The 906048-nt window shown below is 66.0% G+C and carries 880 protein-coding genes, 7 tRNA genes, 3 other RNA genes and 2 pseudogenes (2 of these 892 cut by a window edge); 507 read left to right on the plus strand and 385 right to left on the minus strand.

What is annotated here, in order from left to right; all coding sequences use genetic code 11:
- Nucleotides 1-132: 132 nt before the first annotated feature.
- The 3 genes from KQ910_RS18330 to KQ910_RS18340 all read right to left on the minus strand — a co-directional run bounded on the left by KQ910_RS18330 (nt 133) and on the right by KQ910_RS18340 (nt 1980).
- Nucleotides 133-447, minus strand: a complete 315-nt coding sequence (locus KQ910_RS18330) for a hypothetical protein (protein ID WP_216964021.1) — start codon at nt 445-447, stop codon at nt 133-135.
- A gap of 148 nt (nt 448-595) precedes the next feature.
- Complete coding sequence (locus tag KQ910_RS18335) at nt 596-1171, minus strand: hypothetical protein (protein WP_216964023.1); 576 nt, start codon at nt 1169-1171, stop codon at nt 596-598.
- A gap of 17 nt (nt 1172-1188) precedes the next feature.
- Nucleotides 1189-1980: a hypothetical protein gene (locus tag KQ910_RS18340; protein WP_216964025.1), complete on the minus strand. Its 792-nt coding sequence runs from the start codon at nt 1978-1980 to the stop codon at nt 1189-1191.
- 168 nt (nt 1981-2148) lie between these two features.
- Here KQ910_RS18340 and infA point away from each other — a divergent pair, with 168 nt between their 5' ends.
- From infA to KQ910_RS18365, 5 genes are all read left to right on the plus strand, one after another.
- On the plus strand, nt 2149-2367 hold the full coding sequence (gene infA, locus KQ910_RS18345; protein ID WP_216964027.1) for a translation initiation factor IF-1: 219 nt from the start codon (nt 2149-2151) through the stop codon (nt 2365-2367).
- Between the two features lie 3 nt (nt 2368-2370).
- Nucleotides 2371-2952 carry a Maf family protein gene (locus KQ910_RS18350; RefSeq protein ID WP_216964029.1) on the plus strand — a complete coding sequence of 194 codons (582 nt, stop codon included), beginning with the start codon at nt 2371-2373 and terminating at the stop codon, nt 2950-2952.
- On the plus strand, nt 2949-4133 hold the full coding sequence (locus tag KQ910_RS18355; protein WP_216964032.1) for a ribonuclease E/G: 1185 nt from the start codon (nt 2949-2951) through the stop codon (nt 4131-4133). The genes KQ910_RS18350 and KQ910_RS18355 overlap by 4 nt, the downstream gene beginning before the upstream one ends.
- Complete coding sequence (locus KQ910_RS18360) at nt 4126-4350, plus strand: DNA gyrase inhibitor YacG (protein ID WP_216964034.1); 225 nt, start codon at nt 4126-4128, stop codon at nt 4348-4350. The genes KQ910_RS18355 and KQ910_RS18360 overlap by 8 nt, the downstream gene beginning before the upstream one ends.
- A gap of 35 nt (nt 4351-4385) precedes the next feature.
- Nucleotides 4386-4461: transfer RNA gene (locus tag KQ910_RS18365), tRNA-Phe, on the plus strand.
- Between the two features lie 161 nt (nt 4462-4622).
- Here the strand turns inward: KQ910_RS18365 and KQ910_RS18370 are convergent.
- From KQ910_RS18370 to KQ910_RS18395, 6 genes are all read right to left on the minus strand, one after another.
- On the minus strand, nt 4623-5045 hold the full coding sequence (locus KQ910_RS18370; RefSeq protein ID WP_216964037.1) for a hypothetical protein: 423 nt from the start codon (nt 5043-5045) through the stop codon (nt 4623-4625).
- 193 nt (nt 5046-5238) lie between these two features.
- Nucleotides 5239-6420, minus strand: a complete 1182-nt coding sequence (locus KQ910_RS18375; protein ID WP_216964039.1) for a hypothetical protein — start codon at nt 6418-6420, stop codon at nt 5239-5241.
- Complete coding sequence (locus tag KQ910_RS18380) at nt 6417-6833, minus strand: tyrosine-type recombinase/integrase (RefSeq protein WP_216964041.1); 417 nt, start codon at nt 6831-6833, stop codon at nt 6417-6419. Before KQ910_RS18380 ends, KQ910_RS18375 begins: the two co-directional genes overlap by 4 nt.
- Before the next feature lie 860 nt (nt 6834-7693).
- Nucleotides 7694-9925 (minus strand): TRAP transporter permease, encoded by a 2232-nt coding sequence (locus KQ910_RS18385; protein ID WP_216964043.1) that lies wholly within the window; start codon nt 9923-9925, stop codon nt 7694-7696.
- Nucleotides 9926-9939: 14 nt separating this feature from the next.
- On the minus strand, nt 9940-11085 hold the full coding sequence (locus tag KQ910_RS18390; RefSeq protein ID WP_216964045.1) for a TAXI family TRAP transporter solute-binding subunit: 1146 nt from the start codon (nt 11083-11085) through the stop codon (nt 9940-9942).
- Nucleotides 11086-11807: 722 nt separating this feature from the next.
- A complete protein-coding gene (locus tag KQ910_RS18395) occupies nt 11808-13445 on the minus strand; it encodes a dihydroxyacetone kinase subunit DhaK (RefSeq protein WP_216964047.1) in 1638 nt (545 codons plus the stop codon).
- Nucleotides 13446-13588: 143 nt separating this feature from the next.
- On the opposite strand from KQ910_RS18395, the gene KQ910_RS18400 reads away from it, so the two are divergent.
- The gene (locus KQ910_RS18400) at nt 13589-14284 is read left to right on the plus strand and encodes a dienelactone hydrolase family protein (RefSeq protein WP_216964049.1); all 696 of its coding nucleotides are present in this window, start codon (nt 13589-13591) and stop codon (nt 14282-14284) included.
- A 12-nt stretch (nt 14285-14296) separates the two neighbouring features.
- On the opposite strand, the gene KQ910_RS18405 is transcribed toward KQ910_RS18400, so the two are convergent.
- From KQ910_RS18405 to KQ910_RS18415, 3 genes are all read right to left on the minus strand, one after another.
- On the minus strand, nt 14297-15484 hold the full coding sequence (locus tag KQ910_RS18405; RefSeq protein WP_216964051.1) for a multidrug effflux MFS transporter: 1188 nt from the start codon (nt 15482-15484) through the stop codon (nt 14297-14299).
- A 118-nt stretch (nt 15485-15602) separates the two neighbouring features.
- Nucleotides 15603-16208, minus strand: coding sequence for a histidine phosphatase family protein (locus KQ910_RS18410; RefSeq protein WP_216964053.1), 606 nt, complete (start codon nt 16206-16208; stop codon nt 15603-15605).
- Complete coding sequence (locus KQ910_RS18415; protein WP_216964055.1) at nt 16205-17185, minus strand: Gfo/Idh/MocA family protein; 981 nt, start codon at nt 17183-17185, stop codon at nt 16205-16207. The genes KQ910_RS18410 and KQ910_RS18415 overlap by 4 nt, the downstream gene beginning before the upstream one ends.
- Before the next feature lie 180 nt (nt 17186-17365).
- On the opposite strand from KQ910_RS18415, the gene KQ910_RS18420 reads away from it, so the two are divergent.
- From KQ910_RS18420 to KQ910_RS18450, 7 genes are all read left to right on the plus strand, one after another.
- Entirely contained in the window at nt 17366-18268 is a 903-nt protein-coding gene (locus KQ910_RS18420; protein WP_216964057.1) for a phytanoyl-CoA dioxygenase family protein, read from the plus strand.
- A gap of 79 nt (nt 18269-18347) precedes the next feature.
- Entirely contained in the window at nt 18348-19238 is an 891-nt protein-coding gene (locus tag KQ910_RS18425) for a LysR family transcriptional regulator (protein WP_216964059.1), read from the plus strand.
- Nucleotides 19239-19383: 145 nt separating this feature from the next.
- The gene (locus KQ910_RS18430; RefSeq protein ID WP_216964061.1) at nt 19384-19851 is read left to right on the plus strand and encodes a formate dehydrogenase subunit gamma; all 468 of its coding nucleotides are present in this window, start codon (nt 19384-19386) and stop codon (nt 19849-19851) included.
- Entirely contained in the window at nt 19848-21377 is a 1530-nt protein-coding gene (locus KQ910_RS18435) for a formate dehydrogenase beta subunit (protein WP_216964063.1), read from the plus strand. The genes KQ910_RS18430 and KQ910_RS18435 overlap by 4 nt, the downstream gene beginning before the upstream one ends.
- A gap of 9 nt (nt 21378-21386) precedes the next feature.
- The gene (fdhF, locus tag KQ910_RS18440; RefSeq protein WP_216964065.1) at nt 21387-24221 is read left to right on the plus strand and encodes a formate dehydrogenase subunit alpha; all 2835 of its coding nucleotides are present in this window, start codon (nt 21387-21389) and stop codon (nt 24219-24221) included.
- A gap of 5 nt (nt 24222-24226) precedes the next feature.
- The gene (locus KQ910_RS18445; protein WP_216964068.1) at nt 24227-24445 is read left to right on the plus strand and encodes a formate dehydrogenase subunit delta; all 219 of its coding nucleotides are present in this window, start codon (nt 24227-24229) and stop codon (nt 24443-24445) included.
- Nucleotides 24446-24607: 162 nt separating this feature from the next.
- Nucleotides 24608-24871 carry a hypothetical protein gene (locus tag KQ910_RS18450; protein WP_216964070.1) on the plus strand — a complete coding sequence of 88 codons (264 nt, stop codon included), beginning with the start codon at nt 24608-24610 and terminating at the stop codon, nt 24869-24871.
- 169 nt (nt 24872-25040) lie between these two features.
- On the opposite strand, the gene KQ910_RS18455 is transcribed toward KQ910_RS18450, so the two are convergent.
- Nucleotides 25041-26516: an aldehyde dehydrogenase gene (locus tag KQ910_RS18455; RefSeq protein ID WP_216964073.1), complete on the minus strand. Its 1476-nt coding sequence runs from the start codon at nt 26514-26516 to the stop codon at nt 25041-25043.
- 108 nt (nt 26517-26624) lie between these two features.
- Between KQ910_RS18455 and KQ910_RS18460 the strand changes: the two genes are divergently transcribed.
- The 3 genes from KQ910_RS18460 (at nt 26625) to KQ910_RS18470 (ending at nt 28978) form a co-directional block, all read left to right on the plus strand.
- Nucleotides 26625-26888, plus strand: coding sequence for a hypothetical protein (locus KQ910_RS18460; protein ID WP_216964075.1), 264 nt, complete (start codon nt 26625-26627; stop codon nt 26886-26888).
- A gap of 251 nt (nt 26889-27139) precedes the next feature.
- Entirely contained in the window at nt 27140-27340 is a 201-nt protein-coding gene (locus KQ910_RS18465) for a cold-shock protein (RefSeq protein ID WP_068192421.1), read from the plus strand.
- 333 nt (nt 27341-27673) lie between these two features.
- Nucleotides 27674-28978 carry a hypothetical protein gene (locus KQ910_RS18470; RefSeq protein WP_216964077.1) on the plus strand — a complete coding sequence of 435 codons (1305 nt, stop codon included), beginning with the start codon at nt 27674-27676 and terminating at the stop codon, nt 28976-28978.
- A gap of 27 nt (nt 28979-29005) precedes the next feature.
- On the opposite strand, the gene KQ910_RS18475 is transcribed toward KQ910_RS18470, so the two are convergent.
- A complete protein-coding gene (locus tag KQ910_RS18475; protein ID WP_216964078.1) occupies nt 29006-29980 on the minus strand; it encodes an SDR family oxidoreductase in 975 nt (324 codons plus the stop codon).
- 16 nt (nt 29981-29996) lie between these two features.
- Nucleotides 29997-30482 (minus strand): hypothetical protein, encoded by a 486-nt coding sequence (locus KQ910_RS18480; protein WP_216964079.1) that lies wholly within the window; start codon nt 30480-30482, stop codon nt 29997-29999.
- Nucleotides 30483-30633: 151 nt separating this feature from the next.
- On the opposite strand from KQ910_RS18480, the gene bla reads away from it, so the two are divergent.
- The gene (gene bla, locus KQ910_RS18485) at nt 30634-31491 is read left to right on the plus strand and encodes a class A beta-lactamase (RefSeq protein WP_216964080.1); all 858 of its coding nucleotides are present in this window, start codon (nt 30634-30636) and stop codon (nt 31489-31491) included.
- Between the two features lie 11 nt (nt 31492-31502).
- Here bla and KQ910_RS18490 read toward each other — a convergent pair whose 3' ends face one another.
- The gene (locus tag KQ910_RS18490) at nt 31503-32765 is read right to left on the minus strand and encodes an MFS transporter (protein ID WP_216964081.1); all 1263 of its coding nucleotides are present in this window, start codon (nt 32763-32765) and stop codon (nt 31503-31505) included.
- 118 nt (nt 32766-32883) lie between these two features.
- Here KQ910_RS18490 and KQ910_RS18495 point away from each other — a divergent pair, with 118 nt between their 5' ends.
- Nucleotides 32884-34305: an MFS transporter gene (locus KQ910_RS18495; RefSeq protein WP_216964082.1), complete on the plus strand. Its 1422-nt coding sequence runs from the start codon at nt 32884-32886 to the stop codon at nt 34303-34305.
- Here the strand turns inward: KQ910_RS18495 and KQ910_RS18500 are convergent, their stop codons facing one another.
- Complete coding sequence (locus KQ910_RS18500; RefSeq protein WP_216964083.1) at nt 34306-35034, minus strand: glutathione S-transferase N-terminal domain-containing protein; 729 nt, start codon at nt 35032-35034, stop codon at nt 34306-34308. It abuts the gene before it with no gap.
- A 112-nt stretch (nt 35035-35146) separates the two neighbouring features.
- Between KQ910_RS18500 and KQ910_RS18505 the strand changes: the two genes are divergently transcribed.
- Nucleotides 35147-37453, plus strand: coding sequence for a xanthine dehydrogenase family protein molybdopterin-binding subunit (locus tag KQ910_RS18505; protein WP_216964085.1), 2307 nt, complete (start codon nt 35147-35149; stop codon nt 37451-37453).
- 9 nt (nt 37454-37462) lie between these two features.
- Here KQ910_RS18505 and KQ910_RS18510 read toward each other — a convergent pair whose 3' ends face one another.
- Nucleotides 37463-39067 carry an ABC transporter substrate-binding protein gene (locus KQ910_RS18510; RefSeq protein ID WP_216964087.1) on the minus strand — a complete coding sequence of 535 codons (1605 nt, stop codon included), beginning with the start codon at nt 39065-39067 and terminating at the stop codon, nt 37463-37465.
- Nucleotides 39068-39156: 89 nt separating this feature from the next.
- Here KQ910_RS18510 and KQ910_RS18515 point away from each other — a divergent pair, with 89 nt between their 5' ends.
- The 4 genes from KQ910_RS18515 to ybaK are packed head-to-tail and all read left to right on the plus strand — an operon-like array spanning nt 39157 to nt 43490.
- Complete coding sequence (locus tag KQ910_RS18515) at nt 39157-40464, plus strand: amidase (protein ID WP_229600815.1); 1308 nt, start codon at nt 39157-39159, stop codon at nt 40462-40464.
- Nucleotides 40461-41729, plus strand: a complete 1269-nt coding sequence (locus KQ910_RS18520) for an amidase (protein WP_216964089.1) — start codon at nt 40461-40463, stop codon at nt 41727-41729. The genes KQ910_RS18515 and KQ910_RS18520 overlap by 4 nt, the downstream gene beginning before the upstream one ends.
- A gap of 9 nt (nt 41730-41738) precedes the next feature.
- Nucleotides 41739-42965 carry a hydantoinase/carbamoylase family amidase gene (locus tag KQ910_RS18525; protein WP_216964091.1) on the plus strand — a complete coding sequence of 409 codons (1227 nt, stop codon included), beginning with the start codon at nt 41739-41741 and terminating at the stop codon, nt 42963-42965.
- A gap of 51 nt (nt 42966-43016) precedes the next feature.
- Entirely contained in the window at nt 43017-43490 is a 474-nt protein-coding gene (gene ybaK / locus KQ910_RS18530; RefSeq protein WP_216964093.1) for a Cys-tRNA(Pro) deacylase, read from the plus strand.
- 11 nt (nt 43491-43501) lie between these two features.
- Here ybaK and KQ910_RS18535 read toward each other — a convergent pair whose 3' ends face one another.
- Nucleotides 43502-44308, minus strand: a complete 807-nt coding sequence (locus tag KQ910_RS18535) for a hypothetical protein (protein ID WP_216964094.1) — start codon at nt 44306-44308, stop codon at nt 43502-43504.
- Between the two features lie 97 nt (nt 44309-44405).
- On the opposite strand from KQ910_RS18535, the gene KQ910_RS18540 reads away from it, so the two are divergent.
- Both KQ910_RS18540 and KQ910_RS18545 read left to right on the plus strand, forming a co-directional pair.
- Nucleotides 44406-44780 carry an STAS/SEC14 domain-containing protein gene (locus KQ910_RS18540; protein WP_216964095.1) on the plus strand — a complete coding sequence of 125 codons (375 nt, stop codon included), beginning with the start codon at nt 44406-44408 and terminating at the stop codon, nt 44778-44780.
- Nucleotides 44781-44896: 116 nt separating this feature from the next.
- Entirely contained in the window at nt 44897-45274 is a 378-nt protein-coding gene (locus KQ910_RS18545; protein ID WP_216964096.1) for a hypothetical protein, read from the plus strand.
- Between the two features lie 16 nt (nt 45275-45290).
- Here KQ910_RS18545 and KQ910_RS18550 read toward each other — a convergent pair whose 3' ends face one another.
- From KQ910_RS18550 to KQ910_RS18565, 4 genes are read right to left on the minus strand one after another with little or no spacing between them, the layout of a single operon-like run.
- Nucleotides 45291-45665, minus strand: coding sequence for a DUF4189 domain-containing protein (locus KQ910_RS18550; RefSeq protein WP_216964097.1), 375 nt, complete (start codon nt 45663-45665; stop codon nt 45291-45293).
- Nucleotides 45662-46402: an alpha/beta fold hydrolase gene (locus KQ910_RS18555; protein WP_216964098.1), complete on the minus strand. Its 741-nt coding sequence runs from the start codon at nt 46400-46402 to the stop codon at nt 45662-45664. The genes KQ910_RS18550 and KQ910_RS18555 overlap by 4 nt, the downstream gene beginning before the upstream one ends.
- A 17-nt stretch (nt 46403-46419) precedes the next feature.
- Nucleotides 46420-47415, minus strand: coding sequence for a Bug family tripartite tricarboxylate transporter substrate binding protein (locus KQ910_RS18560; RefSeq protein ID WP_216964099.1), 996 nt, complete (start codon nt 47413-47415; stop codon nt 46420-46422).
- 26 nt (nt 47416-47441) lie between these two features.
- Nucleotides 47442-48494 carry a phosphotransferase gene (locus tag KQ910_RS18565; protein ID WP_216964101.1) on the minus strand — a complete coding sequence of 351 codons (1053 nt, stop codon included), beginning with the start codon at nt 48492-48494 and terminating at the stop codon, nt 47442-47444.
- A 138-nt stretch (nt 48495-48632) separates the two neighbouring features.
- Between KQ910_RS18565 and KQ910_RS18570 the strand changes: the two genes are divergently transcribed.
- Complete coding sequence (locus KQ910_RS18570) at nt 48633-49802, plus strand: AI-2E family transporter (RefSeq protein WP_369408429.1); 1170 nt, start codon at nt 48633-48635, stop codon at nt 49800-49802.
- Here the strand turns inward: KQ910_RS18570 and KQ910_RS18575 are convergent.
- The 7 genes from KQ910_RS18575 to KQ910_RS18610 form a co-directional block, all read right to left on the minus strand.
- Nucleotides 49769-50032 (minus strand): hypothetical protein, encoded by a 264-nt coding sequence (locus KQ910_RS18575; protein ID WP_216964105.1) that lies wholly within the window; start codon nt 50030-50032, stop codon nt 49769-49771. The genes KQ910_RS18570 and KQ910_RS18575 overlap by 34 nt on opposite strands.
- 49 nt (nt 50033-50081) lie before the next feature.
- Nucleotides 50082-50411 carry a hypothetical protein gene (locus KQ910_RS18580; protein WP_216964108.1) on the minus strand — a complete coding sequence of 110 codons (330 nt, stop codon included), beginning with the start codon at nt 50409-50411 and terminating at the stop codon, nt 50082-50084.
- Between the two features lie 69 nt (nt 50412-50480).
- Complete coding sequence (locus tag KQ910_RS27015; protein ID WP_255560303.1) at nt 50481-51185, minus strand: glutaredoxin domain-containing protein; 705 nt, start codon at nt 51183-51185, stop codon at nt 50481-50483.
- Nucleotides 51186-51252: 67 nt separating this feature from the next.
- Nucleotides 51253-52095 (minus strand): tripartite tricarboxylate transporter substrate-binding protein, encoded by an 843-nt coding sequence (locus KQ910_RS18595; protein WP_216964112.1) that lies wholly within the window; start codon nt 52093-52095, stop codon nt 51253-51255.
- 178 nt (nt 52096-52273) lie between these two features.
- Nucleotides 52274-52657, minus strand: coding sequence for a VOC family protein (locus tag KQ910_RS18600; RefSeq protein ID WP_216964114.1), 384 nt, complete (start codon nt 52655-52657; stop codon nt 52274-52276).
- Nucleotides 52658-52688: 31 nt separating this feature from the next.
- A complete protein-coding gene (locus KQ910_RS18605) occupies nt 52689-54011 on the minus strand; it encodes an LLM class flavin-dependent oxidoreductase (RefSeq protein WP_216964116.1) in 1323 nt (440 codons plus the stop codon).
- Nucleotides 54012-54015: 4 nt separating this feature from the next.
- Complete coding sequence (locus KQ910_RS18610; protein ID WP_216964118.1) at nt 54016-57597, minus strand: ABC transporter ATP-binding protein; 3582 nt, start codon at nt 57595-57597, stop codon at nt 54016-54018.
- 71 nt (nt 57598-57668) lie between these two features.
- Here KQ910_RS18610 and KQ910_RS18615 point away from each other — a divergent pair, with 71 nt between their 5' ends.
- The 7 genes from KQ910_RS18615 (at nt 57669) to KQ910_RS18645 (ending at nt 64707) form a co-directional block, all read left to right on the plus strand.
- On the plus strand, nt 57669-58586 hold the full coding sequence (locus tag KQ910_RS18615; RefSeq protein WP_216964119.1) for a LysR family transcriptional regulator: 918 nt from the start codon (nt 57669-57671) through the stop codon (nt 58584-58586).
- Nucleotides 58587-58678: 92 nt separating this feature from the next.
- Complete coding sequence (locus tag KQ910_RS18620) at nt 58679-59932, plus strand: serine hydrolase domain-containing protein (RefSeq protein WP_216964121.1); 1254 nt, start codon at nt 58679-58681, stop codon at nt 59930-59932.
- A 26-nt stretch (nt 59933-59958) separates the two neighbouring features.
- Entirely contained in the window at nt 59959-61149 is a 1191-nt protein-coding gene (locus KQ910_RS18625) for a substrate-binding domain-containing protein (RefSeq protein ID WP_216964123.1), read from the plus strand.
- A gap of 47 nt (nt 61150-61196) precedes the next feature.
- Nucleotides 61197-61940 (plus strand): ABC transporter ATP-binding protein, encoded by a 744-nt coding sequence (locus KQ910_RS18630; RefSeq protein ID WP_216964125.1) that lies wholly within the window; start codon nt 61197-61199, stop codon nt 61938-61940.
- Entirely contained in the window at nt 61937-62662 is a 726-nt protein-coding gene (locus KQ910_RS18635; RefSeq protein ID WP_216964127.1) for an ABC transporter ATP-binding protein, read from the plus strand. The genes KQ910_RS18630 and KQ910_RS18635 overlap by 4 nt, the downstream gene beginning before the upstream one ends.
- A 10-nt stretch (nt 62663-62672) precedes the next feature.
- Complete coding sequence (locus KQ910_RS18640) at nt 62673-63647, plus strand: branched-chain amino acid ABC transporter permease (protein ID WP_216964129.1); 975 nt, start codon at nt 62673-62675, stop codon at nt 63645-63647.
- Nucleotides 63648-63651: 4 nt separating this feature from the next.
- Nucleotides 63652-64707, plus strand: coding sequence for a branched-chain amino acid ABC transporter permease (locus KQ910_RS18645; RefSeq protein WP_216964131.1), 1056 nt, complete (start codon nt 63652-63654; stop codon nt 64705-64707).
- Here KQ910_RS18645 and KQ910_RS18650 read toward each other — a convergent pair whose 3' ends face one another.
- From KQ910_RS18650 to KQ910_RS18660, 3 genes are all read right to left on the minus strand, one after another.
- Nucleotides 64708-65100, minus strand: coding sequence for a DUF1398 domain-containing protein (locus tag KQ910_RS18650; protein WP_216964133.1), 393 nt, complete (start codon nt 65098-65100; stop codon nt 64708-64710).
- A 9-nt stretch (nt 65101-65109) separates the two neighbouring features.
- A complete protein-coding gene (locus tag KQ910_RS18655) occupies nt 65110-65556 on the minus strand; it encodes a MarR family winged helix-turn-helix transcriptional regulator (protein WP_216964135.1) in 447 nt (148 codons plus the stop codon).
- A 90-nt stretch (nt 65557-65646) separates the two neighbouring features.
- Nucleotides 65647-66720 (minus strand): TauD/TfdA family dioxygenase, encoded by a 1074-nt coding sequence (locus tag KQ910_RS18660; protein WP_216964137.1) that lies wholly within the window; start codon nt 66718-66720, stop codon nt 65647-65649.
- A gap of 83 nt (nt 66721-66803) precedes the next feature.
- On the opposite strand from KQ910_RS18660, the gene KQ910_RS18665 reads away from it, so the two are divergent.
- Nucleotides 66804-67928: a hypothetical protein gene (locus tag KQ910_RS18665; protein WP_216964139.1), complete on the plus strand. Its 1125-nt coding sequence runs from the start codon at nt 66804-66806 to the stop codon at nt 67926-67928.
- A gap of 4 nt (nt 67929-67932) precedes the next feature.
- On the opposite strand, the gene KQ910_RS18670 is transcribed toward KQ910_RS18665, so the two are convergent.
- Nucleotides 67933-68412 (minus strand): GNAT family N-acetyltransferase, encoded by a 480-nt coding sequence (locus tag KQ910_RS18670; protein ID WP_216964141.1) that lies wholly within the window; start codon nt 68410-68412, stop codon nt 67933-67935.
- Between the two features lie 48 nt (nt 68413-68460).
- On the opposite strand from KQ910_RS18670, the gene gbd reads away from it, so the two are divergent.
- The 9 genes from gbd to KQ910_RS18715 all read left to right on the plus strand — a co-directional run bounded on the left by gbd (nt 68461) and on the right by KQ910_RS18715 (nt 77198).
- A complete protein-coding gene (gene gbd, locus KQ910_RS18675) occupies nt 68461-69609 on the plus strand; it encodes a 4-hydroxybutyrate dehydrogenase (RefSeq protein WP_216964143.1) in 1149 nt (382 codons plus the stop codon).
- Between the two features lie 141 nt (nt 69610-69750).
- The gene (locus tag KQ910_RS18680; RefSeq protein ID WP_216964145.1) at nt 69751-70527 is read left to right on the plus strand and encodes an SDR family oxidoreductase; all 777 of its coding nucleotides are present in this window, start codon (nt 69751-69753) and stop codon (nt 70525-70527) included.
- A gap of 138 nt (nt 70528-70665) precedes the next feature.
- Nucleotides 70666-71430 carry a sulfite exporter TauE/SafE family protein gene (locus tag KQ910_RS18685; protein ID WP_216964146.1) on the plus strand — a complete coding sequence of 255 codons (765 nt, stop codon included), beginning with the start codon at nt 70666-70668 and terminating at the stop codon, nt 71428-71430.
- A gap of 36 nt (nt 71431-71466) precedes the next feature.
- Complete coding sequence (locus KQ910_RS18690; RefSeq protein ID WP_216964148.1) at nt 71467-71757, plus strand: hypothetical protein; 291 nt, start codon at nt 71467-71469, stop codon at nt 71755-71757.
- Nucleotides 71758-71866: 109 nt separating this feature from the next.
- Nucleotides 71867-73402 carry an ABC transporter substrate-binding protein gene (locus KQ910_RS18695; RefSeq protein ID WP_216964150.1) on the plus strand — a complete coding sequence of 512 codons (1536 nt, stop codon included), beginning with the start codon at nt 71867-71869 and terminating at the stop codon, nt 73400-73402.
- A gap of 38 nt (nt 73403-73440) precedes the next feature.
- Nucleotides 73441-74394: an ABC transporter permease gene (locus KQ910_RS18700; RefSeq protein WP_369408383.1), complete on the plus strand. Its 954-nt coding sequence runs from the start codon at nt 73441-73443 to the stop codon at nt 74392-74394.
- Nucleotides 74375-75238 carry an ABC transporter permease gene (locus KQ910_RS18705; RefSeq protein WP_216964151.1) on the plus strand — a complete coding sequence of 288 codons (864 nt, stop codon included), beginning with the start codon at nt 74375-74377 and terminating at the stop codon, nt 75236-75238. The genes KQ910_RS18700 and KQ910_RS18705 overlap by 20 nt, the downstream gene beginning before the upstream one ends.
- Complete coding sequence (locus KQ910_RS18710) at nt 75235-76242, plus strand: ABC transporter ATP-binding protein (RefSeq protein WP_369408384.1); 1008 nt, start codon at nt 75235-75237, stop codon at nt 76240-76242. Before KQ910_RS18705 ends, KQ910_RS18710 begins: the two co-directional genes overlap by 4 nt.
- Nucleotides 76239-77198, plus strand: a complete 960-nt coding sequence (locus KQ910_RS18715) for an ABC transporter ATP-binding protein (protein ID WP_216964153.1) — start codon at nt 76239-76241, stop codon at nt 77196-77198. Before KQ910_RS18710 ends, KQ910_RS18715 begins: the two co-directional genes overlap by 4 nt.
- Before the next feature lie 6 nt (nt 77199-77204).
- Here the strand turns inward: KQ910_RS18715 and KQ910_RS18720 are convergent, their stop codons facing one another.
- Together KQ910_RS18720 and KQ910_RS18725 are read right to left on the minus strand one after the other, a co-directional pair.
- A complete protein-coding gene (locus tag KQ910_RS18720; protein ID WP_216964155.1) occupies nt 77205-77930 on the minus strand; it encodes an anti-sigma factor in 726 nt (241 codons plus the stop codon).
- The gene (locus tag KQ910_RS18725; protein WP_369408385.1) at nt 77927-78481 is read right to left on the minus strand and encodes a sigma-70 family RNA polymerase sigma factor; all 555 of its coding nucleotides are present in this window, start codon (nt 78479-78481) and stop codon (nt 77927-77929) included. Before KQ910_RS18725 ends, KQ910_RS18720 begins: the two co-directional genes overlap by 4 nt.
- Before the next feature lie 183 nt (nt 78482-78664).
- Between KQ910_RS18725 and KQ910_RS18730 the strand changes: the two genes are divergently transcribed.
- Nucleotides 78665-79441 (plus strand): DUF4394 domain-containing protein, encoded by a 777-nt coding sequence (locus tag KQ910_RS18730; protein WP_216964157.1) that lies wholly within the window; start codon nt 78665-78667, stop codon nt 79439-79441.
- Nucleotides 79442-79485: 44 nt separating this feature from the next.
- Here the strand turns inward: KQ910_RS18730 and KQ910_RS18735 are convergent, their stop codons facing one another.
- Both KQ910_RS18735 and KQ910_RS18740 read right to left on the minus strand, forming a co-directional pair.
- Nucleotides 79486-80298, minus strand: a complete 813-nt coding sequence (locus KQ910_RS18735) for a sulfotransferase family 2 domain-containing protein (RefSeq protein ID WP_216964159.1) — start codon at nt 80296-80298, stop codon at nt 79486-79488.
- A gap of 91 nt (nt 80299-80389) precedes the next feature.
- Nucleotides 80390-80466 (minus strand) — tRNA-Pro (locus tag KQ910_RS18740).
- A gap of 117 nt (nt 80467-80583) precedes the next feature.
- Here KQ910_RS18740 and KQ910_RS18745 point away from each other — a divergent pair.
- The gene (locus KQ910_RS18745) at nt 80584-81408 is read left to right on the plus strand and encodes an aspartate dehydrogenase (protein ID WP_216964161.1); all 825 of its coding nucleotides are present in this window, start codon (nt 80584-80586) and stop codon (nt 81406-81408) included.
- Between the two features lie 7 nt (nt 81409-81415).
- Here KQ910_RS18745 and KQ910_RS18750 read toward each other — a convergent pair whose 3' ends face one another.
- Nucleotides 81416-82003 (minus strand): Spy/CpxP family protein refolding chaperone, encoded by a 588-nt coding sequence (locus KQ910_RS18750; RefSeq protein ID WP_216964163.1) that lies wholly within the window; start codon nt 82001-82003, stop codon nt 81416-81418.
- A gap of 77 nt (nt 82004-82080) precedes the next feature.
- Nucleotides 82081-83619: a glycerol-3-phosphate dehydrogenase gene (glpD, locus tag KQ910_RS18755; protein WP_216964165.1), complete on the minus strand. Its 1539-nt coding sequence runs from the start codon at nt 83617-83619 to the stop codon at nt 82081-82083.
- Between the two features lie 53 nt (nt 83620-83672).
- Here glpD and KQ910_RS18760 point away from each other — a divergent pair, with 53 nt between their 5' ends.
- The 6 genes from KQ910_RS18760 (at nt 83673) to KQ910_RS18785 (ending at nt 91051) form a co-directional block, all read left to right on the plus strand.
- Entirely contained in the window at nt 83673-83948 is a 276-nt protein-coding gene (locus tag KQ910_RS18760; RefSeq protein ID WP_216964167.1) for a hypothetical protein, read from the plus strand.
- A gap of 109 nt (nt 83949-84057) precedes the next feature.
- Entirely contained in the window at nt 84058-84963 is a 906-nt protein-coding gene (locus KQ910_RS18765) for a glycine--tRNA ligase subunit alpha (protein ID WP_439653335.1), read from the plus strand.
- 1 nt (nt 84964) lies between these two features.
- On the plus strand, nt 84965-87016 hold the full coding sequence (glyS, locus tag KQ910_RS18770; protein WP_216964170.1) for a glycine--tRNA ligase subunit beta: 2052 nt from the start codon (nt 84965-84967) through the stop codon (nt 87014-87016).
- Between the two features lie 2 nt (nt 87017-87018).
- Nucleotides 87019-89694: a pyruvate, phosphate dikinase gene (ppdK, locus tag KQ910_RS18775; RefSeq protein ID WP_216964171.1), complete on the plus strand. Its 2676-nt coding sequence runs from the start codon at nt 87019-87021 to the stop codon at nt 89692-89694.
- On the plus strand, nt 89691-90623 hold the full coding sequence (locus tag KQ910_RS18780; protein WP_216964172.1) for an ArgK/MeaB family GTPase: 933 nt from the start codon (nt 89691-89693) through the stop codon (nt 90621-90623). Before ppdK ends, KQ910_RS18780 begins: the two co-directional genes overlap by 4 nt.
- Nucleotides 90623-91051, plus strand: coding sequence for an HIT family protein (locus tag KQ910_RS18785; protein ID WP_216964173.1), 429 nt, complete (start codon nt 90623-90625; stop codon nt 91049-91051). Before KQ910_RS18780 ends, KQ910_RS18785 begins: the two co-directional genes overlap by 1 nt.
- 197 nt (nt 91052-91248) lie before the next feature.
- Here the strand turns inward: KQ910_RS18785 and KQ910_RS18790 are convergent, their stop codons facing one another.
- Nucleotides 91249-92223, minus strand: a complete 975-nt coding sequence (locus KQ910_RS18790; RefSeq protein WP_216964174.1) for a LysR family transcriptional regulator — start codon at nt 92221-92223, stop codon at nt 91249-91251.
- A 230-nt stretch (nt 92224-92453) separates the two neighbouring features.
- On the opposite strand from KQ910_RS18790, the gene KQ910_RS18795 reads away from it, so the two are divergent.
- The 4 genes from KQ910_RS18795 to KQ910_RS18810 all read left to right on the plus strand — a co-directional run bounded on the left by KQ910_RS18795 (nt 92454) and on the right by KQ910_RS18810 (nt 95334).
- Entirely contained in the window at nt 92454-93749 is a 1296-nt protein-coding gene (locus tag KQ910_RS18795) for a hypothetical protein (RefSeq protein WP_216964175.1), read from the plus strand.
- A gap of 1 nt (nt 93750) precedes the next feature.
- Nucleotides 93751-94368: a GNAT family N-acetyltransferase gene (locus KQ910_RS18800; RefSeq protein ID WP_216964176.1), complete on the plus strand. Its 618-nt coding sequence runs from the start codon at nt 93751-93753 to the stop codon at nt 94366-94368.
- Nucleotides 94369-94381: 13 nt separating this feature from the next.
- Complete coding sequence (locus KQ910_RS18805; protein WP_216964178.1) at nt 94382-94945, plus strand: GNAT family N-acetyltransferase; 564 nt, start codon at nt 94382-94384, stop codon at nt 94943-94945.
- Between the two features lie 125 nt (nt 94946-95070).
- Nucleotides 95071-95334, plus strand: a complete 264-nt coding sequence (locus KQ910_RS18810; protein WP_216964180.1) for a hypothetical protein — start codon at nt 95071-95073, stop codon at nt 95332-95334.
- A gap of 13 nt (nt 95335-95347) precedes the next feature.
- Here KQ910_RS18810 and KQ910_RS18815 read toward each other — a convergent pair whose 3' ends face one another.
- The 10 genes from KQ910_RS18815 to KQ910_RS18860 all read right to left on the minus strand — a co-directional run bounded on the left by KQ910_RS18815 (nt 95348) and on the right by KQ910_RS18860 (nt 107508).
- On the minus strand, nt 95348-96235 hold the full coding sequence (locus KQ910_RS18815; RefSeq protein ID WP_216964183.1) for an ABC transporter permease: 888 nt from the start codon (nt 96233-96235) through the stop codon (nt 95348-95350).
- Between the two features lie 5 nt (nt 96236-96240).
- Nucleotides 96241-97182 (minus strand): ABC transporter permease, encoded by a 942-nt coding sequence (locus tag KQ910_RS18820; protein WP_216964185.1) that lies wholly within the window; start codon nt 97180-97182, stop codon nt 96241-96243.
- Between the two features lie 9 nt (nt 97183-97191).
- Nucleotides 97192-98667 (minus strand): ABC transporter substrate-binding protein, encoded by a 1476-nt coding sequence (locus tag KQ910_RS18825; RefSeq protein ID WP_229600864.1) that lies wholly within the window; start codon nt 98665-98667, stop codon nt 97192-97194.
- A 38-nt stretch (nt 98668-98705) separates the two neighbouring features.
- The gene (locus tag KQ910_RS18830; RefSeq protein WP_216964189.1) at nt 98706-99785 is read right to left on the minus strand and encodes an ABC transporter ATP-binding protein; all 1080 of its coding nucleotides are present in this window, start codon (nt 99783-99785) and stop codon (nt 98706-98708) included.
- Nucleotides 99782-100765: an ABC transporter ATP-binding protein gene (locus KQ910_RS18835; protein WP_216964190.1), complete on the minus strand. Its 984-nt coding sequence runs from the start codon at nt 100763-100765 to the stop codon at nt 99782-99784. Before KQ910_RS18835 ends, KQ910_RS18830 begins: the two co-directional genes overlap by 4 nt.
- A gap of 159 nt (nt 100766-100924) precedes the next feature.
- On the minus strand, nt 100925-102730 hold the full coding sequence (locus tag KQ910_RS18840; RefSeq protein ID WP_216964191.1) for a gamma-glutamyltransferase family protein: 1806 nt from the start codon (nt 102728-102730) through the stop codon (nt 100925-100927).
- 51 nt (nt 102731-102781) lie between these two features.
- Entirely contained in the window at nt 102782-103663 is an 882-nt protein-coding gene (gene ygfZ, locus KQ910_RS18845) for a CAF17-like 4Fe-4S cluster assembly/insertion protein YgfZ (protein ID WP_216964192.1), read from the minus strand.
- 83 nt (nt 103664-103746) lie between these two features.
- Complete coding sequence (gene cysC, locus KQ910_RS18850; protein ID WP_369408386.1) at nt 103747-105591, minus strand: adenylyl-sulfate kinase; 1845 nt, start codon at nt 105589-105591, stop codon at nt 103747-103749.
- 11 nt (nt 105592-105602) lie between these two features.
- Entirely contained in the window at nt 105603-106508 is a 906-nt protein-coding gene (cysD, locus tag KQ910_RS18855; RefSeq protein ID WP_216964194.1) for a sulfate adenylyltransferase subunit CysD, read from the minus strand.
- 31 nt (nt 106509-106539) lie between these two features.
- Nucleotides 106540-107508 carry a hypothetical protein gene (locus KQ910_RS18860; protein WP_216964196.1) on the minus strand — a complete coding sequence of 323 codons (969 nt, stop codon included), beginning with the start codon at nt 107506-107508 and terminating at the stop codon, nt 106540-106542.
- A gap of 459 nt (nt 107509-107967) precedes the next feature.
- Here KQ910_RS18860 and acuI point away from each other — a divergent pair, with 459 nt between their 5' ends.
- The 3 genes from acuI to KQ910_RS18875 all read left to right on the plus strand — a co-directional run bounded on the left by acuI (nt 107968) and on the right by KQ910_RS18875 (nt 111811).
- The gene (gene acuI, locus KQ910_RS18865) at nt 107968-108960 is read left to right on the plus strand and encodes an acrylyl-CoA reductase (NADPH) (RefSeq protein WP_216964197.1); all 993 of its coding nucleotides are present in this window, start codon (nt 107968-107970) and stop codon (nt 108958-108960) included.
- A gap of 39 nt (nt 108961-108999) precedes the next feature.
- Nucleotides 109000-110325 carry an omega-aminotransferase AptA gene (aptA, locus tag KQ910_RS18870; protein ID WP_216964199.1) on the plus strand — a complete coding sequence of 442 codons (1326 nt, stop codon included), beginning with the start codon at nt 109000-109002 and terminating at the stop codon, nt 110323-110325.
- A gap of 70 nt (nt 110326-110395) precedes the next feature.
- Entirely contained in the window at nt 110396-111811 is a 1416-nt protein-coding gene (locus KQ910_RS18875) for a phospholipase D-like domain-containing protein (protein WP_369408387.1), read from the plus strand.
- Here the strand turns inward: KQ910_RS18875 and KQ910_RS18880 are convergent.
- A complete protein-coding gene (locus tag KQ910_RS18880; RefSeq protein WP_216964201.1) occupies nt 111802-112470 on the minus strand; it encodes an endonuclease/exonuclease/phosphatase family protein in 669 nt (222 codons plus the stop codon). The genes KQ910_RS18875 and KQ910_RS18880 overlap by 10 nt on opposite strands.
- Nucleotides 112467-114269, minus strand: coding sequence for a cation:proton antiporter domain-containing protein (locus tag KQ910_RS18885; RefSeq protein WP_216964203.1), 1803 nt, complete (start codon nt 114267-114269; stop codon nt 112467-112469). Before KQ910_RS18885 ends, KQ910_RS18880 begins: the two co-directional genes overlap by 4 nt.
- A gap of 77 nt (nt 114270-114346) precedes the next feature.
- Between KQ910_RS18885 and denD the strand changes: the two genes are divergently transcribed.
- Nucleotides 114347-115351, plus strand: a complete 1005-nt coding sequence (denD, locus tag KQ910_RS18890) for a D-erythronate dehydrogenase (RefSeq protein ID WP_216964205.1) — start codon at nt 114347-114349, stop codon at nt 115349-115351.
- Nucleotides 115352-115371: 20 nt separating this feature from the next.
- On the opposite strand, the gene KQ910_RS18895 is transcribed toward denD, so the two are convergent.
- A complete protein-coding gene (locus KQ910_RS18895) occupies nt 115372-116181 on the minus strand; it encodes a class I SAM-dependent methyltransferase (protein ID WP_216964207.1) in 810 nt (269 codons plus the stop codon).
- Between the two features lie 159 nt (nt 116182-116340).
- On the opposite strand from KQ910_RS18895, the gene KQ910_RS18900 reads away from it, so the two are divergent.
- Nucleotides 116341-117636: a hypothetical protein gene (locus tag KQ910_RS18900; RefSeq protein ID WP_216964209.1), complete on the plus strand. Its 1296-nt coding sequence runs from the start codon at nt 116341-116343 to the stop codon at nt 117634-117636.
- A gap of 2 nt (nt 117637-117638) precedes the next feature.
- Nucleotides 117639-118991, plus strand: a complete 1353-nt coding sequence (locus KQ910_RS18905) for a hypothetical protein (protein ID WP_216964210.1) — start codon at nt 117639-117641, stop codon at nt 118989-118991.
- Nucleotide 118992: 1 nt separating this feature from the next.
- Here KQ910_RS18905 and KQ910_RS18910 read toward each other — a convergent pair whose 3' ends face one another.
- A complete protein-coding gene (locus KQ910_RS18910; RefSeq protein WP_216964211.1) occupies nt 118993-120543 on the minus strand; it encodes an acyl-CoA carboxylase subunit beta in 1551 nt (516 codons plus the stop codon).
- A 109-nt stretch (nt 120544-120652) separates the two neighbouring features.
- Between KQ910_RS18910 and KQ910_RS18915 the strand changes: the two genes are divergently transcribed.
- Nucleotides 120653-121189, plus strand: coding sequence for a P-loop nucleotide/nucleoside kinase family protein (locus tag KQ910_RS18915; protein WP_216964212.1), 537 nt, complete (start codon nt 120653-120655; stop codon nt 121187-121189).
- On the opposite strand, the gene KQ910_RS18920 is transcribed toward KQ910_RS18915, so the two are convergent.
- Nucleotides 121099-122196, minus strand: a complete 1098-nt coding sequence (locus KQ910_RS18920) for a 5-oxoprolinase subunit C family protein (RefSeq protein WP_216964213.1) — start codon at nt 122194-122196, stop codon at nt 121099-121101. The genes KQ910_RS18915 and KQ910_RS18920 overlap by 91 nt on opposite strands.
- Nucleotides 122193-122930, minus strand: coding sequence for a 5-oxoprolinase subunit PxpB (gene pxpB / locus KQ910_RS18925; RefSeq protein ID WP_216964214.1), 738 nt, complete (start codon nt 122928-122930; stop codon nt 122193-122195). The genes KQ910_RS18920 and pxpB overlap by 4 nt, the downstream gene beginning before the upstream one ends.
- A gap of 37 nt (nt 122931-122967) precedes the next feature.
- On the opposite strand from pxpB, the gene KQ910_RS18930 reads away from it, so the two are divergent.
- The 10 genes from KQ910_RS18930 (at nt 122968) to selB (ending at nt 137299) form a co-directional block, all read left to right on the plus strand.
- A complete protein-coding gene (locus tag KQ910_RS18930; RefSeq protein ID WP_216964215.1) occupies nt 122968-123765 on the plus strand; it encodes a LamB/YcsF family protein in 798 nt (265 codons plus the stop codon).
- A gap of 93 nt (nt 123766-123858) precedes the next feature.
- The gene (locus tag KQ910_RS18935; RefSeq protein WP_216964216.1) at nt 123859-126156 is read left to right on the plus strand and encodes a xanthine dehydrogenase family protein molybdopterin-binding subunit; all 2298 of its coding nucleotides are present in this window, start codon (nt 123859-123861) and stop codon (nt 126154-126156) included.
- Between the two features lie 10 nt (nt 126157-126166).
- Nucleotides 126167-127408 (plus strand): hypothetical protein, encoded by a 1242-nt coding sequence (locus KQ910_RS18940; protein WP_216964217.1) that lies wholly within the window; start codon nt 126167-126169, stop codon nt 127406-127408.
- A 156-nt stretch (nt 127409-127564) separates the two neighbouring features.
- Nucleotides 127565-130663, plus strand: a complete 3099-nt coding sequence (gene fdnG, locus KQ910_RS18945) for a formate dehydrogenase-N subunit alpha (RefSeq protein ID WP_216964218.1) — start codon at nt 127565-127567, stop codon at nt 130661-130663.
- 15 nt (nt 130664-130678) lie between these two features.
- Entirely contained in the window at nt 130679-131599 is a 921-nt protein-coding gene (fdxH, locus tag KQ910_RS18950) for a formate dehydrogenase subunit beta (protein WP_216964219.1), read from the plus strand.
- Nucleotides 131596-132225: a formate dehydrogenase subunit gamma gene (locus KQ910_RS18955; RefSeq protein WP_216964220.1), complete on the plus strand. Its 630-nt coding sequence runs from the start codon at nt 131596-131598 to the stop codon at nt 132223-132225. Before fdxH ends, KQ910_RS18955 begins: the two co-directional genes overlap by 4 nt.
- Nucleotides 132195-133163, plus strand: a complete 969-nt coding sequence (gene fdhE / locus KQ910_RS18960; protein WP_216964221.1) for a formate dehydrogenase accessory protein FdhE — start codon at nt 132195-132197, stop codon at nt 133161-133163. Before KQ910_RS18955 ends, fdhE begins: the two co-directional genes overlap by 31 nt.
- 155 nt (nt 133164-133318) lie before the next feature.
- Nucleotides 133319-134647, plus strand: a complete 1329-nt coding sequence (gene selA / locus KQ910_RS18965) for an L-seryl-tRNA(Sec) selenium transferase (protein ID WP_216965773.1) — start codon at nt 133319-133321, stop codon at nt 134645-134647.
- A complete protein-coding gene (locus tag KQ910_RS18970) occupies nt 134631-135404 on the plus strand; it encodes a tetratricopeptide repeat protein (protein WP_229600820.1) in 774 nt (257 codons plus the stop codon). Before selA ends, KQ910_RS18970 begins: the two co-directional genes overlap by 17 nt.
- Nucleotides 135401-137299, plus strand: a complete 1899-nt coding sequence (selB, locus tag KQ910_RS18975) for a selenocysteine-specific translation elongation factor (protein WP_216964222.1) — start codon at nt 135401-135403, stop codon at nt 137297-137299. The genes KQ910_RS18970 and selB overlap by 4 nt, the downstream gene beginning before the upstream one ends.
- On the opposite strand, the gene KQ910_RS18980 is transcribed toward selB, so the two are convergent.
- The gene (locus tag KQ910_RS18980) at nt 137289-137639 is read right to left on the minus strand and encodes a VOC family protein (protein ID WP_216964223.1); all 351 of its coding nucleotides are present in this window, start codon (nt 137637-137639) and stop codon (nt 137289-137291) included. The genes selB and KQ910_RS18980 overlap by 11 nt on opposite strands.
- A gap of 76 nt (nt 137640-137715) precedes the next feature.
- Between KQ910_RS18980 and KQ910_RS18985 the strand changes: the two genes are divergently transcribed.
- From KQ910_RS18985 to mobB, 18 genes are all read left to right on the plus strand, one after another.
- Nucleotides 137716-137811, plus strand: a tRNA-Sec gene (locus KQ910_RS18985).
- A gap of 162 nt (nt 137812-137973) precedes the next feature.
- Complete coding sequence (locus KQ910_RS18990; protein ID WP_216964224.1) at nt 137974-139230, plus strand: tyrosine-type recombinase/integrase; 1257 nt, start codon at nt 137974-137976, stop codon at nt 139228-139230.
- A 92-nt stretch (nt 139231-139322) separates the two neighbouring features.
- On the plus strand, nt 139323-139829 hold the full coding sequence (locus KQ910_RS18995; RefSeq protein ID WP_216964226.1) for a hypothetical protein: 507 nt from the start codon (nt 139323-139325) through the stop codon (nt 139827-139829).
- 182 nt (nt 139830-140011) lie between these two features.
- Nucleotides 140012-140626 carry a hypothetical protein gene (locus tag KQ910_RS19000; protein ID WP_216964228.1) on the plus strand — a complete coding sequence of 205 codons (615 nt, stop codon included), beginning with the start codon at nt 140012-140014 and terminating at the stop codon, nt 140624-140626.
- A 211-nt stretch (nt 140627-140837) separates the two neighbouring features.
- Nucleotides 140838-141029 (plus strand): helix-turn-helix transcriptional regulator, encoded by a 192-nt coding sequence (locus KQ910_RS19005; RefSeq protein WP_229600821.1) that lies wholly within the window; start codon nt 140838-140840, stop codon nt 141027-141029.
- A 5-nt stretch (nt 141030-141034) separates the two neighbouring features.
- On the plus strand, nt 141035-141532 hold the full coding sequence (locus tag KQ910_RS19010) for a helix-turn-helix domain-containing protein (protein ID WP_216964232.1): 498 nt from the start codon (nt 141035-141037) through the stop codon (nt 141530-141532).
- Nucleotides 141519-142610, plus strand: a complete 1092-nt coding sequence (locus KQ910_RS19015; protein WP_216964234.1) for a tyrosine-type recombinase/integrase — start codon at nt 141519-141521, stop codon at nt 142608-142610. Before KQ910_RS19010 ends, KQ910_RS19015 begins: the two co-directional genes overlap by 14 nt.
- 110 nt (nt 142611-142720) lie before the next feature.
- Nucleotides 142721-143383, plus strand: a complete 663-nt coding sequence (locus tag KQ910_RS19020) for a recombinase family protein (RefSeq protein ID WP_216964236.1) — start codon at nt 142721-142723, stop codon at nt 143381-143383.
- A 375-nt stretch (nt 143384-143758) separates the two neighbouring features.
- Nucleotides 143759-147268, plus strand: a complete 3510-nt coding sequence (locus KQ910_RS19025) for a helicase-related protein (RefSeq protein WP_216964238.1) — start codon at nt 143759-143761, stop codon at nt 147266-147268.
- A complete protein-coding gene (locus KQ910_RS19030; protein ID WP_216964240.1) occupies nt 147265-150180 on the plus strand; it encodes a DUF1156 domain-containing protein in 2916 nt (971 codons plus the stop codon). The genes KQ910_RS19025 and KQ910_RS19030 overlap by 4 nt, the downstream gene beginning before the upstream one ends.
- 12 nt (nt 150181-150192) lie before the next feature.
- Nucleotides 150193-153021 carry an ATP-binding protein gene (locus KQ910_RS19035; RefSeq protein WP_216964241.1) on the plus strand — a complete coding sequence of 943 codons (2829 nt, stop codon included), beginning with the start codon at nt 150193-150195 and terminating at the stop codon, nt 153019-153021.
- Between the two features lie 271 nt (nt 153022-153292).
- Nucleotides 153293-153643 carry a hypothetical protein gene (locus tag KQ910_RS19040; RefSeq protein ID WP_216964242.1) on the plus strand — a complete coding sequence of 117 codons (351 nt, stop codon included), beginning with the start codon at nt 153293-153295 and terminating at the stop codon, nt 153641-153643.
- Nucleotides 153644-153659: 16 nt separating this feature from the next.
- Nucleotides 153660-153830, plus strand: a complete 171-nt coding sequence (locus tag KQ910_RS19045) for a hypothetical protein (RefSeq protein ID WP_216964243.1) — start codon at nt 153660-153662, stop codon at nt 153828-153830.
- 24 nt (nt 153831-153854) lie between these two features.
- The gene (locus KQ910_RS19050) at nt 153855-154367 is read left to right on the plus strand and encodes a DUF992 domain-containing protein (RefSeq protein ID WP_216964244.1); all 513 of its coding nucleotides are present in this window, start codon (nt 153855-153857) and stop codon (nt 154365-154367) included.
- 40 nt (nt 154368-154407) lie between these two features.
- A complete protein-coding gene (locus tag KQ910_RS19055) occupies nt 154408-154905 on the plus strand; it encodes a hypothetical protein (RefSeq protein WP_216964245.1) in 498 nt (165 codons plus the stop codon).
- 8 nt (nt 154906-154913) lie between these two features.
- Nucleotides 154914-155285, plus strand: a complete 372-nt coding sequence (locus KQ910_RS19060; protein WP_216964246.1) for a hypothetical protein — start codon at nt 154914-154916, stop codon at nt 155283-155285.
- Nucleotides 155282-156082 carry a formate dehydrogenase accessory sulfurtransferase FdhD gene (fdhD, locus tag KQ910_RS19065; protein ID WP_216964248.1) on the plus strand — a complete coding sequence of 267 codons (801 nt, stop codon included), beginning with the start codon at nt 155282-155284 and terminating at the stop codon, nt 156080-156082. The genes KQ910_RS19060 and fdhD overlap by 4 nt, the downstream gene beginning before the upstream one ends.
- A complete protein-coding gene (gene mobB / locus KQ910_RS19070) occupies nt 156079-156582 on the plus strand; it encodes a molybdopterin-guanine dinucleotide biosynthesis protein B (RefSeq protein ID WP_369408391.1) in 504 nt (167 codons plus the stop codon). Before fdhD ends, mobB begins: the two co-directional genes overlap by 4 nt.
- On the opposite strand, the gene KQ910_RS19075 is transcribed toward mobB, so the two are convergent.
- From KQ910_RS19075 to KQ910_RS19095, 5 genes are all read right to left on the minus strand, one after another.
- Nucleotides 156579-157811 carry a FecR family protein gene (locus tag KQ910_RS19075; protein ID WP_216964250.1) on the minus strand — a complete coding sequence of 411 codons (1233 nt, stop codon included), beginning with the start codon at nt 157809-157811 and terminating at the stop codon, nt 156579-156581. The two genes, mobB and KQ910_RS19075, sit on opposite strands and share 4 nt — an antisense overlap.
- Nucleotides 157812-157830: 19 nt before the next feature.
- Nucleotides 157831-159198, minus strand: a complete 1368-nt coding sequence (locus KQ910_RS19080) for a tetratricopeptide repeat protein (RefSeq protein WP_216964252.1) — start codon at nt 159196-159198, stop codon at nt 157831-157833.
- Nucleotides 159199-159265: 67 nt separating this feature from the next.
- A complete protein-coding gene (locus tag KQ910_RS19085) occupies nt 159266-160261 on the minus strand; it encodes a glycosyltransferase family 2 protein (protein WP_216964254.1) in 996 nt (331 codons plus the stop codon).
- Nucleotides 160258-162003, minus strand: coding sequence for an IlvD/Edd family dehydratase (locus tag KQ910_RS19090; RefSeq protein ID WP_216964256.1), 1746 nt, complete (start codon nt 162001-162003; stop codon nt 160258-160260). The genes KQ910_RS19085 and KQ910_RS19090 overlap by 4 nt, the downstream gene beginning before the upstream one ends.
- 33 nt (nt 162004-162036) lie before the next feature.
- Complete coding sequence (locus KQ910_RS19095; RefSeq protein WP_216964258.1) at nt 162037-163158, minus strand: NAD(P)/FAD-dependent oxidoreductase; 1122 nt, start codon at nt 163156-163158, stop codon at nt 162037-162039.
- A gap of 141 nt (nt 163159-163299) precedes the next feature.
- Here KQ910_RS19095 and KQ910_RS19100 point away from each other — a divergent pair, with 141 nt between their 5' ends.
- Nucleotides 163300-163890, plus strand: a complete 591-nt coding sequence (locus KQ910_RS19100; RefSeq protein ID WP_369408392.1) for a cysteine hydrolase family protein — start codon at nt 163300-163302, stop codon at nt 163888-163890.
- Nucleotides 163891-163925: 35 nt separating this feature from the next.
- Here the strand turns inward: KQ910_RS19100 and KQ910_RS19105 are convergent, their stop codons facing one another.
- Nucleotides 163926-164057, minus strand: coding sequence for a Flp family type IVb pilin (locus KQ910_RS19105; RefSeq protein WP_216964262.1), 132 nt, complete (start codon nt 164055-164057; stop codon nt 163926-163928).
- Nucleotides 164058-164240: 183 nt separating this feature from the next.
- Here KQ910_RS19105 and KQ910_RS19110 point away from each other — a divergent pair, with 183 nt between their 5' ends.
- On the plus strand, nt 164241-165047 hold the full coding sequence (locus KQ910_RS19110) for a universal stress protein (protein ID WP_216964264.1): 807 nt from the start codon (nt 164241-164243) through the stop codon (nt 165045-165047).
- Nucleotides 165048-165152: 105 nt separating this feature from the next.
- Nucleotides 165153-166616, plus strand: coding sequence for a hypothetical protein (locus tag KQ910_RS19115; RefSeq protein WP_216964265.1), 1464 nt, complete (start codon nt 165153-165155; stop codon nt 166614-166616).
- On the opposite strand, the gene KQ910_RS19120 is transcribed toward KQ910_RS19115, so the two are convergent.
- From KQ910_RS19120 to KQ910_RS19160, 9 genes are all read right to left on the minus strand, one after another.
- Complete coding sequence (locus tag KQ910_RS19120) at nt 166613-167830, minus strand: META domain-containing protein (protein WP_216964267.1); 1218 nt, start codon at nt 167828-167830, stop codon at nt 166613-166615. The genes KQ910_RS19115 and KQ910_RS19120 overlap by 4 nt on opposite strands.
- Nucleotides 167827-168870 carry an AI-2E family transporter gene (locus KQ910_RS19125; protein ID WP_216964269.1) on the minus strand — a complete coding sequence of 348 codons (1044 nt, stop codon included), beginning with the start codon at nt 168868-168870 and terminating at the stop codon, nt 167827-167829. The genes KQ910_RS19120 and KQ910_RS19125 overlap by 4 nt, the downstream gene beginning before the upstream one ends.
- A 63-nt stretch (nt 168871-168933) precedes the next feature.
- Nucleotides 168934-169158: a hypothetical protein gene (locus tag KQ910_RS19130; protein ID WP_216964271.1), complete on the minus strand. Its 225-nt coding sequence runs from the start codon at nt 169156-169158 to the stop codon at nt 168934-168936.
- A gap of 16 nt (nt 169159-169174) precedes the next feature.
- Complete coding sequence (locus KQ910_RS19135; RefSeq protein WP_216964273.1) at nt 169175-169987, minus strand: MORN repeat-containing protein; 813 nt, start codon at nt 169985-169987, stop codon at nt 169175-169177.
- A 12-nt stretch (nt 169988-169999) separates the two neighbouring features.
- Nucleotides 170000-170548 carry an MgtC/SapB family protein gene (locus tag KQ910_RS19140; RefSeq protein WP_216964275.1) on the minus strand — a complete coding sequence of 183 codons (549 nt, stop codon included), beginning with the start codon at nt 170546-170548 and terminating at the stop codon, nt 170000-170002.
- A gap of 2 nt (nt 170549-170550) precedes the next feature.
- The gene (locus KQ910_RS19145) at nt 170551-170940 is read right to left on the minus strand and encodes a PRC-barrel domain-containing protein (protein WP_216964276.1); all 390 of its coding nucleotides are present in this window, start codon (nt 170938-170940) and stop codon (nt 170551-170553) included.
- A 73-nt stretch (nt 170941-171013) separates the two neighbouring features.
- Nucleotides 171014-171508, minus strand: a complete 495-nt coding sequence (locus tag KQ910_RS19150) for a hypothetical protein (RefSeq protein WP_216964278.1) — start codon at nt 171506-171508, stop codon at nt 171014-171016.
- Between the two features lie 73 nt (nt 171509-171581).
- Nucleotides 171582-172868: an SGNH/GDSL hydrolase family protein gene (locus KQ910_RS19155; RefSeq protein ID WP_216964279.1), complete on the minus strand. Its 1287-nt coding sequence runs from the start codon at nt 172866-172868 to the stop codon at nt 171582-171584.
- Nucleotides 172865-173290, minus strand: coding sequence for a DUF1036 domain-containing protein (locus tag KQ910_RS19160; protein WP_229600822.1), 426 nt, complete (start codon nt 173288-173290; stop codon nt 172865-172867). The genes KQ910_RS19155 and KQ910_RS19160 overlap by 4 nt, the downstream gene beginning before the upstream one ends.
- Nucleotides 173291-173616: 326 nt before the next feature.
- Here KQ910_RS19160 and KQ910_RS19165 point away from each other — a divergent pair, with 326 nt between their 5' ends.
- Both KQ910_RS19165 and KQ910_RS19170 read left to right on the plus strand, forming a co-directional pair.
- Nucleotides 173617-174576 (plus strand): OmpA family protein, encoded by a 960-nt coding sequence (locus tag KQ910_RS19165; protein ID WP_216964281.1) that lies wholly within the window; start codon nt 173617-173619, stop codon nt 174574-174576.
- A 236-nt stretch (nt 174577-174812) separates the two neighbouring features.
- Nucleotides 174813-176321 carry a hypothetical protein gene (locus KQ910_RS19170; protein ID WP_216964282.1) on the plus strand — a complete coding sequence of 503 codons (1509 nt, stop codon included), beginning with the start codon at nt 174813-174815 and terminating at the stop codon, nt 176319-176321.
- A 6-nt stretch (nt 176322-176327) separates the two neighbouring features.
- On the opposite strand, the gene KQ910_RS19175 is transcribed toward KQ910_RS19170, so the two are convergent.
- The 4 genes from KQ910_RS19175 to KQ910_RS19190 all read right to left on the minus strand — a co-directional run bounded on the left by KQ910_RS19175 (nt 176328) and on the right by KQ910_RS19190 (nt 180483).
- Nucleotides 176328-177317, minus strand: coding sequence for a DNA topoisomerase IB (locus tag KQ910_RS19175; RefSeq protein ID WP_216964283.1), 990 nt, complete (start codon nt 177315-177317; stop codon nt 176328-176330).
- A gap of 102 nt (nt 177318-177419) precedes the next feature.
- Nucleotides 177420-178283, minus strand: a complete 864-nt coding sequence (locus KQ910_RS19180) for a Crp/Fnr family transcriptional regulator (protein ID WP_216964284.1) — start codon at nt 178281-178283, stop codon at nt 177420-177422.
- 11 nt (nt 178284-178294) lie between these two features.
- On the minus strand, nt 178295-178585 hold the full coding sequence (locus KQ910_RS19185) for a hypothetical protein (RefSeq protein ID WP_216964286.1): 291 nt from the start codon (nt 178583-178585) through the stop codon (nt 178295-178297).
- Nucleotides 178586-178710: 125 nt separating this feature from the next.
- A complete protein-coding gene (locus KQ910_RS19190) occupies nt 178711-180483 on the minus strand; it encodes a flavin-containing monooxygenase (RefSeq protein ID WP_216964288.1) in 1773 nt (590 codons plus the stop codon).
- A 52-nt stretch (nt 180484-180535) separates the two neighbouring features.
- Here KQ910_RS19190 and KQ910_RS19195 point away from each other — a divergent pair, with 52 nt between their 5' ends.
- Nucleotides 180536-180862, plus strand: a complete 327-nt coding sequence (locus tag KQ910_RS19195) for an NIPSNAP family protein (RefSeq protein ID WP_216964290.1) — start codon at nt 180536-180538, stop codon at nt 180860-180862.
- A gap of 103 nt (nt 180863-180965) precedes the next feature.
- Here KQ910_RS19195 and KQ910_RS19200 read toward each other — a convergent pair whose 3' ends face one another.
- A complete protein-coding gene (locus tag KQ910_RS19200; protein ID WP_216964292.1) occupies nt 180966-181328 on the minus strand; it encodes a hypothetical protein in 363 nt (120 codons plus the stop codon).
- Nucleotides 181329-181672: 344 nt separating this feature from the next.
- Between KQ910_RS19200 and KQ910_RS19205 the strand changes: the two genes are divergently transcribed.
- Nucleotides 181673-182644, plus strand: coding sequence for a TAXI family TRAP transporter solute-binding subunit (locus tag KQ910_RS19205; RefSeq protein WP_216964294.1), 972 nt, complete (start codon nt 181673-181675; stop codon nt 182642-182644).
- A 62-nt stretch (nt 182645-182706) separates the two neighbouring features.
- A complete protein-coding gene (locus KQ910_RS19210) occupies nt 182707-184710 on the plus strand; it encodes a TRAP transporter permease (RefSeq protein WP_216964296.1) in 2004 nt (667 codons plus the stop codon).
- 10 nt (nt 184711-184720) lie between these two features.
- On the opposite strand, the gene KQ910_RS19215 is transcribed toward KQ910_RS19210, so the two are convergent.
- Nucleotides 184721-185719, minus strand: a complete 999-nt coding sequence (locus KQ910_RS19215; RefSeq protein WP_216964298.1) for an HlyD family secretion protein — start codon at nt 185717-185719, stop codon at nt 184721-184723.
- 63 nt (nt 185720-185782) lie between these two features.
- Nucleotides 185783-185857, minus strand: a tRNA-Thr gene (locus KQ910_RS19220).
- A gap of 134 nt (nt 185858-185991) precedes the next feature.
- On the opposite strand from KQ910_RS19220, the gene KQ910_RS19225 reads away from it, so the two are divergent.
- Nucleotides 185992-187095 carry an amidohydrolase family protein gene (locus KQ910_RS19225; RefSeq protein ID WP_216964300.1) on the plus strand — a complete coding sequence of 368 codons (1104 nt, stop codon included), beginning with the start codon at nt 185992-185994 and terminating at the stop codon, nt 187093-187095.
- A gap of 108 nt (nt 187096-187203) precedes the next feature.
- Here KQ910_RS19225 and KQ910_RS19230 read toward each other — a convergent pair whose 3' ends face one another.
- Nucleotides 187204-187377, minus strand: a complete 174-nt coding sequence (locus KQ910_RS19230; protein WP_216964302.1) for a hypothetical protein — start codon at nt 187375-187377, stop codon at nt 187204-187206.
- Nucleotides 187378-187554: 177 nt separating this feature from the next.
- Here KQ910_RS19230 and KQ910_RS19235 point away from each other — a divergent pair, with 177 nt between their 5' ends.
- Nucleotides 187555-188184, plus strand: coding sequence for an OmpA family protein (locus KQ910_RS19235; protein WP_216964304.1), 630 nt, complete (start codon nt 187555-187557; stop codon nt 188182-188184).
- A gap of 51 nt (nt 188185-188235) precedes the next feature.
- On the opposite strand, the gene KQ910_RS19240 is transcribed toward KQ910_RS19235, so the two are convergent.
- Complete coding sequence (locus tag KQ910_RS19240) at nt 188236-188550, minus strand: hypothetical protein (RefSeq protein WP_216964307.1); 315 nt, start codon at nt 188548-188550, stop codon at nt 188236-188238.
- 180 nt (nt 188551-188730) lie between these two features.
- Here KQ910_RS19240 and KQ910_RS19245 point away from each other — a divergent pair, with 180 nt between their 5' ends.
- The 3 genes from KQ910_RS19245 to KQ910_RS19255 all read left to right on the plus strand — a co-directional run bounded on the left by KQ910_RS19245 (nt 188731) and on the right by KQ910_RS19255 (nt 190529).
- Nucleotides 188731-189303 carry a helix-turn-helix domain-containing protein gene (locus KQ910_RS19245; protein ID WP_216964309.1) on the plus strand — a complete coding sequence of 191 codons (573 nt, stop codon included), beginning with the start codon at nt 188731-188733 and terminating at the stop codon, nt 189301-189303.
- A gap of 3 nt (nt 189304-189306) precedes the next feature.
- Nucleotides 189307-190143, plus strand: a complete 837-nt coding sequence (locus tag KQ910_RS19250) for an EamA family transporter (protein WP_216964311.1) — start codon at nt 189307-189309, stop codon at nt 190141-190143.
- Between the two features lie 83 nt (nt 190144-190226).
- Nucleotides 190227-190529, plus strand: coding sequence for a hypothetical protein (locus tag KQ910_RS19255; protein ID WP_216964313.1), 303 nt, complete (start codon nt 190227-190229; stop codon nt 190527-190529).
- Nucleotides 190530-190590: 61 nt separating this feature from the next.
- On the opposite strand, the gene rpoD is transcribed toward KQ910_RS19255, so the two are convergent.
- From rpoD to KQ910_RS19270, 3 genes are all read right to left on the minus strand, one after another.
- On the minus strand, nt 190591-192606 hold the full coding sequence (gene rpoD / locus KQ910_RS19260; RefSeq protein ID WP_216964315.1) for an RNA polymerase sigma factor RpoD: 2016 nt from the start codon (nt 192604-192606) through the stop codon (nt 190591-190593).
- A 168-nt stretch (nt 192607-192774) separates the two neighbouring features.
- Nucleotides 192775-194649 (minus strand): DNA primase, encoded by a 1875-nt coding sequence (gene dnaG / locus KQ910_RS19265; RefSeq protein WP_216964317.1) that lies wholly within the window; start codon nt 194647-194649, stop codon nt 192775-192777.
- A gap of 53 nt (nt 194650-194702) precedes the next feature.
- On the minus strand, nt 194703-195161 hold the full coding sequence (locus tag KQ910_RS19270) for a GatB/YqeY domain-containing protein (protein WP_216964319.1): 459 nt from the start codon (nt 195159-195161) through the stop codon (nt 194703-194705).
- A gap of 225 nt (nt 195162-195386) precedes the next feature.
- On the opposite strand from KQ910_RS19270, the gene carA reads away from it, so the two are divergent.
- From carA to greA, 3 genes are all read left to right on the plus strand, one after another.
- The gene (carA, locus tag KQ910_RS19275; RefSeq protein ID WP_216964321.1) at nt 195387-196571 is read left to right on the plus strand and encodes a glutamine-hydrolyzing carbamoyl-phosphate synthase small subunit; all 1185 of its coding nucleotides are present in this window, start codon (nt 195387-195389) and stop codon (nt 196569-196571) included.
- Nucleotides 196572-196580: 9 nt separating this feature from the next.
- Nucleotides 196581-199826: a carbamoyl-phosphate synthase large subunit gene (carB, locus tag KQ910_RS19280; protein ID WP_216964323.1), complete on the plus strand. Its 3246-nt coding sequence runs from the start codon at nt 196581-196583 to the stop codon at nt 199824-199826.
- A gap of 92 nt (nt 199827-199918) precedes the next feature.
- Nucleotides 199919-200392: a transcription elongation factor GreA gene (greA, locus tag KQ910_RS19285; protein WP_216964325.1), complete on the plus strand. Its 474-nt coding sequence runs from the start codon at nt 199919-199921 to the stop codon at nt 200390-200392.
- On the opposite strand, the gene KQ910_RS19290 is transcribed toward greA, so the two are convergent.
- The 3 genes from KQ910_RS19290 to KQ910_RS19300 all read right to left on the minus strand — a co-directional run bounded on the left by KQ910_RS19290 (nt 200385) and on the right by KQ910_RS19300 (nt 201956).
- A complete protein-coding gene (locus KQ910_RS19290; RefSeq protein ID WP_216964327.1) occupies nt 200385-200951 on the minus strand; it encodes an inner membrane-spanning protein YciB in 567 nt (188 codons plus the stop codon). The genes greA and KQ910_RS19290 overlap by 8 nt on opposite strands.
- Before the next feature lie 93 nt (nt 200952-201044).
- Nucleotides 201045-201422: a nuclear transport factor 2 family protein gene (locus KQ910_RS19295; protein ID WP_216964329.1), complete on the minus strand. Its 378-nt coding sequence runs from the start codon at nt 201420-201422 to the stop codon at nt 201045-201047.
- 54 nt (nt 201423-201476) lie between these two features.
- Nucleotides 201477-201956, minus strand: coding sequence for an Lrp/AsnC family transcriptional regulator (locus KQ910_RS19300; RefSeq protein WP_216964332.1), 480 nt, complete (start codon nt 201954-201956; stop codon nt 201477-201479).
- Between the two features lie 176 nt (nt 201957-202132).
- Between KQ910_RS19300 and trxB the strand changes: the two genes are divergently transcribed.
- The 3 genes from trxB (at nt 202133) to KQ910_RS19315 (ending at nt 205242) form a co-directional block, all read left to right on the plus strand.
- On the plus strand, nt 202133-203104 hold the full coding sequence (gene trxB, locus KQ910_RS19305) for a thioredoxin-disulfide reductase (protein WP_216964334.1): 972 nt from the start codon (nt 202133-202135) through the stop codon (nt 203102-203104).
- Nucleotides 203105-203135: 31 nt separating this feature from the next.
- A complete protein-coding gene (locus tag KQ910_RS19310) occupies nt 203136-204026 on the plus strand; it encodes a LysR family transcriptional regulator (protein ID WP_216964336.1) in 891 nt (296 codons plus the stop codon).
- A gap of 337 nt (nt 204027-204363) precedes the next feature.
- Nucleotides 204364-205242, plus strand: coding sequence for a DUF6492 family protein (locus KQ910_RS19315; RefSeq protein ID WP_216964338.1), 879 nt, complete (start codon nt 204364-204366; stop codon nt 205240-205242).
- A gap of 9 nt (nt 205243-205251) precedes the next feature.
- On the opposite strand, the gene KQ910_RS19320 is transcribed toward KQ910_RS19315, so the two are convergent.
- From KQ910_RS19320 to KQ910_RS19365, 11 genes are all read right to left on the minus strand, one after another.
- Nucleotides 205252-206379 carry a CaiB/BaiF CoA transferase family protein gene (locus KQ910_RS19320; RefSeq protein ID WP_216964340.1) on the minus strand — a complete coding sequence of 376 codons (1128 nt, stop codon included), beginning with the start codon at nt 206377-206379 and terminating at the stop codon, nt 205252-205254.
- A complete protein-coding gene (locus KQ910_RS19325; RefSeq protein ID WP_216964342.1) occupies nt 206376-207542 on the minus strand; it encodes an acyl-CoA dehydrogenase family protein in 1167 nt (388 codons plus the stop codon). The genes KQ910_RS19320 and KQ910_RS19325 overlap by 4 nt, the downstream gene beginning before the upstream one ends.
- Before the next feature lie 127 nt (nt 207543-207669).
- Nucleotides 207670-208008, minus strand: coding sequence for a DUF7508 domain-containing protein (locus KQ910_RS19330; RefSeq protein ID WP_216964344.1), 339 nt, complete (start codon nt 208006-208008; stop codon nt 207670-207672).
- A gap of 3 nt (nt 208009-208011) precedes the next feature.
- Nucleotides 208012-208773, minus strand: coding sequence for an enoyl-CoA hydratase/isomerase family protein (locus KQ910_RS19335; protein WP_216964345.1), 762 nt, complete (start codon nt 208771-208773; stop codon nt 208012-208014).
- 8 nt (nt 208774-208781) lie between these two features.
- Nucleotides 208782-209753: a Bug family tripartite tricarboxylate transporter substrate binding protein gene (locus tag KQ910_RS19340; protein ID WP_216964346.1), complete on the minus strand. Its 972-nt coding sequence runs from the start codon at nt 209751-209753 to the stop codon at nt 208782-208784.
- A 72-nt stretch (nt 209754-209825) separates the two neighbouring features.
- Entirely contained in the window at nt 209826-210788 is a 963-nt protein-coding gene (gene msrP, locus KQ910_RS19345) for a protein-methionine-sulfoxide reductase catalytic subunit MsrP (protein ID WP_216964347.1), read from the minus strand.
- A 106-nt stretch (nt 210789-210894) separates the two neighbouring features.
- Nucleotides 210895-211332 carry a hypothetical protein gene (locus KQ910_RS19350; RefSeq protein ID WP_216964348.1) on the minus strand — a complete coding sequence of 146 codons (438 nt, stop codon included), beginning with the start codon at nt 211330-211332 and terminating at the stop codon, nt 210895-210897.
- Between the two features lie 68 nt (nt 211333-211400).
- Nucleotides 211401-211646, minus strand: coding sequence for a hypothetical protein (locus tag KQ910_RS19355; RefSeq protein ID WP_216964349.1), 246 nt, complete (start codon nt 211644-211646; stop codon nt 211401-211403).
- A gap of 66 nt (nt 211647-211712) precedes the next feature.
- Complete coding sequence (locus KQ910_RS27025) at nt 211713-211835, minus strand: hypothetical protein (protein ID WP_255560294.1); 123 nt, start codon at nt 211833-211835, stop codon at nt 211713-211715.
- 94 nt (nt 211836-211929) lie between these two features.
- A complete protein-coding gene (locus KQ910_RS19360; protein ID WP_216964351.1) occupies nt 211930-214005 on the minus strand; it encodes an elongation factor G in 2076 nt (691 codons plus the stop codon).
- Between the two features lie 168 nt (nt 214006-214173).
- The gene (locus KQ910_RS19365) at nt 214174-215376 is read right to left on the minus strand and encodes a pyridoxal phosphate-dependent aminotransferase (RefSeq protein ID WP_216964353.1); all 1203 of its coding nucleotides are present in this window, start codon (nt 215374-215376) and stop codon (nt 214174-214176) included.
- Between the two features lie 129 nt (nt 215377-215505).
- Here KQ910_RS19365 and KQ910_RS19370 point away from each other — a divergent pair, with 129 nt between their 5' ends.
- Nucleotides 215506-216012: a hypothetical protein gene (locus KQ910_RS19370; protein ID WP_216964355.1), complete on the plus strand. Its 507-nt coding sequence runs from the start codon at nt 215506-215508 to the stop codon at nt 216010-216012.
- On the opposite strand, the gene KQ910_RS19375 is transcribed toward KQ910_RS19370, so the two are convergent.
- Genes KQ910_RS19375 through KQ910_RS19385 form a run of 3 tightly spaced genes read right to left on the minus strand, consistent with a single transcriptional unit; the run spans nt 216009 to nt 219217 of the window.
- Nucleotides 216009-216830, minus strand: a complete 822-nt coding sequence (locus KQ910_RS19375) for a transglutaminase family protein (RefSeq protein WP_216964357.1) — start codon at nt 216828-216830, stop codon at nt 216009-216011. The genes KQ910_RS19370 and KQ910_RS19375 overlap by 4 nt on opposite strands.
- Nucleotides 216831-216835: 5 nt before the next feature.
- A complete protein-coding gene (locus KQ910_RS19380) occupies nt 216836-217768 on the minus strand; it encodes an alpha-E domain-containing protein (protein WP_216964359.1) in 933 nt (310 codons plus the stop codon).
- A 9-nt stretch (nt 217769-217777) separates the two neighbouring features.
- Complete coding sequence (locus KQ910_RS19385; RefSeq protein ID WP_216964361.1) at nt 217778-219217, minus strand: circularly permuted type 2 ATP-grasp protein; 1440 nt, start codon at nt 219215-219217, stop codon at nt 217778-217780.
- A gap of 84 nt (nt 219218-219301) precedes the next feature.
- On the opposite strand from KQ910_RS19385, the gene KQ910_RS19390 reads away from it, so the two are divergent.
- Complete coding sequence (locus KQ910_RS19390) at nt 219302-220291, plus strand: zinc-dependent alcohol dehydrogenase family protein (protein WP_216964363.1); 990 nt, start codon at nt 219302-219304, stop codon at nt 220289-220291.
- A gap of 16 nt (nt 220292-220307) precedes the next feature.
- Nucleotides 220308-220682: a nuclear transport factor 2 family protein gene (locus KQ910_RS19395; RefSeq protein ID WP_216964365.1), complete on the plus strand. Its 375-nt coding sequence runs from the start codon at nt 220308-220310 to the stop codon at nt 220680-220682.
- A gap of 27 nt (nt 220683-220709) precedes the next feature.
- Here KQ910_RS19395 and KQ910_RS19400 read toward each other — a convergent pair whose 3' ends face one another.
- Nucleotides 220710-221255 (minus strand): peptidylprolyl isomerase, encoded by a 546-nt coding sequence (locus tag KQ910_RS19400; protein ID WP_216964367.1) that lies wholly within the window; start codon nt 221253-221255, stop codon nt 220710-220712.
- Nucleotides 221256-221532: 277 nt separating this feature from the next.
- Between KQ910_RS19400 and coxB the strand changes: the two genes are divergently transcribed.
- The 12 genes from coxB to KQ910_RS19460 all read left to right on the plus strand — a co-directional run bounded on the left by coxB (nt 221533) and on the right by KQ910_RS19460 (nt 232399).
- Nucleotides 221533-222399, plus strand: a complete 867-nt coding sequence (gene coxB, locus KQ910_RS19405) for a cytochrome c oxidase subunit II (RefSeq protein ID WP_216964369.1) — start codon at nt 221533-221535, stop codon at nt 222397-222399.
- Nucleotides 222400-222423: 24 nt separating this feature from the next.
- Nucleotides 222424-224061 carry a cytochrome c oxidase subunit I gene (gene ctaD, locus KQ910_RS19410; protein WP_216964371.1) on the plus strand — a complete coding sequence of 546 codons (1638 nt, stop codon included), beginning with the start codon at nt 222424-222426 and terminating at the stop codon, nt 224059-224061.
- Nucleotides 224062-224109: 48 nt separating this feature from the next.
- A complete protein-coding gene (gene cyoE, locus KQ910_RS19415) occupies nt 224110-225042 on the plus strand; it encodes a heme o synthase (protein ID WP_216964372.1) in 933 nt (310 codons plus the stop codon).
- Nucleotides 225043-225050: 8 nt separating this feature from the next.
- Nucleotides 225051-225191 carry a cytochrome c oxidase system small membrane protein gene (locus KQ910_RS19420; protein ID WP_216964374.1) on the plus strand — a complete coding sequence of 47 codons (141 nt, stop codon included), beginning with the start codon at nt 225051-225053 and terminating at the stop codon, nt 225189-225191.
- A complete protein-coding gene (locus tag KQ910_RS19425; protein ID WP_216964376.1) occupies nt 225188-225790 on the plus strand; it encodes a cytochrome c oxidase assembly protein in 603 nt (200 codons plus the stop codon). The genes KQ910_RS19420 and KQ910_RS19425 overlap by 4 nt, the downstream gene beginning before the upstream one ends.
- 2 nt (nt 225791-225792) lie before the next feature.
- On the plus strand, nt 225793-226665 hold the full coding sequence (locus KQ910_RS19430) for a cytochrome c oxidase subunit 3 (RefSeq protein ID WP_216964378.1): 873 nt from the start codon (nt 225793-225795) through the stop codon (nt 226663-226665).
- Between the two features lie 66 nt (nt 226666-226731).
- Nucleotides 226732-227094: a DUF983 domain-containing protein gene (locus KQ910_RS19435; protein ID WP_216964381.1), complete on the plus strand. Its 363-nt coding sequence runs from the start codon at nt 226732-226734 to the stop codon at nt 227092-227094.
- A 27-nt stretch (nt 227095-227121) separates the two neighbouring features.
- Entirely contained in the window at nt 227122-227859 is a 738-nt protein-coding gene (locus KQ910_RS19440; protein WP_216964382.1) for an SURF1 family protein, read from the plus strand.
- Nucleotides 227856-229358, plus strand: a complete 1503-nt coding sequence (locus tag KQ910_RS19445; RefSeq protein WP_216964384.1) for a carboxypeptidase M32 — start codon at nt 227856-227858, stop codon at nt 229356-229358. Before KQ910_RS19440 ends, KQ910_RS19445 begins: the two co-directional genes overlap by 4 nt.
- A gap of 9 nt (nt 229359-229367) precedes the next feature.
- Nucleotides 229368-229619 (plus strand): DUF1272 domain-containing protein, encoded by a 252-nt coding sequence (locus tag KQ910_RS19450; protein WP_216964385.1) that lies wholly within the window; start codon nt 229368-229370, stop codon nt 229617-229619.
- 69 nt (nt 229620-229688) lie between these two features.
- Entirely contained in the window at nt 229689-231134 is a 1446-nt protein-coding gene (thrC, locus tag KQ910_RS19455) for a threonine synthase (protein WP_216964386.1), read from the plus strand.
- Nucleotides 231131-232399 (plus strand): M16 family metallopeptidase, encoded by a 1269-nt coding sequence (locus KQ910_RS19460; RefSeq protein ID WP_369408393.1) that lies wholly within the window; start codon nt 231131-231133, stop codon nt 232397-232399. Before thrC ends, KQ910_RS19460 begins: the two co-directional genes overlap by 4 nt.
- A 35-nt stretch (nt 232400-232434) precedes the next feature.
- On the opposite strand, the gene KQ910_RS19465 is transcribed toward KQ910_RS19460, so the two are convergent.
- Entirely contained in the window at nt 232435-233232 is a 798-nt protein-coding gene (locus KQ910_RS19465; RefSeq protein WP_216964387.1) for an aspartyl/asparaginyl beta-hydroxylase domain-containing protein, read from the minus strand.
- 166 nt (nt 233233-233398) lie between these two features.
- Between KQ910_RS19465 and KQ910_RS19470 the strand changes: the two genes are divergently transcribed.
- From KQ910_RS19470 to KQ910_RS19485, 4 genes are all read left to right on the plus strand, one after another.
- The gene (locus KQ910_RS19470; RefSeq protein WP_216964388.1) at nt 233399-234007 is read left to right on the plus strand and encodes a GNAT family N-acetyltransferase; all 609 of its coding nucleotides are present in this window, start codon (nt 233399-233401) and stop codon (nt 234005-234007) included.
- Nucleotides 234008-234051: 44 nt separating this feature from the next.
- Complete coding sequence (locus KQ910_RS19475; RefSeq protein ID WP_216964389.1) at nt 234052-234921, plus strand: dioxygenase family protein; 870 nt, start codon at nt 234052-234054, stop codon at nt 234919-234921.
- Complete coding sequence (locus KQ910_RS19480) at nt 234921-235661, plus strand: ABC transporter ATP-binding protein (RefSeq protein ID WP_216964390.1); 741 nt, start codon at nt 234921-234923, stop codon at nt 235659-235661. Before KQ910_RS19475 ends, KQ910_RS19480 begins: the two co-directional genes overlap by 1 nt.
- Before the next feature lie 148 nt (nt 235662-235809).
- Nucleotides 235810-236583 (plus strand): ABC transporter permease, encoded by a 774-nt coding sequence (locus KQ910_RS19485; protein ID WP_229600823.1) that lies wholly within the window; start codon nt 235810-235812, stop codon nt 236581-236583.
- A gap of 7 nt (nt 236584-236590) precedes the next feature.
- Here the strand turns inward: KQ910_RS19485 and KQ910_RS19490 are convergent, their stop codons facing one another.
- The 3 genes and pseudogenes from KQ910_RS19490 to uvrB form a co-directional block, all read right to left on the minus strand.
- A complete protein-coding gene (locus KQ910_RS19490) occupies nt 236591-237796 on the minus strand; it encodes an MFS transporter (RefSeq protein WP_216964393.1) in 1206 nt (401 codons plus the stop codon).
- Nucleotides 237797-237816: 20 nt separating this feature from the next.
- Entirely contained in the window at nt 237817-238653 is an 837-nt protein-coding gene (locus KQ910_RS19495; RefSeq protein WP_216964396.1) for an alpha/beta hydrolase family protein, read from the minus strand.
- A 9-nt stretch (nt 238654-238662) separates the two neighbouring features.
- A pseudogene (gene uvrB, locus KQ910_RS19500) lies at nt 238663-241086 on the minus strand (excinuclease ABC subunit UvrB); the annotation flags it as partial.
- Between uvrB and KQ910_RS19505 the strand changes: the two are divergent.
- The 23 genes from KQ910_RS19505 to ligA all read left to right on the plus strand — a co-directional run bounded on the left by KQ910_RS19505 (nt 241009) and on the right by ligA (nt 267275).
- Nucleotides 241009-241647: a sulfite exporter TauE/SafE family protein gene (locus tag KQ910_RS19505; protein ID WP_229600877.1), complete on the plus strand. Its 639-nt coding sequence runs from the start codon at nt 241009-241011 to the stop codon at nt 241645-241647. The pseudogene uvrB and the gene KQ910_RS19505 sit on opposite strands and share 78 nt — an antisense overlap.
- A 37-nt stretch (nt 241648-241684) precedes the next feature.
- A complete protein-coding gene (locus KQ910_RS19510) occupies nt 241685-242356 on the plus strand; it encodes a molecular chaperone DjiA (protein ID WP_229600878.1) in 672 nt (223 codons plus the stop codon).
- A gap of 53 nt (nt 242357-242409) precedes the next feature.
- Nucleotides 242410-243048, plus strand: a complete 639-nt coding sequence (locus KQ910_RS19515) for an N-acetylmuramoyl-L-alanine amidase (RefSeq protein WP_369408394.1) — start codon at nt 242410-242412, stop codon at nt 243046-243048.
- A gap of 12 nt (nt 243049-243060) precedes the next feature.
- Nucleotides 243061-243448: RNase P RNA component class A (rnpB, locus tag KQ910_RS19520), an RNA gene on the plus strand.
- A gap of 214 nt (nt 243449-243662) precedes the next feature.
- Nucleotides 243663-244142, plus strand: coding sequence for a division/cell wall cluster transcriptional repressor MraZ (locus KQ910_RS27285; protein ID WP_068191866.1), 480 nt, complete (start codon nt 243663-243665; stop codon nt 244140-244142).
- Nucleotides 244139-245086 carry a 16S rRNA (cytosine(1402)-N(4))-methyltransferase RsmH gene (rsmH, locus tag KQ910_RS19530; RefSeq protein WP_216964404.1) on the plus strand — a complete coding sequence of 316 codons (948 nt, stop codon included), beginning with the start codon at nt 244139-244141 and terminating at the stop codon, nt 245084-245086. Before KQ910_RS27285 ends, rsmH begins: the two co-directional genes overlap by 4 nt.
- The gene (gene ftsL / locus KQ910_RS19535; RefSeq protein WP_216964406.1) at nt 245083-245634 is read left to right on the plus strand and encodes a cell division protein FtsL; all 552 of its coding nucleotides are present in this window, start codon (nt 245083-245085) and stop codon (nt 245632-245634) included. Before rsmH ends, ftsL begins: the two co-directional genes overlap by 4 nt.
- Nucleotides 245631-247496 (plus strand): peptidoglycan D,D-transpeptidase FtsI family protein, encoded by a 1866-nt coding sequence (locus KQ910_RS19540; RefSeq protein WP_216964408.1) that lies wholly within the window; start codon nt 245631-245633, stop codon nt 247494-247496. The genes ftsL and KQ910_RS19540 overlap by 4 nt, the downstream gene beginning before the upstream one ends.
- Nucleotides 247497-247500: 4 nt before the next feature.
- The gene (locus KQ910_RS19545; protein WP_216964410.1) at nt 247501-248970 is read left to right on the plus strand and encodes a UDP-N-acetylmuramoyl-L-alanyl-D-glutamate--2,6-diaminopimelate ligase; all 1470 of its coding nucleotides are present in this window, start codon (nt 247501-247503) and stop codon (nt 248968-248970) included.
- Entirely contained in the window at nt 248967-250373 is a 1407-nt protein-coding gene (locus KQ910_RS19550) for a UDP-N-acetylmuramoyl-tripeptide--D-alanyl-D-alanine ligase (protein WP_216964411.1), read from the plus strand. The genes KQ910_RS19545 and KQ910_RS19550 overlap by 4 nt, the downstream gene beginning before the upstream one ends.
- A gap of 1 nt (nt 250374) precedes the next feature.
- Nucleotides 250375-251466, plus strand: coding sequence for a phospho-N-acetylmuramoyl-pentapeptide-transferase (mraY, locus tag KQ910_RS19555; protein WP_216964413.1), 1092 nt, complete (start codon nt 250375-250377; stop codon nt 251464-251466).
- A gap of 4 nt (nt 251467-251470) precedes the next feature.
- A complete protein-coding gene (murD, locus tag KQ910_RS19560) occupies nt 251471-252871 on the plus strand; it encodes a UDP-N-acetylmuramoyl-L-alanine--D-glutamate ligase (protein ID WP_216964414.1) in 1401 nt (466 codons plus the stop codon).
- Nucleotides 252868-253995, plus strand: coding sequence for an FtsW/RodA/SpoVE family cell cycle protein (locus tag KQ910_RS19565; protein ID WP_369408395.1), 1128 nt, complete (start codon nt 252868-252870; stop codon nt 253993-253995). Before murD ends, KQ910_RS19565 begins: the two co-directional genes overlap by 4 nt.
- Nucleotides 253995-255113, plus strand: coding sequence for an undecaprenyldiphospho-muramoylpentapeptide beta-N-acetylglucosaminyltransferase (gene murG, locus KQ910_RS19570; RefSeq protein ID WP_216964417.1), 1119 nt, complete (start codon nt 253995-253997; stop codon nt 255111-255113). The genes KQ910_RS19565 and murG overlap by 1 nt, the downstream gene beginning before the upstream one ends.
- The gene (gene murC / locus KQ910_RS19575) at nt 255110-256585 is read left to right on the plus strand and encodes a UDP-N-acetylmuramate--L-alanine ligase (RefSeq protein ID WP_216964419.1); all 1476 of its coding nucleotides are present in this window, start codon (nt 255110-255112) and stop codon (nt 256583-256585) included. The genes murG and murC overlap by 4 nt, the downstream gene beginning before the upstream one ends.
- Nucleotides 256585-257508, plus strand: a complete 924-nt coding sequence (gene murB / locus KQ910_RS19580) for a UDP-N-acetylmuramate dehydrogenase (RefSeq protein WP_216965785.1) — start codon at nt 256585-256587, stop codon at nt 257506-257508. The genes murC and murB overlap by 1 nt, the downstream gene beginning before the upstream one ends.
- Nucleotides 257505-258437, plus strand: a complete 933-nt coding sequence (locus tag KQ910_RS19585; RefSeq protein WP_216964421.1) for a D-alanine--D-alanine ligase — start codon at nt 257505-257507, stop codon at nt 258435-258437. The genes murB and KQ910_RS19585 overlap by 4 nt, the downstream gene beginning before the upstream one ends.
- Nucleotides 258434-259315 carry a cell division protein FtsQ/DivIB gene (locus KQ910_RS19590; RefSeq protein WP_216964423.1) on the plus strand — a complete coding sequence of 294 codons (882 nt, stop codon included), beginning with the start codon at nt 258434-258436 and terminating at the stop codon, nt 259313-259315. The genes KQ910_RS19585 and KQ910_RS19590 overlap by 4 nt, the downstream gene beginning before the upstream one ends.
- 42 nt (nt 259316-259357) lie before the next feature.
- Nucleotides 259358-260593 (plus strand): cell division protein FtsA, encoded by a 1236-nt coding sequence (gene ftsA, locus KQ910_RS19595; protein WP_216964424.1) that lies wholly within the window; start codon nt 259358-259360, stop codon nt 260591-260593.
- Nucleotides 260594-260742: 149 nt separating this feature from the next.
- Complete coding sequence (ftsZ, locus tag KQ910_RS19600; RefSeq protein WP_216964427.1) at nt 260743-262488, plus strand: cell division protein FtsZ; 1746 nt, start codon at nt 260743-260745, stop codon at nt 262486-262488.
- A 106-nt stretch (nt 262489-262594) separates the two neighbouring features.
- Nucleotides 262595-263413: an outer membrane protein assembly factor BamD gene (locus KQ910_RS19605; RefSeq protein ID WP_216964428.1), complete on the plus strand. Its 819-nt coding sequence runs from the start codon at nt 262595-262597 to the stop codon at nt 263411-263413.
- 9 nt (nt 263414-263422) lie between these two features.
- The gene (recN, locus tag KQ910_RS19610) at nt 263423-265096 is read left to right on the plus strand and encodes a DNA repair protein RecN (RefSeq protein WP_216964430.1); all 1674 of its coding nucleotides are present in this window, start codon (nt 263423-263425) and stop codon (nt 265094-265096) included.
- 10 nt (nt 265097-265106) lie between these two features.
- Nucleotides 265107-267275 carry an NAD-dependent DNA ligase LigA gene (gene ligA, locus KQ910_RS19615; protein WP_216964432.1) on the plus strand — a complete coding sequence of 723 codons (2169 nt, stop codon included), beginning with the start codon at nt 265107-265109 and terminating at the stop codon, nt 267273-267275.
- A gap of 212 nt (nt 267276-267487) precedes the next feature.
- Here the strand turns inward: ligA and KQ910_RS19620 are convergent, their stop codons facing one another.
- Nucleotides 267488-269497, minus strand: coding sequence for an aminopeptidase P family protein (locus KQ910_RS19620; RefSeq protein WP_229600824.1), 2010 nt, complete (start codon nt 269495-269497; stop codon nt 267488-267490).
- 209 nt (nt 269498-269706) lie between these two features.
- Here KQ910_RS19620 and KQ910_RS19625 point away from each other — a divergent pair, with 209 nt between their 5' ends.
- The gene (locus tag KQ910_RS19625; protein ID WP_229600825.1) at nt 269707-270111 is read left to right on the plus strand and encodes a DUF1127 domain-containing protein; all 405 of its coding nucleotides are present in this window, start codon (nt 269707-269709) and stop codon (nt 270109-270111) included.
- Between the two features lie 66 nt (nt 270112-270177).
- Here the strand turns inward: KQ910_RS19625 and KQ910_RS19630 are convergent, their stop codons facing one another.
- The 5 genes from KQ910_RS19630 to KQ910_RS19650 all read right to left on the minus strand — a co-directional run bounded on the left by KQ910_RS19630 (nt 270178) and on the right by KQ910_RS19650 (nt 277555).
- Nucleotides 270178-271065: a 50S ribosomal protein L11 methyltransferase gene (locus KQ910_RS19630; RefSeq protein ID WP_216964434.1), complete on the minus strand. Its 888-nt coding sequence runs from the start codon at nt 271063-271065 to the stop codon at nt 270178-270180.
- Nucleotides 271066-271067: 2 nt separating this feature from the next.
- A complete protein-coding gene (locus KQ910_RS19635) occupies nt 271068-272075 on the minus strand; it encodes an ABC transporter ATP-binding protein (protein WP_229600826.1) in 1008 nt (335 codons plus the stop codon).
- An 11-nt stretch (nt 272076-272086) separates the two neighbouring features.
- The gene (locus KQ910_RS19640) at nt 272087-273763 is read right to left on the minus strand and encodes an ABC transporter permease (RefSeq protein ID WP_229600827.1); all 1677 of its coding nucleotides are present in this window, start codon (nt 273761-273763) and stop codon (nt 272087-272089) included.
- 148 nt (nt 273764-273911) lie between these two features.
- Nucleotides 273912-275237, minus strand: coding sequence for an ABC transporter substrate-binding protein (locus KQ910_RS19645; RefSeq protein WP_216964440.1), 1326 nt, complete (start codon nt 275235-275237; stop codon nt 273912-273914).
- 26 nt (nt 275238-275263) lie between these two features.
- Nucleotides 275264-277555, minus strand: a complete 2292-nt coding sequence (locus KQ910_RS19650) for an ATP-dependent helicase (protein ID WP_216964442.1) — start codon at nt 277553-277555, stop codon at nt 275264-275266.
- 80 nt (nt 277556-277635) lie between these two features.
- On the opposite strand from KQ910_RS19650, the gene KQ910_RS19655 reads away from it, so the two are divergent.
- The 6 genes from KQ910_RS19655 to KQ910_RS19680 all read left to right on the plus strand — a co-directional run bounded on the left by KQ910_RS19655 (nt 277636) and on the right by KQ910_RS19680 (nt 282763).
- Nucleotides 277636-278655, plus strand: a complete 1020-nt coding sequence (locus KQ910_RS19655; protein ID WP_216964445.1) for a S1C family serine protease — start codon at nt 277636-277638, stop codon at nt 278653-278655.
- 79 nt (nt 278656-278734) lie between these two features.
- Nucleotides 278735-279691, plus strand: a complete 957-nt coding sequence (locus tag KQ910_RS19660; protein ID WP_216964447.1) for an MBL fold metallo-hydrolase — start codon at nt 278735-278737, stop codon at nt 279689-279691.
- Nucleotides 279692-279702: 11 nt separating this feature from the next.
- Nucleotides 279703-281289, plus strand: a complete 1587-nt coding sequence (locus tag KQ910_RS19665) for an FAD-dependent oxidoreductase (protein ID WP_216964449.1) — start codon at nt 279703-279705, stop codon at nt 281287-281289.
- A gap of 10 nt (nt 281290-281299) precedes the next feature.
- On the plus strand, nt 281300-281515 hold the full coding sequence (locus tag KQ910_RS19670; RefSeq protein ID WP_216964451.1) for a DUF2783 domain-containing protein: 216 nt from the start codon (nt 281300-281302) through the stop codon (nt 281513-281515).
- Nucleotides 281512-282267 (plus strand): SDR family NAD(P)-dependent oxidoreductase, encoded by a 756-nt coding sequence (locus KQ910_RS19675; RefSeq protein WP_216964453.1) that lies wholly within the window; start codon nt 281512-281514, stop codon nt 282265-282267. The genes KQ910_RS19670 and KQ910_RS19675 overlap by 4 nt, the downstream gene beginning before the upstream one ends.
- The gene (locus tag KQ910_RS19680) at nt 282257-282763 is read left to right on the plus strand and encodes a GNAT family N-acetyltransferase (protein ID WP_216964455.1); all 507 of its coding nucleotides are present in this window, start codon (nt 282257-282259) and stop codon (nt 282761-282763) included. The genes KQ910_RS19675 and KQ910_RS19680 overlap by 11 nt, the downstream gene beginning before the upstream one ends.
- Here KQ910_RS19680 and KQ910_RS19685 read toward each other — a convergent pair.
- A complete protein-coding gene (locus KQ910_RS19685) occupies nt 282738-283256 on the minus strand; it encodes a thioesterase family protein (RefSeq protein ID WP_216964457.1) in 519 nt (172 codons plus the stop codon). The genes KQ910_RS19680 and KQ910_RS19685 overlap by 26 nt on opposite strands.
- Before the next feature lie 8 nt (nt 283257-283264).
- Entirely contained in the window at nt 283265-283777 is a 513-nt protein-coding gene (locus tag KQ910_RS19690) for a thioesterase family protein (protein ID WP_216964459.1), read from the minus strand.
- A gap of 68 nt (nt 283778-283845) precedes the next feature.
- Here KQ910_RS19690 and KQ910_RS19695 point away from each other — a divergent pair, with 68 nt between their 5' ends.
- Complete coding sequence (locus KQ910_RS19695) at nt 283846-284589, plus strand: SDR family NAD(P)-dependent oxidoreductase (protein ID WP_216964462.1); 744 nt, start codon at nt 283846-283848, stop codon at nt 284587-284589.
- A gap of 153 nt (nt 284590-284742) precedes the next feature.
- On the opposite strand, the gene KQ910_RS19700 is transcribed toward KQ910_RS19695, so the two are convergent.
- Nucleotides 284743-285465 (minus strand): alpha/beta fold hydrolase, encoded by a 723-nt coding sequence (locus tag KQ910_RS19700; RefSeq protein ID WP_216964464.1) that lies wholly within the window; start codon nt 285463-285465, stop codon nt 284743-284745.
- Complete coding sequence (locus tag KQ910_RS19705) at nt 285466-285981, minus strand: ankyrin repeat domain-containing protein (RefSeq protein WP_439653331.1); 516 nt, start codon at nt 285979-285981, stop codon at nt 285466-285468. It lies immediately after the preceding gene.
- Nucleotides 285982-286081: 100 nt separating this feature from the next.
- On the opposite strand from KQ910_RS19705, the gene curA reads away from it, so the two are divergent.
- Nucleotides 286082-287104 carry an NADPH-dependent curcumin/dihydrocurcumin reductase gene (gene curA / locus KQ910_RS19710; RefSeq protein WP_216964468.1) on the plus strand — a complete coding sequence of 341 codons (1023 nt, stop codon included), beginning with the start codon at nt 286082-286084 and terminating at the stop codon, nt 287102-287104.
- Between the two features lie 184 nt (nt 287105-287288).
- On the opposite strand, the gene KQ910_RS19715 is transcribed toward curA, so the two are convergent.
- Nucleotides 287289-287873: an HdeD family acid-resistance protein gene (locus KQ910_RS19715; protein ID WP_216964470.1), complete on the minus strand. Its 585-nt coding sequence runs from the start codon at nt 287871-287873 to the stop codon at nt 287289-287291.
- A gap of 105 nt (nt 287874-287978) precedes the next feature.
- Between KQ910_RS19715 and KQ910_RS19720 the strand changes: the two genes are divergently transcribed.
- The 7 genes from KQ910_RS19720 to KQ910_RS19750 all read left to right on the plus strand — a co-directional run bounded on the left by KQ910_RS19720 (nt 287979) and on the right by KQ910_RS19750 (nt 294769).
- Complete coding sequence (locus KQ910_RS19720; RefSeq protein WP_216964472.1) at nt 287979-288818, plus strand: NUDIX hydrolase; 840 nt, start codon at nt 287979-287981, stop codon at nt 288816-288818.
- A gap of 124 nt (nt 288819-288942) precedes the next feature.
- Nucleotides 288943-290385 carry a hydroxymethylglutaryl-CoA synthase family protein gene (locus KQ910_RS19725; RefSeq protein WP_216964474.1) on the plus strand — a complete coding sequence of 481 codons (1443 nt, stop codon included), beginning with the start codon at nt 288943-288945 and terminating at the stop codon, nt 290383-290385.
- A 58-nt stretch (nt 290386-290443) separates the two neighbouring features.
- A complete protein-coding gene (locus tag KQ910_RS19730; protein ID WP_216964476.1) occupies nt 290444-291643 on the plus strand; it encodes an acetyl-CoA acetyltransferase in 1200 nt (399 codons plus the stop codon).
- An 83-nt stretch (nt 291644-291726) separates the two neighbouring features.
- The gene (locus KQ910_RS19735; RefSeq protein ID WP_216964478.1) at nt 291727-292188 is read left to right on the plus strand and encodes a MaoC family dehydratase N-terminal domain-containing protein; all 462 of its coding nucleotides are present in this window, start codon (nt 291727-291729) and stop codon (nt 292186-292188) included.
- Between the two features lie 11 nt (nt 292189-292199).
- A complete protein-coding gene (locus KQ910_RS19740; protein ID WP_216964480.1) occupies nt 292200-292622 on the plus strand; it encodes a MaoC family dehydratase in 423 nt (140 codons plus the stop codon).
- Nucleotides 292623-292644: 22 nt separating this feature from the next.
- Nucleotides 292645-293469, plus strand: a complete 825-nt coding sequence (locus KQ910_RS19745) for an SDR family NAD(P)-dependent oxidoreductase (protein ID WP_216964482.1) — start codon at nt 292645-292647, stop codon at nt 293467-293469.
- A gap of 85 nt (nt 293470-293554) precedes the next feature.
- Nucleotides 293555-294769 (plus strand): FAD-dependent oxidoreductase, encoded by a 1215-nt coding sequence (locus KQ910_RS19750; RefSeq protein ID WP_216964484.1) that lies wholly within the window; start codon nt 293555-293557, stop codon nt 294767-294769.
- On the opposite strand, the gene KQ910_RS19755 is transcribed toward KQ910_RS19750, so the two are convergent.
- Nucleotides 294766-295584, minus strand: a complete 819-nt coding sequence (locus tag KQ910_RS19755; RefSeq protein WP_229600828.1) for an AraC family transcriptional regulator — start codon at nt 295582-295584, stop codon at nt 294766-294768. The two genes, KQ910_RS19750 and KQ910_RS19755, sit on opposite strands and share 4 nt — an antisense overlap.
- Nucleotides 295585-295618: 34 nt before the next feature.
- On the opposite strand from KQ910_RS19755, the gene KQ910_RS19760 reads away from it, so the two are divergent.
- Nucleotides 295619-296029 (plus strand): DUF2000 family protein, encoded by a 411-nt coding sequence (locus KQ910_RS19760; protein WP_216965790.1) that lies wholly within the window; start codon nt 295619-295621, stop codon nt 296027-296029.
- Here KQ910_RS19760 and KQ910_RS19765 read toward each other — a convergent pair.
- The 8 genes from KQ910_RS19765 to KQ910_RS19800 form a co-directional block, all read right to left on the minus strand.
- Nucleotides 296004-297224, minus strand: a complete 1221-nt coding sequence (locus KQ910_RS19765) for an MFS transporter (protein ID WP_216964486.1) — start codon at nt 297222-297224, stop codon at nt 296004-296006. The two genes, KQ910_RS19760 and KQ910_RS19765, sit on opposite strands and share 26 nt — an antisense overlap.
- 13 nt (nt 297225-297237) lie before the next feature.
- Nucleotides 297238-297609: a nuclear transport factor 2 family protein gene (locus tag KQ910_RS19770; RefSeq protein WP_369408397.1), complete on the minus strand. Its 372-nt coding sequence runs from the start codon at nt 297607-297609 to the stop codon at nt 297238-297240.
- A complete protein-coding gene (locus KQ910_RS19775) occupies nt 297606-297911 on the minus strand; it encodes an SRPBCC domain-containing protein (RefSeq protein ID WP_216964488.1) in 306 nt (101 codons plus the stop codon). Before KQ910_RS19775 ends, KQ910_RS19770 begins: the two co-directional genes overlap by 4 nt.
- A complete protein-coding gene (locus KQ910_RS19780) occupies nt 297892-298275 on the minus strand; it encodes an ArsR/SmtB family transcription factor (protein ID WP_216964490.1) in 384 nt (127 codons plus the stop codon). The genes KQ910_RS19775 and KQ910_RS19780 overlap by 20 nt, the downstream gene beginning before the upstream one ends.
- A 70-nt stretch (nt 298276-298345) precedes the next feature.
- Complete coding sequence (locus KQ910_RS19785) at nt 298346-300160, minus strand: patatin-like phospholipase family protein (RefSeq protein WP_216964492.1); 1815 nt, start codon at nt 300158-300160, stop codon at nt 298346-298348.
- Complete coding sequence (locus KQ910_RS19790; RefSeq protein ID WP_216964494.1) at nt 300157-301248, minus strand: M14 family metallopeptidase; 1092 nt, start codon at nt 301246-301248, stop codon at nt 300157-300159. The genes KQ910_RS19785 and KQ910_RS19790 overlap by 4 nt, the downstream gene beginning before the upstream one ends.
- Nucleotides 301249-301310: 62 nt before the next feature.
- A complete protein-coding gene (locus tag KQ910_RS19795; RefSeq protein ID WP_216964496.1) occupies nt 301311-301838 on the minus strand; it encodes an adenine phosphoribosyltransferase in 528 nt (175 codons plus the stop codon).
- 14 nt (nt 301839-301852) lie between these two features.
- On the minus strand, nt 301853-303310 hold the full coding sequence (locus KQ910_RS19800) for an amidase (protein ID WP_216964498.1): 1458 nt from the start codon (nt 303308-303310) through the stop codon (nt 301853-301855).
- 62 nt (nt 303311-303372) lie between these two features.
- Here KQ910_RS19800 and KQ910_RS19805 point away from each other — a divergent pair, with 62 nt between their 5' ends.
- The gene (locus KQ910_RS19805; protein WP_216964500.1) at nt 303373-303606 is read left to right on the plus strand and encodes a DUF2798 domain-containing protein; all 234 of its coding nucleotides are present in this window, start codon (nt 303373-303375) and stop codon (nt 303604-303606) included.
- A gap of 15 nt (nt 303607-303621) precedes the next feature.
- On the opposite strand, the gene KQ910_RS19810 is transcribed toward KQ910_RS19805, so the two are convergent.
- From KQ910_RS19810 to KQ910_RS19830, 5 genes are all read right to left on the minus strand, one after another.
- Entirely contained in the window at nt 303622-306930 is a 3309-nt protein-coding gene (locus KQ910_RS19810) for an error-prone DNA polymerase (protein ID WP_216964502.1), read from the minus strand.
- A 3-nt stretch (nt 306931-306933) separates the two neighbouring features.
- Entirely contained in the window at nt 306934-307374 is a 441-nt protein-coding gene (locus KQ910_RS19815; RefSeq protein WP_216964504.1) for a type II toxin-antitoxin system VapC family toxin, read from the minus strand.
- Complete coding sequence (locus tag KQ910_RS19820) at nt 307371-307598, minus strand: FitA-like ribbon-helix-helix domain-containing protein (RefSeq protein ID WP_216964507.1); 228 nt, start codon at nt 307596-307598, stop codon at nt 307371-307373. Before KQ910_RS19820 ends, KQ910_RS19815 begins: the two co-directional genes overlap by 4 nt.
- Before the next feature lie 137 nt (nt 307599-307735).
- Nucleotides 307736-309385 carry a Y-family DNA polymerase gene (locus tag KQ910_RS19825; RefSeq protein ID WP_216964508.1) on the minus strand — a complete coding sequence of 550 codons (1650 nt, stop codon included), beginning with the start codon at nt 309383-309385 and terminating at the stop codon, nt 307736-307738.
- Complete coding sequence (locus tag KQ910_RS19830; protein ID WP_216964509.1) at nt 309303-310148, minus strand: ImuA family protein; 846 nt, start codon at nt 310146-310148, stop codon at nt 309303-309305. The genes KQ910_RS19825 and KQ910_RS19830 overlap by 83 nt, the downstream gene beginning before the upstream one ends.
- Nucleotides 310149-310282: 134 nt before the next feature.
- Between KQ910_RS19830 and KQ910_RS19835 the strand changes: the two genes are divergently transcribed.
- Complete coding sequence (locus KQ910_RS19835) at nt 310283-311125, plus strand: MBL fold metallo-hydrolase (protein WP_216964510.1); 843 nt, start codon at nt 310283-310285, stop codon at nt 311123-311125.
- Between the two features lie 51 nt (nt 311126-311176).
- Here KQ910_RS19835 and KQ910_RS19840 read toward each other — a convergent pair whose 3' ends face one another.
- Together KQ910_RS19840 and KQ910_RS19845 are read right to left on the minus strand one after the other, a co-directional pair.
- Nucleotides 311177-312208 carry a histone deacetylase family protein gene (locus KQ910_RS19840; RefSeq protein WP_216964511.1) on the minus strand — a complete coding sequence of 344 codons (1032 nt, stop codon included), beginning with the start codon at nt 312206-312208 and terminating at the stop codon, nt 311177-311179.
- Between the two features lie 9 nt (nt 312209-312217).
- Nucleotides 312218-313390, minus strand: a complete 1173-nt coding sequence (locus KQ910_RS19845; RefSeq protein ID WP_216964512.1) for a CaiB/BaiF CoA transferase family protein — start codon at nt 313388-313390, stop codon at nt 312218-312220.
- A gap of 120 nt (nt 313391-313510) precedes the next feature.
- Here KQ910_RS19845 and KQ910_RS19850 point away from each other — a divergent pair, with 120 nt between their 5' ends.
- Together KQ910_RS19850 and KQ910_RS19855 are read left to right on the plus strand one after the other, a co-directional pair.
- A complete protein-coding gene (locus KQ910_RS19850; RefSeq protein ID WP_216964513.1) occupies nt 313511-314752 on the plus strand; it encodes a Zn-dependent hydrolase in 1242 nt (413 codons plus the stop codon).
- A 132-nt stretch (nt 314753-314884) separates the two neighbouring features.
- Nucleotides 314885-316042 (plus strand): benzoate/H(+) symporter BenE family transporter, encoded by a 1158-nt coding sequence (locus KQ910_RS19855; protein ID WP_229600829.1) that lies wholly within the window; start codon nt 314885-314887, stop codon nt 316040-316042.
- Here the strand turns inward: KQ910_RS19855 and KQ910_RS19860 are convergent, their stop codons facing one another.
- Nucleotides 316043-316861 carry an alpha/beta fold hydrolase gene (locus KQ910_RS19860; RefSeq protein WP_216964514.1) on the minus strand — a complete coding sequence of 273 codons (819 nt, stop codon included), beginning with the start codon at nt 316859-316861 and terminating at the stop codon, nt 316043-316045. It abuts the gene before it with no gap.
- 46 nt (nt 316862-316907) lie between these two features.
- Nucleotides 316908-317465, minus strand: a complete 558-nt coding sequence (locus tag KQ910_RS19865; protein ID WP_216964516.1) for a carboxymuconolactone decarboxylase family protein — start codon at nt 317463-317465, stop codon at nt 316908-316910.
- Between the two features lie 86 nt (nt 317466-317551).
- Here KQ910_RS19865 and KQ910_RS19870 point away from each other — a divergent pair, with 86 nt between their 5' ends.
- On the plus strand, nt 317552-317863 hold the full coding sequence (locus KQ910_RS19870; RefSeq protein ID WP_216964518.1) for a winged helix-turn-helix transcriptional regulator: 312 nt from the start codon (nt 317552-317554) through the stop codon (nt 317861-317863).
- Here the strand turns inward: KQ910_RS19870 and KQ910_RS19875 are convergent, their stop codons facing one another.
- From KQ910_RS19875 to KQ910_RS19930, 12 genes are all read right to left on the minus strand, one after another.
- Nucleotides 317864-318298 carry a hypothetical protein gene (locus KQ910_RS19875; RefSeq protein WP_216964520.1) on the minus strand — a complete coding sequence of 145 codons (435 nt, stop codon included), beginning with the start codon at nt 318296-318298 and terminating at the stop codon, nt 317864-317866.
- Nucleotides 318295-319479 carry a sulfite oxidase gene (locus tag KQ910_RS19880; RefSeq protein ID WP_229600830.1) on the minus strand — a complete coding sequence of 395 codons (1185 nt, stop codon included), beginning with the start codon at nt 319477-319479 and terminating at the stop codon, nt 318295-318297. The genes KQ910_RS19875 and KQ910_RS19880 overlap by 4 nt, the downstream gene beginning before the upstream one ends.
- A gap of 86 nt (nt 319480-319565) precedes the next feature.
- The gene (locus KQ910_RS19885) at nt 319566-320327 is read right to left on the minus strand and encodes an ABC transporter permease (RefSeq protein WP_216965794.1); all 762 of its coding nucleotides are present in this window, start codon (nt 320325-320327) and stop codon (nt 319566-319568) included.
- Nucleotides 320328-320367: 40 nt separating this feature from the next.
- Complete coding sequence (locus KQ910_RS19890) at nt 320368-321207, minus strand: ABC transporter permease (protein ID WP_216964522.1); 840 nt, start codon at nt 321205-321207, stop codon at nt 320368-320370.
- Between the two features lie 3 nt (nt 321208-321210).
- Nucleotides 321211-322209 carry an ABC transporter ATP-binding protein gene (locus KQ910_RS19895; RefSeq protein WP_216964523.1) on the minus strand — a complete coding sequence of 333 codons (999 nt, stop codon included), beginning with the start codon at nt 322207-322209 and terminating at the stop codon, nt 321211-321213.
- 1 nt (nt 322210) lies between these two features.
- Nucleotides 322211-323296, minus strand: coding sequence for a polyamine ABC transporter substrate-binding protein (locus KQ910_RS19900; protein ID WP_216964524.1), 1086 nt, complete (start codon nt 323294-323296; stop codon nt 322211-322213).
- Between the two features lie 16 nt (nt 323297-323312).
- On the minus strand, nt 323313-324014 hold the full coding sequence (locus KQ910_RS19905; RefSeq protein WP_216964525.1) for an ABC transporter ATP-binding protein: 702 nt from the start codon (nt 324012-324014) through the stop codon (nt 323313-323315).
- Nucleotides 324014-324766 (minus strand): ABC transporter ATP-binding protein, encoded by a 753-nt coding sequence (locus KQ910_RS19910; RefSeq protein WP_216965796.1) that lies wholly within the window; start codon nt 324764-324766, stop codon nt 324014-324016. The genes KQ910_RS19905 and KQ910_RS19910 overlap by 1 nt, the downstream gene beginning before the upstream one ends.
- A gap of 7 nt (nt 324767-324773) precedes the next feature.
- Nucleotides 324774-325742: a branched-chain amino acid ABC transporter permease gene (locus tag KQ910_RS19915; protein WP_216964526.1), complete on the minus strand. Its 969-nt coding sequence runs from the start codon at nt 325740-325742 to the stop codon at nt 324774-324776.
- On the minus strand, nt 325739-326653 hold the full coding sequence (locus tag KQ910_RS19920) for a branched-chain amino acid ABC transporter permease (RefSeq protein ID WP_216964528.1): 915 nt from the start codon (nt 326651-326653) through the stop codon (nt 325739-325741). The genes KQ910_RS19915 and KQ910_RS19920 overlap by 4 nt, the downstream gene beginning before the upstream one ends.
- A gap of 169 nt (nt 326654-326822) precedes the next feature.
- Nucleotides 326823-328001: an ABC transporter substrate-binding protein gene (locus tag KQ910_RS19925; protein WP_439653332.1), complete on the minus strand. Its 1179-nt coding sequence runs from the start codon at nt 327999-328001 to the stop codon at nt 326823-326825.
- Between the two features lie 96 nt (nt 328002-328097).
- A complete protein-coding gene (locus KQ910_RS19930; protein WP_216964530.1) occupies nt 328098-329657 on the minus strand; it encodes a benzoate-CoA ligase family protein in 1560 nt (519 codons plus the stop codon).
- A 111-nt stretch (nt 329658-329768) separates the two neighbouring features.
- On the opposite strand from KQ910_RS19930, the gene KQ910_RS19935 reads away from it, so the two are divergent.
- A complete protein-coding gene (locus KQ910_RS19935) occupies nt 329769-330227 on the plus strand; it encodes a hypothetical protein (RefSeq protein WP_216964531.1) in 459 nt (152 codons plus the stop codon).
- Between the two features lie 223 nt (nt 330228-330450).
- Here the strand turns inward: KQ910_RS19935 and KQ910_RS19940 are convergent, their stop codons facing one another.
- Nucleotides 330451-330762, minus strand: coding sequence for an OmpA family protein (locus tag KQ910_RS19940; RefSeq protein ID WP_216964533.1), 312 nt, complete (start codon nt 330760-330762; stop codon nt 330451-330453).
- A 272-nt stretch (nt 330763-331034) separates the two neighbouring features.
- On the opposite strand from KQ910_RS19940, the gene KQ910_RS19945 reads away from it, so the two are divergent.
- The 3 genes from KQ910_RS19945 (at nt 331035) to KQ910_RS19955 (ending at nt 332636) form a co-directional block, all read left to right on the plus strand.
- Nucleotides 331035-331286 (plus strand): hypothetical protein, encoded by a 252-nt coding sequence (locus tag KQ910_RS19945; RefSeq protein WP_216964535.1) that lies wholly within the window; start codon nt 331035-331037, stop codon nt 331284-331286.
- Nucleotides 331287-331371: 85 nt separating this feature from the next.
- Nucleotides 331372-331647 carry a hypothetical protein gene (locus KQ910_RS19950; RefSeq protein ID WP_216964537.1) on the plus strand — a complete coding sequence of 92 codons (276 nt, stop codon included), beginning with the start codon at nt 331372-331374 and terminating at the stop codon, nt 331645-331647.
- Between the two features lie 191 nt (nt 331648-331838).
- Nucleotides 331839-332636, plus strand: coding sequence for an HAD-IIB family hydrolase (locus KQ910_RS19955; RefSeq protein ID WP_216964539.1), 798 nt, complete (start codon nt 331839-331841; stop codon nt 332634-332636).
- On the opposite strand, the gene KQ910_RS19960 is transcribed toward KQ910_RS19955, so the two are convergent.
- Entirely contained in the window at nt 332637-333275 is a 639-nt protein-coding gene (locus tag KQ910_RS19960) for a 3-keto-alpha-glucoside-1,2-lyase-like domain-containing protein (RefSeq protein ID WP_216964540.1), read from the minus strand. It abuts the gene before it with no gap.
- Between the two features lie 102 nt (nt 333276-333377).
- On the opposite strand from KQ910_RS19960, the gene KQ910_RS19965 reads away from it, so the two are divergent.
- Nucleotides 333378-334250, plus strand: coding sequence for a fumarylacetoacetate hydrolase family protein (locus tag KQ910_RS19965; RefSeq protein ID WP_216964543.1), 873 nt, complete (start codon nt 333378-333380; stop codon nt 334248-334250).
- A 67-nt stretch (nt 334251-334317) separates the two neighbouring features.
- Here the strand turns inward: KQ910_RS19965 and KQ910_RS19970 are convergent, their stop codons facing one another.
- Together KQ910_RS19970 and lipP1 are read right to left on the minus strand one after the other, a co-directional pair.
- Nucleotides 334318-334953, minus strand: coding sequence for a TetR/AcrR family transcriptional regulator (locus KQ910_RS19970; RefSeq protein WP_216964545.1), 636 nt, complete (start codon nt 334951-334953; stop codon nt 334318-334320).
- Nucleotides 334954-334979: 26 nt separating this feature from the next.
- Nucleotides 334980-336044, minus strand: a complete 1065-nt coding sequence (lipP1, locus tag KQ910_RS19975; RefSeq protein ID WP_216964547.1) for a LipP1 family hormone-sensitive lipase — start codon at nt 336042-336044, stop codon at nt 334980-334982.
- Nucleotides 336045-336108: 64 nt separating this feature from the next.
- Here lipP1 and KQ910_RS19980 point away from each other — a divergent pair, with 64 nt between their 5' ends.
- A complete protein-coding gene (locus KQ910_RS19980; RefSeq protein WP_216964549.1) occupies nt 336109-337392 on the plus strand; it encodes an adenylate/guanylate cyclase domain-containing protein in 1284 nt (427 codons plus the stop codon).
- Nucleotides 337377-337853, plus strand: a complete 477-nt coding sequence (locus KQ910_RS19985) for a gamma-glutamylcyclotransferase family protein (protein ID WP_216964551.1) — start codon at nt 337377-337379, stop codon at nt 337851-337853. The genes KQ910_RS19980 and KQ910_RS19985 overlap by 16 nt, the downstream gene beginning before the upstream one ends.
- 31 nt (nt 337854-337884) lie before the next feature.
- Here KQ910_RS19985 and KQ910_RS19990 read toward each other — a convergent pair whose 3' ends face one another.
- The 4 genes from KQ910_RS19990 to KQ910_RS20005 form a co-directional block, all read right to left on the minus strand.
- Nucleotides 337885-338328: a VOC family protein gene (locus tag KQ910_RS19990; RefSeq protein ID WP_216964553.1), complete on the minus strand. Its 444-nt coding sequence runs from the start codon at nt 338326-338328 to the stop codon at nt 337885-337887.
- Nucleotides 338329-338435: 107 nt separating this feature from the next.
- Nucleotides 338436-338867: an SRPBCC family protein gene (locus tag KQ910_RS19995; protein ID WP_216964555.1), complete on the minus strand. Its 432-nt coding sequence runs from the start codon at nt 338865-338867 to the stop codon at nt 338436-338438.
- Nucleotides 338777-339199 carry an ArsR/SmtB family transcription factor gene (locus KQ910_RS20000; protein WP_216964556.1) on the minus strand — a complete coding sequence of 141 codons (423 nt, stop codon included), beginning with the start codon at nt 339197-339199 and terminating at the stop codon, nt 338777-338779. Before KQ910_RS20000 ends, KQ910_RS19995 begins: the two co-directional genes overlap by 91 nt.
- Nucleotides 339200-339244: 45 nt before the next feature.
- Complete coding sequence (locus KQ910_RS20005) at nt 339245-339985, minus strand: DUF72 domain-containing protein (RefSeq protein WP_216964558.1); 741 nt, start codon at nt 339983-339985, stop codon at nt 339245-339247.
- A 220-nt stretch (nt 339986-340205) separates the two neighbouring features.
- Here KQ910_RS20005 and KQ910_RS20010 point away from each other — a divergent pair, with 220 nt between their 5' ends.
- Nucleotides 340206-340352, plus strand: coding sequence for a hypothetical protein (locus KQ910_RS20010; protein WP_216964560.1), 147 nt, complete (start codon nt 340206-340208; stop codon nt 340350-340352).
- An 18-nt stretch (nt 340353-340370) separates the two neighbouring features.
- Here the strand turns inward: KQ910_RS20010 and KQ910_RS20015 are convergent, their stop codons facing one another.
- Nucleotides 340371-341240, minus strand: a complete 870-nt coding sequence (locus tag KQ910_RS20015; RefSeq protein WP_216964562.1) for a TauD/TfdA dioxygenase family protein — start codon at nt 341238-341240, stop codon at nt 340371-340373.
- A gap of 101 nt (nt 341241-341341) precedes the next feature.
- Complete coding sequence (radC, locus tag KQ910_RS27360) at nt 341342-341965, minus strand: RadC family protein (protein WP_439612122.1); 624 nt, start codon at nt 341963-341965, stop codon at nt 341342-341344.
- A gap of 480 nt (nt 341966-342445) precedes the next feature.
- On the opposite strand from radC, the gene KQ910_RS20025 reads away from it, so the two are divergent.
- Nucleotides 342446-343852 (plus strand): hypothetical protein, encoded by a 1407-nt coding sequence (locus tag KQ910_RS20025; protein ID WP_216964566.1) that lies wholly within the window; start codon nt 342446-342448, stop codon nt 343850-343852.
- A 43-nt stretch (nt 343853-343895) separates the two neighbouring features.
- Nucleotides 343896-345311 (plus strand): serine hydrolase domain-containing protein, encoded by a 1416-nt coding sequence (locus KQ910_RS20030; protein WP_216964568.1) that lies wholly within the window; start codon nt 343896-343898, stop codon nt 345309-345311.
- On the opposite strand, the gene KQ910_RS20035 is transcribed toward KQ910_RS20030, so the two are convergent.
- Together KQ910_RS20035 and KQ910_RS20040 are read right to left on the minus strand one after the other, a co-directional pair.
- On the minus strand, nt 345308-348796 hold the full coding sequence (locus tag KQ910_RS20035) for an MFS transporter (protein WP_216964569.1): 3489 nt from the start codon (nt 348794-348796) through the stop codon (nt 345308-345310). The two genes, KQ910_RS20030 and KQ910_RS20035, sit on opposite strands and share 4 nt — an antisense overlap.
- 41 nt (nt 348797-348837) lie before the next feature.
- Nucleotides 348838-350169, minus strand: coding sequence for a glycoside hydrolase family 108 protein (locus KQ910_RS20040; RefSeq protein ID WP_216964570.1), 1332 nt, complete (start codon nt 350167-350169; stop codon nt 348838-348840).
- 118 nt (nt 350170-350287) lie between these two features.
- Here KQ910_RS20040 and KQ910_RS20045 point away from each other — a divergent pair, with 118 nt between their 5' ends.
- Nucleotides 350288-351979 (plus strand): patatin-like phospholipase family protein, encoded by a 1692-nt coding sequence (locus KQ910_RS20045; protein WP_216964571.1) that lies wholly within the window; start codon nt 350288-350290, stop codon nt 351977-351979.
- A gap of 5 nt (nt 351980-351984) precedes the next feature.
- Here the strand turns inward: KQ910_RS20045 and KQ910_RS20050 are convergent, their stop codons facing one another.
- Both KQ910_RS20050 and map (KQ910_RS20055) read right to left on the minus strand, forming a co-directional pair.
- Nucleotides 351985-355131: a multicopper oxidase domain-containing protein gene (locus KQ910_RS20050; RefSeq protein WP_216964572.1), complete on the minus strand. Its 3147-nt coding sequence runs from the start codon at nt 355129-355131 to the stop codon at nt 351985-351987.
- 61 nt (nt 355132-355192) lie between these two features.
- The gene (map, locus tag KQ910_RS20055) at nt 355193-356065 is read right to left on the minus strand and encodes a type I methionyl aminopeptidase (RefSeq protein ID WP_216964573.1); all 873 of its coding nucleotides are present in this window, start codon (nt 356063-356065) and stop codon (nt 355193-355195) included.
- 113 nt (nt 356066-356178) lie between these two features.
- Between map (KQ910_RS20055) and KQ910_RS20060 the strand changes: the two genes are divergently transcribed.
- Together KQ910_RS20060 and KQ910_RS20065 are read left to right on the plus strand one after the other, a co-directional pair.
- The gene (locus tag KQ910_RS20060; RefSeq protein WP_216964575.1) at nt 356179-356940 is read left to right on the plus strand and encodes a competence/damage-inducible protein A; all 762 of its coding nucleotides are present in this window, start codon (nt 356179-356181) and stop codon (nt 356938-356940) included.
- A 136-nt stretch (nt 356941-357076) separates the two neighbouring features.
- Nucleotides 357077-358141 carry an AbrB family transcriptional regulator gene (locus tag KQ910_RS20065; RefSeq protein WP_369408398.1) on the plus strand — a complete coding sequence of 355 codons (1065 nt, stop codon included), beginning with the start codon at nt 357077-357079 and terminating at the stop codon, nt 358139-358141.
- 32 nt (nt 358142-358173) lie between these two features.
- Here the strand turns inward: KQ910_RS20065 and KQ910_RS20070 are convergent, their stop codons facing one another.
- Nucleotides 358174-359481, minus strand: coding sequence for a hemolysin family protein (locus KQ910_RS20070; protein WP_216964578.1), 1308 nt, complete (start codon nt 359479-359481; stop codon nt 358174-358176).
- A gap of 121 nt (nt 359482-359602) precedes the next feature.
- On the opposite strand from KQ910_RS20070, the gene KQ910_RS20075 reads away from it, so the two are divergent.
- The 3 genes from KQ910_RS20075 to KQ910_RS20085 are packed head-to-tail and all read left to right on the plus strand — an operon-like array spanning nt 359603 to nt 363305.
- Entirely contained in the window at nt 359603-360994 is a 1392-nt protein-coding gene (locus KQ910_RS20075) for an amidase (RefSeq protein WP_216964580.1), read from the plus strand.
- Between the two features lie 12 nt (nt 360995-361006).
- A complete protein-coding gene (locus tag KQ910_RS20080) occupies nt 361007-362593 on the plus strand; it encodes an FAD-dependent oxidoreductase (RefSeq protein WP_216964581.1) in 1587 nt (528 codons plus the stop codon).
- A complete protein-coding gene (locus KQ910_RS20085) occupies nt 362586-363305 on the plus strand; it encodes an aspartate/glutamate racemase family protein (RefSeq protein WP_216964584.1) in 720 nt (239 codons plus the stop codon). The genes KQ910_RS20080 and KQ910_RS20085 overlap by 8 nt, the downstream gene beginning before the upstream one ends.
- Here KQ910_RS20085 and KQ910_RS20090 read toward each other — a convergent pair.
- On the minus strand, nt 363256-364188 hold the full coding sequence (locus KQ910_RS20090) for a hypothetical protein (RefSeq protein WP_216964586.1): 933 nt from the start codon (nt 364186-364188) through the stop codon (nt 363256-363258). The genes KQ910_RS20085 and KQ910_RS20090 overlap by 50 nt on opposite strands.
- A 34-nt stretch (nt 364189-364222) precedes the next feature.
- Between KQ910_RS20090 and KQ910_RS20095 the strand changes: the two genes are divergently transcribed.
- Genes KQ910_RS20095 through KQ910_RS20105 form a run of 3 tightly spaced genes read left to right on the plus strand, consistent with a single transcriptional unit; the run spans nt 364223 to nt 365730 of the window.
- Nucleotides 364223-364783 (plus strand): hypothetical protein, encoded by a 561-nt coding sequence (locus KQ910_RS20095; protein ID WP_216964588.1) that lies wholly within the window; start codon nt 364223-364225, stop codon nt 364781-364783.
- Between the two features lie 55 nt (nt 364784-364838).
- Nucleotides 364839-365210, plus strand: coding sequence for a hypothetical protein (locus KQ910_RS20100; protein WP_216964589.1), 372 nt, complete (start codon nt 364839-364841; stop codon nt 365208-365210).
- A gap of 58 nt (nt 365211-365268) precedes the next feature.
- Nucleotides 365269-365730, plus strand: coding sequence for a DUF3617 domain-containing protein (locus KQ910_RS20105; RefSeq protein WP_216964591.1), 462 nt, complete (start codon nt 365269-365271; stop codon nt 365728-365730).
- 14 nt (nt 365731-365744) lie between these two features.
- Here KQ910_RS20105 and KQ910_RS20110 read toward each other — a convergent pair whose 3' ends face one another.
- On the minus strand, nt 365745-366809 hold the full coding sequence (locus tag KQ910_RS20110; protein WP_216964593.1) for an LLM class flavin-dependent oxidoreductase: 1065 nt from the start codon (nt 366807-366809) through the stop codon (nt 365745-365747).
- Nucleotides 366810-366911: 102 nt separating this feature from the next.
- Between KQ910_RS20110 and KQ910_RS20115 the strand changes: the two genes are divergently transcribed.
- From KQ910_RS20115 to KQ910_RS20125, 3 genes are all read left to right on the plus strand, one after another.
- Nucleotides 366912-368450, plus strand: a complete 1539-nt coding sequence (locus KQ910_RS20115; RefSeq protein WP_216964595.1) for an SGNH/GDSL hydrolase family protein — start codon at nt 366912-366914, stop codon at nt 368448-368450.
- Nucleotides 368451-368534: 84 nt separating this feature from the next.
- Nucleotides 368535-368945 carry a hypothetical protein gene (locus KQ910_RS20120; RefSeq protein WP_216964597.1) on the plus strand — a complete coding sequence of 137 codons (411 nt, stop codon included), beginning with the start codon at nt 368535-368537 and terminating at the stop codon, nt 368943-368945.
- Between the two features lie 76 nt (nt 368946-369021).
- Entirely contained in the window at nt 369022-370719 is a 1698-nt protein-coding gene (locus KQ910_RS20125) for an N-acyl-D-amino-acid deacylase family protein (RefSeq protein ID WP_216964599.1), read from the plus strand.
- On the opposite strand, the gene KQ910_RS20130 is transcribed toward KQ910_RS20125, so the two are convergent.
- From KQ910_RS20130 to KQ910_RS20145, 4 genes are all read right to left on the minus strand, one after another.
- Nucleotides 370720-371016, minus strand: coding sequence for a hypothetical protein (locus tag KQ910_RS20130; protein WP_216964601.1), 297 nt, complete (start codon nt 371014-371016; stop codon nt 370720-370722).
- A 111-nt stretch (nt 371017-371127) separates the two neighbouring features.
- Nucleotides 371128-371568, minus strand: coding sequence for a cupin domain-containing protein (locus KQ910_RS20135; RefSeq protein ID WP_216964603.1), 441 nt, complete (start codon nt 371566-371568; stop codon nt 371128-371130).
- Nucleotides 371569-371619: 51 nt separating this feature from the next.
- Complete coding sequence (locus KQ910_RS20140; RefSeq protein ID WP_216964605.1) at nt 371620-371967, minus strand: hypothetical protein; 348 nt, start codon at nt 371965-371967, stop codon at nt 371620-371622.
- Between the two features lie 127 nt (nt 371968-372094).
- Nucleotides 372095-372529, minus strand: coding sequence for a hypothetical protein (locus KQ910_RS20145; RefSeq protein WP_216964607.1), 435 nt, complete (start codon nt 372527-372529; stop codon nt 372095-372097).
- 66 nt (nt 372530-372595) lie between these two features.
- Between KQ910_RS20145 and KQ910_RS20150 the strand changes: the two genes are divergently transcribed.
- From KQ910_RS20150 to KQ910_RS20170, 5 genes are all read left to right on the plus strand, one after another.
- Nucleotides 372596-373492 (plus strand): 2-hydroxyacid dehydrogenase, encoded by an 897-nt coding sequence (locus KQ910_RS20150; RefSeq protein WP_216964609.1) that lies wholly within the window; start codon nt 372596-372598, stop codon nt 373490-373492.
- A 100-nt stretch (nt 373493-373592) separates the two neighbouring features.
- Complete coding sequence (locus KQ910_RS20155) at nt 373593-374828, plus strand: GTP cyclohydrolase II (protein ID WP_216964611.1); 1236 nt, start codon at nt 373593-373595, stop codon at nt 374826-374828.
- Between the two features lie 108 nt (nt 374829-374936).
- Entirely contained in the window at nt 374937-376085 is a 1149-nt protein-coding gene (locus KQ910_RS20160; protein WP_229600831.1) for a URC4/urg3 family protein, read from the plus strand.
- Nucleotides 376086-376236: 151 nt separating this feature from the next.
- Nucleotides 376237-376875: a uracil phosphoribosyltransferase gene (gene upp / locus KQ910_RS20165; protein ID WP_216964612.1), complete on the plus strand. Its 639-nt coding sequence runs from the start codon at nt 376237-376239 to the stop codon at nt 376873-376875.
- Between the two features lie 20 nt (nt 376876-376895).
- A complete protein-coding gene (locus tag KQ910_RS20170; protein WP_216964614.1) occupies nt 376896-377291 on the plus strand; it encodes an MAPEG family protein in 396 nt (131 codons plus the stop codon).
- Nucleotides 377292-377436: 145 nt separating this feature from the next.
- Here the strand turns inward: KQ910_RS20170 and KQ910_RS20175 are convergent, their stop codons facing one another.
- On the minus strand, nt 377437-377910 hold the full coding sequence (locus KQ910_RS20175; RefSeq protein ID WP_216964617.1) for a copper chaperone PCu(A)C: 474 nt from the start codon (nt 377908-377910) through the stop codon (nt 377437-377439).
- 32 nt (nt 377911-377942) lie between these two features.
- Nucleotides 377943-378080, minus strand: a complete 138-nt coding sequence (locus KQ910_RS20180) for a hypothetical protein (RefSeq protein ID WP_216964619.1) — start codon at nt 378078-378080, stop codon at nt 377943-377945.
- A gap of 165 nt (nt 378081-378245) precedes the next feature.
- Between KQ910_RS20180 and KQ910_RS20185 the strand changes: the two genes are divergently transcribed.
- Entirely contained in the window at nt 378246-378671 is a 426-nt protein-coding gene (locus tag KQ910_RS20185) for a DoxX family protein (protein WP_216964622.1), read from the plus strand.
- Between the two features lie 54 nt (nt 378672-378725).
- Here the strand turns inward: KQ910_RS20185 and KQ910_RS20190 are convergent, their stop codons facing one another.
- The 3 genes from KQ910_RS20190 to KQ910_RS20200 are packed head-to-tail and all read right to left on the minus strand — an operon-like array spanning nt 378726 to nt 380410.
- Complete coding sequence (locus KQ910_RS20190) at nt 378726-379322, minus strand: NUDIX hydrolase (protein WP_216964624.1); 597 nt, start codon at nt 379320-379322, stop codon at nt 378726-378728.
- A 1-nt stretch (nt 379323) separates the two neighbouring features.
- On the minus strand, nt 379324-380076 hold the full coding sequence (locus KQ910_RS20195) for a glucose 1-dehydrogenase (RefSeq protein WP_369408399.1): 753 nt from the start codon (nt 380074-380076) through the stop codon (nt 379324-379326).
- A gap of 16 nt (nt 380077-380092) precedes the next feature.
- Complete coding sequence (locus KQ910_RS20200) at nt 380093-380410, minus strand: DMT family transporter (RefSeq protein ID WP_216964628.1); 318 nt, start codon at nt 380408-380410, stop codon at nt 380093-380095.
- Between the two features lie 129 nt (nt 380411-380539).
- Between KQ910_RS20200 and KQ910_RS20205 the strand changes: the two genes are divergently transcribed.
- From KQ910_RS20205 to KQ910_RS20230, 6 genes are all read left to right on the plus strand, one after another.
- Nucleotides 380540-382330: a peptide ABC transporter substrate-binding protein gene (locus KQ910_RS20205; protein WP_216964630.1), complete on the plus strand. Its 1791-nt coding sequence runs from the start codon at nt 380540-380542 to the stop codon at nt 382328-382330.
- A gap of 57 nt (nt 382331-382387) precedes the next feature.
- Nucleotides 382388-383350, plus strand: a complete 963-nt coding sequence (locus tag KQ910_RS20210) for an ABC transporter permease (RefSeq protein WP_369408400.1) — start codon at nt 382388-382390, stop codon at nt 383348-383350.
- Entirely contained in the window at nt 383316-384263 is a 948-nt protein-coding gene (locus KQ910_RS20215) for an ABC transporter permease (RefSeq protein ID WP_216964634.1), read from the plus strand. The genes KQ910_RS20210 and KQ910_RS20215 overlap by 35 nt, the downstream gene beginning before the upstream one ends.
- A gap of 72 nt (nt 384264-384335) precedes the next feature.
- Entirely contained in the window at nt 384336-385247 is a 912-nt protein-coding gene (locus tag KQ910_RS20220) for an ABC transporter ATP-binding protein (RefSeq protein WP_216965804.1), read from the plus strand.
- Nucleotides 385244-386260, plus strand: coding sequence for an ABC transporter ATP-binding protein (locus tag KQ910_RS20225; RefSeq protein WP_216964636.1), 1017 nt, complete (start codon nt 385244-385246; stop codon nt 386258-386260). Before KQ910_RS20220 ends, KQ910_RS20225 begins: the two co-directional genes overlap by 4 nt.
- 148 nt (nt 386261-386408) lie before the next feature.
- The gene (locus KQ910_RS20230) at nt 386409-386690 is read left to right on the plus strand and encodes a hypothetical protein (RefSeq protein WP_216964638.1); all 282 of its coding nucleotides are present in this window, start codon (nt 386409-386411) and stop codon (nt 386688-386690) included.
- A 10-nt stretch (nt 386691-386700) separates the two neighbouring features.
- On the opposite strand, the gene KQ910_RS20235 is transcribed toward KQ910_RS20230, so the two are convergent.
- Both KQ910_RS20235 and KQ910_RS20240 read right to left on the minus strand, forming a co-directional pair.
- Nucleotides 386701-386789, minus strand: a tRNA-Leu gene (locus tag KQ910_RS20235).
- A gap of 46 nt (nt 386790-386835) precedes the next feature.
- Nucleotides 386836-387984, minus strand: coding sequence for an NAD(P)/FAD-dependent oxidoreductase (locus KQ910_RS20240; protein ID WP_216964640.1), 1149 nt, complete (start codon nt 387982-387984; stop codon nt 386836-386838).
- A 63-nt stretch (nt 387985-388047) separates the two neighbouring features.
- On the opposite strand from KQ910_RS20240, the gene KQ910_RS20245 reads away from it, so the two are divergent.
- The 5 genes from KQ910_RS20245 to KQ910_RS20265 all read left to right on the plus strand — a co-directional run bounded on the left by KQ910_RS20245 (nt 388048) and on the right by KQ910_RS20265 (nt 393086).
- On the plus strand, nt 388048-389568 hold the full coding sequence (locus KQ910_RS20245; RefSeq protein WP_216964642.1) for an AMP-binding protein: 1521 nt from the start codon (nt 388048-388050) through the stop codon (nt 389566-389568).
- A gap of 52 nt (nt 389569-389620) precedes the next feature.
- The gene (locus KQ910_RS20250) at nt 389621-390001 is read left to right on the plus strand and encodes an endonuclease domain-containing protein (protein ID WP_216964645.1); all 381 of its coding nucleotides are present in this window, start codon (nt 389621-389623) and stop codon (nt 389999-390001) included.
- Nucleotides 390002-390084: 83 nt separating this feature from the next.
- A complete protein-coding gene (locus tag KQ910_RS20255; RefSeq protein WP_216964647.1) occupies nt 390085-390744 on the plus strand; it encodes a dienelactone hydrolase family protein in 660 nt (219 codons plus the stop codon).
- A gap of 69 nt (nt 390745-390813) precedes the next feature.
- Nucleotides 390814-392175: an MFS transporter gene (locus tag KQ910_RS20260; protein WP_216964649.1), complete on the plus strand. Its 1362-nt coding sequence runs from the start codon at nt 390814-390816 to the stop codon at nt 392173-392175.
- 74 nt (nt 392176-392249) lie between these two features.
- Entirely contained in the window at nt 392250-393086 is an 837-nt protein-coding gene (locus tag KQ910_RS20265; RefSeq protein ID WP_216964651.1) for a DUF3800 domain-containing protein, read from the plus strand.
- A 25-nt stretch (nt 393087-393111) separates the two neighbouring features.
- Here the strand turns inward: KQ910_RS20265 and KQ910_RS20270 are convergent, their stop codons facing one another.
- Nucleotides 393112-394071 (minus strand): Bug family tripartite tricarboxylate transporter substrate binding protein, encoded by a 960-nt coding sequence (locus KQ910_RS20270; RefSeq protein WP_216964653.1) that lies wholly within the window; start codon nt 394069-394071, stop codon nt 393112-393114.
- An 82-nt stretch (nt 394072-394153) separates the two neighbouring features.
- Here KQ910_RS20270 and KQ910_RS20275 point away from each other — a divergent pair, with 82 nt between their 5' ends.
- The gene (locus KQ910_RS20275; protein ID WP_216964655.1) at nt 394154-394564 is read left to right on the plus strand and encodes a DUF1801 domain-containing protein; all 411 of its coding nucleotides are present in this window, start codon (nt 394154-394156) and stop codon (nt 394562-394564) included.
- On the opposite strand, the gene KQ910_RS20280 is transcribed toward KQ910_RS20275, so the two are convergent.
- Nucleotides 394546-394998 carry a nucleoside deaminase gene (locus KQ910_RS20280; RefSeq protein WP_216964657.1) on the minus strand — a complete coding sequence of 151 codons (453 nt, stop codon included), beginning with the start codon at nt 394996-394998 and terminating at the stop codon, nt 394546-394548. The two genes, KQ910_RS20275 and KQ910_RS20280, sit on opposite strands and share 19 nt — an antisense overlap.
- A gap of 129 nt (nt 394999-395127) precedes the next feature.
- Here KQ910_RS20280 and KQ910_RS20285 point away from each other — a divergent pair, with 129 nt between their 5' ends.
- Complete coding sequence (locus tag KQ910_RS20285) at nt 395128-395949, plus strand: SDR family NAD(P)-dependent oxidoreductase (protein WP_216964659.1); 822 nt, start codon at nt 395128-395130, stop codon at nt 395947-395949.
- A 15-nt stretch (nt 395950-395964) separates the two neighbouring features.
- On the opposite strand, the gene KQ910_RS20290 is transcribed toward KQ910_RS20285, so the two are convergent.
- Nucleotides 395965-397053, minus strand: coding sequence for an AbrB family transcriptional regulator (locus KQ910_RS20290; protein WP_216964661.1), 1089 nt, complete (start codon nt 397051-397053; stop codon nt 395965-395967).
- Nucleotides 397050-397832 carry an NAD kinase gene (locus tag KQ910_RS20295; protein ID WP_216964663.1) on the minus strand — a complete coding sequence of 261 codons (783 nt, stop codon included), beginning with the start codon at nt 397830-397832 and terminating at the stop codon, nt 397050-397052. The genes KQ910_RS20290 and KQ910_RS20295 overlap by 4 nt, the downstream gene beginning before the upstream one ends.
- A gap of 100 nt (nt 397833-397932) precedes the next feature.
- Here KQ910_RS20295 and KQ910_RS20300 point away from each other — a divergent pair, with 100 nt between their 5' ends.
- On the plus strand, nt 397933-398811 hold the full coding sequence (locus KQ910_RS20300) for a TauD/TfdA dioxygenase family protein (protein WP_216964665.1): 879 nt from the start codon (nt 397933-397935) through the stop codon (nt 398809-398811).
- Nucleotides 398812-398931: 120 nt separating this feature from the next.
- On the opposite strand, the gene KQ910_RS20305 is transcribed toward KQ910_RS20300, so the two are convergent.
- Nucleotides 398932-400743, minus strand: a complete 1812-nt coding sequence (locus KQ910_RS20305; RefSeq protein ID WP_216964668.1) for a B12-binding domain-containing radical SAM protein — start codon at nt 400741-400743, stop codon at nt 398932-398934.
- 298 nt (nt 400744-401041) lie between these two features.
- On the opposite strand from KQ910_RS20305, the gene KQ910_RS20310 reads away from it, so the two are divergent.
- On the plus strand, nt 401042-402292 hold the full coding sequence (locus KQ910_RS20310; protein ID WP_216964670.1) for an MFS transporter: 1251 nt from the start codon (nt 401042-401044) through the stop codon (nt 402290-402292).
- A gap of 36 nt (nt 402293-402328) precedes the next feature.
- A complete protein-coding gene (locus tag KQ910_RS20315; protein ID WP_216964672.1) occupies nt 402329-403438 on the plus strand; it encodes a lipid A deacylase LpxR family protein in 1110 nt (369 codons plus the stop codon).
- A gap of 77 nt (nt 403439-403515) precedes the next feature.
- On the opposite strand, the gene KQ910_RS20320 is transcribed toward KQ910_RS20315, so the two are convergent.
- Together KQ910_RS20320 and KQ910_RS20325 are read right to left on the minus strand one after the other, a co-directional pair.
- Nucleotides 403516-403671, minus strand: coding sequence for a DUF3309 family protein (locus KQ910_RS20320; RefSeq protein WP_216964674.1), 156 nt, complete (start codon nt 403669-403671; stop codon nt 403516-403518).
- 10 nt (nt 403672-403681) lie between these two features.
- Nucleotides 403682-404278 (minus strand): superoxide dismutase, encoded by a 597-nt coding sequence (locus KQ910_RS20325; RefSeq protein WP_216964676.1) that lies wholly within the window; start codon nt 404276-404278, stop codon nt 403682-403684.
- 343 nt (nt 404279-404621) lie between these two features.
- Between KQ910_RS20325 and bfr the strand changes: the two genes are divergently transcribed.
- Nucleotides 404622-405107: a bacterioferritin gene (bfr, locus tag KQ910_RS20330; RefSeq protein WP_216964678.1), complete on the plus strand. Its 486-nt coding sequence runs from the start codon at nt 404622-404624 to the stop codon at nt 405105-405107.
- Between the two features lie 22 nt (nt 405108-405129).
- Here bfr and KQ910_RS20335 read toward each other — a convergent pair whose 3' ends face one another.
- On the minus strand, nt 405130-405333 hold the full coding sequence (locus tag KQ910_RS20335; protein WP_216964680.1) for a (2Fe-2S)-binding protein: 204 nt from the start codon (nt 405331-405333) through the stop codon (nt 405130-405132).
- 115 nt (nt 405334-405448) lie between these two features.
- Nucleotides 405449-407101, minus strand: coding sequence for an adenylate/guanylate cyclase domain-containing protein (locus KQ910_RS20340; protein ID WP_216964682.1), 1653 nt, complete (start codon nt 407099-407101; stop codon nt 405449-405451).
- Nucleotides 407102-407188: 87 nt separating this feature from the next.
- Here KQ910_RS20340 and KQ910_RS20345 point away from each other — a divergent pair, with 87 nt between their 5' ends.
- Genes KQ910_RS20345 through KQ910_RS20360 form a run of 4 tightly spaced genes read left to right on the plus strand, consistent with a single transcriptional unit; the run spans nt 407189 to nt 409405 of the window.
- Entirely contained in the window at nt 407189-407647 is a 459-nt protein-coding gene (locus KQ910_RS20345; RefSeq protein WP_216964685.1) for a MaoC family dehydratase, read from the plus strand.
- The gene (locus KQ910_RS20350) at nt 407644-408489 is read left to right on the plus strand and encodes a VOC family protein (protein ID WP_216964687.1); all 846 of its coding nucleotides are present in this window, start codon (nt 407644-407646) and stop codon (nt 408487-408489) included. Before KQ910_RS20345 ends, KQ910_RS20350 begins: the two co-directional genes overlap by 4 nt.
- Nucleotides 408490-408494: 5 nt before the next feature.
- Entirely contained in the window at nt 408495-408938 is a 444-nt protein-coding gene (locus KQ910_RS20355; RefSeq protein WP_216964688.1) for an acyl-CoA thioesterase, read from the plus strand.
- On the plus strand, nt 408935-409405 hold the full coding sequence (locus tag KQ910_RS20360) for a PaaI family thioesterase (RefSeq protein WP_216964690.1): 471 nt from the start codon (nt 408935-408937) through the stop codon (nt 409403-409405). Before KQ910_RS20355 ends, KQ910_RS20360 begins: the two co-directional genes overlap by 4 nt.
- Nucleotides 409406-409429: 24 nt before the next feature.
- Here KQ910_RS20360 and KQ910_RS20365 read toward each other — a convergent pair whose 3' ends face one another.
- Nucleotides 409430-410953, minus strand: a complete 1524-nt coding sequence (locus tag KQ910_RS20365) for a hypothetical protein (protein WP_216964692.1) — start codon at nt 410951-410953, stop codon at nt 409430-409432.
- A 122-nt stretch (nt 410954-411075) separates the two neighbouring features.
- On the opposite strand from KQ910_RS20365, the gene KQ910_RS20370 reads away from it, so the two are divergent.
- The 7 genes from KQ910_RS20370 (at nt 411076) to KQ910_RS20400 (ending at nt 416854) form a co-directional block, all read left to right on the plus strand.
- A complete protein-coding gene (locus tag KQ910_RS20370; protein WP_216964694.1) occupies nt 411076-411816 on the plus strand; it encodes a class I SAM-dependent methyltransferase in 741 nt (246 codons plus the stop codon).
- Nucleotides 411809-412861, plus strand: a complete 1053-nt coding sequence (locus tag KQ910_RS20375; protein ID WP_216964695.1) for a glycosyltransferase family 2 protein — start codon at nt 411809-411811, stop codon at nt 412859-412861. The genes KQ910_RS20370 and KQ910_RS20375 overlap by 8 nt, the downstream gene beginning before the upstream one ends.
- A 30-nt stretch (nt 412862-412891) precedes the next feature.
- A complete protein-coding gene (locus KQ910_RS20380) occupies nt 412892-413224 on the plus strand; it encodes a DMT family transporter (RefSeq protein ID WP_216964697.1) in 333 nt (110 codons plus the stop codon).
- An 11-nt stretch (nt 413225-413235) separates the two neighbouring features.
- Nucleotides 413236-414099, plus strand: coding sequence for a crotonase/enoyl-CoA hydratase family protein (locus KQ910_RS20385; RefSeq protein WP_216964698.1), 864 nt, complete (start codon nt 413236-413238; stop codon nt 414097-414099).
- A gap of 87 nt (nt 414100-414186) precedes the next feature.
- Nucleotides 414187-415221 (plus strand): ABC transporter substrate-binding protein, encoded by a 1035-nt coding sequence (locus KQ910_RS20390; protein WP_229600833.1) that lies wholly within the window; start codon nt 414187-414189, stop codon nt 415219-415221.
- A gap of 6 nt (nt 415222-415227) precedes the next feature.
- Nucleotides 415228-416055 carry an ABC transporter ATP-binding protein gene (locus tag KQ910_RS20395; RefSeq protein ID WP_216964699.1) on the plus strand — a complete coding sequence of 276 codons (828 nt, stop codon included), beginning with the start codon at nt 415228-415230 and terminating at the stop codon, nt 416053-416055.
- Nucleotide 416056: 1 nt separating this feature from the next.
- Nucleotides 416057-416854: an ABC transporter permease gene (locus KQ910_RS20400; protein ID WP_216964700.1), complete on the plus strand. Its 798-nt coding sequence runs from the start codon at nt 416057-416059 to the stop codon at nt 416852-416854.
- A 12-nt stretch (nt 416855-416866) separates the two neighbouring features.
- Here the strand turns inward: KQ910_RS20400 and KQ910_RS20405 are convergent, their stop codons facing one another.
- Complete coding sequence (locus tag KQ910_RS20405) at nt 416867-417688, minus strand: enoyl-CoA hydratase (RefSeq protein WP_216964701.1); 822 nt, start codon at nt 417686-417688, stop codon at nt 416867-416869.
- Between the two features lie 149 nt (nt 417689-417837).
- On the opposite strand from KQ910_RS20405, the gene KQ910_RS20410 reads away from it, so the two are divergent.
- The 3 genes from KQ910_RS20410 to KQ910_RS20420 all read left to right on the plus strand — a co-directional run bounded on the left by KQ910_RS20410 (nt 417838) and on the right by KQ910_RS20420 (nt 420047).
- The gene (locus tag KQ910_RS20410) at nt 417838-418305 is read left to right on the plus strand and encodes a MaoC family dehydratase (protein WP_216964702.1); all 468 of its coding nucleotides are present in this window, start codon (nt 417838-417840) and stop codon (nt 418303-418305) included.
- Nucleotides 418306-418315: 10 nt separating this feature from the next.
- Nucleotides 418316-419035: a gamma-glutamylcyclotransferase gene (locus KQ910_RS20415; protein ID WP_216964704.1), complete on the plus strand. Its 720-nt coding sequence runs from the start codon at nt 418316-418318 to the stop codon at nt 419033-419035.
- A gap of 85 nt (nt 419036-419120) precedes the next feature.
- Nucleotides 419121-420047, plus strand: coding sequence for a DMT family transporter (locus KQ910_RS20420; RefSeq protein WP_216964706.1), 927 nt, complete (start codon nt 419121-419123; stop codon nt 420045-420047).
- Between the two features lie 189 nt (nt 420048-420236).
- Here the strand turns inward: KQ910_RS20420 and moaA are convergent, their stop codons facing one another.
- The 3 genes from moaA to KQ910_RS20435 form a co-directional block, all read right to left on the minus strand.
- Nucleotides 420237-421229, minus strand: coding sequence for a GTP 3',8-cyclase MoaA (gene moaA, locus KQ910_RS20425; RefSeq protein ID WP_216964708.1), 993 nt, complete (start codon nt 421227-421229; stop codon nt 420237-420239).
- Nucleotides 421230-421307: 78 nt separating this feature from the next.
- Nucleotides 421308-422885: a cisplatin damage response ATP-dependent DNA ligase gene (locus KQ910_RS20430; protein WP_216964710.1), complete on the minus strand. Its 1578-nt coding sequence runs from the start codon at nt 422883-422885 to the stop codon at nt 421308-421310.
- Nucleotides 422886-422888: 3 nt separating this feature from the next.
- Nucleotides 422889-423920, minus strand: a complete 1032-nt coding sequence (locus KQ910_RS20435; protein ID WP_216964712.1) for a ligase-associated DNA damage response exonuclease — start codon at nt 423918-423920, stop codon at nt 422889-422891.
- Nucleotides 423921-423942: 22 nt separating this feature from the next.
- On the opposite strand from KQ910_RS20435, the gene KQ910_RS20440 reads away from it, so the two are divergent.
- Nucleotides 423943-426390, plus strand: coding sequence for a ligase-associated DNA damage response DEXH box helicase (locus KQ910_RS20440; RefSeq protein WP_369408402.1), 2448 nt, complete (start codon nt 423943-423945; stop codon nt 426388-426390).
- A 6-nt stretch (nt 426391-426396) separates the two neighbouring features.
- Here KQ910_RS20440 and KQ910_RS20445 read toward each other — a convergent pair whose 3' ends face one another.
- The gene (locus KQ910_RS20445; protein ID WP_216964715.1) at nt 426397-426780 is read right to left on the minus strand and encodes a hypothetical protein; all 384 of its coding nucleotides are present in this window, start codon (nt 426778-426780) and stop codon (nt 426397-426399) included.
- On the minus strand, nt 426777-429245 hold the full coding sequence (gene hrpB / locus KQ910_RS20450) for an ATP-dependent helicase HrpB (RefSeq protein WP_216964718.1): 2469 nt from the start codon (nt 429243-429245) through the stop codon (nt 426777-426779). Before hrpB ends, KQ910_RS20445 begins: the two co-directional genes overlap by 4 nt.
- A gap of 81 nt (nt 429246-429326) precedes the next feature.
- Here hrpB and KQ910_RS20455 point away from each other — a divergent pair, with 81 nt between their 5' ends.
- The gene (locus KQ910_RS20455) at nt 429327-429731 is read left to right on the plus strand and encodes a VOC family protein (protein ID WP_216964720.1); all 405 of its coding nucleotides are present in this window, start codon (nt 429327-429329) and stop codon (nt 429729-429731) included.
- Nucleotides 429732-429917: 186 nt separating this feature from the next.
- Here the strand turns inward: KQ910_RS20455 and KQ910_RS20460 are convergent, their stop codons facing one another.
- The 6 genes from KQ910_RS20460 to KQ910_RS20485 form a co-directional block, all read right to left on the minus strand.
- Nucleotides 429918-430706, minus strand: a complete 789-nt coding sequence (locus tag KQ910_RS20460) for a phosphodiesterase (RefSeq protein WP_216964722.1) — start codon at nt 430704-430706, stop codon at nt 429918-429920.
- A 64-nt stretch (nt 430707-430770) separates the two neighbouring features.
- Nucleotides 430771-432030, minus strand: a complete 1260-nt coding sequence (locus KQ910_RS20465; protein ID WP_216964724.1) for an ABC transporter substrate-binding protein — start codon at nt 432028-432030, stop codon at nt 430771-430773.
- 57 nt (nt 432031-432087) lie between these two features.
- Nucleotides 432088-432924 carry a carbohydrate ABC transporter permease gene (locus tag KQ910_RS20470; RefSeq protein WP_216964727.1) on the minus strand — a complete coding sequence of 279 codons (837 nt, stop codon included), beginning with the start codon at nt 432922-432924 and terminating at the stop codon, nt 432088-432090.
- A 10-nt stretch (nt 432925-432934) separates the two neighbouring features.
- Complete coding sequence (locus KQ910_RS20475) at nt 432935-433834, minus strand: carbohydrate ABC transporter permease (protein ID WP_369408403.1); 900 nt, start codon at nt 433832-433834, stop codon at nt 432935-432937.
- Entirely contained in the window at nt 433831-434883 is a 1053-nt protein-coding gene (locus KQ910_RS20480; protein ID WP_216964729.1) for an ABC transporter ATP-binding protein, read from the minus strand. Before KQ910_RS20480 ends, KQ910_RS20475 begins: the two co-directional genes overlap by 4 nt.
- 85 nt (nt 434884-434968) lie before the next feature.
- Complete coding sequence (locus KQ910_RS20485; protein WP_216964730.1) at nt 434969-435259, minus strand: hypothetical protein; 291 nt, start codon at nt 435257-435259, stop codon at nt 434969-434971.
- A 109-nt stretch (nt 435260-435368) separates the two neighbouring features.
- Here KQ910_RS20485 and KQ910_RS20490 point away from each other — a divergent pair, with 109 nt between their 5' ends.
- The 4 genes from KQ910_RS20490 (at nt 435369) to KQ910_RS20505 (ending at nt 442734) form a co-directional block, all read left to right on the plus strand.
- Nucleotides 435369-436016: a hypothetical protein gene (locus KQ910_RS20490; protein WP_216964732.1), complete on the plus strand. Its 648-nt coding sequence runs from the start codon at nt 435369-435371 to the stop codon at nt 436014-436016.
- A gap of 130 nt (nt 436017-436146) precedes the next feature.
- Complete coding sequence (gene gltB / locus KQ910_RS20495) at nt 436147-440787, plus strand: glutamate synthase large subunit (protein WP_229600835.1); 4641 nt, start codon at nt 436147-436149, stop codon at nt 440785-440787.
- Between the two features lie 5 nt (nt 440788-440792).
- Complete coding sequence (locus KQ910_RS20500) at nt 440793-442244, plus strand: glutamate synthase subunit beta (RefSeq protein WP_216964736.1); 1452 nt, start codon at nt 440793-440795, stop codon at nt 442242-442244.
- 52 nt (nt 442245-442296) lie between these two features.
- Nucleotides 442297-442734, plus strand: coding sequence for a type II 3-dehydroquinate dehydratase (locus KQ910_RS20505; RefSeq protein WP_216964739.1), 438 nt, complete (start codon nt 442297-442299; stop codon nt 442732-442734).
- Here KQ910_RS20505 and KQ910_RS20510 read toward each other — a convergent pair.
- The 3 genes from KQ910_RS20510 to KQ910_RS20520 are packed head-to-tail and all read right to left on the minus strand — an operon-like array spanning nt 442680 to nt 445204.
- Complete coding sequence (locus KQ910_RS20510) at nt 442680-443816, minus strand: glycosyltransferase family 2 protein (protein ID WP_216964741.1); 1137 nt, start codon at nt 443814-443816, stop codon at nt 442680-442682. The two genes, KQ910_RS20505 and KQ910_RS20510, sit on opposite strands and share 55 nt — an antisense overlap.
- Nucleotides 443817-443876: 60 nt before the next feature.
- Nucleotides 443877-444812 (minus strand): pyridoxamine 5'-phosphate oxidase family protein, encoded by a 936-nt coding sequence (locus tag KQ910_RS20515; protein WP_216964744.1) that lies wholly within the window; start codon nt 444810-444812, stop codon nt 443877-443879.
- Nucleotides 444812-445204, minus strand: a complete 393-nt coding sequence (locus KQ910_RS20520) for a GFA family protein (protein WP_216964746.1) — start codon at nt 445202-445204, stop codon at nt 444812-444814. The genes KQ910_RS20515 and KQ910_RS20520 overlap by 1 nt, the downstream gene beginning before the upstream one ends.
- 95 nt (nt 445205-445299) lie before the next feature.
- Here KQ910_RS20520 and KQ910_RS20525 point away from each other — a divergent pair, with 95 nt between their 5' ends.
- From KQ910_RS20525 to KQ910_RS20535, 3 genes are all read left to right on the plus strand, one after another.
- Nucleotides 445300-446196, plus strand: coding sequence for a LysR family transcriptional regulator (locus KQ910_RS20525; protein WP_216964748.1), 897 nt, complete (start codon nt 445300-445302; stop codon nt 446194-446196).
- A gap of 59 nt (nt 446197-446255) precedes the next feature.
- Entirely contained in the window at nt 446256-446606 is a 351-nt protein-coding gene (locus KQ910_RS20530; RefSeq protein WP_216964750.1) for a DUF1428 domain-containing protein, read from the plus strand.
- A 127-nt stretch (nt 446607-446733) separates the two neighbouring features.
- On the plus strand, nt 446734-447540 hold the full coding sequence (locus KQ910_RS20535; protein WP_216964752.1) for a FecR family protein: 807 nt from the start codon (nt 446734-446736) through the stop codon (nt 447538-447540).
- A 3-nt stretch (nt 447541-447543) separates the two neighbouring features.
- On the opposite strand, the gene KQ910_RS20540 is transcribed toward KQ910_RS20535, so the two are convergent.
- Complete coding sequence (locus tag KQ910_RS20540; RefSeq protein WP_216964753.1) at nt 447544-448377, minus strand: class I SAM-dependent methyltransferase; 834 nt, start codon at nt 448375-448377, stop codon at nt 447544-447546.
- Nucleotides 448378-448456: 79 nt separating this feature from the next.
- Nucleotides 448457-449359 (minus strand): DUF1194 domain-containing protein, encoded by a 903-nt coding sequence (locus tag KQ910_RS20545; protein WP_216964755.1) that lies wholly within the window; start codon nt 449357-449359, stop codon nt 448457-448459.
- Nucleotides 449360-449492: 133 nt separating this feature from the next.
- On the opposite strand from KQ910_RS20545, the gene KQ910_RS20550 reads away from it, so the two are divergent.
- Genes KQ910_RS20550 through KQ910_RS20560 form a run of 3 tightly spaced genes read left to right on the plus strand, consistent with a single transcriptional unit; the run spans nt 449493 to nt 451995 of the window.
- Nucleotides 449493-450701 carry an acyl-CoA dehydrogenase family protein gene (locus tag KQ910_RS20550; RefSeq protein ID WP_216964757.1) on the plus strand — a complete coding sequence of 403 codons (1209 nt, stop codon included), beginning with the start codon at nt 449493-449495 and terminating at the stop codon, nt 450699-450701.
- Nucleotides 450702-450754: 53 nt separating this feature from the next.
- The gene (locus KQ910_RS20555; RefSeq protein ID WP_216964759.1) at nt 450755-451669 is read left to right on the plus strand and encodes a DnaJ C-terminal domain-containing protein; all 915 of its coding nucleotides are present in this window, start codon (nt 450755-450757) and stop codon (nt 451667-451669) included.
- Entirely contained in the window at nt 451666-451995 is a 330-nt protein-coding gene (locus KQ910_RS20560) for a chaperone modulator CbpM (RefSeq protein ID WP_216964760.1), read from the plus strand. Before KQ910_RS20555 ends, KQ910_RS20560 begins: the two co-directional genes overlap by 4 nt.
- Nucleotides 451996-451997: 2 nt before the next feature.
- On the opposite strand, the gene KQ910_RS20565 is transcribed toward KQ910_RS20560, so the two are convergent.
- The 3 genes from KQ910_RS20565 to KQ910_RS20575 all read right to left on the minus strand — a co-directional run bounded on the left by KQ910_RS20565 (nt 451998) and on the right by KQ910_RS20575 (nt 454566).
- Nucleotides 451998-452582: an NAD(P)H-dependent oxidoreductase gene (locus tag KQ910_RS20565; RefSeq protein WP_216964762.1), complete on the minus strand. Its 585-nt coding sequence runs from the start codon at nt 452580-452582 to the stop codon at nt 451998-452000.
- Between the two features lie 87 nt (nt 452583-452669).
- Nucleotides 452670-453638, minus strand: a complete 969-nt coding sequence (locus KQ910_RS20570) for a Bug family tripartite tricarboxylate transporter substrate binding protein (RefSeq protein ID WP_216964764.1) — start codon at nt 453636-453638, stop codon at nt 452670-452672.
- 55 nt (nt 453639-453693) lie between these two features.
- Complete coding sequence (locus tag KQ910_RS20575; RefSeq protein ID WP_216964766.1) at nt 453694-454566, minus strand: MBL fold metallo-hydrolase; 873 nt, start codon at nt 454564-454566, stop codon at nt 453694-453696.
- 62 nt (nt 454567-454628) lie between these two features.
- Here KQ910_RS20575 and KQ910_RS20580 point away from each other — a divergent pair, with 62 nt between their 5' ends.
- Genes KQ910_RS20580 through KQ910_RS20590 form a run of 3 tightly spaced genes read left to right on the plus strand, consistent with a single transcriptional unit; the run spans nt 454629 to nt 456289 of the window.
- The gene (locus tag KQ910_RS20580; protein WP_216964768.1) at nt 454629-454946 is read left to right on the plus strand and encodes an ArsR/SmtB family transcription factor; all 318 of its coding nucleotides are present in this window, start codon (nt 454629-454631) and stop codon (nt 454944-454946) included.
- A 24-nt stretch (nt 454947-454970) separates the two neighbouring features.
- Nucleotides 454971-455498, plus strand: a complete 528-nt coding sequence (locus tag KQ910_RS20585) for a rhodanese family protein (protein WP_216964770.1) — start codon at nt 454971-454973, stop codon at nt 455496-455498.
- Nucleotides 455498-456289, plus strand: coding sequence for a sulfite exporter TauE/SafE family protein (locus KQ910_RS20590; RefSeq protein ID WP_216965810.1), 792 nt, complete (start codon nt 455498-455500; stop codon nt 456287-456289). The genes KQ910_RS20585 and KQ910_RS20590 overlap by 1 nt, the downstream gene beginning before the upstream one ends.
- Here the strand turns inward: KQ910_RS20590 and KQ910_RS20595 are convergent, their stop codons facing one another.
- Nucleotides 456290-458578: a xanthine dehydrogenase family protein molybdopterin-binding subunit gene (locus KQ910_RS20595; RefSeq protein ID WP_216964772.1), complete on the minus strand. Its 2289-nt coding sequence runs from the start codon at nt 458576-458578 to the stop codon at nt 456290-456292.
- Between the two features lie 127 nt (nt 458579-458705).
- Between KQ910_RS20595 and KQ910_RS20600 the strand changes: the two genes are divergently transcribed.
- On the plus strand, nt 458706-460799 hold the full coding sequence (locus KQ910_RS20600; protein ID WP_216964774.1) for a hypothetical protein: 2094 nt from the start codon (nt 458706-458708) through the stop codon (nt 460797-460799).
- A gap of 13 nt (nt 460800-460812) precedes the next feature.
- Here KQ910_RS20600 and KQ910_RS20605 read toward each other — a convergent pair whose 3' ends face one another.
- Nucleotides 460813-461856, minus strand: coding sequence for a threonine aldolase family protein (locus tag KQ910_RS20605; protein WP_216964777.1), 1044 nt, complete (start codon nt 461854-461856; stop codon nt 460813-460815).
- Between the two features lie 54 nt (nt 461857-461910).
- Between KQ910_RS20605 and KQ910_RS20610 the strand changes: the two genes are divergently transcribed.
- On the plus strand, nt 461911-462741 hold the full coding sequence (locus KQ910_RS20610) for an enoyl-CoA hydratase/isomerase family protein (protein ID WP_216964779.1): 831 nt from the start codon (nt 461911-461913) through the stop codon (nt 462739-462741).
- Between the two features lie 128 nt (nt 462742-462869).
- Here KQ910_RS20610 and KQ910_RS20615 read toward each other — a convergent pair whose 3' ends face one another.
- Genes KQ910_RS20615 through KQ910_RS20625 form a run of 3 tightly spaced genes read right to left on the minus strand, consistent with a single transcriptional unit; the run spans nt 462870 to nt 466329 of the window.
- Nucleotides 462870-463877 carry an NADPH:quinone oxidoreductase family protein gene (locus KQ910_RS20615; RefSeq protein WP_216964781.1) on the minus strand — a complete coding sequence of 336 codons (1008 nt, stop codon included), beginning with the start codon at nt 463875-463877 and terminating at the stop codon, nt 462870-462872.
- A gap of 13 nt (nt 463878-463890) precedes the next feature.
- Entirely contained in the window at nt 463891-465093 is a 1203-nt protein-coding gene (locus KQ910_RS20620; RefSeq protein ID WP_216964783.1) for an acetyl-CoA acetyltransferase, read from the minus strand.
- Between the two features lie 12 nt (nt 465094-465105).
- On the minus strand, nt 465106-466329 hold the full coding sequence (locus KQ910_RS20625; RefSeq protein ID WP_369408404.1) for a cytochrome P450: 1224 nt from the start codon (nt 466327-466329) through the stop codon (nt 465106-465108).
- A 58-nt stretch (nt 466330-466387) separates the two neighbouring features.
- Between KQ910_RS20625 and KQ910_RS20630 the strand changes: the two genes are divergently transcribed.
- Both KQ910_RS20630 and KQ910_RS20635 read left to right on the plus strand, forming a co-directional pair.
- On the plus strand, nt 466388-466942 hold the full coding sequence (locus KQ910_RS20630) for a TetR/AcrR family transcriptional regulator (protein WP_216964785.1): 555 nt from the start codon (nt 466388-466390) through the stop codon (nt 466940-466942).
- Nucleotides 466939-467361: a GNAT family N-acetyltransferase gene (locus KQ910_RS20635; protein ID WP_216964787.1), complete on the plus strand. Its 423-nt coding sequence runs from the start codon at nt 466939-466941 to the stop codon at nt 467359-467361. The genes KQ910_RS20630 and KQ910_RS20635 overlap by 4 nt, the downstream gene beginning before the upstream one ends.
- A 57-nt stretch (nt 467362-467418) precedes the next feature.
- Here KQ910_RS20635 and KQ910_RS20640 read toward each other — a convergent pair whose 3' ends face one another.
- A complete protein-coding gene (locus KQ910_RS20640) occupies nt 467419-468258 on the minus strand; it encodes an enoyl-CoA hydratase-related protein (protein WP_216964790.1) in 840 nt (279 codons plus the stop codon).
- Between the two features lie 116 nt (nt 468259-468374).
- Here KQ910_RS20640 and KQ910_RS20645 point away from each other — a divergent pair, with 116 nt between their 5' ends.
- Nucleotides 468375-469166, plus strand: a complete 792-nt coding sequence (locus tag KQ910_RS20645; RefSeq protein ID WP_216964792.1) for an enoyl-CoA hydratase — start codon at nt 468375-468377, stop codon at nt 469164-469166.
- A 6-nt stretch (nt 469167-469172) separates the two neighbouring features.
- On the opposite strand, the gene KQ910_RS20650 is transcribed toward KQ910_RS20645, so the two are convergent.
- The gene (locus KQ910_RS20650; protein ID WP_216964794.1) at nt 469173-470111 is read right to left on the minus strand and encodes a branched-chain amino acid ABC transporter permease; all 939 of its coding nucleotides are present in this window, start codon (nt 470109-470111) and stop codon (nt 469173-469175) included.
- A gap of 43 nt (nt 470112-470154) precedes the next feature.
- On the opposite strand from KQ910_RS20650, the gene KQ910_RS20655 reads away from it, so the two are divergent.
- Together KQ910_RS20655 and KQ910_RS20660 are read left to right on the plus strand one after the other, a co-directional pair.
- A complete protein-coding gene (locus tag KQ910_RS20655; RefSeq protein WP_216964796.1) occupies nt 470155-470904 on the plus strand; it encodes a VOC family protein in 750 nt (249 codons plus the stop codon).
- A gap of 31 nt (nt 470905-470935) precedes the next feature.
- Nucleotides 470936-471328 carry a hypothetical protein gene (locus KQ910_RS20660; protein WP_216964798.1) on the plus strand — a complete coding sequence of 131 codons (393 nt, stop codon included), beginning with the start codon at nt 470936-470938 and terminating at the stop codon, nt 471326-471328.
- On the opposite strand, the gene KQ910_RS20665 is transcribed toward KQ910_RS20660, so the two are convergent.
- The 3 genes from KQ910_RS20665 to KQ910_RS20675 all read right to left on the minus strand — a co-directional run bounded on the left by KQ910_RS20665 (nt 471325) and on the right by KQ910_RS20675 (nt 474346).
- Nucleotides 471325-472299 carry an NAD(P)H-dependent flavin oxidoreductase gene (locus KQ910_RS20665; protein WP_216964800.1) on the minus strand — a complete coding sequence of 325 codons (975 nt, stop codon included), beginning with the start codon at nt 472297-472299 and terminating at the stop codon, nt 471325-471327. The genes KQ910_RS20660 and KQ910_RS20665 overlap by 4 nt on opposite strands.
- 101 nt (nt 472300-472400) lie before the next feature.
- Nucleotides 472401-473228, minus strand: a complete 828-nt coding sequence (locus KQ910_RS20670) for an alpha/beta hydrolase (RefSeq protein ID WP_216964802.1) — start codon at nt 473226-473228, stop codon at nt 472401-472403.
- Complete coding sequence (locus KQ910_RS20675) at nt 473225-474346, minus strand: NAD(P)/FAD-dependent oxidoreductase (protein ID WP_216964804.1); 1122 nt, start codon at nt 474344-474346, stop codon at nt 473225-473227. The genes KQ910_RS20670 and KQ910_RS20675 overlap by 4 nt, the downstream gene beginning before the upstream one ends.
- 54 nt (nt 474347-474400) lie before the next feature.
- Between KQ910_RS20675 and KQ910_RS20680 the strand changes: the two genes are divergently transcribed.
- From KQ910_RS20680 to KQ910_RS20705, 6 genes are read left to right on the plus strand one after another with little or no spacing between them, the layout of a single operon-like run.
- Nucleotides 474401-475162, plus strand: a complete 762-nt coding sequence (locus KQ910_RS20680; RefSeq protein WP_216964806.1) for an SDR family oxidoreductase — start codon at nt 474401-474403, stop codon at nt 475160-475162.
- A 2-nt stretch (nt 475163-475164) separates the two neighbouring features.
- Complete coding sequence (locus KQ910_RS20685; protein WP_216964808.1) at nt 475165-475536, plus strand: dihydroneopterin aldolase; 372 nt, start codon at nt 475165-475167, stop codon at nt 475534-475536.
- A gap of 11 nt (nt 475537-475547) precedes the next feature.
- Nucleotides 475548-476468 carry a DMT family transporter gene (locus tag KQ910_RS20690; RefSeq protein WP_216964810.1) on the plus strand — a complete coding sequence of 307 codons (921 nt, stop codon included), beginning with the start codon at nt 475548-475550 and terminating at the stop codon, nt 476466-476468.
- Entirely contained in the window at nt 476465-477394 is a 930-nt protein-coding gene (locus KQ910_RS20695; RefSeq protein ID WP_216964812.1) for a DMT family transporter, read from the plus strand. The genes KQ910_RS20690 and KQ910_RS20695 overlap by 4 nt, the downstream gene beginning before the upstream one ends.
- A 19-nt stretch (nt 477395-477413) precedes the next feature.
- Entirely contained in the window at nt 477414-477842 is a 429-nt protein-coding gene (locus KQ910_RS20700; RefSeq protein ID WP_216964814.1) for a sugar 3,4-ketoisomerase, read from the plus strand.
- Nucleotides 477839-478939 (plus strand): DegT/DnrJ/EryC1/StrS family aminotransferase, encoded by a 1101-nt coding sequence (locus KQ910_RS20705; RefSeq protein ID WP_216964817.1) that lies wholly within the window; start codon nt 477839-477841, stop codon nt 478937-478939. The genes KQ910_RS20700 and KQ910_RS20705 overlap by 4 nt, the downstream gene beginning before the upstream one ends.
- A 35-nt stretch (nt 478940-478974) precedes the next feature.
- Here KQ910_RS20705 and rfbB read toward each other — a convergent pair whose 3' ends face one another.
- The 8 genes from rfbB to KQ910_RS20745 form a co-directional block, all read right to left on the minus strand.
- Nucleotides 478975-480027 (minus strand): dTDP-glucose 4,6-dehydratase, encoded by a 1053-nt coding sequence (gene rfbB, locus KQ910_RS20710; RefSeq protein WP_216964818.1) that lies wholly within the window; start codon nt 480025-480027, stop codon nt 478975-478977.
- A 54-nt stretch (nt 480028-480081) separates the two neighbouring features.
- Nucleotides 480082-480852: an amino acid ABC transporter ATP-binding protein gene (locus KQ910_RS20715; RefSeq protein WP_229600838.1), complete on the minus strand. Its 771-nt coding sequence runs from the start codon at nt 480850-480852 to the stop codon at nt 480082-480084.
- A gap of 20 nt (nt 480853-480872) precedes the next feature.
- Nucleotides 480873-482153, minus strand: a complete 1281-nt coding sequence (locus tag KQ910_RS20720) for an amino acid ABC transporter permease (protein WP_229600839.1) — start codon at nt 482151-482153, stop codon at nt 480873-480875.
- 2 nt (nt 482154-482155) lie between these two features.
- Nucleotides 482156-483346 carry an amino acid ABC transporter permease gene (locus KQ910_RS20725; protein WP_216964821.1) on the minus strand — a complete coding sequence of 397 codons (1191 nt, stop codon included), beginning with the start codon at nt 483344-483346 and terminating at the stop codon, nt 482156-482158.
- A 130-nt stretch (nt 483347-483476) separates the two neighbouring features.
- Nucleotides 483477-484514, minus strand: a complete 1038-nt coding sequence (locus KQ910_RS20730; RefSeq protein ID WP_216964823.1) for an amino acid ABC transporter substrate-binding protein — start codon at nt 484512-484514, stop codon at nt 483477-483479.
- Nucleotides 484515-484593: 79 nt separating this feature from the next.
- A complete protein-coding gene (locus KQ910_RS20735) occupies nt 484594-485607 on the minus strand; it encodes an amino acid ABC transporter substrate-binding protein (protein WP_216964825.1) in 1014 nt (337 codons plus the stop codon).
- Nucleotides 485608-485723: 116 nt separating this feature from the next.
- On the minus strand, nt 485724-486746 hold the full coding sequence (locus tag KQ910_RS20740; protein WP_216964828.1) for an amino acid ABC transporter substrate-binding protein: 1023 nt from the start codon (nt 486744-486746) through the stop codon (nt 485724-485726).
- Between the two features lie 128 nt (nt 486747-486874).
- The gene (locus tag KQ910_RS20745) at nt 486875-488278 is read right to left on the minus strand and encodes a M23 family metallopeptidase (RefSeq protein WP_216964830.1); all 1404 of its coding nucleotides are present in this window, start codon (nt 488276-488278) and stop codon (nt 486875-486877) included.
- Between the two features lie 352 nt (nt 488279-488630).
- Between KQ910_RS20745 and KQ910_RS20750 the strand changes: the two genes are divergently transcribed.
- Nucleotides 488631-489509: a pirin family protein gene (locus tag KQ910_RS20750; RefSeq protein ID WP_216964831.1), complete on the plus strand. Its 879-nt coding sequence runs from the start codon at nt 488631-488633 to the stop codon at nt 489507-489509.
- Between the two features lie 6 nt (nt 489510-489515).
- Here KQ910_RS20750 and KQ910_RS20755 read toward each other — a convergent pair whose 3' ends face one another.
- Genes KQ910_RS20755 through KQ910_RS20775 form a run of 5 tightly spaced genes read right to left on the minus strand, consistent with a single transcriptional unit; the run spans nt 489516 to nt 495340 of the window.
- The gene (locus tag KQ910_RS20755; RefSeq protein WP_216964833.1) at nt 489516-491081 is read right to left on the minus strand and encodes an ABC transporter substrate-binding protein; all 1566 of its coding nucleotides are present in this window, start codon (nt 491079-491081) and stop codon (nt 489516-489518) included.
- 10 nt (nt 491082-491091) lie between these two features.
- Complete coding sequence (locus KQ910_RS20760) at nt 491092-492627, minus strand: M81 family metallopeptidase (RefSeq protein ID WP_216964835.1); 1536 nt, start codon at nt 492625-492627, stop codon at nt 491092-491094.
- Complete coding sequence (locus KQ910_RS20765) at nt 492628-493473, minus strand: alpha/beta fold hydrolase (RefSeq protein WP_216964837.1); 846 nt, start codon at nt 493471-493473, stop codon at nt 492628-492630.
- Nucleotides 493474-493487: 14 nt separating this feature from the next.
- The gene (locus KQ910_RS20770; protein ID WP_216964839.1) at nt 493488-494306 is read right to left on the minus strand and encodes an SDR family NAD(P)-dependent oxidoreductase; all 819 of its coding nucleotides are present in this window, start codon (nt 494304-494306) and stop codon (nt 493488-493490) included.
- On the minus strand, nt 494303-495340 hold the full coding sequence (locus KQ910_RS20775; protein ID WP_216964841.1) for a 2Fe-2S iron-sulfur cluster-binding protein: 1038 nt from the start codon (nt 495338-495340) through the stop codon (nt 494303-494305). Before KQ910_RS20775 ends, KQ910_RS20770 begins: the two co-directional genes overlap by 4 nt.
- 156 nt (nt 495341-495496) lie before the next feature.
- Between KQ910_RS20775 and KQ910_RS20780 the strand changes: the two genes are divergently transcribed.
- Nucleotides 495497-495970: a PaaI family thioesterase gene (locus KQ910_RS20780; RefSeq protein ID WP_216964843.1), complete on the plus strand. Its 474-nt coding sequence runs from the start codon at nt 495497-495499 to the stop codon at nt 495968-495970.
- Between the two features lie 159 nt (nt 495971-496129).
- On the opposite strand, the gene KQ910_RS20785 is transcribed toward KQ910_RS20780, so the two are convergent.
- The 8 genes from KQ910_RS20785 to KQ910_RS20820 all read right to left on the minus strand — a co-directional run bounded on the left by KQ910_RS20785 (nt 496130) and on the right by KQ910_RS20820 (nt 503124).
- A complete protein-coding gene (locus tag KQ910_RS20785) occupies nt 496130-497017 on the minus strand; it encodes a polysaccharide deacetylase family protein (protein ID WP_216964845.1) in 888 nt (295 codons plus the stop codon).
- A 5-nt stretch (nt 497018-497022) separates the two neighbouring features.
- The gene (locus KQ910_RS20790; protein ID WP_216964848.1) at nt 497023-497772 is read right to left on the minus strand and encodes an aspartate/glutamate racemase family protein; all 750 of its coding nucleotides are present in this window, start codon (nt 497770-497772) and stop codon (nt 497023-497025) included.
- Nucleotides 497773-497782: 10 nt separating this feature from the next.
- A complete protein-coding gene (locus tag KQ910_RS20795) occupies nt 497783-498583 on the minus strand; it encodes an ABC transporter permease (RefSeq protein ID WP_216964850.1) in 801 nt (266 codons plus the stop codon).
- Entirely contained in the window at nt 498580-499431 is an 852-nt protein-coding gene (locus KQ910_RS20800; protein WP_216964851.1) for an ABC transporter permease, read from the minus strand. The genes KQ910_RS20795 and KQ910_RS20800 overlap by 4 nt, the downstream gene beginning before the upstream one ends.
- Entirely contained in the window at nt 499428-500492 is a 1065-nt protein-coding gene (locus KQ910_RS20805; RefSeq protein WP_369408409.1) for an ABC transporter ATP-binding protein, read from the minus strand. The genes KQ910_RS20800 and KQ910_RS20805 overlap by 4 nt, the downstream gene beginning before the upstream one ends.
- Before the next feature lie 15 nt (nt 500493-500507).
- Nucleotides 500508-501560 carry an ABC transporter substrate-binding protein gene (locus KQ910_RS20810; RefSeq protein WP_216964853.1) on the minus strand — a complete coding sequence of 351 codons (1053 nt, stop codon included), beginning with the start codon at nt 501558-501560 and terminating at the stop codon, nt 500508-500510.
- 113 nt (nt 501561-501673) lie between these two features.
- On the minus strand, nt 501674-502264 hold the full coding sequence (locus KQ910_RS20815) for a pyridoxamine 5'-phosphate oxidase family protein (protein ID WP_216964855.1): 591 nt from the start codon (nt 502262-502264) through the stop codon (nt 501674-501676).
- Complete coding sequence (locus KQ910_RS20820) at nt 502261-503124, minus strand: ATP-binding protein (protein WP_216964857.1); 864 nt, start codon at nt 503122-503124, stop codon at nt 502261-502263. Before KQ910_RS20820 ends, KQ910_RS20815 begins: the two co-directional genes overlap by 4 nt.
- Nucleotides 503125-503242: 118 nt before the next feature.
- Between KQ910_RS20820 and yajC the strand changes: the two genes are divergently transcribed.
- Genes yajC through KQ910_RS20840 form a run of 4 tightly spaced genes read left to right on the plus strand, consistent with a single transcriptional unit; the run spans nt 503243 to nt 506972 of the window.
- The gene (yajC, locus tag KQ910_RS20825; protein ID WP_216964859.1) at nt 503243-503674 is read left to right on the plus strand and encodes a preprotein translocase subunit YajC; all 432 of its coding nucleotides are present in this window, start codon (nt 503243-503245) and stop codon (nt 503672-503674) included.
- Between the two features lie 23 nt (nt 503675-503697).
- A complete protein-coding gene (gene secD / locus KQ910_RS20830; RefSeq protein ID WP_216964861.1) occupies nt 503698-505368 on the plus strand; it encodes a protein translocase subunit SecD in 1671 nt (556 codons plus the stop codon).
- 9 nt (nt 505369-505377) lie between these two features.
- A complete protein-coding gene (secF, locus tag KQ910_RS20835; RefSeq protein ID WP_216964863.1) occupies nt 505378-506571 on the plus strand; it encodes a protein translocase subunit SecF in 1194 nt (397 codons plus the stop codon).
- The gene (locus KQ910_RS20840) at nt 506568-506972 is read left to right on the plus strand and encodes an Mth938-like domain-containing protein (protein WP_216964865.1); all 405 of its coding nucleotides are present in this window, start codon (nt 506568-506570) and stop codon (nt 506970-506972) included. Before secF ends, KQ910_RS20840 begins: the two co-directional genes overlap by 4 nt.
- A gap of 70 nt (nt 506973-507042) precedes the next feature.
- Here KQ910_RS20840 and KQ910_RS20845 read toward each other — a convergent pair whose 3' ends face one another.
- Nucleotides 507043-507639, minus strand: a complete 597-nt coding sequence (locus KQ910_RS20845) for a urate hydroxylase PuuD (protein ID WP_216964867.1) — start codon at nt 507637-507639, stop codon at nt 507043-507045.
- 108 nt (nt 507640-507747) lie between these two features.
- Between KQ910_RS20845 and KQ910_RS20850 the strand changes: the two genes are divergently transcribed.
- From KQ910_RS20850 to KQ910_RS20860, 3 genes are read left to right on the plus strand one after another with little or no spacing between them, the layout of a single operon-like run.
- Entirely contained in the window at nt 507748-508407 is a 660-nt protein-coding gene (locus KQ910_RS20850) for a squalene/phytoene synthase family protein (protein WP_216964869.1), read from the plus strand.
- Between the two features lie 20 nt (nt 508408-508427).
- Nucleotides 508428-509312, plus strand: coding sequence for an alpha/beta fold hydrolase (locus tag KQ910_RS20855; RefSeq protein WP_216964871.1), 885 nt, complete (start codon nt 508428-508430; stop codon nt 509310-509312).
- 12 nt (nt 509313-509324) lie between these two features.
- The gene (locus KQ910_RS20860) at nt 509325-510563 is read left to right on the plus strand and encodes an LLM class flavin-dependent oxidoreductase (RefSeq protein ID WP_216964873.1); all 1239 of its coding nucleotides are present in this window, start codon (nt 509325-509327) and stop codon (nt 510561-510563) included.
- An 8-nt stretch (nt 510564-510571) separates the two neighbouring features.
- On the opposite strand, the gene KQ910_RS20865 is transcribed toward KQ910_RS20860, so the two are convergent.
- The 8 genes from KQ910_RS20865 to trmFO form a co-directional block, all read right to left on the minus strand.
- Complete coding sequence (locus KQ910_RS20865; protein WP_216964875.1) at nt 510572-511468, minus strand: polysaccharide deacetylase family protein; 897 nt, start codon at nt 511466-511468, stop codon at nt 510572-510574.
- Between the two features lie 6 nt (nt 511469-511474).
- Nucleotides 511475-512617, minus strand: a complete 1143-nt coding sequence (locus KQ910_RS20870) for a zinc-binding dehydrogenase (RefSeq protein WP_216964877.1) — start codon at nt 512615-512617, stop codon at nt 511475-511477.
- Nucleotides 512618-512736: 119 nt separating this feature from the next.
- On the minus strand, nt 512737-513861 hold the full coding sequence (ppk2, locus tag KQ910_RS20875; RefSeq protein ID WP_216964879.1) for a polyphosphate kinase 2: 1125 nt from the start codon (nt 513859-513861) through the stop codon (nt 512737-512739).
- Nucleotides 513862-513982: 121 nt separating this feature from the next.
- Entirely contained in the window at nt 513983-514738 is a 756-nt protein-coding gene (gene cobF / locus KQ910_RS20880; protein ID WP_216964880.1) for a precorrin-6A synthase (deacetylating), read from the minus strand.
- Nucleotides 514739-514772: 34 nt separating this feature from the next.
- Nucleotides 514773-516122 (minus strand): MATE family efflux transporter, encoded by a 1350-nt coding sequence (locus KQ910_RS20885; RefSeq protein ID WP_216964881.1) that lies wholly within the window; start codon nt 516120-516122, stop codon nt 514773-514775.
- 66 nt (nt 516123-516188) lie between these two features.
- On the minus strand, nt 516189-516485 hold the full coding sequence (locus KQ910_RS20890) for an acyl carrier protein (protein WP_216964882.1): 297 nt from the start codon (nt 516483-516485) through the stop codon (nt 516189-516191).
- A 111-nt stretch (nt 516486-516596) separates the two neighbouring features.
- Complete coding sequence (locus tag KQ910_RS20895) at nt 516597-517562, minus strand: hypothetical protein (RefSeq protein WP_216964883.1); 966 nt, start codon at nt 517560-517562, stop codon at nt 516597-516599.
- Nucleotides 517563-517575: 13 nt separating this feature from the next.
- Entirely contained in the window at nt 517576-518946 is a 1371-nt protein-coding gene (gene trmFO / locus KQ910_RS20900) for a methylenetetrahydrofolate--tRNA-(uracil(54)-C(5))-methyltransferase (FADH(2)-oxidizing) TrmFO (protein ID WP_216964884.1), read from the minus strand.
- Between the two features lie 48 nt (nt 518947-518994).
- Between trmFO and KQ910_RS20905 the strand changes: the two genes are divergently transcribed.
- Nucleotides 518995-519381: a RidA family protein gene (locus KQ910_RS20905; protein ID WP_216964885.1), complete on the plus strand. Its 387-nt coding sequence runs from the start codon at nt 518995-518997 to the stop codon at nt 519379-519381.
- 309 nt (nt 519382-519690) lie between these two features.
- Entirely contained in the window at nt 519691-520470 is a 780-nt protein-coding gene (locus KQ910_RS20910) for a gamma-glutamyl-gamma-aminobutyrate hydrolase family protein (protein WP_369408431.1), read from the plus strand.
- A 157-nt stretch (nt 520471-520627) separates the two neighbouring features.
- On the opposite strand, the gene KQ910_RS20915 is transcribed toward KQ910_RS20910, so the two are convergent.
- The gene (locus KQ910_RS20915) at nt 520628-521611 is read right to left on the minus strand and encodes a D-2-hydroxyacid dehydrogenase family protein (RefSeq protein WP_216964887.1); all 984 of its coding nucleotides are present in this window, start codon (nt 521609-521611) and stop codon (nt 520628-520630) included.
- 133 nt (nt 521612-521744) lie between these two features.
- Between KQ910_RS20915 and KQ910_RS20920 the strand changes: the two genes are divergently transcribed.
- From KQ910_RS20920 to KQ910_RS20940, 5 genes are read left to right on the plus strand one after another with little or no spacing between them, the layout of a single operon-like run.
- Nucleotides 521745-523400, plus strand: a complete 1656-nt coding sequence (locus KQ910_RS20920) for an NAD+ synthase (RefSeq protein WP_216964889.1) — start codon at nt 521745-521747, stop codon at nt 523398-523400.
- Between the two features lie 16 nt (nt 523401-523416).
- Nucleotides 523417-523791, plus strand: a complete 375-nt coding sequence (locus KQ910_RS20925; protein ID WP_216964891.1) for a hypothetical protein — start codon at nt 523417-523419, stop codon at nt 523789-523791.
- A gap of 17 nt (nt 523792-523808) precedes the next feature.
- The gene (locus tag KQ910_RS20930) at nt 523809-524603 is read left to right on the plus strand and encodes a phosphodiesterase (RefSeq protein ID WP_216964893.1); all 795 of its coding nucleotides are present in this window, start codon (nt 523809-523811) and stop codon (nt 524601-524603) included.
- 39 nt (nt 524604-524642) lie between these two features.
- Nucleotides 524643-525290, plus strand: coding sequence for a glutathione S-transferase family protein (locus KQ910_RS20935; protein WP_216964895.1), 648 nt, complete (start codon nt 524643-524645; stop codon nt 525288-525290).
- A gap of 2 nt (nt 525291-525292) precedes the next feature.
- The gene (locus KQ910_RS20940; protein ID WP_216964896.1) at nt 525293-525895 is read left to right on the plus strand and encodes an alpha/beta fold hydrolase; all 603 of its coding nucleotides are present in this window, start codon (nt 525293-525295) and stop codon (nt 525893-525895) included.
- A 123-nt stretch (nt 525896-526018) separates the two neighbouring features.
- Here KQ910_RS20940 and KQ910_RS20945 read toward each other — a convergent pair whose 3' ends face one another.
- Nucleotides 526019-526909 carry an NAD(P)-dependent oxidoreductase gene (locus tag KQ910_RS20945; RefSeq protein ID WP_216964898.1) on the minus strand — a complete coding sequence of 297 codons (891 nt, stop codon included), beginning with the start codon at nt 526907-526909 and terminating at the stop codon, nt 526019-526021.
- A gap of 94 nt (nt 526910-527003) precedes the next feature.
- Between KQ910_RS20945 and KQ910_RS20950 the strand changes: the two genes are divergently transcribed.
- The 3 genes from KQ910_RS20950 to KQ910_RS20960 are packed head-to-tail and all read left to right on the plus strand — an operon-like array spanning nt 527004 to nt 531899.
- On the plus strand, nt 527004-530201 hold the full coding sequence (locus tag KQ910_RS20950) for a bifunctional cytochrome P450/NADPH--P450 reductase (protein WP_216964900.1): 3198 nt from the start codon (nt 527004-527006) through the stop codon (nt 530199-530201).
- A complete protein-coding gene (locus KQ910_RS20955) occupies nt 530186-531457 on the plus strand; it encodes a DUF445 domain-containing protein (RefSeq protein WP_216964902.1) in 1272 nt (423 codons plus the stop codon). Before KQ910_RS20950 ends, KQ910_RS20955 begins: the two co-directional genes overlap by 16 nt.
- A 16-nt stretch (nt 531458-531473) precedes the next feature.
- Nucleotides 531474-531899, plus strand: a complete 426-nt coding sequence (locus KQ910_RS20960) for a phasin family protein (protein ID WP_216964904.1) — start codon at nt 531474-531476, stop codon at nt 531897-531899.
- Nucleotides 531900-532038: 139 nt separating this feature from the next.
- Here the strand turns inward: KQ910_RS20960 and KQ910_RS20965 are convergent, their stop codons facing one another.
- Both KQ910_RS20965 and KQ910_RS20970 read right to left on the minus strand, forming a co-directional pair.
- Complete coding sequence (locus KQ910_RS20965) at nt 532039-532815, minus strand: esterase/lipase family protein (protein WP_216964906.1); 777 nt, start codon at nt 532813-532815, stop codon at nt 532039-532041.
- A 58-nt stretch (nt 532816-532873) separates the two neighbouring features.
- On the minus strand, nt 532874-534328 hold the full coding sequence (locus tag KQ910_RS20970; protein WP_216964908.1) for a WS/DGAT/MGAT family O-acyltransferase: 1455 nt from the start codon (nt 534326-534328) through the stop codon (nt 532874-532876).
- Nucleotides 534329-534559: 231 nt separating this feature from the next.
- On the opposite strand from KQ910_RS20970, the gene KQ910_RS20975 reads away from it, so the two are divergent.
- The 3 genes from KQ910_RS20975 to KQ910_RS20985 all read left to right on the plus strand — a co-directional run bounded on the left by KQ910_RS20975 (nt 534560) and on the right by KQ910_RS20985 (nt 536520).
- Nucleotides 534560-535009 (plus strand): phasin family protein, encoded by a 450-nt coding sequence (locus tag KQ910_RS20975; protein WP_216964911.1) that lies wholly within the window; start codon nt 534560-534562, stop codon nt 535007-535009.
- A 464-nt stretch (nt 535010-535473) separates the two neighbouring features.
- On the plus strand, nt 535474-536088 hold the full coding sequence (locus KQ910_RS20980; RefSeq protein ID WP_216964912.1) for a hypothetical protein: 615 nt from the start codon (nt 535474-535476) through the stop codon (nt 536086-536088).
- 9 nt (nt 536089-536097) lie between these two features.
- Nucleotides 536098-536520, plus strand: coding sequence for a hypothetical protein (locus tag KQ910_RS20985; RefSeq protein ID WP_216964914.1), 423 nt, complete (start codon nt 536098-536100; stop codon nt 536518-536520).
- Between the two features lie 9 nt (nt 536521-536529).
- Here KQ910_RS20985 and KQ910_RS20990 read toward each other — a convergent pair whose 3' ends face one another.
- Both KQ910_RS20990 and KQ910_RS20995 read right to left on the minus strand, forming a co-directional pair.
- Nucleotides 536530-537504 carry a Bug family tripartite tricarboxylate transporter substrate binding protein gene (locus KQ910_RS20990; RefSeq protein WP_216964917.1) on the minus strand — a complete coding sequence of 325 codons (975 nt, stop codon included), beginning with the start codon at nt 537502-537504 and terminating at the stop codon, nt 536530-536532.
- A gap of 22 nt (nt 537505-537526) precedes the next feature.
- Nucleotides 537527-538243 carry a dienelactone hydrolase family protein gene (locus tag KQ910_RS20995; RefSeq protein ID WP_216964919.1) on the minus strand — a complete coding sequence of 239 codons (717 nt, stop codon included), beginning with the start codon at nt 538241-538243 and terminating at the stop codon, nt 537527-537529.
- Nucleotides 538244-538521: 278 nt separating this feature from the next.
- Between KQ910_RS20995 and cysS the strand changes: the two genes are divergently transcribed.
- Complete coding sequence (cysS, locus tag KQ910_RS21000; RefSeq protein ID WP_216964921.1) at nt 538522-539853, plus strand: cysteine--tRNA ligase; 1332 nt, start codon at nt 538522-538524, stop codon at nt 539851-539853.
- 38 nt (nt 539854-539891) lie between these two features.
- On the opposite strand, the gene KQ910_RS21005 is transcribed toward cysS, so the two are convergent.
- Both KQ910_RS21005 and KQ910_RS21010 read right to left on the minus strand, forming a co-directional pair.
- Nucleotides 539892-540209 (minus strand): putative quinol monooxygenase, encoded by a 318-nt coding sequence (locus tag KQ910_RS21005; RefSeq protein ID WP_216964924.1) that lies wholly within the window; start codon nt 540207-540209, stop codon nt 539892-539894.
- Nucleotides 540210-540220: 11 nt separating this feature from the next.
- Complete coding sequence (locus tag KQ910_RS21010; RefSeq protein WP_216964926.1) at nt 540221-540994, minus strand: thioesterase family protein; 774 nt, start codon at nt 540992-540994, stop codon at nt 540221-540223.
- A 97-nt stretch (nt 540995-541091) separates the two neighbouring features.
- Here KQ910_RS21010 and KQ910_RS21015 point away from each other — a divergent pair, with 97 nt between their 5' ends.
- From KQ910_RS21015 to KQ910_RS21030, 4 genes are read left to right on the plus strand one after another with little or no spacing between them, the layout of a single operon-like run.
- Nucleotides 541092-541451 (plus strand): ArsR/SmtB family transcription factor, encoded by a 360-nt coding sequence (locus KQ910_RS21015; protein WP_216964928.1) that lies wholly within the window; start codon nt 541092-541094, stop codon nt 541449-541451.
- Nucleotides 541429-541893: an SRPBCC family protein gene (locus tag KQ910_RS21020; RefSeq protein WP_216964931.1), complete on the plus strand. Its 465-nt coding sequence runs from the start codon at nt 541429-541431 to the stop codon at nt 541891-541893. The genes KQ910_RS21015 and KQ910_RS21020 overlap by 23 nt, the downstream gene beginning before the upstream one ends.
- Entirely contained in the window at nt 541890-542582 is a 693-nt protein-coding gene (locus KQ910_RS21025; RefSeq protein WP_216964933.1) for a DUF899 domain-containing protein, read from the plus strand. Before KQ910_RS21020 ends, KQ910_RS21025 begins: the two co-directional genes overlap by 4 nt.
- Nucleotides 542583-542598: 16 nt before the next feature.
- Nucleotides 542599-542829 (plus strand): DUF427 domain-containing protein, encoded by a 231-nt coding sequence (locus tag KQ910_RS21030; RefSeq protein ID WP_216964935.1) that lies wholly within the window; start codon nt 542599-542601, stop codon nt 542827-542829.
- Between the two features lie 108 nt (nt 542830-542937).
- On the opposite strand, the gene KQ910_RS21035 is transcribed toward KQ910_RS21030, so the two are convergent.
- From KQ910_RS21035 to KQ910_RS21045, 3 genes are all read right to left on the minus strand, one after another.
- Nucleotides 542938-543534 (minus strand): hypothetical protein, encoded by a 597-nt coding sequence (locus KQ910_RS21035; protein ID WP_216964937.1) that lies wholly within the window; start codon nt 543532-543534, stop codon nt 542938-542940.
- 82 nt (nt 543535-543616) lie between these two features.
- Complete coding sequence (locus tag KQ910_RS21040; protein WP_216964939.1) at nt 543617-544396, minus strand: alpha/beta fold hydrolase; 780 nt, start codon at nt 544394-544396, stop codon at nt 543617-543619.
- Between the two features lie 4 nt (nt 544397-544400).
- Nucleotides 544401-545675, minus strand: coding sequence for an LLM class flavin-dependent oxidoreductase (locus tag KQ910_RS21045; protein WP_216964940.1), 1275 nt, complete (start codon nt 545673-545675; stop codon nt 544401-544403).
- 210 nt (nt 545676-545885) lie between these two features.
- Between KQ910_RS21045 and ccrA the strand changes: the two genes are divergently transcribed.
- Nucleotides 545886-547175 (plus strand): crotonyl-CoA carboxylase/reductase, encoded by a 1290-nt coding sequence (ccrA, locus tag KQ910_RS21050; protein ID WP_216964943.1) that lies wholly within the window; start codon nt 545886-545888, stop codon nt 547173-547175.
- A gap of 219 nt (nt 547176-547394) precedes the next feature.
- Nucleotides 547395-549029: an acyl-CoA dehydrogenase family protein gene (locus tag KQ910_RS21055; protein WP_216964945.1), complete on the plus strand. Its 1635-nt coding sequence runs from the start codon at nt 547395-547397 to the stop codon at nt 549027-549029.
- Nucleotides 549030-549120: 91 nt separating this feature from the next.
- On the opposite strand, the gene KQ910_RS21060 is transcribed toward KQ910_RS21055, so the two are convergent.
- Entirely contained in the window at nt 549121-549333 is a 213-nt protein-coding gene (locus KQ910_RS21060) for a twin transmembrane helix small protein (RefSeq protein ID WP_216964947.1), read from the minus strand.
- A 156-nt stretch (nt 549334-549489) separates the two neighbouring features.
- Between KQ910_RS21060 and KQ910_RS21065 the strand changes: the two genes are divergently transcribed.
- From KQ910_RS21065 to KQ910_RS21075, 3 genes are all read left to right on the plus strand, one after another.
- Nucleotides 549490-549792, plus strand: coding sequence for a hypothetical protein (locus KQ910_RS21065; RefSeq protein ID WP_216964949.1), 303 nt, complete (start codon nt 549490-549492; stop codon nt 549790-549792).
- Between the two features lie 89 nt (nt 549793-549881).
- Nucleotides 549882-550250 carry a GNAT family N-acetyltransferase gene (locus KQ910_RS21070; RefSeq protein ID WP_216964951.1) on the plus strand — a complete coding sequence of 123 codons (369 nt, stop codon included), beginning with the start codon at nt 549882-549884 and terminating at the stop codon, nt 550248-550250.
- Between the two features lie 11 nt (nt 550251-550261).
- Nucleotides 550262-550978: an SDR family oxidoreductase gene (locus KQ910_RS21075; RefSeq protein WP_216964953.1), complete on the plus strand. Its 717-nt coding sequence runs from the start codon at nt 550262-550264 to the stop codon at nt 550976-550978.
- A gap of 36 nt (nt 550979-551014) precedes the next feature.
- Here KQ910_RS21075 and KQ910_RS21080 read toward each other — a convergent pair whose 3' ends face one another.
- Both KQ910_RS21080 and KQ910_RS21085 read right to left on the minus strand, forming a co-directional pair.
- Nucleotides 551015-552544: an arylsulfatase gene (locus tag KQ910_RS21080; RefSeq protein WP_216964955.1), complete on the minus strand. Its 1530-nt coding sequence runs from the start codon at nt 552542-552544 to the stop codon at nt 551015-551017.
- Between the two features lie 29 nt (nt 552545-552573).
- Complete coding sequence (locus tag KQ910_RS21085) at nt 552574-553299, minus strand: helix-turn-helix domain-containing protein (protein ID WP_216964957.1); 726 nt, start codon at nt 553297-553299, stop codon at nt 552574-552576.
- Between the two features lie 102 nt (nt 553300-553401).
- Between KQ910_RS21085 and KQ910_RS21090 the strand changes: the two genes are divergently transcribed.
- The 12 genes from KQ910_RS21090 (at nt 553402) to KQ910_RS21145 (ending at nt 564001) form a co-directional block, all read left to right on the plus strand.
- Entirely contained in the window at nt 553402-554370 is a 969-nt protein-coding gene (locus KQ910_RS21090) for a Bug family tripartite tricarboxylate transporter substrate binding protein (RefSeq protein WP_216964959.1), read from the plus strand.
- Between the two features lie 9 nt (nt 554371-554379).
- Entirely contained in the window at nt 554380-555264 is an 885-nt protein-coding gene (locus KQ910_RS21095) for a TauD/TfdA dioxygenase family protein (protein WP_216964960.1), read from the plus strand.
- Between the two features lie 12 nt (nt 555265-555276).
- Nucleotides 555277-555933, plus strand: a complete 657-nt coding sequence (locus KQ910_RS21100; protein WP_216964961.1) for an HAD family hydrolase — start codon at nt 555277-555279, stop codon at nt 555931-555933.
- Nucleotides 555930-557357: a flavin monoamine oxidase family protein gene (locus tag KQ910_RS21105; protein WP_216964962.1), complete on the plus strand. Its 1428-nt coding sequence runs from the start codon at nt 555930-555932 to the stop codon at nt 557355-557357. The genes KQ910_RS21100 and KQ910_RS21105 overlap by 4 nt, the downstream gene beginning before the upstream one ends.
- 6 nt (nt 557358-557363) lie before the next feature.
- Nucleotides 557364-557576 (plus strand): twin transmembrane helix small protein, encoded by a 213-nt coding sequence (locus tag KQ910_RS21110; RefSeq protein WP_216964963.1) that lies wholly within the window; start codon nt 557364-557366, stop codon nt 557574-557576.
- A 3-nt stretch (nt 557577-557579) separates the two neighbouring features.
- Nucleotides 557580-558176, plus strand: a complete 597-nt coding sequence (locus tag KQ910_RS21115; protein ID WP_216964964.1) for a cob(I)yrinic acid a,c-diamide adenosyltransferase — start codon at nt 557580-557582, stop codon at nt 558174-558176.
- 156 nt (nt 558177-558332) lie between these two features.
- Nucleotides 558333-559082 (plus strand): electron transfer flavoprotein subunit beta/FixA family protein, encoded by a 750-nt coding sequence (locus KQ910_RS21120; RefSeq protein ID WP_216964965.1) that lies wholly within the window; start codon nt 558333-558335, stop codon nt 559080-559082.
- A gap of 1 nt (nt 559083) precedes the next feature.
- Nucleotides 559084-560019 carry an electron transfer flavoprotein subunit alpha/FixB family protein gene (locus KQ910_RS21125; protein WP_216964966.1) on the plus strand — a complete coding sequence of 312 codons (936 nt, stop codon included), beginning with the start codon at nt 559084-559086 and terminating at the stop codon, nt 560017-560019.
- A gap of 21 nt (nt 560020-560040) precedes the next feature.
- On the plus strand, nt 560041-560913 hold the full coding sequence (locus KQ910_RS21130) for a 3-hydroxybutyryl-CoA dehydrogenase (RefSeq protein WP_216964968.1): 873 nt from the start codon (nt 560041-560043) through the stop codon (nt 560911-560913).
- Between the two features lie 16 nt (nt 560914-560929).
- The gene (locus KQ910_RS21135) at nt 560930-562399 is read left to right on the plus strand and encodes a M81 family metallopeptidase (RefSeq protein ID WP_216964970.1); all 1470 of its coding nucleotides are present in this window, start codon (nt 560930-560932) and stop codon (nt 562397-562399) included.
- 11 nt (nt 562400-562410) lie between these two features.
- On the plus strand, nt 562411-563511 hold the full coding sequence (locus tag KQ910_RS21140) for an NADH:flavin oxidoreductase (RefSeq protein ID WP_439653333.1): 1101 nt from the start codon (nt 562411-562413) through the stop codon (nt 563509-563511).
- Between the two features lie 28 nt (nt 563512-563539).
- Nucleotides 563540-564001, plus strand: a complete 462-nt coding sequence (locus KQ910_RS21145; RefSeq protein ID WP_216964974.1) for a hypothetical protein — start codon at nt 563540-563542, stop codon at nt 563999-564001.
- Between the two features lie 137 nt (nt 564002-564138).
- Here KQ910_RS21145 and nadC read toward each other — a convergent pair whose 3' ends face one another.
- The 4 genes from nadC to KQ910_RS21165 form a co-directional block, all read right to left on the minus strand.
- Nucleotides 564139-564990, minus strand: coding sequence for a carboxylating nicotinate-nucleotide diphosphorylase (nadC, locus tag KQ910_RS21150; protein WP_216964977.1), 852 nt, complete (start codon nt 564988-564990; stop codon nt 564139-564141).
- An 8-nt stretch (nt 564991-564998) separates the two neighbouring features.
- Entirely contained in the window at nt 564999-565988 is a 990-nt protein-coding gene (gene nadA, locus KQ910_RS21155) for a quinolinate synthase NadA (RefSeq protein ID WP_216964979.1), read from the minus strand.
- Nucleotides 565989-566060: 72 nt separating this feature from the next.
- Nucleotides 566061-566993: an NUDIX hydrolase gene (locus tag KQ910_RS21160; RefSeq protein ID WP_216964981.1), complete on the minus strand. Its 933-nt coding sequence runs from the start codon at nt 566991-566993 to the stop codon at nt 566061-566063.
- Between the two features lie 42 nt (nt 566994-567035).
- The gene (locus tag KQ910_RS21165) at nt 567036-567629 is read right to left on the minus strand and encodes a TlpA disulfide reductase family protein (RefSeq protein ID WP_216964983.1); all 594 of its coding nucleotides are present in this window, start codon (nt 567627-567629) and stop codon (nt 567036-567038) included.
- A 35-nt stretch (nt 567630-567664) separates the two neighbouring features.
- On the opposite strand from KQ910_RS21165, the gene argH reads away from it, so the two are divergent.
- From argH to KQ910_RS21180, 3 genes are read left to right on the plus strand one after another with little or no spacing between them, the layout of a single operon-like run.
- Complete coding sequence (gene argH / locus KQ910_RS21170) at nt 567665-569101, plus strand: argininosuccinate lyase (protein ID WP_216964985.1); 1437 nt, start codon at nt 567665-567667, stop codon at nt 569099-569101.
- Nucleotides 569102-569103: 2 nt separating this feature from the next.
- A complete protein-coding gene (gene lysA, locus KQ910_RS21175) occupies nt 569104-570378 on the plus strand; it encodes a diaminopimelate decarboxylase (protein WP_216964987.1) in 1275 nt (424 codons plus the stop codon).
- A gap of 13 nt (nt 570379-570391) precedes the next feature.
- Nucleotides 570392-572998 carry a TIGR02302 family protein gene (locus tag KQ910_RS21180; RefSeq protein WP_216964988.1) on the plus strand — a complete coding sequence of 869 codons (2607 nt, stop codon included), beginning with the start codon at nt 570392-570394 and terminating at the stop codon, nt 572996-572998.
- 85 nt (nt 572999-573083) lie between these two features.
- Here the strand turns inward: KQ910_RS21180 and hpt are convergent, their stop codons facing one another.
- The 3 genes and pseudogenes from hpt to KQ910_RS27290 all read right to left on the minus strand — a co-directional run.
- Nucleotides 573084-573641 (minus strand): hypoxanthine phosphoribosyltransferase, encoded by a 558-nt coding sequence (hpt, locus tag KQ910_RS21185; protein ID WP_216964990.1) that lies wholly within the window; start codon nt 573639-573641, stop codon nt 573084-573086.
- On the minus strand, nt 573641-574180 hold the full coding sequence (locus KQ910_RS21190; RefSeq protein WP_229600841.1) for a DUF3426 domain-containing protein: 540 nt from the start codon (nt 574178-574180) through the stop codon (nt 573641-573643). Before KQ910_RS21190 ends, hpt begins: the two co-directional genes overlap by 1 nt.
- Nucleotides 574181-574210: 30 nt before the next feature.
- Nucleotides 574211-574396, minus strand: a pseudogene (locus tag KQ910_RS27290) (zinc-ribbon domain-containing protein); the annotation flags it as partial.
- Nucleotides 574397-574405: 9 nt separating this feature from the next.
- Between KQ910_RS27290 and KQ910_RS21195 the strand changes: the two are divergent.
- From KQ910_RS21195 to KQ910_RS21205, 3 genes are read left to right on the plus strand one after another with little or no spacing between them, the layout of a single operon-like run.
- A complete protein-coding gene (locus KQ910_RS21195; RefSeq protein WP_216964995.1) occupies nt 574406-575140 on the plus strand; it encodes a lysophospholipid acyltransferase family protein in 735 nt (244 codons plus the stop codon).
- A gap of 44 nt (nt 575141-575184) precedes the next feature.
- Nucleotides 575185-577497 carry an adenosylcobalamin-dependent ribonucleoside-diphosphate reductase gene (locus tag KQ910_RS21200; RefSeq protein ID WP_216964996.1) on the plus strand — a complete coding sequence of 771 codons (2313 nt, stop codon included), beginning with the start codon at nt 575185-575187 and terminating at the stop codon, nt 577495-577497.
- A gap of 4 nt (nt 577498-577501) precedes the next feature.
- Nucleotides 577502-578482 carry a 2-dehydropantoate 2-reductase gene (locus KQ910_RS21205; RefSeq protein WP_216964998.1) on the plus strand — a complete coding sequence of 327 codons (981 nt, stop codon included), beginning with the start codon at nt 577502-577504 and terminating at the stop codon, nt 578480-578482.
- On the opposite strand, the gene KQ910_RS21210 is transcribed toward KQ910_RS21205, so the two are convergent.
- Nucleotides 578483-579484: a Bug family tripartite tricarboxylate transporter substrate binding protein gene (locus KQ910_RS21210; protein WP_216965000.1), complete on the minus strand. Its 1002-nt coding sequence runs from the start codon at nt 579482-579484 to the stop codon at nt 578483-578485.
- A 136-nt stretch (nt 579485-579620) separates the two neighbouring features.
- Between KQ910_RS21210 and KQ910_RS21215 the strand changes: the two genes are divergently transcribed.
- Together KQ910_RS21215 and KQ910_RS21220 are read left to right on the plus strand one after the other, a co-directional pair.
- Nucleotides 579621-580994 carry a Do family serine endopeptidase gene (locus KQ910_RS21215; protein WP_229600842.1) on the plus strand — a complete coding sequence of 458 codons (1374 nt, stop codon included), beginning with the start codon at nt 579621-579623 and terminating at the stop codon, nt 580992-580994.
- 24 nt (nt 580995-581018) lie between these two features.
- A complete protein-coding gene (locus KQ910_RS21220; RefSeq protein ID WP_369408413.1) occupies nt 581019-582308 on the plus strand; it encodes a replication-associated recombination protein A in 1290 nt (429 codons plus the stop codon).
- A gap of 217 nt (nt 582309-582525) precedes the next feature.
- Here the strand turns inward: KQ910_RS21220 and KQ910_RS21225 are convergent, their stop codons facing one another.
- Both KQ910_RS21225 and KQ910_RS21230 read right to left on the minus strand, forming a co-directional pair.
- Nucleotides 582526-584049 carry a L,D-transpeptidase family protein gene (locus KQ910_RS21225; protein ID WP_216965002.1) on the minus strand — a complete coding sequence of 508 codons (1524 nt, stop codon included), beginning with the start codon at nt 584047-584049 and terminating at the stop codon, nt 582526-582528.
- Entirely contained in the window at nt 584049-584939 is an 891-nt protein-coding gene (locus KQ910_RS21230) for a dienelactone hydrolase family protein (protein ID WP_216965003.1), read from the minus strand. The genes KQ910_RS21225 and KQ910_RS21230 overlap by 1 nt, the downstream gene beginning before the upstream one ends.
- Nucleotides 584940-584974: 35 nt before the next feature.
- Between KQ910_RS21230 and KQ910_RS21235 the strand changes: the two genes are divergently transcribed.
- The 10 genes from KQ910_RS21235 to KQ910_RS21280 all read left to right on the plus strand — a co-directional run bounded on the left by KQ910_RS21235 (nt 584975) and on the right by KQ910_RS21280 (nt 594526).
- Nucleotides 584975-585982, plus strand: coding sequence for an RluA family pseudouridine synthase (locus KQ910_RS21235; protein WP_216965005.1), 1008 nt, complete (start codon nt 584975-584977; stop codon nt 585980-585982).
- Between the two features lie 37 nt (nt 585983-586019).
- Nucleotides 586020-588026 (plus strand): AsmA family protein, encoded by a 2007-nt coding sequence (locus tag KQ910_RS21240; RefSeq protein ID WP_216965007.1) that lies wholly within the window; start codon nt 586020-586022, stop codon nt 588024-588026.
- Between the two features lie 98 nt (nt 588027-588124).
- Entirely contained in the window at nt 588125-588841 is a 717-nt protein-coding gene (locus KQ910_RS21245) for an ATP12 family chaperone protein (protein WP_216965009.1), read from the plus strand.
- An 8-nt stretch (nt 588842-588849) separates the two neighbouring features.
- Complete coding sequence (locus tag KQ910_RS21250; RefSeq protein WP_216965011.1) at nt 588850-589722, plus strand: phosphonopyruvate hydrolase; 873 nt, start codon at nt 588850-588852, stop codon at nt 589720-589722.
- Nucleotides 589723-589770: 48 nt separating this feature from the next.
- Entirely contained in the window at nt 589771-591303 is a 1533-nt protein-coding gene (locus tag KQ910_RS21255) for an acyl-CoA carboxylase subunit beta (RefSeq protein WP_216965013.1), read from the plus strand.
- A gap of 10 nt (nt 591304-591313) precedes the next feature.
- A complete protein-coding gene (locus tag KQ910_RS21260) occupies nt 591314-591532 on the plus strand; it encodes a 2TM domain-containing protein (protein WP_216965015.1) in 219 nt (72 codons plus the stop codon).
- A 125-nt stretch (nt 591533-591657) separates the two neighbouring features.
- Entirely contained in the window at nt 591658-593610 is a 1953-nt protein-coding gene (locus tag KQ910_RS21265; RefSeq protein ID WP_216965823.1) for an acetyl-CoA carboxylase biotin carboxylase subunit, read from the plus strand.
- Nucleotides 593611-593614: 4 nt separating this feature from the next.
- Entirely contained in the window at nt 593615-593896 is a 282-nt protein-coding gene (locus KQ910_RS21270) for an acylphosphatase (protein WP_216965017.1), read from the plus strand.
- Between the two features lie 61 nt (nt 593897-593957).
- Nucleotides 593958-594203, plus strand: coding sequence for a type II toxin-antitoxin system ParD family antitoxin (locus KQ910_RS21275; RefSeq protein ID WP_216965019.1), 246 nt, complete (start codon nt 593958-593960; stop codon nt 594201-594203).
- Nucleotides 594200-594526 (plus strand): type II toxin-antitoxin system RelE/ParE family toxin, encoded by a 327-nt coding sequence (locus KQ910_RS21280; RefSeq protein WP_216965021.1) that lies wholly within the window; start codon nt 594200-594202, stop codon nt 594524-594526. Before KQ910_RS21275 ends, KQ910_RS21280 begins: the two co-directional genes overlap by 4 nt.
- Here the strand turns inward: KQ910_RS21280 and lipB are convergent.
- On the minus strand, nt 594492-595178 hold the full coding sequence (gene lipB / locus KQ910_RS21285; protein ID WP_216965023.1) for a lipoyl(octanoyl) transferase LipB: 687 nt from the start codon (nt 595176-595178) through the stop codon (nt 594492-594494). The genes KQ910_RS21280 and lipB overlap by 35 nt on opposite strands.
- An 89-nt stretch (nt 595179-595267) precedes the next feature.
- On the opposite strand from lipB, the gene KQ910_RS21290 reads away from it, so the two are divergent.
- The 9 genes from KQ910_RS21290 to KQ910_RS21330 all read left to right on the plus strand — a co-directional run bounded on the left by KQ910_RS21290 (nt 595268) and on the right by KQ910_RS21330 (nt 604147).
- Nucleotides 595268-595352 (plus strand) — tRNA-Leu (locus tag KQ910_RS21290).
- Between the two features lie 92 nt (nt 595353-595444).
- Nucleotides 595445-597727, plus strand: coding sequence for an NADP-dependent malic enzyme (locus KQ910_RS21295; RefSeq protein WP_216965025.1), 2283 nt, complete (start codon nt 595445-595447; stop codon nt 597725-597727).
- Complete coding sequence (gene mgtE, locus KQ910_RS21300) at nt 597724-599085, plus strand: magnesium transporter (RefSeq protein WP_216965027.1); 1362 nt, start codon at nt 597724-597726, stop codon at nt 599083-599085. The genes KQ910_RS21295 and mgtE overlap by 4 nt, the downstream gene beginning before the upstream one ends.
- Nucleotides 599086-599113: 28 nt before the next feature.
- Nucleotides 599114-599557: a hypothetical protein gene (locus KQ910_RS21305; protein WP_216965029.1), complete on the plus strand. Its 444-nt coding sequence runs from the start codon at nt 599114-599116 to the stop codon at nt 599555-599557.
- A 37-nt stretch (nt 599558-599594) separates the two neighbouring features.
- On the plus strand, nt 599595-600767 hold the full coding sequence (locus KQ910_RS21310) for an isovaleryl-CoA dehydrogenase (protein WP_216965031.1): 1173 nt from the start codon (nt 599595-599597) through the stop codon (nt 600765-600767).
- A 50-nt stretch (nt 600768-600817) separates the two neighbouring features.
- A complete protein-coding gene (locus KQ910_RS21315) occupies nt 600818-601441 on the plus strand; it encodes a TetR/AcrR family transcriptional regulator (protein ID WP_216965033.1) in 624 nt (207 codons plus the stop codon).
- The gene (locus KQ910_RS21320) at nt 601438-602973 is read left to right on the plus strand and encodes an acyl-CoA synthetase (RefSeq protein WP_216965035.1); all 1536 of its coding nucleotides are present in this window, start codon (nt 601438-601440) and stop codon (nt 602971-602973) included. Before KQ910_RS21315 ends, KQ910_RS21320 begins: the two co-directional genes overlap by 4 nt.
- 9 nt (nt 602974-602982) lie before the next feature.
- The gene (locus KQ910_RS21325; RefSeq protein ID WP_216965037.1) at nt 602983-603657 is read left to right on the plus strand and encodes a sulfite oxidase-like oxidoreductase; all 675 of its coding nucleotides are present in this window, start codon (nt 602983-602985) and stop codon (nt 603655-603657) included.
- Nucleotides 603658-603673: 16 nt separating this feature from the next.
- Nucleotides 603674-604147, plus strand: a complete 474-nt coding sequence (locus KQ910_RS21330) for a glutathione peroxidase (protein WP_068188860.1) — start codon at nt 603674-603676, stop codon at nt 604145-604147.
- Here KQ910_RS21330 and KQ910_RS21335 read toward each other — a convergent pair.
- Both KQ910_RS21335 and KQ910_RS21340 read right to left on the minus strand, forming a co-directional pair.
- The gene (locus tag KQ910_RS21335) at nt 604144-604794 is read right to left on the minus strand and encodes a uracil-DNA glycosylase (protein WP_216965039.1); all 651 of its coding nucleotides are present in this window, start codon (nt 604792-604794) and stop codon (nt 604144-604146) included. The genes KQ910_RS21330 and KQ910_RS21335 overlap by 4 nt on opposite strands.
- A 13-nt stretch (nt 604795-604807) precedes the next feature.
- Nucleotides 604808-605428 carry a LabA-like NYN domain-containing protein gene (locus KQ910_RS21340; RefSeq protein WP_068192871.1) on the minus strand — a complete coding sequence of 207 codons (621 nt, stop codon included), beginning with the start codon at nt 605426-605428 and terminating at the stop codon, nt 604808-604810.
- A 142-nt stretch (nt 605429-605570) separates the two neighbouring features.
- Here KQ910_RS21340 and folK point away from each other — a divergent pair, with 142 nt between their 5' ends.
- The 8 genes from folK to era all read left to right on the plus strand — a co-directional run bounded on the left by folK (nt 605571) and on the right by era (nt 612541).
- A complete protein-coding gene (gene folK / locus KQ910_RS21345; protein WP_216965040.1) occupies nt 605571-606086 on the plus strand; it encodes a 2-amino-4-hydroxy-6-hydroxymethyldihydropteridine diphosphokinase in 516 nt (171 codons plus the stop codon).
- Nucleotides 606087-606156: 70 nt separating this feature from the next.
- Nucleotides 606157-606519 carry a DNA-directed RNA polymerase subunit omega gene (rpoZ, locus tag KQ910_RS21350; protein ID WP_216965042.1) on the plus strand — a complete coding sequence of 121 codons (363 nt, stop codon included), beginning with the start codon at nt 606157-606159 and terminating at the stop codon, nt 606517-606519.
- Nucleotides 606520-606605: 86 nt separating this feature from the next.
- Nucleotides 606606-608786 (plus strand): RelA/SpoT family protein, encoded by a 2181-nt coding sequence (locus tag KQ910_RS21355; protein WP_216965044.1) that lies wholly within the window; start codon nt 606606-606608, stop codon nt 608784-608786.
- Between the two features lie 35 nt (nt 608787-608821).
- A complete protein-coding gene (locus KQ910_RS21360; protein ID WP_216965046.1) occupies nt 608822-609574 on the plus strand; it encodes a pyridoxine 5'-phosphate synthase in 753 nt (250 codons plus the stop codon).
- The gene (acpS, locus tag KQ910_RS21365) at nt 609571-609972 is read left to right on the plus strand and encodes a holo-ACP synthase (protein ID WP_216965048.1); all 402 of its coding nucleotides are present in this window, start codon (nt 609571-609573) and stop codon (nt 609970-609972) included. The genes KQ910_RS21360 and acpS overlap by 4 nt, the downstream gene beginning before the upstream one ends.
- Nucleotides 609973-610083: 111 nt before the next feature.
- On the plus strand, nt 610084-610908 hold the full coding sequence (lepB, locus tag KQ910_RS21370) for a signal peptidase I (RefSeq protein WP_068192860.1): 825 nt from the start codon (nt 610084-610086) through the stop codon (nt 610906-610908).
- A complete protein-coding gene (gene rnc / locus KQ910_RS21375) occupies nt 610878-611612 on the plus strand; it encodes a ribonuclease III (protein WP_229600844.1) in 735 nt (244 codons plus the stop codon). Before lepB ends, rnc begins: the two co-directional genes overlap by 31 nt.
- A complete protein-coding gene (gene era, locus KQ910_RS21380; RefSeq protein WP_216965053.1) occupies nt 611609-612541 on the plus strand; it encodes a GTPase Era in 933 nt (310 codons plus the stop codon). The genes rnc and era overlap by 4 nt, the downstream gene beginning before the upstream one ends.
- On the opposite strand, the gene KQ910_RS21385 is transcribed toward era, so the two are convergent.
- A complete protein-coding gene (locus KQ910_RS21385; protein ID WP_216965056.1) occupies nt 612532-614061 on the minus strand; it encodes an alkaline phosphatase D family protein in 1530 nt (509 codons plus the stop codon). The genes era and KQ910_RS21385 overlap by 10 nt on opposite strands.
- Nucleotides 614062-614134: 73 nt before the next feature.
- On the opposite strand from KQ910_RS21385, the gene recO reads away from it, so the two are divergent.
- From recO to KQ910_RS21415, 6 genes are all read left to right on the plus strand, one after another.
- Nucleotides 614135-614851, plus strand: coding sequence for a DNA repair protein RecO (gene recO, locus KQ910_RS21390; RefSeq protein WP_216965058.1), 717 nt, complete (start codon nt 614135-614137; stop codon nt 614849-614851).
- Nucleotides 614852-614905: 54 nt separating this feature from the next.
- Nucleotides 614906-617146 carry a DNA topoisomerase IV subunit A gene (parC, locus tag KQ910_RS21395; protein ID WP_216965060.1) on the plus strand — a complete coding sequence of 747 codons (2241 nt, stop codon included), beginning with the start codon at nt 614906-614908 and terminating at the stop codon, nt 617144-617146.
- A gap of 3 nt (nt 617147-617149) precedes the next feature.
- The gene (locus KQ910_RS21400) at nt 617150-617956 is read left to right on the plus strand and encodes an undecaprenyl-diphosphate phosphatase (RefSeq protein WP_216965062.1); all 807 of its coding nucleotides are present in this window, start codon (nt 617150-617152) and stop codon (nt 617954-617956) included.
- Nucleotides 617957-618047: 91 nt separating this feature from the next.
- A complete protein-coding gene (locus KQ910_RS21405; RefSeq protein ID WP_216965064.1) occupies nt 618048-619154 on the plus strand; it encodes a TRAP transporter substrate-binding protein in 1107 nt (368 codons plus the stop codon).
- Nucleotides 619155-619323: 169 nt separating this feature from the next.
- A complete protein-coding gene (locus KQ910_RS21410) occupies nt 619324-620430 on the plus strand; it encodes a TRAP transporter substrate-binding protein (protein ID WP_216965066.1) in 1107 nt (368 codons plus the stop codon).
- 194 nt (nt 620431-620624) lie between these two features.
- Complete coding sequence (locus KQ910_RS21415; RefSeq protein ID WP_216965068.1) at nt 620625-621728, plus strand: TRAP transporter substrate-binding protein; 1104 nt, start codon at nt 620625-620627, stop codon at nt 621726-621728.
- A gap of 59 nt (nt 621729-621787) precedes the next feature.
- Here the strand turns inward: KQ910_RS21415 and KQ910_RS21420 are convergent, their stop codons facing one another.
- From KQ910_RS21420 to KQ910_RS21470, 11 genes are all read right to left on the minus strand, one after another.
- Nucleotides 621788-623377 (minus strand): TRAP transporter large permease, encoded by a 1590-nt coding sequence (locus KQ910_RS21420; protein ID WP_216965070.1) that lies wholly within the window; start codon nt 623375-623377, stop codon nt 621788-621790.
- The gene (locus KQ910_RS21425) at nt 623374-623919 is read right to left on the minus strand and encodes a TRAP transporter small permease subunit (RefSeq protein WP_216965072.1); all 546 of its coding nucleotides are present in this window, start codon (nt 623917-623919) and stop codon (nt 623374-623376) included. The genes KQ910_RS21420 and KQ910_RS21425 overlap by 4 nt, the downstream gene beginning before the upstream one ends.
- 155 nt (nt 623920-624074) lie before the next feature.
- Nucleotides 624075-624809 (minus strand): arginyltransferase, encoded by a 735-nt coding sequence (locus KQ910_RS21430; RefSeq protein WP_216965074.1) that lies wholly within the window; start codon nt 624807-624809, stop codon nt 624075-624077.
- Between the two features lie 53 nt (nt 624810-624862).
- The gene (locus tag KQ910_RS21435; RefSeq protein ID WP_216965076.1) at nt 624863-625471 is read right to left on the minus strand and encodes a DUF4126 domain-containing protein; all 609 of its coding nucleotides are present in this window, start codon (nt 625469-625471) and stop codon (nt 624863-624865) included.
- Between the two features lie 9 nt (nt 625472-625480).
- Nucleotides 625481-626074, minus strand: a complete 594-nt coding sequence (recR, locus tag KQ910_RS21440; protein ID WP_068199960.1) for a recombination mediator RecR — start codon at nt 626072-626074, stop codon at nt 625481-625483.
- Between the two features lie 10 nt (nt 626075-626084).
- Nucleotides 626085-626414 (minus strand): YbaB/EbfC family nucleoid-associated protein, encoded by a 330-nt coding sequence (locus KQ910_RS21445; RefSeq protein ID WP_216965078.1) that lies wholly within the window; start codon nt 626412-626414, stop codon nt 626085-626087.
- Nucleotides 626414-628174, minus strand: coding sequence for a DNA polymerase III subunit gamma/tau (locus KQ910_RS21450; RefSeq protein ID WP_216965080.1), 1761 nt, complete (start codon nt 628172-628174; stop codon nt 626414-626416). Before KQ910_RS21450 ends, KQ910_RS21445 begins: the two co-directional genes overlap by 1 nt.
- Before the next feature lie 97 nt (nt 628175-628271).
- Nucleotides 628272-628366, minus strand: an RNA gene (gene ffs, locus KQ910_RS21455) — signal recognition particle sRNA small type.
- Between the two features lie 96 nt (nt 628367-628462).
- Nucleotides 628463-629770, minus strand: a complete 1308-nt coding sequence (locus KQ910_RS21460) for an LLM class flavin-dependent oxidoreductase (RefSeq protein WP_216965082.1) — start codon at nt 629768-629770, stop codon at nt 628463-628465.
- Nucleotides 629771-629775: 5 nt separating this feature from the next.
- A complete protein-coding gene (locus KQ910_RS21465; protein WP_216965084.1) occupies nt 629776-630153 on the minus strand; it encodes a copper chaperone PCu(A)C in 378 nt (125 codons plus the stop codon).
- Nucleotides 630154-630239: 86 nt separating this feature from the next.
- Complete coding sequence (locus KQ910_RS21470) at nt 630240-630971, minus strand: SDR family NAD(P)-dependent oxidoreductase (protein WP_216965086.1); 732 nt, start codon at nt 630969-630971, stop codon at nt 630240-630242.
- A 74-nt stretch (nt 630972-631045) separates the two neighbouring features.
- Between KQ910_RS21470 and KQ910_RS21475 the strand changes: the two genes are divergently transcribed.
- Nucleotides 631046-631798: an SDR family oxidoreductase gene (locus KQ910_RS21475; RefSeq protein WP_216965088.1), complete on the plus strand. Its 753-nt coding sequence runs from the start codon at nt 631046-631048 to the stop codon at nt 631796-631798.
- Nucleotides 631799-631807: 9 nt separating this feature from the next.
- Here KQ910_RS21475 and KQ910_RS21480 read toward each other — a convergent pair whose 3' ends face one another.
- Nucleotides 631808-633601 carry a hydantoinase B/oxoprolinase family protein gene (locus KQ910_RS21480; protein WP_216965090.1) on the minus strand — a complete coding sequence of 598 codons (1794 nt, stop codon included), beginning with the start codon at nt 633599-633601 and terminating at the stop codon, nt 631808-631810.
- The gene (locus KQ910_RS21485; protein ID WP_216965092.1) at nt 633598-635676 is read right to left on the minus strand and encodes a hydantoinase/oxoprolinase family protein; all 2079 of its coding nucleotides are present in this window, start codon (nt 635674-635676) and stop codon (nt 633598-633600) included. Before KQ910_RS21485 ends, KQ910_RS21480 begins: the two co-directional genes overlap by 4 nt.
- 122 nt (nt 635677-635798) lie before the next feature.
- Between KQ910_RS21485 and KQ910_RS21490 the strand changes: the two genes are divergently transcribed.
- The 6 genes from KQ910_RS21490 (at nt 635799) to KQ910_RS21515 (ending at nt 642264) form a co-directional block, all read left to right on the plus strand.
- Nucleotides 635799-636821, plus strand: coding sequence for an ABC transporter ATP-binding protein (locus KQ910_RS21490; protein WP_216965094.1), 1023 nt, complete (start codon nt 635799-635801; stop codon nt 636819-636821).
- 52 nt (nt 636822-636873) lie between these two features.
- On the plus strand, nt 636874-638163 hold the full coding sequence (locus KQ910_RS21495; RefSeq protein ID WP_216965096.1) for an ABC transporter substrate-binding protein: 1290 nt from the start codon (nt 636874-636876) through the stop codon (nt 638161-638163).
- A gap of 122 nt (nt 638164-638285) precedes the next feature.
- Nucleotides 638286-639140 carry an ABC transporter permease gene (locus tag KQ910_RS21500; RefSeq protein WP_216965098.1) on the plus strand — a complete coding sequence of 285 codons (855 nt, stop codon included), beginning with the start codon at nt 638286-638288 and terminating at the stop codon, nt 639138-639140.
- Between the two features lies 1 nt (nt 639141).
- Entirely contained in the window at nt 639142-639984 is an 843-nt protein-coding gene (locus KQ910_RS21505) for an ABC transporter permease (protein ID WP_216965100.1), read from the plus strand.
- A gap of 2 nt (nt 639985-639986) precedes the next feature.
- The gene (gene atzD, locus KQ910_RS21510) at nt 639987-641051 is read left to right on the plus strand and encodes a cyanuric acid amidohydrolase (protein WP_216965102.1); all 1065 of its coding nucleotides are present in this window, start codon (nt 639987-639989) and stop codon (nt 641049-641051) included.
- A gap of 22 nt (nt 641052-641073) precedes the next feature.
- Nucleotides 641074-642264: an aminotransferase class V-fold PLP-dependent enzyme gene (locus tag KQ910_RS21515; protein WP_216965104.1), complete on the plus strand. Its 1191-nt coding sequence runs from the start codon at nt 641074-641076 to the stop codon at nt 642262-642264.
- Here the strand turns inward: KQ910_RS21515 and KQ910_RS21520 are convergent.
- Genes KQ910_RS21520 through KQ910_RS21530 form a run of 3 tightly spaced genes read right to left on the minus strand, consistent with a single transcriptional unit; the run spans nt 642246 to nt 646149 of the window.
- Nucleotides 642246-643355 carry an ABC transporter ATP-binding protein gene (locus KQ910_RS21520; RefSeq protein ID WP_216965106.1) on the minus strand — a complete coding sequence of 370 codons (1110 nt, stop codon included), beginning with the start codon at nt 643353-643355 and terminating at the stop codon, nt 642246-642248. The two genes, KQ910_RS21515 and KQ910_RS21520, sit on opposite strands and share 19 nt — an antisense overlap.
- Nucleotides 643352-644380 (minus strand): extracellular solute-binding protein, encoded by a 1029-nt coding sequence (locus KQ910_RS21525; RefSeq protein ID WP_229600846.1) that lies wholly within the window; start codon nt 644378-644380, stop codon nt 643352-643354. Before KQ910_RS21525 ends, KQ910_RS21520 begins: the two co-directional genes overlap by 4 nt.
- 29 nt (nt 644381-644409) lie before the next feature.
- On the minus strand, nt 644410-646149 hold the full coding sequence (locus tag KQ910_RS21530) for an ABC transporter permease (protein ID WP_229600847.1): 1740 nt from the start codon (nt 646147-646149) through the stop codon (nt 644410-644412).
- 284 nt (nt 646150-646433) lie between these two features.
- Between KQ910_RS21530 and KQ910_RS21535 the strand changes: the two genes are divergently transcribed.
- From KQ910_RS21535 to KQ910_RS21565, 7 genes are all read left to right on the plus strand, one after another.
- The gene (locus KQ910_RS21535; protein ID WP_216965108.1) at nt 646434-647324 is read left to right on the plus strand and encodes a polysaccharide deacetylase family protein; all 891 of its coding nucleotides are present in this window, start codon (nt 646434-646436) and stop codon (nt 647322-647324) included.
- 7 nt (nt 647325-647331) lie between these two features.
- Nucleotides 647332-648804 carry a M81 family metallopeptidase gene (locus KQ910_RS21540; RefSeq protein WP_216965111.1) on the plus strand — a complete coding sequence of 491 codons (1473 nt, stop codon included), beginning with the start codon at nt 647332-647334 and terminating at the stop codon, nt 648802-648804.
- Between the two features lie 157 nt (nt 648805-648961).
- Nucleotides 648962-650542, plus strand: a complete 1581-nt coding sequence (locus KQ910_RS21545; protein ID WP_216965113.1) for an ABC transporter substrate-binding protein — start codon at nt 648962-648964, stop codon at nt 650540-650542.
- A gap of 67 nt (nt 650543-650609) precedes the next feature.
- Entirely contained in the window at nt 650610-651551 is a 942-nt protein-coding gene (locus tag KQ910_RS21550) for an ABC transporter permease (RefSeq protein WP_216965115.1), read from the plus strand.
- 1 nt (nt 651552) lies between these two features.
- Entirely contained in the window at nt 651553-652428 is an 876-nt protein-coding gene (locus KQ910_RS21555) for an ABC transporter permease (RefSeq protein WP_216965117.1), read from the plus strand.
- Nucleotides 652425-653438 (plus strand): ABC transporter ATP-binding protein, encoded by a 1014-nt coding sequence (locus KQ910_RS21560; protein WP_216965119.1) that lies wholly within the window; start codon nt 652425-652427, stop codon nt 653436-653438. The genes KQ910_RS21555 and KQ910_RS21560 overlap by 4 nt, the downstream gene beginning before the upstream one ends.
- Entirely contained in the window at nt 653435-654445 is a 1011-nt protein-coding gene (locus KQ910_RS21565) for an ABC transporter ATP-binding protein (protein ID WP_216965121.1), read from the plus strand. Before KQ910_RS21560 ends, KQ910_RS21565 begins: the two co-directional genes overlap by 4 nt.
- On the opposite strand, the gene KQ910_RS21570 is transcribed toward KQ910_RS21565, so the two are convergent.
- Both KQ910_RS21570 and KQ910_RS21575 read right to left on the minus strand, forming a co-directional pair.
- Nucleotides 654442-655086, minus strand: coding sequence for a glutathione S-transferase family protein (locus tag KQ910_RS21570; RefSeq protein WP_216965122.1), 645 nt, complete (start codon nt 655084-655086; stop codon nt 654442-654444). The genes KQ910_RS21565 and KQ910_RS21570 overlap by 4 nt on opposite strands.
- Nucleotides 655079-656275 carry a pyridoxal-phosphate-dependent aminotransferase family protein gene (locus KQ910_RS21575; protein WP_216965124.1) on the minus strand — a complete coding sequence of 399 codons (1197 nt, stop codon included), beginning with the start codon at nt 656273-656275 and terminating at the stop codon, nt 655079-655081. Before KQ910_RS21575 ends, KQ910_RS21570 begins: the two co-directional genes overlap by 8 nt.
- 67 nt (nt 656276-656342) lie before the next feature.
- Here KQ910_RS21575 and KQ910_RS21580 point away from each other — a divergent pair, with 67 nt between their 5' ends.
- From KQ910_RS21580 to KQ910_RS21645, 14 genes are all read left to right on the plus strand, one after another.
- Complete coding sequence (locus tag KQ910_RS21580; protein ID WP_216965126.1) at nt 656343-657041, plus strand: GntR family transcriptional regulator; 699 nt, start codon at nt 656343-656345, stop codon at nt 657039-657041.
- On the plus strand, nt 657038-658030 hold the full coding sequence (locus KQ910_RS21585; RefSeq protein WP_216965128.1) for a Bug family tripartite tricarboxylate transporter substrate binding protein: 993 nt from the start codon (nt 657038-657040) through the stop codon (nt 658028-658030). Before KQ910_RS21580 ends, KQ910_RS21585 begins: the two co-directional genes overlap by 4 nt.
- A 95-nt stretch (nt 658031-658125) precedes the next feature.
- The gene (locus tag KQ910_RS21590) at nt 658126-661050 is read left to right on the plus strand and encodes an FAD-binding and (Fe-S)-binding domain-containing protein (RefSeq protein ID WP_216965130.1); all 2925 of its coding nucleotides are present in this window, start codon (nt 658126-658128) and stop codon (nt 661048-661050) included.
- A 118-nt stretch (nt 661051-661168) separates the two neighbouring features.
- A complete protein-coding gene (gene nudC / locus KQ910_RS21595; protein ID WP_216965132.1) occupies nt 661169-662023 on the plus strand; it encodes an NAD(+) diphosphatase in 855 nt (284 codons plus the stop codon).
- 17 nt (nt 662024-662040) lie between these two features.
- Nucleotides 662041-663177 (plus strand): NADH:flavin oxidoreductase/NADH oxidase, encoded by a 1137-nt coding sequence (locus KQ910_RS21600; RefSeq protein ID WP_216965134.1) that lies wholly within the window; start codon nt 662041-662043, stop codon nt 663175-663177.
- Nucleotides 663178-663186: 9 nt separating this feature from the next.
- Nucleotides 663187-663543: a response regulator gene (locus tag KQ910_RS21605; RefSeq protein ID WP_216965136.1), complete on the plus strand. Its 357-nt coding sequence runs from the start codon at nt 663187-663189 to the stop codon at nt 663541-663543.
- Between the two features lie 9 nt (nt 663544-663552).
- Entirely contained in the window at nt 663553-665730 is a 2178-nt protein-coding gene (locus KQ910_RS21610; protein ID WP_369408415.1) for a hybrid sensor histidine kinase/response regulator family protein, read from the plus strand.
- A 156-nt stretch (nt 665731-665886) separates the two neighbouring features.
- Nucleotides 665887-666900, plus strand: coding sequence for an HlyD family secretion protein (locus tag KQ910_RS21615; protein ID WP_369408416.1), 1014 nt, complete (start codon nt 665887-665889; stop codon nt 666898-666900).
- Nucleotides 666897-668048, plus strand: coding sequence for an FUSC family protein (locus KQ910_RS21620; RefSeq protein ID WP_216965141.1), 1152 nt, complete (start codon nt 666897-666899; stop codon nt 668046-668048). Before KQ910_RS21615 ends, KQ910_RS21620 begins: the two co-directional genes overlap by 4 nt.
- Nucleotides 668049-668158: 110 nt before the next feature.
- On the plus strand, nt 668159-669058 hold the full coding sequence (locus KQ910_RS21625; RefSeq protein WP_216965143.1) for a DMT family transporter: 900 nt from the start codon (nt 668159-668161) through the stop codon (nt 669056-669058).
- Nucleotides 669059-669319: 261 nt separating this feature from the next.
- On the plus strand, nt 669320-670402 hold the full coding sequence (locus tag KQ910_RS21630) for an ABC transporter substrate-binding protein (RefSeq protein WP_216965145.1): 1083 nt from the start codon (nt 669320-669322) through the stop codon (nt 670400-670402).
- A complete protein-coding gene (locus KQ910_RS21635) occupies nt 670402-671334 on the plus strand; it encodes an ABC transporter permease (protein WP_229600848.1) in 933 nt (310 codons plus the stop codon). Before KQ910_RS21630 ends, KQ910_RS21635 begins: the two co-directional genes overlap by 1 nt.
- Complete coding sequence (locus KQ910_RS21640) at nt 671324-672151, plus strand: ABC transporter ATP-binding protein (protein ID WP_216965147.1); 828 nt, start codon at nt 671324-671326, stop codon at nt 672149-672151. Before KQ910_RS21635 ends, KQ910_RS21640 begins: the two co-directional genes overlap by 11 nt.
- A 31-nt stretch (nt 672152-672182) precedes the next feature.
- Nucleotides 672183-673724, plus strand: coding sequence for an amidohydrolase family protein (locus KQ910_RS21645; protein ID WP_216965149.1), 1542 nt, complete (start codon nt 672183-672185; stop codon nt 673722-673724).
- Nucleotides 673725-673730: 6 nt separating this feature from the next.
- On the opposite strand, the gene KQ910_RS21650 is transcribed toward KQ910_RS21645, so the two are convergent.
- Nucleotides 673731-675020, minus strand: a complete 1290-nt coding sequence (locus tag KQ910_RS21650; RefSeq protein ID WP_216965151.1) for an RsmB/NOP family class I SAM-dependent RNA methyltransferase — start codon at nt 675018-675020, stop codon at nt 673731-673733.
- Nucleotides 675021-675101: 81 nt separating this feature from the next.
- On the opposite strand from KQ910_RS21650, the gene KQ910_RS21655 reads away from it, so the two are divergent.
- On the plus strand, nt 675102-676817 hold the full coding sequence (locus KQ910_RS21655) for an ABC transporter ATP-binding protein/permease (RefSeq protein WP_216965153.1): 1716 nt from the start codon (nt 675102-675104) through the stop codon (nt 676815-676817).
- On the opposite strand, the gene KQ910_RS21660 is transcribed toward KQ910_RS21655, so the two are convergent.
- Entirely contained in the window at nt 676800-677729 is a 930-nt protein-coding gene (locus tag KQ910_RS21660) for a hypothetical protein (RefSeq protein WP_216965155.1), read from the minus strand. The two genes, KQ910_RS21655 and KQ910_RS21660, sit on opposite strands and share 18 nt — an antisense overlap.
- Nucleotides 677730-677812: 83 nt before the next feature.
- Here KQ910_RS21660 and KQ910_RS21665 point away from each other — a divergent pair, with 83 nt between their 5' ends.
- The 3 genes from KQ910_RS21665 (at nt 677813) to KQ910_RS21675 (ending at nt 680799) form a co-directional block, all read left to right on the plus strand.
- A complete protein-coding gene (locus KQ910_RS21665; protein ID WP_216965157.1) occupies nt 677813-678460 on the plus strand; it encodes an XRE family transcriptional regulator in 648 nt (215 codons plus the stop codon).
- On the plus strand, nt 678457-678942 hold the full coding sequence (locus KQ910_RS21670) for a cupin domain-containing protein (RefSeq protein ID WP_216965159.1): 486 nt from the start codon (nt 678457-678459) through the stop codon (nt 678940-678942). Before KQ910_RS21665 ends, KQ910_RS21670 begins: the two co-directional genes overlap by 4 nt.
- Nucleotides 678943-679038: 96 nt before the next feature.
- Nucleotides 679039-680799 (plus strand): phospholipase D-like domain-containing protein, encoded by a 1761-nt coding sequence (locus KQ910_RS21675; RefSeq protein ID WP_216965161.1) that lies wholly within the window; start codon nt 679039-679041, stop codon nt 680797-680799.
- Nucleotides 680800-680850: 51 nt separating this feature from the next.
- On the opposite strand, the gene KQ910_RS21680 is transcribed toward KQ910_RS21675, so the two are convergent.
- The 5 genes from KQ910_RS21680 to KQ910_RS21700 form a co-directional block, all read right to left on the minus strand.
- The gene (locus KQ910_RS21680; RefSeq protein WP_216965163.1) at nt 680851-681135 is read right to left on the minus strand and encodes a hypothetical protein; all 285 of its coding nucleotides are present in this window, start codon (nt 681133-681135) and stop codon (nt 680851-680853) included.
- Nucleotides 681087-682142, minus strand: coding sequence for a 2-oxoacid:ferredoxin oxidoreductase subunit beta (locus KQ910_RS21685; protein ID WP_216965165.1), 1056 nt, complete (start codon nt 682140-682142; stop codon nt 681087-681089). The genes KQ910_RS21680 and KQ910_RS21685 overlap by 49 nt, the downstream gene beginning before the upstream one ends.
- Nucleotides 682139-683983 carry a 2-oxoacid:acceptor oxidoreductase subunit alpha gene (locus tag KQ910_RS21690; RefSeq protein WP_216965167.1) on the minus strand — a complete coding sequence of 615 codons (1845 nt, stop codon included), beginning with the start codon at nt 683981-683983 and terminating at the stop codon, nt 682139-682141. Before KQ910_RS21690 ends, KQ910_RS21685 begins: the two co-directional genes overlap by 4 nt.
- Nucleotides 683968-685782 (minus strand): FAD-dependent oxidoreductase, encoded by a 1815-nt coding sequence (locus KQ910_RS21695; protein ID WP_216965169.1) that lies wholly within the window; start codon nt 685780-685782, stop codon nt 683968-683970. The genes KQ910_RS21690 and KQ910_RS21695 overlap by 16 nt, the downstream gene beginning before the upstream one ends.
- Nucleotides 685783-685949: 167 nt before the next feature.
- Nucleotides 685950-686744 carry an AraC family transcriptional regulator gene (locus tag KQ910_RS21700; RefSeq protein WP_216965171.1) on the minus strand — a complete coding sequence of 265 codons (795 nt, stop codon included), beginning with the start codon at nt 686742-686744 and terminating at the stop codon, nt 685950-685952.
- A gap of 71 nt (nt 686745-686815) precedes the next feature.
- Here KQ910_RS21700 and KQ910_RS21705 point away from each other — a divergent pair, with 71 nt between their 5' ends.
- From KQ910_RS21705 to KQ910_RS21745, 9 genes are all read left to right on the plus strand, one after another.
- Nucleotides 686816-688009, plus strand: a complete 1194-nt coding sequence (locus KQ910_RS21705) for an MFS transporter (RefSeq protein WP_216965173.1) — start codon at nt 686816-686818, stop codon at nt 688007-688009.
- Nucleotides 688010-688104: 95 nt separating this feature from the next.
- On the plus strand, nt 688105-689082 hold the full coding sequence (locus KQ910_RS21710) for a Bug family tripartite tricarboxylate transporter substrate binding protein (RefSeq protein WP_216965175.1): 978 nt from the start codon (nt 688105-688107) through the stop codon (nt 689080-689082).
- Nucleotides 689083-689087: 5 nt separating this feature from the next.
- Nucleotides 689088-691040, plus strand: coding sequence for an alkyl/aryl-sulfatase (locus KQ910_RS21715; RefSeq protein ID WP_216965177.1), 1953 nt, complete (start codon nt 689088-689090; stop codon nt 691038-691040).
- A 92-nt stretch (nt 691041-691132) separates the two neighbouring features.
- The gene (locus tag KQ910_RS21720; protein WP_439653336.1) at nt 691133-692437 is read left to right on the plus strand and encodes an ABC transporter substrate-binding protein; all 1305 of its coding nucleotides are present in this window, start codon (nt 691133-691135) and stop codon (nt 692435-692437) included.
- 31 nt (nt 692438-692468) lie between these two features.
- Complete coding sequence (locus KQ910_RS21725; protein WP_216965181.1) at nt 692469-693236, plus strand: ABC transporter ATP-binding protein; 768 nt, start codon at nt 692469-692471, stop codon at nt 693234-693236.
- A gap of 14 nt (nt 693237-693250) precedes the next feature.
- The gene (locus KQ910_RS21730; protein WP_216965831.1) at nt 693251-693955 is read left to right on the plus strand and encodes an ABC transporter ATP-binding protein; all 705 of its coding nucleotides are present in this window, start codon (nt 693251-693253) and stop codon (nt 693953-693955) included.
- 32 nt (nt 693956-693987) lie between these two features.
- The gene (locus KQ910_RS21735; protein WP_216965186.1) at nt 693988-694869 is read left to right on the plus strand and encodes a branched-chain amino acid ABC transporter permease; all 882 of its coding nucleotides are present in this window, start codon (nt 693988-693990) and stop codon (nt 694867-694869) included.
- Nucleotides 694869-695852 carry a branched-chain amino acid ABC transporter permease gene (locus KQ910_RS21740; RefSeq protein WP_216965188.1) on the plus strand — a complete coding sequence of 328 codons (984 nt, stop codon included), beginning with the start codon at nt 694869-694871 and terminating at the stop codon, nt 695850-695852. The genes KQ910_RS21735 and KQ910_RS21740 overlap by 1 nt, the downstream gene beginning before the upstream one ends.
- Entirely contained in the window at nt 695845-697443 is a 1599-nt protein-coding gene (locus KQ910_RS21745) for a GMC family oxidoreductase (RefSeq protein ID WP_216965190.1), read from the plus strand. The genes KQ910_RS21740 and KQ910_RS21745 overlap by 8 nt, the downstream gene beginning before the upstream one ends.
- On the opposite strand, the gene KQ910_RS21750 is transcribed toward KQ910_RS21745, so the two are convergent.
- The 3 genes from KQ910_RS21750 to KQ910_RS21760 are packed head-to-tail and all read right to left on the minus strand — an operon-like array spanning nt 697411 to nt 700141.
- Complete coding sequence (locus KQ910_RS21750) at nt 697411-698421, minus strand: adenylate/guanylate cyclase domain-containing protein (protein WP_216965191.1); 1011 nt, start codon at nt 698419-698421, stop codon at nt 697411-697413. The genes KQ910_RS21745 and KQ910_RS21750 overlap by 33 nt on opposite strands.
- 41 nt (nt 698422-698462) lie before the next feature.
- Nucleotides 698463-699455, minus strand: coding sequence for a threonine ammonia-lyase (locus tag KQ910_RS21755; protein WP_216965193.1), 993 nt, complete (start codon nt 699453-699455; stop codon nt 698463-698465).
- Nucleotides 699452-700141, minus strand: a complete 690-nt coding sequence (locus KQ910_RS21760; RefSeq protein ID WP_216965196.1) for a haloacid dehalogenase type II — start codon at nt 700139-700141, stop codon at nt 699452-699454. The genes KQ910_RS21755 and KQ910_RS21760 overlap by 4 nt, the downstream gene beginning before the upstream one ends.
- 67 nt (nt 700142-700208) lie before the next feature.
- Here KQ910_RS21760 and KQ910_RS21765 point away from each other — a divergent pair, with 67 nt between their 5' ends.
- A complete protein-coding gene (locus KQ910_RS21765; protein WP_216965200.1) occupies nt 700209-700493 on the plus strand; it encodes a monooxygenase in 285 nt (94 codons plus the stop codon).
- Nucleotides 700494-700528: 35 nt separating this feature from the next.
- Complete coding sequence (locus KQ910_RS21770; RefSeq protein WP_216965202.1) at nt 700529-701494, plus strand: aldo/keto reductase; 966 nt, start codon at nt 700529-700531, stop codon at nt 701492-701494.
- Between the two features lie 33 nt (nt 701495-701527).
- On the opposite strand, the gene trxC is transcribed toward KQ910_RS21770, so the two are convergent.
- Both trxC and KQ910_RS27295 read right to left on the minus strand, forming a co-directional pair.
- Entirely contained in the window at nt 701528-701974 is a 447-nt protein-coding gene (gene trxC, locus KQ910_RS21775; protein ID WP_216965203.1) for a thioredoxin TrxC, read from the minus strand.
- A 105-nt stretch (nt 701975-702079) separates the two neighbouring features.
- Nucleotides 702080-704170 (minus strand): lytic transglycosylase domain-containing protein, encoded by a 2091-nt coding sequence (locus KQ910_RS27295; protein WP_216965204.1) that lies wholly within the window; start codon nt 704168-704170, stop codon nt 702080-702082.
- A gap of 111 nt (nt 704171-704281) precedes the next feature.
- Between KQ910_RS27295 and dapA the strand changes: the two genes are divergently transcribed.
- The 9 genes from dapA to KQ910_RS21825 all read left to right on the plus strand — a co-directional run bounded on the left by dapA (nt 704282) and on the right by KQ910_RS21825 (nt 713493).
- Nucleotides 704282-705160, plus strand: a complete 879-nt coding sequence (dapA, locus tag KQ910_RS21785; protein ID WP_216965206.1) for a 4-hydroxy-tetrahydrodipicolinate synthase — start codon at nt 704282-704284, stop codon at nt 705158-705160.
- Nucleotides 705161-705191: 31 nt separating this feature from the next.
- Entirely contained in the window at nt 705192-705665 is a 474-nt protein-coding gene (smpB, locus tag KQ910_RS21790; protein ID WP_068198121.1) for an SsrA-binding protein SmpB, read from the plus strand.
- Between the two features lie 18 nt (nt 705666-705683).
- Entirely contained in the window at nt 705684-706355 is a 672-nt protein-coding gene (locus tag KQ910_RS21795) for an SDR family oxidoreductase (protein WP_216965208.1), read from the plus strand.
- Between the two features lie 2 nt (nt 706356-706357).
- The gene (locus KQ910_RS21800; RefSeq protein ID WP_216965209.1) at nt 706358-707494 is read left to right on the plus strand and encodes an acyl-CoA dehydrogenase family protein; all 1137 of its coding nucleotides are present in this window, start codon (nt 706358-706360) and stop codon (nt 707492-707494) included.
- A 111-nt stretch (nt 707495-707605) separates the two neighbouring features.
- Nucleotides 707606-708688: a TRAP transporter substrate-binding protein gene (locus KQ910_RS21805; protein ID WP_216965212.1), complete on the plus strand. Its 1083-nt coding sequence runs from the start codon at nt 707606-707608 to the stop codon at nt 708686-708688.
- Between the two features lie 45 nt (nt 708689-708733).
- Nucleotides 708734-710341, plus strand: coding sequence for a carboxyl transferase domain-containing protein (locus KQ910_RS21810; RefSeq protein WP_216965214.1), 1608 nt, complete (start codon nt 708734-708736; stop codon nt 710339-710341).
- Between the two features lie 7 nt (nt 710342-710348).
- Entirely contained in the window at nt 710349-711131 is a 783-nt protein-coding gene (locus KQ910_RS21815; RefSeq protein WP_216965216.1) for an enoyl-CoA hydratase/isomerase family protein, read from the plus strand.
- Nucleotides 711131-713137 (plus strand): acetyl/propionyl/methylcrotonyl-CoA carboxylase subunit alpha, encoded by a 2007-nt coding sequence (locus tag KQ910_RS21820; protein ID WP_216965218.1) that lies wholly within the window; start codon nt 711131-711133, stop codon nt 713135-713137. Before KQ910_RS21815 ends, KQ910_RS21820 begins: the two co-directional genes overlap by 1 nt.
- A complete protein-coding gene (locus KQ910_RS21825) occupies nt 713134-713493 on the plus strand; it encodes a lipocalin-like domain-containing protein (RefSeq protein WP_216965219.1) in 360 nt (119 codons plus the stop codon). Before KQ910_RS21820 ends, KQ910_RS21825 begins: the two co-directional genes overlap by 4 nt.
- Here the strand turns inward: KQ910_RS21825 and KQ910_RS21830 are convergent.
- The 4 genes from KQ910_RS21830 to KQ910_RS21845 form a co-directional block, all read right to left on the minus strand.
- Nucleotides 713490-714764: a solute carrier family 23 protein gene (locus KQ910_RS21830; protein WP_216965222.1), complete on the minus strand. Its 1275-nt coding sequence runs from the start codon at nt 714762-714764 to the stop codon at nt 713490-713492. The genes KQ910_RS21825 and KQ910_RS21830 overlap by 4 nt on opposite strands.
- A gap of 22 nt (nt 714765-714786) precedes the next feature.
- Nucleotides 714787-715659 carry a DUF2189 domain-containing protein gene (locus KQ910_RS21835; protein WP_229600849.1) on the minus strand — a complete coding sequence of 291 codons (873 nt, stop codon included), beginning with the start codon at nt 715657-715659 and terminating at the stop codon, nt 714787-714789.
- A 140-nt stretch (nt 715660-715799) separates the two neighbouring features.
- A complete protein-coding gene (locus KQ910_RS21840) occupies nt 715800-716729 on the minus strand; it encodes an aminotransferase class IV (RefSeq protein ID WP_216965224.1) in 930 nt (309 codons plus the stop codon).
- A gap of 13 nt (nt 716730-716742) precedes the next feature.
- The gene (locus KQ910_RS21845) at nt 716743-717501 is read right to left on the minus strand and encodes a GntR family transcriptional regulator (RefSeq protein WP_216965226.1); all 759 of its coding nucleotides are present in this window, start codon (nt 717499-717501) and stop codon (nt 716743-716745) included.
- 152 nt (nt 717502-717653) lie between these two features.
- Here KQ910_RS21845 and KQ910_RS21850 point away from each other — a divergent pair, with 152 nt between their 5' ends.
- From KQ910_RS21850 to KQ910_RS21880, 7 genes are all read left to right on the plus strand, one after another.
- Complete coding sequence (locus KQ910_RS21850) at nt 717654-718964, plus strand: aspartate aminotransferase family protein (RefSeq protein WP_229600916.1); 1311 nt, start codon at nt 717654-717656, stop codon at nt 718962-718964.
- A complete protein-coding gene (locus tag KQ910_RS21855; RefSeq protein ID WP_216965231.1) occupies nt 718965-719927 on the plus strand; it encodes an ABC transporter ATP-binding protein in 963 nt (320 codons plus the stop codon). It abuts the gene before it with no gap.
- 11 nt (nt 719928-719938) lie between these two features.
- On the plus strand, nt 719939-720961 hold the full coding sequence (locus KQ910_RS21860) for an extracellular solute-binding protein (protein ID WP_216965233.1): 1023 nt from the start codon (nt 719939-719941) through the stop codon (nt 720959-720961).
- 93 nt (nt 720962-721054) lie between these two features.
- Nucleotides 721055-721885 carry an ABC transporter permease gene (locus tag KQ910_RS21865; RefSeq protein WP_216965235.1) on the plus strand — a complete coding sequence of 277 codons (831 nt, stop codon included), beginning with the start codon at nt 721055-721057 and terminating at the stop codon, nt 721883-721885.
- The gene (locus tag KQ910_RS21870; protein ID WP_216965237.1) at nt 721882-722700 is read left to right on the plus strand and encodes an ABC transporter permease; all 819 of its coding nucleotides are present in this window, start codon (nt 721882-721884) and stop codon (nt 722698-722700) included. Before KQ910_RS21865 ends, KQ910_RS21870 begins: the two co-directional genes overlap by 4 nt.
- 106 nt (nt 722701-722806) lie before the next feature.
- Nucleotides 722807-723778 (plus strand): cupin domain-containing protein, encoded by a 972-nt coding sequence (locus KQ910_RS27300; protein WP_216965239.1) that lies wholly within the window; start codon nt 722807-722809, stop codon nt 723776-723778.
- Nucleotides 723779-723845: 67 nt separating this feature from the next.
- Nucleotides 723846-724754, plus strand: coding sequence for a hydroxymethylglutaryl-CoA lyase (locus KQ910_RS21880; RefSeq protein WP_216965241.1), 909 nt, complete (start codon nt 723846-723848; stop codon nt 724752-724754).
- Between the two features lie 2 nt (nt 724755-724756).
- Here the strand turns inward: KQ910_RS21880 and pbpC are convergent, their stop codons facing one another.
- Together pbpC and KQ910_RS21890 are read right to left on the minus strand one after the other, a co-directional pair.
- Nucleotides 724757-726793 (minus strand): penicillin-binding protein 1C, encoded by a 2037-nt coding sequence (gene pbpC / locus KQ910_RS21885; protein WP_369408417.1) that lies wholly within the window; start codon nt 726791-726793, stop codon nt 724757-724759.
- 12 nt (nt 726794-726805) lie between these two features.
- On the minus strand, nt 726806-731569 hold the full coding sequence (locus KQ910_RS21890) for an alpha-2-macroglobulin family protein (protein ID WP_216965243.1): 4764 nt from the start codon (nt 731567-731569) through the stop codon (nt 726806-726808).
- A 372-nt stretch (nt 731570-731941) separates the two neighbouring features.
- Here KQ910_RS21890 and KQ910_RS21895 point away from each other — a divergent pair, with 372 nt between their 5' ends.
- On the plus strand, nt 731942-732370 hold the full coding sequence (locus KQ910_RS21895) for a DUF1489 family protein (protein ID WP_216965245.1): 429 nt from the start codon (nt 731942-731944) through the stop codon (nt 732368-732370).
- A gap of 33 nt (nt 732371-732403) precedes the next feature.
- On the opposite strand, the gene KQ910_RS21900 is transcribed toward KQ910_RS21895, so the two are convergent.
- The 6 genes from KQ910_RS21900 to KQ910_RS21925 form a co-directional block, all read right to left on the minus strand.
- A complete protein-coding gene (locus KQ910_RS21900) occupies nt 732404-733675 on the minus strand; it encodes a peptidoglycan -binding protein (RefSeq protein ID WP_216965247.1) in 1272 nt (423 codons plus the stop codon).
- A gap of 5 nt (nt 733676-733680) precedes the next feature.
- Nucleotides 733681-734832, minus strand: coding sequence for a flagellar motor protein MotA (locus KQ910_RS21905; RefSeq protein WP_216965249.1), 1152 nt, complete (start codon nt 734830-734832; stop codon nt 733681-733683).
- A 39-nt stretch (nt 734833-734871) separates the two neighbouring features.
- The gene (locus tag KQ910_RS21910; protein WP_216965251.1) at nt 734872-735789 is read right to left on the minus strand and encodes an OmpA family protein; all 918 of its coding nucleotides are present in this window, start codon (nt 735787-735789) and stop codon (nt 734872-734874) included.
- A gap of 108 nt (nt 735790-735897) precedes the next feature.
- Entirely contained in the window at nt 735898-736746 is an 849-nt protein-coding gene (locus KQ910_RS21915) for an inositol monophosphatase family protein (protein ID WP_216965837.1), read from the minus strand.
- Nucleotides 736747-736819: 73 nt separating this feature from the next.
- Nucleotides 736820-737389, minus strand: a complete 570-nt coding sequence (gene efp / locus KQ910_RS21920; protein ID WP_216965253.1) for an elongation factor P — start codon at nt 737387-737389, stop codon at nt 736820-736822.
- A 133-nt stretch (nt 737390-737522) separates the two neighbouring features.
- On the minus strand, nt 737523-737876 hold the full coding sequence (locus KQ910_RS21925) for an MmcQ/YjbR family DNA-binding protein (protein WP_216965254.1): 354 nt from the start codon (nt 737874-737876) through the stop codon (nt 737523-737525).
- Between the two features lie 44 nt (nt 737877-737920).
- On the opposite strand from KQ910_RS21925, the gene epmA reads away from it, so the two are divergent.
- Nucleotides 737921-738916 carry an EF-P lysine aminoacylase EpmA gene (gene epmA / locus KQ910_RS21930; RefSeq protein ID WP_216965255.1) on the plus strand — a complete coding sequence of 332 codons (996 nt, stop codon included), beginning with the start codon at nt 737921-737923 and terminating at the stop codon, nt 738914-738916.
- On the opposite strand, the gene thiE is transcribed toward epmA, so the two are convergent.
- Nucleotides 738896-739531, minus strand: coding sequence for a thiamine phosphate synthase (thiE, locus tag KQ910_RS21935; protein ID WP_369408418.1), 636 nt, complete (start codon nt 739529-739531; stop codon nt 738896-738898). The genes epmA and thiE overlap by 21 nt on opposite strands.
- 127 nt (nt 739532-739658) lie before the next feature.
- On the opposite strand from thiE, the gene KQ910_RS21940 reads away from it, so the two are divergent.
- Nucleotides 739659-740693 carry an SGNH/GDSL hydrolase family protein gene (locus tag KQ910_RS21940; RefSeq protein WP_216965257.1) on the plus strand — a complete coding sequence of 345 codons (1035 nt, stop codon included), beginning with the start codon at nt 739659-739661 and terminating at the stop codon, nt 740691-740693.
- Here the strand turns inward: KQ910_RS21940 and KQ910_RS21945 are convergent.
- The 3 genes from KQ910_RS21945 to KQ910_RS21955 all read right to left on the minus strand — a co-directional run bounded on the left by KQ910_RS21945 (nt 740690) and on the right by KQ910_RS21955 (nt 745157).
- Nucleotides 740690-741229 (minus strand): ester cyclase, encoded by a 540-nt coding sequence (locus KQ910_RS21945; RefSeq protein WP_229600850.1) that lies wholly within the window; start codon nt 741227-741229, stop codon nt 740690-740692. The genes KQ910_RS21940 and KQ910_RS21945 overlap by 4 nt on opposite strands.
- Nucleotides 741226-744102 (minus strand): DUF4114 domain-containing protein, encoded by a 2877-nt coding sequence (locus KQ910_RS21950; protein WP_216965258.1) that lies wholly within the window; start codon nt 744100-744102, stop codon nt 741226-741228. Before KQ910_RS21950 ends, KQ910_RS21945 begins: the two co-directional genes overlap by 4 nt.
- 134 nt (nt 744103-744236) lie before the next feature.
- Nucleotides 744237-745157, minus strand: a complete 921-nt coding sequence (locus KQ910_RS21955; protein WP_369408420.1) for a class I fructose-bisphosphate aldolase — start codon at nt 745155-745157, stop codon at nt 744237-744239.
- 196 nt (nt 745158-745353) lie between these two features.
- On the opposite strand from KQ910_RS21955, the gene KQ910_RS21960 reads away from it, so the two are divergent.
- A complete protein-coding gene (locus tag KQ910_RS21960; RefSeq protein WP_369408421.1) occupies nt 745354-746673 on the plus strand; it encodes an MFS transporter in 1320 nt (439 codons plus the stop codon).
- A gap of 5 nt (nt 746674-746678) precedes the next feature.
- On the opposite strand, the gene KQ910_RS21965 is transcribed toward KQ910_RS21960, so the two are convergent.
- From KQ910_RS21965 to KQ910_RS22005, 9 genes are all read right to left on the minus strand, one after another.
- Complete coding sequence (locus KQ910_RS21965) at nt 746679-747602, minus strand: allantoinase PuuE (RefSeq protein WP_216965262.1); 924 nt, start codon at nt 747600-747602, stop codon at nt 746679-746681.
- Entirely contained in the window at nt 747599-747931 is a 333-nt protein-coding gene (locus tag KQ910_RS21970; RefSeq protein ID WP_216965264.1) for a hypothetical protein, read from the minus strand. Before KQ910_RS21970 ends, KQ910_RS21965 begins: the two co-directional genes overlap by 4 nt.
- A gap of 20 nt (nt 747932-747951) precedes the next feature.
- Nucleotides 747952-748875: a polysaccharide deacetylase family protein gene (locus KQ910_RS21975; RefSeq protein WP_216965266.1), complete on the minus strand. Its 924-nt coding sequence runs from the start codon at nt 748873-748875 to the stop codon at nt 747952-747954.
- A 14-nt stretch (nt 748876-748889) separates the two neighbouring features.
- Nucleotides 748890-749363: an ureidoglycolate lyase gene (locus KQ910_RS21980; protein ID WP_216965268.1), complete on the minus strand. Its 474-nt coding sequence runs from the start codon at nt 749361-749363 to the stop codon at nt 748890-748892.
- 13 nt (nt 749364-749376) lie between these two features.
- The gene (locus tag KQ910_RS21985; RefSeq protein ID WP_216965270.1) at nt 749377-750204 is read right to left on the minus strand and encodes an ABC transporter permease; all 828 of its coding nucleotides are present in this window, start codon (nt 750202-750204) and stop codon (nt 749377-749379) included.
- On the minus strand, nt 750191-751093 hold the full coding sequence (locus KQ910_RS21990) for an ABC transporter permease (protein WP_216965273.1): 903 nt from the start codon (nt 751091-751093) through the stop codon (nt 750191-750193). Before KQ910_RS21990 ends, KQ910_RS21985 begins: the two co-directional genes overlap by 14 nt.
- A gap of 67 nt (nt 751094-751160) precedes the next feature.
- Entirely contained in the window at nt 751161-752180 is a 1020-nt protein-coding gene (locus KQ910_RS21995; protein ID WP_216965275.1) for an extracellular solute-binding protein, read from the minus strand.
- A 19-nt stretch (nt 752181-752199) separates the two neighbouring features.
- Entirely contained in the window at nt 752200-753294 is a 1095-nt protein-coding gene (locus KQ910_RS22000) for an ABC transporter ATP-binding protein (RefSeq protein WP_216965277.1), read from the minus strand.
- A 58-nt stretch (nt 753295-753352) separates the two neighbouring features.
- Nucleotides 753353-754267 (minus strand): polysaccharide deacetylase family protein, encoded by a 915-nt coding sequence (locus tag KQ910_RS22005; RefSeq protein ID WP_229600852.1) that lies wholly within the window; start codon nt 754265-754267, stop codon nt 753353-753355.
- Between the two features lie 72 nt (nt 754268-754339).
- On the opposite strand from KQ910_RS22005, the gene KQ910_RS22010 reads away from it, so the two are divergent.
- Entirely contained in the window at nt 754340-755620 is a 1281-nt protein-coding gene (locus KQ910_RS22010) for a Zn-dependent hydrolase (RefSeq protein WP_216965279.1), read from the plus strand.
- Nucleotides 755610-756356, plus strand: coding sequence for a GntR family transcriptional regulator (locus KQ910_RS22015; RefSeq protein WP_216965280.1), 747 nt, complete (start codon nt 755610-755612; stop codon nt 756354-756356). The genes KQ910_RS22010 and KQ910_RS22015 overlap by 11 nt, the downstream gene beginning before the upstream one ends.
- Before the next feature lie 17 nt (nt 756357-756373).
- Here the strand turns inward: KQ910_RS22015 and gap are convergent, their stop codons facing one another.
- Nucleotides 756374-757378, minus strand: coding sequence for a type I glyceraldehyde-3-phosphate dehydrogenase (gap, locus tag KQ910_RS22020; RefSeq protein ID WP_216965283.1), 1005 nt, complete (start codon nt 757376-757378; stop codon nt 756374-756376).
- 13 nt (nt 757379-757391) lie between these two features.
- On the minus strand, nt 757392-759380 hold the full coding sequence (gene tkt / locus KQ910_RS22025) for a transketolase (protein WP_216965285.1): 1989 nt from the start codon (nt 759378-759380) through the stop codon (nt 757392-757394).
- Between the two features lie 215 nt (nt 759381-759595).
- On the opposite strand from tkt, the gene KQ910_RS22030 reads away from it, so the two are divergent.
- The 21 genes from KQ910_RS22030 (at nt 759596) to thiD (ending at nt 776638) form a co-directional block, all read left to right on the plus strand.
- Nucleotides 759596-759829: a hypothetical protein gene (locus KQ910_RS22030; RefSeq protein ID WP_216965288.1), complete on the plus strand. Its 234-nt coding sequence runs from the start codon at nt 759596-759598 to the stop codon at nt 759827-759829.
- A 110-nt stretch (nt 759830-759939) separates the two neighbouring features.
- The gene (locus KQ910_RS22035; RefSeq protein WP_216965290.1) at nt 759940-760272 is read left to right on the plus strand and encodes a cell division protein ZapA; all 333 of its coding nucleotides are present in this window, start codon (nt 759940-759942) and stop codon (nt 760270-760272) included.
- 60 nt (nt 760273-760332) lie between these two features.
- A non-coding RNA gene (gene ssrS, locus KQ910_RS22040) (6S RNA) lies at nt 760333-760489 on the plus strand.
- Between the two features lie 24 nt (nt 760490-760513).
- Complete coding sequence (locus tag KQ910_RS22045; RefSeq protein WP_216965292.1) at nt 760514-761089, plus strand: 5-formyltetrahydrofolate cyclo-ligase; 576 nt, start codon at nt 760514-760516, stop codon at nt 761087-761089.
- Between the two features lie 3 nt (nt 761090-761092).
- Nucleotides 761093-761899, plus strand: coding sequence for a TIGR00282 family metallophosphoesterase (locus tag KQ910_RS22050; protein WP_216965294.1), 807 nt, complete (start codon nt 761093-761095; stop codon nt 761897-761899).
- 303 nt (nt 761900-762202) lie between these two features.
- Nucleotides 762203-762961, plus strand: coding sequence for a YebC/PmpR family DNA-binding transcriptional regulator (locus tag KQ910_RS22055; RefSeq protein ID WP_216965296.1), 759 nt, complete (start codon nt 762203-762205; stop codon nt 762959-762961).
- 10 nt (nt 762962-762971) lie between these two features.
- Nucleotides 762972-763463, plus strand: coding sequence for a crossover junction endodeoxyribonuclease RuvC (gene ruvC, locus KQ910_RS22060; RefSeq protein WP_216965298.1), 492 nt, complete (start codon nt 762972-762974; stop codon nt 763461-763463).
- Nucleotides 763460-764074 (plus strand): Holliday junction branch migration protein RuvA, encoded by a 615-nt coding sequence (gene ruvA, locus KQ910_RS22065; protein WP_216965300.1) that lies wholly within the window; start codon nt 763460-763462, stop codon nt 764072-764074. Before ruvC ends, ruvA begins: the two co-directional genes overlap by 4 nt.
- A complete protein-coding gene (gene ruvB / locus KQ910_RS22070; protein WP_216965302.1) occupies nt 764071-765129 on the plus strand; it encodes a Holliday junction branch migration DNA helicase RuvB in 1059 nt (352 codons plus the stop codon). Before ruvA ends, ruvB begins: the two co-directional genes overlap by 4 nt.
- Nucleotides 765126-765605 carry a tol-pal system-associated acyl-CoA thioesterase gene (ybgC, locus tag KQ910_RS22075; protein WP_369408422.1) on the plus strand — a complete coding sequence of 160 codons (480 nt, stop codon included), beginning with the start codon at nt 765126-765128 and terminating at the stop codon, nt 765603-765605. Before ruvB ends, ybgC begins: the two co-directional genes overlap by 4 nt.
- Before the next feature lie 17 nt (nt 765606-765622).
- Nucleotides 765623-766357 (plus strand): protein TolQ, encoded by a 735-nt coding sequence (gene tolQ / locus KQ910_RS22080; RefSeq protein WP_216965304.1) that lies wholly within the window; start codon nt 765623-765625, stop codon nt 766355-766357.
- On the plus strand, nt 766357-766902 hold the full coding sequence (gene tolR, locus KQ910_RS22085) for a protein TolR (RefSeq protein ID WP_216965306.1): 546 nt from the start codon (nt 766357-766359) through the stop codon (nt 766900-766902). Before tolQ ends, tolR begins: the two co-directional genes overlap by 1 nt.
- 52 nt (nt 766903-766954) lie before the next feature.
- Nucleotides 766955-767881: a cell envelope integrity protein TolA gene (gene tolA / locus KQ910_RS22090; protein WP_216965308.1), complete on the plus strand. Its 927-nt coding sequence runs from the start codon at nt 766955-766957 to the stop codon at nt 767879-767881.
- 42 nt (nt 767882-767923) lie between these two features.
- Nucleotides 767924-769246, plus strand: coding sequence for a Tol-Pal system beta propeller repeat protein TolB (tolB, locus tag KQ910_RS22095; protein WP_216965310.1), 1323 nt, complete (start codon nt 767924-767926; stop codon nt 769244-769246).
- A gap of 76 nt (nt 769247-769322) precedes the next feature.
- Nucleotides 769323-769784, plus strand: coding sequence for a peptidoglycan-associated lipoprotein Pal (gene pal, locus KQ910_RS22100; protein ID WP_216965312.1), 462 nt, complete (start codon nt 769323-769325; stop codon nt 769782-769784).
- A gap of 120 nt (nt 769785-769904) precedes the next feature.
- A complete protein-coding gene (ybgF, locus tag KQ910_RS22105; RefSeq protein WP_216965314.1) occupies nt 769905-770639 on the plus strand; it encodes a tol-pal system protein YbgF in 735 nt (244 codons plus the stop codon).
- Nucleotides 770636-771709, plus strand: coding sequence for a tRNA lysidine(34) synthetase TilS (gene tilS / locus KQ910_RS22110; protein ID WP_216965316.1), 1074 nt, complete (start codon nt 770636-770638; stop codon nt 771707-771709). Before ybgF ends, tilS begins: the two co-directional genes overlap by 4 nt.
- 28 nt (nt 771710-771737) lie before the next feature.
- Entirely contained in the window at nt 771738-773675 is a 1938-nt protein-coding gene (gene ftsH, locus KQ910_RS22115) for an ATP-dependent zinc metalloprotease FtsH (protein WP_216965318.1), read from the plus strand.
- Between the two features lie 41 nt (nt 773676-773716).
- Nucleotides 773717-774490 carry a dihydropteroate synthase gene (gene folP / locus KQ910_RS22120; protein WP_216965320.1) on the plus strand — a complete coding sequence of 258 codons (774 nt, stop codon included), beginning with the start codon at nt 773717-773719 and terminating at the stop codon, nt 774488-774490.
- Between the two features lie 10 nt (nt 774491-774500).
- Nucleotides 774501-775850, plus strand: coding sequence for a phosphoglucosamine mutase (gene glmM / locus KQ910_RS22125; RefSeq protein WP_216965322.1), 1350 nt, complete (start codon nt 774501-774503; stop codon nt 775848-775850).
- Entirely contained in the window at nt 775847-776638 is a 792-nt protein-coding gene (gene thiD, locus KQ910_RS22130) for a bifunctional hydroxymethylpyrimidine kinase/phosphomethylpyrimidine kinase (protein ID WP_216965323.1), read from the plus strand. Before glmM ends, thiD begins: the two co-directional genes overlap by 4 nt.
- Here thiD and KQ910_RS22135 read toward each other — a convergent pair.
- Entirely contained in the window at nt 776631-777503 is an 873-nt protein-coding gene (locus KQ910_RS22135) for an alpha/beta fold hydrolase (RefSeq protein WP_216965325.1), read from the minus strand. The two genes, thiD and KQ910_RS22135, sit on opposite strands and share 8 nt — an antisense overlap.
- Before the next feature lie 325 nt (nt 777504-777828).
- Here KQ910_RS22135 and KQ910_RS22140 point away from each other — a divergent pair, with 325 nt between their 5' ends.
- Nucleotides 777829-778680, plus strand: a complete 852-nt coding sequence (locus KQ910_RS22140; protein WP_216965327.1) for an FG-GAP repeat domain-containing protein — start codon at nt 777829-777831, stop codon at nt 778678-778680.
- Nucleotides 778681-778682: 2 nt separating this feature from the next.
- Here the strand turns inward: KQ910_RS22140 and KQ910_RS27035 are convergent, their stop codons facing one another.
- Together KQ910_RS27035 and KQ910_RS22145 are read right to left on the minus strand one after the other, a co-directional pair.
- Nucleotides 778683-778817 (minus strand): hypothetical protein, encoded by a 135-nt coding sequence (locus KQ910_RS27035; protein ID WP_255560300.1) that lies wholly within the window; start codon nt 778815-778817, stop codon nt 778683-778685.
- A gap of 91 nt (nt 778818-778908) precedes the next feature.
- The gene (locus tag KQ910_RS22145) at nt 778909-780087 is read right to left on the minus strand and encodes an aminotransferase (RefSeq protein ID WP_216965329.1); all 1179 of its coding nucleotides are present in this window, start codon (nt 780085-780087) and stop codon (nt 778909-778911) included.
- Nucleotides 780088-780365: 278 nt separating this feature from the next.
- Between KQ910_RS22145 and KQ910_RS22150 the strand changes: the two genes are divergently transcribed.
- The 6 genes from KQ910_RS22150 (at nt 780366) to KQ910_RS22175 (ending at nt 786760) form a co-directional block, all read left to right on the plus strand.
- Nucleotides 780366-781706, plus strand: coding sequence for an ABC transporter substrate-binding protein (locus KQ910_RS22150; protein ID WP_216965331.1), 1341 nt, complete (start codon nt 780366-780368; stop codon nt 781704-781706).
- Between the two features lie 217 nt (nt 781707-781923).
- Nucleotides 781924-782853, plus strand: coding sequence for a carbohydrate ABC transporter permease (locus tag KQ910_RS22155; RefSeq protein WP_216965333.1), 930 nt, complete (start codon nt 781924-781926; stop codon nt 782851-782853).
- On the plus strand, nt 782853-783761 hold the full coding sequence (locus KQ910_RS22160) for a carbohydrate ABC transporter permease (RefSeq protein ID WP_216965335.1): 909 nt from the start codon (nt 782853-782855) through the stop codon (nt 783759-783761). The genes KQ910_RS22155 and KQ910_RS22160 overlap by 1 nt, the downstream gene beginning before the upstream one ends.
- 7 nt (nt 783762-783768) lie before the next feature.
- Nucleotides 783769-784869, plus strand: coding sequence for an ABC transporter ATP-binding protein (locus tag KQ910_RS22165; protein ID WP_216965337.1), 1101 nt, complete (start codon nt 783769-783771; stop codon nt 784867-784869).
- A gap of 30 nt (nt 784870-784899) precedes the next feature.
- Nucleotides 784900-785664, plus strand: coding sequence for an SDR family oxidoreductase (locus KQ910_RS22170; RefSeq protein WP_216965339.1), 765 nt, complete (start codon nt 784900-784902; stop codon nt 785662-785664).
- 1 nt (nt 785665) lies between these two features.
- The gene (locus tag KQ910_RS22175) at nt 785666-786760 is read left to right on the plus strand and encodes a malate/lactate/ureidoglycolate dehydrogenase (RefSeq protein ID WP_216965341.1); all 1095 of its coding nucleotides are present in this window, start codon (nt 785666-785668) and stop codon (nt 786758-786760) included.
- 4 nt (nt 786761-786764) lie between these two features.
- On the opposite strand, the gene KQ910_RS22180 is transcribed toward KQ910_RS22175, so the two are convergent.
- Complete coding sequence (locus KQ910_RS22180) at nt 786765-788405, minus strand: glycosyltransferase family protein (RefSeq protein WP_216965343.1); 1641 nt, start codon at nt 788403-788405, stop codon at nt 786765-786767.
- A gap of 66 nt (nt 788406-788471) precedes the next feature.
- On the opposite strand from KQ910_RS22180, the gene KQ910_RS22185 reads away from it, so the two are divergent.
- Both KQ910_RS22185 and KQ910_RS22190 read left to right on the plus strand, forming a co-directional pair.
- The gene (locus KQ910_RS22185) at nt 788472-788735 is read left to right on the plus strand and encodes a hypothetical protein (RefSeq protein WP_216965345.1); all 264 of its coding nucleotides are present in this window, start codon (nt 788472-788474) and stop codon (nt 788733-788735) included.
- Nucleotides 788732-789718 (plus strand): hypothetical protein, encoded by a 987-nt coding sequence (locus tag KQ910_RS22190; RefSeq protein WP_216965347.1) that lies wholly within the window; start codon nt 788732-788734, stop codon nt 789716-789718. The genes KQ910_RS22185 and KQ910_RS22190 overlap by 4 nt, the downstream gene beginning before the upstream one ends.
- Nucleotides 789719-789895: 177 nt before the next feature.
- Here the strand turns inward: KQ910_RS22190 and KQ910_RS22195 are convergent.
- A tRNA-Glu gene (locus KQ910_RS22195) sits at nt 789896-789971 on the minus strand.
- A 187-nt stretch (nt 789972-790158) separates the two neighbouring features.
- Between KQ910_RS22195 and KQ910_RS22200 the strand changes: the two genes are divergently transcribed.
- Together KQ910_RS22200 and KQ910_RS22205 are read left to right on the plus strand one after the other, a co-directional pair.
- Nucleotides 790159-791388 (plus strand): S1C family serine protease, encoded by a 1230-nt coding sequence (locus KQ910_RS22200; RefSeq protein WP_216965350.1) that lies wholly within the window; start codon nt 790159-790161, stop codon nt 791386-791388.
- A 32-nt stretch (nt 791389-791420) separates the two neighbouring features.
- Nucleotides 791421-792224, plus strand: a complete 804-nt coding sequence (locus tag KQ910_RS22205; protein ID WP_229600853.1) for a class II aldolase/adducin family protein — start codon at nt 791421-791423, stop codon at nt 792222-792224.
- A 3-nt stretch (nt 792225-792227) separates the two neighbouring features.
- On the opposite strand, the gene KQ910_RS22210 is transcribed toward KQ910_RS22205, so the two are convergent.
- The 10 genes from KQ910_RS22210 to KQ910_RS22255 all read right to left on the minus strand — a co-directional run bounded on the left by KQ910_RS22210 (nt 792228) and on the right by KQ910_RS22255 (nt 803385).
- On the minus strand, nt 792228-792698 hold the full coding sequence (locus tag KQ910_RS22210) for a DUF3828 domain-containing protein (protein ID WP_216965352.1): 471 nt from the start codon (nt 792696-792698) through the stop codon (nt 792228-792230).
- 17 nt (nt 792699-792715) lie between these two features.
- The gene (locus KQ910_RS22215; protein ID WP_216965353.1) at nt 792716-793549 is read right to left on the minus strand and encodes a phytanoyl-CoA dioxygenase family protein; all 834 of its coding nucleotides are present in this window, start codon (nt 793547-793549) and stop codon (nt 792716-792718) included.
- Nucleotides 793550-793618: 69 nt separating this feature from the next.
- Nucleotides 793619-794623 (minus strand): methyltransferase, encoded by a 1005-nt coding sequence (locus tag KQ910_RS22220; RefSeq protein WP_216965354.1) that lies wholly within the window; start codon nt 794621-794623, stop codon nt 793619-793621.
- Nucleotides 794624-794690: 67 nt separating this feature from the next.
- Nucleotides 794691-795656 (minus strand): antibiotic biosynthesis monooxygenase, encoded by a 966-nt coding sequence (locus KQ910_RS22225; RefSeq protein ID WP_216965355.1) that lies wholly within the window; start codon nt 795654-795656, stop codon nt 794691-794693.
- On the minus strand, nt 795653-798355 hold the full coding sequence (locus tag KQ910_RS22230) for a molybdopterin-dependent oxidoreductase (RefSeq protein ID WP_216965356.1): 2703 nt from the start codon (nt 798353-798355) through the stop codon (nt 795653-795655). Before KQ910_RS22230 ends, KQ910_RS22225 begins: the two co-directional genes overlap by 4 nt.
- Complete coding sequence (locus KQ910_RS22235; protein WP_216965357.1) at nt 798352-799167, minus strand: FAD binding domain-containing protein; 816 nt, start codon at nt 799165-799167, stop codon at nt 798352-798354. The genes KQ910_RS22230 and KQ910_RS22235 overlap by 4 nt, the downstream gene beginning before the upstream one ends.
- Before the next feature lie 205 nt (nt 799168-799372).
- A complete protein-coding gene (hemP, locus tag KQ910_RS22240) occupies nt 799373-799555 on the minus strand; it encodes a hemin uptake protein HemP (RefSeq protein WP_229600854.1) in 183 nt (60 codons plus the stop codon).
- A gap of 92 nt (nt 799556-799647) precedes the next feature.
- Nucleotides 799648-801945, minus strand: a complete 2298-nt coding sequence (locus tag KQ910_RS22245) for a molybdopterin-dependent oxidoreductase (protein WP_216965359.1) — start codon at nt 801943-801945, stop codon at nt 799648-799650.
- Nucleotides 801946-801952: 7 nt separating this feature from the next.
- Nucleotides 801953-802999 carry a threonine aldolase family protein gene (locus tag KQ910_RS22250; protein ID WP_216965361.1) on the minus strand — a complete coding sequence of 349 codons (1047 nt, stop codon included), beginning with the start codon at nt 802997-802999 and terminating at the stop codon, nt 801953-801955.
- Between the two features lie 44 nt (nt 803000-803043).
- Nucleotides 803044-803385, minus strand: coding sequence for a DUF6476 family protein (locus KQ910_RS22255; RefSeq protein WP_216965363.1), 342 nt, complete (start codon nt 803383-803385; stop codon nt 803044-803046).
- Between the two features lie 9 nt (nt 803386-803394).
- On the opposite strand from KQ910_RS22255, the gene KQ910_RS22260 reads away from it, so the two are divergent.
- From KQ910_RS22260 to KQ910_RS22270, 3 genes are all read left to right on the plus strand, one after another.
- Nucleotides 803395-804366, plus strand: coding sequence for an RluA family pseudouridine synthase (locus tag KQ910_RS22260; protein ID WP_216965365.1), 972 nt, complete (start codon nt 803395-803397; stop codon nt 804364-804366).
- 141 nt (nt 804367-804507) lie between these two features.
- Entirely contained in the window at nt 804508-805428 is a 921-nt protein-coding gene (gene rpoH, locus KQ910_RS22265; RefSeq protein WP_216965367.1) for an RNA polymerase sigma factor RpoH, read from the plus strand.
- Between the two features lie 54 nt (nt 805429-805482).
- Complete coding sequence (locus tag KQ910_RS22270) at nt 805483-806331, plus strand: enoyl-CoA hydratase (protein WP_216965368.1); 849 nt, start codon at nt 805483-805485, stop codon at nt 806329-806331.
- Nucleotides 806332-806394: 63 nt separating this feature from the next.
- Here the strand turns inward: KQ910_RS22270 and KQ910_RS22275 are convergent, their stop codons facing one another.
- Genes KQ910_RS22275 through KQ910_RS22285 form a run of 3 tightly spaced genes read right to left on the minus strand, consistent with a single transcriptional unit; the run spans nt 806395 to nt 809975 of the window.
- Nucleotides 806395-807381 carry an NADPH:quinone oxidoreductase family protein gene (locus KQ910_RS22275; RefSeq protein ID WP_216965369.1) on the minus strand — a complete coding sequence of 329 codons (987 nt, stop codon included), beginning with the start codon at nt 807379-807381 and terminating at the stop codon, nt 806395-806397.
- Between the two features lie 19 nt (nt 807382-807400).
- Nucleotides 807401-808288 (minus strand): alpha/beta fold hydrolase, encoded by an 888-nt coding sequence (locus KQ910_RS22280; RefSeq protein ID WP_216965370.1) that lies wholly within the window; start codon nt 808286-808288, stop codon nt 807401-807403.
- A 13-nt stretch (nt 808289-808301) separates the two neighbouring features.
- Nucleotides 808302-809975 (minus strand): thiamine pyrophosphate-binding protein, encoded by a 1674-nt coding sequence (locus KQ910_RS22285; RefSeq protein WP_216965371.1) that lies wholly within the window; start codon nt 809973-809975, stop codon nt 808302-808304.
- A 100-nt stretch (nt 809976-810075) separates the two neighbouring features.
- Here KQ910_RS22285 and KQ910_RS22290 point away from each other — a divergent pair, with 100 nt between their 5' ends.
- The gene (locus KQ910_RS22290) at nt 810076-810936 is read left to right on the plus strand and encodes a phosphotransferase (protein ID WP_369408423.1); all 861 of its coding nucleotides are present in this window, start codon (nt 810076-810078) and stop codon (nt 810934-810936) included.
- A gap of 41 nt (nt 810937-810977) precedes the next feature.
- Nucleotides 810978-812588, plus strand: a complete 1611-nt coding sequence (locus KQ910_RS22295) for an ABC transporter substrate-binding protein (RefSeq protein WP_216965372.1) — start codon at nt 810978-810980, stop codon at nt 812586-812588.
- A gap of 56 nt (nt 812589-812644) precedes the next feature.
- On the opposite strand, the gene KQ910_RS22300 is transcribed toward KQ910_RS22295, so the two are convergent.
- From KQ910_RS22300 to KQ910_RS22320, 5 genes are all read right to left on the minus strand, one after another.
- A complete protein-coding gene (locus KQ910_RS22300; RefSeq protein ID WP_216965373.1) occupies nt 812645-813055 on the minus strand; it encodes a hypothetical protein in 411 nt (136 codons plus the stop codon).
- Between the two features lie 12 nt (nt 813056-813067).
- Nucleotides 813068-813922: a hypothetical protein gene (locus KQ910_RS22305; protein ID WP_216965374.1), complete on the minus strand. Its 855-nt coding sequence runs from the start codon at nt 813920-813922 to the stop codon at nt 813068-813070.
- 223 nt (nt 813923-814145) lie between these two features.
- Nucleotides 814146-814406, minus strand: a complete 261-nt coding sequence (locus KQ910_RS22310; RefSeq protein ID WP_216965375.1) for a hypothetical protein — start codon at nt 814404-814406, stop codon at nt 814146-814148.
- Nucleotides 814407-814408: 2 nt separating this feature from the next.
- A complete protein-coding gene (locus KQ910_RS22315; RefSeq protein WP_216965376.1) occupies nt 814409-815701 on the minus strand; it encodes an adenylosuccinate synthase in 1293 nt (430 codons plus the stop codon).
- A gap of 119 nt (nt 815702-815820) precedes the next feature.
- Entirely contained in the window at nt 815821-816984 is a 1164-nt protein-coding gene (locus tag KQ910_RS22320) for an ATP phosphoribosyltransferase regulatory subunit (RefSeq protein ID WP_216965377.1), read from the minus strand.
- A 100-nt stretch (nt 816985-817084) separates the two neighbouring features.
- On the opposite strand from KQ910_RS22320, the gene KQ910_RS22325 reads away from it, so the two are divergent.
- The 11 genes from KQ910_RS22325 (at nt 817085) to KQ910_RS22375 (ending at nt 825833) form a co-directional block, all read left to right on the plus strand.
- The gene (locus KQ910_RS22325) at nt 817085-818029 is read left to right on the plus strand and encodes a glycosyltransferase family 2 protein (protein WP_216965378.1); all 945 of its coding nucleotides are present in this window, start codon (nt 817085-817087) and stop codon (nt 818027-818029) included.
- The gene (locus KQ910_RS22330) at nt 818026-818769 is read left to right on the plus strand and encodes a class I SAM-dependent methyltransferase (protein ID WP_216965379.1); all 744 of its coding nucleotides are present in this window, start codon (nt 818026-818028) and stop codon (nt 818767-818769) included. Before KQ910_RS22325 ends, KQ910_RS22330 begins: the two co-directional genes overlap by 4 nt.
- A 10-nt stretch (nt 818770-818779) precedes the next feature.
- Nucleotides 818780-819046, plus strand: coding sequence for a cupin domain-containing protein (locus KQ910_RS22335; protein ID WP_216965380.1), 267 nt, complete (start codon nt 818780-818782; stop codon nt 819044-819046).
- 189 nt (nt 819047-819235) lie between these two features.
- Complete coding sequence (locus KQ910_RS22340; protein ID WP_216965382.1) at nt 819236-820888, plus strand: hypothetical protein; 1653 nt, start codon at nt 819236-819238, stop codon at nt 820886-820888.
- A 104-nt stretch (nt 820889-820992) separates the two neighbouring features.
- Entirely contained in the window at nt 820993-822168 is a 1176-nt protein-coding gene (locus KQ910_RS22345) for a phosphoserine transaminase (RefSeq protein ID WP_216965384.1), read from the plus strand.
- A gap of 92 nt (nt 822169-822260) precedes the next feature.
- Nucleotides 822261-823844, plus strand: a complete 1584-nt coding sequence (gene serA, locus KQ910_RS22350; RefSeq protein WP_216965387.1) for a phosphoglycerate dehydrogenase — start codon at nt 822261-822263, stop codon at nt 823842-823844.
- A 7-nt stretch (nt 823845-823851) separates the two neighbouring features.
- Complete coding sequence (locus tag KQ910_RS22355) at nt 823852-824280, plus strand: hypothetical protein (RefSeq protein ID WP_216965389.1); 429 nt, start codon at nt 823852-823854, stop codon at nt 824278-824280.
- Nucleotides 824281-824382: 102 nt separating this feature from the next.
- Nucleotides 824383-824625: a carboxymuconolactone decarboxylase family protein gene (locus tag KQ910_RS22360; protein ID WP_216965391.1), complete on the plus strand. Its 243-nt coding sequence runs from the start codon at nt 824383-824385 to the stop codon at nt 824623-824625.
- A gap of 45 nt (nt 824626-824670) precedes the next feature.
- Nucleotides 824671-824937 carry a carboxymuconolactone decarboxylase family protein gene (locus KQ910_RS22365; RefSeq protein WP_216965393.1) on the plus strand — a complete coding sequence of 89 codons (267 nt, stop codon included), beginning with the start codon at nt 824671-824673 and terminating at the stop codon, nt 824935-824937.
- 38 nt (nt 824938-824975) lie between these two features.
- The gene (locus tag KQ910_RS22370) at nt 824976-825455 is read left to right on the plus strand and encodes a hypothetical protein (RefSeq protein ID WP_216965395.1); all 480 of its coding nucleotides are present in this window, start codon (nt 824976-824978) and stop codon (nt 825453-825455) included.
- Between the two features lie 18 nt (nt 825456-825473).
- Complete coding sequence (locus KQ910_RS22375; protein ID WP_216965397.1) at nt 825474-825833, plus strand: hypothetical protein; 360 nt, start codon at nt 825474-825476, stop codon at nt 825831-825833.
- Nucleotides 825834-825854: 21 nt separating this feature from the next.
- Here KQ910_RS22375 and KQ910_RS22380 read toward each other — a convergent pair whose 3' ends face one another.
- Nucleotides 825855-826832, minus strand: a complete 978-nt coding sequence (locus KQ910_RS22380) for a Bug family tripartite tricarboxylate transporter substrate binding protein (RefSeq protein ID WP_216965398.1) — start codon at nt 826830-826832, stop codon at nt 825855-825857.
- 93 nt (nt 826833-826925) lie between these two features.
- A complete protein-coding gene (tcuA, locus tag KQ910_RS22385; RefSeq protein ID WP_369408424.1) occupies nt 826926-828416 on the minus strand; it encodes an FAD-dependent tricarballylate dehydrogenase TcuA in 1491 nt (496 codons plus the stop codon).
- Between the two features lie 193 nt (nt 828417-828609).
- Here tcuA and KQ910_RS22390 point away from each other — a divergent pair, with 193 nt between their 5' ends.
- From KQ910_RS22390 to KQ910_RS22400, 3 genes are all read left to right on the plus strand, one after another.
- Complete coding sequence (locus tag KQ910_RS22390; RefSeq protein WP_216965402.1) at nt 828610-829257, plus strand: hypothetical protein; 648 nt, start codon at nt 828610-828612, stop codon at nt 829255-829257.
- Between the two features lie 15 nt (nt 829258-829272).
- Nucleotides 829273-830463, plus strand: a complete 1191-nt coding sequence (locus KQ910_RS22395) for a CaiB/BaiF CoA transferase family protein (protein ID WP_216965404.1) — start codon at nt 829273-829275, stop codon at nt 830461-830463.
- 123 nt (nt 830464-830586) lie between these two features.
- A complete protein-coding gene (locus KQ910_RS22400) occupies nt 830587-830778 on the plus strand; it encodes a hypothetical protein (RefSeq protein ID WP_216965406.1) in 192 nt (63 codons plus the stop codon).
- 20 nt (nt 830779-830798) lie between these two features.
- Here KQ910_RS22400 and KQ910_RS22405 read toward each other — a convergent pair whose 3' ends face one another.
- Nucleotides 830799-834602 (minus strand): PAS-domain containing protein, encoded by a 3804-nt coding sequence (locus tag KQ910_RS22405; protein WP_216965408.1) that lies wholly within the window; start codon nt 834600-834602, stop codon nt 830799-830801.
- Between the two features lie 231 nt (nt 834603-834833).
- On the opposite strand from KQ910_RS22405, the gene KQ910_RS22410 reads away from it, so the two are divergent.
- The 4 genes from KQ910_RS22410 (at nt 834834) to recA (ending at nt 838335) form a co-directional block, all read left to right on the plus strand.
- Complete coding sequence (locus KQ910_RS22410; RefSeq protein ID WP_216965410.1) at nt 834834-835196, plus strand: hypothetical protein; 363 nt, start codon at nt 834834-834836, stop codon at nt 835194-835196.
- Nucleotides 835197-835258: 62 nt separating this feature from the next.
- Nucleotides 835259-836023, plus strand: coding sequence for an ADYC domain-containing protein (locus KQ910_RS22415; RefSeq protein WP_216965412.1), 765 nt, complete (start codon nt 835259-835261; stop codon nt 836021-836023).
- 49 nt (nt 836024-836072) lie between these two features.
- Nucleotides 836073-836780, plus strand: coding sequence for a response regulator (locus KQ910_RS22420; protein WP_216965414.1), 708 nt, complete (start codon nt 836073-836075; stop codon nt 836778-836780).
- A 484-nt stretch (nt 836781-837264) separates the two neighbouring features.
- Complete coding sequence (gene recA / locus KQ910_RS22425) at nt 837265-838335, plus strand: recombinase RecA (RefSeq protein ID WP_216965417.1); 1071 nt, start codon at nt 837265-837267, stop codon at nt 838333-838335.
- 189 nt (nt 838336-838524) lie between these two features.
- Here recA and KQ910_RS22430 read toward each other — a convergent pair whose 3' ends face one another.
- Nucleotides 838525-839220: a YkgJ family cysteine cluster protein gene (locus KQ910_RS22430; protein ID WP_216965418.1), complete on the minus strand. Its 696-nt coding sequence runs from the start codon at nt 839218-839220 to the stop codon at nt 838525-838527.
- A 56-nt stretch (nt 839221-839276) separates the two neighbouring features.
- Between KQ910_RS22430 and alaS the strand changes: the two genes are divergently transcribed.
- From alaS to KQ910_RS22450, 4 genes are read left to right on the plus strand one after another with little or no spacing between them, the layout of a single operon-like run.
- Nucleotides 839277-841946: an alanine--tRNA ligase gene (alaS, locus tag KQ910_RS22435; protein ID WP_216965419.1), complete on the plus strand. Its 2670-nt coding sequence runs from the start codon at nt 839277-839279 to the stop codon at nt 841944-841946.
- The gene (locus KQ910_RS22440) at nt 841943-842287 is read left to right on the plus strand and encodes a hypothetical protein (protein ID WP_216965420.1); all 345 of its coding nucleotides are present in this window, start codon (nt 841943-841945) and stop codon (nt 842285-842287) included. Before alaS ends, KQ910_RS22440 begins: the two co-directional genes overlap by 4 nt.
- 7 nt (nt 842288-842294) lie before the next feature.
- Nucleotides 842295-842579, plus strand: coding sequence for a hypothetical protein (locus tag KQ910_RS22445; protein ID WP_216965422.1), 285 nt, complete (start codon nt 842295-842297; stop codon nt 842577-842579).
- Nucleotides 842580-842592: 13 nt separating this feature from the next.
- Nucleotides 842593-843009, plus strand: a complete 417-nt coding sequence (locus tag KQ910_RS22450; protein WP_216965424.1) for a hypothetical protein — start codon at nt 842593-842595, stop codon at nt 843007-843009.
- A gap of 67 nt (nt 843010-843076) precedes the next feature.
- Here the strand turns inward: KQ910_RS22450 and KQ910_RS22455 are convergent, their stop codons facing one another.
- Both KQ910_RS22455 and KQ910_RS22460 read right to left on the minus strand, forming a co-directional pair.
- Nucleotides 843077-843439 (minus strand): PRC-barrel domain-containing protein, encoded by a 363-nt coding sequence (locus KQ910_RS22455; protein WP_216965426.1) that lies wholly within the window; start codon nt 843437-843439, stop codon nt 843077-843079.
- Nucleotides 843440-843531: 92 nt separating this feature from the next.
- Nucleotides 843532-843825 carry a hypothetical protein gene (locus tag KQ910_RS22460; RefSeq protein WP_216965428.1) on the minus strand — a complete coding sequence of 98 codons (294 nt, stop codon included), beginning with the start codon at nt 843823-843825 and terminating at the stop codon, nt 843532-843534.
- 250 nt (nt 843826-844075) lie between these two features.
- Here KQ910_RS22460 and KQ910_RS22465 point away from each other — a divergent pair, with 250 nt between their 5' ends.
- Nucleotides 844076-844363 carry a hypothetical protein gene (locus KQ910_RS22465; RefSeq protein WP_216965430.1) on the plus strand — a complete coding sequence of 96 codons (288 nt, stop codon included), beginning with the start codon at nt 844076-844078 and terminating at the stop codon, nt 844361-844363.
- A 28-nt stretch (nt 844364-844391) separates the two neighbouring features.
- On the opposite strand, the gene KQ910_RS22470 is transcribed toward KQ910_RS22465, so the two are convergent.
- Nucleotides 844392-844778, minus strand: a complete 387-nt coding sequence (locus KQ910_RS22470; RefSeq protein WP_216965432.1) for a nuclear transport factor 2 family protein — start codon at nt 844776-844778, stop codon at nt 844392-844394.
- A 124-nt stretch (nt 844779-844902) separates the two neighbouring features.
- Here KQ910_RS22470 and KQ910_RS22475 point away from each other — a divergent pair, with 124 nt between their 5' ends.
- Nucleotides 844903-845385: an Lrp/AsnC family transcriptional regulator gene (locus tag KQ910_RS22475; RefSeq protein ID WP_216965433.1), complete on the plus strand. Its 483-nt coding sequence runs from the start codon at nt 844903-844905 to the stop codon at nt 845383-845385.
- Nucleotides 845386-845391: 6 nt separating this feature from the next.
- On the opposite strand, the gene KQ910_RS22480 is transcribed toward KQ910_RS22475, so the two are convergent.
- Complete coding sequence (locus KQ910_RS22480) at nt 845392-846621, minus strand: LLM class flavin-dependent oxidoreductase (RefSeq protein WP_216965435.1); 1230 nt, start codon at nt 846619-846621, stop codon at nt 845392-845394.
- Between the two features lie 168 nt (nt 846622-846789).
- Between KQ910_RS22480 and KQ910_RS22485 the strand changes: the two genes are divergently transcribed.
- Nucleotides 846790-847425, plus strand: a complete 636-nt coding sequence (locus KQ910_RS22485) for a hypothetical protein (RefSeq protein ID WP_216965438.1) — start codon at nt 846790-846792, stop codon at nt 847423-847425.
- A gap of 66 nt (nt 847426-847491) precedes the next feature.
- Here the strand turns inward: KQ910_RS22485 and KQ910_RS22490 are convergent, their stop codons facing one another.
- Nucleotides 847492-847656: a hypothetical protein gene (locus tag KQ910_RS22490; RefSeq protein ID WP_216965439.1), complete on the minus strand. Its 165-nt coding sequence runs from the start codon at nt 847654-847656 to the stop codon at nt 847492-847494.
- A gap of 408 nt (nt 847657-848064) precedes the next feature.
- Between KQ910_RS22490 and KQ910_RS22495 the strand changes: the two genes are divergently transcribed.
- Nucleotides 848065-848451: a TIGR02391 family protein gene (locus KQ910_RS22495; protein ID WP_216965441.1), complete on the plus strand. Its 387-nt coding sequence runs from the start codon at nt 848065-848067 to the stop codon at nt 848449-848451.
- A gap of 133 nt (nt 848452-848584) precedes the next feature.
- Here KQ910_RS22495 and KQ910_RS22500 read toward each other — a convergent pair whose 3' ends face one another.
- On the minus strand, nt 848585-852085 hold the full coding sequence (locus tag KQ910_RS22500; RefSeq protein ID WP_216965443.1) for an indolepyruvate ferredoxin oxidoreductase family protein: 3501 nt from the start codon (nt 852083-852085) through the stop codon (nt 848585-848587).
- 174 nt (nt 852086-852259) lie between these two features.
- On the opposite strand from KQ910_RS22500, the gene KQ910_RS22505 reads away from it, so the two are divergent.
- The 7 genes from KQ910_RS22505 to KQ910_RS22535 all read left to right on the plus strand — a co-directional run bounded on the left by KQ910_RS22505 (nt 852260) and on the right by KQ910_RS22535 (nt 859305).
- A complete protein-coding gene (locus tag KQ910_RS22505; protein WP_216965446.1) occupies nt 852260-853234 on the plus strand; it encodes an NAD-dependent epimerase/dehydratase family protein in 975 nt (324 codons plus the stop codon).
- Nucleotides 853235-853562: 328 nt separating this feature from the next.
- Nucleotides 853563-854108: an AAA family ATPase gene (locus tag KQ910_RS22510; protein ID WP_216965449.1), complete on the plus strand. Its 546-nt coding sequence runs from the start codon at nt 853563-853565 to the stop codon at nt 854106-854108.
- A 49-nt stretch (nt 854109-854157) separates the two neighbouring features.
- A complete protein-coding gene (locus KQ910_RS22515) occupies nt 854158-855927 on the plus strand; it encodes a M3 family oligoendopeptidase (RefSeq protein ID WP_216965451.1) in 1770 nt (589 codons plus the stop codon).
- 147 nt (nt 855928-856074) lie between these two features.
- A complete protein-coding gene (locus KQ910_RS22520) occupies nt 856075-857412 on the plus strand; it encodes an ABC1 kinase family protein (protein ID WP_216965453.1) in 1338 nt (445 codons plus the stop codon).
- Nucleotides 857409-858323, plus strand: coding sequence for an NAD-dependent epimerase/dehydratase family protein (locus tag KQ910_RS22525; protein ID WP_216965455.1), 915 nt, complete (start codon nt 857409-857411; stop codon nt 858321-858323). Before KQ910_RS22520 ends, KQ910_RS22525 begins: the two co-directional genes overlap by 4 nt.
- Before the next feature lie 36 nt (nt 858324-858359).
- Complete coding sequence (locus tag KQ910_RS22530; RefSeq protein WP_216965457.1) at nt 858360-858551, plus strand: DUF6726 family protein; 192 nt, start codon at nt 858360-858362, stop codon at nt 858549-858551.
- Nucleotides 858552-858648: 97 nt separating this feature from the next.
- Nucleotides 858649-859305 carry a SanA/YdcF family protein gene (locus tag KQ910_RS22535; RefSeq protein ID WP_216965459.1) on the plus strand — a complete coding sequence of 219 codons (657 nt, stop codon included), beginning with the start codon at nt 858649-858651 and terminating at the stop codon, nt 859303-859305.
- Nucleotides 859306-859334: 29 nt separating this feature from the next.
- Here the strand turns inward: KQ910_RS22535 and KQ910_RS22540 are convergent, their stop codons facing one another.
- Together KQ910_RS22540 and KQ910_RS22545 are read right to left on the minus strand one after the other, a co-directional pair.
- Complete coding sequence (locus KQ910_RS22540; protein WP_216965461.1) at nt 859335-860483, minus strand: hypothetical protein; 1149 nt, start codon at nt 860481-860483, stop codon at nt 859335-859337.
- A 7-nt stretch (nt 860484-860490) separates the two neighbouring features.
- Nucleotides 860491-861495, minus strand: a complete 1005-nt coding sequence (locus KQ910_RS22545; RefSeq protein WP_216965463.1) for a 2-hydroxyacid dehydrogenase — start codon at nt 861493-861495, stop codon at nt 860491-860493.
- 143 nt (nt 861496-861638) lie between these two features.
- Between KQ910_RS22545 and KQ910_RS22550 the strand changes: the two genes are divergently transcribed.
- From KQ910_RS22550 to KQ910_RS22570, 5 genes are all read left to right on the plus strand, one after another.
- Nucleotides 861639-862787 carry a Re/Si-specific NAD(P)(+) transhydrogenase subunit alpha gene (locus KQ910_RS22550; protein WP_216965464.1) on the plus strand — a complete coding sequence of 383 codons (1149 nt, stop codon included), beginning with the start codon at nt 861639-861641 and terminating at the stop codon, nt 862785-862787.
- 10 nt (nt 862788-862797) lie between these two features.
- Nucleotides 862798-863220, plus strand: coding sequence for an NAD(P) transhydrogenase subunit alpha part 2 (locus KQ910_RS22555; RefSeq protein WP_216965466.1), 423 nt, complete (start codon nt 862798-862800; stop codon nt 863218-863220).
- 15 nt (nt 863221-863235) lie between these two features.
- Nucleotides 863236-864645, plus strand: coding sequence for an NAD(P)(+) transhydrogenase (Re/Si-specific) subunit beta (locus KQ910_RS22560; RefSeq protein ID WP_216965468.1), 1410 nt, complete (start codon nt 863236-863238; stop codon nt 864643-864645).
- Between the two features lie 79 nt (nt 864646-864724).
- Nucleotides 864725-866008 carry an MORN repeat-containing protein gene (locus KQ910_RS22565; protein ID WP_216965470.1) on the plus strand — a complete coding sequence of 428 codons (1284 nt, stop codon included), beginning with the start codon at nt 864725-864727 and terminating at the stop codon, nt 866006-866008.
- Nucleotides 866008-866628 carry an HAD family hydrolase gene (locus tag KQ910_RS22570; RefSeq protein ID WP_216965472.1) on the plus strand — a complete coding sequence of 207 codons (621 nt, stop codon included), beginning with the start codon at nt 866008-866010 and terminating at the stop codon, nt 866626-866628. The genes KQ910_RS22565 and KQ910_RS22570 overlap by 1 nt, the downstream gene beginning before the upstream one ends.
- A gap of 411 nt (nt 866629-867039) precedes the next feature.
- On the opposite strand, the gene rpsU is transcribed toward KQ910_RS22570, so the two are convergent.
- Nucleotides 867040-867243: a 30S ribosomal protein S21 gene (gene rpsU / locus KQ910_RS22575; RefSeq protein WP_020696578.1), complete on the minus strand. Its 204-nt coding sequence runs from the start codon at nt 867241-867243 to the stop codon at nt 867040-867042.
- Between the two features lie 124 nt (nt 867244-867367).
- Between rpsU and KQ910_RS22580 the strand changes: the two genes are divergently transcribed.
- On the plus strand, nt 867368-868030 hold the full coding sequence (locus tag KQ910_RS22580; RefSeq protein ID WP_216965473.1) for a COQ9 family protein: 663 nt from the start codon (nt 867368-867370) through the stop codon (nt 868028-868030).
- Here the strand turns inward: KQ910_RS22580 and KQ910_RS22585 are convergent.
- Genes KQ910_RS22585 through KQ910_RS22595 form a run of 3 tightly spaced genes read right to left on the minus strand, consistent with a single transcriptional unit; the run spans nt 867975 to nt 869843 of the window.
- Complete coding sequence (locus KQ910_RS22585; RefSeq protein ID WP_216965476.1) at nt 867975-869078, minus strand: 5-(carboxyamino)imidazole ribonucleotide synthase; 1104 nt, start codon at nt 869076-869078, stop codon at nt 867975-867977. The two genes, KQ910_RS22580 and KQ910_RS22585, sit on opposite strands and share 56 nt — an antisense overlap.
- Nucleotides 869078-869611: a 5-(carboxyamino)imidazole ribonucleotide mutase gene (gene purE / locus KQ910_RS22590; protein ID WP_216965478.1), complete on the minus strand. Its 534-nt coding sequence runs from the start codon at nt 869609-869611 to the stop codon at nt 869078-869080. Before purE ends, KQ910_RS22585 begins: the two co-directional genes overlap by 1 nt.
- A gap of 7 nt (nt 869612-869618) precedes the next feature.
- Nucleotides 869619-869843 carry a YdcH family protein gene (locus KQ910_RS22595; protein WP_216965481.1) on the minus strand — a complete coding sequence of 75 codons (225 nt, stop codon included), beginning with the start codon at nt 869841-869843 and terminating at the stop codon, nt 869619-869621.
- 94 nt (nt 869844-869937) lie between these two features.
- Here KQ910_RS22595 and KQ910_RS22600 point away from each other — a divergent pair, with 94 nt between their 5' ends.
- The gene (locus KQ910_RS22600; RefSeq protein WP_216965483.1) at nt 869938-870501 is read left to right on the plus strand and encodes a TIGR02444 family protein; all 564 of its coding nucleotides are present in this window, start codon (nt 869938-869940) and stop codon (nt 870499-870501) included.
- Between the two features lie 151 nt (nt 870502-870652).
- Nucleotides 870653-870832 carry a YdcH family protein gene (locus KQ910_RS22605; protein WP_216965485.1) on the plus strand — a complete coding sequence of 60 codons (180 nt, stop codon included), beginning with the start codon at nt 870653-870655 and terminating at the stop codon, nt 870830-870832.
- Between the two features lie 20 nt (nt 870833-870852).
- Here KQ910_RS22605 and KQ910_RS22610 read toward each other — a convergent pair whose 3' ends face one another.
- The 6 genes from KQ910_RS22610 to KQ910_RS22635 form a co-directional block, all read right to left on the minus strand.
- On the minus strand, nt 870853-871161 hold the full coding sequence (locus tag KQ910_RS22610; protein WP_068191735.1) for a hypothetical protein: 309 nt from the start codon (nt 871159-871161) through the stop codon (nt 870853-870855).
- Nucleotides 871145-871870, minus strand: coding sequence for an AzlC family ABC transporter permease (locus tag KQ910_RS22615; protein WP_216965487.1), 726 nt, complete (start codon nt 871868-871870; stop codon nt 871145-871147). Before KQ910_RS22615 ends, KQ910_RS22610 begins: the two co-directional genes overlap by 17 nt.
- 93 nt (nt 871871-871963) lie before the next feature.
- Nucleotides 871964-873331 carry an SrfA family protein gene (locus tag KQ910_RS22620; protein WP_216965489.1) on the minus strand — a complete coding sequence of 456 codons (1368 nt, stop codon included), beginning with the start codon at nt 873329-873331 and terminating at the stop codon, nt 871964-871966.
- A gap of 68 nt (nt 873332-873399) precedes the next feature.
- Nucleotides 873400-875307: an acyl-CoA synthetase gene (locus tag KQ910_RS22625; RefSeq protein ID WP_216965491.1), complete on the minus strand. Its 1908-nt coding sequence runs from the start codon at nt 875305-875307 to the stop codon at nt 873400-873402.
- 52 nt (nt 875308-875359) lie between these two features.
- Nucleotides 875360-876328 (minus strand): Bug family tripartite tricarboxylate transporter substrate binding protein, encoded by a 969-nt coding sequence (locus tag KQ910_RS22630; protein WP_216965493.1) that lies wholly within the window; start codon nt 876326-876328, stop codon nt 875360-875362.
- Nucleotides 876329-876397: 69 nt separating this feature from the next.
- The gene (locus tag KQ910_RS22635; protein ID WP_216965495.1) at nt 876398-876919 is read right to left on the minus strand and encodes a hypothetical protein; all 522 of its coding nucleotides are present in this window, start codon (nt 876917-876919) and stop codon (nt 876398-876400) included.
- Between the two features lie 94 nt (nt 876920-877013).
- On the opposite strand from KQ910_RS22635, the gene KQ910_RS22640 reads away from it, so the two are divergent.
- From KQ910_RS22640 to KQ910_RS22650, 3 genes are all read left to right on the plus strand, one after another.
- Nucleotides 877014-878915 (plus strand): propionyl-CoA synthetase, encoded by a 1902-nt coding sequence (locus KQ910_RS22640; protein WP_216965498.1) that lies wholly within the window; start codon nt 877014-877016, stop codon nt 878913-878915.
- A gap of 112 nt (nt 878916-879027) precedes the next feature.
- On the plus strand, nt 879028-880542 hold the full coding sequence (locus KQ910_RS22645) for a 3-hydroxyacyl-CoA dehydrogenase (protein ID WP_216965499.1): 1515 nt from the start codon (nt 879028-879030) through the stop codon (nt 880540-880542).
- Between the two features lie 79 nt (nt 880543-880621).
- Nucleotides 880622-881188: a hypothetical protein gene (locus KQ910_RS22650; RefSeq protein ID WP_216965500.1), complete on the plus strand. Its 567-nt coding sequence runs from the start codon at nt 880622-880624 to the stop codon at nt 881186-881188.
- 3 nt (nt 881189-881191) lie between these two features.
- Here KQ910_RS22650 and map (KQ910_RS22655) read toward each other — a convergent pair whose 3' ends face one another.
- Entirely contained in the window at nt 881192-881938 is a 747-nt protein-coding gene (map, locus tag KQ910_RS22655) for a type I methionyl aminopeptidase (protein ID WP_216965501.1), read from the minus strand.
- 133 nt (nt 881939-882071) lie between these two features.
- Here map (KQ910_RS22655) and KQ910_RS22660 point away from each other — a divergent pair, with 133 nt between their 5' ends.
- From KQ910_RS22660 to KQ910_RS22680, 5 genes are all read left to right on the plus strand, one after another.
- A complete protein-coding gene (locus tag KQ910_RS22660; protein ID WP_369408425.1) occupies nt 882072-883211 on the plus strand; it encodes an acyl-CoA dehydrogenase family protein in 1140 nt (379 codons plus the stop codon).
- 126 nt (nt 883212-883337) lie between these two features.
- Entirely contained in the window at nt 883338-884549 is a 1212-nt protein-coding gene (locus tag KQ910_RS22665) for an acetyl-CoA C-acetyltransferase (RefSeq protein WP_216965502.1), read from the plus strand.
- Nucleotides 884550-884697: 148 nt separating this feature from the next.
- Nucleotides 884698-886947, plus strand: coding sequence for a 3-hydroxyacyl-CoA dehydrogenase NAD-binding domain-containing protein (locus KQ910_RS22670; RefSeq protein WP_216965504.1), 2250 nt, complete (start codon nt 884698-884700; stop codon nt 886945-886947).
- 240 nt (nt 886948-887187) lie between these two features.
- A complete protein-coding gene (locus KQ910_RS22675; protein ID WP_216965506.1) occupies nt 887188-887976 on the plus strand; it encodes a 2-keto-4-pentenoate hydratase in 789 nt (262 codons plus the stop codon).
- Between the two features lie 13 nt (nt 887977-887989).
- A complete protein-coding gene (locus tag KQ910_RS22680; protein WP_216965508.1) occupies nt 887990-888778 on the plus strand; it encodes a 2-keto-4-pentenoate hydratase in 789 nt (262 codons plus the stop codon).
- Between the two features lie 45 nt (nt 888779-888823).
- Here the strand turns inward: KQ910_RS22680 and KQ910_RS22685 are convergent, their stop codons facing one another.
- Nucleotides 888824-889192 carry a hypothetical protein gene (locus tag KQ910_RS22685; RefSeq protein ID WP_216965510.1) on the minus strand — a complete coding sequence of 123 codons (369 nt, stop codon included), beginning with the start codon at nt 889190-889192 and terminating at the stop codon, nt 888824-888826.
- 94 nt (nt 889193-889286) lie between these two features.
- Between KQ910_RS22685 and KQ910_RS22690 the strand changes: the two genes are divergently transcribed.
- From KQ910_RS22690 to KQ910_RS22700, 3 genes are read left to right on the plus strand one after another with little or no spacing between them, the layout of a single operon-like run.
- A complete protein-coding gene (locus KQ910_RS22690; protein ID WP_216965513.1) occupies nt 889287-889946 on the plus strand; it encodes a 2'-5' RNA ligase family protein in 660 nt (219 codons plus the stop codon).
- Between the two features lie 20 nt (nt 889947-889966).
- Nucleotides 889967-890539, plus strand: coding sequence for a 2'-5' RNA ligase family protein (locus KQ910_RS22695; RefSeq protein ID WP_216965515.1), 573 nt, complete (start codon nt 889967-889969; stop codon nt 890537-890539).
- 27 nt (nt 890540-890566) lie between these two features.
- The gene (locus KQ910_RS22700) at nt 890567-891271 is read left to right on the plus strand and encodes a dihydrofolate reductase family protein (protein WP_216965517.1); all 705 of its coding nucleotides are present in this window, start codon (nt 890567-890569) and stop codon (nt 891269-891271) included.
- Here the strand turns inward: KQ910_RS22700 and KQ910_RS22705 are convergent, their stop codons facing one another.
- Nucleotides 891272-891748: a PaaI family thioesterase gene (locus KQ910_RS22705; protein WP_216965519.1), complete on the minus strand. Its 477-nt coding sequence runs from the start codon at nt 891746-891748 to the stop codon at nt 891272-891274.
- A 29-nt stretch (nt 891749-891777) separates the two neighbouring features.
- Complete coding sequence (locus KQ910_RS22710; protein WP_216965521.1) at nt 891778-892716, minus strand: IclR family transcriptional regulator; 939 nt, start codon at nt 892714-892716, stop codon at nt 891778-891780.
- 275 nt (nt 892717-892991) lie between these two features.
- On the opposite strand from KQ910_RS22710, the gene KQ910_RS22715 reads away from it, so the two are divergent.
- From KQ910_RS22715 to dxs, 3 genes are read left to right on the plus strand one after another with little or no spacing between them, the layout of a single operon-like run.
- Nucleotides 892992-893246: an exodeoxyribonuclease VII small subunit gene (locus KQ910_RS22715; RefSeq protein ID WP_216965523.1), complete on the plus strand. Its 255-nt coding sequence runs from the start codon at nt 892992-892994 to the stop codon at nt 893244-893246.
- Between the two features lie 10 nt (nt 893247-893256).
- Nucleotides 893257-894165, plus strand: coding sequence for a polyprenyl synthetase family protein (locus KQ910_RS22720; protein WP_216965526.1), 909 nt, complete (start codon nt 893257-893259; stop codon nt 894163-894165).
- Between the two features lie 40 nt (nt 894166-894205).
- Nucleotides 894206-896122, plus strand: coding sequence for a 1-deoxy-D-xylulose-5-phosphate synthase (gene dxs, locus KQ910_RS22725; protein ID WP_216965527.1), 1917 nt, complete (start codon nt 894206-894208; stop codon nt 896120-896122).
- On the opposite strand, the gene KQ910_RS22730 is transcribed toward dxs, so the two are convergent.
- The 3 genes from KQ910_RS22730 to KQ910_RS22740 form a co-directional block, all read right to left on the minus strand.
- Complete coding sequence (locus KQ910_RS22730) at nt 896119-897525, minus strand: amidase family protein (RefSeq protein WP_216965529.1); 1407 nt, start codon at nt 897523-897525, stop codon at nt 896119-896121. The two genes, dxs and KQ910_RS22730, sit on opposite strands and share 4 nt — an antisense overlap.
- Nucleotides 897526-897720: 195 nt before the next feature.
- Nucleotides 897721-898383 (minus strand): peroxiredoxin, encoded by a 663-nt coding sequence (locus tag KQ910_RS22735; RefSeq protein ID WP_216965531.1) that lies wholly within the window; start codon nt 898381-898383, stop codon nt 897721-897723.
- A 52-nt stretch (nt 898384-898435) separates the two neighbouring features.
- Nucleotides 898436-899179 (minus strand): SDR family NAD(P)-dependent oxidoreductase, encoded by a 744-nt coding sequence (locus tag KQ910_RS22740; RefSeq protein WP_216965533.1) that lies wholly within the window; start codon nt 899177-899179, stop codon nt 898436-898438.
- Between the two features lie 38 nt (nt 899180-899217).
- On the opposite strand from KQ910_RS22740, the gene KQ910_RS22745 reads away from it, so the two are divergent.
- On the plus strand, nt 899218-899955 hold the full coding sequence (locus KQ910_RS22745) for a TlyA family RNA methyltransferase (RefSeq protein ID WP_216965535.1): 738 nt from the start codon (nt 899218-899220) through the stop codon (nt 899953-899955).
- 59 nt (nt 899956-900014) lie between these two features.
- On the opposite strand, the gene KQ910_RS22750 is transcribed toward KQ910_RS22745, so the two are convergent.
- Nucleotides 900015-900977, minus strand: coding sequence for a class I SAM-dependent methyltransferase (locus KQ910_RS22750; RefSeq protein WP_216965537.1), 963 nt, complete (start codon nt 900975-900977; stop codon nt 900015-900017).
- Nucleotides 900974-902026, minus strand: a complete 1053-nt coding sequence (locus KQ910_RS22755) for an alcohol dehydrogenase (protein WP_216965539.1) — start codon at nt 902024-902026, stop codon at nt 900974-900976. The genes KQ910_RS22750 and KQ910_RS22755 overlap by 4 nt, the downstream gene beginning before the upstream one ends.
- Nucleotides 902027-902229: 203 nt before the next feature.
- Here KQ910_RS22755 and KQ910_RS22760 point away from each other — a divergent pair, with 203 nt between their 5' ends.
- Nucleotides 902230-903450, plus strand: coding sequence for an amino acid ABC transporter substrate-binding protein (locus KQ910_RS22760; protein ID WP_229600855.1), 1221 nt, complete (start codon nt 902230-902232; stop codon nt 903448-903450).
- Between the two features lie 7 nt (nt 903451-903457).
- Nucleotides 903458-904309: a branched-chain amino acid ABC transporter permease gene (locus tag KQ910_RS22765; protein ID WP_216965542.1), complete on the plus strand. Its 852-nt coding sequence runs from the start codon at nt 903458-903460 to the stop codon at nt 904307-904309.
- Nucleotides 904306-906048, plus strand: partial view of a branched-chain amino acid ABC transporter ATP-binding protein/permease gene (locus KQ910_RS22770; protein WP_216965544.1) — the 5' portion only. Its footprint extends 6 nt past the window's final position; 1743 of the gene's 1749 nt are visible here — the first part of the coding sequence; its start codon is at nt 904306-904308; the stop codon falls past the right edge of the window. The genes KQ910_RS22765 and KQ910_RS22770 overlap by 4 nt, the downstream gene beginning before the upstream one ends.
- A protein-coding gene (locus KQ910_RS22775; RefSeq protein WP_216965546.1) for an ABC transporter ATP-binding protein crosses the window boundary here: on the plus strand, nt 906044-906048 show its beginning. 703 nt of this gene lie beyond the right edge of the window; the window shows 5 of its 708 coding nt (coding positions 1-5); it begins with the start codon at nt 906044-906046; its stop codon lies off the right edge, out of view. The genes KQ910_RS22770 and KQ910_RS22775 overlap by 11 nt, the downstream gene beginning before the upstream one ends.

Raw genomic sequence — 906048 nt, forward strand, 5'->3', positions numbered from 1 at the left:
CTCACGCAGGTCATTCGAGAGAGGACGCATCGATACTGGCCTCCTACCCAGCCAGCATCTTGAATCACATTCCGCACAGATCGGGAATCCCCTCCGATTCCCTCAAGAAATGAAACGCTCTAGCCGTCGCGTCTAGCGCTGGGTGACGTGTCCCTGCGGGTCGAGCGTGATCATGTAGTAGGTGTCGCCCTTGAGGGCCTGGCCCTGCGAGCTTCCGTCGCCGTTGCGCATCAGCATGCTGACGCCGTTGTAGCCGGCGTCGTGGATCTGCTGGCGCGCGATCGCGCCCTCGGCAGTCGGCGTCCAGTTCGGGGCTGCCGTCGGCGTGCGGGTGCTGCCCGGCTCGGCGCCGGGCTCGCGGCCGCTCGGCATGCCTTGCGCCTGGACTGCAGTCGTCGCAAGGACAGCAGCGCCAACCAGGGAAATTGCGAGCAATGTGCGGTTCATGATGACTCTCCTCGGTGCGAAGCGCTGCCACACTGGAGCGCCTTCACCGGAGTCATTTCCGTCCCGAATCATGAGTGGATTGTGGCTGACTCCCGCTCGCACGCGCAGGTGAGACACCCGCGTCGTGCAAGCGTTTGTAAGGACAGAGTCAGCGAGTCGGGGCGGCGCCGGCGTACCACGCCGCGCGGTTCGAGCTGCGGCGCGTCACCGGCAGGTTGACGAGGTCCATGAACACCGAGGCGCCGCCGTCGGCGCCAGCGAGATCGCCTTCAAGCACCTCGACGTCGAAGGTGAGCTTGTCGCCTTCGAGCTTCGGCGACTTCAGGGTGACGACCGCATCGACGACGCTGGCCTTTGCCTTGTTCAGCACCGAGACGGTGGCGTTGGGCGGATCCTTGGCGAAGGAGTTGGGCGCGTTCAGCGTCCACTCCTCGAGCACATGCGGCAGCATCGCGTGACCGGCCGAGCGCACCGGGCGGTCGGCGAACACGATGACGCTGGGCGCCACGCCCTCGAGGATCAGCTTCTTGTCTTGCAGCTTGGCGCTGCGGGCGTTGAGCACGAACATCGAGGGGATGAGGCGCGGGTGCTGCGAGGCGCCGACGACCTTGGGCAGGCCCTGCACGGCGGGAGCGGCCGGCGGGGTCTGCGCGGCGGCGCCGAAGGCGAGGCCGAGCGTTGCGGCGGCCGTGGCGAGAGCGACGGAGAGACGGAAGCTGTTCATGTTCTTCACCGTACGGCTCAGTAGCAGGGCAGGAGAGGCGGCTTGCCGCAGGTCGGCGCGTTGTAGCGCTGCTGGTAACGCGGATCGATGTCGGGCGGCGGCGGCGCACCGGCGCCGCTGTTGTAGCCGCCACCACCACCGCCGCGGCCATACGGATTGACGGGCTGCGTCGGCGAGGGGTTGGACCAGCCGCTGAAGGTGCTGGTGCCGTCCGGATCGCCGATCGCCGGCGTCTCGCCGCCGGTGGTCTGGCTCTGGCCGTAATACTGCGCACCGTGCGAGCCGATGCCGAACCAGATCGTGTCGATGAACACAGAGGCCGGGCCGTCGGCGGCGCCGAGGCTGCCTTCCAGCACGTCGACGTCGAAGGTCAGCTTGTCACCCTCGAGCTTGGCGGTCTTCAGCGTGACGACGAGGTCGGAGACGTTGCCGCCGTCCTTGTGGAACACCGAGACCGTGGCGTTGGGGGCATCCTTGGCGAAGCTGCCGGTGCGCCAGATGTCGGCCATGTCCGGCGTCACCATGTGGCCGACCGAGCGGGTCGGGCGGCTGGTGAACAGCGTGGCGGTCGGCAGGACGCCGTCGAGCACCAGCTTCTGGCCGTCGAGCTTGGCGCCGCGGGCATTGATGACGATCAGGGCCGTCGAGTACTGCCGCGTTGTCGGCTTACCGATGGTCTTCTGGGCGGGATGGCTGATGGCGTTGGGAGCCTTCGGCGCCGTGGGGGCCGGCGCCTGGGCGAAGGCGAGCGCCGGCGTCAGGACCAGGGCGGCCACAAGGCCGGACATGCACGTTGCGTTCATCTTCATGGGGTCCTTTTTTCCCGGGCGTCCGCAGCCGCGCTCTGTATAGGGGAGGCGGACGCGCATGAGAAGACCGGGCATACCCGCTGTTCCCCGGCCGCCACCATTGACTTACCCCCGCCTGCGGCCCATTTTCCGGCCGCTTTCCAGAAATTCACCCCAGCCGGAGGCCGGATGGCCAAGGAAGACCTGATCGAATTTACCGGTGTGGTGTCGGAGTTGCTGCCCAACGCGATGTTCCGGGTGAAACTCGACAACGACCACATCATTCTCGCCCATACGTCGGGCAAGATGCGCAAGAACCGCATCCGCGTACTGGCAGGCGACCGCGTGACCGTCGAGATGACGCCGTACGACCTGACCAAGGGCCGAATCACCTTCCGCTTCAAGTAGGCGTTGAGCGCCCCGCCGATCCCCCCGCTCGTACTGGCCTCCGCGTCGCCGCGACGGCTCGACCTGCTGCGGCAGGTCGGATACGAGCCCGCGACGATCGACCCCGCCGACATCGACGAAACACCGCACGCGCGGGAGCTGCCGCGCGCCTATGCGCTGCGCATGGCGCGCGCCAAGCTCGACGTCGTGGCGCAGCGTCATCCCGGCGCCCTCGTGCTGGCGGCCGACAGCGTCGTGGTGTGCAGTCGCCGTATCCTGCCCAAGACGGAAGACGAGGCGGAGGCGCGCGATTGCCTGATGCGGCTGTCGGGCCGCCGCCATCGCGTGCTGGGCGGCGTCGCCGTCGCCGGCCCCGGCGGACGGGTGCAGACGCGGCTCGTCGAGACCGTCGTGCGCTTCAAGCGGCTGGAGAAGCCCGAGATCGACGCCTATCTCGCCAGCGGCGAATGGCAGGGCAAGGCCGGCGGCTATGCCATCCAGGGCCGCGCCGCGTCCTTCGTGGCGTTCCTGTCCGGCTCATACAGCAACGTCGTGGGGCTGCCCCTGTTCGAGACGGTGGCATTGCTGAAAGCGGTGGCCCGATGAGCCGGATCGACCGGCTCGTCTGCCATGTGTTGCCCAAGGCGTTCCTGATGGCCCTGGTGTCGGACGGGCGCCTGGCCGAACTGCAGGTCGTGCGTCGCGACAAGCCCTCGCGGGTCGACGGCATCTTTCTCGGCCGGCTCGAACGGGTAATGACCGACCTCGACGCGGCCTTCGTCGACATCGGCATCGGCCGCGCGGGCTTCCTGCGCGCCGAGGACCGCTCGGGCAGCGACGGCTGGCCGCCGCCCGGCGCTCCGCTGCTGGTACAGGTGCGCAACGACGGCGAGGGCGACAAGGGTCCACGACTGTCGATGAACGTCGCCGTCAGCGGACGCTATCTCGTCTATCGCCCCAACGGCTCGGGCGTGACCTTCTCGCGGCGCATCGAGGGCGAGTCCGAGCGCGACCGGCTCAGAGCGCATGTCGAGGGTCTGCTCGAAGGAGGCATCGTGCTGCGCACCGCCGCGGCGGGCGCGACGGCCGAGGTGCTGCGGGCCGATGCCACCAGCGTGCTGGAGCGGTGGGAGAAGATCAGGCGCCTGGCGCTCGACATCCAGCCGCCGGCCGACCTGTCCTCGCGCGTGCCCGGCGAGCGCGATCCGATCGCGCACGCGCTTCGCGACCACGGCGCCACCCTCGAAGAGGTGATCATCGACGATCGCACCATGGCCCGCACGCTACAGGACCAGATGGACCGTCTGGGCGAGAAGATCCGCGTCCGCTGGCACAACGGCTCGATGCCGGCCTTCGACATCGACGATGTCGCCGGCCAGATCGACACCGCGCTGGCGCAGCGCATCGCGCTGGAGAGCGGCGTCGAAGTGCTGTTCGAGCCGGGCGAGACGCTGTGCGCCGTCGATGTCGACAGTGCCGGCGCCGGCGGCCGCCAGGGGCGGGCGCCGCGCCGGCCGGTCGAGGTCAATCTCGAGGCGGCACCGGCGATCGCCCAGCAACTGCGCCTGCGCAACATCGCGGGCGCGGTGGTGATCGATTTCGTCACCATGCGCAGCGCCTACGACCGCGACAAGGTCCAGGCGGCGCTGGCGGAGGCGCTGGCGGCCGACCCGGTGCCCACCCAGATCTACGGCTTCACCCGCCTGGGCCTCTTCGAGTTGACCCGCGCCCGGCGCGGCCCGACCCTGGCGGCCCAGCTGGAGGCGCTGGAGAAGAGCGATGACTGACCGGAACGTGCCGCTGCGCGCCGTGCGCATCGAGCCGAAATGTCCGACCTGCGGAAAGCCTGCGGACCCGAAATACAAGCCGTTCTGCCGCAAGCGCTGCGCCGACATCGATCTCGGCCGCTGGCTGAAGGAAGGCTATCGCATCGAAACCGACGAGGTTCCGGGCGAGGACGATGCTGAAAACAGAGGGGACGGACCGTCTGGACAGCGAGGCTGACGCGTCCTATAAGCGCCGCCTCCAACGGACGGCATGCCCAGGTAGCTCAGTTGGTAGAGCATGCGACTGAAAATCGCAGTGTCGGTGGTTCGACTCCGCCCCTGGGCACCATTCGCCTTTAGTTCAAGTGGCGAACGTTTTAGGCCTATCATCGCCTCCCAAATCGAGTGCCGAGTTGAGCGGTTTTCCACGCTTCTTCGCACCGTTTTTCCAAAGTCTCGTTCTATTCACGTTCTCTCCAAGTTGTTGGAATCAGCGTTCACTCGCGACCTTCAAATACGACCAGCGTTGATCGACGGTCTCGTAGCGAGCGGTAAGTTCTCCGGCTCTTGAGGTATCCGAGCCACCAGCTCCTGAATTTCGGCCACTGACCGAATTGAGAGGGGGAATATCGCAGCCCTGTCTAATGGCACGCCATGCCATTTCTGGATGTCCCTTGCGACAGGGTACCGCCCTGACCATGTCGTGATGACAGTCAGCCGGTCAAGGTTATCCTCGTCCGTCGATGTGATTGAAAAATCTGCCTCTTTAGAAAGGGCTACGAGAGCATGAGTAGTCGGTACTGCGAGCTTCAAATCGTGGATCATGCTCGGATCCTTTGCGACGACTATGCCCTTGAAAAGGCTTTCAAGGGCATAGTCGTATAGCAGACATGCTGGCTGGAAGTCGGGTGGCACCGCATCGATGATAGCCATACCGTCGACCGTGAAATTTTCTAGACCTATCCACTCGCATTCAGCCAGGGCAGTCTTTTCCGCCTATGCATGGGCTTCAACCTTTGCCATGACGTGAGCTAGAACTACCTGTGCCGCAGCCGCTAGACCCTCTGCAGTCGCGAGCCACATGCGTGGCTCCTGAGCAAATCTCAACTGATTAGTGAGCCATTTCTTACGCTCTACGTCGTGCATCATTCCGCACTCGCCATCCTGATCTGGCTACTGTCAATGCGTCTTCTATCTGACGTTGCGGAACCATGTAGTCAGATAGGTCACTGCAATGCTTAGCGAATGCATGTGCATCGGCTACTGGTGGAAACGGCCTCTGCCAGCTCAGATTCAGGAACGCAGAGAGAGCTAATCGATAGAGCGGAGCCGCATAATACTCGATCGGGCCAGCATTTTTCGGAAGCCGTAGCATGTCGGCTTTCACGGCGTTCCCGTGCAGGAATTGATTCCGCAGCCAATTTAGACGGGCATAGAGCCAGGATGCATAGATCCGCTTCGAAGGCTTTTGACTATTCTTCTTCCTAACGTCGAATCGGCGATGGGAGTGAGAGGTGATTTCCCATTTGACCTGCTCGAGTAGCTCAAAAACCAGGTACTGGTCGGCTCGTTGATTAGGACCCGGATGTACGAGGATTTCAAATGCACTAACCCACAACGCGATCGCTCTACCCGAGTCGTAGAGCGACACTTGGGCCGACGTCGGGATTTGTGCGGCTTGGCTTGCCATATTCAGAGATCGAAATAAGGCCTGTTGCTTCCAGTCGCGGCCCCTTGAGCGAGTGAATGTTTTCTCCCAGTGGTCAACCAGAGAGGATAGCAGCGGAGCATCGAGGTCGTCGGCGGATAGCTGATGAGACGATAGCTCGGGCGATGCCTGTCCTTGGAAGTTTTTGACATCGTCAATCGCAAGCATTGCAGATGTGTTCAGTACAAGATGCTTTTCATCCTTGCTTGGAGACCAAGGATAGAGACTGAAGGTGTTTGAATAGGCGACCTTCGGCAAAGTCCGGTATTGGAGCCATAGTGCGCGATTGAGCGGTATCGTCGACATCGCCACAATGTCTCGAAAACCCGCTAGCGCAGTGATTGTATAAAATGCGCGGGGCGCAGAAGCCTTCAGGAGCAAAACGCTCGGCGTTACTTGCCGTCCAAATGCATCGGTAAAGCGCGACACGAATTCCGCAAACGTCGCCGATTGATTCAGCGCCTGTTGCAGTCGCTTATCGCTCAATCCGCAGAGTAGCGCGAACTTGCTTTCAACTGCAGTGGTGAAATTAACGTTTGGCAGAGCAAATATTGGCACCCAATCTCTTTCCGAGGTGCGAGAGGAGGCGGGTCTGTTCATTTCCTTTTGCTCAATGTCTTGAACACTCGCCATGCGCCCTGACTGCGGGCGGCCTCCTGCGTGTAGATACGGACGCTTGCCGGATTGGCTTGGCCGAGCGCGCAGGCGATATCGTTCTCTCTGAAGCCTGCGTCGGCCGCGGCCTTGCCAAGGCTCTTTCGTAGGCTGTGGAAAGTCAGGCCCGGCCGAGTCTTGCCGTCCTTCACGAGCTGCCGCCTGATCCGGTCTAACGACGAGTCGAGGCCGTCCTTCGTGTAGGGCTGGCCGAGCCGATTCAGCACCAGCCTGTCGCCGACCTTGCGGCCATCGCGCTGGGCGGCGCGGCCCATCTGCATTTCGTCCGGCTCGTTCAGGATCGCGGTCAGGCGCTTGGCTTCAAGGATGCTCAGCTCCCTGCCGTTCTTGTTGATCATGTCACGATCAATTGAACCACTGGAGCGCGCGGAAATCTATGGCGTTTCAGCGAGCGGCCTCCCGGCGGAAGCGCGCCTTGTATGGACTGGGCCTGCCCGCGTGGTTGCGCCTTCCATTGAGTGAGGCGCACACTCGACTCATGCTTTCATATTGGAAGCGGGGCGTCCTGGAGCTTCTTCCAACTCAGTACCAAATACTTGCTTTGTACTGAGTGACCTCTTTCCCCATTCCGCGAAGTCGCGACGACCGGTGATCATTGCGCCGTAGTGCTATTTTACGCACCAGGTGCAGTACACCGAGTGAGTGCGGGAGCTGGTGGGTGACTTGTGCCCGCCATAACTCTTGCGAGAGGGGCCGTCGCGCTTTTCCGGATGATACTTGCGGTACTCAATAGAGCGTTTGTTGCGGGTCACCGCCTTGAAGAGGCAGTCTTCTAGCTCAATAGCCTCGGACTGAGTTAGGCGATCAGCAAGTACTACGTGAAATGGAAACTTAATGCGTGCCGAATCTGTCGCATGTGCGGTCGCGGGCTTTCTCGTGTAGCCGATATATAGGTAGTCAAGTCGAGCAATGGTGCAGAGTGAGGAAATTGTGCTGAGGATGCGCTCGCGGGCGCTTTGAGTAACCGGCATGACAAACCTCCAGCGTTTCCTATGGTCGATATGCTCTCGAAGCCACAACTACTAGCCAGCATACTGAGTCAGCCATTGATGTGCGTCATCGAGAAACCGCGCCACGTGGGACTCCCAATGGTTACTCTCGCAAACAGGCAGAGATTGTGTTGACCGAACGAGCCCAAGCTCGTGGCCAACCCATCGCCTGCGCGAATACGGTCCGGAACGCCCGCTTCCTTTCTGTCCTAGGCCGCCCGGGTGCGGCGGACGAGCAAGAGCGCGATGAGGACGGTGGGAACGAGGATGGCGGCGGCCATGAGTTCCATCGTCGTATTGCTGAGCGGCATGATGCCGCCGCCGGGCGTCGCGAGGACCAGACCGCCTAGCACAAGCGCGATGCGCAGGGGCCATTCGAGCATGCCTGTGCGCCGGAGATCTCCGACGCCGACCTGATAGCCCTGGATGCCTCCGCAGATAAAGGAGATCCCGACGAGGGCTGTGACGGCCAAGTAGATCGCCTCGAAGTAGGGGATGCCGCCGCCGGCCGCCGGCTGAAGCACCAGAGCCGGATTGGCGACGAAGAAGAACGGTATGAAATAGATGATGCTTCCCACCCACATCGATTCCCATCCCGTCTTCATCGCCGGCGCCCCGGCGATGCCGGCCGCCGCAAACGAGGCGATGGCAACCGGCGGCGTGATCGACGACAGCATGCCCCAGTAGAAGATGAACATGTGGACGGCCATCTTGTTGAGGCCGAGCTTCTCGAGGGCCGGCCCGATCAGGATGGCGAGGAAGATGTAGCAGGCGGTCGTGGTCAGCCCGAGGCCGAGGATCAGGCTGGTGAAGGCGCACATGACCAGGAGCAGAAGGACGTTGCTGCCGGCGATGTTGAGCAGGTCGTTGGCCAGCGAGGCGATGACGCCGGTCAGCGAGAAGGCGCCGATCAGCAGGCCGCAGCCTGCGAGGATTCCGACCAGCTCGACGAAGGTCCGGCCGTTCGCCTCGAGGAAGGAAATGTACTTGCGCAGCCCCCAGCGCTTGTCTCCCCAGATCTCGTTCAGCACAAGCAACACCACCATCCCGCCCAGCGCCGGCAGCAGCATCGCATTCATCCAGGCGTCGAAGGTGCCGGGCCCGGAGGCCGCCAGCGCCTTGGGATAGCTTTCGCTCCGGACGGTCATCACGGCAGCGGCAAGCAGGGCGATGGCGATGTTGATCGTGTTGGCGATCTTCCATCGGCCGGGTTGCGACCACTGGTTCAGGACCAGCAGCAGCGCCGTCGCATAGAAGGGCGCATGGCTCTCGCGCTTGAAGTACAGCAGCATGACGATCAGCAGGGCAATGACGAAGGCGTAGTACCAGCCTTCCTTGAAGGCCTGCCAGGCGCTGGGAAGTTCGTGCCGCTCCAGACCCTTCAGGCCGCGGCGCGCGGCGTACGAATCGACCTGCATGAACAGGCCGGCATAGAAAAGGAAGGCCGGGATGATGGCGGCAAGGGCGACCTCGGAGTAGGTCGTGCCCAGGAACTGGGCCATCACGAAGGCCGTGGCGCCCATCACCGGCGGCGCCAAGACCGCGCCCGTCGAGGCGCAGGCCTCGATGGCACCGGAGTAGGAGGGGCTGAAGCCGGTCCGCTTCATGGTGGGAATCGTCATGGTGCCCGCGGTGAGGACATTGCTGACGATGCTGCCGGACATCATGCCGAGCAGGCCCGACGCGAAGATGCAGACCTTGGCGGCGCCGCCGCGGAACGTACCGCACAGCGCGAACGAGAGGTTGATGAAGAACTTGCCGGCGCCGGTCATCATGAGCGCCGTGCCGAACACCAGGAACCCGATGACGACATCGGCGAAGGCCTGGATCGGTATGCCGAGCAGGCTCTCCGTGGAGAGCATGTGGTAGGCGGTGGTCTGATCGAGCGTCGACTGGTTGCCCTTGAGCGGCCCGAGCCACGAGGCGCCAGCGAAAAGCGGATAGACCGTGAAGGGGAAGATGCTCAGGAGCAGGCTCCAGCCGCCCGTCCGTCGCAGCGCCTCCATGAGCACGATCCACATCAGGTAGCCCGCCCAGATCACGGGTTCGGGCGGATCGCCGAACTCCCATCCGAGTTCGGCGGCCTTGCGGATGTTGATCATCAGGTAGAACGAGGCGACGGCCGTTCCCACGAACAACACGACATCGTACCAGGCGACCCGGTCGACGGAGGCCCTGGCGCTGCCCGGAAAGATCACGAAGGTGAAGGGCAGCATGCAGAGAATCAGGAGGTAGAAGTACTCCGTGTTGAGGGGCGTGAATCCGACGAAGAAGCGCAGGGTGAACTGCTGGTTGATGCAGAGAAAGATGGTGACCGCCGTCAATGCCACGAGCAGCCACCGCCACACGCCGGAGAGCGTGCGGGTGCGCAGGGTCTCGGCCTCGGCCGGACCGGTCTTGTGCGGGTCGTCCAGGACGACCCGCACGGCTTGATCGGTCATGACGGACGTCCCCTTTATTCGAAGACGACGTCCATCCCGGCTTTCTGGAGAGCGGCGCCGCGTGCCTTCAGCCAGCCCTCCGCGAAGGCCTTGTCATCCGACGGTGCGCCGGTCGCGTAGGCCTTCCAGGCATCGATCATGACCTGCTGGCGCTTCACCAGGTTGTCGTTGTGCTTCTGCGCCGAGTCCGTCCACACGCCCTTCTCCTTGAAGGCGCGGATGGTGCCGTCGTGATAGGGCACGACCCAGGTCAGGTTCTGCAACGACAGCGCCATGCCCTCGGCCCCCGGCGCGCCGCCCTTGTAGGCATCGAACGTGTCGATCATCGCCTTGGTGATGGCGTAGATCGTGTCGGCGGAGCGGTCGGCGTAGGTCATGAAGATCGGATAGGCATAGCCGGCCATCTCGACTGGCGTTTGTGGCGAGAGGCCGCCGGCGCCGCATGTCGCCTTCACGGGCACGAAGTAGGGTGCCTTCTTGTGGACGCGGGCCCAGCCTTCCTTGTCGGTGGCCGGCATCGGCGGAAACATGATGCCGCGTGGAGAACTGTCGGCCTCCTTCGACTGGCCCGAGATCGTCGAGGTCAGGAGGGCGTCGACCTCGTTGTTGATGAGGCCCTTCCACATGGCGTTGTTGGAGGAGAACTGCACCGGCGTCATGTCCTTCTCGGTCAGGCCGCCGAAAGCGATCAGGGCGATGACACCCTGGCTCAGGGCCGGTGAACCGACCACGATACCGAGGCGCTTGCCCTTGAGATCCTTGACCTCCTTGACGCCGGTGTCCTTGGCCACGGCCAGGCCGAGCCCGTTGCATGCCGTCGCCGCCATGATCAAGCGGGTTGCCTGCGGCCCCCAGCTCCTGGTGCCGAACTCAAAGACGCCCTCCTGCGCAAAGTAGGTACCGATGCCCATCTGCGAGATGACGGCACGGTTCGCCTTCACCGGCGCCAGGCGTCCGGTGTCGTTGCCCGATGGCAGGACGCGGACGTCTGTTCCGAGCACGTTCTTGAACTGCTGGCCGATCGCGACGGCGATATTGAAGCCGGAAGAGCCGGTATCGTAGGCGGTCCAGGACATCTCTTTCGGAATGGCCTGGCCGAAGGCGGGGACAGCGACGAGCAACGCCAATGCAGCGCCCGTTGCTACGGTGCGTCGGAACATGAAATCCTCCCTGGATACGGCGCCTTGTTTTTATGGCGTCCGAATTGCCGCGCATGTTGCAGGGTCGGCACTCCCTATTCAACCGACATTCCCGGGATGAACCCTCTAAACGGGGCAAAACCCATTGCTTCTGAAAAGTCGGGATGGTCCGCCGCCGAGCGGGGAGATGGTGTCGGCTTGCTGCAGGCGCACGATCGTCGTGCCGGTTGGCGACGGATCGTCGATGGGGGCAACGACCGTCTCGGCGACCGCAACCGGCCGGGCCCAGACGGACTGAGTTGCCGTCGGCGGTCTGGATATCGTTGAATCCAAAGTCGCTTGTGAGCAGCCCCGCCGCTCCGGAGGCGAGGCTGCCATTGATCGCCACCGAAAGCGCATCGCCGGCGTCGACCGTCAACTGGCCGAGCGTGCCCTGGGATTGCTGGTCGAAGAGCGTCACCAGAGCGTCGTCGAACGGCTCCTGCGCGACCTGGCCCGCAAAGCGGGACGTTCAGGCATAGAAGTCACTGGCCTGGCTGGTGAAGTCGAGACTGTCTCCGCCGGCATTGACGGATACCGCGCCGGCGGCGTTGGGAAAGGTCGTCTGCACCAGCGGGGCCTGCTGTACGCCGCTCTCCCATGTGCCGTTGTGCCAGTCCGCGATATCAGGTGAATCGGAATAGTTCAGTTGCGCCTGGGCGATGGCGGTGAGCGCGCGCGCCTCGCCCGGACCTCGTTGCGCCTTAAGTGATGCCGCGGACTCCGGCGATGCCCTCCAGCATCGTCGCGACGGCCTCTGCCCCCGGATCGGCAATGCCCGCGAGATGCGAAGAAGAGACATAGCTCGATCGGCCGGCACGGGCCGACTTCATCCGCGCGGTTGCATCGGCGCCTGCACGTGCGGCCTTCGCTGCGGCATCGAGACCCCCCGGCAGGGCCTCGAGAGCGGGCGCGAGGGCATCGATCATGGTGCGGTCGCCGGGTTTCGCGCCGCCATAGGCCATCATCTTCGCAAGCCCTGCCGACAGGGCATCCTGCCAGGTGGCGCCCGCCGAGGCGGACTGGCTGGCGGCCGAAAAGAAGATGGCGAGCAACACACCCGACGACCCGCCCATGGAGCGGGAGAGCGCCTCGCTCGTTGCCGCGAAGAAGAGGTCGAGCTTGGCGAGCGGCATCAGCGGCAGCGCCGTCTGCAGGTGACGCGCCGCCGTCGCGACGGTCGAGCCGGTATCTCCGTCGCCCACCTTGGCATCGAGCGCGTTCAGTTTGCTCTCTGCGGCGATGAGGATGTCGCAGGACCGGCTGACCAGCGCGCTCAGCGCCGGATTCCGGCTCGCCCGGACGGGCTTGCCTTTCATCTCCCGCGGCAGCTTCACGAGCCTGGGCTTCACGTGCGTGCGGATCGGCGGCCAGACCAGCGGGCTCGCCGGCGAGAGCAGGGCCTTCTCGAAATCGGGCGTCAGGGGCAGCAGGCTCAGGGAAAAGCCGTGCATGTCGAGAGACGACACCAGCGTTGCGGGGCCCAGCACCAGCTTCACTTTCGCCCCCCGGCGGCTCGCCAGCACCTCGTTGGTGAGCAGGTTCATTTCGAGCGGCGTGGTGGAGCCGAGGTTGTTGACCAGCAGCGCGTAGGACCGCGCCGGCTTCGCTGCGGCGAAGAGGCGATCGACGAGCAGCAACGCCGCCTGGCGCGCGCTCTCGAAACTCACGAGGTCGACGCCCGGCTCGCCGTGGAGACCGAGGCCGAGTTCGGCCTTGCCGGCGGGAACGCGGTCCTCGCGGCCGATTCCGGGAAGAGTGCAGGAAGACAGGGAAATCCCGAGCGAGACCAGGTCGTCGGCAGCCTTCCGGGCCATGGCCGTGACCGTCTTCAGGTCCGCCCCCTTCTCGGCATAGTGGCCGGCGATCTTTTCCACGAACATCACGCCGGCGATGCCGCGCGGCTGGGGACTATCCGGCAGGGCGATGTCGTCCTTCACGATCACGACCTCGACCTTCCGGCCGAGCGCGCGGGCGCGTTCCACCGCGAGGCCGAAGTTCAGCCGGTCGCCGGTATAGTTCTTGAAGATGACGAGGCAGCCGCCCTTGCCGGTCACCGCCATGATCGCGGCGAACACGGCGTCGATCGATGGCGAGGCGAAGACCTCGCCGCAGACTGCGGCAGTCAACATGCCCTTGCCGACGAAGGAGGCGTGCGCCGGTTCGTGACCCGAACCGCCGCCTGCGACGATGGCCACGCGGCCGGGCCTGTGGTCGGTGCGGAGTACGACCTTGATTCCGGGATAGCCGTCGAGGCGCGCCAGGTTGGCGCCGCCGCTGCTGCGCAGGAGCCCGTCGATCGCGTCCACGACGAGGCTGTCCTTTGCGTTGATGAATTGCATGGTTCCTCTTCCCTTGGCGGCTTAGCGGCAATGATGAGTGCGCGATCGCTTCCGAGCAACCGGGCGGGCGCGTGCAAGACATTGCTTCCGGGCGCCAAGTCGGCTGTCTATCGTGGTGCCCGGATCTGAAAGAGGGAAAAGACATGGGCGAGGAGATCAGGCTGACGGCAGCCGACGGCGAACAGTTTGCGGCATACCTGGCGTTGCCCGCGCGACTGCCGGCGCCGGCGCTGGTCGTGCTGCCGGAAGTATTCAACACCAACCCGCACATCCGCTCGGTGGCCGACGGCTACGCCGCCGACGGATTCATCGCGCTGGCACCGGACGTTTTCTGGAGGCAGGAAGCGGGTTGCTATCTTCCCTATACCGACGAGGGGCGCGCCAAGGCCCGCGCGCTGTGGGCCGAACTGGATACCGATCAGTTCACCCGCGACCTCGGCGACATCGTGGCGTTTTTGCGCGCGCGTCCGGACTGCACCGGCAAGGTCGGCGTGATGGGCTTCTGTCTCGGCGGCAAGTTCGCCTACCTCGCGAGCACCCGCCTGCCGGTCGACGCCGCCGTGAGCTACTACGGCGTCCATATCGACCAGCATCTCGACGAGGCCGGCAAGCGGGGGTGCCCGATCCTGATGCAGTTCGCCAGTGACGATCCGCACGTCCCCGAGGCCACGGTGGCGGCGATTCGAGCACGCATGGGCGGCGAGGCGGGAGTCGACATCCACGTCTATCCAGGCACGGAGCACGGCTTCAACCGCCAGGGTTACCCGCCCTTCAACGAAGACGCCGCCCGCGAGGCCCGTCGCCGGACCGTGGCTCTCCTGCGCGATTGCCTTGCCTGACGGTCGATCCCTTCAGGCTGCCGGCCGGCGCACCAACGTCCACCAGCCGAGCAGACCGACGATGCCGGTCACGGCGACGCCGATGCCGATGTTCATCTGCGTGTCGTGCGGCACGTAGCCGACCAGCAGGGTCAGCACCGCGGCGGTGATCATCTGCACGAAGCCCATGAGCGCCGAGGCCGCGCCGACGCGGGTGGCGGGCACGGCGGACAGCGCGTTCGCCATCGCGTTGGGCATGTTGAGGCCGTTGCCCCAGCCCATCAGCACCAACGGGATGATCAGCGCCAGCGGCGTGACGTAGCCCAGGGCGGCCGTCGCGATCATCGCCACGGCGCCGAGGGTGAGGATGCCCTGGCCCACCGGGATCAGGAGCAGGCTTTTTACCCGACCCTGCAGGCGGCTCGAGACCAGGCTGCCGAGGACGAAGTTGCCCGCCCAGGCCAGCGTGAACCAGCCGAACAGTTCGGCGCCCACGCCCATCACCTGGATCAGCAGGATGGGGCCGCCGGAGAAGAAAACATTGAAGCCGGCCGAAGCGCAGGTCGTCGCGATCATGAGACCGAGGAACCGGCGCTCCCGCAGCACCGCGCTGAAGCCATCGATATAGTCGCGCACCACGCCCGTCGTGCGCGGTGCCGCCTTCGGTGCGGTCTCGCCGAGGATGCGCCAGACGAAGACCAGCACGGCGAACCCGCAGGCGGCCGTGAACCAGAAATTGCTGCGCCAGCCGAAGAAGCCGAGCAGTTGCCCGCCCAGCAGCGGCGAGAGCGCCGGCGCAAGCGCCATGGAAGAGGCCATGTAGCCCATCGCCCGCGGGGCATCGGGACCGGTCCGGCTGTCGCGGACGATGGCGCGGCCCAGCACCACGCCGCCGCAGGCGCCGCAGGCCTGAACCAGGCGCGAGGCGATCAGCGTCTCGATCGTCGGGCTCAGTGCGCAGCAGACGCTGCCGACGGTGAACACGACGAGGCTGGCCAGCAGGAGCGGGCGGCGGCCCAGATTGTCCGAGAGCGGGCCCACGGCCAGCTGGGCGAAGGCGAAGGCGAACAGGTAGATCGACAGCGTCAGCTGGGCGGTGCCGTAGGAGACGTCGAGGTCGCCCGCGATGGTCGGCAGCGACGGCAGGAAGATGGTCAGTGCCATCTGCGAGCACACAGTGGCGCTCATCAGTAGCCAGATCGGCGGTTTGGTCGTGCGCATGCGCGGCTGTTTCACATATCCGCGGAAGGCGGGGCGGCGCGCTCATAGCAGCCTTCGGCGGCGCGGGGCAGTGCAGACATCGGCGATCGATGAAGGAGTCGGCGCTGTTTTTGAACGGTCAGGCGGTCGGCAGCCGGCCCTGGACCGACAGGCGGCGATCCGTCGCGCGCTGCATCACGACGATTTCCCCGCTGCCGGGAAAGATCTGGCTGAGTGCGGTGACCACGACCTGATGAGTGACGAACACCGTCGGTCTCGCGAGATCGAGCTGCCCGATCCACTGCCGCAGCGCCTCGATCTGTTGGGTTTCGCGCGTGCGGTCCTGGAAGAAGGAATTGAGCAGGGGTTGCTGTCGTGTCTCGCCCAGCTTCATCAGCGTCGCGGTCTCGAGGCAGCGGCACCATTGGCTGGAATGGACGTCGGCGGCGGCAATGCCGTTGGCGCGGAAGAGTTCGCCGATGCGGACGGCTTGCGCGCGGCCCTCGGCCGAAAGATTGCGTTGCGTCGCGCAATCGTCGAGGCGAAAGCCCGAGGGGTCGTTGGTTCCGGGCGCCAGCGCATGTCGGATCAGCGCGAAGGACCCGGGCCGGCGCAGAGCCGCCCAGGAATCGCTCTGGGCGATCGCGGACCTTGCCCCGGCTCCCGCCGGCAGGGCCAGCAGCGCCGCCAGGACGGCACGCCGCGAAGAGCCCGGGGCGTTGGCATGTATAACCGGCGTCTTCATGCCGGACCGGATCGAAGAAGGGCCTCCACGACTTCCTGCACGTCGAGCGCTTCGCGAAGCGTGGCGAGATGATGAGGTTTGCCGCGCGCGAGATTCACCACGCCTTCGAGCTGGCGCCTGAGCGCCAGGGGGCGGGCCTGCTCGTTGGGAAGGGCATCGGGCGCCGGCTGCCATGTGCCGTCGGGCTGGCGGCGCTCCGCGATCGACCAGTCACGCAGCCGCACGGCACCCCGGTCGCCCTCCAGCATCCAGACATTGTGGTCGTCCTTGGAGGTCGCGCCGATGGCACCCGCGAGCGTCACCGGCAGGTCGCCGGCCTGCAGCGTCGCCTCGATCCGCCGTTCCGACCTGCCATCCTCTGGAAAGACAGTATGGCCCTTCAGGCCGTGCAGCGGCCCGACGAGGCGTCGCGCAAGGAAAAGAAAATGCGAGACGACCTCGCGCGTGAAGCCGCCCTGCATTGGCCGGTCGAGCCAGCCTGCTGCGTCGGCCTGCCACGGTCGGGGCCAGGCGGCGAAGCCCACGTCGATGGCGACGCGCTGGGGCGTGCCGACGTCGCCCGCGTCCATCCAGTTCCGGATCGCCGCGACGGCAAGGGAGGAGGCGAAGGGGAAGTTAACCGCGCCCAGGTCGCCGGCCTGGGCCACGAAGGCCCGTGCGTCCGCGACGTCGATGGAAAGCGGCTTCTCGCAGAAGACTGTCCTGCCCGCAGTCAGCGCAGCGCGGGCATGCGCGAGATGCGCGGCGGGCGGCGAGGCGATGTAGACGCAGTCGCTGGCCGAGATCAGCCCGGCCGCATCGCTCATCTGCCGCACCTGCGGAAAGTTCTTCTGCATGCGCTGCAGAACGGCAGGCGCCGGGTCCCAGAGACCGCAGGCGTGCACCCTTGCCGGATCCTGCTGCAGGATCGCGTTGAGCATCCGCTCGCCCATGATGCCGGCACCGATGATGCCGATCGCCACACTGCCTGTCGTCATTCGCGTCCTGTCTTCGCTCGTTCGGAACACTAACATGGGTATTTCCGAACAGAGCGGCGTAACGGGCGCGAGGTCTTGTTCTGCGGCACGGCGTCACGGTTTCCCTTGCCGGCGGCCATCGGCGCCCGGCAACGTCTCCGACATGTGTCGCAAGAACACGCCCGGAGAAGGAAACGTTCGATGAAACCCCAGGACGTCCTGAAGCACAAACCCCTGGTCCTTACCGAGGACCAGCGCGCTGCGTATTTCCGCGATGGCTACCTCGTCCTTGAGAATTATGTGTCGGCCGAATGGCTGGGGCGCCTTCGGGGCGCGATGACGGAGGTCGTCGACCGCAGCCGTGCCGAAACCCGGTCGGGCGACGTATTCGTGCTGGAGCAGGGCCATTCGGCCTCCGATCCCCGCCTGCATCGCGTGACGTCGCCGCAGGACCAGCATCCGGCGTTCTGGGATTTCATGTCCGACCCGATCATGACCGACCTGGTGGCCGACGTCGTCGGTCCGGACGTGAAGTTCCACCATGCCAAGCTCAACGTGAAGGCGGGCAAGGGCAGCCGCGAATTCAAGTGGCACCAGGACATCCAGGCGTGGCCGCACACCGATTACAGCCCGGTCACCGTCGGCGTCTATATCGACGGCTGTGCCGACGAACAGGGGCCGCTGGCCTTCGTGCCGGGCAGCCATGAGGGGCCGCTCTTCACGATGTACGATGAGAAGGGCGGCTTCGCGGTCGCGCTGCGCGAGGCCGATGCCCGGCAGATCCGCGAGAGCGAGGTGAAGCGCGCCACCGGCGGGCCGGGTACGACCCTGCTGCTCAACTGCCGCACCATCCACGGCTCGACGCAGAACATGTCGAGCGCGGCGCGCCCGCTGCTCCTGCCGGTCTATTCGTCGGCCGATTCGTTCTGCTATGTGCCCTCGCCGATCACCAGCCCGCACATGGGCGACATCGTTCGCGGCAAGCCGGCGACCTATGCGAGCTTCGACCTGCGTCCCTGCGAACTCCCGCCCGACTGGCGTGCCGGCTACCGCGCGCCGTGGAGCCTACAGCAGGAGGCTGAAAAGGCCAGGATGGCCATGTAGATCGACTGGGCGCCCGCCGACCGACCCTGCCTTCCCGGGCGGGGCAGCGGGAACGATGGTTTTGGGCTAATCTCCTTCAATGATCGACAAACTGGAATTCCTGCTTGCGCTCTCCCAGGAGCGGAATTTCAGCAAGGCGGCCGAACTGTGCGGCGTCACCCAGCCGACTTTCTCCGCCGGCATCAAGAGCCTCGAGGACATGCTCGGCGTGATGCTGGTGCAGCGGACCTCGCGCTTCATCGGCTTCACGCCGGAAGGCGATCGCGTGCTCGACTGGGCGCGCGGTATCGTGGCCGACACGCGTGCGATGCGGCAGGAAGTGACGTCGTTGCGCAAGGGGCTGAGCGGCCGGCTGCGCATTGCGGCGATACCGACGGCGCTTGCCATGGTGTCGGCGCTCACCACGCCGTTCCGGGCGAGGCATCCCAACGTTAAGTTCACCATCCTCTCGCGCACCTCGATCGAGATCCTGGCGATGCTGGAGAATCTCGAGGTCGATGCCGGCCTGACCTATATCGACAACGAGCCGCTCGGGCGGCTGCGGGCGGTGCCGCTCTATACCGAGCAGTATCGTCTGCTCACGTCCGAGAGCAGCCCGCTCGGCGATCGCGACAGCGTCACCTGGGCCGAGGTCGGCCGCATCCCGCTCTGTCTGCTGACTCCCGACATGCAGAACCGGCGCATCATCGACCAGCTCCTGCACGAGGCCGGGGGCCAGGCCGATCCCACGCTCGAATCCAACTCGATGATCGTGCTGTTCTCGCATGTCCGGACCGGCCGCTGGGCCAGCGTGATGCCGCAGAAGCTGGCCGACACGCTTGGCCTCACCGAGCATCTGCGCTCGATTCCGATCGTCGAACCTGATGCGACGCATTCGATCGGCCTCGTCGTGCCCCGACGCGAGCCGATGACTCCCCTCGCAAACGCTCTGGTCGCCGAGGCCACCCGGCTCGCCGCCTCGCCGGTCTGAAGGGCGCTCTCCAGCCCGGCAGCCGCGGTCGATAGGTTTGTTCTATCGCACCACCGAACACCTTTATTGAGACCGCCGTCCCGAGCGCCGAGCATTCTGCCTGTGGAGCCGGCAACCCGCCGGCGGCTCTCGCGGTGGAGTTCGGGTGTCGGTGCAGTGGGATGAAGCAGCGGCGAGCGAGATCGTCCGCCGGCACGAGGGGCGGGAGGGACGCCTGCTGCCGATCCTGCATGATATCCAGGCGTCGTTCGGCTGTGTGCCGGAGCCGGCAATCCCCTTCCTGGCGCAGGCGATGAACGTCACGCGCGCCGAGGTGCACGGTGTCGTCTCCTTCTATCACGACTTCCGTGACCGGCCGGCGGGCCGCCATGTGCTGAAGATCTGCCGCGCCGAGGCATGCCAGTCGATGGACGGAGAGGGCCTGGCGCGCCGCCTGCTGGATCGCCTTGGCCTCGAATGGGGCGGCACGACGCCCGACGGTACGGTCACGGTCGAGGCGATCTATTGCCTGGGCCTGTGCGCCTCCGCACCCGCGGCGATGCTCGACGGAGAGCCGATGGCGCGGTTGAACGAAGGGTCAATCGGCGAGATCGTGCGCGAGGTTTCGCGATGACAAGGCGCTTCTTCGTGCCACGCGACGCCGCCGCCCGGGCCGTCGGTGCCGACAAGGTCGCGGCCGCGTTGTGCGACGAGGCCAGGCGGCGCGGCATCGAAATCCAGATCGTGCGCACCGGTTCGCGCGGCTTGTTCTGGCTGGAGCCGATGGTCGAAGTCGAAACGCCGGATGGGCGCATCGCCTTCGGCCCCGTAAGGCCCGGCGATGCGTCGGGCCTGCTGACAGCTGGCGCCGGCCATCCCCTGTATCTCGGTCGGCCCGAGGACATTCCCTTTCTGAAGCGCCAGACGCGGCTCACCTTCGCGCGCAGCGGCATCGTCGATCCACTGTCGCTCGCCGATTGGCGCACCCATGGCGGTGGCCGCGGCCTCGAACGCGCCCGCAGCCTCGGCCCGGCGAAGACCCTGGAGGAAGTCACGAAGTCCGGCCTGCGCGGCCGCGGCGGCGCAGGCTTCCCGACGGGCATCAAGTGGAAGACGGTGGCCGATGCATCGGCCGACCGGAAGTATGTCGTCTGCAACGCCGACGAAGGCGATTCCGGCACCTTCGCCGATCGCATGCTTCTGGAGGGCGACCCCTTCGCGTTGATCGAGGGCATGGCGATCGCCGGCCTCGCCGTCGGCGCGTCCAAGGGTTTCGTCTACATCCGCTCCGAATATCCCGATGCCGTGCGCACGTTCGAGCGCGCCGTGTTGCTCGCCGAAGCCGACGGGCTGCTGGGCGGGGAGGCCGGTTTCGACATCGAGGTCCGCGTCGGCGCCGGCGCTTATGTCTGCGGCGAGGAGACCGCGCTGCTGGAGAGCATCGAGGGCAAACGCGGACAGGTTCGCGCCAAGCCGCCGCTGCCGGCACACACGGGCCTGTTCGGCCGGCCGACGGTCGTCAACAACCTGGTCTCGCTGGCCACCGTGCCGTGGATCCTGGCCGAGGGCGCCGAGGCCTATTCGGCCTTCGGGATGGGACGATCGCGCGGCACCATGCCCATCCAGCTGGCCGGCAACATCAGGCATGGCGGCCTCTTCGAGACGGCGTTCGGCGTGACGCTGGGCGAGCTGGTGGACGGGATCGGCGGCGGCACACGAAGCGGCCGGCCGGTACGGGCAGTGCAGGTCGGCGGGCCTCTGGGCGCCTACTTCCCGCGCGCGTTGTTCGACACGGCGTTCGACTACGAGGCTTTCGCCGCGCGCGACGGCCTGATCGGCCATGGCGGCATCGTCGTTTTCGACGAGACCGTCGACATGATGCGGCAGGCGCGCTTCGCCATGGAATTCTGCGCCATCGAATCCTGCGGCAAGTGCACGCCCTGCCGCATCGGCTCGACGCGCGGCGTCGAGACCATCGACAAGATCAAGCGGGGCGAACGCGTCGCGGCAAACCTCGAGCTGATCGAGGATCTCTGCCAGACCATGAAGTTCGGATCGCTGTGCGCCCTGGGCGGCTTCACGCCCTATCCGGTGATGAGCGCCCTGCGGCACTTTCCGGAGGATTTTGTCCGCCGAGCCACGGCCGTGGCCGCGGGATAGGAGCACGCGATGCCGCTCGTTTCCGAAACCGACTACGGCACGCCCGCCAGCCGCGACGAGGTGCAGGTCTCGCTCGTCATCGACGGCCGGACCGTCGCGGTTCCCGAAGGCACCTCCATCATGCGCGCGGCGGTGGAGGCGGGCATCCAGGTGCCCAAGCTCTGCGCCACCGATTCGGTGGAGGCCTTCGGCTCCTGCCGCCTGTGCCTCGTCGAGATTGCAGGCCGGGCCGGCACGCCCGCCTCGTGCACGACGCCGGTGGCGGCCGGCATGGTCGTGTCGACGCAAACCGAGCGGCTGAAGAAGATTCGCCGCGGCGTGATGGAACTTTACATCTCCGACCATCCGCTCGACTGCCTGACATGCGCCGCCAATGGCGATTGCGAGTTGCAGGACATGGCTGGCGCCGTCGGGCTGCGCGACGTGCGCTATGGTTATGAGGGCGAGAACCATACGAAGCAGGAGAAGGACGAGAGCAATCCGTATTTCACCTTCGACCCTTCCAAGTGCATCGTCTGCTCGCGCTGCGTGCGTGCGTGCGAGGAAGTGCAGGGTACCTTCGCGCTCACCATCCAGGGGCGCGGCTTCGAATCGAAGGTGTCGCCCGGCGCCTCGCTCGACGATTTCCTGAGTTCCGAATGCGTGTCGTGCGGGGCCTGCGTCCAGGCCTGTCCGACGGCGACGCTCTCGGAGAAGAGCCTGATCGAGATCGGGCAGCCCGAACATTCGGTGGTGACGACCTGCGCCTATTGCGGCGTCGGCTGCAGCTTCAAGGCCGAGATGCGCGGCGAGGAGCTGGTGCGCATGGTGCCGTGGAAGGACGGCAAGGCCAATCGAGGGCATTCCTGCGTCAAGGGCCGCTTCGCCTGGGGCTATACCCATCACAGGGATCGCATCGTGAAGCCGATGATCCGCGAGAGCATCGACCAACCGTGGCGCGAAGTGAGCTGGGACGACGCGATCGGCCGGGTCGCGTCGGAGTTCCGTCGGCTGCAGGAAAAACACGGGCGCCTGGCCATCGGCGGCATCACCTCCTCGCGCTGCACCAACGAGGAAACCTACGTGATGCAGAAGCTGATCCGCGGCGGCTTCGGCAACAACAATGTCGACACCTGCGCGCGCGTCTGCCACTCGCCGACGGGCTTCGGCCTCGCGCAGGCATTCGGCACATCGGCCGGCACCCAGGACTTCGATTCGGTCGAGCATTGCGACGTGATGGTGGTGATTGGCGCCAACCCGACGGATGCGCATCCGGTCTTCGCCTCGCGCATGAAGAAGCGCCTCCGCCAGGGCGCGAAGCTGATCGTGATCGATCCGCGCCGCATCGACCTCGTGCGGATGCCGCACGTCGAAGCCGACCATCACCTGCCGCTGCGGCCCGGCACCAATACGGCGGTGATGAACGCGCTCGCCCATACGATCGTCACCGAAGGCCTGGTGAACGAACGGTTCGTGCGGGAGTTCTGCGACCGCGATGCCTTCGAATACTGGGCTGCCTTCGTCTCGGAGCCGCAGAACAGCCCCGAGACGGTCGGCACGGTGGCGGGTGTCGATCCCGAGGCGATCCGCGGTGCCGCGCGGCTTTACGCGGGCGGCGGCAATGCCGCGATCTACTACGGGCTCGGGGTAACCGAGCATAGCCAGGGCACCACGACGGTCATGGCCATTGCCAACCTTGCCATGGCGACGGGCAATCTCGGCCGGCCGGGCGTTGGCGTGAATCCGCTGCGCGGCCAGAACAACGTCCAGGGCGCCTGCGACATGGGATCGTTCCCCCATGAACTCACCGGCTATCGCCACGTCTCCGACGATCAGGTGCGCGAGACGTTCGAGACGATGTGGGGGCGCCCCCTCGATTCGGAACCGGGCCTGCGCATCCCCAACATGTTCGACGCCGCGATCGAGGGCAGCTTCAAGGGCCTTTACGTCCAGGGCGAGGATATCCTGCAGTCGGATCCCGATACCGCGCATGTCGCTCGGGCGCTTTCGTCCATGGAATGCGTCGTGGTCCAGGATCTGTTCCTGAACGAAACGGCGAACTACGCCCACGTCTTCCTGCCGGGTTCCACGTTTCTCGAGAAGGACGGTACGTTCACCAACGCCGAACGCCGCATCAACCGCGTGCGCCGCGTGATGGCACCGAAGAGCGGCATGGCCGACTGGGAGGTCACGCTGGCGGTCGCCGCGGCGATGGGGTTCGCGATGCCGTACCGGCATCCCTCGGAGATCATGGATGAGATCGCGGCTCTGACGCCCGGCTTCGCGGGCGTTTCCTACGACCTTCTCGACCGGGTCGGATCCGTCCAGTGGCCCTGTAACGAGAAGGCTCCACTCGGCACGCCGGTGATGCATGTCGGCGGCTTCGTCCGCGGCAAAGGCAACTTCCTGATCACCGAGTATGTGCCGACGGACGAGCGCACGGGACCGCGCTTTCCGCTGCTACTCACCACGGGCCGCATCCTCAGCCAATACAATGTCGGCGCCCAGACGCGACGCACCGACAATGTCCTGTGGCATGACCACGACCTGCTGGAGATCCATCCGCACGATGCCGAGCAGCGCGGCGTGCGCGACGGCGATTGGGTCAGGCTCGACAGCCGCGTCGGCAGCACCAGCCTGCGCGCCCACATCACCGATCGGGTGGCGCCGGGCGTCGTCTACACGACGTTCCATCATCCCGACACGCAGGCCAATGTCGTCACGACGGACATCTCGGATTGGGCGACGAACTGCCCCGAATACAAGGTCACGGCGGTGCAGGTGGCGCCCTCGAACGGTCCGGGCGACTGGCAGAAGGAGTATGCCGATCGGGCCCGGCGCAGCCGGCGCATCGCGGCGGAGTAGCCATCATGTCGGCGGAAAAACTGGTGACGATGGCCAACCAGATCGGCAGGTTCTTCACCCCTCAGCGGCGCCTGGACGCTCCATCGGCCATCGCCACGCACCTCCTGAAGTTCTGGCCGCCTTCCATGCGAGACGCCATCGTCGCCCATCTCGACGCGGGTGGGGAGGGGCTCGACCCTGCGGTGCGCGAAGCCCTCCTCCACCTCAAGGACTGCCGGTCGTAGTCAGCGCATCACGAACGGCGGCCGATCCACGGGAAAGGATGAACGGTTTTTCGCGTGACGGGATCGAATAGGTCAGCCTATTGTTTGCCTGAGCAAACCAAGCATATCGCGCGTCGAACACGGCTTTCCGATTCGCTGGCTATTCAGTGAGCAGCCCGATCAATGACACGTTTTACCGTTCTGATTTCCCTGTCCGCCTTTCTGGCCAGCCAGACCATGGCGCAAAGCGACGATGCGGCCTATTGCAAGAAGCTCGCTAACTACGCGACCCAATACGCGGGCGACAGCAGCTTCAATGGCGGTAACCGTCCAAGCTTCGACATCATGGATGGCGTCGACAAGTGCGACAAGGGCAACACCGCTGCCGGCATTGCCGCCCTCGAGAAGAAGATCCGCAGCAAGGGGTTCACGCCCCCATCCCGCTGAAGGCGAGACTGCCAAGCTCTGGTACGATCTGGAATCGGCGTGCACGCAGGATTTCGACTCGGTCGAGCAGATCGTGATGCATTTGGCGAAGGGCGGGGAGGGTCTCGATGAGCTCGCCCGCCAGGCTGTCCTCCGTCTGAAAAACGGCCTGGCGTAGTTCCTTGGCGGCCTAGCGCATCACGAACGGGTTGGCGGGTGAACCCTCCGCCGTCGAGATCCAGACACTCTTGGTCTCGAGATACTCGTGGATCGCGTCCATGCCGCTTTCCCGGCCGATTCCGGAATGCTTCATGCCACCGAAGGGCATCATGTAGCTGATGGCCCGGTAGGTGTTGACCCAGACGGTGCCGGCCTTGAGTGCGGCGGTCATGCGCAGCGCCCGGTTCATGTCCTTGGTCCAGACGCCGGCCGCCAACCCGTAGATCGTGTCGTTGGCCAGTCGCACCGCTTCCTCCTCGGTGTCGAAGCCGATGATGGAAAGGACAGGACCGAACACTTCTTCCCGCGCGATTCGCATGTCGGGCCGCACGTCGACGAAGATGGTCGGCTCGACGAACTGTCCGCCCGGCATGTCGCTGGCCGCGCCGCCGCCCAGAATGCAGCGCGCGCCCTCGGCCTTGGCGATCTCCATATAGTCGAGGATCTTGCGGTACTGCGGCGCGGTCGTGACCGGGCCGATGTTGGTGTCCGGCAGCATCGGGTCGCCCTTGCGCGCCGAGCGGCCCAGCTCGGCGACGCGCTGGCTGAATTCCTCGCGGATCGAGTTCTGCACCAGCAGGCGCGAGCCCGCGATACAGGTCTGGCCGGTGGCGGCGAAGATGCCGGAGATCGCGCCCGACGCGGCAGCGCCGAGGTCGCAATCCTCGAACACGATGTTGGGGGACTTGCCGCCCAGTTCGAGCGACACGCGCTTCAGCGTCTTGGCGGCCTGCGCATAGATTTTCGCGCCGGTGCTGTCGGAGCCGGTGAAGGTGATCTTCGAGACACCCGGATGGTCGACGAGGGCCGCGCCAGCCTCCTGGCCGTAGCCGGTGACGACGTTGAACACGCCGTCGGGGAAGCCGGCTTCCTTGGTCAGGGCCGCGAATTCGAGCGTGGATGCAGACGCGAACTCCGACGGCTTCACCACCACGGTGCAGCCGGCGGCGAGGGCTGCGGCGCATTTCCAGGCGATGAACAGCAGTGGCGAATTCCAGGCGGTGAGCGCCGCCACGACGCCGACCGGCTCGTGCCGGGTGAAGGCAAAGTGGTTGGGCTTGTCGATCGGCACGACGGCACCCTGGATCTTGTCGGCGAGGCCGCCGAAGTAGCGCCACCATTCGGGATTGTAGTTGACCTGTCCCAGCATCTCCGAGAGCAGCTTGCCGTTGTCGCGCACCTCGATCTCCGCGAGCCGCTGAGCGTTGGCCGCGATCAGGTCGGCGAGCCTGAGCATCAGCTTTCCGCGACTGGACGCCGACAGGGTCGCCCACGGCCCTTCGCGGAGGGCGAGCGACGCGACCGCGACGGCACGGTCGACGTCGCGGGCGCAGCCCTGGGGAATCCGGGCCCAGACCTCGCCGCGATAGGGGTCCATGCTGTCGATCCACTTGCCGCCGATCGGGTCCACGTATTCACCGGCGATGAAATGCTGGTAGGTCTTCAAGCGATCCTCCGTCGCCGCGATGCGGCCTTGTGTGGCTCTGGGCCGAGAGTTTACACCGGGTGCGTCGGCCGGTGTGGCGGCAATCAACAAGGGGGCGAAAACGATCCGATGACGAGACTGACTCTTCCGCTCGTTCTGTTGGCGTGTGTCGCGAGCGAGGCGGCCGCCCAGAGCGACGACGCGGCCTACTGCAAGAAGCTCGGCGACTACGCCACTCGCTATCTTGGGGACGCGGGCGGTAACGGAGGCACTCGACCCGACTTCGACATCATGGAGGGCATCAACAAGTGCAACAAGGGCGATACCGCGGCCGGAATCGCCATCCTGGAGAAGAAGATCCGCAGCAAAGGCTTCACGCCCCCGGCGCGATGATCCGGGGAACGAGATTCAGACCTTTCCCTGCGCAATTGTACCGGCTGGAACGTGCCGGCATGGTCCGGCGCCCGGAACGCCCTACCCCCGAATAGTGGGGGCCTGAAGGCAGCACAGGCCTGTTGTTCGCCCCTTCGTGACTATTTTATGGTCCGTTTTCGGGCCGTCGACGGGCGATGGTCAGAAGGGGCGAAATCTTGCTATCGTGTCGGTGGCTCGGTTCTCTCGCGCCGGAAATGAAGGACACGAAAATGGCTTCAGGTACCGTCAAGTGGTTCAATGCCACCAAAGGATACGGCTTCATCCAGCCCGACTCGGGCGGCAAGGATGTGTTCGTACATATCAGCGCAGTCGAGCGCGCTGGCCTCAATGGTCTGAATGAAGGCCAGAAGGTCACGTACGACGTTCAGGTCGAGCGCGGCAAGGAAGCGGCGGTCAACCTGAAGGCTTGATCTCGCATTCGGCCGCACTGCACGGCCGACGGGAAACGATCGAAACGATTGTGCTCTCGCCGCTTGACGGGTGGGATGCTATCGCCGAAGGCCTCGATCGCCGTTCATCGCGGTGATCGGGGCCTTTCTCGTAAATGTGGCTTTTTGGTGCAACCGTGGACCTGGTTTCTGCCTTCAGGAGGGGCGCTTTGGGACGCAGTTGCTGCCCGATTTAACGATTTGAATCGATTTTCTGACACGAAGTTTACGCGTCATGCTCACTAACGTTCACAGTGGCGCGAACAGTGCATTAGATGCTCGACGATGAGTCGGCATCGCGATAGCGAGACGAGTATGCGGAAGCTTGCGGCCTTTCTGGTGCTGGGGATCCTCGGGATCGTATCGATCGCGATTCCCTCGGAAGCGTTCGCCGCCACCATCAAGCCCGTCGCGTCGACCGCATCGCCGGCTGGCTTCCACGCCCGGACCAAGACCCCCGAGACGCCGACATTGCGGCTGACCGGCACGATCGAGACGGGGGACGCCGAGAGGTTGCGCGATATCCTTGTAAGGCTGCAGGCCGTGGCGCCCGCGAGCGCGAACGTCCCGCTGGCGACGATCGAGCTGAGCAGCTTGGGCGGAAGCCTCTCGGAAGGGATCAAGATCGGCCAGCTCCTGAAGAGCTACAAGGTCGTCGCGGTCGTCCGCAAGCAGGACCTCTGCCTGTCGGCCTGTGCCCTCGCGCTGCTCGGAGGCACCGCGGTTCGCGCCGCCGCTGCTTACCCGCACGATTGCAACGTCGAAGTGGGCGGCAAGGTCGCCTTCCACAACTTCTTCCTCGACCGCAGCGAATTGCGGGAACAGACCCACGACGATCCGGTGGCGAGCCGGCTGCAAGGCTTTGCCGATGCGCGCGGCGGTGCGGCGATGCTGATCCGGTATGCCGCCGATCTGGGACTGCCGCCGACCTTTGTGGCCAACCTGATGGCGCGCCCGGTCGAGGAATACCAGTACCTCGAGACGATCGGGGAATTCCTGGAGCTCAACCTCTGCCCGATCGGACTCGAGCGGCCGTCGCTTCCGATGTCCCACCAGGCGGCGAACGTCTGCAACAACTCGCTGCCTGCGCCGGCACCGGTGTCGTCAATGATCGTCGGGCCGATCGCCAGCCCGCAGGTTCGCCAGTACATGCTGGAGCGCGTCCAGGACGGACTGAATGCCGCCAAGGCCAGGGGACGGCTCGCCGATCAACTCGCCACCTGGTCGGTCATGCGGACCCGCGAAGAGGTCGACAAGCTCTATGACGATCTGCGCGCGGCCGGCGTTGCGCTGCCCGAGATCCTCGGGCCGACCTTCGAAGTGGCGGTCAATCAGGGTGGGCGCTATCGCGCCGTTTGCTACGTCAGCCTGTCGCCGACGGATCCCGACCGGTACGACATCGTCCTGCAGGGCCCCCGCAGCCTCGCCGACGCGACGCGCCTGCCGCCTGCCAATGCGCGCCGCATGTTCCTGTACGATCGCCGCGATGTCGCCAACCAGCGCCCGACGTCAATCGATCGCGACCTCTTCAGCCTGGAGCCGCGCGATGCCGAGCAGCAGCAGGTGCCGCCGCTCAGTTCCGGACGCGTGCCCGGCCGTCAGGACGTTGCCAGGCCGTGACATGACCGGCCGGCGTGCGGCGGCGCGTCAGCGTCCGCCGACCACCCATCCGGTCTCCTTCGCGAAGGCTTCGAAGAACTCAGTCTCGTAAGCCTGCTCGGGTGTCTCGCGCACGAGGCTGTCGATACGCTCGGCATCGCGGCCGACCAGGATGCGCCAGCGCTCGTTGCGCACGCCGTCGAGGATGATCGTCGCAGCCTCGGCGGCAGTGGTCGGCGCGTCCTCGAGAAAGCGCCGCGCCCGTTCGGCGATCATCTTGCGGACATCATCGTCCGAGAGCCTGGTCGCATCGATGCCCATCGAGGAAATGCGGGCGCGCGCCAGCCCGACCTCGTGCGGCGTGATCTCGTCGGTCTGGTTGCCGCTCTGCAGCTTGCGCGAGTTGGCGATGATCGACGTGCCGATATGGCCGGGCATCACCACCGAGCATTTGATATGGGGGGCGTTGAGGCGCAGGTCGGTGATGAGCGCCTCCGTGAAGCCCTTCACGGCGAACTTGGCGGCGGCATAGGCGGTCTGCGGGATGTTGGGGGCGATGTAGGCCCAGAAGCCGTTCACGCTCGACGTATTGACGATATGGCCGGCATCGGCGCGCAGCAGCATGGGCATGAGGGTTCGCGTGCAAAGATAGACGCCACCCCAGCAGATGTTGAACGTGCGCTCCCATTCGTCGCGCGCATTGACGAGGAAGCTGCCACCGCCACCGATGCCGGCATTGTTGAACAGGAGATGGATGCGATCGGTCTCGTGCTGCTCGGCGAGCTCGTCACGGAAGCGCACCACTTGCGGTTCGTCGGCCACGTCGGCGACATGCGTGGTGATGCGCTGGCCCTGATTGAGCCCGGCTGCCTCGCAGAGCCGCTTGGTCTCGGCCATTGCGCCACTCGACACGTCACCCAGCGCGATGCTGCAGCCCTCGGCCGCGAGTTGCCGCGCCAGCTCGCGACCCATGCCCGTGCCGCCGCCGGTGATGACGGCAATCCTGCCCGCAAAATCCTTCATGCGATTCCTCGATTGTTCAGTTTGGACGGAAGCGTCTCAGCGCCAGGAAGCCCAGCAGGATGAAGCCCAGCAGTACGATGCCCTGCGCCACGGCGAAAGGCGGCTCAGAGCCGGTCGGCGCGAACCTGTTCAGGATTCCGATCTTCTGGAAGGACTGCACGACCAGGACGAAGACGTTGAGATAGAAGGCGAACAGGGCGCTCGCGACATAGATCCATCGCCACGCACCGGCGAGCCGGCCGACATGGAGCGCCACCAGCGCGATCGCGAGGGCGACCGACGACACGATCCCGACACCGATCGCGGGAGTGAACACGTTGATGGGAAAGAGGAAGCCGGTCACCGTGGTCAGCACCGTGAAGAGGAGGAACACCGAATTCCATGAATCGAGCCGCCGTCCTTTGAGCATCCGGGCGCAGGCGACGACACCCGCACCGATGGCGATCAGGCTGATGACGACGTGGACGACCGTAAAGGTCGCGATGGACATTCCGAGGGTCATGCCGTCTCCTGGGCTTTGCTGCGGCATAGCGCGGAACTCGACCGCGGGGCGAATCCGGTCACCACTTTAGCGCAACGGCACGCAAGCGACACGCCAGCATGCCGCCACATTCACTCCATAGCCACGCGACGGAGCCACCGAGGAGGAGCCCGTGCCCGTTTCGATCGCCCGCCGCACACTGCTGGCTGCGCCTCTACTGTCCCTTCCGGCTTTCGCCGATGACGCTCAGTCGGCGCTTCGCGACCTCGAGCGGCGCAACGGCGGCCGTCTCGGCGTGGCCCTGCTCGACACGGCAACCGGCCGGCGGTCCGTCCATCGCGGCGACGAGCGTTTCCCGATGTGCAGCACCTTCAAGTTCCTGGCCGCTGCCTTGATGCTGGCTCGCGTGGATCGCGGCGAAGAAAAGCTCGATCGCCGCGTCTTCTTCGCCGACAGCGATCTCGTGCCTTACTCGCCCGCGACCAAGGACCATGTGGGACCGGGTGGCATGACGGTGGATGCGATCTGCGCGGCTGCCGTAACTCTCAGCGACAACACGGCGGGCAACCTGATGCTCGCGAGCTTCGGCGGCCCGGTGGGGCTGACCGCCTTCGTGCGCGGACTGGGTGATCCGGTGACGCGGCTCGACCGGATCGAGACCGAATTGAACGAGGGCACGCCGGGCGATCCGCGCGACACGACCTCGCCGCTGGCCATGCTGGGCACGATGCAGAAGCTCGTTGCGGGCGATGTCCTGTCGGCTGCGTCGCGCGATCGGTTGATCGGCTGGTTGGTCGCGAACAAGACGGGGGACAGGCGGCTGAGGGCCGGCGTGCCGGCCGGTTGGCGGGTTGGCGACAAGACCGGTACCGGCGGTCACGGCAGCGCCAACGATATCGCCGTCGCCTGGCCACCGGGCCGTGCGCCGGTCTTCATCACGGCCTACTACACGGGCTCGACGATTTCCGATGAGGCGCGCAGTGCGGTGATCGCCGAAGCCGGCCGCATCGCTACGGCCGGCATTGGCTGATCGGGGTCCGATCAGGCCGGCAGCTTCGGCGCGCTCGGGTGCTTGGGCAGGAAGGCCGTGAGCAGGCCGAGCAGCAGCAGGAACGGTGTTACCTTGTAGACGGCCTCGATGCCGGCATGGTCGGCGATCTCGCCCAGCGCGGCGGCGCCCAGGCCACCCAGGCCGAACGACACGCCGAAGAACATGCCGGCCACCAGGCCGACCCGGCCGGGCAGGAGTTCCTGCGCATAGACCAGGATCGCGGAGAAGGCCGAGGCCATGATGATCGCCACCGCGACCGCCAGGATCCCAGTCCAGAACAGGTTGGCGTAGGGCAGCATCAACGCGAAGGGCAGGGCCCCCAGGATCGAGAACCACATCACGGGGATGCGGCCGAGCCTGTCGCCGACGACGCCGCCCAGGATCGTGCCGACCACGATGCCAACCAGGAAAGCGAACAGAAAGAGCTGCGCGGTCTGCACCTCCACGCCGAACTTCTGGATCAGGTAGAAGGTGAAGTAGGAGCCGAGGCTGGCGCTGTAGACGTTCTTGGAAAAGAGCAGCGCCACCAGGATCGCCACGGCAATGCCGACGCGGCCCTTCGACAAGGTCACGTGCCCTGCCGCGGCGGCGGCCTTGCGTGATCCCGGCTTCTGGCTGGTACGGTTGGCTTTGTACCAGTGACCGACCTGGAACAGCACGATCATCGCGACGAGCGCGGCCGCCGAGAACCAGACGATGCTTTGCTGACCGGCCGGCACGACGATGAAGGCCGCGAGCAGCGGACCGGCTGCGGAGCCCATATTGCCGCCGACCTGGAACAGCGACTGGGCGAGGCCGTAGCGGCCGCCGGCCGCCATGCGCGCGACCCGCGAGGCTTCGGGATGGAACACCGACGAGCCCATTCCGATCAGTGCCGCGGCGAGCAGGATCAGCGGGTATGAATTCGCCTGCGACATCAACAGGAGGCCGACCAGGGTGAAACCCATGCCGACCATCAGGGAATAGGGCTGGGGCTTCTTGTCGGTGTACATGCCGACCACCGGCTGCAGCATCGACGCCGTGCACTGGAAGGCCAGCGTGATGAAGCCGATCTGACCGAATGACAGCTCGTATGAGTCCTTGAGGATCGGATACAGCGCCGGCACCAGCGACTGCATCATGTCGTTGAGCAGATGGCAGAAGCTCAGGGAGAGAATGACGGCGAAGGTCGTGTTGTTGGCGGAGGCCGAAGGAGCCGGAGCCGCGGGGGCAGAGACGGGCGCGGCACCGGCTGCCATAGTATTGTCGGTCATGCCGCTACTTTAAGCGGCGACCATCACGGTCGCCAGCTCCGGCGCGGCAACCCAGCCTTGCGGTGGTGACGGTCGCAAGGGATTTGAACCTTCGACGGGGCGTTGCGTTGCACCGCCTGTGCAGACCGACGTTCCCGCTCGCCTCGACCGCCTGCCGTGGAGCCGTTTCCACCGGCTGGTCGTCGTTGCGCTGGGCATCACCTGGATTCTCGACGGGCTGGAGGTGACGCTGGCGGGCTCGGTGGCAGCGGCACTGCAGACCAGCCCGCGCCTGCAGCTTACGGCCGAACAGGTCGGCCTGACCGGCAGCGCCTATCTTGCGGGCGCGGTGCTGGGCTCGCTGTTCTTCGGGCATCTCACGGATCGGCTGGGCCGCAAGAAGCTCTTCAACGTGACGCTGGGCGTCTATCTGGTCGCGACGGCGGCGACGGCCTTCTCATGGGATTTCTACAGCTTCCTGTTCTTTCGCTTCCTGACGGGCGCCGGCATCGGCGGCGAATACTCCGCCATCAACTCGGCGATCCAGGAATTGATCCCGGCGCGGCTGCGCGGCCGCATCGATCTCGCGATCAACGGCAGCTTCTGGATCGGCGCGGCCGGCGGCGCGCTGCTGTCGGTCTGGTTGCTCGATCCCAACGTGCTCGATCCCGACATGGGCTGGCGGGTGGCCTTCGGCTCCGGCGCGGTGCTTGGCTTGATGATCCTCTTCCTGCGTCGCTATCTGCCGGAAAGCCCGCGCTGGTTGATGATCCACGGCAAGCCGCGCGAGGCGGAGGGTGTCGTCGAGGAAATCGAGGCGCGGGTGGAGGCCGACACGGGCAAGAAGCTGGCGCCGGTGACGCAGTGGCTGACGCTCGGCGATCCGCACAAGACGACGATGGTCTCCGTCGCGCGGACCCTGCTCAAGCACTATCGCAGCCGCACGACCCTCGGCCTGGTGCTGATGGCCTCGCAGGCCTTCGTCTACAACGCGATCTTTTTCACCTACGCGCTGATCCTCACCAGGTTCTACAACGTGCCGGGCGACAAGGTCGGGCTCTACATCCTGCCTTTCGCGATCGGCAATTTTCTGGGCCCGCTGCTACTCGGGCCGCTGTTCGACACGCTGGGGCGCCGGCACATGATCACGGCCACCTACGCGATCTCGGGCGTACTGCTGGCGGTGACGGGCTGGATGTTCCATGCCGGCCATCTCGATGCCACGACGCAGACGGCGATGTGGAGCGTCGTCTTCTTCTTCGCCTCGGCGGCGGCCAGTGCCGCCTATCTCACGGTGGGCGAGTGCTTCCCGCTGGAGATCCGCGCACTCACCATTGCGCTCTTCTACGCCTTCGGCACCCTGTTCGGCGGCGTCGGCGGGCCGTGGCTGTTCGGCGTGCTGATCGCCGGCGGCAGCTCCGGCGAGATCATGTGGGGCTATATGCTCGGCGCCGTGCTGATGCTGACGGCATCGCTGGTCACCCTGAAGCTCGGCGTCGCGGCGGAGTGCAAGTCGCTGGAGGAGGTGGCGCCACCCCTCTCCAGCGAACAGCGTCTTTAGCTAGGCGACACGAACCGGCCGGGCGCGTTGATTATAGAGCATCTTGCGAATGCGCTCCTGCTCCTCGGGCGGCAGCTTCTCGCGATCGACAGAGAAGTCGGCGCCGACCGCCATGCCCTTCTGGACGGCGGGACGCGCACCCAGTTCCTCGAACCAGCGCTTGAAGTAGGGGAACTCCTCGATGTCCTGCCCCTGGAATTTCCAGTTCACCGTCCACGGATAACAGATCATGTCCGCGATCGTGTACTGGTCGCCCGCCAGGTACTTGTGCTTGTAGAGGCGGTTGTTCAGCACGCCGTAGAGGCGGTTCACCTCGTCGGTGAAGCGCGTGATGGCGTACTTCTGATCGCCTTCCTTGGCTTGGTCGACCCGGCGGAAGTGCCCGCATTCGCCGCTCTTCGGGCCCTGGTTGGCCATCTGCCAGATCAGCCACTGGTTTACTTCGTGCCTGGTCCGCAGGTCTTGCGGATAGAACTTCCCGGCCTTCTCGGCGACGTACATCATGATCGCGCCGGACTCGAACACGACCAGTGGCTTGCCGCCATCGGCCGGAGCGTTGTCGACCATCACCGGCATGCGATGGTTGGGATTCATCTCCAGGAAGGCGTCCGTGAACTGGTCGCCCTGTCCGATGTTTACCGGCACGACCTTGTAGGGCAGGCCGCATTCCTCCAGCAGGATGGTGACCTTCTTGCCGTTGGGTGTCGGCCAATAGTGCAGATCGATCATTGATATCCTCCGAAGTGCTGTTGGGTCTGACGGGTGGCGGGAGCCTCCGCCCGTCGTAGAGGCCCGTCAATGGTGTATGCTCGCCGCCAACGAACGGTTCGGGAGAAACGACGTGGCGGATGGAAGCCGGGACGCAAGATCGATACGCCGCCTCGAGGATGCGCGTTTCCTCACCGGTCACGGCCGCTATGTCGAGGATATCGGCGAGCCCGCCGCGCTCCACGGTCATGTCCTGCGCTCGCCGCATGCCCATGCCCTGATCCGTTCGATCGACGTATCGTCCGCGGCCTCGATGCCGGGCGTGCATCTCGTCGCGACGGCGGACGATCTGGCGGCGGACGGTTTGGGCCACATGCCTTGCCTGGCCGCGGTCAAGCCGATGATCGTGCCGCCGCGACCGGCGCTGGCGACGGGCCGCGTGCGTCATGTCGGCGATCCGGTGTGCTTCGTCGTGGCCGACAGTGCGGAGATCGCGCGCGAGGCGGCGGAGCGGATCGAGATCGACTACGAGCCAATGCCGTCGGTAAGCCACGGCCGCACGGCACTGGCCGAGGGGGCGCCGGTGCTGTGGGACGAGGCGCCGGGCAATCTCGCCTACCATGTGCAGCGCGGCGACCACGCTGCCGTCGCCCAGGCAATGAAGAGCGCCGCGCACATCGTCGACGTCGACGTGACCAACAACCGTGTCATCGTGGTTCCGCTGGAGCCGCGTGCCGGCATCGCACGTTACGACCCGGCGACGGATACCATGGACCTTGAACTGACGGGGCAGGGGCTGCACGGCATCCGCCGCCAGCTCGCCGAATTCATCTTCAAGGTGGCGCCCGAGCGCATCCAGCTTCATGCGCCGGATGTCGGCGGCGGGTTCGGGATGAAGAACTTCCTTTATCCCGAATGGATCCTGCTTCTGTGGGCGGCGCGGCGCCTCAAGCGCCCGGTGCGCTGGCTGGCCGATCGCGCCGAGGATTTCGTGATGGGCGCGCAGGGCCGCGACATCGAGGCGACGGCACGGATCGCGCTCGATGAGGCGGGACGCATCCTGGCGCTCGACGTGGCGATGGTCGCAAATCTCGGCGCCTACCTGTCGGGCAACGGGCCCGGCGCCTCGGTGGTCGCCGCCTCGACGGCGCAGGGCGGGGTCTATGACATTCCCGCGATCGCGGTCGACGTGCGCGGGGCGCTTACCAACACGACGCCGGTCGATGCCTATCGCGGCGCCGGCAAGCCCGAGGCGAACTACATCGTCGAGCGTGCCATCGAGGCGGCGGCACGCGCACTGGGCCGCGATCCGGCCGATCTGCGGCGGCAGAACCTGATCGCCTCGTTCCCGTACAGGACCGCGATGGGCATGGCGATCGACTCCGGTGACTTCGTGGCCAATCTCGATGCCGCCGTGGCGCGGGCACCGGGCTTCGAAGCCCGGCGCGCCAATGCTCGCGCACGAGGACGTCTGCGTGGCCTCGGCGTCGCCTGCTTCCTCGAAACCTCGCGGGGCGCGCCCAACGAAGGCGCGGAGGTGCGGTTCGAGCCGGACGGCAGCGTAATGATCGCGGTCGGTACCGAGTCGAACGGGCAGGGGCACGAGACGTCCTTCGCGCAGATTGCCTCGAAGCATCTCGGCCTGCCGATCGAGACCTTCCGTTACGTCCAGGCCGATACGCGCGCGGTGAAAACCGGTGCCGGCCATGGCGGCGCGCGCTCGATGCACATGGGCGGCGCGGCATTGGTCAAGGCGATGGACGCAGCGCTGGCAAAAGCACGACGGCTCGCCGCGCATCTCCTGCAGGCGAACGAGCAGGAGATCGACTATGAGCGGGGGCGTTTCACGGTGCGTGGCAGCGATCGCGTCATCGACCTCGCGACGCTTGCCACCAGTGCGGGTGATGCCGCCAATCTTCCGGACGGCATGTCGCCCGGCCTGGGCGAGCATGTGCTGAACGTCACCGACGTCTTCACTTTCCCCAACGGCTGTCATGTTGCCGAGGTCGAGATCGATCCGGAGACCGGTGCAACGGAGCTGCTGAGCTACATCGCGGTCGACGACTATGGCCGCCTGATCAACCCCATGCTGACCGAGGGCCAGGTACAGGGCGGGCTTGCACAAGGCATTGGCCAGGCGATGCTGGAGCACACGGTCTACGATCCGGACTCAGGCCAGCTGCTCACCGGCTCGCTGATGGATTACGCGCTGCCGCGCGCGACCGATCTGCCGTTCTTCGACATCGAATTGGTCGAGCGACCGACCGCCGCCAATCCGCTGGGTGTCAAGGGCTCCGGCCAGGCCGGCTGCATCGGCGCACCTCAGACCGTGATGGCCGCAATTCTCGACGCGCTACGGCACGCGGGCGTCGAGCGGCTGGAAATGCCTGCCACGCCCGCGCGTGTCTGGGAGGCTCTACAAGCTGGCAAGCCGCGCTGACGGAGCCGGTCAGCCCACGGTTACCGGCGAGAAGTCGACGTACCAGCTCTTGGGGTGGACGTAGCCCTTCACCTTGGACGAGATCGCGTTCGGCCAGACGTCGTGGACGAACCAGACGAACACCGCCTGGTCGACCATGCGCGTGTTGATCTTCGCCAGCACCTTGTCGAGTTCCGCCGGGTCCGCCGTGCTGCGCGCCTCGGCGGCGAGCTTGTCGAACTCCGGATCGTTGATGTAGCCCCAGTTCGAGCCCCTGGGCGGAACCTGCTGGCTGTCGACGAAGCGCATGAAGGCATTGTGCGGGTCCATCGTGTTCCAGCTCACGTTGATGGCGCTGAACGCGGCGGCCTCGGGGGCCTTGGCGCCCTGGCGCATGAAGTTCAGCAGCGCGTTCCAGTCCATCACCTGGAACTCGAGATCGACGCCCACCTCGGCGAACTGCTGCTGGATGAACTCGTTCATGATCAGCGGATACATCTGGCCTGAGCCGGACGTCGAGATCGCGACCTTCAGCTTGAGCTTTTTCTGCGGCCCGTAGCCGGCCTCGGCCAGCAGCTTCTTCGCCTCCGCCGGATCGTAGCGGATCTTGAAGGTCGGGTTGCCGAACCACGGATGGTCGGCCGGCACGCAGCCGACGGCCGGCGCGGCGAGCCCGTTCAGGAGCTTCACCATGGCGTCGCGATCGACCGCGAGGTTCAGCGCCTTGCGCACGCGGATGTCGGCGGTCGGCGCACCCGGCAGCATGCTGAGCGTATAGGGCCACATGTGCGGGATGGCGTTCGTCTCGATCTTGCAGCCGGCGGCGCGCAGCTTGTCGAGCGAGTCGGGCGCGGGTGCCTCGATCCAGTCGACCCGGCCCGACAGGAGGGCGGCGGTGCGAGTGGAGACGTCGGGGATCGGCAGCAGCACCATGCGCTCGCTCTTTGGAAGGCGCGCCTTGTCCCAGTAGTCGTTGTTGCGCTCCAGCTCGGCGCGCTCGCGCGGTGTCCACGACTTCATCTTCCACGGGCCCGTGCCCGAGGGCGACTTGCGATAGGCCTGCCAGTCGCGGCCCACCTTCTCGAAATTGGCCGGACTCGAGATCGGGAACCGGTTGAGCAGCGACGGCATGATCGTGTCGACGCCCTTGGTCTGCAGCTCGACCTTGTAGTCGTCGATCTTGCGGTAGCCGACCAGCGGCCAGAGCGCCGCCAGCAGCACGCTGCGTCCGACGCGATCGAAGACCGCCGACTTGTCGTTGAGAGCGCGGTCGATGCTGAAGATCACCGCGTCGGCGTTGAAGTCCGATCCGTCGTGGAACTTCACGCCCTGACGCAGCTCGAAGATCCACTTCGTGGGGTCGGCCGGGTCCTGGTACCACTTGGTCGCCAGACCGGGCACCAGCTTCGCCGGTGCCGTCGCGGACGACAGGTCCCAGGCGACCAGCGGGTCGTACATCGTGTAGCCCATGAAGCGGATGCCTTCGGTGCCCTGGTCGGGCGCGCCGTCGGTCGCCGGGATGTCGGCAAGTGTCATGGCGATGCGTAGGGTCGAGGGTTGTTGCGCTTTGGCCGAGCTTGCGCCGATGAAGGGAAGGGCGGTGCCGGCGAGTAGAGCGGCGCGACGGGTGAGCATACGAAACCTCCGTGGTTCCGTTCTACGAAGCACGAAGCGAGCCATGGAAGATCCTCGGGCGAGCCACCCCGAAGCGTACTGGACGCGGCATGCTTCTTGCTGTTTTGCTGGCGATCATGGCCGCGCTCAACACGCTTACCGCTACCGAACTCGCGCAACGACTGGACTCCGGAGGGGCAACCGCCGAGGCGATCGTGCGCGCGCATCTCGACCGCATCGACCAACGCGACGCCGACGTGCTCGCCTGGTCGCATCTCGCGCGCGAGGCTGCCCTGGAAACCGCCAGGATGCTCGATCGCGGACCACGAAAGGGTCTGCTGCACGGCATTCCGATGGGTGTGAAGGACATCATCGACTCCTTCGACCAGCCGACGACCTACGGTTCGCCGATCTACCGCACGCACCAGCCGCTGGCCGACGCCGCCACCGTGGCGCTGGCGCGCGAGGCCGGCGCTATCCTGCTCGGCAAGACCGTGACGACGGAGTTCGCCAACCGTCACCCCGGTCCTACGAAGAATCCGCACAATCCCGGGCATACACCGGGCGGCTCCTCGTCGGGCTCGGCCGCGGCGGTCGCGGACTTCCAGAGCGTGCTGGGTACCGGCACGCAGACCGGTGGCTCGGTCATCCGGCCCGCCGCCTTCTGCGGCGTCGTGGGCTACAAGCCGAGCTATGGCCATTTCGCGCCGGCGGGCATGAAGGCCAATACCGAGTGGCTGGACACGATCGGCGCCTATGCCCGCAGCGTCGAGGACATCGCGCTGTTTCGCGCGGCCCTGATGGCGTTGCCCTTCACGCCGATCGCAAAGATCGACCGGCCGCCGAGGATTGCCGTCGCTTTCACACATCATCGCCACGAGCTGTCGCCCGAAGGCACCCAGGCCGTGAACGATGCCGCGGCGGCTTTCGCGAAGGCTGGCGCGCAGGTGAGCGAGATCGAGTTGCCCGCGCCGGTGCGCGACATGACTGAAGGCCAGAAGACACTGTCAGCCTTCGACGGGCCGCGCGCCCATGCCGACGAGGCGCGACGCTTCCCCGGGCTGCTGAGCGAGAGCCTGAAGAAGGACAAGCTCGAAGCCGGTTCGAAGATCGACTACGAAACCTGGGTGGCCGCGCGAAAGCTCGGCGAGACCGGCCGCGCGGCGGTCGATTCTCTGTTCTCCGACATCGACGTCATCCTGACGGCGCCGGCCAAGGGCGAGGCGCCTCCGGGACTCGAACGAACGGGCGATGCCACTTTCAACCTTCTCTGGACCTATCTCTGGATGCCCTGCGTGACCCTGCCGTTGACCATGGGCCCGACCGGCCTGCCGGTCGGCATCCAGCTTGTCGGGCGCCAGCATGAGGATGCAGGCTTGCTCGACATCGCGGCCTGGGCACGGAGCGTGCTGTCATGAAGCCGATCACCGCCGTCGAAGCCGTCGCCGCCATCGAGGCCGGCACGCTTACCTCCGAGAAGTTGGTGCGCGACTGCCTCGACCGTATCGCCGAGCGCGACGATGTCGTGAAGGCCTGGGTCCATCTCGATCCCGACCAGGCGATCGCGCAGGCCAGGGCCGCCGATGCAGCCAGCGGTGGCCTGCTGTGCGGCATCCCGGTCGGCGTTAAGGATATCATCGACACCTACGACATGCCGACCGGCCACAACTCGCCGATTTTCGAAGGCAAGGTGCCGTTCGGCGATGCCGCCTGCGTGGCGCTCTGCCGGACCGAAAATGCCGTCATCATGGGCAAGACGGTGACGACCGAATTCGCCAACCGCCACCCCGGCGCGACGACCAATCCGCACAATCCCGCGCACACGCCGGGCGGCTCGTCGTCGGGTTCGGCCGCGGCGGTGGCCGATGGGCATGTGCCGCTGGCCTTTGGTACGCAGACCGGTGGCTCGGTGATCCGGCCCGCCGCCTATTGCGGCGTCGTGGGCTACAAGCCGACCTTCGGTGACTTCAACCGCGTCGGCATCAAGATGCAGTGCCATTCGGTCGATACGCTGGGCCTGATGGCGCGCACGCTCGAGGACATCGCGCTGTTCCGCGCCGCCGTGCTGAAAATGCCGCCGGTACGCATCGACCGCGACATCGGCCGGCCGCGCATCGGTGTCTGCCGCTCGCCGGTCTGGGACCAGGCCGAGCCCGAGACAAAGGCACTGATCGAGGCGACGGCGACCCTGCTGTCCGACAAGGGCGCTTCGGTGGTCGACGTGTACTTTGCGCCGCAGTTCACCGACATCATCGACGACCATGCCGCGATCACCGGCTTCGAGAGCGTGCGCAACTATGCCGACGAGCGGCTGCGCAATCCCGACAAGGTGAGCGACGAGCTGATGAGCGGGCCGATGAAGCGCGGCCTCGCCGTCTCCTTCGAACGCTACGTCGCGGCCCAACGCAAGGCCACCGCCTTCAAGGCCCATGTCGATTCCCTGTTCGACAAGGTCGACCTGCTGTTGACGCCCAGCGCACCGGGCGAGGCGCCCAAGGGTCTCGCCGCGACCGGTGATCCGGTCTTCAACTCGATCTGGACGCTGGCCGGCACGCCCTGCGTAACGCTGCCCGCGGGTACCGGCCCGAACGGCCTGCCGCTTGGCGTCCAGCTCGTCGGCCTGCGCCACCACGACGACCGCATGCTTTCCCTTGCCGCCTGGGTGGCGGCGCATTTGAACTGAGGCGACGACATGCCCACGATCAACGGTGAACGACTGCTCGGCGACCTGCGGCGTATCGCCGATTTCGGCCGCTACCAGACCGGCGTGCATCGCCCGCATCTGTCGCCCCAGGATGTCGAGAGCCGGCATTGGCTCGTGGCTCGGATGAAGGAAGCGGGGCTGGAGCCCGTGATCGACGGGATTGGCACGGTGATCGGCAAGAGCCCCAAGACCGGCCCACGCATCCTGATCGGCTCGCACTCCGACACGCAGCCACGCGGCGGCTGGCTCGACGGCGTCATGGGCGTGATCTACGGACTCGAAGTGGCGCGGGCGCTGGCCGAGGACCCCGAGACGGCGCATCTCGCCGTCGACGTCGCCTCCTGGGCCGACGAGGAAGGCCATTGGGGCCAGATGACCGGCAGCCGGTCCTTCATCGGTATCTTCTCCGAGGCCGACATCGACAAGGCGAAGCATCGCGACGAGGGCACGCCGATGCGCGAGGCACTGAAGGCGGCCGGTCTCGAGGGCGTGCCGCGCGAGCATCTGGAGGAGGGCCGGTACCGCGGCTATCTCGAAGCCCATATCGAGCAGGGTGGTTTGCTGGAGGTCGACGAGAAGCGTATCGGCATCGTGACGGCGATCGTCGGCATCATGCAGTTTCGCCTGACCTTCAGCGGCATCCAGAACCATGCCGGCACGACGCCGATGCCGATCCGCAAGGATGCGGGGGTCGCCATGATGCGGCTCTACAACGACGTGATGGACAAGTTCCCCGCCGTCTCGGGTCCGCGCAGCGTCTGGACCGTCGGCAAGATGGTGCTGGAGCCCGGCGCGCCGGCCATCGTGCCGGGCCGGGCCGAAATGGTCCTGCAGTTCCGTGACGCCGACTACAAGGTATTGCAGGCCTTCGAGGCCAAGCTGATGGAGATCGTCGCCGATCACCAGAAGAACAGCCCGTGCAAGGTCGAGTGCGTGAACCTCTCGCGCACCCAGCCGCTGGTGATGGACGAGCGTTTCCTCGAGGCGATCGAGGAATCGGCCGCCGTGCATGCCTCAGAGAAGCATATGCGCATGCCGTCGGGCGCGGGCCACGATGCCCAGGTGATCGGCCTGAAGATGCCGGCGGCCATGATGTTCGTGCCGTCGATTGGCGGCATCTCGCACCACTTCACCGAGAATACCCACGATGCCGACATCGTGCTGGGCTGCCAGGTCTTCGCCGACGCCACGGCCAAAATCCTGAAGGGGAACTGACCCGGCAACTTGCGCTATCCTGCCCGGCCGGATGAAGCGGTCGGAGCAGGGATGTCGAAGGTTACGCGCGCCACGAAGGCACTCGAACAGGCGAAGGTCGCCTTCACGGTCCACACCTACGACTACGATCCCGACGCCGACAAGGTCGGGCTGCAGGCGGCCGAGGCGCTGGGCGAGCAGCCGCAGCGCGTGCTCAAGACCCTGATGACCCTGGTCGACGGCAAGCCGGCTTGCGTGATCGTGCCGTCCGACCGCGAAGTCTCGATGAAGAGGCTGGCGGCGGCATTCGGGGCCAAGTCGGCCGAGATGATGAAGCCGGCCGATGCCGAGCGGATGACCGGCTACAAGGTGGGCGGCATCAGCCCGTTCGGCCAGATGAAGTTGGTACGCACCGCCATCGAGGCCGAGACGATGGCGCACGAGCGGGTCTTCCTCAACGGCGGCCAGCGTGGCCTGCAGGTGCGAATGTCACCTCGGGATGTCGCGTCGGTGCTGAAAGCCGTGGTCTCGCCGCTGGTCGCCTGAGAAACTTCACTCTACTGAGCCGCGGCGAGGTAGCGGGCCAGGCCGCCCGCCCTGTCCGGCGGCAGCTTCGAGGGCGCGCCGTTCAGGCGAATGCCCAGCTCGCACGCCTCCTCGTTCGACAGTTTCGCCAGGTTCTGCAACTTCTCGAAATCGGACGAGGTCAGGCCGGCCTCGACGAGAAGGGTGCGTGCCTCGGTGTCGTTCGGCACCGGCGGTTGGGCGGTGCCCGACTTCAGGGCGTCGCGGCCCGCGCGATAGGCCTTCTCCATGGCGATCAGCATGTCGCGCATCAGCTTCTGGCCCTGGGCGTCGAGCCGGTCGGCCCGCTGGATGCCGATCAGCGCCAATTCACGGCAGGCCGTGACGTTCGTGCCGGCGAGATGCCGCATCAGCGCGATGCGCGCCGCCAGCACGCTCTCGGCGTCGGCAGCGTCGGTGGCCCGCAGCGCCGGCACGATGTGCCTGGCGCGCAACTCGCTCATCAGCACGAGGGGGCGAGGCGCGCCCTGCGTCGTCGGATTGCGCAGTTCTTCCTTGAGCGACGCGCGCAGCCGCGCTTCGGCATCGGGCACGTCGACCAGCACGAGCCCGACCAGCGGCAGCGTGCGCGCTTCGATCATCGCATTGTCGACCATCTGTGTATCGTCACCCGTCAGGAACTGGAGACCGTAGACCGCGCCGGCGGCGGCCAGGGCGCCGGCGGCCGCTGCCGCCATGGAACGCATGAGGCGCTGCCGGGAGGACACGTTGCGGCCGAACAGATAGAGGGCGGCGCCGGCCGCGAGGGCCACAACGACGATGACGGCGGTCTGCTCCAAGAGACTACTCCTGTTTGCGGCTGCGGGCGGGCGTGGTATCGCCACCCAACCTGCCGCGCGCCTGCGGTGGAATGTGGGCAACCTGAACCGCAATTAGATGCCGATCCATGTCGATTTCTTCCACCCGAGCCGCCTCGTCATCGCGGTCGTGAGGGGAACGATCACCGCCGACGACGTCCGCGATGCCGTCCAGCAATTCCTGGCCAGCGACGTGTTGCATTACCGCAAGATCATCGACATCGCCTCGCCCACTTCGCCTTTGGACGATGCCGCCGTCCAGTTGATGGCCAATCTGGTCCTGTCCAAATCCGTTTCGCGACCGCGTGGTGCGCTCGCTTTCGTCGTCAGTCCCGGCCAGGCTGCCGACAACGCCGAGACATTCGCCCGGTTGACCGGCGCCGAGCGTCCGGTGAAGGTTTTTCATAGCTTGCACGCGGCGCGAAAATGGCTCGAAGAGCAGCCGATGCCATGACGGCCACTTGAGCACAGATCGGCGATATTTCTGCCGTGACGATGCAAAGGGACGTCGTCGCGCCTCAGTCGCGGCTGACGTAGGATCGCGAATGGCGCCGTTCGCGATCAGGTAACATGCCGTTCAAGCTCGATATTTTTCCGCCGGACCGCATGGTCGTTGCCGTGGCCCGAGGCGAGATCACGCTTGCGGACCTGATGATGCTCGTCAAGGAACTGATCGACAGCGGGACGCTGCCCTATCGCAAGATCATCGACATCACGTCGGCGACGTCGGCGCTCGGCAAGGAAGAACTGGAGAGCATCGCGGAGCGTCTGCGTACCGCACCCCTCCAGCGGCCGCGCGGGCCGCTCGCGATCGTGGCCGACGGCAATCGGGGCGAACTCGGCAGGCTTTTCATGTCGCTCACCTCCGACGAGCGGCCCGTCCAGGTGTTTCGCTCGATCCACGAGGCTCGCCGGTGGCTGTTGGCGAACTCGAAGATCGTGCTGTAGGAGCGATCGGGTCGGATTACTCGAAACAGCGAGCGGCGCGGATCGTGCAGGAGTTGCTGGGGACGCGCGCGTTGCACTCGTTCCAGGCCGATTGCTCGGCGTGTTGCTTCGTCGGAGCCGCGCCGTAGCCCGAGGCCTGGCCGTTGTCGCTGTGCGCGTAGGCGATGCAGCGTTGCGGCGCGGACATCCGGATGGCGCATTCCAGCGGCCCGCACTGGGCCAGGGCGGACGTTTCGGCGGCCTCGCGTGTCGCCATACCTGCCGAAACACCGAACAGACGCTCGTTGTCGGTCGCGACGGCGCCCCACACTTCCTGGGCCCGGACGGTCGGGGCGAGTGCGGAGGCCGCGGTCAGCAGGATCGCAATGAGGATCGTGAGCCTGGTCGTCATGCCGTGTGCTTCTCGAGAAATGCGCGGACGCGATTGATCGATTCCGGCAGGAAATGCGGAGCGCGCCAATCCTTCTGGACCTCGATGTCGGGGGCGAGCGCGGCGATCTCGTCGCTCGTATGGGCGGGATGAGGTTTGTCCGTGCCAGGCTGCAGCAGGAGGGGGGTCCTGCAGTTCTTCACGAAGTCGCGCGTGACGGAGAAGACGAAGTCTGGCTCGAACATGTTCTGTCCGAAGCTCTTGATCGTGGCCTCGGAGATCGAGGGATCGCGCGCCCGCACCGTCTCGCCGTAGCCCTTCACGGCCTCGTCCCAGGTGTCGCGATTCTCCCAGAGGCCGATCGGATTCTGCAGGACCGCGGCGGCGACGCGGTCGGGCGCCTGCTCGATCGCCTCGAAGCAGTAGCTGCCGCCGATGCAGCCGCCCATCACGGCGAACCGCCCGAAGCCCAGATGGTCGATGAGGGCCAGGTGATCGGCGGCGAAGGTGTGCCAGCCATGGTCGGGCTTAACGTCGGCCACCGACTTGCCGGCATTGCGCTGGTCCATGGAGATGACGGTGAACCGATCGCTGAGCGCCACGCGCGGGTCCATCCAGGCGCGCGGCGTGCCGTCGGCGGCCGGCCCCCAGAACTCGATCGACGAACGCAAGCCACCCGGCGCATAGAGCAACAGGGGAAAGCCCTGGCCATGGACCTCGTAGTGGATCTCGGCATCGGGCCGTTTCAGGATCGGCATGCACTCGTCTCCGTGGATCAGCCCTGCGGCTTATAGCCGATCGAGTCGATGATCGTCTTCCAGCGGGCGAGATCGGTCGTCATGCGTTCGGTGACTTGAGCGGGCGTGGAGGTTTCGACGTCGAGACCCAGTTCGACCAGCTTCTTCTGGATCTCGGGAATCGCCAGCACAGCCTTCAGTTCCTTGCCCCAGGCGTCGATCAGCGGCGCGGGTGTCTTGGGTGGGGCGAAGAAGACGTACCAGCCCAGGATCGAGAGCTGCGGGTAGCCAAGCTGGGTGATGGTCGGGATTTCAGGCGCAGAGGTGGTCGGCTTCACGCCCGAGGTGAAGATCACCTTCACCTTGCCGGCGCGATGGTGCTCCAGGAAGTCGGTGATGCCGCCGCAGCCGGCCGCGATGTGACCGCCTTGCAGGTCGGCGACCAGCGGCGCGGCGCCGCGATAGGGAATGGGCTCGAGCGGGATTCCCACCGCCTTGCCGGCCATGACGCCGAAGAAATGGGTGAAGGAGCCCAGCGCCGTCGTGCCGAAGGAGGCCCGCGTCGGGTTCTTCTTCAGCCACTCGACATATTCCTTGAGATTGTTGACGCCGATGGTCGGCGAGACGCAGAAGGCGGTCTGCACCGTGCCGGCGAGCGTGATCGGTGCGATGTCGGTCATGGGATCGAAGGGCACGGCCGGCATCGTCAGCTTCTGGACGATGGTGGCGGAGGGCACGTAGGCGATGGTCGTGCCATCGGTGCCGGCACTCTTCAGGTCGCCGATGGCGATGGTGCCCGAGGCGCCGGCCTTGTTGTCGATGATGACGTTGCGGCCGGTGCGCTGCTTCAGCGGCTCGGCGAGCATGCGCGCCATCACGTCGGTGCCGCCGCCGGCCGGGAAGCCGACCAGGATTTTCAGCGGCTTGTCGGGCAGGCCGGTCTGCTGGGCGCGGACGCTGGGTGCGAGCGGCGTGGCAAGGGCCGCGCCGGTCATCAGGATCGATGTGCGGCGGCCGATCTTCTTCGTTGTCATTCTCGTTTCCTCCTGGACGTTTCTTCTTAAGACACCAGACTCCATGCGAGTTCGGCCCGTTCTCGTGCGGACTTGCTCATCTTGATCGATTCGGGGTTGGACGAGTTGCCCTGCAGGCCGCGGCGGTAGACGCCCTGCGCGATGGCGGCGAGTCGGAACAGCGAGAAGGCAAGGTAGTAGTTCCAGTCGGGGATCGAATCGCGCCCGGTGCGCCGGCAGTAGGCGGCGATGTAATCCTTTTCGGTTGGCAGGCCGAGGTTGGCGAAGTCGACCGTGGCGAAGCCGTGCGGTGGCTCCTTCAGGTGATAGCCGAGACAATTGTAGGCGACGTCGCACAGGGGATGGCCGAGCGTCGACAGTTCCCAGTCGAGCACGGCCACGACCCGCGGCTCGGTCGGATGGACGATCAGGTTGCCGAGGCGATAGTCACCGTGGACGATGGTGGTGGGATCGCCGTCGTCGGGAATGTTCTCCGGTAGCCAGGTGGAGAGCCTGTCCATGGCCGGAATGTCCTCGGTCTTGAGCTCGGCATATTGGCGGCTCCAGCGCGAGATCTGGCGCGCGATGTACTGGCCGCTGCGGCCATAGTCCCCGAGCCCGACCTTCACCGGATCGACCTTGTGCAGACGGGCCAGCACGTCGTTCATCGAATCGAAGATCGCCTCGCGCTCGGCCGGCGTCTGGTCCGGCATCGCCGGGTTCACGAGGATGCGGCCGGGCACGGCCTCCATGACGTAGAACATCTGGCCGATGACGGAATCGTCGTCGCAGAGGAGCCGCGCCGGCGCGACCGGCACGTCGGTCGAGGCGAGGGCGGAGATCACGCGGAACTCGCGGTCGACCTGGTGTGCCGAGGCGACCAGCTTGCCCGGCGGCTTCTTGCGCAACACGAAGTCGCGACGGCCCCCGTCCATGTCGGCGGCGACGAAAAAGGTCGGGTTGGAATGGCCAGAATCGAACTGCCTTACTTCCAGTCCGCCACGATAGCCCTTCAGCCTCTCGCGAAAGTAGCGGTCGAGGGAGTCCACGTCGAAACGGTGGCGCTCCATCACGGGGACGGTGTCGGCGTAAGTGGGCATGCGGCGTTCAGCGTAGGGCCCGCTCGCCCCGGCGCGCAAACGGTCCATCCCGCAGGGAGGAACGGATTGGAACCTCCCTGGCATGCCGCCGTTATCGCCGGTCAGCGAGGTTCCGTGGCCGAAGATCCAGTCTTGCGCGTGCCGACCGTCCACGTTCAAGGCGGCTCGGCCATCCGCCGTCCTTTGATGGTCCTCGCGATCTGCGCCGTCGGTGTCATCGCCTATCTGGCGCGGGACTTCCTCATCCCGACCGCCGCGGCCATCGTGCTCGCGCTCATCATGACGCCCGTCGCCAAAAAGCTGGAACGCCTCCGCCTGCCGCCCACTGCTGCAGCCGGCGCTTCCGTAACCTTGCTGGCGGTCGTCGTGGCCGGCCTGCTGGTGGTCGCGACGCCGGCGCTCACGAGCTGGGCGGAGCAGGCGCCTTATCTGACCTACACGCTGGAACGGAAGCTCGAAGGCCTGCGCAAGTCTCTGGCCTTCGTGAAGCAGGTCACGGATCGCGTGGAACAGGCGACGCAGGCCCAGCCGTCGCAGGCGGCGACCGAGAAGGCCCCGCCGGAGCGGGTCGTCGTGCGAGACAAGAGCCTGCTTTCCGAACTCATGAGCACGACTCCGGCGCTGCTTCTGCAGATCGGCTACGCGGCCGTCCTCGCATTCATGCTTCTGGCGCACAGAAACGATCACAAGCGCCAGATCCTGCGGGTGCCCCTCGACTTCCATGTCCGCGTCCGGCTGGCCCGCGTGATGCGCGACATCAACGATCGGGTCGGCAGCTACCTGTTCGCCCTGGTGGTGATCTATTCGCTGGTGGCACTGGCCTCGACGATCGTGCTCGCTCTACTCGGCTTTCCCAATCCGCTGCTGTGGGGCGTACTCATGGGGCTGGCCTCGTTCGTGCCGTTCGTGGGGCCGCCCGTCGCCATCGGTCTGGTCGCCCTGGTCGCGTTGATCACCTACGAAGACCTGATGCACATGCTGGCGGCGCCGCTGATCCTGGCCGCCATTCACTTCATCGAATCGCAGCTCATCACGCCTGTGTTCGTCAGCCGCCGATGCGCCCTGAACACCGTGGCGGTCTTTGCGGGCGTCGCATTTCTCGGCTGGATGTGGGGGGCTGTGGGCGCGATCGTTGCGGTGCCGCTGCTCATCTTGGTGAGCACGGTCGCGGCGCACCTGCCCTCGCTGCGCTGGCTCTCGGTGTTGTTGTCGGAAGATCGCCCGGTAAGCGAGCGGTTGGCTGTGAAGCCGCCCGTCGCCTCGGTGCCGCCCATTCAGTTGCGGCGCCGACGGGCGGCGACGAAGTAACCCAGGCCCAGCAAGCCCCAGAATGCGCCGACGATGGCCGAGGCACTGGCGGGATCGAGCTGGCGCTCGATGAGCGCGTAGGCGGAGAAGGAAAGGCAGATCGCGCTGATACCGATCGCGAGTGCCGCCCCGACCGTCAGGAGGGCGCGGTTCAGCGCCTCCTGGGCCGCGGAGCGCAGCGAACGGGCCGCGGCAGCGCTTGCCGCGACCCGGAGCAGGGGGCCGATCATGGACGGTTTGGCTTCCTGAGGAGGCCGTACGGTTCTGGTCTTCGGCCGGCTACTGCCGACGACAAAGCCAGCCTGCGAGAAAGCCGATTCCGACGACCGCGGCCAGGGTCGTGATCGGACGGGCTTCGGCGTGCTCGACGATCTTGTCGGCCGCCTTGTTCTTGAGATCGATCGTATCCTTGGCGATGGCCTTGGCGGTGTCGCCATACTTGGCGATCAGTTCGCGGGCCGACTTCAGTGTCTCCTCCACGGCTTCCTCGCCGCGGGCGACCACCGACTGGCCTGCGCCGCCCATCGATTCCGTCAGCTCCTCGAGCTGGGCCTTGAGAAACGTAATCTCCTTGGCGAGATCCTTGCCGTTGGCGTGGCTGGCGCGCATGTCTGTCCTCCGGACTGGCTGGTTGGTCGTCTGGCAAACCAAACGCCGTTGGCCTCCGAAAGTTGCGAATCAGCCGTCCCAGACGTTCGCAGGCATCGGCAACCGGGCAAAATCGGCCTCGCCGAGGGGACGGTCGTGAGCCACGCCTTCGCGCTCCAGCAGCATCATCCACTGGCGGACATGCTGCCCGGAATGCCAGGTGGTCCGCTCCAGCAGTTCGTGGAGGCTCTGGTCGCCGTAATAGGTCGGGAGCAGGCGGGCCGCCTCCGTGTCGCCGTGGGCCCACCAGTCGCGGAAACGCGTCTGAACGCCGGCGCCATAGGCTGCCACGTCGGCCATGCCGGCATCGGCTGCGGGCTCCTCGCGGAACGCCGCCTGGACGAGCGTCGTACCCTGCTGGGCATCGAGGAAGGCCGCGACCACCCGGAAGAGATGGAAGGCGAGGGCCCGGTAGCTGCGCGGGCGGCCGGGCACGTGGACGTGGAGTTTCTCCTCCGGCATCAGCGGCAGCAGTCCAATGGCCGCCGTCATGAATTTGTCGAGGCGTGCATAGAGCTCTGGCGGTGACAGTTCGGGGCCGGATTTTTCCTGCAGGCCGAGGAAGGCGACGATCTCCCGCGTGCTCTGTCCGAAGATGAAATCCTTGCCACGCGACAGGACCGGTACGGAGCGCACACCGAGAGACTCCAGCTCGGCGAAGCCGGCGGGGTCGGCAAGGACATTGACGGAAACGAAGTCGATCCCACGGACCGATAGAAACTCTTTGAGTCTCAGGCAGCTGGTTCAACCGGGCTGCCAGAACACCTTCAGCGGTTCTGTCATGTCGCTCTCCTGAACACGCTCATTTGGTGGTTCGTATGCCGAGGCTGTCAAGCAGGATGCGCCAACGCTCGAAATCCGCGATGAGACGCTTTCTGCATTCGTCCGCCTTGGTCACACCGACGACGACACCGTACTGTGTGAGCTGTTCCCTCGTTTCCGGCACGTCGACGGCATTGTGCAACGCGCGGTTCCAGGCCTCGACGAGCTGCGGCGGCAAGCCGCCCGGCGCGAAGAAGGCATACCAGTCGATCAGCTGAAGCCACGGGAAGCCCAGTTCGACCACCGTCGGCACGTCCGGCAGCACGGGATTGCGCGCCAACCCCGACGTGGTCAGGACCCTGAGTGTGCTGCCGCGATGGTGGTGGACGAACGAAGCGAGCCCGCCGCAACCCGCCGGGATACGACCCTGGCCGAGATCCGAAGACATCGGTCCGGTGCCGCGGAAGGGCACGGGGTCCAGCATGAGGCCGTATTGCTGCGCGAGCAGTTGTGCGAAGTATTGAGAGAAGGTTTCGGGCGCCGCCGTTCCGAAGCGGCGACGTTCGGGCGGACCGTTTTTCACCCATTGCGCATACTCGGCCATCGTCCGCACGCCGATCGACCGCGATACGACGAATGCCGTCTCGAAAGTCCCGACGATGCCGAGAGGTGCGAGATCGCGCAGCGGGTCGAACGGGAAGGTTGCAGGCGATATCAGGCGGCCGATCAGTGTGGTGCTCGGCAGCAGTCCGATCGTGGCTCCGTCGGGCGCAGCCTTCTTCAACGCATCGCCCATCGTGGCGCCGGCGGCGCCGGGACGGTTCTCGATGCTGACGGGTCGTGTCAGGCGCTGCTGGATCGCGGGGGCGATGGCGCGGGCCACGACGTCGGAGCCGCCGCCTGCCGCAAATCCGACCCAGATTCGGATGGCGCGCTCCGGCAGTCCGGATTGTGCGACGGCCGTGTGTGGCACAAGAGCCGCGCCGGCCGATGCCAACAGGGCGCGGCGGGAGAACGGAAGCATTCTTTTGTTCTATGCAGGCGGATGAACTTCGGGTCGGCTAGGGCTTGCGATGGCAGACCACACAGATCTTGTTGCCGTCCAGGTCGCGCAGATACCCACCGTAATAGTTCGGGTGATAGTGCGCGCGGAGGCCAGGAGCACCTTCGTCCGTGCCACCAGCCGTGAGCGCCGCCTTGTGAGCCGCGTCGACGGCGCCGCGATCGGGCGCCTCAAGGCCGATTGTGATGCCATTCCCGACGGACGCGGCGTTCTTGTCGAGCGGGCTGAGCACCCAGAGCTGCGGCCGGCCACCGGCCGGGCCGTAGCCGACTGCATTCGGATAGTCCATGTGACGCACCAGACCGAGCGGTTGCAGCAGCGCATCGTAGAAGGCCTTGGCTCGACCTACGTCATTGCTGCCGATCGTCACGTGGCTGAACATCGGTCTTCTTCCCCTCGAAAGCCGGTTTCCGTCAGGATGACTGAGCCGCAGGGCGGGGCAAGCCGAAATGATCGCGCAGCGTGGTGCCATCATAAGCGGTGCGGAAAAGCCCGCGCTTCTGCAGGATCGGCACGACCTCCGCCACGAACACATCGAGCATCGAGGGCAGCAGCGGTGGCATCAGGTTGAAGCCGTCGGCGGCGCCGTCGTCGAACCAGTCCTCGATCAGGTCGGCGATCTGTTCCGGCGTACCGGCGGTGGTGTAGTGGCCGCGGGCGCCCGCGAGATAGGCGAGGAGTTGGCGGAGGGTGAATTTCTCGCGACGGACCAGCCCGACGATCACTTCGGTGCGGCTGCGCGCGGCCTGGACCGTGCCCGGATCGGGGAAATCGTCGGCAGTGAGTGGCCGGTCGAGCGGCAGGTGCGAGAAGTCGTGGCCGCCGAACCGGCCGCTCAGGCGCTTGCGCCCGACCTCGGGGTCGGTGAGTTCGTTGAGATCCTGCGCGAGACGCTTCGCTTCGGCTTCGGTCGAGGCGATCACCGGGCTCAGGCCAGGCAGGATCAGCACGTGCTCGGAAGGCCGCCCCTCGGCTGCCGCCAGCTTCTTCAGGTCGGCATAGAATTCCTGCGCCGTGCTCTTTTCCATCTGCGCGGTGAACACCGCCTCGGCATGGCGGGCGGCAAAGCGGCGACCGGTCTCCGACGAGCCCGCCTGCACGAACACCGGCCGTCCCTGCGGTCCGCGCGGCATGTTGAGCGGGCCGGCGACGCGATAGAACTTGCCCTCGTGGTTGACCGGCTTGATCCGATCGGCCCGCGCATACTGGCCGCTCGCGCGATCGTCGAGCACGGCGTCGTCGGCCCAGCTGTCCCACAACGCCTTCGCGACCTGCACGAACTCCTCACCGCGTTCGTAGCGTTCGTCGTGGCTCACCAGGCAGGTGCCGCCGAAGTTGCGCGCGGCCGGCGCGAGCCAGGAGGTCACGATGTTCCAGCCGACCCGGCCCCCGCTGATATGGTCGAGCGAGGCGAACTGGCGGGCAAGGTTGAAGGGCTCGGAGTAGGTGGTCGAGGCCGTGGCGATAAGGCCGATGCGCTGCGTCGAGCCCGCGAGCGCACCAAGCGTGGTGATCGGCTCCAGCCACGTGCTGGCGGCGTGCGCCACGGTGTCGGCCAGCGCGAGCTGGTCTGCGAGGAAGATCGAATCGAAGAGACCGGCTTCGGCCCGCCGGGCGACGTCGCGGTAATACTCGATGTCGCTGAGTGCCAGCGGCGACGAGTCGGGATGCCGCCACGACGCTTCGTGATGGCCGCGGCTCTGGATGAACAGATTGAGGTGGAGCTGTCGCTTCATCCCCTCACTGTGCGGCCGGTGCGTAGACGGATGCAAGCTGGCGCGAGACCAACCGGGCATAAAGGCCGCCACGCGAGACGAGCGACGCGTGTGTGCCGCTTTCCGCTACGCGGCCCTCGTCGAGCACCACGATCAGGTCGGCGTCACGCACCGTCGAGAGACGATGGGCGATCACGATGGTCGTGCGGTCGGCCTTCAGCACGTCGAGAGCGCGGCGCACCGCCTGCTCGTTCACCGCGTCGAGATGCGAGGTCGCCTCGTCGAGGATCAGGATGGGCGCGTCCTTCAGGAAGGCGCGTGCGATCGCGACGCGCTGGCGCTGACCGCCGCTCAGGCTGGTGCCACGCTCCCCGACGGCTGAGTCGAGGCCCTGTGGCAAGGTCGCGACCAGCTCGGCCAGCGACGCATGTTCGATGGCGGCCAGCAGCTCGGCCTCCGTGGCTTCGGGACGGGCGATCAGGATGTTGGCGCGCAGCGTGTCGTTGAACAGGTAGGTGTCCTGGGCGACGAGAGCCACGAGGCCGCGCAGCTCGTCGAGCTTGTAGTCGCGCAAGTCCGCGCCGTTCAGCGTGATGCGGCCGGTATCGGGGTCCCAGAAACGCATCAGGAGCTGCGCCGTCGTGGTCTTGCCTGCGCCCGACGTGCCGACCAGTGCGATCGTCTTGCCGGCGGGGATATCGAAACTCACATCGGACAAGGCACGCCGTGTCTGGCCGGGATAGGTGAAGTTCACCTGTTCCAGCGCCAGTGCGGCGGCGCCGCGCGCCACCGGCACGCCCGGACCGTCGCGCACCGGGATCGGTTCGTTGGCCAGCGCATAGACGCGGCGCGTGGCACCCAGCGTATCGGCGAGCTGACGCCCGATCTGCGCGATCTCCGAGACCGGCAGGAAGGCCGACATGGCGAGGATGGTCATGAGCGGCAGCAGGCCGGGGTCGAGCGTGCCGCGGGAAGCGAGGATCGCGCCGACCACGACGATGGCGAGGCCGCCAAGCCCGGTCAGCACTTCGAGGATGGCGTGCTGCATCGTGAGTTCGCTGAAGAAGGGCAGGCGCAGCGCGATGTGGCGCTGCGACAGCTCGTCGAGCCGTTCGCCGCGCGCGCGCTCCTGCTGGTTCGCGACGATCTCGCCCAGACCCTGCACCGAGTCGACGGCGAAGGCGCCGAGTTCGCCGGCGGCCTCGCGCGCCTGGCTGCCCAGCCGATCGACGCGCTTGCGCATCAGGAACGGACTGAGGCCGACGGCCAGCAGGAACGGCACCAGCGTGATCGCGAGCCAGCCGCTGGTCGTGGCCAGCGCGATTACCACGGCGGCAGGGATCAGGATGGCGACGAAGGCCGGCGCCACGGTGTGGGCGAAGAAATACTCGACCAGCTCGATGTCGTGCGTGGCCAGCGCCATGAGATCGCCGGTGCGGCGGCGCGTCAGATAGGCGGGCGCCAGCGCGTCGAGCTTGCGGAAGGCGTCGATGCGCATCTCGGCCAGCAGGCGGAAGGCCATGTCGTGCGCCAGCCACGATTCGAACCAGTGCAGGATGCCCGAGATCGGCGCCAGGATGGCGAGCGCGATGGCCAGCCCGCCATAGGGCTGGTGGTTCTTGAGCGCCAGCACGATCAGCGCGGAGAGGACGCCAATGCCGATGAAGGAGACCACACGCGCCACGCCGAGGATGAAGGTGGCGGCGAGCTTGCCCTTCCACGGCATGATGACACCCATCAGCGTGGCGACCACCTGGTACCAGGTGAGGCCCTCGGCCTTGATGATGCCTTCGGTGATGGGTTTCACCGCGCCGCCCGAGGTGCTGGCGATCGTCTCGGCGCGCTGCGGCGCGGCGAGTGAGTCTATCGTTGTGCCGGCCTGCTGCTCGCGCGCCTGTTCGGCCATGAGCTGCGAATAGACGCCGCCCCGGCTCATCAGCGCGCCGTGTTTGCCTTCCTCGGCGACATGGCCGCGGTCGAGGACGAGGATGCGATCGCAATCGATGACGCTCGACAGGCGGTGGGCCAGGATCAGCGTCGTGCGGCCCTGCATCAGCCGGTCGAGCGCTTCCTGGATCACCGCCTCGTTCTCGGCGTCGACGGCAGACAGGGCTTCGTCGAGCACGAGGATCGGCGTGTCGCGCAGCAGCGCGCGGGCGATGGCCACACGCTGGCGCTGGCCGCCGGAGAGCTTGATGCCTTTCTCGCCGATGATCGTCGCGTAGCCCTGCGGCAGGCCCACGATGAAGTCGTGGATGTTGGCGGCGCGCGCGGCATCCTCGAGGTCTTCGCGCGAGGCGCCCGGCCGGCCGAGGCGGATGTTCTCCTCGACGGTGTCGTGGAACAGGAACGTGTCCTGGTTCACCACCGAGATAAGCGAGCGGATCTGCGCAAAGGAGAGCGTGCGCAGGTCATGGCCGCCCAGCAGGATGCGGCCCTTGTCGGGATCGTAGAAGCGCAGCAGCAGGCGCACGATCGACGACTTGCCGCCGCCCGAGGAGCCGACGAGGCCGAGCCGCTCGCCCGCTGCGGCCGTGAAGTCCAGCCCTTCGTGCACGGTGCGGCGTGTACCGGGATAGGAGAAGCGCACGTTCTCGAAGGTTATGGTCGGCGCCAGGAGCCCGTCGAGCCGCGCCGGCGCCGGATCGGCGACCGACGGCGTGTCGTCGAGGATGCGGTAGATGCCCTGTGCCGCCGAGAGGCCGACCATGCCCTGGTGCAGCACCGAGCGCAGCTCGCGCATCGGCCGGAAGATCTCGATGCCCAGCATAAGGATGATCAGCAGCGCCGTCAGCGTCATCGAGCCGGCCTCGACTCGCGACGCGCCATAGATCAGCGCCGCGGCCGCGCCACCCGCGATCGAGGTGTCGGTGATGCCGCGTGCCAGCGAGTTGGTGCCCAGCACCCACATGGTGCGGCGAAAGAGATCGCGCGCTTCCACTTCGAGCTTGTCGGCGCGTGTCTTGCCCTGGCCGAAGGCCTTCAGCGTCGCCAGCCCCTGGATCGAATCGAGGAACTCTGCGGCGAACGACTTGTAGGCGGTCATGCGCGCGATCGAGGCGCGGACGTCCCACTTGTGCCAGAGCGCGGGGGCGAACAGCGCCACCAGCGCGAAGCCCAGCATAACCAGCGCCACCGGCAGGTCGATGAAGGAGATCACGGCGAAGATCAGGATCGGCGTCAGCAGCGCGATCAGGAACTGCGGCAGGAACTGGCCGAAATAGGTTTCGAGCTGCTCGACGCCGTCGATCATCGACAGCGTCAGGCCGCCGGAACGCTGGCGGCCGACCGTCGCGGGTCCGAGCGACGCCACCTTGTCGTAGAGCGTGCGGCGCAGCACCTTCTGCACACGCGCCGCCGTCTCGTGCGCCATTACCGCGCGCCAGTGCTCGGCAACGCCGCGCAGCACCATGACCCCCGCGATCAGCAGGATCGGCCACACCAACTCCTGCAGCGGGCGCCCGACGAAGATCTGGCCGATCAGCCATCCCAGCAGGCCGAGCCGCGCGATGCCACAGGCGACGCCCAGCAGGCCGATGGCGACGGTGGCGGCGATGCGGGCGCGCACGCCCTTGGTGAAGACGAGCAGGCGGGGTTCGATGTGCATGAGGCGATGCTAGGGCGAACATCCGTATTCGTCAGTCCACATTTCGGAAAAGCCTCTGTACATTTATGAACATGGACGCCAACTGGGACGACCTGCGCATTTTCCTGGCCCTCGCACGCGCCGGCACGCTGACGACGGCCGCCAAGGCGCTGGGGGTCAGTCATCCGACCGTGTCGCGGCGGATTCAGGCGCTCGAAGCGCAGATCGGCGCGCGGCTGTTCGACCGCCTGCCCGACCGGTTCGTGCCGACCAGTGCAGGCGAGGAGCTTCTGGCCGACACCGAAGCGATGGAGAAGGCGGCGCAATCCATCCACCGCCGCAGCGCCGGTCTCAGCGACACGGTGAGCGGCACGGTGCGCCTGTCGGCGGAGGAGGCGACAGCCGCCCTGATCGCCCGCTATTCGGCCCAACTCCGGAGCAAGCTGCAGCAGATCGAGTTCGAAGTGATCTCGAGCCACACGCTGGCCAACCTGTCACGCCGCGAGGCCGATCTCCTGATCCGCGAGCAGGTGCCCGAACTGCACGGCATCGTCGCCCGCAAGCTCGGCCGTCTCGCCTACGCCATCTATGCCGCGCGCGATTTTCCGGTGAAGCGAACCACCCCGGCAGCGCTGGCGGCGCTGCCCTGGGTGGGTTTCGACGACGATCATCTACGCATGCAGGGGCAGAGCTGGCTGCTGGAGTTTCGGGGCGGACGCCGGCCGGAGATCCGCGGCAACAACTGGCTGGTCCTGCACGAGGCGGCGCGCACCGGCGCCGGGCTCGCGGTGCTGCCCTGCCATCTCGCGGATCCCGACCCGTTGCTGCGCCGGATCGGTGGCATCCTGCCCGACGTCTTCGCCGACCAGTGGCTGCTGGTCCACCGCGACCTGCGCGCGTTGCCGAGGGTGCGCGCAGTGATGGACGAGGTCATCGCACTCTTCCAGCGCGAGCGTGCTTTGCTCGAAGGTCGCTCACGCCCATCCGCGAAAGGCGAGGCAACGGCTTAGCGGGAATGCCAGCCCTTGTGCAGCATGTCGTTTAGGCTGACGATGCTGAAAACGACGCGCAGCTGGAGTGGCGCGCGCCCAGCGAGGAAACCATGAAGACGATCATTCTTGCCTTGGCTTTGAGTGCGTTTGCCGCCGAGGTCCATGCCGAAGGCTGGGTGCTGCCGATGGCGGCGAAACCCGAGGACGTCGGACTGTCGTCGATGCAGTTGAAGCGCATCGAGACGGCGACGCAGAAGCATATCGACGACGGCCTTGTGCCGGGCGCCGTCATGCTCGTGGCGCGGCGCGGCAAGGTCGCGTGGGTATCGACGCTGGGCAAGCGCGATCCGGCGGCGTCGCCCGATCCGATGAAGGCCGATTCGATCTTCCGCATCTATTCCATGACCAAGCCGATCGTGAGCCTGGCGGTCATGCAGATGGTGGAGGAGGGGCGCCTGCAGGTCAGCGATCCGGTGTCGAAGTTTCTGCCCGAGATGGGCAAGATGAAGGTGGCGCAGGAGAAGACCGCCGCCGACGGCACGCATTCGCTGCTGCTGTCCGATCCCGAGCGCCCAATGACGGTGCAGGACCTGCTGCGTCATACGTCCGGCCTGATTTATGGCGGCCGGGGCTCGTCGCTGGTGAACCAGGCCTATGTCGCGGCCAAGATCGGCGATCGCTCGATGAGCAACCAGGAATTCGTGACCAAGCTCTCGACCCTGCCGCTGCGTTTCTCGCCGGGCGCGCGCTGGGAGTACGGCGTCTCGACCGACGTGCTGGGGCGTCTCATCGAGGTGGTCGACGGCAAGACCCTGGGCGAATCGCTCTCGGAACGCATCTTCAAGCCGCTCGGCATGGTCGACACGCAGTTCCAGGTGCCGGCCGCCAAGGTCGCCCGTGCCGCCCAGCCGGGACCGCGTCCCGGCGGTCAGCCGATGACGCCGCGCTTCAAGGTCGATGACGGCGCGAAGTACGAATCCGGTGGCGGCGGCCTCACCTCCACGATGAGCGATTACCTGCGCTTTGCGTCGATGCTGGCGAACGGCGGGGAGCTGAACGGCAAGCGACTGCTCGGCAAGCAGACCCTGGCCTTCATGGCGGCCGACCATACCGGGACGACGCGGCCCGGCCGACCGCCGGGTCTGGGCTTCGGCCTGGGCTTCGAAGTCCGCACCATGACGGGCGAGGCGGCCTTGCCGGGCTCGATCGGGGAATATGGCTGGGCCGGCAATGCCGGAACGCTGTTCTGGGTCGACCCGAAGAACGAACTGACTGCAATTTACATGGTGCAGGTGAGCGATCCCGACCGGGTGGCGTTGCGGAATCAGTTCCGCAGTATGGTACAGGCCGCGATCATCGACTAGAAGGGCCTCCTCTAGGGAGGTTCTTCATGATCCGTCGTTCATTCCTGGCGCTGACCGGCCTGCTCCTGGCCGGTCCGGCCGCCGCCCAGCAGCCGCCGCTCAAGGTGGCGCTGATCTACAGCAAGACCGGTCCGCTCGAAGCCTATGCGCGCCAGACCGAGGCCGGCTTCATGCTGGGCCTGGAATACGCGACCAAGGGCACGATGGAGATCGACGGGCGCAAGATCCAGGTCATCCTGAAGGACGACCAGTTCAAGCCGGATCTCGCCAAGGCGGCCCTCGAACAGGCCTATGGCGACGACAAGGTCGACATCGCCGTCGGGACCACGGGCTCGGCGGGCGCGCTCGCCATGCTCCCGGTCGCCGAGGAATACAAGAAGTTGCTGATCGTCGAGCCGGCCGTGGCCGACCAGATCACCGGCGAGAAGTGGAACCGCTACATCTTCCGCACCGGGCGCAACTCCACGCAGGACGCGCTGGCTTCTGCCGCGACCTTGAAGGACGAGAACATCAGCATCGCCACGCTCGCCCAGGATTATGCCTTCGGCAAGGACGGCGTCGCCGCGGTGAAGGCCGCCTTGGCTGCCGTCGGGTCCAAGGCCAAGGTCGTCCACGAGGAATACGCCCCGCAGGCCACGACCGACTTCACGGCGTCGGCACAGCGCATCTTCGACGCGCTGAAGGACAAGCCCGGCCGCAAGGTCGTGGTCGTGGTGTGGGCCGGCGCCCATCCGCTGCCGAAGCTGATGGACCTGAAGCCCGAGCGCTTCGGCATCGAGATGGCGCCAGGCGGCAACCTGCTGCCGGTGATGGCCGGCTGGAAGCAGTTCCCCGGCCTCGAAGGCGCGATCTACTACTATTGGGGCTTCCCCAAGAACCCGGTGAACGACTGGCTGGTCACCGAATACAAAAAGAAGAACAACGGCGTGCCGCCGGACTTCTTCGTGGCGGGCGGCATGAGCGCCGCCATCGCGCTGGTCGAGGGAGTGAAGAAGGCCAAGTCGACGGACAGCGAGAAGCTGATCGCGGCGATGGAAGGCATGAGCTTCGATACGCCCAAGGGCACGATGACTTTCCGCAAGGAAGACCACCAGGCCCTGCAGGAGATGTATCACTGGCGCATGAAGAAGAATGCGCCGGACAATGTCGACCTGCTCGAACTGGTGCGCGTGATCCCGGCGAACGAGATGACGCTGCCGATCAAGAACAAGCGCTAAGGAGTCAGCGGAGCGCGCCGCTGAAGTGACGCGCTCCGCTGAGCCCGATGCTCGAGACCAAAGATCTCACCATCCGGTTCGGCGGACATGCGGCCGTCGACGGGGTGTCGTGCGCCTTTGAGAAGGGCACGCTTACCTCGATTGTCGGGCCGAACGGTGCGGGCAAGACGACCTATTTCAACCTGATCTCCGGGCAACTCGCGGCCACGTCCGGCCGCGTGACCCTGAACGGCGAGGACATCACGAACCTCGCCGCGCCGCGCCGCACGCGGCTTGGTCTCGGCCGCGCCTTCCAGCTCACCAATCTCTTTCCCAATCTCAGCACGCTCGAGAACGTGCGGCTGGCGGTGCAGGTGAAGAGCGGCAAGGGCTACGACCTGTTCAGCCGCACGCTGACGCATCGCGAGCTGATCGACCGGGCGATGGCGCATCTCGCGGCCGTGTCGCTGGCCGATCGGGCCCAGGCGATCGCCGCAACCCTGCCGCACGGCGACCAGCGAAAGCTCGAGGTCGCGATCCTGCTGGCGCTCGAGCCCGACGTCTTCATGTTCGACGAACCGACGGCCGGCATGAGCATCGACGAAGTCCCGACCATCCTCGACATCATCGCCGCCATCAAGAAGCGCGGCGACAAAACCATCCTGCTGGTCGAGCACAAGATGGACGTTGTGCGCTCCCTGTCGGATCGTATCGTCGTGCTGCACCAGGGCAGGCTGGTCGCTGACGGTGAGCCCGCCGAGGTTATCAGCTCCGCCATCGTGCGTGAGGCCTATCTCGGGGGCGCCGCATGAGTGAGTCGCTCCTCAGCCTGCGCGGCGTTCAGACGAACATCGGGCGCTATCACATCCTGCATGGCGTCGAGTTCGACGTGGCCGAGGGCGGGCTCACCATGTTGCTGGGGCGCAACGGGGCGGGGAAGACCACGACCCTGCGCACCATCATGGGCATGTGGCGCGCGGCGGCCGGCGAGATTCGGTTCGACGGCCGCGACATCACCCACCTGGCCACGCCCGATATCGCGCGGCTGGGCATCGCCTATGTGCCGGAAAGCATGGCGATCTTCGCGGACCTGACGGTGCAGGAGAATTTGGTGCTGGCCGCGCGCTCGGGACCCATCGACCCGCAGCGGCTCGACTGGATCTTCGGGCGCTTCGAGGCGCTGAAGCGGTTCTGGACGCTGCCCGCGGGCCTCCTGTCGGGCGGCCAGAAGCAGATGCTGGCGGTGGCGAGGGCCATCATCGAGCCGCGACGCCTGCTGCTGATCGACGAGCCGACCAAGGGACTCGCGCCGGCCATCATCGCCAACATGATCGACGCCTTCCGCGAACTGAAGGACGGTCAGTCGACCTTGCTGGTGGTCGAGCAGAACTTCGCCTTCGCTCGCCAGCTCGGCGATTCCGTCGCGGTGATGGACGACGGGAAGGTCGCGCACGAGGGCAGCATGGCCGCCTTCGCCGCCGACTCCGCCCTGCAGCAGCATCTGCTCGGCCTCGGCATGGATACGCATCAATGAAACGCGCCCCATGAAACGTGATTGGCTCCCGCTGCTGTTGATCCCGGTCCTGATGATCGGCGCCCTGCCGCTGATCGGCTCGCCGGCCAGCTGGGTGACGCTCACCGTCGCGGGCCTGGCGATGGGCCTGATGATCTTCATCATGGCGTCGGGCCTCACGCTCACCTTCGGCCTGATGGACGTGCTCAACTTCGGCCATGGCGCCTTCATCGCCGTGGGCGCCTTCGTGGCCGCGAGCGTCATGCTGGCGCTGGCGCCGTGGATGACCTCCGATTCGATCTGGCTGAACCTCGCGGCCATCGGACCCGCGGTGCTGGCGGCCATGGTGGTGAGCGGCGTGCTGGGGCTCGGCTTCGAACGGGTCATCGTGCGGCCGGTCTACGGCCAGCATCTGAAGCAGATCCTGGTGACCACCGGCGGGCTGATCGTGGCCGAGCAACTCCTCAAGGTGATCTGGGGACCGGACCAGATCACGCTCAGCCGGCCGACCGCACTGCGTGGCGCATTCCTGTTCGGCGATGTGGCGATAGAGAAGTATCGCGTCCTGGCCGTCTTGGTCGGACTCGTCGTATTCGCCGCGCTGGCGTTGACGCTCAATCGCACGCGGCTCGGCCTGCTGATTCGCGCCGGCGTCGAGAACGGCGAGATGGTCGAGGCGCTGGGCTACCGCATCCGGCGCCTGTTCGTCGGCGTGTTCGTGGTCGGCTCGGCATTGGCAGGTCTCGGCGGCGCCATGTGGGGTCTCTACCAGGAGACGGTGACGGCGGCGATCGGCGCCCAGGTCGCCGTGCTGGTGTTCATCGTCATCATCATCGGCGGGCTGGGCTCGGTCGGCGGCTGCTTCGTCGGCGCGCTGCTGGTCGGCCTGACGGCCAACTATATCGGCTTCCTGGCGCCCAAGGTGGCGCTGGGCTCCAACATCCTGCTGATGGCGTTGGTCCTGCTGTGGCGGCCGCAGGGCCTCTATCCCGTGGCGAAGAGGTAGAGCCATGCTTCGCTCGATCCTGTCCGACGACCTGCCGCGCAGCCGCTGGCTGGCAATCGCGCTCGTCGCCATCCTGGTGGGACTGGCGGTCGCGCCGTTCCTCTTCCCGGGCGCCAAGTCGTTGAACGTGGCGGCGAAGATCTGCGTCTTCATCGTGCTGGCCGCGTCGTTCGACCTGCTGCTGGGCTATACCGGCATCGTCTCCTTCGCCCACACCATGTTCTTCGGCATCGGTGCCTATGGCGTCGCCATTTCGCTGACGCGGATGGGGGCGGGATGGGATGCCGTCGCCGTCGGCGTCGTCGCAGGTCTCGTGGTCGCCATCGCGCTGGCCACGGTGATCGGCCTGTTCAGCCTGAGGGTGCGCACGATCTTCTTCGCGATGATCACGCTCGCCGTCGCCAGCGCCTTCGCGATCCTGGCCTCGCAGCTTTCCGACCTGACGGGCGGCGAGGACGGGCTGAACTACAGGCTGCCGGCGGCTTTGCGCGCGTCCTTCTCCTTCGGCGATACGCTGTTCGGCGTACGCCTCAACGGCCGGCTGGTAGACTACTATCTCGTCTACGCCGCGTCGCTGGTGCTGATCCTGGTCCTGCTACGCATCGTCAACTCGCCGTTCGGTAGCGTGCTGATGGCGATCCGCGAGAACCCGTTCCGCGCCGAGGCGATCGGCTACCGCACCGTGGTCTACCGCACCATCGCGAGCTGCATCGCCGCAGCCACGGCGGCGCTGGCCGGTGCGCTGCTTGCTTTGTGGTCCAGCCAGACCAATCCCGACACGACGCTCAGCTTCGACATCATGGTCGACATCCTGCTGATGGTGGTGATCGGCGGCATGGGCACGATGTACGGCGCCGTGATCGGCGCAGTGCTGCTGGTTTTCGCACAGAACTACCTGCAGGACCTGCTGGCGATCGCCAACAAGGCGCTGACCGGCGTGCCGCTGCTCGCCAACCTGTTCCATCCCGACCGGTGGCTGCTGTGGCTTGGGGTGGCTTTCATCCTCTGCGTCTACTTCTTCCCGGCGGGCATCGTCGGCCGGCTGCGCCAGAAGCGTTAATCAGCGACTTCCGGGAAAGGGCTCGACATAGGTCTCGCCGCTGCGGCCGTAGTAGACGGCGCGCTGGCCCTGCATCGAAACGAGGTAGCCCACGCAGCCGGCTTCCATGATCTGCTGGCAGAAGGCCAGGTACTTCGTCCTGCCGGCCTGGATCAATCGCACTGCCGCCAGCACGCCGTCGGGGGAGAAGGAACTGGCTGGCCGTGAGTCGACCGTCTTGCCGGTGACGCGATGGGACTGACCGTCGGGCATGAAGTAGGTCGATTCCCCGCGCACCAGGTCGACGTGATAGCGCTCGACACCGGCCGCGATCAGGCGTCCCACGACCTCGCCGAAGGTGATGCGTTCCTCGTGGGAGGCCCGGGTGCATTCCTCGATGACGGCGATGTCCATGGTTCTGTCCTACCTGGTGGGAATGGTCTTGAGACCGTGCCGGCGCACGATGTCCTTGAGCGTCTTCTCCAGGGCCGCGCGCTCGGCGGGCTTCAGGTGGCCGAAGAACTCCGCGTCGTTACGGTCGGCCAGCGCCGACAGAGCCGGCACCAGCTTCCGTCCGGCTGCCGTCAGCGCCAGCGTCTGCTGGCGCCGGTCCTCGGTGGAAGCGGTGCGCTCGACGAGCTCCTTGGCGACCAGGCGATCGGCAAGCTTGGAGATCGCGCCGCGTGTCATGCCCAGGTGGTCGGCCAGCAGGCTGGGCGGTACGCTGTCGCCGTCGAACAGGTCGCGCAACACGACCCATTCGGCGACGGTCACGTCGCGTGCCTGCAGCTTGAGGCTGAAAGCATGCGAGACGTGGTTGGACACGAAGCGCAGCCAGTAGCCGAGATGGGTTTCGAGATCAGATATCATTGGTTGACTAGGAAACTATTGTGCAATGATTTCCTAGTCAACTAAATTGATCGACAGCACGCCACTCGAGTGGCGCGCTCCTGACAATGACTACAGTTCGATCTGGCGGATGCCGCCGCGGGGGCGGCCGGCCTCGATTTCCTGCCAGAGGATCTCGTGGCCCTTGGGAAGCGGACGGTTGTTCCGCATGGTCAGCCAGAGGCGCAGCAGCATGCGGTCGTGGCCGGACGTCGCGTCGTCCTCGAACGGCGTGCGGCCGTGATAGGTGACGTGGCTGTTGATGAGCTGCAGGTCGCCGGGCTCGAGCGTCATCTCGAAGCACAGCTCCTCGGCGGTCTGCATCAGCACCTCGATCGCCTCGCGCTGGGCGTCGGTGAGCTTCGGCACGCCGGGTGCCATCTGGGCCGCCTCGATGAAGGTCAGCGAATAGTGCGAGGTGAACTTGCCGTCGCGCAGGCCGAAGATCGGCAGCGGGTAGGCTGTCTCGCGGGTCGTCGCCTCGCCGTCCTTCTGGGTGCCTTCCTCGCCGAAGCGGCTGCGCCAGTAGTCCTGGAACAGCAGCTCGAGCAGGTCGGGCCGCCGTTCGAGAATGGCATTGTGGATCGCCGGCGTGGACGCGAGCTTGCTGACGCCGCCGGCGCGCGCCTGGCGCACGCAGAGCAGGGTCACCACGTCGGTGCGGTCGGTATGGAAGCGCAGCCCGCCGTTGGTCAGCGTGCGGGCGTAGGAGGAGAGGAAGGTCGACCCCTTCTCGTCCTTGGTCTCGCCGTAGGTGCGGCCGACATGGGCGCCCTCGTCGCGGATCGCGCGCATCAGCTCGCCATTGCGATTCTGGAACACCGGCGTCCCGACATGCGTGCCGATCGCGAAGTAGAGGCGACGCAGATCCTCCTCGTCGTAGCGATCGACGGGAACACCGCGCAGCTTGACGATGCCGCTGCCGTTCTCGAGCTCGTCGGCGATGTCGTCGAACAGTTCGTCGAGCGAGGGCAGGTAGAAATCTTCCCGGGTGATCTCCTGCCACGGCATGCCACGCAGGCCCTTGAGGGCCGCGTCGAGTTCGTCGATGCCATCGGGCGTCAGTTCGCGAATCCAGCGCGAGGAGTTCTTGATGTCCTTGCCGTGCCAGACGGACGGACCGGTCAGGGGGGTGCGATTGCTCATAAACGATACAATAGCAGAGGGCGCCCCCTGTTGCTCAACGGTCAATCCGCCGCGCATAGTGCACGCAGGGGAGAGACAAATTCATGATGGCCGCGTTCGCCGAATGGAAGGGCTGGCGCCTCGTCTCCGCCGTCCTGGCCGTTCTCGTCGGTTTCTATTTCGTCTTCTTTGCCGTGACGCGACCGGCGCTCGACTGGGATGTCGTGGGCTACACGATGGCGGTCCTGAAGCCCGCAGCGATGACAGCCGACGGCTCGATCGACGTGGTGACGCTGCACGAACGAAGCTGGAGCGCGGTGAAGCCGCATCTATCGCCCGCGGCGCTGGCCTACCTGACGACCGGTTCCAGCTATTCCGAAGCCCAGCATCTCGACCCGAGAGCCCTGATCAGCCAGCTTCCGCTCTACGAGATCAAGTACGGCTACATCCTCGTCCTCAAGTCGGTCACGCTGGCGCTCGAGCCGGTGCGGGCCATCGTCATGGTCAGCCTGGTCGGCGCGCTCGGCATCCTGGCGCTCCTCGTCCAGGGTGCCTGGCGCCTCGACGGCATCGCGACCCTGGGCTGGCTGCCGATCGTGCTGCTGTTCGGTCTGGGAAGCTTCGCCAGCATGGTGTCGCCAGACACGATCTTCACCTTCGCCTGCGTGGCCGGCATTGCGGCTCTGCTGGCGGAGCGGGTCCGGCTGGCCGTCCTCTGCTTTCTCCTGGCGGTGCTGCTGCGGCCCGACGGCATCATCCTGAACGTGGTGCTGAGCGGTGTGCTGGCCGCGCGCCGGCAAAACCGTGCCGCCCTGGTGCTGCTGCTGGGGTCGGCCGTGGCCGCGACCTTCGCGTTCTATGCCGGCAAGCATATCGGCTGGTGGTCGCAGTTCCATTTCAACTTCGTCGGGCCGCAGAACGTCCTGACGGACTTCCAGCCGGCCTTCGATCCCGGTCTCTACTTCAGGATTCTCCTGACGCAGATCGGCACGGTCTCACACCTGGCGTGGGTGCACGCGGCCGTCGCCGCGGTGCTGACGGCGATCCTGCTGCTGGGACGCCCCGCCAGCGGCCGTTGGGCGAGCCTTCTCTTGGGGGCGTTGCTGGTCGCGGCGGGCGTGCGATTCCTGCTCTACCCGTCATCCGAAATCCGGTTCTACATACCGCACCTCTTCGGAATCGGCCTGATCATCCTCTACGCCGCGCGGCCACGGCCGGCGGTCGCGTAAGGGGTCAGCCGAGCGGCTTGCGCATGTTGATCGACGTCGGCCGATCGAATCCGGGATGGGCCTCGCGCGACGTCTCGCGATAGCCCAGCGACGCGAACAGGCGCTGGTTCTCGGTGAGGACGATCCGCACGCCCAGCCGGACGCCGGCCAGGCCGCGTCGCCGGGCCTCGCCTTCGACCGCCTCGATCAGACGGCGCGCCAGCCCCTGGCCGCGCGCCAGCGGCCGGACCGAGAGCCGGCCGAAATAGAGATCGCCCTCCATTTCCTCGACCAGGACGCAGCCCAGCATCTCGCCGCCGCGTTCGGCGACGATGGCGCTCGCGCCCCTGGCGAGTTCGGCCGCGATTCCCTCGGCGGTTTCGCGAAACGCGCCGGACTCCGGTACGAGCTTGCCGCGATATTGCGCGAAGGAGGCGGCGATGGTGGCCGCGATCGATGCCGCATCGCCGATGGTGGCCGTGCGCAGGACTGAAGTGTCGCTCATGCGCTTTTTCTCGCGTAGGCTCCGCGCAAAATCGAGAGGAAAGAGCGGATGGCCCTGATCACCTACCTGACCCGTATCCAGTTCGACTTCGGCGCGCTGAAGCTGCTGGAGTCCGAACTGCAGCTCATGGGCATGCGCCGGCCCCTGATCGTCACCGACAAGGGCGTCATCTCGGCGGGCCTGTGGGCCAAGGTGAAGGAGCAGCTTCCCGGCAACATGCCGATCACGCTCTATGACGGCACGCCGGAGAATCCGACCGAAGCCGCCATGCGCGATGCGCTCAAGATCTACAAGGACGAGGGCTGCGACGGCATCATCGCGATCGGCGGCGGCTCGCCGATGGACCTCGCCAAGGCGGTCGCGCTGATGGCGACGCATCCCGGCCCGTCGCTGCAGCCTTACTCGTTCGTCGAGGGCGGCGCGGGCAAGATAACCGCCGCCGTGGCGCCCATGGTCGCGATCCCGACCACGTCGGGTACCGGCAGCGAAGTGAGCCGCGGCGGCGTCATCATCATGGATTCCGGCCGCAAGCTCGCGATCGGCAGCCCGTACCTGATCCCGCGGCTGGCGCTGATCGATCCCGAACTCACGATGAGCCTGCCGCCGCATCTTACGGCCGGCACCGGCATGGATGCGCTGACGCACAACATCGAGTGCTACCTCGCCAACGTCTTCAATCCGCCGGCCGATTCGATCGCGCTCGACGGTCTGGAGAAAGCCTGGAAGTACGTCGAGCGTGCCACGAAGGACGGGCAGGATCGCGAGGCACGCTACAACATGGCGGTCGCCGCGATGGAAGGCGCCATGGTCTTCCAGAAGGGACTGGGCGCGGTGCACGCGCTTTCCCATCCGACGGGCGGCCTCAAGGGCTACCGCCTTCACCACGGCACCCTGAATGCGATCTACCTGCCGGCAGTGCTGCGCTTCAACGAGCCGGCGGTGGGCGACAAGTTCAAGCGGGTGGCGCAGGTCATGGGCCTGCCCGAAAGCGAGGCCAATGCCCCGGGCGTCGCCAATGCCGTGGCGGCGCTCAACGAGCGGCTGGGCATCCCGAAGGGCCTCGGTGCGGCGGGACTGGCACAGGACACGATCGAGAAGATCGCCGAGGGCGCGATGGGCGACCACTGCCATCTCTCGACGCCGCGCCAGCCCACCAAGGCGCAGTACATCGACCTGATCGAACAATCGTGGGGCTGACAGGAATAGCAACATCCTCATCCTGAGGAGGCGCAGAGCGCCGTCTCGAAGGATGGGCAACAACGTGACTGGTCCGACCTTTCGAGACGGCCGCTTGCGCGGCCTCCTCAGGGTGAGGTCATTGGTTGATGGGGAGAAGACATGAAGGTCAAGGGCAAGGTCTGCGTCGTCACCGGCGCGGCGGGCGGCATCGGCGAGGCGATCGCGCGGCGCTTTGCGAAAGAGGGAGCCAAGGGGCTGGTCGTGGCCGACATGGATGCCGGCCGGCTCGACAAGGTCGCCAAGGACATCGGTGCGCTCGCCGTGGCGGGCGACATCGGGCAGGAGTCCGAGGTCAAGAGGCTGATCGCCGAGGCCGAAAAGAAGTACGGCGAGGTCGACATCTTCTTCTCCAACGCAGGCATCGGCCGCGGCGGTCACGAGGATGCGACCGACAAGGACTGGGCGGATTCGTGGGCAATCCACGTCATGGCGCATGTCTATGCCGCCCGCGTGCTGGTGCCGCAGATGCTGAAGCGCGGCGAGGGGTACCTGCTGAACACCGCGAGCGCGGCCGGCCTTCTGGCCTCGATGGGCTCGGCGCCCTATGGCGTCACCAAGCAGGCGGGTGTTGCGCTCGCCGAGCATCTTTCGATCCAGTATGGCGATCGCGGCATCCGAGTCTCGGTGCTGTGCCCGCAGGCCGTCGACACCAACATGCTGCGCATGGCCGGCGCGACTGCGGCGTCGGTCGACGGCGTGATCAATACCGATGCGGTTGCGCAAACCGTCATCGAGGCGATGGATGAGGAACGCTTCCTGATCCTGCCGCATCCCGAGGTGAAGGAATACATGACCCGCAAGCTCGATCGCGATCGCTGGCTGCGCGGCATGCGCCGCCTGCGCGACAAGACGGGCGAGGGACAGGCCAAACGCTGACGAAGGATCCCTCACTTCGTTCGGGATGACACAATTGATGGGATTTGCGCAGGGCGCCACTTCCAGACAAGCGTGTCATCCTGAGCGCAGCGAAGGATCCTTGATTCATCTCGATCGCTTCGCGCTTCGTTGCCCCGCATGATTACCTACGTCCAATCCCTGTTCGCCGAGACCGGCCTGTGGACGGCGCTCGGCGTCACGCTGGTTGCCGGTTTGATGCGCGGATTCGCGGGCTTCGGCTCGGCGATGCTGATGGCGCCGATCTTCGCCATCCTGTTCGGCTCGGCCGAGATGGTCGTGACGGTCGTCGCCATCGAGCTCGTCGTGTCGCTGCAGCTCTTCCCACAGGTCCGCCGGCATGCCGACTGGAAGGTGCTGACGCCCATGAGCATCGCGGCGTGCCTCGCCATGCCGGCGGGCGTGTGGCTGCTCGCGAGCGTCGACAAGAACACGATCGTGACGTCGGTCTCGGCCGTGATCGTGGCCTTCGTGCTGCTGATGTGGACCGGCTGGAAATATACCGGCCGCCGCTCGACCGCCGCGACGGTAATCGTCGGCGCCGTCTCGGGGGCGATGATGGCAACGACCAGCGTCGGCGGCCCGCCGGTGCTGCTCTATCTCCTGTCGGGCAACGATCCGCCGCAGGTCAATCGCGCCAACATTGTCACCTACTACTTCCTGACGCAGTTCCTGCTGATCGTGATCGTACTGGCGACCGGGGTGGCGGGCGTCGACGCGCTGGTCCGGGCCGTCGTGCTGTTCCCGGTGATGGTGCTGGGTGCCTGGGCCGGCGGACGGTTGTTCCATGGGCTCGCGAGCGAGCGGCTCTACCGCAACGTGGCCCTCACGATCCTTTTCCTGACCGGCCTGTTCGGCCTTCTGAGGAACTGGCTGGTGGCCTGAGAGACGGTGTAGGATGCGCTATCCATGGAGACTTGCATGCGTATCATCGCCACCGGATTTGCCGCCCTCGTCCTGACCCTGGGCGTTTCGTCCGCCTCCCGCGCCGACGACCTTCTAAAGGAGTGCATGGTCACGGCCTCCGAAAAGATGTGCCAGTGCATCATCGCGCGGATCCCTGCCGATCAGCGCGCCAATGCGATCCTCGGCCTGCGCAAGTCGAACCAGTCGGTGAGTGTGAGCGGCAACCTGCTCAATCCGTCGAACCTCTCGCCGCAGGAAATGCAAGGTCTCAACGCCGTCGTCGCCGCGCAGGCTTACTGCATGTAACTGAGGGCTTCAGCCCCCGCGCAATCCTCTAGGCTGGCGGCCAAGGCCGCGTTATCTTCCCGCCCATAGATGTGATGCCGGTCAACGGCGCGATCCATGGGAGGGCCTGATGGCACTGTTTTCTCGCAGATTCGGTTTGGTGGCGGCGCTCACGGCCGTCCTCGCGGCTCCGGCCTTCGCGCAGGCGCCCGCCGCGGCCCCCGTGCGCGGCGGCGCACTGACGATCGGAGTTGAAAGCGACTTCGAAGGGTTCGATCCAGTCCGGGCTGGCGTCTACTCCAATTCGACGGTGACGGCGGCCTCGCTGTTCTACGAGACGCTGATGCGGCTCGACGACAAGGGCAACCTGCTGCCGGCGCTCGCGCTGTCGATGACGCCCAACGAAGATGGCAGCGTCTGGACGGCCAAGATCCGGCCGAACGTGAAGTGGCACGACGGTACGCCGTTCACCGCCCAGGCCGTGGCCGACCATTTCAACCGCCTGCTCGACCCGGCCAACCGCTTTGCCGGCCGTGCCTATCTCGCCATCGAGAAAGTCGAGGCGCCGGACGATTTGACCGCTGTGTTCAAGATGCGCGGCCCCAATGCGGCACTGCCCAGGACGCTGGCACAGCCGACCGTCACCACGCTCATCATCTCGGTGAAGGCCGCCCAGGAGAAGGGCGCCGACTACAACCGTAATCCCGTCGGTACCGGCCCGTTCGTGTTCAAGGAATGGCGCGCAGCCGACCGGCTGGTCGCCGAGCGCAATCCCAACTACTGGGACAAGGACAAGCCCTATCTCGATCGTGTGACCGTGCGGCCGCTGCCGGATTCGGACGCCCGCTACGCCAGTCTGGTGAAGGGCGACGTCCAGGTGATCTGGGAAGATCGCGCCGAGAATATCGTCAAGGCGAAGAAGGACAAGAACCTTCACGTGCTGACCTGGGTGGGCAGCGGCGCGCTGGTCATCCCGCTCAACACTCAACGCGAGCCGCTGAACGACAAGCGCGTGCGCCAGGCCGTCTCGATGGCCCTGAACCGCAAGGCCAATGCCGCGGTGCTGACGCAGGGCCTGCGTCCCGTGCATGACGATCCGTACGGCCCGAGCTCGGGCATCGAGTGCAAGGACAACGGGGCGCTGAAGTACGATCCGGAGGCGGCGCGCAAGCTGGTCGCCGACTATGGCAAGCCGGTGAAGCTCACCATGACGGTCACCGCCACGCCGCGCGGCCGCGAGGGTGCGCAGGTCTTCCAGGCCGACATGAAGAAGGCCGGCATCGACGTCGAGATCAAGCCGGTCGACCAGACCCAGCTCGTGAAGGAAGCGCTGACGCGCGACTTCCAGGTCACCGGCTGGCGCATCATCGATCTCGCCGACGTCGATCCGCAGATGTTCGCCAACTTCCACTCCAAGAGCCCGATCAACTTCTCCGGCTACAACAACGCGGAAGTCGACCGTCTGCTGCTGGTCGGCCGCACCAGCCTCGACGAGAACAAGCGCAAGGCCGCCTACTGCGACCTGATCAAGATACTGAACGACGACGCGGTGTGGCTGTGGAGCGGCAGCAACATCGATTTCGCCATCACCCGCGCCAACGTGCGCGGCATTCCCGCGCTGCGCGGCGGCGCCGTGCAGGTCGAAAGCGCGTGGTTCGCGAAGTAGGACCAGGCGTCTCGTAGGCCAAGCGCAGGGCGTCTTCGGTGCCGTGGATCTTCCGCCAGCTGGCGAGGCTGGTCGTCGTGCTGTTCTGCGTGACGCTGCTCACCTACATGATCGTCAACATCCTGCCGGGGGATGTGGCGATCGTGATCCTGGGCAACCTCGCAACGCCGGAGGACATTGCCGGCCTGCGCGCCGACCTTGGCCTCGATCGGCCGATGCTGGTTCGGTACTTCGACTGGCTGGGCTCGGCGCTGTCGGGCGATCTCGGGCGCTCCTACCGCAACGGCGAGCCGGTCGTGCAGGCGATCCTCGATCGGCTGCCGGTGTCGCTGCAGCTCATGGTGATGGCGCAGGTCATCGCGCTGGGCATCGCGATCCCGGTGGCGCTGCTGTCGGTGCGCAGGCCCGGCGGCATCTTCGACCGAATCTCCGCTTCGGCCGCCTTCGGTTTCCTGGCGATGCCCAACTTCATGCTGGGCATCGTGCTGATCTACCTGTTCTCGGTGACCTTCGATCTCCTGCCTGCGACCGGCTTCACGCCGATGTCGGAGGGCCTGTGGGACAATTTCGTATCGATGATCCTGCCGTCGATGACGCTCGGCCTGATCGAGTGGACGGTGCTGATGCGGGTGCTGCGCTCGGACCTTCTGACCACGCTCAAGGAGGATTTCATCCTGCTGGCGCGCGCCAAGGGCCTGCCGCCGTGGCGGGTGCTGCTGCAGCATGCGCTGCGGCCCTCGTCGTTCACGCTGATCACCATCCTGGGCCTCAACATCGGCGGGCTGATCGGCGGCGCGGTGATCGTCGAGCAGATCTTCGCCCTGCCGGGCGTCGGGCGGCTGCTGCTGGGCGGCATCTTCAACCGCGACCTCATCCTCGTGCAGGGCACCGTGGCCTTCATCGCCGTGGGCTTCGTGGTCATCAACTTCCTGGTCGACATGCTCTACGCCGTGCTCGACCCCAGGGTGCGTCATGTCCGCTTCCGCAGCTAAGAGCACGGTCGTCGCCGCGACGCGGCCGCGGCGCCGCTGGCACTGGGCGCTCGCCCTGCCGCTGGGCTGGCTGCTGCTCGTGGTTTTCCTGGCCATCACCGCCGACTGGATCGGCCTGCCCGATCCCTCGGCCCAGGAGCTCATCCTGCGCCGCAAGCCGCCATCGGCCGAATATCTGCTGGGCACCGACAATCTCGGCCGCGACATGCTCTCGCGCATCATCTACGGCGCGCGCACCTCACTGATCGTCGGCATCTGCGCGCCGTTCCTCGGGTTCCTGGTGGGCGGCGCCATCGGCATGAGCGCCGGGTATTTCCGCGGCAAGATCGACATGCTTGCGGTGGGCTTCATCGACATCCTGCTGGCCTTCCCGTCGCTGGTGCTGGCGCTCACCTTCACCGCCTATCTGGGCCAGAGCCTGTTCAACGTGACGCTGGCGCTCGGCATCCTGTCGATCCCGGCCGCGGCGCGCGTGTCGCGCGCCAATACGCTCGCCTGGGCCAACCGCGACTTCGTGCTGGCGGCCCGCACCATCGGCGCCAGCAACTGGCGCATCATCACGCGCGAGATCCTGCCCAACCTGCTGCCGCCGATGTTCGCCTTTTGGCTGGTCGCGATCAGCGTGATCATCGTGGCCGAGGGGGCGCTCTCGTTCCTGGGCCTCGGCATCCCGGCGCCGCAGCCGAGCTGGGGAGGCATGATCGCCGACGGGCGGGAGGCACTCGACGTGGCGCCCCATACGGCGCTGATCCCGGCGGCGGTGATGTTCGCCACCGTCCTGTCCCTCAACTTCGTGGGCGACATGGTGCGCAACATGGTCGATCCGCGCAGGTCGGCACTGTGAGCGGCGCGCCCCTTCTGTCGGTGCGCGAGGCGCGGGTCGGCTTCTTCACGGCGCGTGGGCCCCTGCGCGCCGTCGACGGCGTGTCGTTCGATCTCGAAAAGGGCCAGACCCTCGGTATCGTGGGCGAGTCCGGATCGGGCAAGTCGGTGCTGGTGCGCTCGCTGATCGGGCTGGTGGGCGAAAGCTCGGGTGCCGAAGTGGGCGGCCAGGTCCAGTTCGAGGGCCGCGACCTGCGGGCGCTGCCGGCCCGGGAATTCCGCGGCGTGCTCGGCCGCGACATCGGCGTCGTCTTCCAGGACCCGATGACCTCGCTCAACCCGGTGATGAAGATCGGCCGGCAGATCGGCGAGGGCTTGCGACTGAATCGCGGGCTCGATGCGAAGGCCGCCGCCGTCCGCGCCGTCGAACTGCTGACGGAGGTCGGTATCCCGGAGGCGGAACGGCGGGCGGGGCAATATCCGCACGAACTGTCGGGCGGCATGCGCCAGCGCGTGGCCATCGCCATCGCAATCGCCTGCGCGCCGAAGCTGCTGATCGCCGACGAGCCGACGACCGCGCTCGACGTCACGGTGCAGCGCCAGATCCTCGACCTGCTGCAGCGCGAGCAGCGCGAGCGCGGCATGGCGATGATCCTGATCACCCACGATCTCGGTGTCGCGGCGGGGCGGGCCGATGACATCATGGTGATGTATGCCGGGCGCGCGGTCGAGATGGCGAAGACGCGGGAACTCTTCCGCTCGCCGCGCATGCCCTATACCGAGGCGCTGCTGCGTTCGCTGCCGCGGCTGACCGATCCGACGCATACGCGGCTCAGCGCGATTCCCGGCCGGCCGCCCGATCTGGCGCGCCGCAGCGGCGGCTGCGCCTTCGCGCCACGCTGCCGCTATCGCACGGATCATTGCGACGAGGAGCAGCCGATGCAGACCTGGGAAGGCGCGCGCGGCTATGCCTGCTTCCATCCGCGTGGCGTGGATGTGGGCGAGGGTGGGGGAGCGGCCGAGTGAGCGATCTTCTCGCCATCCAGAACCTCACGGTCGAGTATCCGGTGGGCGGCGGGCGTCACGTCCATGCGGTGAGCGACGTGACCCTGTCGGTGAAGCAGGGCGAGACCCTGGGCCTCGTCGGCGAATCGGGCTCGGGCAAATCCTCGCTGGCGCGCGCTCTGCTGCAACTGCCGCCTCCCAAGGGCGGCGCCGTCCTGTTCGACGGCCAGGATCTCACGAAGATGGGTGGCAAGGCCCTGCGCGCGGTGCGACCGCGGTTGCAGATGATCTTCCAGGACCCGATCGCGTCGCTCAATCCGCGCCGCAAGGTGGCCGAAATCATCGCCGAGCCGCTGATCGTGTCGGGCGTGTCGGATGCCGCCGAGCGTACCCGCCGCGTGCGCAGCGTGATGGAGGCGGTGGGCCTCGATCCCGATCTCGTCTGGAACCGCCGGCCGCACGAATTCTCCGGCGGCCAGTGCCAGCGCATCGCCATCGCGCGTGCCCTCGTGCTCGAGCCCAGCCTGATCGTGTGCGACGAGCCGGTTTCGGCACTCGACGTCTCGATCCGGGCGCAGATCATCAATCTGCTGGAGGACATGAAGGCCCGCTTCGGCCTCACGCTCCTGTTCATCGCCCACGATCTCGCGGTGGTGAAGTCGGTGTCCGACCGGGTCGCGGTGATGTATCTCGGCCGGCTCTGCGAGGTGGCCGACTCGGAGTCGCTGTTCGCCACGCCCGCGCATCCCTATACGGCGGCGCTGATGGCAGCGATCCCGGAGCCGGACCCCGACATCCCCCTGGGCGATTCCAAGCTGAAGCCGGGTGATCCGCCGTCGCCGCTCGATCCGCCCTCGGGCTGCCGGTTCCGCACCCGCTGCCCGCACGCCCAGCCGCGCTGCGCGGACGAGGTGCCCGCCTTGCGCGAGATCGCGGCTGGTCGCGAGGTCGCCTGCCATTTCCCGCTGATCGGCTGAGACCCACTACAGGGTGCGGGCGGTCGTGCCCTTGTAGAGGATCGGACCGGTCGGGCGTCCCGTGGGCGATCCGCCGGCCGGTTCCAGCGTGATTTCGAAAAGCTGGTCGTTCGTCGTGGTCGGCAGACGCTGCAGATCGAGGGGCGTCGCGCGAGCCCGTTCGAGCAGACCGACCGATCGCGGCCCGACCTCGCGGTTCCACAGCGTCCACACCTGCAGCGCCCGCCCGGCGGGCACCGTCATGTCCACGAGCGGGATCATCTCGACGCGCCCGTCGGCGAATGCGTTGACCACTGCGCCGGCCTGCCGCGTCGCATCGTCGACCAGGATGGCGACATAGACCGGCTTGCGGGCTGCGACCTCCTGCGCATGACGAACGCTCACCACGGCGACGGTTGCAAAGGCCAAGGCGGCCACCGTGCCCGACAGGGCGGCGATTCGCAGCGCTCCCAGGCTGTTCCAGAGCCGGCGCAGCAGGCCGGGTGGCGCGACCTGTGCGGCGGGAGCCGCGGCAGCCATGTCCGCCTCGATCCTGCGCCACAGATCGTCGGCCGGAACGACCGGGTCGGCGGTATCGTCGAAGGCGGCAAAATGCTTCTGCCAGACGGCGACCTCGCGCGCGAAGACCGGGTCGGTGGTGAGCCGGCGTTCGGCGGTCGCGTGCGTCTCGGCGTCCAGCAGGCCCAGGACGAATTCGGCGGCGTGGAGGCGATCGTCGCGGTCGGGCGTCATCCCATGCACTCCTGCAGGGAAGCGAGGCCGCGGCGGATCCAGCTCTTGATGGTGCCGAGCGGCATCCCCAGCCGGCCTGCCAATTCGCCGTGGCTGAAGCCATGGACATAGGCGAGGACGATGGCATTGCGCCGGCCGGTCTCGAGTTGCTGCAGGCACTGACGCAACGCGCTCGACTCCGGCAGGCGCTGCAGCGCCTGATCGGGCTGCGGCAACTCATTGTCCGCCGGGTCCTCGGAGCCGAAGCGCCGCTCGTCGCGGAGAATCGTCAGCGCCTGGTTCCGTACGATCGTGTACAGCCACGCGCGCGCTGAACCGCGCGAGGGATCGTAGCTGCGCGCGCTGCGCCAGATGCGCATGAAGGCGTCGTGCGTCGCTTCCTCGGCGAGGTCCCGGCGGCGCAGGATGCGGATCGCAACGCCGACCATGCGGGCCGCTTCGAGATCGTAGATCAGGCGCAATGCCGACTTGTCGCCCGCTGCGCAGCGCACGATCGCGGCCGAAACCTCCGCCTCGAGCGCGGGGGGGCTGGAAGAGGACTCTGCCGTCACTGTCGCTCGCCTTCCCCCGACCGGATTGCACACTCTCCGTAACAGTACCCCGGAACCCCGCCAAATGGATGCATCGGACCCTCATCGTCGAATTCTTTTTCGTCCCTGCATCCAATCGGCCCTCCCCGCCGGTAACCACTTCAGGACCCGCTCATGGGTCTGCAACGAGCTGGAGCGACGCAAATGACAGTGAAGGCATTTCTGGCCGCCTCGACGGCCCTGGTGACGCTGGCGGGTACGGCGCAGGCCGCCGAGGTCGCGGCCCTGATCGGCAACGACACCATCGCCGTCGTGGACACGACCGCCAAGAAGGCGACGAAGAGCATGAAGGTTACCGGCGTCGACGGCGCCCTGGTGGGCATCGACGTGCGGCCGGCCGACGGCATGCTCTACGCCCTGGCGGCCGACGGCACGCTCTACACCATCGCCATGGACGGCAAGGCCACCCGGAAGTCGAAGCTGGAAACCATGCTGCCGGCCGGCGCGTCCGCCACGGTGGACTTCAATCCGGTGGCCGACCGCCTCCGAGTCATCGGCAGCGACGGCACCAGCCTGCGCGTCAATGTCGACGACGGCAAGGTCATCAAGGACGGCAGCCTGAAGTACGCGGACGGCGATGCCAACAAGGGCAAGGCACCGAAGGTCATGGCGGGTGCCTACACCAACTCGGTCAAGGGCACGAAGGAAACCACGCTCCTGAACATCGACGGAACGACGGGCGCCCTGGTCAGGCAGGCGCCGCCGAACGATGGCATCCTGAACACCGTGGGTGCGCTCGGCCCCAAGGTCGACGTGGTCGCCTTCGACATCTGGTCGGACGGCACCAGGAACGAAGGCTGGGCCATGGCCGGCGACCAGCTCTGGTCGATCGACCTCGCGACCGGCAAGGCGACGCCGGTGGCGAAGATCGAGGGCCTCGGCGGCGTCGTGAAGGACATCGCGATCCTGCCGAAGATGTAACTGCCAGCGAAACGGGCGCGCGGCTTCGCCTCGGCTGGCATCCGTCAGTCGAGGCGAAGCACCGGTATGTGCCCAAACCGTGCCGCCCAGGTCACCGAGTCCAGGCGCGCCATGTCGTTGATTCGTTCGAAGGTCCGATAGGTGGCTCCGAGCGCCTTGAGGTCCGCCACTCGCGAGGTGAAGTACCCTTCGCGAGTGTTCAGGTTGATGCGCGGGAGAGGGATGAGACGAGAGCGCAGCGTTCCCCCTAGACCGATCCCGCTGCGGCCGACCCAATCGATGATGTCCTGCTGGAGGGAAACCAGATCGTCGGTCGAATAGAGGCCGTCGAGCAGATCGAGGTTGCGTTGCGCGGTGGCTACGATCTTGGATTCGGGAATGTTTCTCTTCTGAATCCGGCGCCTCGCGTTGAAGGCGCGGCCAGCGAAGTAGAATGTGTAGAAATTGTCGAACAGGTCGTCGATGTGCGATCGCACTTCGGGAGAACCGCCGTCACAAAAGAAGGCGTCCGGGGGCAGGTTGAGTGCCGCGTGGATTCCCTGCATGTGTGGCCCTGATAGTTTGGCCGGATCCGATCTGGCCGCGACGGCACGCAGGAAAAAGTAGAACGAGACGATCCGGGCGACAGGCTGCCGGAGGATGCTGAAGGTGAAGCCGGGACCTTCGATCTGGTCCAGGGCGCGCCAGTGGAAATGCCCCGAGAAGATGCGGAAGGATTGCAGGCGTTCCGCCGATATGTCCCGGAACTGACTTTGATCGACTGGCGGGCAGATGTGCCGCGCCGCGAAGAACCGGGAGAGGAAGGAACGGACACTCGTTCCCGCGGTCTTCGGAATGTGGAGGAACTTGACGTTCATCGCTTGGGGGCTCGGCAACGGCGCAGCCAGCGAACCATTTACTTCCAAACGAAAACGGCGGACCCGAAGGTCCGCCGTTCGTCTCGTCGATTGGTCGGAGCGAGAGGATTCGAACCTCCGGCCCCTAGCTCCCGAAGCTAGTGCTCTACCAGGCTGAGCTACGCTCCGTCAGGTGTACGGACTCCGGCCCGCGACGAGGCCGGGGTTATAGCCGCGAGCCCCTGCGGTCGCAAGGGGCGCGGGCGCCCGCTATAGTCGTCGGCCAAACTGGTGGGCGGGGGACAAATGGCGAAGCAAAAGCGGCTGAAAATCGCACTGATCGGCTACGGGGCCATCAGCCAGATGCTGTTCGACGTCTTCCGCGAAAAAAAGCCGCCCATCGACATCGTGGGCGTGCTGGTGCGGAAGGGCCGCGTCGCGGATACCCAGAAGAAGGTCGGCAAGAAAGTTGCAGTGGTCGACACGCTCAAGGCGCTGCTGAAGCTCAACCCCGATGTCGTGGTCGAGGCGGCCAGCCAGCAGGCGGTGCGCGAATGGGGCGAGACGATCCTGAAGAAGGGCTTCGACTTCATGGTGATCGCGACCGGCGCCTATGGCGATCCGGTGTTGTGGAAGAAGCACCTCAAGGCGGCGGAAAAGGGCGGGTCGCGCCTGCGCCTGCCCTCCGGCGCCATCGCCGGCCTGGACGGGTTGCTCGCCATGCGGCTCGGCAAGCTGGAGAAGGTAAAATACATCTCGATCAAGCCGCCGCATGCCTGGACCGGAACGCCGGCCGAGACCGAGTTCGACCTGCCGTCGATCAAGGAGCCGACGGTGATCTTCCGCGGCAAACCGGCCGATGCGGGCCGTCTCTATCCGAAGAATGCCAATCTGGCGGTGACGGTCGCGCTTTGTGGCGCGGGGCTCGACAACACCGAGATCGAGCTGGTCGCCGATCCAACGCTGCCGCCGGGCACCAATGCCAGCAAGCTCGAGGTTGTGGCCGATTCAGGCGAGCTGAAGCTCGAACGGCTGGGCCGCGCCATGCCGGACAATCCCAAGACTGGCGTGCTCACCGCGCTCACCATGGCGGACGACCTGTTGAAGATCGTCCGCCACAGCGACTGGTAGGGTTTCGTCAGCGCGGGCCGGGCCGGCCCATGGCGTGGGCCATGTGGCCGGGACCCAGGCGCGGCCGGTCGAGGATGGCCTTCTGGTCGGCCGTCAGGACGCCGACCAGGGCGGTCAGCGACGGCTTCACGGCTTCGATCGTGGCGATGCGGGCCTTCATCATGTCCTCTTCCATCGTCAGGCGTTCGACGTAGCCGGGGCGCTCCTTCATCTCGGCCGGCAGCGTCTGGCAGCGCGCCATCGACTTGGCGCTGGCCTCGTCGGCCGCCTTCTCGAAGGCGTTCCAGGCCGTCATCTGCTCGGGCTTGAGCTCGAGCCTGGCCTTGACGTAGGCGCGGTCTCCGATGCGGCGCGCGACCATGTCGATGCAGGTCGCCTTGGGGGAGAAGCTGCGCTCGACGCGATCGGCACGTTCGGCCCCCTTGGCGCGTTCGCCGCGCGGTCCGGCAGGCGGGGGCGGGGCGGGCGGCGTCGCCTGCGCGAGTTCGATCCCGTCTTCTTCGGCGAAGAGATCCAAGGCTGATGCGGGCGTAGCGAAGGCAAAGCCGGCCGCCAGGACGAGGGCGGAGGGCAGGAGCAGGGAGCGGAGCGACATCAGGAACCTCACCGTTGATCGGAATGTTCCTGAGATACGGACGGGAGCGCTCGGGCGTGCCCGGCCGGAAGGTTAAGTTATGTAAAGTTGGGCCGCTGTTCTTCCAGCCAGACGGCAAACGCCTCGCGTTCGCCCGGGCTCATGTGGAGACCCTCCTTGGTCCGCCGCCAAAGGATGTCCTCGGCGTCGACCGCCCATTCGTCGCGGATCAGATGGCGCACCTCGACCTCGTAGAGCGACCCGCCGAAATGCCGGCCGAGATCGGCCACGGTCTTCACGTCCTCCAGCATGTCCTCCAGCCCCGATCCGTGCCGGCGGGCCAGGATGCGCACGAGGTCGCGGGGCAGGGCCGGCCTGCTGGCGGCGGCGCCGTCGACGAAGTTGTCGAAAGCCTGCTCGAAGGTCGGGGCGTCGGCCATTTCGCCGTCGTAGACGGCGCGGCTGTCGGTCCAGGGGCCGCCCATCCGCGGGAAATAGGGCTCCAGGTCGCGCAGCGCGTGCTCGGCCAGGCGCCGGTAGGTCGTGATCTTGCCGCCGAACACGGACAGGATCGGCGCCTTCGACTGCGGGGCGCCGTCGACTTCAAGATGGTAGTCGCGCGTGACCTTGGATGGGTTGTCGTCGCCGTCGTCGAATAGCGGACGCACGCCGGAATACGTCCAGACCACGTCCTCGGGCCGCACCGGCCTGGCCATGTAGTGGCCTGCGATCTCGCAGAGATAGGCGATTTCCTCCGGCGAGCACACCGGATGCTCGCCCTCCCGGACGGTTATGTCGGTGGTGCCGATCAGCGAGAACTCACGCTCGTAGGGGATGACGAAGACGATGCGCTTGTCGCTGTTCTGCAGGATGAAGGCGTGATCGCCCTCGTAGAGGCGCGGCACGACGATGTGGCTGCCCTTGACCAGACGCACGCGTTTGGGGGTCTTGATCTGGGTTTCCTCATCGAGGAAGCGCTTCACCCAGGGGCCTGCGGCATTGACCAGGCCGCGCGCCTTGAGGTGGATGGGAAGGCCGCCGGGTCCGGCGAGTTCGATGTTCCACAGCCTGCCGTCCTCGCTGCGGCGGGCGGAGACGCAGCGATGGCGGGCATAGATCTTCGCGCCCATCTCCCGCGCAGACTTCAGGTTGGAGATCACCAGCCGGGCGTCGTCCACCCAGGCGTCGGAATAGACGAAACCCTTCTGGAAGCCGCTCTTCAGGCCGGCCCCGAACTTGGAGCCCGGCAGGTCGACGGCGATCGACTTGGGCAGGGTCATGTGCCAGTCGAGATGATCGTAGAGCCAGAGGCCGAGCCGCAGCATCCATCGCGGCCGCAGGTGCGGTTCGTGCGGCAGCACGAAGCGCAGCGGCCACGACAGGTGGGGCGCCTTGGCGAGCAGCACTTCGCGCTCCTGCAACGCCTCGCGGACCAGGCGAAATTCATAGGTTTCCAGGTAGCGCAGGCCGCCATGGATCAGTTTGGTCGAGCTGGACGAGGTCGCGCTGGCGAAATCGTTCATCTCGCAGAGGCCGACCCTGAGGGCCCGTCCAGCCGCGTCGCAGGCGATGCCCGCACCGTTGATACCGCCGCCGACCACGAACAGGTCGAGCGGCTCGCTCTCCATTCCACTCATGGGTTCACATATAGCCCGCTTGACCCGGTTTCGCAGGAACCTCAAATGGCCGCATGGGTTTCCTGCTCAAAATCTTGCTTTTCGGCGTCGCGGTTTACGGGGCGTATCGGACCTTCCGGCACTGGAAGGGGCTGTTCGATCGATTCACGGGCAATGCGAACCCGCCGCAGCGCCCCCCGGCAGCAACTCCGCCGCAGACCGCCCAGCAGGCGCCGCCGCCGCCCCGCAAGCCCGCCGTGATCGAGGATACGGTCCAGTGTGCCGGCTGCGGTGCCTACATTTCGACCTCTGCCGAGAAATGCGGCCAGTGCGGCCGTCCCCGGCCATAAGGCCGCAGCGCACCGCCAGCCTTGACCGGCTTGGGGGGCGAACCTATTTTGCCGCACCGCAAAAACGGCCATAAGTTGCGGAAATAAAAGGCCTTTAGAGCTTCGGGGAATACCGTTGTCGAACCCCTCAGCAGCGCGCGGCAAGCCCACGTGCTTCCAGGAACTCATCCTCACCCTGCAGGACTATTGGGCGGCCCAGGGCTGCCTGATCCTCCAGCCCTTCGACATGGAGATGGGCGCGGGCACCTTCCACACCGCAACGACCCTGCGCGCGCTCGGTCCGAAGCCCTGGTACGCGGCCTATGTGCAGCCCTCGCGTCGTCCCGGTGACGGCCGCTACGGCGAGAACCCGATGCGGCTGCAGCACTACTATCAATTCCAGGCGATCCTGAAGCCGTCGCCTCCCGACATCCTCGAGCGCTATCTCGGTTCGCTGCAGGCGATCGGCATCGACACGACCCTGCACGACATCCGCTTCGTCGAGGACGACTGGGAAAGCCCGACGCTCGGCGCCTGGGGGCTGGGCTGGGAAGTCTGGTGCGACGGCATGGAGATCACTCAGTTCACCTATTTCCAGCAGGTGGGCGGCATCGAGGTCGATCTCGTGGCCGGGGAGATCACCTACGGTCTCGAGCGGCTGGCCATGTACCTGTTCGACAAGAAGTCGGTCTACGACCTGCCGTACAACCGCGCCGATTCCGACGTGCCGCTGACCTATGGCGACGTGTTCCTGCAGAACGAGCGGGAGCAGTCGGCCTACAATTTCGAGCATGCCGATACCGGAATGCTGTTCCGGCACTTCGCCGACGCCGAGAAGGAATGCGGCCAGCTCGTCGAGAAAAAGCTGCCGCTGCCGGCCTATGAGCAGTGCATCAAGGCGAGTCACGCCTTCAACCTGCTCGACGCGCGCGGCGTGATCAGCGTCGCCGAACGCCAGAGCTACATCCTGCGCGTCCGCGAACTCGCCAAGGCCTGCTGCGAGACCTGGTTGGCCACACAGAAAGAGGCCGCCTGAGATGGCCGAGCTCCTTCTCGAACTTCTCTCCGAGGAGATTCCCGCGCGCATGCAGACGCGGGCAGCCGACGATCTGAAGCGGCTGATCTGCGACGGGCTGAAGGGCGCGGGCATCGGCTTCGAAACGGCTCGGGCCTTCGTGACGCCTCGCCGCCTCGCGCTCGTGGTCGATGGCATTCCGGCCGTGCGCGACGATGTCAGCGAGGAGAAGCGTGGTCCCCGTGTCGGCGCGCCCGACCAGGCGATCCAGGGCTTCCTGAAGGGTGCCGGTCTTGCCTCGCTCGATCAGGCGGAGAAGCGTGACACCGGCAAGGGTGAGTTCTGGTTTGCCGTCATCACGAAGAAGGGCGGGCCGACCGCCGACGCGCTGGGCGCGGTGATCGACGGCGCGCTGAAGGCGCTGCCCTGGCCGAAGTCGATGAAGTGGGGCAGCGGCACCCTGCAGTGGGTGCGCCCGCTGCAGTCCATCGTCGCGCTGTTCGACGGCCAGGTGCTGAAAGGCGAGATCTCGCCGGGTGGCGCGATGGCGTCGATTGTCTTCGGCGCCACGACGCGCGGTCATCGCTTCCTCTCGACGGGGACGTTCGAGGTCTCGAATTTCGCCGACTACAAGGAGAAGCTGCGCGCCGCGCACGTCATCCTCGACGCGGCCGAACGCAAGGCGATCATCCTAGACGGCGCGCGCAAGCTCTGCTCGAACGTGCAGGTCACGCTGAACGAGGACGAGGGGCTGCTCGAGGAAGTGGCCGGGCTCACCGAATGGCCTGTGCCGATGCTGGGCGCCATCGACGCGCAGTTCATGGACGTGCCGCCGGAAGTGCTGATCGTCTCGATGAAGGTGCACCTGCGCTTCTTCACGACGTCCGGCGCCGACGGGAAGCTCGCCAACCGTTTCGTCGTGGTGGCGAACAACGTCGCGCGCGACGGCGGCAAGACGATCGTCGCGGGTAACGAGCGCGTGCTGCGCGGACGCCTGGCCGACGCCAAATTCTTCTGGGATCAGGACCGCAAGAGCACGCTGGAAAGCCGCGTGCCCGGCCTGAAGCAGATCGTGTTTCACGCCAAGCTCGGTACCCAGGCCGAGCGGGTCGAGCGCATCGTCAGGCTGGCCGGCGAGATCGCCAGGTCCATTCCGGGCGCCGATGCCGCCGCCGTCGAGCAGGCGGCGCGCCTTTGCAAGGCCGACCTCGTCACCGGCATGGTGGGCGAATTCCCCGAACTGCAGGGCGTGATGGGCCGCTACTACGCGCTCGGTGAAAAGCTGCCGGCGTCGGTGGCCGATGCGCTCGGCGATCATTATGCGCCGGCCGGTCCCAACGACCGCTGCCCGACTGCGCCGGTATCGATCGCGGTCGCGTTGGCCGACAAGCTGGATGCGCTGACCTCGTTCTGGTCGATCGGCGAGAAGCCGACCGGTTCGCGCGATCCCTTCGCGCTGCGTCGCGCCGCGCTCGGCGTGATCCGCATCGTGGTCGAGAACAAGCTGCGGCTCCCGCTGCGGCCGTTCCTCAAGGCCGATGACCTGCTGTCCTTCTTCGCCGAGCGCCTCAAGGTGCAGATGCGCGAGAAGGGCGTGCGCCACGACGTGGTCGATGCCGTCGTCTCGCTGGGCGGCGAGGACGATCTCGTCCGCCTGCTGGCCAGGGTCGAGGCGCTGCAGACCTTCCTCGGGACCGAGGCCGGCAAGAACCTGCTGACGGCCTACGGGCGCGCGGCGAACATCGTCCGCGCCGAGGAGAAGAAGGACAAGGGGCTGGCGGCCAAGATCGCGGGCGCGCCCGATGCCGCGCTTCTGGAACAAGCCGAGGAGAAATCCGTTGCCTCCGCCTTGGACGAAGTCGGGCGCAAAGTGAAGCCGGCGCTGGCCGCCGAGGATTTCGCGGGTGCAATGGCTGCGTTTGCAGGCCTGCGCGGGCCGATCGATGCCCTGTTCGACAAGGTTACGGTCAACGTGACGGACAGGCCCGAGATTCGCCTGAACAGGCTGAAACTGCTCAACCAGATTCGCGCTACCATGGATTCGGTGGCCGACTTTTCAAAGATCGAGGGCTAAGCATGGCCAAGTGGGTCTACAGTTTCGGGGATGGCAAGGCCGAGGGCCGCGCCGACAAGCGCAACCTGCTGGGCGGCAAGGGCGCCAACCTGGCCGAGATGTCGAGCCTCGGCCTGCCGGTGCCGCCGGGCTTCACCATCACCACCGAACTCTGCACCTATTTCTACGACAACAAGAAGACCTATCCGCCGGAACTGAACGACGAGGTCGAGAAGGCGCTGGCCTCGGTGGAGAAGATCGTCGGCACGACCTTCGGCGATCCCGCCAACCCCCTGCTGGTCTCGGTCCGTTCGGGGGCGCGCGCTTCCATGCCGGGCATGATGGACACGGTGCTGAACCTCGGCCTGAACGACAGGACGGTGCTGGGTCTCGCCAAGTCGTCGGGCGACGAGCGTTTCGCCTGGGATAGCTATCGCCGCTTCATCCAGATGTATTCCAACGTCGTGCTCGATGTCGGGCATCACTATTTCGAGGAAGCGCTCGAGATCAAGAAAGAGGATCTCGGCGTCCAGATGGATACCGACCTCAAGGCCGACGACTGGAAGTCCGTCGTCAGCGAATACAAGAAGCTGGTGGAGAAGCGCACCGGCAAGCCCTTCCCGCAGGAGCCGCGTGAGCAGCTCTGGGGCGCCGTCGGCGCCGTGTTCGAATCGTGGATGAACCAGCGTGCCATCACCTATCGCCGCCTGCACTCGATCCCCGAGAGCTGGGGCACGGCCGTCAACGTGCAGGCCATGGTGTTCGGCAACATGGGCGAGGACTGCGCCACCGGCGTCGCCTTCACGCGCGACCCGTCGACCGGCGCCAACCTGTTCTACGGCGAGTATCTCGTGAACGCGCAGGGCGAGGACGTGGTCGCCGGCATCCGCACGCCGCAACATCTCACGATCCAGGGCAAGCTCGCGCAGAAGTCCGACGCGCCGGCCATGGAAGAAGTGATGCCGGAAGTGTTCAGGCAGCTGGCCGACGTGCGCGAGCGTCTCGAGAAGCACTACAGCGACATGCAGGACATCGAGTTCACCGTCCAGCGCGGCAAGCTCTACATGCTGCAGACTCGCAACGGCAAACGCACCGCCAAGGCCGCGCTCAAGATCGCGGTCGACATGGTGAACGAAGGCCTGATCGACAAGAAGGAGGCCGTGGCGCGCATCGTGCCGGCCTCGCTCGACCAGCTCCTGCATCCGACGCTCGATCCCAAGGCCCCCCGCAAGGTGATCGCCAAGGGCTTGCCGGCCTCGCCGGGCGCCGCCTCGGGCAAGGTCGTGTTCTCCGCCGATGCCGCCGAGAAGCAGGCCCGCGCGGGCGAGAAGGTGATCCTCGTTCGCCGAGAGACGAGTCCCGAGGATATTCATGGCATGCACGCTGCCGAGGGCATCCTGACTTCGACCGGCGGCATGACCAGCCACGCCGCCGTGGTCGCGCGCGGCATGGGCAAGCCCTGCGTCGCGGGTGCGGGCGACGTGCGCATCGACGGCAAGGCCGGGACGCTCTCCGTGCGCGGCACTGTCGTGAAGACGGGCGAGACCATCACGCTCGATGGCAGCACCGGCGAGATCATTCTCGGCATCGTTCCGACCGTGCAGCCTGAACTCAGCGGCGACTTCTCCCAACTGATGGAATGGGCCGACGAGTTCCGCAAACTCGGGATCCGCACCAATGCCGAGACGCCGGCCGACGCCGCCCAGGCGCGCAAGTTCGGCGCCGAGGGCATCGGCCTCTGCCGCACCGAGCACATGTTCTTCGAGGGCGACCGTATCGTGGCGGTTCGCGAGATGATCCTCGCCGACGACGAGAAGAGCCGCCGCACGGCACTGGCCAAGATCCAGCCGATGCAGCGCCAGGACTTCGTCGAGCTGTTCGAGATCATGGCCGGGCTGCCCGTCACGATCCGCCTGCTCGATCCGCCGCTTCACGAGTTCCTGCCCAAGACGCCGGCCGAGATGGAAGTCGTCGCCCGGGACCTCGGCGTCGACCTGAAGGAGATCGAGGAGCGCGCCAACAAGCTCCACGAGTTCAATCCCATGCTCGGCCATCGCGGCGTGCGCCTCGGCATCTCCTACCCGGAGATCTACGAGATGCAGGCCCGTGCCATCTTCGAGGCCGTGGCCGAAGTGCAGAAGAAGGCCGGCAAGACGGTGATCCCCGAGATCATGATCCCGCTGGTGGCGACGAAGAAGGAATTCGACCTGATGAAGGTCGTAATCGACCGGGTCGCCGAGGAAGTCAGCAGCTCGTCGGGCCAGAAGCTCGAATATCTGGTCGGCACCATGATCGAGCTGCCGCGCGCGGCCCTGCGGGCCGGAGACATCGCGGAAAGCGCGGAATTCTTCTCGTTCGGCACCAACGACCTGACGCAGACCACCTTCGGCCTCAGCCGCGACGACTCCGCGTCGTTCCTGGAGAAGTACCAGCAGCGCGGCATCTTCGAGCACGATCCCTTCGCCTCGCTCGACATCGAGGGCGTGGGCGAGCTGATCGAGATCGCGACGGAGCGCGGCCGCAAGGTGCGCAACAGCCTGAAACTCGGCATCTGCGGCGAGCACGGCGGCGATCCGGCCTCGGTGTTCTTCTGCCACAAGGCCGGCCTGGATTACGTCTCCTGCTCACCCTATCGCGTGCCGATCGCGCGGCTGGCGGCGGCGCAGGCGGCTCTGGGCGGACCGCTCAAGACCGAATGACGCTGGCGGCGCTTCGCACGGACGGCAAGCGGGCGCTGGCTGCGGCGCTGGCCGGCCTGGAGCGCGATCCCGAAAGCGACGCGTCGCAGGCGCTGCTCGACGCGGCGTGGCGCGAACCGCGCGCCCACGTCGTGGGGGTCACCGGTCCCCCTGGCGTGGGAAAATCCTCCCTGTGCGCCGCGCTCGTTTCGGCCTGGCGACGTTCCGGCAGCACCGTCGGCGTGATCGCCGTCGATCCTTCGTCGCGGACCAGCGGCGGCGCCCTGCTGGGCGACCGGGTGCGCATCGCCCATGACGGCTCCGACCCCGGCAGCTTCGTGCGCTCGATGGCGGCGCGAGACCGGCTGGGCGGGCTCGCCGACCAGACCCTGGCGGCCATGGTCCTGATGAGGGCGCTGTTCGACCGCGTGCTGATCGAGACGGTAGGCGTCGGCCAGTCCGAGACCGACGTGGCGGGAGTGGCCGATACGGTCGTTTTCTGCGTCCAGCCCGGTTCGGGCGATTCGCTTCAATTCATGAAGGCGGGAATCGTCGAGATCCCGCACCTGGTCGTCGTCACGAAGGCGGACATGGGCGCCGCGGCCGAACGCGCGCGGGCCGACGTGGCCGGCGCCTTGTCGCTCTCCACGGCGGGCGATGCGGGCGACTGGCCGGTCCGGACACTGGCGGCATCGTCACGCAGCGGAGCGGGAATGGACGGGCTGGTGGCCGCGCTGGAGGCGCACCGGGAGCATCTGGCGAACGATGGCCGGCTGGCGGTGGCGCGTCATCGCCAGAGCCAGGGCTGGGTCGGGGAATCGCTGCGCGATCGCTTCGGTCGCGACGGGCTTGCCCGGTTGGGACGCATGGGTCTGGACCTCGCCCTCGCGCCGGGCGCACAACCCTTTCAGAGATTGCGAGAGCTGGGCCGAGCGCTGGAGAGACCGTGATGAGCCATCCGACCGATGGAAGCTGCATCTTCTGCAAGATCGTGGCGGGGCAGTTCCCGTGCTTCAAGCTGTTCGAGGACGAGACCACCATCGCCTTCATGGACATCAACCCGGTCAATCCCGGCCATGCGCTCGCCGTCGCCAAGGGACACTGGCCGACGGTCGACGTCATCCCGACCGACGTGCTCGGCGATGTCGCGAGGACCGCGCAGCGCGTGGCGAAGGCAGCGCTCGCCGCGTTGGAACCCACCGGCGTGAATCTCCTGCAGTCCAATGGCCCCGGAGCGGGGCAGAGCGTGCCCCATCTCCACGTCCATATCCTGCCGCGCTATCCGGACGACAAGGTCCGGCTGAACTGGGTCTATGAGCCGGGCGACAAGGCCGAGATCGCAGCGATCTGCGAGAGGCTGAAGGCCGTCCTCGCCTAGAGTCTTTCCGTCTTAGATTGACCCACCGACCTCATCCTGAGGAGGCGCGAAGCGCCGTCTCGAAGGATGGGCAACAAACTCGGTGCGCGTGCCTACCCTTCGAGACGCGCTCCTGCGGAGCGCTCCTCAGGGTGAGGTGGTCTTTGCAGTGGTGATTCTTCCTCGACCGGAAAGGCCCTGGCAAGGGAGCCGGGGCTTCAGGCCGCGACGATCGAACTGTTGCTGCCGCTTCTGCTGCGCGGGGTGGTCGAGAACCACTCCCGCTCGTCCTTGCGGAACTGTTCGCGCACATAGTCGATCACGGTGCGGATGCGGGCGCCCTTGTTGGTCTCCTCGTGGCTGACCAGCCAGATGTCGCGGACGATCTTCAGATCGATTGGCGCGGCCACCAGGTTCGACGATTTGGCGATGTAGTCGGGGAACACCGAGATCCCATAACCGGTCTGCACGGCCTCCATGGCCGCATAGGAGGAGTTCGTGCGCAACACCACGGACGTGCTGCGCTCGACCACCTCGCTCCACGGCTTCATGGCCGGGAGGCTGTGGAGGGTCGTGTGATCGACGACGTGATGCTCGCGCATGTCCTCGAGCTTCTGCGGCAGCCCGTAGTGCTCGATGTAGGACGGGGCAGCGAAGATCGACATGTTCACCTGACCGACGCGCGCCGCCACCAGCTGGTTCGACGTGGGCCGGAAAAAGCGGATGGCCAGGTCGGCCTGGCGGGTGGCCAGGTCGAGGACCTGATCGCCCGCGATCACCTGGACGATGATGTCGGGATGGGTGCGGCGCAGCACCCCCAGCCGCGGCACCAGCCAGTGGGCGGCAATGCCCTCGGTTGCGGCGATGCGGACGATGCCTGCCATCTCGCGGTCGAGACCAGCCAGATGCCGCTCGATCGCCGTGGCGTTGGACATCATCGATTCGGCCTGCACCAGCACGCCGCGGGCGGCCGGAGTGACTTCCATCCCGTGGCGGTGGCGGTCGAACAGCTTGGCCCCCAGGCGCCGCTCGAGCGCCTGAATCCGGCGACCGACCGTCGTCTGCTTGGTGTTCAACTGGGTGGCGGCGGCGCTGAAGCTTCCGGTTTTTGCAACCGCGAGGAAAAAACGCACGTCATCCCAATCGCCCAGGATGTTGGGAATTTTGGTCTTGCGCGTAGGGATCGTGACCATGGCAACAATCGATACAATATGGGGTCGCCCCCGTCCTTACCGGACGGAGAACTCGTAGTTTATCCTACATGATTATCCGCGGAATGTCGTTTTGTGTCTCAAAATTGGCAGATCGGGCGGTTTCGGGGGCCATTCCGGGCTCGGCGACAACCCCGGCCCCTCTATTCGCTGGTTGTTCCGCCGGTTGTATGTATCCGGATCGACGCTCGCATTGAGACCAGGAGACGCCTGTGGCCACCATCAGGTCAGACGGAAAAGCCATGCCGGCAGCAACGCGCGCCAGCAAAATCATCCGCTATTTGCGCAGTCCTTCGACGCGCATGGCCGCCTTTGGCGGACTTTTAACATACTTGAGCTATGCGTACGCGCACGGCGGTTGGGCTAACCCGACGCTGATCGGCGTGTCAATCTTCGTTGGGGTATTCCTTCCGAGCTACGCCAAGCTCAGTAACAAGGCCGAACTGTGGGCTAACAACCAGTTCGGCTTCGTCACGGGCGGCCGGCTCGGCCGGTTCGTCCCGCAATTGGCGTTCAACCTGGTGATGTTCTGGCTGATGTTATGGGGGGGTGCGCTCAACCAAGCAGGGATTGCGTCCGTGGGCGGCATTGCCGGTGCCGCGCTTGTTACGACGTTGGCGTCGCAGGGCACCCAGTATCTCGGCGGCTATCTCGTGGCGCGCGGGGTGGGCGATGCGAACCGCAACACCCTGGTCGGCATCCTGGTCAACGTCACCCTCGCGGCGCTCGGCACGGCGGGCGTGCCCGGCGCCCGCGAAGCCTTTTTGTTCCTGGGATTCGGGCTCGGCGGGTCTCTCTTCATGGTCGGCCTGCTGTCGGACCTGCGGTCGGTCATGGCCCCAAAGGGTGGGATCGGCCTGTTCTTCGGCACCTACAACCCTTTTCACAACAGCCATATCGCGCTGCTTCAGTCGGCGATCGACCAGCGGGGCCTCGACAAGGTCATCATTCATCCGGTGCTGATCCCCAAGCTGCACGTCGACGCCTTCCGCAAGGGGGAGATCCGCGTCGGGCAACTGAAGGACGGCTTCCAGATCTACGAGAAGACCGACAAGGCCGATTCCAACGTCGACTACTTCCCGACGGGAAATGTCTTCCTGCCCCCGGAAACGCGCGTGGCGCTGATCGAACTGTCTCTGGCGGAGGCCGGCCTCGCCGACAAGGTCGAGGTCGCGGTCTATTCGGACATCTATTACGCCCAGGGCTTCCAGGGCGTGATCGCCGAGATCAAGCGGGGTCATCCCGGCGTCCGCCTGCACATCATCCACGGCACGGATTTCGGGGGCATGCTGGTTCGCCAGATCGCCGACGAATGCGGCTGGATCTACCCCTGGTGCATCCTGCGCCGCGACCAAGTCTCCGCCACTGCGATCAGGCGCGGCGCGAAGGGCATGACGCCGCCCATCGTCACCGATGTGCTTGCGCAGATTTCACAGAATCTTCCGACAGTTGCGGCCGGTGGCCGACGCTTCCGGAATGACAATGGCGTATTGACCGAGGGGAATTGAGATGAGCGACCAACCGACCGCCGAGCACAGCAACCGGCCCGAGATCACGATCAAGCTCGCATCGACGTCCGACGAGATGATGCAGTGCTTCATGCTGCGCGCTGCCGTCTTCATGGGCGAGCAGCAGTGCCCCTACTGGGAGGAGTATGACGGCAACGACTACACGGCCAGCCATCTGATCCTGTATGTCGACGGCGAGCCCGCCGCGTCCATTCGCGTGCGCTGGTTCGCGGGCTTCGCCAAGCTCGAGCGCGCCATCATCCTGAAGCGTTACCGCTCCTACGGCCTGTTCCTGCCGTTCGTGCACTGGGCCAAGGAGTTCTGCCGCAAGAAGGGCTATCCCAAGGCCTACCTGCACGGCCAGAAGCGCCTGTGGCCGATCTTCGAGAAGGACGGCTTCCGCAAGGTCGACGACAAGGTCTTCCATTTCTCCGACCACGAATACGGCGCTTTCGCCTGCGATCTGGATGTCGGCGAGAATGCTCCGACGGTGACGACCGACCCGATGGTGCTGAACCGCCCCGAGGACAAGCTCGACATGCCGGGAATCCTGGAGGAGTCGATGGACCGGGGAGCGTCCAATCCGCATGCGCACTGGACCGAGCGGCGCGCGACCTGAGGGAGGGAGACACATGAACACCACCAACTCGATCGGCGGCCAGCCCGTCACCATCAAGCTCGCCATGAAGATGGAAGATTCCCTGCAGGCCTTCGCGGTCCGCGCCGCCTGCTTCATCGGCGAGCAGGATATTCCCTACTCGGAAGAGTTCGACGGCCACGACTTCGGCGCGACCCACATCATCGCCTATCTCGGTGAAGAGCCGGTGGGCGCGGTGAGGCTGCGCTGGTTCCAGTCCTTCGCGATGCCGGAGCGGCTGGCGGTCATGCAGCGTTTCCGCGGCAACAATATCGGCGAGCTCCTGATCGAGCGCTGTCGCCAGCTCGCCGAAAGCCGGGGCGCCCGGATGCTCTACACGCAGGCCCTGCCGCGGGACATCAAGTACCTGGAGAAGCATGGCTGGCGGCGTGTCGAGGCCGGTGACGCCGGCAAGGGGCCGAATCGAGTCGTCGCGATGACGAGGCCGGTCGATCCGAATCAGCCGCTCGCGGACGCCGATGCCCCCGACGCCGTGACGGTGCGCAACGAGTCCCAGGTCGACGCAACCGGCCTGCCGCTCGGCAGCACCCGCGGCTGACGCCGACCTGAGAAGCCTTGCGCCGGATTGCCCTCGCCTGGCATCGCTTTTGCGATAGGCTGGGGTAACCGGCGCCAGCCGGACCAGGGGAAGCGTTGCAAGCGTAAAGCGGCGGGCGGGAAAAGATGGCGGACGTCTTCGAGATCATCGTCGAACCGAACATCCGGCGGCGCCGCGGGCGCGCGCCGCTTTCGGAGAAGAAGCGGGCGGCGGCCTTGTTCAGGGTGTGGCATGCCGTGCGCGAGATGATCGACGAGGCCCAGAGCCTCGGCGATGGGGAGCTCGTGCACTTTCTGGCCGTGTCGCAGCTGCTGGTCGAGGAGCGGGTCACGATGTTGACCAGCGGCGTGCCGGCCTTCGCGACGACGGATACGTCCCTGCCGAACTGAGGCGCTCCGTCGCCTACTTGTGGCGGGGATCCAGCGCGTCGCGCAGGCCATCGCCCAGGAGGTTGAACGACAGCACCGCGAAGAAGATCGCGAAGCCCGGCCAGAAGGCCATCCAGGGGGCTTGGGCGATGAAGCGCTGTGCGGAGTTCAGCATGCTGCCCCACGAGGGGGACGGCGGCTGCTGGCCGAGGCCGAGGAACGACAGCGCCGCCTCGGCGATGATGGCGCCGGCGATCGCCAGCGAGGCCTGGACCAGCAGTGGCGGCACGATGTTGGGTAGGACGTGGCGCAGCGCGATGCGCCAGTGCGGATTGCCGACGGCGCGCGCGGCCTCGACATAATCCTCGACCTTGGCGGCGATGGTCTGGCCGCGCGTCAGCCGGATGAAGACCGGCGTGGCGGTGACACCGATGGCGATCATGGCATTGGTCAGGCTCGGCCCCAGGAACGCGGCCAGGGCGATCGCCAGGATCAGGAACGGGACGGCAAGCATGGCGTCGACGATGCGCGACAGCACCGCATCGATCCAGCCGCCGGCATAGCCCGCCAGCAGGCCGAGCGGCACGCCGATGCCGAGCGCGATGCCGACCGAGACGAGTCCGGCGCTGAGCGAGGCGCGGGCGCCCCAGATGATGCGGGCCAGCACGTCGCGGCCGACCTCGTCGGTGCCCAGCCAATGCGCCCAGGAGGGCGGCTTGCGCACCTCGGTGAAGCTCGTGGCGATGGGGTCGTAGGGCGCGATCAGCGGGGCCAGGATCGCGACCAGGATGAACAGCACCACGACCACGAGGCCGAACATGGCGCCCTTGCGCCGCTTCAGCCGGCGCCAGGCGCGCGCCCACGGGTTCTCCTCGCGGGCGTCGGCGGCGGCAACGGTCGGGGTGACGGCGGTGGCGGTCATGTCGGTCAGCCCCGCAGCCGCGGATTGACGAGCACATAGGCCACGTCGGCCAGCAGGTTCAGCACGATGTAGGTCGTGGCCGTGACCAGCACGACTCCCTGCACCACCGCATAGTCGCGGTTGAACACCGAATCGACGATCAGCTTGCCGAAGCCCGGAATGGTGAAGATCTGTTCGGTCAGCACCGCGCCCGAGAGCAGCGTGCCGAATTCGAGAGCACCCAGGGTGATGACCGGCGTCATCGCGTTGCGCAACGCATGCTTCAGCACGACGCGCTTTTCGTAGAGGCCCTTGGCGCGGGCGGTTCGCACATAGTCCGCGCTCATCGCCTGCAGCATGGCGCTGCGCGTGTGGCGCATCAGGACGGCGGCGATGGCGTTTCCCAGCACGAAGGCGGGCATCACCGTGGTCGCGAGGCTGGCGCGCCAGTCCTCGCCCAGGCGGACGTAGCCCGAGGCGGGCAGCCAGCCCAGGGTCACCGAGAACAGGAAGATCATCAGGATGCCCAGCCAGAAATTGGGCGTGCTGAGGCCCCACAGGGCGAAGACGTTGGCGCCGTAATCCCAGGCGGTGTCCTTCTTCACCGCCGAGATGATGCCGGCCGGGATGCCGATTCCCAGCGCCACGACCAGCGCCATGGCCGCGAGCTGGAGGGTCACCGGCAGCTTCTCGGCGACCAGCGACGACACCGAGGCCTTGAGGCGCATCGACTCGCCCAGGTTCCCCGCGAGCACGCCCTTGATCCAGTAGAAATACTGGATCGGGATCGGCTCGTTCAGCCGGTACTGCTCGCGGATCTCCTCGAGCACCTTCGGGTCGCGTTCCTCTCCCGCCATGATCAGCGCCGGATCGCCCGGCAGGAGCTGCTGCAGGCCGAAGATCAGCATCGACACCAGGATCAGTGTCGGGATGATCTGCAGCAGCCGCTGGGAGAGGAAGGTGAGCAAGGTCCGGTCTTACTTCAGCTTGACGCCGACGACGCGGATCAATCCGTCGGGCATCTGCTTGTAACCGTCGACCTTGTCGGACAGAGCGACCAGGACGCGGCGATGGTAGAGGTACTTGATCGAGCCCTCGGGCAGATACTTGGCGGCGACCTTCTCGTAGATCTTCTTGCGCTCCGCCGGATCGCTCTTGATGCGCGCCTCGTTGTGCCAGGCGTCGACGTCCTTGTCGCAGTAGCCGGAGTTGTTCTGCGGCTGGCCGCAGACCTGGAAGATGTAGGAGTTGCCGTCGGGATCGCTACGGCCCGACCAGCCGATGAGGTAGAGCTGGTACTCGCCGCTCTCCGACTGCTTCAGCGACGTGGCGAACTCCGTGACGCGGATCTTGAGGTCGAAGCCGGTCTCCGCGACCATCGACTGCAGCACCTCGGCGACCTGCCGGGTTTCGGGATTGTTCGGCACCATGAAGTCGAGCGACATGCGGCCTGTGACGCCCGCCTCCTTGAGCAATGCCTTCGCCTTTGCAATGTCCCTCTTCGGTACCGGGAAGGCCTGCTGGTAGTAGGGATTGGTCGGGTTGATCCACTGGTTGCCGACGACGAACTCGCCGTTGAAGACGACCTGGTTCAGCGCGTCGCGGTCGATCGACAGCTCGAAGGCCTGGCGGACGCGGGCGTCCTTGGCCAGCGGCGTATCGGCCTTCGGTCCGTTGGACAGGTTGATGGTGAGGCCCTGGTAGCCGAGCTCGACGGCCGTCACCAGCTTGAGCTTCGGGTTGTCACGCACCGTCTTGATGTCGGTCGCCAGCACGCGCTCGATCATGTCGAGGCTGCCCGAGCGCAGGTTGGCTAGGCGCACGGTCGAGTCGGTGATGGGCAGGTAGGTGATCTTGTCGATGAACACCTGGTCCTTGTTCCAGTAGTCGGCGAACTTCTCGACGATGATGCGGTCCTGCTGCACGCGCTCGACGAACTTGTACGGGCCGGCGCAAACCGGCTTCAGGCCGAACTTGTCGCCCGCTGCTTCGGCGGCCTTGGGTGAGACCATCATGCCGGCGCGGTCGGTGAGCTGCGCCAGCAGGGGCGAGAAGGGTTCCTTCAGGTTCAGCTTGATGGTTGCCGGGTCGACGACGTCGATGGAAGTGACCGAGGCGAGCTCGGGCCTGCGGAACGAGCCCTTCATGTTGAGGTGACGGTCCAGGCTGTACTTCGCTGCGGCGGCGTCGAACGTTTCGCCATCATGGAACTTCACGCCCGGTCGCAGCTTGATGGTGACCGTCTTGCCGTCGGCCGAGGTCTCGTGCGCGGTGGCGAGCTGTGGCACCACGTTGAGCTTCTCGTCGATGTCGAACAGCTTGTCGCAGATCGAGGCGAAGACGATGCGGCCGACATAGGTGCGGGCGAGCGTCGGGTCGAGCACGTCGGGATCCTCGGCAAGGCCGATCCGCAGGTTGCTCTGGGCGGCCGCGCCCGACAGGGCGAGGCCCATGAACGCGGCGGCGAGCGTCAGGCGATGGAACGTGTTCTTCATGTTGCCTCCGTATGTGAAGTGACGAATGCCGCTTGCAGGCGGGCCAGTCGTATTCGGTCCTGGTCCTGGCCCGTTCCCTCGGCAAGCGCGGGTGCTGGCGGAAGTTCGGGCCACCAGGGACAGGCCGTGGCATGGCCGGTGCCGTCGTCGGACAGTTCGGGGATGTCGATCTTGCAGGACGCGCGGGCATGGACGCAGCGCGTATGGAAGCGGCAACCGGGTGGCGGGTTCATGGCACTCGGGATGTCGCCTTCCAGCAACGCGCGTTCGCGCACGACAGTCGGATCCGGCAGCGGCACCGCCGAAAGGAGCGCGCGCGTATAGGGATGGCGCGGATTGCGGAAGAGCTCGTCGGTCGTCGCCGTCTCGACGATCTTGCCGAGGTACATTACGGCGATGCGGTCGGCGATGTGCTTTACGACCGCGAGGTCGTGGCTGATGAAGACATAGGCCAGCCCGAAGCGCGCCTGCAGCGAGCGCATCAGGTTGATGACCTGCGCCTGGATCGAGACGTCGAGTGCCGAGACCGGCTCGTCGGCGACGATGAGCTGCGGCTCGACCGCGAGGGCGCGCGCGATGGCGAGGCGCTGGCGCTGGCCGCCGGAGAATTCGTGCGGATATCGGCGCGCATGCTCGGGCCGCAGCCCGACCAGTTCGAGCAGTTCGCCGACGCGCGCGCGTCGCGCCGCGTCGGACGAAGCCAGGCCATGGAGCATCAGCGGCTCGCTCAGCATGGCGCCCACGGTCATCCGCGGATTGAGCGAGGCGTAGGGGTCCTGGAAGATCACCTGCATGCGGCGCCGCTGGGCGCGCATCCGGGAGTCGGAGAGGGCGAGCAGATCCTGGCCCTCGAAGCGCACGCTGCCGCCGGTCGGTTCGAGCAGGCGCAGTACCAGCCGTCCGACCGTCGACTTGCCGCAGCCCGACTCGCCCACAATGGCGAGCGTCTCGCCGGCATCGAGATGGAAGTCGACACCGTCGACGGCGCGGACATGGCCCGACAGGCGGCCGAAGACGCCCTGCTTGACCGGAAAGTGCTTGGCGAGGCCCTGCACTTCGAGCAATGGCGCGCTCATGCAGCGACCTGCGACAGCGGCGCGCGGCGGCAGCGCGATAGATGGCCGGGCGCCACCTCGACCAGCGGCGGCGGCACGGCGAGGCATTCGGGCTCGACGAAGGGACAGCGCGCGGCGAAGCGACATCCGGCGGGCGGCCGCGTCATGTCGGGCACGCGGCCCTCGATCGAGGGCAGGCGCTCGCGCTTCTCGTCGAGGCGCGGGATCGAGCCCAGCAGGCCCACCGTGTAGGGATGCTCCGGCCGGGCGAAGAGATCGCGCACGGCCGCGCGCTCGACGATCTGGCCGGCGTACATCACGGCCACGTCGTCGGCCATTTCCGCGACTACGCCGAGATCGTGCGTGATCAGGATGATGGCCGTGCCGGTGTCGCGTCTCAGGCCGCGCATCAGGTCGAGGATCTGCGCCTGGATGGTGACGTCGAGTGCAGTCGTCGGCTCGTCGGCGATCAGGAGCTGCGGCCCGCAGGCCAGCGCCATCGCGATCATGGCGCGCTGGCGCATGCCACCGGAAAGCTTGTGCGGATAGTCGTCGACACGCTTCTCCGGCGAGGAGATGCGTACCAGTTTCAGCACCTCGATGGCGCGCGCCCGCGCCGCCGTCTTGTCGAGGCCCTGATGCCGCTGGATGGCTTCGATGATCTGGTCGCCGATCGTGTAGGCCGGGTTGAGCGACGTCATCGGCTCCTGGAAGATCATCGCCAGCCGGGCGCCGCGCAGGTCGCGGATCAGGTGCGCATCCAGGGTGAGCAGGTCGCGCCCTTCGAACACCACCTGCCCGCCGACCCGGGAATTCTCCGGCGGCAGCAGACCCATGATGGCCAGCGACGTCACGCTCTTGCCGCAACCCGACTCGCCCACGAGGCCCAGCGTCCGGCCGCGCCCCAGCGCAAGGTCGAGACCGTCGACCGCATGGACGACACCGTCGTCCGTTGCAAAATCAACGGTCAGCCCGCGCAGTTCCAGCAGCGCTTCGCTCATTGAGGCACTGTCATGCTTTTCCTACCCATTCAGATGGGGAGGTGGCCCGTAGGGCCGGAGGGGTCATCTTTTTTGGCGCGACGAATCGGACCCCTCCGTCGGCGTGTGACGCCGACACCTCCCCATTTGAATGGGGAGGAGAAAGAGGGGCACCCTTCATCAGCGGCCTGCCGCGTAGCCTTGCATGCCGCGCGGATTGGCGGCCGCCTTGCGCCACGGATCGTCGCGCGTCGCGGCGGTGAGGCGGCCTTCCGACCATTCGTCGTTCACCTCGACCTCGTGGCCGCGCTTCTTCAGCTCGGCGACGGTGTCCTTGGGGATGCGGCCTTCCAGCACCAGCACGCCCGGACGCGCGGTGCGCGGCCAGAAGGAGGAGGGGAAGTGCTCGCTGTGCCATGCCGGCGCGTCGATCGCTTCCTGCAGGTTCATGTCGCAATGGACGTGGCGCAGGAAATGCTGGGTGATCCATTGATCCTGCTGGTCGCCGCCGGGCGAGCCCCAGACCATGTACGGCTTGCCGTCGCGATGGGCCAAGGTCGGCGTGAGCGTGCTGCGCGGCCGCTTGCCCGGCGCCAGCGAACCCGGCAAGCCCTCTTCCAGCCAGAACATCTGGCCGCGCGTGCCGAGCGGAAAGCCCAGATCGGGAATCACCGGCGAGCTCTGCAGCCAGCCGCCCGAGGGCGTGGCCGAGATCATGTTGCCGTCCTTGTCGATGATGTCGAAATGCACGGTGTCGCCGTTGGTCTGGCCGACGCGGCCGACCGTGGGCTCGCCCGCGCCGCTCGACGCGACGCCCAGCCGCACGCCATCGGCGCGGCGCAGCTTCACGACGCCGCCGAAGCCGTCGACCTTGCCGGGACGCTGCTCCATCGAGGCGTGGGCCGGGTCGACGAGCTCGCGGCGGTCGGCGTTGTAGGCGTCCGACAGCAGGGTCTCCATGGGCACGTCGACGAACGCCGGATCGCCGTAGAAGGACTCGCGATCGGCATAGGCCAGTTTCAGGCATTCGACCTGCAGGTGGATGAAGTCGGGGCTGGTCGGATCCATGCCGTCGAGGTCGAAGCCCTTGAGCAGGGCGAGTTGCTGCAGGGCCACCGGGCCCTGCGTCCAGGTGTGCGGCTTGCAAACAGTGTACCGGCCGTAGTCGTAGGTGAGCGGCGCCTCGACCGTCGCCTGCCACTTCGCCATGTCCTGTCCGGTCAGCACGCCCCGGTTGGGCTTGCCGGAGACGTCCATGACGTCCTGGGTGCGGCAGAAACTGTCGATCGCCTCGGCGACGAAGCCCTGGCTCCAGGCCTTGCGCGCGCGCTCGATCTCCGCCTCGCGACCTCCGCCGCCGGCCTCGGCTTCCTTCAGGATGCGGGCATAGGTGTTGCCGAGCGTGACGTTGCGGAACAGCGACATGGGCTTCGGCACGTCGCCACCCGGCAGGAATACGGCGGCCGAGGTCTTCCAGTGGTTGCGGAATTGCTCGGCGACGGTGGCGATGGTGGCGGTCGCGCGCTCGACGATGGCGTGGCCGTTCAGCCAGTAGCCGATGGCCGGCGACAGTACGTCAGCGAGGCGCATCGTGCCGTAATCGCGCAGGACCAGCATGTAGGCGTCGAAGGTGCCCGGGATGCAGGCCGGCAGGAGGCCGGTGCCGGGAATGAGGTCGAGACCCAGCCCCTTGTAGTGCGCGATGGTCGCGCCGGCCGGCATCGGGCCCTGGCCGCAGACGACCTCCGTCTTGCCGCGGCGCACGTCGTGCAGGATCAGCGGCGCGTCGCCGCCGGGGCCGCAGAGATGGGGTTCGACGACCTGCAGGGTGAAGGCCGTGGCCACTGCGGCGTCGAACGCATTGCCGCCGCGCTCGAGGATGCCCATGCCGACCGCGGTTGCGATCCAGTGCGTGGAGGTCACGACGCCGAAGGTGCCGACGATCTCGGGCCGCGTGGTGAAGGGGTTGGGATTGATCAGTTTCACGGGCCTCTCCTCGCGCGAACCGCGCGGGAGAGACCTTAGAGCCCGTGGCTCCTAGCCGCCAGAGGCCGCGGAATCGGGCAGCCGCATCCAGCCGGGTACCTCTGGCACGATGCGCGCCTCGCCGGCCGTCAGCGCGCCGTCACCGCGGGCGGCATCGAGGCGCAACATCGCCAGCGCGCGGTCGCCCGCACCCGAACGCACCTCGCCAACCTCCTCGCCGCCGCGATGCACCAACGTCCCCGACTCCGGCAGCGTGCCTTCGACCCTGACCGGAAACAGCCGCTTCTTGATCAGGGCGCGGTACTTGGTGCGGGCCGTCAGTTCCTGGCCCATGTAGCAACCCTTCTTCCAGTCGACGCCGTTCAACTCGTCGAAGCCGTTCTCGAGCAGCAGCGCCTTTTCGACCTGCAGGTCGCGGCTGCCGTCAGGTACGCCCAGCGGAAGGCGCAGGGCGTCGTAAGCGGCGAGCGGTGCTTCGCTGAAGCTGCGAGCGGAAAGCAGGCGCGCTGCCTGTCCGGCAGGAGCGATGATCCGGACACCCAGAGCCGCAAGGCGGGGATCGGTGAACGACACCGCGCCGTCGATGCCGAGCGCCGTCGACGCTTCGTCGCCAAAAGCGGCGGCGACTTCGAGCGTGGTGCCAAGGTCCTCGACGGTGACCTTGGAGCGCAGCGTGTACATCTTGAGCTTCCTGGCGAGCGCCGGCGCCCGCTCGCGCTCGGTCTCCAGATAGAAAGTCTCGTTGCCGGCATCGGCCACGAACATGTCGTTCAGGAAACGCCCCTGCGGCGTCAGCAGGGCCGCCCAGACGGCCTGATCCGGCGCGACTTTCCGCGTGTCGTTGGAAATCAGGCCTTGCAGGAACTCGACGCGGTCGGCGCCCGCCACGGAAATGACGCTGCGATGGGGCAGCAGGCTGAACTGGGAGGACATGCCGGAGAGTTGGGGGTGCTCACAGCCCTTGGCAAGCGCTTCAAGTCCACTGAAAAGATGTGGCTAATCCCGGGCGGCGCGCCTCAGTCGAGAATGCCGCGCTGCCGCAGGGACTGCAGCACAAGCTCGACTTCCTGCTCCACGGACATTTCGGCCGTCCGGAGATGGATGTCGGGCGTCTCGGGCGGTTCGTACGCCGAGTCCAGTCCGGTGAAGTTCGCAATCTTGCCTTCGCGCGCCTTGCGGTAGAGGCCCTTGGGATCGCGGCGTTCGCATTCGGCGAGGGATGTATCGACGAAGATTTCGAGAAATTCGTCGGCCCCCAAACGTTCACGCGCGAGCCGCCGCTCGGCCCGGAAGGGCGAGATGAACGACACCAGCACGATGAGGCCGGCGTCTGCCAGGAGCCGGGCGACCTCGATGACGCGCCGAATGTTTTCCACCCGGTCCGTGTCCGTGAAGCCGAGGTCGCGATTGAGGCCGTGGCGGATATTGTCGCCATCGAGAATGTAGGTATGGCTTCCCAGGGCCAGCAGCCGTCTGTCGATCGCATCGGCGACCGTGGACTTGCCCGAGCCGGAGAAGCCTGTGAACCAGAGCACGGCCGGCCGATGGCCCTTGATCGCCGAGCGTGCGGAGCGGTCGGTGCTGAAGTTCTGCCACGTCAGGTTGGCCGCACGCCGGAGAGGGAAGCGGATCATGCCCGCTCCAACCGTGCCGTTGGTGACCCGGTCGATCAGGATGAAGTTGCCGGTGTTGCGGTTGTCCGCATAGGCATCGAAGGCGGCCGGCCTGTCGAGGCCGAGGTTCGCGAAGCCGATCTGGTTTACGTCGAGCTGCTTGGCCGCACGACCGGCACCGGTGTTCATGTCGAGCCGGTGCTTCAGTTCCGTCACCGTTGCCGTGTAGGTCGCGGTGCCCAGTCGCATGACATAGGGCCGGCCCGGCAGCATAGGCGCCTCGTCCAGCCATACGAGGTCGGCGGCGAACTGGTCGGCAAGATGGGGCAGCTGCTCGCATCCGGCGAGTAGATCGCCGCGGGAGACGTCGACGGCATCCGTCAGGGTGAGCGACACCGCCTGTCCGGCCCGTGCCTCCTCGAGATCGCCGTCGAAGGTGATGATGCGGGAGACCCTGGATCGGACGCCCGAGGGCTGGACGGCGACCTCGTCACCGACGCGAAGGTGGCCGCCGAGGATCGTGCCCGCGTAGCTGCGAAAACCCGACGCGCCGCGATTGACCCATTGCACACTGAAACGGAAGGGCTTGCTCGAAGCATCGGGAATCTCGACCGTTTCGAGATAGCGCAACAGCGTCGGCCCCTGATACCAGGGCGTCGCGTCGCTCTGCCGGATGACGTTGTCGCCTTGCAGTGCTGAAACCGGGATGCTGGTCACGTCCGACAGGCCGAGCTGCCCGGCCATGGATGCATAAGCCGCCACGATGTCGGCAAAGTCGCGCTGCCGGTAGTCGATCAGGTCCATCTTGTTGACGGCCAGCACGACGCGACGGATGCCCATCGTCGAGACGATCGCACTGTGGCGCCACGTCTGACTGAGAAGACCTTTCGATGCGTCCACGAGGACGATGGCGACGTCCGCGGCCGACGCGCCGGTCGCCATGTTGCGTGTGTACTGTTCGTGGCCGGGCGTATCGGCCAGGATGAAGCGGCGCCGCGGCGTCGTGAAGAACCGGTAGCCGACGTCGATGGTGATGCCTTGCTCGCGTTCGGCTTGCAGGCCGTCGAGCAGCATTGCGTAATCGGGAAGGTTGTTGTTGCCCGAACTCGGAACCGCGCCCCGCAACTGATCCTCGGGAACGGCGCCGGCGTCGGCCAGCAGCCGTCCGATCAGCGTGCTCTTGCCGTCGTCGACGCTGCCGCAGGTGATGAGGCGAAGCAGGTCCCGATGTGCCGTCGTGCCGCTCACGGTTGCATCCATCAGAAATAGCCCTCGGCCTTGCGGCGCTCCATTGAGCCTCCTGCACCGTGATCGATCGCCCGGCCCTGGCGCTCGGATGTCCGGGCGTCCGCGAGTTCGGCAATGATGGCCTCGAGCGTGGTCGCACGGGATTCGACGGCGCCGGTGAGCGGATAGCATCCGAGCGTGCGGAACCTGATCCAGCGTTCCTGCGGTACTTCGCCGGGCCGGAGGGGCAGGCGGGAATCATCGACCATGATGAGCATCCCGTCGCGCTCGACGACCGGCCGCTGCGCCGCGAAGTAGAGCGGAACGACCGGAATGTCTTCCTGTGCGATGTATGTCCAGACGTCCAATTCGGTCCAGTTGGACAAAGGGAAGACGCGAGTGCTTTCGCCCGGGCCGAGGCGGTTATTGTAGAGGTGCCAGAGTTCGGGCTGCTGGCGGCGCGGATCCCAGCGATGGGAGGCGTTGCGCCGGGAGAAGATCCTCTCCTTGGCACGGGACGGCTCCTCGTCACGGCGCGCTCCCCCGATCGCGGCATCGAAGCCGTGATGATCCAGCGCCTGCTTCAGGGCTTCCGTTTTCATCACGTCGGTATGGACCGCGGCACCGTGGGTGATGGGGCTGATGCCGGCCTTCAATCCATCCTGATTGGTATGCACGAGAAGCTCGAGACCGAGTTCGCGGGCGCGACGGTCGCGGAAGGCGATCATGTCCCGGAACTTCCAGGTCGTGTCGACGTGAAGAAGCTTGAAGGGCGGCTTGGCGGGATGGAACGCCTTGAGCGCGAGATGGAGAAGGACCGAAGAGTCCTTGCCGATCGAGTAGAGCAGCACCGGATTGGAAAACACGGCAGCGGTCTCCCGCAGCACATGAATGCTCTCGGCTTCCAATTGTTCGAGGTAGTTTAGCGAGACTGGCACACCGGCTTGTCCTTGCTCTGGCGGGGCGGCTTCAGCGCGAAGCGTGCTTCCTGGGCCGTTGGTCGTCTTCGTATGCCAACCGAATCGACGGAGCCCGCTGCGCCGGCCAGGCGAAGAGTCGGCAGTCGACGCCCATGTCGCTCAGCACGGAAATCGCCTCGTCCCGCAATCCGGAGTCCATAGGCTGTTCGCGCTCGGCGTCGTCCGAGGGACGCATGTGGCTTTGGCTGTTGCGGCCGTTGCGCGTGCCATCGAGCGAGCGGCCAAGCCTGCCTTCGATCGCTCGCATGTGTTCCTTGCGGGCGAGCCGCACGGCTGCAGGAAGCATCGGCCAGGAACGGCGGGTGGTCGAGAAGTGATCGAGCAGGGTCGTCAGCGTTTCGATGGGCCGATCGATCAGGCATTCATAGGGAACGAGCTTGACGAGACCGGGGTAACGGGCAGCCTGGTCCTGATAGGAAACGAACTGGCGCGCGTAGGACGTCAGTGCGGCCTCGAAGAGATATTCGCGAAACGACATGTCCGCCACCGGTCGACCGCGAAAAGTATGGTAGGCGGGGCTCACATGCGCCTGACAGTAGCGAAAGTACGAAGCGGCCTGATCCACGGGGTTTCGATAGACGAGCGCGATCGGGGCTCCACGTCCCCTGTGTGCCGCGCGGTCCATTGCCGGGACCTTGATGGGCGTAAAATCGTAGGTCGCCAGATCGACGGGCGTGTGGCGATAACTCTCCTCTTCATGAAGACAGTCGTAGCCCGGGACATGGAAGCTGGTCTGTCTCCACCAGCTCGGCTTGCTGGCGAGATTTTCGAAGCCGGGGCAGACCGTGTGCCCGATGAAAAGGTGATCGTCGGGAAGCGTCCCCGCGACGCGAAACAGCGGCCCGCCCCTGAAGCGCTCGAAATTGAAGGCCGGGCCCTGCGGATTACCGACGATTTCGCCCGTCAGCAGATCGTCCAGTCGGCCACCCTGGTCGAGATGACAGACGAAGGAGAACACGTACCTCAGGAACCAGGTGCCCGAACGCGGGACTGTCGACAGGACGGGGAGCCGATAATTTCCGAACATGTGCACGATACGAAGGAAGTACCCTCAGTTTCCCCACTCATAACTTACATTTATCCTAACAGGCCATGGCCAAAGCGGCTTCCCGTTTTTGAGCAAGGTCGTCCACACAATCCAATCGGGTTGTGGAAGCGATCATTCACTGCCTTGGCCCATTTCTTGCCGTGCGGTTGTCAGGTACCGCTTGGCAATCTTTGACGGAGCAGCGATCGTTCACGTGACTGTGAGCGGGGGCGGCGCCGTGATCGAAGCGTGGTTCGCAAGGGCGCGCTCTTCGTCTTCGTGATCTGCTTCACGGCGCTCGATGCGATCGGCGGAAACAGGCCCCTCGCAAGGCTGTTTGAGCGGCTGCGGCCTTGCTAGAGAGGGACCGCCATTCGTTGAGGAGATTCCATGACTTTCCGTGCGCTCGTCTTGACCCAGGGTGCCGACCGCAAGGTCAGCGGCACCATCGAAACCCTGCCCGAGGACCGGCTGCCGGCAGGCGACGTCACGGTTGCCGTCGACTACTCGACCCTGAACTACAAGGACGGGCTCGTGCTCACGTCCGGCGGCGGCCTGGTGAAGACTTGGCCGCATGTCGGCGGCATCGACTTCGCCGGCACCGTCGAGACCTCCGAGAACCCCGCTTTCAAGGCCGGCGACAAGGTGGTGCTGAACGGCTATCGCGTCGGCGAACTCCATTGGGGCGGCTACGCCACCAAGGCGCGCGTGAAGGGCGACTGGCTCGTCAGGCTGCCAGCCTCGATCTCGTCCAGGCGCGCGATGGCGATCGGCACGGCCGGCTACACCTCCATGCTCTGCGTCATGGCGCTGGAGAAGCACGGGATCACCCCGGCCTCGGGCGAGATCCTGGTGACCGGTGCGGCGGGCGGCGTCGGCTCGGTGGCCGTCGCGATCCTGGCGAAGCTTGGCTACACCGTCGTCGCCGCCACCGGCCGTGCGCAGGAGGGCGATTACCTGAAGGCGCTCGGCGCCACGACGATCATGGACCGCAAGGAGCTGACCGAGGCGCCGGACCGGCCATTGCTCGGAGAGCGCTTCGCGGGCGTCGTCGACACCGTTTCCGGCGTGATGTTTGCAAGGGCGCTGGCGCAGGTGAAGTACGGCGGTGCGGCGGCGGTTTGCGGCCTCGCCGCCGGACCTGCGTTCCCGGGCTCGATCCTGCCCTTCATCCTGCGCGGCGTGTCCGTCTACGGCATCGACTCGGTGATGCTGCCGAAGGCGCCGCGCGAAGAAGCCTGGCGTCGTCTCGGGAGCGACCTGCCGCTCGACAAGCTCGACAGCACCGTCAGCGAGGCGGGACTGGGAGATTTGATGACGCTGGCCCCAAAAATCCTCAAAGGAGAGATACGGGGCCGCGTGGTTGTCGACGTGAACAAGTGATAGCGTAACCCCAAGTTCATCTTACCCGAAGGTCTGCCCATGACGCCGCCGAACACCGCGCCCGCCGCCAACAATCTCGAAGCGTTCTTCATGCCGTTCACCGCGAACCGGCAGTTCAAGAAGAACCCGCGCATGCTGGCCCGGGCGAAGGGTGTTCATTACTGGACGCCGGAAGGCCGCAAGATCATCGACGGCACCGCCGGCCTGTGGTGCGTCAATGCCGGCCACGGGCGCGAGGAGATCAAGGCGGCGATCGCCAAGCAGCTCGACGAGATGGACTACGCGCCCTCGTTCCAGATGGGCCATCCCAAGGCGTTCGAGCTGGCGGCACGGCATGCCGCCCTGCTGCCGGGCGACCTGAACCACGCCTTCTACTGCAACTCGGGCTCCGAGGCGGTCGACAGCGCCCTCAAGATCGCGCTGGCCTATCACCGCGCCAACGGCCAGGGCACGCGCACCCGCTTCGTGGGCCGCGAGCGCGGCTATCACGGCGTCGGCTTCGGCGGCATTTCCGTCGGCGGCATGGTGAACAATCGCAAGTGGTTCGGCGCGATGCTGCCGGGCGTCGATCATCTGCCGCACACCCACCTGCCGGAGAACGCCTTCTCCAAGGGTGAACCGGAGAAGGGCGCCCATCTGGCCGATGCGCTGGAAGGCATCGTCGGCCTGCACGACGCCTCGAACATCGCCGCCGTCATCGTCGAGCCCTGCGCTGGTTCCACCGGCTTCCTGCCCCCGCCCAAGGGCTATCTGAAGCGCCTGCGCGAGATCTGCGACAAGCACGGCATCCTGCTGATCTTCGACGAGGTCATCACCGGCTTCGGCCGCCTCGGCACCAGCTTTGCCGCCGAGAAATTCGGCGTGATCCCCGATCTGATGACGGTGGCCAAGGGCATTTCCAACGCGACCGTGCCGATGGGCGGCGTGTTCGTGCGCAAGAACGTGTTCGACGGGCTGATGAACGGTCCGGAGAACGCGATCGACCTGTTCCACGGCTACACATACTCGGCCCATCCCCTGGCCTGCGCCGCGGCCTCGGCCGTGCTCGACATCTATCGCGACGAGGAGCTGTTCGCCCGCGCCGCCGAGCTGTCGCCGTACTGGGAAGAGGGCATCCACTCGCTGAAGGGCCTGCCGAACGTCACCGACATCCGTAACCTCGGCATGGCCTGCGGCATCGACCTCGCCCCCGAGGGTCCGGTCGGCACGCGCGGATACAAGGCTTTCGCCAAGGCCTTCGAACTCGGCCTGATGGTGCGCCAGTCCGGCGACGCCATCGCGATGTCCCCGCCGCTGGTGATCGAGAAGGCCCAGATCGACGAGATCGTCGACATAACCGCCAAGACGATCAAGGAAGTCGCCTAGCGTCCCACGCGGAGCGTCGCTAGAACGGTTCCTCGACCGGCTGCATTGCAAGGGTCGGGGAACGGGCGAAGTGATTCTCGATGACAATGTGACGGCGCTGGTGGGCGCCGTTGCCGCGGTGGCCCACGTCGCCATTGCCGGCGCGGTGACGGTTCATGTGCTGCTCTACAAGCGCAGCGTCGGCGCCGCTGTGTCCTGGATCGGGATTGCTTGGCTGTCGCCCTTCATGGGCGGACTGCTCTACGCCATCATGGGCATCAACCGCGTGAAGCGGCGCGCCCAGAGGCTGAGACGCCAGCGCCAGCCTCTTCTACTCGCTACGTCCGACGGCGCCCGGGGATCGACGGACTCGCTCACGCCGCTGGAATATGCGGTCGGCCGGCTGACCGGCCTGCCCTCGAAGCCCGGAAACCTGGTGGAGATGCTGCGCAGCGGCGACCAGGCCTACCCGCGCATGCTCGAGGAGATCGGCCGGGCGCAGAAGAGTGTCGGCCTGTGCAGCTACATCTTTCGGGCCGACGCGGCGGGCGAGAAGTTCCACGAGGCGCTGATCGACGCCCGCAAGCGTGGCGTCGAGGTGCGGGTTCTGATCGACGGGATCGGCGGCGGCTATTTCTGGTCGGGCACGTACGACCGCCTGCGTAAAGCCGGCGTGCCTGTGGCGCGTTTCCTCCATTCGTATTTCCCGTGGCGCACACCGTTCCTGAACCTGCGCAATCATCGCAAGCTGCTGGTGATCGACGGCAAGGTGGCGTTCACCGGCGGCCTCAACATCGGCGCGGAGAACGTGATCGCGACCAACCCGGCGCATCCGGTGCGCGACACGCATTTCCGCCTCGAAGGACCGGTGGTCGAGCAGCTCACCGACGCCTTCGCCGACGACTGGCTGTTCACGACCGGCGAGCATCTGCCCGACACGGACTGGTTCCCGCCGCTGGAGCCGGTCGGCACGGTGTCGGCGCGGGTCGTGCCGTCGGGGCCCGACGAGGACATGGAGCAGATCGAATTCGTGGCGCTGCACGCCATCTCGTGTGCGCGCGAATCGATTCGCGTCGTGACTCCTTACTTCCTGCCGGGCGAGCCGCTCACCATGGCGCTGGGCCTCGCGGCCATGCGCGGCATCAGGGTCGATATCCTGTTGCCGGAGAATTCCAACCACGCGATCCTCGACTGGGCGCGGCGCGTGCCGCTCAGGCCTCTGATAGAGGTGGGTTGCCGTATCTGGCTGATGCCGGCGCCGTTCGACCATTCGAAGCTGATGACGATCGACGACTCCTGGTCGTTCATCGGCAGCGCGAACTGGGATACCCGAAGCTTCCGGCTGAACTTCGAGCTGAACGTGGAGCTGCATGACGCGGCCTTCGCGCGACAGATCGTGGAGTCGGCCACGCCGCAGCAGCGCCTGACCCTGGCCGATATCGATGGCGACCCGCTGCCGATCCGTCTGCGCAACAGCGCGGCGCGCCTGTTGCAGCCCTACCTGTAGAAACGGCGCAGCCGGTCCTTGCGGGCCGACGAAGGCGCGGGTTCGGCGTGCGGGCCTTCGAGCTGTAACTCGAGCCTGATCGGCCGGTGGTCGGAGGGGCCGAAGTCGAGCGCGGCGGAGGCGCGGCAGACCAGCCCGTGGGCCAGGCAGCGGTCGAGCCGGACCGGCATCACATTGGCTGAGAGGTGCGTGGGTTCGCGAGGGCCGACATCGGCGAAGCCCGGCAGGACCACCGGCCCCACCGCGTTGTAGTCGCCGATGATCGCCGACGGCTTTCCCTGCAGTGCCGCGGCCACGCGGGCGAGCTGGCGGCGGTTGAGGAGCTGTCCGTGCGACAGATGGACGTTGGCGAGCGTGATCTCGCCCATCTGGATGATCTGGGCGCGACGGCGCGGCAGCCGCCCGGGCAGGCGCGAGGCCGGCAGCGACAAGGCCACCGGACGTGGAAAATGGGTCGGGCTCCAGACCGCGAGTCCATGGATCCGGCCGAGCCAGGACAGCCGGTAGAAGTGACCGCCCACCAGTTCCGGCAGCTTCTCGATGTGTTGCGTCGCCTCCTGCATCAGCAGCACGTCGGGCTTCTGGATGCCAATCAGCGCCGCCACGTCCTCGACGGCGGCGCCCGTCAGCCGCAGAAGGTTCCAGCTGATGACCTTCATGGTTTCGCGGCCTTCTCGCGACGGGCGTCGCGGATCCGTGCGGTCATCGATCCCATGCCACCGGCCGCGGCCTGCAGCTCGTTGCGCACCTGCTCGCGTCGCTCGTGGATCGAGGCGATCACCAGGCCCATCGGCACGCCAAGCCCGACCAGTGCCGATTCGGCCAGCTGCAGGCTGGCCTCGATCGTTTCCGGCACCGTGTCGGTGACGGCCAGCGTGTAGAGATGGCGGGCATGCTGGGCATCGTGGGCGCGCGCCACGATCATCACGTCCGGCCGGCGTGCCCGCACGGCCCGTACCACGTCGTCGACCGCTGCCGTGTCGATGGTGACGATCACGCCCGTCGCCTCGTCGATGCCGCAGCGCTGCAGGAACAGCGAATTGGAGGCATCGCCGAAATAGACCGAACGTCCGAGCTTGCGCCAGCGCTCGACGCGGACCGCGTCGTGGTCGGCGGCGATGTAGGAGATCTCGTGCTTGTCGAGCAGGTCGCAGACGAGCTGGCCGACGCGGCCGTGACCGACGACGATCACGCGTTTGGCGTGGTCGGCTGGAGGCAGCGGGGTTGCCGGTGCATCGCCCGTCACCTTCTTGGCGACACGCTGGGCGGCACGGCGCGCGAACAGGGACACGAACGGGAGCGTCCCCATGGTCAGCGACACCACCGCGAGAACACCCGCGGCAATGCCGGGCTGCACGAGGCTGAACTGGGTGGCGAGCCCGATGCCGATGAAGGCGAACTCGCCGCCGGGGGCCAGCAGCAGGCTGGTCTCGACGCTGGCGGCCCAGGGCACACCGAAGAAGCGGCAGAGCGGCACCAGCAGCAGAGTCTTGGCGACCATCATGGCAAGGAAACCGCCAATCACGAGCACCGGTTCCCGCCAGATGAAGCTCAGGTCGATGTGCATGCCGACCGAGAAGAAGAAGACCCCGAGCAACAGGCCGCGGAAGGGATCGATCATCGCCTCGACCGCCCGGCGATATTCGGTTTCCGCCAGCAGCAGGCCCGCAATGAAGGCGCCCAGCGCCATCGAGAGGCCGGCGAATGCCGCGATAACACCGGATCCAACGGCGATCAGCAGCGTCGCGGCCATGAAGAATTCGGGGTTGTCGGTGCTGGCGGCCAGGCGGAACAGGGGCTTCAGCACCAGCCGGCCAACCACCGCGATCACCGCCACGGCCAGCACGGCCTCGACGACGGCCACGATGACGCCCTGGATCACCGAACCTTCCGAATGGCCGCCCAGCGCACTGATCAGGAACAGCAGCGGGACCACGGCGAGATCCTGCGCCAGCAGGATGGCGAAGCTGGTGCGGCCGGTGGTCGACATCATGCGGCGCTGTCCGGACAGCAATTCCATCACGATGGCGGTGGAGGAGAGCGCCAGGCAGGTGCCGATGATGAGGGCGGCGGCGGCGGGCTGGCCCAGCCAGTAAATGGCGAGGCTGATGACGAACGCGGAGAGGACCACCTGCAGGCCGCCCAGCCCGAAGACCAGCCGGCGCATGGTGATCATGCGGCGCATCGAGAGTTCGAGGCCTATGAAGAACAGCAGGAAGACGATGCCCAGGTCGGCGATGAAGGCGATCTGCCGCTCGCCCGTGACCGTCAACCAGTCGATGGCGCGGGAATAGTCGGCAAGACGGCCGAGGCCGAACGGGCCCAGCGCGGCGCCGACGACCAGGAAGCCGAGCACGGGGCTGATCTTGAGGCGGTGCACCACGGGCGCCACGACGGCCGCCGTTCCGAGGACGATGAGAGCGTCCTTGAAGACGTAGATGTCGCTGGGCCCTGCCATGTCCGGCAAACATAGACTGCGAACGGCGATCTGTGCACACTTTCGTGGACAATCAACGAATTCGGGACGGAAACGACATGAAGGTGGTCATCACCGGCGGCGCAGGCTTCCTCGGCAAGAAACTCGCACGGCGCATCCTGCAGCAGGGCGAGATCGCGGGGCCTTCCGGCCAGCCGAAGAGAGTTGGTGAGTTGTTGCTTTTCGACGTCGCGAAGGCGAGCGGTCCGGGTCTCGACGATCCCCGGGTCAAGACTGTGGCAGGCGACATCTCGAATTTCGCGACGGTGCAGTCGATCGTCCAGGGGGCATCGACGGTGTTTCATTTTGCGGCCGTGGTCAGCGCCGGGGCAGAAGCCGATTTCGACCTGGGCTATCGGGTCAATCTGGACGGCACGCGCAACGTGCTCGAAGCCTGCCGGGCGCTCGGCACCAATCCGCGCGTCGTCTTCACCAGCTCGCTGGCTGCCTTCGGCGGCGACCTGCCTCCGGCTGTTACCGACGACACGCCGCTCACGCCACAGACGTCGTATGGCGCCCAGAAGTCGATCGGCGAATTCCTCGTCCGCGACTACACCCGCAAGGGCTTTTTGCGCGGTACCGCGGTCAGGTTGCCGACGATCTGCGTGCGCACCGGCCTGCCCAACAAGGCGGCCTCGACCTGGGCCAGTTCGGTGTTGCGCGAGCCGCTGACCGGCGTGGACGTGGTCTGCCCGGTGACGCCGGAGACGGTCATGGTGGTGCTGAGCCCGCGCAAGACGGTCGACGCCTTCATGCGCCTGCACGACCTGCCGGCCGACGCCTTCGGTCCCGGGCGCACGCTGCTGCTGAACGGCATCAACGTGACGGCGAAGGAACTCGAACAGGCGATCGGCCGCCATGCCGGCAACCGCAAGGTCGGCAAGGTCGTGTGGCAGCACGATCCGGCGATCCAGAGTATCTGCAACGGCTGGCCCCAGGGCATCGATTCCGCCCGCTCGCGCCGCCTCGGTTTCGAGACGGACAAGGACCTCGACGAGGTCGTCCGTGCCTTCATCGCCGACGATCTCGACGAGCAGATGAAGATCGTGAAGCCCGCGGGCTGACGGCTGCAGCGGCCTCCGGCCTAGCGGCCGCGCAGCATTCGCCAGCCGTTCTGCAGGTGGCGCATCGGCCCCCAGACGTGGCGGGTCCGCATCATGTGCCAGCGCTGCGGCTCGTTGTCGGGGCCAGCGATGGCCCCGGCATCGTCGACATAGTCGGTGATGCCGACGGCGTCGGTGTCCCACGGGCCGGTCGTCTTGAAGATCGTCGTCTTGGCGCCGTACTGCAGCAGCGTCTTCGACATGCCGGTCGCCATGAAATCCATGTAGCGCGGCAGACTCTCGGGGCGGCAGAGGTAGCCCTTGTTGAAGCCGACGGCGAGCAAGCGGAAGCTGAACGGATTCTTCTCGAGGAAGCGGATGACCTCGGTCGTGTTGGCCGGGTAGCGTGGCGAGAAGAAATCGTCGATCACGACGATGCCCTCGGTATTCACGATCCGGTTGGCGAACTCCAGCTCGCGATAGACGGCGGTGCCGGTGTGCTCGCCGTCGATGTGGAACCACCGGACCGACTGGTGCATCGCCTGCAGGTCGAGCTTGGCGGGAAGGTCCGCGGACGGGCCGGAGAGGGGCACGATGTTCGTGGGCTGGGTACCGACCGACTCGATCGAGCGGCGGACGGCAGGCTCATCCAGCCGCAGATCGCACAAGTAGAGCTTCTCGTTGCCCTTGCGATAAGAGGCGAGGACGGAGGCCGAACGGCCCCGCCAGACGCCGATCTCGAACAGATCGCCCGAAATATTGGCCTGCTGGTCGAGCAGGGCGCGCCAGACGCAATAGGACTGGAACATGAACCAGCCCGGAATCGCGTCGATTTTCTCCCAACTGAGCATCCGCCATCCTCGTTTGCCGCGCCTTGCTAACAGCGCCCCATCGACGCTGCAAGCCGTCAGCGCTTGCACCCCCGGCAAGCCTCCTGTAGGCCCGCACGCGGGGAAATGCCAACAACTACAGTCGCATACAGGGCCACGGTCGGCCTCCTTTGGACACTGGTGCTCTGGCATAGCTGGGAGTGCCGGGGGCTGTTCGTCGACGGTTCTGCATTCCTCGTGCAGGTCGCCCGGCGCGAATTCTTCTTCGATTTCTACGATCCGCGCCTGTTTGCGATGGTCCTGGGGCAGGCGCCGATCCTGACGGCCGTGTTCCTGGGCGTCACCGACCTGCATCTTCTGGCGCAGCTCCTGTCGCTTGGCCTGTTCGCCCTTCCGACGGCTCTCTACCACCTCGCCCTGCAGCGGGTACGGGACGACGCCATCCTGCTGTCGGCGGTCCTGGCGGCCATCGGCGTCGTCTTCATGACGACCTCCTTCTTCATCGTCGGCGAATACAATACCGCCTATGCGATCGGGATGGTCGTGGCGGTGCGCCTGGCGACGGCGCAGAAGCTGACCGTCGAGGACGGCGCCTTCCTGTTGGCCGTCGGCCTGCTGGCGATCCGGGCCTACGAGGTGATGCTCTATCTGGGGCCGGTGCTGGCCGCGATGATCGCCTGGACGATCTACCGGATCCGACCGCGACCCGCCCTCGCCACGACGCTCTACCTGCTGGCCATCCTGCCCTTCCTGGGCGCCATGCTGGTCGCCGCCAACTCGCTGATCAATCCGTTCTCGCAGGACCATCTCAGCCGGACCGCTGCGACGGTGCTCGATGCCTGGCAGAACATCCAGTTCGACCTGGCCCTGCTGGCGGCGCTGGTCATCTTTGGCTGGGCTGTCGTGCGGCCGCAGGATCTCGCCCGTCGCAAGCCCTATCTTGTCGCCGGCATCTTCCTGGTGTTGCTCGCTCTGTCTCCCCTGCTGGTGCTCACCGATACGCTGGTGCGTCCGCATGCCAAGTCGCAGTACACGGCGCGCAGCATCGCGGGCCTCGTCATGACGATCATCGTCATCCTGATCTGGCTCTACACGTCGCCGCTCGGGAGCCGCATCAAGGCGTTCGTGGCACTGCGCCGACCGGAAGTGTCGCGCCGGATGCTGACCTTCGGTTGCCTGATGGTACTCGCGATCCTGCCCTCGAACGCCTATCTGACGTTCGAATGGCGGAGCTACCTGAACACGGTTCGAACGATCGTCCGCAGCCAGAGCGGCGTCATCGAGTTCGAATCGACGCCGCTCGCCAAGCGTCCGCTCGAGACGCTGGTCGAATCGTGGATCCTGCCGAGCCAGAGCCTGATCCTGCGCGCCAAGCGGGGTGATGGCATCATCGCCCCGCCGCGCGGCTTCAACGCCTGGCAGCCTTTCCCGCCCGCCGAGCCCTATCCGCTGGGCTCCTATGTGTGGCGCGACTGAGCGTGTCGACCTTGTCGCCGGTTGCCGTCGCCCGGGGGGTCGTCCTGCTCCTGTGGCTACTCGCGCTGCACAACACACTCGCCGGTCGAGCTCTGTTCTGGGACGGCTCGTCCTTTCTGGTGAACCTGCTCGATCACGGTCACTTCCACGACTTCTACGCCGCTCGCGCCCATGTCGACTGGGTCACGCAGGCGCCGGTTCTCCTGCTCGCCAAGCTGGGCGTTCGCGACACCCGTTTGCTGACGATGGTGTACTCGGCGGCCCTGTTCGCGCTGCCGACCGCCTTCTATCACCTGGCCCTGATGCGGGCGCGGCGCGATCCGGTGCTGCTGACGGCCGTGCTGGCGATCGTGGCAGTGGTCTATCTGCCGACTTCGTTCTTCATCGTCGGCGAATACAACGTGGCCTTCGCCTGCATCACGGCGGTGATGTCGATCGTGCTCACGACCGATGGCCGCAGCCGCGGCGATGCCGCCCTGCTGCTGGCGTTCGGCCTGCTGTGCCTCAGGTCCTACGAGGCGATGATCTATCTGGGGCCTCTGGTGGCCTCGGCGATCGTGTGGTCGATGAGGCAGTGCGACGATCCGGCGACTCGCACGCTGCGTGGACTGGCGGCGCTGGCGTTCGTGGGGGGCGCTCTCATCTCGGCCATCACGATCGTCGACTACTGGGATCATCCGCACTTCACGAAAGTGCGCTCCACCAGCGTCGATTTTTGGCAGAACATGCAGTTCTCGATCCCGCTGGCGGGCTTCCTGATCTGCGCGATCGCGGGATTGCGGCGTCCGGCCTGGTTGCAGGGCAGCGGCCCGATGGTGGTGATGGGCGTCATCGCCCTCCTGCTCGCGCTGTCACCCTGGTGGCGCGTCGTGCACGGTCCGTCGATCCTCTACCCGCCGTCGCACTACGTGGCCCGCCAGGCCGCCGGCATGCTGCTGGCGGCCCTTCTCGTGGGCATGTGGGTGCAGGTCGCACGCCCCAATCCGCCGGCGATCTTCGCCGTCGTGCGCCGGCCCGAGGTGGCGCGGCGCATGATGCTTGCGCTGGCGGCGCTGACGGTCGCCGCTGCGGTGCCGGACATCGCGCTGACCCGCCTTTGGGCCGGCTATATCGAGCGTCTGCGCATCGTCGTCGACGGCGCCAGCGGGCTGGTCCGCGCGGAAACGCTGCCGCTGCACGACTGGCCGAACAAGCTGTTCTTCCAGGACTGGTCCTACCCGGCCCTGAGTGCCGTCGTGAGCCGTTCGCCGGGCCGCTCCTATGTCGTGTCCGACCAGGACTATCTCAGCAATCCACCCTTCGAGCCGGCCTGCGGGCTCCTGCCCCGGTTGACGGGGTACGGTTGGGGTCGCTGAATCAAGGCCTCATCCACATGTGTGCAGGGCCGCTGCCGCGGACGGGGGCGGCGAGGTCGACGAACTCGCAGAGGATCTTGCGCGTGTCGCGCGGATCGATGATCTCCTCGATCCAGAAGCTTTCGGCGCTGCGGAAAGGCGAGCGCAGCTTGTTCAGCCGGTCCTCGATCTCCGCCATCTTTTCCTTCGGATCGTCGGCAGCCTCGATGTCGGCGCGATAGGCGGCCTCGATGCCGCCTTCCAGTGGCAGCGATCCCCAGCGGCCGGAGGGCCAGGCATAGCGCCAGTTCATGCGCGAGCCGTTCTGGTGCGCCGCGCCTGCCACGCCGAAGGCGTTGCGGATGATGAAGGTGCACCACGGAACGGTCGTTTGGAACATCGACGACATGGCGCGTACGCCCTGGCGGATGACGCCGCTTTTCTCGGCTTCGAGGCCGATGAGGAAGCCGGGGCAGTCGCAGAAATAGACGACGGGCAGATGGAAGGTCTCCGCCATGTCGAGGAAGCGCGTCACCTTCTGGCAGGTATCGGAGGTCCAGCCGCCGCCATAGAACATCGGGTCGCTCGCCATCACCGCGACCGGCCAGCCATCGACGCGCGCGAAGCCCGTCACGACGGAGCGGCCGTAGAGTCGACCCATCTCGAAGAAGCTGCCCTGGTCGACTACCTTCTCGACGATGGGGCGGATGCGATAGACCTTGCGCACGTCGCGCGGGATGACGTCGAAAAGCGATTCCTCGCGCCGCGCCGGATCGTCGGTGACGGGGCCGCGCGGCGGTGCGTCATGGACCGACGAGGGCAGGTAGGAGAGGAAGCGGCGGGCGGCGGCAAAGGCCTCGTCCTCGCTGTCGACGGCTTCGTCGATGGCGCCCGCGCGAAGCTGGATCTCCCAGCCGCCCAGCTCCTGCTTGTCGTATTGCTTGGGGCTGAGACGGTTCACGACGGGCGGACCGGCGACGAACATCGCCGAGACTTCCTTGACCATGACCGAGTAGTGCGTGGCCGCCAGGCGCGCGGCCCCGAGGCCCGCGACGGAGCCGAGGCCCAGGCCCACGGTCGGCACCGCGCCCATGTTGCGCACCGCCCATTCCCAGCCGGCGACGCCGGGCACGTTGGCGCGCCCCGTCGTCTCGATCGTCTTCACCGATCCGCCGCCGCCCGAACCCTCGATCAGGCGCACGACGGGCACGCGATACTGGTTGGCGTAGCGTTCGACGAAGTTCGACTTCTCCTTGATCGTGGCGTCGGCCGAGCCGCCGCGCACGGTGAAGTCGTCGCCGGTAACGGCGACATGCCGCCCGTCGATTTTTCCACGGCCCATCACCACGTTCGCTGGCGTGAGATCCACCAGGTCGTTCTTGCCGTCATACTCGGCCTTGCCGGCGACGCTGCCGAGCTCACGGAACGAATCCTTGTCGAGCAGCCGTTCGATGCGCTCGCGTACCGTCAGTCGGCCGCCATCGTGCTGGCGCTTGACCTTGTCGGCGCCGCCCATGCGCTTCGTCATTTCCTGACGGCGGCGCAGCTCGTCCATTTCCGGTTGCCAGCTCATCTCGACGCATCCCCCGATCGTTTGTCGGAACGTTTCCTGCCCGGGCGGTTCGTACCAACCAGGACCCGGACCGGCTACAGTAAACCGGTCTTCGCGGGAGAGGCGACCGATGGACGAAACGGCAAGTCGAGCAAAGGCGACGCTCCACATGATCTGCGGCAAGATCGCGGCCGGAAAGTCGACTCTCGCCGCCCGGTTGACGGCGCAACCGGCCACCATCCGGATCAGCGAAGATGCGTGGCTCGCCTGCCTCTACAAGGACGAGCAGAAGACGATCGAGGACTACGTGCGCAATTCCCGCCGCCTGCGTGAGGTGATGGGCGACCATATCGTTGCGCTGCTGGAGGCGGGACCTTCGGTGGTGCTCGACTTTCCTGCGAACACGCCGGCCAGCCGTCAGTGGATGCGGAGCCTGTTCGAGCGCGCCGGTGCGAGTCACCAACTCCATTTCCTCGACGTACCCGACGATGTCTGCAAGGCGCGGCTGCGAGCCCGCAATGCCGCCGGTTCTCACGCCTACAACGTCAGCGACGCTGAGTTCGAACTCTTCACCAGTTACTTCGTGCCGCCCTCGGCCGATGAAGGCTTCGAGGTGACGTTCCACGGCGAATCGAAAACGACGCCGTCGATCAGGTTCTCTTCGTAGAGCCGGACGAGATCGATACCGCCGGGCGGTCGCGCCACGGCGAAGCCGGCGATGGCGCGCTGGAGCCTCGCTTCCTGGTCGCGGCGCAGCGCCTCGGCTTCCTCGACGGTGATCGCGGCGAAGCGCACGGTCTGGCCAGGCAACAGGCGTCCCAGCCGGGGCAGGTCGACCGAGGCGACGGTGGCGATCTTGGGATAGCCGCCAACAGTCTGCCGGTCGGCCATCAGCACGATGGGCAGGCCGGCGCCGGGCACCTGGATGGCGCCGGGCGCGATGCCGTCGGAGATGATGTCGGCACCGCCTTTGTCGACGGGCTTCGCGTGGGCGATCACCGGCCCCTCGAAGCGGATGCCCATGCGGTCGGCCTCCTTGGAGACGCGATACTCGGACTCGACGAAAGTTTTGCGGCCAGCCTCGCTGAAGTAGTCCTCCTGCGGTCCCCAGATCACCCGTATCGGGCCGCTGCCATAATCGAAGGGTTGCGCGAGTTTTCGTTCGTTGACCGCCGGCACGCTGGCCTTCGCGAGCGGCAGCAGATCGCCGGCGGCGAGCTTGCGACCGTCGAATCCGCCGATGCCGGCGCGCGAATAAGTCGAGAGGCTGCCCATGAAGGAAGGCAGCGCGAAGCCGCCGGCCACCGCGACGTATGCCGTGCTCGCTCCCTCGATCATGCCGACGCGCAGGGTCTGGCCGCGCTTCAGCAGGTGGCTGCGGTCGGAGTCGAGCGGCTTGGGCGGTGCGTCGGGCCCGTCGATCAGCTGGGGCGAGAGCGGGCCCACGAGAGCGACGCGCACGCTGTCGGCCTCGACCAGCAGGTCGGGACCCATGACGCCGATCTCGATGCCGGCGGTGTGCTGGGGATTGCCGACAAGTGCATTGGCGAGGCCGAGCCCGATCCGGTCCATCGCGCCGGCGGTCGGCATGCCCAGCGCCATGAAGCCGGTGCGGCCGAGATCCTGCAGCGTATCGAACAGTCCCGCGCGGACGACTTTCAACGCGGCGCTCATTTGCCCTTCACCAGGCTCGACCAGTCGAAGCTGCCGGCCTCGACCTCACGGGCGATGCGGTCGAAGCTCTTGCGGTCGATGCGCTCGAAGGCGAGCGAATCGCCGGGCGACAGGAACACCGGTTGCTCGCGGCGCTTGTCGAACATCCACAGCGGCGTGCGGCCGATCAGGTGCCAGCCGCCGGGACTCTCGAACGGGTAGATCGTCGTCATGTCCATGGCGATGGCGACCGAGGAGCGCGGCACGCGCACGCGCGGCTGGCTGCGGCGCGGCAGGAACAGCGCCTGATCGAGCCCCGCGACATAGGCGAGACCGGGCATGAAGCCCAGCACGTAGACCTTGAAGGGCGAGGCGAGGTGGGCGGCGATCACCTGCTCGGGCTTCTTCTTCGTGCGCTCGGCAACCTCGGCGAGGTCGGGCGCGAATTCGGGGTCGTCGTAGCAGCAGGGGAGGGTCACCTGGCGGCTGCCAGCGTCGACCGGCAGGCCGCGGGCGATCATGGCGTCGATCCGGGGCTGGAGATCGGCCCGCGAGGTCGCGAGCGGATCGTAGGTCACCATCAGGGACCGCATGGTGGGGACAGTCTCGACGACGCCCGAAATCTCCCCGGCCTCGCGGGCGAGGCCGATGGCGGCATGAAGCGCCATCACCCGGCCGTTGATCTCGGGGGAAATCTCGTTGCCGAACTCGACAGTGAAGGCGGTGTCGCCGCAGGATAGGTACCGAACGCTCACTCTGCTACGATAGCGCCTCGAATTGAGGGAGTCTCCCATGGCCGCCGCGACGAATGCCGGACACGTGAACATCAACTCCGACCTGGGCGAGAGCTTCGGTCCGTGGGTGATGGGCAACGATACCGAGGTCCTGAAGATCGTGACCTCCGCCAACGTGGCCTGCGGCTTCCATGCCAGCGACCCGGTCGTGATGATGGATACGGTGAAGCTCTGCGCGCAGAACGGCGTGTCGATCGGCGCCCATCCGGGCTTTGCTGACCTGCAGGGCTTTGGCCGCCGCGTCATCAACCTCACGATCAAGGAACTGGAGGCCAACATCGCCTACCAGATCGGCGCCCTGCAGGCGATCGCCGCCCTCCACGGCATGAAGGTCACCCACATGAAGCCGCACGGCATGATGGCCAACATGTCGGCTGAGAGCCCCGAGATGTCCGAAGCCATCGCGCGGGCGACCAGGGCGGTCGACCGCGACCTGATTTTCCTCGCCCAGGCCAACACTGAGCAGGGCAAGGCCGCCCGCAAGCACGGGCTGCGCGTCGCCGAGGAAGTCTTCGCCGACCGGACCTATACCGACGCCGGCTTTCTGACGCCGCGCAAGGAAGCCAATTCGATGATCAAGGATCCGGCCAAGGCGGTCGAGCATGTCCGCCGCATGATCGACGAGCAGGCGATCTACTCCACCTCGGGCAAGCGCATTCCCTGCCAGGTTGATTCGATCTGCGTTCATGGCGACGGACCGACGGCCGTGACCGTCTCGAAAGCGGTCCGCGAGGGGCTGGAGGCGGCTGGAATCCGCATCGTGCCGCTGCCGGAGATGCCCAGCCTCCGCCATTGAGGCCCGGGGCCATGCGTCGCGCTGGCTTGTAGGGCGCGGCATCGCCGCTATAGTCCGGCCGACCCGATAGGGGTTTTGCGGCGGGAGTGGCGTATGGCGGTGTTTGGCAAGGCTCAGTACATCAAGCGTGTCGAGGATGACCGGCTTCTGACCGGCACGGGTGGCTTCACCGACAACCTGTCGCGGCCCAACCAGGCCCACGTGGTCCTCGTTCGTTCTCCCCATGCCCATGCAAAAATCCTGAAGATCGACGCTTCCGCCGCCAAAAAGGCGTCGGGCGTGGTCGCGGTCTACACCTGGGCCGACATGGAAAAGGAAGGCGTCGGCAATTTCGCCTTCCCGGCGATGTTTCCCGCGGCCGACGGCAGCAAGCCAGAGATGACGCCGCGGCGCTCGCTGGCGCACGAGGTCGTGCGCTATGTCGGCGAGGCCGTCGTGGCCATCGTGGCCGACACGCGCGAGCAGGCGCAGGATGCCGTCGAACTGGTCGACATCGAGTACGAGCAGCTGGCGTCCGTCACCGAGATCGAGGATGCGCTGAAGCCCGGCGCGCCGCAGGTCTGGCAGGGCGCCCCCGGCAATATCGCGGGCTACAACAAGTTCGGCGATCACGCCAAGGCCGAGGAGGCGTTCAAGAGCGCCGCCCATGTCGTTTCCCTCGACATCGTCCATCAGCGCCTGATCGTGAACGCCATGGAGCCGCGCGCGGTGATGGCGGAGTGGGAGAACGACCGGCTGATCGTCCATATCGGCAGCCAGAATCCCTCCGTGACGCGCGACACGCTGTGCGACGTCATCCTGAAGATGCCCAAGGACAAGGTTCGCGTGGTCGTGCGCGACATCGGCGGCGGCTTCGGCATGAAGGTCGGCATCCAGCCCGACGAGGCGGTGGCCGTGTGGGCCGCCAAGGTGCTGAAGCGGCCGGTGCGCTGGCGCGCCGAACGCGGCGAGGAATTCGCCGCCACGACCGCCGGCCGCGACCAGTTCCACAAGGCTTCGATGGCGTTCGACAAGGACGGCCGCATCCTGGGGCTGCGCATGGAAGCCTTCGCCAACATCGGCGCCTATCCGTCGCGCGGCGGCGTGGTCATCCCGCTGTTCGTCGGCCCGAAGGTGACGACCGGCACCTACGACATCCCGCTGATCGATCTCAAGATCACCTGCGTCATCACCAACACCGCCACGATCGGCGCCTATCGCGGCGCCGGCCGGCCGGAGTGCATCCTCAACCTCGAGCGGTTGATGGACACGGCGGCGCGCCAGATGGGCATGGATCCGGCCGAACTGCGCCGGCGCAACTTCGTGAAGCCCTCGCAGATGCCCTACACCACGGCGATGGGCGAGAAGTACGATTCCGGCGACTTCGACCTGTTCCTGACCAAGACGCTCGAGGCGGCCGACTGGAACGGCTTCGCGGCGCGCAAGGCGGAGGCCGAGAAGCGCGGCAAGCTCTATGGCCGCGGCCTCGCCTCCTACGTCGAATGGACCTCGGCCAACGTGATGAACGAGATGGCGCACTACGAAGTCAAGGCGGACGGCAAGGTCGTCATCTGGATGGGCACCCAGGGCATGGGGCAGGGGCTGCAGACCAGCTTCACCCAGCTCGCGTCCGAACTGCTCGGCATCGACCCTTCGCAGATCGAGATCGCCATGGGCGATTCCGACCGCGTCGGCGGCGTCGGCTCGATGGGCTCGCGCTCGGCCTATATCGGCGGCTCGGCCGTGCTGAGCGGCAGCGAGAAGCTGGTCGACAAGGGCAAGGAACTGGCGGCGGACGCGCTGGAGGCGGCCACCGCCGACATCGTCTATTCGGCCGGCCGTTTCACCATCACCGGCACCGACCGCGGCATCGGCCTCGGCGAACTGGCGGCGAAGCAGCCCGACAAGCGCATCTACATCGAGAACGTGAACACGGTCGACGGCATCGCCTGGCCGAACGGCGCGCATGTCGGCGAAGTCGAGATCGATCCGGACACCGGCATGGTCGAATTGAAGCGCTATACGACGGTCGACGATGTCGGCAAGCCGCTGCACCGGCCGATCGTGTTCGGCCAGATCCATGGCGGCTGTGCCCAGGGCATCGGCCAGGCGCTGCTGGAAGAGAACGTCTACGACCGGGAGAGCGGCCAGCTCGTGACCGGCTCGTTCATGGACTACGCCATGCCGCGCGCCGAGACCTTCCCGAACTTCAACAACCAGCTCGACGACACGGTGCCGGCCAAGAGCAACCCGATTGGCGCCAAGGGCGTCGGCGAGTCCGGCACGGTGGGCTCGACCCCCACGGTGATGAACGCGATCATGGACGCGCTGTGGCCGCTGGGCGTTCGCAACATTCAGATGCCGGCGACGCCGCAGCGTGTCTGGCAGGCGATCCAGTCCACGCGGAAGTAGTGGAGAGGAGATGAAGCAGCGCATCTTCGGCTGGATCTCCGTCCTTTTCGGCATCGTCCTTTCGCTCGCCGCGCTCGAAGTCACGGCGATCGTCTGGCTCTACCTGGAAGACGGCCGCTATACCTCGGCCGAGGAGCTGTTCGAGCGCACGCAGAACACCTACGTGCGCGACGCCACCAAGGGGACGGCGTGCCGTTACGTCGACACGCTGTTCCCGCATCCCTACGTGGCGTTCGTCCATCATGCCAACCCGCCCTGTGGCATCCCGTGGGTCAACAATGTCGGCCTGTTCGGCCCGGATTACCCGGTCCTGAAGCCGACCGACCGCTATGTCGTGATGCTGACCGGCGGCTCGGTGGCCTCGCAGCTCGGCCAGAACGCCGCGCCGCCCGCGCCGCGCTATCTCGAGGAAGAGCTTAATAAGAAATACATCAGCCCGAACGGCAAGCCGTTCATGGTGCTGAACGGCGGCGACGGCGCCTGGAAGGAGCCGCAGCCCTTCATCCTGTTCTCGCTCTACGCCTCGTCGGTCGACGCCGTGGCGGTCCTCGGCGGGTTCAACGAGCATTACTTCTTCTGGCCCGGCGCCGAGGAACGGCTCGAGCGTCCGCTCAGCAACTTCCTCGACGTGAATCCCTTCGTCGCCGACGAGAATTTCGGCGACGCCGCGATCGGCTGGGTGATGGGCCGGATCGCCGGCACCCTGGCGCTGAATCCGATTCTCGGCCGTTCGCATGCCGCCTACATGGTGGTGCGCGGCATTGAGCAGGCCGCCAAGGGCAAGGACATCTTCAAGTCGGCCAAGAAGACGACCCTGAACAGCATATTCCACATGCCCGAGAGCATCCGGTCGAACCACAAGCTGGCCTTCGACACCCAGCTCGGTCTCTATCAGAAGTACATCAAGGCCACGGTGGCGGTCGCGAAGGACAACAACGTCAAGGCCGCCTACTTCATCCAGCCCGCCCCCGCGATCGGCAAGGAACTGACCGAGGAGGAAAAGCGCGTCGTCGGCGATCTCTCCTACAAGAACATGTACGCCAACATCGTCACGGGCCTCATGACCCTGCGGGACGGTGGCACGCCGATCTACGACCTGACGCAGATCTTTGCCGGGGAAAAGGCGACGATCTACGCCGACCACATCCACTACGCCCGGGACGCGGTGAACGAGAGCCCCGGCAACCGCATCATCGCCGCCCGGATGGGGGAGATTCTTGCGGAAAACTGGGGTTTCCAGCGCAAACCCTGAGGCACGTTCGGGCCCTTGGGTCCCGGGGAAATCCACTCAATTTTCGGTTATCGTCCAGTTACCTGTTGATTCGCGCACCCTGAAGCGTTTCACTATCCCGCGACGCGAAACAAAAAAGAGGTGGTTCACTACCTCATAAGCGTTGTTGGGATGGAGATGAACATGGCCGTTACACGTCGGCATTTCATGAAGGTGAGCGCTGCGGGCCTCGCCGCGTCTTCCGTTGGTGCGCTGGGCTTCATCGGCGCGAGCGAAGGACTGGCCGCGGGGGTCAGGCCCTACCGGCTCGAGAAGGCGACCGAGACGCGCAACACCTGCCCCTATTGCGCGGTGGGTTGCGGCGTCCTTGTCTACTCGTCGTCCGACGGCGCCAAGGACGGCAAGGCGCGGGCCATCCACATCGAGGGCGATTCCGACAACCCCATCAATCGCGGTACGCTCTGCGCGCGCGGCGCGGCCTCGCTGGGCTTCGCCAACAGCGTCAACCGCCTCCAGTACCCGATGCACCGCAAGCCCGGCTCCGACAAGTTCGAGCGCGTGAGTTGGGACTTCGCGATGGAACGCATCGCCAGGCTCGCCAAGGAAGACCGCGACAAGAACTTCATCGCGAAGAATCGCGACGGCGTCACGGTAAACCGCTGGGTGAGCACCGGCTTCCTCGCCGGCTCCGCCTGCAGCAACGAGGCGGGTTACCTCACCTACAAGGCCATCCGGTCGACGGGCATACTCGCCCTCGAGAACCAAGCCCGAATATGACACGGACCGACGGTGGCCAGTCTTGGCCCCACATTCGGACGTGGCGCGATGACGAACTCGTGGAACGACATCAAGAATGCTGACATCGTTCTGATCATGGGCGGCAATGCCGCCGAGGCCCATCCTTGCGGCTTCAAGTGGGTAACCGAAGCCAAGGCGAACAACGGCGCCAAGCTGATCGTGGTCGACCCGCGCTTCACGCGCTCGGCTGCGGTGTCGGACCTCTACGCGCCGATCCGGCCGGGCACCGACATCGCGTTCCTGTCGGGCGTGATGCGTTACCTGCTGGGTACCGGCAAGATCCACCAGAAGTACGTCAACGCCTACACCAATGCCTCCTACCTCGTGAAGGAAGGCTTCAAGTTCGAGGACGGGCTGTTCACGGGCTACGACGAGGCCCGCAAGAACTACGTCGATCGCACGACGTGGGAGTACGAGTTCGACGAGCAGGGCATGGCCAAGGTCGACGAGACCCTGCAGAACCCGCGCTGTGCGATCAATCTGCTCAAAGCCCATGTCGAGCGCTACACGCCCGAGATGGTCGAGCGGATCTGCGGCACGCCGAAGGACAAGTTCCTGAAGGTGTGCGAACTGATCGCCTCGACGGCTAACGGCGAGCGTTCGATGACCTCGCTCTACGCGCTCGGCTGGACGCAGCACACGACCGGTGCTCAGAACATCCGCAGCATGGCCATGATCCAGCTCCTGCTGGGCAACATGGGCATCCCGGGCGGCGGTGTGAACGCGCTGCGCGGTCACTCCAACGTGCAGGGCATCACCGACTTCGGCCTGCTCACCACGTCGACGCCGGGTTACCTCGTCCTGCCGAACGAGCGGGAGGCGACCTACGCCGACTACATGAAGTCGCGTGCCTTCAAGCCGATCCGCCCCGGCCAGACCAGCTTCTGGCAGAACTACGGGAAGTTTTTCGTCAGCCAGCAGAAGAGCCTGTTCGGCAAGGCGGCGACCAAGGAGAACGACTGGGCCTACGACTACCTGCCCAAGTTCGACACAGCCTACGACGTTCTCAAGATCGTCGACATGATGGCGGGCGGCCAGATGAACGGCCTGTTCTGCCAGGGCCTCAACGTCATGATGGCCGCGCCCAACAAGGCCAAGGTCCAGGCGGGACTGTCGAAGCTCAAGTGGCTCGTCATCATGGATCCGCTCGAGACCGAGACGGGACGCTTCTGGGAAAACCACGGCGAGTTCAATAACGTCGATCCCAAGTCGATCCAGACCGAAGTCTTCCAGCTTCCGACCACGGCCTATGCCGAGGACGAAGGAACCTTCACCAATTCGAGCCGGGTGATCCAGTGGCACTGGAAGTCGGTGGAGGGGCCGGGCGAATCGCGCAGCGACATCCAGATCATTGCCGATCTGCACAACCGCCTGCGTGCGGCGTACACGAAGGATGGCGGCGCTTTCCCCGACCCCATCCTCAACACGTCCTGGAACTACGCCAAGCCCGCGCATCCCGAGCCGGTCGAACTCCTCAAGGAGATCAACGGCTACGCGCTGGAGGATCTGCCCGATCCGGCCGATCCCACAAAGGTGTTGCTGAAGGCGGGCCAGCTCTTGCCGGGCTTCGCCGTGATGCGCGACGACGGCAAGACCTCGGGTGGCTGCTGGATCTACACCGGCGTCTATACAGAGGCCGGCAATATGTCGATGCGTCGCGACGCCAGCGATCCCAGCGGTCTCGGCGTGCATCCGAACTGGGGCTACGCCTGGCCGGCCAATCGCCGCGTCCTCTACAACCGCGCCTCGGCCGACCCCGATGGCAAGGCGTGGAGCGAGCGCAAGAAGTACATCACCTGGAACGGCTCGCGCTGGGTCGGCGCCGACGTGCCGGACTATGCGCCCACGGTGGCCCCCGACAAGTCGGTCGGCCCATTCATCATGAACCCGGAAGGCACGGCGCGGCTCTTCTCGCGCACCGCCATGCCGGACGGGCCATTCCCCGAGCACTACGAGCCGATGGACGCCTATATCGCCAACCCGCTGCATCCCAAGGTCAACACCAATCCGGTGGTCCGGGTGTTCGCGGCTGACGCCAAGTCGTTCGGTACGCCCGACAAGTTCCCGATCGTGGCGACCTCGTATCGCCTCGCCGAGCACTTCCACTACTGGACCAAGAACGTCCACGACAATGCCGTGGTCCAGCCGGAGATGTTCGTCGAGATGGGCGAGCGGCTGGCCAAGGCAAAGGGCATCCGGAACGGCGACTGGGTCGAGGTGTCGAGCCAGCGCGGCATGATCAAGGCCAAGGCCTCGGTATCGAAGCGTTTCCGGCCGATCATGGTCGACGGCAAGCCGTGCGACGTGATCGGCCTGCCGATCCACTACGGCTTCGTCGGGATGACCCGGAAGTCCTATCCGCTGAACACGCTGACGCCGGCGGTCGGCGACGCCAGCACCAATACGCCAGAGTACAAGGCGTTCCTGGTGGACGTGAAGAAAACCACCCCGCCGGCGACGTCGCCGGCCGTGGCCTGATCGGGGGAGGGAACGATGTCAGCTCTGCAAGCTCTCGACCTCCGCCGCCGCTCCGCATCGAGCGTACCGCCGCCCGCCGCCGGCAAGCCGGCCGCGGTTGCCGTCGCCAAGCTGATCGACGTCAGCAAGTGCATCGGCTGCAAGGCCTGCCAGACCGCATGCCTGGAGTGGAACCAGCTCGACCAGTCGATCGGCTACACCGACGGCACCTACAACAACCCGACCGACCTCACGCCGGCCTCTTGGACCGTGATGCGCTACACGGAGTACGAGCACGGCGACGACCTGGAATGGCTGATCCGCAAGGATGGTTGCATGCATTGCGACGATCCGGGTTGCCTCAAGGCCTGTCCGGCGCCGGGCGCGATCGTGCAGTACACCAACGGCATCGTCGACTTCATCTCGGACAACTGCATCGGCTGCGGCTATTGCGTGAAGGGATGCCCCTTCAACATCCCGCGAATCTCGCAGGTCACCAGCAAGGCCTACAAGTGCACGCTCTGCTCCGACCGCGTCGTGGTCGGACAGGCGCCGGCTTGTGCCAAGGCCTGCCCGACACAGGCGATCTACTTCGGCACCAAGGAAGACATGATCGCCCATGCCGGCAAGCGCATCACCGACCTCAAGTCGCGCGGCTACCAGAATGCCGGTCTGTACAATCCGCCGGGCGTGAACGGCACGCACGTCATGTATGTGCTGCAACATGCCGACAAGCCGTCGCTCTACGCCGGCCTGCCGGACAATCCGCACATCAGCCCGCTGGTCGGCCTTTGGAAGGGCGTGATGAAGCCCCTGTCGCTGGCGGCCATCGCCTTCGCCGGCGCCTTCGGCCTCATGCACTACGTCACCAAGGGGCCCAACCGGGTGACGGAGCACGATGAGGAGAAGGCGGCCGAGCTGGCGGGGACCGACGCGGCCGGGAGCAAGAAGGCATGAGCGAGCACACCAAGCCGGTCAGTCGCTACACCACGGCCGCCCGCATCAACCACTGGATCACGGCGGTGTCGCTGGTCCTGCTGGCCCTGAGCGGCTTGGCCCTGTTCCATCCCTCGCTCTACTTCCTTACCTACCTGTTCGGCGGCGGCCAGATCACGCGCGCGATCCATCCGTGGATCGGCGTCGTACTGGGCATCAGCTTCCTCGGACTCTTTCTCAGGTTCTTCACGCTCAATTTCTGGAACCGCGACGACACGGTCTGGATGAAGAACCTGGGATCGGTGATCAACAACAAGGAAGAAGGCCTGCCCGAACTCGGCAAGTACAATGCCGGCCAGAAGCTCGTCTTCTGGGGCCAGTCGATCCTGATCCTGCTGTTGCTCGGCAGCGGGCTCGTGCTTTGGGACACCTATTTCGCGTCCTACACCACGATCGACCAGAAGCGACTGTCGGCGGTCGTCCATGCGCTGTGCGCCATCGGGGCCATCCTGATCTGGATCGTGCACGTCTATGCAGCGATCTGGGTCAAGGGTACGATGAGCGCCATGACGCGCGGTTCAGTCAGCGGCGGCTGGGCATGGAAGCACCACCGCAAGTGGTTCCGTCAGGAAGTCGGGAAGCCCTGAGTTCCGGCCCCGACAATCCGACTGCTGCTTTCGGCGAGAACATCCTCGGCGCTGCCGCCGAGGGTGAGCGCGTCCGACTGCCCGATCTCGCGACACTCTTTCAGATTCGCGCCGCTCGCCTTCGCGAGCTGGCACCGGGCCACGATCTCGAAGGCTTCCTCCGTCTGATCGCCGCACTTGTGACCGCGCAGCACGAGGCCTTGTCCAACCTGCCGCCCGGCTCGCTGCCGGGAGCGGCCGAGATCGCCAAGGCGAAGCTGGTGAAGCGCGCGCCGCTCGATCCCGCGATCTGGTCGCGCGACGGGAGCTGGCGCGTGGCGCTGTCGCGCATCCTCGAAACGATCGACCGCGAGGTCCTGCCCGAGTCCGCCCGCGCGGCGCGCGACGCCCTTCTCGCGGCCAGCCCGGTCGATCTCGAAGCGCTGGCCGATCGCTTCCTCGGTGGTGACGTCACGGGCGCAGAAGCGGCGCAGGCGGTTTTCGTGGCAGCCGCCCTGCAGGTCGCATGGACGCGCATGGCGGCGCTGCTCGACGCTGCCGACCTCGCGAGCGAGACCGAAAGCGGCGACTGTCCTGCCTGCGGATCGCCACCGGTCTCCGGACTGATTTCGCCGGGCGGCACCAAGTTCGGCCACCGCCATCTCCACTGCTCGCTGTGCGCGACCTCGTGGCGCTATGTGCGGGTGCGCTGCGTGCATTGCGGCAGCACCGACAAGGTTTCGTTCCGCAATCTCGCGGGCACCGCCTATCTCCGCGCTGAATGCTGCGAGGTCTGCCAGGGTTATTCGAAAGTCTTCTATCTGGAGAAAGCGCGCGCCATCGAACCGCTGGCCGACGATCTGGCATCGCTCGGCCTGGATGTGCTGGTGGGCGAAGAGGGCTTCGCGCGCGTGCCCAATCCCTTCGTGCTGGGCATCATGGAGCATCCCGAAAGCTGACGGAAATCCGTCGGCTCCATTGATCGGCTGCGAGCCGTGGGCCATCCTCCGCACCGGTGGACGCCCGTCCGCCCAACTCCTGCAGGAAACGAACCGTGTCGCGTGCCGACCGCGCCGATGGCGCCTCCGAAATCCGTCCTCCGTCGATCGACCGCATGGCCGGCTGGCCGTCCCTGGCGCCGCTGATCGAGGGCGCCGGCCGGCCGCTGGTCATCGATGCCCTTCGTGCCTGGGTGGCCGAGAAACGCGGTTCGGCCGAGGTCGCCGACGAAACGGCCTGCGCGGCCTGGTGCTCCGCTCGCCTCGAAGCCTTCCTGCGGCCCTCGCAACGCCGCGTGTTCAATCTGACCGGTACGGTGCTGCACACCAATCTCGGCCGGGCTGTGCTGGCGGAGGAAGCCATCGCCGCTGCGGTCGAGGCGATGCGCTCGCCGACGACCCTCGAATACGATCTGGGCGGCGGTGCGCGCGGCGAACGCGACGATCACATCGCACCCTGGCTCTGCCGGCTGACCGGCGCGGAAGCCGCCACCGCGGTGAACAACAACGCCGCCGCCGTGCTGCTGGTGCTGAGCGAACTGGCCGCCGGCCGCGAGGTCATCGTCTCGCGCGGCGAGCTGATCGAGATCGGCGGCGCCTTCCGCATCCCCGACATCATGGCGCGCGCGGGTTGCCGACTCGTCGAGGTCGGCACGACCAATCGCACGCATCTCAAGGACTATGCGGCGGCGATCGGTCCGGACACAGCCGCCATCATGAAGGTCCATCCCTCCAACTACGCGATCCAGGGCTTTACGAAATCCGTCGGCGCCGCGGAGCTGGTGCCGCTGGCGCGTGAGAAAGGCGTGACGCTGATCGAGGATCTAGGCAGCGGCACGCTTGCCGATCTGGAGACCTGGGGCCTGCCGCACGAGCCAACGGCGCGCGAGGCCATCGAGTCCGGTGTCGATGTCGTCACTTTCTCCGGCGACAAGCTGCTGGGCGGCCCGCAGGCGGGTCTGATCGTCGGCCGCAAGGCAATGATCCAGCGCATCGCCCGCAACCAGATGAAGCGGGCGCTGCGCCTCGACAAGGTGCGGCTCGCGGCGCTCGAAGCGACGCTGCGGCTCTATGCCGACCCGACGCGGCTCGCAACGCGCCTGCCCACCATCCGCAACCTCGCGCGCCCGGCCGCCGAGATTCGCACGGTGGCGGAGCGGCTGCTGCCGGCTGTGCAGGCGGCCTTGGGCGCGCATGCAATGGTCACCGTTGCCGACGTGCGCGGACAGATCGGCTCGGGCGCGCTGCCGGTCGACCTGTTGCCGTCCTTCGCGCTCGCGATCAGGGCGAAGGGGCTCGACCGGATTGCCGACCTCTTCCGGGCGCTGCCGATCCCGGTGATCGGCCGCATCGCCGACGACACGCTCTTCTTTGACCTTCGCACGCTCGACGACGAAGCGGCCTTCGTCTCGCAACTGGACAGGCTTCATGTCGTGGCTGGCTAGGCTGCTCGATCGGACGCCGCCGCCCGAACAGCGGATGGCCGAGGCGCTGGCGGCCTGGAAAGCCGGCGACTATGGCATCGCGCTCGACCTGTGGGCGCCGCTCGCCCACGACGGACACGCGCGGGCGCAGAGCAATATGGGCGCTGCTTTCCTAGAGGGGCGCGGTGTCGAACGGGACCATGCCAAGGCCGTCGACTGGCTGCGTCGTGCCGCCGAGCAGGGCGATGCCGGCGGCCAGCGCAATCTGGCGCTTTGCTACTACGAGGGCTGGGGCGTGGCGCAGGACCAGGCCGAGGCCGCGCGCCTCTATGAACGCGCCGCGCAGCAGGGCGACGCCGATGCCCAGGACATGGTGTCGTGGATGAAGCTGCTGGGTGGCGGGTGTCCGCAGGATTACGTCGGCGCCCGCCTGTGGGCCGAAAAGGCGGCGGCCCAGGGCCGTGCCGCCGCGATGGCCCGTCTGGGCGACATGCATCACAACGCGCTGGGCGTCGAGCGGGACGTGGAAGCGGCTGCCGGATGGTGGCAGCGGGCGGCGCGGCTTGACCATCCCGAGGCGCAGGCGATGCTGGGTGCGGCCTACCTCGCGGGCAAGGGCGTGCCGCGCGACGTCGTGGAAGCGCTGCACTGGCTGCGGCGGGCGGAATTGACCGGCGCGGGTGAACTGGCGGCAGGTTTCCTGAAGGAGGCGCGGGCGCACGCCAAGCCGTCGCAACGTGCGGAAGCCGAGCGCCGCGCTGAGGAGCCCTTGTCATGATCGTCGGAACGGCGGGCCATATCGATCATGGCAAGACCGCGCTGGTGAAGGCGCTGACCGGCGTCGATGCCGACCGCCTCAAGGAGGAGAAGGCGCGCGGCATCACCATCGACCTGGGCTACGCCTACAGCGACCTCGGCGACGGCCGCCAGCTCGGCTTCGTCGATGTGCCCGGTCATGAGCGCTTCGTTCACAACATGCTGGCCGGGGCCACCGGCATCGACGCGGCGCTGCTCGTCGTGTCGGCGGCCGAAGGCATCAAGCCGCAGACCGTCGAACATCTGCAGATCCTCGACCTGCTGGGCCTCGATCGCGGCATCGTGGCGCTGACCAAGTCCGACCTCGTCAACGACGACCAGCTTCTCGAGCGCATGGCGGAGGTGGAGACGCTGCTGTCCACGACCTCGCTGCGCGGCGCGGAGATCGTGCCGGTGTCGGCGGTGACGGGGCAGGGCGTGGAGGAACTCAAGGAAAAGCTCCTCATCCTCGGCGAAAGCGGCAAGGGCGCAGCCGGCTTTGCCCGGCTCGCGGTGGATCGCTGCTTCGTGCTGTCCGGTGCGGGCGTCGTCGTCACCGGCACCGTTCATGCCGGCGAGATCAAAGTCGACGACCGGTTGCTGTTGACGCCCTCCGGCATCGAGGCGCGCGTGCGGTCTTTGCACGCGCAGAACCGGCCGGCGGAGATCGGACGGGCGGGGGAGCGCTGCGCGCTCAATCTCTCGGGGCCCCGGCTTTCCAAGGACGCGATCCGGCGCGGCGACTGGGTCGTCAGTCCGGAGCTCCATGCGCCGGCCGATAGGATCGATGTGCGGTTGAGCCTGCTCGCTTCCGAGGCGCAGCCACTGAAACACTGGTCGCCAGTGCATGTGCATCTGGGATCGGCCCATGTCATGGGCCGCGTGGCGTTGCTGGAAGGCGAGCGGCTGCAGCCTGGTGACAGCGGGCTCGCGCAGATCGTGCTGGAAGAGAAGGTCGGTGTGCTGGCCGGCGACCGGGTCATCCTTCGCGATCCCTCGGCCACCCGCACGATGGCCGGCGCGACGACGATCGATCCGTTCGGTCCGCCGCGCAACCGGCGCGCCGAGCGGCGCCTGGCGGAACTCGCGGCGCTCGTCGAACCCGACGCCGACGTGATGCCGCAGCTGTTGCGCCTGGAGAGCGGCTTCGTCGATCTCGCGCGGTTCGGCTTGTCGCGCAACCTGAGGCCGGCCGAGGTGGAGAAACTGCTCGAGGCGGCCGGTGGGCAGAGATTGGAAGGGTTCGGTTTCCTGGCCGAAACCCTGGAAGCGTCGAAGAAGGACATCGTCGAGACGCTCAAGACATTCCATGAGACCAAGGCCGATGCGCCGGGCCTTCAGGCCGAGCGGCTCAGGGTGACCCTGAAGCGTCGCTGGCCGGCCCCCGTGTTCAAGGCCCTGCTGGACCAGGCGATCCGCGCCAAGACGGTGGTGGTCGACGGTGCCTTCCTGCGCCTGCCGAGCCATTCCCTGAAGCTTGGATCGCGCGATGAGGCCCTCTGGCAGAAGATCCTGGCGGACATGACGCGCGACCGTTTCAAGCCGCCGCGCGTGCGTGACTTCGCCGAGACCTACGACGCGCCGGAGGCCGATACGCGCCGGCTCCTGCAGCGGCTGGCCAAGCTGGGGCGCGTCGTCGAGGTGGCACCGGATCATTACTTCCTGCGCCCCGTGGTGGCCGAAATGATCGGCATCGCCAACGGTTTCGGGAAGGAGTTCACCGCGGCAGAGTTCCGCGACAAGCTCGACAACGGCCGCAAGGTCGCGATCCAGATCCTGGAGTTCTTCGACCGCCACGGCATCACCATCCGCCGCGGCGACCTGCGCCGCGCCGTGCCGCTGAAGAGCGGCCAGTACGGCCCGCCGCCTACGGCTTAGGGACGGGTCCGCTCAGGCTCGCCGGCGCACCGTCCGGACCGATGAAGAGCGACAGCAGGAAACCATGCTCCTCGTGCGGCGATGCCCCAATGTTCACGCCGCGTGCTTGCAGTTCGGCGCGCTTTTCCGCGAGATCCGGCACCCGCAGTCCCGGTTGCCATGTGCCTGCCGGATTTGAAGGTGACGCTGGCTGGAGGGCCAGACGGGTGGTGCCGGTGTCGAACTCGGCCCATTCGGGCGTCTGGAATTTGAGTTTCAAGCCGACCGTGTCGCGCCAGAAGGCGACGGCTCCCGGAAGATCCGAGACGTTTCCGATGATGTATTTCAGCTCGATTGACATGATCTTGATTCCCTTGGGGAAATTCAGCCTACCACGGCAGGTGACAGGGGATTCATTCTGGTGAATCATCGGTCTTGGAGGGGAAGCGCTCCCGGTGGGGCGGCTGGCCTTCAAAGCCAGAGAGGGCCGTTAGGCGGTTCTTAGTGGGTTCGACTCCCACTCTCTTCCGCCAACTTCCATCTAAAGCCGTCCCAGAACGACCAAATAGAGCAATAAAAACGGGAGTATTGGCCGTTTTCCGCTCCCAGATGGTCCCAAGCGGTCCACTGGAAGTTACCCTCACGAAGGGGTAAGTTTGGGGGTAACAGGATTTCGCCCAAATCGAGTTACCCCCATGCTTTCAGATGTATCGATTCGAAAGGCGAAAGCCTCAAGCAAGCCCCAGAAGCTCACGGATGGGCGTGGTCTCTATGTGCTGCTGACGCCCGCCGGCCAGCGCTGGTGGCGCTTCAAGTACCGGTTTGCGGGTAAGGAAAAGCTTCTGTCGCTTGGGGTCTATCCCGACGTGTCGCTGAAGCAGGCGCGCGAAAAATGCGAAGAGGTCCGCAAGCTGGTGGCGGCAGGGAACGACCCGTCGGCGGTGCGACAAGCCGAGAAACGGGCCGTACGGGAGGCTGCCGCCAACGATTTCGAGGCCGTGGCCCGCGAGTGGCTGGAGAACATCAAGGGGGATTGGTCGCCGCAGCATCACAGCGACTCCCTCAAGCGCTTCGAGATCTTCATTTTCCCGAAAATCGGCCATCGCCCCATCCGTGAGATCACCGCACCCGAATTGTTGGCCGCCCTGCGGAGTATCGAGGCGCGGGGAACCATCGAGTCGGCCCACAAGGTGGCCCGCGCCTGCGGACAGGTCTTTCGCTTCGCCATCGCGGCCGGTCGCTGCGACCGCAACCCGGCTGCCGACCTCCGGGGCGCCCTGAAAGCCAAGCCGAAGGCCAAACCCATGGCGGCGCTGGGCGCCGACGACCTGCCCGGCCTGTTGGCCGGGATCGATGCCTATGATGGCGACGTGCAGACCCGGCTGGCGCTCAAACTGCTGGCATTGACGTTCGTCCGAACCAACGAACTCCGCAGCGCCGCCTGGGCGGAAATCGACCTCGACAAGGCCGAATGGACCATCCCGGCGGAGCGCATGAAGACCAAGGCTCCCCATCACGTCCCGCTGGCGCGGCAGGCCGTCGAGGCGCTCCGGCAGTTGCAGGCCCTCAATGGAGACCGGGCATTTGTCTTTCCGGGACGGCGACCCACACAGCCGATCAGCAAGAACACGATTCTCTTCGCGCTCTACCGGATGGGCTACCACAGCCGCATGACGGCGCACGGCTTCCGGGCCATCGCCTCGACGACCCTGAACGAGTTGGGCTACCGACCGGACGTGATCGAGCGGCAGCTTGCCCACACCGAGAAAAACGCCGTGCGAGCCGCCTATCATCGGTCACAGTACCTAGAAGAGCGCAAGACGATGATGCAGCAATGGGCCGACTACTTGGATGCGCTGCAAGCCGGCGGTGGGAAAGTCGTAGCCATCGGCCGGAGTCGTGGGAGCGGCCCCCGTGCGGGCAACTTGCTGCTTACGGCGGGAAGTGAATGACCATGCCTGCCACGGCTCCGACGTTCTACCAAGCGCCTCCCCCTACGAAATCGAGCGACGCGACGACGCGGCGATGTCAACGGATGCTTCGCATGGTGGCGGAACTCCACAAGCGGGGATTCCAGAAACTGCGAATCATGCCTCACATCTACGAGCTAGGGACCTGGCGGTTGGCGTTCGGGCCTCGGGAAGCGTTCTCTGACCGTATGGGGTTGGCGATGACAGTGCCTGCCTTGGCGCGAGCACTCCAGTACACGTCGGCTTCCCAAAATCATCCCTTCGATTGGCGAGATACCGGAAAAGACGACGCACGTGCGCTAGCGGACAAGATGATCGAGCGGTTTCCGGAGTTGCTGGCTGATGGTCTTGGTCGGGATTGGGAGTACGCGGGTTGGTTCGTTGAGCTGATGGGATGGGTCGAGGCGGGGTTTCTTCCGTTTATCAACCCACAACATCCGAAAACCGGCGTCGGCGTCGATCCGCTGACCCTTACCGCGACTCCACTTTACAGGATTGGCGCTGGCGGCAACGTTGGTAACAGTCGGTGCCCGCTGCCGCCGCCAGGGGGCGCAACCGCTCCGCCTATCGGGATGGGGTAGGGGCAATTGGCCCCTCCTGATGAACGGTCAGTGGCATCGACCTGTTTCATATCTCCCGTTATTCACAGCGTCCCCCGCATGGTCGTGGAGACCGTTTCGGTGGCATCTTCGTATGTCCCCAATCGTCCATCGCGGGTCGGTCCAGCGAATCGGTGCATTGTCGACGTATGTGAGGCGGCGAAATGGAAGCCTTGGACTATTGGCGCTTGTGCGATGAGCTGACGATTCATCAAGCCGCTCTGCTCGTCGCCGGGGTCGATCCTACGGGCTACAGAGATATTGAGCAGAAAATTCCCAGTGATCGCCCCATCGGCTTCGATGCGGCAAAGCACGCCATCACCAACGCCCTGCGACGCGGCGATATAAAGGGCGAAATTGTCGAGGAGGCCGAGTATGATTCCTTCGGACACCCTCAAGGAATCGTTCCAGGATCTATCGATCCGGCGACTTCCCGTGTCCAGGTCGATGCGCTGCGGGCATGGCTGCGCGGGCGCGGCCTGAGGTCGGGTTTTTTCTTCCCTGACGGGGAGGACGCACCCGACTACCTCAACAAGAATCACCCCAGATTTGCCCCGAAACTGGCCGCTGCGGTTCACGCGTGGCTGGCCGCAACAGGTGTTTCCGACGCGAACGGCAGATCACCGAAGCAAACTCTCCTGAAATGGCTGCGCGAGAACGCGGCAAACTTGAAAATGACCGACGAGGAGGGCGTTGTTAACGAGACGGGGATTGAGGAGATTGCCAAGGTTGCCAATTGGCAACCGGGCGGCGGGGCACCGAAGACGCCGGGGGGCTAACCTACCCACCCCTCGAACGTAGTTAAATCAACGTCTTGCGGCAGTCGAACCGGAGTACCCACCCACCCATTCCCTTCCAGAGCTTGGCAGCGCGAGGGCGGGTTTTCGTAACCCACCCAAATATTCATTACCTATCGGACGGGCCTAGATCGATGCGTTCAACACCGGACGAGGTCGATCCACTATGCACACGTTGCCGGAGACAGGCTATTTGCGACTGCCCCAGATTCTGGGCAATCCCACTGCACGCCCCCCGATTCCTGCCGTCATCCCGGTCGGTCGCTCGACCTGGTGGGCCGGCGTCAAGGCGGGCCGCTTCCCCAAGCCGGTCAAGCTGGGACCGCGTACCACGGCCTGGAAGGTCGAAGACATCCGCGCCCTGATCGAGCGCTGGAACGCCTGAGAACCGTGGCACCGCGCCGGATCAATCCCAGACTAGCGAAGCTTCATCGCAACTACACCGCTGAGGAAGTTGCGAGCCTGCTCGACGTGAACAGGCAGACCGTCTGGAAATGGCTCAAGATCGGCTTGAAGGCCATCGATGGTCGCCGTCCTATCCTGATCATGGGGGAGGAGCTGCGCCGCTTCCTCTACGAGCGCAGGGCCAAGCGCAAGCGGCCCACGCCGCCCGGCATGATCTACTGCCTGGGATGTCGGGAGCCTCGCTCGCCTGCCGGCAACATGGTGGACTTCATCCCGCTGAGCCCGACCACGGGCAACCTTCAGGGCATCTGCCCGACCTGCGAGTCGATGCTCTACCGCCGCATCAACCTTGGTCGGATCGAAGATGTTCGCGGCAATCTCGACGTGACGTTCACGCAACCGGGTCCGCGCATAACTGATTGCGCCAACCCCTCCGTGAACCACTACTCCGACAACCCCGGAACCGCCCATGCCGACGCATAACCCTGAAAACGAGCGTATCAAGCGCCGCTACTTCGCCTATCTGAAGGAAGCCAAACGCCGTGGCGAGCCGTCCGTGGATGGCGCGGCCAAGGCCTTCAGCCGCTTCGAGACCCATACGAAGTTCCGCGACTTCAAGGCTTTCCACAGGGAGCAGGCGATAGCCTTCAAGCGCCATCTTGCCGAGCAATCTGCCGTCGCAACCGGCAAGCCTCTCAGCAAGGCGACACTCTATTCGACCATGGGCGCGCTGAAAGCATTCTTTCAGTGGCTCGCCGGCCAGCCGGGCTTCCGCTCGCGATTTGCTTATTCGGACGCGGACTACTTCAACCTGTCGGAACGCGACGCTCGGATTGCAAAGGGACGCGTCGAGAAACCTGCACCTTCCCTGGAGCAGGTCCGCCACGTCATCCTGTCCATGCCATTCGGTGATCCGATCCAGCGCCGCGACCGCGCTTTGGTGGCCTTCATCCTCCTGACCGGTGCACGCGATGGGGCGGTTTCTTCTTTGAAGCTGAAGCACCTCGATTTGACAGAAGGTCGTGTCATTCAGGATGCCCGTGAGGTCGCAACCAAGTTCGGCAAGAGCTTCGATACGTGGTTCTTTCCTGTTGGCGACGACGTTCGCCGGATCGTCGAGGAGTGGGCAGTCTACCTTTCGCAGGAGTTGCTTTGGGGGCCGGACGATCCGCTGTTTCCGGCGACCCGTATCGAAGTTGGCAAAGAACACCATTTCCGGCCGGTGGGTCTGGAGCGCCGCCACTGGACCAGCGCTGGCCCCATCCGCGAAGTGTTCCGCCGCGCCTTCCCGGCGGCGGGCTTGCCCTATTTTTCCCCTCATCGGCTGCGTGACACACTCGTCGCTTTCGCCGAACAGCGCTGCCGCACGCCGGAGGAGTTCAAGGCGTGGAGCCAGAACCTCGGCCACAATCAGGTTCTGACCACGTTCACAAGCTACGGCACCGTGCCACCGACCCGACAGGCTACGATCATCCGGAATTTGGTAGGCGACGGCCGCCCGCCGGATGGGGCGCTGGAAGAAATAGAAGCCTTGCTTGCGAAGTACCGTCGGAGACTGTGACGCGTCTCCACCAAGAATCCGGCTGTTCTGGAGGCGCCTGACATCGGCTTGACCCGACAGCAATAAATTTACATTGTGAAATGTCCATTTCATACTGTAAAGACCAAGACATGTCGAATAAGCCGACCGCCTTTGTGGCCTATCTCCGGGTTAGTACCGCCCGGCAAGGGGAGAGCGGGCTTGGGCTGGAAGCCCAGCGGGCAGCCGTGGAGTTGTTCGCCCGGCAGCATGGCGGGGCTATTGTGGCTTCTTGTGTGGAGGTTGAGACGGGCAAGCGATCTGATCGGCCCGAGTTGGCTAAGGCGCTCTGCGCGGCTCGGAAGGCCAAGGGGACGCTGCTCATTGCCAAGCTAGACCGGCTGGCCCGCAACGTGGCGTTCATTGCCAACCTGATGGACGCGGGCGTCGAGTTCGTGGCCTGTGATCAACCCTTTGCTTCGCGCCTAACGCTCCACATTCTCGCGGCTGTCGCGGAGGACGAGGCGCGTCGGATCAGCGAGCGTACCAGGGCGGCCCTACAGGCGGCCAAGGCGCGTGGCCGAAAGCTCGGAAGCCCGATTGCGGCCCAAACTGTAGCGAGGGCGCGGGCAGCCCGGTCCGCCTACGCGGCCAAGGCCAACGCGACGACGCTGGCTGTTATCCGTGAGGTCCAGAAGAGCGGCGTTTCTTCATTGGCTGGGATTGCGCGGACGCTGGAAGCGAGAGGCGTAAGGACTCCCGCCGGGCGCACCCAGTGGCAACCTGTGCAGGTTTCTCGTTTGCTAGCTGCCTAACCGTCTACGTCTCCCTGAACGGCTTTGGATGGGGTGTCGGACTTCCTAGGTGCGGAACCGCAAATCTGTACCCGAATTTGGAATGTGGACTGAACGGGTAGGACACAGGAGCGGTATTCATCCACGTTTGCTAGCCACCCGCGCTGTGAACTGGATAAATGCATGATGTTGGGCGAGACGGAGGTTTCGGTTGCAGATGCGCCACGCGTCAGCGTCAAACGGGTTGTGCTGGAAGAAGCACGAAAGGACGGTCATTGTGATCTGTCTCGGAGTGATTTTCGCGCCGCAGGAGGCAGCTGCCATAATCAATATGAGCATTTGTGATCCAAGGGCTCCTGGCCGGGGCCTCACCGCAGACCATGAAGACTTAAAGCAATGAACCTGAACCAAATCGCGACGGGGCAGACCCTCGCTGGCGTCGAGGTTAACGAAATTGTTACAGTGGTAGCCGTAGTCCCCCAAGGGGATGCTGCCGTGCAGCTGATCTACCGCACTCCGAATGGCGCGATCAAGGAACGGCTCCTAGGCGCGGCGGACGAGCCACAGATTCAAGCTGCCACAGCGGAGCGGCCCTTCTCATTCGAAGGTAGCGGAGCCGACTTCCAACTGACGTGTGAAGCGAAGCGGATCGACCTTGCTTTTCTGTTCGATCCAATGATGGCGGTTCACACCTCGAACGTCGATCCGCTGCCGCATCAGATCACTGCGGTTTATGAATCACTGCTCCCGCGTCAGCCGTTGCGCTTCGTCCTGGCCGATGACCCCGGCGCGGGAAAGACGATCATGGCCGGGCTCTACATTCGTGAACTCATCATGCGCGCCGACTCGCACCGCATCCTAGTCGTGGCGCCGGGCAGCCTGGTCGAGCAGTGGCGTGACGAGCTATTCGAGAAGTTCGGGCTGGAGTTTCACATCTACACGAGCCTGCTAGAGCAAGCGTCGCCCAGCGGCAATCCATTCGACGATTATCCGAAGCTGATCGTCCGACTGGACCAGCTTTCCCGCAACGAGGAACTTCAGGAGAAGCTCTGCGCTCCCGGTTGGGACCTCGCGATCTTCGACGAGGCGCACAAACTTTCGGCCCACTATTTCGGGTCGAAGGTCGAAAAAACCGGCCGCTTCCGCTTCGCCGAAAAACTCGGGGCGCACACTCGCCACCTCCTGCTGATGACGGCCACGCCGCACAACGGCAAAGAGGAGGACTACCAGCTTTTTCTCTCGCTTCTGGACTCCGACCGCTTCTACGGGAAATTCCGGGATGGGGTCCACAAGGTCGATGCTTCCGATCTCATGCGGCGGATGGTCAAGGAAGAGTTGGTGAAGTTCGATGGCACGCCGCTGTTCCCCGAGCGCCGCGCCTATACGGTCAACTACAAGCTCTCCGATATCGAGTCGGCCCTCTATGAGACCGTTACCGATTACGTCAAGACCGAGATGGGAAAGGCCGATCAGCTGGAAGGCGCGCGCAAAGGATCGGTCGGCTTCGCCTTGACCGCACTCCAGCGCCGTCTCGCCTCCAGCCCAGAAGCTATCTATCAATCCCTCAAGCGACGCAGGGAGAGGCTGGAAAATCGTCTTCGCGACGAAAAGCTCGGAATACGGGGCCGGCAGGTGTTGGCTGAAACGGTTGCCCCGCCGGAAGACGATGACGACCTCGATGCCGCAGAGCAGGAGGGACTTGAAGAAGCGCTGATCGACGAGGCGAGCGCCGCCAAGACGGCGGCGGAACTGGAAGGCGAGATTGTCATCCTTCGCGGATTGGAATCGCAAGCCAAGGCTGTCGTCGCCTCCGGTCAGGATCGCAAGTGGGATGAGCTTTCCAAGATTCTTCAGAACAACCCCGAGATGCGCGATGCCTCCGGACGGCAGCGCAAGATCATCATCTTCTCGGAGCATCGCGATACACTGAATTACCTGAACGCCAAGATCGCAGGTGTTCTCGGCAACCCGGATGCCATCGTGACCATCCATGGCGGCACACACCGGGATGAACGCCGCAAGCGGCAGGCTCTCTTTCGCTCCGACCCGGATGTTCGTGTTCTGGTGGCGACCGATGCTGCGGGCGAGGGTGTCAACCTCCAGAACGCCAACCTCATGGTCAACTACGACCTGCCCTGGAACCCCAACCGCCTGGAGCAGCGCTTCGGACGTATTCACCGGATCGGGCAAACCGAAGTTTGCCATCTCTGGAACCTGGTGGCGAAGGAAACGCGCGAAGGCGATGTCTACCACCGGCTGCTGAGCAAGCTCGAAGTTGAAAGCGCGGCCTTGAAGGGCCGCGTTTTCGATATTCTCGGCGAGGTCTTCGAGGAGACGAGCCTCAAAGACCTTCTAATGCAGGCGGTCCGCTATGGCGATAGCCCCGAGGTTCGCGCCCGCCTGACCACGAAGATCGATCAGGTTCTGGATCACGATCACCTCAAGTCGCTTCTGGATCGCAACGCGCTGGCGCAGGAGACGATGAGCGCGGAGCGGCTGTTCGCCGTCAAGGAAGAGATGGAAAGGGCCGAAGCGCGACGGCTCCAACCCTATTTCGTGAGAGCGTTCTTCCTGAAAGCCCTGGATGCGATTGGCGGAACAGCCCATCCCCGCGAAGGGGGGCGCTACGAAGTTACACACGTACCCGCCGCCATCCGCGAACGCGACAGGCGGCTGACCGGCCGAAACCGCCGCGAACACGAACCGGTCTTGCGGCGTTACGAACGCATCTGCTTCGAGCGCGAGGCCATTCAGCCGCTCGACAAGCCCGGCCTCTCTCGCGCAGTTCTCATGCACCCCGGGCACCCGCTGATGCTCTCCGTCTCCGACATGCTCCTTGAGCAGCACGCCAACCTGATGCGACAGGGAGCCATTTTGGTCGATCCGGCGGATGAAGGGCTGGAGCCCGCGCTTCTCTTCCTCCTCACCCACGAAATCAAGTCCGGTGACGGCGCCATCCTTTCCAAGCGCCTGCAATTCGTGCGCGTTGGCGCTGACGGTAATGCTGCATTTGCGGGCTGGGCTCCCCACCTCGATCTTGAGCCGTTGGACGAGAGCGAGCGCGTGCTCTTGAACGACACCCTCGCTTCGCCCTGGATAGCAGGCGGCCAGGAAGCGCGCGCCGTCGCGCTTGCGGCCGGAACGCTGGTACCCGAACACTACAACGAGGTTGCGCACAGGCGCATTGCCCATGTCGAGAAGACGCTTGCCGCCGTGCATGAGCGACTCAGCAAAGAGATTGCCTTCTGGCAGGATCGCTGGCTGAAGCTCAAGGAGGATGGCGAAGCAGGCAAGGATGTGCGGCTCAATCTCGAAAATGCCCGCCGCACGGTCGCAGACCTGGAAAGCCGGCTCGAATCCCGAAAAAAAGAACTGCAATCGATGCGACACGTCGTGAACGGGACGCCGGTCGTTCTGGGCGCGGCCTTGATCGTTCCGGCTGGACTGATGGCCAAGCTGCGCGGGGATGAGCCGGTCGATCCGGTTGCCGCCACCTTCGCCGCCGACGCGGCGGCACGGAAAAGGATCGAACTTCTCGCCATGGACGCCGTGCGCCGCGCCGAGGAAGCAAAAGGATGCCGCGTTGTCGATGTCTCGGCTGCCAAGTGCGGTTGGGATTTGACGTCCTATCCCCCGGCGATCAACGGAAAGCAGCCAAACCCGTACCACATCGAGGTCAAGGGGCGGATCAAGGGCGCAAGCACGATCACAGTGACGCGCAATGAGATGATCTATGCTTTCAATCAGGGCGACAAGTTTGTGCTAGCAATCGCGCTTATCGATGAACGTGGTGCTGTGGACGGCCCGCATTACATCCGCAATCCGTTTGACCGCGAGCCAGGCTGGGGCATCGCTTCCATTAACTATAATCTGGGCGATCTTTTGGCCCGAGTAGAGGCCCGATGAGCATACGTCACCTCGTCAAGACGCCCAAGAAATTGATTGAAGTTGCGTTACCACTCGACGCCATAAATGTTGCCTCAGCGCGTGAGAAATCCATTCGTCATGGGCATCCCAGCACTCTGCATCTCTGGTGGGCGCGACGGCCACTGGCTACAGCCCGCGCCGTAATTTTCGGTCAAATGGTCAACGACCCATCGTGGAAGTGGGAACTCGAACACCCGGAGGAAATTCCACCGAATAATCTCAAGGCAAGCTGGGCGAAGAGCCGAAAGCGGCTCTTCACCATCATCGAAGAATTGGTGAGGTGGGAGAACACTACCAACGAAGAGGTTTTAGAGAAGGCTCGCGCAGAGATCAGAAGATCATGGCAAGAGACGTGTGAGTTGAACGCGGATCATCCCCAAGCGGCTGAACTCTTCAATCCGGGCAAGCTACCCGCATTCCATGATCCTTTTGCCGGAGGTGGTGCGTTACCCCTGGAAGCGCAGCGCCTCGGATTGGATGCTCATGCGAGCGATCTAAACCCTGTCGCTGTACTTATAAATAAGGCGATGATTGAAATCCCAACCACATTCGCGGGGCGCGGGCCGGTTAATCCGAAGGCGAGATTGAGTCGCGACCTGGTGGGGCAGGAATGGAAGGCCGCCCGCGGGCTGGCCAAAGACGTTGGCTACTACGGTCAGTGGATGCGAGATGAGGCGCAGAAGCGCATCGGCCATCTTTATCCGCCAGTTGAGATCACAGCTAAGATGGCCGAAGAGCGCCCGGACCTCAAGGCGCTGGTAGGGCAAAAACTGACGGTAATCGCTTGGCTCTGGGCACGTACGGTCAAGAGTCCAAACCCTGCTTTTCGGCACGTGGATGTCCCACTCGCGTCCACATTTATCCTTTCTTCGAAGGCAGGAAAGGAGGCCTTTATTGAACCAGTCATTGGACAAGATCGATATCACTTCACGGTGAAGCTGGGCGTGCCGAAGGATGCTGAGTCCGTAAAGCGTGGCACTAAATCGGGCGGAAGCCATTCTCCTTTTCTTTGCCTGCTGTCTGGGGCGCCAATGCCGTTTGAGTACCTCAGAAAGGAGAGTCGTGCCGGGCGCATGGGCGCAAGGTTGATGGCAATCGTTGCCGAGGGCAAACGCGGTCGCGTCTACTTCTCTCCGACGAAGGAAATCGAGGCCGTTGCCCTTTCCCCTATCCCTGAGTGGCGCCCGGAGGTTGAAATTTGTCACTGGCCGGGCCGTACTAACGTTGTTGAGTACGGCCTGACGCGGTTTGGTGACCTTTTCACCGCCCGACAACTTGTCGCTCTCACTACCTTTTCCGACTTGGTCCAAGAGGCACGCGAGCAGATAAAGAAAGACGCTTTGGCCGCCGGCCTTGATGACGATGGCCGCGCCCTATGCGTTGGAGGAAGCGGGGCTACTTCTTATGCGGATGCGGTGGCGGTGTACCTCGCGTTCTTGGTCAGTCAGGTCGCAAACCACTCTTCGTCGGTGTGCGGTTGGAACTCCGCCAATACGCAGATGCGAAGTGTCTTTGCGCGCCAGGCGATTCCTATGGTCTGGGACTATGCAGAAAGTAACCCGCTCTGTGACTCATCTGGCAGCTTTAGCAATCTGTTTGAGCGTCAAGTAAAAGGATTCGAAGCTCTGGGTTACGGGACAATCGGTATTGCGGCCCAAGCTGACGCAAATACTCAAACAGCTTCTGTTGCCAAACTTGTTTCCACTGATCCGCCATATTACGACAACATTGAGTACGCCGATCTATCGGATTTCTTTTACGTTTGGTTGCGCCGCTCACTGAAAAATTCCTTCCCTGAGCTTTTCGTTACGATGGCGGTACCCAAGGCTGCCGAGCTAGTTGCCAATCCATATCGACATGGAGGCAAGGAGAAGGCGGAAAAGTTTTTCCTTGAAGGTATGACGCAGTCGATGCACCGCCTTGCTGAGCAGGCGCATCCTGTACTTCCCGTCACCATCTACTACGCTTTCAAACAGTCGGAGGTAGATAGCGATGAAGGCACTTCCAGCGCGGGCTGGGATACATTCCTAGATGCACTCATTCGCGCGGGGTTTGCAGTTAGCGGCACATGGCCGGTTCGAACTGAGAAGGAAGGGCGAGTAATTGGGAACGACTCCAATGCTCTCGCATCGAGCATTGTCGTCGTCTGTCGTCCGCGGTTGGCCGACGCCGGCACGATTTCTCGTCGCGCGTTTCTACGAGAGCTGAATCAATTACTGCCGGAGGCACTCGACGAGATGACCAAGGGGGCCGGGGATGATCGGTCTCCCGTGGCTCCTGTGGACCTGTCGCAGGCAATCATAGGCCCCGGCATGGCCGTTTTCTCGAAGTATGCCGCGGTGCTTGAGGCGGACGGCACGCCGATGAGCGTGCGAACGGCGCTTCAGCTTATCAATCGCTTTCTTGCCGAAGACGACTTCGATCACGATACGCAGTTCTGCCTCCATTGGTTCGAGCAACACGGCTGGAGCGACGGCAAGTTCGGCGATGCGGACACGCTTGCCCGTGCCAAGGGCACTAGCGTCGAGGGTGTGAAACAGGCGGGCGTCCTATTCGCATCGGGCGGTGTTGTTCGCTTGTTGAAATGGGCTGATTACCCCGACGAATGGAAGCCCGAAACAGAAACGCGCCTTCCTGTGTGGGAAGCCCTGCATCAGCTCATCCGCACTTTCAAGGCGGATGGAGAGAGCGGCGCGGGCAAGGTACTCGGCGCGATCCAGGACAAGGGCGAGGCGGTGCGGCAGCTTGCCTATCGGCTGCACACACTGTGTGAGCGTGCAGGCCGGGCAGAGGATGCACGTGCCTACAATGAAATTATTACAAGCTGGAGCGCCATCGAATCCGCTGCTGCTGCCGCGCCGAAACTCAAACAGGGAAGCCTGTTCGCCTAGGGATATATAGTCATGAAGCCTTGGAGAGAAATCGCGATACCACACAAGGACGTGTTGGAGGGCACATTCCAACAGTCTGAGTTTGCGGCTGACATCACGGCTGTTAGCACGGGAAAGGCGGGGCGCGAATATCAGGACGCGGTCGCATTCTTTGAGCGCACATACATTACCGAAGGTATGGGCCTGTTGCTGACGCAAGTCGCACAGCGCCTGGCGGGTAGAGGCGGCGAGCCGGTAGTACAGCTTCAGACGGCATTTGGCGGTGGCAAGACGCACACCATGCTAGCTGTGTACCACCTCGCCACGCGCAAATGCGCCCTCTCGGATTTGGCAGGAGTTCCCATACTCGTTGACCGGGCGGGTCTGATGGATGTGCCACAGGCGCGTGTCGCCGTGATTGACGGCACCGCCCATGCGCCAGGGCAGGCCTGGAAGCGGGGCAAGCAGGTCATCAAGACGCTGTGGGGTGAATTGGCTTGGCAGCTTGGCGGTGCCGAGGCCTTTGCAATGGTCAAGGACGCCGATGCCACGGGCACCTCCCCCGGTAAGGACGTCCTGCGGGAACTACTAACCGCTTACGCGCCATGCGCTGTCCTAATAGACGAACTGGTCGCCTATGTCCGGCAGTTCTCTGAAGGGCAGGCGCTCAGTGGTGGCACTTACGACAGCAATCTGTCTTTTGTGCAGGCGCTGACCGAGGGGGTCAAGCTCGTACCGAACGCCATCGTCCTGGCATCGTTGCCCGAATCGGAGGTCGAGGCGGGTAGCCAGCGCGGCGTGGCCGCATTGCGGGCACTCGAAAAGACTTTTGGGCGGATACAGGCGCTCTGGAAGCCCGTTGCAACCGAAGAAGCTTTTGAGATTGTGCGCAGACGGCTCTTTGAGCCAATGCGGGACGCCAAGGCACGGGAGAGTGTGTGTCGCGCCTTCGCCGATGCTTATGTTTCCGAGGGAGCGAAGCTTCCCGCCGAGACGCAGGAGGGGCGTTACTACGACCGCCTCCTGCAGGCCTATCCCATCCACCCGGAAGTGTTCGACCGCCTCTACGAGGACTGGACCACCATCGACGGGTTTCAGAGGACGCGTGGCGTGCTGAAGCTGATGGCAAAAGTTATCTACCGCCTTTGGAAGGACGACAACAAAGATTTGATGATCCTGCCCGGAAGCCTGCCACTGCACGACGGCAGCAGCCGCAACGAGCTTACCTACTACTTGCCGGCTGGATGGGACGCCGTGATCGAGCGGGACATCGATGGGGATCGCGCCGAAACCACGGAACTCGAGAACAAGGAGCCGCGCTTTGGTCAGGTCGGCGCAGCCCGCCGCGTTGCACGCACCATTTTTCTGGGAAGCGCGCCATCCTCAGTTGCGACCAAGGTGACGACGCGCGGCATCGACCGTGCACGCATCGTGCTCGGCTGCCTGCAGCCAGGTCAGGCCTCTTCTGTCTACGCCGACGCGCTCAACCGCCTCTCCGACCGGTTGCACTATCTCAATGCCTCCGGCGACAAGGTTCAGGACGCAACCCGATTCTGGTTCGATACCCGTGCGAACCTGCGGCGGGAGATGGAGGATCGCAAACGCCGATTCGATGACAAGACAGAAGTGCGCGGCAGGATCGCTGAAGCGCTGAAGAAGGCTGTCGGCAACGCTGCTTTCTTCGATGGCGTGCATATCTTTACGCCTCACGCAGACATCCCCGATGACACGGCGTTGCGCCTTGTCGTCCTACCGCCTGAGAACTGGTACTCGCGCGAGGAATCACGGGCCGCATTCGATTCTGTCCTGGACCGCGTTCGCAACAACGGGTCGAAGCCGCGCTATCGCGGCAATCGCCTGATCTTCCTTGCGGCCGATCACGGAGCGCTTTCGCGCGTGAACGACGCTGCCCGTGTCGCGCTTGCTTGGGCTTCCATCGTCGATGACGTGAAGGAAGGGCGGCTCAATATCGATCTCTTGCAGAAGAACCAGGCCGAGAAGGAACTTAAGACGGCTGACGAGGTTCTGCCCCGTGCGACGCGCGAGTGTTACAAGTGGCTGCTTTGCCCTGTGCAGGAGACGCCGACCGACCCGAAGCCGAATGTTGAGGCATTTGCACTCAACACTACCGCTGGTTCGGTGGGCGGCGAGATCGAGCGCGTGTGCACCGACAACGAGCTTGTGATCGCGACGTGGTCGCCGATTCATCTGCGCACGAAGCTGAAGGAGCTCTATTGGAAGGAAGGGCAGAACGCGGCTGGTGCAGCAGCGTTCTTCGAGGACACGCTGCGCTATCTCTACATGCCACGTTTTAAGAGCCGCGATGTTCTCGCGCAGGCAATAAAGGCGGGTGCAGCCAGCCGGGACTTCTTCGGGACGGCCTACGGCCAGAGCGGTGAAGGCTTCGAGGGATTTGCGCTGGGAGGCGGAAGTGTCGTTTTCGACGATACGCTGCTTCTGATAGAGCCCGACGCTGCAAAGGTTTACGACGCGCATCAGAAGACGCTGACGACCGCGCCGACGGATATGGGCGGAGCGGCTCCGGATACAGGCGCTGGAAGGTCTGGAGGATTCAGCGATTCTGCGACTGGACAATATGGCGGATTGACGACGACCGCTAACTTTCTCGCGCGCTCCAAATCGTTCCATGGTTCCGCGGACATAGCGCCCGCGACCGCAAAGATGCGGCTTGTCCAGATCGCCGAGGAGATAATCGCCGTTCTGGGCTCGGACCCAAACGCCACGGTTAAGCTAGTTCTGGAGGTGTCGGCAGAATTTCCGGAGGGAGCGACTGATACAGTCAAGCGCGCAGTCTCGGAGAACGCGCGCAGCCTGGGCCTGAAAACCGCGGAGTGGGAGTAGAAGCCCAGAAATACGGTGGCCAAGGAGGATGGCGAGAGCGAAGAAGCAGGGATGCAAAGATCGCCTACGGTGTGGCACCCTGGGACCATGGTCTTTTGCGAAGAGAACGTCGGGTGATATCGTATTGGGTGTGGGGTAACTTTGAGGGTAACTTCTGAGGGCCTTGCAAAAATATCCAATATTAACAGGGAGTTAGGCGGGACATGTTACTCCCACTCTCTCCGCCATCTTTCTCGTATTTTCTTCCGTCGCCCTGGAGTTCGGCCCCCTGATGCGTACCCTGATTGTCGTCGCCTTGTTGTCGCTGGCGGCCTGTTCGGCGAATTCCCAGTATTCCGAACCCTGGACCGTGAAAGCCGTCGGCAAGACCTACGAAGCGCGGGACGCCTGCCTGCAGCGGGAAGCGGCCTCCCATGCGACTGGAACCGACGACCCATCGAGCATCGGGCGCACTGTCAGCGCGAACTGTCAGGCCGAGACGAATGCGTTGATCGCCAGCAGCAACCCGCACAATGACCCGGCCGTTACAGCTGCGATCCGGCAGGACTCGGACTTCAGGGCTGCGGGCTACGTGCTGAAAGCACGCGGCCAGTACGGCGGCCAGCTTCGGCCGGCAGATTGACGAGGACGTCGTGACGATGGACACCAAGACCCGGGCAGATGCCAAGATCGCGCTCGCAGATCTCATGATCCGCAAGGCCGGCCTGATCCGAACGATCCGTCATGAGATGCACAAGCAGGGCGTGGTTTACTTCAACGGCCTGACCGAGATTCTCGACGCGATCGACCGAGCGAAGAAAGAAGACTGACCTCCAACCAAAAAGGATTTCGACATGCTTCGATCCCTGCTGACGACCGCCGCGGCTGCAACGCTTCTAGTGAGCGCCGGGTTCACGGCCCAGGCTCAGACTCCCGCGGCCCCGGGCACGCCGCAGGCAGCCGGCCGGTCCGGTGCCAATGTCGGCTCGCTGACCTGCAAGGTGGCGGGCGGCATGGGCTTCATCTTCGGCTCCTCGAAGGATCTCGACTGCATCTTCGCGCGCACCGACGGTGTCGGCGAGAAGTACACCGGCTCGATCAAGCGCTATGGCGTCGATATCGGCTTCACCAAGGAATCCCAGATCGTCTGGCTGGTCTTCGCCCCCGGCAGCATTGCGCCGGGCGCCCTGACCGGCGGCTATGTCGGGGCGACCGCCCAGGCCACGGTGGGCGGCGGCGTCGGCGCCAATGTCCTGCTGGGCGGCGGCAGCGGCCAGATCACCCTGCAGCCGGTCAGCGTCGAGGGCAGCGTCGGCCTGAACGTCGCGGCCGGCGTTGCCGAGGTCGAACTCAAGTACGCCAAGTAACAGGCTTGCGGCAGCCCGGCCCGTCGGGTCAACTGGCGGAATGCCGGCTGCCGCAGACTCCCTCATCGCCCGCCTCCAGGCGGATTGCACCGCGGCCGAAACGGCCGAGCGACAGGTGCGGGCTTCCCTCGAAGTCCAGATCCGGGAGGCGGAGCGTGCGCGTACCTTCGCGTGGCGCCGGCTCAGCGCTCTCTCCGACATGGCACGGGTAGCGGCCCTCGAACCTGATCGCGAGCTCGCCGTCGAGCGGCAGCTGGAAGCATTGTTCCGCGACATCGGCTGGATCGAGACCGGGCTTTCCGAACTCGGGGATGGCGCGCGACCGCTGCTCGACTGGCTTCGCCCGATCGCCGAGGCGCTGCATGCGGGCGCGCATCCGGCCGAGCCCGTGGAGGGTGAGGCGGCAGAGCCACCGGTCATCGCCGATCCGATCGCCGCCTTCCGCGCCTTCGAGGCCTGGTACGAGGCCGAACGGGGCGAGCCCTTCCTGCAGGTCTTCGACCGCTACGTGCCGCCCACGCCCGTGGTCGAGTTCTAGGGCGCTCGATGAAGACCGACTTCGAGCACTGGCTCGCGGCCCAGTTCGCCGAAACCGGCCCCTTCACGATCTTCATCCTGCTGGTCCAGATCACGCCCACCCGCGCCGTGCCGTCGAGATCGAGCTACGCCCATCTCATCGGTGACGAAATGACGTGGCCGGAGATGCGGGGGCTGCTCGACAGTGCACGTACGCCCTGGGACGGTGTGGCGTTCTTCGTGGGGCTGGGGCACGAAGGCGGCCCGCTGCCCGATCCGGTGGCGGCGCGCAGGCTCAAGGACGTCGAAGCCGACGTGAAGGCCGATCCGCTGACGCTCAATCGCGGCCTCTTCTTCGATCGCGAGGGCCGTCATCTGCGGATCGACGAGACCGCGGCATGAGCCCGGAAGGCACGGTGCGCCGGCCGGCCCGCCGCCTGACGGCTGGCGGCAGCGAGTCGCTGGAGGAAGCGGTGGCCGAGGAGGTCGCCGTGGCGCTGGTCTACAACGGCATCAGTCACGCAGTGATGATGGCGACGCCGTGCGACCTCGAGGATTTCGGACGCGGCTTTTCTCTTACCGAGCGCATCGTCGGGAAGGCTTCCGAGATCTATGACATCGATGCCGAGCCGGTGGGACGGGGCATCGAAGTGCGGCTCGAGATCGCCGCGCAGCGGATGGCCGGTCTCCAGGAGCGCCGTCGCAGCCTTGCCGGCCGCACCGGCTGCGGCCTCTGCGGCGTCGACAGCCTCGATGCGGCCCTGCGGGCGGTGCCAGCCGTCGGGCAACCCTGGCCCGTGTCGCGGCTCTCCATCGAGCGGGCGATGGCGGCGCTGCCTGCGCAGCAGCGGCTCAACAGGCCCAACGGCGCGATGCATGCCGCCGCCTGGGCCTCGCTGGAGGGCGCGTTGGTGGCCGTGCGCGAGGATGTCGGACGACACAACGCGCTCGACAAGCTGGCGGGTGCCCTGGCGCAGAGCGATGTCGCCGCCGCCGGCGGCTTCGTGGTCGTGACGAGCCGCTGTTCCTACGAGATGGTGCAGAAGGCGGCGGCCATCGGCGCCTCGGCCATTGCCGCCGTGTCGGCGCCGACCTCGCTCGCCATCGAGACGGCCGAGCAGGCGGGCATCGCGCTGGTGGCGTTCGTGCGCGAGGGGCGTTTGACCGCCTATGCCTGTGCCGATCGGATCACGGCGTGAGCGATCATGGCGTGCCTGGGCAACGGGTCTTCGGCATCACCGGCTGGAAGAATGCCGGCAAGACGACCCTGACGGAACGGCTGGTGGCCGAGTTCGTGCGCCGCGGCTGGCGCGTGGCGACCGTCAAGCATGCCCACCACGACATCGACATCGACCGGCCGGGCACGGATTCCTGGCGCCATCGCGCGGCCGGCGCGGGGGAGGTGGCTCTGGTCGGGGGCCGTCGCTACGCCATCTTGTGCGAGACTCCCGAGCCGTCGATCGGCGACGTGCTGGCACGCCTGTCGCCGGCGGACCTCGTGCTCATCGAAGGCTACAAGAGCGAGTCCCACCTCAAGATCGAGGTTCGTGCCGCGGAGGAGTCGAAGCCCCTGGCGCCGGGCGATCCCGCCATCGTGGCGATCGCGTCGGACATTCAACCGCGCGACGCCGGGCTGCCCTGGTTCCGCCGCGACGACGTCGCCGCCATCGCGGACTTCATCGCCGCGAAGGTCGGTTAGGGAGCCTTCTGTCCGGCAAACGCGCCGCCAGCCTGATAGTTGGGACCGGTGACCGCAAAGGTACCGGCCTGATTGGTCGGGAAAGTTCCCTGGCCCACGAAGGCGCCGTTCATGGTCATCGTGCGACCGGGCGTGCTGGCGCTGGTCGTCGGCATCGTGGCCTGGAACCCGGAGTTGCCGACGCGATTCGTAGTGCCGCTGTAGGTGCTGTTGTTGAAGTTCGCCGTGGTGTTGCCGCTGTTGCTGCCCATGGACCAGACCTGCTGGTAGGTGCCAGTACCGAAAGAGGTATTGCCGTTGTTTCTGACCAGACCGCCCATCGCCCCGTTGTAGGTGATCGTCTGCTGCATCGGCGTCGCCTGGGAGGTGATCTTGTCCGGGAGCGTCGGCTGACTGGAGGGCGCCGTTTCGAAAGCATTGGTCACGGCGTTGGTGACGACGTTGCTGGGATTGACGTTGCGCGGGCCGGGCCCGCTGCCGAAGCGGTTGCCCAGCGTGTTCCCCGAGCCCTGGCCCGAATTGGCATTCGAGAAGCCGGAATTCTGCGCCGACTGATCGGCACCGCCGCCCTGCTGGCCGCCGCCTCTGCTGCCTTCGAGCTGGCCCAAGGCAGCGCTCAAGCTGCCCGGCGGCACGGCGCCCGGCCGGCCGGGCAAGCCGCCGAACAGCGTCGTCACCTGGAAGCCGGGACGGGTCACGACCTCGAGCCGGCCCCCGGCGCCGACGGTCATGCTGATGCCGAAGACGAAGACCGACTGGGTCGAGCGCTGCTCGACGTTGAAGAGGCTGATGCCGCCGCGGATGCCGATGGTGCTCGACGGTGTGGTGACCGTGATGGCGTTGGTCTTGCTGATCTTGCCGCCGACCAGACGGAAGACGCCCTTGCTGGCGTTGATGGCGAGGTCGCCCGTCTTGGTCGTGGGATCGTAGACGAACTTGTCGATGGTGAGCTGCGCGTTCGGACCGACCGACAGCGACGTTCCGTCGAGGAACATTAGATGAGCGCGGTCGTTTGCGGCCGTGGTGATCAGTTCGTTGGCCTGCACGTCGACGCCGACCCGCAGCACACGTTCGGCCTCGGCCGGCGGCTTGCCGCGCGGGTCTCCGTCGGTCGCCGAGGTCACGCCGACCTTGGCATGGGCGAGCGGCGCGAGCAGGGCTGATGAGCCTGCGGCGAGCAGGGCGGCGGTCAACAGGGAGAGGTTCGTGCCGGGAAGTCTGAAGGCCACTGTGATCTCCTGAGCGGCGCTAGAAGCGCCAAGTTACTCCGATGAGCGCACTGTTGTTCGTGAACGCGTAGTTGGGGATGTCCGACGACCGGACGAACCTTCCACCCGAAACCGTGAACATCGTCCGCTGGTCGAAGGGGATCGACAGAGTAAGGTTTAGAATCGTGTCGGTTTGTTGTCGGACAAGGGTCGGATCTACGACCGCGTCGGGCTGGTCATAATACCACCACTGCACGTTGCCGAACAGGCTGATGCTCCACGGCAGCTGGCTCTTGAACAGAGGGTCGGTGAAGGAGAAGGACATGCCGCCCCCGACGCCGTAGAGCATGTAGTTCTGCCACGGCGTGCTGTCCGTCTGGTAACGCTGGAGATTGCCGTTCGCATACAGCATCACGGCTTCGTTCACCGCGTACTGGAAGGTCGAGTTGGCCGAGTATTCGACGCCGGTGAACTGGCTGTTGGTCGGGATGTACCAGGTGTTCTGGTACATCTGCCGCCGCCACACGAAGTTCGTGGTGTTGCGGAGCTTATCCGACAAAAGGGTGCCGACCTCGAGGCCCGAACCGAAGCTGCCGTAATAGGGTACGTCGTTGACCCAGATGTAACCCACCGTCCCGAACGGCTTCAGGGTCACGTCCTCGAAGATGCCGTTGAAGGCCTTGAAGCGCGGACCCGACGTCAGGTCGAGGATCGACACGTTGGCCGCCTGGATCTGAAACTGCCGGTTGAGGTAGCCCGAGAGCTGGGTCTCGAGCTGGGCCGGGTTGTTCTGTCCCAGATCGTAGATGTGGCGCAGGAAACCGGACGTCACCGCCCCCCAGTCGGCCGTACCGAGCGCCGTCTGGTTGAGGTTGGCCGTCTGTCCGAACAGGCGGACGCTCGACGTCGGCGGGCCGAGATTTGCGTTCGACTGGTAACGCATGCCCGCAAAGATCTCGCCGGTGAACCGGGACCTGGTGAGGCGCTTCTCCGACTCCGCGAGGAACTGTTCCGCGCGGGCCTTCACGTCCGGCGTAAGCGATGCCGACTTGAGCGTGACCTCGAAATAGCTGCGGGCCACCTCGAACGAACCCAGCCTGTAATACAGCACGCCCAGTTCGAGACGGACGCGCGGCAGGTCCGGGTCGACCAGCAACATGCGCTCGAGCGCGGAGATGGCGCCTTCGAGATCGCCGGTCTTCGAGGCGATGGTTGCGAACTTGAAAAGAACGTCGAGATCGGAGGGCTTCTGCAGCATGTCCTGGAATGCGGCGTCGTATTCCGCCTCCAGTTCCGGCGAAACGGCCTGCGTCTGCTGCGCGATCGCCGGGCGCACGCCGACTATCGTCGCCGATAGGGCGGCGGCCAGCAGAGCGATGACGCTCACGCAAAGTCCGAGCCTGCTCACCAGATTCTCCCCCGAGCCCCGCAGCTTTCGGGAAACCCTTGCGAGAGAGAATGAGGCAGGAACCCTGCTAGATCAACCAACTCCGAACTGTATGCATCCATCCGACGATGGGACCCGCGCGCGCGGCCCGCATGCGCAACACCATCCGACGGTACTGCCGATCGCCGAGAGCCGTTGTAAAACGCTCCTTATCCTTCAACATTGCATCGAGCATGCGATCAAGCATCGTCGAATAGGTGCTACCCCAGTTCCGACTGGAAAGATGGAGACGTCCGCCCAGCACCGGATTGTCGGCGGCGCCGTTGCGTCCATGGAGACGATAGGAATAGAGCGCTTCGTCGATCAGCAGCGAGCCCGCCACCATCTGCGCCATGACCACGACGTAGAAGTCCATGTGAAGCCGGAACACCTCGTCGTCCGTGGGGAAGACGAGATTGATCAGCGAGCGGCGGAACATCATCGACGAGGTGCTGACCCAGACCCAGTGCACCACGCGCTTTGTGTAAAGCCGATAAGGCGTGTTGCCCTGCCATCTGGCCGTGCCTTGCGCGGCGTCGAGCGTCGGCACGCGGGCCGCCTCGATCGGGACGAAGGCCTGGTCACGATCGGCCCGGGCGCGGTCCTTGCCGAACCAGTAGAAGCCGCCGGCGATCAGCTTGCCCTGTCCGTCGATCACCCGCGCGTTGCACGCCGTGAAGCCCACCGCGTAGCTTTCGTTCAGGTGCGCCGCGAGATGGCGTTCGAGGAAATCGGGATTCCACAGATCGTCCGAATCGAGGAAGCAGACGAAGGTCGCCTGCGTCTCCGCGAGTCCGCGTCGCGTCGCGCCGGTCTGTCCGACGTTCCTGTCGAGGCGGATCAGCCGGAAGCGCGAGTCCGCCAGTTCGTCCAGCGTCTGCTGGACGACTGCGGCGGAATCGTCGGTCGAAGCGTCGTCGACCACCACGCACTCGAAGTCACGCAACGTCTGATGCGCAACGGATCGGATGGCGTCGGCGATGTAGTCACGGCAGTTGAAGCACGTGACGACGACCGAGATGGACGGAAGCTTGGCGTCGGTCACTTTTCCGGTCCGAGGAAGTCGAAGTCGACGCCTTCGTCGGCCTGCAGGACGGTCTTGAAGAAGAGACCCGTGTAGCCGCGGCCGCTGCCGGGATGCGGCGGCGGGGCCTTCCACGCCTTCTTGCGGGTCGCCAACGTCTTGGCATCGACGTGCAGTTCCAGCTTGCGCTTGGGCACGTCGAGCGTGATCCGGTCGCCGGTTTTCACCAGCGCGAGCGGTCCGCCGACGGCGGCCTCGGGCGCGACATGCAGCACGATGGTGCCGAAGGCCGTGCCGCTCATGCGTGCATCGGAGATGCGGATCATGTCCTTCACGCCGGTGCGCGCGAGCTTCATCGGAATGGGGAAGGAGCCCGCCTCCGGCATGCCGGGCGCGCCCTTCGGGCCGGCGTTGCGCAGCACGAGGATGTCGTCGGCCTTCACGTCCAGGTTGGGATCGTCGCCGCGCGCGGCGAGATCCTCCAGCGACTCGAATACGACAGCGCGGCCGGTATGGGTCATCAGCGCGGGCGAGGCGGCCGCATGCTTGATGACGGCGCCGCGCGGCGCGAGGTTGCCGCGCAGCACGGCCATGCCGCCGGTCGGCTTGATCGGATCCTTGTGCGTTCGGATCACGGTCTGGCCCGGCACCATCTCGGCGGCATCGATGACCTGCTTCAAGGTCTTGCCGGCGACCGTCCTGCACTTCTCGTCGAGATTCTTGCGGATCTCCTTCATCAGGCGCGAATTGCCGCCGGCCCAATGGAAGTGCTCCATGTAGTGATCGCCCGAGGGCTTCAGGTCGACCAGCACCGGCACGTTGCGGCCGATCTCGTCGAACTCCTCGAGCTCGATGTCGATGCCGAGCCGGCGCGCGACGGCGGTGAGATGCACCAGCGCATTGGTCGAGCCGCCGATCGCCTGCAGCACGGTGAGCGCGTTGCGGAAGGCGGACTTGGTCATGATCTCGCTGGGCTTGGGGCCCTGCTTCACCGCCATCTCGGCCGCGAGCCGGCCGGTCTGCTCGGCGATGCGCAGCCGGTCCGAATGCGTCGCGGGAATCGAGCCGCTGGTTGGCAGGCCCATGCCCAGCGTCTCGACGATGCAGCCCATGGTGCTGGCGGTGCCCATCACCATGCAGGTGCCCTTGGTCGGCGCGAGACGCTCGCTCACCTGCTCGATGTCGAACTCCGAGAAGGTCCCGGCGCGGTACTGGCCCCAGAGGCGGCGGCAGTCAGTGCAGGCGCCCAGCACCTCGCCCTTGAAATGGCCGACCAGCATCGGGCCGACTGGCAGGACGACGGCCGGCCGGTCCGCGCTCGCCGCCGCCATGAGCTGGGCCGGGAGCGTCTTGTCGCAGCCGCCGATCAGCACGACCGAGTCCATCGGCTGCGCGCGGATCATCTCCTCGGTGTCCATCGACATGAGGTTGCGCAGGAACATGCTGGTCGGGTGGGAGAAGCTCTCGTGGATCGAGATGGTCGGGAAGACCATCGGCAGCGCGCCAGCCAGCATGACGCCGCGCTTCACCGCTTCGATCAGGTCGGGCACGTTGCCGTGGCAGGGATTGTAGTCGGAGAAAGTGTTGGTAATGCCCACGATCGGCCGGTCGAGCGCGTCGTCGGAATAGCCGCCGGCCTTGATGAAGGCCTTGCGCAGGAACAGCGAGAAGCCGGCGTCGCCGTAGGTGGCGAGGCCCTGGCGCAGGCCGGTCTCCTTCTTCGGTGTGGCTTTCGACGTGCGGCGGCGTTTGGCAGATGCCATGTCGGTTTCTCTCCCGGATTTCACTGCATTTTGTCAGGTCGGCTCATCGCCGGCCAGACCGGCGGCCCAGCGCGCATGCGCTGCGGCGTCGCGACCCTCGGCGATGGTCCGCGCCAGTTCTAGGCCCATCACGGCGCCGAACTTGAAGCCGTGGCCGGAGCAGGGCGACATTGCCCACCCCTTCGCCCCCTGCTTCTCGACGATGAAGCGCTCATCCCCAGTCACGCTGTAGAAGCAGACCTTGAGGTTGCGGATTCTCCAGCGATCGAAGCCCTTGAGCAGGCTGCTGCACCGGTCGAGCAAGGCGGCCATCTCGCTCGGCTGCGCGTCACGCGCTGCCGTGGGATCTCCGGTCCGGCTGAACTCGTGGTCGCCGACTTTCATGCCGCGTCCCCGCACCGGCGGAACGAGGTAAAGGCCGACATCGCCGGTCTTCTCGATGATCATCGGTCCCTTTGCCCAGGACGCGCGCTGGTCCTCCGGCAGGTCGAAATAGACCACGACCTGGCGCGAGGGCACGATGCGTCGGCCGAGATCGGGTACCAGGCGCGGTGCCCAGGCGCCGGCGGCCACGACGACGATGTCGCCGGCGTACGTTGCGCCGGCATCGGTGACGGCGCGGCCGTGCTCCAGGTCCACCGAGCGGATGGGCGTACCGGTGTGCAGCCGTACGTGCGGCTGGGCACTCAGGTGAGACACGAGTGCCGACACGATGTCCTGTGCCAGCAATACGCCGCCGGTGTCGATCCAGAAGGCGCGCTCCAGCCCTCTGGTATCGAGCAGGGGGAATCGGCGCGGCAGTTCTTCCATCGACAGTTCGCTCATCGGCCTGCCGATCGAGGCCAGGGTGGCTGCGGACTTCTCCGCCCAATCCGCGCCGTTGCCCGACAGCGCCAGCGTCCCGGTCGGCTCATGGAGCGTCTGGCCGAGATCGGCCCACAGCAGATCCCAGGCGTCGTAGGCCTCGTCGATCATGCGAGCATAGCCCGCCTGCGTGCCGTAGGGATGGCGGATCAGCCGGTGCTCGTCCATCGACGAGGCCAGCGGATTGGGAAGAGGCCCCTGCTCGAACAGCTCGACCTCATGTCCCTGGCGCGACAGTCCCCAGGCCGTCGCGAGGCCCATGATTCCACCGCCGATGATGATCGCTTTCATGGTGACATCCCTAGCGCAGTCGCGGCGCCTTGGCACTTCAGGGGAATCCAGACTCCCTCCGGAGGGGCTTGCAAATCGGGCCGCCTTCGGCGTTGATGTCGGCGAGACTTATACAACCGTAAAATTGTCGAAGGAATGAACATGGCAATGACCATGCTGCAGATGGCGGGCGCCCCACCGACGCCGGCTACCATGGCCGACGGAATCCTGCTGATCATCGATGCGCAACGCGAATATACTGATGGAATGCTGCCGCTGACGGGGGTGCAGCCGGCGGTGGATGCGCTGGCCGTCCTGCTCGAGAAGGCTCGGAAGGCAGGGGCGCCGGTCGTCCACGTTCGACACCAGTCCAAGGGCAAGGCATTCAATCCCAGTTCGACGGGCTACGAGATCGTCAAGGAACTGACGCCGCGCGACGGCGAGACCATCGTCGACAAGGGTATGCCCAATTCCTTCGCGGGCACGGATCTCGCCACCAGGCTTGCCGCCATCGGCCGGAAAAACCTGATCGTCGGCGGCTTCATGACCCATATGTGCGTGTCGGCGACGGTGCGCGCGGCGACCGACCAGGGCTACATGAGCACCATTGCGGCCGATACGGTGGCGACGCGTGACCTGCCCGACGCGACGGGAGACGGCACGATCGGTGCGGATGCCATCAACAGGATAACGCTGGCCGCGCTCTCGGACCGCTTCGCGTGGATCGTGCCCTCGGCCGGCCAGATCGTCTGATCGCCTGCAGCCGATCGGCCTGTCGGCGGAAGACCTTAGAGAGTCCTGCCGCCGACGGTGCTGATGGCCGTGACCGCCGCGACGGCGATCAACGATGCGATCAGCGTATACTCGATCGCGGTGGCGGCCTTGTCGTCCGTCAACAGGCGGCGAAAAAACGACAGCATGCGTAACTCCGAAGCAGGAAATGCTGAGGGCCGTTCGCCGGCCCGCCTTCAATCTCGGCATCAAGCAACCCGTTCAACGTATTGGACTGAAACCCCCATTCAATGTGAGAATTGTATCAAGTTCATCGCGGCGCGCGCGGGGTCGACCCGCGTGGTATCGTCGGCCGAAGAGGAGGGCGCGTCATGAAGTCCATTCTGACCATGGCCTGGACGGCGGAAGATCCGTCGGCATTTGATCTGGCGGCCAAGATCGCGCGCACGTTCGGGGCGCGGCTGATCGGCCTCGAACCACCTTCCTACGGGGTCATGAGCATGGCCTGGGCCGATGCCGGCATGGGCGCTCCGATCGGGGGAGGTCTGGCCGAGGACGCGGAAGAGCGTCAGCGGATCGCCGCGGTCAAGCAGGCCTTTGAACAGCGAGCCGCCGGCCTCGTCTTCGAATGGCGCTCGGCCGACGATAGCGGCCCGACCGCGATCGGAACCATCGGACGCGCCTACGACCTGATCGTGCTGCCGCAGCCGGGCGCTCTGCCCAAGATGCCGGAAAGCGTCTTCGAGACCGCCTTGTTCGATTCGGGCCGGCCGGTCCTCGTCGTGCCGCCCGGCTTCACGGGCATGGTCGGCAAGCGCATCCTCTTCGCCTGGAACGGCTCGACGGAAAGCGCACGCGCCATCTCGCTCGCCATGCCTGTTCTCAGTGGGGCCGAGGCCATCGAGGTCCTGAGCGTCGAGGGAGCGATGGTGCCGGGCCCGACCTCGGCGGAAATCGCGGAGTCGCTCAAGAGCCACGGCCTGAACGTGACGGGCCAGCATGTGAAGCCGGGCACGAAGACGGCGGGCCAGACGATCATCGATCGCGCACAGTCGCTGGGCGCCGACCTGATCGTGAAGGGTGCCTACACCCAGAGCCGGCTGCGTCAGATGATCTTCGGCGGTGTCACGCGCGATCTCATCCTGTCGTCGCCCCTGCCGGTACTTTTCTCGTACTGATCCAGACAATCCGCCGCCGGTTCTCCAACCGGCGGCCGTGCTAGAACGCGCCGCATGACGGCTGGTTCGACCGCCCCCGGGGAATCGCTCTGGGGCCGCACACTGGTGCTCGTCGCGGTCTTCCTGGCTGCGGGCGGGATGCTTGCGTTCGGCTTGTTGCATGAGAATCGTGGCGTTCCCGGCGTGCCGACAATCGCCGAGAAACTGGTGAACCTGCGTGCCGACCGCGCCGAACTACAGGCGCGCGCCGACGGCATGGCGCGGATCGAGTTGCTGGCGTCCTTCCGCGCCGCCAGCCTTCTGTTCGATGCGCTGGCCGCGCGGTACGAGCCGGAGCGGGAACAGCCTTACGAGCGGCTGCCGCCGCAACGTCGTGAAATGTTCGACAGGCTCGAAGCGGTCAATACGGCGTTGCGGGCCGCGCTCGATCGCCCGGGCGCTCCCGGCCGCGCGCTCGCGGTAAACCAGGCCGCGAGCGGCATCTCCGGTGATCTCGAACGGCTTGCCTCGCACGATCTGGCGCCGGTGATCCTGTCCTACACGCCGGGCATCCTCGCCCCCCGCCGCATGGCAAGCGAACTCACACTGCCATCGGACTCCGCGGTGGCCACTCCTGCGGAGGGAGCCGCGCGCGATGACCCGGCGGGCAAGCCTGCCGGCGGCGGATCCTCCAATGGAATGGTGCCGCGGTTTGCGCCGAGTTTTGCCACGCCTGCTGCTGAAGACCCCGTGGTCGAGGTCGATATCGTGGGACTGCGCCTGACGGCCGGTCAGACGCCGCCGGTTCTGACGATGGGCGCGTGGCGAGGCGAGGCGAACGTCCTGCCCGAGCGTTTGCGCTTCAGGGTGCCACGGAGTGCTTTCCCGACGGACATCACGCGCACGAGGCTGGCGGCGGGGTCGCTCTTCGTGCATCACGCCTCTCGAACGCAGGTGTTCCAGCTTCTCTTTCTTTCGTTGCCGGAGAAACCGGGATCCTTCGCCTTCGATCAGAAGGTGCGGACCATGACAGCCGAATCCAACACGCTGGTATCGCCGGAGATCCTCGCGCGGGCGCCGGCCGGCGAGACGCGCACGGTCAGGCGTTGCTTCGATCCGCCGCCGGGCTGGCGCTTCGACAAGGACAAGCGGCGCGTGGTCATCGTCGAGCGGTTGGGCTGGCTCGACGACATTCCGGACGAGACGATGAACGGCGGCGGCGTCGACTTCGTGCGCGAGGATGCGCCGGGACAGATCTGCATTTCCGTTGTGGCCAAGCCCGTTACCAAGGCTGCGCGCAGCGCCACGATCGGCCGCTTCGAGGCCACACTGGTGCGCGACAAGCCGGTCGACGGCGTCGTGCAGAGCGGCATCAGGGCGCTCGACTGGAATGAGCCGGTCAGCGTGCCGATCGATCCGACGATGATCGAGTGGAAGCTCTACATCCGCCTGTTCGGGGATGTGGACCGGGAATTCGACGGCCAGGCCCAGGGGAGCGCCGCGCTTCCCGAGATTCCGTTCCTGCGCATCACCCTCGACGACAAGAGCCTGACACTGCGGGCCGACCCCGAGGCCGCGCCGGCACCCTAACGGCCGCGCGCCTCGAGGCGCATGCGCCGCTTACCGGTCCCGTCGATAAGATCCAGCGTCGTGCCGGAGATCTGCGCCGTCCTGACGGCCGCCAGTGCCGCGACGAAGCTCTTCTCGATCGCCGCTTCGGTCGGCGGGCACGCCATCAGGGTCATCGGTCCGGCCACGAAGCGAAGCCCGTCGGGATCGAGAACGAAGTCGCCTCCCATGGTGTTGCAGCCCGTCGAGGCGGTGAACTTGTCGGCATTGTCGAGGCGCATCAGCGGTCGGCGACGCCATTCGTCGAAAGAGGGACGAGCGCCGTCGAGTTCGATCAGGCGCCATTCGGTATCGCGCAGGGCCGATCCGCGCGACACCCGAGCCGAGCAGGTGCCGTCCCGCTTCAGGCTGAGGAAGCGGTCGACCGTGATCGAGTTGTTGTTGTCGAAACCGCCGATGATCTCCGCGTAAAGGCTCGCTTCGCGCGAGGGCGTGGCTTCCACCCACGCCTTCTCCAACTCGGGCTCGGCACCACCGGGCGCCACGCCGTAGGTGCGGCCGACCAGGCAGGCGGTGAACAGGCCACCATCCTGGGCATCGCGATACATGCCGGCGAGCCGGAACTTGCCGTCGATTGGATCGGGCTTGTCGGTGCGCAGTAGTTCGCCGCCATTGTCGTCGACCAGCTTGTCGCCGATCTCGCGAAACGCCCGGCGGCTGTTGTTGGCGCCGCGCAGCACCAAGCGTATGCCGCCTTCGACTTCCTGTGCCCATTGGCCGATGTCGAGAAGAGGCTCGGCCGCACCGTCACGCTTCTCTCGAAGACGAAAAGAGCCATCGGGGAACAGTGTGACGGTGACGCTGCCGCCGGCGAAGGTCCGCGGCGGCTCGCCCGGCCGGCCAGCCGCGTGACAGCGCATCGAGCGGCCGGCAGCGGTGAGCGTCGCCTCGCGGCCGCGCCCGCGCAGTTCGTAGTACGAATCCGAAAATGCGAATCCGGAACCCGAAACCTGGCGCGACAGCTCGATGGCCGGCTGTCCGGGCATGCGCAGCGTCACCAGCTCGCCGTCGTTTGCGAACGTCGCCGAGAAGTCCATCCCACCGGGACACGCATAGAGGACGTCACCCTGCGGAGTCGGCATCGGCGGAGGGGTCGGCGGTCTGTCCGATGAAGAGACCTGCGCGGTGGCGGGCATCGCGGTCAGCAGGAGAAGGAGCGGGATCAATCGCCTCATGGCGTCGACTCCGGAATGCGGCCGTCGGCGGACAGCAGCACGGCGACCGGCCGGGTCGTCTCGAACTGCGCAAGCACGATCAGCGCCACCACCATGATGGGCACGCAGAGGAACATGCCGACCACGCCCCAGATCGTGCCCCACACGATCAGGGAGACGATCACCACCAATGGCGACAGGTTGAGAGAGCGACCCATGATCGCCGGCTCGATGACATTGGCGGTCACGACCTGGATCGAGCCGAACACCAGCAGGACGATCAGGAAAGGCGTGAGATTGTCGAACTGGATCAGGGTGATGAGGGCCGGCGCGACGATCGCCATGATCGAGCCGACCGTCGGGATGTAGTAGAAAAAGAACACCATGACGGCCCAGAAGCCGGCGAAGTCGACTCCGACCGATGACATGACGACATAGGCCAGGGCCGACGTGACTGTCGCGAGGGTGGTCTTGATGCGGATATAGATGCGGATCTCGCGATCGATCCGGTCCAGAACGGCGAGGACCCGCGCCTCCTGACCGTCACCGTGGAAGATGGCGCCGAGCTTGCGCTTGAAGTGAGCCTGCTCGACGAACAGGAACAGCGTGTAGATCAGGATGAGGCCGGCGACGCTGACCACCGACGCGGCAGCCGCCGCGACACTGCCCAGAGTATCGGCCAGGCTGACGCGGGCCACCAGCTCGGAAAGGGTTGGCGCCTGCTCGATGCCGGCCATCCGCGTGGCCTGCTCGATCAGGTGGGTGAGCCGCGCTTCGTAGGTGGGGACGGCCGCGACGACCGCCTGCACGTTGAGTCCGATCGTGCGTCCGACGATCCAGAACAGGCCGCCAACCAGCATCACCGCCAGGGTCAGTGCGAGCGGCTGCGGCAGGCGAAACCTGCCCAGGCGCGGCTGGGCAAACGTGTCGGCGAGCGAATCGATCATGTACCAGAGCACGATTCCCAGGACGAAAGGCAGCAGGAGGCCACGCCCGGCGACGAGCAGGAAGATCGTCGCGGCGATTACGACAGTCCACAGGGCGGCGCGTTGCAGCGTCATGACGGTATTATAGGCGCTGTCGCCCGAAGTGGGGAGACGTCGCGGAGGTCGATGACGATGATGTCAGGGGCGATCGAGCATCGCCCGGCCGCGCTCGGTCAGTTCGACACGATGCTCGCCGGCCTCGCCGCCGTACTGGCGGATCAATCCGTCGGCACGGGCATCCTCCCTGACCGGAAAACGCGGGCAGGAACTCTGCCAGGCTTCGAGCACGTCTTCGCGACGGCGCGGTCGGGCGGCCACCCATTCGAGGAACTGGACCATCATCAGTCGGGGGCTGGCCGACATGGCTGCCTCTCTGGCTCTACTGGAAACCGCACGACGCCGCGGTGGCGCCGACGGTGGCCCAGCGCTGGTTGTCACGGAAGCAGCCATTGGTCCACATGCCGGTGAAGACTTGTCCATCGGGGCCGCCGGACTTGGTGCCCCAGCCGCTCGCCTTGTCGTCCGCCCATTCGCCTTCGTAGCGCGACCCGTTGGCCCAGACGCGAACGCCGCGCCCTTGCATCTTGCCGTTGACGAATTCGCCTTCGTAGCGGCCGCCGTCGGTGAACATGATCGTGCCCCGGCCTGTCCTCTGGTTATCGCGGAAATCGCCGATGTAGCGATTGCCGTTGGGCCAGACATACATGCCGTGCCCCTGCGGTCGGCCCTCGCGGAACTCCGCCGTCAACCTTGCGCCGCTCGGAAATATGTAAGTCCCCTTGCCGTCGCGCTCGCCGGCCTTGAACTCGCCTTCGTAGCGGGCCTTGTTGGGGTAGGTCAGCTTGCCCTGGCCCTCATAAAGACCGTCCTTCATCTCGCCTTCATAGCGATCGGTGGGGACGCCGCCCTTGAACCATTGCAGCACGCCCTTGCCCTGCGCCAGATCGAAGTCGCAGGCGCCGGACCAGCTGATGCTGAGATTGGGTTCGGCGTTCATCATGACGACGCCACAGCCGGTCTTGGGATCCTTTACTTCATCGCTGGCCGCCGGCGGCTGGCCCGGCGTGGGCAGGGTCGGAAGCTGGCGCGGGATCGGTGCCGTGCCGAGCTCGGGGACGGGCCGCGACGTCTGGGCCGCCGCAGGGAAACACGCTGCGACGGCAAATAGCAGGGACGGTAAGACGATCCGCATGATCGGCTCAGGTTAGCACCTGTCGTCGTGATCGTCCTTCCCCGCCTTGGCGGTTTTGGAAGGCTCCCGATGCTCCTGCTTGTCTGCGGCGATACCCAGCTTCACCTCGAATGAATGTAGCAGGCCCATCACGACCAGGATCAGGAACGTACCGAGCCCGGCGATCTGCCAGAGACCGAAGCCGCAGGACAGACCCACCGCGCCCGCCAGCCACATGCCGGCACCTGTCGTCAGTCCATGCACCTTGCCGCGCGTGAACAGGATCGACCCGGCCGCGAGGAACGCCACGCCCGCCGTCACGGCCTCCACGGCGCGGAGCGGGTCGCTGACCATCTCGCGTCCGGCGAAGGCGCTGGAATGGGCAATTTCGACCGTAAGGATGCCGAACGTCGCTGCCGCGACGCAGATCAGGATGTGCGTCCTCAAGCCTGCCGGCCGTGCGCGCCATTCGCGTTCGAACCCGATCAGCGCTCCCAGCAGCGCGGCGAAAAAGAGCCGCGCTGCAATCACCGGGAAGGCCAGATAGGTCGAATGGGCGAATTCTTCCGTCAGTGCGCCCATCGTCAGGAAGCGTATTTGAACTCGGGCAGCGACTTCAGGGAGTCCTTGGTGGCGCCGGGCAGCACGATCTTCTTGCCGTCGGTCTTCATCTGCTCGTAGGGCAGCACGACGAGCTTGTCGCCCACGCCGAGAAAGCCGCCGACCGACAGGACGACGAACGGCGCCTTGCCGTCCGGACCGACGATGATCTCGTCCACCTTGCCGACGCTGTCGCCCGCCTCGTTCACGACGGTCGAGCCGATCACCTTGCTCGCGCGATAGCCCGTCGAGATCTTCATGACGTCGACCTTCACGAGCTGGACTGTCTGCGGCGTGCCCTGGGCCAGTACGATGACAGGCGTGGCGAGTGCGGCCGTGGTGGCGAGGGCCGCCGTCAGGAGAAGTGTGCGCATGGGAACTCCGTGAGGAAAAGGGACCTCTTAACGGTCGACCCGCGTTCGCGTTCCCCGGGCGCTTCGTGGGCGACTACTGGTGCAGGGTGGAGTGAGGAGCGGTGAGAGAGCGTCGCCACAAGGTTCCCGCACGGCCGACGAGATAGCCGGCGCTGGCGGCGACTGCGCTCGTGGCGGCCGCCTCGGGTATCGGGTTCCCCAGCCCGGCGAGGGAAGCGCCGAATGCCACGAGAAGGGAGACTGTCAGTACGCAGGCGGCCCACAAACCGTCGCGACCGTTGGGCAGACGGAGGCGGGAATACATTCGATCCAGTTGAAGCGTCAGGAGGAGGCCTCGGGTTACCCCGGCCACGATTCCCACGACCAGTCCTGACAGCCAGAGCATCGGCTGCCGGCTGTCGGGCGACTGCATCGCGAGGAGCAGGATCGCGGTCACAAGCGCGAAGGGAAGAGCGGCGAAGAGCTGACCGGGGGGCAGCGAACGGCCGCGCGCTTCCCGCAGCAACATGGAGATGGTGACGCCAGCGGCGAGGGCCGCGATCAGGTGAAGGATATTGAGCTTAGGCACGGTATCGAAGCTACGCTGAGGTTCATTACGTTTCGCTGACGATGAAGGCGTTTTATCCCGGCCGCCGTCGGGTTCAGCGCGGGGCGGGGCCGCTTGCGCACGCGCGCCCGACGGTGGGAGCGATCTGCTCCGCGAACTTGCGGGAACCGCTCGGCCTGAAATGCCCGACATCGCCAAAGTCTTCCGGCGCCAGCGCGTCGGCGGGGACGTCGATGTACGTGTCACCCAGCCGTTCGGCCTCTCGCTTGAGGATACCGTTCAGCCAGGCGATCATTGTCGGAATTTCGGAGTCACGGACGAACGGGAGCCATCCCTCCATCTGGTCGTCCTTCAGACTGGCCTTGTTCATGACCTGGCCGATCCAGATCGTGCGAATGCCCCGTCCGCGATTGATCGCGGATATCGTTGCGATGTTGCGGGCGTAGATTTTCTCGAGGGCCAGATCGGGGCCTTTCCCGCCGTCGCTGTGGATGGGAGCAGGCGGTCGAACCGTATCGAAGGCCAGGATGGCCAGCTTGGCCAGAAACGACAGGGTCGGAGAAACCGACAAAGCGGGGCCGTTGATGCGCCTTGCGTCCAGGGCGTCGATCTGGCCGACCAGATGGTTCGTGGCATAGGCGGGGTCGAGGTCGCGGACGTGGGCGTTCCGGAGGTCGTTCCAGCCGATGTAGTAGACGGCGCAGTTGGCCGGCACGCCGAAACTGTCCTGGTAGAAGGCGGTCTGGATGACATGCTCCGATGTCGTGTAGCCGCTCACGCCATGATTGATGACCGCAAAGCGGTCGGCGCCGAGCAGACGCTCCAGATGCTCCGCCCAGGTCTCGCCTTCGCGCGAGAGGATATCGAGCGTCGTGGAGCCGCCGATCAGGGCGACGACGGACTTGCTCTTGAGCTCCTGGGGATCGCGCTCGCGGCCCCGTCGTCTTTCAGAGTTCACATAGGCCACTTCGCGGGTGCTGCGGGCCACGGCCGTCGGGACCTGTCGGACCTGCAGAAGCGGGTGCCAGTCGTAGTGGGGCCGCACATAGTCTCGAGCGAACAACGTTTCGGACGAGGAAAGGCGCAGCTTGTAGAGCAGGGCCGTGCCGAACCCGAGGCCGATTTCCAGGGCCGCCAGCGACAGCAGGACCATGGTCAGCCTGGGCAGTCGTGCGCAGGCGACGGCGAGGAGAAGCAGCCCTGCGAGGTAGCTGAAGTACCAGAAGCGCGGCGAGTTGAAATGGAACTCGTCCTTCGCGATCAGCCGCAATGCCACGGCGCCGACCACCAGCGCGAGAGTGCAGGCGACGAGGAAGGCGATGGTTCGTTCGAAGCGGCGAGGGTGCGAAAGGCCGATCTGGTCGAGAAAAAAGGATTTCATGGCGTGAAATTGTGGGTCCAGCCGTTCTGGCGGCCGACGGCGACCTGCCTGAACAGGCGCCGCTGGTGATTGGGGCCACAGGTGCTGGCGCGGATCGTGAAGGCCTGAGGCGCCACGCAGACCGGCACGGTCCCTGTCCACTCGCGCCCCGAGACCTTGTCCTGCGCGTAAACGAGGTATTGGCCATACTGCAGCGGGCCGGTCCACAGGAAGGTGCAGGCGTTGGGCGGCAGCTTGTACCAGCCCTCCGAAATGACGATGCGGCTGGTACCGTCGCTCACTCCGGTGTCCAGGGCCTTGGCAACCTCGATCTCCCGAGCGGTCAAGTTGCAGGCGCGAAAACCATCCGGTGAGCGCTGCTGGGCCGCTGCCCCGGCCGTCCCTGCGGCGAGGACGCATACAACAACCGAAAACAGCTTCATCGCGTGTGGTCACCCTCCCCAGGTTGGCGATTCTGCGGTTTCTGCGAGTGTGTTGCAACGAGCAGTCTTAGGGCGGGCATGAAGAAACTGTCCGAACTCGTCACTCCTGTATATTTTTCGTGAAGGTTTCATGAAGAAACGGTGAGTTGGAGGCCTCCACCGTCACGAAGTGTGGCTGGGGCGCCACAGTGGGGGCAACAATGAGCGGGATGTGCCTTAGTTTCTGGTGTGGGCAGGGGCGGCTCAGGTACATTCCCCTCGTTATCACAACGAATTTCTTGTCCTGCCGTCTTGCCGGTGGGGATGTGTAAGTAAGGAGATATCTGATGAAGAAGGCTCTTCTGGCGGCCGCCGCCATCGTCGCGCTGCCGCTGGCCGCGCAGGCGCAGTCGCCGCAGCCGGGTCTGTACATTGGTGCCGAGGGCGGCATCAACTGGCTGACGAACTTCACGGCGAACACGAACATCCCGGCGTTCCCGACGGTTAGCGTGACCCCGCAGCTGGGCTGGATGGCCGGTGGCGTGATCGGCTACGACTTCGTTGGTCCGCGCGTCGAGCTGGAAGGCATCTATCGCTGGAACCCGACGAACGTCGGCGTCCCGGGCACGGCCGTGAACAACCAGGTCGGCCAGCTCGGCATCATGGCGAACCTGCTGTACGACTTCATGCCGGGTTCGGTGATCACCCCGTACATCGGCGCTGGCGCCGGTCTGGGTCTGGTCGACGGCAACTCGTCGCTGGGCAGCACGGTGTTCGCCTATCAGGGCATCATCGGTCTCGGCTGGAACGCCGACACGAACTTCCGCGTGAACCTGGACGGCCGCTACTACGGCACGTCGAACCCGACCGTGAACGGCGTGGGTTGGACGAACAACAACTTCAGCATCATGCTGGGCCTGCAGCTCAAGTTCGGTTCGACGCCGGCCGCCCCGCCGCCGCCGCCGCCGATGGTCGCTCCGCCGTCGTTCATGGTGTTCTTCGACTGGGATCGCTCGAACCTGTCGGCCCAGGCCCTGAACACGATCAAGCAGGCTGCTGGCGCGTACAAGACCAAGGGTAACGCCCGCATCACGGCGACCGGTCACACCGACACGTCGGGTGCGCCGGCCTACAACATGGCGCTGTCGCTGCGCCGTGCGAACGCCGTCAAGGACGCCCTGGTTCGCGAAGGCGTGCCGGCGACCGCGATCGCGGTGGTTGGCCGTGGCGAGCAGGGTCTGCTGGTTCAGACCGGCCCGAACGTCCGCGAGCCGCAGAACCGTCGCGTCGAGATCGTTATCCAGTAAGCTGGATAATCCGAGACAAGGAAGAGGCGGCCTTCACGGGCCGCCTTTTTCTTTGCCGGCGAGCCCAACGAAGGCCCGACGCAGCGCGGCTGCGGCAAACCGTGCAGCATCGCCACTGGCGGCGTGTGGCAGACCGCTGTAAGGGCATGCTGCCGGCGGAATCGCATTTCTGCTGTCACGATGCGATCAATCGTCTAGTTTGATATCCTGCACCCGAAGACGCAGCACCCGCACGCATGGCCTCGACCCTCGTTTCCCCGATCCGGATCGCCCCGCGGCTCGACTATTCGATGCTGCGCAAGGTGTCGTTCGGCTTCGGGCTGTTCTTCGTCTTCATCTCGCCGGCCTGCCCCGACCCGCTGGCGCTGGGAGTGGGGGCCTTCACGCCCTGGCTGATCCTCCGCCTGGTCGGAACGCCCACCATGCCCGCGGCCATCGCTTACTATCTCCTGTCCCAGTGGTTGCAGGTGTTCGCCCGCGCCTTCCTCGCCCTGGTCGACGGTGAGCCCATGGCGAGCAGCATTTACGGGCCCTGGGTCGCCGACGCCTACTGGTACATGCTGGCCTCGACGGTGACCCTGGCGTTCGCCTGCAAGCTGGTTCTCGGGGGTATCAAGCCCCCGACCGAACAGAACTGGTCGGCCCACCTCTACTGGCGTCCGGTCGACGTCTTTCTGGTCTATCTGGGTTCGAACCTCATCACGCAGTTCGCGGGCCTGACGTTCGGCGGCGCGCTGTTCCAGTTCTTCGATGCCATCGCCCGCTTCAAGATCATGGCGGCGTTCCTTCTGTTCACGTCGGTCATGTCGGTGTCGCGCGGGTGGCCGTTCCTGTTTGCGGTGCTCGGCATCGAGATCCTGTCGGGCATGACCGGCCTGCTGGGCGACTTCCGCGGCGTGTTCGTGTTCCTCGGCACCGCCGCGCTGGCCGCGCAGATCAGATGGACGGCACGCACCACGGGCTACGCGGCGCTGGCGACCTTCGTCCTCGTGTTCCTCGCGCTGTTCTGGACATCGGTCAAAGTCGAGTATCGCGACATCGCCACCGGCGGTTCGGAATCGCAGGCCTTCCAGTCGTCGCTGGGAGACCGCGCGGGCTACATGGTCGGGCGAATCCTCGGAGTGGGAGACATCGACTGGGGAGCGGCCTCGAAGGCTTTGCTCGAGCGCCTCGCGTACGTGGAGATCACCGGCCTCGTGATCAATGTCGACCTGGCGAGTTCGGAGCAGGGCAAGGTGCGGCAATGGGGCGATGCCGTCTCACACGTCTTCCAGCCGCGCTTCCTGTTCCCCGACAAGGCGGCCCTGTCCGACACCGAAGTCTTCATCCGCCTGACCAAGGCCGACGTGCTGGAGAACATGCGCGGCGGCACTTCGATCAGTGTGGGCTACATGGCCGAAAACTACGTCGATTTTGGCTTTCCCGGGATGCTCGGCGGTGTCTTCGCCATCGGATTGCTGGTCGCGCTCGTCATCCGCTTCTTCTTTTCGTTCGACGTTCCCTGGATGGTGCGCCAGGGAACGGCCCTGGCGTTCGTGTATTCGATCTGTGCGAGCGGTCTTGAAGTGTCGATGCCGAAAATCCTCGGCAGTTCATTCACTTTCGCCGTCGCCTACGGTCTCGCACTCAAGTTCGCCTTCCCGATGGGCCAGCGATGGCTCGAAACGAGGGCCAGACAGGCGGCGGACCGCGAAGCCACCATCCGTCGCGTCAAGAACCTCTTCCGGGGCGGCGGTCCTCTCTAGGCATGCTCAGCGATGGCGACCGACCACCCGGGCGAGTGCCTGGGCCGCGCCCTCGAGGCTTCCGCCGGTTTGCATTGGCAACGTGCCCCGCTCGAACGCTGCGATCACCGAACCGTGCACGTAGCTCTTCCGGCAAACGGTCGGTGTGTTGGTGAGTGTTTCGGCTGCGGCGGCGATCGCGTCGCGCAGCAACGCCTTGCGCGCGCGAGTCGTCTCGGCCGGGGGCGCGGAGGATAGAGCCTTCATCACTCCGGCGGAGGCCACGAGCGTCCGGAAATCCTTCAACGAAACGCGCGCGCCCGACACCTGGCGCAGGAATGCGTTCACGTCGGCGGCACGCACCGGATGTACGGCACCGTCGGCGCCGCGATACTGGAACAGGCGCCGCCCCGGCAATGCGAGCAGGCCTTGGCAGGTGCGGGCCAGTAGCCTGTCACGGACTGCACGCGTCACCTTCTTGGCACCCTTGCCGCGAAACTGGAGGCGCACCTCGATCCCGTCGATGCCTATGTTCGATTTCAGAAGGGTCGTCGCGCCGCGGGTGCCCCTCTCTCGCGCATAGGAATCGCTGCCGGCCCGAAGCGCTGTCCTGGACACCAGGTAAACCACCGCAGCGGTCGCAGCCTGGCGATCCGCGGGATCGGCCGTGCGGAGAAACCGGCGAACCGCGCGCGAGATCACCGGAAGGGTCCTGGCGATGTTCCGGAGCTTGTGCGCCTTGACCGCCTCGCGGACCTGCTGCCAGGCCGGATGATAGCGATACTGGAGCCGGCCAGCGGCATCCTCGCCCACCGCCTGCAAATGAAGGCCGGGATCCGCGGCGTAGCGGACGTTCGCGTAGGCGGGCGGCACGGCCAGCGATCTTAGGCGGGCAAGGGTGGCGCCATCGGTGACGGCTTTCCCAGCCGCATCCACGAAACGAAACCCTTTCCCCCGACGCTGGCGTTGAAACACCAGGTGGTCGGGCGTCCCACGCCTCAGGCCGTGGTCACGCATCAGTCGATCGATCGTGGAAAGTCGAGGCATGCGCTTCGAACGGAAGCACTCTTGAATCGTTGCGGGCGGCCCGCGTCGTCGCGATGGTACTTTGCTCCGGCCCTATCCGACCTCTGCGATTGTGAGCCTGGTCTTCTCGCGCAGAGCGCCGACACATTCGCAGGCGCGCTGCTCGAGACCTTCGCGGTCGAGGATGCTGATCTTCCCGCGCTGATAGCGGATGAGACCCGCCTGCTGGAGACCGTACGCGATCAGGCTCACGGTCGGCCGGCGCACGGCCAGCATCTGTGCCAGGAAATCGTGTGTAAGACGGATCACATCGTCGTCGAGACGATCCCGGACCTGCACGATCCATCGGCACAGCCGCCGGTCCGCCGTATGAAGAGCGTTGCAGGCAGCGGTCTGCTGCATCTGAGCGAGTGTCAACTCGCTGCTCAGCAGCGCGACCTTGCGCAGCATCGCATTCTGGGCGGCGGCCGTCCGGAATTCGGTGACCGGCATCCGCCAGGCCGTCGCATCGATCTGGACGATGGCGCGGGTACCGGCACGGTGGTGCCCCAGAGAAGACAGCGACCCGAGGATCGCTTCGCGGCCGAGTGTTGCTGTCTCGATGGCCGAGCCGTCCTGCATCATGGCCACCAGCGAGATCATGCCGCTGTCGATGAAATGGACATGCTCGATTCTCTGTCCGGGCTCGTGGAGCACGAGACCCTGGGGCAGCCGATGGAATGTAAGATACGGCCTCAGCCGCGCCAGTTCGGCGGGCGACAGCGCGGACAGAAAGAAGTTCCTCGGCTCGAAGACAGACGTCACGGCATTCACTTCCTTCTTTGCCGGGACACTGCAGTGACTTCCACGCGCAGCCTGTTTGTCGGCCTTGAGAACATCCTGACTGTAGCCGCGCGATTCATTATCAGTCGGTTCCGTAACGAACGCAGACGGACGGGCGGTGGATCTGATCGGCATGGGATCCTCCTTCAGAAGGGCAATGCCCGCCCGTGCGGCATTCGCCGCCCCAGCCGATCTCGCTTGACCGGGCTTTCCGTTTCGACCGTTCGGGTGGCCTTGCGCTCCTCGTCGGTCACGGCAGCTTCTGCGTGACGGCGCCCGAGCGGCGTGAGGCGAGGACCGTGCGGGCCATCATGCAGAAGACCCAGCAACTCGAGGCGCAGCCGGTGGGTAGACGGAAGCTTTACTGTTTGGCCGACGGAAAGCGCCCTGAGAAGTCGTTGCTCCTCTGCACTGATCCGCACTTGTGCGGTCGGCATGATTGGCGGCTCCTTGAATCCGGGGTGAGGGGGGAAGCCGGCCCCTTCAGGCACCGGCTCACCCGATGCAACGGCACCTCCCGGACCGGGTTCCGGACCCGAAGCCTTTTGGCAGTCCTGCCGCTTCAGGGCAGGCCGACCTCCGCCGCCTTGATCTGGAGAGCGAGGTACTTCGAGTACATGCGGCACTGGGCGAACGAGCCGCCCTGGAACCAAAGCCCGCCCTGCGCAGTCGGCACCCACATGTTTCGCAACTCCTGGGTACGCTCGTCGAATCCCCAGACGGGACCGACCTTGCGCGCAACATCCGGGCCGAAAAGCTGTTCGACCAGGTGATCCTGGCCCTTGTAGCCGGTGGCCAGCACGATCAGGTCGGCCGGGCGCTCGGTGCCGTCCTTCATCGTGAATCCGGCCGATCCGAAGGCAGCGATGTCGGCGTACTGGATCAGTCCTATCTCCCGTTTTGCCACCAGGTCCGACGCACCGACGTTGAAATAATAGCCGCCGCCGCGCCCTCGATACTTGAGCGGCCAGCCCGTTCCGTCCTCGCCGAATTCCAGTCGAAAGCCGACACGCTCCAACGCCTCGAGCAGGGGGGCGTCATGCGCACGGGCCTGGTCGGTCAGAAGCTTGTGCGCCTTCTTCATGACGCGCAGCGGCACCGAGACGTTGATGAGGTCGCGGTCCTCGAGTGTCGGTCCCTTCCCGTAGTAGATGCCGTCGTAGAGTTGCGCTCCCGGCTCGACGTTGACGATGAGCGTCGGGCTCCGCTGCACGATGGTGACCTGAGCGCCGTTGCCGTGAAGGTCCTGGGCGATGTCGTGGGCGCTGGTGCCGGTGCCGAAGACATAGACATTCCGGCCCTTCCACTCCGCGCCGTTGCCGAATCTGCTCGAGTGCACGACCGTGCCCTTGAAGTTCTCCAGCGTGGGGATCTCGGGAATGTTCGGCGTGCCGCTCACGCTGGTGGCCATGATGATGTGTCGTGGATGCAGCGTGCGATGGACCCCGTCAGCCACATCCATGTCGAGCTCGGCTGTCCAGCGCCTCTCGGCCGCGTTCCAGGTGGCCCCCTTGAAGCTGGTGCCGGTCCAGAAGTCGATCTCCATGGTCTCGACATAGGATTCGAGCCAGTTCGCGATCTTGTCCTTGGGGATGTATTTCGGCCAGGTCTTCGGGAAGGGCAGGTAGGGGAAGTGGTTTGAGTGCTTCTGATTGTGAAGCTTCAGTCCGTGGTAGCGCTTGCGCCAGTTGTCGCCGATGCGTGCCATCCGGTCGACGACGAGCGCCTCGACGCCCAGCGCCTTCAGACGCGCCGCAGCCGTGATGCCCGCATGGCCGCCGCCCACGATCAGGACCGCGGGATCGCGATCGGCATAGCGGGAGGATTCGCGTCGGCGGTCCAGCCAGTTGGGGCCGTGGAAGTCGCGCTCGAACGCCGGCTCCTCCGAGCTCTCTGCAACGGTCTCTTCCTCGTGCCCGTGCAGCGACTCGAGGGACGTGAGCAGCGTCCAGGCCTTGGCCTCTCCGGCGCGGCAGTCGCTGCGCTTCAGCCGAACGATGCCGGCGCCTGTACCGATCCTGGTCCCGAAGGTCAGTATCGCCTCGACGCAGGCCTCGCCCGCACGTTCCACGTCGCGCGGCGGATGGCGTTCGGGGTCGATGGCGAAGCCATGTACGCCGCTGTCGGCCACGGCGTCGACGAGGCGTCGAACGATCGGTTCGCGATCGCTGATCGTCTCGATCGTGCGAGTGAGCGCGACGATGTCGCGCCAATCGGCATCGGGACGGAAGAGCGCGCCGATCGCATTCGCGTCGTGCCGCTGGAGGGCCTCGTTGAGACTGGCCAGCCAGTCGCCAACAACTTGTTTCGCATCACGGTTCAGTTCGACATCCATCCTTCAAGCCTGTCGAATAGGATGGGCGAACACAACAGGGAAGGATCGGCTCATGGCGCTATACGAACTTCGCACCTACACGCTGTATGTCGGCAAGATGGCCGAGGCGGTGAAGCTCTACCAGGAGTTCGGCTTTCCCGCCCTCGAGAAGGGCGGTCACGCGCGCAACCTCGTCGGCTATTTCCAGGGAGACACCGGGACCATCAACCAGATCGTCCATTTGTGGAAATTCCCCGATGACGCTGCCCGCCGCGCGCATTGGGCCGCGGTCTTCGCCGATCCGGCGTTCATGGACGGCTTTGCCGCGAAGTTCCGGCCGCTGGTCATAAGCCAGGAGGTGAAGCTCCTGAATGCCGCCCCCTGGGGTCCGCACCCCTGAGAGGGGCGCGGAACGGCGCCGCTGGGGCGCGCCGCCGCCCCGCCGCTTGTTCGCTTCCTTCAGGCTGATCCAGCGCTGATCCCGCCGATGGCAGGGGGATTTTTCAGGCGCTGCCCCTGTCGGCACGGTGGAGCCGGATCGTCAGTAGAAATGCCCGACCGAGCATCGCGCCCGCACAGAGCATGGCGGCCAGAGCTGCCAGGAAGCGGAAGAGATCGAACTCCGGAAAACCGAAGAAGGCGCCCAGACATTCGACGACCACCGTCGCGCCGACGGCGATGGCAACCCAGAGCAGCAGAAGTTTGGCCGCATGACTGAGGTTCACGCGGGGGCGATACATGTCGTGCTCGATGCCGATCAACATGCCTCTGATCGCGCCGATCACAAATCCGATCCCCAGGGCTGTTCCGAACATCCATGCAGGCTGGTGATCGGCCAGTTGGAGAAGGGAAAGGATGCCACCCACGAAGAGCGCCAGGAAGGCGGGCGCGAAAAGCCGCCAGGTCGAAAGGTATCGTCGGCGCACCTCCCGCAGGGAGAGGTAAATGCAGCCTCCGGCCGCGAGCGCCAGGAGCAGGTGAACGAGGGTGAGATTATGAATCACGGGTCAAGCTTACACTGAGACGGGCACAGGTGAAGGGGGCTCGCCGGCACTGCGGCGCCCCGGCTGCTGCCTGGATTGTGGGCGGTTCCGGCACGCGGAGTCGAGGCGCCGAAACTGCCATTTTGTGCGTGTTGCCTCGCTGCATCAGGCGTGGTTTCTTCCGCGCCAGATCGGGGAATAAACGAACTAGAATGGGAGCTTCAATCATGAATCGACGTCAATTTCTCGCCGCAGGCTCGGCCGCCGGCGCATTCGGTATTGTGGGCGGCGCGCTGCCCGCGGCTGCGCAGGCGCAGTTCTCAATCGCCACGGGAACCACCGGCGCCGTGTACTATCCGCTGGGTGGCGCTATGGCGAACATCCTGAGCAAGAAGGTGCCGGGCTGGGCCGTCACGGCCGAAGCCACGGCCGGTTCCGTGGCCAACATGCACATGATTCGCGACGGCAAGGCCCAGATGGCGCTGACCCAGTGCGATACCGCTTATGACGCCATCAAGGGCCTCGACAAGTTTGTGGGCAAGCCGGTCGATTCGCGCACCCTGGCCGTGGTCTATCCGAACCTGGTGCATTTCGTGACCATGGAAGGCACGGGCATCAACAAGCTGTCCGACATCAAGGGCAAGCGCATTTCGACCAGCGCGCCGGTGAGCGGCTCCGAGGTCATGGCGCTGCGCATCATCGACGAACTGGGCCTCAAGCTCAGCGACATCAAGCGTGAGCGCCTGTCGCCGGCCGAGAGCACGAACGCCATGAAGGACGGCAAGCTCGACGGCTACTTCTTCAACGGTGGCCCGCCGGTCGCGGCGATCACCGATCTGGCGGCCACCCAGGGCGTCAAGATCAAGCTGATCTCGACGGCCGATCTGGTGCCGGCCCTGAACAAGAAGTACGGCCCGGTCTTCGCGGCCAGCCAGATTCCGGCCAAGGCGTATCCCAACCAGGATGCGGCGGTGCCGGTGATCGCCATCTGGAACATCCTGATCGTGCCGGCTTCCATGAGCGACGACCAGGCCTACACGATCACCAAGACCCTGTGGGAGAACCATGCCGATCTGATCGCCACGCACAAGGCGTCGACCGACATGACGGCGGCAAACCAGAAAGCCGCAAATTCGTCGGTCCCGTTCCATCCCGGCGCGATGAAGTACTTCGCCGAGAAGGGCATCAAGCTGTCGTAAAGACAGGAAGACTGGCGGGGCCCTCCCATAGGAGGGCCCCGTTCCATTTGGGGGGCGGAAAGATGACGGTCCAGGCCGAGCTGCTGAGCGACGAGGAAAAGCGCAAGATCGAGGAGCTCGTCGAGCAGGAAGAAGGCGGCATCCACAAGTTCGTGGGCTGGTGGGGCAAGGTCCTCACCTTCATCGCCTTCACCATGACCATCTTCCACCTCTACGCCGCGGCATCGACGGTCGACACGCAGTCGCTGCGCGAGATCCACGTCGCCTATGCGCTGTCGCTGGTCTTCCTGCTGTTCCCGGCGGTGAAGAGCTGGCGCAACCGGGTGGCACCCTGGGACATCGCAGCGGCCGGCCTCGTCGTCGTCGTCATCTGGTACATGATGACGGGCGGCAGCTGGACGTCCTTTGCCGCGTCCGACGATTTCCTCGATCGCTACGTCTCGCCGACGCAGACCGATCTCGTCATCGGCGGCATCCTGATTCTGCTGGTGCTGGAATCCACGCGGCGCGCGACGGGCTGGATCATGCCGATCCTCTCCGCGACGTTCCTGGCCTACGCAATGTGGGGCAACTACCTGCCGTCGCCGTGGAAGCACAAGGGCTATCCGCTGTCCGACCTGATCGCCGAAGAATACATGACGCTGAACGGCATCTTCGGATCCGCCATCGACGTTTCGGCGACGCTGATTATCCTGTTCACGATCTTCGGCGCCATCCTGCAGGCCTCGGGCGCAGGCCGGTTCTTCATCGATTTCTCGCTGCGCGCCATGAAGGGCCAGCCCAATGCGGCCGGCCGCGCGGTGGTGCTGTCGTCTTTCCTGCTGGGCGGTCCGTCGGGTTCCGGCGTGGCGACCACGGTCACCATCGGTACCGTCGCCTGGCCGATCATGAAGCAGGCGGGTTACGGCAAGTCGGCGGCCGGCGGCCTTCTGGCGGCCGGCGGCCTCGGCGCCATCCTGTCGCCGCCGGTGCTCGGCGCCGCGGCCTTCCTGATCGCCGAGTATCTCAAGATGTCGTACCTCGACATCGTGCGGATGGCGCTCATCCCCACCTGCCTCTACTACTTCGGCCTGCTGATGATGACCGAGATCGATTCGCGTAAGTATGGGCTGCGCGCCGTCGATCCCACGGTCGATCTCACGATGCACCAGCTGCTGACGCGCTACGGCTTCCACTTCACCTCGCTGATCTCGGTCGTGGTGCTGATGGTGTGGGGCTTCTCGGCGACCTATGCCGTGTTCTGGTCGATTCTGCTCGCGATCCTTGTCAGCTACCTGCGCGCAGACACGGCCCTCTGGCCGGACCGGCTCTTCCGCGCGCTGGCCGACGGCTCGATCCAGGCGCTCGGAGTCGCCGCGACCTGCGCCTGCGCCGGCCTCATTGTCGGCGTCATCACCAAGACGGGGCTCGCGCTGAAGTTCTCGTCGATCGTCATCGACCTGGCGGGCGGTTCGGTCTTCTGGACCGCCCTGTACACGGCGCTGATCGTCTGGGTGGTCGGTCTGGCCGTGCCCGTGACCGCGTCCTACATCATGTGCGCCGTCATCGCGGCCCCGGCGCTGATCAAGCTCGGCATCCCGGACTACGCCGCGCACATGTTCATCTTCTACTACGCCGTGCTGTCGGAGGTTTCGCCGCCGACCGCGCTCGCCCCGTTCGCGGCCGCGACCATCACGCGCGCCGATCCCTATGTGACCACGCTGCAGAGCTGGAAGTATGCGCTGCCGGCCTTCCTCGTGCCGTTCATCTTCGTTCTCGATCCGATCGGCATCGGCCTGTTGCTCGAGACGCCCAAGGGCATGGGCTGGGGCTGGATCCTTTGGGTGACGCTGGGTGCGGCGGGCGGCATCGTGGCTCTCGCCGTGGCGGCGCAGGGCCATCTGTGGCGGCCCCTCGGCGTCGGCACGCGAATCGTCTGCGGTCTGGCCGGCATCGCGCTCACCTTCCCGGGAGTCATCGACGACTGGGTCGGCGGGCTCGTCGCCGCGCGCATGATCGGACTCGCCGTCCTCGTGGCTGTCCTGTTCTACGAATATCGCCAACCCCGGAGCCCGGCTCCCGCCTGACCCGCGGGCGCTACTGGAAGATCACGCGGGCTTCGCGGCCCAGCATCTGGGGAATGCTCTGCGGGTCGTCGGGCTTGATCTCGACCTCGACGAGGCGGGCGTTGGATTCGCCGAAATCGGCCTCGGACCGCTTGGTGCGCTTCACCGTGAGCGGCGTCCGCGTGATCGTGCCGACATGGACGGTCCGGCTGCCCTGGAAGGTGAACTCGACCTTGCCGCCAGGCTTGATGGTCCGCAGATGAAGTTCATCGACGTCGGCGAAGATCCGGATCTGGTTGAGGTCGACGATTTTCACGATGCCTCGGCCCGAGATCCGCTCGCCCTGCCGCGTGTAGATATCGACCACCACGCCGTCGAGCGGGGAGCGCACGAGTGCCAGCTCGCGCTCGACCTTGGCTTCGTCGAGCTTGGTTTCGAGGATCGCGATGCTCGACTCTGTCTGCGCAAGATCGGCCGCGAGGACTTCCTTCTGGAACTTCAGTTTGGCCTGCTCGCGCTCGAGCGTCTGCTGGGAAAGAGTCGACTGGATCTGCTTCTGGTCGGGCGGCACGCTCGACCTCGACAGTTCGAGATCCTTCAGCCGGCTCTCCTCGGCCGCGGTCTTCACCGACACTTCCTGCAGGGCAATCTCGGCCGTCCGGTATCCGGAGACCATCGTCTCGCGCTGCCGGCGGGCCTTGGCGATCTCCGATTCGATCCGGCGCACCTCGACGTCGGCGATCGCATAGTTGTTGAGGACGGCAATGATTTCGTCGCGCTTGACCGCCTGACCGTTCTTGATGCGCAATTCGCTGAGGACGGCGCCGCCAACCGGATCGCCGGCGATGATCGCAGTCCCGGCGGGCGCATCGGTGTATCCGCGAGAAATCAGCGGTCCATGCGCTTCCGAGGATTTGTTCTGAGCACTGCCCACCGGCAGATCCGGCAGCCCGAAGGTCATGGCCAGCGCGATCACCGCGACCGCGGCCGCGCCGGCACCAACCCATGCAAATTTATTGCTTTGCGCCATCTCGGACCGTTTTTGACAACCCAACGAGAAAGGCCCGGTTTTCCCTGGACGTCAAGGAAGCGCTGGTGCTGCCGCACAGGATTGAACTGTGGACCTCCCCCTTACCAAGGGGGTGCTCTACCACTGAGCTACGGCAGCGCGCGGCCGGGGGTATGCCATAGGGCAGGGAGCGGTTCAACCGCCGGCCGCCGGCCGGAATTGATTCGGTGCGACGACTTGCCGTGCCTTCTGCCCTCTGCCTACCATTTCGCAACAAAAAGCAGGAGGAATGGATGGACTGGCGCCCGATTTCGGCCGATTCGCACATCACCGAACCGCCCGGCTGCTATCGCGATCACATAGAGCCGGCGTTCCGCGAGCGGGCCCCGCATGTCGTGCGTCATGACAGCATGGGCGACATTTACATCGTCGACGGGATGAAAACGCCCGTGCCGATGGGGCTGATCGCCGCCGCCGGCGTGGCACCCCAGGACATCCGGATCGGCGGGGCGAAGTTCGAGGATCTGCACCGCAGCGGCTGGGATCCGTCGAGTCGGTTGCAGGATCAGGACAGGGACGGCGTCGCGGCCGAGATCATCTATCCCACGGTCGGCATGCTGATCTGCAATCATCCGGACTTCGACTACAAGAAGGCCTGCTTCGACGCCTACAACAGGTGGCTCCAGGCATATTGCTCACACGCACCCGATCGTCTCGTCGGCATGGGGCAAACGGCCATGCGCACCGTGGCGGAAGGCATTGCCGATCTGGAGCGCATCAAGGCGATGGGATTCCGGGGCGTGATGATGCCCGGCAATCCCGGCGAGAAGGACTATGACGATCCTGCCTACGATCCGTTCTGGGAGGCAGCCATCGCACTCGAAATGCCTCTTTCCTGGCATATCCTCACGACCTCGGGCGACAATTCGCTCTCCAAGCCGCGCGGGCCGAAGATAAACGGCTTCCTGTCGATCATCCGCGGCTGCCAGGACATCATGGGCATGCTGGTCTTCAGCGGCGTCTTCGAGCGCCACCCCGCTCTGAGAGTTGTCTGCGTCGAAGCCGATGCAGGATGGGCGCCGCATTTCATGTACCGCATGGACCACGCCTACAAGCGCCATCGCTATTGGATGAAGGGCAAGGAACTTGCGCGGATGCCGTCGGACTATTTCAGGGACAACATCGCGTTGACGTTCCAGGACGACTGGACGGCGTTCCAGTTCGCCGAGCATCTGGCGCCGCAACAGCTCATGTGGGCCAACGATTTCCCGCACAGCGATTCCACCTGGCCCTGGAGTCAGGACGTCCTCGCCGAGCAGACGGCCCAACTCGCACCCGATCTCCGCAAGCGCATACTTCGCGACAACGTAGCGGAGCTTTACAAGCTCGCGGCGTAGCCCCGCACGAGAGAGCCCGTCCCCTTCCGGTGACGGGCTTTTACGCTCCAACAAACTGAACGCCCGACCGGCTAACGCTGCCGCCCTCGATGAATCCGGCCAGCGGGATCAGCGCGTCGTGTAGACGGTCGTCGTCTGGGCGGGGACCGGCGCGGTTTCGTAGACGACCGTACGCTCGGCCGTCCGGGCTGGAACGGGTTTTTCCACGACACGCTCGGTGTAGGACGCGCAGCCCGCGACGAAAGAACACGCGACGATGGTAATGATAGCGAGTTGCTTCACAGGACCCCTCCTTTGTTGAGATTGCGCACGACAACGGCACCTACCGATGGGGGTTGCGGCATCGATTTCCAACCCATTGCGCCGCAAGTCAGTCCATCTGCAATTTTTTGGCATTGCTCACGCAAGAGCAGTTTTGCATATTAGACGTGGCTATATGGCCATAGGGGAGAGGGGCTTATGCTCAAGAAGTTGTTTGTTCTCGCTGCTGCTGCATTCATGATCGCCGCTTGTGACGAGCCTGCGCCGGCCACCGCGCCGCCGCCGCCGCCGCCGCCGGCTCCGCAGAGCTTCATGGTGTTCTTCGATTGGGACAGCGCCAAGCTCAACACCCAGGCTGCCAACGTGGTCGGCCAGGCTGCTGGTGCGTTCAAGACCAAGGGTGGTGCGCGCATCACCGCGACCGGCCATACCGACACGTCGGGAACGCCGGCCTACAACATGGCGCTCTCGCTGCGTCGTGCCAACGCCGTCAAGGACGCGCTGGTCAAGGAAGGCGTTCCCGCGACCGCTATTGCCGTCGTCGGCCGTGGCGATCAGGGCCTGCTCGTCCAGACCGGCCCGAACGTCCGTGAGCCGCAGAACCGCCGCGTCGAGATCGTGATGGCGCAGGTCGCTGCCATGCCGATGAACGACGCCGCCTACTGCGCCGCCCTGGCCCAGAAGTGGCGTGAATACACCCGTGTGGACGCGTCCGGCCCGGCTCCGCAGGCGATTGCCAAGTGCAACGCCGGCGACTACGCCGCGGGCATCCCGGTGCTCGTGAAGCTGCTGAACGACGCGAAGGTTCCGCTGCCGCCGCGCACCTGAGACCTTTGAATCGACAAGGAAAGGCGGCCCTCGTGGCCGCCTTTTTTTGTTCTAGCTGCGCTCCGCGGGTGGGACCGGGAGCGGTGCCCACCGTGTGGGATGAAGCTCGGGATACTCGATCCACGGGCCGGTTTCCGCGAAGCCGGGGTCGAGGACCCCGACGTCGCTGACCCAGTATCCCAGCGAGCGGCGGTTGGCGTCGAAGCGCCAGGTACCGACGACGATTTCACGGGCGGCATTGCCGGCAAGGCCGGGGCAGAACAGAAGCAGGGGGCCCTCGTCCTTGGGAGCCGTCGCGATCGGCTGCCACGTCCCGACCGGTCCCTGGCGCAGTGCTTCGATTTCCGCGGCCGCCCGCCACCTCACGTCACCTTCGAGAGTTCCAGAAGAGCCGCTCCCCGCGCCATGTTCGGCACGGCAAATGGCACGCAGTTCATCGACCAAATCCGCCATCTCAGCTCCAGAGCGCTCGCTTCCCGGCAGTCTTTCTAGCCCAGGAGAGGCGCTCTTGATGCGTAATCCAGTATAGTGGATAATAATTCCATTATGAAGGATGACATCAATCACCGGATCGCTGCCCGCGTGCGCGGGCTCAGGAGCCAGTCGGGCTTGTCGCTCGAGGCGCTGGCGGATGCGTGCGGAGTCAGCCGTTCCATGATCTCCCTCGTCGAGCGGGGAGAGAGCAGTCCGACGGCCGTCATTCTGGAAAAGCTGGCGACCGGTCTCGGCGTCTCGCTGGCAACACTCTTCGAGCCACCGGCCGCGCCTGCCCATCCGGTGTCGCGCCGTGCCGACCAGGTCGAATGGCGTGACCCCGCGTCGGGTTATCTACGTCGCAACGTATCGCCGGGCGGCTACCCTTCGCCGATCCAGATCGTGGAGGTCCAGTTTCCCGCTGGGGCCCGGGTCGCCTACGAGACGGCGGCGCGACCGGGGACAACACACCAGCAGGTATGGGTGCTTCAGGGAAGGATCGAGATCACGCTGGGCGAAGACCGCCACGAGCTGGACGCCGGCGATTGTCTGGCCATGGTCCTCGATCAGCCGATCGCCTATCACAATCCGACGTCCAGGCCGGCACGCTATTGCGTGGTCATCGTGGCACCGCGGCCGGGCTGAGCGATGGATCTCACCGATGTCGCTGCCGCCCTGCTGAGCGCGGTCCTTCACGCCGGCTGGAATGCCGCCGTGAAGGCCAGTCGCAATCCGACACAGGTTATGACCGCCCAGATGCTCCTGGGTGCCGTGCTGGTCGTGCCTGCGCTGTTCTGGTCGGGCCTCCCGAGCCTGGCATCCTTCGGATGGATCGCGGCATCGACGCTCATGAACACGCTCACCGTGGTTGCCCTCCTGCGGGCCTATGAGCTGGGCGGGTTCGGGCTGGTCTATCCCGTCGTCCGATCCCTGGCGGTGCTTCTGGTGGTGCCCATGGCGGCCGTCCTGACGGGCGAGCAGCTGGGAACGGCAGGAATGGCCGGCATCCTGATCATATCCCTGTCCCTGATCGTCCTCGCCTGGGATGCCGCGCGGGGGCAAGGGGTTACGACCCAGGCCCTGAGGTGGATCCTGGCCGCCGGGGTTGGCACCGCTGCCTACATCATGTGCGACGCGCAGGGGGTGCGGCTATCGGGATCGCCCTGGGCCTACGGCTTCGTCGTGTCGATCACCAATGCGGTGGCCATGGGGTGGCGGCAGCGGCGTGCGGGGCCGCCCTGGGCTCCCGTGGCGGCACACTGGAAACTCGCCCTGCCGCTGGCGTTGGCCTCGATGGCCTCCTACCTGCTCATTCTCTGGGTCTGGAGCCACGCGCCGATCGCGCCGGCCGCGGCGCTGCGGGACACGAGCGCGATCTTTGCCGTGCTCATCGCCGTCTTCTGGCTGAACGAACCCTTTACGCGCACGCGCATCGCCGCCGTGCTGATGGCCGCCGCTGCCGTGCCGCTGCTGCGCTTCGGCTGAGCGGGACGGGCTTGTGCGCCGCGCAGCCGGGTGACAGCATCGGCGTTGACGACAGCGTCCCGTACCCGGCCGAGGAGACTCCCATGGAAGTCGATGGTCTTGTCACGGCGTTGGAGCGTATCGAGCTCGCCACTCGTGATTTCATGCATCCGCCCGACCGCGCCGACCGGTCGGGGGCACTTCTCGACGTGCTGGCGGAATGTGGAAGGGCCCTCGGCCATCCCTATGCGATCGATCCGGGGCTGGACGATGCGCGAAGCGAGGCGTCCCGCCACTGCGCCACGGTCCAGGAGAACCTCTCGGCGGTGCTGGAAGAGGTGCGCCAGCTTCACATGACCGTAAGCGGCCTGCTGCCCTCGCTCGTCCGGATCGCCGACCGCGAATGAGCTGACACGAAAAAGCCGGGGACGAGCCCCGGCTTTTGTCGTGTCCGATTTCGGCTCGATCTCAGCCCTCGTCGAGGAAGCTGCGCAGCATGCGCGAGCGGCTCGGGTGCTTGAGCTTGCGCAGCGCCTTCGCCTCGATCTGGCGGATACGTTCGCGGGTGACCGAGAACTGCTGGCCGACTTCTTCCAGCGTGTGGTCGGTGTTCATGCCGATGCCGAAGCGCATGCGCAGCACGCGCTCCTCGCGCGGCGTCAGGGTCGCCAGCACCCGCGTCGTGCTTTCGCGCAGATTGCCCTGGATCGCCGCCTCGAGCGGGATCACGGCGTTCTTGTCCTCGATGAAGTCGCCGAGGTGGCTGTCCTCCTCGTCGCCGATCGGCGTTTCGAGCGAGATCGGCTCCTTGGCGATCTTCAGGACCTTGCGCACCTTCTCCAGCGGCATGCCGAGCTTCTCGGCCAACTCCTCGGGCTGCGGCTCGCGGCCGATCTCGTGCAGCATCTGGCGGCTGGTGCGAACCAGCTTGTTGATGGTCTCGATCATGTGGACCGGGATGCGGATGGTGCGCGCCTGGTCGGCGATCGAGCGCGTGATGGCCTGACGGATCCACCACGTGGCGTAGGTCGAGAACTTGTAACCGCGGCGGTACTCGAACTTGTCGACCGCCTTCATCAGGCCGATGTTGCCTTCCTGGATGAGGTCCAGGAACTGCAGGCCGCGGTTGGTGTACTTCTTGGCGATCGAGATCACGAGGCGAAGGTTGGCCTCGATCATCTCCTTCTTCGCCCGCATCATCTCGCGCTCGCCGTCCTGGACGGTCTTGCACATGCGGCGGAACTCGAAGATAGGCGCGCCGGCGTGATCGGAAATCTCGCGAATCTCGGTCCGGATCTTCTCGATCTCCGGGCCGCGCTTCTTGGCGAAGTCCTTCCAGCCCCGGCCCGACAGCTTGCCGACCTTCTCGAGCCAGTTGGGATCGATTTCGTGCGTCAGGTAGTTGTCGAGGAAGTCCTGGCGCGAGATGCGGAAGCTTTCCGCCGTCCGCATCAGCTTGCCTTCCTGCGTCATCAGCTTGCGGTTCAGGTCGTACAGCGAGAGCTTGAGCTGCTCGATGCGAGCGGCGTTGATGTGCACGGTGCGCACCAGCTCGACGATCTTCTTGCGGTGCTTCTCGTAGCTCTTCTCGAAGTCGGCGCTGGGCTTCTGTCCGCGCGCGAGCGTCGACAGGCGCCGGTTCTGCACCTTCGACATCTCGATATAGACTTTGTAGATCTTGGTGAGGACGCGCAGGACCTCGGGCTTGAGCTTCTCCTCGAGCGCCGACAGCGACAGGGCGTTCTCTTCGTCGTCCTCGCCCCCCTCCGTGGCGGCCGCTTCACCGCCTTCGCCGTTCACCGCCGGAGCGGCCGGGCGCACCAGCTTCGGCATCATGGCGGGGCGCGGCACCGGCGGCGCAGCGGGGGCAGGCGCGGCGTTGGCGCCCTTGCCTTCCCCGGGGGCACCACCGCCCTGGGTCGCCTCCAGGTCGATCACGTCGCGCAGCAGGATGCGACCCTCGTTGATCGCGTCGCGCCAATGCAGCAGCGCCGTGATCGTCATCGGGCTTTCGCAGATGCCGCCGATCATCTTGTCCTGGCCGGCCTCGATGCGCTTGGCGATCTCGATTTCGCCCTCACGGCTCAGCAGCTCGACGCTGCCCATCTCGCGCAGGTACATGCGGACGGGGTCGTCGGTGCGACCGAGTTCCTCGTCCTCGCCCGTCGCCTCGGCCGCGACCACGGCGGTCTTGGCCGGCTCGGCCGGGTTGGCCGTCGCGCTGTCTTCCTGCTCCTCGGCCTCGACGACGTTCACGCCGGCCTCGGACAGCATCGCCATCGTGTCCTCGATCTGCTCGGAGGACACCTCGTCCGGCGGCAGGGCGGCGTTCAGCTCGTCGTAGGTGACGTAGCCGCGCTCCTTGCCTTTCTGGACGAGCTTCTTGAGCTCGGCGCCGAGGGTATCGAGCAGAGGAGCGTCGGGACCCTCCTCGCGGGCATCGGTGGCTTCGGGTTGCGCTACGGTCGCGGTTTTGGTCGCCATTACTCAAATCCTTGGGTGCGACAAACAGGTACGACGGCCAACGGGCCGTTCATTTGGCTGCAAGAAGGGGAGGCGGGGAAGGGCGGCCCCGCGGAAACTACCCTTCTACTATATGGGGCTTCAGTGCAAGCAGCGATAGGGCTCGGCCCCGGATTCATCGCGCTCCGGCTATCCGGCATTGGATTCCACGCTTTCGCGCCGCATCCGGTCCAAAATGGCCTGAAGTCGCCGCAGATTCTCCTCCGACATGTCATCGGCGAGGGCTTCTTCCGCCCGTTTCAGCTCCTCGGGATCGGCCTGGAGCTGGCTCATGTGGCGCGCCGCGCGGCGCCACTGGCCGACCCAGCCGTCGGCGTCCGCGGGATCGTCTCGAAACGCCTCGCGCGCCTTCTGCCGGGCCGATGCCGCCAGGCGGCCGAGCCCGGTTCGTTCGAGATGCTGCTCGATCAACTGCGCCTCCAGGGAGGTATCTCCGGCGGCTTCGTCGGCCGCCGGATCGACGCCGGACGGCACCAGCGACAGCGCGTCCAGCAGGCCGCTGCGCAGCCGAATCAGCTCGGGATTGGCGATCGGCAGGTTGGCCAGGTCCTCGGCCAGGATGTGGAGCAGGGCGGGCCGTTCGATCAGCGCGCCCAGCAGCACCCGTTCCTGACGCGAACCGTCGAGATCGCTTCCGGACCGGCGGGCGGCCGCGCCGGCGGCGAAGGGGGCCGGCTCGGGATCGCCCGGCCGGCGAAACGGCCGGCGGCTGCCGGGCTGCCAGGCCGGCGCCTCGGGCCGCCGCATGCGGTTCAGCCGGCTGCGCATCTCGGTCCGGTAGTAGTCGCGGACGACGGGGTCGGCGATCTCCGCCACCCGCTGCTCGACGGACCGCTGCAGGCTGGCCCGGCGCTCCGGCGTGTCGGTCGATTTTCCCGCCGTTTCCATTTCCCAGACAACGTCCGACAGCGGACGGGCGAGGTCGAGGGTGCGTCGCAGCGCGTCTGGCCCGCGCGTCCGTATCAGGCTGTCGGGATCCTCCCCGGCGGGCAGGGCGAGAAAGCGCAGGCTCTTGCCGGCGCGGAGGAGTGGCAGGGCGCGTTCGGCGGCGCGCGACATCGCGCGGCGTCCGGCATTGTCGCCGTCGAAACAGAGATAGGGCTCGTCGGCGAGCTTCCAGAGTTCGGCGAGTTGGCCTTCGGTGAGGGCGGTGCCGAGCGGCGCCACGGCCCCGCCGAAGCCCGCCCCGTGCAGCGCGATGACGTCCATATAGCCCTCGGCCACGATGACCGGCTGGTCCTTGGTCACGGCCTGGCGGGCGAGGTCGAGGCAGTAGAGGTTGGCACCCTTGTGGAAGAGCGGCGTCTCGGGTGAGTTGAGATACTTCGGCTCGCCGGCGCCCATGACGCGACCGCCAAAGGCGATGGCCCGGCCGCGGCGGTCGTTGATGACGAACATCACGCGACCGCGGAAGCGGTCGTACGGTTCGCGCCGGTCTTCCGGCTGGATGGCAAGCCCGGCCTCGACGATCTTCTCGATGGGCACGCTCTCGCGCTTCAGGGCCGCGATCACGCCGTCCCGGGAATCCGGGGCGAACCCCAGCCGGAACTGGTCGATAACGGCGTCGGACAGGCCGCGGCCGCGCAGGTAGTCCAGGCCCTGACGCCCGACCGGCAGGCGAAGCTGCTTCTGGTACCATTGGGCCGCCATTTCGACGACCTGCTGCAGGGTCGAAGCGCGGTCGGCGCGCTCGCGTTCCGCCGGGGTGGCCCGCGGCACCGGGAGATTGACCTCGCGGGCCAGTTTCTCGACCGCCTCGGGGAACGAAAGACCCTCGGTCTTTATGACGAAATCAATGGCGCTGCCTTTTTCATGGCAGCCGAAGCAGTAGAAGAAACCCTTCTTGTCGTTGACGGTGAAGGAGGGCGTCTTCTCGTTGTGGAAGGGGCAGAGGCCCGCATACTCGGCACCGGAGCGACGCTTCAGCGACACTTTCCGCCCGACGATGTCGGACAGGCTGAGGCGCGCGCGCAGTTCGTCGAGAAACCCCGGAGGGAAGGCCATCCCCTAAGATGGTCCTGCGATCGGAGCCACGCCATAGGGGATAGCGGGGAAGATCAGGGGCTCAGAGCCTTTTTGACGGCTGCCGACGCCTTGGCGAAGTCCATCTGGCCGGCATACTTGCCCTTCAGCGCGGCCATCACGCCGCCCATGTCCTTGACCGAGGTGGCGCCGGCGGCGGCGATGGCCTCGCGGACGGCGGCCTCGACCGCGGCGTCGTCCATCTGCTGCGGCAGGAAGCGCTCGATCACGGCAATCTCGGCCTTTTCCTTGTCAGCCAGATCGGTGCGGCCGCCTTTTTCGTATAGCGAAATGGATTCGTTCCGCTGTTTGATCATGCCCTGCATCATCGACAGGATCTTGTCGTCGGCCACGCCTTCGCGGCTGGCCTCGGTGCGGGCGGCGATGTCGACGTCCTTGAGCTTGGCCAGGATGAGCCGAATCGTGCCCAGCGCCGCCTGATCCTTGGCGCGCATGGCGTCTTTCATCGCTTCGGTCAGTTTCTCGCGCAGCATCGCTTGGGTCCCCTTGGTTCGCCCGAGGGCTAAGGGGCGGAAACTAATCATCCAGGCCGCTGTTGGCAAAGCAAATAAGTTATTGAAATAGCTTAGAAATTGGCTGCCTTGCGCGCCTTGACCCTCTGCGGCGGCTTGGTTACAAACCGCGCGGCTCGCCGATCGCCTCGCCCATGCCGGGTCCGGGGCGAGGCCGCGCGAGCGCCACGAACAGGCATATTCATCATGACTACACCTAAGACCGCCGGCGCAACTGACGCCGCGCCGCGTTGGGCCACGGCCGCGCTGGTGCTGGCCGACGGCACGGTCTTCTGGGGCAAGGGAGTGGGCGCCGCCGGCCATGCCGTGGGCGAAGTCTGCTTCAACACCTCGATGACCGGATATCAGGAAATCATCACCGATCCGTCCTATGCCGGCCAGATCATCACCTTCACCTTCCCGCACATCGGCAACGTGGGCACCAATCTCGAGGATATCGAGACGATCACCCCGGCGGCTCGCGGCGTCGTGCTGCGCGGCGACATCACCGAGCCGGCCAACTGGCGGTCGGTGAAGCCGCTGAACGACTGGCTGAAGAGTCACAATCTGCCCGGTATCTGCGACGTCGACACCCGCGCCATCACGCGCCGCATCCGCGACGGCGGCCCGCCCAACGGGGTGGTCGTCCATGCGCCGGACGGCAAGTTCGACATTCCGAAGATGTGCCAGATCGCTCAGGACTGGCCCGGCCTCGACGGCATGGACCTCGCGCTCGAAGTCACGACCAAGCAGACCTACGATTGGGACGAGACGACGTGGGCGCTGGGCAAGGGCTACGGCAAGCTCACCAATCCGAAGTACCATGTCGTCGCGGTAGACTACGGCGCCAAGCGCAACATCCTGCGCTGCCTCGCCAATACCGGCTGCAGGGTCACGGTCGTGCCGGCCACCGCCACGGCCGACGACATACTGCGGCACAAACCCGACGGCGTGTTCCTCTCGAACGGCCCGGGCGATCCCGCGGCGACGGCGGTCTATGCCTCGCCCGCCATCCAGGCCGTGCTCGACAGGAAGGTGCCGCTGTTCGGCATCTGCCTCGGCCACCAGATCCTGGCGCTGACGCTCGGCGGCAAGACCCGCAAGATGGAGCGCGGCCATCGCGGCGCCAACCAGCCGGTCAAGGACCTGACGACCGGCAAGGTCGAGATCACGTCGCAGAACCACGGCTTCTGCGTCATCCCCGAATCACTGCCGAAGAACACCGAGGTTACGCACGTCTCGCTGTTCGACGGCATCAACGAAGGCCTGCGCTGCACCGACAGGCCGGCCTTCTCCGTCCAGTATCATCCCGAAGCCTCGCCCGGCCCGACTGACAGCCATTATCTCTTCGACCGGTTCGTCGAGATGATCGACGCGAGCAAGGGCAAGTGACAGGTAATCATGCCCAAGCGCACTGACATCAAGTCCATCCTCGTCATCGGCGCCGGCCCGATCGTCATCGGTCAGGCCTGCGAGTTCGACTATTCCGGCGTCCAGGCCTGCAAGGCCCTGAAGGACGAGGGGTATCGGGTCATCCTGATCAACTCGAACCCGGCCACGATCATGACCGATCCGGGCCTGGTCGATGCGACCTATGTCGAGCCGATCACGCCCGACTTCGTGGCGCGAATCATCGAGAAGGAAAAGCCCGACGCCATCCTGCCGACGATGGGCGGCCAGACCGCGCTCAACACGGCGATGTCGCTGCACCGCGACGGGCGTCTCGAGAAGTACGGCGTCGAGTTGATCGGCGCCAACGCCGAGGCGATCGACAAGGCCGAGGACCGCCTGCTGTTCCGCGACGCCATGACCAAGATCGGGCTCGAATGTCCGAAGAGCGAGGTCGTGCACAATCGCGAGGAGGCGGCGAACGCGCTCGACCGCGTCGGCCTGCCGGCCATCATCCGCCCGTCCTTCACGCTCGGCGGCACCGGCGGCGGCATCGCCTACAACCGCGACGAATATTTCGAGATCGTGGCCGGCGGCGTCGATGCCTCGCCGGTCGGCGAGGTGCTGGTCGAGGAATCCGTGCTCGGCTGGAAAGAGTACGAGATGGAGGTCGTGCGTGACCGCAACGACAACTGCATCATCATCTGCTCGATCGAGAACATCGATCCGATGGGCGTGCATACCGGCGACTCGGTGACGGTCGCGCCGGCGCTGACGCTCACCGACAAGGAATACCAGATCATGCGCGACGCCTCGATCGCGTGCCTGCGCGAGATCGGCGTCGATACCGGCGGCTCGAACGTGCAGTTCGCCGTCGATCCGGCGACCGGCCGCATGGTCGTGATCGAGATGAACCCGCGCGTCTCGCGCTCCTCGGCGCTGGCGTCGAAGGCCACGGGCTTTCCGATCGCCAAGGTCGCGGCGCGGCTGGCCGTCGGCTACACGCTCGACGAGCTGCTGAACGACATCACCGGCGAGACGCCGGCCTCGTTCGAGCCGACGATCGACTACGTCGTCACCAAGATGCCGCGCTTCGCCTTCGAGAAGTTCCCCGGCGCGGAGCCGCTGCTGAACACGTCGATGAAGAGCGTCGGCGAGGCGATGTCGATCGGCCGCACCTTCCAGGAATCGCTGCAGAAGGCGCTGCGCTCGATGGAGACGGGCCTCACCGGCCTGAACGAGATCGAGATCAAGGGCGCTCCTGACAAATCCGCCATCGTGGGCGCGCTGGCGCGGCCGACGCCCGATCGCATCCTGGTGATCGCCCAGGCCTTCCGCCACGGCCTCACGGTCGAGGAGATCGCCCAGGCGTCGAAGTACGAGCCTTGGTTCCTGCGCCAGATCGAGCAGCTCGTGGCCCTCGAGGCGGACCTGCGCAAGAACGGCCTGCCGAAGGACGCCAAGGCGTTCTTCGACCTGAAGAAGAAGGGCTTCTCGGACGAGCGGCTGGGCGAGCTCACGAAGCAGGGCACCGCCGATGTGGCGAAGAAGCGCCGCGCGCTGGGCGTGCGGCCGGTCTTCAAGCGCATCGACACCTGCGCCGCCGAATTCGAATCGCGCACGCCCTATCTCTATTCCTGCTACGAGGGTGACGGTGTGCGGCCGGCCGAGTGCGAGTCGCAGCCCACGGACCGGCGCAAGGTCATCATCCTGGGCGGCGGTCCCAATCGTATCGGCCAGGGCATCGAGTTCGACTATTGCTGTGTCCATGCCGTCTACGCGCTGCGCGACGCCGGCTACGAGACCATCATGGTCAACTGCAACCCCGAGACGGTGTCGACCGACTACGACACGGCCGACCGGCTCTACTTCGAGCCGCTGACCGCCGAGGACGTGATCGAGCTGGTCGAGGTCGAGCGCCGCAACGGCGAGTTGCTGGGCCTGATCGTGCAGTTCGGCGGCCAGACGCCGCTGAAGCTCGCCAAGCCGCTGGAAGCCGCCGGCATCCCGATCCTCGGCACCTCGCCCGATGCGATCGACCTCGCCGAGGACCGCGACCGCTTCCAGAAGCTGATCCAGGAACTCAAGCTGCGCCAGCCGGCCAACGGTACGGCGACGTCGGAAAAGCAGGCCATCGAGATCGCCGAGAAGATCGGTTACCCGGTCGTCATCCGCCCGTCCTACGTGCTGGGCGGCCGCGCCATGCAGATCGTCTACGACCGCTCGGCAATCGAGCGCTACATGCGCGACGCCGTGAAGGTGTCGGGCAGCAATCCGGTGCTGGTGGACTCCTACCTGCGCGATGCCATCGAGGTCGACGTCGATGCGCTGGCCGACAAGGACCAGAACGTCTTCGTCGCGGGTATCATGGAGCATATCGAGGAAGCGGGAATCCATTCCGGTGACTCGGCCTGCTCGCTGCCGCCATACTCGCTGCCGGCGAAGATCATCGCCGAGATCGAGCGCCAGACCGAGGCGATGGCCAAGGCCCTGCACGTGGTGGGCCTCATGAACGTGCAGTTCGCCGTCAAGGACGGCGAGGTCTACGTCCTCGAGGTCAATCCGCGCGCCAGCCGAACGGTGCCCTTCGTCGCCAAGGCGACCGGCCAGCCGATCGCCAAGTTCGCCGCCCGCTTGATGGTCGGCGAGCCGCTGAAGTCGTTGGGCGTAAAGAAGTCCAAGGGCAAGCACATCGCGGTCAAGGAAGCGGTGTTCCCCTTCGCACGCTTCCCGGGCGTCGACATCATTCTCGGGCCCGAGATGCGTTCGACCGGCGAGGTGATGGGCCTGGACATGGATTTCGGCCGCGCTTTCGCCAAGTCGCAGCTCGGCGCCGGCAGCAAGGTGCCGGTCGAGGGCACCGTCTTCGTGTCGGTCAAGGACCAGGACAAGCAGGCGATGGTGAAGCCGCTGAAGCGGCTGGTCGAACTCGGCTTCAAGGTCGTGGCGACACGCGGCACCGCGGATTTCCTCGCCAGGCATTCGATCGAGGCGCAGCAGGTGAACAAGGTGCTGGAAGGCCGGCCGCATATCGTCGACCTGATGAAGGACGGCAAGGTGCAGCTCGTCTTCAATACCGTCGACGGCGCCGGTGCGCTGACCGACAGCTTCACGCTCCGCCGCACGGCGCTGATGCACAAGATCGCCTACTACACGACGGTCGCCGGTGCGAAGGCGTCGGTCGAGGGCATCGCCGCGATGAAGGAAGGCGCGCTCGAGGTTGCGCCGCTCCAATCCTACTTCAAGACGGCGTTCTAGCGCAGGCCAACGGCCGGAACGCAGCGGATTTCGACCCGTTGCCGGGTGCGTTCGGCGTTGACGGCGTACGATTGATCAAGGACGATTTGGCAATGGAACGTATTCCGATGACGGCCGAGGGGCTGCAGCGCCTCGAAGGTGAACTGAAAGTGCTGAAGAGCGTGGAGCGCCCGGCGATCATCAAGGCGATCGCGACGGCGCGCGAGCACGGTGATCTCTCGGAGAACGCCGAGTACACGTCTGCGCGCGAAAAGCAGAGTTTCATCGAGGGACGCATCGGCGAACTCGAGGACATCATCTCGCGGACCGAGGTGATCGACTTTTCCAAGCTGACGGGAAAGGTCATCAAGTTCGGCGCCACCGTGCGTCTGGCCGACGAGGACACCGACGAGAAGGTCAAGTACCAGATCGTCGGACCCTACGAGGCGGATCTCGCCAAGGGCCGCATTTCCATCACCTCGCCGATCGGGCGCGCACTGATCGGCAAGACCGTGGGCGACAAGGTCGAGGTCCAGACGCCGCGTGGCGGCAAGTCCTACGAAGTCGTGGGCGTCCAGTTCAACTAGCCGCCATCATGGCGCGCGCCCGGCGGATGCCGGTGGACTTCATGATCGCGTACTGGATGCCGAACAGGCCGACCTTGCTGCCGATGGCCCACGCCGACTTCACGGCCGCCCAGGTCGTGACGTCGAGCGCGAGCGCCAGAACGATGTTGAGGATGGCCGAGAAGAACATCATCCCGGCCCAGACATAGCCGAAGGTGATGGCGAGGTCGGGCACGGTCGCCTGCGCGATCGGTGGCAGGTAGCGGGTCATCCAGCCGCGTTTCAGCATCACCAGCCCGACGACGACGTAGATGACGCTGGGCTTCAGCATGATGAAGAGCGGATCGTCGGTGATGAACGTGGCCGCGCCCGAGGACAGGATGATGACCAGGCTGAGCCACTGCAGCGCTTCCACCGGCTGTTTCTGGAAGAGCTGCCAGCCGATCTGGGCAAGGCCCAGTGCCATGCCGAGGCCGACCGCGAGGAAGAGGTTGCCGGTCGCGACATAGACGGCGAGGAAGAGGAGCGTCGAGGCGAGGTCGAGCAACAGGACCTTCGACGCCTGGAAGAGGTTCTTCATGGGCTGGGCTTGCGTGAGAGTTTCATGACAACGCTGTGTATTTAACGCACGCTATCAATACACGGCGTTCCCCGCAAGGGTATCCGCTATTGCTTAGGCGACGACGACCTTGATGTAGGTGTCCTTCATCACGATCAGGCCGCGGCGGAAGGTGTAGAGGTCGCAGCCCAGCCATTCCTGCCGCTCTCCGGTCCGCAGGGTGGCGATGCGATGCCACTCCGTCACGGCCCGGTCGCCGTGGATGAACTCGCTGGTGTGGTTCCACTTCACGTCGCTGGCGGCCGCGAACAGGGGCTCGAAGTAGCTGCGGATCGCGGCCTTGCCCTTGAAGCTCTGGCCCCAATAGTCGGGACCCTTGGCGTTCCGGAATTCACCGTCCTCGGCAAAGGAATCAACAATTCCGTCGACATCGCGTCGCGCGAAAGCGTCAGCGACGCGGTGCAGGATCTCGAAGGTGACGTCGTCGGTCATTTCTTGCCTCACAATTACCGCGCGGGCTATTTCCGCCCGCTATCTCGACGGAGGCTAGGCCTCCGTCGAGATGGGAACGCCCGGCACCTGCTTGGCGGTGCGGAACACCATCATCGACTTCACGTGGCTGACGTTGGGCGCCGAGGTCAGCCGGGTGGTCAGGAATTTCTGATACTCGTCCCAGGTTTCCGCGACGATCTTCAGCAGAAAATCGGCCTCGCCGGCCAGCATGTGGCACTCGCGAACCTCGTCCCACTTCTCGATCAAATCCTCGAAGGACTTGAGGTCGGCCTCGGCCTGGCTGTTCAGGCCAACCAGGGCGAACACGGATACGCTGTAGCCCAGCGCCTCGGGGCTGAGTTCGGCATGGTAGCCCTTGATGATGCCCGCCCGTTCCAAGGCCCTGACGCGCCTCAGGCAGGGCGGCGCGGAGATGCCGGCCCGCTCGGCCAGCTCCACGTTGGTCATGCGTCCGTTCGACTGCAGGTCGCTTAGAATTCGCCGGTCAATTCGATCGAGCTTGGCCCGAGCCATCGTTTTCCTCCGTTGGCCGGGGTCTATGCCAGAACCATGCCACGCACGCAATAAAGTTGCGAGAATTCGCCGCTTGGCTGTGAACAATTGCGTGTGAAATTCACATCTGACCGTGCAACGCGGACGAGGTTTGCATATATGTGGGCGATATGCAGTTGGCGGGATGCGGAGTGGTCATGGCAGCAACTCATCGAAGCAAGGTGATGATCCTGGGCTCGGGGCCGGCGGGATACACGGCGGCGATCTACGCAGCGCGCGCCAGCCTGAAGCCGATGCTGGTGCAGGGCATCCAGCCCGGTGGACAGCTTACGATCACGACCGACGTCGAGAATTACCCGGGCTTCGCAGACGTCATCCAGGGCCCGTGGCTCATGGAGCAGATGCAGAAGCAGGCCGAACATGTCGGCACGCAGCTTTTCTTCGACACGATCGTCGACGTTGACCTGACCCGGCGGCCGTTCGTCTGCCTGGGCGATTCCGGGGACCGCTACGAGGCCGATTCGCTCATCATCGCGACCGGCGCCACGGCGCGTTGGCTGGGCATCCCGAGCGAGGAGACGTTCCGCGGCGGCGGCGTTTCGGCCTGCGCGACCTGCGACGGCTTCTTCTTCCGTGGCAAGGATGTCGTGGTGGTCGGCGGCGGCAACACCGCGGTCGAGGAGGCGCTCTACCTCACGCATCACGCCTCCAAGGTGACGCTGGTTCATCGCCGCGACAGCTTCCGCGCCGAGAAGATTCTGCAGGATCGCCTGTTCAAGAACCCGAAGGTCAGCGTCATCTGGGATCACGTGGTGGACGAGGTGCTGGGCGAGAAGACGCCGGCCCCCATCGTCACCGGCGCGCGCCTGCGCAACGTCAAGACCGGCGCGGTGCAGGACATCAAGACCGACGGTTTCTTCGTGGCGATCGGCCACTCGCCCAATACCGAGCTGTTCAAGGGCAAGCTCGACATGGACGGCGAGGGCTACCTGATCACCAAGCCCGATTCGACCGCGACGAACATCGAAGGCGTCTATGCGGCCGGCGACGTGCAGGACAAGGTCTTTCGCCAGGCCGTTACGGCAGCGGGTACCGGCTGCATGGCTGCCCTCGAGGCCGAGAAGTGGCTGGCGGCGCAGGAGGCGCGTCCCGCACAGGCCGCCGAGTAGAACCGGGAGCGAGGACAGGGGAGGCATGGGAATGGACTGGGACAAGCTGCGCATATTCCAGGCCGTGGCGGACGCCGGCAGCTTCACCCATGCCGGTGAATCGCTGAAGCTCAGCCAGTCGGCGATCTCGCGCCAGATCGGCGCGCTCGAGGAACAGCTTGGCGTCATGCTGTTCCATCGGCATGCGCGCGGCCTGATCCTCACCGAACAGGGCGAACTGCTCTATCGGACCGCGCGCGACATGGCCGCCAAGGTCAATACTGCGGAGGCGCTGCTGCGCGCCAACCAGGACAAGCCCGCCGGGCGGCTCAAGATCCACGCCACCGTGGGCTTCGGCTCGACCTGGCTGACCACGCAGATGCACGAGTTCATCGCGCTCTATCCCGAGATCGACGTAAGCCTCGTCCTGTCGGACAACGAACTGGACCTTGGCATGCGCGAAGCCGACGTGGCCATCCGCATGGTCATGCCGCGCCAGCCCGGCCTGGTTCAGCGCCACCTGCTGACGGTCCGCAGTCACGTCTATGCCTCGCACGGCTATGTGCAGAAGTACGGCAAGCCGGCCACCATCGAGGAACTGGACCAGCACCGTCTCATCATCTTCGGTGAGGACGCGCGGGCGCCGGTTCAGGACGTGAACTGGCTGCTGCGCGAGGGTAATGCCGACCAGAATCCGCGGCTGGTGGTGCTGCGGGTCAACAATACCTACGGCATCTTCCGGGCAGTCGAGTCCGGTCTGGGGATCGCCTCGCTCCCGGATTATCTGGCGCGCGAATCCACCAAGCTCGAAATGCTCCTGCCGGACCTGAATGTCCGGACGACGGATGTCTATTTCACCTATCCGGAGGAGTTGAGGCACTCCAAGCGCATCGCGGTCTTCCGTGATTTCCTGCTGCGGAAGGTGGCGGAGACCCGTTTTTAACAGCGAGATCTGCAGGATTGCATACTAAGTGCGAGGCATGCGCGCGTCGCATGCCAGTGTCCAAAACTTCACCACTACCAATCTCGGCGATGAGGCATAGGTTGATGGCAGGTTATCGACACGAAAAGTTTCGGCTGATCGCGTTCGAAACTCGGGATCCTCATGATCCCACGTCTCCCAGACGTGAAGCCTCCCTGTTTGACTCGCCGGGCCCCTGGGCCCGGCGTTTTTTTGTTGTCGTGGGGCGATGTGCCGCTCACGTCGGCGCGCCGGCTGTGCCGCACTCAATTGATGTCGGGCGACGGATTGCCCATATGTGTTTCAGAGATGCGCCGTCATGTTCTCTGAAGTCAGGCAAGGAATCCTTCCGATCGCTCTGCGCAATATCAAGCGCCGGGGCGACCTCGAACGGGCAGGGCTACTGATCGAATCGCTGGCCAAGCACTGGCGGGACAGCAAGCCGTTCGAACTTCTGGTCATCGCGCCCAACGGCGATGCCGGCCTGCTGCGCAACGAACTGCCGCGCTTTCCGAACATCAACGTGAGTGTCCGCCGCGAGGGCGATTTCTTCCGGCCGTTAAGCCCGTTCTACTGGATGACCGGCTGGTACCGGCAACAGATCGTAAAGTTGCACGTGCCGGCAGTATTGGGCTTCGGCGGCTTCCTGACCCTCGATTCCGACGTCTGTTGCGTCGGCGACTTCGATTCGCAGACCTTCCTCCAGCACGACCGTGCCTTGTCGCGCTGGGAACCCAAGCAGCATCACGAATGGTGGCGGAGTGCCGCCGAGGTGATCGGTATCCCTTACGATCCGAGGGCGCATGGGCTTTCCGTCACGCCGAACATCCTGCATGGCGATCTCGCCCGGCAGGCTTTGACCCGACTGCAAGGCCGTTATCTCGGCGCGACGACGTCTCTGCTGCTGAAGCTGGTGAGCCGGCCCGGCCATGTGCCGTGGACCGAGTACTCGCTCTACACCAGCGCGGCCGAGATCAACGGCACGCTCTACGACTATCACGCCGAGTGGGACACCTGTTACACGGCCGACGTCCACCTCTTCTCCGAGAAGTCTTGTATCTGGGGCGCCGATGACTTCGAGCGGCTGGTGAATCTGCCGAACGGAACCGATCCCGGCGGCAAGTTCATCATCGTGCAGAGCCATGCGCGCATCCCGCTCCAGCAGGTGCGCGACTACTGCCTGAGTTTTGCCGGTTAGGCTTTTCGCTCAAGTCTTGCCGTTATGCTCGCCGACCTTCGGCGCCTTTTCCATGCCGCCGGCGCGCTCGCCGTCGATGCTGAGCGGCAGCCCATGGAACAGGGCATTCGAGCCGGCATAGGGCTGGACGAACATTGCCAGCGCCGCTACCTGCGCCAGTTCCATCACCTGCGGCACCGAGTTCAGCGGCCCGTTGGGCACGCCCAGCGCATCGAGCTTTGCCGCCCAATGGGCGCGCGGGTGTTCCTTCATGATGTCGGCGATCATGCCCAGCAGCAGTTCGCGCCGCTCCGCGCGTTGGACATTGGTTCTGAACCGCTCCTCGTCCGGCCATTCGGGATGGCCGAGCGCTTCGGCGAACTTGCGCCACAGGCGGTCGTTGCCGGGGCAGATCATCAGCGGTCCGTCGCTGCACTCGAACGCCTGGTAGGGCGTCAGAGACGGATGGCCGGTCCCCTGGCGCGGGGGCATCTTGCCGGTCACCGACCAGCCTGCGACATGGTTCGACGCCCACATCAGCCCGCTCTCGAACAGCGAGGTGTTCACCCGGCTGCCCTCGCCGGTGGCCGTGCGCCTGGCCAGCGCCGCCAGCACGCCGATCGCCGTCCACATGCCGGTCGACAGGTCGATGATCGACACGCCGATGCGCGCCTCGGGCCCCGTGGGATCGCCGTTCAACGAGATGAGGCCGGCCACCGCCTGGATGATCGGCTCGTAGCCCGGCCGGTCCTTCCACGGGCCGGCATGACCGAAGGCGCCGAGATCGGCATAGATCAGGCGCGGAAAGCGCTTCGTGAGAGTGGCCCCGTCGAAGCCGAACTTGGCCGGTACGTCGGCGCGCAGATTGTGGACGAAGATGTCGGCGGCTCCGATGCGCTCGATCAGCGCCTCGCGTTGCGCCGGATCGGCGAGGTCGCAGGTGATCGACTTCTTGCCGCGGTTCAGCGCGATGAAGCCGGTGGCGTCGCCCTCGACGAAGGGAGGACCCCATTTGCGGGCGTCGTCGCCCTCGGGCCGCTCGACCTTGATCACCTCGGCGCCGAGGAAGGCCAGGATCTGGCCGCAGTAAGGGCCGGCCAGGTTCTGGCCGAACTCGACGACCTTGATGCCGGCAAGGGGCCCCGACGCGGTGTTCATCGCAGGTTACTCCCCAGGATCTCGCGCGCGATCACCATGCGCTGCACTTCGCTTGGCCCTTCGCCGACCCGGCGGATTCGCATCTCGCGATACCAGCGCTCCAGCGGCAGGTCCTTGGTCATGCCCATGCCGCCGTGGATCTGCATGGCACGATCGACCACGCGGCCGCCGCCTTCCGAGGCCGTGAGCTTGGCGATGGAGGCCTCGATCTTGAAGGGCAGGCCGCGCCGCGCCTTCTCGGCGGCTTCGAGCGTGAAGTGGCGGGCGGTGCGAATGTCGATCTCGTTGTCGACCAGCATCCATTGCACGGCCTGGCGATGCGACAGCTTTTCGCCGAAGGTCGAACGCATCTTGGCCCATTCGATTGCCATTTCGTGCGCGGCGATGGCGACGCCGATACAGCCTGCAGCGTAGGGAATGCGCTGGCGGGTCAGGCGATCGTTGGCGACCGCGAAACCCTTGTTCACCTCGCCCAGCACCTGGTGGTCCGAGACCCAGCAATCCTTGAACTCGAGCTCGGTCGCATAGTGCGAGGAGCGCAAGGTGTGAACGACGCGACGCACATGGAAGCCCGGCGTGTCGCTGTCGATTATGAAGCAGGTGATGCCGGCGCGACCCTTCGACGAATCGGTGCGGGCGAAGACGATGCCGTACTGCGCGCGGTCGGCATTGGAGATGAAGATCTTGGCGCCGTTCAGCACCCAGCCATTGTCCTTGCGCTCGGCCTTGGTCTGGATCGCGCGCGCCGGATCGCTGCCGCCCGACGGCTCGGTGAGGCCGAAGAACGCCTTCTTCTCACCGCGCAGCGTCGGATAGAGGTAGCGCTCCTTCTGGTCGTCGTTGGCCTCGAATATCTGGGCGAGGCCGGCGCCGCCGAAGGTGCCGTAGCAGGGGACATAGAGGCCGGCGCGATGCTGGGCCATCTCGATGGCGAGCAGCACGCGCGTCACAATGTCGATGTCGGGTCCGCCATACTCCTTCGGGATGTCGATTCCGAACAGGCCCATCGCCTTGGTCTTCTCGACCAACCGCGCGTGATCCGCCGGATCGAGCTCGGAAGCGTCAGGATCGAGCCCGGCCTCGAGCGGGATGATCTCTTCCCGCACGAACCGGCGAACCTGTTCGATCAGCATCTGCTGTTCTTCGTTGGGCTCGAAATCCATTTTCTCTGTCCTCTTGTTCCTCTCCCCCGCTAGGGGGAGAGGCTAGGTGAGGGGGTTACAGGTGGTGCGTCGCCCCCTCACCCAACCTCTCCCCCTAGCGGGGGAGAGGAGGAAGAAGGGCAACGCTTCAATTCGGGCTCAACCGACCCAAGGCAGGCGGGTTCTTTGCATTGTCGGGCGGAAGGCTGCCGTGATCGGCCTTGTGCACCATCAGCAGCTCGAACCAGCGCGTGCGGTACTGCTGGTTCACCTCGACGCGGAACTGGTGGCCGGCTCCACGCTCGGCGAGTTCGCGCTGCAATTCGCTGCGCAGGCCGAACGGCGCGCGGGCGCCGGCCTGGCCGATACAAAGGATGGCGCCCGAGGCGTCGGCGAGCTGGTAGACGCCGAGCTGGCCCGGCAGGCGGGCAATCTCCTCGGCCGTCAGGGGCCGCCACGGCTTGTCGAGGCGGAGCCTGATCGACATGGCCTACTTGCCCTGGAACTTGGCAGTACGCTTCTCCAGCCGCGCTTTCATGCCTTCCTGCGCGTCCTGGCTCTTCATCGCCGCCTGCACCAGCGTATCGACGTCGTCGTGCTTGATGCCGTCGCGGAATTCGAGCTGCTTCACCGTCAGCGCCTTCATGGCCTTGAGCGACAGCGGCGCATTGGCAGCCAGCCGGTCGACGACCTTCGAGGCCTCGGCCTCGAGCTGGTCGGCCGGCACGCAGCGGGCGATCAGGCCCAGCGCATGCAGCTTGGTCGAGGGCAGGGGATCGCCCAGCAGCAGCATCTCGCGTGTCGTCACCGGCCCCAGCACTTCCATCAGCTTCTTGGCCAGGAACCAGTTGGGCGCGAGGCCGACCTGGGCCAGTGACATGCCGAAGCGGGCCTTCTCGCTCGCCACCACGAGATCGCAATGAAGCGCCAGCTCGTTACCGCCGGCGATGGCGTCGCCATGGACGACAGCCACGACGGGGAGCGGACAGAGTTCAACCGCGCGCAGCATCACCTCGATGCCGCTGGCATTGCCGCCGCCGATCGTCTCGCGCCGCTCCGCCATGTCGAGGCCGGCGCAGAACACGTCGCCCTTGCCGCGGATGACGACCACGCGATCGTCGGGGGCGACCGGCGCCTGCAGCGCCTCGATCATCTCGCGCATCAGCTCGCTGTCGAGTGCGTTGCGCTTCTCCGGCCGGTTCATCCAGATGGTTTTGACCGGGCCGCTCTTCTCGATGATGACCTTGCTCATGGCGTCCCTCACTCCGGCTCGATGCCGGCGGCCTGGATTTCCTTGGTCCACCAGGCGGTCTCGGACTTCACGTAGGCCGCGAACTCGTCGAGCGCGAGCGGGGCGATCTCCATGCGGCCCTGCGTCATGGCCTTGGCGGTGGCGGGGTCCTTCAGTGCCTCGGCGATGGCGTCGGCCAGCGCCTTCTGGACGTCCTTGGGCGTCGCGGCCGGCGCGAACACGGCCAGCCAGTAGACCAGCGAATAGCCCGGCACGGCCTCGGCGATCGCTGGCAGGTTCGGCGTGACCGTGGTGCGCTTGGGGCCGGTCGTCGCGAGACCGCGCACGCGCCCGGCCTCGATCTGGGTCAGCGCCTGCGGCAGATCGGGGAACATCACCTGGACCTGGCCCGAGGCCACGTCGCCCAGCGCCTGCGGGCTGGCCTTGTACGGAACCCGCTCGATCTTCGTGCCCGCGAGCTTGTTGAACATCTCGCCCGACAGGCGCTGCGAGGCGCTGGCCTCGGCATAGTTCAGCTTGCCCGGGTTCTTCTTCGCGTACTCCACGAGCTCGGCGGTGGTCTTGACCGGCAGGTCGTTGTTCACCACCAGCGCGTTGACGCCCATCACGCAGCGCATGATCGGCGCGAAATCCTTGTCGATGTCGTAGCTCAGCTTCTTGAACAGGGCGCCGTTGGCGGCATTGGTCGTGTTGGTGCCCATCATCAGCGTGTAGCCGTCGGCCGGTGCCGTCGCGACCGCAGAGGCGCCGAGCTGGCCGCTGGCGCCCGGCTTGTTCTCGATGACGACGGGCTGCTTCAGGATGTCCTGCAGCTTGGCGCCGAGGCCACGCGCCGTCAGGTCGGTGGCGCTGCCGGCGGCGAAGGGGACGACGATCTTGATCGGCTTGTTGGGAAACGCCTGCGCGAAGGCGGCCTTGGACAGCGACCCTGCCGCCAGCGCGGCGGCGCCAGCCATGGTCGTACGACGGTTGAGTTTCACGTTTCCTCCTGCGGCCTCGACCGGCCGGCTTCCGTTTTAGCGGCCCGGCGCGGCGAGGCAAAGGAGGGCGCGCTACATGAACAGCTTTTCCGCCTTGCGGTCGGCGTAGAGCCCGGCGACGAACTCGGCGTAACCGTTGTAGATCAGGGTCGGGATGCGCTGGTCGCTGCCCAGCGGCTTCTCGGTGGCCTGGCTCCAGCGGGGGTGGGCGACCGCAGGGTTCACATTGGCCCAGAAGCCGTATTCGCTGGATTGCAGCCCTTCCCAGAAGGTCTTGGGCTTCTTGTCGGTGAACTCGACGCTGACGATCGACTTCACGTTCTTGAAACCGTACTTCCAGGGTGCCACGAGGCGCAGCGGCGCGCCGTTCTGCTTGGGGATCGGCTTGCCGTAGAGACCGGTGGCGATGAAGGCGAGATCGTTCATCGCCTCGTCCATCGCCAGGCCCTCGGTGTAGGGCCAGGGGTAGAGGAGGTCACGCTGCTCGCGCATCACCGTGGGCTTCGACAGCGTCTTCATGACCATGAACTTGGCGCTGCTGAGCGGCTTGCAGAGCTCGACCAGCGAGCGCACCGGAAAGCCGCTCCACGGCACGATCATCGACCAGGTCTCGACGCAGCGGAAGCGATAGACACGTTCCTCGAGCTGCACCTTGGCCAGGAGATCGTCGATGCCGATCTCGAAGGGCTTCTCGACCATGCCGCCGACCTTGATGGTCCAGGGCCGCACCTCGAGCTTCTGGGCGTCGCGCCAGATGCTCTTGTCGGTGCCGAACTCGTAGAAGTTATTGTAGGTCGTGGACAGCTTCTCGGCTGTCATCGGCGTCGGCACGCCATACTTGTCGTTGCGCTTGGCGGGATACAGTCCGGCCGACGGATCGGCCGACTTGTCCTGCGCCATCAACGGCCCAGGCAGGGCGAGCGAGGCCGCACCGAGCCCCATCGCCCGCACCATCGCGCGTCGATTGAGAAAGTGGCTCTCCGTCGTCGTCTTCGACTCCGGAAGCTCCCAGCCTTTCGTGCGCTTGATCAGCATCTGCCAAACTCCTGTTACGCCGCGCTCCCTAGATGGGCGCGGCGACGGATGGTCGCAAATCAACCCTGCTCACTGCACTGTGACGCAACGTGACGTAACGAAAGACTTAAGGCTGCGAATTGGTCACGTCGAGCAGGGTCGGCCACATGACGTCGCGCCAGGCATTGTTGCCGACGGCGGTGAAGGTGATCTGTCCACCCTGAATGAGGAAGAAGCGGGGCGTCTCGGCTCCCTGCTCGATACCGACCTCGCTCATCAGGAAGGCGTCGAGCACCCAGCGAAGGTCGGCGGGCCAGCTCGCGGGCTTCAGCAGCAACTGCGGGGTCTTGGTGAACACGACGCGATAGTCGACCTTCTGGAACACCGGTGCCTGCTTGAACAGCGGCTCCCATTGCGTGCGCCAGACCTTGCAGGCCTCTGACGTCTCGTCGCCGGCGAAAATCAGGATGGGCTTCTTCGCGCCTTGTGCCGCGACGGCGCGCGCAACCATCGGCGCGGCGGCCAGCACGAGACCGCCCGCGATCACACTACGTCTCTTCAGCATCGAAATACGTCTCCCCTCGTGAGCAGATCCCACGAGGACAATATGGAGCAATGCCGGTCCGCCGGAAACTAGGCCTTGGTGGCCGTCACTTCCTGGATCCTGGGCCACATCCTGTCCTTCCAGCCGCCGTTGCCGGTGACGGTGAGGACGATCTTGCCATCCTGAAACAGGATGAAGCGTGGCGTCGCATTGGGGCTCTTCTTGCCGTCTTCGCTTTCGAGGAAAGCAGCCCTGATGGGCCTGGCCGGAGTGGGCCAGCTTCCTTCGACCATCAGAAGGTCTGCATTGGCCGGATGGACGACCTGATAGTCCATCTTCTTGAAAGCATCGGACTTGAGGAAATCAGGCTCAGACTGGGCACGCCAGATCTTGCAGCCGCCTCAAAGTTCGTGACCGACGAACACCAGCGTCGGGCGCCCAGCCTGGGCATTCGCGACGCGGGTCAGTGACGATGCGGAGGCCATCACCAGGCCACCCACCATCAGAGACCGTCTCTTCAACATGAACCGTTCTCCCGTGGAACCATTCCACAGGACGAATATGAGATGCCGAACGAGGCTGGAGAAGGACGTTCGACCGGCCTCACCGCCTTGTGACCTACGCCGCCTGATGCTTCTTCGTTTCCTCGACGATGCGGTCGGCGGTGCGTCCGGCCAACTCCTGCAGGTGATCGAACTCGGTCCGGAAGCTGCCGATGCCCTGCGTGACCGACCGGATCTCGACGATCATGTCGGCGATCTCGGCTTCGGGCATCAGCGCGGAGACCTCGTCCCAGCCCGGCCAGGCGGGGCGGGCGTCGTAGCCCAGGAGCTGGCCGCGCCGACCCGAGATCAGCCGCTGCAGCCGGGGCGTGGAATCGCTCGGCCCGGTGACGGTGACCTTCAGGATGGGTTCCAGAAGCACCGGCTTGCACTTGGGCATGGCCTCGCTCATGGCGATGCGCGCGGCCATCTTGAACGACATCTCGGAACTGTCGACGGCGTGGTACTGGCCGTCGACCAGCGTCACTTCGAGATCGACCACCGGCTGCCCGAGCGGCCCTTCCTTCAGATACTCGATCAGCCCCTGCTCGACGGCGGGGATGAAATTGCGCGGCACCACGCCGCCCACGATCCGGTCGACGAAGCGGAAGCCCGAGCCGCGCGGCAGCGGCTTGATCTCGACCTTGATGTCGGCGAACTGGCCGTGGCCGCCGGTCTGCCGCTTGTAGCGTGCATGCTGCTGCGCGCCGGCCTGGATCGACTCGCGATAGGCGACCCTCGGCACCGTCGTGTCGACGGCGACATTGTAGCGTCCGGCGAGCTTGTCGACCGCGACCTTGAGATGCATCTCGCCCTGGCCCTTGAGCAATAGCTCATGCGTCTCGCCCCGCACCTCGAAGGACAGCGAGGGGTCCTCGTCGACGATCTTGTGCAGGGCGCCGGAGAGCTTGACCTCGTCGTTCCTGTTTTTCGCCGAGACGGCGAGTGCAAAGACCGGCGCTTCGGCGGGGGGAAAGTCGGGCGAGGCGGCGATGCCCGCGGCACCGAGCGTCTGCCCCGACGACAGCGCCTCGACCTTGGCGAGCGCCACGATCTCGCCGGCGCGTGCTTCGGCGGTCTTGTCGAGCCGCTGTCCGAAGGGCCGCAGGATCGTGCCGATCCGTTGGCCGCCGACCGACTGGCCCTCGTGCAGCGAGCCAGACCAGACGCGGCAGAGCGAAAGCTTCCCGGCGTGACTCTGGTGCAGGACCTTGAAGCACTCGGCCGTAGGGGTGGTGTTGGAGGCAAGGGCACGCCGCTGGACCGTCTGCTCGACGACAGGCGTGTCGTGGCGCAGCGCCTTCAGCAGGCGCCGCACGCCGTTTTCGCGGTCGCCGGCGCCCAGCAGGACCGGCGCGATCTGGTCGGAACCGAACTCGTCGTGCAGGTCGCGGTAGATCAGCGACTTCTCCGGCGCGATGTCCTCGATGAGCTGCTCGAGCAGCGTGTCGTCGAACTCCGAGAGGGCTTCCAGCATGTCGCGCCGCGCCTCGGTCTCGCGCGGCAGGATCTCGGCCGGCATCTCGATCAGGTCGGAGGCGCCGCTGCTCCTGTAGCGATAGGCGCGCTCGCTCACGAGATCGACATAACCCACCGTCTCCTCGCTGCCGTCGGCGGCGGGACGGCGGATCGGCACCTGGCGCAGCACCAGCTTGCGCTGCGACACGGCCTGCAGGGCCGACAGCATGTCGCGCACGCGGACTTCGGCGGAATCGATCTTGTTGACGAAGATGATGTGCGGGATATGGCGGTCCTCAATGAATTTCAGCAGCGGCGTCAGCGCCATCACGCGCTCGGGCGACGGTTCGCAGACCAGGACCGCGGTGTCGCAGACGGCCAGCGCCGCGAAGGCGTCGTTCTGGAACTCGATCGAGCCCGGGACGTCGAGGAAGGTCCATTGGTCGCCGAGATAGTCGACGGATGCGACGTTGATCTCGGTGCCCATGCCGCGCTTGCGCGCTTCGGCGGCCGCGTCGCCTATGGAGGTGCCTGCGCGGGTCGAGCCGCGCCGGCCGATGGCTCCCGTGGCGTAGAGAATGCTTTCGAGCAGGCTGGTCTTGCCCGACAGATACGGCCCGCACAGCGCCACCACGCGATGCGCGCCGCTGCCTGGTCTGCCGCCAGTGATAGTCTCCGTCTTGAACTCGGCCATGACAACGTCCTCCTTCTTCGCAAATGCGTAGAAGCTCCGGACGGAAGTCTCGGATGAGGTAGCGCGTCCGAACGTTCAGCCGGAGCGAAGCTCACTTGTCATGGAAATGCTTTCACCCCCGCCCAGACGAGTCAAACGACCGGGCGGGGTGAATTAGGTCAGTAGTACTTACGACAGCGCGGCGCAGGCGCGCTGGATGCGGCGGCCGGCTTCCTCGAGCAACTCCGTCGCCGTGGCGTAGGAGATGCGGAAGGCCGGGCCCTGGCCGAACGCCGAACCCTGGACCACCGAGAGGCCTTCGGCCTCGAGCAGGTAGTTCACGAAGTCGGTGTCGTCCTTGATGACCTTGCCGTCCGGCGTCTTCTTGCCGATCAGGCCGGCGACCGACGGGTAGACGTAGAAGGCGCCCTCGGGACGCGGGCACTTGATGCCCTTCGACTGGTTCAGCATCGACACGACGAGGTCGCGGCGCTGCTTGAAGACGGCGACGTTCTTCGGAATGAAGTCGGTCGGGCCGTTCAGCGCGGCCACCGCGGCGGCCTGGCTGATCGAGCTGGCGTTCGAGGTGCTCTGCGACTGGACCGTGATCATCGCGTTGATCAGTTCCTGCGGACCGGCCGCGTAGCCGATGCGCCAGCCCGTCATGTTGTAGGCCTTCGACACGCCGTTCATCGTCAGCGTGCGGTCGTAGAGGCGCGGCTCGACCTCGGCCGGCGTGGCGAACACGAAGTCGTCGTAGACGAGCTTCTCGTACATGTCGTCGGTCAGGATGTAGACGTGCGGATGCTTCAGCAGCACGTCGCACAGGCCGCGGAGATCGGCCTTGGAGTAGGCGGCGCCCGTCGGGTTGCTGGGCGAGTTCAGGATGATCCACTTGGTCTTCGGCGTGATGGCGCGGTCGAGATCTTCCGGCGTCAGCTTGAAGCCGTTCTCTTCCTTGCACTGCACGATGACCGGGGTGCCTTCGCCGAACAGCACCATTTCGGGATACGAGACCCAGTACGGTGCCGGAACGATGACCTCGTCGCCGGGGTTCAGCGTCGCCAGCATGGCGTTGAAGATGATCTGCTTGCCGCCCGAGGTGACGACGGTCTGCGACGGCTTGTAGTCGAGGCCGTGGTCGCGCTTCATCTTGGCGACGATCGCCTGGCGCAGCGCCGGCGTGCCGGCAACCGCCGTGTACTTGGTGTCGTTCTCGCGGATGGCCTTGTAGGCGGCTTCCTTGATGTGGTCGGGGGTCGGGAAGTCGGGCTCGCCGGCGGCCAGGCCGATCACGTCTTTGCCCGCCGCTTTCATCTCCAGGAACTTGCCCTGCGCGGCATTGGTCGGAGACGGCTTGATGCGGCTGAGACGATCGGCGATGAGAGCCATGACGAATATGCCTCCTTCAGGCATTTTTTAGAGCGGCGCGAAGCTAGTCGCGACGCGGGGTTTCCGCAAGGCGAGGGGCCGGTATTTATCGTCAGGCGGGCCGTACCACCGCTAGGGCAAAGAGGTCACATGAGGTTCCTGTTCGTACCGCTGCGGCCGCTGATCTCGCCGGCCTTCATCGCCCTGGTGAATGCAGCCATCCTGATCCCGATGGTGCTGACGATCATCGACGTCATGAAGAGCGTGAACCGGCATGTCGACACCCATGAGCCCGTGACGATCACCTCGACGATCGCGCTCATCATGATCGGCTGGGGGGTGGCGCTGGAAGAGAGGGCGGTGATCCGCAGGCGGTTCGGCGTAACCGGCCGGTCGGACGAGGCATGGCAGGTCCATATCGACGAGATGTGCCACGAATACGGGGTCGCCCAGCTCGTGCTGGGACTGTTCGCCGAAATCGCGGTGGCGATGATCAGCCTGCCAGACCGCATCGTGAACACGGTCGGCTACGAATATTCGCTCCTGACGCTCGCCGTCGTCCTGATCGCGATCGGTGCGCTCATCCAGGCGAGGCACGTGTTCGCGCTGATATCGGCCCTGTGGCGCCACAGGCGGGGCGGGGAGACGGCCTCCTAGTCGATCAGCCGGACCGCGGCCTCGACCGTCATCCTGGCATCGCCGAAACCGACGCGGCGACCGCTGACCGGAGCCGCATCGCGATAGTCGAGGCCGACGGCCACGCGCAAACTGTCACCGCGCGGGCTGATGCTGTTGGCGGGATCGAAGCCCACCCATTCAAGGCCCGGGACCCAGGCCTCCGCCCAGGAATGGCTGGTGCGCCCGACACGCAGCTCGGGATCGTCGTTGCGAAGATAGCCGCTGACGTAGCGCGCCGGCACGCCCAGGCGACGGCAGCAGGCGATGAAGATGTGCGCCTCGTCCTGCGCTACGCCGGCCCCGCGCGTCAGCGCCTCGATGGCGGTGGTGTCCACGGTCGAGACCCCGGTCTTGTAGGCCACCCGCTCGGAGATGCGCTCCATCAACTCGTGCAGCACCGCGACCCGCTGCGCCGGCTCGGCGGCACGCGCGGCCAGTCCCGCAATCAGCGGATCGAAGCTCTCGTCATGGCGCGCGAGCCCCGAATTGCGCAGCCAGAACGGCGCGGGCAGGGTCGGTTCCTCGGCGTAGCGCAGCCACTGGTCGGTGCCGCTGTATTCGTAGATTCCCTGCACGACGATCTCGACGCTGTCGTGCCGCTGGGCGACCGAGAAGGTCGTGACCTGATTGCCATGGCCGTCCTTCCATTCGGACCGCTTGCCGGGGCCGTCGATGCGCCACGACACGATGCGTTGCGCCGCCGCCGGCATGGGCGTGAGGCGCACGTCGTGGATCGAATGGCCCGACGGCTGGTCGAACTGGAAGCGCGTGGCGTGATGGACGGAGAAGCGCATCATTCTGCTCAATCCAGGAGGAACTGGCGGCCGATTTCGTTCGACAGCGTGCCCATGTCGCTGCGCAGCTCGCCCAGGAACTTCGCCAGCCCGATGTCGAACACCTGATCGATGCGGGCGTAGCGCAGCCGCGCGTGCAGTTCGCCCGCCAGCCGGTCCGCCTCGCCGCGCGTGCCGTAGGCTTCGGCCAGCTCGCGCATGTTGAGGTCGACCATCCAGAGGCAGTGATGGACGGAGCGCGGCACGTCGCGCCGCAGCATCATCAGCTCGGCGACCTTCTTGGGATGGAGCGAGCTGCGATAGATGCGCCGATAGGTTCGCACGGCGCCGATGCAGGCCAGAAGCTCCGACCAGGCGAAGTAGTCGAGGCCCTCGGCGCCGGGATTGCCGTCGGGCCGCAGCAGGTGGAACTTCACGTCGAGGATGCGGCCGGTATTGTCGGCCCGCTCGAGGAAGGCGCCGAGCTGCAGGAAGTTGTTGGCCTCGTCGCGCAGCAAGGTCACCTGCGCGGCGCCAAAGATCATCACCGCCTGCTTCTTCACCGACTCGATCAAGGCGCCGCGATCGAGGTTGGCGCGGTTACCGCGCAGCCGGGCGCTGAGCTCCAGCCAGAGCGCGTTCAGGCTCTCCCACACGTCGACGGTGATGTTGTTGCGTTCTTCGCGGGCATTGCGCCGCGCGGCGCCAATCGAATTGACGATGGAGGAGGGGTTGTTCTCGTCGAGCACCAGGAAGTCGATCAGGCTGGCGAGCCGCTTGCCCTGTGCCTGGCTCTGGCGGAATTCGTCCTCCATGCCGAAGATCGCCGCGACGCCGGCGGCTTCCTCGCCGCGCGACTGCAGGGCCATGCGCTGGGTCGCCTCGATCAGCCGCGCCGTCGACTTGGCGCGCTGCAGGTAGCGGCCCATCCAGTAGAGATTCTTGGCGGTACTGCTCAGCATCGGTGCGGCCTACTCGCCATCTGCGGGCGCGTCGGGCGCCAGCACCCAGGTGTCCTTGGTGCCGCCGCCCTGGCTCGAATTCACCACCAGCGATCCCTCCTTGAGGGCGACGCGCGTGAGGCCGCCCGGCACGATGGTGATCTTCTTGCCCGAGAGCACGAACGGTCGCAGGTCGACGTGCCTCGGCGCCACGCCCTGGTTCACGAAGGTCGGGCAGGTGGAGAGCGAGAGCGTCGGCTGGGCGATGTAGTTGTCCGGTCGTGCCTTCAGCAGCGTGCGGAATTCCTCGATCTCGGCCTTGCTGGACGTTGGGCCGACCAGCATGCCCTTGCCGCCCGATCCGTGGATTTCCTTGACCACGATCTCGGACAGGTGCTCCAGCACGTACTTGTAGTCGTCGGCCCGGTCGCAGCGCCAGGTCGGCACGTTCTGCAGGATCGGCTCCTCGCCGAGATAGAAACGCACCATCTCCGGCACGTAGGTGTAGGTCGACTTGTCGTCGGCCACGCCGTTGCCCAGAGCGTTCACGATGTTGACGCGGCCGGCGCGGAGCGCGCCCAGCAGGCCGGCGACGCCCAGGAATGAGTCGGGGCGCATCGCCAGCGGATCGAGGAAAGCGTCGTCGACGCGGCGGTAGATCACGTCGACCCGCTGCGGTCCGCGCGGCGTGCGCATGAAGACGCGGCTCTCGTCGACGAACAGGTCGGAGCCCTTCACCAACTCGATGCCCATCTCGTCGGCCAGGAAGGCGTGTTCGAAATAGGCGCTGTTGTAATGGCCGGGCGTCAGCAGCACGACATTGGGCTCATGGCCGTCGCTGAATGACACGGAGCGCAGCGTTGCAAGCAATTCCTCGCTGTAGTCGGCCACGGGGAGGACGCTCTTGGCGGCGAACAGCTCCGGCGCCAGCCGCATCATGACTTCGCGATTCTCGAGGACGTAGGACACGCCCGACGGCGTGCGGACATTGTCCTCGAGGACGTAGAAATCCTTTTCGCCGACGCGAACGAGATCGATGCCGGCGATGTGGGCGTGCACGCCACCCGGCAGTTGCAGCCCCTGCGCCATGGCGACGAACTCGCCGTTCATCAGGATCTGCTCTTCGGGGATGATGCCGGCGCGGCAGATCTCGCGCTGGCCGTAGGCGTCGCTCAGGAAGGCGTTCAGCGCCCGCACGCGCTGCGACAGGCCCTTGTGGAGGAACTGCCACTCGTCCCACGCGATGACGCGCGGGATGATGTCGAAGGGGATCGTCGTTTCGGACCCTTCGGCCGCGCCATAGGCGCCGAAGGTGATGCCGTGCCGCCGATAGAAGAGATCGACTTCGGCGCGCGTGGCCGCCACCCGTTCGGGCGAGGTGCGCGCCAGCCAGTCGGCGACGCCACGATAGGGTACCCGGACAGAGCCGTCCGTACCCGAATTCATTTCATCGAATGCCTTGATCGCCATCCGGCATTTCACCCCCTGTCAAATCACCATATAAGCAATCGACGGGCCAACAAAGTGCCCGTAACCATCGGGCGGAGGCGCGGCATGAAGCAGGTGCTGATCGATCGGTACGGGACGCCGTGGGACGTGGCGCGCTGCGCCGACGTCCCCGATGTGGGGGAGCCGGCGGCCGACGAGGTCGTCTTCGACGTGCTGGCCTTCCCCATCAACCCCGCCGACATGTGGTTCTGCAAGGGCAGTTACCGGCTGAAGCCGCCGCTGCCGGCTACGCCCGGGGCCGAATGCGTGGGGCGCGTCACTGCGGTCGGCTCGGCCGTGAAGCACCTCGCCAGGGGCGACCTGGTCATCAACCTGCAGCGCGAGAACTGGACGCAGAAGCGTCGCGTAAAGGGCGACGATGCCATCCCGCTGCCCGCGGGGATCGACCTGCGCCAGGCGGCGATGGTGCGCATCAACCCGCCGACGGCGCGGCTCATGTTGTCGGACTTCGTCGATCTCGCGCCCGGCGAATGGGTCATCCAGAACGTCGCCAACTCGGCGGTCGGCCGCCTGCTGATCGTGCAGGCCCACCAGCGCGGCCTGCGCACCGTCAACATCGTGCGCCGCGCCGAATTGGCTGGCGAGTTGAAGGCGCTCGGCGCCGATGTCGTGCTGGTCGATGGCGACGATCTCGCCGAGCGCGTCGCCGGGGCGACCGGCAAGGCCGCGATCCGGCTCGGCGTCGAGGCGATCGGCGGCGCCGCGACCGGCCGCCTCGTCGACTGCGTCGCGACCGAGGGCACGGTGGTGCATTACGGCTCGATGAGCGGCGAGGATCCCAAGGTGGGGCGCAGCAACCTCATTTACCGCGGCATCAAGCTGACGGGATTCATGCTGGGCCGCGGTCTCGCCAGGCGGGACGCGGCGAAGATCCGCGAAATCTATGCCGAGCTTGCGGCGCAGGTGATGGCGGGTACCTTGTACGCCCCGGTGGACACGGTCTATCCGATCGAGAAGATCAAGGATGCGCTGGCGCATGCCGACAAGGGCGGGCGCAACGGCAAGATTCTGGTGGCGCCCAACGGCGCGATTTGAACAAGGGAGAAAACAGATGAATTCCGACGTCGCGGCCATCGAGAAGGTGCTTCAGGTCTATTTCGACGGCCTCTACGAGGGCGACACGAAAAAGCTCGGCGAGGCGTTCCATCCGGCCTCGCACCTCTACAGCGCCGGCCCCGACGGCAAGGCCGCGGACATGCCGCGCGCCGACTGGTTCAAGATGGTGGAGAGCCGCAAGTCGGCCAGGGACAGCGGCAGCGAGCGGCGTGACCGCATCGTCTCGATCGACTTTTCCGGCCCGGCGACGGCCTTCGCCAAGGTCGAGTGCCAGATCCCGCCGCGCTACTTCACGGACTATCTGACACTGCTCAAGGTGGATGGCCGTTGGCAGGTGATTGCCAAGGCCTTCCACACCGTTACCAAGTAGAGACGACTGCGCGGGGGCGCGAGGAGGCTAGCTCTTCGCGTCCGCCGCGACCTGGACCTTGATCATCTTGTCCGGCGGAGCGGACACGGCGCCCGAACCCGGCGCGCCCTTCTTGATCTTGTCGACGAACTCCATGCCGGACGTGACCTTGCCCCAGACGGTGTACTGACCGTCGAGGAAGTTCGAGTCCTTGAAGACGATGAAGAACTGGCTGCGGGCGCTGTTCGGGTCGTTGGTGCGGGCCATCGAAACCGAGCCGCGGACGTGCGGCTCCTTCGAGAACTCGGACTTGAGCAACTCGCCCATGCCGCCGCTGCCGGTGCCCGTCGGATCGCCGGTCTGCGCCATGAAGCCGTCGATCACGCGGTGGAAGACCACGCCGTCATACTTGCCCTCGCGCGCCAGCTTCTTGATCTGGGCGACGTGCTTGGGGGCGAGGTCCGGGCGCATCTCGATGACGACACGGCCGTCCTTGAGGTCGATGTAGAGGGTGTTTTCCTTATCCATGGCGGAGGCTGCTCCTGCGAACATGAGAATGACGGCAAGGACGGGCGTCAGAATGGCGAGCCGCATGACGGTTTCCTTCGGCGAATCCACGGTCTTGCCGCGGCGGGCGGGACCTTAAAGGCCGACCGTCGAAAGACAAGCGGCAACTTCGGGGCGGCCTGGGCCTGGCAACCCGGAGAGAATTCCACCGCGCGCGGGGCGGCTGCGACCGGCCGCCACATACCGACGAGGGCTGAAAACCCGTTACCACCCACGGCTATATCTGGTACTAACCCGTTTGAAATGCGGGGGATTTTGCGGGTCGGAAAACCTGCCGGGTCTTAACCGCCGAGGGGACGGATGCATGGTCGTTAAGCGCGTATTGGGCGTTCTTGGACTGTTGGCGGCAATGGCCGGTTTCGGCATCGCGGCGCCTGCCCAGGCGCAGAAGGTCATCGGTGTGCCGCATGATTGGCAGCTGAACTTCCCGCCGCCATACACGCCGATCATGGAGCGGGTGGAAACGCTCCACGACATTCTGCTGGTCATCATCACGCTGATCTGCGTCTTCGTGCTGGCGCTGCTGCTCTACGCAATGTGGCGCTTCCATTCCTCGCGCAATCCGACGCCGTCGGCCACGACCCACCATACGGGGCTCGAGATCGCCTGGACGATCATCCCGATTCTGATCCTGGTCGTGATCGCCATTCCGTCCTTCCGCCTGCTCTACTACAGCGACAAGGCGACCGACGCGGCGCTGACCATCAAGATCACCGGGCACCAGTGGTACTGGTCCTACAACTACCCCGACCAGGGTGATTTCACGGTCGAAAGCCGCATGCTGAGCGAAGCCGACCGCGCCAAGACAAAGCCGCAGGTGCCGCGTCTGCTGGCCGTCGACGAGGAAATGGTGATCCCGGCCAACACCGTGGTCCGCATCGTCGGCACCGCCGAGGGCGGCAGCATGCACGGCTGGACCGTTCCGGGCTTCGGTATCAAGAAGACGGTGATCCCCGGCCGCCTCAACGAAGGCTGGATCAGCGTCAAGGAAGAAGGCCTCTATTTCGGTCAGTGCTCGCAGATCTGCGGCCAGAACCACACCTACATGCCGATCGGCGTAAAGGTGGTCTCCAAGGCCGACTTCGACAAATGGGTGGCAGACAAGAAGAAGGCCGCCGGGCTTGCGCCCGCGACCGATGTCGCCGCCGTCTCCACTCCCGCCACCCGCTAAGCGCTTCTCCGCAGGAGACTGATTATGGCCACCGCGCACGGCGCAGCCCACGACCACAACGCCCACGGGCACGACGACCACCACACGCCGACCGGCATCCGGCGTTGGCTGTACAGCACGAACCATAAGGACATCGGCACGATGTACCTTATCTTCTCGATCATGGCGGCGCTGATCGGGGCAGGCTTCTCGGTCTACATGCGCCTCGAGCTGATGCAGCCGGGCGTGCAGTATTTCAATGGTGCCGACGGTACGCCGGACGGCCATTTCTGGAACACGATCGTGACGGCGCACGGCCTGATCATGGTGTTCTTCGTGGTCATGCCGGGCCTGATCGGCGGCTTCGGCAACTGGTTCGTGCCGTTGATGATCGGAGCGCCCGACATGGCGTTCCCGCGCATGAACAACATCAGCTTCTGGCTGCTGCCGCCGGCCTTCATCCTGCTGCTGATGTCCGCCCTGATCGGCGGCGGCGTGGGCACCGGCTGGACGATCTATCCGCCGCTCACGCTCAACCAGGGCGCCGGCATGGATCTCGCGATCTTCTCGCTGCACATCGCGGGCGCCTCGTCGATCCTGGGTGCGATCAACTTCATCACGACCATCCTGAATATGCGCGCGCCGGGCATGACCTTGCACCGCATGCCGCTGTTCGCCTGGTCGATCCTGGTCACCGCGTTCCTACTGCTGCTGGCGCTGCCGGTCCTCGCCGGCGCCATCACGATGCTGCTGACCGACCGCAACTTCGGCACCTCGTTCTTCAAGGCCGAGGGTGGCGGCGATCCGACGCTGTTCCTGAACCTGTTCTGGTTCTTCGGTCACCCCGAAGTCTACATCATGATCCTGCCGGCCTTCGGCATCATCAGCCACATCATCTCGACCTTCGCCAAGAAGCCGATCTTCGGCTACCTCGGCATGGCCTATGCGATGGTGGCGATCGGCGTCGTCGGCTTCGTCGTGTGGGCGCACCACATGTACACGGTCGGCATGGACGTCGACACGCGCGCCTACTTCGTGGCTGCGACGATGGTCATCGCCGTCCCGACGGGCGTGAAGATCTTCTCCTGGATCGCCACGATGTGGGGCGGCTCGATCCGTCTCACCATCCCGATGCTGTGGGCGATCGGCTTCATCTTCCTGTTCACCGTCGGCGGCGTCACCGGCGTGGTGCTGGCCAATGCCGGCGTCGACTACTCACTGCACAACACCTACTACGTGATCGCGCACTTCCACTACGTGCTGTCGCTGGGTGCGGTGTTCGGCATGTTCGCCGGCTTCTACTACTGGATCGGCAAGATGTCGGGCCGGCAGTATCCGGAGTGGGCCGCCCAGATCCACTTCTGGGTGACCTTCGTCGCCGTGAACCTGACGTTCTTCCCGATGCACTTCACGGGGCTGGCCGGCATGCCGCGTCACTACGTCGACTATCCCGACGCGATGGCGCACTGGAACTACCTGTCGTCGATCGGTGCGTTCCTGTCGTTCGGCGCGACCATCTTCTGGTTGATCTTCGTGGTGTTCGGCACCCTGCTGTACGGCCGCAAGGTCGGGGCGAACTACTGGGGCGAAGGTGCCACGACGCTGGAATGGACGGTCGACTCGCCGCCGCCGTTCCACACCTTCGAGGAACTGCCGCACATCTCGCCGACGGCGCATCACTAGGAACGGAGCGGAGGCGCCCCAAGAAGGCGCCTTCGCCTTGAAAGGCACATGAGCGACACCGCGCATACTCTGACTGGCAGGATCGATGGCGACGTCGCGCCGGCGCGTGTCCGCGACTACATCGACCTGCTGAAGCCGCGCGTGATGTCGCTGGTGGTCTTCACCGGCTGGATCGGCGTGGTGATCGCGCCGGTGCACGTCCATCCGTTCAAGACGTTGCTGGCGGTGATCGCGATCGCGCTGGGCTCCGGCGCGGCCGGCTGCATCAACATGTGGTACGAGCGCGACCTCGACGCCCTGATGGCGCGCACGCGCAACCGCCCGCTGCCGGCCGGCCGCGTGGCGCCCGACGATGCGCTGGGCCTCGGCGTGCTGCTGTCGGTCTTCTCGGTGCTGCTGATGGCGGTGTCGACGAACCTCGTCGCTGCCGCCCTGCTGGCCGTGGCGATCCTGTTCTATGTCTTCATCTACACGATCTGGCTGAAGCGCCGCACGCCACAGAACATCGTGATCGGCGGCGCCGCCGGCGCCTTCCCGCCGATGATCGGCTGGGCCGCGGCGACCGGTGACGTCTCGTCCGTCGGCATTGCGCTCTTCCTGCTCGTCTTCCTCTGGACACCGCCGCATTTCTGGGCACTCGCGCTCTACCGCAGCGAGGATTATCGCCGCGCTGGCGTGCCGATGTTGCCGGTGGTGGCGGGTCCGCGCGAGACCAAGTGCCAGATGGTGATCTACACGCTGCTCCTGCTGCCCGTCGCAATCGCGCCGACGCTTCTGGGCGCGGTCGGCTGGGTCTACGGCACGGTCGCCCTCGCGCTCAGCCTCGGCTTCATCGGTCACGCGATCGCCGTGTGGCGCACTGCCGACGACGAGACTGCCTTCGGTGCTGCGCGGAAAATGTTCCGCTATTCGCTGATCTATCTCGCGGCGCTGTTCGCGGCACTGCCGGTCGATCTGGTCGTGAGCCGGATCGCGGGATGAGCGCGGCCATGGCACAGGACCGTCGACCGGGCGATACCGACATGCACCGCCGCCAGCGGGGCAAGAACCTGTTCATCGCGGGTTTCCTGATCATCCTTGCGATCATGTTCTTCGCGCTCACGATCGTGCGCATGGGCGGCTACGGATGAGCGACCGGAAGGCCGACATCGCCGCCAAGAACAAGAAGGTCGCGCGCCGCCTTTTCCTCACGACGGCCGGGATGGGCGCCTTCGCCTATGCCTCTGCGCCGCTCTACGACCTGTTCTGCCGCACCACGGGCTTTGGCGGCACCCCGGTGGTGGCCCAGGCCGGCGACCGGCCGATCCTCGATCGCACGGTCAACGTGCGCTTCGATTCCAACGTCGACACGGCGCTGCCCTGGAAGTTCCAGCCGCTGCAGCGCGAGGTGAAGGTCCGGCTGGGCGAGGAGTATCTCGCCTATTACCGCGTGACCAATCTCTCGCAGCGCGCGGCCGTCGGCACCTCGACCTACAACGTCACGCCCGAAACGGCCGGCGGTTGGTTCAACAAGCTCCAGTGCTTCTGCTTCACCGAGCAGTTGCTACTGCCCGGGCAGTCCGTCGACATGCCCGTGATCTTCTTCGTCGATCCCGAGTTGGACAAGGATCGGCGCTACGACAACATCCGGACCATCACGCTCTCGTACACTTTCTTCGAGGCGAAGACGGAACGGGCCAGGACCTTGCTCGGCGGCGTGCCGGGCAACGATATCGGAAAGGGTGGATGAACATGGCCGGCGGTACTCCGAAGCATCCCTATCATCTGGTCGACCCCAGCCCGTGGCCGGCCTTGGGTTCGTTCGCCGCGCTCCTGCTGGCGCTGGGCTTCGGGCTTGCGCTGCATCCAGACATGTTGGGCGCGGGCATTGCGACCGTCATGAAGTCGATCCACTGGTGGGCGCTCGCCCCCGGCCTGCTGCTGGTGCTGGGCGTCATGTACTGGTGGTGGAGCGACGTGATCGCCGAGTCGCGAGTCTATCACACGTCGGTCGTCCAGCTCGGCCTGCGCTACGGCATGATCCTGTTCATCGCCTCGGAAGTGCTGTTCTTCGCGGCCTTCTTCTGGGCGTTCTTCGACGCCGCGCTGTATCCCGGCGCGCCCAACATGCCGGTCCGCGCGGAAGCGACCGGGGGCATCTGGCCGCCGAAGGGCATCAGCATCATCGCGCCGTTCGACCTGCCGCTGATGAATACGCTGATCCTGCTGCTGTCGGGCACCACCGCGACCTGGGCGCATCACGCGATCATCGAGGGCAACCAGAAGGATGCCGTCCGCGGCCTGCTCTGCACCGTCCTCCTCGGCCTGATCTTCACGAGCGTCCAGGCCTACGAATACATTCACGCGCCGTTCACGTTCAGCCAGGACATCTATACGTCGACCTTCTTCATGGCGACGGGCTTCCACGGCTTCCACGTCCTGGTCGGCACGATCTTCCTGATCGTCTGCCTGATCCGCGCCTCGAAGGGCCAGTTCAAGCCCAAGCAGCATTTTGGCTTCGAAGCCGCTGCCTGGTACTGGCATTTCGTCGACGTGGTCTGGCTGTTCCTGTTCTTCTGCATCTACTGGTGGGGCGCCGGAAAGGCACCGATCGCCCTGCACTGACGCGGGACTACGGACTATCTTGGAACCGCCGGGTGCTCCCCGGCGGTTCGCATTTGGGAGAGGCACTTGTCAGACTGGCCACGCCAATCGCCGTTCGACGTCGCCCTGCGAGGCGCCTGCCCGCGCTGCGGCAAGGGCAGGCTGTTCGGCGGCCTGCTGAACGTCGTGGATCGCTGTGCCGTATGCGACCTCGACCTGCGCGGCAACGATGCCGGCGACGGCCCCGCGGTCTTCGTCATCCTGGGACTGGGCGCCATCATCATGATGCTCGTTTTCTGGGTGGAGTTCCGCTACGAGCCGCCCTGGTGGATGCATGTCCTGATCTGGCTGCCGCTCACCTTCTCGCTGGCGGTGTGGATGCTGCGTTTCCTGAAGGCGCTGCTGGTCGCCCAGCAGTTCGTCCACCGCACGACCGAACTCGATGATTAGGCGAACTCGACGGTTGGAGGAGATACGATGATCCGGTTGAGGCCCGCGTTCTGGCCCACGCTCGTCTCGCTGCCGATCCTGGTGCTCTCGCTGGGCCTCGGCCTGTGGCAGATGGAGCGTCGAGAATGGAAGCGCGACATCATCGATCGCATCGCCACCAACCAGGCCGCACCTGCGATGACGCTCGATCAGCTTCTGGGCGGCACGCCGCTGCGCCATGAGTACGGACGCGTGAAGGTCGCGGGCACGTTCGAGCACGGCCACGAATTCTTTCTCGCCGCGCGGAGCCTGAAGAACAAGGTCGGGCTGCAGGTGATCGTGCCCCTCAAGACCGACGACGGGCGCGTGATTCTGTTCGATCGCGGTTGGGTGCCGGACCGTGCTGCCGCGACGCAGGCCATCACCAGGACGACGGGGCGCGTCGAGGTGACCGGTCTCGTCCGCCGCTCGCAGATCCGGGCGCGCTTCGCGCCCGAGAACGTCCCCGACAAGAATGTCTGGTTCCAGGCGGACGTGCCGCTGATGCGCAAGCTGGCGGGTGCATCGCCCGACCCGAAGCTCGACACGTTCTTCCTCGAAGCCGACTCCACGCCCAATCCGGGCGGCGTGCCGGTCGGCGGCCAGACGCGGCTCGAGATCCCCAACGACCATCTCCAGTACGCCATCACCTGGTTCCTGCTCGCGCTGGCACTGGCGGGCGTCTATCTCGCCTATCATTGGGAGAACGGCCGGCTCGAAATCAACGGGCGGCGCAAGACCCCATGATCGCGAACGATCCCTATGCCGAGCTCGAGCGCCGCTTCGCCCGGTTGAGCGATGTCGGCCGCGCGGCGGCGATCCTGAACTGGGATCGCTCGACCATGATGCCCGACGGAGCCAGCGGCGATCGCGCCGACCAGCTCGCGACGCTGGGCGTGATCGCCCACGAGATGATCGCCGCGCCGGAGATGTCCGATCTCCTGTCGCGCGCGGAGGAGGGCAGGGCCTCGCTCGACGCGTGGCAGGCCGCCAACCTCCGCGAGATGCGCCGCGCCTGGGTGCATGAGAGTGCCCTGCCGGCCGACCTCGTCGAGGCCCGCACGCGGGCCTGCTCGGCCTGCGAGCTGGCCTGGCGTTCGGCGAAGAAGAATGCCGACTTCAAGTCGCTGCTGCCGACGCTCACCGAAGTCCTAAACATCATGTGTCGCGTCGGCGAGGCCAAGGCCGCGGCACTCGGCACCTCGCTGTACGACGCGCTGCTCGACGAATTCGAGCCGGGCGGGCGCTCGGTGAGCATCGACGCCCTGTTCGACGAGCTGCGCGGCTTCCTGCCCGATCTGCTGGGGCGCGTAATCGAGCGCCAGAAGAGCCGGCCCGATCCGCTGCCGCTGGAAGGCCCGTTCCCGGCCGAGGCCCAACGCCGGCTGGGCGAAGAACTGATCCGCCGGATCGGCTTCGACTTCCACCACGGTCGCCTCGACGTGTCGGCGCATCCCTTCACCGGCGGCACCGCGGACGACGTGCGCATCACGACGCGCTACGACGAGCAGGATTTCGCCCGCTCCCTGATGGGCGTGCTGCACGAAACCGGGCATGGGCTCTACGAGGCGGGGCTTCCCAAAGCGTGGCGGCGTCAGCCGGTTGGCAATGCCCGCGGCATGACCCTGCACGAGAGCCAGTCGCTGCTGATGGAGATGCAGGCCTGCCGCAGCGACGCCTTCGTGGCCTTCGCCGCGCCGCGCATGCGGGTCGCTTTCGGCAAGGACGGGCCGGCCTGGACCGAGGACAACATCCACCGGCTCTACACGCGTGTGGCGCCGGGCTTCATCCGCGTCGATGCCGACGAGGTCACCTATCCGCTGCACATCATGCTGCGCTACCGGCTGGAGCGCGCGATGCTGGCGGGCGATCTTGCGCTGGCGGACCTGCCCGGAGCCTGGAACGACGGCATGCGCGAGCTTCTGGGCATCGTGCCTCCGGACGATTCGCTGGGCTGCCTGCAGGACATCCATTGGCCCGACGGCGGTTGGGGTTATTTCCCGACCTATACATTGGGCGCGCTGGCCGCCGCCCAGCTCTTTGCCGCCGCCCGTCAGGCCAATCCGGACCTGATGGCTGCCATCGGGCGGGGTGATTTCGCGCCGTTGCTGGGCTGGCTACGGTCAAACGTGCACGGCAAGGGATCGATCGCCACGACCGACGAGATCCTGACCGGGGCCACCGGGGCGCCGCTGGGGGCGGCCGCCTTCAAAGCGCATCTGGAAAGCCGCTACCTCCCGGCGTAATAGGGAAGCATGCTCGACCTCCGCCCCAACTGCGAATGCTGCGACAAGGACCTGCCCAACGGCGCGTCCGACGCCCTGATCTGCACTTTCGAGTGCACGTTCTGCGCCGACTGCGCGCGAACCCGGTTGGGCGGACATTGCCCGAACTGCGGCGGCGATCTGGTAAAGCGCCCGACCCGCCCCGAGAAGGCGTTGGCCAAGTTCCCGGCCTCCACCAAACGGGTCCGCAAGGACCATGAGGCCTGTCGGCAGGTCGCCTGACTTGTCATCCCGACCGGAGCGAAGCGGAGCGGAGAGATCTTTCTTGCGCCTCGCTCGGAGCAATCGTTAATGCGTTACATCAGCACCCGCCACGGCTCGCAGGGCACGCCTGCGCCGCTTGGCTTCGAAGACATAATGCTCGCCGGCCTGGCGCGCGACGGCGGCCTCTATCTGCCCGCCGAGTGGCCGCGGTTCAGCAAGTCCGAGATCGCGGCCCTGAAGGGGCTGGGCTACACCGAGCTTGCCTTCCGCGTGATGTGGCCTTTCGTCGGCGATACGTTCGACGAGGCGACCTTCCGCCGCCTGATCGGCGAGGCCTATGCCTCGTTCGAGACGCCCGAGGTTGCACCGCTGAAGCCGCTGGGCGATTCGGGCCTGCACCTGCTGGAGCTCTTCCACGGCCCGACGCTCGCCTTCAAGGACGTGGCGCTGCAGCTGCTCGGCCGCATGCTCGACCAGACGCTGACGGCGCGCGGCCGGCACGCGACCATCGTCGGCGCCACTTCCGGTGATACCGGCTCGGCTGCCATTGAGGCAGTGCGTGACCGCAAGACCATCGACATCTTCATGCTGTTCCCCAAGGGCCGCGTGAGCGAGGTCCAGCGGCGGCAGATGACGACGGTGCTGGCGGCCAACGTCCACAACATCGCGGTCCAGGGCACGTTCGACGACTGCCAGGATCTCGCCAAGGCCTGCTTCAACGATCTCGAATTCCGCGATCGCTACGCGTTGACGGCCGTGAACTCGATCAACTTCGCCCGCGTGATGGCGCAGATCGTCTATTACTTCTGGGCCGCCCTGAAGCTCGGCGCACCGGAACGTGCCGTGGCGTTCAGCGTGCCCAGCGGCAATTTCGGCAACGTCTACGCGGGCTACGCCGCGAAGCAGATGGGCCTGCCGATCTCCCACTTCGTGGTTGGCGCCAACAGCAACGACATCCTCGCGCGCTTCTTCGAAAGCGGCACGATGACGACGTCCGAGGTCGTGCCGACGCTGAGCCCCAGCATGGACATCCAGATCTCCAGCAACTTCGAGCGGCTGCTGTTCGACCTCTACGACCGCAACGGCGTGGCGCTCGCGGAGGCAATGACCTCGTTCCGTAGCACCGGCACGCTCAAGGTCGGCGGCAACGTCCTTGCGGGCGTGCGCGAGCTGTTCGACGCCGGCCGTCTCGACGATGCCGGCACGCTGGCCGCCATGGAAGACTGCCTGAAGCGCTACGGCGAGACGATCGATCCGCATACTGCGGTTGGCTACGCGCTAGCCCAGCAGCATCGCCGCGACGCTTCGATTCCGATGGTCGTGCTGGCGACGGCGCATCCCGCCAAGTTTCCCGACGCCGTCGAGAAGGCGACCGGCCAGCGGCCGCGACTGCCGGCCCGCCTCGCCGACCTGCTCGAGCGCACCGAGCGCTCGGACGGCCTGCGCAACGACGTCGAGGCCCTGAAAACCATGATCGATGAACGCCGGGAAATGGCCAAAGCGCCGGCAGGCCGGGAAAAGGTGCGCCCGTGAGCAACGTCAAGGTCACCACCCTCGGCAACGGCCTGCGCGTGGCGGTGGATCCGATGCCCGAGGTCGAATCGGCTTCGCTCGGCATTTGGGTCGCCTGCGGCACGCGTCACGAATCGGCCGAACTGAACGGCATGGCTCACATGCTGGAGCACATGGCGTTCAAGGGCACGCGGACCCGCAGCGCCCGCGCCATCGCCGAGGAGATCGAGAATGTCGGCGGCAGCCTGAACGCCTATACCGGCCGCGAGATCACCGCCTACCACGCCTCGGTCCTGAAAGAGGACGTGGCGCTGGGCGTCGAGATGGTTTCGGACATTCTTCGCAATTCGGTGTTCGACCCGGACGAGCTGCAGCGCGAGCGCGGCGTGATCCTGCAGGAGATCGGCCAGGCGCTCGACACGCCTGACGACATCATCTTCGACCAGTTCCAGGAAACCGCGCTGCCGGGCCAGCCGCTCGGCCGGCCGGTGCTGGGGACCGCGACCTCGGTCGAGGCGATCGGCCGCGACGATCTCTTCGCCTATCTGGCGCGTCACTATACGGCCTCCAACATGGTCCTGTCGGCCGCCGGCCGCGTCGAGCACGACCAGATCGTCGACCTCGCCGAGAAGCATTTCGGCTCCGTGCCGCGCACGCCGGCCGGTGCCGAGCGGCCGGTGCCGCTCGCTTATGTCGGCGGCGACGGCCGCGAGCAGCGTGTGCTCGAGCAGGCGCATCTCGTGTTGGGCTGCGAGGGTATCGGCTACCGCGACCCCGACTATTTCGCGCTGGCGATCTACTCGACCCTGTTCGGCGGCGGCATGTCCTCGCGCCTCTTCCAGCGCATACGCGAGGATCGCGGCCTGGTTTACGGCATCCACTGCTTCAACACCGCCTACGCCGACGGCGGCCTGTTCGGCATCTATGCCGGCACGGGCGAGGACGATCTGGCGGAGCTGATTCCGGCGGTCTGCGAGGAATTCGTGGGCGTCGCCGACACGCTGAACGAGCAGGAACTCGTGCGTGCCCGCAACCAGATCAAGGCCGGCACGCTCATGGCGCTGGAATCGAGCGGCTCGCGCTGCGAGCAGGCGGCGCGCCACCTGATCGTACACGGTCGCACGATTCCCTACGAAGAGATCGTGTCGCGCATCGAGGCGGTCGACCAGGACGCCGTGCGTCGTGTCGCGAAGCGCCTGCTCCGGAGCGATCTCACGCTGGCCGCACTGGGCCCGATCAACGGCCTCGAATCCCTCGACAAGATCGCCGCGCGCCTTGCGGCCTAATCATTGGAGCGCGCCACTCCAGTGGCGCGCTCCAACTAGGCAGCCTTGGCGAGCGCGGGCTGCGCCGTGCGCGGGGGGACGCCGATGGAGGCGCGTTTGATGACGGTCTTCACTTCGGTGCTGCGGCGGACGATGTTGTAGCGCAGGCCGGTATAGAGGTTTACCGGGAAGGGCATCGGGGCGTTGAAGTCGATGATCAGCACGACGCGCGTCTCGTCGGTCTGGTTCTTCACCCAGTGCTCGCGCGTGTCGTCGAACACCAGCGGCTCGCCTTCCTTCCAGAAGAAATGGTGGCCACCGATCTCGATCCAGCACTTCTCCGGTTCCTTCGGCACGATCAACGGATAGTGGAAGCGGATGACGCCGGCGGCGGAGCCGCGATGGGGCTCGATCTCGGCGCGACCGGCCAGGATGCTGAACAGAGCCGAATGGACGCCCGGGATCCTGGCGATCGCGGCCATCGTGTCCGGTACCGCCGCGGCATTCTCCGTCACCTCGTGGCCCCACAGCTTCAGGATGAAGGTGCGCCAGGCCCGGCCGGGCACGTAGAGGTCGCGCGGATGCACCTCGTGCAGGGCGGGAATCTCCTCGTGATGGCTGAGGAGGTAGTTGAGGTCGGCCTTGATCTTGTCGTGGCTCTTCTTGAGTTCGGCCAGGACTGGAAAGACCTTGAGGGCGTCCTCGCCGCCCAGCGGCAGCTTCGGCATGTTCCGCAGGATCACGTCGGAGAGCTTCAGGTTGAAATCCTCCAGCGGCTGCTGGGGAAGCCAGATGTGCTTGGTCAGATAGAATCTGCCCTTTTCGCCGACATTTGGTTTGTTCGCGGATTCCATGACCGATGTGCCTCGAGGACTTTCAACCGATGGAGTGTAGTACGCCGATTTGGCCAAACAGCGGCGGCTCTTTTGACGCTGCCACGCGCGGCGGACCGTCTCAATTTCCTACGCCAGAGCCCGGAAAACATGCAACAATTCTGAATAACCGCTAGTATAGACCAATATGTTCCGTTTTGCCGACGTCCCGTTGTCGCTGTCAGGGATGACCCGGATCGCCGGGAAGCGCGTATTTCTGCGTGCGCCCAGCATGGACGACTGGCCGGAATGGGCCGAATTGCGCGCCCGCAGCCGGGCCTTCCTCACCCCCTGGGAGCCGACCTGGCCCGAAGACTCGCTGGCCCGGGACCATTTCCGTCGCCGCCTGCGCCAGCAGGCCAAGGAATGGCGGGCGGGCGAGGCCTATGGCCTGTTCGTCTTCACCAACGAAGGGCGCCGTCTGGTGGGCGGCATCAACCTCAGCAACGTGCGCCGTGGCGTCGCCCAGACGGCATCGGTCGGCTACTGGATGGGCCAGCCCTATGCCGGCCAGGGGCTGATGACCGACGGGCTGCGCGCCACGCTGCCGTTCGTGTTCGATGACCTCCGCCTGCACCGGCTCGAGGCGGCCTGCCTGCCGCACAACGAGCCCTCGAAGGGCGTGTTGACGAAAGTCGGTTTCCACGAGGAGGGGCTGGCGCGGCAGTATCTCCGGATCAACGGCCAATGGGCCGACCATCTTCTGTTCGCGCTGCTGCGCGCCGACTACGACGCTCTCTTGCGGGCGCCCCGGTAACGGGCCGAGGCCCCGATCACCAGCCCTGATCCCCAGGAGCGTTCATGCGCAATCTCACACCGACCTCGATCACCCAGGCCTTCGCCGACTATGCCCGCAACGCGCCGTCGGAGCGGGCCCGGACGCTGCTGGTTTCGTTGGCCGGCCACCTCCACAGTTTCGTCCGCGACAACAGGGTGACGCAGGCCGAGTGGGGCGCCGCCATCGATGCGCTGACCCGTGCCACGAAGTTCACGGACGACAAGCGCAACGAATACATCCTGTTCTCCGACCTGCTGGGCGTCTCGTCGCTGGTCGACATGGTGAATGCCGCGCCGGCCGGCACGCCTTCGTCGGTGCTCGGCCCGTTTCATATCGAGGGCGCGCCGGAACTGCCCGACGGCGGCGACCTGTGGCGCGGCCAGTTCGGCGAGCCGCTGGTCGTGAGCGGCCGAGTCGTCGACCAGAAGGGTGCGCCGGCTAGGGGCACGGTGCTGGCGCTCTGGCAGAATGCCGGCAATGGTCTCTACGCCCAGCAGGATTCGGCTCAGGCGCCGACCAACTATCATGCGCGCCTCGCCGTCGCCGAGGATGGCAGCTTCTCCTTCACGACGGTGCGGCCGGTTTCCTACAAGGTGCCGGACGACGGCCCGGCCGGCGACATGCTGCGGGTGCTGGGTCGCGACGCCTGGCGGCCGGCCCATCTGCACATGATCGTGCAGGCGCCGGGCCATGCGCCGCTGATCACCGAGTTTTTTCCCGAGGACGACGAGCATCTCGACGGCGATGCCGTATTCGGTGTCCGGGCGGGACTCGTCCTGCCGTTCTCGAAGGTGACGGACCGCACGGCGCTGCCGGCCAACCTCGCCGCGCGCGATACGTTGCCGATGCCGGTCTGGGCCGCCCGCCTCGACCTGACACTGCCTCCGGGCTGATGCTGCTCGTCCGCGTCCGCGACGTCTCCCGGGTTTTCGCAAACGGCGTCGAGGCTCTGGGCGGCGCTTCGCTCGACATCGCGGCGGGTGAATTCCTGAGTGTGCTCGGTCCCTCGGGCTGCGGAAAATCTACTCTGTTGCGCCTGATCGCGGGCCTCGCTGAGCCCAATGCCGGCACGATCGATTGGCCGCAGGGCCGGCCCGATATCGGCTTCGTGTTCCAGGAGCCGACACTGATGCCGTGGACGACGGCGCTGGGCAACGTGGCGCTGCCGTTGAAGCTGCGCGGCGTCGCGCGTTCCGAGCGCGAGGCCCGGGCCGCGGAAGCGCTGGCGGGGGTCGGATTGAAGGGCTTCGAGAAGAGTTTTTCGCGCGAACTGTCGGGCGGCATGAAGATGCGCGTCTCGATCGCCCGCGCGCTGGTTACGGCGCCCAGGCTGCTGCTGATGGACGAGCCCTTCGCCGCCCTCGACGAGATCACGCGGCGCAAGCTCAACACCGACCTGCTGGACCTGTGGGAGCGCACGCGTTTCACGGCGGTGTTCGTGACGCACTCGGTTTTCGAATCGGTGTTCCTGTCGCAGCGCATCGCCGTGATGAGTGCCCGCCCGGGCCGCGTGCGCTCCGAGCTCGCCATTCCGGCGCCTTACCCCCGCACCGAAACCTTCGGGACCTCGGCCGAGTATGCCGCGCTCTGCCGGCTCGCTTCGGCGCAGCTCTCGGAAGCGATGGCGGCATGAGCACTCATCCTTCAGAGCATGGCCTCATGCTGAGGAGCCGGGCGCAGCCCGGCGTCTCGAAGCATGGGCTACGAATGCTTCGCCTGAACCCATCCTTCGAGACGCGACGCTGCGCGTCGCTCCTCAGGATGAGGGTGGGAGTGGTTCCATGAGTGCGCGCATCGTGGCGCCCGTCCTGATGGGGTTTTTCATGCTGGTCCTGTGGGAAGGGCTGGTACGCGCGATGGCGATCCCATCCTATATCCTGCCGGGGCCGATCCTCGTGGCGAAGACGCTGGTGTCGGACTGGGGCACGCTCTGGCCGGCGCTCCTCGTGACGCTGCGCATCACGCTCGAAGCCCTTGTGGCGGCCGTGGTGGTCGGTGTGTCGCTGGCGCTGTTGTTCTCGCTGTCGCGCTGGATCGAGCTGTCGCTCTTTCCCTACGCCATCATCCTGCAGGTGACGCCGATCGTGGCCATCGCGCCGCTGATCATCGCCTGGGTCGACGACGTTAACGTCTCGCTGCTGATCTGCGCCTGGCTGGTGGCCTTCTTCCCGATCCTGTCGAACACGGTGCTGGGACTGCGCTCTGTCGATCGCAACCTGCTCGATCTGTTCGAACTCTACGGCGCGAGCCGCTGGCGCACGCTGATGGACCTGCGGCTGCCCGCGGCGCTGCCGTACTTCCTGGGTGGCTTGCGCATTTCGGGTGGGCTGGCACTGATCGGCGCCGTGGTCGCCGAGTTCGTGGCGGGTTCGGGTGGCCGGGAGTCTGGACTGGCCTACCGCATCCTTGAATCGGGCTACCAGCTCAAGATCCCGCGCATGTTCGCGGCCCTGGTCCTGATCTCGCTCGCGGGCATCGCGATCTACCTGTTGCTCGCGCTGTTTTCGCACCTGTTGTTGCGCCGCTGGCACGAAAGCGCGCTCTCCGAGGAGTGAGCGGATCTCAGCGCAGCGCCGCGCGACCGAGGAAGAACGAGGCTGTTGCCACGCCCGCGGCCAGCAGGAGATAGCCCGCCTCATAGACGCCGGTAATGGCCAGCACGGTTCGGAACAGGAGCGGCGAGAGCAGGGCGCCGCAGAAAACGAAAAGCTGCGTCGCCCCCGTGAATTCGGCGGCGCGCCCCGGTGGCGCCCTCGAGGCGCTTTCGGCGATGAACACGCCGTTCCAGCCGACGGCGGTGCCACCCAGAATCGTGCAGACGATATACACCGCGGTCGTGGGCCAGGCCGGCGTGGAGAAGGACATCACCGTGGCGGCGATTGCGATGATAGCGCCGATGCCAGCCAGCACGGCGGATGGCCGGCGCAACAGGTCGGCCAGCGCGCCCCAGAAGATGCGACCGAAAGCGCCGGCGACGGTCGCGGCCGACAGCAGCGCACCCGCCAGAACGTAGGACATTTTCAGGCCGTCGACGGCGTAGACGACGGTGAAGTTCACGACGATCGCCTGCGTTGCCGAGAACAGCATGCCGATGAAGCACATCGGCCGCAGGATCGGATCGCGCCAGGCGAGCTGCAGCGGCTCGAAGATTTCGGCCAGCGTCGGCAGGCGAGCGGCGCCACCGACGCGCTCGTCGTCGTAGAGCGCGCGCAACGGCTGAATGGCAATCGCCGCGGCAATCGTCAGGAAACCGACGGCGGCGGCCGCCCAGCGCCAGCCGAAATCGAGAGCGAGGGTCGGCAGTACCGCGCCGCAGATCGCAAAGCCCACCGGCACGCCGCTCTGCTTCAGCGAGAAGGTGACGTTGGCCAGGCGGGGCGGCGAGACGCGGGCCAGGATGTGCGAACTCGCAATGGTGAGCGGGCCGGAGCCCAGGCCCACGATGAAGGCGGAGAGGGCAGCCATTGCCAGACCGCCTGTCGCGAAGACGAAGGAGCCCAGTGCCGCGACGGCAAGGCCGGTCTGGATGAAGCGGATCGGTCCCAGCCGGCGGGTGATCGTGCCGCCGCCTACAGTCGAGATCATCGCCGCGAGATAGACGATCGACACATAGTAGGCGATGTCCGCCGCGGCGACGCCGAACTCGGCCGCAGCAGCCGGCGCCAGCACCGACGCCTGGTTGAACACCATCGTCGAGACGACCTGAACGAGAGTCAGGGAGGCGAGGGCGACGAGATAGCGGCGAAGATCGGTCGGGGCGGCTGGCATGGCGCCGCGACTATAGCGACCTACCTGAGGCCGGCGAGGAAACTCTCGACGAGAGGCGACCAGACGGAATTGCCGTTGCTTGCGCCCGCGAGCATGTGGCCATCGCGGCCGAAGGCGCCGACCGGCCGGTACACGGCCTTGCCGCCGGCGCCGTCATAGGCCTCGACCATTCGCCTGGCGAGAGCGGGTTCGAAGAAGCTGTCGTTCTCGGCATAGATCCAGAGCATGGGCACGCGGGCGGTCGCGCCGTACTTGGCGGCTGCGTCGACCAGCGATCGCGGCGTGCAGTTGCCGATGCCGCCGCCCGACAGTTTCTGATGTCCGCCACGCCCGCCGGCGAAGTTGATCATGCCCGCCACCCCAACCGGGTTGCGGCTGGACAGCGCAACCGTCGCCCAGCCTCCGGCCGACTGGCCGACCACGACGGTGCGATCGGCGGCGACGTAGGGCTGCGTGCGCATGAAGTCGATGGTGGCCTGGATGTCGGCGGCGCCTTGCAGGCCAGCCCTGTAATAGTCGGGCGCATCGCACAGGCCATAGCCCTCGGCCCAGTCACCGCCGGTCTCGCCGTAGCCGCGCCGCAGCGGCAATGCCACGACGTAGCCGCGCGACAGGAACCACGACGACAGGGCCGTGTAGCGCGGCCGTTCCATCTTGAAGCGCTTCGAGCCATCGGCCGGCGAACCGTGGTTGATGACGACCAGCGGGCTCTTCGCCTCGCCCGGCGGTCGCATCACCGTGGCCACGAGCGTCGATCCGTTGGGACCGGGCAGGCGCACCACCTGCTCGCGGTCCTGCGCCGCCAGCGGCCCGACGAAGAGAAAGAAGAGAAGAACCGCGACCGGGCTGAAGCGCATCGTGATCTCCTAGCGACCGCTGCGTCGCGCGGGCTTGCCGCGACCACCGGAGCCTGTCCGCACGCCGCGGAAGACCCTGGAATGCTGCATCTTGCCGAGATGGACGCCGACATTGGCGCTGGCGGCCTGGCCCGGCAGTTCGAGTTCGTGGGCTTCGAGGCGACGGATCTCGTCGCGCAGGCGGCCGGCTTCCTCGAACTCGAGGTCGGCCGCGGCGGCGCGCATGCGCTTCTCAAGTTCGGCGATGTGCGTGCGCAGATTGTGTCCGACCAGATGCACGTCACCCGACACGCCGGTATCGACCGTGTAATGGTCGCGCTCGGCCGTCGACTGCAGGATCTCGGCGATATTCTTCTTCACCGAAGCCGGTGTGATGCCGTGCTTCTCGTTGTAGGCCTTCTGCTTCTCGCGGCGGCGATCGGTCTCGGCCATGGCGTACTTGATCGAGTCCGTAATCCTGTCGGCATACAGGATGACGCGGCCCTCGACGTTGCGCGCGGCTCGGCCGATCGTCTGCACCAAGGAGGTCGGCGAGCGCAGGAAGCCCTCCTTGTCGGCGTCGAGGATGGCGACCAGCGCGCATTCGGGGATATCGAGGCCCTCGCGCAGCAGGTTGATGCCGACCAGCACGTCGAAGGCGCCAAGCCGCAGGTCGCGAATGATCTCGATGCGCTCGAGCGTGTCGATGTCGGAATGCAGGTAGCGGCATCGGATGCCGGCCTCATGCATGTACTCGACGAGATCCTCGGCCATGCGCTTGGTCAGCACGGTGACCAGCACGCGCTGGCTCTTCTTCGCGCAGTCCTTGCACTCGGCAATCAGGTCGTCGACCTGCTTCTCGACTGGGCGGATGAGGACGGTCGGGTCGATCAGGCCCGTCGGGCGGATGACCTGCTCGATGAAGGCGCCCTGGGTGCGCTCCATTTCCCAGTCGCCCGGCGTTGCGCTGACATAGGTCGTGCGCGGGCGCAGCGCGTCCCATTCCTCGAACTTGAGCGGCCGGTTGTCGATCGCCGAGGGCAGGCGGAAGCCGAACTCGGCCAGCACGCTCTTGCGGTTGAAGTCTCCGCGGAACATGCCGCCGATCTGCGGCACGGTGACGTGACTCTCGTCGCAGATCAGCAGCGAGTCCTGCGGGAAGTATTCGAACAAAGTGGGCGGCGGCTCGCCCGGCTTGCGGCCGGTGAGATAGCGCGAATAGTTCTCGATGCCGGCGCAGGCGCCCGTCGTCTCCATCATCTCGATATCGAAATTGGTGCGCTGTTCGAGCCGCTGCGCTTCGAGCAGGCGGCCGGCGCGGTTGAATTCCTCGAGCCGCTGCTTCAGGTCGGTCTTTATCTGCTCGATCGCCTTCTGCAACGTCGGCTTGGGCGTCACGTAATGGCTGTTGGCATAGACGATGATGTCGTTGAGCGACAATGTCTTGTCCCCGGTCAGCGGATCGAATTCGGTGATCGATTCGATCTCGTCGCCGAACATCTCGAAGCGCCAGGCACGGTCCTCGTAATGGGCCGGGAAGAGATCAATCGTGTCGCCGCGCACGCGAAAAGTACCGCGCTGGAAAGCATTGTCGTTGCGCTTGTACTGCTGCTCGACGAAGCGGCGGAGCAGGGTGGAGCGGTCGAGCTTCTGACCCTTGTGCAGGCGAAAAGTCATCGCCTGGTAGTTCTCCAGCGGGCCGATGCCGTAGATGCAGGAGACCGAAGCGACGATGATGACGTCGTCGCGTTCCATCAGCGCGCGCGTTGCGGAGTGGCGCATCCGGTCGATCTGCTCGTTGATCGACGAATCCTTCTCGATGAAGGTGTCGGTGCGCGGCATGTAGGCTTCGGGCTGGTAGTAGTCGTAATACGACACGAAGTATTCGACGGCGTTCTCCGGGAAGAACCCTTTCATCTCGGAATAGAGCTGCGCAGCCAGCGTCTTGTTCGGCGCCATCACCAGCGCCGGGCGGCCCTGGCTCGCGATGACGTTGGCCATGGTGAAGGTCTTGCCCGAGCCGGTGACGCCCAGCAGCACCTGGTCGCGCTCGCCCGCCTCGACGCCGGCGATGAGCTGCTTGATCGCTGTGGGCTGGTCGCCGGCGGGCGTGTAATCCGACACGAGCTTGAAGGGCTTGGGCGTGACGCCTTCGAGCTCCGGTCGCCGCTGGATGTACGGCATCAGGAGCGGGATGGCTGGAACCGCAAGATTCTTTGAGGGCATGGCCTCCATTATATGATGCGCGCCTGCCGCTCCGGCAATGCTAGCGTCCCGCCCCCGATGCCCGACCTGCTGAGCGCTCCCTTTCTGATTTGTGCCGCCGTTGCCTGCATTGCAGGCATGGTGCGAGGCTTTGCCGGTTTCGGCGCGGCGATGTTGATGACGCCGATCTTTTCGGCCCTTTACGGGCCGGCGGTGGGCATAGCGCTTTGCCTGCTGCTGGAGATCGCGGTGGCGTTGCCGCTGGTGCCGCGCGTCCTGCCGCTCGTCGACTGGCGGCGGATCGGCCTGCTGCTGCTGGCGGCAGCCGCCGGTGTTCCCCTGGGCACTCTCGTGCTGACGGCGGTCGAGCCCGAGCCGATGCGCTGGGCGATCTCGGCCATCATCCTGAGTGCCGTCGCCATGCTGGCCAGCGGCTGGCGTTTTTCCGGCCGGCCGAACGCCGGCACGACGCTCGCCGCCGGCGCTGCCAGCGGATTCCTGAATGGACTATCGGGCATGGCGGGGCCGCCGATCGCGTTCTATTACCTCGCGGGTACGGATTCGGCGGCGTCGGTGCGTGCCAATCTCACGACCTATTTCGTGTTCGTCGACCTGTTGGCGCTGGCGGCCTTCGTGTCGCGCGACCTGATCGGCTGGAGCACCGGCGTGCAGGCCCTGTTCCTGGCGCCTGCGATCGTCCTGGGCGGACTCATCGGCGAGCGCCTCTTTCCGCTCGCCAGCGAGGCCTTCTATCGTCGGCTCGCCCTGCTGCTTCTCGTCGGCGTCGCGATCGGTTCATTGGTGATATAAGGCGAGCATGAAAGTCTGGGATAGAATCGTGGAAGGCATGAACGGGCTCGGCATCGCCGAGCTGCTCGGCCTGTCCTCGCCGCCGGCCGACGATGGCGGCCATCCCGGTTTGCGCCAGATCGGCTTCACCATCGGCGTGATCGCGCTCGGCGCCAAGATGGCGAGGGTCGACGGCGACGTGTCCGAAACCGAGGTCGCGGCGTTTCGTGCCTTCTTCCAGGTGCCTCCGGGCGAGGAAGCGAACGTCCAGCGGTTTTTCGATCTCGCCAAGCGCGACGCCGGCGGCTTCGAGACCTATGCGCGCCAGGTCGCGGCACTCTTTCCGGATGCCCCCGAAATCCTCGAGAACGTGATCGAGGGCCTGTTCAGCATCGCGCAGGCCGACGGCCGGATCGGCGCGCCGGAAGCCGACTATCTCGCCAAGGTCGCGAGTATCTTCGGTTTGCCCAGTTCGCGCTTCGAGCGTGCGAAGGCCGCCGCGCTCGGCGTCGCTGAATGCGAGCCGTGCGTCGTGCTGGGCATCGATCCGCTGGCGACCGACGAGCAGATCCGCGAGGCGTGGCTGCGGCAGGTGCGTGCCAACCATCCCGACAAGCTGATGGCGCAGGGCCTGCCGGAAGAGGCGATCGCGATGGCGAATCGCAAGCTCGCGTTGATCAACGATGCCTATGACCGGCTGCGCAGGCAGCGCGGTCTCGTGCCGGCCTGAGCGTGAACTTCGTCGACTTGCCGTCGCCCAATCATGCGCCGAGGCCCGATGGCGTGGCCGTCGATATCCTGGTGCTGCATTACACGGAGCTGCCACTCAAGGAATCGCTCGACATATTGCGCGACGGTGCGCGCGAGCTTCGTGTCAGCTCGCACTATGTGTTGGACCTCGACGGTACGGCCTATCGCCTGGTGCCGGAGGATCGCACCGCCTGGCATGCCGGCAAATCATGGTGGCGCGGCCGCGAGAGCTTGAACGCCACCTCGATCGGCATCGAGATCGTGAATCTGCATGGCGATCGTCACGACTATCCGAGCGAGCAGATCGAGGCGTTGATCGAACTCTGCCGCGAGATCGTCGCGCGCCATCCCGCGATCGTGCCGCGCAACGTCGTCGGCCATTCCGACATCGCGCCCCAGCGCAAGGTCGACCCCGGCCGCCGCTTTCCGTGGAAGATGCTCGCCGATCGGGGAATCGGCCTCTGGCCACGCGCCGGCGCGAGACCGCTCGACGGCGACTTTCACAAGGCGCTGCAGCGGTACGGCTACGCACCGCCCCTTGCCGTGCCGCCGCGGGAGATCGTGAAGGCCTTCCAGCGCCATTACCGGCCATCCAAGGTGGACGGCATGGTCGATCCCGAAACCAGTTCCCAGCTCGCCGGTCTGCTTGACCCGCTGGGACGAGCGGCTTAGTCAGGCGCCGGGTCAGACGGCTGGATGACTGCACTCGCGCGGGTAACCGTGCGGGTGAGGAAAGTCCGGGCTCCACGGAGACACGGTGCCGGATAACGTCCGGCGGGGGCGACCCCAGGGAAAGTGCCACAGAAAACAGACCGCCTGCCTGGTTCGCCAGGACGGTAAGGGTGAAACGGTGGAGTAAGAGCCCACCGCGCGACCGGTAACGGAAGCGGCATGGCAAACCCCACCGGGAGCAAGACCAAATAGGGGCGGCACGCCGGGCAACCGGCAGCGGTGTTTCCGCGTCGTCGCCCGGGTCGGTCGCGCGAGGCGCCCGGTAACGGGCGTCCCAGAGGAATGGTCATCCATCGCTTTCGGGCGAGGACAGAACCCGGCTTACAGGCCGTCTGATCCCTTTGCTTCCCCTATACGGACCACAAACACAATCCCTTGCGTTTGCATGCCGCGAGCGCACAATAGATGTAGTGGCTAAGCCGTTCAGATTCCTTGTGGATTCTTCCCTGAAGTAATTGCATCCCGGACTTTCCCATGATATCCCATTGTATCCCGTGTAACAGGCGGCGCAGGGGCGTGGGGCACCTGCAACGGGTCTAGAGGGGAGATGGGCCGTGGCATTCCGGTCCGAGATCCTGATCAAGCTGGACAAGAAAGGCCGGGTTCTGTTGCCCGCGGCTTTTCGCGACGAACTGCCTGCCGACGATCGCGGCGCGTTCGTGCTCTATCATTCCCCCACGGTTACCGGCCTCGTGAACGGCAATTCCCGCGCGGGCTTCGATGCCATGCTGGACCGTGTGCGTGCCGAAGCGCTGGGGCCGAAAGGTTCGCTGAAGGTCGCCCTCGACGACGAGGCGTTCGATCCGGCGGGCTATCTGTCGGCCGGCGCGCGCACCATTTCGCTGGAGCCGGACGGCCGCTTCACGATGCCGGCCGAGTTCGTCCAGACGCTCGACGCGACCGACGGTGTCATGCTGGTCGGCAAGGTCGAGAAGTTCCAGCTGTGGAATCCCGCCAGCTGGCAGGCGCGTCGCGATGCCGAGCGCGAGAAGATGGCGGCGTTCGTGCGTGGCATGAGCGGAGGCGACGCGTGATCGGCGTTCGCCACATTCCGGTGATGGCCCGCGAGGTCGTCGATGCCTTGCAGCCGCGCGACGGCGGCCGATATCTCGACGGCACGTTCGGCGCCGGCGGTTACACCACCGCGATGCTCGATCGTGCCGATTGCCAGGTGATTGCCATCGATCGCGATCCCGACGCGATTGCCGCCGGCAAGGCGCTGGCCGAACGCTACGCGCCGCGCCTGCGTCTGATCGAGGGCCGCTTCGGCGACATGGCCGACCTCCTGTCGGCAGAAGGTGTCGAGGATGTCGACGGCGTCGCGCTCGACCTCGGCGTTTCGTCGATGCAGTTCGACCAGGCCGATCGCGGCTTCTCTTTCCGTGCGTCGGGTCCGCTCGACATGCGCATGGAAAAGAACGGGCAGTCGGCCGCGGATCTGGTGAACGACGCCGACGAAGTCGAGCTCGCCGACATCATCTGGCGCTACGGCGAGGAGCGTCGCAGCCGTCGCGTGGCGCGCAACATCGTCGAGGCGCGTCGCGCCAAGCGCATCGAAACCACCGGCGAGCTGGCCGAGATCGTGCGCCGCGCGGTCGGTCCGCAGGGCAGGGACGAGAGCGATCCCGCCACGCGCACCTTCCAGGCGCTGCGCATCGCCGTGAACGACGAACTGGGCGAACTCGAGCGCGGCCTCGCCGCCGCCGAGCAGGTCCTGGCGCCGGGGGGGCGGTTTGCAATCGTGTCCTTCCATTCGCTGGAAGACCGTGCCGTGAAGGAATTCGTCCGCGCCCGTGCCGGCCGCACGCCGGGTCCGTCGCGCCACGCGCCGCCCAGTGCCGGTGGCCGCGTCGCGACGCTGCGCGATCTCTCGCGCAAGCCGGTGCTGCCGTCCGACGAGGAAGTCGCGGGCAATCCGCGCGCCCGTTCGGCCCGCCTGCGCGTGGCGGAGAAACTCGGCGCGGGAGACCGCGCATGATCCATCGTGGTCTCCTGTTCTGGTCGGTCGCCGCCGTCGCCACGGCCGTGGGCCTGTTCACCGTCAAGTACAAGGTGCAGGACCTCGAGGAGCGGATCGATCGCACCAACCAGAAGATCATCGAGAGCCAGCAGGCGACGCACATCCTGCGCGTCGAGTGGGCTCACCTGAACGAATCCGAGCGCATCGAGCTGCTCGCCCAGAAGCATCTCAAGCTCGAGTCGGCCTCCATCAAGCAGGTGGTCCGACTCGATCAACTCAAACCCGAATCTGTCCCCCCGCGGCGCGAAGCACCACTCCCTTCCCCCCCACGAACGGGCAACGACGTCCCCTCGTCGACTTTGCCCGGTGGTGCCCGCGTCGCAGCGGAGGCCGGCAGCCCCTCGCCGGCCTCCGCACCTCTTTCCAAGCGTACCCCCGGACCCACGACGCCCCCTCGACCGGCCCAGATACAAGAGCCGGCAACATCGGGTCCGGTTGGCGACGGCCAGAGCGCCGCAGTCTCCATCGATGAAATCCTCTCGCGTAAACAAGAGGGTCCACGATGAGGCTGTGGCGCAAGTCTGCCTCGCCTGAACCGGCCGCCGCGGAAAACGCGGCGGCCGGCGCGCGTTACACCTCGGCCAAGGAGCGGCTGAAGGGCGATGCGCAGGAGACCGCCCGGCAGCGCCTGATGATCGCCTCGGTGATCTTCGGCATTGCCTTCACGGCGGTCGGCCTGCGCATGGGTTACGTGTCGCTGCTGCGTGACGGCGCCGAGCCGACACAGCGCGTCGCGGCCCGCGGCGGTTCGATCCAGTCCGAGCGCGCCGACATCGTGGACCGCAATGGCGCCGTGCTGGCGACGTCGGTCCCGGTCATGTCGGCGTTCGTCAATCCGCACCTTCTGCTCGACCCGCAGGAAGCCGCGCGCAAGATCGTGACGGCGCTTCCGGACCTGAAGTACGACGACGTCCGCGAGAAGCTCGAAGGCGACCGGACCTTCGTCTGGATCAAGCGCGGCCTCAGCCCGCGCGAGCACGACCGCGTCAACCGCCTCGGCATTCCCGGCCTCGAGTTCCAGGCCGAGGAACGTCGCATCTATCCGCAGGGTACCGCCGCCGCTCATATTCTGGGCTATGCCAGCGTCGACAATACCGGCCTTGCGGGCACGGAGCGCTACTTCGACCAGCAGCTCCAGAGTGGCGAGACGGTGCAGCTTTCCATCGACCTGCGCCTGCAGCGCATCGTCGAGCGCGAACTCGCGCGCGCCGTCCAGAAATTCTCGGCGATCGGCGCCACCGCGATCGTGATGGACGTCACCAACGGCGAGGTCCTCGCCATGGCGTCGCTGCCCACCTACAATCCCAACAGCACCCGGACGCTGACCAACGAGGCGCTTTTCAATCGCGCCACGCTCGGCGTCTACGAGCAGGGTTCGACCTTCAAGATATTCAATACGGCCATGGCGCTCGATTCGGGCAAGGTGTCGATGACGAGCGTCTTCGATGCCACGTCGCCGATCAAGATCGACCGCTTCACCATCAACGACGACCACGCCCAGCGCCGTCCGCTGTCGGTGCCCGATATCTTCAAGTATTCGTCGAACATCGCCTCGGCCAAGATGGCGGTCGAGGTGATGGGGCCGGAGGGCCAGAGGGCCTTCTTCGACAAGATCGGCTTCCTGAAGCCGGTCACCACCCAGCTTCCCGAAGTCGCCGGCCCGCTCTGGCCGCGTCACTGGATGAAGATCAACACCATGACCATCGCCTTCGGTCACGGCATCTCGGTGACGCCGCTGCATCTGGCGATGGGTTCCGCGGCCATGATCAACGGCGGCATCCTCTACCAGCCCTCGCTGGTCAAGCGCACGGCCGCCAGCGACAAGGGCCGCCGGGTCATCCAGCAGAAGACGTCGGTCAACATGCGCCAGCTGCTGCGCCTCAACGCGGTCGAGGGAACCGGCAAGAACGCCAACGTTCCGGGCTACGAGGTCGGCGGCAAGACAGGCACCGCCGAGAAGCCGGGGCGCGGCGGCTACCGCCAGAAGGCGCTGATCAGCTCCTTCGTCGGCGCGTTCCCGATGAACGACCCGAAGTTCGTCGTCATCGTCTCGCTCGACGAGCCGAAGGGCCTGCCCGAGACGGGCGGCTACGCCACGGCCGGCTGGGTCGCGGCGCCGTCGGTCAAGGTCATCATCGAACAGATCGTGTCGCTCTACGGCATCCTGCCGGGCGATCTCAAGGAAGGCCTGCCCCCGATCGAGATCGCCTCGACCCCGGTGCCGGCTCCCGTCGTACCGGCGCAGGTCGTACCGGCGAGCGTGCGTCGCTCGCCCGGCGATCATCGCAAGGCCCTGCCGGTCCGCCCGGCCCCCGGTCAGACGGCGGCGGCACCCGGTCCGGGAGTGCGCCGCGTTGCGTCTGAGTGAGCTGATGCGCCGGGGCGCAGACGCAACCGCGATTTATCCCGCGTTGCCGCGCGATCCCATTCTCGCCGGACTGACGCTCGACTCCCGCAAGGTAAAGCCGGGTTATCTTTTCGCCGCCCTGTCGGGGAGCCACCAGGACGGGGCTGCCTTCGTGGCCGACGCCGTGAAGCGCGGTGCCGTCGCGATTCTCGCCGCCCCCGATGCCGTGCTGCCGCCGCTCGATCCTGGCATCGTGGTCGTGCGCGACGCCAATACGCGCCGTCGCGTGGCGTTGATGGCCTCGGCCTTCGCCGGCGCCCAGCCCGCCACCATCGCCGCCGTCACCGGCACCAACGGCAAATCGTCGACAGTGCATTTCGTACGCCAGATCTGGGAGCGGATCGGTCTGAAGGCGGCCAGCATCGGAACGCTCGGGATCGTGTCGCCCGGCCTCGTGCGCGACGGCGGCCTCACCACGCCCGATCCGGTGCAGCTTCACGAGGACCTGGCGACCCTGGCGCGCGAGGGCGTGTCGCATCTCGCCATCGAGGCGTCGAGCCACGGCATCGACCAGTCACGGCTCGACGGGCTGCGCCTCGCCGCGGCGGCCTTCACCAACCTCACGCACGAGCATCTGGACTATCACCGCTCGATGGACGCCTACTTCGCGGCCAAGGCGCGCCTGTTCGACGTGCTGCTGCCGCCGAACAGCACCGCCGTCGTCAACGCCGACAGCGATCGCGCCGACGCACTGGCCGCGATCTGCCGCTCGCGCGGCATCCGCTTCTGGACCTATGGTGCGAAGGGCAGCGAGTTCCGTCTGCTGGCCGACGATCCCACGCCGACCGGCCAGAATCTGTCGCTCGAAGTCATGGGCACACGCCACGAAGTCGACCTGCCGCTGGTCGGCGGCTTCCAGGCCTCGAACGCGCTGGCGGCGCTCGGCCTCGTCGTTGCCACCGGCGGCGATCCGGCCCGCGCCGTCGCCGCGCTCGCCCATCTGACCGGCGCGCCCGGCCGGCTGCAGCTCGTCGCCCGCCATCGCACCGGCGCCGCCGTCTATGTCGACTATGCCCACAAGCCCGAGGCGCTGGAGACGGTGTTGCGCACGCTGCGGCCCTTCGCGCGCGGCAAGCTCGTCGTCGTGTTCGGCTGCGGCGGCGACCGCGACCGCGCCAAGCGGCCGGTGATGGGCGAGATCGCCACGCGCCTTGCCGACCTCACCATCGTCACCGACGACAATCCTCGCAGCGAGGAGCCGGCCGCGATCCGCGCCGAGATCGTGCGCGGTATCGCTGACGATCGCCGCAACTGGATCGAGATTGCCAACGGCCGCCACGCCGCCCTTGCCGCTGGCATGGAAGCGCTGTCGAGCGCCGACGACCTGCTGCTGATCGCCGGCAAGGGCCATGAGACCGGACAGACGATCAAGGGCGTGACGCACCATTTCGACGACGCGGAGGAAGCGCGCGCCCTGGCCGGAGGCACGGCATGAGCGCGCTCTGGACCTCCGACGAGGTGAAGGCGGCGCTGACGGCGGCTTCCATCACCATACCCTTCGAGGCCGAGGGCGTGACCTTCGATAGCCGCGCCGTCGGCAAGGGCGATCTCTTCTTTGCCCTGAGCGGAGAGACGACCGACGGTCACGGTTTTGTGGCCGATGCTTTGTCGCGCGGCGCCGCGGCCGCCGTCGTGTCGCGCGACGTCGAGGGCGCCCGTGGCACGCTGGTTCGCGTGCCGGACACGATGAAGGCGCTGGTCGAACTCGGTCGTGCCGCGCGTCGCCGCAGCAAGGCGCGAATCGCCAGCGTCACCGGCTCGGTCGGCAAGACCAGCACCAAGGACGCGTTGCGCGCGATGCTCTCGGCCCAGGCGCCGACCTCGGCCAGCGTCGCGAGCTACAACAATCATGTCGGCGTGCCGGTCAGCCTCGCGCGCCTGCCGCGCGGTGCGCAGTACGGCGTGTTCGAGATCGGCATGAACCATCCCGGCGAGATCGAGCCGCTCGCCCGTCAGGTCGAGGCGCATGTCGGCGTCGTGACCAATGTGGGGCCGGTGCACATCGGCCACATGGGCAGTGAGGAAGCGGTCGCCGACGAGAAGGGGTGTCTGTTCGCCGGCATGGCGGAAGGCGCAGTGGCCGTGCTCAATCGCGACAGCCATCACTACGAGCGGCTGGTCGGAAAAGCGCGTCATTTCGGCGTTTCACGCATCGTCGGCTTCGGGCGCAGCGAGGCTGCGGACGCCCGTCTTGTCTCCTGCAATCTGCAGGATTCGGGCAGTGAAGTTGCAGCCTTGCTCCACGGTCGCCGGATCGAGTATCGGCTGGGCGCGGCCGGTGAGCATTGGGTGCTGAACAGCGTCGCGGCGCTGGCGGTGGTCGAGGCGCTCGGCGCGGATGTGTCGAGCGCGGCGGCCACGCTGGCCGGCGTGAAGGCCTCACCCGGTCGTGGTGCGCGCCGGATGCTGAAGTTCGGCAACGGCACGATCGAGCTGCTGGACGAGAGCTACAACGCCAATCCGGTCTCGGTGAAGGCGATGCTCGCGGTCCTGGCGCGGACCGAGCCGCAGCCGGGAGGGCGCCGGATACTCGCGCTGGGCGACATGCGCGAACTGGGCGAGGGCGCGGACGGCTACCACGCCGGTCTCGCCGATGCGGTGGCCGCGAGCGGCGCTGCGCAGGTGTTCCTGTGCGGCCCGCACATGCAGGCCCTGTGGCAGAAGCTGGCGCGCGCGCAGCGCGGTGTGCACCGGCCGGATTCGGCGGCGCTGGCGGGCGATCTTCCGGCGGTGCTCAGGGCAGGGGATGTGGTCGCAGTGAAGGGTTCGCTGGGATCGAAAATGAAGATCGTCGTGGACGCCATCGTGGCGGCCAGCGGCGGCGAGGCGGGACGCTAGGATGTTCTACAATTTTCTCTATCCGCTGGCGGACCTGTTCACGCCGTTCAACCTGTTCCGCTATCTGACGTTCCGCTCCATCGCGGCCTTCCTCACGGCGCTGGTGCTGAGCTTCCTGATCGGCGGCGCGCTCATCCGCTGGCTGCGCAGCAAGCAGAAGCAGGGACAGCCGATCCGCGACGATGGTCCGGCCAGCCACCTGATGACCAAGAAGGGCACGCCGACGATGGGTGGGCTGCTGATCCTGATCACGCTGTCGGTCGCGACGCTGCTGTGGGCCGACCTCACCAACCGCTATGTCTGGATCGTCCTGGGCGTCACGCTGGCCTTTGGCGCGGTGGGCTTCTGGGACGACTTCCTGAAGGTCACAAAGCGCAACACCAAGGGCGTGCCGGGCAAGATCAAGCTCGCGCTCACGGTCGGCGCCTCCGCCATCGCGGTCTACCTGATCGCCCAGGCCTCGCCCGCGCCGCTGCGCTACCAGCTCGCCGTTCCGTTCCTCAAGGACGTGCTGATCCCGCTGGGCATCGTCGGCTTCATCGGCTTCGGCGTCCTGGTGATCGCCGGCACCTCGAACGCGGTGAACCTGACCGACGGTCTCGACGGGCTCGCCATCGGCCCGGTCATCATGGCCTCTGCCGTGTTCGGTCTGATCGCCTACGTCGTCGGCAATACGATCCTCACCAACTACCTCTACCTCCATCACGTGCCGCGTTCGGGCGAACTTGCCGTGCTGCTGGCGGCGCTGGTGGGCGCGGGCCTCGGCTTCCTCTGGTTCAACGCACCGCCTGCGATGGTGTTCATGGGCGATACCGGCTCGCTCGCCATCGGCGGGGCGCTGGGAGCGGTCGCGGTCGTCACCAAGCACGAGATCGTGCTGTCGATCGTGGGTGGCCTGTTCGTGCTCGAAACGGTCTCGGTGATCGTGCAGGTGCTCTCCTACAAATGGACCGGCAAGCGGGTCTTCCGAATGGCGCCGCTGCATCATCATTTCGAGCAGAAGGGATGGGCCGAGCCCACCATCGTCTTCCGCTTCTGGATCATCGCGGCCATCCTGGCGATGGCCGGCCTCGCCACCCTGAAGCTCCGGTGAGCGCATGATCGATCTCGCCGTCCTCAAGGGATCGTCGTTCGTCGTGCTGGGGCTCGCGCGCTCCGGCCTGGCGACCGTGCGCGCCCTGCGGGCGGCCGGGATCGCTTGCGTCGCCTGGGACGACAACGCGGCGTCGCGCGACGCGGCGGTGCAGGCCGGCGCCCGCGTGGCCGATCCGGCCACCATCGACTGGTCGGGCATCACGGCTCTGGTGATCAGCCCCGGCATCCCGAGCACCCTGCCGGTGCCGCATCCGGTCGCGGTCGCGGCGCGGGCGGCGGGCAAGCCGATCATCTGCGACGTCGAGCTGCTGGCCCGGGCCCAGCCCGAGGCGACGTTCGTCGCCATCACCGGCACCAACGGCAAGTCGACGACGACGGCGCTGATCGGCCACATCCTCCAGCAGGCGGGCCTGCGCTGCCAGGTCGGCGGCAATATCGGCCGCGGCGCGCTCGATCTCGATCCGCTCGGCAAGGGCGGGCTCTACGTGCTTGAACTGTCGTCCTACCAGCTCGAACTGCTGCAGACCTTCCGCGCCGACATCGCGGTCTGGCTCAACATCACTCCCGACCATATCGACCGGCACGGCGACATCCCGGGCTACGTGGCCGCCAAGAGGAACATCTTCCAGCGCCAGCGTGCCGGCGACTGCGCCGTGATCGGTATCGAGGACGAGCCCTCGCGCGAAATCGAGCGCGAGATCGCAGCGCGTCCCGGCATCGCCTGCATTCCGGTGGCACTCGACCGGCCGGTGGCCAACGGGATCTCCTACCGCGCCGGCGTGCTGGTCGATGCCGACGGCTACACGGTCGACTTCGCCGACGTCCTGACCCTGCCCGGCGATCACAACGGCCAGAACGCAGCCTGTGCCTGGGCCGTCTGCCGCTGGCTCGACCTGCCGCGCGAAGCGATCGTGGCCGGAATGAAGACCTATGCCGGCCTGCCGCACCGCCAGGAGCGCGTCGCTGCGGTCGGCAACATCGTCTACATCAACGACAGCAAGGCCACGAACGCCGATGCCACGGCGCGTGCCCTTTCGAGCTACGACGACATCTACTGGATCCTGGGCGGTCAGGCGAAGGAGGGCGGCGTCGCGCCGCTCGCTTCGTACTTCGACCGCATCCGTCATGCCTTCCTGATCGGCGAGGCGACGGAGCTGTTCGCCGGCCAGTTCGAGGGCAAGCTGCCTTACAGCCGCTGCGGCGACCTGCAGTCGGCGCTCGACGCCGCGCATGCGCTGGCGCAGCGCGAGGCGCAGGGTGAGGGCAAAGGGCCGGCCGTCGTGCTGCTCTCGCCCGCCTGCGCGTCGTGGGACCAGTGGAAGAGCTACGAGCATCGGGGGGATGCGTTCCGGGCCATGGCGCGGGCGTTGCCGGGGGCTGAAATTTTGGGGAGGGCCGCGTGATTCAGGTTCCGCGCGACGATCGAAGCGTGATCGGGCAATGGTGGTGGACCGTCGACCGCTGGTCGCTGGGCGCGATCCTGGCGATCATGGCGTTCGGCGTGATGCTGACGCTGGCTGCATCGCCGCCGGCCGCCGAGCGCATCGGCGCCGACTCGTTCATCTTCGCCAAGCGGCAGTTCATGTTCCTGCCGCTGGCGCTGCTCGTCATGCTGGGGATCTCGCTGGCTTCGCCGCGGCATGTGCGACGGCTGGCGCTGCTGGTCTTCTGCGGCAGCATCGTGCTCCTGGCGGCCACGTTCGTCATAGGCGTCGAAATCAAAGGTGCGCGGCGCTGGATCTCCGTGCCCGGCCTGTCGAGCCTGCAGCCATCGGAATTCGTGAAGCCGAGCCTCGCCGTGATCTCGGCCTGGCTGCTGGCGCAGAGCCGCACCGAGCGGCGCGCACCGGGCTACCTGATGTCGACGGTACTGGTCGGCGGCGTGCTGGCCTTGCTGGTGATGCAGCCCGACCTCGGCATGAGCGTCGTCGTTGCCGCGGTATGGGGCATCCAGCTCTTCGTCGTCGGCCTGCCGATGTGGGTCGCCGGTTTCGGCGCGGTGGCCGGCGCCGCCGGCCTGGTCGGCGCGTACTTCCTGTTCAGCCACGTGCGAAGCCGCTTCGACCGTTTCCTCGATCCGACATCGGGCGACAACTATCAGGTCAACACCTCGCTCGAAGCCTTCATGAACGGCTCGCTGTTCGGCCGCGGTCCCGGCGAGGGCACGGTGAAGGCACAGCTTCCCGACGCCCATACCGACTTCGTCATGGCTGTCGCCGGCGAGGAATTCGGCCTCGTCGTCTGCCTGATGATCCTCGCGCTCTTTGCCTTCGTGACCTTGCGCTCGATGTCGCGCGCCTCGAAGGAGACCAGCCTGTTCATCACCCTGGCGGCCACGGGCCTTGCGGTGCAGTTCGGGCTGCAGGCCGCCATCAACATGGCCTCGACGATCCAGCTCATCCCCGCGAAGGGCATGACGCTCCCGTTCATCTCCTACGGCGGCTCCTCGGCGCTGGCGATGGCGATCTGCGTCGGGATGTTGCTGTCGCTCACGCGTGAGCATGCAGGCTTGAGAGAGGCCGTCTGATGGCGGCAGTGCGCCCCGTGGTTCTGGCGACCGGCGGCACTGGCGGGCATGTATTCCCCGCCGAGGCACTGGCGGGCGAACTCGAGGCGCGCGGCGTGCCGTTCACGCTGGTCACCGATTCGCGGGGCCGCCAGTGGCAGGGCGCGCTGTCGCGCCGGCCGATCCACTATATTCATTCGGCCAGTCCGACCGGCTCCATGGCGAAAAAGGTGCTGGCGATGTTCTCGCTGGCGCTGGGACTGTTCGACGCCTGGCGAGCCCTGGGTCGCATCGGCCCGTCCGCGGTGGTCGGCTTCGGCGGCTATGCCTCGGTCCCGACCATGCTCGCGGCCCGCCTGCGCCGCCTGCCGTCCGCACTTCACGAGCAGAACGCGGTTCTGGGACGCGCCAATCGCCTCGTGCTGGGCGGCGCGGCGCGCGTCGCCACATCGTTTGCCCGGACACGTTACCTCGACGGCGACGCGCGAGCCCGACTGGTCGGCAATCCGGTGCGCGAGACGGTGCGCGCGCTCAGGGACCAGCCCTACCGCGCGCCCGGCGAGGGCAGGGTGATCGATCTGCTCGTCTTCGGCGGCAGCCAGGGCGCGGCCTCCTTTGGCGAGGTCATTCCGGAAGCGGTATTGGCCCTGCCGCAGGCGGTGCGGGCGCGGCTGCGCATCGTGCAGCAATGCCGCCCCGAGAGCATCGACCGCGTGCGGACCAGCTACGTGAAGGCAGGCGTCGTGGCCGAACTGGCGCCGTTCTTCCAGGACCTGCCGCGCCGCATCGCATCGGCGCATCTCGTGATCGGCCGCTCCGGTGCCTCGACCGTGGCCGAACTGGCGGCGATCGGCCGGCCGTCGATCCTCGTGCCGTATCCTTACGCCGCCGACGATCATCAGACCGCCAACGCCCGCGCCTTCGAGGCGACGGGGGCCTGCATCGTGATGACACATGCGTCTTTCACCGCCGACGCGCTGCTCGGCCATCTCATGGCGTTGATCGAAGCGCCGGAGCGTCTTACAGCGATGGCGTCGGCGGCGCATGGCGCCGGCCGTCCCGATGCCGCCGCGAAGCTTGCCGATGTCGTGGGCGAAATGATCTCCCTTCCTCTCTCGCCGTCAGGAGTCGCCGCATGAGGGCGCTGCCGCTCGACCTCGGACTCATCCACTTCGTCGGCATCGGCGGTATCGGCATGTCCGGCATCGCCGAGGTCCTCCACAACCTCGGCTACAAGGTGCAGGGCAGCGACGTCGCCGAGAGCGCCAACACGCGCCGCATCGCCGAGCTCGGCATGAAGGTGATGATCGGCCACCGCGCCGAGAACGTCGGCAGCGCCCAGGTCCTGGTCGTGTCGAGCGCCGTCAAGAAGGACAATCCCGAGGTTCTGGCCGCCCGCACGCGCCACGTGCCGGTCGTGCGCCGCGCCGAGATGCTGGGCGAATTGATGCGCCTCAAATGGTCGATTGCCGTTGGCGGCACGCACGGCAAGACGACGACGACGTCGCTGGTGGCCTCGATGCTCGACGCCGGCGGTCTCGATCCGACCGTCATCAATGGCGGAATCATCAACGCCTATGGCACCAACGCGCGCCTGGGCGACGGCGACTGGATGGTTGTGGAATCCGACGAATCGGATGGCTCGTTCCTGCGCCTGCCGGCCACCATCGCGGTGGTGACCAACGTCGATCCCGAGCATCTCGACCACTACGGCACCTTCGACGCGCTGCGCGACGCCTTCGTCCGCTTCGTCGAGAACATTCCCTTCTACGGTTTCGCCGTGCTTTGCTCGGATCATCCCGAGGTCCAGGCGCTGATCCCGCGTGTCGCCGACCGGCGCATCGTCACTTACGGAATCGGCGCCAATGCCGATGTGCGCGCCATCAACCTCAAGCTCGACCGCGGCGGCGCCGACTTCGATGTCATGGTCGAGCATCGCGCCACGAACGAATCGCGCACCATCACCGGAATCCGGCTGCCGATGTTCGGCCAGCACAATGTCCAGAACGCCCTGGCGGCGATCGCCGTCGCGCAGGAGATGGGCCTGCCGGACGACACGATCCGCCGCGCGCTGGCCTCGTTCGCGGGCGTGAAGCGCCGCTTCACCAAAACCGGCGAGGCGCATGGCATCACCGTGATCGACGATTACGGCCATCACCCGGTCGAGATCGCGGCGGTGCTGCGCGCCGCCCGCCAGGCCTATGGTGGCTCTGGACGCGTCATCGCCGTCATGCAGCCGCATCGTTACTCACGTCTCGGCGCGCTGCGCGCCGAGTTCGCCACCTGCTTCTCCGACGCCGATGCCGTGATCATCGCCGATGTCTATGCCGCGGGCGAAGCGCCGATCGAAGGCGTCAATCGCGACATGCTGGTCGGCCTCGTGCAGCGCGCCGGCCATCGCGACGTGGCGCCGCTTGGCGGACCGGGCGATCTGCCTGAGTTGGTCTGGCAAACGGCGCGTCCGGGCGACGTCGTGGTCTGCCTCGGCGCCGGCAACATCACGGCCTGGGCGCATGCCCTGCCGGGCCAGATCCAGCAACTCGCGGCCGAAAAGGCCGGCCCGCGCGCCATCGCCAACGATTCCGGCCCTCACGGCGGAACGGCTGCATGATGGCTCTCGCGACCTCGACCTCCCACCTGATCGACCGGCTGCCCAGGCCGCGCGGACGGCTGACCGCCGACGCAGCCCTCGGTCCGCAGACCTGGTTTCGCGCAGGTGGTCCGGCCGAGGTCCTGTTCCGGCCCGCCGACGTCGAGGATCTCGCGAGCTTCATGGCCGGCCTGCCGCCGGACGTGCCGGTCACGGTGCTGGGAGTCAGCTCAAACATTCTCGTGCGCGACGGCGGCGTGAAGGGCGTGGTCGTCCGCCTGATGCGCGGTTTCACCGGCATCTCGGTCGAAGGCAACGAGGTCGTGGCCGGCGCGGGCGCGCTCGACCTCAACGTGGCGCTGTCGGCCCGCGATCATGCGCTGGCCGGACTCGAGTTCCTGAGCGGCATTCCCGGCACGATCGGTGGTGCGCTGCGCATGAATGCCGGCGCCTACGAGGGCGACCTGGCGCAGGTTCTTCTTGCGGCCGAGGCGGTCGATCGTGCGGGCAAGGTCCACACGGTGCCGACCGCCGCCATGGGCTACCGCTATCGCCACAGCGACGCGCCGTCGGACTGGATTTTCACCTCGGCACGTTTGCGCGGGACGCCCGGCGACCAGCTTGCCATCGCCCGCCGCATTGCCGAGATCGACACGGCCCGCACGGATTCCCAGCCGCGCAGCCGCACGGGCGGTTCGACCTTCGTCAATCCGCCGGGCCGGCGCGCCTGGGAGCTGATCGATGAGGCCGGGTGCCGCGGTCTGCGCATCGGCGAGGCGCAGGTGTCCGAGAAGCATTGCAACTTCCTGATCAATCTCGGCGAGGCCACGGCAACCGACATCGAGGCGCTGGGCGAGCAAGTGCGCCGCCGCGTGCTGGAGAAGACCGGCGTGCAGCTCGAATGGGAAATCCGGCGCATCGGCGAACCGGCGGGGAGAGAATGATGAAGCGCGTCGCGGTCCTGATGGGCGGCTGGTCGCCCGAGCGTGAGGTCTCGCTGGTCAGCGGCAAGGCCTGCGCCGAGGGGCTGCGCGAGGGCGGGCACGAGGTCATCGAATACGACGTGAAGCGCGACTTGCGCGCCCTGGTCGAGTTCCTGCGGCCGGCGGCCGGCGGCGGCCCCGACGTGGTCTTCAATGCCCTGCACGGTCGCTATGGCGAGGACGGCTGCATCCAGGGCGTCCTCGAGATCATGCGGGTGCCCTACACGCATTCCGGTGTGCTGGCTTCGGCCATCGCGATGGACAAGCCGCTGGCCCGGCACATCTTTGCGTCGCTCGGCCTGCGCGTGGCGGAAGGCCGCGTGATCGAGCGCCGCTCGCTCGCCGCCGGCGATCCCATGCCGCGGCCTTATGTGGTAAAGCCCATCGATCAGGGTTCGAGCATCGGTGTCCATATCGTGCGCGACGGCGACAACCTGGCGGCGGTCGAGGCTGCGGAAGCGGCGTTCGGCGAACGCGTGCTGATCGAGAAGTTTGTGCCGGGACGCGAGCTGACCGTCGCCGTGATGGGCGACAAGCCGATCGCCGTCACCGAACTCCGCCCGCGCACCCGCTTCTACGACTACGAAGCCAAGTACACCGACGGCATCACCGAGCATCTCGTGCCCGCGCCGGTGCCGGAGGATGTCTACGAAGCCGCCAAGCAATGGGCACTGGCGGCGTACCAGGAACTCGGGTGCAGCGGCTTGAGTCGCGCCGACTTCCGCTGGGACGATTCGAAGCCCGGCACCTCCGGTCTCGTCATCCTCGAACTCAACACCCAGCCCGGCATGACGCCGCTGTCGCTGGCGCCGGAACAGGCCAAGTGGGCCGGCATCTCGTGGTCACAGCTCATGACATGGATGGTCGAGCACGCGAGGCATCCGACATGAGCGTCGCGAAGAAGACGGCCACGCCCAAGGCCGGCGCCGCGCCGAAGCGCGACTATGACCGGCGCAAGAAGCGCGGACCGATCCGCAAGGCCGCCCGTCCGTTCTGGAAGCAGCCCGTCCTGCTCGGCGCCATCGTGCTGTTGCTGGGCTGCGGCGGCGGGGGCGGCTGGTGGGCCTGGCGCGAAGGCTGGCTGGTCGAGGCGCAAAGCCGCCTGGAGGCCATCTCGCACACCGTCGTCGGCGCCATCACGCCGTTCAAGCTCGCGGACGTCACCGTCGAGGGGCGCGACTATGTCGAACGGGCCGATCTGCTCGCCGCACTGAACGTCAGCCGGGGCGATTCGCTGCTCGGCATCGACCTGCAGGCCTCCCGCAAGCGGCTCGAGGCGATCGACTGGGTCGAGTGGGCAACGGTCGAGCGCCGCCTGCCAGACACGCTCTATGTCACGATGAAGGAGCGCCGCGCCGTCGCGATCTGGCAGAACGGCACGGAGTATACGCTGATCGATGCCAATGGCCGCACCGTGCGGGCAAGCCGCATGCCGCCCGGCGCCGAGAAGCTCCTGCTGCTGGGCGGTCCCGGTGCGCCCGACCATGTCGGCGACCTGTTGCTGTTGCTCACTTACGAGCCGACCGTGGCGCAGCAGCTTCGCTCCGCCGTGTGGGTTGGACAGCGCCGCTGGAATCTCATCCTGAACAACGGTGTCGAGATTTGGCTGCCGGAGGAGGACGCCGTCGCGGCCCTTCAGCATCTCGCCAAGCTCGACGGTCAGCACAAGTTGCTGTCGCGTGAATTCGGCGTCGTCGATCTGCGACTGCCCGACAAACTTTATCTGAGAAAGCGCAATCCTGGCGACGGAACGCCTGGGCCAGCGTAGAATCGAAAAAACTCGGAAGTGTACGCGTAGACGGGGGACATCGTGGCGAAGACGAGAAATGGCGTCATTGCGGCGCTCGACATCGGCACCAACAAGGTCGTGTGCTTCGTGGCGCGGGTCGACGGCCAGGGACTTCGGGTGGTCGGTATCGGCCACCAGCCCGCTCTCGGCATGCGCTCGGGCAACATCATCGACATGGAAGCGGCCACCCGGGCGATCTCCTCGGCGGTGTCGACCGCGGAGGAAATGTGTGGCGAGCAGGTCCGCGACGTCATCGTCGGCGTCAGCGGCGGTTCTGCAGCCTCGCACAATCAGAGCCTCGAAGTGGCGATCGGCCATCACGAGATCGGCGAGCGCGACGTCCGTCGTGTCCAGCAGCACATCCAGCTTCCGGCCGAGACCGCCGACCGCGACATCATCCATTCCGCCGCCATCGGCTATACGGTCGACGGAACCCCGGTCCGCGACGCGCGCGGCATGTTCGGCGAGCGCCTGGGAGTCGACGTCCATCTGGTGACCGCGGCGAGCGGTGCGATGCGCAACCTGCAGGTCTGCGTGCGCCGCGCCCATCTCGAGATCGCCGACCGCGTCGTCGCCGCCCACGCCGCGGGCCTCAGCTCGCTGGTCTCCGACGAGCGTGACCTCGGTGTGACCCTGATCGACATGGGTGCCGGCACCACTTCGATCGCCGTCTTCTATGAAGGCCACCTGGTCCACGTCGATTCGATCCCGGTCGGCGGCGAACACGTCACGCGCGACATCGCCCGTGGCCTGTCGACGCCGGTCGCGCATGCAGAGCGGATGAAAACGCAGATCGGCCGCGCCGTCATCAAGCCCAACGACGAGTACGACATCATCGACGTGCCGCTGATCGGCGAGGAAGATCGCACGCGGCCCAACCACATTCCGCGTTCGATCCTGGTCGGCATCATTCGTCCGCGAGTCGAGGAGACGTTCGAACTCGTGCGCAGCCGACTCGAAGCGTCCGGTGTGGATAAGTTGGCCGGTGGACGCGCCGTTCTGGTCGGTGGCGGCTGCCAACTCGATGGCGTCCCCGAAGTCGCCGCTGCGATTCTCAACAAGAAGGTCCGCACCGGCGCGCCGCTGCGTCTGGCGGGACTCGCGGATTCGACTGGCGGGCCTGCGTTTTCCGCAGCGGCCGGACTTCTTTCCTTCGCGCTCCAGAATCACGCCGTCGCGCAGGCTCAACCGGCGTCGAGCGAAGCACCGGCGAGTCGAATCGGCCGGATTGGCAGTTGGATTAGAGAAAACTTTTAGGCAATATGTTGTGCGGGATGAGGCAAATCCCACAGGCTATAGACATAAAGACAAGAAAAAGCCGGTGGCGGTGAAGGGTTTCTACTCAAACAGGATGCCCACGCCGTTGCTCCGAGCAGATAACCCCTCGTTTGCGTGGAGAAAACCGAATGACCATCAACCTCAGTCTCCCTCAGACGGAGTCCGAGATTAAGCCGCGCATTACCGTCGTCGGTGTCGGTGGCGCGGGCGGAAACGCCGTCAACAACATGATCAGCGCCGCGCTCGAAGGCGTGGAGTTCATCGTTGCGAACACCGATTCGCAGGCGCTCAGCCAATCGCTCGCCGACCGGCGCGTCCAGCTTGGCATCACCATCACCCAGGGTCTCGGCGCGGGCGCCCGTCCGGAAGTCGGCCGTCAGGCCGCCGAAGAGGCGCTGCCGGAGATCCTTCAGCTTCTCGACGGCGCCAACATGGTGTTCGTCACCGCCGGCATGGGCGGCGGTACCGGTACCGGTGCGGCGCCCGTCATCGCCGCCGCGGCGCGCGAGCAGGGCATCCTCACCATTGGCGTCGTCACCAAGCCTTTCCACTTCGAAGGCCGCCGCCGCATGCAGTCGGCCGAGCAGGGCATCACGGAGCTGGAGAAGGTCGTCGATACGCTGATCGTCATCCCCAACCAGAACCTGTTCAAGATCGCGAACGAGAAGACGACGTTCGCGGACGCCTTCAAGATGGCCGATGACGTGCTGCACATGGGCGTGCGCGGCGTCACCGATCTCATGGTCATGCCGGGCCTGATCAACCTCGACTTCGCCGACATCCGCACCGTCATGGGCGAGATGGGCAAGGCGATGATGGGCACGGGCGAGGCAGAAGGTCCGGATCGCAGCCGCGTCGCGGCCGAGTCGGCGATCTCCAACCCGCTGCTGGAAGATCATTCGATGAAGGGCGCCAAGGGCGTGCTCATCAACATCACCGGCGGCCTCGACATGACGCTGCACGAAGTCGACGAAGCCGCGAACCGCATCCGCGAGGAAGTCGACGGCGACGCCAACATCATCTTCGGCTCGACCTTCGATGCCGGCATGCAGGGCCGCATGCGCGTGTCAGTGGTCGCCACCGGTATCGCCGCGATGGCCGCGCAGCAGCCTGCGCCGAACTACCTGTCGCTCGACATGAACCGTCCGATGCAGACAGGCCAGCCGGCGCTCAGCCGTCCGGTCGCGCCACCGGTCGGTCGCGTTGCCATGCCGGCCGCTGCGATGGCGCCTGCGATGCCGGCGGCTCCCGTCGCGCCGCCGATGGCCGTTGCGCCGCCGGCCTTCGCGCCGGCGCCGGTCGAGGCAGCCGCTCCGGCCGCGCCGATCATGGCCTCGATGCCGACACCCGCACCGGTGTACGAAGCGCCGGTGGTCGAGGAACCCGTGATGGCCGCGCCGGTCATGGAAGCGCCGGTCGCCCCGGCGCCCGCGCCGATCCCGGCCCCCGTCGCGGCCGCACCGGCTCCGGCGCCCGTCCAGGCCGCCCCGCAGCGCCCGCTGGTCGATGAGAACGACTGGCGTGTCAGCCGTCCGTCGGCTCCCAAGCCGGCGCCGGTCCGTGCAGAGGCTGTCACGCGTCCGATGGCCGCGCGCCCGGCAACCGACAGCCGCGCGCCGAACCTTTTCCAGCGCATCACCGGGGCCTTCTCGGCGCCGAAGCCCGCGGCAACCGCACCGGCCGCCGCGCCGGCCGAGCCGACAGTTGCACGGACCGCGCCGGAAAACGTCGTGCCCGTGGCTCCCAAGGCGGCCGCGTCGCGACCGGCACCGGTCCAGACCTCGATCAGCCTCGATGTCACGGAGCGTGCGAAGCCCGCCCGCGACGACGACGATCTGCAGATTCCGGCTTTCCTGCGGCGGCAAGCCAACTGACGCAGGAATTTCGGTTATCCACGCATCTTCTCGAGGGGCCGTTGGCCCCTCTTTTTTTCGCAGGCGCGTGATATAACGCGCCGGGCCGAAGTATCACGGATGGGACATGTCGAAGTTGGTTGTGAGTAAGGGACGACGCATCATTGCCGGGCTGACGCTCTCGCTGGCGATGCTCGGCCTGTCCGCCTGCGGCTCGGACGACGACAAGTATGTCGAGCGCCCCGTCGAACAGCTCTACAATCGCGGTCTCGATGCGCTCGGGCAGCAGGAATACAAGACGGCCGCCAAGAACTTCGAGGAAGTCGACCGTCAGCACCCCTATTCGGTCTGGGCCACCAAGGCGCAGATCATGGCGGCCTTCGCCTACTACCAGTCGAACAAGTACGACGAAGCCATCATCGCGCTGGATCGCTTCATCCAGCTCCATCCCGGCCATCGCGACCTGCCCTATGCCTATTACCTGAAGGCTCTTTGCTTCTACGAGCAGATCTCCGACGTCGGCCGCGACCAGCGCACAACCCAGCAGGCGCTCGACGCACTGGCGGAAGTCGTGAAGCGCTTTCCGGAGTCGCCCTATGCGCGCGACGCCCGCCTCAAGGTCGAGCTCTGCATCGACCATCTCGCCGGCAAGGAGATGGACGTCGGCCGCTACTACCAGAAGAACCAGCAGTATGTCGGCGCCATCAACCGCTACCGCGTGGTGATCGAACGCTACCAGACGACGACGCACGTTCCGGAGGCGCTGCACCGGCTGGTCGAGAGCTACCTCTCGCTCGGCGTGAAGAGCGAGGCGCAGGAAGCCGCCGCCGTGCTCGGTTACAATTTCCCCGGCAGCGAATGGTATCAGGACAGCTACTTCCTGATGACCGGCGAGGGCACACGGCCGCCTGACGAGAAGCGCGGCTGGTTCTCCAGCATCTTCTGACCGTCCGGCATGCTCGCCACGCTCTCGATCCGCGACTTCGTGCTGATCGAGAAACTCGACCTCGATTTCGCCCATGGCGGCGGCCTCGGTGCACTGACCGGTGAGACAGGCGCCGGCAAGTCGATCCTGATCGATGCGCTGGGCCTGGCGCTCGGCGCCCGTGCCGAATCGGGCGTGGTTCGGCGCGGCGCCACCCAGGCCTCGATCGCTGCCTCCTTCGACCTGCCGCGCGATCATCCGGCACGATCGATCCTGGCGGAGCAGGGCCTCGATGGCGAAGATGTCCTGACCCTGCGCCGCATGATCGGTGCAGACGGTCGCGGCCGTGCTTTCGTCAACGACCAGCCGGCCTCGGTCGCGCTGCTGCGCCGGCTGGGCGACACGCTGGTCGAGATCCAGGGACAGATGGAGCAGCACGGGCTGCTCGACACGGCAACGCATCGTGGTTCGCTCGATGCCTTCGCCGGCCTCGAGAAGCAGGCCGCCGCCGTTGCCTCTGCATGGACGGCATGGCGCACCGCCGAGCAGGCCCATGCCGACGCGCAGGCCGCCGCCGAGGCGGCGCGGCGCGACGAGGAGTTTCTACGCCACGCGGTGAAGGAACTCGATGCCCTGGCGCCGAAGGCCGACGACGAGGAGACGCTGGCCGGCGAACGCCAGCTGATGCGGGCCGGCAGCGCGCTGGGGGAAGCGGTCAGCCAGGCGCTGGGCGAGCTGGAGCAGGGTCGGGGGGCGGTTGCGAGCCTCAGGACGGCGCATCGCTTGGTCGAACGCAACGCCGACAAGGCGGCCGGTCGTCTCGACGCACCGCTGGCCGCACTCGATCGCGCCTTGAGCGAAGCCACCGAGGCGCAGGCCCAGCTCGAGATGGCGCGCGATGCGCTGGAATTCGATCCGGCAAAGCTCGAGAAGATCGAGGAGCGGCTGTTCGCGCTGCGGGCCATGGCGCGCAAGCACAATGTCGCCGTGGCCGGGCTCGCCGCGCTCGCCGAGAATTTCTCGGCGCAACTTGCGGCCCTCGACGACGGCGAGGCCGGGCTGAAGAAGCTGGCCACCGCGGCAAAGGCGGCTCGCGCGATCTATCTTGCGGCCGCGGAAACGCAGGCGGCCGCGCGCCGCAGGGGCGCGGCCCGGCTCGACAAGGCGGTGGCCGCCGAGCTGGCGCCGCTGAAGCTGGAGCGTGCGAAGTTCGTCACGGAAGTGGCCGCGTTGCCGGAGCCGGATTGGTCGGCCGCCGGCACCGACCGCGTGCAGTTCACCGTCTCGACCAATCCCGGCGCGCCGCCGTCACCCATTGCAAAAATCGCCTCGGGCGGCGAGCTCTCGCGCTTCCTGCTGGCACTCAAGGTCTGCCTCGCCAAGGTCGGTGATGCGCCGACCATCGTGTTCGACGAGGTCGATTCGGGAATCGGCGGTGCCACAGCGGCTGCCGTCGGCGAGCGGCTGAAGCGGCTGGCCCGGGACGTTCAGGTCCTGGTCGTCACCCATTCGCCGCAGGTCGCCGCCGTCGCCGACCGTCACTGGCTGATCCGCAAGACCACGACCCGCACGACGGCCAGCACCGATGTGCTGTCGCTCGATGCCAAGGGCCGCCGCGAGGAGATCGCGCGCATGCTCTCGGGTGCCGAGGTGACGGTCGAGGCGCGGGCCGCGGCCGACCGGCTGCTGGCGGCGGCGGGCTAGGGAGGCGGCAATGTCCCGTGCGGCGAAGGTCGTGGCGGCGCTCGACGTCGACAAGCTGACCGAGCGGCAGGCCCGCTCCGAACACAAGCGCCTGACGGACGAGATCGTCCATCACGACAAGCTCTATCACGAGAAGGACGAGCCGGAGATCTCGGACGCCGAGTACGACAAGCTCCGGCAGAGATTGAAGGCGATCGAGGCGCGTTTCCCGCAGATCGTCGACATGTTCAGCCCGACGCAGCGCGTCGCGCCCACGCCGACGACGGCCTTCGCCAAGGTCACGCATCGCCGGCCGATGCTGTCGCTCGACAACTGCTTTACCGACGAGGAGCTGCAGGATTTCCTGGATCGCGTGCGCCGTGGCCTGGAACGCGAGACCAACATCGGACCCGAGGACGAGATCGCGTTCAGCTGCGAGGCGAAGATCGACGGCCTCTCGATCAGCCTACGCTACGAGGATGGCGAGTTCGTCCAGGGCGCGACGCGCGGCGACGGCACGACCGGCGAGGATGTCACCGCGAATCTCAAGACCGTGAAGGATATTCCACAAACTTTGAAGGCGCACGGGAAGGATGGCTTCCCGAAGTCGATCGACGTGCGCGGCGAGGTCTACATGGAGCGCTCGGCGTTCCAGGAGATGAACAAGCGGCAGGAGGAGGCGGGAGAAAAGACCTTCGCCAATCCGCGCAACGCCGCCGCGGGTTCGTTGCGCCAGCTCGATGCCGGCATCACCGCGAAGCGTCCCTTGCGCTTCTTCGCCTACGCCTGGGGCGAGGCCGAGCCCCGTTCGTGGAAGACGCACAGTGAATACCTGAAGCTTCTCAAGGCGTGGGGCTTCAAGACCAATCCATTGACCGAGCTGTGCCGGACGCCGGACGAGGTGCGCGCCTTCTACAGGCAGATCGGCGAGGCGCGCCCGTCGCTGGCCTACGACATCGACGGGGTCGTCTACAAGGTCGACCGCATCGACTGGCAGGAGCGGCTGGGGTTCGTCAGTCGCGCGCCGCGCTGGGCGACCGCGCACAAGTTCCCGGCCGAGCAGGCGCGGACGCGGCTGAACGGCATCAACGTCCAGGTCGGACGCACCGGCGCGCTGACGCCGGTCGCCGATCTCGAACCGGTGAACGTCGGCGGCGTGATGGTGGCGCGCGCGACGCTGCACAATGCCGACGAGATCGAGCGGCTCGACGTGCGGGTCGGTGACATGGTCACGATCCAGCGCGCCGGCGACGTGATCCCGCAGGTGCTGGGCTTCGTGGCCGACGAGCGCCCGAAGAACGCGAAGAAGTATCACTTCCCGACGCGCTGCCCCTGTCCGCTCGAGACCGAGGTGAAGGCCGAGGAGGGGGGCGTGGTGCGGCGCTGCTCCGGCGGGCTGGAATGCCCGTTCCAGCAGGTCGAGCGGCTGCGCTACTTCGTGTCGCGCAACTGCTTCGACATCGAGGGACTGGGCGGCACCCATATCGAGAACTTCTTCAACGACGGGCTGCTCAAGGTTCCAGGCGACATCTTCCGCCTGCACGAGCACGAAGCCGATATCAAGAAACGCGAGGGCTGGGGCGACCTTTCCGTGCGCAACCTGCTGGCCGCCATCGAGGCCCGCCGGACCATCTCGCTCGACCGTTTCATCAACGCGATCGGCATTCCCCTGATCGGCGAGGCCACGGCCAAGATCCTCGCCCAGGAATATGGCGATGCCGACACCTGGCTGGCCGAGATGCTGGCCGCCGCGAAGGAGCGCACGGCGCATCCCGATCCGGCGAAGAAGGAGAAGGCCGCGGAGACCGTGGGCCCGAGATATGGCCGGCTGTGCAACGTCGAGCAGATCGGCGTCACCACGGCCGACGCGATGTGCGAGTTCTTCACCGAAGGCCATACGGTCGAGATCATCGAGGACCTGCTGAAGCAGCTCAGCGTCCAGCCGGTGCAGCGGCGAGTGATCGCGGCGGACGCCAGGCTCAAGGACAAGATCGTGGTTTTCACCGGGGAACTCTCGACCATGACCCGCGATGCCGCCAAGGCGCGTGCCGAGGAACTGGGCGCCAAGGTCACGGATTCGGTGTCGAAGAAGACCAGCCTCGTCGTCGTCGGCGAGAACGCCGGCTCGAAAGCCCGTAAGGCCGCCGAACTCGGCGTTCAGACCATGACCGAGGAAGAGTGGGTGAAGCTCAGCGGGTAGTCCATGGTTTGGGTGCTCAAAGAGGCGGGCGTCTTTCCAGAAGAAGATGAACCGCGTCGAATTTCCAAACCACGGCCTCACCCTGAGGAGCGAACGCAGTGAGCGTCTCGAAGGGTGGGCACGAGCACATCGTCTGTAGCCCATCCTTTGAGACGCGGCCTGTGGCCGCTCCTCAGGATGAGGTGGTGTGGTTCAGCTCGGCACGAAAAAGGTCAGATCGCGCGCGTTGCCTGTTCGAGCCAGGTGCGTGTCGCTTCGTCGACGTTCGGCCCGACCGTCTCGCGCACACGGCGGTGATAGTCGTTGAGCCACTGCTTCTCGGCCTCGGTCAGCAGCGACCGCTCGATGCAGGCAAGGTCGATCGGGGCAAGGGTCAGGGTCTCGAACTCGAGATACTTGCGATCGGCGCCTTTGATCTCGACCTCCTTCACCGCCACGAGGTTCTCGATGCGAATGCCGTAGGCTCCGGTCTTGTAGTAGCCGGGCTCGTTGCTGACGATCATGCCGGGCTGCAGCGCGACCGAGTTGGGCATCTTGGAGATGCGGTGCGGGCCTTCGTGCACCGACAGATAGGCGCCGACGCCGTGGCCGGTGCCGTGGTCATAGTCGAGCCCGACCTGCCACAGTGCATAGCGTGCGAGCACGTCGAGCTGCGATCCCGTCGTGCCGACCGGGAAGCGGGCGCTGGCCAGCGCGATATGGCCCTTGAGGACGCGCGTGAAGCGGTCGCGCATCTCGGGCGAGGGCGTGCCGACGCCGACAGTGCGGGTGATATCGGTGGTGCCGTCGCGATACTGGCCGCCGGAGTCCACGAGGTAGAGGCTGCCCGGCTCGAGCGTGCGTTCCGTCGCCTCGGAGGCGCGATAGTGGACGATCGCGCCGTTGGCGCCGGCGCCCGAGATCGTGTCGAAGCTGAGATCGCGCAGCTTGCCGGTTTCTTCGCGCAGTGCCTGCAGCCGGTCCGACACCTCGATCTCGCGCAAAGCGCCCGCACTCGACTTGAGGTGGAGCCAGTTCAGGAAGCGGCTGACGGCGACTCCGTCGCGGCGATGCGCGGCACGGATGCCTTCCAACTCGACCTCGTTCTTGCAGGCCTTGGGGAGCGAGATGGGATCGGAGTCCCGCACCATCGTCGCGCCCGCCGCCTGCAGCCGTGTCGAGGCCCAGTAGGGCGCGGTCGAGGTCTCGACCAGCACGCGCTTGCCCAGCTTGCCCAGCAGGTCGAGGGCGCTCCCCAACTCCTCGGGCGGCGCCAGGGTCACGGCATTGCCGAGCCACGACACGGTGCGGTCGGGAATCTTGCGGCGATCCATGTAGAGATCGACATGGCCGTCGGCGTGGATCAGCGCGAAACCCAGCGCGAACGGCGTGCGCGGAACGTCGCCGCCGCGCACATTCAGAAGCCAGGCGATCGAATCGGGCGCGGTGATGAGTGCGACGTCGGCGTTCCTCGCGGCCAGCGTCGAGGCGATGCGGTCGCGCTTGCTCTCACTGGTCTCGCCGGCGAACTCGACGGGATGCGGCAGCACCGGCGCCAGCGGCGCGGGCGGACGGCCCGTCCAGACGGTGTCGACGGGATTGGATTCGACCGGCACGAAGCTGCCGCTCGCACGCTGGCAGGCGCGAGCGAAGCGGTCGTAGCCGTCGACGGTCTGAAGCCAGGGATCGAAGCCCAGCTTGCCGCCCTTGGGCAGGTTCTCGGCGATCCAGGTTTCTGCCGACTGTTCGGGAATCTGGTGCGGCTCGAAGGCCCCGACATCGACCTGGTCGCGGACCGCGAGCGTGTAGCGGCCGTCGATGAAGATCGCCGCCTTTTCGGCCAGGACGATGGCGAGGCCCGCCGAGCCGCTGAACCCGGTCAGCCAGCCCAGCCGTTGCGAGCGCCTCGGCACGTACTCGCCCTGATGCTCGTCCGCACGTGGCACGACGAAACCGTCGAGACCCCGCCGCTTCAGCTCGGCACGGAGGTCGGCCAGCCGGGAGGCCGGGGCGGGGCTCGCTTCCAGCCCGTCGTCGCCGGCGGCCAACGCTGCCCGCCAGGCAGTCAGCGCGCTGGTCATTTCGGCATCAGGAGCCGGATCGATCAGTTCGATCCACTCCGGGCCGGACAGGCTTTCAGGGGCGGCGGCCACCCCGCGCATCAGCGCATCGAGAGCAGCCGGGTCGGCGCTGCGCCCATGCTTGCGGAGCAGGGCTAGAACGTCATCTGGAGCGGAACTCATGATGTCGCGACCCTACGCGCGGAGGTCGGGACAGGCAAACTGAGCAATTTTCGTTCTTTCGCATCTGCGAAATGCTAAAATATGGTGCGCCATGCGTTGTGTGCATATCGAACCTTCAACCTCTGCACTTATTGTTGCGGCTCAAGGCTCTATATTTGCTGAGTGCGATGCAGCATCGACTTTCGCATTGCACAATAAAGGAGAGACTCATGATGACCCAGCCGATTCGGACCTTTAAGGATCTGACCAGCGAAACTGCGCCGGCGGGGGGAAACGCGAATTCCAAGTTCGGCTTCACCGCCGATCGCCACCTGATCGAGCTGCGTGCCCGCTATGCCCGCGCCGAAATGCTGGCGAACGGCTTCGGTGATGCAATCCTGTGGATTGGCCGTCAGTACGACCGCCTCACCGCGGGGATCAAGGCCAACCTGAAGCTGCGCGCCGCCGAGGCCCAGCTGCATCGCATGACCGACCGCGAACTGTCCGACCTCGGCCTGTGCCGGGCCGACATCGACTTCGCGGTTCGCGAGGCCGCCGAAGGGGTGACGCCCGCGTTCGACTATGTCGCCGGACCGGTCACCCTGGCCAACCAGAATCTGCGCCGCGCGGCGTAGCCGATTGTTGAGTAGCGTAGCGTAAGCGTACGAGGGCCGGCGAAAGCCGGCCCTTTCGTTTTGCGCCTATTCCCGGCGCAAGATCAGGCTGCGCCACCAGGCGCCGCCCGTCTCCAGGTCGATTCGGCGCTCGAAGACGAAACCTCGTTGTCCGTAAGCGGCGACGATGCAGGCTGCCTGCTCCACCAGCAGGCCGCTCAGCAGCACGCGTCCGCCCGGCCGTACCGCGCCGGCGAAGGTGTCTGCCAGGTCGAGCAACGGTCCCGCCAGGATGTTTGCGACAACGAGATCATAGGGGGCGCGGCCGGACAGGGAATCGGCCTGCAGGCCCGAGGACACGAAGAAAGAGCAAAGATCGGGCACGCCGTTCAGTCCCGCGTTCTCCTGCGCGACCTCCACCGCTTCGGCGTCATTGTCCCCGCCGATCACCGGCCGCTTCCAGAGCTTGGCCATGGCGATGGCCAGGATGCCGCTGCCGCATCCCACATCGACGGCGTTTACCGTGTCCGCCGGATCGAGCGTCGCCAGCATCTCCAGGCAGCCGCGCGTGGTGGCATGGGTGCCGGTGCCGAAGGCCAGGCCCGCATCGATGCGCAGCGGCAGCAGGCCGGCGGGGCGGCCCTCGCTGACATGCGAGGGGTGTACCCAGAAAGGCCCGACCGCAAAGGGCCTGAAGGAGCGCTGGTTCTCGGCCACCCAGTCGATGTCGGGCAGCGCTTCCCAGCGCCAGTCCGGCACGGCCAGGCCCAGCGCCTGCGCCGCTGCCTCGATCGCCGCCGTCACCAGCGCCTCGTCGCCCTCGCCGAACACGTCGATGCGCCAGGGGCCGTCGCGCGAGACCTCGCAGCTCGCGACGATGAAGCCTTCCTCGCCCAGCCGTTCTTCCAGCAGGATTTCCCAATCGGCGCGCTGCGCCGCCGGCGCGACGAAGCCAGCCTTGCGTACTTTGCTCATGCTCATGCCGGAAGGAAGAGCATGCGCCGGGGCGGCAAGTCCACGCCGACATTGTCGCCGACGGCCCGCAGCTCGCTGCCGGACTGGAACGGCGTCTCGATCAGAACCTCGCTGTCGCCGATGCGTACGGCATAGCGCACGGTGGCGCCCAGGAATTCGCGATGCGTGACCGGTCCGCGCAGGGCAGCCCCTTCGGGCGACGACAGGGCAGCATGCTGCGGCCGGAACACCAGGCGCTTGCCCGCCGGCATTGGCATGCCGGAGCGCTCGTCGAGAATGTTTGCCGAGCCCAGGAAGTTCGCCACGAAGAGGTTGGCCGGGTTCTCGTAGAGCTCCATCGGCGTGCCGACCTGCTGGACCTTGCCGCCGTCCATCACGGCGATGCGGTCGCAGATCGTGTTGGCCTCTTCCTGGTCGTGGGTGACGAAGATCGTCGTCAGGCCCAGCCGCTGCTGCAGCGACCGCAGTTCGCGGCGGACGCTGACGCGCATCTTGGCGTCGAGGTTGGAGAGCGGCTCGTCGAGCAGCAGCACCTTGGGCTCGATGGCGATGGTGCGGGCCACCGCCACGCGCTGCTGCTGGCCGCCGGAAAGTTGCGCCGGTCGTCGCTCGGCGTAGGCGGACAGGCCGACCAGTTCGAGCGCCTGCGCGACCCGACGGTCGATCTCGGCGCGGGGCAGGCGGCGCTCCTCGAGGCCGAAGGCCACGTTCTTCGCGACGGTCATGTGCGGCCACAGCGCGTAGCTCTGGAACACCATGCCGACGTCGCGCTTCCACGGCGGCAGCGGCGCCACGTCCTGGCCGTCGAGCAGCACCTTGCCGGTCTGCGCCTGGGCGAAGCCCGCGATCAGCCTGAGCAGGGTGGTCTTGCCGCAACCGGACGGGCCGAGGAAAGCAAAGAACTCGCCGGGGTGGATCGAGAGCGCGACATCCTTCAGCACATGGGTCGATCCGTAGGAGAGGTTGACCCCCGTGATCTCGATGCCGACCGCGCGTGCTGCCTTCGCCATGGTCATGTCCGTCATATATCGAGCCCCCGCGCCCGTTGCGAGCGGTCGACCGCCAGCTGCGACAGCCACATGCAGATCGCCACGATCAGCACGGCGATCACGCCCAGCGCCGCGCCGGCGCCGCGTCCCGCCGGTGTCTGCATCAGGACGTAGAGGCCGTAGGCCAGCGGCGCGTCGGAATTGGATTGGACGAGGATCAGCACGGCCGACAATTCGACGGCGGCCGTGGCGAAGCTGGTGACGAAGCCGGCGAGCAGCCCGCCGGTCATCAGCGGGATCACGACCCGGCGCACCGTGCGCGCCTTGGTGGCGCCGAGATTCTCCGCGGCTTCCTCGAGCGAGATCGAGATCTGCTGCAGGGCCGCGTAGGCAGCGCGCAGCGCGTAGGGCAGGCGGCGGATGGCGATGGCCAGCACGATCACGATCCAGAGAGTCGCCAGTGGCGTGCCGTCGGGCAGGTTGACGCCATAGAAGGCGCGCAGATAGCCGATGCCCAGCACCACGCCGGGCACGGCCAGCGCGGTGCTGGCGGCCCAGTCGAGCCACTGCCGGCCGGCCAGGCGCGTGCGCAGGACCAGATAGGCGATGGCGCCGCCGATCACCACGTCGATGGTGGCCGCCAGCCCGGCATAGAGCAGCGTGTTCTTGATGTAGATCGAGCTGTCGCCCAGCACGCGCGTGTAGTGCGCCAGCGTGTAGCCGTCGGGCAGCGGGCTGTAGGACCAGACCGTGGCGAACGACAGCAGCACCAGTCCGACATGCGGCGCCAGCACGAGGGCCAGGATGAGGATCACGACGCCATAGGCCAGCGCCTGCTCGCGCGGTCGCAGCTTCCGCCGGGCGAGGCCGCCGCCGCCGCGCTGGGTCGTGGCGTAATCCTTGCCCTTCATGACCAAAGCGGTCGCCCACATGGTCGCCACCGCGACGAGGATCAGCACGACGGAGATCACGTAGCCCATCGGATCGTCGATGCCGATCGAGGTGATGCGCAGATAGGCCTGGGGCGCCAGCATCTCCTTCACGTTGAGGAGCAGCGGCGTCGCCACGTCGTCGAACACCTTCACGAACACCAGGCTGGCGCCCGCGATATAGCCCGGCAGCGCCAGCGGCAGGGCGATGCGCCGGAACAGGCGCAGCCCGTGCGAGCCCAGGTTCTGCGCAGCCTCTTCCATGCTGCGGTCGATGTTGCGCAGCGCCGCCGACAGGTTGACGAGGATGAACGGGAAATAGTGGATGGCTTGCAGGAAGATGACGCCGTTGAGGCCTTCCATGAAGCCGATCTTGAAGTCGAACCATTCGTCGAGCAGCAGGTTCACCGAACCGTTGCGGCCGAACAGGAGCTGCATCGCCACCGCGCCGACGAAGGGCGGCATGATCAGCGGCAGGAAGCCCAGCGTCTGCACCAGCATGGCGCCCCGGAATTCGAAGCGCGTCGTGAGATAGGCCAACGGCAGCGCCAGCGCCGAGGCCCAGACGACCGTCATCCCGGAAACGTAGACCGAGTTCCAGAACGAGCGGACGAACAGCTCGGTGCGGGCGAAGTCGAGGAAGTTGACGAGCGTCAGCCCGCCGCCGCCCTTTTCGGTGAAGGCGACATAGACGACGGTCGCCACCGGCACGAGCAGGAAGACGGCGAGGAAGAGGGCGATGCCGAGCGCGAGGGCGATCTGTCCGGGGGAGCGGCTCATACTCCTCCCCATTCAAATGGGGAGGTGCCCCTGTAGTCAGGGGGGGAGGGGTCAGAAACCTTGACCCCGAACGCGATGAACCCTCCGCCCGCGTGAGACGCGGGCACCTCCCCATTTGAATGGGGAGGCAAGTGACGAGGCTCCCGCACTAGCGCGCCAGCTTCAGTGCCTCATCGGCCTTGGCTTTCGCCGCCGCATACTTCTCCTTGGCGAAGGCGGCCCACTGCTGCTCCAGCTCGGCCTGGCGGGAGGATTTTTCCTTCGCCCCGGTGAATGCAGCCTTGATCTCGGGCGATGCGGCTTGCGCCTCGGTGATCGGCATGGCGGCGATCAGGTCGCGTGCTTCCTTGGCCAGCGCGCGGGCCTGGGCGTTGTCCTTCTTCTTCAGCGCCGCATCCACTTCGTGCAGTGTCTTCGTCACGGCTTTCAGCGGCTCGAGCTGGAAGGTGATGAGCTGGTCGAACAGCGTGTCGACGGCGGCGGTGCGACCTTCGGAGAGCCCGGCGTTGAAGGTCAGGAGACCCTGGAGGTTCTTGTCCTTGAACGGGTTGGGATAGTCGGCCGGCGCCTTGGCGTAGGTCTCCGGGCGTACCGGGAGACGGCGGATGGTCGGTTCCAGCAGCACTTCCTGGCCGGTGGGCGAGAGCAGGAACTCGATGAAGGCCTCGGCGCCGGCCTTGTTCGGCGCATTGGCGACGATGCCGACATTGGCCGGCACCAGGGTCGTCACCGACGGATAGACGAACTTCACCGGGAAGCCCGCGCCCTGCGAGGAGAAGGCGAAGAAGTCGATCACGATGCCGTAGCCGACCTGACCCGAGTTCACCGCTTCCGGCACACCGAACGAGCGGTCGGTCACGGTGCGCAGGTTGCCGGCGATCTCCTTGGTTGTGCGCCAGCCCTTGTCCCAGCCTTCGCCCTGCAGGATCGTCTCGATCGTGAGATGGGTCGTGCCGGAGCGCGACGGCGCAGAGATCGACACATGGTCGAAGTAGGGTGCCTGCGCGAGGTCCTGCCACTCCTTCGGCGTCGGCAGCTTGTTGGCCTTCACGTAGCGCTCGTTCCACATGATGCCGTAGCCCGAGGCGGCGAAGCCGGAATAGAAGCCGTCCTTGTCGTTCACCGGGTAGGAGCCGACCTTCTCGGCGATGCCGGTGGCCTTGGGCTTGTAGGCGCTGAGCAGCTTCTTGCCCTTCAGCACCTCGAAGGCGTCGGGCGCCGATGCCCAGAACAGGTCGACCTGGTTGTTGCCCTTGGTCTCCTCGATGAACTTCACACCGGCATTGGTGTTGCGGTTCTGCACTTCGAGCGTGGCGCCGGGCACGGCCTTCTCGAAGGCCTTCTTGATCGGGTCGGTGACGTCCTTGGAGAAGGAGGTGACCACCGTCACCTTGCCGGTCTGCGCGAAGCCGGCGCCGGAAGCGAGCACGAGACCCAGGGCCGAGCCGAGGGCAAGGGCAGAGCGGCGGAACATGGCGTTTTCTCTCCTGTAGCTTCTGATCAGGCTGCTTCGATGAAGCTGTCGAGTACCTTCTTGGAGCCGGCTTTCTCGAACTCGATGTCCAGTTTGTTGCCGTCCACGGCGACGATGCGACCGTAACCGAATTTCTGGTGAAATACGCGCTGGCCGACGCTGAGGTCGACCCTGTCACCGTCGGTCGCACGGCGATCGTCGGCGGTCTCGTCGCGATAGCGGCCGCGCCTGCCCGTGACGCCGAGGCTTTCGTATTCGAAGCCACTGGCATGGTCACGCATACCGCCATGATGGCCTGCGGAATAGGTCGCATAGAGGCCGGCATCGCTGCTCTCGGCGAGCTGGCCCGGCGGCAGTTCGCGCAGGAAACGCGACGGGATGGCGGCCTGCCACTGGTTGAAGACGCGGCGATTGGCGGCGAAGGATACGTAGGCTCGCTTGCGCGCGCGCGTCAGGCCGACATAGGCCAGCCGCCGCTCCTCCTCGAGGCCGGCCGCGCCCTTGTCGTCGAGCGCGCGCTGATTGGGAAACAGGCCCTCCTCCCAGCCCGGCAGGAACACCGTGTCGAACTCCAGCCCCTTGGCGGCGTGCAGGGTCATCACGCTCACCATGTCGGTGTCGTCACGCGATGCCATGTCGGTGAGCAGCGCGACGTGCTCCATGAACGCCGGCAGCGAATCGAATTCCTGCAGCGCGTTGACGAGTTCCTTCAAGTTTTCGAGTCGACCCTCCGCTTCCGGGGAGCGGTCGATGCGCAGCATGTCGGTATAGCCCGACTCGTCGAGCATGGTTTCGACCACCTCGACGTGGCTCATGCCGTCGAGCATCGCGCGCCAGCGTTCGAAGTTGCGGATCAGGTCGCCCAGCGACTTGCGCGGGCGGGCCTTCAGCTCGTCGGTCTCGAGCGCCCGCCGCGTCGCCTCGAACAGCGAGATCTTCTGCGTGCGCTGGATCAGCCGCAGGGTGCGCAGCGCCGATTCACCCAGGCCCCGGCGCGGCGTGTTGTAGATGCGCTCGAAGGCGAGGTCGTCGTCGTGCTGGATGGTGACGCGGCAATAGGCCAGCGCGTCGCGGATCTCCTGGCGCTCGTAGAAGCGCGGGCCGCCGATCACGCGATAGGGCAGACCCATCGTGATGAAGCGTTCCTCGAACTCGCGGGTCTGGAAGCCGGCGCGGACGAGAATGGCGATCTGCGCGAGCTTGTGCTTGTCGCGCTGCAGCGCCTCGATCTCCTCGCCGATGGTGCGGGCTTCCTCGTCGCCGTCCCAGACGCCGCGCAGCGAGATGCGCTCGCCTTCCTTGGCGTCGGTCCACAGGGTCTTTCCGAGCCGGCCCTCATTGTGCGAGATGAGGTGCGAGGCGGCGGCCAGAATGTGCGGCGTCGAACGGTAATTGCGCTCGAGCCGGACGATCGTGGCGCCGGGGAAGTCCTTCTCGAAGCGCAAGATGTTGCCGACCTCGGCGCCGCGCCATCCGTAGATCGACTGGTCGTCATCGCCGACGCAGCAGACGTTCTGAGTCCCTTGGGCCAGCAGGCGCAGCCAGAGATACTGCGCCACGTTGGTATCCTGATACTCGTCGACCAGGATGTGGCGGAAGCGCCGATGATAGATCTCCAGGATATCCGGATGCTTCTGCCACAGGGTGACGCAATGCATCACCAGGTCGCCGAAATCGACGGCGTTCACCTCGGCGAGACGCTCCTGGTACTGGCGGTAAATGTCGGCCGCGCGGCCGTTGGCGAACTCGCCGGCATCGTCGCCCGAGACTTTTTCCGGCGGCAGGGCGCGGTCCTTCCAGCGCTGGATGATCCCGGACAGGATGCGCGCCGGCCATTTCTTGTCGTCGATCCCCTCTGCCTGCAGGAGCTGCTTGATCAGCCGCGTCTGGTCATCGGTGTCGAGGATCGTGAAGTTGCTCTTGAGGCCGATCAATTCTGCGTGGCGGCGCAGGACCCGCACGCCGATGGCGTGGAAGGTGCCCAGCCACATGCCGTCGGCCGCGCCGCCGATCAGGCTCGCAACGCGATCCAGCATCTCGCGCGCGGCCTTGTTGGTGAAGGTCACGGCCAGGATTTGCGATGTGCGCGTCTGGCCGGTCAGCAGCAGATGGGCGATCCGGGTCGTCAGAACGCGGGTCTTGCCGGTACCGGCGCCGGCCAGAACCAGCAACGGTCCCCCAGCATGGGTGACGGCCTGGCGCTGCTCGTCGTTTAGGCCTTCGAGATGGGCGGTGGGCGCGACGGCGCGCCTCGCCGGAACCGGGTCGGCCGGAGCGGGGTCGTCGGTGATTTCGAACGGATCGGCGGGGGGCGCCATGTACCGTCATATAGCAATCGAGACGGCGGACGCCTATCTTTGAGACTGTGGACGCGCGTGGTGCGCGGGGAGGAGCGCGGATGGCCCGAGGGTTGAACGGTTCCGCAAACGGCGCGGGCCATTGGCCGCCGCCCGGCGAAGAGGGCGTGGTCGCCCGCACCCCCGGTGGTGGCTCCAACCTGCCACCCCTGGTTTCTGCCGCGTTGCCCGCGGTGGTCGGCGTAAAGACCACCATTCCCGAAAGCCGTCGCTCCGCCAAGACTTTGGGCACGGAGCGTGAAGGTCATGGGATTCTCGTCGACGACGAGGGCCTGATCCTCACGATCGGCTATCTGATCATGGAAGCCGACACCGTCACGGTCACCGACATAGAGGGCAACGAGCTGAGTGCCCGCATCGTGGGCTACGACTACGAGAGCGGCTTCGGCCTTGTGCGCACCGAGGAGCCGATGCGCCTGAAACCGATGCGCTTCGGCGATTCCGACTCCCTGACTTTGCGCGCGGAAGCCTTCGTCGCGGGCCTCGGCGGAGAGAAGGCGGCGCTCAAGGTCAAGGTGGCCGGACGGCGCGAGTTTGCCGGATACTGGGAGTACCTGCTCGACAGCGCCATCTTCACCGTGCCGGCCTATCCGCTGTGGGGCGGTTCGGCGCTGATCAGCCAGCAGGGCGAACTGCTGGGCGTCGGCTCGCTGCTGGTCCAGGAGGCTCTTGGTCCGGGATCGCCCGCCTTTCCCGGCAACATGTACGTGCCGATCAACCGGCTGAAGCCGATCTTCGGCGAACTCGTCGCCCAAGGACGCCTTTCGACGCCGCCACGCCCCTGGCTCGGGATCTACACCGTGGAACACATGGGCCAACTCGTGGTCGGCGGCATCTCCGAAGGCGGGCCCGCCGACCGGGCGGGGCTCCAGCGCGGCGACATCCTGCACGCGCTGGACGGCGAGGTGCTCGATGACGTGGCCGACTTCTATCGCAAGCTCTGGGCGATCGGGCCGGCCGGCTCGGTGGTGAAGCTCAAGATGGAACGCGACAGCGACACTTTCGATGTGACGGTCCGGACGGGCGACCGTGGCGGCTATCACAAGTACGGCACCGACTGACCGCCCTGTGCATAGCCTCGCTTTGACTTCGCGGCCGGCCGCTGCATAGGGTCACGTCAAACAGAACGGGGGAGTATCGATGGCCAAGGCGTTCGCCTCACAGGCGGATATGGCGGACAAGAAGATCACCTTCAGCCGTCTTTCCGAACATGCATACGCCTTCACGGCGGAGGGCGATCCCAACACGGGCATCGTGGTCGGCGACGACGCGGTGATGGTGATCGACGCCCAGGCGACGCCGAAGATGGCGGAGCAGGTTATCGAGCGCATCCGCACCGTTACCGACAAGCCCATCAAGTACGTGGTGCTCACGCACTATCACGCCGTGCGCGTGCTGGGTGCCAGCGGCTACAGTCCCGAGCACATCATTTGCAGCGAGGCCACGCGCGACATGATCGTCGAGCGTGGCGCACAGGACTACAAGTCAGAGCTGCAGCGCTTTCCGCGCCTGTTCCAGGCGGCCGAGACGATCCCGGGCCTGACCTGGCCCACCATCACCTTCAGCGACCGCATGACCCTGTGGCTGGGCAAGCTGCAGGTCGACATCATCCATGCCGGCCGCGGCCATACAAAGGGCGATACGATCGTCTGGCTGCCCGAGGAGCGCACGCTGTTCAGCGGCGATCTCGTCGAGTACGGCGCCACCCCCTATTGCGGCGACGCCCACTACAAGGACTGGCCGGAGACCTTGCAGAAGCTTCGCGACCTCAAGGCCGAGGCGCTGGTGCCCGGGCGAGGCGACGCGCTGATCGGCGAGGGTCCGGTCGAGGAAGGCATTGCCGGGACGCAGGCTTTTCTGAGCGACCTCTACAAGGTGGTGGAGAAGAGCGCCGAGGCCGGCGACTCTCTGAAGCTGGCCTACGACAAGGCGATGGCGGCCCTGCAGCCGCGCTACGGCAACTGGGTCATCTTCGAACACTGCATGCCGTTCGATGTGTCGCGCGCCTACGACGAGGCCAAGGGCCTCGACCATCCGCGCATCTGGACCGCCGAACGCGACATCGAAATGTGGGCGGCGCTCGAAAAGGGCGCCTGATCCGCTTCCCGATGGGGTCGTACGAATACCGCCACTACCCGTACAGCCGGCCCGCCGAACTCGACGGCGGGTGCGGGCGCCGGCCCGTCGTGATCGTGGGCGCCGGCATGGCCGGCCCGACGCTGGCGCTGGCGCTGGCCAAGCGCGGCGTTCCCTCGGTCGTATTGGACGAGGACGACACGGTGAGCCTCGGCAGCCGTTCGATCTGCCAGGCCAAGCACAGTCTCGAGATCTGGGACCGCTTCGGTGTCGCGTCCCGCATGGTCGAGAAGGGAATCACCTGGGAGCAGGGCGAACTCTATCTTCGCGACAAGCCGGTCTTCCGCTTCAACCTGCAGCCCGAGCCGGGCCACAAGTTCCCGGCTTTCGTGAACCTGCAGCAGTATTACGTGGAGGAGTATCTCTACGATCGCTGCCTCTCCGAGCCACTGGCCGAGCTGCGCTTGCGCAACAAGGTGGTTGCCGTCACGCCGGGCGACGAGGGCGTCGCGGTCGAGGTGGAGACACCGGATGGACGTTACACGCTCCAGGCCGAGTGGCTGGTCGCCTGCGATGGCGTACGCAGCACCGTGCGCCATCTCCTGGACCTGCCCTATCCCGGCGAGGTCTTCCACGACCGGTTCCTGATCGCCGACATCAGGCTCCTGAGCGAACTGCCCAAGGAGCGGCGTTTCTGGTTCTACCCGCCGTTCCATCCCACGAATTCGGTCCTGCTGCATCGCCAGGCCGACAACGTGCTGCGCGTCGACTTCCAGCTTGGTCCGGACGCCGATCCGGAAGAGGAGAAGAAGCCGGAAAACATCGACCGGCGCCTGCGCCAGATGTTCGGCCCCGAGGCGCGCTGGGAGCACGAGTGGACCAGCGTCTACACGTTCACCTGCCGCATGATGGAGCGCTTCGTCCACGACAGGGTGATCTTCGCGGGAGATGCCGCCCACGTCGTGTCTCCCTTCGGCGCGCGCGGCGGCAATGGCGCGATCGCCGATGTCGACAACCTCGCCTGGAAACTGGCGATGGTGCTCGGCAAGGCCGCGCCGGCGTCGCTGCTCGACAGCTATTGCAGCGAGCGGCGTGCGGCGGCCCGCGAGAACATTCTGAACTCGACCCGCAGCACGGATTTCATCACACCGAAGTTTCCGGCCTCGAGGGCTTTCCGCGACGCAACCCTGGCCCTCGCCCGCGACTTTCCCTTCGCCCGCGCACTGATCAACAGCGGCCGCTTGTCCGTACCCACGAGCCAGGCCGGTTCGCCGCTCGACACGCCGGATGGCGACACGGACTGGGCTCGGGGTCCCGCTCCGGGACAGGCGATGCTCGATGCACCAATGGGGCGTGACGGCGGACCCTGGCTGATCGACCGGCTGGGACGGGACTTCACCGTGCTCGCCTTCGCCGACCAGGACACGCCCCTTGCCAACCTGCCGCCCGGTGCGACCGGCGTCTGCATCGTGGGGGACGGGCTCGCCCGACAGCGCTACGATGCCCGGCCCGGCACGACCTACCTGATCCGGCCCGACCGCTATGTCGCCGCGCGCTGGCGCCGCTTCGACGCGGCCGCCATCGGGGCGGCGATCCGGCGGGCCACCGGGAACGGCTGAGGAGACGGCGATGGCCGACACGACGACCGGCGCGTTGCGCCGTACGCTGAATCTTGCGCGACCCGACGACATCTATAATGCGATTGTCGAGGCCCATCGGGACCTGGACGATGCGCAGTGCCGTGCCTTCGACGCACGGCTGATCCTTCTGCTGGCGAACCATGTCGGTGACGAGGTGCTTCTCGAAGCGCTCGCCGCGGCTCACGAGACGATGGAGGATACATGAAGGATACACTCACCGGCCGGCTTGCGCTGGTCACGGGTGCGGGCCGCGGCAACGGCGCGGCCATCGCCCGCGGCCTCGCCGCCGCTGGCGCCCGCGTCATTGTCACGGATGTCGATCTCGATGCGGCGCGCACCATTGCCGACAGCATCGTCAGGGAGGGCGGCGACGCGCGCGGCCATGCGCTCGACGTCACCGATGCGGAAAGCTGCACCAAGCTTGCGCAGGACATCTCCCTGCTGGTCGGTCCGATCAGCATCCTGGTGAACAATGCCGGCATCTTCCTGCGCGGGGGCCTGATGGACCCGGACGGCCGGGCGCGTTGGGAACGCACGATGGAGGTGAACGTCCAGGGGCCTTTCAACGTCACCATGGCCTTTGTGGAGCAGCTCAAGCACACCAAGGGCAGCATCGTGAACATCGCCTCGATCAACTCCTTCATCGCGCCGGCCGGCAGCGGGGTCTATCCGGTCTCGAAGGGCGCGCTGGCCCAGTTCACGCGCGCGCTCGCGACGGAGCTGGCGCCCGACGGTGTGCGGGTGAACGCGCTGGCGCCGGGCATCATCGCCACCGCGATGACGGAGGTGACGCGCGCCGATCCGAAGAAGCTGGAGGGCTTCCTCGCCCATGTGCCGATGAAGCGCGTGGGCCAGCCGGAGGAGCTGGCCGGGCCGGTGGTGTTCCTGTGTTCGGAGGCGGCGAGCTACATCACCGGCGCCATCCTGCCGGTCGACGGAGGCTACCTTGCCGTCTGATCCAGCATCACTCGTGGTCCGGCCGGCCACGATCGACGACGTCGACACGCTGCACCGCTTTTCGGTCGATCTCGCGACCTACGAGGACGAGCCCGATGCCGTCGGTTCGACCCCGCAGACCCTCGCTCGCGACGGATTTGGCGAGAATCCTCAATTCGGGGCGCTGATCGCCGAGCGCGAGGGCAAAGCGGTGGGTTTCGCGCTCTACACGTTCAACTATTCCGTCTGGACCGCCGCACGCGGCCTCTTCATCGAGGACATCTGGGTGGTGCCCGAGGAACGTCGCGGCGGTGTCGCCCGCGCGCTGATGCAGGGTCTCGCCCGCGAATGCGAAGCCAAGGGCTACAAGCGCATCGACCTCAATGTGCTCGACTGGAACCCAGCACGCGGCTTCTACGAGCGGCTGGGCTATCGCTGGATCCGCAACTGGCTGCCCTACCGTCTGAGCGGCGAGGCGCTGGCCGCACTCGCTAGACCTTCTTCGAAAGACTCATGACCCGACCAGCCTTGGCCGGCTTGGGCAGACCCTCGTGGGTCTTCCAGATTGCGTCGAGACGCTCGGCCGCCGGCACCGGCCAGGGCCCGGAACGCCGCGTGGCATAGTCGATGTTCATGACGATCGTTTCGTTGGTCGCGGCCAGGTAGTCCTGCTCGGCATGGTACATCTCATGGAAGAGATGCACCTTCTTGGCATCGCGGGCCAGCAGCTGTGTGGTGAAGCGCAGCGGCGCGCCTTCGCGGACCTCGCGGTCGTAGGTGACGTGGGTTTCCAGCACGAAGGTCATGCCCAGCTTGCCGTCGACGTAGCGACGGCCCAGCCCCATGTTACGCATGAACGCGCCGGAAGCCTGGTCGAAGGCCGCGACGTAGAAGGCCACGTTCATGTGGCCGTTCCAGTCGACCCATTCGGGAATCACGGTAGAGCGGTGGGTGTCGAGCGGGGCGCGGGTGATCAGTTCGGGAAGTTCGTACGGCAGGGACTGAAGCATGGACGCTGTTACTTCTTCTTGATTCCGATGAGGCGGCCGGCCTGGACGGGCCGGGGGAGGGCGGCGTGGGCGGCCGCAAGCTTTTCGATTCGCTCCATGGCGAAGTCCGGCCAGGGAGCCGAGCGGCGGCTGTTATAGTCGATGTTCATCAACATCAATTCGTTGGTCGCGGCGAGATAGCCTTCCTTCGCATGATACATCATGTGGATGAAATGGAGGCGCTTGGCATCGTGGTCGAGGATCTGCGTCGTGATGCGCAAGTCGTCGCCTTCCTTGACTTCCCGATCGTAGGTCACGTGCGCCTCGAGCACGAAGGTCATGCCGATCTTGTCGCGCGTGTATTCCCAGCCGCAGCCGAACTGCTGGCAGAGCGTGTCGGTCGCCTTGTCGAAGGCCACGACGTAGTAACCCACGTTCATGTGGCCGTTCCAGTCGATCCAGTCGGGCAGCACGGTGGCGGGGTGGCGATCGAGCGGCGCCGCGAGGTCGAGATCGATCATGGGGTACGGAGCTAATTTCATGCGATCGACCGTAGCGAAGAGTCACCGCGCACCACAAGTTCCGAGCAACGGCGTTGCGAGGAGCGAACATGGCGAAGAAGACGAAGGCGGTCGTGCTGGGCGTTGGTGCCGAGCGGGGGCTGGGTGCGGCGGCGAGTCGCCGCTTCGCGAAAGAGGGCTACCACGTGCTCGTAGCGGGCCGTACCGGGCCCAAGATCGACAAGGTTGCGCTGGGCATCCGCAACGCCGGCGGAGCGGCGACGGCGATCGTGGTCGACGGCACGAAGGAGGACGAGGTCGCCGCGCTGTTCGACAAGGCGATGGCCGACGATGCGGAGGGCGCGCCGACCGACCTGCTGGTCTTCAACATGGGCAACAACGCCGCCGTCGATTTCCGCGAGATGACGGCGCAGCATTTCGAGGACTCCTGGCGGGTCGGCTGCTTCGCCGGCTTCCTGTTTGGCCGGGAAGCCATGCGCCGTCTGGCGCCGTTGGGCCGCGGCACGGTGATTTTCACCGGCGCCTCGGGTTCGCTGCGCGGCCGTCCGCGCTTTGCCGCCTTCAACGCGACCAAGGGCGGTCTGCGCCTGCTGGTGCAGTCGATGGCGCGCGAGTTCGGGCCTCAGGGCATCCATGTCGCGCATGCCATCATCGACGGCGGCATCGAGGGCGAACGTCTCCTCTCGCGCATGCCCGACCGCGCGGACAAGGCGGGCCCCGATGGGCTGCTGAACATCGACGCCATCGCCGACAGCTACTGGCACCTGCACCGCCAGCACCGCAGCGCCTGGACCCATGAAATCGACCTGCGGCCCTACAAGGAGCCGTTTTAGCCACCCGTCGTCCCGAGCGAAGCGCCCCCTCGGAAGCCCTCGGGGCAGGCTCCGGCGTGCAGTCGAGGGACCTTTTTTCGCTTCGACACACTGTGCCTCGGAAAAGCGGTCCCTCGGCTTCGCTGCGCTCCGCTCGGGACGACGGGATATTGCTCAACGCGGAATGGCCAGCAGTTCCGCCGTGACGAGATCGGGCGCCGAGATGATGCAGTTGTGGCCGGCTTCGATCGAGCGGTAGCGGACATGCGGCATGGTCTGCACCTTCTCGTGCATGCCGGCCGACACCGGATAGCGCGGCTTGGTGCAGGCGACGTAGGTCATGGGACGGCCGTTGCCCGCCGGATTGTGCAGCTTGATCGGCTTGGTGTAGCAGGCGACCGGATGCGGCGTGAGGTGCCGGTGCGTCCAGGCGGCCAGCACTGGGTCGTCGATGATCAGGCTGCCGACCGGCGCGAAGGGCAGCACCTCGGTGTCGTTCACGACCTTCATCAGCTTCTTCCGCTTGGCCACGATCTCGGGCGGGATGCGGCCGAAGATCGACTGGCCGTCGGTCGCTATGCCGCCGTCGATGATGACGAGATGGCCGATCCGCTCGGGGATGCGATCGGTGACGAGCGTGGCGATCAGGCTGCCGAAGCTGTGACCGACGAGCACGATGTCGCGCAGGTCTTCCTTCTCCAGGGTGGCGATCGTCTCGGCCAGGAAGACGTCGTTGTCGAGATCGGGCGAGAGTTCCGCCGCGCGCTCGCCGACGCCGCGAAAGGGCAGGGCGCGGGCATCGTGGCCGGCGGCGCGCAGCCTTTCGACGACGAACTGGAACGACCACGCGCCCATCCAGGCGCCGGGAAGACATACATAGGTACGGGACTTGCTCATTCAGCGCGCGCCGGCGGCCTCCAGGATCGAGGCGATCTCGCGCTGGCCGCGCTGGCGCGCATGACCGAGCGGCGTGACGCCCTGGTTGTCGGGTAGATTGACGTCGGCGCGGCGTGCAAGCAGCAGGCGCGTGATCTCGACGTAGGGCGGGCCGCCGTCGCCCAGGATCACGACCTCCAGCAGGGCGGTCCAGCCGAGCCGGTTCACGTGATTGACGTCGATCGCGGTCTTCAGCAGTTCCCGCACCGTCTCGACATGGCCGTGATGGCAGGCCGGAATCAGCGCTGTGCCGCCGTAGCGGTTGGTACTCCCGAGGTCGGCGCCGGCCTGCAGGGTGAGCTTCAGGATCTCCAGCCGGCCCCGGGCGCCGGCCAGCAGGAAGGCGCTGTCGCGCATCTCGTCCTGGGCGTTGACGTTGGTGCCGGCGGCGATCAGGCGTCGCGCGGTCTCGACGTCGTTGCGCTGCGTGGCCTCGATCAGGGCGCGCTCGTCGGCGGTGAGGGTCTGGGCTGTCACGGCCCCGCTCCATAGCAGAACCAGCAGGGAGAGGACGAGGCGCAGCATTTCTCGGGTTTTCATCGCCGTGGTAACGTGCCGCAAACAAACGGAGGATGCCATGGCCACCAATCGTCGCGTGCTGCTGAAGTCGCGCCCGCAGGGCGAACCGACACTCGCCAATTTCGATATCGTCGACCAGCCGATCCCCGAACCCAAGGACGGCGAATATCTCTCGCGCACGATCTGGATGTCGCTCGATCCCTACATGCGTGGCCGCATGGCGGAGGCGAAGGGCTACGCCTCCAACGTCAATCTCGGCGATGCGATGGTGGGCGGCACGGTGGGCCAGGTCGTGAAGTCGAAGAACCCGCGTTTCAAGGAAGGCGACTACGTCGTCGAGTATGCCGGCTGGCAGAGCTACGCCGTCTCGACCGGCGACATGTCGATGAAGCTCGATCCGGACGCCGCGCCGCTTTCGACCGCGCTTTCGGTACTGGGGATGCCGGGCATGACGGCCTGGTGGGGTCTGATGGAGATCGGCAAGCCCAAGGCGGGTGAGACGGTCGTCGTGTCCGCGGCCTCAGGCGCCGTCGGTTCGGTTGTCGGACAGCTCGCGAAGCTGAAGGGCTGCCGCGCCGTCGGCATCGCCGGCGGCAAGGACAAGTGCGACTATGTCGTGAACGAGCTGGGCTTCGACGCCTGCGTCGACTATCGCGCGGCCGGCGGCAACCTGTTCAAGGAACTGCGGGCCGCGGCGCCCAAGGGCATCGACATCTACTTCGAGAATGTCGGCGGCGCGGTGCAGGCGGCGGTCGTCCCGCAGCTCAACGACTTCGCGCGGGTGCCGCTGTGCGGGCTTATCGCGCACTACAACGAGATGCAGATGAGCCCCGGTCCCGACTGGCGCCTGCTGCTGATCAAGCGCGCCACCGTGACGGGCTTCATCGTGTCGGATCACTTCGGCCAGATGGCCGACTTCTGGAAGGAAGTGCCGGCCGCGGTGAAGGCCGGCAAGATCAAGTACCGCGAGGATATCGTGAAAGGCATCGAGAATGCGCCCGAGGCCTTCATCGGCCTGCTCAAGGGCCGGAACTTCGGCAAGCTGCTGGTGCAGGTCGCCGAGGATCCGACCCGGAAGTAGTTGCTAAACTCACCTCAGGTTGACCCACTTACCTCATCCTGAGGAGGCCGCGCCGCGGCCGTCTCGAAGGATGGGCAACTGACTAAGTGCTGGTGCCCACCCTTCGAGACGCGCTCCTCCGGAGCGCTCCTCAGGGTGAGGTCGTTGTTGGGAAAAGCTGTGAGATTTTCTTGAGCAGAAGACTCTAAGCGGCGGGACGGTTCTTCAGCGCGAGGCCCATCGTCACCCAGCCCGACCCGATGAAGATCAGGTCGATGCCGAGGAAGATGCCCAGGACGAAGAAGCTGGAGGCCGGCCACTGGGCGATGATCATCACGCCCAGCAGCAGCGTGACGAGACCCGAGACGACGACCCAGCCCCAGGGCTTGCCGGCCGACTTCATGCTGAAGGCGAGGAAGATGCGCAGCACGCCGCCGGCCACGAGCGCCGCGCCCAGCATCAGGGTGAGGATGGTGGCGGCTGCGAAGGGGTTCATGATGGCGATGAAACCGGCGCCGACATAGAGCAGGCCGAGCAGCATCCAGACCGCGAACTTGCCCCAGCCCTTGACGCTGAAGGCCGCGACGATTTCGGCTGCTCCGCCCATGATCATCATGATGCCGATAATCATTACGGCCGATGCCGTGGCCGCGACCGCGCTGCCCACCGCGATGAAGCCGGCGATCAGGAACACGACGCCCAGCGCCACGATCCATCCCCACTTGGCGCGCAGGACCTTCAGTCCTTCCGCGAGGTTCGGAGGAAGAGGATTATTGGCCGACATCGTCATGGCTTGCTCCTTCAGAGCGGAATGGACGTTGTTAGGATACACCCGCCCATTGGCACTGTCGCCGCTTGTATGGGACACTTCGCCGTCACAGAAATGCAGGAAGACATGAACGAACCGAAGAAAGAGGCGCCGCCGCCGCGTCCCGCCACCACCGTGTTGCTGCTGCGCCCGTCCCAACCGGGCGATGCCGCCTCGCCGCTCGAAGTGTTCATGGTCGTGCGCCATCACCAGATCGATTCCTTCTCCGGCGCGCTGGTTTTTCCCGGCGGCAAGCTCGAGGACGCCGATGGAAGCGCGTCGTTGCGCGCCCGCTGTGGCGGCGCCGACGCGATAGGCGATGCGGAACTCAAGTTCCGCGTCGCCGGCGTGCGCGAAGCCTTCGAGGAATGCGGCGTGCTGCTGGCGCGCAAGCGCGGCCAGCGGGCGCTGATCGCCGCGGCCGACCTCAAGGGGATCGAGGAGCGCTGGCGCGCCAAGCTGGCCAAGGACGAGGCGAGCATCGTCGACATGGTCGAGGCCGAGGATCTCGAGATCGCGACCGACCTGATGACGCCTTACGCGCACTGGATCACGCCGACCTTCGTGCCCAAGCGGTTCGACACATGGTTCTTCCTGGCCGAGGCGCCCGAGGACCAGGTGGCGCTGCACGATGGCTCCGAATCGACGGACTCGGTCTGGATCGGGCCGCAGGAGGCGATCGACGAGGCGACGGCGGGCAAGCGCACTCTCGTTCATGCCACGACCAAGAACCTGGAACTGCTGGCGGAGGGAAAGACGGTTGGCGGCGCGATCGCCGCTGCGAAGGTGCGCAAGATCGTCACCGTCCAGCCCTGGGTCGAAGCGAGGGACGGCAAGAAGTTCCTGCATATCCCCGAAGGGGCGGGCTATCGCAATCTCATCCGCGAAATGCCGCCGTCCGGTGGTGTTCCGCAGACCGGAAGATAATTTCGCGGTTGCGACTGGCGTGTGCAAAAGCGTCTCGCCCGGCCCGGGCGAGCGCGCTAAGAGCGAAGTCATAAACGCTCGTTCATGAACCGACTGCGGTCGGACCAGGTGGAGGAAGACAACGATGGTCGGAATCGTGGCCTATGGCGCCTATGTGCCGCGCCTTCGTCTCAACCGTCAGGCCGTCTACGACGCCAACAAGTGGTTCGCCGCAGGCCTGCGCGGCCTCGCCAAGGGCGAGCGCTCGATGGCCAACTGGGACGAGGACTCGATCACGATGGCCGTCGAGGCGTCGCGCGACTGCCTGACCAGCCACAAGGCCGAGGACGTCCGCAACATCTACTTCGCCTCGACGACGCACCCGTTCAAGGATCGCCAGAACGCCGGCGTGATCGGCACGGCACTGAACGTCGAGCAGAACCTCTCGGCCACCGACATCGGTGGATCGCTCAAGGCGGGCACCTCGGCGCTGATCGCCGGCCTCAATGCCTCGAAGGAGGGCGCACCGACCCTGGTCACCGCCGCCGACAAGCGCATGGCCCGCGTCGCATCGGCCAACGAATTGAACTATGGCGACGGCGCCGCGGCGCTCCTGTGCGGCACCGAGAACGTGATCGCCAAGCTGGTCGGCCATCACTCCGTGTCGATGGATTTCGTCGATCACTTCCGCGGCGACGAGTCGGACTTCGACTATGGCTGGGAAGAGCGCTGGATCCGTGACGAGGGCTACTCGAAGATCGTGCCGCCTGCGATCAAGGCCGGATTGGCCGCGGCCAAGCTGAAGAACACCGACATCACGCACTTCATCATGCCGAGTCCGATGCCGGCGGTGCCGAAGCAGATGGCCAAGATGGTCGGCATCGGCGAAGGCGCCGTGCGCGACCTGCTGGGCGCTTCGCTCGGCGACACGGGGGCGGCCCACGCGCTGGTCATGCTGGTCGATGCGCTCGAGGGCGCCAAGGCCGGCGACAAGATCATGGTGGTGGCGTTCGGCCAGGGCGTCGACATCCTGGTGTTCGAGGTCACGGCCGAGAAGGACAAGCTTCCCCCGCGCAAGGGCCTGTCGGGCTGGATGGCGCGCCGGAAGGAAGAGAAGAACTACATGAAGTTCCTCGCCTTCAACGAGATGCTGCCGATCGACAAGGGCATGCGCGCGGAGTTCGACAAGAAGACCGCGCTGTCGGTCCTGTGGCGCAAGCGCGACATGCTCTACGGGCTGGTCGGCGGCAAGTGCAATGTCTGCGGCACCGTCCAGTTCCCGCGCAGCCAGGTCTGCGTCAATCCCAACTGCCACGCGATGGACAGCCAGGATCCCTACGCGATGGCCGGCCTCGAATGCTCGGTGATGTCGTTCACCGCCGATTCGCTGGTCTATTCGCCGGATCCGCCGGGTTATTACGGCATGATCACTTTCGCGGAGGGCGGCCGCTTCATGGCCGACTTCACCGACAGCGACAAGGATCAGGTCAAGGTCGGCGCCAAGATGCGCATGACCTTCCGGATGCGAGACAACGACACCATGCGCGGCGGCTTCAAGCGCTACTTCTGGAAGGCCGCTCCGGCCTAGATCGCGTTCAGTCTTTCAAGCGTTCAACGTTCAACTTCCATCACCAAGGAGACCTGCAATGGCTCGTGGTATCAAAGACAAGGTCGCTATTCTCGGCATGGGCTGCTCGAAGTTCGGCGAACGCTGGGACAGCGGCGCCGAGGAGCTGATGCTCGAAGCCTACAGGGAGTGCCTGAAGGATGCGGGCATCGACCAGAACCAGCTCCAGGCAGCCTGGTTCTCGACCGCCATCGACGAGGTCCATGTCGGCAAGTCCGGCATCCCGCTGTCGACGACGCTGCGCCTGCCGAATATCCCGGTGACGCATGTCGAGAACATGTGCGCTTCGGGTACCGAGGCCTTCCGCGGCGCCTGCTACGCCGTCGCCTCGGGCGCGGCCGATTTCGCGCTAGCCGTCGGCGTCGAGAAGCTCAAGGACACCGGCTACGGCGGCCTGCCGGGCGGCCGTGGCGGCCCGCTGCAGGTCTTGTGGAACGCGAGCGGCACGGCGCCGGGCAACTTCGCCCAGCTCGCCACCGCCTACATGACCGCGCACGGCGTCTCGGGCGAGGATCTCAAGAAGGCGATCGGCCACGTCTCCTGGAAGAGCCACCAGAACGGCGCCAAGAATCCGAAGGCCCATCTGCAGAAGGCCGTCGAGATGGAAACCATCCTCAACGCGCCGATGATCGCCTCGCCGCTCGGCCTGTTCGACTGCTGCGGCGTGTCGGACGGTGCGGCCGCGGCCATCGTCACGACGCCCGAGATCGCCAAGGCGCTCGGCAAGAAGGACATCGTCAGCGTCAAGGCGCTGCAGCTCTCCGTCTCGAACGGCTCGGAGTCGGGCCACAATTCGTGGGACGGCAGCTACTTCCACACCACGCGCATCGCGGCGAAGAAGGCCTACGAAGAGGCCGGGATCAAGAGTCCGCGCGACGAAGTGTCGATGTTCGAGGTCCATGACTGTTTCTCCGTCACCGAACTCGTGACCATGGAGGACCTGCACATCTCCGAGACCGGCAAGGGCTGGAAGGACGTGCTCGACGGCTTCTACGACGCCGATGGCACGATCCCCTGTCAGATCGACGGCGGCCTCAAGTGCTTCGGCCATCCGATCGGCGCCTCGGGCCTGCGCATGCTCTACGAGATGTACCTGCAGCTCCAGGGCAAGGCCGGCCCCCGCCAGCTCAAGGACCCGCGCATCGGCATGACGCATAATCTCGGCGGCGCGCCGCGCGAGAATATTTCGAGCGTCGCCATCGTCGGCCGCTACGAGTAGTCACGAAACGCGAGGCCCTCTCTCTGGCTCATGGGCAGTCGGGGAGAGGGCTTTTCTTTGCACACGTTCCGGAGGAGACATTCATGGAGCTCGACAAGAAGCTCATCGGCCATGAGTTCGCGCCGTTCACCGCTGCCGTAGAGGCAGGCAAGATCAAGCTGTTCTGCAAGGCCATCGGCGAGGAAGATCCGATCTATTCGGATGAAGTCGCAGCCAAGGCGGCGGGCTACCGCGGCATCACCGCGCCGCTCACCTTTCTGCGCGCGCTGCAGGCCGACGATCCCAACAAAGGCGGGCTCCTGCGCCTGCTCAACGTCGATATCGGCCTGATCCTGCATGGCGAGCAGCACTTCGAGTATTTCGCGCCGGTGGTGGTCGGCGACGTCGTCACCTGCCAGGAAAAGGTCGTCGACATCTACGACAAGAAGGGCGGCGCGCTCTGGTTCGTCGTCCAGGAGATGGAGATGAAGGACCAGGCGGGCAAGCTGCTGGCCAAGGGCCGCGGCGTCACCGTCGTGCGCAACCCCGACGCAGGCAAGAAGTGAGGGAGGCAATCATGACGACCGCTCCGAAATTTGCCGACGTGAAGGTCGGCGACGAACTGAAGCCGCTGGTACTGCCGCCGGTCAGCCGCCACCAGCTCGCCCTCTATTGCGGCGGCTCGGGCGACCATAACCCGATCCATGTCGACATCGACTTCGCGAAGAAGTTCGGCTTCAAGGACGTGTTCGCCCACGGCATGCTGTCGATGGCTTTCCTGGGCCGCCTGGTGACGAGCTGGGTGCCGCAAAAGCAGGTTCGCGGCCTCGGCACGCGCTTCACCTCGATCACCTGGGTCGGCGACGTCATCACCGTCAGCGGCAAGGTCACGGGCAAGCGCGAGAAGGACGGCGAGACGCTGGTCGATCTCGAGGTCAAGTGCACCAACCAGAACGGCCAGGACACGCTCCAGGGCTCTGCCACGGTCGCGCTGAATTAAGTCAGGGTTCCAGGAGAACGACATGGGTCAGATGGATGGCAAGGTGGCGATCGTCACCGGTTCGGGACGCGGCATCGGCAAGGAAATCGCGTTGCGTCTGGTGCGCGACGGCGCCAGCGTCGTGATCAACGATATCGACGATGCGCCGGCGCAGGAGACGGTCGCCGAGATCATCAGGATGGGCGGCAAGGCGGTGGCCTGCAACGGCGACGTCGCCAAGCCCGACTTCGGCGATCGCATCGTCAAGACGGCGGTCGACGCGTTCGGCGACTGCCATGTCGTCGTGAACAATGCCGGCTACACCTGGGACTCGGTCATCCAGAAGATGAGCGACGAGCAGTGGTACGCGATCCTCGACGTCCACCTGACGGCGCCGTTCCGTGTTCTGCGTGCCTTCCAGCAGCACTTCCGCACCGCCGTCGAGAAGGAGCGGGCCGAAGGCAAGCGCGTCGTCCGCAAGGTCGTGAACATTTCCTCGACCTCGGGCGTCAACGGCAACGCCGGCCAGTCGAACTACGCGGCGGGCAAGGCCGGCATCATCGGACTCACCAAGACGCTGGCCAAGGAGTTCGGCCGCTACGACGTCACCGTCAACGCCGTGGCCTTCGGCTACATCCAGACGCGCCTCACCAAGCCGCTTGCCCAGGGCGAGGCCGGCGAGATCGAGGTCCAGGGCCGCACGGTGAAGATCGGCGTCCAGGGCGGCCGTATCGCCGCCATGAACCAGATGATCCCGCTCGGCCGTGGCGGCCTGCCCGAGGAAGCGGCGGGCTCGGTCTACCTGTTCTGCAGCCCCGACAGCGACTATGTCAGCGGCCAATGCCTGGTCGTAAACGGTGGTCTCTGACCGCGGCCCTGCGGCGCGAAAGATCGAAGGGTGGCCCGCGGGCCACCCTTTTTCGTTGGACCGGTTTCCCGGCTAGGATGACCGCATGGCGCTGAGGTCCCTTGAGGTCGGTATCGTGGGTTGCGGCGTCGCCGGTCAGGCGGCCGCGAGCTTTCTGGCCGATGCGGGGCACCGCGTCACCGTGCTGGAGCGCTTCCGGGAGCCGCGACCGGTGGGCGCCGGCTTGCTGCTGCAGCCTACCGGCCTCGCCGTACTGCGCGCTCTCGGGCTGGAACAGGCCGCCCGGACGGCGGGCGCGCGCATCGACGGGCTCTTCGGCGAGAATCAGAAGGGACGCCCCGTTCTCGACCTCGCCTATGGCGACCTGCACCCGGCGGCGTTCGGACTGGGCATCCACCGGTCGGTCCTGTTCGACCTTCTGCACCATCGTCTGCTCGCGTCGGGTGCCCGCCTGGTCACCGACACCGAGATCGTCGACGTCGTTCGCGACGGTGCGCGGGCGGTCGCCGCCGATACGAAGGGAGGACGCCATGGCCCGTTCGACCTGCTGATCGTTGCCGATGGTGCGCACTCGCTCCTGCGCGAGCGCGTGATGCCGGGGTCGCGCGCACCGCTCTACCCGTGGGGCTGCATCTGGACGACGGTCCAGGATAGCCAGGCATTCGGCGCCGCCGGGCTCCTGCGCCAGCGGGTTGCCGGCTCGACGATCATGATGGGCCTCCTGCCGGTGGCGCCGGACAAGCTCACGATGTTCTGGAGCCTGCCTGCCGCCGATCTCGCCGCGCATCTTCCCCTCGATCTCGAATCCGTGCGGGACGAGGCGCTGTGGTTGTGGCCGGAAGCCGGGCCGACGATCGAGTACGCGGTCGCGGCCGATGACTTTTTCCGCGCGACCTACCGGCACGTCGCCCTGCCGCGCTGGAACGAGGGTCCGGTCCTGTTCATGGGCGACGCCGCGCACGGCACCAGTCCGCAGCTCGGGCAGGGCGCCAATCTCGGCCTGCTCGATGCCCATGCGCTCGGGCGCAGCCTCGCCGAAGCGGGCGACCTTGCGGAGGCGATGAACCTCTTTGCCCGGCGGCGAGGACCGCCCAGCCATTTCTATCGGCGCGCCAGCCACCTCGTGACGCCGCTGTTCCAGTCCGAGGGGCAGGTGCTCGGCTGGCTCCGCGATCTCACGATGCGCCATGCCTGTCAGGCGCCGGTCTTGCGGCCGATGATGACGAGCATTCTGGCGGGCCTGCGGCGCGGCTGGCTGTCGAGCGAGTCGCTCGACGCCGACGGCCGGTATCGACTTTAGGTTCGTCGCGACAGGTTCGCCCAGCGGCCGGGAGTCACGCCGAAACGGGCAGAGAAATGCCGCGTGAGATGGCTCTGGTCGGCAAAGCCCGCCGCGGCGGCGGCTTCCGAGAGGGCAGTGCCCTCCGCGATCATCGCCTGTACGTGCATCAGGCGCTGCCCGACCTGGAAGCGATGCGGCGAGGTGCCGAAGGCCGCGCGGAAATGGCGGGCCAGGCTGAAGCGGTCGAGCCCGCTTACCTGCTCGAGTTCGTCCGACCCCACGACGCGGTGAGCCTCCGCCACCAGAAAGTCGCGCGCCCGGGTCGCCGCTCGCAGCGCCACACTGCCCCGGCGCCTGCGCGGAGGGCCGTCGCTTCGCCGCGCCAGCAGATCGGCGAAGCGGCCGACCAGTGCGTCGACGGCCAGCGGTTCGAGAGCCTGCGGGAAATCGACGAAAGCCTCGGCGACGGCGCTGGCCATGGCTTCGTCGCGGGCGACGGCGTCGGCGACATAGGGCGGGCCGGCGCCGTCGAGCGCTTCCGAGACGGCCGCCGGGTCTAGATAGAGCATACGGTAGGCGAAGGCGCCGCCCTCGCCGGCATGGCCGTCATGCGGTTCGTCCGGATGCAGAACCAGCACCTGCCCGCCATGGCTGGCCCGCAGGCTGCCGCGATAGTGGAACTGCTGTACGCCATAGAGGGTGAGACCGATGCCGTAGGTCTCGTGCCGATGCAGATCGTAGGCATGCCCGCCGAAGCGCGCCGCCAGGCGCTGCAGGCCGGCGGTCGGTCGGTCGAGGCGGATCTGGTCGGCGTTCATTGCACGAATGTTCAAGACGGCGGTTCGCAGCATGCCCCATATGGGTGTCATGATCTACGAAACCAAGACAGCGCTCGTGCTTCGCAAGGACCTGGCGGCCTGGCAGACGGCCAATGTCGCGGCCTTCCTGGCCGGCGGTCTCGCCGGAACCCATGCCCACCTGATGGGTGAGCCGTATCTCGATGCGAACGGACGGGCCTACACGGCGCTCATCCGCGAACCGGTCTTCGTCTATGGCGCGACGCTGGAGGAGTTGCAGCGCACCCACCAACGCGCGCTCTCCCGCGAGCTGGTGCCGGCGATCTACATCGAGCCGATGTTCGCCACGACCAACGACGCAGACAACCGCGCCGCCGTGGCCGCGGCCCCGGTCGAGGCGATGAATTTCGTCGGCATCGGCGTCCATGGGCCGCGCAAGGCCGTCGACAAGGTCGTCAACGGTCTGAAGTTCCTGTCATAGCGGGGAGCCGCCGCGCGCCCGTCAGGATCAGCACCGCCGCCGCGAGGTTGAGGCCCATGCAGACAACCAGCGGCAGGCCGTAGCCGCCGGAGGCGTCGCGCAGGATGCCGAGCAGGCCCGGCCCGAAGGCATAGAGGGTCTGCACGACGGCGGTGGAAAGCGCGACGATCGCCGGGAACTGGTCGAGTGTGTATTCGCGCTGCACGATCATCGGCGACAGGGTGATGTTGTTGCCGACCGAGAGTCCGTAGACGGCGCAGGCGCTGTAGACCAGCAGCGGCGCGTGCGCCGTGGCCAGCACCGCGATGGCCCCGACCTGGACAAGGAAGCAGATCGCCGAGGCGCGCCGGGGTTGGAGCCGGTCGATGACGAGGCCGAGGACGAGACGGCCGACCAGTGCCATGACGGCGTTGATGCCGACGGCCAGCGCGGGATCGACCGCCGGGCCGCCGCTTTCGGCGCGGGCGCTCACCAGCGGTACGAGATGGGTGAGGAAGCCTACCTGGGAGAGAAGCACGAAGGCGAAGGGCGCGGAAATGCTCCAGAAATGCCACTGCCGCAGCGGTGCCAGACGTTTAGGCCGTACAGCCGACGTCTTGGGCGACAGCGGGCCCCTGCGCACGAACAGGGCGACGGTGCCGGCGGCGATGACGATGCCGATCAGCACGAGAAGCCGCTCCGCCCTGGCGAACCCGAGCGCCGGAATCGCCGCGAGCAGGACCGGAGTGACCGCGAGACCGGCAACCGTCGCGCCGCTCAGGGCGAGGTTGAGGGCGAGCCCGCGCTTGCGGTCGAACCACTGTCCGACGGTGGCGGCGATCGGCGCGACGCTGGTCGCGTTCCAGCCCGGCGCCATGACGACGTAGAGCGCGACCAGTTGCCAGGGCTCCGTGACCGATGGCAGCAACAGCAGCGCCGAAGTGGTGATCGAGAGGCCCGCCAGGAACACGGTCCTCGGACCGAAGCGGCCGATCGCCTCGGCGATGCGCGGCAGCAGGAAGGCGCCTAGAACATAGTGCGCGGTGACGACCGACGAGATGAAGCCCGTCGACCAGCCATGGGCCCGCTGCAGCTCAACGAGATAGATGCCGTGCGCATAGAAGCCGAAGCCCCAGGCGAACACGGCGGAGACGAAGCACGCGAAGACGACGCGCCACGCGGCCGGCGAGGTATCGGCGGCCGCGGTCACGGACATGCGGGGCGCGCGTTCAGGAGCGGCTGACGTGGGCGGATACGCAACGCCAGCCCTCCGGCGTCAACTGCCAGTCGTCGGTGTACCAGCCCCGGCCCGGGTTGCCGTCCGGCCTGGTGTAGCTGGTTCGGGCATGGATGATCGCGAAGTCGCCCAGCAGGCGGATCTTGACGTCGTGCTCGTGCAGCCCCGTGACCGGCGAGCCGCGACCGATCTGTGCCAGGAACGCCGCGCGGTCGATCAGCGTGCCATCGGGGTTGGTGTTGTGGAAATCCCGCGACAGGTGCCGGTCGAACCATTGGACGTCGGCCTCGGCGACGGACCGCACGAAATGATGGTTGAGATCGTGCAGCACGGAGAGATGCCGGGCGGATGTGTCGTCGGTCACGATCGTTCCTCCGTCGTCCCGTCTCGAAGATGCGGGACATAGTGGGATATCTCGCGACAGGTGCCGACCTCTGTCTGGATCGCCCCGGTCTCGTCGGACCGGATGCGCATGCGCCAGGCGCCGCCCTCGCGCAGGTCGAGGGCGCAGGAGAGGACGTGGAAGCCGCGCGGCGCCCACCATTGCTTCATGCATTCCGGTTCGACGAAGGCGCGGAAAACCACGGGGCGCGACGCCGGCAGCAGGCGGTTCAGGGTGAATTCGCGGCGCGCCGGGAGGCGCGAGTCACCGGCGCTTGCGGGCATCGGTCCTTTTCCTTTGCCGGGGCGACGGCGGCACGGCGGATTGCGCTTCCTGCAGATAGGCTTCCAGCCGGTCGAGCCGCAGCTCCCAGAAGCGGCGGTAGGTCGAGACCCAGTCGGAGACCTCCTGCAACGGTTCGGCGGCGAGGCGGCAGGGACGGCGCTGGGCGTCGCGGCCGCGGGCGATCAGGCCGGCGCGTTCCAGCACCTTGAGATGCTTGGAGATGGCCGGAAGGGACATGTCGAAAGGCTGGGCCAGGTCTCCGACCGAGGTCTCGCCGAGGGCGAGGCGCGCCAGGATCGCCCGCCGGGTCGGATCGGCGAGAGCCGAGAAGGTCGCATCGAGCCGGTCGCTTGCCTGGGTCATCGGCGCTCTGTCTTGTTAACCATAGGGTAAAATAGAGAAGCCCGTCGGCGCGCTGTCAAGCGATGTCGCCCTACGACAGGAACAGCCGTGCGCCCACCGGAAGGGTACGGGCCTTCTCCAGACCTTCCATGGTCGTCCGGTAGCCGAGCTCGATCGCCGCGTCGAAGCTCGTCCAGTCGAGCAGGTCGATGTGGGTCATCGGCGGCACGATCAGGAGTTCGGCCGCGCCGCGATCCTCGGCGGCCCGCGACGTGCTCGCGACCAGAGCCGAACGCAGCAGGATGCGGACGATCGAGGGGATGGGCAGGGTCTCGTTGCGCTTCCAGATGAGGCGGCTGAAGAACTCCCACGCCGACCAGGGTTCCATCACGCCATCGCCGGCGGCCAGGGCCCCGCCGGTGTCGATGTCGACGCCGACGGTGACGCCGCGGCCGAGGCGCTGCATGGCGCGCACCGGGAAATTGTCGATCACGCCGCCGTCGACATGCACTTCGCCTGCCTCGTTGAAGGGTGGCATCACGCCCGGGATGGAGACCGACGCCCGCAGCCACCGCCACAGCCGCCCGACGGTGTGGATGTCGGCCTTGGACGTGGTGAGGTTGGCGGTCATGCAATAGTAGGGAAGGATCAGGTCCTCGATGTCCTTCTCGCCGAACGCCATGCGCAGGAGGCGCGTGACGCGGCGGCCGGCGAACAGGGAGATCAGCGGCACCGTGTAGTCGCTGAGCGGATTGTTGTCGACGAAGGCCCGGCGGAACCGCACATCGAGCTCTTCGTCGTTCCAGCGCGAGGCCACGCCTGCCGCGACGATGGCACCCATGCTGGTTCCGCCCACGAGGTCGATCGGCACGCCACACTGGCGCAGCGCCTTGACCACGCCGATATGCGTGAAGGCGCGCGCCCCGCCACCGGCCATGACCACGCCCACCGCATGGCCGGTCAGCAGGCGTGCCAGCCGGTCGACGTCGGCATGGATGTCGAGCCGGACATGATGGTGGTTGCCGTAGAGGCCGCCCGCTAGCAGGGGAGCGGTCGAGCCGGCGCGGGGATCCTGGCCTTCGTGCAGCAACACCAGTTCGCGGCGGCGGTGGAACACCGCGCCGCTCTGTGCCGTCTCGATCTCGAACGGAACCCTGGTCGGATGGTCGTTGTCGGCATTGCGGATCACGACGAGGCAATCGGCCTGGCGAAGGCACAGTTCGGTCCAGGGCGTCAGCGTCGGATCGGCACGATACAGAACGAACGAGGATTCCATCTCGCAGCGCGCGAACCATTCCGGCTCCTGGTCGAGGGACTCCGATCCCAGCATCTGCACCTGGGTGCCGATGCGTCCCAGCGCGTTGGCCAGCAGGACCGCGAAGCGGGCCGCCGGGATGTCGGGTCCGCTCGGCAGGATGGCGAAGGTACGCGGCTGGCGGCGGCGCTTGCCGGCGTCGACCGCGTTGCGGGAGACCACGCTTCGCATCAGCGCCGGCAACACTTCGGGGTGATTCGAGGTGAGGGCGGTGAAGCTGGTCTGGGGCAGGCGCCAGACTTCGCTGTCGCGCAGCGCCGCCACGCTGCGCGTGCGCTTGCCCTGCGACAGGAGCGACATCTCGCCGACCAGGTTGCCCGGAGGGACCTCGGCGATCAGCAACGGCTCGCGCGCCTCGCTTTCCTCTTCGTGGCGGAAGACGCCGAGGCAGCCGCTGGTGACGACGTAGACGGCATCGGCGGGTTCTCCCGCGCGGAACAGCGATGCGCCGCCCGGAAGCACCAGCAGCGTCAGCTCGTGCTCGACGCGTTTCAGGGCTTCGGCATCGAGGTCGGCGAACAGCGGTGTCTGCTGCAGGACCTTCTGCAGTCGCAGCCTCGCCGTGTCCCCGCTCGGCTCGGCGAGGCTCATCCCCCGGCCATCCCCTTCAGCGCCCAGCCGATCGTCTGCTCGGCACGCGTCCACACCATCTCCCGCCACTTGTCGCCGGCGGGAAAGAAGCGCTCCTTCATGTCGGCCTTGAGCGCACGGCCCTGCTCCGAGCCGAGATCGCCGCGATGATGCACCCAGTTGTCGCCACGCACGGCGGTCAACACCTCGGGCACCGTGTAGGTGCCGTATTCCAGCGCGACGGGCGTGACTTCGGCATCCGGCAATTCCTGCGGGAAGGCATCTGTCATGACGCCGACCACGACCGCCGAGGTCGAGGTGCCGCCTTCGGGCGAGGTCATCTCGTCGCCGTACCAGGCCTTGGCGCGCGCAAAAGACTTGGCGGCGGGCGAGACCGCGCAGATCAGTTCGCCGTGGCCGAACGGGCCGAGCCCGGTATGGAAATCGATGATGCTGACGCGCCTGGCCCGCGACAGCTCCTCGCGCGCGACGGCGCGCACGGTGCGGTTGCTCCAGGTCGGCGCGTTGCCGCCGAAGAAGATGCCGTCGGGATGGGTGTACTGGCCGCCGCTGATCGCGCCCTGCAGGCCGAACGCGCCGTGCTTCTGGGCATAGGCCGCGAACACGCGCTCGGTCTCGGCCTTGCTGGCGTCATCCCAGGTTCTGGGCAGCACGGCGTCGGCGATGGCCAGATAGCCGTCGTTGTTGGGATAGCCTTTGTCATGGTCGACGAAGTTGCGGTTGAGGTCGACATTGTCCTCGGTGACGCGCCGCGTCCACGCGAAGCCATAGGGGTTGAGGGCATGGATCAGAAGCGCGCCGGTTTTCGCTGGCAGCTTCGCCGGACCGCCCGACTTCAGCCACGCAATCTCGGCGCCGGAGCCGCAATGGCCTTCGACGCCGTGCGTTCCCGCGATCAGCACGAGCATGTTCTCGGCATCGGCCGCGCCGAAGCGCGCCGTATCCAGGAAGAGCCTCTCCCCGTTGGGGCCGAGCGCCTTCGGGTTGAGCCATGAGCGAAGGGCGCCGCCAGCCTCGGCCGCGGCTGCACAGAACTTGGGGCGTGCCTCCGCATAGGTTTCGGAGAAGCACGCGGATACTGAGAACATCTGGTTCCTCCCGCCGCCATGCTAGCCGGTTTGGCGGCGGGGCGGGAGGCCGTGCGTGCGGTCTAGCTGTCGTACTGCAGCAGCGTTTCGACCGGCGGCTTCAGCTTCTTGCGGCCTTCGAGGAAGGTGAGTTCGATGATGCAGGCGGCCGTCGGGACCACGGCGCCGACGCTTTCCAGCAGTTCCACGGCGGCCGCCATCGTGCCGCCCGTCGCGAGAAGATCGTCGACAAGGACGACTCGCGCGCCCTTGTGTACGGCATCCTGCTGGATCTCGATCGTGTCGGTGCCGTACTCCAGCGCATAGGTGTGGCGTACGGTCGTGCCCGGCAGTTTGCCCTTCTTGCGCAGCATCACGAAGCCCGTGCCCAGCGCCAGCGCGAGCGGCGCGGCCAGCAGGAAGCCGCGCGATTCGATCCCCGCCAGCACATCGGGCTTGTGCGGCCGGATCAGGTCGGCCAGCCGCTCGATGGTGGTGTGCCAGGCCTTGGGGTGCGCGAGCAGGGTCGAGATGTCGTAGAAGAGGATGCCCGGCTTGGGGAAGTCGGGAATCGAGCGGATGTGCTTCTTGAGATCCATATCCTTGGACATTCTGCTTCCTGCGTTCAGCTGTAGGCCGGCGGCGGCTCGAAGCCGCGATATTCCTTCTCCAGCAGCTTGGCAAACTGGATGCATTCGTAGTCGCCGTACTGCCGGCCGATGATCTGCACGCCGATCGGCAGCCCGTCCTTGCTCTGGCCGATCGGCGCGGCGGTCGAGGGCAGCCAGGTGACGCCCGAGTAGCCCGCCCAGAAGATCTGGTCGACCACCGGCACGTGCTTGTTGTTCACGATGATCGTGCGCTTGTGGCGCAGGCCCGCCTGGTCGTGCGGGAAGGCCGCTGTCACCGCGACGGGGCAGAGCATCAGGTCGTAGTCCTGGAAGAAGGCGTCCCAGGCCCAGCGCATCTTGTGGCGCTTCTCGTTCAGCTGCAGCCAGGTGCGGTGCGGCAGCGAATTGCCGCGCTGCATCCGGGCGAAGTAGCTCATGTCGTCGGCCGGCAGGCTGGCCGCGTCCTTTACGGCCTGCGCGTAGACCGCGTCGCTCATGCGGGCCGACGTCGCCGCGCGCAGCAGGCGGATATAGACGTCGTTCAGCTCGACCGTGTCGATGGCCGGCCGCGCCTTGTCGCTCACCTTGACCTTGTTCTTGGCCAGGAACGAGGCGAGCTTCGATATCTGCTCCTGTACCGAATCGTCGACCTCGGCATTGGGGTCGGTCAGCAGCACCGCGACCTTGAAGTCGCGCAGCTTCGTCTTCTTCGAGCGCGGCAGGCTGAGCGTCCAGCCACGGCCGTCGATCGAGTCGGGTCCGGCCATCGCGGTCAGCGCGATCTCGAGGTCCTCGGCGCCGCGCGCCAGCGGACCGACCACGCCGATGTCGCCGTAAGCCACGGCGCCGGCCAGCGCATGGCCCTTGGGCGAGACCACGCCCCAGCTCGGCTTGTGGCCCCAGACGCCGCAATAGTGGGCGGGATTGCGGATCGAGGCGCCGATGTCGCTGCCGGCCTCGATGCCGGTGAGGCCGGCGGCCAGCGCCGCGCCCGAGCCGCCCGAGGAGCCGCCCGGCGTGCGGCCGAGATCCCACGGATTGTTGGTCGAGCCGTAGACCTCGTTGTAGCTCTGCCAGTCGGCGAGGTTCAGCGGCACGTTGGTCTTGCCGAACAGGGTGACGCCGGCGTCCAGCATGCGCTGCGTGACCAGTGAATTTTGCGTCACGGCCTCGTCCTTGAAGGCCGGATCGCCCCAGGTCGTGGGGAAGCCCGAGACGTCGAAGGATTCCTTGATGGTCATCGGCACGCCATGCAGGGGTCCCAGCTTCTTGCCGGCCCTGACCGCGCGGTCGGCCGCCTTGGCGCGCTTGCGGGCGCCTTCGATGTCGGTCGCGATGATGGCGTTGAGTTCGGGATTATAGGCCTCGACCCGCTTCAGATAGAGGTCGAGCAGTTCCAGGCAGCCGATCTTCTTCTTCCGGACCGCAGCGGCGAGCTGCTTGGCGGTCTGGAACGGGAGGGCGAGGGACATGGGAGGGCTTCCGCAACGGGGATGGACGAGGTCTAAGCCCGTACCATATTGTCCGGCACGCCGTGAAGAAACTCCCCGCCCGTACGATGCACATCGCCATGCCTCTGGCGCTGACCTTCGTGATGACCTTCCTCGTGTCCGGGATCGCCACGATCCGCGCCATCGGCCTCGAGCCGGGCATGGTCGCCCGCTGGATGGAATCGTGGATGGCGTCGTGGATAGTCGCGTTCCCGATCATGCTGTTCCTGATGCCGACGATGCGGCGTCTGCTCTCGTTCCTGATCGAGACGAAGTAGGACGGGGCGGCGGCTTCAGTGGAAGTCGCGTGAGGCGATCCTGATCTTCGGCCGGTCGAGGGCGATGCGGTTCCGGTCGTAACCGGGTTTGGCGGCAACGCCCTGGCTCGACCGGTGACGGGTGGCGTTGGCTTCCGGAGTCTTCACCCGCCGGTCGTCGGAATCCGTACGGACGGCGTCGCCCCGGCCATGGGTCAGATGGAACAGGTCCAGCTCGGAGATCGAATCGAGATCGGCCGAGAGATCCCACACCTCGTCGGCGACGAGATGGATCACCTTGTATTCTTTTTCGCCCTCGCACTGGATGCGGCCCCGCACGCCCATCAGTCGCGCCCCCATCACGATGCGACGATAGGCTTCGAACACCTTGGGCCAGACCACGAGGTTGGCGACGCCGAACTCGTCTTCCAGCGTGACGAACACCACGCCCGAGGCGGTGCCCGGCCTTTGTCTCACCAGCACGAGGCCGGCCAGGGTGAGAAGCGCGCCATTCTTCGCCGTCTTCAAGGCTTCGGTGCTGGAAAACCCATGCTCCGCGAAGGTCGCGCGCAGCAGTTCCATCGGATGCGAACGCAGGGAGAGGGAGAAGCTGCTGTAATCGTCCACCACCTGCTCGCCGAGGGTGAGCCTCGGCAGGGTGACGGGAGGTTCGAGGTCGCGCGATTCCGGCTGCGTGTCGAGCAGCGGCAATTGTCCCTCCGGGAAGCCGCGCACCGCCCACAACACGTCACGGCGCGTCAGTCCCATGGACGCAAAGGCGTCGGCCCGGGCCAACGCCACGATCTGCCGCTTGGTGAGGCCGCTGCGCCGCCACAGGTCGGCGGGATCTCGGTAGGGCATGGCGCCGCGGCGCACGACCAGTTGATTGGCCGCCTCCCTGGAAAGCCCCGTCACCTGGCACAAGCCAAGGCGCAGGGCGCAGCGATTGTTCTTTCCCGGCTCCAGGGTGCAGTCTCGGTCGCTGGCATTGATGTCGGGCGGGCGCACGTCGACGTCATGTTCCCGCGCATCGCGCACCAGCTGGGCAGGCGCATAGAACCCCATCGGCTGCGAGTTTAGCAGCGCCGCGGCGAAGACCTCCGGGTAGTAGTGCTTCACGTAGGACGAGGCGTAGACCAGGATGGCGAAGCTGGCGGCATGGCTTTCGGGGAAGCCGTATTCGCCGAAGCCTTCGATCTGCTTGAAGCAGCGTTCGGCGAAGTCCTCTCCGTAGCCATTCTTCTTCATGCCCTCGATGAAGGGCGTCTTGAATTTGTAGATGGTGCCGTTGTGCCGGAACGTCGCCATGGCGCGACGCAGCCTGTCGGCTTCTTCCGGCGAGAAGCCGGCGCCCACGATGGCGATCTGCATCGCCTGTTCCTGGAACAGCGGAACGCCCAGCGTGCGTTCGAGGACCGCCTTCATTTCAGGCTTGGGATAGACGACGGCGTCGCGATTCGCCCGGTTCTTCAGGTAGGGATGAACCATGCCGCCCTGGATGGGCCCCGGCCGCACGATCGCCACCTCGACGACGAGATCGTAATATTCCCGTGGCTTCAGGCGCGGCAGCATCGACATCTGCGCCCGGCTCTCGACCTGGAAGACGCCGACCGAATCCGCCCGGCACAGCATCTCGTAGACGTGCTTGTCGTCCGGCCGCATGTCGAGGCTCAGCTTTTCTCCGTAATGCTTCTCGACGAGGTCGAAGCTCTTGCGCAGCGCCGTCAGCATGCCGAGCGCCAGCACGTCGACCTTGTAGATCTCCAGTACATCGAGATCGTCCTTGTCCCATTCGACGACGGTGCGATCCTTCATCGCTGCATTCTGGATCGGCACCAGCTCGTCGAGCCGGTCCTGGGTCAGCACGAAGCCACCAACATGCTGGGAAAGGTGACGAGGAAAGCCGCACAGCGCCGAAGAGAGTTCGAGGGCCAGCATGATGCGAGGATCCATCGGATCGAGGCCAGCCTCGCGCACATGCTCGACCTTTATACCGCTCGATCCCATGCCCCAGACCGTGTCAGCCATCACGCCTACCGTGTCGGGTGAAAGACCAAGCGCTTTGCCTACTTCACGAATGGCGCTGCGGCTCCTGAAGGAGATCACTGTGGCCGCCAGGGCAGCCTTCGAGCGATGCTTCTCCTCATAAATCCACTGGATGATCTCCTCGCGTCGTTCGTGCTCGAAATCGACGTCGATGTCGGGTGGCTCGTCGCGGGCATTGGACAGGAAGCGCTCGAACAGGACGTCCGTCTCATCGGGATTCACCGAGGTGATGCCAAGGCAGTAGCAGACGGCGGAATTGGCGGCCGAACCACGGCCCTGGCAGAGAATGCCGAGCTTCCGAGCCTGCATGACGATCTCATGCACCGTCAGGAAGTAGGGCGCGATCTTCTTGTGATCGATGAGCGCGAATTCCTTTCGGATCGTGCTTTTCACTTTCTCCGGAACGCCGGCTGGATAGCGCCAGTCCGCGCCTTCCCAGGTCAGGCGGATGAGCTTGTCCATGGGCGTCTCGCCGCCTTCGTAGACGACAGGGTACTGGTAGGTGAGCTGCCGCAGGGAGAAGGAGCAGCGCTTTACGATCTCCTGCGTGGCGGCGATGGCGTGCGGATGACGGCGGAACAGGCGCGCCATCTCGGCGGGAGACTTGAGGTGCCGCTCCGCGCTGGCGAAACGGCGGAAACCCAGTGTTTCGACGGTGCAGCCGAGGCGAATGGCCGTCACGACGTCCTGCAGCGCCCGCCGTTCGGGTGCGTGATAGTGCACGTCGTTGGTGGCGACGAGCTTCATCCCATGGCGGTTCGCAAGATCGTCGAGGAGGGCGAGGCGGCGCGCATCGTCCCCTCGATAAAGCATGGAGGCCGCGAGGTAGCAGCGGCCGGCGAACAGCGCCGCGAGCCTTTGCATTCGGTCGAGAAAGACGGGCTCCTCCGGCCGGCGAGGCGACAGCACGATCGCCAGCAGACCGTCGGCATGCTCGGCGAGGTCATCGAAGCCGATGTCGCACTGGCCTTTCCCGGTGCGCCTGTTGCCCAGGGTCAGCAGGCGGGACAGTCGCTTGTAGGCCTCGAGATCGGTCGGATAGACGAGCAGAGAGTAACCGTCGCGCGTTTCGAGGCGGCTGCCGACGAGTAGCCTGATCCTGTCATGCTCGGGATCCTTCGGCCTCTCTTCGTGGCGCGAGGCCGCGAATGCCCGCACCACGCCGGCCAGCGTGTTGCGGTCGGTGATGCCGATGGCGCCATGACCAAGCTCGATCGCCCGTTCGACCAGCTCCTGCGGGTGCGAGCCACCGCGCAGGAAGCTGTAGTTGGTCGTGACCTGCAGCTCGGCGTAGTCCATGGCTCACGACGCGGTGAGTTCGTGGATGCGGGCGAGCGGCAGGGTGCGCACGCCGATCCCCTCGCTCTCCAGCGCGTGCAGGAATTCCTCGTCGGAGCTGACCAGCGGTGCCTTCGCCGATTCGGCGCAGGCGGCGTAGAAGCACTCGTGGACCGGCCGGCCGCACTGAAGCGCGATGGCGAGCGCTCGTGTGCGCAGCTTCGGGGATTCGACGAAGGCCGAGATGAACGACGGCAGCGCGATGTTGCGCACGATCGGCTCGGCCTGATCAGTCGTGATCTCGCCCCGCGTCGCTTTCTGCCATGCCAGCTCGGCGACGCCCGCGATCAGGATATCGGGCGCGATCACCTCGTGCCGGTTGGCCAGCAGCGAACGCGCCTGCGGCCGCAGCGGCTCCTCGACGAACCATTTGATGGCGACGCCGGGATCGATGACGACGATCACTTGCCACCTCCCATGTGTGCCACGGCGGCGAGCGGCGTCATGGCGGCGATGCGGTCGGCCTCTTCCAGCGGATCGAGCACCAACGGCTGGCCCGACGCATAGGTCAGCAGGTCGCGCAGGTCGGCTTCGAGCGACCGGCCCTTGGCGCGCGCATGGACCTTCAGGCGCTCGATGATCGCAACGTCGAGGCCGCGGATGGTGAGCGTGGTGCCGCGCTTGTTCATGTCTCTTTCCCTTTTACTCAGCTCTTTCATGTTCCTCTCCCCCGCTAGGGGGAGAGGCTAGGTGAGGGGGCGTCGGTGACCGCGTGTAACCCCCTCACCCAACCTCTCCCCCTAGCGGGGGAGAGGAGTCTGAAACCTCAGGCGCAGAAACCGTGGAGGAACCAGCGCGCCGTCGGCTGGCCGTTGGCGGCGAGCTGATAGGGCCCGTCGCGGAACAGCCAGAAGCGGCCGCCGTCGTCGTCCTCCACGCGGTAATAGTCGCGCACCGGTGGCTGGGTGCCGGCGGGCGGGCGGCTGCCGTCGGGCCGCGGTCGCCACCATTCGTCAGCGATCCGCTCCGGCCCGTCGGCGCGCACGATACGATGGGCATGCCGGCGCCAGCGGAACACCGAAGGCGGATCGTCGGGAACGAAGGCGGTGACCTCGACGAGTTCGGGCCGCTGCAGCAGGCGCGTCGGCCGGGCATTCTTGAGGTTCGCGATCCGGCGCCACGCCCCCTCGACGGCAGGCTTCGAAGAGACAGGCGCCGAGACCTGGACGCGCTCGGGGAGGTGGCTGTCGCGGGTTAGCAGCCGCACGACATTCTCCGAACCGAGGCGCAGCGCCAGCCGGTCGGCCAGATCGATCGTACCGTCCCGGCCCGAGGCGATGCCGGGCGAGTCCTGGTCGGGCAGGGCATCCTGCGTGCCGCTCCAGGTCTCGACCTCGGGCGCGGAGAGGATCATCAACTCGACGCCGAATCCGGGATCGAGTTCGCCCAGCCTCTCCTCGAACAGCTTCATCAGCTTCGGGTTGTCGCGGTTGGGCCGGCTGGTGCCGATCGAGGTGCGGTCCACCGAACCGTCGACGCGGTAGAGCGCGATCTCGAGCTGGCGCGCGCCGACGCCAGCCTGCTCGAATTGTCGGCACAGCGCTGCCAGAAGTCGACTGGTCGCGGCGGCGATATCCTCGGCCCGGCCGATCGGCTCGGCGAAGGCGAGGCGCGTGCGGAAAGCGGGCGGCAGGCGACGCGGCTCGATCGGCTCGTCGAGCCTGCCCAGTGCCTGGTCTATACGGCGCACCGGATGGTCGCCAAAGCGGCGGACGAGCGGCCCGCGCGGCATGGGGTAGAGATCGCCGATGCGGCGCAGGCCGAGCTTCAGGAGGGTTTCCAGGATCGGCGGATCGAGGCGCAATCCCTCGACCGGCAAGGGGGCGAGTGCATCACGCTGGCCGCGCGAGGGGCAGAAGAGATCGGCCTGGCGTTCTGCAAAGCGCGCCAGCGCCCAGGCGGCGCCGGCCGTATCGGCCATCGCGGCCCGGCAGGAAAGATCGCGGCGGGCCAGACGCGTGACCAGGTCGGCCAGCAACGCGCGTTCGCCAGCCTCGCCCTCACCGAAGAGATGCGTGCAGCCGGTCACGTCGAGCAGCAGGCCGGCATCGCCGCCGAATCCGCCGACGCTGCAGGCGGTTTCGATGTCCGGGACGAGCGCGCCGCCCAGAGGATCGATCGCTACCCACGGCGTGTAGCGATCGCACCAGCCTGCGATCGCCTCGATCAGGCGAAGGTCGGCCTGCGGCTCGCCCGCCTGCGTGACGAGATCGGGCAGGAGCGCACGCGCATCGGCCAGCCGCATGCGCGGCCGGAGTCCGGCGGCCCGGGCATGAGCATTGAGGGCGGCGAGGCGCGGGCAGCCGTCGTGCCAAACGACGGTGGCGGCGGCCCTATCCGACCAGTCTTTCTTCGAAGCGCGCGCCAGCCGGTCCGTGGAGAGCTTGGGGAACCACAGCGAGACAATGCGTTTCATCGTTCCACTCCACGAGCCAGGACGGGATTTCGTCGGCGGACGGCGTGCCGAAACGGTTGCGCCGCAACTCCACGCGCCAGCGGGCGGCGCCGACGTCGGTGAGGCCCGGCGTCGAGGCCGAGGGAGCGGAGATGATCCGCCAGCGCGTCGCGCACACGCTTTGCGGCGGTCCGGGCTGCGCGCGCAGCAGCAGGGCGGGGACGCCGCTCTTTTCGGCGGCGAGAGACAGGCGGCGGCCGGCCGTGGGATCGGCCGCGCGCGTCTCGCCCAGCACGGCGGCGATGCCGGGGCAGCGCAGCCCTTCTTCCATCGCCCAGAAGAGATCCTCGTCGCGTCGCGACATGACCATCAGCAGGCGTGCCGGATCGAACCAGGACGACAAGGCCGGCGCGTAGGGTGTGGCATCGGAGGGCCCCGAGGCATGGCGACACCACAGGATCGTGCCCGGTCCGAAGCGGCCGAGAAGATGGGCGGCGAAACCCATGGCAGCACCGTCGTGCGGCGCCACGCGACCGGAAGGGCCGGGGCCGGCCTCGATCTCGTGCAGGGCGCCGGTCAGCAGGCCGCCTTCGGGCAGCAGGGCGTCGATGGCGGGAATTCCCAGCTTCACCGAGGCGGCCCGGCCTCTTCTCTGGGCGCTGTTGGCCCTCTCGAGCCGGCGCACTTTCTCGCGCAGGACCGCCGGCACCGACGCGGCCGCATCGTTGGCCGCAACGGCCCTGGAAACAGGGGAAGAAAGGGCACTCGGGGAAATGACCGGCATCGCCCCCTCGCAGGCTGATGGAATTAAATGTTCTTCTTTTGTTCTAATTGCCTCAAAACCGGGAGTCAACGGGAGTCAGTGCTGGCATATCGAGTGCATCTGGGGGGAAGCTGCACGCCTGCCTCGGAGGCTCCATGACCCTGCGCCTGTCCCTCGTCGCCCTGTGTGCCACCGCATTCGCCCTGATGGCGGGACCGGCCCTGGCGCGCTGCTCCAAGAACCTGGTCGAGCTCGGCCCCACCCTGCAGGGACGCGGCGTGCAGATGGCCTCGCTCGACGGGGCGCAGATGGCGGCGGACGCAGCGAGCCGCGCGATCATCACGTTCCTCGGTCATTCCAGCTTCGAGATCGATACGCCGCAGGGCGTGCGTGCCATCACCGACTACAACGGGCTGAACGGTTTCGGCCGCAAGCCCGACATCGTGACGATGAACAACGCGCATTCGACGCACTACACCGACACGCCCGAGGAGGGGATCACCTACGTGTTGCGTGGCTGGCCGAGCGAGAACGGCGAGACCGAGGCGCGTCACGACGTTGCGCTCAAGGATCTCAAGGTGGCGAACCTGCCGACCAATGCCCGCGACTGGGGCGGCGGCTCGGCGCGCATCAACGGCAACTCGATCTTCACCTTCACCATCGGCGATCTCTGCATCGCCCATCTCGGCCACCTGCATCACCGGCTCACCAAGGATCATCTCGACGAACTCGGCCGCATCGACGTGCTGATGGTGCCGATCGACGGTGCCTACACGGTCGGCCTGCCGGTGATGGTCGAGGTCGTCCGCCAGATCCAGCCGCGCATCGTGCTGCCGATGCACTATTGGGGACGCGGCCAGGTCGCACGTTTCGAAGAGCTGATGCAGGACCAGGACGCCGTCTTCATTTGGCCCGACCGTCGCACCATCGAGGTGGCGCACGACACGCTGCCCGAGAAGCTCACCGTCTACGTCGTCGGCGGGAATGGCGGGGACTGAACAGGCCGATCCGTTCTATGGCTTGCCCGCTGCGATTCGCGGGCCTCTTAACTAGAGTTCGCGTCCCTTCTCGAAGCCTGCCAGGAATTGCACGAGGTTGCGGCCGAGATCGTCGCCGAGATAGCCGCCTTCCTGGACCAGCACCGTCGGCAGGCCCATGCGCGCGATCTTCTCCGCCATGGCGTGGAAGCCTGCGCCCGTGACCTTCAGGCCCTGTAGCGGATCGCTCTCGCTGGCGTCGAGGCCCAGGGCCACGACCAGTGCCGTGGGTTGGAACTCCTTGATGCGCGTCAGCGCCTTGTCGCCGGCCTCGAGCCATGGCGCGTCCGGTGAACCGAGCGGCAGGGGCAGGTTGAGATTGAAGCCTTCTCCCTTGCCCGTGCCGCGCTCGTGCGCATGGCCCCAGAAGAAGGGATAGTAATAGTCGGGATCGGCGTGGATCGAGACGGTGAGAACGTCGTCGCGCTCGTAGAAGATGCCCTGCGTGCCGTTGCCGTGATGCACGTCGACATCGAGGATCGCCACGCGCTCGTGCCGGCTGCGCAGGCGTTGCGCCGCGACCGCCGTGTTGTTCAGGAAGCAGAAGCCGCCCGCCATGTCGGCATAGGCATGGTGCCCCGGCGGCCGGCAAAGCGCATAGGCGTGCTTCTCGCCCGCCAGCACCATGTCGGCGACGGTCGCGGCGACCTCGGTACCGGCGAGGGCCGCTTCCCAAGTATGCGGCCCGATCGGGCAGCCTGTGTCGACCTGATGCCAGCCGGCGCGGCCCGCGAGCGCTTTCGGGTAGGAGGCATGGGCGCGTGCCGGATGGACGTTGGGCACCACTTCCGGACCCGCACCCGGCAGCTTCGCCCATTCGCGGGCGGCGATCTGCAGGAAGTCGAGATAGTCCGGCGTATGCACGGTTGCCGCCGGCGCCGGACCGTATGAGCCGGGAGGCAGGATCGTGTGTCCCGCTTCCATGGCGGCCGTCAGCAGGCGGGTGGCGCGCTCGGGCTGCTCCGCGCTGCGCTGCTTAGTGCCCCGCACCACGAAGTGCTGCGGATCGTGCTGGGCGTGCTTCTCGGAATAGACGATCTTCAAGGCGGGACCTCAGGTCGTGGCGATGGCCTTCGCCGTCTTCAGAGCGGCGATCTCGTCATCGCTATAGCCCACCTCGCGCATGATCTCGACCGTGTGCTCGCCGATTCCGGGCGACTTCTGCCGCGTCTCCACCGGCGCGGCGGAGAGCTTGATCGGGTTGGCGGCCGACTTCACCGGCCCGATGCCCGGATAGTCGATCTCCAGCACCGAGCCGCGCGCCCTGGCGTGATCGCTCGCCATCACGTCGCTCACCTTGTAGGCGGCAGAGCAGGGCATGCCGGCGGGGATCAAACGCTCGAGCAGCTCGTCGGCGGTGTATTGCAGGAAATACTCCTCGATCATCGTTTCGAGGATGCCGCGATGGGCGACTCGGCCGGCGTTGGTCGCGAAGCGTTCGTCGGCCAGCCAGTCCTGCTTGCCCAGCCCCGTGCAGAGCAGGCGCCAGAAGGCGTCGTTGGTGCCGGCCACGAACACCGGCTGTGTCTTCGTCGGGAAAACGCGCAGCGGGCAGAGGATCGTGTTCGACGTCCCCATGCGCTCCGGGTTCTCGCCGGTCAGCCCGTGGTTGGTGATCCAGTGGCTCATCATGTGCATGCCGACGTCGAACAGCGAGAGGTCGAGACGCTGGCCCTTGCCGGTCTTGATCCGGTGCAGCAGCGCGAAGGCGATGCCGCCGGCGCAGGCGAGGCCGGTCGAATAGTCGATCGGCGCCGTGCCGACACGGCACATCTCGCCCTGGTAGGGGCCGGTCGCGTCCATCAGGCCGATCTCGGCCTGGATGCAGGGATCGTAGCCGGCGCGCGGCGAGTAGGGGCCGGTCTGGCCGTAGCCGGAGATCGACGCGTAGATGGCCTGCGGATTGACCTTGGACACCGTGTCCCAGCCGAAGCCCAATTTGTCGATCACGCCCGGTGTGAAGGCTTCCATGAAGACGTCGGCCTTCTTGACGAGGCGCATCAGCACGTCCTTGCCGCCCTCGCTGCGCAGGTCGATCGCCAGGCCGCGCTTGTTGCGGTTCATCGACGGCACCCAGGCGCCGCCGAAATGCGGCCGGAAATGCTCGCCGTTCAGCGGCTCGACCTTGATCACGTCGGCGCCCATGTCGCCCAGGATCTGGCCGGCGGTGGGACCGGCGATGACCTGCGTGAGGTCGAGAACGAGCGTGTCGGACAGCGGAAGCATGTGATGAAATTCCTCCTGGACCCAACCCATGCAAGACGACGCAGGCACGCTCAAGCGCTTCGTTTCGCTGGCTGGCATTTGCTATGGTCGCGGCTTGTCCCGATCCGGAGTCCGTAGCCAATGACCGCCAGCGACCGCCCCAATCTCCGCGTAGATCACGACCGGCTCTGGTCGAGCCTGATGGAGCTGGGCCAGATTGGCGGCACGGAGAAAGGTGGCGTCTGCCGCATCGCGCTGACCGATCTCGACCGGCAGGGGCGCGACCTGTTCGTGCGCTGGGCGAAGGATGCGGGCTGCACCATCAAGGTCGACCAACTCGGCAACGTCTTCGCCCGCCGCGAGGGCCGTGATCCGGCCAAGCCGCCGGTGATGACCGGCTCCCATCTCGACACCCAGCCGACCGGCGGCAAGTTCGACGGCGCCTATGGCGTGATGGCGGGGCTGGAGGTGCTGCGCGTGCTGCACGATTCCAACTACGTCACCGAGGCTCCCATCGAAGTTGCCGTGTGGACCAACGAGGAAGGCTGCCGCTTCGCGCCGGCGATGGTAGCGTCAGGCGTGTTCGGCGGCGCCTTCACGCTGGAACATGCGCTCTCGATCAAGGACCGCGACGGCGTCACCTTCGGCGAGGCGCTGAAGCAGATCGGCTATGACGGCAAGGAGCCGGTGGGCGGCCGGCCGATCGGCGCCTTCTTCGAGGCGCATATCGAGCAGGGGCCGATCCTCGAGCGCGAGAAGAAGACGATCGGCGTGGTCACGGGCGCGCAGGGCCAGCGCTGGTACGAGATCAACTGGACGGGCATGGAGAGCCATGCCGGCACGACGCCGATGGAAGGCCGCCGCGATGCGCTGGTCGGCGCCGCCGAGCTGATCGTGGCGGCGCGCACCATCGGCAACCGGCCGAACGGGCGCTCGACCGTCGGCGTGATCGACAGCCTGCCGCAGGCACGCAACACCATCCCGGGCCGCGTCTTCATGACGGTCGACTTCCGTCATCCCGACGATGCCGAGTTGACGAAGATGGACGCCGAGATGCGCGCCGCCGCGGCCGACATCGCCAGGCGCCATGGGCTCGAGGTGAAGATCGAGCAGATCTGGTATTTTCCGCCTTCGCCCTTCGCGAAGGAGCTGGTCGACGCGGTGCGCCGCGGCGCCGAGCAGGCGGGCTATCCGCACATGGACATCGTGAGCGGCGCCGGCCACGACGCCTGCTACGTCAACCGCGTCGCGCCGACGGCGATGGTCTTCGTGCCCTGCAAGGACGGCGTCAGCCACAACGAGATCGAGGACGCGAGCAAGGGCGACGTCGGTGCGGGCGCGCAGATCCTGCTGCAGGCAATGGTCGAGCGCGCGAATGCATGAGCAGGCGCACGGCGGGCGGTTGACGAAGTTTGTCATCCCGGGCCGCAGGCGTGGGACACTTGATCGCTACCGCGAAGGGTCCCTCGCTTCGCTCGGGATGACAACCAGGCTGGTCTCAGCAGGCGTGCGCTCTTGAAGGCCGGCGGCCTCATCTCGGTCGCGGCCGCCGCGCTGGTCGCGACGATTGCCGGCGTGGGCGGCACCTTGCCCGTCGTGCTGGCAGCGGCGCAGGCGGTGGGGGCCACGCCCGACCAGGCAAGCTCGTGGGTGTCGGGGCTCGGCCTCGCGACGGCGGCGAGTGCGCTGCTGCTCAGCGTCCGCTATCGCATGCCGATCATCACCGCCTGGTCGACGCCGGGCGCGGCGCTCATCGCCTCGACTTCCGGCGTGCCGAGTTTTGCCGCCGCCGTCGGCGCCTTCGTGCTTGCGGCGCTGCTGATCCTGCTCACGGCGGCGGTGAAGCCGCTCGGCCGGCTGATCGGGAAAATTCCCGGCAGTATCGCGGCGGCCATGCTGGCCGGCATCCTGCTGCGTCTCGTGATGGCGATGGTCGAGCATGTGCCGTCGGCGCCGCTGCTGGTCCTGCCGCTCGTCGCGCTGTTCCTGGTGGCACGCGTTTTCTTCCCCGCGCTCGCGTCGCTGATCGTGCTGGTGGCGGGAGCGCTGCTGGCCTGGTCGCTGGGCCTCGTGAAGCCGCTGCCGTCGCTCGGGATCTCGACCCTGGTGCTCACCGCGCCTGCCTGGGATGTGGCGACGCTGATCGGCCTCGGCGTGCCGCTCTATCTCGTGACGATGGCGTCGCAGAACCTGCCGGGGTTCGCGGTGCTGCGCGGCTCGGGCTACCAACCGCCGACGCAGCCCATCCTCGCGGTGACGGGCGCGGCGTCGCTGGGCACGGCGTTCCTCGGCGCCCACACTTCGAACCTCGCCGCGATCTCGGCGGCGCTGTGTACCGGACCCGACGCCCATCCCGATCCGGCGCAGCGCTGGAAGGCAGGGCCGTTCTACGCCCTGTTCTGGGGACTGATCGCGTTGTTCGGTGCCTCGCTGGTCGGCCTGTTCGGCGCCCTGCCGCCGGCGCTGCTGGCCACCGTAGCGGGCACGGCGCTGCTCGGTTCGATGGCGGGCGCCCTGGGCATCGCCCTGGCGGGCGACCAGGACCGTCTCGCGGCGGCGGGGACGCTGGCCGTCACCGTCTCGGGCGTCACCCTGATGGGTGTCGGCTCGGCCTTCTGGGGCCTCGTCTTCGGCCTGCTGATCCTGACGATCGACCGTCTCATGAAGAGATAATCAGACGGCATCGACCCGCTGGAGATGCTCGCGGACGATCGACGTGACATCGGCGGAATGGGTGAGCGGCGACATGTGGCCGGCGCCCGCGATCACGACATAGGTCGCGCCGACGACGCAGTCCTTCAGCAGCTCGGTCGTGCGCCGGTCGGGCGCGGAAGTCTTTGCGCCGCAGACGATCGTCATGGGAACATCGAGAGAGCGGCAGTCCGCGAAACTCGTGACGTTCGCCAGGTTCGACAGGAAAGCGTCCCGTGCCGAGTCCGCCCGCGCCACGAACTGACCGCGCTGCTCATCGGAGATGCGCGCCCATGTGCCGGGCCCGTTGCGGCTGTCGAGGAATATTTCCCAACCCAGTGCAGGCTTTCCCTGCTCGACGTTCGCGATGAACTCCTTCGCGACGGCAATGCTCTCGGGAAAGAGGACGTCGTCCGCTTCGCGCAGCAGGTTGGCCAGGATCGGCTCGATCAGCACGAGCGAGCGGACCCTGTCGCGATGGTTCATCGCCAGCCGCACTGCCGTCGCGCCGCCATAGGAATGGCCAACGACATCGACGGGCCGGTCCGTGTTGACCGCGATGACCTGTGCCACCAGATCGGCCTGCAGGTCGTGCGTCAGGGCGCCCGCTTCGGGCCACGATCCGGTCGCGCCGAAACCCAGCAGGTCGGGCGCGATCGACAGGCGTTCCGGGGCCAGTGTCTTGGCGATCCGGCTCCACTGCGCCCCCGAGCCGCCTCCGGAATGAAGCAGGAGCAAGGGTGGGCCTTCCCCCCAGCTCTGATAAGTGGCGCGGACGTTCCGGAAGTCGATCTCGGGCATGTTCCGGCAATCCGATCACGGAATGGCGGAAAAGGAAACCCGGGATCTAGGCGTGGCGAGGCGCGGCAGGGAAACGCACGCCATAGGACTCCAGGGGCAGGTCGAGCGCGCGGCAGAGGAAGCTGATCGTGTGGTAGTAGCCCGCGAGCGCGATCACTTCGAGGATCTGCGTCTCGTCGAAATGCGCGGCGAGCCTCGCCCACGTCGCGTCGCCGATCGTGTGTTGCTCGACCATATCGTCGACCGCCGCCAGTAGCGCCTGCTCGTCGGCCGACCAGCAGGGCGCATCGGCCGGACCGTGGACGGTCGCCGCGATCATGTCCGCGTCGAAGCCGACTTTTTCCGCGAAGAAGGCGATGTGGACGCCCCATTCGTATTCGGCGCCGAGCTTCGCCGTCGTGCGGTCGATCACGACTTCACGCTGGCGCTGCGAGAGCACGCCCCTGTCGAGCAGGCCGCCGGCAAACATCCTCTCGAAGACGCGCGGGTTGCGCGCCATCGTCCGGAACAGGACCAGCGGCGCCACGCCCGCGGGCATGATGCGTTCGAGCGCAGCGGCAATCTGTGGCGGATAGGGAGCCTCGGCGGGGGCAATGCGGGGCATGGCTGGTCTCCGATGGTGGTGCTACATATTCAGTAGCAATGGCAATTCGGGCTCGCTACAGAAAATGTAGTAATGGAGTGAAATAGATGGTGAAGCGCGTGCGCGGCTCGACCTCCGGCCGCCCCATCATGGCGCTGCTCGACCTGCTGGGCCGGCGCTGGACCCTGCGTATCGTATGGGAGCTGCGTGAGGATCCGCGTCGCTTCCGCGAACTGCAGGACCTGATCGGCGCCAGCCCTACCATCGTAAACACGCGCCTCGCGGAACTACGCGAGGCGAAGCTGGTCGAACTCGACGAGGCGGTTGGCTACCGCCTCACGGATCTTGGAAACGAACTGCTGAAGCTGTTCCTGCCGCTGCACGTCTGGTCGGAGAAGTGGGCCAGAGCCGTGCGCTGACTATTTCAGGAAAGGATTATCCGCTCCGCGGCCCTTGCGGCGGGGCGGGAACTGCTCGGCGAGATAGTCGAGAATCTCGACCCGTTCCTCGGCCTTGATCGGCGGCATGCGGTGCTTCTCGACCATCAGGTCGAGTGTCGAGTCCCACAGTTCGCGCGTCAGGCCCTGCGCCTTGATCAGCGCCACGCCGTGACAGGCCGTGCACGTGTAGAACGTCAGCTCGCGGTTCTTGCCCTCGGGCAGGTCCTCGACCTTGTCGTTGTGCGGTGGCGGCTTGCCCTTGTCGGGATCGACGGCCGCCGCCGCGACCTTGGGCGCCGGCGGCACATAGACGTACTGGTCCTTGCGCAGTTCGCCGGCGCGGTCGAAGGCGAGCAACAGGAACGTCGCCGTCAGGCCGATGACGGCGGCGTGGATGATGTTGATCTGGCTCAAGATTCGACGAGCACCCGGATGCGGTTGATCGGGTTGGCGCCGTAGCCCTGCGGATTCCAGTTGGCGGCCTGGAAGGGCTGGGTCACGCCCTTGCTGTCGGTCGCCTTGGCCCACACTTCGTAATAGCCCGTCGTCGGCAGCTCGATCGACGCGCTGAAGTTCTGCCAGGCATACTTGTTGGCCGGCGCATCGACCTTGGCCGGCTTCCAGGTGACGCCGTAGTCGGTCGAGATGTCGACGGTCTTGATGTCGAAGTCGCCGGCCCAGGCATGGCCACGCAGGTCGAGCTTGCGCGAGGTAAGCTTCGAGCCGTCGGCCGGGAAGGTGATGACCGAGCGGACCGGCATCGATTCCAGGATCGCCATGTCCTTCTCGTTGCCCTTGCTGCCGGGCACGATCGGCGTCTTCGGCACGCGGTAGGAGAAGCCGCCCATGCCGGGACCGTCATGCTCCTTGTCGCGCACCCAGATCCGGTTGAGCCACTTGGTCGAAACCGAAGCGGGCCAGCCCGGGATGACGAGGCGGACCGGCGCGCCATGGATCAGCGGCATGTCCTGGCCGTTGAGCTTGAAGGCGATCAGCGAGTGCTCCTCCATCGCCTTGGCGATCGGCACGCCGCGCGAGATGCTGGGCTTGTCGGTGTCGCCGGCCAGCGTCGGATCGGCGCCGTAGCTGCCGATATAGACCGCCGAGGATTTCAGGCCAGCCGACTTCAGCACGTCGGCGAGGCGCACGCCGGTCCACATCGGGCAGCCCGCGCCGCCATTGGTCCACTGGTTGCCGCGGGCATCGGGCGAGAAGAAGGAGCGGCCGTTGCCGCCGCATTCCAGCATGAGCTGATAGGTGACGGCGGGGAACTTGCTCATGAGGTCGCCGACGGTGATCTCGAGCGGCGTGTTGACCTCGCCGTCGATCTTGACCTTCCACGCCTTGGGATCGCCCGTGACGTCCGGAACCTGTCCGTTGTTGCGGATGAAGAGCTTGTTGGTCGGGGTGACGTTGTCGTCGAGCAGCTCGGCCTGCGTCTCGGCGACGAGCGGCTTGTCGCCGAGCACCGCGAGCTTGGCCTTGCCCTCCATCTCGAGCAGCTTCGGCCCCTTGGCGGCTGCCGGCGCGCCCTGTGCCAGAGCGGAACCGACGGGCGGCAGCGAGGCCCCCAGAGACGCACCGACAGTGGCCATACCGACCCCTTTCAGTACATTACGACGCGATGCCTTGGACGTTCCGGAGCGCAGCATTTTTTCCTCCCTGACCGGGGATTCTTAGCTCAAACTTTCCGCCGCGTCAGCCAGCCGGACAGGATCAGTGCACAGGCCGCGACCGTCACGACGATTGTCGCGAGCACGTTGATCTGGGGGTCGACGCCGAGGCGGACGCTGGAATAGACGCGCATCGGCAGCGTTTGCGACTGCGCCCCGGCGACGAACTGGGTCAGGATCAGGTCGTCCAGCGACAAGGTGAAGGCCAGCAGCCAGCCCGAGCCGATGGCCGGGGCGATCAACGGAAGGGTGATGGTGCGGAAGGTCACCCAGGGCGTGGCGCCGAGGTCCATCGCCGCTTCTTCCAGCGCGCGGTCGAAATCGGCGAGGCGGGCCTGCACGACGATGGCCACGAAGGCGATCGAGAACGTCGTGTGGGCGATGGCGATGGTGAGGAAGCCGCGGTCCGGTCCGCCGAAGAGTCTCTCCGAGCCCACGAACAGCAGCAGCATCGAGATGCCCATCACCACTTCGGGCATCACCATGGGCGCCACCACGAGACTGCCGAACAGCGTGCGGCCGGGGAAGCGCGGTGCGCGCACAAGCGCATAGCCGGCGGCAAGCCCCAGCAACGCGGCACCGGTCGCGCTCACCAGCGCGATGCGCAGCGACAGCCAGGCGGCGTCGAGCATCGCCTCGTTGGCGAATAGCGCCTGCCACCATTTCAGGGAGAAGCCCGACCAGACGGTGACGAGACGCGACTCGTTGAACGAATAGACGATCACCAGCGCGATCGGCAGGTAGAGGAAGGCATAGCCGAAAGCCAGCATGCCGAAGGCGAAGCGGGCGCGCCCGATCACGCGACGCTCGTCACGTGCGCCGCTCCAGGCTGCGCGCCTGGTTGCGCTGGAAGAGGGCGATCGGCCCGACCAGCAGTACCAGCAGGCAGACGGCGACGGCGGAAGCGAGCGGCCAGTCGCCGTTGGTGAAGAACTCGTCCCATAGGACCTTGCCGATCATCAGCGTCTCGGTGCCGCCCAGCAAATCGGGGATCACGAACTCGCCGACGGCCGGGATGAATACGAGGAGGCAGCCGGCGACGATGCCGGGCAGCGACAGCGGCAGGGTGACGGTGAGGAAAGCCGCGAAGGGCTTTGCGCCGAGATCGGCCGCGGCTTCGAGCAGGCTGTCGTCGAGTTTTTCCAGCGTCGCGTAGAGCGGCAGGACCATGAACGGCAGGTAGGCGTAGACGATGCCCAGATGCACCGCCCATTCGGTGCCGAGGATCGTGCCGGGATTGGCGGCGAGGCCGGTCCAGCGCAGGAACTGCTCGATCAGCCCGTTGTCGGCCAGCAGACCCATCCAGGCATAGATGCGGATCAGGAACGAGGTCCAGAAGGGCAGCACGACCAGCATCAGCAGCAAGGGCCGCCGTTGCGGCGCGGCTCGGGCGATGGCGTAGGCCATGGGATAGCCGAGCAGCAGCGCGACCAGGGTCGAGGTTGCTGCGATCCTGATCGAGGAGAGCCAGGCCGCGAGATACAGATCGTCGGAGAAGAGGAGCGCGAAACTCTTGAAATTCAGGCCCAACTCGACCGGCGGCACCGAGTCGGGCGCGTTGATGCCGAGCGCGATCGCCAGCACCAGAAGGCAAGGCAGCAGGAAGAAGAGGCCGAGCCACAGGAAGGGCAGCCCGATGACGAACCGCATCGTCTAAGCCTCCAGCCTCTGGCCAGCCTCGTCGGCCCAGCCCAGCCACACTTGTTGGCCACGGACGAAGGTTTCGCCGGTGGTGCGGCTGCCGTTGGTGGTCGAGACGATCATCGTGCCGTGGGCTTCGGTGGCGACGTGATAGAGCGAACGGTCGCCCTCGTAGGCCACGTCGACGATTCTCCCGGCCACCGCCTGCGGCAGGTCCGGCCGCGCGGCCGCGAGCGCGATCTTCTCCGGCCGAAGCGCCATCCAGCCGCCGCCCGGCAGAGCCAGGATGTTGGCGATGCCGATGAAGTCGGCCACGAAGCGCGAGGCCGGGTGCTCGTAGACTTCGTGCGGCGTGCCGATCTGGACGATGCGGCCGGCATTCATGACGGCGAGCCGCGTTGCCATCGACATCGCCTCTTCCTGGTCGTGCGTCACCATCACGAAGGTGAGGCCGAGTTGTTCCTGCAAGCGCACCATCTCGAACCGCGTGGCCTCGCGCAGCTTGCGGTCGAGCGCGGCCAGCGGTTCGTCGAGCAGCAGGAGCTTCGGCCGCTTCACCAGCGCCCGTGCGAGCGCCACCCGCTGGCGCTGGCCGCCGGAGAGCTGCGACGGCTTTCGCTTCGCGTGGTCGTCGAGATGCACCAGCTTCAGGATCTCCGCGACGCGCGTGGCGATCTCGGGCGCCTTCACCCCGTCGCGACGCAGCCCGTAGCCCACGTTCGTTGCTACATCCATGTGCGGGAACAGGGCGTAGGACTGGAACATCATGTTCACCGGCCGCCGGTAGGGCGGTACATCGGTCATGTCCTGTCCGTCGATGAACAGCCGGCCTTCGTCGGGCGTCTCGAAGCCCGCCAGCATGCGAAGCAAGGTGGTCTTGCCGCAGCCCGAGCCGCCCAGCAGCGCGAACAGCTCGCCGCGCGCGATCTCCAGGTCGACGCGATCGACGGCGACGATCGGCCCGAAGCGCCTGGTCAGCCCCTCGATGCGGACGATCGGTCCTGAATTCAATTCAGCGACCCGTCTTCACCGAGGTCCACAGCCGCGTACGTTCGCGCGTCTGCTCGGCCGTTCCGGCGGTGATGGTGTAGAAACGGGCCCGCACGGCCTGCGGCGGATAGATCAGCGGATTCTCCGAGATGTCCTTGGGCAGCAGCGCGAAGGCCGCCTTGTTGCCGTTCGCGTAGCCGGTGAGCTCGCTCGACGCGGCGGCGACCTTGGCTTCCAGCATGAAGTCCATGAAGCGATAGGCGTTGGCCTGGTTGGGCGCATCCTTGGGAATGGCGACAACGTCGATCCACAGCATCGCGCCTTCCCTGGGGATCGCGTATTCGATGTCGACCTTATTGGCCGCCTTGGCGCCACGATCGCGCGCCTGGAAGACGTCGCCGGAGAAACCGAAGGCGAGGCAGATGTTCCCGCCGGCCAGCGCGTTGATGTACTCCGAGGAATGGAACTTGCGGACATACGGCCGCACGGCCTTCACCACGTCGGCGGCCTTGGCGAGATCCTCGGGCTTCTTCGAATCGGGATCGAGGCCGAGATACTTGAGCGCGGCCGGCAGCATGTCGGTGGCGCTGTCGAGCAGCATCACGCCGCAATCCTGAAACTTCGAGACGACCGCCGGATCGAAGATCATGCGCAGCGAATCGACCGGCGCATCTGGCATGCGCTTCCTGATCTCCGCCACGTTGTAGCCGATGCCGATCGTGCCCCACATCCAGGGTACGGCATGGGCGTTGCCGGGATCGTAGGCGGCCAGTGCCGTCATGATCTCGGGGTCGAGGTTCTTCCAGTTCTTCAGCTTCGACTTGTCGAGGGGCAGGAAGATGTTGGCCTGGAGTTGCCGCACGAAGAACGGCGAGGCGGTCGGCACGACAATGTCATAGCCCGACTTGCCGGTGCGCAGCTTGGCGTCGAGGATCTCGTTGCTGTCATAGGTCGTGTAGTTGACCTTGATGCCGGTATCCCTGGCGAAGTCCTTGATCTGGTCCTCGGCGATATAGTCCGACCAATTGTAGACGTTCACCTGGCCCTGGGCGAAAGCCGGCAGCGCAAAGGCAGAGGCAAGCAAGGAGGCAACGGCAAGCAGACGCATCGGCAACTCCGCAGGATCAGACGCCAAGATACCTGTGCTGCAGGTCCTTGTCCCCGGCCAGGGCCTGGGACGAGCCGGCCCAGACGACGCGGCCTTTCTCGACGATATGGTGGCGGTCGGCGAGGGGAATGAGCGCCGACACGTTCTTGTCGATGACGAGGATCGCCTGGCCCTCGGCCTTGAGCCGGCCGAGACAGGACCAGATTTCCTGCCGGATCAACGGCGCCAGCCCCTCCGTCGCCTCGTCGAGGATCAGCAGCTTGGGATTGGTCATCAGCGCGCGGCCGATCGCCAGCATCTGCTGCTCGCCGCCGGAGAGCTGGTTGCCCATGTTGCGCTGGCGCTCGGCCAAGCGCGGGAAGAACTCGAAGACGCGCGCGATGGTCCAGGGACTGGGACGGCCGGTACGGTTGGCGCTGGCGGCCACGAGATTCTCGCGCACCGAGAGATTGGGGAATATCTGGCGGCCTTCCGGTACGAGACCGATGCCCAGCCGCGCGATGCGGAAGGCGGGCAGTCCTTCGACCCTGTTGCCTTCGAACTCGACCGTGCCGCGCCGGGCCGGCAGCAGGCCCATGATCGTATGCACGGTCGTGGTCTTGCCCATGCCGTTACGGCCCATCAGGGTCACGACCTGGCCGGCCTCGATCGCCAGTTCCATGCCGAATAGCGCCTGGCTCGGCCCATAGAAGGCGTCGAGGTCGCGGACCCTCAGCATCAGGGCGACTCCTCGCCGAGATAGGCCTGCCGCACCTCGGCATTGGCGCGGATCTGGTCGGGCGTGCCGCTGGCGATGGCACGGCCGTAGACCAGCACGGTGATGCGGTCGGCGAGCTGGAACACCGCGTCCATGTCGTGCTCGATCAGCAGCATGGCGTGCTTCTGCTTCAGCGCCCGCAGGAAACCGATCAGACGCTGGCTCTCTTCGACGCCCATGCCGGCCATCGGCTCGTCGAGCAGCAACAGGGTGGGCTCGCCGGCCAGCGCCATGGCGATCTCGAGCTGGCGCTGCTCGCCGTGGCTGAGCGACGCGGCGAGGATGCCGGAGCGGCCGCCGAGCCCGACCCCGTCGAGCAGGTGACGCGCGGGCGCACGCAAGGTCTCGTCCCGGCGAGCGTCGGCGAGGAAGCGGAAGGAATGGCCGGCATGGCCCTGCACGGCCAGCGCCACGTTCTCCAGCGCCGTGAACTCGCGCAGTACCGAGGTGATCTGGAAGGAGCGGCCGAGGCCCAGCCGCACGCGCGCATGGGTGGGCAGCCGGGTGATGTCCTGGCCGGCGAAGTGGATGGTGCCCGAATCCGGCGCGACGACACCGGTGAGCTGGTGGACCAGCGTGGTCTTGCCCGCGCCGTTCGGCCCGATCAGCGCATGGATCTCGCCCGGCCGGACGTCGATCGAGACATTGTCGGTGGCGAGCAGCCCGCCGTAGCGTTTCACCAGGAGTTCGGTGCGCAGCAGCGGCCCCGTCATGGCTGGTTCAGTCATGGCGGCGCCCCAGCAGCGAATCGATGCCGCCGCGCGCGTAGAGCGCGATCAGGACCAGCAGCGGGCCGAACACGATCATCCAGTACTCGCCCCAGCCCTTGTGGGCGAGGTTGAGGATCGGCGGCAACGCTTCCTCCAGTACAAAGAAGGCGATGGTGCCGTAGAGCGGGCCGAACAGCGTACCCATGCCGCCCAGCACGATGATGACGATGAGATCGCCCGACTTCATCCACGACATCATGGCGGGTGAAATGTAGGCGCCTTCGTTGGCGAGCAGGATGCCCGAAAGCCCGCCGAACGCGCCGGAGATGGTGAAAGCGGCCAGCCGGTAGCGGAACACCGGAAAGCCCAGCGCCATCATGCGCAGTTCGTTTGATTTGGCGCCGCGGATCACCAGGCCGAACCGGGAGTTGGCGTAGCGGCTGCAGAACCACAGGCTGCCGCAGAGTAGCGCAAAGCAGACCCAGTAGAAATTCGCCTTGTCGCGCAGGTCGATCAGGCCGGGGAAGCGGCTGCGGCTGATGTTGAGCCCGTCGTCGCCGCCATAGGCTTCGAGGCCGCTGCCCACGTAGTAGACGAGTTGGGCGAAGGCGAGCGTGATCATGATGAAGTAGAGGCCGCGTGTCCTGAGCGACAGCGCGCCGATCAGGACAGCCCACACCGTCGCGGCCAAGATCGCGACCGGCCACTGGATCCAGCCGCTGGAGACACCGTGCGCCGACAGGATACCGACCGCATAGCCGCCGATGCCGAAGAACATCGCGTGGCCGAAACTCACCAGCCCGCCATAGCCCAGGATCATGTTGAGGCTGACGGCGGCGATCGACCAGATGACGATACGCGTGCCGATCGAGAGGAGATAGCGCTGGTCGAAGGCCTGGGTGAGTAGCGGCAGGGCCGCCATCACCAGCAGGATCAGCGCCGTTGCAAGGCCACGCGGCGTGCGAAGGGCCGCGATCATGTGCGCTGGCCGAACAGGCCGGTCGGCCGCCACACCAGCACGGCGGCCATCAGCACATAGACCAGCACCTGCGAGATGGCCGGCGCGGCGCTCGAGGCAGCGCTGGAACTCATGAAGGTCTTCAGCATGTCCGGCAGGAAGGCGCGACCCACGATGTCGATCTGGCCGACCACCATCGCGGCGATGAAGGCGCCCTTGATGGAGCCGATGCCGCCGATGACGATGATCACCAGCGCGAGGATCAGGATGTCGTCGCCCATGCCGATCCGCACCGAGGCGATGGGCGCCGCCATCAGGCCGGCCAGCCCCGCGAATACGGCACCCAGGCCGAACACGAGGCTGAACAGCAGCTCGATGTTGACGCCCAGGGCGCCGATCATGCGGCGGTTGGAGGCGCCGGCGCGGATCAGCATGCCGAGCCGCGTGCGTGCCACCAGCCAGGCCAGCAGGATCGCGACCGCGGCGCCGACCACGATGATGGCGAAGCGGTAGGCGGGGTAGGGAACGCCCGGCAGTATCTCGATGGTGCGGTTCAGGAAGGTCGGCACCGCGATGCTCTTGCCGCCGGCCCCCCAGAGCGCGCGCACCAGCTCGTTGAAAAACAGGATCAAGCCGAAGGTCGCCAGCACCTGGGTGAGATGATCGCGCGCATAGAGCCGCCGGATCACGATGATCTCGACGGCGACGCCCACCAGGAAGGTCGCGGGCAGCGCCAGCAGCGCGCCCAGCACGAACGAGTCCGTGACGCCGATCAGGGTCCAGGCGATGTAGGCGCCGATCATGTAGAGCGAGCCGTGCGCCAGATTGACCAGGTCCATGATGCCCAGGGTCAGCGTCAGCCCGGCGGCGAGCAGGAACATCAGCAGGCCGAGCTGCACGCCGTTCAGCACCTGTAGCAGCAGATATTCCATCTGTTCCTCAAACAAAACGGGAGCGCGTCGCCGCGCTCCCGAATTCCTTTCCTCCCCAGTCATCTGGGGAGGTGTCAGCGTCTTCGCTGACGGAGGGGTCAGAAGACTTGACCCCTCCGTCGCCGTGAGACGGCGACACCTCCCCATCTGAATGGGGAGGAAAACGATCTCACTTCATCGGGCACTTTTCGGCGAAGGGATCGACCGCGTTCTTCACGGCGGTGGCGATGGTCTTCACCGTCATCATGCCTTGCGGATCCTTGACGGCTTCCTGGATGTAGAAGTTCTGGATCGGGAAGTTGTTGTTGCCGAACTTGAAGTCGCCGCGGACCGACTTGAAGTTGGCCTTCTTCATCTCGGCGCGGACCTTGTCCTTGTTCGACAGGTCGCCCTTCAGCGCGTCGGCGGCCGAGGCCATCAGCATGATCGCGTCGTAGCTCTGCGCGCCGTAATAGGACGGGTAGACGCCGTGCTTCTTCTTGAAGTCCTCGACGTACTTCTTGTTGGCCTCGCCCGGCAGGTCGTTGACCCACTCCTGCGCGCCCAGCGTGCCGAGCGCCAGATCGCCCTGCTGCGGCAGCGTGATCGCGTCGATCGAGAACACCTGGTAGAGCGGCACGGTCTTGTTGAGGCCCGACTGCGCCCACTGCTTCACGAACTGAACGCCGTGCGCGCCGGGATAGAAGATGAAGATGCCATCCGGCTTGGCGGCGGCGATCTTGGTCAGCTCGGCCGAGAAGTCGAGCTGGTCGGGCCACTTGGTGAAGTCCTCGCTGACGATCTTGCCCTTGTAGGTGCGCTTGACGCCCGCGAGCATGTCCTTGCCCGCGGCATAATTCGGACCGACCAGGTAAAGGCTCTTCACGCCCTTGGTGTTGAGATAGTCGCCCATCGCCATCGGCGTCTGGTCGTTCTGCCACGAGGTCGAGAAGAAGTTCTTGTTGCAGAGTTCGCCCGCGATCGCCGAGGGGCCGGCATTGGCCGAGATCAGGATCGTGTCACCCTCGTCGACGACGGTCTTGAGCGAGGCCAGCAGCACGTTCGACCAGATGTAGCCGGAGATGAAGTTCACCTTGTCCTGCTGGACGAGCTTCTCTGAGCGCGCCTTGCCGACGTCCGGCTTGAACTGGTCGTCCTCGTAGATGATCTCGAAGGGCTTGCCGCCCATCTTGCCGCCGAGATGCTCCTTGGCCAACTCGACCGAGCGGCGCATGTCCTCGCCGATGGCGGCCTGCGGCCCCGAAAACGTGCTGACGAAGCCGACCTTGATCGGGCTCTGGGCCACGGCCGGCAGGCCGAATGCCATTGCCGCCGCAATTGTTGCGGTGCCAAACAATTTGTTCTTCATGAGCCGACGCTCCCTGTTTCCCTTGTTTGTATAAAAGCTGAAAAAACAGGCCCCAACAACGGCATATTGGATGCCGCGCCGGCCGCCGGCTTTCCTTCAGCCGCGCAGTTTGAAGCGCTGGATCTTGCCCGTGGCGGTCTTGGGCAGTTCCGGGACGTACTCGATCCACCTTGGATACTTGTAGGGGGCGAGCGTCCGCTTGCAGTGCGCCATCAGGGCGTCCGTCAGGGCGGCGCCTGCGTCGCCCGGCTGCTTCAGGACGACGATCGCCTTGGGCTTGATCAGTGACTGTTCGTCGGTCTGGCCGACCACCGCGGCTTCGAGGACGGCCGGATGCCCGATCAGGCAGTTCTCGATTTCGACGGGTGAGCACCAGATGCCGCCGACCTTGAGCATGTCGTCGCTGCGACCCTCGTAGATGAAGTAGCCGTCCTCGTCCTCGCGATAGGTGTCGCCGGTGTTCAGCCAGCCGTTCACCATCGTCTCGGCCGTCTTCTCGGGCTTGTTCCAGTAATACCTGGCGGCCGACTCCGCCTTGATCCACAACCGGCCGCTCTCGCCCTTGGCAACGGGATCGCCGTTCTCATCCAGGATGCGGGCCTCGTAGCCCGGCACCGGCTTACCGCTGGTGCCGGGCCGGTAGTCGTCGAGCCGGTTGCCGATGAAGATGTGCAGCGCTTCGGTCGAGCCGATGCCGTCGAGAATGATCGTGCCGGTCTGTTCCTTCCAGCGGCGGAACATGTCGCCGGGCAGCGCCTCGCCCGCCGAGACGCAGGCGCGCAGGGAGGAGAGATCGCGTTTCTGCGTTTCCAGCGCCGCGAGCTGGGCGGCGTAGAGGGTCGGCACGCCGTAATAGATCGTCGGCTTGAAGGTCTCGATGTTCGAGAAGGTCGTGTCGGGCGTCGGCCGCCGGTCGTCGAGAATGGCGGTGCCGCCAACCCAGAGCGGGAACGTCATGCCGTTTCCCAGCCCATAGGCAAAGAAGAGCTTGGCGGCGGAGTAGCTGATGTCGTTCTCGCCGATCCCCAGCACGCGCACGCCGTAGAGTTCGCTGGTCACGACCATGTCGCGTTGCGCATGGACGGCGCCCTTGGGGCGGCCGGTCGAACCGGACGAGTAGAGCCAGAAACAGTCGTCCTCGGGCGCGGCGAGGCGGGGTTCGAGGACAGAAGAGGCCTTCGCCATCCCTGCAAGGAAGGTGTCGACCGTCATCGATTGGGGCGCCTTGGCGCCGAGCTGCTTGAGGGCCGGCACGATCTCGACCGTGAATTCCGAGGAATAGACGACGAGACCACAGCCGGAATCCTCGACCATGTAGGCGTAGTCCGGCGCGCGCAGCAGTGTGTTCGGGGGTACCGGTACGATGCCCGCCTTGATGGCCCCCCAGAACAGATAGAAGAAGGCCGGGCAGTCCTTCACCACCATGAGCAGCCGGTCGCCGGGCGCCAGCCCGCTTGCGAGGAGCGCATTGCCCGCCCGGTTCACCTGCTCGGCCAGCTCCGAATAGCTCACCGTTTCCTGCGCCGTGCGGATCGCCGCCTTTGCGCCGCGACCTTCGCCGACATGCCGGTCGATGAAGGGGACGACCACGTTGAAGCGGGTCGGCAGTTCGACCGAATGGGCCGGGGAGAAGGAAATGCCTGACGGAAGCGCCATTGGGGGCCCTGAAGGGGTTGATCGAACTCCATCGATACTGATCAGCCGGCCGACTCGCAACGCATGGGCGGGTTCGGCGTTAAGGCAGCCAGATCCCAGGAACCTAGACCGATGAACCAAGGTATTGTCTTCGCACTCGCTACCACCGTCCTGGCAGTGGCCGTGGCAGGTGCTCATGTAGTGGCGCCGCTGCCCGATGGCATGCAGCGCGGTACCGCCACGGCCGCAACCGGGGCGCAAACCCTCCAGGCTTCCTCCGGCCAGACTCCTTCGGCGAAACCGGTCCTTGGCGAGACGCGACAGGCGCCGGTGCCGCTTCTCATGCGTGAGAGGCTCCCCGTTGCGGCGCCCGTCGTCGAAACGGCCTCGGCGGGTATGCCTGCCCCGCAGGCTCCCGCAGTCAATGCCGAAAAGAACGGCTTTGCCAGGGGCGCCATTGAAGCGGACGGATATAAGTTCGTGGGGACGATTGCGCCCGGTCCCGACGGAACCTGGCGCGCGCGGGCCTTGCGCGGGAAAACCGAAGTCCTCCTGACCGTCGATCGCGAGGGGCGCGTCTCAACGGATTGAGACAGCGATCTCTCAACGTCGCGTTCGGCGCATTTCGGTGCAACCGATTGGCAGTGTCCACGTTCTTTCGATGCGGCCTTTGGCGGTTCAAGTAACCGTCCCTCTCCCCCGAGGGGCTGCAGGAGCCCGTCCTGGTCGCCCAGGGCGGGCTTTCCATTTTCGCTGGTCGACAAAGCAAACGCCCGCCGATGCATCGGCGGGCGTTTCGCGGCAGTAGAGCGGCTTACTGGAAGCGGATGTTTACCCGGCGCCCGGTCGGGTCGGCGACCCCGTCGCCGGCCTGGACGAGCGGTCTGGTTGGCGTGGGCCGGACCGTGATCGCTTCTGCAGGGGCGCCCTGGCGGATGAGTTCCTGTTTCACGGCGTTAGCACGATCGGCGGGTCCTTCGATCTGAACCGATGCCGAGTTCGCGGCGTCGGCGGCGCTTCGGATGGTCTCCATCGCTGACGCGGGAACGTACGTGTCGCTGATTCCCATGAACACTATCTGATCGGAGACCAGCGCATTGGGTGCCGACGCGAGGTCCTGACTCATGGCCGTGACGGCGTCAGGGCGAGACCCGCGAGGACGACGACAGAGCTGAGTGTTCGCATGATTTTTCTCCTTCCGTGGGCTGGTTGAGCGCAGATGACACGGTGAATGTTTCGTCTGAATTTCGTGCAACGATCGGCCATCGAAAGCGTTCAGTTTGGTTGCTGACACGCATTGCATCGAAAATGAAATTGCCCGGCTGATTTTTGCCTGAGGATTGCTTGCGTGTGCGCGAAGCCTGCGGCGTCGTTCGGCAGGATTTGCTAAGATGAGGCATGGAGATTCTCATCATCGTGGCCGTGTGTACCTTGGGCGGCGCTGCCTGGGGATGGTGGCGGGGCACGCAAAACATCGAGAACCCGCCGGACAAGTACGACTTTCCGGGAGGGATGACGCGCCGGGAGCATCTTGGCCAGCTCACCAAGAAGCATCGGAGGCGAAGACTTCCTCTCACGATCGGCGCCGGTCTGGCGGCGGGTACTGCTGCCTTTGTCGCGCTTCTGGCATTCGCCGTCTTCAAGCGCTGAGGCGGCGGAACGGTCTTCGCCGGCTTGCTGTTTCTGGCCGTGTCGCGCACCATGTGCGGGAACAACAAATGTAAGAGGGCGGGCGATGTCGGAAGAACGAAAGAAAGTTTTCCAGCGCTTTCAGGAGCGTCTGGCGCATCTCGAATCGGGCGCCCTTGCGGGGCCGGCACACTGGCACATTTTTCACCTGCACAACGCGCTGAAGGTGCTCCCCGACGATCACACCGCCGCCGACCTCCATCTCGACGAGTTCGACCGCGCAGAAATGGCGAGAGAAATGCCCGAACTCGCCGTCGACCAGGCGCCGAGCGTCGCGGAAATCCGCAACCGGTTCGACATGCTGGCGGGCGGCACCCTCTAGCCGCTGGCCCGCAAGATCGAGGCCGGGTCCAACGGCCGCAGCAAGATCACGATCTTCCCCGCAATGCAGTTGGGCGACGCGCCGCCGCAGCTTTACGTCCCGGCGCGCAACGGTTTCGCCGACATCGTTCGCCTCGGCCTGGCAACGGTGCGCCTGCTGACGTGAGATGCTGCCATGTTAGAACTCGTCGCATGGAGCCTCTGAAGAACTGCCCCCGCGAGACGCTGGCCGCCGTGCGCGGCGTACTGACGGACATCGACGACACCGTCTCCACCGAAGGCACGTTGTCCGCCGCTGCCTATGGCGCCCTTGAAACCCTGAAGAAGGCCGGCTTGCTGGTCGTGCCGGTGACCGGCCGTCCGGCCGGCTGGTGCGACCACATCGCGCGCTTCTGGCACGTCGATGCCGTGGTCGGCGAAAATGGCGCTTTCTGGATGTGGCACGACCACGGGCAGAAGCGGCTGCGCACGCGCTTCATCCAGTCCGACTCCGAGCGCGCCGAAGGCAGGGCCAGGCTGGAGCGGGTGCGGGAGGACGTCCTGCGGGAGGTGCCGGGTGCCGGTATCGCGTCCGACCAGCCTTATCGCGTGGCCGACCTCGCCGTGGATTTCCGCGAAGACGTGCCGCCGCTGTCGCCTGCCGACATCCAGCGCATCGTGGAGATTTTCGAGCGCCACGGTGCCCATGCCAAGGTGAGTTCGATTCACGTCAACGGCTGGTTCGGCGACTACGACAAACTGACGACCAGCCGCGCGATGATGCAGGAACTGTTCGGTATCGACCTGGCGGCCGAACGCGGGAACTACGTCTTTGCGGGCGATTCGCCCAACGACGCACCGATGTTCGGCTGGTTCACCAACGCCGTCGGCGTGGCCAACGTCGCCGACTTCGCGGACCGCCTGCAACATCGGCCGCGCTGGATCACCGTGGGCCGATCGGGCGCGGGTTTCGTCGAACTCGCCGAGGCGCTGCTCGCGGCGCGACGGTAGTCAACGCGCTGGCGGTGGTGGCGGACCGATCAGCAGGGACCCGTAGTGGGCGACGCTGTCGCCCTGGCTCCACACGCCGATGGCGCCGGCCTGGACCAGCGTTCGATCGCTGATGCCGAAGAGCGGTTTGCCGTCGAGCGCGACCTCGATGCGGTCGTTGGCGGCGATGACGCGCAGCGAATGCCATTTGCCGAGTTCGACCGGGGCTTCCTTGGTGCTGAGCTGGCTGCGCTTGCCCTTGTCCATTCGGTAGAGGCGCACCGAGTTGTCCCGGGCGTTCACCCGCACGACGTAGTAGTCGCTGGCGCTCTGCGCCCGGAACATGAAGCCGGCCACCTGGTCGCGGGAACCCGAGATGATCTTGAAGCGCAGTGTCGCGTCGAAGTCGCGTCCCTGCGCCTGCTCGGAGATGCACAGGGGGAAGCGCTGGTCGGTGGCATCCGGCTCGCTCTCGACCAAAGCCCAGCCGTCCGGTCCGCCCGGGTCGGCGATCGCACGCCAGTCGGCGGGACGACCGATGCCCGTCTTCCCCTGGGTACAGGCGACGCGACCGTCGGGGGTCGTCAGCGGCACGACGAGTTGTGCCGAGGCGGGCAGGGTGGCGAACAGGAGGGGCAGCGCGAGAAGCAGGGATCGCATGGGCGCAGACTAGCAAAAAACCGCGCGCGCTTGACCGAAGATGCGGGAGGGAGGAGTTTACGCGCGGCCATATTTCGGACGAATTTTTCACGGGGGAAACACATGCGTCTTTGCACCATCCTGAGCGGCGGCAAGCCGGCCGTCGGCGTCAAGCTGGGCGACGGCAAGATCGTCGATCTCAGCAAGCAGATGCCGCGCGGGCCGAAGTCCGTCGTCGAGATCCTCGCGGGCGGCAAGAAGCTGCAGCAGGCGGTGCTCAAGGCCTGCGCCAAGGTCAAGCCGGGCGCCACCGTGTCGGAGAAGTCGGCCAAGTACCTGACGCCGATCCCCGCCCCCGGCAAGATCCTCTGCATCGGCCTCAACTACCGCAAGCACGCCGAGGAGACCGGCAGCCCGATCCCGACCTATCCGGTCGTGTTCACCCGCTTCAACAACACGCTGGTCCCGCACAACGGCAAGATGCTGTCGACCACCCACTCGAAGGAATTCGACTGGGAAGCCGAACTGACCATCGTGATCGGCAAGAAGTGCCGCAACGTGCCGAAGGAGAAGGCGCTCTCGGTGATTGCCGGCTATGCCTGCTTCAACGACGGTTCGATCCGCGACTGGCAGCGCAAGTCGGGCGGCCAGTTCACGCTGGGCAAGAACTTCGACGGCACCGGCGGCTTCGGCCCCGACATCGTGACGGCGGACGAACTGCCCAAGGGCGCCGCGCCGCTGCGCATCTCGACCCGCGTCAACGGCGTCACCATGCAGGACAGCAACACCGACGACCTGATCTTCGACGTGCCGACGCTGGTGCATGAGCTCAGCAAGTGCATGACGCTCGATCCGGGCGACATCATCATCACCGGCACGCCGTCGGGCGTGGCGATGGCCCGCAAGCCGCAGCCCTGGCTGAAGCCGGGCGATGTCTGCGAAGTCGAGATCGAAGGCATTGGCACACTGCGCAACACGATCGCCCAGGGCGGCTGAGCGCTCCCGTAATACCGGTTCGAAACCAACGGCGGCTCCTGCAGGGGCCGCCGTTTTGCTTTCGCGGTTAGCGTCGCGGCAGTTTGTCGAGGCCGCCGAGCATGAGGGCGGTTGCGAATTCCGCCGCGCCGTCCGGGTCGACCGGATCCCGGGCGACCATGACCATGGAGATCTCGAAGGCGATGCCGGCCATGGACGCGCTGAGGTAGGAGACGTCGACATTGGGCAGGATGCCCCGGGAGATGGCCGACCGGATGTCGTCGTTCAGCGCCTTGGCGAGTGCCCGCACGTCGGGTTTGTCGAGCAGGGTGCGCACGGCGGTGAAGCTCGACCGGGCCAGCGCCAGAAGCTCCGGATCCTCGGCCAGGAAGTTGAAGTAGGCGGCATAGTGCAGGCGCACGAATTCCTCGGTTGAGGTCGCTTTGCCGCGGCCGTCGCGATGGCGCTGCAGCAACACACCGGTCAGCTCGCCGACGACGGCCTCGAAGATCTCGTCCTTGTCCTTGAAGTAGTTATAGAAGGTGCCCGAGGCGAGATCGGTGCGGCGCACGATGTCGCGGACGCTGGCCGCGCCATAGCCCATCTCGGCAAAAACGCCGCGAGCGGCCTTCAACAGTGCCGTGCGATTCTCCGCCTTGTTCTGTTCGCGGCGCCCGGCGCGTTCGCCGCGCACTTCGGTTGGTGTCGTGCCGTCGCCACCCATGATCCTCCGCTCCTCCCCAGGCCCCGTCATCGTCCAAGCTGCGCCAATTCGTGACGCACGCCGGCCACCATGTCGTCCATCGCCCGGGCCGCCGCGTGGACGGCCCCCCTCATGCCGATGAAGCCGTGTATGAGCGTCTCGAATTCGCGATGGATCGCCTTCACCCCGGCGGCTTGCAGGCGTCCGGCATAGGCCTGTCCCTCGTCGCGCAGCGGATCGAAGCCCGCGGTGAAGATCAGGGCCGGCGCCACGCCCGAGAGATCGGGCGAGCGCAACGGCGAGGCCCGAGGATCGTCGACTTCGGCAGCGCCCGGGCTGAGATAGTGCATGCGGAACCAGGCCATGTCGGCCTGGGTCAGCAGGAAGCCCTCGCCGCAGCTCTTGTGGGACGCGGTATCGCCGGCCATGTCGGTGGCGGGGTAGATCAGCCACTGCAGGCAGGGCGGATGGGGTTCGTGGCGCACGGTCTGGGCAACCACGGCGGCAAGGGCGCCACCCGCGGAATCTCCCGCCACGACGATGCGATCGTGATCGAGCCCGAGCGAGACCGCCTCGCCCGCCAGCCAGCGATAGGAGGCGACGGCATCGTCGACCGCGGCGGGGAACTTGTGTTCAGGCGCCAGCCGATAGTCGACCGAGACGACGGCGCAGCCCGAGCGCGCGCAAAAATAGCGGCAGGCGAGATCGTAGCCCTCGAGGCTGCCGATGACCCAGCCGCCGCCGTGGAAATACAGGATGGTCGGCAGCAGGCGCGCCACACTGTCGGCCGGCCGGTAGATGCGGATGCGCATCGGGCCGGCGGGGCCGGGCAGGGTGCGGTCGAGGATGGAGCTGACTGGCGCGGGCTTGCCGCCCAGTAACTGCATGAAGGCGTCGAAGTCCTCGCGCGCGTCCGCGACGCTCATCGTGTGCACGGCGGGCTGGCCGCCATAGGCGAGCAGCTTCAGGAACCATTGGATGCGGCCGTCCAGGGTGCGGCCGTCCACGCCGACCGGAGGGCCGGCCAGGATGTTGACCCAGGAAATCGGCATGCGCAGCGCCAGGTTGGCGACTTTGCCCTGCAGTTCCCGCGCGATCTCCTTCATGGACATGATCTGTACCTAGCACTGCCTCAGGCCGTTGTGGAGCCCGCCGGCGCTGGCTAGTTTGTTCGCGATGCCCGACGCGGCGCCCGACTTCTTCTCAGACGCGCTCCGCCGCGAGATCATCCGCAGCGAGCGGGAGCGCATGCGCGCGCTGGCGATCATTCTCGCAGCGCTGCTGGCCCTGTCGTTGGGCGTCGTCAACTTCTTTCCGTCCTATACGTCCCGCATCTTCGCGCGGGACGTGCCCGGCTGGCTTCCGTTCGTCGGCATCGGTCCCTTCCTTCTGTACGAGCTGGGTTCGCTCACGTTCCTGGGATACCGCGCATCAAGAGGCTTGGATTTTCCGCAGGTCGCCCGTTTCGGCAACGCCTTCATCGAGACGTCCCTGCCGGCCGCCATCATCGTCACGCTGAGCCACTACATGGACCCGTTGCTGGTCTTCAGCTTCTGGCCGCCGCTGCTCTATTTCATCTTCATCCTGTTATCGACCCTGCGGCTCGATTTCTGGCTGTCGGTCTGGACGGGCAGCGTCGCGGGCGTGCAGCAGATGGTGCTTGTGCTCTGGCTGCTGCCGATCGAACCCTGGGGCAGCATCCCGCAGGAAACACTGCTGTTCCATTTCAGCCGCACCCTCGTCCTGTTCACCAGCGGCCTGGTCGCAGGGTTCGTCGCCAACAGCCTGCGCACCCAGTTCGAGCATTCCGTGCGGGCCGTGGCTGCCCGTGACCGGGTCACCAATCTGTTCGGCCAGCACGTCTCGCCGGCGGTGGTCGACCGGCTGCTGGCCACGCAGAGCGAGCCCCCGAGCGAGATCCGGACGGTTTGCGTGCTGTTCCTGGACATCCGGGGATTCACGGCGATGACCCGACGGCGCTCCGCCGAGGAGACGGTGGCCCTGCTCAACGCATTCTTCGCGCGAATGATCGACGTCGTGGACCGCAACAACGGCATCATCAACAAGTTCCTCGGCGACGGCTTTCTGGCGTTGTTCGGGGCACCGCTCGCCGATCCCGCGGCGGCCCGCAACGCGCTGGCGGCGGCGCACGCGATGATCGACACGGTCGGGGAATGGAATGCCACGCATCCGGGTTGGGCGCTGCGCGTCGGCATCGGCATCCATCTCGGCGAGGCGGTGACTGGCACGGTGGGCTCGCCGCAGCGCAAGGAATACACCGTGATCGGCGACACGGTGAACCTGGCGGCCAGGCTCGAGCAGCTCACCAAGGAAATGGGGGCTCAGCTCCTGGTCTCGCAGTCGGTACTCGATGCAACCTCGTCTGACGGGGCCGTCGATCTCGGGCCGGTCGAGATCCGTGGTTACGAGGAGAGGGTGCGGGTATGGCGGATGGCCTGATCTGGTACTTCGCCTATGGCTCCAACATGGATGCGGCGCGCCTGTTCGACCAGCGCCTGGCACCGAAGGGCGTGCCGCGCGGCGAACGCATCGCCGGCCGCCTCGATGGCTGGAAGCTCGTCTTCGACAAGCCTTCGCGGCTGCTGAAAGGCGGTGCCGCCGCCAACATCGTGCCGGATACGGCCGGCGTGGTGCACGGCACGCTGAACGCGCTGCCGGACGCTGGCTTCGAGGTGCTGGACATCCATGAGGGTGTCGCCGCCGGTCACTACGAACGCCGAGCGATCCGCGTCGTGCGCTCCGACACCGGCGAGGAAGTCGACGCGATCGTCTATGTCGGGCTGATCCGAGGCGAGGGTCTCAGGCCGCCACGGGCCTATCTCGACTGCCTGCTGGCCGGCCGCGATCTTCTGCCGCCGGACTATTGGGAGCGGCTGGCGACCACACCGACCTGCGATTGAAGATCGACGCGGCGCATGCCGCCCCTTGTCGTCAGGCCGGAACCTTTTGCTTCTCGGCCGTGACCTTGTTCGCCATCGGGTCGTAGCCGGCCAGTTCCGCCACGTCTTCCTCGTGCCAGAAATTCAGCTCGATCATCACGCCGTCGGGATCGTGGACGAAGACCTGCTGCAGCGGACGCGCCGGCACCTTCTTCACTTCGAAGGCCACGCCGTCCTTCTTGATCTGGTCGAGCGTGCCGCGGATATCGGCGCAGTTGATGGCGATATGGTCGATGGCGCCGCTGCCCTGGTCGCCGCGGCCGGTCTCCGACACGAGATGGAGGATCGCCTTCTCGCCGGCGTACATCCAGGCGCCGGGGAAGGGGAACGGCGGACGCTCGCCGTTGGTCAGGCCGACATAGCGTTCGTAGAAACGCACGGTGGCATCGAGGTCGGTGCAGTAGATGTTGTAATGGTCGAGCGAGAGTGCGGGCATGGGGCTTCTCCCAATCTGTCAATTCGGATGGTGCCCAGCTTACAACGATCCGGCCGGGCCGGGGCAGCGGGAATCGACGGCTTCAGCCGCTGTGCGCGACGGACCCGTCACCTGAGGTATGCCTCGAGCCTGTCGAGTCCCATGTTCCAGCCACCGCGGTGATCGTCGCGCGCCTTTTCGCTGAAGAACTGTTCGTGGGTCAGGGTGAGGATCGTACCGTCACTGTCGGGCTTGAGGTCGATCGTGACCTGCGACTCGCGCTCCGGCGTGCTCTGCCAGGCCCATGAGAAGACGAGCTTCCGGGGCGGCACGATCTCGCGATAGACGCCGCTCACGCTGTGATGCTCGTCGTCAGGCGTCCAGAACTGGACGCGGAAACGGCCGCCAACGCGCAGGTCAGTCTCGGCGATGGGCGTTCGGTGATGGCCGGTGACGCCCCACCACCGGATCATGTTTTCGGGCTGCGTCCAGGCTTCGTAGACTTTCTCGGGCGGCGCGTTGAGGCGGCGCTTGAGGGCGAGGCTGGGTTTGCTGGCCATGTGGCGTCTTCCTCCAGAAAGGCGGCGAGGCGGTCGAGTTGTTGCGTCCAGTACCGCTCGTAATGGGCGAGCCAGCTCATCGCCTGCTCCATCGGCTGGGCCTTGAGCGTGCAGGTCACGGTACGCCCGGACTTCGAGCGCTCGATCAGGCCCGCCGCCGACAGTACGTCGAGATGCTTCATGATCGCCGGCAGCGAGACCGGGAACGGCCGCGCCAGCTCGCTGACGGTCACGCCTTCTTCCGCGTCGAGCCGGGCCAGCAGTGCCCGCCGCGTCGGGTCGGCGAGGGCGGCAAAGGTGCGGTCGAGGGTGACGCTTTGAGAGTTAACCATATGGTTAACAGTTAAGTGCCGGCCTGCCGGGAGTCAAGTTGCGGGCTAGCCCAGCTTCTTGATCAGCGCCTGAGCCGCCGCCGGATTGCGGACCTTGGCGCCGGAGATGAAGTAGACGAAGGCGTCGCCCTTCTTCGCCCAGCCCTTGGCGCGCTTGACCCACTTGTCGAGGTCGGCGGGCCTGTAGCCGGTCTTCACCTTCTCCTCGGCCTGCATCAGGCGAGCGTAGGTAAAGTCCGCGGTCGGTTCGTCGATCTCGGGGAAATCCTTGTGGTGGGCATAGACGACCGCGGCATTGTACTTCCGGGCCAAGGCGTAAAAGCGTTCGTCCTTGAAACTGTCATGCCGCACTTCCAGCGCATGACGCAGCGGCAGTTTGCCGACTTCGCGCGGCAGCAGCTTGAGGAATGCCTCGAAATCCTCGGGATCGAACTTCTTGGTGCCCATGAACTGCCAGTTGATCGGGCCGAGGCGATCCTTGAGCTCGACAAGCCCCTGCGTCACGAAGCGCTGCACCGATTCGCCGGCATCCGCCAGCACCTTCCGGTTGGTGCAGAAGCGCGAGGCCTTGACGGCGAAGACGAAACCGTCGGGCGTCTCGTCGCGCCATTTTGCCCAGCTCGCCGGCTTGAAGCTGGAATAGTAGGTGCCGTTGATCTCGATCGAGGTGAGCTGGCGGCTGGCATATTCCAGCTCGCGCTTTTGCGTGAGGTCGTCGGGATAAAAGACACCGCGCCAAGGCTCGAATGTCCAGCCACCGATGCCGACAAGGATTTTTCCACTCATGCAATCGAGTATAGCGCGACTTCGCCAGGAACAGGCTGTGGGTGGCGACGCTCCCCGTCTGTTGACGGTCGGCCGGGCAGCGGAGGCAAAGGCTTGGCAAAAATGCGGATAGTTTCGGTCTGCGATCCGATCCCGATGATCCGGCAGGCGCGATTGGAACGGCGTCAGCGATGGGGCTGCGCTCGCCCTATGGGCGCGGACCAACCGCCCCGAGACGCGGGTGATTCTCTCTTCGAAGACCTTGTCTCATTGGTTTCTGTCCGACAGCGCAATGGCCGGACTGCCGATCATCAAAAAGCCTTTTGTGCAGGGCGACCTCGATCGGCTGCTGGCGCCCGTCGCGGTAACCGCGATCCCCGGATCCTGATTGTCGTCCTGCCGATTGCTAGGCCGGCAGGGGCAGATCCAGCGTCGTGGTGCGGCGCATCTCGCGGCGGTGCTTCTGGTCGTCGAACGGCCGGGCGCGGTGCATCGTGCAGCGATTGTCCCAGATCACGAAGTCATGCGGCTGCCAGATGTGGCGGTAGGTGAACTCCCGCTGCGTGGCATGGTCGCTGAGGTCGCGCAGGAGCAGCCGCCCCTCCGGCACCGGCATCTCGACGATGTGCTCGGCGTGCGAGGCGAGATAGAGCGCGCGGCGGCCAGATGTCGGGATGGTGCGTACCAGCGGATGAACGGCGCCCTTCAGCTTTTCCTTCTCGTCGTCGTTGAAGTCGAAGCCCAGCACGTGCCGCGAATAGACGATCGTGTGATAGACGCGCAGCCCTTCGAGCGAGGCGCGCGTCTCCTCGTCGAGCGCGTCGTAGGCCGCCCGCATGTCGGCGAATTCGGTGTCGGCCCGAACCGGCGGCACCACCCGCGCCGACAGCATCGAGTAGCGGCCCGGCGGATCGACGAACGACGCATCGGTGTGCCACAGCCGGTTGCCGACCGAGGACGCGCGCATGCGGTTGTTGGCGTCGCGGATCTTGCCGTCCTTGTCGACGTTCGAAACGTCGGCCAGCGCCTCGTTGCCGAACCGGTTGTTGCCTATGGCCGAGGAGGAGGTGCGGGCGTGCAGCGTGCCGTCGAAGCGCTGGGCGAAGTCGAGTTGTTCCTCGTTGGTGAACCGCTGGTCGCGGAACACCAGGACGGCATACCTGTCCATGCCGGCGCGGATCGCCTCGAGCGACTCGCGGTCATGGACCTGGCGCAGGTCGATGGGGCCCACTTCGCCGGCGAACACAGGCGTGAGGGGCGTGATGGTCACGGTCATTCTGGGTTGCCTCCCGGAGAACGTCTGGCGACATCCTGATTGAACTCCGGCCACCCACCAACCCGCATTTTCCGTCAGGCGAGGAGGGGCAGGGCCTTCCCTCAGAGCAGGCCCAGGCTCCTGAAGCTCGCGTGCCCTTTGCGACCGATGACGAGATGGTCGTGGATCGTGATGCCGAGCGCCTCGGACGCCGTCTTGATCTCCCGCGTCATCTCGATGTCGTCGCGGCTTGGTTTGGGGTCGCCCGACGGGTGGTTGTGGACGAGGATCAGCGCGGCGGCGTTCAGGGCCAGCGCCCGCTTCACGACCTCGCGGGGATAGACCGGCGTGTGGTCGATGGTCCCGCGCTGCTGCACCTCATCGGCGATCAGCACGTTCTTGCGGTCGAGGAAGAGGATGCGGAATTGCTCGGTCTTTTCGTGCGCCAGTGCGGCATGGCAATAGTCGATGAGCTGCTGCCAGTTGGTCAGGACTGGCATGTCCTTCACCTTGCGCTCGGCCAGCCGCCGTCCGACTTCGCGCATCGCCTTGAAGTGAACCAGCGTGCGCTGGTCGATTTCGAACTCGCGAAGCTGTGCCGGCTCGGCGGCGAACACGTCGCCCAGGGTACCGAACCGCTCCAGCAGGGCCTTGGCCATCGGCTTGGTGTCGATCCGCTCGATCGAATAGAAGAGCAGCAGTTCCAGCAGCTCGTAGTCGGCCAGCGGTTCGACGCCGGCCTTCATCACCCGCTCGCGGACCCGGCCGCGGTGGCCGTGATAGTGCGGCTTCGGCGCTTCGGTCTCGCCGCTGTTGTGCCCCGTCGCCGGTGACGGGGCCGCTTCGAGCGCCGCGGCGAGCCTTGCCGTCGGATCCTCGCCGGTAAAATCCCAGCACTGGTCGAGGCGGTTCCAGGTTCCGCCCGCCTCGCGCAGCAGGACGCGATGGGGGAGCGTGTTGCCGCTCACGCGCCACAGACCCTCGGTGGATTGCAGGCGCAGACCTTGGGCCAGCAGTGCAAGGAGTGCGGCGTCGTCGGGACCCGGCGCAGCAGCGGGCGCCTCGACGGGCTTCAGGTGAGGGCGAGTCTTGGCCATGCCTTGAAACCTTGCCGGGCGAGCAAGGCAAAATGGCGGCAATTCACGGTTCGTCCCGCCCACGGGCCTTGACCCGATGCCGGGATACGACCCAAAGTTGAGGCAGCTTGAACCACGGGGAGAGGGTCAATGCTGTTCCACCTTTTTTCGCAGCATGCCAACGGCTATGTGACGTTCCCGGCGACGGGCGGGGCCTACAGCATCAGCAGCAGGCCCGGCGTGGGCACCGTCATCGATCTCTGCGGCAGCAGCGGCCAGACGATCGAGCGGGGGCTCTATTACAACGATGCGCCGAACGGCCCCGGCTTTTCCGACACCAGGGGCGACGAACTCGGCTACGATACATTGGAACACAACGACATCGTGACGATGGCGCATCCGTCGGGCCGCTTCATCACGCCGCGCGGTTCGGCTCTCACGCTCGAGGCCGTGCAGCCGTCCAGCGCGCAATTCCAGATCAAAAAAGTGGGCGGCTCGTCGGGCCGGCGGATCCGGCATGGCGACAAGGTCGCGCTGGGCGCCTTGCAACCCTATAACGCGAAGCGGCGACCGGACGCGCAACAGCGTCGATGGCTGCAGGCCGATCCGCCCGACAACGATCCGACGACCAATCCGGTCATCCTGGGCGGTCTCAGCGTGAACGCCGGCGGCGACAGTCAGAACTTCATCTTCCTGGAGGGAAACCTTCTGCTCGGCGAGGCGAACCTGACCGTCTCGGACAGGACGCCACCCGGCGAGGCGCGTCCCAACGGCGCGTTGAAGCTGCGCCTCTCGCACGAAGGTCTGCCCAACGGCTCGGCAGCGCGCATTCGCATCTCAGCCATCAATGCGCAGGGCTTTTCGTTGGGCGCGTCCGGTGTCACCACCTTCAACCCCGCCGCTCCGCCGCTGACGGTGAACGTACCGGCAGGAGCGCGAGAGCTGTCCCTGCCCATGGCGCTGGTGTCGCCCACGGCGTCGGATGCCTGCGCGCGATTCGCGGCCCTTCTGCAGGGCGTACCCAGTTCGGGAGGCGGCCTGGACGTGATCGACGTCGGCATGTCCGCCTGGGCCGGCACTCAACATGACGGGGCGACCCCCCGCGGCGTGGGCATCAAGGTGTCGCGCGCCAAGGACTGGATGGACATCGCCTTCAGCGGAAGCATCGGCTTCAGCGACGATGATGGCGCCCTGTTCAGTCGCGGCGGCAAAAGCAACGCGTTTACCGTAACGGTCAGGTCGACGGGGCAACGCCTGCCGCCGGTGCCGGGGCCGATCCCGCGCCTCGCGGGCAGTGGCTATGTCTGCTCGGTCACCGTCACGCCCTTCGTGAGTCCGGGGTTCGCCACCACGGCCGACACGCCGCCCCCGACCCGCTCGGCCGGGGCGTCGCCGGTCCTGCCGATCGCCCGGGACGGCTCTTTCTCCTATTCGGCGACCTTCACGGCCACGCCGCGGCCGGTCGTCGACTTCTTTTGCATTCAGGTCGATATCCATCCCTATCGTAGCGTTCCCAATGGAGTGTGGCTGACACGCCGCATGGGATTGCGCATCTGACACGTCTCCTGCAGGAGCGGCGCTCGGCTGCTATGGTGTCGCCATGTCAGCCAGTGCCTCCAGCGACCTCGACGCGGCCTGCGCCGCCTTTGCCGAACAGGAACGGATTCCGGGTCTCGCCGCCGGCATCGTCCAGGAGGGCCGCCTCGTCCACGTGACGGCGCTTGGCGTCGCCGACCGCGAAGCCGGCCGGCGTGTGGAGGCAGGGACGGCCTTCCGGATCGCCTCGATGACCAAGAACATGACCGCTCTGGCGATCCTGTCGCTGCGCGACCGGGGCAAGCTGCAGCTCGACGCGCCGCTGGAGCAGTACGTGCCGCAGTTCGCCGCGGTGAAGCCCGCGACACGGGATAGCGCGCCGGTCACGCTCCGCCACCTGCTCACCCATACGGCGGGCTTCGTGACGGACGATCCTTGGGGCGATCGCGTGCTGGGCATGAGCTCGGCCGAGCTCGACCGGGTGATCGCGACCGGCCATCTGTTCGCCCGGCCGCCCGGCCTCGCCTTCGAGTACAGCAACCTGGGCTATGCGCTGCTGGGCCGGGTTCTGACGAACGTGAGCGGCGAGCCCTACCAGGCCTATATGCGCCGCACCTTCCTCGAGCCGCTCGGCATGGTCGGCACGACTTTCGACGCGCCCGCGGCGGCCAAGGGTGACTATGCATGGGGCTATCGGCTGGATGGCGACGTGTGGTCACGCGAGCGCATCGAGCCGGACGGGGAGGTCGGAGCGATGGGCGGCCTCGCGACCACCGTGCCCGACTATGCGCGCTACGTGTCGTTCCTGCTCGACGCCTGGCCGGCGCGCGACGATCCGGAGACCGGGCCGGCCCGCCGGTCGAGTATCCGCGAGATGGTGCTGTGGCACGCGCCGCCCTTCGTGGCCGACCCGCTGCCCGGCGCGCGCACCCCGCAGCCGAGCGCCTACGGCTACGGTCTCACCCATTCCAGCGACGCGCTGCTCGGCATGCGGATTCATCATGCCGGGGGCCTGCCCGGCTATGGCTCGCATGTGCTGATGCTGCCGGAACGCGGCTGGGGCGTCTTCGCCTTCGGCAATCGCACCTACGCGCCGATGTCGAGGCTCACCCTGCAGATCGCCGAAATGCTGCACGAAGCGTCGCCACCGCTCCCTGTCGCACCACCATCGCCGGCGCTGGTGCGTGCCATCGATGCGGTCGTCGCGGCCTACGCGTCGGGTCGCATCGAAGGAGGCGACCGGCCGTTCGCGGTGAACTTCCTGCTCGACACCCCGGCCCGCCTGCGCGACGCCGAGCTTGCGTCCCTGAGGGCGCGCCTGGGCGAGGGACGTCTCGAGCGGATCGAGCCTGTCCATGCGCTGGCCGGCCGCTTCGTCCTTGCCTGCGCGAAGGGCCGCCTGAACGGCACGATCGCGCTGTCGCCGGAAGCCGATTCCGGGATCCAGAAGCTGATCCTGTCTCCTGCGGGCGCCGATTAAGAGCGGATGAGCGGCAGGAATTCGAGGAGCTGCAGGCCGCCGACGCCGCCGAGCGGCACCAGCACGGCGCGGACGAGAGGCTGCTCGAAGAACGGCGCGAAGGCCCCGCGGCGCAGCTCCTCGACCTGCTTGATGAGCGACGGGAACTGTTCGGCCAGGGCCACGTCATCGGGATTTGAGGACCCCTTCAGCCACAGCAGGTCGAGGCGCAGGATCTCCAGCGCCCGGCGGCGGGCAATTTCCGCGCCGATGTTCAGCGCGGTCGCCACGCCGACCATCCAGAACAGGAAGACCACGAGCACGATTATGACGACATTGTTGGCCGACCAGTTGTCGAAGATCTGCAGCCGGGCAACGAACAGCAGCCCGAGCAGGATCAGTGGAAAGAAAATCAGCCTCGAGATTCCCTCCGTGTGATCGGCCAGGAGATTGGCGTCTATCCAGGGATCGAGGATGGAGTTCCGGCCGGGCCGGCTCACGTCCTTGCGGTCGCGAGGCCGGGCGGAAATGATCTGGTCGGCGCGTATGGAAAGCTTCGAACCTAGGTCTGCCGCGAAGCGCTGCACGGTGTCGATCGGATAGACCGTGCGCTTGTCGCGAAGCACCTGGATGAACCGCCATGTCAGGATCGTCGCATCGCTCACGAGGATCATGAGGACGATCGTGGCTGTCACCGACAGCCATATCGTCAGCAGGAAAAGCGCACGGTCGCCCTCCCCGCGGGCGGGAACATCCGGCGGCTCCCCACCAGCCAGCTTCATGATGGTATTGATGACGATGAAGGTGATGGCGAGCCACAGAACCAAACGGAGGAAGCGGGGACCGTCGGCCAGCAGGCCGAGGTAGTTCCGCCACACTTGGCTGCCGTCGATCCCACCGTCTTCGCGCTGGTCATTGGGCGGGGTCAGGACGTCCTTTCCTGCAATCAACGCCTTCGATCCGATCCAGATCTTCGCGTCGCGCTGCAGACGTTTCCAGAACGACTCGCGGCCGAGGTCCTGGGATTGCGTGCCTGGAAAGTAGCGTTTGCCGATCTTCGCAGTGGCCACCGACGTGCCTCTCCACGTGCGGTCGAGGAACCAGCCGAACAGGAGCACGGCCAGGGCGCGCAGCAGTTCGGACGGCCAGCTGCTCACTCCGGCGAAGATGGAGAAGGGTTCGAACGTGCCAGCAGCCAACCGGTGCGGGACGAAGCCAAGCAGGCATGCCACGCCGGCAGGGACTAGCAGGACCAAGGCAAGCCGCAGCTTGTAGCGCCGTGACCTGGAGGTTTGCGACGCCTCGCCTTCCGATGAAGCCGGACGGGGCCAGAACGCAAGCCAGAAGACCGCCGTCGCGAGAGCGGCAATTCCCAGCACGCCCCAGACCCCGATTCGACCCGGTCTGGCGAGTTCCGTAACGACGCCCACTGCGAAGCCCCAGGAGGCGACGACCACACCGGCGATGAGCATCGTCGGGAAACTGCACGGTCCCTTGCGGCGAACGACTTTGCGAAGCGCCGGGCTCGGCATGAAGACAAGCGCCACCACGCCGAAGATCGCCAGCATGACGGACAGGACAATGGCGAATCGAAGTCGGGCAACGACCTGATCGCTCCAGATGCCGGCCAGTGTACCGGCTGGCATTGCGAGAGCGACGACGCCCTGATCCTGACGGCCGACTTCGTGGAGATAGGACACTTCCAGTTGTTTTGCCAACTCCGTGCGGAAGGCGGCTCGTTCCTTGCGAGCCTGCTCGGAGTCCGACCCATCCATGGCTGCGTAGCGGACGGCGAGGTAGGTCGCGGTCTGGTAACTGTCCCGGAAGGGCGCGACCTTCGGCGCTGGCGCGAAGAACGGGCGGAGTTCGCGCGGCGACAGCGGAAGGGCCGAGGAGACCACGACGTTCCGCATGTATCGTGTCACGTCGGGATGGAACAGGCGGGCATCCATGTCGGTCGTGAAGATGGTCTGCTCGGTGAAGGCAGGCCGCAGGGCCTGGATCAGCAGCAGCTTGTCATGGACGTCCTGGCCGATCACGCCGATCGCCCGGACGGGGGACTTCGCGCCGTGGTCCCCGCCGGCCTGGAGGTTCCTGACGAGGCGCCGGATATAGTCCCGCTGGTCCCTGTTCTCGGGCCATTCGATCTCCGGCTCCTTGTTGGAATCCTTGTCGGTGCGATTGGCGCGCGGCACCGCTCTCTGTTGCTTTGACGCGCCTTCCAGCGTTACGCCATCAAGACCGCCGAAAAAGGCATAGGTATCGACGTCCACGTCACCGCCACCGTGACAGGGCAGACCTTGGCGAATCTTCTCGACGAGGCTGCGGGCGAACAGGGAATCCCATTCGTGGAGGAGCACAACACGTCCGCCCTTGTGCAAGCCGCGCGCGCAGAGTTCGGTCCGCAGGAGCTCGACCTGGCGGGTATCAGAACCGACGGTTCTGAGAAAGAATGGATCGGATCGATGATCGACGTGTAGTCCGAGGGCCTGGAAGATTTCTGCGAGAGTCCCGTAAGTCAGTTTGTTCTGACCGGGGCGTCCACTTTCCGTGCAGTCGATGGGCGTGATGTCTGCGAGTTCAGCGGACTTTATATCGGCGAGCACCGCTGACTTGATGAGGGCGCCCTCGTCGGCCGTCGAGAAGGGGCTTACGAGATTGAACGTCTTCAGCCGCTTCCAGTTCGCACAGAAGCGGTCACCCTTCTGCGCGATCGTAGCGAGATTGCGGATGGCTTCGGCGAGTTTCTCCGACGTGTAGGGGCCGACGATGGTGACTTGAGGTGTGGAGCCGGGCGTGGATGACGAGGAAGACGGATGTGTCTCACCTACCAGCATCGCAACGGCCGTAAGCCAGTTCTTTCCGAGCTTGGTATCGTCCATCCAAAGCACCGTCGCGCGTCTTCCTGGCGCTTTCTCCTCGGTTCTCAGCGATTCGTAGACGATATCCAGTGTGGGCCGCGAAGCCATGGGTTCCGTGCGTGCAGGCGCCTCCGGGCCACCACCGGGAGACGCGCGCCTGGCTTCGGTCTCGTCGCATCCAGAAAGCGATTCGCACGCCTTGAGGGTCATGAGGCCGAGCCGCGAACTGTGCTCGTGCACGAAGCCTTTCGACGCAAGCCCGGCCAGCACGGCGTAGCGTATGCGGCGGCGTTGTTCCTCGCCGCCGACAAAGCTCGACCCGGGAAGCGGCACCACTACGAGCACATCGGCAGGCGGGAGGGGGCTGCGGGCTTTGAGGTTGCCGTCCTGCTCGCACAGGGCAGAGGGCCGTTTGCCCGAACACTGCTTTTCGACAACGTCCCTGTGCCGGACGATCGCCGCCAGCGGATCTTCCCAGAGCCGTGCTTCCACCGGCGGCGGGAGCAGTGAGCGCTCTTGCGCCGATTCGCCTTCGCTAAGCCGCAGCAGGTCGAACGCGTACTGGCTAAGCAGGGCCGTGGAGAAGAAGACCGCCAGCACGCCGAGAACGGCCACGGGCAAGGAGGCACCGCGATCTCCGATCATCGCCGACTACCGGCACACCGGATTGCGCCGGGACCTGGGAGTCACCGCGCGGCCGCCATCGCCATCGCCAGTGCAGCGTCGAGCATGCTCTTCGTGCGGTTGGTCCAGCCGACGCCGAACACCTTGAAGTCTTCTTCGAGGCTCCGATAGAACTCCAGCCGCTTGGCCGAGAATTCCCGGATGATCTTGTCGGGTGCGCAGGTATTGAGCCCGTTCAGCGTCACCGGCCCGATCGACCCGTCCTGCTCCACGCCCAGGACGTCCTGCAGGATCTTCGCCGAACGGGCGGGGCCGGCATTCACGCCGAGATCGAAGACCAGGAGGTCGACGCCTTTCGGCAGGTCGTCGCAGCGCAGCACGTTCCAGTAGCGCGAGCGATAGATCTCCTTGGCTTCCTCTATCTTCAGCTGGCGTACGTGTTCCTCGTTGACGATCGCGCCGGGGTCGCGACTGCGCCGCCAGGCCGTAAGCGTTTCCTGGGTTATGCCGTACTTCGTCGCGCCGCCGCTGTCGCGAGGGTCGTTGACGAAGCCGCCCTCCGCGCCGAGCACCAGCGTCAGGCAGGAATCGAACGTTTCGCCCTTGGGGATCGGCGGCGCCGTCGGCTCCGCCGGTCGCTGCCGTGCCTCCTCGCTGGCGCGGACCTGGCGGGAGACGATGTCGATCTGCTGCGACGTCTGCGCGGACTGCGCCGCCTGCAGGCGCTGGTTGCTGGTGTCCTTTTCGCGCGAACCCAGGGAGGAGCCGAGCCAGTAACTGATGACGGTCGAGAAGCCCGCGACGAGCGCACCGATGCAGATGTTGATCAGTTCCTTGAACCGGTCCGTTTGGCCCTGAGGAAGTGGGGGCGGTTCGTAAAACAGCATCAGGAGGAGGGCGCCCGCGAAAAGAAGCGTAACGATGATGGAGACGGCGGCCGGCGCCCATTGGAGGGGATTGCCGGCCTTGACGAGATCCATCTGAAGCGAGCGTGCGCTGGCGGTCTGTTCCAGTGCCAGCCTGACCTGCGCCTGCTGCTCGTTGAACTGCTGGTCGCGGCGGATCCGATCCGCTTCGAGCTGAGACCGCAGGACCTCGAGCGCGTGCTGCCTTTGCGCCGTCTCCGACTGGAGCTGCGCTGCCCGCGCCGACGCCTCGCGCTCGTTCTGCAGGCGGGTCTCTTCCAGCGCGATGGCCGCCAGCTTCTCGCGCAACTGCACCGCAAGGGCGGGATCGGCCTCGAGCAATATCCTTGCCTGGGCGGCATCGCTGGTGCCGGTGGTGTCGGCGACGACCGTCTCCACCGTTCTGGCGATCTTTTCGGCCTTGTCCCCGGCCAGCAGCCTGATCAGGTCGGGAATGACGGCCGTGGCAATGGCGACGAGTGGCAGCATCCGACTCTCCCCCATGAACGGTCTTCCGGCGCAGCCGGATAAACCGAAAGTGGTGAACGTTTAGAGGGAGTAAGTCTTGTTGAGTGCAATCTAGTTGCAAGGCTCGCCGCGAGCCAATATGAATCTGCGCGATACGCGCATATCTCGCCCTCCATATTTGGAGATCAAAATGCCGGCAAAACCGACATTCGAGTTCGGTCTGGTCATGGCGGGGGCCATTTCGGCCGGGGCCTATACGGCCGGGGTGGTCGACTTCCTGATCGAGGCACTGGACGCCTGGGAAGAGGCGAGGCGGTTGCCGGACTATCGCGGCCCGCAGCACAGGGCGTTGCTCAAGGTGATGTCGGGCGCGTCGGCAGGCGGCATGACGTCCGCGATCGCCGGTGTCGCGCTTCAAAGCGTGGTGCAGCCGGTGAGAAACGTCGATGCCCCGCCGCCGGCCGGATACAATCGCCTTTACGACGCCTGGGTCCGGCGCATCGACGTGTCGTATCTGCTCCAGACCGGTGACCTGACGGCCGGAACGCCCGTGAGGTCGCTGCTCGACTGCACCGAGCTGGAGAAGATTTCGCAGGACGCCCTCGTCACCTCACCGTTGCCCGTCGGGCGTGCCTACGTGGCCGATCCGCTTCCGATCTATCTGACGATCGCCAATCTGCGCGGCGTGCCGTACGCATTCGAGTTGTTCGGCGAAGGGGCGAAGCCTTACGGCATGTTCGCGCATGCCGACCACGTGGCATTTGCCATCAGCCGGACGGGCGCGTCTCTTCCCGCCGCTCTTCCCCTCGATCCGGGCGACATGACGGCCGAGGGCTGGAAGAGACTGGCACAGTCGGCGCTTGCCACCGGGGCTTTCCCGATCGGGCTGCGGTCGCGAGTCCTGGGACGGCGTTTCGCGGATTTCGACGGACGATTCACGCAGAAACCCCGGTGGCCCCAGCCGGTGCCCGCAGACCCGTTCGACATACTCTGCGTCGACGGCGGGCTGATGAACAACGAACCGCTGGAACTGGCGCGGAAGGCCCTCACGAATGACGCCTTTGCGGAGGACGGCACGGAAGCCAGCGAGGGGGTGATCATGATCGATCCGTTCCCCAATACCGCGAGCTTCGACCCGAACTGGGTCCCGCGGGACGGGCTGATTCCCGTCGCCGGGCAGATGTTCTCTGCGCTCATCAACCAGGCCCGCTTCAAGACCGAGGAACTCGACCTGGCGTCGAGGCCAGACGTCTACAATCGCTACCTCATCGCCCCGTCGCGCCGCAGCACGACCGACGGTTCGACCCTCGAGCCTGCGATGGCATCTGCCATTCTGGGCGGCTTCGGCGGATTCCTGTCGGAATCCTTCCGGCGGCATGATTTCCAACTCGGCCGGCGCAACTGCCAGGCCTTTCTGCGAACCCACTTCTGCCTGCCCGAGAGCAACGCGTTGTTCGAGACGTGGCCCTCCGCCGACGAGCGCGAAGAATGGTATGTCCGCGACAGCGGCACCGACACGTTGATGACGTTCAAGAAGGAAGACCCGCAGCGCATGTTGCCGATCATCCCACTGATGCCGCAGGTCGCTGCCGAGATCCTGCCGTACGCGGCACCGAGAGGCGATGCCGTCGACGTCGAGGCGCTGGGCGAAAGATTGGATGCGCGGCTGAAGGCCGTGGCAGCCAATCTCATCGACACCGACCTTGCGCCCGCTCTCGGCGGCGCGTTCGTCCGCTGGATCGTTCGTCAGGGCTTCAATTGGCACGTCCGTGCCAAGCTGCTGGCCATGATGAAGGAAAAGGTCGCGAAAGAACTGCGCCAGTTGCAGTGACGCGATCAGTCGCCGGCGAGTGCCGCCGGCGTGTTGCCGGCGGTCCCCGCCGCAGCGACATCTCCGAGTTTCACGGCCTGCAACGTCGTCGCCTTTGGGTCGGGACGGGTGAAGTCGTACCTCGCGACGCCTGCCACGCCCTGCGCCGAGACGCCGCTCACAAGAAGCTCGGCGCCGGTGGTGGTGCTGGTTGTGGCCACGCGCACGCCGCCGGTTCCCTCGAACGGCGCGAAGCTCGCGATCTCTCGGAATTCGGTGTGATGATGATGTGCGGGATTGTGCAGGTACATCGCAGGACCGCCATCGAGTGCCGATCCGCTGGAGTAGACTTTCACCTGGGCGCCGTCGGCGAGTTGTCCGACGATGATGCGCTTGGCGCCGCCGAGATTGCCCGCCAGCCAGCCGGTCGCCAGCGAGACGCCGCCGCGATGGTCGTCGCCGAACGGCTTGAAGCTGACGGTGGTCGCCGGCTGCGGTGACGTGACTGGCGTGCCGCCGATCTGCTTCAGCAGCGGGAGGACGAACACCTTCACCTCCGCGGTGCTTCCCGGGCCAGGCGCCGCGACGATGCTGTTGCGACCCGTCGAGAAGTCGACGAAGCCGGTGGCGAGGGTGACGCCGGAGGAATCGCCGGCAAAAGGCGCAAAGGACGTGAAGAGTGGTGGCACCGTGCCGGTCTTCGGCAATTTGGCGCCGTAGACCTTGATCTCGCTCGCGATGCCGGGGCCGGAACCCACGATGATGTTGTCGGACGTCTCGCCGTCGATCTGCGCGGCGGCCACGCTGATGCCTCCGCGCGCATCGGAGCCGAAGGCCTGGAAGCGCGCCAGTTCGGTCGAGTAGGCGGCCTTGCCGGCTTGAATCTTGCCTGCATAGGCAACGATCTCCGGCGCATGGTCCTTGCCGGCGCCGACCACCAGGTCGAGCACGCCGTCACCGTCGAGGTCGCCCAGCGCGACGCTGACGCTGCCTTCGTAGCCGGGGAAGGGCGTTACGGTGGCGATCGGCCTGTCGCCGTTGCCGTCGAGCACCCGCACCGTGGTGGCCTTGCCGCCGCCGCCCGTCACGACGACCGCATAGGCGGAGACGGCGGGGATCACGTTGACCAGCGCCATCAGCCCGTTGTCCTCGTGGTTGAGGCGATGGCAGTGCATCACATAGAGGCCGATGAAGTCATCGAAGCGGGTGCGCATCGCCATGTAGCCCGGTTGCACGACGGTCTCGTCGGGCATCATGACCGGCGCCGGCACGTTGGCATTGTCGACGAAGAACTGGTCCGGGCCGGTCCGCAGGCCAACCGTCGGATCGTGATAGGCCGTCACCTGGAAGTCATTCACGTGCACGTGGATCGGGTGCTCGTCATTGTTGTGGTTCAGGAACTGCCATTCCTCGATCGAGTTCAGCCGCGCCTGTATCAGGGGCATGTTGGGGAAGGCGGCGCCATCGAAGGCGTAGGTGAAGGACTTGGCGTCGGACTTGGTGACCAAGTCGTTGAGGAAGCCGCCCTTGATCATGATCTTGCGCGTCACGTCGGCGGGCACGCGCGAGAGGTCGGTGAAGGGCGTGCGGCCGCCCAGCTTCTGGCCCTTGGCGAATGGCACCGTCACGCCGGGCCCCGATCCTTGCGGTGCCGTCGCGCGCGCCAGCACCTGGGTCGGGAACACGAAAAACCCGTCGGCGTAGCTGATCGCCGAGGGCAGCACGGTGAGGCTGCCCAGCACTGCCGGCGGATTTTCGCTGCCGTCGTTGGTGTAGAGGATGCCCGGCATGGTCATCGTCCGGGCGCCGCCGCCGCGGTCCGGCATCTCCAGGATGAGATCGCCCTTGGCCGGCATGGTCACGGCAATGGCGAAGCGGCTGGCCGGCGGGATCAGCAGGCGCGTGCCGTTGTGGGTCGGCGGATGTTCCACCGCGCCGTAGGGTTCGCCGTCCTGGCCGACGATGGCGATCGGCGGATGACGGCCGGTCGCCGTCTCGGTGAGCTGCACGTTGATGTAGGCGATGTCGCTCACGTTCGAGAGCACCCAGATCTCGGTCTGGCCAGGCTTGCTCCTGACGACCGGCTGGAACTGCCCGTTCACCGTGAACTGCATGTCGCGCTTGTCGTCGGGCAGCGCGGGATCCGCCGGCATGTCCATGTCGGTGCGCCCATCCGCCGCCCTGAAGCTCATCAGGTTGGTCGGGATGTACTGGAATGCGCCGCGCCGGTTGTTGATCGAGAGCGGGCCTGCGTACCAGATGGTGGCGTATCGCGTGCCCTTGCTCGTCTCGGTGAAATTCGTGGGCGTCATCAGCGGACGGTAGGTGCCCTTGGCCAGCTCGCCCTCCTTGGGCGGCGTGATCGTGCTGACGAATTGCGGCCAGTAGGGGTTGTTGAGCTGCGCGCTGCCCCCGGCGCGGTCGAACACGTAATTGTACTGCAGCATCATGTTGCGGATCGGGATGCGCTTTTCGGTGACGATCGGCAGGCCGCCATCGAGACGGCCGATCGCCAGCAGGCCGACCATGCCGAAGTAGACATGCGCCGTCGTCAGCATGTGCAGGTGGCTGTGATACCAGTAGGAGCCCTGCGGGTGTGCTTTCGGGATGTCGTAGGTGAAGGTGTTCGACGTACCCGCCGCCATGTGCAGCATCACGTTGTCGGCGTTGCCCTTGGGACTTACGTGCAGGCCGTGCGTGTGCAGGTTGAGGGGCGACTCCGCGAGCTGCTCTGGGTAGATCGGCACCGTCTTGTCGTTGGCGACATAGGCCGGGTTGTAGAAATCGCGGATGGTGAGGCCGCTCAGGCCGTTCTCGAAATGAACGATCAGGCGTTCGCCCGGGAAGACCTGCAGCGTAGGGGCGGGATAGAGGTTCTTGCCCGATTTCCGTCCGTCGGAGGCCGTCCCGCGCACGAGCTCATAGTTGAGCAGCAGGAAGTTCTTCACGGGCCGGGCGACCGTATCGAGCTTCACCTCGCCTTGGCCCGCCGAAAGCCTGACTTCGAGCACGCCGTCCCTGGAGGTCAGAACGACCGGCTCGCGCAATTCCGCCCTGGCCGGGCTTGGCGGCTGGGGCTGTGCTTCCGCTTCGGACGTCGGTGCGGCGGTACCCAACATCGACACGGCGGCCGTGGCGCCGACGAGCAGCCCGCGTCGTTGGAGTTCCTGCATGTACCTCTCCCAAACCGGCGCGGATGCTAGGTCGGAACGCTTATGCAGGCAATTCAGCTGGTCAGGCGGTCGACGCCTGCACCGTTTTCGTCTCGTCGATACTGTAGGGCGGCTTGCTGAGTTCCTTAGGCGACAAGGTGAAGAACTCGACGCCGGTCTCGGTGATGCCGACCGAATGCTCGAATTGCGCCGAGAGCTGCTTGTCGCGGGTCACGGCGGTCCAGCCGTCGCTCAGGATCTTCACCTGCCAGGTGCCGGCATTCACCATCGGCTCGACGGTGAAGAACATGCCGGGCTTCAGCACAGGTCCGGTGCCCTTCTTGCCGTAGTGCAGGATGTTCGGCGCATCGTGGAAGATGCGGCCGAGCCCGTGGCCCGAGAAATCGCGCACCACCGAAAAGCGCTGCGCCTCGACATAGGTCTGGATGGCGTGGCCGATGTCGCCGACATGACCGCCGGGCTTGGCCGCTGCGATCCCGCGCATCATCGCCTCGTAGGTAACGTCGCACAGGCGCCGCGCCTTCACGCCGACGTCGCCCGCGAAATACATGCGGCTGGTGTCGCCGTACCAGCCATCGAGGATGACCGTGACGTCGATGTTGACGATGTCGCCGTTCTGCAGCCGCTTGTCTCCCGGAATACCATGGCAGACAACATGGTTGATCGAGGTGCAGATCGACTTGGGGAAGCCGCGATAATTGAGCGGGGCGGGGATCGCCTTGTGATCGAGGATGAACTCGTGACAGAGCGTGTTCAGTTCCTCGGTCGTCACGCCCGGCTGGACGTGGGGCGTGATGAAGTCGAGGGTTTCGGCGGCCAGGCGGCCGGCGCGGCGCATGCCGGTGAAGCCTTCGGCCCCATGCAGCTTGATGGTGCGCTCGTCACGGCGCCAATAGTCGGCGCTGTCGTCGACGGCATCACGTTGATTTGTCATGCCGGCATATTTGGCATGCGGTACCGGCGGTAACAAGGCCGGGGCGACGTCTTGGCCCACCGCCTTGTGTCCGCTAGGGTCCTGTAACCAAACGAAAAACCCGCAGGCTCCCCATGTCCGACCCGGCAAAAATCGTCACCGCCTGCATCCTCGTGATCGGCAACGAAATCCTGAGCGGTCGCACCCGCGATTCCAACATCCAGTACCTCGCCACCGAACTGGGAAAGCTCGGCGTCCGCGTCATGGAGGCGAGGGTCATACCCGACGTCGAAGCGACCGTGGTGGCGACGCTGAACGAGGTGCGCGCCAGGTTCGACTATGTCTTCACCACGGGCGGCATCGGGCCGACCCACGACGACATCACGGCGGACTGCATCGCCAAGGCCTTCGGGGTCGGCATCTCCGAGCATCCCGAGGCGGTTGAGCGCATGACGAAGCACTACGGCGACCCGGCCCTGTTCACCCCCGCCCGACGGCGCATGGCCAGGGTGCCGCATGGCGGCGTGCTGGTCGACAATCCGGTCTCGGTGGCGCCGGGCTTCCAGATGGAGAACGTCTTCACCTTCGCCGGCATTCCCAAGGTCGCGGAAGCGATGTTCCAGTCGATGAAGCACCGGCTGGTCGGGGGCGTCCCCGTCGTTTCGCGCACCGTGCGCACCAACCTGCCCGAGGGCATCATCGCCGAGCCGCTGGGCGCCCTGCAGAAGCGCTACGAGGATGTCGATATCGGCTCCTATCCGGCGTTCCGCAACGGCAAGCCCAGCGTCTCGCTGGTCCTGCGCGGCACGGATGATGCAAGGCTGGCCACGGCGGCGGTCGAACTGATGGAAACGATCCGCGGCATGAACGGCGAGGCCGAGGAGTTCGTGACCTGACGATGATTCAAGGATCCTTCGCTGCGCTCAGGATGACACGGGGACTGGAAGGGGCGCGGTGCGCCGATGAAAGAAACGGTGTCATCCTGAGCGCAGCGAAGGATCCTTTTCTTTTTCTCGATACGCGATCTATCAGGTGAGGGGACTCGGCCGGCACGTCACATCGTGGTCCGTGCTGATCGCGATCACGGTGCCGGTCACCGCATTGATGCTCTGGTTGCATGCCCCGGCGGCGCTGATGCTGGGGCCGCTGATCTCGGGGATCGTCTTCGCCTCATGGGGCGGCAAGGTGAACTATCCCGTGCCCGTGTTCGGCGTGGCGCAGGGCATCGTCGGCAGTATGATCGCGAAGATGGTGCCGCTGTCGATCGTGGGCGACATCCTCAGCCATTGGGCGCTGTTCGGGGTCGGGGTCGTCTCCGTGGTGGCGGCGAGCACGCTGGTCGGCTGGCTGATGACCCGCTGGCAGACCCTGCCGGGCACGACGGCGCTGTGGGGCGTGAGCCCCGGCGCCGCCTCGGTGATGACCTACATGGCGGAAGCCTATGGCGCGGACATGCGCATGGTCGCCTTCATGCAATACCTGCGCGTCGTCATGGTCGCGGTCGTCGCGGCCGCAGTCGCCCGCTTTTTCGGCGCGGCGCCCCAGCACGCGCCCGACGCAATCGTGTGGTTTCCCGAGGTCGCCTGGCTGCCGCTCGTCGAGACCGTGGCGCTGGCCGGCGTAGGATCCTGGCTTGCCCGCGTGTTCCGCATTCCGGCGGGCGCCTTCCTGTTGCCGCTGGTCGGCGGCATCGTGCTCACGCATCTCGGCCTGCTGCGGCTCGAGCTGCCGACCTGGTTGCTGGCGGGCTGCTATGCGCTGGTCGGCTGGAACGTGGGGCTGCGCTTCACGGGCGCGCTGCTGATCCATGTGCTGCACCAGCTTCCCGGCATTCTCCTCTGCATCTTCGCGATGCTGGGGCTCTGTGGTGGCGTCGCGGCCTTCATGGTGTTCGCGGCCGACATCGACCCGCTCACCGCCTATCTCGCCACCAGCCCCGGCGGCGCGGACTCGATCGCCATCATCGCGGCGTCGACCGACGTCGACGTTTCCTTCGTGATGGCCATGCAGACCGTGCGGTTGCTGGTCGTGCTGTTCGCGGCACCTTTGTTGACCAGGCTCATCGCGGAGCGGATCGGCGGCACCCGCAGCGGCTGAGGTTGCCGTGTCCCACCGCCATCGCTTCGAGATCAGGTGTTCGCCACGCGGTGCACGGTGGCGGTACGGATTGCCAGCAGCTTGTCGATGCGGCGGCCGTCCATGTCGAGGACCTCGAAGCGCCAGCCCCCGACATCGACGGTATCGCCTTCCTTGGGCAGGCGCCGCATCGCGGCCAGTACCATGCCGGCGGTAGTGTGGAAGTCGGCGGCAGGCTTGACCGTGATGCCGAGAAGCTCGGCGAGTTCGTCGGCCGGCATGCTGCCGGCGACCAGCCATGAGCCGTCTTCGCGCTCCTGCGCCTGGCGCTCGGGCGGGCCTTCCTCGGTCTCGAAGGCGCCCACGATCGCCTCGAGGATGTCGGCTGTGGTGACGATGCCCAGGAGCGCACCGTATTCGTCCTGGACGAGGACCATGTGCGCGGCGGAATTCTTCAGCGTGTCGAGCACGTCGAATGCACCTAGTGAGTCGAGGACGATCGGCGCGGGCTTCACGTGTGCGCGCGGGTCGGCGGTGCCGTCGCGGATGAAAGCTTCGAGAAGATCCTTCTTGCGGACGATGCCGGCGATCTGGTTTTGCATCGGGTCCCAGGCGGGCAGGCGGGAATGGACGCTGGACTGGATGGTCTGCAGCAGCGCCTTGGGCTCGAGCGAGAGATCGATGAGATCGAGATCGTGCCGCGGCGTCATCACGGCGCGGGCAGGCCGGTCGCCGAGACGCATGACGCCGCTGATCATGCCGCGTTCGCGCGGCTCGATGGCGCCGGAGGATTCTCCTTCGACGATCAACGCCTTGATTTCGTCGGCCGTCACCGAGGAGTCGCCGCTCTGCCGCCCGCCCAGGAGGCCGAGGATCGCCTTTCCCGACATGTCGAGCAGCCAGACCACCGGGGCGGAAATTCGTGCCAGCATCGTCATCGCGGGTGCGACCGAAGCGGCGACGGCTTCTGCGTTGCGCAGCGCGATCTGCTTCGGCACCAGCTCGCCGACGATCAGCGACAGGTAGGTGATGAGGGCGACGACGCCGCCATAGGCGAGCGGCTCGGCAAACCGCAGCGGGAGGCCGGATTCGGCCAGTACGGTCGTGAGCCGTGCGCCCAGCGTGGCGCCGGAGAAGGCGCCGGCCAGGATGCCGACCAGCGTGATGCCGATCTGCACGGTCGAGAGGAAGCGGCCGGGATCGTCGGCCAGGCGCATTGCGGCCGCGGCGCCGCGCGAGCCGCCGTCGGCCATCGCCTTCAGTCGTCCGCGCCGTGCCGAGACGACGGCGAGTTCCGACATTGCCAGGATTCCGTTGATGAAGATGAGAACGATGGCAATGAGCAGCTCGAGATAGACCATGATCGCAGTCTATCTGCGCTTCGGGTCCGAACGAAGGCGATAGAGGTGCAAGTCTTGCAAGGAGGCGAGCGAGAAAAACCGCCTGAAACCCTTCCCTCGAAAATCGTGTACCTTCGCTCCCATGACCGCATTGCATGACATGACCGCCGGCGAGCTGCTCGCCGCTTACAAAGCCAAATCGCTGTCGCCCGTCGAGGCGACCGACGCCGTGATCGCCCGTATCGAGGCCTGGGAGCCGAAGCTGAAGGCGCTCTACGCGCCTGACTTCGAGGGCGCGCGCAAGGCCGCCAGGGCGTCAGAGGGGCGCTGGCAGAAGGGGGCACCGCAAGGGGCGCTCGACGGCGTGCCCATCACCATCAAAGAGAACATCGCCACCAAGGGCGTGCCGGTGCCGCTCGGAACGGCGGCAACCGATCTCGTGCCGGCGGCTGCCGACGCGCCGGCCTCGGCGCGCGTGCGCGAGGCGGGGGCGGTGATCCTCGCCAAGACCACCATGCCCGACTACGGGATGCTCTCGTCGGGCCGCAGTTCCTTCCATCCGCTGACGCGCAACCCGTGGAACCTCGCGTGGAATCCCGGCGGCTCCAGTGCCGGCGCGGGAGCGGCGGCGGCGGCGGGCTACGGTCCGCTGCATCTCGGTACCGACATCGGCGGCTCGGTCCGCCTGCCGGCAAGCTGGAACGGCATCTTCACCTTGAAACCCAGCTTGGGCCGCATCGCCGTCGATCCGCCGTTCTTCGGCCGGGCCATCGGGCCGATGACGCGCAGCGTGGCCGATGCCGCGCTGCTGATGGCTGAATTGTCGAAGCCCGATGCGCGCGACCATATGAACCTGCCGCCGGCGGACATCGACTGGAACGCCGGGCCCCTGTCGCCGAAGGGACTGAAGATCGGCCTGCACCTCGACGCCGGGTCGGGACTTCCCGTGGATCACGAGGTCAAGGAGGCGATCGAGGCGGCGGCCAAACTGTTCGCCGATGCGGGTGCCGAGATCGAGCCGGTCGCGCCGTTCCTCTCGCCCGAGATGCTGCACCTGCAGGATCTGTTCTGGAGGGTGCGGAGCTGGGTCGATTTCTCGGCGCTCTCCCATGCGAAGCAGGCGAAGGTGCTGCCCTTCATCGCCGACTGGTGCCGCGGCGGCGCCGACGTCTCCGGATCCCAGGTGATTCGCGGCGTGAACAACTACATGGCCATCCGCGCCGCCACGACGCGTGCCACCCAACCTTTCGGTTTCGTGCTGTCGCCGGTTTCGCCGGTCCCGACCTATCGCGCCGAATGGGAGACGCCCACCAATGACGTCAACCGTCCGCTGGAGCACATCTCCTTCACCATGCCCTACAACATGAGCGAGCAGCCGGCTGCCTCGATCAACTGCGGCTACACGAAAGAGGGCAAGCCGATCGGCCTCCAGATCTCCGGCCGCCGCTTCGACGATTCCGGCGTGATGCGGATATCCACGTGGTTCGAGAGCGTGCGCGGCGCCCAGAAGAAGTGGCCCGAGCCGCCGAAGTAAGGCAGGCGATTCATGGACTACGACGTCGTCGTCGTGGGCTCCGGTGCCGCCGGCCTGTCGGCGGCACTGGCCGCCGCGCATGGCGGAGCACGGGTGATCGTGCTGGAGAAGTCGCGCTGGCTCGGCGGCACGACGGCGATGTCGGGCGCCGGTACATGGGTGCCGGCCAACCATCACATGATGGCGGCAGGCATCGAGGATTCGCCCGAGGAGACGCTGCGCTACATCAGGGGCGTTGCCCCGCCGGGCTGGTCGGACTCCGAGGACGAGCTCTGGCAGGTGCTGGCCGAGCAGTCTGCGCCGATGCTGCGGTTCCTGGAGGACGAGACGCCGCTCCGTTTCGAGCTGGTCAACCATCCCGATCCCTATGCCGATCTCCCGGGCGGGCGGCCGTTCGGGCGCATGGTTTCGACCACGCCCTTGAGCAAGTTCCTGCTGGGCCGCTGGTGGAACCGCGTGCGGCGCTCCGTGAAGACGCAGCTCTTCACCTATCGCGAGCTGGTCGACGGCGTCCTCAAGAACCCGGTGCGCGGTGCCCTCGGCATGGCGCCGACCTTGCTCTGGCGCCTGCTGACGGCACGGGTCGGCGCTGGCAATGCGCTGGTGATCGGATTGGTGCGTGGCTGTCTCGACAAGGGATGTCGCATCGAACTCGAGGCGCCGGTTCACCGGCTGGTGATGGACGGCGACGCGGTGGCTGGCGTCGAGGCCACGGTCGGCGGCAAGCGGCAGACGATCCCGGCGGCGCGCGGCGTCGTGCTGGCGACCGGCGGTTTCGACTGGAACCGGGACCTCATGGCGAAGTACTTCCCGGGCATCGACCTGACGGGGGCGCCCGACACCAATACCGGCGACGGTCAGGTGATGGCAGCCGAGGTCGGCGCCGAGCTCGCGCATATGGACCAGGCGCTGATCTCGCCCGCGACCTTCACGACCTACGAAGGCCGCCGCCACGCCCAGCCGCTGCTCGAGACCTACGCGCCGCACGTCATCTTGGTGAACCGCGAGGCCCGGCGCTTCGTCAGCGAAGGCAGTCCGGCCCTCGGCGTCGCGCTCGACGAGCGCGGCCCCGACGGTCGTCACCTGCATCTGCCGGCGTGGCGGATCTTCGACGCGCGCTACGCCAGGGCGATGACGCTCTCCATGCACTTCGGATCGAAGGAGAAGGGGTTCATCCGCAAGGCCGACACGATCGAGGCGCTGGCCGGACAGATCGGTCTCGATCCCGCGGTGCTGCGCGCCACGGTCGACCGCTTCAACGGTTGGTCGAAGGAAGGCGTCGATCGCGATTTCCATCGCGGCGAGACCTATTGGGAGCGCTTCTATACCAAGGATCGCGCCCTTGGCACGGTCGAGCAGGGACCGTTCCATGCAGCACCGTTTCTCTATGTGAGTCTTGGCACCAAGGGCGGTCCGCGCACCGACCGGTACTGTCGCGTGTTGCGGCCCGACCGCAGCGTGATCGGCGGTCTGTATTGCGCAGGTATCGCGATGGCGAGCCCGATCGGTACCAAGTCTGTCGGCGCCGGCACGACGATCGGTCCCTGCCTCACCTTCGGTTATGTCGCCGGCCGCGAGATTGCGCGGCGCAATGTCTGAACGTCCGCGCCGAGGGCCATTGGGCATCCTGATGCTCGACACGCGGTTTCCACGGATCGTGGGGGATGTCGGCAATGCGGCATCCTACGATTTTCCCGTGATCTTCCGGACGATGAAAGGGATCGGCTCGGCCGATGCGGTGGCGGCGCATCCCGACCGGCCGCGCGTGCTGGCGGCGTTGAAGGCGAATGCGGAGGCGCTGGCGGCCGAGGGTGCCGTCGGGCTCGGCACGACCTGCGGATTCCTGGCCCTTTACCAGGACGATCTCGCTGCCGTGTCGCCGGTGCCGGTCGCGACGTCGGCGCTGCTGCACATCCGGAAGCTCGAGGGTCGCCGGGCGGGCGTGATCACGGCATCGGCGAAGAACCTGACACTGGCCCATCTCGCCGCGGTCGGCGCGCCCGTCGATACGCCGGTGGTCGGATTGCCCGAGGCCGGTTCCTTTGCCGGCACGTTCCTGCGCAACGGGTTGACGCTCGATCGCGAGGCTGTCGAGCAGGAAGTCGTGGCGGCCGGCCGCGATCTCGTCGCCAGGCATCCCGAGCTGGATACGCTGGTGCTCGAATGCACCAACCTGCCGCCGTACAAGGCCGCGCTCCAGAAGGCGCTGGGCCTTCCCGTGCTCGACGTCCTCGACCTGCTGAAAGACTTCTATTCCAGCCTCAGCGGGGCAGCAGGCGGCGGTAGAGCGGCTGCAGCAGGGTCGGGATGATGTAGATCGGGAACTGCACCGCGGCGATGAACAGGAAGATGTCGGGGTCGGCGGTTGCCGGCAGCACGGCCATCAAGAGGGCATTGTGTCGGCCGCCCGAGCAGTAGCCCACTGTGAGCGCGGTCTTGCGGTCGAGGAAGGGCAAGGTGGCAACCGCCATCACGAGGTTGCACAGCAGCATTCCTCCGAAGGAGCCGGCGATGAACCCGGCGAGCTTCACCGGTTCCGCCATCGCGCGGGCGACCACGCCATCCATCAGCGGAATGGCGAAGACCATCAGGACCAGCACGGAGATACCGTCGAGAGTCGTGCCGGCCTCGACGAGGCGCGGGCCCAGCCAGCGGCGGATGATGAGCGCGCCGACGAGGGCCAGGGCCACGATCATCGCCAGCCGGAGGCTGAGGTCGACGAGGCCGATCTTGAGATCGAAGCCAAGCAGCCACAGCGCCAGGGGCGGCAGGGTGAACGGCACCAGGAAGTTGGTGAACAGCGACAGCAGCAGCGCGAGCGACGAATCCAGACGCAGAAAGGTGGCCGTCGTGGCTGCCGAGATGATGCCGGGCGCCATCGCGCTGAGGCAGAGTGCGGTGACAAGGCTCGGCCACAAGCCCAGAGCCTGCCAGATCGGCCAGACGACCAGCGGCACCGCGACCAGGTTCAGGATCGCCAGCAGCAGTGCGGGGCCGGGGCGGAGCAGCAGGGCGCGGAGGCGGCCCCAGTCCATGCGCGTCAACGCCAGCATCAGGAGGATGACCACCAGCGGCAGCAGCAGCGGTCGTGCGGCGGCGGCCAGATCCTGGAACACGAGCCCCAGCAGCAGCGAGAAGGGCAGCAGCGTCGTGGCGTGCCTTCCCATGCGCTGCAGCAGAACGAGCGGATTCATTGCAGCCACCCTAGCACGTGCTAGCTTGCACCCGATGAATACTCCGCGCGGCGTCTGGCTGGACGATCTCACCCGGGAGGAAGCCGCCTCCCGTCTCGCGGCCGACGCCGTCGTCCTGCTGCCGGTGGTCTGGAGCCGGCCCGCGCAGGCGCCTTCGTACCTGCCGATGAAGACCGCGACGACGATCGCGCGCGCCGTTGCACAGAAGCTCGTCGAGCGGTTGCCTGTCGTCGTGGCGCCTCTCCTCGACTGGGAGGGCGATGCGGGGGCCGAGGTATCTCGGCAGATGCTTCGGGAACGCCTCGGACAGTTGAGGTCGCACGGCGCCCGTCGCCTCGGGATCCTCGATCTCGGCCTGGGGGGTGCGATCTCGGCCGACCTTTCGGCGGGTGTCCCGATATTCCGGGTCTGCAACAGCGGGGCGGCGGATGACTATGCGACGTCCTGCATGCTGGCTGTCGATCCACGGAGCGTTCGCATGCAACTGCTCCCCGACGGTTTCGGCGCCCAGGCATTTGCGGGTGAACGCATGATGGCGGCGGACATCGATGCCGCAGCCCATGCCCTCGCGGCGCTGTGGAGCGACCTCCGCTGACTTTATTTGCCGTGGGCGGTGGTATTATCCTTCCGGCCTGTCAACAATGTGCGTCATGCCGCTGCACTGGATCGTCGACTCCAAGGAAAGGCTCGTGATCACGACCGCCGATGGTCACGTCACGCGCCAGGACGTCGACGACTACATTCGGGCGATGAACGGGGCCGGCACGCAGCCCTACCGCAAGCTGTTCGATGGCAGCCGCGGAGAAACGGACATGACGCCGGAGGACATGCTGGCGATCGGCGTGCAGCTTCGGGAACGCCATGCCACCGGAACGCCCGGACCACTCGCCATCGTGATCCCGCCGGACAAGGCTGACCTCGTTTCGCGCGTACTCGGCATCCTCGCTACTGCCGACCGGCCGATGCGGGTTTTCTCCGATGTCGAACCGGCGCGGCGGTGGATAGACAGCCTGCCGAAGTAGGCGACGTCGAGCGCCGCTGTCGGGTAAGGTCCCGATCCACGCGCAAGCAGGAGTTTACATGAAGCTGTTCCCACCGTCGGCCTTTGCCGGTGCGTTGTTGTTGGGGGCGTTGACGGTCGCTGTCCCCGCGGGCGCGCAGACCGCCATCCAGGCGGGCGAGTGGGAGACGACCGAGAAGACCTCGATGGAAGGCATGCCGCAGATGCCCCCGACGTCGAAGAAGATCTGCCTTGCCGCCGACGAGGCCCAGCTCGAGCGCCTGCTTTTTCCGACGCCGGACGAGATCAAGCAACATGGTTGCAAGTACGAGCCGGGCGCACAGAAGGCTGGCGTGCTTGCGGCAACCCTGACCTGCCCGCCGAACGATCAGTTGCCGGGCGTCACGGCGAAGGCCGAAGTCAGCTACTCGCCGACCAGCTACCAGGGCGTGGGCCAGCTCGAGGCCGCCGACAAGTCGGGGACGACGGTGAAGGGCAAGAGCGAACTGAGCGGGAAGCGACTCGGCGACTGCCCGAAATAGGCCGAGGCACGGCGTCAGGCGAAGGCGGGCATCACCTGCTCGCCGAATCGGCGCATCGATGCGAGGTTCTGGGCGTGGTCCATCGCGCCGAAACCGGTCTGGCAAAGCAGATGCCGTACGCCGACATCGCGTAGCTCGGCTACCTGTTCTCGAACGCGCTTCGCCGAACCGTAGAGCGAGCCCGTGCGGAGCACGAACGGCACCGCTTCGGAATCCGGGACCTTGGGATCCGTCCAGGCATTCAGCGTCGCGGGCTCCGGTTCGAAGTCGTCCGGATTGTACGCCTCGCGGACATGCATCATGTGCGCGCGGGTTTCGACGAGCAGCGCCGCCAGCGTGTCTTCCGCCTCGGCGTCGGACTCCGCGACGTAGACGTTGCGCCAGAGCGCGCTCTGCGTGAGCAGGCGCTCTTTCGTTGCGGCATCGTGGCCGCCTTCGTCGATCCCTGCGGCATAGGTCGCCCAGCGTTCCCTGATGCGCTCGACGGGCAGGCGGGCCGTGAGGATCGGTACGCCCAGCCTGCCGCATTCCCGAAACGATCCGGGCGAAATCACGCTACGCCACAACGGCGGTCCGGGCTGCTGCACCGGCTTCGGCCGGATCGCGGGGACATGCAGTTTGTGGAAGCGGCCGTCATAGTCGAGAGGCGACTCGGTCCAGGCGCGCTGCAGGATGTCGACCGTTTCCTCCATACGTTCGCGGCTGTCGGTGCTCCGCAACCCGTGGCCGACGAATTCGTACTCGTTGTAGGCGGTGCCCTTGCCGATGCCGACGTCGATGCGGCCCTTGCTCAGATTGTCGAGGAGCGCCAGTTGCACGGCGAGTCGCACCGGATGGTGGAACGGAGTCTGCACCACCGCGAAGCCCAGCCGTACCCTGCTGGTCTTCATCGCCAGCGCCGCCGCGAACATCAACGAGTCGCAATAGACGCTCTCGCCGGTGAAATAGTGCTCGGTGAGCCAGACGTCGGAGAAGCCCAGCCGCTCGGCTTCGCAAGCCTGGGCGACGATCTGGTCGATGCGATCGGCGTCTTCGTCGGGCGATGGGGACATTGCAAGCGTAAGCCAACCGAACTGCATCGACCTCTCCGCGTTATTCGGCGTGCCTTATAGCATGGCTCTCCGAGCGCCGAGATCGGGTGCTTTACTGGTTTCGAAATGAGGGGCGTACTAGAACGAGCCGTGCCGATCCTGCTGAAGAACACGCTGCTTGTCCTGTTGTCCGTCTTGCTCTGCACGGCGGCCGCGGAAGGGCTGGTGCGCTGGCTCGATGCCGAAGCGCCGAGCGATGCGCTGAAACACCTCGGTGAGATTCCCCTGGCGGAAGGCGTTCAGCGCGCCTGGTTCGGCGAGAACCCGGCGCCACTGCCGAACCGGCGGCCGGCAAAGCCCGAGGACGTCGACCTGATCCGGCGAGTCGAGGCCGGTGGCGTGACGGAAGGCACCCGGCGTTCGGACATGTTCAAGGCATGGAACAGCGCCTTCGTGGGCCCAGACCCTTGCAGGCACTTCTATCTCAAGGACGCGCCGGGCCAGATCTATGTCTACGACCCGCCCGACGGCGAGCCCTGGCCTCGTTTCCGCTTCCTGCCCGACAGGACGACGCCGATCGGTCTCGTGACCAACGAATACGGCTTCCGTGGCCCGCCGGTGCCGGTCGCGCGCCAGACGAAGACGATTCGCATCGCCTTCATCGGCGCTTCGACGACGGTGAGTGCGCACAACTTCCTCTATTCGTATCCCGAGCACGTGGGCTACTGGCTAAACCGCTGGGCGGCGGCGAAAAAGCTCGATCTCAAGTTCGAGGTGCTCAACGCCGGCCGTGAAAGCATCGCATCGCCCGATATCGCGGCGATCATGAAGAACGAGGTGGCGCCGCTCGCACCCGATCTGGTCGTCTATTACGAGGGCGCCAACCAGTTTTTTCTTCAAACGGTCGTTCCCGACCTACCGCCGCCTGCGGCCAGTCTGCGCATCAAGTCGCAGCCGGACCCCAGTCTGCTGCAGCGCGTCCTCGTCGATCTTGGCTACACCTTCGCGCTGGCCCGCCGCCTCGAAGGCCTCCTGGCGCAATATGGCTCGCGCCCTGTGGGGCAATCCGGCGACGCTCAGGCCGATGCCATGGCCCGGGTCATCGCCGAGGGGCGTGAGTGGCCGAAGCCCGACTACAAGCTCGTTTGGCCCGAGGGCCTCGATGAGAAGGATCCGGACATCGCGCGCGGCGACCTGCCGGTGAGCCTCACGACGATCCTGGCGGATCTCGGTCGCATCGAGGCCATTGCGAAGAAGACCGGCGGCGAGCTGGCGATCGCTTCGTACAAGTGGCTGGTGGCCGACGGCATGGTGCTCGACCCGGTGCGTCATCGCCTGATCCTCGAATATCTCAACTACGGCTACGCGCCGTTCCGTTATCGCGACCTCGAGAGGATGGCGCTGTTCCAGAACCGCGTACTGGAGAAGTTCGCCCGGACACACCGGATCGACTTTCTCGACGTGGCGCGGCTGATGCCCTCCGATCCGGACCTGTTCGTCGATGCCATCCACGGCACGCCCGAGGGCGAGAGGCTTCGGGCGTGGATCGTTCTGCAGCTCCTGGTGCCGGTGGTGGATCGCCACCTCGCCGATGGCACCTGGCCCAGGAAGAGCTTCCCGATTACGCCGCCGCCTGCACCCTACGTGCCGCGCGTCGTCACCTTCGAGTGTGGAAAAAAAAGTGGCTGACCCGCCTGCTCCATGAGCTTGCAGTCTCGACGCGGCAATTTTAGGGTGCGCCGTCACTCGGGGGGTTGGATGAAGTCTGGATCGATGACGGCCGCCGCGGCCGTGGCGTTTGCCTTTGTGGGTGGCGTGCTCTTCTCTGGACCAGCGGCGGCGCAACAGATCACGCATGGCTGTGCGTGCCTGCACAATCAGACGCAGGCCCAGGTCAGCTACCGATACAAATGGGGTGAGGGCGAGTGGAGAACCACGTCGCTGCGGCCGGGCTATCAGACCGCGCTGTGCTGGCAATACGCGAATGCGCAGAGAAGCTCGCCCAATCTCGTGTTCGAGCTCGACGTCGACATGTCGAAGGGAAATGCCTGGACGAAATATGCCATCGCACGCGTGCAGACGGCGGGAAACAACTGTGCCGCCGTGGGCGGCGGCGGACACTACAATGTGAGCTACCGGCCCAACACCAACAACAGCTTCATCCACATCACGAAACGCAACTGAGTTCTGCGGCGCGACCCACTCGCGTTGACAGGCCGACGGTGCATCCGCAGGCTTTCGGCAAGACCGGAGGAAGCGAATGGCGCGTTATGATCGTGTGATCCGCGGCGGCATGATCGTCGATGGCAGCCGGCTGCCGCGCTTTCGCGGCGACATCGGCATCAAGGACGGGCGTATCGCCGAGATCGGCCAGATCGCGGCGAGCGATGCCGACGAGGTGATCGACGCCGGCGGCCTGATCGTGGCGCCGGGTTTCGTCGACCTCCATACGCACTACGACGCGCAGCTTTTCTGGGATCCCTACTGCACGCTCTCCTCGTGGCACGGCATCACGTCGGTCGTGATCGGCAATTGCGGCTTCGGCTTCGCGCCGGTGCGCCCCGCCGAACGCGAGCGCGCCATGATGTCGATGACCCGCGTCGAGGCGATCCCCATGGCCTCCATGAAGGAGGGCATGCCCTGGAACTGGGTGACGTTTCCGGAATTCCTCGACAGCGTCGATGCCGCGCCGAAGGCGGTGAACGTTCTGCCCTATGTGCCGATCTCACCGCTGTTGATCTGGGTGATGGGGTTCGAGGCCGCCAAGGCCGGCAAGCTGCCGACGCCCGAACAGCATGAGGAGATGAAGCGCCTGCTCAACGAGGCGATGGATGCCGGCGCCTGCGGCTGGTCGGCGCAACGCATGCTCCCGACCGGCCCGTCGGCGGTACAGCGCGACTATGACGGCACGCCGATGCCGACAGACGTGATGCATGACGAGACCTGCCGGGAGTTCGCCCGCGTTCTGGCCGAGCGTAACGAAGGCTTCATGCAGATGCTCCTGATCTCGGGCGACAACGCCAAGGACCGCGCCTTCTACGAGGAGCTGGCCACCTTGAGCGGCCGGCCGATGATCATGAACGTGATACAGGCCTTCGATCATCGGCCCGAGATCCATCGCCGCGCGCTCGCCTGGCTGAAGAGCTGCCGCGAGCGCGGTATCCGCGTGGTGGGGCAGGGGCTCACGACCGACGCAGGCTTTACCTTCACCTTCGAGGACTGGAATCTCTTCGACGATTCGCAGGACTGGTGCGACGCCACGACCGGCACGCGCGAGGAGCGCCTGGCCAAGCTCGCCGATCCGGCGCGCCGCGCACGCTTGCGCGAAAACCTGCCGATCACCGCGACCGGTCCGCTTCCGCAGATCGCCATCGTCGGTCCCAAGACCGAGCGCAACAAGAAGTGGCTCGACCATACGCTGGCCCATGCCGGCGAGAAGATGAGCAAGCATCCGGTCGACGTCATGCTCGACATGGCGGTCGAGGAGAACCTGGAGACCGAGTTCTTCGCGGCCCCGCCCAACGGCAGCATCGAGTACCTGAAGGAACTGGTGGACGATCCCTACATCCTGTTCGGCGTGTCGGACGGCGGCGCCCATACCAAGTTCCTGACGGCCGGCCGCTATCCGACCGAGACGATCTGCAAGGTGGTGCGCCAGCACGGCATGCTGAGCCTCGAGGACGTGCACTGGCGGCTTTCTGCACTACCGGCCGAGGTGGCGGGCTTCCGCGGCCGCGGCATGCTGAAGAAGGGCGCGCCGGCCGACATCGTGATCTACGATTATGATGGGCTGAAGGTTCTACCCGACGAGATCGCGCATGACCTGCCGGGCGGCGAGTGGCGCCGCGTGCAGCGCGCCTCGGGCTACAAGTACATCCTGGTCAACGGCGAGGTCACGATGCGCAACGACCGACCGACCAACACCCACTCGGGTCGTCTGCTGCGCCACGGTGCGTGACTACTGACAACGCTGTCCCTTTACCGGAACGCGCAGTTTCCAGCACAGGGTCTCGCCGTCGGCCGCGCGACCGGTATTGCAGAAGTAGACCTCTCTATCCTTCTGCAGCCAGACACCGCCCGGAACGGCGGCCTTGATATCGAAGCCGGTGGAAATCAGCAGACCCGGCGACATCGCCGCCGCTTCCGAATATTGCGACAGACAGGTGGGCGGCTTGTCTTGCGCGGGTTGCTGCGGCTGCGCCCACGCCGTCCCGATTGCGAGGCAGGCGAGCAGGATAGCCAGCAGAGACTTCATTCAAACCCTTTTTCGGCAATAATCACCGAAACTCTATGTTGATCGGTCAGCGGACGCAACGAACGAGCGTATTGGGTCCCTCCAATACTCGGGACAGCTCGGCGCCGGTGGCTACTCCACGATGGTCGTTTCGAAGTCGGCCGGCATGGTGATCTCGATCAGTTCGAGATCGTCGGAATGGTCGATTTCCTTGTGCTTCACGCCGGGCGGTTGATAGACGGTCGAACCGGCCACCAGCTTGTGCTGCCCGTAGCCTTCGTATTCGAAGATCGCCCAGCCCTTCAGCACATACACGAACTGGAACTCGAGCGCATGACTGTGGCGCGGCGCGTCAGGATGCTGGCCGGGCACCGCGCGGATGACATGCGCGCCGACCCTGCCGCCGGTCAGTTCCTTCAGCCCGAGCGGCCTGTATTCGAAGAAGGGACGCAGCCCGTCTTTCTTGAAGGAGTCGGGACCGAGATGGCTGACGATGCCGCCGGCGCCCGTTGCCGTCTCTTCCTTGAGCTTCTCCTGCTCGGCTTCGCCGGTCGTGGGAAACAGGTCGGGCATTCGATCCTCCATGATGCTTTCGGCGGAGAATGCCCTGTTCCTGCTTCCGGGTCAGCAGCGTGCGACTTCGCGCATCTGCCAGCACTGCACTTCGCCTTCGATCGGCCGGCCGGAATTGCAGTAATGCAGGTCTTTGTCCTTCTGGAGCCAGAGGCCGTTGGGCACCGCCGCCTTGATCTCGTAACCGGCGCGGATCATCGTGATCGCGGATTGGCCGGGCACGGGATTGTATTGCGTCAGGCAGGAGGAAGCCGTCTGCTGGGTCTGACCGGGAGGCTGCGCCCCCTGGGTCTGCGCAGGCCTTCCGGGGACGGCGCTTTGCTGCGAATAGGCGATCGTTCCGGCGCCAACCAGCACCGCCACCGCGAGCGCCGACGCGCCCGCAAAGAGCATTTTCATTACAAGCTCCTGCGTCAATTCCAGACGTCGAACTGACGGGTCCGGCATCCCCATGCCGGCCCACCCACACACCGGCGCAGGCTAGATATATTGCACTTGAGGCGCAACCTTGAAATCCGGCGCGGAACTACTGGCTCGCCACGGTGATGGTGAGTGTAAAGCTCGCCGCATCGCGGCGGCTGTAGGCCATCAGCAGATAGGGTCCGGTGCGGGGCAGGGCACCAACCCAGGCTGCGGGCTCGTCGGTCGGTCCGGCATCGTGCATCGGCTTGCCGTCGAGGACCGGGGTACCCTCCGCGTTCATCCGGACCAGGGTGCCGGGTTCCCAGATCTGGAACACGACATTGTTGCCGGGAGAAGCGACCATGACGTTCATCGTCTCCCCCTCGCGCCCGGGCACATAATAGAGCCCGCGGGCTCTGGTGTCTGCGAGCGTGCCGGTCACGGTCGTGCTGGCGGGCGCCGCCGATATCGAGAGCGTCCGGATGGCCGGAAGCGGCTGGGCGGAAGCGGGTGCAGCGGCAAGGATCGGCAGGGCGCCGAGGAGAAAGCGTCGGTTCATCGATGCCATCCTAGCAGACGGTTTGGAGTCTGCAGACTATCGTCGCAGAATTCTGGAGGGATGCTCATGCCGAGGACGTTGTTCATCGATTCGACCCCCGACATCGACCGCGTGTGGAAGCAGGTCCATGGCGCTGCGGACATTCCGGTCGTGGTCAACATGGGGCCGGTGTCGGAAGAGCGGGTGCCGGGCATCGTCGAGGGCTACGACACGGTCATCAACGATGCGACCTACTTCAGCGAGCCGACCCTGAAGCGCTGCACCGGGCTGAAGCACATCGTCTTCCTGGGCACCGGCGCTTCGAGCTTTGTCGATGTCGCGGCGGCCGAACGGTTCGGCATCAAGGTCTCGACCATCGGCGGCTACGGCGACACGACGGTCGCCGAGCATGCGATGGGCCTGGTCTTCGCCGCGGCGCGCCACATCGCGACCATGCACGGCATCGTTCGCGGCGGCGGCTGGCGCCCGATGCAGGGCATGGAACTCCGGGGCAAGACACTGGGCGTGGTCGGGCTGGGGGGTATCGGCCGCGAGATGGCGCGCATCGCGCAGGGGATCGGACTCAAGGTGATCGCCTACAACCGCTCGCCCGTTCAGGGCGGATCGGTGTCGATCGACGACCTGCTGGCGCAGTCCGACATCGTGAGCCTGCACCTCGCGCTGAACGACGCGACACGCGGCTTCCTCGATCGCGCGAAGCTGGAGAAAGCCAGGCCCGGTGTCATCATCGTGAACACCGCGCGGGCGGGCCTCGTCGACGAGGTTGCTCTGATTGAGCTGCTGCGCTCCGGCAGGGTCGGCCACTATGCGACCGACGTCTTCGGAAAGGAGCCGACGCCGCCGGACGAGCCGCTGCTCGCGCTCGACAACGTTACGCTGACGGCGCACGCCGGCTACAACACCCCCGAAGCCGCGATGACCATGTACCGCCGCGCCATCGATCTCGCGGCGAAGGGAGTCTGATTTTCTGCAGCCACCGGGGCGGGATCGGACACGGTCTTTCTTTGGTCATGTTGCCACTGTAAGCTTCCTCGCTTTCCCGCTCCCAGAGGACCGGAAAGCAATGGCGCATATCAGACTGAACACTCATCCCAGCCAGGGCGGCCAGCCGGCTCCCCCGGTGGTCTGGGGCGCGCGCGACCCTGCCGTGCGAGGTCCCGTCGTCGGGACGGTCGGCCTTGGGTCGCACCGCAACGTCATCGGCGTTCATTCCGGCAGCTACGGCATCTATCGCGCCCTGGCGATCGCGGCGCAGGAACTCAAGGCCGACCACCGGCCGGATCTCACCAATACCTCGCCAGCAGAGCCCATCGGTCCCTTCGAGGCATGGTTCGACCCGAAGAAGATCGTGTCGCTCGACCCGTGGGGCCATCTGGTCTCCGAGGTCTTCGCCGACAAGCTGGCCGCCGGCTGGGACATCCGCCCGACCATCGCCATCACCAAGGCGCATGTGAACATGCCAGAGATCATGGAGGCCATGGCGGCCGGCCGGTTGAAGCCCGACAACGACATCCTGAGCGGTACCGGCGACGTGAAGGTGACCAAGGCCGCGATCGAGCCGGTCTGGTGGCTGCCCGGCATCGCCGAGCGTTTCGGCGTCAAGGAGACCGACCTGCGCCGCACGCTCTTCGAGCAGACGGGCGGCATGTACACCGAACTGGTGACGCGACCCGACCTCGAACTGTTCCTGCCACCGATCGGCGGCGCCACGGTCTATTTCTTCGGCGACGTGTCGAAACTCGGCAAGCAGGAGACGAAGATCGCCTGCCGCCTCCATGACGAGTGCAACGGGTCCGACGTGTTCGGCTCCGATATCTGCACCTGCCGGCCCTATCTCGCGCACGGAATCGAGATCTGCATCGACATGGCACAGCGCGGCGGCGTCGGTGTCGTCATCTACAATCGCAAGGAAGGACGGGCGCTGGGCGAGGTGACGAAGTTCCTCGTCTACAACGCCCGCAAGCGCCAGCCCGGCGGCGATTCGGCGGCGCAGTACTTCAACCGCACCGAATGCGTGGCGGGCGTGCAGGACATGCGCTTCCAGGAGCTGATGCCCGATATCTTCCATTGGCTGGGCGTCAGCCGCATCGACCGCTTCGCCTCGATGAGCAACATGAAGTCCGACGCGCTGCGCGAGCAGGGCATCGAGATCGTCGAGCAGGTGCCGATCCCCGAGCACCTGATCCCCGCCGACGCGCTGGTGGAAATGGATGCCAAGAAGGCCGCAGGCTATTTCAGCCCGACCAAGCCCGGCTCGAACGAGCTGGCGCGCGCCAAGGGGCGTGGCCTCGATGAATGATTCATCGGAGCGCGCTCTTTGGCTTCAATTCACTTCATCTTGTCATCCTGAGCGCAGCGAAGGATCCTTCGCTGCGCTCAGGATGACACCGGTTCGCGGGCGCACATCTTGAGAAACGATCTGGCTTATCTCCGCACCCCCGTCGCGATCCGTGAGCGGGCGGGCAAGATCCTGAAGTATGTCGTGGATGGGCAATCGCAGTGGTTCCAGCTCGACGCCAATGGGCTGGAAGCCGCGGTGCAGGCGACGCTCGCCGTCGCGCGCGAGCGGTTTCCCGATCCGGCGGCTATTCCGTTCCACTCGCGCTGGAGGCATTTCGAGGCCGGCGGACGTGATCGCTGGAGCGCGCTGGCCGAGCGGCTGGCGCACCTGCCGCCGGAAGAAATCGCGCGTCGCCGCATGGACCTCGCGGTCGTATCCGTCCTGCTCGACGCCGGCGCGGGCGCGGCCTGGAGCTATCGGGAGCCCGGTACCGGCGAGACCCATGCCCGTTCCGAGGGGCTGGGCGTTGCCAGCTTTCACATGTTCGCCAACGGCGCGTTCAGCCGCGACGCCAAGGGCGATCCATTGAGGGTCGATGCCGAGCGCCTGGCGGCGCTCACGCCGATGGACATCGCCATGGGCTTCCAGGTGAAAGCGCACAATCCGCTGCTCGGCCTCGAGGGCCGCGCCGAACTGCTGCGCAAGCTGGGCGGTGTCGGACTGGAGCGGCCGGGGGCGCTGTTCGACGTCGTGGCGACTGGTGGCGAGGTGAAGGCCGAAACCATCCTGGCCGCCGTGCTCGACAGGCTCTCGCCGATCTGGCCTTCGCCGCGCGGCGACGTGTGGGAGCATCCGGTGGTCGGGCTCGTGCCGTTCCACAAGCTCTCGCAATGGATGAGCTATTCGCTGGTCGAACCGATCGAGGGAGCAGGCCTGAAAGTCGTGGCCCTCGATGCGCTGACCGGCCTGCCGGAGTATCGCAACGGCGGCCTGCTGGTCGATGCCGGCGCGCTGCGGCCCAGGCAGCGGGTGCTGCTGGAGAAGAGCTTCGCACCGGGCGACGAGGCGATCGTGGAATGGCGGGCGCTCACCGTCGCGCTGCTCGACCAGATTGCCGAGCATGTCCGGCTGCATTTGGGTATGGATGCGCAGCGCCTGCCGCTGGTGAAGGTGCTGGAGGCCGGCACGTGGTTTGCGGGACGGCGACTGGCCGCGGAGCGCCGCCCGGACGGCGGCCCGCCTATCACCGTCGAGAGTGACGGCACGGTGTTCTAGCATCTGAAGTGTTGCCCACCCTTCGAGACGCGGTCCTGCGGACCGCTCCTCAGGATGAGGTTGAGAGTATTGGTTTGGGATAGACCTCATCCTGAGGAGCATCGCGCAGCGATGCGTCTCGAAGGATGGGCCACGTGAGGGGGAGCCTTTGATGTCATTGCCGCACTCGATCCATGTCGTGACGCATCCTCTGGTGCAGCACAAGCTCACCAAGCTGCGCGACAAGGCGACGTCGAGCACGAATTTTCGCCGCCTGCTGCGCGAGATTGGCTTGTTGCTGGGCTACGACGCCACGCGCGACCTGGCGATGGTGGATGTGCGCATCGAAACACCGATCGAGGCGATGGACGCACCGATGCTCGACGGCAAGAAGCTGGTCGTCGTGCCGATCCTGCGTGCCGGCCTCGGCCTGGCCGAAGGGGTAATCGACCTCGTGCCGCTGGCCCGTGTCGGCCATGTCGGACTCTATCGCGACCCGCGCACGCTGCAGGCCGTCGAGTATTACCTGAAGCTCCCGCAGGACATCTCCGACCGCGACGTCATCGTCTGCGACCCGATGCTGGCCACTGCCCATTCGGCCATTGCCGCGGTCGACCGGTTGAAGGAATCCGGGGCCAGGCGAATCAAGTTCATCTGCGTGCTGGGTTCGGAGCAGGGCGCGCGGACCTTCGCCGAGGTCCATCCCGACGTACCGGTCTTCGCGGCAGCAATCGATGCAAAACTCAACGATCACGGGTATATTGTTCCCGGGCTCGGCGATGCGGGCGACCGTCTCTTCGGGACCAAATAACAACAACGGGAGAAACATCGATGTCTCCGGACCTGAAGTACCTCCTCTTCTCCGTGATCCTGACGTTCGTCCAGATGCTGGTGGCGGCCACGGGCGCCAACCGGGCGGTCGGCCTGCCCATCCTGGCCGGCAACCGCGAAGGCGTGCCCGAGATCAAGGGCTGGGCCGGACGCGCCAAGCGCGCTCATCTCAACATGGTCGAGAACATGGTGCTGTTCGCGGCACTGGTGTTGGTCGCCGCGGTGGCCGGCAAGGCCAACGCCATGACGGCGATGGGCGCGGCGATCTTCTTCTGGGGCCGCGTCGCCTACGCCGTGATCTACGTCGCCGGCATCGCCTGGCTGCGCACGCTTGCGTGGTTCGTGTCGGTGATCGGCATGGTCCTGATCGCCATCGAGCTTCTGAAGGCGATGTAGCAAACCGAGCTTTAAGAAGGGACCGTCGTCTCGACCGAAGCACCGAAGGTGCGGAGTGGAGAGACCTTCCCTCTACGTAAAGCCGGCAAATTGTGGAGCGAAGATCTCTCCGCTCCGCGTTGCGCGCGCCGGTCGAGATGACGGGTTAGTTCTTCCCATGCCCTTGCGGCATGGCGCCCATCGCCTGGACGTTGAGCTGCACGTCGATGCTGCCGGCTTTCTCGAACACGAGTGTCACCGGCACCTTGGCGTCCTTGGCGAGCGGTGCCTTCAGTTCCATGAACATGATGTGATAGCTGCCGGGCTTCAGCATGACGGTGGCGCCCGGCGGGATGTCGAGGCCCTTGGCGAGTTCACGCATGCGCATGACGCTGCCGTCCATCTGCATCTCGTGGATCTCGACCTTCTCGGACGCGGTGCTGCGGGCGGAGACCAGCCTGTCGGCCGTCGTGCCCTTGTTGGTGATGGTCATGAAACCGCCGCCGGTGCGGGCGGTCGGGGCGGTAGCGCGCGTCCACGGCGTGGTGATCTCGAGTGAACCCAGCTTGTAATCCTGGGCCATCGAAGGCACTGCCAGCAGAGAGACGGCGGTGACGAGGAAGAGGCGACGGGCGAGCATGGTACGGACTCCTGATGAATGAGTTCGGGGGATCAGCGATTTTTCTGCGCGTCGAGCCAGGCACGAGCCTCGGCAAGATCGACGACGCCGGCAAGTACGATCTCCTGGCCGGTCGGATGGAGCTGGCCGGTCGGGATGTCGGGCAGCCAGACGCCGGGAACGTGGTTCACGAACTGGTCGACGCCGGCTTTCGGACTGCACTGGAACCGCTCGCGCGCCAGCCCTGGTCGGATTGTTTGCGAACCATGGCGGAAGTACACACGAAAGCGAACGCAGTGGAAGGGGACAGCTTGTCGCCTTATGGTCCCGCCGCAGCTTCTCGGGGGAGAACCTACATGGGTAAGAACGACACGCCGCGAGTCATCGTGGCTTTTCTGGACAGCGGCATCGGTTGGTTCCTGGCGCGGCTGGTGCTGACCTTCGTGTTCTGGAGCGCGGGTCTCGCGCATCTGATCGAATTCCAGCACAGCGTCGCCGAGCTGAAGGCGCTCCGCCTGGAACCGGCGGGCATCCTCAACATCGTCCTGGTCGCGACCTTGCTGATCGGTTCCCTGATGATCCTGTTCGATCGCTGGCTGTGGCTGGGCTGCGGCATCCTGAGCGGCTTCCTCGTGGTCGCCATCCTGCTCGCCCATCCGTTCTGGACGATGCAGGAGCCCGCGCGCACGCCGCACTTCCGCGTCGCCATGGAACACATCTCGCTCATCGGCGGCCTGATGGCCTGCGCCGTCGCCGGTCGCCTGCGCGACTTGCGGCGCTAGGCTTCGTCTCACTCAAACTCCTCTCCCCCTAGCGGTGGAGAGGAACATGAAGGGTTAGGCCAGCAGCGCTGCCAGGCGCTTGTCTTTCGTCCTTCGTGCGAATGTGTGCAGGAGCCACATCGTGCCGACCTGGAAGCCGTGGAAGGTACGGCTGCCGTCGCGCAACTCCTCCAGGAAGCGGGCGAACGGGACTTCGTGGGTGACGATCACCTCGCTGTCGTCGAGCTTCGGCTCGGCGACCTTGCGGGCGTCGAGCGCCACGAAGCAGTGGACGCGATTGTTGAGGCGCGGTGCATTGGCGAAGAAGCTGCCGAGCGGGTGCCACTCGTCGCTGGCGAATCCGGTCTCTTCCAGCAACTCACGCTTCATGTGCTCGACCGGCGTGCCCGGTCCCTCGATGATGCCGCTGGGCAGTTCGACCACGGTCTGCGCCGCGCCATGGCGATACTCCTCGACCAGGACCACGTTGCCGTCGTGGGTGAGGGCAATGGCCGTGCTCCAGTCGGGCTGCTCGATGACGTGGAAGGGCGCGAGCACCCGGCCGTTGGGCAGTTCGACCGTGTCGGAGCGAAGGGTCAGCCAGCGGTCGCGGTAACTGTACTTCGAGTCCAGAACCTTCCAGGGCGGGACGGTCGTGCGCTCGTCCGCCACTTCAGACCGCCGTCCAGCCGCCGTCGACAACCAGCTCGGCACCGGTGACGTAAGAGGATTCGTCGGAGGCCAGGAACAGGATCGCGTTAGCCACCTCGTCGACCTCGCCGGCGCGGCCGAGCGGCACGCCTTTCAGTGTCTTGGCGCGCTGCACCGGATCGGCGGTGCGGCCGGAGGTGCGCATCGGCGGCATCAGGCCGGGATGCACCGAGTTTACCCGGATACCGTCCTTTCCGTGCTGCGCCGCCGCCGCCTTGGTGATCAGCCGCACGGCGCCCTTCGATGCGTTGTAGCCGACATGGATGTAGGCCTGCCCCACGATGCCCGAGATCGAGGACAGGTTGACGACCGAGCCCGGCCCGCCGGTCTTGCGGATGGCGGCGATGCCGTACTTCATGCCGAGGAAGACGCCGGTCGAGTTGATGTCCATCAGCTTGTGCCACAGCGCCGTATCGTAGAGATCCTCGGCGGCCGAACCCGAGATGCCGGCGTTGTTCACCAGCACGTTGAGGCCACCGTGGGCGGCTACCGTCTTGTCGACCGCCTCCTGCCACTGGGCTTCGCTCGTGACGTCGAGATGCACGTAGCTTGCAGTGCCGCCGGCCTTCCTGATCTCGGCGACGACCGCCTCGCCGTCCGTGTCGAGCACGTCGGCCACGACCACCGCCCTGGCGCCCTCGCGGGCAAAAAGACGCGCGGTGGCTGCACCCATCCCGCTCGCGGCGCCGGTGACCAGCGCAACCTTGTCCTTCATTCTCATGGCCGTTTCCTCAGGCGATCTTGAGGCCGATGATGCCCGCCACGATCAGGCCGATCGAGACGATGCGAAGGGTCGAGGCGGTGTCGCCGAAGGCCAGGATGCCAACGGTGAAGGCACCCACGGCGCCGATACCCGTCCAGATGGCATAGGCAGTGCCCATCGGGATGGTGCGCTGTGCCCACATAAGCAGCGCCCCGCTCACCACGATGGCAACGACGGCGAGAAGCAACCATCCCGGCCTGGGGCCCTGGTCGGTCCAGCCGAGTTTCAGCCCAACGGGCCAGCCGATTTCGCAGAGTCCCGCCAGAAAAAGAGCTATCCAAGCCATTAAGTGTCTCCCCCGCAGCAAGTGCTGTCATTGACGGCAACGTTACAGCCTGTAACGATCAAGGATTGCACGCATCTTGCAGCATAGCGAGGGCGGCATTGGGAAGGCATCGATCTTGGGAGTTTCGAAATGAACGAACGTGAAATCCGTGGCCTCGTCGGAAAGGTGAAGGCCGGCAAGCTTTCGCGACGTGGTTTCGTGCAGGCGATGATGGCGGTGGGCATCGGAGCGCCGGTCGCCGGCCAGATCCTCGTTTCGTCGGGCGTGGCGATGGCGCAGCCGGCCTCGACCTACAAGCCGACCAAGCGGGGCGGCGGTGGCCCGCTCAAGCTGCTGTGGTGGCAGGGTCCGACCCTGCTGAACCCGCATTTCGCGGTCGGCACCAAGGACCAGGACGGTTCGCGCCTGTTCTACGAGCCGCTGGCAGCGTGGGATCCGGACGGCAACCTCAAGCCCAAGCTGGCTGCCGAGATTCCGACCAAGGAGAATGGCGGCCTTTCCGCCGACGGCCTGACGGTAACGTGGAAGCTGAAGCAGGGTGTCACCTGGCATGACGGCAAGCCGTTCACGGCCGACGACGTCGTGTTCAACTGGGAATATGCCAAGGACCCGGCGACGGCCGCCTATACGATCGCGTCGTACCAGGACGTCATGGTCGCGAAGGTCGACCAGTACACGGTGACGGTGAAGTTCAAGAAGCCGACGCCGTTCTGGGCCGATGCCTTCGTCGGAACGCGCGGCATGCTGATCCCCAAGCACCTGTTCGCCGACTATATCGGCGCCAAGTCGCGCGACGCACCCACCAATCTGAAGCCGGTCGGTACCGGCCCCTACATGTTCAAGGACTTCAAGCCGGGCGATCTGGTGACGGGCGTCATGAACCCGAACTACCACCAGGCCAACAAGCCGTATTTCGACAGCGTCGAGATGAAGGGCGGCGGTGACGCCGTTTCGGCGGCGCGCGCGGTGCTGCAGACTGGCGAGTTCGATTTCGCCTGGAACCTGCAGGTCGAGGACGAAATCCTTTCGCGCCTGGAGAAGGGCGGCAAGGGCAGCGTCTCGGTCACGCCGGGCGGCAACATCGAGTTCCTGCTCCTGAATACGACCGACCCGTGGACGGAAGTCGACGGCGAGCGGTCGAGCCTGAAGACCAAGCACCCGACGCTCAGCGATCCGGAAGTGCGCAAGGCGATGGCGCTGCTGGTCGACAACAAGTCGATCCAGGACCACATCTACGGCCGCACCGGTCCGGCGACCCGCAACTTCCTCTACGGTCCGCCGCGCTTCGATTCCAAGAACAACCCGATCGAGTTCAACGTCGACAAGGCCAACGACATCCTCGAGAAGGCCGGCTGGAAGAAGGGCGCCGACGGCATCCGTGCCAAGGACGGCAAGAAGCTCAAGTTCGTCTACCAGACCTCGATCAACCAGCCCCGCCAGAAGACGCAGGCCATCATCAAGCAGGCGGCCCAGAAGGCGGGCATCGACATCGAGCTCAAGTCGGTGACGGCGTCGGTCTTCTTCTCGTCGGACGTGGCCAATCCGGACACGTACACGAAGTTCTACACCGACCTCGAAATGTACACGACGACCATGGGCCAGCCCGATCCGGGCACGCACATGCTTCAGTTCGTCTCGACGGAAGCCGCCACCAAGGCCAACAAGTGGCAGGGCCGCAACATCACCCGCTGGCAGAGCCCCGAGGCCGACAAGATCTACCGCGAGACCGAGGCGGAGCTCGATCCCGTCAAGCGCGCTGCCTCGTTCATCAAGTTGAACGACCTCGCCATCCAGAACCAGATCGTGATGGGCATCGTGCAGCGCCCGACGGTCTCGGCCAAGACGGCGAAGCTCAACTGCAACATCAGCGGCTGGGACAACAACACCTCGGATCTCAGCGACTGGTTCAAGGACGCGTAAATCCGCAACGCCCTCCCTGCATGAGCAGGGAGGGCTTTCTTTTTTGCAGGTCATCGCGTGAGCAGGCAGTACGTAATCCGGAAGCTCCTGATCATGATCCCGAGTCTGCTCGGGATCAGCATCGTGCTCTTCGCCCTCCTGGCCATGGCGCCGGGAGATCCCTTCGACGAATTGGCGACAAACCCGGCGGTACCGCCCGAGGTGCGCGCCGCGCTGCGTGCCAAGTTCGGTCTCGATGACCCGATCTGGATGCGTTACTGGCACTGGCTGTTTGCCCTCATGCAGGGCGACTGGGGCTTCTCCTTCGTCAGCCGCATGGACGTGAGCACGCTGATCATGCAGCGCCTGCCCGTGACGCTGGTCGTCATTGGCGCCTCGCAGATCCTGGCCATCGTGATCGCCATTCCGGTCGGCGTGCTGGCGGCAACGCGGCCCTATTCGCTGTTCGACCAGATTGCCAACACCTTCGCCTTCATCGGCTTCTCCCTGCCGACCTTCTTTACCGGCCTGGTGCTGATCCTGGTCTTCTCGATCCAGCTCGACTGGCTGCCCTTCGTCTACCGCGCCGACATCACGGCGACCGGCTGGGCGTTCTACTGGGAGCATATCAAGCAGTCGATCATGCCGGTGACGGTGCTCGGCCTCTTCCAGGGCGCGGCGCTGGTGCGCTTCGTGCGATCCTCGGTGCTCGACGTCATCCGCCTCGACTACGTCACCACGGCGCGGTCGAAGGGCATCGGCGAACGCAAGGTCATCACCCGGCACGTCGTGCGCACGGCCCTGATCCCGGTGGTTACGCTCGTCGCCCTGCAGATGCCCATCGTCTTCAGCGGCGCCATCGTCACTGAGCAGATCTTCCGCGTGCCCGGCATCGGCTCGCTGCTGATCACCTCGATGCTTTCCAACGACACGCCCGTCGTCATGGGCGTCACCTTCGTCTCGGCCTGCCTGGTCGTCGTCTTCAACCTCATCGCAGATATCCTTTATGGCTGGCTCGACCCCCGCATCGCTTTCCGCTAGCGCTTCCGCCGGGAACCCGGCCGCGCGCAAGGCGCAGGGCTTTTCGCCCTGGCAGGAGGCGTGGCGCCGCTTCCGGCGGCACAGGATGGCGCTGTTCTCGGCTTTCGCCCTGGGCCTGATCCTGTTCGGCGTTCTGGCCGGGCCGCTCATCTGGCGGGTGCCCATCAACGAGATCGACTTCGCCGCCAAGCTGCAGGGGCCGTCCTGGGCCCATCCGCTGGGCACCGACGATCTGGGCCAGGACCTGCTGTCACGGCTGATCTACGGCGGCCGCATCTCGATCGCGGTCGGTTTCGCGGCGATGGTCGTCGCCATCTTCTTCGGCGTGCTGGTCGGCGCCGTCGCCGGCATGTCGAGCGGACGGGTCGACGCGGCGCTGATGTGGGTCACCGACCTCTTCCTGTCGCTGCCGCAGCTCCCGCTGCTCCTGCTGGTCATCTACCTGTTCCGCGAGCCGGTGAAGGGCGTGCTGGGCGTCGAGGGTGGCGCCTTCGTGCTGATCGTCGCGGTCATCGGCGGCACGCGCTGGATGTCCGCCGCGCGCCTGGTGCGCGCGCAGTTCCTCTCCCTGCGCGAAAAGGAATTCGTCGAGGCGGCCCGCGCGCTGGGGGCCTCGCGTATCCGCCAGGTGACCCAGCACATCCTGCCCAACGCTCTGGGCCCGGTGATCGTGGTCGCGACCATCGACGTCGCCGCGGCCATCATCGCGGAGTCGACGCTGTCGTTCCTCGGCCTCGGCTTCCCGTCGGACGTGCCGACCTGGGGCAGCGTGCTGCGCGACGCCAAGGATTATCTCGACATCGCCCCGCACTGGGCGCTGTTCCCCGGCTCGCTGATCTTCATCACGGTGCTGGCGATCAACTTCATCGGCGACGGACTGCGCGACGCGCTCGATCCGCGGCGTGTTCTCTAGGACTGGTGTAGCGTGACCGAACCCCTGCTGGATATTCGCGGTCTCAAGACCTGGTTCAAGACCGACGACGGCATGGTCCGCGCGGTCGACGGCGTCGATCTCCACATCGACCGTGGCGAGACGCTGGGCGTCGTGGGCGAATCGGGCTGCGGCAAGACCGTCACTGCCCGTTCGGTGCTGAAGCTGATCGACATGCCGCCCGGCCGCTTTGAGGCCGGGCAGATCCTGTGGCAGGGACGGGACCTGATCCCGCTTTCCATGGACGAGATGGACAAGATCCGCGCCAAGGAGATCGCCATCATCTTCCAGGAGCCGATGACCTCGCTCAATCCGGTTTATACGGTGGGCGACCAGATCGCCGAGGTGATCGCGCTGCACCAGAAGCTGTCGCGCAAGCAGGCGATCGCCGGTGCCGCTGAGATGCTGCGGCTGGTCGACATTCCCAATCCGCAGCGCCGCGTGCACGACTATCCGCACCAGTTCTCGGGCGGCATGCGCCAGAGGGTGATGATCGCCATGGCGCTTTCCTGCCAGCCCAAGCTGCTGATCGCCGACGAGCCGACCACCGCCCTCGACGTCACCATCCAGGCGCAGATCCTGGAGCTGATGCAGGAGATGAAGGAACGGTTCGGCATGGCGATCATGCTGATCACCCACGCAATGGGCGTGGTCGCCGAGACCTGCCAGCGCGTCACCGTCATGTATGCCGGCAACGTCGTCGAGGAGGCCTCGGTCGAGGCGCTGTTCGGCGATCCGCGACATCCCTACACGCAGGGCCTGATCCGCTCCATCCCGCGCGTCGATCGCTCGGCCGAGAAGAAGCAGCGGCTCGAGGCCATCGCGGGCACCGTGCCGAACCTGCTCGACCCGCCGCCGGGTTGCCGCTTCGCCGCGCGCTGCAAGTTCGCCATGGATATCTGCACCCAGGGCTTGCCGCCGCTCAAGGAAGTCGGGCCCGGGCACTACGTGAGGTGCGTGCTGTGAGCGCCCCTGTTGCTTCCAAGGCGACCGGGACGGCCCCGGAAACCGCCAAGCCGCTTCTCTCGGTCCGCGACCTGCGCAAGCATTTCGCGATCCGTGGCGGAATCCTGTCGCGCGTGGTCGACAAGGTCCATGCCGTCGACGGCGTCAGCTTCGACATCGAGGCCGGCGAGACCCTGGGCGTCGTGGGCGAATCCGGTTGCGGCAAGTCGACGACCGGCCGCTGCATCCTGCGCCTGATCGAGCCCAGTTCGGGCGAGGTCTGGTTCCAGGGCGCCAACGTCATGAAGATGGACCACAACGCGCTGCAGGCGATGCGGCGCGACATGCAGATCATCTTCCAGGATCCCTATGCGTCGCTCAATCCGCGCCTCACGATCGGCGCCATCATCGGCGAGGCGCTGATCATCCATAAGCTGGTGAAGTCGCGCCAGGCGATGGAAGACCGCGTCGTGCAGCTCCTCGAGACGGTCGGCCTGCGGCCCGACCACATGCGCCGCTTTCCGCACGAATTCTCCGGCGGCCAGCGCCAGCGCATCGGCATTGCCCGCGCTCTCGCCGTCGAGCCCAAGCTGCTGATCTGCGACGAGCCGGTGTCGGCGCTCGACGTGTCGATCCAGGCGCAGGTGATCAATCTTCTGGAGGACCTGCAGGAGCAGTTCGGCCTCACCTACCTTTTTATCGCCCACGATCTCAGCGTGGTGGAGCACATCTCGACGCGCATCGCCGTGATGTATCTCGGCCGCGTCGTCGAGATCGCGCCGGCGGCGGAACTCTACGACACGCCGATCCACCCCTATTCGGAAGCGCTGCTGTCGGCCGTGCCGATCCCCGACCCGACGATCAAGCGCAAACGCATCATGCTGCAGGGCGACGTGCCCAACCCGATCCGTCCGCCCTCGGGCTGCCACTTCCACACCCGCTGCCCGATCGCGCGTCCCGATTGCTCGCAGCGCGCGCCGGTGCTCGAAGAGAAGCGCCCGGGCCATTGGGCGGCCTGTCACTACCGGGATTAGGCTGGGGGCGCGCCACTCCAGTGGCGCGATCTTCCTCGAACTTGACGCGCCAATGGAGTGGCGCGCCCCCAGCAATGATCCCTGCTGATCTCTTTCGCGGCATAGGAGTGGCGGCTACAAGTCAGCCCCCCCAACCGCCGAGGATCCCATGTCAGAGGACAGCAAGAAGCCGGCGAGCGCCATCCTTACCGAGAATGAGGAAGCACTCTTCCAGATCATGAAGATCGTCATTGCGACCGTTGCGGCGGGCGACCCGGTCAAGGGCAAGCAGCTGGACGATCAGCTCACCTATCTGAAGAACGCCTTTTACTCGAACGGGAAGAAGAAGGCGGCGATCATGGCCGAATCGATCCGGATCGCAGCCTTCGCCTCGAGCCGCGATGCCGCCCGTCTGGCAGGCCTGCGGGAAAGCTCGAAGGTAAATTCGTAGTACGCGCCTTTGGTGCCCCCGGCCGGACTCGAACCGGCACGACCCTTACGGATCAAGCGATTTTAAGTCGCTGGCGTCTACCAATTCCGCCACGGGGGCCCCGCGCGGGTGACCTTAGTCAGGGTCGATTCCCGTGTCATCCCGTTCAGGCGTCGTCGCTCACCGCGAAGCGCTTCGGCGACAGCGACTCTTCGGTGACGCCGAGGTCGGCCACTTCGGCGGGGAGAGGCTTGCCCAGCGCCAGCGCGGCGGCGAGCTGGCCGGCAGCGTAGCCGGTCTGGATGCCGTAGCCGCCCTGGCCGGCCAGCCAGAAGAAGCCCTCGATCTTCGGGTCGTAGCCCGCGACGAGATTCTTGTCGTGGACGAAGGAGCGCAGGCCCGCCCACTTGTTCTTGATGCGGCGGATTTCGAGCGTGCTCGCCGTCTCGATTCGCTCGACGGCGGTGGCGACGTCGATCTCCTCGGGCTGGGCGTCGCAGGGCGGCGAGGGCGTCTCGTCGGCCAGCGAGCCCAGGAACTGACCGACCTCGGGCTTGAAGTAGAAGCTTTCGTCGAAGTCGATCATCATCGGCAGCGGCCCGAGGTCGAGCCCCTGCGGGGCGTCGAAGGTGAAGGCGGTGCGCCGCTTCGGCACCAGGCCGATCGGCACGCAGCCGGCGAGGCCGCCCAGCACGTCGGCCCAGGCGCCGGCTGCGTCGATGACGTTGGCCGCGCGGATGGCGTCACCGTCGCCGCGCAAGGTGATGTTCCACATCCCGTCGAAGCGCTCGAGGCCCAGGACCTCGGCGTCGAGCCGCAGCACGGCCCCGGCGGCGCGCGCGCCCTTCAGGAAGCCGCCATGGATCGCGGCCACGTCCATGTCGTCGGCCTCGGGCTCGAACACCGCGCCGCCGCCCGCCGCCTCGGGCCTCAGGATGGGGAGGCGGCGCAGCACTTCGGCCGGCTCCAGCCAGCGCACCGAGGGCACGAGCTGGGCATAGTCGGCGGCGGCGGCCTTCACCGCGGCCTCCTGCCCGGCGCGGCCCGCGACCAGCGCGCCGCGCGGCGTCAGCAGCGGATGGTCGGAGAAGCCTTGCGGCGGATTGCGGTAGAACCGCCCCGAGGCGACCGTGATGGCGCGGATCTGGGCACTGCCGTAGGTCTCCGAGTGCAGCGCGGCGGAGCGGCCCGTCGTGTGATAGGCGGGCACGTTCTCGCGCTCGAGGATGATCACCTTCGCATGGGGCGCGAGGTGATAGGCGACGGAGACGCCGGCAATGCCGGCGCCGACAATGGCGAAATCGAAATCCTGCATGGGCGGCACATTGCAAGGTCGATGCCGTGCCTGCAATAGTCGGCAGGCGAGGAAACAGATCCAATGAACATCGCCCATCTGCTGCTGGGCTCCGCGCAGGAGTTCCGCGACCTGCCCGCGCTGGCGCGCGGGACGTCACCGCACCTCAACTATCGGGACCTGTGGCGCAAGGTCTCGGTGATGAGCACGCATCTGGCGGGCCGGTTCGGCCTGTCGCGCGGCGACCGCGTGGCCTTCGCCATGTCCAACTGCGTCGAATCGATCGAGGTCATGTACGCGATCTGGCACGCCGGGCTCTGCGCGGTGCCGATGAACGCCAAGCTGCATGCCAGGGAATTCGCGTTCATCCTGGAGAATTCCGGAGCCAGGCTCTGTTTCGTGACGCCAGACCTCGCCGACACGATCGCCGAGGCTGCCAAGGAGGCGCCGGAACTCAAGGAGATCGTCGACGTCACGACGCGTTCCTACACGTTCATGGCGGTCGGCGATCCGAGCCCGATCGCCGATGCCGAGCCCACCGATCTCGCCTGGCTGTTCTACACGTCGGGCACGACGGGCCGTCCCAAGGGCGCCATGCTCACCCATCGCAATCTGCTGGCGATGACCCTGAACTATTTCGCCGATGTCGACCGGCCGGCGCCCGGAGGGTCGATCGTGCATGCCGCCCCGATCAGCCACGGTTCGGGCCTGTGGAATTTCCCGATGCTGGCACGCGGCTCGGTGCAGGTGTTTCCCGAGAGCGGCAAGTACGAGGTGCCGGAGACGGTCGAGCTCATGAACCGCTGGCCCGAATGCTCGATCTTCCTCGCGCCCACGATGGTGAAGCGGCTGATCGAGCATGGCAGCGTGGCCGACCTGAAGCCCGATGCACTGCGGCTCATCACCTATGGCGGCGCGCCGATGTACGTGTCGGACCTCAAGCGCGCGCTCGACCTGCTGGGCAACAAGCTGATGCAGCTCTACGGCCAGGGCGAGAGCCCGATGACCATCACCCATCTCAGCCGCGAGTATCACTGGGACCGCAGCCATCCGCGCTGGGAGCAGCGCCTGGCCTCGGCCGGGCGCGCCGATTCCTGCATGGAGGTAAGGGTGGTCGACGAGGAAGGCCGCCTGCTTCCCGTGGGCGAGGTTGGCGAGATCATCTGCAAGGGCGATCCCGTGATGGCCGGCTACTGGAACAACCCGGAGGCCACGGCGCGCTCGCTGCGCGACGGCTGGCTGTGGACCGGCGATGTCGGCGCCTTCGACGAGGAGGGGCTGCTGACCCTCAAGGACCGCTCGAAGGACATGATCATCTCGGGCGGCTCCAACATCTATCCGCGCGAGATCGAGGATGTGCTGAACCTGCATGCCGGCGTCGCCGAGTGCTCGGTGGTCGGCCGCCCGCATCCCGAATGGGGCGAGGAGGTCGTGGCCTTCATCGTGGCCCGCGGCGACCAGACCCTGTCACCGGCTGAACTCGACAAGCTCTGCCTCGACAACATCGCCCGCTTCAAGCGGCCGAAGGACTACAGGTTCATCGAGGCGCTGCCGAAGAACAACTACGGCAAGATCCTGAAGACGGAGCTGCGCAAGCTGCTTTGATCGTCTTTTTCATGTTCCTCTCCCCCTTTGGGGAGAGGCTAGGTGAGGGGGAATGCAGGACGAAGCGACTGCGCGGGCCCGAGAACTACGTCGCGATGGGAGTCGCGCGGAGCGAATCTGCTGGGAGCTTCTTCGAGGGCGCCGCCTGAATGGGTTCAAATTCAGGCGGCAGCACTCCATCGGTCCGTACTTTGCCGACTTCGCCTGCATATCGCTCAAGATCGTTATCGAAATCGATGGCGATCATCATGCCTTCCAAGTTGAGACCGATAATCGACGCACGGCGGCGATGGAACAGGACGGATGGCGTGTACTGCGATTCTGGGCAAATCAAGTTGTCGAGAATCCGGAAGGTATATGGACGGAGATCGAACAGGCTCTCTTGGCAAGCGCCCCTCACCTAGCCTCTCCCCCAAGGGGGAGAGGAACATGAAATGATTGCGCAATGAGGAATGTTGTCATGCTGACCGAAGCGAAGCATCTTTCAGCGGCATAGAGATTGAGGAGGACAATCACATGGGCAACCTGATCGACTTCAAGCGTCCCGACGGATCGACCTGCAAGGGCTATCTGGCCGAAGCGGGCAAGGGCCGGCCGGGGATCGTGGTGATCCAGGAATGGTGGGGGCTCAACGACCAGATCTGCGGCGTCGCCGATCGCTTCGCGCGGCAGGGCTACAACGCGCTGGCGCCCGATCTCTACAAGGGCCGCGTGACGCAGAAGCCGGACGAGGCCAATCACATGATGAGCGGTCTCGACTTCGTCGGCGCCTCCGACCAGGACATCGCCGGTGCGGTGACGCATCTCGCGGGAATGGGCGGCAAGGTTGGCGTGATGGGCTTCTGCATGGGCGGCGCGCTCACCATCGCGGCCTGTGCCCGAATCGGCGGCATCTCCTGCGGCGTGCCCTTCTACGGCATCCCGCCGGGACAGTTGGCCGATCCGGCCAAAATCAAGGTGCCGCTGCAGGGCCACTTTGCGAACAAGGATGACTGGTGCACGCCCGCCGCCGTCGACGCGCTCGAGAAGGCGATGAAGGGTGCCGGGCATTCGCCGGAGATATTCCGCTACGACGCCGCGCACGCTTTCTTCAGCGAACGCAGCGAGGCCTACGACGTAAAGTCGGCCAATGCCGCGTGGGAGCGGATGCTCGAATTCCTGAAGAAGCATCTGTGATCATCGGAGCGCGCCACTCCATGGCGCTCTTCTCATGACTCATGAGCGCAACTGGAGTTGCGCGCTCCAATGACGATCCGTCCGTCCTTCGGCCTCGCCATCGTCGGGCTGGGCGCGTCGCTGGCGCCGCTCGACATTGCGGTCAACGTCGCACTGCCGGCGATCACGGCGCACTTCAGGCTGGCGCTGGGCGACGTGCAGTGGCTGGTGATCTGCTACGTGCTGGTCTACGGCTCGCTGATGCTGGTCTGCGGCAAGCTGGGCGACCTGTTCGGCCATCGGCTGATCTTCCGTATCGGCCTTGCGATCTCCGCGATCGGCTGCGCTGCCTGCGCTGCGGCGCCCGACTGGCCGTTGTTCCTGTGGGCGCGCGGCGTGCAGGGGATCGGCACGGCGCTGGCGCTGTCCTGCACCCCGGCGCTGGCCACCTCGTTGTTCCCCGAGAGCGACCGCACCAAGGCCCTGGCGGGCTTCGCCAGCACGATGGCGATCGCCGCTGCGGTCGGTCCCGTTCTTGGCGGCGTGCTGGTCGAGTTGTGGGGCTGGCCCGCCGTCTACTGGGTGCGCGTGCCGATCGCACTGGTGACGCTGGCGCTGTCGGGCCTGCTGCCGTCGCCGAAGCCCGACTCGCGGCCGTTCGATGCGCTGGGCGCGGTGCTGCTGGCGGCCTGCATGAGCACGCTGCTGCTCTCGCTGGTCTTCTCCCAGCGCAAGGAGATCGCGGGCCTCTGGGCGCTGGGGATGGCCGTCGTGGCGCTGGCCCTGCTGTTTTCCTACGTGCGCCGCGCCAACAGCGTGTCCGAGCCGATCATCCGGCCCGCGCTCTTCGCCGATCCGCGCTTCACGATCCCCAACGTGCTGAACGCGCTGGCCAATCTCGCGGGCTTCGCGATCCTGCTGCTCACGCCCTATTACCTGGTGAACGTGCTGAAGCTCACGCCGCTCGGCGTCGGCATCGTGCTGGCGATGGCCTTCGGCGGCAGCCTGACCGGCGCGCCGCTCTCGGCCTTCCTGGTGCGTCGCATCGGCCAGCGCCCCACCGTCTTCGCCGGCATCGCCTGCGTCGGGCTTGGCCTGCTGCCGCTCGGCTTCACCGGGATCAACACGCCCGTGCTCGTGGTGGCCGCGCTGCTGGTCCTCGAAGGTGTCGGGCAGGGGCTGCTCACCGTCGCTTATACCGACATCGTGACGGCGACCCTGCCGCCGCGCGATCGCGGCGTCGCGGGCAGCCTGTCCTTGCTCACCCGCACCATCGGCATCGTCGCCGGCGCCTCGGTCCTGACGGCGCTGCAGGCCCACGGCGCGCAGGGCTTCATGAACATGGCGGGTTTCCTCGCGGGCTACCGCTTCGCCTTCGTGATGGCGGGGGGCGGCCTGCTCGCGGTGCTGCTGCTGTCGCTCTTCTGGCCGCGTGTTTGGTCAAAAAGTTAGTGTGCAAAGTAGGCCCATCACCGTAGCGTTTGGGAGATATCTACGCTCCAGACGTAACGCGAAGGGAATTTGCGATGCGCTTTATTTACGTCGATGAGGCCGGAACTTCGGATCTTGAACCAATATCGCTGGTTGCAGGAATTATTGTAGAAGCAGACACACAGTTGGCGATCGTTGAAAATCTCGTGAAGGAGGTCGTTGGTGCCGTGCCAGCGATATTTCGACGTGATTTCATCTTTCATGCACTTGATGTTTGGCATGACGGAAAATACCGATCAGATTGGTCACTCGCCGATCGTATGCACATCATGACTAGCATGATGGGTATCCCTAGGAAATTGGGACTTCCAATTGCCGTAGGAATGCAGAGACGAGATTCGCCTGCTCCATCCGAAAGTTTGCCTACACAATTGACTAAGAGTCAGTGGGATCACTTGATGTGCTTCGGATACTGTCTCTGCAAAGCGGATGCCAATATTAGGGATCATGGTGGGCCTACAGAGATTGGTACTGTTGTAGCTGAAGATTTGCCTTCGGGAATTCTCAAGCAACTCCTCAAGAAGGCGCCGACTATGTGGCGCGAATCTTTCGTGCATAAACCCGGACACTTGAGACCGCGTCTCCTTGATAAACAACAAGGATACATGACACAGCGGGGAGAGATGCGTGTCACAAGAATACGCGACATCGTTCACTTCGTAGAGAAGGGCGATGATGCGATTCTGCAAGTTGCTGATGCTGTGGCTTTCGGACTTAGGCGCTATTTTTCTGGGCAGTCTGCAGGTCAAGAATTCATCGAGGCGATTCTTGGTTTTGCGCCACCGCTCGCTGATTGGGATGGCCCAAGTAACTATGCATGCTGGAGCCATGGCGACAATGCGCCCAGATACTCGGCCTGGCCGCGGATATAGGCGAACGGATACTAAATATTGCTTCTCACGGCAGCTTGATGCCGCCCTTCTGGATGATGCTGCCGAACATCGCGCTCTCGGCGCCGATCTGTGCCCGGAAGTCCGTGGGACCGAGATAGGTCACGCGCATGCCGCCGTTGTGTACCTTTTGCACGATGTCGGGCGCGCGGAGGGCGTCGGCGATGGCCCTGTCGAGGCGCGCGATGGCCTCGGGCGAGGTGCCGGCCGGCGCCAAAATGCCGAACCAGGAATCGCCGCTCTCCTTGCCGTATCCGGTCTCCTGGAGAGTGGGCACGTCGGGGAAGTCGGGATGGCGCACCTCCGCCAGAATCGCGAGCGCGCGGAGCTTGCCGGCCTTGATGTGCGGCAGGGTCGTCTGGTCGAACTGGGCCTGGATCTCGCCGGCCAGCAGCGCGTTGGTCGCCGGGGCACTGCCGCGATAGGGGACGTGGGTCATCCTGATCCCGGCCTCGAGGCAGAGCATCTCGCCGAACAGGTGGGTGATGGTGGCGAGGCCGGCCGAGCCGTAGTTCAGCTTGCCGGGATTGGCCTTTGCGTAGGCCACGAACTCGGCGACCGTGTTGGCCGGCACCGACGGATGCACGGCGAAGGCGCCCCAGGAGGTCGTCATGCGCGACACGGGAATGATATCGCGCTCCGGATCGAACGGGATCGCCTGCAGATGGCGCGTGATGCAGACCATCGCCGTCGTCGTCGTCAGGAACGTGTGGTGGTCGACCGGCTGGTTCTTCACGAACTCCGCGCCGATCATGCCCGAGGCGCCGGCCTTGTTGTCGAACAGCACGCCCTGGCCCAGGAGCTGGGCGGCACGCTCCATGACGATGCGGCTCGAAATGTCCGACGGCCCGCCGGGCGGATAGGGGATGACGAGACGGAGCGGCTTTGTCGGCCATTGCGCCTGCGCGATCGCGGGTGATGCCAGCGCGGTTGCAAAGGCCGAGGCGGTGAACGTACGACGACGCATGGACGCTCCTCCGGTTCTTCTTGTTGCCAGGAGCATTTCACGCAGGCGCCTGCCTCGCCAGCTTCGTGTTAGGCTTGGTGTCATGAAACGGTTCGGCGACCCGAAGGTGGCGGCGGTTTTCAAGGCCTATGCGCCCGACGTGCGCGCCCGGCTGATGGCGTTGCGCGAGACGGTGTTCGACGTCGCTGCGGCGACACCCGGCGTCGGCCCGCTCACCGAGACCTTGAAATGGGGCCAGCCCAGCTATCTCACCCAGGAAACCGGCAGCGGCACCACTATCCGCATCGATCGGGTGAAGGGTGAGAAGGGCGGCTACGCCATGTACTTCCATTGCCGGAGCGGACTGGTCGGCCAATTCCGCGAGCTCTACCCGGACACCTTCGCCTACGATGGCAAGCGGGCCATCAAGTTCGGGCCCGATGAGCGGCTGTCGTTGCGCGAGTTAAGGCACTGTATCGGCCTCGCGCTCACCCATCACTTGCGCGCGAAGTAGCGGTTTCGCAGAGCCAGGCAGTCTTCCTCCAGGATGCCGGTCGTGAATTTGATGTTGGCGCTGACGAACTCCGCGAACGTCTCGACTGAATAGTGGCCGAAGCTTCGTCCGACCGTCTTGAAGCGAAGGCCCAGCACCCAGTGATCGATCCTGGCGTTCAACAAGGCGCCGGCGCACATGGGGCAAGGCTCCACGGTGGTGTAGAGCGTCGTGCCCGACAAATCGTCCGTACCGAGTGTGCGGCAGGCATCGGAGATGGCATCGGTTTCCGCATGAATCAGCGAGTTTCCGGTGTGGATCCGGTTGCGGCCGCGGCCGACGATCTCGCCGTCGCGCACGATCACCGCGCCGACGCCCATGTCACCTTCCCTGTCCGCGACGGCGGCGAGTTCGAGCGCATGCCGCATCATCGTCTCGTGATACTTCGTGTCCATGAGCGCGATCATGGACGGGGCGTGTCGCATCGTCACCCTGATTCCGAACCAGCCGTTCGTGCTAGGCTCAGACTCAATCCTCACCATTCAATAGACTGGCGAGGAAAGATGAAAGGGGAGCGAAGCGGCATGTCGGGCAAGCTGAAGGACAGGGTGGCGATCGTCGTCGGTGCGGGTTCGAGCGGGCCGGGCTGGGGCAACGGCAAGTGCACGGCGATCACCTTCGCGCGCGAGGGCGCCAAGGTATTCTGCGTCGACCTGAAGCGTGCGGCGGCCGAGGAAACGGTCGGCCTGATCGAGAAGGAAGTCGGCAAGGACGTCGCCGTCGCCTTCGAGGCCAACGCGTCCCACAATGCCAGCGTGAAGGCCATGGTCGATGCTTGCATGGAAAAGTGGGGCCGCATCGACATCCTCGACAACAACGTCGGCATCGGCTCCCAGGGCGGGCCGGTCGAGCTCAGCGAGGACGAGTGGCATCGCGTGTTCGACGTCAACGTGAAGAGCTTCTTCCTCACGGCCAAGCATGTGCTGCCGATCATGGAAAAGCAGGGGAAGGGCGCGATCGTGAACGTGAGTTCGATCGCCTCGATCCGCAGTCCCAAGGGCATCTCGTATCTCGCCTACAATGCCAGCAAGGGCGCGGTGAACTCGCTGACCATGGCGATCGCCTCGCAGTACGCGGAGAAGGGCATCCGCTGCAACGCGATCCTGCCCGGCCTCATGCACACGCCGATGATCGACTTCCTCGCCGAGCAGTACGCCAAGAGCGAGAAGGATCATAACCAGGCCTACGAGAAGATGATCGAGATCCGCGACCGCGCCTCGCCGACCGGCAAGATGGGTACCGGCTGGGACACGGCCAATGCGGCGCTGTTCCTGGCGTCGGACCAATCTTCCTACGTGAACGGCCACCTGCTGGTGGTCGACGGCGGGATCACGCTGCGGGCGTGAGGCTTGCTCCGATGATCAGTGATCCCGCTTCAGCAGCGTCCGGAAGAAGATCGGGCCGGTGAAGATGATCAGGAACAACCGGAAGAGATGGTGGGTCGCCACCATCGCGATCTCGATGCCGAGGGCCAGTCCGATCAGGCTCATTTCCGCGAAGCCGCCGGGCGCGTAGCTCAGGACCGTGGCGTCGAGGTTGAGGCCGGTCAGCGCGACGGTGATCTTGGCGAAGATCACGGCGCAGCCGATCAGGAGGAAGGCGGCGCCGATCGAGGCGGCCATTTCCTTGTGCAGCTTGTCGAAGTTGGCGCCGACGAACCGGCAGCCGATGCCGGTGCCGACCACGACCTGGGCCGCCGCGACGAGGAAGCCGGGCGGCTGCGAGTTGGTGAAGCCTCCCAGATGCGCGATGGCGCTGACGATCATCGGCCCCATCATGAAGCTGGCCGGCAGGCGCAGCAGGCGGCCGGCGACGGCGCCGACCACGCCGCAGCCGATCAGGATGGCATAGTCCTTCCAGTCGTTGCCCGTCGGGCCATGGACCACGGTGAGCACGCTGGTCTGCGCGCCGTTCACCAGCCGGTACCAGACCGGAATGGTCAGCACGACGGTCAGGATGCGCAGCGCGTGGGCGAGCGCGATGGCGCGTTCCTCGCCGCCCATGGCGCCGCCCATGATCGTCATGTCGTTCAGGCCGCCCGGCATGGCGGCGAAGTAGCACGTCACCTTGTCCCAGTCGGTGAAGCGCCGCAGCCACGCGTAGCAGAGGGTGGCGCCGGTCATGGTCATGCCGGTGAGGACGCAGAGGCTCACCGCCCATTCGCCCAGCCGTTGCACCAGGTCGGGCGTGAAGCCCGAGCCCAGCAGCACGCCCAGGATGATGATCATGCCCTGGCGCAGCCGCACGCGCATGCCGATGCGAAGGCCGAGGAAGGCGGCCACCGTCGAGAAGACGCAGGCGCCCAGCATCCAGGCGAGCGGCATGCGCAGCCAGTCGAACAGGAAGCCGCCCGCCGTTCCGATGACCAGCGCCAGTCCGAGCGGCTGCCAGCCCTCGTGGCCGATAATCTTCTTCTTCTCGGGCTTGAAGGGGACGTCCTTGCCGCTCAAGGAACGAACTGCTCCTTGAGGATGCGCTCCTCGAGATCGTGCTCGGGGTCGAACAGCAGGGTGAGGCGGGTGTCGATGGCCTCCGTCACCGCGACGTGGGCGACGTTGGCGATCTCCACCGAGTCCGCCGCGGCCGCCACGGGCCGCTTCTTCGGATCGAGGATCGTGAACTCGACCCTGGAGGTGCGCGGGAGCAGCGCGCCGCGCCAGCGCCGCGGCCGGAAGGCGTTGATCGGCGTGAGCGCCAGCAGGCCGGCGCCGAGCGGCAGGATCGGCCCATGGGCGGAGAGGTTGTAGGCGGTCGAGCCGGCCGGCGTCGCCACCAGCACGCCGTCGCAGTGAAGCTCGTCCAGGCGCTTCTTGCCGTCGACGGCCACCTCGATGCGGGCGGTCTGGCGGCTGGAGCGCAGCAGGGAGACTTCGTTGATGGCCAGGACTTCGGACCGCTTGCCGCGCGTGTTGGTCGCCTCCATGCGCAGCGGCGTCAGCGTCACCTCGCGGGCTTTTTGCAGGCGCTGCAGCAGGCCGGTTTCCCTGAAGGTGTTGAGCAGGAAGCCGACCGTGCCGAGATTCATGCCGTAGATCGGCTTCAGCCGGCGCATGTTGCGATGCAAGGTCTGCAGCATCAGCCCGTCGCCGCCCAGCGCGACGACGATGTCGGCCTCGGCCGTGGTCGCCGCGCCGTAGCGCTTTTCGAGGCTTGCCTTGGCCTCGCGCGCCGCCGAAGCGGTGGAGCAGACGAAAGCGAGGCGGGGGGCGGACGAGGGGCGGGCGGCCATTTGGTCGGCAAAGTCTCGGATGCGGGAATCGCACTATAGCGGGCACCCGTGCGATTGCGATAAAATCGCCGTCACAAAGAAAACCGCGAGGAGGAACGCGATGGAACTGGTCCCGCTGGCCGATGGGTTCGGCGTCGAGGTGAAGGGTGTTTCCCTGCTCGACGTCGCGATCGATGCCCAGGCCTACACGGAAGTCCGCAAGGCCTTCGAGACGCATTCACTGCTGGTGTTCCGGGACCAGCAGATCGCCGACGACGTCCAGGTCGCCTACAGCCGTGCCTTCGGCCCGCTGGAACTGACCAAGGCGGCGTCGGTGGGCGAGAACAGCTTCTATTCGCGTCTGACCAATGTCGGTTCCCAGGGCGAGATCGTCCCGCCGGATCACCGGCAGGTGCTGGTCGCCAAGGCCAATGCGCTCTGGCACACCGATTCATCCTTCAAGAAGACGCCGGCATTGGCCTCCGTGCTGACCGCGCGCGTGCTGCCCGACGCGGGGGGAGAGACCGAATACACCTCGACCCGGCTCGCCTGGGAACGGCTGCCGGCCGACCTGCAGGAGAAGCTGAAGCGCGCGGTGGCGACACATTCGTATGCGAACAGCCGCGATCAGATCCACCCCGACCTGGCCAACGCGGAGGAGCGCAAGGCCCTGCCGCCGGTGCGCTGGCGCCTGAACTGGCGCAATCCGTCCAATGACCGCCGGGCGCTCTACGTCGCCAGCCACGCCTATGCGATCGACGGCATGGACGACCGCGACGCGCGGCAGCTGCTGGCACAACTCCTCGACGAGGCGACGCGGCCGGAGTTCGTCTATAGCCATAAATGGCGCCAGGGCGACGCCGTCATGTGGGACAATCGCGCCATGCTCCATCGCGGCCGCCCCTGGGACTATTCGCGCGAGCGTTCGATGGTGCGCACGACCATCTCGGCGACCGAGGCGGATGGTCTCAGCGAGGTGAAGCCGCCGGTGACTCACTGACGAATTCCCGACGCGCCGATCGGGATTACGGGAAAACGTAGACCCGAGATACTCAACCTGCCGCAGCTTGGCAGGTCGACCCTGTCGGAAACCTGACCGCCGGCATCGGCGGTCGATCGGTTACTCCGCGGCGGCGAGCCGCTGGTTCTGCTGGGCCGCGACCTTGGCACGGGCGAGGTCCTCGCCGCGGCGCTTGTTGACGGCCGCGCCGCCACCCGCCGTCTCGGCGAACAGCGACAGCTTGTCCATATCCTCGTCGACCACGGGCTGCAGCGCGAGGTCGGTGTATTCGAGGCGCTTCGGGTCGTTCTTGACCTTGCGGCCGATGGCGATGCCCTGGAGCGTCAGGCGCGTGTAGATCTTAAGCTTGTGCCAGAAGTTCCGCGCGACCTTGTAGTGGAACACGCCGATAGGTTCGATCGGCATGCCGTGGCGGCGGTCGAGCCGGTACTTCATGCGCACCGCGCCGCCTTCCAGTGGATGCACGCCCTCGGCCTCGAACATGATCTTGAACATGGTCATGAAGTGCGCGGGTTCGGCCGGATTGCGGCCGGGTATCGCGCCGTGCCGGCGCGCCACCGTCTCGATGTGCTCGGGCGTGTAGTAGGACTTCCACGCCTCGCGATAGACCTGCTCGAACTCCGCGTCGCTCATCTTCGGATGATGCACGCAGCGGTGATGCACGTCGTACTTGTTGAGGTCGGGGTCCATCCAGACGCCCTGCTTCCACAGGGTCTGGTGATCCTCCGAACCGGGCAGCGGCGTGAGCATGAACAGCTCGAGGATATCGAGCGGCAGCTCCTTCTTGATGATTTCCATGTCGCGCAGGATCGATTCGCGCGTGTCGCCCGGGAAGCCCAGGATGTAGCCGGCCCAGGTCGAGGCACCGCTGTTGTGCCACGCCTGCAGCATCTTGCGGTACTCGGTGATCTTGTTCTGGCGCTTCTTGGCGGCCAGCAGATTGTCCGGATTGACGTTTTCCAGGCCGATGAAGACGCGATAGACGCCCGCCCAGCGCGCTTTGTTGATGAAGTTCGGGATGCGGTGGCACTGGGTGTCGACCTGGATGATCAGCGAGAGCTGGATGCCCTCGTTCTCCTTCAACTCGATGAGCCTGTCGAAGAAGTCTTCCCAATGCTTGTTGCGGGCCATGTTGTCGTCGGTGATAAAAAACGACGTGATGCCCTGCTTGTAGTTCTCGCGGACGATCGCTTCGAGATCGTCGGCGGTGCGGAACCGGCTCTTGCGACCCTGCACGTTGATGATGGTGCAGAACGAGCACTGGAACGGGCAGCCGCGGCCGAGATCGAAGCTCGACATGCCGCCCTCGTTGCGCGCCAGCGCCGACGGCGGCAGATGCGGCGTGGGGGCGCCTTCGAGGCCCGGCAGATCGTCCATGTAGTTGTAGAGCGGCTTCATCGTGCCGTTCATCGCGTCGCGCAGCACGAGGTCGAACCGGCCTTCCTCGGCCTCGCCGGCGAAGATCGAGATGCCCATATCCATGGCTTCCTGGATCTCGGGCGGCATCACCGGCAGCATCGACAGGCAGCCCGACACGTGGAAGCCACCGATCGACACCGGCAGGCGTCCCAGCTTCAGGAACTTGCGGGCGAGGTCGACGGCGTGCGGGAACTGGTTGGTCTGGACGCCGACGAGGCAGATCAGGCCCATGCCGCCGCTGCGCTCGACCTGCGCCAGAAGCCGGTCGGGGCGGACACGGGTATTGGTCTCGTCGATCGGGTGGATGACGATGTCGACGTCGGGTCCCAGCACGTTGCGGGCGCGGCAGTCCTCGCCCAGCCCATAGAGGGCGGCCAGTGTATTGGAGGGAATGTGTGAGCGCAGCCAGGTGATCGGGTAGCCGTCATCGTCGTAATGAGTCGGCTTGATCAGGATCAGATGGAATTTCGTACGCTTCACGGCACCGCTCATCGCGGACTTCTCCAAAGGCAAAACCCGCGAGCGGCCTCGAGCCTTTGCACCGCTTGACGGCATTGGCTGTCACAATGCGCTGAGCCGCTTCGCAACGCAACCGGGCGCGACCGATATTCACAGGCTCGGTGGTGCAATAGAGCCACTAAATTTAGGGTTTTACGGGGCCGAGCCCGGCCATTAGTGCGGATGGGCCATGTCCCGGAGATTATTGCAGTCTGCCTCCTGAACGAGCAGGGTTGAATACCCTTGGAAGCGCTGAAGTCAAAAGGCGCAGGGGGAGGGAACAAAGCAAGACGTGAGCCTCATCGCGCGCGCGCCCGCACTGGCGCCTTTCCGTATCCGAAGCTTTCGCTTCCAGTGGCCCTCGGACCTCCTGGCCTCCTGGGCATTCGAGATGGAGGGGGTGATCCTGGGCTGGTTCGTGCTGGTTTCGACCGGCTCGGTCCTGGCGCTGGCGGTTTTTGGCTCCCTGCAGTTCCTGGGGACCCTGATTTCGCCCCTGTTCGGCATGGCGGGCGACCGGATCGGCAACCGCAACGTCCTGCTGCTGATGCGGTTGGCCTACCTGATCCTGGCCCTCTGCCTCATGGCCCTGTTCCTCAGCGATCTGGCGACTCCTGTCCCGGTCTTCATTCTGGCCACGGTCATGGGGCTGGTGAGGCCGTCGGATATCACCATGCGCAACCTGCTGGTCGGCGAGACCATGCCTGCCGACTACCTGATGCGGGCCATGGGTGTGTCGCGCACGACCGCCGATTCGGCGCGCATCATCGGTGCCCTGTCCGGCGCGGCCCTCGTGGCAGCCCTGGGTTCGGGCCTGGCCTATGTCGCCGTCTGCGGCGTCTACGCCATGTGCCTTGCGCTGACCTTCGGCGTCGGGATCCGCCGGCTCAGGGTCTTGAGCGAGGGCGAGACGATGCCGACGGCGCTGGGAGGCCTGCGACAGGGCTTCTCTTATGTCTGGAGGACGCCGGTCGTGCGGGCGGTGATGCTGCTGGCCTTCCTGGTGAACTTCGCGGCTTATCCGCTCACCGGCTCGCTGCTCGCCTACGTCGCCAAGGAAGTCTACAGCATGAACCAGACCGGGCTCGGTTGGCTGATTGCCTGTTTCGCCGCCGGAGCACTCACCGGCTCCATCCTGGTGTCGATGTACGGTGCCCATATCCGGCCGGGACGCACCATGATCGCCTGCACGCTGATCTGGTTGTCGCTCAACCTGGTTTTCTCGTGGCTCACCACGCCGCTCCTCGGCGAGATGGTCCTGTTCGTCTCGGGGTTTTTCCAGAGTTTCTGCATGATCCCTATGGCGGTGATCCTGCTGCGGGTCACCAAGCCGGCACTGCGCGGCTGCGTCATGGGCGTTCGCATGCTGGCGGTGTACGGCCTCCCGCTTGGCTTGCTCCTGTCCGGCCCGCTGGTCGAATGGGCCGGCTTCGCGGCCACCGGTACCTTCTACAGCGTGCTGGGAATCGTCTTCACGCTGGCGATCGCGGTGTGGTGGCGTACGGACCTCTGGGATCGCGCCGCGCCGGTAAACGTCCGGTAGGCGCAACCGGGCTCCCGGTCTCGCGTTCATGCGGGAATGCATCATATCCTCGCCACGACCATCGCTGTGGCGATGGCTGCCTTTGTCACCGTCGCCAGCCCCGCGGGGGCCCAGTCGTCTGGCCCCGACGAGACGAAGACGCCCCTCAGGCCCTCCGCGACCGAGGACGAACAGCGCAACATCTACACGTTTCAGGTGGAGAATGACGTCTTCAACCGCTTCGGCAAGTCGGACCGCGACTATACGAGCGGGGTGAGGATCGGCTGGCTGTCTCCGGCCATCATTGAGATGCCCCAAGGGGTCGTCGCGATGACCACGATCCCCACTTTCCTGGGCGAGCCCGCCGCAGATTCAGTCATTCGCCGCATTGCCATCTCGGCAGGCCAGAACATCTACACGCCCGAGAACACGGACGCATCCTATCCGATCTACAACGACCGCCCTTACGCCGCGTGGCTCTATGCAAGCTTTGCTCTCCAGTACACGTACAAGCGCCACGACCCCAAGACCGGTTTCGACGAGCCGACGCGGCTGGACACGCTGCAGGTCGATCTCGGCGTGATCGGTCCTGCCGCTGGTGGCGAATTCGTGCAGAACAACTTTCACACCTTGATCGGCGTGTCGCCGAGCTACGGCTGGGGCAACCAGCTCCATAACGAGCCGACCGTGGGTTTGACCTTCGAACGTCGCTGGCGGACCGGCCGTGCCGTGCTGATCGACAATCCAAAGCTCGAGGTGGATTTCATTCCGCGCGCGGCTCTGGCGGTCGGCAATGTGGCGACCTATGGCAGCGTCGGCGGCACGGCGCGCATCGGCAAGAACCTGCGCGACGACTTCGGGCCGACCCGGGCGCGGCCGGCGCTGCCAGGATCGGACGCCTTTATCGGCGACGGCAGTTTCGGCTGGTACCTGTTCGCGGGTTTCGACGGCCAGGCGGTGGCCCGCAACATCTTTCTCGACGGAAATACCGATGGATTCAGCCAGCGGGTCTCGCATCGTCCCTTCGTCGGGGAACTGCAGGCGGGCCTGGCGATCCTCTATCGCGGCATGAGGATTTCCTACACGCAGATTCTGCGTACACCGGAGTTCTTCGAGCGCGACCGCATCACGCAGTTCGGCTCGTTCAACCTCACATTCCGCTACTGACCAGGCCGCTGCCGAAAGGGAGCGCGGCCACATAAAAGGGGCGCCCGAAGGCGCCCCTTTGTCTGTGGAGAGGGCCGCTATATGCGTCCCATCAACAACAGGATGATCACGATGATGAGCACCAGGCCGATGCCGCCGCTGGGATAGTAGCCCCAGCCGCTGCTGTGCCGCCAGTTCGGGAGGGCCCCGATCAGGATGAGGATCAGGACGATCAGAAGGATGGTGCCCAGCATTCAGTGCTCCTTAGTCGAGGTTTTTCTCGGCGAACGACCAGTTCGCGAGCTTGTCGAGCCAGGCCTGGATGTGGTCCGGGCGGCGGTTCTGGAAGTCGAGGTAGTAGGCGTGCTCCCACACGTCGGCGACGAGGAGCGGCTTGCCGCCATGCGCCATCGGGGTGTCGGCATTGGCGGTCGTCTCGATCTTGAGCTTGCCGTCCGCGCCCTTGACGAGCCAGGCCCACCCGCTGCCGAACTGACCGACCGCGGCGGCCTTGAAGGCCGCCTTGAAGGCGTCGAGACCGCCGAAGCTGTCGTCGAGCGCCGACTTGATCTTGCCGGTCGGCTCGCCGCCCTTCGGCGTCATGCTGTTCCAGTAGAACGTGTGGTTCCAGATCTGGCCGGCGTTGTTGAAGATCGCCTTGCCCTTTTCGTCCTTGGCCGACTTCTTCACGATGTCCTCGAGGGAGAGGCCCTCGTAGGCCGTGCCCGGGACCAGCTCGTTCAGCTTGTCGACATAGGCCTTGTGGTGCTTGCCGTAGTGGAACGAGATGGTGTTGGCCGAAACGACCGGCGCGAGCGCGTCATCGGCATAGGGCAGTTTCGGAAGGGTGAAGTTCGACATAACGCGAGTCCTCAAGCTGGCTGGCCCGGATAGACCCGGGCGGGCGGCGTCCGACATGAACGCACCTCACCTTATGACGTTCCAAGTTGCGATCGCGCTACGTTTTTTGCGGCCGTTTCCAGCGCAAAGCCCCGACTGGGTGTAGGGAATCCAAAGGGGCTTCTTTGCCGGCTGCCGACGACCCGCTGAGGAGAATCGAGGCAAGTCGTTCTGACTCGCTGGACGTCCTTGCGTCGCGCGCAGTTTTTTTTAGCGAACGTTTCTCAGTCGCTCACTCTTGGGTTGCGCCGTGAGTTTCGACGGGTATCTGTAAGAGCCGACGCATTCAAAGAGGAGGTTCGCCATGAAGGGCAACCCGCAGATCATCGTCGAACTCAACAAGCTCCTGAAGAACGAGCTGACGGCGATCAACCAGTATTTCCTTCACGCCCGCATGATGAAGCACTGGGGCTTCGATCGCCTCGGTCACAAGATCTACGAAGAGTCGATCGGCGAGATGAAGCACGCCGACAAGCTCATCCAGCGCATCCTCTTGCTGGACGGCCTGCCCAACCTGCAGGACATGGGCCGGATTGCGATCGGCGAGAACGTGCCCGAAGCGCTTGAATCAGACCTGAAGCTCGAGTCGGCTGCACGCACGGCGCTCGTCGAGGCGGTGACTGCCTGCGAGGCGGCGAAGGACTATGTCAGCCGCGAGATCGCGGTCAGCATCCTCGAGGACGCCGAGGAGCATATCGATTTCCTCGAGACCGAGATCGGCCTGATCGAGAAGGTGGGCGTGCAGAACTACCTGCAGAGCCAGATGGGCGAAGGGAAGGGCCCGAGCTGACGGCTCGGGAGCGCGGCCTGCTCTAGTCGGCCGCCAGCAGCGTCTGCGGTGCCGTGCTTTCGCGGGCGATCGTATGCGCAATGCGCTCGCGCATGTCGCAGGCACAGGAGCCACATTGCGGGCTCTTGCCGCAGGCCCGGAACACGTCGGCCGGTCGCCGGGCGCCTGCCCGGACGGCCGCATCGACCTCACGTTCGCGAATGGCTTTGCAGATGCAGATGTACATGCCGTGCCGGACGCTTCTTCCCGCTGTTGCGACTTACTCGCACCCGCGACGATAATGGGCTGCTCCGAGCCGGTCAAGCGGGTCCGCAGGGCTTCCGCAGGGCTTTGGGGGGGCCTTACGGACGCGCCACCATGAAGGGGCCGATCGCGACGATCGCGCAATCGGTTCCTCCGGCGTCGCGGCACGCCTGGAGGGCCATGGCGGTGGCATCCTGTTCGGTCGTCCGGCCGCTGACAATTCCGATTCGGCCGTTCATGGCGAGCGCCACGGCGCGCCAGTCGTTGGCGATCAGATATTGCTCCAGGGCTTTGATCTGGCTGGCGTCGAGGCCGGAGATGTCCTGCGGCGTCAGCACGTCGGTCACGCGCATGCCTTGCGGCGTGCGGACCAGGACCTCGTTCTTCAGGGCATAGACGACGCAGGGGCGTCCGGTGAGATGACCGCAGATCTGCAGGTTGCGCCGGATCACGTCGGCATCGGTTTCGCTGGGGGTCCACCAGTGGAAGCGGGCGTGGCCGAGAACCAGGGCACGATCGTGCTGGTTGGGCAGGTAGTGGAGGGCCAGCCGCTCGCGCGCCTGCGCCTGGAGCAGCGGCGCCGTCGCGGGATCGAACGCGATCGGGGGTGACGGCCGCGTTGCGGGCACGTAGGGCGCGGGCGGCATCGGCGGCGGGCGGAACGACCAGACGACGTCGTTCTCGACGGCGTAGAGCATGCAGCGATCGTAGTCGCGCACCCTGGGCACGTCCCGTGCGACGGTCCTGTTGCACTCGTCGAGGGCGGCATGGCGGGCGGCGTCCTCGTCGACCCGGCGCGTCGCCATGGCGAATATTCCGCGCACGTTCAGAGCCAATGCCTTGGCACCCTCGGCACGGGCATAGTTCTCCAGGGCCCGCATCCGGAAATCGGGAACGAAGGGCACGTCCTTCGCCGCGAAACGGCGCGGGGCCGAATCCGCGGGCGCGGGCGCGGGCGCGGCAGCAGGGGCTGAGGGAGGAAAGGTCCGCGGGCCGGCGGTGCCGGCGACGGTTTCCGGCAGCGGCCGGTTGACGACCGGCAGATCCGACGTGGGCTCGGCGGTCTGCAGCGACGGCGTCGGCGCAGGATGGCGCAGGTAGAAAGTGCCGGCGAGAGCTGACAGCACCAGCACCGTGGCGATGCCGGCGACCAGCAGCGACCTTGCGCGCGGCATCCGACGCGCCACGGCATGCGCGGGGTGCAACGGCCCGCCCAGGCGCGCGCCCTCGATCGTCAGGCGATAGGCATGGATGGGCCGCGGGATGTTCTTGACGTGCTGCTCGCCGATGTCTTCGGCGCCCAACATCAGCTTGCCGACGATCTGCTCGTAGACCGAGCCGGATATGCAGATCCCGCCGGTGGCGGAAATGGATTCAAGTCGCACGGCGACGTTCACGGCGTCGCCCAGGAGATCGTCGCCGTTTTCCACCACGTCGCCCAGATTGACGCCGATCCGGAGCGTGAGCTGGTCATCGGGACCCGCCGTGGCATTGGCGGAGCGCATGGCTTCCTGGATCTCCAGCGCCGCCCGAACGGCTTCCACGGGGCTTGCGAATTCCGCCAGGAGCCCGTCGCCCGTCATCTTGAAGACCCGTCCGCGATGCTGGCGGACCAGCGTGCCGGCCATGTCGAGGCGTGTGGCAAGCAGCCCCAGCGCATGTTCCTCGTCGCGGGCGGACATCGTGCTGAAAGCCACGACGTCGATGGCGAGGATCGTCGTCAGCCGCCGGACGAGGTTGAGGTCTGTCATCGCAATTTGATTCCGGCGCGCAGCGTAGCATAGGGCGCGATCGAGGACATGCTTGCGTGACTGCCCATGCTCTGCGAAGACCGAACCATGCAGTCCGCAGAGCCCCGCTACTGGGAAGACTACGAAGTCGGCCGGAAATATCCGCTCGGCTCCACCAGTTTCACGGCCGAGGAAATCATCGAATTCGCCGAGAAGTTCGATCCCCAGTCGTTCCATGTCGATGCCGAAGCCGCCAAGTCCTCGCTCTTCGGAGGGCTTTGCGCCTCGGGCTGGCATGTCGCCGCGAAGCTGATGCGGCTGTTCGTCGACAGCTACGTCGACAAGCGCACGGCGCTGGGCTCGCCCGGCGTCGACGAGCTTCGCTGGCTGAAGCCGGTGCGGCCGGGGGACACGCTGACCGCCTGGGTCGAGTGCGCGGACAAGGTGCCGTCGAAGAGTCGCCCGACCATGGGCGTCATCCACGAGCACTGGAGCGCGGTCAACCAGAACGGCGAATTGGTCATGACCTCCAAGGGGGTCAATATGGTGCGTAGGAGGCCGGTATGAAGCGTGCGGTGACGGGACTCGACCACGTGGTGGTCATGGTCGATGGCATCGACGCGGCCGAGGCGGCCTACCGGAAGCTCGGCTTCCAGGTCCAGCCGCGGGGCTTTCACAAGAAGCTGGGCACGGCCAACCATCTGATGATCTTCGACACCGACTATTTCGAGATCCTGGGCATCGTCGAGGACACCGAGTTCAATGCCGAGCGTCGCGAATGGCTGAAGGACGGTGGTGGCCTCGCCAACGTGGCGCTGGCGACCGAGGGCGCCGACGTCGCGTTCGAGGCGTTCAAGGCCGCCGGCCTCAATCCCGATGCGCCGCTGTTCTTCGACCGCGCGGTCGAGGTCGCGGGCAAGACGGAACTGGCCAAGTTCCGAACCGTCCGCATCCCCAAGACGAACATGCCGGTGGTCGGCTTCTTCGTCTGCGAGCACCTCACGCCGGAATTCGTCTATCGGCCGGAATGGGCGGCCCATCCCAACGGCGCGCGCGGCATCCTCGGGGTCACGGTGATCGCCGAGCAGCCGGCGAAGTGGATTCCGGAGCTCGAGAAGTATTTCGGTTCCGATTCGGTCAAGCGCGAGGGGGACGGGCTGGTGGTCGATACCGGCACGCAGCCGATCCGCTACATGACTCCCAAGGACTATGCCGTGCGCTATCCCGGCATCACGCCGGTGCGGCCGGGCGACCATCCGGCGCTGCTCACGATCCGGGTCGAGAACCTCGCGGCCTGCGAGGCGCTCCTCAAGAAGAACGGCGTCAACTTCCTCAAGCCCGATTCGGGCCGGCTCGTCGTGCCGCCGTCGGAAGCGGCGCATCTCACCCTGGAATTCTCGGAGCTCTAGTCTTCATGGCGTTCGATCTTGCCGACCGCGGCATCTACGGATTCTCGACCACCGAAAACCTGCGCTTCGCCGACGTCGACGCCAACGGGCACATCAACAACGGCGCCTTCCTCGAATTGCTGGAGAATGCGCGCGTCTCCTATCTGCGGGCCATCGTCCGGGCGGGCATGCCGCGCTTCCGGCTGGTGATCGGCCGCATCGAGGCCGACTTCAAGCGGCAGATGTTCTATCCCGGTACCGCCGTCGCCTGCGTTCGCATCATCGAGGCGCTCGACCGCAAGTGCGTGATCGGCCAGGGCCTGTTCGACGGCGAGGGCAATTGCACCGCCGTCCAGAAGGTGATCATGGTGTCGCTGAACGAGGAGACGCACCGCGCCACGCCGTTCGATCCCGTGGTGCGCGCCATGCTCGACCGCCTCGCCGCTTCCAGGGATGGACTGGATCCATGACCGCTTCCGCCCTGGTGCCCGAAGGCTTCCGCAAGCTCGAGGTCCGCGACGATTTCATCTCGCTCGCGGGACCGCTCTGGTTCAAGGCGGAGGAGGACGGGCTTCGGATCGGGCTGCCGCTGGAGAAACGGCACGGCAATCCGATGGGCTGGGCGCATGGCGGCCTGCTGGTCACCGTCGCCGACATGGTGATGGGCATCGGTTCGGGTTTCTCGACCGGCATGTTCTGGCCGCACCCCACGATCTCGCTCACCAGCGAATTCGTGCGCGGCGCGAAGCTCGGCCAGTGGCTCGAAGGCAAGGCGCGCATTGCCCGGCGCACGGTGAATTTCTGCTTCTGCAGTTGCGACCTGGTCTGCGGCGGCGAGATCGTCCTGGTGTCGTCGGGCGTGTTCAAGGTGCCGGATCCCGACAAGATCCCCGAGGCTGCGCGCGCCGCGGCGCTGTCGCCGCCGTGGAAGGCCTGAAAGCGGTTCTTTCTTCTTGCGACCTTACTTCTTCAGCTTCTTCCGCCGGTAGATGCGGTAGCGGTCGAAGTCCATCAGGTGTTCGTAGTTCTCGAACGCATCTGCGAAGATGCGATTCTGCATGAAGTAGTCGAGATAATCGAATTCCTTACCCTGGCAGCGGGGTACGCCGGCGATGCGGTCGACGATCAGCAGGTCGGGATGCTCGCGGGCGAAGTCCTCGCTCACCGTGTCGAACACGAATTTCTCTGAATCGCCCATCGTGTCGGGCGGATTGTAGAGCGCCGGAAAGTCGTCGCAGGTCGCGTAGACGCCCTGCAGCACCCACATGGTGAGGAACCGCGTGGTCATGCGGCCGCCAAGGTAGTTCACCATGGGCCAGAACGGGTAGATGCCCGGAGAGAGAACGAGGAACGTCCGGTTGGGGGCGTTCTGTTCGATGATGTGTTGCAGCCGGCCGCCGATCGAATCCTCGAACTGGCGCTGCTTGTAGAAGGGCGGATTGTAGAGGGCCGCCTGGAAGTAGAGCAGCACCATGAACGTGGCGCAGAGAACGGCCACGGGCAGCCGGTGGGCGCTGCGGCTGATCGGCAGATACCGGTCGACGGTCTGCGAAACGGTCAGGGCCGCCAGCAGGATCGCCACCGAGAGGGCGGGCAGCACGTGATACGGCCAGCCCTTGGCCTGGCCGATCGCCGACAGGGCGGCGCCGATGCCGAACACGACCAGAACGCGCGCCGCGATGGTCTTGGTGAAGACGATGGCCAGAAGCCCGAAGATCGCCAGCGCGATCAACGTGGGACCCAGCACGTTGCTGGTCAGCACCTCGCGCCAGCCCGAATCGCCGATCGGCGCGTAGGCCTCGACCGCGAGCGGCAGGACGAAAAGCCCGAAGTCCGGGAACACCAGGTACATGATCGCCAGGTGCGCCACGGCCAGCAGGCCGATGGCCCACGGGATCGGGTCGGTGAACGTGGGACGCCAGCCGCGACGGACCAGCAGGTAGAATTCGACCGCTGCCGGAATGGCGAGATAGTGCGGCTTCATGGCCAGCGCGACGCCGGCCACGAGACCGACCAGGATGGAGGCGAGCCGCGACGGGTTCACGCCCTCCGCCCGCGCCATCGAGGCCACCAGGTATGGGGCGCAGGCCACGAACATTATGTGCTCGCGCTGGCCGAAATGCTCGTTGGGCAGCACGGTGAACAGGAACAGCAGGACCGGCGGCAGCAGCGCCTCGGTGAGCGCGTGGTCGGCCGAGGGCACGAGGTGGATCAGCCGCCGGCATGCCCAGAAAGAGGCGAATATTCCGGCCACCACCCAGGCCGTGAACCAGAACGTCACCGTTCCGGGCAGCAGCTTCGCCGTCAGGACCGGCAACCCGTGCACGATGAAGGTCAGTGGCAGGTTCTCGTCCAGAACCTCGACATAGAGCTTTTCGCCGCCGATCCAGCGCGTCGACACGTCGAGGATGGCGGCTACATCGTGATTGAGGGGCGGGAAGAAATAGCCGGCGAGCCAGAGGATCGGCAGCGCGAACAGCGGCACGAGGAGGAGCCGCTCGACACGCGGCGGGATCGTAGGAGGTTTGGTCTGAACGGTTGGCAAGGCGGGGTGAAGATATCATAAGCGGACGGGAAGAGGAGATTTCCCGGGAGACGCATCGCTTCATGGAACGGGCCGAATACGAGCTGATGCATGCGGTCGAGGACCGCATGTGGTGGTATCGCGGCCTGCGCCGGCTGGTCGTGGACCAGCTCACCCGTGCGCTGTCGATCGCCCAGGGCCCGGGACCGGTACTCGATGCGGGCTGCGGGACCGGCGGGATGCTGAACGTTATGGGGCCGGATGTCGCCGGTCGGCCGACCGTCGGACTCGAATACGATCCTGTCGCGGCCGGCATGGCGGCGAGCAAGGCGGGCCGGCCGGTCGTCTCGGGGTCTGTGAACGAAATGCCGCTGCGCGACGGTGTCCTGGCCGCCTATGTCTCACTCGACGTGCTTTGTCATGCCAATGTGAACCCCGCGCGTGCCCTGAAAGAGGCGCATCGCTGCCTTGGGCCCGGCGCGATCGCGCTCTTCAATCTTCCGGCCTATTCATGGATGCTGTCGGCACATGACAGGCGCGTCCACAATGCCCGCCGCTTCACGCGTGGCGAGGCCCGCGCCCTGGTCGCCGCTGCCGGCTTCCGAGTTCTTCGCGCGAGTTACTGGAACACGATCCTGTTTCCCCTGATGCTCCTCCACCGGCTGGTCGAGCGCGGCGACGCCGAGAGCGACGTCCGCGACTATCCGCGCTGGCTCGACACCATCTTCTCGACTGCGCTCGCCTTCGAGCGCGCCGTCATCGGTGCGGGGCTCAGCCTCCCGTTCGGCGGTTCCCTCATGATCGTGGCGGTACGTGATGCTTGAGACCTCGGAAACCGGGCCGGCGCTTTCAATCGTGGTCCCGGTCTACAATGGCGCCGCCACCGTGGGCGATCTGGTCGGCGCGCTGCGGGCGCTCGAGATCGAGGGTGGGCTGGAAATCGTGCTGGTGGTCGATGGCAGTCCGGACAACAGCCTCGACGTCTGCAAGCAACTGGCCGCCGAGCCCGGTGCGCCGGTGATCGTGCTGAGCCTCAGCCGCAATTTCGGCGAGCACAATGCCGTAATGGCCGGTCTGGCGCGGGTGCGCGGCTCGTACGCGATCACCATGGACGACGACCTGCAGAATCCGCCGGAAGAAGTACGCCGCCTGTTCGAGCATGCGCGCGACGGTAACTACGACGCGGTCTACACCTATTACGAGGAGAAGAAGCACGCGGCCTGGCGCAATCTGGGCAGCCGCTTCACCAACTGGTGCGCCGACAAGCTGATCGACAAGCCGCCCGGGCTTTACCTTTCGAGCTTCCGCTGCATGTCGAGGTACCTGGTCGAGCGCGTCACGGCCAGCTACGAGGGGCCGTCCCCCTATGTCGACGGCCTCATTTTCCAGATCACCCAGAATGTGAGCCGACTGCAGGTCAATCACCTGCCGCGCGCCGAGGGTCGGTCGAACTACACGCTGCGCCGCTTGCTTCGCCTGTGGCTCGCGATGTTCCTCAACTTCTCGGTGATGCCGCTCCGCGGCGCGACCATCCTCGGCCTGGTCTTCGGCGCCCTGGGGGCGCTGGCGGCCGCCATCACGATCGTCGAGGCGATCATCTCCGACAAGCCGCCCCAGGGCTGGGCGTCACTCATGGTCGCCGTGCTCGTGCTGGCGGGGGTGCAGCTGCTGGTGATCGGCATGATCGGCGAATATCTCGGCAGCATGTTCCTCGCGGTGAACCGCAAGCCGCAATACCTCGTGCGTGAGGTGTTCCGCCGTGGCCCCGGACCGGGGGGGCTCGACATCGAGCGGCCGAAGGTCGATACGCGGGCGGCCGGCCAGCCGCATCGCGAGCCGCCCGGCGGGGCATCGCACGGGCCGGGCTGACGGCACGGACTTCATGGGGAGAGACGGGGGATGATGATCTACTACGTGGCGCTGGGGATCGGCATCCTGACCGGCATCGGCGGGCAGATGCTCCTGAAGGCGGGCGCCGATGCGCCGGACTTCGTGAGCCAGCTCCTCCGTCCTTCGACCATCATGGGGCTCGCACTCTACGGTTCGGCCGCCTTCCTCTACATCGTCGCGCTGCGCAAAATTCCGGTCTCGGTCGCTTTTCCCAGCGTGTCGCTCTCCTATGCGATTGTTGCAGTGCTCGGGCACTTCCTTTTCGGCGAGCCGTTCGGCATCAAGCAGATCGGTGGCATCGCCCTGATCGTGGGCGGCGTCGTTCTCATCAACCAGGCGTGAGGGAGCGTTCCGTGGATTACGAGCAGATCAAGTACGAGACCAAGGACGGTATTCTCACCATCACGCTCAACCGGCCTGACAAGCTCAACGCCTTCACCGGCAAGATGCTGTCGGAGCTGCTCGACGCGATGGACCGGGCCGACCGCGACGACGATGTGCGCGCGGTGGTGTTCACCGGGGCCGGCCGCGGCTTCTGTGCCGGTGCGGACCTGTCGGGCGGCGCCAACACCTTCAACGCCGAGAATCGCGGACCGGTCGATCCGGGCCTCGACGGCCATCGCGACGGCGGTGGGCTGTTCACCCTGCGCCTCTACGAATCGCTGAAACCGACCATCGGCGCCTGCAACGGTCCTGCGGTCGGCGTTGGGATCACCATGCAGCTCGCCATGGACATCCGACTTGCCTCCGAGGCGGCACGCTACGGCTTCGTGTTCACGCGCCGCGCCATCGTCATGGAAGCCTGCTCGAGCTGGTTCCTGCCGCGCCTCGTGGGGCCGCAGCAGGCGCTGGAGTGGGTGATGACCGGCCGCGTCTTCTCTGCCGAGGAGGCGCTGAACGGTCGCCTCGTGCGCTCGATCCACAAGGCCGACGATCTGTTGCCGGCGGCCTATGCGCTGGCCCGCGAGATCGCCGACAACACCGCGCCGGTCTCGGTGGCGCTCAATCGCCAGATGATCTGGAGGATGCTGGGCGCCGACCATCCGATGGAGGCGCACAAGGTCGATTCCAAGGGCATCTACTCGCGCGGCAAGTCGGACGACGTGAAGGAGGGCGTGACCGCCTTCCTCGAAAAGCGCCCGGCACGCTTCCCCATGAAGGTGAGCGACGGCATGCCGTCCTATTTCCCGTGGTGGGAGGAACGTAAGTTCAAATAGCCTCTGAAACTCCCGACCTGCCGGCGGTTGCCGAGACAGGGGGCTTGCGGCAATCTGCCGGAAAACAAGCCTGTCGCGGAGGAAACGATGACCAAGCTGCAGATGCGGCGCCGGACCTTGCTGGCGGCCGCCCCGATGATGCTGGCCGCGCCCTATGTCGCGCGGGCGCAGGGCAAGCCCGAGAAGAGCAAGGTGATCCTCGCGGTTGGCGGCAAGTCGGCGCTTTACTACCTTTCGCTGACCATCGCGGAGCGCAAGGGCTTCTTCAAGGAAGCCGGGCTCGACGTCGAGATCAACGACTTCCAGGGCGGCGCCAAGTCCCTGCAGGCCCTGATGGGCGGCAGTGCCGACGTGGTGGCCGGCGCCTACGAGCACACGATCCGCATGCAGCAGCGCGGCCAGGACGTCACGGGCTTCGCCCTGATCGGCCGCGGCATGCAGATCTGCATCGCGCTGCGCAACGACGTTGCCGCCCGGGTGAAGGGTCCGGCCGACATCAAGGGCATGAAGTTCGGCGTCACCGCACCCGGCTCCTCGACCCACATGCTGCTGAACTTCTGGGCGGCCAAGGGCGGGCTGAAAGCCAGCGACGTGGTGGCGATCGGCGTCGGCGCCGGTGCCTCGGTCATTGCCGCGATCGAGAAGGGCGAGGTCGACGGCGTTTCCCAGACCGATCCCGCGCTCACGATCCTGACCGACAAGAACCTGGTGAAGGTGGTGGTCGACACGCGCACGACCAAGGGCAACCAGGACGTATTCGGCGGCGCCTTCCCGGCGGCCAGCCTCTATTCGCAAACCGACTTCATCAAGAAGAACCCGGGCACGGTGCAGGCGCTTGCCACCGGTATCGTCCGCGCCAACCAGTGGCTGCAGACGGCCACGCCGGCCGACGTCGCGAACGCGGTACCCGAGGGCTATCTGCTGGGTGACCGTGCGGTGTACGAGAAATCGTTCACGGGCGTGCGCGAGACCATCTCGCCGGACGGCACCATGCCGGCCGGGGCGATGGAGAACTGCCTCAAGTTCCTGACGGAGAGCGATCCGGCGATCAAGCCCGCGACCGTGAAGCTCGCGGATACCTGGAACAACGAATTCGCGCAGCGCGCCGCCAAGCGCAGCTAGTTCGACGTGACGCCGAACGAAGGGCCTGCTCTGGCGCTGGCCGACATCACCTGCCGCTTTGCGGCGCGCGACGATGCGAGCAAGGCCTACACCGCCGTCGCCAATACGACGCTCAACGTGGCGCGCGGGGAGTTCGTGTCGGTGGTCGGGCCGACCGGCTGCGGCAAGTCCACTTTGCTGAACGTGGCGGCCGGCCTGCTGGAGCCGTCGTCCGGCACGGTCGAGGTGTTCGGCGAGCGGCTGCTGCCGGCCAACGGCGTGAACCGGCGCGCGGGCTATATGTTCCAGGCCGACGCGCTGATGCCGTGGCGCAACGGCATCGACAATGTCATCGCCGGCCTCGAGTTCCGGGGCGTGCCTCGCGCCGAGGCCCTGGTCCAGGGGGAGGCCTGGCTGCGTCGCGTCGGCCTCGCGGGCTTCGGCGACCGCTATCCGCATCAGATGTCCGGCGGCATGCGCAAGCGCCTGGCGCTGGCCCAGACGCTGATCCTCAGCCCCGACATCCTGCTGATGGACGAGCCCTTCTCGGCGCTCGACGTGCAGACTCGTCAGCTCATGGAGAACGAACTGCTGGCGCTGTGGGCGGAGGATCGCAAGTCGGTGCTGTTCATCACCCACGATCTGGAGGAGGCGATCGCACTGTCCGATCGCGTCGTCGTCCTCTCCGCCGGCCCGGCGACGCGGCCGATCGGCGACTTCAGGGTCGACCTGCCGCGGCCGCGCGATGTCTCGGAGATCCGCATGACGCCGGCTTTCCTCGACCTCCATCGCGAGATCTGGGCCGCCATGAAGGAAGAGGTGCTGAAGGCCTACGAACAGCAGAAGGCCGTCTGAAATGAAGCTCAGGATCGCCCAGCTGCTCGTCCTCGGCCTGCTCGTGCTGTTCTGGTACGTGATGACCAAGCCGGGCCTGGTGCCGCCCTTCTATTTCGACAAGGCCAACCGTGCCGCCTTCTTCTTCGGCGAGCCGCAGAAGGTCTTCTGGGTCGTCTTCGACTGGTTCGCGAGTGGCGAGATATTTCCGCATCTCGGCATCACGCTGCTGGAGACGGCCCTGGGCTTCACGATCGGCGCGGCGTCCGGACTGGGCATCGGTCTCTGGCTGGCGCTGTCGCCCACCGCCTCGGCGATCATGGATCCCTACATCAAGGGCTTCAATTCCATGCCGCGCGTCGTGCTGGCGCCGATCTTCGCGGTATGGTTCGGTCTCGGCATCTGGTCGAAGGTGGCGCTGGGCGTCACGCTCGTCTTCTTCGTGGTGTTCTTCAACGTCTATCAGGGCGTGCGCGAAGTCAGTCCCAACCTGATCGCCAACGCCCGCATGCTGGGCGCCTCGCAGCGCCAGCTCCTGCGCTCGATCTACCTTCCGAGTGCCATGAGCTGGGTGTTCGCCAGCCTGCACAATGCGGTGGGCCTCGCCTTCGTGGGCGCCGTGGTCGGCGAGTATCTCGGCTCCTCGATGGGCGTCGGTTACCTGATCCTCCAGGCCGAGGGCACCTTCGACATCAATACCGTCTTCGCCGGCATCCTGGTCCTGACTGCCTGTGCCCTGTTGCTCGACAGTCTCGTGGGCACCGTCGAGCGCCGTCTCATGACCTGGCAGCCGAAAGCCGGCCAGACGGAGAAGGTCTGAAGCGTCCGCGGACTATCTTCCGGTGAACCGTGCCGCGCGCTTTTCGAGGTAGTGGGCGACACCTTCCTTGAAGTCCGCGGTCTGGAACGAAAGTTCCATCTCGTGATTGGCCTGGGTTGTGGCCTCGGCCAGGGTCTGGAACTCGGCCTCCCAGAGCTGCCGCTTCATCACCGCCACCGAGCGCGGTGAGACTGTATTGGCCAGCAGCGTGGCGTAGGCGCGGGCCTCGGCCAGCAGCTTGTCGTCGGGGATGACCCGATTCACGAGACCCATTGCCAGCGCCTCGGGCGCGCGGAACTTGCGGGCCGAGCAGAGCAGGTCGAGCGCCGTCGGCAGGCCGACCAGTCGCGGCAGGAGCCAGCTCACCCCGTGCTCGGCGATCAGGCCGCGCTGGGCGAAGGCGGTCGTGAAGACCGCGGATTCGGCGGCGAAGCGGATGTCGGCATAAAGCGGGATCACCATGCCCAACCCAGCCGCAGGGCCGTTGATGGCGGCGATGATGAACTTCGGGATCGCCGGAAAATAGGAGTAGTTCATCCTGAACTCGGGCAGGGTGCTGCCGCCCGGCAGGCCGTCCTGGGCCTTCGTCGACCGGTCGGCCGAGGCGCCCGAGCCGATCGCCTGCAGGCCGCCCATGTCCGCGCCGGCGCAGAAGCCGCGCCCCGCACCGGTCAGGATGATCGCACGCACCTCGGGGGCGGCCCCGGCCGTGTGCATGGCATCCTTGAGGTCGAGATGCATCTGCCGCGTCCAGGCATTGAGCCGGTCCGGACGGTTCAGGGTGATCGTGCAGATGCGGTCGGCGACGTCATAGAGGACGGTCTCATATGCCATGTGGGGGTCTCCTCCTGTGCATTCTTGTGAGTGGCATGATGAGCAAAAGCCCGCGACGATACAATTTCAGAGGGACGGAAGGCCGCGACAGGTCCGGGTTCGGTGGCTAAATTGCAGTCTGTGCGAAATCAATGAAACAGAGGCGGTAAATGGCAAAGCGAGAGTTCTCCCATCCCAGCGAGATGCAGAAGCACGTGGGAGAGGAAATCGGTGTCAGCGACTGGGTCGAGATCACCCAGGAACGAATCAACCTCTTTGCCGATGCGACCGGCGACCATCAGTGGATCCACGTCGACGTCGAGCGCGCCAAGAAGGACATGCCGGGCGGCAAGACGATCGCCCACGGCTTCCTGACGCTCTCGCTGATCCCGATGCTCAATAGCCAGATCTCGCACATCAACAACGTGCGCAACGGCATCAACTACGGCTGCAACAAGGTTCGTTTCACCAGCCCGGTCCCCGCCGGCTCGAGGGTCCGCGCCCGCGCCAAGCTGATCGCCGCCGATCCGATGGACAAGGGCGGCGTGCGGCTGACCAACCAGGTCACGATCGAAATCGAAGGGCAGGATCGCCCGGCCTGCGTCGCCGAGACCATGGCCATCGTCTACGGCACCTGAGGGCCCACGCTTGCTGACGCGCGAGGACCTGACGTCGGAGCGTATCGACCAGATCGTGGCCGATGCGCGTGCCGCGGGGTACCACTTCTTCCTGTCATCGGCCGAGCGCGAAGCCAGCCTGCGGGAGACGATGGCCGACCACCCGCCGGGTGCCGATGTCTGGGTCTTCGCCTACGGCTCGCTGATGTGGAACCCGGCTCTCGAATATGCCGAGGTCCAATCGTGCAAGGTCGACGGCTGGCGGCGTTCCTTCTGCTTCTGGACGCCGATGGGGCGCGGGACGCCGGAACTGCCGGGCCTGATGCTGGCCCTGGAGGAGGGCGGGGGATGCGAAGGCATCGCCTATCGCCTCTCCGCCGAGCATGTACAGACCGAGCTCGGCCTGCTGTGGAATCGCGAGATGCTGGCGGGTCTCTACAAGGCGCTCTGGATACCGGCCCGGTTGAAGGACGGCCGGACGGTCTCGGCCATCTCCTTCGTCGTCGATCCGGCGCATTGCCAGTACTGCGGCGATCTGCCGATCGAACGCGCCGCCCATCACATCGCATTCGCCGAAGGGCGGCGCGGCGCGTGCCGGGACTATCTGACCAATACCGCCGATCATGCGCGCTCGCTCGGCATACACGATCCCTATATCGAGGACTTGGTCGCCCGCGTGGCGCGCCTTCGGGAGCAGCCGTCGACTGCCTGCGCGCCGGATAATCTGCCCTTGCACGCGCTGGCCAAGTAGAGCCACGACCCAAACGGATTCGCGTCCCGGAAGAGGCCCGTCATCGCAAGGTGCGGGCTTTCAGTGCCTGTGACATAGTCGCGACGTGTCCGCCCTCGTCGCCCGCTGGCTTGCCCTGCCGCCGAATTTTCGCGGCATCCTCTGGGTCGCTTTTTCGGGCGTTCTGTTCGCGTTGCTCAACGTCTTCACGCTGATCCCGGCGCAGCATCTCAATCCCTACGTGATGGCGTTCCTGCGCTATTTTTTCGGCGCCCTGTTCCTGGTGCCGATCGTGATGCGGCTCGGCCTCTACCGCTCGCTCCACACGAGGCGACTGCCGCTCCACATCTCGCGCGGGGCCATCCACACGGCCGGCATGATGCTGTGGTTCGTGGCCCTGCCATTGACCACCCTGGCGGAGATCACGGCCTTGGGCTTCACCGGCCCGATCTTCGTCACCATCGGCGCGGCATTGTTCCTGGCGGAAGACGTGCGCCTCCGGCGATGGATCGCCGTCATCGTGGGCTTCATCGGCGCCATGATCATCATCCGGCCAGGCTTCGGCGACATCCATCTCGGCGTGATCTGCATCCTGATCTCGACGCCGATCTTCTCGGCCTCGAACCTGATCTCCAAGGCGCTGGCCCGCACCGATTCCTCGACCACCATCGTGATCTGGCAGAACATCGTCATCGTGATCTGCGCGCTGCCCTTCGCGCTGTGGTTCTGGCAGACGCCCGCCTGGGGCGACGTCCTCTGGTTCCTGCTGGCGGGCGCGGCCGGGACGCTCGGCCATATCTGCCAGCAGCGCGGCTACCAGCTTGCCGACATCACGCTGCTGCAGCCGATCGGCTTCCTGTCGCTGATCTGGAACACGATGCTGGGCTACTTCCTGTTCTTCCAGAAGCCGGACATCTGGACCTTCGTCGGCGCGGCGGTGATCTTCGGCAGCGCGCTCTACATCTCCCACCGCGAGGCGGTGCGCCGAGCCCAGATCAAAACGGCGGGTACTCAGGCCAATCCGGAGGCTTGAGAGGCGTCGAGGGCCGACACGTGTCTGCTTCTTAACTCACGACCTCATCCTGAGGAGCGACCCGCAGGGTCGCGTCTCGAAGGATGGGAACCCGCACCTTGCCCGTTGCCCATCCTTCGAGACGGCGCTTCGCGCCTCCTCAGGATGAGGGCGGTTGTTGATCTTCTTGAGGAAGAAAAGCCCGAAGGCTCAGCCGCCGGTCACGCTCATGTGGCGTGGCACGGCCGGGCCGCTGTTGCGGCGATCGATGATGAAGTCGTGGCCCTTGGGCTTGCGGGCGATCGCCTCGGTGATGGCGCGGTCGAGCACGTCGTCGCTCTCCGATGCCCGCAGGGGCGCGCGCAGGTCGGCGGCATCCTCCTGGCCCAGGCACATGTAGAGTGTGCCGGTGCAGGTGAGGCGCACGCGATTGCAGCTTTCGCAGAAATTGTGGGTGAGCGGCGTGATGAAGCCCAGCCGTCCGCCGGTCTCCTCGACCTTGAAGTAGCGGGCGGGGCCGCCGGTCCTGTAGTCGGTCTCGGTCAGCGTGAAGTGGCGCGCGATCTCGCTGCGCGCCAGCGACAGCGGCAGGTACTGGTCGAGCCGCGCCGCGTCGCCGATCTCGCCCATGGGCATGACCTCGATCAGGACCATGTCCATGCCGCGGCCGTGGCTCCAGCGGATCATCTCGTCGAATTCGCCGTCGTTCACGCCGCGCAGCGCCACGGCGTTGATCTTGATCGCCAGGCCGGCGCGCTGGGCGGCATCGAGCCCGCGCATCACCTGGTCGAGATCGCCCCAGCGGGTGAGCTGGCGGAACTTGTCCGGATCGAGCGTGTCCATCGACACGTTCACGCGGCGCACGCCGATATCGGCCAGCTCCTGGGCGTACTTGGCGAGCTGGCTGCCGTTGGTCGTGAGGGTGAGTTCTTCCAGCGCGCCGCTGTCGAGGTGCCGGCCGAGCCCGCGGAACAGCGACATCACGTTCTTGCGCACCAGCGGCTCGCCGCCCGTCAGGCGCAGCTTCTTCACGCCCCGGCGCACGAAGGCGGTGCACAGCCGCTCCAGCTCCTCGAGCGACAGCACTTCCGCCTTGGGCAGGAAGGTCATGTCCTCGGCCATGCAGTAGACGCAGCGGAAATCGCAGCGGTCCGTCACGGAAACGCGCAGGTAGGAGATATGGCGGCCGAACGGGTCGATCATGGCTCTTCGGTTACAATGTCGCCCGGATAATGGGCATGCGGCACACCCGCTGCAAGGGGGCCTTTCCCGCCGGCGGGCTCAGCACAGGAGCCGCAGGAGATTGTCGACCGTATCGGCTTCGCCGGCCGGCTTGTCGGCCCGGATACGGCTTATGCGCGGGAAGCGCATGGCCACCCCCGATTTGTGTCGCGAGGAGCGGGCGATGCCGTCGAAGGCGATCTCCAGAACCAGCTTCTGCTCGACCTCCCGCACCGGGCCGTAGCGGTTGGTCGTATGGTCGCGAACCCATTTATCGAGCCAGCGCAGTTCCTCATCGGTGAAGCCGAAATAGGCCTTGCCGACCGGTGCCAGCTCGCGGCCTTCCGCACCGTCGCGCCAACAGCCGAAGGTGAAGTCCGAGTAGAACGAGCTGCGTTTGCCGTGCCCGCGCTGGGCATACATCATCACGCAGTCCGCCAGCATCGGGTCGCGCTTCCACTTGAACCACGGCCCCTTGGGACGGCCAGCGACATACGCGCTGTCGCCGCGCTTCAGCATCAACCCCTCGATGCCGTCGGCCCGCATCTCCTCGCGCTTGACGGCCAGCTCGGCCCAGTCGGCGAAGCTCACCAGCGGGGAGAGGTCGAACCGCGAGCGTTCCTTCCGGGCGATCCAGGCTTCGAGCCGCGCCCGGCGCTCGTCGAAGCCGAGGCCGCGCAAATCCTCGCCCTCCAGCCACAGCACGTCATAGAGCCGGACATGGGCGGGATGCTCCTTCAGCATCTTCGCCGTCACCGTCTTGCGGTTCAGCCGCTGCTGCAGGTCGTTGAAAGGGGCCACCGCGGACTCGCGCCGAACCAGAAGTTCGCCGTCGAACACGCCCTCGAAGTCGATCGCGTCGATGATGTCGGGAAAGGCGCCGGACACGTCCTCGCCGGCGCGGCTGTAGAGCCGCTTGAGACCGCCGGAAGCGGCGACCTGCACGCGGATGCCGTCCCATTTCCATTCGGCGCGGAAGTGCGCGGGATCGAGCGCGTCGAGTTCGGCCCGGTCGATGGGGTTGGCCAGCATGGCCGGCAGGAAGGCCGCACCGGCGTTGCTCTGTGGCCGCGGCGCGCCGTTCAGCAGCCAGTCGAACAGCGGCCGGTAGGGCGCGTCGAGCCCGTGCCAGACCTCTTCGACGGCATCGACGGGCTGGGTGCCGATGTTGGCGACCGCCTGCTTGGCCAGCCGCGCCGAGACGCCGACGCGCAGGGCGCCGGTCAGCAGTTTCAGCAGCGCCCAGCGGCCCGTCGAATCGAGCGCATCGAGCCAGCGCTTCAGGATCGCCGGCGTCTGCGTCCGCGTGGCGCGCTGCAGCGTTTCGACGACCTCGCCCAGTGTCGGCGGAGGCCCGGCGGCGGGATCGCTCTCCCAGATCAGCGCCAGCGTCTCGGCCAGGTCGCCGACATAGTCGTAGGAGAGGGCGAACAGCTCCTCGCCGATCTTCTCCTGGCCAAAACCCCGCAGCAGCGCGGGTTTCGCCGAGGCGAAGTCGAGCCCGCCGGTCAGGGCCGCCAGCGCCCACCCACGGTCGGGATCGGGCGTCTCGCGCAGATAGGTCTCGATCAGCCGCAGCTTGGCGTTGCGCGCGGGCTGGAAGGACAGGGAGTCGAGAAGGCGCGCGAAGGCCTGCACGGATCAGGAATCCTCTTCCTCGCGGCCGGCGAGGTGCAGGGCCTCGGCGTCGATGCCGATCCCGCGCGCATAGTGGACGAGTGCCTCCTCGCGGCCATGCGTCACCCAGACCTTGGGCGCGCCGACGTCCTTCAGGGTCTGCGTGAGTTCGGGCCAGTCGGCGTGGTCGGAGATCACCAGCGGAAGTTCGGCGCCACGTTGCCGGGCTCGCGCGCGCACGTTCATCCAGCCCGAGCATACGGCCGCAATGGGGTCGGCAAAGCGTCGTGACCAGCGGTCGGCGATGGCCGAGGGCGGGCAGAGCACGATGGCGCCCTTGAAGGTCTCGAGGATCGCCTCGGACACTGGCGCCACGTCGCCAAGATCGACGCCGTGTTCCTGGTAGAGCTTGCACAGGGACATGAGGCCACCATGCAGCCAGACGCGCTTGTCGTAGCCCGCCTCGCGCAAGAGCCGGATAACCCTCTGGCACTTGCCGAGCGCGTACACGCCCACCAGATGAGTGCGCTCGGGAAAGGTGTCGACGGAGCGCAGCAGCTTGCCGATCTCGCCGGCGTCGGAGGGGTGATGGAAGACCGGCAGCGCGAAGGTCGCCTCGGTGATGAACACGTCGCACGGTACGGGCTCGAACGGCGGGCAGGTCGGATCGGGCCGGCGCTTGTAGTCGCCGGACACGACGATGCGCTGGCCCCTGTATGCCAGCACTGCCTGCGCCGAGCCGAGAATGTGCCCGGCCGGCGCGAAGCCGACCTCGACGTCGCCAATGCGCACGCTCTCGCCGTACTTCAGCGCCTGCTGCTCGGTGTCGGGCATGTCCTGGAAGCGCGTGCGCATGATCGCCAGCGTTTCCGGCGTCGCCAGCGCCTTGCGGTGGCCGGGGCGCGCATGGTCGCCATGGCCGTGCGTGATCACAGCGCGCGGCACGGCGAAGGCCGGATCGATGTAGAAATCGCCCGGTTCGCAATAGAGGCCGCGCGGCGTCGGATAGAGCCACGTACGGGGATTCAGGGTCTCGGTTGCCGTATCGATTGCCATGGCTCCTGATGCATCCTACCCCATGGATATGGGGCTTCCCGACCTGTTTGCACGCTGGTTCGAGAGTCGCGGCTGGGCGCCTCGGCCGCATCAGCTCGCGCTGGTCGATCTCGCGCGGCGGGGCAAGAGCGCGCTGCTGATCGCGCCGACCGGCGGCGGCAAGACGCTGGCGGGATTTCTTCCGTCACTGATCGAACTCACGGAGCGGCGGCTGGCGGGCGAGGACCTCAGCCACAAGAAGGGGCAGGGGGAGCTGCACACGCTCTACATCTCGCCGCTGAAGGCGCTGGCGACCGACATCCGCCGCAACCTCGAACAGCCGATGGCGGAGATGCAGTTGCCGGTGCGCGCGGAGAGCCGGACCGGCGACACGCCGCAGAGCCGCCGGTTGCGCCAGCGCGAGCGGCCACCCGACCTGCTGATGACGACGCCGGAGTCGCTGGCGCTTCTGCTGTCCTATCTCGATGCGGCGAAGTTCTTCGCGAACCTGAAGTGCGTGATCATCGACGAGCTGCATGCCTTCGCCACCAGCAAGCGCGGGCACCATCTGGCGCTCTGCCTGTCGCGCCTGGCCACGCTCGCCCCGCAGGCACGATTCGTCGGGCTGTCGGCCACAGTCGCGGATCCGCCGGCGCTGGCCGAGTTCCTCAATCTCCGTGAAGAGCCGGTGGAGATCGTCGTAGGCGAGCCTGGCGCACCACCGATCGTGTCGATCATCGACGCGCAGGAGCGCATCCCGTGGGGCGGCCACATGGGTCGTCACGCGGTGCCGGAGATCTACAACATCATCCGTCAGCACCGGACGTCGATCATCTTCGTGAACACGCGCGCGCAGGCGGAACTGGCGTTCGATGCGCTGTGGCGGATCAACGACGAGAACCTGTCGATCGGCCTGCATCACGGATCGCTCGCGGTCGAGCAGCGGCGCAAGGTCGAGGCGGCGATGGCGGCCGGCAGGCTGCGCGCGGTGGTGGCGACCTCGTCGCTCGATCTCGGAATCGACTGGGGCGACGTCGACCTGGTGATCCAGATGGGCGCACCCAAGGGCGTCAGCCGCCTGATGCAGCGGATCGGCCGCGCCAACCACCGGCTCGACGAGCCCAGTCGCGCCATGATCGCACCGGCCAACCGGTTCGAGGTGCTGGAATCGCTGGCCGCGCTGGAGGCCGTCGAGGCGCGCGAACTCGACGGCGATCCGCCGCGGCCACCCTGTCTCGACGTGCTGGCGCAGCACATCGTCGGCACCGCCTGCGCCCAACCGATCGACCGCGAGGCCTTCTTCGCCGAAGTACGGCGCGCGCAGCCCTATCGCGACCTGCCGCGCCAGGATTTCGACGACACGTTCGACTTCGTGGCGACCGGCGGCTATGCGCTCGCGGCCTACGATCGCTGGCATCGCTTGAAGCAGCTTCCTGACGGGCGGTGGATGCTGGCCTCGCCGCTGGTGGCCAAGCAGTTCCGCATGAATGTCGGCACCATCGTCGAACTGCCCCTGATGAAGGTGCGGCTTCGTCGCGGGCCGGTGCTGGGGGAGGTCGAGGAGGGCTTCGTGCAGGGGTTGGTGCCGGGCGACACGTTCGTCTTTGCCGGCCGCCTGCTGCGCTTCGAAGGCGTCAAGGAGCTGGCGGCGATCTGTTCGCCGGCCACCGGCGGCGATCCGAAGGTGCCGGCCTATGGCGGCGGCCGGCTGCCGCTGTCGACCTTCCTGGCCGCGAGGGTGCGCGGAATCCTGCAGGATCCGTTGAAGCATCCGAAGTTGCCGGCCGAGGTGCAGGAGTGGCTGCGCATACAAGTCTTCCGCTCGATGCTGCCGCCGGCCGACAAGCTGCTGGTCGAGGGCTTCCCGCGTGGCGGCAAGCAGTTCCTGGTCGCCTATTGTTTCGAGGGCCGCAACGCGCACCAGACCTTGGGCATGCTGCTGACGCGGCGCATGGAACGGATGGGCCTGCGGCCACTGGGCTTCGTGGCCACCGACTATGTGCTGGGTCTCTGGGGTTTGCGGCCGGCGTCGCCGAAGCAGCTCGACGAGCTGTTCGACGAGGACATGCTGGGCGACGATCTCGAAGCGTGGATGGACGAATCCAGCATGCTGCGGCGCTCGTTCCGCAACGTCGCGGTGATCGCGGGCCTGATCGAAAGACGATTCCCGGGCGAGGAGAAGTCGCGCCGCCAGGTCACGTTCAGTTCGGACCTGATCTACGACACGCTGCGCCAGCACGAGCCCGGCCATATCCTGCTGCGCGCCACCCGTCAGGACGCCGCCTGGCAGCTCGCCGACCTCAAGCGCCTCGGCGACCTGCTGAAGCGTGCCAAGGGCCGGATCGTCTATCGCCGCCTCGATCGCATCTCGCCGCTTGCCGTGCCGGTGCTGCTGGAGATCGGCCGTGAAAGCGTGCTGGGCGGCACCGCCGAGGACGAACTTCTGGACCTCGCCGCCCAGGAACTGATCGACGAGGCGACACGGCTCTGAAGCCGTTCAGGGGGCGGCCAGTCGCCGATACTTCACTTCGAGACGCGTGAGGACGGCGAGGTTCCGCGTGGCCTCGGGGCCGGCCCAGCGGCGGTTGAGGGCGCTGGCCTCGCGCACCCGTTCGAGCGTCCGGCGATTGGTCTCCATCCAGGTCATGCTGTCGCCGGCCTGCACGCCTTCGCGCATGGCCTGGCTGAGCGTCGCGTCGATGTTGATCATGCGGCAGGTGTAGCCGTAGGCCGCAAGCTTCAGTTCCGAGGACGAAATCCAGGCTTCCAGCGTGCTCGGTGCGTAACGGCCGCAATCCTCCAGCGCCTGTGCCGTGGCCGGCGCCGTGAACACCAGGACCGTGAGGAACGCCGAAAGCGCGCCTGTGCAGCGGGGGCTCATCGGGGGCGCGGTCGCGCGCGCGCCGTGGGCTCGGCGATCAGCGGATCGTCCGGCCAGTAGTGCCGGGGGTACCGGCCCTTCAGTTCGGACTTCACCGCCTTGTAGCCATTCGTCCAAAAGCTCGCGAGATCGCGGGTCACCTGCACCGGTCGCCGGGCGGGCGAGAGAAGATGGATGGTGAGCGGGACCTTTCCGCCGGCGATGCGCGGCGTCTCGGTGAGGCCGAACATTTCCTGCAGGCGTACCGAGAGGGTTGGCTCGTCCGGATTGGTGTAGTCGATGGCGACCCTCGATCCGCTCGGCACCTCGACATGCGTCGGCACAAGGCGGTCGACCTCGCGCTGCTTCTCCCAGGGAACGCGAGCCTTCAGCGCGGCACCGAGGTCGATGCGTGACAGATGATCCTTCCGCGACACACCGTCGAGATGAAGGCCAAGCCACTCCGGGAGCGACGAGAGGAGGGCGGCATCGGACAGGTCCGGCCATTCCTCGCCGGCGTGGCGGCGGAGGAAGCCGATGCGTTCGCGCCAGCGCCTCAGGTCGTCGCTCCACGGCAAGGCGCCGAGCCCCAGCTGGCGCACGCCATCGAGCATCGCGGCCTGCATCTTGTCGGCATCCGGTCGGGCCAGCGGCTTGTCTTCCAGCGCCAGCGCACCCAGCCGACGGCGTCGCCGCGCCAGCACCGCGCCGTCGCGCGCGCTCCACTGCACCAGCTGCTCGTCGACGATGCGGTCGGCGTAGAGGTCCTCGATCTCCGCGGCCGTGATCGGCGCGGCGAGGAAGATGCGCGATTCCTGCGCCGAGCCGTCGAGATCGGCGACGACCAGGAACTCCTCGTTGGCCATCGGATCGCCCTCGGGCAGCGCGGCACCACGACCGCCCGACAGGAGATAGCGCCCGGCCGTGCCGGGCCGGCGGCGGCCGATGCGGTCGGGATAGGCCAGCGCCAGCAGCGGACCCGTCATGGCGATGTCGGCGCGTTCCTCGCCACCGCCGCGCGGCATCAGGCGTCGTGCCGCCTCCTGGATCAGCCGCAAGGTGCCGTCGCGTCGGCCGCTCAACGCGATATCGACCCGGTGCCGCAGATCGGCGTCGCGCTGGCCCGGCGGCAGACGCAGGAAATCCCGTTCGCCCAGGATGGCGGCCAGCAGGGCGGCAACCTTGCCTTGCCCCAACTCGCGGCCTTTCAGGACGAGATGGGCGATGCGCGGATGCTGGCCGAGGCGCGTCATGGCGCGGCCATGGGCCGTGATCGCGCCAGTGCCGTCGATCGCGCCGAGATCGGCCAGCAGCGCGCGCGCCGTGGCGAGCGAGGCGGCGGGCGGCGGCGTCAGCCACGGCAGGCCGGTGGCATCGCTGGTCCCCCAGGCGGCAAGCTCGAGGGCAAGCGGCGCCAGGTCGGCGTCGAGGATTTCGGGCGGCGTGAAGGGCAGGAGGCCGCGGTGCGATTCCTCCGTCCACAACCGGTAGCAGATGCCCGGCTCGAGGCGGCCGGCGCGGCCGCGCCGCTGGTCGGCCGAGGCCTGGCTCACCCGCACGGTTTCGAGGCGCGTCATGCCCGAGCGCGGCGAGAATTTCGGAACGCGCATCTGGCCGCTGTCGATGATGAGGCGCACGCCCTCGATGGTGAGGCTGGTTTCGGCGATCGACGTCGCCAGCACGACCTTTCGCCGGCCTGCGGGCGAGGGGGCGATGGCACGGTCCTGGTCGGTGGGGGAGAGGTCACCGTAGAGCGGCGCCACGTCGATATCGGCACCGATACCTTGCAGACGCTCCTCTACCCGGCGGATCTCGCCGACGCCGGGCAGGAAGACCAGCGCGCTGCCGGTCTCCTCGGCCAGCGCCCGGCGCACGGTGGCGGCCACGCCATCCTCGATACGACCGGCGGGCTCACGGTCGAGGTAGCGGGTGTCCACGGGGAACATGCGGCCTGCACTCTCGATCACTGCGGCGCCGCCTAGTCGCGCCGACACCGGACCGGGATCGAGCGTCGCCGACATTGCCACGACGCGCAGATCCTCGCGCAACGCGGTCTGTGCTTCGCACACGAGGGCGAAAGAGAGATCGGTCTCCAGTCCGCGCTCGTGCAATTCGTCGAAGATCACGCAGCCGACGGACTCGAGCGATGGGTCGTCCTGCAGCAGGCGCAGGAACAGGCCGTCCGTCACAACCTCGATGCGGGTGCGCGGTCCCACTTTGCTGTCGAAGCGCACGCGGTAGCCCACGGTCTCTCCGACAGCCTCGCCGAGCGACGCCGCCATGCGCCGGGCGGCGGCCCGGGCGGCCAGCCGGCGCGGCTCCTGCATCACGATCCTGCGTCCCGCGAGCCACGGCGCATCGAGCAGGGCCAGCGGCACGCGCGTCGTCTTGCCGGCGCCCGGCGGCGCCACCAGCACCGCGGCGTTGTTCGTCTCCAGCGCGGCGCGCAGCCGCGGCAACGCCTCGTCGACGGGAAGTTGCTCCATCGATCCCTGTTAGCGCGCAAGCGGATGGACGGGAAGGAGGGGCAGGTCCACTGTAACGAGCCTTAGGAGCGAGGGAGTGCAATGACTGTCGTCGTCGAGGCCCTGGATCATCTCGTCATGAACGTGCGCGATGTCGAAGTTGCCGCCGCCTGGTATGAGCGCGTGCTGGGCATGAAGCGCAAGATCACCGAGCCGGCGCCCGGCCGTCACGTCACGTCGATGCATTTCGGCCGCCAGAAGATCAACCTGCGGCCCGAAACCGCGACCCAGAAGCAGTGGTTCACGGGCAAGACGGTGGCGCCCGGCAGCGACGATCTCTGCTTTCTCACGTCGACCGGACCGCAAGCCGTGGCCGATCACTTCCGTGCCTGCGGCGTCGAGATCGAGCTCGGGCCCACCGAGAAGAGCGGGGCGATGGGCACGATCGTCTCGGTCTATTGCCGCGATCCCGACGGCAACCTGATCGAGGTCTCCTCCTACAAATAGGGACGGAGCGGCTAGGAGCTTTCCGAGCACTATAGAATCACCAACACCAACCTCATGCTGAGGAGCGCTCCGGAGGAGCGCGTCTCGAAGCATGGGCACGAGCACCGCGTCGTGACCCATCCTTCGAGACGGCCCTTCGGGCCTCCTCAGGATGAGGTGGTGTGTGTCACTCCAGACGGAAGAACTCTAGAGCAGGAAGGTGTGCGTCCGGTCGAGGAAGTCGTGCATGTGCACGATCATCTGGTCTTCCTCGAGCAGGCAGACGCCATAGGCCGGCGGTTCGTGGCTTCCGGGGATGCGGCCTTCGATGACGAAGTCGAGCGCCACCTGGTGGCTGGTGGCGCGCAGCGTCGAGAGCGGGATGCCGCGCCAGGCGCCGGCGATCGGCCGGTGGAGATGGCCGAAGAACAGATGGCGTATGTTCCGGCGGCCCTCGATCGCCTTGATGAAATGCTGCGGGTCGAGCAGCGAGATGTCGTCCATGCGCTTCAGCCGCACCTTGAAGGGCGGGTGGTGGATGAAGATCATCACCGGCCTGTCGCCCAGCCGGTCGAGCGTCGCTTTCAGCCAGGCGCCGCGCTTCTCGCAGAAGGTGCCCCACGGCTTGCCGGGCTCGTTGGTGTCGAGACAGATGCCCGTCACGCCCTCGCCCATGTCGATCGTGTATTGCACGAAGCCGTTCTCGTCGAACTTCGCCTGCGGGAAGGTCGTTCGGAAATTGTCGCGATCGTCGTGGTTCCCCACCAGCAGGTGATACGGGATCACCAGCTTGTCGAACTCGCGCTTCAGTGCGGCGTAGGCTTCCATCTCGCCCTTGTGGGCGAGGTCGCCGGTGACGATGGCGAAGGCCGCGTCCGGGTGGTTGCGGTTCACGTCGGCGACACACAGTGCCAGCCGGTCGATCGGGTTCAGGCCGTAGAGCAGGTTGCCCGGCGGCACGAAATGGGTGTCGGTGATGTGAATGAATTTTTGCACGTCGTTCCTCTGACATGACAGGCGGAGCAGGGGATCCCGCTCCGCCCGCACGCTTCGTCTGGCGTTATTTCGGCAGCAGCGCCTGCGTGTCCGAGGTCATCTTCTTCAGCGCGTCGGCGGGCTTGGCGCTGCCGTTCACGACCGTCTGCAGATGGTCCTTGATCACGTCGGTGATCTTGAGGCCGTTTTCACCCGGAAAGGCGTACCAGGCGGTCATGCTCGGGAGCTGGCCGATGGCGACGCGGTGGTTCGGGTTCTGGGCGTAGAAATCGCCCAGCATCTTCGGGTCCTTGGCCGGGATGGCATTTGCCGGGAAGTAGCCCGTGCCCTTGACCATGATCGTGGCGCCCACCGGGCCGGTGGCGAACTTGATGTATTCCCAGGCGGCCTTCTGCTTGGCCGGGTCCTTGGCCAGCATCATGGCGACGTTGCCGCCGGCGGGCAGGCGCGAGTCGGCGCCGGCGCCCAGCGGGAAAGTCGCGGTGCGCAGCGGGAACACGCCCTGCGCCTGCTTGGTGACGCCGCCGAGGCGCGAGGTCGAGTGCGCCCAGATGCCGAGGCGGCCCGCGACGAAGTCCTGCAGCGCCGTCGCCTGGCTCACGTCGCGCATCCCGCCGTCGGTGATCATGAGACGCAGCGTCTCGATCGCCTTCTGGCCGGGCGGCTGGTCGAAGGCCACCTTCTTCTCGTCGGCCGTCAGCATCGTGCCGCCGTTGGAGAAGACGAGGGCCTGCCACATCCAGTTGCCGGTGATGTCCCAGTCGAAGTGGAAGCCGGCGATCTTGTTAGCCGGATCGTTGATCTTCTTCGCCAGCGCGAAGATGCCTTCCCAGGTCTTAGGGAAGTTGTCGGGATCGCCGCCGGCCTTCTTAACGAGGTCGGCGTTGAAATAGATGATCGGCGTCGAGAGCGAGAAGCCCATGCCGTACTGCTTGCCCTTGACCTGACCCAGCGTCAGCAGCGCGCCGTCATAGCCGGCCTTGGCCCAGTCCTTCTCGGCGGCGATGAACGGGTCGAGCGGCTGGGCGATGCCGCGATCGGCCAGGATGCGCTGGCGGTTGAGGCCCTGGAAGGTCACGTCCGGCAACTGGCCGGTGACGGCATTGCGCAGCACCTGCTGCGTCGCGTCCTCGTACTCCTTGGTCGGCTGGGTGAACTTCACCTTGATGTTCGGGTTCGCCGCCATGAACTGCTTGGCGACCTCCTCCTGGACATCCTTGAAGATGTCGGGGATCGCGTACTGGACGGTGATTTCGGTCTGTGCCGTCGCGGGGCCCGCGACGAATGCGGCGGCAAGCGCCGCCAGCCCCAAGAGTTTGCGCATGATCTCTCCCTTCGTTGAACGTTTCCTCTCATCACACGGCTATGTTGCCGTTTCCTTTCACCCCTTCATGCCGCTGAGCGTGACTCCCTCGATGAAGCGCCGCTGGGCGGCGAGGAACAGCAGGACGAGCGGTGCGGTGATGACGACCGTACCGGCCATCAGAGGGCCGAAGTCGCTGCCGGCCTCCTCATTGCGGAAGAAGAGCGTACCAAGGGGGGGCGTGGCAAGGTCGCCGGTCTGTATGACGATCAGCGGCCAGAAGAAATCGTTCCAGTGCGAGACGACGGAAATGACCCCGAAGGCCAGCATGGCGGGCATGGCAAGCGGCAGCATGATGCGCCACAGGATCTCGAATTCGCCCAGCCCGTCGATCCGGGCGGCATGCATCAGGTCGTCCGGCACGGTCTTGAAGAACTGCCGCATCAGGAAGATGCCGAAGGCCGAAAAGACGAATGGGATGATGAGGGCGGCATAGCTGTCGAGCAGGCCGACTTCATACAGCATGACATAGCGCGGGATGGCCGGCGCCTGGGCCGGGATCATCAGCCCGATCAACACCATGGTGAACAGGATGTCGCGGCCGCGGAAGCGCAGCTTGGCCAGCGCGTAGGCCGCGGGCAGGGAAACGATCAGCTGCAGCAGGAAGATGCCGCCGGTCACGATCACGCCGTTCAGCAGGTAGCGAAGCAGCGGCACCTTGGTGAACGCCTTGGTATAATTTTCCGCCGCCGCCCAGTTGTTCGGGAGCAGGCTGAGTTTGGTCGAGAATATCTCGTTGGGCGGCTTCAGCGAGGTCGAGATCATCCAGACGAACGGCGTCAGCATGATCACCAGCCCGGCGATCAGCAGGAGGTGACGCAGCACTTGGCCCAGGATCGAGCCGCCGGGTTTCATGCGAGGCGCCTCATCCGTAGTGCGTCCTCTTCTCGCCGGCCTTCACCTGCAGCAGCGTCAACGCCAGAACGACGACCAGGAACACCACGGTGATCGCCGCGCCGTAGCCGGTCCGGAAGAAATTGAAGGCCTCGGTGTACATCGTATAGAGCAGCACCTCGGTCGCCTTGTTCGGCCCGCCCTTGGTCAGCACCTCGACCGTGTCGAAGACCTGGAACGAGCGGATGCCCGACACGACGGTGACGAACAGGGTCGCCGGTCCCAGCATCGGCCAGGTGACGCAGCGGAAGCGTTCCCAGGCCGAAGCGGCGCCGTCGATCTCGGCTGCCTCGTATAGATCGGCGGGGATCGACTTCAGCCCGGCCATGAACAGGACCATGTTGAGGCCGGCCGACTGCCAGATGCCGATGCCGGCCAAGGTGAACAGCGCGCGGTTCGGGTTCTTCAGCCAGTCGCCGCCCTGGATGCCGACCTGTTCCAGCACCACGTTGATCAGGCCGACGCTGGGATGCAGCAGGAATTCCCAGACCACCGCCATGGCGATCAGCGTCGAGGTCACCGGGAGGAAGTAGGCGGCGCGGTAGAAGCCCCGCCCGAAAGTGGCGCCCTCGATCAGGAGCGCGAGGCCGAGCCCCAGGAACACCGAACCCGGCACTGTTACGAGACAGTAGACGGCAGTATTGCTGAACGACTTCCAGAACACCCGGTCGGCGAAGAGCTGCTCGTAGTTGCCGAGGCCGATGAAGTTCATCGTCGGCGCGCCGAGCTGCCAGTCGGTGAGCGACAGGACGAACACGGCCAGTGTCGGGCCGGCCAGTAGCACGACGAACATCAGCCAGGCCGGCGACACCAGCGCCAGCGCGGCGCGGCGCTCGGCCGGCGTAGCGTCGTTCGCGGTGGGCGTCGTCACCGCACGCGCCTTCCCTGGACATCGAACTTGAGGACGCGATGGGGCAGCGGCTTCAGCCCGACGGCTTCGCCACGCTGCGGATCGCGCTCCGAATGGGCATCGATGCGGGCGATCAGTGGCGTCGGCTGCCCCTTCACCTCGACATGGACGAGGCTCTCGGAGCCCATGTGCTCGACGAGACGGACATGGCCCGCGATCGCGCCGGCCTCATAGGGGGCCACGAGTTGCATCGATTCCGGCCGCACGGCATGGAAGCCGCCGTCGACCGGGATGACGTTGATCTTCGGGCTGCCGACGAATTCCGCCACGGCCAGCGTTTCGGGATCGTCGTAGAGCCGGCGCGGCGGGGCCACCTGTTCGAGCTTGCCGGCCAGCATGACCGCGACCCTGTCGGACATGGTCATGGCCTCGGCCTGGTCGTGCGTCACGTAGATCATCGTGGCGCCGAGGCGGCGCTGCAGTTCGGTGAGCTCGGACCGCATCTGGACGCGCAGCTTGGCGTCGAGATTGGAGAGCGGTTCGTCGAGCAGGAAGGCCGATGGATGGCGGACCATGGCACGACCCAGCGCGACGCGCTGCTTCTGGCCGCCCGAGAGCTGGCCGGGCTTGCGGCCGAGCAGGGGGCCGATGTCGAGCGCCTGGGCGGCGTCCGCCACGTCCTTGGCGATCATCCTGCGGGCGGCGGCGGTTCCCGGCAGCAGCGATCCGATCCAGGGCAGGCGCTGCCAGACGTTCATGCGGCGCATCGAGAGCGGCAGGCCGATATTCTGGGCCACCGTCATGTGCGGGTAGAGCGCGTAGCTCTGGAACACCATGGCGATGTCGCGATCGCGCGCCGGCAGTTCGTCGACCCTCCGGCCTCCAATGACGATCGAGCCGGCATCGTTGCGCTCGAGCCCCGCAACGATGCGCAGCAAGGTCGACTTGCCACAGCCCGATGGGCCGAGCAGCGTCAGGAACTCGCCATCGGCGATCTCCAGGGAAATGTCCTTGAGTACCTCGACGGGACCGAAACTCTTTCGAATCCCGTCGATGGAAATTGTCGCCACGCGACGCTCGCTCCCCATACCTTCGCTGCAGCCTAGCCGACTATTGTTACAGCCGCTATGCGCCGATTGTACGTATGGGGGACGGTTATGACGGGTAGAACCCGTACGGCTTCGGCCGGCCCGGATGATTCACGCAGAGCATTTCCGGCGAAACGATCGGGCCGAGCTTGATGCGCTCTTCCTCGCATTTTTCGTAGGTGAACGGTCCGCCGAACACCTTCGGGCTGCTGGCGATGATGAGGTAGGATTTCTCGAGGTACCAGCCCGGACCCGTATAGGCCTGGATGGCGGTCGGCGTAGAACAGGCACCGATGGTTGCGGCCAGCAGGGGAGCGGCCAGCAGGGTCGCCCAGCGACCGATCGAACGTTCCGACATCAGCTCAGTATCTCCCCCGGGGCACGAACGCTGCCCGCGTGCAGCCGGCAAAGTAGGCCATGGCGGCGATGGCTTCAATGCGTCGCTGCCGGCGACTAGGATGCGGCGCATGCGCTGGTTCTTCACATTACCCTTAGTCGCGGCCGCGGGATTAGCGTCCGGAAGCGCGTTCGCGCTGGATTGTGCCGCCCTCAAGGGCACCGACATTCCCTTCGCCCTCACCCTCGAGGTGACGACCCGGCAGGCCGGCGAAGTGCCGACGACAAGAACTCAGCAGCTCCAGGTGTTCTGCAAGGGCGCCGAAGTCACGACCTATACGGTCGATTCGCCCACCATCTATCTCAGGACCCGTGGCCCCGATCCCTTCTTCCCGGTGCAGAGTTTCTATTCCAGCCACGCCGACGATCGACGAACGTGGACGTACTCGGTCGATCCCACGACCAGCTACCCCGCCGGAAAGCCGCTTCGGTACAGCGCAGACATGAAGGGAGCCGACGGCAAGGTGCGGCTGGCGGCCACGATGAGCATCGAGTACGTGGAGGCCGGCACCCGGCGGCTCGATGGATGCATCTTGGTGGTCGCGAAACTCCGCCGGACTCTCGAGGGCCTGGCTGACGGCCAGCCGGTTTCCAACACCAGCGAGGTGTGGTTTGCGCCGGCGCTCCGGACGGTGATCGCGTCCACTCTGCGGACCGGCAATGTCGAGGTTACTTCAACCCCCATGGCAATCTCTCTGGAATTCAAGCGGGTAGAGTAACTTCCTGAAGTCGGCTATTGCGATGCAACGAGGGCTTTCGCCAGAGCCCGCGACCGGTCTAATAATGCGCCGATACACGAAAGCATCCGGGGGGATGCTGGGCCCGCTCGCGCGCCAGCAGGATAGAGTCATGGGATTGCCTGAGAAGCAGGGACTGTACGATCCACGCAACGAACACGACGCGTGTGGCGTCGGCTTTGTGGCCGACATCAAGGGCCGCAAAACCCATGACATCGTGCGCCAGGGGCTGCAGATCCTGGTCAACCTCGACCATCGTGGCGCCGTCGGTGCCGATCCGCTGATGGGCGACGGCGCGGGCGCCATGATCCAGATACCGGACGCGCTGCTGCGCGACTGGGCGCGCAAGGAAGGTGTCGACCTCCCGGAGCCGGGCCATTACGCCGTCGCGATGTGCTTTCTGCCGCAGGATGAGAAGGCAAGAGCCTTTGCAATCAAGCGCTTCGAGCATTTTGTTAAAGTCGAAAAGCAGAAGATTGTCGGCTGGCGAGACGTCCCGACGAACCTCGACGGGCTCGGCAAGGCGGTCATCGCGTCGATGCCGGTCATCCGCATGGCGATCGTCGGGCGGAGTTCAAAGCTGGCCGATCAGGATGCGTTCGAGCGCAAGCTTCTGGCGATCCGCAAGCAGACCCAGAACCCGCTGGCCGACCTGGAGAAGAAGCACAAGCTGCCGGGCCTGTCTCAGCTCTACATGCCGTCCTTCTCGTCGCGGACCGTGGTCTACAAGGGCCTGCTGCTCGCCCATCAGGTTGAGAGTTTCTATGAGGATCTGAGAAATCCTCTTTGTGAATCAGCGCTTTGCCTCGTTCACCAGAGATTCTCCACGAACACGTTCCCGTCGTGGAAACTGGCGCATCCCTACCGGTTCATCGCCCATAACGGCGAGATCAACACGGTCCGCGGCAACGTCAACTGGATGTACGCCCGCCGGCGCACGATGGAATCCGACCTGATCGGCGCCGACCTCGACAAGATGTGGCCGATCATTCCGCACGGTCAGTCGGACACGGCCTGCCTCGACAACGCGCTCGAACTGCTGGTTGCCGGCGGCTATTCGCTGAGCCACGCCATGATGATGCTGATCCCGGAGGCCTGGGCCGGCAATCCGCTGATGGATGGCAGCCGCAAGGCCTTCTACGAGTATCATGCGGCGCTGATGGAGCCGTGGGACGGCCCGGCCTCGATCGCCTTCACCGACGGTCGCCAGATCGGCGCCACGCTCGACCGCAACGGGCTGCGGCCCGCGCGCTTCCTGATCACCGAGGACGACCTCGTGGTGATGTCGTCGGAGTCGGGCGTCCTGCCGATCCCGGACAACAAGATCGTCCGCAAGTGGCGCCTGCAGCCCGGCAAGATGCTGCTGATCGACCTGGAAGAGGGTCGCATCGTCGAGGACGAGGAGCTTAAGAGGACGCTCGCCGAGGCCGAACCCTACGAGGAGTGGCTGAAGGAGACGCAGCACAAGCTCGAAGAGCTGTCGGAGATCCCCGACGCGCCGTCGCCGGTGCCGTCGAACGATCCCTCGACCCTGCTCGATCGCCAGCAGGCCTTCGGCTACACGCAGGAAGACATCAAGTTCTTCCTCGAACCGATGGCGAGCGAGCCAGACGATCCGATCGGGTCCATGGGCACCGATACGCCGATCGCGGTGCTCTCGAAGAAGCCGAAGCTGCTCTACAACTACTTCAAGCAGAACTTCGCGCAGGTCACCAATCCGCCGATCGATCCGATCCGCGAGGAACTGGTGATGTCGCTGGTTTCGATGATCGGCCCGCGTCCCAACCTGCTCGGCCGCCATGCCGGCATGCACAAGCGCCTCGAAGTGGCGCAGCCGATCCTGACCAATGCCGAACTGGAGAAGATCCGCTCTATCGAGGACCTGCTCGACGGCTCGTTCCGCACCGCCACGATCGACACGACCTGGCTGGCGTCGGAAGGCGCGGCCGGGCTGGAGAAGGCACTCGACCGTGTCTGCGCAGAAGCGACGGACCTGGTGCTGGCCGACCGCAACATCCTGATCCTGTCGGATCGCGCGGTGTCGGCCGACCGCGTGCCGATCCCCGCGCTGCTGGCGACGGCGGCCGTGCACCACAGCCTGATCCGCCGCGGCCTGCGCACCCAGACCGGCCTCGTGGTCGAGACGGGCGAGGCGCGCGAGGTCCATCACTTCTGCTGCCTGGCGGGCTACGGTGCCGAGGCGGTGAATCCGTATTTGGCCTTCGAGACCCTGGAGGCGCTGCGCGTCCAGAACGGCCTGCCGCTCAAGCCCTACGAGGTTCAGAAGAACTTCATCAAGGCGGTCGGCAAGGGCCTGCTCAAGGTCATGTCCAAGATGGGCATCTCGACCTACCAGTCCTACTGCGGCGCCCAGATCTTCGACGCGATCGGCCTGCATTCGGGCTTCGTCGAGAAGTACTTCACCGGCACCGCCACCACGATCGAGGGGGCGGGCTGGCAGGAGATCGCCGAGGAGACGGTGCGCCGTCATCGCAACGCCTACGGCGACAATCCGGTCTATCGCACCATGCTCGATGTCGGCGGCGACTATGCGTTCCGCCTGCGTGGTGAGGATCATGCCTGGACGCCCGAGAGCGTGTCGCGCCTGCAGCATGCGGTGCGGGGTAACTCGTCAGCCGAGTACAAGGCCTTCGCGACCACGATCAACGAGCAGAGCGAGCGGCTGCTGACCATCCGCGGCCTGATGCAGTTCAAGTGGGCCGACGCGCCGGTTCCGATCGAGGAAGTCGAGCCGGCCGCAAACATCGTCAAGCGCTTTGCCACCGGCGCGATGAGCTTCGGCTCGATCAGCCGCGAGGCGCACACGACGCTGGCCATCGCCATGAACCGCATTGGCGGCAAGTCGAACACCGGCGAGGGCGGCGAGGAGGCGGATCGCTTCAAGCGCATGGCCAACGGCGATTCGATGCGCTCGGCCATCAAGCAGGTTGCGTCGGGCCGCTTCGGCGTCTCGGCCGAATACCTGGTCAACGCCGACGACATCCAGATCAAGATGGCGCAGGGCGCCAAGCCCGGCGAGGGCGGCCAGCTTCCCGGCCACAAGGTCGACGAGAACATCGCCCGGGTCCGCCGCTCGACGGCCGGCGTCGGCCTGATCTCGCCGCCGCCGCATCACGACATCTATTCGATCGAGGACCTGGCGCAGCTTATTCACGATTTGAAGAACGTGAACACGGCCGCGCGTGTGTCGGTGAAGCTCGTCTCCGAGGTCGGCGTCGGCACCGTCGCGGCGGGCGTCAGCAAGGCGCGTGCAGACCATGTCACGATCTCGGGCTACGAGGGTGGCACGGGCGCCTCGCCGCTCACCTCGCTGACGCATGCCGGCTCGCCGTGGGAAATCGGTCTTGCCGAGACGCAGCAGACGCTGGTGCTGAACGGCCTGCGCGGCCGAATCGCCGTCCAGGTCGACGGCGGCCTGCGCACCGGCCGCGACGTCGCCATCGGCGCATTGCTGGGCGCCGACGAGTTCGGCTTCGCCACCGCGCCGCTGATCGCCGCCGGCTGCATCATGATGCGCAAGTGCCACCTCAACACCTGTCCGGTGGGCGTGGCAACGCAGGATCCCGTTCTGCGCAAGCGCTTCACGGGACAGCCCGAGTACGTGATCAACTACTTCTTCTTCGTCGCCGAGGAACTGCGCGAGATCATGGCGAGGCTGGGCTTCCGCACGCTGAACGAGATGATCGGCAAGGTCGATCGGCTCGACATGCGCAAGGCCATCGACCACTGGAAGGCGGGTGGCGTCGATCTGTCGAAGCTGCTCTACCAGGCGCCCGCCCGCGAGGGCATCGCGATCTGGAACGTCGAGCGCCAGGACCACGGGCTCGACAAGGCGCTGGACCACCAACTGATCGAGGCGGCGCGGCCGGCGCTCGACGGCGGCCGGCCGGTCCAGATCGATCTGCCGGTCACCAACGTCAACCGCACCGTCGGCGCCATGCTGTCTGGCGAGGTGGCCCGACGCACCGGCCACGCGGGCTTGCCCGAGGACACGATCTCGGTGCGTCTCACCGGCACCGCCGGCCAGAGCTTCGGCGCCTTCCTGGCTCGCGGCGTGTCTCTCGAACTATCGGGCGACGGCAACGACTATGTCGGCAAGGGCCTGTCGGGTGGCCGCGTCGTCGTGCGCCAACCGAAAGGCTGCGCCCGCGATCCGTTGAAGAACATCATCGTCGGCAACACGGTGCTCTATGGCGCCATCGCGGGCGAGGCCTACTTCGAGGGCGTTGCCGGCGAGCGCTTCGCCGTGCGCAACTCGGGCGCGGTCTGCGTCGTCGAGGGCAACGGCGACCATGGCTGCGAATACATGACCGGCGGCGTCGTCGTGGTGCTGGGCGACACCGGCCGCAACTTCGCGGCGGGCATGTCGGGCGGCATCGCCTACGTCTACGATCCAAAGGCTCGCTTCAAGGACCTGTGCAATCCCGCCATGGTCGATCTCGAAAAGATCGCACCGGCCGGCGGAGAGAGCGACGAGGCGGGACGGCCGCGCCAGCGTGCCGTCGATGTCGAGGACAACGGGATGGGCGATGTGCTGCGCTTCGATGCGGAGCGCTTGCGCATCCTCGTCGAGCGCCATCATCTCCACACCGGCAGTGCGCGGGCACGTGCGCTTCTGGAAAATTGGGACAATGCGCTGCAGAGCTTCGTGAAAGTGATGCCGCGTGACTACAAGCGGGCGCTGTTGCAGGCGCGTGAGCGGGCGGCGGCGAAGGCCGTCGCGGCGGAGTAAGGATCATGGGTCTCGCCACAGGCTTCCTCGAGATCGAGCGCAAGGACCGGTCCTACGAAAAGGTCGAGTCCCGCCTCAAGAACTACAATGAGTTCGTGCTGCCGATGCCGCCGGCCGAGGTCTCGCGGCAGGGCGCGCGCTGCATGGATTGCGGCATTCCGTTCTGTCACAACGGCTGCCCGGTCAACAACATCATCCCCGAGTGGAACGAGCTGGTCCGCCGCGACCGCTGGAAGGACGCACTCGAGGTCCTGCACTCGACCAACAATTTCCCCGAGTTCACCGGCCGCATCTGCCCCGCGCCTTGCGAGGCCTCGTGCACCCTGAACATCGACGACAACCCGGTGACCATCAAGTCGATCGAATGTGCGATCGTCGATCGTGGCTGGGAAGAGGGCTGGATCCAGCCGGCGGTGCCCGCGCACAAGACCGGCAAGCGCGTCGCCGTCGTCGGCTCCGGGCCGGCGGGACTTTCCTGCGCCCAGCAGCTCGCGCGCGCAGGCCACGCGGTGACGCTGTTCGAGAAGGCCGATCGCATCGGTGGCCTGCTGCGCTACGGCATTCCCGACTTCAAGATGGAGAAGCATCTCATCGACCGGCGCATGCGCCAGATGGAGGCCGAGGGCGTCGAGTTCCGCACCGGCGTCGAGGTCGGCGCGACGCTCTCGATCAAGTCGCTGCTCGAAGGCTATGACGCCGTGGCGTTGACGGGCGGCGCCGAGTTGCCGCGCGATCTCGAGGTCGCAGGACGCGAGTTGAACGGCATCCATTTCGCGATGGATTTCCTGACGCAGCAGAACAAGCGCAATGCCGGCGACGACGAGTCGCGCGCGGCGCCGCGCGGCACGCTCACCGCCAAGGGCAAGCATGTCATCGTGATCGGCGGCGGCGACACCGGCTCCGACTGCGTCGGCACGTCGAACCGCCATGGCGCCGCGTCGGTGACGCAGCTCGAAGTCATGCCGCAGCCGCCGGTGCGGGAGAACAAGTCGCTGACCTGGCCGGACTGGCCCCTCAAGCTGCGCACCTCGTCGAGCCACGAGGAAGGCGCCGCTCGCGACTTCGCCGTGCTGACCAAGCGTGCGATCGGCCGTAACGGCAAGATCGAGGCGCTGGAATGTGTCCGCGTAGAGTGGGTGAAGGGGGCCGATGGCCGCATGGGTATGCAGGAAGTGGCGGGCAGCAGCTTCGAGCTCAAGGCCGACCTGGTGCTGCTGGCCATGGGCTTCCTGGGGCCGCGCAAGCCCGGCCTCGTCGAGCAGGCGGGCGTGACGCTCGATCCGCGCGGCAACGTCGCCGCCAACGTGGTCGACTACCAGACCTCCGTGCCGAAGCTGTTTGCGGCGGGCGATATGCGTCGCGGTCAGTCGCTGGTCGTCTGGGCTATCCGCGAAGGCCGCCAGTGCGCGCGCTCGATCGACGAAAGCTTGATGGGGACTTCGACGCTGCCGCGTTGATCTGCGGAACGGATGGTTCGCGTGAGCGAACAATTGCCGTAGACTCCACCAGATGAAGCTTCTGCTGATTCAGGGTGCGAACATGGAGTATCTGGGCCGACGTCAGCCCGAACTCTATGGAACTACTACCGCCAAGGAACTCGACGCGCTCATACGCCGGCGGGCGCGGGAACTTGGCGTGTCGGTCGAGATTTTTTACACCAACATCGAGGGCGAGGCCGTGTCGGCGATCTACAAGGCCGACCGCGCCAGGTTCGACGGGTTGTTGTTCAATCCCGCAGGCTTCCTCCATGCCGGCTATGCGCTGCGCGATTGTCTGCGATCGATCGCGATGCCCGCGATCGAAATCCACATGACCAATATCGAGAAGCGCGGGTTCGGGTCCATCACCGCGGCGGCTGCGGTCGGCATGATCGCGGGCTTTGGAACCGATTCCTACCTGCTGGCGCTCGAAGCGATGGTGGCGCGGCTTCGCTCCGCGGCGGTTTGAGCCTCGGCCTCGGTCTCATACCTGCCGATGTAGAGGGCATCCTGCCGATCGGCCTCGCTGGCCGGGGCCTGCAGCCTGTCGAGATAGGGCGCTTCCTTGGGCCGGAGCGTTTCGGCCGCACCGAGCATCAGGTGTAGCGCGCGAAAGCCCGCCAGGTTCAGGACGGCGTCGCCGACTTTGCGTTTCAGGGCGCTGCGCGGCCGGGGCGTCACGTAGTAGCGCCCGCCGCCCCATTCCCGGAAAGCGGCGGCGAGTTGTGGCATGTAGGTCTGGCCCGCCGCGACGATGGACAGCCGGATCAGACTGTCCATCAAACCGTTGCGCAGGGCTTCGGCGCAGGCCCGGTGCTCGGGATGGTCGCGCAGGATTGCCGCCCACTTCAGCCAGTAGCGCGCCGACCACAGGAGCTGGTTGGTGTCGTCGCCGGCGTGGGTGATCCGTGGCGCGGCATGGACGCGGATATAGTACATGCCGACTTCTCGACCGATCACGTGCAGGCCCGACAGGATGGCCCGGCCGCACAGGTCGAAATCCTCGTAGAAGCTCAGGGTCTCGTCCCACTTTTCCGTGTCGAACAGGCGGCGCGGCCACAGGATCGTGGTGTGGGTGATGGTGCGCAGCGCCGTGGGCTCGAGGAACTGGATCAGCGTGTCGGTGTCGGACCGCTCCGCCGCCGTCCAGACCGGCGGGCTGAAGACGATGTCGTCGTCCCGGACGGCGAAGTCGCGCGACCGGCCCGCGACGAGCGAGTGGGGAGGAGCTGCCAGCGTGGCCGCCAGAAGCTCCGCCAGATGCGAGGGATGCATCAGGTCGTCATCGTCGTGGAAGAATATCCAGTCACCCGACGCGGCGGCGACGCCCGCGTTGCGCGCGGCACTGGGGCCTTTCGACGATGGGTGATGGACGACCTTCACGTCGGGAAAGGAGGTTTCGAGCATCGACAGCGTATCGTCGGTCGACCCATCGACGACGACGACGATTTCCTTGTCCCGCAAAGTCTGCGATTGCACGCAAACCAGTGCGCGCCGCAGCAGCGACGCGCGGTTGTGCGTCGGTATGACGATACTGACCCTGTTTCCCACGGCTTCCCAATCCCGGCCCGACATACCCTGCCGGGATGGGATTTGTCCGAATGAATGTGGCTACCAGGTGCCCGTATGGAGGGTGCTTGGTGCAAATTCACCGAAAGTTGACTGCGAGGCAAATGCAGATCGTGTGCGCCAGGCGCGCTTGACCTGCACGCGCCAAAGCCGCTCCGCCCCGGCAGGCTCGCTTCCTTCCGGTTGCCAATCGATCGCGACGGTGCCCTGGAGCTGCAGCAGGTCGCCGGTGTTGAAGTCGATGAACAGCAGGCCGGCCCTGGGGTCTCCCAGCAGGTTGCCGAGCGTGTTGAAGAAACCGTTGCCGCGAAAGTCGGGAATGACGAGCGTGTCTCCCTGTACGGCGACGAAGCCGGGCCGTCCGCCGCGATGCGACATGTCGAAACCACCCTCGGCACCAAGCTCGCTTCGGCCACGGCTGGCGACGAAGAACGTATCGGCTGACTCGATGAGTTCGCGCGCGGCTTCGTCCAATCCGTCCAGTATCACAGCCGGGGATTCGCCCGCCGTTGAGGCGGCTTTGGCTGCGGTGACGGTGCGCGTCTGGATGTACTGCGGGCAGTTGCCGAAGCTCTGGGCGATGTGCACCGTCAGGCCGTTGTCGCGGTTGACGATCCGCCCGTTGGCGCGATTGCGCCGCCGCGTGGCGAGGTCGAGACCCAGCAGGCCGATCTCGGCACCGACGGCGAACCCCGGGGCGGCGGGATCGCCGGTGCGCGGCAGCGCGCCGATCCGCAGGGTCGTCGCGTCGGGCGCGGCGATGAAGCCGGGCAGGCCCGTCAGCACCGAGGCCATCGGCCAGCCCTCGGCATCGGGCGTGGCGGTGAACAGGTACTGCAGGAGCGCAAAGAAGGCGCGATGCTGTTCCGGCATGAACGGGCGAATGGGCGCGGTGCGGCCGGTCGCAATACCCGCGCGCCGCTGAGCGGCCCGCTCATCGGCGTTGAAAGGCAGGAAGGGTGACGGCTCGACGGGCATCACACGCCCTCCTGCTTCTCTGGAACGTCGACCTTCGGATCGTACCAGGGGGCTGCGTCAGATCTCCAGATATGGAGCTGTGGCCGCTCGCGCACCTCCGTGTCGAGGCAACCCAGCCGCAACAGGATGACGGGTTGCGCCACGCGCTCGGCCATCACATGCGAACCGCACGTGCCGCAGAAGCGGCGGAACTTGCCGGGAGAGGATTCGATGGCGCCCAGCGAGTCCTCGCCGCGCAGCCAGCGGAAACTGTCGCGCGGCACGGCGGTGACGGATGAGAAGGCCGTACCATGTGTCTTGCGGCAGGTATGGCAGTGGCAATGCACGATACGCTCGACGCGGGCGTCGGCCTCGTAGGCAACGGCACCGCAGAGACAGCTTCCATTCAACATGCCGGTTCTCCTTCCGGCCCAAACATAGGCTCGGTCGATTGCGGCGATAATGGCATGAATGATAAAGTCATAATTCCAATTATCGGAAGAATGACATGGACCGCATCGACGAGTTCGCGATCTTCGTGCGCATCGTGGAAGAGGGAAGTCTCGTGCGGGCGGCCCGCCGACTGCGGCGCTCGCCGCCCGCAGTCACCCGAGCGCTTTCGGCACTCGAGGACCGGATCGGCACCCGGCTGATCGACCGGACCACGCGCCGTCTTGCGCCGACGGAAGCGGGACGCGCCCTTTATGAGCGGGCGCGCGCCGTCGTGGCCGATTACGAGGCGGCGGCCTCGGGTGCGCGCGAGGTACCCGTTCGCGGATTGCTGCGCATCGCCGCGCCGGTCCAGTTCGGACGCCGCCATGTGGCTCCACTGGCCGCCCGCTTTCTCGACAGGAACGCGGCAATCGAGATCGAACTGCTGCTGAACGACCGCAATGTCGATCTGATAGACGAGGGTATCGACGTGGCGGTGCGGATCGGGGCGCTGGCCGACTCCAGCCTCACGGCCCGGCCGGTCGGGCATGTGCGGCGGCAGTGGGTGGCGAGCCCGGCCTACCTCGCGCGTCACGGCGTGCCGGAAAATCCAAGCGATCTGGCGAGCCACCAGGCCCTGCTGGGTACGTCGCGGGGAGCGCTGGACTGGAGTTTTGCCGGGCGTCGTCGTGGAGCGCCTCTGCATCTTGAAGGACGCTTCCGGACCGATGACATCGAAACGAGACTTCGTGCCGTTCGAGACGGACGCGGGATTGCGCAATTCCTGTCCTATCAGGTGGCCGACGATCTTGCGGCCGGGCGCCTCGTGCGCCTGCTGCGCACCTTCGAGGCGGCGGCGCTGCCGGTGCAACTGTTGACGAAGGGCCGTGTCCATCGTGCGCCGAAGGTCGATGCCTTTCTCGATTTCGCGGCAAAGCGATTGTCCGCCTTGCCCGTGCTGCGCTCGGATTGACATACGGTGTGAAGTTACACTATTGAATTAACCATATGGTTAAATAAAGGGAACATCCGATGTCCTATGTCGATGGCTTCGTTCTCGTCGTGCCGAAGAAGAAGCTGGCTGCCTACACGAAGCTGGCTCGCCTGGCCGGCAAGGTCTGGCGCGAGCACGGCGCCCTCGACTATCGCGAATGCGTCGCCGACGACCTCAAGGTCAAATTCGGCTTGCCGTTCACCAAGCTGGTGAAGGTCAAGGCGGGCGAGACGATCATGTTCTCCTACATCGTCTACAAGTCGCGATCGCATCGCGACAAGGTCAATGCCAAGGTGATGGCCGACCCGCGCATGCAGGAGCCGCCCAAGGACATTCCGTTCGACATGAAGCGCATGGCCTATGGCGGCTTCAAGACGATCGTCGCTTAGCTGCCTGGGATGCGGACGATAACGGGACGACTGCCCTCGGGGATGATGGGCGCTACGTCCGCGTAACCACTTCATGACGAAGATACGCGATGCGCTCCTTGTGTGTGCAGCAATCTTGATTGGGCCGGTGGCGGCGAGTGTTCCGGCGGCTGCCGATGCGCCGAGGGTCGGGATCGCTTCGGCAGTCGCGGGCGATCCGACGGGCAAGCCTCCGGACGAAGTTGAACGCCTCCTGCATGTCGGCCTCGACGTCCAGGCGGGAGAGGTCATCACCACCGGCGCCGCCGATCGTGCCCATCTCCTGTTCCTCGACGGCACGGCGCTGACGATCAGCAGCCAGGCACAGGTCACACTCGACAGGTTCGTCTACGATTCGGACAGGAAGCTGGGCGAGCTTGCCGTCACGGCAACGAAGGGCGTGTTCCGGCTGGTCGGCGGCAAGATCAGCAAGAAGACACCCGTCGTCGTCACGACGCCCTCCGGCACGATCACCATTCGCGGTGGCATCGCGATGTTCAGCGTCGAGCCGACGAAGACGACCGCGACCTTTGTCTTTGGCTACGAGATGACCCTGACGAGCCAGGGGCGCACCCGAAGCGTGACGGCGCCGGGCTTCCAGGTCAGTGCGATGCGCGGCCAGTCGCCCGGTATGGTGTCACGCGTGGAGCGGGCTGGGCTCGCCGACAGTATCGGCAGGCTGGAAGGAAACGGCGGCAAGCGCGACGGCAGCGGCGACCGCGCGGTGAAGGCGGCGGGTCTTGCGGAGGCCAATTCTGCGAAGGGTCCGAACTCGACGGGCCCCCTGCAGGGTGGGCCGGCACCGGCTCCGCAGGGGCCTGGCGGACCACCCCGTCCGGGCGGCTTCGAGCAGGGACCCGGTCCGATGCCACCCCAACCCCTGGCGGGCGGAGGCGCACCACGCCCCGCGCCATAGGCGCTACTTCACGGCTATCAGGCGTATGCCGCCGAGTTCGCGCTTCGAGATGAGTTCGACGAACCGGATGTAGGATTCGTGGAATGCGTCGTGGCCCATCGGCGTGCCGGCGGCGCGGGCTTCCTCCCGAAGTCGCCGATACATGGCTAGCCGTTGCTGGAGGATCGGTCCCCATTCTTGGGTCAGGTCGGTAGCCGCTTCGACCTGGAAGCCCGCAGAGCGGGCGATGGCGCCATAGGACGCCAGCGTCTCCAGGGGCTGGATCGCCATGCCGTCCCACATGAGGCTCGCGTCCTGCGCGGAAAGCGGCTTGTTGGCGATCCAATCCGTCATGGCCAGGCGTCCGCCTCTCCGCAGGACGCGGAATGCCTCCGCAAGTGTCTTCGCATGATCGGGGACATGGCAGAGCGCTTCCTGGCTCACCACGACGTCCATGCTCTCGTCCGCCAAGGGGACGTCCATCACATTGCCTTGCCGGACGCGGGCACGGTCGTGCAGACCAACCAGTGCGATGAGTTCCTGCGCGGCGGCGACACGCGACGGTGTCAGTTCGATACCGGTCACGTCGGCGCTGTAACGGTGCGCGAGGTAGCGTACGGTGCCGCCGAGGCCGGCGCAGAAATCGGCGACCTCGGTGCCGGGCCCGATCGCCGCGGCCGCCGCCAGCGCATCGGTCGCGGCGATGCCGCCATAGTGATCCTGATCGTGTGGCCAGAGTTCCTCCGGCGCGACGCCATCGAGATGGCCACGCGCCGCGCGTAGCTTCGCCTTGATGATCTCCCCAGACATCGGATGCCGGTCGTAGAAGTAGATCGCCTGGGCAGTCGCGTCGTTCATGGGCTCCCCTGGCCGGAGCACCCGACCTTTATTGCTCTGCCGGAAGCATCTTCAGGATCGCGCCCTGCGCGTCAAACGGTCAGTCCGGCGTGACGCCGAAGCGGCGCTGCCAGAAGTCGCGGGAGCGCCGTTCGCCGACGTCGCAGCCCAGCTCGTATTCGGGGCGCACGAATCGGGTGTAGTCCTCGTCGGCCTTGACGGCGCGGCGCGCTCCGCCGGACTGCGCCAGTTCAACTCCGTCGCGCGCCGCCCCGAGATCGCCGATGTCGAAGTCGTTCAGCGGACCGATGTCGGCCACTTCCTGGAGCAGCTTCTTGCGGATGGCGCGGGGAAAATCCTCGAAACTGCGCGCCACCTCGACGAAGGAGCGCGGGCCGCCGGTTACGCAGTGCAGGTAGTACTGGTCGAGGTCGTCCTCGGCCGGGAAGCCGAAGGGGTTTGGCCGGCCGTTCATGATCGGCAGCCCGTTGATGATGATCCGCTCCTTGAGCGCGTCGCGGCGAATGTCGGTGACCAGTCCGCCATCGTTGTTCGAGCCGTCGCCCGAAATGTCGAGGACCTTGCGCTCGGCCTCGTACGGGATTCGGCCGTACATCGGGATGGCGTAGCGGATCGCACCGCTGATCGAGGTCCGGCGCGAGATCGAGATCGGCGCGTCCGCGAGCCGATTGGTGAAGGCCGCGATGGCGGCTTCCGAATCGAGCAGGGTCCAGTCCACGAGCAGCTTCTGAATCCAGGAATCGGACCATTCGAAATAGGCCACGGCGATGCGGCCATGATTGCCGCCGAGGATCGCCTTGACGATGACGGGATCGCGGAACGCCTCGACGTAGCCTTCGCGCTGCAGCCTGGCTTCGTCGGGGTCGATGCTGCCGGAGATGTCGATGGCCAGCACCAGCGCGAGGTCGACCTCCTTGCGGTCCTGCGCAGCCGCCGGCAGCGCCAGGAAAAGAAGGGCGATCAGACCAACCAGTCGGGCCACGGCGACCTCCGCGTTCGAGTACGCTTTCGAGGCAAGAACCATACCGCCCGACGGAAGCCCGTGTCAGCCGCGCACTGGACGGGCCATGGCGACGGTCGCTAGCCTCCCGGGAAAGTGAAAAGGGAGCAGGCTGATGGATCTGGCGCTGAGCAGGGAAGACGAAGCCTTCCAGGACGAAGTTCGCCGTTTCCTCGACGAGAACCTGACCGAGGACCTGCGGGAGGCGGGTCGCAAGACCGGGGGCGTATTCGCCGACTTTGCAGCCGGTCTGCGCTGGCACCGGATCCTGGCGCGTCGCGGCTGGTCGGCCTCGAGCTGGCCGAAGGAGCATGGCGGCACCGGCTGGAGCGCGACGCAGCGGTATATCTTCAGCCGGGAGTGCACCGCCGCCGACGCGCCTCGCATCTTCTCGATGGGCCTGCGCATGGTCGGCCCGGTGATCATGAAGTTCGGCACGCCGGAGCAGAAGGCCAAGTACCTGCCGCGCATCCTCTCGGGCGACATCACCTTCTGCCAGGGCTATTCCGAGCCCGGCTCGGGCTCCGATCTCGCCAGCCTCAAGACCCGCGCGGAGCGCGACGGCGACGACTACGTCATCACCGGCACCAAGATCTGGACGACCGGCGCGCATGCCGCCGACCACATGTTCTGTCTGGTGCGGACTTCGACCGAGGGCAAGCCGCAGGACGGCATCTCCTTCGTTCTGATCGATTCGATGAAGACGCCCGGCCTTTCGGTTTCGCCGATCCTGACTCTGGCCGGAGACCACGAAGTCAACCAGGTGTTCCTCGACAATGTCCGGACGCCGGTTGCCAACCGGATCGGCCCCGAGAATGCCGGCTGGACCGTGGCCAAGTATCTGCTCGAGTTCGAACGCGGCGGCGACGCCTATACGCCGAACCTCCATGCCCGCCTCGACGACGTGAAGCGGATCGCACGCGAGGAGGCGGCCGACGGATCAGGTCGGTTGATCGAGGAACGCGGCTTCGTCGAGCGACTGGCGGAGACCGAGATGGAAATCCAGGCACTGGAGATGATCGAGATGCAGGTCCTCTCCGATCTGAGCCAGGGCCGCAATCCGGGCGCCATTTCCTCGGCGATGAAGATCCGCGGCAGCGAGACGCTGCAGAAGCTCGACCATCTCGGCGTCGAGGCGCTTTCGTGGTACGCCGCCCCCTTCGAGCCTGAGGCGCGGGAGCTCGGTCACAACGAGCCGACCGTGACGCCGGCCTGGGGCATCACGGCGATGCCGCTCTATCTCAACAATCGCGCCTCGACGATCTATGCCGGATCCAACGAGATCCAGCGCAACATCATCGCCAAGGCGGTGCTGGGCCTGTGAGCCTGGCCAGGAGGGGCTTGTAAGGTGACAATTCACTGCACATCTGTAGGGCTATGACCGATCCCTATTCCGTCCTGGGCGTGCCGAGGACCGCCTCCGAGGACGACATCCGCAAGGCGTTCCGCAAGCTCGCCAAGAAGCATCACCCGGACCTCAATCCCGGCGACAAGGCGGCCGAAGCCAAATTCAAGGAAATCGGGCAGGCCAACGACATCCTCTCCGACTCCGAAAAGCGGCGGCGCTTCGATGCCGGCGAGATCGACGGGACCGGCCAGGAGATGCCGCCGCGCGGGTTCTATCGCGACCAGGCGGGTGGCCGTGGCGGCAAGTACGAGCATGCGGCCGGTCACGATTCTTTCGTCGACATGGGCGGCGTCTTCTCCGAGATGTTCGGCGAGCGCCGCGGTCGCGGCGGCTTCGACATGGGCGGCATGCCGGTCAGCTACAGTCTGCGCGTTCCGTTCCTTTTAGCCGCGCGCGGGGGCAAGCAGCGTGTCACGCTTCCCGATGGCAAGACCCTAGACATCGACGTGCCGGAAGGCACGACCGACGGCCAGACCCTGCGGCTCAAGGGGCAGGGCATGCCGGGTTCCCAAGGCCGGCCGCCCGGCGACGCCTATGTCGAAATCCACGTCGATCCGCACGCCTTCTTCCAGCCGAGAGACAACGACATTCATGTCGAGCTGCCGGTCACGGTCACGGAAGCCGCGCTCGGCGGAAAGGTGAAGGTGCCGACCGTCGGCGGCGCGGTGATGCTGAACGTCCCGGCCGGTTCGAACACGGGCACGTCGCTGCGACTCAAGGGGCGCGGCCTGCTCGACCGCAAGTCCGGCCAGCGCGGCGACCAGTATGTGAAGCTTAAGGTCGTGCTGCCCGAGACGCCGGACGAAAAACTGAAGGAGTTCCTCGCGGGCTGGGAAGCGGGTCGCAGCTACGATCCGCGCAAGGAGATGGAGCAGTTCACATGACGACCCTGGACGACCTGCTGCGCCAGCATGGCCGCCTTACGGCCGTTCACGTCGAACGCTGGGTAGCCCGCGGCCTGCTGCGGCCGGCCGGCGGCGGCGATGGCTGGAACTTCGAACAGATCGACGTTGCGCGCGCCCGCCTGCTGGGTGAGCTGGTCGACGAGTTGGGCTTCGACGACGAGTCTGTCGAGACCGTGGTCGATCTGGTCGACCAGGTCCATACCCTGCGCCGCCAGCTCGATCTGCTGGGCCGCGCGATTGCCGAGCAGCCCGCCGCGACGCGCGAGGCTATTGCCGTCGCGCTCGACCGCCTGTCGCGGCGCTAGCCTCAGGCAGCGGCCCGGCCGAGGGCGCGCATCCTTTCGAAGTGGCGGGCCATCGCACCGGGCTTAGCCGACGCGACACCCCCCACGATCGTGTCGCGCACCGGCGCGTAGCCGACGAAGCCCAGGATGTTGCGCTTCAGGTTCTTCACCGCGTGCGCGCGGAAGTACCAACGGTACACGAACGCAGGCATGCCCATGGTGACGACGATCCGGGCGCTGCGCCCGCCGAGGTTCTTCTGCGGAAAGCCGCTGGGTCGATAGGCGAAGGCGAAGCCCGGCCGCAGCGTCTGCTCGAAGAAGCCCTTGAGCAGGGCCGGCATGTCTCCCAGCCACAGGGGGAAGATGACCAGCAGGTGATCGGCCCGCCGGATCGCCTCCTGCGCCGCCGCGATGTCGGGTGGAACCGTGCCGGTCTCGAAGTCGGCCTGGGAGCGGAGCAGGCCGAATTGCAAGGTCCCGATGTCGAGCCTTTCGACCGTGTGGCCGCCCGACACGGCACCCTCGGCATAGGCGTCGGCAAGAGCGCCGCACAGGCCCTTGCGGGTGGTGTCGGGATGGCCGTTGAGGATCAGGATGCGCGAGCCCATGCGCACAACGCTCGCATGGGCAGACAATCCGTTCCTTGACGTGGATCAGACGCGTTCGTTCTGGCGTCGGCCGGTCAGGCGATCAACTCATTCCGGCTGGACGCCGGCGCGCTTCACGGCGTCGCCCCAGGCGGCGCAGCCGGTTTTCATGATCTCGCCCATCTCCGCGGGCGTGGTGCCGGTGGCGATCAGGCCCATGTCGAGGAGCTTCTCCTTGCCCTCGGGTGTCTGGACCAGTTTGCGGATTTCCGCACTCAGCCGCTCGACGATTTCCTTCGGCGTGCCGGCCGGCGCCATGATGCCGTTCCAGCCGGTCAGGTTGATTTTGTAGCCCGCCTCCTCGAAGGTCGGGACGTTGGGCAGGCGGGGCCAGCGCTGGGCGGAGGTGACCGCCAGCGGCGTCAGCTTGCCGCCGTTGATCGCGCCGCCGCTGGCGGCCAGGTCCTGGATGGTCATCGGGATATGGCCGGCCACGACGTCCTGCACGGCAGGCGCCGCGCCCTTGTAGGGGACATGGGTCATGTCGAGCTTCTCGGCCTGGTTCAGCATCTCGCCCCAGATGTGCGAGGACGAGCCGGTGCCGAAGGAAGCGAAGTTCACCTTGCCCTTGCGCTCCTTGGCCCAGTCGACGAAGTCCTTCACCGTCTTGAGGCCCAGCGAAGGGGGCACGCTCATCGCCAGCGGGGCGAGGCCATGCTGGGTCACTGGCACGAAGTCCTTGAAGCCGTCGTAGGGCATCTTCTTATAGACGTAGGGATTGATGCACATCATCGACGAGTTGACGTAGACGAACGTGTAGCCGTCGGGGGGTGCGTTCTTGACGATCTCGGCGCCGACCATGCCCTGGGCGCCAGCCTTGTTCTCGACGATCACCTGCTGGCCGAGCACGCCCGATAATTTTTCGGCGAAGTAGCGCGACGCCACGTCGGTCTGGCCGCCCGGAGGATAGGGTGCCACGAGTTTGATCGGCTTGTTGGGCCATGCCGACTGGGCGAACGCCGAGCCGGCGAACAGGATGAGTGCGCCCGCCAGCGCGGCGACCGATTTCTTGGACATGCGTTTCTTCTCCCTTTGGAGCGACCCTAGCGGGAGCGGAACGCGCTGCCAATCGTCAGGCCGTGACGAGTTTTACCGGGATGCGCAGATAACTCTGTCCATTGTCGTCAGGCGGAGGCAGATGGCCGGCGCGGATGTTGACCTGCACCGAGGGGAGCAGGAGGACGGGCGCCGCCAGCGTGTCGTCGCGCTTCTTTCGCATCGCGACGAACTCCGCTTCCGTCACGCCGTCATGCACATGGACGTTGCGCGCTCGCTCGTCGGCGACGCTGGTTTCCCACGCATACCGGTCGCGTCCCGGGGCCTTGTAGTCGTGGCACATGAACAGGCGTGTCTCCGCTGGCAGGGACAGGAGGCGGCGGATCGACCGATAGAGGGTTGCCGCATCGCCACCCGGAAAGTCGGCGCGGGCGGTTCCGTAGTCGGGCATGAAGATCGTGTCGCCCACGAATACGGCATCGCCGATCCGGTAGGCGACGTCGGCCGGCGTATGGCCGGGGAGATGCATCACCTCGATCGCGAGGTTGCCGAGCGGCAGCGTCTCGCCGTCCGCCACGAGCCGGTCGAACTCGCGTCCGTCGTCGCTCACGTCCGAAGCGTTGAACACCTTCCTGAAGATCTTCTGCACGTCGCGGATGTGCTCGCCGATGACGACGCGGGCGCCGGTTCGCGACTTCAGCAGGGGGGCCGCCGTCAGGTGGTCGGCATGGGCATGCGTTTCGAGGATCCAGTCGATGGAAGCCTGTCGTTCCGCGGCCTTGGCCAGGACGCGCTCGGCCGACGCCGTCGAAGCCTTTCCGGACTTGTGATCGTAGTCGAGGACCGGATCCACGATCGCGGCGCGCCTGGTCTCCGGATCGGTCACCAGATAGGTGATCGTGTAGGTCGCCTCGTCGAAGAAGGCGTCGATGATCGGCTTGGTGGGCATGATTTCTCTCCTTGGGATGCTTGACATATATATTAGTAAGATCTAAATTAGCAATATCTAAAATGAAGACGACACAAAACATCGATCCCAAGGCGCTTCAGGCGAAAGCCGGCGAAGTGGCCGACATCCTCTCGGCGCTCGCCAACGATCGCCGTCTCCTCATCCTCTGCAAGCTCGTGGAGGTGGGGGAGGCGACCGTCGGCACGCTCGCGGCCGAGGTCGGCCTGTCGCAGTCGGCGCTGTCCCAGCATCTCGCGCGTATGCGGGAAGAGGGGATCGTCGCCTTCCGGCGCGAGGCGCAGACCGTCTGGTACCGGATCGGGGACGCTCGGATCGAGATGCTGCTGTCGACGCTTCATCGTCTCTATTGCGCGGATTGAAGAACCGCACGGAAAGGAATTCACATGTCTCTGCAAACCATCGACGCTGCCACCGCTCGCCGCCTCGTCACCGAGGGCGCAGTTCTCGTCGACGTGCGTGAGTCCGACGAACGGGCACGCGAGCACATTCCCGGTACCCGCCACGAGCCGCTGTCGGCCCTGCGCCGCGTCGAAGCGCCAGGCGCGAAGGCGGTCATCTTCCACTGCCGCTCCGGCGCACGGACCGGCGCGAATGCCGGCCGGCTGGGCGAAGCCGCCGGCTGCGAGGCCTATCTCCTGGAAGGCGGGCTCGAGGCCTGGAAGAAGGCGGGGCTCCCGGTCTCGACCGATCGCAAACAGCCGATCGAGATCATGCGTCAGGTCCAGATCGTGGCCGGAAGCCTGGTGGTGCTCGGCGTGGTGCTTGGGCTCCTGCTTGCGCCGCCCTTCTTCGCGATCTCGGCCTTCGTCGGTGCCGGCCTCGTCTTCGCCGGCAGCACCGGTTGGTGCGGCATGGCCAAGCTGCTGGCGGTGATGCCCTGGAACCGCGCGGTGCGGAAGGCGCTGGCGTGATGTTCGCCCCGATCGCGGCGCTCGCCTCGGGCGGTGTGGTCGGCCTGGTGCTCGGGCTGATCGGCGGTGGCGGCTCCATTCTCGCCGTGCCGCTGCTGCTCTACGCCGTCGGCATGCCGTCGGCCCATATTGCTATCGGGACCGCCGCGGTCGCCGTTGCGGTCAATGCGGCGGCCGGGCTGGCGCTCCATGCGCGCAAGGCGCCGATCCGCTGGCCCTGCGCCATCGTGTTCAGCCTGGCCGGCGTCGGCGGCGCGTTTGCAGGCGCCGCGTTCGGCAAGGCGGTCGACGGACAGAAGCTCGTCGCTCTGTTCGGCGTGTTGATGGTCGTCGTTGGCCTGATGATGCTGCGACCCAAGGACAAGGGCGGCCGGACATCGGCCTGGCTGACACGTGAGAATGCCGCACACATGCTGCCCCGCCTCGTGCTGCTGGGCGCGGGAGTGGGCCTCCTGTCGGGCTTCTTCGGGATCGGCGGAGGGTTCCTGATCGTCCCCGGCCTCATCCTGGCGACCGACATGAAGCTCGAGGACGCGACCAGTGCCTCGCTGGTTGCCGTCACCGCCTTCGGACTTTCGGCGGCGACAAGCTACGCATGGTCGGGGTTGGTCGACTGGAACGTGGCGGGTCTGCTGATTGCAGGCGGCGTCGCGGGAGCGTTGGCCGGTACGAAGGCCAACGCCATCCTGGCGCGTCGCAAGGGGGCATTGACGATGCTCTTTGCCGTCTTTGTGATCCTGGCGGGCCTCTACGTCGGAGGTCGGGGGCTTTTCGACCTCCTGCAGGGCTGATCAGCCTCGTCGTTGCAGGGCCGTCCAGACCTTGGCGGCCGTGAGCGGCATGTCGATGTGGCGGACACCGAAGGGCCGTAGGGCGTCTAGGATGGCATTCGCCACGGCCGCCGGCGCCCCGTTGGTCGGCAACTCACCGACACCCTTGAAGCCCAGGATGTTGTTGGGCGACGGCGTCGCAATCGTCTCGACCTGGAACAGGGGCACATCGTCGGCGCGGGGCAGGGCGTAATCCATCAGCGTGCCGCTCAGGAGTTGGCCGCTTTCCTCGTCGTAGAGAGCTTCCTCCATCAGGGCATTGCCAAGCCCGTGCACGATGCCGCCATGCATCTGCCCGGCCAGCAGGCGCGGGTTCACGACCGGACCGCAGTCCGCGACGGCTATCAGGCGGTCGACCCGGGTTTCCCCGGTTTCGGGATCGACCTCCACCTCGCAGACCATCACGCCCGTCGGGAAAGATTCGATCTTGTCGGCGAACCGTGCATCGCCGTCGAACGGCTTCCAGGCCGCCAGTTCGAACAGGCCGACGCGCCGGTCGGTACCCACGACCTCGAAGGCGCCATCGCGATAGGCGATGTCGGCCGGCGATGTCTCCAGTCTTTCGGCGGCAAATTCGCGACCGCGCTCGATCACCACGTCGGCTGCGCGCTTCAGCGTCGTGCCACTGATGATGGTCGAGGACGAGCCGCCGGTCCCGCCACCGTGCGGGATGCTCCGCGTATCTCCCTGTTTGATCTCGATGCGCTCGACCGGAACGCCGAGTGCCGCGGACAGGATCTGCCCAAAGACAGTCTCGTGGCCCTGACCCTGGCTCTGCGTGCCCACGCGTGCGACCAGTCGGTCCGCCTCTACATTGACCACGACATGTTCGTCGGCGATGCCGCCGGTGCCGTGCAGGTGGCAGGACAGGCCCAGACCTCGATACTTTCCTGCCTCTTCGCTCGTGGCGCGCCGGGCCGCGAAGCCCGACTCATCGGCGGTCGCGAGCGCGGTTTCGAACAGCCGGGTGCAATCGGCGGCATCGTAGGTGTAGCCGCTCGCGGCCGCGTAGGGCATCTCGTCGAAGCGCAACAGGTTGATGCGCCTCAATTCGACGGGTGTGCGGCCGGTCTCGTGTGCGGCGAGGTCGACGAGTCGCTCCAGCAGGAACAGCGCCTCCGGCTTGCCGGCACCGCGGATGGCATCGACCGGCACGGTGTTGGTGAAAACGCAGTCGAAATCGACGCGGATCGCGGGAATGCGATAGAGGCCGGAAATGACCTTCGCGAGTCCCGTGGTGGGAATGGTCGGCGCGAACATCGAGACATAGGCACCGTAGTTGGCCTCGGCCTTCACACGCAGGCCAAGGAAACGACCCTCGGCGTCCAGCGCCAGGTCCGCCGTGGCGACGAGGTCGCGCGCATGACTGTCGCTCTGGGAAAGCTCGGCGCGCTCGCAGCTCCAGCGCAGGCCGAGGCGGAGCTTCCGCGTGGCCCAGGCGATCAGGGTCGACTCCGCCGAGATCGGGTACTTGGGGCCGAACCCGCCGCCCACGTCCTCCGTGATGAGGCGCAGCTTGTCTTTCGGAAGGTTCAGCACGCGCTCGCACATCAGGCGGTGCGGGATCTGCACGCCCTGGGAGGAGAGGGTCACGGTCACGAGATCGTCCGCGGCCTCATAGCTCGACCAGGCCGCGCGCGTTTCCATGTAGTGCACGATCTGGCGCGGCGAGCGAATGGAGAGCGTCGAGACATGGGCCGCGCGCGCGAAGGCAGACTCCGTTGCGGCCCGATCGCCCTTGCCCCAGCGGCACATGAGATTGCCCGGAACGTCCTCGTGGACCAGCGGCGCACCAGGCGCGAGCGCCTGCGCCGCGGTGACGACCGCGGGCAGGACCTCATAGTCGATGGCGAGGGCCTCCGCGGCGTCGCGTGCCTGTTCCAGCGTTTCGGCCACGATCATGGCCACGATGTCGCCGACATGCCGGACCTTGCCGACCGGCATGGGAAGGTGAGCGGGCTCACGGTGGCGGTTACCGGCCTCGTCCTTGAGTTCGCTGATGGCGGGCAGGTGCCCCACCTTGTCGGCCACGAGATCCGTGGCCGTGAAGATTGCGGCGACGCCCGGAAGGGCCAGTGCGGGATCCTTGTCGATGCCTGCGATATGGGCATGCGCATGCGGTGAGCGCAGGAACAGGACATTCAGGGCATTGGCTGGCGCTGTGTTGGCGGCATATCGCCCGTGCCCCGTCAGGAAGCGTCGATCTTCACGACGCGTGATCGATTCGCCGAGCTTGAGCATGGAACTCATCGGGCCGATGCAGGCAAAAGGGGCGCGCGGTGCCCGGGGGGACGGCTTGTTGTAGTCTTTGCCACCAAATGCTCTCAGTCGTTTGTTAGGGAGCTTTATACACCGGTTCCGGCAAGTATCATCGACGATGAAATCTAGGTTTTGGATCAAGTCTGCTTTGGCAGTGGCCCTGGCGATACCCGGCGCCTCGTCGGTCGGCCACGCTCAGGTGCCGGCGGAGCGGACGACGCTTGGGCGGGCGATCGAACTGGTCGACGCGCACCTAGACAAGGCCCGGCACGAGTCGAACGCCGACCTGAAGCGGCGTCAGCAGATCGAGGGTTATCTCGCGCTCCTGTCGCTCCCCTCCAACCATCGCCAGTACGAGGCCGCGGACAGGCTGAGAGCGATCGACGAGGCGCTGGGCGACAAGCCCGTGTCGGGCGATCGCGAAGTGATCGAGGGCGGGCTGAACGTCGTGAAATCGCAGGCGGAAGAACGCGACGACCTGCAGCGCATCTTCCTGGTCGACCGGCAGTATTCCGGCCTGTCCTCGGGCGAAGGCGTCAACCAGCAGTATTTCTGGCAGCTCATGCGCGCCAACGATCCCGACGCGATGACCTGGTACTTCCAGTCGATGCAGCCGGGCGTCGTCGAAACCGCGGGCATCGTCAATCGCGGCCTGGGTATCAGCCTCTTGTGCCAGCACGGCTACAGATCGCTTGCCCGGCAGGTGGCGATCCGTCTCACGGAGCCCGAACTCGACCATACGATCGGCCCACGCCTGGCCGACCTCGGCGCCACCACCGAGGCTGAACAGCGGGCGAACCGCACCATGACCCAGACGACCCGCCGCGCGCCCGCCGGGCCGGAGATCCTGATACGGCTCGCGGTCGCCGCAAGCCGCCGCGGCGACGGCGCGGAGGTCGAGCGTCTCGCCCGCAAGGTGATCGAGGCCGTCGAGCCGCGCCAGTTCTCGCCCGAGCGCCGGGTCTCGACGGACTACGGCGATTGCGACTGGACCGTCGGTCGCGACTTCGCGCGGCGCTGGCAGGAGCGCAGCATCTACTGGCAGTCGGCCTTCAAGTTGACGGCCGAGCCTTCCGGCACGACGCCAGGGCGTCCCTACCTGGTGGCGCTCGCCGAGTCGGTCGCCGGCGCCGGTGGAGGTGACCGCTCCGTCGAGCTGATCGACCAGTTGATTGCCATCTTCGACAAGAGCGCCCGCGAGAACGGCATCGATCTCACCAATGCCGCGATCCTCGCCGCCGACACCGAGGGCGATGCCGCGCGCCGCGGGAATGCGCCTGTCCTCGCGTGGCACTGGACCCGGCAATCCCTGATCCTGGCCCGCGTTGCGGCCGGCGGGGCCATCGACGAGGTTCCCGCGAAGGCTCTCGGTCTGGATTGGGCGATTGGCTTTCTGGCCTCGTATCCGCATTCAGGGTTGGCACGACGCATCGGTGACCTGTCCGAAGCGGAGCGGCAGAGTGTCGAGCGGATGAACCCCAGACTTCTCGGCCGTCTCCAGCTCATGGCGCTGGTGCTGGAAGGCAAGACCGCCGACGCCCAGGCGCTGATCGAGTCGGATCCGGCTGCGGTCGAGTTCGACGGGTCACGCATCGTGCCTCTGATCGAGGCGCAGGAGAATGCGGGCCTGCGGCCGCGCGCCATCGCCTCCCTCGACGCCTATCTCGGGGTTTTCCCCGCCAAGGACCTGGCGGCACTTCGCCTTCTGCTCATGCAGGGGCAGACCGACAGGGCGAAGAGCATGCTCAGGGCATTCGTCGCCGGCGGAGCCGGAGCATTCGGTGTCTCGGACATCTTCGTCGGCGTCATGCTGTTGCGCGAGCTGGGCGACGACATGGATGTTCCGACGCTCGTCGGCCTGCGCAAGGGCGCGGACGCACTCGAAGCATCGCGGCGTCTGGTGGAGATCGTCGATGCGCTTGCGTGGGACGGGAAGTCGACCGAGATCGAAGCCGCAACACGCCAGCTACCCCGCGAAGTCGCTCAACTGTCGGCAAAGGACACTGCGTGCCTGCGCGACACGTTGCAGGGCCTGCTGTCGGTTTCGCTGGCGCGGCGCGGCGCGCTGGAGGAAGGCATCCGGCTGGTCGCCGATCGCAAGCTCGAGCAACGCCAGCTCTGCTGGGCTGGCCGCGGCTACGACAGCAAGCCGATCTTCGATGTTCGCTTTCTGGTGCAGGAATGGGTCCGGCGCGGCCACGCCGCGCCGTAACCCTTCATAGCCCTCAGGCGGCCAGCGCGTCGCTGATCACCTTCAGGGCGCTGTCGATGTCGGCCTTGTTGACGTCGAGATGCGTCACGGCACGGATGCGGTTGCCGGCGGCAGTGCCCATGCCGACGCCGCGCTCCTTGCAGGCCTCGACCAGCCGCGCCGGCGTCCAGCCGGGCTTGTTCACCTCGAAGAAGACCAGGTTGGTCTCCATGCGCGGCACGTCGATCTTCAGCCCCTTGATGTTGGCGATGCCTTCGGAGAGATGGCGGGCATTGTCGTGATCCTCGGCGAGCCGGTCCCAGTTATGCTCCAGCGCGTAGAGCGCGGCGGCGGCGATGATGCCGGACTGGCGCATGGAGCCACCCAGCATCTGCTTCTGGCGCCAGGCCTCGTGGATGAACTCCTTCGATCCCGCCAGGCTGGCGCCGACCGGCGCACCCAGGCCCTTGGTGTAATCGAGCCAGAGCGAGTCGACGCAGGCGGCGTAGTCGCTCGCCTTGGTGCCGGACTGCACGCAGGCATTGGCCAGACGCGCGCCATCCATGTGCAGGCTGAGGCCGGCGTCGCGGGCGACCTTGGTGACGCCCTGCATGGTGGCGAGCGGCCAGACCGTGCCGCAGCCGCCGTTCGACGTGTTCTCGATCGACACGAGACGCGAGCGCGGGGCGTTGCGGCTATTGGGGTCGCGGATCGCTTCCTTGACCTGCTCGCCGGTGAACACGCCATAGGGACCGTCGACCATGCGGATCATGACGCCGGCATTGGCGGCGGTGCCACCCGACTCGGCATTGATGATATGCGCCGTGCGGTCGGCGATCACCTCGTCGCCCAGCCGGCAGTGCACGCGGATGGCGATCTGGTTGCCCATGGTGCCGCTGGGCAGGAACACGGCGTCTTCCTTGCCGAGAAGCTCGCAGATGCGGTCGCGCAGGCGGTTGACCGTGGGGTCTTCCATCTTCTGCTCGTCGCCGACTTCGGCGTCGGCCATGGCCTTCCGCATTCCGGGCGAGGGCTTCGTCTTGGTGTCGCTGTAAAGGTCGATGAAACGGTTTTGCATGGCGTGTTCGGATCTCCTGAGCCACCATAGCGGCAATCGCCAAAGGGATGAAACATGAGCCAGTTTGCGGCCCAGCCCACAGCTTCGGTAATGCCCGAGGAGCTGCTCTACGCCGTCGACGGTACGATCGCGACCGTCACGCTGAACGCGCCGCAGCGCATGAACACGATTTCAGGCCCGATGCTGAGGCAGCTCACCGATGCGCTGGTGAAGGCCAACGAGGACCGTGCCGTCCGGGTGGTGATCCTGACCGGCACCGGCCGCGCCTTCTGCGCCGGCCTGAACCTCGAGGCGCAGAACAAGGGCACCGACAATCTCAGCGTCGGCTCGGGCGCGACGCCGACCAACATCGATCTGCGCAACACACCGCCGCCGGTCCTGCATGCGATGGACAAGCCCGTGATCTGCGCCCTCAACGGCTCAGCCGCCGGCTACGGGCTCGACTTGGCACTCGGCGCCGACATCCGCGTGATGGCGCAGTCGGCCAAGCTCGCGGCGTCCTATGCGAAGCGGGGCGTCCTGCCCGAGTCGGGCGGTACCTGGTACCTGCCGCGCATGCTGGGCTGGGCAAAGGCGGCCGAGCTGATCTTCACCGGCCGCACGCTGAGCGCGGCCCAGTCGCTGGAGATCGGCCTGGTGAACCGGGTCGTCGCGGACGGGGAGGTGATGGGCGCGGCGCGTGAACTCGCGCTGGAGATTGCCGCCAATGCGCCGCTCGCCATCCAGGCCGCCAAGAGGATGATGCGCATGGCGTGGAACGAACCCTTCAACGAGCATGTCCATCATGTCTTCCTGCAGCTCCTGCCGCTGATGCAGACGGAGGACATGAAGGAAGGCATCACGGCCTTTCTGGAGAAGCGGGAGCCCAACTTCACGGGCCGATAGCGCTGCACCGGCACTGAAACGTGCTGGCGGCATGATGGACGTCATCGGCCAGATCAAGGACGGCGATTCGAGGATCAAACTCGACGGCGATTGCGTCTTCGAAGGCAAGCTGACGAAGAAGTAACCCGTCAGCCCATCACGATCGCCACGCGGCCGGTGACGCTGCGCTCCAGGAGCGCACGCATCGCCTGCGGCGCTTCGGGAAGGGCGAAGGTGCGGTCGACATGCGGCCGGCAATGCCCCTGCTCGCACCAGCCGCGGATGCGCTCGGCGAGAGCGTAGGTGCGCGGCGCCTCCTCGAAGCGTGCATCCTGCGGGCTCCAGCCGACATAGTAGCCGTAGTTGAAGCCCATCACGGCCAGCGTCTTCACCAGCAGAATGTTGGCCGGGATCTGCGGGATCGTGCCGCTGGCAAAGCCGATGGGGCAGATCCGTCCGCCCACCGCCATGCAGCGCAGGGATTGCGTGAAGACATCGCCGCCGACCGGATCGTAGACGCGATCGACGCCACGCCCGCCGGTGATCTTGAAGACCTCTTCCCGGAAGTCGGTCGCGTTGTAGTCGATCACGTGATCGGCACCGTGTGCCTTCGCGAACCCGGTCTTGCGCGGGCCGCCCGCCGTGGCGATTACCGTCGCGCCCAGGATCTTGCCGATCTCGACCGCCGCCATGCCGACGCCACCGGCCGCGGCGTGCACCAGCAGTGTGTGGCCGGATTGCACGTCCAGCGCCTCGGGCCAGGTCAGGGCGCCCGCCGAGGTCGGATAGGAGATGGCGAGCTGGATTGCCTCGACGAAGCCGACGTTGCGCGGCTTGGGGAAGACGTTGACCTCGTGGGCCACCGCCTCCTCGGCCAGTCCGCCCCAGTCCAGCACGGCCACGACCTCGTCGCCGACCTTGACACGCGTGCAGGCAGGATCGACCTCGGTGACGATGCCCGACGCCTCGGTGCCGGGAGCGAAGGGGAACGGCGGGCGGCGCTGGTACTTGCCCGCGATGATCAGGGTCGTGGCGAAGCTGACACCCGCCGCCTTGATCCGGATCCGTACCTGACCGGTCTTCAGCGGCGGGGAATCGATCTCCTCCAGCCGCAAGTCTTCGGGGCCGCCCCATTGGCGGCAGATCATGGCCTTCATGAGGTGCTTTCTATCAGGCGTCGAGGGCGCCGACGATGGCAATGGAACAGACATTGCGTGCCGGAAAACCGCCAAGGTTGTGAGTGAGGCCGAGGCGGACGTCGGGACGCTGCCGGGCGCCGGCGCGGCCCTGGAGCTGGAGATACATCTCGTAGATCATGCGGATGCCGGAGGCACCGATCGGGTGGCCGAAGCATTTCAGGCCGCCGTCGATCTGGCACGGCACCTTGCCATCCGAATCATAGAAACCGTCGAGCACGTCCCACACCGCGCCACCTTCCGGCGAGATGAACAGGTCTTCCAGCGTCACCAGTTCGGTGACGGAAAAGCAGTCGTGGCATTCAACCAGGCTGAGCTGCTCGCGCGGCCGGTCGATGCCGGCCTCGCGGTAGGCGCGTTGGGCGGCGACGCGGGCCGTCGCGAAATAACTCCCGTCCCAGCTGTTGTGCTGCTCCTCGATGCCATTGGAGCCCGCGATCTGGAGTGCCTTGACCGAGACGATGCCCTTCTTGCCGAGACTGCGTGCGATCTCGGGCGTGGTGACGATGGCGGCGGCCGCGCCGTCGCTCACGCCGCAGCAATCGTAGAGGCCCAGCGGATCGGCGATCAGCGGCGCGTTCAGCACGTCGGCTTCGGTGATCGCACGCTGCAGGTGTGCCTTTGGATTCTTGACGCCATTGGCATGGCTCTTGACGGATATGTGGGCCATCGCCCGCTTGAGGTCGTCCCGGGTGACGCCATGCTTGGCGCGATAGGCCGAGGCGAGCTGGGCGAAGCTGCCGGGGGCCGTGAGGTTCGCCCACCAAAGCGGCGGCGTCGATCCGGCATTGAGCCCGGGCAGGCCGCCGAACCCGGTGTCCTTCAGTTTTTCGACCCCGAGCGCCAGTGCCATGTCGCAGGCGCCGGCCGCGACGGCATAGACCGCCGACCGGAAGGCATCGGAGCCGGACGCGCAGTAGTTTTCCACGCGGCTGACGGGGATGTAGTCGAAGCGCAGCGTCTCGGAGAGCGGCAGGCCCGACTTGCCGACATGGACCTCGTCGAGGCACGTCGCAAGCCAGGCAGCATCGATCTGCTTGCGTTCGATTCCGGCATCGCCGATTGCCTCCTCGAAGGCGCCGACCATCAACTCCTCGGCGCCCTTGTCCCAGTGCTCGCCGAAGCGCGTACAACCCATGCCGACGATGGCGACCTTGTCGCGAATCCCAGAGGCCATGCCAATGTCTCCCTAGCCGAGTTGCACCGGCAATCTCTTGACGCCGCGCAGGATGAGCGAATCGTGCCATTCCGGGTCGCCGCCGGAAAGCCGGACGTGGGGCAGTCGTTCCGCGAGCCGTGCTGTCGCGATCTGCGCCTCCAGACGGGCGAGCGGCGCGCCAAGGCAGAAGTGGATGCCGTGACCGAAGGTGACGTGCGGGTTCTGCGACCGGCCGATGTCGAACCGCTCGGGATCGGCGAAGGCCTCGGGATCGCGGTTGGCCGAGTTCATGAAGGCGAAGAGGCGCTGGCCTTCGCGAATCCTCTTGCCGCCCATCTCGAGGTCCGCCGCGGCGACACGGGCGAGGGCACCCGAAGGGCCGTCGTAGCGCAAGTACTCCTCGACCGCGCTCTCGGCCAGGGACGGATCGGCGACCAGCCGCTCCCACTGGTCGCGATGTCGCATCGAATAAAGGAAGCCGTTGCCGATCAGGTTGGTAGTGGTCTCGTGGCCCGCGAACAGGAGCAGGATGCAGGTGCCGATGATTTCATCGGTCGTCAGCGCATCGCGATCGTCGCGCGCCAGGACGAGGTGGCTGATCAAGTCGTCGCGCGGCCCTCCGGTGCGATCCTCGACCAGCGCGCGGAAATAGTCTGACATGGCCTTGGCGCCGGATTCGGCCCGCAGATACTTGTTTCCGGCGACCTGCGCGGTCCCGATGAACAGCGCGATGTCGTCGGACCAGACTTTCACACGGCCGAGATCGGCGCGCGGCACGCCCAGCAGGTCCATGATCACGGAGGCGGGAAGCGGATAGGCAAAGTCGGCGATGTAGTCGACGGTCTCGCCGCGTCGGGCCTTTGCTTCCATGCCGTCGATCAGGTGGGTGACTATGCTCTCGATGTTGGGCCGCAGGTTGGACACCGAGGTCGGCGTGAAGGCCTTGTTGAACAGCCGCCGCAGCCGCGTGTGGTCGGGCGGATCCCGGAACACCATCCAGTGATTGAGATAGCGGACGAGACTGTCTATCGAGCCGCGCTGGTGTTCGGGGTTGGCCCTGAAGAAGGGCGTCAGCCGGTCGGCGGAGATCTGCCTGTTGTTGAGCGCCACCTGCTTCACGTCGGCGTGGCGCGTGATGATCCAGGCCTTCATGGCCGGCGACCAATGGATCGGATCCTCGGCCCGCAGGCGCGCGAATTCCGGGAAGGGATTCGCGTTGGTCGCGGGATTGCCGAGATCGAAGACGTAGGTCACACGGCGAGGCTAGCGCCACGCGGTTTACCAAACAAGCGTTTGGTCGATAGAATGTTCCATGTCCCGTAAGACCTTGATGGCCGTCTCTGCCCGCCTGTTTGCCCGTGGTGGCTTCGATGCCACTTCGATGCGCGACATCGCGGGCGAGGCCGGGATGCTTGCGGGTTCGATGTACTATCACTTCCCCTCGAAGAACGACCTGATCGCGGCGGTCTACGAACAGGGGGTGGCGGAGATCGGCAGTGCGGTCGATTCCGCCCTAGCGGAGCGGGAGGCGCCCTGGGCCCGCCTGGAAGCCGCCTGCGTGGCGCATCTGGAATCACTGCTTGCCGACCGTGCGCACGCGGCCGTCATGACGGCCGATCTCAGCCGTCTCGATCCCAAACTGCGCCGACGGCTGGTGACGTTGCGCGACGGCTACGAGCGGCGCTTCGTCGATCTGGTCGCCGCCCTCCCGCTCGCGCCCGGCACCGATCGCACCCTGTGGCGTTTGCAGCTTCTGGGCGCGCTGAACTGGACTCCGACCTGGTACAGGGTGGATGGAAAGTCACCAGCCACGATCGCCCGCGCCCTGGTGGCAGCGCTTCGAACATCGGCCGCGGAGGCTTCATGAGCGTAGGAATTCGATACGTCCTGCCAGGTGACGAGGCGCTGTTCGACCGCATCTCGCCCGATGTGTTCGACCATCCGGTGGAGCGCGCCCAACTCTCCCGCTATCTCGTCACGCCGGGACACCATCTCATCGTGGCGATCGTGGATGGGCAGATCGTCGGTCAGATCGCCGCCGCGGTGCACTATCATCCGGATGGACGTCCGACCGAACTGTACATCGACGAAATAGGGGTGACGCCTGCGTTCCAACGGCAGGGAATTGCCCGCAGGCTGCTCGATGCCATGCTCGCGCTCGGCAGGGAGTTGGGGTGTCGGGAAGCCTGGGTCGGTACCGAGCACGACAATGTCGCGGCGCGGGCTCTTTACGAACCCGGCAGTGAGCCGCCCGAGAGCTTCCTCATGTACGAGCTCAGGCTCTAGACGGGTACGCAGAGATGCGGCGACAGCAAGCTCGCTTAGGCTCCGTACCTTCAGGTCCTACTTCGTCCACGGTCCGAAGGGAGGCATGTCCTTCGAAGGCCTCAGCGGGAAGTTCGGCGCGCGCTTTTCGAAGAACGACTTGATGCCCTCCTGCGCATCGGCGCCGGCCGCGAGATGGCCGACGCATTGCAGGTCGAGCGTCACGGCGTCGATCGGATCCTGCGCGCCCCACATGCTCCACATCAGCCGCCGGTTGACCGCGGCGGCGACCGCGGAGGAGGTCGAGGCGGCGAACTTCGCCGCCAGCGCCTGCGCCGCGGGCAGAAGTTCTTCCGGCGGATGGACCGACCGGACGAGGCCGCCTTTCAGCGCCTCGTCCGCGCCGAACAGCTCTGCCGTCATCACCCATTCCTGCGCCTGCTGCATGCCGACGAGACGCGGCAGGAACCAGCAGCTCCCGGCCTCCATCGCCATGCCGCGCTTGTTGAAGACGAAGCCGATCCGCGCACTGCTCGACATCATGCGGATATCCATGGGCAGGCACATGGTGATGCCGACCCCGACCGCGGCGCCGTTGATCGCCGCCACGATGGGCTTCAGGCAGTTGAAGATCGCCAGGGTGATCGAATCGCTGGCTTCGCGCTTCTGCGGCTTGTTGCCGTCGTTCCACACCTGAAAGGCTGACGTGCCACCCGAGATGTCGGCGCCGGCGCAGAAGGCCCGGCCGGCCCCGGTGACGACGATGGCCCGGACTTCATCTACCGTATTCACGCGCTGGAAGAAGTCGATGAGTTCCCGGCTCATCGTGGTCGAGAAGGCGTTGAGCTTGTCGGGACGGTTGAGCGTCACCGTCATGACGCCGTCCACGAGGTCGGTCAGCAGGGTCTCGTAGTCCATGGTCGAAAGGCCTCCCGGCTTGGTTCCGCCCAGCAAGACGGAATGTCGTTGCGCGACTCATTGGTTTGGGAAACATTCGCCGCAACACTCGCCAACTGCAATCCCGGAGGAAGCCGATGTCACACCTGATCAAGACCGTCGAAGACGGCGTCATGAAGATCGTCCTGAACCGCCCCGACGCCATGAACGCGCTGAGCCGCGACATGATGCAGGCGCTTTCCGATTCGCTCGAGGAAGCGGCGGGCAGCCGCGCCATCGGTTGCGTGGTCGTCCGCGGTGCGGGCGAGAAGGCCTTCTGCGCCGGTGGCGACGTGAAGTCGATGGCCGCGGGCCGCGACCATGACAAGACCTATGAGGACAAGGTCCACGACATCCGCGAGCGCATGAAGGTCTCGGAGCTGCTGCATGAAATGGGCAAGCCGACGATCGCGATGGTGAACGGCGTTGCCGCCGGCGCCGGCCTGTCGCTGGCCCTCGCCGCCGACATGCGCTTCGTCGGCAAGAGTGCGCGCATGACGACAGCCTTCGCCAAGGTCGGTTTCTCCGGCGACTTCGGCTCGCATTACTTCCTGCACAAGCTGGTGGGCACGTCGAAGGCGCGCGAACTCTACTTCACCGCCGAGATCCTGAACGCCGACCAGATCGAGAAGCTCGGCCTCGCCAACCGCGTCGTCGACGACGCCAATCTCGATGCCGAGACGATGGCCTTCGCCAGGAAGCTGGCGGCCGGACCGCGCGTCGCCTGGTGGCACGTGAAGAAGAACATGAAGGTCGCGGAAGAGGGCACGCTGTCCGAGGCGCTCGACAGCGAGGCCGCGCGCATGATCCGTACCGGCGAGACCGAGGATCACAAGGAAGCGGCCCGCGCCTTCGTCGAGAAGCGCGCGCCGGTTTTCAAAGGCAAATAGGCTTCTTCAAGGGCGCCTGATCTTCAGCCAGGCGGCAAGGCGGGCCAGCGCGCCCGCCAGGCCGCTTGGCATCGCCACCATGGCGGCGATCAGCAGCACGCCATAGAGCAGGGCCGAGAAGCCCTTGCCCAGTCCGGCGGTGACGTCGGGGAAGAACTGCAGGAAGAGTCCGCCCAGGATTGCGCCGGCCAGCGACTGCATGCCGCCGATCACCAGGCCGAACAGCATCTGGACCGACAGCGCAAAGTTGTAGCTGCCGGGTCCCACGAATCCGAATTGCCAGGCCGACAGGCAGCCCGCTATGGCGATGTAGGCGCCGGCGATTGCTGAGGCGAGAGCGCGCGCCTGCGGAACGCGGATGCCCTGCGCCTCGGCCGACACCTCGTTGTCGCGGGCGGCGCGTAACGCACGGCCGGACCGGCTGTGGATCAGGTTGTGCGCGAGCCACATGCCGGCGCCCAGGATCGCGAGCGACATCAGGAAGGCCCAGCGATCGTTGCTGAGCAGATCGGTGGGCGGGGTGGGGAAGTCGAGATAGAGGCCCTGTACGCCGCCGGTCCACTGCTCAATGAGGCGCCATCGCAGAAGCTGTGGAAAGGCGATGGCAAATGCGTAGGTGACCAGCGCCTGCGTCCAGAGGCTGTGCCTGCCGGCGACGCGGCCCACGCCGTAACCGGTCGCGAAGCCCAGCAGTGGCGCAAGCAGCAGACCGGCGTAGGCCGGGAGCGACGTATGGGCCCCCAGCATGGCCGCGCCGTAGCCGCCAATGCCGAACAACGCCGCCTGGGCGAAGGAGAACTGACCGCTGATGCCGCAGAGGATCACCAGTCCCATGAGCGCAATGGCCCAGATCGCCGCCTGCGTGAAACGGAAGACGATGAAATCCGGCAAGCAGAAGGCGAGGGCGGCCGTTGCCACGAAGCCCATGGTCCACACGGTCCGCATGGCGTTACGATAGCCGGTACAACAACCAAATGGGAGCGAAGCGATGAGACTGAGGCAATGCGTCTTTGTCTGCAAAGACCTGGAGAGCTCCGCGGAGGAGCTGTGCGACATTCTCGGTATCGAGGTCGCCTATCGCGATCCGGGCGTCGCCAAGTGGGGGCTGGCCAACGTGGTCTGTCCGACCGGCCATGACTTCCTCGAAATCGTGGCGCCCTTCAAGGACGGCACCTCGGCCGGCCGCTACATCGAGCGTCGCAAGGGCGATGGCGGCTACATGGTGATCCTGCAGGTGCCCGATGCGGCGGCAGAGCGCCAGCGCGTCACCGCGCTCGGCGTTCGAGCCGTGGCCGAGAAGGACCTGCCGGAGTACCAGTACACGCACTTCCATCCCTCGGACACGAACGGCGTGCTGCTGTCGCTGGATACGACGTTTGCACCCAAGGGTACCGATCCTGCCCTGTGGTGGCCGCCCGCCGAAAGGGACTGGCTGACGCACGCGCGCTCCGACGTGACGAACGGTCTGGCGGGTGTCGAGATCCAGCATGACGATCCCGACGGCGCCGCCGCTTCGTGGTCGAGGATCCTGAACCGGCCGGCGGTCGACAATATCATCCGGCTCGATGGATCGCAGATCCGCTTCGTGCCCGCCGTCGACGGGCGCGGACCCGGCGTCTCGGCCTACGACGTGACCGTCGTGGATCGCGAGCGCGTGCTGGCGGCTGCCGAGAAGCGTGGCCGCAAGCTCGGGCCGGCTCAGGTCGAGGTCTGCGGCTGCCGCATCAATCTCGTCTAGGACAGCGAGGGCAGGGAGAGGCGACATCGTCGTGCTGCGCATCCGCCCCTTCGTCATGGGCCACCTGGTCGCCGCGCTCCTGGTAGGCGCGGGGGCAGGTGCCTTTCTCGCGGCCGAGGCCATGCTGATCGGCGGCCTTGGAATGCTGGCCGGGGCGGTGGTGAGTTCGCTGGTGTGCCAGTGGAAGCCGGGAGTCGAGGCGCCGGCCTGGCAGCTCTGGGCCGTCGCCGTCCTTGCCAACCCGGTCTTCCTGGCAGCGCTCGTCTTCATGGCCCTCGACTGGAAGTGTGTCGTGGGCCTCCAGCGCGGGTGGGGCTGTCTGGTGGCCGCCATGGCGATCGTCGCCACGGCGCTCTGTTTCCTGCCGCCGCTCGGCGGCCTGGTCTGGCGAAGCTGGAAGCGCTACCGGGCGCGACCGCGCTAGGCGGCGAGCGACTTTGCGAGGCGGCCGCGGATCATCTCCTCGGCTTCGCGGACGATACGCTCCACCAATTCCTTGCAGGAGGGGATGTCGTTGATCAGGCCCATGCAGGTGCCGGCCGACCAGATGCCGTGTTCCATGTCGCCGGTCTCGTAGACGACCTTGCCCTTGGCGCCGGCGACGATGGGACCGATCTCCTGGATGGTCTTGCCCTCGCCTTCCATCTCGATCGTCTTCTTGGCGATGCTGTTGCCGTAGACGCGGCTGGTGTTGCGCATGGTGCGCAGGATCAGCGACGTGCTGCGCTCGTCGGAGGAGACGATCTTCTCCTTCACGTTCTGGTGGATCGGGGCCTCCTTGGTCGCCATGAAGCGGGTGCCCATGTTGATGCCCTCGCAGCCCAGCGCCAGCGCGGCCACGAGACCGCGCGCATCGGCGAAGCCGCCCGAGGCGATCATCGGGATCTTGATGACGTTGGCGGCGGCCGGCAGCAGCACGAGGTTCGGCACGTCGTCCTCGCCCGGGTGACCGGCGCACTCGAAGCCGTCCATCGAGATGGCATCGACACCGGCCTTCTCGGCTGAGAGACCGTGACGGACCGCGGTGCACTTGTGGATCACCTTAACGCCCGCTTCCTTGAGCTTGGGCATGAAGGGCTTGGGATTGTTGCCGGCGGTCTCGACGATCTTGATGCCGGAATCGATGATGGCGTCGATGTACTCGCCGTAGGGGCGCGGCACGAGCGTCGGCAGGATGGTCAGGTTCACGCCGAACGGCTGGTCCGTCATCTCGCGGCAGCGCTTGATCTCCTTGCGGAGATCCTCCGGCGTCGGCTGGGTGAGGCCGGTCAGGATGCCGAGGGCGCCGGCGTTGGAGACGGCCGAGGCGAGTTCGGCGCGGCCGACCCATTGCATGCCACCCTGCACGATCGGGTGCTTGATGCCGAACATCTCGGTGAAGCGCGTCTTGATCATCTGGACTTTTCCCCCTGGGTAAGTTCCCCAAGCATTAGCGAACCCGAACGCCGGGGGCCAGCCCACGGACCGCACCGTGGACATGCTGTCCGCAATGCGGATCAGGTGCGGTCGATGAAGGAAATCGTGTCGTCGAGAGACGGAGCGCGCTTGCGCAGCAGTTCCGAGAAGGATCCGACGATGTCGATGTGATCGACCTCGGGATAGAGCTTGAGCTCGGCCGTGCTGCCGGCCTTGCGCCAGGCCGCAGCCAGCCGTTCGCTGTTGAACGGCTTCACCGTCGTATCGGTCGTGCCGTGCAGCAGGAGGATCGGCGGCAGCGGCGCACGGGCGTATTCGATCGGCTGGGTCTCGCGCCGGTCGCCGCCGAATATCTCCCTCAGGCGGCGCGAGGTGAGGGGCAGGAAATCGTAGGGGCCGGCGATGCCGATCCCGCCCGGCAGCTTCATGCGGTCGACGCCGGCGGCGGCGAGATAGGGCGTGTTGGCGACCATCATGATCGCGATATAGGCGCCCGCCGAATGGCCGGCGACGAAGAGCTTGTCGGTGCCCACCCTGCGGGCCGCCCAGGCCGTGGCTGCCGCACCGTCGTCGAGGAAGGCGGGATACCGGACCTCGGGATAGACGCGGTAGTCGGGAATGATGGTGGTGATCCCACTGGCCGCCAGCGCCTGTCCGACGAAGAGGTAGTCGCCCTTGGCGCCGGAATCCCACGAGCCGCCGTAGAAGAAGATCACCGACTTGCCGTCGCCACGCGGCTGCTCCGGCGTATAGACGTCGAGTTTCTGCCGCGGGTTGCTGCCGTAAGGAATGTCCGCCTCGAGCTTGTAGCCCTGTCGCGAAACGGTCGTGTTAAGCAGCGCTGCCGGAGAGCAGCCGCCGAGCAGGCCGAGAACGCTGGCGATGAGGCCTCGGCGCGCCAGCGTCATGCAGAACCGGCGAGGTCGCGCACCTGTTCGGCCAGCGCCAGCGAGGCGGTAAGGCCGGGCGATTCGATGCCGAACAGGTTGATGAGGCCGGGCACGCCATGGTCGGCAGGGCCGGTGATGGTGAAATCCTGCGCCGGCGCGCCCTGCGGCACGATCTTCGGGCGGATGCCGGCATAGCCGGGTTGTAGCGAGCCATCCTTGATGCCGGGCCAGTACTTGCGCACGGCAGCATAGAACTTGTCGGCGCGATGCGGATCGACCGTGTACTCGATGCCGTCGATCCACTCGACGTCGGGCCCGAACTTCGCCTGGCCGCCCATGTCCACGGTGATGTGCACACCCAGCCCGCCCGGCACCGGGACGGGGTAGATGAGGCGGGAGAAGGGGGAGCGGCCGGTCAAGGTGAAGTAATTTCCTTTGGCGTAGTACGCGGTCGGGATGTGCTCGGATGGCATCCCGGCGATTTTTTTCGCAAGCGTCGGCGCATGAAGGCCCGCCGAATTTATCAGCAGCTTGCAACGCAGGTTCATCGGCTCGGTTCCGCCGACCTCGATCTCGACGCCGCCCTCGACGACACGGCCGCTCTTCACCGGGCTGTTGAAGGCGAACATCGCCCCGTGGCTCTCGGCGTCGCCCTGCAGCGCCAACATGTAGGAATGGCTGTCGACGATGCCGGTGCTGGGCGACAGCAACGCGGCGGTGCATTGCAAGTTGGGTTCCATCGCCATCGCCTCGGCCGCGCTCAGGAAGCGCATGCCCTCGACGCCGTTGGCCTCGGCCCGGCCCTTGATTTCGGCGAGCTTCTCGCTCTCGGCCTGGTTGGTCGCCACGATCAGCTTGCCGCAGTTCTGATGCGGCACGCCGTGGTCCTTGCAGTAGGCATAGAGCATGCGCCGGCCGGCGACGCAGGAGCGGGCCATCAGGCTGCCCTTGGGGTAGTAGATGCCGGCGTGGATGACCTCGGAGTTGCGCGAGCTCGTCTCGGTGCCGATGGCGTCGGCGGCCTCCACGACGATGACTTCACGGCCCGCGAGGGCAAGCGCGCGGGCGACGGCAAGGCCGACAACACCTGCGCCGATCACAACGCAGTCGACGGTTTCGAACGGGGACGAATTCATGGTCGCATGCTAGAACCGCCGCCTCTTTCAGTCACCAAGGGCGGGTGTCGCAGCATGAAAGGCGCGTTGGTCACGGGGGCGGGGGTACGGATCGGCCGCGCGCTGGCCGTGGCGCTGGCGGCCGACGGCTTTTTCGTCTTCGTGCACCACAAGGATTCGGCCATCGGGGCGCGGGAGACCGTGGCGGCCATCCGGGCGGCCGGCGGCAAGGCGATGGCGGTGAAGGCCGATCTCTCTTCCGCCCGGCAGACCGAGGCGCTGATCGGCAAGTGCCGGGCGCCGGGGGTGACGCTCACCTGCCTGGTGAACAGCGCCTCGCTGTTCAAGCTCGACCGCGCGCCGACGGCGACGGCGGCCGATTTCGACCTGCACATGGCGATCAACCTGCGGGCGCCGTTGCTCTTGTCCCAGGCATTGGCCCGCCAGCTTCCAGCGGGCGAGACCGGACTGGTGGTGAACGTGCTCGACCAGAAGCTGTTCAACCTCAATCCCGACTTCCTGACCTATACGCTCTCCAAGGTTGGGCTCCAGGGGCTGACGACCCTGCTGGCGCAGTCCTTCGCGCCGCGGCTGCGGGTGGCCGGCATTGCGCCGGGGCTGACCCTGCGCAGCGGCAGCCAGACCGATGCACGCTTCGCCGAGCAGCATGCCGCGAACCCTCTGGGTGTCGGCGTGACGACGGAGGATCTCGTCCGCGCGCTCCGCTTCATCGTGGCGACGCCGAGCTATACGGGCGACACGCTCATCGTCGACGGTGGCGAGCACCTGACTGGCCGCCCGCGCGACATCGCCTTCGACAAGAAAAAGAAGAAGTGAATATGGCCGCCACCTCCTCGCGCCGAATCTTCTTCCGCGACCTGCGCCTGCAGGTCTCGATCGGCATCTACGATTTCGAGCTGGAGAAGCCCCAGACCGTCGTCATCAACGTCGACCTTCTGCTGAGCGACCCGGAGCGCGCCGCCGACGACAGCATCGCCAACGTGCTGAACTACGACGTCATCCACGACGGCATCGTGGCCCTCGCCGGCAGCCGGCACTTCAACCTCCAGGAAACGCTGGTCGAGGCCATCCTGGACCTTTGCCTCGCCCAGCCGCAGGTGACCGAAGCCCGGGTCTCCACCGAGAAGCCCGACGTCTACGGGGATTGCCGCGTCGGTTACGAGGCGGTTCGCCGTCGTTCGCCGGGCTGAGCGGCACAGCGGTGTCTCCCTCTGTCGGTGCGCTGCGACGCGCCTCCCTCGTGCTGTTGCTGGCGGCCCTCATCTGGGGATCGATGATCCCCGTGCTGGCGGCGCTCGCCGAGCATTACGACAACTGGCTGCTCTCCTGGTCCCGTTACATCCTCGGCCTCCCGGTCCTGTGGCTGGCCGTGTTGCTGAGCAAGCCGCCAGTGGCGCCGCCGCGGCCGCTGCAGTGGGGGCGACTGCTGCGTCTCGGCGCGGCGATGACCGCCTTCTCGGTGCTCTACACGTTCGGCGTGGCGCACGCCCACCCGGCGACCTCGGCGATCGTGCTGATGTGCGGGCCGATCTGGGCGACGGTTCTGTCGCGGGTGATGCTGGGTTCGACCACGCCGCCCGGCTTCTTCTTCACGCTGGTCCTGGTGGTCGCGGGCGGCATCGTCGTCGTCCTGGGCACGCCGGGTCGTGCGCCGGGTTCGTTCGGGCTCCAGGGCGGCGAGGGGCTGCTCGTGATCGCCCAACTCTGCTGGAGCTGGTACTCGATCCGCGCCCAGCAATGGCTCTCGGATCGCGGGCAGATCGCGCTGTCGGCGCTCACCTCGACCGTGGCCAGCGTGCTGCTGGGCGTGGTCTGCGCCGTCGTCTGGGCACTGGGCGGCATCGTCTGGCCGACCCGCCCGCCGACGCCGGTCGAGTGGGGCATGGTGGTGTGGATCGGCGTGCTGGGCGTCGCGGTGGCGGTCCTGCTCTGGAATACCGGCGTGTCGCTGGTCGGCGTGCCCGTCGCATCGCTGTTCGCCAATTCCGCGCCGGTGTTCGCCATCGGTCTTGCCGCCTTGATGGGACGCGAGCCGAGCTGGCTTCAGGTCGCCGGAGGCTTCGTCGTCCTGGGCGGCATCGCCCTGCACCAGATCCGCCAGACACGCGCGGCGCGGCGATGACCCAGATCTCCGGCCGTGACCGCCATCACATGCTGGGCGCCTTCGCCGCCATGGTGTTCGTGGGCCTGAGCTGGGGCGCCAACGTGCCCGTCTCCAAGGTCATGCTCCAGCACTTCGACGTCGTGCCGATGCTGGCCGTCCGGACGCTGACGGCCGTCGCCACGCTGGCGATGGTTCTCGTCCTGGCCGAGGGTGTCAGCAGCCTCAGGATCGAGGTCGGCCTGAAGCGGTTCCTGCTGATCGGCCTTATGATGAGCGGCTTCTTCGTGATCTTCACGATCGGCATCCGCTTCAGCAATCCGATTTCGGCCGCGGCGGTACAGGTGGCGGGCCCGCTGGTGGCGGCGGCGACGGTGCGCCTCGTCACCGGGATGCGGTTCGATCCGGGATTCGGCGTGGCGCTGGCGCTGACGCTCTCCGGCGGCGCGATCCTCGCGGCCGGCAGCCTGTTCGGCCAGGGTGCACTCACGCTCGGCGGCGGCGAGATCGTCGTTCTGCTCTCCAACGCCCTGTGGACCGTCTACAGCCTGAAGGCACAGGCCTGGTTCGATCGGGCGAGCCAGCTCCACCGCGCCTATGTCGCCTCCCTTTCGGCGCTAGGATGGATGGTTCCGCTCAGCCTCGCCCTGGTGGCCATTGGATGGGCAAGGTCGCCGTTTGCAGTCACCGACGTCTGGGTCTGGACACAGCTCCTGCTCGTCGCCGTGTTCGCGAGCGCCATGGGAGCCTACTTCTGGAACATCGGAGCCAGCCGGCTCGGTGTCGCAATTGCGTCCCTCTGGGTCAATCTGGTGCCGTTTTTCGCCGTATTATGGTCAATGGCGTATGGCTTCATGCCAAATGTCTACCAGATCGTCGGCGGGCTCGTTGCCCTGAGCGGCGTCGTCTACATGCAATGGCGCAAGCTGCAATCGATGAAACGCTGAGATAGGCTGCCGGCCTCCCATGACCCTTCCTTCGCTCAAGACCCGTCACTGCCGCTGGCTTTCCGTCCCCGGAAAAAGCGACGCACGTGGCAACATCAACTTTCTCGAGTTCGACCAGAAGCTGGGCTTCGTGCCGCGGCGCCTGTTCTGGCTGCACGGCATCGCGCCCGGGCAGTGGCGCGGGCGGCACGGCCATCGCGAGTCGCATCTCGTGACGCTGGTGATGAACGGCTCCTGCAAGGTCCACCTCGACGACGGCAGCGTCAGGGAGACGGTGTCGCTCGACGATCCGGGGCGGGCGCTGCACATCCCTCCCATGGTCTGGCACGAACTCACCGACTTCGCGCCGCAGACCACCATCCTGGTGGTTGCCTCGACCCTCTACGACGAGGGCGAGTACCTGCGCGATTACGAGGCCTTCAGGCGCGAAGCAGCGAGGACTGCATGATCCCCTTCCTCGACATGAAGTCGGTCTACGCCGAGCTCAAGACCGAACTCGATGCCGCTTACGCCCGTGTGATGGAGTCGGGCTGGTTCGTGCTCGGCAAGGAGGTCGAGGCCTTCGAGGCGGAGTATGCGGCGTTCTGCGGCACGAAGCATTGCGTGGGACTGGGCAATGGCCTCGAGGCACTGGAACTCGTGTTGCGCGCCTGGAACCTCGGCGCCGGCGATGAAGTCATCGTGCCTTCCAATACCTATATCGCGACCTGGCTCGCCGTGACGGCGGTCGGGGCAAAGGTGGTGCCGGTCGAGCCGACTCCCGGCGGACCGAACATCGATCCCGACAGGATTGCCGCTGCCCTGACGTCCCGGACGCGGGCGATCATGCCGGTTCACCTTTATGGGCAGCCGGCCGACATGGACGCGATCATGGCGCTGGCCGCCAAGCATGGCCTGAAGGTCATCGAGGACGTGGCGCAAGCCCAGGGCGCGCGCGTGCGCGGGCGGCGGGCCGGCTCCCTGGGCGATGCCGGCGCACACAGCTTTTTTCCCAGCAAGAACATTGGCGCCTTCGGAGACGGGGGCGCCGTCACGACCGACGACGCCGCACTTGCCGAACGCCTGCGCGTGCTCAGGAACTACGGCAGCCGCGTGAAGTACGTGAACCTGGAACGGGGCTTCAATTCACGCCTCGACGAACTGCAGGCCGCGTTCCTGCGAGCCAAATTGCCCAGGCTCGACGAATGGAACGACCGTCGCCGCATTGTCGCAGCACGCTACGACGACCGGTTGGCGGATTTGCCCAGCCTGGCATTACCCAATGTCCCGCAATGGGCGGAGCCGGTCTGGCACCTGTATGTCGTGCGGACGGCGCACCGTGCCGGTCTTGTCAAAACCCTGGAGAAGGCCGGCATCGGGTCGCTGATTCACTATCCGATCCCGCCGCATCTCCAGGATGCCTATGCCGACCTCAAGCAGGGGAAGGGCAGCTATCCGCTCGCCGAAAAGCTGGCCGACACCGTGCTCAGCCTGCCCATGGGGCCGCATATGCCTCTTGAGGCCGTCGACGAGGTCTGCTCGGTGATCAGGCAGGCGCTGACATAGATTCTGGCGCGGGTGTATGCCGCGCTGCAATCGGATCAGCCGAGTCCCAGCCGCTCTCCGCGGTATGCCCCGCTCATCACGCGTCCCCACCAGTCCCGGTTATCGAGGAACCAGCGCACCGTATCGCGCAGGCCGCTGTCGAAATCATGCCGCGGACGCCACCCGAGTTCGCTCGATATCTTGCTCGCATCGATGGCGTAACGGGCATCATGGCCCGGTCGGTCCGTCACGAACCTGATGAGCGACTCGTGCGGGCGATGCAGGTTTTCCGGCGCCAGCTCGTCGAGCAGCCGGCAGATGCTCCGTACGACGTCTATGTTCCGCCGTTCGCTGTCGCCGCCGACATTGTAGGTCTCGCCCGGGCGTCCCCTGCGAAGCACCAGGGTGAGCGCCTCGGCATGATCCTCGACATGCAGCCAGTCCCGCACGTTCTCGCCCTTGCCATAGACCGGCAGGCTCTCCCCGCGCAGCGCACGGATGATGATGAGCGGGATCAGCTTCTCGGGAAAATGATAGGGGCCGTAGTTGTTGGAGCAGTTGGTGGCGAGGGTCGGCAATCCGTAAGTGTGATGCCAGGCGCGGACGAGATGATCGGAAGCGGCCTTGCTCGCGGAGTAGGGCGAGTTGGGTGCGTAGGGCGTCGTCTCGGTGAAGCGCCCCGTCGCGCCCAGCGAACCGAAGACCTCGTCGGTCGAGATGTGCTGGAACCTGAAACGGGCCCGTGCGCTCTCGTCGAGCGTGCGCCAGTAGGCAAGGACGGCCTCGAGCAGGGTGTAGGTGCCGCCGACGTTGGTCTCGATGAAGGGGGCAGCCCCGTCGATCGACCGGTCGACATGGCTTTCGGCCGCCAGGTGCAGGACGGCCTCCGGCTGGACTTCCGCGAGGACCGCGTCGATCGCCGGGCGATCGCAGATGTCCACCTTGTAGTGCCGGTGGCGGTTGCTGGTGCGCGCCTCGCCCAGCGATTCGAGATTGCCGGCGTAGGTGAGCTTGTCGACGTTGGCGACGGTCCAGTCGGTGTCGCGGATGATGTGGCGTACGACCGCCGAGCCGATGAAGCCCGCGCCGCCGGTAACGACTATCCTCATGCCCGGCCTTCTAGGCGGAGATCGGGGCGGAGCCAAGGCGGCTCCGCGGCGTCTTCAGTGGTTGTGGAGGATCTGGCCGAGGAAGAGCTTGGTGCGCTCGTTTCGCGGATTGGCGAAGAACTCCTCCGGCTCGTTCTGTTCGACGATTTCGCCACGGTCCATGAAGATCACGCGATCGGCAACGGCGCGGGCAAAGCCCATTTCGTGGGTGACGCAGAGCATGGTCATGCCCTCGCGCGCCAGCTCGATCATGACATCGAGCACCTCCTTCACCATCTCGGGATCGAGGGCCGAGGTCGGCTCGTCGAACAGCATGATCTTGGGGCGCATGCAGAGCGCGCGGGCGATCGCCACGCGCTGCTGCTGGCCGCCGGAGAGCTGGCCGGGATACTTCAGCGCCTGCTCCGGGATGCGCACCCGGGTCAGCAGGCTCATGGCGATCTCCTCGGCCTCCTTCTTCGGCATCTTCTTCACCCAGATCGGCGCCAGGGTGAGGTTGTCGAGGATGGTGAGGTGCGGGAAGAGGTTGAACGACTGGAACACCATGCCGACTTCGCGGCGGATGGCGTCGATGTTCTTCACGTCGTTGGACAGGGTGACTCCGTGCACCACGATGTCACCCCGCTGATGCTCTTCCAGCCGGTTGATGCAGCGGATCAGCGTCGACTTGCCGGAGCCAGACGGTCCGCAGATGACGATCTTCTCGCCTTCCTTCACGTCGAGATTGATGTCGGTCAACACGTGGAACTGTCCGAACCACTTGTTGACGCCCTTCAGCTGGATCACCGAATCGACTTTCGAGAGATCGCGGGCTGTTGCGGCCATGGTTTGCTCCCTGGCGGCGCCTAGCGCCGCGTACCCTTGTTGAGTTCGACCTCGAGGTACTTGCTGTACCGCGACATCGAGTAACAGAAGATGAAATAGACGAACGCAGCGAACAGGTAGACCTCACCCGGGAAGCCTGCCCAGTTTGGATCGACCAGCGCCTGGTTGGCGGTGTTCAGGAAGTCGAAGATGCCGATGATCAGCACCAGCGACGTATCCTTGAAGAAGCCGATGAAGGTGTTGATGAGCGGCGGGATCACCACCCGCAGCGCCTGCGGCAGGATGATCAGCAGGGTCTTCTGCGCATAGTTGAGCCCCATCGCATCGGCGGCCTCGAACTGGCCCTTGGGCAGCGACTGCAGGCCGCCGCGGATCACCTCGGCGATGTAGGCGCCGGCGAACAGGATGACGGCGACCTGGGCGCGCAGGAACTTGTCGATGGTCGTGCCCGAGGGCAGGAACAGCGGCAGCATGACCGAGGCCATGATCAGCAGGCTGATCAGCGGCACGCCGCGGATCAACTCGATGAAGCCCACGCACAGACCCTTGATGAGGGGCAGGTTCGAGCGTCGGCCCAGAGCCAGCAGGATGCCGTAGGGGAACGCGAACGCGAGGCCGTAGGTGGCCAGGATCAGCGTCACTGGCAGGCCGCCCCACAGGCTGGTCTCGACGTAGCTGAGCGGCGCGATCGCGATGCTCCACTTGGGCAGGATGCCCACGATGCGCAGGACCAGGCCCACGGCACCGATGCCGATCAGCGCGTAGTAAGCCATCCGCTCCGACGGCGCTGCCAGCGCGCTGCGCAGCGTCAGGCCGATCACGCCGCCGACGAGGGCGACGAACAGGATGAGGCTGAGCGGAATGTGGATCTGACCGAACATCAGGATGAAGGTGATGAACGATCCGACGCCCCAGATCACCAGCAGGCGCCAGTTCCACATGCGCCGATCGGCGCTCAGCACCAGCATGGCCAGCATGGCGATGACGGCGAATAGCGGCCGCCAATGCTGTTCGTAGGGGAACGAGCCGAAGAAGATGTAGCGGAACTTCTCGCGGATGAGTGCCCAGCAGGCGCCACCGCCGCGACATTCGCTGCCGGTCGAGGCCGTGAAGTTGGCGGTGAACAGCGCCCATTCGAGGAACCAGTTCAGGATCCAGACGACGCCCACGATCAGCACGACCGTGGTGATGCCGTTGCCCCAGCTGGAGAACAGGTTCTTGCGAGCCCACCCGATGACGCCGCTTTCGTCGACGGGAGGGGCGAGGGGCTTGCGGTCGCCGGCAGGCATGGCGTCGGTCATGCTCAGCGCTCCCTCAGGGCGATGCGTTTATTGTACCAGTTCATGAACGCCGAGATCGACAGGCTGACCGACAGGTAGGCGGCCATGATGATCAGGATGTTCTCGATCGCCTGGCCGGTCTGGTTGATCGTGACGTTGATCGAGGCGACGAGGTCGGGATAGCCGATCGCGATGGCCAGCGAGCTGTTTTTGGTGATGTTGAGATACTGGCTGGTCATCGGCGGGACGATGACGCGCAGCGCCTGCGGCAGCAGCACCAGCCGCATCGACTGGCCGCGCGACAGGCCGAGCGCCGCGGCCGCTTCGCTCTGGCCCTTGTGCAGGGCCAGGATCCCGGAGCGGACGATCTCGGCCACGAAGGCCGAGGTGTAGAGCACGAGGCCCACCAGGAGCGCGGTGAACTCGGGCTGGATGACGGTGCCGCCGGTGAAGTTGAAGCCTTTCAGCTCCGGCCAGCTCATATGGTGCGGCGCGCCACCGGCCAGCCAGACGAGGGCGGGGAGACCGATCAGGATGCCAAGGCCCGCGGAGATGATGGGGAATGGCTGCCCGGTGGTTTCCTGGCGCTTCCTTCCCCAGCGGGCGAGCATCCAGGTGCCTGCGATTCCGATCAGGAACGCGACGCCCATCCACTTATGGATCGGGTCGGCCATCGGCACGGGGAAATAGACGCCGCGATTACTCAGGAAGACGCTGTTCCAAAGCATGGAAATCGCCTGCCGCGGACCGGGGAACGCCTCGCTGATCAGCTTGTAGAAGAGGAACAGCCACAGCAGCAGCGGCACGTTCCGGAAGGCCTCGACATACCAGCCGCAGATCCGGCTGAGCAGCCAGTTGGGCGACAGCCGGCCGACGCCGATCACTGTGCCAAGCAGGGTGCTGAGAAGGATGCCGAGAACGGCAACGCGCAGCGTATTGAGAATGCCGACCCAGATCGCGCGGGCGTAGGTGCTGGCCGGCGAATACTCGATCATCGTGTCGCCGATCTCGAAGCCCGCTTCCCGCTCCAGATAATGGAAGCCACTCGCGATCTTCTGGCGCTGCAGGTTCTCGATCGTGTTGCTGACCAGATACCAGGCGAGGAACCCGACGAGACCGACCACGACGATCTGGAACACCCAGCCGCGAATGACCGGATCGTTCCACGGAGCCACCTTCACCCGTGGCACAGAGCCGAGAGACTCGACTGCCATACGCTATTCCCCCTGCCCGATGCGGTTTTTCCGCGCGGGCCTTAAATGCCCGATATTGCCCTCAGTGTAGGTGGGAATTGCCCCGGTGCAACCGGGCAAATCCCACCCCATCTGTGCCCAACTTCCCGCTTCAACGAATCGGCGGTGCGTACTGAAGCCCCCCCTGGGTCCACAGCGCGTTCTGGCCGCGCGGGATCTTGAGGGGCGAGCCCATGCCGACGTTTCGATCGAAGCTCTCGCCGTAGTTCCCGACCTGCTTGACGATGTTGTAGACCCACTTCTCGTCGACCCCGAGCGCCTTGCCCATGCCCGGCGTGACGCCGAGGATGCGCTTGATCGCAGGATTGTCGCTCTTCAGCATCTCGTCGACGTTCTTCGAGGTGATGCCATATTCCTCGGCCTCGAGCATCGCGTAGAGCGCCCAGCGCACGATGTCGGCAAATTGATTGTCGCCGTGGCGCACGACCGGTCCCAGCGGCTCCTTCGAGATGATTTCCGGGAGGATCATGTAGTCGTCGAAGGTCTGCGGCGGCGGCACGTTGGCGGCGCGCGTCGCGGCCAGGCTCGACGCATCGGTCGTATAGACGTCGCAGCGGCCGGAGAAGAAGGCCGAGCGGATCTCGTCGACCTTCTCGATGACGACCGGCTTGAAGGTCATCTTGTTGGCGCGGAAGTAGTCGGCGAGGTTGAGTTCAGTCGTGGTTCCGGGAGCCACGCATACCGTGGCGCCATTCAACTCCTTGGCATTCTTCACGCCGAGCTTCTTCGGCACGAGGAAGCCCTGGCCGTCATAGTAGTAGACGCCGGTGAAATCGAGACCGAGCGCGGTATCGCGGGTCAGCGTGTAGGTGGCGTTGCCCATCACGATGTCCACTTCGCTCGACTGGACGGCGGTGAAGCGCTGCTGGGAGGTGAGGGGGACGTACCTGACTTTCTCGGAATCGCCGAAGATTGCCGCCGAGACGGCGCGGCAGACGTCCACCGAAAGGCCCTTCCACTTGCCTTGGCTGTCAGCCAGCATGAAGCCCGCGGTACCGATGCCGACACCGCAATTCAGGGTTCCGCGGGATTTGACGGCGTCGAGATCCTTGCCCGCATGAGCCGTTCCGGAGAACCCGAGGAATGCTGCGACCAGACCGGCCGCCGTCGCTACGAACCTGTTTCGCATGTCACCTCCCGTTTGTTGTTGTCCGCACAATGCCGCCTTGTTTGGGAGGCATGCAAGCCGCAGGCCAAAACGGCCGATGTCACCGGATCGGTGGGGCGTACAACATGCCGCCGTCGCGCCATGGGCCGTTGAGGCCACGCGGAATCTTGAGCACCGTGTTGGGGCCGAGATTCCGATCGAAGCTCTCGCCGTAGTTCCCGACCTGCTTGATGATGTTGTAGGCCCACTTCTCGTCGACGCCGAGCGCCTTGCCCATGCCCGGCGTTACCCCGAGAATGCGTTTCAAGGTCGGGTTCTCGATTTTCAGCGCTTCATCCACGTTTCGGGAGGTGATGCCGTATTCCTCGGCCTCGATCATCGCGTAGAGAGACCAGCGCACGATGTCCGCGAACTGGTGGTCGCCGTGGCGGACCGCGAGGCCCAGCGGTTCCTTGGTGATGCCGCGTGGCAGGATCGAGTAGTCGCTGGGATTGGGCGCATAGGCGGCGCGGGTGGCATAGAGGTTCGACAGGTCCGCCGTCAGGACATCGCAACGGCCGGCAAAGAAGGCCGTGCGCAGCTCGTCGACACTCTCCATCAGGACCGGCTTGAAGGTCATTTTGTTCAGGCGGAAGAAATCGGCGACGTTGGCCTCGGTCGTGGTGCCCGACTGGATGCAGATCGTGGCTCCGTTGAGATCGCTCACGACACGTTTGCCCAGTTTGCGGGGGACCATGAAGCCCTGGCCGTCATAGTAGTAGATGCCGGCAAAATCGGCGCCAGCATCCCGGCCGAGCGTCATGGTTGAATTCGAAGCGAGCAGGTCGACCTCGCCGGCATCGAGTGCCGGAAAGCGCTTTGCGGCATCGAGAGGGATATACTTGACCTTGCTCGCGTCACCGAACAGCGCGGCGGCTGTCGCGCGGCACATGTCGATCGAAAGCCCGCGCCAGGCGCCCTGACTGTCGGCATGCATGAAGCCGACAATTCCGGGGTGTACGCCGCAGTTGAGTTGACCACGTGCCTTGACGGCATCGAGGACGGGGCCGGCCATCGCCGCCGTCGCCACGAAGGCCGAAACGCCGGCGATCATCGATAATGTAACTTTGAGCATTGTGTCCCCCGACACTTCCCCGGTCGCAGATTTCCGCATCCCGGGCATGTTTGCAACGGCCAAAGAAAAAACCGCCGCCCTTGCGGGCGGCGGTTGGCGTCGTAGTGTACCGATCGCTAGCGGATCGGCGGAGCGTATTGCAGGCCGCCCTGCGTCCACAGCGCGTTCTGGCCGCGGGCGATCTTGAGCGGCGAGCCGGCGCCGACGGTGCGGTCGAAGACCTCACCGTAGTTCCCGACCTGCTTGATGATGTTGTAGACCCACTTCTCGTCGACCCCGAGCGCCTTGCCCATGCCCGGCGTCACGCCGAGGATGCGCTTGATCGCGGGATTGTCGCTCTTCAGCATCTCGTCGACGTTCTTCGAGGTGATGCCGTATTCCTCGGCCTCGAGCATGGCGAAGAACGCCCAGCGCACGATGTCGGCGAACTGGTTGTCGCCATGGCGCACGACCGGTCCCAGCGGCTCCTTCGAGATGATTTCCGGCAGGATGATGTAGTCGTCCGGCGTCGGGGCGTTCGCGACGCGCGTGGCGTAGAGGCCCGAGGCGTCTGTCGTGAACACGTCGCAACGGCCGGCGAAGAACGCGGCGCGGACTTCCTCGATCTTCTCGATGACAACCGGCTTGAAGGTCATCTTGTTGGCACGGAAGTAGTCGGCGAGGTTGAGCTCGGTGGTGGTGCCCGGCTGCACGCAGACAGTGGCGCCGTTCAGCTCCTTGGCGCTCTTCACGCCGAGCTTCTTGTTCACCATGAAGCCCTGGCCATCGTAATAGTTGATGCCGGTGAAATCGAAGCCCAGCGCGGTGTCGCGGGTCAGCGTGTAGGTCGTGGTGCGGACCAGCAGGTCGACCTCGCCCGACTGGAGCGCGGTGAAGCGCTGCTGGGCGGTGGTCGGGATGAACTTAACCTTGTCGGCATCGCCGAAGATGGCGGCGGCGACGGCGCGGCAGACATCGACGTCGATGCCCGTCCACTTGCCCTGGCTGTCGGCCGACGCGAAGCCCGCGACGCCGGTGCTGACGCCGCAGAGGAGCTGGCCGCGCGCCTTGATGGCATCGAGATCCTTGCCGGCATACGCCGTACCGGCGGCGCCGACCAGACCGGCGGCGAAAACGCCGGCCATGACTTTCTTGAACATTTGACTTCCCTCGTGGTTGCCTCTGACGTCCCGTCGGCTGCTGTCTGCAACCGTTCAGGATCGATGACGCAATTCCTAGGCGAACAACTGGGCGCGCGCAACGGCGCCGCGCGCCGGACCATGGCGCCTCAGAGGCGGTCGGCGGAGCGGGAAGAGAAGGGGTTGGACGACCACGGCTCGGCGCCCTGCAGGCCGGGATAACGGTTGTCGCTGCTGCTCCGGCCGCGGTCGGCCGCGCGCTTGATCTCCTGCTGCCACTGGCGATAGGAGACGAGCTGCTCGCCCGCGAGAGCGTGGTTGCCGCCCTTTTCCGAGATGTAGGGTGCGGGATCGACGAATTGGCCGTTCACGATCACGGAGAAGTGCAGATGGGCGCCGGTCGAGCGGCCGGTCGATCCGACATAGCCGATCAGGTCGCCCTTGCGGACGCGCGAGCCGGGACCGAAGCCGTCGGCGAAACGCGACATGTGGGCGTAGAGCGTCTCGAAATTGTCGGCGTGCCCGATCTTCACCGTCCGGCCGTAGTTGAAATACCAGCCCTGGTGATTGATGACGCCGTCGGCCGCGGCATAGATCGGCTCGCCGGTCTTGCCCTCGAAATCGATGCCGTTGTGGAAGGCATTGCTGCTCTTGCGGCCGTAGTAGTGGCGCGTTCCGAACGGCGAGGACATGCGGGCTTCCGGGCGCGGGTTGGCGAGCGCCGTGCCGCCGAGGCGGCGGCCCTGGTCGTCGAACCAGCCTTCTGGCTGGTTGGAGGGAGCGAACCACCAGAAGGACTGCTTGGCGGTACCGTCACCCAGGCTGGCGACGAGGACGCGCGGGGTGCCGTCCACGGTACGGCCCTGGACGACGTCGATCTTCGCGGCGGCGGTCGAGAAGCCGGCCAGCGCCTGGGTCAGTTCCTTGAGAGCGGCCGGATTGGCGCCGGTCGGGGCGAGACTGGACGCCAGCGTGGCGCTGCTCGTCTTCATGGTCTTCACCGAATCGGCGACCACGGAGCGGGCGCCGACGCCCGACGTGGGGGCCGAGCCCGGCAGGCTGGAAAAGCGTTCGTCGTCGTCCTCGGTCGCGCCGGGCGCGAGCTTGAAGCCGAACGAACCGTCTGCACTGCGGGCGAGATCGACCGCCAGGGACTTGTTGGAATAGAGCTGCAGCGAAACCAGGCGCTTGGGCTGACCTGCGCCCTGCGGGGCGAGCACGGCGCGGCCCGAGCTGGCGGCTTTCACCTCTGGCTGGCTCAGCGCCTTGCTGACGGCATCGGCGGCCGCCTGGGCGTCGGTGGGATCGACACGCAAGATGATGAGCTGCTGGACGACGTTGCTGTCGGCCGCGATCGAAAAAGCCTGTACGTCTTCGCTGGGAACGGACGAGGGAGCGGCAGCCCTGGGCGCCGATTTCTTGAGCTGGTTCTTGGGCGGGGCCTTGACCTGGGCCATGGCGCCGGCGGCGCCGAAGATCGACGAGATTGCAAAGGTCGCTGCCACGAGGGTGCGGACGGTTCGCCAGCAATGGGCGCGTTTGGGACGCGTCATGTTGGACGTCATCAGTCGGCCTCTCCGTTCATTGAACGCTACAAATTGACGATTGAGGCGACTAGCGATCCAACGACCTCCCCCGGTCGATGCCCCCCGCGTGCCCCGCTTGAGGGCCACTGTGGCCACGGAGTATCCACAAGTCCAACAAAAAGTTGCAAAAATGCAACACCCGTGTAAACCGCCTAACATGTTGAAAATTATAGGATTTTCATCCCGGGAGGGTTTTCTTCCGTGAAAGGTCACAGTGGGCAACCTTTCAAGATTGCTGCATTTGCGAAGAGCCGGCGCGAGATTGACCGGCCCGATCTTTACGAATTAACCGGGACGCGTGGCGCAGAGGGAGAACAGCATGGTCGATCCAATCGAGCTACTGGTCCAGGGACGGGCTCACGACCTGGGAGGCGGCTTCGCGGTTCGCCGCGTGTTGCCCAGCGTCAAGCGCCGCACTGTCGGTCCCTTCATCTTCCTCGACCATTTCGGGCCGATGGACGTGCCGCCGGGCGGCGGCATGGAGGTCCGGCCACATCCGCATATCGGTCTGGCGACGGTCACTTATCTCTTCGACGGCGGCATCTACCATCGCGACAGCCTCGGCTATTCACAGGCGATCCGGCCAGGTGACGTCAACTGGATGACTGCCGGCAGCGGCATCGTACACAGCGAGCGGACGGAACCGGAGATGCGCGCCACCGGCTTCCGGATGCACGGCGTCCAGACCTGGGTGGCGCTTCCGAAGACCCATGAGGAAACTGCCCCGGCCTTCGAGCACGTCGAAAAGGCGCGCCTGCCGGCCTGGAGCGAGGGCGGCGCCGACCTGCGCCTGATCGTGGGCACCTATGCCGGCCGTACCGCGCCCACCAGCCACTTCTCGCCGATCTTCTACGTCGGTGTGGAGATGGCGGCCGGTGCCGCCCTGGCCGTTACGCCCGACCACGAGGAGCGTGCGATCTACGTCGCCGAGGGCATGATCGTCGTGGGCGAGAGCCAGCTCGGTGTCGGGGATCTCGCGGTGCTGGCGCCCGGCCAGACGGTCGAGGCGCTGGCGGGTCCCGATGGCGCCAAGGCCATGCTGCTGGGCGGCGCCCCCATCGACGGTCCGCGCCACATCTGGTGGAACTTCGTCTCCTCCAGCAAGCAGCGGATCGAGAAGGCCAAGGAAGACTGGCGCGAGAAGCGCTTCGCCATGGTGGCAGGGGATCCGGAATTCATCCCGCTGCCCGACCGGTAGAACCGGCTACTTCTTCTCGACGTTCCAGAACACGGTGATGGGCGATTCGATGTTGCCCGTCACGCCCTTGCGCCGCGCCATCGGCTGGAGGAACTGGCCGAGCGGGACGGTGACGCCCTGGTCGAGTATCCGCTTCTGGACCTGCTCGGCGATCTGCATCTGCTTCTTCGGATCGCCTTCGCCGACGAAGGCCAGGCGCAGTCTCTCGATCTCCTCGTCGAGCGGCCAACCGAACTGGGCGCGGTCGCCGCTCGCCTCGGCATAGTGGTTGTTGACCGGGTCGATCAGCAGCACCGCGGCGGCCGCCGTCATGGCGATGTTCCAGCCTCCCTGCGCGACCGGATCCTTCTTGGCGCGGCGGGCGACCAGCGTCTGCCAATCCATCGACTGCATGTCGACCTTGAAGCCGCCGCGCTCCAGCAGAGTCTTGGCCACCGGGGCGAGGTTGGTCAGGACGGCAAGGTCGGTCGACTGAAGCAGCACGATCGGCGTGCCGTCGTAGCCGGCGTCCTTCAACATCTTCTTCGATTCCTCGAAGCGGGATTCCAGGATGCCGTCCGTGCCGGCCGCGTTCTCGAGCGGCCCGCCGCAGCTGAACATCGCCTTGCAGACCTTGTAGTAGCGCGGATCGCCGATGACGGCCTGCAGGAAGTCCTTCTGGTTGAGCGCGATCATGGCGGCGCGCCGGTAGCGCACGTCGTTGAACGGCGGTTGCTTCCAGTTGAAGCGCAGGATGTACGTCGACCCGAGCTGGTCGGGGATGATTATCTCGACGTTCCTGTCCTTCTCGATGACCGGCAGCAGGTCGTGCGAGGGCTGCTCGATCATGTCGATCTCGCCCTGCTGCAGGGCATTGATCGCGGTCTGGGTGTCGGGGATGGAGACCCATTCGACCCGGTCGACCTTGGCCACCTTGCCACCGGCCAGGCCCGACGGCGGCTCCGCGCGCGGCTTGTAGTCGGGGTTGCGGACATAGACCACCTTCTCGCCGGGCTTCCACTCGTCCTTCTTGAAGATGAACGGGCCCGAGCCGGTCGTGTCGGACAGCTGCTGGGTGAGGGGCGTCTCGGCAACGCGCCTGGGCATGATGAAGAGCGGAACGGACGACGGCTTCGCAAGCGTCTTCAGCATCATTCCGTAGGGTTGCTTCAGAACGATCTGGAAGGTCCGGTCGTCGATCGCCTTCATCTCCTGCGTCTGTTTTCCCAGCAGGCCGCCCAGCGTGTCCTTGTCGGTGAAGCGCTTGATCGAGGGCAGCACGTCCGCCGTCGTGACGGGCTGGCCATCATGCCATTTCAGGCCGTCGCGCAACTTGAAGGTCCAGGTGAGCTGGTCGTCGCTGACGGTCCAGCTCTCGACCATCTGCGGGCGCGGCTCGAGCTTGGCGTCGAAGGCGAAAAGGGTGTCGTAGATCAGGTAGCCGTGATTGCGCACGATGTAGGCGGTGGTCCAGATCGGATCGATGATCTTGAGATCCGAGTGCATGACCGCCTTCAGGGTCTTGCTCGGTTGCGCGGAGGCCGGCGCCGCCGCGACAAGGGCGATGGCGGCAAACAAAGCACGACACAGCATGGCGATCTCCTCAGCCGATAGGGGGCGGATTCCAGGTTGTTTCTTCGTCGAGCGGGTATACGGGTCTCGGCAGTTTGGTCCAGGTGAAGTTGGCCAGCACCGGCGAGGTCAGCCCGGGGCAATCGACTTCGTAGATCTGCTCCGGCTTGAAGAACTCGTCGAAGCCGCCGCGGAAATGGCCGCGGCTCTTCACAACCACCGTTCGTGCCTGCGCGATGTCGAGGCCGAACATCTCGAACTGGCGCGGGTCCATGCACTGGCAGCGGATGCTGATGACCACGACGAGAATGCCGCCGAGATCGAGCAGGGCCGAGGGACCCATGTCGGCGGAGACGTTCCGGAGAACCCCGCGGCGGCCGACATACTGACCGTCCGACAGCTTCACGACCTTGGCTTCGCAGTCGAATGGCAGGGAGAATTCCTGGTGCTCCTGCGTATTGAACGACGCGTTGAAGATCGCACCCTCGCCCAACTCGTGCGCCTTGGCGGCGAGGGCTGCATCGTTGAAGACCCCGAAGATGACGCCCTGAACCTTGGCGCCCTTCAGCGCGCGCAGCAGGTAGGTCGTGTTGCCGCGACCGCCGCCGCCGGGATTGTCGGCCACGTCGGCCAGAACGATGGGCTTGCGCCGCTTGTCGCGTCCGGCCGAACCGGCGAGCTGTACCGCGTCGGCCAGGGTCGTCATCTCGCGCTTGAAGCGTTCCCGCATGCCCCAGGCCCGCTGGGCGATGTCGAGGGCGAGATCGGCGGCGGCCTTGCGGTTGCCGTTGCGCGCGGTGACGACGGCGGTGAGACCGTTCTTGGGACTGTCGCTGTAGGCGAAGCCCGCCATCACCGAAACGTTCAGGATGTCGCCGCCGACCTTGGTCTGGCCGTAGTTGATCAGGTCGGCATACGGGCCCTTGGCGGTCAGCAGCGCGATCTGCGGCGGCACCAGCGGCAGCTTCACCATCTCGATCGCCGTGCGCGTGCCGGCCAGCAGTTCGCGCATATGCTTGGCCGCCTCGACGCCGCGCTCGTAGATGTCGACATGCGGGTTCTCGAGATAGCCGACGAAGACGCTGAGATTGTCGATCATCCGACGCGAGACGTTGGCGTGCAGGTCGAACACCGACACGATGGGCACGTCGGGACCGGCGGCGCAGCGCAGGATCTCGAACAGGTCGCCGTCGGGATCGTCGGTGCCCTGCGCCAGCGCGGCGCCATGGCAGGAGACGAAGATCGCGTCGACCGGCAGGACAGATTTCAGGCCGGCCTCGATCTCGGCGAGATAGGCCTTGAAGAACTGCTCCTCCACCGGTCCGCCGGGTTGCGCCAGCGACACGCGCAGCGGCACCGGCGTCCAGTTGCCAGTGCGGTCCATCTCGTCAAAGAAGCCGGGCAGGTCGGGCATGGTGATCGACTTGCCGGAGCGGGCCTCGCTCACGATGCGATTGCCGCGGATGTCGACGTCGTGCTCGAAATCCTCCGCCGTCGTCACCGGCGAGAACCGGTTGCACTCGATGGCGAAGCCGAGAACGGCGATACGCGGATTGTCCTGGGACAACTAAACCTCCTGGCGCTGTCGCGCGAGGAACGCGTCGACCAGCGCATTGAATCTAGCGGCCTGCTCGAAGTAGGGCGAGTGGCCGGCATCGGAAATGGTCTCGGCTTCGCCGCAGGGCAGGCTTGCCGCGATGGCGCTTGCCAGGAAGGGCGGAAAGACGATGTCCTCGCCGCCTGCGATCAGCAGGGTCGGCACGCGAAACGTCTTGAACTCGCCCAGGGTGCGCTTCGCGGTGCGGCGCAGGCCGGCGCGCAGCTTCTCCTTGTCGAGCGTGCCCGCCATCTCGTCGATGCTGCGATAGAGGAGATGCAGGTCGGGGAAGCGCCTGGCCGCTTGTTCGCCAATCGCCGGATGGATGCCGCGCGCCATGCCGTCGGCGATCGTCGCCTCGGCTTTCGCGAGCCAGGCATCGTAGGCGCTGCCGCCCGACGGATCGGCGCCGCGCCGGTCGATGGTGCCCGACGTCGAGCTCAACACCAGCGCTTTCACGCGATCCTGATGCGCGAGCGCATATTCCAGCATCGTCCAGCCGCCCATCGACTGTGCGACGAGTCGGACGTCGGGAAACCCGAGATGATCGATCAGGGCGGCGAGGTCGCCGGCATAGTCGGCGGGATCGACACCCGAAGGCACCGGACCGGACGGTGCGAAGCCGCGATGGGCGAAGGCGACGCAGGTGTAATTGGGTGCGAAGTGCGCCACCTGCTGCCACCAGCTCAGGTGATTGCCCCCCAGCCCATGGGCGAAGAGCAATGCCGGCCCGCTGCCCGACACCTCGTAATGAAGATCGCCGAACGGGCGCTTCAGTCGACCGACGGTGCGGGGCGGCGCGGCGTAGGAACTCATGGGGTGCCTTTCCTTCACAAGACGAAAGGGTCGGTGAGCTGGCGGTCGAGCTTGCGGGCGATGTCGCCCGCGAGCGCGTCCGGTGCGCCCGCTTCGAGGCGTGCGACCGGCTGCGGTTGGCCGAACAGGAAGACCTCCTGGTCGCGTACACCCAGCAACTGGCCGGTGATGGGTTCGCCTGCGGGTAAGCAGAGCGCAGTCACCAGGCTCGCGACGTCTGCGGGCTGGATGCCTGCGAACGGCAACACGGCGTTAGCGGTGATCTGCGCGTCGGCGAGGTCCATCGCCGCGACGCGCGTCAGGCCGAGCAAGCCAGCCTTGGCGCTGGCATACGCAGCCTGGCCGAGAGCGCCGGAAAGGCCCGCCGACGAGACGATGTTGACGATGCGGCCCGCCTTGCCCCGGTTGCGCATGACGCCCGAGGCGGCGCTGGTCAGGTAGAAGGCGGCGGAGAGATTGGTGCGGATCACCGCATCCCAATCGGCGGGATCGGCACTGAAGACGGGCGAGTCGCGCAGGATGGCGGCGTTGTTCACGACGATGTCGATGCCGCCGAACGTCTTCACCGCCAGGTCGACGAGCTGCCGGGCCACGCCGGGCGAGGCAACGCTTTCGGTGAAGGCCAGGGCGCTCTTGCCGCCCGCCTTGTCGTTCAGTTCACGCGCAGCCGCGCGCGCCACTTCCGGGTCGCTGCCGTCGCCCGAGATCGAGGTACCGTTGTCGGCCACGATGACCTGCGCCCCTTCAGCCACCAGCGACTCCGCGATGGCACGGCCGATGCCGCGGCCGGCCCCGGTGACGATGGCGACCCTTCCCCGCAGGAGATCGCTCACTGGTCCGCCCCTGTCTTCTTGCCGGCGGTTGCCATTTCCGCCGCCGTGTAGAAGGCGTCGGCATGGATATCGGCGCGGCGCATCCCTCGCTGCTCCAGCATCAGCGTCGCGGCCTCGACCATGACCGGCGGACCGGCGAGATAGGCCTTGCAGCCATCGACCTCGTCGAAATCCTGCGCGACGGCTTCGTGGACCAGGCCGTGCCGCAGGGTCGAATCGCCGCCTTCGCTCAGGACCGGCACGAAGTGAAGCGTCTTGTGCTTCGCCGCGAGCGCCGCGAAGTGATCATGCAGGTAGAGATCGCGTTCGCTGCGGACGCCAAAATAGAAATAGATGTGCTGCGGCAATTCCTTCTGCAGGGCGCGCTCGATCACCGACTTGATCGGCGCCATGCCCGAGCCGCCGGCGACGGCGATGATCGGGCCGCGGTGGGATTCGCGGAGATAGGAGGCGCCGAACGGTCCCTCTACACGCACGCTGTCGCCGACCGTCAGCTTTTCCGCGACATGGGCACTTGTGGCGCCGCCAGCCGTGCGCCGGACATGGAATTCGAGCACCGGATCGCCCGGCACGTTGGCCATGGAATAGTCGCGTGGCGGGCAGCCTTCGAAGGTCACCGACGCGAACTGGCCGGCCGAGAAGTCGAAGGGACCGCCCGAGACGATCTCGAGGCGGATGCGCTTGATGTCGTGCGTGGCGTCGTTGAGGGAGACGACCTTGCAGGCGAGGAGGCGGCGCGGATGGACGATCAGGTCGTCCTCCTGCAGCCAGGCGACTTCGCTCTCGCTGCCCGGCACGGCGCGACAGGCGAGGATCATGCCACGCGCCTTTTCCTCGTCGGAAAGCGCGAACTCGGAATAACCCGTCATCGTCACCTCGCCCTTCACGAGATGCGATTTGCAGGCGCCGCAGTTGCCGGACTGGCAGCCGAACGGATAGGAGATGCCGGCATCGAGCGCGGCATCCAGGATGGTGGTGCCAGACGGCACGTCGATCGTGCGGGCGGCGGAGGCGATGCGGACCTTGAAGCTCATTTCCTGACGCGAATTCGTTCGAGCCGTGGTGGGGCAGGCGTTGTACCGCACGCAAGCCGCGGCCGCCGCTGGTTCTTTCGAAGGCCGAAACGCACACCCGGATCGGCCTGTTCCGGAAGGTGCGGGCGCCGGCGCGTTCGGTATAGTCCGCCCGCCATGAGTTCTGCCCATCCCGACTTCCATCATGTCCCCAAGGATTTCGTCCACGATTCGGAAATCCTGGAGATCCTGCGCGCCAATCCGCCCGAGGCGTTGAAGACGCTGAACGGCGAGTTGCTCGATATCGACTCGACGCGCGGCTATGCGCGCTTCCGCTTCGAGGTCGTGCCGGCCTTCTGTCACTCCCAGGGACGCATCTGCCAGGGCGGCTTCCTGACGGGAATGGTCGACACGGCCATGGCCAATGCCGCCATCGTCAAGGGCAAGCTCGGCGTCGCCGTGCCGACGCTGGAACTCAAGATCAGCTTCTTCGAGGCGATGGGACCGGGGATCGTCTATGCCGAGGGCCGCGTGATGCGCTGGGGCGGGACGGTCGGCTTCCTCGACGGCGACCTCAAGGACGAGAAGGGCCGCCTGATCGTCCATTCGACCTCGACGATCAAGATCGTGCGGCCGAAGGTGAAGGCTTAGAGGCTTTCTGTCCTAACTCGCTCCCTACTCGCACCACCTCATCCTGAGGAGGCGCGCGAAGCGCGACGTCTCGAAGGATAGGCAACGGGCTTGGTGCGGGTGGCCCATCCTTCGAGACGGCTGCTGCGCAGCCTCCTCAGGATGAGGTTTGCTGTGTAGCTACCCGCTGAACCGCGCCTGCCAGTGCTCTGCGATCTGGCGGCGGGTGGCGAACCAGGCGCCGCCTTTCTGCTTCATGTGCGAGACGATGCGGTCGAGGGCGGCGATGCGGCCGGGGCGGCCGATCATGCGCAGGTGCAGGCCGATCGACATCATCTTCGGTGACTTCTCGCCCTCCGCCCACAGCGTGTCGAAGGCGTCGTTCGTATAGTCGGCGAAGTCGCGCGCCGATACGAAGCGATGGAAGCCCTGGTGATAGTGCATGTCGTTGGTGTCGAAGCTGTAGGGCAGCACCAGGTGGCGCTTGCCCGCGACCTCGACATGAAAGGGCAGGTCGTCCGAATAGTCGTCACTGTCGTAGAGGAAGCCGCCTTCCTCGACGAGCAGCCGGCGCGTGTTGGGCGAGGGTGTCGAGCGGGTGTGCCAGCCGACAGGCCGCGTGCCGGCGATCTCGGTCAGCGCCTTGACCGTGCGGGCGATGATCTCGCGCTCCTTCACCTCCTCCATGTGGGCATGCTTTTCCCAACGCCAGCCGTGGCAGGAGATTTCGTGGCCGCGCGCCACCGCATCCTGGATCAGCCAGGGCGACAGTTCGGCGGCCAGGCCGCAGGTGCTGACCGTTGCCGGCACGCCCAGCCGCTCCAGCGCATCGGCAATGCGCCACCACGCGGCCTTGGTGCCGTACTCGAAGTGCGATTCCATGCACCGGTCGGGCACGCCCACGACTTCGTCGGTGACCTCATAGACCTTCTCGTTGTGGGCGTCGCCCGCCGACAACGACATCTCCGCCCCTTCCTCGAAGTTGATCACGAAGGAGACGGCGACCCGCGCGCCGTTTGGCCATTGCGGGTTGGGCGGCGTGCGGCCGTAGCCCTTGAGGTCGCGCATCGTCGTTACGAGTCCCTGTGGGCGATCACGTCGGCCAGCGGGCCGGCGAGGCCCTTCGAATCCTTGGGCGCGGGACGACGGTAGGTCCCTTGAGTGGCCTTGCGGGGATTGAGGCGCACCAGACCCTCGGCCATCGTCACCGCCGCCTGGATTCCGTCGACCAGCGGCACCGGCACGCGGTCGCGGATCGTGTTGGCGAGTCCCGCCAGCGGCGCGCCGGCCAGGATGACGACGTCCGCCCCGTCATTCTTCACCGTGCCGAGTGCGAGATCGATCAGCACCTGCTCCTTCTCGTGTTGCACGTCGTCGATCGAGCGGAATCCCTCGTCGGGGGTGCGGATGGCGGCGCAGCGGCCCGACAATCCATGCCACTCCACGATCTCGGCAAACCAGGGTTCCAGTGCTTTGGCAAAGCTCACGATCGCGAACTTGCGGCCGAGCGTGCAGGCGACCAGCATCGCGGCTTCCGCCATGCCGACCACAGGGAAATCGAACAGCTCGCGCGCGCCGCCGAGACCAGGATCGCCGAAGGCCGCGACGATGGCGGCATCGAAGGTGCCGCGCCGCTCGGCCAGCATCTCCAGCATCATGGCGCTGCCGATCGCTGCTTCGGCGCGGGTGGCGATGTAGGGCACGCCGCGCGGCGCGGTCATGGGCAGCAATTCAGTGCCGGCGCTGGCGACGAGCTTGCCCGCGGTCACGAGCCGGTCGGTCAAGCCGGTGGACGTATTGGGATTGGCGACGAGGATTTTCATTTGGCCGTTCCTAGAAGTCGGCGAGCTTGCGCAAGCCCACGAGACGGTCGCCGATCACGAGCGCCACGATGGCGAGTAGCACCAGCCCGGCGGAAATCGCCGCGATGGTCGGGTCGGGCCGTTCCTCGACATATTGCAGCATCTGGATGGGCAGCGTCTTGGTCCAGGCATCGGTGAAGAACATCGAGATCGGATAATTGTCCATGGAGGCCAGGAACGCGAACATGCCGGAGGTCAGGAAGGCCGGTGCGAGTGACGGTACCAGCACCCGCGTGAGCGCCGCCGGGTAGGAGCAACCCAGGGTGCGCGCGGCATCGATCAGCGAGAAGTCGAACAGGGAAAGCGCGCCGACGACGGTGCGCACGATGTAGGGCAGGGTGATGACGACGTGGGCGACCAGCAGGCTGGCATAGACGTCGCGTAGCCCCATCGCCTTGAAGCCCTGCAGCATGGCGATGCCGATCACCAGACCGGGCAGCATCAGCGGCGAGACGAGAAAGGTGGAGATCGTCTCGCGACCGGGAAAGCGACCGCGCACCAGCGCGATGGCGCACAAGGTGCCCAGGACCATGGCGACCGCCGTAGAGACGGCTGCGATCTGCAGCGAGACGAGGAGAGCCGGTACGAGTCCGCGCATGCCGGCAAGACGCTCGTACCAGCGTAGCGACCAGTCCGGCGGCGGCAAGGTAAAGACCGTCGACGAGCCGAACGAGACGGCGATGGTGACGACGAGCGGCGTCATCAGGAAGACGACGGTGAAGCCCGCGATGAACCAGACGACATACTGCGAGACGCGCTCGAGGGTGGTCATGTGGTGCTGCCTCCGATCCGGCGCGCCAGCCAGGTCGAGCCCACGACGATGGAGACGGCCAGCACCAGCAGGATGACGGCGGTGGTCGAGCCGAGCTGCTCGTTACGCATCAGCAGGAACGAGCGACCGGTGAGCGTCGACAGGGTCTGGAACCGGTCGCCGATCAGCAGCGAGGGGATGACGAACATCGACACGCTCATCGAGAAGACGAAGGCGACGCCGGAGACGATCCCCGGCAGCGTGAGCGGCAGGGTGACGTGGGCGAAGCGGTAGAGCGGCGTCGCGCCCAGCGTCGCGCCGGCCTCGCTGAGGCGCGGGTCGATCAGTTTCACCACGGAGTAAATCGGCAGGATCATGAAGGGCAGGAAGATGTTGGCCGCGCCCAGCACCAGGCCGGTCTCGGTGAAGAGCAGCCGCTGCGGCTCGTCCCAGAGGCCCAGCCCCACCAGGGTCTGCGAGACGATGCCGTCGCGGCGCAGCACGATCTGCCAGGCGAAGGCCTTGACCACGGCGCCGACCGAGAGCGGCAGGATGATCGAGACCAGCATCACGATCTGCAGCACCGCGCCGGCACGGGCCAGCGCGAAGGCGGCGGGATAGCCGATCACGAAGCAGACGACGGTGACCCAGGCAGCGACCCGCAGCGTGTTGCCGATGACGCGCCAGTTGAAGGGGTCGCTGAGGAAGGCGACGTAGGGCTGGATCGTCAGCCCGCCAGGCCCCGTCAGGCTCTTCATGAAGAGCCAGAGCAGGGGGAAGGCGTAGACGACCAGCAGATAGAGGACCGCCGGCGCCGCGAGGAGGGCGACGGGATCCCGCCACGGCGAGGGCGCGCCTTTGGTCGTCATGGCGCCGGGTAGATCAGCGTGTCGGCAACGGCCCAGCCCAGCCGCATCTCGGTGCCGGGCGCGGGCAGGCCGTCGGACAGATCGGCCGTTTCGACCACCAGATGGTCGCCGTCCTTCGCCTCGAAATGGAGCTGGACCTTCGATCCCTGGAACACGGCATCGCGCAGGCGCGCGACCATCGCATAATCGCCCGGCGCATTCACTTTGATACGCTCAGGACGCACGGCGAGCACGACGGACGCGCCGGCCACGAAGCTGCCCGGCGCGCGCAGCGGGCCGTACGCGGTGTCGACGATGACGTGGTCGTAGTCCTGGCCGACGACCGTGCCGGAGAGACGCGAGGAGAGGCCGACGAATTCGAGCACGAAGGCGGTGGCGGGCGAGCGGTAGATCGTGGCCGGCTCTGCCAGTTGCTCGATCGCGCCCTTGTTCATCACCGCGATGCGGTCGGACATGGTGAGCGCTTCGTCCTGGTCGTGGGTGACGAAGACGGCGGTGATGCCCAGTTCGCGCAGCAGGCGGCGCAGCTCGATCTGCATGTTCTCGCGCAGCTTGCGGTCGAGCGCGGAAAAGGGCTCGTCGAGCAGCAGCAGCTTCGGCTGTACGGCGAGCGCCCGGGCGACCGCCACGCGTTGTTGTTGGCCGCCCGACAGGGCCCGCACCGAGCGGTCGGCGAAGTCGGTCAGGTGGACGAGCGACAGAAAGCGCCGCACCGTCGGGCCGATCTCGCCAGCGGGATGCTTTCGCGCCTTCAGGCCGAAGGCGATGTTCTCGGCGACCGTCAGGTGAGGGAAGAGCGCGTAATTCTGGAAGACGACACCGACGTCGCGCCGATGCGGCGGCCGGGCGCCGATCTCCTCGCCATCCAGCCGGATGGCGCCGCGGTCGGCGGCCAGCAGGCCGGCCACGATGCGCAACAAAGTGGTCTTGCCGCATCCCGAGGGGCCGAGCAGCGATATGAACTCGCCGGCGGCGACCTGAAGGTCGACGCCGCCCAGAACGGTGACGCCGCCGAAGGACTTCTCGGCACCGGCGACGTCGAGGAACGAGTCGGAGGTCACGATGCGGCCTCCCGACTACATCGCCATGTCGCGGTCCCAGCGCTTCACCCAGTCGGCGCGGTTGTCGGCGACGAACTTCCAGTCGATGCCGAAGATGGTCGCGTTGGTCGGCGCGCCGGCCGGTACCGGCGTGTCCTTGTTGGTCGGGAGCGAATAGGTGGCGGCCGAGAGCTTGGCCTGGATCTCCGGCCCGATCATCTCGTTGATGTAGCCCGCGGCCAGTTCCGGCTGCGGCCCGCCCTTCACCAGAGCGACGCCCGACGGCATGGCGAAGATGCCTTCCTTCGGCACGGCAATCTCGACCGGCGCCCCGGCGGCCTTGCGCTCCAGCGCCACCTGCGAGATCGCGCTCGAGATCATGAAGCCTTCGCCCTGCTCCAGCAGATTGTAGGCCTGCGGCATCTGCGTGTAAGCCGTGAGCAGATTGGGCTTGATGGTGACCAGCTTCTTGAAGCCGGCGTCGATGTCCTTCTGTGCCTCGGCCATCGGCTTTCCGGTGGCGAGGAAAGCCGCCATGAACAGGTTGGCGAGGCCTTCGGTGTTCTGCAGCGACGGCAGGATGACGCGGCCCTTGTACTTGGGATCGTAGACGTCGGCCCAAGAGGTGGGCGCCACCTTCATGACCTTGGGGTTGTAGGCGATGCCCAGCCAGGGCTGGAGGTAGTTGCACCACATGCCGTCCATATGGATCGTGCCCGGCTTCAGCGCGGCGAGATTCGGGACCTTGGCGGCCGTCAGCGGATCGAGCAGGCCCTCGGCGACCGCCGGGATCATGACCGGATCGTCCATCATGACGACCGACAGGTACTGCTTGTCCTTGTTCTTCTGCATCTTCTCGAGATTGACGAGCGAGCGGGACCCCTCGAACACCACCTTGCAGGAGAATTTCTTCTCGACGACCGGGGCGATGATGGTCTCGACGAAGTTCTTGTGGCTGGCGGCCCCGCCGACCACGAGCTCCTTGCCCTGAGCGCGCAGGATACGCGGCGCGGCCAGGGCCGCCGTGGCGGCGCCGGCGGCCGCAAGGACGGTGCGGCGATTGAGGATGGCGGCCTTTGACTTGTTCATATGCAGTTCCCCCTGATCGTGACAGGGGAAGCAAGGACCGTGCCTACAAGGGCCCGTCGTCTCGGCCGGAGCCTCGAGCAGCGAGGCGGAGTGGAGAGACGACGGCTTATTCGTTACCGGCCCTTCAGCCGCGTCACTTCTTCTTCCAGTTCCTTGATGCGCTGGGCGAGCCGGTCGACCGCCGGTGCGATTTCAGCCTCGCTGTAGCGCGGCACGATGTGCTGGCGGCAATTGATGTCCCAGGCCTCGATCGTGAACGCGATCGCGCGCTGCGGCCGTGCCTTGTAGGCCGGGTCGACCAGCCGCTCCATCAGTTCCAGATCGCCCTCGACGATGCGGGCGCGGCCCCAGAGCTTCAGCCGCTGCTGCGTCGCGAAGTGCAGGATAAAGATATGGGCGCGGTCGTTTTCGCGGAGATGGCCAAGCGTGATGTACTGGTGGTTGCCCGCGAAGTCGGCGAAGGCCAGCGTGCGGGTGCCGATCGGCTTCAGGAAGCCGGGAGGTCCGCCGCGGTGCTGAATATAAGGTCGGCCGTCGGCGCTGGCCGTCGCGAGGAAGAACGTGTCGATGACGCCGAGGAATTGGCGGAGATCGTCGGTGATCTCCGTGTTCCATGTCCGGCCCTCGAACTGGGCGCGCGATCCGAGACGCGTCTGCTCCGCCTTTACCGCGGGCGAGAACATCACGTCTTCGGGATCGCTCATCCCAGCTTCTTGCCGAGCCGGCCGGCGATCTCCTGGATGAACTGCCAGGCGACGCGGCCCGAACGCGAGCCGCGCGTGATCGACCATTCGACCGCCTGCTTGCGCAGTTCGTCCTTCGGCACGTCGAGGCCGTAGAACTCGCAATAGCCCTCGATCATCGAGAAGAACGTATCCTGATCGGCATTGTGGAAGCCCAGCCACAGACCGAAGCGGTCCGACAGCGAGACCTTCTCCTCGACGGCTTCCGACGGGTTGATGGCCGTCGAGCGCTCGTTCTCGATCATGTCGCGCGGCATCAGGTGGCGCCGGTTCGAGGTGGCGTAGAAAACGACGTTCTCCGGCCGGCCCTCGATGCCGCCGTCGAGCACGGCCTTCAGCGACTTGTAGGCGGCGTCCTGCCCGTCGAACGAGAGGTCGTCGCAGAACACGATGAAGCGACGGCTGGAATCGCGGATCATGGTCAGGAGTGCGGGGAGGGACGGGATGTCCTCGCGATGGATCTCGACCAGCGCCAGGGGACCCGGCGGGCCGCCCATCTCGCGGTTCACATGGGCGTGGACCGCCTTGACGATCGAGCTCTTGCCGGCGCCGCGGGAGCCCCAGAGCAGGGCGTTGTTGGCCGGCAGGCCCTTGGCGAAGCGCCGGGTGTTCTCGACCAGCGTCTCCTTCTGGCGGTCGATGCCGACCAGGAGATCGAGGTTCACGCGGTTGACCTTGGGCACCGCCTCTAGGCGATGGCCGGTCGCGTGCCAGACATAGGCTTCGGCCCCGTTGATGTCCGTGCCGGGAGGGGTGGGGGGCGCCAGACGGTCGAGCGCTGCCGCAATGCGTGAAATAGTGGCTTTAAGGTCTTGATCCATCGTCGCCGGCCGCTGAAAAGGGGGGCGACCATATCGTCCCCCGCTTGCATTGCAAAGCGGGGCAAGACCGCTATAGTCCGCGCGCTTTTTCGACGGCCGGAAGATTCGGGAGTAGACGATGTTCATTTCGCAGGCGTGGGCGCAGGGTGCAGGTGGCGGTGGCGGGGATTTCCTCGTCCAGCTCTTCCCGCTGGTCCTCATCTTCGTCGTCTTCTACTTCCTGCTGATCCGCCCGCAGCAGGCCAAGGTGCGCGCCCAGCGCGAAATGCTGGCCGGGGTGAAGCGCGGCGACCGCGTCGTCACCGGCGGCGGCATCATCGGTCTGGTGACCAAGGTCATCTCCGACAACGAGGTCCAGGTGGAACTCGCCGAAGGCGTGCGGGTTCGCATCATCAAGCAGACCATCACGGATATCCTGACGCGCGGCGAATCGGTGCGCGGTCCGAAGGACAGCAGCGAGGAAGACGACAAGCCCATGCTGCCGCCGCCGGCCCCCGCGCCGGAGCGCAAGAGCCTGCTGGGCAGCCTGTTCGGCGGCGGCAAGAAGTAACGAGCCCGAGAGGCTAGGTCGGCATGCTCAATCTTCCGCGCTGGCAGACGATCGTCATCGCCGGCATCACGCTGTTGTCGGCGCTGTTCGCGCTGCCCAACCTGCTGCCGTCGAGCGTACTTGATCACATGCCGCACTGGTACGCGAGCAGCCGCATCAATCTCGGCCTCGACCTGCGGGGCGGTGCCCACTTCCTGCTGGAAGCCGATCTGCGCTCGGTGCTGAACGAGCGGCTGGCCAACCTGTCCGACTCGGTGCGCGCGGAAATGCGCAAGCAGCAGGTCCAGATCAAGGACGTCACGGTCGAGCCCGGCCGCGCACTGGTCATCAGCCTGCGCGACGAGGCCAACCGCGCCAAGGCGCTGGAGGCGATCCGCGCTGTCGATCCGTCGCTGGCGATTTCCGGCAATGGCGACACGATCCGCGTAGCCTATTCCGACCAGGAACTCGCGAGGCGAAAGAAGGAAGTGATCGACCAGTCGATCGAAATCCTTCGCCGCCGCGTCGACGAGACCGGCACGCTCGAGCCCACAATCACGCGCCAGGGCGACGAGCGCATCCTGCTGCAGGTCCCGGGCATCAAGGACACGACCGACCTCAAGCGCAAGATCAACCAGACCGCCAAGCTGACCTTCCATCTGGTCAACGAAGACGTGGCCGCCACCGGCCAGAACATCCCGCAGACCTTGCCGCCCACCACGTACCTGGTGCCGACGCGCGAGGGCATGCAGGAACTGCGGCGCACTAATCCCAAGGCATGGGAAGACATCCAGGCCGCCAATCCGCGCCTGTCACCCGAGCAGGTCTGCCGGCGCTACCAGCCGCAGTGCCTGCCGGTGCTGAAGCGCGTGGTCGTGGGCGGCGAGGACCTCGACGATTCGAAGGCCACCTTCGAGCAGCAGCAGGGCGGCCGGCCGATCATCAGCTTCACCTTCAACTCGGCCGGCGGTCGCGCCTTCTGCGCCGCCACGCGCGCCAACATCGGCAAGCGGCTGGCAATCCAGCTCGACGGCGAGATCATCAGCGCCCCTGTCGTGCAGAGCGCCATCTGCGGCGGCAGCGGCATCATCACGGGCAGCTTCACGACCCAGCAGACCCAGGAACAGTCGCTCCTGCTGCGCTCGGGTGCGCTGCCGGCGACGCTGACGATCATCCAGGAAAGCACCGTCGGCGCCGACCTTGGCGCGGATGCCATCCAGGCCGGTACGGTGGCGGCGCTGGTCGGCACCCTCCTGGTCGCGATCTTCATGTTCGTGGCCTACGGGCCGGTATTCGGCGGTTTCGCCAATCTCGCGATGCTGGTGAACCTGCTGATGGTGTTCGCCGGCATGTCGATCCTCGGTGCCTCGTTGACCCTGCCGGGCATCGCGGGTCTCGTGCTGACGGCCGGCCTCGCGGTCGACGCCAACGTGCTGATCTATGAACGTGTACGCGAGGAAAAGGCGCTGGGCCGCTCGCCGTTCAGCTCTCTCGCCACGGGCTACGAGAAGGCCATGTCGGCGATCATCGACGCCAACCTCACGACCCTCATCGCCGGTGTCCTTCTGTTCGGTTTTGGCTCGGGCCCGATCCGCGGCTTCGCGACGACGCTGACGCTCGGCATCATCACCTCGATGTTCAGCTCGACGATCTTCACGCGCATGCTGCTCGCGGTCTGGGTACGCTGGCGCCGCCCCACAGAACTCGTGATCTGAGGCGCAGCCATGTGGAAGCCCGTCCGCCTTTTCGCCTTCAAGAGGAAGTTCGACTTTCTGGGGCAGCGCCGCACTGCGCTGATCCTGTCGACCCTGATCAACATCGTCTCGATCGTCGGCGTCCTCACGATCGGCCTCAACTTCGGCATCGACTTCAAGGGCGGCATCGCCATCCAGGCCAAGGCCAAGGACGGCAAGGCCGAACTCGACCAGCTGCGCAACACCGTCGGTGCCCTGGGCGTCGGAGAGGTCTCGCTGCAGGAATTCGGCGATCCCAGCACGGTGCTAATCCGCGTCCAGCGCCAGGAGGGTGACAACCAGTGCGTCGCGGGCGCCCAGCGCGTGATGCAGAAGCGGGCCGGCCAGGGCTGGCTGGTCAAGCCCGGTGCCGCCGGCACGGGCGACGTCGAATTTACCTCGCCGACCGCGCTCGACGGCGCCAACTGGCGCGATGCGGTGAGCCGTGTCGGCCTGACCCTGCAGGAGCGCCAGCTTCCGCGCGGATCGACCAACACGGCGAAGGTCGACATGTCGGTCGAACAGCGCGCCGAATGGTGCCAGCAGGTCGCCATCAAGCTGGTCGAGGATGCGATCGGCACCAACTACGAGCTGCGCGGCACTGAATCGGTCGGTCCGAAGATCGGCGACGAGCTGATGCGCAGCGGCATCTGGGCGGTGATCGCCACGATGGTCGCGATTGCGATCTACGTCTGGGTGCGTTTCGAGTGGCAGTTCGCGGTCGGCGCGCTGATCGCCATGCTGCACGACGTCATCTCGACCATCGGCATCTTCGTGCTGTTCCAGCTCGACTTCAGCCTGACGGCGCTCGCCGCGGTGCTGACGATCGCCGGCTACTCGATCAACGACACCGTCGTGATCTTCGACCGCGTGCGCGAAAACATGCGCCGCTACAAGAAGATGCCGCTGCTCGATCTCCTCAACCAGAGCATCAACGAGACGCTGTCGCGCACCATGATGACCTCGGGCACCGTCTTCGTCGCCGTGGGCGCGCTGGTGCTGTTCGGCGGTCCGGTCCTGCACAGCTTCTCGATAGCCATGCTGTGGGGCGTCATCGTCGGCACCTACTCGTCGGTCTGGGTTGCCTGCGCGGGTCTCGTCTATCTAGGCCTGCGCGCCGACCAGCTTCGTCCCGCGGAGGACAAGGCGGACAAGGCCGACAAGACGGAGCAGGCCGGGGCGTGAAGCCGCCGCTCCCGGGCCCCGCCGACAAGAGCCTGCCGACGCCGGACCCGAAGCAGGTCCAGTACATCCGCAGCTACGGTCTCGGCCGCTTCCTGATCAGCGAGCGGGAATGGCAGTCGCCCGTGCTGGTGACGCCGCCTGTGACATACCCCTGGACCGTCTCGCGGGCCGAGGACTTCACGCTGGAAAGCCTGGCGCCCCTGCGCGAGGCGGCCATCCCGACGGAGCTCCTGGTGCTTGGCTGCGGAATGCGCGCCGTATTCGTGCCGCCCGACCTGCGCGCCGCGCTGAAGGCTGCCGGCATGGGGATCGAGGTCGTCGATACCGGCTCGGCCTGCCGCATCTACAACGTGCTTCTGGCCGAAGGCCGGCGCGTGGCGGCGGCGCTGATCCCGCTGTAGCGGGGAGCGAGCCGCACCAACGAAAACGGGGCCCCGCAGGGCCCCGTTTCCTTTTCCGTGTCGATTTCACTCAGATCGGCGCGTTCTGCTGCGCCACCATGCAGTAGAGCATGCCGATCGAGAACATGGTGTTGAAGCGGCTGGCGTAGAGGGCCTTGGGGGCCGCGGCAGCCTTCTCTTCGGCGGTCGCCTCGACCAGGCCCAGGATCTTCTGCTGCGCCGGCCAGATGATGAACCAGACGTTGAAGGCCATGACCAGGGCCATCCACATCCCGATGCCGATCATGACGAAGCCGGGCCGCAGGGTGAACGCCTCCACGAGGTACTTGTTCATCGTTGCGAGCAGCAGGCCGGTGATGACGGTTGCGAGGGCGGCGTAGCGGAACCACCACAGCACGGTCGGCGCGATGAACTTGGTGATGGCGGTGCGGCTTTCGACCGGCTGGATCTTCGGCATGGTGGGCACCTGCACGAAGTTCAGGTACCAGAGCAGTCCGATCCACATGATGCCGCAAATCACGTGCAGCCACCGCATGATGACCGTCGCATAGGAATGGTCGATCTTGATCGACTGTCCGGTCAACAAACCGGCGCCGACGACGATCACAATCAGGAGCACGATGCCTGCGGAAACGGTGCGCCCAAGAGAGGTAAACAAGGCACCCATGTTGAATATCCCCTTTTATCTTATTGAGGGGATTGAAGAATCCCCGATGGTCATATTGTAAGCTCAACCCTGCCTGCGTTCAACGGTCGCACCCTGTCGTTATCCCCGATGCCCGAATCCGATCCGAACAGTTACAGCGCCCCCGAGGCTTCGCACCGCTACGTGCTGGACATTGTGCGCGGTGCGGACCGCGAACGCTTCCTCGGCGCTCTGTTCGCGCCGGAGCCGCGGCGCAGCGGATTGCTGTCCCTGCTGGCGTTCGACCATGAGCTGGCGCGCACCCGCAGTGTGACCCGGGAACCGATGCTGGCCCGAATCCGGCTCGAATGGTGGCGGGAGGCAATTGCCGAAGCCGCCGGTGCCGGGAAGCCACGAGCGCAGCCCATTGTCGAATCGCTCAGTGAAACCGTGCGCCGGCATGGTCTTCAGCGCGAAGCCCTGGTCAGGCTGATCGACGCTCGCGAGGAAGAGATTGAGGGGCCGCTGGACGTGATGATGGCCGGGCACGCACTGGCCGACCTCGAACTGGCGGTGCTGGGCGTCGATGACGCCCCCTCGCGGCAGGCCGCCCATGCGATCGGCGCTGCCTGGCTGATGGGCGAGGGGCCGGAGCGCGACCAGCTCGTGGGTGACGCGCGGGCGCTTCGCCGCAAGGTCGATCCCCGGGCCCTGCCGATCCTGCTGCCGGCCGTATCTCTCGACCGGCCGATGGGGCCGCTGCGGCGACCGCTGGCCTATTGGTGGTCGGCAAGGCGCGGGCGATACTGACGGACAACCCCGGAGGAAGCGTGGCGAAGACGAAGGCCAATGGCATCGAGATCGAATACGAGACGTTCGGCAGGAAGGGCGACCCGGCCCTGCTGCTGATCATGGGCCTGGGAGCGCAACTGACGCTCTGGCCGGAATCGCTGTGCGAAGGATTGGCGAACCAGGGCTGCTTCGTCGTGCGTTTCGACAACCGCGATGTCGGCCTGTCGACGGACTTCGACACATGGGGGCTGCCCGACCTGATGGGCTCTTTTGCCAAGCTGATGAAAGGCCAGACGGTCGACGCGCCCTATCTGTTGAGCGACATGGCCGCCGACGCGATCGGGCTGCTCGACGCGCTGGACATCGATCGGGCGCACATCGTCGGCGCCTCGATGGGCGGCATGATCGCCCAGGTGATCGCCGCGACCTATCCGCAGCGCACGCGCTCGCTCGTTTCCATCATGTCGACCAGCGGCCGCATGGGCCTGCCGATGGGCAAGCCCGAGGCGGTGGCGATGCTGTCGGCGCTGCCGGAGGGACCCGCCCGCGAGCAGCTCGTCGCACACGGTATCAAGCTGCGGAACGTGATCGGAAGCCCGGGCTTTCCGACCGATCCTGCAACGATGCGCACGCTGGTCGAGCGCAACATCGACCGCCGCTATTACCCGCCGGGCGCCGCGCGGCAGTATCTCGCGATCATGGCCTCCGGCCCGCGCGTCGATCTCCTGAAGACGGTCAAGGTGCCGACGCTGGTGCTGCACGGCGACGACGATCCGCTTCTGCCGGTCGAGTGCGGCCGCGACGTGGCGGCCCTCGTGCCCGGTGCGAAGATCGAGACCTTCCCCGGCTGGGGGCACGATGTCCCCGAGCAGATGGTGCCGAAGCTGGTCGGCAGCATCTCCGGTTTCTGCAAGTCTGCCTGAGGAAACATTCCCATGAAGTTCGGCATCTTCTACGAGCATCAGCTTCCGAGGCCCTGGGGCGAGAAGAGCGAGTACCAGCTCCTGCAGGATTCGCTGACCCAGATCGAGCTCGCCGACCGGCTGGGCTACGACTACGCCTGGGAGGTCGAACATCACTTCCTCGAGGAGTATTCCCACTCCTCCGCGCCGGAAGTGTTCCTCGGCGCCGCGAGCCAGCGCACCAAGCGCATCCGGCTGGGCCATGGCGTCATCCAGCTCACCACCAACAACCCCCATCGCGTGGCCGAGAAGGTCTCGACGCTCGATCTGCTGTCCGGTGGCAGGGTCGAGCTCGGGATGGGCGAGGCGGCGGGGCCGGCCGAGCTGCATCCGTTCAACATCCGCGTGCGCGACAAGCGCGAGCGCTGGGAAGAGGCCGTGAAGGCCATCGTCCCGATGTTCTCGAAGGAGAGCTGGGAGTTCCACGGGGAGTATTACGACTTCCCGGCGCGCAACGTGATCCCCAAGCCATTCCAGAAGCCGCATCCGCCGCTCTGGGTCGCCTGCTCGAACATCCAGACCATCGGCAAGGCCGGCGAGTGGGGCATGGGCGCGCTGGGCTTCACCTTCGTGACGCCCGAGGCCGCCCGCGCCTGGGTGCACAAGTACTACAACAACCTGCTCAACAACTCGAAGAAGCTCGCCGACTATCCCAGCAATCCCAACGTCGCGATGGTGTCGGGCTTCATGTGCGCCCCCACCGACGAGGAGGCCGAGGCCAAGGCCGCCGGCTGGACCTTCTTCATCTTCGCGCTCTCCTACTATGGCCGCAAAGGCGTCGATGCGCCGGGTACCTCCAACCTGTGGGACGAGTACCAGGCGTGGCGCGGCGGGCCGGAGGAGAAGAAGGCGCTCGATTCGGGCCTGATCGGCTCGCCCGAGACGATCCGCAAGAAACTGCGCCAGTTCCAGGCGAGCCGCGTCGATCAGGTGATCCTGCTGAACCAGGCCGGCAAGACCAGCCACGAGGACATCTGCTCGTCGCTCGACCTCTTCGCGCGCGAAGTGATGCCGGAGTTCCATGCGGCGGAGACCGAGCATCTCGCCTGGAAGCGGAAGGTACTCGACCGCGAGATCGTGCTCGAGGATCTGGACGTCGCCAAGTACGACATCTTCAGCCACCAGAACGAACACATCGTCCGCCTCACGCCAGAGCAGCTGAAGCAGAAAATGGCCGAGAAGGAAGCGGCGGCCAAACGCGCGTCGGCCTGACGCGCGCCCTACCGGGCCGGCGGCACCTGCGTGCGGTACCAGTCGAGGATCTCGGCGCCGGTCCACATCACGACGCCCTCATGGCCTAGGATGTAGTCGTAGAGCATCTCGAGATACTTGATCCGATGCGGCACGCCCGTGAGATAGGGGTGGATCGAGATCGCCATCACGCGCGGCGCCGTCTCGCCGTCGAGGTAGAGCCGGTCGAACTGGTCGCGGCCGCGCCGGAAGATCTCGTCCGACGGCTGCTGCTGCACGGCACTGATGACGACGTCGTTGATCTCGACCGTATAGGGGACCGAGACGATCTCGCCATGCGCGGTCTTCAAAGGAAGCGGCTGCTCGTCCATGACCCAGTCGGCGACGTATTCGATGCCGGCTTCCGCCAGCAGGTCGAGCGTTTCGTCGGTCTCGGTGAGCCCCGGGCTTTCCCAGCCACGCGGCGGCTTGCCGGTGAAGTCCTTGATGGCGCGGATCGTATCGGCAATGGCGCTCTTCTGGTCCTCGACCCGGTGCATCGGCTTCTGCACCCAGCCATGGCCCATGAAGTCCCACCCGGCGTCGTGCGCCGCCTGGCAGGCCTCGCGATAGAGTTCGCAGGCCGTGCCGTTCACGGCGAAGGTCGCCTTGAGCTTGCGCGCGCTCAACGTCTCCAGGAACCGCCAGAAGCCCACGCGCATCCCGTATTCGTGCCACGCCCAGTTTGGCACGTCGGGCAGCAGCGGCTGGCCCATCGGCGGCGGCAGCACGGTGCGCGGCATCGCCCCTGCCGGACTCCAGTTCTCGACGTTCACGATCGTCCACACGGCGACGCGCGCATTGCCCGGCAGGACGAGTTTGGGCCGCTTGTGGATCGGCAGGTACGGCGCGCGGCCGCGGACGCTGTCTCCGGTTTCGCGCGCCATGCCCACTTACGCCTTGTTCGGGTTGATCAGGAACTTCTCGCCGGTCGCGCGCTTGGAGTAGGCGGTGAGGTTCTGGAGGTCGAGCGCCTCCTGCAGCGAGATCGTCTTGGTGTAGTGGCTGGCGAAGGTCGTCTTGAGTGAATTCACCACCCGCTCGCGCAGGCGCGTCTGGTCGGGACGGCCGATCTTCTGCAGGAACGGCGTCAGCAGCCAGCCGCCCACGCCCCAGGCCATGCCGTAGTTGCGCGTGAGTTCGACGGGGGCGGTATTGAGGCTGCCATAGACATAGACCTGCTTGTGCACGGAGGAGCCGTAGCGATTGTAGGTCGTCGCGGTCTTGTTGATGGCGATTTCCATCGCCGTGAGGATCTGGCTCGTGAGCTTGCCGCCGCCGATCGCATCGAAGGCGATGGTGGCGCCGGTCTCGACCAGCGCCTGCACCAGATCGTCGGTGAAGCTTGCCGCACTCGAATCGACGACATGCTTCGCGCCGATGCCCTTCAGCAGCCTGGCCTGCTCGGGGCTGCGCACGATGTTGACGAGACCGATCCCGTCCTCGTTGCAGATCTTGTTCAGCATCTGGCCGAGGTTGGAGGCGGCGGCGGTGTGCACCAGCGCCTTGTGGCCCTCGCGCTTCATCGTCTCGGTCATGCCGAGCGCCGTCAGCGGATTGACGAACCACGAGGCGCCCTCGGCCGCCGTCGTGCCGGGAGGCAGCGGCTGGCAGTCGCGGGCGTTCAGCACCCGGTATTGGGCATACATCGAGCCGCCGACCATCGAGACCAGCTTGCCCTTCAGCGCCTGCGCAGCCTCCGACGAGCCCGCCTTGATCACCGTGCCGGCGCCCTCGTTGCCGACGGGAAGCGATTCGCCAAGCCGTGTCGCCAGGAACGGAAGCGCCGCTGCGGAAACCGGCGCCGTCACCTTGATGGCGTCTCCGCTGCCGCTCGACGTGGCCTTGCCGAGATCGGCCGGTCCGGTGAGCAGGCCGAGGTCTGACGGATTGATCGGAGTCGCCTCGACCTTGACCACGACCTGGTCGGGGCCAGGTTCCGGAACGTCGACCTTCGCCAGCGACAATTCGAGAGTGCCGTCCTTGCTGATCAGGGAGCGAAGCTGCAGTCCCGAGATCTTGGTGGCGTCGCTCATCGTTCATCTCCCATTGCTGATTTGATTCCCAGCATAGCATGGCGGGACAGCAAAGAAGTCCTTCGCGAGCCTGTACTGCAAAAGGAGGGGCGGGCGCTCGGCTTCTGCAGGGCAGTATCTCAGAGAACCGCAGAAGCGTTTTCGCCGCGCTCGTAGACCACGTGGGCCCGCCCGACCAGCAGGGGATCGAGCGCGCCAATCTTCTTCGGGTCCTTGCCGTCGTAGGGAAGCCGGTGCAGCAGGTAGCGCATCGCGTTCAGCCGCGCGCGTTTTTTGCAGTCCGACTTTATGACCGTCCAGGGCGCGTCGGCCGTGTCGGTGTGCTGAAACATCGCTTCCTTCGCCTTGGTGTAATCTTCCCACTTGTCGAGGGACGCCAGATCGATGGGCGACAGTTTCCAGTGCTTGAGCGGATGAACCTGTCTTTCCTTGAAGCGTCTTCTCTGCTCCTCGCGGCTCACCGAGAACCAGAACTTGATCAGATGCAGTCCGCTGCGCGTCAGGTTCCGCTCGAACTCGGGCGCCTGGCGCATGAACTCCTTGTATTCCTCGTCGGTGCAGAACCCCATCACCCTTTCGACACCGGCCCGATTGTACCAGGAGCGGTCGAAGAGAACGATTTCACCGGCGGTCGGCAGCTCCTGCACATAGCGCTGGAAATACCATTGCCCGCGCTCCATTTCCGAGGGCTTCTCCAGGGCCACGACCCGTGCGCCGCGCGGATTGAGATGCTCCATGAATCGCTTGATCGCACCGCCCTTGCCGGCGGCGTCGCGGCCCTCGAAGAGAATGACGACCTTCTGCTTTTGCTCCTTGGTCCAATTCTGGAGCTTCAGCAGTTCCACCTGCAGCCCGTACTTGGCTTTCTCGTAGCTCCTGCGGAGCATGAGATTGCGATAGGGATAGCCGCCCTGCCGCCAGTCATCCGCCAGCTCCTCGTCCGGATGGGGGCCTGCGATAGCCTGCTCGGCCTCGGAACTTTGAAGGGCGCGCTTCAGGGCGATGGCGTCGTCGGGTGATGCTCCTGCCATGATCGCCTGAAGGGCTTCGGCCAACTCGTGCTTTCGGTCCGGAACCATCAGTCCGAGGATGTCGCGCACCGCGATTTCCTTCGAGTCCTCCGCAGCCTCGACGGCTTCTTTCTCGACCGACTTCTGGATCGAGCGGGCCGATTGCGATCGCGCCGTTTCGCCGAGTCTGACGGAACGCCGGGTGTTCGCGCGCGTGCTACTCTTCTTCTTCATGCCTGCGACCCTGGATGCGTGCTTCGAACTGATTCCGTATTTCAGTTGAGGACCGGACGCCAGATCCCGGAATGATCCAGATCAAGCCGGGAGATCGCGCCGCTTCATGTGCGGTGCGCTGCTAGGCTCTCCGGATCAGATAGGTATCCATGATCCATCCGTGTTCCCGCCGTGCCTCGCTGCGCCGGCGGTGGATCTCGTCGACGACCTCGTCCAGTTTGCCGGCGATCAGGATTTCGTCGGGTGTGCCGAGATAGGCTCCCCAGTAGATTTCCATGTTGGCGCCCGCGAAGCGCCGGTAGGTATCCTCGCCATCGAGCAGGACCACGGCGCTGTCGACGCCATTGGGGAGGCCATCCGCCAGTCTGCGGCCGGTGGTGACCAGCACGGGTTCTGCGATGCGGTTCAGCGGTATTCCGTGTCGTGCGGCGAGGGCCTGGATCGCCGTGATGCCCGGGATCACCTCGAGGGCGATCTGGCCGTTGCCTGTCGCTGAGATGGCCTCGAGATTGCGGATCGTGCTGTCGTAGAGCATGGGGTCGCCCCACACCAGAATGCCGGCCGTCTCGCCATCCTTCATGTCCGCGATCATCTGCTCGAACACCGCCTGCTTGGCGGCGTTCAATTCGTCCACGCTGGCGCGGTAATCAGACGGTCGCGTATCGCGCGGCGGGCTTGGTGCCTCGACGAAACGGTGGGGATGACCGGGTGCGATGTGGCGGCGGCAAATTTCCTCGCGCAGCGCGCGCAGCTTCGCCTTGGCCGGCCCCTTGTCCATGAGGAAGAAGACGTCGGCGCGGTTCAGCGCCTTGACGGCCTGGACGGTCAGGTAGTCCGGGTCGCCGGCCCCGATGCCGATGATGAGGATCGTCTTCACGCTCTGCCTCGTTTGCGCCGCCTTGTGCCGGAGTTTAGCCGGTCCAGGCACGTCGAGTCGTCGAGAAGGCGAGCACGGCCGAGAACGCCACGATGCCCAATGCCACGCAGGTATAGAGGCCCGAGACGCCCCAGCCAAAATGGTCGAGGGCGAGCAGGCTTCCGCCGCCCGCAATGGTGATGCGGGTGATGTTGGCGCCGACCGGCCAGATCATTTCGCCGGTGCCCTGCGAGGCGAAATAGAGCGCCATGGCCAGGCCGAAGAAACCGTAGGCCGGGCCGACTATGCTGAGATAGTGACGGCCTGAGGCCAGCGCGCCGGGATTGGTGGTGAAGAGGCCGAGCCACAGGTCGGGCCAGACGGCGACGATCACGCCGATCGTCGCCGCGACGGCGCCGGCCATCAGGGCCCCGGTCCAGGCCATGCGCTGGGCGCGGGCATATTGCTTCGCGCCGATGTTCGTGCCGACGAGGGCGGTAAGGGCCGCACCGATCCCGAAGCTGATCGGGATCAGCATGTATTCCAGCCGCGAGCCGATGCCGTAGCCGGCGATGGCGGCGTCGCCTTCGCGGCCGATCAGGCCGGTGACGACCAGCACCGTGCCGTTGGTCAGGATGACCACGAGACACGCGATCAGGCCGACCTTCAGGATGTCGCGAAAGGCCCGCCAGCGAAATCCGTCGACCGGCCAGCGCAGCCGCAGGGGCGCCTTGGGGCCGATCAGCTTCGACAGCATCCAGAGCGCGGCGAGGGCAAAGGCGATCACGGCCGCGATGGCCGGGCCGCGGATGCCGAAAGCGGGCAATCCGAACCAACCCAGGGTCAGCGCACCGGTGAGCGGGATCTGGATGGCCGCCGTCGCCACCAGGGCTAGGCCGGGCGTCTTCATGTCGCCGGTGCCGCGCAGGACCGAGGCCATGGAATTGGCGACCCAGTGGGCGACGCAGCCGGTGAAGAGGATGGTGGCGAAGGCCTCGGCGCGGTCGAGCGCGGCGCCGCTGCCACCCAGGGCGCCGTAGATCTGGCGGCCGAAGCCCACGAACACAATGGCGAACAGCACCGCCATGCCGAGCGCTATGGCCAGGGCATGCGCCGCGGCGGCCTCGGCCCCCGCCTTGTTGCCCGAGCCCAGAGCACGCGCCACGGAGGAGGAGATGCCGCCGCCCATGGCGCCGGCCGACATCATGCCGAGGGTCATCTGGGTCGGGAACACCAGCGCGAGGGCAGCGAGGTCGATCACGCCCAGCTGGCCTATGAAATAGCCGTCGGCAATGCTGACGAGGCTCTGCATGGCCACGTTCAGCACGTTCGGGGTCGCGAGGGTGAGGATGGTGGGCACGATCGGCCCGGCCAGCATCATCTGCCGGCGTTCTGCGGGTGTCATTGCAGGCTAAGTAGCACGCGCCGCGCCACGTGCTCGCGAGCTTATCTCATGGGCTGGGGAGTTTTGTCAGCGTCCCGCGCGCTGCGAAACGACGGCCTCGGCGAGCTGGTCGATCGTCACGATGTTGGCGGCAACGTTCATGGGAATGGTGACGTCGAACCGGTCCTCTAGCTCCATGATCACATCCATGATCGTGAGCGAATCGACGGTCAGTCCCTTGGAGATGGCGGTCTGCGGGGTGATCGGCTTGCTGCCGACATTGTACGGAGCCAGAAGATTGAAGATCTCGTGCATCACGTCGAACTGCAGCGAGGGCGCGGTGGCGGTGTGGGCGGGGACGACCAGTTCCTGAACGGCCTGCATGTTTCGCTCCGTCGAGAGGAGGGGATGAGGCATTTCACTCCGCCGGCGTCCGCCTGTGAAATAACGTTTGGTTACCCCCTGTTGCGGGACGTTACGGAATGTTTCCGCCGTTCAGGCTGCGTGAACGATGTTGAGGCGGCGCCGGGCTTCGTCGATCGGCATTTCGACGTAGGGCCAATAGTCCCATTTGTCGGAGAGATCGGTGTTCACGAGGGCGCCACGCTCGATCGCGGCAAACATCCGCTCGGCGGCGCCCGGTTCGCCCAGCACACCGACGGTCGTGTAACCCTCGGCGGTCGGCCGAGCATTGAAACCGGCACTGAAGATCAGCACGGCGAACAGGATCAGGTAGAAGGGCCGCGTCTGCTTGAAGCCTGCGGTGAACGAGGCGACCTGCAGTTCGCCCGCCGGATCGGTGCCGTAGCCGCCCAGTACATGGCAGAAATCGTGATAGAGGCCAGCCTCGGGGAAGCCGAACCGCTCACCCGGCATGCCGAACCTGTTGGACTGGAAATACTCCCACATCGACCGGCCCAGCGTTCCGGCCGGCATTTTCTCCCAGGCACGATAGCGGCCAGCGAGTTCTCTGTCCTCGATCAGGCCGCGCATCCCCAGCACGCTCTTGGCCAGCGCCAGGACGCCGTGCTGGTCGAGCTGATTCTTCAGGATGTCGCCGACCTGGCTGCGGCGCAGCAGGTCGAGCTTGAAAAGCGTCGTGTGATGCTCGGCGAGCCGCCGCTGGTTGGCGAGTTCCGGCGTGGCGATGCCCAGCGCTTCCGCAAAGGCCTCGACCCTGCCGACGGTTTCGCGCGAGGGCACGCCGTCCGCCAGGGCCAGCACCAGCAGCCCCTGGACGAACTGGTGGCGGAGGTCGACCGACGGGAAGCCTGCGGCCAGTTCGGCGGGCGTGATCGGCTGCAGCGTGCCGATGTCTGCGTCGATGCGAAGGATCACCCGCCGCGCCGCGTCCATCAGCGCGAGTTGTGCCTTTCCCGGGCCGCCCGAGGCCGATGCCACCGTCTTCATGGCGCGCAGCCCGAGAAGAGCGGCGGCGGGCTCCGGCTGCATCAGGCGCATGATCGTCCCTGTTTCACTCCGCCGCGAGAGGTGTCGGCTTCAGCCACTCGTCGAAGTCGCGAAGCGCCCGCACCGCCATCGCCTGCTTGCGCTCCTTGCCCTTGAAGCTGCCGTCGATGGGCGGGAACAGGCCGAAGTTGATGTTCATCGGCTGGAAGGTCGTGGCGTCGGCGCCGCCGGTAATGTGGCCGAGCAATGCGCCCATCGCCGTCGTCGGCGGCGGAGCGGCCTGCGCGCGGCCCAGTCTTTCTGCCGCCGCAAACCGTCCGGTCATCAGTCCGACGGCCGCGCTCTCGACATAGCCTTCGCAGCCGGTGATCTGGCCGGCGAAGCGCAGCCGCGGCATGGCCTTGAGGCGGAGCGTGCCGTCGAGCAGGCGTGGGCTATTGAGGAAGGTGTTGCGGTGCAGGCCGCCCAGCCTCGCGAACTCCGCGTTCTGCAGGCCGGGGATGGTTCGGAAGATGCGCGTCTGCTCTCCGTGCTTCAGCTTGGTCTGGAAGCCCACGATGTTCCACAAGGTGCCGAGCGCATTGTCCTGACGCAGTTGCACCACCGCCCAGGGGCGATGCCCGGTGCGGGGATCGCGGAGGCCGACGGGCTTCATCGGCCCGAAGCGCAGGCTCTGCGGTCCCGTGGATGCGATGACCTCGATCGGCTGGCAGCCCTGGAAGTAGGGCGTGTTGTGCTCCCACTCTTTGAACTCGGTCTTCTCGCCTGCGAGCAGCGCGGCGACGAACGCGTCGTACTGCGGCTTGTCCATCGGACAGTTGAAGTAATCGGCGCCGTCGCTGCCCTCGACATTGCCGGGACCGACCTTGTCGTAGCGCGACTGCTTCCAGGCGATCGACTGGTCGATGCTCTCGTGATGGACGATCGGCGCGATGGCGTCGAAGAAGGCGAGCGAGTCCTCGCCGGTCAGTTTGGCGATCGCCTCGGCCAGTGCGGGCGAGGTGAGCGGACCGGTCGCCACGATGACGCTGTCCCAGTCCTCGGGCGGCAGACCCGCGACTTCCTCGCGCTCCAGCGTCACCAGCGGATGGGCGAGCAGGGTCTCCTGCACCGCGGCCGAGAAACCGTGGCGGTCGACCGCCAGTGCGCCACCGGCCGGCAGCTTGTGCGCGTCGGCCGAGCGCATGATCAGCGAGCCGGCGCGGCGCATCTCTTCGTGGATCACGCCGACGGCGTTGTTCGCTGCATCGTCGGAGCGGAAGGAGTTGGAGCAGACCAGTTCGGCGAGACTGTCGGTGAGATGGGCCTCGGTGCCGCGCACCGGCCGCATCTCGTGCAGCACCACCGGCACGCCCGCCTGGGCGAGTTGCCACGCAGCCTCGCTGCCCGCGAGACCGCCGCCGACGATGTGTACGGGCTTGGTGCTTGACGCCATGCTCTCCGACCTGAAACCGTGCGCCTCCCTTACAATGGAGTGCCCGGCATGACCATCAAGTTCCACAATCCCAAGTCCGTCTCCGTCGCCGGCAAATACAGCCTCGGCGTGGAGGTGCCGCCCGAAGCGCGCGTGCTCTACGTGTCGGGTCAGGTCGGCGTCGATTCGGCCGGAAAGCTGCAGGACGGCATCGAGGCGCAGAGCGACCAGGTCTGGAAGAATATCGGCGAGGTGCTCAAGGCCGGCGGTATGGATTTCCGCGATATCGTGAAACTAACCGTCTTTCTGACGGACAGCCGCTTCATCCCGGCGTTCCGCGAGGTGCGCGGCAAGTATGTCGGGCAGGAGCCGTATCCGGCGTCCACTCTGCTCGTGGTAGCGGGGCTGGCCGATCCCTCGATGCTGGTCGAGGTCGAGGTGATCGCCGCCAAGTAACTCAGGAAAATCTTGAGAGCGAACGCCGGGAGCGGCCTGGTCGGGGTCTTGCCCAACTGATGCGACCCGCTGGGGCCGCTCCCGCCGTGCCGTTCGTGGGTGCCGCTATGCCGTGGCCCGAACGATTGCACCGGCAATCCTTGCGGCACGTTGCTTGGGTGGAAGCATCTAAACCTCCCTGCTGCAGGCGATGCTTGATTCACGCACCGGCGGGTGCCGCTGTCAATGTAAACCGGCGAGAGCGGACTCGCACCGTGCCGGGGCTGGTGTCATTATCGGGCATCGAATGGTTCAAGCAGGCGAGCGTTGATTACCAGCACCAAGAAGCCCGTGGTCGGGGTGATCGGCAATTCCGGCGTCGTGAACGACCGGCACAATGTCCAGCTTGTGGGGCAGCGAAACATGCGGGCGGTCGCCGAAGTCGCCGGCGCCCTGCCGTTGATGTTCGCGGGCACGCCGGACATCACCGACATCGAAGCCCTGTTGGGCGCGGTCGACGGTATTCTCCTCACCGGCGCACGAGCCAATGTCCATCCGACGCGCTTTGGACTCGAGCCGCATCCCGCCCACGAACCGTATGACCAGGATCGCGACGCGATGGCGCTTGGGCTGATCGAGGCCTGCGTTGAGCGCGGCGTGCCGATCTTCGGCATCTGCCGCGGCTTCCAGGAAATGAACGTGGCATTCGGCGGTTCGCTGCATCCCGAGATTCGGGACATTCCGGGCCGCATGAACCATCGCATGCCGCGCCTCGAGAATGGCGAGGTCCACCCCGATCCCACGGTCGTGTTTGCCGACCGCCACGAGGTGAAGCTCGTGCCGGAGGGCTACTTCGCCGGTCTGCTTGGATGCGACTGCATTCGCGTCAACTCGCTGCACGGGCAGGGGATCCTCGATCCCGGCAAGCGCGTCGCGATCGAAGGTGTGGCGGAGGACGGCACGATCGAGGCAATCTGCATTGCCGACGCGCCCGGCTTCGCCGTCGGCGTCCAGTGGCACGCCGAATACGATCCGCAGACCAATCCGATCAACCGCAAGCTTTTCCAGGCGTTCGGCGCCGCACTCCGCGATCACGCGGACAACAAGTAGCGAGCCAGCCTGATCTTCCGATTTGTGGAATGCGTGAATGTGGGACTGCTCCTGGGACGTCGATGAAGCCCTGAAGGCAGCCGAACAGTTGCTCGCGACCAAGATCGGCCTCGGGACGGCAAACCCCGAGACCGTGCCGTCGGCGGGATAACCAACCTCAACGCCGTGCGGTCGCGAGAACCGCTGGATTGACGACATGGCTCGGCGTGCCGGCGGCGTAGTCGACAATCTGGTCGAAGATGTCGCTGAACTGCACCTCGTATTCGTCGCGCGAGACGTAACCGATATGCGGTGTTGCGATGACGTTCGGCATGTTGAGCAGCGGATGATCGGTGTCGAGCACCGGTTCCTTTTCGAACACATCGATGGCCGCCATGCCCGGGCGCCCGGCCTGGAGCGCGGCGACGAGCGCGCCCGGCTCGATCAGGGGCGCGCGGCTGGTGTTCACCAGGATCGCCGTTGGCTTCATCTCCGCGAGATCCGCCCGGGTGACGATGCCTCGGGTCGCATCCACCAGCCGCATGTGGAGCGAGAGCACGTCGCATTCCCGGAAGAAGGTCAGCTTGTCGGGTGCCACCTCGTGACCATCGCGCCGCGCATCTTCCCGCGTCTTCTCGCGAGACCAGACGAGCACGCGCATGCCGAAGGCGCGGCCGTAGCCCGCCACCGTCGCACCGATGCGGCCATAGCCGTAGATGCCCAGCGTCTTGCCGCGCAGCGTCGAGCCGACACCCATCTGCCAGCGGCCGGTCTTCAGCGCTTCGATCTGCTGCGGCAGCAGGCGCGACGCAGCGAGCGCCAGCGCCCAGGTCAGTTCCGCCGCGGCATAGGACGGCGTGCCGGCATGCTGGCTCGACGACACGACGATGCCGAGCCGCGTGCAGGCATCGATGTCGATATGGGGATAGACGCTGCGCTGGCTGATCAGTCTCAGCTTGGGCAGCCTCTCCAGCAGCGCCGCGCGGATCTGCGTGCGCTCGCGGAACAGGACCAGCACTTCCGTATCGGCCAGCCGTTCGGCCAGGCGATCGACGTCCTGCTCGTGGTCGTTCCAGATCGTGACCTCGTGACCCGCGAGCTTTGCGAAGCAGGGCAGGGTCCGCAGCGTGTCGAAGTAGTCGTCCAGGATCGTGATCTTCATGGCGCGATGCTGACTGCCGGGATGCGGCGTCGTCAAATACGCAGCGGATTGCCGAGGCATACTCTCCGTATATGGAGCGCGCAGGAGAAATGCGGATGAACACCCGCTTAAATCGCGGCACACTGACGCCGATATGACGGACACTCTCAAAGTCGGGTTGGCGCAGCTCAATCCCAGGGTCGGCGACGTCGCCGGCAATCTGGCGAAGGTACGGGCCGCGCGCGCCGAGGCTGCCAAACAGGGCGCCGACCTGGTGCTTTTCTCCGAAATGGTGCTGGCGGGTTACTTCCCCGAGGACCTCGTCCTGAAACCCGCCTTCCAGCAGGCCTGCCACGACGCCGTCGACGCGCTGCGCGCCGACACGCGCGACGGCGGCCCGGCGTTGTTCGTCACCACGCCGTGGCGGGAGGAGGGCAAGCTCTACAATGCCGTCGTCGCCCTCGACAAAGGCGAGATCATCGGCAAGCGCTACAAGGTCGACCTGCCGAACTACGGCGTCTTCGACGACAAGCGCGTCTTCTCGGCCGGACCGATGCCGGGTCCTCTCGTCTTCCGCGGCGTGCGGATCGGCGTGCCCATTTGCGAGGACGTGTGGACGCCCGACGTCGTCGAGTGCATCGCCGAAACCGGCGGAGAAATCCTGTTAGTGCCCAACGGCTCGCCCTACGAGGCTGGCAAGACCGACATCCGCGTGCAGCTCGGCGTGAAGCGCGTGGTCGAAAGCAGCCTGCCCTTTGTCTACCTCAACCAGGTGGGCGGGCAGGACGAGGTCGTCTATGACGGCGCGTCGTTCGTCCTAGGGGCCGACCGGTCGCTCAAGGCCAAGCTGGCGTCGTTCGCGGAGGAGGTCGCCACGGTCGAGTTCCGCCGGGGGGCGGGCGGCTGGGAGTGCCAGCCCGGCCCTGTTGCGCGCGAACTGGATCGGCTCGAATCGATCTACCAGGCGATGGTGCTGGGCCTGCGCGACTATGTGAACAAGACCGGCTTTCCTTCGGTGGTGATCGGTCTCTCGGGTGGCGTCGATTCGGCCATCACGGCGGCCGTGGCGGCCGACGCTCTGGGGCCCGAGCGCGTGCACGCGATCATGATGCCGTCGCCCTATACCAGCCGGGAGTCGCTCGAGGATGCCGAGGCCTGCGCCAAAGCGATCGGCATTCGCTACGACGTGGTCGACATCGGTCCGGCGATGGAAGCGTTTCGTGGCATGCTGACGCCGCTGTTCGGCAACCGCGCCGAGGACGTGACCGAGGAGAACATCCAGAGCCGCGCCCGCGGCGTCACCCTGATGGCGGTATCCAACAAGCTGGGCGGCATGGTGGTGACGACCGGCAACAAGTCGGAGATGGCGGTGGGCTATGCCACGCTTTACGGCGACATGTGCGGTGGCTTCAACGTGCTGAAGGATGTCTACAAGACGACGGTGTTCGAGCTCTGCTGCTGGCGCAATGCACACCTCCCGATCGGCACGCTCGGCCGGCCGGGCGCCGTGATCCCTTCGCGCATCATCGACAAGCCGCCCTCTGCCGAGTTGCGGCCCGACCAGCAGGATTCGGATTCGCTGCCGCCCTATCCGACGCTCGATGCCATCCTGAAAGGACTCATCGAACGCGATCTCGACACTGCCGCGCTGGCAAAGGAGGGTCACGATCCTGCGATCGTCGACCGGGTCTGGCGGCTCTTGGAAGGTGCCGAATACAAGCGCCGCCAGGCGCCGCCCGGCGTTAAAATCACCTCTCGCAACATCAGCCGCGAGCGGCGATATCCCATCGTGAACGGATTCAGGGGATAGAGGCAGGAGTGTCGACGTGAACGACGATCTCGGGCGGCTGGCGACCCGCGAATATGACGTGACATTGCTCGATGGCACGCAAGGCCGGATGGCCTTCGCCCTGTGCGACATCGCCGGGGACAACGCGCTTGCCCAGCATGCGAGGCGGCGGCAGGCGGTCGCTTTTGGACTGCTGAGTTTCGAGGACTTGCCGGCTGCGCCACGCAACACGCTGCTTTGGGTGCGCACGAAGGACGGTATGGAGATGACGACCGCCGATGGCGACGACCAGCCCGGCGGCGAGCTGCAGCGCGTGGTGGCGCGGCACTTCATCGTGTTCTTCGACGAGATCAAGGATTTGGCGCCTGAATTGGCTTTGCTGCCTTTTCACCTCAAGGACGGCGCCCAATGACAAGGCAAGGGGCGGGCATGCTGATCGTACAAATCTCCGACACGCACCTGAAGCGCGAGGGCGAGCTGCTCTTCGGCCGCCTCGACACGCAGGGCTATCTCGAGCGCGCCGTTGCCCATGTGAATGCGCTCGATCCGCGGCCGGATATCGCGCTGGTGACGGGCGATCTCGTCGACAGCGGCAAGCCCGAGGAATACGCGAACCTCAGGCGGGTGCTGTCGCCGCTGGCGATGCCGTTCTACCTGATCCCCGGCAATCACGATGCGCGTGACGCGCTGCGCCAGGCGTTTCCCGATCATGTCTATCTGCCGGACGACGGCTTCCTGCACTATGTCGTCGAGGACTTGCCGTTGCGGCTGATCGCGCTCGACACGCTCGTCGAAGGCAAGGGGCACGGCGCGCTATCCGACGGCCAGCTCGACTGGCTGGATGCGCGGCTGGCCGAAAGCGACCGGCCGACGCTTCTGTTCATGCATCATCCGCCATTCGACGTCGGCATCGCGCCGCTCGACGCAGCCCGTCTCCATGAGGGATCGGAGCGTCTGGCGGAAATCGTGCGCCGCCGCGGCAATGTCGAGCGCGTGCTGTGCGGCCACGTCCATCGCCCGATCCAGGTACGGTGGGCCGGGACCCTGGCGTCGATCGCGCCCAGCACCGCCCATCAGGCGTCGCTCGATCTTCGAGAAGGCGCCAAGCTCTCGATGACCATGGATCCGCCCGGCGTGGCGCTTCATCTGTGGCGGCCGCCCACGGGATTGATCAGCCATGTGAGCTATGTCGGCGACTACGAGGGGCCCCGTCCTTTCCGCTAGTTCCTTGATGTAGGGCGGCGACCCCGTAAGGTGGCCGGCATGAAGCTCTATTCCGGTCCTCTCAGCATGTTCGGCGCCAAGGCCGAGATCGCCCTCCGTGAGAAGGGTTTCCCCTTCGAACTCGAGATGGTGCCTTTCGAGATGAAGACGCTCTACGAGCCGAAGCACCCGGAGGTCGTGCGCATCAACCCCAAGCGCCAGGTCCCGGTGCTGATCGACGGTGACCTCGAGCTTTTCGATTCGACGCAGATTTTCGAGTATCTGGAATCGCTGAAGCGCGATCCCGGTCTATGGCCGTCGGAACCGAAGGCGCGGGCCCGGGCGCGGTTGCTGGAGCACAAGTCCGACGAGGTCTACTTCCCCCACATCGTCCGCCTGATGAGCGATCCCAGGGCACCCGGAGCGCACGATGCCACCTCGCGCTTCTACGCGGAGATGGAGCGGACCATCGGTGGACAGGAATGGCTGGCGGGCGCCTACAGCTATGCCGATATCGCGTTCTACATGGCGCAGCTCTTCGGCGAGCGGATGGGCGCACCGGTCGCCGCCGAGCTGACGCACCTGCACGCCTGGCGTGATCGCATGAGCGCGCGGCCGGCCGTGAAGCAGGTGGCCGGGGCGATGGGTCGCTACCTGCTGTCGATCGGACGGACACTCCCGTCCTTCATGAGCAAGCTGGGGCTTTGACGATGAGCAGAACCAGAATCCTGTTCCTGCCGGGCTCCGGCGGCTCGCCGCACTTCTGGAAGCCGGTCGCCACGGCCCTGCCGTCGGATTGGCCGAAGGAGCATTTCGGCTGGCCGGGCCTCGGCGCCCAGCCGCACGATCCCGCGGTGCGTGGCCTCGACGATCTGCAGAAAATGGTAACGGACCGCATGGATGGCCCGGTCGACCTGGTCGCGCAGTCGATGGGCGGTGTGCTGGCGGCGCGGATCGCGCTGGAGCACCCGGAACTGGTGCGCCGGCTGGTCCTCTGCGTCACGTCAGGCGGCGTCGACATGGCGGGACTGGGCGCTTCGGACTGGCGTGCCGACTATCGCAAGTCCTTTCCGAAGGCGGCCGCGTGGATAACCGATGTTCGTGCTTCGGCGGCGCTGCCTGTCGAAAAGATCGCGGCACCCACATTGCTGATTTGGGGCGATAAGGATGCGGTGAGCCCGGTCGCGGTCGGCGAACATCTCGCAGCGCGCCTGCCGAACGCGCGCCTGGAGGTCGTGGCGGGCGGCGATCACGACGTGGCCAGCACGCATGCCGACCGCGTCGCGCGCCTGATCGCGAGGCATTTGGGATAGTTAACCTCTTCCCCTTTGCGGACTCCGCAAGGGGAAGTGCCCTCGTCTTACGAGGGCGGTGGGGTCATGACCCCACCGTCCCATACGAGGCGACACCTCCCCATTTGAATAGGGAGGACGGCTTTACGGCTTCACTGTCTTCTTCAGGACCGACTGGTAGACCTGCAGAATCGCCGAACTGTCGTCGTTGCCGAGGCCCATGCGGCGGGCCATGCGCTGGAGGTTATGCGTGGCCGATCCCTGGGGCAGCGGCACGTCGAGCTCGTCGGCCAGTTCCATCGCGAGGTGCAGGTCCTTGTGCGCCAGGTTGAGCGCGAACGACGGCGGGGAGAACTTGTTCGAGAGGGCGCGCTCGGAAAAGGCCTTGAAGACCGAGGAGTTGCCGCTCGAGCTGGCGATCACCTGCACCAGCTTCTGCGGGTCGAGGCCGGCCGTGACGCCCAGCATCAGCCCTTCGGCGGCAGCGGCGGCGTTGCAGAAGGCCATCATGTTGTTCACCAGCTTGGCGACCGTGCCGGTGCCGAGCTCGCCCATGTGGATCACGTTGGCGCTGAACGACTGCAGCACGGGCAGGGCGTCGTCGAACACCTTCTTGTCGCCGCCGACCATGATGGCGATTGTCGCCGCTTCGGCGCCGACCGTGCCGCCGCTTACCGGCGCGTCGAGCATGGCGATGCCCTTGGCGGCCATGGCGGCGCCGATCCTCTTCACCATCGACGGCGCGTTGGTGCTGAGGTCGATGTAGGTCTGCCCCTTGCTGGCATTCGCCAGGATGCCGTTGTCGCCCAGGGTCACGGCCTCGACGTCCCGGGGCATGGGCAGGGACGTCATGACGATGTCGGCGCCCTGGGTCACGTCCGCGATGGACTTGCCGGCCGTCGCGCCGAGGTCCGTGCAGGTCTTCACCGCCGCGGGGTTCAGGTCGAATACCGTGACCGAGTGGTTGCTGCGCTTGATGAGGTTGCGGCACATGGGGCCACCCATGTTCCCGACACCGATATACCCGACCTTCATGCGTTCCTCCGGAAATCTGCAGTTGCCGGGACTATACGACAGAAACCCCGGTCCCTTGCTATAAGGACGGCACTACTGGGAGGAACGACGCCTCATGGCGCGAAACAAACTGCATCCAATTCCGCATCCGCCGCGCACGCCGCTGTTGGGCAACATGTTGACCGTCGACGGCGGGGCGCCGATCCAGGACCTGATGCGGATCGCCCGCGAGCAGGGGCCTATCTTCTGGCTCGACATGATGGGCACGCCGCTCGTCGTCGTGTCGGGCGCCGACCTGGTCGCCGAATTGTGCGACGAGAAGCGGTTCGACAAGGCGGTCCGCGGGTCGCTGCGCCGGGTGCGCATGCTGGGCGGCGACGCGTTGTTCACCGCCGAGACCCAGGAGCCGAACTGGCAGAAGGCGCACAACATTCTGCTGCCGACCTTCGCACACCGCATGATGCAGAACTATCACGAGGGCATGCTCGACATCGCCGACCAGCTCGTGACCAAGTGGGAGCGGCTGAACGCCGACGAGGAGATCGACGTGGTGCGGGACATGACCGCGCTCACCCTCGACACGATCGGCCTGTGCGGCTTCAACTACCGTTTCAACTCCTTCTATCGCAGCGATAACCATCCCTATGTCGAGTCGCTGGTGCGCGCGCTCGAAGCCGTCATGAAGATGCGCGGCCTGCCGCTCGAGGACATCACCCAGCGCAAGACGCGCAAGAAGCTCGAGGAAGATGTCGGCTTCATGAACGGCATCGCCGACCGCATCATCCGCGAGCGCCGGGAGGTGCCGGCCGACGACACCGCCAAGCCCGACCTGCTAGGCTTCATGCTGAGCGGGCTCGACAAGCAGACCGGCGAGCGGCTCGACGACGTCAACATCCGCTACCAGATGAACACCTTCCTGATCGCCGGTCACGAGACCACGAGCGGGATGCTGTCCTTCGCCGTCTACTTCCTGCTGAACAATCCGCACGTGCTGCAGAAGGCCTACGAGGAGGTCGATCGTGTTCTCGGGCGCGACGTGAACGCCAAGCCGACCGCGAGCCAGGTGAACCAGCTCGTCTATGTAGGCCAGATTCTGAAGGAGTCGCTGCGGCTGTGGCCGACCGCGCCAGCCTTCGGTCTCTATCCGTACGAGAACGAGACGATCGGCGGGAAATACAAGCTGCGCAAGCGCACCTTCGTCACCGTGCTGACCTCGATGCTGCATCGCGACAAGTCGGTCTGGGGACCGCAGGCGGAAGTCTTCAATCCCGACAACTTCGCGCCCGAGCGCGAAGCCAGGATGCCGAGCCATGCCTTCAAGCCGTTCGGCAACGGACAGCGCGCCTGCATCGGCCGGCAGTTCGCCATGACGGAGGCGACGCTGGTGCTGGGCATGATCCTGCAGCGTTTTCGGCTGGTCGATCACACGCGCTACCAGCTCAAGATCAAGGAATCCCTCACCATCAAGCCCGATGGGCTGATGATGCGGGTGCGGTTGCGCCCCGACATCGTGCGTGGCAGCGGCCGGGCAGCCATCACGACAACGCCGGCGCCGAAGAAGGCCAAGCGCAAGTCGGCTTCCAGCCACGGCACCAGGCTCGCCGTGCTGTTCGGCTCCAACATGGGAACCGCCGAGGAACTGGCGCGCTCGATTGCCGAGGATGCCGAGGCCGCGGGTTTCGCCACGACCCTGGCCGGCCTCGACGACGTGGCCGGCCGGCTGCCGACCGAAGGCGCCGTGGCCATCGTCTGTGCGTCCTACAACGGTGGGCCGCCCGACAATGCCGTGCAATTCCTCGCCAGCCTGAAGGGCGCCGCCCCGGGCGCACTGGAGGGGGTGCGTTACACCGTGTTCGGTTGCGGCAATCGCGACTGGGCTTCGACCTATCAGTCGATCCCGCGCCAGATCGACGAGCTGATGGCGGAGAAGGGGGCCGAGCGACTTCACGTGCGCGGCGAGGGCGACGCCCGCGACGATCTCGATGGGAACTTCCAGTCCTGGTACGAGCCGATGTTGCCGTCGGTGGCCGAAAAGCTCGGCGTCAAGTTCGAGGCCGAAAGTGGTGCGGCCCAGGAACCGCTCTATCAGGTGCAGCCGGTCGACAAGCCGCCGGTCAACCCGATCATCGGCGGCGGCGGTGCGCTGCCGATGCAGGTCCTGGCCAATCGCGAACTGCAGAATCCGGAGACGTCTGGCCGCAGCACGCGGCACATCGAGGTCCTGCTGCCTGACGGCGTGAGCTATCGCGCCGGCGATCATCTCAGCATCGTGCCTCAGAACGGCGCGGCGCTTATCGCGCGGGCGATGCGGCGCTTCGGCTTCGCGCCCGGCGCGCATGTCGAGCTGACGGCGGCCGAGGGACGGCGCGCGGCTCTGCCCACGGGCGAGGCGATCTCCGTCCATCGTCTGCTGGCCGACTATCTGGAGCTGCAGCTTCCCGCGACACGCAAGCAGATCCAGATGATGGCGCTGCACACGCGTTGCCCGTTCACGCGCCCCAGGCTCGAAGCATTGCTGGAGGAGGAAAACTTCCGGGCCGAGATTCTGGCCAAGCGCAAATCGGTACTCGACCTGCTGGAAGAGTTCCCGGCCTGCGAGCTGCCCTTCGCGGCATTCCTCGAAATGATGCCCCTGATGGTGCCGCGTTATTACTCGATCTCCTCGTCGCCGGTCGCCGACGGCGCGTGCTGCTCGGTGACGGTCGCGGTGGTCGAGGGACCGGCGCGGTCCGGTGCGGGTGTCTATCACGGCATCTGCTCGAACCATCTCGCGCGCCAGGCCGCGGGCTCCACGGTGCAGGCCTTCGTGAAGGAAACGAAGGTCGGCTTTCGGCTGCCGGTCGATCCGGCCGCGCCGATCGTCATGATCGGCCCCGGCACCGGCCTCGCGCCGTTCCGCGGCTTCCTGCGCGAGCGTGCTGCACTCAAGGCACAGAACCGGACGCTTGGGCCGGCGATGCTGTTCTTCGGCTGCCGTCATTCGGAGCAGGACTTCATCTATGCGGACGAGCTGAAGGAACAGGCCGATGCCGGCCTCGTTGACCTGCAGGTCGCCTTCTCGCGCCACGACGGAAAGAAAGCCTACGTGCAGGATCTCCTGAAAGCCCAGGCCGAAAAGGTGGCCGCTCTCATTGAGCAGGGCGCGATCGTCTATGTCTGTGGCGACGGTGGGCGCATGGAGCCCGACGTGAAGCGGGCGCTGATCGCGATGCATCGGGCGAAGACCGGCGCCGACGAAGCGGCGGGCGAGGCCTGGATGGCCAAGCTCGCGGCCGACAATCGCTACGTGTTGGACGTGTGGGCGAGCAGCTGACCCGGGACGCCGAGCGCGCCCGCTCGCTGCGGCGGGTCAAGCTCGTCGCGGCGCTGCTGCTGGTGGCGACGGCGGCCCTGTTCGTCGTGGCGCGGCACTTCGAGCCCGTCCATTGGGTCTGGGGCTATGTCGCGGCCTTTGCGGCGGCCGCGACGGTCGGCGGGCTGGCCGACTGGTACGCGATCGTGGCCCTGTTCCGCCGCCCGCTCGGCCTGCCGATACCGCACACCGCCATCGTGCCGCGCAATCATCACCGCATTGCCGAGAATCTCGGCGAGTTCATCGAGACGAACTTCCTGGCGCCGGAGCCGGTCGAGGCGCGCCTGCGTGAAGTCGACTTCGCGGCCCTCGTGGCGGATTGGCTGAGCGATCGCGAGCGGAGCGCCGCGCTGGCAGGGTTCATGTTGCGGATGGTGCCGCAGGCCCTCGCTGCCATCGACCAGTCCGGTCTCAAGGGCTTCCTGGGCCAGCGGGCAAAGGCCGAGCTGGAACGGATCGAACTGGCGCCGCTTGCCGCCGGCTTGTTGAGCGCCGTCACCGAGAAAGGACGCCACCAGCGCCTGCTCGACGAGCTGCTCGTGGCGCTGGAGAAGGTACTGGCCAACGAGGAGACACTGGCGGCGATGCGCGAGAAGATCCGCAACGAGCTGCCGGCGTTGTTCAATCTCTATCGCGCGGATGCCTACCTGTTGCGGAAGATCGTGGCCTCGACCACGGCCTTCATCAAGGACGCGCGCGCCGACACGAGCCATCCTCTGCGGCAGGAGTTCGATAGTTTCGTCGCGGGTTTCATTGCCAACTTGCGTACGTCGAAGGCTTTCGCGCGCCGCGCCGAGAACCTGAAGCACGACCTGCTGGCGCGGCCGGAGATCGCCACGATGGCCGAGGGCGCCTGGGACAGCGTGCGCTCCTTCCTTGAGCAGGATTCGCGCAACGCGGACAGCCAGGTACGCCGTCAACTCGAGGCCATGCTGGTCGACGTCGGCAGCCAGCTTGCGCGCGATCCGGCGATCCGCGCGGAGATCAATCGCGGCATGGTGCGGGTCCTTGCAGGTTTCGTGCAGAGCCAGAAGAGCGGTGTCGGTCGCTTCATCGCCGACCAGGTGAAGTCGTGGGACATCGACGTGCTGATCGGCCGCATCGAGCTGACGGTCGGGCGCGACCTGCAATATATCCGTTTCAATGGTGCAATGATCGGCGGCCTCGCCGGTTTGGCCTTGCACGCGCTGGAGCAGGGGTTGAAGCTGTACCTGTAACGCACAGGAGATCCATATGGCCGATGCGACGCAGCCCTTCACCGACATGTTCAAGAAGCTTGGCGAGCAGTTGAAGGTGCCGGCCTTCGACATGTCGAAGATGATGGAGCATCATCAGAAGAATCTCGAGGCGATGACGCGCTCCTGGCAGGCGGTGGCCGGCGGTGCGAGCGAGGTCGCGCAGAAGCAGAAGGAAATCTTCGAGGCCGCGATGAAGGACATGGCCGAGATGGCACAGTCCTACAAGCCGGGCGGCAATCCGCAGGAAGTGATGGCCAAGCAGAGCGAGTTCGCCAAGAAGGCGATGGAGGCCGCCATCGCCAACACGAAGGACATTGCGGAGCTGGTCCAGAAGTCCAGCACCGAAGCCTTCAAGATCGTCCAGGACCGGATGAAGGAGTCCTACGAGGAAATCCGCAGCAGCGTCGAGAAGAAGTCGTAGGAACTTTATTCTCCTCCCCATTCAGATGGGGAGGTGTCGCGCTTCGCGCGACGGAGGGGGGCATGACCCCATCGCCCTCGTGAGACGAGGGCACTTCCCCTTTGCGGAACCCGCAAAGGGGAAGAGGTTGATTAGAGAATTAGCCCCGCCGCCAGTCCGGGAACACCAGGCTCTTCCAGCCTGAGCGATCGAACTTCTTCCAGTTGCCTTCGGGCTGGGCGAGACGGTCGGCGACCGCGTAGACGGCGGCCGGATGATGACCGAGCCCGCAGTGGCTGCCATAGACCTCGATGTTCTCGACCTGCTCGCTTTCCTCGTTGATGCAGGTCTGCCAGGCGCAGATCCCGTCGGTGCGGCTGAACACCGACGTGGTGGGCACCGGTGGCGGCGTGGCGAGCGCGCCGGCCATCTTGTGATCGCTGTCCTCGACGCTCTGGCCCGACGCGAACTCATAGACGCGCCAGGCGTTGGTCGCCTTCGGACTGCCGGCAAACGGGCTGCCGAGGCTGATCACCGAACGCACCTTGTCGGGAACCATCTTGGCGATCTGGCGGGCATAGATGCCACCCAGGCTCCAGCCGACCAGGCTGATCTTGCGATTGCCGTAGCGTTCATGGAGCTCCTCGACCCGCGCCAGCATGCCGTCCTCGATGCCGGCGCGCAGACCTAGATTGCGGCCCTGCTTCCAGCCGTGCGCGGCATAGCCTTGCCCCTTGAGGAAGGAGCGCAAGGGTCGGGTGGAGAGGTCGCTGGCCAGCAGGCCGGGCAGGACGAGGACGGGATGACCGTCGCCGCGGGGCGCGGCGGCGAGCCACGGCCGAAGCATCATGAAGGCACCGAGCTCCTGCAGGGCACGCCCTTCGAGGAACAGCAACGTCCGCGAGGGGGGACGCAGCGCTTCAGCGACAGCCGTCATTGGGGCTCCTTGTTCGTTGCCACAAGAGTCTCACATATCGGAAGGGGGCGGAAGGGTTTCAACCGGGCACGACCGCCTTCTTCAGCTCGTCGGTCGCCTCGACCAGATAATTGCCGAGGACTGCAACATCAGGAACCGCGCGCCGGTCGGCGGTGAGGCCAAAGTTCAGCGCGTCCATGTAGCTCTGCACCGTAATGTTGAGTGCCGCACCGTGCGCGGGAATGGAAACCGGATGCAGCGCCGTCACCTTGGCGCCGGCGCAGTAGAGCGGCATCGGCGGGCCGGGCACGTTGGAGATGGTTACGTTCATCGGCATCGGCAGCTTGTCGGCCAGGCCGCTGCGTCCGTACACCAGCATCATGAGCTGCAGCAGGATGGGCGCGCCCACGAAGGCGAAATCCTGCGGGACGGCGTCGCGGAAGGTGCCGGCGATCTGCTTGGACTCAGTCGACGATTTCACGATGGCGCGCAGCCGCTCGGCCGGATCGGCGACGTCGGTTGCGAGCTGGCAGAGCATGCCGGACACCTGGTTGTTCTGCCGCGTGTCGCCGGGCTCGCGCAGGCTGATCGGCACGCCGGCGATCAGTGGCTTGTCGGGAAGCTGTCCCTTTTCCTGCAGGTAGCGCCGCAACGCGCCGCTGCACACCGCCATCACGACGTCGTTCAGCTTGGCCCCGCTCGCCTTGGCGATCGCCTTGGCGTCGCTGAGCGAGATCGTGCGCGCGGCATAGCTGCGTTCGCGCGTGATCGTGGCGTTGAATGGCGTCTTCGGCGCATTGAGAGTCGGCAACTGGCTGGCGAGGCTCTGCAGCGTGCCCAGCGCCTTGGGCATTTCGCCGGGCTTGCCGAGGAACGCGCTGGTCATCGAGTTCATGATGTCGGGCGCGGCCTGAAGCATCTTCAATTGCTGGCGCATCATGTTGCCCATGATGTCTGTGATGCCCTTCAGAGGATCGACCGCCGTCGGCGAGCTGGGCGCTGCCGCTGCGCTGGCAGGCTTCGGCGGCGGCGGGGCGACCGCGCGCGGTGTCGCACTCACATCGTAGAGCGCCTTGTTGATTGCCATGCCGGCGCCGCCGTCGATCGCGGCGTGATGGACCTTGGAATAGAGCACGCCCTGGCCGTCCGCGAGGCCGGTGATGACGTAGAACTGCCAGAGCGGCCGGCTGCGATCGAGCGTGTTGGCGTGCAGCCGTGAGATCACTTCCTCGAGTTGCGCCTCGGTACCGGGCGCGGGCAGCGCGGTTTCGCGCAGATGGTAGTCGAGATCGATGGTCGCCTCGTCGACCCAGCCCGGGTGATCGAGGTCATAGAGCGATGGTGCGAGACGCTTGGAGAAGATCGGGATCGTGTGCAGCCGGCTCTCGAAGAACTTCCGGAAGTGCTGGTAGAAACTGCCCTCGAAGCCAGGGGGCAGCTCGAAGTAGGTGAGGCCCGCCACATGCATGGGGGTCTCCGGCGTTTCCAGATACAGAAACGAGGCATCGATTCCGGAAAGCTGCTGCAGGTCCATTGGCGTCCTCCCACGGTCCGCCTGTTGTTCGTCGTTGGACGATTTGTCCTCCGGCACGTCCGGGAAAGGCAAGAGCCTTCCGGGTGTGTGAAAATTTAAGTCATTGAAATATATGGATATTCAATTTTTTGCGCCGCAGCGCACAAATTTATGTTGCAACGCACAATGGCGATCCCATATACGCCCCATCAGCATTCGACACCACACCAACCAATTGCAGGACCTTACGCCATGACCACCCAGACCGCTGCCATCGAGAACGTCATCGAGCACGCCAACGAGACCACCAAGGCCGCCGGCGAGCGCGTCCGTGAGTTCGCCCAGATCGGTGTTCGCAAGGCCACCGAGGGCTTCGAGAAGATCAGCCAGGCCGCGCAGACCGCGTCGGAAGAGATGAACACGCAGTACACGCAGGCTCGCCAGGGTGCCACGAAGGCCAGCCTCAAGATCCTCGACGTCGCCAAGGAAGACGCCGACGCCGGCTTCGCCGCCATGCGCGACTTCCTGTCGGCCAAGTCGCCGCTGGAGGCGTTCGACGTCTCGGCCAAGTACTGGCGCGGCCGCCTCGAGACCCGCATCGCCCAGGCGCAGGACCTCGGCGCGTTCGTCCGCAAGAGCGCCGACGACGTGGTTCGCCCCGTCCAGGAGCGCATCGAGAAGTTCACCAAGACTGCGGCCTAAACCGCCCCAGGCTTCGAGCTCGAAGGCCCGTCCGAGAGGACGGGCCTTTTTTCTTGAGCCGACGCTCTACAGGAGCCCGATCCGTTCCTGGAGGAACGACATGGACCGTTTCTGGCTCAGGAGTTATCCGCCGGGCGTGCAGGCGGACATCGATCCGTCGGCCTATGCCGGCATCGTTTCCCTTTTCGAGGAGAGCTTCTCGAAGCATCGCGACAGGAAAGCCTATGTCTGCATGGACAAGGCGCTCACCTTCGGCGAGATCGATTCGCTCTCACTGGCTACAAGCGACCCAAATACATCGAATTCCGCGAGCAGCTGCCCAAGACCAACGTCGGCAAGATCCTGCGGCGGGCGCTGCGGGACGATGCGATCGGGAAAGCCGCTTGAATCTGCTGCAGGGAGCCTGCAACCCCTGTCGCCATTGCGCGTTCCCCTCCCCAGGAATTCCCCTGGAGGACACCCTCATGACCGTTTCCAAGATCCTGGCCGTCGCTGCACTGGGCCTGTCGGCAGCCGCCTGCAGCAGCACCACCTACGAAACCCGCACGACCAGCCCCTATTCGGTGAGCAGCTCCGAGCAGGCTTGCCTGGACTACGGCTTCCGTGCCGGCACCGATAACTACAATCGCTGCGTTTCGCGCGAGGCCGCCGCCCGCGCCCAGGGCCGCGTTCCCGTCGGTTACACGGTCGCCAGCCTCGACGCCGATGCCCGGAACGCCTGCTATTCCTACGGACTGACGCCCGGCAGCACGATGTACGATCGCTGCGTCGGCCGCGAGATCGACGCCCGCCGTTACCGCGACCAGGCCTATGTGACGCCGGTGCCGGCACCGGTTCCGGGCTCCTACCCGTCGCAGACCACCACTTACTACACCACGGCTCCGGCGGCCCCGACCTATTACGGGCCGGCAACGACCGTCTCGACCACCACCTACAGCACCCCGCCGGTCGCCTACCAGCCGACCCCGCCGGCCGGCGTTGAGGCCTTCCGCGACGAGTATGGTTTCCGCTATGATGGGCAGGGAAACCGGATCGACCGCAACGGCAACATCATCAGCCCGCAGTCGACCACACGATGAGGGGGCTTGATGGCTGCGAGAGCTTTGATGGTTGCGGCGCTTGGTGTGTCGCTGCTCGCAGCCTGCGACCCGCTGCCCCAGCCCCTCTATAGCGAGACGACGCCGCCCCCGGCCTACCGGACGCAGCCGGGCGGCGTCCGGATCGACAACGAAGGCTACCAGCTCGATCCGGAGGGCTACCGGATCGACAAGAGCGGTGCCCGGGTTGGCATCATCGACGTGCCGGCCAAGACCGCGGGCGACAACTCGAATGCGGTCGCGGGCTTCTACATCAGCAATACCGGCTCCAATGCACCGGGCCGCGTTGCTTCGAGTGACGCCGCCACGACCGGCCCGAACAGCATGAACCTACCGACGCCGTCGCAGATGCCGCAGCAGGCGCCGATCGCCCCGGCGCCGGCGAACGTGCCGCCGCCGGCTGGGTATCGTTGAGGAGCGCCGCTACTCGATCCTGATTCCGGCGGCCCGGATCACGGGCGCCCATTTCGCGATCTCGTCGTTTATGAACTTCGCCGTGAGCTGAGGCGTGGTTTCCGTCGTCGGCACGGCGGCAATGTTTTCCAGGAACTGGATGGTCGTCGGATCCTTCATCATCCGGCGCGCCGCCTGGTCGAGCACGTCGACCACGGGCTGTGGCACGTTCGCAGGCCCCAGGATCAGGTTGAACGTATAGGCCTCGTAGCCTTTGACCCCGGCCTCGATCATGGTCGGAATCTCGGGCGCGATCGGCGCCCGCCTGGAGTAGGCATAGGCGAGGATGCGAACCTTCCCGGCCTTGTGAAGCTGAAGCGTCGTGCTGAACGTCTCGAACATCCAGGCCGTCTGGCCGCTCATCATGTCCTGCAGCGCCGGCGCCGACCCCTTGTAGGGGATGTGCTCGACCTCGATGCCGCCGACCTCACGTTTGAAGTACTCGCCGGCGAGGTTGATGATCGAGCCCGCGCCGGATGAGCCGTAGGAATACTTGCCGGGATTCTCCTTCATCAGCTCGACCAGGCCCATCACCGTGTCGGGCATGTCCATGCGTGCCACCAGGACCAGCGGATTGACGCAGATCGATGCGATTGGCGTGAAGTCCTTCACGGCGTCGTAAGCCGGCTTCACGAAGGCCGTGGGATTGATGGCGTGGGTGGAGGACGGGGCGCACAGCAGCGTGTAGCCATCGGGCCGGGCGTTCTTCACGTCCACCGCGCCGATCGAGCCGGCGGCGCCTGCCTTGTTATCGACGATGACCTGCTGGCCGAGGATGGCCGTCAGCTTTTCGGCGGCCATGCGGCCGATGATGTCGGTCGGGCCGGCCGGCGCGAAGGGGATGACGAAGCGGATCGTCCTCTCGGGGAACTTGCCCTGGGCACGGGCGACGCTCGGGGCGGCAAAGGCCGCAGCTCCGGCGACGATCAGTTGGCGACGGTTCATTTCGATTCCTCCCTGATGTTTTCTAGTTCAGCGTCTCATTGAACAGCTCGATCATGGCGTTCCATGACCTGCGGTCGGTGGCCTCATGGTAGAAGAAGCCTTTCATGCCGCGCGAATCGGCCGCCGGGTTGGTGAAACTGTGACCGGCGCCGCCATAGAGCTGCAACCGCCAGTCGACGCCGGCGCTCTTCATTTCGGCCTCGAAGGCCGCGCGCTGCTCGGGCGGAATGATCGGATCGTCGGCGCCGATGCACACCAGCACCTTGGCCTTGATGTTCACCGCATCCTGCGGCCGTGCCGTCGCGAGTCCGGAATGAAAACCGACGACCGCCTTCACATCGGCGCCGCTGCGCGCGATCTCCAGCGAGGTCGTGCCGCCGAAGCAGTATCCGATGGCGGCGAGCCGAGCGGGATCGACTTCCTTCTGGCTCTTGAGGACGTCGAGCGCCGCCAGCGCGCGGGTACGGATACCCGTCGGATCGGTCATCCAGGGCTGCAGCCGCGCCATCGTCTGGCTGAGATCGGCCAGTGGCTTGCCGTCGCCGTGATAGTCCATGGCGAAGGCGGCGTAGCCGAGGCCCGCCAGGCGCGCCGCGATCTTCTTGGTGTGGTCGGTGAGGCCCGGCCCCTCGTGGCAGACCAGCACGCCGCCACGCCGGCCCGGCTTGCTGTCGTCGACCACATATTGGCCGATCATGCGGACGCCGTCGGCGCGGTACTCGATGTCCTCGGTGCGCATCGTCGTTCGTTTCCCCTCTTGTTGGCCGGGAGACTAGCGGAGCCGGCTTGACCCGCCAACGACCCGCCGCCACAAGTCGCCGCCATGGTCCCGCCCGCTGCGCCGTGACCTGGAAAACGTTGCCGTGGGCGCCGAATTGCGCAGCAGGAACCCATCGTATAGATTGGCCCGATGTCGCAGTTCTTTCTTCCCGGCGCGTGCACCGCGCGATGTATCGAGGTCTGAGGCCCAGCGGGCCCCGGTAGCCTTCGTTCGCATTTGAGTTGGGAGAAGGGGCGATGTCCCTCGTCGTTTACAACACGCTGTCGCGCGAAAAAGAGCCGTTCGTGGCGCTCGATCCGTCGCATGTCCGCCTCTATGTCTGCGGCCCGACGGTCTACGACTACGTCCATATCGGCAATGCGCGGCCGGTCGTCGTGTTCGACGTGCTCTACCGCCTGCTGAAGCGGCGCTATCCGCGCGTCACCTATGTCCGCAACATCACGGACATCGACGACAAGATCATGGTGCGTGCCGCCGAGAACAAGGAGTCGATCGAGGCGCTGACCGAGCGCACGGGCGCCGCCTACCAGAGCGACATGAGCAGGCTCGGCGCGTTGTCGCCGGACGTCGAGCCGCGCGCCACGAAGTATGTCGGCGAGATGATCGCGCTGATCGAGCGGCTGGTCGCGCGCGGCCATGCCTATGAAGCCGAAGGCCATGTCCTGTTCGACGTGCCCAGCATGGAAGACTACGGCCGCCTGTCGCGCCGCTCGCACGACGAGCTGATCGCGGGCGCGCGGGTCGAGGTCGCGCCCTACAAGAAGGACGCCGCCGACTTCGTCCTGTGGAAGCCCTCGACCGACGCGCAGGCCGGCTGGCCGAGCCCATGGGGCCGCGGCCGTCCCGGCTGGCATATCGAGTGCTCGGCCATGAGCGGCGCGCTGCTCGGCGAGACGTTCGACATCCATGCTGGCGGTCTCGACCTCATCTTCCCGCACCACGAGAACGAGATCGCGCAGAGCCGCAGCGCCTTCGGTCACGCCATCATGGCGAAGTACTGGATGCACAACGGCTTCCTGAACATCTCCGGCGAGAAGATGAGCAAGTCGCTCGGCAACTTCTTCACCGTGCACGAGCTGCTCGACCAGTATCCCGGCGAGGTGATCCGCCTGCTGCTTTTGTCGGCGCAGTACCGTCAGCCGCTCGACTTCACGCACGATGGCCTGGCGCAAGCCAAGGGCACGCTCGACCGCTGGTACGGGCTGCTGCGCGGCAAGGCGCTCGAGGGGAAGCCGATCCCGGCCTCGGTCGAGGAGGCGCTGTCGGACGATCTCAACACGCCTCTCGCCATCGCTGCCTTGCACCAGCTGCGCGATCCGTCGGAGCTGAAGGCGGGCGCTGCGGCGCTTGGCCTGCTGCAGCAGGATCCCGAGGCCTGGTTCCGCTGGACTCCGGCAACAGCGGCCGACGGTCCGTCCGATGCCGACATTGAGGCCGCCATCGCGGCGCGTCAGGCGGCGCGCAAGGCCAAGGACTTCAAGGAGTCCGACCGCATCCGCGACGACCTGAAAGCCAAGGGTGTGATCCTCGAGGACGGGCCCAAGGGCACGACCTGGAAGAGGGGCTAAGTGTCATCCTGAGCGCAGCGAAAGATCCTTCGCTGCGCTCAGGATGACACCTGATTCGGCATCGGCCGCTCCGGGCCGAGCTCGTGGCACTTGATGGTGACGGACTTCGGCTTCAGGCCGCGCAGCGCCTTGAGAAAGACGGCCATGTGCGGCGTTGCGAAATGGTCCTTCAGCGCCTGCTCGTCTTTCCACCATTCGCGTACGCGCATCAGGCCTGGCTCGAGCATGTCGAACGCATAGTCGTAGCCGGCGCATCCTGCTTCGGCGCGCGAAGCCTCGATCATCGGACGCGCGATGGCTGCGACGTCGTCCGCCTGGGCGGGATCGAACCTCGCATCGGCAAGCACGATCAACATGGTGTCCTCCCTCAGCGTTTCTCGAAGATGACGCTCTGCACGGCACGACCGAAATAGCCGTTGGCGTCGGCCAACCGTGCGGCGGCGATGCCGACCGAGTCGGGGCCGACCCAGGTCTCGGCGTCGAGCAGGACCCATTCGCCGACCGGCTCGCGGCCCAGGCTGACGCTGAGGTCGGCGTTGATGAAGGTCCAGTCTTTCATGTCGAACACCGACGAGGTGCCATTGCAGAAGTCGGCGGCGATGACGGCCCGCATCAGCGGCGAGATCGCGGCGCCATCGACGATCGGCCGTGTCGCGCGATACCAGACCGCTGCCGGACCGGGGATGCGGAATCCGCCCTTGGCGGTGCGCATCTCGATGCCCTTGAGGAAGGGCGTCTGGGTCGCGAAGAAGTCTGGCGGGGCGCAATGCTCCGGCATCGGCAGTTCGACCGGCGGGCCGCTGGCGATGGCCGGCATCTCCTTCGGGTCCGTGCGGATACGCAGTGCGCTCGCCCGCACGACCTCGGCGCCGTCGGCCAGCAGCTTTATGGACAGGAGCTGGATCTTGCGGCCTTCGCGGACGATCTCGGTCTCGATGGTGAGTGGCGCCACCGGCACCGGCCGCATCAGATCCACGGTGAGGCGAGCGACCCGCATCGGCACGGGCGAGGGTAGATGTTCGATGGCCCAGCAGATCAAGGACGACGGCGCCGCGCCATGCTGAAGTTTCGGATTCCATGGGCCACCGGCAAAGGAACTGGTCTCGGCAATCGCACCTACGACTCGATAGATCGATTCCATTCCTGTCCCGCTCCCCAGAGGCGGCGCTTGTCATAAAGGGCGACGCCACCACCGGCAATCGCTTGACGGCCATCCATAGTTAACACATATGTTAAATATGGATGTGCTCTCCCGAACCTTCTCCGCGCTCTCGGATCCGACCCGGCGTGCGATCCTGGCGCGGCTCGCCAATGGCGGCGCCACGGTCGGCGAGCTGGCCGAACCCTTCGAGATGTCGCTGCCGGCGGTATCGCGTCATCTCAAGGTGTTGACCGATGCCGGGCTGATCGAACGTCACACCGAGGCGCAATGGCGTCGTTGCGAGCTGCGCGGGGAGGGGCTGCGCGCCGCGGCGGACTGGATCGAGCACTACCGCAGGTTCTGGGAGGCGAGCTTCGACCGGCTCGATGCCTTCCTGAGGGATACCGAACCGAAGCCGAAGAAAGGAAAGCCGAATGCCCGACGCAAGGATCGATAACGACACGCTGCACGTCAGCCGCATCTTCGATGCGTCGCGTGAACGCGTGTTCGACGCCTGGACCAGGCAGGAGCAGTTCGTCCGGTGGATGTGCCCCCCCGGGGTGGAGATCACGCTGTGTGAGATCGATGTCCGGCGCGGCGGTGCCTGGCGGATCGATGGCCGCAACACCGGCGGGACCTTCTCGTCATCGGGTGTCTATCTCGACGTCGTTGCGCCGGAGCGGCTCGTCTTCACCTGGGCGCATCACGCCGATGGCAATTTCTCGGGCGCGCGGGGCCATGAGACGACGGTGCGCATCGAGCTGCGCGCCCTGGCCGATCGGACCCAGCTCACGCTCGTCCATGGTCCCTTTGCCGATACGGAAGACTTCCGGTGCCATCGCGACGGTTGGGACGGCTCGTTCGGCAAGCTGGAGACGCTCCTGCGGGGGACTCCATGACCATGCACCCCGTCGTTTCCCACGAGGCCTGGCTGGCGGCGAGCCGCGAATTCCTGGCCCGGGAGAAGGAGTTCACGCGCCTGCGGGACGAGCTGTCGCGTCAGCGCCGCGAATTGCCCTGGGAACGGGTCGAGAAGGACTATTCCTTCGAGGCACCGGAGGGGCGCGTTGCGCTCGTCGACCTGTTCGGCGGCCACAGCCAACTCCTGGTCTATCACCTGATGTTCGGTCCCGACTGGACCGAGGCCTGCAAGAGCTGCTCCTTCTGGGCGGACAACTTCAACGGCATCGACGTCCATCTCGCGCACCGCGACACGGCACTGGTCGCCGTCTCGCAAGCGCCGCTCGCCGCGCTTGAGGCTTATCGCAGGAGGATGGGCTGGACCTTCCGTTGGGTGTCCTCCGGCGGGAGTGACTTCAACTTCGACTACAAGGTGAGCTCGCGGCCCGGCGAGGCGGAACTGGCCTACAATTTCGGGACGATGACGGTGGGACCGGGCGAGATGCCGGGCTTCAGCGCTTTCCGGCGGGGCGACGATGGCGCGATCTATCACACCTACTCGACCTACGCGCGCGGCGTCGACATGCTGAATGGCGCCTATCATCTGCTCGACCTGACGTCGAAGGGCCGCGACGAGGCGGGACTTTCGTTCACGATGGAATGGGTACGTCGGCGCGACCAATACTGACGCGAGGAGGCTCGTCATGAAGGCAATCTGGTGCGGCAAGGTGATCGCAGACAGCGATCACACGCTCGAGGTGGACGGCTACCGCTATTTTCCCCGCGATGCCGTCCGGATGGACCTGCTGAAGTCGTCACCGAAAACGGGACGCGACCTGGAATGCCCGCACGGTGTGCAGTTCTACGACGTCGTCGAAGGCGAGGCCCACAGCCCCGCGCGGCCTGGTCCTATGAGGCGCCCCAGGCAAAGATGAAGCCGGTCGATCGCTGGATCGGCTTCTGGGAAGACGTCAGCGTCGGCTGACGCCCCAAAAGAAAACGGCCGGCGAAGGCCGGCCGTTTCAATTTCGGTGTGATCGCCTCTAGCGCGCCGGCGAGATGGCCGTGATCGTGAGCGGCGTGGTCATGCCGATCACCACATCGCCGACCTTGATCTTCTTCAGCATGTCCTGCTTGGCGATCGAATTGGCGGCATAGGTGCGGACCGCGCCGCCGCGGCCGTCGATCACCGAGACGGTGTTCTTGGCGAGGTCGACGGCGACGACCGTGAGCGTGAAGCGCCCGGCCTCGACATCGGTCTTGTTTGTCTGGCCCATCTGCTCCTTGCGGGCGAGCTGAGCGCCCGGGCCCTTCTGGCGCAGGTTGAGCATGGTGATCACCTCGGAGTAGGTGACGTTCGCCATCGAGCCGTCGTCGATCGCGTCCAGGTTACGGACGCTGTCGGCCACCGGCAGGATCACGAGCTGGCCGGTCGGCGACGTGAACGCGACCGTGCGGCTCTCCGGATCGGCCGTCTCGATCTTGACCCGCTGCGTGACCACGTCGTTGAAGGCGACGCCTTCGCGCGGCACCGCCGTCACCTGGGCCGACGCCTGCCGCTCCGGCAGGCTCACGCCGACCGCCAGGACCGCCGCGAACAGGGAAACGCCAGCGGTCATCTTCATCGAACGGATCGTCATTGCCGTGTACCTCGCAAAACCCCTAACGCGCCGGACAATAGCGATCCGAACCGGCGAAGCAACCACCAAGGGCGTGAGGCCCTCAGGCAAAATGTTTCAGCACGGCGTTCGCGACGGCGTCGGGCTGGTCGAGATAGGCCAGATGGCCTGCCTGGGCGACTGTCTCGACCCGCGCCGGCCCCTTGATCGCCCTGGCGAAGGTGCCGGCATAGCCCGGCGGCAGGATGGCGTCCCGTTCTCCCCACAGGATCAGCGTCGGTGCCTCGATCAGGCCCAGCCGCTTCTCCAGCCTGGTGTTGCCGAGCGGCCAGAAGGCGCGGGCGGCGGCCTCCGAGGCACGGGTCATCTCGATCGGCCATTCCACCGAATTGGCGCCTTCGGGCGCGGCAACGAGGTCGTTCCAGGTCGCGGCCTCGGCGCACATCAGGCCGGGCAGAACGTCCTTGCGTTGGGCCCAGGGATCGGCGGCGGGCTCCTTGTCGTCGAACAGGCCGAAGGGGGCGATCAGCGCGAGCTTGCCGACATTGCCGGGGAAGATCGCCGCCATTTCGGCCGCGAAGGCGCCGCCTACCGAGGCCCCCGCGAGGTCGGCACCGGAGAGACCCGCCTTGTCCAGGAGCTGGCGCACCGCCAGCACCCAGTCGAGATGCGTGTCCAGCTCGGTGTGGCCGGTCGCGCCGGGATAGCCCGGCAGGGACGGGGCGACGACCGTCCGGCTTTCGGCCAGCCGGTCGAGAAAGGGGACCCATCGCGGCAAGCCGCCCAGACCGGCGAGGAAGCCGACCTTCGGGCCCTTGCCCTTGGTCCAGACCCGGCAGGGATGGCCGTTGACCTCGACGGTCGTGGTCGCAGGTTGGGACACCAGGCTACTCCGCGGCGGCGGCGTGGGGACGGAAGGCGGGGACGGCGGCGCGCTGGCCCTTTTCCATCGGCTTGGGCCACCACTTGTCCTCCCACTCGCCGAACAGGTCCTTCACCTTCGGCATCACCTTCTCGGCGAACAGGCGCGTGTTGTACTTGGTCGTGTCCTTGCTCATGTTGCCGTACTGCAGCAGCAGCATGAGATGGCCGACGTTCAGGCTGGTGGCGACGTGGCGGATCTGTTCCACCACCTCGTCAGGCGAGCCGATGATGACGTACCCGCCGTCGACGATGTCCTTCATGTTGGTGGCCTTGAGGCTGAGCTTGCTGGAATAGCTCGCCGTGTTGGCCGCTTTGCTCACCATGCTCTGGATGCCGGCGCGCTGGGTGGCTTCCGTGGTGTAGCCGGGCGGCGTCGCGAAGCGCGCATCGACGTGCAGGCAGCGGCCGTAGAAATACTCGGCGGGCTCGGTGTAGAGGTCGAGCGCCTGCTGGCGGCTCTCGGCCACGCCGACGAACTGCAGGAAGCCCGCGCGGTAGGGATTTCGGTCCTTGCCGAGCTTCTCCATCTCGTTCCAGAAGCCCTGCATCGTCGTGAGGCCGGCTTTGTAGCCGTAGTACGAGAGATAGCAGTAAACGTAGTCCATCTCCGCGCACCACCGCCACGTCTCGACGGAGCCGCCGCCGGGAATCCAGATCGGCGGGTGCGGATCGTTCTGGATCGGACGCGGCCAGATATTGACGTAGCGCTGCTGGTTGTAGCGGCCGTTGAAGGCAAAGGTGTCCTTCTCGGTCCAGGCGCGCTTCACCAGATCGTGCGCCTCGAGATAGCGCTCGCGCAGCAGGCTCGGGTTCTGGCCGTAGGCGTAGCAGGTGTCCATCGGCGAGCCGACCGGGAAGCCCGCGATCAGCCGGCCACCCGAGATGCAGTCGATCATCGCGAACTCTTCGGCGACGCGCGTCGGCGGATTGTAGAGCGCCAGCGAGTTGCCCATGACGCAGAGCGCCGTGTCGGTCGTGCGGCGGGCCAGCGAGGAGGCGATCAGGTTGGGCGAGGGCATCAGGCCGTAGCCGTTGGAATGATGCTCGTTCACGCAGACCGCGTCGTAACCGAGCTCGGCGGCGTATTCGAGCTCGTCCATGAAATCGTTGTACATGTGGTGAGCGCGCCTCGGATCGAACAGCGAGGAATGGATGTCGACCCAGACGGACGGATGCTTCTGATTGAAGTCGTCCGGGAGCTCCGTGTACGGCATCAGGTGGAACCACATGAGCTTCATGGCGCCTTCTCCCTAAACTCGAGCTGCTTGGTAAACGCTCGTTTACCTCGCAACCCTGACGCGACTTTTGCGGGTCGGCAATGTGGGATTTCCGCAGGGCGTGGGTAATTTTGTTGTTTTTCCACTGTGCCAATCGTTCCGAATCGTATTTTGTGCATTGCACTCTCGCGTTCGCAGCAATAGTTTCGCTGCAACGCAGGAGGATTTGCCATGTCCGTCGTCGCTTTCGCGGCTCGCCCCCATCCCACGGCCAACCAGCCGAAGAAGGATCTCTACGAGGTTGGTGAGATTCCGCCGCTCGGGCATGTGCCGAAGAACATGTACGCTTGGGTCATCCGGCGCGACCGCCACGGTCCGCCCGAGCAGTCCATGCAGCTCGAAGTGGTGCCCACGCACGCGATCGGTGAGGACGAGGTGCTCGTTCTCGTGATGGCGGCGGGCGTGAACTACAACGGCATCTGGGCGGGTCTCGGCCTGCCGATCTCGCCGTTCGACGTCCACAAGCAGCCGTTCCACATCGCGGGCTCCGATGCCTCGGGCATCGTCTGGGCGGTCGGCGCCAAGGTGAAGCGCTGGAAGGTCGGTGACGAGGTCGTCATCCACTGTAACCAGGACGATGGCGACGACGAGGAGTGCAACGGCGGCGATCCGATGTTCTCCACCAGCCAGCGCATCTGGGGCTACGAGACGCCGGACGGCTCGTTCGCGCAGTTCTGCAAGGTGCAGGCGCGCCAGCTGATGAAGCGCCCGCAGCATCTCAGCTGGGAGGAGAGCGCCTCCTACACGCTTACCCTCGCCACGGCCTATCGCATGCTGTTCGGCCATCGCCCGCACATCCTGCGGCCCGGCCACAACGTGCTGGTGTGGGGTGCCGCGGGCGGCCTCGGCTCGATGGCGATCCAGCTCATCGCCACGGCCGGCGCCAACGCGATCGGCGTGATCTCCGATCCGTCGAAGAAGGACTTCGTGATGTCGCTGGGCGCGCGCGGCGTCATCAACCGCAACGATTTCGACTGCTGGGGCCAGCTCCCCGACGTCGACGACCAGGCGGGTTACGCCGAATACATGAAGAAGTGCCGCAAGTTCGGCGGGGCGATCTGGGAGCACACCGGCAAGGGCAACGACGTCGACTTCGTGTTCGAGCATCCCGGCGAGCAGACCTTCCCGGTCTCCTGCTTCATCGTGAAGCGCGGCGGCATGGTGGTGTTCTGCGCCGGGACGACGGGCTTCAACCTGACCATGGACGCGCGCTTCGTGTGGATGCGCCAGAAGCGTATCCAGGGGAGCCACTTCGCCAACCTGCTGCAAGCCAGCCAGGCCAACCAGCTGGTGATCGAACGCCGCATCGATCCGTGCATGAGCGAAGTCTTCGAATGGGCCGACATTCCCAAGGCCCACACCAAGATGTGGAAGAACCAGCACAAGCCCGGAAACATGGCCGTGCTTGTTTCCGCCAAGCGCCCAGGCCTGCGCACCCTTGAGGACGCGCTGGACGACTGACGAACCTTCCTCCCCCGCAATTGCGCCCTCTCCGCCCGCGAAACGGGAGGAGAGGGAGGGGACCCGCGCGGAGCGCGGGGAGGGTGAGGTGGGGCCTCGAGTGCCCACCTGCTCGCCGCTGCTGAACGATCCACCACTTCACCTTCCCATTGCTGCGCAATGGGCCCCTTCCTCTCTCCCACTTCGTGGCGGAGAGGAGTTCCTGACTGGAGATGAGCCTTGCTGCTGAACGACCTTCTTTCCCTGTGCGCTGAAGCCGAGGGCGCGGCCGATCGCCATGAAACCGCGGCGCGCGAAGCCGTGCGCGCACTCGTGGCACCCGAGGGCAAGGTCGATCCGAAGCTGCTGGAGCGCGAGCAGTTCGCCGCGCACGGTTATGCCTGGATTGCCACCTATGTGGCGGCGCTGCGCCAGATGCGGCGCTGGGCCGAAGCGGGGGCGGGCGGCGAACTGGAGAAGCTCATTCTCCAGTCGGCGTTCGGCGAGTATCTCGCGCAGCTCAAGGGCGGCATCGCGATCAGCCAGGTGGAGATCGTGCGGCCGGGCGATCTCGGTCTTGACGGAGCCGTGCTGGAAACCCCCGCCGTCGCGAAGCTGATCGCCGCCAACACGCCGGCGGTGCGCGGCCGTATCGCCGAGCTGATCGCCGACGGTCTGGAAACGGGCGGTTTCGGCTCGCTCGAACTGGGCGACGAGTCGCTGGAGGAAGTGCGCCGCCAGTTCCGGCGCTTCGTCGACACCGAGGTCGCGCCGCATGCCCACGGATGGCATCTGCGCGACGAGCTGATCCCGCTGCCGGTGGTGCAGCAGATGGCCGATCTCGGCGTGTTCGGCCTTACCGTGCCCGAGGAGTGGGGTGGGCTCGGCATGGGCAAGCTCGCGATGTGCGTCGTCACCGAGGAGCTGTCGCGCGGCTATATCGGCGTCGGCTCGCTGGGCACGCGCTCGGAGATCGCCGCCGAACTGATCCGGTCCGGCGGCACCGAGGCGCAGAAGAAGAAATACCTGTCGCGCATCGCGTCGGGCGAGCTGCTGCCGACGGCGGTGTTCACCGAGCCCAACACCGGTTCCGATCTTGCGAGCCTGCGCACGCGCGCGGTGCGCGAGGGGGATACCTACAGGATCAACGGCAACAAGACCTGGATCACCCACGCCGCCCGCGCCGACATCATGACGTTGCTGGCGCGCAGCGATGCCTCCAAACCCGGCTACCAAGGCCTGTCGATGTTCCTGGCCGAGAAGCCGCGCGGCACCGACGCCGAGCCGTTCCCGGCACAGGGCATGAGCGGCGGCGAGATCAAGGTGCTGGGCTATCGCGGCATGAAGGAATACGAGATCGGCTTCGACGGATTCGAGGTGCCGGCCGCCAACCTGCTGGGCGAGAAGGAGGGGCAGGGCTTCAAGCAGCTCATGGCGACCTTCGAGAGCGCCCGCATCCAGACGGCGGCCCGCGCCGTCGGCGTGGCGCAGAACGCGCTCGAACTCGGCCTGCGCTATGCCAGGGAGCGCATCCAGTTCGCCAAGCCGCTCTATGCGTTCCCGCGCGTCGCCGGGAAGATCGCGTGGATGGCGGTCGAGACCATGATCGCCCGCCAGCTCACCTATTTCGCCGCGCGCGAGAAGGATTCCGACCGGCGCTGCGACATCGAGGCGGGCATGGCCAAGCTGCTGGCGGCGCGCGTCGCCTGGAGCAATGCCGACAACGCGCTGCAGATCCACGGCGGCAACGGCTATGCGATGGAGTATCCCGTCAGTCGCGTGCTGTGCGACGCGCGCATCCTCAACATCTTCGAGGGCGCGGCCGAGATCCAGGCGCAGGTCGTCTGTCGCGGCCTGATCGAGGGGCGCAACTAGGCACCCCCGCGCTCCGCGCCTGGACGTTTGACCCGGGGCGCGACCTGAACTTGAACGCTAACCGAACCGCGGGCGCAGCCTGAGCATCAGCTCAGGCGCGGCTGGCCAGATACCAAAGCGGTATCAGCAGGACGGTGATCAACTGCAACCGGACGCGCCACGCCATCAGGCGGTTGCTGCGGCTTGCGCCGGCCGTCGCGTCGGCTTCGTCGCGCCCCATCGAGAGCACCCCGGCGAACAGGACTACCAGAGTTGCAAATGCGGAAACGAGGACGAGCACGAAGAGGAAGTTTGCCAGTGTCATGAGGGCTCCAGACCGACACGGCGGTCGGTTGTCCGTCAGTTGGTCGTGCGAGGGGGCGGCGGCAAGTACTGCCCCTGGCAGAGGCTGCCATGTCGCATGCGTGATCCGTCGCTGCTCCCGACGCGTACTGGTTTACATGTACACAAGGATCAGAAAATGAGTTCCCTTTATCGCGCCGTCATGGACTCCAGCGTCAACCCGCTTCGAACGCTGCCGGCGGCCCAGCGATTCCAGCTCATGCTGTTCCTCAGCGTCATGTGGACCAACATCTTCTGCTTCAGCGCGGGCGCATGGATCTGGTACGGCGAACTGATCGTGTTCCATGTCCTCGTCGCGGCCGGCGTGATCATCACGGGGCTCGTCTTCCGGCAGGCCTCAATGACTTCCGCCTATCGCACCTACCGCCATTTCCCCCTGAAGGACGGCACCGCCCGCTATGACGATGTCTGGGGCGGGTAGCGCGGGGCATACCCGCGAACATGTCGACCCGTGGCATCGTCGTCGCCTGATGTCGCAGCTTTGTTCGAGTGTTCGCAGAGAGGCCTGAGATGCAGGCCCGAACCCATCACGCAGACGGGATCATCACGATCACCGATGCGAACACGACCATCGCCTACTGTCGGTACGACGCTTCCGGGGAGATCGAATATCTCTTCGTCGGTCCGCCCTTCCGGCGGCGCGGCTATGCCCGGAGGATGCTCGATCTCGTAGAGGAGCGTTTGGGCATGACGCTCTTCTTCAAGCCGCCCTTGAGCCCGCTGGGGCGCAAGGTTGTGGAAGCCTACAGCCGAGATCGCGGAACCGGGCCGAAGCGATCCGGCGAGGCTATCGCTGCCTTCGCGAGCGCTGGGCACGCCGAGACGGGAAAGAGATCGGACGCGGTGACGGGCCACGGTCGCTCGACATCCCGGACATGAACCCGCACTCCATGAACGACGAGTCCGATGCACTCCCCGCCGGCGGCATCGCCATCGTCGTGGGTTCGTCGGGTGGAATCGGCGGGGCGTTGTACGGACGCCTTTGCACGCAGTCCCGTTTCCGCACCGTGCTGGGTCTGGGACGGGCCAGCTCACCGCCGCTCGATCTGACGGACGAAGACAGCATTGCCGGCGCCGCTCGCCATGTCTCCGGACTCGGGGCAGACGTGCGCCTGATCATCGATGCCAGCGGACTCCTGCATGGCGATGGGCTGTCACCGGAGAAGAGTTGGCGCGACCTCGACGCGGCGCACATGGCCAGGGCGTTCGCCGTGAATGCCATCGGCCCGGCCCTGTTGATGAAGCACTTTCTGCCCCTGCTGCCGCGCCAGGGCCGTTCGGTGTTCGCTACATTGTCGGCCAGGGTCGGCAGCATCGGCGATAACCGGCTGGGCGGCTGGTACAGCTACCGCGCCTCGAAGGCGGCGCTGAACCAGTTCGTCCGCACGGCTTCCATCGAGCTTGGCCGGCGCCAGCCGGCCGCGCTCTGCGTCGCGCTCCATCCCGGGACGGTGGCGACATCTCTCTCGGCGCCGTTCGTCAAGGCGGGCCTCGACGTGCAGACGGCCGAGCAGGCGGCAGAGCGTCTGCTCGACACGATCGACGGCCTGCGTCCCGGCAGTAGCGGCAGCTTCTTCGATCACCTCGGCAAGCCGGTCCCCTGGTAACGGCCCGCTGGAGCGGGCCGGGTCCGGGCCTGCTTCCTATTCGCGCTTGTCCGCCACGTTGATGCCCATGACCTTCTTGGCCGGGAACTTCTTGAAGGTGCCGAGATGGCCGCGCATGCCGAGCTGGAAGGCCTCGACGTAGGCGAGCTTGCGCGTCAGGTAGTTGTGCTGCTCTTTCGGGTCCAGATAGAGGTTGAACAGCTTCGGATAGGCGTAACGCTCCAGCACGCCGGTGAAGCCGCCGGTGCCGAACGCGTCCGTCGCGTTGTCGCTCGTGGCCGACAGGACCATCTTGTATTCGCCGCAGCGCAGGCCGGAGAAGGTCTGGCTCAGCCAGTAATAGTGATACTTGCGGTTGGAGAGGCCGTCGGGCGCCAGCAGGAACGAGCTCTGGTCGACACCGTCGATGTAGCGGTCGGATGGCAGCAGGTCCGAGGCGCCGGCGAGGCCGAGTGCGGTCGGCACGATGTCGTTGAAGTCGAACAGCCCGTCGCTCTGGCGGCCGGCCTCGATGGTGCCCGGCCAGTACATCAGGCCGGGGACGCGCACGCCGCCTTCCCAGGTCGAGCCCTTGGCGCAACGGAACGGCGTGAAGGCGGCGTCCGGCCAGGTCTCCATGTGCGGGCCGTTGTCGGACGAGATGAAGATCAGCGTGTCCTCGAGCTGGCCCGACTTGCGCAGCGCCTCGACGAGGCGGCCCATGATCTCGTCCAGCTCGAGCAGCGTGTCCTTGTAGGGATGCTTTGCCGGCGATTTGCCGAGGAACTTCTCGCTCGGATAATTGTCGAAGTGCGCGCCGCGCGTGCAGTGATAGAGAAGCCAGGGCTTGTCCGACTTGGCCTGCTTCTCGATGAACGCCTCGGAATACTTGCACCACTTCTCGTCGAGTTCCGAGAGGACTGGAATCGTGACCTCCTCGACGTTGGTCAGTTCCTCGCCCTTCTTCGCGTGCACGAAGCAGCGGTTGAACGGCATGTTCTTGATCCACTCGGTGCGCGCGGCCGAGTAGACGATCTCGGGGAAGAAATGCGGGTCGCGCCATTCGGTGTACATGTCGGACACGGAAAGGAAGCCGTAGAAATCATCGTAGCCGACGTGCTGCGGCTGGCTTTCGACATTCTCGCCGAGATGCCACTTGCCGACGGCCTGGGTCGTGTAGCCGGCCTGGCCGAGCAGCATGGGGAGGGTGATCTCGCCCTGCAGGCCGCCCGGTTCGCCGTACATCGGCGGACGATGCAGGCCGTGGCGGTTGGGTACGCGGCCAGTGTGGAGCGTTGCGCGCGAGGGCGAGCAGGAGGGTTCCGAATAGCAGGACGTGAGCTGCAGGCCGCCGCGCGCGATCTTGTCGAAGTTGGGAGTCGGCGCACCGACCGCAACGCCGCCGCCGTAGCAGCCTAAATCGCCCCAGCCGACATCGTCCATCAGGTAGATCAGGATGTTCGGCTTCTTCTTGCGCGCCGCGAGCTTGCGTGCCGCCGCCTCGATGTCGGCCTTGTGTACGAAGCCGGGCTCGAGATGGGCCGCCTTGCGGACGGTCTGCGTGGCAATGGCGTCGAAGCTCGTCATGTTTCCTCTCTTCGTTTGGCTGCAAGCTACTAGCTTGTGGCGTCCGTGGCGATTGCGCGTGCGAGCGCATTGAGCGGTGCGCCGAATCGCGCACCGGCTTCGGCTTCGTTCATCGCGGAGCGAACGAAGCGCATCGAGATACAACCCATCACCCGATCGTTCTTGCGGATCGCGACGGCGATGCCTTGCAACCGCCCCGGTCGTGGCAGGACCGCGAAGGCGTATCCGTCGCGCCGGATACGGGCGAAGGCGGCCGCGAGCTTGGCATCGTAGCGTACGCCGAGGTCGCGCAGGATGGCACGGCGTTCCTCTTCGGTAGAGAAGGCGAGCCAGGCGCGGCCGAGTGCGCCGGACAGGATCGGGCTGCGACGCTGCAGGGCCGTGCGCTCGAACGACAGCGGGCTCTCCGCCGCGGTCGAGTAGCGGATGGTGATCGCGCGATGACTGATCGAGCCCAGATAGAGCGGCCAGCCGTGCTCCTGCGTGAAGCGGTGCATGTGCGGCGCGGCGACATCGACGAAGTGATCGATGAAGCGAATGCCCTGCGCGAGGCCCAGCACGCGGTCGGTGAGGCGATAGCCCATCAGGCGCGAGACCTGGGTGGCATATCCCAGCTCGACCAGCGTATTGAGCAGGCGCGCCACGGTCGGCCTTGGCAGGCCGGTCTCCTCGGCCAGCACGGCAATGGTGCCGTGCGGGCGCCGGCTCAGCGCTTCGAGGATCGAGAAACTGCGGCGGATGGGCTCGATCGGCATGGCCTCGACGCTATTCCGTAATATGGACTCTGTCGACTTAAGGTCGGCGGCCCGGTGCAAAAGCGGCTACGCTCTCTTCAACCAAGAAGAGATCGAGGAAACATGTTTGGCAGACGAAGGTTCGGAATCGGACTGGGCACGGCGGCATTCGTGGCGCCGGCGATCGTTCGAGCGCAGAAGTTTCCGGCGGGCCGCGTCACGATGGTGGTGCCGTTTCCCGCAGGTGCGGCGACCGATATCAGTGCCCGCGTCTATGCCGAACGGCTCTCGGCACTCTGGGGTCAGCCCGTGGTGATCGACAACAAGGGCGGGGGCAACGGCATTCCGGCGGCCGAATCGGTCGCGCGCGCCAAGCCGGATGGCCTGACCTTGTTCGCCACCTCGGCCATGACCCAGGTCGTCAACCCGGCGATCTACGACAAGCTGCCCTACGATCCGATCGCCGACTTCGCGCCGATCTCGCGCATGGGTACCTCGCCCTTCGTGTTGCTGGTGGACAGGAACAGTCCCATCAATACGGCGGCCGAACTGACGGCGAAGCTGAAGGCCGAACCCGGCAAGCACAATTACGGCGCCGGCGCGCTGCCCGCCCGCGTAGCGTCTGAACTGTACAAGATGGCGGCGGGCGTCGACGCGGTCTATGTCGGCTACAAGAGCAACCCGCAGGCCATACCCGACGTGCAGAGCGGGCTGCTCACCTTCATGATGATCGACACGGTCAACGCCAAGATCGCGATGGACCGCGGCGCGCTGAAGGGATTGTTCGTCACCGACAGCGAACGCTACGCGGCCGTGCCCGCCATGCCGACGGCAGCGGAAGCGGGCCTTCCCGACGTCCTGCTGACGACCTGGACGGGGTTCTATGCGCCCAGGGGAACGCCGGCGGAGATCGTCAACCGGATCAACGCCGACCTCTACACCGTGTCCGAGATGCCGGAAGTCATCGAGCGGCTGGCGGCGCTGGGTGGAACGCCGAAGCTCATGCGACCGGCCGAGTTCGCAGCCTTCACCAGCGCTGAGAAGGAGCGCTGGGGCAAGATCATTCGTCGCGCCAACATCAAGGTCGAGTAGGAGAAACACATGGCTGGATCGCTGAACGCCAACGCCGGACCGCGCTATCGGCACAATGCTGACGAGAGCGCGCCGTACGAGACCATCACCCTCGACAAGCTGACGCCGATCCTCGGCGCGGAGATCAGCGGGATCGATCTCAGCAAGCCGCTGTCCAACCGGCAGCAGGACGAGATCCATCGCGCGCTGGCGGAGAACCTCGTGATCTTCTTCCGCGAACAGCACATCAGCCAGGACCAGCACCTGGCCTTCGGCCGCCTGTTCGGCGACCTGCACACCCATCCGGCGGCGCCCAGCGAACCGGGCAAGCCCGAGCTGATGATCATTCATGCCGACAAGGACTCGCCGCGCGCCAACGGCGAGGGCTGGCACACCGACGTGAGCTGCGATCTGGAGCCGCCGATGGGCAGCATCCTCTACATCAAGAAGTGCCCGCCCAAGGGCGGCGACACGCTGTTTGCCAGCATGTATGCCGCCTACGAGGCGCTGTCGGACCGCATGAAGACCTATCTCGACGGACTGACGGCGGTCCATGACGGCGAGTCGGTCTATCGCGGCCTCTACAAGAATTTCAACGTGGCCGACAAGCCGGAGTATCCGCGCGCCGTGCACCCGGTCGTGAGGACGCATCCGGTCACCGGCAAGAAGGCGCTCTACGTCAATCGCGGCTTCACCCGCTCGCTGGTCGGCCTGCCGCGCGACGAGAGCGATGCGATCCTGCGGTACCTCTACGAGCACATGGAAAACCCGCTTTTCCAGTGCCGTTTCCGCTGGCAGGAGAACTCCATCGCCTTCTGGGACAATCGCTGCGTCCAGCATCGCGCCATGTGGGACTACTGGCCGCACACCCGCAGCGGCAACCGGGTCACGGTGGCAGGCGACAAGCCTTACTGATACTCCTGAGGCGTGCTGGTCATTTTCGATTGCGACGGGGTGCTGGTCGACAGCGAACCCCTCGCTAACACCTGCTTCGCCCGCGCGCTTGGACGTGAGGGACTCGACTGGACGGTCGAGGAGACGATGCGCCGCCTGATGGGGCGCTCGATGAAATCCTGCGTCGAGATCGTCGAGGGCGAACTGGGGCGCGCTCTGCCGGGCGATTTCGTCGACCGCCTGCAGGCCGACACGTTGCAGGCCTTCCGTGACGCGCCTCTGCAGACAGTGCCCGGCGTCGTCGAGGCGATCGATGCGATCGAGGCGGCGGGCATCGCAACCTGCGTCGCCAGTTCCGGCGGGCTCGACAAGATGCGCGTGACGCTCGGCATCACCGGCCTTTGGTCTCGCTTCGAGGGTCGCATCTTCAGTTCGAGCCAGGTGCCGCGCGGCAAGCCGTTCCCCGACCTGTTCCTTCACGCGGCCATTCAGATGGACCAGCAGCCCTTCGATTGCACGGTGGTCGAGGATTCGCTGCCCGGCATCCAGGCGGCGCGCTCCGCCGGCATGCGTGCGCTGGCCTATGTCGGGGCATCACATACAGATGCCGACGCGTTGCGCGCCGCGGGCGGCCGTACCTTCGATTCCATGTCTTCGCTGCCGATGCTGGCCTGGGCGCCTCGGGTATGAGCCGGACCGGCTCCTGGTCGATGGGGAGAGGCAACGGCGAGCGCGTCGTCGTGGTGGGAGCCGGCATGGCCGGGCTGGTCGCGGCACGGCTGCTGCACGATTCGGGATTCGTCGTGACTGTGCTCGAGGCCCGCGGCCGCATCGGCGGCCGGACCTGGACCGACGATCGCGTCGGCGCACCGGTCGATCTCGGCGGATCCTGGGTGCATGGCGTCGATGGCAATCCGCTCACCCTGTGGTGCAGGAAACTCGGCATCGAGCTGGTCGAGTCGCAGGGCGAACGTCTGCTGATCGACAAGCGCGCGACCTCGCCGACGCGGGAAGGCCAGCGACGCCGCGCGGTCATGGGCCGGATGGCTTTCAAGGCCGCCATCGAATGGGCGGGCTGGAAGAGCAAGGCGATGACGCGCGTTCGCGGACCTCGCTCGATCTCCGTGCGGGAGGCCGTCGAGCCGTTGCTCACCGCATCGTGGCTGCCGGCAATCGACCGTCTGGTCGTGGCCACGTTCGTGGAGATGAGCGAGGGCGTGCAGAGCGCGCCCTGGGACGCGGTGGCCGCGGAGGAGTGGTTCCCGACCGAAGGCCTCGAGCGCAACGCGCAGCCCAGGGGCGGCTACAAGCAACTGATCGACGACGTCGCGCCCGGCCTCGACATCCGCTCCGGCACCGCGGTCCAGCGGGTGGTCTGGAGGGGCGATGGTGTGACGGCGATCCTGCAGGACGGCCAGCGCATCGAAGCCGATCGCGCGGTGATCGCCGTGCCGGTCGGGCTGCTGCGCGCCGGCATGCCGGTGCTGGATCCGGCGCCGCCGGAACTGCAGCGCATCGCCATCGGCCGCATCGGCTACGGCGCGGGCACTCTGGGCAAGATCTACCTCCGCTTTCCGCGGCGCTTCTGGCCCGAGCAGCCCAAATGGTTCGGGCGGCTGCCCGACTCCCCTCTGCAGCGCGGCGGCTTCAACACCTTCGTCAGCCACTTGCAGGAGACCGGCCTGCCGATTCTTCTCAGTTTCTGTAACGGCCACACGGCGATCCGTCTCGACCGCGAGGCCAGCGACGCAGAGGTGACGGCCGTCGCCATGAGGTCGCTGCGTGCGATGTTCGGCGACGACATTCCCGAGCCCGAGGCGATGGTCTTCCCGCGCTGGCTGAGCGATCCCTGGTCGCGCGGCGGCTATTCCTATCCCGGTGTCGGCAGCGATCCCGACGACTGCACCGCGCATGCGCGACCGCTCGGCAACCGTGTCTTCTTTGCGGGAGAGGCGACCGAGCCTGTCGAGTACGGGACCGTGCACGCGGCCCTCTGGTCGGCCGAGCAGACCGCCGAGGCGATCTTCCGTCTCGCCACCGGCATCGATGCATCGCGCGACGCGCGGCCCTGGGCCGGCGCCCGTACTGGCGCCGGCCGGCACAATGCGGGATAAAAGCCCATGACCCTCGCCAACGTCCTTTTCGTCCTCGTGCTGCTATCGGCGTTCGCCACGCTCGGTACGCTGTTCGCCGGCCTCATCAACATGAGCCGGAACCAGGACGCCAACATCGAAGGCAGTCGCCGCAGCAACAAGTTCATGTGGTGGCGCGTGCGCCTGCAGTTGCTCACGGTCGTGCTGATCCTCCTCTGGTACTTCGCGAGCAGGAGCTAGGCGATGGCCGTCACGCTGAATCGCATCTACACGCGCGGCGGCGACGCCGGGCAGACGTCGCTCGGCCGCGGTGAGCGCGTGCCCAAGCACGACATCCGCGTCGAAGCCTATGGCACGACCGACGAGGCCAACTCGGTGATCGGTCTCGCGCGCAACGCGATTGCGCGCGCTGGCAGCAGCGATCCGCGTCTCGCCGAAGCCGATGCGATGCTGGGCCGGATCCAGAACGACCTGTTCGATCTCGGCGCCGATCTGTGCACGCCCGAGGGCAAGACGAAGCGCGACGAGCCGGCGCTGCGCATGGTGGCGTCGCAGGTCGAGCGTCTCGAACGCGAGATCGACGCGATGAATGCCGAGTTGCAACCGCTGAAGTCGTTCATCCTGCCGGGCGGCAGCGAGGCCGCATCCTGGTTGCATCTGGCGCGCACCGTTTCGCGCCGCGCCGAGCGCTGCATGACCCATCTCGCGACGGAGCAGACGATCAATCCGGAGGCGATCAAGTACATCAATCGGCTGTCCGATCACCTGTTCGTCCTGGCCCGCCGGCTCAACGACAATGGCGCGGCAGATGTGCTCTGGGTGCCGGGCGGTTCGCGTTAATCAGCCCAAGCTGTTGAAAGATAGAGGAAAAATCTTTCACCCTGCGATTTTGTGCAGTGCGCCATAGCCTTGACATGATCGGCTCAACACCCCTACACGAAATCCCCTTCGCCGGACGGGTCAGTCCGGCCGCAACTCACCGATAGGCGCAACGCGATGAAAGTGCTGGTCGCGGTCAAGCGGGTCATCGACTACAACGTCAAGATCCGCGTCAAGGCCGACAACACGGGTGTCGAGACGGCTAACGTCAAGATGTCCATGAACCCCTTCGATGAAATCGCCGTGGAAGAGGCGATTCGCATGAAAGAGAAGGGCGCTGCGACCGAAGTCATCGCTTTCTCTGCCGGCCCGGCCCAGTGTCAGGAGACGATCCGCACCGCGCTCGCCATGGGCGCCGACCGCGGCGTCCTCGTTCAGACCGACGCCGAACTGCAGCCGCTGGCCGTCGCCAAACTGCTCAAGGCCGTGGTCGACAAGGAACAGCCCGGCCTGGTGATCGTCGGCAAGCAGGCGATCGACGACGACTCGAACGCCACCGGCCAGATGCTGGCCGCGCTGCTCGGCTGGTCGGTCGGCACCTTCGCCAACAAGCTCAACGTCGCCGACGGTTCGGTCGAGGTTAAGCGCGAGGTCGACGGCGGTCTCGAGAACATCAAGATCAAGATGCCGGCGGTGATCACCACCGACCTGCGCCTGAACGAGCCGCGCTACGCTTCGCTGCCAAACATCATGAAGGCGAAGAAGAAGCCGATCGAGATCCTGGCGCCGGACGCGCTGGGCGTCGACGTCGCGCCGCGCCTCAAGACGCTGAAGGTGGAAGAGCCGCCGAAGCGCAAGGCCGGCATCAAGGTGAAGACCGTCGCGGAGCTGGTCGAGAAGCTGCGCAACGAAGCGGGAGTGATCTGACATGGCCGTCCTCGTCGTCGCCGCGCATGACGGCAAGACCGTCCGCGCCAATGTCGCCAACGCCGTAGCGGCCGCGGCCCAGATGGACCCCGAGGTCCATGTGCTGGTGGCCGGCAGCAACGCCGCGGAGGCCGCCGCGTCGGCGGCCGCGATCCAGGGCGTGGCCAAAGTGCTGCAGGCCGAGGATGCGGCCTACGCCAACTGGCTGGCCGAGGACATCGCTCCGCTCGTCGTCAAGCTCGCGCCGGGCTACAGCCACGTCGTGATGGCGGCCGACTCGGTTGGCAAGAACGTCGCGCCGCGCGTCGCCGCGCTGCTCGACGTCGCGCAGGTCTCCGAGGCCATCAAGGTCGTCTCGCCCGACACGTTCGTCCGCCCGATCTACGCCGGCAACGCCATGGCGACCGTGCAGAGCGGCGACAAGATCAAGATCGTCACCGTCCGCCCGACCAACTTCAAGGCGGCGGCAGGCGGTGGTTCGGCCGCGATCGAGCAGATCGCCGGCACGGGCACCGCGGGCCTTTCGTCTTTCGTCGGCGCCGAGCTCTCCAAGAGCGAGCGCCCCGAACTGACCAGCGCGAAGATCGTCGTCAGCGGCGGCCGTGGCCTGCAGAGCGGCGACAACTTCAAGATGCTCGAGACGCTGGCCGACAAGCTCGGCGCCGGTCTCGGCGCCAGCCGCGCCGCGGTCGATGCGGGTTACGTGCCGAACGACTACCAGGTCGGCCAGACCGGCAAGGTCGTGGCACCCGACCTCTACATCGCCATCGGCATCTCCGGCGCGATCCAGCATCTCGCCGGCATGAAGGACAGCAAGACCATCGTGGCGATCAACAAGGACGAGGAAGCACCGATCTTCCAGGTTGCCGATTACGGCATCGTGGGCGACCTGTTCCAGATCGTCCCCGAGCTGACTGCCGCAGTCGAGAAAAAGTAAGCAAACCCGAGGACACCCATCATGATCAAGCGCATCGGCGTCATCGGTGCCGGCCAGATGGGCAGCGGCATCGCCCATGTCTGCGCGTTGAAGGGCTACGACATCCGTCTCGTGGATGTCGACCAGCCGCATCTCGACAAGGGTATCGACGCCATCGGACGGAACATGGACCGGCAGATCGGCCGTGGCATGATCCGTCCCGAGGACAAGGACTCGGCACTGGGACGCATTTCAACCGCGACCGATTACAAGCCGCTCGCCGATTGCGACCTGATCGTCGAGGCGGCGACCGAGAACGAGGCGGTGAAGCGCGAGATCTTCAAGAAGGTCTGCGAGGGCCTGCCGGCCAACGTTCTGCTGGCGACCAATACCTCGTCGATCTCGGTGACGAGGCTCGCGGCGGTCACCGACCGGCCCGGCAAGTTCATGGGCATGCACTTCATGAACCCGGTCCCGCTGATGGGCCTGGTCGAGCTGATCCGCGGCATTGCGACGGAAGAAGAGACCTTCCGCACGGTGCGCGAGGTCGTGGTCAGGCTCGACAAGAAGCCGGTCAATGCCGAGGACTTCCCGGCCTTCATCGTGAACCGCATCTTGCTGCCGATGATCAACGAGGCGGTCTATGCGCTGTACGAGGGCGTCGGCAACGTCGAGGCGATCGACACCGGCATGAAGCTGGGCGCCAACCATCCGATGGGCCCGCTCGAGCTGGCCGACTTCATCGGCCTCGATACCTGCCTGTCGGTGATGCAGGTGCTGCACGAGGGCCTGGCCGATTCGAAGTATCGTCCGTGCCCGCTGCTCGTGAAGTACGTCGAGGCCGGCTGGGTCGGTCGCAAGGTCAAGCGCGGCTTCTACGACTATTCCGGCGAACGCCCGGTTCCGACGCGCTAGGGAGGCGCACGGCGGGATGCGTATCGCCGTCCTGCAGTTCGCCCATGAGACGGTGACGTTCCTTCCGAACGACACCACGCTCGCGGATTTCACCTATCCCGGCTCTCCCGCCAGCGGCGAAGCGCTGCTGGCGCACGATCCCAGGTCCTACATGGGCGGGTTCGTGAAGGTGGCGCGCGAGTATGACGGCGTCGAACTGGTCGGCATCGAATCGCCGCTCTGGCCGAAGACCGGCACCGGCTCGGGCTGGATCACGGAAGAGGCCTACGAGACCTTCCTCGGCCGCATGATTGCCGGCCTGAAGGCGCAGGGACCATTCGACGGCGTCTATCTCAGCCTGCATGGCGCGATGGGCGTGCGCGGCGTGGCGCGGCCCGAGGCCGACATCGCGCGGCGGGTCCGCGAGATCGTCGGCCGCAAGGCCTTCATCGTCGGCACCTTCGACCCGCACGGCAACGAGGATGCGGAGTTCCTAGCCCAGGCCGACATGGCCTTCACGGTGAAGTATTTCCCGCACTACGACAGCCACCTGCAGGGCGAACGCGCGGCGCGCATGCTGGTGCGCGCGATCCGTGGCGACTACCGGCCCGAGACCGTCACGGTTAAGGTGCCGATCATCACGCCGACCGTGCTGCAGTGGACGGGCGCCTCGCCGTGGATGGACCTGGTGCAGCGCGCGCTCGTCTGGGAAGCGCGCGAGCCCGACGTGTTCGTGAACGTGTTCTTCGGCTTTCCCTTCGCCGACGTGCCCGACGTCGGCATGACCTTCCAGGTCATGACCAATGGCAATGCAGCGCTGGCCCGGAAGGTCGCCGACGACATGTCGTCCTGGGCGTGGCGCCGCCGCGACGATCTGCTCAAGACCGCGAGGGTCCATCCGATCCCCGAGGGCGTCAGGCTGGCCAAGGACGCCATGGCGCGCGGCGAGACGCCGGTCGTGCTGGCCGATCACAGCGACCGCTCGGGCTACGCGACCTGGATCCTGAAGGAAGTGATCGAGCAGGACCTGTCGGATGTGCTGATCGCGACAATCGCCGATGCCAGGGCTATCGATGCGCTTGAGGCCGGGGGCGTGAAGGTGGGCGACGCGTTCGACAGGGAGATCGGCGGCCTCGCCGACGAATCGGCCGGCCAGCCGGTGCGCGTCACCGGCAAGGTCGTTGGTGCGCACGAAGCCCATGGCACCCTGTGGGTAAGCGTCGCGTTCGGCCGCGGCAACGTCGTGCTGATCAGTCGCTATCTCACGCAGATCGTCGAACCGTCCCAGCTCGCGGGCCCGGCCTTCGATCTCGCGCAGTTCAAGGCAATCGCCATCAAGTCGCGCGTCCATTTCCGCCGCGGCTTCGACGACAGCAGCTTTGCAAGGACGATCCTGCTTGTCGAGCCGGTCGAGCCCTTCCTCGGCACGGTGCGACTCGACGGCCTGCCGTACCGGCACGTCGATCTGAAGAAATTCTATCCCTACGGCGACATCACCTTTCCATGAGCGAGAATTCCATGACCAGCCCGCTGTTTCGTCCGTTCGAGTCGAGGTCGCTGTCGCTCTCCAACCGTCTGGTGATGGCGCCGATGACGCGCTCCAAGAGCCCCGACAGCATCCCCGGCGCCGACGTGGCGGCCTACTATCGACGCCGCGCCGAGGGCGGTGTCGGTCTCATCATCACCGAAGGCACGACAGTCGACCGGCCGGCTGCCTCCAACGACACCAACGTGCCCGACTTCCATTCGCCCGCGAGCCTCGAAGGCTGGCGGCGTGTCGTGGCCGAAGTCCATGGCGCGGGCGGCAAGATCGCGCCGCAGCTCTGGCACCAGGGCATGATGCGCAAGACCGGCACCGGCCGGAATCCCGAGGCGCCGTCCGATGGTCCGTCGGGTCTGGCCGCGTCGGGCAAGCCGGTCGGCCCGCCGATGAGCGACGCCGACATCGCCGACACGATCGACGCCTTCGGCCGCGCCGCCGGCGTCGCCCAGGAGATCGGGTTCGACGCGGTCGAGATCCACGGTGCGCACGGCTACCTGATCGACCAGTTCTTCTGGGACGGCGCGAACAAGCGCAGCGACGCCTGGGGCGGCGATTTCGTGCAGCGCACGCGTTTCGCGGCCGACATCGTGAAGGCGATCCGCGCGCGGGTCGGTGCGGACTACCCGATCATCTTCCGCTTCTCGCAGTGGAAGCAGCAGGACTTCACGGCGCGGCTCGCGCTGACGCCTGACGAACTCGCGCGTTTCCTCGAGCCGCTGACGGAAGCCGGGACCGACATCTTCCATTGCTCGACGCGCCGCTTCTGGGAGCCCGAGTTCGAAGGCTCGACGCTCAACCTCGCGGGCTGGACGAAGAAGCTTACCGGTATGCCCACGATCACCGTGGGTTCGGTCGGCCTCAAGGGTGCGGACTTCGTGCAGACCTTCCGGACGCGCGAGGATTCCGAGATCGGAGATCTGGGCGAACTTGAAGCGCGGCTGGAAAAGGGCGAGTTCGACCTCGTCGCGGTCGGGCGCGCGCTGCTAGCCGATCCGCAATGGGCCGCCAAGGTGCGCGCCGGCCGCTTCGCCGAACTGGCGCCATTCTCGGCTTCATCGCTGGCGACACTCGCCTAGTATGCGGCTCCCTGAAGGGAGACGATGCATGCGCCAGATATTCAGACCCCTCGTCGCGGCCACCGTGCTCGTCGGCCTGCTGCTGCCGTTCGCACCGGCCCAGGCGCAATGGGTGTTTGTGGCGCGCAAGGCGCTGGGGCGCATCCATCAGATGACCGAGGGTGGCCAACCGAACGGCCGTGCCGGCTATGACTTCGCGACCGTGTTGCTCGACGCCCACGCCGACAAGATCTTCTCGACGGCGCTGGAACTCGCGCGAAAGAACCCGTCGGTGCGCATCCTGATGCAGGATCCCGGGCAGCGCCGCATCCAGATCGCCGAGGGCGATCGGACCGCGACGCTGAACGTGGTGCCGTTCAACGACGAGGTCTCCCAGCTCATGATCGCGGGCCATGCGGGGCCCGGCGAAGGCTCGACCGCGTCGCTGGTCGTTCAGGCCGTGCTGCGCGTGTGCAAGGAAATGGGCAAGCACTGCGAAGTCAGCAACTGACCTAGGAGTGAGTACGCCACGACCTCATCCTGAGGAGGCCACGGAGTGGCCGTCTCGAAGGATGGGCAACGGACGTGGTGCTTATGCCCACCCTTCGAGACGCGCTCCTGCGGAGCGCTCCTCAGGGTGGGGGATTTTTAGGTCTGCCAGTCGAGGCCGATGTCGAGCACGCTGGCGCTGTGGGTCAGCCAGCCCGCTGAGATGAGGTCGACGCCACTGGCCGCGATCGCCGGCGCCGTCTGCGGCGTGATGCGGCCCGAGGCTTCGGCGATGGCGCGACCGTCGATCATGCGGACCGCGCTGGCGAGCTGGTCGGGCGTCATGTTGTCGAGCAGGACCGCGTCGGTACCCGTCGCCAGCGCCTCTTCGAGCTGATCCAGCGTATCGACCTCGACCTCGATCTTCACGAGGTGGCCGACGCCGCGGCGCGCCGCAAGTATCGCCGGACGGATGCCGCCCGCGACGGCGACGTGGTTGTCCTTGATGAGAACGCCATCGTCGAGACCGAAGCGGTGGTTCATGCCGCCACCGACGCGGACGGCGTATTTCTGCAGCGCGCGCAGTCCCGGCATGGTTTTGCGCGTGCAGCAGATGCGCGCCTTGTGGCCGCGCACCGCCTCGACAAGCGTGGCCGCGCCACTGGCGACGCCGCTCAGATGGCCGAGGAAATTCAACGCGACCCGCTCGGCGGTCAGCATCCCGCGCGCCGGACCCGTGATGGTCGCGATGCGGTCGCCGGGCACGAGGCGTGTGCCGTCCGGCCGTTCGATCGTCATCTCGATGGACGGGTCGACCAGCCGGAAGGCCGTCGCCGCTGCGGCAAGTCCCGCCACGACGCCGTGCTGGCGTGCGACCAGGGCGGTCTTTGCCTTTGCGGTCGCCGGCACGATCGCGTCGGTGGTGAGATCGCCGGCGCGGCCGAGATCCTCCAGGAGGGCTGCGCGGACCACCGGTTCGATGAGTAGATCGGGAAGAGGGGGTATCGTCATCGCGGGCCTCAGACTTCCAGCATGCGTTCGACCGCGCGCCGGGCCGGCTCGGCCACCGCGGGATCGATCGTCACTTCGTGTTGCATCGTCTCCAGCGCATGGCGGATCTTCGGCAGGGTGATCTGCTTCATGTGCGGGCAGAGGTTGCACGGGCGTATGAACTCGGTGCCGGGGTGCTGGACGGCGACGTTGTCGCTCATCGAGCATTCGGTCACGAGGACGACGCGCGCCGGCCGCTTCAGGCCGACATAGTCGATCATCGCCGCCGTCGAGCCCGTGAAATCGGATTCGCCCACGACCTCGGGCGGGCATTCCGGATGGGCCAGCACCACGATGCCGGGATGGCCCGCGCGCAACTGCCGGATATCCTGTGCCGTGAAGCGCTCGTGGACCTCGCAGTGGCCGGCCCAGGTGACGATCTCGACGCCGGTCTCGGCCGCGATGTTCTGAGCGAGATATTCGTCGGGCAGCATGATGACCTTCGGCACGCCAAGGCTCTCGACGATCTTCTTCGCGTTGCCGGATGTGCAGCAGATGTCGCTCTCGGCCTTCACGGCGGCCGACGTGTTCACATAGGTGACGATGGGAACGCCGGGATAGCGCTGGCGCAGCAGCCGGACATCGGCGGCGGTGATCGATGCGGCGAGCGAGCAGCCGGCGCCGAGGTCGGGGATCAGGACGCGCTTGGCCGGGTTCAGGAGCTTCGCCGTCTCGGCCATGAAGTGGACGCCCGCCAGGACGATCGTACCGGCATCGACCTTCATGGCTTCGCGGGCCAGCGCCAGGCTGTCGCCCACGATGTCGGCCACGCAGTGGAATATCTCGGGAGTCTGGTAGTTGTGCGCCAGGATAACGGCATCCCGTTCGCGCTTCAGCGCGAGGATGGCGTCGATGTCTCCGGCGAAGGCCGGCCATTCGATCGACGGAATCACCGATTTCACGCGGTCGTAGAGCGGGGCGGTACGGGCCATCAGGTCCGGCAAGAAGGCTAACGACATCAGACACCTCATTATGCTCAACAAGAGCATTATATATTTATACTAAAAATGAGCATTAATGGCGTCAAGTTTTCAGATGGGGCGTGAGAGGGGGAGTTTGGTGCCGGCGACGGCGCGTTCTAGGACGACTTCGCGCCGGAAGCGGAACAGTTTCGCGGGCCGGCCTCGTGCCTCAGAGCTGCTGGCACCCGTCGGCTCGACCAGGCCCTGCTGGTCGATGAGGCGGCGGAAGTTCTGCTTGTGCATCGGCCGGCCTGCCAGCGCTTCGACTGCGCGCTGGAGCTGCAGCAGCGTGAATTCGGGCGGCATCAGCTCGAAGAAGACCGGCCGGTATTTGATCTTGGCCCTGAGCCGCGCGATGCCGGTGGCGAGGATCCGGCGATGGTCGTGGCGCATCGGCATGCCGGGCACGGGATCGGCCCCGGCTGACTTCGCCTCGGGTACGAGGCCCGCCTCGTAGAGCAGCTCGTAGCGCTGGAGGACCAGGTCCTCGTTCCAGTTCTCCAGCCCGTCACCGAAGGTCATCTCGATCCGTTGCTGCCGCTCGCGCCGGCTCGCCGGGTCACGGTCAGCTGCCGCCCATTTCGCGAGGTGCGGCAGGATCGATTGGGCGATCAGAGGCGAGGGACCCGTCCGCCAGTCCTCCCACGGAAAATAGCGATACCAGCTTCGCCATTCCGGATCGCGCGCGCCGGCCGACAGGCGTTCGCGGGTGAGACCTAGATAGCTGATCGACACGACGCGCTGCCGGCCGTGCGAGGCCGGGCGGTTGCGGTCGGCGAAGGTGTAGAGTTGCTCGACATAGCCGAGTGGATGATTTGTCTGCCGCTCGACCCAGGCCCGCACGCCGCTCTGCAGGGTGGGATGTTCGGTCGCGAAGGGTCCCGAAGGCAGCAGCGCGCCGTCGTCCAGCGTGAGGACCTGCGGCTGGTCTGCCGTCAGGGCGACGAGCACCGCATTGAGTTCGATGGCAACGGCGTCGGAGGTCGCGGGAGGCGGCGTCATGTCGGCCGCATTATGCACGAACGCGGGGTGACTTCGCGCCCGTCAACCCTTGTCCTTGCCCATCGCCGCTTTCATCAGGGCGATCGATTCCGGCATGTCCCAGTCGGCGTCGCCCTCGATGCGGCCGAGCTCGCGGCCCTTGGCGTCGACCAGGATCGAGGTCGGCAGCAGGGTGACGTCGAGTCCCTGCATCGTCTTGCGACCCTTGTCGAAGTAGATGCCGAGGTTCGCGAGCTTCTGGTCCTTGTAGAAGGGGGCGACCTTGGGCTTGGTCGGCCCGTCGATCGACAGCGGAACGATCAGGAACTTGTCCTTCGGGAAGGCTGCCTGCAGGCGGTCGAGGCTCGGCATTTCCTTCACGCAGGGCGCACACCATGTGGCCCAGAAGTTCAGCAGCACGACCTTGCCCTTGAGGTCGCCGAGCTTCAGCGGCTTGTCGTCGGCATCCTGGATTTCGAGGTCGGGCAGGGGCTTGGGCGTCCTGGCGAGCTTGAAGCGCTCCATGGCGCCCTTGGCCATGTCGGGTTTCACGCCGGCCACGCTCGGCGTGGCGGTGGCCGGGAGCACGAGGGCCGCCAGGGTGCCGCAAAGAATGTAGCGTCGGCCGGGGAGGAAATTAGGGACAGGATGTGCCATAAGCCGCGTTCCTAAAGGATCAGTGGCTTTAATTCATGGCACGGAAGAACACGACTGCGCGAGCAGCCAATCGTCGCTCCAACACGATGTGGGGCGGCCGCTACAAGCTCGGCCCTGCGGAAATCATGGAGAAGATCAACGCCTCCATCGGTTTCGACCGCCGGCTCTACGCGCAGGATATCGCAGGCTCCGTCGCGCACTGTGACATGCTGGTGGCCCAGGGCATCCTGACGGCCAAGGACGGCCGCGCCATCAAGCGTGGCCTCGCCCAGGTCAAGGCCGAGATCGAGAGCGGCAAGTTCAAGTTCTCGACCAAGCTCGAGGACATCCATTTCAACGTCGAGCAGCGGCTGACCGACATCATCGGCCCAGCCGGCGGCCGCCTGCACACGGCGCGCTCGCGCAACGACCAGATCGCGCTCGACGTGCGCCTGTGGGTGCGCGACACGATCGACAAGGTCGAGCTGATGTTGCGCGACCTGCAGGCCGCGCTGATCGACCGCGCCGACCAGTATTCCTCGACGATCATGCCGGGCTTCACCCATCTGCAGACCGCCCAGCCGATCACCTTCGGCCATCACCTGATGGCCTATGTCGAGATGTTCGGCCGCGACCGCAGCCGCTTCGCCGACTGCCGGGCGCGCCTCAACGAATCGCCTCTCGGGGCCGCGGCGCTGGCCGGCTCGCCGCATCCGATCGATCCGCGCAAGACCGCGAAGGCGCTGGGCTTCGAGCGCCCGATGGCCAACTCGCTCGATGCCGTGTCCGACCGCGACTACGTGATCGAATTCATCTCCGCGGCCTCGACGACCGCCGTCCACCTGTCGCGCCTCTCCGAGGAGATCGTGATCTGGTGCTCCGCGCCGTTCCGCTTCATCTCGCTGTCGGATGCCTTCACGACCGGCAGCTCGATCATGCCGCAGAAGCGCAACCCGGATGCCGCCGAGCTGACACGCGCCAAGGTCGGCCGCATCGTCGGTGCCTTCGTGGCGCTCTGCACCATCCTGAAGGGCCTGCCGCTGACCTACGGCAAGGACATGCAGGAGGACAAGGAGCCGCTGTTCGACGCCGCCGACTCGCTGGAGCTGGGCATCGCGGCGATGACCGGCATGATCCGCGACCTCAAGGCGAACCCTGAGCGCATGCGCGCGGTCGCCTCGGCCGACTACTCCGTGGCGACCGATCTCGCCGACTGGCTGGTCCGCAAGGTCGGCCTGCCGTTCCGCCAGGCCCATCACGTGACCGGCCGCCTGGTCGGGATCGCCGCCGACAAGGGCATCGACCTCGACAAGCTGTCGCTTGAGGAGATGCAGGCGGTCGAACCGAAGATCGACCGCAGCGTCTATCGCGTGCTGACGGTCGAGGCTTCGGTCAACGCCCGCAAGAGCCTGGGCGGCACCGCGCCGGCGAACGTCGTGCGCGCCGTCGCCGACGCGCGTCGCCGCTTCCTCGACAAGACCGGGGGCCGCTGACGATGAGCTTCTTCAGCTACAAGGACGGCGAGATGTACGCCGAGGGCGTTACGCTGGCCGCCATCGCCGCGCAGGTCGGCACGCCGTTCTACTGCTATTCGGCCGCCGCGCTGCGCGCCGGCTGGAAGGAGTTCGCCGACGGCATCAAGGGCATGAACGCCAGCGTCGCCTACGCGATGAAGGCCAACAGCAGCCAGGCCGTCATCCGCCTGTTCGGCGAGATGGGGGCGGGCGCCGATATCGTGTCGGTGGGCGAGATGAAGCGGGCTCTGGCGGCTGGCATCCCGGCCAGGCGCATCATTTATTCCGGCGTCGGCAAGAAGGCGTCGGAATTGATGGCCGCGCTCGAAGCCGGCATCGGCCAGATCAACGTCGAAAGCTCGGCCGAGCTCGAGACGTTGAACGCCGTGGCGGGACAGCTCGGCCTCAAGGCCGACATCACGATCCGCGTGAACCCGGACGTCGACGCCAAGACGCACGCCAAGATCACGACCGGCCGCAAGGAGAACAAGTTCGGCATCGACATCGACCTGGCGCGCGAGGCCTTCGGGCTGGCCGGTCGGCTGCCGAACCTGAACGTCGTCGGTGTGGCGATGCACATCGGCTCGCAGCTCACCTCGCTCACGCCCTATCGCGATGCGATCGTGCGGGTCCGAGAGCTGATCGGGCAGCTCCGCCAGGATGGCCATTCGATCGACCGCTTCGACATCGGCGGCGGCCTGGGGATTGTTTACGCCGACGAGAAGCCGCCCTCGATCGCCGACTTCATGGCGGTCGTGGCGCGCGAGACCGAAGGCCTGGGCTGCGAACTGTCCTTCGAGCCGGGCCGCCGGCTGGTGGGCGAGGCAGGCGTGCTGGTGGGCGAGGTGATCCTCGTGAAGCCCGGCTCCGCCAAGACTTTCGTCATCGTGGATGCGGCGATGAACGACCTGATCCGGCCGACCCTCTACGAGGCGTGGCACGATATCCTGCCGGTCCGGCAGCCACGCCCCGATGCCGCCACGATCCGTTGCGACATTGTCGGTCCCATCTGCGAGTCCGGCGACTTCCTCGCGCAGAATCGTGATCTGCCGCCGCTGGTTGCCGGAGACCTCGTCATGATACGCTCGGCGGGCGCTTATGGGGCGGTGATGGCGTCGAGCTACAACAGCCGGCCGCTGGCGCCCGAGGTGATGGTGGATGGCACGAGGTTTGCGGTTACGCGACCGAGGCCCACCGTTGAGGACATGATCTCCGCAGAGCGGCTCCCGCCCTGGATGGAGCCGACAAAGGCCTAACGAAAGGACGTCGATGGACGCCAGCCAGACCACCCCGACGATCCAGGCCCCAGGGCTGGGACGCAAGATTGGTTTGGCGTGGGCGGCTTTGGCTTGGGAAGGCCTGTGGCCGCGCGTCGTGCCGCTGCTCTCCTGCGTCGCCCTGTTCGTCGCGGCCGCCCATCTCGACCTGTTCGCCGGCCTCGACCCTTGGGCCCATACGGGTATTCTGGGCGCCTTGGCGCTGGCCTTCGCCGGTCTTGCCTGGTGGCAGCTGCGTGATTTCTCATGGCCCGCGCGGAAAGAGGCGACCCGTCGCCTTGAACGCGACAGTGAGATCCCGCACCGGCCGCTGGCCGCCGTGCAGGACAATCTTGCTGCCGGCAACACCGATCCGATGGCCGTGGCCCTCTGGGAAGCCCATCGCCGCCGCGAGGCCGAGCGCCTCGCCAGCCTGAGCAACAAGGCCGCCCATCCGGGCCTCGCCAGCCTCGACAAGTGGGCGCTGCGCTTCGTGCCGCTGCTGGCGCTGGTCGTCGCCATTGCCGCCGCGGGCGGCTGGCGCAGTGACCGCATGGCCGCCGCCGTGACGCCGGCGTTCCCGCCGCCGCCGCCGGTCGTTGCCAACCTGTGGATCGCCCCGCCGGCCTATACCGGCAAGCCGCCGGTCTATCTGGACATGGCCGAGCACGACAAGGTGCTGCGCATTCCTGTCGGCAGCAAGATCGCTGGCTTCGTTGACGACACGCGCGGCCGCAAGCCGCCGGTTCTGTCGATCGACGGCAAGACCACCGAATTCTCGACGGTCAGCAAGGGCAAGTACCAGGTCGAGGAGACCATTACCGAGGGCAAGCAGATCACCCTGCAGGCGCGCGGCGACGAGCAGGCGCGCTGGAAGCTTCACGTCATCCCCGACCTCGCCCCGACCGTCGACTTCGCCCGTCCGATCGGCGTGGACAAGTGGTCGACCAAGATCGAGTACATCGGCGGCGACGATTTCGGCGTGACCGGCGTCCAGCTCCAGATGCGCCTTCACGGCAGCGTGCTGGGCGACGACGCGCTCAGCAGCGACGAGGAGCCGGAGGTGCTGCGCGTCGACCTGCCGGTCGCGGGCAACTCCAAGAAGATCGCCGACACCTTCGTGCGCGACCTCACCAGCCATCCGTGGGCCGGCCTCAAGGTCACGGTGATGCTGTTCGCCACCGATGCGCTCGGCCAGAAGGGCCGCAGCTCGGTCGAGACGTTCCTGTTGCCGGAGCGGGTGTTCAACGACCCGACCGCGCGGGCGCTCATCGTCCTGCGCAAGGCGCTGACGCGCGATCCCAAGGGCTATCGCATCGACGTCGCCGATGGCATGCGCCTGGTCCATGCGAATCCCAAGAGCTACCGCGAGGATCCGGTCGTCCAGCTCGGCCTGCGCATCGGCTCGGTGCGGCTGGCCCAGAAGGACGACAAGGAGACGATCGTCGACACGCAGAAGCTGCTGTGGGACCTGGCGATGCGCCTGGAGAGCGGCTCGACGTCGGATGCCGAGCGCGCCGTCGAGCAGGCGCGTCAGGAACTGCGTGACGCCATGCAGCGCCAGGCCGGCGACGAGGAGATCGAGAAACTGATCCAGCAGCTCTACGACGCCATGGCGCGTTGGCAGCGCGAGCTGGCGGAGAAGATGAAGGATCCCGACGAGCGCCGCCGCATGGAAGAGCAGGCGGAGAAGATGGATCCCAACAACACCATCACCGGCGACGACCTGCAGAAGATGCTCGACAAGATTCGCGAGATGGCCAAGAACGGCCAGCGCGAAGAGGCCAAGCGCATGCTCGAGGAGCTGCGCAAGATGATGGAGAACGCCACCCCGATGATGGCGAACCCCAACGGCCAGCAGCGCCAGCAGCAGGGGCAGAAGGGCCAGCAGGGCCAGGGCAACCAGCAGGGTCGCGAGATGATGAACCAGCTCGACCAGCTGTCTCGCCGGCAGAACCAGCTGCTGGGCGAGTCCGAGCGGGAAGGGCGACAGCAGGGACAACAGGGCCAGCGCGGTCAGCAGGGACAGCAAGGCCAGCAGGGTCAACGCGGCCAGCAAGGGCAACAAGGCCAGCAGGGTCAGGGCCAGCAGCCCGGTCAGGGACAAGGCCAGGGGCAGGGCCAGTGGGGCGAACAGCAGCGCGGCCAGCAGGAAGGCCTGCGCGGTCGGCTCGGCGACTTCATGAAGAAGCTCGACGAGAACGGCCTGCAGATGCCCGAATCGCTGGGTCGTGCCGAGCGTTCGATGCGCGAGGCCGAGGATGCCCTGCGCCGTGGCGATTCGCGCGAGGCCTCTCGGGCCCAGCGCCGGGCGCTCGACAATCTGCAGCAGGGCATGGGCGACATGGCCGAGCAGATGCGCCAGCAGCGCGGCCCCGGTAACAACCAGGACATCGCCGAGATCGAAGAGCGGGAGCGCCGTAGCGAGGATCGCGATCCGCTGGGCCGTTCCGATGGCAACTACGGCGACGCGATCGACTCCGGCGCCGACAAGGTGCCGCTGGAACTCGACCGTCAGCGCAGCCGCGAGATCCTCGACGAACTGCGCCGCCGCGCCGGCGACCAGCTGCGCCCGAAGGAAGAACTCGACTACATCGACCGTCTGCTGAAGACGTACTGATCTTCTCTGGATTCGATGTAAAAAATCAGCCCGAGCGGAGTCGCGCGCAGGACGACGGACATTGGTTCGTCCGCGTGGGGCCGATTTACCCGGCCGTCTTCTCGACCACCCCAATGTAGGGCAGTCCGCGGAAGCGGTGGGCCCAGTCGAGGCCGTAGCCTACGAGAAATTCGTCGCCGGCCTCGAAGCCCACGAAGTCGGCGGCCAGTGCGGTTCGACGCTTGGCCGGCTTGTCGAGCAGGGTGCAGATCGACACGCGCCGCGCACCGCGTTCTTCCAGCAGCTTCTTGGCGAAACTGAGCGTCAGGCCGGATTCCAGAATGTCGTCGACCAGCAGCACGTCGCGTCCGCGCACGTCGTCGACGATGTCACGCACGATGCGGACGTTGCCGCTCGTCTCGGTCCCGCTGCCGTAGCTGGAGAGCGTGAGGAAATCCATCGACCAGTCGGCCCCGGCGCGGCTCAGCGCCCGGATCAGGTCGGCCGCGAAGACGAAGCTGCCCTTCAGGACGGACACGACCAGAGTGTCCGGTTCAAGCTTGCCGGCAAGGTCGGTGGCCATCTCCTCGACGCGCGAGGCGATCTCGGCGGCGGAGAAGCGAATGGAGACGATGGGGCGGTCGGGGGGAGTGCGATCGGGCATCAGTCAACGGTCGGTATGATGTTGGTTGCCCCGGCAGGGGGCTCGTCCAGGGGCAGCTTGAAGCTCATGCGGGCGCCCGGTGGGATCGGTCCCTCGATCAGCGGCATCACGCGCTCGGCCAGGATCTCGTTGCCCGCCCGGAAGACCAGCTTCAACCGGCTGGTCGAGCCGGGCGCCGTACCGGTGTTCACCAGTTCGCCCTGGACGACGTAGCGCCCGTCGATCAGGTCGATCTTCGTGGCGGCCATGTCGATGCCGACTTGCGGTCGCGCCGGCGCCGCGGCAGCGCCCTTCGGATGAAGCAGGGTGCGCCACGATTCGGGCAGGCGGGCCTTGATCTCGGCCCGATATGCGTAGCCCGCACCGCCGAACAGCACGGAAAATACGATCACGAAGGCGATCCACGTGCCCCAGTTGCTTTTTCTCGGAGGCGGTGTCGTCAGCGCCGGCAGGCCGGCGCCGGGCGTGGAGGGACGGATGACGAAGTCCGGAACGGCGGCAGCCGATGCTTCGCTGTCGGCGGGCGCTGCTGCTGGCATCGGCGCGGCCGGCTCCTGGAACCAGCGATGATTGCACCGGACGCACTGGACGGTCCGGCCGGACGGACCGATCGCCGCCGGATCGACGGCATAACGGGTGCCGCAGTTTGAACAGGTTACTTGCATGATGAGCGGGGTATACCCCACCAGATGTGCTTTGCGAGCGGACACTAGGCCACTAAAACTTGGCATACAAGCAACACGTCGTTCACGCATACAATTGAAATGATTGGCCTCGGGCTGCGCTCGTTCTTCTTCAACGTCGGCTGGTATGCCGGGACGACGATCATCGCCATCGTCGGCTCGCCGATCCTGCTGATGCCACGGCGATTCGTGGTCGCCTGGTCGCTCTTCTGGATCGACTTCTGCCTGTGGTGGCTGCGGATCACCTGCCGGTTGGCGCATCGCGTAGGCGGGCTGGAGAACATGCCGGCCGGTCCGGTCATCTTCGCCTGCAAGCACCAGTCGTCGTGGGAGACGCTGGCTTTCTCCCGCCTGTTTCCCGGCGCGGCGACGGTGATGAAGCGCGAACTGGTGCTGATCCCCGTCGTCGGCTGGGCGATGGCGCGGGTAGGCAACATCGCCGTCGAACGCGGCGACGGCTCAAAGGCGCTGCGCGGGCTGGTGAAACAGGCGAGGGCGACGCTGGCCGAGGGCCGGTCGATCCTGATCTTCCCGGAAGGCACGCGCGTGGCGGTGGGCGACGAGCGGCCCTACCAGGTGGGCACGGCGGCGCTCTATCGGCAACTCGGCGTGCCGGTCGTGCCGGTCGCGCTCAATTCCGGCCTGTTCTGGGGACGGCGCAAGTTCATCAAGCGGCCCGGCGTGATCGATGTCGAAATCCTGCCGGCCATCCCGCCGGGCCTCAGCCGGGACGTCTTCATGACCACCCTGCGCGAGCGGATCGAAGGCGCCACGAACCGGCTCGTTGCTGCAGCCCGTGAAGGCGAACAAAAATAGAACAATCTGTTGATATCGTCCGGCCTTGGGCCTAACTTTTCCCGATGGATTGGGCTCCGGTCTCCCAGCGCATCTGGGACATGAAATACCGCTTCAAGAATGACGCGGACCTCGAAGCGACCTGGTGGCGGGTGGCGCGGGCGCTGGCGGCGCCGGAGCGCGATCCCGAGCTTTGGGCCGGGCGCTTCCACGAGGCACTGTCGGGCTTCAAGTTCCTTCCGGCCGGCCGGGTGATCGCGGGCGCCGGCACGGGCCGCAGCGTCACCCTCTTCAACTGCTTCGTGATGGGTACGATCCCCGACGACATGTCGGGCATCTTCGAGAGCCTGCGCGAGGCGGCCCTCACGATGCAGCAGGGCGGCGGCATCGGGCACGATTTCTCCAGCCTGCGGCCGCAGGGTGCGCCGGTGATAGGGGTGGGCGCGGACGCGTCCGGTCCCTTGTCCTTCATGGACGTCTGGGACGCGATGTGCCGAACGATCATGAGCGCGGGCTCCCGTCGCGGCGCCATGATGGCGACCCTGCGCTGCGACCATCCCGACATCGAGGCCTTCATCGACGCCAAGCGCGATCCCAAGCGCCTGCGCATGTTCAACGTCTCGGTGCTGGTCACCGACGACTTCATGAAAGCGGTCGAGAACGACGCCGACTGGCCGCTGGTGTTCGGCGGCAGGACGTTCAGGACAGTGAAGGCCACGGCGCTGTGGGAGCGCATCATGCGCGCGACCTACGATGTCGCCGAGCCCGGCGTCATCTTCATCGATCGCGTGAACCGGCGGAACAACCTGCGTTACTGCGAGAGCATCCAGGCTACGAATCCTTGCGGCGAACAGCCCTTGCCCCCGTACGGCGCCTGCCTGCTGGGGTCGATCAACCTCGCCACGCTGGTGAAGGCGCCGTTCACGCCGCAGGCCGAGCTGGACATGGAGGCGCTGGAGCGGCTGGTGCCGCTCGCGGTGCGCATGCTCGACAATGTGATCGACGTGTCGCGCTTCCCGCTGCCGCAGCAGGAAAAGGAGGCCAAGGCCAAGCGCCGCATCGGCCTCGGCGTGACGGGCCTCGCCGATGCGCTGATTTTCTGCGGCGTGCGATATGGTTCGCCCGAAGCGGTGCGTCTGACGCGCGAATGGCTGGGGGCCGTGCAGCGCCTTTCCTACCTGGCGTCGGCGGACATCGCCGCCGAAAAGGGCAGCTTCCCACTTTACGATCGCGGGAAGTATCTCGCGGGAGAGACGATCAAGGCGCTGCCCGAGGAGGCGCGGTCGGCGATCGGCCGCTACGGCATCCGCAACGCGCTGCTGAACTCGATCGCGCCCACCGGCACGATTTCCTTGCTGGCCGACAATGTCTCGTCCGGCATCGAGCCGGTCTTCGCCTTCAGCTACGTGCGTCATGTGCTGCAGCCCGACGGCACGAAGCGCGAGGAGAGCGTCGACGACTATGCCTTCCGCGCCTGGCGCGACGCCAGGGGCAACGAGGCGCCGCCGTCGGACGTCTTCGTCGACGCCCAGACGCTGACGCCCGCCGACCATCTCGCGATGCAGGCGGCGGCACAGGACTATGTCGACAGCTCGATCTCGAAGACCATCAACCTGCCGCGCGACATCGCCTTCGAGGCCTTCAAGGGTGTCTACGAGGAGGCCTATGCGCAGGGCTGCAAGGGCTGCACGACCTACCGGCCCAACGACGTGACGGGCGCAGTACTCGAAGTGAAGCCGGCCCAGACCGCGCCGGTGGAAGCACAGCCGCGTGCGCTGGTGCCGGCCACCGACGAAAGTGGCGTCGTCTACATCGCCCAGCCGCTCGACCGGCCGCAGGACCTGCCGGGCCGGACCTACAAGATCAAATGGCCGGGCAGCGACCATGCCATCTACATCACCATCAACGACCTGATGCAGGATGGACGGCGGCGACCGTTCGAGATCTTCATCAATTCCAAGAACATGGAGCACTACGCCTGGACGGTGGCGCTGACGCGCATGATCTCGGCGGTATTCCGCCGTGGCGGCGACATCTCGTTCATCGTCGAGGAGCTGAAAGCGGTGTTCGATCCGCGCGGCGGGCAGTGGATGGAAGGTCGCTACGTGCCCTCGCTGCTGGCCGCGATCGGTGGCGTTATCGAGCGCCATCTGGTCGAGATCGGCTTCCTGGCGCCGTCGGAGTCGCCGCGCCTGATCGATGCCGCCGAGGAGCGCATGCGCGCCGCCGCCAACGGTGGCGAGGGCCTGCGCGAGCCGCCGGTCTCGGCCAGCTCGGCCAAGACGATGGGTCAGTGTCCCAACTGCGGCGCGGCGGCGCTCAGCCATCAGGAAGGCTGCGACGTCTGTCTGAATTGCGGCTACTCGCGTTGCGGTTAGCCCAATGAAGGTTTGCATCGTTGGCGCCGGCGCGATCGGCGGTCTGATCGGAGCGCGGCTCGCGGCGAGTACCGATTGTCAGGTGAGTGCCCTGGCGCGCGGCGAGACGCTCGCGGCGCTGAACGCGGAGGGCTGGCGGCTCAAGCAGGGCGATGGGCTCATCACCGGCAAGGCGCATGCATCGTCGGATGCGCGCGAACTCGGTCCGCAGGATCTCGTGGTCGTCGCGGTGAAGGCGCCTTCCATGGCGCCGATCGCGGCGCAGATCGGCGCGTTGCTGAAACCGGACACGATCGTGCTGCCCGCCATGAACGGCGTGCCGTGGTGGTTCTCGCAGGGGCTTCCGGCCGTGGGCGAGCAGCCGCTGCAGAGCGTCGATCCCGGCGGGGCCATCGCCCGCGCGATTCCGCTGCGCCACGTGATCGGCTGCGTCGTGCATCTCAGCGCCGCGACCACGGAACCCGGCCTCGTCCAGCATCGCAACGGGATGGGCCTGATCGTGGGTGAGCCGGACGGCTCTACCTCGGCGCGCCTTGAGACCCTGCATGAGTTGCTGGCGAGGGCGGGCTTCGACGTCACCTCGTCGGACGCGATCCGTCACGACATCTGGTACAAGCTCTGGGGCAACATGACGATGAACCCGGTGTCGGCGATCACCGGTGCCACGGGCGATCGCATGCTCGACGATCCGCTGGTACGCGCCTTCTGTTCCGCCGCCATGCGGGAAGCCGCCGCCATTGGCGCCCGGATCGGCTGCGTCATCGACCAGGATCCGGAAGCACGCCACGCGATCACGCGAGAGCTGGGCGCCTTCAAGACGTCCATGCTGGTCGATGTCGAGCGCGGCAAACCGATCGAACTCGACGCCATCGTGACGGCCGTGCACGAACTTGGACGGCGGACCGGCGTTCCGACGCCGAACATCGACGCCCTGCTCGGGCTCACGCGTCTCTTCGCGCGAACCCGAGGCTTGCTCCCCGGCTGATCAGCCCAGTTCGAGCTCGATGCCCGCCGACTTGCTGACGCCGGCCCAGAGCGTGGCGAACTCGCCGACGAACGCCGTGTATTCGGCCGGGGTCATCGGCTTGTCGCCCGGAAGCAGGACCACGTCCTTGAAGCGTTCCACGACTTCTGGCGCCTTGTAGGCTTTCTGCAGTTCGTCATAGAGCCGCGCCACGACGTCCGGCGACATGCCCTTGGGTCCCGAGACGCCGACCCAGGTCGAGGTGGTGAGCTTGGGGAAGCCCTGCTCGGCGAAAGTCGGCGCGTTCGGGTACATGTCGAGGCGCTTGTCCGAGCTGACCGCCAGCAGGCGGACCTTGCCCGAATTGATGTGCGGCACGTTGGTCGTGATCGGGTCGAACATCGACGGGATGGCGCCGGCCAGCATGTCCTGCAGCGAGGGCGCGGAGCCGCGATACGGCACATGCTTCAGCTTGATTCCTGCCAGGCTGCCCAGCAGTTCGCCCATCAGGTGGGTATTGGAACCGATGCCGGAGCTGCCGAAGGCGATCTCGTCGGGCTTGGCCTTGGCGGCGGCGATGTAGTCGGCCAGCGTCTTGTAGGGCGAATCGCCCGGCACGATCAGGACGTTGGGTGTGTGACCGATCAGCGTCACATGGGTGAAATCGGTAATCACGTTGTACGGCAGCTTGGGATAGATGCCGGGCGCAATGCCCAGCGGCGAGGCATGGGAAATCACCAGCGTGTAGCCGTCCGGGGCGGCCTTGGCCGCGAGATCCGAGCCGATCGTGCCGCCGGCGCCGGGCCGGTTCTCGACTACCACCTGGGTGCCGAGCGCGGCCGAGAGCTTGGGCGCCAGGATACGCGAAATCGTGTCGGCGGTGCCGCCGGGCGGGAAGGTGGCGATCAGCTTGATCGGCTGCTTGGTGGGCCAGCCGGGGCTCGCCTTGACGGCGGGCGCGGCGAGCGACGAGCCGAGGGCGGCGGCCGATCCGGCCAGGATGGTACGACGGGTCAGTTTCATGAAGCGCTCCGGTTTCCCCTCGCGCCAATGGCTGGCGCATTGTGGGAACCCCCTGCAATCGATATGCCAGCGCCAATCAGCCCTTGATTTGCCATAAGGGAGGTCGCAAATCCGGGCCGAGCAGGGAGATGTGCGGATGATTCGGCGGGTAATTCTGGCGGCGGTTCTCATGGGATGCGGTGCGGCGACCGTCTTGCCACCGGCTGCCCATGCTCAGGGATTGCCCAGTTCGCGGACGGAACTCGCCTATTCCTATGCCCCGCTGGTCAAGAAGGTCTCGCCGGCCGTGGTCAACATCTACACGACCACCACCGCCCGCGTTCAGCGCCGCCTGCCGTTTCCCTTTCCCGGCATGCCCCAGCAGGGCGGCGACCGGGTGCAGAATTCCCTGGGTTCCGGCGTGCTGGTCAGGCCCGACGGGCTGATCGTCACCAACGCGCATGTCGTCAAGGGGGCCGACGAGATCCGGGTCGTGCTGGCCGACCGCCGCGAGTTCGAGGCCAAGCTCATCACCCAGGACGAACGCTACGACCTGGCGTTGCTGCGCATCGAGGGGGCGGAGGAGAAGTTTCCGTTCCTCGAGCTGCGTGATTCCGACTCGATCGAGGTCGGAGACGTCGTCCTGGCCATTGGCAATCCGTTCGGCCTGAACCAGACCGTCACCAGCGGCATCGTCTCGGCCGTGGCGCGCAGCGCCGGCGGCATCAACGATTCCAACTTCTTCCTTCAGACCGACGCGGCGATCAATCCGGGCAATTCCGGCGGCGCGCTGGTGGCGCTCGATGGGCGTCTGATCGGCATCAACACGGCGATCTACTCGCAATCCGGCGGCTCGGTCGGCATTGGTTTTGCGACACCTTCCAATATCGTCGAGCGGATGATTGCGACGGGCACACAGGGCGGGCGCATCGTGCGGCCGTGGCTCGGCGTCAGCATGCAGCGCGTGACGCCCGATCTCGCGGCGGGCTTCGGCCTGTCGCGGCCGGCGGGGCTCGTGGTCAAGGAGGTCTTCGCCAACGGGCCGGGCGCGACCGCTGGCCTGAAGCGAAACGACGTCATCGTCGGCATCCGCGAGCAGGCGATCGACGACGAGGCGGCACTGCGCTTCCGGCTCTCGACGCTGAACGTCGACACCACCGTGCCGGTCAAGATCATGCGCGGCGGCAAGGAGCAGATCGTCCAGCTGAAGCTCGCGGCTCCGCCGGAGGATCCGCCGCGCGACCTCTCGCAGCTCGATGGCCGTCAGCCGCTGTCGGGTGCCTCGGTCGTCAACATGTCGCCGGCAGTCGCGGAGGAGATGGGGCTGGCCGAGTGGCGGCCGGGCATCGTCATCGTCGACGTGAAGCCCGGCGCCTATGCCGGCCGCTTCGTGCGCCCCGGCGACATGATCCTGGCGGTCAACGGCCAGGACGTGAAGTCCGTCGCCGATCTCAAGAAGCGCGTAGCCAGCGGTATCAACAGCATCAGCGTCGGCCGCGACGGCGTGATCTTTCCCGTTCAGTTCCGCTGAGCCCGTAGGATAATCCGGGTCGTCGTGCCAGCTGAACTCTTCACCTCGCTCGCCCCGACCCCGCTGGCCGAACGCCTGCGCCCGAAGACCTTGGGCGAAATCCTCGGTCAGGATCACCTGCTCGGGCCCGAGGGGCCGCTGGGCCGGATGCTGGACGCCCGCAAGCTCGGCTCGCTGATCCTTTGGGGACCGCCGGGCTGCGGAAAGACCACGATCGCCCGCCTGCTCGCCGAGGCCGTGGACCTGCATTTCGAGCCGCTGTCCGCGGTCTTTTCCGGCGTCGCGGACCTGCGACGGATCTTCGAGGCAGCCCGCCAGCGCCGCAAGGACGGCAAGGGCACGCTGCTGTTCGTCGACGAGATCCATCGCTTCAATCGCGCCCAGCAGGACGGCTTCCTGCCCTATGTCGAGGACGGCACGGTGACGCTGATCGGCGCCACCACCGAGAATCCGTCCTTCGAGCTGAACGCCGCGCTCCTGTCGCGCTGCCAGGTGCTGGTGCTGCGCCGGCTCGATGACAATGCGCTGTCGGCCGTGCTCGCACGGGCGGAAGAGGCACTCGGGCGCAAGCTGCCGCTCGACGAGACCGGCCGCCAGGCGCTGTTCGCGATGGCCGATGGGGACGGCCGATACATGATCGGGCTGGCCGAGCAGCTGTCGCAGCTCAAGGACAAGGAACCGGTGCCGCCGTCGCGGCTGGCGACACTGCTGCAGAAGCGGGCGCCGCTCTACGACAAGACGCAGGAGGCGCACTACAACCTGATCAGCGCACTGCACAAGTCGCTGCGCGGGTCGGATGTCGATGCCGCCCTCTACTGGTTCGCGCGGATGCTCGACGGCGGCGAGGACCCGAAATATATCGCCCGCCGCCTCGTGCGCTTCGCCGTCGAGGATATCGGCATGGCCGACCCGCAGGCGCTCACCCAGACGCTGGCGGCGTGGGAAACCTACGATCGCCTGGGCTCACCCGAAGGCGAACTCGCGATCGCGCAGGCGGTGATCTATCTCGGCACGGCGCCCAAATCGAATGCAGGCTACATGGCCTTCAGTGCGGCCAAGCGCGCCGCAAAGACCCACGGTTCCCTGACCCCGCCGATGCACATCCTGAACGCGCCGACGAAGCTCATGAAGGATATCGGCTACGGCAAGGGCTACGAGTACGACCACAACGCTGCCGACGGCTTCTCCGGCCAGAACTACTTCCCCGACGAAATGGCGCGCGAGGAGTTCTACCAGCCGGTCGAACGCGGCTTCGAGCGCGAGATCGTGAAGCGCCTCGACTACTGGAAGAAGCTTAGAGAGAAGAAGCGTTGAGCTGACTCAATGGAGCGCGCCACTCCGGTGGCGCTCATGTCTTGCTCGAGTCTCTCTTCGTCTCAAATTAACAACCTCATCCTGAGGAGGTCGCGCAGCGACCGTCTCGAAGGATGGGCTACAAACGCCGTGCTCGTGCCCACCCTTCGAGACGCTCACTCCGTTCGCTTCTCAGGGTGAGGCCCTTGTTGAGAGGCGCTGACGACGGCGGTTGACCTCAGGGCTTGGCCATCGCCCGCACGACGCGGCGGTCGCGGCCATAGACGTCGTCGCGGAAGGTCGGCACGCCATCGGCATTGGCGCTGACCGTGCGGTAGGTCACGTAGAGCGTGATCGGCTCGGGGAAGGTGTAGTGGGCCTGCTGGCCGGCGGCGATGACCTGCTGGACGCGCTCCTTGCTGAAGCCGTTCTTGCCGCTGAAGACCTTGTCGACGAAGTCGAGCGGGTTCTGCAGGCGGATGCAGCCATGGCTGAAGTTGCGGCTGCCCTCGGTGAACAGCCAGCGGCTCGCCGTGTCGTGCATGTAGATCCCGTACTTGTTGTTGAACGGGAAGAAGATATAGCCCAGCGCGTTCGACGCGCCCGAATCCTGCCGGATGCGATACGGGAAGGCCTTGGGATGGATCGAACTCCAATCGATCGTGTTGGGGTCGATCTCGTCGTCGTTGCTCCAGCTCGCGAATATCTTGAAGCCATTGCCAGACAGGGCATTGGGATCGCGCCGCAGGATCGGCAGATACTCCTCGCCGGCAATCGACGGCGGCACCGTCCAGTAGGGGTTGGTCTGGAAGCCGCGCATGGTCGACTGGATCTCGGGCGTCGGGTCCTTCGGCGTGCCGACGATGACCTGGCTCTGGAAGGCGACCTTGCCCTCGTTGACGAACCTCATCGAGTAGTCGCCGGTGTTCACGAAGACGAAGCGACTGCCGAGATCCTCCGGTAGCCAGCGGCGACGCTCGAGGTTGGCGACGATCTGGTCGATGCGCTCGTCGATCGTAGTGTTGAGAGAGCGGACGGTCTTGGCGCCGATGACGCCGTCGACGGTCAGTCCCTTCATCTCCTGGTAGGCCTTCACGACGGCGACCAGCGGCTCGTCGTAGAGGTCGGCGACGGCACCGGCCGGCGGCACGGTGAAATCGAGTTCGGCGAGACGCTTGCGCAGGATCGGCACACGGCTATCGACCATGTTGGGCTTCAGCGCCGTGCCGTCGACCATCGGCGTGTAGGGGACCTTGCCGCGCTTCTCGCGCCATGTGGCCAGGGCCTTCTGCAGCGCCGGGTAGTCACCCTTGGGCGGCAGGGATGCCAGATACATGGCGAAATCGGGCGCATCGGCCGCAGCCTGCAGGAGGGCTGCCTTGTCGGCCGTGCGCTGGATGATGTCGATTTCCTTGTCGACCCGGTTGGCGCGGACGCGCCCGGTCGAGACATCGCTGGCATAGGCCACGAACGCTGCAGACAGCAGGGCTTCGGTGGCAGCAGGATCGGTGCCGGGGACCAACGCCTTCTCGACGTCGCCAATGCCGTACCATTTGGGATCGAGGCCATGGTCGCCGGCGGCGCGCAATGCCTTCAGCAGGGCCTCGGCACGTGCCGTAGCAGCGCCCGACCCAGTCCACAGAACGCCCGAGGCGTAAGAGGACGAAACTCCCGAAAACGAGAGCGCGAACGCCAGGAAAGCGGCGAAAAAATTGAAGCGGATCACACCGGAGGTATAGCCGGAACCGGCCGATTCGTCCATCAGCCGACGAAACCGTGAGCCGCCAGGAAGGTCAACAAATCGGCACTGGCGCGGGTTTTCAGCTCGACCGTGCCGCCGCCCGCCCGGGCGCCCCGGGTGACGCAATGGGCGCGGGCCCAGGCCTGGAAGTCGGGCTCATCGAGCGCCCGGCCGAGGCCTGGCACGAAATGGCGGCCGTCATCCTCGATCAGGTTGCGGCAGCACGCCCAGTTCTCGGCATCCCGGATATCGAAAACCGGCCCGACCGACTCCCAGCCATGATGGGCGCTGCCGTAGATCTTGACCTTGATCCGGCGGTTGCCGGCGGCCCGCATGCGTTCGGCATACTCGATGGCCAACTCGGCCGGCGTGTAGTCGTCCTTGGCGGCCAGCATGAAATACATCGGCCGTCCGTGGGTGGTCGGATCGCGATGCTGCGCCGTCGCGCCGGGGCAGAGCGCGACATGCAGGTCGAACAGGTGCGGGAAGCCGCCACGCCAGCGCTGCCGGACCGCGATGGCGGCGTTCAGGGTCGCCACACCGCCCTTGGAGACGCCCATGATGCCGATCCTGGCCGGATCGATCCGGGGATCGCCGCGGAGGAGGGCGAGGGCCGCGAAAGCGTCGCCTTCCATCTGGGCGGCCGAAACCAGGCTCTGGTCGGCCACTGTGCGCCGCACGCCGCGGCCCCTGAAACTGTCGACGATCAGCGCGGCCGCGCCGGCCTCGTTGAGAAGGTCGGCATAGTAATGCTCGCGATGGCGCTGGACACCGGCGCTGCTGGTGAGGATGACCATGCAGGCGACCCGCGCCGGCCGGCCCTCGGGAATATGCAGGGTCGCGGAAATTCGCGCCGGCCGCGAGGCCGTCGGATGGTCGAACGTCAGCGTGTCGAATGACACCGATTCCATGGACCCTGTGTAGCTTGTCCCGTAGGTTGTGCGCCATGAGCGAGAGCCCCGCCACGGGTGGTACCCGTCAGGTCCAGAACCGTGCCGTAACCGATGACGAGGCCGACATGCGCCTCGACCGCTGGTTCCAGCGCCACTTCCCAGAGCTAAGTCACGGCGCTCTGCAGAAGCTGCTGCGGACCGGCCAGGTCCGGATCGACGGCAAGCGGGCCGAGGGCAAGGACCGGGTCGAGCCCGGTCAGTCGATCCGCCTGCCGCCCGGCGTGTCGAATTCTCCGGCCCCCAAGCCTCGGGCTGCTTCTGCTTCGGCGGGCCCCACGATCTCGGATCGGGATGCGGCCGAAATCCAGAAGATGGTCATCCACCGCGACGACCATGTGATCGTTCTGAACAAGCCGCCGGGCCTTGCCGTGCAGGGTGGCAGCGGTACCGAAAAGCACATCGACGGCATGCTGGACGGGCTGCGCTTCGGGTCCGAGCAGCGGCCGAAGCTGGTGCACCGGCTCGACAAGGATACGAGCGGTCTGCTGCTGATCGCGCGGACCGGACAGGCGGCCAAGCGGCTGACCGCGTCGTTCCGCGATCGCGAGACCGAGAAGCTCTACTGGGCGATCGTGGTCGGCGTGCCGGCCAAGAAAGAGGGGGCGATCAACCTGCCGCTGGCCAAGCGGCCCGGCGCCTTCGATCGCGAGCTGATGCAGGTCGACGAGGAGAACGGCCAGAAGGCGCTGACCCATTTCCGCGTGGTCGACAGCGCGAGCCGCCGCGCTGCGCTGCTGGCCCTGTGGCCGCGCACCGGCCGCACCCATCAGCTCCGCGTCCATTGCACTGCCATCGGTTGCCCGATCCTCGGCGACCGCAAGTACGGCGGCGAGGAGGCGCTTCTGTCGACCATCGCCGACGCGCGCAAACTCCATCTCCATGCCCGCCGCCTGACGCTGCCGCATCCCTCGGGGAAGGGTGAACTGAAGGCGCTGGCCGAACCGCCACCTCACTTCCGCCGCACCGTCGAGGCATTTGGCTTTTCGACGGACGGTGTTTGAGAGAGAATCGATCAGGATGCGGATCCCCTGGAGGCGCGTGGCGGTGATCACGGCGGTGGCGGTGCCGATCGTCGCCGTCGTCGGCGTCGTCTGGGCCGCCACCCGGGACCTGTCGCGTTATCAGGCTCGATTGACCGAACAGGTCCGCAAGGTCACGGGACGAGAGTTGGCCGCCCGCGTGCCGCTCACCGTCAGGCTCGGCAGCGAGCCGGCGATGGTGGCCGAAGGCGTCACCCTTTCGAACGCAGCCTGGGGCTCGCGGCCCGATCTGGCGCGCGTGCGCCGCCTGACGCTCTTCCTCGATCCGTTCTCGCTGTTCCTGGGCGAAGTGAAGATCGGCCGGATCCTGCTCGAAGGCGCCGACATACTCGTCGAGCGCAACGAGGTGGGTGACGCCAATCTCGAAATGCTGCCACCACCCGATGGATCGGGCCCCCATCCCGGCGACAATCGATCGCTCCGGCTGCGTACCGTTGCCGCCTTCCCGTGGATCAGCACCGTCGAGATTCGCGATTCCGTCCTGACCGTGTCCGAGGGCGCGGGCCGTCCGCCGGCCGTCGTCGAGATTCCGAATGCCACGCTGAAGTCGCAGGCGCCGAACCAGACCCTGCAGGTCGATGGACGGTTCGGCGTGGCGCAGGGCGTGCCGATGGACCTCACCGGGACCGCGGGCTCCTTCAACGGCTGGATGGCCGGACTTCCCGGCAATATCGATCTGCAGGGCGGGTTCGGCGGCGGCAGGATCTCGCTCAAGGGCAGCATCAATGCCAAGGGCACGTCGCTGCAGATCAATTCCGAAGGCACCGACGTCTCGGTGTTGGGACCTTACATTCGTCTGCCCGTGCCGTCGGGCGGTCCCTACGTGATGAACACCAAGGCCTCGACCCAGCGCAACGGTTTCAAGGTCGAGGTCCAGACGCTGAAGGTCGGCAACAGCGAAGCCTCGGGAGAGGCGCTGTTCCGCGTCGACCGCAAGGGCACGCCGACGATCGTCGTCAATGCCGACATCGCGCGCCTGGATGCAGCGGAGTTGAAGGCGGCACCCGTGGTTGCGGCGCCGGCGGCGGCTTCGCAGGCACCGGTCCAGCCGCCGCGCCTCATTCCCACGATGCCCTTCGTTGCCAGCTGGCTCGGCCGGTCGGCCCTCTCCGTGACGGTGCGTCTGGGAGAAGTCGTAGGTCTCGGCGCGAAGATGCAGAACGCCTCGGTAACGCTGGTTTCGGGCGAGACGCGCTTCACATTCCGGGCGGCGGCGACCATCGGTAACGGCTCGGCCGGCGTCGATCTCGTCTACGATCCTGCAGGCCGCCTGGGCCAGACCACGCTGACGGCGACGGCCAATCGCGTGTCGCTCGGCGAGATCTCGACCCTGCTGGGGCTCGATCTCGGCCTGCGCGACGGCGTGGCCGATCTGGACCTGCGCCTGCGCGGCGGCGGCCGCACGACGCGCGACGCGCTGAACTCCGCGAGCGGCTCGATCGACGTGGCGATGGGCAAGGGGTTCTGGCCGCACAGCCAGCTTGCGAACTGGCCGCCGGAGACGCAGCGCCTCCTCGGCGGCACGGATGCCGGCGTGCCGTTCAACTGCATCGCCGGGCGCTTCGAGGTCAGCAGTGGCGTCGCCAACCTGCGGCGCCTCGTCGTGGATACGCCGCGCGGCGTGCTGGTTGGGGGTGGCTATTTCCACCTGCGCACCGAGGGCTGGGAGTTCATCGTCGCGCCCGAGGCTCGCGACAACCAGAACGCCTCGTTGGCGACGCCGATGCGCATCAAGGGCGGCGCGGGCAAGCAGACGGCGAGCGCTCTCGATCCCAACCTGTCCAAGCTGCTGGTGGGCGGCGGTACGATTCCCAGCCTCGTCGCCCAGGTGACGCAGGCCGGCCGGCAGGCCGGCGCCAATGCCTGCGCGGTCCTGGCACCCCGTGTCGAAGCCCTGCGGCCCGGCCTGCGGGCCCAGTTGCCCGTTCCGACGTCCGATGTCCGGCAGCGGGCGTCGCGGCCCGCGGCGCAGACACCCGGTCCGCAGCGCAATCAGCAACGCTAAGCCCGCCCTTGTCGTCTGGCCGTCCCGGCGTGTAATCCCGACGCGACGATGCGACAGCCGGCTTGTCGATTCCGCATCGTGATTGTTCCGGGAGCTGAATGAAGCGGTTCTACAAACAAACGGGCGTCGACGAGGGCGAGGGCGGCTTCCGCGTCCTGCTGGACGGCAAACCGATGCGGACGCCGGCGAAGGCGACGCTGGTGGTGCCGACGCAGGCTCTCGCGGAGGCGATCGCCGCCGAATGGGATTCTGTGCCCGACAAGGCCGAGATCAATGCCGCGCACCTGCCGCTCACGCGCCTGGCTGCGACCGGCGTCGACCGCGTCGCTTCCCGGCGCGACGAAGTGATTGCCGACACGGCGAAGTACGCCGGCTCGGACCTGCTCTGCTATCGGGCCACCGCTCCGGACAGCCTGGTCAAGCTGCAGCAGGACCGTTGGCAGCCTTTGCTCGACTGGGCCGCCGAGCGGCATGGCGCGCGTCTGCTCACCGCCGACGGAATCGGCTTCGTCGAGCAGCCGTCGGAGGCCCAGGCACGGCTTCGCGAGGCGGTGGCCGCGCATGGCGATCTGGCGCTTTCGGCGCTCTACAATCTTACGCATATCGCCGGCTCGGTGGTGATAGCGCTGGCGGTTTCCGACGGCCGTCTTGACGCGGAGGAGGCCTTCACGGCCGCGCAGACCGACGAGCTTTACCAGATCGATCGCTGGGGCGACGATCCCACCGCCGAGAAGCAGCGCGAGGGCGTGCGCCGGGACATCGGGGCGGGCGCGCGCTTTCTTTCACTGCTGGAAAACGCGCGACTGCGCGGCTGAGGGGAATCATGGGCGCGGGAACCAGGCTGCGGAAAGTCATGGCGGAAGAGGGACTCGTCGAGGCGATGGCGGCGCACAGTCCGCTGTCGGCGATGCTCGCAGCAGAGGCCGGCTTCGACGCGATCTGGGCCTCAGGCTTCGAACTGTCCGCGATGTACGGCGTGCCCGATGTCAGCGTGGTGTCGATGACCCAGCATCTCGACATGACGCGCGCTATTGTGGACCGATCGGGCCTGCCGGTGGTGGCCGACATCGATACCGGCTTCGGCAACGCCATCAACGTCCTCTATGCCGTGGAGCAGTACGAGCGCGCCGGCGTCGGCGCGATCGTGATGGAGGACAAGAGCTTCCCCAAGGTCACCAGCCTGATCGCCGGCGGCCGGCAGGACATGGTCCGTATCGAGGAGTTCCAGGGCAAGATCGAAGCGGCCCGCTCGGCTCGGCGCGATCCCGATCTCGTCGTGGTGGCGCGCACCGAGGCGCTGATCGCGGGCCTCGGCCAGGACGAGGCGCTGAAGCGGGCTCGTGCCTATGAAGCCGCGGGCGCTGACCTGATCCTCGTGCATTCCAAGCAGAAGACGCCGGACGAGATCGAGGCCTTCATCAAGGCCTGGGACGGCAAGGTGCCGATCGCTCTGGTGCCGACCGCCTATCCGCAGATGACGGTGGCGCGCGTGCGCGAGCTGAAGAAGGTCGGGCTGCTGATCTGGGGCAACCATGCGATCCGCGCCGCTGTCGGCGCGATGCGCAAGACCTTCGCCCAGATCCGCAAGGACGGCGGCATCCATGGCGTCGAGGGCAGCATCTCCACGGTCGACGAGGTCTTCGATTTGCAGGGTATGGGAACGGTGAAGGATAACGAGAAGCGATTCCTCCGCTAGACGTGATCGCGTTATTGGCCGAAAACTGACCGAGGGCCGGAGATTCAGATGCAGAAAATGTTGGAAAAACTCGAGCAAAGGCGGGCCGCGGCGCGTCTGGGCGGGGGCGAGCGCCGCATCGAAGCTCAGCACGCCAAGGGCAAGCTGACGGCCCGGGAGCGCATCGATGCGCTGCTCGATCCGGGGTCGTTCGAGGAATACGACATGTTCGTCGAGCATCGCTCGATCGATTTCGGCATGGAGAACCAGAAGATCCCCGGCGATGGCGTGGTCACCGGCCACGGCACGATCAACGGCCGTCTCGTCTATGTATTCAGCCAGGATTTCACGGTCTTCGGCGGAGCCTTGTCGGGCATGCACGCCGCCAAGATCTGCAAGGTCATGGACATGGCGATGAAGGTCGGCGCGCCGGTGCTGGGCCTCAACGACTCGGGCGGTGCGCGCATCCAGGAGGGTGTCGATTCGCTCGCAGGCTATGCCGACGTCTTCCAGAAGAACGTGCTGGCGTCGGGCGTGATCCCGCAAATCTCGATGGTCATGGGCCCCTGTGCCGGCGGCGCGGTCTATTCGCCGGCGATGACCGACTTCATCTTCATGGTGAAGGACAGCTCCTACATGTTCGTCACCGGCCCCGACGTGGTGAAGACCGTCACGCACGAGACGGTGACGCAGGAGGAGCTGGGCGGTGCGCTCACCCACACGCAGAAGTCCGGCGTGGCCGATCTAGCCTTCGAGAACGACATCGAGGCGCTGCTGCAGCTTCGCCGCTTCGTCGACTTCCTGCCCTCGAACAACCGCGAGAAGGCGCCGGTCCGCATCACGCTGGATCCGATCGATCGCGACGATCTCTCGCTCGACACGCTGGTGCCGGAGAATCCCAACAAGCCCTACGACATCAAGGAACTGATCCTGAAGGTCGTCGACGAGGGTGACTTCTTCGAACTGTCGCCGGAGTGGGCGGCGAACATGGTGGTGGGCTTCGGCCGCATGGCCGGCCGCCCGGTGGGCTTCGTCGCCAACCAGCCGATGGTGCTGGCGGGCTGCCTGGACATCGACAGTTCGCGCAAGGCCGCGCGCTTCGTGCGGTTCTGCGACGCCTTCAACATTCCGATCGTGACCTTCGTCGACGTGCCGGGCTTCCTGCCGGGCACGACGCAGGAATATGGCGGGATCATCAAGCACGGCGCCAAGCTGCTCTACGCCTATGCCGAGGCGACTGTGCCGAAGGTGACGGTCATCACCCGCAAGGCCTATGGCGGCGCCTACGACGTCATGGCGTCGAAGCATCTGCGCGGCGACGTGAACTACGCCTGGCCGGGCGCGGAGATCGCGGTGATGGGCGCCAAGGGCGCCGTCGAGATCATCTTCCGCTCCGACATCGGCGACGCAAAGAAGATCGCGGCGCGCACCGAGGAGTATCGTGAGAAGTTCGCCAACCCATTCGTGGCGGCCAACCGCGGCTTCATCGACGACGTGATCATGCCCCACGGCACGCGCCGCCGGATCTGCAAGGCGCTGGCCACGCTCGAGACCAAGCGGCTCGAGAATCCGTGGCGCAAGCACGGCAACGTGCCGCTGTGACGGGACCGACGTGCATCTCTCTCCCGAGGAGCGCCTGCGGCGCGGCCGGATCGTGCGCAAGCACCTGATGGTCGGTCTTCTTGCGCTGCTCGTGATCATCCCGCTGAATTTCATCGTCAGCCGCCAGTATCCGTGGTGGCTCTGGGTCCTCATCGTCTGGTTGCCCCTGATCGCCGCCCACTCGCTGTGGGCCAAGGGCTTCTTCGATCGCAGAAAAGAAGGAATGTGAGCATGGCAGCCAGGAAGAAGGTCGCCAAGAACGCCCCCAAGGGGAACAAGAGCGCCGCGACGGCGAAAGCCCCGGTCAAGGCGCCGAGGAAGGCGCCGGCCCGGAAGCCCGCCGAGGGTGCGCCGCTGTTCGACAAGATCCTGATCGCCAATCGCGGCGAGATCGCCTGCCGCGTTATCCGGACCTGCAAGCGGCTCGGCATCAAGACCGTGGCGGTCTATTCGGAGGCCGACGCCGATGCGCTGCATGTGCGCGAGGCCGACGAGGCGGTGCTGATCGGGCCGCCGCCCTCGGCGCAGTCCTATCTGTTGATCGACAAGATCATCGAGGCCTGCAAGCAGACCGGCGCGCAGGCCGTTCACCCCGGCTATGGCTTCCTGTCCGAGAAGGAAGCCTTCCAGAAGGCGCTGGCCGCCGAAGGCATCAAGTTCATCGGCCCGGACGCCCGCGCGATCTACGCCATGGGTGACAAGATCGAGTCCAAGAAACTCGCGCAGAAGGCCGGCGTCAGCACGGTGCCGGGTTATCTGGCGGCCATCCCTAATGCCGAGGAGGCGGTCAAGATCGCCCAGAAGATCGGCTACCCCGTCATGATCAAGGCCTCGGCCGGCGGCGGCGGCAAGGGCATGCGCATCGCCTACAACGATGTCGAGGCGCATGAGGGCTTTGGCTCCGCGACCAACGAGGCCAAGGCCTCGTTTGCCGACGACCGCGTGTTCATCGAGAAGTATGTCGAGGAGCCGCGCCACATCGAGATCCAGCTGATCGCCGACGGCCACGGCAACTGCATCTATCTCTGGGAACGCGAGTGCTCGATCCAGCGCCGCCACCAGAAGGTGATCGAGGAGGCGCCGAGCCCGTTCCTCGACGCCAAGACGCGCAAGGCGATGGGCGAGCAGGCCGTGGCCCTGGCCAAGGCGGTCAAATACAAGAGCGCCGGCACTGTCGAGTTCATCGTCGACAAGCACCGCAAGTTCTACTTCCTCGAGATGAACACCCGCCTGCAGGTCGAGCATCCGGTGACGGAGCTGATCACCGGCGTCGACCTGGTCGAGCTGATGATCCGTGTGGCGGCGGGCGAGAAGCTGCCGTTCCAGCAGAAGGACGTTAAGCTGGAAGGCTGGGCCGTCGAGGCTCGTGTCTATGCGGAAGATCCGTTCCGCAACTTCCTGCCTTCCACCGGCCGCCTCGTGAAGTATCGCGAGCCGCAACCCGGCCCCGACGTGCGCGTCGATACCGGCGTGTTCGAGGGCGGCGAGATCTCGATGTTCTACGACCCGATGATCGCAAAGCTCTGCAGCTACGGCCCGACGCGCAATGCCGCGATCGATCGCATGCGCCGCGCGCTGGACGAGTTCTACGTCCGTGGCGTGTCGCACAACGTGCCGTTCCTGGCGGCGCTGATGGCCCATCCGCGCTTCGTGGCCGGCAACCTCACGACCAACTTCATCGCCGAGGAGTTCAAGGGCGGTTTCACGGCGGAGCATTTGCCGCCGGGCGATCCGGCCATGCTGGCGGCCATCGCCGCGGTCGTCGACCGCATCCATGGCCATCGCGCGGGTTCGCCGCAGTCCGAGCGTGTCGTCATGCTCAACCGGGCGCCGATCGCAGTGTCGGTGAGCGGCGGCGGGCTCGAATACGTCATCGAGACCGAGGGCCGGCACATCGTGATCGAAACCGGATGGCTGCCGGGCGAGCCGCTGGTGCGGGCGAAAGTCGACCAGCACGACATCGTCGTGCAGGTCGATGCCCTGGGATCGGGCTGGCGCCTGGTCCATGAAGGCGGGCAGGCGGACGTGCTGGTGCTTACACCGCGCCAGGCCGAGCTCTATGCGCTGATGCCGGTGAAGGCCGCGCCGGACACCTCGAAGTTCCTGCTGTCGCCGATGCCGGGCCTGCTGGCCTCGGTCGCGGTCAGCGAAGGGCAGGAGGTCAAGGCGGGCGAGGCGCTGGCGGTGGTCGAGGCGATGAAGATGGAGAACGTGCTGCGCGCCACGCGCGACGGTACGGTGAAGACGCTCCATGCCAAGGCCGGCGACAGCCTGCGCGTCGACCAGAAGATCATCGAGTTCGCCTGAGCGGATGGCGCTGCAGGCGCGCCTCGGCATCACCGGCCGCGTGCAGGGCGTGGGCTATCGCGACTGGGCGATGGCCACCGCGCAGAGGCTCGGTCTGAAGGGCTGGGTGCGAAACCGCTCGGACGGGTCGGTCGAGGCGCTGGTCGTGGGCGAGGACGACGCGGTGGGCAAGATGATCGAAGCCTGCCGTCGCGGGCCGACGCTGGCCAAGGTGGATGCGGTCGACGTCGAGCCGGTCGACCTCGATGTCCTGCCGTCGGACTTCAGGCGGCTGCCGACGGCCTGAACTTTCCAGCGGCATTGGCATATATTGCCAATGACCCTATACTGCCTACATGGCTACCACTATGAATGTGGCTATCTCGCCGGAACTCAAGGCACACGTCGACCGAGAGATCGCGGCAGGACGCTATGCTTCTTCGAGCGAGTACGTCCGCGACTTGATCCGAAGGGACCAGCAGGCCAAGGCGGAGGAGCGGCTGGCCGAGTTGGTCCGCGAGGGGCTGGAAAGCCCTGTCGAAGCCGAAGACCCCGTCTTCTGGCAAAAGCGGCGGGAAACCCTGCGACGGACGATCGCAAAAAGACGCTCGTGAAGCTCGTCCAGCGGCGACGCGCAGTCGAGGACATCGACGAGCACGCCGCTTACATCGCCGAACGCAATACCCGCGCCGCCTACCGTTTTCTGGATAAGGTCGAGCAGGCGTTCGAAGTCCTGCGGCGTCATCCAGGGATCGGCTCACCCCGGCTCGACCATATCGTCAGCGGCCTTCGCGTCTGGCCGGTTTCGGGCTTCGAATCTTATGTGGTCCTCTACTTCATAACCCGCGGCGCCATTCAGGTCGTGCGCATCGTGCATGCCGCGCGCGACCTGGAGGAGCTGCTCAAAGGGCAATGGGAAGAGGGGCCTCGGTCGTAGCGCCGAACACTTCCTGGAAGGTCTCCGCGAGGGCTGCATCGAGGTCGGCCAGGGTCACCGGCAGGCCGAGATCGACCAGCGATGTCACGCCATGGTCGGCAATGCCGCAGGGAACGATTCCCGCATAGTGCGAAAGGTCGGGCTCCACGTTGATGGAGATGCCGTGGAAGGCCACCCAGTGGCGGATGCGCACGCCGATGGCGGCGATCTTGTCCTCGCGCGGCGTGCCGTCGGGCAAAGGCGGCTTGTCGGGCCGGACGACCCACACGCCGACGCGGCCCTCGCGCCGTTCGGCCTTCACGTTGAAGCGGCCGAGCGTGCGGATGGTCCATTCCTCGAGGTCGGATACATAGCGGCGCACGTCCTGGCGGCGTGCCCTGAGGTCGAGCATCGCATAGGCCACCCTCTGGCCGGGGCCGTGATAGGTGTATTGGCCGCCGCGGCCCGCGACATGGACCGGAAAACGTGCGGGTTCGAGCAGGTCCTGGGAGCGGGCGCTGGTGCCCGCTGTGTAGAGCGGGGGGTGCTCCAGCAGCCAGATCATCTCGCCCGCCCGGCCGGCGCGGATGTCCGCAACCCGCGCCTCCATGGCGGCGAGTGCTTCCGGATACGGGACGGCGCTGTCTGCGATGCGCCATTCGGGCCTGTTCATGGGGGCAAAATCGGCACTTCCGGGTCTTCGTGCAAGCCCGCCTTGCCACTGGGGGGGCGATTTGGTATCCCCCGCGCCGTCGATCCGGCGCGGCCATGGCGGAATTGGTAGACGCGCTAGCTTGAGGTGCTAGTGCCGCGAGGCGTGGAAGTTCGAGTCTTCTTGGCCGCACCATCGCCGGTTCGATGAAAAGGTAGACGAGAGGTCGCCGCCTGTTGGTAAAGTCCAACTGGCGGCCCTTTTGTTTTTCAGGCGGGAGACGAGCTTTGGCGGACGAACTCAGCGAAAGCGCGCTCCGATACCATCGCCTGCCCAGGCCCGGCAAAATCGAGGTCGTTCCGACCAAGCCGTTGGCCACCCAGCGCGACCTTTCGCTGGCCTATTCGCCGGGGGTGGCCGCTGCCTGCAACGAGATCGTGCGCGATCCGGCGACGGCCGCGGAGCTCACGGCCCGTGCCAATCTCGTCGCGGTCGTGACCAACGGCACCGCCGTGCTGGGGCTGGGTGCCATCGGACCGCTGGCTGCCAAGCCGGTGATGGAGGGCAAGGGCGTCCTCTTCAAGAAATTCGCCGGCATCGACGTCTTCGATCTCGAAGTGGCCGAGCTCGATCAGGAAAAGCTGGTCGAGATCGTTGCCGCGCTGGAGCCGACCTTCGGCGGCATCAATCTGGAGGACATCAAGGCGCCGGAGTGCTTCTTCGTCGAGCAGAAGCTGCGCGAGCGCATGAAGATCCCGGTGTTCCACGACGACCAGCACGGCACCGCCATCATCGTCGGCGCCGCCCTGCTGAATGCACTCTCACTGGTCGGCAAGTCCATCGACAAGGTGAAGCTGGTCGTCTCCGGCGCGGGGGCGGCGGCGCTGTCCTGCCTCGGCGTGCTGGAGAAGCTCGGCCTGCCGCGCGAGAACATATGGGTCACCGATATCGTCGGCGTGGTCTGGAAGGGCCGCAACGAGCTGATGGACCCCTGGAAGGAGCGCTACGCCCGCGAAACCCAGGCCCGCACACTGGGCGAGGTGATCGGCGGCGCCGACGTGTTCCTCGGCCTGTCCGCCGCCGGCGTGCTCAAGACCGAGATGGTGGCCCGCATGGCGGCGAAGCCGCTGATCTTTGCTCTGGCCAATCCCAATCCCGAGATTTCGCCGGAAGATGTCGCGGGCGTGCGTGACGACGCCATCATGGCGACCGGCCGCAGCGACTATCCCAATCAGGTCAACAACGTCCTCTGCTTTCCGTACATCTTCCGCGGCGCGCTCGATGTCGGCGCGACGACCGTCAACGACGAGATGAAGATCGCCTGCGTGCGCGCCCTGGCGGCACTGGCGCGCAAGGAGCCCTCCGAGGTGGTGGCGCGCGCCTTCGGCGAGCAGGCCGGCGGCTTCGGCCCCAGCCAGATCATCCCTAAGCCGTTCGATCCGCGCCTGATCGTCGAGCTGGCGCCGGCCGTCGCCAAGGCCGCCATGGACAGCGGCGTCGCCACGCGGCCGATCGCCGATTTCGACGCCTATCGCCAGCAGCTCAGCCAGTTCGTCTTCAAGTCCGGACTGGTCATGCGGCCGGTCCTCGAGCAGGCACGGTCCGATCCCAAGCGCGTGATCTTCAGCGCCGGCGAGGACGACCGCGTCCTGCGCGCCGTCCAGATCATCGTCGACGAGGGCATTGCCAAGCCCATCCTGATCGGCCGGCCGGAGGTCGTGCGCCGTCGCGCCGAGCGACTGGGCCTGCGTTTCCAGCCGGGAGTCGATGTCGAGCTGGTCGATCCGTCGAGCGACCCGCGCTACGACAAGTACTGGGGCGCCTATCACGAGCTGATGGAGCGGCGCGGCGTAACCGAGCCGACGGCGCGCAACCTCGTGCGCTCCAGCCCGACCCTGATCGCCGCGCTCGCGGTGAAGCTAGGCGATGCCGACGCGATGATTGCCGGCGCCTATGGCCGCTTCCGTACCCATTTCAATCACGTGCGCGACGTGATCGGTCTGCGCGAGGGCGTCAAGAACATGGCGGCGCTCAGCCTGCTGGTCATGCCCACCCGCTCGCTGTTCATCGCCGACACTTACGTGAACTACGATCCCGATCCGGAAACGCTCGCGGAGATCACGCTCCTCGCGGCGGACGAGCTGCTGCGCTTCGGCATCCAGCCGCGCGTGGCGCTGCTCTCGCATTCGAGCTTCGGCAGTTCCGAGCATCCCTCTGCCCGCAAGATGGCCGCGGCGGTCAAGATCCTGCACCACCGCGCGCCGACCCTCGAGGTGGACGGCGAGATGCATGGCGATGCCGCCCTCGACCTGGAGATCCGCAACAGCGTGTTCCCGCGGTCGAAACTCAAGGAAGTGGCGAACCTCGTCGTCTGTCCGTCGCTCGACGCCGCCAACATCGCCTTCAATCTGCTGAAGGAAGGAGCCGACGGTCTGCATATAGGCCCGATTCTGCTGGGCACCGACCTTCCGGCCCATGTCCTCACGCCGTCGGTCACCGCCCGCGGCATCCTCAACATGACCGCGCTCGCCGTGGTCGAGGCGCAGCGCCTCGCGGAAGCGCGTGGATGAGCAGCGAGATCGACCACCTCGATGAAGTGACGCCGGACCTGGTCCGGCGAGTCGAGGCGGCGCTCGCCGAGAACAGGCCGGAAGACGCGAGGGGGCTGCTGGCCAACCTGAGCGCCACCGGCCAGGCGTCCATCCTCGAACAGATCTCGGAGGCCGAGCGCGACAAGCTCGTCGGCATCCTCAAGGGCGACCTCGATCCGGAGGCCCTGACCGAACTCGACGAGGAAGTGCTCGAGGACGTCCTCGACCAGCTCGACAGCAAGGAGATTGCGGCTGCCGCCCGAGAGCTGGAAGCCGACGATGCCGCAACCATTCTCGAAGACCTGTCGGAAGACGAGCGACAGGAAGTCCTGGCGGAAATCCCGGCCGACGAACGTGCCGACATCGAGCGGGCACTGGCCTATCCGGAAGACACGGCCGGCCGCCTCATGCAGCGTTCGCTGGTCAAGGTCGCCGACAGCTGGACCGTGGGCCAGGTGATCGACTATTGCCGCGAAGCGACCGACCTGCCCGACGACGTGTACGACATCTTCGTGGTCGACGAGACCGGTCGCCTGCGCGGCTCGGTGCCGCTCGGCCGCATGCTGCGCACCAAGCGTCCGGTACCGATCTTCGACATCGTCGATCCCGACATCCCGTCGCTGCCCGCGACGGCCGACCAGGCCGAAGTGGCGCACGTCTTCCGCGACAAGAACCTGGTCTCGTGCCCGGTCGTCGACGACGACGGGCGGCTGCAGGGCGTGATCATGGTCGACGACGTCGTCGACGTGATCGACGAGGAGGCCGAAGAAGACCTGCTCAAGATGGGCGGCGTCGGCTCCGACGACATGCATGCCGACACCGTGACGACGGCCCGGCTGCGGGCGCCCTGGCTGCTGGTCAATGTGGCGACCGCCCTTGTCGCGTCTTTCGTCATCAGCCAGTTCGAGGACACGATCGAGAAGATCGTGATCCTGGCCGCCCTCATGCCGATCGTCGCGTCGATGGGCGGCAATGCGGGCATCCAGACCGTCACCGTCACGGTGCGCGCACTGGCGATGGGCGAATTGACCGCCGCCAACGGGATGCGCTTCATTGCCAAGGAAGCGGTCGTCGGCAGTCTCAACGGGCTCCTGTTCGCGACGCTGCTGGCCGTGGGCGTGGTCCTGATCTTCCACGATTGGCGGCTGGGCGCGGTGATTGCCGCCTCCATGGTCTGCAACCTGATGGCCGCGGCGCTGGCGGGCTCGCTGATCCCTCTCGGGCTGCAGAAGTTCGGCGTCGACCCGGCCGTCTCCTCGACCGTTTTCCTGACCATGGTCACCGACGTGACCGGCTTCCTGACCTTCCTGGGGCTGGCGACGATCTTCCTGCTTTGAGGTATCGTTTCGTCGGAGGAGGTCCGTGATGTCGGCAATCGTTCGCCTGGTGGGTGCGTTCGCCTTGCTGCTGGTTGCTTCGGCGGCCCAGGCGCAGAACAAGGTGCCCTCCGACCGCGTTCTGGAGACGCTGGTCAAGGCGTCGCTGCTGACCCTCAACGACGCCAATGTGACCGGAAACTATTCCGTGCTGCACGCCAAGCTCTCCAAGCCGTTCCGCCAGCAATTCTCGCCGGAGAAGCTCAAGGCGACCTTCAGGGAGTTCAGCCAGGGCAACGCCGACTTCGACATCATCGCGGCCATGAAGCCGGCCTACGATCCGCCTCCGGAGGTCGATGGCGACGGCAAGCTGGTGGTGAAGGGCAGTTTCCCGACCGAGCCGTCGCGGCTGCTGTTCGAGCTGGAGTTCATCCCCTCGGATGGCGAGTGGAAGCTGATCCGCATCCACGTCAAACTGGACTCCAATTCCTGAGTCATTCCTCAACAGGTCCCAACAGGTAAGACAGATCATGATTCCGAATGCGATGCCGCCGTTCGATTTTGGCCTGGGCGAGACCGCCGACGCGCTGCGTGACCAGGTCCAGCGCTTCGCCTCGTCCGAGGTCGCGCCGATCGCCGCCGAGATCGACAAGAGCGACCGCTTTCCGCGGGAGCTGTGGCCGAAGATGGGCGCGCTCGGCCTGCACGGCATCACCGTCGAGGAGGAGTTCGGCGGCTCGGGCCTCGGTTATCTCGAACATGTCATCGCGGTGGAAGAGATCAGCCGCGCCTCGGCCGCGGTCGGCCTGAGCTACGGCGCGCATTCCAACCTCTGCATCAACCAGATCCGCCGCACCGGCAGCGACGAGCAGAAGAACCGCTTCCTGCCCAAGCTGATCTCAGGCGAGCATGTCGGCAGCCTCGCCATGAGCGAAACCGGCGCGGGTTCGGACGTCGTGTCGATGAAGCTGCGTGCCGAGAAGAAGGGCGACCGCTACGTCCTGAACGGCACCAAGATGTGGATCACCAACAGCCCCGACGCGCAGGTGATCGTGGTCTATGCCAAGACCGATCCGGCGGCCGGATCGCGTGGCATCACGACGTTCATCGTCGAGACCGACCGCAAGGGATTCAAGGTCGCCCAGAAGCTCGACAAGATGGGCATGCGCGGCTCCTCGACCGGCGAGCTGGTGTTCGAAGATTGCGAGATCCCCGAGGAGAACGTGCTGGGCGCGGTGGGCAAGGGCGTCAACGTGCTGATGAGCGGGCTCGACTACGAGCGCGCCGTGCTGGCGGCGGGACCGATCGGCATCATGCAGGCGGCGATGGATATCGTGGTTCCTTACGTCCACGAACGTAAGCAGTTCGGCCAGGCGATCGGCGAGTTCCAGCTCGTGCAGGGCAAGCTTGCCGACATGTACACCACGATGAACGCCTGCAAGGCCTATGTGTACGCCGTCGCGAAAGCCTGCGACCGCGGCCAGACCACGCGCAAGGATTCGGCTGGCGCGATCCTCTATGCCGCCGAGAAAGCGACGATGGTCGCGCTCGACGCGATCCAGCTGCTGGGCGGCAACGGCTACATCAATGACTATCCGACCGGCCGCCTGTTGCGCGACGCCAAGCTCTACGAGATCGGCGCCGGCACCAGCGAGATCCGCCGCATGCTGATCGGCCGCGAGCTGTTCGCCGAGACGGCCTGATTTGACGGAACGAAGGTTCTTTCGTACACAGTGTGTATGAAAGCTCTTCGATGCCGCGTTACCTGACCGAAAAAGACATCGCCGATTTCCGGGCCGAACTGTGCCAGGTCGCGACCGAGCGGTTCGCCCGCTTCGGCTACGAGGGCGTCACCATGCGCCAGCTCGCCGAGGCGCTGGGCTGCAGCCCGAAGACGCCCTACCGCTACTTCAAGGACAAGGCCGATATCCTGGCCACGGTGAGGACGGAAGCCTTTTCCCGTTTCGCCGACACGCTGGAAGCCGCCGCGGCGAAGGGTGAGGGGCCGCTCGACAAGGCGCGGCTCGTCGGGAACGCCTATCTGCGGTTCGCCGATGAGCACCCGCATGCCTATCGCATCATGTTCGAGATCGACCAGCCGATCAGCGACGAGCATCCCGAGCTGCAGCGCGAGTCGCGGCGGGCCCGGACCTTCGTGACCCAGCAGGCGGAAGATATGGTGAAGGCCGGGATGATCGACGCCGATCCTCAACTGTTCGGCTGGTCGATGTGGGCAGCGGCCCACGGGCTGGTCATGCTGAAGCAGGCCGGCATGCTCGACCATGGGCCGGACATCCGGACGCTCGCCGGTTTTCACGGCGCGCTGATGTTCAAGGGCGCGCTGACGCCCGCCACGAAGACAGGGAAGAAGCGATGAGCGCAGGCGTTACGGCGGGCGAGCGGTTCCGCAGCTGGGCGGAGATCCGGGATAATGCGGCCCGCGCGGCCGGCGGGCTGGCGGCGCTCGGTGTCGGCGAGGACAGCGCGGTGGCGCTGATGCTGCGCAACGACTTCGCGACCTTCGAGGTCAACATGGCGGCGAGCCAGGTGGGCGCCTACGCCGTGCCGATCAACTGGCACTTCACGCCCGAGGAAGCGAACTACATCCTGCGCGACAGCGGTGCGTCGGTCCTTGTGGCGCACACCGACCTGCTGGCTCAGATCTCGGGCGGCGTGCCCGAGGGAGTGACGGTCTTCGCGGTGCCGACGCCGGATGAGATCGCGGCAGCCTATGGCGTTGCTGCCGATCGGCGGCAGGTGCCGGCGGGAGCCGAGCCGTGGGACGCCTTCGTGGCCGGCTCGTCGCCGCGCACCGAGCCGCCGCGCGCGGCACGCGGCAGCATGATCTACACGTCCGGCACCACCGGCCGGCCCAAAGGCGTGCGCCGGCAGCCGAGTACGCCGGAACAGCAGGCCGCCGCGGCACAGGAGGCGGCGCTGTTCTGGGGCCTGAAGCCCGACCCGGAAATCGTCGTGCTGATGAACGGGCCGATGTACCACTCGGCGCCATCGGCCTACGGCAATGCCAGCTCGCGGCTCGGCCTGCACATGGTGCTGCAGCCGCGCTTCGAGGCCGAGGACATGCTGCGGCTGATCGCGCGCCACGGCGTCACCCACATGCACATCGTGCCCACGATGTTCGTCCGCCTGCTGCGGCTGCCGGACGACGTGAAGGCACGCTACGACGTCTCGTCGCTGCGCTTCGTGAGCCACGGTGCGGCGCCTTGCGCGCCGGCGGTGAAGCGCCAGATGATCGAATGGTGGGGACCGGTCATCAACGAATACTACGGGGCCACCGAGACCGGCGTGGTGGTCTGGCACGGTTCCGAGGACGCGCTGCGCAAGCCCGGCACGGTCGGCCGCGCGGTCCCGGGCGCGACCGTGCGCGTCGTCGACGATCAGGGACGCGACGTGGCGATGGGCGAGGTCGGCGAGATCTACGTTCGCGGACCGCACCTCGCGGATTTCACCTACAACAACGACGATGCCAAGCGGCGCGAGGTGGCGCTGGGCCAGCTCGTGACCGTGGGCGACATCGGCTATGTCGATGCCGACGGCTTCCTGTTCCTGTGCGACCGCAAGCGCGACATGATCATCTCGGGCGGCGTCAACATCTACCCGGCCGAGATCGAGGGGGTGCTGATCCAGATGCCGGGCGTGCGCGACTGCGCGGTGTTCGGTATCCCCGACGAGGAGTTCGGCGAGCAGATCTGCGCCTATGTCGAGCCGGTGGCCGGCGCGGGCCTGAATGCGACATCGGTGCGAGCCTATCTGGCCGAGCATCTGGCGCGCTACAAGGTGCCGAGGGTGGTCGAGTTCATTGCCGCGCTTCCGCGCGAGGATTCGGGCAAGATCTTCAAACGCAAGCTCCGCGCGCCATATTGGGAGAAAGCGGGCCGCAGCATTTGAGGAATCCCCATGGCCGATGACGACGTCACCCTGTCCGGTGAGATCAAGGGCAAGCTGATCGACAGCAAGCAGAAGTGGGCCGAGGAAGGCCGGCTGCTGACCGGAAAGACGGCCGCACCCTCGGAGCGCCTGCCGCCGGGACAGCGTCTGGTCGAGACCTGGCCCGTGCTCGACCTCGGCATTCAGCCCGAGATTCCCACCCACGCGTGGCGCCTGTTCATCGACGGCGAGGTCGAGACGCCCGTCGCACTGAAGTGGGACGAGTTCAAGAAGCTGCCGCAGGCCCGGCTCACGACCGACATCCACTGCGTCACCGCCTGGTCGCGCTACGACAACAGATGGGAAGGCGTCAGCGCCCGCGACCTGATCGCGCTGGTGAAGCCGAAGGCGGAAGCACGGCACGTCATTTTCCATTCCTACGACACCTACAAGACCAACGTGCCGCTGGCGGACTTCGCAGGCGATGACGTCATGCTGGCCTGGAGCTGGAACGACACGCCGATCAGCCGCGAGCATGGCGGGCCGCTGCGCGTCGTGATCCCGAGGCTCTACTTCTGGAAGAGCGCCAAGTGGATCAAGCGCATCGAGTTCTCCATCATGGACAAGCCGGGCTTCTGGGAAGTGCGCGGCTATCACAACTACGGCGATCCGTGGCGGGAACAACGCTACGACGATGAAATCTGAGAAGAGGAGCCACGGCATGGGCGCGCATGATTTCTCCTTCACGACCATCGACGGCAAGCCGCTCGACATGAAGAGCCTGGCCGGCAAGCCCGTGCTGGTCGTGAACGTCGCCTCCTATTGCGGCTTCACGCCGCAATACACCGACATGCAGGCGCTGCACGAAACCTACGGCCCCAAGGGCCTCGTGGTGCTGGGCGTGCCGTGCAACGACTTTGGCGCGCAGGAACCGCGCAGCGAGGGCGAGATCGCGAAGTTCTGCGAGTCGATGTACGACGTGACCTTCCCGCTCACCGCGAAGCAGAAGGTGATCGGTCCCGATGCGCACCCGCTCTACAAATGGATCGCCGCCGAAGCGGGCGAGGGCGCGGCGCCCAAGTGGAACTTCCACAAGTACCTGATCGGCAAGGACGGCAGCCTGCAGGGCGCCTGGCCCAGCCGCGTGCGGCCTGCGTCCGATGAAGTCAGGTCGGCGATCGAGGCGGCGCTTTAAGCGTCGAGCGCGCGGCGGACGCCGTCGAAGACCTGGTGGAACATCTCGGTCGTGAGCCGGCCGGTGTTCGTGTTGTAGCGGGAGCAGTGATAGCTGTCGGCCAGCATGAGCCCCGTCGGCAGTTTGTGCAGGCGGTTGTGGATGAACGGGTAGGCGCCGGCCGGGCGTACCGCCAGCGCGCGCAGGATCTGGTCGTGAGCGCCCTTGCCCAGGGCTACGAGGATCCGCAGCTTCGGCATGGCCGCGAGTTCGGATTGCAGGAACGGCCGGCAGGCCGTGAACTCGATCGGCAGCGGCTTGTTCTCGGGCGGCAGGCAGCGCACCGCGTTGGCGATGCGGCAGTCGACGAGTTGCAGCCCATCGTTGGGATCGGCCCGATAGGTGCCTTGTGCGAAGCCGAACTTCAGCAGGGTCGAGTAGAGGAGGTCGCCGGCATAGTCGCCGGTGAAGGGACGGCCGGTGCGATTGGCGCCCTTCATGCCCGGCGCCAGCCCGACGATCAGGAGTTGCGCATCGAGTTTGCCGAACGAGCGCACCGGCGCGTTCTTCCAGTCCGGAAACCTGCCCTGCAGGTCGTGGCGGAAGTCCACGAGCCTCGGACAGCGCGGGCAATCGAGCGGCGGCTCTTCGAAGGCGGGCGCGGGCACTGAGGCGGAGGGCCTAGGCCGAGCGCATCAGGGATTCGGACGGGGCATCGTCATGCTCGGCATCCGGTTCGCGGGCTGCAGGTCGCGTCGCGCGCTCCGAGGGGTTGCGGGCGATCAGCGGCGCCAGTTCAGCCAGTTCGATGAAATCGTCGGCCTGGCGGCGCAGCTCATCGGCGACCATCGGCGGCGCGGACTTGATGGTGCTGACGACCGAGACCCGGAGGCCGCGGCGCTGCACGGCCTCGACCAGCCGGCGGAAGTCGCCGTCACCGGAAAACAGGATCACGTGATCGAGGTGGTCGGCCATTTCGAGCACGTCGATGGCCAGCTCGATGTCCATGTTGCCCTTGACCTTGCGGCGGCCCATGGCGTCGGTGAATTCCTTGGCCGGCTTGGTGACCATGGTATAGCCGTTGTAGTCGAGCCAATCGATCAGCGGCCGGATCGGCGAGTATTCCTGGTCCTCGACGAGGGCGGTGTAATAGTACGCCCGAACCAGCCGGCCCTTTTCGCGGAAGACCTTGAGGAGGCGGCGGTAGTCGATGTCGAAGCCGAGCGAGCGGGCGGCGGAGTAGAGATTGGCGCCGTCGATGAACAGCGCCACGCGCTCGTTCTCGTAGAAATTGCCCTTCATGGCGATCAAACCTCTTGAACAATATGCGCTGTGCGAGCAAAAAATAATGGACGCGAAAAGGCCGGTAACCCGCGCCCCTCTCAAAGCATATTAAGAGTAGGTCGTTAACCTTTGGATCACAAGGGGTTGAAGGAGAGTGTTGGTGGACAAGAGGGACCGTCGATCCATTTTCATCGGGGCCGGCGCGAACCTGCCTCATCCGTCCTACGCCTCCCCGCGTGACACGTTGCAGGCGGCGCTTCTCGAACTCGATCGGCGACAGACCCGCGTGCTGCGGTACTCCCCCTGGTACAGCACCGCCCCCGTGCCGGCGTCGGACCAACCTTGGTATGTCAACGTCGTCGCCGAGGTGGACACCGACCTGACGGCGGACGGGTTGCTGCACACGCTGCACGACATCGAGGAGCTTTTCGGGCGAATCCGCAGCGTGCCCAATGCGCCGCGGCTGATCGACCTCGATTTGATCGATTTTCGGGGGGAAATTGCCGCTGGAGGCGCTGGAAAGGCGACGCTGCCGCACCCCCGGATGGCGGAACGGGCCTTCGTGGTACGGCCGCTGGCCGACCTGGCGCCTGAGTGGCGGCATCCCATCTCCGGGCTTGCCATCGGAGACCTGCTGGCGGCCCTGCCGGCCGACCAGCGGGCATGCCGTTTCTAGCCTCGCCGGCTTGCGTTTTGGGCCGGGGAGCGTATAAACCGCCGCTTCCGCGAAATTTGAGGTTCCCGCCATGGCGCGTGTCACCGTCGAAGACTGCATCGTGCAGATTCCCAACCGCTTCGAGCTCGTCATGTTCGCCTCGCAGCGCGCCCGGGACATCTCGGCCGGTGCCCAGATCACGCTGGACCGCGACCGCGACAAGAACCCGGTGGTTGCGTTGCGCGAGATCGCCGAGTTGAAGCTCGACCACGCCGTGCTGAAGGACTCGCTGATCTCGGGCATGCAGAAGCACGCCGACGTCGACAAGCCCGAGGAAGTCAACGAGATGGCCGAGCTGGAGCAGGAGCTGGCCGCCGCGCTCGCGCAGGGTGGTGCGGAAGCCGCCCAGCCCAAGGCCCTGCCGATGGCCGAGGAAGACGACGTTACCGAATAGAGACCGCACCCCGGCAGGGTTCGACCTGCTATTCGTGCAAAGGTCGTGGAGTGAACGCAATCGCCCCCATATAATGGGTGATTGCGATGATTCGTCAGTTTGAACTCGTCGAGCGCGTACAAGCCTACGATCCGGATGCGGACGAGGACGTGCTCAACCGCGCCTACGTGTATGGGCTGAAGAAGCACGGCAACCAGCTGCGCGCCTCAGGCGACCCGTATTTCTCCCATCCCGTGGAAGTCGCCGGCATCCTGGCCGAGATGCGGCTCGACACCGCCTCGATCGTGACCGGCCTGCTGCACGACACTCTCGAGGACACCGACGCCACCCGCGACGAGATTGCCGGCATGTTCGGCGAGGACATTGCGCGGCTGGTCGACGGCGTCACCAAGCTCTCCCGCCTGGAGATCCAGTCCGAGAGCACCAAGGAAGCCGAGAACCTGCGCAAGCTGGTGCTGGCCATGTCGTCGGACATCCGCGTGCTTCTCGTGAAGCTCGCCGACCGGCTGCACAACATGCGCACGTTGCATCACATCAAGGAGCCCGCGCGGCGCCGGCGCATCGCGCGCGAGACCATGGACCTCTACGCGCCGCTGGCCTCGCGCATCGGCATGGAGAAGGTCAAGCGCGAGCTGGAGGAGCTGGCCTTCGGCGAGCTCAATCCGGATGGCCGGACGTCGGTGCTGGCGCGTCAGGGCTACCTGCGCGAGCGCGGCGACAAGCTGGTACCGCAAATCGAGGTCGAGCTGGTCAAGACGTTGAAGGAGGGTGGCCTCGATGCCCAGGTGTCGGGCCGCGAGAAGACACCCTATTCGATCTGGCGCAAGATGCAGACGAAGAACGTGTCGTTCGAGCAGCTCGCCGACATCATGGCCTTCCGCATCATCGTCGCGGACGTCGCGCAGTGTTACCAGGCGCTGGGCCTGCTCCACGGCAAGTATCAAGTGCTGCCGCAGCGCTTCAAGGACTATATCTCGGTTCCCAAGCCCAACGGTTACCGCTCGCTCCATACCGGCGTGATCGGACCCCTTGGCCAGCGAATCGAGATCCAGATCCGCACCGAGGAGATGCAGGACCAGGCCGAGCGCGGCGTCGCCGCGCACTGGATCTACAAGCAGGGCGGGCCGTCGACCGACGCGCCGCAATATGCCTGGCTGCGCAGCCTCATGGACATTCTGGACAAGGCGCCGAACGCCGAGGAGTTCCTCGAGCACACCAAGCTCGAGATGTTCCAGGACCAGGTCTTCTGCTTCACGCCCAAGGGCAAGCTGATCGCCCTGCCGCGCGGCGCGACGCCGATCGACTTCGCCTATGCCGTCCACAGCCAGGTGGGCGACACCTGCGTCGGCGCAAAGATCAACGGCCGCATGCTGCCGCTGCGCACGCAGCTCTCGAACGGCGACCAGGTCGACATCATCACGTCGAAGGCGCAGACGCCGTCGCCGACCTGGGAGCGCTTCGTCGTCACCGGCAAGGCCAAGGCCGCGATCCGGCGTTTCATCCGCACACGGCAGCGCGAGCAGTACATCCAGCTCGGCAAGTCGCTGCTCGACAAGGCCTTTCACGAAGAAGGCTACGAGGTCACGGAAAAGGGCCTCGACGGGGTGCGGATCAACTTCAAGCAGGCTTCGGTGGACGACCTCGTCGCGACGGTCGGCGCGGGCCTGGTCGGCGCGCGCGAAGTCCTGACGGCGGTCTATCCCGGACTGAAGCAGCCCCGCAAAGGCGGTGCCGACGTGGTGCCGATCTCGCGTGCCCGTGCCAAGACCGGCAAATCCGGCGAAGGCGCGCGCGGGGGCAAGCCGGAGGATGGCAAGATCGCCATCCGCGGTCTCATTCCCGGCATGGCGCTGCACTTCGCGCGCTGCTGCCATCCGCTTCCCGGAGACCGCATCGTCGGCATCATCACGACGGGCAAAGGCGTCACGATCCACACGATCGATTGCGCCACGCTCGAGAGTTTTTCCGAGGCACCGGAGCGCTGGATCGATGTCGGCTGGGATTCCGCGAACGACGGCGATGGCGGCGTCTACACCGGACGGCTCAAGGTCACCGTCGCCAACCAGCCCGGCAGCCTGTCGAGCCTGTCGACGGTGATCGCCCGGCACGAGGGCAACATCTCCAACCTGCGCATCGTCAACCGGTCGATGGATTTCTTCGACATGGTGATCGACATCGAGGTCGCCGACGTGAAGCATCTCGCCGACATCACGGCCGCCCTGCGCGCCACGCCCGCCATCAACGCCGTCGAACGCGCCCGCAATTGACGGCTTCCCCAATCCTCCTTCCGCGAAAGTAGCGTATGTCCGCGCCCAATCACCTGCGCCTCGGCATCAACATCGATCACGTCGCCACGGTACGTAACGCCCGCGGCGGCCATCTGCCCGATCCCCTGCGCGCCGCGCGCCTCGCCGAGGCCGCCGGGGCCGACGGCATCACGGCGCACCTTCGCGAGGACCGGCGCCACATCGTCGACGCCGACATCGAGGGCCTGATGCGCGAGCTGAAGGTGCCGCTCAATTTCGAGATGGCGGCGACCGAGGAGATGGTCGGCATCGCGCTGCGCCACAGGCCGCACGCCGCCTGCATCGTGCCGGAGAAGCGCGAGGAGCGGACCACCGAGGGCGGGCTCGACGCCGCCGGTCAGCACAACAACCTGAAGCCGATGATCGCGCGCCTGCGCGATGCCGGCATCCGCGTCTCGCTGTTCATCGAGGCCGACCCCCGCCAGTTGGAGGCGGCGGTCGCGCTGGGTGCGCCGGTCGTCGAACTGCACACCGGCCGCTACTGCGAAATCGAGGGGGAGGCCAAGCAGGCCGAGTTGCAGCGGATCGCCAAGGCGGCGGCCCTGTGCGCCCAGCTTGGCCTCGAATGCCATGCCGGTCATGGGCTGAGCTACGCCGACGTCTCGCCGATCGCGGCCATTCCCGAGGTGCGGGAACTCAATATCGGCCATTTCCTGGTCGGCGAGGCCATTTTCGTGGGCCTGGAACCGGCGATCCGCGAGATGCGGCGCATCATGGACGCAGCCCGCGCCGGAGGGGCCGCCGCGTGATCATCGGTCTCGGCAACGATCTCTGCGACATCCGGCGCATCGAGAAATCGCTGGAGCGGTTCGGCGAGCGGTTCATCCAGCGTGTCTTCACGGAAACCGAGCAAAAGCGCTCGGAAGGCCGGGCCACGCGCGCGGCGAGCTACGCCAAGCGATTTGCGGCCAAGGAAGCCTGCGCCAAGGCACTGGGCACCGGGCTGCGGGCGGGGGTCTTCTGGCGTGACATGGGCGTGATCAATCTGCGCAGCGGCAAGCCCACAATGGCCCTGACGGGCGGGGCGCTGGCGCGGCTGCAGAAGATCACGCCGGCCGGCATGACTTCGCAAATCGACCTCAGCATCACGGACGAATACCCGCTCGCCCAGGCCATCGTGATCATTTCGGCGGTGCCCGCGCCATGATCCGGAATCGGGTGTCAGCGGGGTCCGGAAGGGCTCCCATGCCGCGGTCGGGGCGGGAGACAGGGCGTTCGGGCCCTGCTATAGCCCCGGCTTGTTCAAACTGGTACGGCGATGACGGACGTGGCTGAGCGTCGGAAGCGGGGACAGGAAAAGACTGGCGGATGGGGTGAAACCGTCCGGACGGTTGTCTATGCCGTGCTGATCGCACTGGTCGTGCGGACGTTCGCCATAGAGCCCTTCAACATCCCCAGCGGATCGATGATCCCGACCCTTCTGGTCGGCGACTATCTGTTCGTCTCCAAATATTCCTACGGCTACAGCAAGCACTCGTTCCCGTTTTCGCTTGGCGTATTCTCGGGCCGCATCTTCGGTTCGCCGCCGGAACGCGGGGACGTCGCCGTGTTCAAGTATCCGGGCGACCAGGGCCAGGGCGTCAACCGCACCGACTACATCAAGCGCATCGTCGGCATGCCGGGCGATCGCATCCAGGTGACGAACGGCCTGCTGCACATCAACGGCGTCGCCGTCGACCGTCTGAAGGTCGGCGATCACGTGAAAGGGACCAACGGCAGCTATCAGAAGGGCACGCTCTACAGCGAGACGCTGCCCAACGGCCGCCGCTACACCGTGCTCGAATATCGCGACGACGGCATGGCCGACAACACGCCGGAGTTCCTCGTCCCGGCGAACAGCTACTTTGTCATGGGCGACAATCGCGACGATTCGCTCGACAGTCGAACGCGGCTGATGTTGCGCGACTTCTCCGGCTCGACGCGCGACCGCGACCAGCTCGGCTGGTACGTGCCGTCCGAGAATCTGGTGGGCCGCGCGGAGTTCATCTTCTTCTCGCACGATCCGTCGGCCGCAGGCTGGCTGGAGCCATGGAAATGGCCTCAGGCGATACGTTGGAACCGCTTCTTCATGGCAATCCACTGAGTTCGACCGACGTCGATCTGACGGCGCTGTCGAAGGGTGTGGGCCATTTGTTCGTGCGCCCCGAGTTGGCGGCGGAGGCGCTTACCCATCGCAGCGCCCTCGACCGACAGCCCGAACTGAAGGCGGCGTTCCCGAACGGCAACGAACGGCTGGAATTCCTGGGCGACCGGGTGCTGTCGCTTGCGATGGCCGATGTTCTCTTGCGCCGTTTTCCGCAGGAACGGGAAGGCGAACTGGCCCGCCGCCACGCCGCCCTGGTGCGGGCCGAGACGCTGGTGGAGATCGCCGCGGCGATCGGGCTGGGCAGCCATCTGCGGCTGGGTGATTCCGAGCGCGCCCACGGCAACAGCGTGAAGCCCAACATCCTGGCAGACGCGCTCGAAGCCTTGCTGGGTGCCATCTTCCTCGATGCCGGTCTGCCGGCCGCGGCAGCGAGCGTCGAGTTTCTGTGGGGCGAGCGCCTGAACAGTCAGGCGGCGGCTCCGCGCGACCCGAAGACTGCGCTTCAGGAATGGGCACAGGCCCGCCGCCTGCCATTGCCGGCCTATCGTGAGGTCGACCGGGAAGGCCCGCCGCATGAGCCTGTATTCGTCGTCGACGTGGCCATCAAGGGACACGATCCCGCACAGGGCCGCGGCGGCAGCAAGCGCGAGGCCGAGCGGCTGGCCGCCATGACATTGTTGGAAAGGTTGGAAAAGGCATGAGCACGCCTGCAACGCGGGCCGGGTTTGTCGCCGTCGTCGGCGCGCCGAACGCTGGAAAATCGACGCTGGTGAACGGGCTGGTCGGTTCCAAGGTCAGCATCGTGTCGCCCAAGGTGCAAACGACGCGCATGCGCGTGATCGGCATCGCCATGGCCGACATTCCCGACACGGGAGAGGGCGCATCCCGGGCGCAGGTCATTCTGGTCGACACGCCCGGCATCTTCCGTGTCGCCAAGCGCCGACTGGAGCGCGCCATGGTCGCTGCCGCCTGGCAGGGCGCCGACGATGCCGATCTGGTGGCGCTGGTCGTCGATGCGGAGCGCGGCATCGGGCAGGAGACGAAGGCGATCGCCGAGCGGCTGAAGGACTCGAAGACGCCACGCATCCTGGTCCTGAACAAGATCGATCTGGTGGCCCGCGAGACGCTGCTGTCGCTTACGGCCGAGTTGAACGCGATCGTGCCGTTCGAGCGCACCTTCATGGTGAGCGCGCTCAAGGCCGATGGTGTCGGCGACCTGCTGGCCGCCTTCGCGCTCGCCGTGCCGGCCGGGCCCTTCCTCTACCCGGAGGATCAGGCCGCCGACCTGCCTTTGCGCCTTCTGGCCGCCGAGGTGACGCGCGAGCAGGTGTTCCTGCAGCTTCACCAGGAACTGCCCTACGAGGCGGCGGTCGAAACCGAGAAGTGGGAAGACCGGCCCGACGGCAGCGTGCGGGTTGAACAGATCATCTACGTTCAGCGCGAGGGCCAGCGCGCGATCTTCCTCGGCAAGGGTGGCGCCCGCATCAAGCAGATCGGCGCGCGCGCGCGTCATGAGCTCTCCCAGATGCTGGAGCGCCAGGTTCATCTCTTCCTGCACGTGAAGGTGAGCGAGCGCTGGGCCGAAGACCCGTCGCACTACCGCACGATCGGCCTCGACTATCAGTCCTGAGCTGGCGCGAGATCGAGCGAATGGATGACGGCGCCGGTGGCGTCGCGGTGGCTGACTGTCATCACGCCTGAGCGGCCGTCGATCTTCACATGCCCGAAATGGCACGAGCCTTCGAGCGGCGAGAGGTCGAAGCGGCCGGTCGGCGGGACCTTCTGGAAGACCACCTGCGGTCCGAACGTGCCGTCGAGCGCGTTGGGGCCGAAGCCGCCCGCGCAGAGCGGGCCCGAGACGAACTCGTAGAACGGCGTAAAGTCGGCGAAGGCGGCGCGCGCGGGATCGTAACGATGGGTGGCGGGATAATGTACGTCGGCCGTGATCCAGTGCACGTTGCGGATGTCTTCGCGCTTGATGAACGACAGGAGGTCGGCGACCTCCAGTTCGCGTCCCAGCGGTGGACCATCGTCGGCATTGGCGACGGCCTCGAAACCTGACTTGCGGCGCCAGTCGTCGTAGACGACGAGACCGAGCGGCATGTCTGCAGCCACGATCTTCCAGGTTGCGGTCGAGGCCTTCAGCGCCTGCTTCAGCCAGATGATCTGCTCGATGCCGAGGAACGCCGTGTTCGGGCCGGCGGATGCCTGCCGGTTCGGGCCGTTCGGCGCGCGAAAGCTCCGCATGTCGAGGCGGAAGAGGTCGAGGCGGGGACCGAACGAGAATTTTCGGAACAGGCGCATCGTCCCGTCGAGCCCGTCGGCCAGCGGCATGAACTCGCGAAAGGCGCGCTCGGCCTTCTGCGCCAGCACGCCCACGCTCTTTTCCCGGTAGCGGGGATCCTCGTCGAGCCGGCGCTCCCAGTACCAGTTGTCGAGCACGTCGTGATCGTCCCACAGGGCGATCATCGGGACCTCGGCGTTGAAGCGGCGGAGATTGTCGTCGAGGAAGTTGTAGAGGTGGTTGCCGCGGAAGTCGTCGAGGGTCTCGGCGACTTTCGACTTCGCCTCGGTGATGACGTTCTTCCAGATGCGGCCATCCGGCAGTTTCTTCTCGGGCGACAGCGGATCGTCGGCGTAGATCGTGTCCCCGCAATGCACGAAGAAGTCGGGCGCCAGCGACCGCATCGTCTCGTAGATCGTCATGCCGCCGACCTCGGGGTTGATGCCCCAACCCTGGCCGACCGTATCGGCCGACCAGACGAAGCTCAGGTCGCTCTGGATGGCCGAAGGAGTCCGGAATCGCCCCGTCACCCAATCGCTCGTCGCATTGTTGTCGGCGAGGTTTTCATAGGCAATGCGATAGAAAACCGTCTGGCCTTGCGGCAGGCCGGTCAGGCGCAGTCGCGACGTGTAGCCGGTTTCGTCGAAGGCCGTCGGTCCATGGAGGCGGGTCGCACCGGCAAAGCTCTCTGTCGTCGCATACTCGACGATCATGCGCGCCGGCCGGTCGGACCGGCTCCACAGGGTCGCGCCATCGCCGCCGACGTCGCCAGTCTGCACGCCCTGCAGCAGGCGCGGGCGGCTGGCGGATCCGGTCTGGGCAAAGACACGATGGGGCAGGGTGGCGAACGCGCCTGCTCCGAGCATCGCCCGCCGCCGAAATCCTGATTTGGTCACGGCCCAACCTAGCGCGATTTCCGCGGACGCGGCATACAAGCCTATGGACTGGAGCGACGAAGGCATCGTGCTCGCGGCGCGGGCTCACGGGGAAACCGGCCTCGTCGTGTCGTTGCTGACGCGCGAGCATGGACGCCATTCGGGCTTCGTGCCGGGTGGCATCTCGCGCCGCGCCCGTCCGGTCTGGCAATCCGGCAACCTGGTCGAGGTCGGCTGGCGGGGGCGACTTCCCGAGCAACTCGGCAATTACTCGGGCGAACTGCGCGAGCCGCATGCGGCACGCGCAATGGACGATGCCACCGAGCTGGCGGGGCTGGCGGCGGCTTGCGCCGTTATCGATGCCGCCTTGCCGGATCGCGAGCCCCATCCGGCCATGTTCGATGGATTCCGGGCCTTCCTGGGCTCGCTCGGGCATCCGGGATGGCCGACCATTTACGTCCGGCTGGAACTGGGCCTGCTGCAGGAGCTGGGCTTCGGGCTCGACCTGGAGAAATGCGCCGCCACGGGCTCGACCGACAACCTCGCCTTCGTCTCGCCCCGGACCGGGCGCGCCGTCTGCCGTGAGGCCGCCGGCCCCTACAAGGAGAAGCTGCTGGCCCTCCCGGCATTTCTATCCACTGGCGGGCTGCCGGCTGATGATGAGGAACTGCGGCAAGGACTCGATCTGACGGGCTTTTTCCTCGAACGGCACGTGTTTTGGCCGCACAACAAGCCCTTGCCTCCCGCACGGTCGAGATTTATGGAATCGCTCCAACGCTAGAATAATCACGGCCGTGGCTCGAACTGCGGTCCTTACCCCTCGTCAGTCTGGTCCATGGCAAAGCGCAACAACGTCGTCCAACTGGCCGAGGTAAAGCCGGTGCAATTCGGGCAGGCGCTCTCCGAGCGCTACCTGTCCTATGCGCTGTCGACCATCATGTCGCGATCGCTGCCGGACGTGCGCGACGGGCTGAAGCCCGTGCACCGCCGCCTGATGTATGCGATGCGCCAGCTCCGGCTCGATCCGAACAGCGCCTTCAAGAAGAGCGCCCGCGTCGTCGGCGACGTGATCGGCCAGTATCATCCGCACGGCGACCAGTCGATCTACGACGCGCTGGTGCGCCTCGCCCAGGAATTCGCCGCGCGCTATCCGCTGATCGAGGGGCAGGGCAACTTCGGCAACATCGACGGCGATAACCCCGCCGCGATGCGTTACACCGAGGCGCGCCTCACCGAGGTCGCCGAGGCGCTGTTGGGCGGCATTGACGAGAATGCCGTCGACTTCCGGCCCAACTACGACGGCTCGACCGAGGAGCCGATCGTTCTGCCGGGCGGCTTCCCGAACCTGCTGGCCAATGGCGCGGCCGGCATCGCCGTCGGCATGGCGACATCGATCCCGCCGCACAATGTCGGCGAGCTCTGCGACGCGCTGCTGCATCTCATCAAGACGCCGAACTCGCGCATCGAGACGCTGGTCGACCTGGTCAAGGGCCCGGACTTCCCGACCGGCGGCATCCTGGTCGAGCCGCGCGAATCGATCGTCGAGGCCTACAGGACCGGCCGCGGCGCCTTCCGCCTGCGCGCCCGGTGGGAAGTCGAGCAGCTCCCGCGCGGCCAGTACCGCATCGTCGTCACCCAGATTCCCTATCAGGTGCAGAAGGGCCGGCTGATCGAGCGGATCGCCGAGATCATCAACGCCAAGAAGCTGCCGATCCTCGAGGACGTGCGCGACGAATCGGCCGACGACGTGCGTATCGTGCTGGAGCCGAAGACCGGCAACGTCCCGGCCGAGCTGCTGATGGAGCAGCTCTTCAAGCTCAGCGATCTCGAGACGCGCTTCCCGCTGAACCTCAACGTGCTCGACAAGGACAACACGCCGCGCGTGATGGACCTGCGCGAGGCGCTGCAGGCCTTCCTCGATCACCGGCGCGAGGTGCTGGTCCGGCGTTCGACCTTCCGGCTGGCCGCGATCGAGCGCCGACTCGAGATCCTCGAAGGCTACCTGATCGCCTATCTGAACCTCGACAAGCTGATCAAGATCATCCGCGAGGAAGACGAGCCCAAGCCCAAGATGATCAAGGCGTTCGGGCTCACCGACCTGCAGGCCGAGGCGATCCTGAACATGCGGCTGCGTGCCCTGCGCCGGCTCGAGGAATTCGAGATCCGCGGCGAGCACAAGAAGCTGAGCGGCGAGCGCAAGGACCTCAAGGCCCTTCTGAAGAGCGAAGAGCTGCAGTGGGATGCGATCGCCGACGAGGTGCGCGAGACCAAGAAGAAGTTCGGCGGCAAGACCGAACTCGGCCGTCGCCGCACCGAGCTGGCCGATGCGCCGGCCGAGATCGAGCACACGATGGACGATTTCGTCGAGCGCGAGCCGGTGACCATCGTGCTCTCCGAGAAGGGCTGGATCCGCGCCGCCAAGGGCCATCTCGACGACAAGGCGGCCGGCGAACTGAAATACAAGGAAGGTGATGCGGCGCGCTTTGCCGTTCACGCGCAGTCGACCGACAAGATCCTGGTGTTCGCCACCAACGGCCGTTTCTACACGCTCGGCTGTGACCGCCTGCCCAGCGCGCGCGGCCATGGCGAGCCGATCCGGCTGATGATCGAACTGGGCAACGACCAGGACATCATCCAGCTTGAAGTGCTGAAGGGCGGCCGCAAGTTCCTGGTGGCTTCGGATGCCGGGCGCGGCTTCATCGTGCCCGAAGACGAGGTCGTGGCGCAGACCAAGAACGGCAAGGGCGTCCTGAACCTTGCGGACAAGGAGAAGGCGCAGGCTTTCGCCATCGTGCCCGAGGGTGCGAACTCGGTGGCCGTGCTGAGCGAAGGCCGCAAGCTGCTGATCTTCCCGATCGACCAGGTCCCCGAGATGGGCCGTGGCCGCGGCGTGCTGCTGCAGAAGTCGAAGGGCGACCAGCTGTCGGATGCACAGGCCTTCGTGCTCTCCGAGGGGCTGCCGTGGGGCAACCGCACCATCCCGGCAGTCGAGCTGAAGTTCTGGCGGGGCGAGCGCGCGCAGGCGGGGCGCATGCCGGAGAAGGGCTGGCCGCGGGCCAAACGGTTCAAGGACTGAAGAATGGACCTGACGCTGATCTGGAAGGCGCTGTTGATCGGCGTTGTCGAAGGTCTCACCGAGTTCCTGCCCGTCTCCTCGACAGGCCATATCATCCTCGCCGAGGAGGTGCTCCACTTCCAGGGGCCGCCCGGCAAGGTCTTCGAAATCGTGATCCAGCTCGGCGCGATCCTTGCGGTCTGCCTGCTCTATCGCGCGAAGATCTGGACCACGGTCGAAGGAGTCCTGCAGCGCGACAAGCGGGCCATTCGCTTCGCCACCGCCATCGCCGTGGCCTTTCTGCCGGCTGCCATCGTTGGCGTGGCGGCGCACAAATACATCAAGTCGGTGTTGTTCAGCCCGTGGGTGGTCGCCATTGCGCTGATCGTCGGCGGTATCGCGATCCTGCTGATCGAGCGCTTTGCGCAGCGACCTCGCATCAAGACGCTGGATGACGTCGACCTCAAGACTGCTTTGTACATCGGCCTCTGCCAGTGCCTTGCGATGATCCCCGGCGTGTCGAGGGCGGGGGCCACCATCATGGGCGCGCGGGCTTTCCGCGTGGATCGTGCGACGGCGGCCGAGTTCTCGTTCTTCCTGGCGATGCCCACGATGCTCGGGGCGACCGTTTACGATCTCTACAAGAACTGGTCGGCGCTGAGCTGGGAGCATGCCGGCATTATTGCGCTCGGCTTCGTTGCTGCATTCCTGTCCGCGATGCTCGTGGTCCGCGCCTTCGTGCGTTTCATCAGCCGCCACGGCTTCACCGTTTTCGCCTGGTACCGCATTGCAGTGGGCGCATTGGCGCTCACCCTATTGCTCATGCGTTGAACCTTTCGCCCCTCCGCCCACGCATGTGATAAGCCGCGCAATTCGGGCGGCACTCGGTGCCGACCCGCAACACGCGTTCGGAGTAAATCGCATGCAACGTCGTAAATTCATCCGCACGGCCGGCATCGGCACGGCTGCGGTCGCCGCCACCAGTACGCTGGCCGCACCGGCCATCGCGCAGTCGTCGCCCGAGTTGAAGTGGCGCATGGCGTCGAGCTTCCCGAAGGCTCTCGACACGATCTTCGGTTCGGGTGAACTGTTCACGAAATACGTGTCCGACGCGACAGACGGCAAGTTCCAGATCCGCTTGTTCGCCGCGGGTGAGATCGTCCCCGGCCTGCAGGTCGCCGACGCCGTGCAGAACGGCACCGTCGAGATGGGCCACACCGCGTCCTACTACTATGTCGGCAAGGACCTGACCTTCGCTCTGGACTGCGCCGTGCCGTTCGGACTGAACGCCCGCCAGCAGGATGCCTGGTGGAACTGGGGCGGTGGTCGTCAGGCGATGAACGAGTTCTTCAAGGACTACAACATCCACTCGATCCCGTGCGGCAACACGGGCGCGCAGATGGGCGGCTGGTTCCGCAAGGAAATCAAGACGGTCGACAACCTCAAGGGTCTGAAGTTCCGGGTCAGCGGCTTTGCGGGCGAAGTGCTCTCGAAGCTCGGCGTTGTGCCGCAGCAGATCGCCGGCGGCGATATCTATCCGGCGCTCGAGAAGGGCACGATCGACGCGGCGGAATGGGTCGGTCCGTACGACGACCAGAAGCTCGGCTTCAACAAGGTGGCGCCCCACTATTACTATCCCGGCTGGTGGGAAGCCGGTCCGCAGCTTTCGGCCTACGTGAACCTCGCCAAGTGGGCGGAACTGCCGAAGTCGTATCAGGCGATCGTCGAGGCCGCCGCCGCCAAGGCACACACGTCGATGCTCTCCCAGTACGATGCGCAGAACCCGAAGGCGGTTCGCGAACTGGTGGCGTCCGGCACCAAGCTGCTGCCGTTCTCGCCCCAGATTCTCGAAGCGTGTTTCAACGCCACCAACGACGTGTTCGCGCAGCTGAACGAGAAGAACCCGAAGTGGAAGAAGATCTTCGAGACGTGGAAGCCGTTCCGCGGCGAGGAGGTTCTCTGGTTCCGAGTGGCCGAGAACACGCTCGACAATTTCATGGCGCGTCAGTCGGCGGCCGGAAAGCTCTGAGGCGCGGCCTCCCGGATGGTACGGAAAACCCCGCTTCGGCGGGGTTTTCTTTGGCTACAGCTCGCCCGCAACTGCTTTTCATCGACCTTGCGTCGTGCGATAACGCGGCACCAGAAGGTGGTTCGCGCTGCGGAAGTGCGTTCAGAAGACAGTTTAGGGAGATTACTCAATGCAACGTCGCAAATTCTTGCGCACGGCCGGTGTCGGCGGCGCAACGGTCGCCGCTGCCGGCGTCCTGGCCGCTCCGGCGGTCGCCCAGTCGATGCCCGAAGTGAAGTGGCGCATGGCCTCGAGCTTCCCCAAGTCGCTCGACACGATCTATGGCGCGGGCGAGTACTTCGCCAAGCGCGTTGCGGCCCTCACCGACAACAAGTTCCAGATTCGTGTCTTCGCCGCCGGTGAAATCGTCCCCGGCCTGCAGGTCGTCGATGCCGTCCAGAACGAGACGGTCGAGTGCGGCCACACTGCCTCCTACTACTATGTCGGCAAGGATCCGACCTTCGCCTTCGACACGGCACTGCCGTTCGGCCTCAATACCCGCCAGCACAATGCGTGGGTCTATTTCGGTGGCGGTCTCGAGCTGATGCGGGACTTCTACAAGGAATACAAGATGACCTCCTTCCTGATGAGCCACACCGGCGCCCAGATGGGCGGCTGGTGGCGCAAGGAGATCAAGACCGTCGACGACCTCAAGGGCGTGAAGATGCGCATCGGCGGTTTTGCCGGGCAGGTCATGTCGAAGCTCGGCGTGGTGCCGCAGCAGATCGCCGGCGGCGACATCTATCCCGCCCTGGAGAAGGGCACGATCGACGCGGCGGAATGGGTCGGTCCGTACGACGACCAGAAGCTCGGTTTCAACAAGGTCGCGCCGTATTATTACTACCCCGGCTGGTGGGAAGGCTGTGCGGCGCTCTCGCTCTACTGCGGCGACAAGGCGTTCGATGCTCTGCCGCCGATGTATAAGGAAGCGATCGCCGCCGCTGCGGCTGACGCGGTGAGCTGGTCGGTCGCCAAGTACGACGCCCAGAACCCGCGCGCGCTGCGCGAGCTGGTGGCGGCCGGCACCAAGTTCCTGCCGTTCCCGCAGGCGGTGATGGAGGCCTGCTACAATGCCTCCAACGAGCTCTACGCCGAGACCATCGCCAAGAACCCGAAGTTCAAGAAGGTCTTCGATTCTTGGAAGCCCTTCCGGAACGAGGAGGTTCTCTGGTTCCGCGTCGCCGAGAACACGTTCGACAACTTCATGGCGCGCCAGTCGGCTGCCAACAAGCTCTGACCCCGGCTTCACGTCGGTTGAAAAGCCCCGCTTCGGCGGGGCTTTTTATTGCCTGTCCCCGGCGCCGAGGCGCCGAACATTGCAGATATTTAAGGATTTTCCGGCATGCGGGAGCTTTTCAAAGCCATTATCGCATGCCAGTGTTGCAACCGCTGAAGGGGGCCATGAAGGCTACCGTGGGAGGAACAAGGAACATGCAGCGTAGAAAATTCATCAGGACCGCAGGCGTAGGTGCCGCGGGTGTTGCGGCGGCGACCACGATCGCCGCGCCGGCCATTGCTCAGAGCATGCCGGAAGTGAAGTGGCGTCTGACGTCGAGCTTCCCCAAGTCGCTCGACACGCTCTACGGCGGCTCGGAACTTTTCGCCAAGATCGTCGGCGAAATGTCGGACGGCAAATTCCAGATCCGTCCCTTCGCCGCGGGCGAAATCGTCCCGGGTCTGCAGGTTGCCGATGCGGTGCAGAACGGAACCGTCGAGGCCGGACAGACCGCGGCCTACTACTATTTCGGCAAGCATCCGAACTTCGTGTTCGAGACCGGCCTGCCGTTCTCGATGAACCAGCGCCAGTATTATGCCTGGCTCGAGTTCGGCGGCGGTCATGAACTGATCAACGACTTCTACAAGGAGTACAACTTCCGCTCCTTCACCTTTGGCGGCACGGGCTGCCAGATGGGCGGCTGGTTCCGCAAGGAAATCAAGTCGATGGACGACATGAAGGGCCTGAAGTTCCGCGTCGGCGGCTTCGCCGGCCTGATCCTCACGCGCCTCGGCGTCGTGCCGCAGCAGATCGCCGGCGGCGACATCTATCCGGCGCTCGAGAAGGGTACGATCGACGCCTGCGAATGGGTCGGCCCGTACGACGATGAGAAGCTCGGGTTCAACAAGGTCGCCAAGTACTATTACTATCCGGGTTGGTGGGAAGGCGCGTCGGTCGGCTCGCTCTACATCAACAACGACGCGTGGGCGAAGCTGCCGAAGCCGTACCAGGCGATGGTCGAGGCCGCGGCTGGCCGCGTCACCTCGTGGATGGTGCCCAAGTACGATGCCGGCAATCCGCCCGCGCTGCGCCGCCTGGTGGCTGCCGGCACGGAGCTTCGGCCGTTCCCGCGCGCCGTGCTCGAGCCGTGCTTCCTCGAGGCCTACAAGTACTACGACGAACTCTCGGCCAAGGATCCGAAGTTCAAGAAGATCTACGACAACATGAAGGCCTTCCGCGCCGACGAGAACCTGTGGTTCCGCGTCGCCGAGAACACCTTCGACAACTTCAACTTCTCGATGTCGGCGCAGGGCCGATAGAGAGAAGACCACAAAGAGAAAGCCCCGCCGGTTGGCGGGGCTTTTTTGTTGCCTTCGGCCTACTTGAAGACCGGTGGCGCCGTGTCTTCCGATGGCGGTGCCTGAAGCTCGATCGTCACCTTGCTGGGATCGACGCCGTGCGGCTTGTCGAGGAAGAAGGTCACGGTCTGCGGCACGAAGATCACGATCGCCACCATGATGAGCTGCAGGACCACCCAGGGGATCGCCCCCCAATAGATGTCCGAACTCTTCACTTCCTTGGGCGCCACGCTGCGCAGGTAGAACAGCGCGAAGCCGAAAGGCGGGTGCATGAACGAGGTCTGCATGTTCACGCAGAGCATGACGCCGAACCAGATGAGAGCGGCATCGGCGCCCACGACCGGCGTGAGCAGCTTCTGCGCGACCGGCGCCAGCATCGGGATGATGATGAAGGCGATCTCGAAGAAGTCGAGGAAGAAGGCCAGGAAGAAGACGAAGAGATTGACGACGATCAGGAAGCCCCAGACGCCACCGGGCAGACCCGTCAGAAGATGCTCGACCCAGTGGCCGCCGTCGACGCCCGCGAACGAGATCGAGAAGCAGGTCGCACCCACCAGAATGAAGGCCACCATCGCGGTGATGCGCATGGTTGCCTGCATGGCCTGGACGATGAGGTCGCGCAGATCCTTCACCTGCCAGGCCCGCCAGCACAGCCAGATGACCGACGCGAACATGACGGTAAAGGCCACCTTGAACGCGAACGACTTGAAGGCAACGATGCCGATCAGCGAGCCGATGATGGCAGCGGCGCAACCGCCCAAGAACATCAGGCGGTCGAACTTGGTGAGCGGTGCATTGCGCACCACCGCCAAGACGATCGCACCGATGGTACCCATCGCGCCCGCCTCGGTGGGAGTAGCCAAGCCCATCATGATGGTGCCGAGCACCAGGAAGATCAGGACCGCGGCCGGGATGATGCCCCACGCGCACTTGATCAGGAGCGCCTTGCCAAACAGCGTCCGCGGCACTGGCGGAAGCGCGTCCGGCTTGACCAGCGTCAGATAGAACGTATAGGCGGCAAACAGCGCAATCTGCAGAAGTGAGGGGCCCCAGGCGCCCAGATACATATCTCCAACCGACCGGCCGAGCTGGTCGGCCAGGACGACGAGCACCAGCGACGGCGGCACGAGCTGTGTGATCGTGCCAGAGGCGGCGAGCACGCCCGTCGCGTAGCGCATGTCGTACTTGTACCGCATCATCACTGGCAGGGTGATCAGCGCCATGGCGATGACCTGGGCGGCCACGGTGCCGGTGATCGCGCCGAGGATGAAGCCGACGATGATGGTCGAGTAGCCCAACCCACCCTTCACCGGGCCAAAGAGCTGGCCCATCGACTCCAGCATGTCCTCCGCCAGCCCGCATTTCTCCAGGATCGCGCCCATGAAGGTGAAGAACGGGATGGCAAGCAGCAGCTCGTTCGACAGGATCGAGCCGAAGACACGGCCCGGGATGGCCTGCATGAAGGCCATCGTGAAGTAGTTCATCTCGATCGCGAGGAACCCGAAAAAGAAACCCACGGCGCAGAGCGAGAAGGCAACGGGGTATCCGATGATCATGAAGACGACGAGGCCGCCGAACATCAGCGGCGGCATCCAATCGAGCGGGATCATTGCGTCGGCCTCTCGTAGTGAGCTTCAAGACTGTCGACGGCATATCCGTTGAGGAAGGCGACGCGCTTGATGAGTTCGGAAAGGCCCTGCAGGGCGACCAGGGCGAAGCCGATGGGGAGTACCAGCTTGATCGGCCAGCGCAGGAGGCCACCGGCGTTCGAAGAGTGCTCGTAGACGTTGAACGACTGCATGAAGAACGGCCAGCTCAGCCACGCGAGGATGGCGCAGGTCGGCAGCAGGAAGACCAGAGCGCCGAGAATGTCGACCCAGAGCTGCCCGCGGCGGCTCAGCGTCATGTAGAGGATATCTACGCGCACATGCTCGTTACGCTTCAGCGTATAGGCTGCGCCAAACATCACGATGACGGCGAACATGTACCACTGCACTTCGAGCCACGCATTGGAACTCGAGTCGTAGGCGTACCGCACCATGGCGTTGCCCGCGCTGACCACACAGGCCAACAGGACAAGCCAGTTGCACACGACACCTATTTTTTCGTTTAACGCGTCGATCAGCGCGCTGAATGACAGCAACAAGCGCATCCCGTCTCCCCTGCTTGCGAGTTCTTATTGGGCCGGCAGTCCGTTCTCGCCGACGGACCAGCTTTATTAACGCGGTCCGCTGGGCGAGGCCAGAGGCTGCATTTGTTCATTCAGCAGACGAGGTGCGTCAAGTCGCTCCACCACCGATGCAGTGCCTATGTTGTAGGCAACTCCACCCAACCATCGGGGCCGAAAAACTCCAGCGGGCGGAAAGACTGCTTGTAGGCCATCTTGGTCGAATCGGCGATCCAGTAGCCGAGATAGACATAGGGCAGGCCTCGCCGGGCCGCGGCGGCGGCGAGCCACAGGATCATGTGCGTGCCGAGGCCGCGCCTCGGATCCTGGGGATCGAAGAAGCTGTAGACCGCCGAAACGCCGCTCGACAACCAGTCGACGAGACAGCATCCGACGAGCCTGCCGTCCGCCGAATCGTCCCGGAATTCGATGATGGCCGTCTCAACCGGGCTTTCTTCGACCATGGCGCGGTAGTCGTCGAAATCCATGTCCGCCATGTCGCCGTCGCGATGCCGTGTCAGCACATAGCGTGAAAACAGCGAAAATTGCTCGCCGGTCGCCAGGGCCTGCACTTCGGTTGAATGGACATGCTCGTTGCGGCGCTGGATACGGCGCTGTGCCCGGCTGGGCTCGAAATCCCGGACCCGGATGCGGACCGGGACACAGGCTCTGCAACCGTCGCACAGCGGCTTGTAGACGAAATGGTGCGAGCGGCGGAAACCGGCGTCGGTCAGCGTGTCGTGCTGGGAAATGGCATCGGGTCCGCTCAACTCGGTGACGAGCTTGGTCTCCAGGCGATGTGGCAGGTAGGGGCAACGCATCGCCGGCGTCGTGCGGAAGAACCGAAGGGACTGGATGTTCTGGCGGATGAACATGTGATTGCGGTTGCGAGTGTACGCCTCGGACCGGGGAAGGAAAGCGCCAGTTCCTAAACCGAAGGTCTATGGCGAGCCCGTGCCATCCGGCGAAATGGCTTCATTGCCAGTCGGAACAGCCTCGGCAGCAGCCATATGAGCAGAAGGACGAAGACCGCGAGCAGGCACAAAAAAGTGATCGGATGAGCGATCGCCAGCGCGAGCCCGCCGAAGACCGTGACGTCCTCGCCCAGCGAGGCGAGGACGTTGGTGAAAGGCTCCGGAGATGTATTGATCAGCGCCCGCGAACCGGTCTTGGCGACATGCGTGCCGGCGGCCAGCGTTCCGCCCAGCAGGCCGGCGATGATCGCGACTTCGGGGCTGAGGCCGCCCGCCGCGCCATAGGCCAGGAGGGCGCCGGCCGGAATGCGCACGAAGGTCTGCAGCGCATCGTTGATGCTGTCGACATAGGGAATTTTGTCGGCGAGAAAGTTGAGCGCAAACAGCAGTGCCGCCACGCCCAGCACCCAGGGCGAGCCTAGGACCAGGAGGTCTTGTGGCAGGGCCACGAGACCAAGTCGCTGTGCGCCTCCCAGGACGAGCACGGCGGCGTATGCGTTCAGTCCGCTGGCCCAGCCCGCTCCCAGGGCGATGGCGATGGCGGCGAGGGTTTCTGCACTCATGCGAGATCTCTAGAGCGCGCGCCGCGCCTTGAATGCGGTGGCCAGCGTACCGTCGTCGAGCCAGTCCAGTTCACCGCCGACCGGTACGCCGTGCGCCAGGCGGGTCAGGGGCACTTCGTGCTCGGCCAGCCGCTCAGCGAGGTAATGGGCCGTCGTCTGTCCATCGACCGTGGCGTTGGTCGCCATGATGACCTCCCGCACGCCACCGGCGGCGACGCGCCTCACGAGCGAGCCGATATTGAGTTCCTCCGGACCGATGCCATCGAGCGCCGACAGCGATCCGCCCAGCACGTGATAGCGGCCGGAAAAGATGCGCCCACGCTCCATGGCCCACAGGTCTCCGACATCCTCGACGACGCAGATGAGGCCGGCATCGCGGCGGGGATCGGCGCAGATCGAACAGGGGTCGATCGTGTCGAGGTTGCCGCAGACGCCGCAGGCGCGGATGGCGCGCGCGGCATCGGCCAGCGCCGCGCCCAGGGGCTGCATCAGGGTCTCGCGCTTCTTGAGCAGATGCAGCGCCACCCGGCGCGCCGAGCGCGGTCCGAGGCCCGGCAGGCGGCCGAGGAGCTGGATCAGCCGCTCGATCTCCGGCCCGTTCATCGGCGATGTCCTAGAGCTTGAAGCCCGGCGGCAGCGGCAGGCCGCCGGTGATGTCCCGCATCTGCGCCTGGACTGTTTCCTCGACCTTGCCGCGGGCATCGTTGGCGGCCGCCACGATCAGATCCTCGACCACGCCCTTGTCCTCGGGCTTGAACAGCGAGGCGTCGATCTCGATCCTGCGGGTCTCGTTCTTGCCGTTGACCGTCACCTTGACGAGGCCCGCGCCGGAGGAGCCCACGATCTCCAGGCGCTCGAGCGCCACCTGCAGGTCCTGCATCTTCTGCTGCATCTGCTGGGCCTGCTGCATCAGGCCGCCAAGGTCCTTGAGCTTGTCGAACATCAGTACTCGCTTTCCGGGATATCGTCGTCGGCGGGGTATTCTTCGGCGGGAGGCGGCTCGTCGGCCGTGAAATCACCCAGGCCGGAGACCAGGGAAGTCTCCTCGCCCTTGCGTCGCACGGCATCGAGTTTGGCGCCGGGGAACGTCTTCAATATGGCCATGACCAGTTCGTTGTTCTCGGCGGAACTGCGCAGCCCGTCGGCCTTGTCGGTCTTCTGCTGGGTGAGAGTCGGCTTGCCCTCGGCGCTGGAGACCGACGCGATCCATCGGCGACCGGTCCACTGGCCGAGCAGCTCGCTGAGGCGCGGCGCGAGATCGGCCGGTGCCCTCGGTTCGGGCCGGAATTCGATCAGGCCGGGCTCGCAGCGCACTTCGTGAACATGGTGCATCAGGCTGTGCACCAGCCGCGCCTCGCGCTTCGTCTCGAACAGCGCCACGACCTCGGTAAAGTTGCGCGGCGCTGGCATCGCCGGTTGGGTGGCAACGGCGGTCACGGGCTGGGTCGCGAGGCGCGCGGCGGCTCCGCCACCGCCGCCATTGGGCCGGGGTGCCATCGGTGCAGCCGCGCCGGCTGGAACGCCGCCGCCATTCTGCAGCGCCTTGATCGCGTCGCCGGGTGAGGGGAGGTCGGCCACGTAGCAGAGACGGATCAGCGCCATCTCGGCAGCTCGCAGCGGCGAAGGTGCGGCCAGCGTCTCCTGGAGGCCCTTGAGCAGAAGCGTCCAGGCCCGCGTCAGCGAGGCCATGCTGAGCTTGGCGGCCATGGCGAGACCCTGGGCACGCTCGCTGTCGGCCGTCGCGGCGGCGGCCTCGGGCGCCACCTTGAGGCGCGTGACCCAGTGGGTGAGTTCGAGCAGGTCCTGCAGGACGACGACGGGGTCGGCGCCGGAATCGTGCATCTCGCCGAGCGAGGCCACGACCGAGGGGGCATCGCCGCGCATCACCTTCTCGAACAGTTCGAGCACGCGGCTGCGGTCGGCGAGGCCCAGCATGTCGCGCACCTGCGCGGCATCGACGACACCGCCGCCATGGGCGATCGCCTGGTCGAGCATCGAGAGGCCGTCGCGCACCGATCCGTCGGCGGCGCGTGCCAGCAATGCCAGCGCCTCGGGCGATATCTCGACCTTCTCGGCCTGCGCGATCTTGCCGAAATGCTCGACCAGCGTTTCCTGCGGCACGCGCTTCAGGTCGAAGCGCTGGCAGCGCGACAGCACGGTCACCGGCACTTTGCGGATCTCCGTTGTCGCAAACAGGAACTTCACGTGCGGCGGCGGCTCTTCCAGCGTCTTCAGCAACGCGTTGAAGGCCTTCTCCGACAGCATGTGCACTTCGTCGATGATGTAGACCTTGTAGCGTGCCGAGACCGGGCGGTAGCGCACGCCCTCGATCAACTCGCGCACATCGTCGATGCCGGTGCGGGACGCCGCGTCCATCTCGATCACGTCGACATGGCGGTCCTCGGTGATGGCCTTGCAGTTGTCGCAGACGCCGCAGGGATCGACCGTCGGGCCGCCTGTGCCGTCGGCACCCACGCAGTTCAGCGCCCGGGCGATGATGCGCGCGGTCGTCGTCTTGCCGACGCCGCGCACCCCGGTGAGCATGAAGGCATGGGCGATGCGGCCGGTGGCGATGGCATTGCGCAGGGTGCGCACCATGGCTTCCTGGCCGACCAGGGTCGTGAAATCGACGGGACGGTATTTCCGGGCGAGGACGCGATAGGGGATTGCCGGGTCTTCGGAGCCCTTGGTGGCCTTCGCCATGGCGATCACCCGCTATTCTGCGCCGTGGCCCCATTCAGGCCCGGCGGTCATCGCGCCCGGGCCGCCCGCCCTCCGCGGCGGCGCGCGCAGGGGAACGGGTGAGAGACCGACATGACCCGAAGCGAATTCGTTACGGCTGCTTCCTTCCGGATCTGACCGGGTTGGCGACTGCTCCGCCCACATCGGCCCCTCGAGGCCGTTATATCAGGAGTCCGGCCGTCCGGCGCAAGGGCCGAGTGTGTGGTTGGGATAAGTTCAGTCAAACCATTGATTTACAATGGTCTTTTGTCAACCACGACGGTCGGCGGGGCGCCCCAGTCCCAGGTGGTCGCGCAATGTGGTGCCGGTGTAATCGGCGCGGAACAGTCCGCGCTCCTGCAGGATCGGCACGACGCACTGGGCGAAGGCGTCGAACTGGCCGGGGAAGAACGGCGGCATGACATTGAACCCGTCGGCGCCGCCCTCGCGGAACCACCGCTCCAGCACGTCCGCGACCTGGCTCGGCGTGCCGATGGGCAGCAGATGGCCGCGCGCCGCCGCGACCCGATGGTACAGTTCACGCAAGGTGAGGTTCTCCCGTCGCGCCATCTGGATCAGCAGGGCCGCGCGGCTTTTGAGATGCTCGGTCTCCGGCACGGCGGGCACCGGCCCGTCGAGCGGATGCACCGACATGTCGGCGCCCAGCCGTTCCGACAGGACGGTGAAGGCCTGTGCCGTAGCGATGTTGCGATTCAGTTCGGCGAAGATTTCCCGCGCCTCGCGCTCGGTCCGGCCGACGACCGGCATCACACCCGGCATGACCAGCGCGGCATCGGCGGTCCGTCCGCACTCCGCAAGCTGCGCCTTCACGCTGCGGTAGAAGGCCTGTGCCTCGCTGAGGTCGTTCTGGGCCGTGAACACCACGTCGGCGATTCGCGCCGCGAGCGCCTGGCCAGGACCGGAGGAGCCCGCCTGGATCAGGACGGGATGGCCCTGTGGCGGCCGCGGCACGTTGAGCGCGCCCTGGATCGAGAAGTACTTTCCCTCGAAAGCCGGCATGTGGAGGCTACCCGGGCGCACGAAGAGGCCGGCATGCTTGTCGGCAATGAAGGCGTCGTCATCCCAGCTGTCCCAGAGCAGGCGGCAGGCTTCGACGAATTCCCCGGCCATAGCGTATCGCTCGGCATGCGGCGGATGCTGGCGGCCGAACACGGCGCTCGATTTCGAATAGGCCGTCGTCACCACGTTCCACGCCGCGCGGCCGCCCGAGAGATGATCCAGCGAAGCGAAGGCGCGGGCCACGTGATAGGGCTCGGCGTAGGTCGTCGAGGCGGTTGCGGCGAGGCCGAGCCGCGTCGTGCTCATGGCCAGCGCCGAGAGCAGGCCCAGCGGTTCGAACTTGCCGATGGTCGACGGGTGCTCGCCGTAGCCCGTGGCGAAACCGTCGCCCAGGAAGAACATGTCGAATTTCGCCGCCTCGGCCGTGGCGGCGATGTGCTGCATCAGCGCCAGGTTGGGCGTGCGCGCATCGGCGTCGGGATGGCGCCATCCACCGACGTGATGGCCCGGCGTCTGCACGAAGACACCGAGGCGCAACTGGCGGGCCGATGGCTGCATGGCCGTCAGGCGCTCAGGGCGGCGTATCCCACGACGCCGGAAGCTTCCACGGCGAAATCCACGGTGACGGTGCCGGCTTTCTCGAAGACGAGGGTGACGGGCAGCGTGGCGCCGGCGACCAGAGGTGCCGTGAGGCCGAGCATCAGCAGGTGATACCCGCGCGGCTTCAGGACCTGCTGATTGGCTGGCGGAATAACGAGGCCGCCTTCGATCGGCTGCATCTGCAGCCGCGGTCCCTTGACCCGGATGGCATGGATCTCGATCGACGTGGCGGCCGGGCAGGAGGCCGACATCAGCCGGTCGGTCTCGCCTTCGTTGACCACGGTCATGAAGCCGCCAGCGATGTCCGACTGGGTTGAGGACGAGCGTGCCCAGGGTTTCACGATCTGCAATGACCCCAGGCTTGCGGCCGGAACTTCCTTTGGCTCAGAACGACGAAGCCACTTCAGCAATCCATCCTCCGCCGCACCTAGTGCGCGAAATAGTGCATGCCACCATCCACCGGAACGACCGCACCCGTGATGTAGCGCGCCGCCGGGGAGGCGAGAAAGGCGACGAGATTTGCCACATCCTCCGGCTCGCCGAAATACCCGATGGGGATGTTTCGCTCGATGAAGCTGCGGCGTGCTTCCTCTGTCGGATGGAGTTTCTGCAGGATCTGTTCGCTGTTGATCCGCCCTGGCTGAATCGTGTTCACCGTCACGCCGTCGGCGGCCACGTCGCATGACAGGCCCTTGGCCCACAGGTGCAACGCGGCCTTGGCGGCGATGGCGGCGTTGAGGCCGCGCGGCTCCATGGAGCCGCTGATGTTGACGACCCGGCCCCATTTGCGCGCCCGCATCGCCGGCAGCAGGGCCTTGGTGAGCAGGCGCGCGGCCGTGAAGTTGAGCGCGAAGGCTTCCTCCCAGATGTCCTCGCCGGCATCCGGCCCGGTCGGCCGCGAGCCGCCGGCGCAGTTCACCAGGATGTCGATCGGGCCGAGTGCCTTGATCGCCTCGGCGGCGATGCGCGCCAGGTCGGCCGTGTCGGTCACGTCGCCGGCGACCACCGTCACCCCATCGAGCCGCTCGATCTTCTCGGCGCGCCGCGCCGTGGCGATGACGCGTGCGCCTTGCTGAGCCAGGAGCCTGACGACACCGGCGCCGATCCCGGAGCTTGCGCCGGACACGAGGCAGGTCCGGCCTTCCAGTTGGTAATCCATCGTGCCTTGATGGAGCAGAAGTCGCATTCTGCCAATAGACACATCGTAAGACATGGGATTTGTGGGAGCACGCGATGGCGACGAGATTTGAGGGGCAGGTGGTGCTCGTCACCGGCGGCAACAGCGGGTTGGGGCTGGCATCGGCCAAGGCCTTCGCCGACGAAGGCGCGGAAGTCGTGATCTCCGGCCGCGACCGGGCGAAGCTGGATGCCGCGGTTGCCGAGATCGGTACGAAAGCGATCGGCATCGTGGCCGACGTTTCGCGCGTGCCGGATATCGCGGCCCTCATGCGCGAGATCGAGAGTCGCAAGGGACGGATCGACGTGCTGTTCGCAAATGCCGGAATCGCGCGCTTCGCGTCGATCGATTCGGTGACCGAGGCCGACTGGGACGGCTTGATGGGGACAAATCTGAAGGGCCTGTACTTCACGGTCCAGCAGGCCTTGCCGTTGATGCGGCGGGGCGGCGCCATCGTCCTCAATGCCTCGCTGGCGGCCAGCAAGGGAGTGCCGAACGCGTCGGTCTACTCGGCAAGCAAGGCCGCAACCCGCTCGCTGGGACGCAGTCTCGGGGCCGAACTCGTCGACCGCGGCATCCGGGTCAACGTGGTCAGTCCCGGTCCCATCGACACACCGATCTTCGAGACCTTCGCCACGGGCGCCGACGAGGTCGCCGCGACGAAGCGGCAATGGTCCGGCGACAATCCCATGAAACGGTTCGGCACGGCCGGGGAGGTGGCGCGTGCCGTCCTTTTCCTTGCGTCGACCGAAGCCAGCTACATCACAGGCATCGAGCTTGCCATCGACGGCGGCGCCGCGAGCTTTTGACCGAGAGGCCTATCGCCTGTCTCGTGCCCTCTGCGTCGCCGCGGGATCGATGGCGCCTTTGGCCGACACCACCACGCCATAGTCCCTGAGCGCGGTCTCGACTGAGATCATGCCGTCGAGCACATCGTCCGCCACCTTGGCGGGATCGCGCTCCAGCGGGTTGCCGTAGCCGCCGCCGGCCGGGCCGTAGCAGACGAAGCGTCCATCCTTGCCGATGTTCATGTGCGGCACCTTCGAGGGCAGCGCGCGGTCGGCCTGGCCGGGCACCATCAGGTCGAGCCTGGCCGGCATGCCCTCGCTGCCACCGAGGAACCCCCAGGGCCGGTAACGATGGCCTTCGCCTTCGACCGAGGCGCCGCCGTCGCTCAGGAAGGCGAACTCGCGGACCGATCCCAGGCCGCCGCGCCATTTGCCGGCGCCGGCCACGTCCTCGCGCAGTTCGTAGCGCAGCACACGAAGCGGCAGGTGGGTCTCGATGTCCTCGATCGGGTTGTTGCGCGTGTTGGCGTAGAGCGTGTCGACGGCATCCATGCCGTCCTTGCCGAGGCGTCCGCCGTAGGAGCCTTCGAAGATCTCCATGTGCACCCAGTGCGTCTCGTCCTTGAGGCCGGAGAAGGCGATGACCTTGAGGTTGCCGATGCCGGCCGAGACGTTGCCCGGCATGGCCTGCGACAGCGCCTTCATCACCGTGTCGGCGAGCTGGTTGCCGGGGCAGAAGCGCGCGATGGTCGGGGCGGGGAAGGTTGGGTTGGCGAGGCAGCCCTTGGGCGCCACGATGGTGATCGGCCGCAGGAGACCCGCATTCACGGGAATGTGGCCGTGGACTTCGGTGTCGAGCAGCACCGATCGGATGGTGAGCCAGATCGCGATGTCGGCGGTGCCCTCGAGCGGCATGTTGATCGGCCGGTCGGGCACCTGCGGCGCCGTGCCGGTCAGATCCACCACCAGGGATTCGTCCTTCTTGGTGATGGTGACGACGATCGGGAGTTCCTTCTTGGAGGGATCGTCGCTGTCCAGATAGCCGTCGATGGCGGTCTCGGCGCGATAGATGCCGTCGGGCAGTTTGGCAATCGCCTGACGCATCAGCCGCTCGGCATGATCCATCAGCGCGTCGCAGGCCTGCTCGAAGGTTTCGAGCCCGTAGCGTTCCACCAGTTCGACCATGCGCTCCGCGCCGATGCGGGCGGCGGCCACCTGGGCATCCATGTCGCCGACCACGAGGTCGGAGGCGCGGATATTGTCGCGCACGATCTGCCACACCGCGTCGTTGCGGACGCCGCGGTCGTAGACCTTGATCGCCTTGAACTGCAGGCCCTCGGCATAGGCGTCGATCGCCTCGACGATGCCGCAGGAGCCGGGCGACAGCGCGCCGATGTCGAGATGATGCGCCGTCGTTGCGGCGAAGGCGATGAGCCGTCCTTGCACGAAGACAGGCACGATGAAGGCGACGTCGGGTCCGTGGCTGGCGCCGGAATAGGCATCGTTGTGCATGATGACGTCGCCGGGCCGTATCGTGTCGCCGCGCTTCTTCAGGATACGCTGGATGCCCCGCACATAGCCTGGGATCGGACCCGACTGCAGCGGCGTCGATTGCGCCGATTCGGCAAGACCTCTGCCTTCTGCGTCGACGAGGGCTGCCCCGAAATCCTCCGACTCGCGGATGATCGAGGAGTAGCTCATGCGCATCAGCTTGTAGCCCATCTCGACGGCGATATTTTCGAGCGCGCCCTGGATCACGCTACTGGTGATCGGGTCGATGCGGTCGGGCTTGGTGGCGGGCTGGCGGATGGCGGCGGTGCTCATTGCTTGGCCTCCTTGCGGATCATGAGATTGCCGGCCGTGTCGGCCTCGAAGCTGAAGTGTGGCGGCACGACGGTCGTGGTGTCCATCTGGAGCACGATGGCGGGGCCGGGAATGCGCTCGCCGACCGGCAGCAGGTCGCGGCGATAGAAGGTCGTGGGGTAGTCGGCGAGCTTGCCGTCGACGCGGAAGGTGCCATTGCCGAAGCTGACCGTCGCTGCTGCGAGCGAGCGGGCGCCATCGAGGACGGGTTTGGCGATGGTGGCGGCGCTGGCCGCACCCACAAGGCGCAGGTTCACGATCTCGATCGCGGAGTCGGCGAAGTGATGGCCGTATTCCCGCTTGTGGACCTCGTGGAAGGCCTCAAAGGCCTTTGCGAGGGCAACCTCGTCGATAATCCCTTGGGGGAAGGTGACCCGGAGTTCGTAGCCCTGACCGACATAGCGCAGGTCGCCGCGTCGCTCGAACGTCACCTTGGCGAGATCGATGCCGTCGGCGGTGAAGCGCCCGGCCAGTTCCCTGGTCATGGCATCGAAGTCGGCGTTGATGCGTGCGAGATCGGCGGCGCCCGACACCTGGAAGGAGGTCCGGATGGCGTCGTAGCGCAGGTCGCTGATCAGCAGGCCGACCGCCGACGTGATGCCCGGATGCGGCGGCACGATCACCTCGGTCACGCCCAGCATGTCGGCCACTTCCGCGCCATGCAGCGGCCCGGCACCCCCGAACGCCACCAGCGTGTAGTTGCGTGGATCGATGCCCTTCTGGACCGTGCGAGAGCGGATGGCGTTGGCCATGTTTGCGTTGATGAGCGTGATGACGCCCTCGGCGGCCTCGCGATCGGGAAGGCCGAGTTCGCGCGCCAGCTCGCCGATCACGCGACGGGCCGCGATCTCGTCGAGCGACATGCCGCCGCCCAGGAAGTTGCCGCCGTCGAGCCGGCCCAGCACGACGTTGGCGTCGGTCACCGTGGCGCGCGTGCCGCCACGGCCGTAGGCGGCGGGGCCGGGTACGGCGCCGGCCGAGCGCGGACCGACCTTGAAGGCGCCGGCCGGGTCGACGAAGGCAATGGAACCGCCGCCGGCGCCGATCGTGTGCACGTCGATCATGGGCACCAGCACGGGGAAGCCCGCGATCCAGGTGTCGCGCGCCGTCGCCTCGCCGAAGCCGCCTTCGGTGACGATGCCGATGTCGGCCGAGGTGCCGCCGACGTCGAAGGTGATGAGGTTGCGCTTCTCCGACAGCGCGCCGGCCCAGTCGCCGCCGATCACGCCGGCGGCCGGACCCGAGAGGAGGGTGAGCACCGGCCGCTCGGCCACCATGGCCGGCGTCGCGACGCCGCCGTTGGAGGCCATGATGCGCAGGTCGGCCTTGAAGCCCGAAGCCTCGATCTCCGATTCGAGGCGCGTCACGTAATTGCGCACCTTGGGCCCGACGAAGGCGTTCATGGCCGTCGTCGTGAAGCGCTCGAACTCGCGGAACTGCGGCGACACCGAAGAGGAGGTGGTGGCGAAACACTCCGGATACTCCTCGCGCACGATCTCCATGGCGCGCGCCTCGTGGCTGGCGTTCAGATAGGAGAAGAGGAAGCAGATCGCGATGGCCTGCACACCGGCTTCCTTGAGTTCGCGCACGGCCTGGCGCACGCCGTCCTCGTCGAGCGGCTCCAGCACCTCGCCGCGTGGCGGCACGAGGCGCTCGGTGACAGTCTTGCGATGGCGCCGTTTCACCAGCGGCCGGTCCTGCCAGGGAATGTCCTGCATGATGGAGTAGTGCTGCGGCCGCTGATGGCGGCCGATATGCAGGATGTCGCGGTAGCCGCCGGTGGTGATCATTCCCGTCACCGCGCCGTCATGCTCGAGAATCGCGTTGGTGGCGATGGTCGTGCCGTGGAACACCGTGTCGATCGTCTCGCGCGCGATCGAATACTTGTCGCAGAGGGCCATTAGCCCCTGCACGACGCCACGCGAGGGATCGTCCGGCGTGGTCGAGATCTTGTGCACGCCGGTGCGGCCGGCCTCGGTGTCGGCAAAGACCAGATCCGTGAAGGTGCCGCCCACGTCCACGCCGATCAACCGCATCGCTGCCTCCTTTTGCCTGCGCTGGCCACAGGCGAGCAAGAGCCGCGCCAACGCCCTGCTGTCGCCGCCCTCCGTGCCCGGGAATTCTACAGTGCTGGCATGGGGCTTGCTTGCCACTGGGCATGGCCAAGCCGCCGGACATTGAACTCGTTTCCCTGACCAAGCGCTACGGTGATACGGTGGCGGTCGATTCGATCGGCCTGCGCATCCCCGCCGGCTCCTACTGCTGCCTGCTCGGCCCCAGCGGCTGCGGCAAGACCACGACCCTGCGCATGATCGCGGGCCACGAGGAGGTCTCCGAGGGCGACATCATCCTCGGCAGCGAGAACATCACCGTGCTCCCTCCGGCGGCACGCGGCACCGCGATGATGTTCCAGAGCTACGCGCTCTTTCCGCATCTCGATTGCACCGAAAATGTAGCCTTCAGCCTCAAGATGCGCGGCGTCGACAGGGAGACGCGCCGGTCCCGCGCGCTCGACATGCTGAAGCGTGTCCACATGGAGGCCTATGCCGGGCGCCTGCCGTCGCAACTCTCGGGCGGCCAGCAGCAGCGCGTGGCGCTGGCGCGGGCGCTGATCACCGATCCGCAGGTCCTGTTGCTCGACGAGCCGCTGTCGGCGCTCGATCCCTTCCTGCGCATCCGGATGCGGGAGGAACTGAAGAGCCTGCAGACGCGGCTGGGCATCAGCTTCATTCATGTGACCCATAGCCAGGACGAGGCGATGGCGCTGGCCGATCTCGTCGTGGTGATGAACGGCGGCAGGATCGAGCAGGCAGCGCCGCCGCGTGAAGTCTTCAACAGGCCGGCCTCCGCCTTCGTCGCCAAGTTCATCGGCGGCCACAACGTGCTGCCCGCGGCCGTCGCTCGCGCAGGCGCGGGCGAGGGGCCGTTCGTCGCCATCCGCGCCGACCGGATGTCTGTGCAGGCGGGCACTTCGGGAGAGGCCGGCGTCACGTCGCTGCAGGGCGTGACGCGCTCCGTCGAATATCTCGGGTCGACCGTGCAGGTCGGCATCGATGTCACCGGGCTCGAAACGCTGTCGGCCACGCTGTCCGAGGCGCGCTTCGATGCTTCGCCGGTGCGGCCCGGCGAGCCCGTCATTCTGTCGTGGAAACCCGAGGACGTTCACGTGCTGGGACGTTGAGGGGTCGTTGAGGGAGACGGCCCCGCGCCGTCGCAGTTGAAGGAGGAACGAGATGGCTCGGAAATCGAATGGCGGCATCGGCCGTCGCAGGATGCTCAAGGGCGCGGCTGGCATCGCGGGCGCGGCCGTCGGCAGCGGCGCGATCACCGGCTTTCCGGTGATCTGGGCCCAGAACAACAAGAACATCGTTCTGCGCCAATGCGGTACCGGCGTGTCGGCGATCAACGAGATCGCGGAGAAGTGCAAGGCCGATCTCGGCATCACGCTCCAGATGACGGCGTTGGACTCCGACGCCGTCGTGCAGCGCGTCGTGACGCAGCCCAACTCATTCGACATCGGCGACATCGAATACTGGATGATCAAGAAGGTCTTCCCGGCCAACACGCTGCAGGCGATGGACGTGAAGAAGATCAAGCTGTTCGACAAGATCGTGCCGATCTTCACCACCGGCAAGCTGAAGGCCGACAGCGTCATCGCCCAGGGCACGGCGCCGAGCACCGTCAGCTTCGTGGAAGGCGCGGGCTCGACCAAGTTCGCCAAGGGCCAGACCCAGTGGTTCACCGCGGTTCCGACGATCTACAACGCCGACACGCTGGGCATCCGTCCCGACCTGGTCGGCCGCAAGATCGAGAACTGGAAGGACATTCTCGATCCGAAGTTCAAGGGCAAGACCTCGATCCTGAACATCCCGTCGATCGGCATCATGGACGCCGCGATGATCTGCGAATCGGCCGGCATCGTGAAGTACGGCGACAAGGGCAACATGACCAAGGCGGAGATCGACAAGACCATCGATTTCCTGATCAAGACCAAGAAGGAGGGGCAGTTCCGTGCTTTCTGGAAGACCTTCGACGAATCGGTCAACCTGATGACCTCGGGCGAAGTCGTGATCCAGTCGATGTGGTCGCCGGCCGTCTCCGCCGTGCGCGGCAAGGGCGTGCCCTGTGTCTATCAGCCCCTGAAGGAAGGCTATCGCGCCTGGGGCGGCGGTCTGTCGCTGGCCAAGCATCTGCAGGGCGCGCAACTCGACGCCGCCTATGACTACATCAACTGGTACCTGTCGGGCTGGGTGGGCGCGTTCCTCAATCGCCAGGGCTACTACTCGGCGGTGCTGGACACGGCCAAGGCCAACATGACGGCCGACGAGTGGGGTTTCTGGATGGAAGGCAAGCCCGCCCAGGGCGACATCAAGAACCCGCAGGGCCAGGTCGTCGAGAAGGCCGGCGCGGTACGCGACGGTGGATCGTTCTACGACCGCATGGGGGCCGTCGCCTGCTGGAACGCGGTGATGGATGAGGACCGTTACATGGTCCAGAAGTGGAACCAGTTCATCGCGGCCTGAAGTCGAAGCCCCTTCATATTCCTCTCCCCCGTTAGGGGGAGAGGTTAGGTGAGGGGGCGAGTCGAAGTGCGTAACCCCCTCACCCATCCTCTTCCCCTGGCGGGGGAGAGGGGTAAGCAGTGATGAACCGCGTAAAAGTCTGGGTCACCTATCTGCAGGTCGCGCCGCTCGCGCTGGTGTTCCTGCTGTTCCTCATCGTCCCGATCGCGACGATCGTGGTGGTGAGCTTCTTCGACTACAACACGACCCAGATCATCCCGGCCTTCCTGCTGCAGAACTATGAGGAGCTGCTGCTCTCGTCGGTCACGTGGCGCACCTACCAGCAGACCCTCCAGTTCGCCATCATCACCTGGGCGCTCACCCTGCTGATCGGCTTCACCGTCGCCTACTTCGTGGCCTTCCATGTGCGCTCGTCCACGATGCAGACGGTGCTGTTCCTGCTCTGCACCATCCCGTTCTGGACCTCGAACGTCATCCGCATGATCTCGTGGATCCCGTTCCTCGGCCGCCACGGGCTCGCCAACACCACGCTGATGAACCTCGGCCTGATCAACCAGCCGCTCGAATTCCTGCTCTATTCCGACTTCTCGGTCGTGCTGGCGTATGTGCACCTCTACACGCTGTTCATGGTGGTGCCGATCTTCAACTCGATGATGCGCATCGACCGCAGCCTGCTCGAAGCGGCGCGCGATGCCGGTGCGACCGGCTGGCAGACGCTGGTCAACGTAATCCTCCCGTTGTGCAAGCCGGGCATCGCCATCGGCTCGATCTTCGTGGTCACCATCGTCATGGGCGACTTCGTCACCGTGCGGATGATGAGCGGCGGGCTCAGTGCCTCGGTCGGCCTGATGATGGCGAACGCCATGTCGCTGCTGCAGTATCCGGCCGCCGCGGCCAATGCGGTCGTGCTGCTGCTGCTGGTACTCGGTATCGTCGCGGCCATGATGCGCATGGTCGACATCCGCAAGGAGCTGTGACGTGCAGCACGGCAAGCGCGGTCCTGCCTTCTGGCTCCTCGGCGCCTTTTTCTGCCTGTTCGTGCTGTTTCTCTACGGGCCGACGCTGACGATTCTGATCCTGTCGTTCCAGGGACCGTCGGGCGGGCTCACCTTCCCGATGAACGGCGTGTCGCTGCACTGGTTCAGGAACCTTTTCGAGAAACAGATGGTGGGCGACTTCGCGGGCTCGCTGCAGCGCTCCCTTCTGCTGGGCGTGGCCGTCATGCTGGTGACCGTCGTCGCGTCCTTCTCGGCGGGCCTCGCCTTCCGCTCGCGCTTCCGCGGTTCGGGCATCCTCTTCTATCTCGCCATCGCCAGCCTGATCGTGCCTTCGATTCTGATCAGCCTCGGCATCGGCCTGCTGTATCGCGTGTTGGGCTGGGATCCTGCCTGGTACAGTTCCGCCTTCGGTGCGCATCTGACGTGGACGCTGCCGTTCGGCCTGCTGATCATGTTCGCCGTCTTCAACCGGTTCGATCGCCGCTACGAGGAGGCCGCGCGCGATCTCGGCGCGACCTCGTGGCAGACGATCCGGCATGTCGTCGTTCCGATCCTGCTGCCCAGCCTGATCGGCGTCGGCCTTTTCGGCTTCACGCTGTCCTACGATGAGTTCGCCCGCAGCCTCTATACGGCGGGCACCTTCAACACCCTGCCGCTGGAGATCTACGGCATGACGACCAACGTGACGACGCCCGTGCTCTACGCTCTCGGGACCGTGACGACGGGCGTCTCGTTCGTCGTGATCGCCCTGTCGCTTCTGTCCGTTACCTGGCTTCGCCGACGCCGCGCGCGCCATGGCAGCGATGCCGGAAAGGCTGCTTGAGAATGACCCGTCGAACCAGGGTGTTGCGCCTTCCGACCGCCGGCCCACAGGATACGGCGCCGCTCGCCGCCGCCATCGCGGCAGGCGACGTCGACGCCAGGAGCATCGTGGCCATCGTCGGCAAGACCGAGGGCAATGGTTGCGTCAACGATTTCACCCGGGGCTACGCCACGCTGGCGCTGAAGCTGTTGCTGGCGGAGTCGCTGAACTGTCCGCTCGCGGAGATCGAGAAGCGGGTTGCCATCGTCATGTCGGGCGGCACCGAAGGCGGGCTGTCGCCGCATCTGCTGATCTTCTGTCGCGAGGAGGTGTCGTCGCCCGCTCCGGCAGGACCGCGGCTCGCCATTGGCGTCGGCCTGACGCGGCCCTTCAAGCCCGAGGAGATCGGCCGGGCGGCGCAGATCGAGGATACGGCAACGGCGGTGACGCTGGCTCTCAGGGACGCCGGTATTTCCGGGCCTTCCGACGTGCATTTCGTGCAGATCAAGTGTCCGCTGCTGACCAAGGAGCGGATCGAGGAAGCGGCCCGCCGTGGCGCTGTGACGGCCACCGCCGATACCTATCATTCGATGGCCCTGTCGCGCGGTGCCTCGGCGCTGGGTGTCGCCCTGGCGCTCGGCGAGATCGGGGAGGCGCCGGAAGAGGCGGTCTGCAAGGACTGGTCCCTGTTCTCGCGTGTTGCCAGCACGTCGGCGGGCGTCGAGCTGCTGCGCAACGAGATCGTGGTGTTGGGCAATGCAACGGGCTGGGCGGGCGATCTCGTGATCGGCCACGATGTCATGAGCGATGCCATCGACGCCGACGCCGCGCGGCGCGTGCTGGCGAACCTCGGCGGGGAGACGGTCGCGGTGCTGGCCAAGGCCGAGGCCTCGCCGACCGGCGAGATCCGCGGCCGGCGGCATACGATGCTGGACGACAGCGACATCCATTCGACCCGCCATGCGCGCGCCCTCGTGGGCGGTGTGCTGGCCGGCGCGATCGGCGACACGATGCTCTACGTCTCCGGTGGCGCCGAGCACCAGGGCCCGGCCGGCGGCGGCCCCATCGCGATCATTGGGCGGGTCTGATCGGCTGGGCTAAGCTCGCCGCATGAGCGAGACGAATCCCTACGAACTTCTCGGCGTGCGCCGGCGCATCAATGCCGCCGGCGCCCTGACGCGGCTGGGCGGCGCGGTGATGGCGCCCGAAGTCGTGGCCGCCATGGCCGCAGCGTCGCGGGCCTCGGTCGACATCGGCGAACTCCAGGACGCCGCCAGCCTGCGTATCGCCGAAGCGACGGGCGCCGAGGCGGGGCTCGTCACGACCGGTGCGGCGGCGGCGCTCACGCTTGCGGCGGCGGCCACGATCGCGCGCTGGGACATCGCGAAGATGGCGGCGCTTCCTCATGCCGGGGCGTTCCCCCACGACATCCTGATCCCGCGTACCCAGCGGACCGGTTACGCTCATGCTCTTGCCGCTTCCGGGGCTCGGCTCGTCGACATCGGCCACAACGATCGTGGCACCGGCGCGGGCGTGCGCGGCCTCGAGGCCTGGGAGATCGAAACGGCGATCACGCCGTCGGTAGTGGCGATGGCCTTCTCGGTCAATACCGGCAGCATCGTCGACCTGCCGACCGCCATCGCGACCTGCCGCGCCAACGGCATTCCGCTGATCGTCGATGCGGCGGCGCAGCTTCCACCGAAGGAGAACCTGCGGCGCTTCATCGACATGGGCGTCGATCTGGTCGCCTTCTCCGGAGGCAAGGCGCTGGGCGGGCCGCAGGCTTCGGGCATCCTCGCCGGCCGGCGCGACCTCGTGGCCTCGGCCTTGCTGCAGCAGCTCGACATGGACGTGGCGCCCGATACCTGGACGCCACCCAGGCTGGTCGATCGCGCCAATCTGCGCGGCGTGCCGCATCATGGGATCGGTCGCGGCTTCAAGGCCGGCAAGGAGGAGATCGTCGGACTGCTCGTGGCGCTGGAGCGCTTTGTGAAGGCCGACGATGCCGCTGCCAACGCGGCATTGCAGTCGCGGCTGGAAGCGATCGCGGCATCGTTGAGCGGCTTCGACGTGAAGCTCCTGCCCGCCACACAGACTGGCCGCGTACCGGTCCTGGAAATCACCGTGGCCGACGCGCTCGCCGTCAGCGCGAGGCTGCAGCGCGGCGACCCGCCGGTTCACCTGTCGGAGCGGCACGCCGCGCGGGGCGTGCTCACGCTCGATCCCCAGGTCCTGCTGCCCGAGCACGATGAGCCGCTGGCGGCGGCGCTTCGTGAGACGCTTCAGTCGACCGTGGCCTGACCGTCGTCCCGGTAGGCCCAGCAGCTGTCGGGCGGCAGGGTGAGTGCGACCTCGCCGTCGTTGTGACGGGCCGCCGTGCCGAGTTCCAGCACTTCGACTTTCTGTCCGCCGAACTCGACGTCGTAGATGGTCTGCATGCCCTGATAACGCCGCTCGATCACCTTTCCCGTGAAGCTGTTGGCCGGGCCACGCTCGCCGAGGCGGATGTTCTCGGCGCGCAGCGCGACATGGGCATTGTCGCCGGCTGCAAGAGGCTGCGGCGTCCAGGCTTCGATGCGGCCGGCAGCGCCCAGGTCGATGACGACCTGCTCGCCCTTGCGCTCCAGCACCTTGCCCTTGAGCACGTTTGCGGCGCCCGTGAAGTTGGCGACGAACGAATCAGCCGGCCTGTTGTAGATTTCGCCCGGCGGCGCCATCTGCAGCAGCTTGCCGTCCTTCATGACGCCGATCCGGTCGCCCAGCACCACGGCCTCGGACTGATCGTGCGTCACGTATAGGCCGGTCATGCCGGTCATCTTCAGGATGCGGCGCAACTCGTCGCGCAGGCGGATGCGCAACTTGGAATCGAGATTGGACAGGGGCTCGTCGAGCAGCAGCAGCTGCGGCCGGTAGACGAGGCTGCGCGCCAGCGCGACGCGCTGCATCTGCCCGCCCGACAGCGACGTCACGGGCCGCTGGGCGTATTCGCCGAGGCCGACCAGCTCAAGCGTCTCGCGGACCTTGGTGTCGATGTCGGCGCTGCCGCTGGTGTTCTTGCGGCGATACTTCAGCGGATAGGCGACGTTCTGGTGCACCGTCATGTGCGGCCACACCGCATAGGACTGGAAAACCATGCCGATGTCGCGTTCGCGCGGGCTCACCAGCGTGCCGCGTTCTGGTTCCGACACGACGCGGCCGCCGATCGAGATGCGGCCGCCGGTCGGATGTTCGAGGCCGGCGACGCAGCGGAGCGTCGTGGTCTTGCCGCAGCCCGAAGGCCCCAGCAGAACCACGATCTCGCCCGCCGGCACGTCGAAGTTCACGCCATCGACGGCCGCCTTGCCGGTCCCGAACTTCTTGACCAGGTTCTCGACGAGGAGCGCAGCGCTCACTGGCGGTACCCGTAGGTCTTGTTCCACTCTTCCATCCACGAGTTGCGCAGCTTGCTGAACTCGTCGAACTTCGGCACCCAGACCTTGACGACCTTGGGATCCCAGCCCTTCGGGTAGGCCGGCGGCTCCTTGAGGGACGTGATGTTGCCCAGCTTGTTGATCATGAAGGTCTGGCCTTCCTTGGAGAGGCGCCAGTTCATGAACAGCTTGGCGGCGTTCGGGTTCTTGGAAGCCTTGGTGACGCCGTCGGCGTAGGGAACGATGGGGACGCCCTCGGGGGCGAAGATCGCCTCGGCCGGGGCGCCCTCGACGATCTTGGTGTAGATGATGTTGTACAGCAGCGGGGCGATCGACACCTCGCCGCGGACCAGCGCGTCCGAGAGCGGAGCGCCCGACGGATAGAGAGCGATGCCGAGTTCGGCCTGCTTCTTCCAGTAATCCTCGCCGAGCACCTGACGCTCGAACATGATGCGGGTCCAGGTCGTGCCGCCCGACGGCCCGATCACCTGGCCGATCTGCTTGTTCTTGTACTCGGGCTTCGTGAGATCCATCCACGTCTTGGGCGCGTTCTTCACGAGCTGCGTATTGTAGGCGATCGCCCAGCCCAAGGTGACGCCGGGCCACAGCTTCGGCGAGACCAGCGAGTCGGGGCGATAGTCGGCAGCGTTCGGCGGCGCGTAATCCTGGAAGAGATCGGCGATATCCAGCATCAGGCCGCGGTCGGAATGGTTGACGACGTCGGCACCGAGTTTGTCGGCCGCGGCTTCCGTCTTGATGCGGGTGATGAGCTGGCCGCCGGGCGCACGGACCATCGCGACCTTGATCTTAGGGAAGCGCTTGTTGAATTCCTTGATCACTTCCTGCTGCGTCTCGGCGAAGTCCGCCGTGTACAGGGTCAGTCCGCCTTCCTTTTCGGCGGCGGCGATCAGCTCCTTGGAGCCGAACTGGTCCTGCTGGGCCCGGGCGGGGAGCGCGGCGGTTGCGGCGGCGCCGGCAATGCCGGCCAGGACGGTTCTACGCTTCATCTTCTCATTCCTCCGATTGTTGTCGTTCGTCAGCCGGCGCGGGCGCTGCTCTCGGCAGCTCCGCGGGAAAGCCAGGTCGTGATGCCGAGCAGCACCGCGAGAATCACGGTCTGCACGAGACTGAAGGCGGCCGTCTTGCCGACGTTTCCGCCTTCGTAATAGTCGAGCAGCAGCACGGCCATCACGGTCGTGTCGCTGGTGTAGAGGAACAGGGACGAGCCCAGTTCGCGCACCGACAGCACGAACAGCAGCGTCATCGAGGCGACGATGCCCGGCCGGGCGAGCGGCACCATGATCGTGCCGATCGTGCTGAGCAGGCCACGGCCGCAGATCCAGGCGGCTTCCTCGAGCTCGCGGTGGATCTGCATGAACGAGGTCGACAGCGCCTTGACCGTGTCGGGGATGAAGCGCGCCACGAAGGCCAGCGCCAGGATCCAGATCGTGCCGTAGAGGCCACCCGGCAGGCCGATCCAGGCCCAGAGATAGGCGACGCCGACGACCAGGCCGGGGATGGCGACCGGGATCGTCGACAGGAGATCGATGATCTTGCGGCCGGGAACCTGCGTGCGGTTGATCGTGTAACCGATGGCGAAGGCCAGTATGCCGCCGACCACGGCGGTGATCACGCCGACCTTCATCGTGTTCCAGATGGAGGTCATCGTCAGAGGGTTGTCGAAGATGGAGTTGAAGTGAACCCAGCTGTACGCCTTCATGTCGAACACGGCGTCGAAGTCCTTGAAGAACAGGAACCGGCGGAAGGCCGCGATTACCAGGGCGATCGTGGGCAGCACCACGACGATGAAGAGGTAGGCGAGAGCCAGGCTGAAGGTGAACCAGCGCCACGGCCCGAGGTTGAGGCTGCGCGGGCGGAAGGCCTTGCCGGCCACGGTGGCGAAGCTGCGGCCCGACAGCACGCGTTGCTGCGCCCAGACGAAGACCGCCGTGACCATCATCAGCAGGATCGCGACGGCGGCGGCGGTATTGTAGAGAGGCGGGCTCCAGGCGGTGAGCTTGAAAATGTAGGTCGTGAGCACGCTGATGTTGGCCGGCGCGCCCAGAGCGGCGGGAATGCCATAGATGCCAAGCATCACGACGAAGGACAGCAGCGAACCCGCGAGGATCGCCGGCGCGATCAGCGGGAAGGTGACCGTGAAGAGGGTCGTGAAGGCCGAGGCGCCCGAAACCTCGGACGCTTCCTCGAGGCTGGGGTCCATGTTGCGCAGCGCCGACGCCGTGAACATGTAAACGTAAGGCGCATAGTAGAAGCCGAAGACCAGGATCAGGCCCGACATCGAGTAGAAGTCGAAGCGGAAATCGATACCGATCCACTTCAGCGCCGTATTCAGCAGGCCGGTCTTGGGCGAGCCGAGGATGCTCCAGGCGACGCCCGCGACCAGCGGCGGCACGAACAGCGGGATCATGCTGGCGCCGGCGATGAAGCCCTTGAACGGCGTGTTCGTGCGCACGACGATCCACGAAAAGGCGAGGCCGATCACGACGGCGAGGATGGTTCCGCCGCCGCAGGCCGCCAGTGCATTGAAGAAGGCCAGCCGGACATTCTCGTTGCCCAACACGGCCAGGAAGTGCTCCAGCGAGGGATTGAACTTGCCGAAGCCGTCGATCACCGGATTGGAATCGCTGATGGCGCCGAAGAACAGCATCAGCAGAGGGTAGATGACCAGGAACGTCAGGATGAGCAGAAGGGCGCCGACCCACAACGGCACGGCGAACCGGCGCGCGATGGGCGCGGCGTCTGTCGTTACAGGCAAAGCGGCAGCACTCGTCGCCGTCAACGCGTTCTTCCTCCCGGCTCGTCCGCAGCCTGGAAGGGTGCGGCTTCTTCATTAAGACTGCGATGCTAGCCCATCTGTTGCTCCGGCGCTACGTCCCGCTGATGCGCGAAGTCGTCGCCTGTCGATATGAAGTCCGTCCTGTTCGTAGCCGTTGGCGCTGGTCAGGAACCTTTCCGAATGGAAATTCCTGATCTCGTGCCAGCTCATATCGAGCATGGCTAACCGTGGCCCTTCCTGGCTTGCGGCGCTAATTTGGCGGAATGGAACTCAAGACGCACAATCGTTATGCCTACGCACCCCTGCGGGGCCGCGCGGACTACACCTGGCCGGCTGGCCGACGGCTCGCGGTCTACTTTGCCCTCAACCTCGAGCATTTTTCCTACGGCGAGGGGCTTGGTGCGGAACTGGCGCCTGGTGGTCCGCACCCCGACGTCCTCAATTATGCTTGGCGCGATTATGGCAATCGCGTCGGCGCCTGGTACATGCTCGAGGCCTTCGATGCCTTGCGGCTGCCGATGGCCGCTTTGGTCAACAGCGCGATGTACGACTATGCGCCGGACCTAGTCGCAGCCTGCCGGGCGCGCGGCGACGAGATCGTGGGCCATGGCCGTACCAATGCCGAGCGACAGGGCGTGCTCGACGAAACGGGCGAGCGGGCCCTCATTCGCGATGCGACGGCGCGGCTGGCGGAGGCCGAAGGCCACCCGCCGGAGGGCTGGCTCGGACCGTGGATCTCCCACAGCCACGTCACGCCCGATCTGCTGGCCGAAGCGGGGTATCGCTACCTGCTGGACTGGTGCATGGACGACCAGCCCATCTGGTTCCGTTGCCGCGACGACAAGCGCATCCTCGCGATGCCCTACCCGCAGGAAGTAAACGACATTCCGCAGATCGTGGGCCGCAAGATCGGCGGCGACGCATTCGCTGACATCATCGTCGACCAGTTCGACGAGATGCTGGAACTGTCGCGGGAGCGGCCGCTGGTGATGGGCATTGCGCTTCATGCCTACATCGTGGGCCAGCCGCACCGGCTGCGGCATCTCAAGCGCGCACTTCGCCATATCGCCCGACATCGCGACTCGATATGGCTGACAACGCCCGGCGCCATCGCCCGGCATTGCGCTTCTCTTCCCGACGGCATCGTCCCCTAGGAGCACCATGCGTCTTTTCTCGGCCACGCTGGCAACCGAAACCAACACCTTCTCCCCCTTGCCGACGAGCCTGGAGAATTATCGCGAATCGGTATTTTTCCGAGCTGGCGAGCATCCCGCCGATGCGCCCCGCATGTGCACCGCACCGCTCTTCGTCGCGCGCGCCCGTGCCAGGCAAGAGGGCTTCGAGCTGATCGAGGGAAGCTGCTTTGCGGCCAGCCCCGCCGGCACGACCAACCGTGCCGACTACGAGACCATGCGGGACGAGATCCTGGGCCAGCTCGAGGCGGCGCTGCCGGTCGACGGCCTGTTGCTGGGCCTTCACGGCGCAATGGTGGCGCACGGCTACGACGACGTCGAAGGCGACATCATCGAGCGATGCCGCGCGATCGCAGGGCCCAAATGCGTGATCGGAGTAGAGCTCGATCCGCACTGCCATCTCACGATGAAGCGCGTCTCGAACGCCGACATCATCGTCCTCTACAAGGAATTCCCCCATACCGACGTCGTCGAGCGCGCCCAGGATGTGCTCGACCTCGTGCTGGCGACGCTGCGCGGCAAGGTGAAGCCCGTCATGTCGGTCTATGACTGCCGCCAGATCCAGAGCTACCCGACGACGATGCAGCCGATGCGCGGTATCGTCGACCGGATCATGGCGATGGAAGGCAAGAACGGGATCCTCTCGGTGTCGATCGCCCACTGCTTTCCCTACGGCGACGTTCCGGAGATCGGCACGCGGGTGCTGGTCATTGCCGACGGCGACAAGAAAAAGGCCGATGCGCTTGCGACGCAGTTGGGTGAGGAGCTGGTCGGCTTGCGGGGCAAGACCGCGCCGCAGGCGCTCGGCGTCGCGGCCGGTATCAGTGAAGGCGTGGCCTTCAACGACCTGCCGGTCGTCATTGCCGATCCTTCGGACAATGCCGGCGGCGGCGCGCCTTCCGACAATACCGACATCCTGAAGCACCTCATCGAGAAGAACGTCGAGAGCGCTTGCCTCGGCCCGATCTGGGATCCCATCGCGGTTCGCATCTGCTTCGACGCCGGGCTGGGCGCCCGCATCGGCCTGCGCTTCGGCGGCAAGATCGCGCCCAGTTCGGGCCAGCCTGTCGATGCCGAGGTCGAGATCATCGGTCTGAAGCGTAACGCCTGGCAGAGTTTCGGACCGACGCAGGTGCCGGTGGGAGATTGTGCGGCGGTACGCATCGGCGGGGTCGAGGTGGTCCTGATTTCGAAGCGGACGCAGGCGACCGGCCTGGAGCTTTTCACGAACGTCGGGATCGATCCGACCCAGCGGAAGCTCGTCGTCGTGAAATCGACGAATCACTTCATGGCGGCCTACGGTCCGATCGCCAAGAAGGTGATCTACGTCGAATCGACCGGTCCGCTACCGCGGGACCACCGCAAGGTACCGTACACGAAGGCCCAGCGCCCGATCTGGCCGCTCGACGAAGACGCCAAGCCGCGCGGGCTGATCTACTAAGGTTAGATTCATCCGCCGTCTCGACCGGAGCGCGCAGCGCGGAGTGGAGAGGCGACGGGTTTTGTTTGGGAATCTTCGATCTTCTTGCAGCAGCGTCGCGCTGGACAAGTCGGATCGCAGCTTTGCATACTCTCTGCGGGGAGTAAGGGAGTTTACAATGTTCAAACGCATCTTCGCGGGCGCGCTCGCGCTGGCCGTTCCTTTTGTCGCGGGCCCGGCGCTCGCGCAGGAGAAGGTCCTCAAGGCCGTGATGCACGCGGACGTGCGCGTCATCGATCCGATCTGGACGACCCAGACCATCGCCAACATCCATGGCGCGCTGATCTATGACACCCTGTTCGGCAACAACGCCGACCAGAAGCCCCAGCCACAGATGGTCGGCAAGTACGAGGTCAGTCCCGACAAGCTTACCTATACGTTCACCCTGCGCGACGGCCTCAAGTTCCACGACGGCTCGCCGGTCACGACCAAGGATGTCATTGCCTCGCTGAAGCGGTGGGGCGCCAAGGACGGCGTCGGCCAGCGCCTGATGGGCTTCGTCACCAAGATGGAGCCGGTCGACGACAAGACCTTCACCATGGTGCTCCGTGCACCCTACGGCATGGTGCTCGAGTCGCTCGGCAAGACCTCCAGCTCCATTCCCGCGATCATGCGCGAGAAGGACGCGCTGACCGATCCGCAGCAGCAGGTGAAGGAGGCGGTTGGGTCCGGCCCCTATATCTTCGCCAAGGACCAGTGGGTTCCCGGCAGCAAGGCCGTCTATCTCAAGAACAAGGACTACCAGCCGCGCACCGAGCCGCCGTCGTCCTTCGCCGGGGCCAAGGTTCCGGGCGTCGACCGCATCGAACTGGTCTGGATCTCCGATCCGCAGACCGCGATGTCGGCCCTGATCAACGGCGAGATCGATTTCTACGAAGCGCCGACCAACGACTTCTTGCCGCTGCTGGAGAAGGCCCGCGGCGTGAAGCTGATGAAGACCGGCAAGATCGACAGCACGCAGGGCTTCATCCGCCTCAACCACCTCCAGCCGCCGTTCGACAACGTGAAGGCACGGCAGGCGATGTACTACCTGATCAACCAGGAAGACTTCCTGCGCGCCATCGTCGGCAACCCGAAATATTACAAGGTCTGCCCGGCGCTCCTGACCTGCGGCGGCCCGTACGAGAGTGCCGGCGGCCGCGAGTGGATGAAGGAGTACAACCCGAAGAAGGCGCTGCAGCTCCTCAAGGAGGCCGGTTACAAAGGTGAACCGATCACCGTCCTGTCGGCGACCGACCACGCCACGATCACGCCGGCGACGCAGGTGCTGATCCAGGCGATGCGCGAGGCCGGCATCAACGTCGACGCGCAGTCGATGGACTGGGGCTCGGTGGTCTCCCGCCGCGCCAAGAAGGATCCGCCGGCGCAGGGTGGCTGGAACATCTTCGTCACCACTTCCGGCGGCGTCGGCTCGGCCAATCCCGTGCTGCACACCTGGATTGGCGCGGCCTGCGACAAGGGCCTGTTCGGCTGGCCCTGCGACGCCAAGATCGAGGAGCTGCGCAATGCCTTCGGCATGGCGCAGACCGAGGAGGAGCGGAAGAAGATCGCCAACGAGCTGCAGGCCCGGGCGATGGAGCAGGTCGTCTATATCCCGTTCGGCCAGTGGGACACGCCGCTCGCCTATCGCGCCGACCGGATCGACGGCATCGTGCCGAACACGGGTCTCGCCGTTCTCTGGGGGATCACGAAGAAGTAATGCCGTCCCGAGTACGCGTAGCCGTTGCACGCAAGGAGGCCTTGCCTGATCCGGGCAAGGCCTCGTCATGACCGCCTATATCGTCCGCCGTCTCTTCGCCACGCTGCCCGTCATGGCCGTGGTGGCGCTGTTCGTCTTCTTCCTGCTGCGCTTCGCACCGGGTGACCCGGCGGCGATCATCGCCGGCGAGGACGCCACGTCGGAAGCGATCGCCGCGGTGCGCGCCAAGCTCGGCCTCGATCGGCCGATGGTCGAGCAGTTCTTCGTCTGGACGCTGCAGCTCGCGCGGGGCGACATGGGTGTGTCGATCTTCTCCAACCTTCCGGTTACGCGGCTGATCTCGCAGCGCCTCGAGCCGACGGTTGCGCTGACGCTATCGACCCTGTTCGTGGCTGTGGCGATGGCCATTCCCATCGGCGTGCTGGCGGCGTGGAAGGCACGAAAACTGCTGGACCGGCTGGTCATGGGCTTTGCCGTGCTGGGCTTCGCCATGCCGGTCTTCGTGCTGGCCTACATCCTGATCTATTTTTTCGCCGTGAAATGGCAGCTCCTGCCGGTGCAGGGCTACCAGCCGATCAAGGAAGGCTTGTGGCCCTTCGTCCAGAGCCTGATCCTGCCGTCGATGGCGCTGGGCATCACCTACATGGCGCTGATCGCCCGCACCACGCGCGCGTCGATGCTGGAGGTGCTGGCGCAGGACTATATTCGCACCGCCAATTCCAAGGGCCTGGCGACCAATCGCGTCCTGCTGCTGCACGCGCTCAAGAACGCGGCGGTTCCGATCGTCACGGTGATCGGCATCGGAATCGCGCTGCTGATCTCCGGTGTCGTCATCACCGAGACGGTGTTCAACATCCCGGGCCTCGGCCGGCTCACCGTCGACGCCGTGCTGAAGCGCGACTATCCGGTGGTACAGGGTCTGATCCTGGTCTTTGCCGGCGCCAAGGTGCTGGTGAACCTGATCATCGACATTTCCTACGCCTTCCTCGATCCGCGGATCCGGTACTGACATGGCCGTAGTCACTGACGACCTCGCTCTGCCGCCCGCTCGCCGCTTCTCACTGTGGCGGGCGGTCCGGCGCAATCCGACGATCGCGTTTGGCGGGGTGCTGCTCGGTATCCTGATCGTGATGGCGGTATTCGCACCGCTCATCGCCACCAGCGACCCGTTCAAGATTGCGCCGGTCAACCGGCTGCGCCCGCCCTCGGAACGCTGGTGGTTCGGCACCGACCAGTTCGGCCGCGACGTGTTCTCCCGCACCGTCTACGGCGCTCGCGTGTCGCTGATCGTCGGCCTCTCGGTGGCGGCCTTCTCGAGCATCCTGGGCCTCGCGCTCGGTCTGGCGTGTGGCTACTTCCGCAAGGTCGATGCGCTCGTCATGCGCGTCATGGACGGGTTGATGGCCATCCCCTCTATCCTGCTGGCCATCGCGCTGATCACCCTGTCGCGGCCGGGCCTCGGCATCGTGATCGTGGCCATCATCATTCCCGAGGTGCCGCGCATCGTGCGCGTGGTTCGCGCCGTCGTGCTTTCGATCCGGGCCCAGCCCTATATCGAGAGCGCCATCGCCGGCGGCACGAAGAACTGGAAGCTGCTGACGCGCCATATCCTGCCCAACACGCTGGCGCCGCTGATCGTGCAATCGACCTATGTCTGTGCCTCGGCCATGCTGGTCGAAGCGGGCCTGAGCTTCCTGGGTGCCGGCGTGCCGCCGGAAGTGCCGAGCTGGGGCAACATCATCGCCCAGGGCCGCACCTTCTTTCAGATCGCCCCCTGGACCATCATGATCCCCGGCGCCTTCCTCGCGGTCACGGTCCTGGCCGTGAACCTGCTGGGCGACGGCCTGCGCGACCGGCTCGATCCCCGACTGGCGAGGCGGCTATGAGCGGCAATGCGAGCGCGATCCTCGAAGTTCGCGATCTCCACACCCAGTTCAGCACCCTGGACGGCGTCGTGCGCGCGGTCGACGGCGTGTCGTTCGACGTGGCGCGCGGCGAGACGCTGGGCATCGTGGGCGAATCCGGCTGCGGCAAGTCGGTGACGGCCATGTCGATCCTGCGGCTGATCCCGCCGGAGACCGGTCGCATCGCCTCGGGCTCGATCAAGTTCGAGGGCGAGGAGCTCACGACGCTCTCCGAGGAGGAGATGAAGCGCCTGCGCGGTCATCGCATCTCGATGATCTTTCAGGAGCCGATGACCAGCCTCAACCCGGTGCTGACGGTCGGCACGCAGATCGCCGAGAACGTCGTGCGTCATCTCGGCGTGTCGTGGAAGGCGGCCCGCGAGCGTGCCTTCGAGATGCTCGACCTGGTGCGCATCGCCGACGCGCGCCGCCGGCTCGACGAATATCCGCACCAGCTCTCGGGCGGCATGCGTCAGAGGGTCATGATCGCCATGGCGCTCTCCTGCGATCCGCAGGTGCTGATCGCCGACGAGCCGACCACGGCTCTCGACGTCACCATCCAGGCGCAGATCCTGGACCTGATGATCGAGCTCAAGGAAAAGACGGGCACCGCCATCGTGCTCATCACCCACGATCTCGGCGTCGTCGCCGAGACGACCGAGCGCGTCGTGGTGATGTATGCCGGCCGCAAGGTCGAGCAGGCGTCAGTAGATGCGCTGTTCGAGGAGCCGTTGCATCCCTACACGCGGGGGCTGATGCGGGCGATCCCGCGCCTCGATGTCGAGGCCGATGCCGCGGGAACCCGGCCGCGCCTGCAGGAGATTCCAGGTCTGGTGCCGATTCTCACTCAGCCGATCGTTGGCTGCGCCTTCGCGCCGCGCTGCGGCTTCGCCACCGACCGGTGCCGTCGAGAAAGACCGCCCTTGGTCGATGCCGGGGCCGGGCATCTGGTCGCCTGCTGGGAGATCGACAGCGTGAGGAAGGCGGCATGAGCGACGCACCCGTCCTGCAGGTCGAAGGACTCGTGAAACATTTCCCGATCCACGGCGGCCTGCTGCAGCGCCGCGTCGGCGAGGTGAGGGCGGTCGATGGCGTCACCTTCTCGATCCGCCGCGGCGAGACGCTGGGCCTTGTGGGCGAGTCGGGCTGCGGCAAGTCGACGATCGGCAAGGTCGTGCTGAAGCTGATCGAACCGACGGCGGGCAAGATCGTGCTGGCGGGCGAAGACGTCACCGCGCTCAAGCCCGGTGCGATGTGGCCCCATCGCCGGCGCATCCAGACGATCTTCCAGGATCCGTACTCCTCGATGAACCCGCGCCTGCCCTCGGGCACGATCGTGGGCGAGCCGCTGGAGAATTTCGGTATCGCCCGGGGCGCCGAGCGTGACGAGCGGGTGGCGCAGCTCTTCCAGCGCGTCGGCCTTCGCCCCGAGGCGATGCGCAAGTTCGCGCATGAATTTTCCGGCGGCCAGCGTCAGCGGCTGGGCATCGCCAAGGCCCTGTCGGTCAATCCCGACGTGATCGTGGCCGACGAGCCGGTATCGGCGCTCGACGTCTCGGTGCAGGCGCAGGTGCTCAACCTGCTGATCGACCTGCAGGAAGAGTACGGTCTTGCCTACCTGTTCATCAGCCACGACCTCGCGGTCATGCGGCACATCAGCCATCGCATCGCGGTGATGTACCTCGGCCGCATCGTCGAACTGACGGACAAGCGCACGCTGTTCACGCAGCCGCTCCATCCCTACACCGAGGCCCTGCTGTCGGCCGCGACCGCGCCCGACCCGAAGCGCCGCCGCAAGCGCAAGAAGATCGTTCAGGGCGACGTGCCGAGCCCGGCCAATCCACCGCCCGGCTGTCATTTCCACACACGCTGCGTCTATGCGACGGCGGAGTGCCGCGTGACCGCACCGCCGCTCATCGAGGTGGCCCCCGGCCATCACGTCGCGTGTCTGCGCCGTCCGGTTGGCGGCGACCCGGGACCGCTCTCGATTCCGGGCTAACGCTGCGGCGTCTCGGCCGGTTCGGTCGCCTTCATCGAGGGGCGTTGCGCAACGGTGTCGTACCAGGCGACGAGCTTCGGTGTCGCCTCGCGCCAATCCGGCCCGTAGCGCCACTCGTCGTAGCCACAGGCGACGGCCGTCGTGATCTGCGCCAGACCGAAAATGTCGCCGAACGACGACACTTTCTTTTCCAGCGCCGCGAAGCAGCGCAGTCCGCGGTCGCGCATCTTGGCGATGAAGTCGTCGGAGCGGTCGGGGCCGGTGCGCAGCAGCTCGGCGCGGCGCATGATCTGCGCTTCGATGATGGCACATGCCAGGGCGTTCGTTTCCAGCGCACGCCACCGCTCGGGGCCGTCCGCCGCGAGCAGCCGGTGGTCGCCGAACCTGTCGTCGATGTAGTCGCAGATCGAATGGGAGTCGGTCAGCGTGACGTCGTCGGCGACGAGCGCAGGGATGCGCACGACCGGCGTCGCCTGCACGAAATCGGCGGGCATCTCCACCGTCCGCGTACCCCAGGCATGCGGCCACTTCGTCTGGACATACTCGAAGCGGTCGCCGATCCCTAGCTCATCGATGCAGATCCTGACACGCCGGACCCAGGGCGAGGCCGGCGTGACGTAGAGGCGCATCCGCTCAGCCATTGCGTGCGCCGGGGGCGGTGTCGCGCAGATAGGTGAGGGCGGCCTGCACGCCGCCCGCCTTGTGCGGCACCCTGGCGAGGCCGAGTGCCATCTCGACACCCGAGAGCGTGCCCATCAGCATCAGGTCGTTGAAGTCGCCGAGGTGGCCGATTCGGAAGACCTTGCCCGCGACCTTGGTGAGGCCCTGGCCCAGCGACATGTTGAAGTTCTCGAGCGCGACCTTGCGGAAGGCATCGGCGTCGTGGCCTTCGGGCATGACGATCGCCGTCAGGGAGCCCGAATAGGCCTTGGGATCGCTGCACAGGATCTCGAGGCCCCAGGCGGTGACGGCGGCACGCGTGGCCTCGGCATGGCGAGTGTGGCGCGCAAAGACCGCGTCGAGCCCTTCCTCCAGCAGCATGTCGCAGGCTTCGCTGAGGCCGTAGAGCAGGTTGGTGGCGGGCGTGTAGGGGAACCAGCCGTTGGCATTGGCCGTCAGCATCTCGTCCCAGTTCCAGAATGCCTTCACCATCTTCGACGACTTGGAGGCTTCGATCGCCTTCTCGCTCACCGCGTTGAAGGAGAGGCCGGGCGGCAGCATCAGGCCCTTCTGCGAACCTGCCACCGTGACGTCGACGCCCCAGGCGTCGTGGCGATAGTCGACCGATCCCAGCGAGGAAATCGTATCGACCAGGAGGAGAGCCGGGTGCTTGGCCGAGTCGATGGCCTGACGAACGGCCGAAATGTCGCTCACCACGCCCGTGGAAGTCTCGTTGTGGACGATGCAGACCGCCTTGATGGCGTGCCCGGTGTCTTCCTTCAGGCGCTTCTCGATGGCTTCGGGATCGGCCGGCTTGCGCCAATCACCGCCCATGAATTCTGATTTGATTCCAAGCTTTTCGGCCATCTTCTTCCAAAGAGATGCGAAGTGGCCGGTCTCCCACATCAGCACCAGGTCGCCAGGCGACAGGGTGTTCACCAGGGCTGCTTCCCAAGCTCCGGTACCCGATGCGGGGAAGATGATAACCGGTTGTTTTGTCTGGAAAATCTGGCGGGCGGAGCGGAGTACTTTCTTCGCCAGCGCGTTGAACTCGGGACCGCGATGATCGATCGTCGGGTAATCCATCGCGCGAAGAATGCGGTCCGGGACGTTGGTGGGACCTGGAATTTGCAGGAAATGACGTCCGGCGGGATGTGAATTCAGGCGCATGCGGAAACTTCCTTTCGGCTTCTCTGTTGCATTTTGTATACAATATGCCAAAGTGAGTCCAGAGAAGATGGATGGTTCGACTTTCCCGATCGCGCGTCTGACGCTGCCCGAGGCGGCGGCCGAGCGCCTGCGCGTCCTCATCATCGAAGGCGAATTGGCGCCGGGCGCCAAACTCAATGAGCGCGAGCTGAGCGAACGTCTGGGTGTGTCGCGCACCCCCTTGCGGGAAGCGTTCCGCATGCTGGCGGCCGATGGCCTGCTGATCCAGCTCCCCAACCGCGGCGCGCAGGTCGTCGCCCTGTCGCGCGAGGATGTGCGTGGCGCCTTCGAGGTAATGGGCGCGCTGGAGGGGTTGGCGGGCGAACTCGCGGTGGAGCGGGTGACGGATGCCGACGTCGCGGATTTGCGCACCCTGCAGGAGCAAATGGAGGTCGCCCATGCCGCCCACGACCTTCCGGCCTATTACCGGATCAACCGCGCCATCCACGACCGGTTCAACGCCATCGCCGGCAATGCCATCCTGGGGCAGACCTACCGCACGCTCAACGCGCGGCTGCATGCCCTCAGGTTCCGTTCCAACCTGAACCCGGCCAAGTGGGCTCTGGCGGTCTCTGAGCATCGTTCCATGATTGCAGCCCTTGCGGCGCGCGACGGCGCTGCGCTACGTGGTCTGCTGGTCGGGCATCTGCGTGCCAAGCAGCAGGCGGTACTCGATTCAATGGACAACAGAGACGACAAGAACCTTCAGGGAGGAACAGAACCATGACGACGACTTTTTCGACGTCGCGACGCAATGCCCTCAAGCTCGGCCTCGCCGCCACCCTGGCGGCTCCCGCCGCGGCCCGTGCCCAGCAGGGATGGCCGAACGGCCCGATCACGTGGGTCAACCCGTTCCCGGCCGGCGGCGGCACCGACGTCTTCGCCCGCCCGCTGGCCGCGCAGGTCGGCGAGCAGCTCGGCGTCCAGATCCTGATCGACAACAAGGGCGGCGCGGGCGGCACGGTCGGCGCCTCGCAGGCGGCCAAGATGAAGCCGGACGGCCAGACCTTCTTCGTCGGCGCGATCCATCACACGATCGCCCCGTCGGTCTACAAGAACCTCGACTACGATCTCGAGAAGAACTTCGAGCCGATCACCATGATCGCGCTGGTGCCGCAGGTGATCTCGATCAACCCGAACAAGGTTCCGGTGAAGACCGCGGCCGAGTTCATCGCCTACCTGAAGGCCAACCCGAACAAGGTGAATTACGCCTCGCCCGGCGCGGGCACCGCCCATCACCTCGCCGGTGAGCTGTTCAAGCTCGAGACCAAGACCGAGATCGTCCACGTGCCGTATCGCGGCGCGGGCCCCGCCATGCAGGACCTGCTCGCCGGCAACACCGACATGATGTTCGATGGCATGGGCACGTCGGCGCAGCAGATCAAGGCCGGCAAGCTCCTCGGACTGGCTGTCGCCACGGACAAACGCTCCCCCGAGTTCCCCAACATCCCGACGGCGGCCGAGATCGGCGTGCCGTCCTGGCTCGTGTCGACCTGGTACGGGGTCTGGGCCATCAAGGGAACGCCGGAGCCGATCGTGAAGCGCATGTACGACGAGATCGTGAAAGCGCTGGCCGTTCCCAAGCTCCAGACGATCTGGAAGGAGCAGCTGGCGCAGGTCGGCGGCGAGGCCCCGGCCGACTTCGCAAAGCGCATCCGCGCCGAGATCGAGAAGTGGCAGAAGGTCGTCGCGGCGGCCGGCGTGAAACTCGACTGAAGATGGTGATGCGTCTGCCTTCACCATCCATGACCATGTCCTTCTTCGCCGGCATATGAGCGTGCGGAGAGGGCGTTTTTTGGACGTCTGTAGGCATGAGCAAGCTTGAACAAAATCTGCGTCGCACGCTGAAGGGCGAGGTCCTGTTCGACAGGGCCTCGCGCGGGCGCTACTCGACCGATGCGTCGATCTACCAGGTCGAGCCGGTGGGCGTGGTGGTGCCGCGCGACGAGGCCGATCTGGCGCTCGTCGTCGACGTGGCGCGCGACGCCAAGGCGGCGATACTGCCGCGGGGCGCGGGCACGTCGCAGTGTGGGCAAACGGTCGGCGACGCGCTGGTGATCGACTGCTCGAAGTACCTGCGCGAGATCGTGGGCTTCGACAAGAACAAGGCGCAGGTGACGGTCCAGCCGGGCGTCGTGCTCGACCAGCTCAATGCCTGGCTGAAGCCGCACGGCCTCTGGTATCCGGTCGACGTCTCGACCTCGGCGCAGTGCACGCTGGGCGGCATGGCCGGCAACAATTCCTGCGGCTCGCGCTCGATCCGTTACGGCAACATGGTGCACAACGTGGCGTCGATCGACGCGCTGCTGGCCAATGGGCAGCGGGCGCGTTTCGGATCCGCCCGGCCCGAGCACATGTCCGGCGGCGTGCGTGCCATCGCCGACAAGGTGGCCGAGCTGGCCTTCGCCGAGCGCGACGAGATCGAGCGCATGTACCCGCATGTCATGCGCCGGGTCGGCGGCTACAATCTGGACATCTTCTTCCCGCAGTCGGAGCGGCCCTACACGAGCGACAATTCGGTGAACCTCGCGCACCTGCTGGTCGGCAGCGAGGGCACGCTGGCGGTGACCGAGCGGCTCACGCTCAACCTCGCGCCGCTGCCCAAGCACAAGACGTTGGGCGTCGTGAACTTCTCGAGCTTCTACAAGGCGATGGACAGCGCCCAGCACATCGTGAAGCTGAAGCCGACCGCTGTGGAGCTGGTCGACCGCACGATGATCGAGCTGGCGCGCGCCAATCCCGCCTTCCGGCCGGTGATCGAGCGGGCGCTGATCGGCAAGCCCGAAGCGATCCTGCTGGTCGAGTTCGCGGGCGAGGAGCGCCAGGACCAGCTGCGTGACCTGGCGCGTCTCGTCGAGCTGATGGCCGATCTCGGCCTGCCCGGCAGCGTCGTGGAGATGCCGGAGCCGAAGGCGCAGTCGGAGCTGTGGGAAGTTCGCAAGGCCGGCCTCAACATCATGATGTCGATGAAGGGCGACGGTAAGCCGGTCTCCTTCATCGAGGATTGCGCCGTCCCACTGGAGCATCTCGCCGACTACACGCAGCGCCTGACCGACGTGTTCGGCAAGCATGGCACGCGCGGCACCTGGTATGCCCACGCCTCGGTCGGCACGCTGCATGTGCGGCCGATCCTCGACATGCGCCGCGAGGGCGCCGAGAAGATGCGGGCGATCGCCGAGGAAGCCTCGGCGCTGGTGCGCGAATACAAGGGCGCCTTCTCGGGCGAGCATGGCGACGGGCTGGTGCGCTCGGAGTGGGTGGCCTGGCAGTTCGGGCCGCGCCTCACCCGGGCTTTCGAGACAGTGAAGGACCTGTTCGATCCCGAGAACATCCTGAACCCGGGCAAGATCGTGCGTCCCAGCCGCATGGACGACCGTTCGCTGTTCCGCTTCAAGCCGGGATACGAGTCGATCAAGTACGAGCCGGCGCTCGACTGGTCGGCGTGGAACGTCCAGACCGATCCGGTCACCGAGATCTCGACCGCGCCCGGCACCGGCGGCGACCCGGCCGGCGGCTTCGCGAAGGCTGCCGAGATGTGCAACAACAACGGGCATTGCCGGAAGTTCGACGCCGGCACGATGTGCCCGTCCTTCCGCGTGACGCGCGACGAGAAGCATCTCACGCGCGGCCGCGCCAACACGCTTCGCCTGGCCTTGTCCGGACAGCTCGGATCGGAGGGGCTGCGCTCGGACGCGGTCGCGGCGGCCATGGACCTGTGCGTGAGCTGCAAGGGCTGCAAGCGCGACTGCCCGACCGGCGTCGACATGGCGCGCATGAAGATCGAGGTGAAGTCGGCGCGCCGCATGGCCAAGGGCCTGAGCTGGCGCGACCGGCTGGTGGGCGCCACGCCGTCGATGGCGCCGTGGGCGCGACGTATGCCGTGGCTGTTCAACGCCGCCTGGTTCGTCCAGTCCTACCTGGGATTCGCCAAGCAGCGCCGGCTGCCGCAGTGGCGCGGCGATACCTTCCTGTCGACCACGGACGTGGACGACGGCGACGCAACGGTGGTGATCTTCGCCGACACGTTCTCGAATAACTTCGAACCCGAGATCCTGCATGCCGCCCGCCGGGTATTGACCGCCGCGGGGCATCGCGTCGCCGTCGCCTGGCCCACGCTCGGCGCGCCGGCCCTGTGTTGCGGCCGTACCTATCTGGCGACCGGCCAGGTAGAGCGGGCGAGGGGAGAGGCACTGCGCACGCTGAATGCGCTGCGGCCGTTCGCACAGAAGGGCGTCCCGATCATCGGGCTCGAGCCGTCCTGCCTGTTCACGTTGCGGGACGAGTTCCTGGCGCTGGGCCTCGGCGAGGACGCCGAAGACGTTGCCGCCCACGCCATGCTGTTCGAGGAGTTCCTGGCCCGCGAGCAGCGGGCAGGGCGCCTCACGCTCGACCTCAAGCCGCTCGCCGAGAACAAGGCCCTGCTTCACGGCCACTGCCACCAGAAGGCGTTCGGCGCCATGAGCGCCGTGCAGGAAGTGCTGTCGCTCGTCCCCGATCTCGCCGTCACGCCCATAGAATCGAGCTGCTGCGGCATGGCGGGCAGCTTCGGCTACGAGGCCGAACACTACGAAACGTCGATTGCCATGGCCGAGCTGTCGCTTCTGCCGGCGGTGCGCAAGGCGGATGCGGAGACCTTGGTCGTGGCCGACGGCACTTCATGCCGCCACCAGATCGCCGACGGGTCCGACCGTCAGGCGATACACGTGGCGCAGGTCCTGGATCGCGCTCTAGCGTGATCCAATTGCGGTGGCGGCGGGCGTGTGGCACGGTCCGCGGCTTATGAGAAACCCAAGAAATCCCTATTCCAGCGCCGAAATCGACCGTGCCAGCCATGAGCGCGAGGACGATGAACGGATGATCGAACTGGCCTCCTCGGGGGCCGCACGCTTCGTGCCGATCGACACCGAGAAGAACCTGGTGAAGACCGGCGGCAATCCGGAAGCCGTCTTCCTTCAGGGCATGATGGGCCGCGCCGTGGCCAATTCGAGCGACGTCCAGATCTTCCTGGGCTACGTCGAGGGCACGCCCTACTTCGCGGTCGACGTGACCGGCAAGGACACGCCGCTGAAGGACCTGGGCGAGTTCGTCGACCTGCGCCAGGTCGGGCCGCTGCTCTTCGCGCGCGAGGGCTCGATCCTCGCTTACGCCCGCGGCATGACCTACTGGCATCGCCGCCACCGCTATTGCGGCGTCTGCGGAGCCACCACCAAGGTGACGCGCGGCGGCCACGTGCGCATGTGCACCAACGAGAACTGCAAGACCGAGACCTTCCCGCGCACCGATCCCGCGGTGATCATGCTGGTCCATCATGGCGACAAGTGTCTGCTGGGCCGTGGCAAGCATTTTCCGCGCGGAATGCACTCGACCCTGGCGGGCTTCGTCGAGCCCGGCGAGAGTTTCGAGGACGCCGTTGCGCGCGAGGTCTACGAGGAAGTGAAGGTCAAGGTGAAGGACGTGATCTATCGCTCGTCCCAGCCTTGGCCGTTTCCGGCTTCGGTGATGATCGGCTTCCACGCCGAGGCCGAGTCGATGGACTTCAGCGTGAACGAGTCCGAACTCGAGAGTGCGCGCTGGATGAGCCGCGAGGAACTGCGGACCGAAAACCTTCCCAAGGACGGCTCCTTCTTCATGCCGCGTCGCGATTCGATCGCCCGCCGCCTGATCGAGGAATGGCTTGGCCACGAAGCCGGACCGTCGATCAACGGCTGATCTTTTCAAGGAATCCCATGACCGCCCAACTCTTCACCCCAGTCGAGCTCGGCGGCGTTACGCTGCCCAACCGCATCATCGTTTCGCCGATGTGCCAGTACTCGGCGGTCGACGGCAGCGCCCAGCCCTGGCACCAGGTGCACTACGGCATGCTCGCCATGTCGGGTGCCGGCCTGCTCTGCCTCGAAGCCACGCATGTCGAGCGCGAGGGCCGCATCACGCAGGGCTGTCTCGGCCTCTACAGCGACGAGAACGAGGCGGCGCTGAAGCCGGTCATCGACTGGGTGCGCGGCTGGATGCCCGGCGTGAAGCTCGGCGTGCAGCTCGCCCATGCCGGCCGTAAGGCCTCGGCGCAACGCCCCTGGAAGGGCGGCGGTCCGCTGACCCAGGCCGACGCGCCCGATCTCCCCTGGACGACCTACGGTCCCTCGGCGCTGGCCTACGATCCGGCCGCCAGGTGGCATACGCCGGTGGCGCTGGACGCCGTTGGCCTGAAGCGCGTGAAGCAGGCCTTCGTCGAGGCCGCCGAGCGCAGCCTGCGGCTGGGCTTCGACGTGGTCGAATTACATGGCGCCCACGGCTACCTGCTCAGCCAGTTCCTCTCGCCGCTCAGCAACCAGCGCAGCGACGAATATGGCGGTACCGCCGACAAGCGCCGGCGCTTCCCGCTCGAAGTGTTCGAGGCCGTACGCAGGGTGTGGCCGGCCGAGAAGGCACTGGGCATGCGGCTTTCGGCCGTCGAATGGGTCGAGGGCGGTGTGACCATCGAGGATACGATCGAGACGGCGCGGCAGCTCAAGGCGCTGGGCTGCGATTTCGTCGATGTCAGCTCGGGCGGCAACGCACCCGGCCAGAAGATCACGCTGGGTCCGGGCTATCACGTGCCGTTCTCGGCGCGCGTTCGCAGGGAAGCCGGCATCAAGACCTGGGCGGTGGGTCTCATCACCGAGCCCGAGCAGGCCGAAAAGATCATCGCCTCGGGCGAGGCCGACTGCACGGCGCACGCCCGGCCGTTCCTGCTCGACCCGCGCTGGGCGTGGAATGCGGCGCGGACGCTCGGCGTGGAAACCCCACCCTTGCCGTTACCCGCGGCGCGCGCGACAACCATCCTGCCGTTCAAACCGCAGACCAGCATGGCCAAAGCGGCAGAGTAGGGCTGTTGCATGTCGAGTGTTCTGCTGGCTGAAGACGAATTCCTGATCCGCGCCGTTCTGGTCGATTCGCTGGCGGACGTCGGCATTGAGTGTATCGAGGCGGCGACGGGCCAGGAGGCTCTCGATGTCGTCCGGGGTGACAAGCCGCTCGTGGCGGTCATCGTCGATATCGGCCTGCCCGACATGTCGGGCGAGAAGGTCATCGAAGCGGCCGCGCATTACCGACCGGACGTGCCGATCATCCGCTGCTCGGGTGCGTCGGCGCCGAGCAGCCTGCCGTCGGGCATCAAGATGCATTCTTTTCCCAAGCCCTACAGCGCTTCGGAGCTGTCGGCCTTCGTGGCTTCCCTCGTCCGAAAGGGATAGTAGGCGCGCGTGCGGCGGCTCCTCAAACTCCAGACCTGGACGCTGCGCGGCACGACCGCGGCGGATGCCTCCTTCGTCCTTCTGGCGGCGACCGTCCTCGTACCACTTCTGCTCTTCGCCGGGGCAAGCTGGATGGCCTACGGGGAGACGCAGCGCCAGTATGAGGAGCGCGTCTCGCGGACGCTCGACCTTCTCTACGTGGGCGCGCGGGCAACCTTCGAAACGCAGCAGCTTGTCGTCAGCAATGTGCTGGGTCTCATCGACGACCTCAACGACGGGGAAATTCGGCAGAACGAGGCCAAACTTCACGAACAGCTCCAGCATCTCGTGCGGAAGCTGCCCCAGGTCGAGGACGTGTTCGTCCTCGACAAGGACGGGCTGCCGCTCGTGGCGGCCAACGTCTTCCCCTTGCCGGCCAATGTGTCGGCGGCCGACCGGCCTTATTTCATCGCCCATCGCGACGCCAAGGAGACGCGCTACGTCAGCGAGACGTTCCGCAGCCGGATCAAGGGCTCTGAAGTATTCCAGTACAGCGAGCGACGACAGAGGCCGGACGGGGGCTTCGACGGTGTCGTGCTCGTGGCGATCCCGCCTGCTTATTTCGCCAAGCTGTTCGAACACGCGTCCGAGCCCGACGAATATACGACGTCGCTCATTCGCGCCGACGGCGAGTTGCTGGCGCGCTTTCCGGCATATGCTGGAAGTACGACGCGCCTCGAACCCGGTTCTGCCTTCATGCGGGCGATCGCGGCGGATCGCGACAGCGGTAGCTACAACACGCGGAGCGGGAGTTTCGATGGCGTCGCGCGAACGGTCGCTTATCGAAAGCTGCCGGATCTGCCGGTCTATGTCGCGGTCGGCGTCGCCAGGGACGCCGTAAGGCAGGCCTGGTTGCACCGGATGGGCTCGCACCTGCTGTTCGGCCTGCCGGCCACGCTGGCGCTGTTTGCCCTCGCGTTGCTCGCGTCCCGGCGGGCGGCCAGCCAGGGCGAAACGCTCGAGCGGTTGCGCGAAGAGCAGATCAAGCGCACGGCGGCCGAGGAGAGCCTGCGCCAGTCGCAGAAAATGACTGCGGTCGGCCAGCTCACCGCCGGTATTGCGCACGACTTCAACAATCTGCTGACGGGCATTGGCGGGGCGATCGAGATGATCGGCCGGCGGGTCCAGCAGCCGACGCCGGAAGTCGTACGCTTCCTCGACCTCGCCCGTACCGGCGTGGCCCGGGCCGCAACGCTCACCCAGCGCATGCTGGCGTTCTCGCGGCAACAGCCGTTGCAGATCGAGTCGATCGACGCCAACCGGCTGGTGACCGGGATGTCCGAGCTGCTTCGCCGCACCCTGGGCGAGACCGTCGCGATCGAGACCGTACTGGGCGGTGGCCTGTGGCGAGCCAAGGCCGATCCTGCGCAGTTGGAGGCGGCGGTCCTCAATCTTGCGATTAATGCGCGTGACGCGATGCCGGGCGGGGGCACGCTCACGATCGAGACCGCGAACGCGCATCTCGACGATGCCTATGCGGCGGCCAATGTCGAGGTGACGCCCGGCCAGTTCGTGATGATCGCGGTATCCGACACCGGCACGGGCATGGACCAGCAGACCATCGCGCGGGCCTTCGAGCCGTTCTTCACCACCAAGGAGCGCGGCCAGGGGACGGGCCTCGGCCTCAGCATGACCTTCGGCTATGTGAAGCAGATCGGCGGTCACCTGAAGATCTACAGCGAGCTGGGGCATGGAACGACCGTCAAGCTGTACCTGCCGAGAGCCCATATGGAGGTCGGGGCGGTACCCGAACCCGCGCCATCCGTCAGCATTGCGGCCGGCAACGGACCGATCGTGCTGGTCGTCGAGGACGATCCCGTGGTTCGGGACTTTGCCGTCGCCGCCTGCCGCGAATGCGGCTGTAGCGTCTACGAGGCAGGCGACGGGGAGCAGGCGCTGCGCCTGCTGGAACAGCACACCGATATCGAGCTCCTCTTCACCGATGTCGGGTTGCCGGGAGGCATGAACGGCCGCCAGCTGGCCGGCGCGGCGACGGCGCGGCGTCCCGATCTCAAGGTGCTCTACATGACCGGTTACACGGCCAACGCGATCGTGCATCACGGGGTCATCGATGCCGGGGTCAACTTCCTCGGCAAGCCGTTTTCGGTGACCGCGCTGGCGGCCAAGATCAAGGGCATGGGCTTCTAGCGCCCGGCGCGTTACTTTCCGAAGGCCATGCCACCAGACGCGACCCCGTCCGGACGGACGTCAGATACCGCGCCGACCGCACCGGCGTCGGCTGCCGTCGCGTCCCAGCCGTCGGCACCCGTTGCGACACCTGAAGCCACGGTGGCGGCCGCGCCGGTGCCTGTTTCCCCGGCGGGATCGGCAAGGCCGAAAATCGAGACGAGCCGCCTTCATCGCCTGCTCACGGTCGGGGGCACGATCCTCGCTCTGTTCATCCTCTACGAGGTGTTCACCTATTTCGTCGCCTATACTGACGATGCCTATGTCAGGTCCGACCTCGTGGCGGTGGCGCCCCAGGTCACGGGGCAGATCATCGCGGTCCACGTCGTCGACAATCAGGAAGTCAAGATCGGCGACAAGCTGTTCACGATCGACCCCGAACCGTTCCAACTCGTGGTCAACCAGTGGAAGGCGCAGATCGATCGCGCCACGGCACAGCTCAAGGTCGCAAGGGAGGAACTGGCGGTCGCCCAGGCGGCCTTGCAGGTCTCGACCTCGAGCCACACCTACGCCGTCCAGGAACAGAGCCGGTTTTCCGATCTCGCCAAGCGCCAGTTCGCGCCCGTCGCGGAACTCGACCGCGCCAACGACGCACTGCGGCGATCCCAGGCTGAGATGACGATGTCCACCGTGGCCATTGCCAAGGCGCAGACCGACATCGGCGCCCACCAGGCGGCCCTGGAGCTTGCCCAGGCGCAACTGGCGTCGGCCCAGTGGAACCTCGACCGCACGGTCGTCCATGCGCCGAACAACGGGCCGATCACCAATCTCACGGTCCGCAAGGGCGACATGGCCACGATCAACGTGCCGATCATCGGCATCGTCGATGCCGATGCCTGGCGCATCATGGCGAACTACAAGCAGTACTATATTCGCGACTTCAAGGTCGGCGACACCGCCTGGGTCTGGCTCGACAGCGCACCGTGGCATTTCCACAAGGGCCGCATCACCGGCATCGCCCGGGGCTTCAGCCGCAACCCCGGCATCGACAAGCTGCTGCCCTATGTTGCGCCGACAACCGACTGGATTCGCCTGCAGCGCCGGATTCCGGTGACGATCGTGCTGGAGGAGCTGCCGCCCGGCTACAAGCTCTACATGGGTGCCGACGCGCGCACCGTCATCTTCCCGTGAGCCGCGGCCTCGGCATCGCGCGCTATGGACGGGCCGTCGTGGAGGACTTCCGCGAGGGCGCCCGGCTTCTCGACCGGACGCTGACCGGGTTCTGGCGCGAACTGGCCGACATCGGCAGCCGGCCTACCCAATCGCGGATGGGGGTGGTAGCCGCGGTCTCGGTGGTGCTGACCACGAGTGTGGCGCTGCTGATGCAGCTCGATGCGCCCTGGTGGGCCGCGGTCAGCGGCTACATGTCCCTGATGTCGACCGGTGCGGGTTCCGTGCGACGCGGTCTGCTGCGGCTCAGCGGCACGATCGTGGGCGCGTTTGTGGGCTTCGTGATGGCGCGCTGGCTGCTCTATGACCAGGTCGCGCTCTGCCTGTTCCTGGGGGTTGCCACCATGGCCGGCGTCGTGGCGATGCAGGTGAGTCCGCATGGGCTGGCGTGGCTCTTCATGGCGATCACCTCGAGCCTCGTGCTGCTGATGAGCCTGAACGACCCGACGCTTGCATTCCAGGTCGCTTGTGACCGCACAATCGACGTGGCGGTCGGTGTGTCCTGCGCAATGGTGACCGCCAAGGTCCTGCAGGACTGGCACGCCGAGCCGCCACCGACGGCGCCGGGCTGGCGGCACCTGCTCGGCGCGCAGTGGCCTTCGCTGTTGCACGGGGTTCGGGCGGGCATCTCGGTGGTGACCGTGCTGCTCGTCTGGACGATGGTCGATCTGCCGGACGTCGGCCAGATGGCGGTCACGATCGCCGTCGTGATGGCGGCGCCGCTGATCGCCGACGGCGGCACCTCGACGCGCCATCTCGTGGCGGAGAAGTCGTTTCACCGCTTCATGGGGTGCCTGCTGGGCGGCCTCGTCGCGCTGGCCTGCCTTGCCCTGCAGGTCGAATCGCTCTTCTGGTGGCTGGCCATGATCGGCGGCGTCGTGTGGGTCGGCATGCACATCCAGATGGGGCGGCACGGCATCCCCTATGTCGGGACGCAGTTCGCCTTCGTCTACGTCATCACGATGGTGCAGGGATTGGCGCCGCCGGAAAGCATCATGCAGGGTGTCGACCGCTTTGCCGGCATCATCGGCGGCCTCGGCATATTGATGATCGTGTCGCTGCTGCTGTGGCCCAACGACCAGGAACTGAAGAACGAGCTTCGCACCTGAAGCATCCTGCGTATTGCATGCCATCCCCCGGAAGGACCTATGCGCTCCGGACGACCGCTTAGTCCCCGCCTGCACTTGTTGGCGGGGCCGGGCACGGTAAGTTGCAGGCGATGACCGCAAAAGCGCCCCCGCCGACCGACCGTATCCTGCGGGCGATCCTCTCGATCATTTTCTCGGTCCTGTGCTTTTCCGTCCTGAACGCCATGTCCAAGACGCTGAGCCAGACCTATCCGGTCATCGAGGTCATCTGGGGCCGCTACGTCTTCGCCTTCGTCTTCATGATGGCGATCTTCCTGCCGAGGGCCGGCCTCGCGCTGTTCCGCTGGCACAACGTGCCCAGCCAGGTCGTGCGCGGCCTGTTGCTGTTCTTCTCCTCGTTCCTTTATTTCCACGGCATCGTCGACATGCCGCTGGCCTCCGCGGCCTCGATCTCGCTTACCAGCCCGCTGATCGTGACGGCGCTGTCCGCGAAGTTCCTGGGAGAGCCGGTCGGCCCGAAACGCTGGGCAGCCGTCATGGTCGGCTTCGTGGGTGCCCTGATCGTGGTGCGCCCGGGCTCCGCGCACTTTGAGTGGCATTCGCTGTGGATCGTCGGCAGCACGATCTCTAGCTCGCTCTACCAGCTTTTCTCGCGGCGCTACGGACAGGCCGAGCGGCCCGATGCCTCGGCCACCATGGCCACGATCGTGGGTACCGCGGTGGCCCTGCCGATGCTGCCGCTCGAATGGGTGACGCCCACCCTTGGGTGGCACTGGGTCCTGTTCGTCGGCATGGGAATCATGGCCGGTGTTGGCCATTACTTCCTGACCATCGCCTATAGCCAGGCGCCGGCGGCCGTGGTGGCGCCCTTCAATTACGTGCAGCTTCTGGGAGCCGCCCTGCTGGGCTATCTAGTGTTCGGCGACTTTCCCGACTTCTGGACCTGGATTGGTGCCGGCGTGATCATCTGCTCGGGTCTCTATCTCGGGCACATCGAACGGCAGCGACATCGGGCGCTGGTCAAGAAATAGCGCACCTGATCAGGAATTGACCTGAGGCCGCGCCGCCACGCGGGCGATTCGTGCGCCTTTGCTGCTTTCGGGCAGTGGCACACACCTTGCTTCGAAAATGGCAGCGCAGAATCGCGCTAGCGCGATTCTTCTCGGTTGGCGTGCCGGCATCTTTTGATGGCGGTCGCGGACGAAAGCGACCGGCAGGGAGTTGTCAGTCGCAGACTCGCCAGAACCCAGCAGTTCCAGTTCAAAAATCTCCGCTGCCCGAGGAGGCTCTCCATGTGTGAACGCATTGGCTGTACGCATTTCCCCAATCTCTCCAGCATGAATTTCGCCGGCGCCGTTGCGCCTTCACGACGAGGTTTCCTGAAGGGCGTGGCCGCCGTCTCGACCATCACCATGGCGGCCGGTCCGGGTATGCTTGTGGGTGGGCCCGCCCACGCCGCCGCGGGACTCAAGTCGACGCACGGCACCGGCTTCTGCAATCTCAATCTCTTCCTTGCCCATTCGCGCCAGTACGCCAAGGCGAGCGGCACGGAACTCATCTTCGTGAACACGCCGACCTCCGCCGAGATGGTGACGTTCCTCGGCATGGGGCAGGTGGATCTCGGGCTCATGCCCTACACCAGCTTCATGGCGCTCCATGACAAGGGCGCACCGGTCAAGATCGTGGCCGGCGGCGGCGTCGAAGGCTGCGCCATCGTGGCGAGACCCGGCCTCGACACGCCGGAGAAGCTCAAGGGAAAGACGCTCGGCACCTTCCAGATGGATACGCTGGAGGTCATGCCCTACGACTACCTGAAGAAGCACAACATCGCCTTCAAGGACGTCAAGGTCCGCTACATGGGCAACACACCGGAGGCGGTCGAGGCCTTCAAGGCCGGCGCCATCGACTGGATTTGCACGATCGAACCCTATGCCTCGGCACTGGTGAACGACGTCAAGGGCGCGGTCATGTTGACCAACGGCGTCGATCTCTACGGCAAGGGCTACACGGACTGCGTGCTGGCGGCGCGGTCGAGCCTGATCAAGGACAACCCGGCCGGGCTGAAGGCGATCATCAAGAGCATGATGCAGGCCCAGTACGACGCCGAGACCCAGACTGAGGCGGTGCTGAAGGAACTGGTCGGCAAGTACTACAAGACCTCGATGGAGAACGCCAAGATCGCCCAGGGCAAGCAGCCCGCGGTGGTCGATGCGCGCAGCCAGACCGACTTCATCCTGCAGCGCACCGACAGCGTCATGGAGATGGGCTACATCAAGAAGAAGCCCGGTCGGGATGCCATCGACTGGACCATGCTCGAGGCGGTGATCAAGGAGAATCCCGACCTCTACGGCAAGCTCAAGTACAAGTCTGCCTGATGGCTGTCGTCGCACGCGACAGCGAGCCGGGCGCTGCCGCCGGGGCATCCCGCCCGGCGGCGGCCTCGCGGCTGATGGCCTCGATGGTGGGGCTGGACTGGCTGGCCAGGATCTGGTGGGCCTTCCTCTCGATCAGCCTGTTCGCGGGTCTGTGGGAACTGTGCTGGGCGATGGGCTGGGCAGACGAGAAGCTGCTGCCGCCACCGCACATCTTCCTCGACAACATCGCCGAGCAGGGCAGGTACTTCAACACCGCCACGCGCTGGCAGGTCGGCCAGTCGATGACCGAGGGGCCGTCGGCCTTCGAATCGATGCTGATCACCGGCGCCGCCACCACGGCGCGCGTGTTCGTCGGGCTGATCATCGCTTCGGTACTGGCGATCGGGGTCGGCGTGCTGATCCGCTACTACCGCTTCTTCGACCGGCTGGTGCTACCCACCATCACCCTGCTGTCGCCGGTGTCGCCGATCGCGTGGCTGCCGGTCGCGATCTTCCTGTTCGGCATCGGCAACGCACCCGCCATCTTCATGGTGGTGGTGGCGCTGTTCTTCCACATGGTGCTGGCGACCATCAATCAGATCGACACGGTCAACACCAACCTGATCAACGTGGCGCGCACCATGGGCGCTTCCAAGGCGCAGATCTATGCGCGCGTCATCGTTCCTGCGATCCTGCCCGGCATGCTCCAGGTGCTGCGCATGAACCTGTTCGGTGCCTGGATGGTGGTACTGGTCGCTGAATCTACCGGCGTCGGGTACGGCATGGGCCAGGTGATCATGCTGGCGCGCAACACCTTCAACCCGTCGCTGGTGTTCTTCACCATCGCCGTGATCGGCGTGCTGGGCTTCACCTTCGACTGGCTGCTGCGTCTGGCGCAGCGCCGCATCCTCTACTGGCTGCCCGATACCGTGGAGAGACTGCGTGTCCTCTGAAGATGCCCCGCATTTTTCCTCAAAGGACGCCGTGGTCTGCCGCGGCGTCGGCAAGACCTGGGCGGCTGGCACGAAGCGAGCGCACAACGCGCTGACGGACATCGACCTCGATGTCGCGCCGGGCGAGTTCGTGGTCTTCCTCGGCCCCTCGGGCTGCGGCAAGAGCACGTTGCTCTACCTGATCGCCGGCCTCGAGGACGCGACCGAGGGCAAGCTCTGGTCGTTCGGCGACCTGGTGGAAACACCATCGCCCGAGCGCAGCCTGATCTTCCAGGAGACCTCGCTCTTTCCGTGGCTGACGGTGTGGGAAAATGTGAGCTTCGGCCTGTCGATCCGCGGCGCGAGCAAGGACGAACGCCGCACCGTCGCAGCGGAAGCCCTGCAGCGGGTCGGCCTGAAGGCGGCCATGGACAAGCGGCCCGACGAGCTGTCAGGCGGCATGCGCCAGAGGGTCGCCGTGGCCCGCGCGCTCGCCATGCGGCCGAAGGTCCTGCTGATGGACGAGCCCTTCGCGGCCCTGGACGTCCAGACGCGCGCGCGCATGCAGGATTTTCTGCTCGACGTGTGGCGCGATTCGGCCGCCTCGGTGCTGTTCGTCACCCACCATATCGACGAGGCGGTGGCGCTGGCCGACCGGGTCGTCGTCTTCACGTCGCGGCCGGGCCGCATCAAGACCATCGTGCCGATCGATATGCCCCGGCCGCGCAATCTCTTCTCGCGCGAGGCGGAGGCTCTCCGCATCCAGCTCACCGACCTGCTCCGCGACGAAGTCGATCGTGCCTTCGCCGAGCAGGAAGCGCTCACCGCCACCGCCTGATTCAAGAGTCCCAGACAAAGGAGAAGCCGATATGGCCACCAGCCTGATCCGTAGCCGCGCAGCCATCACGGGCACCAAGGACCGTTTCACCTGGAACGAGATCAAGGACGGCGCCGTTCTGCAGGAAGACGGCGTCATCGTCGAGGTCGGCACCTACGACGATCTGCATGCCAAGCATCCGACGGTGCCGGTGATCGGCACGGGCAAGGAGATCCTGCTGCCGGGCTTCGTCAACGGTCATCACCATGTCGGGCTGACGCCGGTCCAGCTCGGCTCGCCCGACATGCCGCTGGAGCTGTGGTTCATCACCCGCATGGTGATCCGCAACCTCGACCTCTATCTCGATACGCTCTACTCGGCCTTCGAGATGATCGGCTCGGGCATCACCACCGTGCAGCACATCCAGGGCTGGATGCCCGGCACCCTGCCCGACGTCGAGAAGCGCGCAACCGAGACCATCAAGGCCTATGAAGATGTCGGCATGCGCGTCAGCTACTGCTATGCGGTGCGCGACCAGAACCGTCTCGTCTACCAGGCCGACGAGGAGTTCGTGCGCAGCCTGCCGCCGGAGCTGCGCGGCCCGATGCAGCGCTGGTTCGACCGCTTCAAGATGAGCCTCGACGATGCGATGGACATGTTCAAGTCGTTCCATTCGCAGCACCACAACAAGCGCCGCGTGAAGATCCAGCTGGCGCCGGCCAATCTGCACTGGTGCTCGGATCCCGCGCTCACCAAGCTCAGCGACGCGTCGGCCAAGTACAACGTGCCGATGCATATGCACCTGCTCGAGACCGCCTATCAGAAGGAATATGCCTGGCGGCGGGGCAACTGCACCGCGCTGGAATACATCGATCGCTTCGGGATGGTGAACGAGCGGCTGACCCTGGGCCACGGCGTTTGGCTGAACGAGAAGGACATCGACCGGCTGGCCGAGGCCAAGGGCTGCGTCTGCCACAATTGCTCGTCCAACTTCCGCCTGCGCTCCGGCGTCGCTGCGCTCAATCACTTCGAGAAGAAGGGCATCAACACCGCGATCGGCCTAGACGAGGCCGGCATCAACGACGATCGCGACATGCTGCAGGAGCTGAAGCTGGTGCTGCGCGCGCATCGCGTGCCGGGCATGGTCGAGGCCGACGTGCCGACCATGGCGCAGGTGCTGCGCATGGCGACCGTCGGTGGGGCGAAGACGACGCCGTTCGGCGATAGCATCGGCACGCTGGAGGTCGGCAAGGCCGCCGACATGGTGCTGATCGACTGGGATAGCGTGGCCTATCCCTATCTCGACGAGATGACCCCGACGCTCGACGCGGTCGTGCAGCGCGCCAAGCAGCAGGCCGTCACGATGACGATGTGCGACGGCGAGGTGATCTACAAGGACGGGCTCTTCACCAAGGTCGACAAGACCGCCGCGCTGAAGGCGCTGCACGACGATCTCAGCAAGGCCCTGGCCGACGACGAGGTCGAGCGCCGCAAGCTCTCGGTCGCGCTGCTGCCGCACGCCCGCAAGTTCTACGAGAACTACATGGACCCGTCGAAGCACCAGCCGTTCTACAGCCCGAGTTCGCGAGTGTGAGGGCTCCTACGCGGTGAGTCGCGCGACGTAGAAGCCGTCGAGGCCGCCACGGTCGGCCCACATGAAGGGCAGGGTGCGGAGGTCGCCTCGCGGGGTGATGGCGTCCTCTAGGCCCGGGACTTCCGCCGGCGTGACACGCACGCGCTTCACCTGCGGATTGCGGACGAGCACGCCGTTGATGCGCTCGATTCCTTCGTCCTCCTGCAGGGAGCAGACCGCATAGACCAGGGTGCCGCCGGGCTTCAGCATATCGAGTGCGCGCATCAGCAGGCGATCCTGCGTGACAGTCAGTCGCGCGACATCCTCCTCGTCCTTGAGCCAGGCAATGTCGGGATGGCGGCGCAGTGTGCCGGTGCCCGAGCAGGGCGCGTCGAGCAGGATGGCGTCGAACTTCTCCTCGGGCATCCACTTGCTCGCATCCGCCGTCACGAGATTGGCCGACAGGCCGGCCCGGGCGAGATTTTCGCCGAGGCGCGTCATGCGGCGGGCCGAGATGTCGACGGCGGTGACCTGGGCGCCCGCGGCGCAGAGCTGCATCGTCTTGCCGCCGGGCGCGGCGCAGAGATCGGCGACCCGCTTGTCGGTGACGTCGCCCAGCAGCCGAGCGGGCAGGGCCGCGGCGGCGTCCTGCACCCACCAGGTGCCCTCGGCGAAGCCCGGCAGTTCGGCGATGTGGCCGCCGCCCTTCCGGCGGAGCGTTCCCGTGGGCAGCTTCTCGGCCTCGAGCTGGCCGGCCCAGTGATCGGCATCCCGGCGGACGGTGATGTCGAGCGGCGCCTCCTGGAGGTGGGCCGACGCGATGGCGCGCGTCGTGTCCTCGCCATAGGCGTGGATCCAGCTTTCCCACAGCCAGCGCGGTGTGTTGAGGCGGGCGGGATCGCGATCCACCAGCAGGGCATCGCCGTCCCGCGAAATACGGCGCAGCACGGCGTTCACCAGGCCCTTGAGGTGATGCAGGCCGGCATCCTCTACCAGGCGCACCGAGGTATCGACGGCGGCATGCGGTGGCGTTCCCAGGAACATCAGCTGGGCGGCACCCAGGCGGAGGACCTGGCGGCCGACCGCATTGGCGCCCTCGAGCGGCTTGGTGATCAGACCAGAGAGCACGCCCTCGATCTCGCCCAGGTGGCGCACCGTCGTGGCCAGCAGCAGCCGCACGAAGGCGCGGTCGCGCGGATCGAGGGCGGTGAAGCCGCGATGGCCGGCCAGCGCGTCGTCGAGCGGCTGGCCCTTGTCGAGGCACGCCATCAGCACATCGACTGCGGCGCGGCGGGAAGCGAGCGGGGTAACGTCCATCGTGCGGCGCTATAGCCGCCGCGAGCGCCGTTGTCATCGTCGCCCTGTCTCGGCAGTGTGCCGCCCGAAAGGATTTCCTGCATGAAGAGCGTGAGTTCCTACCTCGGCGACTGGTGGCGGCTGGTCCTCCCCTATTTCCGCTCCGAGGAGCGCTGGATCGCCATCGGCCTGCTGGTCGGCGCGATTGTGCTCACGCTGGCAGCGGTGACGGTCAACGTCGCCTTCAGCGAGTGGAACCGGCGCTTCTACGACAGCCTGCAGAACAAGGACGAAGCTGCGTTCTGGACCGAGATGGTCAATTTCGGCTGGATCGCGGCGCTCGCCATCGCCTTCGGCGTGGCACGGGGGCTGGTCAGCCCCTACCTGCGCCTGCGGTGGAGGCGGTGGCTGACCGGCCACTATCTCTCGCACTGGCTGGACGGCCGCGGCTATTACCGTATCGAGCTCGAACGCAAGGTCGACAATGCCGACCAGCGCATCGCCGAGGATCTGCGGCTGCTCGGCTTCTACACGATGACCTTGCTGCTGGGATTGATCAGCGCAGTGGCGACGCTCGTGTCTTTCCTGTTCATCCTGTGGCAGCTCTCGGGACCGATTTCGCTGTCGTTCATCGGCCTCGACGTCGTCATACCGGGCTACATGGTCTGGGCGGCGCTGATCTACGCCTTTCTCGGCACCTGGCTGGCCAACCTGGTGGGCCGGCGACTGATTCCGCTCAACTTCCTGCAGCAGCGCTACGAGGCGAACTTCCGCTTCGGCCTGATGCGGGTGCGCGAGAATGCCGAGGGCATCGCTCTTTATCGCGGCGAGCCGCGCGAGAACGAGGTGCTGGAAGCCAAGTTCACCGACGTGTTCAACAACGCCTGGCGCGTGCTGGTGACCGAGATGCAGCTCGTCTTCTACCAGATCGGCTATGGCCAGCTCGCGATCATCTTCCCCTATATCGTGACGGCGCCGCGCTTCTTTGCCGGTGCGATCACGCTGGGCGTCGTCATGCAGACGGCGCAGGCGTTCGGGCAGGTGCAGACAGCGCTTTCCTTCTTCATCGACAACTACACCAACGTGGCCGAGCTGCGTGCCGTGATGGACCGCCTGAAGGGTCTGCAGGACGCCATCGAGGAGAAGCCGGCGGAGAACATCACCGTCGCCGCCGAGCCGGGCCGGGCGGATGTCGGCACCAGCGGTCTCGACCTGGCGCTGCCCAACGGCCAGACCTTGCTCAAGGATCTCGACCTCGTGCTGCCGAAAGGCACCTCGACCCTGATCACCGGGACGAGCGGCTCCGGAAAGAGCACGCTGTTCCGGGCGATGGCGGGCATCTGGCCCTTCGGCCGCGGGCGGATCCTGATTCCGGCAGGGGCGCGCGTGCTGTTCCTGCCCCAGAAACCCTACATTCCGATCGCGACCTTGCGCGATGCCGTGAAGTATCCGGACGAAAACTCCACCGCGACCGATGCCGACATCGTGAGCGCGCTGGAGGCGGCACGGCTCGGGCATCTGGCGAGCCGTCTCGACGAGGAGGTGCACTGGAGCAATACCCTGTCCGGCGGCGAACAGCAGCGGCTGGCGATCGCCCGGGCGCTGGTGTTCAGGCCCGACTGGCTGTTCCTCGACGAGGCCACGGCCTCGCTCGACGAGGCCAACGAGGCCGCGGTCTACGGTGGGCTGAAGGAGCGCCTGCCGGGAACGACGATGATCTCGATCGGCCATCGACCGTCATTGAGGCAATGGCACGAGCAGCGCCTCGAACTGAAGCGGGCGCCGGGCGAGACGGGGAGCCTAAACGTCGTAACCTGACGAACGCTCGATGGTGAGGCCGGGCACGCGCGCCAGGGCGTGGACGGCCTCCTCGATGGCACGCGATTTCCAGGCGTCACGCGCCCACCAGCCTCCGATCTCGATGGAAGAGAAGCCACCGCCGCGCGCCGGCTCGACACTGGCGATCCTGACCCGTGAGGTTTCCCGCCCGCCCAGCACGATCGTGCAGGCCGAGGTCGAAAGGTGCCAGCGCGTACCCGCCGCGTCGCTCCACAACGCGAAGCCGCGCTCGCCAAGGCCGTGCGCAATCGAGCGCGGCGTGTCGAGTAGTTCCGGTGCCTTGAGGCACCGATTGGCGATGCGCAACGGCTCGTGGGCGTCGCTCGCCCGCACGTCGTAGCCGACACTGAACCGCTCGATCCTGCCGGGCGACTGCGCGGCCTGCGCGACTTCGTCGTTGGCGGCATGCCATTCGTCGATCCACGGCGCGGCGGCCGCTTCGAGATCGCCCCAGCTGAGGTAGAGCGAGCCGGCGCTGTGGCCGAACCGGGTGGTCCGCGGCGCACCGTAGAGCGAAAGGCCGATGGGAATGCCGTCGGCCGTCTTCCAGTTCGCATAGAGGACGACATGGTCTGGCGAGCTTGCATGGGGCGAAAGTTCGTCGCGCTCGATCGTCCGGGGTGACCCGAGGCGCATCACGAGCGGGGCGAACAGGTCCCGGGCGGGACTGGCGGTGGCGGCCAGCTCGTAGGTCACGGTCAGGACCGGTCGATCGGGTCGTGGCGCCGAAGGCTCCGCCGAGCGGGTCGCGAAGCCGTAGGCCTCCCTGCAGGGCAGGGACCGGCTTGCATAGCCCGGCCCCTCGAAGTCGCGGACCACGGCGTCGAAGCGCGTGCCCCACGGGAAGAATCCGGCCTCGCCAAGGCGAAACCCTGTCGCGGTGTCGTCCATGAACGGGAGCCTACGCGATTCTCGTGTCTGCCAGTAGAGAAAGAAAACTTGCCTTGTGTGAAAGTCCGGTCCATCAGTGGAGGATGAGCAGATCAGCCGAACGCATTGCCGAGACCACCCGCGACATCGGCCGCCGCCTGCGGGCCGCGCGGGCGGGGGCCGGCCTCACCCTGGCACAGGTCTCCCGCCGGGCTGGTGTTTCCGAGGGCTTCCTGTCGAAGCTCGAGCGCGGACAGGCGGCGGCCTCAATCGCCAACCTCATTCAGCTGGCCGACGCCCTGCGGCTCGGGTTGCACGAGCTCTTCCCCAGCGAGGCGGCGCCGGCCAAGACGATGGTCGCCGTGCACAGGGCCGACGAGGGCGGGCTGCAGGAGGTCGCGGCGACGGGCTATCGCTGGCGTCATCTGGGCGGTGGCGCGCCGCTCGACCGGATGGAGGTGTTCCACCTGGTCTTCCCGCGCGCCAAGGGCATGGAAGCGACCGTATCCCATCCCGGCCAGGAGCACTGCTACGTGCTGTCAGGGGAGGTGATGTTCCATGTCGGCGACGCGCAATACCGGCTGAAGGCGGGCGATGGCATCCTCATCGATTCGCAGCAGCCGCATCGCGCCGAGAACGCCGGCCGCGGCCAGGCGCAGGTGCTGATGTCGGTGGCGAAGCCGGCCGATGCGGCCGACGTGCCGGACTGGTGGCGTCTCTCGTCAATGAAGAAAGAGGAAAGCACGGCATGAGCAAGCATGTTCCCGACACGGCGGTGGCCAATGCGGCGCTGGGCACGACGCGCGAGGCCTCGCGTCGCGACCACAAGCCCTACCAGGTGCGCCATCTCGACGAGATCGAGTGGGAGACGATCCGCTGGCCGGGCGAGACCGGCAAGATGCTGTTCCATCCGCGGCCGGAGGACCCGACGCAGCCGAACGCCGGCATCCTGCGGCTGGAGCCGGGTGCTTATCACCCGGAGCACTATCATGGCTTCGCGCAGGTCTGGCTGGTGCTGAAGGGCGACTTCGTGATCGACGGCCGCATCTGCATGCCGGGCACGATGCTCTATCATCCCGATCCGCATTTCGAGGGCGAGTTCAGGACCGAGACCGGCGGCGAGATCCTGATCGTCCAGTATCCCGGCCCGACGACGGGCGAACGCCCGATCTATGCCGGCCGCTTCAACATGGAGACCCGCAAGTCGGTCGCCGAAGAGCGCGTCGACCTATAGCGGGCAGAGCCAGAAGCCAGAAAAAAGACGTAAGAATAGTGTAACATTCCATCTATTTTCACGTGTATTGTGATCGGCAGCATTGTGGGGGACGCAATGAATACTGCATATCAAGTCATAGGTGCGAACAAGTCGGCGCCGTTCTCGCTGAAAATTCACCGCGGCGACGGGATGGCGCTGCTTGCAATGAATTGGGTCGGCGGCAAGCCGCCCGGCAATTTCGTGGGCTTCGCGATCGAATTCAAGGAGCCGGGCGGCAGCCAGTTCTGGCCGGTGAAGAATCGCATCGGATTTCCGGGCCAGCGAAAAAAAGCGTCCGACCCGTCGATCACGAGCCTCGAGGCGCCGTTCCAGAAGTTCCGCTGGGTACATTTTCCCCGCGACGCGGACAAGTCGGGCAAGTTCACCTATCGCGTCACGCCGATCTTCATGGACGAGGCCGGCGTGACGAGCCGCGGCGAGGCGCAGACGGCGGCTCTCGCTCTGATGCGTGAAACTATCCCTGGCAAGATCAATGTCGCCTTTACGCGGGGCTATGTTTCTTCGCAGTCCTTCGTGGCGAACTTCGCGCCCGACCGGAACCTGTCGACGCTTTTGCCGGACAAGGCGAACGAGGGCCTGTCGTTTGTGCCGACGCACAAGAAAGCCGACGACGCGCTCGCCTGGATGGGGTTCGAGGCACGGGCCGTGATCTGCGAGGCGCTCGACGAGGCTATTAAGAGTAAGGCCGAGGTCCGGGTGATTGCCTACGACCTCAACCTGCCGGAGATCCTCTCGCGGCTCGTAAAGCTGAAGTCCCGCCTGAAGGTCATCATCGACGACTCCCCGCCGACCCACAGGAAACCCGATTCGCCGGAGAGCGAGGCCGCAGAGATACTCAAGAAGAGTGCCGGCAAAGCAAATGTCGTGCGCCAGCACATGGCCGGACTGCAGCATCACAAGTCGATCGCGATCTCGGGCAAGGGGGTGAATAAGGTCATCTACGGCTCGACCAATTTCACTTGGCGCGGCTTCTACGTGCAGTCCAACAACGCCGTAATCGTGACCAGCAAGAAGGCGGTGGATGACTATTTCCGCGTCTTCGACACCTACTTCACGGCTGAGAAGGCCGATGCGTTCCGCAAGTCCGCAGCATCAGGGCGCTGGCACAAGCTCGGCGTACCGGGGATCGACGCGCAAGTCGGCTTCTCGCCTCACACCGTAGAGAAGGGCCTGCTGGAGCCGCTAGGAAAGGACTTGGCGAAGGCAAAGACGAGCATCTTCTTCTCGTTGGCGTTTCTCGGACAGATGAAGAACGGACCGATCGGTCCGGCCCTTGGCAAGAAGATCAAGGACAAGAATGTGCACACGCTCGGTATCGCCGACGCGAGCGTCAAGGCGGGTAATCTTGGCGTCACTGTGCTTACACCGGACAACAAGCGCCGGGTCGTTCGCGCTTCAGCCCTGACCGGCGGCGTGCCGGCGCCTTTCAGTACCGAGCCGTCCGGCCTCTCTGGCAATGCTGGCCACCACCGCGGCACTCGCATGCATCACAAGTTCGTCGTGATCGACTTCGACACCAAGGATGCCCGCGTCTACCTGGGATCATACAACTTTTCCGAGCCGGCAGATCGGGAGAATGGCGAGAACTTGGTCATGATCAAGGACCGCACCGTGGCGACGAGCTACATGATCGAGGCAGTGCGGCTCTACGACCACTACCGGTTCCGTAGTGTACAGGAAGACACGAAGAAGTTGGGGAAGAACAAGAAAGTCATCGAGTTGCAGCCCGCACCGAAAAAGCCCGGCGAAAAGCCGTGGTGGGATCGGCACTGGACCGACTCCATCCGCAAGCGCGAACGGGAGCTTTTCGCCTGACGGCGGACGATTGGCGCATGCTCACGCCAACCATTAGCCAAGGCATCTCCGTCAGGCTTCAGGCGGGCGGGTGGGCGCAGGCTTCCAGGAGCGGAGGAGCAGCCAGCCGCCGAGACCGAAGCCCAGCACGCTACCCAGCGGCAGGCCGACAGCGACACCGCCCATCGCGGCCGAGCCCTCGAACGAACCGCCGATCGCGGTGAAGAGGAGGCCGAGCCCCATGGCCATCACGCCGGCGCCGATACAGGCGCCGACCAGAGCCGCCAGCAGGGCGACCAGCCAGCGGATCAGCGCAGGCTCGCGTTGATCTTGTCGAGCGCCGAGGTGCCCGGGCACAGCTCCGGGGCGTTCAGCGTGTTCAGCGGCACGTCGACCGTGTTGAGGTTGGCGTGCAGGTCGCTCGGCACGGGATCGACGTAGAGCAGGCCGGTCACGACCTCGCCGGCGTGCATGCCTTCCTGGATGCGCTTCATCGCCGAGACCTTGTCGGACGGATCGTAGTCCTCGCCGAGCTTACGCAGCCGTAGGATCGAACCGTCATGCTGCTGCACCGTCTTCGTCGTGCCGGGTTCGTAGGAGGTGGTGATCTCCTCGCGGCTCTCGATGAAGTCGATCCGGTTCAGCGCCTCGTTGTGCTCGCGCACGTAATCGTAGCTCTTGGTCGAGCCCGGATGGTTGTTGAAGGCCACGCACGGGCTGATGACGTCGAGGAAGGCCGCACCCTTGTGATCCATCGCCGCCTTGATCAGCGGCACGAGTTGGTGCTTGTCGCCGGAGAAGGAGCGGCCGACGAAGGTGGCGCCCATCAGGATGGCCAGCGACACCATGTCGATCGAGGAGTCTGAGTTGGCGACGCCCTTCTTGCTGATCGAGCCCTTGTCGGCAGTGGCCGAGAACTGTCCCTTGGTCAGGCCGTACACGCCATTGTTCATGACGATGTAGGTCATGTTCACGCCGCGGCGCATGACATGGGCGAACTGGCCGAGGCCGATCGAGGCGGAGTCGCCGTCGCCCGACACGCCCATGTAGATCAGGTCGCGGTTGGCGAGGTTGGCGCCGGTCATCACCGACGGCATGCGGCCGTGCACGGTGTTGAAGCCGTGGCTGGCGCCCACGAAGTAGGTCGGCGACTTGGACGAGCAGCCGATTCCCGAGAGCTTGGCGACCTGGTGGGGCAGGATGTCGAGCTCGTAGCAGGCCTGGATGATCGCGGCGCTGATCGAATCGTGGCCGCAGCCGGCGCAGAGCGTCGAGACGGCGCCCTCATAGTCGCGTCGGGTGTAGCCGGCCTTGTTCTTGACCAGCGACGGATGATGGAGGCGGGGCTTTGCGATGTAGGTCATGACGCGGCCTTGTCGAACGAGACAATCTTGAACTGACCGAGCTTGGTGGCGATGTCGGTCGCGATGAAGCGCGCCGTGATCGGCGTGCCGTCATAGTGCAGGACGGGCACGATCTTGCGGGCGTCGAGCGTGTATTCGCTGAGCAGCATGGTGCGGAGTTGGCCGTCGCGGTTCTGTTCCACGATGAACACGCGGTCGTGCTCGTGGATGAAGTCTTCGACGCTCTGCGCGAACGGGAAGGACCGCACGCGCAGCGCGTTGACGTGATGGCCCTCGGCCTCGAGATGGTCGAGCGCTTCGTCCATCGCCGGGCTGGTCGAGCCGAAATAGATCACGCCGAAGCGGGTCGGCTTGGGTGAGGAATAGCGCAGCGGCTGCGGCGCGATCTTCTTCGCGGTCTCCCACTTCTTCTGCAGCCGCTCCATGTTGCGCACATAGACCGGCCCTTCCTCCGAATAGCGCGCGTACTCGTCCTTGGTCGTGCCGCGCGTGAAGTAGGAGCCCTTGGTCGGGTGCGTGCCGGGATAGGTGCGGAACGGGATGCCGTCGCCGTCAACGTCGAGGTAGCGGCCGAAATTCTTGCCCGCCTCGAGATCCTCGGCGGTCATCACCTTGCCGCGGTCGAGGACGCGGTTCTCGTCCCAGGCAAACGGCTTGCACAGGCGATGGTTCATGCCGATGTCGAGGTCGGTCATAACGAACACCGGAGTCTGGAGCCGGTCGGCGAGGTCGAGCGCGTCTGCGGTGAACTCGAAGCACTCGCGCGGATCCTCGGGGAACAGCAGCACGTGCTTGGTGTCGCCGTTGGAGGCGTAGGCGCAGCCCAGCAGGTCCGACTGCTGCGTGCGCGTTGGCATGCCGGTCGAGGGACCGCCGCGCTGGACGTTCACCAGCACCGCCGGCACTTCGGCGAAGTAGGCGAGGCCGATGAACTCGGTCATCAGCGAGATGCCGGGACCGGAGGTCGCAGTGAAGGAGCGCGCGCCGTTCCAGGCGGCGCCGATCACCATGCCGATCGAGGCCAGCTCGTCCTCGGCCTGCACGATGGCGTACTTGGCCTTGCCGGTTTCCTTTTCGTGGCGGAACTTCTTGCAATGGGCCTGGAAGGCCTCGGCCAGCGACGAGGACGGCGTGATGGGGTACCAGGCGCAGACCGTGGCGCCGCCATAGACGGCGCCCAGCGCGGCGGCGCTGTTGCCCTCGACGAAGATGCGGTCGCCGACATTGTCGGCATGCCGAACCTTGATCTTCACCAGGTCGGGATCGACATGCTGCTTCACCCAGTCACGGCCGAGGTTCATCGCCTTGACGTTCGAGTCGATCAGCTTTTCCTTGCCCTTGAACTGCTCGCCGAACAGCCGCTGGATCTCCTTCTCGTCGATGTCGAGCAGCACCGAGAGCGCGCCGACATAGATGATGTTCTTGAAGAGCTGCCGCTGGCGGGCATCGGAGTAGGTGGCGTTGGTGATCGCCGTCAGCGGCACGCCGATCACGTTGATGTCCTCGCGGAACATCGACGACGGCATGGGCTTGGTCGAGTCGTAGAACAGGTAGCCGCCTGGCGTGATCTCCTTCACGTCCTCGGCCCAGGTCTGCGGATTCATGGCGACCATCATGTCGACGCCGCCGCGCCGTCCGAGATAACCCTTCTCGGTGACGCGGACCTCGTACCAGGTCGGCAGGCCCTGGATGTTCGAGGGGAAGATGTTGCGCGGGCTGACGGGGACGCCCATGCGCAGGATCGACCGGGCAAAGAGTTCGTTGGCCGAGGCCGATCCGGATCCGTTGACGTTCGCGAACTTGACGACGAAATCGTTAACGGCGGCTATTGCTTGCGGCATGCGTGCTCCGCGTGTGTCATTTCGATGTAATACTTGCGCATATCCCATGCGCCCGTGGGGCAACGTTCGGCGCACAGCCCGCAATGCAGGCAGACATCCTCGTCCTTGACCATGACGCGCTTCGTCTTGAGGTCGCCGCCGATGTAGAGGTCCTGCGTCGGATTCATCGCCGGCGCCGTCAGGTTCAGGCGTAGTTCCTTCTCCTCGGCGTTCTCGGTGAAGGTGATGCAGTCCATCGGGCAGATGTCGACGCAGGCATCGCACTCGATGCAGAGCTGGCCGGTGAACACCGTCTGGACGTCGCAGTTGAGGCAGCGCTGGGCCTCCTTGAAGGCGAGCTGCGGGTCGAAGCCCAGCTCGACCTCGGCCATGATGTCCTTCAGCGCTTCCTGCTTGGGGCGATGCGGGACTTTCAGGCGATGGTCGATGGTGGGAGCGTTGTCGTAGCTCCACTCGTGGATGCCCATCTTCTGGCTGGCGACGTTGACGCCGGGGGCGGGACGCTCCTCGGGGTTCTCGCCGATCAGCATCTTGTGGATCGAGGTCGCCGCCTCGTGGCCGTGCGCGGCCGCCCAGATGATGTTCTTCGGCCCGAACGCCGCGTCGCCGCCGAAGAACACCTTCGGATGCGTGCTGGCGAAGGTCTTTTCGTTGAGCTGGGGCAGGCCCCACTTGTCGAACTCGATGCCGGCGTCCTTCTCGATCCAGGGGAAGGCGTTCTCCTGGCCGATCGCCACCAGCACGTCGTCGCACTCGTGGAATTCGTCGGGCTCGCCGGACGGGACCAGCGAGCGACGGCCCTTGTCGTCGTACTTGGCGACCACCTTCTCGAACAGCACGCCCTTGATCTGGCCGCCCTCGTGGCGGACTTCCTTCGGGACGAGCATGTTGAGGATGGGGATGTCCTCGCCGATCGCGTCTTCCTTCTCCCAGGGCGACGCCTTCATCTCCTCGAAGCCGGAGCGGACAATCACCTTCACGTCGTCGCCGCCGAGACGGCGGGCGGTGCGGCAGCAGTCCATCGCGGTATTGCCGCCGCCCAGCACGATCACGCGCTTGCCGACCTTGGTGATGTGACCGAACGAGACCGAAGACAGCCAGTCGAGGCCGATATGGATGTTGGCGGCCGCTTCCTTGCGGCCCGGCACGTCGAGATCGCGGCCGCGCGGCGCGCCGGAGCCGACGAACACCGCGTCGTAGCCTTCGGCGAGGACGGCCTTCAGCGAGTCGACGCGCTGGTGGCGGAATTCGACGTTGCCGATGCCGGTGATGTAGCCGACTTCCTCGTCGATCACCGATTCGGGCAGGCGGAAGTGAGGGATCTGCGTGCGGATGAAGCCGCCGAGCTTGGGATCCTGGTCGTAGATCACCACTTCGTAGCCCAGCACGGCGAGGTCGCGCGTGACGGTCAGCGAGGAGGGACCGCCGCCGATGCAGGCAATGCGCCTGCCGTTCTTCTCCCCCGCCTTGGGCATCTTGGAATTGATGTCGTCATCGTCCTTGTAGTCGGCCGCGACGCGCTTCAGGCGGCAGATCGCGACGGGCTCCTTCTTGCCCTTGACCAGCGTCTCGTCCTCGACGCGACTGCGCCGGCACGCCGGCTCGCAGGGACGGTCGCAGGTCCGGCCCAGGATTCCCGGGAAGACGTTGGACTTCCAGTTGATCATGTACGCATCGGAATAACGTCCGTGCGCGATCAGCCTGATGTACTCGGGGACTGGCGTGTGGGCGGGACACGCCCACTGGCAATCGACGACCTTATGGAAGTAGTCGGGATTGGCGATATCTGTCGGCTTCAACATAAACTCCAGGCGGCGGCGGGAGCGCAGACACTCAGGTAAATGACAATTTAGATTACTCTAAAAGGGCGCGCATTGGGGGATTATTACCGTCCAGCGTCAAGGGCTAACCGCTTGCAACAACGTGCAAAATCCCCTCACAACGCACAGGGGTTTTAGCGCGGCGCTCAACGAGCGGGGCGGTAGGCGCTGGGGGACACGCCCGATGCTCTGCGGAACATCGCGCTGAAGGCGCTCACGCTGTCGTAGCCAAGATCGAGCGCGACGTCGGTGACGGCCTGGCCGCCGCTGAGACGTCCCATCGCTTCGAGCACGCGCGCCTGCTGCCGCCACGCGCCGAAGGTGAGGCCGGTCTCCGTTACGAACAGCCGGGCGAGGGTGCGAGGGCTTGCATTCGCCGATCCCGCCCAGTGTTCGAGCGTCCGCTGGTCGCCGGGCGCCGCCAGCAGGGCCGAGCAAAGTCGCTGGAGCCGCTTGTCGCGCGGCATCGGCAGATGAAACGGCAGCGATGGCTCGTGGTGCAGTTCGTCGAGGATCAGCGCCTCGACATGGCCCGCGGCGCCTCGTTCGTCATAGTGCACCGGCATTTCGGTCGCGCGCACGATCAGCTCGCGCAGCAGGGGAGAGATGCGCAGCACGCGGCAGACCTCGGGCATGCCGGCCGCCGCGTCCTGCCGCAGATAGAGAGTGCGCATCGTCACGTCGCCCGACATCACGATCGAATGGCGCACGCCCGGCGGCATCCACAGGGCGCGCTGCGGCGGCACCACCCAGACGGCTTCCTCCGTGGAAATGCGCATCGTTCCGGCGGTGGCATAGATCAACTGGGCGCGGCGATGGCGGTGCGGCGCGATCTCGAAACCGTCGGCGAAGTCCTTGGGCATGGCCGCGACCGCGCGCGGGACGCCCTGGTAGTCCTCGGGGTTCGTCGAGCGCAGGGCGGCTTGGCTATTTTGCGACATTAATTGGCAATCTAGCGCAAGACAGACAGGCGGGCCATCTCTAGTCTGGCGGCTCTGGAGGAACGAACAAGATGAGCCACGGAAGCCCCACCTCTATCCTGCTCAACATCGGCCACGCCATGGATCACTGGATCCTGGTGGTCTTCGCCTATTCCTGGGGCGTCATTGCAGGCGTCTGGGGCGTTGAGTGGACCGAGCTCACGCCGTTCAACTACGGCGCGCTCTTCATGTTCGGTGCCGGCTCGATCGTGAGCGGTCGCCTCGGCGACCATTGGGGCCGCTGGATCATGATGGTGATCTTCTTCGCCGGCATGGGTGTCTCGGCCCTGATCATCGCGCTCTGCACCAACAAGTGGCAGATCGGCGCAGCGCTCACCCTGATGGGCGCCTTCGCCTCGATCTACCATCCGGTCGGTATCCCGATGCTGGTCCAGAAGGCCAAGAACCCCGGCTTCACGATCGGCGTGAACGGCCTGGCCGGCAACATGGGCATCGCCATCGCCGCCGGCCTCTCCGTCTACATTGCCCAGCGTTTCGGCTGGCAGGCGGCGTTCATCATCCCGGGCGTCATCTGCCTGATCTGCGCCGTCGCCTTCGTGGCGCTGGTGCCGCGCGAGGAAATGGCGCCTGCCAAGCGCAAGGCCAAGATGCTCGACCTGCCGCCGTCGGTCATGGCGCGCGTATTCGCCATCATGACCTTCACCGCGGTGACCGGCAGCATCATCTTCAACTTCACGACCAACGGAAACGGCGAGCTGCTGGCCAATCGCGCCAAGAACATCGCGCAGGATCCGGCGATGCTGGCGACGATGCTATTCGTCATCTTCTCGCTGGCCTCGCTGGCGCAGCTGGTGGTCGGCAAGCTGATCGACCGCTATCCGCTGAAGAACATCTACCTGCCGATCGTGCTGCTGCAGGTGCCGCTGTTCCTGATCGCCTCGCAGGTCGAGGGCTGGGCTCTGTTCGTGACCGCCATCGCCTTCATGCTGCTGGTGTTCGGGGCCATTCCGTTCACCGATGCGATGATCGTGCGCTACATCGACGACCGCATGCGCAGCCGCGTCACCGGCGTCCGCCTGGCGATCGGCTTCGGCGTCAGCTCCTTCGTCGTCGCGCTGATTGGACCGCTGGTGAAGGATGCGGGCTTCCCGGTCCTGTTGTCGGTTCTGGCGGGCGTGGCCTTCTGCTCCTTCCTCGCCCTGTCGATGCTGCCCAGCGAGAAGGACGTGCACGCCATCGCCACTGCGCCCAAGCCAGCCGAATAACCCGCTTCGCTTGACGAACAACGGCCGCGCCCGGATTGCGCGGCCGTCGCGCGTTTGCGATCCTGCTTTCCAAGAAACAGATCACGGGTAGGATCATGCTCAAGAGACGGACTGTGCTGGCGGGTACTGCCGGCTGGACCATCATTGGCGCCTCCGCGGTGCGGGCGCAGGCCTGGCCCAGCCAGCCGATCAGGCTGGTGGTGCCCTATGTTGCCGGCGGTTCGACCGACACGGCCGCGCGCATCGTCGCCGAGAAGCTGACCGGGCTGCTCGGCCAGCAGGTGATCGTCGAGAACAAGGGCGGCGGCAACACGATCATCGGCATGGATGTCGTGGCCAAAGCGAAGCCCGACGGCAATACGCTGCTGCTGGGCGCCGCGACGATGGCCACCAACGTCGCCCTGGGCCTGAAGCAGCCGTTCGATCCGCTGAAGGACTTCCAGATGATCTCGACTCTGGTCGACATCCCCGATCTCCTGGCAATCGATGGCAAGGCGCTGCCGGCAAAGAATTACGCCGAGTTCGCGGAATGGGTGAACAAGCAGCCGCAGCGCGTCCGCTACGCCACGTCGGGAATGGGCAACCAGCCGCATCTGTGGGGCGAGTTGTTCCGCACGCGCAACAAGCTCAACCTCGAGAGCGTCAGCTACAAGGGGGCGGCCGATGCCTTGCGTGATGTGATGGGAGGGCATTTGCCCATCATGATCGACGTCGTGCTGCCGACGGGGACGCACGTCGCGGCGGGACGCCTCATCGGTATCGCGGTGGCCTCTCCCGAGCGCTCGACCGTGTGCCCCGACGTACCGACGGTGGCTGAACTGGGAATGAAGGACCTGGAGAGCGCGGCCTTCTTCGGGCTCGTCGGACCTGCCGGATTGCCGGCGCCCATCGTCGAGAGGCTGAATGCCTCCTGCCTCGAAGTCCTGAAGGATCCGCCGGTGAAGAAGAGATTCGCGGAACTCGGCTTTTTCAGCACCGGCAGCACGCCACAGGCCTATCTCGATCGGGTCAGGTTCGAGACGGAGCGCTGGACCAAAGTCGTCAAGGACAACAACATCAAGGTCGAAGGATAGCGTTCATGGCGTCAGCGTCGGCCGTCCCGGTCCCTTCCTCCCATCTCGACGCCGCACGCGACGCCGAACCCGCAACCAGGGCCGCGAACGCCGCGATGGCGTCGCGGCTGCCGTTCTCGGACAAGGCGGACTTCGAGGCCGCGAGGAAAGGATTGATCGCCGAAGTCCCGGACGGAGTCGTGCGCACGGGCGGCGGCACGGTTCTGTGGAACCTGGGCGAATACGCCTTCATCGACGGCGAGCTGGCGCCAAGTACGGTCAATCCCAGCCTGTGGCGCATGGCCCGGCTCAACCTCGCCAACGGCCTGTTCAAGGTGACGGACCGGCTCTATCAGCTCCGCGGCTTCGACATCGCCAACCTGACGGTGATCGAAGGCGACAGCGGGCTGATACTGATCGATCCGTTGACGACCGCCGAGGTCGCGCGCGCGGCGCTCGAACTCTATTACGCCTACCGGCCGCACAAGCCCGTGGTCGCGGTGATCTACACCCACAGTCACATCGATCATTACGGTGGCGTGCGCGGCGTCGTCGACGAGGCCGACGTGAAGGCGGGGAAGGTCAAGGTGATCGCGCCGGCCGGCTTCATGGAGGCCATCTCAGGCGAGAACGTGCTGGCGGGAGCGCCGATGTCGCGGCGCGCGCAGTTCCAGTTCGGCACGATGCTGCCGCGCGGCGCGCGCGGGCAGGTCGATGCCGGTCTCGGCAAGAGCGTGGCACGCGGAACGCCCGGCCTGATCGCGCCGACCCAGTCGATCGCCAAGGCGGTCGAGACACACATGATCGACGGCATCGAGATCGTCTTCCAGCTCGCGCCGGAGACCGAGGCGCCGGCCGAGATGCACATGTTCTATCCGCAGCTCGGCGTGCTCAACATGGCGGAGAACGCCTGCCCGCTGCTGCACAACTTCATCCCGCTGCGCGGCGCGGTGGCGCGCGATCCGCGCATCTGGGCCAAGTATATCGGCGACGCGATCGCGATGTACGGGCCGAAGACGAAGGTGCTGATCGGCCAGCATCACTGGCCGACCTGGGACAACGCGAAGATCATCGACTACCTCGAGGCGCAGCGCGATCTCTACAAGCACATCCACGACCAGACGCTGCGCTACATGAATCGCGGCTGGCGGCCGGCCGAGATCGCCGAGGTGATCGACCTTCCGCCGGGGCTCGCGGAGCGATGGTCGGCGCGCGGCTACTACGGCTCGGTGAGCCACAACGTGAAGGCGGTCTATCAGCGCTATCTCTCCTGGTACGACGGCAACCCCTGCAACCTGCACCCGCTGCCGCCTGCGCCGGCCGCCGCCAAGTTCGTCGAGTACATGGGCGGCGCGGCCGCAGTAATCGAAAAGGCGCGTGCCGACTTCGCCAGGGGCGAGTTCCGCTGGGTCGCCCAGGTGATGAAGGAAGTCGTCTACGCCGAGCCCCAGAACAAGGAGGCCCGCGCCCTTTGTGCCGATGCCCTGGAGCAGATGGGTTACCAGGCCGAGTCGGCGACGTGGCGCAACGCCTTCCTCTACGGTGCGCAGGAACTGCGCCATGGCGTCTTCCAGATGCCGGTGCGACCCGGCATGGGCGCCGACACGCTCGCGGGGCTCACCAGCGACGTCTTCTTCGACCTGATGGCGATCCGTCTCGATGCCGCCAAGGCCGCGGGGCAGTCGCTGGTCGTCAACTGGCGCTTCACCGATCGCGGCGAGACGCTGGTGCTGACCTTGAAGCACAGCACGCTCACTCACCGCATGGGGGAGACGGCGGCCAATGCCGACGTTTCCGTCACGACGACGCGGGCCACGATGGACCAGATCGTGATGCGCAAGCTCACCATTCCCGATGCCCTTGCGAGCGGTGCGTTGAAGCTCGAAGGAGAGATCCCGAAGCTGGGCGCGCTGTTCGCGATGATGGACCCGCCGACGGGAATGATGTTCGACATTCTGACGCCGGGAGATGGTCGCTGACGCGAAACGCTTGACAGAAGCTCGCGCGGCCCCTGTGATGCGGACAAGAAAACGCGTACAGCGTGCAGTCACGGGGAGGAGAGATCATGACCATGGGTATTGGGCGTCGCCTGTTGGGCGGCGTAGTCGCTGCGGCGGCTGTATTTGGCATCGTGGGCAGCGCTGCCGCCCAGGAAAAGAAGATCAAGATCGGTGTGATCTATGACCTGACCGGCCCGTTGGCCGGCGGCGGCTCGGAACTACAGTATATCGGCGCCAAGATCATGATCGACAACTTCATCAAGGCGGGGGGCGTCGAGGGGTACAAGATCGAGGCCGTCTATGCCGACGCCCAGAGCAAGCCCGACGTCGCCATCAACGAGGCCGTCCGCCTCGTCGAGCAGGAAAAGGTCGACATGTTGCTCGGCTTCTACTCCTCGGCACAGTGCGTGCCCGTGGCGGGCCGCGTGGAACAGCTCAAGAAGTTCATGTGGATCACGACCTGCATCTCCTCGGCGGTGCTCGACGGCAAGAACTACAAGTACGTCTTCCGCCCGCAGGCGAGCGGCGATCAGTTCGGCTTGATGACGATGGACTTCATCAGCCAGAACGTCGCCAAGTTCGGCAAGACGGCCAAGGAACTGCGCGTCGCCATCATCCACGAGGACGGCGCCTATGGCGTCGACGTCGCCAAGGGCAATGATGCGGGCGCCAAGAAGGCGGGCTTCAACGTCGTGCTGAAGGAAGGCTATGCAGCCACTGCACCCGACCTCTCGGCGCTGGTCACCAAGCTGAAGCGGGCACGGCCGGACGTGGTCTTCCACACCGGTTACAATCCCGACATCACGCTTCTGCTGCGCCAGGCGCGCGAGCAGGGGCTGAAGTTCGGCGCATTGGTGGGCCATGGCGCCGGCTACGGCGTCTATGAGAAGTTGAAGGAAGGCCTCGGCGCCGACGTAAACTACTTCTTCAATACCGATCCCATTTCGATCTGGTTGACCAACTCCAAGACGCTCGATCCCAAGCTGCCGCCGGTGATCAAGATGGTCGGCGAGGAGTTCGACAAGGCGAAGCCTGGTGTTGCCATCCGTTCGGCGCATGTCGGCATGGCCGCGTCCAACACCTATTTGTTCTTCACCTCGGTGTTGCCGGTCGCCATCAAGAAATACGGTGGTGTCGATCCCGAGTCGCTGCGCAAGGCCGCTCTCGATCTGGACATCAAGGAAGGCGGCACGATGCTGGGCTTCGGCGTCAAGTTCCCCGCGGAGGGCGCCCAGATGGCGGGTCAGAACGAGCGTTCGTTCCCGGTCGTCATCCAGTACATCGACGACAAGTCGTACGTGGTGTGGCCGAAGAGCCAGGCGATGCGCGACGCCGTGCTGCCGCTGCCCAAGGGCACTACCTACAGCAACCAATAGGTCGAGCATTGGGTAAAGCGGAGTAGCGGCCGTGCTGGCGGTAAACGGGCTGGTGAAGCGATTCGGTGGCTTCACCGCCGTGAACAATGTGTCTTTCGAGGTCGAGAAGGGAGAGATTCTCGGCCTGATCGGCCCCAACGGATCAGGCAAGAGCACGATCTTCAACATGCTGTCGGGCACGTTCCCGCCCTCGGCAGGGTCGATCAAGTTCGACGGTACCGAGATCGCGGGACTGCCGCCTCACAAGATCATCAACCGCGGCATCGGGCGCACGTTCCAGATTCCGCGGCCCTTCCGGCGGCTCTCGATTTTCGAGAATGTGGCATTGGCCGGATTCTACGGGCAGGGAAGCCATAGTCGCATCCAGGCCTATGAAGCCGCCGAGAAGGCGCTTGCGATGGTCGGCCTCCCGACCGACCGGGATGCGAGTGTCGATGGCCTCGGCGCGGCGGGCCTCAAGAAGCTCGAACTGGCCAAGGCGATCGCCACCGGGCCGAAGCTGCTGCTGGCCGACGAAAGCCTCGGTGGTCTCGATGAAGCCGAGATGGACCAGGCGGCCGACATGCTGCGCAAGATCCGCGACGAGCTCGGCGTCACCATCATCTGGGTCGAGCACATCATGGGCGTGCTGATGCGCGTGGTCGACCGCGTCATGGTGCTCGACCATGGCGAGAAGATTTCCGAGGGCCTCCCGAGCGTCGTGTCGAGCGATCCGCGTGTTGTCGAGGTTTATCTCGGCACCGACGCGGATGCGACGCAGGCCGCCGCGGCCGAATCGCGGCGCTCGAGGGATCCATGAGCGAAGCCAGGCAGATGCTCGAACTCAAATCGATCGACGCGGGCTATGGCGCCTTTCAGGCTTTGTTCGACGTCAACCTCAACGTGAAGGCGGGCGAAGCGGTGGGCGTGATCGGCCCGAACGGCGCCGGCAAGACGACGCTGATGCGTGTGATCTCCGGGTTGATTCGCCCCACCAGGGGATCGATCGGCATGGAGGGTGTCGACGTGCTCGCGACGCCGCCGCACCGCATCGTCGGCCTCGGTATCGCCCACGTCCCGGAAAACCGCCGGCTGTTCCCGAGATTGACCGTCGAGGACAATCTGAAAATGGGCGCGTTCATGCCCGAGGCACGTGCCAAGTATGCCGAACGGTTGGAAGTCGTGTACGACCTGTTCCCCCGCATGAAGGAACGTCGCGCCCAGTTGGCGGGTACGATGTCCGGCGGCGAGCAGCAGATGTGCGCGATCGGCCGCGCGCTGATGTCCGATCCCAAACTGCTCCTGCTCGACGAGCCGTCGGCCGGCCTGGCGCCCGTGGTCGTCCAACAGGTCTTCGAACTGGTGAAGCGCATCAGGAGCGGCGGGCTGACGGTGCTGATCGTCGAGCAGAACGTCCAGCAGGTGCTGCGTGTCGTCGACCGCGCCTACCTGCTCGAGGCCGGCTCGATCCGCGCGTCGGGCACCTCTGCCGAGATGCTGGCGAACGACACGGTCAAGCAGGCCTATCTCGGTGTTTAATCGATGTTCAGCGGCACGATGAGGAGCGGTTGATGCAGTCATTCCTCGAAATTTTCGATATCTACCTGCTCGAGGCGATGGTCAACGGCATCCTCCTGGGCGGAGTTCTTGCCCTGCTGGCGCTCGGCCTCAACCTGATCTTCGGTGTCATCGACGTCACTTGGATCTGCTACGCCGAACTGGTCATGGTCGGCATGTACGGCATGTACTACCTCGTTCAGTACTATGGCGTTTCGTACTATTTCGCCGCCCCGCTCACGATCCTGCTGGTCGCGGTACTCGGCGCGCTTCTGCATTGGCTGGTGATTTCGCCGCTTCTGGGTGCGCCGCCGATCAACCAGCTCCTGGCAACCGGCGGCGTGCTGTTCGTCCTGCAGAGCTTCGCCACGGTCGCCTTCGGCATCGACTTCCGCAACCTTGGGATCCGCCTGCCGGTGTTGCAGTTCGCGGATATGCATTTCAGCTACTCGCGCCTGCTTTCCTTCATTGCCGCCCTTGTAGGCATGGTCGTGATCTACCTGTTCATGACGCGCACCTACACCGGCACGGCGATCCGCGCGATCGCCCAGGATCGCGAGATCATGGCGCTGATGGGCGTCGACACGAAGAAGATCTACCTCGTCACCTCTGCACTGGGCGGCGGCCTGGCCGGGCTGGCGGCTTGTCTTCTGGTGTTGCAGTACGACGTCCATCCCTTCGTAGGCCTTTCGTTCGGCCCGATCACGTTCCTGATCTGCGTGCTGGGCGGACTGGGCAATTTCGTCGGCGGCTTCGTCGCGGCCTTCCTGTTCGCCGAAATCATCTCGCTGGGCAGCCTGTTTTCCGACCTCGAGTGGGGCTACGTGCTGGCCTTCGCCTTCTTCATCGTCATGATGTTCGTCCGCCCCGGCGGATTGCTCGCGAGGCGCCAGTGATGTCCCTCGTCAATTTGCGTCAGATCGTTCCCTGGATCGTCGGCGCCCTGCTGATCGCGCTGCCGTTCCTCAATCGCGATCCATATCACCTTCACATCCTCGTCCTGATACTCATCTGGTCGTTTGCCTACACCTCGTGGTCGATGATGGGGCGGTTCGGGCTAGTCTCGCTGGGGCACGGGGGATTCATGGGCGTCGGGGCCTACGTGACGGCCCTGCTGTGGAATCATCTTGGCGTTTCGCCCTGGATCGGGATCCCGATCGCCCTGGTCTGTGCGGGCGCCCTGGCCCTGATCGTGGCATATCCCTGCTTCCGCTTTCGCATCACCGGGCACTACTTCGCTCTCGTTACGCTGGCGCTCTCAGGAATCGTGCTGCAGATCATCACGGCAACGCGCGACTACACCGGCGGCTCGCTGGGCTACACGCCTGAGCGGACCAAGGGTAGCCACCTCGCTGCGCTCCAGTTCGACGACAAGACGACCTGGTATCTGATCGCTCTGGGCGTCTGGGGGGTGGGGTTGCTGATCTGGCGCTGGGTTGACCGCAGTATGGACCGCTATGCGCTGGAGGCGATCTCGGAGGACGAGGACGCCGCCGCGGCCGCCGGCGTCAACGTCACGTTCGAGAAGCTCAAGATCACGGTGATCAGCGCTCTCATGACCGCGATGGCCGGCGCGCTCTATTGCCAGTACCAGATGTTCATATCGCCCGATACGGTCAGCGGCATCGCAATTTCGTTGCAGATGGTATTCGCCGTCGTGGTCGGGGGCATTTACGTCGCGCTGGGGCCGACCGTCGGGGCCATCATCACGATCATGCTGACCGAGGTGCTGCGCATCGGGTTCGGGACCAAGGCGGTCGGCTGGGACAACCTTGTCTACGGCGTCCTGCTGGTCCTGTTCATCATCTTCCTCCCCAAGGGTATCCTGGGCAGCTTGCTTGCGTGGCTGAAGTCGCCTAGCAAGCACAAGGATGGATGAGTTCGATTTCGTCGTTGTAGGGGCGGGGTCCTCCGGCGGCCCGATCGTTGACCGGTTGACCGCGGGCGGGCGCTATTCCGTGCTGTTGCTGGAGGCCGGCCCTGATGCCAGGAGCCGCTGGCTGTCGATTCCGGCCGGTTTCGCCAAGACCTTTCTCGATCCCGCCGTGAACTGGAAGCTCAGGACAGAGGCCGAGCCCGAGCTTTGCGGTCGGCGGATCTATTGGCCGCGCGGCAAGGTGATCGGTGGCTCCAGCGCCATCAACGGTATGGTCTATATCCGCGGCCTCGCCTCGGATTACGACCATTGGCGCCAGATGGGCAACGAAGGCTGGTCGTTCGAGGACTGCCTGCCGTATTTCCGGCGTCTCGAAGGATACGCCGATGGCGAGACCGCGCTTCGCGGCGGCAACGGGCCGGTCAAGATCACCCAGAGGGACTACGTCAACGAGCTAGGCGATACGTTCCTGGCGGCCTGCACCGAGGTCGGCCTGGATTCCAACGACGACTTCAACGGGGCCGAGCAGATCGGCGCCGGCTACTATCACGCCACGGCGAGCGATGGCCGGCGCAACTCGACGGGCCGAGCCTATATCGCGCCCGCCCGCCGGCGCTCCAACTGCAAGGTCGTGACCGGGGCCGTCGTCGAACGCGTGATGATCGAAGACGGTCGCGCCGTCGGCGTCGCCTTCAACGTCCGCGGCAGGAGCCGGCTCGCCCGGGCGCGTCGTGAGGTCATCCTCAGTGCCGGCACCGTCGGCTCGCCGCAGATCCTGCAGCTTTCGGGAATCGGGGCCGGGGCCCATCTCTCGTCCCTCGGCATTCCCGTCATCCGCGACCTGCCGGGTGTGGGTGAGAACCTGCAGGACCATTTCTGCGTCCGCTCGACCTACAAGACCTGGTGGCGCCTGACCTTGAACGACGACTTCAGCACGTTCCCCCGGCGTGTCAGCGCGGCGTTTCTCTATGCCCTGGCGCGGGTCGGACCGCTCACGGCGATGCCGGCTTTCGCGGGCGCTTTCGTGAAGCTCCTGGAGCAGTCGTCGGAACCCGACACCCAGATCCATTTCTTCCCCTGGTCGGTCGACCGCATGGACACGGGGCCGCACCCGTTCTCCGGCTTCACCATCCTGGCGAACCAGTCGCGCCCCGAGAGCCGCGGCCACGTCCGGATCACCTCACGCGACGCTGCGACACCTCCGGCGATCATGGCCAACTACCTGTCGACCGAGACCGACCGGCAGGCGGTCATCGCCGCCGGCAAGTTCGAGCGTCTTCTGGCCCGCAGTTCCGCGCTGGGCCGCATCATCACCGACGAGATGCTTCCGGGTGTCGAGGTCTGGTCCGACGATGATTTCCTCGACTATGCGCGCCGTGAGGGCCAGTCGGCCTACCATCCGGTCGGTACCTGCCGCATGGGGCACGATGCCGAGTCGGTGGTCGATCCGCAGTTGCGGGTGCACGGGATCAGGGGCCTGCGCGTGGCCGATGCGTCGGTGATGCCTACACTCGTGTCGGGGAACACCAACGCCGCCTGCATGATGATCGGCGAGAAGGTCTCAGACCTGATCCTGGCCGCCGCGCAGCGATAGCGCGGCGATCGCCAGCGGCGCGGCACGGCCGCGGATCGACAGGGTCGGCAGTGGCTCGGCCTGCAGTCCGGCTGGAAGGCGAACGAGCGCCAGCAGTTCGGCCGAGACCAACACGTCACGGTGCAGGGACTTGGAAGCCTCGAGCAGCCGCGCGGCAACGTTCAGCGTGTCGCCGACATAGGCGATCTCGCGGCGCACATCGCCGATTTCACCGGCGACGATCTCTCCGCAATGAAGGGCGGCCCTGAACTCGGGGACAACGCCGAAGCGGTCGCGGTAACGCGCGGCGTTGCGGACCATGAAGTCGCGGGCGAAGAAAGGACAGGTCAGGCAGTCGCCCTCGCTCAGCGCGGGGCCGGCTGGCCAGGTCAGGATCGCCTCGTCGCCCACGTACTTGTGGATCTCCGCATCGCATTCCAGCGCGGCATCGGCGACATCGCGGAAGAAGGCGTTGAGCAACTCATGGAAGCGGATTGCGCCGAGCTTTTCCGCAAGCCCCGTCGAATCCTTCATGTCGATCAACAGGAAGGCCTTCTGCTCGCGTCTGGGCCGGGCGTAGCGTCCGACCAGCAGGTTCTTCAGCGTGCCGAAGCCCAACAGGCGACCCGTCTCCACGACGAGGTTGCCGAACACGGACATGCCGATGGCGAAGAGGACGGAATTGCTGAAGCTCGGAGCGAAGATGATGACGTCCGAACTGCCGATCGACATGATCAGGCGCGACAGGATCAGGCCGGCAACGATGACGACGCAATAGAACAGCACCTTGACCAGGAAATATCCGGCAAGCGGCATGCGCCGCATCCAGCCGAGCGCGTTGATGCGTGCACGCCGCACTTCGAAGAACACGATCGGCGTGGCGATCAGCAGCGAGGTGAGGATGCCCTGCAGCATGCCCCTGACTGCCGGCTCGTCGGCTGGCGCCACAGCGTAGCCGAAATAGGCGCTGAGCGCGGCGCTGGCCAGGCTGATCCACAAGACAATCCGCCATTCGCGGTGGTTGCGCCGCGATAACTTCATCAGCCAGGCAGCCCCGCACGATCGAGCGCCCGTTTGAAGGTCGCATGGTCGACATTGCCGCCGGAGCAGACGACGGCGACGGCCCGGCCCTTCACCGGCAGCTTGCCCGTGAGTGCCGCGGCCAGTGCCACGGCGCCGCCCGGTTCGAGCACCAGCTTGAACTCGCGGAAAGCGACTTCCATCGAATCCAGCACTTCCTCGTCCGTCACCACGAGGCCCGGCCCCAGCACCTGCTGCGCCAGCGGGAACGTGACGTCGCCTGGCGTGGGTGCCAGCAGGGCGTCGCAGATCGAGCCCGAGAGCTTTTCATTCTTCTGCTTCGTTCCCGCCGCCAGCGAGCGGGCGAGATCGTCGAAGCCGGCCGGCTCGCCGGCATGGACGCTCGTCGTCGGGCTGAGGCCCTTGACGCCCAGCGCCACGCCGGTCGCCAGCCCGCCACCGGAGCAGGGCGCGGCGACCGCATCGAGCGTGACGCCCAGCGCCTTGGCCTGTTCGGCGATTTCGATGCCGGCCGTTCCCTGGCCGGTCAGGATCCAGGGATGATCGTAGGGCGGCACGATGGTGGCGCCGGTCTTCGCGGCGATGCCCTGGCCGATCTCCTCGCGGCTGTCCTTCACGCGATCGTAGAGCACGACCTCGGCGCCGCTCGCACGCGTGTTGGCCACCTTGAGCGCGGGTGCATCGGCCGGCATGACAATGGTGGCCTTTACGCCCAGCAGGCGCGCCGCCTCGGCCAGACCCTGGGCGTGGTTGCCCGACGACCAGCCGACGACGCCCCTGGCGCGATCGGCCTCGGTCATGGAGGCGAGGAAATTATAGGCGCCGCGCAGCTTGAACGAGCCGGTGCGCTGCAGGCACTCGGCCTTGAGGAACAGCCGGCCGCCCAGCTTGCGGTTGACGCGCTCGTTCTCGAGCAGCGGCGTGCGGATCGTCACGCCATCGAGGCGGCGGGCGGCGGCCTGGACGTCGGCAAAGGTCGGAAGCGCAGTCATCGGGGAACACCAATCAGGTCGGGGAGGTCGGAAAGGTCGCGTACCTGGGCGGCCAGCACGCCCGGCAGTCTGTCGTCCGGCGCACCGGTCCGGTTCACCCAGACGGTACGGAAGCCGAATTGAGCGGCACCGTGGGCATCCCAGCAGTTCGACGACAGGAAGCACACTTTGTCGGGCGTTACGCCGAAGTGTTTCTCGACGAGGCGATAGACGCGTGGATCGGGCTTGAACGCCCCGACCTCATCGACGCTCAGCACCGCCTCGAATTGATTGGCGAGTTTCGATGCCGCGACCATCGGGTCGAGCATGCCTGGATTGCCGTTGGACAGGATCGCGCTGCGCATGCCGGCGCGTGACAGGCAGGCCAACATGCCGGGGACTTCGGGGAAGGGATCGAGCGCCAGGTAGGAGCCCATCAGCCGCTCGCGCACCGCGGGATCGGCAATGCGGTGCGTGGCAAGGGAATGGTCGAGCGCTTCGCCTGTCACCTGCCAGAACGGCGCATAAGCGCCCATGGCGTTGCGTAGCCACGTGTACTGAATCTGCTTCTGCCGCCACATCTCCGACAGCGTTTCGGCGGAAGGCCCGACCGCCCTGCGATGCCGCGCCACCGCTGAATTGAAGTCGAACAGCGTGCCGTAGGCGTCGAAGACGCACATCTCGATGCCGGGCAGGGCAGCGGCCATTCAATTGCTCCAGGAGGTCGTAGACCGTAGGCTAACAAGCATGTTCATCGCCATCGTTCAAATCCCCATGTCCAAGAGGCCGCGGGACGCCGCCGTCGAGGCCGCGCGAAAGTCCGCGCCCACCTACACCGCGCTCGGGGCCAAGGGCCTGTTGCGGAAGTATTACCTCAACGGCGAGGCGGGCGGCGGCGGAGTCTATCTCTGGGAATCGGAGGCGGCGGCGCGCGCCTGGTACACGCCGGAGTGGGAGACGCGCATGGAGACGGCGTTCGGCGCCAGGCCCACCGTCACCTACTATGACAATCATGTCGTGGTGGACAACGAGACGGGCCAGGTCCGCGTCGACGGCTGAGCCGCGCTCCGAAGAAAATTTCAGGGAGGATTAAGATGCAGAAGCGCAAGCTCGGCCGGACGGGCCTTGAGGTTTCGGTGCTGGGCTACGGCGCCGGCGCGGTGGGCGGCCTGTTCACCAAGGGCGCGGCGAACGATCAGGAGCGTGCCGTGGCGCGCGCGATCGAGGCCGGCGTCAACTATTTCGACACGGCGGCACGGTATGGCGACGGCGAGTCGGAGCGCAATCTAGGCCGCGTGCTGAAGGCATTGAAGGCCGATGTCGTCGTCGGCACCAAGTTCCGCCTGACTGCCACGGATCGTGCCGACGTCGCGGGCCTGATTGTCCGGTCGACCGAGGAGAGCCTGAAGCGGATGGGCCGCGACCATGTCGACCTGCTGCAGCTCCACAATCCGCTGGCGGCCGTGGACGGCGGCGACTCTCTCGACGTCGAGATCGCGCTCAACGAAGTGGTGCCCGCGCTGGAGAAGCTGCGCAGGCAGGGCAAGACGCGCTTCATCGGCTTCAGCGGCGTCGGTGAACCCGCCGCGCTCCTGAGGGCCGTCGACTCGAAGCTCTTCGACACGGTGCAGGTCGTCTACAACGCACTGAACCCCAGCGCCGGCGGCCCGATGCCCAAGGGCGCACCCGGCCTCGACTACGGCCGCCTGCTCGATCGCGCCAGGGCCGCCGACATGGGCACCATCGTCATCCGCGCGCTGGCTGGCGGCGCGCTCGCCGGCACCGCCGACCGTCATCCGCTGGCGCAGCAGCAGGTCCCGCCGATCGGGTCGGCCCCGGACTTCGCGGGCGACGTCGCGCGCGCACAGAAGTTGGAGCCGCTGGTAAAGGAAGCAGGCGTCGCAAGCCTCACCGAACTCGGCGAACGCTTCGTGATTTCACACCCGAACGTGTCGACGATGCTGGTCGGCTACTCGACGATCCAGCACCTCGAAGAGGCGATCGCGGCAGTGGAGAAGGGGGCATTGCCGTCCTCTGTCGTGCAGCGCATCTCAGGATAGTTGCGCTCGCCCGCCAGCGACTCCGCGGTGTCTTCACCGGGCGAGTGCGTCGCGCGTCCAGCGTTCGATGGTACCCGCGTCCATGGCTCCCGACTGGCGAGCGATCTCCTTGCCTTGTCGGAACAGAATCATCGTCGGAATCCCCTGGATACCGAACCTTTGGGCAAGTTCCTGCTGGTCGTCCGTGTTCACCTTCGCGAGACGCACGGAGGGTTCGAGGCGGGCTGCCGCCCGTTCGAACTGCGGCGCCATGGCCTTGCAGGGACCGCACCACGGTGCCCAGAAGTCCACCAGCAGCGGCAGTTCGGCCTTGCCGGCGTGGGCATCGAAGTTGCCTGACGCGAGGGCGACGGGATGGCCATCGAACAGTGGGGCACTGCACTGGCCGCATTTGCCGGCGCTGCCTCCATCGAGTTTCGCTCGCGGGAAGCGGTTCAGCGTGCTGCACTTGGGACAGGCGATGAGCAGGGTATCGGTCATGGCGTACCTCAGATTCAAACCACGATGCAGCCGAACGGAACGGCAGCCTTTGAGGCAGATCAACGCCGCGTCAGGCCGGACGTTTCCGGCAAAGGTGGTCGTTACCTACGACCGTCCCGTCGCCGGCGGGACGCTGCGGAACTGGCCGTTCAGCCTGTCGCGATAGACGTTCACGCCTTCCATGATGCGCTGCACGTAGTTGCGCGTCTCGCGGAAGGGGATCATCTCGATCCAGTCGACCATGTCGATTTTGCCGGTGCGCGGGTCGCCGCCGGATTCCAGCCAGCGCGCCACGCGGTTGGGGCCGGCATTGTAGGCGGCGGCCGCGATCTCGTAGGAGCCGCCGAAGCGTTGCAGCATCTCGCCGAGATACTGGCTGCCGAGCTGGACGTTGTAGGCGGGATCGCGCGTGAGCTTGTCCTGGATGAACGGCACCTTGAGGCGGCCCGCGACGTCGCGCGCCGTGCCGGGCAGAAGCTGCATCAGGCCGAGTGCGCCCGAGGTCGAGACGGCGCCGGCGTTGAACGAGCTTTCCTGCTTGGTGAGCGCCAGCGCGAGCGCGCGCTCGACAGAGCCGGTGGGGCCAAGGTCGACGATCGGGAAGGCCGCATCGAACAGCACCACGCCGTTCTCCGCGCCGCGTCGCGCCACGGTGAGGCCGACGTCGGGCCGCTTCAGGTCGAGGGCGAGCTGGGACAGCAATGCCACTTCACCCGGCGCCGTGATCGCACGTGCGAGGCGCAGCAGGAAGGGCCGGGCGCGGTCGTAGTCTCCGGCCTGGCCGAGATAGCGCGCCATGACCGCGAGCTCGCGGCCGCCCAGCGACTGCTTATCGGCCTCGGTGGGAACGGGATCGACCGGTAGTTTCGGGTTTACGCCCTGAAGCTTCTTGGCGGCGAGCTGGCCATAGAAGGTCTGGCCGAAGCCGGCGGCGCGCGCATACCAGTCGTTGGCGTCCTTGGTCTGCTTGGCCGCCTCGTAGGTGCGGGCGAGCCAGTAGGCGCCGCGGCTCTTCGAGATGTCGGTCGAGACGCCATCGTACAGCGTGGAGAAATGTTTCAGCGCGTCGGCCGGCTTCTTCAGCTGGCGCAGCGCGATCCAGCCCGCGAGGAACTCGCCCTCGGCGAAGGCGACGCCCTTGGTCAGTCCGTGATTGACGGCGACGGCATAGGCGTCGGCCGGCCGGTTGGCATCCAGCAGGGCACGGACGACCAGATTGCGCTCGTTCCACCAGGCGTCGGTCTGGTTGGGTATGGAGCCGGAAAGAGCGGCCTTGGCCTCGTCGAGCGTGCCATTGCGGCGCACCCACTGCATGCGTTCGAAGCGGAGCTGAGGTTCGGCGAGTCGTGCCGGCGCAAGGGCCTTCAGGAGCGTGCCGGCATCGGCTGCTTTCGCCGCCATCGCAAGACGGGCATTGGCGATCGGCTGGTAGTCGGGCGGCAGCTTCGGCACGAGATCGCGCGCGACCTGATGGCGGCCTTCGCGGAAGATCCGGTCGAAGCGCGCGACCTGATCGGGGCCGGTCAGGAACTGGGCGTAGCGATTGAGGAAATCGTTCTCGTCGGAGCCGCGCAAGGTGGCGTTCTGCCAAGTGTCGCGTGCGAAACGGGCAACGTCGCCCGGCGCCGCGGTGCCGGCCGCCTCCAGCCGGCGCATGTGGCCGGTGCTGGTAAGGGGCGGGAAGGCCGTGAAATAGCGGACCACTTCGGTCGCTTGCGCCTCGGGGCCGATCCGTTCCTCGGCCTGACGGCGGAGGACTTCGGGCTCGGGCCAGTCGGGCTGCTCGCGCAGGAAGCGCCAGGTGTCGGCAAAGCTCGCCTCGGTCCGGGGCGCGGCCCGCAGGATGCTCCAGGCGACGTAACGGTCGAGCAAAGTGTTGCGGAAATTGGCGACGGCGGCGCGCGCGTCGGCCCAGCGGCTGTCATCGATCGCCTTGAGCGCGGCCGTGAAGGCGGCCGTTTCCGCGGCATTGAGCGGATTTGCGGCGACGGCGGGCCGCGTCGCAGACGGCGTCGCGGTGCCGCCTCCCTGCACGGTCGGTGCGGGGGAGGGCGTCGATGCCGTCGGAGGCGATGGCTTCTCGACGTCGCCCGGCAACCGCCGGACGCCGGTCGTGGGGGCCGCCGTCTGGGCCAGGGCAGGGGTTGCCGCGAGCAGGACCGCCAGCAGGATGAGGGGGGATTTCTTGTTATTCACGCGAGGAATCGTAGGCAGGCAGTTGCGGCATCACAATGGCAAGTTGCTCACCTTGCAGCGCCAAACCCCGGGGCTTAAGGTAGATTGTTAAGGGAAAATCGGAGGAAGACCATGTTCACCGGATCGCTCGTTGCGCTGATTACACCGTTCAAGAACGGATCGGTGGACGAGAAGGGATTCGAGAAGTTCGTGGCCTGGCAGATCAAGGAAGGCACCGACGGGCTGGTCCCGTGCGGCACCACCGGCGAATCGCCCACCCTCTCGATGGAAGAGCACAAGCGCGTCATCGAAATCTGCATCAGCGCGGCCAAGGGTTCGGGCGTGCCGGTGATCGCCGGGACCGGCTCGAACTCCACCGCCGAGGCGATTGAACTCACGCAGCATGCCAAGAAGGTCGGCGCCGACGCCGCCATGCTGGTCGTGCCTTACTACAACAAGCCGACACAGGAAGGCCTGTTTCAGCATTTCAAGGCGGTGGCCGAAGCCGTCGACATTCCGATCCTGCTCTACAATGTGCCGCCCCGCACCGGCGGCGACATGCATGTCGAGACCGTGATCCGCCTCAGCCAGGTCAGGAACATCGTCGGCATCAAGGACGCCAGCTACGACATGGCGCGCCCGACGCTGACCCGCCTCAAGGCGAAGAAGGGTTTTGTCCAGCTGTCGGGCGAGGATGCGAGCGCGCTCGGTTTCCTGGCGCAGGGCGGCGACGGCTGCATCTCGGTGACGGCCAATGTCGCGCCGCGCCTCTGCGGCGATATGCACGATGCGTGGAAGAAGCGCGATCTCGACAAGGCGTTCGAACTGCAGGACCGGCTGATGCCGCTGCACAAGGCGATGTTCTGCGAGACCAGCCCGGGCCCGGTGAAGTACGCCGCCGAGCTGATCGGCCAGTGCAGCGCCGAGATGCGACTGCCGATGGTGCCGATCGCGGAGAGCAGCAAGAAGGCCGTCCACGAGGCCATGGTCCACGCCGGCCTCATCAACTAGAAGCAGAGCTTCACCAACTCGCGAGCGTCCTGTGGCCAATAAACCGGAACTGGACCGCACCGTTGTGGCCCAGAACCGCAAGGCGCGGCACAACTACTTCATCGAGGAAACCTTCGAGGCCGGTCTGGCACTGACCGGCACCGAGGTGAAGTCGCTGCGCGGCGGCCGCAGCACGATCGCCGAATCCTACGTGACGGAGGAGGGCGGCGAGGCCTGGCTGGTCAACGCCAACATCCCTATCTACGCCTCGGGCAATCGCAACAATCACGAGCCGCGCCGGGCACGGAAGCTGCTGCTGCATCGCGGCCAGATCAACAAACTGATCGGCGCCATCCAGCGCGAGGGCCGCACCGTCGTGCCGCTGCAGGTCTATTTCAATCCGCGCGGCCGCGCCAAGATCGAGATCGCGCTGGCCACCGGCAAGCAGGCCCATGACAAGCGTCAATCCATCAAGGATCGTGACTGGCAGCGCCAGCGCGCCCGGATGATGTCGACCCGCCGGTAAGGCGAAGGAGAGCAGGCGATGAGTACAGTTCTGATCACCGGGGCCGCTCGCGGGCTGGGGCTCGACTTCGTGAAGCAGTACGCGGCCAAGGGCTGGAAGGTGCATGCCTGTGCCCGCACCCCCGAGGCGTTGAAGCAGGTCAAGGGCGATATCCACGCCCACAAGCTCGAAGTGACCGACTACGACGCGGTGAAAGAGCTGGCGGCCAGCCTGAAGGGCGAGGCGATCGACGTGTTGATCTGCAACGCCGGCGTGGCGGGCCGCGAGGCCGGCGACCTCGGCCGCATCGATCCCCAGGTCTGGCGCGACACGTTCGAGGTGAATGCGCTGGCGCCGCTGATGATGGCCGAGGCCTTCGTCGATCATGTGGCGGCCTCGAAGGATCGCAAGCTGGTGGCGATCTCCAGCCGGCTGGGCAGCATCACGCACAACGATGGTGCGCGGTACGCCTATCGCGCCAGCAAGACGGCGCTCAACATGGAATGGAAGAGCCTGTCGAAGGACACCGCCGCCAAGGGCCTGATCTGCGTCGTCCTGCATCCGGGCTGGGTGCAGACCGACATGGGCGGCGGCAGCGCCACCCTCACCATCGATCAGAGCGTACCCGCCATGGTGAAGGTGATCGACGGCTTGAAGCCTGCCGACAACGGCCGGTTCTTCAACTACGACGGCGCCGAGCTGCCCTGGTAGCCATGCTGCTCAACGAAGAACAGACGCTCATCCGCGACACCGCCCGCGCCTTCGCGCAGGAGCAGGTGCTTCCGCATGTGCGGGCCTGGGAAGCGGCCGGCGAGATTCCGCGCTCGCTACTGGCCGAAATGGGTCGCCTCGGCTTCATGGGCATGACGGTGCCGGCCGAATGGGGCGGCGCCGGCGCCGACATGGTGTCCTACGTGCTAGCGCTCGAGGAGATCGCCGCCGCCGACGGCGGACTTTCCACGGTGATGAGCGTCAACAACTCCCCGGATTGTGCGGCGCTGCTGGCCTACGGCTCGCCGGAGCAGAAGGAGAAGTGGTTGAAGCCGCTGGCTCGCGGCGAGACGCTGGGCGCCTTCTGCCTCACCGAACCGCACGCGGGCTCCGACGCGTCGAACCTCAAGACGCGCGCCGAGAAGCGCGGCAACGGCTGGGTGCTGAACGGGGTGAAACAGTTCATCACCTCCGGCCGCACGGCGGACATGGCGCTGGTCTTTGCCGTGACCGACCCGTCGTCCTCGAAGCGTGGCATCTCCTGCTTCATCGTGCCGACGGATGCACCGGGCTATCGCGTGGCGTCGGTCGAGAAGAAGCTCGGCCAGAAATCCTCCGATACCTGCCAGATCGCCTTCGAGGACTGCACGGTCGGCGCCGACGCCATGCTGGGCGAAGAGGGCGAGGGCTACCGGGTGGCGTTGGCCAACCTGTCGGTGGGCCGCATCGGCATCGCGGCGCAGTCGGTCGGCATGGCGCGGGCTGCGTTCGAGGCCGCACGCAGCTACGCGCAGGAACGCGAGGCCTTCGGCACCAGGATCGTGAACCACCAGGCCGTCCTGTTCCGGCTGGCCGACATGGCGACCAAGATCACCGTCGCCCGGCAGATGGTCCTGCATGCGGCAACGCTGCGCGATGCTGGCCGTCCATGCCTCACCGAGGCCGCAATGGCGAAGCTCTATGCGTCCGAGATGGCCGAGGAAGTGTGCTCGGCCGCAATTCAGATCCACGGCGGCTATGGATACGTTTCCGATTACCTGGTGGAGAAGATCTGGCGCGACGTTCGCGTCTGCCAGATCTACGAGGGCACCAGCGACGTGCAACGCATCCTGATCGGCCGTGGTTTGGCAGCGTTATAGGGCTCGTCTTTCACTTGTCCCCCCGCACACCGCGTGCCAACATCATCTGGTGTGAAGGCCGCAGCAAGCGGTTTTGGGGGCTTGGGGGAGCCGGGCGACGGATGGTCGGTCGTGCGCCGTAATCTTTTGAAACTAGCGACATACGCCGCAGCGCTGCTTGCGGTGACGGGCGGCGCTTTCGCACAGGACAGCAAGGCGATCGCCAAGCCCGTGTCCGCGCCGTCGACGGCGCGCTTCATTCACATGCAGACCGCCTTCAATCCCGCTCTCCCGGGCTCGGGCGAGGGGGTGAGGTTGTTCACCCGGACCGTCAAGCACATGACGGCAGGGGCCTTCGCCATCAAGATCATCGAGCCGGGCCGGATCGCACCGACCGCGGACATGCTGGACGCCATCGTTTCCGGCGACCTCGAAGCCGCCTTTACGTGGTCGGGTTACGCGGCAAACAAGTCGCCCGTCTTCAACATCTTCGCGACGGTTCCGTTCGGGCCCGGCCCGGAGGAGATGATCTCGTGGATGCTCGAGGGCGATGGCTCGCGCATTCACCGCGAGGCTTACGACAAGCTGGGGGTCGCCGGCATTCCCTGCGGTATCCAGGGGCCCAAGGGCGGCGGATGGTTCCGGGGCGAGATCGACACCGTGGCCGACTTCAAGGGCCTGCGCCTGCGCTACGGCAAGCTGGCGGCCGACGTGATCGCCCGTCTGGGCGCGGTGCCCGTGCCGCTGCCGCCGGGCGAGTTCTTCTACAAGCTGCAGCAGGGCAACGTGGACGGTGGCGAGATGTCGACGCCCGCCATGGATGCGGCCTTGGGCTTCGACAAGCTCGGCTTGCCGTACTACCTGCCCGGCTGGCAGCAGCCGTCGGCCGTGCTCGATTTCCTCATGCGCAAGGACAAGTGGGCGGCCTTGCCGGCCTCGCTGCGGGCGCAGATCGAGACGGCCTGCCAGGCAAACATCGCGTGGATGTTGAGCCGGTCCCCGAATGTCCAGGGCCTCGCGCTCGAGAAGCTGAAGGCATCGGGTGTCGTGGTCCGCGAATGGTCGCCCGACGTGATGGCCGCCTTCCGCAAGAATAGCGACATCGTGGTCAAGGACCTGGCCGAGCGCGATGCCGATTTCGCCGCCGCTCTCGCCAACCAGCGGGCCTTCATGGCCCAGGGCGCCCACTGGCGGACGCTGTCCCGCCTGCCATAACCGGCGGCTTGCACGCGGTCCCCGGTCCGGGCAGTTTGCCTTGGCATGACCGTACTTTCTTCCCAGATCGACACCCGCTCCGACACCTTCAAGCGCAACGCCGAGGCGATGCGGGCGCAGGTCGAGGATTTGCGCCGCCGCACCGACGCGGTCCGTCTCGGCGGCGGTGAGGAATCGCGCAAACGCCACGTATCCCGCGGCAAGCTGCTGCCCCGCGAGCGCGTGCGGGCGCTGCTCGATCCGGGTTCGCCCTTCCTCGAACTGTCGCCGCTGGCCGCACTCGACATGTACGACAACGAGGCGCCGGGCTCGGGCGTGATCACCGGTATCGGCCGCGTCAGCGGCGTCGAATGCGTGATCGTGTGCAACGACGCCACCGTGAAGGGCGGCACCTACTATCCGATGACGGTGAAGAAGCATCTCCGCGCCCAGGAAGTGGCGATGGAGAACCGGCTTCCCTGCCTCTATCTGGTGGATTCCGGCGGCGCCAACCTGCCGCAATGGCCCGAAGTGTTCCCCGACAAGCACCATTTCGGCCGCATCTTCTACAACCAGGCCAATATGTCGGCCCAGGGCATCCCGCAGGTCGCGGTGGTGATGGGCTCCTGCACGGCGGGCGGCGCCTACGTGCCGGCGATGAGCGACGAGACGGTGATCGTCCGCAAGCAGGGCACGATCTTCCTCGCCGGCCCGCCGCTGGTGAAGGCCGCGATCGGCGAGGTCGTGAGCGCCGAGGATCTGGGCGGCGCCGACGTGCACGCCCGCACCTCGGGCGTCGCCGATCACTATGCGCAGAACGACAGCCACGCGCTGGGCATCGCGCGCCGCATCGTGGCCAACCTCAACTGGAAGAAGTCCCCGTCGGCCTCGCTGCTGCCGCCGCGCGACCCGAACTACGCCGCCGAGGAACTGTACGGCGTGGTGCCGATGGACACCCGCACGCCCTACGACATTCGCGAGATCATCGCGCGGCTGGTCGACGGCAGCGAGCTCGACGAGTTCAAGCACCTCTACGGCACGACCATCGTCACCGGCTTCGCCCGCATCTGGGGCTATCCGGTCGGCATCGTCGCCAACAACGGCATCCTGTTCAACGAATCGGCGCTGAAGGCGGCGCACTTCATCGAACTGTGCGGCCAGCGCGGCATCCCGCTGCTGTTCCTGCAGAACATCACCGGCTTCATGGTCGGCCGGAAGTACGAGGCGGGCGGCATCGCGCGCGACGGCGCCAAGATGGTGACCGCGGTGTCGACCGTGAATGTCCCGAAGTTCACCGTGATCGTCGGCGGCAGCTACGGCGCCGGCAACTACGGCATGTGCGGCCGCGCCTACAGCCCGCGCTTTCTGTGGATGTGGCCGTCAGCACGCATCTCGGTGATGGGCGGCGAGCAGGCGGCGAGCGTGCTGGCCACCGTCCGGCGCGACAACATCGAGGCCAAGGGTGGGACCTGGGCCAAGGACGAGGAAGAGAAGTTCAAGCAGCCGATCCGCGAGGCCTACGAGCGCGAGGGCCATCCCTACTATGCGACGGCGCGGCTGTGGGACGACGGCATCCTCGATCCAGTCGATACGCGGATGACGCTGGGCCTCGCTTTGTCAGCTTCGATGAACCAGCCGATCGGCCCGACCAAGTTCGGCGTCTTCCGGATGTGATCCGGCCATGACCGACACGATCCTGACGAAAGTCGAGGGCGGCGTGGCCACGCTCACGCTCAATCGGCCGAAGGAGATGAATTCCTTCGACGGCGACACGGCGCGCGCCATCATCGATGCCGTTGAGGCCTTCGCCGCCGACGAGGCCGTGCGCACCCTCGTGGTGGCGAGCGGGGGACCGGTGTTCTGCGCCGGGGGCGACTTCAACTGGGTGCTGAGCTGGCCCGAGCTCGACGCCATCACCCGCAAGGTCGGCGCCGATTCGCTGATGGCGGCGATCCAGGCGGTCTACGATTTTCCCAAGCCGTCGATTGCGCGCGTCCAGGGCGCGGCGGTGGGCGGCGGCGTTGGCCTGATGCTGGCCTGCGACTTCGCGGTCACCGTCTCCTCGGCACGCTTCGGCCTCACCTCGGCCCGCAACGGCCTGCTCGCGGGCATCGCCATCCCGGTGCTGATCCAGGCGGTCGGGCCGCGCATGGCGCGGCAGCTCCTGATGCACGGCGGCATGTTCGATTCGGCGACGGCGCTGCGCATCGGCCTGATCGACCAGGTGGTCGAGGAGGATGCGCTCGACGCGACGGTTGCGGCGCTTGCCGACGAACTGCGCCGCGGCGCGCCCTCCGTCCAGACACTGGTCAAGAAGCTGATCACTGAAATCGACGCCATGCCGCACGATCGCGCGGTCGCCGACCTGATCGGCGAACACGTCGCCGTCCAGTGCACGACCGACGACGCGATCGAGGGCATGAGCGCGTTTCTGAACAAGCGCAAACCGAAGTGGGCCGTCTGATGTTCTCCAAGATCCTGATTGCCAACCGCGGTGAGATCGCCTGCCGGGTCATCAAGACGGCCAAGCGGCTCGGCATCAAGACGGTGGCGGTCTATTCCGACGCCGACCGCAATGCGCGGCACGTCGCGATGGCCGACGAGGCCGTTCATATCGGCCCCTCGGCCGCGCGCGAGAGCTATCTCGTGGCCGACCGGATCATCGATGCGGCCAAGAGGACGGGCGCGCAGGCGGTGCATCCGGGCTACGGGTTCCTCTCCGAGAATGCAGGCTTTGCCGACGCCTGCGCCGCGGCGGGCATCGTGTTCATTGGACCGCCGGCGGCCTCGATCCGGGCCATGGGCTCCAAGAGCGAAGCCAAGAAGATCATGGAAAAGGCCAGAGTGCCGCTGGTGCCGGGCTATCACGGCGACGACCAGTCGCCAGAGCTGCTGGCAGCAGAGGCCGCGAAGATCGGCTTCCCGGTGCTCATCAAGGCCTCGGCCGGCGGCGGCGGCAAGGGCATGCGCGTGGTCGAGAGCGCCGAGAAATTCGCCGACGCGCTGGCCGGAGCCAAGCGCGAGGCCAAGGCCTCGTTCGCCGACGACCATGTGCTGGTCGAGAAGTACCTGACGCGGCCGCGGCACATCGAGATCCAGGTCTTCGCCGACGGGCAGGGGAACTGCCTCTATCTGTTCGAGCGCGACTGCTCGATCCAGCGTCGCCACCAGAAGGTGATCGAGGAAGCGCCGGCGCCGAACATGGACCCGGTGCGGCGCAAGCAGATGGGCGAGGCGGCGGTCGCGGCGGCCAAGGCCATCGGCTACCAGGGCGCTGGCACGGTGGAGTTCATCGCCGACCAGGACGGCACTTTCTTCTTCATGGAGATGAACACCCGCCTGCAGGTCGAGCATCCTGTGACGGAGGCGATCACCGGGCAGGACCTCGTCGAGTGGCAGCTCGTCGTGGCGGCCGGCGGGAAGATGCCGCTCACTCAGGACGAGCTGCGCATCGACGGACATGCTGTCGAGGTCCGTCTCTACGCCGAGGACCCGGCGCGGAACTTCCTGCCCTCGACCGGCACGCTGGTCCACCTGAAGCTGCCGGAGGAGGGCGCGCATGTGCGTGTCGACACCGGCGTACGCCAGGGCGATACGGTGACGCCGTTCTACGATCCCATGATCGCCAAGGTGATCGTGCACGACCGCGACCGAACCTCGGCAATGCGGCGCATGGCGGCGCTGATGGGCGAGACCGAAGTGGTGGGCGTCACGACCAATTCGGCGCTGCTGAAGGCGCTGTGCTCGCACCCCGCTTTCGTCGGCGGAGAGGTCGATACCGGCTTCATCGAGCGTCATCGCGCGACACTGTTCACTCAGCCGGCACCGGCCGGCGACCGCGCCTTCGCCGTGGCGACGCTGGCACGGCTGCTGGAATGGCAGGATGCCTATCAGCCGTCGGCGAACGACCCGTGGTCGCCGTGGAATGCCCAGAATGGATTCCGCCTGCTCGACGATGGCCATGAGGAAGTGCGGTGGAAGGACGGCGAGCGCGAAGTCGTCGTGATCGCGCGGCGTCTCCGCGGCGGTGGAGTGCGGCTGGAGCTGCCCGAGGGCGCTCGTGAGGCGCGGGTCGAGCGGCTCGAAGATGGACGCCTGTCGATCGCATTGGGCCAGGACTCGTTCGCGGCCACGGTCGTGCGGCGCACCGCCCTCGATGGCGGCATCGACTACACGCTGTTCATGGACGGCGAAAGCCGCCGCCTGCGCTTGGTCGATCCGCTCGACGTCACGCAGTACGAGGCGACGGCCTCGGCCGATGCCGTGGTCCGTGCGCCGCTGCCGGGCAAGATCATCGACCTGCGGGTCAAGGCCGGCGACACGGTGAGCAAGGGCCAGGCGCTGCTGGTGCTCGAAGCCATGAAGATGGAGCACACGCTCGCCGCGCCGGCCGACGGCACGGTGAAGAGCCTGCGCTATGCGGTGGGCGAGCAGGTGCCCGAGGGCGCCGAGTTGGTCGAATTCGAATGAACGCGCTGCTTGGCGGCTGGCGGCTCGAGAGCTGGTCGTATCTCTACGAGGATGGCCGCCCGCCTGAGTTTCCGATGGGCGCCGACGCCAAAGGCTACATCCTCTACACGCCGCAGGGCCAGGTGAGCGCGACCATCATGCGCGCCGATGCCAGCGAGTGCTTCGCTTATGCCGGCCGCTACGAGCTCGCAGACGGCACGGTGTTCCACACTATCGAGATCTCGACCAACAAGGCGCTGGTCGGCCTGCGCTCGACCCGGCACATCGGGCTCGACGGAGACCGCCTGACTCTGTCGGGGCCGGACTTCGCCGCCGGAACCGCCCGCACGCAGCAGATCGTCTGGCGGCGCGCCTAGCGTCGAGCAGCGCCAAGGATCGCGTTCAGCAGAATCGCGCCGAAGGTCGCGGTGCCGATGCCGCCCATGGCGAAGTCGCCGAACTTCAGGGTGAAGTCACCGGTTCCCAGGACAAGAGCGATGGCGGCCACCATGAGGTTGCGGCTCTGGGTGAAGTCGACCTTGTTGTCGACCCAGATCTTGGCGCCTGCCACGGCGATCAGGCCGAACACGACGATACTGACGCCGCCCATCACCGGCAGCGGGATGGTGTGGATCAGCGCGCCGAACTTGGGCGAGAAGCCCAGCAGGATCGCGAACAGGCCGGCGACGACGAACAAGGCCGTCGAGTAGATGCGGGTGGCGGCCATCACGCCGATATTCTCGGCATAGGTCGTGACACCGGTGCCGCCGACGCCTCCGGCCAACATGGTCGCCACACCATCGCCCAGGAAGGCGCGGCCGACATAGGGATCCATGTTGCGGCCGGTCATCGCGCTGACGGCGCGAAGATGGCCGAGATTCTCGGCCACGAGGATGAGGGCGACGGGGGCGATCAGCACGATCGCGTGGGTGTCGAAGACCGGCGCGGTGAAGGCGGGAGCACCGAACCACGCGGCCTTGGCCAGCAACTCGCCGCTCACCGGCTTGCCCCAACCCAGCCCGTTGGCAAGGAAGGCATAGACGAGTGTCGCGACGACCAGGCCGACCAGCACCAGCAAGCGCCGGGTCATGCCACGCGTGAAGACCGCGACCAGCGCGATGCTCAGGAAGGTCACGGCCTGCATCCAAGCGTCGAAGGGCGTCGGTGCCATGTTCTTGACGGGCACGGCGGCGAGGTTGAGGCCGATCACCGCGACCACGGCGCCGGTCACGACCGGCGGCATCAGCCGCTCGATCCAGCCGGTGCCGCTGGCCATCACGACCAGTCCGATCAGCGCGTAGACCGCGCCGCAGATCACGATGCCGCCAAGCGCGACCGCTATATTGGCGTTGGCGCCCTGGCCGGCATAGCCGGTGGCGGCCGCGACCACGGAAATGAAGGCGAAGGAGGAGCCGACATAGCTCGGCACCTTGCCACCCACGGCCATGAAGAAGATCAACGTGCCGACGCCGCTCATCAGGATGGCGACGTTGGGATCGAAGCCCATCAGGAGCGGTCCCAGCACGGTGGCGCCGAACATCGCCACCACATGCTGGATGCCCAGCGCCACGGTCTGCGGCCACGGCAGCCGCTCGTCCGGCGCGACGACGACGCCGTCGGCCGGCTGCTTCACGGTCCAGTCGAGCATTCTCCCCCTCTTGTCTTTTTCGTTACGCGACGAGCTTTCTATAGAGGTGCCAGGTGGCGTGGCCCAGTACCGGCAGCACGATGGCGAGCCCGATCAAAAGGGGCAGGGCGCCGAGCGTGAGGCTGGTCGCGACGATCATGCCCCACACTGCCATCGGTCCTGGGTTCAGCCGCACGGCGCGGACCGATGTTGCGATGGCATTGCCGACGCCGACATTGCGGTCGAGCAGCATCGGCAGGGAGACGACGCCGATCACCAGCACGAGCAGCGCGAAGAGGAAGCCGACGCCGATGCCGACGATCGTCATGGTCAGGCCCTGCGGCGTGTTCAGCGCGTCGCGCACGAAGGCGACAGCCGAAACAGGCGCATCCGGACCCAGGGTCACGGTGTAGAGGAAGTTCGCCGCAAACAGCCACAGGCAGAAAATCGCCAGCAACAAAAGGCCCATGACGATGATCGAGCCGATGTTCGGCGAGCGGGCGACAGCAAAAGCGTCCGTCCAGTGTGTTTCGAGCCCGCGCTCGCGGCGACGGCTGATCTCGTAGAGGCCGAGCCCGAACACTGGCGCGATCAGCGCGAAGCCCGCGATCAGCGGAAAGACGAGGGCCAGCATCCCGTAGTCGAAGGCCATGCGCGAGATCGCGAGGCCGGCGAGGGGATAGAGCAGACAGAGCATCATCACATCCGTCCGGCAGGCGCCGAAGTCGCGCACGCCCCTGGCGAGGGCGTCGCCGATATCGGTGGCCGTGATGCGACGGACCGTGGGCGACGCCGAGGCGCGATCCTCCCAGGCTCCATCCATCGAGTTGGCCGCCGAGCCGACGACCTGACTTGTCTGCTTCAGATGATCCCATCCCCATTCGAGGGGATTGCGGACGTGGTTCTGCATGGCCATGACTGCCTCCTTGCGAACGAAGTTCGAAGGTCGCGGTCTGTCGTCGATCACGACAGGGCGCGATCTACCACAAGGAGGAGTCTACGCCTGGCGGAAGGGGATGTCGTCCCCCTTCCCATGCACTGCGGAGGAAGCCTTCGCTACTGCGAGAACTTCAGGTACTGGGCCACGAAATCGCAGCCGACGCTCTTGGAATAGGCGTCGATCAGCTTCTGGGTGATCGGGCCCGGCGCCTTCCCGTCACCGACCGGCGCGCCGTTGAAGCTCTTCACCGGCAGGATGCAGAGGCTGGTGGAGGTCAGGAACATTTCCTCGGCATTGGCGGCGTCGAACAGGTCGACATCGCCCGGCGTGCACTCGATGCCGAGCTGCTTGGCCATGTCCATGGTCATCTGGCGGCTGACGCCCGGCAACACGTAACGCTCCGACGGCGTGAAGAGCGCGCCCTCGCGCACGATGAAGATGTTGCTGCCGAGGCCTTCGGCGAGATTGCCGTTCTCGTCGAGCAGGATCGGCCAGGCGTCGGGGTTGAGCGCCTTGATCGGCTTCTCGGCCATGATCATGTTGAGATAGTTGTGCGTCTTGGCACGCGGGCTGAGCATCGACGGGGCGATTCGGCGGGCCGTCGTGGTCATCGCCTCGGCGCCCTCGCGATAGAGCTTGCCACGCTTGGCGAGCGGCAGCGGCAGCATTTCGATCACGACGTTGGGACCGGTATGATCCCAGCCTTCGTCGCCTACGGCGTCGACGCCGCGGCTGACCCTCTGGCCCAGCCACCAGTCGCCGACCTCGGCGCGCAGATGCTCGTTGCGCGCCACGACCTCTTCGCTGTGCGCGACCATCTCCTTGGCCGACAGGCCGGGATCGATCTGCAGGTAGCGCAGCGAACGATAGAACCGGTCGATATGCTCCTTCAGTCGGAAGGGCACGCCGTTGAAGGTGCGGGTCATGTCGAAGGCGCCGTCGCCGTACTTCCAGCTGCGATCGCGGAAGGGGATCATGACCTCGTTCTCCGGCAGGAACTTGCCGTTGAACCAGGCGATGCGTTGATTGCTGAGTTGCTGGGCCATGCTTTTCTCCTGATCAGACGGCTGGAACTTCGAACGCTGCGACGCCCGCCGACGGATGGCGTCTCTTACTGACGATCGCCGGGGCGGCCGGCGCGATATTGCCATTCTCGTCGGCGAGACCGGCGACAAAGGAAAGGGTGCGGCGGATGTCGTTCTCCATTTCGCGGCGTGCGGCCAATGAATCGCGCGTCTGCAGCGCTTCGATCAGGCGCTGCCGGCCGGCGGGACCCCGCGGCGAGGAGACAAAGTCCGGATAAAGGAGGTTCATGTAGGGGCCTGTCTGCAGCCAAAGCCCCTCGATCAAGCGCAACAGGGTCGGCTGACCGGCCACCGCGTAGACGGCAAAATGGAACTCTCGCAGCTTCTGGCGGTCGGTGGCGGCATCGCCGCGGTTGCGGGCTATCATGATCTCCCGCGCGATGCGGCGAAGGTTGGCGATCTGATCACGTGTCGCAACCTGTGCGGCTTTTGCCGCTGCGAGTCCCTCGAGGCTCGAGCGGATGTCGCGCAATTCGAGCACCTTGTCTCGCGTCATCAGCGGAACACGGACGGACCTGTTGGGGTTCATTTCGAACGCCCCTTCGGCGACCAGCCGACGAAGCGCCTCGCGCACCGGCGTGAGGCTGACGTCGAGCACGCCGGCAACGTATCGGAAGGTGACTTTCTGCCCGGGAGCGAAGCGGCCCGTCGCCAGAGCCTCACGCAACGATTCATACACCTGCTGGCGGAGCGAGGTGTCGGTGGCATCCGGGGGGCGCGCGGCGCGGGGCATATGTTGCGAAGCTTACCGCATGCCCGTCGGATTTGTGATCACAAAAATGCATTGCTGGGCTGAGGCGCGGCCGTTAGGCTCGGCGCGTTCTGTGATCACACTATTCGACGATTGCCACGTGTCGTGGGCATTGTTTTTGCTGGGTGAGGAACATGCGCTCATACGCGAAATCGATCGCACTCTACGAGAAGACCCGAAAGCATCTGGCAGGCGGCGTCAGCAGCAACGTGCGCTACGCCAGCGTTCCGGTGCCGCTGTTCTTCGCCAGGGGCGAGGGCGCTCGGCTCCACGATGTCGATGGCAATGTTCATATTGACTACGTACTGGGCAACGGCCCCGCCATTCTGGGGCACGCGCCGAAGAAGGTGATCGACGCCGTTGCGGCATCACTGGGCGAAGGCCAGCTCTTCGCCGCGCAGAATCCGCGCGAAACCGAACTGGCGGAGCGGCTCTGTCGCTTGCTGCCCGGGGCCGAGCTGGTTCGCTTCTCGACCTCCGGGACGGAAGCCGTGCTGATGGCCTTTCGCCTTGCCCGGGCCTTCACGGGCCGCGACAAGATTCTTAAGTTCGAGGGTCACTATCACGGCTGGAGTGACCAGGCCTATATCAGCGCCCGGCCGCCGCTGAACGAAGCGGGTCCCGCCGATGCACCGGTGCCCGTCGCCGGTTCGCCCGGCATGCCCGCGAGTGTTCTGGGTGACGTCGCAGTCTGTGCCTGGAACGATCTCGATCTGCTCGAGCAAACGCTGGAACGCCATCGCGGCCAGATCGCCGGGGTGATCATGGAACCGATCATGGTGAATGGCGGGGCGATCCCGCCAGCGCCGGGCTATCTGGAAGGCGTACGGGCCCTTTGCAACAAGCACGGTGCTCTCTTCATCTGCGACGAGGTCATCACCGGGTTCCGCGTCGGCCTGCGCGGGGCGCAGGGAAAGTTCGGGGTCACTGCCGATCTCAGCATCTATGCAAAGGCGGTGGCGGCCGGTTTCCCGCTGGCGATGGTCGCGGGCCGACGCGACATCATGGACACGCTGCTCGACAAGGGCGTGATGCACGGGGGGACCTATAACGGCAACGTCCAGAGCATGGCGGCGGCGCTGGCAGCCCTGGATGTCCTTGAAGCCCATGATGGCGCGGTCTATCGCGACCTCGAGGCCCGCGGCACGGAACTGATGCAGGGCCTCGCGTCCCTTGCGAAGAAGCACAGGTTGCCCATCCTGGTGCAGGGCATGCCCGCGATCTTCCAGACGTTCTTCACGTCGGGAGCGGCACCGCGGAACTATCGTGAGTCGGCTGCCTGCGACCGCGACGCCATGCTTGCGCTCCACGCGGCATTGCAGGAGGAGGGGGTGCGCGCCCAGCAGGCCGGCAAGTGGTTCCTGTCGACCGCGCACGACAAGCCGGTCATCGAAGAGACGCTGGCCGCGGCCGACCGCGCCATGGCCAAAGTGGCGCGTGCCTAGATGTCGGATATCCGTCTCGAAGGAGTGACGAAGCGCTACGGCACCTTCGCGGCGGCCGACTCGGTCGATCTGTCGGTGACGCAGGGCGAGTTCGTCACCATCCTGGGACCGAGCGGCTCGGGAAAGACGACGCTGCTGTCGCTGATCGCCGGCCTCAACCGGCCGACCTCGGGGCGCATCTTCATCGGCGGCCGCGACGTCACCAACGCCACCGCGCAGGAACGCAATATCGGGCTGGTGTTCCAGTCCTACGCGCTGTTCCCGCACATGACGGTGCTCGACAACGTCCTGTTCCCGCTGGGTGTCCGCAAGATCGGCGGGGCAGAAGCCGACCGGCTGGCGCGCGATGCGTTGAAGCTCGTCCGCCTCGACGGGTTCGAGGCGCGTCGGCCGTCGCAGCTTTCCGGCGGCCAGCAGCAGCGCGTGGCGCTGGCGCGGGCCGTGGTCTTCAAGCCCGATATCCTGCTGCTCGACGAGCCGCTGGGCGCGCTCGACCGCAAGCTGCGCGAGGAGCTGCAGGTCGAGCTGAAGCAGCTGCAGCGCACGCTGGGCGTCACGACCCTGCTGGTCACGCACGACCAGGAAGAGGCGCTGTCTCTATCGGACCGCATCATGGTGCTGGACAAGGGGCGCACGCAGCAGGTCGCGGCGCCGACGGAGGCCTATCTCCGGCCCGCGAACCGCTTCGTGGCGGAGTTTCTGGGCATCGCCAACTTCGTTGGCCTGCCCGATGGGCGACAGGGCGTCGTGCGTCCCGAACGGGTCCGGCTGGGACGCGAGGGGCAGGGCCAGCCGGCCCGCGTAGTCGAGGCGATCTATCTCGGGCAGATGGTTCGCTACCACCTGGTGCTTGAGAGCAATCAATCGGTCGTGGCCGCCGTGCCGTTTCTCGGCTCGGCCCATGCGCCGGGAGAGCGTGTCAGCGTTTCTTGGGACTCGGCCGATGTCTGGCCGGTAACATAAAGGGGATCGAGATGAAGAGACGTACTTTCGTCGGTGCCGCCGCCGCTCTGCCGGCCGTCAGCCTCCTGTCCGGGGCCGCGCAAGCGCAGTCCAAGGAAATCCGCATGATCGAGTCGGGCGGTGCCTCCGGCGAATCGATCCAGAAGGGCTATATCGATCCGCTGTTCCAGAAGACCGGCATCAAGGTCGTGCGCGAGAGCCCGAGTTCTCTCGGCAAGCTGCGGGCCCTGGTCGAGAGCGGCCAGACCACCACCACGCTGTTCGAACTGGGCTCGGGCGTCGTCCTGCAGGCCAAGAAGCTTGGTCTGATCGAGCCGGTGGATTGGGCCGCGGTTGCGCCGGCCGCGATGTTTCCCGAAGCCAAGAACGAGTACGGCTTCGGCTACCAATACTTCTCGACCATCATGGCGTGGCGCAAGGGTGCCAAGGAGCCCAAGAACTTCACCGAGTTCTTCGACACCAAGGCCTTCCCCGGCAAGCGCTGCCTGCCGGATTATCCGCACTACTGCCTGCCGTTCGCGCTGCAGGCGGCCGGCGTGCCGATCGACAAGCTGTTCCCGCTCGACGTCGACCTGGCGTTCAAGAAGCTGAACGAGATCAAGAAGGATGTCGCCGTCTGGTGGAAGGCCGGCGCACAGCCGCCGCAGCTCATGAAAGACAACGAAGTGCAGTATTCGATCTGCTGGTCGGGCAGGGTCGTGGGCGACCCCGCCTTCGGACTGAACTTCGCGGGCGGCAAGGCCGATCTGTCCTTCATCTGCGTGGTCAAGGGTTCCAAGCCGGAGGACAAGGCTGCAGCCTGGAAGCTGATGCGCGAGATGTCGCTGCCGGAGAACCAGGCCAAGGCGGCGGAGGTCATCTCCTACACCGGCCCCAGCCCCGATCTCGACAAGCTGCTGCCGCAGGACAAGCTGTGGCAGTTCCCCACCAGCAAGCAGAACAAGGACGTGCAGTATTTCGAGAACGCCCAGTGGTGGGCCGACAACGGCGAGGCCGTGAACAAGAAGTGGGAAGCCTTCAAGCTCAGCCTGTAGGGAGCACAAACCGCTATCCGGGACGGGGCGAGGGAGCTTTGCATAACGGCAAGGCTCCCTGGTTCGACGCTCTCGCGATGCGATCCTTTCATCATGAACAAAGCCAACCGCCTCGAGGGTTTCGGATTCATCGCGCCGCTGCTGGTGCTGATGGTCGTCGCCTTCAACGCGCCCATCGTCTACATGCTGGGGCTCGCCTTCTGGGAGAAGGGGCGAGGGTTCACGCTCGAACACTACGAAGGCCTGCTCGAAGCGCCGGTCTACCTGCGCGTGCTCGGCAATACGATGCGCATTGCGCTCATCGCGACCCTGGCCAACATCATCATCGGCTATCCGCTGGCACACTGGATGCGCGGCCTCGGCGCCCGCGGCCGCATGATTGCCATCGCACTGGTGGTGCTGCCCTTCTGGGTCTCGATCCTCGTCCGCACTTATGCCTGGATCGTCGTGCTCGGTAACGGCGGGATCGTGAACCGAGCCCTGCAATGGAGCGGGCTCACCGATTCTCCGGTCTCCTTCCTCTACAACGAACTCGGCGTCACGATCGGTATGGCGAACGTGCTGCTGCCGTTCCTGGTGCTGCCGCTGTTCGCGGCCATGCTTCGCATCGACGACCGGCTGCTGCAGGCGGCCGCCTCGCTGGGCGCGCCGCCGCGTACCATTTTCTGGAAGGTCTACTTTCCGCTCACCCTGCCGGCGCTGGCCGCGGGCGCGCTGCTGGTCTTCATCCTTTGCCTCGGCTTCTATGTGACGCCGGCGATCCTGGGCGGCGGTCGCGTCCCGATGATCTCCAACCTGCTCGACACGCTGATCAACCAGATCCCGCGCTGGGAGCAGGCTTCGGCGATCTCGACGATACTGCTGATCGTTACGCTGGCCATCTTCGCGGCCTACCGCCGGCTCGACCGAAAGGCCTCCGCATGAACCGCGAAGCGATCGGCGGCTCGATCTGGGCGCGGCGGGGACTGGCCGCGATGGGCATCTTCGGTCTCGTCTTCCTGACGGTACCGCTGGTCATCGTGATCCCGATGTCGTTTTCCTCGGCGCGGGCGCTGACCTTTCCACCGCCCAGCCTGTCGCTGCGCTGGTACGAGACCTTCTTCGGCGATCCGCGCTGGATGGAGGCGATGTGGACTTCGGTCTTCGTCGCGGCGGTCTCCTCGGTGGCGGCGCTGCTGCTGGGTGGGCTGGCGGCCTACGGGCTGCGGCGCGGCACGTTCAAGGGGCGTGACTGGGCGGAGGGCAACTTCATGGCGCCGCTGATCGTGCCGACGATCATCGTCGCCATCGCCCTTTATCTGGCCCTGGCCAAGGTTGGCCTGCTGGGGTCGCTGCTGGGCCTCGTGGTTGCCCACACGCTGCTCAACGTACCGCTGGTCATGATGGTGCTGGGTGTAGCGATCCGCGAGTTCGACCAGCGGATCGAGCAGGTCGCCTGGAGCCTCGGAGCCTCCTGGGGCTATACGATGCGCAAGGTCGTGCTGCCCAACCTGGCGCCCAGCGTCTTCGCAGCGTGGATCTTCGCCTTCATCGGCAGCTTCGACGAGGTGATCGTGACGTCGTTCATCGCCGGCAAGTACGAGACCGTGCCGAAGAAGATGTTCAACGAACTCGTCCTCGAAGTGAACCCGACCATCACAGCCGTCGCGACCCTCTTGATCGCCTTCACCATGCTGGCGCTCGCCGCCGTCGCGATCGTGTTGCGCCGGGCCGGAAAGCTGAAGGAGACTGTGGTCTAGGGCCACTGCGCCGCGATTTCGCTCGTGGACTTGCGATCCGGTCAGGCTGCAAACTGCTTTCGTTGAGCGGGCTGCGCCCCGCGGGATCCCGGACGAGGAGACTTGTGTGGCTGGTATCGAGAGCTTTCCCAACGACGGCCTGCTGACAAGCGACGCGCAGTATTTCGACTACAGCTCGGCCGTGAACCCGCTGCAGCAGGGAATCATTCCGCCGGTGCCGTACCGGACCTTTTCTCCGTCTTTCTTCGACGAGGGACCGACGCGCGTGCAGCCGCTCGATGTCAGCGAAGAGCTGGGGATCGTCGGGCCCGCGACGACCCCGGCGCTGTGCGCGAACTTCATTCGTATTGTCCGTGGCTCGGTCATGACCTCGGCCGAGGCGACCAGCCAGGTCTTCTTCGTATTCCGGGGCAGCGGACGGACCGACGGGTGTGGCGAGACCATTCACTGGTCGCAGGGTGATTACATGGTTCTTCCGGCGCACGGCCACGCAATGCATCATTCCGACGGCGAGGCCGCGCTCTACTGGGTGCACGATGCGCCCCTGCTGCGCTATCTCGGCGCCGCGCCGACAATCGCGCGCTTCAAGCCAACCTTCTACCAGCACACCATGGCACAGCAGAAGCTCACGGAGATCGCCACCGATCCCAGAACCGCGAACGCCAATCGCGTCAGTGTCCTGCTCGCCAACCGCAATTTTCCCAGCACCCGGACCATCACCCACACGATGTGGACGATGTTCGGCCTCCTGCCGAAGGATGCTGTCCAGTATCCGCATCGCCACGAGTCGGTGGCGGTCGACTTCGTCATCGACTGCAAGCCCGGCTGCTACACGATGATCGGCACGGAACTCGATGAGTCCGGTATGATCAAGAACGGCAGACGCGAGGACTGGGCGCCCGGTGCCAGCTTCATCACGCCGCCCGGCTACTGGCATTCGCACCACAACGAATCGGGGGAGGATGCCCACGTCCTGCCGATCCAGGATGCCGGGCTGCACACTTATCTGCGCACGCTGGAGATCATGTTCAGCCATCCCGGACACGATCGCACCGCGCATATTTCGCAGACGCCGTAGGGGCGAAAATCCTGTCTGGCGGCCTTCCCGCTGGTGCAGTATGTGGCGCCAGTATCGGGAGGCAACGATGAATCATCCCAAGAGCGTGCGGCTCGTCGAAGTGGGGCCGCGCGACGGCTTGCAGAACGAGGCGAAGCCCGTTCCGGTCGAGGCCAAGGTGGCGCTGATCGACGCGCTCTCGGCCGCCGGTCATTCCGCCGTGGAGGCCGGCAGCTTCGTGTCGCCCAAGTGGGTACCCCAGATGGCCAATACCGACGAGGTGATGGCCCGCATCCAGCGCAAGCCGGGAGTCAGCTATCCCGTCCTGGTGCCCAACAAGCAGGGCATGAACGGGGCCGTCGAGGCCCGGGTCGATGAGATCGCCATCTTCACGGCGGCCTCGGAGGCGTTCTGCCGCAAGAACACCAACTGCTCGATCGACGAGAGCTTCGAGCGCTTCGGGCCGGTGATGGAAGCGGCGCAGAAGCACGGCATGAAGGTGCGCGGCTACGTCTCGACAGTGATCGCCTGCCCCTATGACGGCAAGGTCTCCCCCGCGAAGGTCGCGGAGGTGTCGGAGCGGCTGTTCCGGATGGGCTGCTACGAGGTCTCGCTCGGCGACACGATCGGCGTCGGCACGCCCGGCGAGTGCGTCGCCATGATGGATGCCGTGGCCGAGAAGATGCCGCGGGAAAAGATCGCCGCGCATTTCCACGACACCTACGGCCAGTCGCTGGCCAACATCCTGGCGGTCATGGAGCGCGGCATCGCCGTGTTCGACACCGCGGTCGCGGGCCTCGGCGGCTGCCCCTATGCGAAGGGCGCCTCGGGCAATGTCGGCACCGAGGACGTGATCTACCTGATGAACGGACTCGGCATCCAGCATGGCGTCGATCTCGACGCCATCGCCAGGGCCGGCCGTGACATCTGTGCGGCGCTCGGCCGCGAGCCCGCCTCCAAAGTCGCCCAGGCGCTCAAGGCCAAGGCGGCGGCCTGACGCTATCGCCGCTCGACGATCCTGACCGTTACCGAGGTTGAGCGTCCGGCCTCGTCGACGACGGCGAGGCGCGCGACGCCGGCCCCGTCGGGGACCCACTGGTTTCCGTCGAGTGGCCGCCCATCGACCAGCCAGCGCAGTCGTCCCTGGCCGCCCATGGCATTCAAAGGAACGGCCTCTCGGACGGCCAGTTCGATGCGGGCATCGGCCGGCGGATAGGCGATACGCGGGCCGCCGCTCGTCTCCGCGTGAGGGGCCAGCGTGCGCATGCGCGGGGGCAAGTCGCGATGTGACGAGACCTTGATCGCGTCGGCGGGCGGGCGGACGGCGCGATTGTCCTCGCCAGGCAGCCGGCCGAACGCCTTGAACAGCACGGGCAACGCCGAAAGCCGGCCAAGCTGGCCGGGGCGTGGCGTGCCGTCGGCGTGGCCAACCCAGACGACGACCGTCCAGTTGGCGCTGTAGCCCGCCGCCCAAGCGTCGCGGTAGCCGGCCGAGGTTCCGGTCTTGAAGGCGATGCGGCGCTCGCGCAGGGACACGGGGAGGGAGGCGAAGCCTTCGGGCAGAGGCGCCTCGGCCAGCACGTCGGAGACGTACCAGGCTGCCGTGGGGCCGAGGAGGCGCACCGGCACTGGTTTCGCCCGGTCGCGCCGGACCTGCGGCGGGGCAAAGCTGCCCCCATTGGCCAGACCCGCGTAGAGACCGGCCATCTCGAGCGGCGACAGGGTTGCGCTGCCGAGTGCAATGCCCAGCGAATTGCCGGTGTCGCCCGGCGGCAGGCCGGGCGTCGCGCCGGCAGTACGCAGCGTCGAGAGGAATCGCTGCGGACCGACTTTCTCCAGTGCCAGAACCGCCGGCACGTTCAGCGACTGCTGCAGGGCGCGGCGCACCGTCACGGCGCCCTGATGATCGCGGTCGAAGTTGCGCGGCAGCCAGTCCCGAAAGCGAACCGGCACGTCCTCGACCAGCGTCTCCGGATGCAGCGTGCGATCGTCGAAGGCCATGGCGTAGATCAGCGGCTTGAGCGCCGAACCGGGCGAGCGTCGGGCCCGCACGAGGTCAACCTGCCCGGCGCGCCCGAAGAAATTGTCGCCGCCCAGCCAGGCCACGACACCACCGGTGCGGTTGTCGAGCACGACCATGGCGATCTCCGCGCCGTCGGCGAACGCGCGGCGTTCCTCATGCGCGAGCTGGCTCAGCGCCTGCTGCAACTCGAAGCGCAGGGTGGTCGGCACGACGGTGCCCGGCGACTGACCGGCCAGCCAGGCGGAGAGATGGGGCGCCTGCATCGGTAGAGCGAGGCGACGGTCGGGCGCGGGGCGACTGCGCGCCATCTCGAACAGCGGTGCGTCGATAACGCCGTGTTCCACCCCACGCGCCAGCACGCGATCGCGCGCGGCCTGGGCGAGAGCGGAGGCGCGGTCGGGGCGGCGGCGTTCCGGCGATTGCGGGATCGCCACCAGAAGGGCCGCTTCGGCGGCGCTGAGCTGGCGCGGCTCCTTGCCGAAATAGGCAAGGGAAGCGGCGCGCACGCCCTCCAGATTGCCGCCCATCGGCGCCAGCGTCAGGTAGATCGCCAGCACTTCGCGCTTGGAGTAACGCCATTCGAGCTGGAGCGCGCGGGCCGACTGGATGGCCTTGGTCGTGAAGCTCCGGGGCCTCGGATCGAGCAGGCGGGCGGCCTGCATCGAGATCGTGGACGCACCCGACACGATGCGCCCGCGCTCGGCGAGCTGCCTGGCCGCGCGCAGGGCGGCGAGCGGATCGACGCCCCAATGCTCATCGAAGCGACGGTCCTCGTAGGCCTTGAGCAGCGCCAGATAGAGAGGATCGACGTCGTCGACGGTGGCCTTGAGGCGCCACTTGCCGTCCTGGGTCGTGAAGGCGCGCAGCAGGCGCCCGTTGGCGTCGACCACCTCGGTCGACCGATCGTGGTAGCGCGACAGGTCGGGCGGGAAGACGCGGTCGAGCGCAAGCGCCGTGGCCGCCAGGGTCGTGGCGGCGACGGCGATGCCCGCGAGGAGGTTCCCCAGCTTCACGTCCGGCGGCCGTCAGCGTGCGTCCGGCGGAACGATCGTCAGGGTGCCCATCGCGGTACGGCCATAAACGCGCGGGGCGTACATGTCCGACACGTTGGTTGCGGGGACGGCGTAGGTTCCGGGGGTCACGGCGCGCACGATGTAGGCGACGTGATAGGAGTTCGGGTTCCTGGCCGAGGAATCCCACCAGGTCTGGTACGGCCGGGTCCCCATGTCGAAGGACGCGAAGAAGCGATCGTCGCGGGCCTCGGAGACGCGGGTTTGCGTCAGGTCGGCCAGGAACGGAAACGACTTCACCGTCTCCTCGTTCAGCACCGATTCGATTTCGAAGCCGGCGGGCAGGAGGTCGAGCAACGCCACCTCGTGGTAGCCGCCCTCCAGGTTCCGGCCCGAGATCGAGACGATGAAGCGCTCGTTCTGCCGCACGCGGCCGAGCGAACTGGGCTCGCCATCGAGCTTCAGGAACTCGCGCTTCACGCTGATGCCGGCGGTCGCAGCGGGTTGCGGGTCGAGCGGCACGCCGCGCGCCGTCACCTGCATCCAGATCGGGCGGTCGCCGTCGTTGCGCAGCTTGAGGCCCCGCGCGAGGGTGGCCGCGTCGGGGTTGAATACCACCGGCTCGGCGGCCGCCTGGCGCTGCTGGCCGTCGACCGAATAGGCAAGCTGCGTGCTGCCGCTCATGGCGCGTGCGGCCATCACGAGCCAGGCCTGTTCCTGCGTCGTGGTCTGGCCGATCGAGGCGGCCAGCCGCTCGCCGACGAGGCTGGTCATTTCGGTCAGGGCTTCGCGGCCGCCCGCCTCGACGGCGAGGGTCACGAGCGCGGCGCGGTTGCGCAGCGGCGAGCCGTAATAGTCGGACGGATCGCGCTCGTCGATGCGCTGGCGCGCGGTCGCGAAGGCGAGGCGGCCGCGTCCCGGCTCGCCCACCTGGTTCAGGGCCGCGGCCAGCATCGCCCAGGCGATGCCGCCCTTCATCTCGGCCGCCTTGGTGTCCTGGAAGTAGCGGACGCGACCGGGATCGGCGAACCCCGACTTCGCCAGCACGTACCAGGCATAGGACTGGGCGTTGGGCGAGAATTTGTCCGCCGTCTTGTTGAGCCAGCTCAGGGCCCGCTGCAGCGACGCCGACGGCACGGCCATCTGCTGCTGGTTGGCGCGGACCAGGAAGTCGAGCACATAGGTCTGCAGCCATTCGGCCGCGGGCGTCGAGAAGGGACCCCACATGCCGAACGAACCGTCGGGCAACTGCATGTCGACGATGCGATAGACGGCATCCTGGACGCGATCGTTGATGCGCGGATCGGTTGGCCCGTACCCGAGCATCGCCACGTCGTTGTAGTAGAGCAGCGGCATGGCGCGGCTGGTCGTCTGCTCGATGCAGCCGAACGGATACTTGTCGAGCGCCCGCAGCAGTCCCGCGACGTCGATGCCGGGAATGCGCGTCAGCGAGGCGCTGACCTGGGCGGTGCCGGAGGCGAAGGGGGCGATCACGTTGCGGTCGACCGTGGCCTCGTTGCCGGGTCCGAGTCGCGCCACCGTATCGACGGCGCTGGGCGTCTGCGCCGGCCGCACCTGGATGTCCCATTCGCGCTGGACGGCGAAGTTGCCGGGCCCCTGGACGGCGACGGTCACCTTGCCGAAGCCGGCATCTCCCGCGCGCAACGGCCAGGTCAGCAGCTCGCGCTGGTTGGCGGCGAGCCTCTTCGTCTCGTTCACCGGCCGCTCGAGCGAGACCGAGCCCGTGGCCGTCAGCGTGACGCGGTAGTCGCCGGCCTGGCCGTCGACATTGTGCAGCGACAGCGCCACCCGCCCGAGATCCTTCGGGGCGAGGAAGCGCGGCAGCACCGCATCCGCGGTAACGGCATCGCGCACGAACAGGCGTTGCTCGCCCGAGCCCACGCGGTTCCTGTCGTAGGCGACGGCCATGAGCCGCAGCTGACCGATGAAATCGGGGATGTCGAAGGCGATCTTCGCCTCGCCCTTGTCGTCGAGTTTCACCGGGCCGCTGAACAGTGCCACGGTGCGCGTCGGGACGACGTCGAGTCCGCCGATCTCGCCGGCATCGCCGCCGGACCGGATGCGCCCGAGTTCGTCGGCCCGGGTGTCGAGCAGGCGGCCGTAATCGTCACGCATGGCGACGCCGAGACGACGCTTGCCGAAATAGTAGTCAGCCGGATTGGGTGTCTTGTAGCGCGTGAGTTGCAGGATGCCTTCGTCGACGGCGGCCAAGGTGACGAACGCGTCCTGGCCAGCCTGCAGGTTGGACACCTTCACAGGCACCTCGATGCGCTGGCGCGGCGTGATCTTCTCGGGCGTGCCGATCTGAACGCCGAGCGTGCGCAGGTCCGGATTGAGGCCGAGCCATACGGCGCCGATCGCCCGGGTGGGCGTGCGTTCGGCGGGGGCCGCCAGTGGCCGCCAGGCCGTGACGAGGGCATAGGCGCCTGCGCCCCATTCGGCCTTGACCGGGATTTCGACGGTCGTCCCTCCGGCCGGCACCTGCACCGACTGGGTCGAGACGATGCGGTCGGTGGCGATGGCGATGAGTGCCTCGCCGGCGAACGGCGCTTCGATGCGCAGGCGGGCGCTGTCGCCCGCCGCGTAGTTCTGCCGGTCGCTGGCGACGCGCAGCGTGTCGGGCGCTTCCTCAGTCGAGGTGCCGCCATACCAGCCCACGTAGAAGGTGAGGCTCGTGGAGGTGTTCTTCTCGTTGTCGACGACGGTGAGCTTGTGCTGGCCCCAATCCAGGCGCTGCGACAGACGGGTCGGGGCGTCGGCCTTAAGCGTGACCTTGTCGGCGGTCACCAGCCTCGTGTTGGTGACCGACTGCCAGCGCCAGCGGCCGTCGACCTGGAACCACTGATAGGCGTAGACGATGCGCTCGATGCGGTATTCGACCGAAGAGCGGGCGACCTGCGCCCCTCCGGCATCGACCGCCACGACATCGAACTCGGTGTCGACTCCCTCGCGCGAATAGCGGCCTTCGAACGTGGGGGAGATGCCGAGGTAGGTGTCGCGCGTGCGGACAGGCATGACCTTGTCCGTCTTGGTCGCGCGACCGCCGCCCGGTTCGAAGACTCGCGCCTGGATCTGCGCGCGCAGGGGCAGGACGGTGTCCTTGGCGAGGTCGCCGCTCCATTCGAGGCTCGACTTGCCGGCCTTGTCGGTGTTCTCGCCCTTCAACTCGATGAACGGCGGTTCGAATTTTTCACGCTCCTCCTCCGGGCCGAACCGGTATTTGGCGAAGGCGGGGAACGGCGCGTCGTCGACCGTAATGCGCATCTCGCCCTCGACGGCGAGGTCCGATGCGGGCGCGCCATAGAGGAAGTCCGCGGACAAGGCGAAGCGGTTCAGGGTCCCGGGCCGGACGATCGGCTGTTCGGGTGCAAGTTCGACCTTGAGTTTCTCGGGGACGAAATCCTCGACCGAAAATTCGACCCGGCCCACGGGGGCGCCCTTGGGGTCGATATGTGCCGCTACGGTCCAGCGGCCGCGCCGCGAGGATTTCGGCAGGTCGATTGCCTGCGAAACCGCGCCGGAACCCTGCAAGGCGTGGGTGAAGCGGGTGAACTCGCTGCCGTCGGGGCGCTTGACGATCAAGGTGACGGGCAGGTCGGCAAGCGCGTTGGCTGCATCGTCGCGCATCAACGCCATGAGTTGCACCGTCTCACCGGGGCGATAGACGCCGCGCTCGGTATAGAGGAAGGCGTCGACCGGGCCGGGCTGCGCGCGTCCATCGACACCGCGATCCGATAAGTCGAAAGACGACTTGGTAAGTTCGAGGCGGGAGAAATCCTTCTTTGCCGGATCCTGCGCCATGACCGCGACCGCTTCGGCCGCACCGCTACCCTTGAGAAGGCCCGCGGCGAACGAGGCGCGCCCGTCGGCGCCGGTGACGACCTTGCCGATCGGCTCGTTGCCGCGCGAGAGGACCGTGACTTCGATGCCGGCCAGCGGCTGGGCGGTCTGGAGCGAGCGCGCGAACACGTTCAAGCCGTCGTCGCCGCTGAAAGAGGTGAGACCGATATCCGTGTCGATCACCCACAGGCCAGCGGCACCGCCGCTTGTCGTCTCGTCGTCGTCATAGTCGCGGGACGGAGGCTTGGCGGCGTTCCAGACGACGACGAAATAGGCGCCGGGCTTCCAGTCCTGGATCGTCTCGCGGATGGGAAAGGCGGTGACGACGGCCTGGTTGGGGACGTTGCGCACCTCCATCGTGCCGGACCACTGCTCGGCGCCATTGCTGCCGTTCAGCCAGCTCCGAAGCGACCAGGACTCGGTAATCGGCTCCGAGCCCGGGAACGACACATCATAGGAGCGGTCGGCCGAGAAGCGATCGATCCCGCGTTCGTTCACGCGATAGACGGAAATCCCGACCTTGGAGACGTTGATGGTGGTGACCGGCAGGCCGGCCGCACTTCCGCGCGGCAGGATGAAACCCTTGCCGGGGAGGGTGACGACGGCGGGCCGGGCACCCAATGCCACGCTCACGCTCTGCTCGTCGCGCAATTTCTGCCCGTCGCGTCCGGGAAATCCGGCCAGCAGCTTAACCGTATAGTCCTGGCCGTAGGTCAGCCCCGCGATACACAGCCGATCGTCGATGACGCGCAGTGCCGTTTTAGCCTCGGGCTCGATGCGAATGAAGTCGCCATACTTCACGTCGCCGGTGGCGAGCGGCTTGTTGAAGGCCAGGCAGGCTTCGGCTTCCGAGCGGCTGGAATCCACACCGACGCGACGGAAGGCAAAAGGATCGGTCGGAAGTGTCGGCGGCTGCACGATCGGCGCCGGGGCGGCCGACTGCGAAGTGGGTGCCGGCGGGTTCGAAGCCTGAGCGGGAGCCGCAGAGGGCGCAGCAGGGAGAGACGCCGGAGGCGTAGCCGCCGCGGGACGCTCGACTGAAACGGCAGGCTTTCCAATCAGGTACCCTGCTATGCCGGAACCCAGCATGAGGGCCACGACCAAGGCAGCCAGCGTCGAACGATTCATGAGAACCCCGCGGAAAAAAGCGCCCCGACTTTAGAGCGTGGATTGTGCAGACAATGTGGAGTCCGAAGTCCGGCCACCAATTCTCTCAGGCTGTGGCGGGAAGGTCACGCTGTGGATAGGCGGTGCTTGAGCGAAAGGGCCGCGGCGTACTAATCGCAAGCGATGGCGTTGCATCTCATCAAGCTCGCGGTCGGCGTCGACGACCTTGCCCACATGAAGAAGGTCCAGGCGGTGCGACGCGCGGAGCGTCGTCAGTCCGCACGCTCGCCGCACTGGGTCTACACCCGCAATTCGCCGCGGCGTGGCGACGACCTGAAGGGGGGCTCGCTCTACTGGGTGGTGCGCGGCGTCATCCGCTGCCGCCAGGAACTGGTCGGCTTCGAGGACGATTTCGACGAGGAGAGCGGCAAGAAGTTCTGCCGCATCAAGCTCAAGCGGACGTTGATCCAGACCGCACCGCGCGCCTGCAAGGCCTTCCAGGGCTGGCGTTACCTCGAGCCCGAGCGGGCACCGCCGGACCTGTCGAGCGGCGATACGGCCGACATGCCGCCCGAAATGGCTGCGGAGCTGAAGAGGCTGGGGCTGCTGTAGGCCGAGCAGAAGCCCGCTCGTATTCGCGGCGCTCTACCGGTTCGTCACCTTCAGCTCGATGCGCCGGTTGCGCGTCGTGTCGGTGGACGAGAGCGGCTGGTATTCGCCGTAACCGGCTGCCACCAGGCGGTTGTTCGGGATGCCCTCGCTGTGCAGGAACTTGACCACGGCGATAGCGCGCGCGGCCGAAAGTTCCCAGTTCGACGGATAGGTCGCGTTGCTGATCGGCTTGTTGTCGGTGTGACCGTCGACCTGCAGCACCCAGTTGATGTCCTTGGGGATGGTGGCCGAAATCTCCACCAGGCGCCTGGCGACGTTGGCGAGCTGCTTCTCGCCGCCTTCCGCCAGCTTGGCCGAGCCAGAGGGGAAGAGCACCTCCGACTGGAAGACGAAGCGGTCGCCGACGATCTGCACGTCGCGCTGGCCACGCAGCGCCTCGCGCAGCTTGCCGAAGAACTCCGAGCGGTAGCGCGCCAGTTCCTCGACCTTGCTGGCCAGCGCGCGGTTCAGCTTCTGGCCGAGGTCGACGATCTGGGCTTGCTGGTCCTTGGCCTTGGCATCGGCGGCGTCGAGCGCGGTGCCGAGGCGCGCCAGCTCGTCCTTGAGGGCGGCCATCTCGGCGGTGAGGCGCACGACGGCGGCCTTCTGCTCGGCGCTGAGCTTCTGCTCCTCCGTGAGGTCGCCGAACAGCTTGCCCTTGTCCTGGTTCGCGGCCGCCAGCGACGCAGCGAGGCGCGTGAGTTCGAGGCGCTGACGCTCGATCTCCTTCTGGAGATCGCCGGCCTTGGAGGCGGTGGACGAGGCCTCTTTGTTGGCGCTCTCCAGAGAGGCGGCGAGCCGGTCGCGTTCCGCCATCATCGAGGTCAGGCGTTCGGTGAGCTGGTCGCGCTCGATCTTTAGCGCGTCCGACGAACTGCGCTGGCTTGAAAGATCGGCCGTGAGACGGTCACGCTCGCTTTTCAGCGCATCAGCTGCGCTACGCTGGGCTGCCAGATCGGCGCCCAGGCGGTCGCGTTCGGCCTGGTTTTCGCGGAGCTGCAGGGTGAGCTTCTCGAGATCCTGCTTCAGTCCGTCGTTTGCCGCTTTCTCTAGCGACAGCACGCTGGCGAGACTGCCGAGCTGCTTGTTGAGGGCGTCGATCGCGACGTCGCGCGTGTTCAACGTGTCGGTCAACGTGAACTGGGCGACGCTGAACAGCGACAGCAGGAAGATCAGGACCATCAGCAGCGTGGTCAGCGCGTCGACATAGCCCGGCCAGGTATAATCGGCCGAGCCCCCTCCGCGGCGGCGGGATGCGCCCGCCATGGCGGCTAGCCGTCGCTCGGCGGCGGCGCGCCGCGCGTCGAGGCGATGGTGCGGGCAAGCAGGCGGAACTCGCCGCGCAGTTCGTCGGCCAGCGCCGTGCGGCTGCGCACGCTCTCATCGATCAGCCGGGCGAGGCCGGCTTCGAGATTGCGCTGGTGGGCCAGCAGGGCGTCGCTGTCTGCGGGCTCCGGCTTGCGCTCGATCAGGCGCGCGACGGTGCCGCGCAGCTCGATGGACTGTTCCGCGAGACGGGCCAGCAGCGCCTGCTGCGAGCGCATGCTTTCGGTCAGGGAGGACAGGCGCTCAACCAGCGTGGCGTTGGCGGCGGCCGCCTGTTCGCGGCCTTCCTCGCTGCGGCGAAGCGTGCGGGTGAGATCGTCGAGGCCGTCCGCGGTACGTTCCAGCAGCGCCTCGACATAGGCCGAGACGCCCTGTTCGCCCTCGGTCTGCAGGTTGCCGCTGGACAGGCGCGTCGCGCCGGCCAGCCATTCCTCGAGTTCGGTGTGGAAGCGGCCCTGAGCTTGGCTCGCCTGCAATTCCAGGAAGCCCAGGACGAGCGATCCGGACAGGCCGAACAGCGAGGCGCCGAAGGCGGTCGACATGCCCTTGAGCGGTCCTTCGATACCCTGCTTCAGCTTGGCGAAGATCTGGACGGCGTCGCCGCCGGTGACCTGCATGCCGACGATGGCGTCGGCGACGGCGCCGATCGTCTCCAGCAGGCCCCAGAAGGTGCCGAGCAGGCCGAGGAAGATCAGCAGGCCGATCATGTAGCGGCTGAGCTCGCGCCGCTCGTCGAGACGGCTGGCGATGCCGTCGAGCATCGCGCGCGTCACCGTCGGAGACAGGCGGAAATTGTCCTGCCGCTCGCCCATCATGGCGGCCATCGGCGCCATCAGGTCGATCGAGCCGGGATCGAGCGGAGGGGCGCCGGGTTCGCGATGCTGGAAGCGCCGCAGCCAGCGCACCTCGGGCCACAGAGAAAGAACCTGGCGCATCACGAAGAAGATGCCGATCGCGAGAACGCCGACGATGACGCTGTTCAGGATCGGCGTGTTCATGAACACGCGCAGCAGATCATGGTGCAGCAGGTAGGCGATGCCGGCCACGACCGCGAGGAACAGCAGCATGCGGACGAGATACGGAAGCGGATTACTCATGCGAACTCCCGCTGCCGTTGGGGCTCTCCCTGCGGGCGATCATGTGTTGGGCACCACGATTTCGACCCGCTCGTTGCCGTCGCTGCTGGAAAAAGTGCCGATCTCGATCTTGGACTTCACGCCCTTGTCGATGAGGTAGGTGCGGACGTTGAGGGCGCGCGCCAGGGAAACCTTGCGGCTGTCCGGCTCGCCGTTGCCGGCAAACGAGCGCAACTCGACCTGGCGGAGACCTTGGTCGGAGATGCTCTTGATCAACCGGTCCAGCTCCGTCCGCGAAGAGTCCGAGAGTTCGGCCGATCGCGGCGTGAAGACCAGGGAAACGGTGAGGGGAACCCGTGCCGGGGGTGAGGGTTGTGGCGCCAACGCCGCCATCTTCTGCTCGGGCGCCGCCGGCGCAGGTGCGGGCGCGGCTGCCGGCGGCGCACTTGCGGGCGCCGGAGCGGCAGCGGCGGTGGTTTTGGGAGAGGGCGCGGCGGGCGTCGACTTCGGAGCGGCTGCCGGCGATGCCTTGGGGGTCACGGCCGCCACCGATGGGGACCTGGGTGCGGGTTCGGCGGCGCTCACCTTCTGGCTGTCGCGCGGCCGGCTGTGGTTCGTCGTCAATTCCGGCACGGCGACGATGCGGCTTGCGATCCGCCCGGTCGGTGCCGGCAGGCTGGCTCCCGGCTCGGTGGCGCGCCCGGATGGGGGAGAGGCTTGTTGGGGGGCCACGGGGGCAGCACCCGAGAGCGCCCAGGGGTTGAACGCCGGACCGGCAACTTGCGCCGGGGGCACGGCTGGTGCTGTCACGGCAGGAGGATCTTGCACGGCGCTTTGCGGGGAAGCACCGCCCGGCAGGCCGACTCCGGAGTAAGGATTGAAGGCGGTGACGTTCTGCCCGTGCGCTGCAAAAGCCGCAGCGCCGACGCCGAACAGCGCGAGAGCCAGGCTGCGTGCAGCGACCGAAGACGGGGGCATAACCAATTGCCTTTCCAAGGGATTTGGCAATCGACCATACCGAATGGAATCCGTGCGCTCAACCGCCGGCGGCGACGCGCCTGCGGACGAATTCGCACGAACGAACGGTCAGGCCTTCGACAGGATGTCGACCATGGCGTCGCGCAGACCGAAATTGCTGGCGAGAAGGGACGGACCGCCCAGTTCGTAGGGCTGTCCCGCGACGTCACCCACGAGGCCACCGGCCTCGCGCACCATCAGGATCCCCGCGGCGACATCCCAGGGAGCCAGACCGAACTCGAAGAAGGCGTCGTAGCGGCCGGCCGCCACGAAAGCGAGGTCGAGCGCGGCGGCACCCCATCGGCGGACGCCGGCCGTGCGCTCGGTCACAGCCGCCAGCTTGGCGTGATAGGCGGCATGGTTGCCCTTGCCGATATGCGGGATGCCGGTGCCGATCAGGCCGCGCGCCGGATCCTTGCGGCCCGAGACACGCAGGCGACGCGAGCGCGCATTCGGCGTGTCGACATAGGCGCCGTTGCCCTTCTCCGTCCAGAACAGCTCGTCGGAGATCGGCTGGTAGATGACGCCGGCGATGATCTCCTTCTCGCGCTCCAGCGCGATCGAGATGGCGAAGTGGGGAACGCCGTGCAGGAAGTTGGTCGTGCCGTCGAGCGGATCGACGATCCAGCGGTTGCGGCCATCGCCCTTGGTCTCGCCGCCTTCCTCGCCGAGGAAACCGTAGTCGGGACGGACGCGCGACAGTTCGGTGCGCAGCGTGCGCTCGGCCTTGATGTCGGCATGGCTCACGAAGTCGCCAGGTCCCTTCTCGGAGATCTGCAGATGCTCGACTTCGCCGAAGTCGCGCTTCAGGCTCTTGGCCGCGGCAAAGGCGGCACGGATCATGACCGTGACGGTGGCCGAGCGCTGCGCCAGCGACTTGCGCTCGGGCGGGCCCGAGCGCTCGCGCGCTTCGCCCATCGGGGCGCGGCCGACGCGGGCGACCGGTGTTTCTCTCGGGGGACGGTTGGTTGGGAGGGCCACGGGTGCGCGCCTAATCCTTGGCGCGTTCCATGTAGGTGCCTTCTTCGGTGTTGATCACCAGCCGGGTGCCGACGCCGATATGCGGCGGCACCATCACGCGGATGCCTCCCTCGACGATGGCAGGCTTGTAGGACGAGGAGGCGGTCTGGCCCTTCACCACGGCATCGGCCTCGGTGACGGCGAGAATGACGGTCTTCGGCAACTCGGCGCCGACCGGCGTGCCTTCATAGAGCGACACGGTCACTTCCATGCCGTCCTGCAGCCAGCGCGACTGATCCTCGTCGAGGACGTCGGCGCCGACCACGAGCTGCTCGAAAGTCTCCTTGTCCATGAACGTGAAGCCGGCCTCGTCCTTGAACAGGTAGGTGCACTCGCGCTCGTCGATGTGGACGCGCTCGATGGTCTCGCCCGAGCGGAATCGCTCCTGCAGTTTGTTGCCTTCGCGCAGCGCCTTGGCTTCGATGGCGACGAAAGCGCCACCCTTGCCGGGGCTGATATGCTGCACCTTGGAGGCGACCCAGAGCTTGCCGTTATATTCGAGAACGTTGCCGGCTCGGATGGAATTGACTTGGACTTTCATGGGTTTACCCGGCCCTACCGCTGTCTCGGATGAATGGAATTCGGCCTCGTCCGCGAGGGCGGTTCGAGGCCGGCGCGGCCTTCTATCAAAGGCGGCCCGGGGTCGCAACCGGCCGGCCACGGGCCCTCCGGGGCTATTTGAGGCCCAATTCGGCCTGCTTCTTCTTCGAAAGGCCTGCCGCGATGACGGCGTGGGCCTGTTTCAGGTAGGCGCGCGTCTCGGCCGGAGTCAGGACCGAGGGATCTTCCAGGGCAACCCATGTGGCGCGGGCGAGGTAGGGGGCTGGTTTGAACCCCTTTGCATGGGACAGCGCCTCGAAATGCTCCGGCGGGCATTTGAAGCAGAGGCGCGCGACCGAATGGCCGGGCGGACCGATCAGGCAAAACATCTTGCCGCCGACCTTGAAGACGGTGACGCCCTCCCATTGCACCGTCCTGGTGGCTGCTGGCAGCCTGCGGCAATAGGCATCGACCTGCTTCGGCGTCATGACGACATCCTACACGCCGTGCCGGCGGCGTGCGATGCTGGCGCATGACCGATTGGCGTCCCGACAGGCTTGAGCGGCGCCTGCCGCATCTCCAGGCGCGTGCCCGGCTGCAGGCCGCGATGCGGCAGTGGTTCGCGGGCGAAGGCTTCCTGGAAGTCGAGACGCCTATCCTGCAGGCCGCGCCCGGAGCCGAAGTCCATCTCACCGGTTTTGCCACCGAATGGGAGCTGCCCGACGGCGAGTCGCGGGAGCGCTGGCTCCACAGTTCGCCCGAGTTCGCGATGAAGAAGCTGCTGGCAGGTGGACTGCCGCGGATATTCCAGTTCGCGCGGGTGTTTCGCAACGCCGAGGGCTCGGCGCTGCACCATCCCGAATTCACGATGCTCGAGTGGTACCGCTCGGCCGTGGGCTACGAGGCGATCATGGCGGATTGCGCCGCGCTGCTCGCCACGCTGGGCGTCGATCAGCTCCGGTGGAACGGGCATGTCTGCGATCCGAGGGCCGAGCCGGAGCGGCTGACGGTCGCCGACGCCTTCGTTCGCCATGCCGGCGTCGACCTGTTCGCGACCATGGGCAATGCCGAGGCGCTGTCGGGAGCCTCCGGCGTCGCGATGCATGCGGGCGATACCTGGGAAGACGTCTTCTTCCGAATCATGTTCGAGAAGATCGAGCGGCGGCTCGGCATGGGCCGTCCGACCATTCTCTGCGAGTACCCGATCTCGATGGCGGCGCTCGCCCGCGCCAAGCCGGGCGATCCTCGGGTGGCCGAGCGATTCGAGCTGTATGTCTGCGGGGTGGAACTGGCGAATGCCTTCGGCGAACTCACCGATCCGCGAATCCAGCGCGAACGTCTCGAAGCGGACATGGACCTGAAGGATCGGCTCTATGGCGTGCGCTGGCCGGTCGACGAGGATTTCCTGGCCGCGCTCGATCACGGCCTGCCGGACTGCTCCGGCATCGCGCTCGGCTTCGACCGCCTGGTCATGCTGGCGAGCGGCGCGGGCCGCATCGAGGACGTTCTATGGTTGCCCGTGCGCTGAGAAGAGCTCGTTGAAGGCCCGGACAGCCGCCTCGGGACCGTCGCCGTAGTTCCAGACACCGCCGGACACGGCGAGGAAGTCGACGCCGGCGACGAGCAACGGCTTGCAGTTCTCGACCGTGATGCCGCCGATCGCGACGCAGGGCACCTGCATCAGCGCGCTCCACCATTCGACGATCTCGATATCGGCGGGCGTGGTGACCGTTTTTGTGGTCGAAGGGAAGAAGGCACCGAAGGCCACGTAGTCGGCACCGGCCTCGGCCGCCTCCATCGCAAGATGTCGCGACGCCTTGCAGGTGACGCCCACCTGCCGGTTGGGTCCGACGATCCGGCGCGCCTCGGCATAGGGCATGTCGTCCTGGCCGACATGCACGCCGTCGCAGTCGAGTTTCACCGCCAGGTCTGGCCGGTCGTTCATGATCAGCGCCGTGTCGCGCTGCTGGCAGATCGGCCGCAACGTGTCGGCGACGCGGGCGATCTCGTCGTCGGGAACGTCCTTCAGCCGGAGCTGGAAAGCCGCAACGTCGCCGCCGTCGAGGGCGGCACGCAGTTCGTCGGCGAAGATCGACGGATGCTCGATGCGGGCGGGCGAGATGAGATAGAGACGGGCGGTCACGGGCTTCCTGATTTTCGTGTGGTGTATGCGGAACCCGGCGCCGCGTCGAGAGGCGGGCGGGGAAATCCTTCCGTTGTCTTGCCGCGGCGGCATGGGCTAACTGACGGCAGCCTTCTCGCCAGGAACCATGAACAAAGTCAGCAAGACCATTCTTTTGGTGCTGGTGTCGACCGCCGCCAGCGTCCTGGCCGGGATCGCCATCGCCGCCTACCTGACCATTCCCAGCATTCCCCTGATATCCGAAGGCGACCGTCTCCTGGTGTTCGACCCCGAGATCGGCGCGAGGGCCAATCCCAGCTCCCACGCACGGCGCATCTACCCGGCCGTTCGCGACCGCCAGACATTCGCCTTCGACATCTACACCGACGATCGCGGCGCGCGGGTCGACGGACCGGGGCAGCGCAGCCCGGCCCAGGTCGATGTCCTCGTGGTCGGCGACTCATTCTCATGGGGCTATGCGCTCGCCAATCCGGAAACCTATGCCCGGCATCTCGCGCGTGAACTCGGGACAGGCGTGTCGAACTTCGCGATGGCGGCCTACGGCACGACCCAGTCGCTTCAGATGCTGCGCCGAAACGGCGATCTCAAACCCAAGCTGATCGTGTACGGGATCATCGCCCATCACTTCGAGCGGAACGTGATGCCGTGCCTCCCGTCCTACTATCCGTTCTGCTTCGATGCCTCGCACGTCACCTGGAACGCGGCGGGAGAACCCTACATCGCCCCGCCCGAGAGCAACGGCGTGCGTCGTTTCCAACGCCATCTTGCGGGCGACTTCACCAACCCGGTCACCTGGCTGACGCACGGCGTCGATGTCATTCGCGGCCGGATCGAATACGCCCAGGCCACCTACAGCACGCCGACCGACCGGAAAAAGGAAGAGGCGCTGGGCTATCTGCTGCGCGAGATGGAGCGGTCGGCCACGGCGATCGGGGCCAAGCTGCTCGTCGTCTATCTGCCGACGAATTACTACTCGGCACCCGAAGCGCTGCCCCGCCTGATCGGTGACATCCGGCTCCTCGACCTCACGCAAGCCTTCCAGCGGGAGAGGGACAAGGGCACCAATCTCTACATCGTGGGCGATGGGCATCCCAACCGGGCCGCCCACGAACTGATCGCGCGGGAGATCGCGAAGTACGTTCGCGACAACGGCCTGCTTTAGCCGCGGTCGAATCTGAGGGCATTCCCTTCCGCCGGAGCAAGGCGGGACCGCAAGCCGTGGATGTCACCCAGCACCCAGAGATCGCGAACGAGCGGGCCGTCGAACGTAAAGATGGGTGCGCCGTACCACCAGACCCTGCGATTGGTCGGCGGCTCGCCGAACAGCGTGCGGCGGTGAATGCCATGGAAACGCAGCTTGCCCGATACTCGGCTGCCTTCTTCCACGAGTTCGAGGATGTCGGACGTGTAGTCCTCGAGGGTTTCCGTCAGCCAGGTCACATAGTTGCCGAACTGCCCGTGGCCCACGAGTACGGGACCGAGCGACCCGCGAAAGGTGAAGTCCGGGTGGAATATCGTCGGAACGAGGCTGAGGTCGGCCTTGTCCCACAGGTCCTTGTAGAACACGCGCACGACATTCTTTTGCGCGCTGAGACGTGACGGCGTGAGGTCGATTTCCTCTTCGTGGGGCAATTCGGGATGGTGTTTTTGACGATGCGTCATGGGAGTGACCTCGCGGGAGCCGCTCAGGTCATTCATACGAGGAGTCCCTGGCCGACGGCGCTCGTGAAGTCGAGCTGGACGATGAGGTCGTTGAAGTCGCGGTCACCGCCGCCGTACAGGTCTTCCCAGCCCCAGGTGTTGGCGCCGTAGTTCCAGAGATGGGCGACATGGCTGCCGTTCACCACCTCGTTGGCCTGGCTGAAGGCCCAGAAGACGTCGCCGTTGGTGACGTTGGTGAGCTGCATGGCGATCAGGTCGCCGGCATCGACGCCAATAATCTGGCTCTGCGCCGCACTGCCGTCGCCGGGGCCGTTGATCGACGAGCCGCCGCCAATCACCTCATAGGCATTGACGCTGGCGAGGGCCGCATAGCCCGCCTGGTTGGGCGCCACGCCGTTGATGGTACCGTTGTAATCGTCGACCTTGTAGAGCATCAGCGAGAGGTCGGCACCGGCGACCTGGCGCATGCGCACGACGACGTTCAAATCGTCGGCACCGCCCGCAGTCTCGGCGACAGCGACCGCCTGCGCGAGGCGCACCGAGTTGCTGGCATCGGAAAAGAAATCCGCGAAGCCGAACGAGGCGCTGAGACTTGCCTGCGCCGCAACCGTCGTCGTGCCGTTGAAAGTGACCGACACGCTGTCTCCGTTGGCAACGCTCGCCTGCGTTAGCGTTCCCTGTGTCCTGCCGTCGAACAAGGCGAGCAATGTGCCGTCGAAGTCGGTCTGCAGCGACTGCTGCGCGAGCTGGCTGGTCCAGGCGTATGTCGCGTGCGCGGCGCTGCTGGCATCGATTGCCGTCGAGCCGGTCGTGACGGTGACGGTCGCATCGGCGTTTGCGGTGGTCTGTAGCAGCAGCGTCTGCGTCGTGCCGCTGGTCCAGCCGCCCAAGCCGTTGGCATCGATCACGTCGGGTGTCGTGGCGAAATGGACCTGAGCGTTCGTGATTTCGGAGATCGCGCGCGCCAGCAGCAGGCCGTTGGGGGAGCCGAGGCCGGAGGCCAGGTCGTAGCCCTGGTCGGCCTCGTAGCCGTGGCCGGTCGGTGTGATGTCCTGACCGTCCGAATGATAGGTGCCGTTCAGGTAAAAAGACGAGGTGTTGTTGCCGACCCGAATATCGTTGAAGGATCCCGGTGCGACGGCGGCCGCAATATAGAGCAGGTCGGTCATGTACCCGAGCTTCAGGTGCATTCCCTGATCCAGCAGGATCGCGTTTATCTGGATTGCAAGCGAGGCCCAGAGCGGCGTTGCCGCGCTTGTTCCGGCGTCTCCATGCGTCTCTTTCATATCCGGCTTGGGCACGAGGTAGAAAAGGTTGCCGCCGGCATTGGCCGATACGTCGGGCACGCCGCGACCGGTCAAGGCCTGTCCGTCCGTTGTCGTCGGCGTCAGCCCGAAGGCAGTCTGATACCAAGGGATGGCCTGCGTGGAATCCACGCCGCCATTGCCGGCAAGGTTCCCGAAGTAACCTTTCTCGGCAAAGGTGTTGTCGTCGAGCGAATAGGTATTCCACACGGTCTCGATCAGGCGGTCGCAGTCCAGGGCGTTGGCGGGCAACACGTTGAGGCCGTTGGTGACCAGCCGCCAGATCGTATCGAGATCGCCCGCCAGGGCCTTGGCCATGATGGTGGATAGCGTCGCATCGGTTGTCGCTATTTCCATGCTGCTGAGCGACGTGCCGCCAACGATGACGCTGTACTGGCTGGCGCGCGCGCCGCTTACGTTCGTCAGGCCGTTTGCGGTCTGATATCCCGAGCCGCCATCGCCCGCCGATGAGAATACGGTGATGCCGGCAAGGGCGGCATCGATCAGGAGTTGGTTGACGGCGAAGGCAAAAGGCGAATCCGGAGTCATCTGCGAGGTGGCAAAACGCTCGGATGAGGAGATCACTTCGGGGTCGTGGCGGGTGTCCCAGATGGCGGCCTGATACGTGGTGAAGGGTTCGGACTTGGCATCATCCTTCTTGCCCGAACCGGCGTAGAGCACGAGCTTGCTCTGAGGGTTGATCGTCGTGGCGATTCCGACATCCAGTGAGCGCTCGCCGCTCGTCTTGTCCGCATCGCCGCCCGGGTCGACACCCACCGCGTCGCCCGGCGTGTCGATGCTGGCGCCCTGCCGATAGGTGGCGAGCAGGCTGGCGAAGTCGTTGTCCTTTACCCTGATCCCCAGATCGGACTCGAGCAGGCCGATGGTGCCGGTCTGAACGCTGAGGCTGGTATCACCCGTCAGGGGGAAATTGTAGTAGTTGGCCGCTATGTCGGAGGGATAGAGCGCCTTGTCATCCGGTCTCAGCGTAGAGGCATTGCCGACGCTCTGTGATCCCTGATCCAGTGGCGCCGGGGTCACGCCCGTCTTGTCGGGCAACGCCGTGGTGAACTCGTAGCTGTCGAACCATAGCCCCGCCACGCCCTGAGCGCCGGAGAGTTCCGTCGGCAGGGACAACTGGCCGTCCCAGTACCATGTCGCTTTTCCGGTGGCCGTTTGACCCTGTAGCAACTTCGTGTCGAAGAGGGTTTCGAATGCAGACTTGTCGAGCTCTACCCAAAGGGTGCGGGATTCGACCGAGGAGATGTATTGCGTGCTCGTCGTCTCGAAGTCGCGGATCTTGATGTTGACGTCGGGTGACTTCAGGAAATCAACGGCCTTTTGGTAGGCCTCTGCGTTCGCCCCGTAGGTCGACCAGAGCGTGCCCGCGCTGGTCATCTGGGCGATTTCCTGTTGGCGCGTTCCCCAGTCCTGACCGAGCAGGGCTTCGAGCTGCGAGGCTGGCGCGTTGCGCTCGAATACGAGGGCGACGTTGACCTTGAAGTCGTCGACGACTGTTCCGCCCGAAAGGGGAACGACGTCGCTGCGATACCCTTGAAAGTCGAGGAAAGAAGAGTTTTCAAAGGCAACGTAACTAATCGTCATATTTGAAAGCTCAGTCGGAAACTCCCCAAGCGAAGGTAGTCGGTGGTCCGGAGTCGGTCAAACGGAAGCCAGGCAGCAAAAAAAAGGCGCCGGGTTACCCGGCGCCTTTTGAAACTCCTGCTAGTGCCGATGCCCTACATCTTGCCCTGGTAGATGCTGATGATCTTGTCGAGCATGTCGAGCGCATCGGCGCGCGGGCGCTGGAAGGTGTTGCGGCCGATGATCGAGCCGTTGGCGCCGCCGTCGCGCAGGCCGCGGATCTCGGTGAACAGGCCTTCGAGATCCTTCGCCTCGCCGCCCGAGAAGACGACGATGCGGCGGTTGTTGAAGGTCGCCTGCATCACATGCTTGATGCGCGCGGGCAGGGTCGAGATGTCGACGTTGGCCTTCTCGTAGGCGGCCTTCGCCTCGGGCTGCCACAGCACGTTGGTCGGCGGCTTCACCTTGATGATGTGGGCGCCGAGCAGGGCCGCGATGTGGGCGGCGTAGGCGCAGACGTCCATGGCGGTCTCGCCCGCCTTGTCGAGCTTGCCGCCGCGCGGATAGGACCACATGACGACGGCGAGGCCGACCGACTTGGCCTCGGCCGACAGTTCGCGGATCTCTTCCATCATCTCGTACTGGTCTTCGGCGCCCGGATAGATCGTGAAGCCGATCGCCGAGCAGCCCAGACGCAGCGCGTCGGCCACCGTGGCCGTCACGGCCTGGTCCTTGTTGGTCGACAGCGAGTTGGCCGAGTTGCACTTGAGGATCGTCGGGATCGCGCCGGCGAACGTGTCGGCTCCGGCCTCGAGCGGGCCCAGCGGGGCGGCATAGGCGTTCAGGCCGGCGTCGACGGCCAGCTGGTAGTGGTAGTGCGGATCGTAGGCATCCGGATTCGGCGCGAAGGAGCGGGCCGGGCCGTGCTCGAAGCCCTGGTCGACCGGCAGGATCACCATCTTGCCCGTGCCGCCCAGGCGACCATGCATCAGGATGCGGGCCAGGTTGGCCTTGGTGCCGGGGCAATCGCTCTCGTAGTTGTCGAGGATTTTCTTGACGGTACGGGTGATCTTCACGGTCCAGCTCCCAGGGCGGTTCATTCGAGGGGAAACGGAGCCGGTGATAGCGGTGCCGGGGGGCAGGTTCAAGCCCCGGCGGACCCGCTACCGGCCCGACTACCTGCCGCATCATTGACCCCGGGGCGGAGCTATGGACAGGCTGCGGCCCCCTGTTTGCCACAATGCGACTGGCGAAACGGATAGAGGAGTATTGGTGCCGTCTCCCTCTTTGCCTCCGCGACCCGCGTCGTTCGCGGCGCGCCTGCCGTTCTTCTTCGGCTGGGTGATCATCGCGATTGCGTTCCTGACCGTCGCGGTGAGCGTGACCACGCGCACGGCCTTCTCCCTGATGTTTCCGCCCATCGTCGACGAATTCGGCTGGGATCGTGGCCTGGCGGCGGGCGCCTTCTCCTTCGGCTTTCTGGTGTCGGCGGTGATCAGTCCGGTCGTCGGCCGGACCATGGATCGTCGTGGGCCCCGGTTCGTGATCGAGATTGGCGTCGTGCTGACGGTGGCGGGCCTGCTGGGCGCGACCGTGATCGACGCGCCGTGGCAGCTCTACGCGACACTCGGCGTCCTGGTGGGGGCGGGCGCCAACTGCATGAGCTTCTCCGTGCAGTCGCAGTATCTGCCCAACTGGTTCGTGCGCCGCCGCGCGCTGGCGACCGGCATCGCCTTTTCCGGCGTGGGCGTCGGCGCGATCCTGATCCTGCCCTGGCTGCAGACGATCATTCTCAAGGACGGCTGGCGGAGCGCCTGCTGGGCGCTCGGGCTGATGACCCTTTTCGTCCTGCTGCCGCTGAACCTGTTCGTGACCAAGCGGCCGCAGGATCTCGGCCTGCTGCCGGACGGTGCGAAGGAAGCAGGGTCTGCCGCCGCGCGGCGCGCCGCGGCCATCGTCGATCCGCGTTGGGCCGCCGTCGAATGGACGGTCGCCAGGGCCGTGCGGACGCACCGCTTCTGGTGGCTGTGCATCGGCTTCTTCAGCACGGGCTACGCCTGGTATGCGGTCCAGGTGCACCAGACCAAGTACCTGGTCGAGATCGGCTTCAGTCCGATGCAGTCGGCCTGGGCGCTGGGCCTCGTGGCGATGGTCGGCATTCCCGGCCAGATCCTGCTTGGCGCCTTGTCGGACCGCATCGGCCGCGAGATCGTCTGGACGATCGCCGGCACGGGCTTCGTGATCTGCTACGGGGCGCTCCTCGCGCTCGCCGGCGGACCGTCGCAGCCGCTGCTCTACCTCATGGTGCTCTCGCAGGGCGTGCTGGGCTACTCGTTCACCAGCCTGATGGGCTCGGTGGTGGCCGAGATTTTCGAAGGCCCGCACTTCGGCTCGATCTTCAGCATCATCATGGTCTCGCTGCTGGCGGGCGGCGCCGCGGGACCGTGGATCACTGGCGTTCTGTACGACATGGAAGGCTCCTATCGTGCAGCGTTCGTTGTTGCGCTGGGTTTCAGCGCGCTGGGGGCCGTCTCGATCTGGTTCGCATCGCCCGGCAAGGTCCGGATGGTTGCCGGGCGCGCCAGGGTCTGAGCTGTCTACTCGTTGAGGCCTTTGCCGGGATACGGATGGGTAGCGATCCAGTGCTTCGCAATGTCGAGGCGCCTGGTGACCCAGACGCCCTGGTGCTGCTGCACATAGTCCAGGAAACGCCAGAGGCCGGCCATGCGGGCGGGATGGCCGATCAGACGCTGATGCAGGCCGACCGACATCATCTTGGGCTGGGTCGAGCCTTCCTTGTAGAGGACGTCGAAAGCGTCCTTTACCAAGCCGAACCACTGGTCCGAGTGGACCATGCCGGCGGCGTACTTGCCGTCGTTGTTGGTCAGCGAATAGGGCACGATCAGGTGCGGCTTGCCCTCGACGGTCTGCCAGAAGGGCAGTTCCTCGCCGTAATAGTCGCTGTCGTAAGTGAAGCCGCCTTCCTCGATAAGCAGGCGGCGCGTATTCACGCTCGGTCCATAGCGGCAGTACCAGCCAGCCGGCCGCTCGCCGACCGTCTGCTCCAGCGACTTGATGGCCTTCCGGATGTGCTCGCGTTCCTCCTCTTCGGAGAGCTGGAAGTGGCGCACCCAGCGCCAGCCGTGGCAGCAGACGTCCCAGCCGGCGGCCCGGATCGCCTCCGCGGCCGGCAGATTGCGCTCCAGCGCGAGTGCGCAGCCGAACACGGTGAGCGGCAGGCCACGCTCCTGGAAGGCGCGATGGATGCGCCAGAAGCCGACGCGGCTGCCATACTCGAACATGCCTTCGCCGGCGAGATCGCGGCCCTTCAGTCCGATCGAGGAAGTGCTCGACTCGGTGAGCCCCGTCTCGGTGTAGCCCTCGCCATCCTGGACCGACGGCTCCGAGCCTTCCTCGAAGTTCACGACGAAGTTGATGGCGAGCCGGGCGCCGCCGGGCCATTTCGGGTCGGGCGGATTGGCGCCGTAGCCGACGAGGTCGCGTTTCGGTTCCCAACTCATGACGGTCTCCTCACCAGTTCGGCGCCCATCTGACGGGCGATGTCGGCAATCTTCTCATTGTGCTTCGCCATCGAGATCTTGCGGACGCCGGTACGCAGGCAGGCGAGTGCATAGCCCGGCGTGTCGCCGCAATCGACGATGAGCGTGAAATCGACGTCGGGGAACTCCTGCCGCGCGCGCGTCTGCAATGCGCCCAGGTAACCCGCGCCATAGATCGCGGCGGCATCTTCAGGCGTCAGCAGCACCGGCGCCGTGCCCGCCGCGCGTGCGGCCAGCAGCGCCGCCTCGGTCTGCTTCCAGTCTCGTACCAGGATTACGGGGCGGTCCATCGCCGCCACAATACACGGTGTCACTCATTCAGGCCTTTGCCCGGATAGGGATGGGTCTTGATCCAGTGGCGGGCAATGTCGAGGCGACGGGTCACCCAGACGCCTTCATGTTTCTGGATGTGATCGAGCAGGCGCTGCAGGCCGACGGCGCGGGCGGGATGGCCGATCAGGCGCATGTGCAGGCCGATCGACATCATCTTCGGTTGGGTGGCGCCCTCGCGGTAGAGCATGTCGAACGCGTCGCGCACGAAGGAGAACCACTGGTCCGACGTGCCGATGGAAGCGCCGAACTGGCCGTCATTGTTGGTGACGGAGTAGGGCACGACGAGCTGCGGCTTGCCCTCGACGGTCACCCAGAAGGGCAGCTCCTCGCCGTAATAGTCGCTGTCGTAGAGGAAGCCGCCTTCCTCGACGACGAGGCGGCGTGTGTTCACGCCGGGCCCATAGCGGCAGTACCAGCCGAGCGGGCGCTCACCTGTCATCTTCTGGATGGCGGCGATGGCCTTGCGGATGTGGTCGCGCTCCGTGGCCTCGTCGAGCTCATAGTGCTTGATCCAGCGCCAGCCATGCGAGCAGACGTCGAAGCCCGACCTGGCGATGGCGGCAGAGGCTTCGGGATTGCGCTCCATCGCAAGGCCGCAGCCGAAGATCGTCATCGGCAGGCCGCGTTCCTGGAAGAGGCGCATCAGCCTCCAGAAGCCGACCCTGCTGCCGTATTCGAACAGCCCCTCGGCCGCGAGGTCGCGGCCCGTGATCGACTGACCCATGCCCGCGGCATCGCTGAGTCCGATCTCGGTATGGCCCTCGCCATCCTGGATGGAGGGTTCGGAACCTTCCTCGTAGTTCATGACGAAGTTCACGGCGATTCTCGCGCCGCCGGGCCATTTCGGGTTGGGCGGATTGGCGCCGTAGCCAATGAAATCGCGGCGAACCTCGTAGGGCATCGGGGGGCTCCGGCTCAGGGAATGCGGACGGTGAAGGGGGGGACCGGCACGAACTCCTCATCCCCCTTGCCGCCGTCGCGCCACATGAAGACGGCGAAGCGGCCGGGACGGTCGAGGACGGTGAGGCCGTGGTGCCACGTGTTGGCCCGGTAGGTGACACCCTGCTTGCCGGTGGCGATGAAGGCGCGCACGCCCGCGAAGTCGGGGCCGCCGGCCGCCGCGTGCGGCGCCACGACGATCAGGTAGCGGCTGACGTCGAGCGGCATGAAGGTCTGAGAGGAAAATTCGTGGCGTTCAAGATAGTCGCTGCGCAGCGGCCGCTCCGGCGTCTCGGCCTTCAGGCTGACCGAGAGGCTGGCGTGGGCCGTCGGGCGGAGATTGCCCAGCGCATCCTCGTAGTAGGTACGGCCGGCAGTGTCGGGCACGTCGATCACGTCGCCGAAGGGAGCAAAGGCTTCTTTGGTGAGGGGCTGGGGGATCAGTTCCATTGGCGGGTCCTCGTCAGTCGCGCATGCGGCGGGTCAATCCCACCGTCCATTCCATGACCAGCATCAACAGGAAGGCCGCGGTGATCAACACGCCCGACACCGCGGCGATGCGCGGATCGAGGGTGGATTCCATCATGCCCCACATGCGGATGGGCAGCATGTCGGTGCGTGCCGTCGACAGGAACAGCGAGACCGGCACGTTGTCGATCGAGGCCATGAACGCGAGGAACGCGCCGGCGAAGATGCCGGGCGCGATCAGCGGCAGGGTCACGCGGCGCAGCGTGTAGAACCAGCTCGCGCCCAGGCTCTGCGAACTGTCGTTCAAGGCGGGGTCGAGCTGGGAAAGGCTGGCGCTCGTGGTGCGCAGGATGAACGGCACGGTCACGATCATGTGGCCGGCAATGATCAGGTTCAGCGACGGGCGGAAGCCGATCAGCGTGAAATACATCAGGGAGGCCAGGCCGAACGTGAGTCCCGGCAGCACGAGCGGCGAGAGGAAGAAGCCGTCGGCCACCCGCGCGAGACGGTGCCGGTTGCGCGCGATGCCGAGCGCCGCCATCGAGCCCAGCAGCACGCCGAAGCCGGTCGACCACGCCGCCACCTCGAGCGAGTTTCCGACGGCGCGGTGGATCTGGCGGGACTTCGACGGATCGAACAGGGCCTCGTACCACTGCAACGAAAATCCCGTCGGCGGGAACTTGAGCGACCGGCCTTCCGTGAACGACGTGGTGAGGACGATCACCACCGGCGCCACGATGATGAACAGGGCGGTCGTGGCCAACGTCCAGATCACCACGCCGTAGGAAATGTCGCCGAAGCTTCGCCGCCTACCCATGGACATAGCCTCCAGAACGGCGGCCGAGCCACGACAGGGCGCTGACGACGGTGAGCACGGAGATCAGCAGGGCGATCGAGACCACAGCGGCGAACGGCCAGTTGAAGACGACCAGCGACTGCTGCCAGATGAGCAATGGCAGGTAGATGAGCCGCACGCCGCCGATCACGCTCTGCGAGATGAACGCGGTGGTCGAGCTGGCGAAGACCAGCAGGCAGCCGGCCACCAGTCCCGGCATGCTGAGCGGGACGATCACGGTGAAGAGGGTACGCCAGCGCGAAGCACCCAGCGCCGCCGAAGCGTCGCGCAGGTTGGGATCGAGCCGCGACATCACGCTGATCAGCGGCAGCAGCATCAGCGGCATCTCGATCTGGGTCAGGGAGATCACGAGGCCGAGCTCGGTCTGCAGGAGGCGCAGGGGCTCGGAGATGAGACCAAGCTGCATCAGCACGGTATTGACCACGCCTTCGCGGCCCAGCACCACGATCCAGGCGAAGGTGCGGACCACCACGGAAAGCAGCAGGGGCATCACGATGACGAAGATCAGCACCTTCTGCACGCGTGGCGATGCATCGAGGTAGACCAGCGCCAGCGGGTAGCCGATCAGGATGGTGGCGCCCACCGTCTTCACGCCAAGCAGCATCGTGTCGGCGATCACCTTGTAGCTGAAGGGATCGCCGAGGAACTTGGCCCACTGGCCGAAACCCGGCTGGCTGATCTTGTCGTCGTTGAAGAAGCTGACGCCGACCAGCATGAGCAGCGGCGCCAGGAAGATCGAGGCGAAGGCCAGCGCGAGCGGCAGCGCGAGCTGCCACTCGGCGAGGACGGAGCGCTTTCCTCCCCCTTCAGCGGGGGACGTGGCGCCGCCAGGCGACGGAGGGGTCATCGTGCGCATCGATCATGACCCCTCCGCCCCCGATAACGGGGGCACCTCCCCATTTGAATGAGGAGGCAAGCTGAAATCACTTGGCCATTTCCTTGTTGAACTTTTCGATCCAGCCGGCGCGCAGCGGATTGATCTTGGCCCAGTCGTGGCGGATGAAGCTCGACATCTCGTCGAGGCTCTTCATCGGCAGGTAGTCGGGGAGCGGCACGTCCTTGTTGACCGGCACGAAGTTGTAGGGCGGCTTGGTCAGCGCCTCCTGCACCTCCTTGCCGGCGACGAGGTCGATGTACTTGTAGGCGTTGTCGGCATCGGCCGCGCCCTTGGCGATGTGCAAGGTCGTGAGGAAGGTGATGGCGCCCGTCTCGGGCTTCACGAATTCGATGTCGACGCCGCGGCCCTTCAGCGTCGCGACGGTCTGGGTGTTGGTGTAGATCACGTCGCATTGGCCTTGCTGGAAAAGGCCCGGCATGGCGGCCGGCTGGCCGACCGCGGCGATCTTGGGCAGCACCTTCTTCAGCTCCGCGAGTGCCGGCTCGATGTTGGTCTCCGAGCCGCCGAACACCTTGGCGATCTCGATCAGGGACACCGTCCCGAAGGTCGTCTGGAAGCCGGTGATGCCCAGCCGCGAGACCCACGGATCGCTGAACAGATCCTTCCAGCCCTTCGGCGCCGGTACCTTCTTGGGATTGTAGGCGATGCCCACGACCTGCGCGTTGACGCCGACGCCCCATTCGTCGACCAGGCCGGCTGGCAGCTTGGACGCGTTGGTGAGCTTCTTGGCATCGAGTTTCTCGAACAGGCCGCCCTCGATGGCGGTGATGCGCGGGCCGGGATCGAGCACGAAGGCATCGAACGGCGGCGCCCCGCGCGCGGCCTTGGCTTTGGCCACCTGATCGACGGCGAACAGTGGCTGAAGCTCGAGATCGATGCTGTCCTTCTTCTTCAAGGCCGGGGCCACGATGGCGCGGAATGCCTCCTCCCAGGTGCCGGGATAGATGGCGGCGGCGACGCTGCCTTTGGCATATGCGATCGAAGGGAGGAGAGAGGCGCCTCCGAGGGCGGTAGCGCCGGCGAGGAGATGTCTGCGGGTGATCATGGAAGAGTCTCCGTGGTTGTCAGGTTGAACGCGGGAAAAGCGTGGGACGCGCGTCGGCGGCCAGGGCGCAATAGGCGCGGGCCGCCTCGCTTACGACCGTGCGGCGTGGCTCGATGATCTTCAGGAACGTGCCGTCGGCGGTGCGGGCCTCGTGCACGAGCTGCGCGCCGATGGGCAACGCGAGACCTGGCTCGATCTTCCAGCTATCGGGGCCAGGGACGGAGGAAAGGGCCAGCTGCTCGGGCCGGACCGACATGTGTACCGGTGCGCCAAGACCGATGCCGGCGGGCGCGGGCAGGCTGAGGCTGGCGCCGGCATCCAGCGCGATCGTCGCCATGCCGTTCTGAAGAGAGGCGACCTTGCCATTCATCAGATTGGTGGTCCCGATGAAACCGTTGACGAAGAGCGTCTGCGGCCGGTCGTAGATCGCGACGGGTGTATCGAACTGCTCGACCTTGCCCTTGTTCATGACGGCGATCCGATCGGCGACGCTCATCGCTTCGTCCTGGTCGTGCGTCACGAGAATGGTGGTGAGGCCAAGCGTCCGCTGCAGGCGCTTGATCTCGATCTGCATGTCGAGACGCAGGTTGCGGTCGAGGGCGGCGAAGGGCTCGTCGAGCAGAAGGATCGAGGGCTCGATGGCAAGTGCACGCGCGAGCGCCACGCGCTGCTGCTGGCCGCCCGAGAGCTGGCGCGGCAGGCGCTGGTGGAAGGCACCGAGCTGGACGGTGTCGAGGAAGCGCGAGACCGTGGACTGGACCTCCGGCCCGCGGTTCCCGCGAGCGCGCAGGCCATAGGCAACGTTCTCCGCCACCGTCATGTGCGGGAAGAGGGCGTAGTTCTGGAAGACGATGCCGATGTTGCGCTGGTTGGACGGGAGATGGTCGATGGTCGCTCCATCGACCCGCACGCGACCGGTGGCCTGCCGGACGAAGCCCGCAATGACCCTGAGAAGCGTGGTCTTTCCACATCCGGAAGGGCCGAGCAGGGCGACGACCTCGCCGGGCTCGATGGCGAGCGTGACGCCGTCGACGGCCAGCGACTGTCCGTAGCGGACGCTCAGGTCCTCGAAGTCCAGCGCACGCGCCGCCTTGTTTGTCGCTACATCCTGCAAATGTGCCGCCTCCCGCAGGCGACAAACGCAAGGGGCATGCCAACCATCGGCAGGTCCCTCATGCCGGGAATTGTTCCCGCCACGACGCCGCGATCTCGTCGCGCCGCGCGATCCACACTTTCTCGCCGTAGGAATCGAGCAGGGCGAGCACGCGCTTGAAGGCGGCGAAGCGGCCGGGGCGGCCGGCGATGCGCAGGTGCCAGCCGATGTTCAGCAGCTTCGGATGGCCGGCCTCGCCTTCCTCCAGCAGCATTTCTATGGCGTCGCGTACATAGTCCACCATCTCGTCGGCGCGCACGAAGCCGTTGGGATGGAAGAACTTCATGTCGTTGCTGTCGAGGGCGTAGGGCAGGACCAGCAGAGGATGTTGCGGGTCGGACCTGTCCCAATAGGGAAGGTCGTCATCGAAGCCGTTGCTGGCATAGCCGAAACCCAGTTCGCGCAGGATCGACCGCGTCTCGCGGCTCTCGCTGCCGCGACAGAAAAAGCCCGTGGGTCGCTGGCCCGTGGCCTTTTCCATGGCCTCGACGCAGCGCCGGAGATCCTGCAATTCGTCCGTCCGGTCGGCGTAGTCGGCATGGGGCCGCCACAGCCAGCCATGGCAGGCGGCCTCGTGGCCGGCGTCGACGATCCGCCGGGCGAGCTGCGGCAGGCGCTCGACCGCGCGACCGCACATGTAGAAGGTGACGGGCCGCCGGTGCTTCTCCAGCGCGGCCAGCATGCGCCAGATGCCGGCGCGCATGCCGTAGGCGAAGATCTGCTCGTTGCCCTGGTCCCAGCGGCCGGGTGGCACCACGCTCACGACCTCGGAAATCTTCTCGGCCTGCGGGTCGCCGTCGCTGACGGCCAGCTCCGCGCCTTCCTCGAAGTTGACCACCATCGAGACGGCGAGTTTGGCGTCCCCGGGCAGCTTCCAGGCCGGCGGCGTGCCGCCATAGCCCACCAGGTCGCGCATCTGGCTCACGCCTTGCATGTCTTCCTCCAACAGGATGTGCACATTTCTTGACGTTATGTGCACATAATTTTACCAATCGGCGGCAGGCCCATGACCGAACTCCACCGCGATCTCGACCCTGAAACAGCCTTGGCAGGCCAATGGTTCGAGCATCTGCGCACGCATTCCAGGGGCCGCCTCGGCGTCACCCGCGCGTCCTACGGCGAGGGCGAGCAGATGGCGCACGAGCTGATGCAAGGCATCGGCCAGTCGCTGGGGCTGGAGAAGCGCATCGATGCCGCCGGCAATCTCTATCTGACCCTGCCGGGGCAGGACCGCTCGCTGCCCGCCATCATGACGGGTTCGCATCTCGATTCGGTGCCGGAGGGCGGCAACTACGACGGCGCGGCGGGCGTGGTCGCCGGCATGGCGATGCTGGCGCGCTGGCACCGCGCCGGCCGCCGGCCGAAGCGCGACATCACCGTGATGGGCGTGCGCGCGGAGGAGCTTTCATGGTTCCCCGCGCCCTATATCGGCAGCCGCGCGGCCTTCGGCCTGCTGGAGCCGGAGGCGCTCGATGCCTGCAAGCGTCCCGACACCGGCCGCTCGCTGGCCGAGCACATGAGGGAGTCGGGCTTCGCGCCCGAGCGCATCCGCGCCTGCGAGCGGCAACTCGATCCCGCGCGTATCGCCTGTTTCCTCGAACTCCATATCGAGCAGGGACCGGTCCTCGTTGATCATGGCCTGCCAGTGGGAATCGTCACCGGCATTCGAGGCAACCTGCGATACCGCAATCCGCATATCGTCGGCCGATATGGCCATGCCGGCGCCGAGCCGAGACTTTCGCGCAACGACGCGGTGATGGCCGGAGTGGAATTCGTGTCGTGCCTGGAAGCGCTCTGGCTTGAACATGAGGCGGCCGGCAAGGATCTCGTCTGCACCGTCGGCCAGTTCCACACCGACACGGCCGTTCACACGATGACCAAGATCCCGGGCGAACTCTGGTTCTCGATGGACATCCGCAGCGAGGACAACGAGGTGCTGCTCGCGGTCGATCGGCGGCTGCGCGAGATCGCCCACGAGATCGGCGCACGGCGTGGCGTCACGATCGATCTCGGCGCCTTCACCAATGCCAAGCCCGGTCCGATCGATCGCGCGCACCGTGTGCGTATCGAGCGGCTGGCGACCGAACTCGGCATCGACGCGCTGCCGATGGCCAGCGGGGCGGGGCACGACGCGGCGGTGTTCGGCATCATGGGCGTGCCGACCGCAATGATCTTCATCCGCAACGATCACGGCAGCCACAATCCCGACGAGGCCATGGACCTCGCCGATTTCGCGCAGGGACTCCGTTTGCTGGTTGCCGCGGTGGAGGAGATCGATGCCGCGTAAGCCGATGAAGGGCGACGTCGCCGCCGACGAGGCGGTGTATGGCGCGATCCGGCGGGCGATGCACATGGGCCGGCTGGCGCCCGGCACCAAGCTGCAGGAGCCGGCGCTGGCGCGCGTGCTGGGCGTCAGCCGCGAGCGCGTGCGCAAGGCGCTGCACCGGCTGGTGCACGAGGGCTGGCTCACCGCGATCCCCAACCGCGGCACCTTCGTGCCTTCGCTCACGGTCGAGGAGATGCGGGAGATCTACGACGTCCGCTCGATGCTGGAGGCGGCGATCGTGCGCCGGCTCAGCGAAGGCCACACTACGGCGGCTGCAAAGCGCCTCAAGGCGCATGTCACCGAGGAGAAGGCGGCCACGCGCCGCGACGATCGCGGCCGGCTGTTCGAATTGTCGGGCGAGTTCCACGTCCTGCTCGCGGAGCTTTGCGGCAACGACGAGCTGACGCGGCTGTTGCGCGGCCTGCTCACGCGCTCGACCATGCACTTTTCGATCGCCGCGCCGCAGCAGCTCACGAACTGCGCCGGCCCTCACGATCACGGCGACATCGCCGAGGCGATTCTGGGCGGCAAGGAAGACAAGGCCGCGAAGCTGATGCTCGGCCATCTCGCCGGTCTCGTGACACTGCAGGCCTCGCGCGCGCCCGAGCGGCAGTCCACCGATCTCGAAGAGGCATTTCGCGGCATCAAGGCACGCGAAACGAAAACGGGCGCCCCGCAGGGCGCCCGTTCGAGTTGAGAAGGCTTCGACCGGCCTTAGAGCTTGCCCATCGCGACGGCGGTGTCGGCCATGCGGTTGGAGAAGCCCCACTCGTTGTCGTACCAGCTCATCACGCGGACCAGCGTGCCTTCCATGACCTTGGTCTGGTCCATGTGGAAGGTCGACGAGTGGCTGTCATGGTTGAAGTCGATCGAGACGTTGGGCTGGTCGGTCCAGCCCAGGATGCCCTTGAGCTGGTTGGCGGCGGCCAGCTTGATGGCCTTGTTGATCTCTTCCTTGTCGGTTTTGCGCTTGGCGACGAACTTGAAGTCGATGCACGAGACGTTCGGCGTCGGCACGCGGATCGACACGCCGTCGAGCTTGCCGTTCAGTTCCGGCAGCACGAGGCCGACGGCCTTGGCGGCGCCGGTCGAGGTCGGGATCATCGACAGCGCGGCGGCACGGCCGCGGTACATGTCCTTGTGCATCGTGTCGAGCGTCGGCTGGTCGCCCGTATAGGCGTGGATGGTCGTCATGAAGCCGTGGTCGATGCCGACCGCGTCGTTCAGGACCTTGGCGACCGGGGCCAGGCAGTTGGTCGTGCACGAGGCGTTCGAGACGATGACGTGGTCCTTGGTGAGCTTGTCATGGTTCACGCCGTAGACGACCGTGAGGTCGGCGCCGTCGGCCGGCGCGGACACCAGGACACGCTTGGCGCCGGCGGTCAGGTGGGCCGAGGCCTTGTCCTTCGAAGTGAAGATGCCGGTGCACTCCAGCGCGATGTCGACGCCCATCGCCTTGTGCGGCAGCTTGGAGGGATCGCGCTCGGCGGTGACCTTGATCGGGCCGCGGCCCACGTCGATCGTGTCGCCGTCGACCTTCACTTCGCCGTTGAAGCGGCCGTGAACCGAGTCGAAGCGGAAGAGGTGAGCGTTGGTCTCGACCGGGCCGAGATCGTTGATCGCCACGACCTCGATGTCCTTGCGGCCGGACTCGATGATGGCGCGCAGCACATTGCGGCCGATGCGGCCGAAGCCGTTGATTGCAACACGAACAGCCATGTCTTTCCTCCGTTTATGACGCCAGCCGACGCGCCGCTTCCGCGATCGCCTCGGCGGTGATGCCGAAATGCTTGTAGAGATCGGATGCCTTGGCCGAAGCGCCGAAGCCCTTCATGCCGACGAAAGCGCCCTTGGCGCCGAGCCAGCGTTCCCAGCCGAAGCCGGTCGCCGCCTCGCAGGCCACGCGCACGGTGCCGTCGGCACCCATGACCCTGTTGCGATATGTGTCGTCCTGCGCCGAGAACAACTCCCACGACGGCATTGAGACAACGGCGGCCTCCTTGCCTTCTTTAGTCAGGAGATCGCGGGCCGCCAGAGCGAGCTGTACTTCCGAGCCTGATGCGATCAGGCGGATGGGAGCGGACTCTTCGCCCGCCAGGATGTAGGCGCCCTTGGCGCACAGGTTCTCGTCGCCCGCGCCGCGCAAGGTCGGCAGGTTCTGGCGGGTGAGGGCGAGGATGCTCGGCGTGTGCTTCGCCTCGAGCGCGATCTGCCAGCATTCCGCGGTCTCGATGGCGTCGGCGGGACGAAGGACCTGCAGGTTGGGAATGGCGCGCAGGGCGGGGAGATGCTCGACCGGCTGGTGGGTCGGGCCGTCCTCGCCGAGGCCGATCGAGTCGTGCGTCATCACGTAGATGACCCGGATGCCCATCAGCGCCGAGAGGCGGATCGATGGCCGGCAATAGTCGGTGAACACCATGAAGGTGCCGCCGTAGGGAATGACGCCGCCATGCAGCGCCATGCCGTTCATCGCCGCGGCCATCGCGTGCTCGCGGATGCCGTAATAGATGTAGCGGCCGGCGGTATCGGTGCGCGAGGCGCCCTTCAGCGTGGCCGTCTTGGTGTTGTTCGAGCCGGTCAGGTCGGCCGAGCCGCCGATCGTGTCGGGCAGCACCGGGTTGATGACCTCGAGTGCCTCCTGGCTCGACTTGCGAGTCGCCCAGGCGGGCTTGTCGGCAGCGAGCTTCGCCTTGAAGGCCGCGATCGCCTCGCCGACGGCCGGTGGCAGGTCGCCCTTCTGGCGGCGGTCGAACTCGGCGCGATCCTCGGGCGCCATCGCGGCGAGGTTCTTGTTCCACTTGCGGCGAGCCGACTTGCCACGGGCGCCGATCTTGCGCCACGCCGAGAAGATCGCCTCGGGAATGTCGAACGGGCCGTGGTTCCAGCCCAGCTTGGCGCGGGCGCCGGCGATCTCGTCCTTGCCGAGCGGCGAGCCGTGCGTGGCGGCGGTGCCGGCCTTGGTCGGTGCGCCGTAGCCGATCACCGTCTTGCAGGCGATCAGCGAGGGCTTGTCGGTGACGTTACGCGCCTTGCGGATGGCGCGCGTGACGGCCTCGGCATCATGGCCGTCGACCGAAAGGACGTGCCAGCCTGCGGCGGCGAAGCGCTTCTTGTGGTCTTCCGAGGTCGACAGCGAGGTCGGGCCGTCGATCGAGATGCCGTTGTCGTCGAACAGCACGATCAGGCGGCCGAGGCCGAGATGGCCGGCCAGAGTGATCGCTTCCTGGCCGACGCCTTCCATCAGGCAGCCGTCGCCGGCGATGACGTAGGTGAAGTGGTCGACGATATCGCGGCCGAAGCGCTCGCTGAGCGCACGCTCGGCCAGCGCGAAGCCCACCGAGTTGCCGAGGCCCTGGCCCAGCGGGCCGGTCGTCGTCTCGATGCCGCTCGCATGGCCGTACTCGGGATGGCCGGCGGTTCGGGCGCCGAGCTGGCGGAACTTCTTCAGCTCGTCGAGGGTCATGTCGGCGTAGCCGGTGAGATGCAGCAAAGAATAGAGCAGCATCGAGCCGTGGCCGGCCGACAGGATGAAACGGTCGCGATCGGGCCAGTTGGGCTCCGAGGCGTCGAACTTCAGGAACCTTGAGAACAGGACGGTGGCCACGTCGGCCATGCCCATCGGCATGCCGGGATGCCCCGAATCCGCCTGCTGCACGGCGTCCATGGCCAAGGCCCTGATGGCGTTCGCCATATCGCGCGGGGCAGCGGTCTGTTCGGTCATTTTGAGCTTGTACCGTATGGGTTTTCGAATGGCGCGCAACATGACGACCACCCCATGGCGCGTCAATGCGCAAAACCGCAGCCAAGGCCAACATATTGCGGGCTTTTACCCCTCTCGGGGGCAAGATGTTGACCGCTCACAGGCACACCTCTTATCCTTCGCCGATGGAGCAGATTCAGCCGGGCGACGAACGGCGATCCGCTGTCGGGGGAACGATGTCCAGGGCAGCCACCGCAAAGGACCGGGTCGACAGCGCGCTCAGCCGGCTCGAGGCGATGGTCGACGAACGACTGAGCGCCGAACAGGCTCGTTCCGAGGAACTCTCTGCACGCCTCGCGAAGGTCGAGAGCGAGCATGAGGAATTGAAGCGGGTGGCGATCGAGGTCGAGGCCCGGCTCGAACGGGCGATGGAATATATTCGTTCGCTGCTGGCTGCCGACCAGTCGTAGGGATTCATCCTTTTCCTCCCCAGGGCAGGAGTGCGTCGCCGAAAGTGACGTGGCAGACTGCGACTACCCTCAAACGCCGGATAAGGCGCAAAAAGTAGGAGAAGCGGAAAATGCCGCAAGTATCGGTTCAAATCGCCAATCGCACCTATGAGCTCGCCTGCGGTGAGGGCGAGGAAGCGCGCGTCCAGGAACTGGCCGCCTATGTCGAGGAAAAGGTCAGCGAGCTTCGCCGCCAGCTTCCCGGCACGCCGGAGTTCAAGCTGCTGGTATTCGCCTCGCTGCTGCTCGCCGAGGAAAGCCGCGAAGCGCGCGGCGCCGCCAAGGCAGCCGAGACAGCCCGTGCCAGCGCGACGGACAGCGCCGAGACGCTGGCGACTGCGCTGGAGGACCTGATCACGGCGCGTGTCGACAAGATGTCGAAGAAAGTCAGCGGCGCGGCGTGAAACGAGGTCGCGACCGCGCATTGCGGTAGCCGCCCCGAGTGCCTAGATTGGGTGCGGGGCGGATTTCTGCGCGGTGCGTAGGTCGCTTAAAACCCCGGGGCCAATAAGAACTCCTGGGAGTTGTACCTAGCCTTGACCCTGGTCTTGGCTACACGACGCCCACCTGCTTTTGCAGGCCTTGGTGGTTCTACGAGCTACGGCCTATCGTGGAGCCGCCCCACTCGAATTCCGGCAGCGCAGGATGACCCTGATCGACAGCAAGCGGGCCTTGCGCGCCGCCATGCTGGCCAAGCGCGAGAACCTCGGCGACGTGGCCCGCCGCGCCGCCGCGGCGAGCCTTCGTGAACAGTTTCTCCTCGAATCGCCGTTCCAGTCGCCGGCCGTCGTGTCTGGCTTCTGGCCGATCAGGGATGAAATCGACATCCGTCCGCTGATGGATGCTCTGGTCGACAAAGGCTGCCGGCTCGCGCTGCCGGTGGTGCAGGGCCGGGGCCAGCGTCTGCTGTTCCGTGCCTGGCGCCCCGGCGAGCCTTTGGAAGCCGGGGTGTTCGGCACTCTGCAGCCTCCGGCCGCCTCCGGGGCGATCGAACCGGACGTGCTGATCGTGCCGCTGCTCGCCTGTGACGGCGAAGGCTGGCGGCTGGGTTACGGTGGCGGCTTCTACGACCGCACGCTCGTGGACCTGCGCCGGCGGCGCGCGGTGACGGCGATCGGTGTCGGCTTCGATCTGCAATTGGTAGCGGAGGTTCCGCACGGCGCCGACGACCAGCGGCTGGATTGGCTGTTGACCGATCGGCGCGCTTGCGCCTTTGTCTAGCGCATGAAAATCATGTTTTGCGGCGACATCGTCGGCCGCGCCGGCCGCGACGCGGTCGTCAAGGAAGTGCCGCGGCTGCGGCGCGAACTCGGACTGGATTTCGTGGTCGTCAACGGCGAGAACGCGGCTGCCGGCTTCGGCATCACCGCCAAGATCTGCGCCGAACTCCATGAGGCTGGGGTCGATTGCATCACCACCGGCAACCATGCCTGGGACCAGCGGGAGATCATTCCCTACATCGCGCAGGACAAGCGCCTGTTGCGGCCGATCAACTTCCCGCCGGGGACGCCGGGATGGGGCGCCAACCTGTTCCAGACGCCACGCGGCCAGAAGATCGTGGTGATCAATGTCATGTGCCGGCTGTTCATGGACGCGCTCGACGACCCGTTCCGCGCGCTGGACGCCGAATTGTCGAAATATGCCCTGGGCCGCGGCGCGCAGTTGATCCTGATCGACGTTCACGGGGAGGCGACGAGCGAAAAGCAGTCCATTGGCCATTTCTGCGATGGCCGCGCCTCCGCGGTCCTGGGCAGCCACAGCCACGTCCCGACGGCCGACGGTTGGGTCCTTCCGGGTGGGACCGCCTATCAGACCGATGTGGGCATGTGCGGGGACTATGACAGCGTCATCGGCATGAAGAAGGAGGTCGCGATGCAGCGATTCATCCGGAAAATGCCGGGCGAACGCCTGTCGCCGGCCGAGGGCGAGGGTACTTTGTGCGCCGCGGTGGTCGAAACCGACGACCGGACCGGTCTCGCCAGGTCGATCCGGCCGGTCAGGGTGGGGGGGCGGCTGGCGCCGACCGCCTGACTTTCCCGTATTTGGTATCCGTCACGCACCCTGCACACCTATTAGAAGTGGCTTGAAGAGCGCCGTTGACGGCTTGGGGAAAAACCGGCATCCTTTTGAAGTTAAAGAGTTTTTCGCCACATTCGGCGAACGGTCTTCTAGGTTAGAGGGGGCGTCGGAATCAAGATTCCGACGTTTTTTAGCGGGGGCTTCGGCCCCCGCCTTTTTTTGTCCCAACGGCCGGTTGGGGCGCCTGCCTGCCTGCCAAAACCCACGAGAAGTGGTATAGGCGGCTCTTCTCATTACCTAATCTGGTTGTCTGCGATGGCGGGGCATTCCCAATTCAAGAACATCATGCACCGCAAAGGGCGTCAGGACGCCGTGCGGGCCAAGATCTTCACCAAGCTGATCCGCGAGATCACGACCGCCGCCCGGCTTGGCGCTGCCGATCCCGCGTCAAATCCACGTCTGCGGGCGGCGATCATCACCGCGCGCGAAAACAACATGACTCGCGACACGATCGATCGCGCCATCAAGCGAGGCTCGGGCACGGACGCCGACGCGAATTACGACGAGGTGCGCTATGAGGGCTACGGCCCGGCCGGCGTCGCGGTGATCGTCGAGGCGTTGACCAACAATCGCAACCGGACGGCGGGCGAAGTCCGATCGAGCTTCTCCAAGCATGGCGGCAACCTGGGTGAATCCAACAGCGTGTCGTTCATGTTCGACCGGCTGGGCGAGTTCCGCTTCCCGCTCTCCGTCGGCAGCGCCGACGAAGTTATGGAGAAGGCGATCGAGGCGGGCGCCGACGATGTGGTGAGCGGGGAGGGCGAGGGCGCGTTCCACGAGATCTACTGCGCCCAGGACGACTTCAACCTGGTGCGCGAGGCGCTCGAAAAGTCGCTGGGCCAGCCCAGCGTGGCCAAACTGACCTGGCGTCCCAAGACCGGCGCGCCGATCGAGGGTGAGACCGTGCAGGCCATGCTCGATCTGATCGCCGCCCTCGAGGACAACGACGACGTCCAGAACGTCTACGCCAACTTCGAGGTTTCGGACGACGCTCTGGCGAAGTTCGCGGCCTGAGTCGGGCGGGATGAGATTGATCGGCCTCGACCCCGGCCTGCGGTTGACCGGCTGGGGTGTGATCGAGGTCGAAGGCAACAGGCTGCGCCATGTGGCCCACGGAGTCGTGAAAGTTGCCCCGGCGGGCACGCTGGCGGAGCGACTGAGGGAATTGTTCGAGGGCGTCGCCGGCGTCATCGAAGCGCAGCGCCCGATCGAGGCCGCGGTCGAGGAGACCTTCGTGAACGTCAATCCCGGTTCGACCCTGAAGCTCGGCCAGGCGCGCGGCGTCGTCATGCTGGCGCCCGCCCGCGCGGGCCTCGAAGTGTTCGAGTATTCGGCGAACCTCGTGAAGAAGTCGGTCGTCGGAGCGGGGCACGCCGACAAGAACCAGATCGCCATGATGGTGAGCCGGCTGCTGCCTGGCGTGGTCGCCAAGGCGGACGCGGCCGACGCCCTGGCCGTCGCCATCTGCCATGCCCATCATCGCGCCACGGCGCGGCGGATCGAGGCCGCGCTGTGATCGCCAAGTTGAAGGGCCTCGTCGACTCGGTTGACACCGACAGCGCCGTCATCGACGTGGGCGGCGTGGGCTATCTGGTCTCGGCCTCGGCGCGCACGCTGCGCGATCTTGCGGTCGGCGGTCAGGCCACGATGCTGGTCGAGACGATCGTGCGCGAGGATGCGATCTCGCTCTATGGGTTCCTCGGAACGGCCGAGCGCGACTGGTTTCGTATCCTGACGACGGTGCAGGGCGTAGGCGCGCGGGTCGCCCTGTCGATCCTGTCGACCCTGTCGCCGGACGAGATCGCGCGCGCCATCGCCGCGCAGGACAAGGGCACTCTCTCGCGGCCGGCCGGCGTCGGGCCCAAGCTCGCCGCGCGGCTTGCAACGGAATTGAAGGACAAGGCCGCCGCCTTCGGCATCGCGCCGGCTCCTGCGTCGGAGAGCAACGCGGGTGCGCCGGCCGCTGCCGCCGGGTCGATCAACGAGGACGCGATCTCCGCCCTCGTCAATCTCGGCTACAAGCGGGTCGAGGCCTTCGGCGCCGTCGCTCGCGTCACCCAGCGGCTCGGTGCCGAGGCCAGGCTCGACGCCGTGATCCGCGCCGGCCTGCAGGAGCTTGCACGATGAATGCCGTTCCGGAGCGCCTGGTGACTGGCACGCGCGCCGAGGAAGACGCGGCCGAGCTGGCGCTGCGCCCGCAGACGCTCGACGATTTCATCGGCCAGAAGCAGGTCCGGGAAAACCTGAAGATCTTCATCACCGCCGCCAAGGGGCGTGGCGAGGCGCTGGATCACGTGCTGCTGCACGGGCCGCCCGGCCTCGGCAAGACCACGATGGCGCAGATCGTGGCGCGCGAGATGGGCGTGGGCTTTCGCGCGACCTCGGGGCCTGTCATCCAGAAGGCGGGGGACCTCGCGGCGCAGCTCACGAATCTACAGCCGCACGATGTGCTGTTTATCGACGAGATCCACCGTCTCAATCCTGCAATCGAGGAAGTCCTCTATCCCGCGATGGAGGATTTCCAGCTCGACCTGATGATCGGCGAGGGACCTGCGGCCCGGTCGGTGCGCATCGAACTGCCGCCGTTCACGCTGGTCGGCGCCACGACGCGCTCGGGCCTCATGACGCGGCCGTTGCGCGAGCGCTTCGGTATTCCGCTGCGCATGGTGTTCTACGAACCGGCCGAACTGGAGACGATCGTGCAGCGCGCCGCGCGCGTCCTGAAGATGTCGCTGGCGGCGGACGGCAGCGCCGAGATCGCCAAGCGCTCGCGCGGCACGCCGCGCGTCGCCAACCGGCTGCTGCGCCGGGTCCGCGACTTCGCCGCGGTCGCCGGCAATGCCGACGTCGACGCCCGGATCGCGGACGCGGCCCTGACGCGCCTCGAAGTCGATGGGCGTGGCCTGGACGCCATGGACCGCCGTTACCTCGCCTGCATCGCCGAGAATTACGGCGGCGGACCCGTGGGAGCCGAAACGCTGGCCGCCGCCCTGGCGGAACAGCGCGACGTCATCGAGGACGTGATCGAGCCCTACCTGATGCAACTCGGCCTGTTGATGCGTACCCCGCGCGGCCGGTTGCTGTCGGAAGGCGGCTATCGCCATCTCGGCCTTTCGATTCCCAAGGGCCAGAAGCAGCAGCTCGATCTGCTGGCGGGTGGCGGCCCGGTGGAGGAAGCGTGACCGCGGCGCCGACCTCGGGCCGCATCGACGACGGTACCCACGTGCTGCCGTTGCGCGTCTACTATGAAGATACGGATGCCGCCGGCATCGTCTATTACGCCAACTGGCTGCGCTTCCTGGAGCGTGGGCGCACTGAACTTCTGCGGCTTCTCGGGCAGCAGCATACGGCGCTGCGCGAGGAGCGCGGCGTCAACTGGGTCGTGCGTCGTTGCGCCATCGACTACCTGAAGCCCGCGCGGCTGGACGATACGATCGAGATCGTCACAAGCTGCGGCGAATTGCGTGGCGCCTCGCTGGACATGCTCCAGCATGCGCGCCGCGGTGAAGAGATCCTGGTTCGAGCCGAACTCGTCGTCGCCTGCATGGGCGAGGGCGGTCGGCCTGTCCGATTGCCGCCGCTCGTGCGGACTGCCCTGGCCCAGGTAGCCGTGAACGGATCGCCCCGCTCACGCCATATTCGGATACAACCCTCTTGAACCAACGGAGAACATAAATGGACGCGTTTGCGCAGGTCGCCGGAGCCCCCCTCGGCGGCGGCACGGGGACAATCGACATGTCCGTCTACGGCCTGTTCATGCAGGCCGACTGGGTCGTGAAAGCCATCATGATCCTGCTGCTTCTGGCCTCGTTCTGGTCATGGGCGATCATCTTCGAGAAGGTTCTCCGCCTGCGCTCGCTGAAGCGCAGCGCCCAGACCTTCGAAGACACGTTCTGGTCGGGCGTTTCGCTCGAGGACCTCTACGACCGCGTCGGCGCCAAGCCGGACGATCCCATGTCGAGTATCTTCTCCGCCGCCATGCGCGAATGGCGCCGCTCGGTCTCCAAGGGCCTGGCGTCGAGCGCTACGGCGCGCGCGGCATTGCGCCAGCGTATCGAGCAGGTGATGGGCGTCACCATCCAGCGCGAGATGGAGGCGATCGAAAAGCGCCTGGGTTTCCTCGCCACCGTCGGCGCCAACGCCACCTTCGTCGGCCTGTTCGGCACGGTGTGGGGCATCATGAACAGCTTCAGCCACATCGCGCAGTCCAAGAACACCTCGCTTGCGGTGGTGGCGCCCGGCATCTCGGAGGCGCTGTTCGCGACCGCCATCGGCCTGGTGGCCGCCATTCCCGCAGCCGCCGCCTACAACATCCTGTCAGGCCAGGTCTCGCGCTACGCCCAGCAGCTCGAGGCCTTCGCCGGTGAGTTCATCACCATCCTGTCGCGGCAGCTCGAGGAACAGGTCTGATGTCCGGCGTCATTCCGGCACCCGGCGCCAACTCGTCGGGCAGCAAGTTCAAGCGGCGAAGCTATACGCCCATCGCCGACATCAACGTGACGCCGCTCGTCGACGTCATGCTGGTGTTGCTGATCATCTTCATGGTGACGGCGCCGCTCCTGCAGGTCGGCGTGCCGGTCGACCTGCCGAAGACCAGCGCCAGCCAAGTCGGCGGCAAGGACGAGCCGATGGTCGTCTCGGTCAATTCCCAGGGCGAGGTTTTCCTCGGCGAGACCAAGTACGACGTGGCCGAGCTCGGCGCCAAGCTGAAGGCGATCCATGAGGAGAAGCCCGACCAGCGCGTCTTCATGCGTGGCGACAAGAGTGTCGACTACGGGAAGATGATGGAGGTCATGGGTGTGGTGATCGACAGCGGTTTCCGCCAGCTCGGCCTGCTCGGCGAGCAGGCGCAGGCGCTCGGACGAGGCGGCGGCACGGTGAGCCCGGCCACGCCGGCCCAGCCCGCGCCGCGGGCGCCTACGCCGCAACCCCAGGCGCCGGCCCAGCGGCGTTAAGAGAGACGGATCCAGACAGGCGATGGCTCGGCGTCACCCTTCCAGTATCGAAATGCGCACACCGGCGATCGTGTCGTCGATGGTGCACGTCTTCGTGCTGGGGGCGGCGGTGCTGAACCTCGACTTCTTCGGCAAGCCGCCGCCGTTGGAACCCGAGCCCGTGATGGTCGAGTTCGAGGCCATCGCCGCAAAGGCCGCTGCGCCGACGGTGGGCAATCCGCCGCCGCAGCCCAAGGACGTGCCGATCGCCCAGGAGACGACAAAGGCGCCGCCGCCCAAGTCGGCCGAACCGCCGCCGTCGCCGCCGACTCCCAAGCCACCGGAAGTGGTCGAGCCGCCCAAGCCGCCGGCCCCCCCGAAGCCGGAGGAGAAGCCGAAGACGGAGGCCGCGAAGCCGGTCGAGGATCTCGTGGCGATGAAGCCCAAGGAGCCAGAGCCGCCGAAGGTGGAGAAGCCGCCGGAGCCGCCCAAGCCCGCGCCCGAGGTGAAGAAGCCCGAGCCGCCCAAACCGCCGCCGCCGAAGCCGACACCACCGAAGCAGAGCGTCGATTCGATGATCGACGACATCCTGAAGAACAAGCAGTCGCCGTCGAAGGTGCAGACGCCCGAGCAGCAGCCCAAGCCGGTGCAGCAGGTCACGCGGCAGGCGCCGGCGGCTCCCAATCTCGCCGCCGTCGTCACGGCCAGCGAGATCGAGGGCGTGCGCCAGAGGATCCGGCCGTGCTGGAACACGCAGGGCGGCTCCCGTGACCAAGCGATGATCATTTCGTTCGTCGTTGAAATGAACCAGAACGGCACGCCGGTGAAAGCTGAACTGCGCGATCCCGGGCGCTACAATAGCGACCCGGTCTATCGTGCCGCCGCCGACGCCGCCCATCGCGCCATCATGAATCCGCGTTGCCAGCCCTGGCCGCTTTCGCCAGAAAAGTTCACGAGCTGGAAATCCATCACATTCAATTTCGATCCACGCGACTACTAGACCCCTCCACCCTATAGAAACCTTGAGATGAAGAGGTCCGACATGATGCTTCACCGACGGACGACCCTGCTGGGCGGCGTGGCGCTTGCCGCGATTGGCGCTGCGAGCACCGCTCGCGCACAGCTCACCATCGATATGACACGGCCGAGCTTCGAGCCGGTGCCGATCGCCATCGTCGACTTCAAGGGCGACGCGGTGGGTGCACAGATGGCGGGTGTCATTCGCAACAACCTGCAGAACTGCGGACTGTTTCGCGTCATCCCCTCGGGCTCCTACATCCAGAAGGATGTCGACGCGACCTCGCCGCCGCGTTTCCAGGACTGGCGCAGTGTCGGGGCGGCCGGCCTTGTCGTCGGCCAGGTCACGTCGGTCGGCGGCAACATCAAGGTCGACTTCCGGCTCTGGGACGTCGTGACAAGCCAGCAGGCCACCGGCCTTTCCTTCACCAGCCAGCCCAACAACTGGCGGCGCCTCGCGCACATCATCTCCGATGCGATCTACAAGCGCGTGACGGGCGAGGAGGGCTACTTCGACACCCGCGTCGCCTATGTCTCCGAGACCGGTCCGGCCAATGCCCGGGTCAAGCGCATCGCCATCATGGACCAGGATGGCGCCAACAATCGCTACATCACCGACGGCAAGACCCTTGCCCTGACGCCGCGCTTCTCGCCGACGCTTCAGGAACTGGTCTACATGGCGTACGGCGAAAACAACGGCCCGCCGCGCGTCTATCTACAGAACGTCGACAGCGGCCGCCGCGAACTGCTCGGCAATTTCCCGGGCATGAGCTTCGCGCCGCGCTTCTCCCCCGACGGCAGCAAGGTCGTCATGAGCATCGCGGAGAACGGCCGTACCAACATCTACGAGATGGACGTGCGCGGCCGGCAGCTCCGCCGCCTGACCAACTCGCCGGCCATCGACACCTCGCCCTGCTTCTCGGCCGATGGCGCGCAGATCGTGTTCAACTCCGATCGCGGCGGCACCCAGCAGCTCTACGTCATGAGCGCAGGCGGCGGTGGCGAGCGGCGCATCAGCTTCGGCGAAGGCCGCTACGCCACGCCGGTCTGGTCGCCGCGTGGCGACTTCATCGCCTTCACCAAGATCTCGGCCGGCAGCTTCGGCATCGGCGTGATGCGGGCGGACGGCAGCGGCGAACGCATGCTGGCCAACGGCTTCCTCGTGGAAGGCCCGACCTGGGCGCCCAACGGACGCGTGCTGATGTTCTTCCGCCAGCAGCCCAGCTCGGGGGGCCGCGCGGGCTCCGCGACGCTGCACCAGGTCGATATCACCGGCCGCTTCGAGCGGCAGGTGCCGACGCCGACCGACGCATCGGACCCGGCGTGGTCACCCTTGATTCCGCAGTAGCGAAATATATGATCTTTTCTGTCGACCCGTGCGTAGCCCGCGCCCGGGTCGATTCTGTCAGGGAGTGGATCGAAAGATGAGCATGATCAAGGCCTTGTCGGCCCTCGCAGCGATGTTCCTCATCGCAGCCTGCAGCAACAACGACACCCAGACCGCCTCCGCCGCCAGCACGTCCGTGACGCCCGGCTCGGTGGGCGACTTCCGGCAGAATGTCGGCGATCGCGTCTTCTTCGACACCGACTCCTCGACGGTTCGCGAAGACGGCCGCCAGACGCTGAATCGTCAGGCCGAGTGGCTGAAGAAGTACGGCAACTATCAGATCACCATCGAAGGCCACTGCGACGAGCGCGGTACGCGCGAGTACAACCTGGCGCTCGGTGAGCGCCGCGCCAATGCCGCGCGCCAGTACCTGATCGCGCAGGGCATCCCCGCGTCGCGCCTCAAGACCGTCAGCTATGGCAAGGAACGTCCCGATCCGGTCGGCTCCGACGAAGCCGCCTGGGCGCGCAACCGCCGCGCCATCACTGCGCTGGAGTAGTTCAGCCTCGTAGCGAGGCGATTGAGGAGACGCCGGTCGCCACGCGACCGGCGTTTTCGTTTGGAGGCGGGGCGGGCATGCCTGAAAATGGCCGCGTTTGATGTGAACAAAGCGCCTGCCATGAAGATCTTTTCGCCCTGGTTCGCTCTTCTCGTCGTTTTCGCCCTGCCGACCGCCGCAGCGGCACAGCGCGGTGGCGACAGCGTCTACATCGAGGACCGCCTCAATCAGCTTCAGCAGACGCTGACGATGATGACCGGTCAGATCGAGCAGCTCCAGCATCGCAACGCGACGCTGATGCAGCAGATGGAGAAGATGCAGGCCGACTACGAGTACCGAATCGACCAGCTCGAGAAGGGCGGTGGCGGCAAGCCGGGCGGCGCGGCACCGCGTCCGGGCGGTCTGGCGGCGGCACCCGCGACCCCCTCGGGGCCCGCGCCGACGCCGGGCGCAGCGCCGGGCGGTGCCGCGGCCGGCGATCAGCTTTACGACGAGGCCTTCAAGAAACTGCAGGAGGGCGACTACGCCGCCGCCGAACGCGGCTTCAAGACCTTCGTGCAGCGCAATCCGCAGAACAAGCTCGCGGGCAACGCGCAATACTGGCTGGGTGAGACCTATTACGCCCGGCGCGACTACAACAATGCGCTGACGGCATTCGCCGAAGGCTACAAGGTCTACAAGACGAGCCCGAAGGGACCGGACAACCTCCTGAAGCTGGGGATCACGATGTCCAACCTCGGCCGCAAGTCCGACGCCTGCGCCATCTTTGCCCGCTTCAACCAGGACTATCCGCGCGCCACGGACCTTCAGAAGCGCCGCATCGACCAGGAGCGGCAGAAGAACAGCTGCGGGTGAGCATCGCCGCCATCCCGTCCGCTCTGGGCGGAGCGGCCTTCGAACGTCTGATGGCGCCCTTCGCGCCCTTCGAGAGACATCCCGACCTTGCGGTGGCCGTTTCCGGTGGCCGCGATTCGCTGTGCCTGGCCCTGCTGGCGAGCGAGTGGGCCGTCGCCCGGGAGGGGCGCGCCATCGCCCTGATCGTGGACCATGGGCTGAGGCGGGAATCTTTAAACGAAGCCTTGGCGACGTCCCGCCTGCTCGAGGGGGTGGGCATTGAAAGCGCCGTGCTGCGCTGGACGGGCGACAAGCCGCAGACGGGCCTGCAGGAAGCTGCCCGCGACGCCCGTTATCGCCTGTTGCGGCAGGCCTGCCGGGAGCGCGGAATCCTTCACCTGCTGGTGGCCCATCACGCCGATGACCAGGACGAAACGATCGCCATGCGCGCCGCCCGGTCGAGCGGCCCGGACGGGCTTGCCGGCATGGCGGCACTGGTCGAGTGGCCGGAGGTTCGAATGCTGCGGCCCCTGCTGGCGGTTCGGCGTACGGCTCTCACGGCGACGCTTGAGGTCCGCGGTGTTCCCTGGATCGACGACCCGTCAAACGTCGATCCGCGCTTCGAGCGGGCGCGGCTGCGCCTTGCCGGTGTGAGCCATGCCAGCCGGTCCGATGCAGACCTTGTGCGCATCGGTCATGAACGCGCGGCGGCGGAGGCTGGTGTGATGCTTCTCGAGGTCGGCGAGGAGGGGGGTGTCGCCCTCGATCCTGAAATGTTGCAAAGCCTGCCCCTGGACCTTCGCGGCCGGCTGATGAGCCGTGTCGTGCAGGCGATCGGCGGCCGTCGCCATCAGCCGCGGCGGGAACGACTGGACCGCGCGCTGGCCCGGTTGTCGGGGCCGCTCGAACGCGGGAAATCGGGGCGGGAAAGCGATTTCACCCTGTCGGGGTGCCAATTCCTCCTGCGTCAGGCTGTCGGCTCGCGGCGGCTTGTGTGGATTGTCCGCCCCGAAAGTGGCAGGAAAGACAGACAGCCTTTGATTCCGGCTGCATTTTTCGCTTGCGACCCGGCGGCCGCAACCCATCTTTGAACGTAGCTCTAGCCAACGGAAGCCCTAAGTGAACCCGTTCAATCGTAACGCTGCCCTGTGGATCGTCATCGTTCTCCTGCTAGCGCTGCTCTACAGCGTGTTCCAGGGCGGAGCGACCCGTTCTCCCGGAAACACCATCTCCTATTCCGAATTCGTCCGGGCGGTTGAACAGCGGCAGGTCCAGGACGTCCGCATCCAGGGCAATACGATCAACGGCACGTTCCGCGAGCCGCGCAACGGCGTGCAGAAGTTCTCGACCTACGCGCCGAGCACCCCGCCCGACGACCAGTTGATGCCGATGCTCATCAAGAACGTCGACCGCGTCGATGCCGGTCCAGCGGAAGAGGGCGTCAATCTCGGCAGCATCTTCGTGAGCTGGCTGCCGGTCCTCGTGCTGGTCGGTGTCTACATATTCTTCCTCCGCCAGATGCAGAGCGGCACCGGCCGTGCGATGGGCTTCGGCAAGTCCAAGGCGCGCCTGCTCACCGAGAAGCATGGTCGCGTGACCTTCGACGATGTCGCTGGCATCGACGAGGCCAAGGGCGAACTCGAGGAGATCGTCGACTTCCTCAAGGACCCGCAGAAGTTCCAGCGCCTGGGCGGCAAGATTCCCAAGGGCTGCTTGCTGGTCGGTCCTCCGGGTACCGGTAAGACGCTGCTCGCGCGCGCCATCGCGGGCGAGGCCAACGTGCCCTTCTTCACGATCTCCGGCTCCGACTTCGTCGAAATGTTCGTGGGCGTCGGCGCGAGCCGCGTGCGCGACATGTTCGAGCAGGCCAAGAAGAACGCGCCCTGCATCGTGTTCATCGACGAAATCGACGCGGTCGGCCGTCATCGCGGTGCGGGCCTCGGCGGCGGCAACGACGAGCGTGAACAGACGCTGAATCAGCTGCTGGTCGAGATGGACGGCTTCGAGGCGAACGAGGGCGTCATCCTCATCGCCGCCACCAACCGTCCCGACGTGCTCGATCCCGCGCTGCTGCGTCCGGGCCGCTTCGACCGCCAGGTCATGGTGCCGAACCCCGATGTCGGCGGCCGCGAGAAGATCCTGAAGGTCCATATGCGCAAGGTGCCGCTGGCACCGGACGTCGATCCTCGCGTCCTGGCCCGTGGCACGCCGGGCTTCTCCGGCGCCGATCTGGCCAACCTCGTGAACGAAGCCGCCCTGCGCGCTGCACGCGTGGGCAAGCGTCTCGTCACCATGGGCGACTTCGAGTACGCGAAGGACAAGGTGCTGATGGGCACCGAGCGCCGCTCGATGGCGATGACCGACGAGGAAAAGACGCTCACGGCCTACCACGAGGCAGGTCATGCGCTGGTTGCCATGCACGTGCCGAAAAGCGATCCGCTGCACAAGGTGACGATCATCCCGCGCGGCCGCGCGCTGGGCGTCACCATGCAGCTGCCCGAGCGCGATCATCTCAGCCACACCAAGCAGTATCTCGAGTCGCGCCTCGCCATCATGTTCGGCGGCCGCCTCGCCGAGGAACTGGTGTTCGGTCCGGAGAACGTGACGACGGGCGCCGCCAGCGACATCCAGGTTGCGACGCAGACTGCGCGCGGCATGATCACCGCCTATGGCATGTCCGAGAAGCTCGGTCGCGTCCGCTATCAGGCGAACGAGCAGGAAGTGTTCCTGGGGCACGCCGTCACGCAGACGCAGAACGTCTCCGAGGCGACCGCGCAGCTCATCGACCAGGAGGTTCGCCGCCTGATCGAGGAGGCCGAGGGCCGTGCCCGCACGATCCTCACCGAGCGCCTCGAAGACCTGCACACGATCTCGAGGGCGCTGCTCGAGTACGAGACGTTGAGCAACGACGAGATCGGTACTGTTCTGCGCGGCGAGAAGGTCGTGCGCGACGATACCGGCGGCGCCGGCACCTCCGATCGCCGCCGCCGTGCCTCGGTTCCGACCAGCACCGGCCCGGCGCCGGGCGCCAACCCTGAGCCTCAGCCGGGCGTTTGACGCGACGCTTCGCGGGCCTCGCCCTCGATCGCCCTCTCGTGATGGCGATCGTGAACGTGACGCCCGACTCCTTCTCCGACGGCGGGGAACGCTTCGACCCGGCGCGGGCCATCGACGATGGCCTGCGTTTCGTCTCGGAAGGCGCCGATATCCTGGACGTCGGTGGTGAATCGACGAGGCCAGGATCGGCTTCCGTGTCTCCCGATGAGGAGCGCCGCCGCATCCTGCCGGTCGTGGAGGGACTTGCCCGACAAGGGGCCGTCGTTTCGCTCGATACACGACGCGCGTCCGTTGCTGAGGCGGGGCTCGCCGCCGGAGCGCGGATCGTCAACGACGTTTCGGCACTGAGGGATGATGAGGCGATGCTGCCTCTGATCGTACGCACGCAGGCGGCGGTCGTCCTGATGCATCGGCGGGGCAAGCCGGAGGAGCGCTATGCCGGTCCGGCCTATGACGATGTGGTAGAGGACGTCCGGCGTTTCCTGCTCGATCGCGCCGCGGCCTGCGTGGTGGCCGGCGCCGAGCGCCGGAGCATCGCCCTCGATCCTGGTCTCGGCTTCGGCAAGAAGGTCGAGGAGGAGCTGGCCTTGATTGCGGGCGCGCGGCGGCTGGCGGACGCAGGCTATCCGGTGTTGATCGGCGCCTCGCGCAAGAGCTTCATCGGCCGCCTCACGGGCGTCGAGAGGGCAGCGGATCGCGATCCGGCCTCGGCTTTTCTGGCCGTGGAGGCGGTGCGGCACGGAGCCTCCATCGTGCGCGTCCACAATGTCCCGGCCACCCGGCAGGCGCTCGCCGTCTTCGAGGCGATGCGGTAGAACCGCCGTCATGGTTCGTTCACTTTTCGGCACGGACGGCGTTCGCGGCCGCGCCAATACCTCTCCGATGACCGCCGAGATGGCGATGCGCATCGGCATGGCCGCGGGACAGGTGTTCCGCCGCGGCGCCCATCGCAATCGCGCCGTCATCGGCAAGGATACGCGCCTGTCGGGCTACATGCTGGAGCAGGCGCTGACGGCCGGCTTCCTGTCGGTGGGCGTCGATGTCTTTCTCCTGGGGCCGATCCCGACGCCTGCCGTGGGCTTCCTGACCAGATCGATGCGCGCCGATGTGGGCGTGATGATCTCGGCTTCGCACAATCCTTACGAGGACAACGGCATCAAGCTGTTCGGCCCGGACGGATTCAAGCTGTCGGATGCCGTCGAGAGCAGGATCCAGGCGCTCGTGATGTCGCCGTCGGACATGACGCTCGCGGACGCCGCCGCGATCGGGCGCGCCAAGCGGCTGGACGACGTGCAGGGCAGATACATCGAGGCCGTTAAGGCCTCGGCACCCCGCGGCCTCGATCTCAGCGACCTCAAGGTCGTCGTCGATTGCGCCAACGGTGCCGCCTACAGGGTTGCCCCGACCGTTCTGTCTGAACTCGGCGCGGAGGTGATTCGGGTCGGCGTGTCGCCGGACGGTTTCAACATCAACGGCAACTGCGGCTCGACGCATCCCGGCGTGCTGCAGGAGCAGGTCGTCGCGCACCATGCCCATATCGGCATCGGTCTCGACGGCGATGCCGACCGCGTCATCATGGTCGCCGAAAATGGCCAGGTGATCGACGGCGACCAGCTCATGGCGACCATTGCCGACCTGTGGATGCAGAGCGGCCGCCTGTCGGGGGGCGGAATCGTCGCCACGGTCATGTCGAACCTCGGCCTCGAACGCTATCTCGACGCGCGTAAGCTCCGGCTCGTACGCACCCAGGTCGGCGACCGCTACGTTCTCGAGCGCATGCGGGCCGACGGCTACAATCTCGGCGGCGAGCAGTCCGGTCACATCATCATGACCGACCATGCAACCACCGGCGACGGCCTGATGGCGGCGCTTCAGGCGCTGGCCGCGTTGATCCAGACGGGCCGGCCGGCCAGCGAGCTCTTCCGTGCCTTCGAACCGGTGCCGCAGCTTTTGAAGAACGTACGGGTATCCGACGCGACCGCGGCACTCGACGCGGCGTCCGTAATCAAGGCAATCGCCTCGGCCGAAGCCAGACTGGGCACGGGCGGCCGGATCCTGGTGCGCAAGTCGGGCACGGAACCGCTGATCCGCGTCATGGCCGAAGGCGACGATTCCGACCTGGTTCGAAGCGTCGTCGACCAGATCATCGAAGCGCTTCCCCGGCAGGCCGCATGAAAGGCCGCGTGCTGATCGTCGCCGGATCGGATTCCGGCGGCGGAGCGGGAATCCAGGCCGATATCAAGGCGGTTACCGCCATGAACGGCTTTGCCGCCACCGCGATCACGGCGCTGACGGCGCAGAACACCGAAGGCGTGCACGGCGTCATCGGCATAGAGCCGGCATTCATCGCCCAGCAGATCGAGGTGGTGCTCACCGACATCGGCGCCGATGCGCTCAAGACGGGGATGTTGCACAGCGCCGCTGTGATCGAGGTCGTGGCGGCCGGGATCGCAAGACACGCGGCCGGCACGCCGCTGGTGGTCGATCCGGTGATGGTCGCCAAGGGAGGGCACCGGCTGCTGCTGAGCGAAGCGGAAGCCGCGCTGCGCGACACGCTGCTGCCGATGGCAGCCCTGATCACGCCGAACCTGCCCGAGGCGGAGGTCCTCGTCGGCTTTCCCGTGCGGGTCGAGGCCGACATGAAGCGCGCGGCGGAGCGGCTGGCAATGCTGGGCGCCGGCGCGGTGCTGATGAAGGGCGGCCATCTCGAAGGCGATCGCGTCGTCGACCTGCTGTTCCACGAGGGGCGGTTCGACCGTTTCGAGGATGCCCGCATCCAGAGCCGGAGCACGCACGGGACCGGCTGTACTCTTGCATCGGCGATTGCGGCCGGGCTCGCCCAGAAGATGACGCTCCGCGATGCCGTGGCACGCGCGCGCGACTATGTCCGCAGGGCCATCGAGACCGCGCCCGGCTTCGGACGCGGGCACGGTCCGCTGAATCACGCGGTGACGGTCAGATAAGCCCGGCGCCCTCGGCGACCGGGAGCCGGCCCGTCCATTTGCCGGCTTCGCTCATGACGATGAAGTTCCAGAGCTCGCGGTTGAAAGCGTCCGGCTCCTCGATGTTCACCGTGTGGCCGGTCTTGGCGAACATTGCCAGCCCCGCATTGGGCAGGACGCGCTTCAGGTAGAGGCTCGGCTGCAGGCAGGGATCGTCCTCGTCACCGCAGATGATCAGGGTCGGGACGTCGAGCGCTTTCCATTCCTCCTCGAAATCGTAGAGCGACGGCCGCTTGCCCTGGTAATTCTCCATCGTGTTGGCGGCTCCGAGATCGGGATGTTCGGAGAGATGCTTCGTGAACTCGGCGAAGCCGCGCGGGTCCTTCAGCTTGAAGCGCGAGCGCGTGGGGTTGGTCGTCAGGCTCTCGGCATACTTCGCCATGCCGTCCTTGCGGATCAGCCCGGCGGTCGTCACGGCGTCCTTCTTGAACTGCTCATGTCCCTCGCGGCCGGCGCCGGAACCGACGCCCGCGAGCGTGAGCGACAAGGCGCGGTCGGCATGGCAGCGCCCGAAGTGCGCGGTCGCGAAAGCGCCCTGCGACAGGCCCACGATATGCGCCTTGGGGATCTTCAGGTGGTCGAGCATGTTCTTCGCATCGTCGACCGCATGCTGCTGGCCGTACATGTCGGCGGCCAGCGGCACGTCCGAGCCGGGATAGCCGCGGAACGAGTAGGTGATGCAGCGATGGCGGCGCGAGAAGAACCGCACCTGCGGCTCCCAGCTTCGCCAGTCACCGCAATACTCATGGACGAACAGGATCGGCGTCCCGGTACCCGCTTCCTCATAGTAGAGCTTCACCCCGTCGGGCGTGTTGGCGTGCGGCATGGTGCGGCTCCTCTTCGCATCGTTGATGGCGGCGGCGGACAGGCTAGCATTGCGGCCATGGCAAAGCATCGCATCTACACGATAGTCTTCGCGAAGGTTACGCTGCCCTGGTCGCGAAAGCGGAGCGGAAGGGCCGCCGTCTTCTGCCGCGTCGTCGCGACACGGGCCGCGAGGACTCCCTTCTTGGTGGTGAGGGGCCGCCGCGATCGACGTTCACGGAATTGCGGATTGAGCTGTCGAACGGCATCGAACAAAGTGAGGTCGCCCAGGGCGTATCCCCGTCAGGTGCCAACGTGACCGACACACTGGAAAGTAGATGATGTGCTTGAGATGGCTGCATTCAGTCGCCCGGCGGGCCATCGCCATCGTCGTCGCCGTGCTCGCGTCCATGCCAGACGGTCGGGCCGCGGACTATCCGGGCGCCATAGCGGATCTGCGTGTTGCTCGTGGCACCGGCACGATTGCCGACGCGTGGCTGGCAGACGCGACCACGCGGTATAGGCACTTCGTGCTCGGCTCCCCTTACGAAGCGGCCAGCCTGATGGTGCGCCTGCGCGACGGCAAACTTCTACGACTGACGCTGCCAGACGATTCGGTATTCGAGGATCGGCAGCCCCGTCTTGCCGATCTCGATGGCGACGGGATCGATGAAATTGTGCTCGTTCGCTCCTACCTCAATCGCGGTGCCGCTCTTGCAGTCATTGCCGTCCGAGACGGAGCGTTGTCGATTGTCGCCGAGACGCCACCGACGGGCTCGCCCAATACGTGGTTGAACCCGGCGGGAATCGCCGACTTCGACGGCGATGGAATGGTCGACATAGCTTATGTGCAAATGCCACATGTGCTCGGTTTGCTGCGGATCTGGACTTTGCGCTCGGGCCGGCTGATCGAGATCGCGAGCATGCCGGACACATCCAATCATGTGATCGGATCGCCGCACCTCGGACTGTCAGCTGTCGCGGACTTCGATGGCGACGGTGTCGCCGATCTGGCGGTTCCGACGAAAGACCGTAAATACCTGCGCTTCCTGTCGTTCAAGGGTCACGCCCGCGAGCTTGGCCGCAAGCCACTTGGATCGACAGCACTGTCCGACTTCAAGCTGAGGCACGTGTCGGGCGTGCCCTTTGTCGACGTCGGGCCAGCCGGCGGCAGTGCCGGGCTTATGGGGCTGCGGTAAATTTATCGCACCTGCAGCGCCGCCATCGGACTTTCGTATTCGGGCTGCTGCCCGCCGACGGCGCTCACGATCGCGCCGCAGTCTCCAGCGCGCCCCATCAAGGCCCAGCCGGTCGCCGTCGAGACGTTCGTTGCCAAGGCACCCAGGCCTCATCGGTCACGCACCCGCACCGACGGGGGCAAGGCGGTGGAGAAGATTCCGCGCTCGGAGCGACGTGCAGCGTCCTGCCTACACGCCGAAGCGCTCCAGCCGCTCCAGCACGGTCGGGATCTTGTCGTCGGTGACGTTGGCGAAGGCGAGGCGGATGAAGCGCTCCTGGCCCGCGCCGAACATGTCGCCGGGGATGGTGAGCAGGTTCTCCTCGTCGGCCATGCGCTTGGAGATTTCGGTCGACGGCGTCCCGACGAACGGATGCTCCACATAGGCGAAGTAGGCGCCGATGCTGACGAGGCGCCAGCGATTGGAGCGCTCGAGGCCCTGGCCCAGCATGTCGGCGCGCGCCTTGAGGCCCGCCGTGTTGTTCCGGGCCCACGGCAGGAGGTGACGCAGTCCGTAGAGCGCGCCTTCCTGTGCGAGGCGCGGGGGACAGATCGAGACGCAGTCCATGGCCTTCTCGATCTCGGCCATCAGTCCGGTTCCCGCAGTGACGGCGCCGACGCGATAGCCCGTCAGCGCAAAGACCTTCGAGAAGCTGTAGAGGTGCACGAGCGTGTCGCGCCAGTCGGACCGGCTGAAAAGATCGTGCGGCCGCGTGCCCTCGGGCAGGAAATCCTTGTAGGTCTCGTCGAGCAGCAGGGCGATGCCGTGCTTCTTCGCGAGTTCGTAGAAGGCGTGGATCGTCTCCGGTGGATAGACCGCGCCGGTCGGATTGTTGGGCGAGATCAGGATGATCGCTCGGGTCCGCGGCCCGATCAGTTTTTCGGCGTCTTCCGCGTTCGGCACCGCGCCGGAACCCGGCCGGAAGTCGAGCGAGACCGGCTCGACACCCTGCATCCGCATCCACATGTCGTGATTGAAGTAGTGGGGCCTTGGCAGGATCACCTGATCGCCCGCCTTGGCGATGCTCATCAGGGCCAGGCAGAAGGCCTGGTTGCACCCCGACGTGATGCCCACCTCGGCGGGCGTGATCGGCGCGCCGTAGAAGTCCGTGAGATGGTTCGCGTAGGTCTCGCGCAGCACCGGCGTGCCGAGGATCGGCGTGTAGCCATGCATGGTCGGATCCAGCAGCAGTTCGCCGAGATGCCGGCGCAGTTCGAGGGCCGGCGGGTATCCCGGCACCGCTTGGCTGAGGTCGATCAGCGGCCGCTCGGGCGGGAAGGTGCGTCCCAGCACCCAGCGCTTGGTTTCGCCGATGGGGGAGGGAGCGACGGCAGCGAGCCACGGATTGACGATCGGAGCGGTATTCATGAGCAGGCGTACGACTCTTTTCGGAAGGCTGACGAACGAATTTCACAGTCTAATTTCGCAAGAGCCTCGAGGCCGCTCTGGCGAAGTGTGGCGGAGCATCCAAGTCTCTCTGCAACCTGTCAAATTGCGTTCGAAGCCGAATCCCATGTCAAAATGCATTGCTTGCCCGGTGTCTTGTGCATAGCATCGCCGCAAGGCTCCGTTTGAGAGCCAGTGCCCCAAGCGTCAGCGCGGGCTGGGATCAATCTGCCGGTCGAAATCGGCTCTGAGGAGGAAACATGGTCTCGATGAAGGTCAATCGTCGTCGATTCGTCGCCGGCACCGCTGCGGCGTCCGCGGCTCTCGTGGCGGCGCCGTTCGTGCGGAGCGCGAATGCCGCCGGCAAGCTCTCCGTAGGCTTCTGGGATCACTGGGTGCCGGGCGCCAACAAGGCGACCGAGGCTCTCGTGAAGGAATGGGCCGAGAAGAACAAGGTTGAAGTCTCGATGGACTTCATCACGTCGCAGGGCAACAAGTTGCTCCTCACCACGGCCGCGGAATCGCAGGCCAAGTCGGGCCACGACGTTCTCGCCTTCTCGACCTGGCTGCCGGCGCGCTATGCCGACCAGCTCGTCCCGATGAACGACGTCATGGAGCCGCTCATCAAGGAGAACGGCAAGGTCAATGATACCGTTGAATACCTCGGCAAGCTGAACGGCAAATGGCTCGCCGTGCCGGCCACGGTCGGCAGCCAGATCAAGGGCCCGTGCTCACGAATCGATCTCCTGAAGAAGCATGCCGGCATAGACATCCAGGCGATGTACCCGGTCGGACAGGCGCCCAAGGCGGACGCTTGGAATCTCGACAACTTCGTAAAGGCGGCAGAGGCCTGCCAGAAGGGCGGTAACCCGTTCGGCATCGGGCTTGGCACCACTTCGGACAGTGTCGACAGCGCCGGCGCCCTGTTCCATGCCTTTGGCGCCCAGCTCGTGAACGCCAAGGGCGACATCGTCGTGAAGAACGACCAGGTCCGCCAGGTGCTCGATTACTACAAGAAGCTGATGCAGTTCCTGCCGGCGGACGTGCCGTCGTGGGACGACGCCTCGAACAACAAGTTCCTGGTGTCGGGCCAGGGCTCGCTGATCATGAACCCGCCCAGCGCCTGGGCTGTCGCAAAGCGCGATGCGCCGCAGGTTGCCGAGCAGCTCTGGACGCACGGCTTCCCGGTCGGGCCGAAGGGCCGCTACGCGCCGTTCCTGCCATTTTTCTGGGGCGTCTGGAATTTCAGCAAGAACCAGTCAGCGGCCAAGAGCCTGATCACCCATCTCTCGCAGGCCAGTTCCGCCGAGAAGATGACCAACGCGTCGCAGGGCTACGATCTGCCGGCGTTCGAGAAGCTCACCACCTTCAAGGTGTGGGCGGAAGAGTCGCCGCCCAAGGGCACGCTCTACCACTACCCGAATCCGCACAACCACCAGACCCTCTCGATCGCCGCGGCGCCCGCGCCGCACAAGATCGCCGAGCAGATCTACACCCAGGCCATCATGACCCAGATGGTCGTGCGCTACGCCAAGGGCGAGGCCATGGACAAGACGCTCGACTGGGCGGCCAAGGAGCTCGAGGGCTTCAGCCGCAACTGATGCGAAGCTGCCCGCCGGTCCTCAACAGGGGATCGGTGGGCGGCTCCGGGATCGGCCTCGGAATCGGTCTGCAGGACCGGTTCGGGACGGGTGTGCGGGCGGTCCTGCCCTGGGCGGGACAGCTCGCCGCTTCCGTCGCGGCGGTACGGTCCAGACTGTTCTCGTAGCCTGTTCAACCTGGCGTTCCCGCATGGCCCGACAGGGCCTGGAGTACCCGATGGCAGACATCGCCGCCCGAAATCCGGCCGGGCATCCGTCACAGCAGCGCAGCAGCCTGCACAAGCTCATGCAGCGCAAGTCGACCATCGCCTTCCTGATGGCGTTGCCGCTGATCCTCCTGATCACGATCCTGGTCGCCTATCCGGCGGGCTACGCGGTCTACCTCGCGACGCTCAACAAGGGCATGACCCGCTTCGTCGGCTTCGGGAACTTCGAGTTCCTGTTCGGCCGCGACACGTTCTGGCTGGTCGTCTACCAGTCCTGCCTGTTCGCCATCACGGCAGTGATCTTCAAGGCGATCATCGGCTTCGTGGTCGCCCACTTCGTCCACAACATTCCCGCGAAGGGCCAGCGCAAGTGGCGCGGCATGCTGCTGGTGCCGTGGGTCATTCCGCCGGCCATGAGCACGCTCGCCTGGCTGTGGCTGTTCGATCCGTCCTACAGCGCCCTCAACTGGCTCCTCGAGGGAGTAGGCATCGAGGGCATTCCCTGGACTGGCGAGGCCGGCTGGGCGCGCTTCTCGGTCATTCTGGTCAATGTGTGGATCGGTTCTCCGTTCTTCATGATCATGTACCTCGCGGCACTGAAGTCGGTACCCGAGCAGCTCTACGAGGCGGCCTCGATCGACGGCGCTACCTGGTGGCAGAGAATCTGGTACGTGACCCTGCCGATGATGCGCAACATCATCGCGATCACCGCGCTGTTCTCGCTGATCGTGACCTTCGCGAACTTCGACATCGTGCGCGTGCTGACGGCGGGTGGTCCGCTCAACAGCACCCACATCTTCGGGACCTGGGCGTTCCGCGTCGGCATCGAGGGCGGAGACATCCCGCTCGGCGCCGCCGTGTCGCTGTTCATGGTGCCGATCCTGGCCGTCGCCGCGACCTTCATCCTGCGCGACATCACCAAGCGTGGGAGTGAAGTCTGATGGCCAACACTGCAGTCGCGGCCGGAGCGTCGACCCGGCCCAACTACGGCAGCATGAGCCGCGATCGGACCTGGGCGTTGCGCTGGTCCTATTTCTTTCTCGTGCTGTTCGCCATCTTCTTCCTGATGCCGCCGATCTACATGCTGATCACCTCGCTGAAGACCAGCGCGGAGATTTCGGCCGCGAAGAACCCGTGGTTCATCGGCAATCCGACCCTGCAGAACTACATAGATCTGCTCTCGCAGAATCAGTTCCTGGTGTTCTTCCGGAACTCGGCGATCGTGTCGATCTGCGTGGTCATCCTGACCATGCTGATCAGCGTGATCGCTGCCTTCGCGCTGGCCCGCATGAAGTTCTGGGGATCGGCAACGTTGGCGACCGGTGTGTTCCTCACCTACCTGATCCCGGAAACGCTGCTGTTCATCCCGCTGTTCAAGATGTTCGCCTGGGTGAACGAAGTGTTCGGCGTGCAGCTGATGAATCACTGGTGGACGATGATCATCCTCTACCCGACGCTGACGGTGCCGTTCGCCACCTGGATCATGATCGGCTACTTCGCGTCGATCCCGAAGGAACTGGACGAGGCGGCACTGATCGACGGCGCCACCTGGATGCAGACGCTGACCAAGATCTTCATCCCGGTGGCGCTGCCCGGGATCATCGCGGCGACGATCTTCACCTTCACCGTGGCCTGGGCGCAGTTCCTCTACCCGCTGGCCTTCACGACCTCGACCAGCGAACTGGTGCTGCCTGTGGGCATCATCACGACGCTGATCAAGGGCGACGTTTTCAACTGGGGACAGATCATGACCGGCGCGCTGCTCGGCGCGGCCCCGCCGCTCATCATCTATGCCTTCCTCATGGATTACTACATTGCGGGTCTGACCGCGGGCGCGACAAAGGGATAGTCGACACATGGCTCAGGTAACGTTGCGTAAGGTCGTCAAGAAGTACGACGAAGTCCTCGCTGTGCGCGGCATCGACCTCGACATCAGCGACAAGGAGTTCATCGTCCTGGTCGGTCCGTCGGGCTGCGGCAAGAGCACGACGCTCCGCATGATCGCGGGACTGGAAGAGATCAGCGGCGGCGACATCGCGATCGGCGGCCATGTCGTCAACGACGTGCCGCCCAAGGACCGGGACATCGCCATGGTGTTCCAGAACTACGCGCTCTATCCGCACATGAACGTCTACGAGAACATGTCGTTCGGCCTGAAGCTGAAGAAAACGCCGAAGGACGTGATCGACCAGAGGGTCAAGCAGGCGGCGCAGATCCTCGACATCACCGAGCTGCTCGACCGCAAGCCCAAGCAGCTCTCCGGCGGCCAGCGCCAGCGCGTCGCCATGGGCCGCGCCATCGTGCGCGACCCCAAGGTGTTCCTGTTCGACGAACCCTTGTCCAATCTCGATGCGAAGCTGCGCGTGCAGATGCGCACCGAGATCAAGAAGGTGCACCAGAAGGTTCGCACCACCACGGTCTATGTGACTCACGACCAGGTCGAGGCGATGACGCTCGCCGATCGCGTGGTGGTCATGAACGGCGGCCTGATCGAGCAGGTCGGCTCACCGAACGATCTCTACCATTCGCCGGCGACCAAGTTCGTCGCGGGCTTCATCGGCTCGCCGGCGATGAACTTCATCGCCTGCCAGCTCGAGCAGGCGGCCGGCGCGCTGCGCGTCCGCCTGAACGATACGCTGTCGTTTCCCGTCCCGGCCGAACGCACCGCCCGCTACAATGCCCATGTGGGCAAGGCCAACCTGATGCTGGGCCTGCGGCCCGAGCACATCGCGGAGACCCGGCCGCACGTCGAGCCCAACCAGCACGACTTCGACATGGTCATCGACGTCGTCGAGCCGATGGGCATGGAGACTCTGGTCTACTTCACGGTGAACGGCCGGGAGATCTGCGGCCGCGTCAATCCCAACGCGGGGGCCGAGGCAGCGCGTTCCATGAAGCTGAGGGCCGATCTCAGCAACATGCACCTGATCGACGACAGCACCGGCAAGGTGCTTTAATCGCCGTTTTTCGGCGTTGAGGAGAATGTCATGGGTTCGTTGACGGGCAAGGTCGCCTGGGTGACCGGTGCTGGCTCGGGTATCGGTCAGGCGGCTGCGGTGGCGCTGGCGAAGGATGGGGCGACTGTCGTTCTCACCGGCCGCCGCCGGGCTCCCCTCGAGGAAACGGCCGCGATGATCGCCAGGGCCGGCGGCAAGACCGAGGTGAAGCCGGCGGACCTCATGAAGGCCTCGTCGGTCGAGAAGACCGTCGCGGCGATCGCCAAGAAGCATCGCCGGCTCGACATCCTGGTCAACAACGCCGGCCTCAACATCCAGAAGCGCAGCTGGAAGCAGCTGACGCCCAAGGGTGTCGACGAGGTCGTGCACGGCAACCTGTCGAGCGCGTTCTACTGCACCTCGGCGGTGCTGCCGCTGATGCGCAAGAACAAGGGCGGCGTGCTGATCCATACGTCGTCGGTCGCCGGCAAGGTGCCGAGCCTGCTGTCGGGGCCGGCCTATTCGGCGGCCAAGCACGGCGTGGTGGCGATGAGCCACACGATCAACATGGAAGAGTGCGTCAACGGCATCCGCTCCTGCGTGGTCTGCCCGGGCGAGGTGGCGACGCCGATCCTCGACAAGCGGCCGATTCCGATCACCCCGGCCGAGCGCAAGCGCATGGCGCAGTCCGAGGACGTGGGCGACCTGATCCGCTACATCGCCTGCCTGCCGCCGCACATCGTCATCAACGAGGTGATGATCAACCCGACCTGGAACCGCGGCTACGTCGCCAGCCTGCAACGCGGCAAGTCCTGACATGGGCTACGTGACGATCAAGGCGAAGGAACTCGAATCCTTCGTCGCGGACATCTTTGCCACAGCGGGATGCTCGAAAGAGGAGGGTGGCCGCATCGGTCGCTACCTCGTCAGTGCCAACCTGTCGGGCCACGACAGTCACGGCGTGGTCCGCGTGCCGCGCTATGCCTCGCAGAAGAAGACCGGCACCGTCGTTGCCGACGTGAAGGTCGACGTGCTGGTCGATACGCCGGTGATCGCCGTGGTCGACGGCAAGTACGGCTTCGGCCAGACCGTGACTCCGCAGGCGGTGCAGATCGGCATCGACAAGTGCCTCAAGAACGGTCTTTCGGCGGTGACGCTGCGCAATGCCGGCCATGTCGGCCGCGTCGGTGACTGGGCGGAGATGGCGGCTGAAGCGGGCCTCGTGTCGGTCCATTTCGTCAACGCTTCGGGCAGCGTCCTCGTGGCACCCTATGGCGGCGTCGAGCGTCGCTTTTCCACCGCGCCCTATTGCGTCGGCGTCCCGCGGCCCGGCGAGGACCCGCTGGTCCTCGACTTCGCCACCTCGATCGTGGCCGAGGGCAAGGTCCTGGTGACGAGCCAGGGCGGCAAGAAGCTGCCGGAGGGAGCGTTGATCGGTCCGGACGGCAAGCCCAGCGCCGATCCGCACCTGCTCTACGGCGACTACACGCCCACGGGCCCGCGCGACCACAGCAAGGGAACCGGCGCCATCCGCGCCTTCGGCGACCACAAGGGCTCGGGCCTCGCCTTCATGTGCGAGATCCTGGGCGGCTCGCTGTCGGGCACGGGCGCGACGGACCCGAAGCGCGGGCGCTTCGCCAACGGCATGCTGTCCTTCTACGTCGATCCCAAGGTGTTCGACGCCGAGGGCTTCTTCCCTGGTGATATCGCCAAGTACGTCTCGTTCGTGAAGGGCTCGAAGCCCGCGACGCCGGGAGTAGAGATCCTGGTGCCGGGCGAGCAGGAATCGCGCACCCGCGCCCAGCGTCTCGCCGAAGGCGTGCCGCTGCCGGACGATACCTGGGCCGCCATCGTGGAGACCGCGCGCTCGGTCGGGATCGACGAGCGGCGCATCCAGCAGGCCACGATGTAGGGCGTCAGCGGCCGGCGGCGCGTCGCAGCCGGTTCACGGACCCGGCGACCGGATCGACAGCGACCGGCGTCGCGACATAGTCGGTGCGCAGCATGCGTTGCAGCGCACCGAGGCGGGCGGCGTCGGCGACCATGCCGGTTTCGGTCCGCAATTGAGCCTCGGGAATGTCCCACAGGCGCACCACCATCACCTCGTAGCCAAGCTCCAGCGCCCGGTCGATCTCGCGCCGCAGCGCCTCGACATGCCGTTCCGTGCTCCAGTCGGGATGGCGCAGCACGTTGCCGGTGAAGCCGATCCACTTGAACTTCGGCCGTGCCTGGGGCGCCGGCCCCAGCTCGGAAACGCCGGGCTCGGCCGTGCCCCAGTGCAGCGAGGCATAGACCATCGTCCAGTCGAAATCGTGGAGCAGGAACACGGTGCGGGCCGGCTCGCCCTGCTGTTCCAGCCGCTCGATGGCCTGCCGCCACTTGCTGTCGAGCCCGCGCAGCGGCGCGATGCTCCAGACATTGTAGGCAAACAGGGCCACGGTCACGGCGGCCATCGCGGGGAGACCCCGCGCCGGCCAGCGCCGCCCGATCGCCACCAGGGTCAGCGCCCAGGCGGGTGTGACCCAGGCCATGACGTTGATCTGCATCTGCGGATCCTGCGGCTGGGAATAGAGGTTGAACACTTCGCCCGCGAGGAAGGTGACGCCGAACACCGCGACGAGCGCGCGTGCCCGTCCGTCGTTGCGGGCGCGCCACAGGATCGAGCCGGAGACGCAGCCCATGCCGATCAGCCAGAACGTCGAGGCGAAGCGCCAGATGTCCCAGCCGGGGAGGCCGTCGAACGTCGTGATACCGGTGCCCAGGAGGTAGGCCACGATGCCGTCCCACAGATAGCCGACCTTGGGCCAGGTGAAGCCCGCCCAGACGGAACGCACCGCCTTGCCGGTCCAGATGAGATCGAACGGGCCGACGGCGCCCTCGTGCCCGCGCCAGGCCAGCGAGACGAGCGTGGCGACCGCGACCATGGTGGCGAGGAAGAGCGCGATCCAGGCGAAGCGCAGCGTCCGGCGCTGCTCGCACAGCCAGAGCGCGGCCAGCATCGCGGGGAGGGTGGGAAACATCAGCCGCCATTCGAACAGCCAGCCGATGGAAAAGAGGACCGAAACGGCAATCACGCGCGCTGCCGTCGGCCGCGCCAGCCACACGGCGCCCAGCGCCATCGCCGCGAACATCACCGTATAGCTCGGCATGATGTCCTCGTTGACGATCGCGAGGAACATCACGTGGCTGGTCGCAAGGTGAAATGCGCCGGTCAGCAGGGCGATGGAGCGGTTGCCGGTGATGGCGCGGGCCAGCAGATAGGCGACGCCCACCGACAGGCTGGCGCTCAGTGCATTCAGGATTGTGAGCTGCCGGCGCGGATCGCCGGCAAAGATGCCCAGCAGGTCGAGCAGGCGGCAGAGCGCGCCATAGACCGGATAGAAGAGATAGTTCGAGGCGTAGAGCGGCGCGTTCGCCGGATCGACGACCCACGGCTTCAGTTCGAGGCTCTTGAAGACGCCGTTGCCCGTCAGCCCACCCTGCGCATTGTCGAACCACAGGATGATGGCGATCAGGATGGCGCTGCCGCCGATCACGAGCAAAGCGAGATCGGCCACTCGCCCTCGGGGGCGAGTGGGGGAAGGCATCCGGTCGACTGGGCTCGTCATGCGGGGAGAAATGACATGCTCCGGGCAGGTCGAGAAGAGGCGGTGGCCGGCGGAGGCCTCCGAGTGTCGGTAGGGAGTGACCGCACCGAAGATGCCTCCAGCGCCGCAGGCGATCTCGTCGACGAGGTCGAAAGTGATATGGAAGACGAGATGATTGACGGATACGATCTCAAGCGGTCTCTGGCGCCTGGCTGCCGGGTATGCGCCGAACAAGTCCATGACAAGGAAGAAGCGATTACCGCTATTCCGGCTGAGGTCAACTGTCAGTCTCAGAAATGAAGCGGCGCTATTGCACCTACTTCGATCATGTCTACCTCGATCGCGGTTTGGCGATGATCCGGTCTTTGCGCCGGGTCGATCCTGAGGGATCGATTTCGGTGCTCTGCCTTACCCCGGCGGTTCACCGCGTGCTCTCTGGCCTCGGCGAACCCGGCGTCACTCTGATTCCGCTGGAGGAGTTCGAGCGCGAGAATCCAGACCTGCTCGCCGCCAAGGAAACGAGGTGTCTTCGCGACTATTATTTCACCCTGACGGGCAGCCTCGTATATTCCCTTCTGCGAGAAGCGCAGCCGGACGACGTGGTTACCTATCTCGATGCCGACTTGATGTTCTACTCGGACCCAGCTCCCATCCATGAGGCAATGATGGGCGCTTCGGTAGGCGTGATCGGCCATCGCTGGCACTGGTGGACCAGGCGACTTCTGAAATACGGGCGCTTCAATGTCGGGTGGGTGAGCTTTCGCGCCGACGCCGTTGGTACGGAGGCGGCTCGATGGTGGCGGGACCGTTGCATCGAGTGGTGTTACGGCTGCGTCGACGGCGATCTCTTTGCGGACCAGAAGTACCTCGATCATATTTTTGCCAGGTTCCCCAACGTCGTCGAGATCACCCATCCCGGCGCCAACGTAGGTCCTTGGAACATTTGTCGTGAAAGCATTCGTCGAGCCGCAGACGGCTCGATCATCGTCGGCGACAATTACGCGCTGATTTTCGTCCACTTCTCCGGATTGAAGGAGGTCAGGCCGGGCGTCTGGCTTGGCAGCCTGCCTTCGTACCTTGGACCGTTTTCATCCATCGTGCGTAGCGATCTCTACGAACCATACATTGGTCTACTCGGCGACATTCGGAAGGAACTGGGCGGCCTTCCTTCCGAGCCTCCGCCGATGCTCTCGATATCCGTGCGCCCGCGACTGTGGCGTCGATTGCTGGCGCCTCTCATGCGCCAGGCCCATCGATGGGCGGGGCACTATTTCCATAGTTGATCGGGCGTGTTGTCGTCGGCGCGGCAAGCGTGGCGGCGGCGGCGTGATTGCTGGAGAAATCTTTCCCGGATTTGCCCCGACATTCCTGTCCAAAATGGTCCAGTCCGGACCATTTGCGCACGATGCGGAGAAGGGGAGGAACGGGCCGAAAAGCCCCTGTTTCCTGGGCTTTCCGGCTGGCGCTCCCTACGGGATTCGAACCCGTGTTTTAGCCTTGAGAGGGCCACGTCCTAGGCCTCTAGACGAAGGGAGCGGAGGCCGGAAGCCGGGTTGATAGTCGAATGCCCGCTCCAGCGCAACCCCGCTGATTTCGGCCGCAATCCACGCCAGAATGCAGGGAGCGCCGCCGTTGCCGGCCGGGCTCATGCGGCTCGACTCTTCCGGTATCTGTGGCAGACTTTGAGAGGCTCCCGTCAGTCGTCATGCAAATGGAATTGCGTATGAAGCGCGCCCTAGCCATCGCCCTGGTCGCCGTCTGCCTCTGGCAGAATCCCGCGAGGGCCGATCTGATTCCGGGGTCGCGCACCACGGTCGGTGGATGGTCGCTGAGCGCCCACGACCGGGCCGGCGGCAAGTTTTCCCACTGCGCGATCTCCGCGCCCTACAAGAGCGGAATCCGGATGCTCTTCTCGGTCTCCGGCAACCAGAGCTGGCGCGTGGGCTGGACCCACGAATCGTGGCGATTCACGAAGGGGCAGAGCGTCGATCTCACCCTTCTCGTCGACAATGCGGGGCCGTTCCCCCTGAAGGCCGTCGCGGCGACCGAGAATCTGGCGCTTGCCGAGCTGCCGGCGAAGGAAGAACTGTTCGACGTGATGCGCAAGGGCACCCGGATGACCGTGCGTGCCATGGGCAATACCTATGCCTTCAACCTGGACGGCACCTACGCCGCCCTCACCGAAGTCCTGAACTGCACCGCGCGCTACGGCGGCGGCTCCGGAACGCCCCCCGGCACGTCGGCTTCGGCCGCAACCTCACCGCCGGCGCCGCCCGCGCCCGCCCCGCCGCTCATGCCGCCGCAGCCCTCGGCATCGGCCCCGCCGCCGCCGCCGCAGGCACGGCCGACGAGCGCGCCCAACGTCGCCGACCGGTCGGGCAAGACCAACATGATCCGGCTGATCCTTGGCGACGGAACCGAGTCGAAGCCGCAGGAGGTGTTCGAGAAGGCGAGCGGCGCGGTCTACATCGTGAAGGCCGAGAAATCTCTTGGGTCCGCGATTGCCGTCGGCGAGCGCGATCTGCTCACCAACTGCCACGTCGTCGAGAGCGCTTCGACGGTGACGCTGGAGCGGGAGGGCGTGCGCTTCCCGGCGACGGTCGTATCGGCCAATGCGAACGCCGACCGGTGCGTGCTGAGGATCGGCGCCACCGCGCCGCCGCTGCCGAAGTGGGTGCGCGTGCGCCCCTATGCCGACGTCAAGGTGGGCGAGCGCGTGTTCACGATCGGCACGCCGCGCGGGCTCGAACTGACCCTCGCCGAAGGCATCATCTCCTCCAAGCGCGTGAAGGAGGGGGAGCGTCTGCTCCAGACGTCGGCGCCGATCTCGCGGGGATCGTCGGGCGGCGGCCTGTTCGATGCGCAGGGCAACCTGATCGGCATCACAACCTTCATGATCCGCGACGCCCAGAACATCAATTTCGCCATCGCCGCCGAGGAATACGCCCGGTAGGCTGGGCCAAAATCCCGCTGGAGGACAACGCCATGGATATGCCGATCGCTTCTGAACTTCCGCTCACCGGCATCGACGTGAACGCGCTGCCGCCGGCCGACGGCGAATGGGTGCTGCGTCGGCAGCTGGCTGCCGCCTACCGGCTGGTCGATCATTTCGGCTGGACCGAGCTGATCTACGGCCATCTCACCGCACGAGTGCCGGGCGAGGCGCCGCACTTCCTGATCAATCCCTACGGGCTCAACTACGACGAGGTGACCGCCTCGAACCTGGTGAAGATCGACCTCGACGGCAAGATCGTCGAGCCGAGCCCGCATCCGGTGAACTATGCCGGCTTCGTCATCCATTCGGCGGTACACATGGCCCATGCCGACCGCCACAAGGTTGTCATGCACACCCACACGCGGGCCGGCATGGCGGTCTGCGCGCTGAAGGACGGGCTGCTGCCGGTGTCGATGGTGTCGACGGCCTTCCACGGCAAGCTCGCGTATCACGACTATGAGGGCCCCAGCCTCGATCTCGACGAGCGCGAGCGGCTGCTGAAGAACCTCGGCGACAACCAGGCGATGATGCTGCGCAACCACGGCCTGCTGACGACCGGCCGGTCGGTGCCGGAAGCCTTCCTGCGCCTCTACCGGCTGGAGCGTGCCTGCCAGATCCAACTCGACGCCGCCGCCGCGGGAACGCTTAACGTGATGGGCGACAATCTGGCCGCCAAGTCGGGCGCCGACATGGATCGTTTCTCCGAGATGGAATCCGCCGTCGGAATCGGCGATCTCGAATTCGCCGCCCTGGTGCGCAAGCTCGACAAGGTCGATTCCAGCTGGCGCCACTGACCTCTACTTGAGTTTATAGAGTGCCTTGAGCGAGCCGCTGGGAGATTTGATCTCGGCGATACGCCAGCCTGCCGGCGTTCGCACGAGTTCCAGGACGACCCGCCTGGCCTCTCCGAAGTTCTGAAACGACACCCGCGCCAGGGCGGTGTCGCCGTTCGTCGTGGCGTCGATCGCCAGCCTCGTGATCTCCCAATCCTGCGCGTCGACGAATGGATCGCCGTTTAGGGTCGGTGGCTCGTTCCGGCGCTTGGCCTCGCGGTAGTCGCGGTCGATGGCCTGAGCCAGAGCGGGCGCGAAGAAGCGGCCCGTCTGTTCATAGGGCTGTCCTTGGAAGGCCTTGTTCAGATAGGGCCTGTAGATGTTCTCCACGAACGCCTGCGCCGTTACGGCCTGCGCAATGGCATGACGGCCGCCCAAAGTCGCGGCAGCCGCGGCGGCCATCAGCAGGCGGCGGCCCAGTCGTTCGAAACGCAAGATACGCTCCTGTCCTTCTACGCGCGGAAGGTCGTGCGGTCGGTTCCGGAGTAGAGGGCCTTGGCCGACCGCTCGACGGCTTCGCGATGAGTGGCGACAGCGGCCGCATCGAGGTCGGCCTTCGGTGCCGGTTCGGGATCGAAGTTTCCGAAGGGATCCCGCCCACGGACGAGGGTTGCCGAGTCACGCACCTTGAGCTGGCGGACGTGGGGCGGGATGTAACGCAGGGCGAAGCCGATGCGCCTGTCCCCGGTGGTGTTCGGTCCCGAGGCATGGGCCAGCAGGACATGATGCAGGGACATTTCGCCGGCCTTCAACGGCACGTCGACGCCGGCGCCCTCCGGCACGTCGACGGCGATCTCCTGGCCGCGACTGAGCAGATTGTTCTCGTCGAACGTGTCGCGGTGCTCGATCTGCTTTCTGAGATGGCTGCCGGGCCAGAACCTCATGGCGCCGCTTTCGACCGGGGCATCGGCAAAGGCGACCCAGGCGGTGACGACCTCGTCGGTGCTGAGGCCCCAGTAGGTAGCGTCCTGGTGCCACGACACGAAGGACGGCGAGCGCGCCTCCTTGATGAAGAAGGTGCTGCTCCAGCAGAGGATGTCGGGACCGATGAGGTCCTCCACCGCATCGAGGATGGCGGGATGACGGGCCAGATCGTTCGCCCAGGTGAACAGAAGATGCACCTTGTGCCGCATGTTGCCGGCGATCGGCGCGCCCGTGGCCCGTTCATGGTCTTCGAGCCGGTGGCGATACACTCCGGCGTCCTCGGAGGACATCACGCGAACGGGGAAGTGGAAACCATCGTTGCGATAGCGTGCGATCTCGTCGGTCGTGAGACGCCTGGTCATTGGACCTCCGTCCTGCTGGGAACGCCGACTGTGGCGGCCGTTTGGAACAGGCGCAAGACGGCGCCCGTCTCAGGCAGGCTTTCGCCCCGTGATGCGTGAAAGAACGCCTGGAACGAATGGATGGACGGTCACGTCGACGAAACCCGCTGCCTGCAGGTACCCCTTCACCTCCGACTCGGTGTGAGCGCGGCCCGTGCTGTTCTGGATCGCCTCGTTCAGTCCCCAGAGGGCGGCCGAGATCGGGCCGTTCCTGTCGTCGTGCAGCGTCTCGCCGATCAGGTGCATCTCGCCATCCGGCACGAGGGCCTCGAAAGCCTTGGCGACGACGAGGCAGATGAGGGCGGGCTCGTACTGCGGCAGATTGCTCGCCATCACGACGACGTCGACGCCTTGCGGGAAGGCCGTTTCGGTGAAGTCGCCCGGCAGAGTGCTGACGCGCCCGGCGGCGCCGTTGGCGGCAATGTACTCGTCGGCCACGACCGTGACCGGCGGCAAGTCGAGCACGACCGCCTGGAGACCGGGGAAGGTCCTGGTGGCGACGATGCTGTAGGCGCCGGAGCCGCCACCGAGATCGAGCATCTGCTTGCGGCCGGAGAGGTCGACGCTGCGGCTGAACAGGCGGGCGGCGCCCATGCCGATCGAATAGGTCGCGGCGTGATAGCGCCGGGCGTCCTCGACCGTGAAGTCGACGTAAGCGCCGAGCTTGTTTTCCTGCTGGTCGCGCAGCCGTTCCGAGAGTTCGCCAAAGGCCGTCCAGCGCGGCTTGGTGAACAGGATCCACGGTCCGGCGTAACGCTCGCCGTCCTTCACCAGGAAGCGCTGGACGTCGGCGGCGTTGGTGAAGCGCTCGCCGTCGCGCGACAGCAGCGTCATGGCGGCCAGGACGGTCAGCAGCCGTTCGGCGTTGCGGTCGGAGATCCCGGCGGCCTTCGCCACGGCGGGAATGGTGTCGTGGCCGTGGGCGATCGCGGTGAATATCTCGAGCTCGACCGCGGCCATCAGGGCGGCGCTCTCCCAATAGGCCTGGGCGATCTTCTGCAGCCGTGTCGTATCGAGGCGCTGGGTTTCCGGCATTCTGCGTTTCCTCCTTGGCTGCCCGACCATAGCGCAGAGCGGGAGCGCTCGCCGACCCGCGGCAGGTTCAGAAAAAGTGCAGGAAGGCCAGGACCATGGCGACGTAGAGCGCCGCGATGAGCGCGGCGCCTTGCAGGCCAGCACGCAACTCCCGGCCCGGCGCGGGCTGCAGCCACCAGCGGAAGTGGCCGGCGATCCAGGGAACCAGAAAGCCCGTGAGCACGACGCTCACCACGTTCCCGAGGAAGAGTGACACCGCGAAGGGCAGGTGGAACATCCGGTCGAAGACGGGCGTGCCGACGAAGAACCCGAACAGCATGACGATCGGGTAGAGCATCAGCAGGACGAGCATGTTCATCTTCCACGCCGACAGCGGAGCGCCTGCGGCGTCACCGTCCCTGAACCATTGCTCGAAACCGGAGCTTGCGATGCGGGAATGGAATTCCTCGGTGAGCGGGGCGGCTTCCTCGACCAGCGCCCTGCGAACGGGCGAGTCGAGCCATGCCTTGAGGTTTGCTTCGGTATCGAACCGCAGGATGGCGACGAAATCCTCCTGGACGCCGGGTACGGGCGGTTCGAAGCGGTAGCCCTGGAGGCCGGGCGCCTTTGACTGGGCGGCGGCGATCTTTTGCTCCCAGGCCCGATACTCCGCTTCCCGGCCGGGCTTCACCCGGGTGGAAATGATGGCCGACACCGGCGCGGGCTTGATGCCGCTGGATTCGTCCTCGACGATGTGCACGTCGTCACGGCCGACCAGCATGGGCGCCGCCCCGGCGATACGGTTCTGCCGCTCGGGCGCCCCCAGCCAGCGCTTCGCGTCGGCCAGGCTGGCGAAGCGCTGCAGGATGACCCAGTCGACCTGGAGCGGCGGGGCCGGCGGCAGGAGCCGCTGCTCGATGAAGCCGGGGAAGTGCTGGATGAGACTGCTCGTCTCGCCCTGCCAGCGCGCGAAGTCGTCGGCGCGCTCGGGCCGCACGCACGTCTGCGTCACGATGCTGACGCTGTGGGTAGTGTCCGTCCTGCTCGCGCTCACGGCTTGTCCGCGAGCCTGGAGAAGATCCGGTCCGGCGTGAACGGGAGATGTGCGAAGCGGATGCCGGTGGCGTCGGCGAGCGCGTTGGCCACGGCGGGTGCGACCGGATTGATGCCGCACTCGCCCTGGGACTTCGCGCCGAGGGGACCGATCGAATCGATCGTGTCGGCGAAGAAGATGTCGGTATGGGGCGTGTCGGCGTAGGCCGGGATGCGATAGTTGCGGAGCTGCGGGTTCACCATATGGCCTTCGTCGTGAACCATGTTTTCGGTGAGGGCCCAGCCGTAGCCCATGGCCACCGCGCCATCGAGCTGGCCGCGGCACTGCATGGGATTGATCGGCCTGCCGATGTCGGCGGCGTGCACACTGTGCAGGACGCGGATCTCGCCGGTGACGCGATGCACGGCGAGGCGGACACCCTGCACGTTGAAGGCGATCGAGCGCGGCGACAGGTAGGCCTTGCGCGCGACGGTGAAGCGATGGTCGATCGCCGCGCCGGCGGCGTGCAGATCGCTCAGCGGGATGCGCCTGTTGCCGCAGACGACCGCGTCGCCGTCGAGCCGGCAGGCCGCAGGATCGGCGCCGGTGTGGCGGCTGGCAAAGGCGATGATGTCCTCGCGCATCGCCTCCGCCGTGAGGTGCACGGCCTTGCCCGCGACCACCGTGCCGGTGCTGGCGAAGGTGCCGGTGTCGTAGGGCGTGCGGTCCGTGTCGGCGACGACGATGTCGATGTCGCCGGCCTTGACGCCCATGACGGTGGCCGCGATCTGCTTGTGCGCCGTGACGATGCCGTTGCCCATCTCGGACGAACCGCAGGCCAGATGATAGGTGCCGTCGGCCAGCAGCTTCATCTCCGCGCCGGAGCGATGCTCGGTCGGCGGTCCGCATTCGAGCATCGCCATGGCCACGCCCGTGCCCTCGGCCCACTCGTCGCCGGGAAGGCTGGCGACGCCGTTGCCCCTGGCCAGCTCGCGCTCGACGATGTCGAGGCACTCGGTGATGCCGTAGCTGCCGAAGCTCGCATCGCTTGGCTCGCGCCATATCGATTCGATGTTGTCGCCCGGCCGCACGACGTTCTTGCGGCGCATTTCGATCGGATCGATCGCGAGAATACGCGCCATCTCGTCGATCGCGCACTCGATGGCGAAGGTCGTCTGCGAGGCGCCATAGCCGCGGAAGCCGCCGCCCGGCACCATGTTGGTGTAAACCGCGTAACCCGCGCCCTTCTTGTTGTCGCAGCGGTAGGCGGCAAGGGGGCTGCCCATGGCGGCTGCCAGCGTCTCGCTGCCGTGATTGCCATAGGCGCCGGTGTTGGACACGACGCGCACGTCCATCGCGGTCAGCGTGCCGTCCTTGCGCGCGCCGATCCTGACATGGGTGGTCATCTGATGCCGGGTCGTGGCGCCGACGAACTCGTCCTCGCGCGTCCATTCCCACTTCACGGGACGACCGATCTTCATCGAGGCGAACAGGACGAGGTCTTCCGAGATCATCTCCTGCTTGCCGCCGAAGCCGCCGCCGACGCGCTCGGTGAAGACGTGGAGATCGCGGGTCCTGAGGCCCATCAGGTAGCAGAGCTTCTTCTGGGCGGCGAACGGTCCCTGGGAGCTGGTGCGGACGTGCCAGCGCCGGTCCTCGCCCTGCCAGGCGATCGAACCGTGCGTCTCGAGATGGACGTGCTGCACGCGCGACGTCGAATAGGTCATCTCGTGGATGGCGTCGGCTTCCTCGAAGCCCTTGGCGATGTCGCCGATCTCGCCATGCAGGTCGCAGTAGATATTGCCGCTGTCGGTGACGACGTCCTTGTCGTGCAGAAGAGGGGCACCGGGTTCCATTGCAAGGACCGGATCGAAGATGGCCGGGAGGAGTTCATACTCGACCCCAAGCGCGAGACATCCGGCTTCCGCCGCGCCTTCGCTTTCCGCAACCACCGCGGCGACGCGCTGTCCGGCGAAGCGCATGACATTGTCGAGCATGTAGGTGTCGTCGGGATCGACGAGATGATCCTCGTGCAGTGCGGTGCTGTAGAGCCGCCGCGGCACGTCCTGCCAGTCATAGACCGCGACGACGCCGGGCACCGCCAGTGCCGCCGTCTTGTCGATCCCCGCGATGCGCGCATGAGCATGCGGCGAGCGCAGCACCTTGAGGTGCAACATGCCCTCCATCGCCACGTCCATCGTGTACCGCGCCTTGCCGGTCAGAATGTCGTCGGTGAATGGATTGGGCAGATTGGCGCCGCACGCCTTGCCGGCCACGTCCGCCTCGATGTTGCACTTCCCGTTCAGCGCGTCGGTTATCGAGCGATAACCGGTGCAGCGGCAGAGATTGCCCTTCAGCGCATGCGGCAGGTCTGCTTTCTGCTCCTCGCTCATGCCGGCCGTGGTCATGATCATGCCGGCGGCGCAGAAGCCGCACTGGAAGGCCTGTGCGTCGTGGAAGGCCTTCTGGACGGGATGCATCCCGCCTTCGGGTGCGAGACCCTCGATGGTGGTGACCTTGCGGCCCTCGGCACGGAAGGCCGGGACCAGGCAGGAATGGAATGGCTTTCCGTCGATCCAGACGGTGCAGGCGCCGCAATCGCCGGCATCGCAGCCCTTCTTCACGCCGAACACTTCGAGGTCGCGCAGGAAGGTGCGCAGACACTGTCCGGGGCTGGGATCGATCGCGTAGAGAGCGCCGTTGATTTCGTACCTGCTCATGCGAGCTCCGCTCGGATCTGTTCGGCGAAGTAATAGGTGATGTGCTGCTTGTAGGCAGCCGAGCCGTGGACATCCTGGAAGTAGTCGTCGGCCAACAGCCGCTCGTCGATCGCCTGGCGCAGCTCGCCGGCCGCCGGCGTGCGGTCGAAGCGCAGATGCACCGGCCGGGGTGTCGCCGCGGTGATCGTCAGGAGGAAATCCCGTCCGTCGTCGTTTACCGTCGCGACGATCAGGGCCGCCGATCGGCCGAGACGCGTCAGGGACATCTGACGCATGGCATAACGCTTGGTCAGTGCGGTCGCGGGGAGGCGGACGGAGCGAAGCAGTTCGCCGGGACCCAGCAGGTTATTGTGGTTGCCCGTCACGAAGTCGACGACCGGGACCTGGCGGGGCGCGCCATCGCGCGGCCACAGCGTGCAGACGCCTTCGAGAGCGGCGCTCAGGGAGATCATGGCGCCGGCCGGCAGCGACATCACGATGTTGCCGCCGATCGTGGCGGCGTTCCAGATCTTGAAGGACATGAGGAACGAATCGATGCAGTCGCGGAAGAGGGGCACCGCTTTCCATTCAGCCGGTCCCTTGAAGGCATGAAGGTCGGCCACGCGGCAAGTCGCGGCGATTTCCAGTCCCTCGGCTGTCGCCGTGAGGGGCGCCCAGCCGAGCGCGTCGAGGTCGATCAGCGTATCGGTCGCGATCTGGGGTTCGGAGTAGAGCCAGGTGCCGCCGGCCAGCCAGGCGTAGTTCGACCGCCAGGGACCGACATCGTCGAGCGAGACCGGTCGTTTCACTTCGGTGATTGTATTGAGATTCATGCTTCTGGCGTCATCCACCCGTTCCGGCGTGACTGGGTTCTCCGTCGCCGGGGCCGGCCATTATCGCAGCCGAACGATCTCTTTGGGAGGTATGGATGTTCGCAAAGGCGTGGGATGAATCACGTCGCGAGACGCGTGCCGGGGACTACCAGCCGGCACGCGGGAGCTTCTTGAATTTCCCCGGAACGAATTGCGGGGTGTCGGCCTACTTCGTGAGGATCAGCTTCTCGGAGGCCGTCACGCGCAGCCGATAGGTGCTGGCGCCGTGGCGGATGAGGAGTTCGCGACGGCCGGCCATGAGTTGATTGCTGTCGATGCTCGACACATCACGGTCCGACTTCGCGCGGGATGCCTCACTGTTGGAATGCAGCGTCATCATCTGGTCCATCTTCGCCTCGCTTGGTTAATTGCAAGTCACTCGCATTTGCAAACAAGGTGCATGTCTTGTCAATGCCCAAGCGAAGGCGGCGCAGCGCGGTGTTAGCGTCCCGAGAAGGCGGGGAGCTGGTGTGCCGTTACCAGGGGAGCCGGCCCATCGAAGCGCTCGATCTCGACCAGGCAGGTCTGGGCGATGCAGCCCTGGCTGAGCTTCGAGGAGCCGATGTCGAGCGTCAGCGCGTTCGGGTTGCCATGCTTCTCCAGCGGCGTGTTTGAGCCGGAGTCCTGCGGGTCGAACCACGCGCCCGTCGAGAGCCGCACCACGCCGCGACGGATGCGGTCCGACAGCCGGGCCGAGGCGAGGCAGGCGCCGCGGTCGTTGAAGACGCGCAGAAGGTCGCCGTCGGCGATGCCGCGCGCGGCGGCGTCTTCCGGATGCATCGTGACGGGCTGGCGGCCCTTCACCTTGGTCGCCTTGGCGTGGGGACTGTGGTCGAGCTGGCTGTGCAGCTTGTCGGCTGGCTGGTCCGACAGCATGTGCAGCGGATAGCGCTCGGCTATCCTGGAGCCCAGCCATTCGATCGGCTCCATCCAGACTGCATGGCCGGGGCAGTCGTCGTAGCCGAATGAGGCGATCTTTTCGGAGAAGATCTCGATCTTGCCGGAAGGCGTCTTGAGCGGATTCGCCGCCGGATCCGCGCGGAACTTCGCCAGCATCACCGGATCTGTGTTCTCGCCCGGGACCCTGGCGATGCCGGCCTCCCAGAAATCCTCGAACGAAGGCAACTCCACGCCCATCTTCGCGGACTTCTGGCGGCCCTCTTCGTGCATGTGCGCGAGCCACTGCATCGCGTCCCTGCCTTCGGTGTAGACGTCATCGGCACCGAGGCGGCGGGTGATCTCCGAGAAGATCCAGTAGTCGTCGCGCGCCTCGCCGATCGGCTCGCGCGCCTTCTTCATGGCGATCAGGAAGGGCTCGCGCCGCGAATAGCCGATATCGTCGCGCTCGAGGCCCGTCGTCGCGGGCAGCACGATGTCGGCCATCTTCGCGGCCGGCGTCCAGAACTGCTCGTTGAAGATGATCGTCTCGGGCCTGGCCCACGCGACCCGCAGGCGGTTCAGGTCCTGATGGTGGTGGAAGGGATTGCCGCCCGCCCAATAGATCAACTTGATGTCGGGGTAGGTGAGTTCCTTCCCGTTGTAATCAACCATGCCGCCCGGATTGAGCAGCATGTCGGTGAAGCGCGCGACCGGGATGAAGTCGGGGACCTGGTTGGTGCCCTGCGACAGCGTCGGGCCCGCGAGCAGCGGAGCGGTGCTGCCCATGCCGTTGGTCGGACCGTAGCTCGCGCCGAGCCCGCCGCCCGGCAGGCCGATCTGGCCCAGCATGCAGGCGAGCGTCACCAGCGCCCAGAAGGGCTGCTCGCCATGATGCGAGCGCTGCAGCGACCAGTTGATGTTCACCGTGGTGCGCGTCGCCGCCATCTCGCGCGCGAGCGCACGGATGCGCACGGCGGAGACGCCGGTGATCTTCTCGGCCCATTCCGGCGTCTTGTCGGCCAGCGAGGGCGCGAACTTGTCGAAGCCGACGGTGCAGCGGTCGAGGAACTCGCGGTCGTGGAGATTCTCCGTGTAGAGCACGTGGCAGAGCGCCAGGATCATCGCGGCGTCGGTGTTGGGCCGGATCGCCAGCCATTCGATGTCGCCGCCGGTGTCGAGATCCTCGGCGGTCGGTGTGATGTTGATGAAGCGCACGCCCTTGGCGCGCATGCCGTAGAGCCCGTCCTTGAGACGATGCACCATCGCGCCGCCCGCGCTGATCTGCGCGTTCTTGTGCGGCGCGCCGCCGAAGGTCACGAACAGCTTGCAGTGATCGGCCAGCACGTCCCACGTGGTGTGCATGGCCATCAGGTCTTCCATGCTGGCCAGGATGTGCGGCATCAGCACGCGCGCCGCGCCCAGACTGTAGGAGTCCTGGTGGCGGACATAGCCACCGAGCGCATTCAGGAAGCGATGGACCTGGCTCTGCGCGTGGTGGAAGCGGCCGGCGCTCGACCAGCCATAGGAGCCGCCGAAGATCGCGCGGTTCGAGTGCGCGTCCTTCACGCGCTTCAGCTCGGCGGAAACCATGTCGAGTGCCTCGTCCCACGGCACCTCGACGAAGGGCTCCTGTCCGCGCTTGTCGCTTTTCGATCCGGGTCCATGCTCGAGCCAGCTCTTGCGGAAGGCCGGCCGGCGCACGCGCATCCGCGCGACCTCGTCGGACAGCATGTGGAGTCCGATTGGCGAGGGATCGGGATCCTTGGAGAAGGGATGCAGCTTCGTCGCCTGGCCCTTGTCGTCGTATTCGACTTCGTAGACGCCCCAGTGGGCGGCGGTCAGGGTACGTTGATGGGTCATGGAACGCTCACGCTGCTTTCTTGGCGATGCTCAGGAAGCGGTCGACGGTCGTCTGCTCGGTGTCGAAGGCGGTGACGAGGCGGTAGGCCCGCTCGCCCGGCCGATCCGACGGCCAAGGATGATACTGCGCCCCCGCGGCCTGAAGCGTATCATGCATGCGAGGCGGCAGGATGACGAAAATCTCGTTGGCATCGACCGGGTAGAGAAGCTGCGTCCCCTTGAGAGTTGTCAGGCCCGCCACGAGGCGGCGCGCCATCGCGTTGGCGTGATTGGCATTGGCGAGCCAAAGGCCGTCGGTCAGGTAGGCTTCGAGCTGGGCCGACAGGAAGCGCATCTTGGAAAACAAATGTCCGGCGCGCTTGCGACGGAACTCGAACTCGCGCGCGAGGTCGGGGTCGAAGAAGACGACGACCTCGGCCGCGAGGGCGCCGTTCTTGGTCGCGCCGAGGCTCAACACGTCGACGCCTGCCATCCAGCAAAGCTCGGCCGCCGAACACCCGACGAAGGCGAGGGCGTTGGCGAAGCGGGCACCGTCCATGTGAAGCTTCAGGCCGTGCCGATGGGCGGTCGTGGCGATCGAGGCCACTTCGTCGGGATCGTAGACGGTGCCGCATTCGGTGGCCTGCGTGATGCTGACGGCCGCCGGCTGCGGATGGTGGACGACGCCATACACCGGCTGGGCCAGCGCCTCGGCCAGTTTCTTCTGGTCGATCTTGCCAGCCGGTCCCGGAATTGTGGAAAGCTTGGCGCCCGAGGTGAAGAACTCCGGCGCATTGGCCTCGTCGACGACGATGTGGGCCTCGGCATGGCAGTAGATCGATCCCCAGGACGGGGTGCAGCAGGACAGCGCCAGCGAGTTGGCCGCCGTGCCGGTCGCCACGGGAAAGGCCACGAGGTCGGGCTTCTCGAAAATGTCGCGCAGGCGGCGCTCGACCCGGTGCGTCCAGTCGTCCGCGCCATAGGACGGCGCCGTGCTGCCGTCGGAGAAGGCCTTCGTAACCGCCTCGAGGATTCGAGGGTGTGCGCCGACTTCGTTGTCGCTGCGGAAATTCATTCCTTGTCCTTGTGAAACTGGATTGGCGCTCGGGGCACGACGCCTTAGCGGCTGGCTCCGGGCGGGAACTCGATCTTGCCCAGCAGCGCGCCGCTGCGCGGGTCGACGACATAGGCGGCGGAGGGGCCGCCCTGCGACTCGACATGGACCACCAGGCGGTCGCCGACGGCATTCATCGACACCACGCGGGCGCCGGAGGGCAGGGCGATGCGTTCGGCGAAGCCGCCGGTGCCGCCCGATGCTGGCGAATAGGCGGCGTTGGGCGTAGAGATGCGCCGGGCGATTTCGGCAACCGCCACGACGAAGCCCACTACGATCAGCAGGCCCATTCCAATCACGAGCACCTTCAGCCAGAGCGGTGCAGAGGCCTGAGCAGGGGACGCCAAGAAAACTCCATGAGCGACGCCGGTCGCCACACCGTGACCTTCGACGAGAGCGCCGCCGGCGAACGGCTGGACCGCGCGCTGGCTATTGCCTTGCCTGCCCTGACGCGAAGCCGCGTGAAGGCGCTGATCGAGGGCCGCTGCGTAGCGCTGGCGGGAGGTCAGACGATAGAAGAGCCGTCCCGCAAGGTCAAAACGGGCGATGTCTTCTTCGTCGATATTCCGGAGCCCGAACCGGCGACACCGCAGGCACAGGATATGGACCTGGAAATCCTGTTCGAGGATTCCGATCTGCTGGTCCTGAACAAGCCGGCCGGGATGGTCGTCCATCCGGCGCCCGGCAATCCGGACAGGACTCTGGTCAATGCCCTGCTGGCCCATTGCGGCGACAGCCTCTCGGGGATCGGCGGGGTGAGGCGGCCGGGCATCGTGCACCGGCTCGACAAGGACACGTCGGGGGTAATGGTCGCGGCCAAGAACGATGTAACCCACCACGCCCTGTCCAAGCTGTTTGCCGCCCACGACCTCGAGCGGATCTACAAGGCGCTGGTCTGGGGGGCGCCCAAGGCCTCGCGGGGAACGGTCGAGGCCGCGTTGGGGCGGCATCCCGTCGACCGCAAGCGCATGGCGGTCCGCAAGAGCGGCGGGCGGGCCGCGTTCACCGAGTACTGGCTGGAAAAGCGCTTCGGGCCGCCGATAGCGCCGATCGCCAGTCTGGTGGGCGCCAAGCTCGGAACCGGCCGAACCCACCAGGTCCGCGTCCATATGGCCCATATCGGCTGTCCCGTGGTCGGAGATCCGGTCTATGGCCGGAAAAATCGCAACGGCAGTGCACCCGAGTCGTTGAGGAACTTCCCAAGGCAGGCACTTCACGCATCTGTGCTCGCTTTCCGGCACCCCACGACAGGGAAGGACATGCGATTTGCCACAGAATTGCCTCAGGACTTCCTGAAGTTGGTGGGAACGCTGAACGGCGTTAAGTAAAGCCCGCAATACCCGAGGGGATTACTCGGATTTATATTGACCGAAGGGCTACCCGACTTCTAGAGTCGGATTTAGCAGTCGGGGGACGAGAGTGCTAAATGATCGTTCACCGGCTTTCCCGCGTAGAAAGGGGGAGAAGCCATGAGTACAGCCACCGCAAACCTTCCCGCCCTGCCGTCATCCCTGACGCCCGAGGGCAATCTCAGCCGCTACCTGTCGGATATCCGGAAGTTTCCTCTCCTGGAGCCGCAGGAAGAATTTATGCTGGCCAAGCGCTGGCGCGAGCACGGTGATTCGAAAGCCGCCCACCGGCTCGTCACCAGCCATCTGCGCCTCGTCGCCAAGATCGCCATGGGCTATCGCGGCTACGGCCTGCCGGTTGCGGAGCTCATTTCCGAGGGAAATGTCGGCATGATGCAGGCGGTGAAGCGGTTCGATCCGGATCGCGGCTTCCGCCTCGCCACCTATGCCATGTGGTGGATCCGCGCCTCGATCCAGGAATACATCCTGCACAGCTGGTCGCTCGTGAAGATGGGCACCACGGCGGCGCAGAAGAAGCTCTTCTTCAACCTGCGCAAGCTCAAGGGCCAGATGCAGGCCATCGAGGAGGGCGACCTTACGCCCGAGCAGGTGACCAAGATCGCCACCCGCCTCGGCGTGCCCGAGGAGGAGGTGGTGAACATGAACCGCCGCCTCGCCGCGCCGGATTCCTCGCTCAACGCCCCGGTGAAGGCCGAGGGCGACATGGAGTGGCAGGACTGGCTGGTCGACGATGCGCCCAACCAGGAAGCCCGGCTCGGCGAGAGCCAGGAGCTGGGCCAGCGCAAGGGCATGCTGGCCGCGGCCCTGAAGCAGCTCACCGACCGCGAGCGTCACATCATCGTGGAGCGTCGACTGGTCGACGAGCCGAAGACGCTCGAGGACCTGTCGTCCAAGTACGGCATCAGCCGCGAGCGCGTGCGCCAGATCGAGGTGCGCGCCTTCGACAAGCTGCAGAAGGCCATGAAGAACATGGTGGTGGAAGCCGCCGGCAGGCCCACGACCCAGCCGGCTCACGGCTGAGCGACTCGGCGCTTCCGATTCGGTAGGCTCCCGGAAAATCTCCGGGAGCCCGCCATGACGATTTCACCAATTCTCTATGAGACGCTGCCGAGCGGCATCGCCCGCATCGTCCTCAACCGGCCGGACACGCGCAATGCGCAGGACACGGCGTTCCTCTACGCGCTGAACGAGGCCTTCGACCGCGCCGCGCACGACGACACGGTGAAGGTGATCGTGCTGTCGGCCAACGGGCCGCACTTTTCCTCGGGCCACGACCTGCGCGAGGTCGACGGGCACGGCAACATGGCCAGGCACGAGACGGTCGGTACCTGGGGCGGCTTCGGCAAGCCCGGTGCCGAGGCCCAGTACGCGCGCGAGCAGGAGATCTACCTCGGCTTCTGCGAGCGCTGGCGCAACATCCCCAAGCCGACGCTGGCGCTGGTCCACGGCAAGGTGATGATCGGCGGGCTGATGCTGATGTGGCCCTGCGACCTGATCGTCTGTTCGGAGGACGCCGAGTTCCTCGACCATTCGGTGGCCATGGGCGTGGGCGGAGCGGAGTTCTTCGCCCATCCCTGGGAGATGGGCATCCGCAAGGCCAAGGAATTCCTGTTCACCGCCGACTGGATCAAGGCGGCCGAGGCGCATCGCCTGGGCATGGTGAACCACGTCGTGCCGCGCGCCGAACTCGACTCCTTCGGCCTCGCCATGGCCGAACGTATCGCCCAGAAGCCGCTGTTCGCGCTGAAGCTCGTGAAGCAGGCCATCAACGCCGCCCAGGACGCACAGGGCCGGGTCGGCGCCATGCAGACCTCATTCGCGCTTCATCACCTGGCTCACGCACACAACATGCTGGCGCACGGCAAGCTGGTCGATCCCACCGGCCTGATGCCGGCGATCAAGAAGCACGAGAAGGCGAGTTAGCACGCACCGGCACGTCGTTACCCGGCGAGCATGCCGCGGAACTCCGGTGCCTTCACGCCCGATTCAGGCGAGGCTCGGATCGACCACCAGAATGGTCTTGCCTGCTCCATCACCGGACAGCGCATACCCAAGTGCTTCGCGGTATTTGCCGAATGGGAAGGTTCTTCCGACCGGCACGTTGAGATCGCCCTTCGAGACCCAGGACAGCAGTTCGTCGAGTTCGCGGGCGGCGGCTCCGGTCTCGAACACCGCGCCGAACTGGCGATAGTCCACGCCGACGAGAGCTGCTCCTTTGAGGAGCGGCAAATTCACCGGCAAGGCCGGTATGTCGCCGCCGGCAAAGCCTACGACGAGATAGCGACCACCCCATCCAAGCGACCGGAATGCCGGCTGCAGCAGCGGTCCGCTGACCGGATCGAAGACGACGTCGATGCCGTTGGGGGCTACCGCTTTCAGCCTGTCGCGCCATCCGTCGACGTCCCGGTCGAGGGTGACCCCCGCGCCTGCCTCCGCAACGACGGCGCGCTTCTGCTCGGTCGAGGCGACTCCGATCACATTCGCGCCAAGCAACCGACCGACCTGGACTGCAGCCAATCCGACTCCACCGGCGGCCCCGATCACCAGCAGGGTCTCTCCGGCTTTGAGTGCAGCGCGGTCGCGAAGGCCGTGCAGGGCCGTGCCGTAGTTGACGCGAAAGCCGGCGGCCTGGTTCAGCCTCATCCGGTCCGGTATGCGGCTTACCGCCCGTTCGGAGGCAATCGCGTACTCCGCAAAGCCGCCGCGTACCTGCGCCAGGACACGCTCTCCTATCGCGTATCCCGTGACCCCTGGCCCCAGCGCATCGACCAGGCCCCCGATCTCGGCACCGGGCACGTGAGGCAAGAGTGGCTTGACCTGATAGCGGCCGAGCGCAACCAGAGCGTCCACGAACCCGACTCCGCAAGCAGCGACCTTGATACGAACCTCTCCCGTGCCTGGCTGGGGCGCTGGCAGGTCGACCAGGGCATAGTTGTCGATGGAGCTGAGATCAGCCGTCTGTATGGCCTTCATTGGGACGAACCTTCGCTTCTTACACGCGGTAGCCGATCCGCTCGAAGAACTGCGCAATCTCTCGTGCGGCGAGATCGGGCTGCTCATAGTGAACGAAGTGGCCGGCATCCTCCGCGATGCCAGCCTCCACGTCCTTGAAGTACTCCCCAACGACGTCGATCCACGAGGACTTCAGGACGGGGTCGTGGCGGCCCCACAGGACTCGCGTGGGCTGGGTGATCATCGGCGGCTTGGGCGCAGTTCCCGCCATGACGGCAAGCCGGCCGGCGTTTTGCGAGATGTACCAGTTGAAGCCGCCCTGGAGGTTGCCAGGCCGCATGAAGTTGTCGACCCAGCGCTCCAGCACGCCGTCGAACGCGTCCTTGCGATGGCACCAGTGGGTCAGGAAATGCCGGAAATAGGCGCGGCAGCTGTCGCGCGAGGCGCCGACGATGCCGGGTGCGAAGGGCATTTGATGGAAAGTCTGGTACCAGATCTCGTTGATCTGCTCGGGCTCTCGCCAGCGCGCGCCGACGCCATGGGTGCCGCAGTTGAAGAAGAACAGCCCGGCCACGCGGTCGGGATGGCGGATCGCCAGCCGCTGCATCACGTAGGCCCCGACATCGTGACCGACGAAGCCGGCCTTCGCGATCCCGAGTCGGTCGAGCAGTGCCACGATATCGTCGGCCAGCACGTCGGGCCCGGCCTGGTCGGAGGGTCCAGACGTCGGATTGCCGCTTTCGCCGAAGCCACGGAAATCGGGCGCGATAAGGCGGAAGCGATCACCCAGCCGCTCGAACATCGGCTCCCAGGTCGCCCAGAATTCCGGCCAGCCGTGCAGCAGGAACAGAGGTGCGCCGCTGCCGGCCTCGGCCACGTGGGTCGGGAAACCCCGCGTTTCGACGAAAGAGTGCCTGACGATCGACATCGCGCGACTGCTGCTATCCTTTCTTGACCATCGCCTCGATCAGCGTCGGCCCATCGGTCCGGGCCAGCGCCCGGTCGAGCGCGGCGTCGAAGCCTTCCGCTGTGTCGACCCGCTCTGATGGCAGGCCGAAGCCCTCGGCGATCTTCGCGATGTTCATCGGCGGATCGTTGAAGTCCATGCCGATCGGGGTGTCGTTGCCGTGGAACAGCTTCAGGCGGTTCTTGAGGATCTGGTAGCCCTCGTTGTTGGTGATCAGGAAGATCACCGGCAGCTTCTGGTTGGCCGCACTCCACAGCGCGGTGATCGAGTACATGGCGCTGCCGTCGCCGATCACGGCCACCACGCGGCGCTTCGGCTCGGCGATCTGCACGCCGACGGCCGCGGCGATGCCCCAGCCGATGCCGCCGCTGACATTGCCGAAGAAGCTGTTCCTGTCGCGGAAGGGGAAATAGCTCGGCAGAGTCGCGGTGCTGGTGAGCCCTTCCTCGACGACGATGGCGTCCTTGGGCAGCTTGTCGCTGAGGCGCATCATCACCCATTCGGCCGGCAGCGGGCTGGTCGTAGGCGTCGCGACCTTGGCCGCCTTTTGGGCGCGCTGGGCGCTCCAGTTGCGTGTGGAAATCTCCGCCAGCGAGGCCTTGGCCTGTTCGGCGAGCTTGGCGCCGCCCAGCTTCTTCAGAAGCGGGATCAGGGCCTTGAGCGTCTCCTTCACGTCGGCGCGCAGCGCGATCTCGGCCGGGAAGTTCTTGCCCATCTCCCAGTCGCGCAGGCCGATCATCGCCACCTTCGTCGTCTCGGGCAGCGGCTCGGTCTCGCTCCACACCGACATCTTGAGCACGTCGGAGCCGACGCAGAGCATCAGGTCGTAGTCGGAGAGGACACGGCGCACGTATTTCTGGTCGCGGTTCAGCGCGCCGAGATAGGCGGGATGCTCCGAGGGGAAATGCGCGCCCCAGGCCACGGTCTGCTGCAGCACCGGCGCGCCCAGCGTCTCGGCGAGTTCGGCCGCCTCGGCGAAGGCGTCGGACGTCGCGATCTCGTGGCCGGCCAGGATGACGGGCTTCCTCGCCGACAGCAGGCGCCTGGCGAGCTGCTCCAGGGCGGCATCGCTGGGGCGCACCGCCGTGTCGACGCGGGTCACGTCGCCCATGTCGATGGCGGCTTCGTTGTTCAGGATGTCGCCTGGCAGCGAGATGAACACCGGTCCGGTCGGCGCCGTCATCGCCACCTTCGCGGCGCGGCGCAGGATGCGGGGCAGGTCCTCGATGCGGCTGACCTCGGTGGCCCATTTCACGACCGGCTGCGCGATCGGCACCAGCGGCGCGTAGAGGAGAGGCTCGGTCAGGCCGTGGCCCTGCTCCTGCTGGCCGGCGGTCACGATCATCGGCGTGCCCGACATCATCGAGGTGTAGATCGAGCCGATGGCATTGCCGAGGCCGGGCGCCACATGGACGTTGCAGGACACCAGTTTGCCGGAGGCGCGGGCGTAACCGTCGGCCATGGCGATCACGACGGCTTCCTGGAGAGCCAGCACGTAGCCCATCTCCGGCGCCGACGAGAGCGCATGCATGATCGGCAGCTCGGTCGTGCCGGGATTGCCGAACATCTTGGTGACGCCTTCGTCCTTCAGCACGCGCAGGAAGGCATCGCGGCCGGTGATGGTGTTGGGGACGTTTGCGTCGGGCATTTGCTTCCTCCGTTGGGCGGGCGAGGGTAGCGCGCCACCGTTCCTCGTGAAATGATCGAGTGCATGACGGTTGGAAGACCACGCGCGATGCGAAAAGCCCGTGACTGACCTCGAACACAGGATCGCGGCGCTGGCGTGTTGGCGCGGCCCGGTGACCATGGAGCCGCTGACGGGCGGGCTGACCAACCTGTCCTTTGTCGTCGAGGATGCCGGCGAGAAGTTCGTCGTGCGTTGTGGCGACGACATTCCAGTCCATCACGTCTTCCGTGATCGCGAGCGAGCGGCCTCCGTGGCCGCGCATGCCGCCGGCCTCTCGCCCGAAGTCGTCCACACCGAGCCTGGTCTCCTCGTGATGCGCTTCGTCGACGGCCGGACCTTCACCGAAGCGGATCTGCGCGCGAACATCCAGCATCTCGCGCCGCTGCTGCGGAAGTGCCACCGCGAGGTCGGCCAGCATCTCGCGGGGCCGCCGAGTTTCTTTTCTGTGTTCCACGTGATCCGCGACTACGGCCGCACGATCGCGGCGGCGGGCAGCCCGTTCGCGGCCGGCGTGCCGCGCTACCTCGAGGCGAACCGGGCGCTGGAAGCGGCGCAGGTGCCGATGCCGATCATCTTCGGCCATCACGATCTGCTGCCGGGCAACGTCATGGACGACGGAAAGCGTCTCTGGCTGATCGACTGGGAGTATGGCGGCTTCGGCACGGCCATGTTCGACCTGGCCAATCTCTCGGCGAACGGCGCCTTCGGCGAGGTCGAGGATACGGCGCTTCTGGATGCCTATTTCGAGGGCAATGTATCGGCCGATCTGCGGCGGTCCTTCCAGGCGATGAAGGCCGCAAGCGCCTTGCGCGAGGCCATGTGGGCCATGGTCTCCGATGCTCACCTGCAAATCCCGGGCGCCGACTACAAGGCGCATGCAAGGGATTATCTCGGCCGCTTCGAGGAACTGATGGCCCATTGATTGCATGTCGCGCCTGGGGACCAGACCTCAGGAGCACTTGCATGAGCCTTCGCCGATTCAGCCTTGCCGTTGCGATCGCAGCAGCGTCAGTCGTCCCGCTTTCGGCCGTGCAGGCCCAGGAGAAGACGCTTCGCATCGCCATGACGGCGTCGGACATCCCGACGACCACGGGCATGCCGAACAACGGCTTCGAGGGCATGCGCTTCCTCGGCTTCCCGATCTTCGAGGGAATGATCCTGTTCGACCTGTCCAAGTCGGACCAGCTCGCCACGCTGCGGCCCGGGCTCGCCGAGAGCTGGAAGCAGGCGCCGGACGACAAGAAGACCTGGATATTCAACCTTCGGAAAGGCGTGAAATTCCATGATGGCACGGACTTCAACGCCGATGCGGTGATCTGGAACCTCGAGCGCATCTTCAACAAGGACAGTGCCCAGTTCGAGGCGAATTCCGCGGGGATCATGCGTTCGCGCGTGCCGATCCTCGCCGGCTACAAGAAGATCGACGACAATACCGTGGCGCTCACCACCACGGTCGTCGCTTCGTATTTCCCGTGGATGGTGCCCTACATCCTGACCGCTTCGCCCACACAATGGGAGAAGGCCGGCAAGGACTGGAACAAGGTGGCTGCCGCCGGCGGCGCGGGCACCGGCCCCTTCAAGATCACCAAGGTCGTTCCGCGCCAGTCGGTGTCGCTCGGCCGCAACGACGGGTATTGGGACCCGTCGAAGAAGGCCAAGGTCGACGCGGTTCTTCTTTTGCCGATCCCCGAGGCCAATACGCGTCTCGCCGCGCTGCGCTCGGGCCGTGTCGACTGGATCGAGGTGCCGCCGCCGGACGGCATCCCGTCGCTGAAGCAGGCGGGCTATGTGATCTCCACCAATTCCTACCCGCACGTCTGGCCGTGGTTCTACAACATGGCCGCCAAGAACAGCCCGCTGGCCGACGTCCGCGTGCGCCAGGGGCTCAACTACTGCATCGATCGCGGCGCAATCGTCTCGATGCTGAACGGCACAGCCGAGCCGTCGGTCGGCTGGCTGAAGCCCACCGACGCCGCGTTCGGCAATCCCGAGCACCGCTACACGTTCGATCCGGCGAAGGGCAAGAAGCTGCTGGCCGAGGCCGGCTTCACGCCGCAGAAGCCGCTCTCCTTCAAGGTCATGATCTCGACCTCGGGTTCGGGCCAGATGCTGCCGCTGCCGATGAACGAAGCGCTGCAGGAGAACCTGAAGCAGGCCTGCGGCGTCGACGTCCAGGTCGATGCCGTCGAGTGGCAGGTGCTGCTGAACGCCAGCCGCGCCACGCCCGACGCGCCGTCGCTGAACGGTGCGATGGCCTTGAATGTCAGCTCGCCGTCGAGCGACGTCGGCATGATGTATCGCTACTTCGCCGCGGCCAACTTCTCGCCCAACGGCTCGAACTTCGAGCAGTGGAAGGACGACAAGTTCGAGACGGCGCTCGCTACGTTGGCGGAAGCCACGGACGACGCGGTCATCCTGGAGAACTTCAAGAAGGCCCACGAACGGCTGGTCGACAACCCGCCGTGGCTCTACATCGTCCACGACCTCAACCCGCGTGCCTTCAGCAAGAACGTGCAGGGCTTCACGCCGGCCCAGTCCTGGTTCGTCGACCTGACGAACGTGAGCCTGAAGTAGGCGACGGCCCCGCGTGGTCACGGCAATTCTGGTGCCGTGCCACGCGGGTCGATTCTTCACTCGATCTCCAGGCCGACATCCTTCCCGATCTCCAGGGCGGCCGCGATGATGGTGTCCGGCTTGCCCGTCATGGCCGCCGCTGCGAAGGCCAGGACATCGACCAGCAGATCGATGAACTTCGCCGCGGTCTCGATCACCGCAATACGATCCTTCGCCTCGTCGATCAGTTCTGTCAGCTTCGCCTGTGAGATCTGCAGCCCGTCGACGATGCTTTTGACGGCCTGGGTCAGCAGCCCACTGGACAGGAGAGTGAGCTGCTGGATGTGAGAGATAGCTTCCTGTGCTTGATTCTCTGAGATCTTGCCGGCTTTGATCCCGGCAATTGTCGCGTCCATCGCCCGATCGGCGATCTCGGACAGGCGATCGGCAATCTCGATCACTTCGTTTTTGCTGCTAAGACCGTTCATGACATGCCTCCTCTATTTGAGTTCGTCGATCTGGCCTTTCGCGGCCCAGATATCCCGTGCGATCGCCTTGAGTGCAGCCGCGAATTCCCTGCTGCTGAGGTTGTTCACGTTCCGCCGCAGTTCGGCATGGCCGTTGGCGATTTTCTCGAGAGCCTTGTCGAGTTCGCTAAGCCTGGCGGCGCGCGTGGTGAACTCGGCGGCTTTCTGCGAGAAATGATCGTCCGACAGGACTGCCAGAAGCTTGTCCCTGCTCGGACTCGCGCTCGAGTAGGTAGCCGAGATGAAGGGTCGATTGATGTTGTAGATGGCCTGGACTTCACGCCGCTCATTGGCGAGGTCCTTCTGGTACACCTCGACGATGCGTCGCATTCCCCCTGTCACAGCCTGGATCGACGGATCTGCCTCGGTGACGAGTTCGATGACGTACTGTTGCTGGATGCCGAGGAGCGCCCACTTGGCGACGAGCCTTCCGAGCGTTCCAGCGGCGTTGGCGGTGTCGGCGTCGAGCCCGAACGGGGGGAAGGCTACGATCGCCTTCTGGAGGCCTTCGGTCTGCTTATCGAGATTGAATGTCTGCGCGCCGGCGAGCTTGCCGAGCACCAGCATGTAGGCTTGGAGATTCTTGTGGACCGCAATCAGGTCGGGGACTGCCCGCTGCCGCTCGGGTGTCAGTATCTGGGCGGTCCTGCGACCCTTCTCGTCAAGGTAGACCTCGGCTCGGGTAAAGCGGCTGCCGAACTCTTTTGTCGCCTCGTCGTATCCCGGCACACTTGCCGACGCCTTGGCATAGTCCTGAACAGCCGCAAGATCGGCGCAGGCGCTCGTGAGGAGCAGCAAGGCCGCAACCAATGCAAATCTTAGCTTCATGGCACCCTCGATTGCCCGGCCATCCAAATCGGCCGGATATCGAGGTTTAGTCAGCCGCCTGCTGTTCAATCTGTGAGATTAAACACATTGCGTGATATTTCCGGGTAAAGCTCAAGGCTCGCGGTTCAGCGGCGCAGGCATGATGTTCCGCTCTTTGGCCTCGGTCAGTTGCTCGCAGACCGTCCCCACCATCCAGGAGCTGGTGGAGAGGAACTCGCCGTCTTCAGCGCGCGCAGATCTTCGGGATCTTGGACAGCATTTCCACGGAGCAGACCTCGGTCGGGAACAGGGCCCAGACCGCGGCGAGGATGATCGCGAGGAAGATGAACGGTCGCAGCACGCGCAGAACCACGGGCAGAAGAACCTGGAGCGCCCAGTAGGCCAGGAGCAGGCCGATGACCACCGCGAGCACGCGATACTGCATGCTCCAGCTGTCCCAGGTGCCGAGGTTGGCCCGCGTCAGGAGTTCGTTGATCTGTTCCACGATCAGTCGCGGAACGGATCGGTCATGAGGATCGTGTCCTCGCGCTGCGGGCTGGTGCTGAGCAGCGCCACCGGGCAGCCGACCAGCTCCTCGACTCGCCGCACATACTTGATGCAGGTCGCCGGTAGTTCGCCGAAGGAGCGGGCGCCCTGGGTGCTTTCGCTCCAGCCTTCGAACTCTTCCCAGATCGGCTTCAGCTTGGCCTGGGCGCCCATCGTGAAGGGGAAGCGCTCGATGCGCTTGCCGTCGAGTTCGTAGCCGACGCAGACCTTGATGACCTTCTCCCCGTCGAGCACGTCGAGCTTGGTGAGCGCGATGCCGTTGATGCCGTTCAGTTTCACGGCCTGGCGCACCATCACCGCGTCGAACCAGCCACAGCGGCGGCGGCGGCCGGTGTTGGTGCCGAACTCCTTGCCGCGGTCACCCAGGCCCTGGCCGATCTCGTCGGTCAGTTCGGTGGGAAAGGGGCCGTCGCCGACGCGGGTGGTATAGGCCTTGGCGATGCCCAGGACGTAGCCGACCGAGCCGTTGCCCATGCCGCTGCCGATCATCGCCTGTGCCGCCACCGTGTTCGACGAGGTGACGTACGGATAGGTGCCGTGGTCGATGTCGAGCATGGTCGCCTGCGCACCCTCGAACAGGATGCGCTTGCCGGCAGCGCGCAGCCCGTCGAGCCGCTCCCATACATCTTCCGCGAAGGGCAGGATCTCCGGCGCCAGTTCAAGCAGCTCGGCGGTCAGCTTGGCGGCATCGATCTGCGGCTGGCCCAGCCCCTTGCGCAGCGCATTGTGATGCGCGAGCAGCGTGTTGACCTTGAGCGGCAGCATGTCCGGTTCGCCGAGATCGCCGACGCGGATGGCGCGGCGGCCGACCTTGTCCTCGTAGGCGGGGCCGATGCCGCGGCGCGTCGTGCCGACGCGGATGACGCCCGGCGCATCCTCGCGCCAGCCGTCGAGGTCGCGGTGCAGCGGCAGGATCAGGACGGCGTGATTGGCGATCTTGAGGCTGGCCGGCGTGACCGAGAGCCCCTGCGCATTGACCTTCTTGACTTCCTCGAGGAAGTGCCACGGATCGATCACGACGCCGTTGCCGATGATCGACAGCTTGCCCTCGCGCACCACGCCCGACGGCAGCAGCGCCAGCTTGTAGGTCTGGTTGCCGATGACCAGCGTATGGCCGGCATTGTGACCGCCCTGGAAGCGCACCACGACCTCGGCGCGCTCGCTCAGCCAATCGACGATCTTGCCTTTGCCTTCGTCGCCCCACTGGGCGCCGATCACTGCCACGTTGGCCATTGCCTGTTTTCCTTCGGCCGGTTCCCTTCAGACACGAAAACGCCTCCCCGGGGCCGGTTCCGGAGAGGCGTGATGTCGGATAGCACTTCCATTCGCCGCTAGCGAGGCGAAATGCATCCTCAGAGGGGTACGGCCTCGCCATCGATCAAGGCGTGGCTGCAGCGCAGGCGCTTTGCTTCGGAACGCGGGTCGGAAGCTGCGACGACAGCGCGCACGACGGCATAGCCCTTCACCTGCCACGGCGCGCAATCGGCCCATGGCGTTCCGAGGCCGACATAGAGGCGCGGTCGCTCGGTTGGCGCCTCGGAGGCGGCCAGAACGGCGTCCATGTAGACGGTGAAACCGGTCGCCGATTCGCTGACGCCATCCTCGGGATAGCCCGCCGAATAGCGGCCGCCGCGTGCGAGTTCCTCGCGGCCCTTGAGCGCGAAGACCGAGAAGGAGACACCGGTCTGGTATTCGAGGCCGCGATATTCGACGGGATCGATGGTGAGCGGCAGGTCGTCCTCGGCGGCGGCGACCAGCTTCACGACTTCGGCGAGGCGGGCCGCCTCGGCGGCGGCCGCTTCCGGCAGCTCAAGCCTCGCGAGCTGCGCGAGCCCCTTGTCGGCCGGACCGGCGGCCCGCAAAAGGCCCGCGAAGAGATCGGCGGCCCTCTTGTCGGCGCCGGCCTTGGCGATACCGCCTTCGTCCTTGCGGTCGAGCGCGCGGCGCAGGCGGCTCATGGCCTCCTCGGGCTGGTTCACGCCGCTCGCGACGGCGGCGACCAGCGTGGGCAGGTTGAGGTCGACCGAGAGGTCCGAAACACCGATGGAGCGCAGCGTATCCACCGCCAGCAGGACGGCCTCGGCATCGGCCTCGGCGCTGTCGACGCCGATCAACTCGGTGCCGACCTGGGCGAACTGGCGCTCGGGCTTGAGCGCGCTGCCACGGACGCGGATCACGTTGCCGCCGTAGGAGAGGCGCAGGGGCCGGGGCTCGTGCTTCAGCCGTGTAACGGCGATGCGGGCCACCTGGACCGTCATGTCGGGTCGCACGCCCATCATGCGCTGGGAAACCGGATCCATGAGGCGGAAGGTTTGCTGCGATAGCGCCGCTCCGGGCCCGCCCAGTAGCGATTCCTCGAATTCGACCAGGGGCGGCTTCACCCGCTCGTAGCCGAAGGCGGCGAATCGCTCGATGGCGACGTCGATGGCGCGCGCCTCCCGCGCAGCGTCGGGAGGCAGCAGGGCGGCCAGGCCTGCGGGCAGCAGGCCACGGTGGTCGTTGTCGTTTGAGCTCATGGTGGCGCTTGATAGCCCATTGCGCCCCGGAAGGGGAGCGGGACGCGACCGATGCCGGGCGGCTCGTTTTCCCGGTCCGCATGGGTTATTGCTCCCCGGCATGAGTTCAGCCCCACGCCCGGCCGTTTCCGTCGTGGCGCCCTGCTTCAACGAGCAGGACGCCTTGCCCGAGTTTTTGCGCCGGGTCTGCGCCGTCCTGGACGGGATCGGCGGGACGAGCGAGGTGGTGCTGGTCGACGACGGCTCGCGCGATCGCACATGGGATGTCATGGCCGAAGCGGCCGCCCGCGACCCGCGCATCGTGGCCGTCCGGCTGATGCGAAACCATGGGCACCAGCTCGCCTTGACGGCCGGTCTGTCGGTTTGCCGGGGCGAGCGCATCCTGATCATCGACGCCGACCTGCAGGATCCGCCCGAGCTGCTGGTCGACATGATGAAGATGATCGACGAGGGAGCAGACGTGGTCTACGGCCAGCGTCGCCAGCGCGACGGGGAGAGCCTGTTCAAGCGCGCCACCGCGGCGGCCTTCTATCGCCTGATCGGCCGCCTGACCGACGTGCAGATCCCGCCCGACGCCGGTGACTTCCGGCTGATCACGCGGCGCGTCCTCGACCTGCTGCTGGCCATGCCGGAGCGCCACCGCTTCATTCGCGGGATGGTGGCCTGGATCGGCGGCCGGCAGGTTCCGCTGGTCTATGACCGTCATGCGCGCGTGGCCGGCGAGAGCAAGTACCCGCTGGCCAAGATGGTCCGCTTCGCCGCCGACGCCATTACCTCCTTCTCGGTGGTGCCGCTGATGGCCTCGATGACAATCGGATGGATCATGGCGGGGCTGGGTTTCGCCTTCTTCCTCTATTCGATCGTCGGCTGGATCAACGGCCATACGCTGCCAGGCTGGACGTCGCTGATGGCGGCGGTCGGACTGCTGGGTGGCATGCAGTTCCTGATGCTGGGCATCATCGGCGCCTATCTCGGTCGCCTCTACGACCAGAGCAAGGGGCGGCCGCTGTTCATGATCCGCGACATCGTCGGCGGCCAGAAGTGAGCACGCCCGATCCGCAATCCTGGTCGGGCGAGCCGGCGGAGTTCGACGACTACGCCGCCGAGTACCAGGGCGGCCTCGACAATCCGATCAAGCGGATGCTGGGCAGTTCGCCCGACCAGTTCATCGCCGTGAAGGCGCGCTGGCTGCTGCGCCGCGAGCCGGGCTTGCGGACCGGCGGGCTATCCGTCCTCGACTATGGCTGCGGTGTCGGCAGCCTGATGCGTGTGCTGATCGGGCACGGTGCGAAGGGCTCCTTCACCGGCTGCGACATCTCGACGGGCATGCTGCGCCAGGTTGAGAAGCGCTGGCCGCGCGAGCTTGGCTCGCCGCCGGCGCTGGCGCCGCAGCAGGGGGCCAGCACGCCATTCGCCGACGGGCAGTTCGACATCGCCATGATCAGCGCCGTCCTGCATCACGTGCCGATAGAGGACCGGCCAGCGGTCTATGCCGAGCTGGGCCGGGTTCTGAAGCCGGGCGGGCGGCTCTACGTCTTCGAGCACAATCCGCGCAATCCGCTGGTGCGGCACGTCATCGCCCGTACGCCGATCGACCGCAACGCCATCCTGCTCGACGCCAACGAGGTGCGGCATGGGCTGCTGGACGCGGCCCGCTACGAACTCGACACCGACTACCTCATGTTCATGCCGCCCGGCGTGGCTGCCCTGAGGGGTGTCGATCGCCTGCTGACATGGCTGCCGATGGGCGCGCAATATGCCGTCGCGGCCCGCAAAGCGGCCTGAGGAGGGATGGATGGATCGACAGGCTTTCGAAGCTGCGCTGAAGCAAGATGGCTACGAGATTGCGACCGGCAATACTCCGGGAGCCAAGCACAATCCTGAGCACAGCCATCCCTACGAGGTGAAGGCGATGGTGATCGAGGGTGCGATCACGCTCGGCTGGGAAGGCAAGACGCAAACCTTTCGCCCTGGCGAGATTTTCACCATGGCGCGCGGTTGTCCGCATACCGAGACGTTCGGCCCCGAAGGCGTCGTGACGTTGGTCGGCCGCAAGCACTAGGGTCCTTCCGATTCAAGTTCATCCGCACATCCTCATTCGGAGGAGCCGCGCTTCGCGCGGCGTTTCGAAGGATGGGCCACGGACATGGTGCGCGTTCCCACCCTTCGAGACGCGTTCCTGCGGACCGCTCCTCAGGGTGAGGCCATCGTTTGAAAGCGGTGTGATTCCTTCTCGACCGGGAGACCTCTAGTGACGAAGGCGGCGCCAGCCTGGCAGCTTCTGCTCGCATTCGGGCTCTCCCTGCTGGTGCTGTGCGGCTTGATCGGGTGGCTGGAGAACGTCCACATCATCAGCGCCAACGGCATGTACAAGAGCATCCAGGCCGAGCCCTGGATTGCCGATCCGTCGACCGCGCGTCTCGACCAGTCGAACTACCTGTTCTTCCCGCTCTACGGCGTGAGCGCGCGGCTGCTCGACGCGCTCGGCATGCTGCGGGGCGTGGCGTGGAAGCAGTTCGCCTATCTCAATGCCTTCTGGGCCAGCATCGGCACGGTCATCGTCTATGCCTTCGTCCATCGTCTGACCGGCAGCGCGGGGGTCGCCGCGCTCACCTCGGTGTTCCATCTCGGATGCGGCTTCGTCCTGCTGCTGTCGGTGATCAGCGAGGACATCATGCCGGGCTATGTGATCGTCCTCGCTTCGATGGCGCTGGCCGGACTCTGGTTCGACCGGCCGACCTGGCAGCGCATCGCGATCGTCGGCGCGGTCTTCACGATCGGCTGGCTGATCGAATGGCGGCTGCTGTTCCCGACCTTGCCGGCCTTCGTGCTGGCTCTGCTGATCGCACCGGGACCGCTGAAGAAGCGCGCCGGCCACGTGCTCGTGCTGCTGGTCTCGATCCTGGCCGTGTCGGGCATCGTCCAGCTTCTGTGGGAAGGCCACAACGGCGCGATCGGGCTGCATGACATCCTGTGGACGGGCAAGGGCGTGGCCACCGGCTGGGCCGGCATCACCTGGGACAAGGCGTGGATGATGCTGTCCGGCGTCGGCAACTACCTGCTGCTGGTCGGAGGCTACGTCGACCCGAAGTCGGCGAAGGCGGCGGCGGGGCCGCTCGCGATCTCGGTTCTTCTCCAGGTCGCGATCTTCATTGCGAGCGTTGTGTTGCTCTGGCCGCGCCGTGACGAGCCGCGGTTGCGGGCGGTCGCCGTCGTCTTCCTCGGCACGCTGGGGGCGGGGCAGGTGCTGAATTTCTACTCGCAGCCGCAGGACCCGCAGATGCAGATCAACGTCATGCCATGGCTCGCCGTGGCGTGGGCGCTCCTGCTCGCCAGCCTGCTGCCGGCACGGCGCGGCCTCGCGATCGGATTGGCGGTTCTGTCGTTCGCACCGTTCGCCTGGAATGTTTCGGCCCTCGCCAAATGGCGCGGCGACGATACGCGCTGGCTCGCGGCGACGGCGGCGCTGGAGAAGCGCTTTCCGCCGGACTCCAGCGTGTTCCTCTATTTCGGCTACGAGCCGATCACGACCTGGAAGTACGCGCTGTGGAGCCGCACGTGGGATTGGGACAACCGCGTCGCCATCCCGCCGGCGCCCTCGGCCGATCCGAAGTTCAAGTGGATCGCCGTGAACGCTGGCGCCATCCGTCATCCCGGCTGGACGGCGGCTGAACACGCCGCGGCAATCAGGCGCGACATCAATCTCGCACTCGATCGCGGCTATCGCGTGGTCGTCTCCGACATGTGGTCGTGGTCGCCCGACGTGCTGGCGGCCCTCCTCGGGACGGTTGCTGCCTCGGGACGCGCCGATGCGATCTACCGGATGCTGCACGACGATTTCCGCGCGACCGAGGCCTTTCGCGATCCGATCGCCGGGACCTACTACGAGCTGCAGCGTCGCTGAAGCGAGGCGCGACATTCTCTCCACATTGACGCGACACCCGTCGGCCCGTATATCGGCCGCGGGCCACGCTCCCCCACCGGAGTGCATTTCTTCTGTAAGGGAGAATGACAATGACGAAGCCGTCCATGCGTCCTGCGCGTCCCGATTTTTCCTCGGGCCCCTGCGCCAAGCGTCCGGGTTGGACACCGGAAGTTCTCAAAGATGCCGCCGTCGGGCGGTCCCACAGGTCGAAGCTCGGCAAGAAGAAGATCGTCGAAGCGGTCGATCGCACGCGCGCGATCCTCGGCATTCCCGCCGACCATCGCATCGCCATCGTTCCCGCGTCTGACACCGGCGCGGTCGAGATGGCGCTGTGGTCGCTGCTCGGCGCCCGCCCGGTCGACATGCTGACTTGGGAGAGTTTCGGCGAGGGCTGGGTCACCGATGTGGTGAAGCAGCTCAAGCTCAAGGACACCCGCACGCTGAAGGCGCCCTATGGCCAGATCGCCGACCTCAAGGCGGTCGACTGGACGCACGATGTCGTCTTCACCTGGAACGGCACGACCTCCGGCGTGAAGGTCCCGAACGGCGACTGGATTTCCGACAGCCGCGAAGGCCTCGCGATCTGCGACGCGACCTCGGCCGTGTTCGCGATGGATCTGCCGTGGGCCAAGCTCGATGTCGTCACCTGGTCCTGGCAGAAGGTCATGGGCGGCGAGGGTGCGCACGGCATGCTGGTCCTGTCGCCACGCGCCATTCAGCGGCTCGAAAGCTACACGCCGGCCTGGCCGATGCCGAAGATTTTCCGCCTGACCTCGGGCGGCAAGTTCTCCGAAGCCATCTTCAAGGGCGACACGATCAACACGCCCTCGCTGCTCTGCATCGAGGACGCGATCGACGGCCTGAAGTGGGGCGAGGGTGTCGGCGGGCTGAAGGGCCTGATGGCGCGGTCCGAGGGCAATCTCGGCGTGCTGGAAAAGTTCGTCGAATCCCGGCCGTGGGCAGCCTTCCTGGCGACCGACAAGGCGATCCGTTCCAACACCTCGGTGTGCCTCGTGATCAAGGCGCCGTGGTTCACGGCGCTGCCGGCCGACAAGCAGGCGGCTGCTGCCAAGAAGATGGGCGACCTGCTCGAGGCGGAGAAGGCCGGCTACGACGTCGGCTCCTATCGCGACGCCCCGCCGGGCCTGCGCATCTGGTGCGGCGCAACGGTCGAGAAGGCCGATCTCGAGGCGCTGCTGCCTTGGCTCGACTGGGCCTACGCCGAGATCGAGCGCGAATTCGGCGCCAAGGCCGCCTGACCCTTCATTGGAGCGCGCCACTCCAGTGGCGCTCATGAATGATGATTGCGCCACTGGAGTGGCGCGCTCCCCTGACTCGAGGAGTATTGATAATGGCAAAGCCCAAGGTTCTCATTTCCGATGAGCTGTCCCCGCGTGCTGTCGAGATCTTCTCGGAGCGCGGCTGCGACGTCGATTTCAAGCCGGGCCTGAAGCCGGCCGAGCTGCGTGAGATCATCGGCAACTATCAAGGCCTGGCGATCCGCTCGGCCACCAAGGTCACCGCCGAGGTTCTGGCCGTAGCCAAGAAGCTCAAGGTCGTCGGCCGAGCCGGCATCGGTGTCGACAATGTCGACATCAAGGCCGCGACTTCGCACGGGGTCGTCGTCATGAACACGCCGTTCGGCAATGCCATCACCACGGCCGAGCACGCCATCGCGCTGATGTTCTCGGTCGCCCGCCAGGTGCCGGAGGCCAACGCCAGCACGCAGGCCGGCAAGTGGGAAAAGAACAAGTTCATGGGCACCGAGCTCAGCTTCAAGACGCTGGGCCTGATCGGATGCGGCAACATCGGCTCGATCGTCGCGGAGCGTGCGATTGGCCTCAAGATGCGCGTCGTGGCCTATGACCCGTTCCTGAGCGACCAGCGCGCCACCGAACTCGGCGTGGAGAAGGCGACGCTGGAGCAGGTGCTGGCCCGCGCCGACTTCATCACGGTGCACACGCCGCTCACCGAGCAGACCAGGAACATCCTGTCGCGCGCCAACCTGATGAAGACCAAGAAGGGCGTGCGCATCGTCAATTGCGCGCGCGGCGGCCTGGTCGACGAGCTGGCGGTGCGCGATCTGCTGGTCTCGGGCCACATCGCGGGCGCGGGCTTCGACGTGTTCGTCGAGGAGCCGGCCAAGGAGAACGTGCTGTTCGGTGCGCCGAACCTGGTCTGCACGCCGCATCTCGGCGCCTCGACGGTGGAAGCGCAGGAAAACGTGGCGCTGCAGGTCGCCGAGCAGATGGCCGACTATCTGTTGACCGGCGCCGTCACCAACTCGCTCAACATGCCGAACGTATCGGCCGAGGACGCGCCCAAGCTGGCGCCGTTCCTTGATCTCGCCGAAAAGCTTGGCTCCTTCGCGGGGCAGCTTACCGACACCGACATCAAGGCCGTCTCGATCGAGTTCGAGGGCCAGGTGGCGAGGCTCAACGTGAAGCCGCTGACCCAGGTGGCGCTGATGGGCGTGCTGCGCCCGCAGCTCACGTCGGTCAACATGGTCAACGCGCCGGTGATCGCCCGCGAGCGGGGCATCGAGGTGGCCGAGGTCAAGCACGAGCGCGAGACCGACTACAACTCGATGATCCGCCTTTCGGTCACGACCGAGAAGTACACGCGCTCGGTGACGGGCACGCTGTTCGGCGGCAAGCATCCGCGCATCGTCGAGATCAAGGGCATCGAGATCGACGCCGAGTTCGCGCCTCACATGCTCTACATCACCAACGACGACAAGCCGGGCTTCATCGGCCGCCTCGGTACGCTGCTGGGCGAGGGCAAGGTCAACATCGCGACCTTCCATCTCGGCCGCGACAAGCCGGGCGGATCGGCAATCGCGCTGGTCCAGGTCGACCAGCCGATCTCGAACGAGCTGATGGGCAAGATCGTCGGCATCGAGGGCGTGATGCAGGCCAAGGCCCTGGGCTTCTAGTCCATACATGCCGCCTGCGCGCAGCAGGGCGTATCGCACCGTCGCGGGCTTTGTCGTCGCGCCGATGATGCCGGCGCTGATCCTCGCCGGCGTGGTGCTCGCCGCCGGCGGCGACTCGCAGACACTGGGGTATGCGGCCTTCGCCGGCTACGTCTCCTATCCGTTCGCGCTGCTGGTCGGCCTGCCGGCATTCCTCGTCATGCGCCGGAGGCGCTGGGACGGCAGGCGTGCCTATGCGGTCGCCGGCCTCGGTCTCGGCATCGTCTTCCTGACGCTGTTTGCCGCGCTGGTGGCCTTCGACGGCGAGAAGGCCGAATCCGCGTGGTTGGCCCTGCTGGCCAATCTGGCCTTCCTGCTGCCCTTCGTGCTGGCCTGTGCGCTGGCCGCGTCGATGGTCTTCTGGCTGGTGGTCCGACCGGATCTCGATCGATCCTAGGTCCGTGCCTTCGGCGATCTCATCCGGGCATGAGAAGATGTCCATCGTGGTGCGCCGGGCGGCGGCGCTAACGTCCGGGTCCCTGAAACGGAGAGGTGCTCCATGGCACGGATCAGCGAGATTGAGGAAGACGGCGGCGATCCCATCCTGAAGGCCACCTTCGACAAGCAGCGCGAGATGTTCGGCGGCCTGCTCAATCCGACCAAGGTGATGGCGCATTGTCCGCCGATCCTGCGCGCTGCCGGCATGCTCGGCCAGTCGATCGAGCAGTCGGGCCTTCTGCCCAAGGGGCTGCCGGCGCTGCTTTACGTGCGCGTCGCGACGATCAACGGCTGCCCGTTTTGAATTGATATCAATTCCAGCCGTGTGCTGGACACGACGGACGGCGGGATGGAGAAGCTGGCGGAGGTCACGACGTGGCGCGACAGCACGCTCTTCAACGAGGGCGAGCGGCTCGCGCTCGAATATGCCGAGCGGATCACCTACACCGACCGCAAGGTCGACGACGCGCTCGTCGACCAGCTCAAGCAGCACTACACCGAGGCCCAGATCGTCGAGCTGACGGCGGCCATCGCCATGGAAAACTTCCGCTCCAAGTTCAATCCCGCGCTCGGCATCGAGGCGCAGGGCTTCTGCATGGTGCCGAAACGCGGCTAGACTGGCAGCCCAACCATGGAAACTGCCGGGAGCGCGCCATGACCGACACTGTCCGCTATATGGACCGCACGAGAGCCTACTATCGCGCGCTCGGCTATCCGTCGGATTATGTCTGGGCGCGCTTCGACGACGTGCCGTTCGCGCGTCTGTTCAAGCCGCTGTCGCAGGCCAGGATCGGACTCGTCACGACGGCGAGCCCGCCGGATCTCGGCAATCGCGATGTCTCCGGCAAACGGCAGGTCTGGTCGGGGGCGGTCTCGCCGGCGCCGGCCACTCTCTTCACCGGCAACCTCGCCTGGGACAAGGAATCGACCCATACCGACGACCGGGCCAGCTTCCTGCCGATCGAGGCCCTGCAGGAGCGGGTGGCGGAAGGCACGGCCGGTGGCCTGGCTGCGCGATTTCATGGCGTGCCGACGGAATACAGCCAGCGCAAGACGATGGAGATCGACGCGCCGGAGGTGCTCGAGCGACTGCGTGCCGACGGCGCCGATGTGGCCCTGCTCAGTCCGCTTTGACCCGTCTGTCACCAAACCGTGAGTTTGGTCGCCCGTCATCTCGAAGCCAACGGCATCCCGACCGTGATCGTCGGCTCTGCTCTCGACATCGTCGAATATTGTGGCGTGCCGCGTTTCCTGTTCACGGATTTCCCGCTCGGCAATCCCTGCGGCCCGCCATGGCGGCAGGATCTGCAACGCGTGATCGCCGGACAGGCGATCGATCTTCTCGGGAATGCCGAAGCGCCGCGCACGACGCTGCGCTCCGATGTCGCCTGGCCGTCCGACGACGATTGGCGGCCACGTTACGGGCGCGTGAAGCCGGAAGAGATCGAGCGCCTCAGGAAGGTGGGCGAGGAGCGGCGCGAGAGACAGGCGGAATCGAAGAGGCCTGGATAGGGCGGCTCTGCGCTCTCGGGGCTACTCCATCTGCACGTTGAGTTCGCGCAGCTTCTTGGCCCAGAAGGCATGTTCTTCGCCGACGAACTTGGCGAACTGCGCGCGCGTGCGGTCGGGCGGCATCTCCAGGCCGTCGCGGGCGAGCGCCTCCTCGTACTTCGGGTTCTTCATGCCTTCCTTGGCTGCCTTCTCGATTTTGTCGAGGATGTCGGGCGGGGTCTTGGCCGGGGCGAACAGGCCCTGCCAGCTGGTGACGACGACGTCGATGCCCTGTTCCTTCAGGGTCGGCACGTCCGGCATGGAACTGACGCGCTTGCTACCGGTCACCGCCAGTGCCTTGAGGTTGCCGCCCTTCACCTGCGAGACCGCCGGCGGCAGCGACGAGAAGTTCATCGTGATCTGGCCGCTAATCACGTCGGCGACGGCCGGACCGGTGCCCTTGTACGGCACGTGGGTCAGCTTGACGCCGGCGGCCTCGGCGAACAGCGCACCGGCCAGGTGATTGTTGCCGCCCACGCCCGACGACGAGTAGGTGAGCTTCTCGGGATCCTTCTTGGCCAGAGCCACCAGTTCGGCGGCCGTCTTCACCGGGACCGAATTGCCCACCACCAGCACGTACTGGTAGTCCGTGATCTGGCAGATCGGCGCCAGGGCGGCGAGCGTGTCGATCATGCCCTTCTGGACATGCGGATTGATGATCACGTTCGTGCCGACGGCGACGAAAATCGTCTGGCCGTCCGGCCTGGCGTTGGCGACGGCGCGCAGGCCGATCGAGCCCGCGGCGCCGCCCTTGTTGTCGATGATGATCTGCTGGCCGATGACCGGCGTCATGACATGCGCCAACTCGCGGGCGTTGATGTCGGTGCTGCCGCCCGCGGCATAGCCCACGACGAAAGTGACCGGACCGGCCGGCCAGTTGGCCTGGGCGCGCACGGCCGACGGCAGCAACAGGGACGAGCCGCCGAGGGCCAGAGCGTGACGTCGGGTGATTGGGAACATGTTCTTCCTCCTCTGCCGCGCGCGGTTATCCGCGTCGCGCAACCTCAGTTTGCCAAAGACCTTGAAGCCAATCCCGCCCGGCAGCAAGCGGGGCTAGTTCCTTCCCGCGACGTACTTGCCGGCCCCGTCGCCCGCGAGCTTGCCCAGTACCGCGCCGGAGACCAGGCCCGTGCCGCCCGGGTAGTTGTGATAGAACAGCCCGCCCACCAGCTCGCCCGCGGCGAACAGGCCGGGGATCGGGTGGCCGTCGGTGTTCTCGACCTCGCCCTCGTTGCTGATCTTGAGGCCGCCGAAGGTGAAGGTGAGGCCGCAGGTCACGGCATAGGCCTCGAACGGGCCCTGGTCGATCGTGTTGGCCCAGTTGCTCTTCGGGACGGCGAGGCCCCGCGTGCCGCGGCCGTCCTTGATCGCCGGGTTGAACGTCACGTCGGTCATGACGGCGGCGTTCCATTCCTTGATGGTCTTCAGGAACTGCTCCTGGTTCACGCCCTCGAGCTTGGTGGCCAGCTCCTCGATCGTGTCGGCTCTGACCTTGGTCATGCGCTTGATGCGATATTCGTCGCGCAGCTTGTCGAGCACCTTCGAGTCGAAGATCTGCCAGGCAAACTGCTGCGGCTGGGCAAGGATCACCGCGCCGTACTTGGCGTAGGTGTAGTTGCGGAAGTCGGCGCCCTCGTCGACGAAGCGCAGGCCGTTGGCGTTCACCATGATGCCGAGCGGGTAGGAGTGCTTCTGGAAGTTGTCGCCGACATCCAGGTCGCCGAACTCCGGCGCATTCATATCCCATCCGACGGCGTGGCCGCCCGACCAGTTGCCGTGCGGCTTGGCGCCGATCGCCAGCGCCATGTTGATGCCGGCGCCGGTGTTGAAGCGGGTGCCGCGCACCTTGGCGAGGTCCCAGGTCGGTCCGAGATAGCGCGTGCGCATCTCGGCGTTGCTCTCGAAGCCGCCGCAGGCCAGCACGACCGCCTTGGCGCCGATCCGGACCTTGCGGCCCTTGTGGCGGGCGATGACGCCGCGCACGACGCCGTCTTCCTCGATCAGCGACACCGCCGCGGTCTCGTAGTGGATGGGAATGCCCGCCTTGACCGCGGCCTTGTGCTCGAGATCGACCAGGCCCGGTCCGCCGCCCCAGGCTTCGACCGCGAGGCCGCCCCAGAACTTGTACTTGCCGTTCACCTTGAAGGCCTGGCGGCCGTAGGAGGGCTGGAAGCGCACGCCCTTGGAGCGCATCCATTTCATGGTCTCGAAGCTGCGGCCGATCAGGATGTCGGTCAGCTCGGGGTCGCAGCGATAGTTGGTCACGCGGCCCATGTCGTCGAGATACTCGTCGGCCGAGTAGCTGCCGAAATCGACGTCGCGCTTCTCGTCCTCGGTCAGGTCGTAGAGCTGCACCAGGTCGTCTACGCCGTGGAACACCACGCGCATGGCGCCGGCCGTGTAGGTGCTGTTGCCGCCGCGCTCGGCCTCCGGAGCCGCCTCCAGCATCGCCACCGAGGCGCCCGTCTCGCGAGCCGCCAGGGCCGCACAGGCTGCCGCATTACCGGCGCCCACCACCAACACATCGACCTGAAAATCGTCCACGCCTCGCTCCTCACCTGACCTGGACCTCACCCTGAGAAGCGGCCCGGAAGGGCCGCGTCTCGAAGGGTGGGCAACAAGCGAAGTGCTCGTTCCCATGCTTCGAGACGCTCGCTGCGCTCGCTCCTCAGCATGAGGTCATTTGTGTCCCTATAGCGCGTTTTACCCGCGCCCGAACTGCTCTAGAATAGGCGCAATGGGTGATCGTTTCGACCGTCTTGCAGCCCGCCATGCGAATGTCGAGGTCCTGCTACGCCGTCCTGGCATCGGGCACAACAACGGGCCGACCTTCGACATGTCGTGGGGAGCCTGGGTCTGGCGCCGCGCCGCTGCCAAGGCCTGGAAGACGCCGAGCCCTGAAGTCGCGAAAATGCGCGTCCGGCGCGCCGAACGCCTCGGGATCACCTACAAGGAACTGACCGCATCGCTGATGAATACCGGCGCTAATCTGGGTGCCGCGGTGATGCCGCTGTCGCTGGCTGCCCGGGTGCGCCGCGGGCCCAACCGCGAGATCATCGTCGAAGCCCGAAATTCGGTGGCCGCACTGGTTGCGAAGTTCGGCGGCCGGCTGTTTCTGCTGGGCGATATTGATGCCGTGCCGGGCCTCACCGACGACGAGCGCGCCCAGTTCCTGTCGACCGTCAACCGCGCCTTCGACGGCAAGGTCGAGGCGATCGGCTGGGGCCATGACGGCAAGGCGATCCGCGCGATGCTCAAGGCGAATGCCGTTCCGCATCAGGAGGCATTCCTGGTCGGCGCCGGCGTCGGCCATCAGGTGCTGGGCGAGGCTGCGGGCCTGCCTTTCACCAAGGACATCGATACGTGGCTCGCCCCGGCGGGGTGAGGTATTTGATGGGGCATGACCTCATCGTTTGAACCGCCTCTCAAGGGCGTCCGCGTCGTCGAACTCACCCACACCATCCTCGGCCCGTCCTGCGGGATGATCCTGGCCGACCTCGGCGCCGAGGTGATCAAGGTGGAGCCGGTCGACGGCGATCGCACGCGCAAGCTGCGCGGCTTCGGCGCCGGCTTCTTCGGCTACTTCAACCGCAACAAGAAGAGCCTGGCGCTCGACGCCGATTCGCCCGAGGGCCGCAAGGTGCTGGTGAAGCTGCTCGAGAAGGCCGACGTGCTGATCGAGAACTTCGCGCCGGGCTCGATGGCCAAGCGCAAGCTGGGACCGGCGGACCTGGAGAAGATCAATCCGCGTCTCGTGTACTGCGCGCTGAAGGGCTTCCTGCCCGGGCCCTACGAGAAGCGGCCGGCACTCGACGAGGTCGTGCAGATGATGGGCGGTCTCGCCTACATGACCGGCCCCAGCGGCCGGCCGCTGCGCGCCGGCACCTCGGTGATCGACATCGTGGGCGGCATGTTCGGCGCCTTCGGGACGGTGCTGGCACTGAAGCAGCGTGACAAGACAGGGAAGGGCGGGCTGGTCGAGAGCGCCCTGTTCGAATCGGTCGTCTTCCTGATGGGGCAGCATCTCGCGATCACCGCGATCAACGGCGCGGCGCCGCCGCCGATGCCCGAGCGTGTGAGTTCGTGGGCGGTCTACGAGATCTTCAACACGGCCGACGACCTGCAGGTCTTCATCGGCATCACCAGCGACGGCCAGTGGAAGCGCTTCTGCGAGTTCTTCAAGCAGCCCGAGCTGGCGGCCGACCCGAAGCTCGCTACCAACAACCTGCGCATCGAGGCACGGCCCTGGCTGGTTCCGAAGGTCGCCAGCGTGTTCAAGGCCTATACCAAGGAGGCACTCGAGAACATGTGCCTCGAGGCCGACATCTCCTTCGCCCCGGTCGCGCGGCCGCAGGACCTGTTCGAGCATCCGCACCTGCTGGCCAACGGCTCGCTGGCGCCGACCACCCTGCCGGGCGGCGTTCAGACCCGCCTGCCGCTGCTGCCCTTCCAGATGATGGGCTGGCGGCCGCCGCTGGTCTCCAATCCGCCGGAGATCGGCCAGCACAACGACGAGGTGCTGGCGGTCATCGGCTATGACGCGACGAGCGTTGCCGCGCTCAAGGCCGCGGGAGTTCTGGGCCCGAAGTAGGGCGCGATACACACGAAACAATTCCCCGAGCCGGCAATACGGCGATGAAACGCCGGGCCGGTAAACAGTAGACACCGGCACCGGCAATTCAGCCCTGCCGTCTTGATCTTCCGGGGAGTAGTCATGTTCCAGATCGTCGGTTCGCTGCTGGCCTTGGCGACGGTCGCCGCCACTCTTGCGACTGCTCCTGTCTATGGCTTGGTCTTTGCCCTCGCGACGCTCGGCTGGGTGGTTAAGGCATCGCCCGTCCGGGCTTCAGCCGCCGCGGACGATGTGTCGCGCGGCAGCGTTACATTTCTCAGCCACTACCGCTGATCCGAGGGCCGCTGGCCTCTCTACCCGTCGATTTCCGCCCGCGCCCGCTGGACCTCCACGGCGAGCGGCCCGAGGCTGTCCTGGCAGGCCGCGCGGTCGCCCGCTCTGGCCGTCCGTTCGAGGATGCCCGCGGCATCCGCCAGCGCGCGGGCGCCGACCGCCAGCGCGCTGCCTTTCAGGCGATGCGCCGCGGCGGCCAGCGCCGGCAGGTCGCCGGCCGTCATTGCCGCTTCGATGTCCTGGCGCGAGTCGAGCGCGGTGGTGGCGAACTTGCCTAAGAGATCGCGCCGTGCCGCCTCGTCGTCGCCGATCCACGGATCGAGCACGCTGCGGTCGATCGCCGACAGCGCGGTGGCCGTGTCGCGCAGCCAGCGCTGCAGGGTCGCCCGCAGGCGCGCGAGGCTGACCGGCTTGGAGAGATAGCCGTCCAGGCCGGCGGCGCGGCAGCGCTCGTCTTCGCCCGCGAGCGCATTGGCCGTGACCGCGACGACCGGCGTGTGCGGCCGCGCCTCGGCGGCCTCGATCCGGCGGATTTCCGCAGTCATCTCGAAGCCGTCCATCCGCGGCATGTGGATGTCGGCGAAGACGATGTCGTAGGCACCGGCCTGCCACGCCTGCAGGCCGGCCAGGCCGTCGGCCGCCGAATCGGAATCGATGCCCAGTGCCCGGAGTTGGCGTACCAGGACCTCGCGGTTGATCGGATGGTCGTCGACCACCAGCACTCGGTTGCCGGCGAGAGGCGACGGCATGGCCGCCATCGTGGCTTCGTCCGCGAACCGGTCGATCAGTGGCAGGTCGATCAGGGGCGAATCGGCCGGCGCCGCCATGAGCTGGAGCGTCACGGTGAAGGTCGAGCCACCGCCCGGCGTGCTCTCGACCGCCACGTCGCCGCCCATGAGCTGCGCCAGCCGGCGCACGATCGAAAGGCCAAGGCCAGTGCCGCCGAAACGGCGCGTCGTCGAGCTGTCGGCCTGGGAGAAGGGCACGAACAGCCGGGCCTGCTGGGCCTCGTCCAGGCCGATGCCGGTGTCGCTCACCGACAGCACGACGCGCGTGCCACCTTCGCCCAGCGGCTCAGTGCGGGCCCGGATCATCGCGCCGCCGCGATCGGTGAACTTCAAGGCATTGCCCAGGAGATTGAACAGGATCTGGCGGACTCGCGTTGGATCGCCTACCAGCGCGTCGGTCGAGCCGGGCGCCACCGCCGCCACCAGCGAGAGACCCTTGCGCTCGGCCTGCGGCCGGAAGGTGGCGATCGCGCTGTCGACCAGGCCGGTCAACGAGAAGGAGGCCTCCTCGAAGTCGAGCGCACCGGCCTCGATCTTGGAGAAATCGAGCAGGTCGTCGATGATGCGCAGCAGCGCCTGCGCCGACTCGCGCATCGTCGCCACGGTGCGCGCCTGCACCTCGTCCACGCCTTCGGCTTCCAGCACCTCCATCATGCCGAGCACGCCGTTCATCGGCGTCCGGATCTCGTGGCTCATGGTGGCGAGAAAGGTCGACTTGGCCTGGTTGGCGGCTTCCGCGTCGGTGCGTGATTTCTCGGCGCCGGCCAGCGCGCGTTCCAACTGGCGCTGGCGCTGACGCTCTTCCGAGACGTCGCTCACCAGAATGACCGACCGTCGGTCGGCCTCGTAGCGCATCGACACGCGGGCCCACTGCTTGGGGCCATAGGGGATCAACGCCGGCCGCCCGGATTGGAGCGTGGCGAGCTGTCTGTCGGCCCAGACCGTGGAATCCTCGTTCGGCGGCGCGACCACCTTGCCCGCATGCCGTATGGCGGCGCGCAGGTCGGTGCCGGGCGTCACGATCTCCGGAAGGTGGCGCATGAATCGGCGGTAGGCCTCGTTGCACTGGATCAGGCGCTCGTCGCTGTCGAGGAACGCGATGCCGTCGTCCATCGCTTCCATGGCGAGGATCAGCCGTTCGCGCGCCTCGGCCGCCTGCCCGCGGGCGCGTTCGAGCTCGGCTTCGCGTGCCTTCAGGTCGGTGATGTCGCTGTAGATGCCGGCAAGGCCGCCCTCGGCCGTCCGACGCTCGCCGATCAGCACCCAGCGCCCGGTGGAGACGAGGGACTCGATCGGCTCGCCGGGATTGCGCCGTATCGCCATGCGCCAGTCGAGCCATTCTTCGAGGCTGCGGTCGCCGAGCGGTATCTGGCCGCGTCGCGCCGCGGCTTCGAGCATGTCGCGGACATGCACGCCCGGCTTGGTGATGTCGGCGATGGCTGGATAGTATTCGAGGAAGTGCCGATTGCAGAGGACCAGGCGGTCATCGGCATCGAACAGCACGAAACCGTGCGGCATGGATTCGATGGCATCGGTCAGGCGCTCGCGCTCGCGCGAGGCCTCCACGCGCGAGCGCTCCAGTTCCTGTTCGCGTTGCTTGAGCTCGGTGATGTCCCGATAGACACCCAGGGTGCGGCCGTTGCCAAGCGGGCTGAACCGGAATTCGACATGCTGGCCGGTGGGAAAGCTGCGCTCAAAGCGACAACCATTGGGATCGAGGACGCGCGCCACCCGTTGCTCGACAGACAGCGCTACTCCGTTCTCGACGATCTCGTCGCCAGCCGCGATTTGCGCACTCACGATCTGGTGCAGTGTTGTGCCGACAGGCAGGTCGCCGAAGTTGTTGCTGCCAAGGTTCCGCCGGAAGGCATTGTTCGCGTAGATGAGCCGGCCGTCGGCGTCGAACATGCTCGTGGCGTCCGTCATGCCGTCCAGCATGGTGTTCATGAGTCGATGCGCGTCGGCGACTTCGTCGCGCGTCTGCTCGAGTTCGACCTGCCGCTGCTTGAGTTCCGTGATGTCGCGGTGGACCGTGAGGACGCGGCCGCCGGGCAGCAGGCGGTACGTGACCTCGACGAGGCGCCCTGTCACGGTTGTCCTCTGCTGCGCCGGCTGGCCTGGCGCGTCGAACCGGGCGACGCGGCTCGCAACCCAGCCTTCGAGGCCGCCCGGCAGCGCATCGACCGGACCGTAGTCGCCGCGGTTTGCGCGGTAGCGCACGATGTCGGCAAAGGTCGGCAGGGTCTTCAGCAGGTCGTCGGGCATGTCGTGCAGTCGTGCCATCGCCTGGTTCTGGTAGAGCCAGCGCCCATCGCCTTCGTAGAGCATCGCGCCGTCGCTCATGTTGTCGAGCACGGTGCGCATCGTGTCCTGGGCCACGGCGACGTCCCGGTGCGCCTTGTCGAGACTTTGCGACAGGTCGGCGGCGGCGATGTCGCGGGCGATCTGCTCGCGCAGGCGCATGCGCTCCACATGGGCGAGCATGTTGATGATCGCGAGGTAGACCAAGGGGACGACGGCCAGCCAGAAAGCTTCGCGGCTGCCGTCGCCGAGGGCGAGGACGCTGGCGATCGGCAGGAGCAGCGCAAGCCCGCTCAGCAGGAACGTCGGGCCGTGCAGGACGCGGGTCGGGAGCCAGCCCACGGCGAGGCAAAGCGCGAACGACCAGAGCAATCGCTCGTGCTCGCCCGGCAGCGTGGCGAACAGCCCGCCCATCAGACCGTTGGCAAAAGAGGTGCCCACCGAGCCGGCGCCGTAGAACAGGCGCCAGCCGGCGAGGCTTCGCGCCGCTGCATTTCTCGCGAACGCCCGGCTGGCCTGCCACGACCCCATCAGCGATGCGACGTAGAACAGCCCCGGCAAGGCAACCATCCAGACCGGCGCGGTCCAGCCATAGAGCGCTGCCGCCGTGACGGCGATGACCGGAAAGACGAGGACCCGTGTCAGCAGAGGGCTGGCGATCAGCCGTTCCGTCACGACCTGGGCGACGCGGTCCGGGGCGATGGCGGTCGTATCCATCTGTGTCATGAGCGGCATGTTGCCGTCCCTTCGTATCGCGGATGTGTCGCCGGACCGGCGCTTTGTATCGTCGAAGTCGCGAAAGCCCTCCGACGATACAACGGCGACACGAAGTCGCCCAATCCGGCGATACGGACGACACACGATGGGAGGAACGGCGACACGGCGACGATACGTGACGCCGGCATAGTCTGTTCATCGGCAGACGGCATCCCGCAGCCTGCCAGACCTCGAAACGGGAGACAGACAATGTTCAAGACCTTCGCCACGATCGCCGCCGTCGCCGCTTTCTCGGTGACCTCCATCGCCCCGGCACATGCCATCATCAGCCACAACGCCATCACCCATAACGCCTTGGACTCGAACGCCCTTGTCCCTAACGGCATCGACTGGAACGCCCTGGACACGAACGCCCTCACCGGCAACGCCCTGGACTCGAACGCCCTCACCGACAACGCCCTGGACTCGAACGCCCTCACCGACAACGCCCTGGACTCGAACGCCATTAGCCACAACGCCCTGGACTCGAACGCCCTGACGCTGAACGGCATGGAGCAGGGGGCCTCAGCTCTGGTGCTCGAGAAGATCGAGATGCCGGTCGAGAAGGAGTAGCGACCAACGAGGCGGTTCGTCGAAAGGCGGACCGCCTTCCTCGTTTTCCGGAGAAATCGCCCATGTTCCGCTCGTTCACCGCCGCCGTCCTGACCCTCTCTGCTATCGCGATTCCCGCTCATGCCGACAGCGCGCCGAAGATCGCCGTGCAGGGCACCGAGTTCGTCGTTACCGTGGCTGACGGCCGAGAGCGGCGCAGCGCCGAGCTGATCGGCGCCGTGCTCACGGTGCGGGTGTCGGGCCGGCCGATGCGGCTGCGCATCGCGGCGGTGGAGCGGGACCCGAACGACCGGACGGGCAGCATATGGTTGCATACGCTGGAGCGACCGCTGTCCGATGGCACGTGGACCAATGTCTGCAACGCCGGACCCGATGGCCGGCGGCAGGCCTTTCCGCTCGATGGCGGGCCTCACGGGCTCGAACTGAGCTGCACCGGCGGCGCCATCGCCAAGTGCGTGCGCTTCGGCTACCGGCGCTGGGACGTCGGCGCCGACGGTGCCCCGCTGGCGCCGCTGCATGCCGCCTGCGTTCGTATGGTACGCGCCGACTATGGCGGGGACCGCGGCTGGACGAAGAACGGCATGCGCATCGACCTCTACGACAGCCGGGGCGTCCAGAAGCCCGACAATGCGCCCGAGGACGCTTTCGAGGCGGGCTGGACCCCGGACGGCGCGGTCTGCGTCCGCCATGTCCGCGTAAAGGAGAACGTCACGCTGGCCGAGCTGGAGGCAACATATCCGGCATTGCGCGGCCGCACCGGTGAGATTTGCACCGAGGAATTCGCCCGCGCCCATGGCGCCATCCTGTTCAACAGATCGCCGCCGTGATCGGGATTGGTCCTTCCGCGACGTGTGCTAGGTTTCCGCCGGGGGAGCAATGGACAAGCGTCAGCACATCGTCGTCGTCGAGGACGAGCCGGCCCAGCGACAGCTCCTGCTCGATTACCTGAGCAAGCAGGGCTTCCGGGTCACCGGCTTCGAATCGGGGTTGGGCTTGCGCAGCATGATCGAACGCGAGCTGCCGGCGCTGGTGCTGCTCGATGTCGGCCTGCCCGGCGAGGACGGTTTCGCCATCGCCCGCTGGCTGCGCGAGAAGAGCGGCAAGGTCTGCATCATCATGGTCACGGCGGCCGGCGACACGGTCGACCGCGTGGTCGGCCTCGAGACCGGCGCCGACGACTACATTCCGAAGCCATTCGATCCGCGCGAACTGTTGGCGCGCATCAAAAGCGTGCTGCGCCGCGCAGGCGGGGCGGCGGCCTCCACGGCCGGGTCGCGCGTGCGCATGGGCCGGCGGGTGCTCGATCTCGACAAGCGGGTGCTGGTCGATGCCGACGGGACCGAGGAGACCCTCGCCGCTAGCGAGTTCGACCTCCTGAAGCTGTTCGCCGAGAATCCCAACCGTCCGCTGGCGCGCGACTGGCTGCTCGAAACGGTGGGCCATCGTGAGATGGAGACGTTCGACCGGGCCATCGATCTCAGGATCACGCGGCTCCGGCGCAAGATCGAGAAGGATGCGGCCCATCCCGAGGCCATCCGCACCGTGCGCGGCGTGGGCTACATGTTCGTGCCGCCCAAGGACTGATGCAGACGCGCGAAGTCGCCCGGCAGCTCCGGGCGCTCGGTGTCCGGCCGGGTGGTACGGATCTACTATCGCGAGAACGACCATTGCTGTCAGCGGTTCGCCCTGGCCGACGACTGGCCGCGGGCGAGGGGCCTGCAGGCCGAGGGGCCGGTCGGCCCTGGGCGGGCCCGGCTGTTCCGGGCACAAGATGTCGTAGGTCTGGTGGTCGAGGCGCAGCGGCCAGCGCCGTTGGCTTTTCTCCACGAGGCCGACGCCGGCTGTGCCGAGTGCGACGAGGCCCGGGCCAGCCTGTCCCGAGGTGGGGATAATCTCCGAGGAACATATCTAGAACTTGTGTCAAGAACATTAGTCCTATCAGAGAGTTATTTGTTCCATTGCCCGGTGGAACAAAATGGGTACATTGGCGCCATCAGACGTTCGAACCCTTTGCGGACTTATCCGCATTGCCGCTCCTGACAGGGGCATGGGAAGAAGGAGAAAGCCAATGTCGGCGATGCTCAAGGTGGTCGAAAAAGAAGGCATGGAAAGCAAGAACAAGGCGCTGGACGCTGCTCTCGCCCAGATCGAGCGCGCCTTCGGCAAGGGTTCCATCATGAAGCTGGGCCAGCGCGAGGCTCTGGAGATCGAATCGATCTCGACCGGCTCGCTGGGCCTCGATATCGCGCTGGGCATCGGCGGCCTGCCCAAGGGTCGCATCGTCGAAATCTACGGGCCGGAAAGCTCGGGCAAGACGACGCTCGCGCTGCACGTCATCGCGGAAGCCCAGAAGAAGAGCGGCTCCTGCGCCTTCATCGACGCCGAGCACGCGCTCGATCCCGGGTATGCCAAGAAGCTGGGCGTCGACATCGGCAACCTGCTGATCTCCCAGCCGGATGCCGGCGAGCAGGCGCTCGAGATCGCAGACACGCTGGTGCGCTCCGGCGCCATCGACGTGCTGGTGATCGACTCGGTCGCCGCCCTCGTGCCGCGCGCCGAACTCGAAGGCGAGATGGGCGATTCGCTGCCCGGCCTGCACGCCCGCCTGATGAGCCAGGCGCTGCGCAAGCTCACCGCCTCGATCTCCAAGTCGAACACGCTGGTGATTTTCATCAACCAGATCCGCATGAAGATCGGCGTCATGTTCGGCAGCCCGGAGACGACGACGGGTGGCAATGCGCTGAAGTTCTACGCCTCGGTCCGCCTCGACATCCGCCGTATCGGCGCGCTCAAGGACAAGGACGAGGTCGTCGGCAACGCCACGCGCGTCAAGGTCGTGAAGAACAAGGTGGCGCCGCCGTTCAAGGTCGTCGAGTTCGACATCATGTACGGCGAGGGCGTCTCCAAGAGCGGCGAGCTGATCGACCTCGGCGAGAAGGCCGGCGTCGTCGAGAAATCGGGCTCCTGGTACTCCTACGACGGCACCCGCATCGGCCAGGGCCGCGAGAACGCCAAGAATTACCTCAAGGAGCACCCCGAGGTCGCCAACGCGATCGAGAACAAGGTGCGCGCCAACGCCGGCATCCTCGCCAATGCCTTGATGGAAGGCGGTAAGGAAGACGACGAGGACGACGAATAGGGAACCCCGATCCCCTGTCTCCGGGTCCCTAAGGGCGGTACCGCATCCCACGCGCGGTACCGCCCATTTTCTTTGGGCGCCAAGGCGCCCAAAGAAAATGGGCAGTGGCAGGCGGCAGCGTATTCGCGGCTGCGCGAATGCGCGGGAGCCTGCACGGTTCAGAATAGACACAAATGGCGCAGCACTTCGTCAGGACTTCCGCGACATCCCCTTCAGGAACTTCTGGATCCACTCCGGTCCCGTGCGCCGCGCGCCGGTCTTCGGCCGCGTCTTCGCCCAGTCCATCAGCAGCGCCAGCGGGAACCAGTCCTCGCGTTCGTCCTGTAGTCCGCGCGCGGCCAGGGAGACCTTGGGCACCGGCACAGGTGTAACGCCTTCCTGCTCGGGCCCGGCGCAGAGTTCCGCAGGCGAGGTGACGAGATATTCGCGGCAGACCAGCGGCCGGTCCGGATGGATCGAGCAGCTTTCCTCCTCGAGGAACGGGCAGGGGATGCCCAGCGCGAAGTAGCCGGTCGACAGTTCCCGGTCGGGCCGGCCCTTGCGCTCCTTGAGATCGGCGGCAGCCAATGCCGCCCCGGCGGCGGAGAAGCGGGCCTCCAGCGTGGCGCGCCGCTCGGCCGGCAGGTTGGCCACGGTCACCATCAGCCGTTCAGCCTCCGTGCGCGAGATCGGCACGAGCTGGCGGCAGCAGGCGCCGCACCCCTTGCGGCAGGAAATGGCTTTGCCGGCTTCCGCCGCCGCGACGACCGTGTTCACCAGCCCCTGCAGGGCTGGGACGACGTCCGCGGCTGCCACCGGGCCGGTCGGCACGGTGATCGGATGGACGATCCTGAGGTCGCCCACGGAGAGGCGAAGAGTGGCGGTAGAATGGGCCTCGGCGGCCATTTCCCCTGGGTTCCCTGTTCTGGACTTGGCGGGCTGGCGCACGCTACAAGGCCGGCATGCAAAGCGTCAGCGAAATCCGTCGTACCTTCCTAGAGTACTTCCGCAAGAACGGCCACGAAGTCGTCGAGTCGAGCCCCCTGGTGCCTCGCAACGACCCGACGCTGATGTTCACGAACGCCGGCATGGTCCAGTTCAAGAACGTCTTCACGGGCCTTGAAACGCGCTCCTACTCGCGGGCGGCGACCTCGCAGAAGTGCGTCCGCGCGGGCGGCAAGCACAACGATCTCGAGAACGTGGGCTACACGGCCCGCCACCACACCTTCTTCGAGATGCTGGGCAACTTCTCGTTCGGCGACTACTTCAAGGAACATGCGATCGAGCTGGCCTGGAATCTCCTGACCCGGGACTACGGCCTGCCCAAGGACAAGCTGCTGGTCACGGTCTATCACACCGACGACGAGGCGGCCGGCCACTGGAAGAAGATCGCGGGCCTGTCCGACGACAAGATCATCCGCATCCCGACCTCGGACAATTTCTGGGCGATGGGCGACACCGGCCCCTGCGGCCCGTGCTCGGAGATCTTCTACGATCACGGCGAAGGCATCCCCGGCGGACCGCCGGGCAGCCCGGACCAGGACGGCGACCGGTTCATCGAGATCTGGAACCTGGTCTTCATGCAGTTCGAGCAGGTGACAAAGGAAGAGCGCGTCGCGCTGCCCAAGCCGTCGATCGACACTGGCATGGGCCTGGAGCGCCTCGCGACCGTCCTGCAGCACAAGCACAACAATTACGACATCGACCTGTTCCGTGCCCTGATCGAAGCCGCGGCGCACGAGATCAACGTCGATCCCGACGGCAAGCAGAGCGCGTCGCTCAAGGTGATCGCCGACCATCTGCGCGCGACCTCCTTCCTGATCGCCGACGGCGTGCTGCCGTCGAACGAAGGCCGTGGCTACGTGCTCCGCCGCATCATGCGCCGAGCCATGCGCCACGCCCACATCCTGGGCGCGCAGGACCCGGTGATCTTCAAGCTGGTGCCGACGCTGGTGCACGAGATGGGCGATGCCTATCCCGAGCTGTCGCGCGCGCAGCCGCTGATCACCGAGACGCTGAAGCTCGAGGAGACGCGCTTCAAGAAGACGCTGGGCACCGGCCTGAAGCTGCTCGAGGACGAGACGAAGGACCTGGGCGCCGGCGGCACGCTGAAGGGCGAGGTCGCGTTCAAGCTCTACGACACCTTCGGATTCCCGCTCGACCTCACGCAGGACGTGCTGCGCGCGCGCGACATCAAGGTCGACACGGCGGGCTTCGAGACCTCGATGGACGAGCAGCGCGCCAAGGCACGCGCGGCCTGGTCCGGCTCGGGCGAGACCGCCGACCAGGCGATCTGGTTCGACGTGCGCCAGAAGGCCGGCGCCACCGAATTCCTGGGCTACGACACCGAACGCGCCGAGGGCCAGATCAAGGCGATCCTGCTCGACGGCAAGGAAGTCGGCTCGCTGAAGGCCGGCCAGACCGGCTGGATCGTGACCAACCAGACTCCGTTCTACGCCGAGTCCGGCGGCCAGCAGGGCGACGCGGGCAAGCTGGTAAGCGGCAGCAACGAGGCCGAGATCAGCGACGTCCAGAAGATGGTGGGCGATCTGCACGCGCATCACGCGACGATCGTGAAGGGCGAGCTGAAGGTCGGCGACGATCTGGTCATGACCATCGACCCGGTCCGCCGTGCCCAGCTCCGCGCCCATCACTCCGCGACCCATCTGCTGCATGAGGCGCTGCGTCGCCATCTCGGCAAGCACGTGACGCAGAAGGGCTCGCTGGTCGCGCCCGACCGCCTGCGCTTCGACATCAGCCACACCAAGGCGGTGTCGGCCGAGGAACTGCGCCGTATCGAGGATGAGGTGAACGATCGCATCCGCCACAACTCGGCGGTCGAGACGCGCCTCATGACGCCGGACGAGGCGATTGCCGCCGGCGCCATGGCGCTGTTCGGCGAGAAGTACGGCGACGAGGTGCGCGTGCTCTCGATGGGCGGTGACCCCGAGGTTCCGGGGCGCGAGCGGTATTCGGTCGAACTCTGCGGCGGCACACATGCGCGCCGGACCGGCGACATCGGCCTGTTCAAGATCGTCGGCGAGGGCGCGGTCGCGGCCGGCGTCCGTCGCATCGAGGCGCTGGCCGGCAATGCGGCCGAGGCGCATGTCCGGCACCAGGCCGACCTGCTGGCCGAGGCGGCCGCTGCCCTCAAGGTCCGCCCCGAGGATCTGCCGGCGAGGCTCACGGCCCTGGTCGAGGGCCAGAAGAAGATCGAGCGCGAACTGTCCGATGCCCGCAAGGCGCTGGCGCTGGCCGGGGGCGGCTCGGGCGGCGGTTCCGCGGTCGACGAGGTGCGCGACGTCGGCGGCGTGAAGCTGATCGGCCGCGTGCTGAATGGGGTGCCGGGCAAGGACCTCAAGAGCATGGCCGACGAGTTCAAGAAGAAGCTGGGTTCGGGCGTCGTGGCGCTGATCGGCGTCGAGGACGGCAAGGCCTCGGCGGTGGTCGGCGTGACCGCAGATCTGGTGAAGACCCACAGCGCGGTCGAACTGGTGAAGGCGGGTGTCGCGGCGCTGGGCGGCAAGGGCGGCGGCGGCCGGCCGGACATGGCGCAGGGCGGCGGTCCTGACGGGACCAAGGCTTCGGACGCGCTGAAGGCCATCGAGACGGCGCTCGCGGGTGGCAGATGAAAGCGGCCATCGCCCTCGTGATCGCAGCGGCGGCGATGTCGGCCTGCGCGCCCAAGGATTTCAGCAAGGACGGCGCGACGGCCGAGCAGTTCACCCGCGACGAATCGCTGTGCCGCAGCCAGGTGCGGGCCCAGTCGCAACAGGAGCGCAACATCGACGACCAGCGTCGCGCCACCTTCTCGGCCGAGCGCGAGCGCTATGGCCAGCAGGGGCTCTACACCGACATGGCCAACCAGGGGTACAAGTTCAACTTCGAGCGCTCGATGGCCAGCTGCATGGAAGCGCGGGGCTGGGCGCCCAAGCAGAACGGGCCCATTCCGATGCCGAAGCTGACCTGGTGAGTCTCGCGTGCTCAAGGTCGTACTTCTCTATCTGGCCTGCGGGGCGGCGACCTTTCCTCTAACGCTGACGGCGGTGCGCGCGGCCGTTTCCGTCGCGGCTCCCGCGCGCGCGACGCCCGCTTTCCATCGGCGCCTCGACAGCGCCATGAGCTGGTCGATGACGGCGTGGATCCTGGGCGTGTTCGTCTTCTACTGGTCGGCCGTGCTGATCGAACGCCAGAAGCCCTGCAACGACCAGCGCACCAATCAGCTCACGATAGAGTGCAAGATCGCGCTGGGCGCCATCCGCTAGAGCGGGGTCCTTGATGTATATCGATCGGGTACTGCTCTCCATCGTCGCGGCGGCGATACTCGCGGGATGCGAGACGCGGGCGGAGCGGGAGGCGGTCTTCGACAATCAGCTGCGCGCGATGTCCGGAGCCTCGGAGGCGGGGCTGCTCGGCAGCATGGGCCGCATTCCGGACAACACGTATCAGCTGGAGGACGGCAACAGAATCCTCCAATGGAAATGGGACACGTCCTACATCGATCCCGGCATGCCGCCGATGTACCAGCGCTTCGGCGGCTGGGGATGGGGGTGGGGCGGCGGTCTCTGGATTCCGTTGGGAGGCATTCCGCCGACGCTGGTGCGCCAGGGCTGCATCGTGGAGTGGACGATGGTCGGCGGATCGGCGCAGGGCTATCGCTGGCAGGGGGCGGGTTGCCAGAAGGTCACCCCATGAGAAAGCCGGCCGACGGCCTCCGTCGGGAAGCAGCCGGCCGGCTCGCCGTTGAGCACGCAGCGGTTGCTTACCAGTAGCTCGGGGCGTTGTAGTACTTGTCGACCTGGCGGCCGTAATCCGGCGTCCAGCTGAAGGTCTCCGAATCGTCGAAGGTCGGCGCCCCTTCGAGCACCTTTTTGTCGAGGGCCACGACATATCCGCCCTGGCGCTCGTCGTACTTCAGAGTCGACCACGGCAGGGGATGGTGCTTCTCGCCAATGCCGAGAAAGCCGCCGAACGACATGACGGCGTAGATGGCGCGTCCGCTCACCTTGTCGATCATGATGTCTGCGACGGTGCCGAGCTTGTCGCCCTGGAGATTGTAGACGTCGGTACCGTTGACGCGATCGGCGGCGATCAGGTTCCTCGGCGTGATAGACAGGTCGGTCATCGCTCTCTCCGTTCGAAGGTGGGATGCCTCAGGAACGCAAGGCTTGCCCGCCCAGTTGCCGCGGATCGCGAAAAGGGATGGCGTGCCGATCGTCAGTCGGATGTCTTGTCGGCCGTCGTCTTGCGCAACCGCTCTCCAACCGCGGCGATCATCGCCTCGTAGGAAGAAACGTCGCTGGCGGTGCCGGCGCGGGGCAAGGCGCGATAGCGTTGGCGGCCGACTTCGGTGAGACGGGGAACCCCGGCATCGATCTCGACGAGAGACAGGGACGTCAGGCGCATGAGGTCGCGTGGCGCAAGATCCTTCATCGGAGAAATGCCGAGCGCGACACGGCGCAAGGTCACTTCCTCGTTAGGACTGAGTGGAGCGTCCAGACTGCGTGACATCGTCTTCCCCTGGATGCCACTAAACGCGCATTCGCGTCCCATGGGCAAGATCAACAGGCCGCACCCGTGGTGCGGTAAGCTTTTGGGCTGTTCGTCGTCGAACCTAGTGCCGATGTTGTCTCCCGGTTTGTGATTATCCTGCGACCAATCCGGTTGCTCTAAGGCATGTGAATTGTTTCTTGCATCCGGGTTGAAAAATTACTCGGGGCACGCTACCGAGTAGCAGTGGGAGTGCTTTGGGGAGAGAAGCATGGACAATGAAGCCGATGAAAAGCGCCTTCTCCAGAGACGCCGCATCTATCTTGAAGACCGGATGCCGGATGTCGTCGCCGAGATCGAACGCTTCGACGAGGAAGCCATTGCGCTCAAGGATACATTGTCGCGCAATCCCACCGGCGAACTCCTCACCAAGTCGCAACGCCGACTCAACTACGTCCGCCAGCGGCTTGCGATCCTGAACGCCGAGCGCGTCGATTCCAACGCCGAGCGCAACGCGATCATCAAGCAGCTCCGCGAGATGGCCGAGGGCGGATCCTAGAAATCGACGGCAGATACGATCGGGAGCGTCAGGCTCTCGTGTGGGCGTAAAATACCTTGCTGTCGATGATCCAGCCGCCCTCCCTCCACGTCATCACGAAAAAATCCGTGTAACGCGTACCGCGCCAGTTGAGCGCTTCCAGCCGGGCCATCGCGGCTCCACCGGCCGGATCAATCGATACGATACGGGCTTCCAGTCCGGGAGCCGGGCCGCCCTTGGCAACGGCATCGCAGAATTCGTCGAGGCTCCAGGTCACGGGCCTGCCCCCATAACTGCCGCTCACGCGGGCGCCCTCGGCAAAGGCCGAACGCAGCAGGGCGATGTCGCCGGTTCGGGCGCCGTCAACATAACGCTGGAGCGTCTGCGCGATCGCGCCGGTGACGGCAAAGCTCTCGATCTCGTCGTGTTGGGTCATGCAGGCCTCCTGTGATGGGGGGCTACAATCGGCCGATGCAGGCCGGCATGTCCTTGCTTTCATGCCCTGAGCTTCGGCACTCATTGGCAGGACGTTGCGAGAACAGCGGGCGGGGAGCCTGAGCATGCCAAAGGACGATCTCGACGCCATCGACCGGCGGATTCTGGCGGCGCTGCAGGCCGATGGACGCCTCAGCAACGTCGACCTCGCGGAGAAGATCGGCCTGTCGCCATCGCCCTGCCTGCGCCGGGTCAACCGGCTGGAGCGCGAAGGGTATGTCGAAGGCTATCGCGCCATGCTCGGGCGCAGGCGGATCGGGCTCGGCCTCACGGTATTCGTCGGCGTGAAGATCGACGGCCATGCCGACGATCGCGCCACGACCTTCGAGCAGGAGGTCGTCGCGTGCCCGGAAGTCGTCTCCTGCCACATGGTGGCCGGCGATGCCGACTACCTGCTCGAAGTCACCGTGTCCGACCTCGACGCCTATCAGCGCTTTCTCGTCGGCAAGCTCCTGAACCTGCCGCTGGTTCGCGAAGTCAAGAGCACCATCGCGATCCAGACCCTGAAGGCAGGCGGGGCGCTACCGCTGGAGCACCTGGCCCCGTAGGCGGCCTCACTCGGCGGCGCGCACGCCCTGCGTCGCCGCTTGAGTTCCCGGTGCGATGCCCTTCATCGTGCCGCCGTAGCGGTCGGTGAAAGCGGTCGTGTCGATCTCCGCCAGGTCGATCTCGCGGTTGAGCACGCGCTCCTTCCACTTCAGCAACTCGGGATGCGCGCCCTGAAACTCGGGCATGACTTCCTTCGCGAACAGCTCCAGCGATTCGCAGATGTCCTCGTGGCGGTTCTTGCCGGCCTGGTTCAGCAGGACGACCTGGTCGATGTTCGACTCCTGGAACTTCTTCAGCTTGCGCCGGATCGTGTCCGGCGAGCCGATCAGGCCGCCGCGCAGCGAGGCCGCGTGCTGCTCCGGATTGGCCTTCTTCCACTTCTCGTACTCTTCCCACATGTTGACCGTGCCGGCGGCCGGCCGGCGCCGGTCGGCCGATTGGCCGTAGAAGCGCAGCGCGAACTGGAAGAACGTGTCGCCGTCGGCGCGGGCGCGCGCCTCCTCGTCGGTCTTGGCACACATGAAGAAGCTGACCAGCGCGATGTTGGGATTGGTCTTGTAGTCGGCGAGCTTCTTTTGCCGCTTCACGAAGGCGTTGTAGTAGGCGTGCACCCAGGCGTGCGCGGCGTCGGCCGAGACGAACTGGAAGCCGAGCGCCCCCATGCCCCATTCACCGGCCTTGGTCAGCGTCTGCAGCTGCGAGCAGGCGACCCACAGCGGCGGGTGCGGCTTCTGCAGCGGCTTCGGCACGACCATGCGCAGCGGGATGTTCCAGACCTTGCCCGCATGCTCGCTGGGCCCGTCCTTGAACATCGGCATGATGGCGCGGACCGCTTCCTCGAAGATCTCGCGCTTGTTCTCCATCGTGACGCCGAACGGCTCGAGCTCGGTGATCGAGGCGCTCTCGCCCATGCCGAACTCGCAGCGCCCGCTCGACAGAAGGTCGAGCGTCGCGACCCGCTCCGCGACGCGCGTCGGATGATTGGTCGTCACCTGGAAGATGCCGTGGCCGAGGCGGATGTTCTTGGTCCGCTGGCTCGCCGCCGCGAGGAAGGACTCAGGGGAGGGCGAGTGGGAATACTCTTCGAGGAAGTGATGCTCGACCTGCCACGCATGGTCGTAGCCCAGCCGGTCCGCCAGCTCGACCTGGTCGAGCGCGTTCTGATAGAGCCGATGCTCGTCTCCGGGCGCCCACGGGCGGGGCAGTTGCAGCTCGTAGAAGATGCCGAATTTCATGGTGTTCCTCCTGCAAAAGAGAGCATGGCGACGAATTCGGGGGACGCAATAGGGCATAGGACGCAATTTCGATAATCTGGACTCTCTTGGGTCAAACTCGACAAGCAAAATGTTGTGCTACCTAAAGTAGATGTTTTGGCGTCTTGGCTTGGTTGTGGGGAGAGGGAAATGAAATTTCGCGAGATGGCCTATAAAGCTGCTGGACGAGCAAACGCGGCCGTTGCTGGTGCAACTCGAAATTACATCGCTGGAATTTATCCTAGAGAGGAGGACATCACGGCGGGGCTAATAACACTCCTAACCAACAATTTTTCTGGTCGGAAATTCGCCGACTTCAAATGGTCTGCAAGAATTATGAATAGAGGACCTGGCAGTGCGAACCAGGAAGGTAAGACGGGGGCTGACATGTTACTTCATGTTAAGATCGACACGCCGACGATTAGCTACTCGAAAGGCGTTTTGATCCAGGCGAAACGTAAAGATGACGGTGCTGCGCTCGCGACCGCCGACCACACTGATCTTGTTAATCAGTGCAGTAAGATGTTGGATATTTCAGCGTCTTCCTTTGTCGTAAATTATTCCAAGAAAGGCATGAGATTTGCGTCGGCCAGCATAGTCAGAGACTCTTCTGATAAGGTGCTTTCAAATATGTGCGTCTGGAGTTCCCATCGTTTCTTCTTGGAGTTATTTCGCTGCCCCATAGGAGATCCGCGCATCACCAGCGCAAGGTACGACGCTCTTCCTGGTGTGGAGATAGTTGGTGAAGGCGCGTTGGATGGTTATGATTTCAGCGATGTGGACTGAACTATTAGCACCAAGACTTAACTCGAATTGGTCGCGGTTGCATATGCTTCTACTCCGCTGCCGCCTTCATCGCCTCCGGATGTGCCACTGGTAGAGAAGGTCGGCTTCCTTCTTCTTGGCCTTCTTCACAAGCGCGTCCCTCACATGGGCGCGGCCGCGGATGTCTCCGGGGATCGAGGCGAGGTCGCCTTTCTCACTGTAGTCGAGGACGAGTAAGTGGCGTTTGACCATGCTAAGCAAGTCCGGCTGGTCCACCAATTCGATCTCGTCGAGATCTGCATTGAAATTTGGAAAGAGCTTTAGTCAATGATGCTATCTCAGATTTTCCCAGACTTGGATGTAGTAGCAGCACTTGAGCAAGAAGAGCTCGGAGTACGATTGCTCCCATGGATTGCGCGGTTCCCCAGCGGCAATCGCGAGCTCGGTTGGGCGCTTCGCGAAATTAGCGAACACCATCGGGGTCCAAGGCAGTCAGAGATAGCAACCGCGATACGAGAAGCTTGGGCATGGCTAGAGGGTGCAGCGCTGCTGATCGAATCTCCAGCATACGTAAGTCCGCATCAGATTAGGGTGTTGAGTCGGAAAGCAATTCAGCTTGCGGCAACGCCGGAAGCTACTCGCATAGTAAACTCACGTCTGTTGCCCAAAGACAGCTTGCATCCAATCATCCGCGAAAACGTCTGGGCTCTCTTTCATCGAGGAAAGTTCGATACTGCGGTGTTTGAAGCGATGAAAGCTGTTGAGGTGGCCGTTCGGAGTGGAGCTGGTCTGACGGCAAAGGACGTTGGGACGGCACTTATGCGCAAGGCTTTTGACGCCGATTCTGGACCACTTGCAGATATGAACGTAGAAAGAAGCGAGCGTGAATCTCGGGCGCACCTTTTTGCTGGGGCAATCGGATCATACAAGAACCCGCACTCGCACCGGTATGTGGACCTCGACGACGCTGCAGAAGCAGCTGAGATAATTCTGATGGCCAACCACCTTCTTCGAATTGTCGACAGTCGGCGCGTTGAGCGAAAGTAGACCTAGCAGTAATTCTCAAGGATGACTCGGTGGCGGATCGCCGGATCGATCAGGCAACGGTGTTCAAGCAGAAATCGCAATCCTCTCGACGTTGTAGAATTAGTTACACCGAGATCTCCGTAGCGGCCTTCATCTACTCCGCCGCAGCCTTCATCGCCTCTGGGTTGCGCCATTGATGGAGCAGGTCGGCTTCCTTCTTCTTCGCCTTCTCCAGGTGCGCATCCTTCACGTGGCCATAGCCGCGGATGTCGTCGGGGATGGAGGCGAGCTTGATCGCCAGGGCATGGTTCTGCGCGGATAGCGTCGCCAGTAGCTTGTCGATCAGTGTCTCGTAGTCGGCGATCAGGCGGCGCTCGGTCTTGCGCTCCTCGGTGTAGCCGAAGACGTCGAACCTGGTGCCGCGCAGGCCCTTGAGCCTGGCCAGCATCCGGAAGGCCGGGAGCATCCAGGCGCCGAACTCCTGCTTGATGAGCTGGCCGGTCTGCGGGTCGCGGCTGGAGAAGAGCGGCGGGGCGAGGTGGAATTTCAGCTTGTAGTCGCCGTCGAACTGCCGGCTGAGGCCGGCCTGGAAGGCGGCCTCGGTGTAGAGGCGGGCGACTTCGTACTCGTCCTTGTAGGACAGGAGCTTCGAGTAATAGAGCGCGACGGCCTCGGCGAGGCCGGTCTGGCCGATCTTCGTCTCGGCGGCGCGTACCTTGTCGACCAGTGCCTTGTAGCGCTGGGCGAGGGCCGCGTTCTGGTAGCCGGTCAGGTGCTTGGTGCGCGACGCCACGATCTCGTCGAGCGTCTTCGGCTGCGTGCGGGTGAAGGCGACGACGTTGGCCTTGGTCTCCTTGGGCGCGACCATCTTCTCGACCGCGGCGCGGTCGTGGGCGGCGCGGCGGCCCCAGCGGAAGGCGGCCAGGTTCATCGGCACGGCGGCGCCGTTCAACTCGATGGCGCGCTCGATCGTTTCGTGCGCGAGCGGGATCAGGCCCTTCTGGTAGGCATATCCCAGCACGAACATGTTGGTGGCGATCGAATCGCCCATCAGCGCGGTGGCGATGCCGGTGGCGTCGAGGAAATCGACCCCGTCGGCGCCGGCCGCGGCCTCGACCGAGAGTTTCAGCGTGTTGGCCGGGAAAGCGAGGTCCGGATGGCGCGTGAACTCGCCGGTGATGGTCTCGTGCGTGTTGACGACGGCATGCGAGACGCCGGGCTCGAGGCTGGCCAGCGCGTTGGGGCTGGCGCTGACGACCAGGTCGCAGCCCAGCAGCACGTTGGCGCCGCCGGCGGCCAGGCGCACGGCGTGCAGCGCCTCTGGCGTGGCGCCGATGCGGACATGGCTGATCACCGCGCCGCCCTTCTGCGCCATGCCGAGCTGGTCGAGCACGGTCGCGCCCTTGCCCTCGATATGGGCGGCCATGCCCATGATGGCGCCGATGGTGACGACGCCGGTGCCGCCGATGCCGGTGATGAGGACGCCGTAGGGCTTGTCCTCGATCGATGGCAGGGTCGGCGCGGCCGGCAGTTCCGGCTCCGGCGCGGCGACGCCGTCGGTCTTCTTCGACGTCACCGCCTTGCCCTTCTTCAGCGTGCCGCCCTCGACGCTCACGAAGGAGGGGCAGAAGCCGTTCTGGCAGGAGAAGTCCTTGTTGCAGGAGGACTGGTCGATGGCGCGCTTGCGGCCGAACTCGGTCTCGACCGGCACGACCGAGAGGCAGTTCGACTTCACGGAACAGTCGCCGCAGCCTTCGCAGACGGCTTCGTTGATGAAGAGGCGCTTGTTGGGATCGGGGAAGGTGCCGCGCTTCCTGCGGCGGCGCTTCTCGGCGGCGCAGGTCTGGTCGTAGATCAGGACCGACACGCCCTTGACCTCGCGCAGCTCGCGCTGGACCTCGTCGAGCTGGTCGCGGTGATGGAAGGTGACGCCCGGCGCCCAGGGCGTGCCGACCGGGTACTTGTCCGGCTCGTCGCTCACCAGCGCGATGCGGCGCACGCCCTCGGCATGGACCTGCTGGCTGATCGTCCAGGGATGGACGTTGCCGTCGTGCGGCTGGCCGCCGGTCATGGCGACGGCGTCGTTGTAGAGGATCTTGTAGGTGATGGTGGTGCTGGTCGCGACCGCGTGACGGATCGCGAGATAGCCGGAATGGAAATAGGTGCCGTCGCCCAGGTTCTGGAAGACGTGCGGCATGTCGGTGAAGTGGCTGGCGCCGACCCACGGCGCGCCCTCGGCGCCCATGTGGGTGAAGGTCTTGGTGTTCCGCTCCATGCCGATTGCCAGCGTATGGCAGCCGATACCGGCCATCGCCATCGAGCCGTCGGGCACCTTGGTCGAGCTGTTGTGCGGGCAGCCGGAGCAGAAATAGGGGACGCGGGCCAGGCCGGCCTCGTTGCGGACCTGGCGGCCGGCGCGGCGCTTCAGCGCCTCGAAGCGTTCCTTCGTGCGGCTGCTGAAGGACTCGAGGCCGAAGCGGGCGACGATGGCCGAGGCGATCTCGAAGGGGGTGAGCTCGCCGTCGGTCTTGAGCAGCATCTGCCCGCGCTCGTCGGTCTTGCCGACCACGACCGGGCGGCGGTCGGCCGGGGCGTTGAACAGCGCCTCCTTGAGCTGCTGCTCGATCAGGTTGCGCTTTTCCTCGATCACGAGGATCTCGCGCTTGCCGGCGGCGAAGGCGATGGCGCCCTCGGTCTCCAGCGGCCAGACCATGCCAACCTTGTAGATGGAGAGGCCGAGGCGCTCGGCCTCTTCGTCCGCGATCCCCAGCTCGTCGAGGGCCTGGCGCACGTCGAGATAGGATTTGCCGACGGTGACGATGCCGAAGCGCGCGTCGGGACGGCCCAGCATCAGCCGGTCGAGCTTGTTGGCGCGCCAGTAGGCCAGCGCGGCGGGCTGCTTGATGGTGACGACGCGGCGTTCCTGGCCGAGCCAGTCGTCGGGCCAGCGGATGTGGACGCCATCGGGCGGCAGGACGAAGTCGGTGGGGGTGTGGATCTCGACGCGGTGCGGGTCGATGTAGACCGAGGCCGAGCTGTCGACCGTCTCGCTCAGGACCTTGAAGGCGACCCAGAGGCCCGAATAGCGCGACATCGCGAAGGCGTGCAGGCCCCAGTCGAGATACTCTTGGACGCCGGCCGGGTGGATGACCGGCATGCCGGCGGACATGAAGGCGGGCTCGCTCTGATGGGCGACGGTGGAGGATTTCGCCATGTGGTCGTCGCCCGCGAGGGCCACGATGCCGCCGTGCTTTGAAGTGCCGGCATAGTTGGCGTGCTTGAAGACGTCGCCCGACCGGTCGACGCCGGGACCCTTGCCGTACCACATGCCGAACACGCCGTCGTAGCGCGCGCCGGGATAGAGGTGGATCTGCTGGGTGCCCCACAGGGCGGTCGCGGCCAGGTCCTCGTTGGTCCCGGGCTGGAACTCGATGTGGCTCTTCTTGATGAACTTCTTGGCCTGCCAGAGGGCCTGGTCGAAGCCGCCCAGCGGGGAGCCGCGATAGCCGGAAATGTAGCCGCCGGTGTTCAGGCCGGCCGCGAGGTCGCGCTGGCGCTGCATCATCGGGAGGCGCACCAGCGCCTGCGTCCCGGTCAGGTAAACGCGTCCACGTTCGAGTACGTACTTGTCGTCCAGGGTCACCGCGAGGGGCATGGCAACCTCCCTGACATTTCAATATGGGGACGGTAGCGACGTTTGCACGCCGCAGGCAATGCGGAACGGGGCGACGATCGAAAAACGACGTTTTACATCTGCCCATGGCCGCCAAAGTGGCGTCACCGTTTCACGGTGTCTCCCTTGGGTGAAATGTTGTAATCGTCCGGCCGCATGACTTCCGTCCTGGTCACCGGCGTCGCCGGCTTCATCGGCTCCCATGTCGCCCGTGCCCTGCTGGGGCGGGGTGAAACCGTGATCGGTGTCGACAATTTCAGCGACTACTACGATCCGGTCCTGAAATTCGCCCGGCTGAAGCCGCTGCGCGAGATGCCGGGCTTCACCTTCCTCGAGGCCGACGTGTCCGACCGTGAGGCGATGCAGGGGCTGGCCGACCGCCACGGCGACATCGACCGGATCGTCCACCTGGCCGCCCAGCCGGGCATCCGCCATTCCAAGGTCGATCCCTACATCTATATCCAGACCAACCTGATGGGGCAGGTCGTCCTGCTCGAACTGGCGCGCCGGCTGGGGGCGCAGCTCAGGCATCTGGTCTATGCCTCGTCGTCGTCGGTCTATGGCGGCAACCGCAAGATTCCCTTCGCCGTGAACGATCCCGTGGACCGTCCGGTGTCGCTCTACGCCGCGACCAAGCGGGCCGACGAATTGATGACCGAGACCTATGTCCACCAATATGGCCTCAAGGCGACCGGGCTTCGCTATTTTACGGTTTATGGCCCGTGGGGCCGACCCGACATGTCCCCCTACATCTTCGCCCGGGCGATCCACGAAGGCCGCACGATCGACCTCTATCACCACGGCAAGGTGAGGCGGGATTTCAGCTACATCGACGACATCGTCTCCGGCACGCTGGCGGCGCTCGACCGGCCGCCCGAGAGCGCCGGACACCGGCTCTACAATCTCGGCGCTGCCCGGAGCGAGGAGATCCTGCACGTCATCGCGCTGTTCGAGACGGCGCTGGGCCGGAAAGCCGTCATCGAGCTGAAGCCCGGCGAGCCGGGCGACATGCAGGAAACCGCGGCCGACATCGAAAGCTCCGTGCGTGATCTCGGCTGGTCGCCCCAGGTGACCGTCGACCGCGGCATCCCGCTCTTCGTCGAGTGGTTCAAGGCCTACAACCGGCTCTGAGCCGGGCGAAGCTCGGCGTCTGAGCGTCAGGACATCGCTTTGCGATGTCCGAGAGCGCCGAAGGAAGCAGGGCCACTTTGACCTCTCCGTCGGCGACGCGGCCTGGTTACAAGCCGCAAGACGCCGACACTTCCCTGTTCAAATCAGGGTTATTTCATATGAGGTAAGGGTCCCTCGCATACGCTCCAGGGCGGGGGGTACCCCGCCCTGGAGCGTATGCGAGGGACCTTTCGCCGCCTTCACACACCAACCATCACGGCCTTTTGAGGCTTATGCGATAGCGGTGCATCTGAATGGGGAGGCACTCCTGGGAGCTTCGAAAGGCAGAATGAGGAAGGGCAGATTCATCCTCACCGGCGCGCCGGGAGCGGGGAAGACGACCGTCCTGCGGCAGCTTGAGATCAACGGGTTCGGCGTGGTCGAGGAGGCGGCGACGGACGTCATCGCGCTCGAACAGGCCAAGGGCGTCGCCGAGCCGTGGACCGTTCCCGGCTTCATCGACCGGATCGTGGCACTGCAGCGGCGCAGGCGGCTCTCCGCCTCGGGCGAGGTCCAGTTCCATGACCGGTCCGCCTTTTGCACCGAGGCGCTGGTGACCTTCCTTGGGCATCCGCCCTCGGACCTGCTGCGTATGGAAATCGACGAGCTGAAGCGCGAGGGCTTCTACGATCGCCGCGTCTTCTTCGTGCGGCTGATGGGCTTCGTCGAGCCCACGGCGGCGCGGCGGATCGGGCTGGAGGAGGCACGGCGCTTCGAGGCGGTGCATGAGCGCACCTATCGTGCGCACGGCTTCGAGCCGGTCCTCATCGAACCAGGAAGCGTGCTAGATCGGGTGGCCGCGATCGGACACTGCCTCGAGGGCCGCTCCCTCTAGTCATGAAGCGGGTCGCGCCCCATATCCGGGGTGACGCAAGGAGTGGTGAATGAACGTTGTGTTGGGCGACCTGCCGACCTGGAACCTGGCCGATCTCTATTCCAGCCCGACCGGGACGGACCTGGGCGCCGACCTGAAGCGCGCGGCGGCGGAAGCCGATGCCTTCGCGAAGGATTACGAGGGCAGGATCGTCGGTCTCGACGGCAAGGCGCTGGGCGGGGCGATCGTGCGTCTGGAGGCGATGAGCGACCTGCTGGGCCGCATCGGCTCCTATGCCCAGCTCTATTCGGCGCAGGACCAGTCCGATCCGGAGCGCAACCGCTTCGCCCAGGACATGTCGGAGAAGCTGAACGACATTGGGTCAAAGCTCCTGTTCTTCCGGCTGGAGATCAACAAGATCGAGGATGCCGATCTTGCCGAGAAGCTGAAGGCGCCGGAACTTGCGAAGTACGCGCCGTGGCTGCGCGACGCCCGCCTTTTCCGCCCGCACCAGCTTTCCGACGAACTCGAGAAGTTCCAGCATGACCAGTCGGTGGTCGGCAGCAGCGCCTGGTCGCGCCTGTTCGACGAGACGATCGCGCGGCTGCGCTATCCGTTCGGCAATGAGATGCTGAGCGAGCCGCAGATCCTCGACAAGCTGTCGAACAAGGACGCCGCGATACGCAAGGAAGCCGCCAAGTCGTTCGGCAAGGTGCAGGGCGAGAATATCGCGGTCTTCTCGCTGATCACCAACACGCTGATCAAGGACAAGGAGATCGACGACCGCTGGCGCAAGTACGCGCGGCCGCAATCGTTCCGTAACCTCGCCAACGTCGTGGAGGACGAGGTGGTCGACGCGCTCGCGGCGTCGGTCAAGAAGGCTTACCCCAAGCTCGCGCACCGCTACTACAAGCTGAAAGCGAAGTGGTTCGGCGTCGAGACCATGCCCTACTGGGACCGCAACGCGCCGCTGCCCGAGCATGACGACCGCACGATCCCCTGGCCCGAGGCCGAGAAGATCGTGCTCGACGCCTACAACGCCTTCTCGCCGGAACTGGCGGATGTCGGCCGCAAATTCTTCGGCACGGGCTGGATCGACGCGCCGGCGCGGCCGGGCAAGTCGCCGGGGGCCTTCGCCCATCCGACGGTGCCGTCGGCGCATCCCTATCTCCTGCTGAACTATCAGGGAAAGGTTCGCGACGTGATGACCCTGGCGCACGAGTTGGGCCATGGCGTCCATCAGGTGCTGGCGGCCAAGCAGGGCCCGCTGATGGCCGACACGCCGCTGACGCTGGCCGAGACCGCCTCGGTGTTCGGCGAGATGCTGACCTTCCAGTCGCTGCTCAAGACCGCGCCCGACAAGGCCACGCGCAAGGCGATGCTGGCCGGCAAGGTCGAGGACATGCTGAACACCGTGGTGCGCCAGATCGCGTTCTACGATTTCGAATCGCGCCTGCACATGGCGCGCCGCGAGGGCGAGCTGACGCCCGACGCGATCGGCGAGATCTGGATGGCGGTGCAAAAGGAGAGCCTCGGCCCGGCCTTCCGTTATGACGACGAATACAAATACTACTGGTCCTATATCGGCCACTTCATCCACTCGCCGTTCTACGTGTATGCCTACGCGTTCGGCGATTGCCTGGTGAACTCGCTCTATGCCGCCTATCAGGCGAAGCCCGACGGCTTCCAGGAGAAGTATCTCGACATGCTGCGCTCGGGTGGCGTGAAGCGGCACAAGGAGCTGCTGGCGCCGTTCGGCCTCGATGCCTCCGATCCGGCCTTCTGGGACAAGGGCCTCGATGTGATCTCGGGCTTCATCGATGAACTCGAGAAACTCTGACGTGGCCGTAGCACCAAAAGACCTCATGCTGAGGAGGCCGCGTCGCGGCCGTCTCGAAGCATGGGAACGCGCACCCCAATCTTTGCCCACCCTTCGAGACGCGACCCTGCGGGCCGCTCCTCAGGGTGAGGTGGTTTTGTAAGAATCATGGCCTCTGACGAAGGCGACTCCCTCGGCGGGCGGCTCGGTCGCTATGCGCGGGTCGGCACGTCGGTAGGCGGGCTGGCGGTCAAGCTGGCGGGGCAGCGCTATCTCGGCTTCGGCCTTGATCGCGACAAGCATGCCGGCGAGCTGAAGGCCGCACTGGGAGGGCTGAAAGGCCCGCTGATGAAGGCGGCGCAACTGCTCGCCACCATCCCCGACGCGTTGCCGCCGGAATATGCCCGCGAGCTGGCGCAGTTGCAGGCCAACGCGCCGGCAATGGGCTGGGCCTTCGTGCGCCGCCGCATGGCGTCGGAGCTGGGGCCCGACTGGCAGGCCAAGTTCGCCCGCTTCGACAAGGAGGCGTCATTCGCCGCATCGCTGGGGCAGGTTCACCGCGCGTCGCTGCACGATGGGCGGGAGGTGGCGGCCAAGCTGCAGTATCCCGACATGTCGTCGGCGCTGGAGGCCGACCTCAACCAGCTCAAGGTCGTGTTCGCGATCGGCCAGCGCTTCGATCCGGCGATCCGTACCGACGAGATCCATGCCGAGATCGCCAACCGCCTGCGCGAGGAACTCGATTATCGCCGCGAGGCGAGGCACACGGCGTTGTACCGCTACATGCTGCGCGACGAGAGTCAGGTCCATGTGCCCGGGGTCGTCGCCTCGCATTCGACCGAGCGTCTCCTCACCATGGACTGGCTGCAGGGCGAGCCCTTGCTCAACTGGAAGACCCGTTCGCAGGAAGAACGCGACGCGCTCGCCATCGCCATGTTCCGCGCCTGGTATGTGCCGTTCTATTTCTATGGCGCCATCCACGGCGATCCACATCTCGGGAACTACTCGGTGCGGCCGGACGGTTCGGTGAACCTGATGGATTTCGGCTGCATCCGCATTTTCCCGCCGCGCTTCGTGCGGGGCTCGATCGAACTCTATCGCGCGCTGATGACGGACGACGAGGCGCGCGCCGTCGCGGCCTACGAGGATTGGGGGTTTACCGGTCTCAGCAAGGAAATGGTCGCCATCCTCAACCGCTGGGCCGCTTTTCTCTACGGCCCTCTGATGGACGACCGGTCGCGCCGCCTGACCGAAGGCATGGCCGAGGGCTATGGCCGCGAGATGGCGCAGAACGTGTTCGGCGAGCTGCGCAAGATGGGCGGTGTGCGGCCGCCGCGCGAGTTCGTGTTCATGGATCGCGCCGCCATCGGCCTCGGCTCGGTGTTCATCCACCTCCGCGCCTCGATCAACTGGCACCAGCTCTTCGAGGGCCTGATCGACGGCTTCGACGTCGACGCGCTGACAGCGAGGCAGGACACAGCCCTGAAAGAAGCAGGGCTGGCGTGAACATCCTCGTAACGGGTTCGTCGGGCTGGCTTGGCCAGACTCTGGTGCCGAAGCTCGTGCGCGAAGGACACAAGGTGGTGGGGCTCGATCCGGAGCCGGGCGCCACGACCAGCGTCGTGGGTTCAGTCGTCGACCGTGCTCTTGTTCGCCGCGTGATCCGCGACGAGGGCATCACGGCCATGATTCATGCCGCAGCGCGCCACAAGCCTCACATCGAGACCCACGACAATTCGGAGTTCGTCGCCGTCAACGTGCAGGGCACGCTCAACCTGCTGGAGGAGGCGGTGGCGCCGGGCTCGGCGGTCGACCGCTTCGTCTTCACCTCGACGACCTCGCTCATGATTTCGCAGCAGATCCGTGACGGGAAGGCGGGCGGAGCGAAGGAGGCGGCGTGGATCGACGAGACGATGGCGCCACTCAAGCCGCGCAACATCTACGGCGTCACCAAGCTCGCGGCCGAGGAACTGTGCCGCCTGTTCAATCACCTGCACAGGCTGCCGGTACTCGTCCTTCGCACCTCGCGGTTCTTTCCCGAGGAGGACGACATGGCCCATGCCATCAGGCAGTCGGGCGAGAACACGAAGGCCAACGAATTCCTGTTCCGCCGTCTCAGCGTCGAGGATGCGGCCGAGGCGCATGTCGTGGCTCTCGCCAAGGCGAGGGAGATCGGCTTCGACACGTTCATCGTTTCGGCGATGACGCCGTTCCGGCGCGAGGATTGCCGCGAGCTGATCGCCGACGCGCCCGCGGTGGTGAGCCGGCTCTTCCCGGAATATCTCGCGCTCTATGAGAAGCGGGGCTGGACGATGTTCGACACGGTCGACCGCATCTATGACGCCGGCAAGGCGGCCCGTGTGCTCGGATTCACCTGCCGCACGGGGTTCCGTGAGGTGCTGGACACGCTCCGGTAGGGGGCAACTATTCCGGCTTGCGGGCGTTTTCTCGCCATGATGACCCGCATTCTCCAACCCAAGCGTCTGATCGGTGCCGCGGTCCTTGCGGGCGTCGCGATAGCGCTTTCCGGCTGTGGCGTTGCCGCATTTCCGGTGCGAGTGACCAGCGCGACGGCGAAGATCGTGCCTGTGGCCGGCGATGTCGTTGCCTACCCGCTCGACAAGACCGCGGACGCCATCGATTAGCCAATCGCTGCGCCCGTCAGCCTGAAGCGTGATAAAGGCATCGGGGGGGGGGCAGGCGGCTCCCGGCGGAGCTTGGGAGTGTAGTCGGGGCGATGACATGCGGTTGATGCTGTACGCGGTGCTTGCGCTTGGCGCGGTGGCACTCCTGCTGTCTCTCCTGTCGTGGATCGCCGAGCGCCGCCTCGAAGCCCTGGCCGACCCGTACATCAGCAGCGATCCGGCGAAGTTGCCGGGGGTCACGGTGGCGCTGGTCCTGGGCGCGGCGCCGATCGGCCCCGAGGGCGGCCCAAACCGCTACTTCGTCTATCGGCTCAATGCGGCGGCTGCGCTCTACAAGGCCGGCAAGGTGAAGTACCTGCTGGTGAGCGGCGACAACAGCCGTCCTGATTACGACGAGCCGACCGCCATGCGCGCCGGTTTGATCGAGCGCGGTGTGCCGGCCGAGGCGATCTATCGCGATTTCGCGGGCTTCCGGACCTGGGATTCGGTGGTGCGGGTCGAAGAGGTTTTTGGCCAGACACGCGTCATCGTCGTGTCGCAGCGCTTCCACCTCTCTCGCGCGATCTTCCTCGCCCGTCAGCAGGGTATCGAAGCCTGGGGCTTCGAGGCGCAGGACGTTGCGCGCGCCTACAGCATCGTCACCATCCTGCGGCGCTATCCCTCGGCCTTGCGCGCCTACTTCGACGTCTGGTTCGACACGCCGCCGAAATACACCGGTCCGCGAATCGTGATCGGCAAGGATCCACCGAACTAGGGACTGGGTTCAGTCGCGCAGGACCGTCCTCAACGGGAGAGTGCCTTGCCGAATATCCGCGGCAACTCGGCCTGCCAAAAATCCACGAAACGGGGATAGGGCAGGATCGGCCGCGGATGGGCGCCGTCGAAATATTCCAGGTGGCCGACGAGAGCGAAGCCGACCAGCAGGCCGGCCACCGTCATTGCGGCCGGTGCGGGCGTGGTCCTTCCGATGAACAGAAGAACGAACAGGCTGGACAGCAGGGACAGGAAAACCCAGCGAAAGACGTCCCAGCCGAAGAATCCGAGGAGCAGGGGCGCCAGGCACGCGCCGAGCACGCACAGGACGTTCAGCGCGCCGAACCAGCGATCGGAACGACGGTAAAATGCCACTGCCACGACGACTGATACGCATGCCGCCATCAGCAGCGCCCGCGTCAGGTAGCGTGCCGGAGGCATGTAGTAGTTGCGCATCCGCTCGCCGACGAAGTCGTTCCGAAACAGCTGATAATAGCTTTCGTCGATAGCGTAGCGCGCAACGGAGCGCACCCGCGCCAAAAGCGCCTCGATCATCTCCGATGGCACGGTCTGGAAAAACAGGTAGATGACTGCGAAAACCGCGACCAGGACAGCGCCGTGTACGATGGCCGTTCTGAATTCACGGCGCAGAGCGAGGCTTGTGACGTAGAGCGGGATGACGGTGAAAGCCGCCAACTCCTGGACGAAGAGCGTGGCGCCCATGATCAGGAGGGCGGGCAAGGGCCGCACGTGGATCGCCGCCAGCAGCGCGAGATAGAGGATGTCCTCGGGATAGCCGGCTGTATGAAAGAGATAGCCACCGGTCGGCGCGACCAGGAATGCGATCACGACCAGTTTCATCGACAGCGGCGAATGCCACGCGCGCCAGAAGAGGATCGCGATCAGCGTGTAGCGAACGGCCATCTGTAGCGCCGCCACGAAGACATATTCGAAGCGTAAAGATCCGAACGGATAGAGCAGCGTTCCGACCAGGCTGCGCCGGCCGAAGCCGTCGAAGAAGCTCGGGATGTAGTAGTTGATGGCCCAGAGTATCGGGAGACCGAAGCCGACGTAGAACGCCAGAAACAGCGCGACGATCAAACCGGCATTTGCAGCCAGTTCGATGACGCCGGCGTTCCGCACGGTTCTGTTTCCCGCCAAACGACTGTAGCCGTCCAATGGGCCGTCAGCGCGGTCGGGGAGCGTCGGCGGCGTTGGCCCACTCGCGAAATTCGGGCACGGGCGACGCTACCGGCTTGCCGGCGAAATGGTTGTCGAGGTTGCGGCAGACGAGGTCGGTCATGCGCCGCTGGGCGTGCTCCGTTCCGCCACCGAAATGCGGGGTCATCACCAGCTTGTCGAGTTCCAGCAGCTCAGTGCCGGTGTAGGGCTCCTGGTCGAACACGTCGAGCGCCGCACCCTCGATGATGTCGTTGCGCAGCGCATGGGCGATTGCCTTTTCGTCGACCGCCCAGCCGCGCGAGATGTTGACCACGTGGCCTCGCGGACCCAGCGCCTTGAGCACGTCGGCATTGATGATGTGCCGGTTGGAGGCATCGGAGCGCAGGCAGACGATCAGGTAATCGCACCAGGTGGCGAGTGCCATCACGTCGGGAAAGTACGGGAAGTCGACGTCGCTGCGCTTGCTGCGGTTGCAGTAGCCGATCTCGACATCGAACCCCTTCAGGCGCCTGGCGACCTCCAGGCCGATCGCGCCGAGGCCCAGGATGCCGACCCTGCCGCCCGTCAGGCCGGCGATCGGGCCGAAGCGATTGGGAATGCGCTGCTTCCACTCGCCGCGGCGGATCATCTTGTCGGCGCGTACCAGACGGCGCGTCGAGGCGAGCAGGATGCCGACCGCCAGTTCGGCGACGTCGGGCGCATTGGCGTCTGCGCCGTGCGTGACCATGATCCCGCGCCGGCGGGCGGCGTCGAGGTCGACCCGCTCGTAGCCCGTGCCGTAGCAGCAGAACAGGGAGAGCCTCGGCAGGGCGGCCATCATGGCATCGGAAATGCCGACGCTCCCGGTGCTGACGATTGCCTGCACTGTGCCGGCCGTACCGGGCGGGATGTCGGCCGCGGTGGGCGTGGGACTGTCCATATGCCCGACGATCCTGCACCGCTCCCCAAAAGAAGCGAGCGTCGCCTTGGTGAAATGGAAGCCGGTCAGGATGTGCGGTCGGTCAGGCATGGTCGAGCCGTAGCATGTGGCGTGGGAGTGCGTAAGCGGGAGGCTTCCACGCGGCGAAAAACCGGCTTGGCAAAGAACGGAACGCTGTGCAAGGTGCGGCGCACGAAGCGTCCCGCCGCGTTCAAACGGATCTGAAGCGCTCCATGAAAATCGCCATTGTCAAAGAACGCAGGCCCCATGAAACCCGTGTGGCCGCCACTCCCGAGACCGTCAAGAAGCTGAAGGCGCTGGGCGCGGAGATCACGATAGAGACCGGGGCGGGGGTGGCTGCCGCCTATACCGACCAGGCCTATGGCGAGGCCGGCGCGACGATCGTTCCGGACGCGGCCTCCGCCATCGCAGCGGGCGACATCGTCTTCAAGATCCAGCGTCCGATGTCGGCCGAGGAAGGGCTCGACGAGCTCGGCCTGCTGCGGCAGGGCCAGACCCTGATGGCGCCGCTGGGCGCCCTCACCAACAGGGAGCTGGTGCAGGCGCTGGCCTCGCGCGGCGTGACCTCTTTCGCACTCGAACTGATCCCGCGCATCACGCGTGCCCAGTCGATGGACATCCTCTCCTCGCAGGCCAATCTCGCCGGCTACAAGGCAGTTCTTCTGGCGGCGAACAACTACGGCCGGATCTTCCCGCAGATGATGACGCCCGGCGGCACCCTGGCACCGTCGCGCAGCTTCATCATGGGCGTGGGCGTCGCCGGCCTGCAGGCCATCGCCACGGCGCGGCGCCTCGGCTCGATCGTGACCGCGACCGATGTGCGGCCGGCCACCAAGGAGCAGGTCCAGTCGCTCGGCGCCAAGTTCGTGGCGGTCGAGGACGAGGAGTTCAAGGCGGCCGAAACGGCGGGCGGCTACGCCAAGCAGATGAGCCCCGAGTACCAGGCCAAGCAGGCCGCGCTGGTGGCTGACCACATCAAGCTGCAGGACATCGTGATCACGACCGCGCTGATCCCCGGTCGCAAGGCGCCGGTGCTGGTGAGCGAGGAGATGGTGAAGACCATGAAGCCGGGTTCGGTGATCGTCGACATGGCGGTCGAGCAGGGCGGCAACTGTCCGCTGTCGGAGTTCGGCAGGGTGGTCGAGAAGCATGGCGTGAAGATCGTCGGTCCGGCCAACCTGGCCGGCGAACTGGCGACCGACGCCTCGGCACTGTTCTCGCGCAACCTGCTCAATTTCATCACGCCCATGGTCGACAAGGAGACCAAGGCGCTCACGATCAACCTCGAGGACGAGGTCGTGAAGGGCACGCTGGTCACCCGCGACGGGCAGATCGTGCACCCCTCGCTGACCCAGGCTTAGGAGCAGCCCCATGGACGACAAGATCGCAGGCGAGGCCTCCCGGCTCGCAACCCACGCGCAGGACGTCGCCGCCCAGCTCAAGCTCCTGGCGCAGCAGATCACCGATGCGGCCGCCGCGAGCCCGGTCGCCGTGCCCGACGGGCATATGCCATTCGTGGCGCTGCTCACCATCTTCGCCCTGTCCTGCTTCGTGGGCTACTACGTGGTCTGGCGGGTGACGCCGGCCCTTCATTCGCCGCTGATGGCGGTCACCAACGCCGTCTCCTCCGTGATCATCGTCGGCGCGCTGCTCGCGGCGGGCCTCAAGGGCCTGGGCGCTGCACAGCTGTTCGGCTTCATCGCGGTGGCGCTGGCCGCCGTGAACATCTTCGGCGGGTTCATCGTCACGCACCGGATGCTGTCGATGTTCAAGAAAAAGCCGGTCAAGAAGTAGGCGGGAGCAGCAGGGATGTTCACCCAGGAACTGGCCGCCTACGGCTATCTGATCGCCGCCATCTGCTTCATCATGGCACTGCGCGGACTGTCTTCGCCGACGACCTCGCGCGGCGGCAACCTCTACGGCATCGTCGGCATGGTGATCGCCATCGGCGTCACCGTCCTCTCGCCCGGCGTCGTCTCGCCCTGGCTGATCCTCGCGGGCCTGGTGATTGGCGGTGCGATCGGCACCTTCGTGGCGCTGCGTATCCAGATGACCGCGCTGCCGCAGCTCGTGGCGGCCTTCCATTCGCTGGTCGGCCTTGCCGCGGTATTTGTGGCTGCGGCGGCCTTCATTTCACCGGAAGCCTTCGGGCTCGGCGTCCCCGGCAAGATCAAGGTGCAGAGCCTGATCGAAATGGGCCTGGGCACGGTGATCGGCGCCATCACCTTCACTGGCTCGGTCGTGGCCTTCGCCAAGCTGCAGGGCCTTGTGACGGGCTCGCCGCTGGTCTTCAAGGGCCAGCATCCGCTGAACGCGCTGCTCGGCATCGCACTGGTCGTCCTGCTGGTCTGGTTCGCGATGCGCGGCCATACGTCGACCTTCGTCCTGCTGGTCGTGCTGTCGCTGGCGCTTGGCTTCCTGCTGATCCTGCCGATCGGCGGCGCCGACATGCCCGTCGTCGTGTCGATGCTCAATTCCTATTCGGGATGGGCGGCGGCCGGCATCGGCTTCACCCTGGGGAACACCGCGCTGATCGTGACCGGCGCGCTGGTGGGCTCCTCGGGCGCGATCCTGAGCTACATCATGTGCAAGGGCATGAACCGCTCGATCTTCAACGTGATCCTGGGCGGTTTCGGTACCGACAGCGCGGCGGCCGGCGGCCCGGCCGTCAAGAACGACAAGCCGGTCAAGGCCGGCTCGGCCGAGGATGCGGCCTTCCTGATGAAGAACGCGCAGTCCGTCATCATCGTGCCGGGCTACGGCATGGCCGTCGCCCAAGCCCAGCATGCGCTGCGCGAGATGTCCGACCTCCTGAAGAAGGAGGGCGTGCAGGTCCGCTACGCCATCCATCCGGTGGCCGGCCGCATGCCCGGCCACATGAACGTGCTGCTGGCCGAGGCCAACGTGCCCTACGACGAGGTCTTCGAACTCGACGACATCAACCGCGACTTCGCCTCGACCGACGTCGCCTTCGTGATCGGCGCCAACGACGTCACCAACCCGGCCGCCAAGACCGATCCGAAGAGCGCGATCTACGGCATGCCGATCCTCGACGTCGAGAAGGCGCAGACCGTGCTGTTCGTGAAGCGCGGCATGGCCTCGGGTTATGCCGGCGTCGACAACGAACTGTTCTTCCGGGACAACACGATGATGCTCTTCGCCGACGCCAAGGTGATGTGCGAGAACATTGTAAAGTCGCTTGAGGGTTCCTCGCATTAACGAACCGGCGCAAGCCGAGGCACCGCAGGGGGAAGAGGCCAGGTCTTCCCCGTCTGAGACAATCACCATCCGTCAGAGGATGCCGCTCGGCTCGCGCTTGGTGGGTGGAGCGATCGCCATCGCATTGGCTACCGGGTTCTCGGGAATCGGCTGGTGGCTGTGGCGTTCGTTCGTCCCGACGCACCCGGTGGCGGCCTATGTATACGGCATCATTGTCGTCGCGATTGGCACGTCGGGTCTTTATCTCGCCGTCAGGAACCTGATCCGGCCGGTGCCTTTCGCGATCCGGATATCCGACAAGGGGATCACGGCCTACCGGGGCCGCTGTCCCGATCTCATCCTGTGGTCCGATATCAAAGGGGCTCATGCCGCGCTCGAGGGCGGTCAACGGGTAAGCGTGCCGATAATTGCCCTGGAACTGGTCGATCCTCGATCCTTTTACGCACGGCTGAATGACGGCAAACCGGCATGGCTGGGGCCGGATACCGGACTGCGTCCCAAATACTATCCGCTGGCGTCCACCGGCCTCGACATGGAGCCGGAGCAGTTGCTGCGGGCTGTCAACGATTCGATCCGCCGGTGGGGGACCGCCAATCCCGATCCATCGCCCGAAACGAACTACATTCCCATGTTCACTCTTTTGCCGGGGCGGGCACCGTTCGCGATAGGCTTGGTTTTGCTCGTTACTCTCTTTACGGCACCTTTCGCTCTCCTAAGTCCGCCGAGTTGGATGGCAGCGGCGGAGAATTGCGAAGTGCGCAATCGGTACGGTGGCAAGCAATGGAGGCGCGCGAAAACGACGAGCGCCACCTGGAGTGGACCGTGTGTCGAGGGGCGCGCACAGGGCCAAGGCATCCTCGAATGGTTTCGCGACGGCAGGCTGACGATACGGTATTCGGGGCAAATGGAAGGAGGCCGGATCACGGGGCGCGGGGAATTGACCGAATACGGAATCCGGTATGAGGGCACGTGGAAGGACGGCGAACTGCGCGAGGGAGTGGGGACGTATCCTGGCGGTCACCGATACAGCGGCAAATGGGACAGGGGAGATTGGACAAGAGGCGTGCTGACGGTCCCAGGTGGCTATCGCTTCGAAGAGCGCTGGTATCGAAAGCAGCTCACGGGCAAGAACATCGCCCGGGGACCGCAGGGACAGTACGAAGGCAACTGGACCGACGGTGTTCCTGAAGGCGCGGGCGTTTTCGTGACCAGTGATGGTCGGCGCTTCGAGGGGAAGTGGCGCAAAGGTAAGCCCGTCGATCTGGAAGTGGCTCGTCTCCAGGATCAGGAGAGATGGGATTGCTTGTGGGATATCATCTCAAGACGATTCGATGTCGGGCGGCTTCAATGCCGAAACCAGTGATGCTCACAGGCCCAACCTATCGCGCTGTCATCTTCGACATCGGAGGCGCGGTCGATCTCGAATTCGCGTGGGAGATGGCGCTCGACGGCGCCATCGCAGCGGCCTGCGGGCTGGAAGGCATCCGGGTCGATCCCGCGATGGTCGAGGAAGCCTCGGAGCAAGCGGTCGCTGCTTTTGCGCCAGACGTGGCGCGCCACATGATCGAGACATTGTGCGGCGGAGAGCCCACCACGGTGGTGCGCGTGGTGCGGCGCGTCGAGGCGATGACCGGCCAACTCGATGCCTTTCAGATCCGGCCCGAGATCGAGGACCTGCTGAAGCGCCTCAAGGCGCGCGGTCTGGTGCTCGGCGCGGTCGAACCACGCTGGGAGCGGCTCGAACGGGCAGGGATCGCCCTTCTGTTCACGCGCGATCACGTCGTGCCGCCGGCCGAGTGCATCCTGGTCGGCGACCGGATCGACGCAGACATCGCACCGGCCAAGGCCGCCGGTATGGCCACTATCCAGTTCCGCTCCGGCCGCTGGCGCCGACAGCGCCCGCGATCGGAGGCCGAGACGCCGGATGCCGTCGTGACGGACGTGGCGGAGCTGGAGGCAGCAATCGCCGCGCTCGTGACTTGAGTTAAGCGCCAGCGCGTCCTTAAGTCGCCGCAGTCGACTACGGAGGAATGACATGTCTTCTAAAAGCCAGCCAAACTGCGGGAAGCCTCGCACGTGCACTTCGGTGGCTGAGTTGCGACAAGCGGTGGGGGGAGGCGCTTGTGGATCCGACGCCAAGCGTTCCGCCCCGAGAAGTCTTTCGCCGACTACGTGATCGTCATGCGGCGGCATTCGCTGCTGGTGCATCGAAACCGGAATGATCTCGCGATAGGGCCGCTCATAGGAGCGCGCCACTCCTGTGGCGCTCAAGCTCGTGAGTAGCCACGGCATGAGCGCAACTGGATTTGCACGCTCCATTGGTTCTTCCGTTGCCAGCCAAACAAAAACCCCCGGGGATGCCGGGGGTTGTCGTCTCGCGCGGAGAAGGGAGGACTAGTAGCCCTCGCGCTCCATGCGCTTGCGCATCAGCTTGCGGGTGCGGCGGATGGCCTCGGCGCGCTCACGGGCGCGGCGCTCGGAGGGCTTCTCGTAATTGCGGCGAAGCTTCATCTCGCGGAAGATGCCCTCGCGCTGCATCTTCTTCTTCAGGACGCGCAGCGCCTGATCGACGTTGTTTTCACGAACGAGAACCTGCACTTCGATCGCTTCCTTCCAATGCGGCTTGGCCCACGAATGTTCGGGCCCGGAATTCCAGAGGCGGCGTAGGTATCACAGGGCGATACCCTTGGGAACCCCCCGATTGGGGCCTATATTCCACGGCATGGACGAGCAGAAAACCCCCGATTTCGCGGAAAATGATCCGGATTCCACCCTGAGGGACCGGCTGGCCGACGCCGTCGCCTCGGAGGCGAGCTTCGAAGGCTGGACGCGGGCGGCTCTGGCCAGCGCTGCCCGGGGCCTCGATCTGCCCGCTGGCGAGGGTGAGCGGCTCTTTCCCGGCGGTCCCCTCGATGTCCTGACCTTTCTCAGCAGGCGGTCCGACCTGCGCATGGTCGAGGACATGGAGAAGGAGGGCGTCGTTGCCCTGAAGATCCGCGATCGCATCAAGGGCGCCGTCCGTATCCGGCTGGAGCGTCATTCCGGCCAGCGCGAATCGGCCCGGCGGGCGCTTTCCCTGTTGTCGCTGCCGTTCAATGCCCCGCTGGCGCTGAAGCTGCTCTACGGGACCGTGGATGCCATGTGGTACGCCGCCGGCGACACCAGCACCGACTTCAATTTCTACACCAAGCGGGCGACCCTGGCGGGTGTCTATTCCTCGACCCTGCTCTACTGGCTGAACGATCGCTCGCCGGGCGCTGAGGCCACCTGGGCCTTCCTCGACCGCCGAATCGACGACGTGATGCGGATCGAGAAGCTGAAGGGGCAGGTCAGGTCGTGGACGAACCCGAAGCAGGCGGCAGCAGGCCCGGCAGCACGTAGGTGACGTGCCCCATCTTGCGGCCGGGGCGGGCTTCCGCCTTGCCGTAGAGGTGCAGCCGGGCCGTCGGTTCGGCGAGGTAGCGGGGCCAGTCGTTGGCCTCGTCGCCGATCAGGTTCTCCATCCGTGATGGCGCCAGCACGTCGACCGGCCCGAGCGGCAGGCCGCAGATGGCCCGCACCAGCTGCTCGAACTGGCTGGTGGCGCAGGCGTCCATCGTCCAGTGGCCGGAATTGTGCGGGCGCGGCGCCATCTCGTTGGCCAGCACGCTCCCATCCTTCGTCACGAACATTTCCAGCGCCACGAGACCGACGAGATCGAGGCCCTGCGCCAGTTCGATGCCGAAGCGCTCGACGGTGGCCAGCGTGGTCGCCGGCAGCCCGGATGGCACGGTCGTGGTCCTCAGGATGCCGTCGCGATGGCCGTTGATGCCGATCGGGAAGCAGCGCGTGGCGCCGTCGAGCCCCCGGGCGACGATGGCGGAGACCTCGCACTCGAAATCGACCATCGCCTCCAGGATGCACTCCCGCCGGCCGAGCTTCTCCCAGGCGGCGGACAGTCCCGCCTTGTCCGTCACGCGCGCCTGGCCCTTGCCGTCATAACCTTCGGTGCAGGTCTTCAGGATACCGGGCAGGGCGGTGGCGGCGGCGATGTCGGCTTCGGAGCGGATGGGCTGGTAGTCGGCTGTGCCGATCCCAAGCTTGCGCAGGAAGTCCTTTTCGCGGAGCCGATGCTGGGCGAAGTGGATGGGCTTCACGCCCGGCCGGACCGGCTTCAGCTTCTCGCATTCCAGCACGGCGCCTTCGGGGACGTTCTCGAACTCATAGGTGACGACGTCCACCTGGGCCACGAACCGGGCGAGGGTGCTGACATCGTCGTAGGCCCCCTGGACATGACCGGCGCAGACCTGCGCGGCGATCGGATCGTCCTCCGGGGCATAGACGATGCAGCGATAGCCCAATCGGGCCGCGGCAAGCGCCGTCATGCGGCCCAACTGGCCGCCGCCCAGGATACCGATGGTCGATCCCGGCGGTAGAGGAAGCTCGGCCGGCATCAGCGGTGGGGCGGGGCGTCGTCGGATGGGATCTTGGCAACGGCCTGCGTCTGACGCGTGCGCCACGCCTCGACGGCGGCCATGATCTTGGCGTCGCCAAGACCGACGATCGAAGCCGCCAGAAGCGCGGAATTGATCGATCCGGCGCGGCCGATCGCGAGTGTCCCGACCGGGATGCCTGCCGGCATCTGGACTATGGAAAGAAGACTGTCCTGACCCTTGAGTGCGGCGCTTTCCACCGGCACGCCCAGGACGGGAAGCGGCGTCATGGCGGCGGTCATGCCCGGAAGGTGGGCGGCGCCGCCCGCGCCGGCGATTATCACCTTCAGGCCACGGCCCTTGGCGCCGGAGGCATAGTCCATCATGCGCTTCGGCGTCCGGTGTGCGGAAATGATGCGCGCCTCGAACGGGACGCCCAGCGCCTCCAGTGTCTCGGCGGCGTGACGCATGGTCGACCAGTCGGACTGGCTGCCCATGATGAGGCCGACCAGGGGCTTGGTCGTCCGGCGACGTTTGATGGTTTTCCGGGCCATGGACTTCTCAGGCGATGATATCGGGAATGAGCCGACTTTCCAGACGCAGGATCTGGTCCTTCAGGCCGAGCTTGCGCTTCTTGAGGCGCTGGAGCTGGAGCTGGTCGAAAGGCGGCTTTTCGAGCAGGCGATCGACCACCTCGTCGAGGTCGCGATGCTCGCTTTTCAGGGCCTCAAGTTTGGCCTTGATGGTCTCTGCGTCCGGCGGATCCGACGACGTCAGGTCATTCATGCGGGGCGCACTCGTCCAGACAGGCTAGCCACGTCGCTCCCGGCCGTGTACCCCGTAGCCCGCCCAAAGGGAAGCACCCAAAGGCCAAGCAATCGTGTCGGACTTTCTCCCCCATCCGTTCTGGAACTTCTCGCTCGAACTCTATGCCGGTGAGGGCGTGGCCGAGGCTTGCCTCGACCTGCAGGAGCGCCGCGGCTGCGACGTGAACATCCTGCTGTTCTGCTGCTGGCTGGGCGCTTCGGGGCGTCCCACCCTGACGGCCGACCGGCTGCGCTCGATCCTGGCCGCCAGCGATGCCTGGCAGTCCGAGGTCGTGAAGCCGTTGCGCGAGATGCGGCGGCGGCTCAAGGACAATGTCTGGCCGGGCGCGCTGCCCGAAACGGTCGATGCCGTGCGCCGGCGCGTCGCCGACGCGGAACTGGCGGCCGAACATGCCGAGCAGCTCAAACTGGCGAGTCTGCATTCTCCGTCGCCTGATCGCGAGCGTCCGCCGGAGAAGCGCCTGCGCGCCGCGGTCGGCAACCTGGGTGTCTATGCCGTCTGCCTGGGCGTCGTGCCGGACGACAAGGATCGCAAAGCGGTCGCCGCGCTGATGCGCGCAACGTTTCCCGCGCTGGCCCCGCCCGAGGTCGCGGAGGCCGTGGGGCTCGCGGCCTGAGCGAAAATGGTTGCCCGGCGGGCGGCCAAACATGGCGGTTATTCACAATCTTTGCCGGCCGATCGTTTCGCGGGTTGATTCGACGTGACTCCGCCCAATGTCAGAGTCAGACTTCTGCTGTCCCCGCAAACAAACTCGGAGGTATCCGACTATGAGCACCGTGGACCACATCGAAGCACTGAAGAACAAGCACTCTGTTCTCGAGCAGGCGATCCATCAGGAGACGACGAGGCCGCATCCCGACGATGATGCGATCTGCAGCCTCAAGAAGCGGAAGCTCATGATCAAGGACGAGATCGTCCGTCTCAGCGAGCCCGACACGTCGCACTGACGTCCATCGTCATCCGAAGTTCAGGCGAGGCCCGCCCAGCGGGCCAGCGCCACGGCGCCGACGCCACCGAAAAGGCCGGGGGTGAAGCCTCCGACCTTGCGGGTCATCACGGCCGCGACCACCGCGCCCACGATGAACGCGCCGCCGGTTTGCGCGAGCGGCACGATCGCGGCGGAGACGAGCACGGCGCCGGGGGCGTGATCGAGAAGGGCCGTCACGAAGCGATGGCGGCCGAGCCATCGCATGGCAATGAAGCCGCCACCCTTCGCGGCCATCGCCGCGAGCGCCATCACCAGGATAGCGACGAGATTCTCAGGACTGGCGGACATCGTCTCTCCTGAAATCTCGCAGCGCGCCGAAGAGTCCGCCGGCCAGGCCGCCGATGACGATGTACCAGTTGCCGCCCATCAGCCACTTGGCCGCGAAGGCTGCGGCGATCGCCACCATCCATGGCGCGATGTCGCGCTTGCCGCGGAACAGGATGGTCGCCACCACGACGAAGACCGCCACCCCCACGAAGTCGAGGCCCAGCCGCTTGGCCATCGTGGGATCGGAAAGGATGCCGCCCGCCGCCAGATGGCCGGCCAGGGTCGAGCCCGACCAGATGCAGGCCATCACGAAGCCGCCCCCCAGGAACTTGCCGAGGTCGCCATGGCCGCGACGATATTCGGCGATGTTGACGGCCCAGTTCTGGTCGACCGTCACGTACCAGACCGGCGGCTGAAGCCACCACGGCAGGTGCGGGAGATGAGGCTGCAGCGCCGCGCCCATCACGAAGTAGCGCAGGTTGGCCACGAACACCGAGACGGCGAGCGCCATCAACGGCAGCGGCTGCGCCCAGATGTCGAGCGCCACCATCTGGCTGGTACCGGCCATGACGGTGAAGCTCATCAACGTGGTCTCGAAAGCGCTCAGGCCCTTCTGCGCGGCAGCGACGCCGAAGCCTATTCCGAATGGCAGGGAGGCGAGGCCCGGCAGGATCATGCGCAGGGCGCCGGCCTGGAAACTGCGCCACGTCACGCGCGCGGAAGGGGACACTGAGCTGCTACCGGTGAAGAGGAAACGGCGCGCAATCTAGGGCAGGCGTGGCGCTGCAGGAACCGAGTTTACCTCAGCCGCCCATGAGTTGGGTCAGTTCAGCTTGTGCAGGTTGACCGACCAGGTGACCGGCGCGCCGTAGGCGTTGCGCGACTGGCCGCTGCACACCGCGACATTGTCGGAGCCGCGATGGCAGACGAGCTGGTCCGAAAACCACCTCGAGCCGTCGTTGCAGGTCGAATCGGCGTCGCGCAGCCGCAGCACAGCGCCCTCGAAGCGGGCCTGGGCGCGCGTCCGGCACGCCGTCCGGCCCCGCCGCCATTCAAGCTGGCCCGCGCCGCTCGCATCGAAGCAATAGGACGAGACTCCCGGCTGCATCTGCAGCGTCTCGTGGCGGAACGGATCGGTGCGCCAGCAGCCCTGCATGAACGAGTAGTCGTTGGTGGGAGCGTTCGGCAGGCGCAGACGATTGTCGCCGGGATTGCGCGGTTGGGGAGCGGCCTGTGGTGGCGTGGCCTTGGGCGGTGCGGGCTTGGGGGCCGGCGGGATCATCGGCGGCGGGGGCGCGGCGGCGACTTGCGGCGGCTTGGGCGGTTCCGGGGGCTTGCAGTCGGCGATGCGCTTCTTCAACTCGGCCTCGGCCAGGGCCAGTTCGACCTTCAGGACGCGCTCGCGCGATTGCTCGGTCGAGTAGGCCGCCTTCAACGCGGGCACGGGATCCGGCAGGGCTTCCGGTGGCGGGGGAGCCGGCGGTCCCTCGCGCGTGGCGATGGCGACGTCGGGATCCACCGGCAGCAGGCCGCGCAGCAACCATGCGCCGCCCAACAGAAGAAGCAGGAGCGGCAGCGCGAGGGCGAGCGTGCGCCACCACGGCACACCGGCGGCAGGAATGACAGCGGGCAAGCCGGGCCGTGCCACTTGCGCCGCTTCCAGCACCGGACGGCGCTCGGGGGCGCCCAATCCGGGCACGGGCGCGTCGGGAACGCGCGCCAGCGCGAGCGGCAGTAAAGCGCTGGCGGCTTCCTTTTCGTAGCCCCAGGCGACGATGACGGGTCTATCTCCGACCAGGAAGACGAACGCAGGCGAGGGCGCCCGTGCGGCGAGCTTCAGCGACAGGCCGACGGTGCCGGTTTCTTCCTTCGGCCCGTGGCCTGCCAGCATGTCGCCCAGCCGGCGGATTTCGGCGAGCGTGGCCTCGACCTTCGCCAGCACCGCGTCGCGCTCGGCCGGGGCCAGTTCGGTGACGGGACGAACGGGACCGGACCAGCCGGCATACCAGTCGATGCCCTGGTCGTTCTCGTGGAGCTGCGGATCGGCCAGCAGGTCGGCGGCGGCATCGCCGAGGCGGCGGCGCACCACGCGGCGCAATTGCGGCGCGGCATTGTGCAAGGGCTCGCCGCGCACGCCCAGCGGGCGCACGCCGCTGCGGGTCGTCACGATGAGCGTTGTTTCACCGGCCATGGGAGACTGAAATTAGCCCGGCGATTATGGCGGCGCGATGGTTTGCGCCAGTCGGCGCGAAGGCGGCTTCAGGCCGCCTTTGCCCATTCGCGCAGGACGAATTTCTGCACCTTGCCTGTCGAGGTCATTGGCAAGTCGCGGAACACGACATGTCGCGGGCACTTGTAGCCCGCGAGGTTGGCGCGGCAGTGGGCGATGATGTCCTGGGCGGTGGCGGTCGCGCCGGGCTTCAGCATCACGAAGGCGCAGGGCGTCTCGCCCCATTTCTCGTCGGGCTTGGCCACCACGGCGGCATTGGCGACGGCGGGATGGGCGATGATCACGCCCTCGACCTCGATGGTCGAGATGTTCTCGCCGCCCGAGATGATGATGTCCTTCGAACGGTCGCGCAGTTCGATGTAGCCGTCCTCGTGCATCACGCCGAGATCGCCGGAGTGGAACCAGCCACCGGCGAAGGCATCGCGTGTCGCGGCCGGGTTCTTGAGATAGCCCTTCATGGTGAGGTTGCCGCGGAACATCACCTCGCCCATCGTCGCGCCGTCGCGCGGCACTTCCTTCATGGTCCTGGGATCCATCACCGTGACGCCGTCCTCGGCGGCGTAACGCACACCCTGGCGCGCCTTCAGCCGCGCGCGGTCGTGGGCCGGCAGTTCGTCCCAGTTTTCGTGCCAGGAGCAGATGGTGGCGGGGCCGTAGACTTCCGTGAGGCCATAGACGTGCGTCACGCGGAAATTCTGCTTCTCCAGCGCCTCCAGCACGGCGGCGGGCGGCGGCGAGGCGGCGGTCATGAACTCGACCTTGCGCTTGAGCGGCCGACGTTCGGCCGGCGTCGCACCGATGATCAGCTGCATGATGATCGGCGCGCCGCACATATGGCTGACGTCGTGGTCGGCCAGCGCATCGAAGATCGGCTTGGCGGCGGGGCGGCGCAGGCAGACCGAAGTGCCGGCGACCAGCGCCAGCGTCCAGGGGAAGCACCAGCCGTTGCAGTGGAACATCGGCAGCGTCCAGAGATAGACGGGGTGCAGGCCGATCGGCCATTGCGTGGCGTTGCCGTAGGAGGAGAGCGTCGCGCCGCGATGGCTGTAGACCACGCCCTTGGGGTTGCCGGTGGTGCCCGACGTGTAGTTAAGCGTGATCGCGTTCCACTCATCCGACGGATAGGCCCACGCGAAATCGGGATCGCCGTCGGCGATGAATTCCTCCCAGGTCGTGTCGCCGATCTGGGCGCGGTCGTCGCACTCGGGATCGTCGATGTCGACGACCAGCGGCTGCACCTTGGCGATCGCCAGCGCCTCGGTCACGACGCGATGGTATTCGCGATCGACCAGCAGAACCTTGGTCTCGCTATGGTCGAGGATGAAGGCGACCATCGCCGCATCGAGGCGGGTGTTCAGCGAGTTCAGCACGCCGCCTGTCATGGGGACGCCGAAATGCGCCTCGTACATCTCGGGAATGTTGGGCGCCATGATGGCCACCGTGTCGCCCACGCCGATGCCGACCCTGGCGAGGGCCGAGGCAAGGCGCCGGCAGCGTGCATAGGTTTCCGCCCATGTCTGCCGACGCTCGCCGTGGATCAGGGCGACATGGTCGGGATAGACGCTGGCGGTGCGCTCGATGAACTGCAGCGGCGTGAGAGCGGCATGGTTGGCGGGCGTCTTGTCGAGGTCGCGTTCGTAGATGTTGTGCGCGGCGAGGGCGGTCTTATGAGAAACCGGGCGGGGCGGCGCGAGGCGCGTGACGGAGGTCCGGCTCTTGACCGGCCGGCGCTGGCCCGGGCGGGCGAGCGGCTTGGACGCGGGGACCTTGCGGGGCGCGGCGACTTTCTTAGGCGAAGCAGCCTTCTTCGGAGCGGCCTTCTTCGGAGCGGCCTTCTTCGCGGCGCGCCCGGCCGGCTTTTTCGTCTTGGCGGCGGCCTTACGCTTGACCGGACGTTTCGACGTGCTGCTGCCTCTTCCCGACTTGCGCTTGGCCATGATCTTCCGTCTGTCTCCTTGGGTGGCGGCACTCTCTCACAGGGCGCGGCGATTACTCCAGCTTGATATCCAGGTCCTTCAGCAGCCTGGCGAAGTAGACCTGGTCCTCGCGCACCTGCCGCGCGAAGTCGGTGTAGGATTGATATTCCACGTTCTGAGCCACGAGCAGCAGTTTTTCCTTCATGACGGGCAGGGCGGCGGCCTGCGCTGCTGCATCGGATATGCGCTTGAGCACGGATTCCGGCGTTCCCTTGGGCGCAAAGAGGCCAAACCAGCTCCTTGCACGAAAGCCCTTGAGATCGACACCGACTTCGATCGCCGTCGGGGTGTCCGGCAGGTCCGCCATGCGCGTCGGCTGGTCGACGAAGGCGGCGCGCACCTTGCCGGCCTTGGCATAGGGCACGAACGACGGATCGAAGACCATCTGGATGCGACCGTCGAAGACGTCGCCCGTGGCATCGACGATCGTCTTGTAGGGCGAATGCTGCATCTGGATTCCGGCCGCGCGTGTCAGCACCTCGCCGGTGAGATGCGTGATGGTGCCGAGACCCGACGAGCCGAACCAGTATTTGCCGGGATTTGCTTTCGCGAGCGCCACGAATTCCGCCCAGCTCCTGGCGCCCAGCGCGTTCGTGATCGTGACGACGAGGATAGGCGTCGACAGGCGCGCGACGGCAACGAGGTCCTCGGGATTGTACGGCACCTTCCGGGCGGCCGGCGTGATGGCCATGATCGCGGTCGGCGAGAGCAGGAGCGTATAGCCGTCGGCCGGCGCCGTCGCGACCATCTGGGCGCCGACACCGCCGGACGCGCCGGGCTTGTCCTCGACGATGATCTGCTGGCCGAGTGAAGCGCTCATCTTCTCGGCATAGAGCCGGGCGACCTGGTCGGCCGAACCGCCGGGCCCATAGGGCACGATCAGGCGGATCGGCTTGGCGGGCCAATTCGTGGTTTGAGCCTGCACACGCGTCGACGCCAGCGCGGCAAGCCCGCCCAGCGTCACCTCACGGCGACCGACCATCGGTTCCCTCCCAGGAACATTCTCGTTGCCGGGAGAATAGCGGTAGGCGGGGGGCGGCGACAGCCGTTCCTAGACGAGGACGAAGGAGTCGAGGAACTGGCGCGCCGCCGGCTGGGTCTCGATGCCGGGTTTGCCGTCGACCACGAGTTGGAACAGGCGGCCGCGCGACCAGTAGGCCCGGGTGACGGCCACATTGCCGTTGGGTTGGACGATCGTGAACTCGCGACCCTCGACTCGGCCGATCTGAAGCTTCTTCTCGTCCCGGTAGGTGCCCCCCGACGCCGCACCGTTGCGAACCTGTGTGAGGATGACGTCTGCGGCCGCGCCTCTGGTCACCGTGTTGGGGTAGTCGACATAGGATGCGATGTACGCAACCTGCGAGACCACCGAGGTCGCCTCGGTCATCGGCACGGTGTTGTTGTTGCCGATCGGCACCTGGACGATGGCGATCCTCGGCAGGGCGGGGAGGTCGACACGGAAGCGGCCGCCCTCTGGCTTGTATTCAAACCAGCCCTGAGCCTGGCCCCCGGCCGGCAGAAAGGCAGCCGTGCCACACGCGGCCAACAGAGCCGCGAAAAAACGTCTGCGCATCGAAACACTCCGTGAGACAAGATGCTCCCACATCCGGATTGCCGCCGACCATGCCGGGCGTTAATCCTGACTGTCAAAAGGGAGAAGAAACCTCATGACCGTCGGGAACAGATATCGCGCCATGCACGCGCGCTCGCTGAGCGACCCGGAAGGTTTCTGGGCCGAGCAGGCCGCCGCGATCGACTGGACGAGGCACTGGGACAAGGTGCTCGACGGCGCCAATCCGCCCTTCTATCGCTGGTTCCAGGGTGGCGAACTCAATGCCTGCCACAATGCGCTCGACCGGCATGTCGACGGTGGCCGCGCCGAGCAGGCGGCGCTGATCTACGACTCGCCGCTCACCAACACCAAGAAGACCTTCACCTACCGCGAACTGCGCGATCAGGTCGCGCTCATCGCCGGCATGATCGCGGCCCAGGGCGTGGGCAAGGGCGACCGTGTCATCCTCTACATGCCGATGATCCCCGAAGCCGTTATGGCGATGCTCGCCTGCGCTCGGATCGGTGCCATCCATTCCGTGGTGTTCGGCGGCTTCGCGGCCAAGGAGCTGTCGAGCCGCATCGACGATTGCGCGCCCAAGCTGATCCTGACCGCCTCGTGCGGCATCGAGCCGACGCGCATCGTGCAGTACAAGCCGCTGGTCGATCAGGCGATCGAGCAGGCGGCTCACAAGGTGCCGAAGGTTATCCTGCTGCAGCGGCCGCAGTATGCCGCGACGATGGTGGCCGGTCGCGACCTCGACTGGGACCAGGCGCTCGCCACGGCACAGCCGGCGGCGTGCGTGCCGGTGAAGGCCACCGATCCGCTCTACATCCTCTACACGTCGGGCACGACCGGGCAGCCCAAGGGTGTCGTGCGCGACACCGGCGGCTACTGCGTGGCGCTCGCCTGGTCGATGAAGAACCTCTACGGCGTCGAGCCGGGTGAAGTGTACTGGTGCGCCTCGGACGTGGGCTGGGTCGTGGGCCACAGCTACATCGTCTATGGGCCGCTGATCCACGGTGCGACCACGATCCTCTACGAAGGCAAGCCGGTCGGCACGCCCGATGCCGGCGCCTTCTGGCGCGTGATCTCCGAGCACAAGGCGATGGCGCTGTTCACCGCGCCGACCGCCTTCCGCGCGATCAAGCGCGAGGACCCCGAGGGTAAGCTGCTGAAGAACTACGACCTGTCGAAGTTCCGCACGCTGTTCCTCGCCGGCGAACGTGGCGATCCGCCGACGGTCGAATGGGCGCAGAAGCTGCTGGGCGTGCCGGTGGTCGATCACTGGTGGCAGACCGAAACCGGCTGGGCGATCTGCGGCAACTTCCAAGGCCTCGACCCGATGCCGGTAAAACTCGGCTCGACCTCGGTGCCGTCGCCGGGCTGGCATCTCGATGTGCTCGACGAGAACGGCCATCCGATGAAGCCGGGCGAGGTCGGCGCGCTGGCAGGCAAACTGCCGCTGCCGCCGGGAACCTTCCCGACCTTGTGGAACGCCGACGAGCGCTACAAGCAGAGCTACATGACCGAGTTCCCCGGTTACTATAAGACCGGCGATGCGGGCTTCATCGATCAGGATGGATACGTCTCGGTGATGACGCGCGTGGACGACGTGATCAACGTCGCCGGCCATCGCCTCTCGACGGGACAGATCGAGGAAGTGCTGGGCGCCCACAACGACGTCGCCGAATGTGCGGTGATCGGCATTGCCGACGAATTGAAGGGCCAGGTGCCGCTGGGCTTCCTGGTGCTGAAGGCCGGCGTCAACCGGCCGCCGCAGGAGATCACCAACGAGGTCGTGCAGATGGTGCGTGATCGCATCGGTCCCGTCGCCTTCTTCAAGAGCGCGCTGGTCGTGCAGCGGCTGCCCAAGACGCGCTCGGGCAAGATCCTGCGCGGCACGATGCAGAAGATGGCCGACAGCCAGCCGTGGACCTTGCCGGCCACGATCGAGGATCCGGTCGTGCTCGACGAGATCAAGGACGGCCTGAAGGGCGCGGGGTTTACGAAATAACTGTCATCGCGAGCGTAGCGAGGGATCCTTCTCGCAGCTTTGAAGGATCCTTCGTTACGCTCGGAATGACACCATCATCTTTGATGACGACAGTCGATTGTTTGGAGGAAGTATGAGTCTCGATATCAACCGCGCCGATCTCACCGTCGGTGTCGTAGGAACCGGCGCCATGGGCCGCGGCATCGCGCAGGTGACGGCGCAGGGCGGCATCAAGGCCATCATGTACGACGCCGCGCCCGGTGGTGCTGCGAAGGCGAAGGCTGCGATCCTCGACACGCTGAAGGGATTGGTCGCCAAGGGCCGTCTGACCGATGCCGATCTCGCCAAGGCCGATTCCAACCTCGGCGTCGCCGACAAGGTCGAGGACCTGAAGGGCTGCCACGTCGTCGTCGAGGCGGTTTTCGAGAATCTCGAAGTGAAGCAGAAGCTGTTCGGCGAACTCGAGGCGGTGATCGCGCCCGACGCCATTCTGGCGTCGAACACCTCGTCGATCCGCATCGCCTCGATCGCGCGCTCCTTGAAGCATCGCGAGCGCGTCTGCGGCATGCACTATTTCAATCCCGTACCGCTGATGAAGCTGGTCGAGGTCATCCGCGCGGCCGACACCGCGCAGTGGGTGGTCGACGCCATGGTGGCGCTGGGCAAGCGCCAGACGCGCGTGCCGGTCGTCGTGGGCGACACGCCGGGCTTCCTGGTCAATCTCGGCGGTACGGCCATCGGCACCGAAGGCCTGCGTATCATGCAGGAAGGCCGCGCGACGCCCTCGCAGGTCGACGCCGTGATGCGCGACACCTGCGGCTTTCGCATGGGCCCGTTCGAGCTGATGGACCTCACCGGCATCGACGTGAACTTCCCGGCGCGCAAGATCATCTACGAGGGCTTCTTCCACGACCGGCGCATGACGCCGAGCCCCTATCACGAGAGCCTCTATGCGGCCGGCAAGCTCGGCCGCAAGACCGGCGGCGGCTGGTACGGCTACGACGAGAAAGGCGCGAAGATCGACGCGGGCGCCGATCACCCGACCTCGCACGTGCCGGCCTCGAGCGTTGTCATCATGGACACGCACAACACCAAGCTGATGAGCCTGCTGAGCAGCGACGGTGCGAAGATGCTGGCGGCCGACGACGGCAAGAGCCCGATCCTCGTGGCGCCGATCGGCAAGGACTGCACCACGACGGCGGTCGAGCTCGGTCTCGACCCGAAGCGCACCGTCGCGGTCGACCTGACGGGCGACATATCCAAGCGCATCACGATCATGATGGCGCCGGGCTTCGATCCGGCCATCCGCGACGCCACCGTGGCGCTGCTCGCCAAGTCCGGCACCAAGGTGACGGTGATCAAGGACTCGCCGGGCTTCATTGCCCAGCGCATGGTCTCGATGATCGCAAACCTCGGCTGCGAGATGGCAATGATCGGTATCGCCTCGGCCGCCGACGTCGACACGGCAATGACCCTCGGCCTCAACTATCCGCGCGGCCCGCTGGCGCTGGCCGACTGGCTGGGCGTCAAGGAGTGCCATGAGATCCTGGTGCAGATCCAGGCGATCACCGGCGACGACCGTTACCGCCCCAGCCAGTGGCTGCGCCGCCGCGCGATGCTGGGATTGAGCGCGACGACTGTCGAGTAGGGCGGTCGAATAGCGATCGGTTGGGAACAGTGCTCCTGCATCATCGTTCAATCCCCTGCAGTCTTTGCAGGGGAACCCGATGAAGCGACGTACATGGACGGCGGTCGGCCTCGCGCTGGTGGTTTGCGCGACCGCCGGGGCCGCGCAGGCCCAGCCGCTCAAAAACGAGAACCTGCTCGTGGGCATGCCACAGGGCTTCAAGCTCGGTTTCAAGGACTCGAAGAACGGGATGAACATGCAGGAGTTCATCCCGACCGGCGAAACGGTGCAGAACTGGACCGAGATGGTCACTGTCCAAGTGTTCCTGAGTCGCAAGGATCTCCAGCCGACGCCGTTCCTCGCCGCCATGCAGAAGCAGTGGTCGGATGGCTGTAAAGGCAGCACCTCTACCGCGGTTTCGACCGGCAAGGTGAACGGCTACGCCGCCGCCGCGGTCCTGCTGCGCTGCCCGTTGCTCGCCTCGACGGGCAAGCCCGAGACGACGATGATCAAGGCGATCAAGAGCAACGACAGTTTCTACGTCGTACAGCGCGCGGTTCGGTCGGTCCCGACGCCGGAACGCCTGGAGACGATGAAGAAATACATCGAGAGCGTCAGCGTCTGCGATTCACGGCTGGCCACCGCGCCCTGTCCGACGGTCAGATAGCGCTCAGGCCAGCGTCAGGATCAGCGGACCGCGCCGGGTCGCGACCAACGTGTGCTCGTACTGCACGGTGGCCTCTCGGAGCGGGGGACGGAGCGTCCAGCCGTCGTCCATCTCTTCGACCGAGTCCGCGCCCAGAGACAGGAACGGCTCGATCGTGAAGACCAGGCCATCGGTGATCTTGCGGCGGTCGCGCGGCTCGTACCAGGTCGGGATTTCCGACGGTTCGTCGTGCAGGGAACGACCGACGCCATGGCTCGCAAGATTGCGGATCAGGCTGTAGCCGTTCTTCTGGGCGAAGGTTTCGATCGATCGGCCGATCTCGTTCAGGCGGGCGCCGGGCTTCACGGCGCGGATGCCGGCCCACATGGCCCGGCGGCCATCTTCGCAGAGGCGCTGGATACGCGCGCTGGTCGGCGGCACGGCGAAGCTCGCGCCGGTGTCGCCGAAAAAGCCTTCGAGTTCGGCGGAGACGTCGATGTTGATCAGGTCGCCGGCCTTGATCACGGTGTCGTCCGGAATGCCGTGGGCGCAGTCGGGGCCGACCGAGATGCAGGTCGCGCCCGGGAAATCGTAGGTGACCTCCGGAGCCGACCGCGCGCCTGCCTTTTCGAGGAGGGCACGGCCAAGGTCGTCGAGTTCCCTGGTGGTCATGCCGGGTTCCAGCGCCTCGCCCATGGCGGCGAGGGTACGGGCCACCAGCTTGCCGACGGCACGCAGTTTCTCGAGCTGGTCTTCATTGTCGATGGTCATGACCTTCCCTTCGTAGCCGGCGTTGACGTTTACGTAAAGGTAAACTACCTACGCTGTGCTGGCGGACGAACCACAGCCGGCCCACAGTCCCTTCAAGAAGACTGACCATTCTGTTCGTTGGAGGACGACGCTCGTGACTGCTTTGGCCGCGCACTACACGCCCGAACACCAGATGTTCCGCGACACCTGCCGGCGCTTTTTCGAGAAGGAAGTGACTCCTTTCCACATGGAATGGGAGAAGCAGGGGATCGTGCCGCGCGACCTGTGGCGCAAGGCCGGCGAGCAGGGGCTTTTAGGCATGACCATGCCCGAGGCCTATGGCGGCGCCGGCGCCGATTTCCTCTACAGCGCCATCATGATCGAGGAGCAGGGCCGCGCGCTGGCGTCGGGTCCGGCCTTCTCGCTGCACAACGACATCGTGGTTCCCTACCTGCTCCACTACGGCACCGAGGAGCAGAAGAAGAAGTGGATCCCGAAGGCCTGCTCCGGCGAACTGGTCACGGCCATCGCCATGACCGAGCCGGGGACGGGCTCCGACCTGCAGGCGATCAAGACGACGGCCGTCATGGACGGCAACGAGTGGGTCATCAACGGCTCCAAGACCTTCATCTCCAACGGCCAGCTCGCCGACCTGGTGATCGTGGTCGCCAAGACCGATCCCAAGCTCGGCGCCAAAGGCACGTCGCTGATCGCCGTCGAGACGAAGACCGAGGGTTTCAAGCGCGGCCGCAATCTCGAGAAGATCGGGATGAAGGCGCAGGACACGTCGGAGCTGTTCTTCCAGGACGTGCGCGTGCCGGCGGATCATCTGCTGGGCGGGCCGGGCATGGGCTTCGTGCAGCTGATGCAGCAGCTCCCACAGGAACGCCTGGTGATCGCCATCCAGGCGGTGGCGGCGATCGAGGCGGCGCTGGAACATACGCTCGCCTACGTGAAGGAGCGCAAGGCGTTCGGGAAGCAGATCATCGATTTCCAGAACACGCGCTTCAAGCTGGCCGAACTCAAGACCAAGGCCCATATCGCCCGCGTCTTCGTCGACGACTGCGTGGCCAGGCACCTCAAGGGCGAACTCGACGTCGCGACCGCGGCGATGGCCAAGTACTGGACGAGCGAGCTGCAATGCGAGTTGATTGACGAGTGCCTGCAGTTCCACGGCGGCTACGGCTACATGTGGGAATTCCCGATCGCGCGCCTCTACGCCGACGCCCGCGTGCAGAAGATCTACGGCGGCACCAACGAGATCATGAAGGAACTCATTGGACGCACTTTGTAATTTGCCTCCCCCGTCATCGGGGGAGGTGTCGTCGTCTTACGACGACGGAGGGGTCATGACCCCTCCGCCCCTCCGGGGCACCTCCCCATTTGAATGGGGAGGGACGTGAAGAAAGAGGAGAAGACCATGACCGACGCATACATCTACGACGCCGTCCGCACCCCGCGCGGCAAGGGCCGCAAGGACGGCTCGCTGCATGAAGTGACTCCCGTCCGCCTGGCCGTCACGGCGCTGCAGGCCGTGCGCGACCGCAACAACCTCGACACGCACCTGGTCGACGACATCGTGCTGGGCTGCGTCATGCCGATCGGCGAGCAGGGCGCCGACATCGCGCGCACCGCGTCGGTGATGGCGGGTTACGCCGAGACTGTCTCGGGCGTGCAGATCAACCGCTTCTGCGCCTCGGGCCTCGAAGCCACCAACATGGCGGCGGCGCAGGTCATGTCTGGCCAGAGCCAGGCCGCGATCGGCGGCGGCGTCGAGAGCATGAGCCGCGTGCCGATGGGCTCCGACGGCGGCGCCTGGGCGGTCGATCCGGCCGTGGCGATCCCGATGTATTTCGTGCCGCAGGGCGTTTCGGCCGACCTGATCGCCACCAAGTACGGCATGAGCCGCGACGACGTCGACAGCTACGCCGTCGAATCGCAGCGGCGTGCCAAGGCCGCGTGGGACGCCGGCTACTTCAAGAAGTCGATCGTCCCCGTACGTGACCAGAACGGCGTCGAGCTGCTGGCGCACGACGAGTTTCTGCGCCCGACCACGACCATGCAGACGCTGGCCGCGCTGGAACCCAGCTTCAAGATGCAGGGCGAGATGATGCCCGGCTTCAACGCGGTGGCGCAGCAGCGCTATCCCGAGGTCGAGAAGATCCATCACGTCCACCATGCCGGCAACTCGTCGGGCATCGTCGACGGCGCCGCCGCGATCCTGGTGGGGTCCAAGGAGTTCGGCGAGAAGGCCGGCCTCAAGCCGCGCGCGCGCATCCGCTCCTTCGCCTCGATCGGTTCGGAGCCGGCCATCATGCTGACCGGCCCGGCACCGGCCTCGGAGAAGGCGCTGAAGCGCGCTGGCATGTCGGTGAGCGACATCGACCTGTTCGAGCTGAACGAGGCCTTCGCCGCCGTCGTGCTGCGCTACATGCAGATCCTCAAGATGCCGCACGACAAGATCAACGTGAACGGCGGCGCGATCGCCATGGGCCATCCGCTGGGCGCCACCGGCGCGATGATCCTCGGCACGCTGCTAGACGAGCTCGAGCGCCGCAACCTCTCGACCGGCCTCGCCACGCTTTGCGTCGGCGGCGGCATGGGCACCGCCACCATCATCGAGCGCGTCTGATAAACCTCGACCCATTGCCCACCCTTCGAGACGGCCGCTGCGCGGCCTCCTCAGGGTGAGGCAGGGGTTCCAGATAAATCCTCACCCTGAGGAGCGAGCAGAGCGAGCGTCTCGAAGGGTGGCCACGGGAAGAATTCGGAGATCAAGCATGATCAACTACAACGTCGATTCGGACGGCATTGCGACCATCACCTGGGACATGCCCAACCGCGCGATGAACGTGCTGAACGAGGCCTCGATGACGGCCTATGCCGGCGCGCTCGAAACGGCGCTGAAGGACGAGAAGGTCAAGGGCATCATCATCACGTCGGGCAAGGACAGCTTCATTGCCGGCGCCGACTTGGAGATGATCCTGAGCCTCGACACGTCCGATGCGTCGAAGCTGATGGAACAGTTCAGCCAGCTGCAGAGGATGTTTCGCCAGCAGGAGACCGGCGGCAAGCCGATCGTCGCGGCGATCAACGGCACGGCACTGGGCGGCGGCTTCGAAATCTGCCTGGCCACGCACTACCGCATCGCCGCGGCCAACCCGAAGACCAAGGTCGGCCAGCCGGAAGTGAAGATCGGCCTGCTGCCGGGCGGCGGCGGCACGCAGCGCATCCCGCGCCTCATTGGCGTGCAGAACGCCGCGCCGATCCTGCTCGAAGGCAAGGACCTCACGGTCGATGCCGCCAAGAGCCTCGGCCTCATCCACGAGGTCGTGCCGGCGGGCGAACTGCTGGCCCGCGCCAAGGCGTGGCTGACAGCGCCGGCGACCGAGCAGGTCGTGCCGGAATATGCCGGCAAGGGCGCCAAGGCGATCGACGGCCGCGCCGTGCAGCCGTGGGACCGCAAGGGCTTCAAGGTGCCGGGCTTCCCCGGCGGCCAGGTGTGGAGCCCGCCGGGCGTCATGACCTTCATCGGTGGCAGCGCGATGATCCGCGGCAAGACCAACGGCGTCTATCCGGCCCCGAAGGCGATCATGAGCTGCGTCTATGAAGGCCTCCAGCTTCCGATGGACGCGGCGCTCAAGGTCGAGACGCGCTATTTCGTCTCGCTGCTGCGCGACCCCGTCGCCAAGAGCATGATCCGCACGCTGTTCTTCGGCCTGCAGGAAGCCAACAAGCTGGCGCGCCGGCCCAAGGGTGTGCCCAAGCAGGAATACAAGAAGATCGGCGTGCTGGGCGCCGGCCTGATGGGTGCCGGCATCGCCACCGTCTCGGTGCAAGCCGGCCTCGACATCGTGCTGATCGACCGCGACCAGGCCGCCGCCGACAAGGGCAAGGCGCACATCGCCGAAGAGCTCGCCAAGCTGGTGAAGCGCAAGCGCCTCGACCAGGCGAAGGCCGACGCGATGCTGGCCAAGGTCACGGCGACGCCCGACTTCGGCGCGCTCAAGGACTGCGACCTCGTCATCGAAGCGGTGTTCGAGAACCGCGAAGTGAAGGCCGAGGCCACGAAGAAGGCCGAGGCCGCGTTGCCGGCCGGCGCCGTGTTTGCGTCGAACACCTCGACCCTGCCGATCACCGGCCTGGCCGAAGCCTCGTCACGGCCGGATCACTTCATCGGCCTGCACTTCTTCTCGCCGGTCGAGAAGATGCCGCTGGTCGAGATCATCGTCGGCAAGAAGACCTCGCCGGAGACGCTCGCCCGCGCCATGGACTACGTCCAGAAGATCCGCAAGACGCCGATCGTCGTGAACGACAGCCGCGGCTTCTTCACGAGCCGCGTCTGCGGCGCCTTCATCAGCGAAGGCCATCGCCTCCTGAAGGAGGGCGTGCCCGCCGCCATGATCGAGAACTGCGCGCGCTTCGCCGGCATGCCGGTGGGCCCGCTGTCGCTCAACGACGAGGTCGCCATCGACCTGTCGTGGAAGATCATGGACCAGACCCGGCGCGATGCCGAAGCGGCCGGCCAGAAGTTCGAGGGCGGCGGCACCGAGGACATCCTCGAGTTGATGGTCAAGAAGCTGGAGCGCTTCGGCCGCAAGAACGGCAAGGGCTTCTACGAGTATCCGGCCGACGGCAAGAAGCGCCTGTGGCCGGAGCTGCAGAAGTACTTCCCGGCCGATCCGGCGCTCCTCTATGGCGAGGGCGAGGACAAACGCGCCAAGGAGGACGAGATCAAGAAGCGCCTGCTCTACGTGCAGGCGGTCGACACCGCGCGCTGCCTGGAAAGCAACGTGCTGACCAACCCGCAGGACGGCGACGTGGGCTCGATCATGGGCCTGGGTTTCGCGCCGCAGACCGGCGGCGCGATCAGCCTGATTGACCAGGTCGGCATCAAGAAGTTCGTCGCCGAATGCGACGACTTCGCCAGGAAGTACGGCGCCCAGTTCGAAGTTCCGAAGCTGCTGCGCGACATGGCGGCGAAGGGCGAAAGCTTCTACGGCAAGTACCATCCGGCGAAGGCGGCCTAACCAACCGGCGCTGTCTCGGATGTCCTCTCCGCCCGCGAATCGGGGGGAGAGGATGGGGCCCTCGCGTAGCGTGGGGTAGGTGAGGTGGGCGCTTCGACACCCACACTTCGCCTCCAACAACCACATGACCCACCTCTCCTGGCCTCTCCCCCCGCTGCGCGGGCGGAGAGGAACATGAGCTTTGAACTTGCGTCGCGGGGCAGTAAAAACGCGCGACGCCAGATCAAGGGGAGAATTGCCGTGGACGCCAAGGAAATCGCCGCACTCGCCGACCGTATCGTCGAAGGTCGACGCTCGAAGACGACGATGGACTGGCTCGCCGATGCCACGGCCGGCCTCTCCGAGGCCGACGCCTACAAGGTCCAGTTCGCGGTCCACGACAAGCTCGAGGCCGCCGGCTGGAAGCTCGCGGGCTGGAAGGTCGCCTTCGCCGTTCCCGCGCAGTACGAGCCGCTGAAGCTCTCGGGCCCGGCCTTTGCCGGCCTCTACACCAGCGGCATCAGGCAGAGCGGTGTCGTGTTCGAGAAGGGCTGGCCGCTGAAGGCCGGCGTCGAATGCGAGATGGTTGCGCGCATGGGCAAGGACGTGCCGGCCGGCACCGAATACACCGCCCAGTCGATCATGGAATTCGTCTCCAACCTCTATTGCGGCATGGAAGTCGTCGAGAACCGCTACGGCGACGTCTCGAAGCTGGGCGGCCCGGGCCGCATCGTCGACGACGTGCTGCAGGCCGCCTGTGTCGTCGGCACCGAGATCAAGGACTGGCAGAAGACCGACTTCGTCAATGTGAAGGGTCGCTCGGAATTCGAGGGCAAGGAGATCGGCGCCGGTCCCGGCAGCAACGTCATGGGCGGCGCGATGATCTCGCTCGCCTGGCTCGCCAACAAGCTGATCGCCAACGGCAAGCAGCTGAAGGCCGGCGACATGATCCTGACCGGCTCGGTCCATCCGCCGCAGTTCCTGCCGGGCCCCGGCGTCGCCAAGACCGAGTTCGTCGGGCTGGGTGGAGCCGAGATCACCGTCAAGTAAGGAGGGCACCGCCGTGGACGCCAGGGAAATCGCCGCACTCGCCGAGCGGATCGCTGAGGGTCGGCGCTCGCAGAAGCCGATGGACATAATCGCGGCGACGGCCAACCTCTCCGAGGCCGATGCCTACAAGGTCCAGTTCGCGGTCCACGATCTCTACGCCGCCGCCGGCGACAAGTTCGCGGGCTGGAAGATCGCGCTTACGCTTCCGACGCAGTACGAGCCGCTGAAGCTCTCGGGCCCGGTCTTTGCCGGCGTCTATCACAGCGGCCTGCGCCAGAGCGGCGCGGCGTTCGAGAAAGGCTGGCCGCTGAAGCCCGGCATCGAGCCCGAGCTGGTCGCCCGCATTTCGAGGGACGCGCCGGCCGGCGGCGCGCCCTACACAGCCGAGAGCATCCGCGCCCATGTCGGGGGTCTCCATTGCGGCATGGAACTGGTCGACAACCGCTACCTCGACGTCTCGAAGATGGGCGGTCCCGCGCGCATCGCCGACAACGTGCTTCAGGCGGCGCTGGTCGTGGGCACCGAGATCAAGGACTGGCAGAAGCTCGATTTCGCCAACTTGAAGGGCCGCTCGACGCTCGACGGCAAGGAACTGGCGTCCGGCCCCGGCAGCGCCGTGATGGGCGGCGCGATGATCTCGCTCGCCTGGCTCGCCAATGCGCTGAACAGGCATGGACGCCACCTGAAGGCCGGCGACCTCGTTCTGACAGGCTCGGTGCATCCGCCGGCGTTCCTGCCGGGTCCGGGTGTCGCAAAGACCGAGTTCGAAGGGCTCGGCTCGACGGAGATCACGATCAAGTAAAAGACCGTAGAGACACGGCGCGAGCAGGCACCGAAGAGGTAGCCCTCAGCCGGCGTCACCCTGGAGAAGCAGACGGTCGAGATGGGCTGTCTCGCCGGACCAGCCGCCGGGCGGCCAGGGCTCGTCGCCGGGGATGGGGTCGCGCAGTGGCGCCGTCGGCAGCGCGTCGCCATCGAGCATCTCCACGTCGATCCTGAAATCCTCGTCCTGCTCGAACCCGTGCCAGTGCTGGAACTCCGCATAGGCGTGGCGGCCGTCGCGCAACTGCAGCACGAAGCCGGCAGAACTGTCGTGCATATCGCCGAACGTCCAGAACCGGTCGACGTGGGCGACGTCTGCTGGCGCGAAGCCGTGGCTCTCGGTGTCGAGCACGTCGAGCGTATGGCCGAATTCGTAGAAGCCGCGGATCTGCATGCTCCCATCGTATCAAATGTATCGGTTCCGGTTGCAGGTATTGCGTTATCCCCATATGGAACATATCATGAACATACGGTTGAGGAGGCAAGTGATGGCTGTATTTTCCGGAGCGACGATCGAGGGTTTTGCAGGCCGCCAGGCGCTGGCGCCGCGGTCGGAGCAGGGCCTCTCGCGCCTCGCCGTGGACCGTCTGCGGCGACGCCATGTCGGCCTGCGCCGGACCGGCCCACGCTTCACCGACAGGCTGTTCTTTGCTGTCCTGCCGGATGCGGAGACCGCCGAACGGATTGCCGAGCGTGCCGCCGCCTCGCGCGCCCGGCATGGCCTCACGGGCCGGCTGCTCAAGACCGGGCATTTCCATGTCACGCTGTCGACCGTGCACGAAGGCCACGGGCTGCCGGATGCCGACGAGATCGAGGGCTGGATGGCGCGCGCCGGGGGGATCTCGATGCCGTCGTTCCGTGTCGGGCTCGATCGCCTGATGAGTTTCGCCAACGGTGCGCTGGTCCTTACGGGTGACGACTCGACCGTCGGCATGGAAGTGCTGCAGCAACGCCTCTGCGACTCGCTAGACGACACACCGCGGCCGGCGCGCCGCTACACGCCGCATGTGACGCTGCTCTATGACGGCCGCCACATCGAGGCCGAGCCGGTCGAGCCGATCGCCTGGACGGTCCGCGAGGTGGTGCTGGTGCACAGCCTGATCGGCCAGACGACGCTCCGTCACATCGCGCGCATTCCGCTGTCCTGAGGTCCCACAGGAAGCCTGACGTGACTTCAGTGGAAGCCACCGATCGTCTGTTCTTCGCCCTGATTCCCGACGAGAAAACCGTGGAGGCGATTTGCGGCACGCGCCGGCACCTTTGTGAAGCGACCGGCATCTCCGGCACTGAAATCCTGCCTGAGCATCTCCATGTCACGCTGTGGCATGTCGGCGATGTCGCGGAGCCGCCACTGCCGGAAGCCATCGATGCGCTCGTCGAGCGCGCCAGCCAGGTCGACCTCCCATGCTTCCGGGTTTCCTTCACGCGTGCGAAGTCGCTCGCAAAGGGGGCCTTCGTGCTCTGCGGCGGCAAGAGCGTCGCGGCCCTGAAGACGCTTTCGACGCGGCTGCGCGACGTCCTGAGCGAGCCTGGAGCGGAGAAGCGGAAGCCGTTCACGCCGCACATGACGTTGCTGAGGAGCGAAACGCTGGCGCCGCCCCGCGACGTCAGTCCTGTGACATGGACCGCGCGTGAGATCGTCCTGGTGCACAGCCTGCCCGGCAAGACCACGCATCGCCATGTCGGCCGCCTGCCGCTGCGGCCGGGCGCGCAACTGTGGTTGCCGGGATTTGATTTCTGATTGGTCTCGTTCGGCTATGATCGGGCCATGAAGCCCTATGTCCTCTGCCACATGGTCTGCAGCGTCGACGGTCGCATCTGGGGTAGCCGCTGGCGGCCCAAGGTCAACATCGTGCCCAACCTGTTCGAGCGGCTGCACGACCAGATGGGCGGTGGCTCGTGGCTGTGCGGGCGGGTGACGGCTCAGGAATTCGCCAAGGGCAAGGAGCCGCACTATCCCGACACGGATCGAACGTTCCCGCGCGAGAACTGGTTTGCGCAACGCGAGGCCAAGGCGTGGGGAATCTTCCTCGATGCCCATGGCAAGGCTGTCTGGGCTCGCAAGGATATCGGCGGCGATCCGATCCTCGTCATCTTGACCGAGTCGGTGCCGGACCGGCACCTAGCCGGGCTGCGCGCTGACGGCGTGTCCTACATCTTCGCCGGCAAGGCCGAGGTCGATCTCGCGGCAGCGCTCGAGACGCTCAATCGCGAGCTGGGCATCGAGCGGATCATGCTGGAGGGCGGGGGCGGGGCGAACGGTGCGCTTTTGAGGGCCGGCCTGATCGACGAACTGAGTCTCGTGATCTGCCCGGTGATCGACGGCAGCACGGGTGGACCGATCGTGTTCAAATCGGGCGATGCCGATCTCGGGCCTGCGCCGGTCGAGAGCATGACGCTGGTGAGCCACGACGTCCTGGAGGGCGGGACGATGTGGCTACGCTATCGGCTGCGTTCGACCGCCGCCGGATAGTCAGTCCGCGGCCTTCCGGTCGAGGAAGTCGAGCGTGCCGTCGCTGCGCTCGCCCTTCAGGTAGCGGAAGGTGCCGGCGCCGGTGGCGAGCAGATCGTTCACCTGATTGTAGATCTCGGTCTCGGCGGCGAAGGTACTCTGGCTCGTAGAGGGACGCCACGCGCCCAGGATCGTGAGCACGTCGCCTTCGCGGCCGGCCTTGATGAACTGGGTGGTGAAGGCGAGCGTTACGGAAAGTCGCCGCGCCGTCGCCGTCTCATTGAAGGTGCAGGCAAAGCCGCTCGCGGAATCAAGGAGCGTCATCAGCACGCCGCCATGCAGCAGGCCGTTGGCGTTGCACAGTTCCGGCCGCACCTTGAGTTGCATCTCGACGAAGCCGTGACGCCACGCCACGACCTGGTGGCCGATCACGCCGTTGAAGCCGCGGAACTCATAAGGAGCGACCGGCCGAGCGTCGGCCGGTCGTTGGATCGCCATGTCTGGAAAGCCTCCGGGGGAGGGTGCGCCTAGCGGCGCACCATCGCCGACATCGGCGCGCGATGGCCGTTGCCGTTGGCCATCATCGGCCGCAGGGCCGAGCCGGCAGGAGCGGTGACGGCGGGTTGCGCGGCCATGCCGGTGCGGATGTCGCGCGCGACCTTGACGAGGCGCGGACCCCAGTCGGCTTCGAGACGATCGCGGCTGATCTGGTAGATCGGCGCCGAGGCGTTGATCGCATAAGCGGCCGTGCCGTCCGAATTGCGCAGCGGAGCGCCGACGCCGCACAGCTCGGGCAGCCACTCGCCCCACGTGACACAGAAGCCGCGGTCGGTCAGTTCCTTGAACGAGCGCTCCAGGCCGGTCTTCACCTTGGCCCAGTCGTCGCGCCAGCGGCGGCGGATGGCATCGATCTGCTTGTTGCGGTCGACGTCGGGCAGCGAGAACAGGTAGGCGCGGCCCATCGCGGTGCTGGCCATCGGCACGCGGGTGCCGACATCGTGCGTGATCGCCACGACCGACGGGCCACGGCAGGCTTCGAGATAGATCATCGAGTGACGGTCGCGGCCGCCCAGCGCAGTGGAGGCGTTGAGGGCGTGGGCCAGCTGCTCCAGCGGCTGACGCGAGGCGCGGCGGACGTCCATGCTCGAGATGGCGGCGTAGCCCAGCGCCAGAACCGAGGCGCCCAGCTCGTACTTGCGGAAACGGCGGATGTAGTTGAGGTAGCCCAGCTCGGTCAGCGTGTGGGTCAGGCGGGCGACCGTCGGCTTCGGCAGGCCGGTGCGGTGGGCGATTTCCTGGTTGCCCAGCATGCCTTCGCCGGCATGGAAGGCGCGCAGGATGTCGAGGCCGCGGGCCAGCGCCGTGACGAACTGGCGATCCTTGCTGCTGGACCCTTCGGCGAGACCGTTCTCGACCGAGCTCTGGAAGGCGGCGGTTCGCGTAACGAGATGGCTAACGTTGCCCATGGGCGTTTGCTCCTGGTGAATGGCCGTTTATTTCTTTGCGGAGCGGAACCTGCCATTGGCTTAACTCTATCGCAATGCGCGTGAGCGGGTTTTGTCCTGCGAACATGCAAAGCGGCCATGTCACAGATGCGTGTTTCGATTATCGTTAGTTGCAGACGTGCTGTTTTGCTCTCGAAACGGGAATATCCGGCATATTTTAATGACGCGAGCGGCATCTTTCGACATGTTCGCGGCGGCCGGGTACGATCCGGACCGTCCCCTTCAAGAGGCAAAAATTGGCTAAAGAACCCACTCTGCCCAAGGATATTGCAGCCCTCTCCTTCGAGGATGCCCTCAAGGAACTGGAGGGCATCGTTCAGCAGCTCGAACGTGGCCAGGTGAAGCTGGACGAGGCGATTTCGGCCTACGAACGGGGCGCGCTGCTGAAGCGGCACTGCGAGCAGCGGCTGGCCGAAGCCAAGATGAAGGTGGAAAAGATCGTCTTCTCCGCCGACGGTTCGGTCGCGACGCAACCTGCCGACCTCGGCTGATTTCTCTCCGATGCCGTTGTCGTCGCACAGACAGTTCGATATCGCCCTCGGGTTTGCCGCGGAGTCGGTCGAGCGCACCATGGATCGCCTGCTGCCGTCCGGGGCCGTGGGCGAGGCGCGTGTCTTCGAGGCGATGCGCTACTCGAGCCTGGGCGGCGGAAAGCGGTTGCGCGCCTTTTTTGTGTTGGCCGGTGCGACGCTGTTCAAGGTGGGGACGCAGCCCGCCCTGCGAACGGCGTCCGCCATCGAGTTCGTGCACGCTTATTCTCTGATCCACGACGATCTGCCGGCGATGGATGACGACGATCTGCGGCGCGGCAAACCTACCTGCCACAAGCAATTCGACGAGGCGACGGCGATCCTGGCGGGCGATGCGCTGCAGGCGCTGGCCTTTGAGGTTCTGGCGCACGAGGACACACATGGCGACCCGGCGGTACGCACGGCGCTGGTGAGCGAACTCGCGAAGGCCGCGGGCGCCCGCGGCATGGTGGGCGGGCAGATGCTCGACCTGCTGGCCGAGCAGGAAAATTCCGACCAGACGATCGGCGCCATCACCCACCTGCAGCGCCTGAAGACGGGGGCGTTGATCTCCTTCTCGTGCACGGCGGGCGCCATCCTCGGCAAGGCGAGCGACCCCATGCGAATGGCGCTCGCGGGCTATGCGCACGATCTCGGCCTGGCGTTTCAGATCGTCGACGACCTGCTCGACATCGAAGGCAGCGCGGAGGAGCTGGGCAAGGCGACGGGCAAGGACGAAGCCGCCGGCAAGGCGACTTTCGTGTCCATCCTGGGCGTCGAACGGGCGAGGGCGCAGGCCGGAATGCTGGCGCGACAGGCCGCCGCGCATCTGGAGCCCTTCGGAGAAGCAGCGGATTTGCTAAGGCAAGCCACAGAATTCGTCGTGGCGCGCCGCACCTGAAGTTGGGGCAGAAAGCGCCGCGCAGGAGTATGGTAGTTCAATGACCGGCCACAGTACGACGCCGCTGCTCGATACCGTCGACGTTCCCGCCGACATCCGCCGCTTGCGCGCAGAACAGTTGCGTCAGCTAGCGGACGAACTGCGCCAGGAGACGATCTCGGCCGTTTCCGTTACCGGCGGCCATCTCGGAGCGGGACTGGGCGTCGTCGAGCTCACGGTGGCCCTTCACTACGTCTTCGACACGCCGAAGGACCGGCTGATCTGGGACGTCGGCCACCAGGCCTATCCGCACAAGATCGTCACGGGCCGCCGCAGCCGCATTCGCACCTTGCGCCAGGAAGGCGGGTTGTCGGGCTTCACGCGGCGTTCCGAGAGCGAATACGACCCGTTTGGCGCCGCTCACTCCTCGACCTCAATCTCCGCCGGCCTCGGCATGGCGGTGGCGCGCGATCTGGCGGGCGGCTCCAACAACGTGATCGCCGTGATCGGCGATGGCGCGCTCAGTGCCGGCATGGCCTACGAGGCGATGAACAATGCGGGCGCTTTGCGCTCGCGCCTGATCGTGGTGCTGAACGACAACGACATGTCGATCGCGCCGCCCGTCGGCGCGCTGTCGGGCCATCTCTCGCGGCTCCTGTCGGGCCGCCCCTATGTCACGCTGCGCAACCTCGGGCGCACCTTCGCCGAGAACCTGCCCAAGCCGCTGGAACTCGCGGCCAAGCGTGCCGAGGAATTCGCCCGCGGTTTCGTGGCGGGCGGCACGCTGTTCGACGAGCTGGGCTTCTACTATGTCGGTCCCGTCGACGGTCACAATCTCGACCATCTGCTGCCGGTGCTGAAGAATGCCCGCGACAGCCAGCTCGACAAGCCGATCCTGGTCCATGTCGTGACAAAGAAGGGCAAGGGCTACGGGCCGGCCGAGGCGAGCGCGGACAAGTACCACGGGGTGGTGAAGTTCGACGTCATCACCGGCAAGCAGTCCAAGCCGATCGCCAACGCGCCGCAATACACCTCGGTCTTCGCCAAGGCGCTGATCGCCGAGGCGGAGGCCGACAAGAAGATCGTGGCGGTGACCGCGGCGATGCCTTCGGGCACCGGCCTCGACAAGTTCGCCGAGCGCTTCCCCGAGCGCACATTCGACGTGGCGATCGCCGAGCAGCACGGCGTCACCTTCGCCGCCGGCCTGGCGACCGAGGGTTTCAAGCCGTTCACAGCGATCTATTCGACCTTCCTGCAGCGCGCCTTCGACCAGGTCGTGCACGACGTTGCCCTGCAGAAGCTGCCGGTGCGCTTCGCCATCGATCGGGCCGGGCTGGTCGGCGCCGACGGCGCCACCCATGCGGGCTCCTTCGACGTGGCCTATCTCGGCTGCCTGCCGGACTTCGTCATCATGGCGGCGGCCGACGAGCTCGAACTGATGAACATGGTGGCGACGGCCGCCGCGATCGACGACCGCCCCTCGGCCTTCCGCTATCCGCGCGGTGAGGGCGTCGGCGTCGAGTTGCCGGCGAAGGGCACGCCGCTGGAAGTCGGCAAGGGCCGGATCGTTCGCGAGGGCACCAAGATCGCCATCCTGAATTTCGGCGCGCGCCTGCAGGAGTGCCTGGTGGCGGCCGAGGATCTCGGCGCCAAGGGCCTCAGCACGACGGTGGCCGACGCCCGCTTCGCCAAGCCCCTCGACACGGACCTGATCCGCCGCCTCGCGCGCGAGCACGAGGTGCTGATCACCATCGAGGAGGGCTCGGTCGGCGGCTTCTCGAGCTTCGTGTTGCAGTATCTTGCGACGGCGGGCCTACTCGACAACGGACTGAAGGTGCGGCCGATGGTTCTGCCCGACCGCTTCCTCGATCATGCGTCGCCGGCCCGGCAGTACGAATGGGCCGGCCTCAACGCGCCGCAGATCGTGGCGACGGCGCTCGCCGCGCTCGGCCAGCAATCCGAGCGCGCCCGAGGCTAATCGCGCGGCTCGATGGGCGTCAGGTGCGAGGCGTGTGCTTCGACGATCTCCGCCGCATCGAGGCAGAGATCCTCGCGGAAACGGGCGGAGATGATTTGTACGCCCACGGGCGTTCCATCGGCGAGGCCGGTGGGCACCGACGCCGAGGGATAGCCCAGGACGGGCGTCGCAAGCAGGCAGTGCTGTGCGGCCATCATGCGATCCACGACCGGTTGGTCCTGCAGATCGAGGCCGTCCGGGAAGGGCAGGACGTGCGACACCGGCACGATCGCGACCGCATAGTCCGCGAAGAACAGCGACCAGGCGCGCATCAGGGCGAGACGCTGGCCGAATGCGTCGAGCAGACCGCCGGCATCGACCTCCGGCACGTAGTGGAGATGGCCTTCGACGTTGCGCCGTGCGGCGGCATCGCCCAGGGCCTGCACGGTCGCGACGAAGCCGCGGCGCTCGTCGTTGACGACCATCCGATGCCACAGCTCGGCTGCTTCGCCCAGTCGCGGCGGCGCGACCTGTTCGACGGCATAGCCGGCCGCCTCGAGCGCGCGTCCGGCCTGCTCGACGGCGGCACGGACCTCCGGCACCACGTCATCGAACGGGGCCGGCGCGATGGCGGCTCGCAGCGGCCGCGTCGGCGCGGGACCGGCGAGGGGCGCCGGCACCCAATTGGGATCGCGCGCATCGCCCCTCGCCATGGCAGCGAAGGCGAGGCGCAGGTCCGCGATTGAGCGGGCCAACGGGCCCTGCACGGACATGAGCTGCGCGGTGATGGGCCGCTCGGCGGTGGCGGACGGGTTGAAGGCCGGCACGCGGCCGGGTGTCGGCCGCAGGCCGGCCACGCCGCAGGCATAGGCGGGATAACGGATCGAGCCGCCATAGTCGTTGCCGTGTGCGATCGCGCCCATGCCGGCGGCCAGCGCAGCGGCCGCGCCGCCGCTCGATCCTCCGGGAGTCAGACCCTTGCCCCACGGGTTGCGCGTCGGCCCGTGGAGTTCGTTGTCGGTGAACCAGCGATGCGAGAAGGCGGGCGTATTGGTGCGGCCGACGATCACGGCACCGGCATTGCGCAGGTTGGCGACGACCGGGCTGTCTTCGGTCGCTACCAGGTCGCGGAAGGCCACAACTCCGTTGGTCGTGGCGCGGCCCTTGGTGTCGACGTTGACCTTCACCGTCGTCGGCACACCGTGCAGCGGCCCGCAGGGGGCGCCGCTGCGGCGCGCGGTGTCGGCCTCGCGTGCGGCCTGCAATGCCTCATCGGCCATCATGTCGACCACGGCGTTGACCCGCGGATTGACGGACTCGATCCGACCGAGGACTGATCGCGTCGCGTCCTCGCTCGAAATCGCGCCGCGTGCGATGGCCCGTGCCAGGTCGCTGGCCGACCAGCGCCAGAGTTCGTCCGTCATACCGAATCTCCCGCCGTTTTGGGTAAAGAGGAGGGTCGCTCACTACGTTCGGGATGACAATTTTGTTGGGATTGGCGCAGTGCGCCGATCAAACAAACGGTGTCATGGCGGGCGGGGAAGCCCCGCCCTGGAGCGTAAGCGAGGGACCCTTACCTCTTATGCGACAGCCCTGCCCGTATGACCGGGGAGCTACTGCTAGTCCTTGGGCTGAGGCACGATCCGCAGGTAGGGCTTGGGCGCCCTCCAGCCGTTCGGATACTTCGCCTTGGCGGCCTCGTCGGACACGGCCGGGACGATGATCACGTCCTCGCCCTTCTTCCAGTTCACGGGGGTCGCGACCTGGTGCTTGGCCGTGAGCTGGCAGGATTCGAGCAGGCGCAGCACCTCGTCGAAGTTGCGGCCGCTGCTCATCGGGTAGACGAGCATCGCCTTGATCTTCTTGTCCGGCCCGATGATGAACACCGAGCGCACCGTGGCATTGTCGGCGGCGGTGCGGCCTTCGGAGGTCGTGCCGGCGCCTTCGGGCAGCATGTCATAGGCGGTCGCGACCTTGAGTTCGGGGTCGCCGATCATCGGGAAGGTCACGGCGTGGCCCTGGGTCTCCTCGATGTCCTTCGCCCACTTGGAGTGGTTGGTCACGGGATCGACCGAGAGGCCGATGATCTTGGTGTTGAGCTTGTCGAACTGCGGCTTGAGGCCGGCCATGTAGCCGAGTTCGGTGGTGCAGACCGGCGTGAAATCCTTCGGATGCGAGAACAGGATCGCCCAGCTGTCGCCGATCCATTTGTGGAACTCGATCGGACCCTGGGTCGTCTCGGCCTTGAAGTCGGGCGCGGTGGCATTGATGCGAAGCGTCATGGTGAACTCCTCCAGTTTGCGGCCCGCACCTCAACCCTTCCACCGGGCTCGGTCAAGCCTTGGCAGGAATCCAGCTCGCAAGGCCCAGTCCACCATCAACTTCTACCGTCGTCCCCACCAGGTAGCGGCCAAATCTTTCCGAGAGAATCGCCACGGCGACCTGCGCGATGTCGTCGGGCGTGCCGGCGCGGCCGAGCGGGATCTGCGCAACCAGTGAAGCGAGGTCATTGGAGACGAAACCGCCGCCGGGAATAGCGCCAGGCGCGATCGCGTTCACGCGAATGCCGTCCGGCGCCAGCACGCGGGCCAGTTCCTTCATAACCATCGTCATGCCGGCCTTGGAGGCGCTGTAGTGCGGCAGGTTGCGCGGCGTGTCGCGGTGCTGCGAGGTGACGAGGATCATGCGGCCCTTGATCCGGTTGTCGCGCATGTGGCGGCCGACCTCGCGACCGAGGAAAAAGCCGGAGCGCAGGTTGATGTCGGTCATCAGGTCCCACGTCTCCTCGCTGACCGACAGCGGTGTGTCGGCTTCCAGCCGGCGCGGACTGGCGGCATGGACGAACAGCGAGATCGTGCCGAGCTTCTTTACCGCACCGTCGAGCAGGCTTTTCCAGCCGTCACGCTTCGAGAGGTCGGCACCGAGGAAATCGATGCCGTCCTCGGCGGACGGGGCGGCGATGTCGCTTCCGAGTACGATCGCGCCCTCGGCCTTGAGTGCCTTGGCAATGCCGCGGCCGATGCCGCCGGCGCAGCCGGTGATCAGGGCGCGCTCGCCCTCGAGAAGTTTCATGCTCATGCCCGGCATGCTAGCAGGTCGTCCGAAGGGAGACAGTATTGGCGAAGACGCGGCTGGACGTGGCACTGGTCGAGCGGGGGCTCGTGGAAACACGCGCCGCCGCGCAGCGGCTGGTCATGGCCGGGCTGGTCTTTTCCAACGACCGGCGGCTGGAGAAGGCGGGGCAACCCGTCGCCGACGACATGCCGATCGAGGTGCGCGGCCAGCTCCATCCCTATGTCTCGCGCGGCGGACTCAAACTCGAGAAGGCGCTCGACCATTTCACCATTCCCGTCACGGGGCGCGTTGCCCTCGATGTCGGCTCCTCGACCGGCGGCTTCACCGACTGCCTGCTGCAGCGCGGCGCGGCGAAGGTCTACGCGGTGGATGTCGGGACCAACCAGCTCGCGTGGAAACTGCGCACCGATCCGCGCGTCGTGTCGATGGAGAAGACCAACATCCGCGACGTGACGCGCACGCAGATTCCAGAACCGGTCGATCTCGTCGTCTGCGATGCCTCGTTCGTCGGCCTGCGGCTGGTCCTGCCGTCCGCCCTCGCGCTGGCGGCGCTGGGGGCCCATCTCGCGGCGCTGATCAAGCCGCAGTTCGAGGTCGGCAAGGGCCGCGTCGGCAAGGGCGGCATCGTGCGCGAGGCGGAGCTTCACACCGAAGTCGTGGAGACGATTTCGGCGTGGCTGGACGAGCAGCCCGGCTGGCATGTGCTGGGCGTGACGGAAAGCCCGATCACCGGCGCGGAAGGAAACAAGGAGTTCCTGATCGCGGCTCGATTGTCTTGATTTGTCATCCTGAACGAAGCGAATGATCCTTCGCTTCGTTCAGGATGACAACGGGTCGGTTAGCGCACAGCGCGCGTCACCCTGAATTTGTTGTTGTCGGCCAAGGTTTCGAACGACGTGAAGTGTGCTTTCAGCAGCGGCTCGTAGGGCAGGCCGCGATTGGCGACCATGTAGAACCGCCCGCCCGGCTTCAGCGCGCGCGCTGCGACGGCGATGAAGCCCTGGCCCAGCGACGGCTCGGCGGCGCGGCCGGCGTGGAAGGGCGGATTGCAGACGATGGCGTCGTAGGTCGCGGGGGCGGCCTCGTTGATCAGGTCGAGCCAATGAAACGTCGCGCGTGGATCGGTGACGTTCGCGCGGCTCGCCTCGACGGCGCGATGCTCGGCATCGATGCCGTGGATCGCCGCCACGGAAAGGCAGGTCGCCAGGACGTGCCGCGTCAGGAAGCCCCAGCCGCAGCCGAAATCGGCGACCAGTCCTGCGAGATCATTGGGGAGGTGTGCGGCGAGGAGGGCCGATCCGTCATCGACGTGATCCCATGAGAAGACGCCGGGCTGGCTCAGCCACGAACCGTCGCCGACAGGCTGCAGCGTGGCGAGTTTCTGCCAGTACTCGGGCGGGGTTCGCTCGCCCTTGCCAAGCCAGAAAACCCGGCTGTGGAACTTCGAAAGCGTGTCGACGCCGCCGAAGGCCTTGCCGACATGCTTCTCGAGGCTGCCCGCGCCGTCGTCGTTGGCGCCGGCGCAGACCAGCGTTCCTCCGTGGGCAAGGAGAGCCCAGCCGCGCGCGATGTTGGCGAAGTTCTCTTCCTTGTGCTTGGTCAGCAGGACGAGGCCGAGAGAATGGCCGCCGCTTTCCAGCCGCGGCACGGCCTGCTTCAGTCGAAGGAATGTCGGCCGGAACGACTGCTCCGCGTCGATCTCCGCGAAAGGCGGATCCTCGGCGCGCAGGAAGAACGCCCGCCTTGCGGCGAGCGTTCCGGTGTCGAAGGCGTGGGCGAGGGCGCGTGTCGCCTGGCTCACGGAACGAGGACGGCCCGCCCCATGATGAGGCCCTTGCGCAGTTCCTGCAGCGTGGCGTCGGCCTCGTCGAGCTTGCGCGTGACGACCGGCACCGGCGTCACCTTGCCGGCGGTGACGAGGTCCATCATCTCCTTCATCTCGCCCGGGCTGCCGGTCACGGAGCCCACGATCTGGCAGCCGGTGAAGGCGAACATCGGCATCGGCAGCGAGAAGGTGCCGCCGAACAGGCCGACGACGACGAGGCGTCCGCCGCGGGCCAGCGCCTTGACGCCGAACTGGGCGGTGCTGTCGGCGCCCACGAAGTCGATGGCCGCACCGACGCCGGTGCCGTCCGTCAGCTCGAAGACCTTCTTGCGGGCGTCCTTGTCGCGCGGATCGATTGCGGCGATCGCGCCGTTGTCGAGCGCCAGCTTGCGCTTGCCTTCGTCGATGTCGGCCACGATCGGCGCGCGGCCCAGCACGGATTGGGCGAACTTCACGCCCATCAGTCCGACGCCGCCGGCGCCGATCACCAGGATCGGCTTGCCGCCATCCTCGCCGACCGTCTTCTTGACGGCGCTGAAGGCGGTGATGCCGGAGCAGGCATAGAGGCAGGCCAGATCGGTCGGGATGTTGCCGTAGGGATAGAGATACTTCGCGTCGGGCACGAGGACGTGGTCGGCATAGCCGCCATCCTTGTTGACGCCGAGTGCCCGCGGGGCGGCGCACAGATGCTCGCGGCCATTGGTGCAGTACCAGCAGGTGCCGCAGCCGATCCACGGATAGACGACGGCCTTGTCGCCGACCTTCGCGCCCTTGGCGTCGGGACCCAGCGCGACGACTTCGCCCACGATCTCGTGGCCCATCGTGCGCGGCGGGTTCATCGTCTTTTGCGTCGACACCTTGTTGCCGCCGCCCATGTCGAAGAAGCCTTCCCACAGATGCACGTCGCTGTGGCAGACGCCGGCGGCCGTCACCTTGACCAGGACCTCGGCGCCCTGCGGCGCGGGATTGCCTTCCTCCACCTTCTGCAGCGGCTGGCCGAATTCGACGACCTTGTAGCTCTTCATTGGGACTCTCTCCGTTGCGAACCGGCCGGAGAATATGCCGAAAGACGCGCCGCGTCTGCGTTGCCGGCGACGCAGCGACATCACAAAACGATCCCCATTCAATGTTGTCCAAAGTTTCGAAAATCCGGTTTACTTACGAGGATCGATCCGCCACGATCCGTTTCAACGACGTTCAAAAAAATAAACGTCGAAGGAGGAAGCAGATGCGCGAGCGGATGGGCTCATGGCGGCGGCGCCATGTCTTGGCGGGATTGTTGGGCTCCACGGCGATGTTGTCCGCGCCGGCCATTCTGCGAGCGGCGCCTTCGGGCAAGCCGGTGCGGGTCGGTGGCACGCTCTCGCTGACGGGCTTCCTGGCGCAGACCGCGGTCATCCACAAGATCGCGTCCGAGATCATGGTCGAGGAGATCAACAGCCGTAACGGCTTCCTCGGCCGGCCGGTCGAGTACGTGCTGCTCGACGACCAGTCCAAGCCCGATGTTGCCCGCAGTCTCTACGAGAAGCTGATCACCGTCGACAAGGTCGACCTGATCCAGGGCCCGTACGCAACCGCGCCGATCCTGGCGGCGATGGGTGTGGCCCAGCGCTACGGCAAGGTGATCGTCCAGAGCAGCATGGGCATCCCCAAGCTCCAGACCTACGACATGGCATTTCCGGCGACGCCGTTCGGCCCGGAGCCCGACAAGAGCTATCCCAACGTGATCCTCGATGCGATGGCGAGCCTGCCGGCCCCACCAAAGAACATGGTGATCCTGACCAGCAAGTTTCCGTCGGCGCAGTTCATGGCGCAGGGAATGAAGGTCGAGGCCGAGAAGCGCGGCGTGAAGGTGCCTCTCTATCTGGAATACGAAGCGGGCAATCGCGACTTCGGGGCGATCGCGGCGCGCGTGAAGGAGGCGAATGCCGATTTCCTGTGGGTCGGCTCTCTGGGGCTGGAGAGCAACCAGATCCTCGAGGCCTTGAAGAAGCTCGAATATGCACCGAAGGGCAGCTTCCACCTCTATCCGGCGCCGGGGCCGCTGGCGCTGTCGCCCGACGGCAATCTCGCCTGGTCGTCGACCTTCCTCGAGCCGGACGAGCCCTTCATGAGCCGGCCGGGTGTCGCCAGGATCGCCGCGGCCTACAAGGAGCGCGCCACCAAGGCGAACCTGCCGTATCCGCTAATCGATGCGCAGGCCGCCGGCATGGTCTCGGAATGGCAGATCCTCGAGCAGGGCGTGAACGGCGCCAAGAGCCTCGAAGACAAGCAGATCGCGGCCTTCCTGAAGAAGAACGTCGTGAACACGATCTATGGGCCGCTGAAGTTCGACGGCCTCTACAATCACGGCGCCCCGGCGCAGCTCATCCGCCAGGTGCAGAACAAGGAATGGAAGGTCGTCTGGCCCCGGGAGTTCGCGGCACCCGGCGTGAAGCTGCTGCCGTAACCGGCGGATGCCGAGCGCAACGCTACTCGGCCAGGCGCTGATCTCGGGCGTCCTGGCCGGCGGAATGTATGGACTGCTGGCGTTGGGCCTCAGCCTGAGCTGGGGCCTGCTGCGGCTCGTCAACCTCAGCCATTTCGCGCTCGCTTTCCTCGCGGCCTACCTGACCTACGAGCTGGGCACGACCTATCACGTCGCGCCGTGGTGGTCGGTGCTGATCATCGTGCCGGCGATGTTCGCCATCGGCCTCGCCCAGCACTGGGTATTCGTGCGCTTCAAGGTGAACGAGCTGGGCTCGCTTCTGATCACCTTCAGCTTCGCCGTCATGCTCGAGGTCGGGATCCAGCTCTACTGGACCGCCGACTATCGCCGCTTCGAGACGCACTATGCGACATGGTCGATCAAGGCCGGGCCATTCTACATCCCGGTGCTGGAGCTGATTCTCTGCCTCGTGGCCGGGGTGCTGGCCTGGGGTACGTGGCTGTGGCTGCGCAAGACCTACGTCGGCAAGGCGCTGCGGGCGAGCGCCGAGGACGCGGATATCGCGGCAGCCTATGGCGTCGATCACCGGAAGCTCGCCTATCTGCTGTCGGGCATCGGGGCTGCCTATGCCGGCGTCGCCGGCACCTTCATCGCCCTGATCGCGACCCTGGCGCCGGCCCAGATCTGGGCCTGGCTGGGTGTCGTCTTCGCCGTGGTCATCATCGGCCGGCTCGGCAATCCGCTGGGCGCGCTGGCCGCCGGCATGCTGATCGGCGCCAGCGAATCCATCGCCATGGCGGTCTTCAGCCCGGCCTGGGCGCCGGTCGTATCCTTCTCGGTTCTGATCGCCATCCTTCTGTGGGATCCGGAGTGGTCATGACAGCCGGGCAAACCCTTCCGAAAGCGGCCGCCGCGCTCGGCATCCTGGTCTTCGCGATCCTGCCGACGGCAGGCCTGCCGGCCTTCTACGATTCGTTCTTCTATCTCGTCTTCTTCTGGATCTCGCTGTCGACGAGCTGGGCGCTGCTCTCGGGCTTTGCCGGCTATTTCAGCCTGGGTCATGCCGCGTTCTTCGGCGTCGGCATGTACACGACGGCGACGCTGACCACCAAGGCGAACGTACCGTTCCTCGTGACCGTGCCCGTCGCCGCGGCGATGGCGGCGTTGCTGGGCGTCGGCATCGGCGCCGTTGTGTTCCGCATGAAGCGGCTGCGCGGCGAGCTGTTCGCCCTGCTGACACTCGCCGTCACCTTCGTCATCGCCACGATCATCCTCAACACGCCGATCGACGGCGGTGCCGGCGTGTTCATGAGCGCCGTGCCGATGCCGAACCTGATGCCGACCCAGACCGGCACCATCTACGTGCTGGGCTTCGCGATGTGCGTGCTGACGCTGGGCATCGCGTGGTGGGTCGCCCATTCACGCCTGGGCCTCGGCCTGTTCGCCATCCACGACGACGAGGACGTCGCCGAAGCCAAAGGTGTACCGACCTTCCGCTACAAGCTGATCGCCTTCGCCCTTTCGGCCGGCATCGCGGGCGCCGTCGGCGGCATCCACGCGATGTATGTCGGCTTCCTCACTGTGGCGGGTACGTTCGAGCTCACCGTGCCGCTCTATGTCGTGCTGATGAGCGTGCTGGGTGGCTCACGCAACTGGTTCGGACCGGCGGTCGGCGCCACGGTCATCACGACGCTGCTGTACGCCTTCATCAGCGGCGGCGAGGCGATGGTCGGCCGCGCCGTGGTCGGCCTGATCCTGATCCTCGCCATCCTGTGGCTGCCCGACGGTGTCGTGCCGGCGATCCAGGCCTGGATGAAGCGCCGTCGCCGCTCCGAGACCAAGCCGCATGCCGCCGTGGTGCCCGCGGTGCCGGACAAGCCTCATCAGATCGGATCCCGCAATATCCTCGAGGCGAGGGGCGTCACTAAGCGGTTCGGCGGTTTGCAGGCGCTGGCCGGCGTCGACCTCGACGTGCGCGAGGGTGAGATTCTGGGGCTGGTCGGACCGAACGGCTCGGGCAAGACCACGCTGATCAACGTCATCTCGGGCTTCTATCCGCTGAGCGGCGGCACGATCATGGTCGACGGCGCGGAGATCGGTCGCCTGCCGGCGCACGAGATCGCGCACCGGGGCATTGCGCGGACCTACCAGATTCCGCGGCCGTTCGTGAACATGACGGTGCTCGACAACGTATCGATGGCCGCGACCTTCGGCGGGCCGCCGCGCACGGCCGCCGAGATCCGCGAAGAGGCACTGCACTGGATCGGCTTCACCGGGCTTGCCGGCAAGGAAGAGGCGCTGCCGGCCGAACTGAACCTGCACGAACGCAAATTCCTCGAGTTGGCGCGCGCGCTGGCAGCCAAGCCCAAGCTGCTGCTGCTCGACGAAGTCCTGTCCGGCCTCAATCCGGCCGAGGTCGACAATGCCATCCGGCTCGTGCGTGCCATCCGGGCGCAGGGCGCCACCATCGTCTTCGTCGAGCATCTGATGCGCGCCGTCGTCGAGCTCTCCGACCGGGTCGCCGTCCTGAACGAAGGCAAGCTCTTCGCCCTGGGGGCGCCGCGCGAGGTCATGCGCGATCCCCGTGTCGTCAGCATCTATCTCGGCAAGGCCTATGCT

Source organism: Reyranella humidisoli (genome assembly GCF_019039055.1).
GTDB lineage: Bacteria > Pseudomonadota > Alphaproteobacteria > Reyranellales > Reyranellaceae > Reyranella > Reyranella humidisoli.

Coding starts and splice junctions, on each gene's coding strand:
- KQ910_RS18330 (WP_216964021.1), bottom strand. CDS start 447: ATGAACCGCACATTGCTCGCAATTTCCCTGGTTGGCGCTGCTGTCCTT.
- KQ910_RS18335 (WP_216964023.1), bottom strand. CDS start 1,171: ATGAACAGCTTCCGTCTCTCCGTCGCTCTCGCCACGGCCGCCGCAACG.
- KQ910_RS18340 (WP_216964025.1), bottom strand. CDS start 1,980: ATGAAGATGAACGCAACGTGCATGTCCGGCCTTGTGGCCGCCCTGGTC.
- infA (WP_216964027.1), top strand. CDS start 2,149: ATGGCCAAGGAAGACCTGATCGAATTTACCGGTGTGGTGTCGGAGTTG.
- KQ910_RS18355 (WP_216964032.1), top strand. CDS start 2,949: ATGAGCCGGATCGACCGGCTCGTCTGCCATGTGTTGCCCAAGGCGTTC.
- KQ910_RS18360 (WP_216964034.1), top strand. CDS start 4,126: ATGACTGACCGGAACGTGCCGCTGCGCGCCGTGCGCATCGAGCCGAAA.
- KQ910_RS18370 (WP_216964037.1), bottom strand. CDS start 5,045: ATGGCTATCATCGATGCGGTGCCACCCGACTTCCAGCCAGCATGTCTG.
- KQ910_RS18375 (WP_216964039.1), bottom strand. CDS start 6,420: ATGAACAGACCCGCCTCCTCTCGCACCTCGGAAAGAGATTGGGTGCCA.
- KQ910_RS18380 (WP_216964041.1), bottom strand. CDS start 6,833: ATGATCAACAAGAACGGCAGGGAGCTGAGCATCCTTGAAGCCAAGCGC.
- KQ910_RS18385 (WP_216964043.1), bottom strand. CDS start 9,925: ATGACCGATCAAGCCGTGCGGGTCGTCCTGGACGACCCGCACAAGACC.
- KQ910_RS18390 (WP_216964045.1), bottom strand. CDS start 11,085: ATGTTCCGACGCACCGTAGCAACGGGCGCTGCATTGGCGTTGCTCGTC.
- KQ910_RS18395 (WP_216964047.1), bottom strand. CDS start 13,445: ATGCAATTCATCAACGCAAAGGACAGCCTCGTCGTGGACGCGATCGAC.
- KQ910_RS18400 (WP_216964049.1), top strand. CDS start 13,589: ATGGGCGAGGAGATCAGGCTGACGGCAGCCGACGGCGAACAGTTTGCG.
- KQ910_RS18405 (WP_216964051.1), bottom strand. CDS start 15,484: ATGCGCACGACCAAACCGCCGATCTGGCTACTGATGAGCGCCACTGTG.
- KQ910_RS18410 (WP_216964053.1), bottom strand. CDS start 16,208: ATGAAGACGCCGGTTATACATGCCAACGCCCCGGGCTCTTCGCGGCGT.
- KQ910_RS18415 (WP_216964055.1), bottom strand. CDS start 17,185: ATGACGACAGGCAGTGTGGCGATCGGCATCATCGGTGCCGGCATCATG.
- KQ910_RS18420 (WP_216964057.1), top strand. CDS start 17,366: ATGAAACCCCAGGACGTCCTGAAGCACAAACCCCTGGTCCTTACCGAG.
- KQ910_RS18425 (WP_216964059.1), top strand. CDS start 18,348: ATGATCGACAAACTGGAATTCCTGCTTGCGCTCTCCCAGGAGCGGAAT.
- KQ910_RS18435 (WP_216964063.1), top strand. CDS start 19,848: ATGACAAGGCGCTTCTTCGTGCCACGCGACGCCGCCGCCCGGGCCGTC.
- fdhF (WP_216964065.1), top strand. CDS start 21,387: ATGCCGCTCGTTTCCGAAACCGACTACGGCACGCCCGCCAGCCGCGAC.
- KQ910_RS18445 (WP_216964068.1), top strand. CDS start 24,227: ATGTCGGCGGAAAAACTGGTGACGATGGCCAACCAGATCGGCAGGTTC.
- KQ910_RS18450 (WP_216964070.1), top strand. CDS start 24,608: ATGACACGTTTTACCGTTCTGATTTCCCTGTCCGCCTTTCTGGCCAGC.
- KQ910_RS18460 (WP_216964075.1), top strand. CDS start 26,625: ATGACGAGACTGACTCTTCCGCTCGTTCTGTTGGCGTGTGTCGCGAGC.
- KQ910_RS18465 (WP_068192421.1), top strand. CDS start 27,140: ATGGCTTCAGGTACCGTCAAGTGGTTCAATGCCACCAAAGGATACGGC.
- KQ910_RS18470 (WP_216964077.1), top strand. CDS start 27,674: ATGCGGAAGCTTGCGGCCTTTCTGGTGCTGGGGATCCTCGGGATCGTA.
- KQ910_RS18475 (WP_216964078.1), bottom strand. CDS start 29,980: ATGAAGGATTTTGCGGGCAGGATTGCCGTCATCACCGGCGGCGGCACG.
- KQ910_RS18480 (WP_216964079.1), bottom strand. CDS start 30,482: ATGACCCTCGGAATGTCCATCGCGACCTTTACGGTCGTCCACGTCGTC.
- KQ910_RS18490 (WP_216964081.1), bottom strand. CDS start 32,765: ATGACCGACAATACTATGGCAGCCGGTGCCGCGCCCGTCTCTGCCCCC.
- KQ910_RS18500 (WP_216964083.1), bottom strand. CDS start 35,034: ATGATCGATCTGCACTATTGGCCGACACCCAACGGCAAGAAGGTCACC.
- KQ910_RS18510 (WP_216964087.1), bottom strand. CDS start 39,067: ATGCTCACCCGTCGCGCCGCTCTACTCGCCGGCACCGCCCTTCCCTTC.
- KQ910_RS18515 (WP_229600815.1), top strand. CDS start 39,157: ATGCTTCTTGCTGTTTTGCTGGCGATCATGGCCGCGCTCAACACGCTT.
- KQ910_RS18520 (WP_216964089.1), top strand. CDS start 40,461: ATGAAGCCGATCACCGCCGTCGAAGCCGTCGCCGCCATCGAGGCCGGC.
- KQ910_RS18525 (WP_216964091.1), top strand. CDS start 41,739: ATGCCCACGATCAACGGTGAACGACTGCTCGGCGACCTGCGGCGTATC.
- ybaK (WP_216964093.1), top strand. CDS start 43,017: ATGTCGAAGGTTACGCGCGCCACGAAGGCACTCGAACAGGCGAAGGTC.
- KQ910_RS18540 (WP_216964095.1), top strand. CDS start 44,406: ATGCCGATCCATGTCGATTTCTTCCACCCGAGCCGCCTCGTCATCGCG.
- KQ910_RS18545 (WP_216964096.1), top strand. CDS start 44,897: ATGCCGTTCAAGCTCGATATTTTTCCGCCGGACCGCATGGTCGTTGCC.
- KQ910_RS18550 (WP_216964097.1), bottom strand. CDS start 45,665: ATGACGACCAGGCTCACGATCCTCATTGCGATCCTGCTGACCGCGGCC.
- KQ910_RS18555 (WP_216964098.1), bottom strand. CDS start 46,402: ATGCCGATCCTGAAACGGCCCGATGCCGAGATCCACTACGAGGTCCAT.
- KQ910_RS18560 (WP_216964099.1), bottom strand. CDS start 47,415: ATGACAACGAAGAAGATCGGCCGCCGCACATCGATCCTGATGACCGGC.
- KQ910_RS18565 (WP_216964101.1), bottom strand. CDS start 48,494: ATGCCCACTTACGCCGACACCGTCCCCGTGATGGAGCGCCACCGTTTC.
- KQ910_RS18575 (WP_216964105.1), bottom strand. CDS start 50,032: ATGATCGGCCCCCTGCTCCGGGTCGCGGCAAGCGCTGCCGCGGCCCGT.
- KQ910_RS18580 (WP_216964108.1), bottom strand. CDS start 50,411: ATGCGCGCCAGCCACGCCAACGGCAAGGATCTCGCCAAGGAGATTACG.
- KQ910_RS18600 (WP_216964114.1), bottom strand. CDS start 52,657: ATGTTCAGCCACGTGACGATCGGCAGCAATGACGTAGGTCGAGCCAAG.
- KQ910_RS18605 (WP_216964116.1), bottom strand. CDS start 54,011: ATGAAGCGACAGCTCCACCTCAATCTGTTCATCCAGAGCCGCGGCCAT.
- KQ910_RS18610 (WP_216964118.1), bottom strand. CDS start 57,597: ATGCACATCGAACCCCGCCTGCTCGTCTTCACCAAGGGCGTGCGCGCC.
- KQ910_RS18615 (WP_216964119.1), top strand. CDS start 57,669: ATGGACGCCAACTGGGACGACCTGCGCATTTTCCTGGCCCTCGCACGC.
- KQ910_RS18620 (WP_216964121.1), top strand. CDS start 58,679: ATGAAGACGATCATTCTTGCCTTGGCTTTGAGTGCGTTTGCCGCCGAG.
- KQ910_RS18625 (WP_216964123.1), top strand. CDS start 59,959: ATGATCCGTCGTTCATTCCTGGCGCTGACCGGCCTGCTCCTGGCCGGT.
- KQ910_RS18630 (WP_216964125.1), top strand. CDS start 61,197: ATGCTCGAGACCAAAGATCTCACCATCCGGTTCGGCGGACATGCGGCC.
- KQ910_RS18635 (WP_216964127.1), top strand. CDS start 61,937: ATGAGTGAGTCGCTCCTCAGCCTGCGCGGCGTTCAGACGAACATCGGG.
- KQ910_RS18640 (WP_216964129.1), top strand. CDS start 62,673: ATGAAACGTGATTGGCTCCCGCTGCTGTTGATCCCGGTCCTGATGATC.
- KQ910_RS18645 (WP_216964131.1), top strand. CDS start 63,652: ATGCTTCGCTCGATCCTGTCCGACGACCTGCCGCGCAGCCGCTGGCTG.
- KQ910_RS18650 (WP_216964133.1), bottom strand. CDS start 65,100: ATGGACATCGCCGTCATCGAGGAATGCACCCGGGCCTCCCACGAGGAA.
- KQ910_RS18655 (WP_216964135.1), bottom strand. CDS start 65,556: ATGATATCTGATCTCGAAACCCATCTCGGCTACTGGCTGCGCTTCGTG.
- KQ910_RS18660 (WP_216964137.1), bottom strand. CDS start 66,720: ATGAGCAATCGCACCCCCCTGACCGGTCCGTCCGTCTGGCACGGCAAG.
- KQ910_RS18665 (WP_216964139.1), top strand. CDS start 66,804: ATGATGGCCGCGTTCGCCGAATGGAAGGGCTGGCGCCTCGTCTCCGCC.
- KQ910_RS18670 (WP_216964141.1), bottom strand. CDS start 68,412: ATGAGCGACACTTCAGTCCTGCGCACGGCCACCATCGGCGATGCGGCA.
- gbd (WP_216964143.1), top strand. CDS start 68,461: ATGGCCCTGATCACCTACCTGACCCGTATCCAGTTCGACTTCGGCGCG.
- KQ910_RS18680 (WP_216964145.1), top strand. CDS start 69,751: ATGAAGGTCAAGGGCAAGGTCTGCGTCGTCACCGGCGCGGCGGGCGGC.
- KQ910_RS18685 (WP_216964146.1), top strand. CDS start 70,666: ATGATTACCTACGTCCAATCCCTGTTCGCCGAGACCGGCCTGTGGACG.
- KQ910_RS18690 (WP_216964148.1), top strand. CDS start 71,467: ATGCGTATCATCGCCACCGGATTTGCCGCCCTCGTCCTGACCCTGGGC.
- KQ910_RS18695 (WP_216964150.1), top strand. CDS start 71,867: ATGGCACTGTTTTCTCGCAGATTCGGTTTGGTGGCGGCGCTCACGGCC.
- KQ910_RS18705 (WP_216964151.1), top strand. CDS start 74,375: ATGTCCGCTTCCGCAGCTAAGAGCACGGTCGTCGCCGCGACGCGGCCG.
- KQ910_RS18720 (WP_216964155.1), bottom strand. CDS start 77,930: ATGACGCCCGACCGCGACGATCGCCTCCACGCCGCCGAATTCGTCCTG.
- KQ910_RS18730 (WP_216964157.1), top strand. CDS start 78,665: ATGACAGTGAAGGCATTTCTGGCCGCCTCGACGGCCCTGGTGACGCTG.
- KQ910_RS18735 (WP_216964159.1), bottom strand. CDS start 80,298: ATGAACGTCAAGTTCCTCCACATTCCGAAGACCGCGGGAACGAGTGTC.
- KQ910_RS18745 (WP_216964161.1), top strand. CDS start 80,584: ATGGCGAAGCAAAAGCGGCTGAAAATCGCACTGATCGGCTACGGGGCC.
- KQ910_RS18750 (WP_216964163.1), bottom strand. CDS start 82,003: ATGTCGCTCCGCTCCCTGCTCCTGCCCTCCGCCCTCGTCCTGGCGGCC.
- glpD (WP_216964165.1), bottom strand. CDS start 83,619: ATGAGTGGAATGGAGAGCGAGCCGCTCGACCTGTTCGTGGTCGGCGGC.
- KQ910_RS18760 (WP_216964167.1), top strand. CDS start 83,673: ATGGGTTTCCTGCTCAAAATCTTGCTTTTCGGCGTCGCGGTTTACGGG.
- glyS (WP_216964170.1), top strand. CDS start 84,965: ATGGCCGAGCTCCTTCTCGAACTTCTCTCCGAGGAGATTCCCGCGCGC.
- ppdK (WP_216964171.1), top strand. CDS start 87,019: ATGGCCAAGTGGGTCTACAGTTTCGGGGATGGCAAGGCCGAGGGCCGC.
- KQ910_RS18780 (WP_216964172.1), top strand. CDS start 89,691: ATGACGCTGGCGGCGCTTCGCACGGACGGCAAGCGGGCGCTGGCTGCG.
- KQ910_RS18785 (WP_216964173.1), top strand. CDS start 90,623: ATGAGCCATCCGACCGATGGAAGCTGCATCTTCTGCAAGATCGTGGCG.
- KQ910_RS18790 (WP_216964174.1), bottom strand. CDS start 92,223: ATGGTCACGATCCCTACGCGCAAGACCAAAATTCCCAACATCCTGGGC.
- KQ910_RS18800 (WP_216964176.1), top strand. CDS start 93,751: ATGAGCGACCAACCGACCGCCGAGCACAGCAACCGGCCCGAGATCACG.
- KQ910_RS18805 (WP_216964178.1), top strand. CDS start 94,382: ATGAACACCACCAACTCGATCGGCGGCCAGCCCGTCACCATCAAGCTC.
- KQ910_RS18810 (WP_216964180.1), top strand. CDS start 95,071: ATGGCGGACGTCTTCGAGATCATCGTCGAACCGAACATCCGGCGGCGC.
- KQ910_RS18815 (WP_216964183.1), bottom strand. CDS start 96,235: ATGACCGCCACCGCCGTCACCCCGACCGTTGCCGCCGCCGACGCCCGC.
- KQ910_RS18825 (WP_229600864.1), bottom strand. CDS start 98,667: ATGGGCCTCGCCCTGTCGGGCGCGGCCGCCCAGAGCAACCTGCGGATC.
- KQ910_RS18830 (WP_216964189.1), bottom strand. CDS start 99,785: ATGAGCGCGCCATTGCTCGAAGTGCAGGGCCTCGCCAAGCACTTTCCG.
- KQ910_RS18835 (WP_216964190.1), bottom strand. CDS start 100,765: ATGAGCGAAGCGCTGCTGGAACTGCGCGGGCTGACCGTTGATTTTGCA.
- ygfZ (WP_216964192.1), bottom strand. CDS start 103,663: ATGTCCTCCCAGTTCAGCCTGCTGCCCCATCGCAGCGTCATTTCCGTG.
- acuI (WP_216964197.1), top strand. CDS start 107,968: ATGACTTTCCGTGCGCTCGTCTTGACCCAGGGTGCCGACCGCAAGGTC.
- aptA (WP_216964199.1), top strand. CDS start 109,000: ATGACGCCGCCGAACACCGCGCCCGCCGCCAACAATCTCGAAGCGTTC.
- KQ910_RS18880 (WP_216964201.1), bottom strand. CDS start 112,470: ATGAAGGTCATCAGCTGGAACCTTCTGCGGCTGACGGGCGCCGCCGTC.
- KQ910_RS18885 (WP_216964203.1), bottom strand. CDS start 114,269: ATGGCAGGGCCCAGCGACATCTACGTCTTCAAGGACGCTCTCATCGTC.
- denD (WP_216964205.1), top strand. CDS start 114,347: ATGAAGGTGGTCATCACCGGCGGCGCAGGCTTCCTCGGCAAGAAACTC.
- KQ910_RS18895 (WP_216964207.1), bottom strand. CDS start 116,181: ATGCTCAGTTGGGAGAAAATCGACGCGATTCCGGGCTGGTTCATGTTC.
- KQ910_RS18910 (WP_216964211.1), bottom strand. CDS start 120,543: ATGAGCTGGCAACCGGAAATGGACGAGCTGCGCCGCCGTCAGGAAATG.
- KQ910_RS18915 (WP_216964212.1), top strand. CDS start 120,653: ATGGACGAAACGGCAAGTCGAGCAAAGGCGACGCTCCACATGATCTGC.
- KQ910_RS18920 (WP_216964213.1), bottom strand. CDS start 122,196: ATGAGCGCCGCGTTGAAAGTCGTCCGCGCGGGACTGTTCGATACGCTG.
- KQ910_RS18930 (WP_216964215.1), top strand. CDS start 122,968: ATGGCCGCCGCGACGAATGCCGGACACGTGAACATCAACTCCGACCTG.
- KQ910_RS18935 (WP_216964216.1), top strand. CDS start 123,859: ATGGCGGTGTTTGGCAAGGCTCAGTACATCAAGCGTGTCGAGGATGAC.
- KQ910_RS18940 (WP_216964217.1), top strand. CDS start 126,167: ATGAAGCAGCGCATCTTCGGCTGGATCTCCGTCCTTTTCGGCATCGTC.
- fdxH (WP_216964219.1), top strand. CDS start 130,679: ATGTCAGCTCTGCAAGCTCTCGACCTCCGCCGCCGCTCCGCATCGAGC.
- KQ910_RS18955 (WP_216964220.1), top strand. CDS start 131,596: ATGAGCGAGCACACCAAGCCGGTCAGTCGCTACACCACGGCCGCCCGC.
- selA (WP_216965773.1), top strand. CDS start 133,319: ATGGCCGGCTGGCCGTCCCTGGCGCCGCTGATCGAGGGCGCCGGCCGG.
- KQ910_RS18970 (WP_229600820.1), top strand. CDS start 134,631: ATGTCGTGGCTGGCTAGGCTGCTCGATCGGACGCCGCCGCCCGAACAG.
- selB (WP_216964222.1), top strand. CDS start 135,401: ATGATCGTCGGAACGGCGGGCCATATCGATCATGGCAAGACCGCGCTG.
- KQ910_RS18980 (WP_216964223.1), bottom strand. CDS start 137,639: ATGTCAATCGAGCTGAAATACATCATCGGAAACGTCTCGGATCTTCCG.
- KQ910_RS18990 (WP_216964224.1), top strand. CDS start 137,974: ATGCTTTCAGATGTATCGATTCGAAAGGCGAAAGCCTCAAGCAAGCCC.
- KQ910_RS18995 (WP_216964226.1), top strand. CDS start 139,323: ATGGTGGCGGAACTCCACAAGCGGGGATTCCAGAAACTGCGAATCATG.
- KQ910_RS19000 (WP_216964228.1), top strand. CDS start 140,012: ATGGAAGCCTTGGACTATTGGCGCTTGTGCGATGAGCTGACGATTCAT.
- KQ910_RS19015 (WP_216964234.1), top strand. CDS start 141,519: ATGCCGACGCATAACCCTGAAAACGAGCGTATCAAGCGCCGCTACTTC.
- KQ910_RS19020 (WP_216964236.1), top strand. CDS start 142,721: ATGTCGAATAAGCCGACCGCCTTTGTGGCCTATCTCCGGGTTAGTACC.
- KQ910_RS19025 (WP_216964238.1), top strand. CDS start 143,759: ATGAACCTGAACCAAATCGCGACGGGGCAGACCCTCGCTGGCGTCGAG.
- KQ910_RS19030 (WP_216964240.1), top strand. CDS start 147,265: ATGAGCATACGTCACCTCGTCAAGACGCCCAAGAAATTGATTGAAGTT.
- KQ910_RS19035 (WP_216964241.1), top strand. CDS start 150,193: ATGAAGCCTTGGAGAGAAATCGCGATACCACACAAGGACGTGTTGGAG.
- KQ910_RS19040 (WP_216964242.1), top strand. CDS start 153,293: ATGCGTACCCTGATTGTCGTCGCCTTGTTGTCGCTGGCGGCCTGTTCG.
- KQ910_RS19045 (WP_216964243.1), top strand. CDS start 153,660: ATGGACACCAAGACCCGGGCAGATGCCAAGATCGCGCTCGCAGATCTC.
- KQ910_RS19050 (WP_216964244.1), top strand. CDS start 153,855: ATGCTTCGATCCCTGCTGACGACCGCCGCGGCTGCAACGCTTCTAGTG.
- KQ910_RS19055 (WP_216964245.1), top strand. CDS start 154,408: ATGCCGGCTGCCGCAGACTCCCTCATCGCCCGCCTCCAGGCGGATTGC.
- KQ910_RS19060 (WP_216964246.1), top strand. CDS start 154,914: ATGAAGACCGACTTCGAGCACTGGCTCGCGGCCCAGTTCGCCGAAACC.
- fdhD (WP_216964248.1), top strand. CDS start 155,282: ATGAGCCCGGAAGGCACGGTGCGCCGGCCGGCCCGCCGCCTGACGGCT.
- KQ910_RS19090 (WP_216964256.1), bottom strand. CDS start 162,003: ATGGCATCTGCCAAACGCCGCCGCACGTCGAAAGCCACACCGAAGAAG.
- KQ910_RS19095 (WP_216964258.1), bottom strand. CDS start 163,158: ATGAAAGCGATCATCATCGGCGGTGGAATCATGGGCCTCGCGACGGCC.
- KQ910_RS19100 (WP_369408392.1), top strand. CDS start 163,300: ATGGCAATGACCATGCTGCAGATGGCGGGCGCCCCACCGACGCCGGCT.
- KQ910_RS19105 (WP_216964262.1), bottom strand. CDS start 164,057: ATGCTGTCGTTTTTTCGCCGCCTGTTGACGGACGACAAGGCCGCCACC.
- KQ910_RS19110 (WP_216964264.1), top strand. CDS start 164,241: ATGAAGTCCATTCTGACCATGGCCTGGACGGCGGAAGATCCGTCGGCA.
- KQ910_RS19120 (WP_216964267.1), bottom strand. CDS start 167,830: ATGAGGCGATTGATCCCGCTCCTTCTCCTGCTGACCGCGATGCCCGCC.
- KQ910_RS19125 (WP_216964269.1), bottom strand. CDS start 168,870: ATGACGCTGCAACGCGCCGCCCTGTGGACTGTCGTAATCGCCGCGACG.
- KQ910_RS19130 (WP_216964271.1), bottom strand. CDS start 169,158: ATGTCGGCCAGCCCCCGACTGATGATGGTCCAGTTCCTCGAATGGGTG.
- KQ910_RS19135 (WP_216964273.1), bottom strand. CDS start 169,987: ATGCGGATCGTCTTACCGTCCCTGCTATTTGCCGTCGCAGCGTGTTTC.
- KQ910_RS19140 (WP_216964275.1), bottom strand. CDS start 170,548: ATGGGCGCACTGACGGAAGAATTCGCCCATTCGACCTATCTGGCCTTC.
- KQ910_RS19145 (WP_216964276.1), bottom strand. CDS start 170,940: ATGCGCACACTTCTCCTGACGGCGGCCCTCGCCACCACGGCCGCACTC.
- KQ910_RS19155 (WP_216964279.1), bottom strand. CDS start 172,868: ATGAAATCCTTTTTTCTCGACCAGATCGGCCTTTCGCACCCTCGCCGC.
- KQ910_RS19160 (WP_229600822.1), bottom strand. CDS start 173,290: ATGAAGCTGTTTTCGGTTGTTGTATGCGTCCTCGCCGCAGGGACGGCC.
- KQ910_RS19165 (WP_216964281.1), top strand. CDS start 173,617: ATGAAGAAGGCTCTTCTGGCGGCCGCCGCCATCGTCGCGCTGCCGCTG.
- KQ910_RS19170 (WP_216964282.1), top strand. CDS start 174,813: ATGGCCTCGACCCTCGTTTCCCCGATCCGGATCGCCCCGCGGCTCGAC.
- KQ910_RS19175 (WP_216964283.1), bottom strand. CDS start 177,317: ATGCGTGACCACGGCCTGAGGCGTGGGACGCCCGACCACCTGGTGTTT.
- KQ910_RS19180 (WP_216964284.1), bottom strand. CDS start 178,283: ATGCCGATCAGATCCACCGCCCGTCCGTCTGCGTTCGTTACGGAACCG.
- KQ910_RS19185 (WP_216964286.1), bottom strand. CDS start 178,585: ATGCCGACCGCACAAGTGCGGATCAGTGCAGAGGAGCAACGACTTCTC.
- KQ910_RS19190 (WP_216964288.1), bottom strand. CDS start 180,483: ATGGATGTCGAACTGAACCGTGATGCGAAACAAGTTGTTGGCGACTGG.
- KQ910_RS19195 (WP_216964290.1), top strand. CDS start 180,536: ATGGCGCTATACGAACTTCGCACCTACACGCTGTATGTCGGCAAGATG.
- KQ910_RS19205 (WP_216964294.1), top strand. CDS start 181,673: ATGAATCGACGTCAATTTCTCGCCGCAGGCTCGGCCGCCGGCGCATTC.
- KQ910_RS19210 (WP_216964296.1), top strand. CDS start 182,707: ATGACGGTCCAGGCCGAGCTGCTGAGCGACGAGGAAAAGCGCAAGATC.
- KQ910_RS19215 (WP_216964298.1), bottom strand. CDS start 185,719: ATGGCGCAAAGCAATAAATTTGCATGGGTTGGTGCCGGCGCGGCCGCG.
- KQ910_RS19225 (WP_216964300.1), top strand. CDS start 185,992: ATGGACTGGCGCCCGATTTCGGCCGATTCGCACATCACCGAACCGCCC.
- KQ910_RS19235 (WP_216964304.1), top strand. CDS start 187,555: ATGCTCAAGAAGTTGTTTGTTCTCGCTGCTGCTGCATTCATGATCGCC.
- KQ910_RS19245 (WP_216964309.1), top strand. CDS start 188,731: ATGAAGGATGACATCAATCACCGGATCGCTGCCCGCGTGCGCGGGCTC.
- KQ910_RS19250 (WP_216964311.1), top strand. CDS start 189,307: ATGGATCTCACCGATGTCGCTGCCGCCCTGCTGAGCGCGGTCCTTCAC.
- KQ910_RS19255 (WP_216964313.1), top strand. CDS start 190,227: ATGGAAGTCGATGGTCTTGTCACGGCGTTGGAGCGTATCGAGCTCGCC.
- rpoD (WP_216964315.1), bottom strand. CDS start 192,606: ATGGCGACCAAAACCGCGACCGTAGCGCAACCCGAAGCCACCGATGCC.
- dnaG (WP_216964317.1), bottom strand. CDS start 194,649: ATGGCCTTCCCTCCGGGGTTTCTCGACGAACTGCGCGCGCGCCTCAGC.
- KQ910_RS19270 (WP_216964319.1), bottom strand. CDS start 195,161: ATGCTGCGCGAGAAACTGACCGAAGCGATGAAAGACGCCATGCGCGCC.
- carA (WP_216964321.1), top strand. CDS start 195,387: ATGACTACACCTAAGACCGCCGGCGCAACTGACGCCGCGCCGCGTTGG.
- carB (WP_216964323.1), top strand. CDS start 196,581: ATGCCCAAGCGCACTGACATCAAGTCCATCCTCGTCATCGGCGCCGGC.
- greA (WP_216964325.1), top strand. CDS start 199,919: ATGGAACGTATTCCGATGACGGCCGAGGGGCTGCAGCGCCTCGAAGGT.
- KQ910_RS19290 (WP_216964327.1), bottom strand. CDS start 200,951: ATGAAGAACCTCTTCCAGGCGTCGAAGGTCCTGTTGCTCGACCTCGCC.
- KQ910_RS19295 (WP_216964329.1), bottom strand. CDS start 201,422: ATGACCGACGACGTCACCTTCGAGATCCTGCACCGCGTCGCTGACGCT.
- KQ910_RS19300 (WP_216964332.1), bottom strand. CDS start 201,956: ATGGCTCGGGCCAAGCTCGATCGAATTGACCGGCGAATTCTAAGCGAC.
- trxB (WP_216964334.1), top strand. CDS start 202,133: ATGGCAGCAACTCATCGAAGCAAGGTGATGATCCTGGGCTCGGGGCCG.
- KQ910_RS19310 (WP_216964336.1), top strand. CDS start 203,136: ATGGACTGGGACAAGCTGCGCATATTCCAGGCCGTGGCGGACGCCGGC.
- KQ910_RS19315 (WP_216964338.1), top strand. CDS start 204,364: ATGTTCTCTGAAGTCAGGCAAGGAATCCTTCCGATCGCTCTGCGCAAT.
- KQ910_RS19320 (WP_216964340.1), bottom strand. CDS start 206,379: ATGAACACCGCGTCGGGGCCCCTTGCCGGCATCAAGGTCGTCGAGTTC.
- KQ910_RS19325 (WP_216964342.1), bottom strand. CDS start 207,542: ATGGATTTCGAGCCCAACGAAGAACAGCAGATGCTGATCGAACAGGTT.
- KQ910_RS19330 (WP_216964344.1), bottom strand. CDS start 208,008: ATGTCGATCAGGCTCCGCCTCGACAAGCCGTGGCGGCCCCTGACGGCC.
- KQ910_RS19335 (WP_216964345.1), bottom strand. CDS start 208,773: ATGAGCAAGGTCATCATCGAGAAGAGCGGCCCGGTCAAAACCATCTGG.
- msrP (WP_216964347.1), bottom strand. CDS start 210,788: ATGCTGATCAAGCGCACGAAAGGCTGGGAGCTTCCGGAGTCGAAGACG.
- KQ910_RS19350 (WP_216964348.1), bottom strand. CDS start 211,332: ATGCTGAAGAGACGTAGTGTGATCGCGGGCGGTCTCGTGCTGGCCGCC.
- KQ910_RS19355 (WP_216964349.1), bottom strand. CDS start 211,646: ATGGACTATCAGGTCGTCCATCCGGCCAATGCAGACCTTCTGATGGTC.
- KQ910_RS27025 (WP_255560294.1), bottom strand. CDS start 211,835: ATGTTGAAGAGACGGTCTCTGATGGTGGGTGGCCTGGTGATGGCCTCC.
- KQ910_RS19360 (WP_216964351.1), bottom strand. CDS start 214,005: ATGGCCGAGTTCAAGACGGAGACTATCACTGGCGGCAGACCAGGCAGC.
- KQ910_RS19365 (WP_216964353.1), bottom strand. CDS start 215,376: ATGGCTCTCATCGCCGATCGTCTCAGCCGCATCAAGCCGTCTCCGACC.
- KQ910_RS19370 (WP_216964355.1), top strand. CDS start 215,506: ATGAGGTTCCTGTTCGTACCGCTGCGGCCGCTGATCTCGCCGGCCTTC.
- KQ910_RS19375 (WP_216964357.1), bottom strand. CDS start 216,830: ATGATGCGCTTCTCCGTCCATCACGCCACGCGCTTCCAGTTCGACCAG.
- KQ910_RS19380 (WP_216964359.1), bottom strand. CDS start 217,768: ATGCTGAGCAGTACCGCCAAGAATCTCTACTGGATGGGCCGCTACCTG.
- KQ910_RS19385 (WP_216964361.1), bottom strand. CDS start 219,217: ATGGCGATCAAGGCATTCGATGAAATGAATTCGGGTACGGACGGCTCT.
- KQ910_RS19390 (WP_216964363.1), top strand. CDS start 219,302: ATGAAGCAGGTGCTGATCGATCGGTACGGGACGCCGTGGGACGTGGCG.
- KQ910_RS19395 (WP_216964365.1), top strand. CDS start 220,308: ATGAATTCCGACGTCGCGGCCATCGAGAAGGTGCTTCAGGTCTATTTC.
- KQ910_RS19400 (WP_216964367.1), bottom strand. CDS start 221,255: ATGCGGCTCGCCATTCTGACGCCCGTCCTTGCCGTCATTCTCATGTTC.
- coxB (WP_216964369.1), top strand. CDS start 221,533: ATGGTCGTTAAGCGCGTATTGGGCGTTCTTGGACTGTTGGCGGCAATG.
- ctaD (WP_216964371.1), top strand. CDS start 222,424: ATGGCCACCGCGCACGGCGCAGCCCACGACCACAACGCCCACGGGCAC.
- cyoE (WP_216964372.1), top strand. CDS start 224,110: ATGAGCGACACCGCGCATACTCTGACTGGCAGGATCGATGGCGACGTC.
- KQ910_RS19420 (WP_216964374.1), top strand. CDS start 225,051: ATGGCACAGGACCGTCGACCGGGCGATACCGACATGCACCGCCGCCAG.
- KQ910_RS19425 (WP_216964376.1), top strand. CDS start 225,188: ATGAGCGACCGGAAGGCCGACATCGCCGCCAAGAACAAGAAGGTCGCG.
- KQ910_RS19430 (WP_216964378.1), top strand. CDS start 225,793: ATGGCCGGCGGTACTCCGAAGCATCCCTATCATCTGGTCGACCCCAGC.
- KQ910_RS19440 (WP_216964382.1), top strand. CDS start 227,122: ATGATCCGGTTGAGGCCCGCGTTCTGGCCCACGCTCGTCTCGCTGCCG.
- KQ910_RS19445 (WP_216964384.1), top strand. CDS start 227,856: ATGATCGCGAACGATCCCTATGCCGAGCTCGAGCGCCGCTTCGCCCGG.
- KQ910_RS19450 (WP_216964385.1), top strand. CDS start 229,368: ATGCTCGACCTCCGCCCCAACTGCGAATGCTGCGACAAGGACCTGCCC.
- thrC (WP_216964386.1), top strand. CDS start 229,689: ATGCGTTACATCAGCACCCGCCACGGCTCGCAGGGCACGCCTGCGCCG.
- KQ910_RS19465 (WP_216964387.1), bottom strand. CDS start 233,232: ATGGAATCCGCGAACAAACCAAATGTCGGCGAAAAGGGCAGATTCTAT.
- KQ910_RS19470 (WP_216964388.1), top strand. CDS start 233,399: ATGTTCCGTTTTGCCGACGTCCCGTTGTCGCTGTCAGGGATGACCCGG.
- KQ910_RS19475 (WP_216964389.1), top strand. CDS start 234,052: ATGCGCAATCTCACACCGACCTCGATCACCCAGGCCTTCGCCGACTAT.
- KQ910_RS19480 (WP_216964390.1), top strand. CDS start 234,921: ATGCTGCTCGTCCGCGTCCGCGACGTCTCCCGGGTTTTCGCAAACGGC.
- KQ910_RS19485 (WP_229600823.1), top strand. CDS start 235,810: ATGAGTGCGCGCATCGTGGCGCCCGTCCTGATGGGGTTTTTCATGCTG.
- KQ910_RS19490 (WP_216964393.1), bottom strand. CDS start 237,796: ATGCCAGCCGCCCCGACCGATCTTCGCCGCTATCTCGTCGCCCTCGCC.
- KQ910_RS19495 (WP_216964396.1), bottom strand. CDS start 238,653: ATGCGCTTCAGCCCGGTCGCGGTTCTTCTCTTCTTTCTCTTCGTCGGG.
- KQ910_RS19505 (WP_229600877.1), top strand. CDS start 241,009: ATGTTGATGACGCCGATCTTTTCGGCCCTTTACGGGCCGGCGGTGGGC.
- KQ910_RS19510 (WP_229600878.1), top strand. CDS start 241,685: ATGAACGGGCTCGGCATCGCCGAGCTGCTCGGCCTGTCCTCGCCGCCG.
- ftsL (WP_216964406.1), top strand. CDS start 245,083: ATGATCCATCGTGGTCTCCTGTTCTGGTCGGTCGCCGCCGTCGCCACG.
- KQ910_RS19540 (WP_216964408.1), top strand. CDS start 245,631: ATGAGGCTGTGGCGCAAGTCTGCCTCGCCTGAACCGGCCGCCGCGGAA.
- KQ910_RS19545 (WP_216964410.1), top strand. CDS start 247,501: ATGCGCCGGGGCGCAGACGCAACCGCGATTTATCCCGCGTTGCCGCGC.
- KQ910_RS19550 (WP_216964411.1), top strand. CDS start 248,967: ATGAGCGCGCTCTGGACCTCCGACGAGGTGAAGGCGGCGCTGACGGCG.
- mraY (WP_216964413.1), top strand. CDS start 250,375: ATGTTCTACAATTTTCTCTATCCGCTGGCGGACCTGTTCACGCCGTTC.
- murD (WP_216964414.1), top strand. CDS start 251,471: ATGATCGATCTCGCCGTCCTCAAGGGATCGTCGTTCGTCGTGCTGGGG.
- murG (WP_216964417.1), top strand. CDS start 253,995: ATGGCGGCAGTGCGCCCCGTGGTTCTGGCGACCGGCGGCACTGGCGGG.
- murC (WP_216964419.1), top strand. CDS start 255,110: ATGAGGGCGCTGCCGCTCGACCTCGGACTCATCCACTTCGTCGGCATC.
- murB (WP_216965785.1), top strand. CDS start 256,585: ATGGCTCTCGCGACCTCGACCTCCCACCTGATCGACCGGCTGCCCAGG.
- KQ910_RS19585 (WP_216964421.1), top strand. CDS start 257,505: ATGATGAAGCGCGTCGCGGTCCTGATGGGCGGCTGGTCGCCCGAGCGT.
- KQ910_RS19590 (WP_216964423.1), top strand. CDS start 258,434: ATGAGCGTCGCGAAGAAGACGGCCACGCCCAAGGCCGGCGCCGCGCCG.
- ftsZ (WP_216964427.1), top strand. CDS start 260,743: ATGACCATCAACCTCAGTCTCCCTCAGACGGAGTCCGAGATTAAGCCG.
- KQ910_RS19605 (WP_216964428.1), top strand. CDS start 262,595: ATGTCGAAGTTGGTTGTGAGTAAGGGACGACGCATCATTGCCGGGCTG.
- recN (WP_216964430.1), top strand. CDS start 263,423: ATGCTCGCCACGCTCTCGATCCGCGACTTCGTGCTGATCGAGAAACTC.
- ligA (WP_216964432.1), top strand. CDS start 265,107: ATGTCCCGTGCGGCGAAGGTCGTGGCGGCGCTCGACGTCGACAAGCTG.
- KQ910_RS19620 (WP_229600824.1), bottom strand. CDS start 269,497: ATGAGTTCCGCTCCAGATGACGTTCTAGCCCTGCTCCGCAAGCATGGG.
- KQ910_RS19625 (WP_229600825.1), top strand. CDS start 269,707: ATGATGACCCAGCCGATTCGGACCTTTAAGGATCTGACCAGCGAAACT.
- KQ910_RS19630 (WP_216964434.1), bottom strand. CDS start 271,065: ATGAGCAAAGTACGCAAGGCTGGCTTCGTCGCGCCGGCGGCGCAGCGC.
- KQ910_RS19635 (WP_229600826.1), bottom strand. CDS start 272,075: ATGGCGAAGGCAGCACGCGCGGTCGGCATCGAGATCACGGGGGTCAAC.
- KQ910_RS19640 (WP_229600827.1), bottom strand. CDS start 273,763: ATGAGCCGCTCCCCCGGACAGATCGCCCTCGCGCTCGGCATCGCCCTC.
- KQ910_RS19645 (WP_216964440.1), bottom strand. CDS start 275,237: ATGTTCCGCCGCTCTGCCCTTGCCCTCGGCTCGGCCCTGGGTCTCGTG.
- KQ910_RS19650 (WP_216964442.1), bottom strand. CDS start 277,555: ATGGCGCCCCCCGCCGATCCGTTCGAAATCACCGACGACCCCGCTCCG.
- KQ910_RS19655 (WP_216964445.1), top strand. CDS start 277,636: ATGGCCCGAGGGTTGAACGGTTCCGCAAACGGCGCGGGCCATTGGCCG.
- KQ910_RS19660 (WP_216964447.1), top strand. CDS start 278,735: ATGGCCAAGGCGTTCGCCTCACAGGCGGATATGGCGGACAAGAAGATC.
- KQ910_RS19665 (WP_216964449.1), top strand. CDS start 279,703: ATGGGGTCGTACGAATACCGCCACTACCCGTACAGCCGGCCCGCCGAA.
- KQ910_RS19670 (WP_216964451.1), top strand. CDS start 281,300: ATGGCCGACACGACGACCGGCGCGTTGCGCCGTACGCTGAATCTTGCG.
- KQ910_RS19675 (WP_216964453.1), top strand. CDS start 281,512: ATGAAGGATACACTCACCGGCCGGCTTGCGCTGGTCACGGGTGCGGGC.
- KQ910_RS19685 (WP_216964457.1), bottom strand. CDS start 283,256: ATGCTTCAGTCCCTGCCGTACGAACTTCCCGAACTGATCACCCGCGCC.
- KQ910_RS19690 (WP_216964459.1), bottom strand. CDS start 283,777: ATGAAATTAGCTCCGTACCCCATGATCGATCTCGACCTCGCGGCGCCG.
- KQ910_RS19695 (WP_216964462.1), top strand. CDS start 283,846: ATGGCGAAGAAGACGAAGGCGGTCGTGCTGGGCGTTGGTGCCGAGCGG.
- KQ910_RS19700 (WP_216964464.1), bottom strand. CDS start 285,465: ATGAGCAAGTCCCGTACCTATGTATGTCTTCCCGGCGCCTGGATGGGC.
- curA (WP_216964468.1), top strand. CDS start 286,082: ATGGCCACCAATCGTCGCGTGCTGCTGAAGTCGCGCCCGCAGGGCGAA.
- KQ910_RS19715 (WP_216964470.1), bottom strand. CDS start 287,873: ATGACGATGTCGGCCAATAATCCTCTTCCTCCGAACCTCGCGGAAGGA.
- KQ910_RS19720 (WP_216964472.1), top strand. CDS start 287,979: ATGAACGAACCGAAGAAAGAGGCGCCGCCGCCGCGTCCCGCCACCACC.
- KQ910_RS19725 (WP_216964474.1), top strand. CDS start 288,943: ATGGTCGGAATCGTGGCCTATGGCGCCTATGTGCCGCGCCTTCGTCTC.
- KQ910_RS19730 (WP_216964476.1), top strand. CDS start 290,444: ATGGCTCGTGGTATCAAAGACAAGGTCGCTATTCTCGGCATGGGCTGC.
- KQ910_RS19735 (WP_216964478.1), top strand. CDS start 291,727: ATGGAGCTCGACAAGAAGCTCATCGGCCATGAGTTCGCGCCGTTCACC.
- KQ910_RS19740 (WP_216964480.1), top strand. CDS start 292,200: ATGACGACCGCTCCGAAATTTGCCGACGTGAAGGTCGGCGACGAACTG.
- KQ910_RS19745 (WP_216964482.1), top strand. CDS start 292,645: ATGGGTCAGATGGATGGCAAGGTGGCGATCGTCACCGGTTCGGGACGC.
- KQ910_RS19750 (WP_216964484.1), top strand. CDS start 293,555: ATGGCGCTGAGGTCCCTTGAGGTCGGTATCGTGGGTTGCGGCGTCGCC.
- KQ910_RS19760 (WP_216965790.1), top strand. CDS start 295,619: ATGATCTACGAAACCAAGACAGCGCTCGTGCTTCGCAAGGACCTGGCG.
- KQ910_RS19765 (WP_216964486.1), bottom strand. CDS start 297,224: ATGTCCGTGACCGCGGCCGCCGATACCTCGCCGGCCGCGTGGCGCGTC.
- KQ910_RS19775 (WP_216964488.1), bottom strand. CDS start 297,911: ATGCCCGCAAGCGCCGGTGACTCGCGCCTCCCGGCGCGCCGCGAATTC.
- KQ910_RS19780 (WP_216964490.1), bottom strand. CDS start 298,275: ATGACCCAGGCAAGCGACCGGCTCGATGCGACCTTCTCGGCTCTCGCC.
- KQ910_RS19785 (WP_216964492.1), bottom strand. CDS start 300,160: ATGAGCCTCGCCGAGCCGAGCGGGGACACGGCGAGGCTGCGACTGCAG.
- KQ910_RS19790 (WP_216964494.1), bottom strand. CDS start 301,248: ATGTTCTCAGTATCCGCGTGCTTCTCCGAAACCTATGCGGAGGCACGC.
- KQ910_RS19795 (WP_216964496.1), bottom strand. CDS start 301,838: ATGTCCAAGGATATGGATCTCAAGAAGCACATCCGCTCGATTCCCGAC.
- KQ910_RS19800 (WP_216964498.1), bottom strand. CDS start 303,310: ATGTCCCTCGCCCTCCCGTTCCAGACCGCCAAGCAGCTCGCCGCTGCG.
- KQ910_RS19810 (WP_216964502.1), bottom strand. CDS start 306,930: ATGGACTACGCCGAGCTGCAGGTCACGACCAACTACAGCTTCCTGCGC.
- KQ910_RS19820 (WP_216964507.1), bottom strand. CDS start 307,598: ATGAACAAGCGCGGCACCACGCTCACCATCCGCGGCCTCGACGTTGCG.
- KQ910_RS19825 (WP_216964508.1), bottom strand. CDS start 309,385: ATGAAACGCATTGTCTCGCTGTGGTTCCCCAAGCTCTCCACGGACCGG.
- KQ910_RS19830 (WP_216964509.1), bottom strand. CDS start 310,148: ATGCCGGTCATTTCCCCGAGTGCCCTTTCTTCCCCTGTTTCCAGGGCC.
- KQ910_RS19835 (WP_216964510.1), top strand. CDS start 310,283: ATGACCCTGCGCCTGTCCCTCGTCGCCCTGTGTGCCACCGCATTCGCC.
- KQ910_RS19845 (WP_216964512.1), bottom strand. CDS start 313,390: ATGCTTCCGCTGTCCGACACGCTCGTTCTCGACCTCACGCAGGTCATC.
- KQ910_RS19850 (WP_216964513.1), top strand. CDS start 313,511: ATGACCGCCAGCGACCGCCCCAATCTCCGCGTAGATCACGACCGGCTC.
- KQ910_RS19860 (WP_216964514.1), bottom strand. CDS start 316,861: ATGCCCGAGATCGACTTCCGGAACGTCCGCGCCACTTATCAGAGCTGG.
- KQ910_RS19865 (WP_216964516.1), bottom strand. CDS start 317,465: ATGCCCCGCATTGCCCCCGCCGAGGCTCCCTATCCGCCACAGATTGCC.
- KQ910_RS19870 (WP_216964518.1), top strand. CDS start 317,552: ATGGTGAAGCGCGTGCGCGGCTCGACCTCCGGCCGCCCCATCATGGCG.
- KQ910_RS19880 (WP_229600830.1), bottom strand. CDS start 319,479: ATGGCCACTGTCGGTGCGTCTCTGGGGGCCTCGCTGCCGCCCGTCGGT.
- KQ910_RS19885 (WP_216965794.1), bottom strand. CDS start 320,327: ATGCTGGCTTTCGGCTATGCCTTCCTCTACCTGCCGATCGCGCTGGTG.
- KQ910_RS19890 (WP_216964522.1), bottom strand. CDS start 321,207: ATGCGGTTCGTCATCGGGCTGCCCTTCCTGTGGCTCGGCCTCTTCTTC.
- KQ910_RS19900 (WP_216964524.1), bottom strand. CDS start 323,296: ATGCGTCTGCTTGCCGTTGCCTCCTTGCTTGCCTCTGCCTTTGCGCTG.
- KQ910_RS19905 (WP_216964525.1), bottom strand. CDS start 324,014: ATGCTGAGGGTCCGCGACCTCGACGCCTTCTATGGGCCGAGCCAGGCG.
- KQ910_RS19910 (WP_216965796.1), bottom strand. CDS start 324,766: ATGACGGGGCCGCTGCTGCGCACCGAACTCCTGGTGAAACGCTACGGC.
- KQ910_RS19915 (WP_216964526.1), bottom strand. CDS start 325,742: ATGATCGCGGCCCTTCGCACGCCGCGTGGCCTTGCAACGGCGCTGATC.
- KQ910_RS19920 (WP_216964528.1), bottom strand. CDS start 326,653: ATGGAATATCTGCTGCTACAGGTGCTGAACGGCGTGCAGCTCGGCCTG.
- KQ910_RS19925 (WP_439653332.1), bottom strand. CDS start 328,001: ATGAAGAACAAATTGTTTGGCACCGCAACAATTGCGGCGGCAATGGCA.
- KQ910_RS19930 (WP_216964530.1), bottom strand. CDS start 329,657: ATGGCGCTTCCGTCAGGCATTTCCTTCTCCCCGGCCCATTCGGTCGAA.
- KQ910_RS19935 (WP_216964531.1), top strand. CDS start 329,769: ATGAACCAAGGTATTGTCTTCGCACTCGCTACCACCGTCCTGGCAGTG.
- KQ910_RS19940 (WP_216964533.1), bottom strand. CDS start 330,762: ATGAGTCAGGACCTCGCGTCGGCACCCAATGCGCTGGTCTCCGATCAG.
- KQ910_RS19945 (WP_216964535.1), top strand. CDS start 331,035: ATGGAGATTCTCATCATCGTGGCCGTGTGTACCTTGGGCGGCGCTGCC.
- KQ910_RS19950 (WP_216964537.1), top strand. CDS start 331,372: ATGTCGGAAGAACGAAAGAAAGTTTTCCAGCGCTTTCAGGAGCGTCTG.
- KQ910_RS19955 (WP_216964539.1), top strand. CDS start 331,839: ATGGAGCCTCTGAAGAACTGCCCCCGCGAGACGCTGGCCGCCGTGCGC.
- KQ910_RS19960 (WP_216964540.1), bottom strand. CDS start 333,275: ATGCGATCCCTGCTTCTCGCGCTGCCCCTCCTGTTCGCCACCCTGCCC.
- KQ910_RS19965 (WP_216964543.1), top strand. CDS start 333,378: ATGCGTCTTTGCACCATCCTGAGCGGCGGCAAGCCGGCCGTCGGCGTC.
- KQ910_RS19970 (WP_216964545.1), bottom strand. CDS start 334,953: ATGGGTGGCGACGGCACGACACCAACCGAAGTGCGCGGCGAACGCGCC.
- lipP1 (WP_216964547.1), bottom strand. CDS start 336,044: ATGTCCATGAAGGAGATCGCGCGGGAACTGCAGGGCAAAGTCGCCAAC.
- KQ910_RS19980 (WP_216964549.1), top strand. CDS start 336,109: ATGCCCGACGCGGCGCCCGACTTCTTCTCAGACGCGCTCCGCCGCGAG.
- KQ910_RS19985 (WP_216964551.1), top strand. CDS start 337,377: ATGGCGGATGGCCTGATCTGGTACTTCGCCTATGGCTCCAACATGGAT.
- KQ910_RS19990 (WP_216964553.1), bottom strand. CDS start 338,328: ATGCCCGCACTCTCGCTCGACCATTACAACATCTACTGCACCGACCTC.
- KQ910_RS19995 (WP_216964555.1), bottom strand. CDS start 338,867: ATGGCCAGCAAACCCAGCCTCGCCCTCAAGCGCCGCCTCAACGCGCCG.
- KQ910_RS20000 (WP_216964556.1), bottom strand. CDS start 339,199: ATGGTTAACTCTCAAAGCGTCACCCTCGACCGCACCTTTGCCGCCCTC.
- KQ910_RS20005 (WP_216964558.1), bottom strand. CDS start 339,985: ATGAGTGGAAAAATCCTTGTCGGCATCGGTGGCTGGACATTCGAGCCT.
- KQ910_RS20015 (WP_216964562.1), bottom strand. CDS start 341,240: ATGACCGTGACCATCACGCCCCTCACGCCTGTGTTCGCCGGCGAAGTG.
- radC (WP_439612122.1), bottom strand. CDS start 341,965: ATGAAGGCCGGCGTCGAACCGCTGGCCGACTACGAGCTGCTGGAACTG.
- KQ910_RS20025 (WP_216964566.1), top strand. CDS start 342,446: ATGCTGTTCCACCTTTTTTCGCAGCATGCCAACGGCTATGTGACGTTC.
- KQ910_RS20030 (WP_216964568.1), top strand. CDS start 343,896: ATGTCAGCCAGTGCCTCCAGCGACCTCGACGCGGCCTGCGCCGCCTTT.
- KQ910_RS20035 (WP_216964569.1), bottom strand. CDS start 348,796: ATGATCGGAGATCGCGGTGCCTCCTTGCCCGTGGCCGTTCTCGGCGTG.
- KQ910_RS20040 (WP_216964570.1), bottom strand. CDS start 350,169: ATGCTGCCACTCGTCGCCATTGCCACGGCCGTCATTCCCGACCTGATC.
- KQ910_RS20045 (WP_216964571.1), top strand. CDS start 350,288: ATGAATCTGCGCGATACGCGCATATCTCGCCCTCCATATTTGGAGATC.
- KQ910_RS20050 (WP_216964572.1), bottom strand. CDS start 355,131: ATGCAGGAACTCCAACGACGCGGGCTGCTCGTCGGCGCCACGGCCGCC.
- map (WP_216964573.1), bottom strand. CDS start 356,065: ATGACAAATCAACGTGATGCCGTCGACGACAGCGCCGACTATTGGCGC.
- KQ910_RS20060 (WP_216964575.1), top strand. CDS start 356,179: ATGTCCGACCCGGCAAAAATCGTCACCGCCTGCATCCTCGTGATCGGC.
- KQ910_RS20070 (WP_216964578.1), bottom strand. CDS start 359,481: ATGGTCTATCTCGAGCTGCTCATTGCCATCGTTCTCATCTTCATCAAC.
- KQ910_RS20075 (WP_216964580.1), top strand. CDS start 359,603: ATGACCGCATTGCATGACATGACCGCCGGCGAGCTGCTCGCCGCTTAC.
- KQ910_RS20080 (WP_216964581.1), top strand. CDS start 361,007: ATGGACTACGACGTCGTCGTCGTGGGCTCCGGTGCCGCCGGCCTGTCG.
- KQ910_RS20085 (WP_216964584.1), top strand. CDS start 362,586: ATGTCTGAACGTCCGCGCCGAGGGCCATTGGGCATCCTGATGCTCGAC.
- KQ910_RS20090 (WP_216964586.1), bottom strand. CDS start 364,188: ATGAATCCGCTCGTTCTGCTGCAGCGCATGGGAAGGCACGCCACGACG.
- KQ910_RS20095 (WP_216964588.1), top strand. CDS start 364,223: ATGAATACTCCGCGCGGCGTCTGGCTGGACGATCTCACCCGGGAGGAA.
- KQ910_RS20100 (WP_216964589.1), top strand. CDS start 364,839: ATGCCGCTGCACTGGATCGTCGACTCCAAGGAAAGGCTCGTGATCACG.
- KQ910_RS20105 (WP_216964591.1), top strand. CDS start 365,269: ATGAAGCTGTTCCCACCGTCGGCCTTTGCCGGTGCGTTGTTGTTGGGG.
- KQ910_RS20110 (WP_216964593.1), bottom strand. CDS start 366,809: ATGCAGTTCGGTTGGCTTACGCTTGCAATGTCCCCATCGCCCGACGAA.
- KQ910_RS20120 (WP_216964597.1), top strand. CDS start 368,535: ATGACGGCCGCCGCGGCCGTGGCGTTTGCCTTTGTGGGTGGCGTGCTC.
- KQ910_RS20125 (WP_216964599.1), top strand. CDS start 369,022: ATGGCGCGTTATGATCGTGTGATCCGCGGCGGCATGATCGTCGATGGC.
- KQ910_RS20130 (WP_216964601.1), bottom strand. CDS start 371,016: ATGAAGTCTCTGCTGGCTATCCTGCTCGCCTGCCTCGCAATCGGGACG.
- KQ910_RS20135 (WP_216964603.1), bottom strand. CDS start 371,568: ATGCCCGACCTGTTTCCCACGACCGGCGAAGCCGAGCAGGAGAAGCTC.
- KQ910_RS20140 (WP_216964605.1), bottom strand. CDS start 371,967: ATGAAAATGCTCTTTGCGGGCGCGTCGGCGCTCGCGGTGGCGGTGCTG.
- KQ910_RS20145 (WP_216964607.1), bottom strand. CDS start 372,529: ATGAACCGACGCTTTCTCCTCGGCGCCCTGCCGATCCTTGCCGCTGCA.
- KQ910_RS20150 (WP_216964609.1), top strand. CDS start 372,596: ATGCCGAGGACGTTGTTCATCGATTCGACCCCCGACATCGACCGCGTG.
- KQ910_RS20155 (WP_216964611.1), top strand. CDS start 373,593: ATGGCGCATATCAGACTGAACACTCATCCCAGCCAGGGCGGCCAGCCG.
- upp (WP_216964612.1), top strand. CDS start 376,237: ATGTCATTGCCGCACTCGATCCATGTCGTGACGCATCCTCTGGTGCAG.
- KQ910_RS20170 (WP_216964614.1), top strand. CDS start 376,896: ATGTCTCCGGACCTGAAGTACCTCCTCTTCTCCGTGATCCTGACGTTC.
- KQ910_RS20175 (WP_216964617.1), bottom strand. CDS start 377,910: ATGCTCGCCCGTCGCCTCTTCCTCGTCACCGCCGTCTCTCTGCTGGCA.
- KQ910_RS20185 (WP_216964622.1), top strand. CDS start 378,246: ATGGGTAAGAACGACACGCCGCGAGTCATCGTGGCTTTTCTGGACAGC.
- KQ910_RS20195 (WP_369408399.1), bottom strand. CDS start 380,076: ATGAAGGACAAGGTTGCGCTGGTCACCGGCGCCGCGAGCGGGATGGGT.
- KQ910_RS20200 (WP_216964628.1), bottom strand. CDS start 380,410: ATGGCTTGGATAGCTCTTTTTCTGGCGGGACTCTGCGAAATCGGCTGG.
- KQ910_RS20205 (WP_216964630.1), top strand. CDS start 380,540: ATGAACGAACGTGAAATCCGTGGCCTCGTCGGAAAGGTGAAGGCCGGC.
- KQ910_RS20215 (WP_216964634.1), top strand. CDS start 383,316: ATGGCTGGCTCGACCCCCGCATCGCTTTCCGCTAGCGCTTCCGCCGGG.
- KQ910_RS20220 (WP_216965804.1), top strand. CDS start 384,336: ATGGTCCGCGCGGTCGACGGCGTCGATCTCCACATCGACCGTGGCGAG.
- KQ910_RS20230 (WP_216964638.1), top strand. CDS start 386,409: ATGTCAGAGGACAGCAAGAAGCCGGCGAGCGCCATCCTTACCGAGAAT.
- KQ910_RS20240 (WP_216964640.1), bottom strand. CDS start 387,984: ATGCAGGATTTCGATTTCGCCATTGTCGGCGCCGGCATTGCCGGCGTC.
- KQ910_RS20245 (WP_216964642.1), top strand. CDS start 388,048: ATGAACATCGCCCATCTGCTGCTGGGCTCCGCGCAGGAGTTCCGCGAC.
- KQ910_RS20250 (WP_216964645.1), top strand. CDS start 389,621: ATGCAGGACGAAGCGACTGCGCGGGCCCGAGAACTACGTCGCGATGGG.
- KQ910_RS20255 (WP_216964647.1), top strand. CDS start 390,085: ATGGGCAACCTGATCGACTTCAAGCGTCCCGACGGATCGACCTGCAAG.
- KQ910_RS20260 (WP_216964649.1), top strand. CDS start 390,814: ATGACGATCCGTCCGTCCTTCGGCCTCGCCATCGTCGGGCTGGGCGCG.
- KQ910_RS20265 (WP_216964651.1), top strand. CDS start 392,250: ATGCGCTTTATTTACGTCGATGAGGCCGGAACTTCGGATCTTGAACCA.
- KQ910_RS20270 (WP_216964653.1), bottom strand. CDS start 394,071: ATGCGTCGTCGTACGTTCACCGCCTCGGCCTTTGCAACCGCGCTGGCA.
- KQ910_RS20275 (WP_216964655.1), top strand. CDS start 394,154: ATGAAACGGTTCGGCGACCCGAAGGTGGCGGCGGTTTTCAAGGCCTAT.
- KQ910_RS20280 (WP_216964657.1), bottom strand. CDS start 394,998: ATGGACACGAAGTATCACGAGACGATGATGCGGCATGCGCTCGAACTC.
- KQ910_RS20285 (WP_216964659.1), top strand. CDS start 395,128: ATGTCGGGCAAGCTGAAGGACAGGGTGGCGATCGTCGTCGGTGCGGGT.
- KQ910_RS20295 (WP_216964663.1), bottom strand. CDS start 397,832: ATGGCCGCCCGCCCCTCGTCCGCCCCCCGCCTCGCTTTCGTCTGCTCC.
- KQ910_RS20300 (WP_216964665.1), top strand. CDS start 397,933: ATGGAACTGGTCCCGCTGGCCGATGGGTTCGGCGTCGAGGTGAAGGGT.
- KQ910_RS20305 (WP_216964668.1), bottom strand. CDS start 400,743: ATGAGCGGTGCCGTGAAGCGTACGAAATTCCATCTGATCCTGATCAAG.
- KQ910_RS20315 (WP_216964672.1), top strand. CDS start 402,329: ATGCATCATATCCTCGCCACGACCATCGCTGTGGCGATGGCTGCCTTT.
- KQ910_RS20320 (WP_216964674.1), bottom strand. CDS start 403,671: ATGCTGGGCACCATCCTTCTGATCGTCCTGATCCTCATCCTGATCGGG.
- KQ910_RS20325 (WP_216964676.1), bottom strand. CDS start 404,278: ATGTCGAACTTCACCCTTCCGAAACTGCCCTATGCCGATGACGCGCTC.
- bfr (WP_216964678.1), top strand. CDS start 404,622: ATGAAGGGCAACCCGCAGATCATCGTCGAACTCAACAAGCTCCTGAAG.
- KQ910_RS20335 (WP_216964680.1), bottom strand. CDS start 405,333: ATGTACATCTGCATCTGCAAAGCCATTCGCGAACGTGAGGTCGATGCG.
- KQ910_RS20340 (WP_216964682.1), bottom strand. CDS start 407,101: ATGACAGACCTCAACCTCGTCCGGCGGCTGACGACGATCCTCGCCATC.
- KQ910_RS20345 (WP_216964685.1), top strand. CDS start 407,189: ATGCAGTCCGCAGAGCCCCGCTACTGGGAAGACTACGAAGTCGGCCGG.
- KQ910_RS20350 (WP_216964687.1), top strand. CDS start 407,644: ATGAAGCGTGCGGTGACGGGACTCGACCACGTGGTGGTCATGGTCGAT.
- KQ910_RS20355 (WP_216964688.1), top strand. CDS start 408,495: ATGGCGTTCGATCTTGCCGACCGCGGCATCTACGGATTCTCGACCACC.
- KQ910_RS20360 (WP_216964690.1), top strand. CDS start 408,935: ATGACCGCTTCCGCCCTGGTGCCCGAAGGCTTCCGCAAGCTCGAGGTC.
- KQ910_RS20370 (WP_216964694.1), top strand. CDS start 411,076: ATGGAACGGGCCGAATACGAGCTGATGCATGCGGTCGAGGACCGCATG.
- KQ910_RS20375 (WP_216964695.1), top strand. CDS start 411,809: ATGCTTGAGACCTCGGAAACCGGGCCGGCGCTTTCAATCGTGGTCCCG.
- KQ910_RS20380 (WP_216964697.1), top strand. CDS start 412,892: ATGATGATCTACTACGTGGCGCTGGGGATCGGCATCCTGACCGGCATC.
- KQ910_RS20390 (WP_229600833.1), top strand. CDS start 414,187: ATGACCAAGCTGCAGATGCGGCGCCGGACCTTGCTGGCGGCCGCCCCG.
- KQ910_RS20400 (WP_216964700.1), top strand. CDS start 416,057: ATGAAGCTCAGGATCGCCCAGCTGCTCGTCCTCGGCCTGCTCGTGCTG.
- KQ910_RS20405 (WP_216964701.1), bottom strand. CDS start 417,688: ATGGCATATGAGACCGTCCTCTATGACGTCGCCGACCGCATCTGCACG.
- KQ910_RS20410 (WP_216964702.1), top strand. CDS start 417,838: ATGGCAAAGCGAGAGTTCTCCCATCCCAGCGAGATGCAGAAGCACGTG.
- moaA (WP_216964708.1), bottom strand. CDS start 421,229: ATGATCGACCCGTTCGGCCGCCATATCTCCTACCTGCGCGTTTCCGTG.
- KQ910_RS20435 (WP_216964712.1), bottom strand. CDS start 423,920: ATGGCAATCGATACGGCAACCGAGACCCTGAATCCCCGTACGTGGCTC.
- KQ910_RS20440 (WP_369408402.1), top strand. CDS start 423,943: ATGGATATGGGGCTTCCCGACCTGTTTGCACGCTGGTTCGAGAGTCGC.
- KQ910_RS20445 (WP_216964715.1), bottom strand. CDS start 426,780: ATGAGCCCCCGCTGCACAGGCGCGCTTTCGGCGTTCCTCACGGTCCTG.
- hrpB (WP_216964718.1), bottom strand. CDS start 429,245: ATGGAGCAACTTCCCGTCGACGAGGCGTTGCCGCGGCTGCGCGCCGCG.
- KQ910_RS20455 (WP_216964720.1), top strand. CDS start 429,327: ATGACTGTCGTCGTCGAGGCCCTGGATCATCTCGTCATGAACGTGCGC.
- KQ910_RS20465 (WP_216964724.1), bottom strand. CDS start 432,030: ATGCGCAAACTCTTGGGGCTGGCGGCGCTTGCCGCCGCATTCGTCGCG.
- KQ910_RS20470 (WP_216964727.1), bottom strand. CDS start 432,924: ATGAAACCCGGCGGCTCGATCCTGGGCCAAGTGCTGCGTCACCTCCTG.
- KQ910_RS20485 (WP_216964730.1), bottom strand. CDS start 435,259: ATGTCGGAACGTTCGATCGGTCGCTGGGCGACCCTGCTGGCCGCTCCC.
- KQ910_RS20490 (WP_216964732.1), top strand. CDS start 435,369: ATGCGCTGGTTCTTCACATTACCCTTAGTCGCGGCCGCGGGATTAGCG.
- gltB (WP_229600835.1), top strand. CDS start 436,147: ATGGGATTGCCTGAGAAGCAGGGACTGTACGATCCACGCAACGAACAC.
- KQ910_RS20500 (WP_216964736.1), top strand. CDS start 440,793: ATGGGTCTCGCCACAGGCTTCCTCGAGATCGAGCGCAAGGACCGGTCC.
- KQ910_RS20505 (WP_216964739.1), top strand. CDS start 442,297: ATGAAGCTTCTGCTGATTCAGGGTGCGAACATGGAGTATCTGGGCCGA.
- KQ910_RS20515 (WP_216964744.1), bottom strand. CDS start 444,812: ATGCCCGTCGAGCCGTCACCCTTCCTGCCTTTCAACGCCGATGAGCGG.
- KQ910_RS20520 (WP_216964746.1), bottom strand. CDS start 445,204: ATGTTGAATGGAAGCTGTCTCTGCGGTGCCGTTGCCTACGAGGCCGAC.
- KQ910_RS20525 (WP_216964748.1), top strand. CDS start 445,300: ATGGACCGCATCGACGAGTTCGCGATCTTCGTGCGCATCGTGGAAGAG.
- KQ910_RS20530 (WP_216964750.1), top strand. CDS start 446,256: ATGTCCTATGTCGATGGCTTCGTTCTCGTCGTGCCGAAGAAGAAGCTG.
- KQ910_RS20540 (WP_216964753.1), bottom strand. CDS start 448,377: ATGAACGACGCGACTGCCCAGGCGATCTACTTCTACGACCGGCATCCG.
- KQ910_RS20550 (WP_216964757.1), top strand. CDS start 449,493: ATGGATCTGGCGCTGAGCAGGGAAGACGAAGCCTTCCAGGACGAAGTT.
- KQ910_RS20555 (WP_216964759.1), top strand. CDS start 450,755: ATGACCGATCCCTATTCCGTCCTGGGCGTGCCGAGGACCGCCTCCGAG.
- KQ910_RS20560 (WP_216964760.1), top strand. CDS start 451,666: ATGACGACCCTGGACGACCTGCTGCGCCAGCATGGCCGCCTTACGGCC.
- KQ910_RS20565 (WP_216964762.1), bottom strand. CDS start 452,582: ATGGGCTCGCGCATCCTGATCCTCAACGGCCATCCCGACACCACCCGC.
- KQ910_RS20570 (WP_216964764.1), bottom strand. CDS start 453,638: ATGTCCAAGAAATCGGTCGCCGCGCTGGCGGGCGCACTCATCCTGTTC.
- KQ910_RS20575 (WP_216964766.1), bottom strand. CDS start 454,566: ATGCCCACCAAGCCGATCATCGACGCCTTCTTCGACGAGGCGACCTAC.
- KQ910_RS20580 (WP_216964768.1), top strand. CDS start 454,629: ATGAAGACGACACAAAACATCGATCCCAAGGCGCTTCAGGCGAAAGCC.
- KQ910_RS20585 (WP_216964770.1), top strand. CDS start 454,971: ATGTCTCTGCAAACCATCGACGCTGCCACCGCTCGCCGCCTCGTCACC.
- KQ910_RS20590 (WP_216965810.1), top strand. CDS start 455,498: ATGTTCGCCCCGATCGCGGCGCTCGCCTCGGGCGGTGTGGTCGGCCTG.
- KQ910_RS20595 (WP_216964772.1), bottom strand. CDS start 458,578: ATGAGTTCCATGCTCAAGCTCGGCGAATCGATCACGCGTCGTGAAGAT.
- KQ910_RS20600 (WP_216964774.1), top strand. CDS start 458,706: ATGAAATCTAGGTTTTGGATCAAGTCTGCTTTGGCAGTGGCCCTGGCG.
- KQ910_RS20605 (WP_216964777.1), bottom strand. CDS start 461,856: ATGCAAAACCGTTTCATCGACCTTTACAGCGACACCAAGACGAAGCCC.
- KQ910_RS20610 (WP_216964779.1), top strand. CDS start 461,911: ATGAGCCAGTTTGCGGCCCAGCCCACAGCTTCGGTAATGCCCGAGGAG.
- KQ910_RS20615 (WP_216964781.1), bottom strand. CDS start 463,877: ATGAAGGCCATGATCTGCCGCCAATGGGGCGGCCCCGAAGACTTGCGG.
- KQ910_RS20620 (WP_216964783.1), bottom strand. CDS start 465,093: ATGGCCTCTGGGATTCGCGACAAGGTCGCCATCGTCGGCATGGGTTGT.
- KQ910_RS20630 (WP_216964785.1), top strand. CDS start 466,388: ATGTCCCGTAAGACCTTGATGGCCGTCTCTGCCCGCCTGTTTGCCCGT.
- KQ910_RS20635 (WP_216964787.1), top strand. CDS start 466,939: ATGAGCGTAGGAATTCGATACGTCCTGCCAGGTGACGAGGCGCTGTTC.
- KQ910_RS20640 (WP_216964790.1), bottom strand. CDS start 468,258: ATGGACTACGAGACCCTGCTGACCGACCTCGTGGACGGCGTCATGACG.
- KQ910_RS20645 (WP_216964792.1), top strand. CDS start 468,375: ATGTCACACCTGATCAAGACCGTCGAAGACGGCGTCATGAAGATCGTC.
- KQ910_RS20650 (WP_216964794.1), bottom strand. CDS start 470,111: ATGCGGACCGTGTGGACCATGGGCTTCGTGGCAACGGCCGCCCTCGCC.
- KQ910_RS20655 (WP_216964796.1), top strand. CDS start 470,155: ATGAGACTGAGGCAATGCGTCTTTGTCTGCAAAGACCTGGAGAGCTCC.
- KQ910_RS20665 (WP_216964800.1), bottom strand. CDS start 472,299: ATGATCAAGACGCGCTTCACCGAGATGTTCGGCATCAAGCACCCGATC.
- KQ910_RS20670 (WP_216964802.1), bottom strand. CDS start 473,228: ATGACGCTGGCGCGCCGAGGCCTCATCGCCAGCGTTCTCGGCCTGCTC.
- KQ910_RS20675 (WP_216964804.1), bottom strand. CDS start 474,346: ATGAATTCGTCCCCGTTCGAAACCGTCGACTGCGTTGTGATCGGCGCA.
- KQ910_RS20680 (WP_216964806.1), top strand. CDS start 474,401: ATGAAAGGCGCGTTGGTCACGGGGGCGGGGGTACGGATCGGCCGCGCG.
- KQ910_RS20685 (WP_216964808.1), top strand. CDS start 475,165: ATGGCCGCCACCTCCTCGCGCCGAATCTTCTTCCGCGACCTGCGCCTG.
- KQ910_RS20695 (WP_216964812.1), top strand. CDS start 476,465: ATGACCCAGATCTCCGGCCGTGACCGCCATCACATGCTGGGCGCCTTC.
- KQ910_RS20700 (WP_216964814.1), top strand. CDS start 477,414: ATGACCCTTCCTTCGCTCAAGACCCGTCACTGCCGCTGGCTTTCCGTC.
- KQ910_RS20705 (WP_216964817.1), top strand. CDS start 477,839: ATGATCCCCTTCCTCGACATGAAGTCGGTCTACGCCGAGCTCAAGACC.
- rfbB (WP_216964818.1), bottom strand. CDS start 480,027: ATGAGGATAGTCGTTACCGGCGGCGCGGGCTTCATCGGCTCGGCGGTC.
- KQ910_RS20715 (WP_229600838.1), bottom strand. CDS start 480,852: ATGGCCGCAACAGCCCGCGATCTCTCGAAAGTCGATTCGGTGATCCAG.
- KQ910_RS20720 (WP_229600839.1), bottom strand. CDS start 482,153: ATGACCGACGCCATGCCTGCCGGCGACCGCAAGCCCCTCGCCCCTCCC.
- KQ910_RS20725 (WP_216964821.1), bottom strand. CDS start 483,346: ATGGCAGTCGAGTCTCTCGGCTCTGTGCCACGGGTGAAGGTGGCTCCG.
- KQ910_RS20730 (WP_216964823.1), bottom strand. CDS start 484,514: ATGCGAAACAGGTTCGTAGCGACGGCGGCCGGTCTGGTCGCAGCATTC.
- KQ910_RS20735 (WP_216964825.1), bottom strand. CDS start 485,607: ATGCTCAAAGTTACATTATCGATGATCGCCGGCGTTTCGGCCTTCGTG.
- KQ910_RS20740 (WP_216964828.1), bottom strand. CDS start 486,746: ATGTTCAAGAAAGTCATGGCCGGCGTTTTCGCCGCCGGTCTGGTCGGC.
- KQ910_RS20745 (WP_216964830.1), bottom strand. CDS start 488,278: ATGACGCGTCCCAAACGCGCCCATTGCTGGCGAACCGTCCGCACCCTC.
- KQ910_RS20750 (WP_216964831.1), top strand. CDS start 488,631: ATGGTCGATCCAATCGAGCTACTGGTCCAGGGACGGGCTCACGACCTG.
- KQ910_RS20755 (WP_216964833.1), bottom strand. CDS start 491,081: ATGCTGTGTCGTGCTTTGTTTGCCGCCATCGCCCTTGTCGCGGCGGCG.
- KQ910_RS20765 (WP_216964837.1), bottom strand. CDS start 493,473: ATGAGTTCCTACGCCGCGCCGCCCCGCACCGTCGGTCGACTGAAGCGC.
- KQ910_RS20775 (WP_216964841.1), bottom strand. CDS start 495,340: ATGAGCTTCAAGGTCCGCATCGCCTCCGCCGCCCGCACGATCGACGTG.
- KQ910_RS20780 (WP_216964843.1), top strand. CDS start 495,497: ATGAGTTCTGCCCATCCCGACTTCCATCATGTCCCCAAGGATTTCGTC.
- KQ910_RS20785 (WP_216964845.1), bottom strand. CDS start 497,017: ATGCGCGACCTCAAGGGCTACGGCCGCACGCCGCCCAACCCGCAATGG.
- KQ910_RS20790 (WP_216964848.1), bottom strand. CDS start 497,772: ATGAAAATCCTCGTCGCCAATCCCAATACGTCCACCGGCTTGACCGAC.
- KQ910_RS20795 (WP_216964850.1), bottom strand. CDS start 498,583: ATGACCACCCTCGAGCGCGTCTCGCAGTATGTCGTCTGGTTCATCGCG.
- KQ910_RS20800 (WP_216964851.1), bottom strand. CDS start 499,431: ATGACGACCAAAGGCGCGCCCTCGCCGTGGCGGGATCCCGTCGCCCTC.
- KQ910_RS20810 (WP_216964853.1), bottom strand. CDS start 501,560: ATGAACAAGTCAAAGGCCGCCATCCTCAATCGCCGCACCGTCCTTGCG.
- KQ910_RS20815 (WP_216964855.1), bottom strand. CDS start 502,264: ATGAGCGATCCCGAAGACGTGATGTTCTCGCCCGCGGTAAAGGCGGAG.
- KQ910_RS20820 (WP_216964857.1), bottom strand. CDS start 503,124: ATGGATCAAGACCTTAAAGCCACTATTTCACGCATTGCGGCAGCGCTC.
- yajC (WP_216964859.1), top strand. CDS start 503,243: ATGTTCATTTCGCAGGCGTGGGCGCAGGGTGCAGGTGGCGGTGGCGGG.
- secD (WP_216964861.1), top strand. CDS start 503,698: ATGCTCAATCTTCCGCGCTGGCAGACGATCGTCATCGCCGGCATCACG.
- secF (WP_216964863.1), top strand. CDS start 505,378: ATGTGGAAGCCCGTCCGCCTTTTCGCCTTCAAGAGGAAGTTCGACTTT.
- KQ910_RS20845 (WP_216964867.1), bottom strand. CDS start 507,639: ATGGGTGCCTTGTTTACCTCTCTTGGGCGCACCGTTTCCGCAGGCATC.
- KQ910_RS20850 (WP_216964869.1), top strand. CDS start 507,748: ATGCCCGAATCCGATCCGAACAGTTACAGCGCCCCCGAGGCTTCGCAC.
- KQ910_RS20860 (WP_216964873.1), top strand. CDS start 509,325: ATGAAGTTCGGCATCTTCTACGAGCATCAGCTTCCGAGGCCCTGGGGC.
- KQ910_RS20865 (WP_216964875.1), bottom strand. CDS start 511,468: ATGGCGCGCGAAACCGGAGACAGCGTCCGCGGCCGCGCGCCGTACCTG.
- KQ910_RS20870 (WP_216964877.1), bottom strand. CDS start 512,617: ATGAGCGACGCCACCAAGATCTCGGGACTGCAGCTTCGCTCCCTGATC.
- ppk2 (WP_216964879.1), bottom strand. CDS start 513,861: ATGAAGAAGAAGAGTAGCACGCGCGCGAACACCCGGCGTTCCGTCAGA.
- KQ910_RS20885 (WP_216964881.1), bottom strand. CDS start 516,122: ATGACACCCGCAGAACGCCGGCAGATGATGCTGGCCGGGCCGATCGTG.
- KQ910_RS20890 (WP_216964882.1), bottom strand. CDS start 516,485: ATGCAGGCCGTTCAGGAACTGGTCGTCCCCGCCCACACCGCCACCGCG.
- KQ910_RS20895 (WP_216964883.1), bottom strand. CDS start 517,562: ATGCGCCTGATGCAGCCGGAGCCCGCCGCCGCTCTTCTCGGGCTGCGC.
- trmFO (WP_216964884.1), bottom strand. CDS start 518,946: ATGGCGTCAAGCACCAAGCCCGTACACATCGTCGGCGGCGGTCTCGCG.
- KQ910_RS20905 (WP_216964885.1), top strand. CDS start 518,995: ATGACCATCAAGTTCCACAATCCCAAGTCCGTCTCCGTCGCCGGCAAA.
- KQ910_RS20915 (WP_216964887.1), bottom strand. CDS start 521,611: ATGAAGATCACGATCCTGGACGACTACTTCGACACGCTGCGGACCCTG.
- KQ910_RS20920 (WP_216964889.1), top strand. CDS start 521,745: ATGACGGACACTCTCAAAGTCGGGTTGGCGCAGCTCAATCCCAGGGTC.
- KQ910_RS20930 (WP_216964893.1), top strand. CDS start 523,809: ATGCTGATCGTACAAATCTCCGACACGCACCTGAAGCGCGAGGGCGAG.
- KQ910_RS20935 (WP_216964895.1), top strand. CDS start 524,643: ATGAAGCTCTATTCCGGTCCTCTCAGCATGTTCGGCGCCAAGGCCGAG.
- KQ910_RS20940 (WP_216964896.1), top strand. CDS start 525,293: ATGAGCAGAACCAGAATCCTGTTCCTGCCGGGCTCCGGCGGCTCGCCG.
- KQ910_RS20945 (WP_216964898.1), bottom strand. CDS start 526,909: ATGAAGGTCGGGTATATCGGTGTCGGGAACATGGGTGGCCCCATGTGC.
- KQ910_RS20950 (WP_216964900.1), top strand. CDS start 527,004: ATGGCGCGAAACAAACTGCATCCAATTCCGCATCCGCCGCGCACGCCG.
- KQ910_RS20960 (WP_216964904.1), top strand. CDS start 531,474: ATGGCCGATGCGACGCAGCCCTTCACCGACATGTTCAAGAAGCTTGGC.
- KQ910_RS20965 (WP_216964906.1), bottom strand. CDS start 532,815: ATGACGGCTGTCGCTGAAGCGCTGCGTCCCCCCTCGCGGACGTTGCTG.
- KQ910_RS20970 (WP_216964908.1), bottom strand. CDS start 534,328: ATGGACCTGCAGCAGCTTTCCGGAATCGATGCCTCGTTTCTGTATCTG.
- KQ910_RS20975 (WP_216964911.1), top strand. CDS start 534,560: ATGACCACCCAGACCGCTGCCATCGAGAACGTCATCGAGCACGCCAAC.
- KQ910_RS20980 (WP_216964912.1), top strand. CDS start 535,474: ATGACCGTTTCCAAGATCCTGGCCGTCGCTGCACTGGGCCTGTCGGCA.
- KQ910_RS20985 (WP_216964914.1), top strand. CDS start 536,098: ATGGCTGCGAGAGCTTTGATGGTTGCGGCGCTTGGTGTGTCGCTGCTC.
- KQ910_RS20990 (WP_216964917.1), bottom strand. CDS start 537,504: ATGAACCGTCGCCAACTGATCGTCGCCGGAGCTGCGGCCTTTGCCGCC.
- KQ910_RS20995 (WP_216964919.1), bottom strand. CDS start 538,243: ATGCGCACCGAGGACATCGAGTACCGCGCCGACGGCGTCCGCATGATC.
- cysS (WP_216964921.1), top strand. CDS start 538,522: ATGTCCCTCGTCGTTTACAACACGCTGTCGCGCGAAAAAGAGCCGTTC.
- KQ910_RS21005 (WP_216964924.1), bottom strand. CDS start 540,209: ATGTTGATCGTGCTTGCCGATGCGAGGTTCGATCCCGCCCAGGCGGAC.
- KQ910_RS21010 (WP_216964926.1), bottom strand. CDS start 540,994: ATGGAATCGATCTATCGAGTCGTAGGTGCGATTGCCGAGACCAGTTCC.
- KQ910_RS21015 (WP_216964928.1), top strand. CDS start 541,092: ATGGATGTGCTCTCCCGAACCTTCTCCGCGCTCTCGGATCCGACCCGG.
- KQ910_RS21020 (WP_216964931.1), top strand. CDS start 541,429: ATGCCCGACGCAAGGATCGATAACGACACGCTGCACGTCAGCCGCATC.
- KQ910_RS21025 (WP_216964933.1), top strand. CDS start 541,890: ATGACCATGCACCCCGTCGTTTCCCACGAGGCCTGGCTGGCGGCGAGC.
- KQ910_RS21030 (WP_216964935.1), top strand. CDS start 542,599: ATGAAGGCAATCTGGTGCGGCAAGGTGATCGCAGACAGCGATCACACG.
- KQ910_RS21035 (WP_216964937.1), bottom strand. CDS start 543,534: ATGACGATCCGTTCGATGAAGATGACCGCTGGCGTTTCCCTGTTCGCG.
- KQ910_RS21045 (WP_216964940.1), bottom strand. CDS start 545,675: ATGAAGCTCATGTGGTTCCACCTGATGCCGTACACGGAGCTCCCGGAC.
- ccrA (WP_216964943.1), top strand. CDS start 545,886: ATGTCCGTCGTCGCTTTCGCGGCTCGCCCCCATCCCACGGCCAACCAG.
- KQ910_RS21060 (WP_216964947.1), bottom strand. CDS start 549,333: ATGACACTGGCAAACTTCCTCTTCGTGCTCGTCCTCGTTTCCGCATTT.
- KQ910_RS21065 (WP_216964949.1), top strand. CDS start 549,490: ATGAGTTCCCTTTATCGCGCCGTCATGGACTCCAGCGTCAACCCGCTT.
- KQ910_RS21070 (WP_216964951.1), top strand. CDS start 549,882: ATGCAGGCCCGAACCCATCACGCAGACGGGATCATCACGATCACCGAT.
- KQ910_RS21075 (WP_216964953.1), top strand. CDS start 550,262: ATGAACGACGAGTCCGATGCACTCCCCGCCGGCGGCATCGCCATCGTC.
- KQ910_RS21080 (WP_216964955.1), bottom strand. CDS start 552,544: ATGACGAGCTTCGACGCCATTGCCACGCAGACCGTCCGCAAGGCGGCC.
- KQ910_RS21085 (WP_216964957.1), bottom strand. CDS start 553,299: ATGCCGATCGAGCCCATCCGCCGCAGTTTCTCGATCCTCGAAGCGCTG.
- KQ910_RS21090 (WP_216964959.1), top strand. CDS start 553,402: ATGTTTGGCAGACGAAGGTTCGGAATCGGACTGGGCACGGCGGCATTC.
- KQ910_RS21095 (WP_216964960.1), top strand. CDS start 554,380: ATGGCTGGATCGCTGAACGCCAACGCCGGACCGCGCTATCGGCACAAT.
- KQ910_RS21105 (WP_216964962.1), top strand. CDS start 555,930: ATGAGCCGGACCGGCTCCTGGTCGATGGGGAGAGGCAACGGCGAGCGC.
- KQ910_RS21110 (WP_216964963.1), top strand. CDS start 557,364: ATGACCCTCGCCAACGTCCTTTTCGTCCTCGTGCTGCTATCGGCGTTC.
- KQ910_RS21115 (WP_216964964.1), top strand. CDS start 557,580: ATGGCCGTCACGCTGAATCGCATCTACACGCGCGGCGGCGACGCCGGG.
- KQ910_RS21120 (WP_216964965.1), top strand. CDS start 558,333: ATGAAAGTGCTGGTCGCGGTCAAGCGGGTCATCGACTACAACGTCAAG.
- KQ910_RS21125 (WP_216964966.1), top strand. CDS start 559,084: ATGGCCGTCCTCGTCGTCGCCGCGCATGACGGCAAGACCGTCCGCGCC.
- KQ910_RS21130 (WP_216964968.1), top strand. CDS start 560,041: ATGATCAAGCGCATCGGCGTCATCGGTGCCGGCCAGATGGGCAGCGGC.
- KQ910_RS21135 (WP_216964970.1), top strand. CDS start 560,930: ATGCGTATCGCCGTCCTGCAGTTCGCCCATGAGACGGTGACGTTCCTT.
- KQ910_RS21140 (WP_439653333.1), top strand. CDS start 562,411: ATGACCAGCCCGCTGTTTCGTCCGTTCGAGTCGAGGTCGCTGTCGCTC.
- KQ910_RS21145 (WP_216964974.1), top strand. CDS start 563,540: ATGCGCCAGATATTCAGACCCCTCGTCGCGGCCACCGTGCTCGTCGGC.
- nadC (WP_216964977.1), bottom strand. CDS start 564,990: ATGACGATACCCCCTCTTCCCGATCTACTCATCGAACCGGTGGTCCGC.
- nadA (WP_216964979.1), bottom strand. CDS start 565,988: ATGTCGTTAGCCTTCTTGCCGGACCTGATGGCCCGTACCGCCCCGCTC.
- KQ910_RS21160 (WP_216964981.1), bottom strand. CDS start 566,993: ATGACGCCGCCTCCCGCGACCTCCGACGCCGTTGCCATCGAACTCAAT.
- KQ910_RS21165 (WP_216964983.1), bottom strand. CDS start 567,629: ATGGCACATCCTGTCCCTAATTTCCTCCCCGGCCGACGCTACATTCTT.
- argH (WP_216964985.1), top strand. CDS start 567,665: ATGGCACGGAAGAACACGACTGCGCGAGCAGCCAATCGTCGCTCCAAC.
- lysA (WP_216964987.1), top strand. CDS start 569,104: ATGAGCTTCTTCAGCTACAAGGACGGCGAGATGTACGCCGAGGGCGTT.
- KQ910_RS21180 (WP_216964988.1), top strand. CDS start 570,392: ATGGACGCCAGCCAGACCACCCCGACGATCCAGGCCCCAGGGCTGGGA.
- hpt (WP_216964990.1), bottom strand. CDS start 573,641: ATGCCCGATCGCACTCCCCCCGACCGCCCCATCGTCTCCATTCGCTTC.
- KQ910_RS21190 (WP_229600841.1), bottom strand. CDS start 574,180: ATGCCAGCAGCAGCGCCCGCCGACAGCGAAGCATCGGCTGCCGCCGTT.
- KQ910_RS21195 (WP_216964995.1), top strand. CDS start 574,406: ATGATTGGCCTCGGGCTGCGCTCGTTCTTCTTCAACGTCGGCTGGTAT.
- KQ910_RS21200 (WP_216964996.1), top strand. CDS start 575,185: ATGGATTGGGCTCCGGTCTCCCAGCGCATCTGGGACATGAAATACCGC.
- KQ910_RS21205 (WP_216964998.1), top strand. CDS start 577,502: ATGAAGGTTTGCATCGTTGGCGCCGGCGCGATCGGCGGTCTGATCGGA.
- KQ910_RS21210 (WP_216965000.1), bottom strand. CDS start 579,484: ATGAAACTGACCCGTCGTACCATCCTGGCCGGATCGGCCGCCGCCCTC.
- KQ910_RS21215 (WP_229600842.1), top strand. CDS start 579,621: ATGATTCGGCGGGTAATTCTGGCGGCGGTTCTCATGGGATGCGGTGCG.
- KQ910_RS21225 (WP_216965002.1), bottom strand. CDS start 584,049: ATGGACGAATCGGCCGGTTCCGGCTATACCTCCGGTGTGATCCGCTTC.
- KQ910_RS21230 (WP_216965003.1), bottom strand. CDS start 584,939: ATGGAATCGGTGTCATTCGACACGCTGACGTTCGACCATCCGACGGCC.
- KQ910_RS21235 (WP_216965005.1), top strand. CDS start 584,975: ATGAGCGAGAGCCCCGCCACGGGTGGTACCCGTCAGGTCCAGAACCGT.
- KQ910_RS21245 (WP_216965009.1), top strand. CDS start 588,125: ATGAAGCGGTTCTACAAACAAACGGGCGTCGACGAGGGCGAGGGCGGC.
- KQ910_RS21250 (WP_216965011.1), top strand. CDS start 588,850: ATGGGCGCGGGAACCAGGCTGCGGAAAGTCATGGCGGAAGAGGGACTC.
- KQ910_RS21255 (WP_216965013.1), top strand. CDS start 589,771: ATGCAGAAAATGTTGGAAAAACTCGAGCAAAGGCGGGCCGCGGCGCGT.
- KQ910_RS21270 (WP_216965017.1), top strand. CDS start 593,615: ATGGCGCTGCAGGCGCGCCTCGGCATCACCGGCCGCGTGCAGGGCGTG.
- KQ910_RS21275 (WP_216965019.1), top strand. CDS start 593,958: ATGAATGTGGCTATCTCGCCGGAACTCAAGGCACACGTCGACCGAGAG.
- lipB (WP_216965023.1), bottom strand. CDS start 595,178: ATGAACAGGCCCGAATGGCGCATCGCAGACAGCGCCGTCCCGTATCCG.
- mgtE (WP_216965027.1), top strand. CDS start 597,724: ATGAGCAGCGAGATCGACCACCTCGATGAAGTGACGCCGGACCTGGTC.
- KQ910_RS21305 (WP_216965029.1), top strand. CDS start 599,114: ATGTCGGCAATCGTTCGCCTGGTGGGTGCGTTCGCCTTGCTGCTGGTT.
- KQ910_RS21310 (WP_216965031.1), top strand. CDS start 599,595: ATGATTCCGAATGCGATGCCGCCGTTCGATTTTGGCCTGGGCGAGACC.
- KQ910_RS21315 (WP_216965033.1), top strand. CDS start 600,818: ATGCCGCGTTACCTGACCGAAAAAGACATCGCCGATTTCCGGGCCGAA.
- KQ910_RS21320 (WP_216965035.1), top strand. CDS start 601,438: ATGAGCGCAGGCGTTACGGCGGGCGAGCGGTTCCGCAGCTGGGCGGAG.
- KQ910_RS21325 (WP_216965037.1), top strand. CDS start 602,983: ATGGCCGATGACGACGTCACCCTGTCCGGTGAGATCAAGGGCAAGCTG.
- KQ910_RS21330 (WP_068188860.1), top strand. CDS start 603,674: ATGGGCGCGCATGATTTCTCCTTCACGACCATCGACGGCAAGCCGCTC.
- KQ910_RS21340 (WP_068192871.1), bottom strand. CDS start 605,428: ATGAAGGGCAATTTCTACGAGAACGAGCGCGTGGCGCTGTTCATCGAC.
- rpoZ (WP_216965042.1), top strand. CDS start 606,157: ATGGCGCGTGTCACCGTCGAAGACTGCATCGTGCAGATTCCCAACCGC.
- KQ910_RS21355 (WP_216965044.1), top strand. CDS start 606,606: ATGATTCGTCAGTTTGAACTCGTCGAGCGCGTACAAGCCTACGATCCG.
- KQ910_RS21360 (WP_216965046.1), top strand. CDS start 608,822: ATGTCCGCGCCCAATCACCTGCGCCTCGGCATCAACATCGATCACGTC.
- lepB (WP_068192860.1), top strand. CDS start 610,084: ATGACGGACGTGGCTGAGCGTCGGAAGCGGGGACAGGAAAAGACTGGC.
- era (WP_216965053.1), top strand. CDS start 611,609: ATGAGCACGCCTGCAACGCGGGCCGGGTTTGTCGCCGTCGTCGGCGCG.
- KQ910_RS21385 (WP_216965056.1), bottom strand. CDS start 614,061: ATGCTCGGAGCAGGCGCGTTCGCCACCCTGCCCCATCGTGTCTTTGCC.
- recO (WP_216965058.1), top strand. CDS start 614,135: ATGGACTGGAGCGACGAAGGCATCGTGCTCGCGGCGCGGGCTCACGGG.
- parC (WP_216965060.1), top strand. CDS start 614,906: ATGGCAAAGCGCAACAACGTCGTCCAACTGGCCGAGGTAAAGCCGGTG.
- KQ910_RS21400 (WP_216965062.1), top strand. CDS start 617,150: ATGGACCTGACGCTGATCTGGAAGGCGCTGTTGATCGGCGTTGTCGAA.
- KQ910_RS21405 (WP_216965064.1), top strand. CDS start 618,048: ATGCAACGTCGTAAATTCATCCGCACGGCCGGCATCGGCACGGCTGCG.
- KQ910_RS21410 (WP_216965066.1), top strand. CDS start 619,324: ATGCAACGTCGCAAATTCTTGCGCACGGCCGGTGTCGGCGGCGCAACG.
- KQ910_RS21415 (WP_216965068.1), top strand. CDS start 620,625: ATGCAGCGTAGAAAATTCATCAGGACCGCAGGCGTAGGTGCCGCGGGT.
- KQ910_RS21420 (WP_216965070.1), bottom strand. CDS start 623,377: ATGATCCCGCTCGATTGGATGCCGCCGCTGATGTTCGGCGGCCTCGTC.
- KQ910_RS21425 (WP_216965072.1), bottom strand. CDS start 623,919: ATGCGCTTGTTGCTGTCATTCAGCGCGCTGATCGACGCGTTAAACGAA.
- KQ910_RS21430 (WP_216965074.1), bottom strand. CDS start 624,809: ATGTTCATCCGCCAGAACATCCAGTCCCTTCGGTTCTTCCGCACGACG.
- KQ910_RS21435 (WP_216965076.1), bottom strand. CDS start 625,471: ATGAGTGCAGAAACCCTCGCCGCCATCGCCATCGCCCTGGGAGCGGGC.
- recR (WP_068199960.1), bottom strand. CDS start 626,074: ATGAACGGGCCGGAGATCGAGCGGCTGATCCAGCTCCTCGGCCGCCTG.
- KQ910_RS21445 (WP_216965078.1), bottom strand. CDS start 626,414: ATGTTCGACAAGCTCAAGGACCTTGGCGGCCTGATGCAGCAGGCCCAG.
- KQ910_RS21450 (WP_216965080.1), bottom strand. CDS start 628,174: ATGGCGAAGGCCACCAAGGGCTCCGAAGACCCGGCAATCCCCTATCGC.
- KQ910_RS21460 (WP_216965082.1), bottom strand. CDS start 629,770: ATGCAGCCATCGGCCCGCCAGTTGCGCCTCGGTGTCTTCGTGCAGACG.
- KQ910_RS21470 (WP_216965086.1), bottom strand. CDS start 630,971: ATGGATTACCAACTGGAAGGCCGGACCTGCCTCGTGTCCGGCGCAAGC.
- KQ910_RS21475 (WP_216965088.1), top strand. CDS start 631,046: ATGGCGACGAGATTTGAGGGGCAGGTGGTGCTCGTCACCGGCGGCAAC.
- KQ910_RS21480 (WP_216965090.1), bottom strand. CDS start 633,601: ATGAGCACCGCCGCCATCCGCCAGCCCGCCACCAAGCCCGACCGCATC.
- KQ910_RS21485 (WP_216965092.1), bottom strand. CDS start 635,676: ATGCGGTTGATCGGCGTGGACGTGGGCGGCACCTTCACGGATCTGGTC.
- KQ910_RS21490 (WP_216965094.1), top strand. CDS start 635,799: ATGGCCAAGCCGCCGGACATTGAACTCGTTTCCCTGACCAAGCGCTAC.
- KQ910_RS21495 (WP_216965096.1), top strand. CDS start 636,874: ATGGCTCGGAAATCGAATGGCGGCATCGGCCGTCGCAGGATGCTCAAG.
- KQ910_RS21500 (WP_216965098.1), top strand. CDS start 638,286: ATGAACCGCGTAAAAGTCTGGGTCACCTATCTGCAGGTCGCGCCGCTC.
- atzD (WP_216965102.1), top strand. CDS start 639,987: ATGACCCGTCGAACCAGGGTGTTGCGCCTTCCGACCGCCGGCCCACAG.
- KQ910_RS21515 (WP_216965104.1), top strand. CDS start 641,074: ATGAGCGAGACGAATCCCTACGAACTTCTCGGCGTGCGCCGGCGCATC.
- KQ910_RS21525 (WP_229600846.1), bottom strand. CDS start 644,380: ATGAAGCGTAGAACCGTCCTGGCCGGCATTGCCGGCGCCGCCGCAACC.
- KQ910_RS21535 (WP_216965108.1), top strand. CDS start 646,434: ATGGAACTCAAGACGCACAATCGTTATGCCTACGCACCCCTGCGGGGC.
- KQ910_RS21540 (WP_216965111.1), top strand. CDS start 647,332: ATGCGTCTTTTCTCGGCCACGCTGGCAACCGAAACCAACACCTTCTCC.
- KQ910_RS21545 (WP_216965113.1), top strand. CDS start 648,962: ATGTTCAAACGCATCTTCGCGGGCGCGCTCGCGCTGGCCGTTCCTTTT.
- KQ910_RS21550 (WP_216965115.1), top strand. CDS start 650,610: ATGACCGCCTATATCGTCCGCCGTCTCTTCGCCACGCTGCCCGTCATG.
- KQ910_RS21555 (WP_216965117.1), top strand. CDS start 651,553: ATGGCCGTAGTCACTGACGACCTCGCTCTGCCGCCCGCTCGCCGCTTC.
- KQ910_RS21560 (WP_216965119.1), top strand. CDS start 652,425: ATGAGCGGCAATGCGAGCGCGATCCTCGAAGTTCGCGATCTCCACACC.
- KQ910_RS21565 (WP_216965121.1), top strand. CDS start 653,435: ATGAGCGACGCACCCGTCCTGCAGGTCGAAGGACTCGTGAAACATTTC.
- KQ910_RS21570 (WP_216965122.1), bottom strand. CDS start 655,086: ATGGCTGAGCGGATGCGCCTCTACGTCACGCCGGCCTCGCCCTGGGTC.
- KQ910_RS21575 (WP_216965124.1), bottom strand. CDS start 656,275: ATGCGCCTGAATTCACATCCCGCCGGACGTCATTTCCTGCAAATTCCA.
- KQ910_RS21580 (WP_216965126.1), top strand. CDS start 656,343: ATGGATGGTTCGACTTTCCCGATCGCGCGTCTGACGCTGCCCGAGGCG.
- KQ910_RS21585 (WP_216965128.1), top strand. CDS start 657,038: ATGACGACGACTTTTTCGACGTCGCGACGCAATGCCCTCAAGCTCGGC.
- KQ910_RS21590 (WP_216965130.1), top strand. CDS start 658,126: ATGAGCAAGCTTGAACAAAATCTGCGTCGCACGCTGAAGGGCGAGGTC.
- nudC (WP_216965132.1), top strand. CDS start 661,169: ATGATCGAACTGGCCTCCTCGGGGGCCGCACGCTTCGTGCCGATCGAC.
- KQ910_RS21600 (WP_216965134.1), top strand. CDS start 662,041: ATGACCGCCCAACTCTTCACCCCAGTCGAGCTCGGCGGCGTTACGCTG.
- KQ910_RS21605 (WP_216965136.1), top strand. CDS start 663,187: ATGTCGAGTGTTCTGCTGGCTGAAGACGAATTCCTGATCCGCGCCGTT.
- KQ910_RS21625 (WP_216965143.1), top strand. CDS start 668,159: ATGACCGCAAAAGCGCCCCCGCCGACCGACCGTATCCTGCGGGCGATC.
- KQ910_RS21630 (WP_216965145.1), top strand. CDS start 669,320: ATGTGTGAACGCATTGGCTGTACGCATTTCCCCAATCTCTCCAGCATG.
- KQ910_RS21635 (WP_229600848.1), top strand. CDS start 670,402: ATGGCTGTCGTCGCACGCGACAGCGAGCCGGGCGCTGCCGCCGGGGCA.
- KQ910_RS21645 (WP_216965149.1), top strand. CDS start 672,183: ATGGCCACCAGCCTGATCCGTAGCCGCGCAGCCATCACGGGCACCAAG.
- KQ910_RS21650 (WP_216965151.1), bottom strand. CDS start 675,020: ATGGACGTTACCCCGCTCGCTTCCCGCCGCGCCGCAGTCGATGTGCTG.
- KQ910_RS21655 (WP_216965153.1), top strand. CDS start 675,102: ATGAAGAGCGTGAGTTCCTACCTCGGCGACTGGTGGCGGCTGGTCCTC.
- KQ910_RS21660 (WP_216965155.1), bottom strand. CDS start 677,729: ATGGACGACACCGCGACAGGGTTTCGCCTTGGCGAGGCCGGATTCTTC.
- KQ910_RS21665 (WP_216965157.1), top strand. CDS start 677,813: ATGAGCAGATCAGCCGAACGCATTGCCGAGACCACCCGCGACATCGGC.
- KQ910_RS21670 (WP_216965159.1), top strand. CDS start 678,457: ATGAGCAAGCATGTTCCCGACACGGCGGTGGCCAATGCGGCGCTGGGC.
- KQ910_RS21675 (WP_216965161.1), top strand. CDS start 679,039: ATGAATACTGCATATCAAGTCATAGGTGCGAACAAGTCGGCGCCGTTC.
- KQ910_RS21685 (WP_216965165.1), bottom strand. CDS start 682,142: ATGACCTACATCGCAAAGCCCCGCCTCCATCATCCGTCGCTGGTCAAG.
- KQ910_RS21690 (WP_216965167.1), bottom strand. CDS start 683,983: ATGCCGCAAGCAATAGCCGCCGTTAACGATTTCGTCGTCAAGTTCGCG.
- KQ910_RS21700 (WP_216965171.1), bottom strand. CDS start 686,744: ATGTCGCAAAATAGCCAAGCCGCCCTGCGCTCGACGAACCCCGAGGAC.
- KQ910_RS21705 (WP_216965173.1), top strand. CDS start 686,816: ATGAGCCACGGAAGCCCCACCTCTATCCTGCTCAACATCGGCCACGCC.
- KQ910_RS21710 (WP_216965175.1), top strand. CDS start 688,105: ATGCTCAAGAGACGGACTGTGCTGGCGGGTACTGCCGGCTGGACCATC.
- KQ910_RS21715 (WP_216965177.1), top strand. CDS start 689,088: ATGGCGTCAGCGTCGGCCGTCCCGGTCCCTTCCTCCCATCTCGACGCC.
- KQ910_RS21720 (WP_439653336.1), top strand. CDS start 691,133: ATGGGTATTGGGCGTCGCCTGTTGGGCGGCGTAGTCGCTGCGGCGGCT.
- KQ910_RS21730 (WP_216965831.1), top strand. CDS start 693,251: ATGCTCGAACTCAAATCGATCGACGCGGGCTATGGCGCCTTTCAGGCT.
- KQ910_RS21735 (WP_216965186.1), top strand. CDS start 693,988: ATGCAGTCATTCCTCGAAATTTTCGATATCTACCTGCTCGAGGCGATG.
- KQ910_RS21740 (WP_216965188.1), top strand. CDS start 694,869: ATGTCCCTCGTCAATTTGCGTCAGATCGTTCCCTGGATCGTCGGCGCC.
- KQ910_RS21745 (WP_216965190.1), top strand. CDS start 695,845: ATGGATGAGTTCGATTTCGTCGTTGTAGGGGCGGGGTCCTCCGGCGGC.
- KQ910_RS21755 (WP_216965193.1), bottom strand. CDS start 699,455: ATGACTGCGCTTCCGACCTTTGCCGACGTCCAGGCCGCCGCCCGCCGC.
- KQ910_RS21760 (WP_216965196.1), bottom strand. CDS start 700,141: ATGGCCGCTGCCCTGCCCGGCATCGAGATGTGCGTCTTCGACGCCTAC.
- KQ910_RS21765 (WP_216965200.1), top strand. CDS start 700,209: ATGTCCAAGAGGCCGCGGGACGCCGCCGTCGAGGCCGCGCGAAAGTCC.
- KQ910_RS21770 (WP_216965202.1), top strand. CDS start 700,529: ATGCAGAAGCGCAAGCTCGGCCGGACGGGCCTTGAGGTTTCGGTGCTG.
- trxC (WP_216965203.1), bottom strand. CDS start 701,974: ATGACCGATACCCTGCTCATCGCCTGTCCCAAGTGCAGCACGCTGAAC.
- dapA (WP_216965206.1), top strand. CDS start 704,282: ATGTTCACCGGATCGCTCGTTGCGCTGATTACACCGTTCAAGAACGGA.
- KQ910_RS21795 (WP_216965208.1), top strand. CDS start 705,684: ATGAGTACAGTTCTGATCACCGGGGCCGCTCGCGGGCTGGGGCTCGAC.
- KQ910_RS21800 (WP_216965209.1), top strand. CDS start 706,358: ATGCTGCTCAACGAAGAACAGACGCTCATCCGCGACACCGCCCGCGCC.
- KQ910_RS21810 (WP_216965214.1), top strand. CDS start 708,734: ATGACCGTACTTTCTTCCCAGATCGACACCCGCTCCGACACCTTCAAG.
- KQ910_RS21815 (WP_216965216.1), top strand. CDS start 710,349: ATGACCGACACGATCCTGACGAAAGTCGAGGGCGGCGTGGCCACGCTC.
- KQ910_RS21820 (WP_216965218.1), top strand. CDS start 711,131: ATGTTCTCCAAGATCCTGATTGCCAACCGCGGTGAGATCGCCTGCCGG.
- KQ910_RS21825 (WP_216965219.1), top strand. CDS start 713,134: ATGAACGCGCTGCTTGGCGGCTGGCGGCTCGAGAGCTGGTCGTATCTC.
- KQ910_RS21830 (WP_216965222.1), bottom strand. CDS start 714,764: ATGCTCGACTGGACCGTGAAGCAGCCGGCCGACGGCGTCGTCGTCGCG.
- KQ910_RS21835 (WP_229600849.1), bottom strand. CDS start 715,659: ATGGCCATGCAGAACCACGTCCGCAATCCCCTCGAATGGGGATGGGAT.
- KQ910_RS21840 (WP_216965224.1), bottom strand. CDS start 716,729: ATGGCCCAGCAACTCAGCAATCAACGCATCGCCTGGTTCAACGGCAAG.
- KQ910_RS21845 (WP_216965226.1), bottom strand. CDS start 717,501: ATGCCCCGCGCCGCGCGCCCCCCGGATGCCACCGACACCTCGCTCCGC.
- KQ910_RS21850 (WP_229600916.1), top strand. CDS start 717,654: ATGCGCTCATACGCGAAATCGATCGCACTCTACGAGAAGACCCGAAAG.
- KQ910_RS21855 (WP_216965231.1), top strand. CDS start 718,965: ATGTCGGATATCCGTCTCGAAGGAGTGACGAAGCGCTACGGCACCTTC.
- KQ910_RS21860 (WP_216965233.1), top strand. CDS start 719,939: ATGAAGAGACGTACTTTCGTCGGTGCCGCCGCCGCTCTGCCGGCCGTC.
- KQ910_RS21865 (WP_216965235.1), top strand. CDS start 721,055: ATGAACAAAGCCAACCGCCTCGAGGGTTTCGGATTCATCGCGCCGCTG.
- KQ910_RS21870 (WP_216965237.1), top strand. CDS start 721,882: ATGAACCGCGAAGCGATCGGCGGCTCGATCTGGGCGCGGCGGGGACTG.
- KQ910_RS21880 (WP_216965241.1), top strand. CDS start 723,846: ATGAATCATCCCAAGAGCGTGCGGCTCGTCGAAGTGGGGCCGCGCGAC.
- KQ910_RS21895 (WP_216965245.1), top strand. CDS start 731,942: ATGGCGTTGCATCTCATCAAGCTCGCGGTCGGCGTCGACGACCTTGCC.
- KQ910_RS21900 (WP_216965247.1), bottom strand. CDS start 733,675: ATGGCGGGCGCATCCCGCCGCCGCGGAGGGGGCTCGGCCGATTATACC.
- KQ910_RS21905 (WP_216965249.1), bottom strand. CDS start 734,832: ATGAGTAATCCGCTTCCGTATCTCGTCCGCATGCTGCTGTTCCTCGCG.
- KQ910_RS21910 (WP_216965251.1), bottom strand. CDS start 735,789: ATGCCCCCGTCTTCGGTCGCTGCACGCAGCCTGGCTCTCGCGCTGTTC.
- KQ910_RS21915 (WP_216965837.1), bottom strand. CDS start 736,746: ATGGGCGAAGCGCGCGAGCGCTCGGGCCCGCCCGAGCGCAAGTCGCTG.
- efp (WP_216965253.1), bottom strand. CDS start 737,389: ATGAAAGTCCAAGTCAATTCCATCCGAGCCGGCAACGTTCTCGAATAT.
- KQ910_RS21925 (WP_216965254.1), bottom strand. CDS start 737,876: ATGACGCCGAAGCAGGTCGATGCCTATTGCCGCAGGCTGCCAGCAGCC.
- epmA (WP_216965255.1), top strand. CDS start 737,921: ATGACCGATTGGCGTCCCGACAGGCTTGAGCGGCGCCTGCCGCATCTC.
- KQ910_RS21940 (WP_216965257.1), top strand. CDS start 739,659: ATGAACAAAGTCAGCAAGACCATTCTTTTGGTGCTGGTGTCGACCGCC.
- KQ910_RS21945 (WP_229600850.1), bottom strand. CDS start 741,229: ATGAATGACCTGAGCGGCTCCCGCGAGGTCACTCCCATGACGCATCGT.
- KQ910_RS21950 (WP_216965258.1), bottom strand. CDS start 744,102: ATGACGATTAGTTACGTTGCCTTTGAAAACTCTTCTTTCCTCGACTTT.
- KQ910_RS21965 (WP_216965262.1), bottom strand. CDS start 747,602: ATGAGTTGGGAACCGAAACGCGACCTCGTCGGCTACGGCGCCAATCCG.
- KQ910_RS21970 (WP_216965264.1), bottom strand. CDS start 747,931: ATGGACCGCCCCGTAATCCTGGTACGAGACTGGAAGCAGACCGAGGCG.
- KQ910_RS21975 (WP_216965266.1), bottom strand. CDS start 748,875: ATGCCCTACGAGGTTCGCCGCGATTTCATTGGCTACGGCGCCAATCCG.
- KQ910_RS21980 (WP_216965268.1), bottom strand. CDS start 749,363: ATGGAACTGATCCCCCAGCCCCTCACCAAAGAAGCCTTTGCTCCCTTC.
- KQ910_RS21985 (WP_216965270.1), bottom strand. CDS start 750,204: ATGTCCATGGGTAGGCGGCGAAGCTTCGGCGACATTTCCTACGGCGTG.
- KQ910_RS21990 (WP_216965273.1), bottom strand. CDS start 751,093: ATGCGCACGATGACCCCTCCGTCGCCTGGCGGCGCCACGTCCCCCGCT.
- KQ910_RS21995 (WP_216965275.1), bottom strand. CDS start 752,180: ATGATCACCCGCAGACATCTCCTCGCCGGCGCTACCGCCCTCGGAGGC.
- KQ910_RS22005 (WP_229600852.1), bottom strand. CDS start 754,267: ATGCAAGGCGTGAGCCAGATGCGCGACCTGGTGGGCTATGGCGGCACG.
- KQ910_RS22010 (WP_216965279.1), top strand. CDS start 754,340: ATGACCGAACTCCACCGCGATCTCGACCCTGAAACAGCCTTGGCAGGC.
- KQ910_RS22015 (WP_216965280.1), top strand. CDS start 755,610: ATGCCGCGTAAGCCGATGAAGGGCGACGTCGCCGCCGACGAGGCGGTG.
- gap (WP_216965283.1), bottom strand. CDS start 757,378: ATGGCTGTTCGTGTTGCAATCAACGGCTTCGGCCGCATCGGCCGCAAT.
- tkt (WP_216965285.1), bottom strand. CDS start 759,380: ATGACCGAACAGACCGCTGCCCCGCGCGATATGGCGAACGCCATCAGG.
- KQ910_RS22030 (WP_216965288.1), top strand. CDS start 759,596: ATGTCCAGGGCAGCCACCGCAAAGGACCGGGTCGACAGCGCGCTCAGC.
- KQ910_RS22035 (WP_216965290.1), top strand. CDS start 759,940: ATGCCGCAAGTATCGGTTCAAATCGCCAATCGCACCTATGAGCTCGCC.
- KQ910_RS22045 (WP_216965292.1), top strand. CDS start 760,514: ATGACCCTGATCGACAGCAAGCGGGCCTTGCGCGCCGCCATGCTGGCC.
- KQ910_RS22050 (WP_216965294.1), top strand. CDS start 761,093: ATGAAAATCATGTTTTGCGGCGACATCGTCGGCCGCGCCGGCCGCGAC.
- KQ910_RS22055 (WP_216965296.1), top strand. CDS start 762,203: ATGGCGGGGCATTCCCAATTCAAGAACATCATGCACCGCAAAGGGCGT.
- ruvC (WP_216965298.1), top strand. CDS start 762,972: ATGAGATTGATCGGCCTCGACCCCGGCCTGCGGTTGACCGGCTGGGGT.
- ruvB (WP_216965302.1), top strand. CDS start 764,071: ATGAATGCCGTTCCGGAGCGCCTGGTGACTGGCACGCGCGCCGAGGAA.
- tolQ (WP_216965304.1), top strand. CDS start 765,623: ATGGACGCGTTTGCGCAGGTCGCCGGAGCCCCCCTCGGCGGCGGCACG.
- tolR (WP_216965306.1), top strand. CDS start 766,357: ATGTCCGGCGTCATTCCGGCACCCGGCGCCAACTCGTCGGGCAGCAAG.
- tolA (WP_216965308.1), top strand. CDS start 766,955: ATGCGCACACCGGCGATCGTGTCGTCGATGGTGCACGTCTTCGTGCTG.
- tolB (WP_216965310.1), top strand. CDS start 767,924: ATGATGCTTCACCGACGGACGACCCTGCTGGGCGGCGTGGCGCTTGCC.
- pal (WP_216965312.1), top strand. CDS start 769,323: ATGAGCATGATCAAGGCCTTGTCGGCCCTCGCAGCGATGTTCCTCATC.
- ybgF (WP_216965314.1), top strand. CDS start 769,905: ATGAAGATCTTTTCGCCCTGGTTCGCTCTTCTCGTCGTTTTCGCCCTG.
- folP (WP_216965320.1), top strand. CDS start 773,717: ATGGCGATCGTGAACGTGACGCCCGACTCCTTCTCCGACGGCGGGGAA.
- glmM (WP_216965322.1), top strand. CDS start 774,501: ATGGTTCGTTCACTTTTCGGCACGGACGGCGTTCGCGGCCGCGCCAAT.
- thiD (WP_216965323.1), top strand. CDS start 775,847: ATGAAAGGCCGCGTGCTGATCGTCGCCGGATCGGATTCCGGCGGCGGA.
- KQ910_RS22135 (WP_216965325.1), bottom strand. CDS start 777,503: ATGCCGCACGCCAACACGCCCGACGGGGTGAAGCTCTACTATGAGGAA.
- KQ910_RS22145 (WP_216965329.1), bottom strand. CDS start 780,087: ATGAATACCGCTCCGATCGTCAATCCGTGGCTCGCTGCCGTCGCTCCC.
- KQ910_RS22150 (WP_216965331.1), top strand. CDS start 780,366: ATGGTCTCGATGAAGGTCAATCGTCGTCGATTCGTCGCCGGCACCGCT.
- KQ910_RS22155 (WP_216965333.1), top strand. CDS start 781,924: ATGGCAGACATCGCCGCCCGAAATCCGGCCGGGCATCCGTCACAGCAG.
- KQ910_RS22160 (WP_216965335.1), top strand. CDS start 782,853: ATGGCCAACACTGCAGTCGCGGCCGGAGCGTCGACCCGGCCCAACTAC.
- KQ910_RS22165 (WP_216965337.1), top strand. CDS start 783,769: ATGGCTCAGGTAACGTTGCGTAAGGTCGTCAAGAAGTACGACGAAGTC.
- KQ910_RS22170 (WP_216965339.1), top strand. CDS start 784,900: ATGGGTTCGTTGACGGGCAAGGTCGCCTGGGTGACCGGTGCTGGCTCG.
- KQ910_RS22175 (WP_216965341.1), top strand. CDS start 785,666: ATGGGCTACGTGACGATCAAGGCGAAGGAACTCGAATCCTTCGTCGCG.
- KQ910_RS22185 (WP_216965345.1), top strand. CDS start 788,472: ATGCTCCGGGCAGGTCGAGAAGAGGCGGTGGCCGGCGGAGGCCTCCGA.
- KQ910_RS22190 (WP_216965347.1), top strand. CDS start 788,732: ATGAAGCGGCGCTATTGCACCTACTTCGATCATGTCTACCTCGATCGC.
- KQ910_RS22200 (WP_216965350.1), top strand. CDS start 790,159: ATGAAGCGCGCCCTAGCCATCGCCCTGGTCGCCGTCTGCCTCTGGCAG.
- KQ910_RS22205 (WP_229600853.1), top strand. CDS start 791,421: ATGGATATGCCGATCGCTTCTGAACTTCCGCTCACCGGCATCGACGTG.
- KQ910_RS22215 (WP_216965353.1), bottom strand. CDS start 793,549: ATGACCAGGCGTCTCACGACCGACGAGATCGCACGCTATCGCAACGAT.
- KQ910_RS22220 (WP_216965354.1), bottom strand. CDS start 794,623: ATGCCGGAAACCCAGCGCCTCGATACGACACGGCTGCAGAAGATCGCC.
- KQ910_RS22230 (WP_216965356.1), bottom strand. CDS start 798,355: ATGAGCAGGTACGAAATCAACGGCGCTCTCTACGCGATCGATCCCAGC.
- KQ910_RS22235 (WP_216965357.1), bottom strand. CDS start 799,167: ATGAATCTCAATACAATCACCGAAGTGAAACGACCGGTCTCGCTCGAC.
- hemP (WP_229600854.1), bottom strand. CDS start 799,555: ATGGACCAGATGATGACGCTGCATTCCAACAGTGAGGCATCCCGCGCG.
- KQ910_RS22245 (WP_216965359.1), bottom strand. CDS start 801,945: ATGACCCATCAACGTACCCTGACCGCCGCCCACTGGGGCGTCTACGAA.
- KQ910_RS22250 (WP_216965361.1), bottom strand. CDS start 802,999: ATGAATTTCCGCAGCGACAACGAAGTCGGCGCACACCCTCGAATCCTC.
- KQ910_RS22260 (WP_216965365.1), top strand. CDS start 803,395: ATGAGCGACGCCGGTCGCCACACCGTGACCTTCGACGAGAGCGCCGCC.
- rpoH (WP_216965367.1), top strand. CDS start 804,508: ATGAGTACAGCCACCGCAAACCTTCCCGCCCTGCCGTCATCCCTGACG.
- KQ910_RS22270 (WP_216965368.1), top strand. CDS start 805,483: ATGACGATTTCACCAATTCTCTATGAGACGCTGCCGAGCGGCATCGCC.
- KQ910_RS22275 (WP_216965369.1), bottom strand. CDS start 807,381: ATGAAGGCCATACAGACGGCTGATCTCAGCTCCATCGACAACTATGCC.
- KQ910_RS22280 (WP_216965370.1), bottom strand. CDS start 808,288: ATGTCGATCGTCAGGCACTCTTTCGTCGAAACGCGGGGTTTCCCGACC.
- KQ910_RS22285 (WP_216965371.1), bottom strand. CDS start 809,975: ATGCCCGACGCAAACGTCCCCAACACCATCACCGGCCGCGATGCCTTC.
- KQ910_RS22295 (WP_216965372.1), top strand. CDS start 810,978: ATGAGCCTTCGCCGATTCAGCCTTGCCGTTGCGATCGCAGCAGCGTCA.
- KQ910_RS22300 (WP_216965373.1), bottom strand. CDS start 813,055: ATGAACGGTCTTAGCAGCAAAAACGAAGTGATCGAGATTGCCGATCGC.
- KQ910_RS22305 (WP_216965374.1), bottom strand. CDS start 813,922: ATGAAGCTAAGATTTGCATTGGTTGCGGCCTTGCTGCTCCTCACGAGC.
- KQ910_RS22315 (WP_216965376.1), bottom strand. CDS start 815,701: ATGGCCAACGTGGCAGTGATCGGCGCCCAGTGGGGCGACGAAGGCAAA.
- KQ910_RS22320 (WP_216965377.1), bottom strand. CDS start 816,984: ATGAGCTCAAACGACAACGACCACCGTGGCCTGCTGCCCGCAGGCCTG.
- KQ910_RS22325 (WP_216965378.1), top strand. CDS start 817,085: ATGAGTTCAGCCCCACGCCCGGCCGTTTCCGTCGTGGCGCCCTGCTTC.
- KQ910_RS22335 (WP_216965380.1), top strand. CDS start 818,780: ATGGATCGACAGGCTTTCGAAGCTGCGCTGAAGCAAGATGGCTACGAG.
- KQ910_RS22345 (WP_216965384.1), top strand. CDS start 820,993: ATGACAATGACGAAGCCGTCCATGCGTCCTGCGCGTCCCGATTTTTCC.
- serA (WP_216965387.1), top strand. CDS start 822,261: ATGGCAAAGCCCAAGGTTCTCATTTCCGATGAGCTGTCCCCGCGTGCT.
- KQ910_RS22355 (WP_216965389.1), top strand. CDS start 823,852: ATGCCGCCTGCGCGCAGCAGGGCGTATCGCACCGTCGCGGGCTTTGTC.
- KQ910_RS22360 (WP_216965391.1), top strand. CDS start 824,383: ATGGCACGGATCAGCGAGATTGAGGAAGACGGCGGCGATCCCATCCTG.
- KQ910_RS22365 (WP_216965393.1), top strand. CDS start 824,671: ATGGAGAAGCTGGCGGAGGTCACGACGTGGCGCGACAGCACGCTCTTC.
- KQ910_RS22370 (WP_216965395.1), top strand. CDS start 824,976: ATGACCGACACTGTCCGCTATATGGACCGCACGAGAGCCTACTATCGC.
- KQ910_RS22380 (WP_216965398.1), bottom strand. CDS start 826,832: ATGTTCCCAATCACCCGACGTCACGCTCTGGCCCTCGGCGGCTCGTCC.
- KQ910_RS22390 (WP_216965402.1), top strand. CDS start 828,610: ATGGGTGATCGTTTCGACCGTCTTGCAGCCCGCCATGCGAATGTCGAG.
- KQ910_RS22395 (WP_216965404.1), top strand. CDS start 829,273: ATGACCTCATCGTTTGAACCGCCTCTCAAGGGCGTCCGCGTCGTCGAA.
- KQ910_RS22400 (WP_216965406.1), top strand. CDS start 830,587: ATGTTCCAGATCGTCGGTTCGCTGCTGGCCTTGGCGACGGTCGCCGCC.
- KQ910_RS22405 (WP_216965408.1), bottom strand. CDS start 834,602: ATGCCGCTCATGACACAGATGGATACGACCGCCATCGCCCCGGACCGC.
- KQ910_RS22410 (WP_216965410.1), top strand. CDS start 834,834: ATGTTCAAGACCTTCGCCACGATCGCCGCCGTCGCCGCTTTCTCGGTG.
- KQ910_RS22415 (WP_216965412.1), top strand. CDS start 835,259: ATGTTCCGCTCGTTCACCGCCGCCGTCCTGACCCTCTCTGCTATCGCG.
- KQ910_RS22420 (WP_216965414.1), top strand. CDS start 836,073: ATGGACAAGCGTCAGCACATCGTCGTCGTCGAGGACGAGCCGGCCCAG.
- recA (WP_216965417.1), top strand. CDS start 837,265: ATGTCGGCGATGCTCAAGGTGGTCGAAAAAGAAGGCATGGAAAGCAAG.
- KQ910_RS22430 (WP_216965418.1), bottom strand. CDS start 839,220: ATGGCCGCCGAGGCCCATTCTACCGCCACTCTTCGCCTCTCCGTGGGC.
- alaS (WP_216965419.1), top strand. CDS start 839,277: ATGCAAAGCGTCAGCGAAATCCGTCGTACCTTCCTAGAGTACTTCCGC.
- KQ910_RS22440 (WP_216965420.1), top strand. CDS start 841,943: ATGAAAGCGGCCATCGCCCTCGTGATCGCAGCGGCGGCGATGTCGGCC.
- KQ910_RS22450 (WP_216965424.1), top strand. CDS start 842,593: ATGTATATCGATCGGGTACTGCTCTCCATCGTCGCGGCGGCGATACTC.
- KQ910_RS22455 (WP_216965426.1), bottom strand. CDS start 843,439: ATGACCGACCTGTCTATCACGCCGAGGAACCTGATCGCCGCCGATCGC.
- KQ910_RS22460 (WP_216965428.1), bottom strand. CDS start 843,825: ATGTCACGCAGTCTGGACGCTCCACTCAGTCCTAACGAGGAAGTGACC.
- KQ910_RS22465 (WP_216965430.1), top strand. CDS start 844,076: ATGGACAATGAAGCCGATGAAAAGCGCCTTCTCCAGAGACGCCGCATC.
- KQ910_RS22470 (WP_216965432.1), bottom strand. CDS start 844,778: ATGACCCAACACGACGAGATCGAGAGCTTTGCCGTCACCGGCGCGATC.
- KQ910_RS22475 (WP_216965433.1), top strand. CDS start 844,903: ATGCCAAAGGACGATCTCGACGCCATCGACCGGCGGATTCTGGCGGCG.
- KQ910_RS22480 (WP_216965435.1), bottom strand. CDS start 846,621: ATGAAATTCGGCATCTTCTACGAGCTGCAACTGCCCCGCCCGTGGGCG.
- KQ910_RS22485 (WP_216965438.1), top strand. CDS start 846,790: ATGAAATTTCGCGAGATGGCCTATAAAGCTGCTGGACGAGCAAACGCG.
- KQ910_RS22490 (WP_216965439.1), bottom strand. CDS start 847,656: ATGGTCAAACGCCACTTACTCGTCCTCGACTACAGTGAGAAAGGCGAC.
- KQ910_RS22500 (WP_216965443.1), bottom strand. CDS start 852,085: ATGCCCCTCGCGGTGACCCTGGACGACAAGTACGTACTCGAACGTGGA.
- KQ910_RS22505 (WP_216965446.1), top strand. CDS start 852,260: ATGACTTCCGTCCTGGTCACCGGCGTCGCCGGCTTCATCGGCTCCCAT.
- KQ910_RS22510 (WP_216965449.1), top strand. CDS start 853,563: ATGAGGAAGGGCAGATTCATCCTCACCGGCGCGCCGGGAGCGGGGAAG.
- KQ910_RS22515 (WP_216965451.1), top strand. CDS start 854,158: ATGAACGTTGTGTTGGGCGACCTGCCGACCTGGAACCTGGCCGATCTC.
- KQ910_RS22520 (WP_216965453.1), top strand. CDS start 856,075: ATGGCCTCTGACGAAGGCGACTCCCTCGGCGGGCGGCTCGGTCGCTAT.
- KQ910_RS22530 (WP_216965457.1), top strand. CDS start 858,360: ATGATGACCCGCATTCTCCAACCCAAGCGTCTGATCGGTGCCGCGGTC.
- KQ910_RS22535 (WP_216965459.1), top strand. CDS start 858,649: ATGCGGTTGATGCTGTACGCGGTGCTTGCGCTTGGCGCGGTGGCACTC.
- KQ910_RS22545 (WP_216965463.1), bottom strand. CDS start 861,495: ATGCCTGACCGACCGCACATCCTGACCGGCTTCCATTTCACCAAGGCG.
- KQ910_RS22550 (WP_216965464.1), top strand. CDS start 861,639: ATGAAAATCGCCATTGTCAAAGAACGCAGGCCCCATGAAACCCGTGTG.
- KQ910_RS22555 (WP_216965466.1), top strand. CDS start 862,798: ATGGACGACAAGATCGCAGGCGAGGCCTCCCGGCTCGCAACCCACGCG.
- KQ910_RS22560 (WP_216965468.1), top strand. CDS start 863,236: ATGTTCACCCAGGAACTGGCCGCCTACGGCTATCTGATCGCCGCCATC.
- KQ910_RS22565 (WP_216965470.1), top strand. CDS start 864,725: ATGCCGCTCGGCTCGCGCTTGGTGGGTGGAGCGATCGCCATCGCATTG.
- KQ910_RS22570 (WP_216965472.1), top strand. CDS start 866,008: ATGCTCACAGGCCCAACCTATCGCGCTGTCATCTTCGACATCGGAGGC.
- KQ910_RS22580 (WP_216965473.1), top strand. CDS start 867,368: ATGGACGAGCAGAAAACCCCCGATTTCGCGGAAAATGATCCGGATTCC.
- KQ910_RS22585 (WP_216965476.1), bottom strand. CDS start 869,078: ATGCCGGCCGAGCTTCCTCTACCGCCGGGATCGACCATCGGTATCCTG.
- purE (WP_216965478.1), bottom strand. CDS start 869,611: ATGGCCCGGAAAACCATCAAACGTCGCCGGACGACCAAGCCCCTGGTC.
- KQ910_RS22595 (WP_216965481.1), bottom strand. CDS start 869,843: ATGAATGACCTGACGTCGTCGGATCCGCCGGACGCAGAGACCATCAAG.
- KQ910_RS22605 (WP_216965485.1), top strand. CDS start 870,653: ATGAGCACCGTGGACCACATCGAAGCACTGAAGAACAAGCACTCTGTT.
- KQ910_RS22610 (WP_068191735.1), bottom strand. CDS start 871,161: ATGTCCGCCAGTCCTGAGAATCTCGTCGCTATCCTGGTGATGGCGCTC.
- KQ910_RS22620 (WP_216965489.1), bottom strand. CDS start 873,331: ATGGCCGGTGAAACAACGCTCATCGTGACGACCCGCAGCGGCGTGCGC.
- KQ910_RS22625 (WP_216965491.1), bottom strand. CDS start 875,307: ATGGCCAAGCGCAAGTCGGGAAGAGGCAGCAGCACGTCGAAACGTCCG.
- KQ910_RS22630 (WP_216965493.1), bottom strand. CDS start 876,328: ATGGTCGGTCGCCGTGAGGTGACGCTGGGCGGGCTTGCCGCGCTGGCG.
- KQ910_RS22635 (WP_216965495.1), bottom strand. CDS start 876,919: ATGCGCAGACGTTTTTTCGCGGCTCTGTTGGCCGCGTGTGGCACGGCT.
- KQ910_RS22640 (WP_216965498.1), top strand. CDS start 877,014: ATGACCGTCGGGAACAGATATCGCGCCATGCACGCGCGCTCGCTGAGC.
- KQ910_RS22645 (WP_216965499.1), top strand. CDS start 879,028: ATGAGTCTCGATATCAACCGCGCCGATCTCACCGTCGGTGTCGTAGGA.
- KQ910_RS22650 (WP_216965500.1), top strand. CDS start 880,622: ATGAAGCGACGTACATGGACGGCGGTCGGCCTCGCGCTGGTGGTTTGC.
- map (WP_216965501.1), bottom strand. CDS start 881,938: ATGACCATCGACAATGAAGACCAGCTCGAGAAACTGCGTGCCGTCGGC.
- KQ910_RS22665 (WP_216965502.1), top strand. CDS start 883,338: ATGACCGACGCATACATCTACGACGCCGTCCGCACCCCGCGCGGCAAG.
- KQ910_RS22670 (WP_216965504.1), top strand. CDS start 884,698: ATGATCAACTACAACGTCGATTCGGACGGCATTGCGACCATCACCTGG.
- KQ910_RS22685 (WP_216965510.1), bottom strand. CDS start 889,192: ATGCAGATCCGCGGCTTCTACGAATTCGGCCATACGCTCGACGTGCTC.
- KQ910_RS22690 (WP_216965513.1), top strand. CDS start 889,287: ATGGCTGTATTTTCCGGAGCGACGATCGAGGGTTTTGCAGGCCGCCAG.
- KQ910_RS22700 (WP_216965517.1), top strand. CDS start 890,567: ATGAAGCCCTATGTCCTCTGCCACATGGTCTGCAGCGTCGACGGTCGC.
- KQ910_RS22705 (WP_216965519.1), bottom strand. CDS start 891,748: ATGGCGATCCAACGACCGGCCGACGCTCGGCCGGTCGCTCCTTATGAG.
- KQ910_RS22710 (WP_216965521.1), bottom strand. CDS start 892,716: ATGGGCAACGTTAGCCATCTCGTTACGCGAACCGCCGCCTTCCAGAGC.
- KQ910_RS22720 (WP_216965526.1), top strand. CDS start 893,257: ATGCCGTTGTCGTCGCACAGACAGTTCGATATCGCCCTCGGGTTTGCC.
- dxs (WP_216965527.1), top strand. CDS start 894,206: ATGACCGGCCACAGTACGACGCCGCTGCTCGATACCGTCGACGTTCCC.
- KQ910_RS22730 (WP_216965529.1), bottom strand. CDS start 897,525: ATGACGGACGAACTCTGGCGCTGGTCGGCCAGCGACCTGGCACGGGCC.
- KQ910_RS22735 (WP_216965531.1), bottom strand. CDS start 898,383: ATGACGCTTCGCATCAATGCCACCGCGCCCGACTTCAAGGCCGAGACG.
- KQ910_RS22740 (WP_216965533.1), bottom strand. CDS start 899,179: ATGAGCATGAAACTTCTCGAGGGCGAGCGCGCCCTGATCACCGGCTGC.
- KQ910_RS22755 (WP_216965539.1), bottom strand. CDS start 902,026: ATGAAGAGCTACAAGGTCGTCGAATTCGGCCAGCCGCTGCAGAAGGTG.
- KQ910_RS22760 (WP_229600855.1), top strand. CDS start 902,230: ATGCGCGAGCGGATGGGCTCATGGCGGCGGCGCCATGTCTTGGCGGGA.
- KQ910_RS22765 (WP_216965542.1), top strand. CDS start 903,458: ATGCCGAGCGCAACGCTACTCGGCCAGGCGCTGATCTCGGGCGTCCTG.